This is a genomic window from Herminiimonas arsenitoxidans, assembly GCF_900130075.1.
Taxonomy (GTDB): Bacteria; Pseudomonadota; Gammaproteobacteria; order Burkholderiales; family Burkholderiaceae_D; genus Oxalicibacterium; species Oxalicibacterium arsenitoxidans.
Genome location: NZ_LT671418.1, coordinates 1,610,599 through 2,533,344 on the forward strand (window position 1 = coordinate 1,610,599; position 922,746 = coordinate 2,533,344).

The 922,746-nt window shown below is 51.2% G+C and carries 856 protein-coding genes, 9 tRNA genes, 6 rRNA genes, 1 other RNA gene, 6 pseudogenes and 4 riboswitches (2 of these 882 cut by a window edge); of the genes and pseudogenes, 422 read left to right on the forward strand and 456 right to left on the reverse strand.

Annotated features, from left to right (window positions below):
* The 10 genes and pseudogenes from BQ6873_RS07605 to BQ6873_RS07650 form a co-directional block, all read left to right on the forward strand.
* A protein-coding gene (locus BQ6873_RS07605) for a DNA topoisomerase IV subunit B (protein WP_076592107.1) crosses the window boundary here: on the forward strand, window positions 1–1,565 show its 3' portion. The gene continues 415 nt to the left of window position 1, outside the view; the window shows 1,565 of its 1,980 coding nt (coding positions 416–1,980); its start codon lies off the left edge, out of view; the stop codon is at window positions 1,563–1,565.
* An 8-nt stretch (window positions 1,566–1,573) separates the two neighbouring features.
* The gene (locus tag BQ6873_RS07610; RefSeq protein WP_231949296.1) at window positions 1,574–2,371 is read left to right on the forward strand and encodes a lytic transglycosylase domain-containing protein; all 798 of its coding nucleotides are present in this window, start codon (window positions 1,574–1,576) and stop codon (window positions 2,369–2,371) included.
* Between the two features lie 15 nt (window positions 2,372–2,386).
* On the forward strand, window positions 2,387–4,699 hold the full coding sequence (gene parC / locus BQ6873_RS07615; protein ID WP_076592109.1) for a DNA topoisomerase IV subunit A: 2,313 nt from the start codon (window positions 2,387–2,389) through the stop codon (window positions 4,697–4,699).
* A 13-nt stretch (window positions 4,700–4,712) separates the two neighbouring features.
* Entirely contained in the window at window positions 4,713–5,813 is a 1,101-nt protein-coding gene (locus tag BQ6873_RS07620; protein ID WP_076592110.1) for an MBL fold metallo-hydrolase, read from the forward strand.
* 283 nt (window positions 5,814–6,096) lie between these two features.
* Window positions 6,097–6,519: a hypothetical protein gene (locus BQ6873_RS07625; RefSeq protein WP_076592111.1), complete on the forward strand. Its 423-nt coding sequence runs from the start codon at window positions 6,097–6,099 to the stop codon at window positions 6,517–6,519.
* Between the two features lie 12 nt (window positions 6,520–6,531).
* Entirely contained in the window at window positions 6,532–6,945 is a 414-nt protein-coding gene (locus tag BQ6873_RS07630) for a GNAT family N-acetyltransferase (RefSeq protein ID WP_076592112.1), read from the forward strand.
* A 114-nt stretch (window positions 6,946–7,059) separates the two neighbouring features.
* Window positions 7,060–7,467, forward strand: coding sequence for a tautomerase family protein (locus tag BQ6873_RS07635; protein WP_076592113.1), 408 nt, complete (start codon window positions 7,060–7,062; stop codon window positions 7,465–7,467).
* 649 nt (window positions 7,468–8,116) lie between these two features.
* Entirely contained in the window at window positions 8,117–10,651 is a 2,535-nt protein-coding gene (locus BQ6873_RS07640) for an autotransporter outer membrane beta-barrel domain-containing protein (protein ID WP_076592114.1), read from the forward strand.
* Window positions 10,652–11,078: 427 nt separating this feature from the next.
* A pseudogene (locus BQ6873_RS18250) lies at window positions 11,079–11,405 on the forward strand (helix-turn-helix domain-containing protein); the annotation flags it as partial.
* A gap of 314 nt (window positions 11,406–11,719) precedes the next feature.
* Window positions 11,720–12,685, forward strand: coding sequence for a Bug family tripartite tricarboxylate transporter substrate binding protein (locus BQ6873_RS07650; protein ID WP_076592115.1), 966 nt, complete (start codon window positions 11,720–11,722; stop codon window positions 12,683–12,685).
* A 200-nt stretch (window positions 12,686–12,885) separates the two neighbouring features.
* Here the strand turns inward: BQ6873_RS07650 and BQ6873_RS07655 are convergent, their stop codons facing one another.
* The 4 genes from BQ6873_RS07655 to BQ6873_RS07670 all read right to left on the reverse strand — a co-directional run bounded on the left by BQ6873_RS07655 (window position 12,886) and on the right by BQ6873_RS07670 (window position 16,282).
* Window positions 12,886–14,079 (reverse strand): aminotransferase-like domain-containing protein, encoded by a 1,194-nt coding sequence (locus BQ6873_RS07655; RefSeq protein ID WP_076592116.1) that lies wholly within the window; start codon window positions 14,077–14,079, stop codon window positions 12,886–12,888.
* Window positions 14,080–14,137: 58 nt separating this feature from the next.
* Entirely contained in the window at window positions 14,138–14,596 is a 459-nt protein-coding gene (locus tag BQ6873_RS07660) for a RidA family protein (RefSeq protein WP_076592117.1), read from the reverse strand.
* A 190-nt stretch (window positions 14,597–14,786) separates the two neighbouring features.
* A complete protein-coding gene (locus BQ6873_RS07665; RefSeq protein ID WP_076592118.1) occupies window positions 14,787–15,695 on the reverse strand; it encodes a DMT family transporter in 909 nt (302 codons plus the stop codon).
* Entirely contained in the window at window positions 15,692–16,282 is a 591-nt protein-coding gene (locus tag BQ6873_RS07670; RefSeq protein ID WP_076592119.1) for a LysE family translocator, read from the reverse strand. The genes BQ6873_RS07665 and BQ6873_RS07670 overlap by 4 nt, the downstream gene beginning before the upstream one ends.
* A gap of 125 nt (window positions 16,283–16,407) precedes the next feature.
* Between BQ6873_RS07670 and BQ6873_RS07675 the strand changes: the two are divergent.
* Window positions 16,408–17,124: pseudogene (locus tag BQ6873_RS07675) on the forward strand (GntR family transcriptional regulator); the annotation flags it as partial.
* Between the two features lie 237 nt (window positions 17,125–17,361).
* Here BQ6873_RS07675 and BQ6873_RS07680 read toward each other — a convergent pair.
* Window positions 17,362–18,825, reverse strand: a complete 1,464-nt coding sequence (locus BQ6873_RS07680) for an aminotransferase-like domain-containing protein (protein WP_076592120.1) — start codon at window positions 18,823–18,825, stop codon at window positions 17,362–17,364.
* Window positions 18,826–18,921: 96 nt separating this feature from the next.
* Window positions 18,922–19,206 (reverse strand): helix-turn-helix domain-containing protein, encoded by a 285-nt coding sequence (locus tag BQ6873_RS07685; protein WP_076592121.1) that lies wholly within the window; start codon window positions 19,204–19,206, stop codon window positions 18,922–18,924.
* A 207-nt stretch (window positions 19,207–19,413) separates the two neighbouring features.
* Here BQ6873_RS07685 and BQ6873_RS07690 point away from each other — a divergent pair, with 207 nt between their 5' ends.
* Together BQ6873_RS07690 and BQ6873_RS07695 are read left to right on the forward strand one after the other, a co-directional pair.
* A complete protein-coding gene (locus tag BQ6873_RS07690; protein ID WP_076592122.1) occupies window positions 19,414–19,881 on the forward strand; it encodes a hypothetical protein in 468 nt (155 codons plus the stop codon).
* A 177-nt stretch (window positions 19,882–20,058) separates the two neighbouring features.
* Window positions 20,059–21,411, forward strand: coding sequence for a hypothetical protein (locus BQ6873_RS07695; RefSeq protein ID WP_231949297.1), 1,353 nt, complete (start codon window positions 20,059–20,061; stop codon window positions 21,409–21,411).
* Between the two features lie 240 nt (window positions 21,412–21,651).
* Here BQ6873_RS07695 and BQ6873_RS07700 read toward each other — a convergent pair whose 3' ends face one another.
* Both BQ6873_RS07700 and BQ6873_RS07705 read right to left on the reverse strand, forming a co-directional pair.
* Window positions 21,652–22,653 (reverse strand): PstS family phosphate ABC transporter substrate-binding protein, encoded by a 1,002-nt coding sequence (locus BQ6873_RS07700; RefSeq protein ID WP_076592124.1) that lies wholly within the window; start codon window positions 22,651–22,653, stop codon window positions 21,652–21,654.
* Window positions 22,654–22,706: 53 nt separating this feature from the next.
* On the reverse strand, window positions 22,707–23,369 hold the full coding sequence (locus BQ6873_RS07705) for a hypothetical protein (RefSeq protein WP_076592125.1): 663 nt from the start codon (window positions 23,367–23,369) through the stop codon (window positions 22,707–22,709).
* Window positions 23,370–23,905: 536 nt separating this feature from the next.
* On the opposite strand from BQ6873_RS07705, the gene BQ6873_RS07710 reads away from it, so the two are divergent.
* The 5 genes from BQ6873_RS07710 (at window position 23,906) to BQ6873_RS07730 (ending at window position 27,870) form a co-directional block, all read left to right on the forward strand.
* Entirely contained in the window at window positions 23,906–25,144 is a 1,239-nt protein-coding gene (locus BQ6873_RS07710) for a SpoIIE family protein phosphatase (RefSeq protein WP_076594009.1), read from the forward strand.
* Window positions 25,145–25,173: 29 nt separating this feature from the next.
* Window positions 25,174–25,740 carry a SiaB family protein kinase gene (locus tag BQ6873_RS07715; protein WP_231949298.1) on the forward strand — a complete coding sequence of 189 codons (567 nt, stop codon included), beginning with the start codon at window positions 25,174–25,176 and terminating at the stop codon, window positions 25,738–25,740.
* A 54-nt stretch (window positions 25,741–25,794) separates the two neighbouring features.
* Window positions 25,795–26,184, forward strand: coding sequence for a DUF1987 domain-containing protein (locus BQ6873_RS07720; protein WP_076592126.1), 390 nt, complete (start codon window positions 25,795–25,797; stop codon window positions 26,182–26,184).
* Entirely contained in the window at window positions 26,184–26,960 is a 777-nt protein-coding gene (locus tag BQ6873_RS07725; protein ID WP_076592127.1) for a GGDEF domain-containing protein, read from the forward strand. Before BQ6873_RS07720 ends, BQ6873_RS07725 begins: the two co-directional genes overlap by 1 nt.
* Before the next feature lie 259 nt (window positions 26,961–27,219).
* Window positions 27,220–27,870 carry an NADPH-dependent FMN reductase gene (locus BQ6873_RS07730; protein WP_076592128.1) on the forward strand — a complete coding sequence of 217 codons (651 nt, stop codon included), beginning with the start codon at window positions 27,220–27,222 and terminating at the stop codon, window positions 27,868–27,870.
* Between the two features lie 32 nt (window positions 27,871–27,902).
* On the opposite strand, the gene BQ6873_RS18145 is transcribed toward BQ6873_RS07730, so the two are convergent.
* From BQ6873_RS18145 to pstS, 7 genes are all read right to left on the reverse strand, one after another.
* Window positions 27,903–28,463 (reverse strand): type II toxin-antitoxin system HicB family antitoxin, encoded by a 561-nt coding sequence (locus BQ6873_RS18145; protein ID WP_076592129.1) that lies wholly within the window; start codon window positions 28,461–28,463, stop codon window positions 27,903–27,905.
* Between the two features lie 103 nt (window positions 28,464–28,566).
* Window positions 28,567–29,259 carry a response regulator gene (locus BQ6873_RS07740; protein ID WP_076592130.1) on the reverse strand — a complete coding sequence of 231 codons (693 nt, stop codon included), beginning with the start codon at window positions 29,257–29,259 and terminating at the stop codon, window positions 28,567–28,569.
* 4 nt (window positions 29,260–29,263) lie between these two features.
* Window positions 29,264–29,971 carry a phosphate signaling complex protein PhoU gene (gene phoU, locus BQ6873_RS07745; RefSeq protein WP_076592131.1) on the reverse strand — a complete coding sequence of 236 codons (708 nt, stop codon included), beginning with the start codon at window positions 29,969–29,971 and terminating at the stop codon, window positions 29,264–29,266.
* Between the two features lie 58 nt (window positions 29,972–30,029).
* Entirely contained in the window at window positions 30,030–30,857 is an 828-nt protein-coding gene (pstB, locus tag BQ6873_RS07750; protein WP_083664419.1) for a phosphate ABC transporter ATP-binding protein PstB, read from the reverse strand.
* Window positions 30,850–31,710, reverse strand: a complete 861-nt coding sequence (pstA, locus tag BQ6873_RS07755; RefSeq protein WP_076592132.1) for a phosphate ABC transporter permease PstA — start codon at window positions 31,708–31,710, stop codon at window positions 30,850–30,852. The genes pstB and pstA overlap by 8 nt, the downstream gene beginning before the upstream one ends.
* Window positions 31,707–32,678: a phosphate ABC transporter permease subunit PstC gene (gene pstC, locus BQ6873_RS07760; RefSeq protein WP_076592133.1), complete on the reverse strand. Its 972-nt coding sequence runs from the start codon at window positions 32,676–32,678 to the stop codon at window positions 31,707–31,709. The genes pstA and pstC overlap by 4 nt, the downstream gene beginning before the upstream one ends.
* Window positions 32,679–32,763: 85 nt before the next feature.
* Entirely contained in the window at window positions 32,764–33,774 is a 1,011-nt protein-coding gene (gene pstS / locus BQ6873_RS07765; RefSeq protein ID WP_076592134.1) for a phosphate ABC transporter substrate-binding protein PstS, read from the reverse strand.
* A 414-nt stretch (window positions 33,775–34,188) separates the two neighbouring features.
* Here pstS and BQ6873_RS07770 point away from each other — a divergent pair, with 414 nt between their 5' ends.
* From BQ6873_RS07770 to arsH, 6 genes are all read left to right on the forward strand, one after another.
* Entirely contained in the window at window positions 34,189–34,530 is a 342-nt protein-coding gene (locus BQ6873_RS07770) for an ArsR/SmtB family transcription factor (protein ID WP_076592135.1), read from the forward strand.
* A 38-nt stretch (window positions 34,531–34,568) separates the two neighbouring features.
* Window positions 34,569–35,081 carry an arsenate reductase ArsC gene (locus BQ6873_RS07775; RefSeq protein ID WP_076592136.1) on the forward strand — a complete coding sequence of 171 codons (513 nt, stop codon included), beginning with the start codon at window positions 34,569–34,571 and terminating at the stop codon, window positions 35,079–35,081.
* A 96-nt stretch (window positions 35,082–35,177) separates the two neighbouring features.
* Entirely contained in the window at window positions 35,178–36,461 is a 1,284-nt protein-coding gene (locus BQ6873_RS07780; protein ID WP_076592137.1) for an arsenic transporter, read from the forward strand.
* Window positions 36,462–36,539: 78 nt separating this feature from the next.
* Window positions 36,540–37,655: an MFS transporter gene (locus tag BQ6873_RS07785; protein WP_231949299.1), complete on the forward strand. Its 1,116-nt coding sequence runs from the start codon at window positions 36,540–36,542 to the stop codon at window positions 37,653–37,655.
* A 25-nt stretch (window positions 37,656–37,680) separates the two neighbouring features.
* Window positions 37,681–38,112, forward strand: a complete 432-nt coding sequence (gene arsC, locus BQ6873_RS07790) for an arsenate reductase (glutaredoxin) (RefSeq protein WP_076592139.1) — start codon at window positions 37,681–37,683, stop codon at window positions 38,110–38,112.
* The gene (gene arsH / locus BQ6873_RS07795; RefSeq protein WP_076592140.1) at window positions 38,093–38,815 is read left to right on the forward strand and encodes an arsenical resistance protein ArsH; all 723 of its coding nucleotides are present in this window, start codon (window positions 38,093–38,095) and stop codon (window positions 38,813–38,815) included. The genes arsC and arsH overlap by 20 nt, the downstream gene beginning before the upstream one ends.
* 24 nt (window positions 38,816–38,839) lie before the next feature.
* Here the strand turns inward: arsH and BQ6873_RS07800 are convergent, their stop codons facing one another.
* The 4 genes from BQ6873_RS07800 to BQ6873_RS07815 all read right to left on the reverse strand — a co-directional run bounded on the left by BQ6873_RS07800 (window position 38,840) and on the right by BQ6873_RS07815 (window position 43,354).
* Window positions 38,840–39,451: a hypothetical protein gene (locus BQ6873_RS07800; protein ID WP_076592141.1), complete on the reverse strand. Its 612-nt coding sequence runs from the start codon at window positions 39,449–39,451 to the stop codon at window positions 38,840–38,842.
* Between the two features lie 125 nt (window positions 39,452–39,576).
* A complete protein-coding gene (locus BQ6873_RS07805) occupies window positions 39,577–40,935 on the reverse strand; it encodes a sigma-54-dependent transcriptional regulator (RefSeq protein WP_076592142.1) in 1,359 nt (452 codons plus the stop codon).
* Window positions 40,928–42,367, reverse strand: a complete 1,440-nt coding sequence (locus BQ6873_RS07810) for a sensor histidine kinase (RefSeq protein WP_076592143.1) — start codon at window positions 42,365–42,367, stop codon at window positions 40,928–40,930. Before BQ6873_RS07810 ends, BQ6873_RS07805 begins: the two co-directional genes overlap by 8 nt.
* A gap of 27 nt (window positions 42,368–42,394) precedes the next feature.
* Window positions 42,395–43,354, reverse strand: a complete 960-nt coding sequence (locus BQ6873_RS07815; protein ID WP_083664420.1) for a substrate-binding domain-containing protein — start codon at window positions 43,352–43,354, stop codon at window positions 42,395–42,397.
* 176 nt (window positions 43,355–43,530) lie between these two features.
* On the opposite strand from BQ6873_RS07815, the gene BQ6873_RS07820 reads away from it, so the two are divergent.
* The 6 genes from BQ6873_RS07820 to BQ6873_RS07840 all read left to right on the forward strand — a co-directional run bounded on the left by BQ6873_RS07820 (window position 43,531) and on the right by BQ6873_RS07840 (window position 48,828).
* Complete coding sequence (locus BQ6873_RS07820; RefSeq protein ID WP_076592144.1) at window positions 43,531–44,052, forward strand: arsenate reductase (azurin) small subunit; 522 nt, start codon at window positions 43,531–43,533, stop codon at window positions 44,050–44,052.
* An 18-nt stretch (window positions 44,053–44,070) separates the two neighbouring features.
* Window positions 44,071–46,551 carry an arsenate reductase (azurin) large subunit gene (locus BQ6873_RS07825; protein WP_076592145.1) on the forward strand — a complete coding sequence of 827 codons (2,481 nt, stop codon included), beginning with the start codon at window positions 44,071–44,073 and terminating at the stop codon, window positions 46,549–46,551.
* A gap of 28 nt (window positions 46,552–46,579) precedes the next feature.
* On the forward strand, window positions 46,580–47,191 hold the full coding sequence (locus BQ6873_RS07830) for a nitroreductase family protein (protein WP_083664421.1): 612 nt from the start codon (window positions 46,580–46,582) through the stop codon (window positions 47,189–47,191).
* Between the two features lie 97 nt (window positions 47,192–47,288).
* Window positions 47,289–47,606, forward strand: coding sequence for a c-type cytochrome (locus BQ6873_RS07835; RefSeq protein ID WP_076592147.1), 318 nt, complete (start codon window positions 47,289–47,291; stop codon window positions 47,604–47,606).
* Between the two features lie 217 nt (window positions 47,607–47,823).
* Window positions 47,824–48,003 (forward strand): hypothetical protein, encoded by a 180-nt coding sequence (locus BQ6873_RS18025; RefSeq protein ID WP_157889144.1) that lies wholly within the window; start codon window positions 47,824–47,826, stop codon window positions 48,001–48,003.
* A 36-nt stretch (window positions 48,004–48,039) separates the two neighbouring features.
* Window positions 48,040–48,828 (forward strand): metallophosphoesterase family protein, encoded by a 789-nt coding sequence (locus BQ6873_RS07840; protein WP_076592148.1) that lies wholly within the window; start codon window positions 48,040–48,042, stop codon window positions 48,826–48,828.
* 226 nt (window positions 48,829–49,054) lie between these two features.
* Here the strand turns inward: BQ6873_RS07840 and BQ6873_RS07845 are convergent, their stop codons facing one another.
* The 4 genes from BQ6873_RS07845 to BQ6873_RS07860 are packed head-to-tail and all read right to left on the reverse strand — an operon-like array spanning window position 49,055 to window position 54,682.
* A complete protein-coding gene (locus tag BQ6873_RS07845; protein WP_076592149.1) occupies window positions 49,055–49,507 on the reverse strand; it encodes a hypothetical protein in 453 nt (150 codons plus the stop codon).
* A gap of 2 nt (window positions 49,508–49,509) precedes the next feature.
* The gene (locus BQ6873_RS07850; protein ID WP_076592150.1) at window positions 49,510–51,489 is read right to left on the reverse strand and encodes a hypothetical protein; all 1,980 of its coding nucleotides are present in this window, start codon (window positions 51,487–51,489) and stop codon (window positions 49,510–49,512) included.
* Window positions 51,489–53,447, reverse strand: coding sequence for a hypothetical protein (locus BQ6873_RS07855; protein ID WP_076592151.1), 1,959 nt, complete (start codon window positions 53,445–53,447; stop codon window positions 51,489–51,491). The genes BQ6873_RS07850 and BQ6873_RS07855 overlap by 1 nt, the downstream gene beginning before the upstream one ends.
* The gene (locus BQ6873_RS07860) at window positions 53,447–54,682 is read right to left on the reverse strand and encodes a tyrosine-type recombinase/integrase (RefSeq protein ID WP_076592152.1); all 1,236 of its coding nucleotides are present in this window, start codon (window positions 54,680–54,682) and stop codon (window positions 53,447–53,449) included. Before BQ6873_RS07860 ends, BQ6873_RS07855 begins: the two co-directional genes overlap by 1 nt.
* A gap of 105 nt (window positions 54,683–54,787) precedes the next feature.
* On the opposite strand from BQ6873_RS07860, the pseudogene BQ6873_RS07865 reads away from it, so the two are divergent.
* The 6 genes and pseudogenes from BQ6873_RS07865 to BQ6873_RS07890 all read left to right on the forward strand — a co-directional run.
* Window positions 54,788–55,579 (forward strand): annotated as a pseudogene (locus BQ6873_RS07865) (aminotransferase-like domain-containing protein); the annotation flags it as partial.
* 158 nt (window positions 55,580–55,737) lie between these two features.
* Complete coding sequence (gene htpG, locus BQ6873_RS07870) at window positions 55,738–57,666, forward strand: molecular chaperone HtpG (protein WP_076592153.1); 1,929 nt, start codon at window positions 55,738–55,740, stop codon at window positions 57,664–57,666.
* Between the two features lie 297 nt (window positions 57,667–57,963).
* On the forward strand, window positions 57,964–58,854 hold the full coding sequence (locus tag BQ6873_RS07875) for a CsgG/HfaB family protein (RefSeq protein WP_076592154.1): 891 nt from the start codon (window positions 57,964–57,966) through the stop codon (window positions 58,852–58,854).
* A gap of 161 nt (window positions 58,855–59,015) precedes the next feature.
* Window positions 59,016–59,405, forward strand: coding sequence for a DUF1090 domain-containing protein (locus BQ6873_RS07880; RefSeq protein WP_076592155.1), 390 nt, complete (start codon window positions 59,016–59,018; stop codon window positions 59,403–59,405).
* A gap of 39 nt (window positions 59,406–59,444) precedes the next feature.
* The gene (locus BQ6873_RS07885) at window positions 59,445–59,951 is read left to right on the forward strand and encodes an FUSC family protein (protein ID WP_076592156.1); all 507 of its coding nucleotides are present in this window, start codon (window positions 59,445–59,447) and stop codon (window positions 59,949–59,951) included.
* On the forward strand, window positions 59,941–60,495 hold the full coding sequence (locus BQ6873_RS07890; protein WP_076592157.1) for a GNAT family N-acetyltransferase: 555 nt from the start codon (window positions 59,941–59,943) through the stop codon (window positions 60,493–60,495). The genes BQ6873_RS07885 and BQ6873_RS07890 overlap by 11 nt, the downstream gene beginning before the upstream one ends.
* Window positions 60,496–60,563: 68 nt before the next feature.
* Here the strand turns inward: BQ6873_RS07890 and BQ6873_RS07895 are convergent, their stop codons facing one another.
* Both BQ6873_RS07895 and BQ6873_RS07900 read right to left on the reverse strand, forming a co-directional pair.
* Window positions 60,564–61,040: an ecotin gene (locus BQ6873_RS07895; protein ID WP_076592158.1), complete on the reverse strand. Its 477-nt coding sequence runs from the start codon at window positions 61,038–61,040 to the stop codon at window positions 60,564–60,566.
* Between the two features lie 51 nt (window positions 61,041–61,091).
* On the reverse strand, window positions 61,092–61,841 hold the full coding sequence (locus tag BQ6873_RS07900) for an SDR family oxidoreductase (protein WP_076592159.1): 750 nt from the start codon (window positions 61,839–61,841) through the stop codon (window positions 61,092–61,094).
* A gap of 83 nt (window positions 61,842–61,924) precedes the next feature.
* On the opposite strand from BQ6873_RS07900, the gene BQ6873_RS07905 reads away from it, so the two are divergent.
* The 4 genes from BQ6873_RS07905 (at window position 61,925) to BQ6873_RS07920 (ending at window position 65,973) form a co-directional block, all read left to right on the forward strand.
* Window positions 61,925–62,398, forward strand: coding sequence for a DNA-deoxyinosine glycosylase (locus BQ6873_RS07905; RefSeq protein ID WP_076594013.1), 474 nt, complete (start codon window positions 61,925–61,927; stop codon window positions 62,396–62,398).
* A 26-nt stretch (window positions 62,399–62,424) separates the two neighbouring features.
* On the forward strand, window positions 62,425–63,255 hold the full coding sequence (locus tag BQ6873_RS07910) for a spermine/spermidine synthase domain-containing protein (protein WP_076592160.1): 831 nt from the start codon (window positions 62,425–62,427) through the stop codon (window positions 63,253–63,255).
* Between the two features lie 55 nt (window positions 63,256–63,310).
* The gene (locus tag BQ6873_RS07915; protein WP_076594014.1) at window positions 63,311–65,119 is read left to right on the forward strand and encodes a GspE/PulE family protein; all 1,809 of its coding nucleotides are present in this window, start codon (window positions 63,311–63,313) and stop codon (window positions 65,117–65,119) included.
* 74 nt (window positions 65,120–65,193) lie between these two features.
* Complete coding sequence (locus tag BQ6873_RS07920) at window positions 65,194–65,973, forward strand: alpha/beta hydrolase family protein (RefSeq protein ID WP_231949300.1); 780 nt, start codon at window positions 65,194–65,196, stop codon at window positions 65,971–65,973.
* 332 nt (window positions 65,974–66,305) lie between these two features.
* Here the strand turns inward: BQ6873_RS07920 and BQ6873_RS07925 are convergent, their stop codons facing one another.
* A complete protein-coding gene (locus tag BQ6873_RS07925) occupies window positions 66,306–67,775 on the reverse strand; it encodes a sensor histidine kinase (RefSeq protein ID WP_076592162.1) in 1,470 nt (489 codons plus the stop codon).
* Window positions 67,772–68,455, reverse strand: a complete 684-nt coding sequence (locus tag BQ6873_RS07930) for a response regulator (RefSeq protein WP_076592163.1) — start codon at window positions 68,453–68,455, stop codon at window positions 67,772–67,774. Before BQ6873_RS07930 ends, BQ6873_RS07925 begins: the two co-directional genes overlap by 4 nt.
* A 324-nt stretch (window positions 68,456–68,779) precedes the next feature.
* Between BQ6873_RS07930 and BQ6873_RS07935 the strand changes: the two genes are divergently transcribed.
* The 5 genes from BQ6873_RS07935 (at window position 68,780) to BQ6873_RS07955 (ending at window position 75,186) form a co-directional block, all read left to right on the forward strand.
* A complete protein-coding gene (locus BQ6873_RS07935) occupies window positions 68,780–69,739 on the forward strand; it encodes a Bug family tripartite tricarboxylate transporter substrate binding protein (RefSeq protein ID WP_076592164.1) in 960 nt (319 codons plus the stop codon).
* Window positions 69,740–69,865: 126 nt separating this feature from the next.
* Window positions 69,866–70,966, forward strand: a complete 1,101-nt coding sequence (locus tag BQ6873_RS07940; RefSeq protein WP_076592165.1) for an ABC transporter substrate-binding protein — start codon at window positions 69,866–69,868, stop codon at window positions 70,964–70,966.
* Between the two features lie 122 nt (window positions 70,967–71,088).
* Window positions 71,089–72,894 (forward strand): ABC transporter permease, encoded by a 1,806-nt coding sequence (locus BQ6873_RS07945; protein ID WP_076592166.1) that lies wholly within the window; start codon window positions 71,089–71,091, stop codon window positions 72,892–72,894.
* 13 nt (window positions 72,895–72,907) lie between these two features.
* Complete coding sequence (locus BQ6873_RS07950) at window positions 72,908–74,002, forward strand: ABC transporter ATP-binding protein (RefSeq protein WP_076592167.1); 1,095 nt, start codon at window positions 72,908–72,910, stop codon at window positions 74,000–74,002.
* 116 nt (window positions 74,003–74,118) lie between these two features.
* Complete coding sequence (locus BQ6873_RS07955; protein ID WP_076592168.1) at window positions 74,119–75,186, forward strand: porin; 1,068 nt, start codon at window positions 74,119–74,121, stop codon at window positions 75,184–75,186.
* 146 nt (window positions 75,187–75,332) lie between these two features.
* Here the strand turns inward: BQ6873_RS07955 and BQ6873_RS07960 are convergent, their stop codons facing one another.
* Together BQ6873_RS07960 and BQ6873_RS07965 are read right to left on the reverse strand one after the other, a co-directional pair.
* Complete coding sequence (locus BQ6873_RS07960; RefSeq protein WP_076592169.1) at window positions 75,333–76,103, reverse strand: TerC family protein; 771 nt, start codon at window positions 76,101–76,103, stop codon at window positions 75,333–75,335.
* Window positions 76,104–76,568: 465 nt separating this feature from the next.
* Window positions 76,569–77,486: an SDR family oxidoreductase gene (locus BQ6873_RS07965; RefSeq protein WP_076592170.1), complete on the reverse strand. Its 918-nt coding sequence runs from the start codon at window positions 77,484–77,486 to the stop codon at window positions 76,569–76,571.
* A 12-nt stretch (window positions 77,487–77,498) separates the two neighbouring features.
* On the opposite strand from BQ6873_RS07965, the gene BQ6873_RS07970 reads away from it, so the two are divergent.
* From BQ6873_RS07970 to BQ6873_RS07985, 4 genes are all read left to right on the forward strand, one after another.
* Entirely contained in the window at window positions 77,499–78,527 is a 1,029-nt protein-coding gene (locus BQ6873_RS07970) for a CDP-6-deoxy-delta-3,4-glucoseen reductase (RefSeq protein ID WP_076592171.1), read from the forward strand.
* 288 nt (window positions 78,528–78,815) lie between these two features.
* Entirely contained in the window at window positions 78,816–80,018 is a 1,203-nt protein-coding gene (locus BQ6873_RS07975) for an acetylornithine transaminase (RefSeq protein WP_076592172.1), read from the forward strand.
* An 8-nt stretch (window positions 80,019–80,026) separates the two neighbouring features.
* Complete coding sequence (locus BQ6873_RS07980) at window positions 80,027–80,557, forward strand: C40 family peptidase (protein ID WP_083664422.1); 531 nt, start codon at window positions 80,027–80,029, stop codon at window positions 80,555–80,557.
* A 20-nt stretch (window positions 80,558–80,577) separates the two neighbouring features.
* Window positions 80,578–81,192 (forward strand): DUF459 domain-containing protein, encoded by a 615-nt coding sequence (locus BQ6873_RS07985; RefSeq protein ID WP_076592174.1) that lies wholly within the window; start codon window positions 80,578–80,580, stop codon window positions 81,190–81,192.
* Between the two features lie 36 nt (window positions 81,193–81,228).
* On the opposite strand, the gene BQ6873_RS07990 is transcribed toward BQ6873_RS07985, so the two are convergent.
* From BQ6873_RS07990 to aceE, 6 genes are all read right to left on the reverse strand, one after another.
* The gene (locus BQ6873_RS07990; protein WP_157889213.1) at window positions 81,229–81,483 is read right to left on the reverse strand and encodes a hypothetical protein; all 255 of its coding nucleotides are present in this window, start codon (window positions 81,481–81,483) and stop codon (window positions 81,229–81,231) included.
* Window positions 81,484–81,741: 258 nt separating this feature from the next.
* Window positions 81,742–82,284 carry a hypothetical protein gene (locus tag BQ6873_RS07995; protein WP_076592176.1) on the reverse strand — a complete coding sequence of 181 codons (543 nt, stop codon included), beginning with the start codon at window positions 82,282–82,284 and terminating at the stop codon, window positions 81,742–81,744.
* 167 nt (window positions 82,285–82,451) lie between these two features.
* A complete protein-coding gene (gene lpdA, locus BQ6873_RS08000; RefSeq protein WP_076592177.1) occupies window positions 82,452–84,278 on the reverse strand; it encodes a dihydrolipoyl dehydrogenase in 1,827 nt (608 codons plus the stop codon).
* Window positions 84,279–84,381: 103 nt separating this feature from the next.
* Window positions 84,382–84,951, reverse strand: a complete 570-nt coding sequence (locus BQ6873_RS08005; protein ID WP_076592178.1) for an Ntn hydrolase family protein — start codon at window positions 84,949–84,951, stop codon at window positions 84,382–84,384.
* 58 nt (window positions 84,952–85,009) lie between these two features.
* Window positions 85,010–86,368: a dihydrolipoyllysine-residue acetyltransferase gene (gene aceF, locus BQ6873_RS08010; protein ID WP_076592179.1), complete on the reverse strand. Its 1,359-nt coding sequence runs from the start codon at window positions 86,366–86,368 to the stop codon at window positions 85,010–85,012.
* A 112-nt stretch (window positions 86,369–86,480) separates the two neighbouring features.
* On the reverse strand, window positions 86,481–89,177 hold the full coding sequence (aceE, locus tag BQ6873_RS08015) for a pyruvate dehydrogenase (acetyl-transferring), homodimeric type (RefSeq protein WP_076592180.1): 2,697 nt from the start codon (window positions 89,175–89,177) through the stop codon (window positions 86,481–86,483).
* A gap of 294 nt (window positions 89,178–89,471) precedes the next feature.
* Here aceE and folD point away from each other — a divergent pair, with 294 nt between their 5' ends.
* The 6 genes from folD to BQ6873_RS08045 all read left to right on the forward strand — a co-directional run bounded on the left by folD (window position 89,472) and on the right by BQ6873_RS08045 (window position 95,408).
* Entirely contained in the window at window positions 89,472–90,323 is an 852-nt protein-coding gene (folD, locus tag BQ6873_RS08020) for a bifunctional methylenetetrahydrofolate dehydrogenase/methenyltetrahydrofolate cyclohydrolase FolD (protein WP_076592181.1), read from the forward strand.
* Window positions 90,323–92,398: a M3 family metallopeptidase gene (locus tag BQ6873_RS08025; RefSeq protein WP_076592182.1), complete on the forward strand. Its 2,076-nt coding sequence runs from the start codon at window positions 90,323–90,325 to the stop codon at window positions 92,396–92,398. The genes folD and BQ6873_RS08025 overlap by 1 nt, the downstream gene beginning before the upstream one ends.
* A 45-nt stretch (window positions 92,399–92,443) precedes the next feature.
* A complete protein-coding gene (locus BQ6873_RS08030; protein WP_076592183.1) occupies window positions 92,444–93,052 on the forward strand; it encodes a glutaredoxin family protein in 609 nt (202 codons plus the stop codon).
* Between the two features lie 71 nt (window positions 93,053–93,123).
* Entirely contained in the window at window positions 93,124–93,549 is a 426-nt protein-coding gene (locus BQ6873_RS08035) for a DNA polymerase III subunit chi (RefSeq protein ID WP_076592184.1), read from the forward strand.
* Window positions 93,546–93,947, forward strand: a complete 402-nt coding sequence (locus BQ6873_RS08040) for a hypothetical protein (protein ID WP_076592185.1) — start codon at window positions 93,546–93,548, stop codon at window positions 93,945–93,947. Before BQ6873_RS08035 ends, BQ6873_RS08040 begins: the two co-directional genes overlap by 4 nt.
* Window positions 93,948–94,094: 147 nt before the next feature.
* On the forward strand, window positions 94,095–95,408 hold the full coding sequence (locus BQ6873_RS08045) for a D-amino acid dehydrogenase (RefSeq protein ID WP_076592186.1): 1,314 nt from the start codon (window positions 94,095–94,097) through the stop codon (window positions 95,406–95,408).
* Window positions 95,409–95,480: 72 nt separating this feature from the next.
* Here the strand turns inward: BQ6873_RS08045 and BQ6873_RS08050 are convergent, their stop codons facing one another.
* Complete coding sequence (locus BQ6873_RS08050) at window positions 95,481–95,990, reverse strand: Lrp/AsnC family transcriptional regulator (RefSeq protein WP_076592187.1); 510 nt, start codon at window positions 95,988–95,990, stop codon at window positions 95,481–95,483.
* A gap of 140 nt (window positions 95,991–96,130) precedes the next feature.
* On the opposite strand from BQ6873_RS08050, the gene BQ6873_RS08055 reads away from it, so the two are divergent.
* Window positions 96,131–97,276, forward strand: coding sequence for a branched-chain amino acid ABC transporter substrate-binding protein (locus tag BQ6873_RS08055; RefSeq protein WP_076592188.1), 1,146 nt, complete (start codon window positions 96,131–96,133; stop codon window positions 97,274–97,276).
* A gap of 141 nt (window positions 97,277–97,417) precedes the next feature.
* Here BQ6873_RS08055 and BQ6873_RS08060 read toward each other — a convergent pair whose 3' ends face one another.
* The 9 genes from BQ6873_RS08060 to BQ6873_RS08100 form a co-directional block, all read right to left on the reverse strand.
* Window positions 97,418–98,008: a helix-turn-helix domain-containing protein gene (locus BQ6873_RS08060; RefSeq protein ID WP_076592189.1), complete on the reverse strand. Its 591-nt coding sequence runs from the start codon at window positions 98,006–98,008 to the stop codon at window positions 97,418–97,420.
* Window positions 98,009–98,065: 57 nt separating this feature from the next.
* Window positions 98,066–99,358: a M20 family metallo-hydrolase gene (locus tag BQ6873_RS08065; protein WP_076592190.1), complete on the reverse strand. Its 1,293-nt coding sequence runs from the start codon at window positions 99,356–99,358 to the stop codon at window positions 98,066–98,068.
* A 14-nt stretch (window positions 99,359–99,372) separates the two neighbouring features.
* Window positions 99,373–100,671, reverse strand: coding sequence for an amidase (locus BQ6873_RS08070; RefSeq protein ID WP_076592191.1), 1,299 nt, complete (start codon window positions 100,669–100,671; stop codon window positions 99,373–99,375).
* Between the two features lie 14 nt (window positions 100,672–100,685).
* A complete protein-coding gene (locus BQ6873_RS08075; protein ID WP_076592192.1) occupies window positions 100,686–101,393 on the reverse strand; it encodes an ABC transporter ATP-binding protein in 708 nt (235 codons plus the stop codon).
* The gene (locus tag BQ6873_RS08080; protein WP_083664423.1) at window positions 101,390–102,217 is read right to left on the reverse strand and encodes an ABC transporter ATP-binding protein; all 828 of its coding nucleotides are present in this window, start codon (window positions 102,215–102,217) and stop codon (window positions 101,390–101,392) included. The genes BQ6873_RS08075 and BQ6873_RS08080 overlap by 4 nt, the downstream gene beginning before the upstream one ends.
* The gene (locus BQ6873_RS08085; protein ID WP_076592193.1) at window positions 102,214–103,380 is read right to left on the reverse strand and encodes a branched-chain amino acid ABC transporter permease; all 1,167 of its coding nucleotides are present in this window, start codon (window positions 103,378–103,380) and stop codon (window positions 102,214–102,216) included. Before BQ6873_RS08085 ends, BQ6873_RS08080 begins: the two co-directional genes overlap by 4 nt.
* A 1-nt stretch (window position 103,381) precedes the next feature.
* Window positions 103,382–104,311: a branched-chain amino acid ABC transporter permease gene (locus tag BQ6873_RS08090; protein WP_076592194.1), complete on the reverse strand. Its 930-nt coding sequence runs from the start codon at window positions 104,309–104,311 to the stop codon at window positions 103,382–103,384.
* A 94-nt stretch (window positions 104,312–104,405) separates the two neighbouring features.
* Window positions 104,406–105,581: a branched-chain amino acid ABC transporter substrate-binding protein gene (locus BQ6873_RS08095; RefSeq protein WP_083664424.1), complete on the reverse strand. Its 1,176-nt coding sequence runs from the start codon at window positions 105,579–105,581 to the stop codon at window positions 104,406–104,408.
* A 400-nt stretch (window positions 105,582–105,981) separates the two neighbouring features.
* A complete protein-coding gene (locus tag BQ6873_RS08100; RefSeq protein WP_076592195.1) occupies window positions 105,982–106,290 on the reverse strand; it encodes a c-type cytochrome in 309 nt (102 codons plus the stop codon).
* Between the two features lie 155 nt (window positions 106,291–106,445).
* On the opposite strand from BQ6873_RS08100, the gene BQ6873_RS08105 reads away from it, so the two are divergent.
* From BQ6873_RS08105 to BQ6873_RS08140, 8 genes are all read left to right on the forward strand, one after another.
* Window positions 106,446–106,661 (forward strand): TIGR04438 family Trp-rich protein, encoded by a 216-nt coding sequence (locus BQ6873_RS08105; protein ID WP_076592196.1) that lies wholly within the window; start codon window positions 106,446–106,448, stop codon window positions 106,659–106,661.
* Between the two features lie 203 nt (window positions 106,662–106,864).
* On the forward strand, window positions 106,865–108,490 hold the full coding sequence (locus BQ6873_RS08110) for a GGDEF domain-containing protein (protein ID WP_231949301.1): 1,626 nt from the start codon (window positions 106,865–106,867) through the stop codon (window positions 108,488–108,490).
* Window positions 108,491–108,542: 52 nt separating this feature from the next.
* Window positions 108,543–109,070, forward strand: coding sequence for a hypothetical protein (locus BQ6873_RS08115; protein ID WP_076592198.1), 528 nt, complete (start codon window positions 108,543–108,545; stop codon window positions 109,068–109,070).
* A 181-nt stretch (window positions 109,071–109,251) separates the two neighbouring features.
* Window positions 109,252–109,791 (forward strand): DUF3455 domain-containing protein, encoded by a 540-nt coding sequence (locus tag BQ6873_RS08120; protein ID WP_076592199.1) that lies wholly within the window; start codon window positions 109,252–109,254, stop codon window positions 109,789–109,791.
* A gap of 118 nt (window positions 109,792–109,909) precedes the next feature.
* Window positions 109,910–110,452 (forward strand): sigma-70 family RNA polymerase sigma factor, encoded by a 543-nt coding sequence (locus BQ6873_RS08125; protein WP_407928021.1) that lies wholly within the window; start codon window positions 109,910–109,912, stop codon window positions 110,450–110,452.
* Window positions 110,449–111,147, forward strand: a complete 699-nt coding sequence (locus BQ6873_RS08130) for an anti-sigma factor (protein ID WP_076592201.1) — start codon at window positions 110,449–110,451, stop codon at window positions 111,145–111,147. Before BQ6873_RS08125 ends, BQ6873_RS08130 begins: the two co-directional genes overlap by 4 nt.
* Before the next feature lie 223 nt (window positions 111,148–111,370).
* On the forward strand, window positions 111,371–111,637 hold the full coding sequence (locus BQ6873_RS08135) for a hypothetical protein (RefSeq protein ID WP_076592202.1): 267 nt from the start codon (window positions 111,371–111,373) through the stop codon (window positions 111,635–111,637).
* Window positions 111,638–111,700: 63 nt separating this feature from the next.
* Entirely contained in the window at window positions 111,701–112,156 is a 456-nt protein-coding gene (locus BQ6873_RS08140; RefSeq protein ID WP_076594017.1) for a GFA family protein, read from the forward strand.
* A gap of 228 nt (window positions 112,157–112,384) precedes the next feature.
* Here the strand turns inward: BQ6873_RS08140 and BQ6873_RS08145 are convergent, their stop codons facing one another.
* Window positions 112,385–113,512, reverse strand: a complete 1,128-nt coding sequence (locus BQ6873_RS08145; protein ID WP_076592203.1) for an aminotransferase class V-fold PLP-dependent enzyme — start codon at window positions 113,510–113,512, stop codon at window positions 112,385–112,387.
* 72 nt (window positions 113,513–113,584) lie between these two features.
* On the opposite strand from BQ6873_RS08145, the gene BQ6873_RS18340 reads away from it, so the two are divergent.
* Window positions 113,585–113,719 carry a hypothetical protein gene (locus BQ6873_RS18340; protein ID WP_269457238.1) on the forward strand — a complete coding sequence of 45 codons (135 nt, stop codon included), beginning with the start codon at window positions 113,585–113,587 and terminating at the stop codon, window positions 113,717–113,719.
* Here BQ6873_RS18340 and BQ6873_RS08150 read toward each other — a convergent pair.
* The gene (locus BQ6873_RS08150) at window positions 113,706–114,881 is read right to left on the reverse strand and encodes a formyltransferase family protein (protein WP_076592204.1); all 1,176 of its coding nucleotides are present in this window, start codon (window positions 114,879–114,881) and stop codon (window positions 113,706–113,708) included. The genes BQ6873_RS18340 and BQ6873_RS08150 overlap by 14 nt on opposite strands.
* Before the next feature lie 1,029 nt (window positions 114,882–115,910).
* Window positions 115,911–117,191, reverse strand: a complete 1,281-nt coding sequence (locus BQ6873_RS08155; RefSeq protein ID WP_076592205.1) for an OmpP1/FadL family transporter — start codon at window positions 117,189–117,191, stop codon at window positions 115,911–115,913.
* 241 nt (window positions 117,192–117,432) lie between these two features.
* Between BQ6873_RS08155 and BQ6873_RS08160 the strand changes: the two genes are divergently transcribed.
* Window positions 117,433–117,924, forward strand: coding sequence for a GNAT family N-acetyltransferase (locus BQ6873_RS08160; RefSeq protein WP_076592206.1), 492 nt, complete (start codon window positions 117,433–117,435; stop codon window positions 117,922–117,924).
* A 151-nt stretch (window positions 117,925–118,075) separates the two neighbouring features.
* A complete protein-coding gene (locus BQ6873_RS08165; RefSeq protein ID WP_076592207.1) occupies window positions 118,076–118,879 on the forward strand; it encodes a ParB N-terminal domain-containing protein in 804 nt (267 codons plus the stop codon).
* 70 nt (window positions 118,880–118,949) lie between these two features.
* Here the strand turns inward: BQ6873_RS08165 and BQ6873_RS08170 are convergent, their stop codons facing one another.
* Window positions 118,950–119,879 (reverse strand): LysR family transcriptional regulator, encoded by a 930-nt coding sequence (locus BQ6873_RS08170; protein ID WP_076592208.1) that lies wholly within the window; start codon window positions 119,877–119,879, stop codon window positions 118,950–118,952.
* A gap of 122 nt (window positions 119,880–120,001) precedes the next feature.
* Here BQ6873_RS08170 and BQ6873_RS08175 point away from each other — a divergent pair, with 122 nt between their 5' ends.
* Together BQ6873_RS08175 and BQ6873_RS08180 are read left to right on the forward strand one after the other, a co-directional pair.
* The gene (locus BQ6873_RS08175; RefSeq protein ID WP_076592209.1) at window positions 120,002–121,078 is read left to right on the forward strand and encodes a tartrate dehydrogenase; all 1,077 of its coding nucleotides are present in this window, start codon (window positions 120,002–120,004) and stop codon (window positions 121,076–121,078) included.
* 321 nt (window positions 121,079–121,399) lie between these two features.
* Window positions 121,400–121,915, forward strand: a complete 516-nt coding sequence (locus BQ6873_RS08180) for a hypothetical protein (protein WP_076592210.1) — start codon at window positions 121,400–121,402, stop codon at window positions 121,913–121,915.
* Window positions 121,916–122,593: 678 nt separating this feature from the next.
* Here the strand turns inward: BQ6873_RS08180 and BQ6873_RS08190 are convergent.
* Window positions 122,594–123,142 carry a phospholipase D family nuclease gene (locus BQ6873_RS08190; protein ID WP_076592212.1) on the reverse strand — a complete coding sequence of 183 codons (549 nt, stop codon included), beginning with the start codon at window positions 123,140–123,142 and terminating at the stop codon, window positions 122,594–122,596.
* A gap of 209 nt (window positions 123,143–123,351) precedes the next feature.
* Between BQ6873_RS08190 and BQ6873_RS08195 the strand changes: the two genes are divergently transcribed.
* Entirely contained in the window at window positions 123,352–123,966 is a 615-nt protein-coding gene (locus BQ6873_RS08195; protein ID WP_076592213.1) for a class I SAM-dependent methyltransferase, read from the forward strand.
* A gap of 168 nt (window positions 123,967–124,134) precedes the next feature.
* On the opposite strand, the gene BQ6873_RS08200 is transcribed toward BQ6873_RS08195, so the two are convergent.
* Window positions 124,135–124,383: a DUF3297 family protein gene (locus tag BQ6873_RS08200; protein ID WP_076592214.1), complete on the reverse strand. Its 249-nt coding sequence runs from the start codon at window positions 124,381–124,383 to the stop codon at window positions 124,135–124,137.
* A 102-nt stretch (window positions 124,384–124,485) separates the two neighbouring features.
* A complete protein-coding gene (locus tag BQ6873_RS08205; RefSeq protein WP_076592215.1) occupies window positions 124,486–124,815 on the reverse strand; it encodes a PepSY domain-containing protein in 330 nt (109 codons plus the stop codon).
* A gap of 122 nt (window positions 124,816–124,937) precedes the next feature.
* Between BQ6873_RS08205 and BQ6873_RS08210 the strand changes: the two genes are divergently transcribed.
* The 3 genes from BQ6873_RS08210 to BQ6873_RS08220 are packed head-to-tail and all read left to right on the forward strand — an operon-like array spanning window position 124,938 to window position 127,279.
* Complete coding sequence (locus tag BQ6873_RS08210; protein ID WP_076592216.1) at window positions 124,938–125,240, forward strand: PepSY domain-containing protein; 303 nt, start codon at window positions 124,938–124,940, stop codon at window positions 125,238–125,240.
* A gap of 12 nt (window positions 125,241–125,252) precedes the next feature.
* Window positions 125,253–125,918: a response regulator transcription factor gene (locus BQ6873_RS08215; protein ID WP_076592217.1), complete on the forward strand. Its 666-nt coding sequence runs from the start codon at window positions 125,253–125,255 to the stop codon at window positions 125,916–125,918.
* On the forward strand, window positions 125,915–127,279 hold the full coding sequence (locus tag BQ6873_RS08220; protein ID WP_076592218.1) for a sensor histidine kinase: 1,365 nt from the start codon (window positions 125,915–125,917) through the stop codon (window positions 127,277–127,279). Before BQ6873_RS08215 ends, BQ6873_RS08220 begins: the two co-directional genes overlap by 4 nt.
* 86 nt (window positions 127,280–127,365) lie before the next feature.
* Here the strand turns inward: BQ6873_RS08220 and BQ6873_RS08225 are convergent, their stop codons facing one another.
* From BQ6873_RS08225 to BQ6873_RS08240, 4 genes are all read right to left on the reverse strand, one after another.
* The gene (locus BQ6873_RS08225; RefSeq protein ID WP_076592219.1) at window positions 127,366–129,570 is read right to left on the reverse strand and encodes an OsmC domain/YcaO domain-containing protein; all 2,205 of its coding nucleotides are present in this window, start codon (window positions 129,568–129,570) and stop codon (window positions 127,366–127,368) included.
* A gap of 164 nt (window positions 129,571–129,734) precedes the next feature.
* Window positions 129,735–130,529 carry a type I methionyl aminopeptidase gene (map, locus tag BQ6873_RS08230; protein ID WP_076594018.1) on the reverse strand — a complete coding sequence of 265 codons (795 nt, stop codon included), beginning with the start codon at window positions 130,527–130,529 and terminating at the stop codon, window positions 129,735–129,737.
* Window positions 130,529–130,756, reverse strand: a complete 228-nt coding sequence (locus BQ6873_RS08235) for a ParD-like family protein (protein WP_076592220.1) — start codon at window positions 130,754–130,756, stop codon at window positions 130,529–130,531. Before BQ6873_RS08235 ends, map begins: the two co-directional genes overlap by 1 nt.
* 222 nt (window positions 130,757–130,978) lie before the next feature.
* Window positions 130,979–131,641 carry a DUF3313 domain-containing protein gene (locus tag BQ6873_RS08240; protein ID WP_076592221.1) on the reverse strand — a complete coding sequence of 221 codons (663 nt, stop codon included), beginning with the start codon at window positions 131,639–131,641 and terminating at the stop codon, window positions 130,979–130,981.
* Window positions 131,642–131,888: 247 nt separating this feature from the next.
* Here BQ6873_RS08240 and BQ6873_RS08245 point away from each other — a divergent pair, with 247 nt between their 5' ends.
* Window positions 131,889–132,344 (forward strand): hypothetical protein, encoded by a 456-nt coding sequence (locus tag BQ6873_RS08245; protein WP_076592222.1) that lies wholly within the window; start codon window positions 131,889–131,891, stop codon window positions 132,342–132,344.
* Window positions 132,341–133,264, forward strand: coding sequence for a DUF2145 domain-containing protein (locus BQ6873_RS08250; RefSeq protein ID WP_076592223.1), 924 nt, complete (start codon window positions 132,341–132,343; stop codon window positions 133,262–133,264). Before BQ6873_RS08245 ends, BQ6873_RS08250 begins: the two co-directional genes overlap by 4 nt.
* A 30-nt stretch (window positions 133,265–133,294) precedes the next feature.
* On the opposite strand, the pseudogene BQ6873_RS08255 reads toward BQ6873_RS08250, so the two are convergent.
* From BQ6873_RS08255 to ilvD, 3 genes and pseudogenes are all read right to left on the reverse strand, one after another.
* Window positions 133,295–133,994 (reverse strand): annotated as a pseudogene (locus BQ6873_RS08255) (alpha/beta hydrolase).
* 80 nt (window positions 133,995–134,074) lie between these two features.
* Window positions 134,075–134,731: a TetR/AcrR family transcriptional regulator gene (locus BQ6873_RS08260; RefSeq protein ID WP_076594019.1), complete on the reverse strand. Its 657-nt coding sequence runs from the start codon at window positions 134,729–134,731 to the stop codon at window positions 134,075–134,077.
* A 287-nt stretch (window positions 134,732–135,018) separates the two neighbouring features.
* Window positions 135,019–136,692 (reverse strand): dihydroxy-acid dehydratase, encoded by a 1,674-nt coding sequence (ilvD, locus tag BQ6873_RS08265; RefSeq protein ID WP_076592224.1) that lies wholly within the window; start codon window positions 136,690–136,692, stop codon window positions 135,019–135,021.
* A gap of 182 nt (window positions 136,693–136,874) precedes the next feature.
* Between ilvD and BQ6873_RS08270 the strand changes: the two genes are divergently transcribed.
* The 3 genes from BQ6873_RS08270 to BQ6873_RS08280 are packed head-to-tail and all read left to right on the forward strand — an operon-like array spanning window position 136,875 to window position 139,215.
* Window positions 136,875–137,768, forward strand: coding sequence for a LysR substrate-binding domain-containing protein (locus BQ6873_RS08270; RefSeq protein WP_076592225.1), 894 nt, complete (start codon window positions 136,875–136,877; stop codon window positions 137,766–137,768).
* A 3-nt stretch (window positions 137,769–137,771) separates the two neighbouring features.
* Complete coding sequence (gene lgt / locus BQ6873_RS08275; protein WP_076592226.1) at window positions 137,772–138,569, forward strand: prolipoprotein diacylglyceryl transferase; 798 nt, start codon at window positions 137,772–137,774, stop codon at window positions 138,567–138,569.
* Window positions 138,570–138,600: 31 nt separating this feature from the next.
* On the forward strand, window positions 138,601–139,215 hold the full coding sequence (locus BQ6873_RS08280) for a phosphatase PAP2 family protein (RefSeq protein ID WP_076592227.1): 615 nt from the start codon (window positions 138,601–138,603) through the stop codon (window positions 139,213–139,215).
* A 32-nt stretch (window positions 139,216–139,247) separates the two neighbouring features.
* Here the strand turns inward: BQ6873_RS08280 and BQ6873_RS08285 are convergent, their stop codons facing one another.
* The 24 genes from BQ6873_RS08285 to BQ6873_RS08400 all read right to left on the reverse strand — a co-directional run bounded on the left by BQ6873_RS08285 (window position 139,248) and on the right by BQ6873_RS08400 (window position 168,821).
* Window positions 139,248–140,702 (reverse strand): lipopolysaccharide biosynthesis protein, encoded by a 1,455-nt coding sequence (locus BQ6873_RS08285; RefSeq protein ID WP_076592228.1) that lies wholly within the window; start codon window positions 140,700–140,702, stop codon window positions 139,248–139,250.
* 22 nt (window positions 140,703–140,724) lie between these two features.
* The gene (locus BQ6873_RS08290; RefSeq protein WP_076592229.1) at window positions 140,725–142,143 is read right to left on the reverse strand and encodes a mannose-1-phosphate guanylyltransferase/mannose-6-phosphate isomerase; all 1,419 of its coding nucleotides are present in this window, start codon (window positions 142,141–142,143) and stop codon (window positions 140,725–140,727) included.
* Entirely contained in the window at window positions 142,140–143,297 is a 1,158-nt protein-coding gene (locus BQ6873_RS08295) for a sugar phosphate nucleotidyltransferase (RefSeq protein WP_173830590.1), read from the reverse strand. Before BQ6873_RS08295 ends, BQ6873_RS08290 begins: the two co-directional genes overlap by 4 nt.
* 56 nt (window positions 143,298–143,353) lie before the next feature.
* Window positions 143,354–144,373 (reverse strand): UDP-glucose 4-epimerase GalE, encoded by a 1,020-nt coding sequence (gene galE / locus BQ6873_RS08300; RefSeq protein WP_076592230.1) that lies wholly within the window; start codon window positions 144,371–144,373, stop codon window positions 143,354–143,356.
* Window positions 144,374–144,599: 226 nt separating this feature from the next.
* Window positions 144,600–145,784 (reverse strand): WecB/TagA/CpsF family glycosyltransferase, encoded by a 1,185-nt coding sequence (locus BQ6873_RS08305; protein ID WP_083664425.1) that lies wholly within the window; start codon window positions 145,782–145,784, stop codon window positions 144,600–144,602.
* Window positions 145,774–146,961 (reverse strand): glycosyltransferase family 2 protein, encoded by a 1,188-nt coding sequence (locus tag BQ6873_RS08310; protein WP_076592231.1) that lies wholly within the window; start codon window positions 146,959–146,961, stop codon window positions 145,774–145,776. Before BQ6873_RS08310 ends, BQ6873_RS08305 begins: the two co-directional genes overlap by 11 nt.
* Window positions 146,958–148,202: a glycosyltransferase family 4 protein gene (locus BQ6873_RS08315; protein WP_197685174.1), complete on the reverse strand. Its 1,245-nt coding sequence runs from the start codon at window positions 148,200–148,202 to the stop codon at window positions 146,958–146,960. Before BQ6873_RS08315 ends, BQ6873_RS08310 begins: the two co-directional genes overlap by 4 nt.
* Window positions 148,199–148,768 carry a serine O-acetyltransferase gene (locus BQ6873_RS08320; protein WP_076592232.1) on the reverse strand — a complete coding sequence of 190 codons (570 nt, stop codon included), beginning with the start codon at window positions 148,766–148,768 and terminating at the stop codon, window positions 148,199–148,201. Before BQ6873_RS08320 ends, BQ6873_RS08315 begins: the two co-directional genes overlap by 4 nt.
* Complete coding sequence (locus BQ6873_RS08325; protein WP_083664426.1) at window positions 148,768–150,177, reverse strand: Atrophin-1 multi-domain protein; 1,410 nt, start codon at window positions 150,175–150,177, stop codon at window positions 148,768–148,770. Before BQ6873_RS08325 ends, BQ6873_RS08320 begins: the two co-directional genes overlap by 1 nt.
* 21 nt (window positions 150,178–150,198) lie before the next feature.
* On the reverse strand, window positions 150,199–151,182 hold the full coding sequence (locus BQ6873_RS08330) for an acyltransferase family protein (protein WP_076592233.1): 984 nt from the start codon (window positions 151,180–151,182) through the stop codon (window positions 150,199–150,201).
* Window positions 151,175–152,620: an O-antigen ligase family protein gene (locus BQ6873_RS08335; protein ID WP_076594024.1), complete on the reverse strand. Its 1,446-nt coding sequence runs from the start codon at window positions 152,618–152,620 to the stop codon at window positions 151,175–151,177. The genes BQ6873_RS08330 and BQ6873_RS08335 overlap by 8 nt, the downstream gene beginning before the upstream one ends.
* Before the next feature lie 93 nt (window positions 152,621–152,713).
* Complete coding sequence (locus BQ6873_RS08340) at window positions 152,714–153,790, reverse strand: glycosyltransferase family A protein (RefSeq protein WP_076592234.1); 1,077 nt, start codon at window positions 153,788–153,790, stop codon at window positions 152,714–152,716.
* A gap of 12 nt (window positions 153,791–153,802) precedes the next feature.
* Window positions 153,803–154,804, reverse strand: coding sequence for a polysaccharide pyruvyl transferase family protein (locus tag BQ6873_RS08345; RefSeq protein WP_076592235.1), 1,002 nt, complete (start codon window positions 154,802–154,804; stop codon window positions 153,803–153,805).
* Between the two features lie 14 nt (window positions 154,805–154,818).
* Entirely contained in the window at window positions 154,819–155,718 is a 900-nt protein-coding gene (gene epsG, locus BQ6873_RS08350; protein WP_083664427.1) for a chain length determinant protein tyrosine kinase EpsG, read from the reverse strand.
* 54 nt (window positions 155,719–155,772) lie between these two features.
* Entirely contained in the window at window positions 155,773–157,170 is a 1,398-nt protein-coding gene (epsF, locus tag BQ6873_RS08355) for a chain length determinant protein EpsF (protein WP_076592236.1), read from the reverse strand.
* Window positions 157,171–157,183: 13 nt separating this feature from the next.
* The gene (gene epsE, locus BQ6873_RS08360) at window positions 157,184–157,972 is read right to left on the reverse strand and encodes a polysaccharide export protein EpsE (RefSeq protein ID WP_076592237.1); all 789 of its coding nucleotides are present in this window, start codon (window positions 157,970–157,972) and stop codon (window positions 157,184–157,186) included.
* Between the two features lie 67 nt (window positions 157,973–158,039).
* Window positions 158,040–159,443 (reverse strand): undecaprenyl-phosphate glucose phosphotransferase, encoded by a 1,404-nt coding sequence (locus tag BQ6873_RS08365; protein ID WP_076592238.1) that lies wholly within the window; start codon window positions 159,441–159,443, stop codon window positions 158,040–158,042.
* Window positions 159,433–160,653: an XrtB/PEP-CTERM-associated polysaccharide biosynthesis outer membrane protein EpsL gene (gene epsL / locus BQ6873_RS08370; RefSeq protein WP_231949303.1), complete on the reverse strand. Its 1,221-nt coding sequence runs from the start codon at window positions 160,651–160,653 to the stop codon at window positions 159,433–159,435. Before epsL ends, BQ6873_RS08365 begins: the two co-directional genes overlap by 11 nt.
* A 716-nt stretch (window positions 160,654–161,369) precedes the next feature.
* Entirely contained in the window at window positions 161,370–161,828 is a 459-nt protein-coding gene (locus BQ6873_RS08375) for an EVE domain-containing protein (RefSeq protein WP_076592239.1), read from the reverse strand.
* Between the two features lie 138 nt (window positions 161,829–161,966).
* A non-coding RNA gene (gene ssrS, locus BQ6873_RS08380) (6S RNA) lies at window positions 161,967–162,145 on the reverse strand.
* A 37-nt stretch (window positions 162,146–162,182) separates the two neighbouring features.
* Complete coding sequence (locus BQ6873_RS08385) at window positions 162,183–162,494, reverse strand: cell division protein ZapA (RefSeq protein WP_076592240.1); 312 nt, start codon at window positions 162,492–162,494, stop codon at window positions 162,183–162,185.
* Window positions 162,491–162,706, reverse strand: a complete 216-nt coding sequence (locus BQ6873_RS08390; protein ID WP_076594027.1) for a DUF904 domain-containing protein — start codon at window positions 162,704–162,706, stop codon at window positions 162,491–162,493. Before BQ6873_RS08390 ends, BQ6873_RS08385 begins: the two co-directional genes overlap by 4 nt.
* Before the next feature lie 155 nt (window positions 162,707–162,861).
* Entirely contained in the window at window positions 162,862–166,140 is a 3,279-nt protein-coding gene (locus BQ6873_RS08395; RefSeq protein WP_231949304.1) for a UvrD-helicase domain-containing protein, read from the reverse strand.
* Entirely contained in the window at window positions 166,140–168,821 is a 2,682-nt protein-coding gene (locus tag BQ6873_RS08400; protein WP_076592241.1) for a PD-(D/E)XK nuclease family protein, read from the reverse strand. Before BQ6873_RS08400 ends, BQ6873_RS08395 begins: the two co-directional genes overlap by 1 nt.
* A gap of 295 nt (window positions 168,822–169,116) precedes the next feature.
* On the opposite strand from BQ6873_RS08400, the gene trxA reads away from it, so the two are divergent.
* Together trxA and rho are read left to right on the forward strand one after the other, a co-directional pair.
* Window positions 169,117–169,443 (forward strand): thioredoxin TrxA, encoded by a 327-nt coding sequence (gene trxA / locus BQ6873_RS08405; RefSeq protein ID WP_076592242.1) that lies wholly within the window; start codon window positions 169,117–169,119, stop codon window positions 169,441–169,443.
* 108 nt (window positions 169,444–169,551) lie between these two features.
* Window positions 169,552–170,817: a transcription termination factor Rho gene (rho, locus tag BQ6873_RS08410; RefSeq protein WP_076592243.1), complete on the forward strand. Its 1,266-nt coding sequence runs from the start codon at window positions 169,552–169,554 to the stop codon at window positions 170,815–170,817.
* Between the two features lie 102 nt (window positions 170,818–170,919).
* On the opposite strand, the gene BQ6873_RS08415 is transcribed toward rho, so the two are convergent.
* Window positions 170,920–171,528 (reverse strand): trimeric intracellular cation channel family protein, encoded by a 609-nt coding sequence (locus tag BQ6873_RS08415; RefSeq protein WP_076592244.1) that lies wholly within the window; start codon window positions 171,526–171,528, stop codon window positions 170,920–170,922.
* A gap of 218 nt (window positions 171,529–171,746) precedes the next feature.
* Here BQ6873_RS08415 and BQ6873_RS08420 point away from each other — a divergent pair, with 218 nt between their 5' ends.
* The 3 genes from BQ6873_RS08420 to BQ6873_RS08430 all read left to right on the forward strand — a co-directional run bounded on the left by BQ6873_RS08420 (window position 171,747) and on the right by BQ6873_RS08430 (window position 174,159).
* Window positions 171,747–172,013 (forward strand): type B 50S ribosomal protein L31, encoded by a 267-nt coding sequence (locus BQ6873_RS08420; RefSeq protein WP_076592245.1) that lies wholly within the window; start codon window positions 171,747–171,749, stop codon window positions 172,011–172,013.
* A 185-nt stretch (window positions 172,014–172,198) separates the two neighbouring features.
* Complete coding sequence (locus tag BQ6873_RS08425; protein WP_076592246.1) at window positions 172,199–173,935, forward strand: ArnT family glycosyltransferase; 1,737 nt, start codon at window positions 172,199–172,201, stop codon at window positions 173,933–173,935.
* A 139-nt stretch (window positions 173,936–174,074) separates the two neighbouring features.
* Window positions 174,075–174,159: transfer RNA gene (locus BQ6873_RS08430), tRNA-Leu, on the forward strand.
* Window positions 174,160–174,330: 171 nt separating this feature from the next.
* Here the strand turns inward: BQ6873_RS08430 and BQ6873_RS08435 are convergent.
* Genes BQ6873_RS08435 through BQ6873_RS08450 form a run of 4 tightly spaced genes read right to left on the reverse strand, consistent with a single transcriptional unit; the run spans window position 174,331 to window position 177,911 of the window.
* The gene (locus BQ6873_RS08435) at window positions 174,331–174,945 is read right to left on the reverse strand and encodes a PqiC family protein (protein WP_076592247.1); all 615 of its coding nucleotides are present in this window, start codon (window positions 174,943–174,945) and stop codon (window positions 174,331–174,333) included.
* Entirely contained in the window at window positions 174,942–176,627 is a 1,686-nt protein-coding gene (locus BQ6873_RS08440) for a PqiB family protein (protein WP_076592248.1), read from the reverse strand. Before BQ6873_RS08440 ends, BQ6873_RS08435 begins: the two co-directional genes overlap by 4 nt.
* Window positions 176,611–177,243 (reverse strand): paraquat-inducible protein A, encoded by a 633-nt coding sequence (locus tag BQ6873_RS08445; protein WP_076592249.1) that lies wholly within the window; start codon window positions 177,241–177,243, stop codon window positions 176,611–176,613. Before BQ6873_RS08445 ends, BQ6873_RS08440 begins: the two co-directional genes overlap by 17 nt.
* On the reverse strand, window positions 177,240–177,911 hold the full coding sequence (locus tag BQ6873_RS08450; protein WP_076592250.1) for a paraquat-inducible protein A: 672 nt from the start codon (window positions 177,909–177,911) through the stop codon (window positions 177,240–177,242). The genes BQ6873_RS08445 and BQ6873_RS08450 overlap by 4 nt, the downstream gene beginning before the upstream one ends.
* Before the next feature lie 286 nt (window positions 177,912–178,197).
* Here BQ6873_RS08450 and BQ6873_RS18345 point away from each other — a divergent pair, with 286 nt between their 5' ends.
* Complete coding sequence (locus tag BQ6873_RS18345) at window positions 178,198–178,332, forward strand: hypothetical protein (RefSeq protein ID WP_269457239.1); 135 nt, start codon at window positions 178,198–178,200, stop codon at window positions 178,330–178,332.
* Here BQ6873_RS18345 and hmpA read toward each other — a convergent pair.
* Window positions 178,320–179,522, reverse strand: coding sequence for an NO-inducible flavohemoprotein (hmpA, locus tag BQ6873_RS08455; protein WP_076592251.1), 1,203 nt, complete (start codon window positions 179,520–179,522; stop codon window positions 178,320–178,322). The two genes, BQ6873_RS18345 and hmpA, sit on opposite strands and share 13 nt — an antisense overlap.
* An 86-nt stretch (window positions 179,523–179,608) precedes the next feature.
* A complete protein-coding gene (locus BQ6873_RS08460; protein WP_076592252.1) occupies window positions 179,609–180,067 on the reverse strand; it encodes an RrF2 family transcriptional regulator in 459 nt (152 codons plus the stop codon).
* 153 nt (window positions 180,068–180,220) lie between these two features.
* Between BQ6873_RS08460 and BQ6873_RS08465 the strand changes: the two genes are divergently transcribed.
* Window positions 180,221–180,481 (forward strand): hypothetical protein, encoded by a 261-nt coding sequence (locus tag BQ6873_RS08465; protein WP_076592253.1) that lies wholly within the window; start codon window positions 180,221–180,223, stop codon window positions 180,479–180,481.
* A gap of 84 nt (window positions 180,482–180,565) precedes the next feature.
* Here BQ6873_RS08465 and BQ6873_RS08470 read toward each other — a convergent pair whose 3' ends face one another.
* Window positions 180,566–180,946, reverse strand: coding sequence for a YkvA family protein (locus tag BQ6873_RS08470; protein ID WP_157889145.1), 381 nt, complete (start codon window positions 180,944–180,946; stop codon window positions 180,566–180,568).
* A gap of 138 nt (window positions 180,947–181,084) precedes the next feature.
* Between BQ6873_RS08470 and BQ6873_RS08475 the strand changes: the two genes are divergently transcribed.
* Window positions 181,085–182,002 carry a 5'-nucleotidase gene (locus BQ6873_RS08475; RefSeq protein ID WP_076592255.1) on the forward strand — a complete coding sequence of 306 codons (918 nt, stop codon included), beginning with the start codon at window positions 181,085–181,087 and terminating at the stop codon, window positions 182,000–182,002.
* Between the two features lie 67 nt (window positions 182,003–182,069).
* Here the strand turns inward: BQ6873_RS08475 and BQ6873_RS08480 are convergent, their stop codons facing one another.
* On the reverse strand, window positions 182,070–184,382 hold the full coding sequence (locus BQ6873_RS08480) for an NADP-dependent malic enzyme (RefSeq protein WP_076592256.1): 2,313 nt from the start codon (window positions 184,380–184,382) through the stop codon (window positions 182,070–182,072).
* Between the two features lie 366 nt (window positions 184,383–184,748).
* On the opposite strand from BQ6873_RS08480, the gene BQ6873_RS08485 reads away from it, so the two are divergent.
* The 4 genes from BQ6873_RS08485 to BQ6873_RS08500 all read left to right on the forward strand — a co-directional run bounded on the left by BQ6873_RS08485 (window position 184,749) and on the right by BQ6873_RS08500 (window position 188,097).
* Window positions 184,749–185,960, forward strand: coding sequence for an NAD(P)/FAD-dependent oxidoreductase (locus BQ6873_RS08485; protein ID WP_076592257.1), 1,212 nt, complete (start codon window positions 184,749–184,751; stop codon window positions 185,958–185,960).
* A 147-nt stretch (window positions 185,961–186,107) separates the two neighbouring features.
* Complete coding sequence (thiL, locus tag BQ6873_RS08490) at window positions 186,108–187,076, forward strand: thiamine-phosphate kinase (protein ID WP_076592258.1); 969 nt, start codon at window positions 186,108–186,110, stop codon at window positions 187,074–187,076.
* Complete coding sequence (locus BQ6873_RS08495) at window positions 187,073–187,597, forward strand: phosphatidylglycerophosphatase A family protein (protein WP_076592259.1); 525 nt, start codon at window positions 187,073–187,075, stop codon at window positions 187,595–187,597. The genes thiL and BQ6873_RS08495 overlap by 4 nt, the downstream gene beginning before the upstream one ends.
* A gap of 11 nt (window positions 187,598–187,608) precedes the next feature.
* A complete protein-coding gene (locus BQ6873_RS08500) occupies window positions 187,609–188,097 on the forward strand; it encodes a CinA family protein (protein ID WP_076592260.1) in 489 nt (162 codons plus the stop codon).
* Window positions 188,098–188,334: 237 nt separating this feature from the next.
* Here the strand turns inward: BQ6873_RS08500 and pyrF are convergent, their stop codons facing one another.
* Complete coding sequence (gene pyrF, locus BQ6873_RS08505) at window positions 188,335–189,150, reverse strand: orotidine-5'-phosphate decarboxylase (RefSeq protein WP_076592261.1); 816 nt, start codon at window positions 189,148–189,150, stop codon at window positions 188,335–188,337.
* A 59-nt stretch (window positions 189,151–189,209) separates the two neighbouring features.
* Between pyrF and BQ6873_RS08510 the strand changes: the two genes are divergently transcribed.
* The 4 genes from BQ6873_RS08510 to BQ6873_RS08525 are packed head-to-tail and all read left to right on the forward strand — an operon-like array spanning window position 189,210 to window position 192,083.
* On the forward strand, window positions 189,210–190,100 hold the full coding sequence (locus BQ6873_RS08510; protein WP_076592262.1) for a DMT family transporter: 891 nt from the start codon (window positions 189,210–189,212) through the stop codon (window positions 190,098–190,100).
* Between the two features lie 46 nt (window positions 190,101–190,146).
* The gene (locus tag BQ6873_RS08515) at window positions 190,147–190,743 is read left to right on the forward strand and encodes a LemA family protein (RefSeq protein WP_076592263.1); all 597 of its coding nucleotides are present in this window, start codon (window positions 190,147–190,149) and stop codon (window positions 190,741–190,743) included.
* Between the two features lie 12 nt (window positions 190,744–190,755).
* Window positions 190,756–191,580: a TPM domain-containing protein gene (locus tag BQ6873_RS08520; RefSeq protein WP_076592264.1), complete on the forward strand. Its 825-nt coding sequence runs from the start codon at window positions 190,756–190,758 to the stop codon at window positions 191,578–191,580.
* Window positions 191,580–192,083, forward strand: coding sequence for a TPM domain-containing protein (locus BQ6873_RS08525; protein WP_076592265.1), 504 nt, complete (start codon window positions 191,580–191,582; stop codon window positions 192,081–192,083). Before BQ6873_RS08520 ends, BQ6873_RS08525 begins: the two co-directional genes overlap by 1 nt.
* 30 nt (window positions 192,084–192,113) lie before the next feature.
* Here BQ6873_RS08525 and dacB read toward each other — a convergent pair whose 3' ends face one another.
* Window positions 192,114–193,541, reverse strand: coding sequence for a D-alanyl-D-alanine carboxypeptidase/D-alanyl-D-alanine endopeptidase (gene dacB / locus BQ6873_RS08530; protein WP_076592266.1), 1,428 nt, complete (start codon window positions 193,539–193,541; stop codon window positions 192,114–192,116).
* A gap of 347 nt (window positions 193,542–193,888) precedes the next feature.
* Here dacB and BQ6873_RS08535 point away from each other — a divergent pair, with 347 nt between their 5' ends.
* Window positions 193,889–194,944, forward strand: a complete 1,056-nt coding sequence (locus tag BQ6873_RS08535; protein ID WP_231949305.1) for a HEAT repeat domain-containing protein — start codon at window positions 193,889–193,891, stop codon at window positions 194,942–194,944.
* The gene (locus tag BQ6873_RS08540; RefSeq protein ID WP_076592267.1) at window positions 194,941–196,347 is read left to right on the forward strand and encodes a glycosyltransferase family 2 protein; all 1,407 of its coding nucleotides are present in this window, start codon (window positions 194,941–194,943) and stop codon (window positions 196,345–196,347) included. The genes BQ6873_RS08535 and BQ6873_RS08540 overlap by 4 nt, the downstream gene beginning before the upstream one ends.
* On the opposite strand, the gene BQ6873_RS08545 is transcribed toward BQ6873_RS08540, so the two are convergent.
* The 7 genes from BQ6873_RS08545 to rpsP form a co-directional block, all read right to left on the reverse strand.
* Entirely contained in the window at window positions 196,348–199,218 is a 2,871-nt protein-coding gene (locus BQ6873_RS08545; protein WP_076592268.1) for a bifunctional diguanylate cyclase/phosphodiesterase, read from the reverse strand.
* A 128-nt stretch (window positions 199,219–199,346) separates the two neighbouring features.
* Window positions 199,347–200,303 (reverse strand): CobD/CbiB family protein, encoded by a 957-nt coding sequence (locus BQ6873_RS08550; RefSeq protein ID WP_076592269.1) that lies wholly within the window; start codon window positions 200,301–200,303, stop codon window positions 199,347–199,349.
* A 119-nt stretch (window positions 200,304–200,422) separates the two neighbouring features.
* Window positions 200,423–201,088: a CoA pyrophosphatase gene (locus BQ6873_RS08555; RefSeq protein WP_076592270.1), complete on the reverse strand. Its 666-nt coding sequence runs from the start codon at window positions 201,086–201,088 to the stop codon at window positions 200,423–200,425.
* Between the two features lie 270 nt (window positions 201,089–201,358).
* Window positions 201,359–201,745, reverse strand: a complete 387-nt coding sequence (gene rplS, locus BQ6873_RS08560; protein WP_076592271.1) for a 50S ribosomal protein L19 — start codon at window positions 201,743–201,745, stop codon at window positions 201,359–201,361.
* Window positions 201,746–201,862: 117 nt separating this feature from the next.
* Window positions 201,863–202,609 (reverse strand): tRNA (guanosine(37)-N1)-methyltransferase TrmD, encoded by a 747-nt coding sequence (gene trmD, locus BQ6873_RS08565; RefSeq protein WP_076592272.1) that lies wholly within the window; start codon window positions 202,607–202,609, stop codon window positions 201,863–201,865.
* A gap of 26 nt (window positions 202,610–202,635) precedes the next feature.
* Window positions 202,636–203,175 carry a ribosome maturation factor RimM gene (rimM, locus tag BQ6873_RS08570; protein ID WP_173830591.1) on the reverse strand — a complete coding sequence of 180 codons (540 nt, stop codon included), beginning with the start codon at window positions 203,173–203,175 and terminating at the stop codon, window positions 202,636–202,638.
* A gap of 27 nt (window positions 203,176–203,202) precedes the next feature.
* Window positions 203,203–203,454 carry a 30S ribosomal protein S16 gene (gene rpsP, locus BQ6873_RS08575; RefSeq protein ID WP_076592274.1) on the reverse strand — a complete coding sequence of 84 codons (252 nt, stop codon included), beginning with the start codon at window positions 203,452–203,454 and terminating at the stop codon, window positions 203,203–203,205.
* A gap of 245 nt (window positions 203,455–203,699) precedes the next feature.
* On the opposite strand from rpsP, the gene BQ6873_RS08580 reads away from it, so the two are divergent.
* The 3 genes from BQ6873_RS08580 (at window position 203,700) to BQ6873_RS08590 (ending at window position 206,125) form a co-directional block, all read left to right on the forward strand.
* On the forward strand, window positions 203,700–204,050 hold the full coding sequence (locus BQ6873_RS08580; protein ID WP_076594030.1) for a TM2 domain-containing protein: 351 nt from the start codon (window positions 203,700–203,702) through the stop codon (window positions 204,048–204,050).
* Between the two features lie 234 nt (window positions 204,051–204,284).
* On the forward strand, window positions 204,285–205,742 hold the full coding sequence (gene amt / locus BQ6873_RS08585) for an ammonium transporter (RefSeq protein ID WP_076594031.1): 1,458 nt from the start codon (window positions 204,285–204,287) through the stop codon (window positions 205,740–205,742).
* Complete coding sequence (locus BQ6873_RS08590) at window positions 205,739–206,125, forward strand: hypothetical protein (protein ID WP_076592275.1); 387 nt, start codon at window positions 205,739–205,741, stop codon at window positions 206,123–206,125. Before amt ends, BQ6873_RS08590 begins: the two co-directional genes overlap by 4 nt.
* A 28-nt stretch (window positions 206,126–206,153) precedes the next feature.
* Here the strand turns inward: BQ6873_RS08590 and BQ6873_RS08595 are convergent, their stop codons facing one another.
* The 6 genes from BQ6873_RS08595 to ugpQ form a co-directional block, all read right to left on the reverse strand.
* A complete protein-coding gene (locus tag BQ6873_RS08595) occupies window positions 206,154–207,944 on the reverse strand; it encodes an acyl-CoA dehydrogenase (RefSeq protein ID WP_076592276.1) in 1,791 nt (596 codons plus the stop codon).
* Window positions 207,945–208,081: 137 nt separating this feature from the next.
* Complete coding sequence (locus BQ6873_RS08600) at window positions 208,082–209,011, reverse strand: electron transfer flavoprotein subunit alpha/FixB family protein (RefSeq protein WP_076592277.1); 930 nt, start codon at window positions 209,009–209,011, stop codon at window positions 208,082–208,084.
* A 65-nt stretch (window positions 209,012–209,076) separates the two neighbouring features.
* Entirely contained in the window at window positions 209,077–209,826 is a 750-nt protein-coding gene (locus BQ6873_RS08605; RefSeq protein ID WP_076592278.1) for an electron transfer flavoprotein subunit beta/FixA family protein, read from the reverse strand.
* Window positions 209,827–210,047: 221 nt separating this feature from the next.
* Complete coding sequence (locus tag BQ6873_RS08610) at window positions 210,048–210,275, reverse strand: sulfurtransferase TusA family protein (protein ID WP_173830621.1); 228 nt, start codon at window positions 210,273–210,275, stop codon at window positions 210,048–210,050.
* A gap of 230 nt (window positions 210,276–210,505) precedes the next feature.
* Window positions 210,506–213,112 carry an alanine--tRNA ligase gene (gene alaS / locus BQ6873_RS08615; RefSeq protein WP_076592280.1) on the reverse strand — a complete coding sequence of 869 codons (2,607 nt, stop codon included), beginning with the start codon at window positions 213,110–213,112 and terminating at the stop codon, window positions 210,506–210,508.
* Window positions 213,113–213,215: 103 nt separating this feature from the next.
* Window positions 213,216–213,998 carry a glycerophosphodiester phosphodiesterase gene (gene ugpQ / locus BQ6873_RS08620; RefSeq protein ID WP_076592281.1) on the reverse strand — a complete coding sequence of 261 codons (783 nt, stop codon included), beginning with the start codon at window positions 213,996–213,998 and terminating at the stop codon, window positions 213,216–213,218.
* Between the two features lie 266 nt (window positions 213,999–214,264).
* Between ugpQ and BQ6873_RS08625 the strand changes: the two genes are divergently transcribed.
* From BQ6873_RS08625 to BQ6873_RS08645, 5 genes are all read left to right on the forward strand, one after another.
* Window positions 214,265–215,863, forward strand: a complete 1,599-nt coding sequence (locus tag BQ6873_RS08625) for a gamma-glutamyltransferase family protein (protein WP_076592282.1) — start codon at window positions 214,265–214,267, stop codon at window positions 215,861–215,863.
* Window positions 215,864–216,083: 220 nt separating this feature from the next.
* On the forward strand, window positions 216,084–216,797 hold the full coding sequence (locus BQ6873_RS08630; RefSeq protein ID WP_076592283.1) for a YoaK family protein: 714 nt from the start codon (window positions 216,084–216,086) through the stop codon (window positions 216,795–216,797).
* Between the two features lie 224 nt (window positions 216,798–217,021).
* Window positions 217,022–218,773, forward strand: a complete 1,752-nt coding sequence (locus BQ6873_RS08635) for a glutamine--tRNA ligase/YqeY domain fusion protein (RefSeq protein ID WP_076592284.1) — start codon at window positions 217,022–217,024, stop codon at window positions 218,771–218,773.
* A gap of 59 nt (window positions 218,774–218,832) precedes the next feature.
* The gene (locus tag BQ6873_RS08640) at window positions 218,833–221,370 is read left to right on the forward strand and encodes a TIR domain-containing protein (protein WP_076592285.1); all 2,538 of its coding nucleotides are present in this window, start codon (window positions 218,833–218,835) and stop codon (window positions 221,368–221,370) included.
* An 18-nt stretch (window positions 221,371–221,388) separates the two neighbouring features.
* Entirely contained in the window at window positions 221,389–221,844 is a 456-nt protein-coding gene (locus tag BQ6873_RS08645) for a DUF2214 family protein (RefSeq protein ID WP_076592286.1), read from the forward strand.
* A gap of 14 nt (window positions 221,845–221,858) precedes the next feature.
* Here BQ6873_RS08645 and BQ6873_RS08650 read toward each other — a convergent pair whose 3' ends face one another.
* Window positions 221,859–222,806, reverse strand: a complete 948-nt coding sequence (locus BQ6873_RS08650; protein WP_076592287.1) for a LysR family transcriptional regulator — start codon at window positions 222,804–222,806, stop codon at window positions 221,859–221,861.
* 95 nt (window positions 222,807–222,901) lie between these two features.
* On the opposite strand from BQ6873_RS08650, the gene BQ6873_RS08655 reads away from it, so the two are divergent.
* The 18 genes from BQ6873_RS08655 to BQ6873_RS08740 all read left to right on the forward strand — a co-directional run bounded on the left by BQ6873_RS08655 (window position 222,902) and on the right by BQ6873_RS08740 (window position 237,936).
* On the forward strand, window positions 222,902–224,119 hold the full coding sequence (locus BQ6873_RS08655) for an MFS transporter (protein ID WP_076592288.1): 1,218 nt from the start codon (window positions 222,902–222,904) through the stop codon (window positions 224,117–224,119).
* A 145-nt stretch (window positions 224,120–224,264) separates the two neighbouring features.
* Window positions 224,265–224,657 carry a cupin domain-containing protein gene (locus BQ6873_RS08660; protein WP_076592289.1) on the forward strand — a complete coding sequence of 131 codons (393 nt, stop codon included), beginning with the start codon at window positions 224,265–224,267 and terminating at the stop codon, window positions 224,655–224,657.
* 105 nt (window positions 224,658–224,762) lie between these two features.
* Window positions 224,763–225,701: a restriction endonuclease gene (locus BQ6873_RS08665; RefSeq protein WP_076592290.1), complete on the forward strand. Its 939-nt coding sequence runs from the start codon at window positions 224,763–224,765 to the stop codon at window positions 225,699–225,701.
* A 45-nt stretch (window positions 225,702–225,746) separates the two neighbouring features.
* Window positions 225,747–226,199 carry a DUF2846 domain-containing protein gene (locus tag BQ6873_RS08670; protein WP_076592291.1) on the forward strand — a complete coding sequence of 151 codons (453 nt, stop codon included), beginning with the start codon at window positions 225,747–225,749 and terminating at the stop codon, window positions 226,197–226,199.
* A gap of 148 nt (window positions 226,200–226,347) precedes the next feature.
* Complete coding sequence (gene bla, locus BQ6873_RS08675) at window positions 226,348–227,238, forward strand: class A beta-lactamase (RefSeq protein ID WP_076592292.1); 891 nt, start codon at window positions 226,348–226,350, stop codon at window positions 227,236–227,238.
* Window positions 227,239–227,331: 93 nt separating this feature from the next.
* Window positions 227,332–229,056, forward strand: a complete 1,725-nt coding sequence (locus BQ6873_RS08680) for a ClcB-like voltage-gated chloride channel protein (protein WP_076592293.1) — start codon at window positions 227,332–227,334, stop codon at window positions 229,054–229,056.
* A 286-nt stretch (window positions 229,057–229,342) separates the two neighbouring features.
* Window positions 229,343–229,744, forward strand: coding sequence for a DUF2721 domain-containing protein (locus BQ6873_RS08685; protein WP_076594032.1), 402 nt, complete (start codon window positions 229,343–229,345; stop codon window positions 229,742–229,744).
* A gap of 73 nt (window positions 229,745–229,817) precedes the next feature.
* A complete protein-coding gene (locus tag BQ6873_RS08690; protein WP_076592294.1) occupies window positions 229,818–230,210 on the forward strand; it encodes a DUF2237 family protein in 393 nt (130 codons plus the stop codon).
* A 217-nt stretch (window positions 230,211–230,427) separates the two neighbouring features.
* Window positions 230,428–231,567 carry a GGDEF domain-containing protein gene (locus BQ6873_RS08695; RefSeq protein WP_157889147.1) on the forward strand — a complete coding sequence of 380 codons (1,140 nt, stop codon included), beginning with the start codon at window positions 230,428–230,430 and terminating at the stop codon, window positions 231,565–231,567.
* 207 nt (window positions 231,568–231,774) lie between these two features.
* On the forward strand, window positions 231,775–232,092 hold the full coding sequence (locus tag BQ6873_RS08700) for a hypothetical protein (RefSeq protein WP_076592295.1): 318 nt from the start codon (window positions 231,775–231,777) through the stop codon (window positions 232,090–232,092).
* A complete protein-coding gene (locus BQ6873_RS08705) occupies window positions 232,092–232,967 on the forward strand; it encodes an HDOD domain-containing protein (RefSeq protein ID WP_231949306.1) in 876 nt (291 codons plus the stop codon). Before BQ6873_RS08700 ends, BQ6873_RS08705 begins: the two co-directional genes overlap by 1 nt.
* Window positions 232,968–232,977: 10 nt before the next feature.
* Complete coding sequence (locus BQ6873_RS08710; protein WP_076592296.1) at window positions 232,978–233,943, forward strand: GGDEF domain-containing protein; 966 nt, start codon at window positions 232,978–232,980, stop codon at window positions 233,941–233,943.
* A 37-nt stretch (window positions 233,944–233,980) separates the two neighbouring features.
* On the forward strand, window positions 233,981–235,414 hold the full coding sequence (gene sbcB / locus BQ6873_RS08715) for an exodeoxyribonuclease I (RefSeq protein WP_076592297.1): 1,434 nt from the start codon (window positions 233,981–233,983) through the stop codon (window positions 235,412–235,414).
* A gap of 104 nt (window positions 235,415–235,518) precedes the next feature.
* Window positions 235,519–235,905, forward strand: coding sequence for an MAPEG family protein (locus BQ6873_RS08720; RefSeq protein WP_076592298.1), 387 nt, complete (start codon window positions 235,519–235,521; stop codon window positions 235,903–235,905).
* Between the two features lie 47 nt (window positions 235,906–235,952).
* Complete coding sequence (locus BQ6873_RS08725; protein ID WP_076592299.1) at window positions 235,953–236,234, forward strand: hypothetical protein; 282 nt, start codon at window positions 235,953–235,955, stop codon at window positions 236,232–236,234.
* 42 nt (window positions 236,235–236,276) lie between these two features.
* Window positions 236,277–236,498, forward strand: a complete 222-nt coding sequence (locus BQ6873_RS08730) for an RNA-binding S4 domain-containing protein (RefSeq protein WP_076592300.1) — start codon at window positions 236,277–236,279, stop codon at window positions 236,496–236,498.
* 112 nt (window positions 236,499–236,610) lie between these two features.
* Entirely contained in the window at window positions 236,611–237,198 is a 588-nt protein-coding gene (locus tag BQ6873_RS08735; protein WP_076592301.1) for a 3'-5' exonuclease, read from the forward strand.
* 99 nt (window positions 237,199–237,297) lie between these two features.
* Window positions 237,298–237,936 (forward strand): DsbA family protein, encoded by a 639-nt coding sequence (locus BQ6873_RS08740; RefSeq protein WP_076592302.1) that lies wholly within the window; start codon window positions 237,298–237,300, stop codon window positions 237,934–237,936.
* A gap of 74 nt (window positions 237,937–238,010) precedes the next feature.
* Here BQ6873_RS08740 and phbB read toward each other — a convergent pair whose 3' ends face one another.
* The 9 genes from phbB to pepN form a co-directional block, all read right to left on the reverse strand.
* Entirely contained in the window at window positions 238,011–238,751 is a 741-nt protein-coding gene (gene phbB, locus BQ6873_RS08745; RefSeq protein WP_076592303.1) for a beta-ketoacyl-ACP reductase, read from the reverse strand.
* A 51-nt stretch (window positions 238,752–238,802) separates the two neighbouring features.
* Complete coding sequence (locus tag BQ6873_RS08750) at window positions 238,803–239,978, reverse strand: acetyl-CoA C-acetyltransferase (RefSeq protein ID WP_076592304.1); 1,176 nt, start codon at window positions 239,976–239,978, stop codon at window positions 238,803–238,805.
* Window positions 239,979–240,604: 626 nt separating this feature from the next.
* Window positions 240,605–240,717, reverse strand: a 5S ribosomal RNA gene (gene rrf / locus BQ6873_RS08755).
* Between the two features lie 169 nt (window positions 240,718–240,886).
* Window positions 240,887–243,761 (reverse strand): 23S ribosomal RNA (locus tag BQ6873_RS08760).
* Between the two features lie 305 nt (window positions 243,762–244,066).
* Window positions 244,067–244,142 (reverse strand) — tRNA-Ala (locus BQ6873_RS08765).
* A gap of 22 nt (window positions 244,143–244,164) precedes the next feature.
* Window positions 244,165–244,241 (reverse strand) — tRNA-Ile (locus tag BQ6873_RS08770).
* A gap of 122 nt (window positions 244,242–244,363) precedes the next feature.
* Window positions 244,364–245,896, reverse strand: a 16S ribosomal RNA gene (locus tag BQ6873_RS08775).
* Together the 16S, 23S and 5S rRNA genes with 2 tRNA genes alongside form the textbook arrangement of a ribosomal RNA operon.
* A 598-nt stretch (window positions 245,897–246,494) precedes the next feature.
* Window positions 246,495–247,499, reverse strand: a complete 1,005-nt coding sequence (locus BQ6873_RS08780; RefSeq protein ID WP_076592305.1) for a class 1 fructose-bisphosphatase — start codon at window positions 247,497–247,499, stop codon at window positions 246,495–246,497.
* Between the two features lie 89 nt (window positions 247,500–247,588).
* A complete protein-coding gene (gene pepN, locus BQ6873_RS08785; protein ID WP_076592306.1) occupies window positions 247,589–250,243 on the reverse strand; it encodes an aminopeptidase N in 2,655 nt (884 codons plus the stop codon).
* A gap of 232 nt (window positions 250,244–250,475) precedes the next feature.
* Between pepN and BQ6873_RS08790 the strand changes: the two genes are divergently transcribed.
* On the forward strand, window positions 250,476–251,090 hold the full coding sequence (locus BQ6873_RS08790; RefSeq protein WP_076592307.1) for a DUF4136 domain-containing protein: 615 nt from the start codon (window positions 250,476–250,478) through the stop codon (window positions 251,088–251,090).
* Window positions 251,091–251,193: 103 nt separating this feature from the next.
* Here the strand turns inward: BQ6873_RS08790 and BQ6873_RS18115 are convergent, their stop codons facing one another.
* From BQ6873_RS18115 to BQ6873_RS08815, 6 genes are all read right to left on the reverse strand, one after another.
* The gene (locus tag BQ6873_RS18115) at window positions 251,194–251,358 is read right to left on the reverse strand and encodes a hypothetical protein (protein ID WP_173830592.1); all 165 of its coding nucleotides are present in this window, start codon (window positions 251,356–251,358) and stop codon (window positions 251,194–251,196) included.
* A 10-nt stretch (window positions 251,359–251,368) separates the two neighbouring features.
* Entirely contained in the window at window positions 251,369–252,343 is a 975-nt protein-coding gene (locus tag BQ6873_RS08795) for a quinone oxidoreductase family protein (protein ID WP_076592308.1), read from the reverse strand.
* 35 nt (window positions 252,344–252,378) lie between these two features.
* Window positions 252,379–253,158, reverse strand: a complete 780-nt coding sequence (locus BQ6873_RS08800) for an SDR family oxidoreductase (protein WP_076592309.1) — start codon at window positions 253,156–253,158, stop codon at window positions 252,379–252,381.
* 9 nt (window positions 253,159–253,167) lie between these two features.
* Entirely contained in the window at window positions 253,168–254,079 is a 912-nt protein-coding gene (locus BQ6873_RS08805) for a DMT family transporter (RefSeq protein ID WP_076592310.1), read from the reverse strand.
* Window positions 254,080–254,194: 115 nt separating this feature from the next.
* Complete coding sequence (gene ribA / locus BQ6873_RS08810; protein ID WP_076592311.1) at window positions 254,195–254,833, reverse strand: GTP cyclohydrolase II; 639 nt, start codon at window positions 254,831–254,833, stop codon at window positions 254,195–254,197.
* Between the two features lie 85 nt (window positions 254,834–254,918).
* Window positions 254,919–255,533, reverse strand: coding sequence for an FMN-dependent NADH-azoreductase (locus BQ6873_RS08815; RefSeq protein WP_076594035.1), 615 nt, complete (start codon window positions 255,531–255,533; stop codon window positions 254,919–254,921).
* A 168-nt stretch (window positions 255,534–255,701) separates the two neighbouring features.
* Between BQ6873_RS08815 and BQ6873_RS08820 the strand changes: the two genes are divergently transcribed.
* The gene (locus BQ6873_RS08820; RefSeq protein ID WP_076592312.1) at window positions 255,702–256,604 is read left to right on the forward strand and encodes a LysR family transcriptional regulator; all 903 of its coding nucleotides are present in this window, start codon (window positions 255,702–255,704) and stop codon (window positions 256,602–256,604) included.
* A gap of 52 nt (window positions 256,605–256,656) precedes the next feature.
* On the opposite strand, the gene BQ6873_RS08825 is transcribed toward BQ6873_RS08820, so the two are convergent.
* Window positions 256,657–258,147 carry a helicase HerA-like C-terminal domain-containing protein gene (locus tag BQ6873_RS08825; protein WP_076592313.1) on the reverse strand — a complete coding sequence of 497 codons (1,491 nt, stop codon included), beginning with the start codon at window positions 258,145–258,147 and terminating at the stop codon, window positions 256,657–256,659.
* Between the two features lie 90 nt (window positions 258,148–258,237).
* Between BQ6873_RS08825 and BQ6873_RS08830 the strand changes: the two genes are divergently transcribed.
* The 8 genes from BQ6873_RS08830 (at window position 258,238) to rng (ending at window position 265,318) form a co-directional block, all read left to right on the forward strand.
* Window positions 258,238–258,963 carry a YebC/PmpR family DNA-binding transcriptional regulator gene (locus BQ6873_RS08830; RefSeq protein WP_076592314.1) on the forward strand — a complete coding sequence of 242 codons (726 nt, stop codon included), beginning with the start codon at window positions 258,238–258,240 and terminating at the stop codon, window positions 258,961–258,963.
* 134 nt (window positions 258,964–259,097) lie between these two features.
* Window positions 259,098–260,369, forward strand: coding sequence for a phosphoribosylamine--glycine ligase (purD, locus tag BQ6873_RS08835; protein WP_076592315.1), 1,272 nt, complete (start codon window positions 259,098–259,100; stop codon window positions 260,367–260,369).
* 132 nt (window positions 260,370–260,501) lie between these two features.
* Window positions 260,502–261,413: an oxygen-dependent coproporphyrinogen oxidase gene (gene hemF / locus BQ6873_RS08840; RefSeq protein WP_157889148.1), complete on the forward strand. Its 912-nt coding sequence runs from the start codon at window positions 260,502–260,504 to the stop codon at window positions 261,411–261,413.
* The gene (locus BQ6873_RS08845) at window positions 261,414–262,085 is read left to right on the forward strand and encodes a nicotinate-nucleotide adenylyltransferase (RefSeq protein ID WP_076592317.1); all 672 of its coding nucleotides are present in this window, start codon (window positions 261,414–261,416) and stop codon (window positions 262,083–262,085) included.
* Window positions 262,085–262,747, forward strand: coding sequence for a ribosome silencing factor (gene rsfS, locus BQ6873_RS08850; protein WP_076592318.1), 663 nt, complete (start codon window positions 262,085–262,087; stop codon window positions 262,745–262,747). Before BQ6873_RS08845 ends, rsfS begins: the two co-directional genes overlap by 1 nt.
* 12 nt (window positions 262,748–262,759) lie before the next feature.
* A complete protein-coding gene (gene rlmH, locus BQ6873_RS08855; RefSeq protein WP_076592319.1) occupies window positions 262,760–263,230 on the forward strand; it encodes a 23S rRNA (pseudouridine(1915)-N(3))-methyltransferase RlmH in 471 nt (156 codons plus the stop codon).
* A gap of 7 nt (window positions 263,231–263,237) precedes the next feature.
* Window positions 263,238–263,858 carry a Maf family protein gene (locus BQ6873_RS08860; RefSeq protein WP_076592320.1) on the forward strand — a complete coding sequence of 207 codons (621 nt, stop codon included), beginning with the start codon at window positions 263,238–263,240 and terminating at the stop codon, window positions 263,856–263,858.
* On the forward strand, window positions 263,855–265,318 hold the full coding sequence (rng, locus tag BQ6873_RS08865; RefSeq protein ID WP_076592321.1) for a ribonuclease G: 1,464 nt from the start codon (window positions 263,855–263,857) through the stop codon (window positions 265,316–265,318). The genes BQ6873_RS08860 and rng overlap by 4 nt, the downstream gene beginning before the upstream one ends.
* 77 nt (window positions 265,319–265,395) lie before the next feature.
* Here the strand turns inward: rng and BQ6873_RS08870 are convergent, their stop codons facing one another.
* Window positions 265,396–266,154: a glycosyltransferase gene (locus BQ6873_RS08870; protein WP_076592322.1), complete on the reverse strand. Its 759-nt coding sequence runs from the start codon at window positions 266,152–266,154 to the stop codon at window positions 265,396–265,398.
* Between the two features lie 361 nt (window positions 266,155–266,515).
* On the opposite strand from BQ6873_RS08870, the gene BQ6873_RS08875 reads away from it, so the two are divergent.
* Window positions 266,516–267,397, forward strand: coding sequence for a glycosyltransferase family 2 protein (locus tag BQ6873_RS08875; protein ID WP_076592323.1), 882 nt, complete (start codon window positions 266,516–266,518; stop codon window positions 267,395–267,397).
* A 36-nt stretch (window positions 267,398–267,433) separates the two neighbouring features.
* On the opposite strand, the gene msbA is transcribed toward BQ6873_RS08875, so the two are convergent.
* The 3 genes from msbA to dnaE are packed head-to-tail and all read right to left on the reverse strand — an operon-like array spanning window position 267,434 to window position 273,850.
* Window positions 267,434–269,170 carry a lipid A export permease/ATP-binding protein MsbA gene (gene msbA / locus BQ6873_RS08880; protein WP_076592324.1) on the reverse strand — a complete coding sequence of 579 codons (1,737 nt, stop codon included), beginning with the start codon at window positions 269,168–269,170 and terminating at the stop codon, window positions 267,434–267,436.
* Window positions 269,170–270,396, reverse strand: a complete 1,227-nt coding sequence (locus BQ6873_RS08885; protein ID WP_076592325.1) for an O-antigen ligase family protein — start codon at window positions 270,394–270,396, stop codon at window positions 269,170–269,172. The genes msbA and BQ6873_RS08885 overlap by 1 nt, the downstream gene beginning before the upstream one ends.
* Window positions 270,389–273,850, reverse strand: coding sequence for a DNA polymerase III subunit alpha (dnaE, locus tag BQ6873_RS08890; protein WP_076592326.1), 3,462 nt, complete (start codon window positions 273,848–273,850; stop codon window positions 270,389–270,391). Before dnaE ends, BQ6873_RS08885 begins: the two co-directional genes overlap by 8 nt.
* A 202-nt stretch (window positions 273,851–274,052) precedes the next feature.
* Here dnaE and BQ6873_RS08895 point away from each other — a divergent pair, with 202 nt between their 5' ends.
* On the forward strand, window positions 274,053–274,892 hold the full coding sequence (locus tag BQ6873_RS08895) for a sulfurtransferase (RefSeq protein ID WP_076592327.1): 840 nt from the start codon (window positions 274,053–274,055) through the stop codon (window positions 274,890–274,892).
* Between the two features lie 63 nt (window positions 274,893–274,955).
* The gene (gene kdsA / locus BQ6873_RS08900) at window positions 274,956–275,801 is read left to right on the forward strand and encodes a 3-deoxy-8-phosphooctulonate synthase (protein ID WP_076592328.1); all 846 of its coding nucleotides are present in this window, start codon (window positions 274,956–274,958) and stop codon (window positions 275,799–275,801) included.
* Window positions 275,802–275,874: 73 nt separating this feature from the next.
* On the opposite strand, the gene BQ6873_RS08905 is transcribed toward kdsA, so the two are convergent.
* Window positions 275,875–276,573 (reverse strand): pirin family protein, encoded by a 699-nt coding sequence (locus BQ6873_RS08905; protein WP_076592329.1) that lies wholly within the window; start codon window positions 276,571–276,573, stop codon window positions 275,875–275,877.
* A gap of 138 nt (window positions 276,574–276,711) precedes the next feature.
* On the opposite strand from BQ6873_RS08905, the gene BQ6873_RS08910 reads away from it, so the two are divergent.
* Together BQ6873_RS08910 and gluQRS are read left to right on the forward strand one after the other, a co-directional pair.
* Entirely contained in the window at window positions 276,712–277,629 is a 918-nt protein-coding gene (locus tag BQ6873_RS08910; RefSeq protein ID WP_076592330.1) for a LysR family transcriptional regulator, read from the forward strand.
* A gap of 3 nt (window positions 277,630–277,632) precedes the next feature.
* Window positions 277,633–278,523, forward strand: coding sequence for a tRNA glutamyl-Q(34) synthetase GluQRS (gene gluQRS, locus BQ6873_RS08915; protein WP_076592331.1), 891 nt, complete (start codon window positions 277,633–277,635; stop codon window positions 278,521–278,523).
* Window positions 278,524–278,567: 44 nt separating this feature from the next.
* On the opposite strand, the gene BQ6873_RS08920 is transcribed toward gluQRS, so the two are convergent.
* From BQ6873_RS08920 to rpoD, 9 genes are all read right to left on the reverse strand, one after another.
* The gene (locus BQ6873_RS08920; RefSeq protein WP_076592332.1) at window positions 278,568–280,097 is read right to left on the reverse strand and encodes a DEAD/DEAH box helicase; all 1,530 of its coding nucleotides are present in this window, start codon (window positions 280,095–280,097) and stop codon (window positions 278,568–278,570) included.
* Between the two features lie 393 nt (window positions 280,098–280,490).
* Entirely contained in the window at window positions 280,491–282,170 is a 1,680-nt protein-coding gene (locus BQ6873_RS08925; protein WP_076592333.1) for a methyl-accepting chemotaxis protein, read from the reverse strand.
* 240 nt (window positions 282,171–282,410) lie between these two features.
* Window positions 282,411–284,075 (reverse strand): ABC1 kinase family protein, encoded by a 1,665-nt coding sequence (locus BQ6873_RS08930; RefSeq protein ID WP_076592334.1) that lies wholly within the window; start codon window positions 284,073–284,075, stop codon window positions 282,411–282,413.
* A 222-nt stretch (window positions 284,076–284,297) separates the two neighbouring features.
* Window positions 284,298–288,209, reverse strand: coding sequence for a cobaltochelatase subunit CobN (locus tag BQ6873_RS08935; RefSeq protein ID WP_162274197.1), 3,912 nt, complete (start codon window positions 288,207–288,209; stop codon window positions 284,298–284,300).
* A 13-nt stretch (window positions 288,210–288,222) separates the two neighbouring features.
* Window positions 288,223–288,525 carry a DUF2149 domain-containing protein gene (locus BQ6873_RS08940; RefSeq protein WP_231949307.1) on the reverse strand — a complete coding sequence of 101 codons (303 nt, stop codon included), beginning with the start codon at window positions 288,523–288,525 and terminating at the stop codon, window positions 288,223–288,225.
* 37 nt (window positions 288,526–288,562) lie between these two features.
* Entirely contained in the window at window positions 288,563–289,162 is a 600-nt protein-coding gene (locus tag BQ6873_RS08945) for a MotA/TolQ/ExbB proton channel family protein (protein WP_076592336.1), read from the reverse strand.
* A 119-nt stretch (window positions 289,163–289,281) separates the two neighbouring features.
* The gene (locus BQ6873_RS08950; RefSeq protein ID WP_231949308.1) at window positions 289,282–291,477 is read right to left on the reverse strand and encodes a TonB-dependent receptor; all 2,196 of its coding nucleotides are present in this window, start codon (window positions 291,475–291,477) and stop codon (window positions 289,282–289,284) included.
* 157 nt (window positions 291,478–291,634) lie between these two features.
* Window positions 291,635–291,900, reverse strand: a riboswitch (cobalamin riboswitch).
* A gap of 178 nt (window positions 291,901–292,078) precedes the next feature.
* Window positions 292,079–292,157: transfer RNA gene (locus BQ6873_RS08955), tRNA-Ile, on the reverse strand.
* A 17-nt stretch (window positions 292,158–292,174) separates the two neighbouring features.
* Complete coding sequence (rpoD, locus tag BQ6873_RS08960) at window positions 292,175–294,409, reverse strand: RNA polymerase sigma factor RpoD (RefSeq protein ID WP_407928024.1); 2,235 nt, start codon at window positions 294,407–294,409, stop codon at window positions 292,175–292,177.
* On the opposite strand from rpoD, the gene BQ6873_RS18255 reads away from it, so the two are divergent.
* Complete coding sequence (locus BQ6873_RS18255; RefSeq protein ID WP_231949310.1) at window positions 294,321–294,560, forward strand: hypothetical protein; 240 nt, start codon at window positions 294,321–294,323, stop codon at window positions 294,558–294,560. The two genes, rpoD and BQ6873_RS18255, sit on opposite strands and share 89 nt — an antisense overlap.
* 325 nt (window positions 294,561–294,885) lie before the next feature.
* Here BQ6873_RS18255 and dnaG read toward each other — a convergent pair whose 3' ends face one another.
* The 14 genes from dnaG to BQ6873_RS09030 all read right to left on the reverse strand — a co-directional run bounded on the left by dnaG (window position 294,886) and on the right by BQ6873_RS09030 (window position 310,978).
* A complete protein-coding gene (gene dnaG / locus BQ6873_RS08965) occupies window positions 294,886–296,685 on the reverse strand; it encodes a DNA primase (RefSeq protein ID WP_076592338.1) in 1,800 nt (599 codons plus the stop codon).
* 25 nt (window positions 296,686–296,710) lie between these two features.
* Window positions 296,711–297,160 carry a GatB/YqeY domain-containing protein gene (locus BQ6873_RS08970; RefSeq protein ID WP_076592339.1) on the reverse strand — a complete coding sequence of 150 codons (450 nt, stop codon included), beginning with the start codon at window positions 297,158–297,160 and terminating at the stop codon, window positions 296,711–296,713.
* Between the two features lie 129 nt (window positions 297,161–297,289).
* Window positions 297,290–297,502 carry a 30S ribosomal protein S21 gene (rpsU, locus tag BQ6873_RS08975; protein ID WP_011870001.1) on the reverse strand — a complete coding sequence of 71 codons (213 nt, stop codon included), beginning with the start codon at window positions 297,500–297,502 and terminating at the stop codon, window positions 297,290–297,292.
* Between the two features lie 144 nt (window positions 297,503–297,646).
* A complete protein-coding gene (locus tag BQ6873_RS08980; protein ID WP_076592340.1) occupies window positions 297,647–298,084 on the reverse strand; it encodes a VOC family protein in 438 nt (145 codons plus the stop codon).
* Between the two features lie 90 nt (window positions 298,085–298,174).
* Entirely contained in the window at window positions 298,175–299,371 is a 1,197-nt protein-coding gene (locus tag BQ6873_RS08985; protein WP_076592341.1) for a BaiN/RdsA family NAD(P)/FAD-dependent oxidoreductase, read from the reverse strand.
* A gap of 72 nt (window positions 299,372–299,443) precedes the next feature.
* Window positions 299,444–300,220, reverse strand: coding sequence for a uroporphyrinogen-III C-methyltransferase (gene cobA / locus BQ6873_RS08990; protein WP_076592342.1), 777 nt, complete (start codon window positions 300,218–300,220; stop codon window positions 299,444–299,446).
* Window positions 300,204–301,199: a DNA-binding protein YbiB gene (gene ybiB, locus BQ6873_RS08995; RefSeq protein ID WP_076592343.1), complete on the reverse strand. Its 996-nt coding sequence runs from the start codon at window positions 301,197–301,199 to the stop codon at window positions 300,204–300,206. Before ybiB ends, cobA begins: the two co-directional genes overlap by 17 nt.
* Before the next feature lie 47 nt (window positions 301,200–301,246).
* Window positions 301,247–304,108 (reverse strand): nitrate reductase, encoded by a 2,862-nt coding sequence (locus BQ6873_RS09000; RefSeq protein WP_173830593.1) that lies wholly within the window; start codon window positions 304,106–304,108, stop codon window positions 301,247–301,249.
* Window positions 304,105–304,461, reverse strand: coding sequence for a nitrite reductase small subunit NirD (nirD, locus tag BQ6873_RS09005; protein WP_076592344.1), 357 nt, complete (start codon window positions 304,459–304,461; stop codon window positions 304,105–304,107). Before nirD ends, BQ6873_RS09000 begins: the two co-directional genes overlap by 4 nt.
* Before the next feature lie 37 nt (window positions 304,462–304,498).
* On the reverse strand, window positions 304,499–306,937 hold the full coding sequence (nirB, locus tag BQ6873_RS09010) for a nitrite reductase large subunit NirB (protein WP_076592345.1): 2,439 nt from the start codon (window positions 306,935–306,937) through the stop codon (window positions 304,499–304,501).
* Window positions 306,938–306,979: 42 nt separating this feature from the next.
* Window positions 306,980–307,786: an ABC transporter ATP-binding protein gene (locus tag BQ6873_RS09015; protein ID WP_076592346.1), complete on the reverse strand. Its 807-nt coding sequence runs from the start codon at window positions 307,784–307,786 to the stop codon at window positions 306,980–306,982.
* A 64-nt stretch (window positions 307,787–307,850) separates the two neighbouring features.
* Window positions 307,851–308,780 (reverse strand): nitrate ABC transporter permease, encoded by a 930-nt coding sequence (gene ntrB / locus BQ6873_RS09020; RefSeq protein ID WP_076592347.1) that lies wholly within the window; start codon window positions 308,778–308,780, stop codon window positions 307,851–307,853.
* A 9-nt stretch (window positions 308,781–308,789) separates the two neighbouring features.
* Window positions 308,790–310,013: a CmpA/NrtA family ABC transporter substrate-binding protein gene (locus tag BQ6873_RS09025; protein WP_231949431.1), complete on the reverse strand. Its 1,224-nt coding sequence runs from the start codon at window positions 310,011–310,013 to the stop codon at window positions 308,790–308,792.
* Between the two features lie 320 nt (window positions 310,014–310,333).
* Window positions 310,334–310,978 carry an ANTAR domain-containing response regulator gene (locus BQ6873_RS09030; protein ID WP_173830594.1) on the reverse strand — a complete coding sequence of 215 codons (645 nt, stop codon included), beginning with the start codon at window positions 310,976–310,978 and terminating at the stop codon, window positions 310,334–310,336.
* Between the two features lie 102 nt (window positions 310,979–311,080).
* Between BQ6873_RS09030 and tsaD the strand changes: the two genes are divergently transcribed.
* Complete coding sequence (tsaD, locus tag BQ6873_RS09035; protein ID WP_076592349.1) at window positions 311,081–312,109, forward strand: tRNA (adenosine(37)-N6)-threonylcarbamoyltransferase complex transferase subunit TsaD; 1,029 nt, start codon at window positions 311,081–311,083, stop codon at window positions 312,107–312,109.
* 32 nt (window positions 312,110–312,141) lie between these two features.
* Here the strand turns inward: tsaD and plsY are convergent, their stop codons facing one another.
* Window positions 312,142–312,747: a glycerol-3-phosphate 1-O-acyltransferase PlsY gene (plsY, locus tag BQ6873_RS09040; protein WP_076592350.1), complete on the reverse strand. Its 606-nt coding sequence runs from the start codon at window positions 312,745–312,747 to the stop codon at window positions 312,142–312,144.
* A 54-nt stretch (window positions 312,748–312,801) separates the two neighbouring features.
* On the reverse strand, window positions 312,802–313,293 hold the full coding sequence (locus BQ6873_RS09045) for an aminoacyl-tRNA deacylase (protein ID WP_076594040.1): 492 nt from the start codon (window positions 313,291–313,293) through the stop codon (window positions 312,802–312,804).
* Between the two features lie 36 nt (window positions 313,294–313,329).
* Between BQ6873_RS09045 and BQ6873_RS09050 the strand changes: the two genes are divergently transcribed.
* On the forward strand, window positions 313,330–314,343 hold the full coding sequence (locus tag BQ6873_RS09050) for an endonuclease/exonuclease/phosphatase family protein (protein ID WP_076592351.1): 1,014 nt from the start codon (window positions 313,330–313,332) through the stop codon (window positions 314,341–314,343).
* A 1-nt stretch (window position 314,344) separates the two neighbouring features.
* Here the strand turns inward: BQ6873_RS09050 and BQ6873_RS09055 are convergent, their stop codons facing one another.
* From BQ6873_RS09055 to BQ6873_RS09085, 7 genes are all read right to left on the reverse strand, one after another.
* Complete coding sequence (locus BQ6873_RS09055; RefSeq protein ID WP_076592352.1) at window positions 314,345–314,542, reverse strand: hypothetical protein; 198 nt, start codon at window positions 314,540–314,542, stop codon at window positions 314,345–314,347.
* 247 nt (window positions 314,543–314,789) lie between these two features.
* Window positions 314,790–315,695, reverse strand: a complete 906-nt coding sequence (gene xerD / locus BQ6873_RS09060; RefSeq protein ID WP_076592353.1) for a site-specific tyrosine recombinase XerD — start codon at window positions 315,693–315,695, stop codon at window positions 314,790–314,792.
* The gene (locus tag BQ6873_RS09065; protein ID WP_076592354.1) at window positions 315,692–316,192 is read right to left on the reverse strand and encodes a methylated-DNA--[protein]-cysteine S-methyltransferase; all 501 of its coding nucleotides are present in this window, start codon (window positions 316,190–316,192) and stop codon (window positions 315,692–315,694) included. Before BQ6873_RS09065 ends, xerD begins: the two co-directional genes overlap by 4 nt.
* A gap of 489 nt (window positions 316,193–316,681) precedes the next feature.
* Window positions 316,682–318,184 carry a tripartite tricarboxylate transporter permease gene (locus tag BQ6873_RS09070; RefSeq protein ID WP_076592355.1) on the reverse strand — a complete coding sequence of 501 codons (1,503 nt, stop codon included), beginning with the start codon at window positions 318,182–318,184 and terminating at the stop codon, window positions 316,682–316,684.
* A 12-nt stretch (window positions 318,185–318,196) separates the two neighbouring features.
* Window positions 318,197–318,658: a tripartite tricarboxylate transporter TctB family protein gene (locus BQ6873_RS09075; protein WP_076592356.1), complete on the reverse strand. Its 462-nt coding sequence runs from the start codon at window positions 318,656–318,658 to the stop codon at window positions 318,197–318,199.
* A gap of 175 nt (window positions 318,659–318,833) precedes the next feature.
* Complete coding sequence (locus tag BQ6873_RS09080; RefSeq protein WP_157889149.1) at window positions 318,834–319,811, reverse strand: tripartite tricarboxylate transporter substrate binding protein BugD; 978 nt, start codon at window positions 319,809–319,811, stop codon at window positions 318,834–318,836.
* Window positions 319,812–320,198: 387 nt separating this feature from the next.
* Window positions 320,199–321,218 carry a DctP family TRAP transporter solute-binding subunit gene (locus tag BQ6873_RS09085; protein ID WP_076592357.1) on the reverse strand — a complete coding sequence of 340 codons (1,020 nt, stop codon included), beginning with the start codon at window positions 321,216–321,218 and terminating at the stop codon, window positions 320,199–320,201.
* A 220-nt stretch (window positions 321,219–321,438) separates the two neighbouring features.
* Between BQ6873_RS09085 and BQ6873_RS09090 the strand changes: the two genes are divergently transcribed.
* The 5 genes from BQ6873_RS09090 (at window position 321,439) to BQ6873_RS09110 (ending at window position 327,084) form a co-directional block, all read left to right on the forward strand.
* Entirely contained in the window at window positions 321,439–323,469 is a 2,031-nt protein-coding gene (locus tag BQ6873_RS09090; protein WP_076592358.1) for a sensor histidine kinase, read from the forward strand.
* A 124-nt stretch (window positions 323,470–323,593) separates the two neighbouring features.
* A complete protein-coding gene (locus BQ6873_RS09095; RefSeq protein ID WP_076592359.1) occupies window positions 323,594–324,184 on the forward strand; it encodes a response regulator transcription factor in 591 nt (196 codons plus the stop codon).
* Between the two features lie 99 nt (window positions 324,185–324,283).
* The gene (locus tag BQ6873_RS09100) at window positions 324,284–325,174 is read left to right on the forward strand and encodes an AEC family transporter (protein ID WP_076592360.1); all 891 of its coding nucleotides are present in this window, start codon (window positions 324,284–324,286) and stop codon (window positions 325,172–325,174) included.
* A gap of 159 nt (window positions 325,175–325,333) precedes the next feature.
* The gene (tsaE, locus tag BQ6873_RS09105) at window positions 325,334–325,819 is read left to right on the forward strand and encodes a tRNA (adenosine(37)-N6)-threonylcarbamoyltransferase complex ATPase subunit type 1 TsaE (protein ID WP_076592361.1); all 486 of its coding nucleotides are present in this window, start codon (window positions 325,334–325,336) and stop codon (window positions 325,817–325,819) included.
* A complete protein-coding gene (locus tag BQ6873_RS09110) occupies window positions 325,783–327,084 on the forward strand; it encodes an N-acetylmuramoyl-L-alanine amidase (protein WP_076592362.1) in 1,302 nt (433 codons plus the stop codon). Before tsaE ends, BQ6873_RS09110 begins: the two co-directional genes overlap by 37 nt.
* A gap of 38 nt (window positions 327,085–327,122) precedes the next feature.
* Here the strand turns inward: BQ6873_RS09110 and BQ6873_RS09115 are convergent, their stop codons facing one another.
* Window positions 327,123–327,764, reverse strand: a complete 642-nt coding sequence (locus BQ6873_RS09115; protein ID WP_076592363.1) for a VTT domain-containing protein — start codon at window positions 327,762–327,764, stop codon at window positions 327,123–327,125.
* 122 nt (window positions 327,765–327,886) lie between these two features.
* On the opposite strand from BQ6873_RS09115, the gene mutL reads away from it, so the two are divergent.
* The 3 genes from mutL to BQ6873_RS09130 all read left to right on the forward strand — a co-directional run bounded on the left by mutL (window position 327,887) and on the right by BQ6873_RS09130 (window position 330,912).
* Window positions 327,887–329,725 (forward strand): DNA mismatch repair endonuclease MutL, encoded by a 1,839-nt coding sequence (mutL, locus tag BQ6873_RS09120; RefSeq protein ID WP_083664534.1) that lies wholly within the window; start codon window positions 327,887–327,889, stop codon window positions 329,723–329,725.
* 27 nt (window positions 329,726–329,752) lie between these two features.
* Complete coding sequence (gene miaA, locus BQ6873_RS09125) at window positions 329,753–330,706, forward strand: tRNA (adenosine(37)-N6)-dimethylallyltransferase MiaA (RefSeq protein WP_076592365.1); 954 nt, start codon at window positions 329,753–329,755, stop codon at window positions 330,704–330,706.
* Window positions 330,707–330,835: 129 nt separating this feature from the next.
* Window positions 330,836–330,912: transfer RNA gene (locus tag BQ6873_RS09130), tRNA-Met, on the forward strand.
* A gap of 128 nt (window positions 330,913–331,040) precedes the next feature.
* Here the strand turns inward: BQ6873_RS09130 and BQ6873_RS09135 are convergent.
* From BQ6873_RS09135 to BQ6873_RS09225, 19 genes are all read right to left on the reverse strand, one after another.
* The gene (locus BQ6873_RS09135) at window positions 331,041–331,478 is read right to left on the reverse strand and encodes a YeeE/YedE family protein (protein ID WP_076592366.1); all 438 of its coding nucleotides are present in this window, start codon (window positions 331,476–331,478) and stop codon (window positions 331,041–331,043) included.
* Window positions 331,479–331,488: 10 nt separating this feature from the next.
* Window positions 331,489–331,920 (reverse strand): YeeE/YedE family protein, encoded by a 432-nt coding sequence (locus BQ6873_RS09140; RefSeq protein WP_173830595.1) that lies wholly within the window; start codon window positions 331,918–331,920, stop codon window positions 331,489–331,491.
* Window positions 331,920–332,249 carry an ArsR/SmtB family transcription factor gene (locus tag BQ6873_RS09145; RefSeq protein WP_076592368.1) on the reverse strand — a complete coding sequence of 110 codons (330 nt, stop codon included), beginning with the start codon at window positions 332,247–332,249 and terminating at the stop codon, window positions 331,920–331,922. The genes BQ6873_RS09140 and BQ6873_RS09145 overlap by 1 nt, the downstream gene beginning before the upstream one ends.
* Before the next feature lie 122 nt (window positions 332,250–332,371).
* Complete coding sequence (locus tag BQ6873_RS09150; protein WP_076592369.1) at window positions 332,372–332,893, reverse strand: thioredoxin family protein; 522 nt, start codon at window positions 332,891–332,893, stop codon at window positions 332,372–332,374.
* A 9-nt stretch (window positions 332,894–332,902) separates the two neighbouring features.
* Window positions 332,903–333,418, reverse strand: coding sequence for a TlpA disulfide reductase family protein (locus tag BQ6873_RS09155; RefSeq protein WP_083664430.1), 516 nt, complete (start codon window positions 333,416–333,418; stop codon window positions 332,903–332,905).
* Between the two features lie 62 nt (window positions 333,419–333,480).
* Window positions 333,481–334,065 (reverse strand): rhodanese-like domain-containing protein, encoded by a 585-nt coding sequence (locus BQ6873_RS09160; RefSeq protein ID WP_076592371.1) that lies wholly within the window; start codon window positions 334,063–334,065, stop codon window positions 333,481–333,483.
* 12 nt (window positions 334,066–334,077) lie between these two features.
* Complete coding sequence (gene soxB, locus BQ6873_RS09165; RefSeq protein WP_173830596.1) at window positions 334,078–335,796, reverse strand: thiosulfohydrolase SoxB; 1,719 nt, start codon at window positions 335,794–335,796, stop codon at window positions 334,078–334,080.
* A 126-nt stretch (window positions 335,797–335,922) separates the two neighbouring features.
* A complete protein-coding gene (gene soxX, locus BQ6873_RS09170) occupies window positions 335,923–336,537 on the reverse strand; it encodes a sulfur oxidation c-type cytochrome SoxX (RefSeq protein WP_076592372.1) in 615 nt (204 codons plus the stop codon).
* 9 nt (window positions 336,538–336,546) lie between these two features.
* Window positions 336,547–337,353, reverse strand: a complete 807-nt coding sequence (gene soxA, locus BQ6873_RS09175; protein WP_076592373.1) for a sulfur oxidation c-type cytochrome SoxA — start codon at window positions 337,351–337,353, stop codon at window positions 336,547–336,549.
* 92 nt (window positions 337,354–337,445) lie between these two features.
* Window positions 337,446–337,757: a thiosulfate oxidation carrier complex protein SoxZ gene (gene soxZ / locus BQ6873_RS09180; protein ID WP_076592374.1), complete on the reverse strand. Its 312-nt coding sequence runs from the start codon at window positions 337,755–337,757 to the stop codon at window positions 337,446–337,448.
* Window positions 337,758–337,810: 53 nt separating this feature from the next.
* Window positions 337,811–338,272: a thiosulfate oxidation carrier protein SoxY gene (gene soxY / locus BQ6873_RS09185; RefSeq protein WP_076594043.1), complete on the reverse strand. Its 462-nt coding sequence runs from the start codon at window positions 338,270–338,272 to the stop codon at window positions 337,811–337,813.
* Between the two features lie 57 nt (window positions 338,273–338,329).
* Window positions 338,330–338,764: a pseudoazurin gene (locus tag BQ6873_RS09190; protein ID WP_076592375.1), complete on the reverse strand. Its 435-nt coding sequence runs from the start codon at window positions 338,762–338,764 to the stop codon at window positions 338,330–338,332.
* 81 nt (window positions 338,765–338,845) lie between these two features.
* On the reverse strand, window positions 338,846–339,922 hold the full coding sequence (locus tag BQ6873_RS09195) for a c-type cytochrome (RefSeq protein ID WP_076592376.1): 1,077 nt from the start codon (window positions 339,920–339,922) through the stop codon (window positions 338,846–338,848).
* Entirely contained in the window at window positions 339,906–341,267 is a 1,362-nt protein-coding gene (gene soxC, locus BQ6873_RS09200; protein WP_076592377.1) for a sulfite dehydrogenase, read from the reverse strand. The genes BQ6873_RS09195 and soxC overlap by 17 nt, the downstream gene beginning before the upstream one ends.
* A 93-nt stretch (window positions 341,268–341,360) precedes the next feature.
* Window positions 341,361–341,735 carry an ArsR/SmtB family transcription factor gene (locus tag BQ6873_RS09205; RefSeq protein WP_231949311.1) on the reverse strand — a complete coding sequence of 125 codons (375 nt, stop codon included), beginning with the start codon at window positions 341,733–341,735 and terminating at the stop codon, window positions 341,361–341,363.
* 126 nt (window positions 341,736–341,861) lie between these two features.
* On the reverse strand, window positions 341,862–342,290 hold the full coding sequence (locus BQ6873_RS09210; RefSeq protein WP_083664431.1) for a DsrE family protein: 429 nt from the start codon (window positions 342,288–342,290) through the stop codon (window positions 341,862–341,864).
* A 41-nt stretch (window positions 342,291–342,331) separates the two neighbouring features.
* Window positions 342,332–343,303 carry an MBL fold metallo-hydrolase gene (locus BQ6873_RS09215; protein WP_083664432.1) on the reverse strand — a complete coding sequence of 324 codons (972 nt, stop codon included), beginning with the start codon at window positions 343,301–343,303 and terminating at the stop codon, window positions 342,332–342,334.
* Window positions 343,304–343,403: 100 nt separating this feature from the next.
* Window positions 343,404–343,976, reverse strand: coding sequence for a DUF302 domain-containing protein (locus BQ6873_RS09220; protein WP_076592378.1), 573 nt, complete (start codon window positions 343,974–343,976; stop codon window positions 343,404–343,406).
* A 147-nt stretch (window positions 343,977–344,123) separates the two neighbouring features.
* Complete coding sequence (locus BQ6873_RS09225; RefSeq protein WP_076592379.1) at window positions 344,124–345,266, reverse strand: DSD1 family PLP-dependent enzyme; 1,143 nt, start codon at window positions 345,264–345,266, stop codon at window positions 344,124–344,126.
* A gap of 370 nt (window positions 345,267–345,636) precedes the next feature.
* Between BQ6873_RS09225 and BQ6873_RS09230 the strand changes: the two genes are divergently transcribed.
* The 3 genes from BQ6873_RS09230 to BQ6873_RS09240 all read left to right on the forward strand — a co-directional run bounded on the left by BQ6873_RS09230 (window position 345,637) and on the right by BQ6873_RS09240 (window position 348,758).
* Window positions 345,637–346,641, forward strand: a complete 1,005-nt coding sequence (locus tag BQ6873_RS09230; RefSeq protein ID WP_076592380.1) for a Bug family tripartite tricarboxylate transporter substrate binding protein — start codon at window positions 345,637–345,639, stop codon at window positions 346,639–346,641.
* Between the two features lie 77 nt (window positions 346,642–346,718).
* On the forward strand, window positions 346,719–347,240 hold the full coding sequence (locus BQ6873_RS09235; protein WP_076592381.1) for a tripartite tricarboxylate transporter TctB family protein: 522 nt from the start codon (window positions 346,719–346,721) through the stop codon (window positions 347,238–347,240).
* Window positions 347,241–347,249: 9 nt separating this feature from the next.
* Window positions 347,250–348,758: a tripartite tricarboxylate transporter permease gene (locus BQ6873_RS09240; RefSeq protein WP_076592382.1), complete on the forward strand. Its 1,509-nt coding sequence runs from the start codon at window positions 347,250–347,252 to the stop codon at window positions 348,756–348,758.
* Window positions 348,759–348,887: 129 nt separating this feature from the next.
* Here the strand turns inward: BQ6873_RS09240 and BQ6873_RS09245 are convergent, their stop codons facing one another.
* Entirely contained in the window at window positions 348,888–349,613 is a 726-nt protein-coding gene (locus BQ6873_RS09245; protein ID WP_076592383.1) for a GntR family transcriptional regulator, read from the reverse strand.
* Window positions 349,614–349,905: 292 nt separating this feature from the next.
* On the opposite strand from BQ6873_RS09245, the gene BQ6873_RS09250 reads away from it, so the two are divergent.
* The 14 genes from BQ6873_RS09250 (at window position 349,906) to BQ6873_RS09315 (ending at window position 366,631) form a co-directional block, all read left to right on the forward strand.
* Window positions 349,906–351,123 (forward strand): pyridoxal-phosphate-dependent aminotransferase family protein, encoded by a 1,218-nt coding sequence (locus tag BQ6873_RS09250; protein ID WP_076592384.1) that lies wholly within the window; start codon window positions 349,906–349,908, stop codon window positions 351,121–351,123.
* 149 nt (window positions 351,124–351,272) lie between these two features.
* Window positions 351,273–354,272, forward strand: a complete 3,000-nt coding sequence (locus BQ6873_RS09255; protein WP_076594047.1) for an FAD-binding and (Fe-S)-binding domain-containing protein — start codon at window positions 351,273–351,275, stop codon at window positions 354,270–354,272.
* A gap of 288 nt (window positions 354,273–354,560) precedes the next feature.
* The gene (locus BQ6873_RS09260) at window positions 354,561–355,004 is read left to right on the forward strand and encodes a universal stress protein (RefSeq protein ID WP_076592385.1); all 444 of its coding nucleotides are present in this window, start codon (window positions 354,561–354,563) and stop codon (window positions 355,002–355,004) included.
* Window positions 355,005–355,254: 250 nt separating this feature from the next.
* Complete coding sequence (locus BQ6873_RS09265) at window positions 355,255–355,629, forward strand: hypothetical protein (protein ID WP_076592386.1); 375 nt, start codon at window positions 355,255–355,257, stop codon at window positions 355,627–355,629.
* Between the two features lie 24 nt (window positions 355,630–355,653).
* Entirely contained in the window at window positions 355,654–357,006 is a 1,353-nt protein-coding gene (gene miaB, locus BQ6873_RS09270) for a tRNA (N6-isopentenyl adenosine(37)-C2)-methylthiotransferase MiaB (RefSeq protein ID WP_076592387.1), read from the forward strand.
* Window positions 357,007–357,042: 36 nt separating this feature from the next.
* A complete protein-coding gene (locus BQ6873_RS09275; RefSeq protein WP_076592388.1) occupies window positions 357,043–358,113 on the forward strand; it encodes a PhoH family protein in 1,071 nt (356 codons plus the stop codon).
* On the forward strand, window positions 358,097–358,555 hold the full coding sequence (gene ybeY, locus BQ6873_RS09280) for an rRNA maturation RNase YbeY (protein ID WP_173830597.1): 459 nt from the start codon (window positions 358,097–358,099) through the stop codon (window positions 358,553–358,555). Before BQ6873_RS09275 ends, ybeY begins: the two co-directional genes overlap by 17 nt.
* A 140-nt stretch (window positions 358,556–358,695) precedes the next feature.
* Window positions 358,696–359,586: an HlyC/CorC family transporter gene (locus BQ6873_RS09285; protein ID WP_076592389.1), complete on the forward strand. Its 891-nt coding sequence runs from the start codon at window positions 358,696–358,698 to the stop codon at window positions 359,584–359,586.
* Between the two features lie 59 nt (window positions 359,587–359,645).
* On the forward strand, window positions 359,646–361,196 hold the full coding sequence (gene lnt, locus BQ6873_RS09290) for an apolipoprotein N-acyltransferase (RefSeq protein WP_076592390.1): 1,551 nt from the start codon (window positions 359,646–359,648) through the stop codon (window positions 361,194–361,196).
* Between the two features lie 71 nt (window positions 361,197–361,267).
* Complete coding sequence (glyQ, locus tag BQ6873_RS09295; protein WP_076592391.1) at window positions 361,268–362,185, forward strand: glycine--tRNA ligase subunit alpha; 918 nt, start codon at window positions 361,268–361,270, stop codon at window positions 362,183–362,185.
* A 2-nt stretch (window positions 362,186–362,187) separates the two neighbouring features.
* Complete coding sequence (glyS, locus tag BQ6873_RS09300) at window positions 362,188–364,290, forward strand: glycine--tRNA ligase subunit beta (RefSeq protein ID WP_076592392.1); 2,103 nt, start codon at window positions 362,188–362,190, stop codon at window positions 364,288–364,290.
* An 80-nt stretch (window positions 364,291–364,370) separates the two neighbouring features.
* The gene (gene gmhB, locus BQ6873_RS09305) at window positions 364,371–364,928 is read left to right on the forward strand and encodes a D-glycero-beta-D-manno-heptose 1,7-bisphosphate 7-phosphatase (RefSeq protein ID WP_076594049.1); all 558 of its coding nucleotides are present in this window, start codon (window positions 364,371–364,373) and stop codon (window positions 364,926–364,928) included.
* 30 nt (window positions 364,929–364,958) lie between these two features.
* Window positions 364,959–365,714 (forward strand): lysophospholipid acyltransferase family protein, encoded by a 756-nt coding sequence (locus BQ6873_RS09310; RefSeq protein ID WP_076592393.1) that lies wholly within the window; start codon window positions 364,959–364,961, stop codon window positions 365,712–365,714.
* Window positions 365,715–365,728: 14 nt separating this feature from the next.
* Complete coding sequence (locus BQ6873_RS09315) at window positions 365,729–366,631, forward strand: M48 family metallopeptidase (protein ID WP_076592394.1); 903 nt, start codon at window positions 365,729–365,731, stop codon at window positions 366,629–366,631.
* Between the two features lie 67 nt (window positions 366,632–366,698).
* Here the strand turns inward: BQ6873_RS09315 and gloA are convergent, their stop codons facing one another.
* The 5 genes from gloA to BQ6873_RS09340 form a co-directional block, all read right to left on the reverse strand.
* On the reverse strand, window positions 366,699–367,106 hold the full coding sequence (gloA, locus tag BQ6873_RS09320) for a lactoylglutathione lyase (protein WP_076592395.1): 408 nt from the start codon (window positions 367,104–367,106) through the stop codon (window positions 366,699–366,701).
* A 96-nt stretch (window positions 367,107–367,202) separates the two neighbouring features.
* A complete protein-coding gene (rsmA, locus tag BQ6873_RS09325; protein ID WP_076592396.1) occupies window positions 367,203–367,970 on the reverse strand; it encodes a 16S rRNA (adenine(1518)-N(6)/adenine(1519)-N(6))-dimethyltransferase RsmA in 768 nt (255 codons plus the stop codon).
* A gap of 26 nt (window positions 367,971–367,996) precedes the next feature.
* Window positions 367,997–369,040, reverse strand: a complete 1,044-nt coding sequence (gene pdxA, locus BQ6873_RS09330; protein ID WP_076592397.1) for a 4-hydroxythreonine-4-phosphate dehydrogenase PdxA — start codon at window positions 369,038–369,040, stop codon at window positions 367,997–367,999.
* Window positions 369,041–369,067: 27 nt separating this feature from the next.
* On the reverse strand, window positions 369,068–370,477 hold the full coding sequence (locus BQ6873_RS09335; RefSeq protein ID WP_231949312.1) for a peptidylprolyl isomerase: 1,410 nt from the start codon (window positions 370,475–370,477) through the stop codon (window positions 369,068–369,070).
* Between the two features lie 29 nt (window positions 370,478–370,506).
* Window positions 370,507–372,720: an LPS-assembly protein LptD gene (locus tag BQ6873_RS09340; protein WP_231949313.1), complete on the reverse strand. Its 2,214-nt coding sequence runs from the start codon at window positions 372,718–372,720 to the stop codon at window positions 370,507–370,509.
* Window positions 372,721–372,869: 149 nt separating this feature from the next.
* On the opposite strand from BQ6873_RS09340, the gene BQ6873_RS09345 reads away from it, so the two are divergent.
* From BQ6873_RS09345 to BQ6873_RS09360, 4 genes are all read left to right on the forward strand, one after another.
* Entirely contained in the window at window positions 372,870–373,907 is a 1,038-nt protein-coding gene (locus tag BQ6873_RS09345) for an aminoglycoside phosphotransferase family protein (RefSeq protein ID WP_076592400.1), read from the forward strand.
* Window positions 373,908–373,986: 79 nt separating this feature from the next.
* Window positions 373,987–374,703 carry an N-acetylmuramate alpha-1-phosphate uridylyltransferase MurU gene (gene murU, locus BQ6873_RS09350; RefSeq protein WP_076592401.1) on the forward strand — a complete coding sequence of 239 codons (717 nt, stop codon included), beginning with the start codon at window positions 373,987–373,989 and terminating at the stop codon, window positions 374,701–374,703.
* Window positions 374,700–376,031, forward strand: coding sequence for an aminopeptidase P N-terminal domain-containing protein (locus BQ6873_RS09355; protein WP_076592402.1), 1,332 nt, complete (start codon window positions 374,700–374,702; stop codon window positions 376,029–376,031). The genes murU and BQ6873_RS09355 overlap by 4 nt, the downstream gene beginning before the upstream one ends.
* A gap of 10 nt (window positions 376,032–376,041) precedes the next feature.
* Window positions 376,042–377,181 carry a UbiH/UbiF/VisC/COQ6 family ubiquinone biosynthesis hydroxylase gene (locus BQ6873_RS09360; protein ID WP_076592403.1) on the forward strand — a complete coding sequence of 380 codons (1,140 nt, stop codon included), beginning with the start codon at window positions 376,042–376,044 and terminating at the stop codon, window positions 377,179–377,181.
* A gap of 113 nt (window positions 377,182–377,294) precedes the next feature.
* Here BQ6873_RS09360 and BQ6873_RS09365 read toward each other — a convergent pair whose 3' ends face one another.
* A complete protein-coding gene (locus BQ6873_RS09365; RefSeq protein ID WP_076592404.1) occupies window positions 377,295–377,630 on the reverse strand; it encodes an HAD family hydrolase in 336 nt (111 codons plus the stop codon).
* A gap of 326 nt (window positions 377,631–377,956) precedes the next feature.
* Between BQ6873_RS09365 and BQ6873_RS09370 the strand changes: the two genes are divergently transcribed.
* Window positions 377,957–379,285, forward strand: a complete 1,329-nt coding sequence (locus tag BQ6873_RS09370; protein ID WP_076592405.1) for a D-amino acid dehydrogenase — start codon at window positions 377,957–377,959, stop codon at window positions 379,283–379,285.
* 15 nt (window positions 379,286–379,300) lie between these two features.
* Here the strand turns inward: BQ6873_RS09370 and BQ6873_RS09375 are convergent, their stop codons facing one another.
* Window positions 379,301–380,137 (reverse strand): formate dehydrogenase accessory sulfurtransferase FdhD, encoded by an 837-nt coding sequence (locus tag BQ6873_RS09375; protein WP_076592406.1) that lies wholly within the window; start codon window positions 380,135–380,137, stop codon window positions 379,301–379,303.
* Between the two features lie 255 nt (window positions 380,138–380,392).
* Between BQ6873_RS09375 and BQ6873_RS09380 the strand changes: the two genes are divergently transcribed.
* The gene (locus BQ6873_RS09380; RefSeq protein WP_076592407.1) at window positions 380,393–381,229 is read left to right on the forward strand and encodes an EamA family transporter; all 837 of its coding nucleotides are present in this window, start codon (window positions 380,393–380,395) and stop codon (window positions 381,227–381,229) included.
* A gap of 104 nt (window positions 381,230–381,333) precedes the next feature.
* Here BQ6873_RS09380 and fdhF (BQ6873_RS09385) read toward each other — a convergent pair whose 3' ends face one another.
* From fdhF (BQ6873_RS09385) to oxc, 6 genes are all read right to left on the reverse strand, one after another.
* On the reverse strand, window positions 381,334–384,174 hold the full coding sequence (gene fdhF, locus BQ6873_RS09385; protein ID WP_076592408.1) for a formate dehydrogenase subunit alpha: 2,841 nt from the start codon (window positions 384,172–384,174) through the stop codon (window positions 381,334–381,336).
* Window positions 384,175–384,206: 32 nt separating this feature from the next.
* On the reverse strand, window positions 384,207–385,910 hold the full coding sequence (locus BQ6873_RS09390; RefSeq protein ID WP_076592409.1) for an NADH-ubiquinone oxidoreductase-F iron-sulfur binding region domain-containing protein: 1,704 nt from the start codon (window positions 385,908–385,910) through the stop codon (window positions 384,207–384,209).
* A gap of 610 nt (window positions 385,911–386,520) precedes the next feature.
* Window positions 386,521–387,771, reverse strand: coding sequence for a formyl-CoA transferase (frc, locus tag BQ6873_RS09395; RefSeq protein ID WP_076592410.1), 1,251 nt, complete (start codon window positions 387,769–387,771; stop codon window positions 386,521–386,523).
* Between the two features lie 72 nt (window positions 387,772–387,843).
* Window positions 387,844–389,595: a thiamine pyrophosphate-binding protein gene (locus BQ6873_RS09400; RefSeq protein ID WP_076592411.1), complete on the reverse strand. Its 1,752-nt coding sequence runs from the start codon at window positions 389,593–389,595 to the stop codon at window positions 387,844–387,846.
* Between the two features lie 579 nt (window positions 389,596–390,174).
* Window positions 390,175–391,434, reverse strand: a complete 1,260-nt coding sequence (gene frc, locus BQ6873_RS09405; RefSeq protein WP_076592412.1) for a formyl-CoA transferase — start codon at window positions 391,432–391,434, stop codon at window positions 390,175–390,177.
* Between the two features lie 250 nt (window positions 391,435–391,684).
* Window positions 391,685–393,397, reverse strand: a complete 1,713-nt coding sequence (gene oxc, locus BQ6873_RS09410; protein WP_076592413.1) for an oxalyl-CoA decarboxylase — start codon at window positions 393,395–393,397, stop codon at window positions 391,685–391,687.
* 280 nt (window positions 393,398–393,677) lie between these two features.
* On the opposite strand from oxc, the gene BQ6873_RS09415 reads away from it, so the two are divergent.
* Window positions 393,678–394,286 carry a Crp/Fnr family transcriptional regulator gene (locus tag BQ6873_RS09415; RefSeq protein ID WP_076592414.1) on the forward strand — a complete coding sequence of 203 codons (609 nt, stop codon included), beginning with the start codon at window positions 393,678–393,680 and terminating at the stop codon, window positions 394,284–394,286.
* Between the two features lie 34 nt (window positions 394,287–394,320).
* On the opposite strand, the gene BQ6873_RS09420 is transcribed toward BQ6873_RS09415, so the two are convergent.
* From BQ6873_RS09420 to sucC, 8 genes are all read right to left on the reverse strand, one after another.
* Entirely contained in the window at window positions 394,321–395,154 is an 834-nt protein-coding gene (locus tag BQ6873_RS09420) for a cytidylate kinase family protein (protein ID WP_076592415.1), read from the reverse strand.
* A gap of 238 nt (window positions 395,155–395,392) precedes the next feature.
* Window positions 395,393–396,922 (reverse strand): tripartite tricarboxylate transporter permease, encoded by a 1,530-nt coding sequence (locus BQ6873_RS09425; protein WP_076592416.1) that lies wholly within the window; start codon window positions 396,920–396,922, stop codon window positions 395,393–395,395.
* Between the two features lie 72 nt (window positions 396,923–396,994).
* Window positions 396,995–397,516 carry a tripartite tricarboxylate transporter TctB family protein gene (locus BQ6873_RS09430; RefSeq protein WP_076592417.1) on the reverse strand — a complete coding sequence of 174 codons (522 nt, stop codon included), beginning with the start codon at window positions 397,514–397,516 and terminating at the stop codon, window positions 396,995–396,997.
* Between the two features lie 115 nt (window positions 397,517–397,631).
* Window positions 397,632–398,660 carry a Bug family tripartite tricarboxylate transporter substrate binding protein gene (locus BQ6873_RS09435; protein ID WP_076592418.1) on the reverse strand — a complete coding sequence of 343 codons (1,029 nt, stop codon included), beginning with the start codon at window positions 398,658–398,660 and terminating at the stop codon, window positions 397,632–397,634.
* Window positions 398,661–399,424: 764 nt separating this feature from the next.
* Window positions 399,425–400,435, reverse strand: a complete 1,011-nt coding sequence (locus BQ6873_RS09440; RefSeq protein ID WP_076592419.1) for a 2-dehydropantoate 2-reductase — start codon at window positions 400,433–400,435, stop codon at window positions 399,425–399,427.
* A 19-nt stretch (window positions 400,436–400,454) separates the two neighbouring features.
* On the reverse strand, window positions 400,455–401,222 hold the full coding sequence (locus tag BQ6873_RS09445) for a fumarylacetoacetate hydrolase family protein (protein WP_076592420.1): 768 nt from the start codon (window positions 401,220–401,222) through the stop codon (window positions 400,455–400,457).
* A gap of 194 nt (window positions 401,223–401,416) precedes the next feature.
* Entirely contained in the window at window positions 401,417–402,292 is an 876-nt protein-coding gene (sucD, locus tag BQ6873_RS09450; RefSeq protein WP_076592421.1) for a succinate--CoA ligase subunit alpha, read from the reverse strand.
* Window positions 402,293–402,294: 2 nt separating this feature from the next.
* Window positions 402,295–403,461, reverse strand: coding sequence for an ADP-forming succinate--CoA ligase subunit beta (gene sucC, locus BQ6873_RS09455; RefSeq protein WP_076592422.1), 1,167 nt, complete (start codon window positions 403,459–403,461; stop codon window positions 402,295–402,297).
* Between sucC and BQ6873_RS09460 the strand changes: the two genes are divergently transcribed.
* Window positions 403,460–403,648 (forward strand): hypothetical protein, encoded by a 189-nt coding sequence (locus BQ6873_RS09460; protein ID WP_076592423.1) that lies wholly within the window; start codon window positions 403,460–403,462, stop codon window positions 403,646–403,648. The two genes, sucC and BQ6873_RS09460, sit on opposite strands and share 2 nt — an antisense overlap.
* A gap of 223 nt (window positions 403,649–403,871) precedes the next feature.
* Here BQ6873_RS09460 and BQ6873_RS09465 read toward each other — a convergent pair whose 3' ends face one another.
* Window positions 403,872–404,204: an HAD family hydrolase gene (locus tag BQ6873_RS09465; RefSeq protein ID WP_076592424.1), complete on the reverse strand. Its 333-nt coding sequence runs from the start codon at window positions 404,202–404,204 to the stop codon at window positions 403,872–403,874.
* Between the two features lie 144 nt (window positions 404,205–404,348).
* Between BQ6873_RS09465 and BQ6873_RS09470 the strand changes: the two genes are divergently transcribed.
* The gene (locus tag BQ6873_RS09470; RefSeq protein ID WP_076592425.1) at window positions 404,349–405,329 is read left to right on the forward strand and encodes a LysR family transcriptional regulator; all 981 of its coding nucleotides are present in this window, start codon (window positions 404,349–404,351) and stop codon (window positions 405,327–405,329) included.
* Window positions 405,330–405,412: 83 nt separating this feature from the next.
* Here the strand turns inward: BQ6873_RS09470 and BQ6873_RS09475 are convergent, their stop codons facing one another.
* The 9 genes from BQ6873_RS09475 to gcl all read right to left on the reverse strand — a co-directional run bounded on the left by BQ6873_RS09475 (window position 405,413) and on the right by gcl (window position 416,297).
* Complete coding sequence (locus tag BQ6873_RS09475) at window positions 405,413–406,390, reverse strand: NAD(P)H-quinone oxidoreductase (RefSeq protein WP_076592426.1); 978 nt, start codon at window positions 406,388–406,390, stop codon at window positions 405,413–405,415.
* Window positions 406,391–406,504: 114 nt separating this feature from the next.
* On the reverse strand, window positions 406,505–407,302 hold the full coding sequence (locus BQ6873_RS09480; RefSeq protein WP_076592427.1) for a thiazole synthase: 798 nt from the start codon (window positions 407,300–407,302) through the stop codon (window positions 406,505–406,507).
* Between the two features lie 86 nt (window positions 407,303–407,388).
* Window positions 407,389–407,604: a sulfur carrier protein ThiS gene (thiS, locus tag BQ6873_RS09485; RefSeq protein WP_076592428.1), complete on the reverse strand. Its 216-nt coding sequence runs from the start codon at window positions 407,602–407,604 to the stop codon at window positions 407,389–407,391.
* Window positions 407,604–409,517, reverse strand: coding sequence for a phosphomethylpyrimidine synthase ThiC (gene thiC / locus BQ6873_RS09490; RefSeq protein ID WP_076592429.1), 1,914 nt, complete (start codon window positions 409,515–409,517; stop codon window positions 407,604–407,606). Before thiC ends, thiS (BQ6873_RS09485) begins: the two co-directional genes overlap by 1 nt.
* A 112-nt stretch (window positions 409,518–409,629) precedes the next feature.
* A riboswitch (TPP riboswitch) is annotated at window positions 409,630–409,737 on the reverse strand.
* Window positions 409,738–409,923: 186 nt separating this feature from the next.
* Window positions 409,924–411,342 carry a pyruvate kinase gene (pyk, locus tag BQ6873_RS09495; RefSeq protein ID WP_076592430.1) on the reverse strand — a complete coding sequence of 473 codons (1,419 nt, stop codon included), beginning with the start codon at window positions 411,340–411,342 and terminating at the stop codon, window positions 409,924–409,926.
* 75 nt (window positions 411,343–411,417) lie between these two features.
* A complete protein-coding gene (locus tag BQ6873_RS09500) occupies window positions 411,418–412,683 on the reverse strand; it encodes a glycerate kinase type-2 family protein (RefSeq protein ID WP_076592431.1) in 1,266 nt (421 codons plus the stop codon).
* 85 nt (window positions 412,684–412,768) lie between these two features.
* Window positions 412,769–413,656: a 2-hydroxy-3-oxopropionate reductase gene (glxR, locus tag BQ6873_RS09505; RefSeq protein WP_076592432.1), complete on the reverse strand. Its 888-nt coding sequence runs from the start codon at window positions 413,654–413,656 to the stop codon at window positions 412,769–412,771.
* A gap of 111 nt (window positions 413,657–413,767) precedes the next feature.
* Window positions 413,768–414,547: a hydroxypyruvate isomerase gene (hyi, locus tag BQ6873_RS09510; protein ID WP_076592433.1), complete on the reverse strand. Its 780-nt coding sequence runs from the start codon at window positions 414,545–414,547 to the stop codon at window positions 413,768–413,770.
* Between the two features lies 1 nt (window position 414,548).
* The gene (gene gcl, locus BQ6873_RS09515) at window positions 414,549–416,297 is read right to left on the reverse strand and encodes a glyoxylate carboligase (protein WP_076592434.1); all 1,749 of its coding nucleotides are present in this window, start codon (window positions 416,295–416,297) and stop codon (window positions 414,549–414,551) included.
* Window positions 416,298–416,403: 106 nt separating this feature from the next.
* Here gcl and BQ6873_RS09520 point away from each other — a divergent pair, with 106 nt between their 5' ends.
* Entirely contained in the window at window positions 416,404–417,309 is a 906-nt protein-coding gene (locus BQ6873_RS09520; protein ID WP_076592435.1) for a LysR family transcriptional regulator, read from the forward strand.
* 87 nt (window positions 417,310–417,396) lie between these two features.
* Here the strand turns inward: BQ6873_RS09520 and pntB are convergent, their stop codons facing one another.
* The 3 genes from pntB to panD form a co-directional block, all read right to left on the reverse strand.
* Window positions 417,397–418,809 carry a Re/Si-specific NAD(P)(+) transhydrogenase subunit beta gene (pntB, locus tag BQ6873_RS09525; RefSeq protein WP_076592436.1) on the reverse strand — a complete coding sequence of 471 codons (1,413 nt, stop codon included), beginning with the start codon at window positions 418,807–418,809 and terminating at the stop codon, window positions 417,397–417,399.
* A 10-nt stretch (window positions 418,810–418,819) separates the two neighbouring features.
* Window positions 418,820–420,418 carry a Re/Si-specific NAD(P)(+) transhydrogenase subunit alpha gene (locus BQ6873_RS09530; RefSeq protein ID WP_076592437.1) on the reverse strand — a complete coding sequence of 533 codons (1,599 nt, stop codon included), beginning with the start codon at window positions 420,416–420,418 and terminating at the stop codon, window positions 418,820–418,822.
* Between the two features lie 122 nt (window positions 420,419–420,540).
* On the reverse strand, window positions 420,541–420,900 hold the full coding sequence (gene panD, locus BQ6873_RS09535) for an aspartate 1-decarboxylase (protein ID WP_076592438.1): 360 nt from the start codon (window positions 420,898–420,900) through the stop codon (window positions 420,541–420,543).
* Between the two features lie 364 nt (window positions 420,901–421,264).
* On the opposite strand from panD, the gene BQ6873_RS09540 reads away from it, so the two are divergent.
* The 10 genes from BQ6873_RS09540 (at window position 421,265) to bfr (ending at window position 428,433) form a co-directional block, all read left to right on the forward strand.
* Window positions 421,265–421,753: an NUDIX hydrolase gene (locus BQ6873_RS09540; RefSeq protein WP_076592439.1), complete on the forward strand. Its 489-nt coding sequence runs from the start codon at window positions 421,265–421,267 to the stop codon at window positions 421,751–421,753.
* Window positions 421,746–422,864, forward strand: coding sequence for a tRNA 2-thiouridine(34) synthase MnmA (gene mnmA, locus BQ6873_RS09545; protein WP_076592440.1), 1,119 nt, complete (start codon window positions 421,746–421,748; stop codon window positions 422,862–422,864). Before BQ6873_RS09540 ends, mnmA begins: the two co-directional genes overlap by 8 nt.
* Before the next feature lie 133 nt (window positions 422,865–422,997).
* On the forward strand, window positions 422,998–424,626 hold the full coding sequence (locus tag BQ6873_RS09550; RefSeq protein WP_157889214.1) for an FMN-binding glutamate synthase family protein: 1,629 nt from the start codon (window positions 422,998–423,000) through the stop codon (window positions 424,624–424,626).
* 242 nt (window positions 424,627–424,868) lie between these two features.
* On the forward strand, window positions 424,869–425,081 hold the full coding sequence (gene hemP, locus BQ6873_RS09555) for a hemin uptake protein HemP (protein ID WP_231949314.1): 213 nt from the start codon (window positions 424,869–424,871) through the stop codon (window positions 425,079–425,081).
* A gap of 79 nt (window positions 425,082–425,160) precedes the next feature.
* Entirely contained in the window at window positions 425,161–425,481 is a 321-nt protein-coding gene (locus tag BQ6873_RS09560) for a hypothetical protein (protein ID WP_076592441.1), read from the forward strand.
* Window positions 425,482–425,583: 102 nt separating this feature from the next.
* Window positions 425,584–425,799, forward strand: a complete 216-nt coding sequence (locus BQ6873_RS09565) for a (2Fe-2S)-binding protein (protein ID WP_076592442.1) — start codon at window positions 425,584–425,586, stop codon at window positions 425,797–425,799.
* Window positions 425,800–425,810: 11 nt separating this feature from the next.
* Complete coding sequence (locus BQ6873_RS09570; RefSeq protein ID WP_076592443.1) at window positions 425,811–426,497, forward strand: energy transducer TonB; 687 nt, start codon at window positions 425,811–425,813, stop codon at window positions 426,495–426,497.
* Window positions 426,498–426,511: 14 nt separating this feature from the next.
* Entirely contained in the window at window positions 426,512–427,240 is a 729-nt protein-coding gene (locus tag BQ6873_RS09575) for a MotA/TolQ/ExbB proton channel family protein (RefSeq protein WP_076592444.1), read from the forward strand.
* Complete coding sequence (locus tag BQ6873_RS09580; RefSeq protein WP_076592445.1) at window positions 427,240–427,650, forward strand: ExbD/TolR family protein; 411 nt, start codon at window positions 427,240–427,242, stop codon at window positions 427,648–427,650. The genes BQ6873_RS09575 and BQ6873_RS09580 overlap by 1 nt, the downstream gene beginning before the upstream one ends.
* A gap of 309 nt (window positions 427,651–427,959) precedes the next feature.
* Window positions 427,960–428,433, forward strand: coding sequence for a bacterioferritin (gene bfr, locus BQ6873_RS09585; protein ID WP_076594052.1), 474 nt, complete (start codon window positions 427,960–427,962; stop codon window positions 428,431–428,433).
* A gap of 88 nt (window positions 428,434–428,521) precedes the next feature.
* Here bfr and BQ6873_RS09590 read toward each other — a convergent pair whose 3' ends face one another.
* Together BQ6873_RS09590 and BQ6873_RS18350 are read right to left on the reverse strand one after the other, a co-directional pair.
* Window positions 428,522–429,130: a glutathione S-transferase N-terminal domain-containing protein gene (locus tag BQ6873_RS09590; protein ID WP_076592446.1), complete on the reverse strand. Its 609-nt coding sequence runs from the start codon at window positions 429,128–429,130 to the stop codon at window positions 428,522–428,524.
* Window positions 429,131–429,195: 65 nt separating this feature from the next.
* A complete protein-coding gene (locus BQ6873_RS18350; RefSeq protein ID WP_269457240.1) occupies window positions 429,196–429,330 on the reverse strand; it encodes a hypothetical protein in 135 nt (44 codons plus the stop codon).
* On the opposite strand from BQ6873_RS18350, the gene purB reads away from it, so the two are divergent.
* The 5 genes from purB (at window position 429,329) to BQ6873_RS09615 (ending at window position 433,093) form a co-directional block, all read left to right on the forward strand.
* Window positions 429,329–430,696 (forward strand): adenylosuccinate lyase, encoded by a 1,368-nt coding sequence (gene purB / locus BQ6873_RS09595; RefSeq protein WP_076592447.1) that lies wholly within the window; start codon window positions 429,329–429,331, stop codon window positions 430,694–430,696. The genes BQ6873_RS18350 and purB overlap by 2 nt on opposite strands.
* Before the next feature lie 102 nt (window positions 430,697–430,798).
* Entirely contained in the window at window positions 430,799–431,323 is a 525-nt protein-coding gene (locus tag BQ6873_RS09600) for a cytochrome b (RefSeq protein WP_076592448.1), read from the forward strand.
* Between the two features lie 25 nt (window positions 431,324–431,348).
* The gene (locus BQ6873_RS09605) at window positions 431,349–431,924 is read left to right on the forward strand and encodes a YceI family protein (protein ID WP_076592449.1); all 576 of its coding nucleotides are present in this window, start codon (window positions 431,349–431,351) and stop codon (window positions 431,922–431,924) included.
* Between the two features lie 76 nt (window positions 431,925–432,000).
* Window positions 432,001–432,570: a YceI family protein gene (locus BQ6873_RS09610; RefSeq protein WP_076592450.1), complete on the forward strand. Its 570-nt coding sequence runs from the start codon at window positions 432,001–432,003 to the stop codon at window positions 432,568–432,570.
* Between the two features lie 73 nt (window positions 432,571–432,643).
* Window positions 432,644–433,093 carry a MarR family winged helix-turn-helix transcriptional regulator gene (locus BQ6873_RS09615; RefSeq protein ID WP_076592451.1) on the forward strand — a complete coding sequence of 150 codons (450 nt, stop codon included), beginning with the start codon at window positions 432,644–432,646 and terminating at the stop codon, window positions 433,091–433,093.
* A gap of 66 nt (window positions 433,094–433,159) precedes the next feature.
* On the opposite strand, the gene secF is transcribed toward BQ6873_RS09615, so the two are convergent.
* From secF to queA, 5 genes are all read right to left on the reverse strand, one after another.
* Complete coding sequence (secF, locus tag BQ6873_RS09620) at window positions 433,160–434,104, reverse strand: protein translocase subunit SecF (protein ID WP_076592452.1); 945 nt, start codon at window positions 434,102–434,104, stop codon at window positions 433,160–433,162.
* 123 nt (window positions 434,105–434,227) lie between these two features.
* Window positions 434,228–436,087 (reverse strand): protein translocase subunit SecD, encoded by a 1,860-nt coding sequence (secD, locus tag BQ6873_RS09625; RefSeq protein WP_076592453.1) that lies wholly within the window; start codon window positions 436,085–436,087, stop codon window positions 434,228–434,230.
* Window positions 436,088–436,166: 79 nt separating this feature from the next.
* Entirely contained in the window at window positions 436,167–436,445 is a 279-nt protein-coding gene (gene yajC, locus BQ6873_RS09630; RefSeq protein ID WP_231949433.1) for a preprotein translocase subunit YajC, read from the reverse strand.
* 137 nt (window positions 436,446–436,582) lie between these two features.
* The gene (gene tgt / locus BQ6873_RS09635; protein ID WP_076592455.1) at window positions 436,583–437,710 is read right to left on the reverse strand and encodes a tRNA guanosine(34) transglycosylase Tgt; all 1,128 of its coding nucleotides are present in this window, start codon (window positions 437,708–437,710) and stop codon (window positions 436,583–436,585) included.
* Complete coding sequence (gene queA / locus BQ6873_RS09640) at window positions 437,704–438,729, reverse strand: tRNA preQ1(34) S-adenosylmethionine ribosyltransferase-isomerase QueA (protein ID WP_076592456.1); 1,026 nt, start codon at window positions 438,727–438,729, stop codon at window positions 437,704–437,706. Before queA ends, tgt begins: the two co-directional genes overlap by 7 nt.
* Window positions 438,730–438,942: 213 nt before the next feature.
* Between queA and recG the strand changes: the two genes are divergently transcribed.
* From recG to BQ6873_RS09675, 7 genes are all read left to right on the forward strand, one after another.
* On the forward strand, window positions 438,943–441,063 hold the full coding sequence (gene recG / locus BQ6873_RS09645; protein WP_076594053.1) for an ATP-dependent DNA helicase RecG: 2,121 nt from the start codon (window positions 438,943–438,945) through the stop codon (window positions 441,061–441,063).
* 35 nt (window positions 441,064–441,098) lie between these two features.
* Window positions 441,099–442,046, forward strand: a complete 948-nt coding sequence (locus BQ6873_RS09650) for a LysR substrate-binding domain-containing protein (protein WP_076592457.1) — start codon at window positions 441,099–441,101, stop codon at window positions 442,044–442,046.
* 60 nt (window positions 442,047–442,106) lie between these two features.
* Window positions 442,107–442,961: a 4-hydroxybenzoate octaprenyltransferase gene (gene ubiA / locus BQ6873_RS09655; RefSeq protein ID WP_076592458.1), complete on the forward strand. Its 855-nt coding sequence runs from the start codon at window positions 442,107–442,109 to the stop codon at window positions 442,959–442,961.
* Window positions 442,962–442,976: 15 nt separating this feature from the next.
* Window positions 442,977–444,413: a DHA2 family efflux MFS transporter permease subunit gene (locus BQ6873_RS09660; protein ID WP_076592459.1), complete on the forward strand. Its 1,437-nt coding sequence runs from the start codon at window positions 442,977–442,979 to the stop codon at window positions 444,411–444,413.
* A gap of 43 nt (window positions 444,414–444,456) precedes the next feature.
* On the forward strand, window positions 444,457–445,098 hold the full coding sequence (locus BQ6873_RS09665; protein WP_076592460.1) for a DJ-1/PfpI family protein: 642 nt from the start codon (window positions 444,457–444,459) through the stop codon (window positions 445,096–445,098).
* Window positions 445,099–445,113: 15 nt separating this feature from the next.
* Entirely contained in the window at window positions 445,114–445,614 is a 501-nt protein-coding gene (locus BQ6873_RS09670) for a GNAT family N-acetyltransferase (RefSeq protein WP_076592461.1), read from the forward strand.
* Window positions 445,615–445,825: 211 nt separating this feature from the next.
* Window positions 445,826–446,239: an RcnB family protein gene (locus BQ6873_RS09675; RefSeq protein WP_076592462.1), complete on the forward strand. Its 414-nt coding sequence runs from the start codon at window positions 445,826–445,828 to the stop codon at window positions 446,237–446,239.
* A gap of 81 nt (window positions 446,240–446,320) precedes the next feature.
* Here the strand turns inward: BQ6873_RS09675 and proC are convergent, their stop codons facing one another.
* Together proC and BQ6873_RS09685 are read right to left on the reverse strand one after the other, a co-directional pair.
* Window positions 446,321–447,145 carry a pyrroline-5-carboxylate reductase gene (proC, locus tag BQ6873_RS09680; RefSeq protein WP_076592463.1) on the reverse strand — a complete coding sequence of 275 codons (825 nt, stop codon included), beginning with the start codon at window positions 447,143–447,145 and terminating at the stop codon, window positions 446,321–446,323.
* On the reverse strand, window positions 447,135–447,839 hold the full coding sequence (locus BQ6873_RS09685) for a YggS family pyridoxal phosphate-dependent enzyme (RefSeq protein WP_076592464.1): 705 nt from the start codon (window positions 447,837–447,839) through the stop codon (window positions 447,135–447,137). Before BQ6873_RS09685 ends, proC begins: the two co-directional genes overlap by 11 nt.
* A 96-nt stretch (window positions 447,840–447,935) precedes the next feature.
* Here BQ6873_RS09685 and BQ6873_RS09690 point away from each other — a divergent pair, with 96 nt between their 5' ends.
* From BQ6873_RS09690 to BQ6873_RS09700, 3 genes are read left to right on the forward strand one after another with little or no spacing between them, the layout of a single operon-like run.
* Window positions 447,936–448,979, forward strand: coding sequence for a type IV pilus twitching motility protein PilT (locus BQ6873_RS09690; RefSeq protein ID WP_076592465.1), 1,044 nt, complete (start codon window positions 447,936–447,938; stop codon window positions 448,977–448,979).
* A gap of 36 nt (window positions 448,980–449,015) precedes the next feature.
* Window positions 449,016–450,152 (forward strand): PilT/PilU family type 4a pilus ATPase, encoded by a 1,137-nt coding sequence (locus BQ6873_RS09695; RefSeq protein ID WP_076592466.1) that lies wholly within the window; start codon window positions 449,016–449,018, stop codon window positions 450,150–450,152.
* Window positions 450,149–450,634: a glutathione peroxidase gene (locus tag BQ6873_RS09700; protein WP_076592467.1), complete on the forward strand. Its 486-nt coding sequence runs from the start codon at window positions 450,149–450,151 to the stop codon at window positions 450,632–450,634. The genes BQ6873_RS09695 and BQ6873_RS09700 overlap by 4 nt, the downstream gene beginning before the upstream one ends.
* A 75-nt stretch (window positions 450,635–450,709) precedes the next feature.
* Here the strand turns inward: BQ6873_RS09700 and glcF are convergent, their stop codons facing one another.
* The 4 genes from glcF to BQ6873_RS09720 all read right to left on the reverse strand — a co-directional run bounded on the left by glcF (window position 450,710) and on the right by BQ6873_RS09720 (window position 455,652).
* Window positions 450,710–451,942, reverse strand: coding sequence for a glycolate oxidase subunit GlcF (glcF, locus tag BQ6873_RS09705; RefSeq protein WP_076592468.1), 1,233 nt, complete (start codon window positions 451,940–451,942; stop codon window positions 450,710–450,712).
* A gap of 100 nt (window positions 451,943–452,042) precedes the next feature.
* The gene (gene glcE / locus BQ6873_RS09710) at window positions 452,043–453,098 is read right to left on the reverse strand and encodes a glycolate oxidase subunit GlcE (protein ID WP_076592469.1); all 1,056 of its coding nucleotides are present in this window, start codon (window positions 453,096–453,098) and stop codon (window positions 452,043–452,045) included.
* Window positions 453,099–453,113: 15 nt separating this feature from the next.
* Entirely contained in the window at window positions 453,114–454,601 is a 1,488-nt protein-coding gene (locus tag BQ6873_RS09715; protein ID WP_076594054.1) for an FAD-linked oxidase C-terminal domain-containing protein, read from the reverse strand.
* A gap of 151 nt (window positions 454,602–454,752) precedes the next feature.
* A complete protein-coding gene (locus tag BQ6873_RS09720) occupies window positions 454,753–455,652 on the reverse strand; it encodes a LysR substrate-binding domain-containing protein (RefSeq protein WP_076592470.1) in 900 nt (299 codons plus the stop codon).
* A gap of 226 nt (window positions 455,653–455,878) precedes the next feature.
* Here BQ6873_RS09720 and BQ6873_RS09725 point away from each other — a divergent pair, with 226 nt between their 5' ends.
* The gene (locus tag BQ6873_RS09725; RefSeq protein WP_076592471.1) at window positions 455,879–456,442 is read left to right on the forward strand and encodes a cob(I)yrinic acid a,c-diamide adenosyltransferase; all 564 of its coding nucleotides are present in this window, start codon (window positions 455,879–455,881) and stop codon (window positions 456,440–456,442) included.
* Window positions 456,443–456,541: 99 nt separating this feature from the next.
* Here BQ6873_RS09725 and folE2 read toward each other — a convergent pair whose 3' ends face one another.
* From folE2 to BQ6873_RS09745, 4 genes are read right to left on the reverse strand one after another with little or no spacing between them, the layout of a single operon-like run.
* Window positions 456,542–457,348, reverse strand: a complete 807-nt coding sequence (gene folE2 / locus BQ6873_RS09730; protein ID WP_076592472.1) for a GTP cyclohydrolase FolE2 — start codon at window positions 457,346–457,348, stop codon at window positions 456,542–456,544.
* 53 nt (window positions 457,349–457,401) lie between these two features.
* A complete protein-coding gene (dxs, locus tag BQ6873_RS09735) occupies window positions 457,402–459,267 on the reverse strand; it encodes a 1-deoxy-D-xylulose-5-phosphate synthase (protein WP_076592473.1) in 1,866 nt (621 codons plus the stop codon).
* Between the two features lies 1 nt (window position 459,268).
* Window positions 459,269–460,153 (reverse strand): polyprenyl synthetase family protein, encoded by an 885-nt coding sequence (locus BQ6873_RS09740; protein ID WP_083664535.1) that lies wholly within the window; start codon window positions 460,151–460,153, stop codon window positions 459,269–459,271.
* A 5-nt stretch (window positions 460,154–460,158) separates the two neighbouring features.
* The gene (locus tag BQ6873_RS09745) at window positions 460,159–460,413 is read right to left on the reverse strand and encodes an exodeoxyribonuclease VII small subunit (RefSeq protein ID WP_012078194.1); all 255 of its coding nucleotides are present in this window, start codon (window positions 460,411–460,413) and stop codon (window positions 460,159–460,161) included.
* Between the two features lie 353 nt (window positions 460,414–460,766).
* Here BQ6873_RS09745 and BQ6873_RS09750 point away from each other — a divergent pair, with 353 nt between their 5' ends.
* The 3 genes from BQ6873_RS09750 to BQ6873_RS09760 all read left to right on the forward strand — a co-directional run bounded on the left by BQ6873_RS09750 (window position 460,767) and on the right by BQ6873_RS09760 (window position 463,800).
* A complete protein-coding gene (locus BQ6873_RS09750; RefSeq protein ID WP_076592475.1) occupies window positions 460,767–461,867 on the forward strand; it encodes an aromatic ring-hydroxylating oxygenase subunit alpha in 1,101 nt (366 codons plus the stop codon).
* A 95-nt stretch (window positions 461,868–461,962) separates the two neighbouring features.
* The gene (locus tag BQ6873_RS09755) at window positions 461,963–462,892 is read left to right on the forward strand and encodes a DMT family transporter (RefSeq protein WP_076592476.1); all 930 of its coding nucleotides are present in this window, start codon (window positions 461,963–461,965) and stop codon (window positions 462,890–462,892) included.
* A gap of 62 nt (window positions 462,893–462,954) precedes the next feature.
* Window positions 462,955–463,800, forward strand: coding sequence for a sulfurtransferase (locus tag BQ6873_RS09760; RefSeq protein ID WP_076592477.1), 846 nt, complete (start codon window positions 462,955–462,957; stop codon window positions 463,798–463,800).
* Between the two features lie 32 nt (window positions 463,801–463,832).
* On the opposite strand, the gene BQ6873_RS09765 is transcribed toward BQ6873_RS09760, so the two are convergent.
* The 3 genes from BQ6873_RS09765 to polA all read right to left on the reverse strand — a co-directional run bounded on the left by BQ6873_RS09765 (window position 463,833) and on the right by polA (window position 468,490).
* Window positions 463,833–464,591 carry a ZIP family metal transporter gene (locus BQ6873_RS09765; RefSeq protein ID WP_076592478.1) on the reverse strand — a complete coding sequence of 253 codons (759 nt, stop codon included), beginning with the start codon at window positions 464,589–464,591 and terminating at the stop codon, window positions 463,833–463,835.
* A 148-nt stretch (window positions 464,592–464,739) separates the two neighbouring features.
* Entirely contained in the window at window positions 464,740–465,624 is an 885-nt protein-coding gene (locus BQ6873_RS09770) for a dienelactone hydrolase family protein (RefSeq protein ID WP_076592479.1), read from the reverse strand.
* 112 nt (window positions 465,625–465,736) lie between these two features.
* On the reverse strand, window positions 465,737–468,490 hold the full coding sequence (gene polA / locus BQ6873_RS09775; RefSeq protein WP_076592480.1) for a DNA polymerase I: 2,754 nt from the start codon (window positions 468,488–468,490) through the stop codon (window positions 465,737–465,739).
* 283 nt (window positions 468,491–468,773) lie between these two features.
* On the opposite strand from polA, the gene BQ6873_RS09780 reads away from it, so the two are divergent.
* The 3 genes from BQ6873_RS09780 to BQ6873_RS09790 all read left to right on the forward strand — a co-directional run bounded on the left by BQ6873_RS09780 (window position 468,774) and on the right by BQ6873_RS09790 (window position 471,009).
* Window positions 468,774–469,169 (forward strand): DUF2782 domain-containing protein, encoded by a 396-nt coding sequence (locus BQ6873_RS09780; protein WP_076592481.1) that lies wholly within the window; start codon window positions 468,774–468,776, stop codon window positions 469,167–469,169.
* A gap of 98 nt (window positions 469,170–469,267) precedes the next feature.
* On the forward strand, window positions 469,268–470,236 hold the full coding sequence (locus tag BQ6873_RS09785; protein ID WP_076592482.1) for a homoserine kinase: 969 nt from the start codon (window positions 469,268–469,270) through the stop codon (window positions 470,234–470,236).
* A complete protein-coding gene (locus tag BQ6873_RS09790; protein ID WP_076594055.1) occupies window positions 470,236–471,009 on the forward strand; it encodes a BPSS1780 family membrane protein in 774 nt (257 codons plus the stop codon). The genes BQ6873_RS09785 and BQ6873_RS09790 overlap by 1 nt, the downstream gene beginning before the upstream one ends.
* A 50-nt stretch (window positions 471,010–471,059) precedes the next feature.
* Here the strand turns inward: BQ6873_RS09790 and BQ6873_RS09795 are convergent, their stop codons facing one another.
* From BQ6873_RS09795 to thiS (BQ6873_RS18155), 4 genes are all read right to left on the reverse strand, one after another.
* Window positions 471,060–473,345, reverse strand: a complete 2,286-nt coding sequence (locus tag BQ6873_RS09795) for a UvrD-helicase domain-containing protein (protein WP_076592483.1) — start codon at window positions 473,343–473,345, stop codon at window positions 471,060–471,062.
* A gap of 175 nt (window positions 473,346–473,520) precedes the next feature.
* The gene (gene thiE / locus BQ6873_RS09800; protein WP_076592484.1) at window positions 473,521–474,144 is read right to left on the reverse strand and encodes a thiamine phosphate synthase; all 624 of its coding nucleotides are present in this window, start codon (window positions 474,142–474,144) and stop codon (window positions 473,521–473,523) included.
* A 35-nt stretch (window positions 474,145–474,179) separates the two neighbouring features.
* The gene (locus tag BQ6873_RS09805) at window positions 474,180–474,977 is read right to left on the reverse strand and encodes a thiazole synthase (RefSeq protein ID WP_076592485.1); all 798 of its coding nucleotides are present in this window, start codon (window positions 474,975–474,977) and stop codon (window positions 474,180–474,182) included.
* Between the two features lie 108 nt (window positions 474,978–475,085).
* Window positions 475,086–475,289 (reverse strand): sulfur carrier protein ThiS, encoded by a 204-nt coding sequence (thiS, locus tag BQ6873_RS18155; protein ID WP_076592486.1) that lies wholly within the window; start codon window positions 475,287–475,289, stop codon window positions 475,086–475,088.
* 312 nt (window positions 475,290–475,601) lie between these two features.
* Between thiS (BQ6873_RS18155) and BQ6873_RS09815 the strand changes: the two genes are divergently transcribed.
* Together BQ6873_RS09815 and BQ6873_RS09820 are read left to right on the forward strand one after the other, a co-directional pair.
* Window positions 475,602–478,499 carry a valine--tRNA ligase gene (locus BQ6873_RS09815; RefSeq protein WP_076592487.1) on the forward strand — a complete coding sequence of 966 codons (2,898 nt, stop codon included), beginning with the start codon at window positions 475,602–475,604 and terminating at the stop codon, window positions 478,497–478,499.
* Between the two features lie 291 nt (window positions 478,500–478,790).
* Complete coding sequence (locus BQ6873_RS09820; protein ID WP_076592488.1) at window positions 478,791–480,425, forward strand: methyl-accepting chemotaxis protein; 1,635 nt, start codon at window positions 478,791–478,793, stop codon at window positions 480,423–480,425.
* A gap of 132 nt (window positions 480,426–480,557) precedes the next feature.
* On the opposite strand, the gene BQ6873_RS09825 is transcribed toward BQ6873_RS09820, so the two are convergent.
* The 12 genes from BQ6873_RS09825 to tyrS all read right to left on the reverse strand — a co-directional run bounded on the left by BQ6873_RS09825 (window position 480,558) and on the right by tyrS (window position 490,769).
* Complete coding sequence (locus tag BQ6873_RS09825) at window positions 480,558–481,400, reverse strand: 2-keto-4-pentenoate hydratase (protein WP_076592489.1); 843 nt, start codon at window positions 481,398–481,400, stop codon at window positions 480,558–480,560.
* A gap of 201 nt (window positions 481,401–481,601) precedes the next feature.
* Window positions 481,602–482,057, reverse strand: coding sequence for a YaiI/YqxD family protein (locus BQ6873_RS09830; RefSeq protein WP_076592490.1), 456 nt, complete (start codon window positions 482,055–482,057; stop codon window positions 481,602–481,604).
* 69 nt (window positions 482,058–482,126) lie between these two features.
* A complete protein-coding gene (ruvB, locus tag BQ6873_RS09835) occupies window positions 482,127–483,182 on the reverse strand; it encodes a Holliday junction branch migration DNA helicase RuvB (RefSeq protein WP_076592491.1) in 1,056 nt (351 codons plus the stop codon).
* A gap of 49 nt (window positions 483,183–483,231) precedes the next feature.
* Complete coding sequence (gene ruvA / locus BQ6873_RS09840) at window positions 483,232–483,807, reverse strand: Holliday junction branch migration protein RuvA (RefSeq protein ID WP_076592492.1); 576 nt, start codon at window positions 483,805–483,807, stop codon at window positions 483,232–483,234.
* Window positions 483,808–483,883: 76 nt separating this feature from the next.
* Window positions 483,884–484,426, reverse strand: coding sequence for a crossover junction endodeoxyribonuclease RuvC (gene ruvC, locus BQ6873_RS09845; protein WP_076592493.1), 543 nt, complete (start codon window positions 484,424–484,426; stop codon window positions 483,884–483,886).
* 72 nt (window positions 484,427–484,498) lie between these two features.
* On the reverse strand, window positions 484,499–486,064 hold the full coding sequence (purH, locus tag BQ6873_RS09850; protein WP_076592494.1) for a bifunctional phosphoribosylaminoimidazolecarboxamide formyltransferase/IMP cyclohydrolase: 1,566 nt from the start codon (window positions 486,062–486,064) through the stop codon (window positions 484,499–484,501).
* A 137-nt stretch (window positions 486,065–486,201) separates the two neighbouring features.
* Entirely contained in the window at window positions 486,202–486,435 is a 234-nt protein-coding gene (locus tag BQ6873_RS09855; protein ID WP_041296317.1) for a Fis family transcriptional regulator, read from the reverse strand.
* Between the two features lie 75 nt (window positions 486,436–486,510).
* Window positions 486,511–487,527: a tRNA dihydrouridine synthase DusB gene (gene dusB / locus BQ6873_RS09860; protein ID WP_076592495.1), complete on the reverse strand. Its 1,017-nt coding sequence runs from the start codon at window positions 487,525–487,527 to the stop codon at window positions 486,511–486,513.
* A 115-nt stretch (window positions 487,528–487,642) separates the two neighbouring features.
* Complete coding sequence (locus BQ6873_RS09865; protein ID WP_076592496.1) at window positions 487,643–488,293, reverse strand: histidine phosphatase family protein; 651 nt, start codon at window positions 488,291–488,293, stop codon at window positions 487,643–487,645.
* Window positions 488,294–488,303: 10 nt separating this feature from the next.
* Entirely contained in the window at window positions 488,304–488,951 is a 648-nt protein-coding gene (locus BQ6873_RS09870) for a YbhB/YbcL family Raf kinase inhibitor-like protein (protein WP_076592497.1), read from the reverse strand.
* A gap of 69 nt (window positions 488,952–489,020) precedes the next feature.
* Window positions 489,021–489,470 (reverse strand): D-aminoacyl-tRNA deacylase, encoded by a 450-nt coding sequence (gene dtd, locus BQ6873_RS09875; protein ID WP_076592498.1) that lies wholly within the window; start codon window positions 489,468–489,470, stop codon window positions 489,021–489,023.
* Between the two features lie 57 nt (window positions 489,471–489,527).
* Complete coding sequence (gene tyrS / locus BQ6873_RS09880) at window positions 489,528–490,769, reverse strand: tyrosine--tRNA ligase (RefSeq protein ID WP_076592499.1); 1,242 nt, start codon at window positions 490,767–490,769, stop codon at window positions 489,528–489,530.
* Between the two features lie 156 nt (window positions 490,770–490,925).
* On the opposite strand from tyrS, the gene BQ6873_RS09885 reads away from it, so the two are divergent.
* Together BQ6873_RS09885 and BQ6873_RS09890 are read left to right on the forward strand one after the other, a co-directional pair.
* Entirely contained in the window at window positions 490,926–492,293 is a 1,368-nt protein-coding gene (locus BQ6873_RS09885) for a M23 family metallopeptidase (RefSeq protein ID WP_076592500.1), read from the forward strand.
* A 108-nt stretch (window positions 492,294–492,401) separates the two neighbouring features.
* The gene (locus BQ6873_RS09890; RefSeq protein WP_076592501.1) at window positions 492,402–493,541 is read left to right on the forward strand and encodes an anhydro-N-acetylmuramic acid kinase; all 1,140 of its coding nucleotides are present in this window, start codon (window positions 492,402–492,404) and stop codon (window positions 493,539–493,541) included.
* A 78-nt stretch (window positions 493,542–493,619) separates the two neighbouring features.
* Here the strand turns inward: BQ6873_RS09890 and erpA are convergent, their stop codons facing one another.
* From erpA to rplM, 6 genes are all read right to left on the reverse strand, one after another.
* A complete protein-coding gene (gene erpA / locus BQ6873_RS09895; RefSeq protein WP_076592502.1) occupies window positions 493,620–493,970 on the reverse strand; it encodes an iron-sulfur cluster insertion protein ErpA in 351 nt (116 codons plus the stop codon).
* A 50-nt stretch (window positions 493,971–494,020) separates the two neighbouring features.
* On the reverse strand, window positions 494,021–494,422 hold the full coding sequence (locus tag BQ6873_RS09900) for a bactofilin family protein (RefSeq protein WP_076592503.1): 402 nt from the start codon (window positions 494,420–494,422) through the stop codon (window positions 494,021–494,023).
* Between the two features lie 12 nt (window positions 494,423–494,434).
* The gene (locus tag BQ6873_RS09905) at window positions 494,435–495,190 is read right to left on the reverse strand and encodes a DUF6776 family protein (protein WP_076592504.1); all 756 of its coding nucleotides are present in this window, start codon (window positions 495,188–495,190) and stop codon (window positions 494,435–494,437) included.
* Window positions 495,191–495,207: 17 nt separating this feature from the next.
* Window positions 495,208–496,245 (reverse strand): N-acetyl-gamma-glutamyl-phosphate reductase, encoded by a 1,038-nt coding sequence (gene argC, locus BQ6873_RS09910; RefSeq protein ID WP_076592505.1) that lies wholly within the window; start codon window positions 496,243–496,245, stop codon window positions 495,208–495,210.
* A gap of 151 nt (window positions 496,246–496,396) precedes the next feature.
* Window positions 496,397–496,789 carry a 30S ribosomal protein S9 gene (gene rpsI, locus BQ6873_RS09915; RefSeq protein WP_011869816.1) on the reverse strand — a complete coding sequence of 131 codons (393 nt, stop codon included), beginning with the start codon at window positions 496,787–496,789 and terminating at the stop codon, window positions 496,397–496,399.
* 9 nt (window positions 496,790–496,798) lie between these two features.
* Window positions 496,799–497,227 carry a 50S ribosomal protein L13 gene (gene rplM, locus BQ6873_RS09920; protein ID WP_076592506.1) on the reverse strand — a complete coding sequence of 143 codons (429 nt, stop codon included), beginning with the start codon at window positions 497,225–497,227 and terminating at the stop codon, window positions 496,799–496,801.
* Window positions 497,228–497,537: 310 nt separating this feature from the next.
* Here rplM and BQ6873_RS09925 point away from each other — a divergent pair, with 310 nt between their 5' ends.
* The gene (locus BQ6873_RS09925) at window positions 497,538–497,978 is read left to right on the forward strand and encodes an OsmC family protein (RefSeq protein ID WP_076594056.1); all 441 of its coding nucleotides are present in this window, start codon (window positions 497,538–497,540) and stop codon (window positions 497,976–497,978) included.
* A gap of 98 nt (window positions 497,979–498,076) precedes the next feature.
* On the opposite strand, the gene coq7 is transcribed toward BQ6873_RS09925, so the two are convergent.
* Window positions 498,077–498,703, reverse strand: coding sequence for a 2-polyprenyl-3-methyl-6-methoxy-1,4-benzoquinone monooxygenase (gene coq7 / locus BQ6873_RS09930; RefSeq protein WP_076592507.1), 627 nt, complete (start codon window positions 498,701–498,703; stop codon window positions 498,077–498,079).
* Window positions 498,704–498,984: 281 nt separating this feature from the next.
* On the opposite strand from coq7, the gene BQ6873_RS09935 reads away from it, so the two are divergent.
* The 7 genes from BQ6873_RS09935 to BQ6873_RS09965 all read left to right on the forward strand — a co-directional run bounded on the left by BQ6873_RS09935 (window position 498,985) and on the right by BQ6873_RS09965 (window position 510,033).
* Window positions 498,985–500,145, forward strand: a complete 1,161-nt coding sequence (locus BQ6873_RS09935) for a porin (protein ID WP_231949315.1) — start codon at window positions 498,985–498,987, stop codon at window positions 500,143–500,145.
* A 368-nt stretch (window positions 500,146–500,513) separates the two neighbouring features.
* Window positions 500,514–501,605 carry a porin gene (locus tag BQ6873_RS09940; RefSeq protein ID WP_076592509.1) on the forward strand — a complete coding sequence of 364 codons (1,092 nt, stop codon included), beginning with the start codon at window positions 500,514–500,516 and terminating at the stop codon, window positions 501,603–501,605.
* Between the two features lie 190 nt (window positions 501,606–501,795).
* The gene (locus tag BQ6873_RS09945; RefSeq protein ID WP_076592510.1) at window positions 501,796–502,536 is read left to right on the forward strand and encodes a response regulator transcription factor; all 741 of its coding nucleotides are present in this window, start codon (window positions 501,796–501,798) and stop codon (window positions 502,534–502,536) included.
* The gene (locus BQ6873_RS09950) at window positions 502,533–503,897 is read left to right on the forward strand and encodes a sensor histidine kinase (RefSeq protein ID WP_231949316.1); all 1,365 of its coding nucleotides are present in this window, start codon (window positions 502,533–502,535) and stop codon (window positions 503,895–503,897) included. The genes BQ6873_RS09945 and BQ6873_RS09950 overlap by 4 nt, the downstream gene beginning before the upstream one ends.
* Window positions 503,898–504,075: 178 nt before the next feature.
* Complete coding sequence (locus BQ6873_RS09955; protein WP_076592511.1) at window positions 504,076–505,254, forward strand: efflux RND transporter periplasmic adaptor subunit; 1,179 nt, start codon at window positions 504,076–504,078, stop codon at window positions 505,252–505,254.
* Window positions 505,247–508,402, forward strand: a complete 3,156-nt coding sequence (locus tag BQ6873_RS09960) for an efflux RND transporter permease subunit (RefSeq protein WP_076592512.1) — start codon at window positions 505,247–505,249, stop codon at window positions 508,400–508,402. Before BQ6873_RS09955 ends, BQ6873_RS09960 begins: the two co-directional genes overlap by 8 nt.
* A 5-nt stretch (window positions 508,403–508,407) precedes the next feature.
* On the forward strand, window positions 508,408–510,033 hold the full coding sequence (locus BQ6873_RS09965; RefSeq protein WP_083664435.1) for an efflux transporter outer membrane subunit: 1,626 nt from the start codon (window positions 508,408–508,410) through the stop codon (window positions 510,031–510,033).
* 63 nt (window positions 510,034–510,096) lie between these two features.
* Here the strand turns inward: BQ6873_RS09965 and BQ6873_RS09970 are convergent, their stop codons facing one another.
* The 8 genes from BQ6873_RS09970 to BQ6873_RS10005 form a co-directional block, all read right to left on the reverse strand.
* Entirely contained in the window at window positions 510,097–510,891 is a 795-nt protein-coding gene (locus tag BQ6873_RS09970; RefSeq protein ID WP_076592514.1) for a DUF3025 domain-containing protein, read from the reverse strand.
* 71 nt (window positions 510,892–510,962) lie between these two features.
* Window positions 510,963–512,021 (reverse strand): dihydroorotase, encoded by a 1,059-nt coding sequence (gene pyrC, locus BQ6873_RS09975; protein ID WP_076592515.1) that lies wholly within the window; start codon window positions 512,019–512,021, stop codon window positions 510,963–510,965.
* A gap of 101 nt (window positions 512,022–512,122) precedes the next feature.
* On the reverse strand, window positions 512,123–512,848 hold the full coding sequence (locus BQ6873_RS09980; protein ID WP_076592516.1) for an amino acid ABC transporter ATP-binding protein: 726 nt from the start codon (window positions 512,846–512,848) through the stop codon (window positions 512,123–512,125).
* 10 nt (window positions 512,849–512,858) lie between these two features.
* Window positions 512,859–513,545 carry an amino acid ABC transporter permease gene (locus BQ6873_RS09985; RefSeq protein ID WP_076592517.1) on the reverse strand — a complete coding sequence of 229 codons (687 nt, stop codon included), beginning with the start codon at window positions 513,543–513,545 and terminating at the stop codon, window positions 512,859–512,861.
* Window positions 513,538–514,269, reverse strand: coding sequence for an amino acid ABC transporter permease (locus BQ6873_RS09990; RefSeq protein WP_076592518.1), 732 nt, complete (start codon window positions 514,267–514,269; stop codon window positions 513,538–513,540). Before BQ6873_RS09990 ends, BQ6873_RS09985 begins: the two co-directional genes overlap by 8 nt.
* Window positions 514,270–514,313: 44 nt before the next feature.
* Entirely contained in the window at window positions 514,314–515,216 is a 903-nt protein-coding gene (locus BQ6873_RS09995) for an amino acid ABC transporter substrate-binding protein (RefSeq protein WP_076592519.1), read from the reverse strand.
* A gap of 116 nt (window positions 515,217–515,332) precedes the next feature.
* Complete coding sequence (locus tag BQ6873_RS10000; protein ID WP_076592520.1) at window positions 515,333–516,619, reverse strand: Glu/Leu/Phe/Val family dehydrogenase; 1,287 nt, start codon at window positions 516,617–516,619, stop codon at window positions 515,333–515,335.
* Window positions 516,620–516,836: 217 nt separating this feature from the next.
* Window positions 516,837–518,720: an ABCB family ABC transporter ATP-binding protein/permease gene (locus tag BQ6873_RS10005; protein WP_076592521.1), complete on the reverse strand. Its 1,884-nt coding sequence runs from the start codon at window positions 518,718–518,720 to the stop codon at window positions 516,837–516,839.
* 78 nt (window positions 518,721–518,798) lie between these two features.
* Here BQ6873_RS10005 and BQ6873_RS10010 point away from each other — a divergent pair, with 78 nt between their 5' ends.
* A complete protein-coding gene (locus tag BQ6873_RS10010; protein WP_076592522.1) occupies window positions 518,799–519,215 on the forward strand; it encodes an acyl-CoA thioesterase in 417 nt (138 codons plus the stop codon).
* A gap of 60 nt (window positions 519,216–519,275) precedes the next feature.
* Here the strand turns inward: BQ6873_RS10010 and BQ6873_RS10015 are convergent, their stop codons facing one another.
* The gene (locus BQ6873_RS10015; RefSeq protein ID WP_076592523.1) at window positions 519,276–520,958 is read right to left on the reverse strand and encodes a long-chain-fatty-acid--CoA ligase; all 1,683 of its coding nucleotides are present in this window, start codon (window positions 520,956–520,958) and stop codon (window positions 519,276–519,278) included.
* 149 nt (window positions 520,959–521,107) lie between these two features.
* Complete coding sequence (locus BQ6873_RS10020; RefSeq protein WP_231949317.1) at window positions 521,108–522,160, reverse strand: aminopeptidase; 1,053 nt, start codon at window positions 522,158–522,160, stop codon at window positions 521,108–521,110.
* Window positions 522,161–522,452: 292 nt separating this feature from the next.
* Between BQ6873_RS10020 and BQ6873_RS10025 the strand changes: the two genes are divergently transcribed.
* Entirely contained in the window at window positions 522,453–523,646 is a 1,194-nt protein-coding gene (locus tag BQ6873_RS10025) for a M20 aminoacylase family protein (protein ID WP_076592525.1), read from the forward strand.
* Window positions 523,647–523,696: 50 nt separating this feature from the next.
* On the opposite strand, the gene BQ6873_RS10030 is transcribed toward BQ6873_RS10025, so the two are convergent.
* The 4 genes from BQ6873_RS10030 to BQ6873_RS10045 all read right to left on the reverse strand — a co-directional run bounded on the left by BQ6873_RS10030 (window position 523,697) and on the right by BQ6873_RS10045 (window position 527,952).
* Window positions 523,697–524,158 (reverse strand): hypothetical protein, encoded by a 462-nt coding sequence (locus tag BQ6873_RS10030; protein WP_076592526.1) that lies wholly within the window; start codon window positions 524,156–524,158, stop codon window positions 523,697–523,699.
* A 176-nt stretch (window positions 524,159–524,334) separates the two neighbouring features.
* Window positions 524,335–525,072, reverse strand: a complete 738-nt coding sequence (locus BQ6873_RS10035) for a DUF3047 domain-containing protein (RefSeq protein WP_076592527.1) — start codon at window positions 525,070–525,072, stop codon at window positions 524,335–524,337.
* Between the two features lie 83 nt (window positions 525,073–525,155).
* Complete coding sequence (locus BQ6873_RS10040; protein ID WP_076592528.1) at window positions 525,156–526,919, reverse strand: ABC transporter ATP-binding protein/permease; 1,764 nt, start codon at window positions 526,917–526,919, stop codon at window positions 525,156–525,158.
* A 118-nt stretch (window positions 526,920–527,037) separates the two neighbouring features.
* Complete coding sequence (locus BQ6873_RS10045; protein ID WP_083664538.1) at window positions 527,038–527,952, reverse strand: NAD(P)-dependent oxidoreductase; 915 nt, start codon at window positions 527,950–527,952, stop codon at window positions 527,038–527,040.
* 68 nt (window positions 527,953–528,020) lie between these two features.
* On the opposite strand from BQ6873_RS10045, the gene BQ6873_RS10050 reads away from it, so the two are divergent.
* From BQ6873_RS10050 to BQ6873_RS10090, 9 genes are all read left to right on the forward strand, one after another.
* On the forward strand, window positions 528,021–528,911 hold the full coding sequence (locus BQ6873_RS10050) for an SMP-30/gluconolactonase/LRE family protein (RefSeq protein WP_076592530.1): 891 nt from the start codon (window positions 528,021–528,023) through the stop codon (window positions 528,909–528,911).
* A 17-nt stretch (window positions 528,912–528,928) separates the two neighbouring features.
* A complete protein-coding gene (gene glpK, locus BQ6873_RS10055; RefSeq protein ID WP_076592531.1) occupies window positions 528,929–530,425 on the forward strand; it encodes a glycerol kinase GlpK in 1,497 nt (498 codons plus the stop codon).
* Window positions 530,426–531,103: 678 nt separating this feature from the next.
* Window positions 531,104–532,018: a CysB family HTH-type transcriptional regulator gene (locus tag BQ6873_RS10060; protein ID WP_076592532.1), complete on the forward strand. Its 915-nt coding sequence runs from the start codon at window positions 531,104–531,106 to the stop codon at window positions 532,016–532,018.
* Window positions 532,019–532,310: 292 nt separating this feature from the next.
* Entirely contained in the window at window positions 532,311–533,108 is a 798-nt protein-coding gene (locus BQ6873_RS10065; RefSeq protein WP_083664436.1) for an ABC transporter ATP-binding protein, read from the forward strand.
* Window positions 533,101–533,889, forward strand: coding sequence for an ABC transporter permease (locus BQ6873_RS10070; protein WP_076592533.1), 789 nt, complete (start codon window positions 533,101–533,103; stop codon window positions 533,887–533,889). Before BQ6873_RS10065 ends, BQ6873_RS10070 begins: the two co-directional genes overlap by 8 nt.
* Before the next feature lies 1 nt (window position 533,890).
* A complete protein-coding gene (locus BQ6873_RS10075) occupies window positions 533,891–534,961 on the forward strand; it encodes an ABC transporter substrate-binding protein (protein ID WP_076592534.1) in 1,071 nt (356 codons plus the stop codon).
* Window positions 534,962–534,991: 30 nt separating this feature from the next.
* Complete coding sequence (locus BQ6873_RS10080) at window positions 534,992–535,621, forward strand: 2-hydroxychromene-2-carboxylate isomerase (protein ID WP_076592535.1); 630 nt, start codon at window positions 534,992–534,994, stop codon at window positions 535,619–535,621.
* Window positions 535,622–535,838: 217 nt separating this feature from the next.
* Window positions 535,839–536,753, forward strand: coding sequence for a sulfurtransferase (locus BQ6873_RS10085; RefSeq protein ID WP_076592536.1), 915 nt, complete (start codon window positions 535,839–535,841; stop codon window positions 536,751–536,753).
* Complete coding sequence (locus tag BQ6873_RS10090) at window positions 536,754–537,923, forward strand: YeeE/YedE family protein (RefSeq protein ID WP_076592537.1); 1,170 nt, start codon at window positions 536,754–536,756, stop codon at window positions 537,921–537,923. It begins immediately after the preceding gene.
* A gap of 186 nt (window positions 537,924–538,109) precedes the next feature.
* Here BQ6873_RS10090 and BQ6873_RS10095 read toward each other — a convergent pair whose 3' ends face one another.
* A complete protein-coding gene (locus tag BQ6873_RS10095) occupies window positions 538,110–538,613 on the reverse strand; it encodes a universal stress protein (RefSeq protein ID WP_076592538.1) in 504 nt (167 codons plus the stop codon).
* A gap of 49 nt (window positions 538,614–538,662) precedes the next feature.
* Entirely contained in the window at window positions 538,663–539,373 is a 711-nt protein-coding gene (locus BQ6873_RS10100) for a TerC family protein (RefSeq protein WP_076592539.1), read from the reverse strand.
* Window positions 539,374–540,032: 659 nt separating this feature from the next.
* On the opposite strand from BQ6873_RS10100, the gene BQ6873_RS10105 reads away from it, so the two are divergent.
* The 15 genes from BQ6873_RS10105 (at window position 540,033) to BQ6873_RS10150 (ending at window position 545,521) form a co-directional block, all read left to right on the forward strand.
* Entirely contained in the window at window positions 540,033–540,275 is a 243-nt protein-coding gene (locus BQ6873_RS10105) for a hypothetical protein (RefSeq protein ID WP_076592540.1), read from the forward strand.
* A gap of 302 nt (window positions 540,276–540,577) precedes the next feature.
* The gene (locus tag BQ6873_RS18425; protein WP_083664437.1) at window positions 540,578–540,772 is read left to right on the forward strand and encodes a ribbon-helix-helix protein, CopG family; all 195 of its coding nucleotides are present in this window, start codon (window positions 540,578–540,580) and stop codon (window positions 540,770–540,772) included.
* Window positions 540,772–541,017: a hypothetical protein gene (locus BQ6873_RS10110; RefSeq protein ID WP_076592541.1), complete on the forward strand. Its 246-nt coding sequence runs from the start codon at window positions 540,772–540,774 to the stop codon at window positions 541,015–541,017. The genes BQ6873_RS18425 and BQ6873_RS10110 overlap by 1 nt, the downstream gene beginning before the upstream one ends.
* 141 nt (window positions 541,018–541,158) lie before the next feature.
* Window positions 541,159–541,401 carry a hypothetical protein gene (locus tag BQ6873_RS10115; RefSeq protein WP_076592540.1) on the forward strand — a complete coding sequence of 81 codons (243 nt, stop codon included), beginning with the start codon at window positions 541,159–541,161 and terminating at the stop codon, window positions 541,399–541,401.
* A gap of 302 nt (window positions 541,402–541,703) precedes the next feature.
* Window positions 541,704–541,898 (forward strand): ribbon-helix-helix protein, CopG family, encoded by a 195-nt coding sequence (locus BQ6873_RS18430; RefSeq protein WP_083664437.1) that lies wholly within the window; start codon window positions 541,704–541,706, stop codon window positions 541,896–541,898.
* Window positions 541,898–542,143: a hypothetical protein gene (locus BQ6873_RS10120; RefSeq protein ID WP_076592541.1), complete on the forward strand. Its 246-nt coding sequence runs from the start codon at window positions 541,898–541,900 to the stop codon at window positions 542,141–542,143. Before BQ6873_RS18430 ends, BQ6873_RS10120 begins: the two co-directional genes overlap by 1 nt.
* 141 nt (window positions 542,144–542,284) lie before the next feature.
* Window positions 542,285–542,527 (forward strand): hypothetical protein, encoded by a 243-nt coding sequence (locus BQ6873_RS10125; RefSeq protein WP_076592540.1) that lies wholly within the window; start codon window positions 542,285–542,287, stop codon window positions 542,525–542,527.
* 302 nt (window positions 542,528–542,829) lie between these two features.
* Window positions 542,830–543,024 carry a ribbon-helix-helix protein, CopG family gene (locus BQ6873_RS18435; protein WP_083664437.1) on the forward strand — a complete coding sequence of 65 codons (195 nt, stop codon included), beginning with the start codon at window positions 542,830–542,832 and terminating at the stop codon, window positions 543,022–543,024.
* Window positions 543,024–543,269, forward strand: coding sequence for a hypothetical protein (locus BQ6873_RS10130; RefSeq protein ID WP_076592541.1), 246 nt, complete (start codon window positions 543,024–543,026; stop codon window positions 543,267–543,269). The genes BQ6873_RS18435 and BQ6873_RS10130 overlap by 1 nt, the downstream gene beginning before the upstream one ends.
* A gap of 141 nt (window positions 543,270–543,410) precedes the next feature.
* Window positions 543,411–543,653 carry a hypothetical protein gene (locus BQ6873_RS10135; RefSeq protein ID WP_076592540.1) on the forward strand — a complete coding sequence of 81 codons (243 nt, stop codon included), beginning with the start codon at window positions 543,411–543,413 and terminating at the stop codon, window positions 543,651–543,653.
* A gap of 302 nt (window positions 543,654–543,955) precedes the next feature.
* Window positions 543,956–544,150 carry a ribbon-helix-helix protein, CopG family gene (locus BQ6873_RS18440; protein ID WP_083664437.1) on the forward strand — a complete coding sequence of 65 codons (195 nt, stop codon included), beginning with the start codon at window positions 543,956–543,958 and terminating at the stop codon, window positions 544,148–544,150.
* Complete coding sequence (locus BQ6873_RS10140) at window positions 544,150–544,395, forward strand: hypothetical protein (protein ID WP_076592541.1); 246 nt, start codon at window positions 544,150–544,152, stop codon at window positions 544,393–544,395. The genes BQ6873_RS18440 and BQ6873_RS10140 overlap by 1 nt, the downstream gene beginning before the upstream one ends.
* Window positions 544,396–544,536: 141 nt before the next feature.
* Window positions 544,537–544,779 carry a hypothetical protein gene (locus tag BQ6873_RS10145; protein ID WP_076592540.1) on the forward strand — a complete coding sequence of 81 codons (243 nt, stop codon included), beginning with the start codon at window positions 544,537–544,539 and terminating at the stop codon, window positions 544,777–544,779.
* A 302-nt stretch (window positions 544,780–545,081) separates the two neighbouring features.
* Window positions 545,082–545,276: a ribbon-helix-helix protein, CopG family gene (locus BQ6873_RS18445; protein ID WP_083664437.1), complete on the forward strand. Its 195-nt coding sequence runs from the start codon at window positions 545,082–545,084 to the stop codon at window positions 545,274–545,276.
* Window positions 545,276–545,521 carry a hypothetical protein gene (locus BQ6873_RS10150; protein WP_076592541.1) on the forward strand — a complete coding sequence of 82 codons (246 nt, stop codon included), beginning with the start codon at window positions 545,276–545,278 and terminating at the stop codon, window positions 545,519–545,521. The genes BQ6873_RS18445 and BQ6873_RS10150 overlap by 1 nt, the downstream gene beginning before the upstream one ends.
* Before the next feature lie 15 nt (window positions 545,522–545,536).
* Here BQ6873_RS10150 and BQ6873_RS10155 read toward each other — a convergent pair.
* From BQ6873_RS10155 to apaG, 9 genes are all read right to left on the reverse strand, one after another.
* Window positions 545,537–545,612, reverse strand: a tRNA-Thr gene (locus tag BQ6873_RS10155).
* 521 nt (window positions 545,613–546,133) lie between these two features.
* A 5S ribosomal RNA gene (rrf, locus tag BQ6873_RS10160) occupies window positions 546,134–546,246 on the reverse strand.
* A gap of 169 nt (window positions 546,247–546,415) precedes the next feature.
* Window positions 546,416–549,290 (reverse strand): 23S ribosomal RNA (locus BQ6873_RS10165).
* A 305-nt stretch (window positions 549,291–549,595) separates the two neighbouring features.
* Window positions 549,596–549,671 (reverse strand) — tRNA-Ala (locus tag BQ6873_RS10170).
* 22 nt (window positions 549,672–549,693) lie between these two features.
* Window positions 549,694–549,770 (reverse strand) — tRNA-Ile (locus BQ6873_RS10175).
* 122 nt (window positions 549,771–549,892) lie between these two features.
* Window positions 549,893–551,425, reverse strand: a 16S ribosomal RNA gene (locus tag BQ6873_RS10180).
* A gap of 567 nt (window positions 551,426–551,992) precedes the next feature.
* Window positions 551,993–552,769 (reverse strand): enoyl-CoA hydratase, encoded by a 777-nt coding sequence (locus tag BQ6873_RS10185; protein WP_076592542.1) that lies wholly within the window; start codon window positions 552,767–552,769, stop codon window positions 551,993–551,995.
* A gap of 42 nt (window positions 552,770–552,811) precedes the next feature.
* Entirely contained in the window at window positions 552,812–553,984 is a 1,173-nt protein-coding gene (gene mltA / locus BQ6873_RS10190) for a murein transglycosylase A (protein ID WP_157889151.1), read from the reverse strand.
* 163 nt (window positions 553,985–554,147) lie between these two features.
* A complete protein-coding gene (gene apaG, locus BQ6873_RS10195) occupies window positions 554,148–554,522 on the reverse strand; it encodes a Co2+/Mg2+ efflux protein ApaG (protein WP_076592544.1) in 375 nt (124 codons plus the stop codon).
* Window positions 554,523–554,705: 183 nt separating this feature from the next.
* Here apaG and rpe point away from each other — a divergent pair, with 183 nt between their 5' ends.
* From rpe to trpC, 7 genes are all read left to right on the forward strand, one after another.
* Window positions 554,706–555,371 carry a ribulose-phosphate 3-epimerase gene (rpe, locus tag BQ6873_RS10200; RefSeq protein ID WP_076592545.1) on the forward strand — a complete coding sequence of 222 codons (666 nt, stop codon included), beginning with the start codon at window positions 554,706–554,708 and terminating at the stop codon, window positions 555,369–555,371.
* 26 nt (window positions 555,372–555,397) lie between these two features.
* The gene (locus BQ6873_RS10205; protein ID WP_076594059.1) at window positions 555,398–556,072 is read left to right on the forward strand and encodes a phosphoglycolate phosphatase; all 675 of its coding nucleotides are present in this window, start codon (window positions 555,398–555,400) and stop codon (window positions 556,070–556,072) included.
* 195 nt (window positions 556,073–556,267) lie between these two features.
* Window positions 556,268–557,764: an anthranilate synthase component I gene (gene trpE / locus BQ6873_RS10210; protein ID WP_076592546.1), complete on the forward strand. Its 1,497-nt coding sequence runs from the start codon at window positions 556,268–556,270 to the stop codon at window positions 557,762–557,764.
* Window positions 557,765–558,328 carry an aminodeoxychorismate/anthranilate synthase component II gene (locus BQ6873_RS10215; RefSeq protein WP_076592547.1) on the forward strand — a complete coding sequence of 188 codons (564 nt, stop codon included), beginning with the start codon at window positions 557,765–557,767 and terminating at the stop codon, window positions 558,326–558,328. It begins immediately after the preceding gene.
* A 43-nt stretch (window positions 558,329–558,371) separates the two neighbouring features.
* Window positions 558,372–559,409: an anthranilate phosphoribosyltransferase gene (trpD, locus tag BQ6873_RS10220; protein ID WP_076594060.1), complete on the forward strand. Its 1,038-nt coding sequence runs from the start codon at window positions 558,372–558,374 to the stop codon at window positions 559,407–559,409.
* 23 nt (window positions 559,410–559,432) lie between these two features.
* Complete coding sequence (locus tag BQ6873_RS10225) at window positions 559,433–560,065, forward strand: LysE family translocator (protein WP_076592548.1); 633 nt, start codon at window positions 559,433–559,435, stop codon at window positions 560,063–560,065.
* Between the two features lie 20 nt (window positions 560,066–560,085).
* Entirely contained in the window at window positions 560,086–560,886 is an 801-nt protein-coding gene (gene trpC, locus BQ6873_RS10230; RefSeq protein ID WP_076592549.1) for an indole-3-glycerol phosphate synthase TrpC, read from the forward strand.
* A 58-nt stretch (window positions 560,887–560,944) separates the two neighbouring features.
* Here trpC and BQ6873_RS10235 read toward each other — a convergent pair whose 3' ends face one another.
* From BQ6873_RS10235 to BQ6873_RS10245, 3 genes are all read right to left on the reverse strand, one after another.
* The gene (locus BQ6873_RS10235) at window positions 560,945–562,744 is read right to left on the reverse strand and encodes a M61 family metallopeptidase (RefSeq protein ID WP_076592550.1); all 1,800 of its coding nucleotides are present in this window, start codon (window positions 562,742–562,744) and stop codon (window positions 560,945–560,947) included.
* A gap of 170 nt (window positions 562,745–562,914) precedes the next feature.
* The gene (locus BQ6873_RS10240; RefSeq protein WP_076592551.1) at window positions 562,915–563,634 is read right to left on the reverse strand and encodes a DsbC family protein; all 720 of its coding nucleotides are present in this window, start codon (window positions 563,632–563,634) and stop codon (window positions 562,915–562,917) included.
* Window positions 563,635–563,671: 37 nt separating this feature from the next.
* Complete coding sequence (locus BQ6873_RS10245; RefSeq protein WP_076592552.1) at window positions 563,672–564,865, reverse strand: UbiH/UbiF family hydroxylase; 1,194 nt, start codon at window positions 564,863–564,865, stop codon at window positions 563,672–563,674.
* 124 nt (window positions 564,866–564,989) lie between these two features.
* Between BQ6873_RS10245 and BQ6873_RS10250 the strand changes: the two genes are divergently transcribed.
* Window positions 564,990–565,065, forward strand: a tRNA-Phe gene (locus BQ6873_RS10250).
* A 103-nt stretch (window positions 565,066–565,168) separates the two neighbouring features.
* Here the strand turns inward: BQ6873_RS10250 and BQ6873_RS10255 are convergent.
* Window positions 565,169–568,504: a right-handed parallel beta-helix repeat-containing protein gene (locus BQ6873_RS10255; RefSeq protein WP_076592553.1), complete on the reverse strand. Its 3,336-nt coding sequence runs from the start codon at window positions 568,502–568,504 to the stop codon at window positions 565,169–565,171.
* Between the two features lie 405 nt (window positions 568,505–568,909).
* Between BQ6873_RS10255 and BQ6873_RS10260 the strand changes: the two genes are divergently transcribed.
* Window positions 568,910–569,326 (forward strand): YidB family protein, encoded by a 417-nt coding sequence (locus tag BQ6873_RS10260; RefSeq protein ID WP_076592554.1) that lies wholly within the window; start codon window positions 568,910–568,912, stop codon window positions 569,324–569,326.
* A gap of 170 nt (window positions 569,327–569,496) precedes the next feature.
* Window positions 569,497–569,811: a PsiF family protein gene (locus BQ6873_RS10265; protein ID WP_076592555.1), complete on the forward strand. Its 315-nt coding sequence runs from the start codon at window positions 569,497–569,499 to the stop codon at window positions 569,809–569,811.
* 228 nt (window positions 569,812–570,039) lie between these two features.
* Here BQ6873_RS10265 and BQ6873_RS18035 read toward each other — a convergent pair whose 3' ends face one another.
* Window positions 570,040–570,216, reverse strand: a complete 177-nt coding sequence (locus tag BQ6873_RS18035) for a hypothetical protein (RefSeq protein WP_157889152.1) — start codon at window positions 570,214–570,216, stop codon at window positions 570,040–570,042.
* 435 nt (window positions 570,217–570,651) lie between these two features.
* Here BQ6873_RS18035 and BQ6873_RS10270 point away from each other — a divergent pair, with 435 nt between their 5' ends.
* The 7 genes from BQ6873_RS10270 to prmC all read left to right on the forward strand — a co-directional run bounded on the left by BQ6873_RS10270 (window position 570,652) and on the right by prmC (window position 579,127).
* Window positions 570,652–571,341 (forward strand): response regulator transcription factor, encoded by a 690-nt coding sequence (locus BQ6873_RS10270; protein ID WP_011979443.1) that lies wholly within the window; start codon window positions 570,652–570,654, stop codon window positions 571,339–571,341.
* A 33-nt stretch (window positions 571,342–571,374) separates the two neighbouring features.
* Entirely contained in the window at window positions 571,375–572,802 is a 1,428-nt protein-coding gene (locus BQ6873_RS10275) for a FecR domain-containing protein (protein ID WP_076592556.1), read from the forward strand.
* Window positions 572,803–572,808: 6 nt separating this feature from the next.
* Window positions 572,809–575,196: a CHASE2 domain-containing protein gene (locus tag BQ6873_RS10280; protein WP_076592557.1), complete on the forward strand. Its 2,388-nt coding sequence runs from the start codon at window positions 572,809–572,811 to the stop codon at window positions 575,194–575,196.
* A gap of 82 nt (window positions 575,197–575,278) precedes the next feature.
* The gene (hemA, locus tag BQ6873_RS10285) at window positions 575,279–576,568 is read left to right on the forward strand and encodes a glutamyl-tRNA reductase (RefSeq protein WP_076592558.1); all 1,290 of its coding nucleotides are present in this window, start codon (window positions 575,279–575,281) and stop codon (window positions 576,566–576,568) included.
* A gap of 108 nt (window positions 576,569–576,676) precedes the next feature.
* The gene (gene prfA / locus BQ6873_RS10290; RefSeq protein WP_076592559.1) at window positions 576,677–577,759 is read left to right on the forward strand and encodes a peptide chain release factor 1; all 1,083 of its coding nucleotides are present in this window, start codon (window positions 576,677–576,679) and stop codon (window positions 577,757–577,759) included.
* A gap of 58 nt (window positions 577,760–577,817) precedes the next feature.
* The gene (locus BQ6873_RS10295; RefSeq protein ID WP_076592560.1) at window positions 577,818–578,294 is read left to right on the forward strand and encodes a disulfide bond formation protein B; all 477 of its coding nucleotides are present in this window, start codon (window positions 577,818–577,820) and stop codon (window positions 578,292–578,294) included.
* Complete coding sequence (gene prmC / locus BQ6873_RS10300) at window positions 578,294–579,127, forward strand: peptide chain release factor N(5)-glutamine methyltransferase (RefSeq protein WP_076592561.1); 834 nt, start codon at window positions 578,294–578,296, stop codon at window positions 579,125–579,127. The genes BQ6873_RS10295 and prmC overlap by 1 nt, the downstream gene beginning before the upstream one ends.
* Window positions 579,128–579,129: 2 nt before the next feature.
* Here prmC and BQ6873_RS10305 read toward each other — a convergent pair whose 3' ends face one another.
* The 6 genes from BQ6873_RS10305 to BQ6873_RS10330 form a co-directional block, all read right to left on the reverse strand.
* Window positions 579,130–579,651, reverse strand: a complete 522-nt coding sequence (locus BQ6873_RS10305) for a TlpA disulfide reductase family protein (RefSeq protein ID WP_076592562.1) — start codon at window positions 579,649–579,651, stop codon at window positions 579,130–579,132.
* A gap of 91 nt (window positions 579,652–579,742) precedes the next feature.
* On the reverse strand, window positions 579,743–581,260 hold the full coding sequence (locus BQ6873_RS10310) for a BCCT family transporter (RefSeq protein WP_076592563.1): 1,518 nt from the start codon (window positions 581,258–581,260) through the stop codon (window positions 579,743–579,745).
* Between the two features lie 105 nt (window positions 581,261–581,365).
* Window positions 581,366–582,019, reverse strand: a complete 654-nt coding sequence (locus tag BQ6873_RS10315; protein WP_076592564.1) for a BON domain-containing protein — start codon at window positions 582,017–582,019, stop codon at window positions 581,366–581,368.
* Window positions 582,012–582,608, reverse strand: a complete 597-nt coding sequence (locus tag BQ6873_RS10320; RefSeq protein ID WP_076592565.1) for a phosphoheptose isomerase — start codon at window positions 582,606–582,608, stop codon at window positions 582,012–582,014. The genes BQ6873_RS10315 and BQ6873_RS10320 overlap by 8 nt, the downstream gene beginning before the upstream one ends.
* Window positions 582,609–582,663: 55 nt before the next feature.
* A complete protein-coding gene (locus tag BQ6873_RS10325) occupies window positions 582,664–583,035 on the reverse strand; it encodes a YraN family protein (protein WP_076592566.1) in 372 nt (123 codons plus the stop codon).
* Between the two features lie 10 nt (window positions 583,036–583,045).
* The gene (locus BQ6873_RS10330; protein WP_076592567.1) at window positions 583,046–584,326 is read right to left on the reverse strand and encodes a penicillin-binding protein activator; all 1,281 of its coding nucleotides are present in this window, start codon (window positions 584,324–584,326) and stop codon (window positions 583,046–583,048) included.
* Window positions 584,327–584,338: 12 nt separating this feature from the next.
* Between BQ6873_RS10330 and rsmI the strand changes: the two genes are divergently transcribed.
* Window positions 584,339–585,262 carry a 16S rRNA (cytidine(1402)-2'-O)-methyltransferase gene (rsmI, locus tag BQ6873_RS10335; protein ID WP_076592568.1) on the forward strand — a complete coding sequence of 308 codons (924 nt, stop codon included), beginning with the start codon at window positions 584,339–584,341 and terminating at the stop codon, window positions 585,260–585,262.
* Here the strand turns inward: rsmI and BQ6873_RS10340 are convergent.
* The 6 genes from BQ6873_RS10340 to BQ6873_RS10365 all read right to left on the reverse strand — a co-directional run bounded on the left by BQ6873_RS10340 (window position 585,259) and on the right by BQ6873_RS10365 (window position 592,098).
* On the reverse strand, window positions 585,259–586,275 hold the full coding sequence (locus tag BQ6873_RS10340) for a septal ring lytic transglycosylase RlpA family protein (RefSeq protein WP_076592569.1): 1,017 nt from the start codon (window positions 586,273–586,275) through the stop codon (window positions 585,259–585,261). The two genes, rsmI and BQ6873_RS10340, sit on opposite strands and share 4 nt — an antisense overlap.
* A 64-nt stretch (window positions 586,276–586,339) precedes the next feature.
* Window positions 586,340–587,455, reverse strand: coding sequence for a rod shape-determining protein RodA (rodA, locus tag BQ6873_RS10345; protein ID WP_173830598.1), 1,116 nt, complete (start codon window positions 587,453–587,455; stop codon window positions 586,340–586,342).
* Complete coding sequence (gene mrdA, locus BQ6873_RS10350) at window positions 587,452–589,359, reverse strand: penicillin-binding protein 2 (protein ID WP_076592570.1); 1,908 nt, start codon at window positions 589,357–589,359, stop codon at window positions 587,452–587,454. Before mrdA ends, rodA begins: the two co-directional genes overlap by 4 nt.
* 38 nt (window positions 589,360–589,397) lie before the next feature.
* On the reverse strand, window positions 589,398–589,913 hold the full coding sequence (gene mreD, locus BQ6873_RS10355) for a rod shape-determining protein MreD (RefSeq protein ID WP_076592571.1): 516 nt from the start codon (window positions 589,911–589,913) through the stop codon (window positions 589,398–589,400).
* Window positions 589,910–590,902, reverse strand: a complete 993-nt coding sequence (gene mreC, locus BQ6873_RS10360; protein ID WP_076592572.1) for a rod shape-determining protein MreC — start codon at window positions 590,900–590,902, stop codon at window positions 589,910–589,912. Before mreC ends, mreD begins: the two co-directional genes overlap by 4 nt.
* Before the next feature lie 152 nt (window positions 590,903–591,054).
* Entirely contained in the window at window positions 591,055–592,098 is a 1,044-nt protein-coding gene (locus BQ6873_RS10365) for a rod shape-determining protein (protein WP_011979422.1), read from the reverse strand.
* 253 nt (window positions 592,099–592,351) lie between these two features.
* Here BQ6873_RS10365 and gatC point away from each other — a divergent pair, with 253 nt between their 5' ends.
* The 4 genes from gatC to BQ6873_RS10385 all read left to right on the forward strand — a co-directional run bounded on the left by gatC (window position 592,352) and on the right by BQ6873_RS10385 (window position 596,313).
* Window positions 592,352–592,654 (forward strand): Asp-tRNA(Asn)/Glu-tRNA(Gln) amidotransferase subunit GatC, encoded by a 303-nt coding sequence (gene gatC, locus BQ6873_RS10370; RefSeq protein WP_076592573.1) that lies wholly within the window; start codon window positions 592,352–592,354, stop codon window positions 592,652–592,654.
* Between the two features lie 87 nt (window positions 592,655–592,741).
* Window positions 592,742–594,199 carry an Asp-tRNA(Asn)/Glu-tRNA(Gln) amidotransferase subunit GatA gene (gene gatA / locus BQ6873_RS10375; protein WP_076592574.1) on the forward strand — a complete coding sequence of 486 codons (1,458 nt, stop codon included), beginning with the start codon at window positions 592,742–592,744 and terminating at the stop codon, window positions 594,197–594,199.
* A 58-nt stretch (window positions 594,200–594,257) separates the two neighbouring features.
* Window positions 594,258–595,718, forward strand: a complete 1,461-nt coding sequence (gene gatB, locus BQ6873_RS10380) for an Asp-tRNA(Asn)/Glu-tRNA(Gln) amidotransferase subunit GatB (protein WP_076592575.1) — start codon at window positions 594,258–594,260, stop codon at window positions 595,716–595,718.
* Window positions 595,719–595,902: 184 nt separating this feature from the next.
* On the forward strand, window positions 595,903–596,313 hold the full coding sequence (locus BQ6873_RS10385) for a hypothetical protein (RefSeq protein ID WP_076592576.1): 411 nt from the start codon (window positions 595,903–595,905) through the stop codon (window positions 596,311–596,313).
* 94 nt (window positions 596,314–596,407) lie between these two features.
* On the opposite strand, the gene BQ6873_RS10390 is transcribed toward BQ6873_RS10385, so the two are convergent.
* Both BQ6873_RS10390 and pyrE read right to left on the reverse strand, forming a co-directional pair.
* The gene (locus BQ6873_RS10390; protein ID WP_076592577.1) at window positions 596,408–597,025 is read right to left on the reverse strand and encodes a DUF4124 domain-containing protein; all 618 of its coding nucleotides are present in this window, start codon (window positions 597,023–597,025) and stop codon (window positions 596,408–596,410) included.
* Between the two features lie 26 nt (window positions 597,026–597,051).
* Complete coding sequence (pyrE, locus tag BQ6873_RS10395) at window positions 597,052–597,717, reverse strand: orotate phosphoribosyltransferase (RefSeq protein WP_076592578.1); 666 nt, start codon at window positions 597,715–597,717, stop codon at window positions 597,052–597,054.
* A gap of 197 nt (window positions 597,718–597,914) precedes the next feature.
* Here pyrE and BQ6873_RS10400 point away from each other — a divergent pair, with 197 nt between their 5' ends.
* The 4 genes from BQ6873_RS10400 to BQ6873_RS10410 all read left to right on the forward strand — a co-directional run bounded on the left by BQ6873_RS10400 (window position 597,915) and on the right by BQ6873_RS10410 (window position 602,091).
* Entirely contained in the window at window positions 597,915–598,697 is a 783-nt protein-coding gene (locus BQ6873_RS10400; RefSeq protein WP_076592579.1) for an exodeoxyribonuclease III, read from the forward strand.
* A 4-nt stretch (window positions 598,698–598,701) separates the two neighbouring features.
* Window positions 598,702–598,839, forward strand: a complete 138-nt coding sequence (locus BQ6873_RS18040; protein ID WP_157889153.1) for a hypothetical protein — start codon at window positions 598,702–598,704, stop codon at window positions 598,837–598,839.
* On the forward strand, window positions 598,832–600,793 hold the full coding sequence (locus BQ6873_RS10405) for a PhoX family protein (protein ID WP_076592580.1): 1,962 nt from the start codon (window positions 598,832–598,834) through the stop codon (window positions 600,791–600,793). Before BQ6873_RS18040 ends, BQ6873_RS10405 begins: the two co-directional genes overlap by 8 nt.
* A gap of 143 nt (window positions 600,794–600,936) precedes the next feature.
* Window positions 600,937–602,091: an MFS transporter gene (locus tag BQ6873_RS10410; RefSeq protein ID WP_076592581.1), complete on the forward strand. Its 1,155-nt coding sequence runs from the start codon at window positions 600,937–600,939 to the stop codon at window positions 602,089–602,091.
* A 64-nt stretch (window positions 602,092–602,155) separates the two neighbouring features.
* Here BQ6873_RS10410 and BQ6873_RS10415 read toward each other — a convergent pair whose 3' ends face one another.
* Window positions 602,156–603,184: a DUF6352 family protein gene (locus BQ6873_RS10415; protein WP_076592582.1), complete on the reverse strand. Its 1,029-nt coding sequence runs from the start codon at window positions 603,182–603,184 to the stop codon at window positions 602,156–602,158.
* Window positions 603,184–603,825, reverse strand: a complete 642-nt coding sequence (locus BQ6873_RS10420) for an SAM-dependent methyltransferase (RefSeq protein ID WP_076592583.1) — start codon at window positions 603,823–603,825, stop codon at window positions 603,184–603,186. The genes BQ6873_RS10415 and BQ6873_RS10420 overlap by 1 nt, the downstream gene beginning before the upstream one ends.
* Window positions 603,826–604,040: 215 nt before the next feature.
* Between BQ6873_RS10420 and BQ6873_RS10425 the strand changes: the two genes are divergently transcribed.
* Window positions 604,041–605,375 (forward strand): AmpG family muropeptide MFS transporter, encoded by a 1,335-nt coding sequence (locus BQ6873_RS10425; protein ID WP_076592584.1) that lies wholly within the window; start codon window positions 604,041–604,043, stop codon window positions 605,373–605,375.
* 3 nt (window positions 605,376–605,378) lie between these two features.
* Here the strand turns inward: BQ6873_RS10425 and metW are convergent, their stop codons facing one another.
* The 3 genes from metW to nikR form a co-directional block, all read right to left on the reverse strand.
* Complete coding sequence (gene metW / locus BQ6873_RS10430) at window positions 605,379–605,984, reverse strand: methionine biosynthesis protein MetW (RefSeq protein ID WP_076592585.1); 606 nt, start codon at window positions 605,982–605,984, stop codon at window positions 605,379–605,381.
* Complete coding sequence (gene metX, locus BQ6873_RS10435; RefSeq protein ID WP_076592586.1) at window positions 605,981–607,138, reverse strand: homoserine O-succinyltransferase MetX; 1,158 nt, start codon at window positions 607,136–607,138, stop codon at window positions 605,981–605,983. The genes metW and metX overlap by 4 nt, the downstream gene beginning before the upstream one ends.
* 370 nt (window positions 607,139–607,508) lie before the next feature.
* The gene (gene nikR, locus BQ6873_RS10445) at window positions 607,509–607,979 is read right to left on the reverse strand and encodes a nickel-responsive transcriptional regulator NikR (protein WP_076592588.1); all 471 of its coding nucleotides are present in this window, start codon (window positions 607,977–607,979) and stop codon (window positions 607,509–607,511) included.
* Between the two features lie 347 nt (window positions 607,980–608,326).
* Here nikR and BQ6873_RS10450 point away from each other — a divergent pair, with 347 nt between their 5' ends.
* From BQ6873_RS10450 to BQ6873_RS10485, 8 genes are all read left to right on the forward strand, one after another.
* Window positions 608,327–609,088: a creatininase family protein gene (locus BQ6873_RS10450; protein WP_076592589.1), complete on the forward strand. Its 762-nt coding sequence runs from the start codon at window positions 608,327–608,329 to the stop codon at window positions 609,086–609,088.
* Window positions 609,089–609,149: 61 nt separating this feature from the next.
* Window positions 609,150–610,511, forward strand: coding sequence for a type III glutamate--ammonia ligase (glnT, locus tag BQ6873_RS10455; protein WP_076592590.1), 1,362 nt, complete (start codon window positions 609,150–609,152; stop codon window positions 610,509–610,511).
* A gap of 93 nt (window positions 610,512–610,604) precedes the next feature.
* The gene (locus BQ6873_RS10460; RefSeq protein ID WP_076592591.1) at window positions 610,605–611,606 is read left to right on the forward strand and encodes an ABC transporter substrate-binding protein; all 1,002 of its coding nucleotides are present in this window, start codon (window positions 610,605–610,607) and stop codon (window positions 611,604–611,606) included.
* Window positions 611,607–611,638: 32 nt separating this feature from the next.
* Complete coding sequence (locus BQ6873_RS10465) at window positions 611,639–612,604, forward strand: ABC transporter permease (protein WP_076592592.1); 966 nt, start codon at window positions 611,639–611,641, stop codon at window positions 612,602–612,604.
* 13 nt (window positions 612,605–612,617) lie between these two features.
* A complete protein-coding gene (locus BQ6873_RS10470) occupies window positions 612,618–613,532 on the forward strand; it encodes an ABC transporter ATP-binding protein (protein ID WP_076594062.1) in 915 nt (304 codons plus the stop codon).
* A gap of 75 nt (window positions 613,533–613,607) precedes the next feature.
* Window positions 613,608–614,354 (forward strand): glutamine amidotransferase, encoded by a 747-nt coding sequence (locus tag BQ6873_RS10475; protein WP_076594063.1) that lies wholly within the window; start codon window positions 613,608–613,610, stop codon window positions 614,352–614,354.
* Between the two features lie 381 nt (window positions 614,355–614,735).
* Window positions 614,736–615,311: a chromate transporter gene (locus BQ6873_RS10480; RefSeq protein WP_076592593.1), complete on the forward strand. Its 576-nt coding sequence runs from the start codon at window positions 614,736–614,738 to the stop codon at window positions 615,309–615,311.
* The gene (locus tag BQ6873_RS10485) at window positions 615,308–615,892 is read left to right on the forward strand and encodes a chromate transporter (RefSeq protein ID WP_076592594.1); all 585 of its coding nucleotides are present in this window, start codon (window positions 615,308–615,310) and stop codon (window positions 615,890–615,892) included. Before BQ6873_RS10480 ends, BQ6873_RS10485 begins: the two co-directional genes overlap by 4 nt.
* A 35-nt stretch (window positions 615,893–615,927) precedes the next feature.
* Here BQ6873_RS10485 and ptsP read toward each other — a convergent pair whose 3' ends face one another.
* From ptsP to BQ6873_RS10525, 8 genes are all read right to left on the reverse strand, one after another.
* Entirely contained in the window at window positions 615,928–617,676 is a 1,749-nt protein-coding gene (ptsP, locus tag BQ6873_RS10490; protein WP_076592595.1) for a phosphoenolpyruvate--protein phosphotransferase, read from the reverse strand.
* Window positions 617,677–617,763: 87 nt separating this feature from the next.
* Complete coding sequence (locus BQ6873_RS10495) at window positions 617,764–618,033, reverse strand: HPr family phosphocarrier protein (RefSeq protein WP_011979400.1); 270 nt, start codon at window positions 618,031–618,033, stop codon at window positions 617,764–617,766.
* 24 nt (window positions 618,034–618,057) lie between these two features.
* The gene (locus tag BQ6873_RS10500) at window positions 618,058–618,465 is read right to left on the reverse strand and encodes a PTS sugar transporter subunit IIA (RefSeq protein ID WP_076592596.1); all 408 of its coding nucleotides are present in this window, start codon (window positions 618,463–618,465) and stop codon (window positions 618,058–618,060) included.
* A gap of 70 nt (window positions 618,466–618,535) precedes the next feature.
* Entirely contained in the window at window positions 618,536–619,492 is a 957-nt protein-coding gene (gene gshB, locus BQ6873_RS10505; RefSeq protein ID WP_076592597.1) for a glutathione synthase, read from the reverse strand.
* A gap of 149 nt (window positions 619,493–619,641) precedes the next feature.
* Window positions 619,642–620,940 (reverse strand): glutamate--cysteine ligase, encoded by a 1,299-nt coding sequence (gene gshA / locus BQ6873_RS10510; protein WP_076592598.1) that lies wholly within the window; start codon window positions 620,938–620,940, stop codon window positions 619,642–619,644.
* 213 nt (window positions 620,941–621,153) lie between these two features.
* Entirely contained in the window at window positions 621,154–622,572 is a 1,419-nt protein-coding gene (locus BQ6873_RS10515) for an ammonium transporter (RefSeq protein WP_083664440.1), read from the reverse strand.
* A 10-nt stretch (window positions 622,573–622,582) separates the two neighbouring features.
* The gene (gene glnK, locus BQ6873_RS10520) at window positions 622,583–622,921 is read right to left on the reverse strand and encodes a P-II family nitrogen regulator (protein WP_076592600.1); all 339 of its coding nucleotides are present in this window, start codon (window positions 622,919–622,921) and stop codon (window positions 622,583–622,585) included.
* Window positions 622,922–622,946: 25 nt separating this feature from the next.
* Window positions 622,947–623,687 carry a TorF family putative porin gene (locus BQ6873_RS10525; protein WP_076592601.1) on the reverse strand — a complete coding sequence of 247 codons (741 nt, stop codon included), beginning with the start codon at window positions 623,685–623,687 and terminating at the stop codon, window positions 622,947–622,949.
* A 232-nt stretch (window positions 623,688–623,919) separates the two neighbouring features.
* On the opposite strand from BQ6873_RS10525, the gene BQ6873_RS10530 reads away from it, so the two are divergent.
* The 5 genes and pseudogenes from BQ6873_RS10530 to BQ6873_RS10550 all read left to right on the forward strand — a co-directional run bounded on the left by BQ6873_RS10530 (window position 623,920) and on the right by BQ6873_RS10550 (window position 628,001).
* Window positions 623,920–624,159, forward strand: coding sequence for an accessory factor UbiK family protein (locus BQ6873_RS10530; RefSeq protein ID WP_076594064.1), 240 nt, complete (start codon window positions 623,920–623,922; stop codon window positions 624,157–624,159).
* A 130-nt stretch (window positions 624,160–624,289) separates the two neighbouring features.
* On the forward strand, window positions 624,290–624,649 hold the full coding sequence (locus BQ6873_RS10535) for an aminoacyl-tRNA synthetase (RefSeq protein ID WP_076592602.1): 360 nt from the start codon (window positions 624,290–624,292) through the stop codon (window positions 624,647–624,649).
* A 42-nt stretch (window positions 624,650–624,691) separates the two neighbouring features.
* A pseudogene (locus BQ6873_RS10540) lies at window positions 624,692–625,627 on the forward strand (YifB family Mg chelatase-like AAA ATPase); the annotation flags it as partial.
* Between the two features lie 1,204 nt (window positions 625,628–626,831).
* The gene (locus BQ6873_RS10545) at window positions 626,832–627,686 is read left to right on the forward strand and encodes a hypothetical protein (RefSeq protein ID WP_076592603.1); all 855 of its coding nucleotides are present in this window, start codon (window positions 626,832–626,834) and stop codon (window positions 627,684–627,686) included.
* Between the two features lie 114 nt (window positions 627,687–627,800).
* Window positions 627,801–628,001: a hypothetical protein gene (locus BQ6873_RS10550; RefSeq protein ID WP_076592604.1), complete on the forward strand. Its 201-nt coding sequence runs from the start codon at window positions 627,801–627,803 to the stop codon at window positions 627,999–628,001.
* A gap of 25 nt (window positions 628,002–628,026) precedes the next feature.
* Here BQ6873_RS10550 and BQ6873_RS10555 read toward each other — a convergent pair whose 3' ends face one another.
* Both BQ6873_RS10555 and BQ6873_RS10560 read right to left on the reverse strand, forming a co-directional pair.
* Window positions 628,027–629,790, reverse strand: a complete 1,764-nt coding sequence (locus BQ6873_RS10555) for an ATP-binding protein (RefSeq protein WP_076592605.1) — start codon at window positions 629,788–629,790, stop codon at window positions 628,027–628,029.
* Window positions 629,787–630,947: an SIR2 family protein gene (locus BQ6873_RS10560; protein WP_076592606.1), complete on the reverse strand. Its 1,161-nt coding sequence runs from the start codon at window positions 630,945–630,947 to the stop codon at window positions 629,787–629,789. The genes BQ6873_RS10555 and BQ6873_RS10560 overlap by 4 nt, the downstream gene beginning before the upstream one ends.
* A gap of 260 nt (window positions 630,948–631,207) precedes the next feature.
* Here BQ6873_RS10560 and BQ6873_RS10565 point away from each other — a divergent pair, with 260 nt between their 5' ends.
* Window positions 631,208–632,446 carry a restriction endonuclease gene (locus BQ6873_RS10565; protein ID WP_197685175.1) on the forward strand — a complete coding sequence of 413 codons (1,239 nt, stop codon included), beginning with the start codon at window positions 631,208–631,210 and terminating at the stop codon, window positions 632,444–632,446.
* Window positions 632,447–632,495: 49 nt separating this feature from the next.
* On the opposite strand, the gene BQ6873_RS10570 is transcribed toward BQ6873_RS10565, so the two are convergent.
* The 4 genes from BQ6873_RS10570 to BQ6873_RS10585 are packed head-to-tail and all read right to left on the reverse strand — an operon-like array spanning window position 632,496 to window position 637,529.
* Window positions 632,496–632,855, reverse strand: a complete 360-nt coding sequence (locus BQ6873_RS10570) for a hypothetical protein (RefSeq protein ID WP_076592607.1) — start codon at window positions 632,853–632,855, stop codon at window positions 632,496–632,498.
* Window positions 632,845–634,674 (reverse strand): tyrosine-type recombinase/integrase, encoded by a 1,830-nt coding sequence (locus tag BQ6873_RS10575; RefSeq protein WP_076592608.1) that lies wholly within the window; start codon window positions 634,672–634,674, stop codon window positions 632,845–632,847. The genes BQ6873_RS10570 and BQ6873_RS10575 overlap by 11 nt, the downstream gene beginning before the upstream one ends.
* Before the next feature lie 3 nt (window positions 634,675–634,677).
* On the reverse strand, window positions 634,678–636,351 hold the full coding sequence (locus BQ6873_RS10580; protein ID WP_083664441.1) for a hypothetical protein: 1,674 nt from the start codon (window positions 636,349–636,351) through the stop codon (window positions 634,678–634,680).
* Window positions 636,348–637,529, reverse strand: a complete 1,182-nt coding sequence (locus BQ6873_RS10585; protein WP_083664442.1) for a tyrosine-type recombinase/integrase — start codon at window positions 637,527–637,529, stop codon at window positions 636,348–636,350. The genes BQ6873_RS10580 and BQ6873_RS10585 overlap by 4 nt, the downstream gene beginning before the upstream one ends.
* Window positions 637,530–637,620: 91 nt before the next feature.
* On the opposite strand from BQ6873_RS10585, the pseudogene BQ6873_RS10590 reads away from it, so the two are divergent.
* Window positions 637,621–638,214 (forward strand): annotated as a pseudogene (locus BQ6873_RS10590) (ATP-binding protein); the annotation flags it as partial.
* 239 nt (window positions 638,215–638,453) lie between these two features.
* On the opposite strand, the gene BQ6873_RS10595 reads toward BQ6873_RS10590, so the two are convergent.
* The 3 genes from BQ6873_RS10595 to BQ6873_RS10605 are packed head-to-tail and all read right to left on the reverse strand — an operon-like array spanning window position 638,454 to window position 639,849.
* Window positions 638,454–638,741, reverse strand: a complete 288-nt coding sequence (locus BQ6873_RS10595) for a hypothetical protein (protein WP_076592610.1) — start codon at window positions 638,739–638,741, stop codon at window positions 638,454–638,456.
* Between the two features lie 36 nt (window positions 638,742–638,777).
* Window positions 638,778–639,026 (reverse strand): hypothetical protein, encoded by a 249-nt coding sequence (locus BQ6873_RS10600; protein ID WP_076592611.1) that lies wholly within the window; start codon window positions 639,024–639,026, stop codon window positions 638,778–638,780.
* 37 nt (window positions 639,027–639,063) lie between these two features.
* The gene (locus BQ6873_RS10605) at window positions 639,064–639,849 is read right to left on the reverse strand and encodes a 5'-3' exonuclease (protein WP_076592612.1); all 786 of its coding nucleotides are present in this window, start codon (window positions 639,847–639,849) and stop codon (window positions 639,064–639,066) included.
* 352 nt (window positions 639,850–640,201) lie between these two features.
* Here BQ6873_RS10605 and BQ6873_RS10610 point away from each other — a divergent pair, with 352 nt between their 5' ends.
* The 10 genes from BQ6873_RS10610 (at window position 640,202) to trmB (ending at window position 650,114) form a co-directional block, all read left to right on the forward strand.
* The gene (locus BQ6873_RS10610; protein ID WP_076592613.1) at window positions 640,202–641,905 is read left to right on the forward strand and encodes a methyl-accepting chemotaxis protein; all 1,704 of its coding nucleotides are present in this window, start codon (window positions 640,202–640,204) and stop codon (window positions 641,903–641,905) included.
* A 169-nt stretch (window positions 641,906–642,074) separates the two neighbouring features.
* Entirely contained in the window at window positions 642,075–642,629 is a 555-nt protein-coding gene (locus BQ6873_RS10615) for a hypothetical protein (protein ID WP_173830622.1), read from the forward strand.
* An 89-nt stretch (window positions 642,630–642,718) separates the two neighbouring features.
* Window positions 642,719–643,063 carry a DUF1840 domain-containing protein gene (locus BQ6873_RS10620; RefSeq protein WP_076592614.1) on the forward strand — a complete coding sequence of 115 codons (345 nt, stop codon included), beginning with the start codon at window positions 642,719–642,721 and terminating at the stop codon, window positions 643,061–643,063.
* Between the two features lie 367 nt (window positions 643,064–643,430).
* Window positions 643,431–644,747: a 16S rRNA (cytosine(967)-C(5))-methyltransferase RsmB gene (rsmB, locus tag BQ6873_RS10625; protein ID WP_076592615.1), complete on the forward strand. Its 1,317-nt coding sequence runs from the start codon at window positions 643,431–643,433 to the stop codon at window positions 644,745–644,747.
* A gap of 105 nt (window positions 644,748–644,852) precedes the next feature.
* Entirely contained in the window at window positions 644,853–645,389 is a 537-nt protein-coding gene (locus BQ6873_RS10630) for a DUF4390 domain-containing protein (protein WP_076592616.1), read from the forward strand.
* A complete protein-coding gene (locus BQ6873_RS10635) occupies window positions 645,386–647,692 on the forward strand; it encodes a sensor histidine kinase (RefSeq protein ID WP_076592617.1) in 2,307 nt (768 codons plus the stop codon). Before BQ6873_RS10630 ends, BQ6873_RS10635 begins: the two co-directional genes overlap by 4 nt.
* A 50-nt stretch (window positions 647,693–647,742) precedes the next feature.
* Window positions 647,743–648,462: a response regulator gene (locus BQ6873_RS10640; RefSeq protein ID WP_076592618.1), complete on the forward strand. Its 720-nt coding sequence runs from the start codon at window positions 647,743–647,745 to the stop codon at window positions 648,460–648,462.
* Window positions 648,459–648,836 carry a GTP-binding protein gene (locus BQ6873_RS10645; RefSeq protein ID WP_076592619.1) on the forward strand — a complete coding sequence of 126 codons (378 nt, stop codon included), beginning with the start codon at window positions 648,459–648,461 and terminating at the stop codon, window positions 648,834–648,836. The genes BQ6873_RS10640 and BQ6873_RS10645 overlap by 4 nt, the downstream gene beginning before the upstream one ends.
* Before the next feature lie 266 nt (window positions 648,837–649,102).
* Complete coding sequence (locus BQ6873_RS10650; RefSeq protein WP_076592620.1) at window positions 649,103–649,360, forward strand: BTH_I0359 family protein; 258 nt, start codon at window positions 649,103–649,105, stop codon at window positions 649,358–649,360.
* Between the two features lie 79 nt (window positions 649,361–649,439).
* Window positions 649,440–650,114 (forward strand): tRNA (guanine(46)-N(7))-methyltransferase TrmB, encoded by a 675-nt coding sequence (trmB, locus tag BQ6873_RS10655; RefSeq protein WP_076592621.1) that lies wholly within the window; start codon window positions 649,440–649,442, stop codon window positions 650,112–650,114.
* Window positions 650,115–650,127: 13 nt separating this feature from the next.
* Here trmB and phnN read toward each other — a convergent pair whose 3' ends face one another.
* Window positions 650,128–651,504 (reverse strand): phosphonate metabolism protein/1,5-bisphosphokinase (PRPP-forming) PhnN, encoded by a 1,377-nt coding sequence (gene phnN / locus BQ6873_RS10660; RefSeq protein WP_083664443.1) that lies wholly within the window; start codon window positions 651,502–651,504, stop codon window positions 650,128–650,130.
* Between the two features lie 243 nt (window positions 651,505–651,747).
* Here phnN and BQ6873_RS10665 point away from each other — a divergent pair, with 243 nt between their 5' ends.
* Window positions 651,748–652,515, forward strand: a complete 768-nt coding sequence (locus BQ6873_RS10665) for a class II glutamine amidotransferase (protein ID WP_076592623.1) — start codon at window positions 651,748–651,750, stop codon at window positions 652,513–652,515.
* A gap of 98 nt (window positions 652,516–652,613) precedes the next feature.
* Here BQ6873_RS10665 and metH read toward each other — a convergent pair whose 3' ends face one another.
* The 3 genes from metH to rocD form a co-directional block, all read right to left on the reverse strand.
* Window positions 652,614–656,390, reverse strand: coding sequence for a methionine synthase (gene metH / locus BQ6873_RS10670; protein ID WP_076592624.1), 3,777 nt, complete (start codon window positions 656,388–656,390; stop codon window positions 652,614–652,616).
* A gap of 171 nt (window positions 656,391–656,561) precedes the next feature.
* Entirely contained in the window at window positions 656,562–657,440 is an 879-nt protein-coding gene (locus BQ6873_RS10675; RefSeq protein ID WP_076592625.1) for a dimethylarginine dimethylaminohydrolase family protein, read from the reverse strand.
* Window positions 657,437–658,663: an ornithine--oxo-acid transaminase gene (gene rocD, locus BQ6873_RS10680; RefSeq protein ID WP_076592626.1), complete on the reverse strand. Its 1,227-nt coding sequence runs from the start codon at window positions 658,661–658,663 to the stop codon at window positions 657,437–657,439. The genes BQ6873_RS10675 and rocD overlap by 4 nt, the downstream gene beginning before the upstream one ends.
* A 141-nt stretch (window positions 658,664–658,804) precedes the next feature.
* On the opposite strand from rocD, the gene BQ6873_RS10685 reads away from it, so the two are divergent.
* Window positions 658,805–659,272 (forward strand): Lrp/AsnC family transcriptional regulator, encoded by a 468-nt coding sequence (locus BQ6873_RS10685; RefSeq protein WP_076592627.1) that lies wholly within the window; start codon window positions 658,805–658,807, stop codon window positions 659,270–659,272.
* Window position 659,273: 1 nt separating this feature from the next.
* Here the strand turns inward: BQ6873_RS10685 and BQ6873_RS10690 are convergent, their stop codons facing one another.
* From BQ6873_RS10690 to def, 3 genes are all read right to left on the reverse strand, one after another.
* Window positions 659,274–659,687 carry a COG3650 family protein gene (locus BQ6873_RS10690; protein WP_076592628.1) on the reverse strand — a complete coding sequence of 138 codons (414 nt, stop codon included), beginning with the start codon at window positions 659,685–659,687 and terminating at the stop codon, window positions 659,274–659,276.
* Window positions 659,688–659,744: 57 nt separating this feature from the next.
* Complete coding sequence (gene fmt, locus BQ6873_RS10695) at window positions 659,745–660,695, reverse strand: methionyl-tRNA formyltransferase (RefSeq protein WP_076592629.1); 951 nt, start codon at window positions 660,693–660,695, stop codon at window positions 659,745–659,747.
* Between the two features lie 99 nt (window positions 660,696–660,794).
* Window positions 660,795–661,331: a peptide deformylase gene (def, locus tag BQ6873_RS10700; protein ID WP_076592630.1), complete on the reverse strand. Its 537-nt coding sequence runs from the start codon at window positions 661,329–661,331 to the stop codon at window positions 660,795–660,797.
* A 169-nt stretch (window positions 661,332–661,500) separates the two neighbouring features.
* Here def and BQ6873_RS10705 point away from each other — a divergent pair, with 169 nt between their 5' ends.
* The 6 genes from BQ6873_RS10705 (at window position 661,501) to BQ6873_RS10730 (ending at window position 668,590) form a co-directional block, all read left to right on the forward strand.
* Window positions 661,501–662,601 carry a LysM peptidoglycan-binding domain-containing protein gene (locus BQ6873_RS10705; protein WP_076592631.1) on the forward strand — a complete coding sequence of 367 codons (1,101 nt, stop codon included), beginning with the start codon at window positions 661,501–661,503 and terminating at the stop codon, window positions 662,599–662,601.
* Window positions 662,602–662,624: 23 nt separating this feature from the next.
* Window positions 662,625–663,743 (forward strand): DNA-processing protein DprA, encoded by a 1,119-nt coding sequence (dprA, locus tag BQ6873_RS10710; protein WP_076592632.1) that lies wholly within the window; start codon window positions 662,625–662,627, stop codon window positions 663,741–663,743.
* Between the two features lie 274 nt (window positions 663,744–664,017).
* Complete coding sequence (locus BQ6873_RS10715) at window positions 664,018–664,494, forward strand: DUF494 family protein (RefSeq protein WP_076592633.1); 477 nt, start codon at window positions 664,018–664,020, stop codon at window positions 664,492–664,494.
* A gap of 256 nt (window positions 664,495–664,750) precedes the next feature.
* Entirely contained in the window at window positions 664,751–667,384 is a 2,634-nt protein-coding gene (locus BQ6873_RS10720; RefSeq protein WP_076592634.1) for a DNA topoisomerase III, read from the forward strand.
* Between the two features lie 199 nt (window positions 667,385–667,583).
* Entirely contained in the window at window positions 667,584–667,928 is a 345-nt protein-coding gene (locus tag BQ6873_RS10725) for a DUF4870 domain-containing protein (RefSeq protein WP_076592635.1), read from the forward strand.
* Between the two features lie 80 nt (window positions 667,929–668,008).
* Window positions 668,009–668,590 carry a peroxiredoxin gene (locus tag BQ6873_RS10730; protein WP_083664444.1) on the forward strand — a complete coding sequence of 194 codons (582 nt, stop codon included), beginning with the start codon at window positions 668,009–668,011 and terminating at the stop codon, window positions 668,588–668,590.
* A gap of 25 nt (window positions 668,591–668,615) precedes the next feature.
* Here BQ6873_RS10730 and BQ6873_RS10735 read toward each other — a convergent pair whose 3' ends face one another.
* The 5 genes from BQ6873_RS10735 to BQ6873_RS10755 form a co-directional block, all read right to left on the reverse strand.
* On the reverse strand, window positions 668,616–669,110 hold the full coding sequence (locus BQ6873_RS10735) for a methylated-DNA--[protein]-cysteine S-methyltransferase (RefSeq protein WP_076592636.1): 495 nt from the start codon (window positions 669,108–669,110) through the stop codon (window positions 668,616–668,618).
* Between the two features lie 55 nt (window positions 669,111–669,165).
* The gene (locus BQ6873_RS10740; RefSeq protein WP_231949318.1) at window positions 669,166–670,662 is read right to left on the reverse strand and encodes a DNA-3-methyladenine glycosylase 2 family protein; all 1,497 of its coding nucleotides are present in this window, start codon (window positions 670,660–670,662) and stop codon (window positions 669,166–669,168) included.
* A 141-nt stretch (window positions 670,663–670,803) separates the two neighbouring features.
* The gene (locus BQ6873_RS10745) at window positions 670,804–671,265 is read right to left on the reverse strand and encodes a hypothetical protein (protein WP_076592638.1); all 462 of its coding nucleotides are present in this window, start codon (window positions 671,263–671,265) and stop codon (window positions 670,804–670,806) included.
* Window positions 671,266–671,340: 75 nt separating this feature from the next.
* Window positions 671,341–671,580: a DUF1289 domain-containing protein gene (locus BQ6873_RS10750; RefSeq protein ID WP_083664445.1), complete on the reverse strand. Its 240-nt coding sequence runs from the start codon at window positions 671,578–671,580 to the stop codon at window positions 671,341–671,343.
* A 90-nt stretch (window positions 671,581–671,670) separates the two neighbouring features.
* Window positions 671,671–673,992 carry an FdhF/YdeP family oxidoreductase gene (locus tag BQ6873_RS10755; protein WP_076592639.1) on the reverse strand — a complete coding sequence of 774 codons (2,322 nt, stop codon included), beginning with the start codon at window positions 673,990–673,992 and terminating at the stop codon, window positions 671,671–671,673.
* Window positions 673,993–674,275: 283 nt separating this feature from the next.
* Here BQ6873_RS10755 and BQ6873_RS10760 point away from each other — a divergent pair, with 283 nt between their 5' ends.
* Both BQ6873_RS10760 and BQ6873_RS10765 read left to right on the forward strand, forming a co-directional pair.
* Window positions 674,276–675,754, forward strand: coding sequence for an aminotransferase-like domain-containing protein (locus tag BQ6873_RS10760; RefSeq protein ID WP_076592640.1), 1,479 nt, complete (start codon window positions 674,276–674,278; stop codon window positions 675,752–675,754).
* A gap of 141 nt (window positions 675,755–675,895) precedes the next feature.
* Entirely contained in the window at window positions 675,896–676,174 is a 279-nt protein-coding gene (locus BQ6873_RS10765) for a helix-turn-helix domain-containing protein (protein WP_076592641.1), read from the forward strand.
* 29 nt (window positions 676,175–676,203) lie between these two features.
* On the opposite strand, the gene BQ6873_RS10770 is transcribed toward BQ6873_RS10765, so the two are convergent.
* Window positions 676,204–676,533 carry a YnfA family protein gene (locus BQ6873_RS10770; protein ID WP_076592642.1) on the reverse strand — a complete coding sequence of 110 codons (330 nt, stop codon included), beginning with the start codon at window positions 676,531–676,533 and terminating at the stop codon, window positions 676,204–676,206.
* Entirely contained in the window at window positions 676,526–677,005 is a 480-nt protein-coding gene (locus tag BQ6873_RS10775; protein ID WP_076592643.1) for a GNAT family N-acetyltransferase, read from the reverse strand. Before BQ6873_RS10775 ends, BQ6873_RS10770 begins: the two co-directional genes overlap by 8 nt.
* Before the next feature lie 505 nt (window positions 677,006–677,510).
* On the opposite strand from BQ6873_RS10775, the gene BQ6873_RS10780 reads away from it, so the two are divergent.
* The 3 genes from BQ6873_RS10780 (at window position 677,511) to BQ6873_RS10790 (ending at window position 681,325) form a co-directional block, all read left to right on the forward strand.
* Window positions 677,511–678,659, forward strand: coding sequence for a TRAP transporter substrate-binding protein (locus tag BQ6873_RS10780; protein ID WP_076592644.1), 1,149 nt, complete (start codon window positions 677,511–677,513; stop codon window positions 678,657–678,659).
* Between the two features lie 114 nt (window positions 678,660–678,773).
* A complete protein-coding gene (locus BQ6873_RS10785; protein ID WP_076592645.1) occupies window positions 678,774–679,400 on the forward strand; it encodes a TRAP transporter small permease subunit in 627 nt (208 codons plus the stop codon).
* Window positions 679,397–681,325 (forward strand): TRAP transporter large permease, encoded by a 1,929-nt coding sequence (locus BQ6873_RS10790; RefSeq protein ID WP_076592646.1) that lies wholly within the window; start codon window positions 679,397–679,399, stop codon window positions 681,323–681,325. The genes BQ6873_RS10785 and BQ6873_RS10790 overlap by 4 nt, the downstream gene beginning before the upstream one ends.
* 76 nt (window positions 681,326–681,401) lie before the next feature.
* Here the strand turns inward: BQ6873_RS10790 and BQ6873_RS10795 are convergent, their stop codons facing one another.
* The 6 genes from BQ6873_RS10795 to BQ6873_RS10820 all read right to left on the reverse strand — a co-directional run bounded on the left by BQ6873_RS10795 (window position 681,402) and on the right by BQ6873_RS10820 (window position 687,147).
* Entirely contained in the window at window positions 681,402–682,331 is a 930-nt protein-coding gene (locus BQ6873_RS10795; protein ID WP_076592647.1) for a hydroxymethylglutaryl-CoA lyase, read from the reverse strand.
* A gap of 89 nt (window positions 682,332–682,420) precedes the next feature.
* Window positions 682,421–683,440, reverse strand: coding sequence for a biotin synthase BioB (gene bioB / locus BQ6873_RS10800; RefSeq protein WP_076592648.1), 1,020 nt, complete (start codon window positions 683,438–683,440; stop codon window positions 682,421–682,423).
* Window positions 683,441–683,482: 42 nt separating this feature from the next.
* Window positions 683,483–684,193, reverse strand: coding sequence for a dethiobiotin synthase (gene bioD, locus BQ6873_RS10805; protein ID WP_076592649.1), 711 nt, complete (start codon window positions 684,191–684,193; stop codon window positions 683,483–683,485).
* Between the two features lies 1 nt (window position 684,194).
* On the reverse strand, window positions 684,195–685,379 hold the full coding sequence (bioF, locus tag BQ6873_RS10810; RefSeq protein ID WP_076592650.1) for an 8-amino-7-oxononanoate synthase: 1,185 nt from the start codon (window positions 685,377–685,379) through the stop codon (window positions 684,195–684,197).
* Entirely contained in the window at window positions 685,376–686,725 is a 1,350-nt protein-coding gene (gene bioA, locus BQ6873_RS10815) for an adenosylmethionine--8-amino-7-oxononanoate transaminase (protein WP_076594071.1), read from the reverse strand. The genes bioF and bioA overlap by 4 nt, the downstream gene beginning before the upstream one ends.
* A 35-nt stretch (window positions 686,726–686,760) precedes the next feature.
* On the reverse strand, window positions 686,761–687,147 hold the full coding sequence (locus BQ6873_RS10820; protein ID WP_076592651.1) for a YchJ family protein: 387 nt from the start codon (window positions 687,145–687,147) through the stop codon (window positions 686,761–686,763).
* Between the two features lie 137 nt (window positions 687,148–687,284).
* On the opposite strand from BQ6873_RS10820, the gene BQ6873_RS10825 reads away from it, so the two are divergent.
* Window positions 687,285–688,349, forward strand: a complete 1,065-nt coding sequence (locus tag BQ6873_RS10825) for an MBL fold metallo-hydrolase (protein WP_076592652.1) — start codon at window positions 687,285–687,287, stop codon at window positions 688,347–688,349.
* 55 nt (window positions 688,350–688,404) lie between these two features.
* Here BQ6873_RS10825 and BQ6873_RS10830 read toward each other — a convergent pair whose 3' ends face one another.
* The 17 genes from BQ6873_RS10830 to BQ6873_RS10915 form a co-directional block, all read right to left on the reverse strand.
* Window positions 688,405–688,662, reverse strand: coding sequence for a hypothetical protein (locus BQ6873_RS10830; protein WP_076592653.1), 258 nt, complete (start codon window positions 688,660–688,662; stop codon window positions 688,405–688,407).
* Between the two features lie 357 nt (window positions 688,663–689,019).
* Window positions 689,020–689,811, reverse strand: coding sequence for an SDR family oxidoreductase (locus BQ6873_RS10840; RefSeq protein ID WP_076592655.1), 792 nt, complete (start codon window positions 689,809–689,811; stop codon window positions 689,020–689,022).
* Between the two features lie 98 nt (window positions 689,812–689,909).
* The gene (locus tag BQ6873_RS10845; RefSeq protein WP_076592656.1) at window positions 689,910–690,569 is read right to left on the reverse strand and encodes a thiol:disulfide interchange protein DsbA/DsbL; all 660 of its coding nucleotides are present in this window, start codon (window positions 690,567–690,569) and stop codon (window positions 689,910–689,912) included.
* A gap of 14 nt (window positions 690,570–690,583) precedes the next feature.
* Window positions 690,584–691,195: an SPOR domain-containing protein gene (locus BQ6873_RS10850; RefSeq protein WP_231949319.1), complete on the reverse strand. Its 612-nt coding sequence runs from the start codon at window positions 691,193–691,195 to the stop codon at window positions 690,584–690,586.
* Between the two features lie 10 nt (window positions 691,196–691,205).
* Window positions 691,206–692,945, reverse strand: a complete 1,740-nt coding sequence (gene argS, locus BQ6873_RS10855; RefSeq protein ID WP_076592658.1) for an arginine--tRNA ligase — start codon at window positions 692,943–692,945, stop codon at window positions 691,206–691,208.
* A 77-nt stretch (window positions 692,946–693,022) separates the two neighbouring features.
* A complete protein-coding gene (locus BQ6873_RS10860; protein ID WP_076592659.1) occupies window positions 693,023–693,421 on the reverse strand; it encodes a gamma-glutamylcyclotransferase family protein in 399 nt (132 codons plus the stop codon).
* A gap of 199 nt (window positions 693,422–693,620) precedes the next feature.
* Window positions 693,621–694,397 (reverse strand): GntR family transcriptional regulator, encoded by a 777-nt coding sequence (locus BQ6873_RS10865; RefSeq protein WP_076592660.1) that lies wholly within the window; start codon window positions 694,395–694,397, stop codon window positions 693,621–693,623.
* A gap of 45 nt (window positions 694,398–694,442) precedes the next feature.
* Entirely contained in the window at window positions 694,443–695,360 is a 918-nt protein-coding gene (locus BQ6873_RS10870) for an ACP S-malonyltransferase (protein ID WP_076592661.1), read from the reverse strand.
* Complete coding sequence (gene mdcB, locus BQ6873_RS10875; RefSeq protein ID WP_231949320.1) at window positions 695,357–696,226, reverse strand: triphosphoribosyl-dephospho-CoA synthase MdcB; 870 nt, start codon at window positions 696,224–696,226, stop codon at window positions 695,357–695,359. Before mdcB ends, BQ6873_RS10870 begins: the two co-directional genes overlap by 4 nt.
* Complete coding sequence (gene mdcG, locus BQ6873_RS10880) at window positions 696,202–696,888, reverse strand: malonate decarboxylase holo-[acyl-carrier-protein] synthase (RefSeq protein ID WP_076592662.1); 687 nt, start codon at window positions 696,886–696,888, stop codon at window positions 696,202–696,204. The genes mdcB and mdcG overlap by 25 nt, the downstream gene beginning before the upstream one ends.
* A gap of 5 nt (window positions 696,889–696,893) precedes the next feature.
* Window positions 696,894–697,601 (reverse strand): biotin-independent malonate decarboxylase subunit gamma, encoded by a 708-nt coding sequence (locus BQ6873_RS10885; protein WP_076592663.1) that lies wholly within the window; start codon window positions 697,599–697,601, stop codon window positions 696,894–696,896.
* Complete coding sequence (locus BQ6873_RS10890; RefSeq protein WP_076592664.1) at window positions 697,594–698,493, reverse strand: biotin-independent malonate decarboxylase subunit beta; 900 nt, start codon at window positions 698,491–698,493, stop codon at window positions 697,594–697,596. The genes BQ6873_RS10885 and BQ6873_RS10890 overlap by 8 nt, the downstream gene beginning before the upstream one ends.
* A complete protein-coding gene (gene mdcC, locus BQ6873_RS10895; RefSeq protein ID WP_076592665.1) occupies window positions 698,490–698,804 on the reverse strand; it encodes a malonate decarboxylase acyl carrier protein in 315 nt (104 codons plus the stop codon). Before mdcC ends, BQ6873_RS10890 begins: the two co-directional genes overlap by 4 nt.
* Window positions 698,805–698,810: 6 nt before the next feature.
* Window positions 698,811–700,469, reverse strand: a complete 1,659-nt coding sequence (gene mdcA, locus BQ6873_RS10900) for a malonate decarboxylase subunit alpha (protein ID WP_407928028.1) — start codon at window positions 700,467–700,469, stop codon at window positions 698,811–698,813.
* Window positions 700,466–701,974 carry a tripartite tricarboxylate transporter permease gene (locus tag BQ6873_RS10905; RefSeq protein ID WP_076592666.1) on the reverse strand — a complete coding sequence of 503 codons (1,509 nt, stop codon included), beginning with the start codon at window positions 701,972–701,974 and terminating at the stop codon, window positions 700,466–700,468. Before BQ6873_RS10905 ends, mdcA begins: the two co-directional genes overlap by 4 nt.
* A 37-nt stretch (window positions 701,975–702,011) precedes the next feature.
* A complete protein-coding gene (locus tag BQ6873_RS10910; protein ID WP_076592667.1) occupies window positions 702,012–702,518 on the reverse strand; it encodes a tripartite tricarboxylate transporter TctB family protein in 507 nt (168 codons plus the stop codon).
* 15 nt (window positions 702,519–702,533) lie between these two features.
* Window positions 702,534–703,538 (reverse strand): Bug family tripartite tricarboxylate transporter substrate binding protein, encoded by a 1,005-nt coding sequence (locus BQ6873_RS10915; RefSeq protein ID WP_076592668.1) that lies wholly within the window; start codon window positions 703,536–703,538, stop codon window positions 702,534–702,536.
* Between the two features lie 630 nt (window positions 703,539–704,168).
* Between BQ6873_RS10915 and BQ6873_RS10920 the strand changes: the two genes are divergently transcribed.
* The 5 genes from BQ6873_RS10920 (at window position 704,169) to BQ6873_RS10940 (ending at window position 708,905) form a co-directional block, all read left to right on the forward strand.
* Entirely contained in the window at window positions 704,169–705,449 is a 1,281-nt protein-coding gene (locus tag BQ6873_RS10920) for an ABC transporter substrate-binding protein (RefSeq protein WP_076592669.1), read from the forward strand.
* A 72-nt stretch (window positions 705,450–705,521) separates the two neighbouring features.
* Window positions 705,522–706,403 (forward strand): branched-chain amino acid ABC transporter permease, encoded by an 882-nt coding sequence (locus BQ6873_RS10925; protein ID WP_076592670.1) that lies wholly within the window; start codon window positions 705,522–705,524, stop codon window positions 706,401–706,403.
* On the forward strand, window positions 706,400–707,434 hold the full coding sequence (locus tag BQ6873_RS10930; RefSeq protein ID WP_076592671.1) for a branched-chain amino acid ABC transporter permease: 1,035 nt from the start codon (window positions 706,400–706,402) through the stop codon (window positions 707,432–707,434). Before BQ6873_RS10925 ends, BQ6873_RS10930 begins: the two co-directional genes overlap by 4 nt.
* Window positions 707,431–708,198: an ABC transporter ATP-binding protein gene (locus BQ6873_RS10935; RefSeq protein WP_076592672.1), complete on the forward strand. Its 768-nt coding sequence runs from the start codon at window positions 707,431–707,433 to the stop codon at window positions 708,196–708,198. The genes BQ6873_RS10930 and BQ6873_RS10935 overlap by 4 nt, the downstream gene beginning before the upstream one ends.
* Window positions 708,198–708,905, forward strand: a complete 708-nt coding sequence (locus BQ6873_RS10940) for an ABC transporter ATP-binding protein (protein ID WP_076592673.1) — start codon at window positions 708,198–708,200, stop codon at window positions 708,903–708,905. Before BQ6873_RS10935 ends, BQ6873_RS10940 begins: the two co-directional genes overlap by 1 nt.
* A gap of 111 nt (window positions 708,906–709,016) precedes the next feature.
* Here the strand turns inward: BQ6873_RS10940 and BQ6873_RS10945 are convergent, their stop codons facing one another.
* Both BQ6873_RS10945 and BQ6873_RS10950 read right to left on the reverse strand, forming a co-directional pair.
* Window positions 709,017–710,255: an iron-containing alcohol dehydrogenase gene (locus BQ6873_RS10945; protein ID WP_076592674.1), complete on the reverse strand. Its 1,239-nt coding sequence runs from the start codon at window positions 710,253–710,255 to the stop codon at window positions 709,017–709,019.
* Window positions 710,245–711,033 carry an alpha/beta fold hydrolase gene (locus BQ6873_RS10950; RefSeq protein ID WP_231949321.1) on the reverse strand — a complete coding sequence of 263 codons (789 nt, stop codon included), beginning with the start codon at window positions 711,031–711,033 and terminating at the stop codon, window positions 710,245–710,247. Before BQ6873_RS10950 ends, BQ6873_RS10945 begins: the two co-directional genes overlap by 11 nt.
* A 172-nt stretch (window positions 711,034–711,205) precedes the next feature.
* Between BQ6873_RS10950 and BQ6873_RS10955 the strand changes: the two genes are divergently transcribed.
* Complete coding sequence (locus BQ6873_RS10955) at window positions 711,206–711,889, forward strand: GntR family transcriptional regulator (RefSeq protein WP_076594075.1); 684 nt, start codon at window positions 711,206–711,208, stop codon at window positions 711,887–711,889.
* 32 nt (window positions 711,890–711,921) lie between these two features.
* Here the strand turns inward: BQ6873_RS10955 and BQ6873_RS10960 are convergent, their stop codons facing one another.
* A complete protein-coding gene (locus BQ6873_RS10960) occupies window positions 711,922–712,740 on the reverse strand; it encodes a sterol desaturase family protein (RefSeq protein WP_076592675.1) in 819 nt (272 codons plus the stop codon).
* 307 nt (window positions 712,741–713,047) lie between these two features.
* Between BQ6873_RS10960 and BQ6873_RS10965 the strand changes: the two genes are divergently transcribed.
* The gene (locus BQ6873_RS10965) at window positions 713,048–713,809 is read left to right on the forward strand and encodes a TerC family protein (protein WP_076592676.1); all 762 of its coding nucleotides are present in this window, start codon (window positions 713,048–713,050) and stop codon (window positions 713,807–713,809) included.
* A 60-nt stretch (window positions 713,810–713,869) separates the two neighbouring features.
* Here the strand turns inward: BQ6873_RS10965 and BQ6873_RS10970 are convergent, their stop codons facing one another.
* The gene (locus BQ6873_RS10970; protein ID WP_076592677.1) at window positions 713,870–715,555 is read right to left on the reverse strand and encodes a SulP family inorganic anion transporter; all 1,686 of its coding nucleotides are present in this window, start codon (window positions 715,553–715,555) and stop codon (window positions 713,870–713,872) included.
* A 136-nt stretch (window positions 715,556–715,691) separates the two neighbouring features.
* On the opposite strand from BQ6873_RS10970, the gene BQ6873_RS10975 reads away from it, so the two are divergent.
* Window positions 715,692–715,907, forward strand: coding sequence for a DUF3717 domain-containing protein (locus BQ6873_RS10975; RefSeq protein ID WP_076594076.1), 216 nt, complete (start codon window positions 715,692–715,694; stop codon window positions 715,905–715,907).
* 2 nt (window positions 715,908–715,909) lie between these two features.
* On the opposite strand, the gene BQ6873_RS10980 is transcribed toward BQ6873_RS10975, so the two are convergent.
* Window positions 715,910–717,421 (reverse strand): B12-binding domain-containing radical SAM protein, encoded by a 1,512-nt coding sequence (locus tag BQ6873_RS10980; protein WP_076592678.1) that lies wholly within the window; start codon window positions 717,419–717,421, stop codon window positions 715,910–715,912.
* A 198-nt stretch (window positions 717,422–717,619) separates the two neighbouring features.
* Between BQ6873_RS10980 and BQ6873_RS10985 the strand changes: the two genes are divergently transcribed.
* Together BQ6873_RS10985 and corA are read left to right on the forward strand one after the other, a co-directional pair.
* Window positions 717,620–718,396 carry a M15 family metallopeptidase gene (locus BQ6873_RS10985; protein WP_231949322.1) on the forward strand — a complete coding sequence of 259 codons (777 nt, stop codon included), beginning with the start codon at window positions 717,620–717,622 and terminating at the stop codon, window positions 718,394–718,396.
* Window positions 718,397–718,499: 103 nt separating this feature from the next.
* A complete protein-coding gene (corA, locus tag BQ6873_RS10990; RefSeq protein ID WP_076592680.1) occupies window positions 718,500–719,465 on the forward strand; it encodes a magnesium/cobalt transporter CorA in 966 nt (321 codons plus the stop codon).
* 34 nt (window positions 719,466–719,499) lie between these two features.
* Here corA and BQ6873_RS10995 read toward each other — a convergent pair whose 3' ends face one another.
* A complete protein-coding gene (locus BQ6873_RS10995; RefSeq protein ID WP_076592681.1) occupies window positions 719,500–721,125 on the reverse strand; it encodes an NAD(P)/FAD-dependent oxidoreductase in 1,626 nt (541 codons plus the stop codon).
* Window positions 721,126–721,557: 432 nt separating this feature from the next.
* Here BQ6873_RS10995 and BQ6873_RS11000 point away from each other — a divergent pair, with 432 nt between their 5' ends.
* From BQ6873_RS11000 to BQ6873_RS11015, 4 genes are all read left to right on the forward strand, one after another.
* Window positions 721,558–722,055 carry a chemotaxis protein CheW gene (locus BQ6873_RS11000; RefSeq protein ID WP_076592682.1) on the forward strand — a complete coding sequence of 166 codons (498 nt, stop codon included), beginning with the start codon at window positions 721,558–721,560 and terminating at the stop codon, window positions 722,053–722,055.
* Window positions 722,056–722,159: 104 nt separating this feature from the next.
* On the forward strand, window positions 722,160–723,863 hold the full coding sequence (locus tag BQ6873_RS11005) for a methyl-accepting chemotaxis protein (protein ID WP_076592683.1): 1,704 nt from the start codon (window positions 722,160–722,162) through the stop codon (window positions 723,861–723,863).
* A gap of 78 nt (window positions 723,864–723,941) precedes the next feature.
* On the forward strand, window positions 723,942–725,693 hold the full coding sequence (locus BQ6873_RS11010; RefSeq protein WP_076592684.1) for a methyl-accepting chemotaxis protein: 1,752 nt from the start codon (window positions 723,942–723,944) through the stop codon (window positions 725,691–725,693).
* A 314-nt stretch (window positions 725,694–726,007) separates the two neighbouring features.
* Window positions 726,008–726,520 (forward strand): SET domain-containing protein, encoded by a 513-nt coding sequence (locus tag BQ6873_RS11015; RefSeq protein WP_076594077.1) that lies wholly within the window; start codon window positions 726,008–726,010, stop codon window positions 726,518–726,520.
* Between the two features lie 39 nt (window positions 726,521–726,559).
* On the opposite strand, the gene sugE is transcribed toward BQ6873_RS11015, so the two are convergent.
* The gene (gene sugE / locus BQ6873_RS11020) at window positions 726,560–726,880 is read right to left on the reverse strand and encodes a quaternary ammonium compound efflux SMR transporter SugE (protein WP_076592685.1); all 321 of its coding nucleotides are present in this window, start codon (window positions 726,878–726,880) and stop codon (window positions 726,560–726,562) included.
* A gap of 683 nt (window positions 726,881–727,563) precedes the next feature.
* Window positions 727,564–728,145, reverse strand: coding sequence for a DNA-3-methyladenine glycosylase I (locus tag BQ6873_RS11025; protein ID WP_076592686.1), 582 nt, complete (start codon window positions 728,143–728,145; stop codon window positions 727,564–727,566).
* 244 nt (window positions 728,146–728,389) lie between these two features.
* On the opposite strand from BQ6873_RS11025, the gene BQ6873_RS11030 reads away from it, so the two are divergent.
* On the forward strand, window positions 728,390–729,631 hold the full coding sequence (locus tag BQ6873_RS11030) for a TIGR03862 family flavoprotein (RefSeq protein WP_157889217.1): 1,242 nt from the start codon (window positions 728,390–728,392) through the stop codon (window positions 729,629–729,631).
* Between the two features lie 29 nt (window positions 729,632–729,660).
* On the opposite strand, the gene BQ6873_RS11035 is transcribed toward BQ6873_RS11030, so the two are convergent.
* On the reverse strand, window positions 729,661–730,674 hold the full coding sequence (locus BQ6873_RS11035; protein ID WP_083664447.1) for an AI-2E family transporter: 1,014 nt from the start codon (window positions 730,672–730,674) through the stop codon (window positions 729,661–729,663).
* 26 nt (window positions 730,675–730,700) lie between these two features.
* Window positions 730,701–731,180, reverse strand: a complete 480-nt coding sequence (locus BQ6873_RS11040; RefSeq protein WP_076592689.1) for a CreA family protein — start codon at window positions 731,178–731,180, stop codon at window positions 730,701–730,703.
* A gap of 239 nt (window positions 731,181–731,419) precedes the next feature.
* Here BQ6873_RS11040 and BQ6873_RS11045 point away from each other — a divergent pair, with 239 nt between their 5' ends.
* A complete protein-coding gene (locus BQ6873_RS11045; RefSeq protein WP_076592690.1) occupies window positions 731,420–731,722 on the forward strand; it encodes an antibiotic biosynthesis monooxygenase family protein in 303 nt (100 codons plus the stop codon).
* A 106-nt stretch (window positions 731,723–731,828) separates the two neighbouring features.
* Here the strand turns inward: BQ6873_RS11045 and BQ6873_RS11050 are convergent, their stop codons facing one another.
* The 5 genes from BQ6873_RS11050 to BQ6873_RS11070 form a co-directional block, all read right to left on the reverse strand.
* Window positions 731,829–732,167 (reverse strand): DUF3144 domain-containing protein, encoded by a 339-nt coding sequence (locus tag BQ6873_RS11050; protein WP_083664448.1) that lies wholly within the window; start codon window positions 732,165–732,167, stop codon window positions 731,829–731,831.
* 184 nt (window positions 732,168–732,351) lie between these two features.
* Window positions 732,352–732,804 (reverse strand): YiiD C-terminal domain-containing protein, encoded by a 453-nt coding sequence (locus BQ6873_RS11055; protein WP_076592691.1) that lies wholly within the window; start codon window positions 732,802–732,804, stop codon window positions 732,352–732,354.
* 11 nt (window positions 732,805–732,815) lie between these two features.
* Window positions 732,816–733,373 carry a DUF1003 domain-containing protein gene (locus BQ6873_RS11060; RefSeq protein ID WP_076592692.1) on the reverse strand — a complete coding sequence of 186 codons (558 nt, stop codon included), beginning with the start codon at window positions 733,371–733,373 and terminating at the stop codon, window positions 732,816–732,818.
* Between the two features lie 43 nt (window positions 733,374–733,416).
* Entirely contained in the window at window positions 733,417–734,049 is a 633-nt protein-coding gene (locus tag BQ6873_RS11065; RefSeq protein WP_076592693.1) for a glutathione S-transferase family protein, read from the reverse strand.
* A gap of 81 nt (window positions 734,050–734,130) precedes the next feature.
* On the reverse strand, window positions 734,131–734,769 hold the full coding sequence (locus BQ6873_RS11070) for a DUF2238 domain-containing protein (protein ID WP_076592694.1): 639 nt from the start codon (window positions 734,767–734,769) through the stop codon (window positions 734,131–734,133).
* A 189-nt stretch (window positions 734,770–734,958) separates the two neighbouring features.
* Between BQ6873_RS11070 and BQ6873_RS11075 the strand changes: the two genes are divergently transcribed.
* From BQ6873_RS11075 to BQ6873_RS11100, 6 genes are all read left to right on the forward strand, one after another.
* A complete protein-coding gene (locus tag BQ6873_RS11075) occupies window positions 734,959–735,351 on the forward strand; it encodes a DUF2946 domain-containing protein (RefSeq protein WP_083664449.1) in 393 nt (130 codons plus the stop codon).
* Window positions 735,352–735,431: 80 nt separating this feature from the next.
* Window positions 735,432–735,665 (forward strand): hypothetical protein, encoded by a 234-nt coding sequence (locus tag BQ6873_RS11080; RefSeq protein ID WP_076592696.1) that lies wholly within the window; start codon window positions 735,432–735,434, stop codon window positions 735,663–735,665.
* Window positions 735,666–735,706: 41 nt separating this feature from the next.
* Window positions 735,707–736,102, forward strand: coding sequence for a DUF2946 domain-containing protein (locus BQ6873_RS11085; protein ID WP_076592697.1), 396 nt, complete (start codon window positions 735,707–735,709; stop codon window positions 736,100–736,102).
* A 206-nt stretch (window positions 736,103–736,308) separates the two neighbouring features.
* On the forward strand, window positions 736,309–738,501 hold the full coding sequence (locus tag BQ6873_RS11090; RefSeq protein ID WP_076592698.1) for a TonB-dependent receptor: 2,193 nt from the start codon (window positions 736,309–736,311) through the stop codon (window positions 738,499–738,501).
* Between the two features lie 12 nt (window positions 738,502–738,513).
* Window positions 738,514–740,046 carry a PepSY domain-containing protein gene (locus BQ6873_RS11095; protein WP_076592699.1) on the forward strand — a complete coding sequence of 511 codons (1,533 nt, stop codon included), beginning with the start codon at window positions 738,514–738,516 and terminating at the stop codon, window positions 740,044–740,046.
* 159 nt (window positions 740,047–740,205) lie between these two features.
* Complete coding sequence (locus tag BQ6873_RS11100; RefSeq protein WP_076592700.1) at window positions 740,206–741,018, forward strand: ParA family protein; 813 nt, start codon at window positions 740,206–740,208, stop codon at window positions 741,016–741,018.
* Here BQ6873_RS11100 and BQ6873_RS11105 read toward each other — a convergent pair.
* Window positions 740,983–741,192: a hypothetical protein gene (locus BQ6873_RS11105; RefSeq protein WP_076592701.1), complete on the reverse strand. Its 210-nt coding sequence runs from the start codon at window positions 741,190–741,192 to the stop codon at window positions 740,983–740,985. The two genes, BQ6873_RS11100 and BQ6873_RS11105, sit on opposite strands and share 36 nt — an antisense overlap.
* Window positions 741,193–741,531: 339 nt before the next feature.
* Here BQ6873_RS11105 and BQ6873_RS11110 point away from each other — a divergent pair, with 339 nt between their 5' ends.
* From BQ6873_RS11110 to BQ6873_RS18355, 3 genes are all read left to right on the forward strand, one after another.
* Window positions 741,532–741,786: a DUF6139 family protein gene (locus tag BQ6873_RS11110; protein WP_076592702.1), complete on the forward strand. Its 255-nt coding sequence runs from the start codon at window positions 741,532–741,534 to the stop codon at window positions 741,784–741,786.
* Between the two features lie 256 nt (window positions 741,787–742,042).
* Window positions 742,043–743,143, forward strand: a complete 1,101-nt coding sequence (locus BQ6873_RS11115) for a PQQ-dependent sugar dehydrogenase (RefSeq protein WP_231949440.1) — start codon at window positions 742,043–742,045, stop codon at window positions 743,141–743,143.
* 366 nt (window positions 743,144–743,509) lie between these two features.
* Entirely contained in the window at window positions 743,510–746,371 is a 2,862-nt protein-coding gene (locus BQ6873_RS18355) for an autotransporter domain-containing protein (RefSeq protein WP_076592703.1), read from the forward strand.
* Between the two features lie 59 nt (window positions 746,372–746,430).
* On the opposite strand, the gene BQ6873_RS11125 is transcribed toward BQ6873_RS18355, so the two are convergent.
* The 3 genes from BQ6873_RS11125 to BQ6873_RS11135 all read right to left on the reverse strand — a co-directional run bounded on the left by BQ6873_RS11125 (window position 746,431) and on the right by BQ6873_RS11135 (window position 749,301).
* Window positions 746,431–747,330 carry an EF-hand domain-containing protein gene (locus BQ6873_RS11125; protein WP_076592704.1) on the reverse strand — a complete coding sequence of 300 codons (900 nt, stop codon included), beginning with the start codon at window positions 747,328–747,330 and terminating at the stop codon, window positions 746,431–746,433.
* Window positions 747,331–747,466: 136 nt separating this feature from the next.
* Entirely contained in the window at window positions 747,467–748,546 is a 1,080-nt protein-coding gene (locus BQ6873_RS11130) for an ATP-binding protein (protein WP_076592705.1), read from the reverse strand.
* Entirely contained in the window at window positions 748,543–749,301 is a 759-nt protein-coding gene (locus tag BQ6873_RS11135) for a response regulator (protein WP_083664451.1), read from the reverse strand. The genes BQ6873_RS11130 and BQ6873_RS11135 overlap by 4 nt, the downstream gene beginning before the upstream one ends.
* Window positions 749,302–749,492: 191 nt before the next feature.
* On the opposite strand from BQ6873_RS11135, the gene BQ6873_RS11140 reads away from it, so the two are divergent.
* The 5 genes from BQ6873_RS11140 (at window position 749,493) to BQ6873_RS11160 (ending at window position 753,846) form a co-directional block, all read left to right on the forward strand.
* Window positions 749,493–749,771 (forward strand): hypothetical protein, encoded by a 279-nt coding sequence (locus BQ6873_RS11140; RefSeq protein ID WP_076592706.1) that lies wholly within the window; start codon window positions 749,493–749,495, stop codon window positions 749,769–749,771.
* 13 nt (window positions 749,772–749,784) lie between these two features.
* Window positions 749,785–749,988 carry a DUF1653 domain-containing protein gene (locus tag BQ6873_RS11145; RefSeq protein WP_076592707.1) on the forward strand — a complete coding sequence of 68 codons (204 nt, stop codon included), beginning with the start codon at window positions 749,785–749,787 and terminating at the stop codon, window positions 749,986–749,988.
* A gap of 89 nt (window positions 749,989–750,077) precedes the next feature.
* Window positions 750,078–750,761 carry a response regulator transcription factor gene (locus BQ6873_RS11150; protein WP_076594081.1) on the forward strand — a complete coding sequence of 228 codons (684 nt, stop codon included), beginning with the start codon at window positions 750,078–750,080 and terminating at the stop codon, window positions 750,759–750,761.
* Window positions 750,748–752,019 carry a sensor histidine kinase gene (locus BQ6873_RS11155; RefSeq protein ID WP_231949323.1) on the forward strand — a complete coding sequence of 424 codons (1,272 nt, stop codon included), beginning with the start codon at window positions 750,748–750,750 and terminating at the stop codon, window positions 752,017–752,019. The genes BQ6873_RS11150 and BQ6873_RS11155 overlap by 14 nt, the downstream gene beginning before the upstream one ends.
* Before the next feature lie 123 nt (window positions 752,020–752,142).
* A complete protein-coding gene (locus BQ6873_RS11160) occupies window positions 752,143–753,846 on the forward strand; it encodes a phosphoethanolamine transferase (RefSeq protein WP_231949324.1) in 1,704 nt (567 codons plus the stop codon).
* Window positions 753,847–753,850: 4 nt separating this feature from the next.
* Here BQ6873_RS11160 and BQ6873_RS11165 read toward each other — a convergent pair whose 3' ends face one another.
* Window positions 753,851–754,951, reverse strand: coding sequence for an acyltransferase family protein (locus tag BQ6873_RS11165; protein ID WP_076592708.1), 1,101 nt, complete (start codon window positions 754,949–754,951; stop codon window positions 753,851–753,853).
* 210 nt (window positions 754,952–755,161) lie between these two features.
* Window positions 755,162–755,491: a putative quinol monooxygenase gene (locus tag BQ6873_RS11170; protein WP_076592709.1), complete on the reverse strand. Its 330-nt coding sequence runs from the start codon at window positions 755,489–755,491 to the stop codon at window positions 755,162–755,164.
* A 94-nt stretch (window positions 755,492–755,585) separates the two neighbouring features.
* Between BQ6873_RS11170 and BQ6873_RS11175 the strand changes: the two genes are divergently transcribed.
* Both BQ6873_RS11175 and BQ6873_RS11180 read left to right on the forward strand, forming a co-directional pair.
* A complete protein-coding gene (locus BQ6873_RS11175; protein WP_076592710.1) occupies window positions 755,586–756,098 on the forward strand; it encodes a hypothetical protein in 513 nt (170 codons plus the stop codon).
* 38 nt (window positions 756,099–756,136) lie between these two features.
* Window positions 756,137–756,919, forward strand: coding sequence for an AadA family aminoglycoside 3''-O-nucleotidyltransferase (locus BQ6873_RS11180; protein WP_076592711.1), 783 nt, complete (start codon window positions 756,137–756,139; stop codon window positions 756,917–756,919).
* 20 nt (window positions 756,920–756,939) lie between these two features.
* Here the strand turns inward: BQ6873_RS11180 and BQ6873_RS11185 are convergent, their stop codons facing one another.
* From BQ6873_RS11185 to BQ6873_RS18045, 8 genes are all read right to left on the reverse strand, one after another.
* Window positions 756,940–757,170, reverse strand: coding sequence for a hypothetical protein (locus BQ6873_RS11185; RefSeq protein WP_076592712.1), 231 nt, complete (start codon window positions 757,168–757,170; stop codon window positions 756,940–756,942).
* 33 nt (window positions 757,171–757,203) lie between these two features.
* Entirely contained in the window at window positions 757,204–757,953 is a 750-nt protein-coding gene (locus BQ6873_RS11190; RefSeq protein ID WP_083664541.1) for a PIG-L deacetylase family protein, read from the reverse strand.
* 13 nt (window positions 757,954–757,966) lie between these two features.
* Window positions 757,967–758,323 carry a glutaredoxin gene (locus tag BQ6873_RS11195; protein ID WP_076592714.1) on the reverse strand — a complete coding sequence of 119 codons (357 nt, stop codon included), beginning with the start codon at window positions 758,321–758,323 and terminating at the stop codon, window positions 757,967–757,969.
* Between the two features lie 40 nt (window positions 758,324–758,363).
* Complete coding sequence (locus BQ6873_RS11200; protein ID WP_076592715.1) at window positions 758,364–761,474, reverse strand: efflux RND transporter permease subunit; 3,111 nt, start codon at window positions 761,472–761,474, stop codon at window positions 758,364–758,366.
* Between the two features lie 8 nt (window positions 761,475–761,482).
* Window positions 761,483–762,673: an efflux RND transporter periplasmic adaptor subunit gene (locus tag BQ6873_RS11205; RefSeq protein WP_076594084.1), complete on the reverse strand. Its 1,191-nt coding sequence runs from the start codon at window positions 762,671–762,673 to the stop codon at window positions 761,483–761,485.
* A 32-nt stretch (window positions 762,674–762,705) separates the two neighbouring features.
* A complete protein-coding gene (locus BQ6873_RS11210; RefSeq protein ID WP_076592716.1) occupies window positions 762,706–764,157 on the reverse strand; it encodes an efflux transporter outer membrane subunit in 1,452 nt (483 codons plus the stop codon).
* Between the two features lie 8 nt (window positions 764,158–764,165).
* A complete protein-coding gene (locus tag BQ6873_RS11215) occupies window positions 764,166–764,885 on the reverse strand; it encodes a CerR family C-terminal domain-containing protein (protein WP_157889218.1) in 720 nt (239 codons plus the stop codon).
* A 130-nt stretch (window positions 764,886–765,015) separates the two neighbouring features.
* Window positions 765,016–765,174: a hypothetical protein gene (locus BQ6873_RS18045; protein ID WP_157889155.1), complete on the reverse strand. Its 159-nt coding sequence runs from the start codon at window positions 765,172–765,174 to the stop codon at window positions 765,016–765,018.
* 322 nt (window positions 765,175–765,496) lie between these two features.
* On the opposite strand from BQ6873_RS18045, the gene BQ6873_RS11220 reads away from it, so the two are divergent.
* Window positions 765,497–766,342, forward strand: coding sequence for a polysaccharide deacetylase family protein (locus BQ6873_RS11220; protein WP_076594085.1), 846 nt, complete (start codon window positions 765,497–765,499; stop codon window positions 766,340–766,342).
* A gap of 17 nt (window positions 766,343–766,359) precedes the next feature.
* Here the strand turns inward: BQ6873_RS11220 and BQ6873_RS11225 are convergent, their stop codons facing one another.
* Complete coding sequence (locus tag BQ6873_RS11225; RefSeq protein ID WP_076592718.1) at window positions 766,360–766,578, reverse strand: oxidoreductase-like domain-containing protein; 219 nt, start codon at window positions 766,576–766,578, stop codon at window positions 766,360–766,362.
* Between the two features lie 145 nt (window positions 766,579–766,723).
* Between BQ6873_RS11225 and pnuC the strand changes: the two genes are divergently transcribed.
* Both pnuC and BQ6873_RS11235 read left to right on the forward strand, forming a co-directional pair.
* On the forward strand, window positions 766,724–767,338 hold the full coding sequence (gene pnuC / locus BQ6873_RS11230; RefSeq protein ID WP_076592719.1) for a nicotinamide riboside transporter PnuC: 615 nt from the start codon (window positions 766,724–766,726) through the stop codon (window positions 767,336–767,338).
* Window positions 767,338–767,862, forward strand: coding sequence for an AAA family ATPase (locus BQ6873_RS11235; RefSeq protein WP_076592720.1), 525 nt, complete (start codon window positions 767,338–767,340; stop codon window positions 767,860–767,862). Before pnuC ends, BQ6873_RS11235 begins: the two co-directional genes overlap by 1 nt.
* An 80-nt stretch (window positions 767,863–767,942) precedes the next feature.
* Here the strand turns inward: BQ6873_RS11235 and BQ6873_RS11240 are convergent, their stop codons facing one another.
* The 6 genes from BQ6873_RS11240 to BQ6873_RS11265 form a co-directional block, all read right to left on the reverse strand.
* Window positions 767,943–770,087, reverse strand: a complete 2,145-nt coding sequence (locus BQ6873_RS11240; protein ID WP_076594086.1) for a TonB-dependent siderophore receptor — start codon at window positions 770,085–770,087, stop codon at window positions 767,943–767,945.
* A 59-nt stretch (window positions 770,088–770,146) separates the two neighbouring features.
* Window positions 770,147–770,250: riboswitch (TPP riboswitch) on the reverse strand.
* A gap of 176 nt (window positions 770,251–770,426) precedes the next feature.
* Complete coding sequence (locus tag BQ6873_RS11245; protein WP_076592721.1) at window positions 770,427–770,771, reverse strand: hypothetical protein; 345 nt, start codon at window positions 770,769–770,771, stop codon at window positions 770,427–770,429.
* 135 nt (window positions 770,772–770,906) lie between these two features.
* Window positions 770,907–771,443: a GreA/GreB family elongation factor gene (locus BQ6873_RS11250; RefSeq protein ID WP_076592722.1), complete on the reverse strand. Its 537-nt coding sequence runs from the start codon at window positions 771,441–771,443 to the stop codon at window positions 770,907–770,909.
* A 149-nt stretch (window positions 771,444–771,592) separates the two neighbouring features.
* Window positions 771,593–772,690 carry a DNA glycosylase AlkZ-like family protein gene (locus BQ6873_RS11255; protein ID WP_076592723.1) on the reverse strand — a complete coding sequence of 366 codons (1,098 nt, stop codon included), beginning with the start codon at window positions 772,688–772,690 and terminating at the stop codon, window positions 771,593–771,595.
* A 123-nt stretch (window positions 772,691–772,813) separates the two neighbouring features.
* A complete protein-coding gene (locus BQ6873_RS11260) occupies window positions 772,814–772,999 on the reverse strand; it encodes a 4-oxalocrotonate tautomerase (RefSeq protein WP_011979267.1) in 186 nt (61 codons plus the stop codon).
* Window positions 773,000–773,036: 37 nt separating this feature from the next.
* On the reverse strand, window positions 773,037–773,801 hold the full coding sequence (locus tag BQ6873_RS11265; RefSeq protein ID WP_076592724.1) for a class II aldolase/adducin family protein: 765 nt from the start codon (window positions 773,799–773,801) through the stop codon (window positions 773,037–773,039).
* Between the two features lie 320 nt (window positions 773,802–774,121).
* Here BQ6873_RS11265 and ahpC point away from each other — a divergent pair, with 320 nt between their 5' ends.
* The 9 genes from ahpC (at window position 774,122) to BQ6873_RS11310 (ending at window position 783,127) form a co-directional block, all read left to right on the forward strand.
* Window positions 774,122–774,685: an alkyl hydroperoxide reductase subunit C gene (gene ahpC, locus BQ6873_RS11270; protein WP_076592725.1), complete on the forward strand. Its 564-nt coding sequence runs from the start codon at window positions 774,122–774,124 to the stop codon at window positions 774,683–774,685.
* A gap of 91 nt (window positions 774,686–774,776) precedes the next feature.
* A complete protein-coding gene (gene ahpF / locus BQ6873_RS11275) occupies window positions 774,777–776,372 on the forward strand; it encodes an alkyl hydroperoxide reductase subunit F (RefSeq protein ID WP_076592726.1) in 1,596 nt (531 codons plus the stop codon).
* Window positions 776,373–776,706: 334 nt separating this feature from the next.
* Window positions 776,707–777,555, forward strand: coding sequence for a GntR family transcriptional regulator (locus BQ6873_RS11280; RefSeq protein WP_076594087.1), 849 nt, complete (start codon window positions 776,707–776,709; stop codon window positions 777,553–777,555).
* Window positions 777,552–778,331, forward strand: a complete 780-nt coding sequence (locus tag BQ6873_RS11285) for a transporter substrate-binding domain-containing protein (protein ID WP_076592727.1) — start codon at window positions 777,552–777,554, stop codon at window positions 778,329–778,331. The genes BQ6873_RS11280 and BQ6873_RS11285 overlap by 4 nt, the downstream gene beginning before the upstream one ends.
* Window positions 778,332–778,419: 88 nt before the next feature.
* Window positions 778,420–779,091, forward strand: a complete 672-nt coding sequence (locus BQ6873_RS11290; RefSeq protein ID WP_076592728.1) for an amino acid ABC transporter permease — start codon at window positions 778,420–778,422, stop codon at window positions 779,089–779,091.
* A complete protein-coding gene (locus BQ6873_RS11295) occupies window positions 779,088–779,744 on the forward strand; it encodes an amino acid ABC transporter permease (protein ID WP_076592729.1) in 657 nt (218 codons plus the stop codon). Before BQ6873_RS11290 ends, BQ6873_RS11295 begins: the two co-directional genes overlap by 4 nt.
* Entirely contained in the window at window positions 779,725–780,456 is a 732-nt protein-coding gene (locus tag BQ6873_RS11300; RefSeq protein WP_076592730.1) for an amino acid ABC transporter ATP-binding protein, read from the forward strand. The genes BQ6873_RS11295 and BQ6873_RS11300 overlap by 20 nt, the downstream gene beginning before the upstream one ends.
* A gap of 55 nt (window positions 780,457–780,511) precedes the next feature.
* On the forward strand, window positions 780,512–781,783 hold the full coding sequence (locus tag BQ6873_RS11305) for an allantoate amidohydrolase (RefSeq protein WP_076592731.1): 1,272 nt from the start codon (window positions 780,512–780,514) through the stop codon (window positions 781,781–781,783).
* Between the two features lie 111 nt (window positions 781,784–781,894).
* Window positions 781,895–783,127 carry a M20/M25/M40 family metallo-hydrolase gene (locus BQ6873_RS11310; RefSeq protein WP_076592732.1) on the forward strand — a complete coding sequence of 411 codons (1,233 nt, stop codon included), beginning with the start codon at window positions 781,895–781,897 and terminating at the stop codon, window positions 783,125–783,127.
* Window positions 783,128–783,146: 19 nt separating this feature from the next.
* On the opposite strand, the gene BQ6873_RS11315 is transcribed toward BQ6873_RS11310, so the two are convergent.
* Window positions 783,147–783,512: a hypothetical protein gene (locus BQ6873_RS11315; RefSeq protein WP_076592733.1), complete on the reverse strand. Its 366-nt coding sequence runs from the start codon at window positions 783,510–783,512 to the stop codon at window positions 783,147–783,149.
* A gap of 246 nt (window positions 783,513–783,758) precedes the next feature.
* On the opposite strand from BQ6873_RS11315, the gene BQ6873_RS11320 reads away from it, so the two are divergent.
* From BQ6873_RS11320 to BQ6873_RS11330, 3 genes are all read left to right on the forward strand, one after another.
* Entirely contained in the window at window positions 783,759–784,628 is an 870-nt protein-coding gene (locus BQ6873_RS11320) for a hypothetical protein (protein ID WP_157889156.1), read from the forward strand.
* 225 nt (window positions 784,629–784,853) lie between these two features.
* Window positions 784,854–785,795 (forward strand): GGDEF domain-containing protein, encoded by a 942-nt coding sequence (locus BQ6873_RS11325; RefSeq protein ID WP_076592735.1) that lies wholly within the window; start codon window positions 784,854–784,856, stop codon window positions 785,793–785,795.
* A 123-nt stretch (window positions 785,796–785,918) separates the two neighbouring features.
* Window positions 785,919–786,656 (forward strand): OmpW/AlkL family protein, encoded by a 738-nt coding sequence (locus BQ6873_RS11330; RefSeq protein WP_076592736.1) that lies wholly within the window; start codon window positions 785,919–785,921, stop codon window positions 786,654–786,656.
* Window positions 786,657–786,658: 2 nt separating this feature from the next.
* Here the strand turns inward: BQ6873_RS11330 and pncB are convergent, their stop codons facing one another.
* Window positions 786,659–787,852, reverse strand: coding sequence for a nicotinate phosphoribosyltransferase (pncB, locus tag BQ6873_RS11335; protein WP_076592737.1), 1,194 nt, complete (start codon window positions 787,850–787,852; stop codon window positions 786,659–786,661).
* Window positions 787,853–788,163: 311 nt separating this feature from the next.
* Between pncB and BQ6873_RS11340 the strand changes: the two genes are divergently transcribed.
* The 7 genes from BQ6873_RS11340 (at window position 788,164) to BQ6873_RS11370 (ending at window position 795,359) form a co-directional block, all read left to right on the forward strand.
* Window positions 788,164–790,179 carry a methyl-accepting chemotaxis protein gene (locus tag BQ6873_RS11340; protein WP_076592738.1) on the forward strand — a complete coding sequence of 672 codons (2,016 nt, stop codon included), beginning with the start codon at window positions 788,164–788,166 and terminating at the stop codon, window positions 790,177–790,179.
* Window positions 790,180–790,456: 277 nt separating this feature from the next.
* Window positions 790,457–790,561, forward strand: a riboswitch (glycine riboswitch).
* A 135-nt stretch (window positions 790,562–790,696) separates the two neighbouring features.
* On the forward strand, window positions 790,697–791,593 hold the full coding sequence (locus tag BQ6873_RS11345) for a glutamate/aspartate ABC transporter substrate-binding protein (protein WP_076592739.1): 897 nt from the start codon (window positions 790,697–790,699) through the stop codon (window positions 791,591–791,593).
* A 93-nt stretch (window positions 791,594–791,686) separates the two neighbouring features.
* On the forward strand, window positions 791,687–792,418 hold the full coding sequence (locus tag BQ6873_RS11350) for an amino acid ABC transporter permease (protein ID WP_076592740.1): 732 nt from the start codon (window positions 791,687–791,689) through the stop codon (window positions 792,416–792,418).
* Between the two features lie 6 nt (window positions 792,419–792,424).
* Window positions 792,425–793,108 (forward strand): ABC transporter permease subunit, encoded by a 684-nt coding sequence (locus BQ6873_RS11355; protein WP_407928084.1) that lies wholly within the window; start codon window positions 792,425–792,427, stop codon window positions 793,106–793,108.
* On the forward strand, window positions 793,105–793,839 hold the full coding sequence (locus BQ6873_RS11360; RefSeq protein WP_076592742.1) for an amino acid ABC transporter ATP-binding protein: 735 nt from the start codon (window positions 793,105–793,107) through the stop codon (window positions 793,837–793,839). The genes BQ6873_RS11355 and BQ6873_RS11360 overlap by 4 nt, the downstream gene beginning before the upstream one ends.
* Before the next feature lie 34 nt (window positions 793,840–793,873).
* Window positions 793,874–795,025 carry a DSD1 family PLP-dependent enzyme gene (locus tag BQ6873_RS11365; protein ID WP_076592743.1) on the forward strand — a complete coding sequence of 384 codons (1,152 nt, stop codon included), beginning with the start codon at window positions 793,874–793,876 and terminating at the stop codon, window positions 795,023–795,025.
* A 109-nt stretch (window positions 795,026–795,134) separates the two neighbouring features.
* Window positions 795,135–795,359 carry a hypothetical protein gene (locus BQ6873_RS11370; protein WP_076592744.1) on the forward strand — a complete coding sequence of 75 codons (225 nt, stop codon included), beginning with the start codon at window positions 795,135–795,137 and terminating at the stop codon, window positions 795,357–795,359.
* A gap of 141 nt (window positions 795,360–795,500) precedes the next feature.
* On the opposite strand, the gene BQ6873_RS11375 is transcribed toward BQ6873_RS11370, so the two are convergent.
* The 9 genes from BQ6873_RS11375 to BQ6873_RS11420 all read right to left on the reverse strand — a co-directional run bounded on the left by BQ6873_RS11375 (window position 795,501) and on the right by BQ6873_RS11420 (window position 807,258).
* Window positions 795,501–795,719 carry a hypothetical protein gene (locus BQ6873_RS11375; protein WP_076592745.1) on the reverse strand — a complete coding sequence of 73 codons (219 nt, stop codon included), beginning with the start codon at window positions 795,717–795,719 and terminating at the stop codon, window positions 795,501–795,503.
* 114 nt (window positions 795,720–795,833) lie between these two features.
* Entirely contained in the window at window positions 795,834–797,228 is a 1,395-nt protein-coding gene (locus tag BQ6873_RS11380) for a heavy metal sensor histidine kinase (RefSeq protein WP_076592746.1), read from the reverse strand.
* Window positions 797,225–797,908 (reverse strand): heavy metal response regulator transcription factor, encoded by a 684-nt coding sequence (locus tag BQ6873_RS11385; RefSeq protein ID WP_076592747.1) that lies wholly within the window; start codon window positions 797,906–797,908, stop codon window positions 797,225–797,227. Before BQ6873_RS11385 ends, BQ6873_RS11380 begins: the two co-directional genes overlap by 4 nt.
* A gap of 68 nt (window positions 797,909–797,976) precedes the next feature.
* Window positions 797,977–799,404, reverse strand: a complete 1,428-nt coding sequence (locus BQ6873_RS11390; RefSeq protein ID WP_076592748.1) for an efflux transporter outer membrane subunit — start codon at window positions 799,402–799,404, stop codon at window positions 797,977–797,979.
* Window positions 799,404–800,654 carry an efflux RND transporter periplasmic adaptor subunit gene (locus BQ6873_RS11395; RefSeq protein WP_083664453.1) on the reverse strand — a complete coding sequence of 417 codons (1,251 nt, stop codon included), beginning with the start codon at window positions 800,652–800,654 and terminating at the stop codon, window positions 799,404–799,406. Before BQ6873_RS11395 ends, BQ6873_RS11390 begins: the two co-directional genes overlap by 1 nt.
* A 1-nt stretch (window position 800,655) precedes the next feature.
* Window positions 800,656–803,868, reverse strand: coding sequence for an efflux RND transporter permease subunit (locus BQ6873_RS11400; RefSeq protein ID WP_076592750.1), 3,213 nt, complete (start codon window positions 803,866–803,868; stop codon window positions 800,656–800,658).
* A gap of 416 nt (window positions 803,869–804,284) precedes the next feature.
* Entirely contained in the window at window positions 804,285–805,703 is a 1,419-nt protein-coding gene (locus BQ6873_RS11410) for an MFS transporter (protein ID WP_076592752.1), read from the reverse strand.
* Window positions 805,704–805,741: 38 nt separating this feature from the next.
* Window positions 805,742–806,140, reverse strand: coding sequence for a (R)-mandelonitrile lyase (locus tag BQ6873_RS11415; protein WP_076592753.1), 399 nt, complete (start codon window positions 806,138–806,140; stop codon window positions 805,742–805,744).
* A 68-nt stretch (window positions 806,141–806,208) separates the two neighbouring features.
* Window positions 806,209–807,258: an NAD(P)-dependent alcohol dehydrogenase gene (locus BQ6873_RS11420; protein WP_197685202.1), complete on the reverse strand. Its 1,050-nt coding sequence runs from the start codon at window positions 807,256–807,258 to the stop codon at window positions 806,209–806,211.
* A 154-nt stretch (window positions 807,259–807,412) separates the two neighbouring features.
* Between BQ6873_RS11420 and BQ6873_RS11425 the strand changes: the two genes are divergently transcribed.
* Both BQ6873_RS11425 and BQ6873_RS11430 read left to right on the forward strand, forming a co-directional pair.
* Window positions 807,413–808,306: a LysR family transcriptional regulator gene (locus tag BQ6873_RS11425; protein ID WP_076592755.1), complete on the forward strand. Its 894-nt coding sequence runs from the start codon at window positions 807,413–807,415 to the stop codon at window positions 808,304–808,306.
* A 257-nt stretch (window positions 808,307–808,563) separates the two neighbouring features.
* Entirely contained in the window at window positions 808,564–809,124 is a 561-nt protein-coding gene (locus BQ6873_RS11430; protein ID WP_076592756.1) for a hypothetical protein, read from the forward strand.
* 84 nt (window positions 809,125–809,208) lie between these two features.
* On the opposite strand, the gene BQ6873_RS18050 is transcribed toward BQ6873_RS11430, so the two are convergent.
* The 10 genes from BQ6873_RS18050 to dnaA form a co-directional block, all read right to left on the reverse strand.
* Window positions 809,209–809,370 (reverse strand): hypothetical protein, encoded by a 162-nt coding sequence (locus BQ6873_RS18050; protein WP_157889157.1) that lies wholly within the window; start codon window positions 809,368–809,370, stop codon window positions 809,209–809,211.
* Between the two features lie 111 nt (window positions 809,371–809,481).
* Window positions 809,482–810,375, reverse strand: coding sequence for a FecR family protein (locus tag BQ6873_RS11435; RefSeq protein WP_076592757.1), 894 nt, complete (start codon window positions 810,373–810,375; stop codon window positions 809,482–809,484).
* Window positions 810,344–812,344 (reverse strand): two-partner secretion domain-containing protein, encoded by a 2,001-nt coding sequence (locus tag BQ6873_RS11440; RefSeq protein WP_231949325.1) that lies wholly within the window; start codon window positions 812,342–812,344, stop codon window positions 810,344–810,346. The genes BQ6873_RS11435 and BQ6873_RS11440 overlap by 32 nt, the downstream gene beginning before the upstream one ends.
* 9 nt (window positions 812,345–812,353) lie before the next feature.
* Window positions 812,354–813,940, reverse strand: a complete 1,587-nt coding sequence (locus BQ6873_RS11445; protein WP_076592759.1) for a ShlB/FhaC/HecB family hemolysin secretion/activation protein — start codon at window positions 813,938–813,940, stop codon at window positions 812,354–812,356.
* A 381-nt stretch (window positions 813,941–814,321) separates the two neighbouring features.
* Window positions 814,322–815,452: a beta family protein gene (locus BQ6873_RS11450; RefSeq protein ID WP_076592760.1), complete on the reverse strand. Its 1,131-nt coding sequence runs from the start codon at window positions 815,450–815,452 to the stop codon at window positions 814,322–814,324.
* Window position 815,453: 1 nt separating this feature from the next.
* A complete protein-coding gene (locus BQ6873_RS11455) occupies window positions 815,454–816,668 on the reverse strand; it encodes an ImmA/IrrE family metallo-endopeptidase (protein ID WP_076594088.1) in 1,215 nt (404 codons plus the stop codon).
* 8 nt (window positions 816,669–816,676) lie between these two features.
* Entirely contained in the window at window positions 816,677–816,940 is a 264-nt protein-coding gene (locus tag BQ6873_RS18450) for a type II toxin-antitoxin system HigB family toxin (protein ID WP_076592761.1), read from the reverse strand.
* Window positions 816,941–817,168: 228 nt separating this feature from the next.
* Complete coding sequence (gyrB, locus tag BQ6873_RS11465; protein ID WP_076592762.1) at window positions 817,169–819,667, reverse strand: DNA topoisomerase (ATP-hydrolyzing) subunit B; 2,499 nt, start codon at window positions 819,665–819,667, stop codon at window positions 817,169–817,171.
* Between the two features lie 405 nt (window positions 819,668–820,072).
* Complete coding sequence (gene dnaN, locus BQ6873_RS11470) at window positions 820,073–821,179, reverse strand: DNA polymerase III subunit beta (protein ID WP_076592763.1); 1,107 nt, start codon at window positions 821,177–821,179, stop codon at window positions 820,073–820,075.
* 351 nt (window positions 821,180–821,530) lie between these two features.
* The gene (gene dnaA, locus BQ6873_RS11475) at window positions 821,531–822,916 is read right to left on the reverse strand and encodes a chromosomal replication initiator protein DnaA (protein WP_076592764.1); all 1,386 of its coding nucleotides are present in this window, start codon (window positions 822,914–822,916) and stop codon (window positions 821,531–821,533) included.
* A 337-nt stretch (window positions 822,917–823,253) separates the two neighbouring features.
* Here dnaA and rpmH point away from each other — a divergent pair, with 337 nt between their 5' ends.
* The 5 genes from rpmH (at window position 823,254) to mnmE (ending at window position 827,287) form a co-directional block, all read left to right on the forward strand.
* Window positions 823,254–823,388, forward strand: coding sequence for a 50S ribosomal protein L34 (gene rpmH / locus BQ6873_RS11480; RefSeq protein WP_011872825.1), 135 nt, complete (start codon window positions 823,254–823,256; stop codon window positions 823,386–823,388).
* Window positions 823,389–823,397: 9 nt separating this feature from the next.
* On the forward strand, window positions 823,398–823,808 hold the full coding sequence (rnpA, locus tag BQ6873_RS11485) for a ribonuclease P protein component (protein ID WP_076592765.1): 411 nt from the start codon (window positions 823,398–823,400) through the stop codon (window positions 823,806–823,808).
* Window positions 823,805–824,068 carry a membrane protein insertion efficiency factor YidD gene (gene yidD / locus BQ6873_RS11490; protein ID WP_076592766.1) on the forward strand — a complete coding sequence of 88 codons (264 nt, stop codon included), beginning with the start codon at window positions 823,805–823,807 and terminating at the stop codon, window positions 824,066–824,068. Before rnpA ends, yidD begins: the two co-directional genes overlap by 4 nt.
* 18 nt (window positions 824,069–824,086) lie before the next feature.
* The gene (gene yidC, locus BQ6873_RS11495; RefSeq protein WP_076592767.1) at window positions 824,087–825,787 is read left to right on the forward strand and encodes a membrane protein insertase YidC; all 1,701 of its coding nucleotides are present in this window, start codon (window positions 824,087–824,089) and stop codon (window positions 825,785–825,787) included.
* Window positions 825,788–825,889: 102 nt separating this feature from the next.
* On the forward strand, window positions 825,890–827,287 hold the full coding sequence (gene mnmE / locus BQ6873_RS11500; protein ID WP_076592768.1) for a tRNA uridine-5-carboxymethylaminomethyl(34) synthesis GTPase MnmE: 1,398 nt from the start codon (window positions 825,890–825,892) through the stop codon (window positions 827,285–827,287).
* A 49-nt stretch (window positions 827,288–827,336) separates the two neighbouring features.
* On the opposite strand, the gene BQ6873_RS11505 is transcribed toward mnmE, so the two are convergent.
* Window positions 827,337–828,563 carry a LysR family transcriptional regulator gene (locus tag BQ6873_RS11505; RefSeq protein ID WP_076592769.1) on the reverse strand — a complete coding sequence of 409 codons (1,227 nt, stop codon included), beginning with the start codon at window positions 828,561–828,563 and terminating at the stop codon, window positions 827,337–827,339.
* Window positions 828,564–828,702: 139 nt separating this feature from the next.
* On the opposite strand from BQ6873_RS11505, the gene BQ6873_RS11510 reads away from it, so the two are divergent.
* From BQ6873_RS11510 to ligK, 3 genes are read left to right on the forward strand one after another with little or no spacing between them, the layout of a single operon-like run.
* Window positions 828,703–829,839 (forward strand): 4-oxalomesaconate tautomerase, encoded by a 1,137-nt coding sequence (locus BQ6873_RS11510; protein ID WP_076592770.1) that lies wholly within the window; start codon window positions 828,703–828,705, stop codon window positions 829,837–829,839.
* A gap of 4 nt (window positions 829,840–829,843) precedes the next feature.
* Window positions 829,844–830,872 (forward strand): amidohydrolase family protein, encoded by a 1,029-nt coding sequence (locus BQ6873_RS11515; protein WP_076594089.1) that lies wholly within the window; start codon window positions 829,844–829,846, stop codon window positions 830,870–830,872.
* Window positions 830,873–830,884: 12 nt separating this feature from the next.
* Window positions 830,885–831,574, forward strand: a complete 690-nt coding sequence (gene ligK, locus BQ6873_RS11520) for a 4-carboxy-4-hydroxy-2-oxoadipate aldolase/oxaloacetate decarboxylase (RefSeq protein ID WP_076592771.1) — start codon at window positions 830,885–830,887, stop codon at window positions 831,572–831,574.
* A gap of 91 nt (window positions 831,575–831,665) precedes the next feature.
* On the opposite strand, the gene BQ6873_RS11525 is transcribed toward ligK, so the two are convergent.
* The 3 genes from BQ6873_RS11525 to BQ6873_RS11535 form a co-directional block, all read right to left on the reverse strand.
* Window positions 831,666–832,697: a porin gene (locus BQ6873_RS11525; RefSeq protein ID WP_076592772.1), complete on the reverse strand. Its 1,032-nt coding sequence runs from the start codon at window positions 832,695–832,697 to the stop codon at window positions 831,666–831,668.
* Between the two features lie 135 nt (window positions 832,698–832,832).
* On the reverse strand, window positions 832,833–833,798 hold the full coding sequence (locus BQ6873_RS11530) for a Bug family tripartite tricarboxylate transporter substrate binding protein (RefSeq protein ID WP_076592773.1): 966 nt from the start codon (window positions 833,796–833,798) through the stop codon (window positions 832,833–832,835).
* Between the two features lie 81 nt (window positions 833,799–833,879).
* Complete coding sequence (locus tag BQ6873_RS11535) at window positions 833,880–834,749, reverse strand: amidohydrolase family protein (RefSeq protein ID WP_076592774.1); 870 nt, start codon at window positions 834,747–834,749, stop codon at window positions 833,880–833,882.
* A gap of 153 nt (window positions 834,750–834,902) precedes the next feature.
* Between BQ6873_RS11535 and BQ6873_RS11540 the strand changes: the two genes are divergently transcribed.
* The 3 genes from BQ6873_RS11540 to lpxO all read left to right on the forward strand — a co-directional run bounded on the left by BQ6873_RS11540 (window position 834,903) and on the right by lpxO (window position 839,432).
* Complete coding sequence (locus BQ6873_RS11540) at window positions 834,903–835,853, forward strand: LysR family transcriptional regulator (protein ID WP_076592775.1); 951 nt, start codon at window positions 834,903–834,905, stop codon at window positions 835,851–835,853.
* Between the two features lie 244 nt (window positions 835,854–836,097).
* A complete protein-coding gene (locus tag BQ6873_RS11545; protein WP_076592776.1) occupies window positions 836,098–838,326 on the forward strand; it encodes an NADP-dependent isocitrate dehydrogenase in 2,229 nt (742 codons plus the stop codon).
* 212 nt (window positions 838,327–838,538) lie between these two features.
* Entirely contained in the window at window positions 838,539–839,432 is an 894-nt protein-coding gene (gene lpxO, locus BQ6873_RS11550) for a lipid A hydroxylase LpxO (RefSeq protein WP_197685204.1), read from the forward strand.
* A 119-nt stretch (window positions 839,433–839,551) separates the two neighbouring features.
* On the opposite strand, the gene BQ6873_RS11555 is transcribed toward lpxO, so the two are convergent.
* From BQ6873_RS11555 to BQ6873_RS11570, 4 genes are all read right to left on the reverse strand, one after another.
* Window positions 839,552–839,779 (reverse strand): Lar family restriction alleviation protein, encoded by a 228-nt coding sequence (locus tag BQ6873_RS11555; protein WP_076592778.1) that lies wholly within the window; start codon window positions 839,777–839,779, stop codon window positions 839,552–839,554.
* Between the two features lie 242 nt (window positions 839,780–840,021).
* Entirely contained in the window at window positions 840,022–841,869 is a 1,848-nt protein-coding gene (locus BQ6873_RS11560; RefSeq protein ID WP_076592779.1) for a DUF4153 domain-containing protein, read from the reverse strand.
* Between the two features lie 148 nt (window positions 841,870–842,017).
* Window positions 842,018–842,503, reverse strand: a complete 486-nt coding sequence (locus BQ6873_RS11565; RefSeq protein WP_076592780.1) for an asparaginase domain-containing protein — start codon at window positions 842,501–842,503, stop codon at window positions 842,018–842,020.
* 166 nt (window positions 842,504–842,669) lie between these two features.
* Complete coding sequence (locus tag BQ6873_RS11570; protein WP_076592781.1) at window positions 842,670–845,231, reverse strand: chemotaxis protein CheW; 2,562 nt, start codon at window positions 845,229–845,231, stop codon at window positions 842,670–842,672.
* A 518-nt stretch (window positions 845,232–845,749) separates the two neighbouring features.
* On the opposite strand from BQ6873_RS11570, the gene BQ6873_RS11575 reads away from it, so the two are divergent.
* Window positions 845,750–846,523, forward strand: coding sequence for an L-asparaginase (locus BQ6873_RS11575; RefSeq protein WP_076592782.1), 774 nt, complete (start codon window positions 845,750–845,752; stop codon window positions 846,521–846,523).
* A 48-nt stretch (window positions 846,524–846,571) separates the two neighbouring features.
* Here BQ6873_RS11575 and BQ6873_RS11580 read toward each other — a convergent pair whose 3' ends face one another.
* The gene (locus tag BQ6873_RS11580; RefSeq protein WP_076592783.1) at window positions 846,572–847,552 is read right to left on the reverse strand and encodes a D-2-hydroxyacid dehydrogenase family protein; all 981 of its coding nucleotides are present in this window, start codon (window positions 847,550–847,552) and stop codon (window positions 846,572–846,574) included.
* A gap of 192 nt (window positions 847,553–847,744) precedes the next feature.
* The gene (locus tag BQ6873_RS11585; protein ID WP_076592784.1) at window positions 847,745–847,987 is read right to left on the reverse strand and encodes a DUF2061 domain-containing protein; all 243 of its coding nucleotides are present in this window, start codon (window positions 847,985–847,987) and stop codon (window positions 847,745–847,747) included.
* A gap of 191 nt (window positions 847,988–848,178) precedes the next feature.
* Between BQ6873_RS11585 and BQ6873_RS11590 the strand changes: the two genes are divergently transcribed.
* Window positions 848,179–848,538, forward strand: coding sequence for a hypothetical protein (locus BQ6873_RS11590; RefSeq protein WP_197685176.1), 360 nt, complete (start codon window positions 848,179–848,181; stop codon window positions 848,536–848,538).
* 20 nt (window positions 848,539–848,558) lie between these two features.
* Here the strand turns inward: BQ6873_RS11590 and BQ6873_RS11595 are convergent, their stop codons facing one another.
* The 3 genes from BQ6873_RS11595 to BQ6873_RS11605 are packed head-to-tail and all read right to left on the reverse strand — an operon-like array spanning window position 848,559 to window position 851,172.
* Window positions 848,559–849,260 (reverse strand): phosphatase PAP2 family protein, encoded by a 702-nt coding sequence (locus BQ6873_RS11595; protein WP_076592785.1) that lies wholly within the window; start codon window positions 849,258–849,260, stop codon window positions 848,559–848,561.
* A complete protein-coding gene (locus tag BQ6873_RS11600) occupies window positions 849,257–850,117 on the reverse strand; it encodes an acyl-CoA thioesterase (RefSeq protein WP_076592786.1) in 861 nt (286 codons plus the stop codon). Before BQ6873_RS11600 ends, BQ6873_RS11595 begins: the two co-directional genes overlap by 4 nt.
* Window positions 850,118–850,170: 53 nt before the next feature.
* The gene (locus BQ6873_RS11605; protein WP_076592787.1) at window positions 850,171–851,172 is read right to left on the reverse strand and encodes an LLM class flavin-dependent oxidoreductase; all 1,002 of its coding nucleotides are present in this window, start codon (window positions 851,170–851,172) and stop codon (window positions 850,171–850,173) included.
* A 251-nt stretch (window positions 851,173–851,423) separates the two neighbouring features.
* Between BQ6873_RS11605 and BQ6873_RS18055 the strand changes: the two genes are divergently transcribed.
* Window positions 851,424–851,576 (forward strand): hypothetical protein, encoded by a 153-nt coding sequence (locus BQ6873_RS18055; RefSeq protein WP_157889158.1) that lies wholly within the window; start codon window positions 851,424–851,426, stop codon window positions 851,574–851,576.
* Window positions 851,577–851,605: 29 nt separating this feature from the next.
* On the opposite strand, the gene BQ6873_RS11610 is transcribed toward BQ6873_RS18055, so the two are convergent.
* From BQ6873_RS11610 to BQ6873_RS11625, 4 genes are all read right to left on the reverse strand, one after another.
* Window positions 851,606–853,588 carry a sensor histidine kinase gene (locus tag BQ6873_RS11610; RefSeq protein ID WP_231949326.1) on the reverse strand — a complete coding sequence of 661 codons (1,983 nt, stop codon included), beginning with the start codon at window positions 853,586–853,588 and terminating at the stop codon, window positions 851,606–851,608.
* Between the two features lie 66 nt (window positions 853,589–853,654).
* Window positions 853,655–855,049, reverse strand: coding sequence for a sigma-54-dependent transcriptional regulator (locus BQ6873_RS11615; protein ID WP_083664454.1), 1,395 nt, complete (start codon window positions 855,047–855,049; stop codon window positions 853,655–853,657).
* A gap of 139 nt (window positions 855,050–855,188) precedes the next feature.
* Window positions 855,189–855,323: an MFS transporter small subunit gene (locus BQ6873_RS11620; protein ID WP_076592788.1), complete on the reverse strand. Its 135-nt coding sequence runs from the start codon at window positions 855,321–855,323 to the stop codon at window positions 855,189–855,191.
* A 33-nt stretch (window positions 855,324–855,356) separates the two neighbouring features.
* Window positions 855,357–856,760, reverse strand: coding sequence for an L-lactate MFS transporter (locus tag BQ6873_RS11625; RefSeq protein WP_076592789.1), 1,404 nt, complete (start codon window positions 856,758–856,760; stop codon window positions 855,357–855,359).
* A gap of 436 nt (window positions 856,761–857,196) precedes the next feature.
* On the opposite strand from BQ6873_RS11625, the gene BQ6873_RS11630 reads away from it, so the two are divergent.
* The 4 genes from BQ6873_RS11630 (at window position 857,197) to BQ6873_RS11645 (ending at window position 862,242) form a co-directional block, all read left to right on the forward strand.
* On the forward strand, window positions 857,197–859,215 hold the full coding sequence (locus tag BQ6873_RS11630) for a TonB-dependent receptor plug domain-containing protein (protein WP_076592790.1): 2,019 nt from the start codon (window positions 857,197–857,199) through the stop codon (window positions 859,213–859,215).
* A gap of 10 nt (window positions 859,216–859,225) precedes the next feature.
* Window positions 859,226–860,572, forward strand: coding sequence for an ABC transporter substrate-binding protein (locus BQ6873_RS11635; protein ID WP_076592791.1), 1,347 nt, complete (start codon window positions 859,226–859,228; stop codon window positions 860,570–860,572).
* Window positions 860,569–861,942 carry a di-heme oxidoreductase family protein gene (locus BQ6873_RS11640; protein WP_076592792.1) on the forward strand — a complete coding sequence of 458 codons (1,374 nt, stop codon included), beginning with the start codon at window positions 860,569–860,571 and terminating at the stop codon, window positions 861,940–861,942. The genes BQ6873_RS11635 and BQ6873_RS11640 overlap by 4 nt, the downstream gene beginning before the upstream one ends.
* Window positions 861,943–862,044: 102 nt before the next feature.
* Window positions 862,045–862,242: a hypothetical protein gene (locus tag BQ6873_RS11645; RefSeq protein WP_076594093.1), complete on the forward strand. Its 198-nt coding sequence runs from the start codon at window positions 862,045–862,047 to the stop codon at window positions 862,240–862,242.
* 73 nt (window positions 862,243–862,315) lie between these two features.
* Here BQ6873_RS11645 and modA (BQ6873_RS11650) read toward each other — a convergent pair whose 3' ends face one another.
* Both modA (BQ6873_RS11650) and BQ6873_RS11655 read right to left on the reverse strand, forming a co-directional pair.
* Window positions 862,316–863,149 (reverse strand): molybdate ABC transporter substrate-binding protein, encoded by an 834-nt coding sequence (gene modA, locus BQ6873_RS11650; protein ID WP_157889159.1) that lies wholly within the window; start codon window positions 863,147–863,149, stop codon window positions 862,316–862,318.
* A gap of 23 nt (window positions 863,150–863,172) precedes the next feature.
* The gene (locus tag BQ6873_RS11655; protein ID WP_157889160.1) at window positions 863,173–865,305 is read right to left on the reverse strand and encodes a TonB-dependent receptor; all 2,133 of its coding nucleotides are present in this window, start codon (window positions 865,303–865,305) and stop codon (window positions 863,173–863,175) included.
* A gap of 288 nt (window positions 865,306–865,593) precedes the next feature.
* Between BQ6873_RS11655 and BQ6873_RS11660 the strand changes: the two genes are divergently transcribed.
* Entirely contained in the window at window positions 865,594–866,016 is a 423-nt protein-coding gene (locus BQ6873_RS11660; protein WP_076594095.1) for a winged helix-turn-helix domain-containing protein, read from the forward strand.
* Window positions 866,017–866,374: 358 nt separating this feature from the next.
* Entirely contained in the window at window positions 866,375–866,653 is a 279-nt protein-coding gene (locus tag BQ6873_RS11665) for a hypothetical protein (RefSeq protein WP_076592794.1), read from the forward strand.
* A gap of 84 nt (window positions 866,654–866,737) precedes the next feature.
* Here the strand turns inward: BQ6873_RS11665 and BQ6873_RS11670 are convergent, their stop codons facing one another.
* The 4 genes from BQ6873_RS11670 to BQ6873_RS11685 form a co-directional block, all read right to left on the reverse strand.
* Window positions 866,738–867,787, reverse strand: coding sequence for an asparaginase (locus BQ6873_RS11670; protein ID WP_076592795.1), 1,050 nt, complete (start codon window positions 867,785–867,787; stop codon window positions 866,738–866,740).
* 325 nt (window positions 867,788–868,112) lie between these two features.
* Window positions 868,113–868,622 (reverse strand): HPP family protein, encoded by a 510-nt coding sequence (locus tag BQ6873_RS11675; RefSeq protein ID WP_076592796.1) that lies wholly within the window; start codon window positions 868,620–868,622, stop codon window positions 868,113–868,115.
* Between the two features lie 158 nt (window positions 868,623–868,780).
* Complete coding sequence (locus BQ6873_RS11680; RefSeq protein WP_076592797.1) at window positions 868,781–869,983, reverse strand: NAD-dependent formate dehydrogenase; 1,203 nt, start codon at window positions 869,981–869,983, stop codon at window positions 868,781–868,783.
* A gap of 149 nt (window positions 869,984–870,132) precedes the next feature.
* Window positions 870,133–871,071: a LysR family transcriptional regulator gene (locus BQ6873_RS11685; RefSeq protein WP_076592798.1), complete on the reverse strand. Its 939-nt coding sequence runs from the start codon at window positions 871,069–871,071 to the stop codon at window positions 870,133–870,135.
* 251 nt (window positions 871,072–871,322) lie between these two features.
* Here BQ6873_RS11685 and BQ6873_RS11690 point away from each other — a divergent pair, with 251 nt between their 5' ends.
* The 4 genes from BQ6873_RS11690 to modC are packed head-to-tail and all read left to right on the forward strand — an operon-like array spanning window position 871,323 to window position 874,664.
* Window positions 871,323–872,117 carry a TOBE domain-containing protein gene (locus BQ6873_RS11690; RefSeq protein WP_076592799.1) on the forward strand — a complete coding sequence of 265 codons (795 nt, stop codon included), beginning with the start codon at window positions 871,323–871,325 and terminating at the stop codon, window positions 872,115–872,117.
* Window positions 872,118–872,148: 31 nt separating this feature from the next.
* A complete protein-coding gene (modA, locus tag BQ6873_RS11695; RefSeq protein WP_076592800.1) occupies window positions 872,149–872,904 on the forward strand; it encodes a molybdate ABC transporter substrate-binding protein in 756 nt (251 codons plus the stop codon).
* Between the two features lie 12 nt (window positions 872,905–872,916).
* Window positions 872,917–873,591 (forward strand): molybdate ABC transporter permease subunit, encoded by a 675-nt coding sequence (gene modB / locus BQ6873_RS11700; RefSeq protein ID WP_076592801.1) that lies wholly within the window; start codon window positions 872,917–872,919, stop codon window positions 873,589–873,591.
* Window positions 873,588–874,664, forward strand: a complete 1,077-nt coding sequence (gene modC / locus BQ6873_RS11705) for a molybdenum ABC transporter ATP-binding protein (protein WP_076592802.1) — start codon at window positions 873,588–873,590, stop codon at window positions 874,662–874,664. Before modB ends, modC begins: the two co-directional genes overlap by 4 nt.
* A gap of 43 nt (window positions 874,665–874,707) precedes the next feature.
* Here modC and BQ6873_RS11710 read toward each other — a convergent pair whose 3' ends face one another.
* The gene (locus tag BQ6873_RS11710; RefSeq protein WP_076592803.1) at window positions 874,708–875,790 is read right to left on the reverse strand and encodes a substrate-binding domain-containing protein; all 1,083 of its coding nucleotides are present in this window, start codon (window positions 875,788–875,790) and stop codon (window positions 874,708–874,710) included.
* Window positions 875,791–876,029: 239 nt separating this feature from the next.
* Between BQ6873_RS11710 and BQ6873_RS11715 the strand changes: the two genes are divergently transcribed.
* The 6 genes from BQ6873_RS11715 to BQ6873_RS11740 all read left to right on the forward strand — a co-directional run bounded on the left by BQ6873_RS11715 (window position 876,030) and on the right by BQ6873_RS11740 (window position 882,966).
* Window positions 876,030–876,509 carry a formate dehydrogenase subunit gamma gene (locus BQ6873_RS11715; RefSeq protein ID WP_076592804.1) on the forward strand — a complete coding sequence of 160 codons (480 nt, stop codon included), beginning with the start codon at window positions 876,030–876,032 and terminating at the stop codon, window positions 876,507–876,509.
* Window positions 876,506–878,062 (forward strand): formate dehydrogenase beta subunit, encoded by a 1,557-nt coding sequence (locus BQ6873_RS11720; protein WP_076592805.1) that lies wholly within the window; start codon window positions 876,506–876,508, stop codon window positions 878,060–878,062. Before BQ6873_RS11715 ends, BQ6873_RS11720 begins: the two co-directional genes overlap by 4 nt.
* An 18-nt stretch (window positions 878,063–878,080) precedes the next feature.
* On the forward strand, window positions 878,081–880,954 hold the full coding sequence (gene fdhF / locus BQ6873_RS11725; protein WP_076592806.1) for a formate dehydrogenase subunit alpha: 2,874 nt from the start codon (window positions 878,081–878,083) through the stop codon (window positions 880,952–880,954).
* A gap of 20 nt (window positions 880,955–880,974) precedes the next feature.
* Window positions 880,975–881,802: a formate dehydrogenase accessory sulfurtransferase FdhD gene (fdhD, locus tag BQ6873_RS11730; protein WP_076592807.1), complete on the forward strand. Its 828-nt coding sequence runs from the start codon at window positions 880,975–880,977 to the stop codon at window positions 881,800–881,802.
* A 21-nt stretch (window positions 881,803–881,823) separates the two neighbouring features.
* Window positions 881,824–882,054 (forward strand): formate dehydrogenase subunit delta, encoded by a 231-nt coding sequence (locus BQ6873_RS11735; RefSeq protein WP_076592808.1) that lies wholly within the window; start codon window positions 881,824–881,826, stop codon window positions 882,052–882,054.
* 99 nt (window positions 882,055–882,153) lie between these two features.
* Entirely contained in the window at window positions 882,154–882,966 is an 813-nt protein-coding gene (locus tag BQ6873_RS11740; protein WP_076592809.1) for a substrate-binding domain-containing protein, read from the forward strand.
* Between the two features lie 106 nt (window positions 882,967–883,072).
* Here the strand turns inward: BQ6873_RS11740 and BQ6873_RS11745 are convergent, their stop codons facing one another.
* The 3 genes from BQ6873_RS11745 to BQ6873_RS11750 all read right to left on the reverse strand — a co-directional run bounded on the left by BQ6873_RS11745 (window position 883,073) and on the right by BQ6873_RS11750 (window position 884,274).
* Window positions 883,073–883,255, reverse strand: a complete 183-nt coding sequence (locus tag BQ6873_RS11745; RefSeq protein WP_076592810.1) for a hypothetical protein — start codon at window positions 883,253–883,255, stop codon at window positions 883,073–883,075.
* Window positions 883,256–883,519: 264 nt separating this feature from the next.
* Window positions 883,520–883,762, reverse strand: coding sequence for a hypothetical protein (locus BQ6873_RS18060; RefSeq protein ID WP_157889161.1), 243 nt, complete (start codon window positions 883,760–883,762; stop codon window positions 883,520–883,522).
* 20 nt (window positions 883,763–883,782) lie between these two features.
* Window positions 883,783–884,274, reverse strand: coding sequence for a hypothetical protein (locus tag BQ6873_RS11750; RefSeq protein WP_076592811.1), 492 nt, complete (start codon window positions 884,272–884,274; stop codon window positions 883,783–883,785).
* A 154-nt stretch (window positions 884,275–884,428) separates the two neighbouring features.
* Here BQ6873_RS11750 and BQ6873_RS11755 point away from each other — a divergent pair, with 154 nt between their 5' ends.
* A complete protein-coding gene (locus tag BQ6873_RS11755; protein WP_076592812.1) occupies window positions 884,429–885,391 on the forward strand; it encodes a LysR family transcriptional regulator in 963 nt (320 codons plus the stop codon).
* 16 nt (window positions 885,392–885,407) lie between these two features.
* Here BQ6873_RS11755 and BQ6873_RS11760 read toward each other — a convergent pair whose 3' ends face one another.
* The gene (locus BQ6873_RS11760) at window positions 885,408–886,250 is read right to left on the reverse strand and encodes a class I SAM-dependent methyltransferase (RefSeq protein WP_076592813.1); all 843 of its coding nucleotides are present in this window, start codon (window positions 886,248–886,250) and stop codon (window positions 885,408–885,410) included.
* A 73-nt stretch (window positions 886,251–886,323) separates the two neighbouring features.
* Here BQ6873_RS11760 and BQ6873_RS11765 point away from each other — a divergent pair, with 73 nt between their 5' ends.
* Window positions 886,324–886,761: a helix-turn-helix domain-containing protein gene (locus tag BQ6873_RS11765; RefSeq protein WP_076592814.1), complete on the forward strand. Its 438-nt coding sequence runs from the start codon at window positions 886,324–886,326 to the stop codon at window positions 886,759–886,761.
* Between the two features lie 194 nt (window positions 886,762–886,955).
* Window positions 886,956–888,983 (forward strand): AsmA family protein, encoded by a 2,028-nt coding sequence (locus tag BQ6873_RS11770; RefSeq protein ID WP_076592815.1) that lies wholly within the window; start codon window positions 886,956–886,958, stop codon window positions 888,981–888,983.
* A 745-nt stretch (window positions 888,984–889,728) separates the two neighbouring features.
* Here the strand turns inward: BQ6873_RS11770 and BQ6873_RS11775 are convergent.
* Entirely contained in the window at window positions 889,729–889,911 is a 183-nt protein-coding gene (locus tag BQ6873_RS11775) for a hypothetical protein (RefSeq protein WP_076592816.1), read from the reverse strand.
* Between the two features lie 531 nt (window positions 889,912–890,442).
* Here BQ6873_RS11775 and BQ6873_RS11780 point away from each other — a divergent pair.
* The 19 genes from BQ6873_RS11780 to BQ6873_RS11870 all read left to right on the forward strand — a co-directional run bounded on the left by BQ6873_RS11780 (window position 890,443) and on the right by BQ6873_RS11870 (window position 910,104).
* Window positions 890,443–891,963, forward strand: a complete 1,521-nt coding sequence (locus BQ6873_RS11780) for a CoA-acylating methylmalonate-semialdehyde dehydrogenase (protein WP_076592817.1) — start codon at window positions 890,443–890,445, stop codon at window positions 891,961–891,963.
* Window positions 891,964–892,063: 100 nt separating this feature from the next.
* Window positions 892,064–893,668, forward strand: coding sequence for a GMC family oxidoreductase (locus tag BQ6873_RS11785; RefSeq protein ID WP_076592818.1), 1,605 nt, complete (start codon window positions 892,064–892,066; stop codon window positions 893,666–893,668).
* Window positions 893,669–893,716: 48 nt separating this feature from the next.
* Window positions 893,717–894,478: a sulfite exporter TauE/SafE family protein gene (locus BQ6873_RS11790; protein WP_076592819.1), complete on the forward strand. Its 762-nt coding sequence runs from the start codon at window positions 893,717–893,719 to the stop codon at window positions 894,476–894,478.
* Window positions 894,479–894,609: 131 nt separating this feature from the next.
* A complete protein-coding gene (mnmG, locus tag BQ6873_RS11795; RefSeq protein WP_076592820.1) occupies window positions 894,610–896,547 on the forward strand; it encodes a tRNA uridine-5-carboxymethylaminomethyl(34) synthesis enzyme MnmG in 1,938 nt (645 codons plus the stop codon).
* Window positions 896,544–897,206, forward strand: a complete 663-nt coding sequence (gene rsmG, locus BQ6873_RS11800; protein ID WP_076592821.1) for a 16S rRNA (guanine(527)-N(7))-methyltransferase RsmG — start codon at window positions 896,544–896,546, stop codon at window positions 897,204–897,206. Before mnmG ends, rsmG begins: the two co-directional genes overlap by 4 nt.
* 130 nt (window positions 897,207–897,336) lie before the next feature.
* Window positions 897,337–898,107 (forward strand): ParA family protein, encoded by a 771-nt coding sequence (locus BQ6873_RS11805; protein ID WP_076592822.1) that lies wholly within the window; start codon window positions 897,337–897,339, stop codon window positions 898,105–898,107.
* A 65-nt stretch (window positions 898,108–898,172) separates the two neighbouring features.
* On the forward strand, window positions 898,173–899,072 hold the full coding sequence (locus BQ6873_RS11810; protein ID WP_076592823.1) for a ParB/RepB/Spo0J family partition protein: 900 nt from the start codon (window positions 898,173–898,175) through the stop codon (window positions 899,070–899,072).
* A 340-nt stretch (window positions 899,073–899,412) separates the two neighbouring features.
* Window positions 899,413–899,751 carry an ATP synthase subunit I gene (locus tag BQ6873_RS11815; protein WP_076592824.1) on the forward strand — a complete coding sequence of 113 codons (339 nt, stop codon included), beginning with the start codon at window positions 899,413–899,415 and terminating at the stop codon, window positions 899,749–899,751.
* A 1-nt stretch (window position 899,752) separates the two neighbouring features.
* Complete coding sequence (gene atpB, locus BQ6873_RS11820) at window positions 899,753–900,574, forward strand: F0F1 ATP synthase subunit A (RefSeq protein ID WP_076592825.1); 822 nt, start codon at window positions 899,753–899,755, stop codon at window positions 900,572–900,574.
* Between the two features lie 74 nt (window positions 900,575–900,648).
* Window positions 900,649–900,894, forward strand: a complete 246-nt coding sequence (atpE, locus tag BQ6873_RS11825) for a F0F1 ATP synthase subunit C (protein WP_011872763.1) — start codon at window positions 900,649–900,651, stop codon at window positions 900,892–900,894.
* A 67-nt stretch (window positions 900,895–900,961) separates the two neighbouring features.
* Window positions 900,962–901,432, forward strand: a complete 471-nt coding sequence (locus tag BQ6873_RS11830; RefSeq protein ID WP_076592826.1) for a F0F1 ATP synthase subunit B — start codon at window positions 900,962–900,964, stop codon at window positions 901,430–901,432.
* A gap of 2 nt (window positions 901,433–901,434) precedes the next feature.
* Window positions 901,435–901,968 carry a F0F1 ATP synthase subunit delta gene (locus tag BQ6873_RS11835; RefSeq protein ID WP_076592827.1) on the forward strand — a complete coding sequence of 178 codons (534 nt, stop codon included), beginning with the start codon at window positions 901,435–901,437 and terminating at the stop codon, window positions 901,966–901,968.
* Window positions 901,969–902,020: 52 nt separating this feature from the next.
* Window positions 902,021–903,556: a F0F1 ATP synthase subunit alpha gene (gene atpA / locus BQ6873_RS11840; protein WP_076592828.1), complete on the forward strand. Its 1,536-nt coding sequence runs from the start codon at window positions 902,021–902,023 to the stop codon at window positions 903,554–903,556.
* Between the two features lie 27 nt (window positions 903,557–903,583).
* Complete coding sequence (gene atpG, locus BQ6873_RS11845) at window positions 903,584–904,453, forward strand: F0F1 ATP synthase subunit gamma (RefSeq protein ID WP_076592829.1); 870 nt, start codon at window positions 903,584–903,586, stop codon at window positions 904,451–904,453.
* A 76-nt stretch (window positions 904,454–904,529) separates the two neighbouring features.
* The gene (gene atpD, locus BQ6873_RS11850) at window positions 904,530–905,930 is read left to right on the forward strand and encodes a F0F1 ATP synthase subunit beta (RefSeq protein WP_076592830.1); all 1,401 of its coding nucleotides are present in this window, start codon (window positions 904,530–904,532) and stop codon (window positions 905,928–905,930) included.
* Window positions 905,931–906,027: 97 nt separating this feature from the next.
* The gene (locus BQ6873_RS11855) at window positions 906,028–906,450 is read left to right on the forward strand and encodes a F0F1 ATP synthase subunit epsilon (protein ID WP_076592831.1); all 423 of its coding nucleotides are present in this window, start codon (window positions 906,028–906,030) and stop codon (window positions 906,448–906,450) included.
* 69 nt (window positions 906,451–906,519) lie between these two features.
* On the forward strand, window positions 906,520–906,960 hold the full coding sequence (locus BQ6873_RS11860; RefSeq protein ID WP_076592832.1) for a CoA-binding protein: 441 nt from the start codon (window positions 906,520–906,522) through the stop codon (window positions 906,958–906,960).
* A gap of 12 nt (window positions 906,961–906,972) precedes the next feature.
* The gene (locus BQ6873_RS11865; RefSeq protein WP_076592833.1) at window positions 906,973–907,782 is read left to right on the forward strand and encodes a polyphosphate kinase 2 family protein; all 810 of its coding nucleotides are present in this window, start codon (window positions 906,973–906,975) and stop codon (window positions 907,780–907,782) included.
* Between the two features lie 204 nt (window positions 907,783–907,986).
* Window positions 907,987–910,104 (forward strand): TonB-dependent receptor family protein, encoded by a 2,118-nt coding sequence (locus BQ6873_RS11870; RefSeq protein WP_076592834.1) that lies wholly within the window; start codon window positions 907,987–907,989, stop codon window positions 910,102–910,104.
* Window positions 910,105–910,167: 63 nt separating this feature from the next.
* On the opposite strand, the gene BQ6873_RS11875 is transcribed toward BQ6873_RS11870, so the two are convergent.
* The 4 genes from BQ6873_RS11875 to BQ6873_RS11890 form a co-directional block, all read right to left on the reverse strand.
* On the reverse strand, window positions 910,168–910,947 hold the full coding sequence (locus BQ6873_RS11875; protein WP_076592835.1) for a slipin family protein: 780 nt from the start codon (window positions 910,945–910,947) through the stop codon (window positions 910,168–910,170).
* A gap of 225 nt (window positions 910,948–911,172) precedes the next feature.
* On the reverse strand, window positions 911,173–911,877 hold the full coding sequence (locus tag BQ6873_RS11880; protein WP_076592836.1) for a PepSY-associated TM helix domain-containing protein: 705 nt from the start codon (window positions 911,875–911,877) through the stop codon (window positions 911,173–911,175).
* Window positions 911,878–911,884: 7 nt separating this feature from the next.
* On the reverse strand, window positions 911,885–912,607 hold the full coding sequence (locus BQ6873_RS11885) for a DUF4198 domain-containing protein (RefSeq protein ID WP_076592837.1): 723 nt from the start codon (window positions 912,605–912,607) through the stop codon (window positions 911,885–911,887).
* 55 nt (window positions 912,608–912,662) lie between these two features.
* Window positions 912,663–914,765, reverse strand: coding sequence for a TonB-dependent receptor (locus BQ6873_RS11890; protein WP_076592838.1), 2,103 nt, complete (start codon window positions 914,763–914,765; stop codon window positions 912,663–912,665).
* Between the two features lie 498 nt (window positions 914,766–915,263).
* Between BQ6873_RS11890 and BQ6873_RS11895 the strand changes: the two genes are divergently transcribed.
* The 3 genes from BQ6873_RS11895 (at window position 915,264) to BQ6873_RS11905 (ending at window position 919,151) form a co-directional block, all read left to right on the forward strand.
* Window positions 915,264–917,519: a TonB-dependent receptor gene (locus tag BQ6873_RS11895; protein ID WP_083664456.1), complete on the forward strand. Its 2,256-nt coding sequence runs from the start codon at window positions 915,264–915,266 to the stop codon at window positions 917,517–917,519.
* A gap of 169 nt (window positions 917,520–917,688) precedes the next feature.
* Window positions 917,689–918,375, forward strand: a complete 687-nt coding sequence (locus tag BQ6873_RS11900; RefSeq protein ID WP_076592839.1) for a Fe2+-dependent dioxygenase — start codon at window positions 917,689–917,691, stop codon at window positions 918,373–918,375.
* Entirely contained in the window at window positions 918,372–919,151 is a 780-nt protein-coding gene (locus tag BQ6873_RS11905) for a tetratricopeptide repeat protein (protein ID WP_231949327.1), read from the forward strand. The genes BQ6873_RS11900 and BQ6873_RS11905 overlap by 4 nt, the downstream gene beginning before the upstream one ends.
* Window positions 919,152–919,184: 33 nt before the next feature.
* Here BQ6873_RS11905 and BQ6873_RS11910 read toward each other — a convergent pair whose 3' ends face one another.
* The 4 genes from BQ6873_RS11910 to BQ6873_RS11925 all read right to left on the reverse strand — a co-directional run.
* Entirely contained in the window at window positions 919,185–920,555 is a 1,371-nt protein-coding gene (locus tag BQ6873_RS11910; protein ID WP_076592840.1) for a sulfite reductase subunit alpha, read from the reverse strand.
* On the reverse strand, window positions 920,552–921,589 hold the full coding sequence (locus tag BQ6873_RS11915) for an FAD:protein FMN transferase (RefSeq protein ID WP_076592841.1): 1,038 nt from the start codon (window positions 921,587–921,589) through the stop codon (window positions 920,552–920,554). The genes BQ6873_RS11910 and BQ6873_RS11915 overlap by 4 nt, the downstream gene beginning before the upstream one ends.
* An 86-nt stretch (window positions 921,590–921,675) precedes the next feature.
* Window positions 921,676–922,539 (reverse strand): DUF4198 domain-containing protein, encoded by an 864-nt coding sequence (locus tag BQ6873_RS11920; RefSeq protein ID WP_076592842.1) that lies wholly within the window; start codon window positions 922,537–922,539, stop codon window positions 921,676–921,678.
* Window positions 922,540–922,556: 17 nt separating this feature from the next.
* A protein-coding gene (locus BQ6873_RS11925; protein WP_076592843.1) for a DUF2271 domain-containing protein crosses the window boundary here: on the reverse strand, window positions 922,557–922,746 show its final stretch. The gene runs 323 nt beyond the window's last position; 190 of the gene's 513 nt are visible here — the last part of the coding sequence; its start codon lies beyond the right edge, outside the window — the gene reads right to left on this strand; the stop codon is at window positions 922,557–922,559.

Below are 922,746 nucleotides of genomic sequence, written 5' to 3' on the forward strand. Positions count from 1 at the left end.
AAAACGGCGTCCACACGCTGACCTTTGCCGGTGGTGATGTCATCGAGCCGCTGAAGTCGCGTTCAATTGCGCGCGATGAAAAACGCAGCGGTACCCGCGTCACGGCTTGGCCAGATGCTAAATACTTCGATTCATCCGTCATTCCGCAAGCCGAGCTGCAACGCCTGCTGCGCTCCAAGGCAGTGCTGCTGCCCGGCGTCAAAGTCACATTAGTTCACGCAAAAAGCGGCGAAACACAAACCTGGCAATACGACCAAGGCTTGCGCGGTTATTTGACCGAATCGCTGGCACAGGCATCGAATGCTGAAACTCTGATTCCTTTGTTTGAAGGCGAGCAATACGCTGGCGCCGATGCCGAAGGTTTTGCCGAAGGCGAAGGCGCAGCTTGGGTCGTCGCATGGACGGAAGATGGCGCGGTCGTCCGCGAGTCTTACGTCAACTTGATCCCAACCTCGAATGGCGGCACGCATGAATCCGGTTTGCGCGAAGGTTTGTTCGGCGCGGTGAAGAGCTTCGTCGAGATGCATTCTCTTTTACCTAAAGGCGTGAAGCTGTTGCCGGAAGACGTGTTCGCACGCGTCTCCTTCGTGCTCTCAGCCAAAGTGCTCGATCCGCAATTCCAGGGCCAGATCAAGGAACGTTTGAATTCACGCGATGCCGTGCGCCTGGTGTCTTCATTCACGCGCCCTGCTCTCGAACTGTGGTTGAACCAACACGTCGATTACGGCAAGAAGCTGGCCGAACTCGTCATCAAGCAAGCGCAATCGCGTCTGCGTTCTGCGCAAAAAGTTGAAAAGAAAAAATCCTCTGGCGTAGCAGTCTTGCCAGGCAAGCTGACCGATTGCGAATCCAGCGACATCTCACGCAATGAAATATTCCTGGTCGAAGGTGACTCCGCTGGCGGTTCCGCCAAGATGGGACGCGACAAGGAATTCCAGGCGATTCTGCCCTTGCGCGGCAAAGTACTGAACTCATGGGAAACCGAACGCGACCGTCTGTTTGCCAATAATGAAATTCACGATATTGCCGTCGCGATTGGTGTCGATCCGCACGGCAAGAACGACAACGTCGATCTCAGCAATCTGCGCTACGGTCGCATCTGCATCCTGTCCGATGCGGACGTCGATGGTTCGCACATTCAGGTTTTGTTGCTGACGCTGTTCTTCAAGCACTTCCCGCAACTAATCGATCGCGGTCATATCTGCATCGCACGTCCACCTTTGTATCGCGTCGATGCGCCTGCACGCGGCAAGAAGCCTGTGCAAAAAATCTATGCACTGGATGATGGCGAACTGGAAGCGATCGAAGACAAGCTGCGCAAGGATGGCGTCAAGGACACGGCGTGGACCATCTCACGCTTTAAAGGTCTGGGCGAGATGAATGCCGAGCAATTGTGGGAAACCACGATGAATCCGGATACACGTCGCCTGTTGCCAGTCACACTCGGCGAGTTCGATCTGGAAGCATCAGAATCACGCTTCAATATGTTGATGGGCAAAGGCGAAGCCGCTGCACGTCGTACATGGATAGAAGAACACGGCAACGAAGCAGAGGCCGATATCTGATGTTGTCGATGCGCGCGTTTCTGCTGGCCTTGTCGCTATCTGTACTATCCGCTGCTGCGCATGCGGATATCTACAGCTACACCGACGCCAATGGTGACGCGCATTTTGCGACAGAAAAACTGGATCAGCGCTATCAACTGTTCGCGCGTGGCGATCAAGCCTTGCATGCATCCCAGCTTACGCCACTGACCGAACTAAGCGAACCGGAAGCATCTGCAGAATCAGAATCGCCGCTTTCACATTTTCTATCGCAACATCCGAATCTGCAGAAGTACGAAAAGCTGTTGAATGATGTCGCCAGCGATTTCAATCTCGATCCTGCTTTGCTGAAGGCAGTCGTGACCGTCGAATCCAGCTTCAATCCCAAAGTTGTGTCGCCTAAAGGTGCTGTCGGCTTGATGCAAGTGATGCCGGCGACCGCAGAACGTTTCGGCCTGCATGCAGATCGCAAAAAAAGCGTTAGGCAAAAGCTGACCGATCCGGAAACCAATATCCGCATCGGCGCGCGTTACCTCAGCTTCCTGCGCGATATGTTCCCGCATCAACAACAACTTGTCGTTGCCTCGTATAACGCAGGTGAAGGTGCAGTACAAAAATACAATAACGCGATTCCGCCGTATCAAGAGACGCGTAATTACGTCAAGCTGGTAACCCAGTTTTACAAGATGTTTCAACCAGCGACGCCAGCGGATACAGCAACATCAGATGAACCGAGTTATTCGAATCAGCTCGATTCCAAACGCGTTCATCTGATCATCCCCGGACGTCGCAATATCTCTGTCGAATCCATTACTTCCATCGAATAATTTTCCAGAATAATAATGACTGATCAAGCCAATCTTTTTGAATCTGTACCAGCCGATGGCGGCGAAGCACTGACACTGGCCACATTTGCCGAACGCGCTTATCTGGATTACGCCATTTCCGTCGTCAAGGGCCGCGCCCTGCCGGATGTCTGCGACGGCCAGAAGCCGGTACAACGCCGCATCCTGTTTGCGATGAATGAACTGGGCTTGAACTCCGCTGCCAAACCGCGCAAATCAGCTGCGGTAGTCGGCGATGTACTCGGTAAGTTGCATCCACATGGCGATCAATCGGTATATGACGCGCTGGTGCGTATGGCGCAGGATTTCTCACTGCGTTATCCACTGATCGACGGTCAAGGCAACTTCGGTTCGCGCGATGGCGATGGCGCCGCGGCCATGCGATACACCGAAGCACGTCTGACGCCCATCGCAAAATTGCTGATGGAAGAAATCGACATGGGCACCGTCGACTTCCAGCCCAACTACGACGGCTCAACCGAAGAACCAAAACTCTTACCTAGCCGTTTGCCTTTCGTATTATTGAATGGCGCATCCGGTATTGCAGTTGGTATGGCGACAGAAATTCCTTCGCACAATCTGCGTGAAGTCGCGACCGCAGCCGTCGCCATCATCCGCAATCCAAAATTGACGCATGAAGAATTGATGGCGATAGTACCTGGCCCGGATTTCCCAGGCGGTGGTCAGATCATCACCTCACCAACCGCGATCAGCGACATCTATCGCAGCGGTCGTGGCAGCGTCAAGGTGCGCGCGACGTGGAAGATAGAAGACATGGCGCGTGGCCAATGGCAAGCGGTCGTGACTGAACTGCCGCACGGCACGTCATCACAACGCGTGCTGGAAGAAATCGAAGAACTGACCAATCCAAAAATCAAGCTCGGCAAAAAATCGCTGTCGCCAGATCAATTGGCATTGAAGCAAATCATGTTGGCGATGCTCGATACAGTACGTGATGAATCCGGTCGCGAAGCGCCAGTGCGTCTGGTGTTCGAACCGAAATCGAAAAATCAGGATCCGACCGAATTCACCAATATGCTGCTGGCGCATACCTCGCTGGAAACCAGCGTCTCCATTAACCTGGTGATGATAGGTGGTGACGGGCGACCACGACAAAAATCGCTGGGCGATATTCTGCGTGAATGGATCGATTTCCGCTTCACCACGATTACACGTCGCTCGCAATTCAAGCTGCAAAAAGTCAACGACCGCATCCATATTCTGGAAGGCCGCGAAGCGATCCTGCTCAACATCGACAAGGTCATCAAGATCATCCGTGAATCGGATGAACCGAAACCGGCATTGATGGATGCATTCAGATTGTCCGAGCGTCAAGCCGACGACATACTGGAAATTCGTCTGCGCCAATTGGCACGACTGGAAACCATCAAGATTCAGCAAGAGCTGGCTGAACTGCGTAGTGAGAAATCCACGCTACAAGACTTGCTCGACAATCCATCGTCGATGAAGCGTCTGGTCATCAAGGAAATCGAAGCCGATGAAAAACAATTCGGTGATGCACGCCGCACGCTGATCGAAGTTGCAGAGAAAGCGACTGTCGAAACCAAAGTCATCGATGAACCAGTCACCGTCGTGATCTCGCAAAAAGGCTGGGTACGCGCACGCACTGCGCACGGTCACGATGCTGCGCAATTCACCTTCAAGGCTGGCGACGCGCTGTACGACACCTTTGAGTGCCGCACCGTCGATACCTTGCTGGTATTCGGATCTAACGGCCGTATCTATTCGGTTCCGGTTTCCGCCCTGCCCGGTGCACGCGGCGATGGCGTCCCTATCACCACGCTGGTTGAATTGGCGAGCGGCACACGCATCCTGCATTACTTCGCTGGCCCTGCCGATGTGACCTTGCTGCTGGCATCAACTGCCGGTTACGGCTTCACCGCCAAATCAGGCGACATGGTCAGCCGTACCCGTGGCGGCAAAGCCTTCATCACACTGGACGACGGCGACGAACCGTTGACACCACGCCCAGTAACAGCTGCGGCCAGCGCAATTGCCTGCCTGTCGGAAAAAGGCCGTGTGTTGGTATTCGGCATAGATGAAATCAAATCGTTGGGCGCAGGTGGTCGCGGTGTGATTCTGATGGATCTGGAAAAGAACGAGAAACTGCTGGCAGCAGAACCGATCAGTCAACGCGGCGTCCTTGTCTCCGGCGCTGGACGCGGTGGCAAAGCGCAGGAAGTCTTGTTGTCGGCATCAGGACTTGCCGTACACATCGGCAAGCGTGCACGCAAAGGCAAGGCACTGGAATCGAAGATCAAGGCAACAACGCTGACAGCGCAAAAATAGGTAGAACACCAGCATGTCCAGTACGGAACCATCCAAACCTGTTTCTACTGTACCAACGGCTAAATCGAAGACGCGTCGTCGTCTTCGATTTATGCTGCTGCTAGCTTTGCTCGTTGCTGCTTATGGCCTCATCCATGCCTACCTCATTTCCCCTCCTCCGCTATACAAGAATAACTATCTGCAAGGCCCGATAGGCGGCGATTTTCTGAAGTGGCAATGGGAGCGCCTCACGCAAGGCTTGCCCAAGCCACCTGCTAACGGCTATCACTTCCCTATCGTCAAGCCAGAACCTGGCTGGCTGCAAGCCAACAAGACCGTTTCCACCGCAACGTGGATAGGTCATGCGACGGTGCTGGTACAAATGCGCGGCGTGAATATCCTGACCGATCCGATTTGGTCTGAGCGTGCATCACCATTCGCCTTCATGGGTCCGCAACGCAAGGTGCCGCCCGCTCTCGACTACGCGCAACTGCCGCATATTGATGTAGTGCTGATTTCGCATAATCACTACGATCATCTGGATAAAGAAACCGTACTGAAACTGAATCAGCAGGCAGGTGGCGCGCCATTGTTCCTCGTGCCTCTTGGCATCAAGAGTTGGATGGCCGATATCGGCATCAACAATGTGCAGGAGCTAGGCTGGTGGGATAAAACAGAAGTCAGCGGGCTCGACTTCAATTTCGTCCCGGTACAGCATTGGTCGGCACGCGGCTTGAACGATAGATTCCAAACCTTATGGGGCGGCTGGGCGGTGACGACGCCGACGAATACAGCAACGCCGCAGTCATTCTTCTTTGCCGGCGATACAGGCTTCTCGAAAGATTTTGAAGATATAGGCAAACGCTTTGCACCCTTCGATCTGGCGCTACTGCCGATAGGCGCGTATGCGCCACGCTGGTTCATGAAAGCACAACATGTCGATCCAGGCGAAGCGGTAAAGATACACAACAACATCCATGCACGACGTTCTATCGCCATACATTGGGGGACGTTTGAATTAGCGGATGAATCGCTGGATGAGCCGCCGAAAGCATTGGCGCAGGAATTGAGAAAGGCGCAGATTCCTGCAGCCGACTTCGTCGCGATCAAGCATGGAGAGATGGTGCGGTTCTAATGAGTGTGCTCAGCAATTGAGTAACGCCGTAAAGCAAGCACTTGATCACATGGTTAGTGCATCGCCATCCAAGAAAACTTACGTTATCAAATAAACGTCTGCTATCGGCCAAAAGCGGACATTCACATACTTCTCCATATTTATGGGATGTTTGCACGTAGGCAACTCGGCAATACTCCATGCTTAAGCTGAAATACGCAAACGCGTATTTTGATTCGCACATAACCCTTCCTTCAAGCGGATGTCTACCAGCGCCGCTTAAGTCAAACGTAGGCCATCGACTATGACTGTCCAATACTTTCGCTTGCTTCTCATCGTTTCCTTTGTTATCGGCGTCATCGGGGGCGGGATTGACCTCGTGTTTCCCGAACTATTGCCGGAAAAATTTCATGAAGCCCAAGGGCAATATGCGCAGTACGATACGTTTTCAACGTCGTTTTTGCTATTTCTTATTGGTTCAGCGATAGCTATATTCGTTGTGGCCATCGTGAGCTTTTACGGCCTGTACCGGCTACGTCCTTGGGCTCCGCGCCTCTCGCTTGTTTTCACATCATTGGCACTGCTTTTTCTAGTTTTCGCGGGGCCGTCTGCGCAATCCGGTATTGCAGTTGCTGCGTGTTATCTCTCGTCATATATTTGGGGCGCTGTAATAGTGTTTGCATTTTTTGCTCCATTTAACGCACATTTCCGACGCGGAAATGGCTAACCCTTCCTACACATGGCATACGAAATAAGAACTGGACCAGATATTGAATGGCAAGAGGTAGCGAACCTTTTCGAAGCAGTCGGCTGGGGGACTAAATATGATGAATTGTCAGTCCAGCGCTCAATGCAAGCTTATCCTCATGTCGCTTACGCACGAGATACGGCCGGTAATCTCATCGGATATGTGACAGCATTTAGTGACGGTGCTTTTAGCACTATGCTCGGAGAGCTAGTGGTACATCCTGCGGCACAAAAACAAGGTGTTGGAAAGTCTTTACTAGCAACCGTGGAAATGAGATTTCCTAACGTTCCTGTCACGGTCAAAGCTCTTGGTAACGCAAAGAAGTTTTTTGAGGCCTGTGGCTATCGAGTGCCAAATGTAGAAGTAACTTTCATGTTTAAAACGCTCCGCACCGTTACGGCATAACTATCCACTTTAGAGAAGACTTTGAGAGATTATGACAACTGAAAAAAATCCCATCAGTATCACGCGACGCTTACTTAAATATCTGATCAATTTTTTTTAACCTTTGGAGTCCAAATGCCATTCATTAGAAGCGCTGTAAAGCGAGGCACAACGCCTAAACAGAAACAAGCCATCGTCGATGGAATCCATCAAGCGCTCGTGGAAAGCATAGGCATGCCCACTGATGAGCTCTTCAATTTGGTGTCCGAGTACGAACCGGAAAACTTCTTCTATGACAGACGATTTAACGGGATTTCGCGATCGGACAGCCTCGTCGTTATCGAGATTACAATGCGTCGTGGTCGCAGTGATGCAATGAAGAAGGCGCTTTACGCAAACATCGCAACCAACCTGGAAAAGCTGGGTGGCATCTCGCCCAAGGACGTCTTTATCTTCACGCACGAAAATGATTACTCGGACTGGTCTGTTGGAAACGGCTTGTTTGCAATGACCATTGCTCAGCAGAGAGGTTCTGATTCCTAAAGCTGGCTTAACAATTTCTTCGCTGGATCGCGGATGTCCGCTTTGGGTCGTAAGCAGACATTCAATGAATTCGACGAAGGAGGTACATCAAGAGCCTACTAAGCTCTTAATGTACCGACAGAATGCTAAGGAAATCAAAGCGTTAGATGGCCCGTTGAAAAACTGGGCCATTTTTTATGGCAGGTCGGTGATCAGTCCAGAGATTTTCACGAAGTAGGAAGGTGTAAGTAGACTGTATACACACCAATGTGTGATTCGAACACTTGATCGGAAATGTGAGTTTTCGATCCAAAGCGGCATGGCACCGCTCATCACTCATCCGCAAAATACCGCCGAAATATACTTAAAAAATATCTATTTTCAGTGATGTTCAATCAGACGCATTCGTGTATTCTGTTGCCCGTAAAACATCAAACCAAAATACAAAATACAAAAGACAGGCGCAGATATCCGGATATCTGAACTGATCTGAGCAAAAAAATAGTGATCTAACATCCCCTTGATAGATGTGGCACCGCTGGTCGCGCAAGCGATTTATGACGATGTCGAGGGAGTGGTCGGTCAGCACAGCAGCCCCTATTTTTGATGGGGCAGTAGTGCGTCGACCAAAGCGAATACCGACATATTAAACAATTAGCTACCCTACATCATGTCTATAAAATCTAAAAAGCGTCGCTTGCAACTGCCTTCAGTACAACAAGGTAGCAAACTTTCAGTCATCGTTTTGGCGGTCGGCTTTGCACTGGGTAATAGCACTCATGCCAATGCCGCGTGTATGCCCGCTAGCTTCATTTCTTTTACGCTTTTCGGCCCTGAAGGCTGTGTGGCGTGGAGTGCTGGAGATTTTACGGTGACCAGCACCGGGACGCTTAGTGGAGCAGCAAACGCTGTCGAGGTATCAGGCGTCGTAGGCACACTGGACAACAATGGCGTAATCAACGGCACTAATTCCGGTATCCACAACACGGGCGCTATGACCGCCCTGAACAACAACAAGACCATTTCAGGCGGTGCCTATGGTATTCATAGCGACAACGGTAGCAGCATCACTTCGCTGCATAACACTGCCACCGGTACAATTAGTGGTGACACCGGCGTTCTGGCAGGAAACCTGACCCCATCTGGCTCGATCACCATTACGACCATCACCAACGACGGTACCATCTCGGGCAACATGGGTGTCGGCACCAGTACCAATGCGACTATCGGTACCTTGGTTAATACCGGCACCATCACAGGCGCTCAGGGCGGCATTGGCAATGCAGGCAATATCAACATATTGAACAATAGCGGAACCATCTCAAGCAACGATTATGCGATTTATAACGCAGCAAGCGGCACCTTTGGCTCTATCACCAATAGCGGAACCATCTCAAGCAACGGTTATGCGATTTATAACGCAGGAGCCGGCACCCTTGGCCCTATCACCAATAGCGGTACGATCGCCGGTTCGATCCGGAACGACTCTGCCAATAACCTGACTATCAACGGTGCCAGCGGTGCCAGTTTCGGGATTTTGACAGGCTCCAGCGCAGGCCTAGACACCACTGATCAAGGTCTCATCACCAATACTTCGTCAAACCTTATCTTCAACTCCGGCAATCTGCTGCTGAACAATAACATCAACGTCGGCACCCGCACGGTTAGCAACACCGCAGCCACGCTGCAGGTCAATAACGGCATTACCGTCACTGGCAATTACAATCAAGGCGCTGGCGCAACCCTGCTCATAGGCGTCGCGAATGGTGCAGTAGCAACAGGCGCCGTTAACTCTGATAACGGTTACGGTCGTTTGGTGGTTTCAGGTAGCGCCACGATTGCTGCCGGTTCAGCGGTCACGTTAAAACCATTAACTACCTACGCCTTCGCTGCAGGTCAACGCTTTGTCGTCGTGACTGCGGCTGGTGCCGCTAGCTACAACGAGAATGCATTGAATTATGCTGCCTCCGGCTATACAGGATCCCTCTCTGGTAGCACTGTGACGTCCGGTGGCACTAACAATCTGGTAGTTACGCTGGGAACCAATCCTGCCACACCAGCAACGTCTTCCCCTGCAACCGTACCGAATGCTGTCGCTGCACTTGGCGGGCTATCTCGCTACACAGGGATCGATCCGGCTCTTTTAAATCTGTTCAATGCCGGTCAGGCAATGAATCTGGGTTCGACTGCCGATGCCAATCGCGCTGGCCGTCAGTTAAATCCTGTCTCATCGCCGGTAAGCAGTCAGGCAGTCACTGCGCCAACAGTCGATACACTTAATATCGTGGCCGCCCATACTGATAGTTTGCGTTTGGCACAAACCGGCAGAGCCAGCGGTCTCTCCGCTGGTTCGGCAGCATCTGCTACCGGCGTCTGGGGACAAGCTTTCGCTGGGCAAGCCAGACAGGATGAGCGTAATGATGTCAGTGCTTATCGTGCCAATTATAGTGGCCTGTTATTTGGCGTTGACCAGCAGTTGGATGAACGCTGGAATATCGGCGGGGCATTCAGTTATAGCAATGCTCGCATCCGTGACACCGGTAGCAATGCAGGTGATTCCAGTGATGTGGACGCTTACGGTTTGCTGGCTTACGGTAGTTATAGTGGTCAGCCTTGGTATCTGAATTTCTCTGCAGGCGCAGTCCAGCAACGTTACGCCACGACCCGCACCGTCAGCTTCCCTGGTTTCGCTGGCGTTGCTACTGGCAAGTTCGACGGCATGCAGTATGTGGCGAAGGCTGAAGTAGGTTATCCACTGGCCACAGGTAGTGTCACCACCACCCCGTTATTAGGTCTGACCTATAGCCGCTTGAATCAGGATGCCTATACGGAAAGCGGCGGCAACGGCGCTGCGCTGGCCGTTGGCTCAACTAGCGTCAACTCGCTGCAAAGTGATCTGGGTGTTAAATTCGAACGCGAACTGACGACTTCGTATGGGAATTTGATACCGAGCCTGAAACTGGCTTGGCGTCATGAATTTGACAATAATCGTGTGGCGACCAATGCACGTTTTGCAGCAGATCCAAGTGGCGCAACCAGCTTTACGTCGCTTGGTGTCAGCCCGATCAAGAATTCGGCGATGATCTCTTTGGGCGCGACGCTGTTACGCCAGAAGAATCTGAGCTTGTCTGTCCGTTATGACTTACAGACAGGATCAGGCTTCCTTGCCCAGAGTGGCAGCTTACGTTTGCGCAAATTGTTTTAATTTGCAGAGCTGGATGTCTCTGTCGTGGAGAGTACATCAAGAGCTTTCTAAGCTCTTGATGCACCGACAGAATGCTAAGGAAATCAAACTGTTAAATGGCCCGTTGAAAAACTGGGCCATTTTTTATGGAAGGTCGGTGATTGTTCAGGCGATTCCAAAGATGTGGGAAGGTGTAAGTTGGCTGTATACACACCAATGTCTGGCTAACGAACTTTTATGGCGATGTCAGCTTTCGGCCAAAAGCGGACATTCAAAATCACTGCCACATATTCATGGCATATCCACATAAAGGATTCAGCATTAAGGGAAGATGTTGATTTGCATCGAAAACTGACCCACTTAGCCGCATAATTTGCATCCAAAACTGACCCACGTTTAGAACACAATCCTACTTACCAAAGTGAGTAGGAGATATGGAGTGATCGACGTGGCATTACTTGGAATTATTCGACGCTGGCACCTTCGTGACCACGTGTCCTTGAGAGAGATATCCAAACGATTGGGTATCTCTCGAAATACAGCCAGACGTTATCTACGCGCTGAAACTGTCGAACCAGCCTACGCTGATCGACGTTCTCCGACTTCTCTCGACAAATACGCGTTCAAGCTTTCAGCCTGGTTAAAGACCGAGACAACGAAATCACGCAAGCAACGACGGACTTTGAAACAGATGCACATCGACTTGCGCGCATTGGGATATGAAGGGTCCTATGACCGGGTCGCAGCCTTCGCCAGACAGTGGAAGGTGGATCAATTAGAGAGGGTCAACTCTGCGAGCAAATCAACACGGAGTATAAGTGACCGAATTAAGTGACAACTTTGAGATGCTACGAGATCGCAACTTGCTTTGCGTATTAATGGTTCCCTCATTCTAATACTCACTTTTTCGCTGAATCCTAGCTTTCACCTTACTCAAAAACATATTATTTCAACAATTAAATAATTAGCTTGACAAAAGATTCCATAGATATAATCCTCCGAAACAATGGGCAATTGTATACAATCATATCTGTTCTTGTATGCAAACGACTTATTAATATAAAAAATACAATTTTTGGAGACAAGATCATGAAACTTAGAATTCCCCTCTTAGTGCTGGCTGGACTTTGCCTATCCGTCAGTGCGTTTGCACAGACCTGGCCCACGCGACCGGTGACGCTGATCGTACCGTTCCCTCCGGGTGGCGGAACCGACGCTTTTGCACGTCCGTTGGCGGCACAACTGAGCAAACAGCTCGGCAAGACGGTCATCATCGATAATCGCGGTGGCGGAGGCGGCACTCTTGGTGCGGGCGTAGCAGCGAAGTCCCCACCTGATGGATACACATTTTTCATAGGTGCAGCGCATCATGCAATTGCACCGGCGCTGTATCCAAAGCTCGCTTACGATCTGCAAAAAGATTTCATCCCGATTACCGTTATTGCCACGCCACCACAGGTGATCGTAGTCAACACCCAGCGCGTTCCGGTACAGGATCTGAAAGGTTTGCTGGATTACGTCAGAAAGAATCCTGGCAAGCTGAACTTCGGCTCGGCCGGTAACGGCACCTCGCATCATTTGGCGGGTGAACTGTTCAAGATCCAAACCAAGACCTTCATTACCCATATTCCATACCGCGGTGCTGGTCCAGCGCTACAGGACTTGATCGGGGGGCAGCTCGATCTCATGTTCGACGGGCTCGGTTCCTCAGCCAGCCATGTGAAGAGCGGCCGCATCAAGGCACTTGCCGTCGCATCGGCCAAGCGTGCACCGGGCTTTCCCGACGTTCCGACGGCTGCGGAAGCCGGTGTACCAGGCTATGAAGTATCCACTTGGTACGGTCTGTGGGCAATCAAGGGCACTCCACCCGAGGTGGTTGAGCGCATGACGGAAGAAGTCAAGAAAGCGCTAGCATCCCCGGAAATCCAGCAGAACTGGACGAGTGCCGGCTCGGATATTCCGAACATGTCACAGGCGGAATTTACTACGATGATCGCGTCCGAAATAGCGCGCTGGGGGCAGGTCGTCAAGAGCTCGGGCGTCAAGCTGGAATAAGAGTGCCCGACCTTGAACATGCAGCAGTGCAACTGGCATGCATGTCGCGCCCCGGCTGCTGAGACATAGCCCTGCTGCACATACTCAACAGTGCAGTGATCATCGGATGCGATCTAAAAATACACTCATTCGAAACCACCCACTCAATAAAAAAGCCGCCCAGTCAAAAACTGAGCGGCTTTTTTACATCAGGCTAACAATCAAATTTTCGCTGCGATCAGCTTCGCCAACTTGGCGACGCCTTCACGAATTTTCTCCGGTGGCACGGTAACAAAACTCAAGCGCAAAGTATTCTTCTCAGGCTCGTTCGCATAGAACGGTGCACCCGGTACGAATGCAACGTGTTGCGCAATCGCTTCTTCCAACAGTTTCATACCGTCGATATGCTCAGGCAGCGTTACCCAAATAAACATGCCGCCTTCTGGTTTATTCCACTTCACGCCAGCAGGGAAAAATTCCGTCAACGCATCCAGCATGACCTGACATTGATTCGCATACAGCGTGCGTATCGATGGAATATGTTTCTCGAGGAAACCATCCTTGATCGCTTCGTACACCACCATCTGCGTCAATTGCGATGTATGCAGATCGGCAGCTTGTTTGGCTTGTTCCAGTTTGCGGATCAGCGGTACTGGTGCGACTACATAGCCGAGGCGTATGCCTGGTGTCAGCACTTTGGAAAACGAGCCCATGTAAATCACGCCGCTCGGATTCATCGTCAGCATTTTCGGCAATGGTTCACCGCGATAGCTGAGCGCGCCGTAAGGATCATCTTCGATCAAAGGCAAGCCAAGTCGTGCGCAGGTTTCAACCAATGCAATACGGCGCTCAACCGACAGGGTGCGGCCGGTTGGATTCTGGAAATTCGGCAAGGCGTACAACAAGCGTGCACCGTCTGCGATTTTTTCCACTTCTTCCGGCAGCAAACCGTAGTCGTCAGTCGGGATGGAAACAAAGCGCGGCTGATACACCGAGAAAGCTTGCAAGGCACCCAGATAGCTCGGCGTTTCTACCAAGACTTTGCTGTCATCTTCGATCAATACTTTGCCGAGCAAATCCAGCGCTTGCTGCGAACCGGATACCATCAAGACCTGATCCGGTGTAATCGTCACGCCATCGATAGACAGGGAATTCGCGATCCACTCACGCAAAGGCGCATAACCGTCGCTAGGACCGTATTGCAAAGCAATCTTGCCTTGATTCGACAAGACGGTATCGAAGGCCGCTTTCATGTGCTCGACCGGGAATGTTTCCGGCGACGGCAAACCACCGGCGAAGGAAATGATGTCCGGGCGCATCGTGATTTTCAGGATCTCGCGGATGACCGAGCTTTGCAGTTGCTCTGCACGTTTAGCGAATTGCCAATTGATCGGCGTTGGATGTTCGATTTTCATGATGACTTCACGGTATAAACAAGGCTCACGCCCCGGCGTTCCGGGGCATATATATTTCTTAGATTATTTCAGCGATTAATTCGATTTCCACGCAAGCGCCGAGCGGGATTTGCGCCACGCCGAATGCGGAACGTGCATGCACGCCTTGTGCGCCGAATATTTCGCCGAACAATTCGGATGCGCCATTGGTGACCAGATGTTGTTCGGTATAGTCGCCAGTCGAATTAACGAGGCTCATGACCTTGACGATGCGTTTGACACGATTCAGATCGCCACCGCATGCTGCTTGCAAGGTTGCGATCAAATCGATGGCGACGCCGCGTGCTGCCAGTTTGGCTTCATCGGTGGTCATGTTCTTGCCCAGTTGACCAACCCAAGGCTTGCCGTCTTTTTTGGCGATATGGCCTGAAAGAAAAACCGTGTTGCCGCTTTGTACGTACATGACGTAAGCCGCAGCAGGCGTCGCGACGGCAGGCAATTCGATATTCAATGCTTTCAGTTTGTCGTAAAAAGACATAAGTGCTCCAAAAATTGATGCCATTCCGCGCAATGCAGGAATGGCAATTAACAGATGTCCGTGAACGCGATGTTGGCTAGATGCCATCATATTCCCGACGATCACGGAAAGAATACCCGTGATTATCTCAAATCCTCGGCTTTCCTTCCCAACTATCGTCGCTACACAGCGTGAGTAAGGACATCTATATTCAATTTTTGCGCTTGATAGGCATCTTTCTCCCGATGGCCACGACGGCAATAATGGCGAGTGCAAACAGGAAGGTGCGCCATTCCAGTAACTCTCCCAGAATCACAGCCGCACCCAGCAAGGTCAGAAAGGGTTGTATCAATTGCACTTGTCCTACACGTGCAATGCCACCCAAAGCCAAACCCTTGTACCAAAAGAAGAAGCCGATAAACATCGAGAACAACGAGACATAAGCAAAACCGACCCACGCCGCCGGCGAAGCGCTCACACCGTGCTGCCAACCCAACCACACTGTGATCGGCAAAACGATAGGCATGGATAACACCAGCGCCCATGAAATCACTTGTTGCCCGCCCATCGTCTGCGACAAACGTCCACCTTCGGCGTAACCCATGGCAGCCGCAATCACTGCGAGGAATAAAGCGAGGTCGGCAATATGCAATTCGCCACCGCCCTGCTGCAATGCAAACGCAACAACCAAACCACTACCAACGACTGCCGCAATCCAGAAACCGATGGATGGCCGCTCACCAAAACGCAGTGCCCCGAACAAGGCGGTCGCCAGCGGCAAGATGCCCAGAATGATCGCTCCATGCGAGGCAGGTACATAAGCCATCGCGAGCGACGAAAATACCGGGAAGCCAACCACCACGCCCAACGCAGTAATCAGCAACGATTTCATCTGTGTTTTATTCGGGCGTACGGCACCACTCCACCATAGCAAAACGGCAGAACAGATTGCCGCCACCACGGCACGACCAAGCGCGACGAAGACTGGATGCAATTCAGCGACAGCGACCCGGGTAAACGGCAAAGTCAGGCTGAATAGCGCCACGCCGATTGCACCCAACAGCATGCCTTTGGTTTCTGGTGTCATAGCGACAGAACTTACTATGGAATCGTGACTCATGACCAGATCGCCAATGCTGAATACAAGGTCAAAGTAATCATGATTGCGCAAAACAAACGCTGCCATTTAGCCTGCGTCAGATAACGTCGCAACATCGCGCCGGTACCAGCCCAGATACCGATACAAGGCAAATTGACCACGCTGAATATCAGACAGAACACGACGATCGCAAACCATACCGGCTGCATAGGCGGCAGGAAGGCGGAAGCACCAGTCACCGCCATCACCCACGCCTTGGGATTAGCAAATTGAAAAAGTGCCGCACCGATAAAAGACATCGGGCGCGCGCTATCGTCCTCACCTTGGTTGAATGCCATGCTGCGCAACTGCCACGCTAGATACACCAGATAAGTAGAACCTATCGTTTTCAACACAAGATGCAAAACAGGCATCGCCACAATCAAACTACCAATACCAGCCGCGCACAACGCCAGGATCACGCCAAAGCCGAAGACGACGCCCAGCATGTGCGGAATGCAACGCACAAAACCGAAACGAATACCGGACGAGGTCAGCATGATGTTGTTCGGTCCCGGCGTGATGGAGGAGACGAAGGCGAACAGTGAAAGCGGTAACAGGGATTCCATATTGTTCCAAGAGGATGCAAAGCGATCTAAGGCTTTGCTGTTTTTATCGTCAAAACATCGTAATCGACAAAACCAATACAGTACCAGTACACTTAAGGAATTAATATTCTCACTGTCACGGTAAAATGACCAATACAGCCAAACCGAACAAGGCCGCTGCAGCACCCCATAGCGAAACGCCTCACCCGTTGATATCGCGCGAAGCCAGCGGTTCACTGATAGAGCAAATCGTGCAACTGGTCACTGCGCGCATAGACGATAAATTGCTGCGCACCGGCGCACGCATGCCGTCGATCCGACAGTTCTCTGATCAGCACAAGGTGTCGCGCTTCACCGTAGTGGAAGCCTACGACCGTCTGGTCGCCGGCGGCTTGCTGGAATCGCGCCGCGGCTCCGGCTTCTATGTACGCGACCGCGCGCCTATGCTGGCACCACGCGCACAACGCACGAACACCGCGCCACAGCCAGTCGATGTGGTTTGGCTGGTGCGCAATATGTTCCGCCAGTTGCCACCGCAACAAATGCCCGGCGTCGGCCTCTTGCCCAACGAATGGTTGGATGGTGATCTGGTCGCCAATGCCTTGCGCGCCGTCAGCCGACAGAAGCTGTCTCTGCAATACGGCAATCCACAAGGTTTCTTGCCGCTACGCCAGCAACTGCAATTGAAACTGGCCGAGCTGGAAATTTCCGCAACACCCGATCAGTTCGTCACCACCTTGGGTGTAACGCAAGCACTGGATCTGGTTGCACGTCATTACGTGCAACCCGGCGACACCATCTTTGTCGATGATCCTCCGCTTATATTGACCTTATTTTGTCCCAAAAGAATTGGAAAGCGGGTTAGCCTCGGAAATAATGTTTATTAAGCAGTGATACATTTAAATTGTCTCAGATAATGGCGACACAAATTATGTGGTCAGTAAGCTACACCGTCGCACTCAAGCGACGAAGTAATGCAAGTGAGTATTCCCCATAAAAGTAGTCACGACGGATTATTCAAGCTGAAATGGACAGACGCTCTCGAAAAGAAGGTCGATTCGCCTGTGCATCGTATAGCGCGTGAAGTCCCGGCAGATTGCTTACACGCCAAATAAATTAGAGAAACACCGCAATACTGCGGCATCCTGCATAGCACCTACATTTATTCTCATCCAATGAGAGGCGGCTTGAGTTGGAGAGAACAACGCTCCAGGGGCTAACAACACTCCCTCGCGCATGGCACGTTCAGCAAAAACATTTGTGTCAGATTCAGTATCTACCCAAAGAAACATTCCAGCAGAAGGCGCGGTAGGCACCGACAATCCAAATTTCTCCAATGATCTTGTCGCCTCCTCACGTGCTGTATCGAGTCGAAGGCGCAATCGCTGAACGTGTTTTCGGTAATATCCTTCTGCAAGAATTTTATAGACTACCCGTTCTCCAACTTCCGACGAAGTTAAAGTTGCCAAAATTTTTCTATCTGTGAGTTGCCGTGCAATTTCAGCTGAACAAGCTATGAAGCCCACGCGAAGGTTCGCTGCGAGAGTTTTAGAAAATCCACCAAGATATATAACTCGATTTAGCTGATCTAAAGTTGCAACTCGTGTACCCGGTTGTTGATTACCATCAGGTTCGAGATCACAATAAATGTCGTCTTCGACGATCGTGAAATCAAATTTTTCCGCAATATTTAATACTCGAAAAGCTTTGGACGACGATAGTGAAGTAGATGTCGGATTATGAAGAATTGAGTTAAGTACGTACAACTTAGGGCGATGCAGTTCAGCCAAATGTTCCAACGCTGCAATATCGGGGCCATCGGCCTCTCGCGGAACGCCAATTACTTTTGCCCCCACCGAGGCAAAACTGGCGAACATAAGAAACCAAGCAGGGTCATCTACGAATACAACATCACCAGGCGCAAGAAAATGGCGCGCAACTATGTCTAATCCTTGAGTGACACCAGAAGTTGTGACTATCTGTTCAGGCGTTGCACCAATCTCAATCTCAGCGAGCTTTAACTGAAGTTGCTGGCGAAGTGGCAAATAGCCTTCAGGAGTTCCGTAATGAAATATCTGATTAGAACTCTCACGCGCAACAGAACGAAAACTATTTCCAACAATTCCTGTACTCATCCATTCGGGAGGGAGTAATCCCGAACCAGGCATCGCTTGCGCTGGATGCTGACGAAACATAGTTCGTACTAACCATGCTATGTCTAAATGCTGTGGAGCGGCAATATCTGAGCGAGCCGAACTTCTTGGAATAGTTATATGCCTACGTTCCTTTACGAAAAAACCGGAACCGCGGCGAGAGTCCAAATACCCATTCGCTACTAGTCGATCATATGCTTCTACAACAGTAAATTTTGAGATTGAATATTCTTCAGCACAAACACGAATTGAAGGTAATTTAACACCGCTTCTAATAACCTTGTCATCAATCTTCGACTGAATCTGCATTACCAATTGCTGCACCAAAGAAGTATTGCCATCCTTCGTCAAAAAGTCAGGTCCCGAGATCGTTGGATCTCGCTTGATTAAAGAATTAATTCGTTTCGACATTTCTCAAATTATCCTTAGTACAACATCAAAAAACAGCTCGAGCCTTAGCCTAGAAGGTGCAACAGTTAGACAAATCAAACATGCGGTGAATTATCCTTACGTTTTGATATTCATAGCCTTCAACTCACCATCAACACGAAGAAGTAATTCTTTATATTTGACATTTTCTGCTCTGCAATACGCCAATATCAGTAGTGTCGCGGGGTGCACTTCCATCACACCGGACAACTCATCAACCTTTTCCAAGGTGGGTGATTTCATACTTCGTTCTAGGCTACTTAAATAAGTTCTGCTCGATACATCCGAAAAATCCTCTTGCGTCAGGCCTTTTCTAGTCCTTAACTCCCGCAGTGCCGTCGCGAACCCATTTCGAGAATTCATCCGTGTCTCCCATAAAAGACACGATGTACTCATAACGAACACTTTAGAACTACAATCTATAGTGTTCATTTAGCTTTGCAGCATTGTGATCGTCACTAGAGAAATAAGAAATTCCGGTGCATTCAATATTGATCGAAGGCGAGACCGACCAAACGAAACTTTTACCAAACTGGGCTAGCGATCCGGTATTTTAACTAGAGGGGCTGTATGAATGTATTTCTAGATACTGAGTTCACGGATTTTCTTGAACCCCACCTTATCAGTTTAGGAATGGCATCCGAATACGGAGAGGATTTTTACGCGGAGGTTCCATACCCAGATTGCGCTTGCTCCACATTCGTACGTGAAGTAGTCGTGCCATTGTTGCGGAAAATTCCTCATTCATACGTCACTGTCGACAACCTTCATCTGGAAATTATTAAATGGCTTGAAATTGTCCGCCGGAACAAAGAGGAAGTTTTTATCTGCGTAGACTCTCAGATTGATTGGGATTTATTTTGTGAGGCCTTGGATTGCCGCGTGCCGCCATGGTGTAACTATAAGCTAGTGAGCAACGAGATCGTCGAACTGATGCTTTACGATTTTTTTAAGCATTCCGGTTTGCCGGAGCATCACTCACTGTACGACGCCCAGGCGAATCGACACGCGTACCGTCCGCATCAACCAAAAAAATAATAATCATTGACATCATAAGTGCCCAGCACTTATCAAGGAATGCATGTTTATGTCAGTTCTTTCGTGGAACATGGTTCGAACGCAAGATAAGAATAGACAAAAAAATAGTGGTGCCGTATTCCGTCGACGTATCGTCGTCGATGCTGCATGAAAAATACTCAACGAGGGAGGGAGAACGTGATAGACGTGGAAATTTATTCAGACGATCCGGACGATCATGTTTTGGTGGATCGCTATTGGGCAATGAATGAAGATGGAAAATTTAAAGAGAATGTTTCGAATCTTCTACCCCATAAGGAAATCAAAAATGTCCATCAACTAACAGAACACATTTCTCAAGTTTCCCAAGCTTGGGATCGAGGGCAGATTTGCTCACATTGCGAAGGTTTTCATCAAGTATTCGTCCGTGCAGACGTAAAGCGAAGCAAACAAAAAATAAAGACGCCCTGCGCCGGTTGCCGAAACCTTGACGAAAAAAATCAACACGCAGAGAAATTACGACTCCGCGAACTTCTTGAAAAACTTACAGAAGACAATCTAGCGACTGATTGTGAATATAGTGAGATTTCTGATGATGCTGCATTGATTCTTCTTGCATTACATCGAGCTATTAATCCTCGTTTGCTTTCCGGTACATTCATGTACCGGGACTGTGCAACTTTAACTCCATCAGACTCCGATTTTTTTATCGATAAGTTATGCAATTCTAGAATTCTCTTGCCTCACTATCTGGCCGCCAAAGACGGCACTTACAGTCTTAACGGTGATGAAATATGGCACTACCCTGCACAAGCCTGCTTCTTCCTTGTCCCCGATTCCAAGCTTGGTAAAAGCGAGATTGCATTATCAATATTAGAAAACCGCAACTATAAAGATAATCTTGCCCTCCGAAATCTATGGCTCGACTACGCTGTAGCAGACTGCCATCGATACCTCATAGATCAATGCAACGACTACGACTTCCACCTAGAAGAAGAAGAGTTAAATCAGATGAAAAGCATCTTTAGAACAGCACTTGAAATTTATAGCGTAAGCGAGCTGTGGTCGATGGTCTGGATGATAGTCAAAGATGCCGCAAGCCTTTCACAAAAAACTTACTCCAACAGTCGAAAAGCCTCGGCAACGATACCTGGTAAAGCGCAACGATTCCTCGTTAAAGTATCAAAAGGTGAAAACACATTAAAGCAATGGGCTAGACGCGAACAACATACAGAGGGAACGCTTGGCCAAGTTTTTTGGGATTACTTCAGCATAGATGCAGCCACCACCGGATGTGAAGTATTTCGCATATTTGACGTCGTTCCGAGTTCAGATAACGTCGGTCCTCTTATTTTGCCGTCGAAAGAATTAATGGCAAAAGCTCGAGCGGATGGGATAGAGGCAGAGGTTCTTATTTGCTTGGCAGGCTCTATTCGCCAAGGTCTTAGCGTCATAGAAGCTATTCATGAAGTACTGCGACAATATTCGGGACTTGGATTGCCCCAAGGAAGTGAGTTTGATGAAGAGCCCGAAGACCTCGGTAACGACTGATCTTATAGAACTGTAGGAAGAGCTTGCCGCATGATTGCATCGTAAAGTTCACACTGACTGCTTTTCTTAATACCCTGTATAGAAACAGGACGTTGCGCACACCGTATCGAAAGCAAAGCATGGAACGTCCACTATTATGCCGTGGCAGACATCCTTTACGACCGCAATCGGACATCGGCTTCCAGCACTGGGCGTGGAGTTATTCAATGCACGCCCAGTGCATCTATTAATACAGTTCTTCTACTCCTTTGGGTCGCGACGTAACAACTCGGCAACGGAGACGCCGATTTCAGCGTCACCACCGAAAGCTGTACCAGTTTTCTTGTTGGTGAAATTAGTCAACGCGTGTTTATAATCCTTGTCGGTCAAAGGAATATATTTCACTTCCTTTACCAGCTTCTGTGCGTTCTTCAAGTAGAACTCGACGAACTCTTTGACTTCGCTTCTTTCGGCCGCCTTCACACTTACATAGATAAACAACGGGCGTGCAAGCGGCTGGTAAGTGCCGTCCATGACGGATTTCACAGAAGGTGCTACAGCAGGTTTGCCTGCCTTATGGACGATCGGAACAACTTTGAGACGCTTGCTGTTATCGAGGTAATACGCATAGCCAAAATAGCCGATCGCATTTACGTCACGTGCAACACCTTGCACGACAACATTGTCGTCTTCCGACGATGTGTAGTCAGTACGGCTGGACTTTGTCTTGCCCATAATCGCATCTGTGAAGTAATCAAATGTGCCGGAGTCTGCGCCTGCGCCAAATAATTTGATCGGGGCATCAGGCCAAGCTGGATTGACTTGATTCCATTTGGTGATTGTTCCTTGTGCTGCCGGCTCCCACATCTTCTTCAGTTCTTCTACTGTGATTTTGGTCAAGAACTTATTTTTCGGATTTACAACTACCGTTAGTGCATCGAATGCGATTGGCAGCTCTACATACTTGATCCCGTTCTTTGCGCACTCATCCATTTCTTTTTTCAGGATTGGACGGGAAGCATTTGAAATATCAGTTTCGCCTTTACAGAATTTTTTAAAGCCACCACCAGTGCCAGCAATACCAGTCGTCACTTTGACAGCGCCACTTTTCATGTCCTGAAAGTCATCAGCGACAGCTTCTGTAATCGGGAACACGGTGCTGGAACCATCGATTTTGATAAATGTTTGTGCTTGTGCTGGTGCGACACACAAGGCAGTTGTCAATAATAACAGTGGCGACAGCGTTTGAAAACTAAGTTTCATGGCGAATCCTTTGTAGTTAAATACGGTGGTAAATCTGAGGGAATGTTTCTAAATCATTTCCAGCGAGCGGACGTCAAACTATCAAGCGGTAGTGCATAGCTGATGTGAACAATTTCAATCATTTGCTCCGCAATTCGGTCGCTGGTTGTAGCGATATTGCGAAGTTCGGTTTGATTGGTGCCTGCTGAAGTCAGGGCAGTTTGATAGAAGATCCATTGTTGACGGGCCAACTCAACGCGTGAACTCAGTAGCCGATCAGAACCTGCTTCTTCGGCCAGTAGATTTAAACCGTTTTGAAACTCAATTCTTGATTGAATGAGATCGACTTGTAGGCCTTGCTTGGAAAGCATCGATTTATCGAGAGATCTCAAGAGAACGATTTTTGCCATTCGCTGCGCGAGTGATGCCTGCCGTAATGCGAGTGCAACGACACGCGAACTGGTGTCGTTGGTATCAGACTCCAATGAAAAAGCCAGCGTATTGAGTTTGTTTAGTAAGTCTTCGTTGACGTCGTACATCACGCCTGCGTTGCTGGCGTTTAGTTTCGGCAATCCATCCATTTGACCAGTCAGGGCTATGTTGGCTCGCGTTAGTGCTCGTGTCGTTTTAGTAGACTTGTCCGCTAAACCATTGAGTTCCTGGCGCATTTTCAAAATGGAGGCAATCGAGCGCTCACGTTCGCGCTGCACCTGGTCACCGAGGATTCCCAGCGTCATTTGCAAACTCAGCTTGTAGCTACGTTCCGACTCGATTCGAAAAATTCCGACTGTCAATAAGGGAGGTATGGATTCTTTAATACTCGGAGCTGCAACTTTAGAAAATGCAGTTGTCGTGCCCGCTAAAGATAGGATCAATATGGCTGCAAAGCAGGTCGCTTGACGTGGAAATTGGCGCCATTGTTACCAGGCAATAATTACAAGCGCTAATTACACTGCTAAAGCTGTATCACACACCGTTGTCCTGGGTCTCAATAGATTTTGTCGCAATTGCCTAATTAACAGATAACTTCTTCTTCAAATATTCACAATGTTTGATATGGCAGTCCACAACTTTGAAACACTGTGAATGTTTCCTAACGTCACTTCCCTGTCACACGGCGCATCTACAATTCTAATTAATTGGTAATACGTATGTAATACGGCAGCTTTAGTCGTGAACCGCCTTATAAGCCGTAAATATTTTGTCCATCAAAACGCAGGTTACCTGCGCTATCAATCGCAAAAGAGAAAAATTGCAAATCGATTTCGACATCATGTCCGCCATTAACTCGGCGCAATCGAACACCTCTGCAAGAGCACTCGCCGTGGCTGTTCCGACCATTTCTTGCGATCAATCCAATGCGCAGGTGCTGGAGGTCTTTAGTCAAAACCGTGAGTTGATTAGCTTGCCAGTTCTAGAAGGCGAGCATCCGATTGGTTTAATAAGTCGAAATATATTCATGTCGCAAATGTCCAAGCCGTACTACAGAGAGCTATACGAAAAGAAAACATGTATTGCGTTCATGGATAAAAACCCGCTGATCGTACAGGCGGATACTTATGTAGAAACGTTAGCTGCACTTGCAGTTGAATCAGGCGATAAAACTTTAGCAGATGGCTTTTTGGTTATTGAAAATGGTCAGTTTCTTGGCCTAGGTTCTGGCTTGGACCTCATGCGCATGATGGTTGATCTTCAAACAGAAAAGAACCTGCAGGTAATGCAAAGCATCGATTATGCGAGCACAATTCAGCGCGCAATGATGAGTACGTCTCGTAAAGCGATGAGCGCAACTCTAAAAGACGCCTGTTTGATTTGGGAACCGCGAGATTTGGTTGGCGGTGACTTTTACCATTTCGAACGTTTCAATGAAGGTTGGTTTGCCGCTGTTGCTGATTGCACGGGGCATGGAGTTCCTGGTGCCTTTTTAACTCTGATCGCTTCATCCTTATTGTCACAGGGCTTGAGCAAGTTGGGCCCTAAAGATCCTGCAATGCTTATGAGCGAAGTCAATCGCGGAATGAAACAGGCGCTTGGTCAATATGCTGACCAAAATCGTTTGTCAGAGTCTGATGATGGTATGGATGCAGCATTCTTTTGGTTTAACGATGCGACATCTGAACTGACCTGCGCTAATGCAAAAGCGTCTTTATTTATTCTTATGCCAGATCAAGATGAAATCCAGACAATTGAGGGAAAACGCGTTGGAATTGGCTACGTCGACACCCCTAACGACATGTGCTGGGATAACAAAACAATTTCACTAACAGATGGTGCGATCTTGCTCAGTGCAACGGATGGCATTATTGACCAAATAGGCGGCATGAAGAATATCGCATTTGGCAAGCAACGCCTTCGCAAATTTATGCTCCGGCACCGGGACACATCTATGCCGCAGTTCGGACAGTTCTTAACATTAGAACAAAAAGCTTACCAAGGTTTGCACCGCCGTCGCGATGACATAACAGTCTTTGGCTTCCGGCTCAATACGCCGCATATCTCGCGATCAATTTAAGTTAAAGCTACAAGGGAAGTCGAATCAAGATGGGAAATAACACTGTAATCGATAATGTACATACGCCTTGCGAATGTAGCGGACACAACCAAGTGATTTTCTATTACATGGGTTACTTCTCGCAAAATATCATTGCAGCGATGGCGGACTCAGTTAAAACCCGCGTCGAATATATAGGGGCAGCCAGTCCTACTCGCCGTAAGCTATTTTCATCGTTTATAGAAATGGCGCAAAACATCATTCACTACTCGGCCGACTCAGTAGATACAGATGGCAAAACGGATGCCGAAATGCGTCGTGGGTCAGTATGTATTTCTGTGGAAAACGATCGCTATTACCTGACGTGCTCTAACTTGGTTCATGGAGAGATTGCCGATCGTTTACGCGAAAAATTAGAGCATTTGCGCACGCTTACTAATGAAGAAATTCGTTTGGAGTACAAGGAAACGTTACGCGCTGAAACTCCCCAAGAAAGCAAAGGCGCCGGCTTGGGTTTCTTGACAATGGCAAGAGATGCCAGCGAACCACTAGAATTTGAGTTTATCCCCGAAGGCGCAGACGGGAACATGATGTTCTGCCTCAAAGCGACCATCTAATTGGATTGCAAACGATATCGACAGACAGTTAGCACTCTCACTGAAAAGTAAAATATGAATAATCTTTATATCCCTGCAAGCTCGAGTTCACCAGAGGTAGATTTTCGCTTTGACGAACATCGATTGCTTTTGAAAGGTGAGGCATATCCAGAAAATGCGGCAGTGTTTTGGGGTGCAATCATTGCATCTTTACATATATATCTTGCTCAGGTTAGTGCTAGTCAGCAGATAACAGTGCAAGTCGCGCTCTCTTACTTCAATAGTTCGAGCACAAAAATGCTTTTCTCACTGTTTAGCGCATTGAATGACAAGGCACAGTCAGGCAATGCAATTATTCTGGATTGGTATCACGATGAAGAAGACGAAACGATTTTCGAATTCGGGCAAGAAATACATGAAGACTTTCCAGAACTGACATTCAACGATCATGCGGTGAGAACTTAATGAGTGATACCGATCTCTTTGAAGCGGAAACAGCAGCGCTGAATTCAGCTTACGATGTTATAACGAAAGACGGCGCGTCCGGTGACGAGTGCAAAGCTGCACTAGACAATTTAGCGAAAAGTTTCCACCGGCTAATGCGCGAAACACGCCGCTTGATCGCACGCAGCGATCGCAAAGAACTCGAGCTCAATACTCTCAATTTTAAGCTTCAACAGTTAACGTCAGAGCTTGATTACAAAGCTCGTCACGACAATCTTACTGGCGTATTAAACCGTGGCGCTGTGTTTGATCGAGCCGAACATTATTTAAAAACTAGTACCCTTGCTTTAATTGTTTTAGATATCGATTTTTTCAAACGCATCAATGATGAATTTGGCCACCCGACGGGAGACTCTGTGCTGCGTGAACTGGTCCAAAAATTAAAATCATCGCTTAACGGCATTGGTGAAATCGGTCGCGTCGGAGGTGAAGAGTTCACAGTTTTGTTGCCCAATCACAATAGTAGTGAAGCCATCATAATCGCAGAAGACATACGTCGGGAAATTGCAGATAAAGCGTTTTCTTCATTGCCTAATATACATGTCACAGCGAGCTTTGGTGTTAGCTGGAGTGACACAAACTGTGATTTTGAAGATGCGTATGGAAGGGCTGACGTTGCGTTATATAAAGCAAAACACAACGGTCGAAATCGTGTTGAGTTTGACTTAAGCACAGGATATAGCACCATATTACAGCCGCATGATCTTATGACTCAAACATCCACTGTATTAATTTAGCCCTCTCGTTCCGCCTAATTACGTCATATCTCTTCTTACAAGCAACAATCTCGACGATCGCAATTCCTAAAAGCGCGCCCCAGATGGCAACCCATCTGCCATGTCGATGCTCTTCTATGACCTCTTCAATTTCTCAATATGCAATAATCAACTTTGTATATTCGCCAGTGGCGTCAACCTTCTGAATCCTGGAATTAAGAATTAGAGAGAGTCTATGACTTCATACGTAAATTGTTTTGCAACCGTCAAAGTGCGATAAATGAAAATCTTGGTTTTTCTAGGATCAGTAAGGAAAAGCACTCCACCGAGGCCGGCGAGGCTTGGCGAAAGAGTTTCGACGGCATGCATTCACCGTATTCAACAAGGTGGTTGCGATGTCGAATTGATTGATCCGCTTGACTACCATTTTGATGCGGTTTTCAAGCCGCATTTCGCTTATGCTGAAGGGGCAGCCCCAGCTGATTTGGAAGGTTTAGCTAAAAAGATAAACGAAGCTGACGGCTATGTAATGATTAGCCCAGAATACAATCATTCGCTGAGTCCGGCGTTAGGAAATTTGCTTAATCACTTCGGCAGTTCGCTTTTCTCATTTAAACCTAGTGCAATCGTTACCTACTCTGCCGGCCAGTGGGGGGGAGTAAGGGCTGCGGTTGGAATGAGGACATTTCTTTCGGAGTTAGGCTGTCTACCCGTTTCTGCTATGGTCCACATCCCGAAAGCGCATGAAGTACTTAATGAAGACGGAGTATTTTTAGAAACGGTTCAAAATAAATGGCATACCTATTTAGATCGAACTTTTTCTCAGCTTCAGTGGTGGGCATCTGCGGCGCTACAACAGCGTTTGGTTGGCAACACCGCTTTACAATCACCTTCATTTACGAAAACCCCATCTCAAAGAAATGCGCCGTAATCCGCTGCATGGCCGACCCGTTAGGTTTTCATTTATGACTGCTTCAGCAAGTTATATTCATGGTCGTCGCCTTGCCTAATTCGAGAGGAAATGTCTGGCCATAATTGCGAAGGAGATTTTCCTAATGCAAGCGCGATGGCGCAACGGACTTTCCTAGTCCCGCTTCCACTGGCCGCTCCAGAAAGCATAATCGGTGCATCTTTACCGAAAATTCCAATACATGCTGCTAACTCTCTATTGGAGCGTCGTCCAAATTTTTTTATCAGCAAGGCGCGAACTGGTGTTCGGTTCCGAAAACCTGAAGTCAAAACTCCAGGCTTATGAGTGCAGTTATTTAGGACTTGTAGCAAAACAGCCGGTTTGACTAACGGCGGCGGCGGAACACCTGCCTTTTCTGCGTCGCCTATCCAATCAGAAATTGCTTGCTGAACGCGCTCTAATGCTTCTGCGTAAGTCGCTCCGTTAGCACTACATGCCGGTAGCTCGGGAACGTTTGCGACAAAAGCATCGCCATCGTGGTAGAGAAAAATCTTATATAAAGGCTGCTTGGAGATATTGCATACCAATGTATGATTTTTTAACGAATCATGCATAACTGGATCCCGAGATGGAATACTTGGTTCAGGGAGCATTATCAATACTAGTAATCAAATAATTAAAAAAGAGGCTGGTCAAATAACTGATGAATTACGTTGCTTATAATTTTGCAGAAAGCATATAACCCACACTGCGTATCGTCTTTACCAGAGGCTCCGCCTCTTGTAGTACTTTTCGCAGACGCAATACATGAACATCGACCGTCCTCTCCTCAATAACGACATGGTCTCCCCATACTTTGTCGAGCAATTGGCTCCTAGAAAAAACTCTATCGGGGTGAGCAAGTAGGAATTTCAGGAGCTTGAACTCCGATGGGCCGATGTTGATTGGCCGCTCATTTACGCTGACACTACAATTCACCGAGTCAAGCGAAATGGGACCTACTACAAGCATTTTTTTAGAATGCTCAGGTGCCCTTCGTCTCAATAACGCATTAATCCTGGCAGTTAACTCCCCTGGGGAAAATGGCTTGGTTATGTAATCGTCTGCTCCTTTGTTAAGGCCAGCCACTTTGTCCTCTTCCATGCTTTTTGCAGTCAGCATAATGACGGGAAGCTCACTGAATTGTCGATCTGCTCTTATTTGAGACAATAGGTGCAACCCGCTTTGGTCAGGCAACATCCAGTCAAGCAAGACCAAATTCGTCGTCCTTCGGTGGATAAAATCCCAGGCGTCCTTTGTACTGTGAACCGCCGATACAGCCCACCCTGCCTGCTTGAGAGAGAATGAGATGAGCTCGACGATCGCAAGCTCATCCTCGACGATCAGAATATGCGGAACTAGGGACAACATCTAATCAAGCAGGGATGTTTGATTTTGAAGATGCAAAATCCGTATGTCGTATATCTTTTCCTTCCACCACATAAACGACATATTCCGCAATATTCTTGGCGTGGTCGCCAATTCTCTCAATCGCTTTAGCTATCCAAAGAGTATCGAGCGCAGCGGAAATCGTTCGAGGATCTTCCATCATGAATGTAATCAAATTGCGCATGATCGCGCGAAACTCATAATCAACAAGTTCGTCCCGTGCTATCAGCGCCGCGGCGGAAGAATCATCTAGTCGAGCATATATATCCAATGCATCGTGCAACATACTGGTTGCGCTTGACGCCATGACTCGAATTGCTTCGTAGTGATTAACGGTGTTAACTGATCCGCGCACATGTAACTGCTTTGAAACTCGCGCTATCTTCGTAGCCTCATCACCGATACGTTCCAAATCCGTGATCACTTTCATCGTTGCCATGACTGCTCGTAGATCGTTAGCAGCCGGTTGTCTCTTCACGATCAAATGACTGCATTCATCGTCCAATGACACTTCGAGACGGTTAACGTTTGCATCTCCGGCTATAACTTGCTCAGCTTGAGGGATATTGCCAGTTCTAAAACTAGCGAGCGCATCGTGCAACTGACTTTCAACCATGCCACCCATTAATAACACTTTGGAGCGAATAGACTCCAAATCCAAGTCGTACTGTTTTGACGAGTGATCTCCAGACATTGAATGTCTCCTAAAATTTGGCTGTAATTGACTGCTAGCTTTGTAAAGAAATATCCGTTTAACCAAATCGGCCAGTAATGTAGTCTTGAGTTTCTTTTTTTGTCGGATGCATAAAAATCTGATCAGTCTCACCAAATTCCACTAATTCACCGAGATACATGTAAGCAGTAAAATCTGAACATCGCGCAGCTTGTTGCATGTTGTGCGTGACGATAACGATGGTGTATTTCTGACGTAGTTCGGCGATAAGTTCTTCGATTTTTGCAGTCGAAATTGGATCCAAAGCTGAGGTGGGCTCATCCAATAATAGAACTTGCGGTCTAACCGCTAAGGCTCTCGCGATACACAAACGCTGTTGCTGTCCGCCAGACAGACCAAGGCCGCTCGCATTGAGTTTGTCCTTGACCTCATTCCATAACGCTGCATCTCTAAGCGCTTGTTCCACACGCTCATTCATTTCGCCTTTGTTTAATTTTTCGTGGTGGCGAATAGCGTAGGCCACGTTTTCATATACTGACATTGGAAATGGAACTGGCTTTTGAAAAACCATTCCTACTTTTCCACGCAAACGATTCATTGAATATTTAGGATCCAATATATCTTCGCCATCAAGTAGTACTTTTCCTTTTGCGACTAACCCAGGATAGATCGCGTACATTTTGTTGAGAACCCTAAGCATCGTGGATTTACCACAGCCGGAAGGTCCAATGATGGCGGTTACTTGTGACGATGGAATATCCAGCGTTACCTGTTTCAATGCAATTGAGTTTTTGTAATAAAACTCTAAATTTTGAATCGATATTTTGGTTTCAGATTTGATACGAATTTTGCTGGATGACTTACCCGTGTCGATATCAAATGCTGGGGTGGTTGCGATGTTATTCATGATGGCCTTGTGTTTTTCGAATGATTAAACGCGAGACAATGCTCAGCAGGAGAACGAAGAGCGTGACAATAAGTGCGCCAGCCCATGCGAGCGTATGCCATGCCTCATATGGACTCATCGCATACTGAAAAATAACAACCGGAATACTCGCTGTCGGCGAGTTAAGGCTGTTCGTCCAATACTGATTGTTTAGTGCAGTAAAAAGTAGCGGTGCTGTTTCGCCAGAAATACGTGCCAGAGCCAAAAGAATACCGGTCATGATTCCAGGAAGCGCTGCTCGGTATAGCACTTGAACAGTAACCTTCCATTGAGGAACACCAAGGGACAGCGCTGCCTCGCGCATTGCTTGCGGTACCAACCGCAACATCTCGTCCGTCGTACGCACTACAACAGGCAATACGATCAGAGATAATGCAAGCGCTCCAGCCCACCCGGAGAAATGACCTTGCTGACGTACAACCAGCGTGTAGATGAAAAGACCCAGAACGATCGAGGGAGCAGACAACAGAATGTCATTTACGAATCTGATCGCTTCACGCCATGCGGCACTTTTCGCATACTCCGCGAGATAGGTACCCGCAGCAATGCCGATTGGCGCTCCAATACCTATCGCGATACCGCTCATAACCAAACTACCAAAGAATGCGTTTGCTAATCCGCCCTCTTCACCTGGCGGTGGTGTCATTTGATAAAAAATTTCCGGCTTTAATGCAGATACTCCATATTTTAGGCACGTCCAAAGTATCCAAACCAGCCAGAAAAGACCAAACAGAGTTGCAAGAGTACCTAAGCATTTCGCTGCGATATTACGTGCGTAGCGACGCTTATATAACCATGATGTTTCTTGAGTCATGACGATCCCTCCTTACGAGCCATGCTATGAAGCATTAATCGCGCAATCGCCAATACTACGAATGTCACAATGAACAGGATGAAGCCCAGTGCAATTAAAGACGACAAATAGACATCCGAATCAGCCTCTGTAAACTCATTCGCGATCGCGGCCGCAATCGAATTGCCTGGCATGAGTATCGACAAAGATAATTGATGAGCATTGCCCAACACAAAAGTGACCGCCATTGTTTCGCCTAATGCACGTCCAAGTCCAAGGAATATGCCCCCGACCACTGCAGATCGGCAATAAGGTAAAACTATGTTCCACACCACTTCCCAATTGGTCGCACCTAATGCATAAGCCGATTCTTTTAGGCTAGTTGGCACGGTACGGAAAACATCGCGCATGATCGATGAGATGAATGGTATGACCATGATTGCCAGGACTGTTCCTGCGGTCAGCATTCCGATACCTAATGGTGGACCTTGGAAAACGGGCCCTATGATTGGAAGACTTCCGAGATAGTCATTCACCCAAGGCAGTATGTGGTCGGCCATAAAAGGCACAAATACAAATAAACCCCACATGCCATAGATGATTGATGGGATACCTGCCAGCAGTTCTACTGCGGCGGAAACAGGCCCTCGCAACCATGTCGGTGCGATTTCAGTGAGGTAAAACGCGATACCGAAACTTATTGGTACGGCTATAACCATGGCAATGGCGGAGCTGACCAAGGTACCGATGATTGGTACTGCGGCACCGAAATTCTTACCAACGGCGTCCCATTCTGCATTCGTAAAAAATCCCCAGCCAAAAGTCTCAAAAGCGAGACGCCCCCCCCAAAGCATAGCTAAGGCTGCGGCAAGGAGAATGAACATTACAAATGCTGCGGCAGAGGCAACTCCCCAACGGAATAAATTGTCTGTGCCAGCATCTTTATCTATGTGCTTACTGATAACAGGATTACTTAAAACTGCACTCATTTGGCCCACACTTTCTGGAATTACTGTTTTGAAGCATCGAAGAGTGCAGAGGGACGGCCCCTCTGCACTTATGTCATAGAAGTACTTACTTGATTTCTTTTGCCCAGTAAGCTTCGATTTGCTTCACCAGATTGTCAGGCAGACTCACATAGTGCAATTCTTCAGCTTGAGGTTTTCCATCTTCCAATGCCCAAGTGAAGAATTCGAGTGCCGCCTTGGTTTGCTCAGGCTTTTTTGGTTTTTCGTACATCATGACGAACACGGTTGCTGCGATTGGCCAAGATTCGGCACCAGGAGCATCCGTGATAACCAGATAGAAGTCTTTCGTTTTTGACCATTCAGCATTTGACGCTGCAGCTTTAAACGACGCCATTGTTGGTTTTACGAATTTACCGTCGCGGTTTTTAACCTGAGCGGTATCCATTTTATTAACTGCCGCGTAAGCCAACTCAACATATCCGATCGAATTTTTGATTTGCTTTACGTATGCGGCGACGCCTTCATTACCTTTACCGCCAACGCCCAAAGGCCATTGAACAGATGTGCCTTCACCGATTTTTGTTTTCCACTCGTCGCTTACTTTGGAAAGGTAGTTGACCCAGTTAAAGGTTGTGCCGGAACCATCCGAGCGATGAACCACGTTAATCATTGCATCTGGCAAAGCGACGCCCGGATTTAACGATTTAATTGCAGGATCATTCCAACGTTTAATTTTTCCGAGAAAAATGTCCGCCAGTACCGGGCCGGTAAATTTCACATCATTTGAATTCAAACCTGGAATATTCACGACCGGAACTACCCCTCCGATAACCAATGGAAATTGTGCCAAGCCCAGTTGCTGCAATTCTTCAGGTTTCATTGGCATGTCGGATGCACCGAAATCAACGGTAGCCGCTTTAATTTGTGCGATACCACCGCCAGAGCCAATCGATTGATAGTTGACTTTAACTTTTGTTTTCGCGTTGTAGTCTGAAGACCATTTCGAAAGAATTGGATAAACGAATGTTGATCCCGCGCCTGTGATTTCTTCAGCTGAGGCGCAAATTGCAAAAGTTGATGAAAGAAGCGCGATCGCTAATTTTGCTTTTAATTTCACGTTATTTCCTTGATAGAGGGTAAAGAGAAGGTCTTATGCTTGGTACTAATGCAATCGAATTATAAAAACCCTTTATGACATCAATATGACAGTTCCAAAAATGTAGAAATATAGAATAATAAAAATGTCGTTTTTATGACCAAGTCATTAAAGCGTCATAAATAAATGCGTTACTAGCAACTGCTCCCATTAATTACTCCAGTCTAGGCAAGCTACTAATCCACTAAGAATAGCCGTAGCCAGCCAGACAAAAGGTCTGAGTCTTAAAAGGGCACGCCGTCGAAAATAGAAATGTCTCATTAATTCCCCTTGAATAGCTTGTACTAAGGCGTACAGGCTCAATCCGAGTGGATTTTAGGCAAATTAGAGATATAATTCAATAATTATTGAAATGTAGAATTAGAGAATATTCAAATGAATGACAAAAATATAATTAGTGCATTGTCAGCACTCGCACAAGAATCGCGACTGGCCGTTTTCAGGCTGTTGGTGCAGCGTGGTCCGGAAGGTATGGCCGCAACCAAAATCGGCGATCAACTGGCGATTCCCCCATCGTCGATGTCGTTCCATTTGAAAGAATTGTCACATGCAGGACTTGTGACCTCGCGTAACGAAGGCCGTTTCGTTATTTATTCTGCCAATTTTGAAACAATGAATGGTCTTATCGGCTTTCTTACCGAGAACTGCTGCGGAGGGAATATTTGCACTCCCGGAAGCGAATGCACCGTTCCTGCTTTAGAGAACATTCAAAGCTAATCACACGATTTTCCCGTCACTGCTCAAAGGATTACGAAATGACCGATCAACAAAACGATAAAACTTACAACGTACTTTTCCTGTGCACAGGTAACTCGGCTAGAAGCATCATGGCTGAAGCTTTTCTGACGACCGTAGGTAAAGGTCGCTTCCGTGGCTATAGCGCGGGGAGCCATCCAGGCGGCACAGTCAATCCATTTGCAATCGAACAGATTGCTCATACAGGCTATCCTGCGGAAAATTTACGAAGCAAAAGTTGGGATGAATATGCCGCGCCCGATGCGCCACAAATGGATTTCATCATTACAGTGTGCGACAACGCAGCTGGTGAGGTATGTCCAATCTGGCCAGGGCATCCAGTCTCTGCCCATTGGGGATTTGAAGATCCAGCAGCAGCCACTGGCACTGATGAAGAGAAGCGTGCTGTGTTTTCTAAAATTGCAAAACAAATTTCTGTTCGCGTAAATCTTTTAAGTAACCTCTCAATTCATTTACTTGAAAAATCCGCCATCAAGCGTGAAATGGATGCGATTGGCGCAAACAAGTTTTAATTTTCAAAGGGGGCTTTCTCGTTAGCCCCCTTCATTCTTTTGCATCATCCCATCTTTTTTCAAAAGCAATTAGATTAAGCATCAAAGGATAGTCACGTGCTTACAGCATTTTCAATTTTTTTAATTACTCTCACGCTTGTTATTTGGCAACCTCGCGGTTTAGGTATTGGCTGGAGTGCTAGTTTCGGAGCCACTGGGGCTCTACTGCTGGGAGTTATTCAGTTAGCCGATATTCCTGTTGTATGGAACATTGTCTGGAATGCGACAGCGACGTTTATAGCAATCATTGTCATCAGCTTAATACTTGATAAGGCAGGTTTTTTTGAGTGGGCGGCCCTACATGTTGCTCGCTGGGGTGGTGGCAGTGGTCGAAAGTTGTTTGTGTTGCTGGTACTACTAGGTGCATTTGTTGCTGCTCTTTTTGCAAACGACGGCGCGGCATTGATTCTTACTCCAATCGTCATTGCAATGCTGTTGGCTTTGAAATTTTCCGAGCGGTCTACGCTTGCATTTGTTATGGCTGCGGGGTTTATCGCAGACACGGCGAGCCTGCCGTTAGTGGTTTCTAATTTGGTTAATATTGTCTCTGCCGACTTTTTTAATATTGGATTTACACAATATGCTTCTGTGATGGTGCCAGTAAATTGTGTCGCAGTAATCGCAACGTTGCTTGTGTTGATTTGGTATTTCAGACGTGACATTCCGAGTCGATATAACTTGGAACAGGTCAAAACTCCATCAAGCGCGATTAAAGATCGGGCAACATTTTTTGCCGGCTGGTGGGTGCTTGCATGGCTGCTGATTGGTTTTTTTTGGCTTGAAAGTTTTGGCATTCCTATCAGTGCTATCGCTGCAGCAGGTGCTGTAGTGTTGTTGCTTGTGGCTGCAAAAGGTCATGTCATTGAAACGCGGGAAGTAGTTAAGAATGCGCCTTGGCAAATTGTCTTCTTTTCCTTAGGGATGTATTTAGTTGTATACGGTTTAAGAAATGCTGGCCTGACAAATTATCTTACCGCTTTCTTAAACGAATTCGCCCAACACGGTGTGTGGGGTGCTGCATTTGGAACAGGGATTCTTACCGCTTTATTGTCTTCGATCATGAACAATATGCCGACCGTGTTGGTAGGGGCATTATCGATTGATGCAACAATTGCACAGGGCACTGTACGCGAAGCGATGATCTATGCAAATGTCATCGGTAGTGATCTGGGACCAAAGATTACTCCGATTGGTAGCTTAGCTACTTTGCTTTGGTTACATGTCCTATCCAGCAAAGGAATCAATATTTCCTGGGGCTACTATTTTAGAGTAGGTGCAGTACTCACAATCCCAGTTCTGCTAATGACATTGGCCGCTCTGGCAATACGTCTTAGTTTGTAAGAAATGTCGTCGCGGATAAAGGCAATCCGTTGGGCAATCCCTAGCCTTGGCCTTACGCAAATTGTAGGTTGGGGTTCCATGTTTTATGCGTATGGCGTGCTGATGCAGCCAATGGAAATAGAGCTTCAAACAACACGTTCTGTCGTTGTTGGTGCCTATTCGATCGCGCTACTGATATCCGGCTTTCTATCACCGGTAGCAGGTGCAATCATCGATAAACTCGGGGGGCGCTTACTCATGGGCGCGGGCTCTCTACTTGCCTTCATTATGCTAGCCCTACTAGCCAACGTGCACAGTGTTACAGGTCTGTATCTAGTGTGGGCCGGGATCGGCATTGCAATGAGTGCAACGCTTTATCAATCGTCATTTGCTGTCCTCACGCAGATTTGCGGAAGTGATTATCGACGCGCGATTACTTCACTGACTCTATTTGGTGGATTTGCAAGCACTGTATTTTGGCCACTGACACAAGCTCTATCTGATCACTTTGGATGGAGAGAGACATGGATGATTTATGCAGCAGCTAATCTACTTATTTGTCTCCCCATTCATGCACTTTTACCAAAATTGTCTGGCCCGATTCAGTCAGAATCACCTAACGATTCAGTAAAACAAGGCCTGAGCGCAATTGTGCGTGAGCGAAGTTTTTTATTTCTCACATCCGCTGTTACATTCAATGCCTTGGTGTTTTCAGCGATGTCACTGCATCTGATGTCGATTTTACAAAGCAGAGGTGTATCACCTTCGCATGCGGCTTTAATTGGAGCGTTGATAGGGCCGATGCAGGTGTTGGGGCGGATTCTTGAATCAACGATCGGAAGGAAAACGACATCCCACAAAGTAGGAAGAGTTGCGATGTGGCTTTTACCATTGGCGCTGGTACTTTTATTTGCGCCGAAAGAGTGGATATTAATTTACGGCGCATTCGCAGCACTCTATGGCATCAGTAATGGAGTGATGACCATTGTGCGCGGGACATTGCCTGCTGAACTGTATGGTCGAGAGATTTATGGTGCTGTCAGCGGAGCAATGGCTGCTCCAGTAATGATCGCAATCGCCGCAGGTCCTTTTGTAGCATCTCTCTTGTATTCCTCTACCGGGGGATATGTTGGCACTATCATAGTTCTAATTGCCTTAGGAACATTCGGGTCGATTTTATTTATATGTGGGCGACCTTCGCGAAAAGGTTACTGATTCAGCATCTGTACGGAGAAATATCTTGAAGATTTTTATTTATCATAATCTCGAATGTGGAACATCACGAAACACCTTGGCTTTGATTCGCAATACGGGTGTGGAGCCAACTATTGTTGAGTATCTCAAACACATCCCTACTCGGGCGGAACTTACCGCATTAATTTCTGATGCTGGACTTACCGTAAGAGCGGCCATTCGAGAAAAAGGTACGCCTTATTTAGAATTAGGACTGGATAATCTGGCGATACCCGATAATGAGTTGCTGGATGCAATGCTCGCCCATCCGATATTAATCAATCGGCCTTTTGTGCAATCACCGCTCGGAACGCGTCTATGTCGTCCTTCGGAATTAGTACTCGAAATATTGCCGTTGCCACAACGGGCCGCATTCTCCAAAGAGGATGGTGAAATCATAATTAACGCGGAGGGACAACGTGTCAAAAAATCTAACTGACTTGCCTAACATCGCGCCTGAACTGTTTCGCTCACCACTAGCATCTGACTTTACGGCTGTCGCTAAATCGACTCATCCGCCTCGGTTCTTATTGTTATACGGCTCAGTACGTGAGCGCTCATATAGTCGCTTATTGACGATGGAAGCGGCACGGCTACTGGAAGCAATGGGGGGCGAAGTGGAAGTTTTCGACCCACGAGGATTACCACTGCCTGATAGTGAGCCGGACAGCCATCCTAAGGTAGTAGAGCTACGAGAATTAGCACAATGGGCCGAAGGCATGGTGTGGTCGTCACCTGAACGCCATGGCGCAATGACAGGAATTATGAAGGCTCAGATTGATTGGATTCCATTGACTATGGGTGCAGTTCGTCCGACACAAGGCAAAACTTTAGCTGTTATGGAAGTCTCTGGCGGATCCCAATCATTCAACGCAGTCAATCAAATGCGCATTCTTGGCCGTTGGATGAGGATGATCACAATTCCAAATCAATCTTCTGTTGCTAAGGCATTTTTGGAGTTTGATGAAGATGGTCGCATGAAGCCATCCTCGTACTACGAGCGTGTCGTGGATGTAATGGAAGAACTTTACAAATTTACTTTATTAACCCGAGATGTTTCTAACTATTTGGTAGATCGGTACAGCGAAAGAAAAGAAAGTGCCGAAGAGTTAAGTAAGCGAGTAAACCAGAGAGCCATTTAATTCGATTGGCGGATAGTGGGACGATCAACTTAATTGAGCTGATTGTCCTGATAAAGCGTTAGTAACCTGATCAAGATAAGCGCCAGCAAATCTATTTCCATGCTTAGATTCTCGTAAGGCCATATGCCATTGACCCACGATTGACATCAAACCTGATGCTTCTTTTGTTCTTTCGATTCTATGAATTAGTTCTGCGGCCATCAGCCCCAAGTATGTCGTTGCGGTGGAAGTCATGAAATTTTTTATTTCACGAATTTTTTCCGCATCTTGGATCAGTTCGACATTGGAGAGGGAAATTCTGGTCGTATGCTGCGATGTTTCTACAATATTGACGCTTCCTTCTTTCGCGTCGCCTGCATGTTTTAATGACTGAGCTTGTACAGTCGATTTAGTAGATTTAGCTGAAACTTCAGTTGGGACAATGAAGTTTTGGTCCACTAGATAAGATACGATTTCTTCCAGTTTTTGCTCAGGAATCATTTCAAAAATGGTCGAAAATCTTTTAGCTCCATCCATCACTATAAGCACTCGGCGTTGTAATGGGTTCAAACCGAAGCAACGCATTGCCACTTCGCCACGTCCTTTTTCTGTTTTGCTAAATACCGTATCAGGCCGATATGATGTTGAGAGTTGCATAGAAATACTCCACTCGCAGATTCGAGTTTTTAAGAATAGCGGAGTAATGTGACGGTAGTATTTCAGTCAAGCAACCATGCCAATTCATCAAGCATCTAGCAATCATACGGCACTGGAAAATGCTGCTATGATTCTGTTCCCTTGATACCTAATTTGCGAGTTTTTTCCCAAAGCGTCTTGCGACTAATGCCGAGTGCTGCTGCAGTTTGCGCCATTTGTCCACTGTAATGAGCAAGAACTTGTACCAAATAGCGTCGCTCTTGTTCTCGATTGAATTCGGCAAGTGGAATGATCTGTGGCTGTACCGCTCCCGAAATTCCAACCGATGGATTGAATATTGCGGCAGCAACATCTGAAATTTGCGCTTCAAAATCATCAGGCCTCAACAGCGGATGTGCTGTTAATAAACAAGCCCGTTCAATTGCATGTTTCAATTCACGGATATTCCCTCGCCAGGGCAATGTGCAGAGAAAAGTGATGGTGGGCTCAGACAACATCCGTGGAGAGGTTGGATGTGCTTGATTCCATTGTTCTAAGAACTGACGCGCTAGCCATGCAATATCCTCCAGTCTTTCTCTTAGTGGTGGTACACGTAACTGGATGATGTTAATTCTGTAATACAGATCTTCACGAAATCTTCCTGCTTTAACCTCTTCACGAACGTCACGGTGAGTTGCAGCAATCAATCTAAAGTTAACTTTAATTGGCTTTTCGCTTCCCAGCCTGGTCAATGTCCGTTCTTGCAAAACGCGTAATAGACGTACTTGCGCCGCAGGTGCTAGCTCCCCAATCTCATCAAGAAAAACCGTTCCATCATTGGCCTGTTCAAAGTATCCGCGATGCGACTTTGCCGCACCTGTAAAAGCGCCACGTTCGTAACCGAAAAGCTCAGCCTCCATCATCCCTTCTGGCAATGCGCCGCAGTTCACAGCAACAAAAGGCTTGCTGGCCGTATGCGCACTACGATGAAGTAAACGAGCAAGTTCTTCTTTTCCAGATCCTGATTCACCGGTGACCAAAACCGAGGTCCATTGCTCCCCCATCTTTACAACCATTTCTTCCAAACGTTGAATTTCGTGTGAAATACCTAGCGTTGGCGCACGCGCAGCTGTAATTGGCAAACTTCCCGCAGTGAGTAAACGAATCTTGCCTATCATTGACTCCAAATCAAGCGGCTTGATCAGATAATCTGCCGCTCCCTGCGCTAACAAACGTTCGGCCTGTTGCTGTGTTCCGTAGCCGGTAATAAAAATCGCTGGGTAATCTAAATTGCCATTTCCGCGCGCACGTTCAAACATCATTTCACCACTTAGATCCGGTAAGCGGATATCGGATACTAAGCAGTCGAACTTTCGTTGTTTCATGCGACTTAATGCGGCAACGGCAGACTGAACCCACTCGTAATCAATGTTCTCGATCGCAAACCGGTCACAAATTGATTCGCCCATAATGGCGTCGTCTTCCACCAGCAATACGCTAGTCATGTGATGCCTCCAACGGTGCAATAAAAGTTGCTACGGTCCCTCGGCCATTAATAGTCGGTTCAATCTTAAGTGCACCTCCAATTTGGCGAGTTAAACGAAAACATACCCACAGACCTAAACCGATGCGCCCATGCTGATCGGGTGTCGGAGCAGATTCCTCAGTTGCCGAAAATGGGCCACCATCGTTCTTGACTCGAACGAACAGTGCCCGTTCGACTACCTTTACTTGAACTTCGACCCGAACTAACGCGGCATTGATTGCATTGAGTACGAGGTTCAATACGATTTGCCGGACCGGTACAGAGCGCAGTCCTAATTCGCTTTGATCATCAACTATCTGCCAGACAACATCGATATCACGCTTTAAGGCGATTGGTTCAGACAGCGTTTGTAAATCATCAAAATCTTTCCAGGTCAATACGGTGTGCTCTCTGCGTGCTTGGGACATTAATGCCGAAATCGAATCTTGTATTTGCTGCAGTCCGCGCTCTAGTAGGTTGGCAGTTTTCTCAACGAATGGATCACTTATGCCTCTCAGACGCAAGTTACTGATTGCATTTAGCATCCCCCCTAAAGGATTGTTGACTTCATGTGCAAGACTGGAAGCAAGTTTTCCTGCCATTGCCATTCGCTCTGCAATTTGCATCTGCATTTCCAGATCGCGTGAGCGATGCAATTCGGCATGCATCGAAATAAACTGTTTAGTTAATTGACTAATTTCATCAGTACCAGCTCCGTCTAACTTCATGCTGTTACGACTCAAACTATCGTTTTCTTCAATCGTAGCCATAGCCGTTCGCAAACGATTAAGTGGACTGACTAATTTACGCCCCAACCACCACCCAAACGGAATGACAAATGCTAGCGCGAGCGTTCCATAACCTAGCACTCTAAACAACAAATCACGTAATTTGGGAAGAGTGGCATCCTTCCGCGAATAGACAACAACTGTCGCGAGTGGATCACCATCTTCTGACACTGCCATTGTTGCAGCACCATAGACCATTTCATCATCGTGACCACCAAGCGAAAAGATACGATGGCTTAGTCCCTCTCGTCTTGCTTGTTCTGACAATAGAAGTAGAGAGGACGGTAAATGATCTCTGGATCCGGAAACAGGATATTTGATAGGGTCCGAGGCAACTAATGGAATGTTATCTTTGCTGATAACTACGATTTCGGTACTTGAATCCTGGGCAACGGCTGCGTTGATTTGTTGGTAGATGTCCCATATTTCTTCGCGTCCAATCGCACCGCGCGCTGAGGTTGCTAGGGTGCTAGAAATTTGCTGTACCCGCGTCATGGATTCAGCTCCTATATAAGACGCGAGCAAATAATAGGTCACCATAAAGATGCCAAACGCGGACGCCACACTCACAACGCATAGCGCGAGCGGAACCTTAATTAAATAAGAAAATTGATCCAGTCGCATGGCTATACTCGTTTTAGTTGCAGCTTGCTAGCGACCTACGCGCTTCATCATGGCGGCAATGCCATCGAACATCGCAGGTCGACCTGAAATAAATTTGTCCAATCGAAGCTCCGCCAGGAGCTGCCTGCCTGCCTCAGTTTGATTCATTTCTATCAACGCGCCACGCAAACTTGTCAGTACGACAGGGTCGATATTTTTGGTACATACGAACGGTGGAAAGCCAAACATCTCAGATTTTTTGAGAATGCGCGTGTTGATTGTGGCCTCAGGTGTGAGTTCATTTACGCTATCCCACACGTACCCGTCTACGGCGCCGGCATCAGCTAATCCAGATGACACTGCGGTAATTACATTTTGATGGCCAAACGCAAAAAATGATTTCCTGAAGAATGTGCTGTCACGTTGCCCAAGATCATTCAAGCAATCCTGTGCATATAAAAATCCGGAGTTAGACAAGGGGTCGGAATATGCGAAGACCTTACTTTTCAAGTCTGCAAATTTTTTGATTCCCTTAGAAGTAGGTCCGGTAATTATGTAGGCATGATAGGTCGGTGTTCCCTCATAAACGGGTACTGCGATCAGTTGCATCTGTGCCCGGTAACGAACGAATGGGTAACCACAGAGCCATGCCGCTGCAAGGCGTCCATTAAGTAATTGCTCCACGATATCGGCGTAGCTGCGTCGCTGCACAAATACTACTGGTCTTCCCAACACGCTTTCTAAGTGATCACGAAAACGCGCCAAAAATCCAGAGCGTTCATCTAGGAATACTGGAGTTAACCCAATTCTTATAGGCTGAGCTGCGTTAACTGGAGTAACTAAACTAACAGTAACGAGCCCAGCTATTCCTGTAAGCACGCGTCGACGTTGCAACCGAAGGGTATAGGCACTCACGTTACGAAATCCAGACACAAGCAACTTGGGAAACATACTATAGCCTATGAATTTCGTCGCGCGATTATTATCGGGAGAGAAAACTATCTCCATGAATAGCCTTTGGCTACAGTCGTGTTACCAAATAGGAACGCGACGTAACCATATCGTAACGCCGCAAATTTTCATGCACCGCACCAAACAAATTAAATCAAACACTTAGCTCGTTAAGTCAGTTGGCATGGTGCTTGCGAATACATGTCCACATTATAAAAACGGAGACATGATTCATGGAACATCAAACTAGTCGGCGCAATTTCTTGAAAATTGCAGGATCGTCAGCAGCGGTTGCTGGTGCGGGGCTCGTGAGTGGAAATGCAAACGCGGCTCCTGCTAAACTAAACGTCGGTGCGACAACCTTGCCTTATCCAACTGCAGTTGTCGCTAAAGCAAAGGGACTGAAGGTAGATGCTCCAGTCAGTTTTAATTATCCAGATGCATCGTCACCTTGCGTAGCTATCAAAATGGGCCAGCCAACACCTGGTGGCGTGGGCCCAAATAACGACATTGTTGCGCATAGCATTTTATGTACTCATATGGGATGCCCTGTCTCTTATGACACTAGCGCTAAGACATTCAAGTGTCCATGTCATTTCTCAATCTTCGATCCTGATAACCATGGACAGATGGTGTGTGGGCAAGCAACCGAAAATCTTCCTCAAATTCAACTTAGCTACAACGCTGCGAATGACACCGTCACCGCAATTGGCGTGACCGGCCTGATTTATGGCCGTCAATCCAACATTCTGTGAAATAGGGAGATCATTATCATGAGTAAAAATCGAGACCGCGTGGCTTTACCTCCCGTCAACGCGCAGAAGACAAATATGACCTGTCATTTCTGCATTGTCGGTTGTGGATACCATGTCTATAAGTGGGATGAAAACAAAGAAGGTGGCCGTGCCGCAAACCAAAATGCACTTGGCTTAGATTTCACAAAACAGTTACCGCCTTTTGCGACCACGCTAACACCGGCGATGACCAATGTCATTACAGCGAAAAATGGCAAGCGCTCCAATATCATGATCATTCCTGATAAAGAGTGCGTAGTGAATCAAGGACTAAGCTCTACCCGAGGCGGAAAAATGGCTGGATATATGTATGCAGCCGATGGCATCACCGCGGACCGGTTGATGTACCCGCGTTTTTATGCTGGTGATCAATGGCTTGACACGTCGTGGGACCATGCAATGGCCATCTACGCGGGACTTACCAAGAAGATTCTTGATCAGGGAAATGTACGCGACATCATGTTTGCGACATTCGATCATGGTGGTGCAGGTGGTGGCTTTGAAAACACTTGGGGTTCAGGCAAGTTGATGTTTAGTGCTATTCAGACTCCAACTGTCCGCATCCATAATCGACCCGCCTACAATTCCGAGTGCCATGCAACGCGTGAAATGGGCATTGGCGAATTGAATAACAGCTATGAAGACGCGCAAGTAGCCGACGTTATTTGGTCGATCGGAAACAACCCCTACGAAACGCAAACCAACTATTTCCTGAATCATTGGCTGCCGAATCTGAACGGCTCTACAGAAGAGAAAAAGAAACAATGGTTTGCAGGAGAGCCTGTTGGTCCTGGACGTATGATTTTTGTCGATCCTCGACGGACTACTTCGATCGCGATTGCCGAGCAAACTGCAAAAGATCGAGTACTGCATCTCGATATCAATCCCGGAACCGATGTCGCACTTTTCAATGGCCTTCTGACCTACGTTGTTCAGCAGGGTTGGGTCGCCAAGGAATTTATTGCGCAACATACTGTTGGCTTTGAAGATGCAGTCAAGACTAACCAGATGAGCCTGGCTGATTGCAGCCGCATTACCGGCGTATCAGAAGACAAATTACGTCAAGCTGCCGAGTGGTCATACAAACCGAAAGCGCCAGGGAAAATGCCACGCACTATGCACGCATACGAAAAAGGCATTATCTGGGGCAATGATAATTACAACATTCAATCATCACTATTGGATTTGGTGATTGCTACTCAGAATGTCGGTCGTCGTGGCACCGGTTGTGTGCGCATGGGTGGACATCAAGAAGGATATGTACGCCCTCCACATCCAACAGGAGAAAAAATATACGTTGATCAAGAAATCATCCAAGGTAAAGGACGGATGATGACCTGGTGGGGCTGCAACAACTTCCAGACAAGCAACAATGCCCAAGCTTTGCGTGAAGTGAGCCTGCGTCGAAGTCAGATCGTCAAGGACGCAATGAGTAAAGCTCGCGGTGCCTCTGCAGCGGAGATGGTTGACATCATCTACGACGCGACTAGCAAAGGCGGTCTGTTTGTAACCAGTATCAATCTTTATCCTACCAAGTTATCTGAAGCTGCTCACCTCATGTTGCCGGCAGCGCATCCAGGCGAAATGAATCTCACATCGATGAATGGCGAACGTCGCATGCGTCTGTCAGAAAAATTCATGGATGCGCCGGGTGATGCGTTACCGGATTGCCTGATTGCTGCAAAGGCCGCTAATACGCTCAAGGCGATGTACGAAGCCGAAGGCAAACCTGACATGGCCAAGCGTTTTTCTGGCTTCGATTGGAAAACTGAAGAAGATGCATTTAATGATGGTTTCCGTCGTGCCGGCCAACCCGGAGCTGGCCCTATAGACAGTCAAGGTGGCGATACCGGTGTACTTGCAACATATGCATTGTTGCGAGCGGCGGGGACCAATGGCGTACAACTACCAATCAAACGAGTTGAAAATGGCAAGATGATCGGCACAGCCATTCATTACGACGACAATAAGTTTGATACCAAGGATGGCAAAGCCCATTTCAAACCAGCTCCCTGGAATGGCTTACCCAAGCCGGTGGAAGCACAAAAAGCTAAGCACAAATTCTGGCTTAACAATGGGCGGGCCAATGAAGTATGGCAATCTGCCTACCATGATCAGTACAACGACTTCGTTAAAAGTCGATACCCGCTTGCCTATATCGAGCTAAATCCTGGTGATGCTCAATCCCTAGGGGTTACGGCAGGCGACGTAGTGGAAGTGTTCAATGATTATGGCTCTACTTTCGCAATGGCTTATCCGGTAAAAGATATGAAGCCATCACATACATTCATGCTTTTTGGATACGTCAATGGCATACAGGGTGATGTGACCACCGATTGGGTAGATAGAAATATCATTCCTTACTACAAAGGAACGTGGGGTAGCGTGCGACGTATCGGCTCTATCGAGCAGTACAAGAAAACGGTGTCCACAAAACGGCGCGCATTTGATAACGCGTAGTCAACCCTGATAACGTCATGGCCAGGCGATGGAAACATCGCTTGTTTCAACAATGCATATGTCTAACACGCACTTTGTGATTCCACCAGAAGCAGTTCTTGACCATCTGATGACTCGGTTTTCTATGGGAATCAAACATTTAGTTGAGCCCGGACCAAATGATATTCAACTGAGACAAATTGCACATATTGCATTACGTGCGCCTGATCACGGTGAGTTGGTTCCATTTCGTCTTTGTGTTGTGCAAGGCAACGGTCGAGAACGACTCGCTGATTTGTTCGAAACTTACGCTAGATCAAACGACAAAGATGATGAAGCTTGTGCGATTGAACGGGAACGTGCATTACGGGCTCCGATGTCGATTGCTGTCATTAGTAAAGTGATTAACCATCCAGTGGTGCCCGTGCACGAGCAATGGGCTTGTATTGGCGGGGCCGTCACAAACATTCTTAATGCCATTCACTTAATGGGGTTCGCGGGAAAGATGCTTAGTGGGGAAAAGGTACGCAATCCACTAATTATTGATGCGTTCTGCGATACCAATGAGACCTTACTTGGCTGGATATCGATAGGCACTCCAACTAAGTCGTTAGGGACGCGCCATGAAAAATCCGTCGACGCGATTCTTTCATATTTTTAATCGGTGAAGAGCTAGATGAAATAGCTCCCATCGCGACAATCATATTTATCTTCTATCTCCATTAGAAATTCACTTACCCGCTATAAGGAACTTGTTCATGAAATATGTCATTGCTATTGGTATTTTCTGCTTTTCATTTTCAGCCACGGCTGCAGTCGATGCGGATAAAGCAAAAGGTATCGCAGGTAAAAGTGCATGTATGAGCTGCCACGGTATAAACAATAAAATTGTTGGACCTGGTTTCAATGAAATTGCTAATAAATACAAAGGAAATAAAACCGCAGTTGCAGCGCTAGCAAAAAAAGTTAAAGCTGGCGGTTCAGGTGTTTGGGGATCAACTCCTATGCCCGCTAATAATCTATCGGATGCAGATGCAAAACTTGTTGTTGAATGGATATTAGCTGGAGCGAAATAGTTGATATTCGAGAGGTGGATTTGCTCATTAAATTGCCCTTTTTTAACTAACCAACCACCTTTCGCCGTCATCGAAGGCGGCGACTCCACCATAAGAACTGTCAAATCCGGTGGGCATATTCTTATTTATGTCCGACTTGACTGCTAGACGCTCGGTCATTGTAAAAATCGGCTTTGAAGTCTTTAAATAAATTGCCAATTGCATTTAGAAGCCATTATTGGCTGCAATGATCATCTCGTTGATCCCAAATTTTAATGCCAGCTATCAGCCGAATGTCAAACTAAAAGAGATTAACGAATTGAAGAGAGCGATTTACTTGCTGTTAGTGGCAATGTTGATGCTGATAAAGATAGAAAAACTGGCTGGAGCTGTTGGTGGTGAGGCTATGACAAGTTAAGATTTGAATTATCGTGTTTTACAACGAAAGCTTAATATGCGTCTTCTCATCCTATCTGATCTTCATCATGAGCTTTGGCGCGAGCGTGCTCCAGTCATTGATATTTCGGCTAGTCGACCAGATGCCGTTATTCTTGCTGGAGATATTAATACAGGAGCGAAAGCTGTTGAATGGGCAGCATGCACCTTTCCAAAAATACCCGTACTTTATATACATGGAAACCATGAGTCGTACGGAAAAAATTTAGAGGAAGTCCAGAACGAAATAGAGTTAGCCTGTTACGCTGCAGGGAATATTCACTTTCTGAATTGCGGTGAATACGTATTTCGTGACGTTCGATTTTTGGGCGCGACGATGTGGACAGATTTTCGTCTATTTGGTGATGATGACCGCCAAGCTGCTATGCGAGAAGCAGAAGCAGTAATGGTGGACTACAAGCGTATTAGATTAGCTAACAAGGGCTATCGCAAACTGCGAGCCGGCGACACGGCTCAATTTCATTCTCTTCATAAGTCTTGGCTCAGAACAAAACTCGCAGAGTCATTTCCTGGAAAGACTGTCGTAATCACACATATGGCACCATCTATATTATCTGTCTCGGAAAGATACACATCCGATCCAATATCAGCGAGCTATGCTTCTCGTTTGGATGAGATGGTTAGTCAAAGTGATATTTGGATTCATGGTCATATGCATGAATCATTTGACTATCGAATTGGAAAATGCCGAGTTGTATGCAATCCATGTGGTTATATGACGCGTAGTGGTGAAATCGAAAATGAACAGTTCGATCCCAATTTTATTATTGAAATTGATGAAATATAATTTCTTTAACAAGTTTGAGATACATTTTAAAAATCATTTCTATTAGAGAGAAATCGAGTTTTAAGGTGCCGTTAATTCAGTTGAGTATTCATACCAAACTAATCCAAAAAATTTAGCCCACAATAACATCTGTTCAAATTATCAATACACTATAGTGTTTCGTTGACAAAGATAGTGAATTTCAGGTGCCGGTTGCAGACCCAAGCAGATTGCTCTTTAGCGGCAGTCAGGAAACGAGTTTTGGCCCTACAACTTTTCTTTTAAGCTCCGCAATTTCACGTTCCTTCTCTGCCAATGTCTTATCGCGCATATCGAGTGCTTGATTCAAAATAAATATTTCCTGCCTTGCGGCACGAATATTTTCGTCGTACTCTTCCTTATTTTGGATGGCTGCATTTTTTAGATTTTTATTGTCTGCCACGACATATCTGTACTTATCCTCAACAGCATGCGACTGTTCAACACTAGGTAAGAAATTTTCTTTTTTCTTATGCTTTTTGTATTCAAGAACAACGTTCGGATATCTATTAAAAGTCGCTCTCGACAGGCCAGCTTCATGCGCAATATTTTCCTGAGTCATTCGTCCGTCGGTTTTTTCTGAAATTCCAATAGCGATCCTATTTAACGCTGCAAACAATTGTGTCTCAGTTGAAGTTATTTCTTTGATGTTATCTGACATTCTTAACTGGTACCGTTCAATTGATTCAGAATACGGAGGGATTTCGCGATGTCATCTTTAAGCGCAATTTTTTGTGGCATGGAGACATTTTTATGATTAAGCATCGCCTGGGCATCATTGATTTGAGCCTGCCAAATTGGTAGGTGATTTTTAGATATGCAACTGTTTGCACAGCGTTCAGGATAACAAGCGTTAATAACTGGTTTATCTGGTAGGTCGGATTTCGTATTGCTTAGGCACAATGCGCGATCTCGCTGAAAGAGACAATAATTTAGAAGTCCAACATGAAGATTGCGGCGATTATTCTCAATAAAGTATTGAAGACTATTCTTTTTTAAGTCACCAGCCACTCCCTTAAATTCGTTAAGCAATTCATTTCCCCGTGCTCCAGCGAGAGCGCCTTCTTGAATATCGTCCCAAATCTGGGCGAGAAATTCCTCGTTTGCAGAAAATTCCTCAATAGCCAAATCACGAATCCAAGACTCATCTTTACCGGCATAACCCAAAAAAGTCGTCAATTTGACGTGCTTGTAGTGAAGCATTCCGGCAATCAATCCGAAAGGCTCTCGCGCAATTCGGCTTGCAAGGGTACGACGGGGCTGCCGCATCGTAAAATTCCATTTCTTTCCGTCTACGAGTGGAAGTTGATATGCACCTTGTATCGCTACATCCAGCCGAGCCCCGAATTTTTTTAATGCGAGTGACATAGCGTCTGGACCAAGAGGAAGAATTGAGCCTTTAGTTGAGCGTCCTAAGGAGTCCTTACGTAGGTCACTCTGAAATTGTTCGCCAGCCCCGCGATACCAGCTCCGAATAAATAATTCATTACAATCACGATGCGAACGAGCATAACTAGTAATTTTTTTTATAATATGGCACGCCTGATAAACCGGTCTATTCACTTCCCAAATTAGTTGTCGGTCGATATCACCCTTGACCATTCGGGAAATCACTGTGTATCGCTTTGATACACCGTCGACATCCGTTTGTTCTTGAAATCCGTGAACCTGAATCAGTGCCAACTCGGATTCACGAATTCCGGACAAACAAGAAACCACGACGAGGCAAGCTTCGTAAAGAGTAAATAATTCAAATCTTAAGTCCTCAACGTTTGCCCACGTTTTGCGCCAGGCAATACCCGAATTCGGATTGATAGAAAAATCCACTATCGCGTTGAGTATCGGCTTTACTTCTCTCGTCGTGAAGTTGTTTGCAGCAAAGTTCTTGGCCTTACTCGCAACGGGCAATACATTTTTTCGTATGTTTTCTATGACACTCTGGCCAGCGAGTATGTCATCTGAAAAATATTCTACGTAATCAAGAGCAGCACATAAAAAGCGATCCCAGACATCTTTGGGAATTAAAGGAGTTCTGTTCTCCTCAGTTCCTTGACGCTTTTTTCCCAAATATTTAAATATTGAATGCCCATGCAATGGACTTATCAGTAACGGCTGAGATACGCGCTTGTTATAGCTGTAATAGGATTGAAGTGCACGAATTCGGACATCAACCCAATCCAGATCGGCAGCCTCAGTTTTAATTCTTTTCCCAAGGGCCTGACCTCTGCGGTTTATTAGCCAACTCACATAGTCTTGAATATCGTGATGACTGATATTGGCCCCCTCAAAGATTTTTCTCGATTGTAAATACTCAACAAATAATGCTAAGTAACGAGCCTCATGTTGCACTGTCTTCATATCACATGCGTAGTTTTCCCCAATGGGATGGTACAGACGGGCATATGAATATTCCATAATGGATATTGCGATCAAATAATGAGTTTCCCAAACATTAGAAAAGATACTCTGCCAGTTGACCTTCGCCCCCTTAATTAAGGTTCTCGATTCGACTAAATCCGTTTGATCCCAAATCAAGTCACTAAATACGGAAAGTCGCCCGATTGGGGAATCCGGAGGTACAAGTTTACTAACGATTTTTAACTCAATAGGAGCTCTGTGCTGCGGATAGCATGCGTTACTCATTAAGCCTCCCTTAAATGAGGGGAAACATAAAATGGCACTTCTTCAGCTTGAATTTTTGCCCATTCCAGGGTTGTAGTTGGGAATCTTGGAAGAATAGATTTAGTAATTGCAGAATAAGGAAGACCGAATTTATGACTCCAATCAATAGGGCTCAGCAGCTTCCGTTGCTCCTCCATGAACGATTTAAACTTCACAAGACGAGGCAAGATTCGACTTGTCCACAGTGCATTTTCACAACTAAAGCATTGCCAAGGATCGTTGCACGGCGTCTCTGGTATACCCCCAGGCTTGTTGTAGAAGTCCCGGCAGCTCGCTATAAACACGTCTTGTTCTCCAGACAGAATTGAAACGATTTTTTCTTCTGACTCAGAAAGTTGTCTGGCTAGCGTTGCGATTTCTTCTTCTGTTTCGACATTCTTTAAAACGACTATTCCTCTAGCCTCTTGAACGACTTTGTCCTGTGCGATACGTATTGTTTGGTTGTGAACATGATGGGTTGCATCATTTGTCAGATAATGAAAGGCCGTGGTATTTAAGGCTTGCTTACCATGATGTTTTAGCGTCTTGCTACTAACATTAGCCAAATTTCCGCTTTTCAAATATGCGTTTGTTGCAACTGTTTTGCGCGTCTGCCTGAAGCCAAACTTCAAAAACTCACCATTTCGATCACGTAAATTATGTGCCTCCATAAAACCAATCAAAGTATAAGATCCTTGAATTAGTCCGTTTGAAACATACATTGTCGCTTCATATGTCAACACGGCTGCTTGTCCCAGATACGGAGAGCCCGGGCTAGCTTTTCGATGTGCCAGCCACAACTGATTTTTTGCGTCTTCGTTTGCGAATGGAACAAGTGACTCGGTTATTTTTAACACCAACTTAATCAAGGCAATCGGAGATGTACTACCGCGATTAGAAAGTGCGATCTGCATTTGTTCATGGCTACCGCGCTGTTTTTTGAACTCGACTATCGTTTTGCCACCTTCTTCACCTTTTAAGCAATCACGTGTCAAAGTCAGCAAAGAGTCAGCATTCAGACCACTCTTTATGGAAAGGAGAACCATAAACGGGACTAGATCCTTATAACTTGGGTATAGATGAGATATGAGCTCCGAAGGAGTGTTGAAAGTACAGTTATCAGATGCAACACTTCGATTACTAAAAAAGCGAGATAGAAGACAGTTCCGCATCAAAGTACGAGAAGGAAACTGCCCTTTTAAAACGTTGACCAAATACCAAAGATTATTAGCTTTACTATTCCAGCCAGTGGTAAATATGGATTTTGAATTCCACGGTTGCTTAAAATGACCAACTAAACGCGGATCCTGTCCTTGAGTTAATAACGTTTTTCCTAGTTCCAGCCTGTCAATAACCTCTGATATCTCTTTTTTTGCCGCATCAATAAGTTTCACTTGTTCGTCATGCGAGTAGGGCTGAACTGCGCAAGTAGTGGCATCACTGCGCCTAAGCGACCGCAACGGTATGTCCAAATCGCTGTTAACAGCCCCTGAAACGGGTGAATCAACCGCTTGCAATATTTTTAATAAATTGGCGATACAAAGATAACTTCTCCCTGCAGTAGCGTTTCCAAAATTAGAGTGCAACCATTTTCTAAAATCGATCAATGTATCCAGAGTAAGATCTTTAGTACTCGTTTCCTTCGGAATCCAATCCGGTTTCATCTCATCCAGATATCTCACCAAGCGATTGAGAGAATCACGCTTTTGTCGTATTGCTTGAAAATGCTTCCCTGGTGAATTAATTACTTCACGATTCCACAGGACATGCATTAATGGGCCAAATAATTTTGGCCTCGAAGAACACTTTTGAAAAGTCAGTCCTCTACCTTCTCGAACTATTCCTGCTAGATCCCACTTCCAAGGCAATATTGACGGCATTAAAAACGTTTCGTTAAACTGAACGTCATTTACTGTAAATGGATTGTTTCGCGCTTTCATTACGACGACTCTCCAGATAACGAGCGCTCGTCAATTTCGAATCCCTCACAATCACTGGAAATGTCAATCATGTCAGTTATTTCATCAACATAATCGAGATAGATAAACGTAGTCGTTACACATGCATGTCCCATCAACCGCGAAAGCACACGCAGTGGGTCGTAAACCATTCTTTTATATGCTTCACTTCTTGAATTAACAGGCACAGTTTGCCTTGTCAACATTTGTCGAATCATTCCGGAAAGCGTATAGATTGCATAACTATGACGCAGCATATGTGGATGCGTCTTGAAGCTGAATCCACTAACATCGCCTGCGACGCGCATCATCTTATAAAACGCACTGTATGTAGCTGGACGTCCCAATGAGGTCAGGAATAAAAAATCTTCATCCTTGATATCTGTATTGCCCTTTATTAAGCAGGCCTTCCTTCGCTTAATTGCATCGGCGCGATCCCATTCTATGTACCGCCTTACATCTCTTAACCAACTTTTTGGTACACGCACGGTGCGTTCTTTGTTACCTTTTCCAAGCACTGTTAGCGGGCATGTATTAAGACCATTGAAAAAAATACTGTCTGGATCTGGAAGCATCGACAGTTTGATGGTAACTGCCTCCTCTGCACGTAATCCGGTGCGAAATAAAAGTCTAACGTAAAGAGCATTTCGCAGCCCTTCCTTAGTAGCCATAATCCTTGGAAGATAGATTTCTAGGAAATCATGTTCAGTCATATATTTAATATCTTTATTACGAGACCTTTCTTTAAGATTCGTTGAAGGGGTATGGGAAGTCTGGTTTAAATACGGCCCTGCCAACATTTTTGTTGTGTATTCGAAAGGAACACATTCAACATGCCCCTCTTGTTGAGCCCATTCATAAAACCGCCTTAATGCTGCAGCGAAAACATTCCAGGAAGCAGATGAGATTTTTAGCGGACCAGATTGAATTCTTCGTAATCTGTAATAAACCAACCAATCTTCAGACGAGGCATTTCGCCATGTTTTCTCTCTTCTAATCAAGAATCGAAAAAATAAGCTAAGTTGCTCAGCATACGTACGCCAGGTATTTGGACTCGGAGATCCAGGAGCAGCAAGAGATCTTAAAAAACTATTCAAAACTGCGTCGCATTGCCAATTTATATCTATGGTAAAAGGTTGTTGATCTACCAATCCCAGTTGCTCAATTAGGTGCGCCAAATGTGGGGTTCGATCTTGCTTCAAATAATAAATGTCCAAACCGCGTTCCTTTGCACACGAAAATTAAATGTATTAAATACTAAATATTCCGGTGAATAAATAGGGATTTATCAATTGAGACATTCTTGAAAAGTAAAGATAACAGCCTGGTTTCTGATGTTCGGTTCATTCGCAATGCTAGGTGCAAAAGTAGTGGGCATTCCGCGTCTATCCGATGGCCCGGATATCGCTCAGCTGGCAGAACTGGCTGCGTTACACCGGCCAAAATTATTCGTCATCAATTCCGTTCTGCACAATCCGACCTCGACCTCACTCTCTGCAGCCAAGGCGTTTCAGGTCTTGAAGATCGCCGAGCAATACGATTTCATGATTGTCGAGGACGATATCTATTGCGATATGCATCCTGGTACTGCGGTACAGCCAGCCACACGCATAGCCGCACTCGACCAATTGAATCGCGTGATTTATCTGGGCGGATTTTCCAAAACACTGGCCGCCAATTTGCGCGTCGGCTTCATCGCCACCTCGCCAGAGATCGCCAAGCATTTGTGCGACCGCAAGATGCTGACCACGCTGACCACGACTGAGATTACCGAACGCGTGGTGTATCGCATCCTGTCCGAAGGACACTACCGCAAGCACGCCGACCGCCTGCGCAACAAGCTAGATGCGGTGCGCGACAAGACCGTGCGACAAATGGAACGCATAGGTATCAAGATCAATATCAGCACACCAGCCGGTATGTTCGTCTGGACTGATGTGGGCTGCGATAGCAATGCCCTGACCGAAAGAGCGATGGAGCATGGTTATCTGCTGGCGCCCGGCAGTCTGTTCTCGCCGAACCAGCTACCGTCGACCAATATGCGCTTCAATGTGGCTGCCATGGCCGATCCCGGCATCATGCGCTTCCTGGAACGGGAGATAGGTCGATCTTGAAATTGGCGATTTCGCCCCAATTTCCAAGCCAACGTTTTAAAAGTCTGGATTGACCTTCGCCGCGCGAAGCAACATCATTGCGGGTTGCGAATAAACAGCAGCTCCCGCTGTCAGACTTTCAACAATATTTCCCTTATTTTTTGATTCCTGAGGACAAAATGGCCGTTTCCGAACAAAAAAATCCAGAAAAGCAAACCCTAGGCTTTCAAGCTGAAGTAAAACAATTGCTGCAACTGATGATTCACTCCTTGTATTCCAACAAGGAAATCTTCCTGCGCGAACTGGTCTCCAACGCATCCGATGCTGCCGACAAACTGCGCTTCGAAGCCATCAACAACGACGCCTTGTTTGAAAACGATTCCGAGCTGAAGATCAAAGTCAGCTTCGACAAGGAAAAGCGCACGATCACCATTTCCGACAACGGCATCGGCATGACGCGCGATGAAGCCATCGAGCATCTGGGCACTATCGCCAAATCCGGCACCAAGGAATTCTTCTCCCGCCTGTCTGGCGATCAACAAAAAGATGCAGCGCTGATCGGTCAATTCGGCGTCGGCTTCTACTCCGGCTTCATCATTGCAGATCGCATCACGGTAGAAACCCGTCGCGCCGGCACTGCTGCCAGCGAAGGCGTACGCTGGGAGTCCGAAGGCGCAGGCGACTTCACCGTTGAAGCCATCGACAAGCCAACACGCGGGTCCGACATCATTCTGCATCTGCGCGAAGGCGAAGACGAATTCCTGTCGTCATGGAAACTGAAATCCATCATCCGCAAATATTCCGACCACATCTCTCTGCCCATCATGATGCAGAAAGAAGAATGGGACGAAGAGAAAAAAGAAACCGTCGTACGCGACGAACTGGAAACCATCAATCAAGCCAGCGCATTGTGGGCGCGCAGCAAGAACGACATCACGCCAGAGCAATACGTAGAGTTCTACAAACACGTATCGCACGACTTCGGCGAACCGCTGACCTACACGCATAACCGCGTTGAAGGCCGCAGCGAATACACGCAATTGCTTTACATCCCGACGCAAGCACCATTCGACCTGTGGGATCGCAACAAACGCGGCGGCATCAAGCTCTACGTTAAGCGCGTCTTCATCATGGACGATGCCGAGCAATTGATGCCGGTCTACCTGCGCTTCGTCAAAGGCGTCATCGATTCAGTAGATTTGCCACTGAACGTCTCGCGTGAAATTCTGCAAGAATCACGCGACGTCAAAGTGATCCGTGAAGGTTCGACCAAACGTGTATTGGGCATGCTGGAAGAACTGGCGAATGCCGACGAACAAGAGAAAAAAGACAAGTACACAACGTTCTGGAATGCCTTCGGCCAAGTGTTGAAAGAAGGCATAGGCGAAGACGCGACCAACAAGGAACGTATCGCCAAGTTGTTGCGCTTTGCTTCGACCCATAACGACAACGATGCACAAACCGTCTCGTTCGCCGATTACGTGTCGCGCATGAAGGAAGGTCAGACCAAGATTTTCTACGCAACAGGCGAATCGTATAACGCTGCGAAGAACAGTCCGCATCTGGAAATCTTCCGCAAGAAAGGCATCGAAGTTCTGCTGCTGACCGACCGCGTTGATGAATGGATGCTGTCGTTTATTGAAGAATTCGAAGGCAAGGAATTGGCATCGGTAGCCAAAGGCGATCTCGATCTGGGTCAACTGGAAGATGAAGCTGAGAAGAAGCAACATCAGGAAACCGAAGATCAATACAAGGAACTGGTCGCCAAGATGCAAACAGCCCTGGCCGATAAAGCCAAGGAAGTGCGCATCACTTTCCGTCTGACCGATTCGCCTGCATGTCTGGTAGCGGAAGAACATGAGTTGTCGGCCAACCTGATGCGCATGCTGAAAGCAGCTGGCCAGAATGCACCGGATGCCAAACCAATTCTGGAAATCAATCCAGATCATCCATTGGTGCAACGTCTGAAATACGAAGAGGCGAAATTCGACGACTGGTCGAATATCTTGTTCGATCAGGCACTGCTGGCAGAAGGCGGCAACCTCAACGATCCAGCCGGATTCGTGAAGCGTTTGAATGAAATGTTGCTGGGATTGGCTGCGAAATAAATCCGAGACCCCGTATTTTTCATGGCTGAATCCGAGCCTAAACAAAAAGCCGCGTTGTGAATAACGCGGCTTTTTTCGTTCCAACGCATCCGATTTACAACGCTCATACATGCGTCCCGCCACTCTGCAATATCAGCAGGCAAAGAAGACCATCATGCTTTTCTGGCATCAAAAAAGAAAAATGTTTCTGAAACTGTCGTAATATTTCACATTGTTGCTCCCACGCAAGTGGGAAAAGAGGATTTAAAAAAATCCGATGTCTGTTTATTTTTGTTTGCTTTGATAGGGGAAAAAGAAATGTCGAATCGTCTACTGCGTATCTTGCCGCTCTGCCTGACCGGCGTCTTGCTGAGTGCCTGTTCCACCATGGACATGGGCAATAGCGGCGCAAAAACTGCTGCTACCGGATCAGCCGGCGGTGCCAATGCACAAAATGCCAATGCCTCACTCGAACGCTGCGACCGTCCGCTGGGCACCATGGCTATCATCGAAGATACCAGCGCACCTTGGTATGGTGTCCTGACCGGCCAATACAAACTCGGTTCGACTGTTCCTGTCCTCAAGCTGCTGGTACAGCAATCAAACTGCTTCGTCGTAGTCGAACGCGGCCGTGGCATGACAGCCATGATGGGCGAGCGCCAATTGGAGCAATCCGGCGAATTGCGTAAAAAATCAAATTTCGGCAAAGGCAAAATAGTCGCAGCAGACTATGGCCTCAATCCATCGATTACCTTCAGCAACAACAACGCCGGTGGCATGGGTGGCAGCGTCGCCGGTTTGCTGGGCGGTGGTCTGGGTAGTGCAGTTGCCGGCCTGGCCGGCAACGTCAACAGCAAAGAAGCCAGCACATTGCTGAATCTGGTCGACAACCGCTCGGGCGTACAAATCGCAGCCGCTGAAGGTAGCGCCAAGAGCATGGACTTCGGTGCCATGGGCCAACTCTTCGGCTCCAGCGCACGCGGCAGTCTGGGTGGTTATTCCAACACGGCTGAAGGCAAAGTTATCGTAGCCGCCTTTACCGATTCTTATAACAACATCGTGCGCGCGGTGAAAAACTACCGTCAACAAAACGTGGCTGGCGGTCTCGGTACCGGTGGTCAGCTTTCCGTTCAAGGTGACGATTCCAAACCAACTGCCAAGAAGAAAAAGGCTGCGGCCAAGCCAGCAGCAACAACAGCTGCTCAGTAATCACTGAGGCGACACTGGCAAGTACCGAACAGTACTGCCATGTTCTTCGATACGGCGACCAATATGGTCGCCGTAGTCATTTCCAGCGAGCTATTTGTGTTGCCATATTTCCCCCTGTTCCTATACAGTGAAGCGACTTCCACCCAACCAGGAGTCGCAAAATGAAAATAATCACGACCAGCTGTTTGTCCGCCCTGCTGTTGTTAGGCACCATCTCTGCCAGCCACGCTGCCGAGCCACTTACCGGCTGTGCGGCCAAACGCCAGGAAGTACACACCCAAATTGAGCAAGCCCGTGCACATGGCAACAAGGCACAGGAAAAGAAACTGAATATCGCACTCCAGAAAATCATCGATCACTGCACCGATGAAGGCTTGCGACGTGAGCGCGAAGCCGACGTTAAGAAGAAAGAACATAAGGTAGCGGAACGTAAAGCCGAACTGGAAAAAGCCCAAGCCAGCGGCAAAACAAAGAAAATCACCAGCCAACAAAAAAAACTGCAAGAAGCAGAAACCGAACTACAAGAAGCCAAGGCTAAACTTTCGCAATAACTGTTGAACGGCCCCACATTCTGGGGGTCTTAATTGCACATGGAATTCAACTTCATTTCCCCCAGAAAGAACGCGCTGGTCTACATCATCAAGATCCTCTCCGGTTCATTGATCTTGTGGTACGGACTACGCGCGCTCGGTTTGCATGAGCCTTATTGGGCGATGATCTCGCTCATCATCGTGACCGAACCAGACATGACCGTCGCCAAAGCCAACTTCAAGGCACGACTGGTCAACACCATTTCCGGCTGTGTGATCGCCTGCTTGTCATTGGTAATTTTTGGCGCGACCTTCTTCGCCATGCTGATCGCGATGACGCTGGCCGTCATCGTTGCCATGCTGTGGCAAAACTATCCAAGCAACTGGCGCTTGGGACCGGTGACGGTGGTGATTCTGATGTCCGCTGCGTTTTCGGGTGGCGGCGTGGATGAAGAGTTGCATCTCGCACTATTGCGCGTATCCGAAGTCATGGCCGGTAGCATCGTCGCGTTGCTGCAAACCGTCATCTATATGCAAATCCAGAAATGGCAGCGCAATGATTCCTGAACTACGAGGCACACGCGTACTCTTGCGCGCGTGGAAGGATAGCGACCTTGCACCTTTTGCTGCAATGAATGCTGATCCTGAAGTGATGCAACATTTCCCTGCCATCTTGAGTCGCAGCGAAAGCGATCAGCTCGTTGCACGTATACCTGAATATTTTGAACAACATGGCTTCGGCTTATGGGCACTGGAAATTCCAGGTGAGTTTCCTTTTGCCGGCTTCGTTGGTCTGCTACGCGTATCTTTCGATGCGCACTTCACACCCGCAGTAGAGATAGCTTGGCGCTTGACACGTTCAGCATGGGGAAAGTCTTATGCCACCGAAGCTGCGCAATGCGTGCTGAAGTATGCTTTTGAAGTAGAACAATTACAGGAAGTGGTCTCGTTCACCGTACCAGCCAATCTGCGCTCACAAGCCGTGATGCAACGCCTGGGCATGCATACCAAAGCTGAAGATAATTTCGAGCATCCGAAACTACCGTCTGGACATCCACTGCGAGAGCATGTTTTGTACAAACTCAAGCGCTCTGAATGGATATCCCAATAAAAAACACGCTTGCCACTTTTCTATAGCAAGCGTGTTTTCCTGATAGACAAAGAGCCTTACTTGCCTTATCAACCCTGCATTATGCTTTTCACCTCTTCTCCAGCACGCCATATCCGATAACGCACCTCTACACCCTTAGGCACATACACCACCACAGGCAAACGGCTGTTATAACGAATCAGATAAGGATTGCCGCCTAGCGTAATAAAGCGAGCGACTTTGGGTGCATTCGGATCGACTGCCATCATAGTGCCAGCCAACGGTCCGACTTTAGGTACGACGTAACGTGTATAGCCCCAGCCTTCAATATTTTTTTCTTCAATTTTCCCACCGAAGAAATAGCGATTTCTTTCATCGGTAGACACTTCTTTTCCGACTATCAGCTCCACCTTGAAGGCCGCCTCGTCCTCTTGCGGAGGAAGCTGCAGTACATGTCGCGTCATTCCCTTCTCAGGTAGAGGAAATGCTTTCATATCATCTGCGGCATGTGCAATCGGCATCACAATCAGTAATGCAAAAAATGTGGATATCCATGCTGTTTTCATGCGTCCTCCTGAGGTCTGACATTGAAATTTTTAGAGATAAAAAACGTCGTTTTATCGCCCGCCTGTCACATCCAGAAAACTACCCGTTGTATAAGATGCCTTGTCCGATAACAGCCACAACACAGCTTGCGCCACTTCATGCGCTTCGCCGCCACGCTGCATCGGGATATTGCCTTTGACGCGATCCACGCGTCCCGGCTCGCCGCCGCTGGCATGAATTTCTGTGTAGATTACACCCGGACGCACCGCATTGACGCGTATACCTTCGGTTGCGACTTCTTTTGCCAAACCTACCGTCATGGTATCGATAGCACCTTTAGAGGCAGCATAATCGACATATTCACCCGGGCCACCGGCGCGTGCGGCGACCGATGAAGTATTGACGATGGCACCACCAGAGCCGCCATGCAATGTAGACATGCGCTTAACCGCTTCACGCGCACATAAAAAACTGCCGACTATATTCGTCGTAAAGATGCGCTGCATACGCGCCGCATCCATTTGATCGACGCGCATTTGTGTTTCCAGAATGCCGGCGTTGTTGACCAAGGCTGTCAAAGTGCCATATCGTTTATCGACGGTTTCAAACAAATGCAGAATATCGGCCTCCACCGCCACATCTGCAGCAACTGCCATAGCCTCACCGCCCGCTTGCACGATCGCATCGACCACAGCATCTGCTGCCGCCTTGTTCTTCACATAACTGATGCACACGGCATAGCCATCGGCTGCACCGAGTTTGGCAATCTCTGCACCTATCCCGCGACTACCACCAGTCACGATCATTATTTTTTTGCTCATGAAGCGTCCTTTGTATTTTCAATCGCGTCACATTGCATGCCCTACATTAAAATACCAGCATGCCAGCTTCTAGCCAAACTTCCCTGCTGACCGGCTTTCCGCCTGTCATCGACCATCGAACTGAAATTTTGATTCTGGGCAGCTTCCCCGGCAAAGCTTCGTTGACTGCGCAACAATACTACGCGCACCCACGCAACCAATTCTGGCGCTTGATCTCCACCTTGATCAATGAAGATCTCGTCATACTGCCTTACGACGACAAGTTAAAGCGATTACAAGCTCATTCCATAGGCTTATGGGACGTGATCGCCGCTTGCGCACGCGAAGGTAGCCTGGATAGCGCTATCCGCTTGGCGCAGCACAATGACTTTGCCCAACTCAAACAGGAATGTCCAAATCTGCGTCGTGTTTGCTTTAATGGCAAGACATCGGGCAAGCAGGAAGCCTTATTCGCCCAGGCCGGCTTTGAAACCTTCATCCTGCCCTCGTCCTCACCTGCCTACGCCATGATGACATTTGAGCAGAAGCTGACGGTTTGGCGCGGTATCATGCAGTAAGTAAAAAAATCTCTCACACCGAATTCATGCTGATCAAACGAAAATCCATAGAAGCCGACGCCAATCTGAAAAGTGGTCCCGGCAAAAAATCTCCTCCACCTGCCAAACCGAAACCAGTTCGCAAAGTGAAATTTGCGCCGGTCACGCTATCCGAACAATTCGGCATACGTTATCTGCATTTCGGTACCGAATGGGTGCAAGGCGCGATGCGCATCAGCAAGCCCGACTGGATAGAACTGGAATATGCGCAACAGATGATGGCGTGGATGCTGTTCAACGAGAAACCGCAGCACATCGTGCAACTCGGCCTCGGCACCGGCGCATTGACCAAGTTCAGCTATAAGCGTTTTCCCGAAACACGCGTCACTGCGGTCGATCTGAATCCATCCGTCATCACGATCTGCTACTCGATGTTCAAGCTGCCGCAGAATGACGAGCGCCTGACCGTGATCGAAATGGATGCGCTGGAATACGTCAATGATCCGGCCAATCTGGGGCGCATCGATGCCTTGCAGGTTGATCTGTACGACGCCACTGCACGCGGCCCGGTGTTGGATACGCCAGAGTTTTATCAAGCCTGTGCTGCCTGTTTGACGCCGGATGGCATCATGACGGTCAACTTGTTCGGTGATCACCCAAGCTATGCAAAAAATCTGAGTGCTATGCACTTTGCATTCGATACAGTGATCTCCTTGCCAGAAGTTCATGAAGGCAATGTGATTGCCATCGCCTTCAATGCAAAACCCACACTGGATATGACCGCTCTGTACGAACGTGCGGCACAAATTACTGCAGCGACCAAGCTGCCGGCCAAATCGTGGGTAAATGGCATCAAGGCGTGGCAAGCACAGCAATAACGACTAAACCGTGTGTTAACATCAGTCCAACTGTTCCATCTTACGGGTCATGGTTATGCCAACTGCTTCCATCACATCAATTGCCACGAACAAGGCCCCGCCCAAGAAGCTGGATTTACAGCAGATTTTTACCTGGCTGCTGGCAGATGGCATCGTTACAAAAGAAGGCGTCAAGGTCTTCTATAATCAGGCACAGAGCATTTACAAGAATGCATCGATAGCGATGCATCCCTTGGTGGCAGTAGCGCAATGCAAACTGCTGACTGCCAATGAACCGCACCGCCCCGTCACACTGGACTGGCTGACCGAATGGCTGGCGGGCAAAGTCAAATTACCGTTCTTCCGCATAGACCCGCTCAAAATCGATTTCACCCGCGTCGCGGATGTGATGTCGGCTTCGTATGCAACACGCTTCCACATCCTGCCGGTTGAGCTCACGCCTAGCGAATTGGTAGTCGCCACATCTGAACCCTTCTCAACCGAATGGGAAGCAGAGATTGCCAAGATCACCCGTCGCAACGTCAAACTGGTCATCGCCAATCCGCTCGATATCGCGCAATACACGACGCAATTTTTTGCGCTGGCAAAATCGATCAAGGGCGCGAAGAAGCTGAACGGCCAGGACGTTGCCTTACGCAACAACTTCGAACAATTAGTTGAACTGGGCAATCACAAACAAGTCGATGCCAACGATCAGCACATCATCAACATCGTCGATTGGTTGTGGCAATACGCGTTCGAGCAACGCGCGTCCGATATTCATCTGGAACCCAAGCGCGAATTCTGTGCGATACGCTTCCGTATCGATGGCGTGCTGCATCAGGTTTACCAAGTACCGCCAACCGTCATGATCGCGATGACTGCGCGTATCAAGTTGCTAGGCCGTATGGACGTGATTGAAAAACGGAGGCCGCAAGACGGCCGTATCAAGACACGCACCAACAATGGCCAGGAAGTTGAATTACGTTTATCGACAATGCCAACCGCCTTCGGCGAAAAACTGGTGATGCGGATTTTTGATCCCGATGTCGTCGTTAAATCACTGCCTGAACTCGGCTTCCCGCCAGACGATGCAGAGCGTTGGGATAACCTGACAACCAGACCGCACGGCATCATACTCGTCACTGGTCCGACCGGTTCCGGCAAGACCACGACGCTGTACACAACCTTAAAAGCGCTGGCGACCAGCGAAGTCAATGTCTGTACCGTGGAAGATCCGATTGAAATGGTTGAGGGATCGTTCAATCAAATGCAGGTGCAGCACGGCATCGATTTATCGTTCGCCGATGGCGTGCGCTCGCTGATGCGACAGGATCCCGACATCATCATGGTCGGCGAGATACGTGATCTGGAAACGGCAGAGATGGCGATCCAGGCTGCGTTGACAGGCCACTTGGTGCTCTCCACACTGCACACCAACGATGCACCATCTGCCGTGATGCGCCTGCTGGAACTCGGCGTACCGTACTACCTGCTGGAATCAACCTTGATCGGCATCATGGCGCAGCGCCTGACACGCACCTTGTGCACACACTGCAAATCGCCAGATGGCGAAATGCTGGACGACGTTTGGCTCAGCCTGAGTGAAGGCTGGGATCTGCCCAAACCTACCACCATCTATAGACCTGTTGGCTGTCCTGAATGCCGGCAAACCGGCTATCGCGGCCGTACCGGTTTGTATGAATTGCTGACTGTCACACAATCCTTCTCCAAAATGATCAAGGCAGAAACCGATATTCATCAATTGAAGCAGCAAAGCATAGCCGACGGTATGAAGCCGCTGCGACTGGCTGGTGCATTGAAAATCATCGAAGGCGTCACCACAGCAGAAGAAGTCTTGAAGGTGACAGCAGCACTCACCTGACAAGGCAACACATCAACGCAAGCCGTTCATCCCATCATGAACGACCATCTCGGAGAACAGTGATGAATGGCACGATGAAATCCATATTAGGTTTGTTCCTGACGTTTTGTTTGAGCACCGTCTACGCTCAAACCGCGGAAAAGGTCGTCGATATTCCGACCAGACCGGGCATAACGCAACGCATGCTCGTAATCACACCACCCGCACCCAAAGCTGCTGTCATTTTGCTCGCTGGTGGTCATGGTGGCTTGCAAATTGCACCTGGTGGATCTATCCATTGGGGCAAAGATAATTTCCTGGTGCGAGCCCGACAACTCTTCGCCAATCAAGGTTTTCTGGTTGTGCTAGTTGATGCGCCATCCGATCGCCTGTCCTCGCCATTTTTACGAGGCTTTCGCCAAACCCCAGAGCATTTGGCTGATATGAAAGCTGTCATTGCCTGGACACGCGGGCAGACAAAGACGCCAGTCTGGCTGGTTGGCACCAGTCGCGGCACACAATCGGCAGCTTTTGTCGCGACGCAACTGCCGCCGCCAGAAGGACCGGATGGCTTGGCTCTTACATCAACCATACTGGTCGATAGCGAAGGACCGTCCGTACTCTCCATGCCTATGGACACGCTGAAGATTCCCGTACTGGTGGTTCATCATGAGCAAGATGGCTGCAGACTCTGCATCTTCAGTCTCACATCCAATTTGATGGATAAACTGCGTGACGCACCGAAGAAGCAGTTGATTTCCTTCACCGGCGGCGAAGATGTGGGTGATGCCTGCAACTCACGTGCGCATCACGGCTTTAATGGACTGGACAATGATGTAGTTGGAAAGATGTCAGAGTGGATGCTCGCCAATTGATAAACGTCATGGCAAAGTAACTTCCATCAAATATGCTCAGCAAAGTGCAAATACATTGCTATAGTGAGACCACAAGCGATATCGCGCTGCTTGATTAACTGCAATACATTTTTTCACGGAGAACATCATGGGCAAAAGTCAGGACAGCAAGAAGGCAGTGAAGAAAGAACCTGCCAAAACAATGAAGGAAAAAAAGGAAGCGAAGAAACTGAAGAAAGAAGAATCTAAGCGTCAATAATTCTTCAGCTTTGATCTCCATCATCAGCACGCTTATAGCGTGCTGATTTCAATTCAAGGTCTGCTTTTTCAACATCCAGTATCTATTTGCAGAATCATGGTGATGGAAAACTAATCGTGATTTTCAGGCCAGGATGGGCAGCATTGCCATCGCCCGAGTTCGCCAGTGCAATCTCGGCGCCATGCAACACAGCAATATCGCGCACGATAGACAAGCCCAGACCTGCGCCACCGATATTTTTTTGCTGTGCTGATGGTGAGCGATAAAAGGCTGAGAAGACCCGTTCGCGATCTTCTTTGGGAATACCTATACCGCTATCTTCCACTTCCAGTATCGCGCGTTGCGCAAGCGCATCCCGCCGCACATGCAAAATAATCTTGCCACTTACCGGCGTGTAATGAATGGCGTTGTCCACCACATTACTAATCAGCTCGTGCAACAACAATGCATGCCCCTTGATCATCACTTCTTCGGGCGCATCAAATGACAGATCAATTTGTTTTTTAACCGCGGCAGGTGCATGCTCCAAACCAACTTGACGCGTCACTTCGGTGAGAGAAACCGGCGTGATATCGCTTTCAGCCATACCGTGTTCAGCACGTGCCAAGGTCAACAAACGATTGGCCAGATGGGCGGTGGATTCGGTTGTGCCAGCGATGCTTTCGACTATCTCGCGCATCTCCTGCCATGCGCGCGCATCGTTGGGATTGCGATCCAATTGACGTAGCGCCAATTCAGCCTGCGTCTTCAGCACCGTCAGCGGTGTACGCAGTTGGTGCGAGGCATCCGCAATAAAGCGACGCTGACTGGTAATCAGTGCCTGCAAACGTCCCATATAACCATTCATTGCAGCGACCAGAGGACGTACTTCCTTGTGCACCCGATCAGCGTCAAAATCCGCCAAATCAGTCAATGAACGCGCCTCCACTTGCGCCTTCAATTGCATCAATGGACGCAATACCAAACGCACTGCAAACCACACCAGCAAGGCGGCCACCATTACCAGCAAGCCTTGACGCCATAAAGTACTAAAGAGAATTTGACGCGTCAGATCGCTGCGCGCATCCATGGTTTCACCAACCTGAATCAAGGCGATACCGCGCATGGAATCGTCATAGACCGGTTGATACAAGGCAGCAATGCGAACCTGTTGACCTTGATAAGTGGCGTGATAAAAGTGCACCAGTGCCGGATAGATTTCCGAACGTGGCACATCCGGCGGCAATGCCGGCAAATCTGCGTAACCGGAAACAAACTCACCATGCGTACCGGTTACCTTGTAGTAAATCCGTCCCAGCGTATCGGTTTCAAAACTATCCAGCGCCACATACGGTACGTCAGCCACTACCTTGCCATTCACCACAGAAACGCGTTCTGCCAATGCTCGCGTTGACGCCAGCAAGGCACGGTCGTACGCCAGATCGGCCACGTCCAAAGCATTGCGATAAACAGAGAAAGCATCCAGTGCGACCACCAGCAATAGCGGCACCAACAGCCAGCGCAATAGCTGGCCGCGCAAACTGCCCATGGATTTGATTGGCTTGGCGGCTGCGCTTGTAGTCATTTCTTGGCAGCGACTTCTAACAGATAACCGAGACCGCGCAAGGTCGTGATGGCAACCACGCCATCGCCATCGCGTTGCAACTTCTTGCGCAGGCGATGAATATAGATTTCGATGGCATCGGGGTTGGCATCGTCCACCAGTGCAAATACTTCATCGAATAGTTTTTCCTTCGATACGGCGCGCCCGGCACGACTGATCAAAACTTCCAGCACTGCATGTTCACGCGGCGTCAGTGCCAAAGCTGCATCGCCATAGCTGAACATGCGCGATACCGTATCGAAACTTAATGCACCGCAACTATATACAGGTGCTTCACCACCTTGCGCACGACGCAGCAAGGCTTTGACGCGTGCTTCCAACTCGACCAATTCAAACGGTTTGGCCAGATAATCGTCCGCACCGAGATTCAAACCCTGTACCCTGTCCTGCAAACCGCCGCGTGCTGTCAGTATCAATACCGGCGTTTTGCTGCCGCGGGCGCGCAAACGTTTCAATACTTCCAAACCATCCATCTTGGGCAAGGTCAAATCGAGTATCACCAGCGCGTATTGTTGTGTATGCAACAAGCTATCGGCATCGGCACCGTTCATCGCACATTCGACCGACCAATGCGCATCTTGCAGCGCCTTGGTCAGCCAACGCGATAACTCAACATGATCTTCTATCAGTAAAATTCGCATGGCCTTGTACGCACAGGTAAGAAAATATAGCCGCCAATACTCACACAGAAAATCGCCGTTGGCAAAATTCCGGGCTTCCGGAACACATCTCACGGGCTTGTGTGAAATGCGTTCTATGAAAGGTAATTGAAAGATTCGAGCCGTTATGATGAAAAAAACGAGTAATGCATCTGCATTCAATGCTGCATCAACCGGCTGGCTCGATCCAGCTGGATGCATCATCAGCCCGCATGAATTTGCTGTAAAGAAATTTATGGTGGCTGGGCAGACAATAAAACCGAGTCGCACGAAAACGAGCGACCGAATAGAGGATGGCAGGAGACAATGACTACACCGATCAAGTTGATTTGTGCACTCAGTGCATGCATCACATTCAGCGCTTATGCAGCAGCGCCGGTGCAATGCGTCGCGCCTGCCAAACCCGGTGGCGGCATGTCCGTCACCTGCAAGCTGATACAGCAAGGCTTGCAAAGCACCGATAAAGATATCGACGTCAAGATCAGCTACATGCCCGGCGGCATAGGTGCAGTCGCCTGGAACTCCTTCGTCACACAACGCCGCGCCGAAGCCGATACGCTAGTGGCCTTCTCCGGCGGCTCACTGATGAATCTGGCACAAGGCAAATACGGCCATGCCGATGTCAAGAATGTACGCTGGGTCGCAGCAATAGGTGTCGATTACGGCATGATAGCCGTGCGCAACGACTCACCCTACAAGACACTGCGCGACTTGATGGAAGCGCTCAAGCAGCAGCCATCCAAAATCACCATAGGCACAGCAGGCACCGTCGGCAGTCAGGACTGGCTCAAGGTTTCATTGCTGGCCAAGCAAAGCAAGATTAATCCCAAGAGTTTGCGTTTCGTTGCGCTAGAAGGTGGCGGCGAAGCATTCACTGCCCTGCGCGCCGGCCATGTACAAGTGATCTCCGGCGATGCCTCCGAAGCAACCCTGCATACCGATGGCGAAATTCGCGTCCTCGCCATCCTGTCCGAAAAACGTTTGCCCGGTGTATTAGCCAATGTGCCGACCGCCATCGAACAAGGCATAGATATCAGCTGGCCCATCATACGCGGCTTCTACATGGGACCGCAGGTCAGCGACGAAGCATACAAGCGCTGGGTGCACACCTTCGATCAGATGATGGCGACGCCTGAATTCAACCGATTACGTGCTGCTAATGGCTTGTACCCGATAGCCCTGACCGGCGACCAATTAACCCACTACATCAATAAAACCGTTGAAGACTATCGCAAACAATCCGACCAACTTGGCCTGATCAGATAGTTCTGGCCACGCCGATTCGTTCGGCAAAAAAATTCCGTGAAGCGCACAAGGCGGCAAGTCTGTTTGGACTTGCTCTGGGTTCCCTGCGCCTTATTGAATAACTCAATCCACTAGGAGACGAAGCAAATGTTGATCAAAAAACCTATAGCAATCGCACTAACTGCACTCTCGTTGAGCTTTACATTACATGCATCGGCACAAGTTCCTGCTGGTTACTCTGCCGACTACGCTAAGATCATTGACGGCGCCAAGAAGGAAGGCAAGCTGGTGATCTACAGCGCCACCGACTCCAAGGCTGTGGAACCACTGCTCAAGGATTTCGGTACGCTCTATCCTGGCATCAAGATTGAATTCAACGATATGAATTCAACTGAAGTGTATAACCGCTTTATTTCGGAAGCAGCGGCCGGCGGCACTACTGCTGACGTGTTGTGGTCCTCCGCGATGGACTTGCAATTCAAACTGGTCAGCGAAGGTTATGGCGCGACCTACAAATCGCAGGAATCTGCAGCCATCCCTGCCTGGGCCAATTACAAAGACAGTGCTTACGGCACAACCTTCGAACCACTCGCCATCGTTTACAACAAACGTTTAGTCAGCCCAGATGAAGTGCCATCTACCCATGCCGATCTGCTCAAACTGCTAACCACCAAGGCAGACAAGTTCCGCAACAAAGTCACCAGCTACGACATAGAAAAATCAGGCGTCGGCTTCTTGTTCATTACCGAAGATGCACAAACCAATCCGCAATTCTGGAATCTGGCCAAGTCCTTCGGCGATGTAGCGCTCCGCGTGCAATCGTCAACCGGCACCATGCTGGAACGCATCTCTTCCGGTGAGAACCTGATCGGCTATAACGTGATCGGTTCTTACGCACAATCACGTGCCGCCAAAGATCCATCAATCGGCGTGGTCTTCACTAAAGATTACAACCTGGTCCTGTCGCGTGTCGCCTTCATCAACAAGTCGGCTAAAAACATGAACGCATCCAAGTTGTGGATCGACTACCTGTTGTCCAAACGTGGCCAAACCATCATCGCTAATGAATCGCAACTGTATTCATTGCGTTCCGATGTCACCGGCAATTCAACGCTGGCCGCTCTGACGACACAACTTGGTACTGCACTCAAACCGATTGCAATCACACCATCCCTCTTGCAATACCTGGATCAAACCAAACGCCTAGCATTCCTGAAGCAATGGAAAGAAGCCGCAGGCAAGAAGTAATTCATCTGTAGCAAGCAAGGTGGAAAACGTGATGTCTTCCACCTTGCGTTCGAGATGACTGCAGAGCTTACGGCTGTATCCGCCCTGCGATTTAACACAGCTTATGCAAGGTATTTCTATTTATGACTACGCTTACTTCTATCCATCCGCTACCCAGCCGCTCCTGGCTGTCGCGCCTTAACTGGCCGCGCGGACTGGTCGTTACGCTGGCAGCGATTGCCATCTTTCTGCCACTGATATTGATTTTTTATCAGAGCTTTTTATCTGCGCCGTTTTTTGCGCCTATCAAAACACTGAGTCTGGAACCGTATCGCTTCATCTTCGATGATCCTGATTTCCGCCAGGCTTTCATTAACGGTTTAACCCTCGCCACCGGTCTGGCCTTGATCGCCGTACCACTGGGCAGCATGCTGGCGTTCCTGATGGTGCGTACCGATCTGCCTGGTCGCAACTGGATTGCACCGCTCTTGTTGGTGCCGATTTTTGTATCACCTATGGTGATCGGTTTCGGTTATGTAGTGTCTATGGGACCTGTTGGTTTCTATACGGTGTGGATGCAAGACATGCTGCGTTTGATCGGCATAGAAGCAACGCCATGGAATGTATACGCCTTCCCCAGCATCGTCATCATCGCCGGCTTGACACACGTACCACACGTTTATCTGTACGCCTCCGCTGCGCTCAAAAGTCTGGGTGCCGATGTGGAAGAAGCGGCACGCGTAGCCGGTGCTTCACCGTTGCAAGTTGCGTTGAATGTTTCCTTGCCTATGATCATGCCAGCGTTGGCGTATGCCGGCGTACTGGTGTTCTTCCTCGGCTTTGAAGTATTCGGTCTAGTACTGGTACTGGGTGATCCGGAAGGCCATTTGGTCTTGCCGACTTATCTGTACAAGCTGACCAACAAACTCGGCACGCCTTCCTATCATTTGATGGCAGCAGTTGCGGTGTGTCTGGTAGCAGTCACGCTGCCGCTGGTCATGATCCAACGCTGGTTGCTGCGTTCTGCCAATAAATATGTATCGATCAAAGGCAAAGGCTCGCGTCAAAAAGCGCTGCCTTTGGGTAAATGGAAATGGCTGGCCTTCGGCCTGATCGCAGCGTGGTTGATTTTCACGATAGTGATTCCATTGTCCGGCATAGCCTTGCGCGCTTTCGTTTCGCACTGGGGTTATGGCGTATCACTGATCGACGCCTTCACCTTCCAGCATTTCCGCGATATCTGGGAACAACCGTCTCTGGTACGCGGCATCGTCAACACCATCTTGATCGGCGTGATCGGCGGCGGACTGGCAGTGGCTTGCTATTGCTGTATCGCACTCGCCATGCATCGCAAGTCGGATGGCATCACACGCTTCCTCGATTACAGCGTATTGATTCCACGCGCTGTACCGGGCTTGCTGGCGGGTCTTTCCTTCTTGTGGGTATTCCTGTTCGTACCGTCCTTCCTCGACAACATGCTGAAGGGCTATGACAACTTCCTCGCGGTGTGGATGGTGGAACACGTCATTCCACAATTGCGTGAGCTGCGCTCCACCATTTTCTCTGTGTGGCTGGCGTACTCGGTGGTGTGGCTGGCTTATGGCTTGCGCCTGATCACCACAGCACTGTTGCAGGTTGGTCCGGAACTGGAAGAAGCCGCACGTGCGGTTGGCGCACGTCGTTCACAAGTAACTCGTGACGTCACGCTGCCACTGGTGCGCTACGGCGTACTCGGCGCATGGCTGATGGTGTTCCTGATTTTCGAACGTGAATATTCGACCGGCGTTTATCTGTTGTCGCCCGGTACCGAAGTCATAGGCGCACTGATCGTCTCGCTGTGGGCATCCGGCTCCGTCGATTTGGTCGCCACTCTCTCCTTTATCAACATCACGCTGGTGGCCATAGGCCTCGGCATCGCACTGCGCTTCGGCGTCAAGTTGCACGACTAATCAGGAAATCATCATGAACGAATTAAGCGTCAATGACTTGCATCTCGACTACGGCACCGGCGCCAGCGCCAATCAGATTCTCAAAGGTGTCTCGATGGAATTGCAACGCGGCGAAGTAGTCGCCTTGCTGGGGCCATCCGGCAGCGGCAAGACGACTTTGCTGCGCGCGGTAGCAGGTCTGGAATCACCGAAGTCAGGCGATATAAAAATCGGCGAACGCACCATGTTCGATGGCAATCGTAAGCTGGAAATTCCAGCGGAAGAACGCAATCTGGGTCTGGTGTTCCAGTCCTATGCGCTGTGGCCACACAAGACCGTTTCTGACAACGTCGGTTACGGTTTGAAGTTGCGCAAGATGAGCAGCAGCGACATTGCCGAACGCGTCAAGACCGTGTTGAACCAACTCGGTCTCGGCCAGTTAGGCGACCGCTTTCCACATCAATTGTCCGGTGGTCAGCAACAACGTGTCGCCATCGCGCGCGCGCTGGTGTACAACCCACCCGTCATTCTGCTGGACGAACCACTCTCGAATCTGGATGCCAAGTTGCGCGAAGAAGCGCGTGCCTTCTTGCGTGAGCTGATCGTACGACTCGGTTTGTCAGCACTGATGGTCACGCATGATCAAGCCGAGGCAATGGCGATCTCTGATCGCATTCTGTTGCTCAACAACGGCAAGATCGAACAACAAGGCACGCCGCAGAGCATGTATGAAACGCCGAACACCTTGTTCACGGCGGAATTCATGGGTAGCAATAACCGCTTGCCAGCCAAGATACTGCAGCGTGAAGGCGAGCATGTCGTATTGCAAATCGCAGGCGGCAATGTCAAGGCCACACTGCGCGGCCACAGCAGCGACAACAACGATGCCACCGCCATTATCCGCGTCGAGCAAATCAACATCTCCGATACATCCGTCGACAACGCGATCAAGTTACCGCTCTCCACCTGCATGTACTTGGGTGATCGCTGGGAATGCGTCTTCCGCAATGCAGCCGAAAACGGCACTGACGGTACTGTCCTACGCGCTTATGCAAAACAACGATTGGCACCAGGCGAATACTGGCTGCAATTGCCGCAGCACGCGCTCTGGGCATTCCAGACCAATTAATCATCGATCAGACATCACAGAAAAGGAGGCACATCCATCACATGTAAACGCTTTTGTGCAGCGTGGTCGTATCGCACAGCCAACACCAAAATATCAAATAAATGGGGACATCAAACATGAAGAAGAAATATCTGGCGACAGCAATGCTCGCCGCATTCGGCGCTATGGCAGCCAGCGCTTACGCGCAGACCAACGTCACCGTCTACGGTATCGTCGATACCGGTGTCGAATACGTCAACAACGCCAATGCCAGCAAGAATAGTCTGGTTCGCCTTAGCTCCGGCGCGATGAATACCTCGCGTCTGGGCTTCCGCGGTACTGAAGATCTGGGCGGCGGTTTAAAGGCAGTATTCCAGTTGGAAAGCGGCTTCAAGGTCGATACCGGTGCGCAAGATACTGCCGACTATTTTGGTCGCCAGGCCAATGTCGGCCTCGAAGGCAGCTGGGGCCGCATCGTTGCCGGACGTTCTTTCACCACCACCTATGATTTCATCCTGCCTTTCGATCCTATGGGCTATTCGGCCAGTTATTCATGGATTACCTCGGCTGGTGCAACCGGCGGTCGTAAAGACGGCATGGTGACCAATCTGGCTAACATGGTCAAATACTTAGGTAAATTTGGCGACTTCAAAGTTGGCGCAACGTATAGCTTTGGTGAAGTTGCAGGCAACACTAGCGATAGTGCCAAGTATGACTTGGGTGCAGGTTACGAAAAAGGTCCGTTGCGCCTCGCTGCGACAGTACAGCGTGCCAATGGTACGGCAAACGGTGTTGGCATATACGACAAAACCACCATCATGCATTTAGCCGGCGATTATCAAATCACCGATGCATGGGCTGTCGATCTTGGTTATCGTAATTACAAAATGAAGCTGGCGACCAATGCTCCCGACAAGCGCAGCGATTTTTACTGGGCTGGCGTCACGTATAAAACTACACCGGCTCTGACCTTGATCGCACTGCTCTCCTATCAAGACATCAAGAACGTCGCGGCCAACACCGATGCCGATCCATACATGCTCTCGCTCCGCGCAAAGTATGCTTTGTCGAAACGTACCGATTTGTATTTGAGCGGTGCTTACGCCAAGGCAAAGAACGGACAACTGGTTGGTCTGTCGCGTGATGACGTCGGTTACGCTAGCAATCAGCGCGGCATCATCGCCGGCATCCAGCATCGCTTCTAAAAACTGTGTGTTTTAAACTGCGCGGAATATTCATTCCGACTGGCGAATAGACTTACCAAGTAGCACGACAAAAAAAGAGGAACCCAAACGGGTTCCTCTTTTTACTTGAGGAGCAGCACATCAGTGCCGCTCCGTCTTGCTTCAGCTTAAGCCGTTACGCCGTCCTGAACTGACTCAGGCGCATCGCATGCTGCCATGTGGTGATTTCTGCGCATACGGATGTTGAACAGTTCCACCACCAGCGAGAAGCCCATTGCACCGTAGATGTAGCCTTTCGGGATATGGATCGCGAAACTCTCAGCCACCAGTACAGCACCGACGATGACCAGGAAGCAGAGTGCCAGCATCTTGATGCTTGGGTACTCGTTGACGAATTCGCCAATTGCTTTTGCCGAGAACATCATCACGCCAACTGCGATCACGATAGCGACGATCATGATTTCAACCTGGCTGACCATACCCACTGCGGTAATGACTGAATCCAGCGAGAACACGATATCGATCACAGCGATCTGTGCCAAGGTCATCGCGAAGCTTGCCTTCTTCACGACAGCTTTCGTTTCCTCTTCTTGATGCGTACCCATCAATTCCTTGATCTCGGACGAAGCCTTGTACAACAGGAACAGACCACCGAAGAACAGAATCAGATCGCGACCGGAGAAGCCCATGCTGCCAATTGTGAATATCGGTTCGACCAATCCCATCATCCACGACAGACTCAGTAACAACAGGATACGTGTACCCATCGCCAAGCCCAGACCGATGATGCGGCCTTTTTGCTGTTGATGTTTCGGCAGGCGATCAACCAGAACCGAAATGAAAATGATGTTATCGACGCCGAGCACAATCTCCAGCATCGCTAACGTTGCTAATGCGATCCATGCTTCTGGCGTAGTAAAAACTTGTAGAAATTCCATAATAGTCTCGAAAAAATTGGTGAATGCCTTACGCGCATCTCACGCCAACAGGGTGGGTTGATCGCAGAGTTCGTTTTGGCAAATATTTTTATGCTTGAAGCCAATTGCCTTTTCAACAATCAGCACCGGTGCTCCTACATCGGTCTTCCCCTTTTCAAACCACCGTTTCTGGCAGGTGAACGAACTTTAACGGAATCCTAACATTACTGGAAATCGAATTTAGCATGATTTATATACGGAAAAACCGAAGAGTATTATTTTTAAACGGATAAAAACGGATGATTAAAGCTGTATAAATCGACATTGAATATGTCGATTACCTAGCTAAGTTGCTGAATTTACACGGGAAGAGATAAAAATCGAGGCAAGAATCGGGAGAAATACGTGGGCTGGCGCTCCCGATCAGTAAAACAGCTAAAACATAGTTAATTCACACTAATTTTCATAACAAATTCTTAACGACGATCAATTTTCGTCAGAAACCTTGTTCAAATGACTCAAAGCCTGCTCTACCGTCGCATAGCGCAAGCGCACGCCCAGCTCAGCCTTGATCCGCTGATTCGCCAAGCGACGCGATTCCGACATGAAGGACAACATCATTGGTGACACCTCGTGCTGCAACTTCTCGCGCGACAAGCGCGGCGGACGCGGCAGCGACAAGGCATCGGCCACTGCATCAAAGTAAGCGCCCATCTTCATATCGCTATCATCGACCGCGTGATAAATACGGCAAGGCTGCGCACGGAACAAGGCCAGCGCAATGATCTGCGCCAGATCCTCGGCATGGATATGGTTGGTATATACGTCATCTTCAGGCAACAAGGCTGGCGAGCCTTTCTTCAAACGGTCGACAGGCAGGCGATCATCAGCATAAATACCAGGCACGCGTAAGATGCTCAGGCGCGATTGCGAACGACGTGCCCAGGCACGCAACACTTTTTCAGCATCCACCCGTCTGGTCGCGCGCGGATTATGCGGCTGCACCGTACGCGTCTCGTCTACCCACTCACCACCGCAATCGCCATACACGCCGGAAGTGCTGACATAAACCAGTGTCGCGTGGTCGGGTAAAATGGCGGTCAGATTACGTGTGCGCTTATCCGTAGCGCCTGCCGATTGCGGTGGTGCCAAATGCACAATATGCGAGGACAAGCGCGCCAAACGTGCCAGCGTAGCCGGCTCATCCAGATTGGCGATGACAGGAACCGCACCGGCAGCACGTAATTCTTCCTGCCTGGATAACTGCGTAGTGACGGCAAAAATGCGAAAACGGTCGCGCAACAGCGGCAGCAAACGCATGCCTACATCGCCGCATCCCAGAATCAGCAGACGCGGTTTGCCGAAGGTGTTGGCAGTATTTTTGCTTTTAGTATTTATTTTCATGATCGAGATTGTATGACGTTCCAAGTAACTGTTAAGCCGAGTGGTCGGCAATTTAGCTGCGAAGCAGATGAAACCATTTTGAATGCGGCGATACGCGCCGGCGTCGGCTTGCCTTACGGCTGCAAGAATGGCGCGTGCAGTAGCTGCAAGGGCATGATCCTATCCGGTACGGTAACGCATGGCCCGCATCAGGCACGCGCCTTGTCGCCAGCCGATGAAGCCGTAGGATTTTCCCTCTTCTGCTGCGCCCGTCCACATAGCGATATCGAGATCGAAGCACGCGAAGTGCTCGGCATCGGCGAGTTCCCAATCAAAAAATTACCATCACGCGTCGCCAAACTGGAAAGACTGGCTGATGACGTCATCGCCATTTCTCTGCAATTGCCCGCCAGCGAACGCCTGCAATATCGCGCCGGTCAGTACATCGAGTTTCTTTTAAAAGATGGCAAGCGCCGCAGCTACAGTCTGGCCAATGCACCGCATCTGGATGAGCAATTGACGCTGCATGTACGCCACATGCCGGGTGGCCTATTCACCGATCAGGTATTCACGACGATGAAGGAGCGCGACATCCTACGCTTCGAAGGTCCGCAAGGTACTTTCTTCTTACGCGAAGATTCGAAAAAACCAATGGTCTTGCTGGCCTCCGGCACCGGCTTTGCACCTATCAAGGCCATCGTCGAGCAAGCGCTGCACGACAAGAGCGCACGTCCGATGACTCTCTACTGGGGTGGCCGCCGTCCGAAAGATTTGTACATGCATGCGATGTGCGAAGAATGGGCACGCACAGTCCCGCACTTCACTTACGTTCCTGTGATCTCGCACGCAACAGCAGACGATCAATGGACAGGCCGTAGCGGCTTTGTACATCAAGTCGTGATGGCAGATCTGCCTGATCTGTCGAATTATCAAGTGTACGCATGCGGTGCACCGGCGATGGTAGAAGCAGCGCAAGCCGATTTCAGCGCTGTATGTAAATTGCCGGCTGACGAGTTCTACGCTGACGCCTTCACCTCGGAAGCAGATCTGGCCGCGGGTTAATCCGCTTGTTGATTAGCTATTAAGCTTTTAACCACGCGGCGTGCCGCTGAGCAAGAGTGGCGAAAAACGTTTTGACGCACTGCGCAAAACGTCATAATATTCTTCACATGAATATGACCGCCAAACTCTTGCGACGCCGTAACCAGCTGCCCCAGCCTTGGATGCCGTGCGTGTAAGCGTAAGCCGATCACTCAGCCACAGGCAAATCCTGTGGCTTTTTTTTTAGTAATTCTTAGTAGTTTTCGTACCAAATATTCTTTCAATTATTTGCGCTCAGGAGTAGCCGAAATGGAATTCAGCCAGTACCCCGTCAATTCACTGCTCTACATCACCAACCGTCCTGAACTGGTTTTCACCGAAGGCGACGGCATGTGGCTGACCGACCATAATGGCAAACGCTACCTCGACTACCTGCAAGGCTGGGCCGTCAACTGTCTCGGCCATTCGCCACAATGCATGCAAGATGCGCTGGCAACGCAATCGAAAAAATTGATAAATCCATCACCTGCGTTCTACAACGAACCATCGATCGCATTGGCCGCATTGCTGACCGATAACTCCTGCTTCGATCGCGTGTTCTTCGCCAATAGCGGCGCAGAAGCAAATGAAAGTGCGTTCAAGCTCGCGCGCAAATGGGGCAAGCTCAACAAAAATGCCGCTGGCGAAAATCGCTACGAAATCATTACCTTCGATCACAGCTTCCACGGTCGCACGATCGCTGCCATGTCGGCCAGCGGCAAAGCCGGTTGGGACACGATATATGCGCCGCAAGTGTCAGGCTTTTTCAAAGCCACACTGAACGATCTCGATAGCGTCAAGAAACTCATCACCGACAAAACCGTCGCCGTGATGCTCGAGCCTGTACAAGGCGAAGGCGGCGTCATTCCGGCATCGCGTGAATTCATGCAAGGCTTGCGTGCGCTGACCAAAGAACACGGTGTGCTGTTGATCGTCGATGAAGTACAAACCGGCATGGGCCGCACTGGCGAACTGTTCGGTTATCAATTGTCCGGCATCACACCAGACATCATGACGTTGGGCAAAGGCATAGGCGGCGGTGTACCACTGGCTGCGATGTTGTGCCGCGAAGAAGTCGCCTGCTTTGAACCAGGTGACCAAGGTGGCACCTACAACGGCAATCCATTGATGACAGCCGTTGGTATCGCCGTCGCACAAACATTGTTGGCACCGGGCTTTCTGCAATCGGTCAAAGACAAAGGCGCTTACCTCAGCGCAGCCTTGCTGAAACTCACAGAGAAGCACGGTCTGGCTGGCGAACGCGGCGACGGCTTGTTGCGCGCACTGAAACTGGGCTCGGACATCGGTCCACAAATCGTCGAAAAAGCACGTGACTTGGCACCAGTCGGTTTGTTGCTGAACTCGCCGCGCCCTGACCTGCTGCGCTTCATGCCTGCGCTGAACGTATCGTATGAAGAGATAGACCAGATGATAGACATGTTGTCTGGTGTGTTGAGCGACCTGAAGCCTTGAGCGGACTGATGATGCTGCATAGCGCCTCGATCAAGATAGCCAGCTTGCGCGGACTATTACTCGCGCTGCTGGCAGCATCACTACTCGCTGCCTGCGGCACCTCAGCGCCAATCAAGCGGCAATCGACAGGAAGCATACTGTACGAGCCTCAACCTATCAGCGAAAAAGGGAATGAAATCGCGCTCTATGCGATGGGCATGATAGACACCGGTTATCAATTCGGTGGCAAGAATCCTGAAGCCGGACTGGATTGCAGCGGCATGGTGTCCTATATCTATCGTCAGGCGCTCAACATGAACGTTAGCGGTAGCGCTGCAGACATCGCACGTCTTGGCAAAGAGATCGATCCGCGCACCTTGCGTCCCGGCGATCTGGTGTTCTTCAACACCATGAATCGACCGTTCTCACACGTCGGCGTCTACATAGGCGATGGCCGCTTCATCCATGCGCCATCCAGCAAAGGCAAAGTACGCATAGCGCGTATGGACAATGTCTACTTCGCGCCCAGGTTTGAGATGGCGCGTACTTACTTCGACTGAACCTTTTTCGACTACCCATCGTGAGTGATTCCAAACCCAAGTCCAACACCGATCATCGCATCTGCTTTGTCGGTGACTCCTTTGTCCAAGGCACCAGCGACCCGCTGTGTCTGGGTTGGGCCGGACGCGTCACACAAGATGCCGTAGCGCGCGGTATCAACATCACCCACTACAACCTCGGCATCCGCCGCGATACCAGTCGTGATATTGCGGCACGTTGGGAACAGGAATGTGCAGCGCGCTTGCCGGCTGACTGTGAACAGCACGTGGTGTTTTCATTCGGCGTCAACGACAGCGCTATCTATGAGGGCGTGTTACGCGTTCCTGAAGAAGAAAGTCTGGCCAACTGCAAGAACATCCTGCAGTCCGCTTCAGCACGCTACAAGACATTGATGGTTGGACCACCACCTATGCCGGACGCACCGCACAATCGTCGTGTTGCACAACTGGATCAAAAGTTTGCTGAAATCGCGGCCAGACTCAATATTCAATACTTATCGATATTTGAAACTCTGCGCAAAGACGAGCATTGGCTGAAGGAAGCAATTGCCAATGATTTTGCGCATCCGCGTAAGTATGGGTATGACCGCTTGGCCGGATTGGTACAGAACTGGTCGGGATGGTGGTTTAGATAACTCTGCTCACTTATTGCGGAGTGATACCGGACAACGCTATTTTCTGCACTGATACGGGCTTTCACCTTTCAACTCTTGTCCAGTTTGCGCATCACGAATAAGTACAGTTGCGCCAGGATGGGCCGAGCACATTGCATTCCTCACTGTGTATATACCACGACCTTGTGCGCCAACTTTCCACTTCATATCTGATCCATCAGGCAACGTACCACTCACAACATAATTGCCGGACATCGTGACACAGCCAACCAAACTGGCGACAAACAACAGAATGGAAAGACGAAGAAACATCATATTATTCCTTGAGAATTTTTCGATCTGACTAAGTTACCTATTTCATTTTTTGGGGACAAGCCATAACTATGGGATTGACATCAATTTAAATATAAAAGCGACGCATTGCGTCGCTTTTATACTAAGAAATTCCTGTTACCTACATTAGGTATACGAGCAAAAATAGCACTGCCATCTATTCCCATAGACACGAAGACATTCATATTTTTCCTGCCAGTACCAGAGTGGCAATCAAGGACTTATACCTTATGTATTCTAGGCCAGCGTAAACGGCGGCGGAACGGTTTTCGATCCCTCGATCAAGCCATAGACCGCCACGTTCAACGCTGTTTCAGCGCCTATTGTTCTGCTGCACTCTGCAATGATAAAAGCAGTCGCCAGAGTTGCTGCTTGTGCAGCTTGCTCAAAATTCAGATTGTTCTCTTGCATGATGAGAAGCAGGCCATCCTGCAGCGAGGTAATTGATTCCTCGAAGGACAAGTTAGGTTCTTCGCCGCGCAAAGACTTGTCTCCTCCCAGCTTTTCCGTATCCAGTGGTATCCCCCGGCTTGTAAGCGCAGAGGACAAAAGCGCCAGTAAGTCCGGAGCTTTTTCGTTTGCCTCTGCCGACAAAACAATCGCTCCTCGCTCCAGCTTATCCAGATCAAAGTTAAATGATCTCAAAAGAAAACTGCCCGATAAGCGTGCAACCACCGCAATCACTGTCTCTGGATGTATTGCACGATTTTGACCTATCCGCATTGCCAACAGCTCGACTATCTGCCCGGCCGCATTGTTCTGTTCACTTGTAATATTCAAAAATCCTCCTGATGTATTCGTCTTACTATGCAGTTCTAATTTTCACGACTGTGTGAATATAGAAAATCGCTTTCGTTTAAGCAATCCCATATCGAAAAGATATATGGAATTTAAAGTAAAAAAGCGACGCATTGCGTCGCTTTTTGTTTGAGCAAATAAAGCTCAGCTTATTTCTTGCGCATCGGTGGCAAATCAGTACAAACACCTTTGTACACTTCAGCCGCCATACCAATTGACTCACCCAAGGTCGGATGCGGGTGGATGGTTTTGCCAATATCAACTGCATCTGCACCCATCTCGATCGCCAGCGCGATTTCACCGATCATGTCGCCAGCATGTGTGCCGACTATGCCACCACCAACGATACGATGTGTTTCTGCATCGAACAGCAATTTGGTGAAGCCTTCGTCACGACCATTGGCTACGGCACGACCCGATGCTGCCCATGGGAAGTGACCTTTTTCGAGCTTGATGCCTTTGGCTTTGGCTTCATCTTCGGTGATACCTACCCATGCCACTTCTGGATCGGTATAAGCGACAGAAGGAATCACGCGTGCGTCGAAGTAGGCTTTTTCACCAGCGGCTGCTTCTGCTGCGACGTGAGCTTCGTGCACGGCTTTGTGTGCCAGCATAGGTTGACCAACCAGATCACCGATAGCGAAGATGTGCGGCACGTTGGTACGCATTTGCGCATCGACTTCGATAAAGCCACGGTCGGTAACAGCTACGCCAGCTTTGTCGGCTGCAATCTTCTCGCCATTCGGGCTGCGGCCAACTGCAACCAGGACCAGATCGTAGACTTGCGGTTCCGGCGCTGTCACACCGGCTTCGGCCGCTTCGAAAGAAACCTTGATGCCTTCTTTCAATGCTTCGACCGCTACAGTCTTGGTCTTCAACATGATTTTATCGAAGCGCTTCTCGTTGAACTTCTGCCAGACCTTGACCATGTCACGATCTGCGCCTTGCATCAGGCCATCCATCATTTCGACCACGTCTATGCGTGCACCCAGTGTAGAATAAACCGTCGCCATTTCCAAACCGATGATGCCGCCGCCGATGACCAGCATGCGCTTAGGCACGCTGCGCAATTCGAGCGCACCAGTAGAATCGACGATGCGTGGATCTTGCGGCACGAAAGGCAAGTTCACTACTGACGAACCGGCAGCGATGATCGCTTGTTTGAAGTGTATGGTTTTCTTGCTGCCGTCTGCTGCGGTCACTTCAATGTGATTCGGACCGACGAACTGGCCTACGCCTTGTACGACATTGACCTTGCGTGCTTTCGCCATACCAGCGAGGCCGGTGGTCATCTTGCCGATGACTTGTTCCTTGTAGCCGCGCAGTTTGTCGATATCGATTTGCGGCTTGCCGAAGGTCACGCCATGCGCTGCCATCGAAGCTGTTTCATCAATCACTGCCGCTACGTGCAGCAAAGCCTTGGATGGAATACAACCGACGTTCAGGCAAACACCGCCGAGTGTCGAGTAACGTTCAATCAGGACGGTAGACATGCCCAGATCGGCTGAACGGAAGGCTGCGGAATAACCGCCAGGACCTGCGCCCAGAACCATCATGTCGCACTCGATATCTGCGGTACCGCCGAAGCTGGCTGCGCTTGGTGCAGCAACTGGCGCTGCAGCCTGAACTGGTGCTGGAGCAGCAGTTGGAGCCGGTGCTGCTGCAACAGGTGCAGGAGCTGGCGCGGCGGCTGGTGCTGGTGCTGGCGCAGGAGTCGCAGCCGGTGCCGGCGCGCTTTCCGATGCTTCCAGGATCAGCAACAGTGAGCCTTCAGCAATTTTGTCGCCCAGTTTGACTTTCAATTCTTTGATGACACCGGCGTGGCTGGATGGAATCTCCATACTGGCTTTGTCGGATTCGACTGTAATCAGCGATTGATCGACCTTGATCGTATCGCCCACATTGACCAGCACTTCAATAATTTCAACTTCCTTGAAATCGCCGATATCGGGGACTTTCATTTCAATCATGCTCATCGCTTTAGCTCCATATTTTTTATCCTGCTCGTCCCGCTCTATGCGTCGAGTCCTGGATTGATATTTTTTAGTAACCTTGAATTACACGTTATCCATTACAAATTCATCCCTGCATGGGAAAACTGATGATCTGAAACGGTGCTGCCGTATTCTTGTCAAACTCCGCTCCTGCATGCACGCCGATTTCTGCAATTTCCTTGGCACTGGCTGCACCGTCGTAAACTGCATACATCGCGCCCAGAGCAAAATTTCGTCCGCTACCTATGCCCCAGAAACGATCGAAACTGAATACTTCACGATACGAGTAAATACCGAAGATGCCGTGCGGATTCGCTATCAAAGTCGCGATCTGCGAAGACTCGTAAGGGTCGTCTTCCTCTTCTTTCGTATTCAGGAAGTACTTATCTTTCAGTATCTGATGCGCCTTGGTAAAGGTATCGAAGACTTCATCGCGGCTATTCAACTTGCAGTCTTCGCCCATGCTCGTCAGCAATTTACGCATGACGGGAAAATGCGCAGCTGTGCCGGCCAAGGTGATGTAGGAGTCGCCGATACGGAACATCTTGTTGTTCTCTTCGTACGCATGAGACAAACGTGTATCGCCGAAGGTCACCAGTGAATCGCAGGCAATCGCGATTTCATTATTCTTTTTGACAACCACACAAGTAGTCATGCCAACACCTCATGAAGGTGAACAGAATATTTGAAATCGCTCATTGCGGTGCGGTCGATTACAGCAGCGACTTGCGCAGATCGGTCAGCATTTCGCTCAGATACGTCACGAAACGTGCGCCCATAGCACCATCGATCACGCGGTGATCGTAAGATAGCGACAAAGGCATGATCAAGCGCGGCACAAATTGCTTGCCATCCCATACCGGCTTCATCGAAGTTTTCGACAAACCGATAATCGCCACTTCCGGTGCATTGATCAACGGTGTGAAGTAAGTACCGCCGATGCCGCCCAAGGACGAGATCGTGAAGGTCGCGCCCTGCATGTCGGAACCTTTAAGCTTGCCGTCGCGTGCCAACGCCGACAGTTCGCCCATTTCCTGTGCGATCTGCGTAACCGACTTCTGATCGACGCCTTTGACGACAGGAACTACCAAACCTTGCGGTGTGTCGGCAGCGAAGCCGATGTTGTAGTACTGCTTGAGGATCAGGTTTTCACCAGATGCATCGAGCGAGGAATTGAACTCTGGGTATTTTTTCAGCGCTGCAACGCAAGCCTTGATGACGAATGCGAGCATCGTCAACTTGACGCCGGATTTTGCCAGCGCGGTGTTGGTCGATTTACGCAGTTCTTCCAGCTCGGTCACGTCCGCTTCGTCGTATTGCGTAACGTGCGGAATCATGACCCAGTTGCGATGCAAATTCGGGCCACTGATTTTCTTGATACGCGACAGTGGTTGCAAGGTGGTTGTACCGAACTTGCTGAAGTCCAGCGATGGCCATGGCAACAGATCCAGACCTGCACCGCCGCCTGTTTTCACTGGTGCCGCAGCTGCAGTCGCAACCGGACCGGCAGCAATGATGCCCTTCACATAATTCTGTACGTCTTCCTGCGTGATGCGTCCTTTAGGACCAGAGCCGACGACCTTGCCGAGATCAACACCGAGTTCGCGTGCGAACTTGCGTATCGATGGCGACGCGTGTGCTTTGTGGCTGGCCACAGTCGCTGGAACTGCGGCAGCTACTGGTGCAGCTTGAACCGGAGCTGGCGCGGCGACCGGCGCAGGAGCAACAGGTGCCGGAGCAGCTACTGGCGCTGGTGCTGCGGCAGGTGCAGCTTCAACCTTGACTGGTTCCGGAGCAGGTGCTGCAGGCGCCGGAGCCGCAGCAGGAGCTGCAGCGGATTCTTCCAGCAACAAGACCAACGCACCTTCTGCGATTTTGTCACCGAGTTTGATTTTCAATTCTTTAATCACACCAGCGTGGCTGGATGGGATTTCCATACTGGCTTTGTCGGATTCAACCGTGATCAGGGACTGATCGACTTTAATCGTATCGCCCACTTTGACCAACAGTTCAATGACCTCGACTTCTTTGAAGTCGCCGATATCCGGGACTTTGACTTCGACCATGCTCATCTTTTATCTCCGCTTGTTTGCGTGTCCACCATCACGACTGCGGGGAGGCAAATGGTGATTTCCATTTGCGTCCCCGTCGCCTCAGTGATGAGGAAGGATTTTTGTATGTAGATTACAGCGTAACCGGATTGGCTTTTTCTGGATTGATGCCGTACTTCGCAATTGCTTCTGCAACCACGGAAGTAGCAATCGCACCTTCATCTGCCAATGCCTTGAGTGCCGCGATCGTGACGAAGTAACGGTTGACCTCGAAGAACTCACGCAATTTCGCGCGGCTGTCCGAACGGCCGAAGCCATCAGTGCCCAGTACTTTGTAGGTACGATCTTTCGGTACGAACGCACGTACTTGTTCTGCAAAGGTACGCATGTAATCGGTCGCCACCACGATAGGACCCGCTGTGCCTTGCAAGGACGAGGTGATGTGCGCCTGACGTGGTTTGTCGGTCGGGTGCAGCATGTTCCAGCGTTCTACGTCCTGACCGTCGCGGGCCAGCAAGGTGAACGATGGTGCGGACCAGACATCGGCAGTAACGCCCCAGTCGTCTTTCAACAAATCGGCAGCAGCGATCACTTCGCGCAGGATGGTGCCGGAGCCCATCAGCTGTACGCGGTTCTTCGCTTTTTTCGCGCCTTCTTGCAGCAGATACAGACCTTTGAGGATGCCCTCTTCCTGACCTGGCTTCAAACCTGGTTGTGCGTAGTTCTCGTTCATCAGGGTGATGTAATAGAACACGTCTTCCTGGTTTTCGATCATGCGCTTCAAGCCGTCATGCATGATGACTGCGACTTCGTGCGCGAAGGTTGGATCGTAAGGAATGCAATTCGGGATAGTCGAAGCCAGGATGTGGCTGTGACCATCTTCATGCTGCAAGCCTTCACCGTTCAGCGTGGTACGACCAGCTGTACCGCCGAGCAAGAAGCCACGTGCACGGATATCGCCCGCTGCCCATGCCAGATCGCCGATACGTTGCAGACCGAACATCGAGTAGAAGGTATAGAACGGCACCATCACACGGTTGTTGCTCGAGTACGAAGTTGCAGCTGCAATCCATGAAGCCATCGCGCCAGCTTCGTTGATACCCTCTTGCAGAATCTGACCGGCTTTATCTTCACGGTAGAAGCTGACTTGGTCCTTATCGACTGGCTCGTACAACTGACCTTGACGGTTGTAAATACCGATCTGACGGAACAAGCCTTCCATACCAAAGGTACGGGATTCATCAACCAGAATAGGTACAACGCGTTTGCCCAGATTTGCATCGCGCAACAGGATCGAGATGATCCGTACATACGCTTGTGTGGTCGAGATTTCACGACCTTCTGCGGTTGGGTCCAGCACTGCTTTAAATGCAGCCAATTCTGGCACCGGCAATGTTTCTTCTGCCTTCTGACGACGCTGTGGCAAGTAACCGCCGAGCGCTGCACGACGTTCGTGCAGGTATTTCATTTCCGGCGCGTCATCTGCTGGCTTGAAGAATGGAATATCAGCCAGTTGATCGTCAGGAATAGGCAAGGCAAAGCGGTCGCGCATTTCGCGTACTGCTTCGTCATCCAGTTTTTTGGTTTGATGCGCAGTGTTACGCGCTTCGCCCGATTTGCCCATACCGTAACCTTTGACGGTTTTGACCAGCAGGACGGTCGGTTGACCTTTGTGTTCTTGCGCTTGCTTGAAGCCAGCGTAAATCTTGTGTGGATCGTGGCCGCCGCGCAGCAGATGCCAGATGTCGTCATCCGACATGCGCGAAACCATTTCCAACAATTTTGGATGCTTACCGAAGAAGTGCTTACGTACATAAGCGCCGTCTTTGGCTTTGTAATTCTGGTATTCACCGTCCAGCGTTTCCATCATCACGCGTTGCAAAATGCCGTCTTTGTCTTTAGCCAGCAGTGGGTCCCAGTTGGAACCCCAGATAACCTTGATGACATTCCAGCCTGCGCCACGGAATTCGCCTTCGAGTTCTTGAATGATCTTGCCGTTGCCGCGTACCGGACCGTCCAGACGCTGCAAATTACAGTTGACGACCATGACCAAGTTGTCGAGTTGTTCGCGACCAGCTACGCCGATTGCGCCCATCGATTCCGGTTCATCCATCTCACCGTCGCCGCAGAATACCCAGACTTTACGGTTATCGGTTTTAGCCAGCTCACGTGCGTGCAGATATTTCAGGAAGCGTGCCTGATAGATAGCCATCAATGGACCCAAGCCCATCGATACAGTCGGGAACTGCCAGAAGTCTGGCATCAATTTTGGATGCGGGTAGGAAGACAAACCGTTGCCGTCCACTTCGCGACGGAAGTTCAGCAATTGTTCTTCGCTCAAACGACCTTCGAGGAAAGCGCGTGCATAGACACCTGGCGATGAATGCCCTTGGATGTACAGCAAATCACCGCCGTGATCTTCGGTTGGTGCGTGCCAGAAATGGTTGAAGCCGGTACCCAGCATGTTCGCGAGTGACGCGAAGCTGGAGATATGACCACCCAGATCGCCGTCTACGCGGTTGGCTTTAACAACCATCGCCATCGCATTCCAGCGCATCCATGAGCGCAGGCGTTCTTCGTATTCGAGGTTGCCTGGCGAGTTTTCGCCCAGGTCTGCAGGGATGGTATTGACGTATGCGGTATTGCCGGAGAATGGGATCTGCGAACCACGACGACGTGCCAGATCAATCAGGCGCTCCATCAGGTAATGAGCGCGGTCAGGGCCCTCGTTTTCGATAACCGCTTCGAGGGCATCAAGCCACTCTTGCGTTTCCATTACATCGGGATCGTTGGCGGCTTGCGCCAATACCTGGTCGAGCTGGGCTGACATAATTTGTCTCCTGATTTGTCTTTAGTACCGTTCTTTGTAAGAACGATCCGTCATTTTTAAAACTGATAACACGTATAGTCGTGTAGTTTGCGCTGAGTTTAACAGCAGTTTTTGTTATTTTCAAATGGCGATATCATTTCTCATAATGCGAAATTATGCGGCATAGCAGCATTTTTGCGGACTTTTAGCGGCATTTTAAGAGCATGTAAACTCGCCGCAAAAGCACCATTCAGACATGTCCTGATAAGCCTTTATAATCTAGGACTTACTCCTTCAATCACCTACATTTAACTCATGACCGCTCAAATCATCGATGGAAATTTGCTTTCTCAACAACTACGCAAAGACGTCGCCGTCCGCGCCGCCGCGCTGACTGCCAAAGGCAAGCAACCTGGCTTGGCTGTGATCCTGGTCGGTGCCGATCCGGCTTCCCAAGTGTATGTACGTAACAAGGTCAAGGCTTGCGAAGACAATGGCCTGTATTCGCTGATGGAGAAATATGAGGCGGACATGACGGAAGCGGCCCTGCTGGCGCGTATCGCTGCGCTGAACGCTGATCCTAAGATCCACGGCATCCTGGTGCAAATGCCTTTGCCCAAACATATCGATCCGAATAAAGTGATTGAAGCGATTTCCCCGCGCAAGGACGTCGATGGTTACTCCGTATTAAGTGCAGGCGAATTATTGACTGGCCTACCCGGCTTCCGCCCTTGCACGCCTTACGGTTGCATGAAGTTGATCGAAAGCACCGGTTTCAAACTAGCTGGCAAGCACGCCGTCGTCATCGGCCGCAGCAATACCGTCGGCAAACCGATGGCATTATTGCTCTTGCAAGCTAACGCAACCGTCACCATCTGTCATAGTGGAACCGCGGATCTTGCTTATCACACACGTCAGGCCGATGTCGTTGTAGCCGCCACCGGCCGCCGCAACACCCTGACTGCAGACATGATCAAACCCGGTGCCATCGTGATCGATGTCGGCATCAACCGCGACGACAACGGCAAGCTGTGCGGCGATGTCGACTTCCCGAATATCAAGGAAGTTGCCAGCCACATTACTCCAGTCCCCGGCGGCGTCGGTCCTATGACTATCACCATGCTTCTGGTTAACACCATAGAAGCAGCAGAGAGAGAAACCAACTGATGAATATTGCCCTGAACCCACTGCTGGATTTTTCCGACCTCCCACAATTCGATGCGATCAAGCCCGAGTACATCGGCTCCGCCATCGACAGCCTGCTCGACCAGTGCCGCACTGTCGTCACTGAACTCGAAGCACCGACCGCGCAAGTCACATGGGAAAATTTTGTCGAACCGTTAGAGAACGCAACGGAAAAACTCAGCCGGGCTTGGGGCATCGTCAGTCATTTGAATTCCGTTGTCGATACGCCGGAACTGCGCGCTGCGTATAACGAGAATCAGCCGAAGATCACCGAGTTCTGGACTGGCTTGGCACAAAATCTGACGCTCTTCACTAAATACAAAGCACTGCAACTGGGCCCGGATTACGCCAGCTTCTCGGTTGCGCGTAAGAAGATCATCGAAAACGCCGTGCGCGATTTCCGCCTCGGCGGTGCTGAATTGGCAGAAGAAGATAAACCGCGCTTCGCCGAGATCCAGGAAAAGCACGCTGCATTGACGACCAAGTTTTCCGAAAACATCCTCGATGCGACTAATGATTACGCCTTGTATATAGAGGACGAAGCGAAATTGTCCGGCCTGCCGGACGATGCCAAGCAAGCTGCGCGCGCTGCAGCCGAGAAGGATGAGAAGTCTGGCTACAAGTTCACGCTGCATTTCCCATCCTACTTCCCGGTACTGCAATACGCCGACAACCGCAATCTGCGCGAAACGATTTATCGCGCCAATGCGACCAAGGCCTCTGAGCTCGGCGGTCATCCGGAATGGGACAATACGCAAAATATCGTCGACATCCTGAAACTGCGTAATGAAGAAGCCAAGATGCTCGGCTACAAGAACTTCGCCGAGGTTTCATTGGTATCGAAAATGGCGCAGACGCCGGATCAAGTCATCAGCTTCCTGCAGGATCTGGCAAAACGCGCGCGTCCATTTGCCGAAAAAGATTTGGCAGAACTGCGCAGCTTTGCGCAAAAAGAACTCGGCATCGAAAAGCTGGAAGCCTGGGACACCACCTACGCTTCGGAAAAACTGCGCGAACAACGCTATGCGTTTTCCGAACAGGAAGTGAAGCAATACTTTCCAGAACCAAAAGTCACCGCTGGTTTATTCCGCACTGTAGAGACCTTATTTTCGGTTTCTATCAAACCCGATGACGCACCAGTCTGGCATCCGGATGTGAAATTCTTCCGCATTGAAAAAGACGGCGCTTTGGTTGGTCAGTTCTATCTCGATCTGTACGCACGCCAAGGCAAACGCGGCGGTGCATGGATGGACGACGCACGCGGTCGTCGTCGCATTGCCGAAGGCAAGGACGGCATACAAACACCGATTGCCTACCTGACCTGCAACTTCACCGAACCGGCAGTCGTCAACGGCCAGACCAAACCGTCGCTGTTCACACATGATGAAGTCATCACGCTATTCCATGAATTCGGTCACGGCTTGCACCACATGCTGACGCGCGTCGAAGAACTGGGCGTGTCTGGCATCTCTGGCGTGGAATGGGATGCAGTCGAACTGCCTTCGCAATTCCTGGAAAACTTCTGCTGGGAATGGGATGTGCTGGAGCACATGACGGCACACGCGGACACCGGTGCTGCCTTGCCGCGCGCGTTGTACGACAAGATGATCGCCGCCAAGAATTTCCAATCCGGTCTGCAAACCTTGCGTCAGGTGGAATTCTCGCTATTCGATATGCACCTGCATTACGACTACAATCCAGACGGCAGCAAAACCGTGCAAGACGTCTTGAATGAAGTGCGCGCACAAGTCTCGGTCATGACGCCGCCACCTTTCAATCGCTTCCAGCATTCGTTTTCGCATATATTCGCTGGCGGCTATGCAGCCGGTTACTATAGCTACAAATGGGCAGAAGTCTTGTCTGCTGATGCCTACGGTGCATTCGAAGAAGCAGGTAAAGCGAGCGGCAATGTCTTGTCCAGCGATACCGGCGCACGTTTCTTGCGTGAGATTCTGGCGATGGGTGGTTCGCGTCCTGCGATCGATTCGTTCAAGGCTTTCCGCGGTCGTGAACCAACTATCGATGCCTTGCTGCGTCACAGCGGCATGGCAGCCTGACGAACTTTCGCAAGGGCGAAAACGTTATACGACGGAGACGATGAAATGAAAAACGGGTTGTCCTGGCTCTTGCTCTCCTTGCTGGTTTCAGCAAACGCGCATGCGCAGCTCTACAAATGGGTAGCCCCGGATGGCAAAGTGTCGTACAGCGATACGCCACCGCCCTCTTCCATCAAAAAAGTGGAAGAGAAAAATCTTTCTTCATCCGGCCCCGTCGGCTCCGGCCTGCCATTTGAATTGGCCGCAGCCGTCAAAGCCAATCCCGTCACGCTGTACACCACAGCCAATTGCAGCGCTTGCGATAGCGCACGCAGTTTATTAAATGCACGCGGCATTCCGTTTACGGAAAAAACTGTAAACAACAATGACGATATCGCACGCCTGCAGCAAGTTGGCGGCGACAAGCAATTGCCGTTTTTAACGGTAGGACGCAATAAACAATCCGGCTTTGAAACTGAATCCTGGAATACGATGCTGAGCGCCGCGTCTTATCCGGAAAGCAGCCAACTGCCGAGCAGTTATCGCAATCCTGCGCCTCAGGCTGCAGCACCGAAAAAAGCCGTCGAGCAAAAAGCCAGCACCGTGCAAAACCATGAAACGCCTAGCGACAGCCTGCCGGCTGCCGGCAATGCGCCGCCAGGCTTCCGTTTCTGAATTCTGTAATACGAATCTGCGTGCTATACAGCTCTGCGCTTCTCTTGATAGTTCGTTTTTGAAAATTTGCCATGACCCGTATCGACTTTCACAGCAACGTGCCGAACAAAATCGCTTATGCATGCCGTCTGGCTCGCAAGGCACGTAATGCCAATTTCCAGATCGTGATCCTGGTGCAGGATAAAGCACAACTGGCCGAGCTGGATGAAGCGCTCTGGGCGTTTTCCGAACAGGACTTCCTGCCGCATGTAATGCTGGGTGATGCACTGGCAGCGCAAACGCCTATCCTGCTCACAGCAGATCAGACGATGGAGTCGCCCCATACGCAAATCCTGATCAATCTATCGGACACCTCGCCAGCGCACTTCGCGCGTTTCGAGCGTATGTTTGAGGTTATTTCCTCCGACGATGCGGACAAGTCGGCCGGACGTGAGCGCTACAGTTTCTATAAACAGCGCGGTTATCCGCTCACTCATTTTGTGGCTGAACCTACATGAGTAACTCATCCTCGCAAGATTTCGGCATTCCCGTACTGACGGAAGTCATACAAACACCGCCACGCGTCGCGCCTGTCGCCGAAGACTCAAAGGAAGCGGATGACGCAATCCATGCGCATGCAGCAGAAACCAGCACCAGCCCGGCAGCGCACCAACCGATAGACGGCTGGCTTGATGAAGAATGGTCGCGTCTGGAACAAAAGGTGAGTGAGCGTGTGCTCACACAACTGCTGGAACGCATCGAACCGGTGCTGGAACAACGCATCAAGGACAATCTCGCGCAAGTAATGCAGCTAGCCGCAGAGGGAATCAAGCAGGATTTGCATCAAACTCTGGCCGAAGCCATTAGCGATGCCGTGGCGCAAGAAGTGGACAAACTTCATTTTTCAAATAAATAAATTTATTCTTAAATTCTTTGTTTTTTAAACAAAGTAAGATTTCATTTGTTTTTACAAGAAAAAAATTACGTCGATTATGAACGCCTAAAAAACAAATAACTTTCTACAATTTAGCCATTGGACAACACTAAATGGCTGGAGATTGTGATGAAAGTAATTGTATTGGGTTCGGGCATTATCGGTACCTCGTCCGCATGGTTTTTGAACAAGTCGGGGCACGAAGTTACCGTGATCGAACGCCAACCCGGCGCCGCGCAAGAAACCAGCTTTGCCAACGGCTGTCAGATTTCCGTCTCGCACGCAGAGCCTTGGGCCAATCCGGCCGCACCAATGAAAGTCCTGAAATGGCTGGGCAAGGAAGATGCGCCTCTGCTGTATCGCTTCCGTCCTGAATGGCTGCAATGGAAATGGGCACTCAACTTCCTGCGTGAATGCACGCCGGGACGCACCGCCGACAATATCCGCCAAATCGTTGCCATCTGCGAATACAGCCGCCAAACCCTGCAAGCAGTACGCGCAGAAACCGGCATCAACTACGATCAGTTGACCAGTGGCATCTTGCACTTCTATACCGATCAAAAAGAATTTGACGATTCCCTGCCTGCGGCAAAATTGATGCGCGACCTCGGCTGCCCACGTGACTCTATCGGCGCTGATGAAGTCGTCCGTATCGAACCAGCACTGGCCAGCATCCGCGACAAAATCGTTGGTGGTGACTTTACTGCTACCGATGAATCGGGCGACGTCTATAAATTCACCAGCGGCCTGGCCGCCAAAGCGGCAGAAGCCGGCGTCAACTTCCAGTACAACACTTCCGTCACGCGTTTGTTGACCGAAGGCAGTGGCGCGAATGCGAAGATCACCGGCGTCGAAGTCATCGGCCCAGATGGTCGTCACCAAGTGCTGCATGCCGACGCTTATGTGATGGCGATGGGTAGCTTCTCGGCAGAACTGGTTCGTCCGCTAGGCATAGACCTGATGATCTATCCTGGCAAAGGTTATTCGGCCACTTACAAAGTGACCGACCCAGCAGCCGCACCGACAGTATCCCTGACGGATGACGGCTATAAATTGGTAGTATCGCGCCTCGGTGATCGTTTGCGCGTGGCAGGTACTTGCGAGTTGAACGGCTATACGCGTGAACTCAATACCGCACGCTGCGAAGCGATCACGCGTCGTACCAAAGAACTGTTCCCAGGCGCCTGCGATTATGAGAATCCGGTTTACTGGACCGGCTTGCGCCCATTGACGCCATCGAACGTGCCTTACATTGGCAAAACCAAGTTCAGCAATCTGTTCCTGAATACCGGTCACGGCACACTCGGTTGGACCATGGGTTGCGGTTCGGGTCGTGCTTTGGCGGATATCGTTTCGGGACGTCAACCGGATCTGGATTTCAAATTCACCGGCATGCCATATCGTCCTTCCAAGCAGATAGTAACTACGCTCTCCCCTGCTTAAACAGCATGTCCCATAAAAAAACGCTGCGTGTGAATCACACGCAGCGTTTTTTATTGTCTGAAAAATTCCGTCTTATTTTTTGATGCGTACCTGCACCTCTGCCGACTTCTCGTCGAAGGCGATCCGCGTATCGAATTTCGCTCGCTTCATCGGGAAGCGCGATTGAAAATGGCGCACATTGCCGGAACCGGAAATCGCCCGGCGAACAAATTGATAATACGCATCCATATCGACCACGTGCACCACCAGGAAGTAATCGTAATCGCCTGATACGAAGTAGCACTGCATCACTTCTGATTCCTTGCCCATGCGCACTTCAAATTCCTGCATGTGTTCATCGGATTGATTCCCCAAAGACACTTCCAGAAACGCCAACATACCGTAACCCAGCGCAAACGGGTCTATCATCGCCACATCTGCGCTGATAATGCCCGCATCGCGCATATCGCGAATACGGCGTAAACAGGTCGGTTGCGAGATATGCACTTTGTCCGCCAAGGTGCGCGTCGGCGTCTGGTTATCCTTTTGCAGCAAGTTCAGCAACTTGCGGTCAACTTTGTCCAGGGTATGAAGTTTGCTCATATAAAATCGTGTGAACCTCGAAAATTACACAAAAACGCTTTGCGTCGCATTTTCTTATGTTGTAAGGTCATTGTCTTGAAAGACAGGCGTGCCCAGTGTTGCAGCTACTCTGTATTTTTACAATCCTCAGGAGAAAATATATGCAGTTCAGGACCAAAATGATTCCATTGGCTGGCGCAATCGTATTCGCGCTCGCCGGCAGTGCGTTTGCGCAGGAACAAATCGTCAAGATCGGCCACGTCGGTCCGATCACTGGTACTGACGCGCACATGGGTAAAGACAATGAAAACGGCGCGCGCCTGGCAGTCGAAGAACTCAATGCCAAAGGCGTGGTGATCAACGGCAAGAAGGTCAAACTGCAATACATGCCGGAAGACGATGCTGCTGATCCTAAACAAGCGACTGCTGCTGCCACTAAACTGGTCGATGCCAATGTCGCCGTCGTGATCGGTCACCTGAATTCCGGTGCCACCATCCCTGCTTCAAAAATCTACGCTGACGCGGGCATCGTACAAATCTCGCCTTCTTCCACCAGTCCAAAGTACACGCAGCAAGGCTTCAAAACCGCTTTCCGCGTGGTAGCCAATGACGCACAACTGGGCCGCGTACTGGGTCAATATGCAGTCAAAACCCTGGGCGGTAAAAATGTCGCCGTGATCGATGACCGTACCGCTTACGGCCAAGGCGTGGCAGAAGAATTTGCCAAGGGCGTCAAATCTGCCGGCGGCACCGTCGTCGCCAGCCAGTACACCAATAACAAGGCAACTGACTTCAACGCGATCCTGACTTCGATCAAGGCGAAGAAACCTGACATCATTTTCTTTGGTGGCATGGATGCAGTCGGCGGCCCTATGCTGCGCCAAATGAAACAACTCGGCATCAATGCCAAGTTCATGGGCGGTGACGGTATCTGTACCGGTTCGCTGCCTGGCCTCGCAGGTGCTGGCCTCGGTGAAAACAATGTCTACTGCGCGGAAGCCGGTGGCGTGGAAGATTCCAAGAAATCAGGTATGGATAAATTCCGCGCTGCTTACAAGAAGCGTTATGGCATCGATGTGATCTACACCGCAGCCTATGCTTACGATGCGACGTATGCCGTCATCGATGCGATGCAAAAAGCAAAGTCATGGGACTCAGCCAAGTATCTGCCTGAGCTGGCCAAGATCAATTACCCAGGCGTGACCGGCAATATCGCGTTCGATGCCAAGGGTGATATCAAGGATGGCACGCTGACCTTGTACACCTATCGCGGTGGCAAACGTGAAGAACTGGCCGTCGTGAAGTAAGTGGTACTTGCTTCCAAGACAAACCGCCCGAGGTCAAAACCGGGCGGTTTTTTTATGGCTGCATGATATGCAATGCGGTCGATAAAAAAGCACCACAAAGGTGCTTTTTTATTTTTGCTACAAGCATCAAACAGCTTGAAACTAAAACGTGGCAGGTGAATTGACCCACAATACTTTTGCAACGACTTTTCCAATATTTCTGTAGCCATGCGGCACGCTACTCGAAAAAGTGAAAGCGTCGCCCGGTCCCAGTTTGTAGCTCTCGTCTCCGAGGTTCAACTCCAACATACCTTCCAGCACATAGCCGACTTCTTCACCTGTGTGTTCGATCTGGCCATCGCTGGCTGCACCTGGTTCCACGATGTGAATATTGGCCTGCAGCAAGCCACCACGCGTCGGCAACACCAGACGCTCCATCGAGATGCCGCCCGTTTTAATCACCGGCCGCTCACCCTCACGCAAGATCGGGCCAACCACCACCGCTTCTTCCGACATCAGCGTCGATATATTTGTATCCAGCGCCATGGCCAATCTGTGCAACATCGCCAGCGACGGTGTCGCCGAGCCACGCTCGATCTTGGAAATCAAGCTCTCGGAACACTCAGCCTTTTTCGCCAGTTGTATCAGCGTCAAGCCTGCCACCAGACGTGTATGACGCAGACGCACGCCGAGACTGGATACCGACGCCTTCTTGTCGACAGATTCGATGCTTGCAACAGAATCGCGTTTCATCTTCACTTTCTCTACCCGTTAAAAATGGCACTCTCGAACATCAGGCATCGATGCAACTTAACGGTTGGCCAACTCCACTACCGTATAAGCAAGTGCCTGCACGCCTAAATACAAATCTTCCGGCGCGGTTTCCTCGGCGGCATTGTGACTGATTCCGCCCTTGCTTGGCACAAAAATCATCGCCGTCGGGCAATGTTCGGCCAGATACATCGCATCGTGGAAGGCACCTGAGGTCAAATGTTGCGGATCGCCACGCTGGGCCAGATGACCGGCACGCACGCAAGCGCGCTCTATCAGCGTCAGCATATCTTCCGGGAAATGCGTAGGCGGACGCGAGAAGAAGCATTCAAAAGCAATGTTGCCACGCCATGTATAGGCAGCAACAATCTGTTGTAAAAACTTCTCAAACCGTTCCAACACTTCGGCATCGACGCAACGCACGTCGATCGTGAAATCGACATTGCCCGGAATCGTATTGACGGAATTCGGACCGACCTGCCAGCGCCCCAAAGTGAGGCGTAAATTACTGGCCGCTTCTGCCGCGGCATGCGCATACAACTGATGGGCTATCGTGACTGCTGCCTTCATCGCATCGCTACGCTCATCCATAGGCGTAGTGCCTGCATGCGCTGCCATACCAGTGCATGACACACGATACCAGCGCACGCTTTGGATGCCGGTTACAACGCCCAAGGCTGCATTCGCACGTTCCAATACCGGACCTTGCTCGATATGCAATTCCACACAAGAAGCGATAGGCAGCGCGAGCTCTCTATGCGTGACATCCTTTGCTTGTTGCAAGGCCTTATCAACTGCTTCGCCAAATGTAATGTTGTCGCTATCTTTCACTGCGCGATAAGCAGGCAAACGGGATGGATCGACAAAAGCACTCGATCCCATCGCACCGGGACCGAAGCGACTACCCTCTTCATTCGTCCATGCCACCACTTCAATCGCACGACGCGTAGAAATACCAGCATCGTTCAAGGCAGAGATCACTTCCAATCCGGCCAATACTCCATACGCGCCATCCAGCTTGCCGCCGACCGGTTGTGTATCGGCATGACTACCAGTCAGCACTGGTGGTAAATCTGTCGTGCCGGGACGACGGAAAAACAGATTGGCGCAATCGTCGATCTCCACTTCGCAGCCCAAGGCGCGCGCGGTATCGATCAGATGACGACGTGATGCCAAATCAATGTCCGTCAATGTTTCACGCGCGACACCGCCATCGTCACGTCCGCCAAAAGCCGCCAATGCAGCAATCGCATCTTGCAGGCGTGCGCTATTAACGTGATCTTGTGCATTCTCTGCAGCAGTAGATGAAGTAGCCGTTTGATTCTCAGTCATGTTGGTGTTCCTGTTCAGTTGATCGAGGCAAAAGTGCGCTCGAGTAAATGTGCTGCCGCCAGTGCGCGCGCATCACTCCAACGCGGCCCCGTAAGAGTGACGCCCAGTGGCATGCCGCCCGGGCCATTTCCCAGCGGTACGTGCACGCATGGATTGCCGAGCAGCGACCACATGCGATTGAAAATCGGATCGCCGGTAGCAGCCAGTCCTGCTGGCGCTTCACCTTCTGTACTTGGCGAGAGCAGTATGTCTACCGTTTCAAACACGCCAGCGACCATTTGGCGCGATGCCGCAGCCAAGGTCTGTGCTGCGACATACGCAGGACCATCGATGGCTCTACCTGCTTCCAGCAAAGCTGCAAAGGCATCGCTGAAACCATCTGGACTGGTACGTGCTTCAGATGCAAATGCCGCCGCTGCCTCATAACCCATGATGCGAATTTGTGCGTCGGTCAAACCAGCGCAAGGTGCCGGCAAATCGACATCACTGATGATGGCACCAGCGCGTTCCAGCAAGCGCGCCGCCTGCTCCAGTTTTTCGCGTGCACCAACACTGGCTCTATCCCAATGTGCAGTACGGCAAATACCGATACGCAAGCGCGGTGCCGCAGCATCCGACGACAGCATCGATGACAAAGGCAAACGCGCCAGCGCACCGATAAAGAAAGCTGCGTCGTCCACGCTACGCGTCAATACGCCGACAGTATCCAGACTAGGCGCCAATGATTTGATACCGGCCAAGGACAAAGTGCCGAAGGTCGGCTTGTAGCCGACCACCCCACAATACGCCGCAGGCCGGACGATAGATCCTGCCGTTTGCGTACCAAAAGCTGCCGGCACCATGCCGGATGCAACTGCTGCTGCCGAACCGCTGGATGAACCGCCCGGCGTATGATCGGCTGCTCCATGAGGATTACGCGTCGGGCCAGGACGGAAAGTAGCGAACTCTGTCGTGACCGTTTTACCCATCACCACCGCACCTGCGCTGCGGGTACCGGCAACGCAAGCTGCATCCAGCAATGGTCGATAGTTGCTGTAAATCGGTGAACCATAAGTGGTCGGCATATCTGCCGTATCCATCAAATCCTTGACGCCTATCGGCAAGCCGTACAACAAACCGGCATGCGGTTGCGCATCAAGGCTGCGCGCCTGTTCAATCACGTGTGCCGCATCGAAATGCTGCCATGCGTGCACTGCCGGTTCATATTCTTCAATATGTGCGATACCGGCACGCGCCACCATTTCCACCGACACTTCACGACGCGCGATACAGGCAGCGAGCTCCTTCAGGGACGAACTTGCGTAATCTTTCATGCAGCTTTTTCCATTTAACCGAAGTAAGCAGAGCGTACGTCGTCGTTACTAGAGAGTGCTTCTGCCGTGCCTTGCGCCATCACGCGGCCTTGCGACAGTACGTAGCCATAGTGTGAAATCGCCAGTGTCTGCCGTGCGTTCTGTTCCACCAGCAGCACCGTGATGCCCATTGCATTGATCTGCTTGATGACCTTGAAGTTTTCTTTGACGTAGAGCGGCGACAAACCTAGCGAAGGTTCATCAATCACCAGCAACTTCGGCTCAGCCATCAAACCGCGACCGATAGATACCATCGCCTGCTCGCCACCCGACATGGTGCCGGCCAGTTGTGCTGCGCGTTCTTTCAGTCTTGGGAAAATTTCATACACGCGCGCCAAACGTTCGCGTACCACTGCGCCGTTGGTTTCCAGGAAGGCACCGAGCGCCAGATTTTCTGCCACGCTCATACGCGGAAAAACCTTACGGCCTTCCGGTATGCACGAGATGCCGCTGGCGATAATCGAGTGCGTTTTTTCACCGGCAAGATTGCGCCCACCCCACAAAATTTCGCCCTGGCGTGGTGGCGTCAAACCCAATATCGAACGAATCAGCGTGCTCTTGCCTGCACCGTTGGCACCGAGTATGCAAGTGATCTTGCCTGGCGCCACTTCGATGGAAACGTCGTGTAATACATTCACCTTGTCGTATCCGGTGGTGAGTCCCTTGACGGTCAGGTTGCTCATTCTGCTTCTCCAAGATAAGCGGTTTGCACATTGGGGTCGGCAGTGATTTCTGCGTACGTACCTTCGGCAATTTTTTTGCCGTAATTGAACACGATGCAACGATTGGTAATCCGTTCGATGACATTCATTTCATGTTCGATCAGTACGACGGTCAGATTCGCCAGCTTGCTGCGCACCTGCAAAATATCGTCCATCAAGGCTTCAGTTTCATCGTGCGTCATACCGGCCGAAGGTTCATCCAGCAATAACAAACGCGGGCCACTCAACAAGGCACGACAGACTTCGATCCGACGTCGGTCAATCATGGTGAAGGTTTCCACCGGCTCGAACATGCGTGCCACTAAAGGTGGGCTGAAGATATTGAGCAAGGCTTCGACCTTGGCAACGTAAGCATCGTATTCAGCACGGAAAGCCTTACGACGGAACAGATTGAAAAACAGTCCGTGCTGCATGTGCTGGTAATCGCCGATGACGATGTTGTCGAACACTGTCAGTGGCAATGACAGACGCGAACGTTGGAAAGTACGCGCCACACCGCTGCGATAAATCTCTTGCGGCGTCTGACCGATGACTTCCTGCCCGTTATAAATGATGGAGCCGCTGCTAGCCTTGTACAAACCAGTCAGGACATTGAAGAAGGTGGTTTTGCCCGAACCATTCGGCCCCAGCAAACCCAGCACTTCACCTTCATTGATGTGCATATTGAGTTTATCCAATGCCGTCAGACCGCCGAAGCGCATCGTCAGATCGGAGACTGCAACTAATTGAGTGTTCACGGCTGTGCCAGATTCAGGATTCATGAATGTCGTGTTTTCTGCGTTCATTGCGCACCCTTTCTACTAAAGAACAGGCGTGTCTTGCGTGGCAATAAACCATCTGGACGGAACAGCAGAATGGCGATCACCAATGCTGCGTACAACAACACGCGATATTCCTGAATGAACTGGAGTTTTTCGGGCAGCATCAAAACGATAATCGCAGCTGGAATCAAACCGACAGGATTACCGAGACCACCGAGAATCACGATAGACAACATCAACAAGGAATCGGAGAAGGTAAAGTTATTCGGCGCGATAAAGCCCACCATCATGCCGTACACGCTACCGGCAATACCTGCAAACAAATTACCCATGGTGAAAGCGATCACCTTCCAACGTGCGATATGCAAGCCGAAAGTAGCCGCTGCGGTTTCGTCGGTACGCACCACGTCCATGCTCAAGCCTACCCACGAACGTTCCAGCGCCTTGATCAGCACGAAAGCGCTGGCGCAGATCACCAAACTCAACAGAACATAAGAGACGTAGAACGAGAACTCGATACCAAACAGCGAGAAGCCCTCATTGAAAGCATGACCGAACAACTGCATGCCCGGCACTTGCAAACCTTGCGGTCCACCGAGTACATCGTTGACTTCAATAAAGGTCTTGAACAGGATGCCAAAAGCAATCGTAACCAACGCTGCATAGTGACCACGTGTACGCAGCACCGGCAGGATCAGCACCGAGCCGATGATTGCCGCAACCACACCCGAGATCGCAATATTCGCCAACTGCGGCAAACCGGTATGCGTCGCCAGCACCGCTGTGGTGTAACTACCGATACCGAAGAAAGCTGCGCCCGCAAAGTTAGCCACACCAGCAAAACCGAATTGCAAGGTCAAACCCATGCAAGCAGTCGAGTACAGCAAGACTGCGCAAATCATCATCAGTACAAAGTGACTATCGTAAAACGCAGCCACCAGTGCCAACAGACCAACCACAGTCCAGATGCGCGCCAAACCGGGACGGCTGGCCGCTGCCTGTTCGATCTGCTGCGTAGTGCCCAGCTTTTTCCCTATCATGACCAAAGCCAATGCAACCACGATCAATACACCGATCGCTACTTGTGATTCCGCATGCAGGAACAACCACATGTAAGCGGTCACCAGCAAGGTCGCCAAAGCCAGTACTAGCTTGGCTGAATGTGTTTTCAATTTGTTGTCGCTCATATCAGACTCGCTCGCTTGATTTTTCGGCAATCAGCCCGGTTGGTTTCCAGGCCATCACAATGATGACAACGGCAAATGCAAAGACGTCTTTGTATGCACTTGGAATATCCGGTATCAGTGCCGGCAGCATCGCGCTACCAAACACCTGCAATCCGGCGAACAGGAAGCCGCCCAGAATCGCGCCGTAAATATTGCCGAGGCCACCGAGAATCGCAGCCGAGAAACCAATCACGCCCAACAGCAAACCGACGTTGAAATTGATTTCGTTGTAATACAAACCGTTCATCACACCAGCCAATGCCGCCATGCCGGAACCGAGTGCAAAGGTCAGTAAGACTACTGCTTCAAAATTGATACCCATCAGACGTGCAGTTTCACCATCCTGCGCTACCGCACGTATCGCCATACCGAGGCGTGTGCGTGTAATCAAAAAGTGAACGCCTGCAATAATCGCCAGACCGCTGAGCAGCAGAATCACGTTATCTGCACGCAAGGCAAAGCCGGCAAAATCAATCGAGCCTGTAGGCAGTAAAGACGGGAATGGTTTGGAGTTCGAACCATCGGGATAGAACAGACGCACAGACTCGCGCATCACGGTGCCCAGCATCAGCGTCGCCAACAAGGTGTTGAGCGGCGGGGCCTTGTGCAAAGGCAGAATCAGGAATTTGGCAATCGCAGCGCCCAATAGTCCGGTCACACATACCGCACTCAGCACTACTGCTATCAAACGTATCCAGGGTGAGCCGATATCCAGCATCAAGACCCCGGTCGAGGCCGTCAGGCCTGCAAAAGCGCCGACCATCAAAGTATCGCCATGCGAAAACTTGATGACATCGAGTACGCCGAAAAACAAGGTAAAACCAACTGCAACCATGGCGTAAATCATGCCTAGCATCAGTCCGTTGAATATATATTGACCGATTTCACTCATCGCTTTCTCCACTTCATGTCTATCGTGTTGCAGGCGTGGCCATGAGCCAGCCTGCAACAGATCGTGTCTGCTTTACATTTGCTTCGTATCTGTATTACAGACCGGACAATTTGCGTTTACCGGTAGCGTAGATGCTGTCTTCCCAGATCACCCACTTGCCATCTTGAACCACGTACTTGGTTACCAGCGGCACGATGTTTTGACGATGATCATCGAAAGTCACTTTACCGATCAGCGTGTCAGCATCTTTGGTTTGGTTCAGTACATCGCGTACCTTCTTGCGATCCGGACCGACTTTTTCAACTGCATCCATGATCAGGTTGGCAGCCGCGAAAGCGAATGGACCGTAGGCTTCAGGTGGTTCGCTGTATTTTTGCAATTGGTACTTTGCAGTGAAGTACAAACCACCAGGAATTTTTTCCCATGGTGCGCCTTCGATGAAGGACAGTGATCCTTCAGCCAGCTTCTCGCCTACGCCTTGGATATACGCGTCTGATTTGATGCCGGAAGTACCTTCAAACTGTGCCTTGATGCCCAGTTTTTCCATTTGAGTACGGATACGTACGCCCAGTGGTGTCAGGCCGCCGAAGTACACGACTTCAGGTTTCAGTTCGCGGATTTTGGTCAGTTCGGTGCTGAAATCCTGCTGGTCTGCAGTCACGCCGAATGTTGCCAGCACGGTGCCGCCATTCTTTTTGACGAATTCGGAGAAGTACTTGTTGTGACCTTTGCCGTAATCGGTGGTGTCATGAATGATCGCCCACTTCTTGTAGCCTTGCGCAATCATGAACTTGGCCGCAACTTCACTTTGGTTAATCATCGTGCCATTGACGCGATGTACTTCCTTGAAGTTATTACCGTAAGTGATTTCTGGCAGTACTGCGCCCCACACGACGACTGGCAAACCGAAGCGGTTATAAACACCGACCGTACCCATCGCAACCGCCGAGCAGAAATGCGTTACGCCAGCGATGATGCTTTTGTCAGCAGCGATTTTGGTCGCTACCTGTACGCCAACGTTAGGACGACATTCATCATCCTGCGTGACCAGTTCATAGGTATATTTGGCTTTTGGATCAGCGTTGCGCAAACGCACCGCCAGATCAGCAGAATTGCGCCCACCGAGGCCAATGGAGGAGACGCCACCAGTCAACGGACCTACAAATGCAATTTTCACGACATCTTTAGCCGATGCCTGCATGCTCAGCAAACTCATGCCCACGGCGGCACATAATGCTGCAGCCTTTAATACTGTATTAGTCTTGCTCACTTTTTTCTCCTTGGAGTATGGGTCGACGGGAACAATTCAAGTTGCTTGAATGACAGTAACAACAAAAACCTACATATTCAAGTACCTTGAATCACATTCAGCAACAACCGTGCCAATCGGAAATTGAAGAGTGAGTCTCTATATAGAGAAAAGGCGAAATGGACTGTGGTAAAGACGTAACAACAGCCAGGAAAAAGATGGAAATGACACAAGTTCATGCGCCGAAATGGCGAGATCTTGCACCGAATGCGGGAGCATCCGAAGGCGGAAAGACAATGCCACAACCAGAACACTACCTAGTTAACGAGGCCTGACAACTCAAGGCAATCACGCTACTTGGTCAGAAAATAGACGAAAAAAAAGCGCCTACCGGCGCTTTTTTCTTGCAATCACAAGCTGACTATTTCAGCGTCATGATCCATGTAACGAGCGTACGAGCTTCCGCTTCGCTTACTTGTGCATTGGCTGGCATCGGCACGGTTCCCCATGCGCCGCTACCGCCTTTCAATACTTTCTGTACCAGCTTGTCTTCCGCGCCTTTTTGACCGGCGTACTTAGCTGCGACATCTTTAAAGGAAGGACCCAGCACTTTATTCGTCACCGAATGGCAAGCCATACAGTTCTTTGCCTTCGCCAAATCGGCATTTGCCATCGCGACATTGGACACGCCGGCAGCCAGAAACAAACACACCAACAAGGAACGTTTCATGCTTTTCTCCAAGGATTGATCGCCGCTATTCTACCGTGTTTCACCTACACGAGACATTGCGCTGTACCGATACAACGTATACATAGCATCCAGGTTGACAACTGTAATTGACCGTTACTATTTTTCACAATATGCTGCGTCGTCAAGGAGGAAACATGCCGCTCATTATCGTGATCGTATTGCTAACGGTCTTGAAATATTTTGAAGTTGGACCGCTCGCCGATATCTCATGGTGGTGGATCGTCGGCCTCATCGCCGTTGCCTTTATCTGGTTTGAATTCATCGAGCGCATGCTCGGGCTCGATAAACGCAAAGCACATGAACAACTCGAAAAAGCACGCAAGGAACGTATCAAAAAAACGTTCAAATAGCCCACACCACCTTTAAATGCTTGCTGAAAACCAATACCAGCCTGAAAATACAAGCGTCTGTAATCTATAAAAAACGTCTGCCCATTCAGTGCGAGATCATTTGCTGCTCTCTCATCCACGATAATAGTTTTCAAAAAAACTGATGTGACTGCCTGATGTTGAATCTCCAGAGCATAAAGTTTCGAATCATTGCACTCGGTGTTGTGCTGCTCGTTGTCGGCATACTGGTACGTCATTTTTTTGCCGTTCCACTGATTGAGGAACGCGTACAAGCTTTGGCAGCAACACAGCAAATGTCTGTCGCATCCTATATTGCGCAAGATATTGACCATAATCTGGCTTCACGTCTGTCACTGGTAGAAAGCTTTGCCGCCGACCTGCCGCCTGCATTGACAAGTCAGCCGAATGAATTGAATAGCTGGCTTAATCAACGACAACGTATCAATCCCATCTTCGATGGTGGATTACTTGTCATCAAACCTGATGGCTATGGTCTTTTAGCCGCAGCGCCTGCCTCAACAGATCATGACCGCATGGACTTTGCAGCAACAGACTGGTTCAAGAACACCGTACGAGACAACAAAGCGGTCATGGGTCGCCCATCGTTTGAACACAACAATCCCGCTATCGTTTTCTCAGCGCCGGTTCACGATGAAGAGGGGAAAATCATCGCTGTGTTAGCTGGCATTGCCTCACTGAATGCACCTGGCTTTCTCGATCATCTGCAAAAGGCAACGCTCGGCGCTACTGGCGGTTTCTTGCTGGTTTCACCTGCAGATAAATTATTTGTCGCAGCCAGCGATCCCAACATGATCATGAAGCCGACGCCACCTATCGGCGTCAATCTGCTGCATGACCGCGCCATGCTGGGCTATCGTGGTTCTGGTGTAACGATCAATGCCAAGGGAGTCCAAGAACTGTCTGCCATGGCGTCTGTGCCAAGTTCGGGATGGTTCGTGGTTGCGCGCATGCCGACAGCAGAGGCTTTTCAACCCGTTACTGCACTGCGTGAATTCATTCTAAAAGCCAATGCGATTTTATCCATCAGCATACTTGTCGCGCTGCTGGTAATGCTGTCGCGCATTTTGCGCCCACTGACTGACGCATCACGCGCAATACACAATATGGCTGATGGCAAGGCCAGGCTGACAGCTTTACCGGTGGAGCGCGAAGACGAAGTAGGAAAACTCGTGCGCGGCTTTAACTTTCTGGTAGCCAAATTAAGAAGAGAAGAAGCTGCACTCAAGGCCAGCGAAGCACGCTTGAAGTTCATGGCGCATCACGACTCTTTAACAGGCCTATACAACCGCGTCATGCTGGAAGATCACGTGCACCAGGCACTGGCACGCGCGGAACGCGATAATGTGCAAGTCGCCTTGTTGTTTTGCGATCTGGATGGCTTCAAGATCATCAACGATCAACATGGGCACGATGTCGGAGACGATATATTGCGCCAGGTCGCTACGCGCTTGTCAGTTGATCGGCGGCGCGTTGATACGGTCGCCCGTTTAGGCGGCGATGAATTTATCATCTTGCTGAGCGGCCTCAGCGATGCGCGCACCGCTGCCAGTCATGTTGCCCAACAATGTCTGAGCGCGATCAGTGCACCCTTTGATGTGGATGGAAAATCGTTTACCTTAGGCATATCAATCGGCATCGCTCTACACACAGGAGCAGCCATCGCACCATCTGTTCTGATGGAAAAAGCCGACATCGCGATGTATCAGGCCAAACATGGAGGAAAAGGAAAATTCCTTTTCTTTGAAGATGAAAATAGCACTCCTCCCACAGAGTCAACCAGCATCAACAAAGAAGTAAGCGCCTCATAACAAGCACTGCTTGTGCAGGCTGTGGAGCAAGTGCAAACAATAAGGCAAGCCAGTGCCAACATCCTATTTCATCAGACGTCTCTTACTCACACTCGTACTTCTGACCTCGCCCTTGCTGGTTTTTGCTCAAACCAAGGCCAACTTGCCGCCAGCATTGGGCAGCGCAGTCAAATCCTTGATCGCCATCCTGTCGGATAACGATACGGTTGCCAGCAGCCCTCGCCTATTACGCACCGTCAGTCTGGATGATGGTGCGCCGGATGACTATGCACTGGTCTCGTTCACGCTGTCATATTTCGACGGTGGCAATGAATACTTTAACTATCTCGCTGCTTTCAAACGAAGCAATACACCAGGTAGCAAGACGCAACGCCCACGCTACAGACTGATTGCTGCAGTACCGGTCGGTGGCAAGGCATGGCGCTCAGTCGACTTTAACCATTTGCGTTATACAGATGGTCGCATCGAATTCGACACCAAGGAATATCGTGACCATGAGCCGTTTTGCTGCCCCAGCAAACCCGCCAAAGCGGTCTATCTGCTGGATAGATTGAGTTTGAAAGAGATCAAGACCGACTAGCGATCTGCCGCGACTCATGTTCCTCCTGCGGAAATCAGGTGGAAATTTTCATATTTAAAAATTATTTTCATCTCACTGCATCCAAATTGGCATCCGGCGGGTAGTACCAGTATCAGTGCATAGATATCCATTCATTGGGTACTTCAAGCTGATCACCTTTAACTACTCTAAGGAAACCATCATGAACGCTTCCATTTCAGCCGTCGCAATCGCTTCCGCCGCTGTATTACTGTCTGCCTGCTCGACTACCCCTATGTATTCGCAGGAAACATTACCAGCATCGGTTCAAGTCCCGTCTGGCCACCGTGTTGCGATGCAAACCGTTGGTGCTGGCGATATCACTTATCAATGCCGCGTCAAGAAGGATATGGCAGGTCAGTTTGAATGGGTGTTTGTCGGGCCAGATGCGATTCTGTCCGATCGTAGTGGCAACGCAGTCGGCAAATATTACGGCCCTCCAGCAACGTGGGAAAGCAATGACGGTTCAAAAGTAACCGCTACTCAGGTCGCGGTTGCGCCAGCCGGCACAGGTCATATTCCACTACAACTGGTTAAAGCCAATCCAGCTGTCGGTAGTGGTGCTATGAGCGGTGTGACATACATCCAACGCGTGGCAACTAAAGGTGGTGTTGCGCCTGCATTGGCTTGTAGCGCAGCCAATCTCGACAGCAAGGTCATTGTTAAATATCAGGCCGACTATATTTTCTGGAAAGCCGCTTAAGCAAGTAAAGTCAGCCGAAGGTATCGGTGGGTGAAATGTCTCAGTATAATTAATTGGTAATCAATGGCTCCGGTCCATCCCAATTACTTAAAGGCTGCCGACAATTTTGCCTGCCGACTTGAACTCCTTCGACTATGACGCTGCTCTCAGTGCTTGCGCACGGGGCGATCAGCAAGCGCTGAAAAGCATTTATCTGCAAGACAGCAGACATCTGCTCGGCGTTGCATTACGCATCGTCCGGCAGCGTCATCTTGCCGAAGATGTCGTGCACGATGCATTCGTCAATATCTGGAACAAAGCTGCCAGCTTCGATGCCAAGCGCGGTACAGGTCGAGGTTGGATATACAGCGTGGTGCGTCATCAAGCCTTGAACATGGTGCGTGATCGTGATCGCGAAACATACGCAGACGAAGAGTCGATAGAAACACTGCAATACGAAAATGGCGAATTGGTCGCTGACCAATTCGAATTGAATTCCAGCCTGGGGCAGTTACATGACTGCTTGTCCCACCTCGACAGTGCGAAGCGCAATAGCATCTTGTGCGCGTACGTCGATGGTTGCAGCCACAGCGAAATCGCGCAACGTCTGAATGCGCCGCTAGGGTCAGTCAAAGCATGGGTCAAACGTGGTTTGGCCGCATTGCGGGAGTGCATGGGATGAACGAGTCATTCGACGAATTGCAAGAGCTAGCCGGTGAATATGTGCTGGGCACATTGGCTGCCGCAAAACGCAAAGAAGTTGAACAGCGCCTGCCACACGAGCCTGTGCTACGCAGTGCCATCGACGCATGGGAACAACGCCTGTTGCCATTAAGCTCGCTAGCTGAGACAGAAGAACCCTCGCCGCAATTGTGGCCGCGTATTCTGAAAGATCTGCGTCGTCCATCTGCGGCAGCACAAGCTAATTGGTCGCGCTGGTGGAATGATCTCCGTTTCTGGCGCGGCCTGGCCGCGAGCGGTGTTGCCGCTGCCGTCATTCTCGGTACGATGCTTGCGATCCGTCCACCGATACCCGCACCAACGTTCATGGTAGTGCTGGTCGAGCCGCAACAACAGACGCCTGGCTGGATCGTACAAGCCAGCCTTGATCGTCAGATCACGCTCACACCATTACGCACCGTCGACGTGCCAAATCAAAAAGCATTGCAATTCTGGACCAAGGGCGAAGGCTGGACCAAACCGGTATCACTAGGCTTGGTACAACCAGGAAAATCGCTCCAACTCACCTTGGATAAATTGCCACCGCTACAAGCGAACCAATTGTTTGAAATCACCTTGGAACCGGATACAGGATCGCCTACAGGCAAACCAACCGGACCTATCCTCTTCATCGGTAGAGCCGTCAAAACGACATGACAACACGCCGACTCATGTCGGTTAGAGAAACAGATTCTGACTCGTTACACACTCAACGTGCTCCAGAATCTGTCCTCTACATTGTGTATGTGACAAATAAGCGTGCTGAATCGATAGCGAACACGCTATCGGTGCGCGCTAAAGCGCATTTACCGATTTTAAGTGTCCGTAACATTCCACACACTGCGTAGAATGCGTGGTTTCACTCACGAGTACACAAATCATGAAAAAGACCGGAATGGCAAAGAGCGACGCCAAAAAACTGATGGGCAAAATAGCAGCACCCGGCGGAGCAAGTTTTGGCAGCGGCGCGCCAGTAGTGATAGACCGTCGTGAACAGCGCAAGCGCGATCAAGCATTGGGACTGGTGCCATTTGCAGTCAAACTCAACAGCGATTTAATTCAGCAATTGCAGACACTGGCAAAAGAACGCGGTATTGATCTAAACGAAGTGACTGCAGAAATTTTGATCAAAGGCCTCAAGGCTTAATTTTGATTAGTGTCAGAGATTAATAGTTCTTTATTGGCAAAAGCAGACATCGATTACGCACATATGACTGACGATACTATTGATAACCGTCCCGTCTACCATGCTGCTTGCCACTGTGGCACTGTGCGCTTTACCGTACTGCTAACCGATGGCTTGCGAACGGTCCGTAGGTGCAATTGCTCCTATTGCCGCATGCGTGGTGCGGTGGCGGTATCTGCCAACTTGGATGACATCAAAGTGTTGCAGGGCAAAGAGGCACTCACGCTTTACCAGTTCAATACTGGTGAAGCCAAACATTACTTCTGTTCACGCTGCGGCATTTACACCTTTCATCAACGGCGCTCTGCGCCGCACCAATACGGCGTTAATGTTGCGTGCATTGAAGGAATGAGTCCTTTTGACTTTGCGGAAGTGCCTGTCAATGAAGGCAGAACACACCCTAAGGATCGCGCTGAAGGCGGACCTTTGATTGCCGGTTGGCTTCGTTACGAGGCTAACCCGACGGCACATGAAAACTGATTGTTGACGCAATATATGTCTGCTTTCGATAAATAGCAGCCACTCAACCCTGCGACAGGATCCGTCTAAATTTTTACAGCTCATGCATATTCTGATCACAGGTGCCGCTGGCTCTGGAACATCAGTAATAGATATGCGAACTGCCTAGGTTAATCCAGACCATATAAATAAAATGCGTGATGCCTTTTCAGGTCATCACGCATTGTCTCTTCATTGCTGCAAGAGTTTTTAAACCATCGTGTCCAAAGCTTTGGACAGATTTGCTACTGTACGTTCGATGTTGTGCAGCTTGTCCAAGCCAAACAGACCAACGCGGAAGGTCTTGAAGTCAGGACGCTCATCGCATTGCAATGGCACGCCAGCGGCAGTTTGCAAGCCGGCTTCCACGAATTTCTTGGAAGATTGTATGCCGTCATCGTTGGTGTAGCTGACGACCACGCCTGGAGCTTGGAAGCCTTCTGCCGCAACACTCTTGTATCCTTTTGAGACCAGCAACGCGCGCACTTTGTCGCCCAACTCTTGTTGCTCGGCACGAACTTTGTCGAAGCCGTAGGCTGCAGTCTCTTCCATCACACCGCGCAGGACCGTCAATGCGTCCGTAGGCATGGTGGTGTGGTAAGCGACGTTGCCTTGCTCGTACGATTCCATGATCTGCAACCACTTGCGCAAATCGCAAGCGAAGCTGGTGCTTTGGGTCGAATCGATTTTTTCACGTGCGCGTGCGCTCAACATGATGAAGGCACAACCTGCGGAAGCGCTCCAGCCTTTTTGCGGTGCGCTGATCAACACGTCAACGCCGGTCGCTTGCATATCAACCCACATGGTGCCGGAGGCGATGCAATCCAGTACGAACAAGCCGCCCACTTCATGCACAGCGTCGGAGACTTGGCGCATGTAGTCATCTGGCAACATGATGCCGGAAGCGGTTTCCACATGTGGAGCAAACACCACTGCAGGTTTGGTCGCCTTGATGGTAGCGACGACTTCAGCTATCGGTGCAGGTGCAAAAGGTGACTGTGCGGCATCTTCCAACTGACGTGCTTTCAGCACGGTAGTCGAGGAAGGAATGTTGCCGGCGTCCAGAATCTGAGTCCAGCGGTAGCTGAACCAGCCGTTGCGGAGGATCAGGCAAGGATTGTTGGTCGCGAACTGGCGCGCAACTGCTTCCATACCAAAAGTACCGCTACCAGGCATAACAACGGCTGATTGCGCCTTGTAGACCTGTTTTAATGTTTTGGAAATGTCATTCATCACGCCTTGAAAGCGTTTAGACATATGATTAATCGCGCGATCGGTATAGACGACGGAGTATTCAAGAAGGCCGTCGGGATCGACGTTTGGTAATAGACCTGGCACGTTTGCTCCAGAAATAATAAAGAAATTCGGCCTGGCCAAGATTTGCTTGGGCAGGCCACAAAAGGCACAGAAATGCCGAAAACCCGAGATTTTACCAGAGTTGGCTTACCAACTCTGGATTACGCCAAGAATGCCCGCTGGAATGTCCGTTTTGGTGCATTTGGACGTTTCTTGCTGCGGGCAGCTGTTGCGATCAAGCCGACTTAAGGCTTTGCGCTTCAGGCGCTGGTTTTTCGCCCAGCGCGATATCGACGATCATCTCGTGCGCCAGCGCGCCGAGTTCTTGTCGCAGGTCATCCATAGACAATTTGCCAGGAATCAACAAGTGCGCGCCAACCTTGAATGTTTGCTTGCCGGACACGCCGCTGCGCACGATTTCGGTATGTATGCTTTCGATGCTGATATTGCGCTCTGCCAGGATTTTGGTCAGATTGCTGACGATGCCGACCTGATCGTCGCCAACCAGTTCGAGTTCAACGCTCTTGATTGAATCGGATACGTTAGCACCATCGCTCTTCGCAACAACGACTTGCAAGCCGCTGGATTCCAGTCCGCGCAGCGCGTTGGTCAGTGCATCTGCATTCTCACGTGGCACCTCAAAGTGCACCATACCGGCAAATTCTCCAGCCAGTCTAGTCATGCGGCTGGCGGCCCAGTTGGCGCCGTAACGCTGTGCACGTTCAGCCAGTGAGCGAACGATGCCGTGACGGTCAGTGCCGACGATGGAAACGACCAGCGAGGTTGTGTTCGACGTTACTTCTTCTGCCAGCACGACAGAGCGGCGGATCATCGGTGCTTTAGTTGCGAAGCGTGCATCTTGCTGGAAGGCTGGCAGTTCGCCGTGCTCGGCAGCGTGATGGATGACTTTGCTCAACAATTGCAAGCCCATCGGTGCCAGTGCGCGTTCCCACAGTTCGCGCGCGCTTTCACCTTTTTCGACAAAGCACCAATCCTGCGCAGCAATCGCGCCTGCATCCCAACCATCGGCCAAGTGATAGATAGAACCGCCCGCGATAGGGTCGCCTTCCAGAATGGTCCACTCAACCGCTGCAATGCCACGATGTCTAGGCAATAGCGAAGGGTGATAACCGATACCGCCCAGACGCGCACGTGCCAAGGCTTCGTCGCTAACGCGTGCATGCGTATGTGCCGCGAGGATAATATCGGTGCCTTCTGCAATCGCCTCGCCCGGCACAAAGCGCGGGTTCTCGAGGATATGCAGCGGAACGCCAGCCGCGCGTGCGGCTTGTGCCAGACGGTCGTCTTCAGACGGAGCGACGACGCTTGTGAATTCGATGCCTTCTTCCTTGCGTAATGTCTCGAACACCAAGGCGCCGAAGAAACGCGATCCTACCAATGCACATTTCATTTTTATCTATTCCTATATTTATATACACAAGCGGCGTGCGGAACCCTGTTCGGTGATGCCGAGGCGACTGACTTTGCAGACTCGCCTTGTTGGGGCATGTGACGGGCTTTGAGGCCATCGGGATACGCTTTAATTTTTTCGTGATTTCACGTCACGTAGCGCGCAAGGATACCAGAAAGGGCCAAGCAATACGGCATCCAGAGTGATGCTGACTGCCTGAAAAGTTGTTATTACGATCATGTTTCACACCAAGAAGTCAGTACGCACTATCCACTTCAAACACCGCTTTTACTTGATCACTAGCGCTATGGTCTGCTTATCCACATGACCTAGGCATATCCCATAAACACAGCATTGCCTTGTTATCTTTGCAGTGCGAACATCCATCAACTCACTCTGTGAGTGATTTAACTCGATGTTCAATGCCAGTGCACTGCTCAACTTAATCGCTAGGTAACCTATGTACCGATGCACTCATTGTGATCATTCCGAAATTTCCTACTTCAAAAAATGGAGCTCTTGCTCGACGAAACCAGTCCAATGTATTCGATGCGAAAAACTAAGCTATGTCCCCGACACGGTATCTAACGGTATTTTTTCTATCGGGACATTGCTACTTGTACTGACGGCGATATTTGCAATTTCAACTAGCTCTTGGTCCTTGGCAATCCTGGGCCTTGTTGGTTCAATTACGTGTTACGGATTGTTGTGGCACATAGTTAAACTGCAGCCAACAACGGCCGAACAAGCAGCTTCAGCCAGAAATTTAAGTTGGGGCATGCTTATGCTTGCTGGCTTAATTGCTCTTTTTAGCTGAACGAAAGTATTCGCTTAATTGGCATTAATGTACGCGCCGAATAATGTAGGCATGGGCCGTGTCCTTTCACAATCAACTACGTCCGCTTTGCGTCGAAAACGGACATGCAATAGTTGAGTACAAGTCCTGCGATTAAGTAGCTACGTTAGAACGCCAACGGGTACATCGCCCTTTTATTTCAGAGCAGCGATGTACTGGCCTCGCCGAGCAGCTTAGAAGCGATAGGTCGCACCGATACCCAAGCCGTTCGCACTGTTTTTGTAATCGGCACTATAGGTTTGACCAAACGGAAACTGGTTGGAGTTGTTCACACTCACTTTTTCTTCTTTGCGATAAAAGTAAGCCACATCAATTGTCAGATCCTCGGTTGGGCTCCAGCCGGCACCCAGACTTAGGATAGTTCGGTCACCTGTAGGCATACGCGGTGAGCGGTCTATATTATTTGTCGGTGACTGGTCAAACGTCAGACCGGTGCGCAGCATCCATTGTTTGTTCAGTTGGTAGGACGTTCCGATGGAATAGGTCCAAGTGTCGCGCAAGTTCTGCTCCTCCGTGATGGTGGTGAATGCATCTGGAGCCAGGGCACCCCCAGTCACGTTGGCGTTGTTGACGGTAATGTTTTTCATGCGGCTCCAGCGTGCCCATGTCGTACCGGCGTACAGGGTCCAGGCATGGTTCAACTGTTGTGTAACCGAGAGGTCCCACGACTCAGGTGTTTGGATTTTCAAGGAAGCTTCGTAACGACCTGCCAGCAGCACGGGAGCCGGAGTGCCGGCACCAGGGATGACGCTAGTGTTTCCTTTGAGCGTGTAATTAACTTTCGAGTGGTAGGTCAGGCCGACGCGAGTAGTCTCGCTTGCCTGGACCAGCAAGCCGAAGTTGTAGCCATAGCCGATGTCATCACCCTTGATCCGGACCTGACCGTCATTTGGCGAGAATGCAGTCTTGAATGACGATTCCAGTGTGCTTGAGATGCGGTTGATGGTTGGCCCAAAACCGATCGAGACATTGTCGTTGAATGCGTAGCTGATGGTCGGTTGGAAAGTCACGACCTTGATTTTGCTCTTGCTACCGAAGTTACGGCCCTGAAAAGTGCTTTCGTATTCAGTGTTCAGGCCGAACGGAGTGTAGACGCCCAGGCCGAACGTCCATTTGTCATCAAGAGGTGTGACATAGAAGCCCATAGGCACAGTCGTGAAAGGAACCATGTCGCCATTATTGGTGCCGACGCGATTGCCATTGGCGTTGCTGATGTCGCTCTTGCTATCGATAGCAGCAATACCACCGGTGACTTGTTGGCGTTTGAGGCGCGACATGCCGGCGGGGTTGCCAAACACAGTACTGGCATCGTCGGCAGAGGAAGCGCGGCCAGCAAAGCCTGTGCCCATGGCACTGATACTTTGTTCGTTAAGTGCGTAACCATTAGCGAGTAGTTGTGAGGATGCGATGGCAGCGGTAATGGCAATCGTGGTTTGGAGCGTAATTTTTTTCATTATTGGAGTTAGCGCATCACACATTGTGATGAAAAAGCGATGAATAAATCCATGAAGCATGGTTCATGGGAGGTACAGGTATGCAAATCGATGGGGTGGATTCTATAGAAAGAAAGTACATTGTTATATTAAAAATGCAATATGTTGATTCAGCCCATTTGGCTCGAAAGCAAGCATCCGCTATCAGCCAGAAGCAGGCATTCGGGTAAGATTTTGTTTTTGCAATGTCGAAAGTAAAAACATGAATATCCGCCAAGCCGTTGAGTCCGACTTCTCTGCAATGTGGCCAATATTCCAAGAAGTGGTTTCTTCTGAATCAACGTATGTATTCGCAGCAGACACAAGCTACGAGGATGCATACGCGTACTGGTTTAGTCCCGGTGTTACATCCTATGTCGCTGAGGATGAAGGGAAAATTGTTGCGATGTATAAGCTCGTTCAGAATCAGCGTGATTTGGGTGGGCACGTATCGAATGCATCCTTCATGGTGCACTCCAGCGGTAGCGGCAAAGGACTAGGTCGAAAGCTTGGAACGCACTGCCTCCAAGAGGCAAAGAAAGCTGGGTATCTAGCCATTCAGTTCAATTTCGTAGTCAGCACAAATACAGCTGCTGTTTCACTCTGGCAGAAACTTGGATTCTCAATTGTGGGCACTCTTCCAAAGGTGTTTGCTCACAAGGAACTGGGACTTGTCGATGCCTATGTAATGCACCGATTCCTCGACGACGTTTGATATCTGCTGTGGGTCGGCTCCAGACATTCCGCCCTCACTTCTTAAATCCACAAGCGGATTCCACTCTCTTCGGCTTTGCAAACACGGATTTATTTTGCGGCATAGCCATGCCTATGTGTAGACTGTCGCCTTACTATTTTTTGTCTGAATCATGTCCATCACCATCAACGAAGAACTACAAGCGTATATCGATCCACTGACTAGCGATGAACACGCCGCGCTTGAACGCAGCCTGCTTGCCGAAGGTTGTCGCGATGCGCTTGTACTGTGGGGCGATCTGCTGATCGATGGACACAACCGTTACGGCATCTGCAAAAAGCATGGTATCGCTTTCAACACCGTGCAGAACGAAGCGTTCAAATCCATGGACGACGTTCACTTGTGGATGATCGACAATCATCTGGGACGACGCAGCGTATCGGATTTTCAGCGTGGCGTGCTTGCTCTGCGCAAGAAAGAAATCTTATCCACACGTGTAGCACAAGCCAAAGAATCCTCAGCCACGCCTGAGGCTGCCGACGTCGTCACGCAGCCTTCTGCAGAACCAGCATTGACGCGTGATGTAATTGCTCGTGCGGCGCGCGTGAGTAGTGTCACGCTAGGTCAAATCGAAAAAATCCAAAAGACGGCGACGCCTGAATTGGTCAATGCGGTGAAGACAGGTATGGTGTCGATTAATGCCGCGGCCACCATCTCGTCCTTACCGAGCGAACAGCAAAAAGAAGCGGTTGCCGGTGGTAAAAAAGAATTGCGCCAAGTTGCGCGTCAAGTACGCGAAGCCAAACTGCCGCCTAAGCCGGAGCCAACTCCACCGCCCGACGACGCTACGCCTGATCAGATCACCATCCATCGCTTGAATTTGGTGATTACCGAACTCAATGAAGAACGCGACCAACTGAAAAAGAAGGTGCAGCATCTGACCATTGCACTCGCAGAGGCACGCGGCGCTCACTGAGTGGAATCGTCGTCTATCGAGGAATACGCTCTGCCCGCTTAAAGCGTAAAAGCGGGCACTAAACGATTCCTTATTTGCGCAGCGCCAACCAGTTCTCCAGAAATTGTACGCACACCCGCACATTCGCCGTCATGCCTAATCGCGTCGGATAGATTGCCCACACGTCTGCCTCCTGACTATATTCCGGCAGTACCCGCACCAAACGCCCTTCAGCAAGGCTAGGTCCGACATCCCAGATTGAGCGCAAGATAATTCCATGATCATCGATGGCCCATTGATGAACCAGTTCACCATTGTTGGTTGACAGCGCGCCGCTAACACGCACGACTTCCGGGCCTTGCGGTCCGGTCAGCTTCCAGCGGCCGAAATCCTGATCGCGCTCGCGTATCACTATGCATTCATGCTGCAGCAATTCGGTGAGTTCTTGCGGCGTGCCATTGCGTTCTAAATATGCCGGCGAGGCACACAGAATGCGTGAATTCTCCGCTATCCGTCGCGCGATTAAATGCGACTCCTCAACCTGCCCTACTCGAATATCGAGATGAAATCCTTCAGCGATCAGGTCAACCGGCCGATCCAGCAATTCAAGTTGGATTTCCAGCTCGGGATATTCCCGTGCCAACGCAGACATGGCTGGCGAAACCCGATTGCGCCCGAATCCTGAACTGGTGCACAAGCGCAGAAGCCCACGCGGCGAACTCCCTTTATCCGATATCGCATCTTCCAGCTGATCGACATCTTCCAGTATGCGTTGCGCCCACTGGTGAACCACACTGCCATGATCCGTCAGCGAGACTCTGCGTGTAGTCCTATGCAGCAATCGCACCTGCAAGGTTTTTTCCAGTATGGCGATGCGCTTGCTCACGAGCGCGTTGGAGACGCCAAGCTCTAGCGCCGACGCAGCAAAACTCTGCTTGCGCACGACGACACAGAACAGACTGAGGTCTTCCAAAAGTGGCCGGCTTACTTTAAGGTCAGAGCGCAGACGAGCAGTTTTCATGGAGACATTGTTCACGATACGTGTTCTTTTAGATTACAGATTGCCTGATTGTATATTCATCTGTATTCGGTAAGATCAATCCGTGCTTTAACTCCCCATAAAAATCACGAAAGGTTACCGCCATGAAAGCCCATAAAATTGCAGTCATCGCCGGCGACGGCATCGGCAACGAAGTAATGCCAGAAGGTTTGCGCGTACTGGAAGCCACCGCACGCAAATTCAACATCGCTCTCGAATTCACGACTATGGAATGGGCCAACTGCGAGTATTACCTCAAGCATGGAAAAATGATGCCGGATAACTGGCAACAGCAGCTGGAGGGTTTCGAAGCTATCTATTTCGGCGCGGCCGGCATGCCGGATCTGGTTCCCGACCATATCTCGCTGTGGGGTTCACTCATCAAGTTCCGTCGCGACTTCGACCAATACGTCAACTTGCGTCCGGTACGTCTGATGCCTGGCGTTCCCTGCCCTCTGGCGAATCGCAAGCCTGGCGATATCGATTTCTATGTGGTCCGTGAAAATACCGAAGGCGAATATTCAGCAGTAGGCGGAAAAATGTTTGAAGGCACGGAGTATGAATTCGTGACGCAGAATGCGATTTTTTCGCGTAAAGGTACGGACCGCATTCTGAAGTACGCATTCGAATTGGCACAAAGCCGTCCGAAAAAACATCTGACGTCCGCCACTAAATCGAATGGCATTTCCATCAGCATGCCTTACTGGGATAGCCGCGTCGAAACAATGGCACCATCGTATGCAGATGTGCGTTGGGACAAATATCACATCGATATTTTGTGCGCCCGTTTCGTATTGTCGCCAGAGCGCTTCGACGTGGTGGTGGCGTCCAACCTGTTCGGCGACATCCTGTCGGATCTTGGCCCAGCATGTACTGGCACCATCGGTATCGCACCGTCAGCCAACCTGAATCCTGAACGCAAATTCCCATCACTGTTCGAACCAGTGCACGGTTCGGCACCTGACATTTTCGGTAAAAACATCGCCAACCCTATCGGCATGATCTGGTCTGGCGCGATGATGCTCGACTTCCTTGGCAATGGCGATGCGAACTACAAGGCAGCGCACGACGCCATCATGAAGGCAATTGAAAAGGTGCTGGTACAGGGACCAAATACGCCCGACCTTGGCGGTAGCGGTAACACTACCGACGTTGGCAAGGCGATTGCTGCTGCGCTTTGATAAAAAATTCGGACTTAACACTCATAAAAATGGCGAGCCGATCGGTTCGCCATTTTGCGTTTTAGCCTATTGGTTATCGAGCTCATTGAAAAATGAGGGAAACTGAAAAAGAAAGTCCAGTACCTAGCTATTGCGCTCGCAATGGCACAATCATTTCCCCCATAACTATGGGATGTTAAAAGCAATGATTCTGTCGTGTAATGACACGCTTTTCAGAATCAACAGCACAGCACGCTCCGTAAAAATTCACTAAAACAACACTCTAAAGCGTCACGGATTTTATCTATAGTCTTAAAATCCGATAAAACATAAGGGAACACTATGACTCCACAACAAATAGTTGCACTGGGCATTCGTATCTTCGCGTTGTTTGCAGCATTTCACAGTATCCCGTATCTCATCAGAACACCGACTGATATCTCAAATACTGGCTTCGATAGCAGTGTTTATTTATCCTACGGTTTTGGTGTATTTCTCTTGATAATTGCCATACTGTTTTGGTTTTTCCCAATGACACTAGCACACCGAATTGTTCCGATAACAAAAGCTGAGAATCGTTTAAATGTGCAAGCATTTGATTTAGTCAGAGCAGGAGGGGTTTTAATCGGTCTCTGGATATTTTCCATTGCCTTGCCTGGCGCATTGTGGTTTCTGTCTATTGGCATTGCAACAGCCACAGAGAACCAATCCTATATCGCGGCACTTCCAGTCGAGGGGAAAATCAAACTCGCCTATTACGCAGTAAACCTTGGACTTTCGCTCATCCTTATTTTCAAGTCACACCTCTTTGCATCCATTGTGATTAGGGACTCCCAGATACCAAAAGATAACATTTAGTACGCTTTAAAATTTCGCCAAGATTCGTTAACCAAATTTAACTGCATAGTGTGGATGATGAGAACTTACAACTATGACCAATTGAGCCGGATGCCTTATTCAGATATATGCGAAATTATCTTAGTTAAAGAGGAGTTCAAGGTAAGGGCCACCGACTCAACGGGGTTACGCATATCCCTGTTTCTCGATACAGAAAGATGCTTTCATTTAAGTAGGAAGCGCTTACTAGATAGACTTCACTATCTAGGTGCTGCACGTCATGGACTATTTGTTCCGGGCTTTATGCCTATATGGAATCGGGCTTTGATGCATGGATTTACTGTTAACGAAGTCAAGCAGTCTGATAACGTCTATGAGATTTTTTTTACATACGACCGTTCTTCCTAATGAAGCTACCTGCAATAAATCTCAACCCAAGATGTATGCATTGAGTCAAAAACAGTCATATCTCAATATTAAACAATCACAGCAATAAAAAAGGCCGGATAACAATTCAGCCTTTTTACATACATCAAGGAATCAACATCAGCCCGTAACAGCATTTTTTCTAGCCAGCGGAACCAACTTAGAAAAACTCAACAACACGCCGCTCGTATAACCAAAATCTCTGGCGTCATTGCTTGCTATCAGCTCACAGCGAAAATTTATTCTTCAGATCCGCATCGCCCACCGAATCCATCAATAGCTTGATCTAAATGTCTTGCCTTGATTCCATCTCGACAACCAATGTTTTGAATAAGATGTTGCGAGCTCCTGGTTGTTCCAAACCACAATCACATTTTCACTATTCGACTTTGCTGCTGCCTGACTGTAATTGAACGATCCGGTTTGCACATGCCGGTTATCCGCAATAATGTACTTGTCATGATGGATGGCATAGGCCGAGACAGTTCGTGTTGGTATGCCGCCGTTTACCAGCAAGTTCAAAGCAGCAATATTTGCTTTACCTTTATTACCTTGCTCATCGACAACGACTTTGACGTCCACCCCACGCTTCTTCGCGGCCAATAACGCCTTCACGATGACTGGCGATGTGAAGGAATATGCAGCAACGCGAAGCGTGCGATCAGCCGATACAATTTGCCGTAATACTAGTTGCTCTGCGCCTTGCTTCGGCGAGAAAGCGTTCTCTACGGCTGGAGCAGCTGAAATATTCGATGCAGTTGCAAATGCTGATGATCCAATGAATGCGATTAGAAGTGCTGCTTTGATGACTTTACTGTTCATGCGATTCGCATTTATTTTGAAGAGAGATGAGCACCCAAGTATACCTTCGCTGGACTGCTATCGACCACAAACAAGCTATCAAATTGCAGCTTCAAAGAAGACATTCCTCGTAGTTGAATTTTGTAATCAAGCTGTTTGCAGTTTTATGCGAACGCGCAAAGTCCCATGTTAAATTGACACTCTTCAATTTTTAAAAGCCAGGCCACACTATGCTCGAAGACGTCCCCAACCCTATCGATCTCCGCCTCATGTCCGATGCGCGTGCATGGGAGCAATCGTCCATGGAGAAACGTCCTTATCGAGCGGAGTTCTTTGCCAAATTCACCGATGAAATATCTGTCGCTTGCCCTACCGCTCCACGCATACTCGAACTCGGTTCCGGCCCCGGCTTTTTAGCGGAACACATTCTGCGTTCAATACCGGATGCATCGTGCGTCCTTCTAGACTTTTCACCAGCGATGCACGAGTTGGCTAGAGCGCGTTTGGTAGCGTTCGCTAGTCGCGCAGAGTTTATCGAACGTTCATTCAAAGAAGCTGACTGGGAATCCGGTCTTGGAACATTCCCATGTATCGTTACAAATCAAGCCGTCCATGAACTTCGCAACAAACGTCACGCATCAACCTTGCATGCCCAAGTGCGCACTCTGTTGAAGCCTGGCGGTAGTTATCTCGTCTGTGATCACTTCGTTGGAGAGAATGGAGTGACAAACGAGCAGCTCTTTATGACTGTAGAAGAGCAGCGGGAAGCACTTCTTTTTGCAGGTTTCAAATCAGTCAGACAAGTCTTGCTGAAAGGGAGCTTGGTTCTACATCACGCGACGTAATTTATTGCCAGAAGGTCTGCAAGCAATAACCATTCAATATAGCTCGCTAGCACTTCCAATTTTTATAACGAAAACGCCCACATCTTCGGCATGAGATGCGGGCGTTTTCACATGAGACAGGATAGTCATCAAGCTGTATAGCTACTAATGACCCAAAGCGGAATGTTCTTACTTGTAGAAAGGTTCGACCTTGCCTTTTACTTTAATCATTAAGGGATTGCCCTTGCGATCGAGTGCTTTTCCGGCAGGGACTTTAATCCATCCTTCGCTGATGCAATACTCCTCAACTTGAGTACGCTCTTTATCGTTAAAGTTAATGCCTATATCGTGTTCAAATATGGCGGCGTTGTAGTATGGGCTGCGAGGATCGACTGAGAGTCGGTCAGGGAGCGAGGGGCGGTGTGTAGTATCGTTCATGCCGACAATTATCAACTATATGATTAAGCAAAACAAATTTTTGCTTTGTTTTGCTCATCACTCGACCACCGCTGCCGATCAGTTTCAGCATTATTCTTAACGTTATTTCATTTTTTTGAATGAAATTTCGCGCGCCAGGACTTCGCCGGTACGGCGATCCAGCATCATTTTTACCTTGCGATGCTGGTTGTCGTAGGCAGTTACCTTGAGCAAGAGATCACGTACTTCCGCTTTTCTAATCTGCAATCCTTGTGCCGTGACGCGGCGTTCCAGCTCTTCGTAGCTGAGCGTACCGGCGTTGGAAATCGGTGCCAGCGTGCTTGGTGTAGCAATCGGTGCGGGTTGCGCTACAGCCGGCCCGGCTTGTACCGCAAAGGCGAGGACCGCTATGATGGCTAAGATGACTGTGAATTTGATGACATTTTTGTCCATTTGAAAACCTCACTGTATGACTGCCGGAATTGACAACTTCCGTTATACGCAAGGCAAGCTGACACCAGCCTCGCATGCAGCGTCAGGTAAATGTCAGTTAGCCGTTCTGTATACTGTTCGTCATGCTGAAAAAACTTTTCATCTCTTTACTCCTGCTCATCCCGATAGGGCTGCCCTTGCTCGTGTCGGGTAAAGACAAGGATCACGACGTCGCTTATGAAGCCTTGCAACGCGGGCAGATTTTGCCCTTGTCGACCATACTGTCGCGAACTGCAACGCAAGTTTCCGGCGAAGTGATCAAGGTAGAACTCGATAGCAAGCGGCTCGAGTACAAGTTAAAAGTGTTGAGCGCCAATGGCCAGGTCCGCAAAGTGCGCGTGGATGCCCGCAACGGTACACTGCTAAGCATCAAAGACGATGATTGAAAGAAATCACTGATGAGAGCATTGCTAGTAGAAGATGATCCGGACGTCGGCCAGCATGTGTTGCAGGCACTGCAAGAAGCCGGCTTCGTGGTTGACTGGTCGCGCGATGGCAATGACGCGTGGTTCAAAGGCGATGTCGAAGAGTTCGATGTCGCGATTCTCGATCTTGGTCTGCCTCAGCTCGATGGCCTATCGGTGCTCAAGCGCTGGCGCGCAGCCAAGCGTACGTTCCCGGTCTTGATCTTGTCGGCACGCAGCAACTGGGCTGAAAAAGTCGAGGGCATAGAAACCGGTGCCGACGACTATCTGGCCAAACCTTTTGAAGTGGCCGAATTAATTGCACGCACACGCGCACTGGTACGTCGTGCTGCCGGCCACGCCGATCCTATTTTGACTTGCGGTGCACTGACGCTGGATACCCGGCGCATGACGGCTACTGTAGACAATCAGCCGGTGCGCTTGTCACCATTGGAATTTCGGTTTTTCTCTTACCTCGCGCATCAACCCGGACGACCGGTATCAGCTGGTGAACTGGCCGAGCATTTGTACGGCGACAACGAAGGTAGCGATACCAACGCCATCGAGGCGCTGGTGCTGCGCATGCGTCGCAAGTTCGGCGCCGACCTGATTGAAACCCGCCGCGGCTTCGGCTACATGCTGTCGGGATCAGGCGATTGAGTACGCGTTCGCTTCGCTTACGCCTGTTGCTGTCGGCGGCCTTCGCCGTCCTGATTGCGATGTTGATTGCCTGGTTCGTCATGACCTGGTTGTTTGCCCGTCATATCGAACGACGCGTGGCGGTGGAGCTGGAAAACGAAGCCATCATTCTGTTATCTGACCTGAGGCTAAGTCCCAATCAAGAACCGCAAGTGGACGAAACACCAGCCAATCCGCGCTTCAACTTGCCCTCTAGCGGACTGTACTGGCAAGTGAGCAATTCCAAAGGCATGCAACGTTCACGTTCACTCTGGGATGAATCGCTGCCACTACCGACTCCTGCACCTCCACTCAGCAACTGGCGCACACGTACCATCGACGGTCCTTTCGGGCAGCGACTGTTCTTGTTGGAACGCAGCATATTGCTATCGGCTGATACTCCTCCAATACTGCTGCAGCTAGCACAAGACAAAGCCCAACAATATGTAGCGCGCAAGGAGTTTGGTCATGACCTCGGTTTATTTCTCGCCATACTCGGCGCGGTACTGGTCGCTGCAGCCGCTTTGCAAGTAAGCGTCGGGCTCAAACCTTTGGGTAGATTGCGACATGAATTGCTGCGCCTGCAGAACCATCCTGCATCGCGCCTGACCAATTCGCATCCACAGGAAATAGCGCCATTGATAGACGCCATCAACCGCCTGGCAGATGCGCGCGAAGCCGATTTGACACGCGCCAAACGCCGCGCGGCCGACCTCGCGCATTCGTTGAAGACGCCATTGGCAGCACTGGAAGCGCAAAGCAATCGCGCACGAGCGGCTGGCGCAAGCGAGGCGGCTGATGGTATCGAACATGCCATCAGTGCGATGACCATGGCGGTCAATGCTGAGCTCAGCCGTTTGCGCGTGGACTCGGTACGCAACAATCTCTATGCCAGCGCATCGTCACCGCAGCAAGCTGCAGAACAAATCGTCGGTGTGATTGAACATACAGCGATTGGTGAATCGCTAGTGTTTGATATCGATATTCCTACATCGCTGAGCGTGCCAGTGCCGCTCGATGATCTCAAGGAATTGCTGGGCGCACTGATGGAAAATGCTGCGCGCTTCGCCCGACGTCGAGTCTGCATGCAAGGGCAGATGACGGCAGATGGCAACGTTGAGTTGCTTATAGAAGATGATGGCAAGGGTGTTGATGCTGGCACACTACATACGCTGCAACATCGCGGCAAACTGGACGAGGCTGGTCCCGGTCATCACGGACTCGGCCTCATCATCGCGCGCGAACTGGTAGATGCAACCAATGGCCAGATGCAGCTCACACACAGCGCCCTGGGCGGCTTGAAGATAGTACTGACTTGGCCGATGGCGGCGCGCTCGATCTAAGATTAAATCCGACCAACTCTTTCAATATTCCTCAGTTGGAATTTGAGTCATGGCTGGCATCAACGCGCCAGCCATGACTCGTCACCCTAACTAGCTGTAGCCGCCGCGTTTGCTCTAGCCTTGTGCAATTTTTTGTAGCTGTCGATCAAGCGATGGTGCCTATCGAGACCTTCAAGTTTCATACTCGTTGGCGTTAAGCCGAAGAAGCGCACGCTGCCGTCCACTGCCCCCAGTACCGCGTCCATTCGCGTATTGCCAAACATGCGACGGAAATTGACTACGTAGTCGTCCAGTTCCATGTCGTCGTCGAGCACCACCTCCAGCACGACATTCAAAGCCTGATAAAACAAGCCGCGCTCGGCCGAGTTATCGTTGTATTGCAAGAAGGCGCCCACCAAGTCATGCGCCTCTTCAAATTGTTGCAAGGCGAGATTGATCAGCAACTTCAACTCGAGGACCGTGAGTTGTCCCCACTCCGTATTCTCATCAAATTCGATACCGATCAATGTGGCGATGTCGCCGTAATCATCGAGCTCATTGTTCTCTAAGCGATCCAGCAGTGCTTCCAGACTGTCATCGTCCAGCTGATGCAGATTCAAGATATCGGCACGGAACAACAGTGCTTTGTTGGTGTTATCCCAGATCAAATCATCTACCGGATAAATTTCGGAATAACCCGGCACCAAAATCCGGCAGGCAGTGGCACCCAGCTGGTCATACACCGCGGTGTACACCTCTTTGCCCATGCCTTCGAGTATGCCGAACAAGGTCGCGGCTTCGTCAGCATTGGAGTTTTCACCCTGGCCAGAAAAATCCCATTCGACAAAATCGTAATCGGATTTGGCACTGAAGAAGCGCCACGACACGATGCCGCTGGAATCGATGAAGTGTTCGACAAAGTTATATGGCTCAGTCACGGCTTCACTTGTAAAGGTGGGCCGAGGTAAATCATTCAGGCCTTCAAAACTACGACCTTGCAGCAATTCCGTCAGACTACGTTCCAGTGCTACTTCGAAACTTGGGTGTGCGCCGAACGAGGCAAACACGCCGCCTGTACGCGGGTTCATCAAGGTGACGCACATCACGGGATAAGTGCCGCCTAACGACGCATCCTTTACCAACACTGAGAAGCCCTGCTCTTCCAAACCCTTGATCCCAGCCAGAATGCCGGGATATTTCGCCAGCACTTCTTGCGGTACATCAGGCAAGGCAATTTCGCCTTCAAGAATTTCGCGTTTGACTGCTCGTTCGAAAATCTCCGACAGACATTGCACTTGCGCTTCAACCAACGTATTACCGGCACTCATGCCATTACTGACGTAGAGATTTTCGATCAGATTCGACGGGAAATACACCACCTCGCCGTCCGACTGCCGCACATACGGAAGCGAACAAATGCCGCGCTCTGTGTTGCCAGAATTGGTGTCAATTAGATGCGAGCCACGCAACTCGCCATCGGGGTTATAAATTTCCAGACAGTATTCATCCAGGATTTCTTTCGGTAGCGCATCTTTGCGGCCAGGCTTGAACCAGCGCTCGTTTGGATAATGTACAAACTCTGCGTTGGCGATGTCCTCGCCCCAAAACGACCCAGCGTAGAAATGGTTGTTGTTCAGTCGCTCGATGTACTCACCCAAGGCCGATGCCAGCGCGCTTTCCTTGGTCGCACCTTTGCCGTTGGTAAAGCACATAGGCGAATGCGCATCACGGATATGCAACGACCACACATTGGGAATGATGTTGCGCCACGAAGCGATTTCAATTTTGATGCCCAGGTTCGCCAACACGCCCGACATATTCGCGATGGTTTGCTCCAGCGGCAGATCCTTGCCAGGAATATAGGTAGCAGCATCAGCATCCGGCTTCAATGTCAGCAAGGACTGTGCATCGGCATCCAGATTCTCTACCTCTTCAATCACAAACTCGGGTCCGGCTTGCACCACTTTTTTCACCGTACAACGCTCGATGGAGCGCAAGATACCTCGACGGTCTGACTCCGAAATATCCGCTGGCAACTCAACCTGTATCTTGAAAATCTGCTGGTAACGGTTTTCCGGGTCAACAATATTGTTCTGCGACAGGCGAATATTCTCGGTGGAGATATTGCGCGTGTTGCAGTACAACTTCACGAAGTAAGCCGCACACAAGGCCGATGAAGCCAGAAAGTAATCGAAGGGACCGGGTGCCGAGCCATCGCCTTTATAGCGGATAGGCTGATCGGCGATTACTGTGAAGTCATCGAACTTGGCTTCAAGACGCAGCTTGTCGAGAAAGTTGACTTTAATTTCCATGAGGGAATTCCAAAAATGATGCTCAAAATGAGGTAGGCGCTATTATCCGTCACCGCGCCGGTGCCGTGTAATACATCGCTGCTTGCCACAAATGCTGGTGAATACGGATAAATGGCTAGACGAAGGCCATGACGCAGGACATGGCCAACATGGGTAGTGTCGAATCAGGGAACGAGCGGGGAATAATCTCCGTATCCATCAGGCCACTGCGTTAGAACTTCAAAGCCTGTTTCTGTCACTGCAACCATGTGTTCCCATTGTGCAGAGAGTGAATGATCCTTGGTAACGACTGTCCAGCCGTCAGGCATTTCTTTTGAATGTCGTTTACCCGCGTTAATCATGGGTTCTATCGTGAAGACCATTCCGGTTTGGAGCGTCAGACCTGTACCCGGCTGGCCGTAGTGCAGCACCTGCAAATCCTCATGGTAAATCTTGCCTATACCGTGACCACAATACTCGCGCACCACGCTAAAGCCTTCTTTATGCGCGACTGATTGAATCGCATAACCAACATCGCCCAAGGTTGCTCCTGGCTTTACTGCGAGGATGCCCGCACGCATCGCTTCGTAAGTTGTATTAACCAGGCGTTTGGCCAGGATGCTGGGCTGCCCCACAAAATACATGCGACTGGTATCACCGTGCCATCCGTCCTTCGTCAATGCCACGTCGATGTTGACGATATCGCCATTCTTCAAGGGCTTGTCAGAAGGGATACCGTGACAGATGACGTGATTGACCGATGCACATATCGTTTTAGGGTAGCCGTGATAGCCGATATTGATAGGCACTGCATCCAGCACATCAACGATGTAATCGTGACATAGCTGGTCCAACTCATTGGTCGTGACTCCGGGTCTGACGTGTTCGGCAATCATGCTGAGAACTTGTGCCGCCAATGCACCGGACTTCCGCAGCATCGCAATGTCGGCAGGCGTTTTGATTTCGACTTGAGCGGCCATCATGCCTTCTCAAGTGACAGAGTGAGATCTTGAGGCGATTCCGCAGCTTGCTGTTCCGCTTCCCTGAGTTTTTGGCAAATGTCGTTATAACAAAGGCCGGGATTTAACTCTGCCATCATGCCAACGCGTAGCCAATGCTCGGCTTGCGAGTTGATGGAGCGGCTCATCGCTCCGCTGGTGAGGCGCAGATTCGTATGCATCTGCTCCGTGATTTTGACGATACCCATGTAATGCCTATTTATATGAAATGTAGTTAAACGTATATAAAATGTATATTAACATGGCTTGCGTTTTTGGCGTGTAGGCCGCGCTCGCAAACGACTTCGCAGTATTCGCAGGAATTCAATGAGTAAGGTGCGCCAGTTCCACGAAGGCGCACCTCTCGCTCGGCTTCACATGACATGCATCCTTGCGTATAAGGAATGTGAATTGTCTGTACGGCCAGATGACTATTTCAACTGAGCGACCAAGGCGTCTGCGCCTTTTTCGATGCCTGTTTTGGCGGCACTCAGCGAGCCGAAAGTCGCGGCAATATTCATTGCATTGGGATACTGCTTCGTCACGAATGCTTTCAGGAGTTGGTTACTCGTCGCGTCATAAATTTCGACCGAATAGCTGACTGATCCCATGAATATTCCTTCTTTCCCACGCACTGATTGGACAACGTTGTAAGGCATTCCAGCCAGATCGAAACGAGTGACCGTCGATGCCACCGCAGTGTTGGTGCCAGCACCGGTCAAAGTCAATTTCAGCTTGAGGGTATTGGGTCCTGTATTGGTAGCAATCCGAAACCGTGCGCTCAATACTTTTTTGAATGTTGTATCCATGTAGTTGGCGAGCTCTTGCTTGCCGGCTTCCGACAAATCACCAAACTGATGATCAGGTCCGTTGTAGATGGTGACCGGCTCCATGACTATCGTGGAATAGTCCATCCAATTCGCATTCGAAGAATAGACATAAGGCGTTTTGTCGGCGTCCTTTTGCGAGTTCGGCTGCAGTTGAGGTGCCGAGTTGAGTTTGACGTAGGGAACAGGTGCGGTGCTGGCGCAACCAGCGAGCGCAATGAGCGAAATACAGGCCAGGGGTAAAGCGATTGTTGAGAACTTATTCATGATATTTCCTATAGGGTCAGAGGGACGATTGACCGGCTTTAAGAGGTAAAAAGCGATGGACGACACCATCAAACACATTAATGACCGATCGATCATTAAATAGTGTATCATCACTAATGACCGATTGGTCATTAGTATTTTTTAACGCAATGTGAGATGCTGTCGCTACGCCGTGTCAGAACTCTGTAGCCTGTTGACAGTCAGATAATTCACATTGGCTTTATGTAATAAAAAAAGGAGCATCACCATGAACTTCCCCCCTAGTCTTCGCCTCGCCTGCTTTCTTGTAATGACAGGCTCCGCGTTCCACGTACAGGCAGAGAGTTTTGCGTCGTCGGCCTCGAGCGCCGGCTCAGCCTCCAGCGGCAGCGTGTCAGGCTCATTGCATGATTCGAGCAATAGTTCGAGTAGAGATGAAAAGAGAGCAGATGGCGATTACCGCATCACCGATGTGGCTGAAGCACCTGGCAAAGCTGATTTCCGCCGAGTCACACTGCAGGCCGACAATACGCAACAGCGCATCGTGCTGGATCTGCCAGCAGCCGTAATGGACAAGCAAGCACTTGGTCGCGGCGACCTCGTCCATGCGCAAAACCGTGTATACGGTTTGGAGTTCGCCCGCAGTGACACGCGAGAAGCGTTCTACCTCGTACTCGCCGACAATTGGCATGACGAACTTGCTCCACGCTTAGTTGGTCTGTGAGAGTTCGCCGTCTACTTGCATCCTTGCTGATAGTCGCGGCCGTTACCGCCGTCGCTTCAGCAAATGCGGCCTCTGGTTCATCTGCTCTATCGAACTTTTGTGATCGAACGCAACAACTCACCGCGAGTCAGCAAGATCGCGTGTTGCGCTTTGCAGCTGTCGTGCGTGATGAGTTGGCTGCGACAAATAGCGGTGCAGTATTAATCAGTCGCTCCGGCCTCGACTTGTCACGCTTTCATATCCGCTACTCACATACCGCCATTGCATGGCGTGATGAGGACGCGACATGGACTGCGCGCCAGCTCTACTATGCTTGCGATGAAGAACGCCCACGCATCTATGATCAGGGCGTCGCCGGATTCGCGATGGGTATCGACAATCCAGCGCTGGGCTACATTTCGATCGTGAAGCTGCCATCCGATCCAGCGCAGATGTTTAAAGTCACATCGCTCGATAAAGCACGCGCACTACGATTGCTGGCGGCGAGCTATAGTGCGAACGCTTATGCATACGGGCTGAGCTATCAGAATTGCAATCAGTGGGTGATGGAAATACTTGCAGCGGCATGGGGTAACTTGCCCGATGGCGACGACCTGCGCGAACGCGCACAGCTTTGGCTGCGTCAAGCCGGTTATGCGCCGGAACCGGTCGCGGTCAATTCGCACTGGCTGATGTTTGCATCAAGCTTTGTACCGCTGTTGCATCTTGATGATCATCCCGAAGATGACCGCTATGCGATGAAACTGAAAATTAGTTTACCAGCCACTGTCGAAACATTCGTCCAAGAGAAGTTTCCAACTAGTGAGCGTGTTGAAATTTGCCACGATGGCAAACGCGTCGTCGTGCATCGCGGCTGGTCACCTATCGCCGATGGCTGCATACCGGGCGAAGGCGACCGCATCATTGATCTAGATGGATGACTGACTTTCAGGCAAATAGATGCGAGCCTGTTAGCCTTTCAGCGCTTCCGTCGCAGCTTCATCGATCAATGCAGTCACTTCTAGTGGCTTTGACGCCAGCGAAGCATGACTTGCCTTCAAGGTGATGATTTTTCTCGCACCGAGTCGTGCCGACATCCGCTCCTGATTCACTGGCGAGATCATTCTGTCTTCACTTGAAATTTGATACCACGATGGTTTCTTTTTCCATGCAGGAGCAGTGATCGTGTCGCCGAAGGTACTGGCGAGAGGCGCTTTTTGCGTTACCGCCATCACTAGCCCTTCGTCCGGCGTCAGATCCTGACAAAAGCTTTCGTGGAATTTATCCTGCTTGGCCCATAAATAACCATCACTATCAGGCGCAAGATTTTGTATAGCAACAGGCGGATGTTCTTGGGTAATGCCGCCGGCACTTTCTCCAGCATCGGGAGCAAATGCGGCGATATACACCAGACCAATGACGTTCGATTGATCACCTGCTTCCGTAATGACAGCACCGCCATACGAGTGACCGACCAGCAAGACTGGGCCTTGCTGTTGCGCGATCATTTTCCGTGTGCGCTCGGCATCATCTGCCAGTGATGTCAGTGGTAATTCCACCGCGTAAATAGATGTGTAACCCTTACGTGACAGCTCGAGAATGACCTTGCTCCAATGTGCAGCGCCACCCCCAAAAACCATGTACCAAAATAATCGTAGGCTTGTTGTTCATGATCTATCTCCAATCTGTCATTAAAGAAAATTCACCAACTTCCGCGAATCATATTATTCAAATACTCAATGCCATGAGCATTACGTTTGCGGCTTCAACAGCATATGCAACACCTTGCGATGTGTTTCCTTGATCTTCTGATATTCGCTCTCTGCCATGTTCGGATCAAAGATCATTTTTGCGACAGCCGCATAAAGCACAGGCGCCATGATGAAACTGAAGTTATCGGTAAGCGGATTGGCAAACATCTCCCCCTTCGCCACATACTGATCAATCTGACGCTGCTGCTCGGCCCGCGCCGGCATCACGGTTTCTTCGTGCCATCGTTGGATCAATGCCGGTACACGGTGACTCTCCGAGATCACAAGCCGGATGACTTCAACAGCCTGGGGCGTGAGGCCTGCGTAAGTCTTATCGATAAATGTATCGATCTGATCGTCGAGATTTAGATCCCCTTGCACGTGCTGCCAGAATCCTTGCGATGGAGCGAGCAAGTCTCTGAGCAAGGTTTCGAAGATTTCATCCTTGTTGGCGAAGTGCACGTAGAGATTGGCCTTGGATGTACCAGCGCGTTGAGCAATCTTGGAAATACTCGCTGCGGTAAAGCCTAGCGAACCGAACTCGATCAGTGCCGCATCCAGAATCTGTCGACGACGCACTTCTGGCAACAGGCGCACGCGTGTTTTAGTCACACTGTTTTTTTCTGCACTGGCTTGTTTCTTTGGAGTTGATGTCATGGCTGTTTTTGTATCGCTGATTGCTTTGTTCGTGATTTGTTTTTCTAGATCGAAACGGCTGCACTTAAATGAACGACTGGTCATTAGTTTAGACCATCGTGTAATCATCAATCAATAGAATTCAGACGGCATTCATCCACTGCCCGTCAGCAGCGACATTGATTTGCATAGGAAACGAACTGTGCTGAAGACACAATCGTGTCAGTCAAAGTGAATTCCCAAGACTTGCCACAAGCAATAAAAAAGCCGGCATCAGCCGGCTTTTTACATACATCAAACAATCAACATCAGCCTGTAACAGCGCCTTTACTTGCAGTCGATGCCAAGGCTGCATATTTTGCCAATACGCCACGTGTATAACGCGGTGCAGGTTGTTTCCAGTTGGTGCGACGACGTGCGATTTCTTCTTCCGATACGTTCAATTGGATCAGCAATTGATGTGCATCGATAGTGACGGAATCGCCCTCTTCGACCAAACCGATGAGACCGCCAACGAACGCTTCTGGTGAGACGTGACCAACGACCATGCCCCAGGTACCACCGGAGAAGCGACCATCGGTAATCAAGCCTACCGATTCACCCAGACCTTGACCGACCAGTGCCGATGTTGGTGCCAACATCTCAGGCATGCCTGGACCACCTTTTGGTCCGAGGTAACGCATGACCAAGACGTCGCCAGCGACGATTTTCTTCGCCATGATCGCGTCCATAGCCGAGTATTCGTCATCGAACACGCGTGCTGGACCAGTGATAACTGGATTTTTCAAACCGGTAATCTTGGCAACGCAACCTTCAGGTGACAGATTGCCTTTCAAAATCGCCAAGTGACCTTGCGCGTACAAAGCTTTGTCGATGGTGTGAATCACATCTTGATCAGCACGTGGCACCGATGGAATATTAGCCAGCGCTTCAGCAACGGTTTGACCGGTAATCGTCATGCAATCACCGTGCAGCAAACCGGCGTCGAGCAATACTTTCATGACTTGTGGAATACCACCAGCTTTATGCAAATCGGTTGCCACGTATTTACCGGATGGCTTCAGATCGCAGATGACTGGTACTTTTTTACGCATGCGTTCGAAGTCGTCGATGGTCCAATCGATTTCTGCAGCGTGTGCAATTGCGAGGAAGTGCAAGACCGCATTGGTCGAGCCGCCGGTTGCCATGATGACGGCAACTGCATTTTCGATAGCTTTGCGCGTCACGATATCGCGTGGCTTCAAGTCGTTCTTGATCGCTTGGATCAGCACGCGCGCGGATTCCGCTGCGGAGCCAACTTTTTCATCGTCAGGATTCGCCATGGTCGATGAGTAAGGCAATGCCAGACCCAATGCTTCAAACGAAGACGACATGGTGTTCGCAGTGTACATACCGCCGCAGGAACCAGCCGATGGGCAGGCATTGCGTTCGATACCGTCGAAATCTTCTTGCGACATACGACCAGCAGTAAATTCACCAACAGCTTCAAATGCTGAAACGATGGTCAGGTCTTTACCTTTCCAGTTACCCGGTTTGATGGTGCCGCCGTAAACATAGATACTAGGCACGTTGGTGCGCAGCATCGCGATCATGCCGCCTGGCATATTCTTGTCGCAACCACCGATGACCAACACGCCGTCCATCCATTGGCCGTTGACTGCGGTTTCGATACAGTCGGCGATGACTTCGCGCGAAATCAGCGAATACTTCATGCCTTCCGTACCCATGGACATACCGTCGGAAATCGTCGGTGTGCCGAATACTTGTGGATTGCCGCCTTCATCCTTGATGGTTTTGATGGCGATATCTGCCAATTTTTGCAAACCGGAATTACATGGCGTGATCGTCGAGTGACCGTTGGCGACACCGACCATAGGTTTGTCGAAATCTTCCTTTTCGTAGCCCATTGCGTAATACATAGAGCGATTCGGGCTGCGGGAGATACCCTGCGTAATATTTTTCGAGCGGCGATTGAATGCCATGATGACTCCAGAAAGAATGCAAATCGGTACGTTGCAATAAAGGCTGCAACGATTGCCTGCCCGGTAACAGGGCAAATCCTTGAAAAGAGCGCCTAGATTGCCTTGCGTCGAGCCATGTGTCAAATATATGATTCCATCATGATCAATATGTAGAATATATTGATATGAGGTAAATTATCGTTATGAATATCGAATTAAGACAACTACGCCACTTCGTCACCGTCGCCGAGGAAATGCACTTCGGCCGTGCTGCGCTACGCCTGCACATGACGCAACCGCCCTTGTCGCAATCGATACAAGCGCTGGAAGCCATGCTGGGCGTGCAGCTATTCCGCCGCACCAGCCGTAGCGTGGCGCTGACACCGGCCGGCATCGCTCTGCTGCCAGAAGCAAGACGCATCCTGCAACAAACGGCGGCCTTGCCTGATTTGATGCGCCGTGCGGCATCCGGCGCATCCGGCCGCCTGTCTCTGGCATTTGTCTCGACCGCCGATTACAGCGTGTTACCGCCCTTTCTACGCGAATTCCGTGAAGCGTATCCTGCCGTGGAAATCGATCTGCGCGAAGCGACCACTGACATTCAACTGGACGATCTGGCCCAAGGACGCATCGATGTCGGCCTGCTGATTCCACCTTTGCCGGACAAAGCCAAGCTGCAACTGGATTATTTACCGGTTTTATCTGAACCTTTGATTCTGGCTGCACCTAAGGGATTGAAGGCTTTGCGTGGAAAACAGACCGTGGCATTGCAGGCTGTAGCCGAGATGCCATTGATTATTTTCCCGCGACGGATTGCTCCTGCCTTTCATGATGCGATTCTGGCTTGTTATCGCGACGCCGGTTTGACGCCGCATATCGGGCAGGAAGCGATACAGATGCAAACCATCATCGGTTTAGTGTCTGCCGGCATGGGTATCGCGCTTGTGCCACAATCCGTCTCAAACCTAAAACGACCTGGCGTCGACTATAAAGCGCTGGCAAATAAAACGCCTTTAGTCGAAACCGGTTTGGCATGGCGACGCGATAATACGTCGCCGGTGCTGAACGCTTTTCTTGAATTATTGCGAAAGAAATAGAACATGTGGATTCATCCTATGCCCGATCCGATTGCCATTTCAATCGGACCACTCGCCATCCGCTGGTACGGTTTGATGTATTTGGCTGCATTTGCCCAGTTCATCTGGCTGGCACGCATACGCATCAAGCAACCGCATATTGCACGCGCCGGCTGGCGCAAGGAAGACATCGAGGACATGCTGTTCTACGGTGTGCTCGGCGTGGTGATAGGCGGCCGATTGGGCGAAGTTCTGTTTTACGATCCTAGTTATTACTTCTCGAATCCGCTGGAAATCTTCAAGGTATGGAAAGGCGGCATGTCCTTCCACGGTGGCTTCCTCGGCGTACTGTTTGCGATGAGTATTTGGGCGCACAAACAAAAACGCAATGTGCTCGACGTGTGGGATTTCATCGCGCCTATGGTGCCGCTCGGTTATGCCTTTGGTCGTCTCGGCAACTTCATCAATGCAGAATTACCGGGCCGCGTTGCCGATGCATCGCTGCCATGGGCCATGATCTGGCCGAATGTCGATAATCTGCCGCGTCATCCGTCCCCTCTGTATCAAGCCTTGGTCGATGGCGTACTAATGTTTATCCTGCTCTGGCTGTTTGCACGCAAGGAACGTCCACGCATGGCGGTCGGTGGCATGTTCTGCTTGTTATATGGCTCGGCACGTTTCTTCACCGAATACTTCCGCATACCGGATTACGAAGTGCACTTCGCTAATATCACTATCTCTGCCGGACAGATGTTGTCAGTACCGCTGATCGTGTTGGGTATCGTCATGCTGCTGATTGCTTATCGCAAGAAAGCTGCTTAATGACCTTCTCTTATCGATTACAGACTGGCTTATGATTTCCTGGCTCGCATTTACCAAACTCGCTGATACCAACTTCACTCTCCCTCTCGCTGCACTGCTAGCCATCTGGCTGGCTTGTGCACGCGAATGGAAATCAGCCTTCTGGTGGTGCCTGCTGCTTGGATTCGGTCTATTGATCGTTGCGGCGACCAAGATTGCCTATGTCGGTTGGGGTATAGGCATCGCATCTGTCGACTTCAAAGGCTTTAGTGGGCATGCCATGCGCGCTGCCACGATAGCGCCGCCGCTGATCTACATCCTTCTGCAAAGACAGAGACAACAGATCCGTCTGGCTGGCCTGTTATTCGCAATCGGATTCTCTATCGCCATCTGCATCTCACGCTTGGTGCTCGGCGCACATTCAGTCTCCGAAGCTATCAGTGGATTGCTGCTCGGCCTGCTCATCAGTTTTTGTTTTATTTGGACTTGTTCGCAGCGTCCAACAGTTACCTTCGATCGTCGTCTGCTGATCGCAGGTTTGATCTTGCTGTTACCACTTGTAAGTATGGAACCGGCACCGACGGAAAACTGGATACAGCGTGTTGCAGTTGCTCTCGCCGGCAGTGAACATACCAATGACATCATTGAACGCATGCGCGGACATTGATCTAGCCTGACCTCTTCCGCGCACGACTAAAGCTATCTACTTCTGGCACTGCGCAGCTCACCGCTGCGCCAGTTCGCCAGCATGCCAGGCAACATTCTGCGGTAGAGAAAAAACACTATCGCCGCATAACTGACTGCTCCCGCCAACATAGACACCAGCAATACCGATAGCAGCGACAAGCCGCGATCTGCAAGCGCAAGCTGTACCGCGACCACGCACACTGCCATCGTCGCTGTACAGAAAAATGGCGTAGCCAGCGGCTTCAATTGCTGCAGCATCGGAATGCCTGCATATTTACGCAGCAGATAAAGGCCCAACGGATACGTCACTGCAACGCGGCAAGACCATGCCAGGATGATATAGATAGGCGCGTGATTCGCAGTCAGAAAAACCACCGCTATCGTGCAGATACTCGCGAACACACCTGGCATCAGCAAGGCACGCGGATGGCCCAGTGCACGCAGATATGGACTGACGAAAATACGCGTGAAGCTCGTCACCCAAATCAGACACAAGACGACGATCATCGGAATCGCTTCCGACCATTTGTCACCTAGCAGCAGCGGCACCCATTGCTGTGCGGTCAAGGCCAGTCCGATAAAAATCGGCGTCGCCACAAACGCCATGATCTGCGTCACTTGCATGAAGGCACTTTGTAATCGCTCTCTATCCTGCTGCATCGATGAGAACAGCGGCAAGCCGATGCGTCCCGCCACACTACCGACGACATTCGACAAGGCATCACTCGCCTTGAAAGCAACACTCACCAGACCCAGCACATTCAAACCATGGATGGCACCGATCAGCAGATTAAAGCCCCGCGTCAGGAAAGCCCACAACGCTCCTTCGAGCATGACCGGGAAGCCAAATGCGACTAGCTGTTTTGCATGTGGCATGGAGAACCGTCGCTGCGGCCAGCGTTTCTGTCCGCGCCAAAAGATCGCAGTCAAAATCAGATTCTGTACAACACCGGCGATCACTATGCTCCACACACCGAAATGCGCCACTGCCAATCCGATCGCAACCAGGCAATAACTCAAGCGCCCGGCCACAGTACGTCGCGCAATCGCCTTGGTGCGCAACTTGCGATCCAGCATTGCCGACGGCAGCAAGTTCAAACCGGTAAACATGCAGGCTGTACCTTCGATGATCAAAATGGTACCGACCAAAGATTGCTGCATGAAGTAGATGAAGTAAAGACCCACACCGAGGCAAAAAACAAAACCGACTATGCCGAGGCAGACTGATACCCAGAATGCGCTATCGATATGCAGCATATTGATCGGTCGACGCTGTATCAATGCTTCGTTGATGCCGAGTGCGATCACTAGTTGCGTCATCAGGACGATAGCCTGCGCGAAGGCAACGCTGCCGAAGTCAGCTGGCGTCAGCACACGCGTCATGATCGCCAACGTCAGAAAACCGAGCAGACCGACGCCCAGGCTATCGACTATCGCCCATGGCACTACGCGTCGCATGTTCTTCATGGCAATACCGTTCTATGCAACATCACGCTCGTTGATAGACATCGTCAAAACGCACAATGTCATCTTCTCCCAGATAAGCTCCTGATTGCACTTCGATCAGGTGGAGCGGCATCTTGCCCGGATTTTCAAGTCTGTGCGTGGTGCCGATGGGAATGTAGATGGATTCATTTTCAGTCAGCAGCCTGACCGTCTCGCCGCAGGTGATGCGTGCAGTGCCGGTCACAACGACCCAATGCTCTGCGCGATGGTGATGCATCTGCAACGATAGCTTCTCGCCCGGATCAACCGTGATGCGTTTGACCTGGAAACGCTCGCCAGCATCGATACCTTCATAGGAACCCCACGGCCGGTACACACGGGTATGGTTCAGATGTTCGCTGCGTTGCTCCAGTTTCAAGTGATCAACCACATGCTTGACGCGCTGCACCTGATCCTTAGCCACGATCAGGACTGCATCCTTGGTTTCAACCACGATCAGGTTGTCGACACCTATCGCCGCGACGAAGCGGCTCTCGGAGCGGATCAACGTATCTGTCACGCCATCCGTATAGACATCACCGTGCAGAATATTTCCATTTTTATCACCGGGCTGTATTTCTGCCAAAGCCGACCATGAGCCGACATCGCTCCAGCCTATATCGACCGGAATCACCAACGCATGCGCAGTATGTTCCATCACCGCAAAATCAATAGACTCTGCCGGACAAGCCGCATAGGCCGTTTCATCCAGACGGCAAAAGGATAAATCGTTGTACGCATCGTGTACTGCAAGCGCACAACATTGCGCCATCTCCGGCTGCAAGCGCTGCAGCTCGGCCAGATAAGCGGAAGCGCGGAACATGAACATGCCACTATTCCACGAATAATTTTTATCGGCGACGAATTGCTCTGCAGTGGCACGATCCGGTTTCTCGACAAAGCGCTCCACCGAAAAACAGGTATCGGATGCATCTAACGCCGCACCGCGACGTATATAGCCATAACCGGTTTCAGCTGAAGTCGGCACGATGCCGAAAGTCGCCAGTGCGGTAGTGCCGATCGCATCTGCTGCCAGCATCACCGCGAGATGGAAGGCATCCGGATCGCTGATCATGTGATCGGCCGGCAATACCAGCATCACCGCATCAGGATCGACAGCGCTCAGGTAATTGGCCGCAGCTGCAACCGCAGGTGCCGTATTACGTCCTTGCGCTTCCAGCAAGATTGCCGTCGGTGTCACGCCTATCTGGCGCAATTGCTCGGCTACCAGAAAGCGATGATCGTTACCGCATACGATGAGCGGTGGCGCGATACCCTTCCAAGTAGCGACGCGTAATACGGTGTCCTGCAACATCGTGCGCTCGGACACCAGCGGCAGCAATTGCTTGGGCAATGCTGCACGCGATAGCGGCCATAATCGACTACCCGATCCACCAGACAGAATGACTGGATAAATCTTCACACGACACCGGCTAGCTTGCGTGTCTTCACTTCCGGTACGCGTGTTTTACCGCGTCTATCGCGTGCATCGCGCCAGTAGTCTTCCACGCATTCAGAAACATGCTGCATCTTGCCTTCACGACTGACGCAGTAATCCTTGCAAACGACTAGCTCCGACATCTGGGAATGCGGCGACACGCGCGTGTATTCGAACAGCACACTGCGTACCACTTCCGAACCGCTGCATATCTGGCTGCCGTGTCCTATCCAGGTCGGGCCGATGATCGTACTGCCGGCTTCTATCGTGCTGCCAGAGCCGAGATAGACCGGCCCTTCTATTGTCGTGCCTTCCCAATCAATATTGGTGTTGAGACCCACCCACAAACCATCGGCGATCTGCGTGCCCGGCATCGTCATGTGCGCCAGTTCACCCTTCAGCACATTTTGCGATACCGACCAGTAATCTTTCACATTACCGATATCTATCCAGTTGAAGAAACGCTTTTGCGCAAAGAAAGGCACGCCTTTTTCCACCAGCAAGGGAAACAGTTGTGAGCCGATATCGAACTCCACACCGGATGGAATCAGATCCAGCACTTCCGGCTCGAAAATATAAATACCCGTGCTGGCAAGATTCGACAACGCGTCTTCCGGCTTCGGTTTTTCCTGGAATGAAAGCACACGGCCTTCATCATCGGTCACCACCATGCCGTAATCAGACACCTTGGAGCGCTCTACTTCCTTGGTGATGATGCTGACCATCGCGCCTTTTTGTCTGTGCTCGAACAGCGCTGATTTGATATCCAGATCGATGAGTGCATCGCCACAGATGACCAAAGTCGTTTCATCGAAGAAGCCGCCGAACTCCTGTATCTTCTTCAAGCCGCCAGCAGAGCCGATAGGCTTGGGCATCACTTCGCCGTCATCGGTCATATAACCTTCAAACGAATAACCAATCTGCGCACCGAAGCGCTGACCTTCGCCGAAATAGTCTTCTATCTTCTGGTGCAAGTAACTGACGTTGACCATGATCTCGTGTATGCCGTACTTGACCAGATGCTCGACCAGATACTCCATCACCGGCTTGCCCAGTATCGGGATCATCGGCTTGGGCAGCTCATAAGTAAGAGGTTGGACGCGTGTCCCTTTGCCTGCGGCAAGAATCATTGCTTTCATGTTTTCCTTGAACTCACTGATTGAATGTTGATGGGCTTGATAAGAGTCTTAAAAATTCAAGCGAAGGAAAAGCGATCTTCCGACATCGCCTGCCAGCGCCATGAATCTGTACACATCTGTTCTATGCTGCGTTCCGCGCGCCAGTTCAACTCACGCTGCGCGAGCGAAGCATCGGCGAAACACACAGCGATATCGCCGGGCCTACGCGCGACTATGCGATATGGAATCCGTCGCCCGCTCGCCTGTTCAAACGCCTGGATCATTTGCAGCACGCTACTGCCGCAACCGGTACCGAGGTTGTAAGCCATCACGCCGGCCTCCTTGCTCAATAACCTGACTAGTGTCTTGACATGTCCTATCGCCAGATCGACGACATGTATGTAATCGCGCACGCCAGTGCCATCGATCGTCGGATAATCGTCGCCATAGACCGACAGCAACTCGCGTCTGCCGGAAGCAACCTGCGCTACATAAGGAAATAAATTATTCGGGATATCGTTCGGATCTTCACCGATCAAGCCGCTCTCATGCGCACCAGCCGGATTGAAGTAACGCAGCAAGGCGATGCACCATGCTGGATCGGATGTCGCCACATCGCGCAACATTTCTTCGATCATCAATTTGCTGCGACCGTAAGGATTCGTTGCCGCCAATGGGAAGTCTTCGAGTATAGGCACCGTCGCCGGATCGCCATAGACAGTTGCGGAAGAACTGAACACCAGATTCTTCACACCATGCGCAGCCATCACTTGAAACAGGACCAGACTGCCTTCAACGTTGTTGTCGTAATAGCGCAGTGGCTCTGCCACCGATTCACCCACAGCTTTCAGTCCGGCAAAATGTATCACCGCATCAAATTGATATTCAGAAAATACTTGCTCGAGAGATTCTCTGTCACGCAAATCAATTTGTATGAAAGGGAGTGATGTACCTGTAATTGTGGCGACGCGATCCAGCACCGATATTTTGCTGTTGCACAGATTATCGACAACGACCACTTGATAACCCGCTTTGATCAGTTCTACACAAGTATGTGAGCCGATGTAACCAGCTCCTCCTGTTACCAGTATTTGCATTTCATTTATCCAGGAAGCGGCAAGTTTGCACCCTTACAAAGATAGTTGAATGACTACAAAGTTCACTTTTACTTTCGAAGATTTAACGATAAAGATAAAAATTTTTACGCGTAATTTTCATAGGGAAAATTCACACAAATGAAATATTTTTTCTCGGAAATTTATGTCGTTCGAATTTGAAAAATATGCACGGTTTATACAAGCTTCGCGCGCATTTTTTACATGATCAACACGTTGCCAGCACTGTTTGATCGACAGCGACAAGATAATCAGCACAAACCATGCGTAACAAGTGTCTGACATCAGGCTGCACATTGCTCAAAATAAAATCACGATTTATTTTTGATTGATGTCCATACAGCAGCATCAATAGCGCTATGCATGCGCTATCGATCTGTGTCACTGCAGAGAAATCGATACGGATATCGCATCGTGATGCTGTTGCCTCAGAGAACGCCAGTCGCATAGGCGAGAGATTTTCATCTCCCCATGCACCGCTTGCAGTGATCATGCAATGACTGCCATGTTGGATGAGCGCTATCTTCGCCTCTGATATTGCAAGCATGTCTGGCTTGCGTAGACGCAATGCAATCGCACACGGTATGACGTGCAGCGCCATGAGTTTGAGCAGCGCCAAGCCATCATGAAAATAACGCCGCCACAATGCAGGCTCCTCCTTGATGCGCCACAACCATTCGAATCCCAGACGTCTAACCCAGATCGGTGCGCGAACGATGGTTCCAGCGACGAAATTCACCACTGCGCCAAGATGGCTGATGACAGGTACATGCAAAGTAGACAGATTGTGTTCTATCCACGCCTGTCCTTTTTTTGCACCCAACGCTACCACTAGAAAATCCGGCTGGCTGGCATTGATGCGATTGATGATTACGCTACTGCTCATTTGTTCTACGCTACCAAAGCCGGGCGCATCATGACCTACGCAGGTCAGACCAGACGGAATCATATTCAATTTTTCTTCAGCTTTTTCTGCCACGCCATCCGGTCCACCGAAAAAATATACGCGCAGCTTCGTCTTGGTTTGCTCGCGTAATTTTTCAAACAAGCTGGAGCCGGCGACACGTTCACGTACCGGCAAGCCAAGTAGTCGTGCAATCCATACCAGCGGCATGCCATCCACTACCGACAAATCGCTGCGTATTACCGAATCGCGAAAATCCCCTCCGTCCAAACTAGCAACAGCGAAATTCAAATTTGGTGTCGATAGAAAACAGCGCTCGCCGTTTTGTGCAGCGTCTACCACTTTATCTACCGCCTGCTGCATGCTGACCACATCAAACGGCAGGCCGAGTATGCACACTACCTTGCGCTGGAAATCGGTTTTGATCGGGTAGCCAGTCATTGCATCCACATCGAATGACGATATCTGCGCTGTATGATTACTCTGCATCGCGCTTCGCCCTCACCCATTCAAGCTGCCGATTCACAAAGAACTTCATGTACAAAGGAATTTTCCAGAAGGCATAGCCGAGTGCGGAAAACAAATCCTTTAAGCTGAGTACATCTTGAGCAAAGCGTTGCCACGACAACAATATCGCCAATGACAAGGCACCTAGAATCACCGTGCTCAGTAACAATGGAGCCATGAATTTGAAGAGTGCATAGTTCAACAAGGTGATAACAAATGCGGCGAGAGCAAGCAGTGTCAACAAGGCTAGCGGTGGCACGCACATATCCAGCGCCATCGCGAGCAATACACGATTACGTTGAACCATACCTTGCACTAACAAGCGCCAGCCATCACTGATGATCATGCCCATGTGACCATGCTCCCAGCGCGTACGCTGCATGCGCGTCGCTTCTTCACCTATCGGAAAATAACTGATCACGCATGCTTCGGGGCAGAACAAGGGCGCGGCACCGTCTCTCGCCATCTCTATACCCAGTTTCATGTCTTCGGCCAGATGGCCGTTCGCCAGCGATGCATTCGCAATCAAAGCCCACGGAAAAGCCATGCCGGTTCCCATCAACTGACAAGGCAAACCCAGATGATGAAAACCCAGCGGTCTCACCTTGTTCTTAACGATCCAGGCAAACTCGGCGATACGTGTTTTCAATCCGGCGCGTTGTGGTGCACGCATCAGATCCAGCGCCTGTACCGGACGTTGTGCAGACACCGCCAAGCATGCCAGACGCGTGATCGATCCCGGCGTCATCTTGCAATCGGCATCGATGATGATCACTACTTCCGGCGGACTAAGTTCCAACTGACGTACACCGAAATCCAGCGCATAGCCTTTGCCGCGCTCTTCCATATTGTGTCGTTCCAGCACCGGTGCACCTGCTGCCAATGCCAGCGCTGCTGTCTCGTCGGAACAGTTATCAGCAACGACCAGCATTCTGTCGTCTTCACGCAACTGCTCGCGTATGGATGCAATCGTGTCGGCGATACCTTGTGCTTCGTTATGTGCGGGTACCAGAACTGCCACGCTCGGACGTCGTCCCACTTCGATAGACGTGGTCTGTACTCCTCGGTATGCGTATATAGCCTGCACCAGCAAGACTGCAACCGGGATCAACATCAGCGCCAGCAATAACAGCAAAACCATCTGTAATAGCATCATCATCGTTGTGCTCCCAGCAGCCAGCGATCATCGTCCGCAACTTGATAAAACAGTGCGATCAGCTTCGCAGCTTCATGGTCTATATCGTGGCGTGCGAGTACACGCGTGCGCGCACGCGCGCCCATACGAGCGAGTTCATCTGCCGGCGTATTCAGACAGCGTTCCATCGCCGATGCCAGCTCATCTACCGAACCCGGCGGATACAACCAGCCGTTCTCACCCTCAATCACCAGTTCCGGTATGCCGGCTATCCAGGTCGTCAGCACCGGACGCTGTACAGACATCGCTTCCATGATCACGACCGGCAAGCCTTCGGCAAAACTCGCCATCACCAAGGCACGCGCTGCCAGCAGTTCTTGCTTGACTTGTTCGCCGCTGATCCATCCTGTGATGCGCACACGCGAACCCAGCTCATGCTTGGCTATCAATGCCTCCACCTCGGGACGCATCTCGCCATCGCCGGCTAGTACCAGTTCAAAATCTATGCCTTTGCGAACAAGCTGTGCTGCTGCTTCAATCAGGATTTGTTGTCCCTTTTGTTCGCATAAACGACCTACACAAACAAAGCGCGGCCGCTCCGATGCTGTTGTTGCATCGATGCTATAAAAATCAGGATCCACGCCACAATGCACGATGTGCATCTTGGCCCAGTGCGCATACGCAACGCTGCGATACAACTGGCTGCGACAAAAGGAACTGACTGCCGCCACAAAGGTGGCGCGCTTGAGTTTTTCTGACAGACCGATCGCCTCTGCCTTGTCGAATTCTTCCGAACCGTGAATCGTGAGGCTGTAAGGCACGTCGCTCAGTTCGCTCGCCAGCATTGCTACCTCTGCTGAATTGGTACCGAAGTGTGCATGCAGATGCGTCGCCCCCTCGCGCTTGAGCCACAATGCGACGCGACATGCTTCCGCCAGATAGATCAAGTGATAGGGCAAGGAGCGATCCGCGCGTCGGCTCATCTTGCATGCCAGATGCAAACCTTTGAAGAAACGGCTAGGCGTTGACATCACGATTTCCAGAGTCGAACGCAGCAAGCCCGTCAAGCCTTTCTGCAAAACATAGCGGGTACGCTCACGCTCGGTGAAATCTTCTGCATCCACCAGATCGCCATGCCAGCCACGCAAAGCGATTCTTTGCACATTCATGCCCTGACGTTCCAGCGCCAGAATTTCCCGGCGAATAAAACTGTGACTCACCTTGGGATACTGATTGATCAGGTAGGCAACACGTATTGAATTCAAACCACTTCCTTTCGACTATCCATCTCGTACTGCACATCGCTTACTTCTTGTAATCGGATAATTTTGGCCGGCACACCGACCGCAGTCGCACCATCCGGCACATCGCACAAGACCACCGACATCGCGCCTATCCGACAACCGTTACCGATACGCACACCGCCCAGCACCTGTGCATAAGCACCAAAATCGACATCGTCACCAATGACGGGCACAGCACCATCGGCGACGCGATTGCCTATCGTCACGCCTTGTCGCAGCGTGCAGTTCGCTCCTATCTGCACCGCCGGATGTACAAAAATTCCACCGAAGTGCCATATCCGCAAACCCGGCCCTATCACTGCCGATTTCGGCAGGCTGATACCAACCACCGTTTCCACCAAACGAAACCACAACCAGTAAATCGATGTCAGCAAACGTCGCACGATGCCATCAGGACGTTTATCGATGCGCCGCCCGAAGCGATATGTCCACACGGCCCAGATCGACTGCTCCTTTAAAAAGGGACGCGACAAACCATAACGTTGCAAATCCGCCGCCCAATCAGCATCGTGTGACGTGCTGCTCATTAGTCCTGCACCAGCAATTCACCACTCACGGTCGAAGGCACACCGACCGCGCTGATCGCATACACAGTCACAATCGCGTTCTTGTTCGGCCATGCAAAACTTTTGGTTTCACCATTCGTCAATTCGCCGCTATCGAAGTACATAGGCGTACCGGATGGATCACGTACCTGCAGGCGCAGCTTGGCGCCGCCGGTTGTGATCGCCTTCACTCGATATGTCTTCCCTGCTTGCGGCAAGGCCCAGGAAACCGGATGCAAACCACGCGATGAATAATTCACTTGCACTACCGGTGTATCGCTGGCGGGGAAAATCACTGCCTGCTTCCAGGTATCGAAGCTGGCGAGTGGGCTGCCCGATTGCAGCTGCCACGGACCACGCATGGAGAGCAGATTCATTTTTTCCTGCAACACAACAGACTTGCCATTGCCGTCCAGCCACTCCTGTGTAGACACCACAGGCCGCAACGCCGCCCGCATACGCTCCAGATCGTCGGCCACTGATTTATCCCAGCCACCTTTATGCAAATCGAAGCCAGCACCGTTTTCAACATAGATAAAGAACGGGGTACCGAAGTTGCGATCCACAACGTAAGCGCCGTAGGTCTTCAAGGTTTCTGCCACCTTGCGCAAAGCCGGATTGACGATTTTTTGCGTATCGTAAGAAGCCGGCAACATCAGCAAAGCACCCTCCGGAATCTTGCCGGTATTGGTCGTCGCAGCATTGGTATCTGCCGATGTCGCCGGGAATACATAAGTAGGATTGGGCGACAGCGCGTTATACGTCAGTGACAAGGCCAGCGCATGGCGATACATGACGTCACCATCGTTGACTTCATGCTTGCGTATCAAACCACCTGCAGTCGGCACACCGGCCGCACGCGAACCCTGGAAGTAATGCGCAGGATCACCCCAGCCACGACCATCCAACTTGGTCCACGCATATTGCGCTGCTATCCACTTGCCATCCTTCTTTTTGAGTTGCCAGAACGAATGCATGATGCCGGTCACCGGATCGACGATATCGGCATGACCATCGCTGGCCGTCGCTGCTGCAACATCTGCCGGCCAGCGCGGAATCGTCACATCATGAAAGGTAGACGCATCCGGGTCCCACAAACCTTTGGTGTTCGGCAAGCCGCTTACCGTAACCGCACTGTCATTCGCACTGGCGAGAAAGACACCGGTCGACCATTCACCACCTGCCACGCCGGGAAAGTAAGTCGATTTTGGAATCACGAAATCGCCCAATGCAGGCGCAACCGGACGACTATTCCACGGCGACGTCGCCGCAAACGGTTTTCGATAAGTACCCCAGCCATCCGCCGCCTGCGCTGGTGCGCTGGCAATCAGTATCGTTGCGAACAAACCAAAAGCAGAAATCATGGCGGTTTTCGGATAACGACTATGCATGTTTGATTTCCTTATTTGATATCAGGCTGTTTTAAATCTCAGTTTCTTTGCCAGCGTCTTGCCACTCGCGATCCACCAATGCTCGTAATAGAAGGTGGAAATATGCGCAAGAATGAACAAGACGATGAACAGCAAAGGACGCTTCAAATACTTGACCACCACATCGCCACTGCCTAACCAGGTACCAGCCAGCAAGGGATGAATCACATACAGCGCGTATGAAATGGTCGCCAGATAAACCAGTACGCGGTGATTCAACAGAGTAGCTATCGTGCTTTCCTGATTCACGATCGTTGTACCGACCAGCAAGGCTGCGAGATATGGGCGCAGATAATTCAGCGCTGCACCTTGTTCATGACAGGAAACCAGCAGCAACAGCAACAGCGGCCATTGCGGAATCTTTTTAAGAAATGCCAGCAGGCGCAAATCAACGCGTTGATGAACTATCAGTGCCAGTGTGCAGCCGGCCAGAATTTCATCCATGCGGTAATAACTGATACTAGATGCATACACGCCATCTGCCACACGCAGCATGGTGAACATCAAGGCCATGACAGGCAGAGCGAGCAGACTGCGTACGCCGAACAAGGCAAACATCAAGGCGATGCCCACATAGAACTGCATCTCCATGCACAAGCTCCAGATGTGATCCGTTAGCGTGACCAGATGCTTGGGTGGAAGATTGGCGTAGAAGAAATAATGAGCAAACCATGTTTCTGAAGATGCGCCAGCTATCGCCAATGCAATTGCCAGATACAACCAGGCCAGAGGAATGATGCGGAAAAACCGTCGCACCACAAAATCGGATACCGGCGGATTCTTCAACAGGAAGGATGTGATCAGAAAACCCGATAGCGTAAAAAACAATGCCATCCCCAACAATCCGAACATCGAATTCAACTGCAAGACCTTGGGCCCCATAGGCAGCAAGTGCGCCGCCAGCACGCATAGAATGCTGATGCCGCGCCAGCCATCCAACACTTCCAGACGTTGAGTGCTACTCATAGCGGCCTCGTGCCTGTACGGGAGGCTCATTACGGCGCGCATGCTTGCTAGCGATAGACGGCACTGTCATTGCTACCAATGCACAACCAGCACCTACGACAAACCAGAAATACCAGTTGAAGACCAGATAGCCGAACATATTGTCCGAAGACGAGACAACCAGATAAACAATCACTATAGAAATCGTGATGAATGCAGCCAGCTTGTCGATACGCGCCAGTGATTTGAGTATCACCACCATGCGTGCATACAGGAAGAGATAAGCACACAGGCCAATCACACCCGCATCGAAGAACCATTGCACATACACATTGTGCGCACCCCAGCTAATCTTGTTGGCAGCCGAGAAGAAGGTTTGCGAGAAATGGCGAAACCCCTCCAGACCATAACCGAACAGATAATGACTAGGTCGCATCCACTGCAAGCCGCTTTCCCAGATCGAAAGTCGCCATGCAAACGAATTCAATTTGGCATAGCCCACCGCTTCCGTGCCACTACCGAGATCAAGCAGACGGTCGCGGATTTCCGGCACCAGCAAAGCCACTACCGGCAACAGCATCAGATACAGCAGATAGCGTCTTTCGAAGAACAGTGCATAACCGATAAATACGAACAGGCAGGCGATCCACGCGCTACGCGTCTGCGTCAACACCAGCAGTGCCAGCAGGTATACAAAATAAAGCGTCAGCACGACACGTGTACCGCTACTGAGTTGTGTCGCCTTGTCCTTGAGCGTGAACAAGGTCAAAGGAATAATCAGCATCAGATAGAACGCAAAGATATTCGGATGCGTGAAAGTCGATTGCAGACGGAATCCTTCCGGCCCGCCGGCTCTGCCATTCAGTGCAATATCGACTAGGGAATAAATTGCCGGCAAGACGGATGACCACAGCACCAGCTTGACGCAATGTCTGAAGTCTTTCGCCGATCGCACGAAATAGAAGGCGCTGACGAACACAGCGAAATAAGACAGCAAGGTCAGATAAGTGCGGATCGCATCGCCTTTTTCCGGTGAGATCACCAAACCGAAGAATGCGACCAACAGGAATGGCAACCATGCCATAGCCATTTTCTTCGGCAGGTAGGATGGCTTCTCTATGACCAGTATGCAAGCCAGCAGAATCACGCACAGATTAATGACACCACCCAAGCCGGTTGTATAAGCACCGATGGAAAAACGTGTCGAGTCGAGTATCACATCGCCGGCCGATCTGAAAACGATAATCAGCGTCAGCAACAACATGCGATTGAATAACAAGAGAAAACCGAATAACAGAAACGCGGGCAGCGCCAGCAAGCGTGCCAGCTTGTAATCCATCACATCCGCATAGAAAGGCACGACGATACCGGCCACCAAGGCAAGTAGCACAACTGCCAGCACCGCATATTTATCGCTGCTTCCCGGAAGCCAGCGCGTATGCACAGTGTCTGTATTCATGGTCGGCTCACCCAGCATGCGACGACTCCTGACGCTGAATGAACAGCGCATGCACACAGGACATATCGCGATAGATGATGAAATCCATGCTTGTTACGCCGCCAACTCTTGCGCGACGCTCATGCTGGTTTTGCCGGGAAAGCGACGGATCAACCACGAGCGGATCGCATTCCATTCTCCGGTTTCCGGTGCATTCCGCGACTGGAACTGGAAGTAGCGCCACAGCAGGCGCGCATCCTGACGCGTCGATGCCGCCTTGCGGAATATCAGCTCGCGCTCCAATTCATCGGATGCGCCCAAGCCGCGTCGCAGCGTGTAAGCCATCTGCTCAAACTCATCGGAAAAATCAGTTTGCCCGGCAACATCAAACAGAATGCCGCCGTGATTGCAAAAAGGAGCAGGATCGAAGTAAGGCAAGTCGTGCATGGTGCAAAAGGAACGCGTCAGATAACGCGATATCGTCAGTGATACTTCTACCTGTTCACGGAAGCGCGTTGCACTGACGTTGCTGCCGTGCCAGCGGTATTGAATCAGTTGCGACGGTACATTGCTGCATTTACCCAGGATCGCCAGTTGCCCGAACATGAAGTAATCCTCGGCCAGGCTGTTGACCTCAAGACGTTTGTCGGCAGACATCACATTCAAGAAATCAACGCCGTAACGCACACCCAGATTTTTTACCGCAGAAAAATCCATCATCGCTGCCGGATGGGTAATCGGGTTACGGAAGAAGCTGGCAGCAGCAACGCGATGACGACCAATAGGCATCTTGATGTTGCCGGTCACAAGACCTGCGCCGTCGATCACGGCAGATTGCCCGCTGATGGCTATACATTCTGGCTGCCGCTTGAATGCAGCCAGTACAACGTCCATCCTGTCGGGGAAACACACATCGTCGGCATCGTGGCGCATTACGTATTTGCAATCGCTGATATCCAGACCGCGATTAAGCAAGCCGGCCAGCCCTTCCGCATCGGGAAAGCTGTACACATCTATACGCGGATCGCGCTGATGGTAATCTTCGGCCAATTCCAGGCTGCCATCGGTAGAACCATGATCCAGCACCAGCACACGCCAATCCTTGAACGTCTGCATGCAAATGCTATCCAGCGATGCCGCCAGATAATCGATGCCATTCTTGACTGGTAGTAAAACATCTATCGTCGCCAAAATAATGCTCCCTTAAATGACTGCCGACATCGCGTCGGAGCGTGCAATGTGTATTTCTCTATTGGGCTTCTGCAAGGTGACCTGCTCGCTACCGCTCGTCCACGCCTCGACGTAACGGGAATTTTTTCCATAGCTGTTGTCGAGCACGATATTTTTCCGGCGCAGCAAACAAGCCAGAATGTGGCCGTGCAAACGGTCGGTGACGATCAGATCGTGACGCGCAAATAGCTGCGCAGCATCTGTCACCAACCGTGCGGAATACGCTATCCACAGTCGCACCAGCATCCTGTTGGCATAACGTCCCATGCCTCTGCGGAAGAAAGCACCGATCGCACGCCGGAACAGATTGATGTTCTCTTCGCGTGCACCAACGAATTCAGGCCAGTCGGTTACTGTCGCTACATCGATATCCGGCAATGCATCCTGAGCGCCGCCTTCATCATCAACACGACTGATACGCAATGTTTGTTGTGATGGATGGTTCACAGCTGCGCTCATCGGATAAAGTTGATGCGCCATATCCGGCAACAGATAAACGTGGTCTGTAAATTCCTGCGCCATCTTGAAGGAAACATGGTCACGTACACAGATGTGCACATCGCCATGCGTGCGAAACAGTTTTGCCGAAGCGGCCATCTTTTCTTTCGAAGAGAAATGCAGCGACTGCGGCAACACAATGATGCGGTTGCGCTTTTGTGTCTGCACGATGTTTTCGCGCAGGTTTTGGAAATAAGGATAAAGGTCGCCGAAGTTACCGCCACCGTGAAACACAATCACATCGTCACGCGCTATCCATCGCGTGTCGTATGCAAAGTAAGGTGCGATCAGCTTGGGCACCAAACCTTTCTTGTGAAAAAAAGCCAACGTACCATGCATGATCAACAGATCACCGACATTACCGTGCGTCGGAATATCCACGTAATGAAATGGCGCATCACCAATCAGATCAACCAGCACATCGTGCTTGCTCATCAAATCCATGCACAGTTCTTCGTGTCTCTTGTCAGGCTGCATGCGGTCTCGTCAAATCAATATTCGTTGAGCACTGCGCCCACCACCAGCACACCACTCTGCTTCATGGAATCAACCAGATTGCCGATTGCACCGGTATGACTGATGTCTTTACGTGCGACCACCAATGCTGCACCGGCGCGCGCAGCAGCCATCTGACCATCGGCATAATCGTAATCAGGTGGCGTATCGATCAGGACTACGTCGAACTCATTGCCGAAATCACGCAATAGTTGCGGGAATGCAGCGCGCCCCAGCAACTCTTGCGGATTCGGCGGCAACACACCCGTTGGCAACACAGACAGATCCATGAGGGAAGGAATACGCTGCACATCGGCAACGCCTTTACGTCCCGACAAAATGGCCGAGAGTCCGCTGCGGTTCTCGATGCCGAATAGCTGGTGCTGACGCGGATTGCGCATATCGGCATCGATCAGCAAGGTACGTTGCCCCAATTGCGAAAACAGAATGGCCAAATTCGCCGCAATATAGCTGCGACCATCGCCTTGCTCAGCACTGGTAATCGCCAAGGCCGAACGTTGCGCACCAGTCCCGAACCAACGCATCACCAGCTGGCTACGCAAGGCGCGCAAGGCTTCGACCTGCTTGCTGAAAGGATCGTAAGCAGCAATCAACTCTTCGCTCACAGTGCTCTGCCCTTTGAGCAGATACGGATAAGCAAACTGGCTCGACAAGGCAAATTCGATATCAGCTTCTGTCAACAAACCGAGCGCAATCCCGGCATCGCCAAAGCGCTGCCGACGTACACGCTGCTCCTGCAAAATGCGTTCCGTACCATCTACGCTCAGACGGCCGCTTTTTTCCAGAATGCTGCCGATCTGACTGTGCGTAATGCTTGGTTCTTCGCGAAACTGCAGTGTTGCAGCATCTTGAATCTGCGTTGCTGTTCTGATCATGATTTTTCCAATCTGCTTGTTGCTACAGTTACTTCCAATCTCAAGCCCGTTTCGTCATGCCGGCAGACCACGCCCCAAACGAGGTGGTGCATGTCTGTTGCTGATTTTTTTGGTTTTCTCGATCACACCTATCAGCGGTAAACCAAACAATTGCGTCAGATCTTCCGCCGAACGAACACGGTGATCCAGCAGTTCCATCGCAATCGCAGCGCCTATGCCGAGCATGGTGCCGACCACTAATGCGACCAATAGATTCAGGAAGAGACGAGGACTGGCGGGATTGCGCGGTGCTGTCGCTGCCGTCAGTACTGAAATATCCGACTGCATAGATTTGCCTTCCAGATTCGTCTGCGTCAGTCGTTGCGATGCCGTTTCATAGGCACGTTTGGCATTTTCCATTTCGTTGGACAACACACTTAATTCATCGCGTGCACTATTGAGCGCCAGCACTTTTGTTTTTTGCGCATTCAATGCCGCACGTACTTCTGCCTCGCGTTGCTGCAGAATGCGAGCGTTGCTCACTATGCCGGTTGATGCCAGGCCGATTTGTTGATTCAGATTGGCGCGTAGTTGATCAACTTCTGATTTGGCAGCAATGTATTGCGGATGATTGACGTTGAGTTTTTGCGCAGTGTCGGCAAATTTTGCTTCTGCCTCCGACAATCTGGACTTGAGCGCCTGTATCAATGGATTAGCCAACACATCAGGCGATCCACCTGCATTGCTTTGCACTTGTCGTTGACGTGATGATGCTTCTATCGACTGGCCTTGTGCCACTACCAACTGACTGGACAATTCATTCAGGCGCGCAGTCTCTACATCCAGCTTGTTATCGCTGCTGAAAATATTGTTTTCCTTCTGATAGGCAGACATCTTGTTTTGCGCATCTTCGAATTTTTCGCGCAAGATCTTGATTTGATCGTTGATGTAGCCGCTCGCCTTTTGCGCCGGTGCGACCTTCAGATCCACACTTATCTGTTGATATGCTGATGCAAAAGCATTCGCTACTCTCGCCACATAATCTGCATCGTCACCTTTGAAGCTGATATTCAACACGCTGCTTTCACGCGCCGGTTCCACTGTCAGATTGCTGCGCAAGCCATCTGCCAGCCAATCCTGTATCGTCCCCTGCTCCGGATCTATTTTTGCAAAACGTTCCTTGATGGCGGGATCGTCTGCCAGCTTCAGATCAGCGATCACCTTCAATGCAACAATCTTGCTGTTGACGATATCGACCTGGGTCGGCATATAACCCGGCGTCAGTTGCACCGGCACATTCATGCCGGTCACTGGATCGATACCCTTGTTGTTTAATACCACTGCCGTCGTTGCCTTGTATGTCTTGGGCATGACCAAGCTGACAACGAAGGTAACGACTAAAGTCACCGCCAGCAGTAGCAGAATAATCTTGTAGCGCGCACGCAAGGTGCGCAGGATTTGGGTCAAAGTCATTTTCGGATCTCGCTCAGAACAGACTTTCTTTTACATAGACTATGTCGTCCGGCTTCAGCAGATCGTCATGCTTGACGCTCATGATCTGTAATACGCCATTGGCATCGCGCCGTTTGATACGCACACCGCGTTCGGTACCGCGCGGACTCAAACCACCACCGGTCGAAAGCGCCTGCAGAACCATCATGTCGCGTTCCAGCTTGTAGGAACCTGGCTTCTGCACTTCACCGTAGATATAGAAGCGTGGTGCGCGCTCGACAAACACCGAGTCACCGGCCACCAGTTCGCGATTCTTGGCTGGATCGCCAGACCGCACGAGTTCCAGCATGTCTATCGTTTCCTTGGTGGTTTTGCCATCGCGTGTATGAGTGAGGATGACGGTGTCGGCCGCTTCTTCATTGGCACCACCTGCCATCGCCAGAATGTCGGTCAGGCTGCGCTTGCCATCGACCGGATAACGTCCCGGCTTATTGACTTGCCCGAGCACTGAAACCTGCTGGCTCTGCATATCCGTCACCATCAGATTGACTTGCGGGTTGCGTATGAAGCCACCTTTATCCAGCAGATCGGCAATCTTCTTCTCGGCCTGACCTGACGACAAGCCGCCAACTTTCACTTCCCCTACCAAAGGAAAGGAAATACTGCCTGCTTCGCTCACTCTGGTTTCCAGCGTCAAATCGTTGTTGCCGAACACAGTGATCTTCAACACGTCACCCGGCCCTAGCGGTACGTCAGAAGCAGATGCCCAGCTACCCAGCGTGACCATCAAAATCATTAACATTGCCTGTCTTATTTTTTTCATTCTTCACTCCATTGCATCAATTGCTCGGTATTGCGGGATGCGTTCAAAATTCGTTCGCGATTCGTCATCAATAAGCGTTATCACGCATCAAAACGACCTTGAAGGTACGCAAAATAATCCATAGATCAAGCGCCAGCGACCAACGCTTCAAATAGTCCAGATCGTAGGCAATACGTGCCTCCATCTTGTCCAGCGTATTGGTCTCACCGCGGAAGCCATTCACCTGCGCCCAACCGGTAATGCCGGGCCTGACCTTGTGGCGCAACATGTAGCCTTTGATCTGCTTGCGATACAGCTCGTTGTGCGCGACTGCATGCGGGCGCGGACCAACAATGCTCATACGTCCTTGCAGCACATTGAAGAATTGCGGCAATTCGTCGAGGGAAGTCTTGCGCAGGAAAGCACCGATTTTGGTAATGCGCTGATCACCCTTGGTCGCCTGCACCACGCGTGCACCGTCTTCACACACTGTCATTGAGCGGAATTTGTAGACGATGATTTCTTCACCATCCAAACCGTAACGGCGCTGTTTGAAAATGACCGGGCCGGGCGAATTCATCTTGATCGCCATCGCAATACCCAACATCACCGGCAGCAACATGATCTGGATAATCGATGCCAGCACAATATCGCTGGCACGTTTGACCATGCTGTTAATACCGGTAAACGGCGATTCACAAATAGCCACTACCGGCAAACCGGCAACACTATCGAAGCGCGCCTGGATCAAGTCGAACACATAAATGTCCGGCAAAAAGTAAATCGATGCCGTGGTGTCCTGCAGCTCATTCAGCAATTTTCGTATGCGCGGCTGCGCAGAAATCGGCTGACTGATGAATATCGTATTGATATTGTGCGTACGTACATAAGCCGGAATATCGGCCATACCACCCAGCAATGGCATCTTCTTGTCATCGGGTTGACGTGACTCATCCCTGTCATCAAAAAATCCACTGACCTCCATGCGTAGATCGGGACTCTCATTGATACGTCCCGCAAGCTGTACGCTCAATTCATTCACGCCCACCAGAACGACTGAACGCACACCGGTCTTGCGCATACTTGCACCGGCCTTTTGCAATAAAAGCTGACCGCTCAACAAGGTCAATGGCGTCACAAGCAACCAGATCAATATTTCCGTATACGTGAACAACAAGAACAAGCCAGCCACGTAAGCAAAGAACACCAGCAAGGCGACAGCAAATGACCACGCCAGAAAAATTGATTTACCCAAGGCCCATGAATTGGACTGCGACGCATCGCACCAGGGATCAGCCCAACCGAATACGGTGGAGCTGATAAAGAAAGCGAGCACAGCCAGCACTACATGATTGGCACTGAATTCCTTGCCCGCAAGTATCGTAATCAGATAGAGCAGGCAGATCACAATCAGAGGATCGAGCAAGCGCCGATAAAATCGACGTGCAGGAATATCCGCCGGATATTTGATATGGCTAATGTCAGAATTCATAGCGCGTACTCAGCTTGACGCCGTCGGTACGATAAGTTGCCGACGTAATATTCGAATCCAGTTGCGTCCGATAAACGGAGGCACGAATACCTAAATGCCGCGTAGGCTTGTAAGTGATGCCGAGTACGGCGTTGCGATAATCATCGGCTCTATCCAGTGGCGCCAATCCCTGGATCACTGACACACCGTTGTAATCACGCTTCTCTGAAGTCAATAAAGCATCAACGCGTATCTTGCTGGTGGCATCCCAGGTTGATGCAAGACTGATTCCGCGATTGCTGGCGTAGTTAGCGGCCAGATCGTCGGTCGCACCGATCTCACGCCAGACACCGAGTGAAACTGCGGTCTTGGCTGTTGCTTGCCAATACGCAGTCAGCCGCGCGCTAGGTACACTGGAATCGCGTTGCGGGTTCGTTGTGTATTCGCGTTTAGCCCAACCACCCAGGAATTGAACAAAGGTCTTGCCCGTGATTTGCCAATCGACCTTGGCCTTGACTTCATTCTGGCTGTACGTATTGATAGGTGCATACGCATACTCACCTTCGGCGTGGCGGAAAACGATACCGACCTTGTTACCGCTGCTCGCCAGATAATCGAATCCGATATCCGCAGTATTAAGCGTACGTTCTGCCGGCTGCTGCGACTCTAGCTCGTAGCGCAAATCGTAGCGACTGTATGCGGTGTTGATTTGCCAGCTCGGATGGAGACGCCACGAGGCATCAATATAGTTTCTCTGCTGCACCCGCATATTCGGTTCCAGACTGCGAAAGTCTTCAAACGGCGTCAGCGCCTTCGAATAACTGGTACCTACATTGCCGGAAAATTGATTGCCAAGTACCCAGTTCCAATTTGCCTTCAGCTCTTGTCCATCGTTATTGAATTGATTGAAGCGTTCGTACTCGGAATGATTGGCAGACAAATCGGCAGTCAATTTCTGTCGACCAATTTCCTTATCCATGCGCACGCCTACTGCTGCCCGCGTCCATCTGTCGGAAACCGCTGTACCGCTATCTCGCACATAATCCGGCTGGCGCAAAAGATTGTCGTCGTAGTTCACGCCATACGTGGCATAAGGCGTGAACGTATCGCCCTCTACTGCTCTCGCAGGAACACAAACCAGTGCGCCAGCGACAAACAAAAGCGGCACCAATCCATACTCACCTGCACTCGACACTTCACGGCGCAAATTCATTACGAAAAATTTCGTCATCATTAGCCTGTGGTGACGCAATGTATGTCGCGCAAAAATTTGTACTTCGCAAAACCTTGTGTTTTGCAATTATTCGAAATCAACGACTTCATTATCTTCACCATTCCCAACTTGCTGTTTCAACGAACAAGGCAATCGTAGTAATACGCTCATGCAAAAATTTCAGCGCAACTTTCAAATTGCGACAAGACAAAAAATCTGTCTTGCAACAGCGCATCTTCACAAGCTTGTCGATGCGAAGTGCTCGTTAAGAGAAGGACAACATGAATTAGTTCCGCGACAAAAAAGATCAGTCGCGATAAAAAATATGAGTCATTTCCATTCATGATTTCGAAAAAATAATGAAAGGAAATTGATTTGTTTTCGAGAGGGAAGTAATGCGCCTAGCTTTGTAAAAATTACCGGCAATGCGTGTACATATTGCGCACACGATGAAAATATCTGCTCAAATATTAGGCAGTTACTTATGTTTGAATTATTTACCGTATAAAGATATGTAAAACTTCACGCGCATATTTCATCAAACAGTCATAAAAATATTTTGAATATTTTTCGGATTGAATGAGATGGATGAGTCGAAATTTTTCATCGAAGAAAATATTTCCAACATCATCAAGACGAGATGCACAGCAGATAGCGCAACAGATATTCCGCTGACGCAATAAATGAAGTGAGAGAAACAGGAAAAACTTGGAGGAGAAATCAGGGAATAGAAATTAAAGCAGACGCTCGCAGATGAACTTCCACTCATCCGATGTAACTGGCGTAATCGATAAGCGACTACCACGCTGCAGAAGCACCATACTGCTCAGTTCAGGTATCGTACGCAACTCCGACAAAGGGATGAGTCGCGTTTTTTTACGTATGCGCACATCGACCATCATCCAACGCGGCGTTTCTGGCGTCGCTTTGGGATCGTAGTAATGACTCTTGGGATCGAACTGCGTATCGTCAGGGTAAGCGGTACTCGCGACCTCGGCCAGACCGACAATACCTGGCTCGGCGCAACTGGAATGATAGAAAAATACGCCGTCACCAACCCGCATCGCATCACGCATGAAATTGCGCGCCTGATAATTACGCACACCAGTCCATGGAACAGTCTGATTCGGTGCAGCCAATGCATCGTCGATGCTGACTTCGCCCGGTTCTGATTTCATGAGCCAATAGCGCATAATTTTTTGAAGAAGCTAGGAAGTTAGTTTTTGGGGAAACAGGAAGTACAGGCTTATTTTGAAGCACTCGCCAGCGATTGTCCAAAACAAGATGCGGAAATAAAAAAACGGCTGCATTTTCATGCAACCGTTTCAGCATTAAGCCCCGCCTGTGCCGCTTTGCCGGCATCCTGAACCAAGAGGTTCAAGTTGGCCACAGTTAGTTCAACTTCGGGTTCATCGGACTAGCGACGCGCACTCCCGTCGAACAAAATTCCGCAGCCGCTGCGCATAAATGGTTCAAGGAATTATGGCAATGGCGAACACGGCAGGAGCGCTTAGTTTACTCCAATCAGTCGGGAAGGAAAAGAAATCTCAGAAAAGATTTTCTTGTGGTGCAAGTGCAGCATCCAGCGTCTCGTGCATGGACGTGATTTTTTGCTTCACTTCGGACATCGACATCTCGGACAAAGGACCATCCGGCGATTTGGTTGCAAGCAACTCTGCGGCGACGCCGAGCGCTGCCATAACGGCAATACGATCGTTCCCCTTCAGCTTCCCTGCGTCACGGATGGCGCACATTTTCCCGTCCAGATAGGCAACCGCTTCCTGCAAGGCGCCCTCTTCGCCTTCCTTGCACGCCAGCTTGTAAGGCTGCCCCATGATCGATACGTCGAGCTGAATCATGCTGTCTCCTCATCTTTTTCTTGTGCGGGGATTTGTTCCAGCAATGCTGCAACGCGGTCATGTGCTTCTTGCATACGACGTGTCAGTTCAGCATTTTCAGCGGCCAAAGAAACCGCTTTAAGACGCAAATCTGCATTTTCGCTGCGTAGCGATTGGGTCAAATCAGCCAATTGGCCGATTTTTTCGGAAAGATTGTGAAAGTCTGTAATCATCTCGCCACTATAGATGTGCAAAGGAATGACCGTCAATAGATTGCATGAACGGAGCGCCGCTTTTCCAGCGCATGCGTCAAATTTATCGTACACCGCACACTGATAGCGACAATTAGTCCTGGCAGATTGCCAAAATCATACGCAAATCCCGTGTGTTACATCATTTCCGTCAATTTCCCATCCGCTGTAATCAAACCGGTACGTATCGTCGCATCAGGGAAAACCGTCTGTGCTGCGATGCGATATCGCTGTAATTGCAAGGCATAGGCAGCGCGTTCGCTATCAAACAAATTACGTTTGTAATCAAGTATCCACAATTCATCGTCGAACATCACGATGCGATCGAAGCGTGCGACGCCGGCACTGGTGATGACTTCCATCTCGTTGCGTGCAAAGCGATGTTGTGCGGGATCGAAGAAGCGCTCAAGCTCCGGCTGCGCCAGAATAGCATTCGCCTGCTCTCGCACTTTCGTCGCCATTTCGCGTGAGCATGGCAGCCATTTAGCGATTTGTGCCGGCTCATACATCTCCAGCGGCCACGTCGATGTTTGCGTCAGACGCTCCATCAATGCGTGTAACGCTACGCCTTCTTCGATCTCTGCGCTGGTGTAAGCGGCTTCGACTTCAATCTGCGGTGCAGGCAAAGCCGGCGGACTGAATATAGGCAAAGAAAATTCTGCTTCTTGCTCTACATCAGATACCAGCAAACTATCACCCAACTCCATCTCTAGCGCACCCTGGAAGCGTGAGTACCAGCAACCATCCGCCACACCACTTACAGAAGCACTGCGCGCGTCCGCGACACCGCTGACTATCAATAACTTCTTCGCACGCGTAGTCGCTACATACAAGAGGTTCCAGTCCTCCTGAGTTTTTAGTTGCTCTTCTTCGGCGAACAGATAATCGCGTGCCGCACCGCGCTCAGCTTGACGACCAAAGACGGAGAAGTGATTAGGTGCATCCGCTTCCTGCTTCCATTCGCACAACACGCCGTAATCATCGCGTGCCGGATCGCTATGATTTGCATCCAGCAAAACCACGATATCCGCTTCCAAACCTTTTGCGCCGTGTATCGTCAAGATACGCACCGCGTCCATGGCGGCATCGATATCGGCTTCATCCGGCGCATCGCTTTCTGCGGATTTCTGCAGGCGACGCAAGGCATCGATGAATTTTGGCAAGCTAGGATAACGACCTGCATCCAGATTCAAGGCCAGTTCGGTAAAGGCTTCGATATTGCCGAGTACTTGCCCACGTACCAGCGGCGATGCTGATTGCGCATAACGCGCCACCACATCGCCATCGTGCAGTATCCGATCGAGCAAATCATGTACAGGTAAATGCGCAGCCAGCTCCAGCCATTTTTCCAGCAGAGTTACAGCGCGTTGCAAAACGGGAGATGATGATTCCGCAGCCCGATGCAATCTGCTCCACCATGTTTTTTCTGTGCGCAGCGCCAGTGCAATCAAATCCTCATCTGTCGCACCGATAATTGGTGACTTGAGTACATGCGCCAGCGCGAGATTGTCATGCGGCGTAATGAGGAAAGTCAGCAAGGCAATCAGATCTGCTACCTCCAACGATTCCAGCAAACCGCCACGCCGGTCAGATGCAAATGGAATGCCGGCTTCGCGCAAGGCGCGCTCATAAGCACCCAGATGTGTACGTTTTTTCACCAACAACATCACATCCGACCAACGTGCATCCTTGGCCTCTGCACGTGCACGCAAGATAGCTTGTGCGACTGCGCGCCCTTCTTCCAGACGACGCGCATCCTCTTCTTCCTCACGCGGCGTAGTAAGCGGATCGCGCAAATGCGACGGCGACCAAACAACTTTCTCGGTCTTTTCCTGCTGTACCAGCGGTAAACGCCACACTGCACCCTGCTCATTGGCCAAGGTGGTTTGCGCGGTATAAATAGGATTGGCAACAAAGCTGGCGTTCAATACTTCAACTATGCCTATGGCATTACGTCGCGTCTGATTGGTGCGCAAGAAGTCTGCACCTTGCGCCACCAATACTGCACGCGCAGCAGAAAACACGCGCGGCTCGGCTCGGCGAAAACGATAGATGGATTGCTTGGGATCACCGACAACAAACATGCTGGGCTTGTCGCTATCGTCGCCATATGCATTCAACCACGCCTGCACGATGCTCCACTGCAGCGGATTGGTATCCTGAAATTCATCCAGCAACACATGTTTGTAGCGTGCATCAAGACGGCTTTGTAAATAAGCTGCATGCTCTTCATTCGTCAGCAGACGATAAGCTTGCCATTCCAGATCGGCAAAATCGAAGACGCGCTGCTCGGCTTTCACCGATTGATAAATGTCCAGATAGGCCGCACCGACAGTGAACAATGCACGATTAAGTGCTAAGACCTTGGGTTCCATACTGCGACGCAAAATCTTCTTCAGCGCTTCGCCCACACTTTCGAACTCTACTTCAAACGCATAGACGCCATCTTCGCCCAGGTTGTCCAGCAAAGCCTTGGTCAGATTCTTGGTCGCGCGGTTCTTGCGAAACTTGCCGCCGCCATCGAAAAACTCATTCGTCAGTGTCTCGAAATTTTCCAGCGTCGCGCCATCGGACATCGCTTTTTCTATAGACGTTGCACGTTCCTGATTAACGGCAGTGCCTTGTCCCAGCAACCATGCAATCTGTCCTATGCGTGCGGCCAACTTCTCATCCGCCCACAAGGACAAGCGCGCATCAACTTCACCATCAACGCCGCACAACTCCTGCAGCCACTCTATGGGATCGCCGCCCTGCACCGATGCCCACCATTCCGCACGCTTCGCGACAAAGGAATTGATCAGATTACGCGTACTGAAATCACCGACCTGTGAGTACAAATCAATCAGTGCTTCCTTGACGTGTTGATTGTCTTTTTCGTTCACCGCTTGCATGAAGCGGCTATACGCATCCGACAGCAATTCGCCGGTTGCTTCCGTCAAGGTATAACCATGCGGCACACCGGATGCCAGCGGCGCAATCTGAATCAAGCGCGCAAACCAGCTATGAAAAGTGTCTATAGACAGCGATTGTGGACTGCGCAAAACACGCTCATACAAGCCACGCGCAATCGGCAACATTGTCGGCAAAGCCTGCTCGGCAACGCCACGTTCTCTTAACAAGGCCAACACTTCTGCATCAGACTTCAACGTTAGTTCATGCAACAGTTGCATCAAGCGCTCGCGCATTTCCTGTGCGGCCTTGCGGGTAAACGTAATCGCCAATATCGCTGCCGGTTCAGTACCGGACAAGAGCAAGCGCAATACGCGCGCTACCAACAACCAGGTCTTGCCACTACCGGCACAAGCTTCCACCACGACCGAGCGCGACGGATCGCAGGCGCGCGCAACAAAGTGTGCGGCATCAGCGTGTGTGCCATTGATTTCATAAGCGCGTGGCGTCATGCGAGGATCGTCCATCACCATGCTCCCTTGCGGCAGAGTCCACGCACATCGCAGTATTGGCAAACGGATTCTGGTCCGGTAGCAGACAACGGTGCATCATGTGCAATCGCACTCATCGTGTTTGTAATCTGTGCGCTCAAGGTCTGCTGCCAGGTTTCATATTCGGTGGATTCCACTTCCTTGATCTTGTCCTTCGTTGCTTCCAGTGGAATGTACAAGGCAGCAGCCAGCGGTACATCAGAGAGCAAACCGTAGAACGGCAGTTGATGATCTTCGCCTTGCTTGAGCTTGTCACGCAATGCAGTTTGATTCGTGCTTTTGTAATCCAGCACGATGCGTTCGCCAGATGCATTTTCATCCATGCGATCGACGCGACCGTGCAAGATGATTTCGCCATCTTGCCAACGCAATATCTTCTCGAATTTTTCTTCGCCAAGAACGAAATTCCAGCCCTGCGCTTCGCGTTCTGTCAGCCATTCCAGATAGGCTGGCATCGCTTTTTGCCAACGCGCGTAATAGCCGAGTGCTGCTGCGCTTTTATCGAGCGCTTGTCCGAATACCTGATCAGAAATCTCGCGCAGCAATGCCGCTCTATCTACAACGGCATGCTCATGCAGTTGCGTATGGAACATGGCAAGGATTTGATGCAGCCAATCACCGTAGTCGCGTTTTTCCGGCATATCAGATAACTCATCGATACCAGACAAACCCAACATACGCGTAGCGAAAAATTGATAAGGACAAGCGACCAGACTGTTATAACCGCTGGCGGAAAGTTTCTTGGGCGACAGCGCAGATGCACTCGGTGCCGGCATTGTCGCTGGCAACGGCAACAAATGCCGCGGCGCAATCTGCACATCATGCTCAGCCAATGCAGGCAAACCGGCACGCGCCAAGCTGAGTTGCAAACGTTCTATCCATGGACTGACCGGATTCGGCTCACCATTCTTATGCGCCTGCCACGACAACACGACGCAATCATTGGCCGACAACAATTCCGTCACATCGCGCAATTGCTGACGTTGACGACTTTCACGCGTTGCCAGTCCTAGTTCACGACGCACGACATTGGCAAAGAACAAGGTTTCTGCAGGCTGCGACGGTAGATGTTCAGCATCTGCACCAACCATCAACACAGCATCGAAGCTGCGCAAACGTGCACCGTTCAGCGGCAACATTACGACGCGTTTGTCGCGATTAAGCTGTACGAAGGCAGTTGCTTCCAATTGCAGGTTGATAAATGCGCGCCATTCGGCAAATGAAAATGTATGTCCGACCTGCTCGCAATCCTGCGCAATATCCTGCAGCAATTGAATCACTTGCGCACCAGCGCCATCTGCTTGCAAGGCTGCGCGCATGCCCAATACATCTAGAGTTTGCTGAATTGCTGCTATCCATTCGTGCAGAGTTTTGGCTTTACTAAATGCGGAGGATTGTTGTGCCAACAAGCGCATCATCTTTTGCGCAGCAGGAATGGCAGTCAAGGCATCAGTGACTGCATCCCAACCACCCAACACATTCGCACGTCGCAAAGCCATCTCGCTTGCCATCACCAGATCGGCTTTGTCTTCTACATGGGCAAAAACGAATGGCGACTTCAAAAAATCCAGCAAGCCTATTGTCTCGGCCCGTGCCGCAACCAACTCCAGCCAGGATGCCAGCGCCGCTGCTGCACGCGTAGTCGATAATTTCCAACCGGTTTCATCGGCAACTATTACTTGCGCACGTTCGAGCAAGGCGCGTATGCGACGTGCGACTACGCGATCCTGCGCCACGATGGCGATATTGGCTTTGCCTTGCTGCAGCCAATCGATAATGGTTTGTGCACCGGCCTTGGCTTCCGCTTCCAGATTCTGCGCTGCATATAAGTACAAACCTGCTGGCGTCGCCGTTGGCAAGGCAGCGTCTACCGTTTCATCCGCCAACATCTCCGACCATGCAGCAGCGTAAGTACTATTAATATGATGAGCCTGCCAATCCAGTGTCATCAATACGACCGCGCGCTGTTCGCTGTACGCATCGAGGAAGGCTTGCTCCATCGCATCCGGCTCGACCGGACTGATCCAGAACAAGGGCAACCGCGCTTGCTGCACCAGACGCATCATCTGCGCGAAGCGCGTCACGATTGCATCGCTGGCATCGAGCTGACTCTTCCAGATAGTCCACACCAGTTGCGTTTCATCCGACAACAGATTGCGCGCAACCGGCGACAATTGCTCTAACGCTGCCTGCCAGCGCGTATCAGCAGCATCCGGCGACACATTCAACGCTGGCAACATCGCCTGTGTCAATTCATCGGAAAGTGCCAACAGAATTTCCGCCAGCGGCAGCAAATCCGTATTGCGACGCGCGCTGAATAGTTTTTTGAGCCACGCATGCTGGCGCAAAGTCGCATACAAGGACATCAAGCGCTCACTAGGCGCGGTAACTGCCGCACCAGTTTGCGGTGGCAATAGCCGTATATATTCAGATAGCGAAGTGATGACTGGCGGAATGAACGCACCATCGAGTTGCTTGCCCAATGCCGTCTTCAACAACTGTATATGTGCAAAAGTCGACACCACCACGCGCACTGACGATAGATCCTTGACCGACGCATGTTCGGCGCGCGCCAGCAAATCGCTTTGCAGCAATGCGCACGCGGCATCATCCCAAAAGGCAGCGGAAGGTGGAATCAGTACGGCGCTATGCAGCATCAAGGGCTCAGGTGAAAGATGGAAACGGGAAAAGTGCAGCGATGGGCTGGTCAGTTTTGCATTTTATGCGAGGCTTTGTGAAATTTTATGAGCAATGCCCCACTTTTTATAAAATAGGTTATGATTTGTCCAGACCCCGCCTGATTACCTCTGGTTGCACCTTCAAAAAAACTTGAATTACATCGCAATGTCTCCATCTTTACCCAGTAAGCGGAGACGCTGCAGGTAAGCACCGTTAAAGAGTGGTTATTGCCAAGGCGCTGATTTATCCTTTTCTCCTCACATTGAGGCAAACATGAGCGAAAACATCAAACATATTACCGATGCGTCTTTTGATACAGACGTACTGAAATCCGACAAACCAGTTCTGGTCGACTTCTGGGCAGAGTGGTGCGGTCCGTGCAAAATGATTGCACCGATCCTGGAAGATGTTGCCAAGGAATACGCAGGCAAAATCCAGATCACAAAAATGGACGTCGATGCCAATCAAGCAATCCCGGCAAAATTCGGTATTCGCGGCATTCCAACCTTGATTTTGTTCAAGAATGGCGTACCAGCAGCGCAAAAAGTAGGCGCACTGGCAAAAGGTCAATTGACCGCCTTCATCGACAGCAACATTTAATATAAATAAAAATTGCAGCGATGCGCCCGCATCGCTGCTTGATTACCAACTTCATCGCGTCGTTCCCTCCCCCACCTTTTTATCTCCCTTCCTGGGAAACTCAAACATATGCATTTATCCGAATTAAAGGCGTTACACGTCTCCGCCCTGCTAGAAATGGCAATTGGCCTGGACATCGACAACGCAGCGCGCTTGCGCAAACAAGAACTGATGTTCGCGATTCTCAAGAAACGCGCGAAATCAGGAGAACAAATTTTTGGCGATGGCGCCCTCGAAGTATTGCCTGACGGCTTTGGCTTCTTGCGCTCGCCCGACGCCAGCTACATGGCGTCCACCGACGACATTTATATTTCGCCGTCGCAGATCCGCCGCTTCAATCTGCACACTGGTGACTCGATCGAAGGTGAAGTCCGCACGCCTAAAGATGGCGAACGCTACTTTGCATTGGTCAAGGTTGACAAGGTCAACGGCGAACCGCCGGAAGCATCGAAACACCGCATTCTGTTTGAAAATCTGACGCCGTTGCATCCGAACAAGCCTTTGCTGCTTGAACGTGACATGCGTGGCGAAGAAAACATCACCGGCCGCGTCATCGATTTGATCGCGCCTATCGGTAAAGGCCAACGCGGCTTGCTGGTAGCTTCGCCTAAGTCAGGTAAGTCCGTCATCCTGCAACACATCGCACATGCGATTACCACCAATCATCCTGATGTCGTCATGATCGTGTTGCTGATCGACGAACGTCCGGAAGAAGTGACCGAGATGCAGCGTTCGGTACGCGGCGAAGTCGTTGCTTCCACTTTTGACGAACCAGCTACACGCCACGTGCAAGTTGCTGAAATGGTGCTGGAAAAAGCCAAGCGTCTGGTCGAAATGAAAAAAGACGTCGTGATTCTGCTCGACTCAATCACTCGTCTGGCACGCGCCTACAACACTGTGATCCCAGCATCCGGCAAAGTACTGACCGGCGGTGTCGATGCCAACGCATTGCAACGCCCGAAACGTTTCTTCGGTGCGGCACGTAACGTTGAAGAAGGCGGTTCGCTAACCATCATCGCTACCGCGCTGATCGAAACCGGCAGCCGTATGGATGACGTGATCTTTGAAGAATTCAAAGGTACAGGCAATATGGAAGTACATCTCGAACGCCGTCTGGCCGAGAAGCGCGTCTATCCTGCAATCAACCTGAACAAATCCGGCACACGTCGTGAAGAATTGCTGATCAAACCAGACCAGCTGCAAAAAATCTGGGTACTGCGCAAATTGCTGTACGGCATGGACGAAATCGAAGCGATGGAATTCATCCTCGACAAGATGAAGTCGACCAAAAACAACGCAGAATTCTTCGACATGATGCGCCGCGGCAATTCCTGATCATTGAATATTCAGCCATGCACATGGCTGAAATCAAAAAGCCCGTTTTCCTTGCAGTCACTGCAAATGAAAACGGGCTTTTTTACTATGCAAGCGCAACACTCAACCCGGCAACTTCCAATCCCATCTAACCGCCAACAGGCGCAATGCCGAAGTCACGACAATGCTTGAAATCAAGGCCACCGCTGACGATACACTCAGCCACTCCAGCCCCATATAAACCCAGCATCCGATGAATGAACAAGTTGCATAAAGCTGCCCACGCCGGAACACCATGGGGATTTGATTGCACAACACATCGCGCAAGATGCCGCCGAAAATCCCGGTCGTCACGCCCATCATCACACAGATAAAAATCGGCATCTGCGCTTCCAGCGCCAATGAAGTACCAACTGCGCTGAACAAACCCAAACCGAAAGCATCGGCAACAACAATCGTTTTTTCCGCCACAGCCGAACGCAAATGCGGGAGAAATGGCCCGGCTATCAGAGCCAGAATAAAGACAAGAATGGCATATTCCTGATGCTCTACCCAAAACAAGGGGCGTCGATCCAGCAACATATCGCGCAGGGTACCGCCGCCAAATGCTGTAATAAAAGCAACAATAAAGACGCCAACCAAGTCCATTTCTTTGCGCCGCGCCTCGACGAAGCCGGAGCAGGCAAATGCGACTATGCCGCATGCCTCAACGACCTGCAGCAGCGTACTCATGCCATTCTGCAAACCAATTGTCACAAAGACTCCTTTAAATGCACTGTTGCGACTGTAGCATTCATCTCAGCAAGCTTGTCGCAAATCCATGATTTTATTGAATTTTCCATGTATAATTCGCGACTCGTTCCAACCTAGGAAAGTGATCGACAATCGGGTCAAGAAGCTGTGCGACCGACGAAGTGACGATTGGCTACCAAACTATCTAAGGCAGAAAAATGAAAGAAGGCATACACCCAGATTATCGTAACGTCGTGTTCCAAGACATGTCGAACGATTTCAAATTCATTACCCGTTCGACCATTCAAACTCGTGAAACCATCGAATTTGAAGGCGCAACATACCCACTGGTAAAGATCGAGGTTTCCTCGGAATCGCATCCGTTCTACACCGGCAAACACAAAATCGTTGATACCGCAGGTCGCGTGGATAAATTCCGCAAGAAGTTCGGTACCGTCGGTTCAAAAACATCTGTGGCAGAATAATTTCGTCACCGCGTTTCAAAAAAGGCAGCCACGGCTGCCTTTTTTGTTGCAAGCTCACTGTACGTCTATCTCTGTTGCGACTTGAAAATCAGTCTTTTCACACCATCAATAGAGAATCGCTGCACTGACGCAGAATTTTTACGGCACAATAACGCCGGATCAAATAAAAACAACTTTCTCCTTTCATGAAGCCAGTCCGCCTCCCCGCCTCCGCTACGCTTGCACTCCCGCGCGGGGCGTTGTTCGCACTGTGTTTGTTATACATCCTGCCCGGCCTGCTTGGTCGTGATCCGTGGAAACCGGACGACGCTGCCGGCTTCGGCATCATGTGGACGATGGCGCATGGCTCACTAGCCGATTGGCTGGCTCCCAATATCGCTGGTTTGCCGATGTTCGAAGAAGGCCCGCTGGCATTCTGGCTCGGTGCGATTTGCATCAAATTATTCGGCTGGCTATTAGGCGACCCGATGGCCGCACGCATTGCGCCGATCTGTTTCTTCCTGCTAGGCTCGCTCGCGGTGTGGTACACCACTTACCTGTTAGGCCGCCGTACTGAGGCACAACCGCACAAACTCGCATTCGGCGGACAACCTGAACCAAAAGACTTCGGCCGCACATTGGCCGATGGCGCATTGCTGATTTATCTGGGCTGCCTTGGTTTGCTGGTACACAGTCACGGCACGACCTCTGAAGCATTACAGGTGTCGCTGGTTGCCTGCGCCTTATACGCCACGACGCGTTTGTTTGAAAAAAACACCTTACGTCGCACCATCGTTTTAGGTCTTGCCCTAGCTGCATTGGCGCTGACGCGCGGTTGGGTTGTTCCGCTCGCATTGTGGCTAGGCATCATTAGCCTTGCATCCGTACGCGATCGCGCCCTGTTACCGCGCTTGATACTGATCGTGCTGCCATTAGCTGCGGCCATTACAGGTTCATGGATATGGGCCAATCAACTGGTGCAATCTGGCAGTAAAGCAACTGATGTATGGATGGCGTGGAATTATCGCCAGATCAGCGCACCATCATGGTCCACCGCACAATATTTCTTTAAGAACGCCGTCTGGTTTGCATGGCCGGCATGGCCCTTCGCCATCTGGGCCGTGTATGCATGGCGCAGACAACATGCAGCACTACACATTACGCTGCCACTGACCTTTTTTGCTGCGTTGTTGGTGCTCGCCTTCTTGAACTCTCATGCAGAAGAAGCCAGCCTGTTGCCGCTACTGCCTATGCTCGCGATTCTCGCCGCATTCGGTTTGCCAACAATGAAACGTGGTGCCATCAATGCAGTCGATTGGTTCTCGGTCATGATGTTGACCACGTGCGCCGCCTTCATCTGGCTGGGCTGGATCGCCAAACAAACCGGCTGGCCGGCACAACTGGCCAAGAACGCATTCAAGATCGCGCCTGGCTTCAAACCTGAGTTTGGCCTATTCGCCTTCCTCGTTGCCGCTGCCGCATCAGCAGCCTGGATCTGGATCGTGTACTGGCGCATCTCGCGTCGCCCTTCCGTTTTGTGGCGCGCAGTTGTACTGTCTTCAGGTGGGATTATCTTGTGCTGGCTGCTGCTCATGACGCTGTGGCTGCCATGGGGCAATTACATCAAGAGCTACGTCAGCGTTGCCAAACAAATCGAGATCGCATTACCAACCGTCAAACGTTGCGTCGCAACGAACGTCGGCCCTGCACAACGCGCATCGTTTGCCTACTTTGGCGAAGTCGAGTTTGCGCAAGCTGGCGAGAAAAATTGTGATTATTTGTTGCTACAAGATAGCTACCGCGGCAACGATGCAGCACAGTTCATCACACGCTCCAACCAGCAATGGCAATTGATCTGGCACGGCCGCCGCCCAGCTGATCGCGACGAACGCTTCCGTCTTTATCAACGTATCTACAATACGCAAACCGAACAGAAGCAATAACGATCCACGACCGCTCTCGCGCAAAGAGGATGCTGCTTTAGTAGTGATAAATGCAAAAAATATGCATTTATCTTCGATAAACAAGCACAATCAGTCTTGCTCAAATCGTCCAAATCGAGCATAATGCTCAGCTTGCGTTGCCGAGATGGCGGAATAGGTAGACGCACGGGACTCAAAATCCCGCGCCGCAAGGCGTGCCGGTTCGATTCCGGCTCTCGGCACCATAATAGACATGCGGTTCTCAAGAAATTGAGCGCCGCATTTTTATTTTCTACCCCAGAATTTTTTCCACAAAGACGATCTGGTTCCAGATTATCAACTTTACCCAGAGCGCTAGTATCGCCCGGCTCTATGCATCGGGTATCGCATTTCAATACCCGATTGCACTGATCAATTTAGCTTGATTTCGGGCATATACCACCCTGTGCAGACGTCAAACTGCGCGCAGCCTCACTGATTTGTGTTGCCAAGCTTGCGATGGCTTTTTGATGCCCTCGTACCAGACTGGAATAGTCGCCTGGTACAGGCTCACGCAAACGGCTGCTGCAATATAGTCGAGTAACGTTTTTGTCGCCCGTCATCGCCAAACTCCAATCGGCATTGATCACAGCATATTGCCCAGGCAAAGAATCGAAACGACGTACCTCAACCTTGATACGCAACACCGGTTTGTTAATTGGCGACGGCAAACCGGCGATGTCTTGCGTGCCTAGTTTCTGCGTCAGTTCCGCGGACAATGCTGTACGCAACTCATCAGCTAACGGCGCGACCCATCGCTCATTGTCGAGCTGTGTAATGCCACCGTTAGCTTGACGTACCAGCAGTTGCGGCTGATCCACTTGCACCGGTACACCTACTGATTGCAGATCGATCAAAAAAGGAACTGCCGGTGCCGAGCTTGTTTCTTGCAGTGGTGCGACCAAGGTGTAATAGCGCACTGGTGCCGAAGCGCACGCAGTCAATGCCAGACCGATGGCGACTATCAGGCCTCTATTGATGGAAGCTCTCATCGTGGTGACTCCTCTGTATATCCGTTTCGGTTTGCATCGGGAATGGCTGCAGGTATTGTCTCTGAAGGTCTGCCACGGATCAGTGCTTCCGGGTTGCGCCCCAACAAGTCAGTGAGCGTGCGCAATGAACGTGCCGAGCGCTGTACTTCCGTTAATGTCTTGCCCAAATTTTCTTGCAGCGGTCCATCTTCAGCCAGCGCGCTGTTCGCGGTATTGAATGTTTGCTGTGCTTCACGCAGGGTACCTTCAACTTGCGGCAACACACCGCCGTTGAGCTGCTTCAGCGTTTTATCCAAGGTAATCAGACTCTGATCCAGGTGCTGACTGATTTTATCGAATGGGACCTTGTCTATCTTGGCGACGATGCTGGCGATCTGTTCTTGCAGCTTGTCAAAATCACCCGCAACAGTAGGTATCTGTAGAGGCTTCGCATTGACGTCGAAATCCACCTTGGCTACGTTGGGTATGAAGTCGAGCGTAATGTACAACTGCCCGGTCAGCACATTGCCGGTGCGTGCTTGCGCGCGCAAACCATGCTCAACCATGCCGCGCATGATATTCGCAACTTGCTGCTCTTGATTGCCCTTTTGCATAGGGAATTTATCGCGGACCGATGCTAAACGATCCGGATAGACTTCCACATCCACAATCACGGGGAAAAGTTTTTTCACCGGGTTGTAGTCCAGATTAATCGCTGTCACACGTCCCATCGTCATACCGCGAAATTCGACGGGAGCATTCACAGCCAATCCACGCAAAGGCTGTTCAAAACGCATTTGCAAACGCAGAGCTGCACCATCCGGTGGTGCCATTGCTGTTTGCTGGTCTATCGCCAGAACAAAACGCGTTTTGTCATTAGCTGGAGTCGTGTTGTTGACAACAGCTGGCGTTTCAAAAGCAATACCACCTGCAATCACGGTTGCAAGTGACTGTGTTTTTAAATTCAAACCATTTGCACCCAGCGACACATCCAAACCACTCGCATTCCAAAAGCGCGTCTCTGTCATCACGAAGCGATCATAGGGTGCATCGACGAATACTTGCATGCCCACACCGCCACCGTTGTCGTCTAATTTGTAGGAAGCGATCCGTCCTACTTGAATGTGACGGAAATAAACCGGCGAACCGATATCCAACGATCCCAAACTATCGCTATGCAACGAGAAAGTTTTACCCAGTGTTCCGCTAATGACTGTAGGGGGAATTTCCAGGCCGATAAAACTTTTCTGAGTCTCAGTGTCCTTGCCTTTATCAACACCGATATACGCACCAGATAACAAGGTATCGATACCCGATACACCGCCAGCACCAACACGTGGTCGCACAACCCAAAAGCGTGTATCGGCACGTGCAAAATTCTCCGCACTTTTTTCCAGATTAATGACAACCAGAACCTGGGACTGGTCTTCATTCAAATTAATCGCAGCAACCGTACCGATCGCTACATCCTTGTATTTCACCAAAGTTTTTCCTGCCTCCAGACCTGCAGCACTTTGGAATTGAATCGTGATCTGTGGCCCGGTCGATAACCACGTGTGGACAATCATGGATAGCCCAATCAATGCAGCGACCAAAGGGACTAGCCAAACCAGAGGCACACGCCAGCGCGGTTTTCTAATTTGTGGATCGCGTAACGCAGGCGCTTCCGGCTTATTTTCTTGTTTGTCAGATGTGTTGTTCATGGTCACTTTCAGAATCCCAGATCAAGCGGGGGTCAAAACTCATTGCGGAAAGCATGGTAAAGATCACCGTCAATCCAAAAAAACAAATACCTATTCGTGCTTCTGTATGGCTCAAGGCGTTGAACTGCACCAAAGCAGTGACCAGGGCGACCACTACCACGTCGAGCATCGACCAGTAACCGATAAATTCAACCATACGATAAAGCCGAGCACGTCGTCGCTTGGCCCACTGGCTATGTCGGCCAGTTGTCACCAGCAAAAATCCGAGCACCAAAAATTTAGTACACGGCACCGCCACGCTGGCGATAAAAATAATCAAGGCAATATCCCAAGATCCCGAGTGCCAGAATTCCACAACACCGCTCATGATAGTACTGTCGCCACCGCTGCCCAGCATGCTGGTGTACATCACCGGCAAGATATTGGCCGGCACATAAAAAATAAGTCCCGCCAACAGAAATGCCCAGGCGCGTGTAATGCTATTTACTTTTCGTCGATGCAATGTCGTTCCGCAACGTGGGCAGGCGATGGACGCATCTTGCTTGTCCTCGCAGACCAAGCCGCAGCTGTGGCATCCAATCACACCCAGTTCGCGCGCGCGTGGAGGTACGCTCATGGAGTCTGCCTCGACGCCACATCCTGCGCCTGACTCGATATGTGTGCCGCAGCAGGATCTGTTTGATACTGCTCAACCAGCTCCCACAACCAATGTGTATTCCGACTGGCGATGATAATGATCAAGACATTCAAGGCTGCCAGTGCCCAGGTACCGATGCCCACAACGACATCCAAAAAATTGGAAAGCTTAATGACTGCCACCAGCACGCCGAGCATGCAAACTTCAACCATGCTCCATCCACGTAATTGATTGAGCGTTTTCATCAACAAGGAAAAACCTGGTGGATATTTCTCCAGACGCACGTATGCAAGAATCCAGAGTAACAAGGTAATCTGCAAGAAAGGCACCACGATGAATGTGAAGGCCGCAGGCACGGCAATCGGCGCGACCGCACCATGCGCCAACGCCGAGACTGCTTGCCAAAGCGTTGCTTCGTTATGCAAGCCCTTCAAACTGATTCGAATAACGGGATAGACATTGCTCAATACAAACATAATGGCAGCCGCCACCGTCAACGCCAACCATTGATCGATACTGAGTCGTGCAGCGCGATAAAGAACCGCGCCACAACGCTCACAATGCGCGATTTCGCCCCGCGCTAGCGGCCGTCGCCGGTACACGCTGTCGCAATGTTCGCAAACCACTTGATGAGGAAAAACTTCCATGAGTACGGCCTATGTTTACTGATAACTAGATTAACAACAAGACCGTCAATACAAAAATAGACAAAAAGCTAAATTATTCTACTTTAGTTCCAGACTACATGATTGAACTTGCCCAATGCAGCATAGGGCATAAGCAAGCACATGCGCATCAGGGTCGCACTGAAGCAACTCACATGGCTTGAGGCTTCTTAGGCATTTTGCTAGGAAGTCGTAGCTCGATCAGATGGCGGAGATGTTTACCCATATAAAGGCAAACCGCGTTGACTGAACTAGGGAAAGAAGAAATGTGGCACTGAGCAGCGTGGCTAGCGCTGTCAGTGCCTATCGTGGCCGGCATCTGGTAAAACTTCAGGAAGCAGAGAGACTACAAAGCAACCTGAAACCAGATGACAAACTCGATACCTTGCATCAAATCAAATGATCCAATAAATCAGGACCAAAGACTTCGCGATGTAGATTTTGTGGCGGAACACCGGATGCGATCAGATCCGCCCACTGCGCCTGCATGAAGGGCAATGGACCGCACATATACACTTTGGTATTGGCAAGATCCCACTGCGGCAACTTCTTCAATTGCATACGGCCGGGCAAGGAAGCATCGTTGCCTTGCTCGCTTGCACTCTCTTCATAAAACGTGACGTTGTGCAAATTCGGCATCAGCTCGATTGCCTTTGCAATATCGGCGCGATGTGGATGATGCTGTGCATTGCGTGCAGCATGCGCAAAAATAACGCGACGTTGCGGCGCGACGTAAGCGATACGATTCAATGCCGAAATCATCGGTGTAATACCCACACCAGCGGACAGCAATACTATCGGTCCCTCACCGTCGGTATCCGGCTTAAAATCGCCGAACGGCTTGCTGGTCGACAAAATACTGCCAACCACAACATTGTCATGCAGCCAGTTGGAAACCGTGCCGACCGGTGTCTCCGCACCAGCTGGTTCACGTTTGACCGAAATCCGCAGATGCCGATAGTCCGGCGCATCCGACAAGCTGTATTGGCGCAACTGACGCAAGCCGTTTGGCAAATGCACAGCCACACTCACGTATTGTCCAGGATGAAATGACGGCGCGTGCCCACCATCGGCAGGTTCTAGGGTAAACGATTTGACCTGATCGCTCTCCTGCTCTACTGCTGTTACCCGCATATCGAACAAAGCACCTGGCGTCACGCCTGCCGCTTTGTACAATCTGTTTTCTTCATCGATCAACGCTTGCGCCAAAATTCCATAGGCCTCGGCCCATGCAGCAATCAACGCTGGAGTAGCAGCATCGCCGAGCACCTGCTTGATCGCTTCCAGCAGATGCTGGCCAACTATCGGGTAATGCTCGGCCGTTACACCCAGCGATACATGCTTGTGCACGATGCGTGAAATCACTGGTGCCAATGCAGCCGGATTATCGATATTCGCAGCATACGCAAAGACGGCGGAAGCCAGCGATTGCTGTTGCGAACCGTTCGCCTGATTACCTGCATTAAAAATATTGTGTAATTGCGGATGCGATATGAACAGGTTCTTATAGAAAACCTGCGTAATGGCGAGGCCGTGTTCGCGCAAAACAGGAACACTCGCATCGATGTAGGGACGTGACTCAGCAGACAGCATGATTACTCCTATGTGGCATTTAAAATGCAACTTATAAGTTATAAAAAAAGACCTCGTTCAGGTCTATCCATTCGAATTCTTTCGCACTAGACAGTAGCCGCGCGATCCATCAAAAAATGTCTATGCATCATGACTATATGCTCGCCCGTGTTACCACTGACGATATCCGCCAAGGTGTACTCATCCATCGCACCGTAGAAAGCATCTACGCCTATCTTTAAAGCATTGCGCAAACGGCAATCACCAGAAAGTCGGCAACCTATACCTTCGCAATCAATCGCCTCTGTGTCACCTTCCAGCACGCGCAACACGCTACCAATATGCAAAGTATCCGCACTCACCGCGAGACTGATGCCGCCATTACGACCACGTACAGCATCTATCCAACCCATCTTCGCCAGCATTCCGACAACTTTGACCAGATGATTGTGCGGTACATCGAACTGCAATGCGACTTCTGCAACGGTAACCGATGGGCTGCGCGATTCCCGTGCCAAATACATCAGCACACGCAATCCAATATCCGAAAATCGGGTTAATTTCATCAGCTATCGCTCTCTAGTACGGGCCATTTTATTTAATGTGCATATTTAAAGCAACATATTTAATTTCTATGCCGCAGCGCAGCAGCAAAAACTGCACCAGCAAAAATAGTGAATGCTAGAATGCACCACACCATCTGTACTCAGGGAAACATCATGTTGCTAGGCTTTATCGGACTCTTCATTGTGTACGCGTTATCGCATTACTGGATCACCATCGAGAAACGCGATTTCTTCGCCACTGTATTGGTCATCGTATTGCCATTCGTCGGCGTCTACTACCTAGGTTGGATGGCCTTGCTGTACTGCGTGCTTGCCGCCTATCTGGGAACCAAAGCCGGCTTGAAAAAACTGCACCGCAGCCGTGCATTACGCGTCTCCTTTTACGACGACAAAGACGAGAAGCCACAACAATAAATATACTTGGGTGAGATGCGCATAACCGCCAGTCTCACCGCATATTTCTCCCCCCTGCCTCACAATCACACCAGCAAACTGTCTTTAATGCGCTAACCAACGCCAGCAAAGATAAGCCAGTACACCCCAAATCAAAACCACAAGCACAGCGCCCGCATAACTCTTGGGCTTCTTGGCATACTTGGTGATCCAATCATCGGCCTGCACTCTGCAATCAGCCAGCACATGCGGCGGCAACATACGCACTGCCAACCAAATCAATGCAGGCACCAGCAATACATCGTCGATATAACCGAGTATCGGAATAAAATCCGGGATCAGATCAATCGGACTAAGTGCATACACCACCGCCACCACACAAACCACTTTGGCCAAAAACGGTGTCTCCGGATGCTTGCGTGCAAACCATAGAACGATGACATCGCGCTTGATCCGTTTGGCCCATTTTCTTATCGTTGCAAGCATCGCTATCTCTATCGTTAGTAGAACAAATCCTAGCCAGCAGGAATGCTTATAATGATTCCCATCTTTTCATTTACCTGCAAACACATGTCCTGCGTGTATTTTGCACACTATTCCTGACATTCGGGAGAAAACCAAACAATGCCCGTCTCACTCGATCGCTTACTGGTAGTTGGTATCTCATCACGCGCACTCTTCGATCTGGAAGCGGAAGAAGCTATTTTTCGCACACAAGGTCTGGAAGCTTATCGCCAGCATCAGCTCGACAATGAAGCAGAGATTCTGAAACTGGGTGCCGGCTTCGCCTTGGTACGCGCCCTGCTCAAGCTCAATGCACTGACACCAAATCAACGCTTTGTCGAAGTCGTCATCATGTCGCGCAACTCTACCGAGACATCGATGCGCATCTTCAATTCGATCAAGCATTACGATCTCGATATCACACGCGCCGTATTATCCGGTGGCGCATCGCTCGCGCCTTATTTGCATGCCTTCAACGTCAGTCTGTTCTTGTCCTTGCATGAAGATGATGTACAAGCCGCCATCAATTCCGGCGTGGCCTCTGCCTTGCTGTACCAAAAACCGGCCAACGCATTTGAAGAACTTGACCAAATCCGTATTGCCTTCGATGGCGATGCCGTCATTTTCTCCGATGAGTCAGAACGGATTTATCAAACCCAGGGCATAGAAGCATTTGAAAATCACGAACGTGAAAATGCCTTGAAGCCCTTGCCGGAAGGTCCATTCGCACGCTTGCTGAAAGCACTGGCTTTCATCCAGAGCAGCTTCAAGAATTCAGGCGGCCGCACCGCACCTATACGCACAGCCCTCGTCACCGCGCGTTCATCGCCAGCACATGAACGCGTGATACGAACGCTACGCGCCTGGGACGTGACGATAGATGAAACCTTCTTCATGGGTGGTGTATCGAAATCAGATGTATTGGCCGCCTTCAAACCGCACATGTTCTTCGACGATCAACCCGGCCATTGCGACCGTGCCTCGCCCTTGGTGCAAACCGGCCGCGTGCCTTTACGCGCAGACGTCAAAGATCACTAGATCGCTGCACACATAAAAAAAGCCGCTCTGCATATTGCAAGAGCGGCTTTTTTATTAACTACAGAGATTAGCGTTCTGCTACTGCATCCGCGACACACAAAGCTGTCATGTTCACGATACGACGCACCGTTGCCGATGGCGTCAGGATGTGCACAGGCTTGTCGCAACCGAGCAAGATAGGACCGATGGCAACGCCGCTACCGACCGTATTCTTGAGCAAGTTATACGAAATATTGGCTGCATCGATATTCGGCAAGATCAACAGATTGGCATCACCCTTCAAATTACTATCAGGCATAGCTTTTTTCAGTTGCTCCGCATTGAGTGCGATATCGCCATGCATTTCGCCGTCGATTTCCAAATCAGGCGCACGCTCTCTGACCAATTGCAGAACCTTGCGCATTTTTTGCGCAGATTCGCTATCGCTGGAACCGAAGTTGGAATGCGACAACAGTGCAGCACGTGGTGCCAGACCAAAGCGACGCATTTCTTCCGCCGCCAAAATCGTGATCTCTGCCAATTCTTCAGCAGTTGGATTCTCATTGACGTGCGTATCGACCAGGAACAATTGACGATCCGACAGAATCAGACAATTCATCGCTGCGTAAACGTTCACGCCAGCACGTTTGCCTAATACCTGTTCCACATAATGCAAATGCAAATCGTTGGTACCGAAGGTACCGCAGATCATGCCGTCTGCATATTTCTTGTGGATAGCCATAGCACCGATCAGCGTATGACGGCGACGCATTTCCAGTTTTGCGTATTGCTCGGTCACACCTTTGCGGCGCGTCATTTCCAGATACGTCTGCCAGAAATCGCGATAGCGATCGTCATGCTCAGGATTGATGATGGTGAAATCAACATCCGGCTTGATACGCAAACCGAAACGTTCAATACGTTGCGCCAATACAGCCGGACGACCGATCAAAATCGGTTTAGCCAATTTTTCATCGACCACAACTTGTACTGCGCGCAAGACGCGCTCTTCTTCGGCTTCTGCATAAACGATACGTTTCAGATCCGGCGGTGTCGCTTTCGCGATCTGGAAGATCGGTTTCATGAAAGTACCGCTGCGATAGACAAACTGGCGCAAACGATCAGCATACGCTTCCATATCCTTGATCGGCCGCGAAGCGACGCCGCACTCTTCCGCAGCCTTGGCTACTGCCATCGCAATCTTGACAATCAGACGCGGATCAAACGGCATAGGAATGATGTAATCCGGACCGAAGCTCAGATTATTGATGCCATATGTCGTCGCGACGATGTCGGATTGTTCAGCTTGCGCCAGTTCGGCAATCGCATGCACTGCTGCAATTTCCATCTCACGTGTAATCGTGGTGGCGCCGCAATCCAGTGCACCGCGGAAGATGTAAGGGAAGCACAGAACGTTGTTCACCTGATTCGGGAAATCGGAACGACCTGTTGCGATCACAGCATCGTCGCGTACTGCGCGGATTTCATCTGGCAGGATTTCCGGTGTCGGATTAGCCAGCGCCAGAATGACAGGACGCTTCGCCATCGCAGCAACCATCGCTGGTTTCAACACACCACCAGCCGACAGGCCGAGGAAAATATCTGCATCGACAATGACATCGCCTAGCGTACGTGCATCAGTTTTCTGCGCAAACTTTTCTTTGTCCGGATCCATCAATTCGACGCGACCTTCATACACAACGCCAGCCAGATCGGTGACGAAAATGTTTTCGCGCGGGAAGCCCAGATCAACCATCAAATCCAGACAGGCAAGTGCAGCAGCACCAGCGCCGGAAACGACCAGCTTGGCCTTCTTGATATCTTTATTGACGACTTTCAAGCCGTTCAAGATTGCAGCCGAAACAATGATCGCGGTACCGTGTTGATCATCGTGGAAGACAGGAATCTTCATCCGATCACGCAAGGTGCGCTCGATGTAGAAGCACTCAGGCGCTTTGATATCTTCCAGATTGATACCGCCGAAAGTCGGTTCCAGCGATGCGATGATGTCGCACAGCTTGTCTGGATCGGTTTCGTTGATCTCGATATCGAAGACGTCGATACCGGCAAATTTCTTGAACAGGACGGCTTTGCCTTCCATCACCGGCTTGGCTGCCAACGGGCCGATATTACCCAGACCCAGCACTGCAGTACCGTTGGTAATGACGGCAACCAGATTGCCACGTGCTGTGTAGCGATATGAATCAGCCGGATTAGCGGCGATTTCTTCACATGCAACGGCAACGCCCGGCGTATACGCCAGAGCCAGGTCGCGCTGATTGGTTACTTGTTTGGTGGGAGTGACGCTGATTTTTCCGGGAGTTGGAAACTCGTGGTATTCCAGTGCAGCTTGTCGTAACTGAAGGCGAAGTTCTTCTTTTTTATCGGTGTTCGAATCCATGCTATGCAGCCATCCTTTTTATGCGTAGGAAACCGTCCATTTTAGCAGAGCCGCAATTTATAAATCGCGTTTTTCTACGTGTTTCTACGGATAAAAACAAGTGAAAAATATGTCAGAAGATAGCAATAAAATTGACGATATTTACAATAATTATCATCTTTTACGAGATATTCAATTTTATGAACGATAAGCAATAAGTACTCGATTTAAGACTGATAATAACGCCCCATGAATTGCTGCAAATTAAATGCAGATTAAAAATCAGGTTTTGAGTAAACTGCAAGCAATTGGACTTCGCTCCATGCCTATTTCGCACACTTGTTACGCGTCTTTTAACGCGACATTTTTTAGACTAGAAGGATGAATATGAAACCGATCATCATTATCGGAGCAGGACTGGCTGGTTACACCGTTGCACGCGAATTCCGCAAACTCGACAAAACCACTCCCTTGATCATGATCACCGCAGATAGCGGCGGCTTCTATTCCAAGCCTATGTTGTCGAATGCCTTTGCTCACGGCAAGCAGGCAGAACAAATGATTACGCACAGTGCAACGCAAATGGCCGAGCAACTGAACGCCACGATCCAAACCAATACTCATGTCAACGGCATCGATGCTGCCGCCAAAACAGTCACTACTGACAATGGCGTATTTGAATATGAAAAGCTGGTGTTGGCAGTCGGCGCGCAACCTATACATTTGGGATTGAAGGGCGAAGCCGCCGATCAAGTCTTGTCTGTCAATCACGTCGATGACTATGCAAAATTTCGCGCGCACATCAGCTCACCGAAAAATGCCAATCCGGTACGCGTCACCATCTTGGGTGCAGGCTTGATCGGCTGCGAATTCGCCGACGATCTGGCAGGTGCAGGACATAGCGTCACCTTGGTCGATCCAAGTTCGCGACCACTCGCCGCACTGGCTGCGCCCACCCTGTCAGCGAATCTGCAGACAGCATTAAGCGCGCGCGGCGTTACCTTCCATCTGAATACAGTGGCAGAAACTGTCACGCATGGTGCAAACGAGCTGCGCGTGACACTGGCAGACGGTAATACTGTGGAAGCCGATGTTGTCCTGTCCGCAGTCGGTCTACGCCCTGATCTGCGTCTGGCTCATGTAGCGCAACTCAAAACCGGACGCGGCATCGTCATCGATACCAGCGGTCTAACCAGCGCAGCAGATATTTATGCCTTGGGCGACTGTGCAGAGTACACCTCGCTCGCCGATGGCAGCACACATACCCTGCCTTACATCGCGCCTATCATGACTGCCGGTCGTGCTATTGCACGCGTGCTGACGGGTGAAAATACTGTGATCGATTTGAAACCGTCGCCGGTCTTGATTAAAACGCCAAGCTATCCATTGGCCTTGATTCCACCGGCACCGCATATCGTCGCGACCGGCAAATGGCTGGATGAAACGACAGCAACCGGTCGCAACATCTGCCGTTTTTACGATGCAGATGGTTTGCTGGCAGGTTTTGGCGTATCGCCGCATGACAATGCCATTCGGCAAGAATTGCTGGCCGGCTTGGGACAAGCCGTCAGTACAAAAGCAGACACAGCGACCAGTTAATTCGTCTCATAACGCGATTGCCGATCACGGCAATCGCGTTATGTGTAGCGCGTCCTCTGAATTGGAGCCGCGCTTCACATACTTGTTCATCTCCGCTCAAACTACATCTGACGCAAAGACTCTCTCTGCATTCTGTACAATTGCAGCATGTTGTCCGAATTCGATCTGATCGCGCGCTATTTTGTGCGCCCTGGCCATCCCAAAAACCGAGCTACGCTTGGTATCGGGGATGATTGCGCGCTACTGGCGCAACAAGCCGATATGCAAATGGCTATTTCCTCCGACATGCTGGTTGAAGGTCGCCATTTCTTTCCCGGTGCCGATCCTTACAAACTCGGCCATAAATCGCTGGCCGTCAACTTGTCCGATCTAGCTGCGATGGGCGCCACACCGACTGCCTTCACGCTCGCGTTCTCCTTGCCGAGCGCGGAAGAAAAATGGCTCGCACAATTTTCTCAAGGTCTGTTTGCACTAGCCGATGCGCATAATTGCGAATTGATAGGTGGCGATACTACCAAAGGCCCATTGAATATTTGCATTACGGTATTCGGACAAACCCCAACTGGCCAAGCCTTGCGTCGTGATACTGCGCAAATCGGCGACGACATCTGGGTTTCCGGTACTTTAGGTGATGCTCGCCTTGCACTCGGCGCTCTGTATAAAGAATATGAGTTAGATGCAAAGGCACTCGCCGCAGCGGCGGTACGCTTGCACACACCGCAACCACGTGTAGCTCTCGGCCTGGCATTGCGTGGCATTGCGCATTCAGCACTGGATGTATCCGATGGCTTGATCGGCGATCTTGGTCATATTCTAAAAAAATCTGGTGTCGGTGCCACCCTGCATCTGGATGACTTACCTGCCGGGACCATGCTGCAACAACAGTCGCAAGATATACGCCGCCGCTTTACGCTGGCAGGCGGCGATGATTACGAATTGTGTTTCACCGCACCAGTATCGAAACGTGAAGCAGTGCTGGGTGCTGCAATGGCAGCCGATACCCCGGTGACACGCATAGGTACCATCGATGTTGCATCCGGCCTGCGTCTGCTCGATCAAGCCGGTCGTCCATTGGATTTACAGATCGCATCCTTCGACCACTTCGCTTCCCCATGAACGCATCCGAATCCGGCACGTCCAGCACTCCTGTCAAATCCAACTCCAGCTTCATGCTGGCGCATCCGGCACACATCATCGCGCAAGGCTTCGGCAGCGGCTTGGCCAAGTTCATGCCGGGCACCTTTGGCACATTGTTTGGCTGGTTATCCTTCAATGTACTGACTGCCCGCTGGCCTTTGTTTTTTACGCCATCCAATTGGTGGCTAGTAATTATCGGCGGCTTTTTGCTTGGTATCTGGGCCTGTGCCAAAACCGGTCGCGATCTCGGTGTTGCCGATCACGGCAGCATGGTGTGGGATGAAGTGATTGCCATCTGGCTGGTGCTGCTCTTCATTACACCGGCAAGTTTGTGGATGCAATTCTATGCATTCCTTGTCTTCCGCTTCTTCGACATGGCCAAACCACCGCCTATCAACTATTTCGATAGACGCTTCAAAGGTGGCTTCGGCGTCATGTTCGACGATATCGTCGCGGCATTTTTCACTTTGCTGGTCTTTGCCATCTGGCGCAGCTTCTAACGGGAAACACCATGTCGAATCTCTTTGAACTGGCAGCGACAGTTGGTCAACGTTTGAAAGATCGCGGCTTGATGCTGGCAACAGCAGAATCATGCACCGGCGGCGGTGTGGCACAGGCCATCACTGAAATCGCAGGCTCATCCGACTGGTTTGAATGCGGCTTCGTTACCTACTCCAACGAATCCAAAATTGCGCTATTGAAAGTACCGGAAATAGTCTTGGCCAGACACGGCGCAGTCAGCCAGGATACGGCCGTGGCAATGTGCAAAGGCGCACTCGCCAACAGCAGAGCGACGGTTGCACTCTCAACCACTGGAATTGCAGGTCCCGGCGGCGGCGTACCAGGCAAACCCGTAGGCATGGTTTGCTTCGGGTGGGCGCTAGGTGAACAAGTACAGGTAGAAGAAAAGATATTCAGTGGCGACCGCCACTCAGTGCGCGAGCAAAGCATAGAACACGCACTACAGGGCTTGCTGGAACTACTGGCCAAAAACGCTTGACTGGCAAGCAACCCGCTTCAAAAACATCAATGCTGCTCACACATCAGCATTGATCGCATCCCAAAATTTTGATCAGAACAAAAAGAACAAAGCCGATACGGCTAATGCGATAGCGGTAGCCATCGTTTTGACAGGATGATTTTCAATTAGATAATTCATAGCAGGTAGGCCGAAAATTCAGATCCCGAAGTATAGGGCCCACCTGGTCACTCATCTATCCCATGAATATGGGATAAATTATTTGCAATACTGATTAATAGCGTCACGCGTATCCAATGCGACCTGACGCGCGGCTTGCGCAAAATTCTCATCCGCTTGCGCATACAGAATCGCACGCGATGAATTGATCATCATGCCGGTACCATTTGCAGTACGTCCGGCTTCCACCGTCGCCTTGATATCACCGCCCTGCGCGCCTATGCCGGGAATCAGCAAAGGCATGTCGCCGACTATCGCACGCACCTGTGCCAACTCATTCGGGAAGGTTGCGCCGACTACCAACGCACATTGACCATTGGTGTTCCATTTGTCTGCCACCAGATGCGCCACATGTTGGTACAAAGGCTTGCCATCAACGTTGAGGAATTGAAGATCGGAACCGCCTGCATTGGAAGTCCGACACAACACAATCACGCCACGATCCGGCCGCTCCAGATAAGGTTGTACCGAATCGAAACCCATATACGGATTCACCGTCACCGCATCGGCGCCATAACGCTCGAAAGCTTCACGCGCATATTGTTCTGCAGTCGCACCGATATCGCCACGCTTGGCATCCAGCACTATCGGAATATGCGGATAGCGCTCACGCAAATAGCTGCAAATAGCTTCCAGTTGATCTTCCGCACGCAAGGCAGCGAAATAGGCGATTTGCGGCTTGAACGCACAGGCGGTATCGGCCGTTGCATCTATGATTTCTTTGCAGAATGTCAAAATAGCATCAGGTTTGCCCTGCAAATGGGCTGGAAACTTGGCCAGATCTGGATCAAGACCGATGCAGAGTTGGGTTTTCTGGCTTTGCCAGACGGCGGATAGTTTTTGGATGAAGGTCACGGCGATATCTTTCTATTTCTAACAATCCGTATTGTAACGCGCCATGTTATCGTGCCGGCATGACATCTCTTTCCCGCAAAGATTGGATCCTGCTCGTTCTCCTGACCCTCTGCTGGGGCATCAACTGGCCCATTATGAAAATGGGCGTGCAATTTTTCCCGCCGATTGCCTTTCGCTCGCTGTGCATGCTGGGATCACTCCCTATCTTATGGCTGGCCGTGCGTTCGCAAGGTGCATCCTTCGGGATTTCGCGTAGCGATCTGGGAACCATTTTCAAGCTCACCATCCCTAATGTCATTATCTGGAACGTCTGCATTATCGTCGGCGTCAAGATGCTGTCGTCCGGGCGCGCGGCCATCCTCGGCTACACAATGCCAATTTGGGCAGTACTGTGCGGCCTGATATTTTTTCGCGACAACATCACCCGCCTCGGCTGGTGCGGTATCGCGCTGGCGCTGAGCGGTGCACTATTATTATTGTCCAGCGAGTTTGTAAATATGGCCGGACAACCACTGGGCAGCATACTGGCACTGATTGCCGCTGCATCCTGGGGTTATGGTACGGTATTGATGAAACGCACCAAGCTGAATATTGCATCGATTGCGCTGACCTTCTGGATGATTTTGCTCGGCGCCATTTGCCTTGGATTGATTTCCGCCTTGCTCGAATATGAGGCATGGCGTCTGCCCAATCTGACGGAATCGCTGGCACTTGCCTATAACGCGCTATTGGTATTCGGCTTTGGACAGGCAATCTGGTTTTCACTGGCACGCACTTTGCCACCGATTGCTTCCAGCTTGTCGGTCATGATGATCCCCGTGCTGGGCGTATTCTCCGGCATGTATTTGTTAAACGAAACACCGCACTGGCAGGATTTTGTAGCAATGTTGCTGATTCTTGCAGCAATGAGCACGGTACTATTGAAACCCCGCACCAACGTCATCAAATAGCCGATCACACACCGGATGTTTTGCACAATATTCAAGGAGGAATGAAATGACCAAATTATTCAAATGGCTGTCGATTGCTTTGCTGGCGTCAACATTAAGCGCATGCGGCTACAACGACTTTCAAACAAAAGACGAAGCGACCAAAGCGGCATGGAGTGAAGTCGTCAATCAATACCAACGACGCGCCGATTTGATTCCGAATCTGGTCAATACCGTCAAAGGTTACGCGACACATGAACGCGAAACGCTGGAAGCTGTGACCAAGGCACGTGCTGCTGCAACCAGCTTCCAGATCACGCCAGAAGTGTTGAACAATCCAGAAGCCTTCAGCAAATTCCAACAAGTACAGGGTGAGCTGTCCTCAGCCTTGTCACGCTTGATGGCCGTCTCTGAAAACTATCCGCAACTGAAAGCAGATACCGGCTTCCGCGATTTGCAATCGCAACTGGAAGGTACGGAAAACCGTATCACCGTCGCACGCCAACGCTACATCGTTGCGGTACAGGATTACAACGTACTGGCGCGCAGCTTCCCGACCAATATCACGGCCAAGGTCTTCGGTTATCCGGTGAAACCATCTTTCACGGTAGAAAACGAGAAAGCAATTTCAGCACCGCCAGCCGTCAATTTTGATAAAAAATAAGATCATCAGCCCATGAACATTCTGCGATATCTGCTGGCTTGTACGCTCGCATTTTTCTGCATGCTCGCCAGCGCACAGAATCTTGTGCCGGTCCCGCCTCTCAAAGAGCGCGTGACCGATATGGCCGGCATGCTGAACGCAGAACAGCGCACCACGCTGGAAAATGTTCTGGCTGAGTACGAAACGCGCACTGGCAACCAGATCGCCATCCTGCTGGTGAAGAGCACCGAGCCGGAAGGCATAGAGCAATACAGCATACGCGTCGCCGATGCGTGGAAGTTGGGACGTAAAGGTGTCGATGACGGCGTGCTGTTGCTGGTCGCCAAAGATAATACTGCTGCATCCGGCCGTCTGCGTATAGAAACTGGACGTGGCGTGCAAGGCGTACTCACAGATGCGCAATCCAAGCGCGTGTTGCAGGACGTAATTGCACCACACTTCCGACAAGGTGATTTCTACGGCGGCCTGGCATCAGGCGTTTCCGTCATTACCAGTTTGCTGGACAAGGAAGCTTTCCCTGAACCCGCTAAGCAAGGCAACAAGGCGCAGCAGAATGATGCTTTCGGCTGGGCACCTTTCATCTTTTTCGCCATTCTTATTCTGATCACGATTGCTCGCAGTCGTGGCGGCAGCGGCCCGCGCGGTCATAGCAGCAATGGTGACTGGGGCAATTCTGCCGGTGTGATTCTGGGTGCAGCCATCGGTAATGAACTTGGTCGTCGCTCCGGTGGAGGATTCGGCGGCTTTGGTGGAGGTGGCGGTGGTTTTGGCGGCGGCGGAGGATTTTCCGGTGGCGGTGGTGGTTTTGACGGCGGCGGCGCTTCGGGGAATTGGTAATGAATAAATTTTCGCGTGCGATACGGCATCTGACGACAACCAGATTTACTGGCAAAAAAGCCTTCCCCTGCGCAACGCTAACAGCGATACAAAAAACCATCGCTGCTGGCGAAAAAACGCATCGCGCAGAAATCCGCCTGATCGTTGAACACTCGCTGGAACTATCCGCAATTCTGGCCGGTGTCAGCTCGCGTCAGCGCGCGCATGAATTGTTTTCGCAATATCGCATTTGGGATACGGAAGAAAACAGCGGCATACTGATTTACATTGAGCTGGCCGATCATCAAGTCGAAATCGTCGCTGACCGCGGCATCTCAAAACTGATCCCTGCCCATCACTGGCACGCCGTCTGCAAGACCATGACGCAAGGTTTTGCCAAAGGTGAATATCACGACAGCGCGATTGCCGGCTTGCAGCAACTCAATGCAATGCTGCACGAATATTTTCCGGAAAATGAGACGCCACAAGCAAATCAGTTATCGAATAAACCGATACTGCTGTAAGCGCGTCTCCACGGCGCGCTATCGTCTTACTCAACCATTCTCATAAATCCATTGCAACAACGCATCGTGCGCAGCCTGACCGGCTACTGCATTAGTGTGATTGATAATGCACACCACGGCATAACGCTTGCCCGATGCTGCCAGCACATAACCAGCTATCGCGCGAACATCGTTCAATGAACCTGTCTTGATGTGCGCACTTCCTGCCACCGTTTGCTTCGTCAAGCGCCTGCGCATCGTGCCATCATAGCCCACCAGCGGCAGTGAGGATATGAATTCAGGCATGGTCGGTGCCTTAAAAGCCGCGACCAGCATGCGTCCCATCGCACCAACAGAAATACGCTCGGTACGTGACAAACCTGAACCATTTTCAATCACCAGCTGCGATGTATCGATGCCCTTATTCGCCAACCATGTTTTGACGACTCGTCCACCGCGCTCCGGCGTTGCAGGTACTTTGAGTACGTCCGCTGCTAGCGTCAACAACAGTTGGCGCGCCATCACATTGTTGCTGTATTTATTAATGTCGCGTATCACTTCCGGCAATGTGGTTGACTGCCACTCCGTCACAAATCGTGCGGCTGGCGGCACTACGCCATTAGCAATGTTGCCGGAAAAAGTACCGCCCACATCCGTCCATAACTGACGAAATACCACGCCAAAATACTCGCTATGGTTCATTTGATACGGATGCAGATACCAGGTTTTTTCACCGCATGAAGCAGAGAAAGTCCCGGTGAAATTCGCACTGACGCGGCCCATGGACGGTTGCAGCTTGCCTTGCCAATCTCCACATGCGCCATTCGACAAACTTGGTGCCATCACCGGATAAGGTACCGCCGGCGGATCGATGGTGACATCGACCTGATTGCGACTTGGATTAGGCTGAAAATGGAAAGCAAATACCTTGTAATTCAACAGCAAGGCATCCGGCCCTGCGTTATACGGTTTCAATGGATCGCCGTCGAACACTGAAGCATCGTAGGGTATGTCTTCAAACACGCTGCGATCAAGTATCAGATTGCCACGTATCTCGCGTATGCCCGTCGCACGTATCTTGCGCAAGAATTGCCAAAAATTCTCTGTCACCAGTTTCGGATCGCCACTGCCCTTGATGATCAAATCGCCATCCAGCACATCGCCATTCAGCGTACCTGTCATATACGCCTGGGTTTTCCAGGTGTAGGTCGGGCCAAGCAAATCAAGCGCAGCATCGGTGGTCACCAGTTTCATCGTGGATGCAGGATTAAATCCGGCGACATCATTCGATGCAATCCAGGGAGCTTGTCCCGACACCTCTTGTACGTAAGTGCCCACTGCATTAAGCGGTATCGCACTACGTTTCAATGCATCGGTCACGACTGACGGCAATCCTTCTGCGGCATGAACGCAAACAGGAGCAGCAACAATCGAAAAAAGTAGGGAAAAAGTGAAAGTAAGTCGTGTCGTGATTCGCATGATATTGAGTCTGATGTGATGGGATGATTATTACATGCCAGTCGAGGCAACTCACCCTTCCTTGCTGCCAAAATTTGGCACGGACATTGCATTATCAACATCGGCTGTTGTTCAAAAGAGTCGAATCCTTGAACTCCTGCATCGTCTAAGGATTCGAAATACCCTCACACCCATATTCAGCCTGTAATCGGCATTACAATAAGATGCTCAAATGCAATGCGAACGCCATCATGATTATTCATTCAACATCCTCAGCTATCGCTACCGTTAGAAATCAACATCGCCGGCATCAGGCTATAACTGTTCGCGCAGTAACATTTTTTTTCAACTGCAAAGCATTCTCTTAAGTGTCGAATTTTTCTTCAGATCCTCATTTCGTCGGCACTGCCTGGATAGGCATGATCGCTATTGGTTTAACGCTATTATTGATATTGGTGCTGGTCTATCTGCGCGCATCACTCAGCCGTCGTACACAAGAAGAGCGCGCATTTCTCTCCATCTGGCATCCCTTGCTGCTCAGCTCTCTGCATTCTTCTGTTTCTGCTGTACTGCCCTCCTTGGCAGCACGCGATCGCGTGTACTTTTTAAAACTATGGAATCAGTTAATACGTAGTGCTAACAGTCGCGAGGCAACGGAAAACTTGATCAGCATTGCCTACTCCGTCGGCTGTGATCGTTTTTCGCAACGCTTGCTGCGCCATGGCAATCGCGTCGAACGTCTGCTGGCAATACTGACACTAGGGCACTTGCGTGACCATGCATCGTGGGATGCACTCGTGATGCAAACACTCGCTGCCGATAACGTCACGTCCATTAATGCATTCCATGCGCTAGTACAAATCGATGCGAAAGCCGCAGCCCAGCAGTTAACGCCACTCATGCTGGCGCGCGAAGATTGGGCGATTGCACATATCGCCAGCATTCTGCAGCCAACACATAGCGCATTCACTCTGCCATTGCTTGAAGCGGTAGAAGAAATCAGGGCCGCGCATTTGATCAGAGCGTTGCGCTTGATCGAAGCATTACGTCTGCCCATACCGCACACTACTGCGCTCAAATTGCTGGATATAACAAACGAGACAGAAACCATCATCGCCGCGCTACGCATTTCAAAAGATGCCGGCTTGCTGGCGCATATCCGCCTGCATTTAAATCACCCTGATTGGCGTGTACGCGGGCAAGTAGCCAAAGTATTGGGACGCATAGGAGAGCACGCAGACGTCAACCGTCTGATCCCGCTGCTTGCAGATGCGGAATGGTGGGTGCGTTATCGCGCAGCACAGGCATTGGTGGGGATACCGTTTCTCAGCATGGCCGAAATTGAATTATTGCGACACAACTTATCAGATCGTTTTGCCCGCGACATGCTAGGCCAAGCCTTGGCGGAAAGACATCCATCATGACATTGCCTGCCGTACTCAATTACGTGACATGGGGCGTATTCAGCTATTTCATCGCCTACAACCTCAGCTATCTCTTCCTGAATATGCTTGCGATCTTCCGCATGCATGGCATCGAACAGGGAAAAATCCTGGCTGAGCTGCCACACATTCATACAGGATTAGAGCCACCAATCAGCATTCTGTTCACAACACGCAATGAGGCCAGCATCATCGCAGCCTCAGTGCAGTCTTTGCTGCAACTCGAATATCCGCAACAGGAAATCATCGTCATCAACGACGGCTCGCAAGACGAGACCATACAAATCCTGACTGCTGCATTTGATCTGCATCCATTCCCAGAGGCATATCGCATCCAATTGACGACACAGGCTGTCAGCTGCATTTATCGCTCAACACGCTATCCCAGTCTGCGCGTCATCGACAAAGAATATGGTGGCACGGCAGATGCATTAAACGCCGGCATTAATGCATCACGCTACCCATTATTTTGTAACGTAGATGCAGCGACTATCCTGCATAGAGACAGCTTGAAGCGTATCGTCACGCCGTTCCTGAACGACAATACAGTGATCGCAGCCGTCAGTGCCGTACGTGTTGCCAACGGTTGCGAAGTAGAAAATGGCTTGTTGAAAAAGGTCGCATTACCAAAACATTGGCTGGCACTTTTTCAAATCGTTGAATATCTGCGCAGTACACTGTTCGCACCACTAGGCTGGTCCATGCTCAATGGCATGTTGATGGCTCCGGCAGGCATGACCTTGTTCCGTAAAGCAAGCGTCATCGCAGTTGGTGGCTATCGTCGAGATACCCGCAGCGCGGGTACAGAATTGATCGTGCGCATGCACCGTCTGATGCGCAAGAAGCAACAAACTTATCGCATACGCTTTATCGCTGATCCTGTGTGCTGGCATCAAGTGCCACAGAATCTCACCACCTTGAAAAGCCATTGCATACGATGGCAACAAGGGTTGGCAGATAGCCTCAGTCAAAATATGGCATTAATGTTTTCACGCAATGGTGGTGTACCTGGCCGCATCGTCTTCCCATTCTTCCTGCTATTTGAATGGTCCGGCCCTATCCTTGAATTTCTCGGCTACGTATTCATGCTCATCGCCTTTGCCTGTGGCTTGGTGTCATGGCAGGCATGTATTGCGTTTCTTTCCGTAGCAATCGGTTTGGGGATTCTGTTGTCGGCATCCACCTTGCTACTGGAAGAAATGTCCTTCCATCTCTATCCGACCGCCAGCGATATCGCCACATTGACCATCGCTGCTGTCATCAGCAATCTAGGTTATCGCCAACTCACATCAACATGGCGTGCACTAGGCATGCTGCGCTGGATGACAGGTCGGCCAAGCCGTCATGATGCGATTGAGTATGTGGAAACGAACCGGACAGCGTGATCAGATCAGAGAGCCGGTTGTTTCAATCTGCAGACGCTTGCTATCTTGCAGCATATTTTCTAATGCTTGAGCAGTAACCGGTCGACTGAAGAAATATCCTTGGATCTGATCGCAATCGTGCTGTTGCAGATAAGCCAGTTGCGCTTCGGTTTCCACACCCTCCGCGATCACCGTCAGACGTAAGCTATGCGCCAGTGAAATGATGGATGCAACGATGGCGGCATCATCTGGATCGGTAGTGATGTCATTGACGAATGAGCGATCAATTTTCAACACATCGATAGGGAAGCGTTTCAGATAAGACAGACTGGAATACCCTGTACCAAAATCGTCAATCGACAATTTCACCCCCAGCGCCTTCAACTCGCGCAAGACGCCGATCGCATGATCGACATCCGCCATCACCAGACTTTCCGTCAATTCGATTTCCAGATACTCAGGCGCCAGCTCTGCTTCTTGCAAGGCCAAGGCGATCGACTCCAGCAAATCCTGCTGGGCAAACTGGCGCGATGACAGATTGACCGACATCCGCAAGTAGCCCAAACCACTCGCCTGCCATGCCTTGTTTTGCAAGCATGCTGTACGTATTACCCATGCACCGATAGGCACGATCAAACCGGTCTCTTCTGCCAAGCCGATAAAGCGCATAGGCGGAATCATGCCCAACTCCGGATGCTCCCAGCGTATCAACGCTTCTACACCGACAATTTTTCCCGTACGCAAATCTACTTGCGGCTGGTAGTGCAAGATGAATTCTTCACGCTCCAAGGCATTACGCAAATCACCCTCGATTCGCAAGCGCTCCAAGGCACGTTCATTCATCGCCGAGGTATAGAACTGGAAGTTATTACGTCCGGTTTCTTTCGCTCTATACATTGCGATATCGGCATGTTTGATCAGCTCTTCCGGTGTTGCACCATCGGTCGGATAAACCGCGACACCCACACTGCTGCTGATGAAAAATTCATGACCTTCAATCGTCAACGGCTGCGCGATGCCATCCATGATGCGCTGGACTATCCCGGTCGATAATCCGGAGTCGATACGTTCAGGGAGGATCAGTACAAACTCATCGCCACCCATGCGCGATACTGTATCTGTGTCACGTACAGCCAATTGCAAACGCTCTGCGATAGCTTTCAACAAAATATCGCCCGCTTGATGGCCCAGCGTATCGTTCACGAATTTGAAGCGATCCAGATCGACAAAGGCAATCCAGATCGGATGGTTATAACGATGTGCATACGAAATCGCCTGACTCAAGCGATCACGCAACAAGCTGCGATTTGCCAAACCTGTCAATGCATCCCGATTGGTCTGGAACTCCAGTTCCGATTCATAACGTTTGGTCGCCGTAATATCGTATTGCGCAACAACGAAATGGCTCACCTCGCCGGTATCGTCCTTGACTGGCGCAACATATAAATCGCTCCAGAACAAAGTGCCATCCTTGCGATAGTTGCGCAGAACAGCATGGCCTTCTCTTTTCTCCAATGCGATCGCACGAATCTCTTCAATACCAGGTTGATCGCTATCCTTGCCCCACAAGAATCCAATGTTCCGACCTATCGTTTCTTCCAGGGTGTAGCCGGTAATCCGTTCGAATGCAGGATTCACATATTCAATCGGATAATGTGGTGCCAGCGCGCTGGTAATGATGATCGCATTCGCACTGGCTTCGATTGCTCGCTCACGTAACTGCAACTCGTGCTCGGCATGCTTGCGTGCAGCGATATCAGCAATCAAGTCTTCATTGACTGCGCGTAGCTGCGCAGTTCTATCATCGACCAGCAACTGAATGCGGCGTGAACGGTCTACTACTGTTTGCAGATAAATCGCTGAAGCGACACTTAAAAGAAGTCCCGCAAGGAAAGCCCACAAGGCGTTGCTACTTTTTTTGATGAACAAGGTAGGAGGTGTAGACACCACCATATTCCATGTTTTGCCAGCAATATCAAATACATGTTGGTAAGGTGCCGGCTGGTCATAGAACAACCACTTTGGAAGGCCGAGCATAGCTTCATGCACCGTCGGGATGGTCCCTTGGCCAAAGACCAGGCTATCTTCATTTTGTTCGGCACTTGCATACACACTGACATCTACGTCCAGATCAATATTCGAAGCCAGCAAGAAATTATCTGCGTCCAGTGATTTGGCTATTAAATCACCGCTACGAAAAACTGCTGCCGTATCGCCTATCACCGCCAGACGACGCGATGCGATATCTGTCAGCGGCATACCGGCCTGATAGACCGGCATCAAAACAATGAAACCACGCTGTACTGTACGTTCTTGCAGCAAGCGCAGTAATCCGGTCGCAGAAGGTTTGCCAGTATCAATCGCGCGCTGCATTGCGGCGCGCTGAAACGGATAAGAGTCTGAATCAAAACCCAATGCAACGTCATTGCCTTGCATAGGCTCTATGTAATCCACTACGCGATAGCGCGCTCGTTCACTCGCTGGCACGCGCTTGCCATCAACCACTTCCGTAATCGAAAATTCTGGATAGTGCGCACGCATTGCCGCCTCGTACTTCGGGCGCTCTTGATTCGACACATAACGATGAAAATTGAAAGCCTGGATGTAAGGATTACGGGCCAGCAAAGGAATGGAAAACGATGCGAATTGCTCTCGACTGATCGTACCGAAGGTAGTGAATAATTGATTGATATCGGTCAACACACGCAGCGAACTATCCAGCCCATTCTGCACGGCAGCCACACGCACTTTAGCCTGTTGCTGAAAATCGATATCTACCTTGTCATGCTCAAGGCGACGCACCGCCGTAAAAAGCAGTGCACTGATCAACAATCCGATCAGAAGCGTCGACAACGCGGCCAATGACACAGAAAAAGGTGCGCGACTACGCATCAATGAGTATTCCCTATGCGGTATTTTTCAAAGCCGGAATTCATGATCAGCAAAAAACCATGCTTGCAAAGCATCTTCAATTATAAAAAAGCGCGCTTGCACGGCGCGCTTTTTGTGACAGTGGCCAATTAACCCAGCCACTTGGCAATAGATAGCAACAACACCAACAACATCCATAACAACAACGCTCGCCACACCAGACCTACAGTGCTTTGCAATGCGCGGCTGGAAGCCTCTTCGCCGACTGGCGCTTCTGTTTCAATATTGATGGAATCAACCGTCCCTGCATCTGCCGGAATGACATCTGTCGCATTTTCAACCGGTGCACCAAGGCGTATGCCCATCGCGCCACCACCAGCAGAAAGAATGATGCCGATAGCCTCATCCTGCCAACGACCGGCAAAATTACGCCACGCATAAATCGCATCTTCGAAGTTACCGACTACCGCAAATGCAGCTGCGGTTAATCGCGCAGGTATCCAGTCTATCCAGTAAAACGCCTGTGCAGCAAAACGACCGAACTCTTCACGCTCCGCCATTTTTGGTTCGTTCCAGATACGCGCCAGATATTCTGCGACGCGATACATGACGGCACCCACCGGACCTAGCGGCGTCAATATCCAGAAGAACACGCCAAAGACATTGCGATGTGTCGTGACCAGTGCCGTTTCTACCGCAATGCGTGCCACTTCGCTGACATCCATGCCAGCCGTATCGCGTTTGGTCCATTCAGCCAGCAAGGAACGTGCGGTTGCTTCATCGCCGTTATTCAAAGCCAGTTGGATAGAGGTAAAGAAGTGACTGTAATGACGGAAGCCCAAAGTCACATACACCACGCCGACATTCACGATCAATGCCGCCAAAGGACCGAGCTTGACGCTGATCCAGTACAACAGGGCAACCGGTATCGTGAATGCAGCAATCATCAAGACCCAAGCCAGCCGTCCGTGATGTGCCTGACCTGCGTTGAACGACCCTTCCAGCTTGGCAGCAAGTGCTCTGGCTCCGGCGTATACCGGGTTATCCGCGCGCAATGGTTTTAATTGCTCGATCAATAGCGCAAAGAAGATGGAAAAGAATGTCATTAAAGCGCCTTATTAGTCAGTCAACCCATACGATAACGCAGCACTTCGCGAGAATCAAATAATCAGAAGGATAATATTTTATCGACAGCCAAACTCTGTACTGTCTATGTACAACAGGCTTACGCCCGCAGAAAATGAAACAGATTACGCAACATGCCCGCCGTTGCACCCCAGATAAAAAAGCGCTCGTAAGGCATAACGTAAAAAGTACGGCTACCGGTAAGAAACTCGGCAGTCCGGCGTTGATGATGCATGCCATCCATTAAAAAGGATAGTGGCACTTCAAAAACCTCGGCCACCTCAAATGGATCAGCATGTATCTCAAATGGTGGCTGCACGATCCCGACTACGGGCGTCACGCGGAAGCCGGTGCCAGTGTGGTATTCAGGCAAAGTACCAATGACATCAATATGACGTCTATTGATGCCCACCTCTTCTTCAGTTTCGCGCAAGGCCGTTTCAATCGGAGAACCATCGTAAGTTTCCATACGGCCGCCGGGAAAACTGATCTGTCCCGCATGATCGTTCAAATGCGCGGTCCGTTGCGTGAACAATAATGTCGGCCCCGTCTCGCGCAATACGATAGGCAACAAGACAGCCGCTTCCGTCAATGTTGTATCCATAGGCCGCACCAGACGCTCAACCGTGATTTCCGGTGACCATGCTGGCGGATTGGCAAAACGTGCACGCAATGCATCCGCCATCAAGCGCTCTGATGCAATGGCCTCTTCTCCACCAAGTGAATCCACAGGGAGTAATTCCGGATCGAAATGCAGTCTGGGCAAATCAGCTTCCTACGCACAAGAATAATGAATCCAACAATCGCTCAGCAGAACATACATGCCAGAGCTGATACATAAATCGTCAATGATGAAAGTAGCACGAAAAATTTACATGACACATTCATACAATTACTTTAATCGATGTTAAACCTGTCACAGCTTAAGCACCAGATTTAACAATCAAAAAATGTGCCACCAAAACAAAAAAGACACCCGAAGATGTCTTTTTTGTTACTACCGAATGAATTGCTCGAATGAATTCGATTAATACAATTATTCTGCAGCTTGTTTTGTTGCAACGCGGCGTTGTGGCAATTTTTCTTTGATACGTGCCGATTTGCCCGAACGTTCGCGCAAGTAGTACAGTTTTGCACGACGTACGTCACCGCGACGTTTGACTTCGATCGATGCGATCAGCGGGGAATACAGCTGGAACGTACGTTCGACGCCTTCACCGGACGAGATTTTACGAACGATGAAGTTCGAGTTCAAGCCACGGTTACGACGGGAAATTACAACGCCTTCGTAAGCCTGAGCACGTTTGCGCGTACCTTCAACTACGTTAACGTTGACGATCACTGTATCGCCAGGAGCGAAGTCAGGGATGTTTTTTGCCAGGCGAGCAATTTCTTCTTGCTCTAATGTTTGGATCAAATCCATTTTTATTACTCCAATAACCATCTTGCCGGCGCCAAGATACTGATTGCCCGGTAGAGGATGGGGTTAACACATTGCAGGGATTGCACTGCTTCCCTGCTCTACACAACAAACTGCCTATTACAAACTGCTTAAAAACTTTTCATCGGTCCGCGTCAGCAATCCTGCGGCGCGTGCCTTGATAATCATATCCGGACGCTTCTTTGCAGTTGCTTCCAGTGCACGTTCACGACGCCATTTTTCGATCTCGACATGATGGCCACCCATCAACACTGCCGGTACCGCTGTGCCTTCGTAAACTTCAGGTCGCGTGTAATGCGGACAATCAAGCAAGCCATTCACAAAGCTGTCTTCAACTGCCGATGCATCATCATGCAAAACACCGGGCAATTGCCGAATTACCGCATCCATCAATGCCATCGCCGGGATCTCACCGCCTGACAGGACGAAATCGCCGAGGCTGATTTCTTCATCGACGCAGCTATCCAGAAAGCGCTGGTCTACTGCTTCATAACGTCCGCACAACAAAACCAAACCTGGCTCTGTCGTCAGTTGCATCACGCGTTCATGTGTCAATGCCTTGCCTTGCGGCGACAAATACACAACACGGGGTGCAACCAAACCTTGTTCTGTCTGCCTTGCCTTGGCTGCTTGTACAGCAGCCTCCAGCGGCTTAACCATCATCACCATGCCAGGACCGCCACCATAGGGACGATCATCAACGGTACGATGCTTATCGCTGGTGAAATCGCGCGGATTCCACAAAGACAATGCACATTTCTTTTGCTCAAACGCGCGTCGTGTAATACCCGACTGCGTAAGTGCTGTGAACATTTCAGGGAACAGCGTGACGACATCAAATTGCATCTCGCACACTCCTCAAAACGAAGCGACTAATAATCTAGTCCCCAGTCCACCGTAATTTTTTTTGCTGTTCGATCAACCGTGATGACAAACTGCTCAACGAACGGGATCAGCAACTCTTGCGGCGCAGCTTTGGCATCAGTAACTTCAGTCGACTGTGGTACGGCCACACGCAAAATAGGATGCGCGCCGTTGTCCATCATGTCGCTGACCTGACCCAGATGTACGCCCTGCAGATTCTCGACTTCCAGGCCGATCAAATCGACCCAGTAAAATTCATTGTCGGACAGAGCCGGGAAATGACTGCGCGGGATCTGCACGGCTGCACCTTTCAGCGCCTCCGCGGCATCTCGCCCGGCCACACCCATCAACTGCGCGACTACATCGCCAGAATGAATCTTGGATTGCATCATCGCCACGTCATGGAATTCAGGCTTATCCAGCCACCATGTCTTGGCATTCAACAATGCATCCGCATCGGCTGAATAGGGTCTGACCCGCACCCAGCCATTCAATCCATACGCACCAGAGATGTAACCAACCAGCACCAAATCTTCAGGAACTTTCATTCCCGATGCCGTTTGATTCGACAAAACTTAAGCTGCTGCTTTGCCAGCTTGCGCTACCAAACGAGCAACTGTCGGCGACAATTGTGCGCCAACGCCTTGCCAGTAGGCCAGACGGTCTTGCACAATGCGAACGCTTTCTTCAGCGCCCGATGCTACCGGGTTGTAAAAACCGATGCGTTCAATGAAGCGACCATCGCGGCGATTGCGCGAATCTGTAGCAACAATGTTAAAGAAAGGGCGCTTTTTTGCACCACCACGAGCTAAACGAATAACGACCATAATATTTCCAAAAAGTGTCTGAACACGGAAAAAGCCGCAAATTATAGCCCAAGTAGCGCCGCACCTGCAACCTCATTCACCAGCTTTGGCAACAGCAATGCGACAAATCACGCAAGATTGTCGTTTTCAGGGCGAATACAGGTAATTGCAACGATGGCGGAGTCTGCCCTTACAATACTCAGCGCATGACAAAAAGCCCGTCCGCAGCCAATAAAAGCCTCTTTTTACCTACCAATAGACGCAATATGCCCACTCAACACAAGAATAAAACCCTCAGCACTTTCCTTGCGGCAATATTTGGCGGACTAGGACTCCATCGCTTTTATCTTTATGGCAAGAAAGACATTTGGGCCTGGGTACATCTATTGGGATTACCACTATCCATTTTTGCCGGTTTTATCGGCGCTTTGGTCATCGGCCTGACACCGGATGAGAAATGGGACGCACAACACAATATGCATTCCGGTCGCGCATCCAATTCAGGCTGGATCAACATTCTGCTAGTCGTCGTCACTTTTGCCCTGGGCTCAACCGCATTGATCGCCACCATCGCCCGTGGATTCGATCTATATCTGACTGGTGGCGCACTCGGTTAACACCGCTACACCCCGTCCCTCGCACCGCCGCCCCACGGCAGTGCAAGAGTCTCACCACGATGTGCAGCACTAGTGCGCACTCACCTCCGTATGCATTCAGTTAACTGAGTCACCTGCCCGTTCTGGGCTCCCTCACTTGAATTTCCTCATGGCACACATAGTGCTTTTATGAAACCTGCGCGTGGCATCGCCACGCTGCTTAATAATTCAAGTCATCAGGGGAGTTTCATGACTATGCGTTCTGCATCCGCTACGCTGGCGTTAGCCGTTCTGGTTTCCGGCTTGCTCTTCAATACTGCTTCGGCACAATCTTCGCCATCGGAAGCAAGTTCTCCCGCCGCCACAAGCGAAAGCCCTCCCCAAGAAGCACAACAAGCAGCGCCGCTCACGATGCCGATGATAGTCGAACCTGCTTCGACTACTGCGCCAGAACCGACTGCAGCAGAACCACTCAGCAAACCCACTCTGGTCGATGCCTCCAAAATCAGCGCCGGCGACACCGCATGGGTCTTGGCTGCGACTGCACTGGTCTTGCTAATGACGATACCCGGCCTAGCCTTGTTTTACGCCGGCATGGTGCGCAAGAAAAATGTATTGGCGACGATGGCGCACAGCTTTGTCATCACTTGCCTGATCACCGTCATCTGGGTCGTCATCGGTTACAGCCTGGCATTCACGCCCGGCTCGCCTTATATCGGTGGACTGGATCGTGTGCTGTTGCACGGCATGGAGTTCATGAAGGAAGCTGGCAAGGTCACTGTCAGTGAAATCGCACCGACCATTCCGGAAAGCGTCTTCATCATGTTTCAGATGACGTTCGCCATCATTACGCCGGCGCTGATTACCGGCGCCTTTGCCGAACGCATGAAGTTCTCTGCCTTGCTGATGTTCATCACATTGTGGTCGATTTTTGTCTACGCACCAGTCGCGCACTGGGTATGGGAACCGGGCGGCTGGCTGGCTGCACGCGGCATACTTGATTTTGCTGGCGGCACCGTGGTGCATATCAATGCGGGTGTCTCCGGCCTGGTTGCCGCCGTCATCATCGGCCCGCGCCTGGGCTTTGGTAAAGAACCGATGCCGCCACACAATCTTGTCCTGACCGTGATCGGCGCCTGCATGCTGTGGGTAGGCTGGTTCGGCTTTAACGCCGGCTCCGCAGTTGCCGCAGATGGACGTGCCGGTATGGCTATGTTGGTCACGCAAATCGCGACCGCTGTCGGTGCACTGTCGTGGATGTTTATCGAATGGATACGACGCGGCAAGCCATCAGTACTTGGCCTGGTGTCGGGCGCAGTATCGGGCCTGGTCGCCATCACACCGGCATCTGGCTTTGTCGACGTTACCGGCGCACTGGTCATAGGTGCAGCCGCTGGCCTCGCCTGCTACTGGGGTGCGACCACGCTCAAATCAAAACTCGGTTACGACGACTCACTCGATGTATTCGGCGTACATGCCATCGGTGGCATAGTCGGCGCACTGCTGACCGGCGTATTCGCAGTACAAAGCATAGGCGGTGCACAAAGCAGCTTTGGCAATCAGGCATTCGGCGTCATCGTGACCGTGGTTTTCTCGGCCGTTATGACCGCACTTATTCTCGGCATCGTCAGCGCACTGGTAGGCTTACGCGTCACGCCGGAAGCTGAAATAGAAGGACTGGATCTGGAACAACATGGTGAGCACGTGCTATGACGGATGAACATCACTCACGTGCCGAACTGGAAACGCATGCCTTTGCCCTGATGGGCAGATTGCATGTGAATCTGCGGCGACAAAGCGGCCGGGTTATCGATATCGAATACATGCGTATCGATCCGGCTTATTGTCGCTATCTGTTGAAAATGGCGTCTCTTTCAACTAGCGAAGACGTACAAGACATAGGACAGAAGTTGCAGGAGGTATTCTTCGGCGAAGAAGGCTTGTTTGTACGCACGGAACCGAGACAACCACTGCTGACACGCTTGGCGGAACCAGCACCGCCAACATCAACTCCGACGGCCACATCAACGGCACCAGCCGCGACTCCAGAAATCAGCGACCCAGTCGATCGCGGCTATATCGGGCGCTTACGTTAACTCCTCGCAAACAAGACTGTGCCGCAAATCAGAACTGCGTCTCGTCCAGTGCCAACACACCGCTGCTGCCGGCAATAATCGCGCTACGATAACCGGCAGCCTGCGACAAAAAGTAATCCGCAAAGAAGCGCGCCGTCGCCAACTTCGCCTGATAAAACTTCGCATCACCCTCGCCCGCATCCAGCTTAGCTTGGGCAATCAATGCAGCACGCGCCATCTGCCAACCGCCAAGCACTATGCCTGCCAGTTTCAGATACGGCACGCTACCGGCAAACACTCCCTTGATATCGGATTGAATATTCGCTACGACATAGGCAACCACATCTTCCAGCGCAGTAGACGCCGCAGCGAGATGCGTATGTATCGCAGCCAAATCTTTGGATGAAGCTGCTGCCAGTTCAGCTTCCGTTTCGCGTACGCGCGCGATAATGTTGCGTGCGACTGCACCGCCATCGCGCACTGTTTTACGTCCGACCAAATCGTTGGCTTGTATCGCCGTCGTGCCTTCATATATCGTCAGGATGCGTGCATCGCGATAGTATTGCGCCGCGCCGGTTTCTTCGATGAAGCCCATGCCACCATGTATCTGCAAACCGGTAGATGCCACATCTATCGACATCTCGGTCGACCAGCCCTTGATGATAGGCACCAGGAATTCATAGAAAGCCTGATTGGCGTTCCGTACTTTTTCATCCGTGTGATGATGCGCGACATCAAAAGCAGCAGCACCAACATAAGCCAGCGCACGTGCCGCCTCTATCTGCGCACGCATAGACATCAACATGCGGCGCACATCCGGTTGATGAATAATCGACACTGCCGTTGGCGAACCTTCCAGATCTTTCGATTGCACACGATCTTTCGCATACGCGACAGCTTTTTGATATGCGCGTTCGGCCACACTGATGCCTTGTATGCCGACTGCAAAACGTGCAGCGTTCATCATGATAAACATGGTTTCCAGCCCGCGATTCTCTTGGCCTAGCAGCGTGCCGATAGCACCACCGTGATCACCGAATTGCAGTACCGCAGTCGGACTCGCCTTGATGCCCAGCTTATGTTCTATCGATACACAAAACGCATCGTTACGTTCGCCCAAAGAACCATCGACATTGACCAGAAATTTCGGAACCAGGAATAAGGAAATACCCTTCACGCCTTCCGGCGCATCCGGCGTGCGCGCCAACACGAGGTGGATGATGTTCTCCGCCATATCGTGCTCACCATAGGTGATGAATATCTTGGTGCCGGAAATTTTGTAAGTGCCGTCGCCTTGCGGTATCGCACGTGACCGCACCATCGCCAGATCGGAGCCGGCTTGCGGCTCGGTCAGGTTCATGGTGCCAGTCCATTTACCAGCGATGAAGTTAGGAAGAAATTTTTCTTTCTGTGCGTCCGAACCGGCTGTCATCAGCGCTTCGATCGCGCCGTCGGTCAGTAGAGGACACAAGGCAAACGAGAGATTCGCCGAATTCAACATTTCCATGCACGGCGTTGCGACCAGCTTGGGCAAACCCTGCCCGCCAAAATCTGCCGGATGTTGCACACCTTGCCAGCCCGCTGCACCATAAGCCTTGAATGCTTCCTTGAAACCGGGCGTGGTCGTGACCTTGCCGTCTTTCCACTCGCTCGGATGTTGATCGCCGGTCTGATTCAGCGGTGCAATCACTTCGCTGCAAAAGCGCGCATTTTCTTCCAGCACCGCTTCCACCGTTTCCGGCGTTGCATCTTCACAACCGGGCAAGGCATTGATGGCCGACAGATCGGCCAGCTCGTTCATCACGAACAGCATGTCTTTCAAAGGGGCAAGGTAAGTCATGCAAGGCTCCTAAAAGAAAATGGGCAGGACGTTCAGCTATTTGCAGTGTGCCAGAAAAAATCCTGAACGCACTACTAAGCTACCCGTCCTGCCCATTTTGATGCAACGACATTGCCGTTGCACCACTTCTACTTAACTTAGCCCAGCTCTGTTACCAGTTGCGGAACAACTTCAAACAAATCGCCAACAATGCCGTAATCCGCTACCGAGAAAATCGGCGCCTCCGCATCCTTGTTGATCGCAACGATCACTTTGGAATCCTTCATACCGGCCAAATGCTGAATCGCGCCGGAGATACCGACCGCGATATACAGTTCAGGCGCGACGATCTTGCCGGTCTGACCGACTTGCCAATCGTTAGGCACGTAACCCGCGTCAACTGCTGCGCGCGATGCACCCATCGCAGCACCAAGCTTGTCAGCCAAAGGTTCGAGGATCTTGAAGTTGTCTGCAGAGCCCATGCCGCGACCGCCGGAAACAACGATCTTCGCTGCAGTCAATTCAGGACGCGCAGATGTTGCCAACTCGCGCGATACGAATGACGACTTGCCGGAGTCGGCAACTGCCGTGACGTTTTCTATCGTCGCCGAACCACCTTCTGCTGCGGAATCAAATGCGGTTGCACGCACAGTGATGACTTTGATCGCATCCGACGATTGCACGGTTGCGATGGCGTTACCGGCATAGAAAGGACGCTCGAAAGTATCTGGTGTAACGACCTTGGTGATTTCAGAAATTTGCGCCACATCCAGTTTGGCAGCCACGCGTGGCAAAATGTTTTTACCGTAGGCAGTTGCTGGTGCGAGGATATGCGAATAGTTGGCAGCCAGTGCCAGAGCTTGCGCCGCGACGTTTTCTGCCAAACCGTCGGCGAACTGTGCGCCGTCTGCAACCAGGACCTTGGTCACGCCAGTAATTTTCGCAGCGGCTTGCACGGCTGCATCCGCTTGATGGCCAGCGACCAGAACGTGGACTTCGCCGCCGCATTGCAAGGCAGCGGTAACGGTATGCAGGGTGCTGCCTTTCAAGGAGGCATTATCGTGTTCGGCAATGACGAGTGCTGTCATGATGAATTCCTGTGATGTTTGTCTATGAAGCAGCGGCGCAGTATGCGCACGCCTGCTACAGATAATTAAATGACTTTGGCGTCGTTCTTGAGTTTCTCGACCAGCGTTTTCACGTCTGGCACGATGATGCCGGCCGAGCGCTTCGCTGGCTCGACAACTTTCAAGGTTTTCAAACGCGGTGTGACATCAACGCCCAGATCGGCTGGTTTGAAGTTTTCCAGCGTTTTCTTCTTCGCCTTCATGATATTAGGCAACGTCACATAACGCGGTTCATTCAAACGCAAGTCGGTAGTCACGATAGCTGGCAAGGTCAGCGAAACAACTTCCAGACCGCCATCAACTTCACGCGTCACTTTGACTTTGTCGCCGTCAACTTCAATTTTTGATGCATAGGTTGCTTGCGGCCAGTCCAGCAAGGCTGCCAGCATCTGACCGGTCTGGTTGGCATCATCATCGATCGCCTGCTTACCCAGAATGATTAGTTGCGGTTGTTCCTTGTCGGCGATTGCCTTCAACAACTTGGCGACAGCCAATGGCTGCAACTCAACATCAGTTTCCACCAGAATGGCGCGGTCTGCGCCGATCGCCATCGCGGTGCGCAGGGTTTCCTGCGATTGCAAAATACCGCAAGAGACGGCGATGATTTCAGTTGCTTTACCGGCTTCTTTCAGACGGGTCGCTTCTTCCACTGCGATTTCATCGAAGGGGTTCATCGACATTTTGACGTTGGCGATATCGACACCGGTTTGATCCGATTTGACGCGGACCTTGACGTTGTAATCAACCACACGTTTGACTGGAACCAACACTTTCATAGCTCTGCCTTTGAAAAAGTCACAAGGACGTAAATGTAAACTAGGCAAGATTATAAACGGAAGTGGCGCAGATGCTCAGCGCACGCCGATTTGACCAGCCCGATGGAGTAAAAGGATGTAATAGGTGGCCCAGTCAATTACCTGCAGCCAAGACGATGCATGCTGCATCGAGAAGTTGTCTAATATTTAAAAAACATGGGTACGCATCGGTACCCATCGTCTTATTTGCGTTGCATGAAGAAGGTGAAAACTTCATTGTCCTGGCTTTGCTCCAGCAAATGATTGCCAGTCTGTTTCGCAAATGCCTGAAAGTCACGCACCGAGCCTGGGTCTGTTGCCTGCACACGCAGCACCTGACCGCTTGCCATCTCTGCCAGTGCTTTCTTCGTCTTCAATATCGGTAATGGGCAATTCAAACCCCGTGCATCGAGGTCCTTGGTAAATTCCATGGTCATGCTCTCACATCAGTACTAATTCGGGCGTTTGATTCTACTCTCAAACGCAATAGCGGGATGCCGAAGCGCCCGAGAAACAGCTTATTTAACAATTACTTGCATTAATTCGTCGCTTTTAATGCTCAATGGAAAATAGTATCGGTGTGCACAGCGGCACGCCCGATTTTTCATTGGAAATGAGCAAGTGACGGAAGTCAGTCAAGCTGACTCCCGGCTGAAATGGATCAGACGCGTTCGCCGACCCAGGCAGCAACACCTTGCAATGCTGCCGGCAAACCGCTGGCATCCGTACCGCCAGCTTGCGCCATATCCGGCTTGCCGCCGCCCTTGCCGCCAACTTGCTGCGCGACAAAGTTGACCAGATCACCGGCTTTGACCTTGCTGGTGGAATCCGCCGTCACACCTGCAATCAGACTAACCTTGCCATCATTGACCGCAGCCAACACAATCGCGGCGGTTTTCAACTTGTCTTTCAACTTATCCATGGTGCTGCGTAAGGTCGCTACATCAGCGCCTTCCAACACGGCTGCCAAGACTTTGATGCCTTTGACATCAACCGCCTGCAACAGCAATTCATCACCTTGCGAAGAAGCCAGCTTGCCCTTCAAGGCAGCGACTTCACGCTCCAGCTGTTTCACTTGATCCAGCACTTGCACCAGACGTGGTTGCAATTCTGTCGTCGATGATTTCAAGGTTGCAGCGGCGCTGTGCACGGTTGCTTCCAGATCCTGCAGATAAGCCAATGCGTTGGCACCAGTAATCGCTTCAATACGACGTACACCGGCAGCAACACCGCTCTCGCCGATGACTTTGAACATGCCAATATCGCCAGTGCGAGTAACGTGCGTACCGCCGCACAGTTCACGGCTGGAACCGATGTCGAGTACGCGCACGGTTTCGCCGTACTTCTCGCCGAACAACATCATCGCGCCTGTCTTCTGCGCCGACTCGATATCCATCACACGTGCTTGTGTGTCGGAGTTGGCGAGGATTTCTGCATTGACGCGTTTCTCGATTTCCAGAATCTGATCGTGCGTCACCGCTGCATTGTGTGCAAAATCGAAACGTGTTTTGTCTGCATCAACCAGCGAACCTTTTTGCTGCACATGGTCGCCCAACACTTCACGCAAAGCCTTGTGCATGATGTGTGTCACCGAATGATTACGCATGGTTGCAGCGCGGCGTGCACCATCAACTGCAGCTTTGACCTTGTCGCCTATGTTCAACGCGCCTTGCGTTTGCATACCGTGATGACCGTAGACATCAGCTTTGATTTTTTGCGTATCTTCGACGCCGAACTGCACGCCTTCAGCACTGATAAAACCTTGATCACCAACCTGACCGCCACTCTCCGCATAAAACGGTGTGGTGTCGAGTACGACGATACCGGCCTGACCTTCTTTCAAGGTCTGCACAGCCGTGCCTTCGAAATACAAACCGACTACAGTCGATTGCGCTTCCAAATGCTCGTAACCGGTGAAGACATTGCCCGCGCCGGTGTATTCAACCGCGCGTTCCATCTTGAACTTGCCAGCGGCACGACCTGCGGCTTTTTGTTTTTCCATCGCAGCAGCAAAGCCTGCTTCATCGACGCTCATGCCGCGTTCGCGGCACACGTCAGCCGACAAATCGAGTGGGAAGCCGAAAGTATCGTGCAACTTGAATGCCACTTCGCCCGGCAAGACTTTAGTACCAGCCAATGCCGTATCGAGAATCTCCATACCGTTGGCCAAGGTTTCAAAGAAACGTTCTTCTTCTGCCTTCAGCACTTCGGTAATGCGTTGTTCATCAGCCTTCAATTTTGGATAGGCTTCGCCCATCTGCTCGACCAAATCTTTCACCATCTTGTGGAAGAATGGTTTTTTCTGACCGAGCTTGTAACCGTGACGGATCGCACGACGGATGATGCGGCGCTGTACGTAACCGCGACCTTCGTTCGAAGGAATCACGCCGTCAGCAACCAGGAAAGCAGTCGCGCGGATGTGATCGGCGATGACTTTCAACGAATTGTTGGTGAGGTCTTTGGTATTCGTTTCGCGACCGGCAGCCTTGATCAAAGCCTCGAAGGTATCGATCTCGTAGTTGCTATGTACGTGTTGCAGAATCGCAGCCAGACGTTCCAGACCCATGCCGGTATCGACGCACGGTGCCGGCAGCGGTTTAACCGAGCCATCTTCCGCCATATCGAACTGCATGAAAACGTTGTTCCAGATTTCGATGAAGCGATCGCCATCTTCATCCGGGCTGCCTGGAGGACCGCCGGCGATGTGTGGACCGTGATCGTAGAAAATTTCCGAGCAAGGGCCGCATGGGCCGGTATCAGCCATCATCCAGAAGTTATCTGATTTGTAGCGACCGCCCTTGTTGTCGCCGATGCGAATAACGCGCTCAGGCGGCAGACCAATTTCCTTGGTCCAGATGTCGTAGGCTTCTTGATCTTCGATGTAGACCGTGGCCAGCAACTTCTCGGCCGGCAAACCATAAACCTTGGTGAGCAATTCCCACGACCATTTCAATGCATCTTGCTTGAAGTAGTCGCCGAAGCTCCAATTGCCCAGCATTTCGAAGAAAGTATGGTGACGTGCGGTGTAACCGACGTTTTCCAGATCGTTGTGTTTGCCGCCAGCGCGCAGGCAGGCTTGTACCGAAGTTGCGCGCACATACGGACGCTTGTCTTCACCCAGAAACACGTCCTTGAACTGCACCATCCCTGAGTTGGTAAACATCAACGTTGGATCATTGCCCGGCACCAGCGGGCTGGACGCCACGATGGTGTGGCCTTTGGATTCAAAGAACTTCAGGAATTTTTCGCGGATTTCGGACGAGTTCATGTTCTGGCTAAAAGTAAGGAAATGGGTGGTGCAAACGGGAGATTATACGTGATATGCGCACGATAACCCTGCCCACTTCATGGTCGAAACCACATGCAAGCAGTCAACGCGCAGATGGAGAAATATGCCCTTCGGCGCTGCCGAAGTGTGGGCCAATCAAGTCTATCCGGTCAGTGCAGAAGCCATCGACGCCCCAGGACAGGATTTCTGTCGCTCTGGCCGGTTCGTTGACGGTATAGCAAAACAGGCCAAACCCGGCCTCTTTGATCGCGCGCGCCAGCGGCGGCGTCAGGTTCTTGTGATTGGTATTGAGCGAGATTGCGCCCAAGGTATGCAGACGCTCATTCCAATCCTGCGGAATTTCATCCACCAGAAAGCCGCGCGGTACATCCGGTGCTGCCAATTGCGCCGCTTGCAGGGCTTCGAACGAGAATGAAGACAGCAAAGGCAAGGCCGCCGGTGTGTAAGCGAGCTTGTTTTCAAACAAACGCTTGGTCGCCTGCGCCACGACCCAACCGGTTTGATCTTCAAAACCCGGCACCGGCTTGATCTCGATATTCATCCAGATATTGTTGTGCATGCAGAAAGTGGCCACTTGCTCGAAAGTCGGTATCGGCTCGCCTATATATTCCTCGCCAAACCACGCTCCAGCATCGCGCGCCGTCAATTCCTGCGCGGTGAAATCAGCCACGCTGCCCTCGCCCGCCACGGTGCGGCCAAAATCCGGATCGTGCATCACGATGGGCACGCCGTCTTTAGACAGCATCACATCGAACTCAACCGCGTGGAAACCGTGCGTCAAACCACAGCGCATCGCCGCAATCGTGTTTTCTGGTGCCAGCACACCGCCACCGCGATGCGCAACAATCTTGGGATAGGGCCACATGGTTGTCTTCCAATCGACTCGTTGCGAGACAGTGTATATAACAATGCGCATTTATCAACTACATCCTGAATGCATTTCGCGGATATACAGGAGTTCTCAACCTTGCCTTTTCAATACGAGACCTCAGGCTTACTAACAGTTAGAATGTCCTCGCTTTCGCAACCGGGCGCACTGAGGTGCATACACAGTCATCCGGAAGCAGCATCAACATCATTCGCGCAGATCATTTTCACTCTGCCTAAGCAACTAGATATCAGGATTACATCATGTCGTCATTTGACTGGAACAACCCATACCCATCGATCCGCGCTCCACTGTTTGCGCGTAACGTCGTCTCGACTTCGCAACCGCTGGCGGCACAAGCCGGCCTGCGCATGTTGCTTAAAGGCGGCAATGCAGTCGATGCAGCGATCGCGGCGGCAGCGGCCATCACCATCGTTGAACCAGTCTCCTGCGGCCTCGGCAGCGATGCATTCGCACTGGTGTGGGACGGCAAGGAATTGCACGGCTTGAACGGCTCCGGCACGTCGCCAGCAGGATGGACACCAGAATATTTCAAGCAAAAGCACAACAACGTCATGCCCGAACGCGGCTGGGATACCGTTACCGTTCCTGGCGCTGTCGCCAGCTGGGTGGCCTTGTCCAAGCGTTTCGGTAAATTGCCTTTCGCCGATTTGATGGAACCAGCGATTGAGCTGGCAGCACGCGGCCACATGGTCTCGCCTGTTGTGCAAAAGAAATGGAGCAACGCCGTCCCGATTCTGAAAAATCAACCCGGCTTTGCAGAAAACTTCATGCCGCACGGCCGCGCACCGCACGTAGGCGAACAATTCGTCTTCAGCGATGCTGCTAAAACCCTGACCAAAATCGCGAAAACCAATGGCGAAGCCTACTATCGTGGCGAATTGGCAGAATCCATCGTCAACTTCGCCAAAGAACACGGCGCAGCGATGACGCTGGCCGATCTTGCAGGCTTCCAGCCGGAATGGGTCAAACCGATTCAAAAAGATTACGCCGGTCATACCGTGCACGAGATTCCACCAAACGGCCAAGGCATCGCCGCACTGATCGCACTCGGCATCCTCGACAAGCTCGACATCACACGCTTCGCAGTTGATTCCGTCGAAGCACAACACCTGCAAATCGAAGCAATGAAACTCGCCTTCGCCGACACCTACAAATGGGTCGCCGATGAAAAGTACATGACCCAAGTCACCGTCAAGGATTTGCTCGACGACGGTTACCTGAGCGAACGCGCCAAGCTGATCAAGATGGATCAAGCCACCCGCTTCAACCACGGCACGCCACCAAAAGGCGGCACCATTTACCTGACCGCAGCGGACGAAAGCGGCATGATGGTCAGCTTCATCCAGTCGAACTACATGGGCTTCGGCTCCGGCGTAGTGGTTCCGGGCACCGGCATCAGCTTGCAAAATCGCGGCTTCAGCTTCAACCTCAGCCCTAACCACCCGAACTGCGTCGCACCGAACAAGCGTCCTTTCCACACCATCATCCCTGGCTTCCTCAGCAAGGACGGTCAACCAGAAATGAGCTTCGGCGTCATGGGCGGCAATATGCAACCGCAAGGTCATGTGCAAACCCTGATCCGCATGCTGTCGTACAACCAGCAACCGCAAGCCGCATGCGATGCACCACGCTGGAAGGTCAACGTCGGCATGTCCGTCGATGTGGAAGAAACGATGCCGTCAGATGTACGTGCAGCCTTGCTGGCACGCGGTCACAAGATCGAAAACATCGCCGACAGCTATATGGATTTCGGCGCTGGTCAATTCATCTGGAAAACCGAAAACGGCTACATCGCTGCCAGCGATCCACGTCGCGATGGTCAAGCTGTCGGTTACTAATCACAATCGACAACGCGCACGCATTAGATTCACATCAATTCACGTTCCCGTAACGCCAGTGTCACTGCTTTATGAGAACATTGTTTCAGGCTGTTGACAGACCCCGGAGTTGCGCACGATTCATGCTTTAGCAATCGTGCGCAACTCCGGACTGTTTGTACCGTCCAAGGAGCAATGTTTAGCATGCAGGATGTCGCATGGATCAAGTACTGGAGGATCGATGAAGCGTAGTGAGATGCGTCACAAAGTTCAAAACACCAGCCTCGGCTTTCTCGCCGGCTATGTGGATACATTAGGTTTCGTTGCACTGTTTGGTTTGTTTACTGCTCACGTCACAGGTAACTTTGTCTTGATCGGTGCAGAAATGGCGCATCCGCAAGGCGGACCGCTGTTACTCAAAATTCTCGCCTTCCCTGCCTTCATCTTTGGCGTTGTGATTGCCCGCCTGCTGATTGCCGTCTTGCTCAAGCGCGGCCAGCATGCGCTGTGGTACGCGTACATCCTGCAACTCATACTCTTGATCGCCTTCATGGTGCTCGGCTATCTCGCCAGCCCGATCGGCAATGAGCCAACGCTGATGGCAGAACTTGCAGGCATCGTCGGCGCGATGGCGATGGGCACGCACAGCGCTTGCGGCCGATTGCTGCTCTCGCATCTGGCACCAACCGCGATGATGACCGGCAACGTCACCCAGCTCGTCATCGATTCGGTAGACGTGCTGCGCGGTGCCGCGGACGAGACGATCAAACAACGCTGCGTTAAATTCCTGTGGCCGGTCCTCGCCTTTGGCGTAGGTGCAGTCGGTGCGGCTTTCGCTTATTCGTATGCCGGTTTTCTGGCGCTGTTGCTGCCCATCGCCATTCTGCTCTACCTGATGTACATCGAGCGCGGCATGATCAAGAAAATACACAAGTCCAAGCAGGTCGCCGCCTGACTCTTCCGAGTAGCGCTTTCAAAACTGTCCTCGTAATATCCATCCCCGCACACGCTGTCGCGGGGATTTTCATAGCTGGCATTCCCTTGCACAAACAGCATCCAATACCACGGGAATAGCGACGGCAAACGACACATAGCCATTTATGGCTCAATACTCCACCTGCTACGGTAAAATGCCCTTTACTTCTTAACATTGCGCTACCAAGCCCAGAACACGTATCCATGAGCAACGATTCAAAAAACGGCAGCACCAATCCGACTCCAGCCCCTTCCAACTTCCTGCGCGCCATCATCGAAGCCGATCTCGCCGCCGGCAAACACGAAAAACGTGTGGGCAAAGACGGCCAGCCGCTGCCAACAGTCATCACTCGCTTCCCGCCAGAACCTAACGGTTACCTGCACATTGGTCACGCCAAATCGATCTGCCTCAACTTCGGCCTCGCGCGCGATTACGCCGGCCGCTGCAACCTGCGCTTCGACGACACCAATCCGACCAAGGAAGAACAGGAATACGTAGACACCATCATCGACAGCGTCAAATGGCTGGGCTTTGACTGGAAAGAAGACAATAAGGAACACCTCTACTTCGCCAGCGACTACTTCGACCAGTTGTATGCAATGGCCGAATACCTGATCAATCAGGGTCACGCCTATGTCGACAGCCAATCCGCCGAAGACATGGCGAAGAACCGCGGCAACTTCGGTGAGCCGGGCAAGAACTCGCCTTTCCGTGACCGCCCTGCAGCCGAATCGCTAGACATGTTCCGTCGCATGAAGGCTGGCGAATTCAAGGATGGCGAGCACATCCTGCGCGCCAAGATCGACATGGCATCACCGAACATGAACTTGCGCGACCCGGCCATCTACCGCATACGTCACGCGCATCACCATCGCACCGGCGACAAATGGTGCGTCTATCCGATGTACGACTACGCGCATCCGATTGAAGATGCGATAGAAAACATCACGCACTCCGTCTGCACGCTCGAATTCCAGGATCACCGTCCGTTCTACGACTGGATCCTCGAACGCCTGGCCGAAGGCGGCTTCTTCGCCAAGCCGCTACCGCATCAATATGAATTCTCACGCCTCAACCTGACCTACATCGTCACAAGCAAACGCAAGCTGCGCCAACTGGTAGAAGAAAACATCGTCGAAGGCTGGGATGATCCGCGCATGCCTACCATCGTCGGCATGCGTCGTCGCGGTTACACACCGGAAGCGATCCAATTGATGTGCGAGCGTACAGGCGTCACCAAATCCGACGGCTGGATAGACTACAGCGTGCTCGAAGGTGCACTGCGCGAAGACCTGGATGAAAAAGCGCCACGCGCCATCGCCGTACTGCGTCCGCTCAAACTCATCATCGACAACTTCCCGGAAGGCGAAACCGTCGAATGCACGGCACCAGTGCACCCGCATCACCCTGAACGCGGCAACCGCACTTTCCCGATCAGCAAAGAACTGTGGATAGAACAGGAAGACTTCATGGAAGTGCCAAGCAAAGGCTACTTCCGCCTCTTCCCCGGCAACAAGGCACGCTTGCGTTATGGCTACGTCGTTGAATGCGTCGGCGCGGACAAGGATGCAGACGGCAACATCACCGCCGTCCACTGCACCTACTTCCCCGACAGCAAATCCGGCACAGAAGGTTCGGCCAATTACAAAGTCAAAGGCAATCTGCACTGGGTCAGCGCCGCACACGCGCTGGAAGCAGAAGTACGCCTGTACGACCGCCTCTTCACCGACCCGCATCCAGATGCAGGCGGCAAGGACTTCAAACTCGCGTTGAATCCAGATTCGAAAGAAATCGTGAAAGCATTTGTAGAACCTGGCGTATCAGCAGTACAAGCGGATGAGAAGTTGCAGTTCGAACGTCATGGATATTTTGTTGCAGACCGCGTCGATAGCAAGGCTGGGAGGCCTGTGTTTAACCGGGTGGTGACTTTGAAGGATGGTTGGATTTTGAAATAAAAGTAATCACTTCCAGTTCATGTAATTAGCATCTCTATAACAATAACTACGAGACAGAAATGACAAAAAAAGTTTTTATTAGTTACTCACACAAAGATGAGGTTTACAAAGAGGCTTTAGACGAGCATTTATCGATGTTAAAACGCAATAATGTTATTGCGTCGTGGAATGATCGCAAACTTATCCCGGGACAAAATTGGGCAAATGAGATATCCGAAAATTTAGATCAAGCTGATCTGATTCTTTTTCTCATTAGTTCTAGTTTCTTAGCATCAGACTACTGTTTTAATGTAGAGGCAAAGCGTGCTATTGAAATGCACGCTAACGGTAAGGCACAACTAATCCCAATCTTAGTCCGACCATGTGACTGGGAATCGTGTGAATTTTCGACACTTCAAGCAGTGCCCAAAGACGCGCAACCAATTTCCACTTGGGACAATGAAGATCAAGCGTGGCTTGACGCTATCGGCGGAATCAAAAAACATATAGCACAATTCAAACCCGTATCAGCCAATTTGGTGAGCCATGTGAAAAATGACAAACCTCAAGTTAAAAATCAGGTGCTTGATTGGATAAATGACATTGAAGTTATCTTGACTCACCGCAAGGTAGACAAAGTAACTCTTGATAACGTTTACGTCGCCCTTGATTTAGCGGTCGAACGCCAATCTAAATCTGAAGACATTCAGATCGTCTCTTCTGATCTGCTCTTTTCTAAGGCATCCCGATATTTAGTTTCTGGCGAGGAGCAACAAGGAAAAACAAGTTTATTAAAAAATCTTTATAAAGAATTTTTGAAACGAGAAGTTGCACCTCTCTATTTAGATGCATCAGAAATCAAGCAATCAGACACGAAAAAGGTATTGTCTTCTGCCATTGAAAAACAATACCTCGACATGTCTTTTGCTAGTTTCATGGAAATATCAGAGAAAGTTCTACTTATCGACAATTTGCATGCGATTGGACTGAATACAAAATTCCGAGATAAATTTCTTTCCTCATTAAATGAAGATTTCCAAAGAATAATAATTACCTGCAATTCTTCTTACAGCTACATAGTCCCAGAAATCTTCGCTTTAGACGAGTTTGAAAAATACGAGATTCTGAGTCTCGGACATATCAAAAGAGCTGAAATAGTAGAAAAATGGGTGGCGCTTGGCGTTGAAGAATCTATAGAAGAAAAAGATTTATTCGACCAATGTGATGAACTCAAATCTCGCCTAGATGCAATTATTCGAAAAAATATTGTCCCAGCAAAACCAATCTATGTACTGATGCTGCTTCAAATGTTTGAGGCGTATTCTCAGCAAAACTTAGAATTGTCTTCGCACGGCCATTGCTATCAACAATTGGTATATCAAGCATTTGATCATGCAGGAGTTCCCAAAAATGAGATCGATAAATATTTAAATGTATTGACTGAACTCTCATGGGTTCTCCACAAAAATGACGGTGCAATTAATCAGCATGGTCTGGAAGTTTTTTTTAAGGAGTACGAAAAAACATATCTACCAGTTGATGGAGCTATCGTTATTCAGAAACTGAAATCCAATTCCATTCTTGCTGAGCAAGATTTTAAGATTCAATTTAAATACCCATATTTATATTATTTCTTTGCAGCTAAAAAAATTGCTGAATCGTTCACGACTAACGATGATGTAAAAAATGAGGTTCGAAAGCTAATTGCGAATTTACATCGCGAGGATTACGCAAACATCCTCGTGTTTGTCACACATCACACGAAAGAAGCGTGGGTCTTAAGCGAGATAAAGGATGCATTGGACTCTTTTTTTATGGATCAAGAAGCTGCCACTCTATCCAGAGATCAGCTGGCATTCATGGATGAATTCATCGCAAAAATTCCTAATCTAGTTTTAGAACAAAGGGAAATTAGGGCAGAACGCACTAAGCACAACAAAAATCTAGATGAAATAGAGCACAGCGATCAGACTGAAAAACTTGGCGCAGTGGATTTATTAGCGACAATAAATAGAACGTTTAAAGGAATGGAGATTTCAGGACAAATTATTAGAAACAGGCATGCGACGCTTACGCGAAAAGCACTCTTGGAACTGGCAAATCAAAGCGCAATGAGTGGATTGAGATTTTTAAATTTCTTCATTCAGATTTCTAATACTGCTAAAGCAGAAGTTATTAAACACATAGAAACAAAGCTTCAAGAACATCCTAATCTCACAAATACTGAAGTACAGCACGACGCAAAAGATGTCTTCCTACACATAACTTATGGGGTTATTAATGGTGTCGTCAAGAAAATTGCGTCGTCAATAGGATCAAAGGAAGCTAGTGAAATTTATGCCAGCATCGAAAAAGCCGCTCCTACACCTGCAGTGATTTTATTGAATCAAGCGATTGAATTGCATTTCAAGCGGAACCTAGATATTTCCTCCATATCTGTGACAGCTGAAAAACTGAAAGGCAATCCTATATGTACTCGAATACTGAAGGAAATGGTCATCCAGCACACTTATATGTTCCCTGTTGGTTATAAAGAAAAACAGCAACTGGCGGAGTTACTCAATTTTTCTATGCAGGGCCAACGATTAATGGATCTGAAAAAAATAGGAAAAGCCTAGTCAGCTATCTATTCAATCATGAACGCTCTCATTGCATTTTTTCATCACATCGCCTTCCTAGCAATCATGCTGACGCTTGCCTTCGAAATGCTGCTGCTGAAGCAACCGCTAACGCTGGCCTCTGCGAAAAAAATCCAGCGCTACGACGCCATCTACGGTGTCGCCGCTGGCCTGATCATTATCATCGGTGGTTTGCGTGTGATGTATTTTGAAAAAGGCGCTGACTACTACATGCACAGCGCGCCCTTCATCATCAAGATGGTGCTCTTCCTCATCGTTGGCTTGATCTCTATTCACCCAACCATGACTTTTTTGAAGTGGAATAAATCGCTGAAACAAGGCGTCGTGCCTGAACTAAGTGATGTACAGAACCGCAAGCTGCGCGGCATCATCCATCTGGAACTGACTCTGCTCGGCTTGATGATTCTGTGTGCAGCGATGGCGGCCAAGGGTATAGGTTACTTTGGCGTATAAGTGCGACGCCTGCGTTAGCGTTTCTTCTTGACGACGACTTCCGGGACTTGGCCCAGAGGCTGCATCGCCCTTATGGTTTCCAGAAATAAACGCAAGCGTGCTGGATAGTAGCGCGCATGCGGATACACCAGATACACCGGCAACGGCGGCGCATTCCATTCAGGCGCGAGGCGTACCAAGCGTCCCTGTGCAATATCATCAGCGACCAACCATGCTGAAATAATTCCCGCACCCAATCCCGCCAACACTGCAGTGCGCAATGCGTACAGACTGTCTGTGCTCATACGCGGTTGTATGGTGAAGTGATGTTCCGCACCATCTGACTGTCGCGTCAGCATCACCTCTTCACGATAAAAAGTACGGAAAGCCAGCCACGGCAGCGTGTGCAAATCCTCTACCTGCAAAGGCTGCGAATTGCTCTTCAGATGCTGCGGCGATGCCACCACGATGCGTGGCACTTCGAAGAGCTTGATCGCGACCACGGAAGGATTGTCGACCACGCCGACCTGAATCGCGCAATCTATCCCTTCAGCGATAAAGTCGGGGCGACGGTCATGCAACATCCATTCAACGGCGACACGCGGATAACGGCCAAGGTAATCGGCCAGCGGCTTGATCAAATGCTCTTGGCCGAAGGCGTGCGGCACCAGCACGCGTAAAGTGCCTTCCGGCTCATCCTGCGTGCCGCGCAGATCAGCTTCCATCTCTTTCCAGTTATCGAGCAAATCCTTGGCATGCGCAAAGCAACGCTCGCCATCGGCTGTGAGCTTCATGACGTGCGTGGATCGTTGCAGCAGGCGCAAACCCAGGCTGCGCTCTAGCGCCTGCAAGCGACGGCTGACGGTAGGCTGGCTGGTTTTGAGCTGCTCAGCCGCAGCCGACAAGCTGCCCGTCTCGACGATGCGGACAAAGGTTTGCATCAGCTCAATGCGGTCTACCCCTGGATTTCCCGATTCTTTCATGCGTTAAGCGTATAACAAATGTACGTTTAGAGCTACTACCACGGAAAAATCACTACGAGGAGAATGCAACACATCGCTAAATACAAGGATTCATCATGTTGGTTATTCAATCCACACATACAAGCCAGAATGCAGAAAAAGCTGCATTGTCGCCTTCTCTGATACTGCTGCTGGCGACCGGCGCTGGTTTGAGTGTGGCTTCTCTTTATTACAGTCAGCCCATGTTGGGCGTACTCGGTGCGGACATCCATGCCAGCGATCGCATGATCGGCTTGGTGCCGACCTTGACGCAGTTGGGCTATGCGTTGGGCATTTTGCTGCTCGCACCTTTGGGTGATCGCTACGACCGCCGCACCATTATTTTGTGGAAGGCGGGCTTGCTTGCATTGGCGCTGTTGTTCAGCGGCCTTGCACCGAGCATTACGTGGCTGCTAGCAACCAGTCTGGTCATCGGACTGACGGCGACGATGGCGCAAGACATCGTCCCTGCTGCGGCAACACTGGCACCAGAATCGCATCGCGGAAAAATCGTCGGTACTGTGATGACAGGCTTGTTGCTCGGCATCTTGCTGTCACGCGTGATCAGCGGCTTTGGTGCGGAACGCTTCGGCTGGCGCTCGGTGTATGTTGCGGCTGCAGTTGGTGTTGCGATGATTGCTGTCGCTATCTGGCGCGGGCTCCCACGCTTCAAACCAACAACGCAGTTGGCATATGGCGCATTGCTCGGCTCGATGATTCAGTTGTGGCGTCAGCATGGCGCGTTGCGTCAGGCCGCGCTTGCACAAGGTTTGCTGGCAGTTGGCTTCAGCGCGTTCTGGTCGACGCTGGCGGTCATGCTGCATGGCGAGCCTTTTCATTTAGGTAGCGCTGCGGCTGGTGCTTTCGGCCTGGCTGGTGCTGCTGGTGCATTGGCTGCTCCGTTGGCTGGTCGCCTTGCCGATAGACGCGGCCCCGAGTTGGTTACGCGCATCGGCGCTGGCTTGGCTGCCGTATCGTTTGCCGTGATGTTGCTTGCGCCATTGGTGCCGCCGCATATTCAGTTGGCGTTGATCGTGGTGAGTACGATAGGTTTTGATTTTGGCGTGCAAGCCACATTGGTCGCGCATCAAACCATGGTCTACGGCATAGATCCTGGCGCACGCAGCCGTTTGAATGCGTTGTTGTTTACCGGCATGTTCATCGGCATGGCGAGTGGCGCGGCATTGGGTAGTCTGATGCTGGCGCAATGGGGCTGGACTGGTGTTGTGGCACTGGCGACGATTTCTTCATTGGGCGCGTTGGCAGTGCGCTTGCTGCGCGGAAGCAAAACATAAGTTGTTGCCGTGATTGTTGCGTAATGAAGATGCGTTAGGATATCGACTGAACATACCCGGTCGATATCGCTCTTGATGAGATGTCCGCTATTGTCTGATAGCGGACATTTTTTTGTGCAGCACCATTAAATTATTGAGAACAAGCATGAGCACATTTAAAAACGTCATCCTCTACACCGACACAGACGGCTACGCGAAATTTCGTGAAGCAGACATCGCCCTGCCCGGCGGTTCGCCGAAAGCCATGCTGTCAGAACTATTTCCTTCCGATGGATTTCAGGTACGCCACAGCCCGCCGGGCGTGAGCAGCGATTTTCATTGCACGACGACTGCACAATGGTTGGTTGTGTTGAGTGGCGAAATGGAAATTGGTTTGCGCGATGGCAGCAAGCGGACATTCAAGGCTGGCGATCATTTTTTCTCCAACGATGTGTTGCCTGAAGGCGCAACGTTCGACAGCGCAGTACATGGTCATAACAGCCGCGTCGTTGGCGATAATCCGTTGACTACCTTGTTTGTCAGGACTGGCAAAAATTAAACGCCAAATGCAGATACTCATCCCATAAGCATGGGATGCCAAAAGCCGTGAATCTGTCGTGTAATGACGCACCTTTCACATCAGAAACATGGCCAATAATCCGCAATGCGTAAAAGAAGAAAAAAAGAAGCCGGGCTAAATATTTTGCTTGGATCGCCGTGGTGGGTCAGTGTCGCAGTAGGCCTTGTTGCTTACGTATTCTTGCGCTGGATTATTCCATCGCTGTTCGCCTCCAGTCCCGTCCTTGCAGGCGTATCCCAATTATCACAATCAGTCGCGTGGCTGACGTTGCCATTCTTCGGATTTATCGCACTCATATCATTCATCACCTCCAAAAAATCGGAGGGAAAATCTACTCGATATCCGCAAACAAAATCTCGCACTCCCAACCGTGAAGTAGTTCGCCCTTCCTCTACGTCAAAAGAAGAATGGGGAAGATCTGAACCCTCGCTGGTTACCAATCCGACGACCGTTCCACAAACCATACCAAGTTGGAGTCTCGCTTCTCTCAGATCGCTTGAATGGAAGCGCTTTGAACTGCTATGTGCAAAGTATTACGAAATCGTTGGATTCAAGTCAGTCACTTTGGCTAGCGGAGCAGACGGTGGGATAGACATCAAGCTCTACAAACTTGATTTGGACCATCCCATTGCCATCGTCCAATGCAAGGCATGGAATACAAAACAAGTCGGGGTAAAGGAGCTGCGCGAGCTATTAGGCGTTATGGCGCACGAGAAAGTAGCTAGAGGGATCTTCATTACCAGTCGCACCTATAGCAAGGATGCGCTTGCGTTCGGCGACAGCAATCCTATTCATCTTCTCGATGGCCTCAAATTATTGGAACGCATTCTGCAGTTAGATACATCGCAACAGGAGGCATTAGCAAAGTTTGCTTTCGATGGTGACTACACAACACCAAGCTGCACATCCTGTGGCATCAAAATGATCATGCGACATAGTGAACGAGGATCGTTCTGGGGATGCCTGCACTACCCTCGTTGCCACACAAAAATTTATGTCAAAAAAGAGCATGCCATTACGTGACAGTAAATATTTCCCACAACCAGCAGTCAATAAAGAAAGAGAAAAATGTCATTCACCGCAAAAATCATCAAAGCTGCAGTCATATCTTCAATCGTCATTTTGACTGGCTGTGCAAGTATCAATAAAGCTCCTGCCGGCATGGATGCCGAGTCGAAAAAATTCACATCGAAACCAGATGTGGCGCAAGTCTACGTGTACCGCAATGAAACCCTTGGTGCAGCACTGTCGATGCCTGTTACGGTCAATGGCAAGCTAGCTGGCAATACCGGCCCTCACTCATTCTTCAAATTCGACCTCCCGGCCGGCGAACACAAAATTACGTCGCAAGGTACCGAATCTCAACTGACTGTCGTCGCTGAAAAAGGCAAACTCTATTACGTTTGGCAGGAAGTAAAAATGGGAGCCTTCTCAGGTGGTTCGAAGCTTCAGCTTGTATCTGAAGAAGTAGGCAAGAAAGGTGTTGCTGAATGCACCCAAATTCAATCTGAATTTAATTAACTCATACTTGAACTAACGTTTTGTTTCAGCGGATCGCCGGAGGCGGACGCTGAAACATCTACACTTGTTAAACCTAGACAAGAAAGTAGCTCGTCAACACCACAAATCTTTAATAAACTGATGACTTAAAAGATTTGTAAAGAAAACCATGCTCCGCTCTTCCCGCAGACGTTCACTCGTACTAGCCGTCATCACCACTCCTTTTTATATTCCGGCATTCGCCAGCAATCAAAAAATCACACTCAGTGCAATACAGCAAGAATTGGAAAAACTTGAAGCGTCCGCTCATGGCCGGTTTGGCGTCTCTGCGATCAATACAGCCAACGGCGCACGCGTGCAATACCGTGCTGACGAACGCTTCCCTTTTTGCAGTACATTCAAGGCAATTGCCGCTGCTGCCATTCTGAAGAAAAGTGAAAGCAATCATCAATTGCTGCAACAACGCGTTAGCTACACCAAAGAAGAAGTTGAGAAATCTGGTTATGCACCGATTACGGCGAAGCACATCGCTGACGGTATGACGATTACCGAACTTTGTGCCGCCACTTTGCAATATAGCGATAACGCCGCCGCGAATTTTTTGATGAAGGAATTGGGCGGACCTGCTGCGGTGACAGCTTATGCTCGCACTATCGGCGACGACACCTTTCGACTGGATCGCTGGGAACCAGAATTGAATACAGCCATCCCCGGCGACTTGCGCGATACATCGACACCTGCAGCGATGCAAATGAGTTTGCAAAAACTCACCCTCGGCAATGCTTTGGCGCTCCCTCAGCGCGAACAATTTGTGGCTTGGTTGCAAGGCAATACAACTGGCGGCAAGCGCATATTGGCAGGTGTACCCAAAGGCTGGATTGTTGGAGATAAAACAGGAACCGGTTCTTACGGCACAACCAACGATGTAGGCGTCATCTGGCCAGCAAAAGGCGCACCCATCGTCGCTGCGATCTACTTCACACAAAATGAAAAAGATGCGCGTCCTCGTGACGAGGTGATCGCATCTGCCGCGCGCATTCTGGTCAGTGCTTTAAGCTGAAAGTAGACATAAGGCCCTGCTCGTATCCGACCTCACATCCTGTTAAGCTAATCACAGAAATTCCTGGTATTTAACTCCATCGATTGCTCGTTCATGCCGATCTTGTTACGCGACATCGCCATTTATCTGAAACGCTTGTTCCGTCTATCCGAGGCGCATCTGATGTTGCTGTGCGCCGCTGTGGTCGGCGTCATCGGAGCTGTATCAACGATTGCTTTTCGTGACAGTCTCGCCGGATTGCAGCGCTTACTGGTCGGACATAGTGGCTCACTGGTAGAAATGGCCAAGGTCTTGCCGTGGGAAATGCGCGTGCTTCTGCCTACTGCGGGCGGCATCGTTGCCGGCGTGTTTCTGGTACTGGCAAAGCGTTATGCGAAGGAAGCAAAATCCGATTACATGGAAGCGGTGGTCGTCGGCGATGGTCATCTCTCTGTTCGGCAAAATCTGCTGCGCAGCATCTCGTCCTTATGCACGATAGTGACGGGTGGTTCCATCGGACGCGAAGGTGCGATGGTGCAATTGGCTGCAACCTGCGCTTCGGTAGTTGGACGCATCGGACGCTTTGAACCATCGCGTCTACGCCTGCTGGTGGCATGCGGTGCCGCCGCCGGTTTGGCCTCTGCCTACAATGCACCGATTGCCGGTGCATTTTTTATTACCGAGATCGTGCTCGGTTCGATTGCGATGTCCAGCTTCGGCCCGGTTCTGGTCGCGGCGGTGGTGGCGAACATCACGATGCGCGAGTTCCCCGGTTATCAACCTGCCTATGAAATGCCGACCTTTCAGGCGATTGCAGATGTGGAGGTCGTTCTGTTCATCGGACTGGGCATACTGGCTGGCATCTGTGCCCCGCAATTCTTGCGAATACTTGATTTCTCTAAACGTCAATTTCAGAAAAGTGGATTGCCGTTGCCTGTGCGACTTGGCCTCGGCGGCCTGCTCGTCGGCATTATGTCGGTATGGGTGCCACAGGTGTGGGGCAACGGTTACAGCGTGGTGAATTCACTCTTGCATGAACAATGGGTGTGGTCGGCAGTATTAATGGTGCTGGCATTCAAGTTGGTAGCGACGGCGCTGACGACTGGCTCCGGTGCGGTCGGTGGCGTGTTCACACCGACGCTGTTCATGGGTGCGGCGATGGGCTATCTGTTCGGACTTGGCATGCAGTTGTTGTGGCCGGGCGCGGTGTCGCAACCATTTGCTTATGCGATGGTGGGCATGGGCGCATTCCTTGCCGCAGCAACCAGCGCACCGATGATGGCGATCCTGATGATCTTCGAGATGACCTTGAGTTATCAGATCATGTTGCCGCTGATGTTGTCGTGCGTGGTGGCTTACTTTATTGCACGCAGTATCGATGGCACGTCTATGTATGAGATCGTCATCAAACGCAATCAGGAAGAAAAAGAGAAATTGCGCCTGCGCCAAACCCAGATGCGCGATCTGATTAAACCGGCAGAAACCGTATTGCCACTGACTGCATCGCTGGAAGACATGACGCGCATCTTCATCGAGCATTCCGCCAAATATCTCTACATCGTTGATGCAGCCAATCTCTATCAAGGTGTCGTTGCATTGCAGGATTTGACGCTGATACTCACGGACAAGCAGGCGCACCCAGACAAAACAGCAGCCGACTTTTTACGCCACGACTTCCTGCCGGTGATCACGCCGGAGATGTCGCTCAGCGAGGCATTGCAACGCTTTCTGCAACATCAGGGTGAGCGCTTGCCGATAGTGCAGAGTGTGGAAGCGCCAGTGCTGCTGGGTGCCATCTATAAAACGTCGCTGCTGGATGCGTATTACCGTTTGAGCTAAAGCAAGCCGCTGCAGTGGAAGAACAGAATCGCATATTTGGCGGCTCGTTGATGCCGGTCGTGCCGGGCTGTTTTTATCAAACGAGGGCCTGCAACGTAATTACTGTGTCAGGCTTCTTCATTACAATATCGACTTGATGTCGCCATGCAAATGGAGGCACCAAGCAACGACAACGTCAACTTTGCATCTGGGCTTATCAAATCTGGTGTATTTCTTGCGTTACGGTTGGTATCGTTGAACCACAGCGATGTTGGCCTTTTTATATCCATTACCATTGGACACCCTCATGGACTTGACTACACCTGCTCTGCTCTTCCCCGCCATTTCGCTCTTGCTGCTGGCATATACCAACCGTTTTCTGGTCATCGCGCAATTGATACGACAACTGCACGTCAAGTATCAGGAACGCGCGCACGACGTGGTAAGTCGGCAAATTGCCAATTTACGCGTACGCGTGATGCTGATCCGGCGCATGCAGGAAATGGGCGTCGGCGCTTTTATCCTATGCGCGCTATCGATGTTCCTAGTCTTCATCAAACTGATTTTTATCGCACAAGTGATCTTCGGTTTCAGCATCTTCATGCTGGTGCTGTCGCTGCTGGTGTCTTTGTACGAAATCATCATCAGCACCAAAGCCATCGAGATCGAGATGGAAGATATGGAACAAAGCCTGAAAGAACTCGACTGATCGCACTACCATGCAGCCGCCGTGTTAAAGTCGGCGCTGCACAATTTGCCGTCTATTTCTCTCGATTACTCACATGCCACCGTCTCTGCCTCTAGCCAAAAACGTCTTTGGCGAACCACTGGTTCCCTGTTCTTTCAAGCCCTTGACCGGATACTTCCGCGATGGCTGCTGCAAGACAAATGAAGATGACGTCGGTACGCATGTCATTTGTACCGTGATGACGGCGTCCTTCCTGGTGTTCAGCAAGGCATGTGGTAACGATCTCTCGACGCCGCGTCCGGAATGGAACTTCCCTGGTCTGAAGCCGGGCGATCAATGGTGTTTATGCGCCAATCGTTGGGTAGAAGCCTGGCGCGCCGGCGTGGCACCTAAAGTCGTGCTGGAGAGCACCAACCAGACTGCGCTGGAAATAGTGAGCCTGGATGATTTGCGCAAGCATGCTTATCCCATCCGCGAAGAAGAATAAGCCACTCGCATCACGATGCATGCCAAGCATGCGTTATTCGACTCGCAGCGCCATCTCAGGCCATATAGCACCGGTAACTTTGCTAATATGACAATCAACACGATTGTTGTCGCGAAATGCCAAGATACTCCTCAATATTTCTGAAAAGAATCCGTTAGAATAATTTCCACCCTGCAAATTTACTGACCACTCATTTAAACGGATCGTTAGGCTAAGTATGGATTCGTTGACCGCTGGCATCTCGTTAATCCTTGTGCAATTCTGTATTGCACTGGTGATGGCCGGCGTTTTTTACGCAGCTCCTTCCGAAAAATGCACAAAATACTGGGCCTTGTCCGGTGTCTGGATCGCCTTCGGCGTCCTGATCGCTATATTAAATAATCGACTGAATAGACCTGCCTTCATCCTCAATGGCACCGGCGCGATCATGATCGGCCTAGTCTTCCAATGGCATGGCATTCAGGCTTTTTACAAAAAACAGCCACAAAAATGGGGCTGGGCCATCGTCGTCGTCTTCATTGTTCTGCTTGCGATACTGGTTAAGCTGGAATCGAGCCCTCAAGGACGCTCGATTCTTCTTTCCTTCACCATATTGCTATTACTTGGTCTGAGTTTGCACGCGATCTGGCAAGGACAAAACGGCCCACCGAAAACATTTGTCCAGGCACTGGCGCCAAGTGCGATTGTGCTGCTGATGATAGGCAATGTGCTACGCATAGTCATAGCCATACTGCAGGTAAGCGAATACCTGCCGCCCACTCGCTCAACATTCGAGATCGCCGTTGCCTATCTACTGCCCACTATTGGCACCGTGGTGTTTTCCATCGGCCTGCTGCTTTTGTACTTCGAACGTATAGTGGAAGAAAACCGCCATCTGGCTACGCATGATGAATTGAGCAAATTATTAAACCGCCGTGCCATCGTTGCCTCCGGCGAGTACAGTCTGGCATCCGCCGCACGACTGCAGCATGAATTGACGATTGCATTTATCGATATCGATATGTTCAAGAACTTCAATGACAAGTTCGGTCATGCTGCTGGCGACACAGTCATCATGGACGTTGCCACCATCCTGCAACAAACCTGCCGCACCATCGATCTGGTCGGTCGCTATGGTGGTGAAGAATTCCTCATCATACTGCCGGGAGTCAATCGCGATGACGCCGCAATTGTCGGCCAGCGTTTGGTTGATGCGGTAGATAAGTATCGCTTCCTTGGTGTGCATCCTGTCACCATCAGCGTGGGATTAACGACCCTACCAAAGAAGGACGTCTGCTCGTGGGAGCAGTTAGTCCGACGAGCAGACGCCGCCTTATACGAAGCAAAGGGCTTGGGACGCAACCGATACGCAGCCTAAATGCGGCCCCTCGCTTGAACACTTGCTCTTTTTTCATGTCACTACATTTGTAAAATACATAATGCAGTGGCATGTTTCCTTTTGTGGCGGTAAACCCTCACTTTTCATCCATATTTTATCTATGCGTCAGCATCTTTATTTCCCCATGGATACATCGCACGCCCGGTGGTAAGCTAAGCCTAGATCACAATAATAGAGGCAGACATCGTGAGCATCATTCATCAACAGTTGGCATTGGCTGATATCGTTCCAGGTATGGTGCTGGCGGATAATTTGTTGGATACGCAGGGACAAGTTCTATTACCCAAAGGGGTGATGCTGACAGAGCAAACGATAGAATCTCTGCGTCGTCACAATGTCGTTTCCTTGCGCATCTTCATGGGTGAACTCACTGAAGAAGAGGAAACCGCGCAACGCGCGCGTTTTCAATCAAGACTTGCGCGACTGTTCCGCAAATCAGATGACAAGGAAGCGAACGGCTTGCTGCATGCCTACATCCGCCGCTTTCGTCTGGGGGAACAATGATGACGATAGATATGCCCGAAACAAGTACATACAGATTGCATTTTGATCAGGTCATCAGCCAGATCCGCGATCTGCCGGCCTTGCCTGCCATCGTGCAGGATTTGATGAGAAACGTCGGGCCGGATGATGGCGATCTCAATGTCATCACCCGCAAAGTTTCTCTCGATCAGGCACTCACTGCCAAGACACTGCAGTTTGCCAACTCCTCTTTCTACGGTTTGCAATCCAAGGTCACGACCATCCAGCAAGCGATTACGCTGATTGGTGTGGATTCGGTACGCCATGTGGTTACGGCAAGTGCGCTGACTGGATACTTCCCGCCGAATAATTGCGCCGGTTTCGATTTCTTTTCCTTGTGGCGTCATTCAGTCGCCACGGCCGTTTGCGCACGCGTATTGGCACGCCATCTGCATCTGAATCAGGATTACGCCTTCACCGCCGGTTTACTCCACGATATCGGTCGCTTGGTCCTAGTCACCTATTTCCGCAATGAATACGAAGCTGTAATCGCGTATCGTAATCTGCACGATTGCCACTGGCTGGATGCAGAACGCGAAGTGATGGGTGTTGATCACGTCATGGCTGGAGAAGCACTGGCGGCGCACTGGAATTTTTCCGATTCGATCCGTTATGCGATTGCAGGCCATCACCATCCTGAACAGCAAAAAGTGCGTTCACTGGCATCGATCGTGCATATCGCCGATGCTATCGCGCATGCGCTCGATTTATCCGGTCGGGAAGATGATCTGGTGCCGCCAATTTCAGTGATCGCGTGGAATGGACTTGGATTGAGTGAAGATGTTTATCAGCAGGTCTTCCACGAAACTGAAATGTTGTTCGATGAAGTAAGCCGCGTATTGTTGACAGAAAAATAGAAGGAACAAGTTGGAGCAGATTACGACCTTTGGTGCATCCGGTTATGCAATTGGCAGCTTACATTTATTTGATGGCATTACCGATCCTGTCGTCGCCACCCTGCTAGCTCCATGCGCTGTAGTACGCATCCTTCACGGTCAAACCGTTTCCCATCCTCATAATAGCGAAGCGTGCGTGTATGCCGTCTTGCGCGGCGCACTCGGCAATACGCTGATTGATGAAACACAAGGCATACGCACCGAGAAGATATTACCCGGCGAAAGTGTCGGTGAATTATCCGTACTGGACGATGCAGCACATTCAAACACCTTGATCGCCTTGCAGGAAACAGATCTGCTAGTGATTGAATCCAGCACGTTATGGCGCTTGATCGATGAAGCAGATGGCGTCGCGCGCAATCTTTTACGTCAACTATCATTCCGCCTGCGTGCAGCCAATGCCAAATTGCGCCGGCGCGAAAAAGTCGGTGAATTCTATCGACAGTTATCGATGGTGGATGGCTTAACTAATCTGAATAATCGCGCCTGGCTCAACGATAAATTATCCGTATTGATAGAAGAAGCACATCGTACCAACCAAGCTTTTTCTCTGATCATGATCGATCTGGATTACTTCAAGCAATTCAACGATCAACACGGCCATCTGGCTGGCGACAATGCCTTGCGCACTGCCGCTGGCGTATTAAGTGCAGCTTTGCGTCCTAGTGACTTTGCCGTACGTTATGGCGGTGAAGAATTAATCGTCATCCTGCCAGACAGCAATGATGTTGCCGGTACAATGGTGGCGCAACGTCTGTGCGAACGCATGCGCCTGGCCGTTGTGTTCGACGATATGCGTATCCCCTTGCCGCACATTACTGCATCATTTGGCGTCGCCTCACTGGTACCGCTGCAGGATGCTGATGGCTTGCTGGCAAGCGCAGATGCCGCCTTGTATCGCGCCAAAGAAGCCGGGCGCAATCAAGTCGCGGTTTAATTAAAAGCCACGCTTCATTACTTATTTTTATTTCACGATGTCTACGCATACCTTTCTCTGGCACGACTACGAAACCTTTGGCATCAATACGCGTCGTGATCGCCCGGCGCAATTCGCCGCGATCCGCACCGATGCAGAACTGAATGAAATCGGCGAGCCGATCATGCTGTACTGCAAGCCGGCCAACGACTTTTTACCTGATCCACAATCGTGTCTGATCACCGGCATCACACCGCAAGTCTGTCTGGAACGCGGCGTGCCTGAACATCAGTTTGCCGCAGAGATAGAAAAAGTCTTGTCGCAAACCGGCACCATAGGCGTTGGCTACAACACCATACGTTTCGATGATGAAGTTACACGCTTCATGTTCTGGCGCAATCTGATCGATCCGTATGCGCGCGAATGGCAAAACAGTTGTGGTCGCTGGGACATACTCGATGTCGTGCGCACTGCGTATGCTTTGCGCCCAGAAGGTATCAATTGGCCTAAACATCCAGACGGTCGCCCTAGCTTCAGACTGGAGCAATTGACCGCAGAAAACGGCATCGCACATGAAGCAGCGCACGATGCGCTGTCAGATGTACGCGCCACGATTGCACTTGCACGCTTGATTCGTGATCGTCAGCCTAAACTGTTCGATTTCTGCCTAGGCTTGCACAAGAAAGACAAAGTCGCTGCGGAAATCGGCTTGCCTGTACGTCGTCCGTTCCTGCATATCACCGGCATGATTCCCGCCGAGCGCGGTTGCATAGCTATCGTCTGGCCATTAGCAGTCCATCCGACGAACAAGAATGAAGTCATTGTGTGGGATCTCTCAGTCGATCCTGGTGAATTGGCAACATTGGATGCAGAAACCATACGCATGCGTATGTTCAGCAAGAGCGATGCATTGCCGGATGGCGTAAGTCGACTTCCGATCAAAACCATCCATCTGAATAAATCGCCCATCGTTATCAATAATCTGAAAACGCTGTCACCAGCGATGACAGAACAATGGGGCATCGATGTTGCCACTGCGCTCAAGCATGCAGAGATCGCAGCTGCCACACCCGATATGAGCGCTATCTGGCAGGATGTGTTCTATCGTCCGCAAGAAGCGACACCGGACGTAGATGAAGACCTGTACGGCGGTTTCGTTGGCAACAATGACCGACGCTTGCTGCAGGATTTACGCGCACTCTCGCCAGAAGCATTGGCCAAAGCCACACCAAGTTTTAACGATGCACGTCTGGAAGAAATCGTTTGGCGCTATCGTGCACGCAACTTCCCGCATACGCTTTCTGAAGAAGAAGTGCAGCGCTGGGAAGAACATCGCGCGGCACGTCTGTTTGATGGTGAAGGTGGTGCACGCACGATAGAAACCTTGTTTGCTGAAATCGACCAGTTGTCTGAAGATGTCGATGAACGCGGTGAGGAAATCCTTGGTGCGCTCTACGATTATGCTGAAGCGATCGCACCAAGCCGCGCATAAAATTCCTGCATAGCACTTATGCAGATCTGTCACTTGCAGTTGAACACGCCATGCTAATCTGTGCACTTGCAGATAAGGGCTCACGCCATTGATTGGAGATAGACATGCATCTTTCTTACTGGTGTGTTTTGATTGCCGGCATCATGCCCGTCGTTACCGTTGCCATCGCAAAATGGGGCCGTCCTGACTTTGACAACTCTGAACCGCGACGCTGGATGGAAAAACTGGAAGGCCGACGCAGTCGTGCAGATGCAGCTCATCGCAATCACTTTGAGGCATTTCCATTCTTTGCCGCGGGTGTGCTCGTCGCGCAACAACTACAGGCTCCGCAAGATTCGATTAACATGCTGGCTGCCGCATTTATTGCAGCGCGCCTTGTGTACACATTTTTGTATCTGACGGATCGCGCTACGCTACGTTCCATCGCGTGGTTGATCGGTTATCTGTGTGTCATCGCACTTTTCCTGACGCCCGTTTTTCATAGTGCTTAATGACATAGTTTGTTGGCGCTGTTTTTTCACTTTTTCTATTTATTGTTATGTCGCACGATCAAACTTTACAACTACTGCAAGAGTCTCTTGATGCCATTCGGCAAGATCACCTCACCGTGGCAGCTCTCTGCCAGACATGGCGCGCGCAAACCGCCCTTCTATCTGATTTGCCTACTCCTTATGGCAAAGTGATGGAAGATATGCTTGGCCGTCTAGAAGCCGGCAGCTTGTTCACTGAAGAGAGCTGCTCCTTCAGCCAGATCGATCTGCTGACCACACTGGATATGTGGCTGGATAATGCGCGACAAACGCTGGCCAAATCAAACTAAGCGCACGTCGCCCCCATCATTCTTAAAATAGTCAGCACAACCATGCAACAACTTGAATTTGAACTAAACGACGAATACGTCGAATTGAACCAACTACTGAAACTGGTCGGCATCTGCGATAGTGGTGGAGCCGGTAAGGTCATGGTTGCCAGCGGTAACGTCAAAGTAGATGGCCAAACCGAATTACGCAAAACCTGCAAAATCCGTGCAGGACAAGTCGTCGCCCTGGGTGACGTCCGCATCAAGGTACGCGCAGCAACATAAGTTGCGCCTTCCTGCTTCTTCATCATACCAACCCTTGAATGGCGCTCTCAACTTGTCTTTAGCACAATCGCAAAAGCCTACGCAGTGATGGCAGGCGTGGGACAATGAGGCCATGACGCCACACGAAAAATTAATCTTTGTCGATCTGGAAACAACAGGCGCAAACCTGCTCAACGATCGCATCACCGAAATCGGCATTGTTACCGTCAGTACTGATGGCAACATAGATCGATGGTCGACCTTCGTTAATCCAGGCCGGCCCATACCTGAATTTATTCAAGGTCTGACCGGCATCAGCGACGAGATGGTAGAGACTGCACCCTCGTTTGAAATATTGGCCGATGCCGTACGCACACGTTTGGAAGATGGATTATTCATCGCGCATAACGCACGCTTCGATTACGGCTTTTTGCACCATGCCTTTGCACGCTCAGGTCATGCATTACGCTCGGAAATGCTGTGTACCGTCAAACTATCGCGTGCATTATTTCCTGCCGAGAAAAAACATAATCTGGATACGTTGATCACGCGCCACGAGCTAATCCCGGAGGCCCGCCACCGTGCTTTGGCCGATGCGGATTTGTTATGGCAATTGTGGCGTAAGCTGAGCACCAACATACCGCATGAGGTCTTTTCCAAGGCCGTCCAAACCTTGCGACAACAACCAAATTTACCTCTACCAACAGCATCGGATAGTTAAACAGTAGTGCTATGCTGCTGACTAGCAAACGATAAGGTCGTCAATCCCATCAAACGGCCACACTTGCCTTTACCGATTTATATCTAAGGAATAAGACTAATGAGCAAACTCATCTACATCGCCGATCCTATGTGTTCGTGGTGCTATGGTTTTGGGCCGGAATTGGTGACTTTGATCAATGGTCTGCCAGACACGCCCTTGGAAATTATTGTCGGTGGCTTGCGTGCCTACAATACGGAAGTAATGGATGAGGAGTTGAAAGCAACGCTGCTTTCACATTGGAAGAAGGTTGAAGAAGTCAGCGGACTGCCATTCTCTAAAGATGGCTTATCGCATGCAGGCTTTGTCTACGATACCGAACCTGCTTGCCGCGCCGTCGTCGCAGCCGGCATCTTGGCTCCCGATACGGCACTCAACGTTTTTCATGCAATCCAACATGCGTTTTATGCCGAAGCTTTGGATACGACGAAGGGTGAAGTATTGGCAAAAATTGGCGCGGACGTCATCAGCAAAGCGGGTATTAAGATTGACGCTGCTGCTTTCCTTGCGACATGGTCATCCGAAGAAGCAATTGCAGCAACTCATGCCGATTTTTCCCAGACCAAACGTTGGGGTGTATCCGGTTTTCCAACGTTGGTATTGGAAAAAAATGGTGAACTGCACCTGGTCACATCCGGCTACACAAAAACAGAAACGCTGGTTGATCGTTTACAAGCGCTGATCGACCAACCAGCTTGATCTACATATTCCGCTCAATAAACAGACGTAACAGATAGAGTTTTAAAACAAGCTGAATCGTAGTTCAGCTTGTTTTAGTACATATGCTGTCCACCATTGATCGCGATGTTGGCACCGGTCAAAAATGCTGCCTCATCCGACGCGAGGTAAGCAACCAGGCCGGCAATTTCTTCCGGCTTGCCTAAACGACCCATTGGAATTTGCGGCACAATTTTCGACTCCAGCACTTCTTGTGGAATCGCCATCACCATCTTGGTACCGATATACCCTGGTGAAATCGTATTCACAGTGACGGCCTTGCGCGCGACTTCCAGTGCCAATGCTTTGGTAAAACCATGCATGCCTGCTTTGGCAGCGGAATAATTGGTCTGCCCAAATGCGCCCTTCTGACCATTCACCGAAGAGATGTTGATGATGCGCCCCCAACCGCGCTCCACCATGCCATCACATACTGGCTTCGTCATATTGAATACGGAATCCAGATTGGTGCCCATAACAGCATCCCAGTCAGGTTTATTCATTTTCTTGAAAGTCACGTCGCGCGTGATGCCAGCGTTGTTAACCAGCACATCGACCGGGCCGATTTCTTTTTCAACACGGGCAACGCACTGTTGCGCTGACTCGTAATCCGAAACATCACACGGATAAGCGTGGAAATCGTAACCACTGGCCTTCATCGTCTTCAGCCATTCATCCGCCTTGGTATTACCAGGTGAATAAGTTGTAACTACCTGATATCCAAGTGCCGCCAGTTTGATGCAAATCGCTTCACCCAAACCACCCATTCCTCCAGTAACCAATGCAACGCGTGTCATATTTTGTCGTCCTCTTAATTCGATATTTTTATTAAAAGCGTCAAAGAATTTTTATCGTTCAATCGCAAGTGCTACCCCCATACCACCACCGATACACAAACTCGCCAGTCCACGCTTGGCATCACGACGTATCATTTCATGCAAGAGCGTGACCAGAATACGGCAACCAGATGCGCCTATCGGATGACCAATAGCAATCGCACCTCCATTCACGTTGATCTTGTTTGTATCCCAGCCCATTTCACGATTCACTGCGATTGCCTGCGCCGCGAAAGCTTCATTGATTTCCATCAGGTCGAGATCTTGATGTGTCCATCCTGCTTTTTTCAAACATAGCTGTGCAGCTGGAACCGGGCCCATACCCATCACGCTAGGATCAACACCTGCCGATGAATAAGCTTTTATTTTTGCCAGTGGTTTGAGTCCAAGTTCATTAGCTTTTTTCGCCGACATCAAAATGACTGCAGCCGCACCGTCATTAATCCCGGATGCATTGCCTGCGGTGACTGTGCCATCTTTTGAAAATGCAGGACGTAAGGCAGCGAGCGATTCAGCTGTTGTTCCGTGCTTGATATATTCATCAGTATCGAAAACGACATTTCCTTTTTTACTTTGTATTTCAAAAGGAATGATTTCGTCTTTGAACTTGCCAGCCTTTTGTGCTGCCTCGGCCTTTTGTTGAGATGCGAGTGCAAACTCGTCTTGTTCCTGGCGTGAGATGCCGAATTTTTTTGCGATATTTTCTGCAGTGGTACCCATGTGATATTGATTGTAGACATCCCACAGACCATCAACAATCATCGTATCGGTCAACTTCGCATCACCCATGCGAAAACCATCACGTGAGTTATTCAAAACATGCGGTGAAGCGCTCATGTTTTCCTGCCCACCAGCGATGATGATTTGTGCATCACCACATTTGATCGCCTGCGCAGCAAGATGTGTTGCCTTCAATCCGCTACCACATACTTTATTGATCGTGAAAGCCGGCACCATGTCCGGTATGCCGCCATGTATCAATGCCTGTCGCGCAGGATTTTGCCCGCAACCGGCAGTCAGCACTTGCCCTAAGATTACTTCACTAATCAGATCAGCCGGAATGCCACTACGTGCCAATAAACTTCTAATGACGTGTGCCCCTAAATCTGTAGCAGGCGTCTTTGCCAAAGCCCCACCAAATTTTCCAACACCAGTACGTCCAGCAGAAACAATGACGACATCATCCATTTCAACTCTCCATAATGCACTTCGGGGAAACAACTTTTACCGTTGATCAGCAAGGCTACGCTGTGAAATTCGCACAAAGAACTCTCTGTTCAAAAGCACCTTCTTAGAACCGTATCTAAAAATTGTTTGGAACGCAATGACTAGATATCAAATAGATGAAAACTTCTGCTGACATAAAATTATTCTTCTTTTCTTAGACAGGTTATATGTCAGTTTTGCTGTCATCAGATTAAAAATGACGTAGGAATCATGATGACTAAATCACGCAAATTCAAAATGTTTTTCTTGAAGAATCGCTTCGTTCTTAATGCCTGATCAAGAATGTATTCACATCACGTGATGCGCATATAGACATGCATCAATGTTCATTCGAATCTATGCAAGTACACGAAGAGTCACACTGCTCCTGCTGTGATCGACTGAGGCACTCGATGCTGTTTGCTGTGAGGGTGTATCAGGAGGAAGGAGCGGAGGATATAAAGCGAAGTCTGAATAGAGTTACTGCTATCTGCTCTAGCTTTGATGACTAAGTGCGTGAATTGTTACGCATTTGCTGTGGCGCTACAAACCGATCGCGCAAAGCAAAAACCCCCCAGCATTTCTACTGAGGGGTTTTCTAAATAAAAGCCTGACGATGACCTACTTTCACACTGGTTGCAGCACTATCATCGGCGCAAATTCGTTTCACGGTCCTGTTCGGGATGGGAAGGGGTGGTACCAAATCGCTATGGTCATCAGGCATAACTTGTAAAGTCACTTGCTAAGTCGTTAAAGCTGACTTGAGCAAACAACTCAATCTGGAAGAAGTAAAGATCACACTGTAACCATGGGTGATGGTACAGCGGTTTTGATTGCACGAATCAAGTTCGCACTCACGTGTACTTGTTGCCTACACCTGCTAAGGTTATAGGGACAAGCCGTACGGGCAATTAGTATCAGTTAGCTTAATGCATTACTGCACTTCCACACCTGACCTATCAACGTCCTGGTCTCGAACGACCCTTCAAAGAGCTCAAGGCTCTGGGAAATCTCATCTTAAGGCAAGTTTCCCGCTTAGATGCTTTCAGCGGTTATCTCTTCCGAACTTAGCTACCCGGCAATGCCACTGGCGTGACAACCGGTACACCAGAGGTTCGTCCACTCCGGTCCTCTCGTACTAGGAGCAGCCCCCTTCAAATTTCCAACGCCCACGGCAGATAGGGACCAAACTGTCTCACGACGTTTTAAACCCAGCTCACGTACCACTTTAAATGGCGAACAGCCATACCCTTGGGACCGGCTACAGCCCCAGGATGTGATGAGCCGACATCGAGGTGCCAAACTCCCCCGTCGATATGAACTCTTGGGAGGAATCAGCCTGTTATCCCCAGAGTACCTTTTATCCGTTGAGCGATGGCCCTTCCATACAGAACCACCGGATCACTATGTCCTACTTTCGTACCTGCTCGACTTGTCAGTCTCGCAGTTAAGCACGCTTATGCCATTGCACTATTAGCACGATGTCCGACCGTACCTAGCGTACCTTCGAACTCCTCCGTTACACTTTGGGAGGAGACCGCCCCAGTCAAACTGCCTACCATGCACTGTCCCCGATCCGGATAACGGACCAAGGTTAGAACCTCAAACAAACCAGGGTGGTATTTCAAGGTTGGCTCCACGAGAACTAGCGTCCCCGCTTCAAAGCCTCCCACCTATCCTACACAGATTGGTTCAAAGTCCAATGCAAAGCTACAGTAAAGGTTCATGGGGTCTTTCCGTCTAGCCGCGGGTAGATTGCATCATCACAAACATTTCAACTTCGCTGAGTCTCGGGAGGAGACAGTGTGGCCATCGTTACTCCATTCGTGCAGGTCGGAACTTACCCGACAAGGAATTTCGCTACCTTAGGACCGTTATAGTTACGGCCGCCGTTTACTGGGACTTCAATCAAGAGCTTGCACCCCATCATTTAATCTTCCAGCACCGGGCAGGAGTCACACCATATACGTCCACTTTCGTGTTTGCATAGTGCTGTGTTTTTATTAAACAGTCGCAGCCACCAGTTTATTGCAACCCCTTCATCCTTCCACAGTAAAGTGGTCAAACTACAAGGGCGTACCTTATCCCGAAGTTACGGTACCAATTTGCCGAGTTCCTTCTCCCGAGTTCTCTCAAGCGCCTTAGAATACTCATCTCGCCCACCTGTGTCGGTTTGCGGTACGGTCTCGTTAGACTGAAGCTTAGAGGCTTTTCTTGGAACCACTTCCGATTGCTTCACGAATAAATTCGTTGGTCCCATGCCCTTGAATTACGCTGCCGGATTTGCCTAACAGCCTTCTATGACACAGGAACCGGGACATCCAACACCCGGACAACCTTCCGCGATCCGTCCCCCCATCGCATCTAACGACGGTGCAGGAATATTAACCTGCTTCCCATCAGCTACGCATCTCTGCCTCGCCTTAGGGGCCGACTCACCCTGCTCCGATGAACGTTGAACAGGAAACCTTGGGCTTACGGCGTGGAGGCTTTTCACCCCCATTATCGCTACTCATGTCAGCATTCGCACTTCTGATACCTCCAGCATCCTTTACAAGACACCTTCGCAGGCTTACAGAACGCTCTCCTACCATATATCCGAAGATATATCCGCAGCTTCGGTGACTGGCTTAGCCCCGTTACATCTTCCGCGCAGGACGACTCGATCAGTGAGCTATTACGCTTTCTTTAAAGGATGGCTGCTTCTAAGCCAACCTCCTGACTGTTTTAGCCTTCCCACTTCGTTTTCCACTTAGCCAATCTTTGGGACCTTAGCTGGCGGTCTGGGTTGTTTCCCTCTTGACGCCGGACGTTAGCACCCGACGTCTGTCTCCCAAGCTCGCACTCATCGGTATTCGGAGTTTGCAATGGTTTGGTAAGTCGCGATGACCCCCTAGCCATAACAGTGCTCTACCCCCGATGGTGATACTTGAGGCACTACCTAAATAGTTTTCGGAGAGAACCAGCTATTTCCAAGTTTGTTTAGCCTTTCACCCCTACCCACAGCTCATCCCCTAATTTTTCAACATTAGTGGGTTCGGTCCTCCAGTGCGTGTTACCGCACCTTCAACCTGGCCATGAGTAGATCACTTGGTTTCGGGTCTACACCCAGCGACTGAACGCCCTATTCGGACTCGATTTCTCTACGGCTTCCCTATACGGTTAACCTTGCCACTGAATGTAAGTCGCTGACCCATTATACAAAAGGTACGCAGTCACGGAACAAGTCCGCTCCTACTGTTTGTATGCACACGGTTTCAGGATCTATTTCACTCCCCTTCCGGGGTTCTTTTCGCCTTTCCCTCACGGTACTGGTTCACTATCGGTCGATATCGAGTATTTAGCCTTGGAGGATGGTCCCCCCATGTTCAGACAGGATTTCTCGTGTCCCGCCCTACTTGTTGCAAGCTTAGTTCCACACCACATATTTCGTGTAAGGGGCTATCACCCTCTATGGCTGCACTTTCCAGAGCATTCCACTATATCTGATGCTAAAACTTGCGGCTGATCCCATTTCGCTCGCCACTACTTTGGGAATCTCGGTTGATTTCTTTTCCTGCAGCTACTTAGATGTTTCAGTTCGCCGCGTTCGCTTCACACACCTATGTATTCAGTGAGTGATGACCCAAAGGGCCGGGTTTCCCCATTCGGAAATCTGCGGATCAAAGCTTGTTTGCTAGCTCCCCGCAGCTTATCGCAAGCTACTACGTCCTTCATCGCCTGATATCGCCAAGGCATCCACCATGTGCACTTATTCGCTTGTCCCTATAACTTTAGCCTCTCAATCGCTTGCGCTTTCAAGAAGACGGCTATAAGGCAAACAAGTACTACGTGTTTGCTGTATTGACACTGGATTATCCTTTCGGATAACTGATCGTCAATACTATTTGATTTGATACAATCAAAACCCATCAGCGCATCTCAACAATGCTTGCGCATCATTGGTTTGCACCAATAAATCTTTACTTCTTCCAAATTGTTAAAGAACAAAAACAGCCAATGATCTATCTAAAAGATCAAACCTAAATCACGTCTACACTTTCATGCAGATCAACTTAGGTTTGACATCTTGGTGGAGGTTGACGGGATCGAACCGACGACCCCCTGCTTGCAAAGCAGGTGCTCTCCCAGCTGAGCTAAACCCCCGAAACCGGTTATACGTATTTCTTGGTGGGTCTGGTTGGGCTCGAACCAACGACCCCCGCGTTATCAACACGGTGCTCTAACCAACTGAGCTACAGACCCGTTTGGATCAGTACCAACCAACAACCCGCAGACTGATTCAGCCTGCGTACTGCCGACATTAACTGTTCTTTTCTTACTAACAGACGATAAGTGTGGACGCTTAACTTTCACGCAAACTCTAGAAAGGAGGTGATCCAGCCGCACCTTCCGATACGGCTACCTTGTTACGACTTCACCCCAGTCACGAATCCCACCGTGGTAAGCGCCCTCCTTACGGTTAGGCTACCTACTTCTGGTGAAACCCGCTCCCATGGTGTGACGGGCGGTGTGTACAAGACCCGGGAACGTATTCACCGCGACATGCTGATCCGCGATTACTAGCGATTCCAACTTCATGTAGTCGAGTTGCAGACTACAATCCGGACTACGATACACTTTCTGGGATTAGCTCCCCCTCGCGGGTTGGCGGCCCTCTGTATGTACCATTGTATGACGTGTGAAGCCCTACCCATAAGGGCCATGAGGACTTGACGTCATCCCCACCTTCCTCCGGTTTGTCACCGGCAGTCTCATTAGAGTGCCCTTTCGTAGCAACTAATGACAAGGGTTGCGCTCGTTGCGGGACTTAACCCAACATCTCACGACACGAGCTGACGACAGCCATGCAGCACCTGTGTTACGGCTCTCTTTCGAGCACCCTCTAATCTCTCAGAGGTTCCGTACATGTCAAGGGTAGGTAAGGTTTTTCGCGTTGCATCGAATTAATCCACATCATCCACCGCTTGTGCGGGTCCCCGTCAATTCCTTTGAGTTTTAATCTTGCGACCGTACTCCCCAGGCGGTCTACTTCACGCGTTAGCTGCGTTACTAAGTCAATTAAGACCCAACAACTAGTAGACATCGTTTAGGGCGTGGACTACCAGGGTATCTAATCCTGTTTGCTCCCCACGCTTTCGTGCATGAGCGTCAGTGTTATCCCAGGGGGCTGCCTTCGCCATCGGTATTCCTCCACATCTCTACGCATTTCACTGCTACACGTGGAATTCTACCCCCCTCTGACACACTCTAGCCATGCAGTCTCAAATGCCATTCCCAGGTTGAGCCCGGGGATTTCACATCTGACTTACATAACCGCCTGCGCACGCTTTACGCCCAGTAATTCCGATTAACGCTTGCACCCTACGTATTACCGCGGCTGCTGGCACGTAGTTAGCCGGTGCTTATTCTTCAGGTACCGTCATTAGCAAACTGTATTAGAGCTCACCGTTTCTTCCCTGACAAAAGAGCTTTACAACCCGAAGGCCTTCTTCACTCACGCGGCATTGCTGGATCAGGCTTGCGCCCATTGTCCAAAATTCCCCACTGCTGCCTCCCGTAGGAGTCTGGACCGTGTCTCAGTTCCAGTGTGGCTGGTCGTCCTCTCAGACCAGCTACTGATCGATGCCTTGGTAGGCTTTTACCCCACCAACTAGCTAATCAGATATCGGCCGCTCCATGAGCATGAGGTCTTGCGATCCCCCACTTTCATCCGTAGATCGTATGCGGTATTAGCGCAACTTTCGCTGCGTTATCCCCCACTCTAGGGTACGTTCCGATATATTACTCACCCGTTCGCCACTCGCCATCAGGAGCAAGCTCCCATGCTGCCGTTCGACTTGCATGTGTAAGGCATGCCGCCAGCGTTCAATCTGAGCCAGGATCAAACTCTTCAGTTTAATCTCTGTTTTATGTCATTGCTGACATGGTTCTTTCGAACCGGTCGCTCACTCAAAATACTGACAGGTACTTTCATTTAACTGAAAGTATCTATATTTCTTTGTGAGCATTTAATGTTTAAAGTTATGACAACGAATAAATTCGCTGCCGCGCTTCCATCAAACGCCCACACTTATCGACTGTTAATTTTTAAAGAACCTGTTCTGCTTCGCTATCAACTTGCGTCGTTTGCGTCGCTGCGAATCGTTTTGTTCGTCAGCAGCAGAGAGATGAGATTATGTGGCATGTCTTCGTTTTCGTCAACATCTTTTTAATTTATTTTTTAAAAGATTTTTTACAAACTCTTTTAAAAACTTCTTAAAAAGACTCGCTTTAAAACCACTAAAACGAACGTCGAAAACAAATCCAAAAACAACCACTTCTTCACCCCCATCACACTCACATTTCAGCTCGCTTACTTCGCGTTTCGCTGCGTGTTCTGCGACGGGAGCCGAACTATAGCAAAGCTTCTTTCAACTTGGCAAGCGCTTTTCTGAAAATAATATAAATTCTTTTTACAGAGGCTTTTGACCAAGAGTACTTACCTATATAGAAGCCTTACTTTGCCTTGTGATAACTGGTTACTAAATCAACTTCATTCTTCGAGCCAAGGAAGACTGGCACACGTTGGTGCAGCTTTTCAGGTTGTATATCCAGGATGCGTTGCTGACCATCCGTTGCTGCGCCACCTGCCTGCTCAACGATGAAGGCCATAGGATTGGCTTCATACATTAAACGCAGCTTGCCTGGCTTGTCCGGTTCACGCGCATCAGCCGGATACATAAATACGCCGCCTCTATTAAGGATGCGATGTACATCTGCCACCATCGAAGCAATCCAGCGCATATTGAAGTCTTTACCGCGCGGGCCAGTAGTGCCGGCCAGCATTTCGTCTACATAACGTTTGACCGGCGGATGCCAGTGGCGCGCATTCGATGCATTAATAGCAAATTCCTTAGTATCAGCAGGGATTTGCATGTTGCGCTGGGTCATGACCCAGGAACCCATCTCGCGATCCAGCGTAAAGCACTGCACGCCGTTGCCGGTAGTCAGTACCAATACTGTTTGCGGACCATATACCGCGTAACCGGCAGCGACCTGCTTGCTACCAGGTTGCAAGAAATCAGCTTCCGTCGGTGCTTGCACGCCATCTGCTGCTTTCAATACCGAGAAAATGGTCCCTATAGATACATTGACATCAATATTGCTGGAGCCATCGAGTGGGTCGAACAGCAACAGATATTCGCCCATAGGGTAGCGATTCGGGATCGGATGGATAGTTTCCATCTCTTCCGACGCCATTGCCGCCAGATGACCGCCCCATTCATTGGCTTCCAGCAAAATGTCGTTGGAAATGATGTCCAGCTTCTTTTGCACTTCGCCTTGTACGTTTTCACTTTCTGCTGTGCCCATCACTTCGCCAAGCTCGCCTTTGCCGACCGCATGGCTGATCGTTTTGCAGGCACGGGCAACTACCTCGAGCAGCAAACGCAGCTCTGACGGGATGGTGTTGTGCAGACGCTGCTCTTCAATCAAGTATTGCGTGAGACTGATACGTTTCATGTGGTCCTTTTACTCTTTAGTTGATTCTGTAATTGCCGGTTCTATCGTACAAACCCGGCAAAGCTGTATATATTGGCATCTATTATCGGTCAGCTGGCAGCCAGCGACTTGCCCACTACCTCACGCGTATCCTTGGACAGCTTGGCCGTATCGGCAACCTGCTGCAAGGCGGCGCGCATTTTTTCCTGCAAAGCCGGTGCGTATTTGCGCCAACGATCCAGACTGCGTGCCAGGCGTGCCGCCACTTGCGGATTAATCGCATCGAGTGCGATCACTTGTTCCGCCCAGAAAGCGTAACCACTACCATCTGCTGCATGGAAGCGCGACGGATTGCCATTGCAGAAGCTGAAGATCAAGCTGCGCGCACGATTCGGATTCTTGATCGAGAAGGCAGGATGCTTCATCAGAGCACGTACTGCTGCAACATCGGTAGTACGCGCCATTGCTTGCAGGCTGAACCATTTATCGACCACCAACGGTTCTTGCTCGAAATCACTATAAAACTTGGCCAGAGCTGCGGCCCGGCCCGGTGCCTGACTATTTGCCAGTGCCGCCAAGGACGCCATTCTATCCGTCATATTGTTTGCCGCGTCGTATTGCTCTTGTGCTAACGCATGTGCATCGGCATCGTCCAACTCCGACAAATAAGATAACGCAAGGTTCTTCAGCGCACGTTTGCCGGACGAAGCCGCATCCGGACTGTATGGACCATCGGTCTGGTTCGCCGCATACACACTGCTGAAATCTTTACGTAGGTCTTGCGCCAAAGCGAGTCGCAAGAAACGACGTGCCGTATGGATAGCTTGCGGATCAATCACATCCATTTGCTCAGCGATCACAGTTTCGGCTGGCAAGGTCAACACAGTTTCACGGAAAGCTGGATCCAGCGCCAGGTCATTCAAGCTAGCGCGCAGGCTATCGCTCAGCGCGACATCCACACTCAAGCTGCTGCCCGCTTTCTGCGCGGTTGCAGTCAATGCCAGCAAACGACGCGTTGCCAAACGTTGGCCTGCTTCCCAACGATTGAAGGCATCGCTGTCATGCGCCATCAAGAAGGCCAGCTCTTCATCGCTATATTCGTATTCCAGTACAACCGGCGCAGAGAAATTGCGCAACAGCGATGGCACAGGCTTTTCGCTCACATGCGTGAAATGGAAGGTTTGCTGGTTAGAAGTCAGTTCCAGCACCAAGGTTTCTGGCTGGCCGCTATGACCATTTAATGACAAAGGCATATCTTTACCTTTGTCATCGAGTAAACCGACTGCTACCGGTATGTGGAAAGGCAGTTTCTTGGCCTGACCCGGCGTTGGCGGGCAGGATTGCGCCAGCGTGATGTCGTACGTCTGTTTATCTGCATCATACGAAGTCGTGACTTTCACGCGCGGCGTGCCGGCCTGACTATACCAACGCTCGAATTGCGTCAGGTCGCGACCATTGGCGTCCATCATCGCAGCGCGGAAGTCATCGCATTCCACAGCATGACCATCATGACGCTCAAAATACAGGTCCATCCCTTTGCGGAAACCATCGCGTCCGAGCAAGGTTTGATACATGCGCACGACTTCTGCGCCCTTCTCATAAATAGTGACCGTATAGAAGTTACTGATTTCAACGAAAGAATCTGGGCGCACCGGATGTGCCATCGGGCCTGCATCTTCCGGGAACTGAGCCTGGCGCAGCACGCGTACGTCGTCGATGCGTTTGACCGCACGGCCGCTGTCGGTGCCTATCATGTCGGCGGAAAATTCCTGGTCGCGGAATACAGTTAAGCCTTCTTTCAACGACAACTGGAACCAGTCGCGGCAAGTTACGCGGTTACCAGTCCAGTTATGGAAGTACTCATGGCCGACCACCGCTTCGATATTTGCGTAATCGGTATCGGTAGCAATGCGCGGATTGGCCAGCACGAATTTGGTATTGAATATATTCAAACCCTTGTTTTCCATCGCGCCCATATTGAAGTCGCCTACCGCGACAATCATGAAGCGATCCAGATCCAGCTCCAGGCCGTAACGTTCTTCGTCCCAGTGGATACTGTTTACCAGTGAATCCATCGCGTGCTGAGTCTTGTCCAGATTGCCTTCCTCGACCCAGACCTGTAGCAATGCTTCACGCCCCGACTTGAGTTTTTCGGTCTGCTCCTGGCACACCAATTGACCGGCTACCAGTGCAAACAGATAAGACGGTTTCTTGAACGGGTCTTCCCACAAGGCATAGTGACGGCCGTCACCCAAGTCGCCTTGCTCAATCAGGTTGCCGTTCGACAGCAAGACCGGATATTTCTTTTTATCCCCACGCAGCATGACGGTGTACTGCGCCATCACGTCAGGACGATCGGGGAAATAGGTAATTTTGCGGAAACCTTCCGCTTCGCATTGCGTGAAGAAATTGCCGTTGGAGACGTACAAACCCATCAGCGAGGTATTTTTATCCGGGCGGATCAGGGTTTCTATCTCCAGCGTGATCTTTTCCGCCGTAGTCGGGATGCGTAGCAGACCATCCACCAGCTTGTAATCGCGCTTGCTCAGATTTTTACCGTTCAAGCGAATTTGCACCAGTTCCAACTCTTCGCCATGCAGCACTATTGCCTTCTCTGCACTGGCGGCATTGCGCTCCAACGTCATGCGCGTCGCGACTCTGGTGTTCGACGGATCAAGGTCGAAACCCATCTCAACAGTACGAACCCAATAGCTAGGCGGAGTGTAATCTTTGCGATAAATCGCGGGGGAAGTGTCGGTGCGCATAGGGATAGATATAGGTGGGAGTAAAGCAAAATACCATTTTACCAATCATGGGAATGAAAATGGAATCTGCTTGTCTGACCGTTGATATGCGGCAAAAACAAGCCCGCCGTATACATAGTCTTATCAACAACAAATGCTGTTTGCTTCGAACGAGAATTGCCGAGTTACAAAATGTAACGGCTCTTTTTGCCATTACCGCTATGCTATACACATCTGCCTAAGGAGAATAAAAATGAAACGCTGGTTATTGATGTGGGTGGCGTTATCTAGCCTATTGTTAAGCGGCTGCGCGTCGGTCATCCGCACCGATGTGATCGCCTTTCATGATTGGCCTGCCGACCTGCAGAACAAAACATATGTCTTCGATCACAAGGTTGATCAAAATAATCTTGAAGAAAAGAGTTATGAAAATCTGGTTCGCACCGAGTTGACGCGTCTTGGCTTTGTCGAAGCAGCAGCTCCGAACGCCCCCAACCTCAAGGTTGCGCTCAAGTACAAGGTCGATACACGTGACGTGAGAACCGTACAGCCATACGTCGTCGATCCATATTGGTACGGCCCGTATTATGGTCCGGGATGGCGTTATGGCCCTTACTACGATCCGTTCTGGTATCCAGGTCCGATTACGCAATATCGTGACGTTCAATACCAGGTATTCGATCGCCAGCTCAACATCCTGATTACTCGCTTTAAGGATGGTAAAAAACTATACGACGTCACAGTACACAGCAGTGGTGGCAATGGCTCTCTGGCTTTCGCCATGCCTTATTTGGTACGCGCAGCATTCACTGACTTCCCTGGGAAAAATGGTGTGCCGCGTCGCATAGACCTGGAAATCAAGGAATAAAGCAGCAACTGCATATAGAAATGGCGACTTAATATATAAGTCGCCATTTTTTATTCTCTCAACGTCCCGTCCGCTTGTCGTAGCGCAAACGCTGTCCAAATAATCAGGGTGTGTAATACGCCAACGAGCCGAATGTAAGCGCCACCACCATCAGCACGCCAAATCCCAGCAAAATAAGAAGTCGGCCAAATTTTGGCGTACCGTCCGCATCGGACTGCGGCTCTTCCTGATGTTGCGTCGGATTGTTTTCTGGATCTAACTCTTGCATTGCAAAATCCTTAAGGAAGCAAAATTGAGGAGCCGGTGGTTTTCCGTGCTTCCAGATCACGATGCGCTTGCGCAGCATCCTTCAGTGCATAACGCTGATTAATACCGATTTTGATCTTGCCGCTTTCCACCATCCCAAACAATTCAGCCGCCATCATTTCCAGATCATCGCGCTTGGCAATATAGTTGAACAGCGAAGGTCGGGTCACAAACAGCGAACCTCGCGACGCCAATTCATTCAGGCTGAACGGCGGGACCGGCCCGGATGCACCACCGAAACTCACCATCATCCCCAACGGCGACAAACAATCCAGTGAACCGATGAAAGTATCGTTACCGATCGAATCATAAACAACAGGTACACCTTTACCGCCTGTGATTTCCTTCACCCGTTCGACAAAGTTTTCCTTGTTGTAATTGATCGTGTGTACGCAGCCATGTGCCTTCGCCAGCTCAGCCTTCTCATCCGAACCCACGGTACCTATCATCGTCACGCCCAAAGCACGCGCCCACTGACACGCAATCAAACCAACGCCGCCTGCTGCTGCATGGAACAAAATGGTTTCACCACCCTGTAGACGGAAAGTACGACGGAATAAATATTGCACCGTCAAACCTTGCAACATCATCGCAGCGGCCGTCTCAAAGCTGATCGCTTCCGGCAATTTGACAAGAATATCTGCAGGTAACACGCGCGCTTCTGCATACGCACCAGGCGGACGTCCGGCATACGCGACGCGATCACCCGGCTTGACGTGCGTGACGCCCGCACCAACCGCTTCCACCACGCCCGCACCTTCCATCCCCAATCCCGCTGGCAAAGGCTGCGGATACGACCCCATGCGGAAATACACGTCGATGTAATTCAAACCACAAGCATGCTGCCGAATCAAAGCTTCGCCGGGACCGGGTGCGGCAACATCGACATCAACGTATTCCATTACTTCCGGGCCGCCGGTCTTGAAGATCTTGATTGCTTTGGTCATGAGTAACTCGCTTAATTTAGTAATAAGTTATTGAATCAAAACGTTCCCGGATAACCACCACCATCGAGCAAAATATTTTGCCCGTTGATGTAACCCGCATGTTCGCTGCATAGAAATGCGCAGGTCGCACCAAACTCTTGCCGCGTACCGAAGCGTTTGGCCGGATTAGCCGAGCGACGTGCCGCACTGACTTCTTCTACTGTACGACCGCTGGCTTCTGCAGCAGCAGAGAAGATAGCCGCCAATCTGTCGGTCTCGAAAGGACCAGGCAATAAATTATTGATCGTCACATTGCGTGCAACCGTCCTGCGCGCCAGGCCGGCGACAAAACCGGTCAAACCAGAACGTGCGCCATTGGACAAACCCAGACTATCTATCGGTGCCTTCACTGCACTCGACGTAATGTTGATGATGCGTCCGAAACCACGCGCCATCATGCCATCCACCGTTGCCTTGATCAGTTCTATCGGCGTCAGCATGTTTGCGTCGAGCGCCGCGATCCAGTCATCACGACTCCAATCGCGAAAATCACCAGTCGGCGGGCCTGCTGCATTCGTCACCAGAATATCCGGTTGCGGACAAACCGCCAGCACCTGCGCGCGTCCTTCGGCAGTCGTGATATCGCAGGCGACGATGGTAATCATGCTGCTGGAAACCGCACGGATTTCAGTCGCAGTGGCTTGCAAAACTTCCAGATTACGCGCCACCAGAGTGACATTTACACCTTCTGCCGCCAAAGCCTCAGCACAACCACGCCCCAAGCCCCGACTCGCACCGCAGACCAATGCGGATTTTCCTCGTATGCCTAAATCCATCGCTGATTCCTACGCTCGTTTTTTAGATAAGACATAAATACCGCATAACACCAAAGCAGTACCCGCCAGTTGTATGCCGGTAATCGGCTCGTCCAGTATCAGTGCCGCCAAAAACAGAATGGACACCGGACCTATCATGCCGGCTTGTGACGCCGTTGCTGCACCTATGCGATCGACTGCGATCATCGTCAGGAACACCGGCATCACTGTACAGAAAAATCCATTAATCATGGACAAGCCGTATACCGCCATCGGCTGTATCAAAGTCGAGGCCGGACGCAGGATAAAGAATTGCGCAATGCAAGCCACGCTGGACACGCACATCGCATACGCCACCAGACGCAATGCGCCGACACGCTTGACCAGTTCACCCGAACCCAGCAAATAGATAGCGTACGCAATCGCGCTGCCCAAGACCAGCAAACTCCCAAGCACCACATTGGAACCGCCAATACGAACGTCGTGCACAAACACCAGCACCGTCCCGAGATAAGAAATACCCAGCGCCGCCCATTCCAGCCCGGTAATTCTTCGCTTCATGACAAAGATAGAGATCAGCAACACAAAGGATGGCGTCAAAAACAGAATCAGGCGCTCCAGCCCGACCGAGATATATTGCAACGCGAGGAAATCGAGAAAACTGGAGAGGTAATAACCGAGCAAACCCAATACGGCGATCTTGCCTTTTTCACTGCGCGTCAGCGGCACCGCTGTGCGTCCCTTCCAGATGCCTATGACGATAAAAAACGGGAGAGAAAATATCATGCGAAAAGCAATCAGTGTCACCGCATCCACGCCGTAGCGGTAAATCAGTTTGGCAACGATTGCTTTGGTCGAAAACAGAATCGCGCCCAAGAGCGCGATCATCAGACCGATGAGGAAATGTTTACGTTCGGAAGGAATAGAAGTGAAATCGGCCATGCCATGATTGTAAAGGCTAAGCGGATTACAGGTTGGGCGCTGCTAAATTCAGCGTTTCGATTCGCACGTCCGCACGAACCGACTGACGAATATTTAAATTCGATTAAAGAATTGCTTAGAACAAATGTCCGAGCTTGGCAGCTTTGGTAGTCAGATAACGCTCATTGAATGGATTGCGTGTAATTACCAGCGGCACGCGCTCCACCACTTTGACGCCAAGTTGCTCCATCGCCGTGATCTTGCGTGGATTATTCGTCATCAAGCGCAGCGTCGAAATCTTCAGATGCTGCAACATAGGCTTACACAGTTTGTAATTGCGTTGATCCGGCTTGAAGCCCAAGGCTTCATTTGCCTCAACTGTATCCGCGCCGGCATCCTGCAATTGATAAGCACGGATTTTATTGACGAGGCCGATGCCACGTCCTTCCTGGCGCAGATAAAACAAGGCACCTCGTCCTTCTTCTGCGATTTTCTGCAAGGCAGCTTCCAGCTGTGGGCCGCAATCACAACGCAGGCTGAACAAGCCATCTCCAGTCAGGCATTCAGAATGAATGCGTGACAAGACAGGCTCGCCGTCGGAAACATCTCCCAGCGTGATCGCAACATGTTCTTTGCCCGTGGCAGGCTCAACAAATGCGTGCAGGCGAAAAGTCGCCCACGGCGTCGGCAATTCGCACGACGCAGCGTAATCCAGTTCAACTTCAGAAGAAACTGCCGCTTCAACTGCGGCACTAGGGGTAAGACTTGTATTCATGAGTAAGGGATTCAATCAACCAGCAAATGCAGACAATACCGACCATCGGCATTGTCTGCATTAAATGCTCAGAAGACGAAGGATATCAGGCTGCGAGCAATTCGTTTATTGCATCGCTGGTTTTGGCTTGCGCTTTTTGCACGCCTTCCGCACCCATTGCGATTCCTTCGCTCTGAATAAAGGTCACATCGGTCAGACCAATAAAGCCTAACACCGCACGCAAATAGGTGCTGGTGAAGTCCATTACCTTGGCTGGACCTTCACTGTAGACGCCACCGCTGGCGGTAAAAATATAGACTTTTTTACCTGTCAGCAGGCCAACCGGGCCTTTTTCAGTGTATTTGAAGGTGACGCCAGCGCGGGCAACGTGATCGATCCAGGCTTTCAGACCGGATGTAATAGAGAAATTGTACATGGGCGCTCCAATGACGATCACGTCTGCATCAAACAGCTCTTGCACCAGGGTTTCTGACAATTTGGCGATTTGCGCCTGTTCTGCGCTACGGTTTTCTGCTGGCGTGAAGAATGCGCCTAGTGTTTGGCCGTCTATATGTGGCAAAGGCTGAGCCGCCACGTCGCGCTCAACAACGATCGCATTTGGTTCTTTGGCTTTCCATTTGCTGATGAATTCGGCTGTAGCCTTGCGTGAGATCGAATCGCCGTTACGTACGCTGCTGTTGATATTCAGAATCTTGGTCATGATAAAACTCGCTTTCTTGTCAGGTTGAGTCGTCGGCGCGTCTATCAACGTGCTTTTCGACATAATTTTTGCTAAATCGGAACTACTGATTTGTTGCACTCATCGTAGGACAGGATTAGCATCAAGAAAACCCACATTGTTTAGCTAATTAGAATCGATATTTTCGATATGAGAGAACCCGGCCTACCCACACTGGACCAATTGCGTGTCTTCGTCGCCGTGATCGACTGCGGCAGCTTTTCCCGCGCCGCGCGCGAATTGCACCGCACCCAATCTGTTGTCAGTTACACCATAGCCAATCTGGAAGCACAGTTGAATGTCGCGCTGTTTGACCGTAGTAAGCGCAAACCAACATTGACCGAGGCAGGTAAAGCGCTACTGGCCGACGCGCGTACGGTGGGGATGAAAGTCGATGCGATGCGGGCGCGGGCCAAGACGCTAGCGCAAGGCTTGGAGGCGGAAGTGTCGTTAGTGGTCGACGTAATGTTTCCGAATTGCCGGCTGGTCGCGGCATTAAAGGCATTTCAGCAAGAGTTCCCAACAGTGGGATTACGTCTGCGCATAGAGGCACTTGGTGCGGTCATGCATTTGGTTACCGAACGCGTCTGCCAGATCGGCATCGCCGGACCCATGCTGGATTTTGCTGACACCTTCCACCATCAGCAATTGGGCCATATCACGATGATTCCGGTCGCCGCGCCTACGCATCCGCTAGCGCAAATGGAAGGCGTCATCCCGACAGAGGTCGCGCGCGATCACATCCAGTTGGTATTAACCGATCGTAGTCAATTGACTGCAGGACAGAATTTTGGCGTGATTGCCTTACGCGATTGGCGGCTCGGCGACCTTGGTGCCAAACACATGTTGCTGTTAAACGGTTTGGGCTGGGGCTCGATGCCGGAAGAAATGATTAAAGCGGATCTGGATAGCGGACGACTAGTTCATCTCAAGTTCGCGCACATGATCAGCGGGCAATATACCTTGCACATGATCAATCGCGTGGATGAAGCGCCAGGTGTGGCTGGGCGTTGGCTGATGCAGTATTTACTGGATCAACCCTCTGAGGACTGATTTACTTTGAGCGCCGTATTTGCATCGAGCAAATACGGCGAGCTATATCTCTTTACTTGCCCTTGAAAATCGAGCCCAGCACGCCACGAATAATCGCCCGTCCAGCACTCGATCCCATCGTGCGTACCGCAGATTTCACCATGGTCGTCGCAATACTATCGCCACGACCGCTCTTGCTGAACAAACCACCCAAGGCATCGGAAAGCATTCCTCCACTTCCCGCTTCAGCTCCTTTGGTCGCTGCAGTTCCTTGTGGCGCATTCTCCGCAACCCGTCCCTTGATCAACTCATAGGCAGACTCCCTGTCCACCGACTTTTCATAAACGCCTGCGACCACCGAAGAAGCAATCAATGCCGACCGCTCCGCATCGGTAATCGGTCCAATCTGCGATGCTGGTGGCAAAACATAACCGCGCTCGACGATAGTTGGACGTCCTTTTTCATCGAGGAAAGAAACCAGTGCTTCGCCCACTCCCAGTTCTGTAATCACTTGCACGATATCCAGCGCAGGATTCGGACGGAAGGTTTGTGCCGCCGCTTGCACTGCTTTTTGATCGCGCGGTGTATAGGCGCGCAAGGCGTGCTGCACGCGGTTGCCGAGCTGACCGAGCACGGTATCGGGAATATCCAATGGATTCTGCGTCACAAAATAAACACCTACGCCTTTAGAGCGTATTAGACGTACTACTTGTTCGATTTTTTGCAGCAAAGGCTTGGGCGCTTCGCTGAACAGCAAATGCGCTTCGTCAAAAAAGAACACCAGCTTCGGCTTGTCGAGATCACCCACTTCCGGCAAATGCTCGAATAACTCGGACAGCATCCACAACAGGAAGGTGGAGTACAGCAAAGGCGCATTCATCAACTTATCTGCAGCAAGAATATTCACCACGCCCTTGCCTTTAGCATCGGTTTGCAGCAAATCTTCGATATTGAGCATAGGCTCGCCAAAGAATTTATCGCCACCTTGCTCATCAACACCGATCAAGCCACGTTGAATCGCACCTATGCTGGCGCTGGAGATATTGCCGTATTCAGTCTGGAAACTCGACGCGTTGTCGCCGACGTATTGCAGCATCGCGCGCAAATCCTTGGTATCGAGCAATAACATGCCTTGATCGTCGGCAATCTTGAACACCAGTTGCAGCACGCCTTGCTGGGTATCGTTCAAATTCAACATACGCGCCAGCAATAACGGACCAAGATCAGAAATCGTCGCACGCACCGGATGACCTTTTTCGCCATAGACATCCCAGAACGTGACCGGTACACCTGCCCATACCGGCTCCGCCAATTCCAGCATCGCAAAGCGTTCCTTGACCTTGCCGACGGAGGCACCAGCCTTGGCGATACCAGACAAGTCGCCTTTGACGTCGGCCATGAAAACCGGCACGCCTATATCGGACAAAGCCTGTGCCAAAGTCTGCAAGGTCACGGTTTTACCCGTGCCGGTTGCGCCCGTAATACAACCATGCCGATTGGCAAGCTCAGGCAGCAAACTTAATTCATGGTCTTTGTTTTTAGCAATCAGCAGAGGATTTGGCATGTTCTTGTCCAAAGTAGGAGAGGTTTGCAGCAAAAGCGATATGGTAAAATCCGCGCTTCATTATAGCTAACTCATCGGGAAAGATTCGTCATGGCAGGACATAGTAAATGGGCCAATATTCAGCATCGTAAGGGCCGTCAAGACGAAAGACGAGGCAAAATCTGGACCCGCCTGATCAAAGAGATCACCGTGGCAGCACGTATGGGTGGCGGCGACGTCGCAGCTAACCCGCGTTTGCGCCTGGCAGTCGACAAGGCAGCCGATGCCAATATGCCGAAAGACAATGTCACGCGCGCGATCCAACGCGGCAGCGGCGGTCTGGAAGGCGTCAATTACGAAGAAATCCGTTACGAAGGCTACGGCATCAACGGCGCAGCCATACTGGTCGACTGCATGACCGACAATCGGGTACGCACAGTGGCTGAAGTACGTCACGCGTTCTCCAAGTTCGGCGGCAATATGGGTACCGAAGGCTCGGTCGCGTTCATGTTCAAGCATTGCGGCCAGTTTTTCTTTGCACCCGGTACTGATGAAGACAAATTGATGGAAGCAGCGCTGGAAGCTGGCGCTGATGATGTCACTACTGATGAAGAAGGCGGTATCGAAGTTATTTGCCCACCGCATGATTTTTCCGCAGTCAAAGATAAACTGGCTGCAGCCGGCTTCAAGGCTGAACTGGCAGAAGTCGTGATGAAACCGGCGACCGAAACCGTGTTCCAGGGCGACGACGCGATCAAGATGCAGAAATTGCTCGATGCACTGGAAAATCTCGACGACGTACAAGAGATTTATACCAACGCAGTGATCGAAGAGTAATCCACAGTTTTTAAAAACGGGTTGGCTCCGTTTTAAATGACGATACGAAATCAGTCGAAGCGCAGCAAGACACCAAGATAACCAGCTACATCACACACATGTTGATGCGGCAATTTTAAAAAGTAATGAACCACATGAAAATTCTGGTAGTCGGCTCAGGCGGCCGCGAACACGCTCTGGCTTGGAAACTGGCACAATCCGAACGGATTCAAACCATCTATGTCGCACCTGGTAACGGTGGCACTGCGCTGGACGACAGACTGAAAAACATTGCGATTACCGATCCGCAAGAATTGGCTCAATTCGCTCAGCAGGAAAATATCGCGCTGACCGTGGTCGGCCCGGAAACACCGCTGGCCGCTGGCATCGTGAATATCTTCCGTAACCAAGGCTTGAAGATTTTTGGCCCAACCAAGGAAGCTGCGCAACTCGAAAGCTCCAAGGATTTCGCTAAATCGTTCATGCAACGCCATGCGATCCCGACCGCGGAATACCAAACCTTCTCCGAAGTAAATGCAGCACACGACTACATCAACCTGAAAGGCGCACCTATCGTCATCAAGGCTGATGGCTTGGCTGCCGGCAAAGGCGTAGTGGTTGCGATGTCGCTGGATGAAGCGCATCACGCAGTCGACATGATGCTGTCCGATAACAAGCTCGGCGATGCCGGCGCACGTGTCGTGATTGAAGAATTCCTCGCCGGCGAAGAAGCCAGCTTTATCGTCATGGTCGATGGCAAAAACATTTTGGCGCTGGCCACCAGCCAGGATCACAAACGCCTGCTCGATCACGACGAAGGTCCGAACACCGGCGGCATGGGCGCGTATTCACCTGCTCCTATCGTCACGCCAGCGCTGCATGCACGCGTCATGCGCGAAATCATTCAACCAACCGTGCAAGGCATGGCCAAGGATGGCATTCCATTCTCGGGCTTCCTGTATGCAGGTTTGATGATCGACGACAAAGGTAATCCCAAGACTTTGGAATTCAACTGCCGCATGGGCGATCCAGAAACACAACCGATCATGGCGCGTTTGAAAACCGACTTGGTCGGCGTAATGGAACACGCAGTCAACGGCACCTTGGATACGATAGAACTGGAATGGGATCGTCGTACCGCATTGGGCGTAGTGTTGGCAGCTGCCGGATATCCTGATGCACCGCGCAAAGGCGACGTCATCACCGGCATTCCTGCAGAAACTGCAGATAGCGTCACCTTCCACGCTGGCACTGCATTGAATAACGATCAGCTGACCACCACTGGTGGCCGCGTCTTGTGCGTAGTCGGCCTCGGCGATAGCGTCAAAGTCGCGCAAAAGAAAGCCTACGACACTATCGACAGCATCCATTTTGACGGCGCACAATTCCGCCGCGACATCGGCTGGCGCGCACTGAAACGCTCTTAAATACAAAGTGATGTCGTGTGCTTATTCCCGTTTGTACGGGAATAAGCGCTCTTCATTCATTAATAACGATGGGCTGCGACGCATATTGCGCGCAAGGTACAATCCGCCCACAACCTTTTTACCGCTCGCATAGTGACTTCTTCCCTTCCCTCGTCCTCTTCCGTCAAAGATTATTTGCTTGGTCTACAGGCGCGCATCGTCGCTGCGCTGGAAGAAGTCGACGGCAAGACTTTCGGCACCGATAGCTGGGAACGTCCGGAAGGCGGCGGTGGTATCTCACGCATTATTGAAAACGGCAATGTGTTCGAACGTGGCGGTGTTGGCTTCTCGCATGTGATGGGCAAGAATCTGCCGCCATCAGCTGCAGCCAACCGCCCCGAAATCGCTGGTCGCAATTGGGAAGCGATGGGTGTCTCATTAGTACTGCATCCGCGCAATCCATACGCACCGACTGTACACATGAATGTACGCTTCTTTACGGCGACAGCAGAAGGTCAAGAACCTATCTGGTGGTTTGGCGGCGGTATGGATTTGACGCCGTATTACGGTTTTGAAGAAGATGCGCGACATTTTCATCAAACCTGTCGCGATGCATTACAACCGTTTGGCGAAGATCTGCATCCACGCTACAAGAAATGGTGTGACGATTATTTTTATCTGAAACATCGGCAAGAACCGCGCGGCGTAGGCGGCATCTTCTTCGATGATCTGAATGAATTCAGCTTCGAGCAATGCTTCGCCTTGCAACAAAACGTAGGCGATCATTTTATTGAATCCTATGTACCGATATTAAAACAGCGCAAAGATACGCCTTATGGCGAACGCGAACGCGACTTCCAAACCTACCGACGCGGACGTTACGTCGAGTTCAATTTGGTCTTCGATCGCGGTACCCTGTTTGGCCTGCAATCGGGCGGTCGCACCGAATCTATACTGATGTCGATGCCACCAGTGGTAACATGGCGCTACAATTGGCAGCCAGAAGCCGGCAGCCCGGAAGCAAAACTGACTTCCGACTTCCTGATTCATCGCGATTGGGTCTGAATGAAGACCAGCGAAAAAGCCGTCACGCGTTGCGTGGCCATACTCGGCGGCAGTTTCGATCCGGTACATAACGGCCATGTTGCCCTGGCGAATTATTTTGTCGAATTGCTGAAACCGGACGAATTACGCATCATTCCCGCCGGAAATCCATGGCAAAAGCATGGTTTACAGGCTTCCGGCAAAGATAGAGTAGCGATGGTGCGTAGTGCGTTCAGCACACAAAAGACCGCCGTCAGCATCGATCAGCAAGAAATCCTGCGTGACAGCGCAACTTATACCATCGACACCTTGCGCGCGGTCCGGGAAGAGTTGGGACCGCATGTTTCCATCATTTTCCTGATGGGAGCTGACCAGTTACAGCATCTGAATACATGGCAGGAATGGCAACACATGTTTGACTATGCGCATATATGTGCCGCCTCGCGCCCTGGTTTTGCGATGGATGCAGCGCATGTACCAGCTGACGTGACGCAAGAGTTCACACGGCGCGCAGCATCAATGGAACAAATACGCAGTACCGCGCAAGGCTTGGCTTATCTTGCGCCGAATTTGGCAGTCGATATTTCTGCCACTGAAATCCGCGCAGCGCTGCAACGCGGAAAACACCCGATTTCGCTAGTGCCTCCCGGGGTGCTAGACTATATTGAACAACATCACCTATATAAAAGCTAATGGACATCAAAAAACTGCAAGCCCTGGTAATCGACGCACTCGAAGACGTCAAAGCACAGGATATCAAGGTGTTCGATACCGTACATCTGACCAGCCTGTTTGACCGTATCGCCGTTGCATCTGGTACCTCCAACCGCCAAACCAAGGCGCTGGCAGCATCCGTGCGCGACAAGGTCAAAGAAAACGGCGGCACCGTCCTCAGCGTCGAAGGTGAAGACACCGGCGAATGGGTACTGGTCGATCTGGGCGACATGATCGTCCACATCATGCAACCGGCTATTCGCGCTTACTATCGTCTGGAAGAAATCTGGGGCGAGAAAGAAGTCAAATTCGGCGCAGCGAAACGCCTGTCGACACGCATCACACCAGACGATGATGCACCGAAAAAAGCAACTGGTCGTCATTTGAGCGCAAGCCAAACCACGCTGGACGACGACGAACCGAAGAAACCTGCGCGCAAAACAGCCGCAAGCAAAACCACGGCCACCAAAACAGCTGCGAAAAAAGCACCTGCCAAGAAAGCCGTAGGCAAAACCATCAAGGTTAAAGCGACTAAAACTGCAGAAGCCTACAAAAAGGCAGCACCCAAGAAAGCGCCTGCCAAAAAAGTAGCCAGCAAGACGCGTGCACCGGCGAAGCCAAAAGCCAAGCCTGCCGAGTAATCGGACGCGCCCATGCAGCTCGTCATCGCTGCGGTTGGTCACAAGATGCCCGCCTGGATAGAAAGCGGGTTCGGCGAATATGCGAAACGCATGCCGCCCGACTGCCGCATTCTCCTGAAGGAAATCAAACCAGTCGAACGGTCCGGCAGCAAAACTGCCGAGACTGCGATGGCGCTGGAACGCGCGAAGATAGAGGCTGCCATCCCCAAAGGCGCGCGCATCATCGCGCTGGATGAGCACGGCAAGGATCTCACCTCCGTGCAACTGGCACAGCAACTGACGCAATGGCAGCAGGATGGTGGCGATGTTGCCTTCATCATCGGCGGCGCAGACGGTCTGGATGCCGATTTCAAGAAAAAAGCAGATATGCTGATACGCGTATCCAGTCTGACCCTGCCACACGGCATGGTGCGCGTACTATTGGCCGAACAACTCTATCGCGCCTGGTCCATCACGCAGAACCATCCTTATCATCGGGTGTAACGACCTTATGAAACCTCTTCCGCAAAAAATCTATCTCGCCTCCAAAAGCCCGCGCCGACGCGAGCTATTAAGGCAAATAGGTATCGAATTCGAATTACTTTTACTCCGCGATCAAACCCCGCGCGGGCCGGAAGTCAGTGAAATCGTCCTGCCTAACGAACGTGCAGAAGATTACGTCGCACGCGTGACGCTGGAAAAAGCCGCTTTCGCGCAAAAAACCATGTGGTGGCGCAAGCTACCTGCGCGACCAATACTTGCGGCCGATACGACCGTGGTACTCGACGGTCATATATTAGGCAAACCAGCCGACGAAGCAGAAGCCATCGCCATGTTGCGCTCACTATCAGGTCGCACGCATCAAGTCCTCACTCATATCGCCGTTCTGCACGACGATAAAATTTATCAAATGACGCAACGCTCCGATGTCGCTTTCACCGCGCTATCGGATCACACCATTCGTGCCTACTGCGCCACATCTGAACCGTATGACAAAGCAGGCGGTTATGGCATACAAGGCCAGGCCGCACTCTTCATTCAAGACATCGCGGGCAGTTATTCAGGCATCATGGGGCTGCCGCTATTTGAAACCGGAAAATTATTGGAACAGGCTGGGATGCGTATTCTATGAGTGAAGATATTCTCGTCAACGTCACACCGCAAGAAACCCGCGTCGCACTCGTATTGCAAGGTGCCGTGCAGGAATTGCATATCGAACGCACGCTGTCGCGCGGCATGGCTGGCAATATTTATCTAGGCAAAGTCGTACGCGTCTTGCCTGGTATGCAATCGGCCTTCATCGACATCGGCCTGGAGCGCGCAGCCTTCCTGCACGTCGCCGATATCTGGGATGCGCGTTCGCACGAAGGGCCGCCGACCACGCCGACACCAATTGAACGCATGCTGTTCGACGGCCAGGCAGTGACCGTACAAGTCATCAAGGATCCGATCGGCACCAAAGGTGCGCGACTGTCGACACAGATTTCCATTGCCGGACGCATGCTGGTGTATCTGCCGCAAGAATCGCATATCGGCATTTCGCAACGTATAGAAAACGAAGCCGAACGCGAGCTCTTGCGCGAAAAAGTGCAAAAGCTGATGCAGCCAGAAGAAAAAGGCGGCTTCATCATACGCACCATGGCCGAAGATGCATCGGATAGCGATTTACAAGCCGACGTCGAATATCTGCGCAAGACCTGGGCCAATATCACTCAGCTTGCGAAGACCAAACCGGCACCAAGCTTGCTCTATCAGGATCTTGATCTGGCGCAACGTGTGATGCGCGATTTCGTCAATGACGAAACCGCCAGCATCCAGGTTGACTCGCGTGAAAATTATCTCAAATTGCAACAGTTCGGCGAGTTGTATACGCCTTCCGTTCTGACCAAACTGGCGCACTATCCGGGCGAACGCCCACTGTTTGATTTGTACGGTGTGGAAGAAGAAATTCAGCGCGCACTGGGCCGACGTGTCGATTTGAAATCAGGCGGCTATCTGATCGTCGATCAAACCGAAGCGATGACAACTATCGACGTCAACACCGGTAGCTTCGTCAATGGCCGCAACTTTGACGACACGATATTCAAAACCAATCTGGAAGCATCGCACGCCATCGCACGCCAATTACGTTTGCGTAATTTGGGTGGCATCATGATTCTTGATTTCATCGACATGGAAAACACTGAGCATAGAAGTGCGGTGTTGAGCGAACTGAACAAGGCACTGTCGCGTGATCGCACCAAGGTTTCCGTTTCAGGATTTTCTGCTCTCGGTTTGGTAGAAATGACGCGCAAACGTACGCGCGAATCGCTAGCGCACATTCTGTGCGAGCCCTGCCCTGCTTGCAGCGGCAAAGGCCAAGTCAAAACAGCACGCACGATTTGTTATGAAATCCTGCGTGAATTGACGCGTGAAGCGAAGCAGTTCAACCCACGCGAATTCCGTATATTGGCATCGCAAGTCGTGATTGATATGTTCCTCGAAGAAGAGTCACAACATCTGGCGATGCTGGGCGACTTCCTCGGCAAGCCAATTTCACTGCAAGTGGAAACGGTCTACCACCAGGAACAGTACGACGTTATCCTGATGTAAGTTGCTTTAGCTTGCGACCATAAAAAACGGAGTCATGTTCACACATGACTCCGTTTTTATTTGTACCAGCGAATACCTTATTCTTTCCAGTAATCGGCAATCCACGGCGCCTTGCGGACAAAACGCAGAGCGCGATTGCGTCGTCCTTCCAGCGCATCCGGCGGATTCACTTCACCGTGGAAGATCACGATCTTGGTATCAGCCGGCACAAACGGCTCACGCCAGTAGTTGGTCGGCCAGACTGGAATGCAGTGGTATTTATAACTGCAGCACCACGATGCCGGCCAGTAGCTGAGCTTGCCCTGCTTGTGCAAGACATCAGACAAGAATGCTTGCTCATTACGGAAGGCTTTGCGCGCTTCGGCGCCTGTCGTACGGAATTCCTGCAAAACGTCTGCATGCGCACCCAGCTTGAAGCGATAAACAGATGAGTTACCCGTCACACGCCAAGGCCGCTTCCAGTCATGGATGATCAGGAATTCACCCGGTTGTTCAAAGAAGGCATCGATCTTGTCGGTAATCACAACATCGACATCGAGAAACAGCGCCGTACCCGTTAAACCATGCAGATCAGCTTCAAAGGTCGTCAGCTTTTTCCAGCCGCGCTCAGGCAAGCCATCTGGCAATTTCAGATCAGGAATAGGAAAACATTCAACTTCGGAACGAATCCCGCTGCCATCATCGGTCAGGCAGACAAAACGGAAGTCCCCGCTCAAATTGCGGCGTACCATCGCGTACAGGCGATTGACGTATTCCGGGCCGTATTTGGTGCCCCATTTCATGCACAGGATGACGCGGTCTGCCGCTTTACTTCCTACATTGACGTTTTCTGTCATTCATTTTCTCCAGCGCACAGCGCGTGATACAGATTTCATTTACAAAAAAATCGAGTCGCTACGCATACATCGAAACACAGAAGTTACGACATATAATGCCGTACGAATCCGATCGGAACGCAAACCGACAAGATTTGACGCCTGAAAGATAGGGCCGTCGCAGCAAAATATGCAATTACCGGCATCTTAAAGTGATTCAATGCCGCTTTCCAGCGATAGATCAAAGATCGATGATTTTTCAGCGTTCTCTGAGAATTACATGGCACTACCAGCAATAAATGCACCAGAACTCATACAATCTGCTCATACACTCTGATTTACCGCTTGTACGGTACTCATTCAATTAAGACTAGTGCAGACCATGTGCCCCACTCATTCCGAAACAAATACCACTGTTGCCGATGTCACCGTCATCGTCGTCACCTATAACAGCGCGCATTGCATGGCGGGGCTGGGACAGACGCTGTCGGCATTGCCGCATGTCGTCATAGTCGATAACGACAGCAACGACGACACTATCGCGCAAGTAGCAATCGAGATGCCGAATGCCCAGGTATTGCGCAATGACCGCAATCTCGGTTTCGGTGCCGCCAACAATCGCGCACTGGAGCAAACGCAGACACGCTATGCATTACTGCTCAATCCGGATTGCCTGCCTACGCCCGATTTTTTACAAAATCTGCTGGCAACTGCAGATGCATATCCGGAAGCCGCCATCATCGCACCGCATTTGATACGTCGCGGCGGTGATGTCGAAGTCAGCTATCGCTGGCCAGTAACGCATTGGACCTCAAACGGCCCTGCAGCAGATGGACCTTGCTGCGTCGGTTTCGTCTGTGGCGCAGTCATGTTGTTGAATATGGAAGTCATGCGCGACATCGGCTTTTTTGACGAAACCTTCTTCCTGTATTACGAAGATGAAGACTTGTGCCAACGTGTCTTCATGCAAAACAAGGAAATCATCGTTGCGCCCAATGTCGCAGTCACGCACCTATCGCGCGGCTCAGTCAAGGGAGCGCACCCATGGCGCGCTGAATTCGGCCGCGGCTACCATCATGCACAATCAAAATTGATTTTTACCGGCAAGCATTTCGGCCCCGAGCATGTTGCTGCATTGCGCTGGAAGACGATGGGCTTGGCAATACTCACTTTGTTGCCAAGATTGTTGCTGCCATTCCCACGCTATTTATCTCGCCTGATTGGCCGTATCTGCGGCTTGTTTACATACAAGGCTAAGCAGTAAGGCTAGATGTGGATCAGCTCATGCTGATCCACATGTTCAAAATGCGTCTTTGGCAAATTGCAAATGGTAGAGATTCGCGTACACGCCATTTTTTTCCAGCAATTCTTGATGCGAACCCAATTCGACTACCTGACCTTCGGCCAATACGGCGATACGGTCTGCGCGCTCAATCGTTGACAGACGATGTGCAATCACCAAAGTGGTACGGCCCTTCATCAATTCATCCAGTGCTGCTTGCACTGCACGCTCTGATTCAGAATCCAGCGCAGATGTCGCTTCATCCAGAATCAAGATAGGCGCATCCTTGTAAATCGCACGCGCAATCGCCAGACGCTGACGCTGACCACCAGACAAGCGCGATCCGTTATCGCCTATCATGGTTTCCAGACCTCCCGGCAAGCCAGCAATCACTTCATCCAGATGCGCTGCAGTGGCGGCCGCCAAAATACGCGCCCGATCTGGTGTTTCATCGCCATAGGAAATATTTGCAGCTATCGTGTCGTCGAATAAAACCACATGTTGGCTGACCATCGCGATTTGCTTACGCAAACTGGTCAAGGCAATGTCTTCTACCGATACACCATCCAATTGAAGCTCGCCCGCCGTCGCGGCATAAAATCCTGGCACCAAATTAACTAATGTCGATTTACCGCCACCGGACATACCAACAAACGCAATCGTCTCGCCTGGCATGATGCTCAGATTGATATTTGTCAGTGCCAATGTTTGATGACCTGGATACGAGAAACCGAGATTTACAAAATCAAGTCGACCAGCTGCGCGTTGCGTCAGGTCACGTCCCGAAGTACGTTCAGGTTTGGCATCTATCAAGTGAAATACCGCTTCAGCCGCGGTCAAACCGCGCTGTAGAGGGCCGTTTACTTCTGCAACACTCTTCAACGGTGCCAACAACATCAGCATCGCTGTGATGAAGGAAACAAAACCGCCGACGGTAGTCTGATTATTACCGGACTGGATCAACGCAATCACGATCACAACTGCAACCGCAGTGGATGCCATGATTTGGGTCACTGGTGTGGTCAATGCCAGGGCACTCGCCATCCGCATCGTGTAGCCGCGAAGTTTATCGGCACGCTCCTCGAATCGCTTGCTTTCGTACTGTTGGCCACCAAAAATCTTGATGACCTGATTGGCACGCGTTGTTTCTTCTATGACTTGCGTCATCTCGCCATTGACCATCTGGTAATCACGCGTCAATCGGCGTAGTCGCCGACCACTTGCCCGTACCACGATGGCAATCAAGGGTAACAAAATCAGCGTAATCAGGGTCAAGCGCCAGTTCAGCCAAAATAGGAAAGACAGCAGAACCACGACTGTCAGTGAATCGCGAATAATAGAGCTATAGACCTTGGTGATCATTTCAACGATTTGCTGCACTTCAAACATCATCGAGTTGATGACCCGACCAACTGAATGCGTCGCATAGAATCCCAGCGGTACGTCCAGCATGCGTTCAAACATTTGCTTGCGCAATACGGTAAGCAAACGCGACGAGACCCAGGTCATCATATAAGTCGTGGTGAATGTAGAGATGCCGCGCAAGACAAAAATACCGACGATAGCGAATGGCACCAGCCACAACGAGAATGTCGGTTTGCCGCCAAAGCCCTTATCTAGCAGGACCCGCAGCACGGCCGGGAGCATAGGTTCGGTCAGCGCCGTCATGATCATGCCGACAAATGCAATCGCCAGACGCTTCTTGTACGGCCCCAGCATGCCGTACAGGCGTTTTAAATGAGGAGAAATTGTCATCAGCTCATATCTCCATAATGATTGTCATGCTTACGATATGCATGCCGGTTGATACCGGCCAGCGGAATCGCCAGCAACACCATGAATGCAATGCCAAACAAGGCATCACGCAAAATAGCATTGACCAGACCGCCAAACATGATGGCCACACCGATGGTGAATAAACGCACACCGTTTTCGCCACCGATTCTGACTGCCACTATCAGTTGCGTCAGCCATATCCATAACAGTGCAGCTACCCCGATTACACCGATCTCGGCGGTGTACAACAGATAATCGTTATGCGGCGTTGCCATGCTTTCGCTCTCCAAGCCTTTTGCTTTTTCCGGATACTTGACGGCCCAAGTGCCAATGCCACTGCCAACTATCGGATGCTCCTCGATAATCTCGCTTGTAAGGCGATACATCTCCAGACGTATACCATCAGCGCTGACCTTGCCGCCATCAACAAACGCCTTGATGTCATGCGCCGTACCGACCAAACGCTCGCGAAAACCGCTTGCGGTTTGCCATGCGACACCGATCACGGCGACAGTACCAATCAATAGCAATACGCTGCGCCATGAAAATGTCATATAGCGCAACACCACCAAGGCACAACCAAAAACGAAGATCAAACTACCGGTGCGAGTTTTTGCCAGAAACAACAAGGCAGCAGCGATATACAGAAAAGCCACGATACGCAGCAACTTGTGATCACGCTTCGCACAAATTTCATTCAGCATCCAGCCACCAGCGATACCCAACAAGATGCCCAGCAAGATGGATTTATTGCCAGCGTAATCAATGTAATTCTGGAACAAGGTCCAGTTCGGCAGCAATTGCAAACGACTCAGATAAAACAAGGTCGCCGCCAACACTGCGCCAGCGAAGAAAACATTCAGTGCACGTTGTTGCCAGCGCCCTGCTCCCACGCTGATGAACACGAGTAGAAACAGGTAAATCTGGTAATGCATGAATGCCTTCCAGAATCCGACTGGTCTATCCAGAAATAATCCAGCACCGCAAGTCACTACCAGCAAACCCATCACTGGCAAAAACATCGGGCTATCCTTGATTGCCTGCCATCTATCTCCGTAATGTCCGCCCAGCAGCAATGCCACCAGGAACAGGACGATACCGGTATAACCAATCCCTATCGGAAAGAACAAAGTTATGGGCAATAGCGAGAGGATGAATTGCGCTTTCGTTTCGTTTGAATTGAACAAATTCATACGGTCAGTCATAGGCGATCTGTACATTTTTTTCCGAATATAAATCGATTAGTTTTTGTTTTATGTTGTCGTCCGGATTGATGCGCCATTGCTCCGCAAAACATAGTTCCGACATACCTTTTGGATTTTGATACTGGATGACCACCGGACTACCGTCTGCACGCGCAGCCGATCGCAAGGTCGCCATCAGTACACTAACGTCTACCGATGCCTGCAAAGACAGGCGTACGCATTTTGCATACTGTATGCGCACAGCGGCAATATCCATCACCTTCTCTGCCGTAATACGCAAACCGCCGGAGAAGCGATCTTCCGAGACTTTGCCAGATACCGCGAGAAATTCATCTTCCTTGAACAAATTACGGTTGGCGTCGTACACCTCGTTGTAGACCGTCACATCCACCGTCGCGCTCCCATCGTCCAAAGTAACAATCACGATACGGCCGCGCTGTGTCATCTGCGTGCGCAAACCGGAAATCACACCGGCAATCGTGCGTGGCTCGCGTGAAGGTTCCAGGCTACTCAACTTCGCACGTGCAAAGCGACGCGCTTCTTCTGCGTAGGCATTGAATAAATGACCGGACAGATAAAAGCCGAGTGCAGCTTTTTCTTCAGTCAGTTTTTGCTTGTCGCTCCATGGCGACACTTTCACGTATTCCGGTGGTGTTTCCAGATCGCTGTCATCGCCGCCAAACAGGCTGACCTGATTTGCCGCAGCTTCAGCTTGCTCGGCACATTCCATCGCGAAAGCGACGGACGCCAACAAGATCGCACGATCAACATTGAAGCAATCGAAAGCACCAGCACGTATCAGCGAATCGATAGTGCGACGATTGATCTGACGCTTGTCGACACGTTTACAAAAATCGAACAAGTCGACAAATGGTTTTTCCTTGCGTGCTTCTACTACTGCATCAATCGCGCCCTTGCCTGAACCTTTGACTGCGCCCAAACCATAACGTATCTGTGTTGCCTTCTTGCCTGGCACGCCAACCGGTATGAAACGGTAATCTGATTGATTAATATCCGGCGGCAACAAGGTCAGACCGCAAATATCAATCGCATCTTCGACCAGGATCTTGATCTTGTCGGTGTCATCCATCGCCAGCGACAAGTTGGCTGCCATGAACGCGGCCGGGTGATGTGCTTTTAAATATGCAGTGTGATACGACAACAAGGCGTAAGCAGCAGCATGCGATTTATTAAAACCGTAGCCGGCAAACTTTTCCATCAAGTCGAAGATCTCATCGGCTTTTTCAGCGGACAAATCATTCTTCGCTGCACCAGCACGGAACAACTCGCGATGCTGCGCCATCTCTTCGGCTTTTTTCTTACCCATCGCACGGCGCAGCAAATCCGCACCGCCCAGCGAGTAACCACCGATGACCTGCGCCATCTGCATAACCTGTTCCTGATACACCATGATGCCGTAGGTTTCGGACAGAATGGCTTCGGTACGCGGATCAGGATATTCAAAACGTTCGCCGTGCTTGCGTCGGCAGAAATCCGGAATCAGATCCATAGGACCCGGACGGTACAACGCCACCAACGCAATAATGTCTTCGAAACGATCGGGACGCGCATCCTTCAGCATGCCTTGCATGCCGCGACTTTCCAGCTGGAAGACAGCGACGGTTTTCGCCTTGGTCAGCAATTCATACGACGGTCTATCGTTGAGCGGTAACTTCTCCAACGCAAAATCGGCCAGCGCCGGATCGAGGTCCTTGATATAACGCACTGCACGATCAAGAATCGTCAGCGTGGTCAAACCCAAAAAGTCGAACTTCACCAGACCGACGGCTTCGACGTCATCTTTATCGTATTGCGATACCACGCCGGCGTCACCGCCCTGCGTGTAGAGCGGACAGAAGTCAGTCAGCTTGCCCGGTGCGATCAACACGCCACCAGCATGCATACCGATGTTACGAGCGATGCCTTCAACTTTTTGCGCCAGCTCCAGCAGCTGCTTCACTTCTTCTTCATTCTCAAGGCGTTCCGCCAGCAACGGCTCTTCCTTGATCGCATCAGAGATCGTGACCAGCTTGCCCGGCTTGAATGGAATCAGCTTGGAAATACCATCACAGAAGTTGTAGCCAAAATCCAGCACACGACCAACGTCACGCACAGCACCTTTAGCCGCCATCGTACCGAAGGTCGCAATCTGCGATACCGCATCCTTGCCGTATTGATCCTTCACGTACTGAATGACGCGATCGCGCCCTTCCTGACAAAAATCGATATCGAAATCGGGCATCGAAACCCGCTCAGGATTCAAGAAGCGCTCGAACAGCAAGTTGTACTGCAACGGATCCAGATCGGTAATCAATAACGAATACGCCACCAGCGAGCCGGCACCCGAACCACGGCCCGGACCAACCGGCACGCCGTTATTTTTCGCCCATTTGATAAAGTCGGCCACGATCAGGAAGTAACCGGGGAAACCCATGTGGATAATCGTATCGGTCTCAAACTTCAGACGCGCCTGATAACGCTCACGGTTTTTTTCACGCGCAGCCGGATCCGGATAAAGATGTTCCAGACGTTGATCCAGCCCGCGCTGCGCTTCCTTGACCAGGAACTCATCAATCGATGAACCATCCGGCGTCGGGAAATTCGGCAGCTTAGGCTTGCCCAGTTCCAGCACCAGATTGCAACGCTTGGCGATCTCGACCGAGTTCTGCAAAGCATGCGGCATATCGGCGAACAGCTCCGCCATTTCCGCCTGCGTCTTGAATCGTTGCTGAATATTAAAGCGCTTGATACGGCGTGGATTGGCGAGAATTTCGCCTTCGGAAATACAGGTACGCGCTTCATGCGCGGTAAATTCATCCTGCCCCAAAAATTGCACAGGATGCGTCGCCACCAAAGGCAAATTCAATTTTGCTGCCAGCACCGATGCCTGGCGCACGTGGGCATCCATATTCGGCTGCTCGGCACGTTGTACTTCTATATAAAAATGTCCGGGGAAAACTTCAGCCCAACGACGCGCGCAACGTTCTGCACCAGCCAGATTGCCGTTATCAATTGCCATGCCGACATCGCCAAAATGCGCGCCGGACAAAACAATCAAACCATTTGGGCCGCCCTCGGAGGCGAGTTGCTCTAGCCATTCCGGACGAATCTCGGCACGACCACGATGCAAATTGGTCAACCATGCTTTCGACAACAATTCGCACAATTGCAGGTAACCGGTCTTGTTCTTGACCAACAGCAACAAACGCGATGGCTTGTCGCGGTCGTTATCATTCGTGATCCAGACATCGCAACCGATGATGGGCTTGATGCCGTTGGAACGGGCTTCTTTATAAAATTTGACCATCCCGAACAGATTGGCCAGATCGGTAATGGCCAGCGCGGGCTGCATATCGGCAGCCGCTGCCTGGATCACATCATCGATGCGAATCAGGCCATCGACAATCGAATATTCGGAATGGAGGCGGAGATGAGTAAATTGCGGAGAAATCATGGCCGTATTCTACCGCGACCACCCCTTCGATCAGACATTTCAGCATTCCTAAACGTGAAGTTTATAATGTCGACTTATTCCTGCCTTGCCACTTCCTGCCGTTGACGATTGCACATCGTCAGACATGGCACAGCATGCAAGGCATCAGTCACAAAATATTGCTCAAATCACAAGGGCAATCACCTTCAAGAAACACGCAAGCATGCAAGCTACATCGTCATTCGTTAATATCGCCGCCTACAAATTCATCAGTTTTGATGACACAGCGGAGAAGCGCCCTGAATTTCTCGCCAAATGCGATGAACTGTCGCTAAAAGGCACCATCCTGCTCAGCCCGGAAGGCATTAATCTGTTTTTGGCTGGTACGCGTGAAAATATCGACCGCTTCCTCACTTGGCTACGTGCCGATGCGCGCTTCACCGATCTGGAAGTGAAAGAAAGTTTTTCCGACGACCAACCGTTCAAATACATGCTGGTCAAGCTTAAACGTGAAATCATCACGATGAAGCATCCATTGATCAAGCCGGAAGAAGGCCGTGCTCCTGCAGTCGAACCACTGACGCTCAAGCGCTGGCTGGATCAAGGCCATGACGATGACGGCAAGCCTGTGGTCATGATGGATACACGCAACGCGTTTGAAGTCGACGTTGGTACTTTCGACAACACCATCGATTACCGCATCGACAAATTCAGCGAATTCCCTGATATCGTTGCGCAGCACAAAGACGAGTTGGCGGATAAAACCATCGTCACCTTCTGCACTGGCGGCATCCGCTGCGAGAAGGCTGCTATCCATATGAAGAACGTCGGCTTCGGCAGCGTCTATCAACTCGATGGCGGCATCCTCAAATATTTTGAAGATGTGGGTGGCGATCATTACACTGGCGACTGTTTTGTATTTGATCACCGCACCGCCTTGAATCCACGCCTGGAACCTAGCCTGCCGACAACATGTACGGCTTGCAACGCGACCGTATCACCGCGCGAACAACTGGCACCGGAGTTTGTTGATGGCAGCTCGTGTCCGCATTGCGCAAAATAATTTTCAGGAACGTATGGGCAGTCGCTCATACGATCACGCTGTTTAACTTACTGTGTTTAAAAAATGATCAATATCAACGGTGAAATCAAGGTCGACAACGCTGCGCCCTTCGTCTTGTTCGGCGGCATCAATGTGCTCGAATCGCGCGATCTCGCCATGCGTTCCTGCGAAGAATACGTGCGCGTCACCAGCAAGCTCGGCATCCCTTATGTCTTCAAAGCGTCCTTCGACAAGGCGAACCGATCATCCATCCATTCCTATCGTGGTCCAGGATTGGAAGAAGGCTTGCGCATTTTTGAAGATGTGAAAAAAACTTTCGGTGTACCACTCATTACTGACGTGCACGAACCGTATCAAGCCAAGATCGCGGCAGAAGTCATCGACGTCCTGCAACTGCCTGCCTTCCTCGCACGCCAGACTGATCTGGTGGTCGCCTTGGCACAAACCGGTCGCGTCATCAACATCAAAAAACCGCAGTTCCTCAGCCCGCCACAAATGCTGAACATCGTGGAAAAATTCCGCGAAGCTGGCAACGATCAATTGATCCTGTGCGATCGTGGCACCTGCTTCGGCTACGACAATCTAGTAGTTGATATGCTCGGTTTCGGCGTGATGAAAAAAGTTACCGGCAACCTGCCTATCATTTTCGACGTCACGCATGCATTGCAGCAACGTGATTCGATGGGCGCTGCTTCCGGCGGCCGTCGTGAGCAAGTTGCCGATCTGGCGCGCGCCGGCATGGGTGTTGGTTTGGCTGGTTTATTCCTTGAAGCACATCCTGATCCCAAGAATGCAAAATGTGATGGTCCGAGTGCACTGCCACTCGACAAACTGGAACCATTCCTCACGCAATTGAAAGCGCTCGACGATTTGATCAAGTCGTTTGCACCGCTGGATATCGAAGCGTAAAAATATTCCTGCATGATGAAAAAAGCGCGGCATCTTTATCGATGTCGCGCTTTTTTATTGCAGGCAAACCGGTTTAGACCAAATCAAACACCAGCACTTCGGCTTCCTTGCCATCGCTGATTTCCAGCGTTGCCACATCAGCGACCTTCAAGGCATCGCCAGTTTTCAAGGCCACGCCATTCACAGTCACTGAGCCGCGTGCAACATGCACAAACGCGCGTCGCCCTGCTGCCAACGTCAAACTGGCTGCCTCTGCACCATCAAACAAACCCGCATACAACTTGGCATCCTGATGTATCAGTACTGAACCGTCAGCACCGTCAGAACTAGCGATCAGACGCAAACGCCCGCGTTTTTCTTCCGGCGCGAAATGCTTCTCTTCATAGCTGGGCGGAATGCCATTCACATTCGGCTGGATCCAGATTTGCAGGAAATGCGTGGTCTGATCTTTCGCATGATTGAATTCCGAATGGCGTACACCGCTACCAGCACTCATGCGCTGCACATCACCCGGACGAATCACACTGCCGGTGCCCATGCTGTCTTTGTGCGCCAGCTCGCCTTCCAGCACATAGCTGATGATTTCCATATCGCGATGACCGTGAGTGCCGAAGCCGCCGCCAGCATTGACGCGATCTTCATTGATCACACGCAGTGGGCCGAAACCCATATGTTTTTCGTCGTAATAATCAGCGAAAGAGAAGGTATGGTGCGAATCCAGCCAACCGTGATTTGCGTGGCCCCGGTCTTCACTTTTGCGAATTTCAAGCATGATGTTTTCCTTTCGGTGAGTTTTATTGTATGACTTAAGTTTTAACCTATGAGTGTCACTATAGACGTTCAAAAGGCATTAAATAAGGGCATAATTCAGGACAAGTCATTCAATTATTTTGAATAATAGAAAATACTGATGAATCTGACGCTGGAAGCCATACGCATACTCGACACCATAGACCGCAAAGGCAGCTTTGCCGCGGCTGCGGTGGCGCTCGACCGCGTGCCGTCGGCCCTGACCTATAGCGTGCGCAAGCTGGAAGAAGATCTCGACGTGTTGCTGTTCGACCGCCGTGGCCATCGTGCCAAGCTGACCGCGGCCGGGCAAGAATTATTAACGGAGGGGCGCCACCTGCTGCGTGCCGCCGATGAACTTGAGCAAAGGGTCAAGCGCACGGCCAGTGGCTGGGAAGTCGAATTGCGCATTGTGCTCGACAGCATAATCCCTTTTGAAAAAATGCTGCCGCTGATACGCGCGTTCGATGCCGAAGGTTCGGGTACGCAATTGCGTTTTTCAACCGAGGTATTGTCCGGTGTGTGGGAAACCCTGACCAGCGGCGCGGCCGACCTTGCTATTGGCGTTTCATCCGACGGCCCGGAAATCGTGCGCGGTAGCGGCGACTTCCGCGTGCGTCCTTTGGGCGAAGTGGACTGGGTCTTTGCCGTAGCACCAGGTCATCCGCTGGCGACCATGCCGGATCCGCTGCCAGCGCAACTGGTACAACAGTATCGCGCCGTCGTCGCCGGTGATAGCGGGCGCTTCCTGCCCAGCGTCAGCGCCGGCTTGCTCACTGGTCAGGCCACACTGACAGTTCCGGATATCCATGAAAAACTGAAAACGCAGTTAGCCGGACTTGGCTGCGGCCACCTGCCACGCAAATGGGCGGCGCCTTATCTCGCTTCCGGCGAACTGATAGAAAAACAAACGATAGAAATCAAACCCACAGGATTACCGCAATACGCATGGCGCACTTCATCGCGCGGCAAATGCCTGAAGTGGTTCCTCAACAAACTGGCAGACCCCGATGTACAACGCGCACTGCTGGCGGAGTAAGGCATGACGAACAACGTAAATAAATATATAGGACGCTTTGCGCCATCCCCCAGCGGTCCTCTGCATGCAGGCTCGCTGGTCGCAGCCATGGCCAGCTATCTGGATGCCCAAGCACATCACGGTCAGTGGCTGGTACGCATAGAAGACATAGATGAAACCCGCACCGTCGCCGACGCCACCACTGCGATCATGGATGCACTCGCCGTCTTCGGCATGCAGCATGATGGTGTAGTCGTAGTGCAAAGCGAGCGCAAGAATTTGTATCAGGCTGCGTTTGAACGTTTGCGCGGTCTGGTTTATCCATGTGGCTGCACACGCCGCGAGATTGCCGATTCGCGTCTGGGTGTCGCCGCCGATGGAGCTGCAATTTATCCGGGTACTTGCCGCCACGGCGTCGCACCCGGTAAAACTGCCCGCACCTGGCGCCTGCGCGTACCTGATGTAAATGAAGTAAACGAAACCATCATCTTCGATGATCGCTGGCTGGGGCCGTTGACTCAGCATCTGGCAACGGAAGTTGGAGACTTTATCTTAAAACGTGCGGATGGTTTCTGGGCGTATCAAATCGCCGTCGTAGTTGATGATGCAGAACAAGGCGTCACGCATATCGTGCGTGGTACCGACTTACTGGAATCAACCGGACGACAAATCTATCTGCAACGCATGCTCGGCTTACCGACTCCGTCGTATATGCATGTACCAGTAGTCTTGAATGAGCTGGGCGAGAAACTATCGAAGCAAACTGGCGCACAGGCGCTCGATCTGAATAACCCATTAAGTGAGTTAATACGTGCTGCACATTTTCTTGAATTGAAAATAGATCACGTGCAATCGATAACGGAATTTTGGCAACATGCTATCGCTGCATGGGCGCAACGATACATCGCGCAATAAAAAAGGGCACAGTCATGTGCCCTTTTTAAATGAAGAATGAAATCTTAGCGCTTAGGCATCCCACCCAACAACGCCGCCATCTTATGCTTAGGCGGTTTGGCAGGTGTTTTCTCAACCGGCTTGGCTTCGCTAATCGTAGATGGTGTCGGTTCGTAAGGCTTGGTAAAGAAAGGATCTATCTTTTCCTTACGCGGTGCAGCATACGCGCTACGGCTGCTTGGATCACGACTAGCCGACGAATCACGGCTACTCGATTCACGACGCTCCGAACGTTCCGGCGTACGACCACGTGATTCCGACTCATCGCGACGTGCACCACGCTCTTGCGGCTTACGCTCGCTAGTACGTGCAGCTGGCGGTACAAATCCCGCCAGTTGTGCCGGTACGAATGTGTGCTTGATCATCTTTTCGATATCAACTAGCAAGCGTGCATCCTTGTCTGAATACAAGGAAATCGCATCACCGGAAGCACCGGCACGACCGGTACGACCGATGCGATGTACGTAATCTTCCGCGTTGTATGGCAAGTCGTAGTTGATCACGCAAGGCAGTTCCGCAATATCGAGTCCACGCGCTGCAACATCAGTTGCAACCAGCACTTCGATCGCACCGTTCTTGAATTGCTCCAAGGCTTGCATACGTTCCGATTGCGATTTGTCGCCGTGAATTGCGGAAGCTTTGACGCCTTCACTTTCCAGATGACGCGCAAGACGTGATGCACCGATTTTGGTATTCGAGAAAACGATAACCTGTTTCAGTTCGCGTTGGCGAATGATGTAGGACACTGCTGCGGCCTTTGCATCTTCATCAATTTTGTAAATGATCTGCGTCACGTTTTCTGCTGTCGCATTGCTGCGTGCAACTTCGATCGTGACTGGATCTTTCAGGAAAGTCGCAGCCAGTTTCTTGATCTCTGGCGAGAAGGTCGCGGAGAACATCAGGTTCTGGCGCTTCTTCGGCAGCAAGTTAATGATGCGTTGCAGGTCAGGCAAAAAGCCCATGTCCAGCATGCGATCCGCTTCATCCATGACGAGGATTTGCGTTTGCGACAGATTGATTGTTTTTTGCTGTACGTGATCGAGCAGACGACCCGGCGTTGCAATCACGATTTCCACACCGTTGCGCAAGGCAGCGGTTTGCGGTGCCATATCCATGCCGCCGAATACCACCAGCGAACGCAATGGCGTGTGACGGCAATAAGCTTTCACGTTAGCTGCAACCTGATCGGCCAGTTCGCGCGTCGGTGCCAATATCAATGCACGCACAGGATGACGTGCCGGCGAAGCACTGGTGTTGGCATGCGCCATCAGCAACTGGATGATAGGCAGCGAAAAACCCGCCGTTTTACCGGTACCGGTTTGTGCCGCGCCCATCAAGTCGATGCCGCGCAATACGATAGGAATTGCCTCAGCCTGAATCGGCGTCGGATGCACATAACCCTGATCATTCAAGGCGCGCAGGATTTCCGGCGCGAGGCCCAGGTCTTCGAAACGAATGGCCGGATGCGCATCGGCCGCATTGAGCACAACATTTGATGGAGTTGCTGACTGGATTACAGGCTGACTATCAGACATGATTTTTAGCAGGTCTTGCCTCTTATAAGGCGACATGATCGATGTCGATGTGGATCAAAAAACCGCACAACGAATCCGAAAAAGACCTGGCTCTTTCGATAAATTTGAATTATTTCTGTGGTGATGAAACGAGGTGCATGTGCGGACGCAGGCCGCTATTGAAAATCGGGACCATCTCGACCGCCATCACTACCCTCGACAGGACAGTGTGCATTATACGCCGGACGGGAATATATCGTGATTTATCAACATGTTGGATGCAAAACTGTAAATAAAGCCGGTAAATTACTTTACCGGCCACTCACAGATGAGTCACGAGAAAGCTGACCCGGAAGAAATTACCACCGGGAAATTTTATACATGTAAGGCAATACTTGCTAAATCAGCACCTTATCAAGCCGATATTCTCAATGCGGCATTGTTCGCTGATAAGGATTTATGCGCACCATGTTGCACTTGCAAGGACTGTTGTGGCGAGTGGAACGGTGCCACTCTGGCTTCGCTACGTCCCGTTCTAAAGACGGAAATGGACTGCGCCAAATGCACGGTCTGCTCTTCCAGACTGGCTGCTGCGGCCGCAGCCTCTTCCACCAGTGCGGCATTTTGTTGCGTCACTTCATCCATTTGAGAAATCGCCAAATTGACTTGATCGATCCCGCTACTTTGTTCGCGGCTAGCCACCGTGATCTCGTTCATGATGCCGGTCACGCGTTGCACCGAGCTGACGATATCGTCCATCGTCGCCATGGCATCACTGACCAGACGATTGCCGGCATCGACTTTTTCAACCGACGCATCGATCAAGGTTTTGATTTCTTTCGCTGCACTGGCCGAACGTTGCGCCAGACTGCGTACTTCTGAGGCGACAACAGCAAATCCCTTGCCTTGCTCACCTGCACGTGCAGCTTCGACTGCTGCATTCAGCGCGAGAATATTCGTCTGAAATGCAATGCCATCAATCAGGCTGATGATGTCGACTATCTTTCTGGCCGATGTACTGATTTCATCCATGGTGGCGCCCACTTTTTCCACGACTGTGCCGCCTTTGCCAGCCACTTCCGATGCTGATTGCACCAACTGATTGGCTTGATTCGCATTGTCCGCATTCTGTTTTACAGTGGCAGCGAGCTGCTCCATGCTGGAAGCAGTTTCTTCCAGACTGGAAGCCTGCGATTCAGTACGGCCCGATAGATCCATATTGCCAGCAGCAATTTCTCGCGTGGCTACCGTGATGGAATCAACGTTGCTGCGTATATCCCCCATTACCGAACGCAAATTCACGTTCATCTGCTGCAAGGCTTGCTGCAACTGTCCCATATCATCATGACGATTCACCTTGAAATCGAAAGTCAAATCGCCACCGGCAATGATGCGCGTCTCGTCTATCAACATCCGTAAAGGACGCACGATGGATGCGTGCAGTCCGGCCCACAACAACAAGGCGACACAGATGCCGCCTATCGTTGCACCGCCATACCAGTAAGTCCATGCAGCATTTTCTGCTGCAGTCGATGCAGAAAAACCCAGCGCCGCAATCAGCGCAATGATCGTACTCATGCCCAACGCAATTTTTACGCTTAAACCGATGTCCTTTAATGCCGCCAATTTGCTAAACAAACCTGTAGACACCACTGCGCCACGCTTGATTGCCAAACCCTGGGCTTGATCAGCTTTAAAGCGTGCATAAATAGCAGTCGCGCCCTCGACCTGCTCACGACTCGGCTTGCTGCGCACCGACATATAGGCAACGATTTGATTCTCTTCGCGCACTGGAGTGACGTTCGCATTCACCCAGTAATGCTCGCCATTCTTGCGGCGGTTTTTAACCAAACCCGTCCACGGCAATCCTTGCTTGAGCGTCTGCCACATATCGCCGAACGCTTCTTCCGGCATGTCGGGATGGCGTATGAGATTGTGCGGCTTGCCGATCAACTCATCTTCCTGGAAACCGCTTGCTTCTATAAACGCGGGATTCACATAAGTGATCCGGCCTTTGGTATCTGTCTTCGACACCAAAGACATCCCGTCTTTTAAAAAGTATTCAGTATTTGTGACGGGTAAATTGGTGCGCATCTAAAAATCTCCAGCTTTGGGATGAAATGAGCGAATCGATAGGAAGGCAAACCAAGTACGCATGCCCTTATCGAAAGGAGCGTATGGGTAATACGCTGAACCCAATATATTCCCGTAGGGAAATTTTTTATTGCGCTAGATCAAATTTAGGCGAGATAGATAGAAAAAAGGTTACGCATAAACGTAACCTTTTTTCTGCATCCTCTTCTATACGTGACATGCATCACACAGCAATCTACATCAGCGCCGACGGCGAAAGGTCCAGAATAAAGTGATCAGCCCCGCGACTGCTGCCAGCAATCCCAACCAAGCAAATGCCGGCATGCCCATCCAGCGCGGACCGTACTGCAATAGCACTGGTCCCAGCGCCAGCAAAACCGCAGCAGTAACAATTGCAATCGCCAAACGTGTCGCCGCTCGCTCCAGCGAAGTACCAAGGCGATCCAGATTCGCAATTTTTATATTCGCCATGAAGTGCCCATGCTTCAGGCGCAACATGACCAAGCGCAAAAGTTGTGGCAAATCCAGAGCCGCCGTTTGTACATCGACCAAAGCAGCTAGTGCTTCTCGCCGTATGGTGCGAGGCGAGTAACGACGCAACAAAGCGCGCTTCACCATCGGACCCGCGATTTGCACGATATTGAATTGCGGATCCAAGCGTTGCAGCACGCCATCTGCAGTCGCAAACGCCTTGACCAGCAAGGCTAGATCAGGCGGCACCGCCACGCGACTCTGCTTGGCCATCTCCATGAAATCATTCAAAGCCTGCTTCAATGACAATGGCGCACTGGCAGTACGCGTGACAAATTCTTGCACAGCCTGTTCTGCTCTCAGCCAATTGAAATCTGTCGGCCCTGACCAATCCATCAGCAGGTTAATCAAGCCATCAGGCCGACCGGATACGATGGAACGGAACAACACCAACAATTGATCCCGTCGCAAATCCGACAAGCGCCCCACCATACCGAAATCAATAAAGCCAACCCGATTCTCGGCCAGTACGATCAAATTACCGGGATGCGGATCGGCATGGAACAAGCCGTCATGCAACACCATTTTCAAAAATGCGCGTGCACCACGCTCAGCTAACAAGGAGCGATCCAATCCTTGCGCACGCAAGCCGCTGTCATCCGTGGGTGCTATTCCGTCGACATACGATTGCACCAACAAGCGCTCGCTCGACCATGCGGAATAAATATACGGAATCTCGATCTCTGGATGCTGTTCGAAATTACGCGCCACCTGCTCACAGGATTGCGCTTCGCGCCTGAAATCTAATTCATCCTGCATCGCCAACGTCAGATGACGCACGATATCGCGCGGCTTGTAATACGGTGCCAACTTGCGCTCTTCAACAATATTCGCGAGTTGCGCCAGCAAGCGTAAATCGGCCTCGACCGTGCGACGAAGTCCAGGACGTTGCACCTTCACCACCACATCCTGCCCGCCATGCAAGCGTGCGCGATAAACTTGCGCCATCGACGCTGAAGCAAGCGGTTCTGTATCAAAAGATGCAAACACATCTTCAATAGGCCCGGCCAGATCGGCAACTACCTGTTCGCGCATATCAGACCAAGGCATGCTTGCTACGCGACTATGCAAGCGCTCGAACTCTTCTATCCACTCCGTCGGCAATAAATCGCCGCGCGTCGCCAGTATCTGCCCGAGTTTAATGAAGGTCGGCCCCAGAGCCTCTATCGCCATGCGCATACGCTGCGGCGCGGATTGTCCTTCTGCCGCAGTGTCCGGCGGCGTATTGGTAGAACTATGGGATGTTTTATCGTTGAAGAGATCGCCCAAGCCGAGGCGCATGAAGACATCCTGCACACCAAAACGAGCCAGCACAGAAATAATCTGCCGCAAACGTTCGCGATCCCGTATCGCCGCCAATGTCATGTCTAACATCTACCTCGCTCCTTGGTTGTACGTGCTATCCAATTCGTCGTGCGGCCCCGCAGAGGTACTTCGAGCGAAGCACCGTTTCCATATAATCCACAATACCGGCTGATGGCGCAAGCTATTGCCTAAGTTTTAGGCAATAAAAAAGGGATTACGAATAATCGTAACCCCTTGTTTTTATAGTGGATCTCCCGTGAGTCGAACGCGGCACCAACGGATTAGGAAATTTCAGTTTAAATTCTTACCTCTGGCTGCAGAATTGCTCTGACGCCAATAGCCGAATCCGATCAAGCCGACAGCCAACATCAGCAGTAATAATGCCCCTATCGTTTTTTGTTCAGAAGTCATAGAACGGAGCGATTGCATTTCAAACCCTGATACCACCTGTTCTGCTGACTTCGCTTTAGCCGGCTCAACTTTGGAAGGTGCTGCTTCGGCCTGTACGCTTTTGTGCGGCACAGCGGCCTCCACTGCATTTGCCCCTGCCACTGCTTCTGCACTGCCCGCAGGCATTTGTTTAGCGCCAACATCGGGAGCCTGCTTCAGTGTGGCGCTACTGCATGAGTCGCTATTACAAGCAACGCCTGCAGTAGCGATGACCTGTGCATTAATGCGCGTCAAATTGTTGCGAACCTCAGCTGTAGGTTTCCAGTAGCCACGTTCGATCACGGTTAACATGCGATCCGTGATTGCTTGATACGCCTTTAAATTGCCACTCTCGGTAAAACGGCGACGCACATCCAGGCCATGTCGATCTGCGATATACGTATCGTACATACGCTGCCATTTACTTGCGTCTACCGCTTCTGGCACCGTTACTTGCCATGCCCAAAGATAATCAACCACACGATTAATGAAGCGCGCACCGGAATAACCCTCCTGCAACATGCGGTCTGCCCAGCGCGGATTGAGATAACGCGTCTGTAATTCCTGCCCCATATATTTCTGCAAGCTGGTGTGATGCGGATTACGCGGGTTGGACAAATCACTCACCATCACCTCAGGTGTCTTGCCATCGACGCTGCGAATTGCCAGTGCAGTGCCGCCCAGGTATTGGAAGAAATCATCGTTATCGAGCGTCGCGTATAGATTGCTAGACCGACTGTGCAATGCAATTTTGCTACCCGATAAAGCCTGCTTGAATAAGGTTCTGCGCAACTTCGGGTCCAGTTCCGCTTCGGCCACATCAGCATCGCCGCCCCAGTAACCCTGGCCAAACGGGTGGCTCATACGATTGATAAAGACATCGGCGACCTGTTGTTCGTTCTGCCAGACGTTAGCCAACGGAATCAATTTTTCTATATTGGTACCGTATGCACCGGAAGGTAATCCGAAAATACGGACCGTCGCCAAACGTTCCGCCTCCGTCGCCGACAAACCCTGACGCTGCAAATCAGATGTCATCTTGCGTGTGTGTTCCTGCAAGGGATTATCAGTATCGTCCTGCTTCTGTGCCAGCTGCGCAGCGTCATCCAGCAATTTCAATAAGTTACCAAACAAATCCCTGAATAAGCCGGATGAAATCATCGTCACGTCAACGCGAGGCCGACCCAATGCGCGACGTGATATCGCTTCCACACCTACCACCCGCCCTCGCTCATCCCAGGTTGGCTTGATGCCGAGTAGCGCCAGCACTTGTGCTTCCATGATGCCTTCATGGCGCAAGGTTTCTACACCCCACAAATTGATCGCCAATTTATCCGGATACACACCATGGCGTGTGCGGTAATCTTCTATCAGTTTTTTTGCCAGCATCGTCCCTTGCTCATAGGTAGTGCGACTAGGGATACGCGCCGGGTCCAGCCCATAGAAATTACGGCCAGTCGGTAATGCATCCGGGTTACGCACCAGATCAGCACTCGGCCCGGGAGAGATGTAGTGACCATCCAGCGCGAGCATTAAATTATCCAGCTCCATGTCAGCGCTGCGCACGATGTCATCTTCCATTTTTTGTATGCGTGCTGCCCGTTGCTGCGTATCGATACTCTTGTCCAGCCCGATGGCGGCTTTGGCAGTGGCATGACGGAATTCCGCATCGGGTGCCACACCAAAGGTATGCAAGCCAAACGGCGCGAGCTTATCTGCGGTATCGTCCAGATATTCTTCCAGCGCTTCCAGATCTGCTTCTGTCTTGAGTGTCTTGCGCTGCATATCTTTTAGCACGCCGCTTTTTAATGCGACCCGATTCAATGCAATCAAATGGTTACGCGCCAGCAGCGGACTCTTTTGATTCGCCACGCGATAGTCATTCAGCAAAGACAAGAGTTCACGCAGGTCCGGATTAAGTCCGGCCACATCGAATGGTGGCGTCATGTGATCAATAATGGTGGCCATACCGCGTCGCTTGGCCTGCAAGCCTTCGCCTACGTCATCCATCACATACGGATAAATATTCGGCACCGCGCCTATCAGCGCTTCCGTCGGATCGGCCGCGGAAAGACCAGCTTCCTTGCCAGTTAACCACTCGTGGGTACCGTGCGTTCCTATATGCATCACCGCATTCGCGCGATAGCCATGCTGCAACCACAAATAGAATGCGATGTACTCATGACTCGGCGGCAGCGACACATCGTCATGCAGCTTCTCCAGATTCTGCTCCCACGCGCGCCCCGGTTGCGGTGCCATCAGCAGATGGCCATAGCGTCGCGCCGGGAAAACAAATTGATCACGTCCATTTGCATCGCGCCATAAGGTCGATGCTTTTTGCGGAGCGCCCCACGCTTTTTCAATCGAACTTTTTAACTCCGCAGGAAACTGTTCGTACCATTTCATGTAATCCGACAAGGGCACTAGCAATGCCTGTCCGCTGGTCGCGAGCTGCGCTAGGCCGGCACGATAATCCTTGCTACCTTTACTCGGATAATTGCCCCACTTCTGGATATCGTCTTGCAAGGCTTGCTTGTCGGCAGGCAGATGCGAGCTCGCATCGCTGGTGCGATAGCCATCCTTGTTCAAACGCTGCACGATTTGCCATAAGCTTTCTGGCAGTACATTCAAATAGGACGCGCCTATTGTTTCCGAACCATGTGGGTAGTTGTAATACAGCATGGCGATACGCTTGTTCGAATTTGCACTCTTGCGCAAGGCCAGCCAGGCATCGACCCGCTCGGCCAGACGATCTATCCGTTCCGCTATCGGTTGCTCTTCGATGTAAGCCAGTTCGGTTTGCACATCGGTAATCCGTTCACGACTGGCAACCACGGTCGGTTGTATCAGGCCAGCCAGTTCGGCACCGGCCAGCTGCCACGAACGCTCGGTGATGTTCAAACCGGTTTTCGACTCTTTCCATTGCTCTGCGGATTGCTGACTCAGAGTGATCGCATTGATTGCCGGCACCCCGATCTTGTCGAGCATGCCGCTGGTGGCAGCGGTACCGCCTACTTTCATACCCAGTGCGACGATCAATTCAACGCGCGATTTACCAGCGTCATTCAAAAAGTATTGCAGCGGTACTTCATACGGATAACCGAATACCGGCATGACGTTGTAACCGGATTTTTCCAGACGCGCGACGATCGCAGCCAAAGGCAAGGTTTGGCCTGCGACCAGACTCGCACGGAAAAACATCACGCCTACCCACGGTGCACCTGGACGATAATGCGTGTACTTTTTTGCGTACTGCTCAAAATCGGAATAGGTACGGTCTGCGGCAACGTCATATAAACCGATCTCCGGCATAGGCTGGACCGGCGCTTCTGTCACACTGACGCCTAACTGGGTACGCAATACATAACGCAGCATGTTCGTCATATTCTCTATGCCGCCGGCGCGATAGTACTTCTGTACCGTTTTCTCTTCGCGCAATCCCAGCTCGCGCAGTTCATCATCCACACCGGAACCCACTGCAATGACGGTACGCTTGTTACGTTGCAAGGTATCGAGTTCGGGCAGAATTCTTTGTACCAGCTGACGTCCAACCACACTAATCACGGCAACGTCGGCCTTCGCCAGCGCAACCCTGTCTTTTTGACTCATGCTGTTGGCAGCGATGATACGAACCTTGATATCCTGATCTTTCAAGGTCGTTTGCAAAGAGCGCATGGCCAGTACTGCAGGACGCGACTCGACATCGCCGAGCAGCAATACCAATTCACGCGACACAGCTTGCGCACTAGCCATCAGACCCAAAGCGAACAACAAGCACGCACAATATTTATTCCGGAACATACACAACCTTTCCATCTGGCAGCTGGTAAGCAGTGCCCAGGCGTTTGCCTTCGCCGGACAAGGGTTTATCGCTAACACGGCTGACTTTGATCTCAGCACCTTTTTTAGTCATGACTTCTACTTTTCCGTCAGCAGTTTTCTTGGCTATCGTGACCTCTGAGTTCGGGTCCAGCAGATCAAGCATGTTCCATGCAGAAAACAGCGCCAGCATCATCGCAACGATAAAGACGATGCTCGCATCAAACAAATTGGCGACGCCGGCGAGAGGATCATCCGTTCCTTCACTCAAATGCCGGCTATACCGATGTCGATTTAAATAGCGCATCTCAGCCCTCCACAACAGCCGTGAGTTTTTGCGACTCGCTATGCCGTGCCAGCAAGGTTTCGGCAGCATAGGCGATCTCGGTCGAATCACTGCGCAACCAATGCTCCCGCACCAACGCTATGCCATACGCGACCACACTGCACGCCAGACCAACCACAGTCGCGGTAAAAGCTGTCGTCATACTTGCCGCCATATTCGGCAGATCGCCTTGTGCCAAACCGGCCAGTGCGATCCCCATCGGAATCAGGGTACCCATCAAGCCCAGCGCAGGCCCGACACGCACGACAAAGCGCACCGCATCAAGTCGGCGCATGCCGATTGCATCGGCACGCTGCACGATGCGCTCCAGACGCGCATCCAGCACTGACGGCATATCTGTTGCAGCGATGGCAGCGGCCATTTCTGCTTCTGCAAAAACCAGCAGACTGCGTACGCCGCGCCTGCGCTCAAACCATTCGCGTGTAAACCCGCCCAAGTACATCAGAAGGTAAAGAACCAATACAGCTATCGCTGCCAACACCGGTAAATGTAATAAGGTCGAGATCGAATACAAGAATGTCTCGACCAGTTGCACCGCTGTATTGATGTCTAAAGTTGGCATGACGATTTCCCTGAGTGTCAGTACAAAATAATGAAGGCCGATATCTGTGCGTGAAAAAATCTCACACAGATATCGGCACGATGAGCGATGGAATGACTAACGCTCAACAGTGATGCATTTTAAAAAGAGGAACGTACTATTAACTGCGCAGTACGCGGCTCACCCAATAGCCAACGTGTATTACCCGATCCAGACAAGGCATAGTCGCGATTGGCGATGTTTTTCACCGCGAAGGTGATGCTCAGATTGCGCGAGTAGTTGTACAGCAGCGAGGTATCCATCACTGTGTATGCGGGCAAGCTCAAAGTATTTGCCGTATTGGCTTGCCGCTCACCGACATAACGTGCACCGAAACCGGCCTGCCATTTCGGCAAAAAGCGATACGCAGTCCAGATATTGGCCATGCGTTCCGGCACGCCGGTCGGCGTATTGCCAGTGCGTGAAACCGTGGTGCCACCCACATCTTCTGAGAAATTGTCATAGCGTGCACGCAGCAAGGCAGCATTCGCATCTATCGTCCAGCCACGTACAGGCTCAGCAGCGAATGCAAATTCAAGACCGGTTGAAGATTGCTGTCCGATCTGTAGTGTCACTACCGAATTGTTTGGATCACGTGTCAGCAAATTGCGTTTCTCTATCCTGTACATGGCCACCGTCCATTCACCGCGTATCGCAGCGAGACTCCCTTTGGCACCGACTTCCAACTGGCGTCCTTTAGTGAGGTCAAATGTCGTGCCACCACTAGGCAGTGACAATTGACCACTGAGTGGATCAGTACCTGTACCGTATTGGCCGTATAGTGAAATTGCATTCGATGGCGACCAGATTGCACCGAGACGACCGGTCAGCGGCGAATATTTCTTTTGCAGACTCGTACTTGTACGCAAATCCGTACTATCCAGCGTCATATGCTCGCTGCGCAAACCGGCCACCAGCTTCCAGTTGGTGGCAATATCCAACACGTTTTCGGCGAAGAGCGCTTTGGTCTCCAACTCGGAATAGCGCCCGGGAACGGTAGGCGTAGAACTAACGAACACGCCATTATCAAAATTAAACGGATTAGGAATATTGGCGGGATTTGTTGAAGTACCGTTATTCGTGTGCAGCAGAGTTGTACGGTACCAATCGAAACCAGCAACAAAGCGGTTTTTGAGGTCTGCGATATGACCGTCTACTGTCACATCAAAACGATTACCGGTCTGTTCCTGATCGTGCAGGATTTCCAGATAGCTGCTACGGGTAAGGCTGCCATTCGGGTTGATGGCATACGACTCGGTATTTTTCCAGTGGCGCTTGCTGGTCAGATAATAGGTTTCATTGCGCAATGAAATGTTATCTGCGAGTTGGTAATCAACTTTGGCGCGCCATACTTTATCGTTGTAATTGACGACGGCATCATTGACATTGAAACTGGTGCGACGCAGGCGGTCATCGAGCCGGCCATTAATCAGCGGCGTACCATAATATGTCGCGTCATCGTTGTGACCGGCATCCAGCAAGAAAGTAACCTTCAAATCCTTGTTAGGTCGCACAGTGACAGCGGCCGAGATATTTTGTCGGTCATACGCCATGTCGCGACGATAGCCGTCGCTTTTATCTGTATCGATGTAGAGCGAGTAAGCCACGACATCGTTGATCGGTCCGCGCAGCCCGACACCAAGCTGGTATGAACCATAAGAACCAACACCTACCATAGCCTCCCGCTCGGTGCGGTCAAAGACAGGTTTCTTGGTGACATAGTTGACTGCAGCACCGATGGCGCCATCGCCGTACAGCACCGATGCCGGACCACGCAGGACGTCGACCGATTCCAGCGGCCAGGTAGAGAATGGATAAGTCACTGTGCCTGATGCCACCACCAAACGCGTGCCATCCACCAGTTGTGCAACCGAGTTATGCCCGGAAAAACCGCGTGCTGACAAACTAGTGCCGCCATTACCTGGCGATGGCGATTGCGTCACACCCGGCATGCGTATCGCTACATCTTGCGCACGCGTCAGATTGCGTTCGCTGATGGCAGCGGCATCCAGACTACTGACGCTGGCCGGAATATCACGCGGAGCCAGTCCCAGGCGCGACGCCGTAGCATTGGGCACATCCAGTTTCAAAGTGCTGTCACTAACGCTATTAACAGTCACTGCTGGCAGTTCAACATCAGTTTGTGCAAATGCCGGCAGGCTGCCCATGCACACACCCAAAGTGGTGATACGTACGTAAGCAGAAATAGAGTAATGCGTGGAAAGGGAGTGATGCAGCGCGACTGTGTTGTTACGCGCGCGCTTCGCCATTGCTGCAAGGCGATAGGGAGATTGCATGATAGTTGGAATCCGTCAAAAGGCTCTCGGCTTGCTTCCCCGCAAGTCGAAATCTAAAGAAGTATTCGAAGAATAGAAACGAAAAATGCGCAGTACGTCATGACGCTGTTAAGCGCGTATCAACGACAAAACATGTTCGCGAACCCATCCCGTTCGCACACTTCCACCTGATTTGGCCGGTATCCGGGCTAACAAGCATGACCACTTCACCTTCCCATGCCAAACTCAGCACAGTGGTATTGAAGCGGTCTGCAAAAAGACATGATGCCTATCATGTTTTTTGCGCTTGCTTACCGTTGCGGGGGCAGCACACATTGCATCACTCGCCTTTGCAATTGCAAACGACGATCAGAACGATATTGTGTTTCCCGTTTAACTGCGGACAAGAACTTATCCGCTGGCACCAAAACCCGCGAATTGTATGTTGCTATTGGTGATGTAGCAAATTTTTGTGCCGAAAACCCCAGAAATACTGAGGTTTGTCGCAAGTTGATAACAGCTTAAGCCCAGAGTTTTAACGACACGCCGAAGCAAGAGCGCAAAAAATCGCGCTCAAAATGAAAAAAAGGGGTTACGAATAATCGTAACCCCTTCTTATTTGTGGTGGGCCTCCCGTGAGTCGAACACGGCACCAACGGATTATGAGTCCGCTGCTCTAACCAAGCATGAGCTAGAGGCCCAGTAACCTGTTTAGAATTTAATTACCTTCTAGGAAGCTCTTCAGTTTATCCGAACGTGATGGATGACGCAATTTGCGTAATGCCTTTGCTTCTATTTGACGAATACGCTCGCGTGTCACGTCGAACTGTTTACCAACCTCTTCCAGAGTGTGGTCGGTAGACATTTCGATACCGAAACGCATACGCAAGACTTTCGCTTCGCGTGGCGTCAACGAATCCAATACATCCTTGACTACGCCGCGCATCGAAGCGTGCAACGCTGCATCGGCTGGTGCCAATGTATTGTTGTCTTCGATGAAATCGCCCAGATGTGAATCGTCGTCGTCGCCGATCGGTGTTTCCATCGAAATCGGTTCTTTCGCGATCTTCATGATCTTGCGAATTTTGTCTTCCGGCATTTCCATCTTGATCGCCAAAGTCGCTGGATCTGGCTCAGCGCCGGTTTCCTGCAAGATTTGACGCGAGATGCGATTCATCTTGTTGATCGTTTCGATCATGTGCACAGGAATACGGATGGTGCGCGCCTGATCGGCGATCGAACGCGTGATAGCCTGACGGATCCACCAAGTTGCGTATGTCGAGAATTTAAAGCCGCGACGATATTCAAACTTGTCGACTGCCTTCATCAAACCGATATTGCCTTCCTGGATCAGATCCAGGAATTGCAAACCACGGTTGGTGTATTTTTTCGCGATCGAAATAACCAGACGCAAGTTAGCCTCGGTCATTTCGCGTTTCGCTTTGCGTGCCTTCATTTCACCGGCAGCCATCTTCTTGTTAATGGCGCGCAGATCTGGCAACGGCAATACGACGCGCGCTTGCAAGTCGATCAATTTTTGCTGCAATTCTTTGACGGTTGGTACGTTACGTGCCAACACGACGCTGTATGCATGCTTGCCGTTTACTTCGCCATCAACCCAGTCCAGATTGGTTTCATTGCCCGGGAAAACTTTGATGAAGTGGCCGCGTGGCATACCGCACTTGTTGACAGCAACATCGAGAATTTGTTTTTCGATGTGACGTACTTCGTCAACTTGACCGCGCAAGGTGTCGCACAATTTCTCAACAACTTTTGCGGTGAAGCGAATGCTCAACAATTCGTTCGAGATGATTTCCTGCGCCTTGACGTAAGGCTTGGAGTTGTAGCCTTCCTTCTCGAAGGCTTTGCGCATCTTGTCGAATTGCGTAGCGATAGTAGCGAATTTGGCGAGAGAGTCGCGCTTCAACTGTTCCAGTTGTTCGCTCGAGAAACCAGCAGCGCCAGAAGCAGCTGTCGTTTCTTCCTCTTCTTCCTCTTCTTCTTCCTCTTCCTCTTCCTCTTCTTCTTCATCAGAAGCGGCAGGAGCAGGAGGAGCAATCACAGGCTCGGATGCATTCATGTCGACCAAGCCGTCAACGATCTCGTCGACCTTGGCTTCGTCTTTGGCAATGCGTTCCGATGCTGCGATGATTTCTGCAATCGTGGTCGGGCATGCGGAGATCGCCTGGATCATGTCACGCAAGCCATCTTCAATACGTTTTGCGATGCCGATTTCGCCTTCGCGCGTCAACAGTTCGACGGAACCCATTTCGCGCATGTACATGCGGACAGGATCGGTAGTACGGCCGAAATCGGAATCGACGGTCGACAGCGCAGCTTCAGCAGCAGCTTCAGCTTCATCATCGCTGGCAACGGTAGCAACGTTATCGGACAACAACAATGTTTCTGCATCCGGCGCTTGCTCGTAGACCGCGATACCCATGTCATTGAAGGTACCGATGATGCCTTCGATCGCTTCTGGATCGATGATGTTTTCTGGCAGGTGATCGTTGATTTCTGCGTACGTGAGGAAGCCGCGTTCTTTACCGAACTTGATCAGCGTCTTCAGTTTTTGACGACGCGCTTCGAGTTCTTCTTCGCTGGCTTCTGTATCGGACGAGAACGCATCTTTCAACAATGCTTTTTCTTTGGCCTTGCGATCTTTCGCTTTCGCTTTGTCGACGGCTTTCAGTTCTGCACGTTCGACTGCGTTCAATGCCGCGACTTCATCGTTCTCAGGCTGGAATTCTTTTGGTTTGCGACCACGACGGCCAGGCACCTTGATCGATGGCAGGATGTAACCTGACGTATCGATTGCGGCCAAAGTAGCAGCGTCAGTAGTCTGACTGACGGTCGCAGTGATCATGACGTTAACGCCAGGACGCGACTCGACTTTTGGTTCGATTTTTGCTGATTTGCTAGCAGACTTCACTTCAGATTTCTTATTTGTCACAGGGGCTTTCGATTGCACTGATACCGGCTTTGCAGCAACTTTGGGTGAAAGTTTGGCCGCTGGAGTTTTCGCTACAACTGCAGCGCTCTTCGTCACGGCTTTGCTTGACGATGTTATTGCCTTTGTCTTCGAGGCCACGGCTTTTGCCTGACCAACTGACTTGGCAGCTACTTTCTTCTCAACAGGTTTTGTCGACTTTACCGCGGCCGATTTGGCCTTACTTGCGGCAAGAGTTTGTTTGTTCGCGGGTTTCTTCATTGCATTCGCCATTGGATCAACTACCAAGGTTATGCTCTTGAAGCGCGGTTAAGCTTGCGCTCGACGAGCCGATTTGCGCATTCAACTCTGGCTTACGCCCGCGCAAGTTTATTGATTTTCTTTTCGATTACTTTATTACCTATAACTCTAAGACCTTGAATCGAAAGCCTTTAATTATAACATATAGGGGAGCATTCCTCCTCTACACAAGAGCAAAATTAGCCTCTTTGCATGATTTCTGCCTGCGCCTGACGGCGCAATTGCTCTTGCTGCAAGGTCAAATCACGATAGCGCGCCTGCGCTTGCTCGCCATTTAAACCTGCCAGCACAAGTTGCTCAAGCTCATCCTTCAAGACCTTCATTTTGGTCTGACGAATCGCGCCAGCCAACTCCACGCGCGCAACCGCTACATCCGACTCTGGCTCAGCCGCAATCTCGGCGATCAAGGGATCAAAATCCGAACCGGTAGAACGCAATAACTCTGCCAGAATCGCAAAATTAGCCTGTGCGCCCATGTCACGACTCATCGTGACCAATTGCTCCAGCATTTCCGCATGGTCTGGCGCAAAATGCGCGGTCATATCCAATGCAGATTGATCCAGCTCGGCCGCCAATATCGGATGCGCTACCAGCAAGCGCATGATCTGGCGTTCCAAGCCAAGCGGCGCCGTCCGCTTGCTGCGCGGTGGTGCAGCGCGTACACGGGAAATCGGTTGCACCAATTCGAACAGGGCCTCGATTTCTGCCGGCGTACTTTCCGTTACTTGCGCCAGACTGCGCACGATTTGCAAACGCAATGATGAAGGTGGCAATGCCTGCAGCAAAGGCTTGGCATCGAACTGCGCGCGCGCCCTGCCTTCCGGCGTGCCGAGATCATTATCGCCAACTGCTTCTTTCAGCAAAAATTGCGACAGCGGCATGGCATCCTGCACCTGTTTTTCGAATGCGTCGGTGCCTAGCTCACGGATAAAACTGTCCGGATCATGCTCGCTAGGCAGGAACAAAAACTTGATGACTTTGTTGTCACTGGCGTGCGGCAAACTGGCTTCCAGCGCGCGACGTGCGGCACGACGTCCCGCTTTGTCGCCATCGAAACTGAAAATAACTTGATCAGTCTGACGTAGTAATTTTTGTACATGTATCGGTGTGCACGCGGTACCCAGCGTTGCTACCACCTGCGGGAAGCCGAGCTGTGCCAGCGCGACTACATCCATATAACCTTCTGTTACCAAGGCGTAACCAGCTTCGCGGATTGCCTGACGTGCTTCAAACAAGCCATACAGCTCGCTACCCTTTTGAAATAAGGGCGTTTCAGGCGAATTCAAGTATTTGGGCTCGCCGTTATCCATGACACGACCGCCAAAACCAATCACTTGGCCTTTGGAATTACGGATAGGGAACATGATGCGATCGCGGAATCGGTCATAGCGCTTGCGATTCGCGCCTTCCTCTTCCGCCTTGTCGATCACCAGTCCAGACTCGACCAACGCGTCCAATTCATAATCAGGGAAAACAGCGCGCAAACCATCCCAGCCGTCAGGCGCATAACCCATGCCATAGCGTGCTGCGATTTCGCCAGTCAAACCACGGCCGATCAAATAATTTTTTGCCCGTTCAGCATGGCGCAATTGCTGGCGATAAAAATCACAGGCACGCGTCATCGCCTCTGACAGCGCAAGACTTTTTGCCTGATGCTCGGCACGCTGCGCCGGCGGCAAACGGTCTTCCGCCTCTGGCACAACCATGCCCACGTTTTGCGCCAAATCCTTCACCGCCTCAACGAAACCCATCCCCGAATACTCGATCAGAAAACCGATCGCCGTGCCATGCGCACCGCAGCCAAAGCAGTGATAAAACTGCTTAGTCGGACTGACGGTAAAACTGGGAGATTTTTCGTTATGGAAGGGACACAGTCCCATGAAGTTCGCGCCGCCTTTTTTCAGCTGCACGTACTTACCCACCACGTCGACAATATCGACGCGGTTGAGGAGATCCTGGATAAACGACTGTGGTATCACGTCGGCAGCGGTATGCTGAAGACGATCAGGCTTTGGTCAGCGCGGCTTTTACCAAACCGGACACGGCTGTCATGTCGGCGCGGCCAGCGAGTTTCGCTTTCAAAATTGCCATGACCTTGCCCATATCTTGCGGACCGGCGGCACCGGATGCAGTGACGGCAGCAGCAACTTCGCCCTGCACTTCTGCATCGGACAATGCGCTAGGCATATAAGTAACCAGAACAGCCAGCTCAGCTTCTTCGATATCAACCAGATCCTGACGACCGCCAGCCTGGAATTGCGAAATCGAATCCTTGCGCTGCTTGATCATTTTTTCAATGATGGCGAGTACCTGGGTATCGTTCAGCTCGATGCGTTCGTCGACTTCTTTTTGCTTGATGGAAGCAGTAATCAGGCGAATCGTGCCCAACTTGCCCGCTTCTTTCGCGCGCATCGCCGCTTTCATATCTTCTGTGATCTGTTCTTTCAGGCTCATACGCACTCCGATATCTGATTAATCAAGCGATCATTAAAAACGCCAAAACCCGCTGCGGACCAACACCGGAGCGGGTTTGCAACTAATTCCTCAAACCGCACGCACATAGCGCGCGCAGCTCTCAAGAAATTAGTACAGCTTTTTAGGCAATTGCTGGCTGCGGATACGCTTGTAATGGCGTTTCACAGCTGCAGCGAGCTTGCGCTTGCGTTCAGCAGTTGGCTTCTCGTAAAACTCGCGCGCACGCAAATCGGTCAGCAAACCAGTTTTTTCAATGGTGCGCTTGAAGCGACGCATAGCGACTTCGAACGGCTCGTTTTCTTTAAGGCGGATAGTGGTCATTTAAATGTAAACCAATGTTGGGTAGTGAGTCGAAGAGTATAGCAGCCTTGCGCGACAAATGGAAGGCTCTTTATTCGACCATATTGAAGTTGAGGAGGAAATGCGACAACACCGGCCTATATTCCCCCTCAAACAAAAAAAGAATTAATGACCGTAAAGTTTCATGCTCAGCTCGGTATCCCAATAAGCTGCCTCGATTTTATGCCCGTCCAGATCGCGCACAAAACAACCGTAATATGGGTCGCCATAGAGTGGGCGCGGACCAGGCGGGCCATCGCAGCTTGCTCCGGCAGCCAACGCAGCATCATAAAACGCGTGCACCTGCTCTTTATTAGCAGCGCCAAATCCCATGTGAAAGCCGTTACCGAGGCTGGCAGGCTTGCCATCGTGCGGCGTCTGCACCCAGAACTCCGGATATAGGCGCCCATAAGCTACCGCGCCGGGATGTTCCATGATGACCTTGATATTCAGAGCCGGCAAAACGGCGTCGTAAAAAGCTCGGGCCTTATCAAACTGATTCGTCCCGATAGAAACATGGGAAATAATGCTTGGATTTTCATTGCTCGCTTGTTCACTGTCCATTTAATCGCTCCTTTAAGGAAAAATAAAACAGCAATGATCATAACTTGCACTACTGACAAGACATGTCAGTAGTCTTGCTCACATTTCCAATTAAACCGATTGTCCCGCCGCCACACCGGATGCCCAAGCCCACTGGAAGTTATAGCCGCCCAGCCAGCCGGTCACATCCACCGATTCGCCGATGAAGTGCAAACCCGGCACCTTGCTTGCCATCATGGTCTGCTGCGACAACTCGCGTGTATCGATGCCGCCCAGCGTCACTTCTGCCTTGCGGTAGCCTTCTGAACCATTCGGGATAATGCTCCACTGGTTTAACGACGCGCCCAGCTTGCGCAATTGCTTGTCTTGCATATCCGCCACGCGTGCATCGGCCTTGAAGTCATTCACAGCCAGCCATTCATCCGCAAGGCGCGACGGTAGCCATTGCGCCAATTGATTGCCTAAATTCTTCTTGCTGGTCGATTTGCCTTCTATCAAGGCTTCGGCAATATCTGTTTCCGGCACCAGATTGATTGTTAATGGCGTACCCGGCTGCCAGAAACTGGATATTTGCAGAATCGCCGGACCGGACAAGCCGCGGTGCGTGAACAGCAAGTCTTCTTTAAAATAACCGCGTGTTTTCTTGCTGCCGGTTTCCACCTCGACCGGCAAGGCGATGCCGGACAAAGGTACAAATGGCTGCCAGGCGTTCGCATCGAAAGTCAGCGGCACCAGCGCCGGACGCGGCTCGACCATTTTCAAATCGAATTGCTTGGCGATGCGATAAGCGAAATCGGTCGCACCTATCTTGGGAATCGACAAACCGCCAGTGGCTATCACCAGGCTATTAGCGAGAATATCGCCGGTATCGGTTTCTATGCGGAACTGCTCGCCGTTTTTAGCAATAGACACCACCGTGCAAGGCATGCGCCACGCGACATTGCCAAGCGCGCACTCCGCCTTCAGCATGCTGATGATGTCTTCTGCCGAGTTATCGCAAAACAACTGGCCTTTATGCTTCTCGTGATACGCGATGCGATAACGCTTCATCAAGGCGAGAAAATCCTGCGGCGTATAGCGCGACAAGGCGCTTTTGCAGAAATGAGGATTTTGCGAAAGGAAGTTTTGCGGCGTGGTATCGATGTTGGTGAAATTACAGCGGCCACCACCGGAGATGCGGATTTTTTCGGCAAGCTTGGCGGCGTGATCGATCAGCACCACGCTTTTGCCGCGTTGGCCTGCTACTGCAGCGCACATCATGCCCGCTGCGCCCGCGCCGATTACGGCAACATCAAACTGTTTAGTCATGGCTTGCTACAAATTTAAATAAGCCGTGATTGTAAGCGCAGCCGCTTCAGGCGACGCGCTTGTTTTCAGTTCCTATGCTGTCAGATGTGCAAGAACAGTCTCACGCAAGGTCTTGGCGGCTGGCTGTGTAGCACAACGCACGACATCGCCAATGACAATAATGGCAGGACTGCCTATGGATGATTTTGCCAAAGCGTCTGGCAACTCAGACAAAGTCGTAATCAGTTGCGCTTGCGCTGTACCGGTTGCAGACTGGATCACTGCGACTGGCGTATCGCCTGCTTTACCGCCATCCAGTAATGACGCCTGAATTTCCCTGCAACGCGCCACGCCCATATAGATCACCAGAGTCAAATTCAACTTGGCCAGCGTGGCCCAATCGGGATTCGATTCTGCGTTCTTACCGTGACCGGTAATGAAAATCGCACCCTGACTCCAATCCCTGTGTGTGAGCGGCACGCCGATGGAAGCCGGTGCCGCCAAGCCACTGCTGATGCCGTTGATCACTTCGACCGCAATGCCTGCTGCTTGCAAGTGATCACGTTCTTCACCACCACGACCAAAGATAAAGGGATCGCCGCCCTTCAGACGCACCACACATAGACCGGCTTGCGCTTCGGACAACATCAAACGTTCTATGAATTCCTGCGGCGTTTGTGCGCAACCGCCGCGCTTACCTACCTGAATGACGCGCACTGTTGCAGGCGCATGTTCCAGCACCGCCGGATTGACCAGATCATCAATCAGAATGACATCGGCGCATGCAATTGCCTTGACGGCCTTGATGGTCAGCAACTCTGGATCGCCGGGGCCCGCACCTACCAAAAAAACCTTACCGAACGACTCCATGATCTGCACCTTGTTTGCTCTTTAGACTCTTAGAGATAAGCAAACAATGTTCCACCTGTTCCGCTATCGAAACCGGAACCGGTACATCACCGCGCAGCGCGGCTGCTATCCATTTAGCCGTCGTCACGGCATCGCGCTCCGCAGGCAACGGTGGCATTTCATCGACCGGCTCCTGCTTTTGCACCAGAATCGTGCATTCGTTATCGTGTATCCAATTGATTTGTTGCGCACGTTTCGCATTGGCAACTGTTTCGCCTTCAGTACCGCGCATCAAAAACACATCGCCGCGCTCTGCTGGTGCCGCTGTTGTGAAATACGAAGTCAGCATCGATAAATATTCCGGATGCGTGTATGAGGTCAAACGCAATGCAGGTGCAGAAAACGGCTGCATGATCTTAACCAGCGTATGCGTGGAATTGCGTACGCCGAGGATGCGGCGCATCGCCAGCAAACGGAACATGCGTGGTGCCAGATCTTCAATCGGCATCAGCACTGGTGCACGACTCGCAAATTGTTCTGCAGCTTGTTGTGCATCGTGCGCGAACGGATAACCCAGCTCTTTCAAAATTTCTGCTGTCGTCACGCGCCCCGGATCTGTCGTCACGCCATGTATGAAAACCGGTGCACCTTCACGCGCCAGCAACAAGGCCAGCAAAGGCGTCAGATTCGGCATCTGGCGCGAGCCGTTATAGCTGGGGATCACGATAGGCGCGTATTCGCCATCAGGCGCGTGCAATTGATCAAAGGATGCTTCAGCTGCATCGATGAAACCGGCGACCTCGTCCACCGATTCACCCTTGATGCGCATGGCCAGCATGATGCCGCCCATCTCCAGATCGGAGACGCGACCATCCAGCATCGCTGCATACAGTTGATTGGCATCTTCACGCGACAGGCTGCGTGCGCCTTTGACGCCACGCCCGATTTCCTTGATGAAACGGGCCGTGGCAAATGGTTCAGTGTTGGTTAATTTTTGCATCCGAAGAGGGTACTACGAAGGCTGCTTCTGCGAAAGCGCAGCAAACATCAAGCAGCTTCTGGCGTTGAGGCTCGTTGATTGAGGACGATTTTTTTCAATTCCGGTACACAGGAACCGCAGTTGGTACCGCATTTCAATTTTTGTTGTAGTGCAGTCAAGGCGACATCTGGTGCATCCGACATGCCCAGAAGCGCATCGTGGATTTCGGTTTCCGATACATTGAAGCAATTGCAGACTATGCGACCACGCGCCTTGAAGTTCTGCGGCGCCTTGGTCGATGGCATCAGTAACAAACGGCCTAGCGTTGCCACCGATTGCTCACCTTCCAGATAATCCTTCAACCAGCGCTCGGCAGAAATATCGCCAGCTAGAGCAACCGCCTGCAACTTGCCATCGTTCACCAGTATGTGACGCGAGTTACCGCGCTTGCTGTCGTCATAGCGCAATACTTGCGTCCCCACGATGCCGAACTTGGTTTCGATCTCTGCCATCAATTCAGCGCTGGCTGCGTAATCGTCTGCCGCGCGGAACAGCACACCTACTTTATCGCGACCGAACAATGTGCACGATGCGTAAGCGAACTGACGCATTATGGGACGCAATGCGGATTGCAGATTCAGCACTTGTGCTTCATCCACCCAACCGAAGGCAATGAAACGCCACGGCAATTCCACTTTCAAAATCTTCACCGCCGTATGCTTCAATTCCGGTTGCTTGGAATCGGCATCGTAGGCTGGCGATGTCAGCGAATTGACGCCGTGCGTGCCAGCGCCATCGCTGCCGCGACCAGATACATATTCCTCGCCCCAATGCATGCCAATGAAAGCCTGCCCGGCGCGCATATCATCGCCAACCGCTGCAGGGAAAATCTGCGAACCAAATTTGCTCGTGACATGCACCAGATCACCTTGCTGGAACAAGCGTCTATCCATATCGACCTGCGACATCACTATCGCCGGCTCTGCTGCATGCGAAAACAATTGCGCCACCGTACCGCTACGGCTCATGCCATGCCATTGATCGCGCAAACGCCCAGTGGAAAGATGGAAAGGAAAGCGAGAGTTAATCGGATCACTCACCGGGTGATAAATCGTATTGACGAACTTGGCACGGCCGCTTGCAGTTGGGAAGATGCCGTCTTCATACAAACGCTTTTTGCCGCCGCTAGCACCGTCAGGGTAAGGCCATTGCTGCGGCCCCTGCTCTTCCAACATCTTGTAACTCAAGCCGGTGATATCCAGATCGCGACCGCGTGTCGATTCGCGATGTTCGTTCCAGATTTCTTCCGTGCATTCATAAGGGAAAAGCGTATCGCGGCTGACCGTGGCAATGCGTTGCACTTTTCCACTGGTCTGAGCTTCCATCGCTGCTTCCAGCTTGCGTGCAAAGCGCATGGCGATTTCCCAATCGTGCAAGGACTCTGCCAGTTTCGGCAAGACAGATTTGAAACGCGTAATACGACGTTCGGAATTGGTAACCGTGCCTTCCTTCTCGCTCCACGTCGTCGCCGGCAACAACACGTCTGCATAGTCGCAAGTCGCAGTCGTCTTGTAGGCTTCCTGCACGATCACTAATTCTGCATGCTGCAATGCTTCACGGATCATCTTTTGCTCGGGCATCGATTGCGCGGGATTGGTACAGACTACCCACAGAATCTTGATCTCACCGGCACGCACTGCATCGAACATTTCTACCGCGCTCTTGCCTGGTTTTTCCGGCACATCATCGACGCCCCACAATGCAGCGATTTCGGCACGATGTTGCGGGTTCGCCAGATCACGATGTGCTGACAGTTGATTCGAGAGGCCGCCCACTTCACGTCCACCCATCGCGTTCGGTTGCCCTGTCAGCGAGAATGGGCCCGCACCCGGTTTGCCGATTTGATGTGTGGCCAGATGCAGGTTAATCAGCGCTGCATTCTTTGCCGTGCCGGACGATGATTGATTCAAGCCTTGGCAATACAACGACAAGGATGCTTTCGATGCACCAAACCAGCGTGCCGCCTGCATCAAATCCGCTTCGGTAATGCCGCAAGTATCGATGACAAATTTCGGTGTGTAATCGCGCACTGTGTGCTTCAGTTCGGCGAAGCCTTCCGTATGCTCAGCTATGAAGTCGGCATCAATCAGGTTTTCCCACAGACAGATATGCAGCATGCCGTTGAACAATGCAACATCGGTGCCGGGAAGAATGGGCAGGAACAGATCTGCTTCGCGCGCGGTATCGGTACGGCGTGGATCAGCGACGATGACTTTCAGATTCGGATTGGCTTTGCGCGCATCTTCTATGCGCCGATACAGAATCGGATGCGCGTAAGCAGTGTTGGAGCCGACGATGAAAATTACTTCAGCGTGATCGATATCTTCGTAGCAAGCCGGTGGTGCATCTGCACCCAAGGTTTGCTTGTAACCAGCGACGGCGCTGGACATGCACAAACGTGAATTGGTATCGACGTTATTGGTACCGATCAAACCCTTGGCCAGCTTGTTGAAGACGTAATAGTCTTCCGTCAGCAATTGACCAGACAAATAAAAGCCCACACTGTCTGGCCCGTGATCGCGTATCGTCGCCGCAAATTTGCTGACGATAAAATTCAGCGTGGTTTCCCACGATGCACGTTCGCGTGCATCGCCACGTGCCAGACGCAACTCCGGATACAGCGCACGTGCCTGCTGTTGCAAGGCCGGACGTGCCGTCAAATGCAAGGTACTGCCCTTGGTGCACAAACGACCGAAGTTGGCTGGATGATCGGGATCGCCACGCACACCCGTCACCTTCTCGCCATCGCTTTGCACCAGCACACCACAGCCCACCCCGCAATAACAGCAGGTGGCTTTGGTTTCGGTCAGCGGCGATTCATTTGCATGCCTCGCCTCTAAACCGGCAGTAGAAGGCATGGGCGCGTTCATGCAGCGGCAGCCTCACTGATCGTGATGACTTTCAATTCCGCAGCATCCAGATAAACCAGCCCAGCTTCTACCTTGACGCTGAATTTTTGCGTGCACCCTTCATCCGGTGCAACCGCACAGCCAGAATCCAGTTGGATATTCCAGTTATGCAGTGGACAGGCAACACGCTCGCCGAACACAATACCTTGCGATAGCGGACCACCTTTGTGCGGACAACGATCCAGCAAGGCAAAGACTTTGTCTTCGCTATTGCGGAAGATCGCAACATTAGGCTGATGATCACGATGCACGACACGGGAACCGAGTACCGGAATGTCTGTAACCTTGCAGATGACTTTCCATTCGTTAGACATGAGTGGCCTTGATAAAAATTATTCTGTTTTTAAATAATCAAACCGACAAAGGTTCGAATTGACGCGTATCGACCATTGCTTTTTCCGGTTCGTGCCACGGATCTGGTTCGCCTTCCAGCGAGAACAGCAAGCGTTCATACAAGGCTTTGCGATTCGCTTCATCCTCGACTACCTTTTGCTTCGCATGCTCCAGACCGACGCGCGCCAGATAATGCACAGTGCGTTCCAGATACCAGCCTTCTTCGCGATACAGTTGCAGGAAGGCACCGGCGTATTCCAATACTTCTCCATGCGTTTTCAGCTTGACGAAGAACTGCGCAACTTCAGTTTTGATGCCGCCGTTACCGCCGACATAAATTTCCCAACCTGAATCGACACCGATCACGCCTACGTCCTTGATGCCGGATTCTGCGCAGTTACGCGGACAACCCGAGACGGCCAGCTTGACCTTGTGCGGCGCATACATGCGAGCGAGTTGACGCTCCAGCTGCTGTCCCATCAAAGTCGAATCCTGCGTACCGAAGCGGCACCATTCAGAACCTACACAAGTCTTCACCGTGCGCAAACCTTTGGCATAGGCCAGACCGGAAGGCATGCCGAGGTCGTGCCAGACTTCGCGCAAATCTTCTTTCTTCACGCCGAGCAAATCGATACGCTGACCGCCTGTTACCTTGACGGTTGGGATCTTGAACTTGTCGACCACGTCGGCGATACGGCGCAATTCGGATGAACTGGTTTCGCCGCCCCACATGCGTGGGATCACGGAGAAGGTGCCGTCTTTTTGAATATTCGCGTGTGCGCGTTCATTGATGTAACGCGATTGCGGATCGTCCTTGGCTTCATGCGGCCAGGTCGAGATCAGGTAGTAGTTGATGCCTGGACGGCAGCTGGAGCAACCATTAGGTGTACGCCAGTTCATCCTTGTCATCACGTCAGCAACCGTCAACAATTTCTCGGCCTTGATCGCATCGCGTACTTCTTGATGTGTATGGTCGGTACAGCCGCACATAGGCTTGGCTTTGTTCGATGCAGAGTAATCGCCACCGGCTGTCGCCATGATGATTTGTTCAACCAGACCAGTACAGGAGCCGCAAGACGCAGACGCCTTGGTGTGTTTGCGCACGTCTTCTATCGTGAACAAACCTTTTTCCTTGATGGCTTTGACGATGGTGCCTTTGCATACGCCATTGCAACCGCAAACTTCAGCGGTATCCGGCATCGCCGCCGCTTTGGAAAAACCTTCATGACCAACATCGCCTGGACGGCCGATGTTGGCTTCGCCAAACATCAAGGCATCGCGGATTTCGCTAATGTCCTTGCCTTCGCGCAGCAGATTGAAATACCAGCTGCCATCTACCGTATCGCCATACAAACAGGCACCAACCAGCTTGTCGTCTTTCAACACCAGTTTTTTGTACACACCACCGATAGGATCGGATAACAGAATTTCTTCCGTGCCTGCGCCGCCCATGAATTCGCCAGCGGAAAACAGATCGATGCCGGTAACTTTCAATTTGGTCGAAGTGACCGAACCTTGATAGCGACCGATGCCGTAGTTAGCCAGATGATTGGCGCACACTTTGGCCATCTCGAACAATGGTGCAACCAGGCCATAGGCAGTGCCACGATGATTGACGCATTCGCCGACGGAATAAATACGTGGATCGTAGGTTTGCATCGTGTCGCTGACGACGATGCCGCGGTTGCAATACAAACCTGTGGATTCTGCCAAAGCAGTATTCGGACGAATACCAACTGCCATCACCACCAGTTGTGCCGGTATCTCCATACCATCGGTGAAACGAATCGCCTGGACATGGCCATCGTCATCACCGATCAGCGCTTCGGTATTTTTCCCGAGCAGGAAATTCAGGCCGCGATCTTCCAGCGATTTTTGCAGCATCTTGCCTGCCACATTATCAAGCTGACGTTCCATCAAGGTATCGGACAGATGTACCACTGTGACATCCATGCCGCGCAGTTTCAGACCGTTGGCGGCTTCCAGACCGAGCAAGCCACCACCGATCACGACGGCATGCTTGTGCACCTTGGCCGCATCTATCATCGCGTTGGTATCTTGAATATCGCGATACGAGATCACGCCCTTCAAATCCTTGCCCGGCACCGGCAACATGAATGGATTGGAACCGGTCGCCAGCAACAGTCTGTCATAAGGTGCAATCGTGCCGTCGTCGGCAATCACCAGACGCTGCGCTCTATTGATCTGTACTATTTTTTTACCGAGATGCAATGTGATCTCGTTCTCTGCATACCAGTCGACATCGTTGAGCATGATGTCTTGTATTGTTTGTTCGCCGGCCAACACCGGCGACAACAGTATGCGGTTGTAATTCGCGTAGGCTTCCGCACCGAACACGGTGATGTCATACACATCGGGGGCGATCTTGCGCAATTCTTCCAAGGTGCGCACACCAGCCATGCCGTTGCCGACCATGACAAGCTTCATTTTTTCCATCATGCTTCTCCTGAATTCTTCCTGGTATTTTTATTGTGCTTGTTACGCTGCAACCGGATGCGATTGGCGGTGATACAAGAACTCCAACACAGCAGTACGGTATTGCGCATACAGCGGATCCTGCGCCAGCATCACGCGCTCACGCGGGCGGGCCAGTTTCACTTCAAGGATTTCGCCTATGGTGGCGGATGGACCATTGGTCAGCATGACGATGCGATCCGATAGCAAGACCGCTTCATCCACATCGTGCGTGACCATCACCACGGTGGAACCGGTCGCTGCGACGATCTTCAATAATTCATCCTGCAAATGTGCACGCGTCAATGCATCGAGCGCACCGAAAGGTTCATCCATCAACAATACTTTCGGCTCCATCGACAAGGCGCGAGCAATGCCGACGCGTTGCTTCATACCGCCGGAAATTTCATTCGGGCGTTTTTGTTCTGCATGCGTCAAGCCGACCAAGGCCAGCGCAGCCTTGGTACGTGCTTTCAACTGCGCCTTGTTTTCCGTCGCACCGAATACGCGCTCCACTGCCAGATACACGTTTTCATAACAGGTCAACCATGGCAGTAACGAATGATTCTGGAACACCACCGCACGTTCTGGCGATGGCCCTGCAATTTCACGATTACCGCATAACAACATGCCGCCAGTCGCTTGCGTCAAACCGGCAATCAGATTGAGCAGCGTCGATTTGCCGCAACCTGAGTGACCGATCAAGGTCACAAACTCGCCTTTACCCACGGTCAGATTGACATTGGTCAGCGCGTTGAAAACACCCTTCTTGGTGGTGAAGGACATTTCCGCATGTTGAATATCGATGAACTTGCTGTTGATGCTATCCATGATGTTTCCTGTATCTGGTTGTATGGTGCGTTTGCGTATTCGACTGCGTTCTTCAATTATTCGATCAGCTCTTCACATCTTCATAAGTGAAGGCTCTGGCGATACCGACCAATATCTGTTCAAGTATCAAACCAACGATACCGATCACGACGATGGCGATGATGATGTGCGGCACATTCAAGTTATTCCATTCATCCCACACCCAGAAACCGATACCGACGCCGCCAGTCAACATCTCTGCAGCAACGATCACCAGCCATGCCGTACCAATCGCTAGACGCACACCGGTCAACATGTATGGCAACACGGATGGGAAAAGAATCTTGGTGACGATCTTCCATTCCGACAGCTTCAATACCTTGGCAACGTTCATGTAATCCTGCGGCACGCGTTGCACACCGACTGCGGTATTGATGATCATTGGCCAGATTGAACAAATGAAAATCGACCAGATTGCAGCAGGATCAGCTGCTTTGAATACGAGCAAACCTATCGGCAACCAGGCCAATGGAGAAACCGGTTTCAACAAGCTGATGATGGGATTGAACATGCCGGACAGGAACTTGAAGCGACCGATCATGAAGCCAAGTGGAATACCGACCAGCGCCGCCATGCCGAAGCCCAGACCAACACGCTTGAGCGAAGCCAGAATATTCCAGCCTATGCCTTGATCATTAGGGCCGTTGCTGTAAAACGGATCGGAAAACAAGACGCCCGCAGATTTCAGTGTGACCATGGGCGATGGAATGCCGCTGTTCTTCACTGAAATGATTTCCCATACGAGAACCAGGAAAATCACGCCAAAAATCGGCGGTAGCACCGTCAGGAAAAAAGGCTTGAACGAAAACGTTTTTGCCTTTGCCTTAGGCGGCTCTACAGCCAAGCTTGCAGCACTACTTTTCACAACAGCCTCCGGTTTCGTACTGACATCAATTTCCGGCTTTGCCGTTGCGCTGGTAGGCGCGCTTTCTGCGGGACGCATGATTGCACTCATGATGACTCCTTATGCCTTGATCTTGAATGACTCTGCGTATGCTTTCGGGTTCTTGCCATCCCACACCACACCATCGATGAGTTTGGAAGAACGCATGACGTTTTTCGGAACAGGTACGTTCGCTTGCGCTGCTGCTTCCTTGTACAGATCGATACGATTGATCGACTTGGCAGTGCCCAGATAATCCGGTTCGCCTTTTGCCAGACCCCAGCGTTTATGCTGCGTCATGAACCACATGCCGTCTGACAGATACGGGAAGTTGGTTGTGCCTTCGTTATAGAACTTCATGTAGTTAGGGTCATCCCAGGTTTTACCCAAACCATTTTGGTAACGCCCCAGAATGCGCTGATTGATGACGTCTACCGAGGTGTTGACGTAAGACTTGGCAGCAATCACATCGGCCATTTTGTTTTTGTTCGACAACGATGCATCAATCCAGCGTCCGGCTTCCAATACTGCAGCAGTCATTGCACGCGCCGTGTTTGGATATTTGGCCACCCATTCGGAAGTGGTGCCCAATACTTTTTCCGGGTGATCCTTCCAGATATCTTGCGTCGTCGCAGCAGTGATACCAATGCCGTCAACGATGGCGCGATGGCCCCATGGTTCACCTACGCAGAAACCGTCCATATTGCCGACGCGCATATTCGCAACCATTTGTGGTGGCGGCACAGTGATGACTTTGGCGTCCTTCATCGGATTGATGCCGTAGGTTGCCAACCAGTAGTACAACCACATCGCATGCGTACCGGTTGGGAAGGTTTGTGCAAATGTGTACTCGCGTTTTTCCATTTGCATCAGCTTGGCCAAACCTGGGCCATCGACTGCACCACCATCAGCCAGTTTTTTGGAAAGCGTAATCGCCTGACCGTTGTTGTTCAGATTCATGAGGACGGCCATGTCTTTCTTGGCGCCGCCTATGCCTTCGTGCACGCCGTAGACCAAGCCGTACAGCACATGTGCTGCATCCAGTTCACCGTTCACCAGCTTGTCGCGTACGCCAGCCCACGACGCTTCCTTGGTCGGCACTATCTTGACGCCATATTTTTTGTCGAAGCCCATCACTGAAGCCATGACGACAGAAGCGCAATCGGTCAGCGGAATAAAACCTACTTTGACTTCTTCTTTTTCCGGCTTATCGGAACCCGCCGCCCAGACACCTTGCGTAGACAAGCCACTGAAGGCAGTTGCCGTAATGGTTGCACCCGCTTTCAAAACTGTGCGCCGTGTCATATTGATTTTCCTGTCGTTCGTTGTCATGGTTTCCTCGAAGAGCGGTTTTGATAAGCACAAAAAAAAGACGCCCGGGTCGGCACAAGCAGAGCTCATGCGACACGGACGTCTTTGTCCTGATTATCCTAGCCGTCATTGGCCTGAATAATCTTGTTCCTAGTACCGTCGTTGGTACTAAACACTTTCTAGCAATTGATGTGCCAGCGGAAAACTACTGACTTAGCGCTGCTGTCACGCCATCTTTCTCTTATTAACGCTCTCTTTCCGTGCGTCGCATCTATTTAGTGCGGATTCGAGACGACTTCTGGTGCGGCAATGTATTAACCAAGTAAGTCGGCAATATCGAGAACACGTTGCGCCAACTCCGACAGCTTCAAATTCTTGTCCATCGCCATGCGACGCAGCTTGGTATAAGCCTCGTCTTCAGAAATCTTATGGCGCTCCATCAACAAACCCTTGGCGCGCTCTATCGTTTTACGTTCAGCCAGTTTGAGCTTGGTATCCGACAACTCCGTCAGCAATTTTTGCTCGGCATTGAAACGCGCCATGGCTACATCCAATACCGGCTTGATACGTTCAGATTGCAAACCAGCAACGATATATGCCGAGACACCTGCCGCCATCGCCGCTTCCATACTGGATGTGGCTTTGTCTTCAGTAAATAAAACAATAGGACGCCGTGCATCGCGCGTTGCCATCACGACATGCTCCAGCACATCGCGTGCATCAGATTCGGCATCGATGATGATCATGTCCGGCTGCATTTGCGCCACCCGTTCCGGCAAATGCAAATCTGCCGGAAATGAGGCAATGATGTTGTAACCGGCTTCCAGCAGGCCTATGCGTAATGCACGGGTGCGTTCATGCTGGGCGAGCGCGTGCTCATCCAGTTCCCCCTCCGGGGCGATAGGATTAACGACAACAATACGTAATGAGCGCAAATCAGGTTGAGAAGTCTTAGTCATTTCGCGTTCTATTAAGTCGTACTAAATATGATCTTGTCAGAATAAGCTACAATCCATGCAAGAATCACACCATATGTTGCATTTTTCCTGCATCTTTATCCCATGCTTGTTCTCGGTATCGAATCCTCCTGTGATGAAACGGGTCTGGCGTTGTATGACACACAACGCGGATTGCTCGCGCACGCTCTCTATTCACAAGTAAAAATGCATGAGGAATACGGCGGTGTCGTGCCTGAGCTGGCATCACGTGATCATATTAGGCGTGCAATTCCCTTACTTGAACAAGTCTTTGCAGAAAGTGGTGTCGCGCACGATGCAATAGACGCTATCGCCTATACGCAAGGTCCAGGTTTGGCCGGCGCATTATTGGTCGGCGCATCTGTCGCTTGTGGCCTGGGTCTGGCCTTAGACAAGCCGATGTTAGGGATACATCATCTGGAAGGGCATTTGCTGTCACCTTTGCTGGCCAGCGAACCGCCTGAATTTCCCTTCATCGCGCTACTGGTTTCCGGCGGCCATACGCAATTGATGCGCGTTGATGGCGTCGGTCAATACACGATGCTGGGTGAAACGCTGGATGATGCGGCCGGTGAAGCATTTGATAAGTCAGCAAAATTGCTGGGCCTAGGCTATCCCGGTGGGCCTGCGATTTCACGCATGGCTGAATTTGGCGATCCGACTGCTTACAAACTGCCACGCCCTATGCTGCACTCCAAGAATCTGGATTTCAGCTTTTCCGGTTTAAAGACTGCTGTGCTGACGGTAGTCAAAAATCAAACCACTAATATCTGCGAGCAAGACAAAGCCAATATCGCACGTGCCTTCGTCGATGCCATCGTCGAAGTACTGACCGCAAAATGCGTCACCGCACTTAAACATACAGGCTTGAAACGCTTGGTGATCGCAGGTGGCGTAGGTGCCAATCAACAACTGCGCGCATCGTTGAATGCAGCAGCTGCCAAAAAGCACTTCAAGGTGTTTTATCCAGAGCTGGAGTTTTGCACCGATAACGGCGCGATGATTGCATTCGCTGGCGCGATGCGTTTGCAGATTAATCCAGATGCAGCGAAGAAAGACTACGCTTTCAACGTCAAACCACGCTGGCCATTGGATAGCATCAGCAAGATTTAAACGGTATCCCGGACTGGCGATACCGAACTTCACTACTTTTTCTTGCTGCCTAGTCGGCTTTCTTTGCCCGCCAACAGATTACCGATGTTCTTTGCGTGTCGATAGATCAACAGCACACTCATCGCCAGCACCGCCAGCAAAATCACATCCGGTCCAAACATCAAACCATAATAGAACGGTGCGAAGATAGCCGCGATCAATGCGGCCAGTGACGAGTAGCGAAATGCATACGCAATCACTACCCATGTAATCAAGGTCGCCAGACCCAGCCAGCCATTCAGCGCGAGCAATACACCCAGCGCAGTCGCGACACCTTTACCGCCGACGAAGCGGAAGAAAATAGGCCACAGATGGCCGAGAAAAACAGCAATCGCGACCAAGGCAACGCCATTCTCATGCACGCCATAAGCTGGGCCGAATTGTTTGACCAGCCAGACTGCGAGAAAGCCCTTCGCACCGTCGCCAAGCAACGTCAGTATTGCGGCTTTTTTATTCCCGCTACGCAGCACATTGGTCGCACCCGGATTCTTGGAGCCGTAACTACGCGGATCGGCCAAACGGAAAAATTTGCTGACAACAACAGCAAAAGAGATCGAACCGATCAGATAAGCACCGATGGCAAACAAAACTGTATTCATACCAACCTTTTTAATATTTCCCTGCACATACCGCGCTCATCACGCTCGTCGTGTCTATTCTGCCAATGCGCAATTGACTGCCGTCGCAGACAATTTTTCTACCAGTATATTCGGTGCTATACCGATCAGATAACCGCGCCGCCCGCCATTGATATAAATATGATCAAGCGCAAGGATACTCTGCTCGACATAGACCGGCATCACCTTGCGCGTACCGAAAGGCGACGTGCCACCGATCAAAAAACCTGAATGCCGATTCGCCACCTCTGGCTTGCACGGCTCTACCGACTTGCAACCGATCTGGCGCGCCAGATTCTTGGTCGAGACCTTGCAGTCGCCATGCATCAGGACGATCAGTGGCTTGGCCGCTTCGTCCTGCATCACCAGCGTTTTCACGACATGATGCTCATCTACACCCAGTTTTTGCGCAGAAACCGTGGTGCCGCCGTGTTCTTCATAATCGTAAGGATGTTCGGAAAAAACAATACCGTTACGGCGCAACCACAGTGTCGCGGGCGTTTCGGAAATATGCTCTTTTTTGGCCATGCGTGTTACGCTCATCTATAAAATTTGGAGCACATTATGCAACAAGAACTCCGCTTTGCAACCTTCAATGTCTGCAATCTCGCATTGCCGGGCATGAAATTCTATGAAGACCAGATTCCGTATTCTGCCGAAGAATACGATGCCAAGATTACATGGATTGCACAGCAGCTAGACCGACTTGATGCCGACGTCATCGGTTTGCAGGAGATCTTCTCGCAAGCCACGTTAACCGACGTACTGGCCAAAACACAAAAATACCAGAATGCGCATCATATCGGTTTCGATCCGGAAGCATCAGCCGATCATCTGACGCCTAGCGTGGCCTTGATCTCGCGCTTGCCAGTCGCAGCCGGCGCCACCACTTACACGCAACTCCCCAACCATCTAGCCATTAATCTACCTGGCGTCAGCCATCCGGTAACGCATTTCACACGCCCTATCCTGCATGCGCAAATCGAAGTCTCGCCCGAGCTGCTGGTGCATGTTTTCGTCTGCCACCTGAAATCCAAACTGCCGGATTACCGCAACGACATCAATGACGATCATCCGGATCAAACCGGTATCGCTATCCTGCGCTCATTGATACGTCGTGGCACCGATGCACTAGGCTTACGCTACTTGCTATCCGATTTAAAAAAAGGAAAGCGCACGCCTGTCATAGTCATGGGTGACTTCAACGATGTAGCCGACGCGATCCCGACCCAAATGGTGATGGGCTTGGGCAAATATCCGCTTAACGGCGTAGATGATCGTTTGTTTGAAAGCTACCGCATCCAGTCGCGACGCGATCCGCTACGCGATGTCGGTTATACGCATATTCATGACAGCAGCTACGAGACAATCGACCACATTCTGGTTTCGGAAGAATTTAATCCGACATCGCATGCAGCCATCGGTGAGGTAGTCGAAGTAATCTATCTGAACGATCACATGACCTTGAGACAAGCACATGAGTCAGATCATGGCTTGGTGCTGGTACGTATTCTGTTACATGATAAAACTGTCGAATCAGCTCAATCATCCGAGCAAAACGACTTGCCGTCTGACTGAGTTACTTGCTGGCAGGATCAACGTTGCTTGCATCATCCGCAACATCTGCATCCGATTCATCACCATCAACGTCAGATGGTTCTGAGCCATCGTCAGGCGTATTGCCTTTTTCCTGCTTGCGCTTCAACTTCTCTTCTTTTTTTCTTTTCTTTTCCAACTCTTTTTGACGCTTTTCGTACTGAAAATTAGGTTTAGCCAAGTGGTAGCTCTTTGAGTGGATGTTCTGTTTAAGGTAGGCAGACGGTCGTAATCATTACTTCGATAACGCACCATCAATGGGACGAATGCTAGCATGCCACCGCCCTTTGCGTCTTGAAGCAGACAGAGCAAAATTGCCGTTGCAAGCTCGAAATACATCGAAATATCTGGCAAAAATAGGCAATCCAGTCCAATTACATTCTTTTAAGCAACAAAATAAACCGAGGCCGCCGACAAAATAATCCGCATTAACCACGCGGGTGATGCATCTGATGCAAGCGCTTTAAGCGTTCGCGCGCCACATGTGTATAAATTTGCGTGGTGGAAATATCGGAATGTCCCAGCAATAGCTGCACTACACGCAGATCAGCACCGTGATTCAGCAAGTGTGTGGCAAAGGCATGGCGTAAAGTATGCGGCGACAAAGGCGCATTAATCTCTGCCGCGAATGCGTGCTTCTTGATCAAAGTCCAGAACATCTGACGTGTCATGGCACCGCCACGTGCCGTCACGAATAAGGCATCGTCGATCTGGCCATTCAGAATCGCAGGACGCGCTTCTTTCAGATAACGCTCGATCCAAGCACGTGCCTCTTCGCCAAACGGGATCAGGCGCGTTTTATCGCCTTTGCCTGTCACACGCAGCACGCCCTCATTCATGCCCACCTCTATCGACTTCAGCAACACCAGTTCCGTCACGCGCAAACCGCTGGCATACATCAGCTCCAGCATCGTACGGTCGCGCAAACCCAAAGGTGTTGTCACATCGGGTGCAGCCAGCAAGGATTCCACTTGCGCCTCTGACAGCGTCTTCGGCATGCGTGGCGGCTGTTTGGCCGAGCGCATTCTCAGACAAGGGTCATCAGTGATTTTGTTTTGACGCAGCGCCAGTTGATAAAAACGCTTGAGCACAGCCAAGCGGCGATTCGATGAAGTTGCCTTGGTCTCCGCATGTCGCGCAAAGAAATACGCATTCAGATCGTCAGCATGCGCAGCCAGCAAGGGCTTGTTACGCTCGGCTTGCAACCATACGGCGAATAAACGCAAATCGCGTCTATACGCTTCCAGCGAATTCTTGGCCAGACCGTCTTCCAGCCACAAGGTATCGCAAAACTCATCGATCTCGCCTTGGCTGCGCAATGCCTCAACGCTCATCGATAACCTTCCACCATTTCATGTGCCAATAACCAACGTTTTATGCCAACGTGGAAACTGGTTTCATCGTCGTAGTGCGAGAAGCCACCGAGACCATTCGCAGCCGTAACACGGTGGCAAGGAATCACCAAAGGATACCAATTCGCGCCGCAGGCTTGACCGACTGCACGCGGCGCTGATTGCACACGCCTGGCAATATCACCGTAAGTCAGAACTTTGCCGCGCGGAATTTCAGTAATTGCTTTCCACACTTTGTTTTGAAATGCTGTTCCTATTGGCGCCAAAGGCAGATCGAAGTGGAAGTCAGGATCGTGCAGATAACGATCGACCTGCAAGGCAGCCTTTTCCGACAATAGATCGACTGGTTCTTTTTCATCAAAGCTCGCAGGCAGATACACCAACTCGCGTACATGCTCTCCTTCCACGCGTATGCCTATTGCACCGAAGGAAGCTTCGACGATAGCGGTGAATAAAGATTGTGCAGCGTTCTGTTTCATGGCGATGACTTGAATAAGAGTGCGATAGGACAAGCATAAAGCAACACAGCATAAAATAAAAAAGGCGCATCTCGCGATGCGCCCTCAAATACCTCTACTGTACCCCCGCTGCGTATAGCCTTGGCTATCGCCTCTTTATTGATACAGGTCTCCCCTACTAATCCGGCATCGATGCCGTGTGTGTGTATGCGCCTCTGCTACCAATTCTGTCTTGCGATAAAAGCGCCTTGCGCCGAGTGGGACTGATTATAAAAATCAATTCACGAGAAATCAAGCATTGCGCCAGACTGGATCATAGCCGAGGAAAACAGCTTGTGGCATATTTTTTTGTCTAAATGCAAACAAACGTTTCATACCCTGAATCAAGCATGTAACACAAAATAAAAAGGGCGCATCTCGCGATGCGCCCTTAATCTTTACACACTACTTTTTTACATTTCCACCTGCTGCTTATCTGATCGTTTAATCGCTCAGTTCAGCAGCATAGGATTAGTCTTCCTTGAACGCTTCTTCGCGTTTTTTGCGCAATGCTGGCAACAGAACCACTGCCATCGCCAATACTGCAACAGCCAGCATGGTTGCGCTGATTGGACGCTGCAAGAAAACCATCGGGTCGCTGCGGGACAACAACAGTGCACGACGCAGATACTCTTCCATCATTGGGCCAATGATGAAGCCCAACAACATCGGTGCAGGTTCAGCTTCCAGCTTGGCGCAAATGTAACCAAACAAACCAAACAATGCCATCAGATAAATATCGAAATCGCTATTGTTCAAGCTGAATACGCCAATCGCGCAGAACAGCAGAATTGCTGGGAACAAATGGTGATACGGCACAGTAATCATGCGTACCCACAAACCGATCATAGGCAGATTCAACACGATCAGGAAGAAGTTACCTATCCACATCGATGCAATCAAACCCCAGAACAGTGTTGGCTGTTCCGTCATCACAGCAGGACCTGGCTGGATACCTTGAATGATCATCGCGCCGATCATCAGCGCCATCACCGGATTCGATGGGATACCCAAAGTCAGCATAGGAATGAAAGAAGTTTGTGCACCGGCATTGTTTGCCGATTCTGGTGCTGCCACGCCTTCAATCGCGCCCTTACCAAACTGTGCCGAATTTTTCGAAATCTTCTTCTCTAAAGAATAAGACGCGAAAGATGCCAACATCGCGCCGCCACCAGGCAAGATACCCAATGCCGAACCCAGCGCAGTACCGCGCAGGATAGGTGCAATGATGCGCTTCATATCGTCTTTGGTCAGCATCAGGCCGGAGACCTTTTTCATCACCAAAGAACGCGTTTCTTCGTTTTCCAGATTGCGAATGATTTCGCCAATACCGAACATACCCATCGCAACGATCACGAAGTTGATGCCGTCTGCCAGTTCAGGCAGATCGAAGGTATAGCGTGCTGCGCCGGAGTTCACGTCGGAACCGACCAAACCCAACAACAGACCAAGAATCACCATACCGATTGCGTTGAGCAAGGAACCGCTGGCCAACACAACCGATGCAACCAAACCCAGCACCATCAGCGAAAAATATTCCGCAGGACCGAATTTCAACGCCAGATCTGCCAGTGGAGGAGCAAACAAGGCAAGCAAGATGGTTGCAACTGTACCGGCAAAGAAGGAACCGATCGCAGCCGTTGCCAGCGCCGCCCCCGCTCGTCCCTGTCGGGCCATCTGGTAACCGTCAATGGCCGTCACCACTGAGGATGACTCCCCGGGCAGGTTGACCAGAATTGCAGTAGTTGAGCCACCATATTGCGCACCGTAATAAATACCGGCCAACATGATCAATGCAGCAATTGGAGGCAACGCAAACGTCGCCGGCAACAACATTGCGATCGTGGCCACAGGGCCAAGACCAGGTAATACGCCGACCGCCGTACCGAGGAAAACACCGGCCAAGCAGTATGCCAAGTTCTGAAACGACATCGCTGTGTCGAATCCAAGAGCCAAATTAGCAAATAATTCCATTTGAGTACCTTTTTAACCGCCAAACCATGGGCCAAAAATTGCAATCGGCAAACCGAGCAATTCGACGAATACCACTACCGAGAAGACGGCCGATCCTGTGGCCAGCATAAGTGCAGGTATCCATTTGAATTTTGAACTTGCGTAGGCGCTGAACATGATGATCGCGAATACCGCAACGACCAAACCTGCACCACGAATCAGAAAGCCGAAAAGCAAAACACCAGCCAGAATCAGTATTGTTTCCTTGATGGCAAACTTACTGATGGCCTCACCCTCGCGGAAGAAAGAGCGAACCACGGCAGCCAATCCAATCAACGCCAGCAAGCCGCCGAGGATCGTAGGGAAATAGGCAGGGCCCATTTTGCCGGCGGTACCCATGTTGTAATCACGGCCGATGATGACCGCAGCCAATCCAATAAATAGAAAAATAATCCCAGTCCAAAAATCCTTGGGATGTCGAATAAATGATAACAAGATGCTCCCCTTCTCTAAAAACCAGATAGTTCAACGCTGAATATCAAACGTCGAACGATATACATTCTGTCCTGCCGTGAATCAGTAATTGTGAAATTACTATCAAGCCATTACTCAAATGACGAGATGCGCCTAAGCGCATCTCGTCATTTATTGAATTACTGCATTTTTATGATCAGTCAGCGTAGACGCCAGCTTTTTTGATGATCGGTGCCCACTTGGCGATTTCCGACTTCAGATGTGTGCGCAATGCTTCTGGTGTTGCACGGTTTTCAGCAACTGGCTCTGTACCCAGATCGGCAAAACGTTGTTTAACCGTTGGATCTTTCAGTGCTACCTGCAATGCTGCATCCAGTTTGTCGATCACTGCTTTTGGTGTGCCTTTAGGTGCATACAGACCGTGCCAAACAGCAACTTCAAAACCAGGCAAGCCAGCTTCGTTCATTGTTGGCAGATTAGGCAAGGAAGGTACGCGTGTTTTTGTAGTTACAGCGTAAGCCTTGATTTTGCCGCCTTTGATCTGGCTGGTGGTGTTAGTAGTTTGATCGCACATAATATCAACCTGACCGCCGAGCAAATCGTTCATTGCTGGGCCTGTACCTTTATATGGAACAGTGGTCAATTCAGTATCAATTGCGGTCATGAACAACATACCGCACAGATGCGAAGCGGAACCAACGCCAGCATTAGCGTAAGTCACTTTGTTTTTGTTAGCTTTGACGTAGGTCAGCAACTCTTTCAAGTCTTTAGCTGGGAAATCGCCGCGTGCGATCAGAGTCATAGGTACATCGGTAATCAGACCGACAGGCTCGAAATCATCAATCGCGTTGTAGCTCAATTTGCGATACAGCGATGGTGCAGTCGATTGACCGATGTGATGCAAGAACAAGGTGTAGCCATCTGGTGCCGATTTCGCAACACGTGCTGCACCGATAGTTCCGCCTGCACCACCGACGTTTTCAACCAGAACTGTCTGCTTCAATGTATTACCCATCGACTGTGCAACCAGACGTGCAACAGTATCGGTAGGGCCGCCTGCAGCAAACGGCACAATCATCGTGATCGGCTTGGTTGGATAAGGTGTTTGGGCGTAAGAAAATGCGCTAGCTAATACAGCAAGGCCAACAACCGACTTCAGAAGTTTATGTTTCATGTGACGTGTCTCCAGATTTAATAATTATTGGAAAGGCTACAACTGAGATCCGAGTGGCTCGGGTCACTATTGTTCGTGCATCCTATCAAAGTCGTCAAAAAAACGATACCAAGGATGCTAGTTAATACCTCTGATTGGGTGGAAGAGACGTTTTGTACCAAAAACGTAGTGGATTCTAGCGATCCTATATCTTCCTGAACTAATCTAGGGAGGGCGATAATACTAACTGAACCTTTCACCAAACTTGCGGGGACAAGACTAAACGATTTTAGTTGCCGTCCGCAAGAAAAGAAATATTATCGTTTGCGAAGAATCAATACTAAATGAGTGATGGTTCAAAATAGTGAAAACTGCCCGCACTGAAAGTGTGCGAGCAAATAATGAGAATCAGCGTCCGCTTACGCGTCGCGCGTCAGAATCGCGTGTCACGGCAAACACGATCGCTTTGCCAATTCTACCTTCCAGTTCCTTCTGCACCGGCAACAAAGCCTGACGCCAGGCAGCAGTTTCTGCCTCGGTCAAGGTATGCACGGTCAATTTTTTCATTTTCTTGATCCGTTCCAGCGCGGCTGCATTTTCCTGCTCGGCCAAGAGATTGCCGTAGGTTGTTGCTTCGCGCATCGACACTTCGATCGCATTACGCAAATCCGATGGCAAATTTTCCCAGAATTTTTTATTGACGACGACGGCACTACCTAGGTAGCCATGATTCGATATCGTCACATTGCTTTGTACGGCATACCATTTTCTTGCGTAAAAACTGGCTGGCGTACCCTCAGCGCCATCGATTGCATGCACTTGCAGTGCAGGATAAACCTCATGCGCATCCAGTATTTGTGGCGCAGCACCCAGCGCTTCCATTTGCATACTCAATACTCTGGATGGATGTATCCGCATATTAAGTCCGACAAAATCGGCTGGCGTCTTCAATGCCTTGTTCGCCGACATGATCTTGAAGCCGCTATTCCAATACGCCAGCCCAATCATGCCTTTGGAATCCAGCTTCTTCAATAAACCTTTACCTATCGGTCCTTCTGTAATGCGCGCGACAGCATCCTTGTCGGCAAAAGCGAACGGCAAATCAAAGACCTCGAAATCCGGCGAACCGAATTCTGCCAATTTCGCCAGGGATGGCGCCAGCATCTGCACAGCACCTAATTGCAGCGCTTCCAGCTCGTCCGACTCTTTATAAAGCAGATTATTTGGATAAACGTCTACCCGTATGCGACGGCGGCTGGCTTCTTCAACCAGCTCCTTAAAACGCAGGGCAGCCTTGCCCTTTGGGGTGTCGCTGGCAGAAACGTGGCTGAATTTGATTACAGTAGTCGTTTGCGCAGATACAATTGCGCTGGTCAGCGATAATGCCAAGCCCAGCAGAAACAAATGTAGTTTTGTTGCTAATTTCATCGCACGACCAGAAAGTTTCAAATTGGGGTTGCTACTATGCGCAGTCACTCATGGCATCACAAGTGTGGATAACCACATTCTCCGCCACAATAGATGCCTCACGCACACACTTGAAATACACCAGCATTTTTTAATTTGAATGTAATGCTGTGAATGAACCACAAAAAATCGCCAGCGCCAGCGCTACTGCACAGCCAGTCGATTTTTTACATTGTTATTTATGATACCAAATCAACCTCGTTCACCAAGCTTCGGCTTTCCAAGTCGCAAACAAGCGTGGCGCTGGCTTGCCCCTTTATTTCTGGCGCTACTGTTTTTGACAACCCTGATCTGGTTGCCATTGCACGAAAAGCAACAGGAAGCCAGCGAGCGTCAGGAACAATTAATTGCCGACTCCTTGTGGGTCGAGCAAACCATACGCTTCCAGCTACAACGCAACGAAGAAAGCTTGGGCTTGATGGGCTCTGAGATTATCTCAGGCTATCTGACAGGTAAACGCTTACTTGATCGGATGGAGAGTTTAATTCGTAATAATCACGAAATCCACCGCATCATCGAGCTCGATGCAAACGGCAAACTGCTCACCTCGACCGACGAAACATTGATCACCTTCAATGAATTGTCAGCACCATCGAAAAAAGCCAACGAACGCGCACGCACAACCAGAACACCACTCTACAGTCAGCCCGCTACCGATATCAGCGGGCCGGTGATGATCGATTATCACGTACCGCTTTTTGTCGGCAACAAATATATAGGCAGCATTATTGCGAGCTACCTCGCGTCCAGCATACTGGATGACATGGTGCCATGGTGGTTTGCGCAAGATAATGAAATCGCGCTCACCGACATCAATGATGTGATCATTCACAAACGCGCATCCGGTGGTGCCGGACGTGGTGTGTATACACATAGACGCGCGCTCAATCTCGCTGGCGTCTCGTTGAAGCTGAGCACCAACAGCATCAAGAGCGCACCCAAGCTGCTACCAAGTCTGCTGGTTGATACGGTCATCCTCTTATCACTCGGGCTGGCGTGGAGCTTGATCGCGTTGTGGCGCGACATTAATCGCCGCCTTGCCGCAGAGACTGCATTGCGCGAACAAATTGCTTTCCGTACTGCGATGGAAAACTCCTTGATCACCGGCTTGCGCGCACGCGATCTGGAAGGACGTGTGACCTATGTGAATCCGGCTTTCTCACAAATGGTAGGCATACCCGCGGAAGACATCGTTGGACACTTGCCTCCTATGCCGTATTGGGTACCAGAAGCGAGGTCTGAGTATCACCGACACTTCTCTCAAGTCGCCGCAGGCACTGCCAATCCGCAAGGCTTTGAAACTATTTTCCAGCATGCAGACGGTCGTCGCATACCGGTGTTGATTTTTGAATCGCCGCTAGTTGATAACACCGGTGCACAAACCGGTTGGATGGGTTCCATTCTTGATATTTCAGATCGCAAACGCGTCGAAGACTTGAACCGACAACAGGAAGAAAAACTGCAAGCCAGCGCGCGCCTCGCCACCATGGGTGAAATCGCCTCGACGCTGGCACATGAATTAAATCAGCCGCTCGCTGCGATCTCCAGCTACACCACCGGTGCCTTGAATATGTTGGAGCGCGACAAATCCAAAGCAAACGAAGTCAATATCGACATGCTCACGCACGCATTGGAAAAAGCCCAAGCGCAAGCACAACGTGCAGGACAAATCATTCGCAGCGTGCACACCTTCGTCAAGAAGCGCGAGCCTATGCGTACTGCCGTTACCATCGCGGAATTGATAGAGAGCGTTGCACCTCTGGTTGAATTGCAGGCACAAAAATATTTCGTCATGATCAAGATCGACATTCCATCGAACCTACCGCCAGTATTGGCCGATCATGTATTGCTGGAGCAGGTCTTGCTCAATCTGACCCGCAACGCCATCGAAGCGATGCAAGACACCGCACCGGAGAAACGCCTATTGCGGATTGCCGCCACAGTTGACGATGCCGTACCGCAAAATGTCATCGTATCCATCAGCGATCAAGGGCATGGCATACCGGCAGAAGTATCCGAACGCTTGTATTCGCCTTTCTTCTCAACCAAGGCAGACGGGATGGGCATGGGCTTGAGTATTTGTCGTACGGCAATCGAATTTCACGGCGGCACACTGACGCATACAGAGAATCCGGGCGGCGGCACGACCTTCCGTTTCTCGCTCCCGACGTTGCAAAATAAATTGATCGAAACGACAATGCGTGCAAAGTAAAAATTAAAAGATATCTTTTTGATATATTTTTGACACTTTTAAGCTCTATCATCTGGCCGCGACAATATATAGTCGCAGTGAGAGTAAACGTAACAAGACATACGGCAGACCGACAGGATATTCAATGCTGCACATTATTGACGATGAAGAAGTAATCCGCGATTCACTGATGTGGCTGGCCAAATCACGTGGCATCCCCGCCACCGCGTATGAAAGCGGCAAAACCTTTCTCGCTACGCTAGATGGCACGACACGCACCAACACACAGGGTCAATGCGTACTGCTGGATGTCCGCATGCCTGACATTAGCGGCGTTGCCTTGTTCGACCTGCTCACTGCGCGTGGCTTGACGCAAGCGTTCCCGGTCATTTTCCTGACCGGCCACGGCGATGTGCCGATGGCAGTCGATACCTTGAAGCGTGGCGCATTCGACTTCTTTGAGAAACCGTTCAACGACAACAAGTTGATGGACCGCATACAAGAAGCACTGACTTCGTCGGAGCATGCTTCGGCCAGCGCAGCCATACACACACGCCTGTCTGCACTATCCGGACGTGAACGCGAAGTATTGGATTTGATCCTTGAAGGCAAGATGAACAAGGTCATTGCCGACAAACTGGGCATCAGCATGCGCACAGTCGAAGTTCATCGCGCACATATTTTCGACAAGATGAATGTAAAAACAGCAGTCGAATTGGCGCGTCTGTTGAAGTAAAATCTTGTGCATGCAAGGCTCATGTCTTGCATGCTGCACCATTGCACCGCTTTATTCCCCTAACCTGTCTTCCCGTTCCGGCGCCTGTCGCTGATTGCAATGCATATCGTCAACCTCCTGCTTCCTGATTTCATGCTGATTCTGTTCGGCGCTGTGTTGTTTCGCGTCACGAATTGGCATGAAGAGTTCTGGATCGGGACGGAAAAGCTGATTTACTACGTGCTGTTTCCGGCATTGTTGTTTTACTCCACCGCACGCTCGCCTATCAATTTCGGCACGACTGCTCAGTTTCTTCAGATTGTCATCGCGACATGCGTCGCCGGTATTGCTTTGGGCTGGCTGGCCAAGCCGCTGTTCAAAGCCGGCCCGATGATTTTCGAATCCGGCTTGCAAACCGCATTCCGCTTCAACTCCTACATTGCACTCGCGATCGCAGGCCGCCTCGGCGGCGATGAAGGCGTATCTTTGATGGGCTTAGCTATCGGCTTTGCTGTTCCTTTATGCAATATGGCTGCAGTCCATGCGCTGGTGAAGAATAAGGGCAATCTGCTGATGGAGTTGATAAAGAACCCGTTGTTGATGGCGACCATGGGCGGCGTCATCTTCAATCTACTCGGCTTTCATCTGCCTGATCTGGCAAGCGCGTTCCTGTCACGCTTGGGCAATGCATCCATCGCACTTGGTCTAATCATGGTTGGTGCCGGACTGCGCTTGAATGGCCTGGAGGCATCAAAAGGCATTGCCGCTTACTTCCTCGTCGTCAAACTATTGTTCGTACCTATCGTCGCGTATGTCCTCGGATTGTGGATAGGTTTATCGCCCTTACATTTACAAATGGTCGTCATGTTCGCGGCATTACCGACGGCATCCAGCGCCTACGTCTTGGCCGTTCGCATGGGTGGTAATGGTCCTTTTGTTGCATTTCTGATTTCTGCAGGCACACTGATTTCCATGGCAAGCTTGCCACTTTGGCTGGCGCTGCTACAGTAAACGCACATCGCTGTTGCAACACCAAAATAATACGATCACGCAGAAGTAGTGGAAAATTGAACTCTGCTTAAACAATTGCATCGTACTGCTGCGCACTGTTAGTTAAGCACGGCAAAGAACGAGATCATTGACCAGTAATTTCACGGACACGTCTATTCAATGCAACACTACACCGCCCATCTGCATGAAGAAGCCGGCACCATTGCCCTCGGTGCAGCGCTTGCACGTGCAGTGCAACCAGGTCTGACGATCTACCTGCATGGCGATCTTGGTGCCGGAAAAACTGCATTGACGCGCTCCATGCTGCATGCGCTAGGCCACAACGGCCATGTAAAAAGTCCAACCTACACATTAGCCGAGCCATATACAGTCACCATAGACGAGCAAACAGTCAATGTGATCCATTTTGATTTGTATCGCATGGCCAGTGCTGAAGAATTTCTTGATGCCGGATTCCGCGAATACTTCAATCATCAAACCATTTGCGTCATCGAATGGCCTGAAAAGGCTGAAGCGGTATTACCTCCTCCCGATATCAGCATTTCGCTCGCAGTCGCAGGCGAAGGGCGTGATGTAGAATTGCAAGCGTTGTCCGACCAAGGTGTTGAATGTCTGAACCGACTGAAATTCGCTCCCAACCTGTAAAAGCAAGAGTGCGTCGCACCGTCCTCAAGGCGGGCGGCACTTTACTCATCTCGCTCTTCTCCCCTTTGCCAGCATTCGCTTCGCAAATTCTTGCCGTGCGCGTTTGGCCATCGGAAGATTACACACGCGTTACGTTGGAAAACGATGCGAATCTAAAGACCAACCATTTCATCATCAAAGATCCGGAACGGCTGGTGGTGGATGTCGAAGGCATCGATCTGAATCCGACGCTGAAAAGTCTGATTGCAAAAATTCAGCCTAACGATCCTTACATCAAACAAGTACGCGTCGGCCAGAACAAGCCTGGTGTAGTACGTCTGGTGTTCGATCTGAAGGAAGAAGTCAATCCGCAAGTATTTACCTTGGCACCGGTCGATAAATATCAGCACCGCTTGGTATTCGACTTATATCCCGTCAATCCGCCTGACCCGATTGCTGCACTGATAGAAAAAGGCCAGTGGTCGCTGGATAAGCCGACAGAAACAATGCCGCCGCCGGTTGCTGAAATCAAGCCACCGTATGCAGAGCCTAAAGTGGATCGCGCACCGCAAGTCAACCGCATGCTGACCATCGCACTCGATCCCGGCCACGGCGGCGAGGATCCCGGCGCAGTCGGACGCGGCGGCAGCTACGAAAAACATATCGTGCTGTCTATCGCCAAGCGCCTGAAGGCCAAACTGGAACAACATCCGAATATGCGCGTCATGCTGACGCGTGACGGCGATTATTTTGTGCCGCTGCATGTGCGCGTGCAAAAAGCGCGCAAGGTGCAGGCTGATTTGTTTGTCTCCATCCATGCCGATGCGTTTGTGCAACCGACTGCCAATGGCTCATCGGTATTCGCATTATCGGAAAAAGGGGCCAGCTCAACCGCTGCACGTTGGCTCGCCAATAAAGAGAATGCTGCCGATTTGATTGGTGGCACCAATATCAAGAATCACGACAAGCAACTCGCCAGCGTCTTGCTCGATCTTTCCACGACGGCGCAGATCAACGACAGCCTGAAGCTAGGAAAATCGGTTTTGAATGAAATCGGCGGCGTCAATCGCTTGCACAAGAATGCAGTAGAGCAAGCCGGTTTTGCGGTATTGAAAGCGCCGGATATCCCGAGCATCTTGATCGAGACCGCGTTTATTTCAAATCCGGAAGAAGAAGCCAAGCTGAACGACGATGCGTATCAAGATCGGATGGCCGATGCGGTGGCACAAGGTATCAAGAAATACTTTGCAAAAAATCCACCGCTGGCAAAAAACCGCATGATGTAGTGTGCGCCGCCAGCGCACACGCATTACTTCTCGCTCGATTACTTCCTGAATCGTTTAGCGAAACGCCATAAGGCACTTATCACGACTGGGACGAAGGCTGCGCCGACACCGACCAGCACAATGGTATTCAAGTGATCGCGGATGATCGGAATATTGCCGAACAGATAACCACCCACCACCAGTATCCCTACCCACAGAATCGCACCGACGCAGTTGAATATCTGAAATCGGAAGAAAGTCATATCCGATATACCGGCAATAAACGGTGCAAAGGTACGGGCAAACGGGATGAAGCGCGCAAGTATCAATGTTTTACCGCCGTGCTTTTCATAGAAGGCATGCGTTTTTCTCAAGGCATCCTTGTCCAGCCAGCGGTAATCGTGGGTAAACACTTTTTCACCTACCAAGTGGCCTATCCAGTAATTCACCGTATTGCCCAGTATCCCCGCCGCCATCAACAGACTAAGCAGCAACCATAGATTCATTTGGCCGGACGCACAGAATGCGCCCGCAATGAAGAGCAAGGTATCACCGGGTAGAAAAGGAAAGACGACCAGACCGGTTTCACTAAAAATAATGGCAAACAGAACGACATAAATCCACATGCCGTATTGCGCAATAAAAATGCCGAGATACTTGTCAACATGCAAAATCATGTCGAAGAACTGCATGAAATCCATAATTTTCCTTGGTAGCGGCAGCATCATACACCAGCGATCAGGCTGACAGACAACCTAGAAAGACTACGCTTTGCAGCGACAGTTCACTGCAGTTCATGCGCATGCAACGTTATAATCTGTCCATGCATGCATCCTCCCAGCCCATTCGGCCGATACAGCCACTATCCGACCAACTCATTTCACAAATCGCCGCCGGCGAGGTAGTCGAGCGTCCCTCTGCCGTCGTCAAGGAATTACTGGAAAACGCATTGGATGCTGGCGCCACGCAAATCAGTGTGCGACTGGAACAAGGCGGCGTAAAACGCATCGCAATTACCGACAACGGTCGCGGCATTGCGCCGGAACAATTGCCGCTAGCATTGGCACGACATGCTACATCCAAGATCAATTCGCTGACTGAATTGGAAAATGTCGCGACATTGGGCTTTCGCGGTGAAGCGCTGGCCTCGATTGCATCTGTTGCACAACTGACGCTCACATCACGCACGGCGGATGCGCAGCACGCGTGGGAAATCAGCGGCGTGCAAACCATAGATCAAAAAAGCACGGTCGCGCCTTCTTCCGGCGCATTGGGTACCACCGTCGATGTACAGGATTTGTATTTCAATACACCGGCGCGTCGCAAGTTTTTAAAAACCGAACAAACCGAATTTGGCCACTGCGCAGAAGTCGTGCGTCGCATCGCCTTGTCGCGCCCTGACGTATCGTTCTCGCTGTCGCATAACGGCCGCACCATAGATCACTGGGCGGTGAACGACATCGCCAAACGTAGCGCACATATACTCGGCAATGAATTCTCCGGTGCACGCATGCCTCTGGAGGAAGCAGCCGGCCCTTTGCGCTTGCATGGCTTTATCGGCTTGCCAACGGCTTCCAAGGCGCGTGCCGATGCGCAGTACTTCTATGTGAATGGCCGCTTCGTACGCGATAAATTATTGACGCACGCAGTACGCTCCGCTTATCAAGACGTGCTGCATGGCGACCGCTATCCATCGTATGTAATCAGCCTTGATCTCGATCCGGCATTGGTAGATGTCAACGTACATCCATCGAAGATAGAAGTACGCTTCCGCGACAGTCGTGCCGTGCATCAGTTTGTCTTCCATGCCGTTAGTCGCGCTTTGGCACAAACTTCAGCCACAGCATTCGGCGCAGTTCCTTCGCCAACACCAGCACCATCCGGCGCAATGCCTTGGTTGCGCGAGCAGCAACAGACATCATTCGCGCCACAATTCAATACACCGTATGGCGTCGCGCAAACGACTGCAAGTTATGGCGCACTCTTTGGCGCAGAAACAATAGCGGATCAAAGTAACGGCGCGTCTTCGCCACTGCAAGCATTCGCCGGCAACAACACGCAGGCCTTATCCGACGATGAATTTCCTCTCGGCTTTGCGCTGGCACAATTGCACGGCATTTTCATCCTGGCACAGAACACCAAAGGCTTGGTACTGGTCGATATGCACGCCGCGCACGAACGCATACTTTATGAGCAGTTGAAAAATGCGCTGGACGATAATGCGATGCAGGTGCAACCGCTGCTGATCCCGATTACTTTCTACGCCGATGGCGTGGAAGTCGGCACAGCGGAAGACAATAAAGACATACTGCAATCACTAGGCTTCGACATCGCCGCTTTGTCTCCTACCACCTTGGCCGTGCGCGCTGTGCCAGCACTATTGAAAAGTGCCGATGCACAAACACTGGCACGCGATGTATTGCGTGACGTACGTGAATACGGCGGCTCGCGTGTATTGGTAGAACGACGCAATGAATTACTCGGCACACTGGCTTGCCATACCGCGGTACGCGCCAACCGCACACTGACGGGGCCGGAAATGAACGCACTGCTGCGTCAAATGGAAGCCACCGAACGAGCAGATCAATGCAATCACGGCCGTCCAACCTGGGTACAACTAGGCTTGTCTGATCTGGATAAACTCTTCGAGCGCGGACGCTAAGGTGTCCATCATTCAAGCAGCAAGCGCATGACTACCCATTCCGCAAAACCGCTGGTCGTCTCCATCATGGGACCGACCGCTTCAGGTAAAACCGCTGCCGCGCTAGCCATTGCAGAACGCATCCCGGCGGAAATCATCTCAGTCGATTCCGCTCTGGTGTATCGCGAGATGGATATTGGCACTGCCAAGCCAACTGATGAAGAGCGTGCGCAAGTGCCGCATCATTTGATCGACATCCTCGATCCGCTGGAGTCGTACTCAGTCATGCAATTTCGTCAGGATGCCATACGCCTGGCAGCAGAAATTAGCGCGCGCGGCAAACTGCCTTTGCTGGTCGGCGGCACGATGCTGTATTTCAAAGGTTTGAAAGATGGACTGGATGCCTTGCCGCAGGCCGATGCCGCGCTCCGCGCAGAGCTGGACGCCGAAGCAGCGATCATCGGTTCGCCTGCCATGCACGCCAAGCTGGCCGCCTTAGATCCCGTCACTGCAGCTCGCTTGAAACCGAACGATGCGCAACGCATACAACGCGCATTGGAAATCATCGCGCTGACCGGGCAACCGATGTCAGCCTTGCTGGCACAAGCGCCCAAGACTGAATTGCCTTTTACTCTATTGCCAATTGCATTAGAACCATCCGATCGCAGTGTTTTGCATACACGCATTGCAACGCGCTTCGATGCGATGCTAAAAGGCGGCGCCTTGCTCGATGAAGTGAAAGCATTACGCGCACGCGGCGATTTGCACCTCGGCCTGCCCTCCATGCGCTGTGTCGGCTATCGCCAAAGCTGGGAATATCTGGATGGTGCTTACGGCTTGAACGAACTACGCGAAAAAGGCATAGCCGCCACACGTCAACTAGCCAAACGGCAATTAACCTGGCTGCGTTCGATGGAAGATAGACACGTCATTGATTGCCTGGCGCCCGATACTGCCGGCGCAATTTTGCAGAAAATAGAAAACGCTCAAAAAAAGCCCTGATTGCAAATTCAATAAGAATTTCATCTCCTGCAGACCCGCAGAAACCAAGGATTTTGCCCAATATCTTGCGAAGTAATGGAATTGGATATTGACAGGGACGGCCAAAAACGCGATAATTTTCGGCTATCTGGTGATATAGCTCAGTTGGTTAGAGCACAGCACTCATAATGCTGGGGTCGGTGGTTCAAATCCACCTATCACCACCAAGAACATGTTTTCAGAGCAATCCGGAACATACAAAAACCCGCTTTCAGCTTCGGCCGATGCGGGTTTTTTGTTTTCTAATTTATTGCAACCTCACCTCCAAGCGAAGCTGCAATAAGAAGAAATGCTGTTAGCTATGTTTGTGCTGCTGCGTACGCGCATAACGCTCCAGTAATTCGAATATCCCCATCCCCGCCACCATCGCGATAACAAAAATAATCGTCTTGCTGTTGCCCATAATCAGAGAAGCCAGCGCCGGGCCAGGACAGTAGCCAGCAAGCCCCCAACCTACACCGAAGGCAAGCCCACCCAATACCAAACGACGGTCTATCTGCGTTGCCTGTGGCAAACGTAATGCACCACCCAACAGTGTCGTGGTCCGCTTTGCAGCAATGCGAAATGCAATCAGCCCTACCAGAATGGCTCCACCCATCACAAAAGCCAGCGAGGGATCCCACTTGCCACCGATATCCAGAAAACCGATCACCTTGGCCGGATTAGCCATGCCCGAAATAATCAGACCAAATCCAAAAATCAAACCAGCGAGTAATGCCATCACAATTTGCATACTCCGCTCCTTAAGCGATCAGATGTCGCACAATGAATACTGTTAAAAAACCAGCTGCCATGAACGTCATGGTCGCCACCAGCGAGCGCAGTGAAAGGCGCGACAATCCGCAGACGCCATGTCCACTCGTGCAGCCATAGCCGTAACGCGTGCCTATCCCCACCAATAATCCAGCCACGACCAGTGTTACGAAGTCGGCATCGATATGCGCATCCGGCAAGGGCTTGAATAGAGCAAACACGAGCGGTGCCAAAATCAAACCAAGTAGGAAGGCAATCCGCCAGGACATATCGCCCTTCACCGGTCGCAACAGGCCACCTAAAATGCCGCTGATACCGGCGATCTTGCCGTTGAATAATATGAACGATGCCGCAGCAAGGCCGATCAGCAATCCGCCCAATAGCGAACTCCACGGCGTAAAGTGCACCCAGTCGATAGTCATTATTTTTTCCTTTTGCCAGTAGTACAGTACTGCTGGTACAACACGTCAATCACTGCCATCGCTTCCGTACTGGCGATGCTGTAATAAATCTGCTTGCCTTCACGCCGCGTATTGACCAACTGCTCTTCGCGCAATACGGTCAATTGCTGCGACAAAGTCGGCTGCCGTATGCCCGTCACGACTTCCAGCTCGCTCACGCAGTATTCGCTTTCGCACAACTGGCAAAGCAGCAGCAATCTATCCGGATTCGATAAAGTCTTAAGCAAACTGCATGCCTTGGAAGCCGCCTTCTGCAACGATTCCAAATCAATCTCTTCTTTTGTACTCATCTACATTACTCATTTGCGCACAAAACAATATGCATTATTTTAATATATATTTATATATATTATAAGATAAAAAATAGAGCGCTATGTCACGCGTGGCTGCTGAAAGCATACGTAGCAATGGCTCATGGCTGTACGCATCCTTTGTTGGCCTTATTGTGTTTTCTGGCAGTCGCTATTTTTTTCTCTGCTTCAGCGAATGCATTATCAAGATAACCACCATACAAGCCGGCAATATCGCCGCCGACGATTGGTGCAGTCAACAAGCACCCCGCAGCATCAAGAAAGAGAACAGTAGGCGCAGCATGAATTTTGTAGGTCTTGGCTATGCTGCGATGATTGCCCCATGAATGGTCAAGATTCACAACAGCCTGCGTTCCCGTCACATCCACTTCACGGATGATAGGACGCTCTTTGACGCGAGCATCACGCAACAAAGGTAATAGATAGTTGTTCCGCACGACATGGCAAAACGAGCAACCAGGCAATGTGAAGAAGAGAATGATGGGCTTGCCCTGACGTTGCGCCTGCGTGCTGTCACGCGATAGATCGGTCAACATCGGCACTGCCATCACTTTACTAGCAGCCCCAGCATGGCCGTTCAACATGAGGCCTAGCAACAGCACCGAAAGAATACGCAAACTCATTTTTACATCCTAATCTTGCCGGGCGAAACGTCCGATATCGTCGAAGTCTTCATCGAAGATTTCCCCAATATCTATACGCCTCAGCACTCCCCGCTTGTCGAATACATAGTTGACTGGCAAACCTTTGCGTTTACCCAGCACGCGCTCCAGCGCCAGATAGTCAGTCGTGACTGGATGAGTGAGGCGGTATTTCTCTACCCACTTCAGTGCTTTCGCTTTTTGGTCTGCATCACCGACTTCAATATTAACGCCGATGACGATCAATTTATCTGCGTTCTCCCGATACAGCTTTTGCAGCTTGGGAGCTTCATTCGCGCAGAAAGGGCAATAGGAAGCAAAGTAACTGAGTACAACAACCTTGCCGCGCAAACTGGCAGGTGTGATCGTTTTTCCATCCAGAGTAGTCAACGTCGGCAACACAGGTGTGTCACCGGGGCGCACATCAGCAGCGTGCACCCATCCGGCAGATAAAAAGGACAACAGAACGAACAGACGGGATAAGGGCAACATCAAACGATTAGGCATGCTGCACACCTTGAGTGTATGGAATCAATAGCATGACACAAGGCATGCAATCATGCGTCGCATCAGTACTTGGGAAAGTACAACTTGCTCTTATCCAACTTGTAGCTCCACGGCAGATTGGCATTCTTCCATCCGTTTACTACGCGCTGCCCTGCTTGTGGTCCAGTCTTTGCAACATCGCCTTCAAAGCCATCAACCACGGTATATACCTTGCTGTAGCCAAGATCTGACAACAGATTGGCGGCACGTGAACTACGATCGCCTGAGCGGCAAATCAGAATCACTGTATCGCCCTTGCCTAGTCCACTTGCACTCATGCGACGTGCCAACTCAGGTCCAAAGTCGCTATTCACATCCAGTTTGAAGCGGCCATTCTTGTCATCCCACGGTGCATCGTCCGGATGCTCAACATACGGAATGTTTGCATCGACGATCGTAGGCATACCGACATAAGACACTTCCGCACGGGTACGCACATCAACGAAATAAGCTTTTGCACCTAATTGCTGCTTAAGTGCATAAGCTTCTTTCGCATCGAGGTACAAGCCTGCCTTGGTTTGCTTGATATCCTGTACTTGCGCAGCATCGAAGGCAAATGCAGATATACAACTAACGCTCAGCAACAGAGCCGCAAGAATTTTTTTCATGTCGGCTCAGTTTTAGTTAGCAATACCAGGATTGCCATCCATACCAATAATCTTCGGCGTGTTCAGCTTGCGCGGTGTAACGACCTTGTTCGTACGCAGCCACTGCGCTACGACATCCCATACTGGCTCGCCTGACGCACCTTCAGCAACCGGCGCCCAACCAGCGACCTTATAGGTCTTGCTGGCATCGATCAGCTTGCCATCGAGGCGCATGTCTTGAATACGTCCGCCCATTTTTTGCTTAGGTTCTATCGTGTAGCTCATGCCACCGACACGCACCATATCTCCACCCTGTTGGTAATACGGGTCAGGATTGAACAGATTGTCGGCGACGTCTTCGAGGATGGTTTTAATCGTTGCGCCATTCATTTCCGTCAGCGTGCTGTACGAATACGTGGTCGCGGTCTGATCCATCAGATGTTCCATCAGGATAGGACTATCCGGCAACAAGGATGTGCCCCAGCGGAAGCCTGGAGAGAATGCAATGTCCGCACCTTTGACATCCATCAAGGCATCGACGATCAATTGATCGAAGGTGCCATTGAAATTGCCACGGCGGTACAAAGTACCTTCCGTCATCGCGAGTTTTTCATTGAGCTTGGATTCATACGGTGCACGTATCTTCGTGATCAATGCATCCATATTCTTGTCGGCTGGCAGGAAGTTCGAGAACACTGGCAACAAACGATATTTATAACCTTGTACCTTGCCACCGCGCACATCGAAATCAAGCACGCCGAGGAATTTGCTGTTGCTGCCGGCATTCGTTACTAGCGTCTTGCCGCCCGGATTGCTGACGATCACTGGTGTCGGTATGCCGTCATGCGTATGGCCACCCATGATGGCATCGATGCCACGTACGCGCGACGCCATCTTCAGATCGACGTCCATACCGTTATGCGACAACACGACGACAACCTTGGCACCTTTGCTGCGCGCTTCGTCCACCATCTTTTGCATATTCTCTTCTTGGATGCCGAAGCTCCATTCAGGCACCAGATAGCGCGGATTGGCGATAGGCGTATAAGGGAAAGCTTGACCGATAATCGCGATCTGTACGCCGTTCATTTCTTTCAGAACGTACGGAGGGAATACCGGATCACCAAAGTCTGTCGTCTTGATATTCTGCGCGACAAAATCAACCTTGCCCTTGAAATCCTTCTCAACAATTTCCTTGACGCGCTTGTCACCCAAGGTCATTTCCCAGTGCGCCGTCATCACATCCACGCCTAGCTCCAGACAGGCATCAACCATGTCTTGACCGTTGGTCCACAAAGCCGTTGCCGAACCCTGCCATGTATCACCACCATCGAGCAGCAATGCGCCGGGACGACCGGCCTTCATGCGTTTAACCAGTGTGGAAAGATGCGCGAAGCCACCGACCTTGCCGTAGGTTTGCGCAGCTTTTTCAAAATTCAAATAGCTGAATGCATACGCTTCCGGCGTATTCGGCTTGAGGCCGATCTGCTTGAGCAATTGTTCACCAACCAGATGCGGCAGACGACCAACCGCGTCACCTATGCCAAGATTGACATTAGGCTCGCGGAAATAAATCGGCTTCAATTGCGCATGGCAATCGGTGAAGTGTAAAAAGTGGACATTGCCAAAACGTGGCACGTCGTAGAGTTTGGCTGCAGATGGAGCAGCCAGTGCGCCCTTGGCGTCGAGCAGCATGCCGCCAGCGGCCGCAATACCCATGACCTGAATGAACTCGCGACGATTCAACCCCATGTTATTCCTCTAATGAATTCGGTAGATAGCCTCATCGTTCTTGCGGTGCGCAAGCGATGGGACAAGACAAAGAAACGAGCATCGAAGCTGCGCATGAATTTGCGCGTCTTCGATGCTCTGATCGTGTTACTTGTTGACGGGTGAAGCCGGATCCAGCAACAAGGCCATTACGTCCTTGATTTGCTTCTCTTGCAGGATGCCGTTGTGGCCGAAGCGTGGCATGTTCGAACATGCAGTGAAGGCTTGAGCGTTATAAATCTTGGCCCAGGTGTACTTCAACATGTCTTCACTTTGACCGCGGATCTTTCCGTATTGATAGAGAGACGGGCCGATGTTGCCGAACGAGATTTCCGCTTTGCCGATTTGATGGCAGGCATAGCAGTTACCGCCGTTCACGCTACCGATTGCATCGGACGATTGCATGCCGCGACCGTTCTGTGCAATTTTCTCGCCTTCTTTCCAATCGCCCAGATACTTGCCATCCGCCGGATATTTCACCAGTTTCATTTGTGCAGCTTCCAACGCGGCGGCTTTTTCCTTAGGTACGTCGCTCGGATATTCGCTACACAATTTCTGTGCATCGTCCTGATTGAGCATGCGCTCCATCGTTGCAGGACCTTTGGATTTGAAGTCCGCCTTCAACATGGCAACAGTGTCTTTATCGTAGTCACTATTCGCTGCCACTGTTGCGCAACCGGCGATGATTGCCGCCGATGCCAATAAGATGCCAATTTTTTTCATATCGCCTCCCTATCGTTTCAGCGCTGGGCCGTTATAGACGCCACCATCGGCATTTTTCGCGAGGAACATCGTCACCGCAGTGATGACGTCCGAACCATAAAGCGGTTCAGGGAAGCGCTGCTGACGGAAGCAATCATTCAAGCGATGCTGCATGGTACGTACCTCGCCCTGCGATACGCGATATGCCGGCCAGGTGGTATAAGCCGCCTGCGCATTGCTCTTGTTCAGCAGATTAGGAAGGTCTTGCAATCGTATGCGTTGATTGTCGACCGAGTGGCAAGTCGCACACGCAAAGTCATGCGAACCGGCACGGTAGAAGAAAACTTTTTTGCCGATTTCGTAAGCACGCTTTTCTTCCGGATGCGAAGTCGAAACCGACATCTTCATGCCTCTCGATTCGGAAGTAATGTAGGCCACGATAGGTTCGATCTCGGAAGGCTTGCCAGCAGAGCCAAACGGCATTTTCACCGCTTGTTCGCGCGTCAAACCCTGCAAGTTCATGCGGCAATAGATCAGACGCTGCTCAAGATCCATGACCTTGTTGACGTCCTTGAAGTAACGCGGCAATTCAGCATAAGCGCCTTTGAGTACACCAGGCCCTTTACCAAGATCGCATTGCTCCAGGCTGACATTCTTTGGCCCTGCTTTCATGCGCCACAATTCTTCGCCACGCATTTCCCACAACTCGGCAGGATTACCATCAGCCAGCAATTGACGATACTTTGCAATCTCGTCCGTTGCCGACCCTTGAGCCATTGCAGATGCAGCCATGCTCATTGCGATCGCTGCTAAAAGATATAAGCCTCTATGTCTCATTACGCCCTCCTTAAAATAAAGTGGATGCGGTCTATGCCGCATTCATGTCACTCGGGTACAACTGCTCCCGTTTAATTTGCGTATGACTAGCTTCAGGAAACTACTGCTTCATCGGTACGGCTGTCACCCATATTGTCAGTCCAGGTGATGGTGATCTTGTCGCCTTTTGCGCCGCCTTTGAATTTGAATGACAGGAATGGATCTTTGGAGATCGAAGTACCCATCAATGAATCCAGTACTACCTTGTCGTTGCACTTGGCAACCAGCGTCTGAATGAAGTGCGCAGGAACTACCTTGCCTGCTGCATCTTTGCGTTGACCTGTTTCCATATCATGACGCATCAAGACCTTCACTTCTACGACGTCGCCGCTTGCATTCGCGCGAATGCGCATCGGATTTCCCATGATAATTTCCTCAAAAATTGGTGTAGATATACAGCGCGTTCAGTGCTTACTGATTAACCGCCGCAGCCGCCGAGAGTGACTTTGATCTCTTTGCTAGCGATCAGCCACTTGCCATTTGCTTTTACCAGCGCGTGCACATTCGATGTGCCGCCCATCTTCACGCGGGTGCTGATGTTTGCTTCAGTACCTGCTGGAATGGTGAACGTAGCTGACAATGGCGTAGGATTTTTCTCGACCAGAATGGCCATGAATTCCGTGTTCGGCACATTGCTCGAAACCGACACTGGAACCACTGCACCGTTTTCCGCGATATCAGGACCGTTGACAGCGATGTCTGTGCTGATTGCTGCTTTATCGGCACCCAAGGCTGCCAATGCTTCTTGCAAGGATTTTGCGTCGAAGCCGCTAGACTTCCAGTCTGCAGCCAGTACGTCTGTAGGCTTCAACAAACCTGCGCTGATAGCCAGGCCGAGTACGGTTGCAATGCGCAACGCGTCGCGTCTATTTTGATTCATTAGATTCTCCTCTTGAAAAATGGATGCCATCTCAACTGCTGATGGCACGATCATCATTTACTTCACTTGCGCCAGCGCCTTCGACAGACGATCTTTGTTCATGACGAAGCTCTTCGACAGCTTGTCTGCTTCGGCTTTTGCTGCGTCCAGATTCGTTGGCTTACCGACCTGAATCACACCCGCCATGCCCATGGTTTTATGAGGATCGCAGACATAAACATACACGCCATCTTGCGTCAGTGGCACAACTATTTCTTCATCCATTTTGCCTTTCCACTCTTTAGCACCTGCTGGTACCAAAGTGGAAGCAGTGTTGTGCGCTGCATCAGCCTTGATGAATTTAACTGTGTCGCCCTTTTCCGCTTTCAGAAAAGTAGGCTCGAAGGACATCATGCCGTCCTTGCCGTTATTAACCATTTTTACTTGATGTTCTGCTGCCGACACGCCCAACGAAAACAATGCCAAAGTCACAGCGCTTACTAATTTGTACATGCATCTCTCCAATTTCTAGTTCTAGTTAAATCAAATTTTTACTAACAGTATTTACAGATAACCATCAGCGTTCCAACAACCTTATTTCGCGCCGTTCAAAATCCAGGCAACCAGCGTTTTAATATCGTCATCCTTAACATGTGCTTGCGCCGGCATAGGTATCGGGCCCCATGTGCCGCTGCTACCGTTTTTGATCTTGGCTGCCAATCCTGCCGTTGCTCCTGCATCGCCTTTGTACTTGGCAGCGATTTCATTGAAGCCTGGACCTATGATCTTGTTGTTAACGCCGTGACAGGCAACGCAAGCGTATTGCTTGGCGATGGCAAGTCCATCCGGTTTAGCAGGTGTTGCAGGCTTGGCCGGTGCAGCGAGTGCCAACTTCTGATCTTTGGAAACGGCAGAAATCGGTGTAGTCAAAGCTGGCTTGGTGGTATCGACACCACGTACTTCACCGAAGGGACGGTTCTGTTCCTGAATATTGCCGTGTGCATTTCTGGATGGTGCTGGCAACGTCGAACGAACATCGCTGCTGACCGGACAATCCTTCATGCATGCCACGCTCTTCACATCCGGCTTGCCTTTGACATCCCACATGCCGTGCTTTTGCGTCATGCCATTACGATTCGGCATCAGCTGTTGCACTTCGGCGATGTTCTTGTCCGACAGAACAAAATCGTCAGGCAGAACTTCGGCCATGTTCAGAATGTAAGCAGTCACCGCATAGACTTCTTCCGTCGTCAGCGACTTCGGCGCAGTCCACGGCATTGCGCGATTGATGTAATCCCACAAGGTCGATACGGTCGCGACTTTCATCATCGTGGTACGTTGCGGCTGCTTGTTGGTAGTCAATGCAGCAACGTGGCCCGTCTTCATATCTTCTTTGGTGGTGCCACCAACGATAGGCGTGAAGACTTCATTCGATTCACCGAAGGTACCGTGACAGGATGCGCACTTGCCTTCCCATACGATCATCCCTTTGGAAACCGAGCCTGATCCTTTTGGCAAACCCTTGAAGTCAGGACGCACATCGATGTCCCACGCTGCGATTTCTTTTTCAGTTGCAGTACGGCCGATATTTGAATAAGCAGTTTGTGCAAAGGCTATCGCGCCCGTTGCTGCCAGCGCCAGCGCGACGACAGTTTTAGTAAACCTGGACATTCGACACCTCTCCGGATTCCGACACTTTCCACGACTGGATAGCGTTGTTGTGATAAATGGAGCGCGTGCCGCGCACTTCGCGTAGTTCATTGATTTTTGGTTGCACGTAACCGGTCTCGTCTATCGCACGCGATTGCAATACGACAGGCGAACCATCCCACGTCCAATTGATATTGAAACGCGTCAGGCACTTGGTATTGATAGGCCCTTCCAGTCGTGCCGTGCGCCAGTTGCGTCCGCCATCGACAGACACATCGACGCGCTTGATCTTGCCGCGACCTGACCATGCCAAACCTGTGATGTTGTAGAAGCCTTTATCCAGCAGCATCTGACCGGCAGATGGTGTGGTGATGACCGATTTGCATTCTTGGATTGATGTGTACTGACGGTACATGCCATCCGGCATTGCATCGATATAGTGAATCGCTTCGTCTTTGGTAGCGTAAGGCATGTCGCCTACTTCGATACGACGCAGCCATTTGACCCATGACACGCCTTGCACACCCGGCACCACCAAACGCAGCGGATAACCATTCTCGGGACGCAGCATTTCGCCATTCATACCCCATGCGACGATGACATCGTCCAAGGCTCTATCCATGCTGATGGTGCGCGTCATGCTGGAACCATCCGCACCTTCGGCGAGGACGAACTTGCCATTCTTTTTGTCGTAACCGCAGTCTTCCAGCAACACCGATAAAGGCACACCAGTAAATTCGCAGCAGCTCAACATGCCATGCGAATACTGCACGGATGGAACGGCGACATTGCCCCACTCCATCGCGGTATTGGCACCACACTCGATGAAGTGCATGCGTGATACAGACGGCAGACGCATCAAGTCATCCATTGTGTAAACTTTTGGATTCTTGACCAGGCCATTGATCATGAAACGATGCTTGCTCGGATCGATGTCGTGCCAACCTTGATGATGACGCTCGAAGTGCAAACCGCTAGGCGTAATGATGCCGAACAGACCTTGCAGCGGCGCGAATGAAACCGAAGCGGCAGACACACGCGTCAGCCCCGGCGACTCGCGGCGCATCAGATTTTTTTCGTATTTGGATGGAACACCGTAACCGTTGGTTGCTACAGGCTGACCCAACGTGGTGGAATGTTCAGGCAGATTCAGGATGTTGGGATCACCGTCACCGACTGCCGATCCTGTCTGTGCAAATGAAACACCACTTGCCATTGCAGCACTCGCTGCGAGAAAACTTTTACGCAGAAAACCCCTGCGCTCTTCACTCAAACCTTGGGATGTAATTTCCTGGGCCAATACAGGATCCACGAAATTCTCTGGCGCGCGCACTATGCGGCCCGCCTTTATCGCCTCTTTAGTCATCCATCGTCTCCTGCTGCAATTTCGTTTAATTATGTGCCTATATAACTATATGCGCATATACGGAATATTAGAAACGTTTTTTTCTTTTTTTAATTATCTGCTGGCGATGCGACGTGTCGTTGCCACGACTGGTAGTTCAACTACCGGTGATTGCACGCCTATCTGGGCAGCAACCCGACCACATACTGACTTACACAAATCGACGGTCTTCTCATCATCGACGCGGTAATAGACTTGCGTACCATCTTTGCGACGCGCGAGAATTTTTGCGCGATACAACATATTGATTTGGCGCGACACATTCGCTTGTGTCGATTCGACTTCGTTGACGATATCGCCAACCGAACGCTCACCATTACACACTGCGTACAGAATCTTCAGGCGAGTCGGCTCACAGAGCAAAGAAAAATAGTTTGCCACTTCTTCAAACAGCACACTCATCTCTTCTTTGTTGAAATTTTTATCCACGACCAGCACCTAAAAATAAATAGTAAAAACAGATAGTTCGTTCACTATACACATGCAACGTTAACACTACTGCGTCATCACTGCACTTAAAAAAACTGCCGAGTTAGCAATAACCCGGCAGGCTGATTACGGCTTGATGTAAGCGTAACCTTCTTGTATCTGTAAACGAGCCACTTCAGCCACGCCAGAAGGAACAATAGTTGCCTCCTGGATCACTTGGCTCTTGTCGATTTTGCGTGTTTCCAAAGTATTGTTGCAAACCCGGAATTGCACATTGCGATTCACCAGTTCTTGCACGACTGCATCGTAAGGATTACCGTTTTTGTTCTTTGCACCTTCCAGCAAGAAATCGATGCCTGGACCATGTGTCACGACGATGATTTTCGCTTTAGGGCTGGCATTCAAATGATTGCGGATATTGTTCAAAGCAGCGGTAGCAACAGAGCTATCGTTGATGTGATACACCACCTTCTCTTCACGCTCGGCGGCACCAGCAGCTGTCATACCGACAGTTGCACATAAAAGTAACAGGAATGCTGCGCGGATCATTTTCATCATCGTCTCCAAAATTAGAATTATCGTCTAGCCACATCAGTTTAAGGCTTATCCAGACTTTCTTTTTCCATCAAAATATAGGTGCCGTAAGCATTGAGTCGATTGGCTTGATCAAATGCCGGATATTTCTCAAACCCAGACCAATCAACCTTGCCATACGCTTCATCAAACGGTACCAGATCCGCTACTGCATCACCCATTTTTTGTCGTAAAAAAATCAGGTAATCGCGCGTCAACTGCATATCCTTCAAAGGCGCATGTGACATTTTTCCATGCCCTGGAACAACCATCGCTGGCTTGACTTCCAGCATACGATCCAGTGCTTGCAGCCAGACTTTGCTATTCGCTTCGCCGACAAACGGAATACGGCCAGTGAAGAATAGATCGCCTGCAAACAAGACTTTATCTTCATCTACGTACAGCATGATGTCTTCCGGCGAATGCGCACCGCTGGAATCAATAATGCGGAAATGCATGCCGCCCATTTCAAACGGCAGCACTTTGGCATCTTTAAAACTGAGCCAGCGATCTGCCGGGATCAAACGCGTATTTTCATTCACCCATGGCGCCAGATCGGTACGGCGCTGCTTGAGTCGCTCTTGCGTCAAATCAGAATTCAGTGTGGCACGCGCATTCTCGTGCGCCCAGACTTCTGCACCTTGCGCCTTGAATGCTTGCAAACCATAGAAATGATCTGCGTGGTAATGACTGATAATCACGCGCTTCACCGGTTGCGGTGTGATCCGCTTGATCGCCTTCAACATCGCTTCACCCAAGGCTGGCGTTGCCAATGCATCGAAAACGACTACGCCATCTTTCGTAACAACAAAGCCGGCATTCGACATGAAGCCTTTGTTGGCCGCGCTTGCCATTCCGGCTGTGCCCTGGAAGTAATACACATGCGGCGATATTTTTATCGGACGCAGCGTGATTTCTTCTGCGACTGCTGCACGTGCACACAACAGTGTCAGTGCGATAAACAGAAAACCATAAACCTTGGTATAGCGCTGCATGTCTTCTCCGTGCTATGCGTATCTGCTTAAATACGTATAAATTAATTATATAGTTATATAAGCAAATATTACCAAAGCAATTCTTTCCCGCACAGCCTTATTAGAATTCGCCTTGCGCGCCCCGCTCCATCATCTTCCACATCGTGTTGCGTACCTGCATCACGGATTTTTTCAATTCAGGTGGAAGTTTGCGACCCATTTTGATCAACATGTCCATGTTCAACGCGTAGATCCAGAGGCCATCGTCTCTCTCTACAACAGTGAGGCGACACGGCATATAAGCGGCCATGTGTGGACTGAAATCGACCATTTCGCGCGCGATGGTGGGACTGCAGTAGGAATAAACTTTCAGGAATTTTTCCGGCTTGCCGGAACGCAGTGACAGCTCACGCGATAGATAGAACTCACCGACCGACTTGATATTCTCTTCTGCGGCAACACTGGTAAAGGCTTGCTCTACTTCAGCTATCGTCACGCCATCCTTGACCTTGCGCTCCCAAGTCGTTGCCACAGCGATATCACCATCCGAATCTACCCAGCGCTGCCAGACATTCATCGCTTCAGCGCCGGAACCATCTTCCGTATTATTGATTGCGCGCAGCGTGCCGCACGCAGACAAACTTGCGAGTGCGACGGTCAACGACAACAGCTTGATCCAGGATTTTATTTTCATTACAACTAATCTGACTTGGTTTGAGAGCGTGCCGCTTCATTTCTGCACGGCAGCCGTACTATACCGTGCTCAGCGCACTCGCTCTATCAAGAAATAGCGCGAGTGCCAAAACATCAACAAAAATCAGATGATGCGGGCAAGCAAAAATTACTGACTCAAGCCACGCGCATCGATATTCCACAAGCATTCAACAACATCACCTCTGAATCCGACGTACTGCTGATACAGATTTGCAGTCGGATCGCAGTGACCAGGAATCAGAAACAGGCGTTCACCCAGATAATCCCGTTCATTACCAGCCGCAATCTGCAAAATCCCATGCTCATCATTGGCGGCCGTATATTTCAACTGATCGCCATATTCTCCCGGCCTGACCAAGGGCAAACCGGAATCCACCGCCACGCCTTTAAGGCCAACATCGCATACGGCCAGCCCTGCTTTTGCGGTACTCATAATAGTAGATGCGATAAACAGGCTATGTGCCGGCTTCCATCCGCCTACCCAATCCTTGGAACCGTAGTCGCCATCCATAAACACATAAGAGCCAGGCTGAATCTCGGTAAATACACCACTCGTCACGTCGAACTCGGCCGTCCCCGTGCCACCGCCTGTAACAACCGGGCAAGCGATCCCGCGCGCGGCAAGGAATTGCACATACTGCGCCGCCGCATCAGCCGCGACACTCGCCGCCGACCGACGCTGCTCCCAGCTAGCCACATGCTGAATGCCGCCGTGATACGCCTGCAAACCACCAAAAGACAAACCTTGATAGCGCGCGATCCTGTCGACCAAGGCAGCCAGCGCATCATTACCTTTCACTCCGCAGCGCCCCTGACCTATATCCACTTCAGGAAAAACTGCGATAGAAACACCGGCCTGACTAACTGCTTTTCCCAGCGCATCCACTTGCGCCACATGATCCACACACACGCTTAAGCGCACGTAGCCTGCCAATTCAACGGCCATCGCCACCTTGTCCGCACCGACAAACTCATTACTAATATGTATGCTCTGCACGCCCTTCGCGACGAAAGGGTAAGCCTCGCTCATCTTTTGGCAGCAAATCCCGACTGCACCCAAAGCCAACTGCGCTTGGGCAATCGCGCTTGATTTATGTGCTTTGGCATGCGGCCGCAATGCCACGCCATGCCGCTGCGTCAATTCCGCCATGCGTTGCGCATTCGCCTCAAACGCCTCCAGATCGAGCAAAAGCGCAGGCGTACTAACGCGCGAGACCGGATCGCCGATACGGGCCATGACCGGCAACTTCAAATTTGCGACATCTTTCATGCTCACTCCGAAGTAATAAATAAGACGATATACAGGACTTCTCGGCATCCCTAGACGCATCCGGAAGCAGCTACTTTGTACTCAAAATGCCATTTATACGAATTTCTTCGAAAAATTTCATGGCATCACGTATCCAGCAATTGACATTTTTTCTCAGATGTATATTGTATTCAATATTCTAAATGCACGGATCGCAAATTACAGCGACTCCATACTTTTGGGAAATTATTAGTTGGCAGAGATGAAAAAAGCGCGTCAGACGCATGCATTTCTACCGACAAACGAATTCAGGATGCGGGCAATGATGTGCGCGACTGATGCAGGAGATGGTCAAAAAAGGGTACGCAACCCACATATAGGAGACAGCATCATGCAGAAAAAACTTATCCGCCAACCGATGAAAATCGGCCTCTTCCTCACCACGATGTGCTGCGCATTAAGTGCATCAGCCTGGGAACCAACCAAACCGGTTGAGCTGGTCGTACCGTTCAGCGCAGGTGGCGCATCAGATCAGATGGCACGCTCGATTCAAGGCATCATCACCAAGCACAATCTGATGAAGCAACCGATCATCGTGCAAAACAAGGCCGGCGCCAGCGGCGCGGAAGGCTTGCTGGATCTGAAAGCAGCCAAAGGCGACCCAAACAAAATTATCGTCGCATCCTCATCGATATACACCACACCACTCGCTACCAACCTGCCATTCAACTGGCGCGATCTGACACCGATCGCCATGGTTGCGCAAGATGCATTTGTACTGTGGACCAATACTCAGGCTGGCTACAAAACACCAATGGCTTATATTGACGACGTCAAGAAAAAGCCAGAAACATTCAAGATGGGCGGCACCAGCTCCAAGCGCGAAGATCACATGATTACGATGATGATCGAAAAGCAAACTGGCGCGAAATTCCTCTACATTCCGTATAAAGGCGGCGGCGAAGCAGCTACTCAACTCTCCGGTAATCACATCAATTCCGACACTAACAATCCATCTGAATCCGTTTCACAATGGCGCGCCGGTGAACATCAGGCTTTGTGCGTGTTCTCGCCTAAACGCATTGCATACACCGCTAAAGTAACTGCCACACAAGCCTGGTCCGACATCCCTACCTGCAAGGAAAAGGGACTGAATGTCAGCTATGAAATGCTGCGCATTTTCATGATGCCAGGCGGTGTCAAACCAGAACAGACACAGTTCTACGTGGACCTGTTTAAAAAAGTGATGGAAACACCTGAGTGGAAAACATATCTCGAAAAGAATGCGCTGAAAGGCGAATTCATGACGGGTGCTCCGCTGGAAGCGTTCCTGATGAAAGATGAACAGTTGCACCGTGAAATCATGAAAGAGGCTGGCTTCATCGTCTCCAAGTAATCCTCACATCATCACCCTGATTCAATGACCGACATGCGTATGCCACGGTCATTGAATCACTTCACGGACAAGCGAATATGAATCCTTCAGAACCTCACGCAGAAGAAGAGAGAGAACACTCTCGCGCAGTCATCACCATCCGTAGCGCCGAAATCATCGTCGCGATTGCGCTCGGTCTGGTATCCCTCCTTACTATCTGGAGCAATTACCAACTCGGCGCAGGCTGGGGTCCTTACGGCCCCGAAGCCGGTTATTTCCCACTCAGATTAGGTGTAGTGATCCTGCTCGCCAGTTGCCTCGTATTAGTCCATGCGATACGCGATAACGATCAAACGCCCTTCCTTGAAATCGCACAAGCACGTCTGGTTGCAGTCATTCTGCTGCCTTTAATCGTGTTCGTTTTTACCATTGCATATCTGGGCATTTACGTCGCATCGATCATCTTCATCGCAGCATTCATGTTTTTCCTCGGCAAGTTCACTTGGTGGAAGTCGGCCAGCGTGTCGATCATCGTCATGCTCGTGTTCTTTTTTGTTTTCGAAATTCAATTCAAGGTGCCGCTGCCTAAGGGTCCTCTTGAAAACTGGTTAGGCTTCTAAGGAAAAAACATGGAAGAACTAAACTCATTAATGATCGGCTTCGGCCACGTTCTTGGCTGGCACAACATTGCACTGATGTTCCTCGGCATTTTGCTGGGCATCGTAGTCGGCGTGCTGCCTGGTCTCGGTGGTCCGAATGGCGTTGCCATACTGTTGCCGCTCACGTTCTCGATGAATCCGACCTCCGCCATCATTCTGCTGTCTTGCATCTATTGGGGCGCGTTGTTCGGTGGTGCGATCACATCTATCCTGTTCAACATTCCAGGTGAGGCATGGTCGGTGGCCACAACCTTCGATGGTTATCCGCTCGCGCAACAAGGCAAGGCGGGGCAGGCACTGACGTCCGCATTTACTGGCTCCTGTATCGGTGCATTGTTCGGCGTGATCGTGATTACCTTCCTGGCTCCAGTGGTCGCCAAGTTTGCATTGCGCTTTGGCCCGCCGGAATTTTTCGCTGTCTACTTCCTGACCTTCTGCAGCTTTATCGGCATGGGCAAGGAACCGAAAGCGAAGATCATCATTTCGATGTGCGTCGGCTTTATGCTTGCAGCAGTCGGTATGGATACCGTGTCCGGACAATTGCGTATGACCTACGATGTCCCTGATCTGTTGCGCGGATTCGATTTCCTCGTAGCCGTAATCGGTTTGTTCGGCGTCAGCGAAATTCTGATCACGATGGAAGAAGGCTTGGCATTCAAGGGCAAGAAGGCAGCGATTGATCTCAAGGTTGTTTTCAAGACCTGGGCGATGATGCCGAAATACTGGATGACCTTGTTGCGTTCGTCGGTCATCGGTTGCTGGCTGGGCATTACACCAGGCGGCGCGGTAGCTGCATCCTTCATGGGATACGGCATGGCGAAGAAGTTGTCGCGTGATTCCGAGTCTTTCGGCAAAGGCAATATTGAAGGCGTACTGGCACCGGAAACAGCAGCACACGCTGCCGGCACCAGCGCACTACTGCCTATGCTCGCACTCGGCATTCCTGGTTCGGCTACAGCTGCGGTTCTGCTTGGCGGCTTGATGATCTGGGGCTTGCAACCAGGCCCTATGCTGTTCGTCGAACAAAAGGAATTTGTCTGGAGCTTGATTGCCAGTATGTACCTCGGCAACATCGTCGGCTTGCTGGTCGTACTCAGCACAGTCCCGGTATTCGCTGCGATCTTGCGCATTCCGTTTTCGATCATTGCGCCAGCCATCATGGTGATTTGTGCGATCGGTGCCTACACAGTACACGGCGCAGAATTCGACATCTGGTTGATGGTGATCTTCGGCGTGATTGGCTACATCTTCAAGAAATTGAATTACCCGTTAGCTCCGTTGGTTTTAGCCTTGGTGCTGGGTGATCGTGCAGAAGATGCCTTCCGTCAAACCATGGTTGGCTCCAAAGGCGCACTCGGCGTGTTCTGGGGCAGTGGTCTGGTTGGCACCGTGATGACGTTGGCAGTCATCGCATTGATCTGGCCTATCATCAGCAGCCTTATCGGTAACCTTCGTCAGAATCGTCAAAAACCTGCCTGACAAACGTGTAGCGGTGGAGAACAACGACTTTCCACTGCCCAACGTAAAAAAGCCTGAAGATTTCTCTTCAGGCTTTTTTTATTGCTGCAGATATTACGTAAGCAAATGAGCTGCGAATTACCTTAGCGCTCAATCTACCTTTGCAGCACGGCTGCTGGTGTCACGCAAATCTGCCATCACTGAGTCACGCTTGTCGAGCAAATGCTGGCGCAGAATAACTGCCAGTCGTTTGCCATCACGTGCTTCCAGCGCTTGTATCATTTCATCATGTTCACCGATGGCTCTATCCCACTTCTCTTCCTTGAAGTTGGACTTAAAGCGCAAGGCCAGCAAACGTCTGTTCACTGATAGATAGATTTGTCGCAGCATCGAATTGCGCGCCGCTTCATTGATCTTGTTATGAATGGTTTGATTGCGGCTGTAATAACCAGGCAAATCGTTTTGTGCTCTGCATACCAGCATCGCTTGATGCAAGGCCTTGATATCAGCAATCTCGGCTGGTGAGATGCGCTCGGCTGCCAACTCGCCTGATAAGGCTTCCAGACCGCTCATCATTTCAAACGCTTCCCAGACTTCGGTGTCATTCATCTTCGACACGAAAGCACCGCGATTCGGCACGATGTCGATCAAGCCTTCAGACGCCAGCACCTTCATCGCTTCACGTAGCGGCGTGCGCGAAATACCCAAGCGTTCGCACACTTCGCGCTCGTTCAACTTCATGCCCGGAGCCAACACGCCTTCAATAATCAGTCGCTGCAAATGTTCCACCACCGCATCATGCAAGCGCTGACGCTCCATACGTGGCATGTCTGGACTGCTATTGTTGTTTTCACCAGCGATCAATGTATTTTGCATACTAAGTCCGATTTAATTTAACCCTATTTTAATCTAATTGCCTGGTAAATGATGCAGCACACCATATGCCATTTCAGACATATCCCATACGGCCGATTACATATATCTACTTAGTCACGCCACGCCAGTATTGCATTCCCAGCAACTTGCTGGATACACCTAAAAACGACATACAAACCGTCCGTATCAATTCGCACATTGTTAGGCGCAAAAAGCTTTACTAATCAAAATCACTCTGCTAAAGTATTTTGTATGCAATATTCAATAATATGAAATTTCTTAGGAGACTGAAATGCTGAAGCTCGACTTTCATCCGGCCGGCCGCCACATGTTGCAAATTCCTGGCCCGAGTCCTGTGCCGGATCGCATCCTGCGCGCAATGAGCTACCCGACCATCGATCACCGCGGCCCTGAGTTTGGCGCGCTGGGCTTGAAGGTCTTGTCCGGCATACAAAAGATTTTCAAAACGACGCAACCAGTCATCATTTACCCAGCATCCGGTACCGGCGCATGGGAAGCAGCATTGAGCAACACCCTCAGCCCAGGCGACACCGTACTGATGTATGAAACAGGTCACTTCGCCACGCTGTGGAAAAAAATGGCAGAAGCACTCGGCATCAAACCTGAGTTCATCGGTTTGCCTGGCATCGAAGGCTGGCGTCGCGGCGTACAAGCTGATTTGATCGAAGCACGTCTGCGTGCCGATACCGGTCATGTCATCAAGGCAGTCTGCGTAGTCCATAACGAAACCTCCACCGGCGTTACCTCCAATATCGCTGCCGTACGTAAAGCGATGGACGCAGCCAATCACCCTGCATTGTTGTTAGTCGATACGATCTCCGGCCTCGCGGCAGCGGACTATCGCCATGACGAATGGGGCGTGGACGTCACCGTATCCGGTTCGCAAAAAGGCTTGATGCTGCCACCTGGCATCAGCTTCAATGCCGTCTCGAAAAAAGCGATCGCTGCCAGCAAGAACGCCAAGTTGCCACGCGCATTCTGGGATTGGACTGACATCATCGAGATGAACAAAACCGGCTACTGGCCGTACACACCAAACACCAATCTGTTGTACGGCTTGCACGAAGCGCTCGACATGATCCTCACCGAAGGCTTGGACAATGTATTTGCCCGCCACGAACGCCTGGCTGCAGCTTGCCGCCTCGCCGTCAACGCCTGGGGTCTGGAAGTGCAATGCGCAGATTCGACCGTCTACTCGCCTATCCTGACCGGCGTCATGACACCAGAAGGCATAGACGCAGACATGGTGCGTAAAACCATTTACGAACGTTTCAATATGTCGCTGGGCACCGGCCTCGGCAAGATGAAAGGCCGCATGTTCCGCATCGGTCACTTGGGCGAAGCAAACGATCTGAGCTTGATGGCGACATTGGCCGGTTGCGAAATGGGTCTGAAAATCGCCGGCATCAAACTCAAGGGCAGCGGCGTTGGTGCAGCGATGGAATTTTTGGCAGAACAAAAAATCCCGCCGTTGAAAATTGCAGCCTGATTTAAGACGATAAGACTGCGACGAAAAAATCAACCTGCATGCTTGCGTAATAGCGAGCTGCAGGTTGTGTCGCACAATTTAAAGAGACGCACGCGACTGTGCAGCGCTGATTGAATGTGCTGTTTATTTCAGAAAAGGATGTCCTGGAAATGCTCGTCAAGCCGATTCACTTTGTTCCTGTAAGCGGCCGTAGTCCCAGCCCGCTGGCAAGCCGCTTGCGCAAAGAATTGCGCGGCGATGTGTTATTCGGCAATGCAGATCGTGGTCGTTACGCCACCGATGCGTCTATCTATCAAATCATGCCGATAGGTGTTGTCGTTCCGCGCGATCAGGCTGATCTGCTGCTCTGCCTCGACATTGCACGTTCCGAAAAAACACCCATCCTCGCGCGCGGTGGTGGCACCAGCCAATGCGGTCAAACAGTAGGCGAAGCGCTGGTCATCGACAACAGCAAGTGGCTCAACAACGTTATCGATTTCGATGCAGAAAAACGCACCATCACGGTAGAACCGGGCATGGTGCTGGATCATCTGAATGCATGGCTCAAGCCGCACGGATTATGGTTCCCGGTTGACGTTTCTACTGCAGCCCAATGCACGATAGGTGGCATGGCAGGCAACAATTCCTGCGGCTCACGTTCTATCGAATACGGCAATATGGTGCACAACGTGTTGGCGATAGATGCAGTGCTCGCTGATGGCACGCAAGGTCGCTTCGAGACGTTGGAAAATATGGCGCACACCACGCGCCTGCAAGAAATAACACAAGGCTTGCGTCGTATCGCGACTCGCGAGCAACAAGAAATTATCGAGCGCGTACCGAAAGTATTGCGCCGCGTCGCCGGTTACAACATCGATCTATTCGATTGCCAAAATCCGCGCGCTTACACCGATGACGGCAGCGCCAATCTGGCACACATACTGGTTGGCTCCGAAGGGACACTGGCCTTCAGCCGCCAACTGACATTGAAGCTGGTGCCATTGCCTAAGCACAAGGTACTCGGCGTCATCAACTTCCCGACTTTTTACCAAGCGATGGATGCCGCGCAGCACATCGTCAAACTGCTGCCGACCGCTGTAGAGCTGGTCGATCGCACGATGATCGATCTGTCGCTGGATATAGCCGCATTCCGCCCTGTCATTGAAAAGGCCTTGGTCGGTAGTCCACAAGCGATCTTGCTGGTGGAATTCGCCGGCGACGATAAAGTAGCTTTGGTTGAAAGACTCGCCGCTCTGGCCGACTTGATGAGCGATCTCAGCTTGCCGGGATCTGTCGTCAACATGGTCGACGCGAACGAACAAAAAGCTTTGTGGGATGTGCGCAAAGCCGGTCTCAACATCATGATGAGCATGAAGGGGGACGGCAAACCCGTGTCCTTCATCGAAGACTGCGCCGTACCGCTGGTGCATCTGGCCGAATACACCAATCGTCTGACTGAAGTCTTCCACAAATACCATACCGAAGGCACCTGGTACGCGCATGCCAGCGTCGGCACCTTGCACGTGCGTCCGATCCTCGATATGCGCCGTGACGGCGCAGCCGATATGCGCAAAATTGCGGAAGAAGCATCGGCACTGGTACGCGAATACAAAGGTGCCTATTCCGGTGAACATGGCGACGGCTTGTGCCGTGGCGAATGGGTGTCCTGGCAATATGGACCGAGCATCAATCAGGCATTCAGCGAGATCAAGGATCTGTTCGATCCGGACAATCGCTTCAATCCGGACAAAATCGTGCGTCCGCCGAAGATGGATGACAAAAGCAATTTCCGCTTTGCGCCCGGTTATCAGGAATTGGCGATCAAGACGCAACTGGATTGGTCTGCGTGGAACGTCACACGCGATCCTGCCAGCGGCAAGGAAACCGAACCAGGCACTGGCAATGATCGTACCGGCGGTTTAGCCAAAGCAGTCGAGATGTGTAACAACAACGGTCATTGCCGCAAGTTCGACGCTGGCACCATGTGCCCTAGTTATCGCATCACAAAAGATGAACGTCACGTGACGCGCGGTCGTGCCAACACATTGCGTCTGGCTATCTCAGGTCAACTCGGTGATGAAGGACTAGCCAGCCCCGACGTCAAGGAAGTGCTTGATCTGTGCGTCTCCTGCAAAGGTTGCAAACGCGATTGCCCGACCGGCGTCGATATGGCGAAAGTAAAGATAGAAGCACGCGCTGCATGGGCAAATAAACACGGCATCAGTCTGCGCGAAAAACTCGTGGCTTACATGCCGCGTTATGCGCCTTATGCCAGTCACGTCGGCACACTGCTCGCGGTCGCCGACAAGCTGCCATGGATATCCGGCTGGTTGAAAAAACAAATAGGACTGGCACCGCAACGTGCATTCCCTCGTTTCAAGTCATCCTTCCTGTCGCAGCGTAGCAATCACCGCAGCGAAGCAACGACCAACAAGGAAGTACTGCTGTTCGTCGATACCTTCAACAATTATATGGAGCCGGAAAACGCCATCGCCGCGCAAGCGGTGCTGGAAGCTGCCGGCTACACCGTGCATTTCAATGTACGCGCTGGTGAACGTCCGCTGTGCTGTGGCCGCACCTACCTATCCGCAGGTTTGGTTGATCAAGCCAAACAGGAAGCGCGCAGAACACTGGATGCATTGATGCCCTTCGTTAATAGAGGTGTTGCCATCGTCGGTCTGGAACCATCATGCCTGCTGTCGCTACGCGATGAATTCCTCAATTACGGATACGGTGAAGAAGCCGAGAAGCTCGCCAGCATGGCCTATCTGTTTGAAGAGTTCCTGGTACATGAACATAGCGCAGGACGACTGCAGCTTGATCTCAAGCCACTCGCCTCAAACAAGGCGATGGTGCATGGTCACTGTCATCAAAAAGCATTCGATGCATTCCGTCCGGTGCAAACAGTATTGAACTGGATACCGCAACTTGATGTTGCTGTGGTCGAATCATCCTGCTGCGGCATGGCTGGCAGCTTCGGCTATGAAGCAGAGCATTACGAAGCATCGCAAGCGATGGCTGAGCTATCGCTACTCCCGGCGATACGCAAGGCAGAAGATGGCACCATCTTCGTCGCCGACGGCACCAGTTGCAGACATCAAATTTCTGATGGTACACAGGAAGAAGCCATCCACGTCTCGCGCGTGCTGGCCGACGCCTTACGCAAGTAAGCAGTTGCGATGCACTCATAGTGCATCGCAACAAAAAACCTTCCTCCCCCAGAACGAGACCATCCAGCCAGGGATGGCAAGAAGTTCTGCTTCCGCCCGGAACCAAACGATCTTTTTGCACTCAGTTTAAGTATGTAAGATGAAATAACACCTAAGCTATCGGCCTTGGGACTCTGACGTAACGACCGCATCCGCGTATTGCCGATGTTTTGATCTGCATCAATCACTTGCGCTGCGTGCGCAATATAGTCGAGAAAGCAGCACCCTTTTCACATCATGGAGGCCACCATGTTCCAGAAAATTCTCATTCCAACCGACGGTTCCCCGCTATCCGATAAAGCAGTCGATACAGCAATTGAGTTTGTGCAAAAACTGGGCGGTGAACTAGTCATACTCTCCGTCGCCGAACCTTATTTATATACGGGCATGATGGAAGGTGCAGGCGTCTTCCCGATAGATCCCGTGCTGTATGACGACAAGGTGGCGGCGCTCGCACAGAAACACTTGGACAAAATAGAAGCCACAACACGCGCCAAAGGCATTAAATCCAGAACCGTGGTGTCGATAGGCCTCAATCCGTACGAAGAAATCGTAAAAATCGCCGAAGAATACAAATGCGACGCCATCTTCATGGCATCGCACGGGCGCAAAGGATTGAACAAGCTGTTTGTCGGCAGCGAAACACAAAAAGTACTGGCGCACACCACGCTGCCGGTTCTGGTGCTCCGCTAGAAACGCGTGTCACCCTGGGTTGCGACGGCCTGTCGTGACCCATTTTTCCTGCAATTCCATCCAAGGTACGCAGGTAATAGCCGTTCTCGCCCCGTGGTATCATTGCGCTTCGCAAAAATGCGCAGAAAACATCCTGATTCAACACGAAATTCGCAAAAAATCCGCATAGTTCGTATATCCGAGCCGGATTGATTCTTGTCCTAGCCATCCAGATAGCCGCCATCCATTTTTATCCTGAACGGAATTAGTCATGCGGATACACAATTTCCTGATCACTTGCGCTCTTGCTCTTGTGACATTATCGGCACAAGCATTTGAACGACCCTTCCCGCCCGAAGTAAAACGCGGCGTGATGACACCGGCAAACTATCCGGCAATTGTTATCAATGAGAAAACACGCACCTTGTCTGCTGGCGCACGTATCTGGAATCAAGACAATATGATCGAAATGCCGTCTGCTTTACGCGGCAGCGACATCGCCGTGAATTACACGGAAAGCAATACCGGCGACATCGACCGCATCTGGATTTTGACGGCAGACGAAGCGAAAAGAACCTTGCCGCTCGTGCCTGTGGAGCCTGCCAAACCCACGCCACTGCCAGCCCCTGTATCAACAGTCAAATAAGTAACTGAGTAAATAAGCCATACCATGCAGAAAAAGATATACATCAAAACCTTCGGTTGCCAAATGAACGAGTACGACTCGGACAAGATGGTCGACGTACTCAATGCCTCCGATGGCATGATCAAAACCGACACGCCGGAAGATGCCGATGTGATCCTGCTCAACACCTGCTCCGTGCGCGAAAAAGCGCAAGAGAAAGTATTCTCCGATCTCGGCCGTCTGCGTGAATTGAAATTGCTGAAGCCGGATCTGGTGATCGGTGTTGGCGGTTGCGTCGCATCACAAGAAGGCGATGTCATCGTCAAGCGCGCACCTTATGTTGATCTGGTATTCGGCCCGCAAACCCTGCATCGTTTGCCGGAAATGTTGAAGCAGCGCCGTTCCACAGGCCGCTCGCAAGTCGATATCAGCTTCCCGGAGATCGAAAAATTCGATCACATGCCGCCAGCCAAGGTTGAAGGCGCAACAGCATTCGTCTCTATCATGGAAGGTTGCAGCAAGTACTGCAGCTATTGCGTCGTGCCGTACACACGTGGTGAAGAAGTTTCGCGCAACTTCGACGATGTGCTGGCAGAAGTAGCAGGACTCGAAGCGCAAGGCGTGAAGGAAATCACCTTGCTCGGTCAGAACGTCAACGCCTATCGCGGCAAGATGAGCCGTGACGCAGCCGATGGCGAGATCGCCGACTTCGCGCTCTTGATCGAATACATCGCCGAAATGGAAGGCATCGAACGCATACGCTTCGTCACCAGCCATCCAAAAGAATTCACGCAACGTCTGATCGATGCTTATGCCAAAGTACCTAAGCTGGTCGATCATTTGTATCTACCGGCGCAGCACGGTTCCGACCGCATACTGGCGGCGATGAAGCGCGGCTACACCTCGCTCGAATACAAATCCATCTTGCGTCGCTTGCGTGAAGTGCGTCCGAACATTTCAATCTCGTCCGACTTCATCGTCGGCTTCCCTGGCGAAACCGATGCCGATTTTGAAGCGATGATGAAGCTGATAGCCGATGTCGGTTACGACAATAGCTTCAGTTTCATTTTCAGCCCGCGCCCAGGCACGCCTGCCGCCAACCTGGAAGATGACACTCCTCATGAAGTCAAACTCCAGCGTCTGCAAAGACTGCAAGCAGTGATCGATCAAAACACACGTCGCTACAGCAATGAAATGGTCGGTACCGTGCAACGTATTTTGGTGGAAGGTCCATCGAAAAAAGATGCCGATGAACTGCAAGGCCGCACCGAAAACAATCGCGTCGTCAACTTCTCCGCCGGTCCTAATTCTGCACGTCTGATCGGTCAAATGGTCGACGTCAACATCGTGCAATCCCACGCGTATACATTGCGCGGCGAGATCATCGTTAAACAATAAATTCCTCTAATCGCATCAGCGCCTGCTCAGCCAAAATTGAAAACAAAAACTGCCGCTCAACCACTGTATTTCGTCCCGGAACCGCTGGATAACAAGCGCCTCGCGCATCTGTGCGGCCCTATGGATGAGAATCTGCGGCAGATTTCCGCCGCACTCGACGTCACCATCTTCCGTCGTGGCGAAAAGTTCATCATCAACGGTGACAACGGCGCGCGTGCGCTGGAAATTCTTGAACAGTTTTATCCGCTGGCAGACAAGATAGTCTCGCTGGAAGAAGTGCAATTGGCGCTGGTTGAACAACGCGCCGCATTGGCAGAACCGGAACTGGTCTTGGCAGTGTCTGCCAAACCTTCGAAAAAGAAAGCCGTTGAATCTGTCACCGATGCGCCGGTGTTAAAAACCCGTCGCCATGATTTGCGTGGTCGTACACCGCATCAGTTGCAGTATCTGAAGGCGATCATGGATCACGACATCACCTTTGGTGTTGGTCCCGCTGGTACCGGTAAGACATATCTGGCAGTCGCCTGCGCCGTCGATGCGCTAGAACGCGATGCCGTCAAACGCATCATCCTGACTCGCCCTGCGGTAGAAGCTGGTGAGCGCCTGGGCTTTCTGCCTGGTGATCTGTCGCAAAAAATTGATCCTTATCTGCGCCCCTTGTACGATGCGCTCTACGATTTGCTCGGCTTCGATCGCACGCAAAAAATGTTTGAAAAACAGGCGATTGAAATTGCACCGCTGGCCTATATGCGCGGCCGCACTTTGAATCACGCCTTCGTCATTCTGGATGAGGCGCAAAACACCACGCCGGAACAGATGAAAATGTTCCTGACGCGCATAGGCTTCGGCAGCAAAGCGGTCATCACCGGCGACATTACGCAAATCGATTTGCAGCAAAATCAAAAAAGCGGCTTGATCGAAGCAATTGATGTCTTGAAAGATGTCCGTGGTCTGGCCTTTACGCGCTTTACCAGCGCCGACGTCGTACGCCATCCATTGGTCGCGCGTATCGTCGATGCTTATGATGATGCCAATCAAGCTACCAAACCCGCTTTAAAGAAAACCGTAGCCACCAAAACCACGACGAAAAATGCTGCAAAAAAATAAGCTTTCCCTGTCAGTGCAATATCCTGACAAACGCCTGCAAGATCTGATCACCCGCCCTAAATTGCGTAGCTGGGTCAAGGCCGCGCTGCTTGCACCGGCACAAATCACTTTGCGCTTCGTCGATGCGGAAGAAGGTCGCACGCTGAATCGCAATTATCGCGGCAAGGATTACGCCACCAATGTACTGACCTTCGCCTACACCGAAGATGAAGACAGCGAAGTCACGCAAGCCGACATCATCCTGTGCACAGACGTATTGGAACGCGAAGCTGCCGAACAAGAGAAAACGCTGGAAGCGCATACCGCGCATCTGGTGATACACGGCGTCTTGCATGCGCAAGGCTACGATCACGAATCGGACGAAGAAGCAGAAGAGATGGAAGCGCTGGAAATTGAATTTCTGGCAGATCTCGGCTACGCCAATCCATATCTGAATACCTAATCAACACTTTATCTCACACAGGCATTGCACATCAGCAAGTAACGTTCTGCCATGCGTTTTCCATGCATTTTTGGCAGCACACGTCATTTGTTGTATCCTAATATCAATTGAAACCACCACCCGCAACGGCTTTTCGCCTTATGCAAGATATCCCCACTAGCGGCAAATCCGGCGATGCTAAACCGCATCGATCCTTGTTTGAGCGCCTGACCGCATTAATCGCCCCCGAACCCGACAGTCGCTCCGAGTTACTTACCATCCTGCACGATGCGCACGAACGCAATCTGATTGATGCGGATGCGCTCGCGATGATCGAGGGTGTTTTTCAAGTATCCGAATTGTGCGCGCGTGACATCATGGTGCCGCGCGCGCAAATGGACGTCGTCGATATCACCAAGCCGATAGAAGAATGGCTGCCTATGGTGTTGCATACCGCACACTCGCGCTTCCCTGCCATCGATGGTGAACGTGACAAGGTAGTCGGCATACTGATGGCGAAGGACTTGCTGCGTTACTACGCGGAAGAATCCTTTGATATCCGCAGCACCTTGCGCACTGCCGTTTTCATTCCCGAATCGAAGCGCCTGAACGTCTTGCTGAGCGACTTCCGCGCCAAGCACAATCACATTGCCATCGTCGTCGATGAGTACGGTGGCGTGGCTGGCTTGATCACGATTGAAGATGTGCTGGAACAAATCGTCGGCGACATCGAAGATGAATACGACTTCGATGAAGAAGAAGACAATATTCTCGCCATCAAGGCCGGTGAACATGGCCCGCGCTGGCGCATCAAGGCCTTGACCGAGATTGAGCAATTCAATGAAGAACTCGGCACCTCATTATCCAGTCCGGATGTCGATACGATAGGCGGCTTGGTTGCCGATCATCTGGGGCGCATGCCACACAAAGGCGAAATGCTGGATATAGGTAATCTGCGCTTTGAGGTATTGCGCGCCGATGCACGCCACATTCATGTACTGCTGGTAGAAAAACTGCCTTCGTCACCGAGCGAGGATGCGCTTGATAGCTGATTTCACAGATAACATCGCGCGCTCTTCCCACATCACGTCACGGCATCGCGCCTGATCTCGTGAACAGTCTTTCATCCTTCCGTTTTACAACAACCTCGGCCGCCATCGCGGCCTTGTTCGCAGGCGCACTGAATGTATTCGCCTTCGCGCCTTTCGGCTTTTGGCAGGTGCAAATCATCGCGTTGGCGCTGCTGTTCTATCTGATATTGCAAGCGCCGTCAGTTAAATCCAGCGTATTGACAGGCTGGGCCTACGGCTTTGGATGGTTTGGATGTTGCATCTACTGGCTGTATATCAGCATGCATCAATATGGTGGCATGCCAGCACCAATCGCAGCGCTGGCGGTGATCTTGTTGGCAGCCTTCCTCGGCCTGCTTCCTGCTTTGGCCACTGGTCTCGCCGCACGTTTTCAACGAGGTCGAGTGATCCCCTCTTGGATCATGCTTTTGCTGGTTTTACCTGCATTGTGGATGTTCTCCGAATGGTTACGCGGCTGGGTGTTTACCGGCTTTCCATGGGCCATCTCTGGTTACGCACACACCAATAGCCCGCTCGCCGGTTACGCGCCACTGATCGGCGTATATGGCGTGGGATGGCTAGCTGCATTGCTGGCTGCTTGTCTCGTCTTGCTACCGAACAAAAAATTCGCCTTCCCTTTGTTTATCGTCATTTTGGCGGCTGGCCTCGGTCTGAAGACAGTCAGCTGGACGACGCCAAATGGACAGGATATTTCCGTACGTCTGCTGCAAGGCAATGTGCCGCAGGAAATCAAGTTCGACGCCGAGCAAATCAATGCGACGCTGACCTTGTACGAAGACATGATACGTGCCGCACCGGCAGATTTAATCGCGACACCAGAGACAGCACTGCCACTCTTGGCGCATCAATTACCTGCAGATTACCTGCCGCGTCTGGCTGAATTCTCTACCGCATCCAACAGTCATCTGGTTATCGGCATCCCGATCAGCGACGGGCCGCAGCAATATGCCAATAGCGTCATCGGCATCACGCCTACGCCGGCCAGCGGCACCGCACCCAAACTGTATCGCTACGACAAGCATCACTTGGTGCCCTTCGGCGAATTTATTCCGCTCGGTTTCCGCTGGTTTGTCGACATGATGCACATCCCGCTCGGCGACTTCAGCCGTGGCGATGCCTTGCAGGCACCATTCGCAGTCAAGGATCAATGGGTCTTGCCGAATATTTGCTACGAAGATTTGTTCGGTGAAGAAATCGCCGGTCAATTACGCGCCAGCGATGCCGCCGGCGCCCCGGTCGCGACGCTGCTGCTGAACGTCTCGAATATCGCCTGGTTCGGTGACTCCATCGCCCTGCCACAACACTTGCAAATCTCGCAAATGCGCGCAATCGAGACTGGTCGCCCCATGTTGCGTGCGACCAATACCGGTGCCACTGCCATCATAGGCCCAGACGGAAAAGTGCTCTCGCAGCTCAAACCCTTCGAGCGCGGCGTGCTGACAGCGTCGGTGCAGGGTTATCACGGGATCACGCCTTATGTTGCCATTGGCAACGTTTTCATCGTGCTGCTGGCTTTCGCCCTGCTACTCGCAGCCTGGTATCTTGCGCGCAGAACCCCTAGTAGCCACTAAAACCCGGTAAAATCTAGGGTTTCGGCAACTCTGCCCTCGCCCGTACCGGGTGATGCAAAAATTCAAACAAGATGCTCACATTTCAACAAATTATTCTGACGCTCCAGAAGTACTGGGATGCGCAAGGCTGCGCACTGCTACAACCATACGATATGGAAGTCGGCGCTGGCACTTCCCACACAGCTACTTTCCTCCGTGCAATCGGCCCTGAACCATGGAAAGCCGCCTACGTACAACCATCGCGCCGCCCGAAAGATGGCCGCTATGGTGAAAATCCAAATCGCCTGCAGCACTACTACCAATTTCAAGTCGTGTTAAAACCAGCACCAGCCAACATTCTGGAACTGTATCTCGGCTCGCTGGAAGCACTCGGCTTCGATCTGAAGCAAAACGATATCCGTTTCGTTGAAGACGACTGGGAAAATCCAACGCTGGGCGCCTGGGGTTTAGGCTGGGAAGTCTGGCTGAACGGCATGGAAGTCACGCAATTCACTTACTTCCAGCAAGTTGGCGGCATTAACTGCAAACCGATCACCGGCGAAATCACCTACGGTCTGGAACGTCTCGCGATGTATTTGCAAGGTGTCGACAACGTCTACGATTTGAAGTGGACCGAAGGCCTGTCCTACGGCGACGTCTACAAGCAAAATGAAATCGAGCAATCGACCTACAACTTCGAACACAGCGATGCCGACTTCCTGTTCACCGCTTTCGGTGCACACGAAAAACAAGCGCTGAATCTGATCGATAACAAGCTAGCCTTGCCTGCTTACGAACAAGTATTGAAAGCCGCACACACTTTCAATCTGCTGGATGCACGTGGTGCGATTTCGGTTACTGAACGCGCTGCCTATATCGGCCGCATCCGTAATCTGGCACGCAGCGTTGCACGTAGCTATCTCGACAGCCGCGCCCGTCTCGGCTTCCCGATGGCGAAACCAGAACATGCCGCCGAAGTGCTGGCCCAGATTGAGAAGGAAGCGGCATAAGCATGAGTACCAAAAATTTATTAGTTGAACTGTTCGTCGAAGAATTGCCACCAAAGGCGTTGAAAAAAATCGGCGAAGCTTTTGCGCAAACATTGCAGGCATCGCTCAAGACACAAGGTCTGCTGGCTGATGGCAGCGTACTGACACACTTCGCGTCACCGCGTCGTCTCGGCGTGCATCTGACAGAAGTTGAGATTCAGGCTGACGACAAACAAGTCATGCAGAAATTGATGCCGGCAGCGGTAGGCTTGAGCGCCGATGGCAAAGCCACACCTGCTCTGCTGAAAAAACTTGCAGCACTAGGCGCAGACGAATCTGCAGTCGCTGGTCTAAAGCGCGAATCTGACGGCAAAGCCGATGTACTGTTTTTCAACAGCATCGTGACCGGCGTCACCTTGGCTGACGGCTTGCAAAAAGCTCTCGAAGAAACGCTGAGCAAATTGCCGATTCCTAAAGTCATGGCGTATCAATTGGCCGATGGCTGGGAAACCGTCAACTTCGTGCGCCCAGCACATGGCTTGGTTGCATTGCATGGTGCGGATGTCGTGCCTCTTGCCGTGCTCGGCCTGAATGCAGGTAACACCACTCGCGGTCATCGTTTTGAAGCCGGCCTCGATCCTGTTTACATCCGCGATGCAGACAGCTATGCGAAACAACTCCTCAGTGAAGGTGCCGTCATTGCCAGCTTCGCGGAACGTCGCGCAGAAATCGTGCGCCAGCTCGCCGCTGCCGCCAAAGAAGCCGGCGACAATCTGACGCCGATTGAAGATGAAGCATTGCTGGATGAAGTCACTGGTCTGGTCGAACGTCCTAACGTTCTGATCGGCCAATTCGAAGAAGCCTTCCTCGAAGTACCGCAGGAATGTTTGATTCTGACCATGAAGGCGAATCAAAAATACTTTCCTTTGCTCGATAGCAAGGGCGGACTCAGCAATAAATTCCTGATCGTTTCCAACATTCGCCCAGCCGATGCCAGTACCGTCATCGGCGGCAATGAACGCGTGGTTCGCCCACGTCTGGCCGATGCCAAATTCTTCTTCGACCAAGATCGCAAGAAGACGCTGACATCACGCGTAACTGGTCTCGACAAAGTCGTGTATCACAACAAACTCGGCACTCAGGGCGAACGTATCGCTCGCGTACGCGCCATCGCACAAGCCATTGCAGCCAAACTCGGCGTCGATGCACAACAAGCAGATAGCGCAGCGCAATTGGCCAAGGCAGATTTGCTGACCGATATGGTGGGCGAATTCCCTGAACTGCAAGGCATCATGGGCCGCTACTACGCGCTGCATGACGGCTTGCCAGCTCAGGTTGCGGACGCAATTGAAGATCACTACAAGCCACGCTTTGCCGGCGATGAATTGCCACGCAATCCGGTTGGCATGGTCGTCGCACTCGCCGACAAACTGGAAACCTTGGTTGGCTTGTTCAGCATCGGACAAGTACCGACTGGCGACAAAGATCCATTTGCATTACGTCGTCATGCACTCGGTATCATCCGTATGCTGATCGAAGGCAAACTGGATATCGGCATCAACGACTTGATCGCTGCAGCGGAAAAACCATTCAACGGCTTGAGCGCAGAACATCGCACTGCCTTGCTGACCTTCATTTTTGATCGTCTTGCCAATGCCTTGCGCGAACAAGGCTACAGCGTACAGGAAATCGATGCAGTGCTGGCATTGCAACCACAACGCCTGGCAGATGTCGCCAATCGTCTCGCTGCAGTCCGCGCTTTCGCCGCATTGCCGGAAGCACCAGCACTAGCTGCCGCCAACAAGCGCGTCGGCAATATTCTGAAAAAAGTGGATGGCGCAGTTGCTGCCAAGGTCGATACAGCTCTGCTGAAAGAATCTGCCGAAGTCGCATTGAACCAGACCTTGGCGACGGTCAAACCGCAAGCCGAAGCAGCGTTTGCACGCGGCGATTACACTGCATCCTTGCAAGCATTGGCCGCATTGAAAAATCCGGTCGATGCCTTCTTCGATGGCGTGATGGTGAATGCAGAAGATGTCGCACTGCGTAATAATCGTCTGGGCTTGCTGGCTACCTTGCATCAAGCGATGAATCAGGTTGCCGATATTTCCAAACTGGCCTCTTGATGGCAACCAGCTACTTGCTTCACGACATTGCAGTATCGTATTAACGATCCATCATGCAATCCATTTTGAAAGGTGATTCGATGAAACTGGTTATCCTCGATCGCGACGGCGTCATTAATCACGACTCGCACACCTTTATCAAAACGCCTGATCAGTGGGTGCCAATTCCCGGCTCGCTAGAAGCAATTGCGCGCTTGAATCAAGCCGACTATCGCGTGGTCGTCGCCACCAATCAGGCTGGCATTGCGCGCGGCGAGTTCAACATCATGGCATTGAATGCGATCCATCAAAAAATGCATTCCGCCGCGCAATCGGTAGGCGCAGAGATTGATGCCGTTTTCTTTTGCCCGCATGCACAAGACGATAGCTGCGATTGCCGCAAACCCAAGCCGGGCATGCTGCATACGATAGCCAAACGATTCAATGTGAGCTTGAAGGGATTGCCGATGATAGGTGATTCCTTACGCGACTTGCAGGCGGGTTTTGTCGTTGGCTGTGCACCTTATCTGGTGCTCACCGGCAAAGGTGAAAAAACCAGTGAAAAAGGTGGCTTACCACCGGGAACCACGATTTATCCCAACCTCGCTGCCGTCGTCGATCATTTACTGAAAGCGCCTGCGCTCAGTTACGCCGTTTAAATTATTGCTGTTAAAAAATCTGGAGACTTGATGTCACGTGCCATTTTGTTTTTGCGTTCCCTGCTCTTTGCATTGATCATGCTGGTCGCCACCCTGATATGGGCACCGATCTGCTTTCTGGCAGCGCCCTTGTCTTATAACAGACGGTATTACATTACCTCGCGCTGGAACGTCTTCATCATCTGGCTGGCAAAAGTGTTGTGCGGCATCCGCTACGAGATCAAGGGATATGAGAATCTTCCAGACCAGCCTGTGATCTTGCTGTCCAAACATCAGTCAGCATGGGAAACCATTTTTCTGCTGTGCAAAATGTCGCACCCGCTGGTCTTCGTCTTTAAAAAGGAATTGCTCTACGTGCCTTTCTTTGGCTGGGCACTTGGACTGTTGCGCATGATCCCTATCGATCGCAATAACGGCAAGGACGCGTTTGCTCAAGTCGTGGTGCAAGGTCGCAAGCGTCTTGCCGATGGTCAATGGATCATCATGTTCCCTGAAGGCACACGTATCCCGGTCGGTGAACAAGGTCGCTATAAAGGCGGTGGTGCACGCCTCGCCGTTGAAACAAATACCGTGGTCGTACCTATCGCCTTGAATCCAGGCGCATGCTGGCCGAAAAATTCCTTCATCAAGAAACCAGGATTGGTGACTGTTTCCATCGGCAAGCCGATGTCGCCGGAAGGCCTTACTGCAGTCGAATTGATGCAACAAGTCGAAAATTGGATAGAATCCGAAATGCGGGTGATTTCGCCCGAAGCCTATCCTGCTGAAGCATCACAGAAACAATAACGGCCCGACTACTCTTGAAGCTGCTTCGTCACACATCGCCCGATCCGCAACAGCTTGCGCTGCAGCTTGATTTCTTTTCGTCTGATTTTTCTTCACAACCGAAAATAGATCACCCGGCACCCAAGCATTCACCTGGATCGTTGCTGCCTAGTTTGCCATTATCAAATGGCGATGTGAGCGCACCTGTGCCTAACGGCAAACGTCGCGTCCACGTCGGCGAACACATACTGGATTACACGCTGGTGAGATCCAAGCGTCGCTCTATCGGTTTCATGATTGATGACGATGGCTTGCGTATCACTGCGCCGAAATGGGTAACGCTGACTGAAATCGAGAATGCGATTTGCGAAAAGCAGCGCTGGATTTTTACCAAACTGAATGAGCGGCGCGAACACTCTGCCCGACGTCTGCAACCGCAAATGGAATGGCGCGATGGCGCAACCTTGCCTTATCTCGGCAACGACATCACCTTGCGCATTTTGGGCACGCAATCTGCCGGCATAGTCTACGATGCCGCATCAAAAGAATTAACTGTCTGTCTGCCTGGTGCCGCTGCTGAACGCCAATTAAAAGATCGCGTGCAAGGCTGGTTGCAACTGGAAGCGAAACGCATTTTCGCTGAGCGTTTGCCGGTCTATGCGGAGAAACTGGATGTCAGCTATCAATCCTTCGCCTTGTCATCGGCGATGACGCAATGGGGCTCATGTACGGCTGACGGCAAGATTAGATTGAACTGGCGGCTGATTCATTTTGCACTGCCATTAATCGATTATGTGATTGCACATGAGTTGTCGCATTTACGCGAGATGAATCACAGTCCGCAATTCTGGGCGACTGTGCAATCGGTATTCCCTGAATTTGCTGCGGCGAAAAAAGCCTTGCGTGATCACGCGCCGGAAACGCTACCGATTTTCTAGCAAGACTGCATCATGCATGTCGACATGCATGATGCGAGTTGCCCTACGTAGAGCACTCTTTCAAACATCAGAACTTCTCTGTACTTTCCCATTCCTTGCGTTCGATCAGCTCGACTTTGTAACCGTCGGGATCCGCAACAAACGCAATCACGGTGCTACCACCTTTGACAGGTCCTGCTTCACGCGTTACGTTACCGCCACTGGCTTTGACATCAGAACAAGCCTTGTAAGCATCTGGCACTGCAATTGCAATGTGACCGTAAGCCGTACCCATTTCATATTCATGTTGGCCATGGTTATAGGTCAGTTCCAGCTCAGCATGCTCTGGATTGCTGCCATAACCGAGGTAAGCCAACGTGTATTTGTATTCGGTGTTTTCCACCTGGCGCAGCAATTTCATACCGAGCAGTTTGGTATAAAAGTCTATGGATCGTTGCAGATCGCCGACGCGGAGCATGGTGTGAAGAATGCGCATGGATATCCTCGTGGGTAAATAAAGTGAAGCCTGAATTCTATGCCGATCAGGCATTCTTTGCCTGACACACAGAAAATCGAGGAGCGCGAATTCGCCTTACAGGCGATTGGCTAATGCGACGTATTGTGCAAGTGGAATTGTTTCCGGCCGCAATTGAGGATCGATACCGACTTCGATCAAATCGTTTTCAGTAAACATGCCGGCCAAACAATTACGTATGACCTTGCGACGTTGCGAGAATGCCTTCAGTACGACTTGTTCCAATTTTTCCCGATCGCAATGCAGTGGATTTTCGAGCGGAATCATACGGACAATCGCTGACTCTACACGTGGCGGCGGATCGAATGCAGTCGGCGGCACTATGAACATCAATTCCATGTGATAACGCCATTGCAGCATCACAGACAAACGACCATAGGTCTTGCTACCCGGTTCGGCCACCATGCGTTCGACCACTTCCTTTTGCAGCATGAAGTGTTGATCCTGCACATGTGGCGCCATCTCTGCCAGATGAAACAGCAAGGGACTGGAAATGTTGTATGGCAAGTTTCCAACCACGCGCAACTTGCTGCCGGCTGGAACCGGAATAGACGAAAAATCGAATTGCAAGGCATCTGCCGAATGAATAATCAGCTTCTTCGGATCGAAAGTTTTCTTCAAGCGCTCAACCAGATCGCGATCCAGTTCAACTACGTGCATCTGATCCACGCCTTCCAGCAACAAGCGCGTCATGGCAGCCAGGCCAGGACCGATTTCAACCATCGTATCTTGTGGCTGTGGATCGATCGCGCGAATGATGTTGTATAGAACTGTGTCGTCGGTCAGAAAATTCTGGCCGAAGCGCTTGCGGGGGATATGTTTCATTGATTAACGGTTCAAGCCGAATGGATTCAGCGAGTTGCTTCTGTAAAAGAGGTGGATGCTGTTGCCATTTGCGATGCAACGCGTATCGCTTCCAGCATGCTGCCATGATCGGCATGGCCCAAACCGGCCGCAGCCAGATCCAGCGCTGTACCGTGATCAACCGAGGTACGAATAATCGGCAAGCCCAAGGTAATGTTTACGCCCAGCCCGAAGCTGGCGTACTTCAATACCGGCAAACCCTGATCGTGATACATCGCGAGCACGCAATCAGCATCTTCCAGATACTTTTGCTGGAACAAGGTATCGGCTGGATAAGGACCGCGCACATCAAAACCTTTTGCAAGTGCAGCTTGTAGTACCGGCGTGATGACCTCAATTTCTTCACGTCCCAGATAGCCGCCTTCGCCTGCATGCGGATTCAAACCGGTTACAAGAATACGTGGTTGCGCAATACCGAATTTCTTCTGTAAATCTGCGTGCAGGATATCGAGGATGCCGGCCAGACTATCGAAAGTAATTGCCGCAGCGATATCTTTCAGTGCCAGATGCGTCGTTGCCAAGGCCACACGCAAGGGCTGCGGCGTCGCATTGGTCGCCAACATCATCACCACTTGTGCAGTATTGGTTTTATCAGCCAGATATTCTGTATGGCCGGTGAATGGTACGCCGGCTTCGTTGATCGTGCTTTTTTGCAGCGGCGCAGTGACTATCGCATCGAACCAGCCTTGCATTGCACCTTCTATCGCAATATCCAGCGTTTGCAAGACGTAACGACCATTGTGCACATCCAGCTTGCCAGGCACCACGTGCGCCGCAAGCGAGCAGTCGATCACAGTAATTTGGTCACGTGGAAAATCCGGCAAACCGCTATTACGTACGGCTTGCAAAGATAATGCTGACAATCGAATAGCCGGATTGATGGCAGCAGCGGTCATGGCTAAAAATGCCGCATCGCCTATCAGTATGCTTTTTACATCGGCACGCAATTCCCATGCAGCCCGGATTGAAATTTCCGGGCCAATACCGGCCGGTTCGCCACAAGTAATGGCGATAGTCGGACGCTTACTCACAGCATGGATAAAACGAGATGGACATGATTATCTATCTTCCAAACGGTATTCGACATAGGCGCGATCACGTACTTGGCGCAACCAATCCTGCGTTGCTTCTTCCATTTTTTGTTCGCGAATTGCCTGACGCGCAATCATGCGCTGACGCTCTTGCGATACGTCGTCGCTCTTGCGTTCCGTCACGAGAATCAAGTGATAACCAAATGGAGATTCGATCGGCTCACTGACTTGACCTATCGGCAGCGCATCCATCGCGCGTTCGAATTCCGGCACGGTATCGCCAGGATAAATCCAGCCGAGATCGCCACCTTTGGATGCAGAGAAGTCATTCGAATACAGTCGTGCCAATTCTTCAAACGTCGCGGCCTTGTTATCCAGACGCTGCTTCAATTCCGTCAATTTGCGGCGTGCTTCCGCTGCCGAGACAACTTGATTCACCTTGATCAGAATATGGCTGACATGTGTTTGCTTGACAGCTGCAGGTGCCGCAGCACCATGATCCTGCGCCGCACCACGCATCACGCTTTGCGTACGTTTTCCGAGCAACTTGATAATGTGAAAACCGTTACCGCTCTTAACCAGCGGTGCAATTTGTCCTTCTTGCAGATTGGCTGTGGCATCAACGAATAATTGCGGCAAACGCTCCGCAGTACGCCAACCCAACTCACCACCCGTCAAGCCATCCGTACCATCTGAATAGGCAACTGCCAATTTGGTAAAGTCTGCACCAGCATTCAATTGCGCTATTACGTCATCTGCACGTTTTTTGCTATCGGCGAGTTGTTGTGGCGTTGCATTTTCAGGCACACGAATCAGAATTTGTGCGAGATGCAATTCCTGCGGGGCAGCCGCAGTCGTACCATTTTGTGCTGCGAGGTAAGCATCTATTTCAGCATCCGATATCTGGATCTTGTTATCTACTTCGCGCTCACGCAAACGCTGCATGGTGATCTCATCGCGAATTTCGTTACGAAATTTGGAGTAGATCAGACCATCTTCTTCCAAGCGCTTGCGGAATTCCGGCATGCTCAATTTATTTTGTTCTGCAATACGACCGACGGCGCGATCCAACATCGCATCATCAACCTTGATCCCAGACTCTTTCGCTTGCTGCAATTGTGCGCGCTCGACGATCATGCGCTCCAATAATTGGCGCTGCAGTTGATCACGCGGCGGCATGGCACCACCCTGGCTTTTCAAGCGTGCCTCGATCATCTTGAGACGCTCAAGGAATTCGTAGCGTGTGATTACTTCATTGTTGACCACCACAATAATGGCATCGGCCAAACGCGGCTGCACACTAGGAGAAGCTGCAGCGGCATTGACATTGGCAGGAACCATGTTTTGCGCATGGGCAGCAAGCGTCACGCCACACGTCATGCTCAACAAAATCAATGCATGTTTGACAGATCGAATCGGCTTTTGAAAATTAAACATAGGATGACTCATGATTTCTACGTAACAGCTTAATAATTAAGATTATTGGAAGGTTGTCCCAAAACTTGATAGCCGGGAATACTTCTACGCAAAGCTTCCAAAGGATCGGAACCCAACTTTGTTAAGCCGCTCAACTCGAGTTGAAAAAAGAGCGTTGAAGTTGATTGGCCAGTCGCCGTTGGAATACGTTGCGCCACCACGCGGAATATCCAGCAATCGGCCTTGTATTCAAGACCGATCAAGCCTTCAGACAAACCTCTGGCGGGCGCCACTCCTGTTTGCGTATAGCTAGGGCGATTCGCATAATCGTTGGGCAAAGAATAATTGAGTCGACCGACACCATACCAGCGATCAGCGATCGGCCATTGGCCAGATACGTCCACTTGACGCAAGGCATTCGGTACGTCAACACGGTAGGTCAAATTCAATACTTTCTTTGGCTCCGGCCGCCAGCTCACCCCTGCATTGGCGCGAGTAACAGCTCTTTCACTTGCGCTATATTGCATATTGCCTTCAGTGCTGAGCGCATTGGAAATTTTGAGCATGGCGGATGCCAGCAAATCGGATTTGCTTTCCGCAATCGGGGTACCCAAGATAACGCGTTGGTCGTCAAAATAAAGCCTCTGAGCAAGTGCTAAACGCAAACGCTCTGTGCCGCTTTCTTCGATATAGCGTGAGACCATTGCTACCGTTAACTGGTTCGCGTTGCTGATGCGATCATTACCGATAAAACGATTTTCACTGAAAATCTGCGCAAAGCTCAGATCAGCTAATGCCGTATCAAATATCGGGAACTGACTTTGATCACGATACGGCGTTCTTACGTAGAACAGACGCGGTTCCAGAGTCTGGGTTGCGGCTTGACCAAAAATACTGGTTTCACGCTCAAATACCAAACCGCCATCCAGAGAAAATGTCGGCAGTGCGCGGTTGTATTTTGAACTGATGTCGGTAGAGGGATCCTGTACGCTGTATGTCGCGGCATTCAGCGACAATTTCGGCGTCAGGAAATAACTAGGACGAATAATCGGGTATGAAATACTAGGATTAACGACATAACGCTCGCCGCGCACCAGAGTCGGATGCCAGAAGCGTGTCGCCTCAAGATTTGCCGTCCAATCAAAACCATTAACGTCTTGTCGTCCTGCTACAAGGCTCACCTGAGGCAGTCTATCGTACGGAGCAACGATAGGAGAAGCAGGATCCTGCAATACTTGATAGTTAGAAGCGCGTGCCGTCGCCGTCCAGAAACTACCAGAGTAATTGAAGTACAGATCTCGCGACAACAAGCGTTGCGTACTCGTTGTCAGATTCCGGGAAAAATCAACAGGGTAGTTATTATCCGAAGCCGAATTGATATTCCAGCCAAACGACGCCGCTGAATTAAAGCGTTGCGTATGCACAGAGGAAAACGCCCAACGATCGGTCTTGGTCTCACTATCATTAGGCAGGAATTCCGCTTTGGTTTGTCCTGCGTAATCAGCATCCAAGTAACGCGCATCTGCACCCAACATAAGGCCTCGACGGGCAATGTATCGCGGTGTCAGTGTCAAATCGCGATTCGGCGCGATATTGAAATAATAAGGTGTCGCTAATTCAAAACCGCCGGTACTCGTTGTACCAAATGTCGGCGCCAGGAAACCCGACTTGCGTGCCCCGGAAAGCGGGAAAGACATAGAGAACGCACCCAGAATCGGTACGCCCTTGAAATAAATCACAGGCGACTCGGCAGAGCCAACCTCACGCCCGGTGTCGAGTTCCAAGGTGCTCGATTTGATATACCAGTCCGGATTCGGGCCTTCGCAAGTACTATAGGTTCCCCCGACAACAACTGCGCGGTCTTCCCCTTCGAAATTGATTCGTTCCGCGCGTCCTTGCCCATTGCTCTCTTGCATGAGGTACGTCGTATTGGTGACATAACCAACACCCGTATCCATCTTGATGCGCATCTTGTCGCCGGTGTAACGGTCGCCGAAGCGTGTCATGCGAACGTTGCCGTTCACTTCGACTTCATCCTCGCTCACCCAATAAGTCGCATGATCGGCAGAAACCGTCGTCTCGCCGCGGATGATTTCCACATCACGATCCAGCACCAGCTCACGATCCGGACGCCCAGTCATTTGCTCGGCACTGACACGCGTCTCTTCGTCACGTTCGGCCGCCTTGGGCGATTTTGCAGTTGTTTCAACAATTTGGGCAGAAACGAAGGTCGGCGCAGAAACCGCGGCGATCAATGCGGCCATTGTCGTTAGCAAACGCTGAGGGCGGTGAAAAGAGAAGGGCCAGGTCATGAAAATAGAGTTTTGAGTACCATCGCTGGCGATTTTTCGAATTTAATCCCTTATTATATGGGAACTCACCGCCCATCAACCGGATTACCTAGGCTTGCTTCATGTCTTTACATACAACATCTGATTCCGCTGACGACTTGCGTCTGACGGAACTCAACAAATGGCTAGCCTCTTTACCAGCGCCGCTGCTCAAACTGGACTCCTTACGACCAGCATCCTCCGATGCAAGTTTCCGCCGTTATTTCCGCATAGACGGCGCGGATGGGGCCACTTTTATCGTAATGGATGCCCCTCCGCCGCAGGAAGACGTACGGCCTTTTATCCATGTCGCAGAGGTTTTTGGCGAAACCGGAGTGTCCGTGCCGAGCATTTTGGCACAAGATATCGACCAGGGCTTTTTGCTGCTGACCGACCTTGGATCGACTACTTATCTGCAATTGTTGAATCCGGACAATGCGCACAAGTTATATATCGATGCCATCGATGCATTGGTCCACATCCAGACACACAGCAAACCGGCGGTTTTACCCGAATATGATCGCGCCCTGCTGTTGCGCGAACTGATGCTGTTTCCCGAATGGTATATAGGCAAGCATCTTGGCCTGACCATGACAGAAAAGCAAACGACTACGCTGAACAATATATTCGAGCTCCTGCTGGCGAATAACCTTGCGCAAGCGCAAGTCTATGTACACCGCGATTATCACTCGCGTAACCTGATGGTGCTGACGCAAGGCAATCCCGGCATTCTGGATTTCCAGGATGCGGTATTTGGTCCTATTACCTACGATCTGGCCTCATTGCTACGTGATGCCTATATTCAATGGGACGAGGAAATCGTACTGGACTGGGCAATCCGCTATTGGGAGCGCGCCAAACGTGCTGGTTTGCCGGTCAATCCTGATATCGATTCTTTCTATCGCGATTTTGAATTCATGGGCTTGCAGCGGCACCTGAAAGTGCTGGGTATTTTTGCGCGCCTGTATCACCGCGACGGCAAAGACGCTTACCTGAAAGACCTGCCGCTGGTCATGGAATACACCCGCAAAGTGGCCTATCGTTACAAAGAACTCGCACCGCTAGTGAAATTACTGGACGAGCTAGAAGACAAGGCGCCACAAGTCGGCTATACCTTTTAAGCAACAGCACACTCCGGCCTGCCGCTAGCCCTTGGCTACGCAGGCTGCATCAAAGATCTATTAACGAAATGCGAACACCATGAAAGCGATGATATTCGCAGCCGGACGCGGCGAGAGAATGCGTCCGCTCACAGATACCTGCCCCAAGCCGCTGCTCACAGTGCGCGGACGTCCTTTGATCGTCTGGCACATCCTGAATCTGGTGCGCGCCGGCATCACAGATATCGTGATCAATCACGCCCACCTCGGCAATATGATTGAAGAAACACTGGGCAATGGTGAAAAATTTGGTGCACGTATCAGCTATTCAGCTGAAGGCACCGCCTTAGAAACCGCGGGCGGCATTGCCAAGGCTCGCCACCTGCTCGGTGATGAACCTTTTCTGGCTCTTGCAGCTGACATCTACTGCCCCCACTTTGATTTTGCACAAGTGAAAAATGTGCTGGAAGATAACGATGTCTGGGGCAATCCATACCCTGTCGATCAGCGCGATGTAGCATGGCTGTATCTGGTAAAAAATCCGGCACATAACCCGCTGGGTGATTTTGCATTACACAGTTTTTCCATCACCAACGAAGGCGAGCCTAGACTGACTTTTTCCGGCATAGGCGTGTATCGCCCCTGCATGTTCGATTCGATAGCGGCCGGTGAATCGGCCAAGCTCGCACCACTGTTGCGTGAATATGCAGCGCGCGGCCAGGTCGGTGGCGAACTGTACCGCGGTGACTGGACCGATGTAGGCACGGCTGAACGTTTGGCAGAACTGAATGCACCTTTGACAGGACATTACAAATGAAACCGTACACCGATAGACGCGCATCACTGATCGCACAAATGCAAGCCAAAGGCGGCGGCATAGCGATCATTCCGACCGCGCCGGAAGTCATGCGCAACCGCGACGCCGACTATCCGTACCGACACGATAGCTATTTCTATTATTTGTCCGGATTCACCGAACCGGAAGCTGTAATTGTCTTAGTCGCAGGCGCAAAGAACCAAGCCATCTTGTTCTGCCGCGAAAAGAATATGGAACGTGAAATCTGGGATGGCTTTCGTTATGGCCCCGATGTAGCGCGCAGTACTTTTGGTTTCGATGCGGCCTATCCGATAGAGGCACTGGATACAGAACTGCCGAAGTTGATGGCGAATGCACCCGCCCTATTCTACGCACTCGGCAGCGACAGCAAACTCGATACCCAAGTACAAGGCTGGCTGCAAACTGTACGCACGCAAGCACGTGCCGGCGTCACACCGCCGACTGCTGCCTACGATGTGCATGTACTGCTGGATGAAATGCGTCTGTTCAAGGATGCTAGTGAAATCGACATCATGCAACGCTCGGCAGATATCGCAGCAGCAGCACATAGACGTGCAATGCGCATCTCGCGCCCCGGCCTGCGTGAATATCATCTGGAAGCAGAAATCCTGCATGAATTCCGCAACAGCGGTTCGCAGTTTCCAGCTTACGGCTCCATCGTCGCCACCGGCGCGAATGCCTGCGTGCTGCACTACCGTGCCAGCGATGCAGAGTTGAAAGATGGCGATCTGGTTTTGATCGATGCCGGTTGTGAACTCGACAGCTACGCATCTGACATTACACGTACCTTCCCGGCGAACGGCAAATTTTCCGGCCCGCAAAAAGAATTGTATGAAATCGTCCTGGCATCGCAAGATGCTGCGTTTGCAGAAACACGTCCAGGCAAACGCTTTATGGATGGGCACGATGCCGCTGTCAAAGTTCTGGCACAAGGCATGCTGGATACCGGCCTACTCGACAAAAACAAGGTTGGCTCGCTGGATGACGTCATTGCCAGCCGCGCCTACAGCCAGTTCTATATGCATCGCACTGGGCATTGGCTGGGCATGGACGTACACGATGTCGGCGAATATCGCGATGCGGCACCAAATGGCACAGACAAGCCATGGCGTACTTTGCAAGCCGGTATGGTACTGACAGTTGAACCGGGCATTTACGTTCGCCCTGCAGAAGGCGTGCCAGAAAAATACTGGAATATCGGCATCCGCATCGAAGACGACGCCTTGGTCACCGCCACCGGTTCGCACGTCTTGAGCGCAGCAGCACCAAAAACTGTGGCCGATATCGAAGCCTTGATGAAGCACTGATTCGATTGCCATGCAGACTGATTTCGACATCGCCATTTGCGGCGCCGGCCCGGTAGGACTGGCGCTCGCTGCATTATTGGTCAAGCATGGCAAACAAGCTGATCGCATTGCACTGATAGATGCAAAAACCATAGAGCAAAGCGCACAAGATCCACGTTCAATTGCACTGTCATACGGCAGTCAGCAAATCCTGGAACGGATAGGTGCATGGCCCATTGCCGCGACAGCCATCCATCAAATTCACGTCTCCCGCCGCGGCCATTTCGGCCGCACCCTGATAGACCGTGCTGAATACCATCTACCCGCGCTTGGTCACGTCACACGTTACGGCGCTATCGTCTCCGCTCTGAACACACTTGCAGGAGCGACGGCGATCAAGATGATACGCCCGCAAAGCGTTAGCAGTATCACGGAAAACGATGGCATGGTGAGCTTGAATTTCGCCGAACATGCGCCCTTGTCCGCACAGTTGGTGATACAGGCTGAAGGCGGCATCTATAACGAGCAAACCAAAAAAACTCTGCATCGCGACTACGATCAAATTGCGATCGTCGCACACGTAGATGTCAGCGCAGCGATTTCACATCGCGCTTTTGAACGCTTCACGGATGAAGGACCGCTGGCCTTGCTGCCACAGGATGATAGCTATGCCTTGGTATGGTGTGTACGTCCGAAAACAGCAGAGCATTTGCTGGCCTTACCGGATGCTGCATTCTTGCAAGAACTTGGACGTGCCTTCGGCACGCGTCTGGGAAACTTCACAGCCTGCAGCAAACGTAACGCCTTCCCACTCGGCTTAAATGCGAAGCCAGATGCATCCGAACGCATAATTGCGATCGGCAATGCCGCTCAAACCTTGCATCCCGTTGCAGGTCAGGGACTCAATCTGGGATTGCGCGATGCGGCAGTGCTGGCACAACTGCTAAGCACGCATGCGATGCCGGAGGCATTAAACAAGTTTGCAGAAAAACGCCGCACGGATCGCAACACCACTATCCATCTGACCGACATCATGGCGAGGATTTTCGCAGATAACTCTCGCGGGATTATTTCGCAAACCTTGCTGGGAATATCGCTAGGCATGGTAGATGCGATCCAGCCTGCCAAGAAATTTCTGGCTGAGCAAATGATGTTTGGTCGACGCCCTTAGCGGCATCCTTACGCTACGCAATAAAAAAGCCGCATCACACGATGCGGCTTTTTTCATTATTCCTAGCGGATCAGCACAGTGCGCTCGGCACTGTCGCTTAAAAATTATGTTGATCAGACGCCGACTTCAGCGCGCTGAAATTCTGCCCAATTGACTGTCGATGCTTTTTTAGCACCGCCATGTGTCATTGTTTCGTAGCAGCGAGCTTTGGTAGTTTGGATGGCATCGATCAGGAAGTCCGCGTCGTACACTCTGAGCAAATGCGATTGATGCGTTTCCATATATTTCTTGATGCGATCTCTTTCGCACGACAGGCTTTGCAGCGCGTGGAATGTTTCATCATCCCAGTGCCAGCTCAAGCCGAGCTCGTAGAACGCTGCGTTATAGGCAGCAAGATGGCATTCAACTGCATCACGTATCGGGCATTGTTCAAGTACGGAATTGATCATGGCACTTCCTCTTCTATATGTTCACGTCACTGCGGAACCCTGTCTGCACACCTTTCTACAGACTGCGAACGTATCGTAATGCTCAATAATGATTAGGTATAGTTAAAGTATTTAATCATAATCATTACTCATAACTTATGATTTAGAGGTATAAAAAACCGCTATTTGATGATTTATGACGAGGTTTACAGTGATTATTGACAGTAGTCATAGGCAAACCTTACCAAGGCAGGATATTGTTGCGACCGGGCTAAATACAGGCCAGTCTGCAATCCGCATCGTTCAATCGCAGGCATCAACAGCAACATCTCGGGATTGATCGCGTCATGAAAGTCATCGTTTTGGGTTCGGGCATTATCGGCACGGCATCGGCCTGGTTTTTGAACAAAGCTGGTCACGACGTAACGGTCATCGAACGCCAACCCGGTGCTGCGCAGGAAACCAGTTTTGCCAATGGTTGCCAGATCTCTGTCTCGCACGCCACGCCATGGGCCAACAAGACCGCGCCCATGACCATCCTCAAATCACTAGGCAAGGAAGATGCGCCCCTGCTCTATCGTTTCCGCGCCGAATGGCTGCAATGGAAATGGGGCATGAACTTTCTGCGCGAATGCACACCGACGCGCACCGTCCATAACATTCATCAAATCGTCGCGATCGCTGAATACAGCCGTCAGACTCTGCAATCTGTACGTGCCGAAGTCGACATAGACTACGACTGTTTAACGCGCGGCATTCTGCACTTTTATACAGATCAAAAAGACTTTGATGAATCATTGGCATCAGCCAGCGTGATGCGCGATCTCGGTTGTCCGCGTGAGCCCATGACCGCAGATCAGGCAGTCACGCTGGAACCAGCGTTAGCGCATATCCGCAAGCAAATAGTCGGTGCTGACTTTACTGAAACAGACGAATCCGGCGACATCTACAAATTCACCACCGGCCTGGCACGCAAGGCGCAAGAGCGCGGCGTCAACTTTCAATACAACACGACGGTGACACGTCTAATTACAGAAGGAAGCGGCGCTGCGGCACGCGTAACCGGCGTTGAAGTGATTAATCCGGAAGGTCGTCACATGACGCTGCACGCGGATGCATTCGTGATGGCGATGGGAAGTTTTTCCGTGCCGATGTTGAAGCCCTTAGGCATAGCTTTAATGATCTATCCGGGCAAAGGATATTCAGCAACATATCCGATTGTGAATCCCGATTTGGCACCAACCGTATCGCTGATTGATGATGGCTACAAATTGGTTTTGTCGCGACTGGGAAATAAACTGCGTGTAGCTGGCACTTGCGAATTCAACGGCTACTCGCGCGAACTGAATGCCACCCGATGCGATGCAATTACACGCAGAACGCGCGAACTATTTCCCGATGCTTGCGATTACGAGAGTCCGGCATACTGGGCTGGGCTGCGTCCATTGACGCCATCAAACGTGCCCTACATAGGCAAGACAAAATTCAGTAATTTATTTTTGAATACCGGACATGGTTCGCTGGGCTGGACCATGGGCTGCGGTTCGGGACGCGCAATCGCCGATATTATTTCCGGCGTACATCCAGAGGTAGATTTTGCTTTTACCGGCATTGCACCGCGCAAGACATCTACCCACACACTTGTATCAAGCAGCCACAATAATCGCACTGCATAAACCCGTTTGAATCGGCTACGCGTTTTCGGCTACTGCAAGGTCGTCAAAAACGATCCTGTCAGCACCACTCAGCAATAGGAAGTGTTTGCCGCTACAACGTGCAATCAATGACATCTTCAGACGTTCGGCTACCATGTGCCCCATCTGCGTTGCACCGGAACGGGATAGCAAAAATGGGATGCCCATTTGCGCGCCCTTCATCACCATCTCTGATGTGAGACGACCTGTGGTGTAGAAAATCTTGTCGTCACCACGCATATCGTCAAACCACATCTTGCCTGCGATTGCATCGACGGCATTGTGACGGCCGACATCTTCAACAAAATGAATCAGCTCACCATCTGCAGAAAACAAGGCGCAACTATGCACCGAACCGGCTTGCTTATAGACCGAACGATGTATGCGTATGGTGTCTATGATTTTGTACAAGGTAGATTGCTTTAAGCGCGCATCAGATGACAAAGAGATGGAATCAATTTCATCCATCAAGCCACCGAACACTGTGCCTTCACCACCACCTGTCGTGACCGTGCGCTTGGAAGTGCGCTCTTCAATATTATCGATACCGTTGCGCGTTACTACCGCCGCCGCATCGACATCCCAATCCACCTGCACCGACAAGATGTCTTCAATATTTTTGATAAAACGCTGATTGCGCAAATAACCCAGAGTCAATGCTTCCGGCGCACCGCCCAAGGTCATCAAGGTCACCAGTTCGCGCTTGTCGACATAAATCGTCAATGGCTGTTCAGCCGGAATCGCTATCGTTGAAGCGCGACCGCGTTCATCCATGACTTCAACATCATGAGTCAGCTTGCGAACCGCATTGGATAAAACTGGACGAGCATTCATAGATAACAAATTCAAAATAAGACGACTGCACTTGCAAGCGGCTAATCATACGATGCACGCTTAACAAGCAGATGAAAATCAGATGTCGTGATTATCGCATTACCAGGCCTGCTCAGGCAGGTAAGCAGGACGAGTCACGTTAATCTATCCAATAGCGACCCAAGGCGTAAACACGTTCTGAAAGCAGTACGAGTATCATGGATGCTTCAATCTACTTATCCATCGAATAATGCATCCTTCTTACGGCAGCATGGCATGAGTCCATTTGTCCTAGCATTGGTGCTATGCGCCGCGCTCTTACATGCCTCCTGGAATGCCCTATTAAAGAGCAGCGCCGATAGACTAGGTTCCCTCGCCGTCATGACGATAGGCGCAGGTTTGGGCTCGTTACCACTGATATTTTTTCTGCCACTGCCGCTGGCAGCAAGTTGGCCCTTCATCGCCTTATCGGCCGTCCTGCATACTGGTTACAACCTGTTTCTGATACGCGCCTACCGGATTGGCGACTTTAGTCAGTCTTACCCAATTGCACGTGGTTCTTCGCCTTTACTCGTAACACTCGGTGCAGCACTGTTTGTCGGCGAAGAAATGAGCATGCTGACATTGCTGGGCGTGATCCTGATTTCCGTCGGCATCATCAGCCTCGCGCACATCAAGGATCACGTGAATCTTGCAGGTCCTATCGCAGCATTCACCACAGGTGCTTTCATCGCGGCGTACACGATTACTGACGGCATGGGCGCCCGTGCATCAGGCAACGCACTATCTTATTGCGGCTGGTTATTCGTGCTCGACAGCATACCGCTGGCATTGATCTATCTATGGCGACACAGGCGTCTACCCATCACATTAGGTGTTAGCGAAACCTGGACCGCACTGGGTGGTGGTTTCATGTCGCTGCTGGCTTACGGCATCGTGATCTGGGCCGTAACGCTGGCACCGATGGGAACCGTCTCCGCCTTGCGTGAAACATCGGTATTGTTTGCCGCGCTGATAGGCTGGTTATTTCTCGGTGAAAAATTGAGCATGCGCAGGATACTGTCTTGCCTGCTGATTACAGTCGGTGCGGTCGTGCTGGGACTGCACCTCTAGCATCCACATCAAGTATTCAAAAAACTCATCCAAATAAAAACCGGCACTTGCTGCAAGAGCAAGTGCCGGTTTCTTTAATGCCAGCTAACTTTGGCTAAAACGCCTTAATTAAGCGCCAGGCTATTCGTCAAGTTGGTCAATGCTTGGCCGCCACCGTAACTGGTTTGGACCGGAGCTGTACCGCCCAGAGTAATACGGATTGCGCAGTATTTAAACTCTGGAATCTTGCCGAACGGATCCAGCGCAGCATTCGTCAAACGGTTAATCGCCGCTTCGTAATAGCAGAACGGTACAAAGACCGCGCCGCGTGGCGAGCTATCGTCAGCACGTGCATACAAGGAAACTTCACCGCGACGCGATTGCAGCGTGATGATGTCGCCTGGATTGCCGCCCATATTCGCCAAATCCAACGGATGGATCAGAGCGATTGGATCTGGTTCGATCGAATCCAGAACGGTTGCACGACGCGTCATACTACCTGTGTGCCAGTGTTCCAACTGACGACCGGTGATCAGAACCATCGGATATTCGGTATCAGGACGCTCAGCTGCAGGAATGATATCTGCAGGCACGAAACGCGCACGACCGGATTCACGCGGGAAGCTGTCAACGAACACAACTGGCTCACCTGGATCGCCTTCTTTTTCGCATGGATAGGTCACGGAATCTTCACGCTCCAGACGTTCCCATGTGATACCAGCGATGCTAGGCATGGTGTGACGCATTTCGTCGAACACTTCCGACACATGCTTGTAGTTCCAGTCGCAACCAAGGCGATTTGCCATTTGCTGAATGATCCACAGATCTTGCTTGGCTTCGCCTGGTGGGTTCAAAGCTTGGCGACCCATTTGCACCGTACGATCGGTATTCGTGAAGGTACCGGTTTTTTCCGGGAACGCACTTGCAGGCAAGATGACGTCAGCCAGATAAGCGGTTTCAGTCAAGAAGATATCCTGAACAACGAGGTGATCCAAAGCTGCCAACGCTTCACGCGCATGGTTAGCATCAGGATCGGACATCGCTGGGTTTTCACCTTGTACATACAGACCGCGGATTTTGCCGTCGGTGATTGCATGCATGATCTCAACCACGGTCAGACCTGGTTCTGGATCCAGCAAGTCTTCCGACATCTTCCATGCTTTTGCAAAGTTGGCACGGATCTTAGGATCGCTAACGCTTTGGTAATCTGGGTACACCATAGGGATCAGGCCAGCGTCGGATGCACCTTGCACGTTGTTTTGACCGCGCAATGGATGCAGACCTGTACCTGGACGACCGATTTGGCCGGTCATCAATGCCAGAGCGATCAGGCAACGTGCATTGTCGGTACCGTGGATATGCTGCGATACGCCCATGCCCCACAAGATCATCGAACCTTTCGATGTTGCGTAGAGACGTGCAACATAACGCAGCGTTTCTGCATCGATACCGCAGATAGGCGCCATCAATTCAGGTGTATAGCCTTCAACGTTTTTGCGCAGCTCTTCGTAACCAATGGTACGGCTTTCGATAAATTCTTTATCGACTAGGTTTTCGGTAACGATGACGTTCATCATCGCGTTCAACATCGCGACGTCGGTATCCGCCTTGAATTGCATGAAGCGATGTGCGATACGTGACATCTCAGTACGACGTGGATCGCAAACGATCAACTTGGTACCGTTGCTGACCGCATTCTTGATCCAGGTTGCAGCAACTGGATGGTTCACGGTTGGGTTCGCACCAATGATGATGACCACTTCTGCCTTGGTCACGTCCATCACTGGATTCGAGACCGCGCCCGAACCGATGCCTTCGAGCAGCGCGACAACTGAGGATGCATGGCACAAACGTGTGCAGTGATCGACGTTGTTGCTACCGAAACCGGTACGGACCAATTTCTGGAACAAATACGCTTCTTCGTTACTACCTTTAGCCGAGCCGAAACCAGCCAGCGATTTTTTACCGTGGGTATCGCGAATCTTGACGAAGTTACCACCGGCTACTTGCAGCGCTTCTTCCCATGTCGCTTCGCGGAACACTTCCATCACGCGATCTGGATCCATGATGAAATCACCGCTCTTAGGTGCATCAGCACGGCGGATCAAAGGCTTGGTCAGGCGATGTGGATGGTTTGCATAATCGAAACCGTAACGACCCTTGACGCACAGACGTTCACGGTTAGAAGGACCATCACGGCCTTCCACGTAGAGAATCTTGTTGTCTTTGATGTTGTAAGTCAGTTGGCAACCAACGCCGCAATATGGGCAGACGGAATCAACTTGTTTGTCAGGGACATTCAATGCGACATCACGGGCCGGCATCAGTGCGCCAGTCGGGCATGCTTGTACGCATTCGCCGCAAGCGACGCAAGTCGACGCGCCCATAGGGTCATCCATATCGAACACGATCTTCGCATGGTCGCCGCGGAATGCCAGGCCGATCACGTCATTCTCTTGTTCGTCGCGGCAAGCGCGGACGCAACGTGTACATTGAATACATGCATCGAGGTTAACGGCGATCGCAGGATGCGAGTAGTCATACGCAACTTTTGCACGTGCTTCAAAACGTGGTTTGCCGACGCCCATTTTCGCAGCCCATTCGTCCACTTCATTGTGGCGCGTATAGTCAGCTTCTGGCATATCGGACTGCAACAGTTCCAACACCAGTTTTTGCGATTTCACTGCACGTTCGCTTTCGGTATTTACTTTCATACCGTTGGTCGGGTTACGGCAGCAGGAAGGTGCCAATACGCGTTCGCCATTGATTTCAACGACGCATGCGCGGCAGTTACCTGCTGTGTCCATACCTTCTTTGAAGCAAAGGTGCGGGATTTCTATGCCTTCGCGCTTGGCGACGGTCAAGATCGTATCAGTTGCACGGCCGGTTACTTCACGACCATTCAATTCAAACGTAACTGTAGGCACATCAAGCAGTGCCATTTCGCTTCGGGTAATTGCGTTCATTATCTTTTCACCTTAATCCGGGGGCTACGTGCTTAAGCCAACTCATGCGGGAAGTACTTGACGACACAGTCGATAGGATTAGGCGCAGCCTGACCCAAACCACAGATCGACGAATCGCGCATAACCAGCGACAGATCTTCCAGCAAGCCGACATCCCATTTTGGCTTCTTGATCAATTCAGCTGCTTTCGCGGTACCGACACGGCACGGTGTGCATTGACCACACGATTCGTGTTTGAAGAAGTCCATCATGTTGCGTGCTGCCTGAACTGCTGTGTCTTTATCCGACATCACGATGACCGCTGCAGAACCAATGAAACATCCGTATGGTTGCAAGGTATCGAAATCAAGTGGAATATCGTTCATCGATGCAGGCAAGATACCGCCCGATGCACCACCTGGCAGATAGCCGTAGAAGGTTTGACCTTCCAGCATGCCGCCGCAATGTTCGTCGATCAATTCCTGGATCGTGATACCGGCTGGAGCCAGTTTGACGCCAGGATTTTTTACACGGCCGGAGACCGAGTACGAACGCAAACCTTTACGACCGTGACGACCATGCGATGTAAACCAGTCGCCGCCTTTTTCCAGAATGTCGCGTACCCAGTACAGGGTTTCAAAGTTGTGTTCCAGCGTAGGACGGCCGAACAAACCAACTTGTGCCACATATGGTGGACGCAGACGTGGCATGCCGCGCTTGCCTTCGATGGATTCGATCATCGCGGATTCTTCACCGCAGATGTAAGCGCCAGCGCCGCGACGCAGGAAAATCTCAGGCATGTTTTCCATCGGTGGATTGGCTTTCAATTTCGCCAATTCCGCTTCCAGCATGGTGCGGCAACCGTGGTATTCGTCACGCAGATAGATATAGATAGTTTGGATATCGACAGCCCATGCTGCAATCAGCATGCCTTCGAGGAAACGATGCGGATCTTTTTCCAGATAGACGCGATCCTTGAATGTACCTGGCTCGCCTTCATCGATGTTCACAGCCATCAGACGTGGGCCTTTTTCGCCACGCACGATGCGCCATTTACGACCGGATGGGAAGCCTGCACCACCCAGACCACGCAAGCCGGAATCCTCCATCGTCTTGATGACAGATTCAACATCGCGTTCGCCGGAAATACATTTTTTCAGCAGCGCGTAGCCGCCTTCGTTTTGATATGCAGCGAAGTCAGTAATACTACCTTCTGCTTGCACGATTTCTTTTTTCTCAACCGCTGCTTGTACTGCTTCGCATGTTGCGTTGATGATCGGATTTTGACCAACAACAGCAACTGGAGCTTGTTCGCAACGACCAACGCAAGGCGCTGCAATCACGCGCACTTCTTTGCCCAAAAGCTTAGGCAACTTGGCCAACATATCTTTCGCGCCAGCCATTTCACATGACAAGCCGTCGCATACGCGAACGGTCAATGCCTGCGGTGCAATGCCGCCTTCTTTAACGATATCGAAGTGATGGTAGAAGCTCGCCACTTCATACACTTCTGTTTGAGCCAAGCGCATTTCTTGCGCCAGCGCAGCCAGATGGCTGGAAGCCAGATGACCGAATTTATCTTGGATTTTATGCAGATGTTCGATCAGCAGATCAGCCTGACGTGATTCGTCGCCCAGCAACGCGCGCACTTCAGCCAATGCAGCAGGGTCAACCCGGCGGCCTTTTGGCGCCTGACGCTTGCGCTCCTTTGTGTTGACTACTTCTTGCACTGCAATTGGAATGACTTTGTGGTTCATGATTGTTCCTAATCAGCTTAAATACCCTGACAGTTATCAGGGTCTTCTCATCGTGTCGTTCTATGTCTTATTGCGCTTTATCCTGCATCGTGGACGCCCGTCTTTCTGCATCAGACCGTTCGACTTCCACCATCTTTGCTGCACTTACTGCTTGGCTTACGTATCAATTAATTTCCCGGGAACCGAATATATGCTTTTTTTAGCATATAAAGACCCTTTTCAGATGGCCGTATCTTATCGATGCGGCCCCACCTCCAGCATTGACCAAGGTCAATTTTCCACATGATCTTTAGTACATATGCCCTGGCCGCAGGCAAAAACAATAGAAAAATCAGCCTTCTGCTCGCATTTTCACCGTAAAAGGAATCATTCTCATTTGAATAAACTGTTTAACGTACTTTCGCCATGCTATCCCAAAATAAAATGACTCGCTCCAAAGTACCTCATTTTACCGGCTGAAATAAGCATATATCAATTCCTCCATCGCATTCGCTATACGCTGTGCGCTGCATATACAAACGCGAATACCGTCATCCAATAAAAAAAGCCCCTCCCGTTAGGGAGAGGCTTTTTTGTAGCAACGGTCTTTACAGACCGCTTTGCTTTTAAATTACGAGATCACGCGTTCTGCGCGCAATGCTGCAATATCTTCCGCGCTGTAACCAAGTTGACCAAGCACTTCTTCTGTGTGCTCACCCAACAATGGCGAACGTGTCACATCCGTTGGGCTGTCCGACAACTTGATCGGGTTACCGACTGTCAGGTATTTGCCCCGTACTGGATGATCCACTTCAACGATGGTGCCGGTTTCACGCAGCGATGGCTCTTCAGCGATTTCTTTCATCGACAAGATCGGGCCGCAAGGGATGTCGAACTTATTGAGGATATCCATAGCTTCGAACTTGGTCATGGTCTTGGTCCACTCTTCGACCGTTGCGAAGATGTTTTTCAAGTGTGGCAAGCGCGATGCTGGGGTTGCGTATGCTGGATCTGTCAGCCATTCTTCTTTACCGATCACTTTGCAGATCGGTGCCCATACTGCACCTTGAGCGATGAAGTAGATGTAGGCGTTAGGGTCAGTTTCCCAACCTTTACATTTCAGAATCGAACCAGGTTGACCACCACCCGATGCATTACCGGCGCGTGGCACGGAGTCACCGAACGGAGTATCCGGATATTGCGGATACTCTTTCATGGTACCGGTACGTTCCAGACGCTGTTGATCACGCAGTTTAACGCGGCACAGATTCAACACGGCATCCTGCATAGGCGCCAACACTTTTTGACCGCGACCAGTTGCGTGACGTTGCAACAATGCAGCCAAGATACCCAGAGCCAGATGCAAGCCGGTACCGCTGTCACCGATTTGCGCGCCAGTGACCATTGGTGGACCGTCGTCGAAACCGGTAGTCGAAGCAGAGCCGCCTGCGCATTGCGCAACGTTTTCATACACTTTGCAGTGTTCGTATGGACCAGGACCAAAACCTTTGACCGATGCGACGATCATTTTTGGGTTGAGTTCGTTGATACGTTCCCATGTGAAACCCATGCGATCCAGCGCGCCAGGTGCGAAGTTCTCTACCAGTACGTCGCATTCCTTGATCAAGGTTTCGAGGACAGCTTTCCCTTTTGGGTTTTTTGTATCCAGTGTGATCGAACGCTTGTTGTGGTTGAGCATCGTGAAATAGAGGCTGTCTGCCTCAGGGATGTCACGCAATTGACCGCGTGTAGCATCGCCTTCGCCAGCACGTTCAACCTTGATAACATCTGCGCCAAACCATGCCAGTAACTGGGTACATGTCGGGCCTGATTGCACGTGTGTGAAATCAAGAATGCGATAGCCGCTTAATGCCTTACTCATCAACTACTCCTATCTTTTACAAAAAAACGCGAACAGGTCATCCCCACTCGCGCAGTACTTAGCTAATAAAAATTATTTATACATTGTTTGCGCCATCGTACCTGGTGCGTAGACCGCGGGATCGACCCAGATATTGATGACTGCAGATTTACGTGTTTTCTGTACTGACTCGCGAGCACGCTGTAGCGCGCCTGCGATGCGTGATGGGTCGCGCACTTCCTCACCATAACCGCCCAACATTTCAGCAAACCGACTGTACGGGATATCGGACAGCAGGTTACCAACATTACCGCGCTCTTCACCGTACTTAGCCAATTGGCCGTAACGGATTTGATTCATGGCCGAGTTGTTCCCGACCACCGCGATAAATGGGACATTGAAGCGATTCGCTGTTTCAATATCGAACGAGGTCATTGAGAATGCGCCATCGCCGTAATAGCACAATACCTCTTTTTCCGGATTGGCCAAACCGGCTGCAATTGCGAAGCCGGTACCAACCCCCAAGCTGCCTAAGGCGCCTGGATCCATCCATTGCCCCGGATTACGTGGACGAACCGCTTGTGCCGAGATCGTCACGACATCACCACCATCACCGATGTAGATAGTGTCTTCGCCGAGGAATTCATTGATTTCATATGCAACGCGATATGGATGTATTGGCGAGCTGTTCGATTTGAACAGCGGCATCAATTTCTCCGTTGCGACAACTTCTGCTGCCTGCAAGGCCTTCATCCATACTTTGCGTTTTGCTTGCGCCGATTTGTCGATGCGACCCGATGCTGCCTCCAGCGTTGCTGCGAGGATGGCACCCGGATCGCCAACCAAACCCAAATTGACGTCGCGATTTTTACCGACTGTACGATAGTCTTGATCGATCTGTACGATCTTCGCATTTTGACTCAAGCGTTTGCCGTAGCCCATGCGGAAATCGAAAGGCGTACCAACGATCACAATGACATCCGCCTTGTCGAAACCTTCACGACGCGTACGATCGAAGTGATGCGCATCGCCCGGCGGCAAAATGCCGCGCGCAGCGCCATTAAAGTAAGCTGGAATATCCAGCATGCGCACCAGAGCAACAGCTTCTTTGTGTCCGCGCGAAGTCCACACTTGATTGCCAAACAGAATAACCGGACGTTCTGCATGCAACAGCAGATCCGCCAGCTTTTCTATGTCGAGTGGATCACCTATCGATTTAACTGACGCACGGTAGCTGCTAGGTGCAGGAATCACCGCACGACTCACATCGATTTCGCGATCCAGTACGTCACGCGGAATTTCCAGATACGAAGGACCACATGCACCAGCGAACGCTGCGCGTATCGCCATGGATACCATGTCTGCCACACGCTCGGTAGAACGCACACCTTCCGAAAACTTGGTGATGGGACGCATCATTTCTGTATGCGGCAAATCTTGCAAGGAACCCATCATGTGCTGGGTGATGCCACCTTGACCACCGATATGCAGCACAGGGCTTTCTGAACGGAAAGCGGTAGCAATACCAGTCATAGCATTGGTGCAACCAGGACCCGCCGTGGTGACAACAACACCGAGCTTGCCGGTTTGGCGGGCATAGCCGTCTGCTGCATGTGCAGCGACTTGTTCATGACGGAAATCAACTATGCGTATGCCTTCATCCACACAACCATCGTAGATATCGATGATGTGCCCACCACATAGCGTAAAGATGGTATCGACACCCTCATTCTTCAGTGCACGCGCAACCAAATGACCACCCGAAATGATGCCGCTATCGCGGCTCTTCACTTGGAGGGTGTCATCTGCTGTCGTGGTCGACGGATACGCCGTTACTGAAGACATGATTTTCCTGTTAAGCCGGCCATGAAAGTCATTCTCGTCACGGCCGTGCTGTTTACTTACTTCTTAAGGTAAGGCATCTTTAAAAAACATGTATAGGTTTTTAGAGATACCCTTCAGCCTGCGCATTCACTATAGCTAATAGAGTGGCCGTATCATATCGATCTGCCTGCGCTTCCATCATTGACCCCGGTCAATTTTCATCGCATGATATTCGGCCTACGCATCCTTCTCTGTTTTGCCTATTTTTCCCTCTTAAATAAGGCCATCACAGCAACTACTCTTATTCCCTCCTCTCGTGCTTTTTTAACACCGATTTATCGATGAAATTTTGCAACGCACTAGCCATGCAAGAACATCAAGAATCAATACGAGCTTAGATAAATTTTGCATCGCAACATAATTTATCGCCCACCGCCCAATCCTCAGACATGCTCGTCCAAGCAAACAAGCACTATATCAGCTGACGATTACGCACCCAAAAGCGCTACCTTGCGCATTACCTTCGCATGGTACAGACGAAAAAAAACGGCGCCCAAACTGGGCGCCGTTTTTACAAGCTAGAACTAGTTTAAGAAATTCTTAAACAGCTTTAGCAGCGTGCAATGCAGCGATCTGCTCTTTCGAATAACCCAATTGAGCCAGAACTTCATCAGTGTGCTCGCCCAACAATGGCGAACCAGTGATTTCTGGTTTCATATCGGAGAATTTGATTGGGCTACCAACTGTCAGGTATTTTTCGCCACGATCTTTGTGCTCAACTTCAACGATCGAACCGCTTTCGCGCAACGATACGTCGTTAGCCAATTCTTTCATCGACAGAACTGGTGCGCATGGGATGTCGTACTTACGCAGAATGTCGACAGCTTCGAACTTGGTTTTGTCTTTGAGCCATTCTTCGATAGTTGCGAAGATGTCAAAAATCTTGTCTTGACGAGCTTCTGCTGTTTTGTATGCAGGATCGTCAACCCATTCTTCTTTACCCAATGCTTTACAGATTGGCGCCCAAGCATGACCTTGGATTGTGAAGTAGATGTACGCGTTAGGATCTGTTTCCCAACCTTTACATTTCAGAACCCAACCTGGCTGACCGCCACCGCCAGCGTTACCGCCGCGTGGTACTACGTCAGTGAATTTGCCGTGTGGGTATTGTGGGTACTCTTCCAAGTAACCGATTTTGTCCAAACGTTGTTGATCGCGCAGTTTGACGCGGCACAAGTTCAAAACAGCATCTTGCATCGACACAGCAACTTTTTGGCCTTTGCCAGTTTTTTGACGACCCATCAGAGCTGTCAAGATACCGATTGCCAAGTGCATACCTGTGTTGGAATCACCCAAAGCAGCTGCCGAAACAGTTGGTGGGCCGTCCCAGAAACCTGTGGTGGAAGCAGCGCCGCCAGCACATTGAGCCACGTTTTCGTAGACTTTCAAGTCTTCGTAGTGGTGACCATCGCTGAAACCTTTAACCGATGCCATGATCATGCCTGGGTTCAATTCTTGGACACGTGCCCATGAGAAACCCATACGATCCAACGCGCCTGGACCAAAGTTTTCGACCATAACGTCGGATTCTTTGATCAGCTTTTCCAGAACTTCTTTACCTTCTTGGGTTTTTGTATCCAAGGTCAGCGAACGCTTGTTGCTGTTCAGCATGGTGAAGTACAAAGCATCTTTGCCTGGGATGTCGCGCAATTGTGAGCGAGTTACGTCGCCGGAACCTGGACGCTCAACTTTGATAACGTCAGCACCGAACCAAGCCAACAGCTGCGTACATGCTGGACCAGCTTGTACGTGGGTGAAGTCGATGATCTTAACGCCTGCTAATGGTAATGTTTGACTCATGATTGGTAGATTTCCTTATCAATCGTTTAACTTGACTCCTGAAATCAGAATACTTTCAGGAAGTGAAAAACCACTCAGAGAGTTCTGAGTGGAATCGCGCCATTTACATGGCTTTAATCCAATACTACTTGGAGTTCTTAACCTTCTAGTCTAGTGCCGCACCACAAACAGTGTCAAGTTGCGGCACAGTCAACACTTCGCTAACTGTGCCACGCAATGACCATGGCTTGCGCCTTGGCTCTATCTAGTATTACTTCTTCTTACCGATCGTCGAAACGATGTTCAAGTTACCGATACGGCCGGATTCAACACCAGCTGCTGGATCGATGATCGCGTCGATGATGGTTGGCTTGCCCGATTTCAGGGAAGCTTCCAAAGCTTTAGCCAGTTGTTCTGGAGTTTCAGCACGAACGCCTTCGCCGCCCAGAGCTACGCTGAACATATCGTACTTGGTGTTCGGATTGAACAACATGCACGAGAATTGGTGATCTGGATTTGCTTCGTCACCGCGGTAGATACCGCCGTTGTTCATGATGATGACGGTTACTGGCAAGTTGTAACGGGTGATTGTTTCGTATTCCATTGCGCTGAAACCGAATGCGCTATCGCCGCAAATTGCAACGACTGGTTTGCCGGTTTCAACAGCAGCTGCAACAGCCGAACCCATACCGATACCCATTACGCCCCATGTACCTGTATCCACACGTTTGCGTGGCAAGTATTGGTCGATGACCATACGTGCGTTGTCGAGGGTGTTTGCACCTTCGTTAACCAGGGTGATGTCTGGGTAGTTTTTCAACACGTCACGGATTGCGCCGAGCGAGTTGAAGTAGTTCATGACTGGAGTAGCTGTGCTCAGTTTGGTAGCCAATTTAGCTTTGGTGCCGGTAGCACGTTCAGCAATAGCGCTCATCCATTCTGTTGGCTTAGCAGCGCCTTTCAGGCCAGCGCGCAATGCGTTGACGCAAGATTGAACGTCGCCAACCAGTGGTGCAGCGATAGGTACGTTGCTGTCCATTTCGTTAGCTTGGATGTCGATCTGCACGAATTGTTTCGAACCGCCCCATGTTTTGCCTTTACCGTGCGACAACAACCAGTTCAGACGAGCACCGATCAATACAACGACGTCGGACTCTTGCAGAACCATCGAACGTGCAGCAGCAGCACATTGTGGATGTGTATCGGAAACCAAGCCTTTAGCCATCGACATAGGCGTGAAAGGAATACCTGTTTCTTCGATCAGTGCTTTGATATCTGCATCGCATTGTGCGTAAGCAGCACCTTTGCCGAGCAAGATCAATGGCTTTTTAGCGCCTTTGATCAATGCAACAGCGCGTGCAACAGCGTCTGGACCTGGGATCTGTGCTGGAGCTGGATCAACTGGAACGAACAGAGTTTTCGCGCCTTCTTCTGCGCTCATGGTGGTGCTGAACAGACGTGCTGGAATATCCAGATACACGCCGCCTGGACGACCGGACAATGCTGTACGGATAGCGCGAACAACTGCGACGCCGATGTCTTCAGTACGGTTGATACGGAACGAAGCTTTGCAATGTGGGCGAGCGATGTTCAACTGATCCATTTCTTCGTAGTCGCCTTGTTGCAGGTCGACGATTTCACGTTCCGAAGAACCGGAAATCAGAATCATTGGGAAGCAGTTGGTGGTGGCGTTAGCCAGTGCGGTCAAACCGTTCAAGAAGCCAGGTGCGGAAACAGTCACGCAAACGCCTGGTTTTTTGGTCAAGTAACCAGCAACCGATGCCGCGTAACCTGCATTTTGTTCGTTACGGAAGCTGAAGAACTTGTTACCACGTGCTTGCCACATACGGCCGATTTCGGTAACAGGGATGCCGAGAAGACCATAAATGTTGGTGATGCCGTTCATTTCCAAGGCTTCCATCAGGAGGTGGAAGCCGTCTGTCAGCTCTACGCCTTCTGCTACTGCCTGAATGTCGTTTTTCATAATGAATATCTCTTCGGTTGATTTCGATAAAGGTTAGGCAACGTTGCCTAATCCCATGGTTGCCGCGCTTTTGTCGGCCATTCTTACTTGCAAGGCACCTCTAAAAATCAGATCGGTTGATTTTTAGAGATACCCTTTAGTTATGCTTTTACGCATACACTATCCAAGTGGGCGTATCATATCGATCTGCCCTCGCTTCGATCATTGACCCCGGTCAATTTTCATCGCATGATATCGGCCCCGACCACCCTTCTTTCTTTTATATCTACATATCTTGTAAATGCCGACTGTTGATAACCATCCAGAACGAAATGTCATTCGCGTCCAGCTCAGACAAAATCTTGTCTTAAAAGACATGACTGATAGCGAATGGGCCGAACTGGAGTCGCATTTACTCGTCGTGGACTGTCCCAAAGGTGACTTCCTGCTGCATCAGGGCGTGCATGAAATGGAGCAATATTTCATCCTTGATGGCATATTGAAGCGCGTTGTTACTAATCAGCAAGCCAAGGAAATGATTCTGCGCTTTGCCGATGAACGCAATATGGAAACCAGTTACGCCGCATGGCGACTGAAAACACCCACACCTTACAGCATCATCTGCGTAACAAAAGCGCGCGTCGTGAAGTTGCCTTTGCTGCAATGGATCGCCTTCATCGATAAACATGAACATGTTAAACAAGCATTTGAGTTAGACGTCATGCATTTGATGAGCGAAATCATGGCACATACGATTACTTTGCACTTGCTCGATGCACCTGGTCGCGTACAGCGCTTTACACGCAAACATCCAGAACTCTTCGATCGCATTCCGAAGAAAGAACTCGCCTCCTACCTTAATTTGTCGCCAGAAACACTGAGCCGGCTGAAACATCAAGGAAAAATCTGACCTCTTCCTTAAGTGAGGTCAGATTTTCAAAAAACTAGTATTTGCCCGAAGAATACAGTTTTGAATTAACCATCAAGCGCACTTGATTGTCGATACTGACAACACCCGGCACACCAGCAGCAACTTTCTCTGCAGCAGCATGTTCATCAGCATGCAGAACCAAGCCACTCAACACGACATGACCGCGATTTGCTTCAATCGTAATCTTGACATCGCGACTAGCCGGCGCACTCTTTAATGCCGCACGCACATGCGCCTCTAGCGTCATATTCTCAAGTACGGCTTGCGATGCTTTTGTTTCCTTGAATTCTGGACGCCCTACCAAATTCATAATTTGCGCCGCGCAACTTTCAACTGATAAGCGATCAGTATTCAGTACCAGATCGTATAGCACCGGATCTCCCCACGTTACTCCAAATTGCTGATGCATGCGTGTGGCATGCGCGGCATCACTACGACGGATTTCCGCCTCGGCAAAATCTGCGTCATCTGTTTCCAAATGCGCCATCAACCATGCGACCCGATTTTTCATTGAACGTGTAATACGAACCGTCACTACATGTGGCACCGCATGCAGCAAACAAGTTGCGCCCCAACCGCGCAAGACGACATTCCCTTTGTTGGCCAACTCGAAAACTTCTTCCGCTGTATATAAAGCAATACCTTCTTCATCCGCAGTAATACGATCGACAAAACCGGCTTTCCCCTCACGCAAACGGCGAATCACACTTTTGCTTATATCCATCTTTTCGGCAAGATGATCGATCACTTCATGGCGCATCACTGCAAGATTCTGTGTTTGCGCAAGATGCATTGCGACATCTTTGGCAAGCGAGCCCATTTCCTGCGTCATTGCGATCACTGGCATAGCTATCTCCTTAGTTATGGTTCTCGGTACATGCACGACAAATCAATAAACAACTCAATTGAAGCTGATTACTCTGATCAAGCAGAGTAACCATACCATCAAAATTTAGCTCCAAAAACAACGATGCCCCACGAGGCTATTCACCGCGTGGGGCACACTAGATCAGATTAGCTTGAAGGCCGAATCATTCAACACCCCGTTTTGCAGGATGCTGGATCAAAGATATTACAAAGGTCTATCAATCTACTGGGCGCTCATCAGCAAACTCGTCAACTTTTGGTGGACGAACTTTTGCGATCAGACGCGAGATCAATGGCCAGAACAACATGAGCAATGCCAGGCCAGTGATGCTACCAACCAGTGGGTTCGAGAACATGACAGACACTTCGCCTTGCGATGTCAACATCGCTTGACGGAATGAATCTTCTGCCTTGTCGCCCAACACCAGCGCCAGAACCATAGGAGCCAATGGGTAATCGAGTTTCTTGAACAGATAACCGATCACACCAAACACCACCATCAACCAGATATCAAACATCGCGTTGTGAACGGTGTAAGCACCGATCGCGCAAATCACGATAATCACTGGTGCGATGATTGAGAATGGAATACGCAGAATCGAAGCAAACAGTGGAACTGTAGTCAAGACGACCAACAGACCAACCAAGTTACCCAGATACATACTAGCGATCAAGCCCCAAACGAAGTCTTTTTGCTCAACGAAGAGCAATGGACCAGGTTGCAGACCCCAAATCAACAAACCACCGAGCAACACAGCCGCTGTTGGCGAACCTGGAATACCCAGAGCCAGCATAGGCAGCAATGCAGCTGTACCAGCAGCATGCGCAGCAGTTTCAGGAGCAACAACACCTTCGAGTTCACCAGTACCGAACTTCGAACCGTTTTTCGACATTTTCTTGGCCAGACCGTAAGCCATGAATGATGCTGGAGTTGCACCGCCTGGTGTAACGCCCATCCAGATACCAACCAGCGAGCTGCGAACTGAAGTTACCCAGTACTTAGGCAGTTTTTTCCAGGTTTGGAAAACGATTTTTGGATCGATCTTCGCTGACTTACCGGAGAACGCCAAACCTTCTTCCATCGACAACAGGATTTCGCCGATACCGAACAAACCGATAACCGCGATCAGGAAGTCGAAACCACGCATGAACTCTTCGAAACCGAAGGTCAAACGCAATTGGCCCGTAACCGTATCCATACCGACTGCTGCGAGTGCAAAACCGAGCGCCATCGAAGCCAGAATTTTGAACGGCGAGCCTTTACCCATACCGACAAAACTACAGAAGGTCAGCAGATAAACCGAGAAGAATTCCGGAGGACCGAAACGCAACGCGAATTTAGCAACCAACGGTGCCATAAAGGTAATCATGACAACCGCAACGAACGCACCGATGAATGACGATGTAAATGCACCTGTCAGTGCCTCACCCGCATTCCCTTTTTGCGCCATCGGATATCCGTCGAACGTCGTTGCGACGGACCACGGCTCACCAGGAATGTTGAACAGAATCGACGTAATCGCACCGCCGAACAACGCTCCCCAGTAGATACAAGACAACATGATAATTGCAGATGTCGGCGACATCGAGAAGGTCAACGGCAACAGAATAGCTACGCCATTCGCGCCACCCAAACCAGGCAATACGCCAATCAACACACCCAACACAATGCCGATTACCATCAGCAAAAAGTTCATGGGCGTCAGAATGACAGCAAACCCGTGAAATAGTGAATTAATTTCTTCCATTTTACTTATTACTCCTTGAATTCCAATCTAACTCGATAGCAAGCACATCGATGTAATCGACACGCACAAGCTCTAGTAACCGAGGAAGCTCAAAAGATCTATCGACCCTTTGTACAGGGGCACTTTGAACCACACCTCAAACATCAGGAAGAAGACGACATTGACGCTTACCGCAGCAATGACCGCTTTTACTGGTGAGAACTTACCGAGGAAGACCATGAACAATGCGATATAGACGGCAGAGGAAACATAGATACCGAAGACTTGAATAGCACCAACATAGATAACTGCTGGGATCAAGACTTGCAGCACGCGCTTCAACTGTTCGCTATCGACAAACACTTCCGTGTTTTTTTCTTTGCCAAACAAGGATTGATAAAGAGTGCCTATACCCGATATACAAATAACGATACCGATATAAAACGGGAAGTAGCCTGAGCCAGGGCCATCGGTCGTCCAACCGGCGCCCAATTCCCAGCTTGAAATAACAACTGTAATACCCAGCAACAGCAGCAGAGCAGCGACAACTGCCTCGACAACATAAGTGGCCACGCCAGTGCGAACGCCACCGCTGGATTCTGAATTCTGATCCATGAGGAATGCTCCTGAAAATTTTTACAATGATGTTGGGACAGGCGAGCAGAAGCCAGCACTACCGTTAGCCAGTAGCGCTGCCTGCTGCTGCTTATTGCCTATATCCCGATGTTGATTACTTCTTCGCCATGAAGCCAGCTTCTTGCATCAGAGTAGCGTGTTGCTTCTCTGCTGCTTCCAGCCAGACTTTGAAGTCGTTACCAGTTTTGAAGGTCGTGTTGAACGCGCCTTTTTCCATGTAGTCTTTCCATTCCGGTGTTTCACGCACCTTCTTGAAGAGGTCAACATAGAATGCCAGTTGATCAGGTGTTACACCTGCAGGCATAAAGATACCGCGCAACATGGTGTAGTCGGTAGGGATACCGGCTTCTTTACATGTTGGGATGTCGTTCCACGATTGAGTATCGGTAACCTTGGTTTTGTATGGCATACGATCATGATCGAATACGCATTGCGCTTTCAGCTTGCCTGCGCGCCATTGCGAAACTGCTTCGATAGGATTGTTAACCGTCGATTGCAAGTGATTACCAACCAATTGCACTGCAACTTCACCACCGCCTTTGAATGGGATGTAGATGAACTTGGTGCCAGTTGCTTTTTCCAGGCCTACAGTAATGATTTGATCTTCCTGTTTGGAGCCTGTGCCGCCCATTTTGAATTTGTTAGGGCCAGCTGCTTTTACCGCATCAATATATTCTTTTGCGGATTTGTATGGTTGTTCTGCATTCGTCCACAGAACAAATTGATCCAGTGCCAACATCGCAACTGGGGTCATGTCACGCCAGTTGAATGGGACACCAGTTGCCATAGGTGTTGTGAACAGATTCGACAAAGTGATGATGATTTTGTGTGGATCACCTTTGTCGTTTTTGATGCCGAGGAAACCTTCAGCACCAGCACCACCCGATTTATTGACAACAATCAGTGGCTCTTTCATCAATTTGTTTTTGATGATCACGCCTTGAATCAGACGTGCCATTTGATCAGCGCCACCGCCTGTACCGGCAGGGACTACAAATTCGACTGGTTTGGTTGGTTCCCAAGCGGCGAACGCTGGGGTTGCAGCAAGAGCTACTGCAGCAAATGCACCGGCAGTTGCCATTGCCATGCCGCTTTTCGAATGCGAAATGAATTCCTTGATCATTGCTTGTCTCCTGTTAATAATAATTTTAACTACTGTGCTACTTGCCGCTTCAAGGTGCCTTGTGAGCACAAGCACCGCACGGCTGACGATGCTTACATACTTGAAATTGTTTTAATTTTTCAAAGATAGTGTGGCCTTTCTTCGAAAAATCTCTTGACCTGAGTCAAGTTTTCAGGACTACGACCATGTTGGACGCGTCACTTGCTATTGTTCTGAGCCACTCTTTCGAGTAATCGAAATGCGCCTAAGGTCTCCATTTACCCTATTTGCAAATCAACGAATGTCATTCGAAGTGCCTGTTTTATTGCGGCTATCATCTAACGACATTTCTTTACTCAGATACACAGCATTTATATTTTATGTATCTACTTGCTTTGCAGAATCGAATCCTGCTTTACATCAGTGTGCCATTCTTAAGAAACAAAGTGGGAAAAAATTTCACTACGTATTTATACGTAGTCACGTCATTTAAATATTTTTCAATCGCAAAACAAAAATCGAATATCAATCCTTGATTCTCTTTAAATGATCACATTAGATAATCTGATTTTGCGAGAGCTGCTGAACACTTTCCTTGATGAAGGTTAAGAATTAACATTATTTACATCAATGACATCAAGATCAACGCACGCTAATCGAGCATAGATCATCAATTTATATTTGGCTGCGCACCATAATCACGCATCCCTGACACATTAAAAAAGCCCATGAAGACTTTTAAATCTTCATGGGCTCATCATGCTTCAGACGCTAATACCGCTGAATTAAGCGACTTTTTGCAGTTTGACCTGCCCAGTCTCTTCATTCATGGTCTTCGCCAGCAACTTGACCAATGCGAACACTGTATCAATGTGCGGTGTCGGTGTTTCAGTCAAACGACCGAGTTCTGCAACTGAACCGACCAATGCATCGATCTCAGGATCGCGGCCGGCTTCGACGTCTTGCAACATCGATGTTTTGTGCTTGCCTACTTTTTCAGCACCAGCGATACGCTTCTCGAGTGTGACGCGGAATTCGATGCCGAGTTTGTGTGCAATAGTTTGCGCTTCAGTCATCATCGCAGCAGCAAGTTCACGTGACAGTGGGAACTGGCAGATGTCTTGCAGAGTCGAGTGCGACAACGCGCTGATTGGATTGAAGGTCAGATTGCCCCACAACTTGAGCCAGATTTCCGAACGGATGTTATCCAGCACTGGCGATTTGAAGCCAGCATTGGTGAAGCATTCCGAAACGCGCGTTGCACGTTCGCTGATCGAACCATCGAGTTCGCCGATAGGGAAACGATCACCTTCAATGTGCTTGATCACGCCTGGAGCGATCAGTTCCGATGCTGGGTACACAACGCAACCGAGTACACGGTCAGCAGGAATCTTGGAAGTGATCTTGCCTGTTGGGTCTACGCTTTCTACGCGTGTACCTGCCAGCTTGCCGCCATGCTTGTGGAAGTACCAGAAAGGAATACCGTTTTGCATCGTGACGATGACGGTGTCCGGTCCGATCAGTTTTGGCAAATCATCAGCGATCGCTTCAAGTTGATGCGCTTTCATTGCCAGAACGATGATGTCTTGATGACCAGCTTCGTCGTAGTTGTTGGTTGCTTTGACGTTAGATGCGATGTGTTCTGAACCGTCGTGCATGATCAGCTTGGCGCCGTTCTTGCGGATGGTTTCCAGATTCGCGCCACGGACGATGAAAGTGACATCTTCACCGGCCAATGCCAACTTAACGCCAACATAACCGCCGATTGCTCCTGCTCCAATAATTGCAATTTTCATACTCTAGACCTCGCCACTATTATTTAAAATCATTTGTGAGCTTGCCGATGCCAGCAATCTCAACTTCCACGACGCTACCTGGCTTCATCGAGCCGACACCTACCGAGGTGCCGCACAAGATGATGTCGCCTGGGAACAGCGTCATATCGGCGGAAATCATGCTTACCAATTGCTGCGTGGAGAAACGCATATCGCTAATTGGATAGTTTTGACGAACATCGCCGTTCAGAACAGTTTTAACAACCAGTGTGGTTGGATCCAGATCGGTTGCAATTGTTGGGCCAAATGGGCAGAAGGTATCCAGACCTTTTGCGCGCACCCATTGTGCAAACGATTCATCGCGATTCAAGATGGTCGCAACGGTAACGTCGTTTGCTACGGTGTAACCAAAGACATAGTCCATCGCGTCCGCTTCCGACACTGCCTTGGCAGTTTTGCCGATAACGATACCGAGTTCACCTTCAAAGACGACTTTGTCATCTGTAGGCGGCTTCTGGATGGTTTCACCTGGGTTCAGATAGGAATTTGGTGCCTTGATCAGGTACAGCGGCTCTTTCGGGTCTGCCAGATTCAGTTTCTTCGCCAATTCATGGAAGTTGTTCCACATCGCGATGATTTTGGTTGGCTGTGCCGGCATCAACACTTTGACGTCGTTGATATTCAACACTGTGTCAGTCTTGACTGGATTAGCAAACATATCGCCGGTATGGACTTGAATGTTATCGCCTTCAAGCGTGCCGAATTGTGTGTTACCTGCGTGACTAAAGCGTACCCAACGTTGTGACATTTTTTACTCTCTCAAGATTTAAAAACTTGTACTGTTACTTCCAGGCAGACCTGCGCGAACTTGCGCTCTAGCGCGGTCACATCCCGGCGTGCGCAATAGGCGCACATGCATGTAGTAACTATCTCTACAGAAAACACCGTGTATTTCCTGTAGAGATAACACTCCCCATGCATGGGGAGTGTCGGAACTTCTTATTACAGAACCGATTTCAGCAAACGGCCCATTTCAGCTGGATTGCGTGTGACTTTGATACCGCACGCTTCCATCACAGCCAATTTCTCTTGCGCTGTACCTTTGCCGCCAGAGATGATCGCACCGGCGTGGCCCATGCGTTTGCCTTCTGGTGCAGTAACGCCAGCGATGAAACCGATAACTGGTTTCTTCATGTTGTCTTTGATCCAGCGTGCGCAGGTTTCTTCTGCATCGCCACCGATTTCACCAACCATGATGACTGCATCAGTATCAGGATCGTCATTGAACATGCGCAGCACGTCAATGTGCTTCAAGCCGCTGACTGGATCGCCACCGATACCAACCACGGTCGATTGACCGAGGCCGAATTCAGCCAATTGACCAGCTGCTTCATAGGTCAACGTACCCGAACGCGAAACGACGCCGATGCGACCTTTCTTGTGGATGTGACCTGGCATGATGCCGATCTTGATTTCGTCTGGCGTAATCAAGCCTGGGCAGTTCGGTCCGAGCAGCAAGGTTTTTTTGCCTTCCATGCGTGCTTTGGTACGAATCATGTCGCGCACTGGAATGCCTTCAGTGATGCAAATCACCAGATCGATGCCAGCATCAACTGCCTCGTCGATTGCTGCTGCAGCGAACGGAGGCGGAACGTAAATAACCGAAACGGTTGCGCCTGTTTCTGCTTTCGCTTCAGCGACGGATGCGTAAATAGGTACGCCTTCAAACGATTCGCCAGGTTTCTTTGGGTTCACGCCAGCAACGAAACAGTTTTTACCGTTTGCGTATTCGATACACATTCTGGTGTGGAACTGACCTGTTTTACCGGTGATGCCTTGGGTGATAACTTTAGTATCTTTATTGATCAGGATTGACATGCTTATTTCCCCTGTGCTGCGTTGACGACTTTTTCAGCCGCTTCAGCCATGTTGTTTGCAGTGATGATAGGAAGACCTGACTCAGCCAGAATCTTCTTGCCCAGTTCTTCATTGGTGCCCGCCATGCGAACAACCAGTGGAACTGTCAAATCAACCTGCTTCGCTGCTGCGATCACGCCTTGTGCGATCACGTCGCACTTCATGATGCCGCCGAAGATGTTAACCAGAATCGCTTTGATGTCTGGGTTCTTCAACATGATCTTGAATGCTTCAGTCACTTTCTCAGTCGTAGCACCACCACCTACGTCGAGGAAGTTGGCTGGCGAACCGCCGTACAATTTGATGACGTCCATCGTTGCCATTGCCAAACCTGCGCCGTTAACCAAGCAACCAATGTTGCCGTCGAGCGAGATGTAGGTCAGGTCGAATTTCGATGCTTCGATTTCAGCTGGATCTTCTTCGTCCAGATCGCGCATTTCAACGATTTCTGGATGACGATACATTGCGTTCGAATCGAAATTGAATTTCGCATCGAGTGCAACGATACGGTCGTCGCCAGTGACGATCAATGGATTGATCTCAGCCAGCGATGCATCGGTTTCGTCGAATGCTTTGTACAAGCCTTGCATGAATGCGCGCGCTTGTGGAACCGAGCCTTCAGGTACGCCGATTTTGCGGGCGATGTCATCAGCCTCGCTATCGAGCAAACCCTTGACTGGGTCGATGAATACCTTGTGGATTTTTTCAGGAGTGTGTTCAGCAACGTGCTCGATGTCCATGCCGCCTTCGCTGGATGCCATCAAGGCAACGCGTTGGCTACCACGATCAACCACCATACCGACGTACAGTTCTTTCTTGATGTCCGCGCCTTCTTCGATCAGCAGACGTTTTACCAAACGGCCTTCAGGACCGGTTTGGTGTGTTACCAGTGTCATGCCGAGAATGTCGTTCGCGTATTTGCGTACTTCATCAAGCGATTTTGCAACTTTAACGCCGCCGCCTTTGCCGCGACCACCAGCGTGAATCTGTGCTTTCACAACCCAGACTTTGCCACCGAGTTTTTCGGCAGCTTGTACAGCTTCATCTACGGAAAAACAGGGGAAACCTTTTGGTGTCGTAACACCGTACTTACGCAGTACTTCTTTTCCTTGATACTCGTGGATATTCATGATTGTCCTTATTGAAAATCAATTTTTGGCAGCGAACCGCTACGATAATTTTACTTTGCTTAAATCCACGCAAAAACCGTTGATACTCCCAGCAAAAAAGCTGCTCATTTCAACTGTTGCAAAACCGAATAAAACGGTGACGTGGATTGTCCGAGAAGCGTATCTCGATATCCTTGACCACGGTTAAGATTCGATGCTTGTCGCAGCTTAATCGACTGTACTTATGCAAAAAACGATTAAGAAATAGCGAACAAGCGAACAACATTTCGCATCAGATACAACTAGAGGGAGTGAGCTGCAAATTTGACGCGGCGCAACATCGAACCGATAGGTTGATGTACACAGTCAAATCGCCTAGCATCCACTGCGATTGCGGTCAGGTCATGACACAATCTACAAGAATGCCGTGCTCAAACGCCTACTTCACCCCGCTGAAATTCAGCCCAATTCACCGAGCGTGTTACGCGGGTTCCGGAGGCAGTCATGGTTTCATAGCAGCGTGCTTTGGCGGCTTGTATAGCTTCAATCAGGAAATCGGCTTCATACACTTTCAAAAGATGCGCTTGGCATGTATTCAAATAATGTTGAAGACGGTTACGGCCACCTGTTATGACGGTAAGATCATCGTCGGTGTTCGCATCCCAGTACCAGCTCAAGCCAAGTTCATAAAACGCCGCGTTATAGGCGTTACGATGCAAATCTGCGGCATCATCAGCATATTGATTCAACGCGACCTTGAGCATAGTAATTCTCCTGTATGTACTTTTGGTACTTATTTGGTGTTTTTTCAAACTTAAATGCATCTTAGGGCTAAAAAATGATTAGGAATAGTTAAAGTATTTGATCATAATGATTCCTTTTAGCTTATACATCGAGTACTACACCCTATGAAGAACGCAACACTCCGGCAACTGAAGGTTTTTGAGACTGTTGCCCGCCATTTGAGCTTCTCTCGTGCTGCGGAAGAACTGCATTTGACACAGCCGGCGGTTTCCACCCAGGTCAAGAAGCTGGAGGAGCACGCAGGGCTTGCTCTGTTCGAGCAGCTAGGTAAGAAAATCTATCTGACGCCGGGCGGCGCAGAACTGTTGCACTACAGTCGCAGCATCATCCAGCAGTTCCAGGAAGCGGAAGATGCGATGACGCAATTCAAGGGCATCACCGGCGGTAAATTGAACGTGGCCGTGATCAGCGCAGGCGATTACTTCTTCCCCCGCCTGTTGGTTGAATTTGCGCGCAGTCATCAGGGTGTGACACTGAATCTGTCTGTACACAATCGCGAAGGTCTGTTGAATCAGATGACCAGCAATCTGACCGACATTGCAATTATGGTGCGCCCACCCACCGATATGGATACGATCAACGAGGCTTTTGCTCCTCACCCTTATGTGATCGTGGCAGCGCCTGACCATCCTCTGGTATCGCAAAAAAATATCCCGATGAGTACGCTCATGCATGAACCCTTTGTCGTCCGGGAAAAAGGTTCGGATACCTGGCATTCGATGGAGGACGGATTCGGTGATCGCATCAACGACCTCAATATCGCGATGGAAATCCGCAGTACCGAGACCATCAAACAGGCGGTGATTGCCGGCATGGGTATCAGCTTCCTATCAGCGCACACCATCAGTCTGGAATTGCAGGCCGGTAGTCTGGCCGTATTGGATGTCGAAGGTTTCCCAGTCATGTTGAACTGGTATATCGTGCATCGGAAAAACAAACGCCTGCCGCCTGTCGCGCAAGCGTTTAAAAACTTCCTGCTGACCGAAGGACCAGAATTGATCGAGCGCCTCATCCGTTACAGCCCAAGACCTGGACAGCAATTAAGTAATTTCCCCGTCAAGTCACTGCCGAAAAACAAAAAGTGATGTAACGAATATGGCGTACCACAATTGAAAAAGCCCGCTAGTCCAACAAGACTAGCGGGCTTTTTTATCGTATTAACTTGAACTTACACCTTCAAGATAATTTTACCGATGTGCGTGCTGCTTTCCATCAAGGCATGCGCTTGCGCTGCTTCTTCCAGCGGGAAAGTTTGATAGATCACAGGCTTGATCTTGCCAGTTTCAATCAAAGGCCAGACACGTTCACGCAACTGCTTCGCAATCGCCGCTTTGAAGGCAACTGGACGCGGACGCAAAGTCGAACCGGTAATCGTCAAACGACGCAACAGAATTTGACCCAGGCTTACTTCCGCCTTGTTGCCACCCAACAGGGCGATAAAGACCAAGCGTCCATCATCGGCGAGACAACGGATTTCGCGTGGTACATAATCGCCACCGACCATATCGAGAATGACGTCCACGCCCTTGCCACCGGTCGCTGCCTTGACGATTTCAACGAAATCTTCCGTCTTGTAATTGATACCGCGCTCAGCACCCATCACTTCACAAGCGCGGGCTTTGTCATCGCTACCAGCCGTTGCGAAAACACGGTGTCCGAGTGCCGTTGCGATTTGGATAGCCGTGACGCCAATACCGGATGTGCCGCCCTGCACCAACAATGTTTCATCGCCGCTCAAACCGACGCGATCAAAGACGTTGCTCCACACAGTGAAAAAGGTTTCTGGCAAAGATGCCGCTTCAACAGCATCCAGACCTTTTGGAATCGGCAAGCATTGCTCAATAGGTGCCGTGCAATATTCGGCGTAACCACCGCCCTGTGCCAACGCACAAATCATGTCGCCGATTTTAAAATCACTACCGGAGAGATCACCACCGACGATTTCGCCAGCGACTTCCAGACCTGGCAAATCCGATGCACCTTTAGGAACTGGATAGTTACCAGTACGCTGCAACACGTCAGGACGGTTGATACCGGCTGCGTGCACCTTGATCAGTACCTCGCCAGCCTTAGGTTCGGGCATCGGGCGCTCGCAGAGCTTCAATACATCTGGTGGGCCTGGCTGAGTAATCTCGATTGCGCGCATGGTAAATCCTTTAATGTGATGACGTTGAAGGCAGCAAGGATATTCGATAATCCATTTATCTGCCAATCAACTCAGCATTCCGCACAATTCCCGCGCAACACGTTCTTGTTCTTCTTACACCACGCGACCAGCCATCGGCGACGATGGGGATGCGGCGAATTTGCGGGCGATACGACCAGCCAGGTAGGCATTGCGACCTGCATCAATACCGAGTTTCATTGCATGCGCCATACGCACCGGATCTTGCGCACCGGCAATCGCGGTATTCATCAAGACGCCATCGCAACCCAATTCCATGGCGATCGCAGCATCGGAAGCAGTGCCTACGCCGGCATCGACGATGACCGGGACTTTGCTTTGTTCGATGATGAGCGACAGATTCCATGGATTGAGGATACCCATGCCGGAACCGATCAACGAAGCCAGCGGCATGATGGCGGCACAGCCAATGTCTTCCAGCATACGAGCTTGTATCGGATCATCGCTGCAGTAGACCATGACGTCAAAACCATCTTTGACCAGCGTTTCGGCTGCTTTCAGAGTTTCCGGCATGTTCGGGAACAGGGTCTTTTCATCGCCGAGGACTTCGAGTTTGCACAGCTTATGGCCGCCGAGAATTTCACGGCCGAGTTGCAAGGTGTACACCGCATCAGCAGCGTTGTAGCAACCGGCCGAGTTCGGCAACAAGGTGTATTCAGATGGCGGCAAGACATCGAGCAGGCTCGGTGCATTTGGGTCCTGGCCGATATTGACGCGACGGATCGCGACGGTGACGATTTGTGCACCGCTTGCTTCGCTGGCGGCGCGGGTTTGTTCGAGGTCTTTGTATTTACCGCTGCCTACCAACAGGCGAGAGCGATAGGTGGTGCCGGCGATCGTCAGTTGGTCGTCGGAGAAGATAGAGGTAGTCATGGATAGTCCTGTTTCTTTGATATACAAAATAAATACGCAACAAACACACAAGGCAGCTTGTGGCTGCCCTGTGTTTGCTTCAATGTTCAGCCACCGCCAATTGCGCGCACCACATCAACGCGATCAGCAGCTTGCAACTGTCGCTGCTGCCACTGACTACGTGGCACGATTTCGCGATTGATGGCAACGGCAACTGCTTTGCCGGATAGTGACAAATCAGCGATCAACTCTTCAACGTTCTTGCACGTTGCGAGTTGATGGCTAGCGCCATTGAGTTCTATCGTTATTTCAATATTGCTCATTACTGTTTTTGATAAATTTCAGAGCCGCTTTTTACGAACTCTATCGACTTCACTTCCATACCTTTTTTCAAAGCTTGAATTTCAGTGATGCCTTGTTGCGCTGCATATTCGCGCACTTCCTGCGTGATTTTCATCGAGCAGAAGTGCGGACCACACATCGAGCAGAAGTGCGCAACTTTAGCGGAGTCCTTAGGCAAAGTTTCATCATGGAATTCACGCGCCTTGTCCGGATCAAGACCGATGTTGAATTGATCGTCCCAACGGAATTCGAAACGCGCTTTCGACAAGGCGTTGTCGCGTATCTGCGCACCGATATGACCTTTGGCCAAATCGGCAGCATGGGCGGCAATCTTGTACGTGATGATGCCGTCCTTGACGTCGACCTTGTTCGGCAAGCCTAGATGTTCTTTCGGCGTGACGTAGCACAGCATTGCCGTGCCGTACCAACCGATTTGCGCAGCGCCGATACCTGACGTGATGTGGTCATAACCTGGTGCGATATCGGTCGTCAATGGTCCTAGCGTGTAGAACGGTGCTTCGTGGCACTGCTCCAGTTGCAGGTCCATGTTTTCCTTGATCAAGTGCATAGGTACATGACCAGGACCTTCGATCATGACTTGCACGTCATGCTTCCATGCGATCTGCGTCAGCTCGCCCAGTGTCTTCAATTCGCCGAGTTGCGCTTCATCGTTGGCATCATAGATCGAACCTGGACGCAAACCGTCGCCGAGCGAGAACGACACGTCATAGGCTTTCATGATTTCGCAAATGTCTTCGAAATGCTCGTACAGGAAAGATTCTTTGTGATGCGCGAGACACCATTTCGCCATGATGGAACCACCGCGTGACACGATGCCTGTCATGCGCTTCGCAGTCATCGGCACATAGCGCAACAACACGCCGGCGTGGATGGTGAAGTAATCAACACCCTGCTCGGCTTGCTCGATCAATGTGTCACGGAAAATTTCCCATGTCAGATCTTCTGCCTTGCCGTTCACTTTTTCCAGCGCCTGATAAATAGGCACGGTACCGATAGGTACAGGTGAATTGCGAATGATCCACTCACGCGTTTCATGTATGTGTTTGCCGGTCGATAAATCCATCACGTTGTCGCCGCCCCAACGTATCGCCCACGTCATTTTCTCTACTTCTTCTCCGATCGAAGAAGTGACTGCCGAGTTGCCGATATTGGCGTTGATTTTGACCAGGAAATTACGACCGATGATCATCGGTTCGATTTCAGGATGGTTGATGTTGGCCGGGATAATGGCGCGACCCCGCGCGATTTCGCTACGTACGAATTCAGCAGTGATCTCTTGCGGGATCGCAGCACCAAACGATTGGCCCGGATGTTGACGCCCCATCAGCTCGGCGAGCTTTTCACCTTTTGGTCCGGAGTGTTTCAACTCTTCCAGATAGGCGCGACGATTCATGTTTTCACGGATCGCGACGAATTCCATTTCCGGCGTGATGATGCCCTGACGTGCGTAATGCATTTGCGACACGTTTTTGCCGGCAAGTGCACGACGCGGTTTGCGATGCAGATTGAAACGCAACTCAGCCAACTTAGGATCGTTCAAACGCTCGATGCCGTATTCAGATGTTGGGCCGGCTAGTTCTTCGGTGTCATTGCGCTCCAGTATCCACGGCAGGCGTGGTGTGTCGAGGCCGGAACGGATATCGATCTTTGCTTCCGGATCGGTGTATGGACCGGACGTATCGTAGACATAGATCGCCGGATTTTTTTCGAAACCGAACGATGCTGCGGTATCGGATTGTGTGATCTTGCGCATAGGCACGCGTATATCAGGACGCGAACCTTGAATATAAACTTTGGTGGAATTTGGTAATGGTTGGATCGCTGCTTCATCTACCGTGGCGGTAGCGGACAGAAATTTCGGATTGGCATTCATTTTGGCTCCTTGGCTAACTTCAAATTGGCTTGGAGCCAGCTCAGGAGGTTTCGAAAACATATACCGTATCAGCTTGGACATCGATGAATACAATTCGAATGCCGGATGCAATACACGTTCTCGGTAGCTTCCCTTCGCTGGCATTATCCAGATCAGGTTCAAGGGTTTTTCTCACCCGGCAAATGCGGAACGCATCTACCTAGGACCCCTAGCTTTTTACTTCTACAACAGGTGAATCAAACTACGAATCGTAGTCTATGCCATAAAACGACTATGTCAATTGACCCCCGTCAGATTTTTACATCTGACATGAATGGGTTACTGCGATGCAACGCAATACCCCATTCATGTCAGTTCTGAAAAATGGCAAACATGCCATCTTTCAGAAACTGTATTACTTCAAATATTACTTAACCGTTGCGATGTGCAACAGATTGGTCGTACCAGATTCGCCGAATGGTAAGCCAGCCGAGATAGCGATGTAATCACCTTTCTTGGCAAAACCTTCATGCACGGCGGCCGCCACTGCTTCGCTGACCATGTCATCAACAGACTTAACATCCTTGCCGCCAACGATCGAGTGGATACCCCAGACCCATGCCAAACGACGTGCGGTCTTCAGTTCTGGTGTGATGCTCAGGATCGACGTGGTCGGACGTACACGCGCAGCGCTCATGCTGGTGCTACCAGATTTTGTGTATGTCACAGTAGCGACAGCTTTGATCGCAGCCGTGGTGTCACGCAAGGCGTTGCAGATTGCATCTTCCGCTGTTGGACGTGGTGTCACTTGCTGTGCATCGAGCAGTGTGCGGTAGACCGGATCGCTTTCCACTTCTTTGATGATGCTGTCCATCATTTGAACAGCGCGAACAGGGTTCTTGCCGCTGGCCGATTCCGCGGACAACATCACGGCATCTGCGCCTTCGTAAATGGCGTTGGCAACGTCCGATGCTTCTGCACGGGTTGGCATAGGCGATTCGGTCATCGATTCCAACATATGTGTTGCAACGATAGTTGGACGGCCGTATTTACGCGATACACGGATGATTTCTTTCTGAGCGCGCGGCACTTGCGAGATCGGCAGTTCAACACCCAGATCACCACGAGCAACCATGACGGAGTCAGAAGCTTTACAGATCGCATCGATGTCGAGCATTGCTGCTGGTTTTTCGATCTTCGATTGAATCAGAGCGCGGTCGCCGATGATCTTGCGCGCGTCTTCGATATCGGAAACTTGTTGCACGAACGACAGAGCTACCCAGTCCACACCCAACGACAAGGCAAATTCCAGATCAACCAGATCTTTCGGTGTCATTGCAGGGATAGGCAGAATTGCGTCTGGCACGTTGACGCCTTTGCGGTTCGAAATCTTGCCGCCTGTAGTCACACGTGTGACGATGCGGTCACCCGAGTTGCTTTCGATCGAAACACGGATTTTGCCGTCATCGAACAACAGGTTTTGACCAGCTTTGACAACCGCGAACAGCTCAGGATGTGGCAGGTAAACGCGTGTTGCATCACCTGGAGTCTGATCGCGGTCGAGCACGAATTCCGAACCTTCAGTCAATACAGCGGAATCGCCATTGAAGGTACCCAGACGAATCTTCGGACCTTGCAGATCGCAGAGGATGGCAACTGGACGGCCGTATTTGGTTTCCAGGCTACGCACGATTTCGTGACGTGCGCGGTGATCTTCGTGCGAACCATGGCTGAAGTTGAAGCGGAACATGTCCACGCCAGCTTCAAACAATGCGCTGATGGTTTCCATATCACCACTTGCTGGGCCCAGGGTAGCAACGATTTTTGCTTTACGATTACGTCTCATGACAGATCTTCTTCTTAAATGAAAAATGAAAAATGAATTTCGCTGCGACTAGGAGCAGACGCAGCGAACAATAAATTACAAAATCAGGATTGCGCGGAAGTCGTTCACGTTGGTACGTGTCGGACCGCTGACGATCAGGTCACCGAGTGCGCTGAAGAAGCCATAGCCGTCGTTATTTTCCAGCATGGCTTTGGCGTTCAAGCCTTGCTCGGTAGCACGCGTCCATGAGTCAGGTTGATAGATGGCGCCGGCGTTATCTTCGGAGCCATCAATACCATCGGTATCACATGCCAATGCGTGAATACCAGCCGTACCCTGCAGGGACACTGCCAAGCTCAACAGGAACTCAGCATTGCGGCCACCACGACCTTTACCGCGCACGGTGACGGTAGTTTCGCCGCCCGACAGGATGACGCATGGCTTGGCGAATGGCTGACCATACTTCGCAACCTGTTTTGCCAATGCAGCGTGCACCATGCCGACGTCGCGCGATTCGCCTTCGAGATCGTTGGACAAAATGTATGGTGTGATACCAAGCTCGCGTGCCTTGGCAGCCGCAGCTTCCAGCGCATGTTGCGCGGTTGCCATGACGTGATGTTCATTGCGTGCAAAACGTGCATCACCTGGTTTTGGTGTTTCGCCAGCGCCGGATTCCAGATGCTTCAAAATATTATCTGGAATTTCGATTTTGTATTTTTTCAGAATCGCGAGTGATTCTGCGCAGGTAGTTGGATCTGGCAGAGTTGGACCGCTAGCGATCACACCAGGATCGTCGCCAGGTACGTCGGAGATCAACAATGTGATGACACGTGCAGGTGCACATGCCAAGGCCAAACGACCACCTTTGATTGCGGACAAATGCTTGCGCACGCAATTCATTTCAGAAATCGTGGCACCGCTTTTCAGCAATGCTTTATTCAATGCTTGTTTTTGTTCCAGTGAGATGCCTTCACCCGGCAAACTCAACAAGGCGGAGCCGCCGCCTGTGATCAGGCATAACACCAGATCATCTTCAGTCAAACCTTGGACCAGTTCCAGCATGCGACCTGCAGCTGCGCGGCCTGCTTCATCCGGGACCGGATGCGCGGCTTCCACAACTTCGATCTGTTTGCAGTCAGCGCCGTGACCATAACGCGTCACGATCAAGCCTTCCACTTTGCCTGGCCACGTATCTTCAACAACCTTGGCCATTGCGGCCGCACCTTTACCGGCACCGATCACCAGCGTACGACCTTTGGCAGATTGCTTGGGCAAATAGGCAGGCATACATTTCTGTGCGCTCACAGCCTCTACTGCGGTGGCATACAGGTCATTCAAAAACTGACGTGGGTCTATCGACATGGGCGAGATACTTTTTAAAAATTTGAATCAAACCGACATCGCACATCGATGCGATGTCGGCTGCAGTACAAACGTCGTTGACGAATTACGCCTTAGCGATTTCGTGGTTCGACATGATTTCGATCGCGCGGCACAGTGCCGAGTGATCCAGACCGCTCATGCCGTTTGCTGCGCATGAATTCATCAGTTCTTGAGTTGCCGCAGTGTTAGGCAAGGAAACGCCCATTGCTTTCGCACCTTGCAATGCCAGGTTCAAATCTTTCTGATGCAATTCGATACGGAAGCCTGGGTTGAAGGTACGTTTAACCATACGCTCGCCGTGTACTTCCAAGATACGGGAGTTAGCGAAACCACCCATCAATGCTTGACGAACTTTTGCAGGATCTGCACCAGCTTTCGAAGCGAACAACAGAGCTTCAGCAACAGCTTGGATGTTCAATGCAACGATGATTTGGTTAGCAACTTTGGTGGTTTGACCATCGCCGTTACCGCCAACCAGAGTGATGTTTTTGCCCATCAATTCGAACAATGGCTTAACGGTTGCAAATGCTGCTTCCGAACCGCCGATCATGATGGTCAACGATGCTGCTTTAGCACCGACTTCGCCACCAGATACTGGTGCATCCAGGTATTCGCAACCCAGAGCGTTGATTTTTTTCGCGAATTCTTTAGTAGCGATAGGCGAGATCGAGCTCATGTCGACAACGATTTTGCCTTTCGACAAACCAGCTGCAACGCCGTTTTCGCTGAACAGAACTGCATCCACGTGCGGGGTATCCGGCACCATGGTGATGATGATGTCTGCATTTTTAGCGACTTCAGCACCCGATGCGCAAACAGTTGCGCCACCATCGACTAATTCTTGTGCTGGTGCTTTTTGATCATGCAAAAACAGTTGGTGACCACCCTTTTGCAGGTTCAGCGCCATTGGTGCGCCCATGATACCCAAACCAATAAATCCAACTTTTGCCATGACTGACTCCTGATTATTTAAGTGTATTAACTGCGGTGTATTAACTACATACTCAGTAAAAATACTAAGCGGCCCGATGTCGGACCGCTCAGTATGCTTAGAGACGCTACATTATAAGCCGTGCGCTGCGCGCCAGCCCAATCCTTCTACCGTACCAGCCTTAGGCTTGTACTCACAACCGATCCAACCTTTGTAACCGATTTCATCCAGGAACTTGAACAGGTAGGTGTAGTTGATTTCACCTGTACCTGGTTCAAAACGGCCTGGATTATCTGCCAGTTGCAGATGAGGAATAACCGCGAGGTTGTTCTTCATCGTGTTCGCCAATTCACCTTCCATGCGTTGCATGTGATAGATGTCGTATTGGAAGAACAAGTTGTCCGAACCGACTTTGGCAATGATGTCCAGAGTCTGTTTGGTACCGGTCAAGAAGAAGCCAGGGATATCGAATGTGTTGATCGCTTCGATCAACAATGGGATACCTTCTGCTTTCAATTTAGCAGCTGCATATTTCAAGTTGGCAACCAGAGTTGCTTCTGCTTGTTCATGCGTTACGCCAGCAGGCACGATACCGGACAGGATATTGACCTGTTTGGTGCCGAGCACTTTGACGTATTCAATTGCTTTGTCCACACCAGCTTTGAATTCTTCTACACGATCTGGATGGCAAGCGATACCGCGCTCACCACCAGCCCAGTTACCGGCTGGCAGATTGTGCAAAACCATTTCCAGATTGTTCTCTTTCAATTTCGCTGCGACATCAGCCGCAGGGAAATCGTATGGAAACAAGAATTCAACGCCTTTGAAGCCATTCTTTGCAGCTTGTTCAAAGCGGTCCATGAATGGAACCTCGTTGAACAGCATCGTCAGATTAGCAGCAAGTTTCGTCATCTTAAGCACCCTTAACGTCGAGGATTTCTTCGAATTCGTTGATCGCGTTGATTTCTGTACCCATCGCGATATTGGTTACGCGCTCAAGGATGATTTCAACAACGACTGGTACTTTGAATTCTTTGATCCACTCTTGTGCTTTACGCAGCGCAGGTTGGATATCGTCTGGGTTGTAGACGCGAATTGCTTTACAGCCGAGGCCTTCAGTAACTTTAACGTGATCAACACCGTACGAAGCGTTTTCGGTCGAGTTGATGTTGTCGAATGCCAGCGATACACAGTAGTCCATTGTGAACATACGTTGTGCTTGACGGATCAGGCCCAGGTACGAGTTGTTCACCAACACGTGGATGTATGGCAAGTTGAATTGCGCGCCAGCTGCCAGTTCTTCGATCAAGAATTGGAAGTCGTAATCGCCTGTGATAGCAACGATTTCGCTGGTTGGATCGGCAGCCCGGACACCCAGAGCAGCTGGGATAGTCCAGCCCAATGGACCTGCTTGACCGCAGTTGATCCAGTTACGTTCTTTGTACACGTGCAGGAATTGACCCGCAGCGATTTGCGACAAACCGATGTTCGAAACATAGCGCGCTGTTTTACCGAACACTGTGTTCATTTCTTGGTAAACACGTTGTGGCTTGATAGGCGTTACGTCGAAATCTGTTTTACGCAACATCGTGCGTTTGCGTTCTTGGCACTCAGCCAACCATGCATCACGGTTTTTCAGTTTGCCGGCAGCTTTCAATTCTTTCGCTACTTCGATCATCAATTTCAGTGCTGCGCCAGCGTCGGAAGTAATGCCGAGGTCTGGGCCAAACACGCGACCGATTTGTGTCGGTTCGATGTCGATGTGTACGAATTTACGATCTTTGGTGAAAACGTCGATCGAACCGGTGAAACGGTTAGCCCAACGGTTACCGATACCGAATGCAAAGTCCGAAGCCAGCATCGTCGCGTTACCGTAACGGTGCGAAGTTTGCAGACCAACCATACCGACCATCAGTGGATGATCATCAGGTACTGTGCCCCAGCCCATCAGGGTTGGCACGACAGGAACGTTAACCAATTCAGCGAATTCGAGCATCAACGGTGTGGCGTTTGCATTGATCACGCCGCCGCCGGAAATCAGCAATGGACGCTCTGCAGCGTTCAACATGTTGATTGCAGCTTCGATTTGTTTACGGGTCGCTGCTGGTTTGTAGACTGGCAATGGCTCGTACAGATCTGGATCGAATTCGATTTCAGCAACTTGCACGTCGAACGGCAAATCGATCAGCACTGGACCTGGGCGGCCCGAACGCATGATGTGGAAAGCTTGTTGGAACACTTGTGGAACCAATGCTGGTTCGCGAACCATCACCGACCATTTGGTTACTGGCTTCGAGATCGTTTCGATATCAACAGCTTGGAAATCTTCTTTGTGCAAACGTGCACGTGGCGCTTGACCAGTGACACACAAGATTGGAATCGAATCAGCAATTGCCGAGTACAGACCGGTGATCATGTCTGTGCCGCCAGGACCCGAGGTCGCGAGAGCAACACCGATATTGCCGGTTTTGGCGCGGGTGTAACCCTCAGCCATGTGGGTCGCGCCTTCTACGTGGCGTGCCAGAATGTGCTTGATCGTGCCTTGCTTTTGCATTGCGGAGTAAAACGGATTGATCGCTGCGCCTGGTACGCCGAACGCCTGATCAATACCCTCTTTTTGCATTACCCAAACTGCTGCTTGGGCTGCTGTCATCTTTGCCATTACATATCTCCATTGAAATGAAATTTTCCTAGCATCTATAGTAATTCTTATGCATTACTTTTAGAATAGGACAATTAATTAACCAATTAAATACTTCAGGTATCGAATGGATAAGCTCAAACAGATCGAAGCATTTGTGATGGCGGTCGAGCATAGCAGCTTTGCGGCAGCAGCATTAGCCCTACAGGTAACACCCGTTATGGTCGGGCGCCGCATCGATACTCTGGAGAAACGCCTGGGCGTACGCCTGCTACATCGCTCCACCCGTCGACTCGCCCTCACGGAAGAAGGTTCCGTCTATCTGGAACACTGCCGCAAAATGCTGGGCGAACTGGATCAGGCTGAAAGTGCACTCTCGGCGGGCCATAACAAGGTCACCGGCCATTTGATCGTTTCCGCCCCTGCCTCATTCGGCCGCCAGCATGTCGCGCCTTATGCACAGGAATTCCTGGAGCAGCACCCTGGCCTCAAGATGTCATTCAACCTGACTGATCGCGTTGTGGATTTGGTGCAGGAAGGTTACGACATGGGCATACGCATAGGCGGAAACATCGACCCCAACTTCGTGGCAATTAAACTTGCCGCCAATAAACGGGTCGTGTGTGGTACCAAGGAATACTTCAAGAAACACGGCAAACCAAAGACACTAGACGATCTTGCTAATCATAATTGCCTCTCCTTTAATCTTCAAGGTGGACAACAACGCGGCTGGTATTTTAATTACCGTGGAAAAACCGTCTCTGTGCGCGCCCAGGGCAGCCTGGACTGCAATGATGGTGAATTGCTGCACCGCTGGATGACCGAGGGTCTGGGCATCGCCTGGCGCTCCGTATGGGAAATCCAGAGCCAGCTAGAGAGCGGCCTACTGGAAACCGTACTGGATGATTATGCGATCCCCGAATACGACATCATGGCGGTGTATCCGCAACAGAGAAACGTCCCGGCCAAAGTGCGTCTATTCATCTCGCACTTAAAAATGATGTATAGCCAGCCTGGCTATTGGAGCAGGTAAGCACTAACTTTTCGTTTGCTTCACCATAGCTCGCCTCCCAATAAAAAAGCCCGCATCAGCGGGCTTTTTTATTGAAACATGTTTGTATTAGCTTCTGGACTCGAGAGTCGTCAAAACTTCATCCAACATCTTCTTCGCATCGCCAAACAACATACGGTTGTTTTCTTTGTAGAACAGCGGATTGTCGACACCGGCGTAACCGGAAGCCATCGAACGCTTCATGACGATCGAAGTTTCTGCCTTCCAGACCTCGAGCACTGGCATACCAGCGATCGGGCTGTCCGGATCTTCTTGCGCATCCGGGTTCACGATGTCATTCGCACCGATCACCATGACTACGTCGGTATCCGGGAAGTCTTCGTTGATCTCGTCCATTTCCATCACGATGTCGTAAGGCACTTTGGCTTCAGCCAGCAACACGTTCATGTGGCCAGGCATACGACCTGCAACAGGGTGGATCGCGAAACGAACCTTGGTACCTTTGGCACGCAAGAACTTGGTGATGTCATTCACCGTGTGCTGAGCTTGTGCCACTGCCATGCCGTAACCCGGCACGATAACAACGCTTTTTGCTTCACGCAGCAATTCTGCGGTTTCTTGTGCAGAAACAGGAGTCGCTTCACCAGTCTGTTCTTTAACAGCGCCGCCTGCTTTCGGTGCACCACCGCCAAAACCACCGGCGATCACGCTGAAGAAATTGCGGTTCATCGCCTGGCACATGATGTACGACAGAATCGCACCTGAGGAACCAACCAACGCACCAGTCACGATCAGCAAATCATTGCCGAGCATGAAACCGGTAGCCGAAGCAGCCCAACCAGAGTAGCTGTTCAACATCGATACGACGACCGGCATATCAGCACCACCGATAGCCATCACCATATGAATACCAAACAGCAAGGCAATCGCAGTCATGATGATCAGTGGAGTCATGCCACTGGCTACGTCTGGTGCATTAACGAATTCACGGCCAAACCAGATCACGAGCACCAAACCAATCAGGTTGATGAAGTGACGCGCTGGCAACAGCAATGGTTTGCCGCCGATTTTGCCGTTCAGTTTGCCGAACGCAATCAAGGAACCAGAGAAGGTCACTGCGCCGATAAAGATACCGACATAGATCTCAACTTGATGAATAGCCTTTTCAGCGCCTTCCAGATGGATAGACGGATCGATATAGCTGGCAAAACCAACCAGGGCTGCGGCCAGACCGACGAAGCTGTGCATCAATGCGACCAGCTCCGGCATTTCGGTCATTTTGACCTTCTTGGCGGCGTACAGACCGATTGAACCACCGACGACGAGCGCAGCGATGATCCATGCGTAACCTTCAGGTGTTACACGTGGCCCAATGATGGTAGCGAGCACAGCAATGCCCATGCCGATCATGCCGTACAGGTTACCGCGACGCGAAGTTTCTGGATGCGACAAGCCACCCAGGCTGAGGATAAAAAGAATGGTTGCTCCGATGTAGGAGACAGTAGCCAAATTTGCAGACATTGTGGTCTCCTTAATTCTTACGGAACATATCAAGCATGCGACGGGTGACAGCAAAGCCACCGAACATGTTGATTGCGGTCAAAGCGATGCCAGCAGCAGCGAGACACTTGATCAGCAGCTCGGGACGTGCCATACCATCAGCCAGCGGAGGAGCGACCTGCACCAACGCACCGATCACGATGATCGACGAGATGGAATTGGTAACGCTCATCAGAGGCGTATGCAATGCCGGAGTAACATTCCAGACCACCATGTAACCAATAAAGCAACCCAGTACAAACACGGTCAAATGACCAAGGAAAGCCGTTGGCGCACCATAGCCAATCAAACCAAACAACAGAATAGCGAACGCAAACATGGTCGCGACGCGAGTTGGCGACGACACTTTGGTGCTAGGACCATGACCATGTGATGGCGTTGGAGCTACAGCTGGCTTGGCAGCCGGAGCAGCCACTTGTTTCAGCGGTGGAGGCGGCCAGGTGATATTGCCGTCCTTGATGACGGTCAGTCCACGAATGGCTTCGTCTTCCATATTGACGTTGATGATGCCGTCAGTCGTCTTTTTACCTTCAGCGTCCTTGCACAGCTCTTCGGTCAGGCGCAGCAGGTTAGTTGAGTACAGCGTACTGGCCTGCTTAGGCAAACGGCTCGGCAAGTCTGTGTAACCAACAATGGTCACGCCATGTTTTACTACAACCTTGCCGGGTTCTGTCAGTTCGCAGTTACCACCCTGCTCGGCCGCCATATCGACGATCACGCTGCCGGGTTTCATGGACTGAACCATTTCGGCGGTGATCAGTTTCGGAGCCGGTTTGCCAGGGATCAGCGCGGTGGTGATGATGATGTCGCATTCCTTGGCCTGCTGGGCGTACATCTCACGCTGCGCAGCCTGGAAACCTTCGGACATGACTTTGGCATAGCCGCCGCCGCCCGAACCTTCTTCGTCATAATCGACCTTCACGAATTCGCCGCCCAGCGATACAACTTGATCGGCCACTTCGGCACGGGTATCGTTGGCGCGCACGATGGCGCCTAGGCTGGCAGCCGTACCGATCGCAGCCAAACCGGCCACGCCAGCGCCTGCGATAAACACTTTAGCCGGAGGAACCTTGCCTGCAGCCGTGATCTGGCCGTTGAAGAAACGACCGAAGGCATTGGCAGCCTCGATGACGGCGCGATAGCCACTGACACCGGCGGTGGAGGTCAAAGCATCCATCTTCTGCGCGCGCGACAGCGTGCGTGGCAGCGAGTCCATAGCCAAAACGGTGACGCGCTTGGCGGCAAGCTGCTGCATCAATTCAGGATTCTGTGCCGGCCAGATGAAGCCGATCAGGGTGCTACCTTCGCGAATCAGAGCGACTTCCTCGGCACTTGGAGCGCGCACCTTGAAGACGATATCGGAACCGGACCACAAGTTGGCAGCGCCTTGCACGATTTGTGCACCGGCAGCGCGGTAAGTATCGTCGCTGAAGTTGGCGTCGTCACCGGCGCCAGATTCTACGTTAACGGAAAAGCCGAGTTTGATCAGCTTTTCAACGACTTCTGGCACAGTGGCCACCCGTTTTTCCCCGGGGAATGACTCCCGTGGCACTCCTATAACTAAAGACATGACATCTCTCATAGTTTGTTTAAATTCTGTTTGATCGCCGCGACTGGCAAACGGATAAAAACCCGGCTCAAGCAGCCCTAAAACGGCGCGACCGGGTTTCTAATTACTACGACTGCCTATCGCTATTTTTTCAATCCGGCGAACTTATTCTTTTCATCGACAAAGACAATCTTCGGCACATAAGTCTTGGCGTCTTCGTCTGTCATAGAGCCGTAGGTGCAAATAATCAGCAGATCGCCCAGCTGCGCGCAGCGCGCAGCAGCACCATTGAGCGAGATTTCGCCGCTACCCTTGGCGCCTTTGATGGCGTAGGTGGAGAAGCGCTTACCGTTATTAATGTTGTACAGCTCAATCTTTTCGCCGACAAGGATGTCGGCTGCCGTCAGCAAGTCTTCGTCAATCCCGCACGAGCCTTCGTAATGAAGGTCAGCCTGAGTCACCGTTACACGGTGGATTTTTGACCTGAGCATGACACGTTGCATTTTTTATTCCGTTTCGTTACTTAAAACATCACCTCAACGCCAAAGCCCGGCGAAGGCAATCAATTAATTATGTGGTTCCTGGCCCTGCGCTTCCACTTATGTGAGGCAGTAAACCATACATTCCTGCAGCGGGATCCGCTCAGCAGCAGGGTAATTGCCCGGGTCGGGCTAACGCCTGCTAACTTCCGTAGGGGTTTTACAAGGAAGCGAATTGATAAGCATAAAGCCAAATGCCCACCATGGCAAAGATAAAGATGAGCAATCTTGACCTGACTCATTTTATTACAATATTTCCTGTGGAGGAAACATTGCCAGCAACCTTCTCTGGCGCACGCTAGAATAGCGGGTTATTCCGAGAGACCATATGCCTGATATCTGGAAACCATCTGTTACTGTTGCGGCCATCATTGAACGTGATGGGTACTTCCTGCTGGTAGAAGAAGAGACCAGTGAAGGAATTCGCTTTAATCAACCTGCCGGTCACCTGGACCCGCATGAATCGCTGGAAGAAGCAGTGGTTCGGGAGACCTTGGAAGAAACCGCACACGATTTCACGCCTACCGCGCTGGTTGGCATGTATATGTCGCGTTACGTTTCTGCCCGCACTGGCCACGATGTCACATATCTAAGTTTCAGTTTTTGTGGCGAAGTCGGTGCCAAACACGATCAACCGCTGGATGTCGGCATTTTGCGCGCCGTCTGGATGAACTACGACGAATTGGTCGCGTGCCAAGACAAACATCGCAGCCCTTCCGTATTGGCGCGTGTGGACGACTACCTAGCCGGGAAACGCGCACCACTGTCGCTGCTACAAACGGATCCGTCCGTCTATGAGGTAATTAGTAATGGCTAAAAAACGTGTCGTCATCGGCATGTCCGGCGGCGTCGACTCGTCAGTTTCAGCATGGCTGTTGAAAGAACAAGGTTACGAAGTGATCGGCCTGTTCATGAAGAACTGGGAAGATGACGACGATTCCGAATACTGCTCGACACGGCAAGACTGGATAGATGCGGCTAGCGTAGCTGACGTTGTTGGCGTCGACATCGAAGCTGTCAATTTCGCATCTGAATATAAAGACCGCGTCTTCGCCGAATTCCTGCGCGAATACCAAGCTGGTCGCACACCAAATCCGGATGTGCTGTGCAACGCCGAAATCAAATTCAAGGCATTCCTCGATCACGCTATGCTGCTCGGCGCCGACATGATCGCCACCGGCCACTATGCGCGCGTGCGCGAAGTCACATCGGGACCGAACGCCGGCCAAACACAGTTATTAAAAGCAGTTGATGCCAGCAAGGATCAAAGCTACTTCCTGCACAGACTGAATCAAGCGCAATTGTCGAAAACATTATTCCCGCTCGGCGAAATCCACAAAACGGAAGTACGCAAGATCGCAGAACAATTGAAATTGCCAAATGCGACGAAGAAAGACTCCACCGGCATCTGCTTCATCGGTGAACGTCCTTTCCGTGAATTTTTGAATCGCTACTTATCTTATCAACCAGGCCCAATGAAAACACCGGACGGTGTCATCGTTGGTGAACACGTAGGTTTGAGCTTCTACACATTAGGTCAACGCAAAGGCATAGGTCTGGGCGGCATGAAAGCGCACAAGAACCTCGATGGCAACAGCGAGCCTTGGTACGTCGCGCGCAAAGATGTCGCGACCAATACTTTATATATCGTGCAAGGGCACGATCATCCGTGGCTACTATCGTCTGAATTAAGTGCAGGACAAATGAGTTGGGTCGCAGGCAGTCCGCCTAGTGAAGAACTGGTTTCGGCTAAAACGCGCTATCGACAAGCTGACGTTGCCTGTTCTCAGCACGCGAACTCAGACAGTTTTTCGCTCGCCTTCGCCACCCCGCAATGGGCTGTGACGCCAGGACAATCTGCAGTTCTTTATCAAGGCGATGTTTGTCTTGGCGGCGGGATTATCAATACATCGACTACGCCAAGCTAACTGTCGTCGGCAATACGAACTTATTTAGCCGAGCGCATATCTCATCGGCTAGTTATCAGAAAATTTCCACTCCACGTTGTACACTGTCCCGCGATTCCCCTGCCTCTCGGCAGGGATCTTGTCTGGAGAAACAATGCGCGTGTTCCCTACCCGTTATCTGGCATTTATTATTGTCGGATTTATCTTCGCACTTTCCCTGATGCTCGCGCTGCTGTTCAATGGCAGCTGGTGGTTGGTCGTATTATCTGGCGCACTGACTGCAGTCGGCATTTCCGATGTACTGCAAACCAAACGTTCAGTACTACGCAACTATCCCATCCTTGCGCATTTCCGCTACATGTTTGAATCGGTACGCCCGGAGATCCGTCAGTATTTTCTCGAAGATGACGCCGAAGCAAATCCGTTCTCACGCAATCAACGCTCCCTGGTGTATCAACGCGCCAAGCAAGCGATCGATAAACGTCCATTCGGTACACAGATGGATGTCTATCAAAGCGACTATGAATGGATCAATCACTCCATCGTGCCAGCGAAAGTGGGTTCGCACGACTTTCGCATTACGGTTGGCGCCGACCGCGCGCAACCGTATTCAGCCAGCATATTCAATATTTCTGCAATGAGTTTTGGCGCACTGTCCGCTAATGCGATACGCGCCTTGAATCAAGGCGCACAAAAAGGCGGCTTCATGCACGACACTGGCGAAGGCAGCATTAGTCGCTATCACCGCCCGGACGATGCGAGTGAAGCCGGCGGCGATTTGGTATGGGAGATAGGTTCCGGTTATTTCGGCTGTCGTAACAATGACGGCAGTTTTTCACCAGAAAAATTTGCGATCAACGCCAACCTACCGCAAGTCAAAATGATAGAGGTCAAACTGTCGCAAGGCGCCAAGCCTGGTCACGGTGGCGTTCTACCTGGCGCCAAAGTATCGATTGAAATTGCAACCGCACGCGGCGTGCCGCAAGGTGTTGATTGCATTTCACCGTCGTCGCATTCCGCATTCGATACACCCATAGGCTTGCTGCACTTTATTGAGCAGTTGCGCAATCTGTCTGGTGGCAAACCCACCGGCTTTAAATTAGCAGTCGGTCATCCATGGGAATTTTTCGGCATCGTCAAAGCCATGCTGCAAACCGGCATTACGCCCGACTTTATCGTGATTGATGGCGGCGAAGGCGGCACCGGCGCAGCGCCAGTTGAATTCACGGATCATGTCGGCGTACCTTTGCAAGAAGCACTGCTACTGGCGCACAACACATTGGTCGGTGCCAAGCTGCGCGACAAAGTGAAGATAGGCGCATCCGGCAAGATCGTGACCGCATTCGATATCGTACGTACGCTCGCGCTTGGTGCGGACTGGTGTAATTCGGCACGCGGCTTCATGTTTGCACTCGGCTGCATACAATCACAAAGCTGCCACACCGATCGCTGCCCGACCGGCATTGCAACGCAAGACGCCTTACGTCAACGCGCACTCGTCGTTCCCGATAAAGCCGAACGCGTCGCCAACTTCCACCGGAACACACTGAAAGCACTCGCTGAATTAATTGCCGCAGCCGGTTTACAACATCCATCTGAACTGAAGCCGCATCATCTGGTGCGACGCGTATCGGCCAATCAAGTCAAACTCGCATCCGCACTGTTACCCTATCTTGAGGTTGGCCAATTACTGACTGAGGCCAACCCAGGCAGCGACTTACCTGAAGTATTTGGTAAATACTGGCCCATTTCGCAGGCAGAGTCATTTCACCCGATACACTGACATCAGCAGCATTTACACCTCAAAAATCCGCTTTATCTGCGGCGACCATACAGTCGTCGCAGCCCTTCTTTTGTTAAGAATTCGTTTGTTTTCCCTCTCACGAATAGCCGCTTAGCAACTTTCATTGCCGTGATCACCACAGATTCGATTTATTTAGCATCTGGCCGCGCCAACCTTAGCGAAAAAACTTGCAATCTGCGGCCAAATGCCCAATAATCTAAACACGAATTGTTCTCATTTACATGAAAAGGTTGATCATGGCGATCTCGGCACCACGTGACGCACAGGAAAATGCTCCTCCTGCTCCACGTAATAACGCTGCAATGGAACAGCCAATAACACGCATCAATAGTCGTGATTTGTTTCGACAAATGCGCGAAGTTGAAATTGCACATGAAGGACGGATTTACCGCCTTCGTTTAACGCAGTTGAATAAATTGATTTTGACAGCATAACTAGCATCATCGATTCGCAACTGAGCCAGCCCGTGCCAGACTGCACTAGCCAGCCAAACCAACCCAAAAGGAGAGTTTGATGGCAATCGAAAAAACGGAGCAAGTATTACAAGAACCGAACGCAGCGCCGGCTCAACCAGAGTTATTAGTTTCAGCCGTGTTGCACTTGATGTCGCATTACACCGCGAATAATCAGGAAAGCAGTTCGTGCATCAAGCTGGCCTCAGTCATTGAGCGACACTTGAAAGCACTGGCCGATCTGCCCGATCTGGCACCAGTGTTACGCGCGACATGCCAGCAGTTATCGGAACAATGGGCGATGGTGGTTGAACGGGCAATGCCGCAACCGGAGAAATTTAAGTTGTTTACGCGCCTCGTTACTGGAGCACGCGTTAATTGATGTAAAGCCGCGAAGTTCAACCAGACCAGCGGCATTTTGAACCTTAGACATACTGGCATTTTTTGTGATTGTTAACTACAAAGAAAGTGGCAAGAGGCATCGATGATTGTTTGTGTTTGCAGCAATGTTTCCGAACGAAAAATCCGTCAAGCAGTTGATAACGGTACAACGTCGATGACGCAATTGCGTAATGAATTGGAAGTTGGCACTTGCTGCGGCAAGTGCCACTCCTGTGCCAAACGTGTTCTGCGCGAATGCCTTGCAGACGCTCGCCCATCTCAATCTATAATGTTTCACCCTAACGCATTGGCCGCATAAGCAATTTCTTTATGAACGCAACAACCACCCAGTCGTCAGCACCGCTTTTACCGCCTCTCTTATCACAGCAACTCAGACGATTCGGGCCTCTCATCGCAATCATTGCGATCCATATCGCTTTGTTTTATGCATTGCGTAGCGGCCTGGTACACCAGGTCGCTAAAGTATTGCCGCGTGAAATTTTCGCCAACTTCATCACCGAACAACCAGCACCGCAGCCCAAGCCGCAACCAGCTGAACCAAAAACTGTTCCGGTCGTGAAGAAACAAGAGACGCGTCCAACGCCACGCCCAGTTGTGACCGAAGCGCCATCACCACAAGCTATTACTGAAACCGCAGCGCCTACACCGCAATCGAATGAACCGCCATCACCTCCGGCGCCTGCCGCTCCGTCCGCGCCATCGGTTCCTGCCACACCAAAATTGATTTCGGGCGTTTCTTACATCAATGCGCCGCGCCCGGTTTATCCGCCGCTCGATGCACGCATGGGTAATGAAGGCACCGTCACTTTGCGCGTACTGATCAATGAAAAAGGTCGCGCCGAAAAAGTAGAAGTACAGAAGTCTTCAGGCTCATTGCGCATGGACGATGCAGCACGGGATGCCGTGATGCGCGCATTATTCAAGCCTTATTTGGAAGACGGGAGACCAGCTCCTGCCTACGCAATCGTACCAATTAATTTCACGCTAAATAGATAAAAGAAGGAATCATCATGGAAGTCAGTCCGTACGGTTTAGAGAGTTTGTGGGCGCAAGGTGACTTTGTCACCAAAGGCGTGGCAGTGTTACTGGTCGCAATGTCGATTGCGTCGTGGTACGTCATTGTTACCAAGGCACTGCAACTTTTCCAATATCGCAACTCCGCAAGCGCAGCAGGACATGAGTTCTGGGATGCAACCGATTTGAAATCAGGCATGGCAACTCTCGGCACTGGCAATCCGTTTGCCGCGATTGCAGAAGCTGGTGTCACCGCCATGGAACATCACGAAGCGCACAAAGGTCACCTGCACGACGAACTGTCGGTCAGCGACTGGATCACGCTGTCACTGCGTCAAGCCATCGACGAAACACAATCACGTCTGCAAACCGGCATGGCCGTTTTAGCGTCAGTCGGCTCGACCGCACCGTTCGTCGGTCTGTTCGGTACCGTCTGGGGCATCTATCACGCACTGGTTGCGATTGGTACGTCTGGCCAAGCAAGTATCGATAAAGTTGCCGGCCCAGTCGGTGAAGCACTGATCATGACCGCGCTCGGTCTGGCAGTCGCAATTCCTGCAACCTTCGGTTACAACGCACTGGTACGCGGCAACAAATCAGTCATCGCAAAAATGAATAAATTCGGCTTCGATTTGCACGCATTGTTCGTGACCGGTGCGCGTGCCAAAGATGCCGGCAGCAATGCTAGCGGCTCCAAACTGGTTGCTGTCGTCGGAGGTAAATGATGGCCATGGGTTCCTTGTCGGACGACGACGACTTTAATCCGGAGATCAACACCACGCCACTAGTCGACGTAATGCTGGTGTTGCTGATCATCTTCATCATGACCATCCCTGTGATGAATCATGCAGTGAAGCTCGATCTGCCACACGCTGCCAACCAGCCTAACGACGTCAAGCCGGAAACGATTAATGTATCGATCGATGCCGCAGGACAGGTTTACTGGAACAATGTGGAACTGGATCAAACAGAAATGCTGTCGCGCATTGCTGATGCATCGAAAGTGACACCACAACCAGAATTGCATCTGCGCGCAGATCGTCTCACACCGTATGAAAAAGTGGCACAAGTCATGGCTGCAGCACAGTCCGGTGGTTTGACAAAAATGGGCTTTGTGACCGAAGCACCGAAGTAATTACTCACCTGCAAGCAGACTAAAAAACTGCTCAGACAGACCTTAAAAAAACGCGCTTAGCCACTCGCTACAGCGCGTTTTTATTTGCCTGATCGCACTCACCCTCGCATAGCACCACTTCCCGCAAACCCACGCCCAGCTTCACTTTCGCAATCGAAACACGAATGATTCCAGTTAGCAAAATGAAGGCAAAATGATCATATTTTGTACTTCCTGGGCTATCATGTGCGTTCTTTGCTGACCGAGCACTTTGACAACAGATCGTCAGATGCCCAGCAGCCCATTTTCAACATCACTTTCGAGGCTCCCATGAAAGGTGACAGCAATATCATCAAGCTGCTCAACGCGCAGCTCACCAACGAACTCACCGCAATCAATCAATACTTCCTGCATGCACGCATGTACAAGCACTGGGGTTTTGAAAAAATCGCGAAGAAAGAGTACGAAGAATCCATCGGCGAAATGAAACATGCCGACAAACTGATCGATCGCATCTTGATGCTGGATGGCCTACCGAATCTGCAAGCGTTGCATAAAATCATGATCGGTGAGAACACACCAGAAATGCTGAACTGCGATTTGAAGCTGGAAAAGCTGGCGCAAAAGACAGTGAAAGAAGGCATCGCAGCGTGTGAAGCCAGCAGCGATTATGTTTCGCGCGAACTGTTCCAGTACATTCTGGACGACACTGAAGAGCACATCGACTGGCTGGAAACGCAACTCGATTTGATCGAAAAAGTTGGTATCCAGAATTACCTGCAAACACAAATGGCAGGCGAATAAATACCGGTAGTAACGCTGCAATGCTCAACGCAATCGAGCATGAAAAAGGGACGCTAGCTGCGTCCCTTTTTTATTTCCGAATCACCATTTATTTCGGCGGTGTTTCCTTGAACGATGGGCGTTCAGATAATTTTTCCAGCAGCTTTTCCAGATTCGGATATTCGCTACGCCACGAAATTTCAGGGAAGCGGAACGACAGCCATTCCAGCACGCAACCTACTGCAACGTCTGCCAGCGTGTACTGATTGCCAGCGCAAAAAGCCGTGTCTTTCAAACCGACTGACATCGCCTTCAAGCCATCATTGACCTTCCTGGTTTGACGATCTATCCAGGCCTGGCTGCGTTGCTCAGGCGTACGCAAGGTGTGCTCCAGACGCAACAACATGGCAGCATCTGCCACACCGTCAGCGAGCGCTTCCCAGCATTTGACTTCGGCGCGCTCACGGCCATTAGGCGGGATCAATTTACCAACTGGCGTCAAAGTATCCAGATATTCGACTATCACGCGCGAATCGAACATCGCGCCGCCATCTTCCATCACCAGACATGGCACTTTGCCCAGCGGATTGGATTCTTGAATCGCGGTATCAGCACCCCACACGTTTTCAAGAACGAAATCGTAATCGATCTTTTTTTCCAACATGACAACACGTACTTTACGTACGTAAGGGCTGGTAAGGGAACCAATCAGTTTCATAGATGCTTTACTTCAAAAATCGGAAGGCGATTATAACATCGGCCAAAACTGAAAAACCGCCCTGCTCAGTGCTTACAACTACCCATATGCAGGCTTCCAGCCGCGCCAAGTGGTAGAATGTCGTCTTCCTCAATTTGCGCCGTTTTTGTATTTTCGGCAGCTTTTCCATCCACGTCATTGCGCTTGTCGCCCTTCATCATGCCTCTTTCCATGCTCTCCGCCCTTTCTCCATTAGACGGCCGTTACGCCACTAAAACCGATAAATTGCGTCCGATTCTGTCCGAATCCGGCTTCATGCATCATCGTGTGAAAGTGGAAATTGCGTGGCTGCAAGCATTGTCAGAAGCCGGCTTTGCAGAAATCAAACCATTTTCTGCCAGCGCCAACGCACTGCTGAACAAACTGACGACCGATTTCACAGAAGCCGATGCACAACGTATCAAGGACATCGAAGCCGTTACCAATCATGACGTCAAAGCGGTTGAGTACTGGTTGAAGGAACAAGTCAAAGATGTGCCTGAATTGGTCGCCGCGACCGAATTCATTCACTTCGCCTGCACTTCCGAAGACATCAACAACACATCACACGGCATGATGCTCAAAGCTGCGCGTGACACCGTGTTGCTGCCATCGCTGCAAGGCTTGATCAGCAAGCTGACGCAACTGGCGCACGATAATGCAGCAGTGCCGATGATGTCGCGTACGCACGGCCAACCAGCCAGCCCGACCACGCTCGGCAAGGAAATGGCCAACGTCGTTGCACGCCTGAAACGCGCAGTTGATCGTATCGCAGCGGTAGAAATTCTCGGCAAGATGAATGGCGCAGTCGGCAACTTCAATGCACATTTGTCCGCATACCCGAATACTGATTGGCAAGCATTCTCAAAAGGCGTGATCGAAAACCGTCTGGGCCTGACTTTCAATCCATACACGATTCAAATCGAACCGCATGATTACATGGCGGAACTGTTCGATGCGATTGCACGTAGCAACACCATCCTGCTGGATTTGAACCGCGATATCTGGGGCTACATCTCGCTCGGCTATTTCAAGCAATCCACCAAGGCCGGCGAAATCGGTTCTTCGACCATGCCGCACAAGGTCAACCCGATCGACTTCGAAAACTCCGAAGGCAATCTGGGCATGGCTAACGCTGTGTTGAAACACATGGCAGAGAAGTTGCCTGTTTCACGCTGGCAGCGTGATCTGACCGATTCCACCGTGTTGCGCAACATCGGTGTCGGCTTCGGTTACGCCCTGCTCGCTTACGACAGCTGCCTGCGCGGCTTGAACAAGCTGGAAGTCAATCCTGTGCGCATCGCACAAGATCTGGACGAAACATGGGAAGTATTGGCCGAGCCGGTACAAACCGTGATGCGCCGCTACGGTATCGAAAATCCGTACGAGCAATTGAAGGATTTGACCCGTGGCAAAGGCATTTCGAAAGAAGCCCTGCAAGTATTCATCGCGACATTGGCAATCCCGCAAGAAGCCAAAGATCATTTGATGGCCATGACACCAGCCAATTACATCGGCTACGCCACCAAGCTCGCGCAAGAAATCTAAAAGCTGATCAAGCTGCAGGCCCCATGAAAATGGGCCGCCTGCAGACTTGATTTTATTTTGCTATATTAGTCCTAACTTGAACTAAATAAGCAAAAACTACTTATGCGTCGATACACGCTGACAGCCATCGCGCTGCACTGGCTCATGGCGGCACTCATCATTGCCACCTTCCTGCTGGGCCTGACCATGGTCGACATTCCCGGCCTGACTCCCACCAAGCTCAAATATTTTTCCTGGCATAAATGGCTAGGCGTCACCGTACTCGGTCTCGCCTGTCTACGCCTGTTATGGGGCATCACACATCCGGCGCCGCCGCATCCCGGCAATATGGCCGATTGGCAGAAGAAAGCCGCGCGTGTATCGCATGGCTTGATGTATCTGCTGATTTTTGCGGTACCGCTTTCCGGTTATTTTTACAGCCTGGCCGCTGGCGTACCCGTGGTCTATCTCGGCATCGTGCCACTGCCCGTCTTGATCGGACCTGATCAGGAATTAAGAGCTGTGCTCAAGCAAGTACATTACGCATGCAATGTCACATTACTCATCGTCTTTTGGCTGCACATACTGGCCGTACTGAAGCATCAATTCATAGACCGCGATCGCACGCTGCAACGCATGCTTCCGTGAATTCATTTTTATCGAAAGGATCACCATGTTCGTTAGCTCACTCTCCAGCAAAACCACACGCTGGCTTGCCATCGCCAGTGTCTGCGTAGCCTTGCCGGTTCTGGCCGCCACAGCATTGAAAACCGATGCGGCAAAAAGCAATGTCACCATTACCTTCAAACAATTGAACGTGCCGGTCGATGCGAAGTTTAAAAAATTCAACGCACAAATTTCCTACGACAGTGCCAAGCCGGAAACCTCCAAAGCCAATGTCGACATCGACGTCAGCAGCTTCGATCTGGGCGATCCGGAGTACAACAAGGAAGTCTTGAAAAAAGAATGGTTTAACGCTGCACAATTCCCTAAAGCGAGCTTTGTCTCCAGCCAGATCAAACCCGGTGCAGCTGGCAAACTTGATGTCAGCGGCAAGCTCACCATCAAAGGCAAAACCACTGACGTCAGCTTCCCTTTGACTGTGAAAAAAGAAGGCACCAATCAAGTATTTGAAGGTGTATTACCGATCAAACGTCTGACCTACAGCATAGGCGAAGGCGAATGGAAAGACACCAGCATGGTGGCCGATGAAGTCACGATTAAATTCCGCGTCGTCACGACGCAATAGCAGCACGATTCACCGTATGTATCGCAGGACAAACGCAACAAAAAGTAATTCACTTACACAACACAGGAGCCATTGAATGAAATCCAAACTTGCACTGATTTGCCTGCTTACTGCCGGCGCGACTTCCGCTTTCGCACAGACATACACGATCGATCCTAGCCACACTTACCCAAGCTTTGAAGCCGACCACATGGGCATCTCGGTATGGCGCGGCAAGTTCGACAAAACCAGCGGTAGCGTCACACTCGATCGTGCAGCAAAAACCGGCTCGCTGGATATCGTCATCGATGCCAGCTCCATTGATTTCGGCCATGCCAAAATGAATGAGCATGCAAAAAGCAAGGATATGTTCAACGTTGAGAAATTTCCTACTGCTGTCTACAAAAGCAAATCCATCAAGTTCGATGGCGACAAACCAGTGGCAGTTGAAGGCGACTTGACCTTGCTTGGCGTCACTAAACCAGTGACACTCACGCTCAACAAATTCAAATGTATCCAACATCCGATGTTGAAACGTGAAGTCTGCGGCGCCGATGCATCCGCTGAATTCAACCGCGGCGACTTCGGTCTGAACTATGCTTTGAACTACGGCTTCTCACCAATCGTCAAACTGGCGATCCAGGTAGAAGCAGTAAAAGCTGACTAAGCAAATGACGTAAAACACAAAAAAGCCGACGTCATTGCACGTCGGCTTTTTGATTTAAACACTGAGTATTTTTATGGCTGAACGATATCTCCGCAGCATCCGATTACTGGCCGAGTGCTTCCACGCATTCGAGCGTCAGGCTGGCGCAAACATCCGCTGCCGCACCGGGCTTACGCCACCACAGTTCGATATCATTGCCACGCTAGGCAATACCTGCGGCATGAGCTTCAAGGAGCTGGGTGAAAGAACACTGATTACCAAAGGTACATTGACCGGCGTAGTAGATAGACTGGAAGAAAAAGGCTTGGTTGCACGCGTGACACAACTGGAAGACAGGCGCAGCACCTTGGTGCGACTTACACCCAAAGGAGAAGCCGAATTCGAGCGCGTATTCGCGCCGCAAGTTGCCTTCGCCAAGCTGCCATTTTCGAACTATGACGAGCAGGATTTTGAAGCATTGGAAAAAGAGTTGGCCAAGCTACATGCGAACCTGACTGGACACGAACCAAAAGCAAAATACTGATTTTTTGAAGCTTGGTATAGGCAACAAAAAAGCCGGCATCTGCCGGCTTTTTTATTTGCGCGTTATTTACACTACCGCGCCGTCGTGTTCATCTTTTTCCTTGATCGGTTTGATCAAGTCTTCACGCTTGACGCCCAGCCACATCGCCAATGCAGCTGCCACGAACACGGAAGAGTAAATACCGAAGCAGATACCAATCGTCAGTGCGAGCGCAAAGTAATGCAAGGTCGGGCCACCGAAGAACAGCATGGACAAGACCATCAACTGTGTCGAACCGTGCGTAATCATCGTACGGGAAATAGTGCTGGTAATCGCATGATTCAGCACGTCAGCTGTTGCCAGCTTGCCGAAGCGGCGATCACGGAAGGTTTCGCGTACACGATCAAATACAACCACCGATTCATTGACCGAGTAACCGAGTACCGCTAGCACCGCCGCCAGAACCGTCAATGAGAATTCCCATTGGAAGAAGGCGAAGAAGCCGAGAATAATCACCACGTCATGCAAGTTAGCCAGGATGGCCGAGACCGCATATTTCCATTCGAAGCGTATCGCCAGATAGATCATGATGCCGATCACCAGCATGCCTAGCGCCATCAAACCATCATGCGTCAGTTCTTCACCCACTTGCGGCCCGACGAACTCCACACGCTTCAATTCAACTGTATTGTCCTGCGCCTTCAATGCGCCGATGACGCGTTCGCTGATTTGCGCCGAATCGGCATTTTGCTGCGCCGGCAAGCGTATCAATACGTCTTGTGCTGTGCCGAAGCTTTGCACCTGCATATCGGCATAGCCGAGTTCAGTCAGCTTGCCGCGTACACCTTCGATGTCAGCTGGTTTGGAATAGGCAACTTCCATCACCGTACCGCCGGTAAATTCAATCGACAGATGCAAACCACGATGCAGCAGGAAAAACACGGCAGCGACAAAAGTCAGTGCGGAAATGACGTTGAAAATCAACGCATGGCGCATGAACGGGATATCTTTTTTGATGCGGAAAAACTCCATCACTTTCCTCTCATTGCGACCGCTTGATGTTGTCGCGATAACGCGTCATCCAGCGGTCTATCTAAATACAATTCAATCAGGTACGACATGGTGCGCAAGCTATGCGCACCGCGGAACATTCAATCAGGCAGTCGGTTTCCAGACTTGACCGATCGATACCGATGTCAGTTTTTTCTTGCGGCCGTACCATGTATTCACCAAACCGCGCGAGACAAACACGGAAGAGAAAATCGAGGTCAGAATACCCAGGCAATGCACAACGGCAAAACCGCGCACCGCGCCAGAGCCGAAAATCAGCAGCGCCAAACCGGCGATCAAGGTTGTGACGTTGGAATCGAGAATGGTTGCCCATGCACGTTCAAAGCCCATCGCAATCGCAGTCTGTGGTGCATGACCCGCTCGCAACTCTTCGCGTATCCGCTCATTGATCAGCACGTTGGCGTCAATCGCCATACCCAGCGTCAATGCAATCGCGGCAATACCCGGCAAGGTCAGCGTCGCCTGCAGCATCGACAACAAGGCAATCAGTAACATCACGTTGACCGCCAGCGCAAACACGCTGAAGAAGCCGAATGCGCGGTAGTAAACAATCATAAAGATCGCAATGGCGATGAAGCCGTACAGCGTTGCGTCAAAACCTTTTTTGATGTTCTCTGCACCGAGTTGCGGTCCGATAGTGCGTTCTTCGATGATTTCCATCGGCGCTGCCAACGAACCTGCACGCAACAGCAAGGCCAAGTCACTAGCTGCTTCAGCCGAACCCATGCCAGTGATCTGGAAGCGCGCACCCAATTCATCACGAATCGTCGCAACGGTCAGAACTTCGCCCTTGTTCTTTTCGAACAAAACAATCGCCATCGACTTGCCTACGCGCATACGTGTTGCTTCACGCATGCGACGACCACCGTCACCGTTCAGATCGATACTGACTGAAGGCTGATGATTTTGATCGAAGCTGGCGGATGCGCTGGAGATGTATTCACCAGTAATGATCGGATCTTTGTACAAGACCACAGGTGCATTCTTGCCGACCTTGAACAGTTCAGAGCCGAATGGAATCGCTGCTGTCTCTTCAGTACCGCGCGTCACTGTTTCATCGACCAGACGTACTTCCAGAGTCGCTGTTTTACCGATAATGTCTTTCGCACGCGAAACGTCTTGCACGCCTGGCATCTGCACCACGATGCGGTCCGCACCTTGGCGCTGGATCAGAGGCTCGGTCACGCCCAGTTCATTGACACGCTTCGACAGTGTGGTGATGTTTTGCTGTACGGCGTCTTCTACCGTTTGTTTCAATGCAGCCGGGTTCAAGGTGCCGACCAATTTGAGGTCTTCACCACTGCCAGCGTCAGTCAGCACCAGTTCACGCAACTCACTATTCAACAAGGTACGAGCCTTGCTGCGTGTATCTGCATCGCGGAACAGGATTTCAATATTGTCACCACTGCGCGAAATACCGGCATGGCGAATATTCTTGTCGCGCAAGATGCTGCGTGCGCTGGCTTGCAGGCCGAGTACGCGCTTGTTCATGACAGCTTTGGTATCAACCTGCATCAAGAAATGCACACCACCGCGCAAATCGAGACCGAGATACATAGGCGCTGCGTTCAGGCTTTGCAGCCAGGACGGTGTATTCGGCAACAGATTGAATGCCACCAGATAAGTTGGGTCTTCAGGATCGGCATTCAGTTCTTTTTCAAGGACACCCTTGGCTTTGAACTGAACATCGGTATTGGCGAAGCGTACGCGTACGGTACCTTGCGAGCCTATTGTTTCGTAGACTATCCCATCGTAAGGGAGACCGTCTTTTTTCAGTAACTGCTCAACCTGAGTCATCAGGGAACTGTCTACTTTGACGGTGGCCTTGGCACTGCTGATTTGCACCGCTGGCGACTCACCGAAGAAGTTCGGCAAGGTATACAACACACCCAACAACAGTGCGACGGCGATCGTAATGTACTTCCAGAGGGGATAGCGATTCATATTGATTCAGGGTTCGGGGTGGAACGTCAGACAAAAATCAACCCCACGTCCGGCCAGCGGAGGTGGGGCATTTAACCCATTACAGCGATTTGATCGTACCTTTTGGCAACAAGGTCGTCACTGCACTCTTTTGAATGACCAGCTCGGTACCGTCTTGCACTTCCAGCGACAAGTAGACGTCGGAAACTTTAGTGATCTTGCCCAGTACACCACCGACTGTGATGACTTCATCGCCACGTGTTACTGCTTCGATCATCGCCTTGTGTTCTTTTTGACGTTTCATCTGTGGACGGATCATCAGGAAGTACAGCACGATGAACATCAAGATGATAGGCACGAATTGGGTCAGGTTGCCCATGATGCCGCCAGCGGCTGTTGCAGCGTAAGCGTTGGTAATAAACACGTGAATGCTCCAGGTTGTAGTAATAAATGGTCGGTTATTTTAGCACTGGAAAATTGCTTTTCCCGTCTAGACGGTCTTTCGTGGAAGAAAGTTCAGGCTCCGCGTGCGCGATCTTCATGGAATTGCTTCACAAAGAGCTGGAATCGCCCTTCGCTAATCGCCTCCCGCATCTCGCGCATCAGGTCCAGATAGTAGTGCAAGTTATGGATAGTATTCAGTCTTGCACCAAGAATTTCGCCGGTACGATGCAAATGATGCAAGTAAGCGCGCGAAAAATTGCGGCAGGAGTAACAGCCACAGGTTTCATCCAGCGGCTTCTTGTCATCCTTGTAACGCGCATTCTTGATCTTGATATCGCCAAAACGGGTGAACAACCAGCCATTGCGTGCATTACGCGTCGGCATCACGCAATCGAACATATCAATGCCGTTAGCCACGCCCTGCACTAAATCCTCCGGCGTGCCGACGCCCATCAGGTAATGCGGCTTGTTGGCAGGCAGACGCGGGCCGATATGCTCCAGCACACGCATCATGTCTTCCTTGGGCTCACCGACCGACAGACCGCCAATTGCCACGCCGTGGAAATTCAACTCTTCCAGACCAGCCAGCGACTCATCGCGCAGGTTTTCAAACATGCCGCCCTGCACTATGCCGAACAGCGCATTCGGGTTTTCCTCACGATTGAATTCGTCCAGTGAACGCTTGGCCCAGCGCAAGGACATGCGCATCGATTTGGCTGCTTCTTCGGTGGTGGCTGGACGCCCATCGATTTCATACGGTGTGCATTCGTCGAACTGCATCACGATGTCGGAGTTCAGGATGCGCTGGATCTGCATCGACACTTCCGGCGAGAGAAATAATTTATCGCCGTTGATAGGCGAATTGAAATGCACGCCTTCTTCCGTAATCTTGCGCATCTCGCCCAGCGAAAACACCTGAAAACCGCCCGAGTCAGTCAGGATAGGTTTATCCCAGCCCATGAAGTCATGCAGGCCGCCGAACTTGGCGATGATGTCATTGCCTGGACGCAACCAAAGATGGAAGGTATTGCCGAGGATGATCTGAGAATCGATTTCTTTCAATTCCAGCGGCGACATCGCCTTGACCGAACCGTAAGTACCGACCGGCATGAAGATAGGCGTTTCGATCACGCCGTGATTCAGCGTTAATTGGCCGCGACGTGCGTTGCCGTCAGTTTTAAGTAATTTGAAATTTAGCATGATGGCATTCTGGTCAAAAACATCGCGTCGCCGTAACTGAAGAAACGATAACGTTGGGAAATAGCGTGTTGGTATGCAGCACGAATGGTGTCATAGCCGGCAAATGCCGACACCAGCATCAGCAGCGTCGATTTCGGCAAATGGAAATTGGTAATCAGGCGCGTCACCGTCTTGAAGGTGTAGCCCGGTGTGATGAACAGTCGAGTATCGGCGCTACCGGCTTGCAAGACGCCGCTTTGCGACGCCGATTCCAGCGCGCGCATGCTGGTGGTGCCAACCGCGACAATATTGCCGCCAGCTGCTTGCGTCGCCTGCACCACATCTACGGTTTGCTGCGAGATGGTGTACCACTCGCTGTGCATATTGTGCTCGGCCAGATTCTCATTGCGCACCGGCTGGAAAGTACCCGCGCCTACATGCAGCGTGACATAGGCGAGCTTCACACCTTTGGCAGTCAAAGCATCCAGCAAGGCTTGGTCAAAATGCAAACCCGCAGTCGGCGCGGCCACTGCACCCGGTGTTTTCGCGTACACGGTTTGATAACGCGTTTCGTCGTAAGCATCAGCGGCGTGTTCGATATACGGCGGCAAAGGCAAACGGCCATGCGCTTCTATCAACTCGAATACATCGTCAGGGAATTGCAATTCGTAGAATTCGCCCACGCGCTCACCGACGGTCACATCAAAGGCATCCGCCAGACGTATCTGCATGCCGGCCACTGGTGACTTGGAAGCACGTATCTGCGCATGGACATTGCGTGCATCCACTACGCGCTCGATCAGCACTTCCACTTTGCCGCCGGTTTCTTTCACGCCGAAGAAGCGAGCCTTCAGCACACGCGTGTCATTGAACACCAGCAAATCGCCGGGCGACAGCAAGTCGACGATATCGGCAAAGTTGCGATCTATCATTTTGTCGGGAGCGACGTGTAGCAGACGCGATGCGCTGCGTTCAGCCAAGGGAGTTTGCGCAATCAAGTCTTGCGGCAAATCGAAATCGAAATCGGAAAGAGAATACATGTGGCTAATAGTTGAAGACATCGGTTTTACGGTCCGAGGTGTGACGCATACAAATTTAATCTGTTTGCATGCAATCGCGCTGCAGAACTGCTATGGTTGCAAAGCTTGCCGGATCGGCACTTTCATGTGATGCAGTACGCAAGACATGAAGTCATCGCCGCAATCATCACAAAACCCGCTATTTTACGCCCTGCCGCCCATTTTCGGCCTGATATGCCTGTATTGAAGAAAAAGCCCGCATCTGTTGCCAAAAAAGCCACCAAATCAACCACGGCGGCAGCACCCACGCGCGCGGAAAAAATCGACGACAAACTGATCAAGCTCGGCCTGCGCTCAGACATGGACAAAGTCCTGCATCTGCCTATGCGTTACGAGGACGAAACCGAGATCAAGAACATTAGCGCAGCTGGTTTTATTTTCGGTCGTGCAATACAGGTCGAAGGCGTGGTGACTTCCTGCGAAGTCGCTTTCCGCCCGCGCCGCCAGCTGGTGGTGACGATCTCTGACGATACTGGTCAGTTGGTGATGCGCTTTCTGAATTTTTACGGCAGCCAGGTCAAGCAGATGGCCGAAGGCAATCGCGTACGCGCGCGCGGCGAAGTACGACACGGCTTCTTCGGTGCGGAAATGGTGCACCCCAATTACAAGATGGTAATCGAAGGCGCGCCCTTGCCTGCCGCGCTGACGCCGGTTTATCCGTCCGGCGAAGGTTTGTCACAAACCGTGCTGCGCAAAACCGTCATCGACGCAATGACGCGCATCGAATGGCGCGATACGCTTTCTGACACATTACGTAGCTCGCTAGACTTGATGTCATTCGAACCGGCGGTACGACTGTTGCACAACCCGCCGCCTAATATCGATGAAAGCGCCTTGGCCGATCGTTCGCATGCCGCCTGGGTGCGCATGAAGTTCGACGAATTGCTGGCGCAGCAGCTATCGATGAAACGCGCGCAAATGGCACGACGTGCCAAAGGTGCAGCCGTGCTACCCAAAGTCGGCACCTTGTCGAAAGCCTTCCTCAAACAACTACCGTTTTCATTAACCGGTGCGCAACAACGCGTGCTGGAAGAAATCCGCGCCGACCTCAAGCAATCTTTCCCTATGCAGCGCTTGCTGCAAGGCGATGTAGGCAGCGGCAAGACCGTGGTCGCAGCATTGGCTGCAGCGCAGGCTATCGACAGCGGCTTTCAAGCTGTATTGATGGCACCAACGGAAATCCTCGCCGATCAGCACTTCCGCAAAATCGCCGGATGGATGGAGCCATTAGGTGTGAACGTCGCATGGCTGACTGGCAGCCTGAAGAAAAAAGAAAAGCTGGAAGCCAAGGCACGTATCGAATCCGGCGAAGCGCAACTGATCATCGGTACGCACGCGCTGATACAGGAAGACGTACTGTTTTCCAAATTAGGTTTGGTGATCGTCGATGAACAGCATCGCTTCGGCGTCGGCCAACGTCTTGTCCTGCGCAATAAAGGTTTGGACAACAACGTCTCGCCGCATAAACAAAAGATTCCGCATCAATTGATGATGTCTGCCACACCGATTCCACGTACTTTAGCGATGACGTATTACGCTGATCTGGAAGTCTCTGTCATCGATGAACTACCACCGGGACGCACACCTATCGTGACGCGCGTGATCGACCAAAATCGTCGCGATGAAGTCATCGAACGCGTACATGCCGCCGCGCTGGAAGGACGGCAAGTGTATTGGGTCTGTCCTTTAATCGAAGAATCGGAAGCGCTGCAATTACAGACGGCAACCGATACGCATCTAACTCTGGTTGAAGCACTACCGGACTTGAGCGTAGGTCTGGTACACGGCCGCATGAAGCCAGCCGAGAAACAGCAAGTGATGGATGCCTTTACGCGCGGCGAGATACACGTACTGGTGGCCACCACTGTCATCGAGGTCGGCGTCGATGTGCCGAACGCGTCCTTGATGGTGATCGAACATGCAGAACGTTTTGGCCTGTCGCAATTACATCAATTGCGCGGACGTGTAGGACGCGGCTCCACCGCCAGCGTATGTCTGCTGCTATATCAAGGTCCGCTCGGACAAGTCGCTAAGCAGCGCTTGGGCATCATGCGCGAATCAACTGACGGTTTTGAAATCGCTCGCAGGGATCTGGAAATCCGTGGTCCTGGTGAATTCCTCGGCGCACGTCAATCCGGCCAGGCCATGCTGCGTTTTGCCGATCTGGAAACCGATCAATGGCTGGTCGATAGAGCGCGTGATCTGGCACAAACCCTGCTGCGCGACGACCCGGCAACCGTCGAAGCGCATCTGGCGCGTTGGCTCGGCGCACGCGAGGATTACCTGAAGGTATAAAATAGGCTACCCGCACCGGCCCAGACAAGAAGATCATGACGCTTACCGAACTCAAATACATCGTTGCCGTCGCACGTGAAAAACATTTTGGTCATGCGGCAGAAGCTTGTCACGTCGCCCAACCCACATTGTCAGTCGCCATCAAGAAACTGGAAGATGAGCTGGGCGTCACGCTCTTCGAACGCGGTGGCAGCGAAATTTCAATGACACCGCTAGGCGTACAAATCGTCGCACAAGCCGAACGCGTGCTGGAACAAACCGCCGCCATCAAGGAAATCGCCAAGCAGAACAAGGATCCGCTGGTCGGCCCTTTCCGCCTCGGCATCATTTACACAATCGCACCTTATCTGTTGCCGCCGCTGGTCAAGACCATCATCGACCGCGTGCCGCAAATGCCGCTGGTGCTGCAGGAAAACTTCACCGTCAAATTGCTCGACCTATTGCGTCAGGGCGAACTGGATGCGGCCATCGTCGCGCTACCCTTCCCTGATCAAGGTCTGCTGGTACAACCTGTGTACGACGAACCTTTTGTCGTCGCCGTGCCTAAAAACCATGCGTGGGCAAATCGCAGCAGCGTCACCACCAATGACTTGAAATCGGAAACCATGCTCTTGCTCGGCAACGGTCACTGCTTCCGCGATCAGGTACTGGAAGTCTGTCCGGAAATGTCCCGCTTCTCGACTTCCGGCGACGGCATTGCCCGTACCTTCGAAGGCTCTTCGCTGGAAACTATCCGTCACATGGTTGCATCCGGCATAGGCATCACCGTTTTGCCGCAAGCATCGGTACCGGACATGCAAGCCAAGGATGGCATGCTGCGTTACATCCCGTTTGAAAAACCGGGACCGTCGCGTCGCGTCGTACTGGTATGGCGCAAAAGCTTCACACGTGGCGCTGCTATCGAAGCTGTCCGGCAAGCATTGTTGTCTTGCGATTTGCAAGGCGTAACGATGTTACCGCATGAACCCCTGTCCGAAGCCTGATACTGAATACATAGAACATCAGGCTGCTTCTCTTATTTTTGTACAACCGAACACCGCTAGATGAACCGCCTCCAACTGTATTTCCGCCTGATCCGCCTCGATAAACCGATAGGCATATTGCTGCTGCTGTGGCCAACACTGTGGGCCTTATGGATGGCATCAAATGGCAAACCGGATTGGACGCTGGTTGGTATTTTTACGCTGGGCACGATCTTGATGCGCTCAGCCGGTTGCGCCATCAACGATTACGCTGACCGCGATTTCGACAGGCATGTGCAACGCACCGTCGATAGACCGATCACCAGCGGCAAGATCAAACCCTACGAAGCCTTGCTGGTTGCATTGGTATTAACGCTGATCTCATTCGCATTGATCTGGCCGCTCAATACCTTGACCAAGCAACTCTCTATCGCAGCAGTCATCATCGCGGCCAGCTACCCTTACTTCAAACGTTTCTTTGCAATCCCGCAGGCTTATCTCGGCATCGCATTCGGTTTTGGTATTCCAATGGGATTTGCAGCGGTGCAAGGCACGGTGCCGGCAGCAGCGTGGTGGCTATTGGTCGCCAATGTTTTCTGGGCGGTTGCTTACGATACCGAATATGCAATGGTTGATCGTGAAGACGATTTGAAGATAGGCATGAAGACATCTGCGATCACCTTCGGTCGCTTTGATGTCGCTATCGTCATGCTTTGCTACGCAGTCACCTTGGGCTTGATCTTCATCGTCGGCTGGCAATTCGGCTTGCGGATTTGGTTTGTGGCTGGCTTGCTGATTGCAGTTGCCTGCGCGATGTATCACTACACGCTAATACGTGAGCGCGAACGCAACGCGTGCTTTGCCGCCTTCCGTCATAACAACTGGTTAGGTGCGGCCATCTTTGGCGGCGTTGCACTCGATTACTTGTTGCGCTAATTACACGCTCACCACATGCCTCCTCCATCATCAGCTCCTAGCACTAGCGACCCTAAGGTCAAACGCTATTTGCCTTGGGTGGTGGCAATTGCGCTGTTCATGGAGCAGTTGGATTCAACCATAATCAACACCGCCATTCCTTCGATGGCGGCCAGCCTCAATGTCACGCCATTGAGTCTGAAAGCGGTGGTCAGTTGCTACATTCTGAGTCTGGCTGTTTCGATTCCCATTAGCGGCTGGATGGCAGATCGTTTTGGTACGCGACGCGTCTTTAGCACCGCTGTCGGTTTGTTCACCTTCGCATCGATACTCTGCGGCTTGTCGACCAGCGTTCCCATGCTGGTCGCTGCACGCATCTTGCAAGGCTTCAGCGCCGCCATGATGATGCCGGTCGGACGCCTGACGGTCATACGCACTTTTCCAAAATCGGAATTACTTGCAGCGATGAACTTCGTCATCATCCCGGCATTGATAGGCCCTTTGTTGGGACCGACGATAGGCGGTTTGATCGTGCACTGGCTGCCGTGGCAAGCCATCTTCTTTGTGAACGTGCCGATAGGATTGGCAGCGCAGTGGATGATTCATAAACACATGCCGGACTATCGTTCAGATTCACCGCGACCGCTGGATGTCATCGGCCTGGTGTTGTTCGGTTCCGGCATAGCCTTGCTGTCATGGATATTGGAAATATTCGGCGAACATTATCTAGATGCGACTTCAACCGCCATTCTGTTTCTGATCTCTATCGCGTTACTGGCGGCTTATTGCTTGCATGCACGACGCACTCTGCATCCGCTGCTGCAACTTGCTCTGTTTAAAACACGCACCTTCCGCGTTTCTGTCGTCGGCGGATTCATTACGCGCTTGGGTGTGGGCGGCCTGCCCTTTTTACTTCCTTTGCTGTACCAAATCGGTTTGGGATTGCCAGCCTGGCAATCAGGATTGATGATGATGCCGACAGCTGCGGCAGCAATGGCAATGAAGTTGATCTCGGTTAGAGTGCTGGGACGCTTCGGTTATCGCAAAGTCTTGATCGTCAATACCGTGATGATAGGCGTCACGATCTGCATGTTCTCCATCATTACACCGACCACGCCTATTGCCGTCATTCTGCTCCTCGGCTTGGCACAAGGCTTCTTCAATTCACTGCAATTTTCCAGCATGAATTCGATGGCTTACGCGGATATCAAGATCGAAGATTCCAGCATGGCCAGCACCATCGCCAGTTCGATGCAGCAAATGTCGATGAGCTTCGGCCTGGCATTCGGCTCCATCATCGCGGCATGGTATCTCGGCGACCTGCCACAATCTGATCGTGCCGCCGTCGTCAACGCGTTGCATCACGCCTTCCTTACCTTGGGTGGTTTGACGATACTGTCATCACTATCGTTCTGGACGCTGCGTGCCAATGATGGCGAAGCCGTCAGCAAGGGACATGCATCTACACAGTAATTTTTTACACTGAAGATCAACTGCAATTTCTGGAGAGCCATTCATGGATCGTAAACGAGTTGGCATTGTCATTTTCGATGATGTTGAAGTACTGGATTTTTGCGGCCCTTTCGAGGTGCTCTCGGTTACACGCATCAACAACGAACGCAGGCGTGAAGAACCATCGCCATTTGAAGTCCTGCTAGTGGCGCAATTCGATAGACCCATTACGACAACCGGCGGCATGAAGGTACTTCCCGACACGACATTCGATCAGTGTCCGCCTCTCGATATATTGCTAGTCCCTGGTGGTTGGGGCACACGCAGCGAAATGAATAACGAGACGATGCTGTCATTCGTCACCGCACGCGCAGCAGAAGTAGAAACACTGACCTCTGTTTGTACCGGCGCTTTAATTCTGGGCAATGCAGGCTTGCTGGATGGCTTGCACGCCACTACACACTGGCGCTCGCTCGCATTGATGCAGGAACGCTTCCCGCAAGTGACGGTTGATTCCGTTTCTCAGGTAGTGGAACAAGGCAAGGTCATTACCTCTGCCGGCATCTCGGCCGGTATCGATATGGCGCTGACTATAGTGAAGCGATATTGCGGAGAAAACATTGCACGTGCGACCGCACGTCACATGGAATATCCATACCCGGAATCGAATGTGCGACGCGTCCCCCTTGAGCCTGCAACACAATAAAGTCATCGTCAGTAAATGATCATACGTCCCGAACAACACAGCGACATTCAAACCATCGCTGATGTCACGCGTGCAGCGTTCGCTGATCATCCGTACAGCGATCACTTTGAACAATTCATTATCAATGCCTTGCGGGATGCCGGTGCCTTATCGATTTCCCTGGTGGCAGAAATTGATGATCAGATCGTAGGTCACATTGCCTTTTCGCCTGTCAGCATTTCTGATCGCAGCAGCAATTGGTATGGCCTAGGCCCTGTGTCTGTTTTACCGCAATGGCAAAAACAAGGGATAGGAAAAGCACTAATCCATCACGGATTGGCTTTATTAAAAGAAAACCATGCGCAAGGCTGCGTTCTATTGGGCGAGCCTGACTACTACTGTCGGTTTGGATTTCAACCTAGCGCCAATTTGATTCTTGCAGGTGTACCACCAGAATATTTCCTGGCATTGTCTTTTGATGGGAAGTTTCACAAAGGGAATGTTGATTACCACGCAGCTTTCTCAGCTCAAAGCTAAGGTCTAAAGCGACACTCCCGCAGCAATGCCTCTCGACAACATCAGGCGACTACTTTAGTTATGTCATTGGGGAATTAAATGCCAATTTCATATCTAACAAGATAGCACTCAAGAAGATGTAGGGCGCTGCTCCTTCAGCCTATTCATGTATGGGATTGACAGAGTGATATCGACGGCGCAGAGTGTATTCCCGCCATTCAAAGGAGCAGATATGAAAAGCAAAATCATTATTTCTTCGATCATGGTAATGACTATGGCTGCAAGCAGCCTGGCATTCGCCCAAGGCTATGACCGTCGCAACGACCGTGACCAACAACAAATGCAACGCGGTGGTCCAGGCGGCGATCGCGGCCCAGGTGATCGTCATGATAATCGACGCGATGATCGTGGTAATAACCGTCATGATGACCGTCGCGATGGACGCGGTGCCGGCCCGAATCACAACTTCTACAAAGGTGATCGCCTTGCCGGCGAGTATCGCAACCGACAATATGTGGTGAACGACTGGCGTAGTCACCGCCTGAATCCGCCACCTCGCGGTTACCAATGGGTACAAACCGGTGGCGACTATGTGCTGGTCGCGATCGCAAGTGGCATCATTGCGCAAATCTTGCTCGGCCATTAAGCAACAAAACTATCTGCTCCTATGCATTACTCGCAGGCCTGATGTTTCGACGAAACTTCAGGCCTGTGTTTTTAACAGCGCTCAGTCCTGACCGAATTCTTCGCCCAAAGCCTGTCCCCGTGCTGCCGCTGCTTTCATTGCCATGATGATCGCCTGCTTGACGCCGCTATTTTCCATACTCGTCAATGCCGCGTAAGTCGTTCCACCTTTTGACGTCACACGTTCACGCAATACCGCGATTGGATCTGTCGCTTGTGCAGCCAATTGTGCCGCGCCAACAAAGGTTGAAATCGCCAGCGCATTGCCTTGCTCTGCCGTCAGCCCCATCTCTTGCGCGGCTTGCTGCATCGCTTCGATGAAATAAAACACATAGGCTGGACCGCTGCCCGATACTGCAGTGACAGGGTCGATCAACTTTTCATCATCCAGCCAAACTGTCTCGCCCACTGCACGCATGATTGCATCTGCAGCGGCATGCTGCTCCTTGCTGACGCCAGCAGTTGCAACCATACCGGTCACGCCTTTACCGATCAGCGCAGGTGTATTCGGCATCGTGCGCACAATGGCGGTATGCCCTTTCAACCAGCGCGACAAATCCACTGCACGAATACCGGCTGCTATCGACAAGATCAACTGTGCTTTAACGTGCGGCACCAGTTGTGCGACCACGCCTTTCATCTGTTGCGGTTTGACCGCCAGCACGATGACATCGCTAGCGGCGATCGTCGCATCTATTTCCGCTGACGTTTTAACGCCGAATTGCTGTTGCAGTCTCGTCAATGAATCGGCATTGATATCGACCACATGAATGTTGTCTGCCGCAGTTAATTTCCCTGCCAGACCACCGATCAAGGCAGCAGCCATATTGCCGCCACCGATAAAACTGATTTTCAGATTATTTTGCATATTCCCTAGTTCCAAAAATTGCAGAGCCTATCCGCACGATAGTGGCACCTTCGGCTATCGCCGCGACCATATCGCCAGACATCCCCATTGATAATGTATCTAGCGCCAATCCCTCGGCGCGTAATTGATCGAACAATGCGTGCAACTGCCGAAACGGTGCCCGCTGTTGCTCTGCATCGCCTTCCGCCTCCGGAATCGCCATCAAACCGCGCAAACGCAAACGTGGCAAAGCAGCGATTGCTTGCGCAACGGCGATCACGTCTGTCGGCAAGACACCACTTTTGCTCGCTTCGCCACTGATATTGACCTGCAGGCAGATATTCAAAGGCGGCAAATGCACCGGACGCTGCTCGGACAGCCTGTGCGCGATTTTTTCTCTATCGACTGAATGTACCCAGTCAAAGTGTTCAGCTATCGGGCGCGTCTTGTTGCTCTGTATCGGGCCGATAAAGTGCCATTCCAGCTTCAGATCGGGACGTGTAGCCTGCACAGCCGCTATTTTCTCCAGCGCTTCCTGCAGGTAGTTTTCACCAAAAGCCGCTTGCCCAGCCTCCGCCGCAGCGATCACTGCATCGGCACCAAAAGTCTTGGATACCGCCAGCAATTCCACGCCGTGCACGTCGCGTTGCGCGCTGTTCGCAGCGTCGGTGATACGCTGACGCACAGCTTGCAAGTTTTGGCGTATTACAGACATAATCAAAGTTCTTTTAAAGCATCATTAATCGTCACGATACCATCGGTATCACGCATAGTGCGACTCACCTTTTTGAAGCAGGCTCAGGGATTATAAATGGACATTTCAGAACTACTTGCGTTCTCGGTCAAGAATAAAGCATCCGATCTTCATTTATCCGCCGGCTTGCCTCCAATGATTCGTGTGCACGGAGATGTGCGTCGTATCAATTTGCCACCGTTAGAGCACAAAGATGTGCACGGCATGATCTATGACATCATGAACGACGGCCAGCGCAAAGTGTATGAAGAAAGACTGGAAATCGATTTTTCCTTCGCCATTCCTGGTCTGGCACGCTTCCGCGTCAATGCCTTCAATCAGGACCGCGGTGCGGCAGCAGTACTGCGTACAATTCCTTCCAAAATTCTGAGTCTGGAAGATTTGAATGCTCCCAAGATTTTTACTGAGCTGTCATTAAAACCACGCGGTCTGGTTCTCGTCACAGGACCGACCGGTTCCGGCAAATCGACCACGCTGGCAGCAATGGTCAATCACGTCAATGAAAACGAATACGCCCACATTCTGACGATTGAAGATCCGATTGAATTCGTCCACGATTCGAAAAAATGTCTGATCAATCAACGCGAAGTCGGCCCACATACTCATTCGTTTGAAAACGCATTGCGCTCGGCACTGCGCGAAGATCCCGATGTCGTTCTGGTTGGCGAGTTGCGCGATCTGGAAACCATACGTCTGGCATTGTCCGCAGCAGAAACCGGTCACCTTGTATTCGGCACGCTGCATACCTCGTCCGCAGCAAAAACCATAGACCGTATCATCGACGTCTTCCCTGGCGATGAAAAAGAAATGGTGCGCGCGATGTTGTCCGAATCATTGCAAGCCGTTATCTCGCAAACTTTGCTGAAAACAAAAGACGGCACAGGTCGTGTGGCAGCGCATGAAATCATGCTCGGCACACCTGCGATTCGCAATCTGATACGCGAAGCAAAAATTGCGCAAATGTATTCGGCAATCCAGACAGGCTCAAATGTCGGCATGCAGACGCTGGACAGCAATCTGACTGAGTTGGTAAAGCGCAATGTGATTTCAAATGCAACAGCGCGCGCTGCTGCCAAGACACCGGATAACTTCCCAGGCTGATCGTTAAGCCACTAGATTTTCGAACGAAGGAAAAGTATGGAACGCGATCAAGCCACTAAATTCATGTACGACTTGCTCCGCCTAATGCTGAGCAAGAACGGCTCCGATCTTTTCGTCACAGCTGACTTCCCGCCTGCATTCAAGATCGACGGCAAGATGACGCAAGTATCAAATCAACCGTTGACAGCTGCACACACGATTGAATTGGCGCGCGCCATCATGAGCGACAAGCAAGCGGCAGAATTTGAAGCGACGAAAGAATGTAATTTCGCGATCAGCCCAGGTGGCATCGGTCGCTTCCGCGTGTCGGCATTCGTGCAGCAAGGTCGCGTCGGCTTGGTCATCCGCACCATTACGACGGCCATACCAAAAATTGAAGATCTAGGCGTACCGGAAACCCTGAAAGATATCGTGATGACCAAGCGCGGTCTGGTCATCATGGTGGGTGCAACTGGCTCAGGCAAATCGACTACTTTGGCCGCCATGATCGGCCACCGCAACGAACACAGCTACGGCCACATCATCACGATCGAAGATCCGGTTGAATACGTGCATCCGCATAAAAACTGCGTCATCACGCAACGCGAAATCGGTGTCGATACCGATGGTTGGGGTATCGCACTGAAGAACACTTTACGTCAGGCACCTGATGTTATTTTCATTGGCGAGATACGTGATCGCGAAACCATGGATTACGCGATCGCTTTTGCCGAAACCGGTCATCTGTGTTTGGCGACCATGCATGCGAATAGCTCGAATCAAGCGCTGGATCGTATCGTCAACTTCTTCCCGGAAGAACGTCGCCAGCAATTGCTGATGGATTTGTCGTTGAATTTGAAAGCGATGATTTCGCAACGCCTGATTCCGCTGAAAGATACCAAAGGCCGCTGTGTCGCAGTAGAGATCATGTTGAACTCGCCGCTCGTCTCCGACCTGATCTTCAAAGGCGATGTGCACGAGATCAAAGAGATCATGAAGAAGTCACGCGAACTCGGCATGCAGACTTTCGATCAAGCTTTATTTGATTTGTATGAAGCAGGAAAAATTTCTTACGAAGATGCACTCCGCAACGCCGACTCGGTCAACGATTTGCGCCTTTCCATCAAATTGAATGGCAAGGAAGCACAGACGCGCGATCTGAGCAAAGGCACTGAACATTTGGGTATCGTATGAGCAATATCTATGACTTCAAAGCCAACAGTCTGGCCGGCGCCCCCGTCGATCTCGCGCAATATCGCGGCAAGGTCTTGTTGATCGTCAATACCGCCAGCAAATGCGGCTTCACACCACAATACAAGGGACTGGAAGCGGTTTATCAACAGTTCAGCGACAAGGGCGTGGAAGTACTTGGATTCCCTTGCAATCAATTCGGCGGACAGGAACCGGGCGATGCAGATGCCATTGGTGCTTTCTGCGAAAAGAATTACGGTGTGACCTTCCCACTGTTTTCCAAGATCGATGTAAATGGCGATAACGCCGATCCGCTGTTCAAATATTTGAAGCACGCTGCACCTGGCCTGCTCGGTAGCGAAGCGATCAAGTGGAACTTCACCAAGTTCCTGATCAAGAAAGACGGCACCGTCTACAAACGCTATGCGCCACAAACCAAGCCGGAAGAGTTGGTAGACGATATCAACAAATTACTCGCTGAATAAAACGGCGACTGCAATAAAAAACGCTGGCTGTACTTCACAGTACTGCCAGCGTTTTTTATTGTTATCGTGCGTGGTTTAGTGCGCAGTCTTCAATGCACTATCGATCAATTCTATCCAGTGCTTGACCGGCGTATCGGTACCCGATTGCAGATGCGTCAAGCAACCGATGTTGGCAGAAACGATCATTTCTGCTTTAGTCTCTGCCAGCTTGGCGAGTTTATTGTCACGCAGTTGATACGACAACTCCGGCTGCATCACCGAGTAGGTACCAGCCGAGCCACAGCATAAGTGACTATCACCGCACAACTGCACATCCACACCGGCGGCGCGCAAGACGCCTTCAACCTTGCCGCGGATTTGCTGACCGTGTTGCAAAGTGCAAGGTGGATGGTAAGCCACGCGCTTGGAAATTTTTCCATGCAGCTTGCCTTGCAGCTCTGCTTCGAAGGCTGGCATGATTTCACTCAAGTCTTTTGTCAGGCCGGAAATCACTGATGCTTTTTCTGCATACGCAGGATCTTCCGCCAACAGATGACCGTAATCCTTGACCGTCGCACCGCAACCGGATGCGGTCATCACGATAGCTTCTGCACCAGCTTCCACCAATGGCCACCATGCATCGATATTGCGACGCATATCATTCAAGGCACCGTCGTGATCGTTCAAATGATGACGAATCGCGCCGCAGCAACCAGCCTTCGGCGCTACGACCAATTGCACGCCAAGTGCATCGAGTACGCGCGCAGTTGCAGCATTGATATTCGGCGACATCGCAGGTTGTACGCAGCCATCCAGCAACAGCATCTTGCGTTCATGCGCACGCGTAGGCCAGGTACCGGCATTTTCCTTGCGTGGCACTTTGTTCTTCAGCGCCTGCGGCAACAGCGGACGGAACAATTGGCCTGTCTTCATCGCTGGTTCAAACAGCCATTTGCGCGGTAATAATTCTTTCAATGCCGTGCGCTTCAATTTTTGCGAGAACGAATACGGCACGCGATCTTCTACTACCTTGCGGCCGATATCGATCAGACGTCCGTACTTCACGCCGGATGGGCAAGTCGTTTCGCAATTGCGGCACGTCAGGCAGCGATCCAGATGCAACTGGGTTTTCGCGGTCGGCTCTTTGCCTTCCAGCACTTGCTTGATCAAGTAAATACGGCCACGCGGACCATCGAGTTCATCACCCAGCAATTGATAGGTCGGGCAGGTTGCCGTGCAAAATCCGCAATGTACGCAGCTACGCAGAATGGCATCTGCCTCCTGGCCTTCGCGAGTATTTTTGATGAAATCGGCTAAATTGGTTTGCATTGAATCCTACAATTCTCTGAAGAGTCTTACTGCGGGAGTGACCAAACATTCATGGTCACTACTCACGCACGGTCAAACAAGTAACGATGAATACTGTCGCTCAATACTGCGCGTACATACGACCCGGATTGAAGATGCCTTCAGGGTCAAAACTGTTTTTCAGGTTTTGATGTATCCGGCCAACAGCAGGTGCCAATGGCTGGAACACGCCAACATCCTTGTCGCCACCACGGAACAGCGTTGCATGACCACCAGCTTGTATTGCAGCAGCACGTATGGTCTCTGCGCTTTCATCAGAACGTAACCAACGTTGCGCACCACCCCATTCAATCAACTGTTCACCGGCCAGTGCTATCGGTGGTGTAGTCGATGGCACAGACAAGCGCCACAACACATCTGATTGTGTGAAGAATTCATTACTCTGTTCACGCATTGCGATCCAGAAGTCGTTGCCTTCTACTTCTTCGCCGCCTATGGTTTGCTGTGCTGCGACTATTGCCGCTTTCGCACCAGACAAACGCAACACGAGCGTGCCGTCGTACCATGCGCTGGAAGAGATAGGCAAAGGTTGACCACCCCACTCGTTCAAGCGACGGATCGCTTCTTCTTCATTCATCTCAAGCCGCAAGCTGGTTTCTGCATACGGTTTAGGCAAAACCTTGAGCGACACTTCCAGCAACAAACCCAGCGTACCGAGTGCGCCTGTCAGCAAACGCGAGACATCGTAACCAGCGACGTTCTTCATCACCTGGCCACCGAAATGCAGCACATCGCCCTTGCCGTCCATCACCACTGCGCCCAACACGAAATCGCGCACGGCACCAACGGAGACACGACGCGGACCGGACAGACCGGTAGCGACCATGCCGCCCACCGTTGCGCCAGGACCAAAATGCGGTGGCTCGAATGCGAGCATCTGATTCTGTTCTGCCAGAATTGCTTCCACTTCCACCAGCGGCGTACCACTGCGTACGGTGATGACTAACTCGGTTGGATCGTAAGCGACGACACCGCTATACGCACGCGTATCGAGTACCGTGCCGCTCGGCGTTTGGCCGTACCAATCTTTGGTACCGCCACCACGTATGCACAATGGCTGCTTTTGACGACCGGCAGCTAGTATGCTTTCTTTAAATTGTTCGATTACCTGTTCCATGCTGACCTTGAAAAATTAGAAGCGCGGTAAATCGGCGAACTTCAGCATGCCGCGCTTGACGTGCATCTTGCCGTACTCGGCACAGCGCTGCAGCGTTGGAATTGCCTTGGTAGGGTTAAGCAGAGAGACTGGATCGAAGGCGCGTTTGACGGCAAAGAAAGCATCGATCTCTGCACGCGAAAACTGCACGCACATCTGATTGATTTTTTCCAGACCCACACCGTGTTCGCCGGTGATGGTGCCACCTTCGGCGACACACATTTCCAGAATTTCAGCGCCGAATAATTCAGCACGATGAAATTCACCTTCGGTATTGGCATCGAACAAAATCAGTGGATGCAAATTGCCGTCGCCCGCATGAAACACGTTCGCGCAGCGCAAGCCGTATTTGATTTCCATCTGCGCAATGCCGGTCAATACATCGGCCAGACTGCGACGCGGAATCGTACCGTCGATACAGTAGTAATCAGGGGAAATACGACCAGCCGCAGGGAATGCATTTTTACGGCCAGACCAGAAGCGCAAGCGCTCAGCCTCATCGCGCGACACAGCGATTGCGGTAGCGCCTGAATGCTTCAGCACCTCGGTCATGCGCGCGATTTCTTCTTCGACTTCTTCCGGAATGCCATCAGATTCACACAGCAAAATCGCTTCTGCATCGATGTCGTAACCGGCTTTGACGAAAGGTTCGACCATGCGCGTTGATGTCTTGTCCATCATCTCCAGCCCGGCTGGAATAATGCCGGCAGCAATCACACTAGCGACTGCATTGCCGCCTTTAACCACATCATCGAAAGACGCCAGAATCACGCGCGCCAGTTTCGGTTTAGGAATCAGTTTAACCGTCACTTCGGTCACCATGCCCAGCATGCCTTCCGAACCAACGAATACAGAGAGTAAATCCAAACCCGGCGCATCCAGCGCAGCACCACCCAATTCAATCACATCACCTTCTATCGTGACAACGCGCACGCGCATCACGTTGTGCACGGTCAAACCGTATTTGAGGCAATGCACGCCGCCGGAATTTTCGGCAACATTGCCACCTATGGTGCAGGCGATTTGGGAAGATGGATCGGGAGCGTAGTACAGACCGAGCGGCGCAACCGCTTCGGAGATCGCCAGATTGCGTACGCCAGGCTGTACGACAGCTGTACGTGCATACGCATCGACTTTAACGATCTTGTTCAAGCGCGCGGTCGACAGCACGATGCCATTGGCAATTGGCAAGGCACCGCCGGACAAACCGGTACCGGCACCGCGCGGCACGATAGGCACTTTGAGGGCATTACATATTTTGAGAACGGCAATGACCTGCTCTTCATTGTCGGGCAAGACCACCACCATAGGCAGCTGGCTGTATGCAGCGAGGCCATCGCATTCGTATGGTCGCGTATCCTCTTCGTTGAAGAGTACGCAACGTTCCGGCAGAGCAGCACGCAATGCGTCCACTACCGTGCGCTGGTACGCCGCTGTAAATGGAGGTGCCGAAGTTGTATTCATCATCAATCCTGATTGCAATTTTCGCGTCTGTTACTGACAGCCGCACGAGGTCTGATCAGAGTGTAACGAATACGCACCCTTGCTGGACTGAAAGCTTTACCTGCCAGGGTGAAAATTATTCAAGTGATGTGAAAAATGTCAGCGTATCAGCTCACTGAGCCATACGCTGCATATTAAAGCGCTCCGTCATCCAGTTCATGAACAGCGCGACCTCAGGCCGCTCGCGTACGCTTTGCTCGTACACTAGGTAATAAGCATGCTGCGGCGTCGTCAATTGAATATCAAAGAGAGGCACAACTTCACCACGTGCGATCATTTCATCGGCAAAGTGCTTGCGCGTTAACGCCACGCCATAGCCATGTCTGACCGCTTCCAGCAACAAACCCAGATCATCGATACGCAAACCCGTCGCCGGCTCCGCCCAATCCAGACCTGCCACCTCGAACCATGGCTGCCACGGCTCCAGAGCGGAACGCAGCAACTGCGCTTTTTGCAAATCAGCTGGCGTTTGCAGTCCACCGATTTTTTCCAGATAGGCGGGGCTGACGACCGGGAATACCGGCTCTTCGAACAGTTTCTCGGTGGTAGTGTCCGGATACTTGCCGGCACCAAAACGTATCTCCAGATCGGTCTCCGACAATGCCATGTCGTACAGCGGCACCGAGAGGAAAACCTCTATCGTGATATCTGGATATTGCGTGGTGAATTCAGCCAGATGCGGCAAGAACAAATAGCGCGCAAAAGTAGGCGGAACCGTAACCTTGACGCGCGGCTGTGCCAGCGGATGACGATGCGGCAAGGGAAAATCGGCCAGCGAGCGCAAGGCATCACGCACCACATCCAGATAGCGGCGACCAAACTCGGTCAGGCTGACGCTACGGCCATCGCGCGCAAACAAGCGCTCGCCGACGAACTCTTCCAGCAAGCGTATGCGATGGGAAAACGCCGATGGCGTAATACACAACTCTTCTGCAGCAACTGCAAACGAACCATGGCGCGCTGCAGCCTCAAAAGCGGAAAGGGCGTGCACAGGAGGAAGTCTTATTGCCATTGCGTCAATCTATCGTCGGTTATCAAGGCATCATTTTACCGGCTTCACCGGCTTCTTTTAGCTAAGTGCTTGTTTTAAAGCATGCAAAACTTATTCAAATGCAATTTTCACAACAAATATAGACCTGCCCGTACACAATTGAGGTGCGCCGAGTCTTTTAGTGAGCAGCCTGAGTCAGCCGTTTTCCCGTATCCTCAGGCCTTCCCTACACTTTCCATTCTTATTCATGGGCAATCGACTTTCAAAAATCGCAACACGCACCGGCGACAAAGGTACGACCGGACTCGGCGACGGCAGCCGCGTCGACAAGGATGCACTGCGCGTACACGCGATGGGCGATGTAGATGAACTGAATTCGCATCTGGGCTTGTTGCTGTGCGAAGACTTGCCGCCAGCCTTGCGTGAAGAATTGATCTCGATACAGCATGATTTATTCGATCTGGGCGGAGAGTTATGTATCCCCGGCTATACGTTGATACATGATGAGCAAGTTGCGCGACTGGACGGCTTGCTGGCCAAGTACAACAGCACACTGCCACCGTTAAAAGAATTTATCCTGCCAGCTGGTTCACGCGCGGCCGCACAATCGCATATCTGCCGTACTGTATGTCGTCGCGCTGAACGCACCATTGTTACTTTAGGCAAGGCCGAGAAACTCAACGACAATCCACGCCAGTATATGAATCGATTGTCGGATTTAATGTTTGTGTTGTCGCGTGTATTGAATCGTTATGCGGGTGGGTCGGATGTGTTGTGGGAGAAGGAAAGAGACAAGGATATTGACACCTGAAATTTGCTCTAGCCGCAGCGACTTCCTCAGATTGCAGCAGTACAAATAAAAAATGCCGTTCAGCTCTTCACTGAACGGCATTTTTATATCTTGAAGCGTTTAATTCAAACGCTTGTCGCGCTCAATCAAAGCATAAGCTGAATGGTTATGGATGGACTCAAAGTTCTCCGCTTCCAGCGTATAGGCCAGCACGCGTTTTTCATTGTTCAGCATCACGGCAACATCGCGTACCAGATCTTCGACAAACTTCGGATTGTCGTAAGCACGTTCCGTCACATACTTCTCATCCGGACGCTTCAACAAACCATACAATTCGCACGAAGCCTGCGCCTCGATGTTGGCAATCAATTCTTCCACGATCACATCGCCATCCAACAAGGCATGCACAGTGATGTGCGAGCGTTGATTGTGCGCGCCGTATGCAGAAATCTTTTTCGAGCATGGGCACAAGCTGGTTACCGGCACCAATACTTTCAAGGTAACTTCGAGTTTGCCATCCTTGAATTCACCATTCAGGCCGACTTCATAATCCATCAAGCTTTGCACGCCCGAAACCGGCGCAGTCTTGTTGATGAAATATGGGAACGATACTTCGATGCGGCCAGCGTCTGCTTCCAGCAAAGCCAACATCTTGCGCATCATTTCGCCGAATACGTTCACGTCCAGCGGACGCGTATTTTCTTCCAGCAGCGCGATGAAGCGCGACATGTGCGTGCCCTTTTGCTCTTCTGCCAGATGCACATACATATTCCATGTGCCTACCGATGGCTGTACACCCGACAGTGTTTTTACCGTAATCGGATAACGCACACCTTTGACACCAACACGCTGAATCGCAATACGACGGGTATCCGGCGTGCTTTGTACATCGGGGATGGCACTCAAGCCGGGATCGCGAGTATTCATACTTAAACCTTAAAGTAGGCGGTGCCATTGCGGCACCGCACAGAAATCATTGCTTACTGATTGACGACCAGGCGTGGCTGGTCTTTGCCGAAGCGTTTGCGTATAGAAGCGGCGATGCCTGTTGCATCCAGTCCGCACAGAGCGAGCAATTTTGCTGCATCGCCGTGGTCGATAAATTGATCTGGCAAGCCCAGATTCAATAATGGTTTGACGATGCCTGCAGCTGCCATGGCTTCTGCCACTGCTGCGCCTGCGCCGCCCATGATGGAACCTTCTTCTACCGTGACCAGTGCATCGTGCGTTGCTGCCAAACGTTTGAGCAATTCCACATCCAGCGGTTTGACGAAGCGCATATTGGCAACTGTTGCATCCAGCTCTGCACCAGCCTGCACGCTAGGTGCGACCATCGTGCCGAATGCCAGGATCGCAATCCCTTTGCCTTCGCGTTTGATTTCGCCAGTGCCGAGTGGAATCGTCGCCAGATCAGTACCCACCTTGGCGCCGATACCACCACCACGCGGATAACGCACTGCAGCCGGCCCTGGATGTTGAAAACCAGTCGAGAGCATTTGACGGCATTCGTTTTCGTCCGACGCCGCCATGATGACCATATTGGGTATGCAACGCAGGAAGGCGATGTCATAGTTCCCGGCATGTGTCGCACCATCGGCACCGACCAAACCAGAACGATCCAGCGCAAAAGTCACATCCAGATTTTGCAGCGCAACGTCGTGGATCAGTTGATCGTAACCGCGTTGCAGGAAGGTCGAGTAAATCGCGACAACCGGTTTCAAGCCTTCGCACGCCATACCGGCAGCAAAGGTCACCGCATGCTGTTCAGCGATACCAACATCGTAATAACGATCCGGGAAACGACGTTCAAATTCCACCATACCGGAACCTTCACGCATCGCCGGCGTAATACCGATCAATCGCTTATCAGCGGCAGCCATATCGCACAACCAGTCACCAAAAACGCTAGTGTATGTAACCTTCTTCGCAGTGCTCGGCTTGATGCCTTCGGCCGGATTGAATTTGCCTGGACCGTGATACAGCACAGGATCGGCTTCCGCCAGTTTGTAGCCCTGACCTTTACGCGTCACCACGTGCAGGAATTGCGGGCCTTTCAAATTCTTCAGATTCTGTAGTGTTGGAATCAGCGAATCCAGATCGTGACCGTCGATAGGACCGATGTAGTTGAAACCAAATTCTTCAAACATCGTGGCCGGTACGATCATGCCTTTCGCATGTTCTTCAAAACGTTTTGCCAGCTCGCGCATAGGCGCAGGCAAAACAGTCTTGCCTACATTTTTTGCCGCCGCATAAAACTGTCCGGACATCAGGCGTGCCAAATAACGATTCAATGCGCCTACCGGCGGTGAGATCGACATATCGTTATCGTTTAGCACCACCAGCAAATTGATATCGTCATGAATACCGGCATTGTTCATGGCTTCAAACGCCATGCCGGCAGTCATCGCACCATCACCGATCACAGCGATCGCGTGGCGATCTTCACCTTTGGTTTTGGCAGCCAGTGCCATACCCAGTGCAGCAGAAATCGAAGTCGACGAATGCGCAGTACCAAAAGTATCGTAAGGACTTTCATCACGACGCGGGAAGCCCGAAATGCCATCGATCTGACGCAAGCTGTGCATCTTGTCGCGACGACCGGTCAGTATCTTGTGCGGATAAGTCTGATGACCTACATCCCAAATGATGCGATCTTCCGGCGTGTTGAAGACGTTGTGCAAAGCTATCGTCAGTTCCACCGTGCCGAGATTGGACGACAAGTGACCACCAGTTGCCGAGACGGATTCCAGCACAAACGCGCGCAACTCATCCGCCAGCTGCTTGAGCTGTGGGCGTGAGAATTGCCGTATGTCGGCTGGGTCGTTAATAGTTTCAAGCAAATTCATACTAAGCCTTCCGCTGCACGATCAAATCTGCGAGTTCTCGCAAGCGTCGTGCTTTTTCTCCAAACTGCTCCAGCGCACGATGAGCATCGTTGCGCAAATTTTCTGCCAGGGTCTTCGATTGCTCCAGACCCAATATCGATACATACGTCGGCTTGTTATCTGCCGCATCCTTGCCCGCGGTTTTACCCAGCGTGGCCGAATCTGCCGTCGCATCCAACACATCATCCACCACCTGGAATGCCAGACCGATGGCCGCCGCATAACTATCCAGCGCCTGTGTTTCTTCTGCGGATAAGGATTTGCCGGCGAGTGCGCCCAGCAATACCGATACACGCAGCAAGGCACCGGTTTTCAAACGGTGCATCTGCTCCAATTCTTCCAGCGACAAACTCAATCCCACACTTGCCAGATCGATAGCCTGTCCACCGCACATGCCGAGCGAACCGGAGGCTTTAGCCAACAAACGCACCATCGCCAGTTGTCGCACCGGATCGAGCCCGCCATCGGCCAATACGTCAAACGCCTGCGATTGCAAAGCATCGCCAACCAGCAAGGCACATGCTTCGTCGTACTTCACATGCACGGTCGGCTTGCCGCGACGCAAGGCATCGTCATCCATGCACGGCATATCGTCATGCACCAGCGAATACGCATGGATCATTTCCACCGCTGCTGCAGCGCGCGCCAATTCAGCAGCATGCGCATCGAACAAGGCACCAGCGGCGTATACCAGCAAGGGGCGCACACGCTTGCCACCATCCAGCACGGCGTAATGCATGGCTTCGTGCAAGCGTGCAGGTGTTTGCGCCACCGGCGGCAAATGCTGCACCAGTGCCAATTCCATTTCTGCCTGCGTAGCTTTCATCCAGCCGTCAAACGATTGCATAGTCGTCATTCATCTGCCTCGATTGCACGATCGGCATTGAATGGCTTGAGCATATCGCCTTCCAGCACTTTGACCTGATTGTCGACTTTTTCGAGTTGCGCGGCGCAATACTTCACCAGTTCGGAGCCGCGCTTGTAGGCCGCAACCGATGCTTCCAGCGGCAGTTCGCCCGCTTCCATGCGTGCGACCAACTGTTCGAGTTCTGCCATCGCTTCTTCAAACGACGAAGGCAAGGCGGCAGAGGTAGATTTTTTTGACATAAGAACTGGTAAATGGTTTAGCCCGTTATTTTAGAGCAAACCACCCTGCACTGTTGATAAACGCAGCATATCCATCGGTTTCAAATGCGGAAAACGCGCTTTTTATCGAAAAAAAGCGCAAATGCTGCCTGTTATCCCAATTTTTATCGCGCCAGACCGGCACTGGCGAGAAACATTTTCTTTTTATTAATTATCAAAATATGGCGTGCACTGGTGCTTTGCCGGCTCGTCGGAGCACCAGACTCTGGGGTATAATCCTCGGTTCTGTCCAAAATTGCCTCTTTATCTCGTTTGATTAAGGTTTTTGCGGATTCTTTCCTCTTAGGTTGGTGCAAATTAATTTGGGGGTGGGGATGTCCGATCTGGCTAATCTCGCCAAACTCGCGCGTTCTAACGCGCAACTTCCAGTCAACGTCTATTTTGACGAAGCGCTGTTGAAGCAAGAAATCCAGCAATTGTTCCGTGAAGGACCGCGTTATGCGGGTCATGAGCTGATGGTGCCGAATGTCGGCGACTTTGCCACGCTCGCGTGGGAAAACGAAGGCCGCATGTTGGTACGTAATCAGCACGGTATCGAATTGCTATCTAACGTCTGCCGTCATCGCCAGGCGAAAATGTTCAATGGTCGCGGCCATGCGAAGAATATCGTCTGCCCGCTGCATCGCTGGACTTATGACCTCAAGGGTGAATTGATAGGCGCGCCGCATTTCGGTGAAACGCCTTGTCTGAACCTGTCGAATACACCTTTGCAAAACTGGAACGGCTTGCTGTTTGAACAAAACGGCATGAATGTCGCCAACATCCTCGGCAAGCTTGGCGTCACCAAGGACCTGGATTTCAGCGGCTATATGCTGGACCACGTGGAAGTACACGAGTGCGATTACAACTGGAAGACTTTTATCGAAGTCTATCTGGAGGATTACCACGTCGAACCTTTCCATCCCGGCCTCGGCAGCTTTGTCAGCTGCGATGATTTGAAATGGGAATTCGGCGACCAGTACAGTGTGCAAACCGTAGGCGTGCATCACGCACTGGCCAAATCCGGCTCGGCAAAGTATCAAAAGTGGCAGGAACAGATCCTGCAATTCCGCAACGGCGAAGCACCACCGTACGGCGCGATCTGGCTGACGCTGTATCCGAACATCATGGTCGAGTGGTATCCGCATGTGCTGGTCGTGTCGACCGTGTGGCCGAACGGCCCGCAAAAAACACGCAATGTGGTCGAGTTTTACTACCCGGAAGAAATCGTGCTGTTCGAACGCGAGTTTATCGCAGCCGAACGCGCAGCCTATATGGAAACCTGCGAAGAAGACGACGAGATCGCCTTGCGCATGGATGCCGGCCGCAAGATTTTGCTCGATCGTGGCGAAAATGAAGTCGGTCCGTATCAATCGCCTATGGAAGACGGCATGCAACACTTCCATGAATGGTATCGCCGCCAGTTAGACGTTTAAAAAAGTAAATCTGTCGGGATGATGCGCACACGTCATCCCGACAACGAATATTTGCAATCCTGCAGCATCAACCGCCTCACCTCTCTTCAATACTCATGCAATCACTCTGGATGCTGTTCGCCACCTTCTCCTTTGCCATCATGGGGGTGTGCGTAAAGCTGGCATCAGAAACCTATACCGTCGCCGAAATCCTGATGTATCGCGGCCTGATCGGCGTGATCTTCATTTACGCCTTGATCCTGCGCCAGAACGGTAGCTTAAAGACGCCTTTCATCTGGCAACATTTATGGCGCTGCTTCATCGGCACAGTCGCCGTCTGGCTATGGTTTTACGCGATCACCCTGCTGCCGCTGGCCACCGCGATGACACTCAATTACATGGCACCGATCTGGATTTCCGGCATCTTGTTCTTTGCTGCCTGGCGCCTGGGGAAACGGCGCTTTGAATGGGGCCTGGTGACAGCCATCCTTGCCAGCTTCATCGGCGTTACCTTACTGCTGCGACCATCGATACATGACGATCAATGGCTGGGCGGCGTCATCGGGCTACTCTCCGGCGCGCTATCGGCATTGGCGTATTTGCAGGTAAGACATCTCGGCCAACTCGGCGAACCGGAATCACGTGTCGTGTTTTATTTTTCCGCTACTGGCTTGTTCGCGGGCTTTCTCGGCTGCATGTTCGGACCAGGCTTGCAAGGCGAACCCGTCAGCATTTTCCGCGCACACTCCACCTATGGCATCACGCTGCTGCTCAGCATAGGCGTACTCGCGGCGATGGCACAGATGGCGATGACGCGCGCCTATCGACTCGGCAACACACTGGTCACGGCCAATCTGCAATACACCGGTATCGTCTTTTCAAGCTTGTGGGGCATCATCATCTGGAGTGATGTATTGGGACTTTATGGCTGGCTCGGCATCGCCATCATTCTGATCAGCGGCATCGTGGCAACGTTCTACAATATCCGCAATACGGCGACGGTCAAAAACATCACTTCTGCCGACCCGATTGCGACAGAAATTTAAAAGCTCGTTTGAAATGATCATGCGCGTGCGCCAAAAGCACACGGCAATTTAAAAGGTAGAACATGGCTTACACCACACTGATTTCTGCAGAAGATTTATCCAAGAATTTATTCGAGCACGACTGGATAGTTCTCGATTGCCGCCACGACCTCGCCAATCCGGAGGCAGGTCGCATCGCCTATGCGGAAGGACACATTCCGAATGCGCAATTCGCCCATCTGGATACCGATCTGGCTGGCGAAAAAGTAGGCGCAGATAATGTCTTCCGCGGTCGCCATCCGCTGCCGGATCGCGCCAGCTTCATCGCCACACTGCAAAGCTGGGGCATCAATGACACTTCGCAAGTCGTGGTCTACGATGCGCATGGCGGCATGTTCGCCGCACGTCTGTGGTGGATGTTGCGTTGGGTTGGGCACGAAGCAGTTGCCGTACTGGATGGCGGTGTGCCGGCATGGCTGGCGAATGGCATGTGGCTTTCTACCGAAGCATCCTTGCACGTACGCGGCGATATAGCAGAGCAACCTGCGCTCACTTCGACTGTTAGCGTTGCCGATATTCTGAATAATCTGTCAGATGAAAAACGTACCATCGTCGATGCGCGCGCACCTGATCGTTACCGCGGTGAGAATGAAACGATAGACCCAGTCGGCGGACATATTCCCGGCGCAAAGAATCGTTTCTTTAAAGAGAATTTGCAGGCTGATGGTCGCTTCAAATCTGCGGAACAACTGCGCAGTGAATTCAGTGCAATCATCAGCGATCCATCCAAGGCTGTCATGCAGTGCGGTTCAGGCGTGACCGCTTGCCATAATTTGCTGGCGCTGGAAGTGGCAGGCTTGTCAGGTGCTGCGCTTTATCCAGGCTCGTGGAGCGAATGGTGCGCTGATCCGTCACGACCAGTCGCATAATTCAATATCTGGAATGACCGCACGCGCAGCATTTAATGCGCGTGCGCATGTCCTGTCAAAAACAGCACGATACAAACGCCGAGCGCGATCAACAAGATTTGTGGAATCGTCTCGCGCATGGATGCACGACGTTGCATCTGCGGCATTAAATCGCTCACCGCAATGTAGATGAATCCCGATGATGCAAACACCAGCACGTATGGAATCCATTCTTGCGAACGGTCCAGCATGAAGTAGCCGACGAGGCCGCCGACCACTGCCGTCAAGCCAGAAATGATGTTGTACGCATAAGCACGTCTGCGGGTAAAACCTGCATTCAGCAAGACGATGAAGTCACCGATCTCTTGCGGGATTTCATGCGCAATGATGGCCAGGCCGGTCAAGATACCGAGATGCGGATCAGCCAGAAAAGCTGCGGCGATCAAAATACCGTCAGTGAAATTGTGCAGACTATCGCCCACCAAAATCATCCAGCCGGCAGCACCGGCTTCCTTCGCGTCATGTCCATGCTCATGCCCGTGACCATCATCTTCGTGATGATGCGAGTGACGCAGGATGGCAAATTTTTCCAGCAGGAAGAAGCCCAGCAAACCCGCCAGCAATAGTGCAAACAAGGCATGCGTATCGGCACCTGACTCAAACGCTTCCGGCAATGCGTGCAGCAGCGAGGTCGCCAGCAATATCCCGACAGAGAGGCTGACCATACGATCAACCAGCTTGGACAACAGCGAAAATGAGAATAAGGCCGCAGCGGAAATGCTGAAGACGCCGGAGATCGCGGTGGTCAACAGGATGGAAACGAGCGTGGAATTAATTTTTGGCTCCGGGCTTAATGCAACAAGGTTGCAAATTAAAGCATATCCCGGCTATTTCAGCAAATAAAAACGCGAGGACATGCGTTATTCATGTCCTCGCGTCGTCATCAAACAGAGCGTATGGTCAGCTCACGCCGTGGGTTTTGAACCATTCCACACAACGCGTCCAGCCCTCTTTCGCATCCGCTTCCACATAGCTGGAACGATAATCGGCGTGGAAGGCATGGCCGGAATTCTTGAACAGAACGAATTCGGATTTGCTGCTGCCTTTAGCCAAGGCATCTTTCATCTGCACCAAAGTCGTCACTGGAATGCCGCCATCCTGCTCACCATACAAACCGAGCACCGGCGTTTTCAACTTGGCGGCGATATCGACAGGATTCTCTGGCGTGAGTGCGTTATTGCTGCCGACCAGACGGCCATACCAGGCGACGCCGGCCTTGACCTTGGGATTGTGCGCGGAATACAGCCACGTCACGCGACCGCCCCAACAGAAACCGGTAATGCCCAGTTTATTCGTATTGCCGCCATTGGCTTTAGCCCATGCCACCACTGCATCCAGATCACCCATCACTTGCGCATCCGGCACTTTGGAGATGATCTCTTTCTGCAGTTCCGCAATCGTGCCATAAGAACCTGGATCGCCTTGGCGCACGAACAATTCAGGTGCCAGCGCCATATAACCAAGCTTGGCAAAGCGACGCGCCACATCAGCGATGTATTCATGTACGCCGAAAATTTCAGAGATGACCAAGATCACCGGCAGATTGGTTTTACCTTCCGGTTGCGCGCGATACACCGGCACGGCCTGACCATTCACGTTAACCGTGATTTCGCCCACCGTCAGCCCCTTGCTGTCCGTTGTCACTGCGCTGTGCGCGGCAATCGGTAACACTGCCGCGGCAAAACCTGTACCCAATGCCGTTTTCAAAAAACCGCGTCTATCAACGCCATCGGAGATAGACGTTTTTGCGACCAGACTATCGAAATCTTCTTTCAAATTCTCCATTGCGACTCTCCTATGAGTAGTTCTTCATCTCGATTGAAAATATTCGCTGCTCCATACTCACGCACAGAACCAGCAAACGGCTAAATCAATATCCGTATCGCATCCGTACTAATTAATGCGCTTCATCCCAATTCTTGCCAAGACCGACTTCAGCAATCAGAGGCACCTTCAACTCGGCAACATTACGCATCAGTTCCGGCAGTTTCTCACGTACCAGCGCCAACTCTGCTTCCGGCACTTCCAGCACTAATTCATCGTGTACCTGCATGATCATTTTCGACTGCAGTTTTTCCGTTTCCAGCCAACCTTGCACGGCTATCATCGCGAGCTTGATCAAATCAGCCGCAGTGCCTTGCATAGGCGCGTTAATCGCTGCACGTTCAGCACCTTGGCGACGTGGGCCATTCGGCGAATTAATTTCTGGCAGCCACAAGCGGCGACCAAAAACAGTTTGCACATAACCGCGTGCTTTTGCTTCCAGTCGCGTTTCATCCATATAGCGCTTCACACCGGCGAAACGATAAAAGTATTTCTCGATATAGCTTTGCGCCGCCGCACGTTCAATACCCAGATTACCAGCCAAGCCGAATGCGCTCATACCGTAGATCAAACCGAAGTTAATCACCTTCGCATAACGACGCTGTTCACTGTCAACATCTGCGCGTTCAACACCGAAAATTTCTGCGGCAGTCGCACGGTGAATATCTTCGCCTTCGGCAAAGGCACGCAACATGTTTTCGTCGCCAGAGATATGTGCCATGATGCGCAACTCGATTTGCGAATAATCGGCAGAGACAATTACGCTGCCCGGTGGCGCAATGAAGGCTTCGCGTATGCGGCGACCTTCTGCATTACGGATAGGAATATTCTGCAGATTCGGATCGTTGGATGAAAGTCGTCCGGTCACTGCCACTGCTTGTGCATAATTGGTATGCACGCGACCAGTTGTTGGATCTATCATCTTCGGCAACTTATCGGTGTAAGTCGATTTCAGCTTCGCCAAACCGCGATATTCAAGCAGTACTTTCGGCAACGGATAATCTTCTGCCAGTTTTTGCAGTACTTCTTCGTCGGTGGAAGGCGAGCCGGATGGTGTCTTCTTGACGACAGGCAGCTTCAATTTTTCAAAGAAAATTTCACCGATTTGTTTCGGCGAATTCAGATTGAAAGGTTGGCCTGCCAATTCATACGCGCTCTGCTCTATCTCCAGCATGCGTTTACCTAGCTCATTCGATTGCTTGGCCAACAAATCAGGATCGATCAGCACGCCGTTGCGTTCTATCTTCTGCAATACCACTGCAGTCGGCAATTCAATTTTTTCATAAACAAAGGTCAGGCCTTTATCACCCGCCACTTGCGGCCACATGCGTTGGTGCAGTTGCAGCGTGATGTCTGCGTCTTCTGCTGCATACTCTGTTGCACGAGCGATCTCGACTTCATCGAAACCAATTTGCGATGCGCCCTTGCCACACACTTCCTGGAAGCTGATGGTTTTGCGATTCAAATGACGCAAGGCCAAACTATCCATATCGTGACTGCGATGCGATTCAAACACATAGGATTCAAGCATGGTGTCGTGCACGATGCCACGCAGATTGACGCCCTGATTGGCGAAAATATGGCTATCGTATTTCAGGTTTTGTCCGACTTTCGGCTTGTTGTCATCTTCCAGCCATGCCTTCATTTTTGTCAGCACCAACTCGCGCGACAACTGTTGTGGCGCATCTTGATAATGGTGTGCAACCGGAATGTAGGCAGCGACACCAGGTTCGCAACACAAGGAGATACCAACAAGTTTTGCCTGCATCGGAATCAACGAAGTGGTTTCTGTATCGATAGATGTCAGCGTGGCTACATCGATTTTTTTCAACCAACGATCCAGCTCTGCTTCGGTCAAGATCGTTTCGTAATGTTTTTCTACTTCCGGCGCTTCATCGGCAAACAATGCACCTTGTGGCGCAGTCGCTGCATCTGACGTTTCCGCTTTCTCGGATGCTTCCGGCTTGTCACTCAACTCACGCAACCAGGTTTTGAAACCGTTGCGCGTGAAGAAGTCGACCATTGCATCTTTATCTTCCGGTTGTTGCGTCAACGATTCCGTGATCGACTTCATGTGTTCAGACAAATCACAATCCGTTTTAACGGTGATCAAGGTCTTGGCTTGCGGCAGCCAGTCGAGTGCGCGTCGCAAGTTCTCGCCGACCGCGCCTTTGATTTCTGCTGCGTGTTCAACGATACCGTCCAGCGTGCCGTATTGCGTCAACCATTTCACTGCGGTTTTGGGTCCGACTTTATCGACGCCCGGTACGTTATCGACGGTGTCGCCTATCAGGGTCAGATAATCAATGATGCGTTCAGGCGGCACACCGAATTTGGCGATGACGCCGTCGCGGTCCAGCTTTTCATTGCTCATCGTATTGATCAGCGTGACGTGATCATTAACCAGTTGCGCCAGATCCTTGTCGCCGGTCGATACCACAGCATCCATACCGTGCTTGACCGCTTCAACTGCCAGCGTGCCTATGACGTCATCCGCTTCGATTCCCTCCACCATCAAGATAGGCCAGCCCATCGCGCGTACTGCTTCGTGGATAGGCTCGATTTGCTTGACCAGATCATCCGGCATGGAGGCGCGTTGCGCCTTGTATTCGGCATACAGATCGTCGCGGAAAGTTTTTCCTTTGGCATCAAACACGCAAGCCATGTAATCCGCTGTCGGATAATCCTTACGCAGACGACGCAGCATATTGATCATGCCGTAGATGGCACCGGTCGGCGCGCCATTCGGCCCGCGTAAATCCGGCATCGCATGAAATGCGCGATATAGATAACTGGAACCATCAACTAACAACAGGGTTTTATTCATAGGGATTCAGTAAGAAAAACGGGCGGCGACTACAGAGTCTTGTGTAAAGCGCACCATGCACGTCATGCAGCATGGAAAATGGCTACGATTATGGCAGAGTTTGCGTTGCCGAATCACTCAGCTTCACCTCTTGCGCCGCACCATGAGCACTCGCTTTGCCTGTGAAAACTGTGCCCACAGAGCGTTTGGTAACAAAATGAACTATTTTCGGCAGGGTTTGGCCTGTTTGTTACAATGAACCATCTTGCTACATTTCCTTTCAACGACGGCTCATTCATACATTATGCGCACATCCAAATTCTGGTCACTTATTACGATTTCCGCCGCGGTTATCGCTACGCCTATGGTTGTGAATGCACAATCCAATGACGTTGCACCACCACCGCCACAAATGCAGCGCCTGGAAGAAGGCGAAGCGCCTGCGGTGACAATTCGTCAACCGGATACCAAAGAAAAAATTACCGAGAAAAAATCTCAAGGCCGTGTAACTGAAGTCAAAGTACAAACCGGCAGAACCACGTATTACGCACACCCTAACGATCCGGCCGGCAGCGCCATGCGCGGCGACGGACAAAGCGACACTACGCGTCCTGTGCAGTTCCAGATCGGCGAGTTCGGACCACCAAAAAGCCAGCCGGTTCCAGAACCTGTTCAAACACTGCCACCGGCAACAAAGTAAGCGACACCGATTTCAGTTGTAAAGCTCCTGCTCAATAACGCACCCCGGTGCGTTATTTTTTGTTTTTTTGATGACACGTATTTCTTTCTAATTTCCTCATGGCAGTATTTACTCCGGTCAGCCTGGATGACCTCTCGCAATGGATCACACAATTCGATCTGGGCAAAGCGCTCTCGATCAAAGGGATTCCTTCCGGCATAGAAAACACCAATTTCTTCATCACGACTGAGTTCGGCGAATATGTATTGACGATATTCGAGAAGCTCACGTTCGAGCAATTGCCGTTTTATTTGAACCTGATGCGCCATCTGGCTGAACGTGGTGTGTTGGTGCCAGCGCCGATTGCGACGCACGAAGGTGCATTGATCAATGCACTGCATGGCAAACCAGCAGCGATAGTCAGCAAGCTGGAAGGTCAATCTCAATTAGAACCGCAAGCCGTACATTGCGCAGCAGTGGGCGCGATGCTGGCACGCATGCATGTGGCGGCAGAGAATTTCACGATTCACCAGCCGAATCTGCGCGGCATTACCTGGTGGAATGAAACAGCACCGGTCGTCATGCCGTATCTGTCCGATAGCAATAAGCAACTATTGGCAGAGGAAATGACTTTCCAGAACGATTTCGCCGCATCGGATACGTATCGCCTATTGCAGAACGGCCCGATACACGCCGATCTGTTCCGCAATAATGTGATGTTCAACGGCGACCATTTAACTGGCTTCTTTGATTTCTATTTTGCCGGTTGCGACACATGGTTGTTCGACGTTGCCGTTACCGTCAATGACTGGTGTATTGATCTGGAAAGCGGAGAGCTGGATCAAGCGCGCGTACGCGCAATGCTGGACGCCTATCATCATGTGCGTCCATTTACGGCGGCAGAACAACTTGCATGGCAAGCCATGTTGCGCGCAAGTGCCTTGCGCTTCTGGTTGTCGCGCTTATACGACTTCCATTTGCCGCGCGATGCAGAAATGCTGACACCACACGATCCGGTACACTTTGAACGTATTCTGCGTTTGCGTATCGAACAAGCAACTCCCCCTCTTTTTACTTCGGCTGGATGATGGACAAACTCCCTGCAATAACCGGTTGGCTCTGGGTCAAAGAAGGCTTCGCCATCTTCCGCAAGCAACCGGCTGAATTATCGACACTCTTTTTCGGCTATATGTTCTTGATGCTGGCGGTCGGCATCATCCCTGTCATCGGCCAATTGCTGCCGCTGATTTTGATTCCGCTGTTCTCGATGACTTTCATGCATGCATGCGTACATGTGACGACTGAGAAGCGCGTGTATCCCAATTTATTACTGGTCGGTTTTCGTTCGCCGGCAGTACGTACCTTGATCAAGCTGGGTACTTTGTATCTGGTCGCAGCGATCGTTGCAGTTGGTGCGTCCAGCTTGGTGGATGGTGGCGTGTTCTGGCAGGCGATTACCGGCCAAATCACATTGGATGCGGAAACTGTGCGTGACTCCAATATGACGATGGCGATGTTGTTTGCTGCTGCGGTATATACGCCGGCAGCGATGGCATTCTGGTTTGCTGCACCGTTGATCGCGTGGCAAGGCATGGGCGTAGGCAAGGCGATTTTTTACAGCTTCTTCGCTGTACGCCGCGCTGGCAAAGCCTTCCTGATTTACGGTTTGGCCTGGGTGACTATCGGCATGATTTTGCCTGTCATCGTGAGTTCTATTCTGGGGATGATATTGAATTCGGCAACGGCTTCTATCTTCATACTGCTGCCGATGTCGCTGGTACTGACAGTGATTATGTACTGCTCGTTTTATCCAACTTACACACATCTATTCGGCAATCCGCCGGACGAACTGCCTTCCTGATCACGATGAAGCAAGCGCATCTGATTGCGCTTGCTTCACTCTTCACATCGTCAGCCCGCTACCTTGTCGAGCTTGGCGATACTCAAATCCAATAGTTTCATTCCGTGCTTACCGAAGTTGATATGTGCACGCGCGCTGCCGCCACTGCCTTCGATATTCACGATCACACCTTCACCGAACTTGCCATGCGCGACTGATTCACCGATGCGCCAGCCGATATCCGTCTTGGCCATGTTTTGCGCAATCTTGTTGCTACCAGCTCCCAACGCATCTTCCCAAGCTGCTTTCGGGTGTGGCGTCCAGTGATGTTGCGGTTGTACTTTCGGCGATAACCATTTCAGAGAATCTTCCGGCATCTCGTCAAAGAAACGCGACTTCAAATTGAAGCGCATCTGACCGTGCAACATCCTTGTTTGCGAAAAACTGATGTACAAGCGACGCTTGGCACGTGTAATCGCGACATACATCAAACGACGCTCTTCCTCGACGCCGCCTTCTTCTTTCTGTGAGTTCTCGTGCGGGAACAAACCCTCTTCCAGACCGGTAATAAACACCGCGTCGAACTCCAAACCTTTAGCCGAATGCACTGTCATCAATTGCAAGGCATCCTGTCCTGCTTGCGCCTGATTGTCGCCCGCTTCCAGCGATGCATGCGACAAGAAGGCGGACAAAGGCGACATCACAGCCGGCAACGGCGCATCAGCATCCAGCACTTCTATGCCATCTTGCGTGACGATCGCAGGACCGGCCATCTGCTGACTGGTTGGTCCCATCAATGCCGGCGCATCATGACCGAAACCTTCTTCGGATACAAACAGAGTTGCAGCACTAACCACTTGCTCCAAGTTCTCTATGCGGTCCGCGCCTTCTTTTTCATTCTGATAATGCGTGATCAAGCCGCTGGCATCGATCACCACTTGCACCATTTCCGGCAGCGGTAAATTCTGCGTTTCGAAACGCGCTGCTTCTATCAATTTAATGAAAGCACCCAGCGAGGTACCCGCTTTACCTGCGACATAAGGCACAGCCGCGTATAGAGAAATACCGTACTGTTTGGCCGCATCCTGCAATTGCTCCAACGAGCGTGCGCCTATGCCGCGCGTCGGGAAATTCACCACGCGCAGGAAAGCAGAATCGTTGTGCGGGTTGTCCATCAATTGCAAATAAGCGATCGCATGCTTGACCTCAGCACGCTCAAAGAAACGCTGGCCGCCGTACACGCGATATGGAATGCCGGAAGAGAACAGTGCATGCTCAATCACACGTGACTGTGCATTCGAGCGATACAGCACCGCGATATCGCTACGTGCCGCACCTTCTGCGATCAGACTCTTGGTCTCTTCGATAATCCACTGTGCTTCCTGCAAATCGCTGGTGGCCTCATAGATGCGCACCAGTTCACCATGGCCGGCATCAGTGTGCAAATTTTTACCAAGGCGTTTGGTGTTATTTGCGATCAGCGTATTCGCAGTGTCAAGTATGTGACCGTGCGAGCGATAGTTCTGCTCCAGCTTGATCAGATTCTCAACTTTGAATTCACGCTCGAAGGCACTCATATTGCCGACGTTGGCACCACGGAAAGCATAAATACTTTGATCGTCATCACCAACGGCAAACACGGCACCCTGCGTACCGGCCATCATCTTCAACCAGTTGTATTGCAGATCATTGGTGTCTTGAAATTCATCAACCAGAATGTGGCGAAAGCGCGATTGATAATGTTCACGCAGTGGTTGATTGCGACTCAATAATTCGTAGGTACGCAATAACAGTTCGGCAAAATCAACTACCCCTTCACGCTGGCATTGCTGATCGTAGATGTCGTACAACTCAACCATCTTGCGGTTGTAGTCATCGAAGGCTTCCACCGCACTGGCGCGCAAACCCTGATCCTTCGCACTATTAATGAAGTACATCAAATTGCGCGGCGGATATTTCTCGTCATCGATGTTGTTCGCCTTGAGCAAACGTTTGATCATCGATAACTGATCCTGCGAATCGAGGATCTGGAAAGTCTGCGGCAAGGCGGCATCACGATAATGCGCACGCAACAAGCGGTTACACAATCCGTGGAAGGTGCCTATCCACATGCCGCGCGTATTGATAGGCATCATCGCCGACAGGCGCGTCATCATTTCCTTCGCGGCCTTGTTGGTAAAGGTCACCGCGAGTATGCCCGCAGGCGAGACCTGACCGGTCTGGATCAGCCAGGCGATGCGCGTAGTCAGAACACGAGTTTTGCCGGAACCGGCACCTGCCAGAATTAATGCAGGCTGTGCGGGTAAGGTGACAGCGGCGAGTTGTTCGGGATTGAGATTGTGAAGAAGATTTTGCATCTATCGATTATAGCCGTGACGGCTAGCGGCATGCCGCTGATTACGCGTCTCTTGCTCTGCGGCATGCGATACGAAGCAAATAAATGGATGGTTTTTAGACAGTTATCTTGCCAGACTAAAAACAGAAGACTGTATCGGTGCGCACTTGCTGCTGCGCACCGATCAATGATGCAGATTACTTGGTGAACAAACTGACGAATGCACGTGCCGCCGCTTGCGGATCACCTGCCAGATAGACGCTGCTAATCGCTGCGACCATATCCGCGCCATTAGCTACCAGTGGCGCAGAGTTTTCTTTCGTCATGCCGCCGATGACACAGCTAGGCACCTTGCCTTGTGCTTTCCAGTCAGTGACGATAGTTGCTTCTGTCGTAACCGGATATTTCTTGACCTTGGATGGGTAGAAACCACCGAAAGCCACATAGCTGGCACCAGCCGCTTCTGCTGCATGCGCCAGTTTCAAGTCACCGTAGCAGGAAGAACCGAGAATTTTGTCTGGGCCTATGAGTGCACGCACTTCAGCCACCGATTTATCGGTACCGCCGACGTGTATGCCGTCTGCATTGATGCTCATGCACAGATCGATGTGATCGTTGATGATGAATGGGACTTCATAGCTGCGGCACAAAGCCTGCAGGCATTCCGCCTGTTCCTGACGCAAGGCTGCATCTGCAGTCTTGTGACGGTATTGCAGCAGGCTGACGCCGCCTTTCAGCGCGAGCTCGGTAATTTCCAGCAATTTGCGAGTGTCATCCCAGTCTGGAGTGACGAGGTAGAGACCGTGCAGATTAGATTTCATATGTCTTTGCCTTCTTGCTCAACAACTTAAATACGTTAAACCACGCGTCCAGCCATCGGTGACGATGGGGATGCGGCGAATTTACGGGCGATACGACCAGCCAGGTAGGCATTGCGACCTGCATCAATACCGAGTTTCATTGCATGCGCCATACGCACCGGATCTTGCGCACCGGCAATCGCGGTATTCATCAAGACGCCATCGCAACCCAATTCCATGGCGATCGCAGCATCGGAAGCAGTGCCTACGCCGGCATCGACGATGACCGGGACTTTGCTTTGTTCGATGATGAGCGACAGATTCCATGGATTGAGGATACCCATGCCGGAACCGATCAACGAAGCCAGCGGCATGATGGCGGCACAGCCAATGTCTTCCAGCATACGAGCTTGTATCGGATCATCGCTGCAGTAGACCATGACGTCAAAACCATCTTTGACCAGCGTTTCGGCTGCTTTCAGAGTTTCCGGCATGTTCGGGAACAGGGTCTTTTCATCGCCGAGGACTTCGAGTTTGCACAGCTTATGGCCGCCGAGAATTTCACGGCCGAGTTGCAAGGTGTACACCGCATCAGCAGCGTTGTAGCAACCGGCCGAGTTCGGCAACAAGGTGTATTCAGATGGCGGCAAGACATCGAGCAGGCTCGGTGCATTTGGGTCCTGGCCGATATTGACGCGACGGATCGCGACGGTGACGATTTGTGCACCGCTTGCTTCGCTGGCGGCGCGGGTTTGTTCGAGGTCTTTGTATTTACCGCTACCTACCAACAAGCGGGAGCGATATGTGGTGCCGGCGATTGTCAGTTGATCGTCAGGAAAAAGTGCGCTGGTCATGATGGAGTTCCGGATACGTGGGTGCAGGATGGAGCAAGCTGCGTGGGAATTAAAGTAAACAATATCAAACACACAAAGCAGCCTGGGCCGCCGGTGTTGAAAAGAGGATCAGCCGCCGCCTATGGCGCGCACGATATCGATACGGTCAGCCGCTTGCAATTGGCGCTGCGTCCATAGACCGCGCGGGACGATTTCACGGTTAATGGCGACCGCTACGGCTTTACCGGACAGCGACAATTCCTCTATCAGGTCAGCCACGTTTTGGCCATTCTCAACCTGGCGCATGGCGCCGTTCAATTCGATTTCCAGCATCACTTCACTCTGTCACTTCACTATTTTCAATGGTGGCTGCTTGCCGTTGGCACCTTGTCATTTACTCAAGGACTGACGGCTTTGCATCCGATCTGCCGAGAACATCAGCGGCAATCTATTTAGGACTTTGCCGTCAGTCGCGCAAGCGATTAGGCCGGACTTGTCACCTAGTTAAAACTCCACTTTAGGCAAGGTGTACAGGCTCAGACTAGCAAAGAAGACCAGAATTCTACCTTCATTTGCACGATCAGAGGCAATACGCCCCCTCATCGTCACTTATAATGCTTGATTCGATTCAATTCATTAAAAATCATGGAATTAGCCAAGTCTTTCGATCCCGCCGACATTGAAGCATTCTGGGGCACCGAATGGGAGAAACGCGGTTACTACACCGCCACCACCGACGCAGACAAACCCGCATTCAGCATACAGTTGCCACCACCGAACGTGACCGGCACTCTGCATTTGGGCCATGGATTCAATCAAACGATCATGGACGGCTTGACGCGCTATCACCGCATGCGCGGCTTCAACACTGCCTGGATTCCTGGCACCGATCACGCCGGCATCGCGACGCAGATCGTGGTTGAACGCCAACTCGACGCACAAAAAATCACACGCCACGACCTCGGCCGCGAGAAGTTCGTCGAAAAAGTCTGGGAATGGAAAGAGAAATCCGGCTCCACCATTACCGGTCAGATCCGCCGCCTCGGCGCTTCGCCGGACTGGAGCCGCGAATACTTCACAATGGATGAGCCACGCTCAAAAACCGTGACCGAAGTATTCGTCCGCCTGGTCGAACAAGGTTTGATCTACCGCGGCAAACGTCTGGTCAACTGGGATCCGGTACTCGGCACCGCAGTTTCTGATCTGGAAGTAGTGTCGGAAGAAGAAGACGGCCAGATGTGGAATATCCGTTATCCACTGGCTGACGGCTCCAGCTACAAATTCCCGATCGCATTTGATGAAGAAGGCAACGCGACCGAATGGGAGGAACGCAACTTCATCGTGGTCGCGACCACACGTCCGGAAACCATGCTGGGCGACGTTGCAGTTGCAGTCGATCCTACAGATGAACGTTACCAACATTTAGTCGGAAAACTGCTCACGCTGCCTTTGTGCGACCGCGCAATTCCGATGATTGCCGACGATTACGTCGATAAGGAATTCGGTACCGGTTGCGTGAAGATCACGCCGGCACATGACTTCAACGATTACGCCGTTGGCCAGCGTCACAACCTCGACAAGATCAGCATCCTGACACTGGACGCCAAGATCAATGAAAACGCACCTGCTGCCTATCAGGGTCTCGATCGTTTTGCCGCGCGCAAACAAATCGTCGCCGACCTCGATGCACAAGGTTTGCTGGAACTGGTCAAACCGCACAAATTGATGGTGCCACGCGGTGACCGTACCAACACCGTGATCGAGCCTATGCTGACCGATCAGTGGTTCGTCGCGATGAGCAAACCGGCACCGGAAGGCACTTACTTCCCGGGCAAATCGATTACCGAAGTCGCGCTGGAAAAAGTCGCGAACGGTGAAATCCAGATGCTGCCGGAGAACTGGACCAACACTTACAACCAGTGGCTGAACAACATCCAGGACTGGTGTATCTCGCGTCAACTGTGGTGGGGTCATCAAATCCCGGCCTGGTATGACAGCGAAGGCAAAGTCTATGTCGCACGCAATGAAGAAGAAGCAAAAGCCAAGGCTGCGGCAGCTGGCTACAACGGCCCGCTGACCCGCGACGAAGATGTACTCGACACCTGGTTCTCGTCGGCACTGGTGCCGTTCTCGACACTGGGCTGGCCGGAAGAAACGCCGGACTTCAAAACCTTCCTGCCATCCTCAGTACTGGTAACCGGCTTCGATATTATTTTCTTCTGGGTTGCACGCATGGTCATGATGACCACGCACTTCACCGGAAAAGTACCGTTCAAAACGGTGTACGTGCATGGCTTGATACGCGACAGCAGCGGACAGAAAATGTCCAAGTCGAAAGGCAATACGCTTGATCCTATCGATCTGATCGACGGCATCAGCCTTGATGAATTGGTCGCCAAGCGCACCGTTGGCTTGATGAATCCCAAGCAAGCGACCAACATTGAGAAATCAACACGCAAGGAATTCCCTGCTGGCATTTCTGCTTATGGTACCGATGCGCTGCGCTTCACGATGGCGAGCTATGCATCGCTGGGACGCAACATCAATTTCGATTTGAGTCGTTGCGAAGGCTATCGCAATTTCTGCAACAAGCTGTGGAATGCAACCCGCTTTGTCCTGATGAATTGCGAAGGTCACGATTGTGGCTTCCGTGATGCGCCTTGTGCAGCTGGTGATTGCGACCCGGACGGTTATACCGACTTCTCGCAAGCTGATCGCTGGATCGTGTCCAAACTGCAGCGCACTGAAGCCGACATCGCTAAAGGTTTTGCCGACTACCGTTTCGACAATATCGCCGCCTCGTTGTATCAGTTCATCTGGGATGAGTATTGCGACTGGTATCTGGAAGTTGCCAAGGTACAAATTCAAACCGGTAGCGAAGCACAACAACGCGCGACACGTCGCACTCTGTTGCGCGTACTGGAAACCATCTTGCGTCTGGCGCATCCTGTCATTCCATTCATCACAGAAGCGCTGTGGCAAACCGTTGCGCCACTCACAGGCTACAAGCTCAATCCTGCCGGTGACTCGATCATGCTGCAGCCTTATCCGGAAGCGCAAGCCGGCAAGATCGATGAACAAGCTGAAAGCTGGATGGCTGACTTGAAATCGATGACGGATGCTTGCCGCAATTTGCGTGGTGAAATGCAATTGTCACCAGCCTTGCGCGTGCCACTGATCATGGAAGCAACCGACGCCGCACAAACAGCACAACTGCAATCGTTCGCACCGTATCTGCAAGCATTGGCCAAACTGTCGGAAGTTAATGTCGCTGACAAGTTGCCGGAATCGCCAGCGCCAGTTTCCATCGTCGGCACCGCGAAGTTGATGTTGAAAGTGGAAATCGATGTCGCAGCAGAACGCGAACGTCTGAGCAAGGAAATCACGCGTCTCGACGGTGAAATCACCAAGGCCAACTCCAAGCTCGACAATGAAAGCTTCGTCGCCCGCGCACCGGCACAAGTTGTGGCGCAAGAGAAAGAACGTGTTGCCAACTTCTCGGCAACACTGAGCAAGCTGCGCGAGCAATTCGCCAAACTGTAATTTGCAAGGCATCCAAAAGCGCAGCAAGTGCAAGCTTGCTGCGCTTTTTTTATTTCACGCGCCTTACGTATCACTCTTCGTTTCTTCCTCCTCGGTAATCAGAAGCATCTTTCAAAACTGACCATGCCTTTGTAGTAGCAATCTATCTACATCCCGGTCGCTTTGACGCTTTCCCACCACATTTCTTACGAATCTTTACGACAAACAATGTTTGTATCCTAGACTTTCCATGAGGAAATTAATGCCCTTGCATTAGTAGTACTCCACCTGACCAACTCTAAAAGAGATCCCATGAGCTTTTTATCGAATGTTCGCATCGGTACCCGTCTTGCCATTGGTTTTATTCTCGTCCTCGCCCTATCTGTGGCCTCCATATCCGTCGCTCTGATACACGCCAAACAGAATGCTGACGCAACACGCAACATGATGGAAAAGCCACTCACCAAGGAACGCATTACTTCGGATTGGTATGTACTCATATACTCGGCCATTGCCCGCACATCGATGATCGCCAAAAGCTCTGATGACACACTCTCCGTGGTATTTGCCGACGTGATTGCAGACAGCACGAAGCGAGGCACTGTATTACTGAAAAGTCTGGAAACGCTGTTGACGAGCGATGAAGAAAAGAAAATGTATCAAGCTTCTATCGATCTGCGCAAAACCTATCAGTCATCCAAAGACGCTGTCATGGCGGCAAAAAAGGCCGGCGATAAAGCAGAGGCCGATCGCGTCTACAGCGATGTTTTTCTCCCCTCTGCCAAGGCTTACCAAGACAAGGTTCTTGAGTTTCTTTCCATGCAACGCAAAACCATCGATGACATTGCGGCCAGCATCGATGCTGCGCAGCAACGCAGCTGGAATCTGATGGTGCTGCTGGGCATTTTGATGGTTGCGCTCGGCGCGATTTGTGCCATTGTCATCACACGCAGCATCACCCGACCGCTAAAACAGGCAATCGAAGTTGCCAGTTCTGCTGCTGCCGGTGATCTGACAAGTGAAATCGGGCCACAGCCGAAAGATGAAATCGGCGACCTGATGCGCGCGCTCGGCGGCATGAACGACGGCTTGAAACAAATCGTCAACGACGTGAAAGCCGGCACCGACTTCATCAACACAGCCTCGGCTGAAATCGCCAGCGGCAATCTCGACCTGTCGTCGCGTACCGAGCAGCAAGCCGCCTCGCTGGAAGAAACTGCATCATCGATGGAAGAACTGACCGCAACCGTCAAACAAAATGCCGAAAACGCGCAACAGGCAAATCAGCTTGCCGTGTCCGCCTCCACAGTCGCAGCCAAAGGCGGTGCAGTCGTCAAGGAAATGATAGATACGATGGGTGCTATCAACGGCTCATCGCGCAAGATAGTCGACATCATCAGCGTCATTGATGGCATCGCATTCCAGACCAATATCCTTGCACTGAATGCCGCAGTCGAGGCAGCACGCGCTGGTGAACAGGGACGCGGCTTTGCCGTGGTCGCCACCGAAGTCCGCAACCTTGCGCAACGGTCCGCTGCCGCCGCGAAGGAAATCAAGAGCTTGATCGACGACTCAGTCAACAATGTCGATGCCGGCAGCAAGCTGGTGGCCGAAGCTGGCAAAACGATGGACGATGTCGTCGGTAGCATCCGCCACGTGACCGATATCATGAACGAGATCATGGCCGCCAGCCAGGAACAGAGCTCCGGCATTGAACAAGTCAACACGGCGATTGGTCAAATGGATCAGGTCACGCAGCAGAATGCCGCGCTAGTCGAAGAAGCTGCCGCCGCCTCGCAATCGCTACGCGACCAGGCCGACAAGCTGGCGCAGATCGTCAGCGTATTCAAACTCGACAGCAAGCAGGCGGCGCACGCTGGCAACCATACTCTCACGCATAGGTCTCATCCATCGCTCGGATACGATGCCGAGCCATTCCGAAACTAGACACACCGAAAGAAAGTGGATGCAATAAAAAAACCGCCGACGTCTACAAGACGTTCGGCGGATTTTTTATCCTTGCTGCAGACGCTACAGGTCGCGCTTAAAAATAATCAGAAAATAGAAAGCTGCTGCAAGCTAAATAAACGACAACGTCAAACCCGGCAAAGTCACACCCGAAAATGCAGTCGACCAAGTCTCCCCAGCCTTCACCGGATAAGCATCCGTCAGTGTCCCGGTTGCAATGATTTCACCGGCAGCCAAAGGTGCAAACTGCGGTTGCGTCTGCAAGGTCTGGTGCAGATTCAACAAAGCATGCACCGGACTATCCAGCACATTGCTGCCAAAACCAGCGCTGTGCAATCTGAATTCATCACCGTCGCTATACGACAGCGATACGCTAGCCGCAGTCAGAATGTCCGCCAAATGCGCACGTGTCGCCGACGACAACATATGCGGCTCACCTAAAATCAATGCGCCATGGAAGCCGAAAGCCGCAACGGCATCGGCCGCTTCGAACTTCCAATCAGGAAACGGGCACACCACCAATTCAAATCCGTGCGCCATCCATTCGATGCAATTCGCAATATCTTCCAACGTCGCATTCGCTGGCGGCGCTTTGGCCAGCTTGAACACAATCTCCGGCTCTATGCGCGGCTGTACCGCACCGGTCAAATCCTGCAAGCCGTGATTATTTTCTGAATAACGCACAGTATCGTCATACATATGTGCCCAGATCGGCGCACTGATAGGCTCGCGCTCACCGTAGTTAGGCCAAATCTTGCGATTGGTAAAACCGATCTTGCGCCCTATCGGCGTCTCGCCTTGTGCAGTACGTATATCGACTATGCATTTGGCAATATCGTAACCATCGGCGATCGATAGATTATCGTCTTTGCTCAAACAGGGAATTTGTTGCGCATCCGCTCGCGCGGCCAGTAATTGGTGCGCGTATCGATTGGCTTGGGTAGACATCAACATGGCTAGCTCGCGCAGAGAAGTTGAATAAAGGAAATAAAGCCTTATTTGCGATGCAACATTCTCACACAAGCTCGATGCCCTGCAAAGGAGCAAATTGTCCCAAGAAGCACGTATCAGATGAAATTTTTTAATGCAGAGATGACTTTTGACTAATGACTCACTGCAACATTACAAGCGCTTCACTAGCTTGCATGCAGGTATTCAGGACTGCTTGCGTAGTCTTGCCAGATAACGATCCAACTGATTGGCAAACGCTCTTATATCGCTCTGGCTAAAGGCTGCAGGGCCGCCGGTATCGACGCCGCTGCTACGCAAGTCATCCATGAAGGCTCGCATCGTCAACTGTTGCTGAATATTGTCTTTCGTATAAAACTCGCCGCGCGGATTCAGCGGATGACCGCCCTTCTCCAGCACATCAGCTGCCAACGGGATATCAGCCGTGATGACAAGATCGCCTTCTTGCACCAGACGTACGATTTCATTGTCGGCCACATCGAAGCCGGCCGGCACCTGGATCGCCTTGATGAAACGCGAAGGCGGCGTACGCAATAATTTGTTTGCCACCAGTGTGACTTGCACTTCGAGTCTGTCTGCAACGCGAAACAAGACATCCTTGATCACGTTGGGACAAGCGTCGGCATCAACCCAGATTTGCATGATTTTCTTTTTGCAGGAATGTAGTACGCAGGGATAAGCGTCGTGCAGCAGGCAATGCCGACAAGCTTGTTAGCTGCCCCACAACTCGCCGTTTGGCCCAGTCTGCGGCGCAACGACACCGAAGTGTGCATAAGCCACCTGCGTCGCGATACGCCCGCGTGGCGTACGTTGCAAGAAGCCTTGTTGTATCAGATAGGGTTCAAGCACGTCTTCTATCGTGTCGCGCTCTTCACCGATAGCTGCAGCCAGATTATCGAGTCCGACCGGGCCACCATTGAATTTGAACAGCACGGCTTCCAGCAATTTTCTATCCATCAGGTCGAAGCCAACCGGATCGACATCCAGCATCACCAGCGCAGCATCGGCCATAGCCTTGGTGATTTTGCCATCGCCTTTAACTTCCGCATAATCACGCACACGACGCAACAAGCGATTGGCAATACGCGGCGTGCCACGACTACGTTTGGCGATTTCAAATGCACCTTCTTCATCGATAGGCGCGTTCAGCAAAGAAGAGCTGCGCGTAACGATCTTCGTCAATTCCAGCGGCGTATAAAACTCGAGACGGGCGACGATACCAAAACGATCGCGCAAAGGATTCGTCAGCATGCCGGCACGCGTAGTCGCACCGACCAGTGTAAAAGGCTGCAAATCGAGTCGCACAGAACGCGCAGCAGGACCTTCACCGATCATGATGTCGATCTGGTAATCCTCCAGCGCCGGGTACAGAATTTCTTCGACCACGGGCGACAAGCGATGTATCTCATCGATGAAGAGTACGTCGTTAGCTTCAAGGTTGGTCAGCAATGCCGCCAGATCGCCAGCGCGCTCCAGTACCGGACCGGAAGTCTGGCGCAGGTTGACACCCATCTCGCGCGCGATGATGTGGGCCAGCGTGGTCTTACCCAAACCCGGAGGGCCAAACAATAAAGTGTGATCCAGTGCTTCGCGTCGCTGCCGTGCTGCCGTGATGAAAATCTCAAGCTGGCCACGGATTTTTTCCTGGCCCACATATTCATCTAACTGCTTGGGACGCAGCGCACGCTCGATTGCCTCCTCGTTGGCGGAGGCGGGAGTCGCTGCAATGATGCGTTGTTCGCTGAAATCGTCGGTTTGTATGCTCATGGTCGCATTGTAGCGTGACGGCTTCTAAATTTAATAACAGGATCTGCGCTTACGCTTTTGACAGCGATTTCAACGCCAGCTTGATGCCATCGGAAACGCCCGTACCGGCAGGCACTTGTTTCAAGGCCAGCATCGCTTCCTTGTCCGAATAACCGAGAGCCAACAGCGCATTCAAGATATCGGAAGTCGCATCTGATGTAACCGCACCCATCGCGCCAAGGTCAGCGCCCAATTTTCCTTTTAATTCCAGCAGCAAACGTTCAGCAGTTTTCTTGCCTATGCCGGGAATCTTGGTCAATCGTCCAGCTTCCTGCATCGTGATCGCTTGCGCCAGATCAGCCACCGACATACCGGACAAAATCGACAAGGCCGTGCGTGCGCCTATGCCGGTAATTTTCACCAATTGCTTGAAGACATTACGCTCTTCATTCGTGCCGAAACCAAACAGGATGTGCGCATCTTCGCGCACCGTCAGATGCGTCAGCAACACGACTTTTTCACCGAGGCCAGGCAGGTTGTAGAAGGTGCTCATAGGCACGTTCACTTCGTAACCGACGCCATTGCAATCAACCAGCAATTGCGGTGGATTTTTCTCTAGCAACAATCCGGAAAGACGACCTATCATCGTGATGACCTTGAATAGAAATGATTGAATATTTTTGTTCAGCTATCGAGCGTAGTACGGATTGTGAGCTTGCGCATTATCCGACCAAACGACCACCGCGCACACGCAAACCTTTTCTCGCCAACTCAGGTGCCAGCGCACCAAGCACGCTCAATGCTTCGCCGCTATGCGCATGACAGATGGCCACGCCCAATGCATCAGCAGCATCGGTACCGGGCAATCCGGATAATTTCAGCAGACGCTGCACCATGTCCTGCACCTGCGCCTTCTGCGCCTTGCCTTGTCCGACCACGGCCTGCTTGACTTGCAAAGCGGTATATTCCGCCACCAGTAAATCAGCACCTACCAGCGCGCAAATTGCAGCGCCACGGGCTTGACCGAGCAACAGTGTCGATTGCGGATTAACGTTGACGAAGACTTTTTCTATCGCGGCACAATCCGGCTTGTAGGTAGCAATGACTTCTGCAACGCTCAGGAGTATGGTTTTCAGCCGCTGTGGCAAATCGGCATCAGGCGTCTTGATTGTGCCTGATGCGATATAAGTGAGTTTGTTGCCATGCTTCTCGATCACACCGAAACCGGTAGTACGCAAACCGGGATCGATGCCGAGAATTTTCATATTGGATATATGGGCAGATAGTTAAAGACGACACGGCATCAGCCGCATTATCCTTTTTGCTTAATTTTTTGTTTAATGACGGAAATGACGTGTACCAGTCAGCATCATCACGATGCCATGTTCATCAGCAGCATCGATGACTTCTTGATCGCGCATAGAACCACCTGGATGAATCACCGAAGTTGCACCAGCTGCGACAACAACGTCCAAACCATCACGGAACGGGAAGAAAGCATCAGACGCAACCGCAGTGCCCACCAATGACAAACCAGCGTTCTGCGCCTTGATCGATGCGATACGTGCCGAGTCGATACGGCTCATCTGACCGGCGCCTACACCCATGGTCATGCCGTTTGCACAGAACACGATTGCATTCGATTTAACGAACTTGGCAACGCGCCAAGCAAACATCAAGTCTTGCAATTGTTGTGGTGTTGGTTGCTTCTTGCTGACGATTTTCAGTTCGGCCAAGGCAACGTTTTTTGCATCCGGCGATTGCACCAGCAAGCCGCCGCCCACGCGTTTTAAGTCGTGGTTATTGACTGCATTACCGAGTGGAATTTCCAGCAAGCGTACGTTTTGTTTGGCTGCAAAAATTTTCTTCGCCTGCTCGGTAAATGATGGTGCGATCAAGACTTCGACAAATTGCTTGGCTACCGCTTCCGCAGCATTGCCATCAACTTCACGATTGAAAGCAATGATGCCGCCGAAGGCTGAAGTCGGATCGGTTTGCAGTGCTTTGCTATACGCTTCCAACGGGCTTGCACCAACTGCCACGCCACATGGATTGGCATGCTTGATGATGACGCATGCGGACTCATCAAAAGTCTTCACGCATTCCCACGCTGCATCTGCATCGGCGATATTGTTGTACGACAGTTCCTTGCCTTGCAATTGCGTGTAGTTCGCCAATGCGCCTACTTGCGGATTGCTCTCGCGATAGAAGGCCGCGGACTGATGCGGGTTTTCACCGTAACGCATTTCCTGCACTTTTTCAAAATGCAAATTCAAGGTCGAAGGATAAGCGCTGCGTGTTGCGTGCTGTTTGTCTGCGCCCAACGAAGTGAAATAGTTGGTGATCGCACCATCGTATTGCGCTGTGTGCGCGAATACTTTTTTCGCCAGTGTGAATTTGGTTTCGTAGGTTACTTCGCCTTGGTTGGCATTCAACTCGCTCAACACTTGGCTGTAATCGGTAGGATCACAAATGACGACGACGTCTTTATGGTTCTTGGCCGACGAACGCAACATGGCTGGACCGCCGATATCGATGTTCTCGATGGCGTCTTCCAGTGAGCAGTGTTCGCGTGCAACGGTTTCCTGAAATGGATACAGATTGACGACCACCATATCGATATTCGGGATGCCGTGTTTTTCCAGAGCACTGACGTGTTCAGGGAAATCGCGACGCGCCAGAATGCCGCCGTGCACTTTAGGGTGCAAGGTTTTGACACGGCCATCGAGCATTTCCGGGAAGCCGGTGTAATCCGCTACTTCTGTGACGCTGATACCGTTTTCAGCCAGCAATTTTGCTGTGCCGCCAGTCGATAGGATATTGACGCCCATGCCTGACAGCGCGCGCGCAAATTCCAGAACGCCAGTTTTGTCAGAGACCGAGATAAGAGCTTGTTTGATCATGATGAAAATAGTGGAAGTAAATTAAATAAGATAAAGGCGCGAGGCAACAACGGTTCAACTTACGCGACTACACCGCCGCCCTTACCTGATTCACTTCCCGCCAGAACTGCGGGAAGAAAGTTTGGTGTACAAAGCCGTTACAGCAGATCGTGCTGCTGCAACTTCTTGCGCAGCGTATTGCGATTGATGCCCAGCATATCTGCCGCATGCGACTGATTGCCTTCGGCACGTTCCATCACTGCTTCGAGGATGGGTTTTTCTACAGTAAAAACGACCATCTCATAGACATTCGATGGCATTTGCTCGCCCAGATCCTTGAAATATTTTTCCAGGCTTTTCTTGACGACTTCTTGGATATTATCTTTGCTCATGTGCTTAGTTGATTGCGCGTTTTTATAATTTGTCGGGGTCCGCACATTGCCAGATGACAATGTATTAACCCTGTATCAGGCGGCCAACTTTTCTTCAGTCGGACGATATTGTAACCGTTCGCCGTGGACCAACTGCAATTCAAAGAATGTATTTACAGCCGCCAACTGCTGTTCGCAGTCTTCCAGCTTGTTCATTTGTTGACGAAATGCTTCGCCACCGATCAATTCGCGCACATACCAGCCGATATGCTTGCGTGCAGTACGTACACCCAGGTATTCACCGTAAAACGCATAGTGCGCACGTAAATGCTCATCCATCAGTGCGCGTACTTCCGCAATCATCGGCGCAGGCAAATGCGTGCCAGTACGCAGGTAATGATCGATTTCGCGGAAGATCCACGGCCGTCCCTGCGCCGCGCGACCTATCATGATGGCATCTGCGCCCGTCGTATCGAGTACAAAACGTGCTTTCTCCGGTGTCGTGATATCGCCATTCGCCACAACGGGGATAGACACTGCCGCTTTCACTGCAGTGATCATCTCGTATTCGGCTTCACCACTGTAACCGTCAGCACGCGTGCGGCCATGCAAGGTCAACATCGCAATACCGCTCTGCTCGGCGATGCGCGCAATGTTCAATGCGTTCTTGTGCGCTCTGTCCCAACCGGTACGGAATTTCAAAGTGACAGGCACATTCACTGCGGCGACCACTGTTTCAAGTATCTCGGCGACCAGCGTTTCATGCTGCAACAAGGCGGAACCGCACCAGCTGTTGCAAACCTTTTTGACCGGGCAACCCATATTGATATCGATGATTTGCGCACCGCGATCTACATTGAATTTTGCGCACTCTGCCAGCATGAGCGGATCGGCACCGGCTATCTGCACCGCTTTCGGCTCTACTTCACCATCGTGATTGGTACGGCGCGTGGATTTATCCGTCGCCCACAAGCGCGGATTGGACGCTGCCATCTCCGACACGGCATATCCTGCACCCAACTGTTTGCACAATTGACGGAACGGTCTATCCGTCACCCCGGCCATAGGGGCGACAAACACATTGTTCGGGAGGGAATATGGGCCGATGTTCACGGAGGAGATGTGCTGAGGAAAACCGCTATTTTATCCCCATCCGCCTATTGCTCATGCAGCTTCACGATTAAATACGGCAAACGTTGTATTTAATCGCAACTAGTTGCCAGTTTGCTTATTTCGGGTTATCGCCCTCATCCAGCGACGCATGCTCTAGATGTGCGACATCACCCCATTGCAGAATTTTGAAGTTTTGCCCATCCCAAGTCACGCGATTGATGCTGGCATTCAGAACATCAAAATCACGCGGATGTTCGTAACCCATATTTTTCACACGGCGATAAATCGAATCCAGCACGCCGCCATGTGTTGCGACAGCAATCTTGCGATAACCAGGTGTACTAGCCAAACGACTGATGCAGGCAACTGCACGCGCGGAAAATTCACGCAGCGTTTCTGCACGACGCTCGCCATCGGGATAACGCGCATCGATCTCGCGATGCTGCCATGCGAGATAATCTTCCGGATAACGCTCTTTAATTTCCGGATGGTTCAAACCTTCGAACGCGCCAAAACAACGTTCACGCAAACCCTGCTCGGTTTGCACCTTCATGCCACGCGGTAGCGCGACAGCTTGCGCAGTATCGTATGCGCGCCGCAAGTCGCTGGAAAAAATCGCATCCAACGGTTCATCCAGCAAGGCACGACCAAGCGCTGCAGCCTGACGCACACCCTCGCTATTCAAACCAATATCAGTATGCCCTTGCAAGCGTTTACCAACATTCCACTCTGTCTCGCCATGGCGAATCAATAATATTTCTGTCACATCATCCTCGTTACTTCGTAATCGCCAATGCCGCATTCAAGGTATAGCTGCCAGTCACACTCGCCTCGGCCAAAACATGCCCGGCAATCGCTGCACGCACTTGCTGCCCAGTAAATTTACCATCGACAGGCACATGGGTGATATCCAGCGCATACAAAGTAAATACATAGTGATGCACAATCGCATCATTCCACGGTGGGCACGGACCGTCATAACCAAAATAATCACCGCCCATATCGGCATCCTGCGCAAACCAGCCGGTGTAATCGTTGATGCCATGACGCGCCCCTTTGATAGCGGAATTGGCTATCGCCGGACCGGCTTTGCCACGCGGCGTCACGCCATCTGCAAAAGATGCAGCAGCAATCTGCTGCGTATCCGATGGAATATCGATCAGTGTCCAGTGGAAAAAATCTACACGCGGCAAATCAGCAGGCACTGTTTTGCCCTCCTGATTCACATTATCGCCACGTGAAGGCACATCCGGATCGTGCACGATCAAGGCCAGCGATTTGGTGCCGACCGGCACATCGCTCCAAGCCAGGTGAGGATTTCTATTGCTCGATAATGCGACATGCGTAGCTGGGTCGATGACGCAAAATGCGAACTCGCCCGGAATTGCCACACCATCCTTGAAGGAATCACTCCATAGTTTCATCGTGTACTCGACTTTCCAATAAGTGAAAACATTTTAACGGCGCTACGCAAATCGTGCCGCACTCGATATTCAAACTGTCGGTTTAACCTGTAACCAGAATGTCACCGGTCCATCATTCGTTAATGAAACCTGCATGTCAGCACCGAATTGTCCGGTGGCGATATCCGCATGTTTCGCACGCGCTTGCGCAACAAAATAATCAAACAATGCGCGTGCTACATCCGGTGCCGCTGCCGGTGTAAAAGAAGGTCGCGTACCGGAGCGGGTATCTGCCGCCAGCGTAAATTGCGGCACCAGCAACACACCGCCCGCCGTATCAGTCACGCTGCGATTCATCTTGCCGGCATCATCGGAGAACACACGATACGACAAGAGCTTACCCAACAAGGCATCAGCTTCTTTTTCTGTATCGCCGCGTTCAGCACACAGCAACACCATCAAACCGGCATTGATCGCGCCCACCGTTTCGCCGCTCACTACTACGCTGGCATGCGCCACACGTTGCAACAAGGCAATCATGTTGTACTCCCGCGCATTAGCAATTCACCAGCAAACGAACTACGCACAAATATCCGCTCAAGCCAAAGTCACACGAGCGAACTTACGCTTGCCGACTTGCACTACCAGTGTTCCAGCCTCAACTTTCAAGCCTTTGTCACTGATGACGCTGCCGTCAATACGCACACCACCTTGTTCAACCATACGCAGTGCTTCCGAAGTGGAAGCACACAGATTGGCTTGCTTCAGCAATTGTCCGATGCCCAAAGGCGCACCGTTCAAAGCGACTTCAGGAATATCGTCCGGGATACCGCCTTTGGAGCGATTGACGAAATCTGTCAGCGCATCTTCTGCAGCTTGCACTGAATGGAAGCGCGCGACGATTTCCTGCGCCAGCAAGACTTTGATGTCGCGCGGATTACGGCCGCCTTCGACTTCTTTCTTGAACTGAGCGATTTCGGCGAGTGAGCGGAAAGACAACAACTCGTAGTAACGCCACATCATCACATCTGAAATACTCATCAGCTTGGCGAACATAGTGTTGCCCGGCTCGGTGATGCCGATGTAATTGCCTTTGGATTTCGACATTTTTTCAACGCCGTCCAAACCTTCGAGCAAAGGCATCGTCAAGATACATTGCTGTTCCTGGCCATAACTCTTTTGCAACTCACGCCCAACCAGCAAATTGAATTTTTGATCAGTACCGCCCAATTCCAGATCCGATTTCAACGCGACCGAGTCGTAGCCCTGCATCAGCGGGTACAGGAATTCATGCAAGGAAATAGGCGTATTCGAATGGAAACGTTTGGTGAAATCTTCACGCTCCAAAATACGCGCCACCGTGTACTTGGCCGACAGCTCGATCATGCCGCGCGCGCCCAACGGGTCGCACCATTCCGAGTTATAGCGGATCTCAGTCTTAACCGGGTCCAGCACCAGACTGGCTTGCGCGAAGTAGGTCTTCGCGTTCTCGGCGATTTGCTCTTTCGTCAATGGCGGACGCGTAATGTTGCGGCCCGACGGATCGCCGATCATCGACGTAAAGTCGCCGATCAGGAAAATGACTTGATGGCCTAGATCTTGCAACTGACGCATCTTGTTGAGTACGACTGTGTGTCCCAAGTGCAAATCTGGTGCAGTTGGGTCCAAGCCGAGCTTGATGCGTAAAGGCTTGCCAGTTTGTTCAGACCGCGCCAGCTTCTGCGCGAACTCTGATTCGATTAACAATTCTTCAACGCCGCGCTTAGCGACCGTCATAGCCTCTTGAACTGCGTCGGAGAGAGGCAATTGCACCGCTTTGCTGCTAGAAGAAACGTCCATATCGGGAAATAAATTGTAATAAAAGGGGGTAAGAAAAACAGAACTCGGTACAATGCTTTTTAAATTAAATTCCAGCCACTCTAACCTTGCCGTTCAATCAACTAATAAAAGCACAAGAAATAGATACCGAACAAGCGGCAGATTTTAACTTATTGCATGTTCACATTAAATAAATTACTTAACGCAAGCTCAGCTAGCAAAAAACTACTACTCGGATCTTCTCGCAAAACTCGTATCGTTTCAGCCTCCGCGCTGTTATTGGCGGTGTGTGCGTTTGGTGCCGCAGGTGTGGCGCCTATGGCCCCCGATGCGGATGATATCCCGGTTAAATCCATCACGCAGGAATTGAAGCTGCCGCATCTGGCCGACCAGATCGCCGCGCTCGACGACCTCCAGCAAAACTACATCAGCGAAGAACGCGTACGTTCCGGCGATACACTCGCCACTCTGCTCGACCGCCTTGGTGTGGAAGATGCCGACGCTACAGCCTTCATTAAATCCGATGCGATCGCACGCAACGTGATGCAATTGAAAGCCGGCAAGCGCGTACAGGCACAAACCACCGAAGAAGGCGATCTGAACTGGCTCAGCAGCACAGTCGGCAGTGGCGCCGGCAATCTGAAGAATCTCGTCATCAAACGCGAAGGCAACGGTTTCAAGGCAACCGAAACGCCTATCGCGATGGAACGACGCATAGAAATGCGTTCCGGCGAAATCAAATCATCGCTGTTCGCCGCAACCGACGCCGCACAAATTCCAGACAACGTTGCTTCGCAAATCGTCGATATGTTCTCCACCAACATCGACTTCGGTTCCGATCTGCGTCGTGGCGACCGCTTCAATGTCGTGTACGAAACATTCTGGCAAAACGGTGAATACGTCTACGCCGGTCGCGTACTCGCAGGCGAATTCATGAACGGCCCGTCGACTTATCAATCGGTCTGGTTTGAAGATCCTAGCGTTGCGCAAAGCGGCGGCTACTATGGCTTCGACGGCAAATCGTTAAAGAAGGCCTTCCTGAAATCGCCGCTTGAGTTCTCGCGTATTTCATCTGGTTTCTCAGTGCGTAAGCATCCCATTTCCGGTTTGTGGAAAGCACATAAAGGCGTCGATTTCGCAGCAGCTATCGGCACACCTATCCGCGCATCCGGCGATGGCGTGATCGATTTTGCCGGCACGCAACGCGGTTACGGCAATGTGGTCGTGATCAAGCACTGGTCGAAATATTCCACCGCTTATGCCCACATGAGCCGCTTTGCCACCAACCTGCGTAAAGGCACGAAAGTCAGCCAAGGCCAGGTGATTGGTTACGTCGGCATGACTGGCTGGTCGACCGGACCACATTTGCATTACGAGTTCCGCGTGAACAACGAAGCACGTGACCCTCTGTCGGTTGATATTCCAAATGCACAACCTTTGGCTGCCGCACAGATGCAAAAATTCCGCGCTGTTGCTGCCGACATGTCGCATCGCTTTGCCTTGCTGACACCGGAAAACAGCAATTCCCGATTGGCATTAAAGTAATCTGAATCATTCGGGTCCGCTAATCATTCGCTGACTTGGTAGCAAAAAACCGTTTGTCTAGCGTAGAGTGACTTAAAATCATCTCTACTCTGACAAACGGTTTTTTTTATGCCTACGCCCAATTCAAACGCATCCCTTTTCATCGGCTTGATGTCCGGCACCAGTCTCGACGGTGTCGATGGCATCTTGGCGTCGTTTTCCGATGATGGTGTATTAAGTCAAACCTTGGCAGCCGCCTATGTGCCCTTCCCCGATGCATTGCGTGCCGATTTGATGGCGCTGCAAACTGCAGGAGCCGATGAAATTCATCGTGAAGCAGTCGCAGCCAATGCGCTGGTTAAATATTATGCAGAGTGTGTTGCCGCTCTTTTGCAAGAAGCGCATATAGCCGCTGAGCGCGTCACGGCCATAGGCGTACACGGACAAACCATACGTCATAGACCTGAATTCGGTTACACACGACAAATCAATAATCCAGCCTTGCTGGCAGAGCTGACAGGCATCGACATCATCGCCGATTTGCGCAGCCGCGACATTGCCGCCGGTGGTCAGGGTGCGCCCTTGGTGCCAGCCTTCCATCGCGCACTGTTCAGCGCAGCCAATGAAAACCGCGTCGTCGTGAATATCGGCGGCATCGCCAATATCAGCGTGTTGCCATCGGATAGCAATACACCTGTAATCGGCTTTGATACCGGTCCTGGCAATGTGTTGATGGATGCATGGATCGCGCAACATAACGGGCAGGCATACGACGCTGATGGCGCATGGGCGAAGACTGGCAAGGTAAATGCTGAGCTACTGAAAGAATTGCGCGATGAACCCTTCTTCGCTGTACCCCCACCTAAAAGCACTGGGCGCGATTTATTCCATCCGGCATGGCTGGCGCAAAAGCTGGAAAATTTTCCGGGCTTGGCTAGTGCCGATGTACAGGCAACTCTGGCTATCTTTACCGCCACCACACTGAGCGATGCGATCGTGCGGCATGCGCCACAAACCCAGGCGGTTTATGTCTGTGGTGGCGGCGCTTACAACAGCTATTTATTGACGCTGATCCACTATGCACTAAAGCTGCATAACCCAACTATCAGAGTGGAATCGACGGAAGCCTTGGGCGTTGCGCCCAATCAGGTTGAGGCTCTGGCATTTGCATGGCTGGCACAACGCTTCCATGTACGTGAGCCGGGCAATCTGCCATCAGTGACTGGTGCGCGTGGTTTACGGATATTGGGTGCGCTGTATCCAGCCTGAACACAAAGTTTAAGGACATAAAAAAAGCGCAGAATCTTCTGCGCTTTTTTACATCTAATCGAACTGCGTCGTCAGTTATTAAGCTGAGAACGAAGAACCGCAACCGCAAGTAGTCGTTGCGTTCGGATTCTTGATCACGAATTGCGCGCCTTCGAGGTCATCCTTGTAATCGATTTCAGCGCCGACCAGATACTGGTAGCTCATCGAGTCGATCAACAACTGCACGCCGTTCTTGGTCATGGTGGTGTCGTCTTCATTGACGATTTCATCAAACGTGAAACCGTACTGGAAGCCAGAGCAACCGCCGCCCTGCACAAACACGCGCAATTTCAAATCTGGATTACCTTCTTCTTCGATCAATTCCGCGACTTTCATCGCAGCGCTGTCGCTGAATAAGATAGGGGATGGCATTTCGGCAACTGCATTCATTTCAGGCTCCTGCTGGAAAACGGTAGTTCATTATAGACCTTAGCCGCGCTTTACGTATTATTCGCGGCAAGTATAGGTACAGCCAGCTTCAAAATCGGTTCATCGACCTCATGTGTCAGCTTGCCGGACACGACGGCACCGCCGTGCATTTCAAGTGCTTTGTAGTTTACATCCCCAGTTATGCGGGCGCGCGGCTGCAATTCAAGCAATTCTGACGAAAATACCGGGCCAACAATTTCACCATTGACAAGTAAATGCGCGACACGTACTTCGCCTTCGACCCGGGCGTGCTCGGAAATCACCAACATACTGATTTCATCCGCCTCGGCGATCACATCGCCTTTCACACATCCATCTATACGCAAGCCACCTTTGAAGTGCACATTGCCGGTAATTATCGTTGAGGCGCCAATCAGGCTATCTATCGTACTTTTGGTTTTACGGCCGAACATGATGACGCTCCTTCACAAATTTGCAGACTGTTGCGCGCGCAAGGCACCTTTTTCCAGGATCTTGATCTGGACGGATTTGACGATAGCGCCTTCTGGTACGGTAAACACACCTTCAATACGCTGATAATGCTTGAACGAAAGCTTGAATTTCTCCAACTCGTCCGATTTAGGTAAAGTCATGATAGCACTTTTGCCACCCTGCATTAGTGTCACAACGAGCTGATAATTCCCTATGAAATCATGCGCGACTTTGCCGCCTTGCATGATTAACAAACGGTAACGCAGTTGCGTTGGCTCCACCATTTCTATCTTCAAACGTCGAATGGTAATACCTTGCGCACCGGTATCGGTAGGCAACAAGCTTTCAAAGAAAGAAAGATCTTCCTTCAACTTGGTATTTTCGGCTTCCAGAGTTTTAATCTGACGCGACAATTGTGCCTGAAGAGATTGCTCTATGTTCAGTTGGCTTTCTGCTGCATTCACCGTCGTTTGAAACTTATCCCGCTCGGCACTGACTTGCTTGAGTTGCTCCTGCACTTCGACCAATTGAGCCGACGTTACCGCAGGTTTGAAACCGGTAAAGCTGCGACCCAAATCATAGGCCCACATTGCCATTGCACCGCCCAAACCCACCACGATCGCAATGAATACCGCGCGCAACGGCCACGGGAGATGATTTTTGATCGTCATCCGTGGTGCCGAGATCGACCAGCGACGCAGCCATAGCTTGCGCTGCAAGGATTTAAAAACCGGTTTCGGCTTGCTCATGAATCAGATACGCATCATTACGGCAGAACCGGAATATGCATCAAACCGGCGGTTTCATCGAAACCGAACATGAGGTTCATACATTGCACAGCCTGGCCAGATGCACCTTTGACCAGATTGTCCTGCACCACCAGCACGACCAAGGTATCGCCGTTATCCGGACGATGTAACGCAATACGCAACATATTCGATGCACGTGTAGAGCGTGTTTCAGGATGCGAGCCAAACGGCATCACATCGATGAATGGCTCATTGCCGTAAGCTTTTTCAAACAGAGCCTGCAACGCTGCGTTATCGATATCCTTGGTCAAACGCGCATACAAGGTCGAATGCATGCCGCGGATCATAGGCACCAGATGTGGCGTGAACAACAAGCCAACCTTTTCCTTGGTCAGCAAACGCAGACGCTCCAGCGTTTCTGGCGAATGACGGTGGCCGGATACGCCGTAGGCTTTGAAGTTGTCGCCAGCCTCCGAGAACAACGTCGCTACTTCCGCCTTGCGACCTGCACCAGAGACACCGGATTTGCAGTCCGCAATCAAATGCGAGGCATCAATGACGCCGGCCTGCAACAAAGGTGCAAGGCCAAGTTGCATCGTGGTTGGATAGCAACCTGGATTGCCGACGATGCGCGCCTTGCGGATCGCATCGCGATTCAATTCAACCAAGCCGTAAGCCGCTTCTTTCAGCAACTCAGGGCAGGTATGCGGAATTTTGTACCATTTCTCGAATGCAGCGATATCCTGCAAACGGAAGTCAGCCGCCAGATCAATGACCTTGACACCAGCCGCCAGCAACTCAGGCGCTTGCGCCATCGCCACACCGTGCGGCGTAGCAAAAAAGACGACATCACATTCAGTCAGCTTGGCTTTTTCCGGTGATGAAAAAGCCAGATTCACGCGCCCACGCAATGACGGGAACATATCTGCCACCGGCAAACCATCTTCCTTACGCGAAGTAATAGCGGTGAGTTCAACCTCCGGGTGCGTTGCCAACAAGCGCAATAATTCCACGCCTGTATAACCGGTGCCGCCGACGATGCCAACCTTAATCATGTTTCTTCCTAGCAAAATGTACTTCGTTTTATTTTAACAGGCGATGGAGCACAAACGTTTGCACTCACACGCACTTTACAAACAGAGGCTCCAGATAAAAAAAGCCGCCAGGCGTAAACCGGGCGGCTTTTCGATGCTCTGAAAACGCTGATTAACGCTTGGAGAACTGTTTTGCGCGACGTGCTTTACGCAGGCCGACTTTTTTACGTTCAACTTCACGTGCATCGCGAGTAACAAAACCGGCTTTCGACAGTTCTGGTTTCAAGGTTGCATCGTAGTCGATCAGAGCACGGGTGATGCCGTGACGCACAGCGCCCGCTTGGCCGGATTCACCGCCACCGTTGACGTTAACCATGATGTCGAATGTTTCAACATTGTTGGTCAATTCCAAAGGCTGACGAATCACCATCAAACCGGTTTCGCGCGAAAAATATTCATTCGCTGGCTTGCCGTTGACGACGATTTGGCCGGAGCCGGATTTGATGAAGACGCGAGCCACTGCACTCTTGCGACGGCCGGTTCCGTAATTGTAGTTACCGATCATGTCTATTCCTTAGAGTTCAAGTGCTTTAGGTTGCTGCGCAGCGTGCGGATGAGTTGCCTCAGCGTACACTTTGAGCTTCTTGATCATCGCGTAGCCGAGTGGGCCTTTAGGCAACATGCCTTTGACCGCTTTCTCAAGCGCACGACCTGGAAAACGCTCTTGCATTTTCTTGAAGTTCGTTTCATAGATACCGCCTGGGTAACCAGTGTGGCGATAGTATGTTTTTTCTGTTGCTTTGGTACCGGTCACGCGCAGTTTGCCTGCGTTGACGACGACAATGAAGTCGCCTGTATCGACGTGAGGGGTAAATTCCGGTTTGTGTTTGCCGCGCAGTCGGAGTGCCACTTCGCTGGCAACACGTCCGAGGACTTTGTCCGTCGCGTCAATCACGAACCAATCGCGCTGGACTTCGTGTCCTTTAGCGGAGAAGGTTTTCATGATGACTTCCTAATTAAATAAATCGCTCAAATGGTGGTTACGCGCGCCTTGCTGCTGATTGCCCGCGTACTCGGCCTTGTTATCTCTTCCTGAGCAAACGAAAGAACCGCAGATTATAGTCTTTTCAAGGACTTAGCGTCAAATTTAATCAGATTGAAGTGATGATTTTGGCGCAAAACCGTTGCGATCCAGTCCAATTGATAGCGAAACGTCATCAGATCCAGGTGCATCCGACAATTTTCGTGCTTATTCAATCAGTCGCGAGCAGTTACAATGTCTCAAAATCAACCTGCAACTTTACGAGAACACCATGGAATGCACAGTACGCTGGACCGGCTTGTCCGGCATGACTTTTTTAGCTGAAACCGGCTCCGGCCATGTAGTCGCGATGGATGGCGCACCTGAAGGTGGCGGCCGCAATCTGGCGCCGCGCCCGATGGAAGTTGTCTTGCTGGGCACCGGCGGCTGCACTGCTTATGACGTGGTCGTCATTCTGCGCAAGAGCGGCCAAGATGTGCGCGGCTGCGAAGTCACACTCAAATCGGAACGTGCCGAAACCGATCCTAAAGTGTTTACCAAAGTGCATTTCCACTTCACCGTCACGGGCCGTAATCTGAAGGCCAACGTGGTGGAACGTGCCATCAAGTTGTCACACGACAAATACTGCTCAGCGTCCATCATGATGGAAAAGACTGCAGAAATTACGCACTCTTTCGAGATCGTGGACGACACAGCGCCTGTAGCTGCCTAACTTTGACGTCGCTTCGATAAAGCCGCAGGAAGAGAGCCATTCTCTTCCTGCGTAGCCCTACGATCACGACCAACATCAAACCCAACTATATATAAGACTTACAGATAATAAGCCGTGCTCGTCATGACCTTGGACATGGCTTGCATGCCCTTCTGCGCCAAAGGCGACACTATTTGCGCCCCCAAGGCTTGCGCCGCCGCACCATGCGCCGCCTCATCTGCACTCATCTGCGCGACGATAGCCAGCGATTTGGCATCCTGTGGCGGCAAGCTATCCAGATGCTGATTAAGATGCGCCTCGACCTGGCGCTCGGTTTCCACGACAAATCCAAGACTCCGCGCGTCACCCAGCGTCGCCGCAACCGCACCCAAGGCATAAGCGCCGGCATACCACAGGGGATTCAATAAACTAGGACGAGATCCCAGCTCCCGCAATCTCTCTGCCGTCCACGCAAGATGGTCTTCTTCCTCACGACCAGCCAGCAGGAATTGCTGCTTGATGGCCTCGCTACGCGCGAATTGCGCCTGCGCCTGATACAAGGCTTGTGCGCACACCTCGCCCACATGATTCACCCGCATCAAACCAGCACTATGGCGCCGCTTCGCACTATCCAACTCACCTTCAGCAACCTTCGCCGCAGGATTTGGCCGCTCGGCGACCGACACACCACTCATCACGCGTAAAGCGCTATCAAAATGCTGAATCAAGCGATCAGAAAAAACCATATCGTTTGTAACCTATCCAAAAACTCAAAAATGTTGCAGGCGAACGACACGCCAGAACGAGGGAAATGTGTCATTTGTAAAATATTAACGTATATCAAAAAGATATAGCCCGGAATTAGCTTAGCCTAGCCGCAATCAAGCTTAATGAGACGTCAATTTCCATTATTCGCAATAAAAAACAAGCACTTATCAAAGTGCGAGCAAGCCATACAAAACAAAATTTGATTGCGTGACCTTATCCCAGCCCACGCAACATAACATTCTAGAAACCCACTGAATCAATGAAGACCCTGCATTTCGCACTTGCTCTTACCAGTAGTTTCGCCAGCCTTGCCTACGCAGAACCAAGCATGACGATTTACGGCACTTTCAAGGAAACGCCTGACGAGACCGACAGCGAACAGCCGCGCAAAACGCCTTTCAACGCCCCATATCAATCAACGGTCAACATATACGGCACGATCGATGCAGGCATACGTAATGTTACCAACACCACAAAGAACGGTGGCGGCACTTTGAAGATGGGTTCGAATGGCGAGTATTACAACAATCGCATCGGGATTAAAGGCCGGGAAGATCTGGGCGGCGGCATGGATGTTCATTATCACTTCGAAACGGGCTTCAACACCGGCACCGGCGCGCTTGATAATAAGGACAATCGTTTCTTCAACCGCATTTCATCCATGGGACTAGCCGGACCGTTTGGCTCCATAGACTTTGGCCGCCAACCATCGGTTGCCTGCAAAGTTGTTTATTTGTACGAGCCCTTCCAGTATCGCTACGTTCAGATTATTCCGCTGGCGGGTGCGGTCGCGGGCAATATGGACGGTAGCATCACTAGACCATTTGGCACAGTAGATGGCCCTCGCTTTAGTAACGGCGTCCAGTATTTCGGCAAATTCGGCGGTTTTACAGCTAGCGCAGAGTACGTAATGGGTGAAGTGGCCGGCAGCAGCAATAACGCAGCAGCCAAAGCGATGGGCCTAGCCTATACAACTGGCGCTTTCACAGTCGGAGGTGCCTACACCCTGCAAAAACCGAATATCGCCTCCGGCAATACACCTGATTACCGAGACCAAGATCAGCTCACCTTCGGCGCGGCCTATAAAGACGGAGCGCTACGCATTGCCGGCGGTTATCTAGAAACAACAACCAAAGCAGCCGTCACCAATCAAGCGAAAAACACCTGGCTAGGCGCGAACTACGATTTCACCTCCATCATCAGCCTCACCGCCGGTTACTACAGAACCACGCTGGAAGCCGCAAGCAACGAAATCGCCAGACGCAATCTGCTGATCATCGGCGCAACTTATGCTTTATCCAAACACACCAACATCTACACCGGATTCGATAAAGCGTCGTTGAGAGGCATTGCTTCTTTAACAGCAAATAAGAAAACGCTGCAGACCGGCATTTCCATCGGTATCAATCACATGTTTTAAGATACGCACATCTGTAGAGATCAATTTAGCAATGATATTCACGGATATAACCATCTGCACAAGATCGATATCTCAATCGATCACAGTCCAACAGATAAATTGCAAAATAGATAACTTTGCATGCATCAAGACAAATCACCCTCGCCTCATTTTGGGATTCAAGCGCACCGCTTTGTTGCGAAAAAACGTCACTTAAGCCATTTCACCCATGCGCTTTTGATATTTTGGTTGTCACTGCCAGCGTATTTTGTTTCAATCAATCGTCGTCTTGCCATCTGAACTAGGCAAGACAGGCAGCTCCGCAGGACTTCATGTACCACTTGCCTAGCGAGTGTGTATATTTACAACAACATTTGAGGAACATTTAAATGAAAAAATCGCTTCTGGCATTAGCCGTTTTGGGCGCGTTTGCAGGTGCTGCATCGGCACAATCGTCCGTTACCGTCTACGGTATCGTTGACTTGGGATTCAGCAGCACCGACACCGGCGCAACAGGTAACTCCCGCGTCAATGGCATCAACTCCGGCGGCCAATCGGCTAGCCGTATCGGTTTCAAAGGCACAGAAGATCTGGGCAATGGCTTGAAAGCATTGTTCCAATTAGAATCCACAATCGCAGCTGACACTGGCGCAGCATTTGCAGCTGGCACAGGTAACTCGGGTGGTTTTAACCGTTTCGCAACTGTTGGTCTGCAAAGCGCATCGTTTGGTACCGTTCTGTTGGGTCGTCAAACTTCCGTAATCAAAGATGCATACGACCAAATCGATCCGTTCGGTGATGGCGGCGGTATTGCTCCAATCAGCGCTATTTTCTTCAATGGCGCGCTGTCTGGCGATCTGGGCCGTATTTCGAACTCGGTTAAATACACATCGAATTCGTATGCCGGCTTCAAAGCAAACACAGCATATTCGTTCGGCGAAAACGTTGGTTCGACCAGCGCTAACAGCTCTTTCGGCCTCGGCTTGGGCTACGCAAATGGTCCATTGAACGTTCAGTACGCATACCACAATGCTGACGCGACAGGCACCGGCATCGCCGCACCTGGCAACGGCGCACCTGCTCTGCAACCAATCAGCAAAACCAAAATCAATTTGCTGGGCGCAACTTACGACTTCGGCGTAGTTAAACTGCACGGCGCATTTGCAGACACTAAAGTTGATTCGGCAACTGTTGGCGCAACTGATGCAAAATACCGCAACTACTTGCTGGGCGTAAGCGCACCAGTTGGTCCAGGCACCATTTTCGCGTCGTATTCGGTCAACGACACAAGAACAGCTGGCGCAACCAATGCTGACACCAAGAAATTCGCTATTTCGTACTCGTACGATCTGTCGAAGCGTACCAACCTGTACACTGGTTACTCGAAAACATCGAACGATGCTAACGTCAAACTGGGTACATCAGCAGCTAACGGCAGCGATCCATCGGCATTCAACGTCGGTATCCGTCACAAGTTCTAATTCCCGGCAGGCCTAGCCTGCTTGGTTTGAACTGTACGAAAGAAAAAGGCACCTTCGGGTGCCTTTTTTATTGCCTTCTCGCTATTCAAACAACTCACATCATTCTGACCGGCGCAACAATTCGGTCTATCCATCGTAGAATCCAGTCTACGAAGAGCAATCCAATCAAAACACCATGCCCGGAGACCAGATGCACCGCTGTCTGATTATTGAAGACGATACGCATAACGCGCGCTACATCGCCAAAGGCTTGAAAGAGATAGGCTACGATGCCACCGTCTGTTCAGATGGCGCCGATGGTATCGCACGCGCAGTTAACGAGCACTGGGACGTCATCATTCTGGATCGCATCTTGCCGCAAGGCGTTGATGGCCTTTCCATTCTGGCGAAAATACGCGAAATGGGAAAACGCACTCCTGTGCTTATCTTGAGCGCTCTGTCGGCGATCGATGAGCGCGTACGTGGCTTACAGGCAGGTTGTAACGATTATCTAACCAAACCCTTTGCCTTCTCCGAACTTGCCGCACGCGTCGAAGCCCTGGTCCGATGGACGCAGCCGGGCGACGTCATACGTGAACTTCGCATGGCAGATCTGAAAGTGAATCTACTGAGTCGCAGCGTAGAGCGCAGCGGAAAGCCGCTCACCTTGCAGCCACGTGAATTTCGTTTGCTGGTTTACATGATGACGCACGAAGGCCAAGTCATGACTCGCACTATGTTGCTGGAGGCGGTATGGAATTATCAATTCGATCCGCAAACCAATGTGATTGACGCCCACATCAGCCGTCTACGCAACAAGATCGATAAAGGATTTGCCGTACCGTTGATCCACACGCGCCGCAATCTTGGTTACATCATGTCGGCCAATCCGCAAGTGGAGCACGTCGACGATACTGCTATACAGAAAAACATCTCGAAATCGACCTCATGAAAATAAACAGCTTCAAGCTGTGGGGCTCTGTCGCCTTTCGCATGGCGTTTAACTATAGCGCGCTGCTGGTGCTCTCCATGCTGGTGTTGCTTGCCATTTTCTACACACAGACCGTCAATGTGCTGCAAAGCCGTATCGACCGTCACATTGCCTCCAACTCTCACCGTTTGGAAAATACTTTTTCCGAGCATGGTGAAGCGGCTCTGGCGCAGCAAATCAAGGATATTTTGCGGGATGGCGTCTATTCGGATACAGAAATTTACCTGCTGGTTAATCCGTATGGCGAAAAGGTCATCGGCAACATTCCTGCCATCCCGCATAAATACAAAAATAAGGAAGGCATGGTAGAGGCACGTATCATGCGTAACGGCCACGAAGCCATCGGCCGCATGTACATACAACGCCTCTCGGACGACAGCAAGCTGGTCGTCGGCAGTGATATCAATCAACAACTGGAAATCGAACGGCTATTTGATCGCGCCAGCCTGATCGCAGGCTTGATCGGCTTGCTGATGTCCATCGTTGGTGCCTTGCTATTCCGTCGCGAACTTAGGCGGCGCGTGAGCGGGATACAGCAGATTGTGACGCACATTGAAGCGGGCGATCTGAGCCAACGTATTCCCATTTTTCAGCAGGAAGATGAATTTTCTCGCCTCAGCCGCGATATCAACAGCATGTTGGATCAACAACAACGCCTGATGGATGGTGTACGTCACATCTCCAACACCATTGCACACAATTTGCGTACACCGATGACCCGCATCCTGCTGCGCCTGCGGAAAAGCGAGCGTGAGGGCGCGCAGGCGCGCGATGAGGCATTGCAGTTCGCCTTGCAGGAAATTGAAGAATTGAGCGTAATGTTCGATAAGTTGTTGAACCTCGCCGAAGTCGAATCGGGTACGCGACGCCAGATTTTTACGCCAGTTTCACTGAACGAGGTCGTGGCTGATGTGCTGGAATTTTATGAGCCAGTCGCCGAAGAAAAATCCATACATTTATCGGCCATTTTTGATGCCGAACCGATAACCAATGGAGACCGCGACCTGCTTGCCAGTGCAATCGCCAATCTGGTCGACAATGCACTGAAATACGCAGGCGAAGCCGCGATTGTGGAAGTACGAACAGCACAAGACGCACATGGTACCTCTATCACCGTACGCGACAATGGCATAGGCATCCCGGCAGCCGAGTTATCACGTATAGGCACTCATTTTTACCGCTTGGATCGTAGCCGTCCTGGCTATGGCTTGGGCTTGGCCAGCGTTCTGGCAATTGCGCGCCTGCATGGTGGAAATCTTGAATTTTCTGACGCATCACCAGGACTCATTGTCCGTATGACACTAGCGCCCCACCCTGCGTAACAAACCCCGATTCTCTGGAAATGGCGGATGTATCCGCCCTCCAACACGTTACCAAATGGTAATACCGCTTTTCTGACACTCCCGTAAGATTCACTGCATATACGCTGCGTCTTTCTGCCTACAAAAAACAGAGAGAACAAAAGACCGTGTACACACGCGAATCAAAGGATGAAGAGACATGCAACAGTTTAGAAGAATAACGATAGCGGCAGCATTGGGAGCAGGTTTAGTTGTAGGCATGGCGGGTTGCGACAGCAAGGACAAAGAACTGCCAGCACCGGAAGTACAAGAAGCCAAGGCAGCAGTGTCCGCCATCAAGAATGGAAGCGACACTTTGCGCTATTCAAGCACTGCACCACAATTGGTCATGCTGCAATCGCAAAGCATTCCAGCGTCACCGGTACCCTTAACTGATCAATTAAGTGCGCATCTCGTCTACGACGATGACGTCACCGCGCGTATCGGTGTCAGCATTTCCGGACGTATCGTCGCGCTGAAAGCAGCACCGGGCGATGTCGTCAAAGCTGGCCAAGTACTTGCAGAAATCGACTCTCCCGATGTCGGTACCGTCTACGCTGATATCAGCAAGGCACGCGCCGATGAAGAACACAAACATACCGTTCTCGAACGCGCCAAGGATTTGGCACAAGGCGAAGCCATTGCACTCAAAGATCTGGAAAGTGCACAAGCAGACTATACGCAGGCAAAAGCAGAAACAGCACGTGCCGAATTGCGCCTGAAGAATCTGAATCCAAACGGACTCGCCATACGCGGCCAACGCATCAGCCTCGTTAGCCCAATGAACGGCGTTGTTACAGAACGTACCGCGACACCAGCTTTGGAAGTCAGCCCGGGAATGTCCTCTCCATTATTTGTTGTCACAGATCCCAAACGTCTATGGTTGATGATAGATCTGCCGGAAAAATTACTAGGTCGCATCAAACTGGGCAGCACCGTTTCTGTCGAGAGCGATGCTTATCCTAACGAACGTTTCAACGCGAAGATCGTGCAGCTTAGCCAAGCCGTTGATCCAAATACACGCCGCGCCACAGTACGCGCCCGCCTGGATAATCCTGGAGCAAAACTGTTGCCGGAAATGTTCGTACGCGCCTCCGTACTGCAAGACAGCGGTAGCGGCGTGCCTGTACCGAATAACGCCATCGTCACTCGCGGCATCTATACCTTTGTCTTTGTACAGACGGCGCCCGGAGAGTTTCAGCGACGCAAGGTCAAGTTACTGACCCAAGGTAGCGATATCAGCTACGTCGGCGAAGGGCTTCAAGGAGCAGAACGTATCGTCGTCAAAGGCGCGTTATTGCTGGATGCAGAAATGAGCGCGAGCGATAGTCATGATTGATCGACTCATCGTCTTCGCGATGACGCAGCGAATGTTTGTCTTTGTACTGGTTGGCGCATTAATCGGTTTTGGTGGTTATGCATTATCGAACTTGCCGATCGAAGCTTTCCCCGATGTACAAGACGTGCAAGTACGCGTCATCTCGCAATTGCCCGGACAAGCACCGGAAGATATGGAGCGCTCTGTCACCTTGCCGATCGAACGCGAGATGGCTGGCATTCCACGACTCACTAACGTGCGCTCGGTCACCATGACTGGCTTGTCTATCGTTACCCTCACTTTTGCCGAGGACACAGACAATTATTTCGCGCGCCAGCAAGTGACGGAAAAACTGGCGACAGTAACGTTGCCAACAGGTGTACAGCCGGAACTTGCGCCGCTATCGACCGCCGTTGGTGAGGTATATCGCTACACCATTGAAGCCCCCGGACTATCCGACACCGAAATCCGCACGCTGCAAGATTGGACTATCCGTCCGGTTCTACGCATGACGCCAGGTGTTGCCGACGTCGTCAGCTTCGGCGGTGCAATCAAGGAATATCAGATCGAGGTTGATCCGCTCGCACTACGCAAGTATCAAATCACGCTGGATCAGCTCAGTCAGGCCGTCAACAATGGCAGCGGCAGTGCTGGTGGCGGCTTGCTGCGTCAAGGTGATGCATCACTGGTTGTGCGTTCCGCAGGTTTGTTCAACAGTACCGAAGATATACGCAAGGTAGTCGTCGCAGCACGCCAAGGGCGAGCAATCACTGTAGGTGACATTGCAACGGTACGCGAAGGTGAACGCCCACGCTTCGGTATCGTCGCAGCAGATCACCGCGACAGCATCGTCGAAGGCATTGTCTCGATGACCAAGGGCGGCAATCCATCCAAGATCAATGCCGAGTTAAAACAGCGCATCGAACAACTGCAGCCTAGGCTGCCAGCAGGCGCGAAGATCATTCCGATCTATGACCGTACCGAACTCGTACGTCACACTGTCACCACCGTGGCAGAAAATTTGATTATCGGTGCCTTGCTGGTCATCGCCGTGTTGGTCATATTTCTTTCCAGTTGGGTTGCGGCGCTGATCGTTGCTACTGTCATTCCGCTATCACTACTGTTCGCCTTCATCCTGATGAACGCACGTGGCGTCTCCGCCAATTTGATTTCTCTTGGCGCAGTCGACTTCGGCATCATCATCGATAGCGCAGTTGTGATCGTCGAAGCCTTGATGGTACGTCTGGCCGTCAAGTCCGTGCATGATGCAAACCCGATTGATGCTCGCTCGCATCGCTTGAGCATTCTGTACCGCACGATGAAGGATATGTCGCATCCGGTTCTGTTCGCCAAGGCCATCATCATTCTGGCGTTCGTTCCTATCTTTACCTTCCAGCGCGTGGAAGGAAAGATCTTCACTCCGGTAGCACTGACACTCACGTTCGCACTACTCGGCGCGGTATTGCTGACATTTACGCTGGTGCCGACCTTGCTGTCGTATGTGCTGCAACGACGCACTCTGGCCGAGAAACATAAGCCTTGGCTGGATTGGCTGCAACAACGCTATCAGCGTGCGCTGGAATACACGATGACGCATGCGAAGAAGACACTATGGATTTCTGCCATTCCTGTCGTCGTTGCATTCCTGCTTGCTCCGCGCCTCGGCAGTGAATTCATGCCCAAGCTGGACGAAGGCAATATCTGGTTGACCATCACGCTGCCCACTTCTGCTTCGCTAGAAACCACCAAGGATGTTGAGCGTTTGGTACGCGCCAAACTCATCGCTTATCCCGAGGTCGCGCACATCATCACGCAAGCTGGCCGCCCTGACGATGGCTCCGACCCCAAGGGGCCGAACAATCTGGAAAGCCTGGTCGACCTCAAACCACGCAAGACATGGCGCTTCGCCGACAAGGATGCTCTGGTTGCGAATATGTCCGCAAATCTGGCGTCGATTCCCGGCATCACGACCAATTTCTCACAAGTTATTCAAGACAACGTAGAAGAATCGCTGTCAGGATTCCGTGGTGAAATTGTTGCCAAGATCAGCGGTAACAATCTCGACATACTGGAAAATAAAGCATCACAAGTTGTCGATGTCGTCCAAGGCATACGCGGCGCAACTGACGTTGAAGCCACACGCATAGGTGGACAAACTGAAGTCGTCGTCACACCAGATCGCATGCGTCTGGCGCGCTACGGCATCACGGTTGGCGACGTCAACACGCTGGTAACACAAGCGATGTCCGGCGTGGCTGTCACCAGTTTCTTCCAGGAAGACAAACGCTTCGATGTCGTCGTACGTATAGGCGAAAAGAACCGTAACAGCGTTGATGCAATCGGTAATCTGCAACTCGCGATACCCGGTTCGCAAGTCGGCAATGGCCCCGGCACTATCGCCCTCAGCGACGTCGCCACTATCGAAGTTAAACAAGGTGCTTCGCGCATCTTGCGTGAAGCTGGCTCGCGTAGTGTCATCGTGAAGATGAATCTGCTGGGTCGCGACCAAGGTAGCTTCGTCGAGGAAGCACAGCGCGCCGTAGCAGAACAAGTGAAACTGCCACCAGGCTACGACTTGACTTGGGGTGGCCAATTCGAAAACTCACAACGTGCGGCCAAACGTTTGATGGTGATCATCCCATTGACCGTGTTGCTGATCTTCTCTCTGTTATTCTGGGCCTTCCGCTCCATGCGTCTGGCAAGTCTGGTACTCGGCATGGTGCCGTTCACACTGATCGGTGGCCTGGCTGCATTGGGTCTGTCTGATCTGCACTTGTCAGTATCTGCAGCTGTCGGCTTCATTGCGGTCGCGGGTATTTCTGTGCAGAACGGCGTCATCATGGTCGAGGAAGTCATACTGCGGGTACGCGAAGGTGCCGAGATCACACAAGCGATTGTGCAAGGCGCCGTGGTTCGTCTGCGACCGATTTTGATGACTGCACTAATGGCCGGTCTCGGCTTGTTACCAGCAGCGCTGTCGCGCGGCATAGGCAGCGAAACCCAACGTCCATTCGCCTGCGTGATTGTAGGTGGCGTCATCACTGGTACGATCTTTACGTTGCTGATATTGCCTGTCGCGATACGTTTGTTCGGAAACTTTTCCGAAACTGGCGATAGAAAAGATGACTATGCACCTGCCGGTCCAACACCTGCAGTGAGCAAGGAGTAAGCGACATGAAGAATCGAACATTTGAGCTAGCAATGCCGTCCATTTCGGCACGCCAAAAATCAGGTCATATGCAGCGCCGTATCGTCATCGCAGCAGCCATTAGTTTATTGGCCGGTTGCGCTGTCGGCCCCGACTACAGCAGACCTGAATTGACACCGTCAAAAGGTTTTTCGCCTAAGCCATTGCCATCAGCAACAACTGCCTCGCCTGTACCGGGAGGCAATTCGCAACATTTTGTTTTGTCGCAAGATATTCAGGCAGATTGGTGGACGCTGTTTCGCTCACCGCAATTAAACGCATTGGTTGAAAAAGCCTTCGCCGCCAATCCGACTATCGAGTCGGCTCAGGCTGCGCTACGTGTCGCACAAGAAAATGTTTATGCACAACGCGGCTTTTTCTTCCCGACAGTACAAGCCGGTTACTCGCCAGCACGGACCAAAATCGCTGGCAATTTAGGTGGCAATTCGCCTGGTCTGCAAGGCAATGGCACCAACATTAGCACGACCGAAAAGTCATCTTCTCCATTCGTCGGCCCCGTCATCTACAACTTCCACACGACGCAACTGACAGTGGGATATACACCTGACGTATTTGGTGGCAACCGCAGACAAGTAGAAAGTCTGGAAGCAGAAGCGAAGTATCAGAAGCTTCAGCTCGAAGCCGCATACATCACTCTGGCGTCCAACGTCACAGCTGCCGCCATTCAAGAAGCCTTGCTGCGTGAACAAATTGCAATTCTCAATCGCATCATAGAATCCAATACACAATCAGTGGAATTGGTGCAGCGACAATTGAAGGCTGGATACGCATCACGACTCGATCTCTCCATGCAGCAAACCACATTGCAGCAAGCGAAAGAGCAATTGCCGCCTTTGCAGAAGCAGTTTGAACAAACCCGCAATCTGCTGCGTGCACTTGCAGGTGGCATGCAGGATAGCGATTTGCCTGAGTCCTTCGATCTCGCTTCATTGCAATTGCCGGAAAATCTGCCTTTGAGTCTGCCATCGCAAGTAATTGAGCAGCGCCCTGATGTGCGCGCTGCGGAAGAACAATTGCGTGCAGCCAGCGCCCAGATCGGTGTTGCACTCGCCAATCGCTTGCCGCAGTTTTCTATCGATGGGACTTGGGGTGGTGCTGCCAATCAGTTCAGCCAAATGTTCTGGAGCTCTGGGCGTTTCTTTGAGTTAGCGGCCAACCTTTCCATGCCATTGTTCGATGGTGGCGTACTGCGTCATCGTCAACGTGCGGCAGAAGAGTCATACAAGCAAGCTGCTGCACAATACAAGGAAACCGTCATCACTTCGTTCCAGAATGTGGCCGATACCTTGCATGCGATTCATGCCGATGCCGAATCATTCAAGCTCGCAGCAGATGTCGCAGATACGACGAAAACCACATTGGATCTGACTCAAAGGCAACATGCGCGCGGCTACGTCGACCGCCTTACATTGATCACGGCAGAACAGGGATACCGGCAAGCAGCCCTGAACGTTGCACAAGCACGTGCCACGCGTTTGGGAGATACCGCTGCGCTGTTCCAGGCTTTGGGTGGCGGATGGTGGAATCGTGCCGACAAGGAAAAGAAGGCGGAGACAGAGCCTGCTATTGCCGCAAGTACGTCGAGTAATTAAGTCATGAAGTAATAAGGAATGCCATGCATGGCATGGTTTTCCGACCGAAGCAAAAAGTAATAATTACATTCTGCGCTTCGGTCGGAAAACAGTTTTATCACCATAAAATTCTGCATCCTGTTCAGGCCACCAACCCGGCACACCCAACACAGGCAATGGTGAGAAATCAGCTGTACTCAAACCATTCACCAGCTGCAAAGCCACCGTCGTATCGACCCAACGACACTGCTCTTCCAGCGCAAGATCAGATGCAGGACACTCCAGCGCCACTATCCACGCATGCCCCGTAATTGCCTTGTACGGCGCCACCAGTTTTTCCATCAAGGCATGACCAAATAAAAACACTGCGCACTCTTGCAGGAAATCTGCGCGCCGCGTGAGGAACACATCCCCCCATTCATGCGCGCGTAAGGCGCGTACCAGATCGTGATTCGATGTAATTAACAGTGCAGCATTCTCATCAAATATCGTGGCCGCATCACGCAACTTGCCACGTGGTGCAATCGCCTGCTCTGCCGCCGAGCGCTCAATTTCTCGCGCTTGCAAGGCATTCAATTGAATTTTTATTTGTGGGAAAGTCAGCCAGACCAAGGCATTGAAAAAATCGTGCAGATTGTCGCGTGTAGGGACATTGCCGGTATTGCTGATGAAGGTTTCATACGCGGTATCAGGCGGCAAATCGGCTTGCGGCACAAAACGAATCGGCAACTCGCGATGATTGTGCAAACCCATGCCGGATGCGCGCCGATTCAACTCCTGACGCCAATCACTGGCTTCTGCGATAGACATACCGGCAGTACGTACGCAGGCCAGCCAGGGGCGCGACCAATCGATGCTATCCAGAAATGATGGCTTCATCGATTAATCGCTGTGCAGAAATTCAAAGTTGAATCGCAATACTTGAAACGGCTTGTGATTCAGACAATTTGTCAGACGAACTTCCAGCCTATCGTCTCGCCGCCATTCAAAGGCACCAACGTTGCATTGCCCAGCGGGAGTTCAGTCGGCACTTGCCATTCTTCGCGTTGCAAAGTGATGGTGCCGGTATTGCGCGGCAGCTTGTAGAAGTCTGGGCCATTAAAGCTGGCAAACTGCTCTAGTTTGTCCAGCGCGTCGGCTTGATCGAATGCCTGCGTGTACAACTCCATCGCGTGCAGTGCGGTATAGCAACCCGCACAACCGCAAGCATGTTCCTTCAAGCCTTTAGCATGCGGTGCCGAATCGGTACCGAGGAAGAATTTATTGCTGCCGGAGATCGCTGCTGCGACCAAGGCTTGACGATGTATTTCACGCTTCAATACCGGCAAGCAGTAATAGTGTGGACGAATACCGCCCTTGAAGAGTTCGTTACGGTTGTACAGCAAGTGATGCGCGGTAATTGTTGCAGCGACATGACCGTCTGCTTCTGCCACGTACTGCGCGGCATCCTTGGTGGTGATGTGTTCGAACACCACCTTCAACTCAGGCATATCGCGACGCAATGGCTTCATCACGCGATCGATAAACACCGCTTCACGGTCAAAAATATCAATCTCTGGATCGGTAACTTCGCCATGCACCAAGAACGGCATACCAACCTTTTGCATCATTTCCAAAGTTTTATAGCATTTGGCCAAATCGCTGACACCGGCATCTGAATTGGTCGTTGCACCAGCTGGATACAACTTCACAGCATGTACGACACCACTCTCTTTTGCGCGCTGTATTTCTTCCGGTGGCGTATTGTTGGTCAGGTACAAGGTCATCAAGGGCTCGAACTGCATGCCGCTCGGCAAGGCTGCCAGAATGCGATCGCGATAAGCGACAGCTTGCGCAGTCGTGGTAACCGGCGGCTTGAGGTTGGGCATGACGATGGCGCGGGCAAATTGGCGCGCGGTATCAGGCAAGACGGAGGCGATCGTTGCGCCATCGCGCAAATGCAGATGCCAATCGTCAGGACGGGTAATGGTGATGCTGGAAGGGCGATTCGATGCAGATTTCGTAGTCATGGCGGCTCTTTCTGGAGATTGCCGCTATTTTACCCGTTCACCCAATAAAAAAGCCGCCTCGGCTTTTAAACGAGACGGCTGAGTAATGCCAAAAAGACAGGTCAATGAATAATCTTGGCCAAAAAGTCACGTGCACGATCCGAGCGCGTCGTGCCAAAAAATTCATCTTTTGTACAATCTTCAACTATCAAACCCTTGTCCATGAAGATCACGCGATTTGCCACTTTCTTCGCAAAGCCCATTTCATGCGTCACCACCATCATGGTCATGCCATCTTGCGCCAGGCCGACCATGACATCCAGCACTTCATTGATCATCTCTGGATCGAGCGCAGAAGTTGGTTCATCGAACAACATCGCAATCGGATCCATAGACAAGGCACGCGCAATCGCCACACGTTGTTGCTGACCACCAGACAACTGACCAGGGAATTTATCCTTCTGCGCGATTAGGCCGACGCGATCCAGATATTTCAAACCGCGTTCAGTCGCATCCGGCAAACTACGCTTCAATACTTTGACTTGTGCCAGTGTCAGGTTTTCACTAATCGATAGGTGCGGGAATAATTCAAAATTCTGGAACACCATACCGATGCGCGAACGCAAGCTGGATAAATTGGTCTTTGGATCGCCAACCGAAATACCATCTACGGTGATTTTTCCCTGCTGAAAAGGCTCCAGCCCGTTCACGGTTTTGATCAGTGTTGACTTACCGGAACCAGATGGGCCACACACCACAACCACATCACCCTTGGCGACTTGCGTCGTGCAATCGGTCAGCACTTGAAAAGCCCCGTACCACTTGTTCACGTTTTCCAATTCAATCATGTTCTTATCCTTATCGAATGATGGCAAACCGTTTTTGCAACTGTTTGACAGCCATCGACAGTGCGAAGCTCAGCACAAAATAAACGACGGCAACAAACAGATACATCTCAACTACGCGACTATCACGCTGCGCAACCTTGACTGATGCACCGACAAAGTCGGTCACATTCAGCAGCGATACCAGCGACACATCCTGGAACAGCACAATGGTTTGTGTCAGCAAGATCGGCAACATATTGCGGAAGGCTTGCGGCAACACGACCAGTTGCATCGATTGCCCATAAGTGAATCCCAGCGCGTAACCGGCGTTCACCTGTCCTTTGGAAATACTCTGTATCCCGGCGCGCATGATTTCGCAGAAGTAAGCGGCTTCAAACAAGATGAAGGTGATGTAAGCAGAACGATCCGCACCGAGCTGGACTGGTCGCTCCGATCCCGTGATCTTTTGCAAGATGATAGGCATCAGAAAATAGAACCAGAAGATCACCAACAGCAATGGAACCGAACGCATCAAATTCACATACGCAGCAGCAATCAGCGACAGCGTCTTGAAACGCGACAAGCGCGCCATCGCCAATACCGTGCCGAATATCACACCGCCGATTGTCGCCACCACCGTCAATTGCAAGGTGTACTGCAAACCCGTCAATAGATAAGGCCAGGTGCGCGTGATGATTTCAAAATCGAGATCACCCATGTTTACCTCCCGCGATATAACCCGGGATAGCAACACGCCGCTCGATCAAGGCCATCACGCGATTAGCCGTCATCGCGATAATCACGTAGATCAAGGTCGCAGCACCGAAGGCTTCGAAATAACGGAAAGTCATCTCGCCCATTTCACGTGTGCGGAAGAACAGTTCAACTAATCCGATCGAATACGCAACTGCAGTATTTTTGATCAGGTTCATCAACTCGGATGTCAGCGGCGGAATGATGATGCGATACGCCATCGGCAACAGTACGAAGCGATAGGTTTGCATGGTCGTCAAACCCAAGGCATAGCCCGCATAACGCTGACCACGCGGCAAGGCTTGAATGCCTGAACGCACTTGTTCTGCAATCCGCGATGATGTGAAGAAACCGAGACAGACAACCGCCGTGACGAATTGATGCTCGGTAGGGTCAAGCGTGATGACCCAGGCTTTCACCGCAGGCACCAAACCCGGCACGACGAAATACCAAACGAAGAATTGCACCAGCAAGGGAATATTGCGGAACAATTCAACGTAAGCACCGCCTAGACGTACCAGCCAGCGCTTCTCGCTGGTACGCGCCACGCCGACGATCGAGCCGACCACGAAGGCGAATATCCATGCAAAGAAAGCCACCGCCAGGGTCCACCATAGCCCCGACAACAAACTCTCTGCCCATGTGCCATCGCCATCAGGAACCTGCTCCAGAAATATGCTTAGATCCATCGCTGCTCCCTTAGATCAATGCAGACCGCAAGATCGTCATGCGCTTACACGCCTTTGTCGCTAGGATTTTTGAATGCATCCTGTATCGGCTGCGTCATCGGGAAATTCAAATTCATTCCTTTAGGCGGAATCGGGCTGGTAAACCATTTAGCGTAAATCTTGTTGATCTCGCCCGACTTCATGACTGCAACTATCGACTTATCAACCAAGGCTTTGAATTGCGGATCATCCTTGCGCAACATCATGCTGTACGGCTCTTCGCTCAAGGACTCTGGCAATATCTTGTAGTCGCCTGGACGTTTGGAGTTGGCAATTTGCCCAGCCAGCAAAACGTTATCCATGACAAAGGCAACCGCTCTGTCATCCGCCATCAGCAAGAAGGCTTCTGCATGATCTTTGCCGTAGATTTCTTTCACCTGGACGTTCTCGGTTTTCTTGTAACCCTTCAACAGCGGCACCGAGGTAGTACCCGAAGTAGTAGAGATCGTCTTGCCGTTGAGGTCGGCCAGCGTATTGATGTTGGAAGTCTTTTTCACCGCTGCCGTGACATTGATCACGAAGTAATTCGGACCGAAAGAAACCTGCTCCTGCCGCACTTTGGAATTGGTGGTCGAGCCACACTCCAGATCGATAGTGCCGTTGCGCAACAGTGGAATACGATTGCTGGACGTCACTGGTTGCATCACAACCTGGAGCTTAGGCAACTTCAAATCTGCTTTGACCGTATCGACTATCTTCATGCACAGATCAACTGCATAGCCTATCGGTTGTTGCTTGTCATCAAGAAATGAAAATGGAATCGACGACTCGCGATAGCCTATCGTGATGGAATTCGTTTCCTTGATTTTTTTCAGCGTCCCGGTCAATTCTTGTGCGTGCACTGCAGGCACTGCTGCTACCAAGGTTCCTGCACCGAGTGTGATTGCAAGTAAGGTCTTCAAATTCATGGTGTCCCCTCAAAACGTGTCGTCAATATTTTGAAACGTATCTGGCAAATTTCAGGCCAGCTCATTTTTATTCCTGCAAAGGCAAAAATCTAGTGCGTATTTTCAATGATTTCTATCTATGGATACAAGCCACGCATTTCACGCGCCTGTAATACGCGCGTACAGCCAACAATAAATGCCGCCGTACGCAGCGACACTTTCTTCTCTTCTGCCAAGGCCCACACGGCAGCAAATGCTTCACGCATGATACGCGTCAGACGTGAATTGATTTCATCTTCAGTCCAGAAGAAACTGGAAAAATCCTGTACCCATTCAAAGTAACTGACCGTCACACCGCCCGCATTGGCAATCACATCCGGCACGACCAATATACCTCTGTCGTGCAGGATATCATCGGCCTCTGGCGTGGTCGGACCATTCGCGCCTTCCAGCACGATGGAAGCCTTGATCTGATGCGCATTGCTTTCGTTGATTTGCTGTTCTAGTGCAGCCGGCACCAGAATGTCGCAATCCAGCGCCCAGAATTGGGCGGCATCCTGCAATTCATCCGCATCGGGAAAACCCGCTACGCTACCGTTTTTCGTAACATAGGCCTGCAATGCCACGATATCGAGGCCACTCGCACGCACCACGGTGGATGCATGATCTTGCACCGCCACGATCTTCGCACCAGCTTCAAAGAAAAGCCTGGCAGCAACACCACCGACATTACCCAGGCCTTGCACCGCAATTCGCGCCCCCTGTATATCCAGACCGCGCTTGGCCGCCACTTCGCAACCAACCACAAAGACTCCACGACCGGTTGCATCGTGCCGTCCCAGACTACCGCCCAATGAAATCGGCTTGCCGGTCACCACACCCGATGCGGTACTGCCCTGATTCATCGAATAGGTGTCCATCATCCATGCCATGATTTGCTCATTGGTGTTGACGTCTGGTGCTGGAATATCCTTGTTGGGGCCGATGATGATATTGATCTCGCTGGTGTAGCGCCGCGTCATGCGCTCCAACTCAGCTTTCGACAGTGTTTTAGGATCGACGCGTATGCCGCCTTTGGCACCGCCGTAAGGCACGTTCACCGCAGCGTTCTTGACGGTCATCCACGCAGATAAGGCCATCACTTCCGACAGCGTGACATCTTGATGAAAACGTACACCGCCCTTGCCGGGACCACGCGAAGTATTGTGCTGTACGCGATAACCTTCAAAATGCGCTACCGTGCCATTGTCACGTTCTATCGGCACGTCGACGATCAAGATGCGCTTGGGTCGCTTGAGCGTTTCCACCCAGCGCGCAAGCGAACCGAGATACGGCGTAACACGATCGATTTGTTCGAGATAGACACCCCATGCGCCTATGCCGGATGGAGTGAGGTAGGAAGGCAGTTCATGCTGGCTGGACATCGAGAATACGCTCCTGAAGTTTTAAAACCAGTGCCATCGACGATGACATCAAGAAAAACCCGGGTAATTCTGTGCAAGCTCATTCATGCGCAAGGCATACGGAACATCTTATGCCAATCGTTGATGAATTCGGGAAAAATTTCAATGTAGTCTGCTGGCTAGCTCTCTTCCTGTAGAGCATCATGGGCAGGCGAAGTTCCATGCGCCTGCCATTAACTTAATACAAATCGAAAGGCAGCTTGGGCGGCGCATTTTCTGCAGTATCTTCAGCGTCCTCTGGCAAAGGTGACGCCAGCTCGTCATCCTGCCGCACTTGCTGACGCATCCACATTTGCGCATAAGCGCCATCAGCTGCCAGCAACTGCATGTGCGAGCCACGTTCGACGATGCGACCACGATCCAATACCAATATCTGCTCTGCATCGGCTATTGTCGACAGGCGGTGCGCAATAATCAGTGTAGTCCGGTCTTTTGCAATTTCCTTGAGCTGCGCCTGTATCGCCTGCTCAGACTTGGAGTCCAGTGCCGATGTCGCTTCATCAAAAATCAAAATCGCAGGATGCTTCAGCAAGGTACGCGCAATCGCCACACGCTGCTTTTCACCACCAGACAATTTCAAGCCGCGCTCACCCACCATCGTGGCATAGCCGTCAGGCAAAGATTCAATGAAATCGTGAATGTAGGCAGACTTGGCGGCAGCAACAATCGCTTCCTTGCTTGCACCCGGTTTACCGTAGGCGATGTTGTATTCAATCGTGTCATTAAACAGCACCGTGTCCTGCGGCACGATACCTATCGCCTGACGCAAGGAGGCTTGTGTGACATCTCGCACATCCTGTCCATCGATCAGAATCGCGCCCTTGTTTACGTCATAAAAACGGAACAGCAAACGCGACAAGGTGGACTTGCCGGAACCACTATGCCCGACTACTGCAGTCGTGGTACCAGCGGCTATCGTGAAATCGACGTCGAACAAAATCTGCCGCTTCTCTTCATAGCTGAAATCGACATGTGAGAAACGCACTTCAGCACCATCAGTCACGAGCGCTTGCGTATCGGGCTTGTCGGCAATTTCACGATGTTGATCGAGCAATGCAAACAGGCGTTCCATATCAGCCAGACTCTGCTTGATCTCGCGATAAATCACACCGAGAAAATTCAATGGAATATACAACTGAATCATGAAGGCGTTCACCAGCACCAGATCACCCAAAGTCATCGTGCCATTGATCACACCTTGCGTTGCGCGCCACAGTATCAAAGTGACGGCTATCGCAATGATGCTCGATTGTCCGGTATTCAACAGCGACAAGGATGTTTGCGATTTGACGGCCGCTGTTTCGTAACGCTTCAAGCCTTCGTCGTAACGCTTGGCTTCGTAATCTTCATTACCGAAATATTTGACTGTCTCGTAATTGATCAGCGAATCGATGGCCTTGGTATTCGCCTTGGAATCGAGATCATTCATCGTGCGGCGGAAGTGCGTGCGCCATTCCGTCACCACGACGGTGAATGCAATATAACTAACCAGCGCCACACCAGTAATCACCGTGAACCAGATGTCGTAATGCAGTGCCAGATAACCGAGCACCAATGCGATTTCAATCAAGGTCGGCAAGATGCTGAACAGCGTGTAGGAAATCAGCGAGGAAATGCCTTTGGTACCGCGCTCGATATCACGCGTCATGCCGCCAGTCTGGCGATTCAAATGGAAGCGTAAAGACAAGGAATGCAGATGACGGAATACCTGTAACGCGATTGTGCGCACTGCGCGCTGCGTGACCTTGGCAAAAGTGTATTCGCGTAACTCGGTAAATAATGTGGTCGACAAACGCAAGGCACCGTACGCCACCAATATGCCAAGCGGCAGCACCAGCAAAGCTTGCGGGCTGCCCGGACTAATTGTCAGGCTATCAATCAAACGCTTCAACACCAACGGTACGCCTACGTTGGCAACCTTGGCTCCTATCAAAAATACCAAAGCGAGCGCGACTCGCCACTTGTATGTCCACAAGTAGGGGAACAATGTCTTGAGCGTGCTCCAGTCGCTACGATTGCTGGATGGTGGAGCTGGCTCGGATGAAGCGGAAGAACGGCGCATGGGGCAAGGTTTGGTCAGATGGTTTATGCTTCGGGTTCAGGATTGTAGCGGTTAAAGAAATTATCCACAGGAGACAACATGGCAAGTGAACACCACACCGATCTGCCCGCAGGCAAGATTCCACAAATGCGCGTCGTACCAATGCCGCAAGATGCCAATATGCACGGCGACGTATTCGGCGGCTGGATCATGGCACAGGTCGATTTGGCCGGGGCCGTCTGCGCAACACGCCGTGCCAATGGCCGCGTCGTGACCATCGCAGTGAATTCGTTTTTATTCAAACATCCGGTATTCGTCGGCGATCTGCTGTCCATCTATGCCGAGATCGTCAAAGTCGGCAATACCTCGATAACAGTGAATGTGGAATGTTATGCAGAACGCAATCGTCTGGATGTGGAAATCGTAAAAGTGACCGAAGCAACGCTCACCTATGTTGCGACAGACAGTAATCGCAAAGCGCGGCCATTACCACCGGCTATCGCACCGCATAAATAAACTCTTCTTCTTTTGATAGTTGCGTCATTCCCATTTATGCGGAAACGACGCAACTATTAATCAAGCTGTAACCTTTTCATCCCGCAGTTCACGCCGCAAGATTTTGCCTACATTTGATTTCGGCAATTCGGTGCGGAACTCTATCCATTTCGGCTTCTTGTAACCGGTGAATTGCTCCTTGCAATAAGCCATCAAGGTTTCTTCGGTCAAAGCTGGATCTCTACGCACTACGTATAACTTGACGGCCTCGCCCGTGTGTTCATCCGGCACGCCTATGCACGCGCATTCCAGCACGCCAGGATGCGCAGCAACCACGCCTTCGATTTCGCTTGGATAAACGTTGAAGCCGGATACCAGAATCATGTCTTTCTTGCGATCGACGATCTTGGTATAACCGCGTTCATCCATGACGCCGATATCGCCAGTCTTGAAGAAACCGTCTTCCGTCATCGACTGTGCCGTCTCGATAGGATTGTTCCAGTAACCCGCCATCACTTGCGGGCCGCGAATAGCGATTTCGCCGGGACTGCCGTGCGGTACTTCATTGTCATTGCTGTCGATGATCTTCAACTCGGTCGAAGAAACCGGCAAACCGATGGTGCCGGAAAACTCGTTTGAAGTAACAGGATTGGCCGTCGCCACTGGTGACGTTTCCGACAAACCATATCCTTCGCAAATGGCGCAACCCGTCAACGCCTTCCATTTGTCATTGACAACCTGTTGCACCGCCATGCCGCCACCGTTACACAGCATCAGCTCAGAAAAATCGACCTTGGCAAAATCAGGATTATTCAACAAACCGTTGTACAAGGTATTTACCGCCGGCAGGAAGTTCACCTTGTATTTCATCAACTCCTTGATGAAGCCAGGAATGTCGCGCGGATTCGGAATCAAGAGATTCGTGACGCCCAGATGTGCACCCAGCATGCCGCACGTCGTCAATGCAAAGATATGGTACAGCGGCAACGCACAGACGAAGATCAATACCTTGTCCTTGGGTAGCTTGTTCAAGGCCGGCGAAATCCAGGCTTCGTTTTGCAGCACATTGGCAATGATATTGCGATGTGTCAGCATCGCGCCTTTGGCGGTGCCTGTCGTGCCGCCGGTGTATTGGAGGAAGGCGAGATCTTGATGACCCAGCGCCTGCTTTTGCAAGGTCATGCCTTCTGCCTGCTTCAGCACATCCTTGAAGGTAACTGCATACGGCAAAGTGTAAGCAGGCACCATTTTCTTCACATGACGCACGACAAAATTAACGATCGCGCCCTTCACGCCGCTAAACATATCGCCCATCGAGGCCACGATGACATGCTTGACCTGCGTGCTGGCGATGACTTTTTCCAGTGTGGAGGCAAAGTTCTCCAGGATGATGATGGCTTCCGCGCAGGAGTCGGTCAGCTGATGTTCCAGCTCACGCGGTTTGTATAGAGGATTGACGTTGACGACAACGTAGCCGGCACGCAGGACTGCAGCAATGGCAATCGGATACTGCAAGATGTTGGGCATCATCAGGGCGACACGCGCGCCTTTTGCCAAACCTATGCTCTGTAACCACGCGCCCAATTCTCGGGAAAACACATCCACTTCACCAAACGTAAGGGATTTGTCCATGCAAATGCAGGCTTTGCGGTCGGCGAATTTCTTGAATGACTCATCCAGCAATTCAACCAAAGAACCATATTGGTTGGAATCGATTTCTGCCGGTACGCCTTCTGGATACGACTTTAGCCAAAACTTGTCCATTTTCACCTCTAGTCTTTTTTGTTGTGAGAGTGATTGCCGTCATTGTTACTCAGGTAAGTCGATGCTATCGGGCAGCGCGTCTATGTGCAAGCATTTTGATTGAAGATCCCGTGCCCGCTTTGATATACATCAATGATCACGCGCCCCTTTCACCGCCCGGCATGCGTAATCGCGGAAGCAGGTGCAGCCAGCTTTGTTAATTCCTGATCGCGTTCCTGCTTGTTCAATGCCGCCAGCGCTATCACCGCACGGTAAAAATCGGCAAAGTCCTTTTGCTCGCGCAACAAGGCGCGGAAGCCGGGGACGAAATCATGATACGTCGCAATCGAGGCCAGATGCGCATTCGACAAAGGCTCGGCAAACCAGCGGTCGTAACCGGCGTATCCGTCCCACGAGACTTTTAAGGTCTGATATTCATTTTGCAGTGCAGCGAAGATTTCTTTCTTGCGCGTCCGCTTCTCTGCATCGCTCACATCATCGGCATAGTTCTCGACCAGCTTCTGACGATACTTCAGCAACAAGGCGACAAATTGTTTTTTACGCCGTGCCAAATCAGCATACAGCAGACGCGTCTTTTCATCGCTATGCGTTGCCAGCCAACGCTCGACACCGACCTCCTCTACCGTCGTGGCAAACGATTCATTGAATTGGCTATCGTCTTTGACATACACGACCTGATGCGCCAACTCATGGAATATCAATCGTGCCACCTCACCGTCAGGGAAGCGTATAAACGTGGACAGAACAGGATCCTTGAACCACCCCAAAGTCGAATAAGTAGGCACACCTATGACTTGCACGTCGTAGCCATCAGCGCGCAGACTCGCCGCAAAATCCTGCGCATCGTCCTTGCTGTAATACCCGCGATAACTGACGCAACCAGCTACCGGGAAACACCATTGCAAGGGCTGCATAGACAATTCCGGCGTCGCCACCACATTCCATAACGCATATGGCCGCTGCAAATCAGCATAGTTTTTATAACTGGCGTTATCCGGCAAACCCAGATCCTGCACGGCAAATTGACGCATCTCCTTGACCCTGGCAAGCCGCTGTTTAAGCTTGCCATCCACTTCTGGATCAAGCAATAAATCGTCTATCGGTCTAGCCGCGGCCAGCAAAGAGGACTGCCCATGTGTCGCTTGCGCGTAATAACTGATTTGCGCACAACCGCTGACTAACAAGGCGCTGCAGATCAGCATCCATGTCTGCCATCGATATATTGTTTTACGGACAGGCAATGGCGGCGATCTATTCATAATTCCAATTTAATAATGTAATAAAGGAATACGTATTGCTATGAGCAAAACCATCTTGCACCAGAACATGGCACGCGCCGCCATATTTTTCGAAAATCTATTCTATTACGGCGCCACCATCGTTACGCACTCTGCACAGTTGGCGTAAGATAGACAATTCTCGCAGTACAAATCAAGCAACAGTTGTCGTAAAACAAAACGACAATCGAGCACGCCGCAAGAATGTGGAGACACCATGAAGTTGATTGATCCCATCATCCAGTTTCACAACGAATTGCAAGCGATTCGTCATGAAATTCACGCACATCCTGAGTTGTGCTTTGAAGAACGCGACACCGCTGAGCTAGTCGCGAAAAAATTAACTGAATGGGGCATACCCATAGTGCGCGGCATGGGCGTCACAGGCGTCGTCGGCATCATCAAGAATGGTAGTAGCAAGCGCGCAGTCGGCTTGCGTGCCGATATGGACGCCTTGCCTATACAGGAACTCAATACCTTCGCTCACGCTTCCAAGAATCAGGGAAAGATGCACGCCTGCGGCCACGATGGTCATACCGCGATGCTCTTGGGTGCTGCGCATTATCTGTCACAACACAAGAATTTCGACGGCACCATTTATCTGATCTTCCAACCGGCGGAAGAAGGCGGCGGCGGTGCGAAGCGCATGATAGACGACGGTCTCTTCGAGCAATGTCCAATGGAAGCTGTATTCGGCATGCATAACTGGCCCGGCATTGCAGTCGGCCAATTCAGTGTGACGCCCGGCCCGATGATGGCATCGAGCAATGAATTCGAAGTGATCGTCAGCGGCAAAGGTGCGCACGCAGCACAACCGCATAAAGGCATCGATCCGATCATGGTGGCAGTGCAAATTGCACAGAGCTGGCAAACCATCATCACGCGCAACAAGAGTCCTATCGACGCCGCAGCATTATCGATCACGCAAATCCACGCCGGCAGCACCACGAATGTGATTCCGGACGATGCAACGCTGGTCGGTACCGTGCGTACCTTCGATCTGAAAGTATTGGATTTGATAGAAACACGCATGCGCGCAATCGCAGAGCACACCGCGCAGGCCTTTGATGCAACGGTCAAATTCAACTTTCGACGCAACTATCCACCGCTGATCAATCATGCGAAAGAAACTGCATTCGCAGTTGAGGTCATGCAATCCATCGTCGGTGTCGACAAGGTAGATCCCAAAGTCGAGCCGACCATGGGCGCGGAAGATTTTGCCTTCATGCTGCAAGACAAACCCGGCTGCTATGTATTCATCGGTAATGGTGAAGGTGATCATCGCTCGGCTGGACACGGCCTGGGCCCATGCAATTTGCATAATCCCAGCTATGACTTCAACGATGATTTATTGCCTATCGGCGCGACCTATTGGGTGCGCTTGGCAGAGACTTTCCTGAAGCAGGCATAAAACAATTTTCTGCGCCGAATAACATTCGGCGCAGAAAAAATCACAACTGATTAAGCAAGAATCGCGACGGCCTGTTGACCGTAACTAATCAGATAACCACCATTCTGCTGCTGCCAATCACGCGCAGTGGCTGCATCGGCAAACCAGTTCTGCTGGTAGTCGCCAAACATGCCCAATTCCAATCGATAACGATCCAAGATTGCAGTCGGCATCGCATCAATCTGGTTCTTGCACACTTCCCACGCAGCAAAGCCAAGTTCCTTCGCCAGCGTATGCAAGATATGTTTGAGTTGTACCGTTTCACGCACGGCATACAGCTCGGTGACGCGCAATTCCGGCATGATCTTCATCGCAATGATGCGTCTCAAAACGGGCAATGCTTTGCTGGGTTCACTGGCTTGTGCACTACGCAATAAACGACGCGCATATCTGCGTAAAAAATCGCTATTGGAAAGATTGCTGCCGAGATTGCTATGGGAGTCGTTGCCGACGGGGAGAGATGTAGACCACATGACGTTCCTTTCATATTGTCGTTTCTCGCTACGACATCAAGGTTTAACGTGCGGTTTTTTGCTGCTTGGTTGCAGCTGCTCCGAACTGAAAAAACAAAAACAGGTGCATCGGCTTTTGCGAGAACAGGCATCCTGTCATGCCTGCCGCCATTCTAGCGTAAATTGAATGAAGTCTGCTAGCGTGACAAATTGATATCGCCGTACCAGGCTTCTACCGTTTCACCCGTGTTATCAGTATCGGTCAGTACACCGACGCCTATCAACTTGCCCGGCTTTTCACCGAAGGCTTTTTCATAATCAGCAACGATATCGCGCGTAAAACTGTGCCACTCGCCTATACCTTCACGGCCGCTTTCCGCGACTATCATCTTGACGCGATTGCTGCGTGCATTCGGGATTACCGTGCCTACTGGTGCTTTGCGCCCCCAGATATACATCAGCGTTGCATAAGGGACTTCTCGTCCCGTCAGCAAGCGTGCCGTTTCAAACATGATCTGATCGGAGAAAGGCAAACTGTCCTTGTCACCATCGAAACCCAGAATGATGCGCGCAGGCGCATCCTCTAGGCCGCGATCGTAATTGTTCGCTGATTCGACTAGACCGTTGATGCGCCACTTCCAGTTGATCATCAGATCCGGCATGGGATCGATATCCACTTTTTGCATCAAGCCTGATGCAGCTTTAGCAGCACGCGCATGCAATACCGTCGTTCCATTATCGTCAACCAGAGAATATTCAGTCAGCTTCTTGTTGCGATGAATGATCATCGGTTCCCAGGCTGATGGCATGCTGCCTGGGGCACCTTCAGAGAAATGAACGATACGCGTATTGACCGAAGCAGAATCAGTACCGACTGGTACTTGCGCGCAACCGGCAAGTAAGGATAGCAATGCAATTGTGGAAATGAATTTCATGTTCTTGTCATCATGGTTACGCTCGCTACATGCAAAGCGTATTTGTTTCGGTGATCCGCACTCGATGGCAAGATGATTATTTGCTATGCCTTACCCTGCTTCGTGCATTGAATTGTATATTGTCCGCGCTGCGATTCATCGCTGTCGACTCGCGGCACGCTCATATCTGCGACGAACTGCCAACGCATTTTATGATACTTCGCCACGCTCTCACGATGTGCGACGCTGACTATCGCGGCTTCCGGCAATTCCTGCACGATTAATTGGTAAACAAAATCTTCCGTTTCCGTGTCCAGCGCACTACTTGCTTCATCCATGAAGAGTACATCCGGCCGCGTCAGCAAAGCACGTACAAAAGCAACGCGTTGCTGCTCACCAGGAGACAAACGCTGACTCCAGTTATCGACATGATCGAGTTGCTGTTTCAGGTGCGGCAATTTGCACAGATCGAAATAGTGTTGAATCGCCAGATCGGTATACGTTTTTTCACCGGCTGGATAAGCAACCGCAGCGCGTAAGGTACCGATAGGTAGATAACTTTTTTGCGGCAGAAAAAGCAGCTTCCAGCTTTTCGGAATTTCAATATTGCCGCTACCGTAAGGCCAGATGCCGGCAATCGCACGCACCAATGTCGACTTGCCGCAACCCGACGGTCCTGCAATCAGAATGTGCTGACCGGCCTGAATATCGACGGTCAGCGCAGACGTCAATGGCTGTCCATCCGGCAAATTCAATGTGAGGCGATCAATCAGAATTGCGCCTACATTATTCGTCTCTACCTTCACACCATCTATATCCACTTGCGCAGCATCGACGGCCGTATGAAATCCAGCCAGACGATTGACGCTGGCCTTCCATTCAGCCAAGTCGGTAAAGGCAGAAATGAACCATGACAAGGCACCTTGTACTTGTCCGAAAGCCGAGCTGATTTGCATCAGGCCACCCAGCGTGATCGCGCCGGAAAAATAGCGCGGCGCAGCCATCAGAAACGGGAAGATATTGGCGAATTGCGAATAGAAAGTAGAAACCAGATTCAGACTCTTGGTGGTGCGCATAATGCCCCACCAGTTATCGCGTATGCGCTGGAAGCGGTCATTCAGTTGCACACCTTCTTCGGCTTCGCCGCGATATAGCGCGACTGCTTCTGCATTCTCACGCACGCGTATCAGACCAAAACGAAAATCTGCTTCAAAGCGTTGACGCAAATAATTCTTGCTAACCAAAGGCCAGCCGACCAAACCGACAATCACTGACCCTATACCCGCATAGGCAATCGCAAACCATACCATGTAGCCAGGTATCGTTATTTCCTGCGAAGCAAGCATGAATGAAATCGGCCCACTAACCGCCCACAAGATACCTATGAAGGAAATCAGCGTGACGACACTAGACAGAAAACCTAGCGACAGTGACAAGGTTCCAGCGGTAAGGAGATTCAAATCTTCCGCGATACGTTGATCCGGATTATCCGCAGTGTGCGTTTGTTCGATCCGATAATAAGCCTGATGATTCAGCCAGCGCGCCATGTACTGCTTGGTCATCCACATACGCCAGCGCATTTGCAGTGCTTGCGTCAGGTAGATGCGATAAATGGCAACAGCGATGAAGATGAAGGCAAGATAAGTGAAGCGCCACAACTGCTCGGTAAATATCTTGTAGTTCTTCGTCTCCAGCGCGTTATAGAACTCGCGATTCCAGGTATTGAACAATACCTCGAGGTAGACCATGCCCAAGGCAAGCGCAACGATGGTGAGCAGCAATCCACGCGCACGCCATTTTTCTTCCGATACCCAATAAGGTTGAATCAAACGCCAAACGGCGCGCCAATCGATACGTTCTTTAGGCATGATGAACCATTGAGTAAGACAGTCTGAGTATTATCAGGAAGAACATTGTTCAGAGTTGAAGCAAGTAGACCGATAAAACAAACAAATGTTCATATCGATACGCAATATTGCTGTGTGCTTAGCTAGGCAATTGATCTGCTGCTTGGCCTAAACGCTGACCGGGATTGCTTTGTTCCAGCGCCAACAACACGGCCGATTGATCGGCTTGTGGCGCACGCTGCAACACGCTTTGATAGTTTTCCGTCACCAGCTCTGTCACTGGCAAACGCAAACCAGCGTTAGCTGCTGCGATCAAGACGTTTTCCAGATCCTTGAACTGACTCTTGACCTGACCACCCGGCAAGAAGTTACGGTCCAACATACGCTGACCATGTACTTCCAGTATCCGGCTTTCTGCAAAACCGCCACGTATCGCTGCACGCACTGCTGTTGGATCGGCCCCGCCGGCCTGCGCCAGCAACAAGGCTTCTGCCACGATATTCAAAGTGCCACCAACGATCAACTGATTGCACAGCTTGGCGATCTGACCACAACCGGCAGGACCGACCAGTGTTGGACGCCCCATCACGGTCAACACCGCTTCTGCATCAGCAAAGTCTTCCGCACTACCGCCTGCCATGATTGCCAGCGAACCAGCTTGTGCGCCAACCACGCCGCCGGAGACCGGCGCGTCGATAAAGCGCACACCAGCCGCAGCCAATTTGGCATGCACGTCCTGCGCTTCGGATTGACGCGTCGAACTCATATCCACCACCAGCGCACCATGGCGCAAACCCGGCAACGCCGCGTCTATTACCTGCGCCACAATCGGGCCGGCTTCCAGCATCGTGATCACGATATCAGCGTCACGCACGGCATCTGCCACCTGCTCTGCCACTTTTGCACCCAGCGGCGCGAGCTCATCCGCCTTGCTACGTGTGCGATTCCATGCAGTGACCTCATAAGCTGCCTGTAGCAATCGGGTTGCCATAGGTTTGCCCATCAGGCCTATGCCCAGAAAAGCGATGACCGGTTTTGATGCAGACTGATTCAATTCAAACTCCTTTATGCACAAGATTTTCACTGCATAATGGCGCATTCCCCCCACAAAAAGCAACTGCCATGTCGATGCACGAAATCCAGCCACTTCTGACTACACGCATGCAATTGGGTGAGTGTCCGCTGTGGCATGCGCAGGAAGCGGCCTTGTACTGGATAGATATCGATGGATGCGCCGTGCATCGCCACCATCCAGTCAGCGACGCACATCAGCAGTGGGCTATGCCCTCTGAGCCGGGCTGTATTGCGATTAACGCTGCCGGTGGCCTGCTCGTTGCCTTGCGCTCCGGCCTCGCATTACTGGACACCGCTAGCGGCAAACTGACAGTGATAGCCGATGCGCCTTACGATCCGAAGACCACTCGTTTCAATGATGGCCGTTGCGATGCCGCCGGTCGCCTGTGGGTAGGATCGATATACGAACCACGCGATCATCCGAATGCTCCATTGTTTTGTGTTGAACATGGCGCCATACGCGATAGCGGTAAGCGCGCGACAGTATCGAATGGCGTCGCCTTCAGTCCGGATAACAAAACCCTGTATCACGCCGACACTACCTCGCATCGTATCTTCGCCTACGAATTCGATCTTGCTACCGGCAACATTGCAGGCAGCCGTTTGTTGAAACAATTCTCGACAGACAAATTGAACAACTACGGTGGTCGTCCGGATGGTGCTACCGTCGATAGTGAAGGCGCTTATTGGTGCGCGATGTATGAAGGCGGAAAAATTCTGCGCTTGTCTCCAAACGGTGATGTACTGAATGAGATTGTAGTGCCTGCACGCTGCCCGACCATGATGGCATTTGGCGGTGATGATTTGCGCACGCTTTACATCACCACCGTCAGCAAGAATCGTCCGGCAGCCGAGTTGGAGCAATATCCTTTATCCGGTTGCGTGCTGACCATGCGCGTCGATGTGCCCGGCCTTCCTGAACACGCCTATCTCGTTTAAATCTACTCCAGCCCACGATGAGCAAATTCATACTCGCGATCGATCAAGGCACGACCAGTTCACGTGCGATTCTGTTTAATCACGACGGACAAATACACGGTGTCGCGCAGCAAGAATACCCTCAGATATATCCTGAACCCGGCTGGATAGAACACGATGCAAATGCGATCTGGAATACCCAGCTCACCGTCGCACAACAAGTATTAAAAGAACAGCAGGTCAACGCATCCGATGTTGCTGCCATCGGTATCACCAACCAGCGTGAAACCACCGTCATCTGGGATCGCAAGACCGGTGTACCGATCGCCAATGCCATCGTGTGGCAAGACAGACGCACTGCAGCCTTCTGCGATCAATTGCGCGCAGAAGGTAAAACCGAATTATTCCAGCAAAAAACTGGGTTGCTGCTCGACTCATATTTTTCCGGCACCAAGGTTAAATGGCTGCTCGATCACACGCCGGGAGCACGTACCAAAGCCGAACGCGGAGAACTCGCATTCGGCACCATCGATAGCTGGTTGATCTTCAAGCTGTCCGGTGAACACATGACAGACAGCAGCAATGCCTCACGCACCTTGCTGTTCAACATCCACACCAAGCAATGGGATGATGAATTACTCGCCATACTGGATATTCCACGTGCGCTATTGCCGACCGTGGTCGCCAGCAGCGGCGTTACCAGCCATACTCACGCGGAACTATTCGGCAGCCCGATTCCGATTGCCGGCATCGCAGGCGATCAACAAGCCGCCACCTTTGGCCAAGCCTGTCACAAACCCGGCATGGCCAAGAATACCTATGGTACCGGCTGCTTCATGCTGCTCAACACCGGTGAGCAAGCCATTACATCGCACAATAATTTATTAACAACCATCGGCTGGACTTTAGGTGCAGGCGCGGCTGCGCGCACCGATTACATGCTCGAAGGCGGTGTCTTCATGGGCGGTGCCATCGTGCAATGGCTGCGCGATGGTTTGGGTATCATCCAAAAATCTTCCGACGTCGAAGCGCTGGCGAGAAGTGTGCCGGATAACGGCGGCGTGGTATTCGTACCGGCCTTCAGCGGCCTCGGCGCACCGTATTGGGATTCCTACGCACGCGGCACCATCATCGGCATGACACGTGGCAGCAACAAGGCACACATTGCTCGTGCTGCGCTGGAAAGCATCGCGTATCAAAGCGTCGATCTGCTGGATGCAATGAAAAAAGATGCCCAACTTACGCTACAGGAATTACGTGTGGATGGTGGTGCAGCAGGTAACGACTTGTTGATGCAGTTTCAGGCAGATATTCTCGATGTGCCCGTCATCCGTCCCGTCATTACGGAAACCACTGCATTGGGCGCGGCCTACCTTGCCGGACTTGGTGTGTCGTTCTGGGAATCGAAAGAAGAGATTGCAGCGCAGTGGAAAATGGAAAAGCGTTTTGATCCGAACATGACGGCCGATGAGCGCGCGCAACGCTTGCACACTTGGCATCGTGCGGTAGAGCGATCACAGGCTTGGGAAAATTAAGCTGCGTTTTCGATCTTGACCGAGATAGATTCCACATATTGGCTAATCGATGTCATACCTCTACAAACCCGTTTAACACTGCAAGAACATAAAAAAACCCGCGGCCTTGCGGCGCGGGTTAAATCCAATCTTGAGAGATATCGGACAATGACAAGTTGAATCCTAGCCTCTCCTTCTCATACATCCAACGAAGCAATTCATGCTTATAAATTCGGGATGTGCATATCAAACTTCAGATATGCATATTCGGACAAATTCGTTGCCAAGCACTGGCAAGAATTTCTATGATTAGCATCACTGCATAGCAATAGATAGTTGCAAATAAGGAATGAAATTTATCAAGCACTCATTTCTGAACAGTGCACTTCGATTGCAGAGAAACATTGCGCGTCTCCTATACGATAAATTTTAACGATGCTTTCATCACTGTTTTAAGTGCATATTTTTTAGGCACTTAGAGCTGCATGCAGATATCAAATATCTTTAACGTTTAGCGGAATATGCAAACAATTTTTAATTGGTTCTTATATGAAATTCGGATTGTTATGCTAAATAAATTGGCATCGTGTCGCCGTATAAATACACGGAATACATAAACATTCGAATGAATAAACTTTGCCCTCTTTTGCAACACATACGCAAGGCAGTAGCAATCAGTATCAACGGAGAAACAGCTTCATGAATTTTCAGCAATTACGATTTGTACGCGAAGCAATACGGAACAATCTCAATCTAACCGAGGTTGCGGCGGTGCTATACACATCGCAATCCGGCGTGAGCAAACAGATCAAGGATCTGGAAGACGAACTAGGCATAGATCTCTTCGTCCGCTCAGGCAAGCGACTGACATCCGTCACGCGCGCAGGGGACGGGGCGGTAGAGATCGTCAAACGCATCCTGCTGGAAACTGAAAATCTGCGACGTTATGCTAGCCAATATTCAGGCTTCGATACCGGCCAATTGATCATCGCTGCTACCCACACACAAGCGCGCTACACACTGCCCAAAGTTGTTGAGCAATTCAATAATGAATTCCCCAAAGTAAAACTGGAGCTACATCAAGGCACACCGAACCAAGTCGCCGCCATGATCAGCAATGGCGAAGCAGATATCGGCATCGCCAGCGAAGTACTCGACCAATCACCAGACCTCATCTCTTATCCATGCTTCTCGTGGAATCACCAAGTCATCGTTCCGATAGATCATCCTTTAGTGAAAAAATCGCCAGTCACACTGGAAGATATCGCGCAATATCCACTGATCACTTACAACCCACAATTTACCGGACGTAAATGCGTTGATGCCGCATTCAGTCAGGCAGGCTTGATACCTGACTTTCGTCTAACGGCAATGGATGCTGATGTCATCAAGACCTATGTAGAACGGGGCCTGGGCGTCGGCATCGTGGCCGAAATGGCTTTGGATGGCATAGAGAAAAACGGCTTGACGGTACTAGAGACCGAAGGCACGTTGTTCGGCTCATGCACGACCCTGGTGGCTGTCAGGAACGGTACTTTTTTACCTTCGTTCGCTTATCGCTTCCTTGAAACATTTGCGCCGAATCTACGACTGGAAGATTTGAAGAGTGCCTAATTTTTGCAGACAATATTTTCTATCTGCACATTCTTGATAACGAAAGTTGCGATTACTTATTCCAATGTCTACTTAGCTATCCACGATTGAAGTGGAATGCTAAGCACATAAATTCCGCATAAGTAAGCACGAAATCGTTCTAAGAATTCGATATTTCGGCACTTATACTTTCCTTCTGGAAATCGCATCAGTCACACGCTCTATCCTGCATTTCAATCACATTCCGATTTGCACAAGCGTCGCATTTGCGCTGCCTTCTGACGTATATCAACCCTGTTAATAGAAGTCCATCATGCATGTATCACCTGTGCATGCCAATGCCTCTGCGTTGGCATTTTTAAACATTACTCATAGCTACGGGAAACCGGGGCAACAATCGCTGCAAGCGTTGAACGAGATCAATATTGAACTCAAAGCCGGCGAAATTGTGGCGATTGTCGGTCCATCCGGTTGCGGCAAAACGACCTTATTGCGTCTTGCTGCGGGATTAATCACGCCGACTGGCGGCAGTATCAGTGTGCATGGTCAGCCGGTAGATAAACCGCGTGCTGACGTATCAATGATTTTTCAGGATGCGGTGATGTTGCCGTGGTTTACCGTTATCGAGAACGTCACGCTACCGTTGCGCATACGCGGCGAGGATATGGTCGCAGCACGCGCCGAGGCCTTGACGCTGCTGCAAAGAGTTGGGCTCGGTGATTTTGCCGACGCTTTCCCGAAAGAGCTATCCGGCGGTATGCGCCAACGTGCGGCGATCGTGCGTGCACTCATTACCAAACCCAAGCTCTTACTCATGGATGAGCCCTTCGGTGCGCTCGACGCATTGACGCGTGAACAGATGAACCTGACGCTGGCACATATTGCGGAAGAAAGCGGTGCGACGGTATTGCTGATTACGCACAGTATTTCAGAAGCTGTTTTCCTAGCGGACCGTGTCATCGTGATGACGGCACGTCCCGCACGCATTGCCGACGATATCGCAGTGCCGCTGGCACGCCCGCGTGCACGCGAAACGTTAAAGGAACCGGTATTCCAGGCTTTGATTGAAGAAGTACGCGGCTATTTCTATCAGGAGACCGAGCATGTCTAAACCTTCTCTCCCCTTCCTCGGTGATCGCACCGCTGGTGCACTGCTAGTAATCGGCTTGCTGCTACTCGTCGAAGTTATCCTGCGCTTCTCGCCGGTATCGCCACTCGTACTGGCACCACCAAGCCAGATCGCTATCGCTTTCTGGAATGGCCTGACACAAGGTATGTTCGGTCCGCACTTGCAGGTAACACTGACCGAGATGCTGACAGGCTTTGCCATAGGCTCCTTGTTCGGTCTGATCAGCGGCGTGTTGATTACAGAGTTCGGTCGCCTCGGTCGCCTGCTCTATCCCTACCTGATTGCCATTCAGTCGCTGCCGAAAGTTGCGGTCGCGCCCTTGCTCATCATTTGGCTCGGTTACGGACTGTCTTCAAAAATTGTGCTGGTTGCGCTGATCACCTTCTTCCCGGTATTGATCAACACCATGGCAGGCTTGTCAGTGGTTGACCAACTACGTCTGGATCTGATGGCAACGCTGAATGCCAGCCGCTGGCAAACCTTTATATACGTGCGACTGCCATCAGCGGCCACGCATATCTTCGCCGGCCTCGGCGTGGCTATCGTGCTGGCACTGACCGGTGCCGTAGTCGCCGAATTCGTCGGCGCACAGAAAGGCTTGGGCGTACTGCTATTACAAGCGCAAGCAAACCTGGATACGGCCGGCATGTTTGCCATCCTCATCATTCTGGCGGCGATAGGACTGGGGTGCAATCTCGCCATTCGCCTGCTTGAACACAAATTGTTGTACTGGATAGACCACCATAACCAAAAGGGAATTTGAAATGAAATCAACCATCCTCACGGCCGTCGTGGCCGCATCAGCTGCTGCAGCATTCAGCGGCAATGCCATCGCACAAAACAAACCACTGAAGAAGATCACAGTATTGCAACCGGTCTCTGCGCCCGATGTACGTTTCGCGCCATGGGCTGCCGCCATTGAAAATGGCTGGTTTGCCGAAGAAGGACTGGATCCGGAAGTACTCACCGCCAAGGGTTCCATTGCCGTGGTACAGCAAGTAGTCAGCGGCAATGTGCAATACGGTTTGCCAGCACCTGAATCGGCCGCGGTAGGTCGCGCCAAAGGTGCACCACTGGTGCACTTCTATAGCATCACGACGCGCAACCCATTCCCGCTCGCAGTATTGAAAGATGGTCCGATCAAAAAACTGAGCGACCTGAAAGGTACTCAGATCGGCGTGTTTTCGATGACCGCGACCCAGTTCTATACGACGCAGGCCATCCTTGATGCGGAAAACTACAAGCTCAACCGTGATTACACCCTGCTGGATGTCGGCATTGGTGCGGGGGCCTTGCGCGCGCTGGAAACCGGTACCGTATCAGCTCTATCTATCAATGCACTGAGCTATGCCGGCTTTGAAAACCGTGGCGTGAAGCTGAACTACCTGACTTCGCCTGTAGTGGAGGACATCCTCGCCTGGGGCTTATTGACAACGGAAAGCTATCTCAAAGCCAATCGTGCTGAAGCAGTCGGACTGGCGCGTGCGCTGACCAAAGGCCGCATCTTCTGCGAACAAAATACTGAAGCCTGTATCCGTCTGTACTTCAAACATTACCCCGCAGCACGCACAGCAGGTATCCCGGAAGCACAAGCGATTGCAGAGAACCAGCGCGTGCTGAAAGTATTCCAAGATTACTCACCGAAACCTAGCAGCGGTCGTTGGGGTGAATACACCAAACAAGGTTGGGAAGGCATCGTCCGTTACATGACGACTACCGGACAAATTACCACACCGGTCGACCCTGCCTCTCTGTATACGAATAACTTGATCAAAGACATCAACAACTTTGATCCAACTGTTGCCGTCAATGCTGCAAAGAAAGCAACGCGTTAATCGCGTCACCTATTAATAAGGAAATTACGTATGTCACGTACTGTTAAATTTTATTTTGCACTAACCAGCACCTGGGCATATGTCGGTTATCCGGCATTTGCTGAACTGGCCAAACGTCAGCAACTCAAAGTAGAGTATCGCCCCCTTCCTTTGCACGACTTGTTCGCTGCGACCGGTGGTTTACCGCTTGCACAAAGAAGTGTCACGCGCCAAAATTATCGAGTACAAGAGCTGCAGCGCTGGCGTGAGAAACGCAAGCTCAATTTTAATTTATATCCAAAACATTGGCCCTTGAAGAATGGACTCGCAGATCGCATCGTGCTGGCGGCCTTGGACAGCGGCGCCGATATCCATCCATTGCTGCTGGAATGCTTCACCGCTATCTGGGAACGTGAAGAGGATTTATCTGATGCCAACACCCTCGTAGCATTGGCGGATAAAGCTGGATTCAATGGCGCGGATTTGCTGCAGAAAGCAGCAGCCCCTGCAATTGAAGAACGCTATCAGGCTAATCTACAAGAAGCGATAGATCATGGCGCCTATGGCTCACCATCTTTCATCCTGGATGGTGAACTCTTCTGGGGACAAGATCGATTGCCAGAGCTTGAGCATGCTCTAACATCTGGTCGCACTGCCTTTGGCATACCGCAACGACCATGATGCTCTGGTCGTAGACAGCATAAATACAGGAAGCCGCGTAAGCGGCTTTTTTATTCAGTTTATGGCTTGTTGATTTACTTTTTGATGTTTCCTTATCTCTACCTACTCCACATGCATTTTCTGAATATCGATATTGAAAATGCTTCGTTGTTCATCAGCAATCTCTTCGGTAATGTGATCGCGTAACGATTTCTTAACAACCGGAGGAGAACTAAACATGAAAATCATCAAGTCCCTGCTGATTGCAGGCAGCCTGTTTCTGGGTGCAGCACATGCTGCGCCGAGTGACTTCCTCGTCAGCACCGACTGGCTGGAAAAGAACATCAGCAATCCGAAATTGCGTCTGATTGAAGTCAGCGTGAATCCTGGTGTATTTGAACGTGCGCATATACCTGGCGCGGTAAATTTTGAATGGCATACCGATCTGGTCGATACAGTACGTCGCGATATCGCCACTCAGCAAAACTTCGAAAAGCTGCTGCGTAATGCTGGCATCAACAATGACAGCACCGTCGTACTCTACGGCGACACCAACAACTGGTTCGCAGCATGGGGCGCATGGGTATTCGATATCTATGGCATCAAGAACGTCAAACTGCTGGATGGCGGTCGCAAAAAATGGGAAACAGAAAATCGCCCACTGGTTGCTGTGACCAAATTACCGGCAGCTGGCAATATCAAAGTCAGCGCAGCCAATCCTGCATTGCGCGCACGTTTGAGCGACGTCGTTGCAGCAGCAGAAAAGAAAAGCAATGTGGCATTAGTCGACATTCGCTCGCCTGATGAATACAGTGGGAAAATCTTCGCACCAGCCGGCGTACAAGAGCTGGCTATCCGTGCAGGCCACATTCCTGGTGCAGCCAACGTACCTTGGGGTCAAGCTGTTGCAGCGGATGGCACTTTCAAATCGGTGGATGAACTGAAAAAAATCTATGCTGCAGCCGGCATCGATGGCAGCAAACCAGTCATCACTTACTGCCGTATCGGCGAGCGCTCCAGCCACACTTGGTTCGCACTGACAAAATTGCTGGGCTATGACGTCCGCAACTACGATGGTTCGTGGACAGAATACGGCAACGCAGTTGGCGTGCCGGTGACGAATCTGGCTGGCACAGTATGGGGTGGAAAATAATTGGCTGAACTGGCATTGCCGCCATTGCGGCGGCTCTTGCCCTCTGTCTTTGTCCTGACGGCAGCAGCGCTGTTCTCGCACTCCCTCGGCAATATCGCCGAGGGGGGACGCGAACTGGCGCTGTCTGCCTTATTGGGCATTGCATTCGGCATTTTTCTACAGCGCTCGCGCTTCTGTTTCTTTTGCGTCAGTCGCGACTTCATCGAGCGACGCGATGCACGCGGCTTGCTCGGCATACTAGCCGCACTGGCTGTCGGTATCCTTGGTTATCACCTCGTCTTCGGCGCATTCGCGCCTATCCCGACCTTGGGTCGATTACCACCACAAGCGCATATCGGTCCTGTGAGTTGGGTACTGGCTGTTGGTGCACTCAGCTTTGGCGTAGGCATGGCGCTGTCCGGCTCATGCATCAGTGCGCATCTTTATCGCTTGGGCGAAGGATCGACCGTTTCTCCGTTTGCATTACTCGGTACCTTGTTCGGCTTCGTACTGGGATTTTTGAGCTGGAACAGCTTGTATCTTTCCGGCATACAGCAAGCACCTGTGATCTGGCTGCCGCATCACTTCGGTTATGCGGGCTCAGTTGCACTGCAATTGACAATACTCGCCCTGCTTGCGATTTGGTTATGGCGTGAACACAAGATTCAAGACACTACCCAGGCGATCGGCAATATATGGGAGCGACGCTGGCCGGTGTATGTAGGCGGCTTGCTGATCGGCTTCCTCGCTGTATTGTCTTACTTCCGCATTGGCCCATTGGGCGTAACAGCAGAACTGGGCAGCATCGCGCGTACTGCTGCGAATACTGTCGGATGGTTACCGAGTCGCTTGGAAGGCGTCGATACTTTCTCCGGCTGCGCCACCATCATTAAAGAAACGCTATGGTCGCAAAATGGCGTCTTCGTCATCAGTCTGATATTGGGATCATTGGCGGCGGCCATCTCTGCAGGTGATTTCAAACCACGTCGTCCACGCTTGCCGGAAGTCGGTCGCGCCTTTGCTGGCGGCATCTTGATGGGCTGGGGATCTATGGTCGCGCTTGGCTGCACAGTCGGCACGCTACTTTCCGGAATCATGGCAGGCGCCGCATCAGGTTGGATATTCGCGCCATTTCTCTTTGGCGGATTATGGATAGGATGGAAAGTGCGTGCGCAAATGACATGGAATTAAGCTAATCGGAGCGCTAGATTACAAACCAAAGAGGTGCTGCATCACACCATTAATTTTCTTCGAGATCAGTTTTAAACAAAAAGGGCCAGCTATAAAGCTGGCCCTTCAAACATCTAAATCGCTTATTTCAAGATGTTAGTGCTATATAAAAGTCATGCTGTCAGCGCTTGGAAAATACAAAGCTTCTTACTCTACTGCAAGCCATAACACTGCCAATCCGACACCGACTGGTATACCGAAACGTGCCAGCTTCGTCGCATTTTCTTTCGCGACAACTTCGACTGGCAGATCCGTAATAGCCATTACTTTACTCACGACAGAGCCTTGAAAAAATCGAGACAGTGCATTTTTACGCGTGGTGCCCATCACGATTTTTTGTGATGCCGTTTCTTGAGCGCATGCAACGATACCTTCTGCAGCATCGCCCTTGTTGATATGAACGGAATGTTCAACACCAGCTTTGATCAACATGTCGACAGCACCTTTCAATGCTTGCTCAGCTCGTTCTTGCTGCAGCATACGAACATTCGCTGATGGTACAAAACGCGTGATGTATCTCGACAGACGGGGTTGAATATTGGCCAGGTTCACGTTGATCAATTCGTCATGCATTGCACGATATTGAATAACGTATTCCACTGCACGCAACGCATTCCGCGAACCGTCTACAGGTATGAGAATGTTGAGCATGATGATCTCCTCGCAATGTATAAACGTTAGTAATTTTTGTGAACGGTCTTCAAGGATGTTTTGGTCTTGCCTCCCTGTGCGTCGATTTGATAGGCGCATTTCTAAGCAAACCACTCAGCACGACTCCGCCTATGACCAAGCCGTACAGTAACCAGACTACAAATTCATTCTGCGTAAAGAACTCCTGCAATATCGGCTCTTGCACAATCATTTTTGCCGCCGTCCATGCAAGCACTGTTGCGCCCAGATAAATGATGACCGGATAACGCTCTACCCATTTCAAAATCAGCGTGCTACCTAGCACCATGATCGGAACACTGATCAACAATCCCAGCACCACCAGCAAGAACTCACCATGTGCGGCGCCAGCCACACCCAGCACGTTATCCATACCCATCACTGCATCCGCCACGATGATGGTACGTATCGCAGCCCACAAACCGACACGTGACGACGCAACATCGACGTGCTTCTTTTCATCATGCATAGGTGCCAGCAATTTGTAGGCAATCCAAACCAGCAACACACCACCGACCAGCAACAGCCCAGGAACATTCAACAGCCAGACAATTGCGACTGTCATCGCGATCCGCACAACAACCGCACCTATCGTGCCGCCTATGATCGTGATGCGCTGCAAATGCTTAGGCAGTTTTCGTGCGACCAGCGCAATGACGATCGCGTTATCTCCAGCCAAAACAAGATCAATAACAATGATTGCCAGTAATGCTGAGAAGAATTCCGCTGAGAATAAGTCCATAGCTCCTCCTCACACCCGACTGGCATTCACTCGCCACCAAATATTGAAAAAGGTTGGAACGAAAAAAAACCTTTACCTCAATTCGGTAAAGGTCTCGCTACAACGTTGCCGTTGCCTGCAGGCCGGGGAATTTTCCCGTAATGACGGCGTATGCAGTAAAGCTACTCCCCTTTAGGGCGACTACTTGTATTCAACATAGGTGACGGAATACTTAGTGTCAATGGAAATATTAAAATAACGTTAAATAATTCTTAACGATAAATTAATTACACTGTAAGGCACTGAATATATTGAGATATTTACCAAGAAAGCAGCTCGTTTTAAGCCAAGAGAATTGCTCTATAACAGGATTCTTGATGGCCTTCTGCTCATAAGGAGCTGCTATCAGCTGACTTGGCTCGCCAAGTTATACCAAGTCCAATTTGATATCAAGGAGTCGCTTCCCTTGAAGTTTGATGCGCCACTTTATGTGAGCGATAAGCGTCTGCACAAATGAAAAAGGGCTAGCTTTACGCTAACCCTTTTAAAATTACTGGTGCTGATGAGGCGAATCGAACACCCGACCTACTGATTACGAATCACCTTCGTAAAAGCGGGGCTAGCTGTGCTGCCACACTTGCTAGCTCCTAACCTCAATCGAACTACTAAGGAGTTCCATCATGGCTTCAAACATTGAAACACAAATTCTTTCGCAATTGTCAGCTACCGAGGGTGCCGTATCTGCCGCCCGTGCTGTAGGGCGTATCTCTCGTGATTCTGGCCCGGATACGGTTGAGGATCTGGCTTATCTGTCGAATTTTCTCGGTGAGCTAGTTTTCCAAAATTTCCAGATATTGCGCCGCCAGGTTGTTGAGGACGTGCTTCCACTGGTTGCGGATGTCAAGGCCGTCCGGCTGGCCTGATGGTGGCGGGGTATGGGCTGCAAGGCCCATGCAAGCGGTGAGTTTACGCTTCTGCATGTGCGTGGATGCGCGCTCATAGGTCGCATGCTAAATGGCGATTCCGCGCCTGCAAGCGCTTTTGATGTGTCGACTACGGTTGAGCCGCGCACGAGCCGCCGATGCCGGGCGCTAGCCGGCGCGGCGGCGCGAAGCGCCGCCTTAACTTGTACCTAGGACACTTAAGGAATAGATGACAGACGGCTTGACTTTTAAGGCGATTATGTAATGATAATGTACGTACAATGTAATTACATATTGAATTTATGGCTCTAAAACCAAAAACCTCTGTGCTTCAGATACGGCTTGATGATGATCTTTTGTCAGAGTTTCGTCGTCTCTGTGACTATCGCGGCGAGACCGTTTCTGCTGTTCTTCGTCGTTCTATTTCCAACCATAACGAGCATTGGCAAGAGCGTGAACGCAAAGACGCTAAGGTCGCTCTGGCAAGGGGTAAGTAATGCCTTTAACTTCTGAAGCTGATCTGTTTGTTAGGGATTTAGCCGCTGCTGTCAGTAAGTGTGATGATCCCTACTCACTCGCTACCTTTGTAGTGCATGGCTTTTTGAATTCGCTGACACTCTCAACCGATGACAAGCAGGATATTCTTGCTGATGTATCCGATATTTTTGATGGCCTTCCGCCCTCTGATCGATCGGGTTTTATAAATGAGAAGAAAAAAGGAAAAAGGGCTAGCCGAAGCTAACCCTTTTAAAATTACTGGTGCTGATGAGGCGAATCGAACACCCGACCTACTGATTACGAATCACCTTCGTAAAAGCGGGGCTAGCTGTGCTGCCACACTTGCTAGCTCCTAACCTCAATCGAACTACTAAGGAGTTCCATCATGGCTTCAAACATTGAAACACAAATTCTTTCGCAATTGTCAGCTACCGAGGGTGCCGTATCTGCCGCCCGTGCTGTAGGGCGTATCTCTCGTGATTCTGGCCCGGATACGGTTGAGGATCTGGCTTATCTGTCGAATTTTCTCGGTGAGCTAGTTTTCCAAAATTTCCAGATATTGCGCCGCCAGGTTGTTGAGGACGTGCTTCCACTGGTTGCGGATGTCAAGGCCGTCCGGCTGGCCTGATGGTGGCGGGGTATGGGCTGCAAGGCCCATGCAAGCGGTGAGTTTACGCTTCTGCATGTGCGTGGATGCGCGCTCATAGGTCGCATGCTAAATGGCGATTCCGCGCCTGCAAGCGCTTTTGATGTGTCGACTACGGTTGAGCCGCGCACGAGCCGCCGATGCCGGGCGCTAGCCGGCGCGGCGGCGCGAAGCGCCGCCTTAACTTGTACCTAGGACACTTAAGGAATAGATGACAGACGGCTTGACTTTTAAGGCGATTATGTAATGATAATGTACGTACAATGTAATTACATATTGAATTTATGGCTCTAAAACCAAAAACCTCTGTGCTTCAGATACGGCTTGATGATGATCTTTTGTCAGAGTTTCGTCGTCTCTGTGACTATCGCGGCGAGACCGTTTCTGCTGTTCTTCGTCGTTCTATTTCCAACCATAACGAGCATTGGCAAGAGCGTGAACGCAAAGACGCTAAGGTCGCTCTGGCAAGGGGTAAGTAATGCCTTTAACTTCTGAAGCTGATCTGTTTGTTAGGGATTTAGCCGCTGCTGTCAGTAAGTGTGATGATCCCTACTCACTCGCTACCTTTGTAGTGCATGGCTTTTTGAATTCGCTGACACTCTCAACCGATGACAAGCAGGATATTCTTGCTGATGTATCCGATATTTTTGATGGCCTTCCGCCCTCTGATCGATCGGGTTTTATAAATGAGAAGAAAAAAGGAAAAAGGGCTAGCCGAAGCTAACCCTTTTAAAATTACTGGTGCTGATGAGGCGAATCGAACACCCGACCTACTGATTACGAATCACCTTCGTAAAAGCGGGGCTAGCTGTGCTGCCACACTTGCTAGCTCCTAACCTCAATCGAACTACTAAGGAGTTCCATCATGGCTTCAAACATTGAAACACAAATTCTTTCGCAATTGTCAGCTACCGAGGGTGCCGTATCTGCCGCCCGTGCTGTAGGGCGTATCTCTCGTGATTCTGGCCCGGATACGGTTGAGGATCTGGCTTATCTGTCGAATTTTCTCGGTGAGCTAGTTTTCCAAAATTTCCAGATATTGCGCCGCCAGGTTGTTGAGGACGTGCTTCCACTGGTTGCGGATGTCAAGGCCGTCCGGCTGGCCTGATGGTGGCGGGGTATGGGCTGCAAGGCCCATGCAAGCGGTGAGTTTACGCTTCTGCATGTGCGTGGATGCGCGCTCATAGGTCGCATGCTAAATGGCGATTCCGCGCCTGCAAGCGCTTTTGATGTGTCGACTACGGTTGAGCCGCGCACGAGCCGCCGATGCCGGGCGCTAGCCGGCGCGGCGGCGCGAAGCGCCGCCTTAACTTGTACCTAGGACACTTAAGGAATAGATGACAGACGGCTTGACTTTTAAGGCGATTATGTAATGATAATGTACGTACAATGTAATTACATATTGAATTTATGGCTCTAAAACCAAAAACCTCTGTGCTTCAGATACGGCTTGATGATGATCTTTTGTCAGAGTTTCGTCGTCTCTGTGACTATCGCGGCGAGACCGTTTCTGCTGTTCTTCGTCGTTCTATTTCCAACCATAACGAGCATTGGCAAGAGCGTGAACGCAAAGACGCTAAGGTCGCTCTGGCAAGGGGTAAGTAATGCCTTTAACTTCTGAAGCTGATCTGTTTGTTAGGGATTTAGCCGCTGCTGTCAGTAAGTGTGATGATCCCTACTCACTCGCTACCTTTGTAGTGCATGGCTTTTTGAATTCGCTGACACTCTCAACCGATGACAAGCAGGATATTCTTGCTGATGTATCCGATATTTTTGATGGCCTTCCGCCCTCTGATCGATCGGGTTTTATAAATGAGAAGAAAAAAGGAAAAAGGGCTAGCCGAAGCTAACCCTTTTAAAATTACTGGTGCTGATGAGGCGAATCGAACACCCGACCTACTGATTACGAATCACCTTCGTAAAAGCGGGGCTAGCTGTGCTGCCACACTTGCTAGCTCCTAACCTCAATCGAACTACTAAGGAGTTCCATCATGGCTTCAAACATTGAAACACAAATTCTTTCGCAATTGTCAGCTACCGAGGGTGCCGTATCTGCCGCCCGTGCTGTAGGGCGTATCTCTCGTGATTCTGGCCCGGATACGGTTGAGGATCTGGCTTATCTGTCGAATTTTCTCGGTGAGCTAGTTTTCCAAAATTTCCAGATATTGCGCCGCCAGGTTGTTGAGGACGTGCTTCCACTGGTTGCGGATGTCAAGGCCGTCCGGCTGGCCTGATGGTGGCGGGGTATGGGCTGCAAGGCCCATGCAAGCGGTGAGTTTACGCTTCTGCATGTGCGTGGATGCGCGCTCATAGGTCGCATGCTAAATGGCGATTCCGCGCCTGCAAGCGCTTTTGATGTGTCGACTACGGTTGAGCCGCGCACGAGCCGCCGATGCCGGGCGCTAGCCGGCGCGGCGGCGCGAAGCGCCGCCTTAACTTGTACCTAGGACACTTAAGGAATAGATGACAGACGGCTTGACTTTTAAGGCGATTATGTAATGATAATGTACGTACAATGTAATTACATATTGAATTTATGGCTCTAAAACCAAAAACCTCTGTGCTTCAGATACGGCTTGATGATGATCTTTTGTCAGAGTTTCGTCGTCTCTGTGACTATCGCGGCGAGACCGTTTCTGCTGTTCTTCGTCGTTCTATTTCCAACCATAACGAGCATTGGCAAGAGCGTGAACGCAAAGACGCTAAGGTCGCTCTGGCAAGGGGTAAGTAATGCCTTTAACTTCTGAAGCTGATCTGTTTGTTAGGGATTTAGCCGCTGCTGTCAGTAAGTGTGATGATCCCTACTCACTCGCTACCTTTGTAGTGCATGGCTTTTTGAATTCGCTGACACTCTCAACCGATGACAAGCAGGATATTCTTGCTGATGTATCCGATATTTTTGATGGCCTTCCGCCCTCTGATCGATCGGGTTTTATAAATGAGAAGAAAAAAGGAAAAAGGGCTAGCCGAAGCTAACCCTTTTAAAATTACTGGTGCTGATGAGGCGAATCGAACACCCGACCTACTGATTACGAATCACCTTCGTAAAAGCGGGGCTAGCTGTGCTGCCACACTTGCTAGCTCCTAACCTCAATCGAACTACTAAGGAGTTCCATCATGGCTTCAAACATTGAAACACAAATTCTTTCGCAATTGTCAGCTACCGAGGGTGCCGTATCTGCCGCCCGTGCTGTAGGGCGTATCTCTCGTGATTCTGGCCCGGATACGGTTGAGGATCTGGCTTATCTGTCGAATTTTCTCGGTGAGCTAGTTTTCCAAAATTTCCAGATATTGCGCCGCCAGGTTGTTGAGGACGTGCTTCCACTGGTTGCGGATGTCAAGGCCGTCCGGCTGGCCTGATGGTGGCGGGGTATGGGCTGCAAGGCCCATGCAAGCGGTGAGTTTACGCTTCTGCATGTGCGTGGATGCGCGCTCATAGGTCGCATGCTAAATGGCGATTCCGCGCCTGCAAGCGCTTTTGATGTGTCGACTACGGTTGAGCCGCGCACGAGCCGCCGATGCCGGGCGCTAGCCGGCGCGGCGGCGCGAAGCGCCGCCTTAACTTGTACCTAGGACACTTAAGGAATAGATGACAGACGGCTTGACTTTTAAGGCGATTATGTAATGATAATGTACGTACAATGTAATTACATATTGAATTTATGGCTCTAAAACCAAAAACCTCTGTGCTTCAGATACGGCTTGATGATGATCTTTTGTCAGAGTTTCGTCGTCTCTGTGACTATCGCGGCGAGACCGTTTCTGCTGTTCTTCGTCGTTCTATTTCCAACCATAACGAGCATTGGCAAGAGCGTGAACGCAAAGACGCTAAGGTCGCTCTGGCAAGGGGTAAGTAATGCCTTTAACTTCTGAAGCTGATCTGTTTGTTAGGGATTTAGCCGCTGCTGTCAGTAAGTGTGATGATCCCTACTCACTCGCTACCTTTGTAGTGCATGGCTTTTTGAATTCGCTGACACTCTCAACCGATGACAAGCAGGATATTCTTGCTGATGTATCCGATATTTTTGATGGCCTTCCGCCCTCTGATCGATCGGGTTTTATAAATGAGAAGAAAAAAGGAAAAAGGGCTAGCCGAAGCTAACCCTTTTAAAATTACTGGTGCTGATGAGGCGAATCGAACACCCGACCTACTGATTACGAATCAGTTGCTCTACCAACTGAGCTACATCAGCGAAGCCGACTATTCTACCAAAAAATAGAATCTAACTGTTGCGCAAAACGCACTTTCTAGAGTAATGGCTAGTTTTTACTGCTTAAAATTATGGCAGTAGCACCTTAAGAACCGTACCAGTCCACAATCTCAATGGCATATCTCAACGCACACGATGCGTCTGGCTAATTTGCCTTTAACTTTGCGTTCACTCAGTGCTGCCCACGGTAATCATGCGGATCAAATCTCTCCATGAACTCCATCAATTTGATGCAGAGCCCGTAGAAATATCTGTGTGAAGTAAGCGATCGATCGCGCGCATCATACCGTGAACGTGCTCAAGCAATCAATCTCGTTTGCAGTAAGGGCGTATCGGTGCGAATGGAAGAAGAAACGAAGAGAAGTCTGTACCGAGTAACTGCTAGCGGTGTAGTTTCTGCTGATTTGATGCGCAGATTTCTACGTATTTACCGTGGCGCTACAAATCGATTTTCCAAAGCAAAAACCCCCCAGCATTTCTACTGAGGGGTTTTCTAAATAAAAGCCTGACGATGACCTACTTTCACACTGGTTGCAGCACTATCATCGGCGCAAATTCGTTTCACGGTCCTGTTCGGGATGGGAAGGGGTGGTACCAAATCGCTATGGTCATCAGGCATAACTTGTAAAGTCACTTGCTAAGTCGTTAAAGCTGACTTGAGCAAACAACTCAATCTGGAAGAAGTAAAGATCACACTGTAACCATGGGTGATGGTACAGCGGTTTTGATTGCACGAATCAAGTTCGCACTCACGTGTACTTGTTGCCTACACCTGCTAAGGTTATAGGGACAAGCCGTACGGGCAATTAGTATCAGTTAGCTTAATGCATTACTGCACTTCCACACCTGACCTATCAACGTCCTGGTCTCGAACGACCCTTCAAAGAGCTCAAGGCTCTGGGAAATCTCATCTTAAGGCAAGTTTCCCGCTTAGATGCTTTCAGCGGTTATCTCTTCCGAACTTAGCTACCCGGCAATGCCACTGGCGTGACAACCGGTACACCAGAGGTTCGTCCACTCCGGTCCTCTCGTACTAGGAGCAGCCCCCTTCAAATTTCCAACGCCCACGGCAGATAGGGACCAAACTGTCTCACGACGTTTTAAACCCAGCTCACGTACCACTTTAAATGGCGAACAGCCATACCCTTGGGACCGGCTACAGCCCCAGGATGTGATGAGCCGACATCGAGGTGCCAAACTCCCCCGTCGATATGAACTCTTGGGAGGAATCAGCCTGTTATCCCCAGAGTACCTTTTATCCGTTGAGCGATGGCCCTTCCATACAGAACCACCGGATCACTATGTCCTACTTTCGTACCTGCTCGACTTGTCAGTCTCGCAGTTAAGCACGCTTATGCCATTGCACTATTAGCACGATGTCCGACCGTACCTAGCGTACCTTCGAACTCCTCCGTTACACTTTGGGAGGAGACCGCCCCAGTCAAACTGCCTACCATGCACTGTCCCCGATCCGGATAACGGACCAAGGTTAGAACCTCAAACAAACCAGGGTGGTATTTCAAGGTTGGCTCCACGAGAACTAGCGTCCCCGCTTCAAAGCCTCCCACCTATCCTACACAGATTGGTTCAAAGTCCAATGCAAAGCTACAGTAAAGGTTCATGGGGTCTTTCCGTCTAGCCGCGGGTAGATTGCATCATCACAAACATTTCAACTTCGCTGAGTCTCGGGAGGAGACAGTGTGGCCATCGTTACTCCATTCGTGCAGGTCGGAACTTACCCGACAAGGAATTTCGCTACCTTAGGACCGTTATAGTTACGGCCGCCGTTTACTGGGACTTCAATCAAGAGCTTGCACCCCATCATTTAATCTTCCAGCACCGGGCAGGAGTCACACCATATACGTCCACTTTCGTGTTTGCATAGTGCTGTGTTTTTATTAAACAGTCGCAGCCACCAGTTTATTGCAACCCCTTCATCCTTCCACAGTAAAGTGGTCAAACTACAAGGGCGTACCTTATCCCGAAGTTACGGTACCAATTTGCCGAGTTCCTTCTCCCGAGTTCTCTCAAGCGCCTTAGAATACTCATCTCGCCCACCTGTGTCGGTTTGCGGTACGGTCTCGTTAGACTGAAGCTTAGAGGCTTTTCTTGGAACCACTTCCGATTGCTTCACGAATAAATTCGTTGGTCCCATGCCCTTGAATTACGCTGCCGGATTTGCCTAACAGCCTTCTATGACACAGGAACCGGGACATCCAACACCCGGACAACCTTCCGCGATCCGTCCCCCCATCGCATCTAACGACGGTGCAGGAATATTAACCTGCTTCCCATCAGCTACGCATCTCTGCCTCGCCTTAGGGGCCGACTCACCCTGCTCCGATGAACGTTGAACAGGAAACCTTGGGCTTACGGCGTGGAGGCTTTTCACCCCCATTATCGCTACTCATGTCAGCATTCGCACTTCTGATACCTCCAGCATCCTTTACAAGACACCTTCGCAGGCTTACAGAACGCTCTCCTACCATATATCCGAAGATATATCCGCAGCTTCGGTGACTGGCTTAGCCCCGTTACATCTTCCGCGCAGGACGACTCGATCAGTGAGCTATTACGCTTTCTTTAAAGGATGGCTGCTTCTAAGCCAACCTCCTGACTGTTTTAGCCTTCCCACTTCGTTTTCCACTTAGCCAATCTTTGGGACCTTAGCTGGCGGTCTGGGTTGTTTCCCTCTTGACGCCGGACGTTAGCACCCGACGTCTGTCTCCCAAGCTCGCACTCATCGGTATTCGGAGTTTGCAATGGTTTGGTAAGTCGCGATGACCCCCTAGCCATAACAGTGCTCTACCCCCGATGGTGATACTTGAGGCACTACCTAAATAGTTTTCGGAGAGAACCAGCTATTTCCAAGTTTGTTTAGCCTTTCACCCCTACCCACAGCTCATCCCCTAATTTTTCAACATTAGTGGGTTCGGTCCTCCAGTGCGTGTTACCGCACCTTCAACCTGGCCATGAGTAGATCACTTGGTTTCGGGTCTACACCCAGCGACTGAACGCCCTATTCGGACTCGATTTCTCTACGGCTTCCCTATACGGTTAACCTTGCCACTGAATGTAAGTCGCTGACCCATTATACAAAAGGTACGCAGTCACGGAACAAGTCCGCTCCTACTGTTTGTATGCACACGGTTTCAGGATCTATTTCACTCCCCTTCCGGGGTTCTTTTCGCCTTTCCCTCACGGTACTGGTTCACTATCGGTCGATATCGAGTATTTAGCCTTGGAGGATGGTCCCCCCATGTTCAGACAGGATTTCTCGTGTCCCGCCCTACTTGTTGCAAGCTTAGTTCCACACCACATATTTCGTGTAAGGGGCTATCACCCTCTATGGCTGCACTTTCCAGAGCATTCCACTATATCTGATGCTAAAACTTGCGGCTGATCCCATTTCGCTCGCCACTACTTTGGGAATCTCGGTTGATTTCTTTTCCTGCAGCTACTTAGATGTTTCAGTTCGCCGCGTTCGCTTCACACACCTATGTATTCAGTGAGTGATGACCCAAAGGGCCGGGTTTCCCCATTCGGAAATCTGCGGATCAAAGCTTGTTTGCTAGCTCCCCGCAGCTTATCGCAAGCTACTACGTCCTTCATCGCCTGATATCGCCAAGGCATCCACCATGTGCACTTATTCGCTTGTCCCTATAACTTTAGCCTCTCAATCGCTTGCGCTTTCAAGAAGACGGCTATAAGGCAAACAAGTACTACGTGTTTGCTGTATTGACACTGGATTATCCTTTCGGATAACTGATCGTCAATACTATTTGATTTGATACAATCAAAACCCATCAGCGCATCTCAACAATGCTTGCGCATCATTGGTTTGCACCAATAAATCTTTACTTCTTCCAAATTGTTAAAGAACAAAAACAGCCAATGATCTATCTAAAAGATCAAACCTAAATCACGTCTACACTTTCATGCAGATCAACTTAGGTTTGACATCTTGGTGGAGGTTGACGGGATCGAACCGACGACCCCCTGCTTGCAAAGCAGGTGCTCTCCCAGCTGAGCTAAACCCCCGAAACCGGTTATACGTATTTCTTGGTGGGTCTGGTTGGGCTCGAACCAACGACCCCCGCGTTATCAACACGGTGCTCTAACCAACTGAGCTACAGACCCGTTTGGATCAGTACCAACCAACAACCCGCAGACTGATTCAGCCTGCGTACTGCCGACATTAACTGTTCTTTTCTTACTAACAGACGATAAGTGTGGACGCTTAACTTTCACGCAAACTCTAGAAAGGAGGTGATCCAGCCGCACCTTCCGATACGGCTACCTTGTTACGACTTCACCCCAGTCACGAATCCCACCGTGGTAAGCGCCCTCCTTACGGTTAGGCTACCTACTTCTGGTGAAACCCGCTCCCATGGTGTGACGGGCGGTGTGTACAAGACCCGGGAACGTATTCACCGCGACATGCTGATCCGCGATTACTAGCGATTCCAACTTCATGTAGTCGAGTTGCAGACTACAATCCGGACTACGATACACTTTCTGGGATTAGCTCCCCCTCGCGGGTTGGCGGCCCTCTGTATGTACCATTGTATGACGTGTGAAGCCCTACCCATAAGGGCCATGAGGACTTGACGTCATCCCCACCTTCCTCCGGTTTGTCACCGGCAGTCTCATTAGAGTGCCCTTTCGTAGCAACTAATGACAAGGGTTGCGCTCGTTGCGGGACTTAACCCAACATCTCACGACACGAGCTGACGACAGCCATGCAGCACCTGTGTTACGGCTCTCTTTCGAGCACCCTCTAATCTCTCAGAGGTTCCGTACATGTCAAGGGTAGGTAAGGTTTTTCGCGTTGCATCGAATTAATCCACATCATCCACCGCTTGTGCGGGTCCCCGTCAATTCCTTTGAGTTTTAATCTTGCGACCGTACTCCCCAGGCGGTCTACTTCACGCGTTAGCTGCGTTACTAAGTCAATTAAGACCCAACAACTAGTAGACATCGTTTAGGGCGTGGACTACCAGGGTATCTAATCCTGTTTGCTCCCCACGCTTTCGTGCATGAGCGTCAGTGTTATCCCAGGGGGCTGCCTTCGCCATCGGTATTCCTCCACATCTCTACGCATTTCACTGCTACACGTGGAATTCTACCCCCCTCTGACACACTCTAGCCATGCAGTCTCAAATGCCATTCCCAGGTTGAGCCCGGGGATTTCACATCTGACTTACATAACCGCCTGCGCACGCTTTACGCCCAGTAATTCCGATTAACGCTTGCACCCTACGTATTACCGCGGCTGCTGGCACGTAGTTAGCCGGTGCTTATTCTTCAGGTACCGTCATTAGCAAACTGTATTAGAGCTCACCGTTTCTTCCCTGACAAAAGAGCTTTACAACCCGAAGGCCTTCTTCACTCACGCGGCATTGCTGGATCAGGCTTGCGCCCATTGTCCAAAATTCCCCACTGCTGCCTCCCGTAGGAGTCTGGACCGTGTCTCAGTTCCAGTGTGGCTGGTCGTCCTCTCAGACCAGCTACTGATCGATGCCTTGGTAGGCTTTTACCCCACCAACTAGCTAATCAGATATCGGCCGCTCCATGAGCATGAGGTCTTGCGATCCCCCACTTTCATCCGTAGATCGTATGCGGTATTAGCGCAACTTTCGCTGCGTTATCCCCCACTCTAGGGTACGTTCCGATATATTACTCACCCGTTCGCCACTCGCCATCAGGAGCAAGCTCCCATGCTGCCGTTCGACTTGCATGTGTAAGGCATGCCGCCAGCGTTCAATCTGAGCCAGGATCAAACTCTTCAGTTTAATCTCTGTTTTATGTCATTGCTGACATGGTTCTTTCGAACCGGTCGCTCACTCAAAATACTGACAGGTACTTTCATTTAACTGAAAGTATCTATATTTCTTTGTGAGCATTTAATGTTTAAAGTTATGACAACGAATAAATTCGCTGCCGCGCTTCCATCAAACGCCCACACTTATCGACTGTTAATTTTTAAAGAACCTGTTCTGCTTCGCTATCAACTTGCGTCGTTTGCGTCGCTGCGAATCGTTTTGTTCGTCAGCAGCAGAGAGATGAGATTATGTGGCATGTCTTCGTTTTCGTCAACATCTTTTTAATTTATTTTTTAAAAGATTTTTTACAAACTCTTTTAAAAACTTCTTAAAAAGACTCGCTTTAAAACCACTAAAACGAACGTCGAAAACAAATCCAAAAACAACCACTTCTTCACCCCCATCACACTCACATTTCAGCTCGCTTACTTCGCGTTTCGCTGCGTGTTCTGCGACGGGAGCCGAACTATAGCAAAGCTTCTTTCAACTTGGCAAGCGCTTTTCTGAAAATAATATAAATTCTTTTTACAGAGGCTTTTAAACGTTCTTAAAACTAGGTGAACGCTTCTCCAAAAATGCCTGCATTCCTTCCTTCTGGTCCTCTGTAGCGAAGGTGCTGTGGAACAATCTACGTTCGAATTGCACGCCTTCTGCCAGCGTCGTTTCATAGGCACGGTTGATAGACTCTTTCGCCATCATCACCATAGGTAGCGACATACTTGCTATTACGGTTGCCGCTGCCAATGCTTCTTCAATCAACTTATCTGCAGCAACAACGCGCGATACCAAACCCGCACGCTCAGCTTCGGCCGCATCCATCATGCGCGCCGTCAAACATAGATCCATAGCTTTGGCTTTAGATACTGCACGCGGCAAACGCTGTGTGCCGCCGGCACCAGGAATAATGCCTAGCTTGATTTCTGGCTGGCCGAACTTGGCAGTATCAGCAGCAATAATGAAATCGCACATCATGGCCAGCTCACAACCACCACCCAGCGCATATCCCGCCACCGCAGCAATCACCGGCTTACGTATGCTGCGAATCTGCTCCCAATTACGCGTGATGTAATCGCCTTTATATACATCCATATATGTATACGTCGCCATCAGAGCGATATCAGCGCCGGCGGCAAATGCCTTTTCGCTACCAGTAATGATCATGCAACCGATATCGTCGTTGGCATCAAACGATTGCAGCGCTTGCCCCAGTTCATCCATTAACTTGTCATTGAGCGCATTCAGCGCAGCAGGCCGATTAAGTGTGATGAGCCCGACTTTGCCGTGGATTTCGACCAGAATATTTTCGTATTGCATGGAATCGCTCCTATATATGCTGCACTAGATACTATTCAGACATCACTTTGGTAATAAAACCCACATCGTGCCGCGTTGCTTCATGCGTCCAGCCAGTTCACCTGCTTGCGCACCAAACCCCCAGAAGTAATCTGCGCGTACGGCATTCTTGATAGCGCCACCCGTATCTTGCGCCATGACCAGGCGCTGCAAGGCAGCATTGCTGTTCGGCTGCGTGGTTGCCAAAAATACAGGAGCGCCCAACGGTATATATTGTGGATCGATCGCAATCGAACGCTGCGGCGTCAAAGGCACGCCCATCGCGCCTTTCGGGCCAACCTTCGGATCGATTACTTTTTCTTCTCTGAAGAAGACATAACTTGGATTGGCGTTCAATAACTCTTGTTGCCGTCCTGGATTGGCAATCACCCACGCTTTAATACTTTGCGCAGATGCTTGATCCAGTGTCATCTCGCCCTTATCAACCAAATAACGGCCGATAGATTTATAGGGCTGACCATTTTGGTCGGCGTAGGCAACGCGCACGATTTCCTTACCGTCTGCCAGTTGCACGCGGCCGGAACCTTGCACTTGCAGAAAGAAAGCCTCGATAGGATCGTCCACCCACAGGATTTCCTTACCGGCCAAAGAATTCGATTGCGCCATTTCTGCGCGCGATGGATAGGCAACCACTTTATTGCCGACCAAACGTCCACGCAAACGCATACCTTTTAACTCTGGGTACACACTCGCTAGGTCTATCGTCAGAATATCGTCGGGCACGCGATGCAAAGGCGTCTGATATGGACCACCACGTTTGCGCGCACCGCGCAATAAAGGTTCGTAGTAACCGGTAACCAAGCCATTATCCGAACCGTCGGGATTCGTTACCTGGTAAGGCGTGAAGTAAGTTTCAAAGAACTGGCGCACCGCATCGTCATTATTACTGTCGACGCTTGCTGCGGCGGCACACGCATTCTTCCAATTCACTCTTCTAATCAATACCGAGCAGGACGACTGAAATGCCGGCCAGGCCTCGCGCTGATTATCTGCCTTCCAACCTGGCAAAGCGTTGAAGGTTGTCGGGCGCAAGGCTGGACTGACTTCAGTTTTAGGTAAATCGCCCGGCGTCACGACCGGTTTCGTCGGCACAACAGGCTTCTCGGGCGGGAGTGTCGAGCAGGAAACAAGACCAAGCAGAATGGATGCGAGTAAACTAAGGCGAATAAATGACATGGGAGTAATTGGCAATGTGGCTATTATTGGTTGAAGCGGGAATCGCGCTGTTCTTACTTTTCTTTATCGTGTGGTGGACTATGTTCTCGGGACAGAAGCCGAACCATCCACCAACAAAGAAACCATTACCGCCCAAAGACGATACAACGGATCAATCGCAGAATTAATGCAAAGTACGCGGCAGAGACAACACAAATTCAGGAATCTTCACCTCAAATTGCTCGCCATCTTCTGCCACACAGAAATACTCACCAGTCATTGACCCTTGCGGTGTCGGCATAGACGTCCCACTGGTGTACTCGAACTGCTCCCCAGGCTGCAACAATGGCTGATTACCAACAACACCCAGACCGCGCACTTCCTGCACATGGTTGTTGGCATCGGTAATCACCCAGTGGCGCGAGATCAATTGCGCCGCCACTTGCCCGGTATTTTTGATCGTCACCGCATACGCGAATACATAGTTAGAGCGCCCAGGATCGGATTGCTCCTCCAGATACTGCGTATTAACGGTCACGGTAAATTCGTAAGATGCCATTTGATTCCTTTTGTGCAGCAAGTTCCCTGCGCTGCTTTTATCGTTCAGTTCTGCCGAGCAATGCACATTCAATTGCTCTTATATATACATAGCAGCCCATTGCACACGAAATTCCTACGCCATGCAAGGCGCCACTTAAGAGTCGCGGGTTAAAATAGCGACTTCTTCTTCAAAGTCACGACCATGCCAAACTATCGCATCGCTCCCAGCATCCTATCCGCCGATTTTGCCCGTCTTGGCGAAGAAGTGCGCAATGTTGTCACCGCCGGCGCCGACATCATTCACTTCGACGTCATGGATAACCATTATGTTCCGAATCTGACGATAGGACCTTTGGTATGCGAAGCCATACGTCCGCATGTACAAGTACCTATCGACGTACACCTGATGGTCAAGCCGGTAGACCGCATTATTCCTGACTTTGCCAAGGCTGGTGCCAATATCATCACCTTCCACCCGGAAGCGTCCGAGCATATAGACCGCACACTGCAATTGATACGCGACAACGGTTGCAAAGCCGGCCTCGTCTTCAATCCAGCCACGCCTCTGCACCACTTGGAACACGTGATGGATAAGCTCGACATCATCCTGATGATGTCGGTCAATCCTGGCTTCGGCGGCCAATCCTTCATTCCGCACACACTTAAAAAAATCGCAGCAGTGCGCAAGCTGATCGATGAATCCGGTCGCGACATCATGCTGGAAGTCGATGGCGGCATCAAAATCGACAATATCGAAGCCGCAGCACGCGCTGGCGCAGACACCTTCGTCGCCGGCTCTGCCATCTTCGGCAAACCAGATTACAAAGCCGTGATCGATGCAATGCGCAGCGAATTAGCAAAAGTATGAGCCTGAGCAACGCGACTGAAAACCAAATGCTGCACGGCATACGCGGCGTCATCGTTGATCTCGACGGCACCATGCTGCATACCGCGCAGGATTTGCATATCGCCATCAATCGCATGCGTGATGGCTTAGGATTAGCACCACTGGATCTCGATACCGCCATCAGCTTTGTCGGCAAGGGCGCAGAGAATCTGGTGCGCAAGACCATAGGCGTTGATTTTTCACCTAGCGACGTTGAGCTGCGTTTCGCAGAGGCCATGGCCTTGTTCGAGAAACACTATTTCGACGTGAATGGCGAATTCGCCACCGCCTATCCTGGCGTACACGAAGGTCTGCAAGAAATGCAGGCCAAAGGTTTGCGACTGGCTTGCGTCACCAATAAGCCGATGGCATTTACTTTGCCGTTGCTGAAGAAAACCGGCTTGCACGATTACTTTGAAGTGATTTACGGTGGTGACTCCTTTGCGAAAAAGAAGCCAGATCCCATGCAATTGCTGCAGGTATGCACTGATTTTGCTCTGGCACCCGCGCAAATCGTAGCCATCGGCGATTCCATCAACGATTCGCAGGCAGCACGTGCTGCAGGTTGCAAAGTTCTCAACGTCCCTTACGGCTACAACCACGGGCAGGCTATACAAGATGTCGATAGCGATGGTATAGTTTCCTCGCTGCTAGACGCAGCACATCTTATTTCACCAACATAAATCATCATGTCTCTCGACAAAAAACGTATCGCAACACCGGGCGCCCATGAGGCCTGGCTATGGCGAGGCTGGCAAAACTGGTCTTAAACACCACTTGCCGCTGATCGCCTATATTTTTGCGCGATCAGCAACGTTTTTTACAGTACTTACTAAAGTACTAAACCGCTCGTCTACAATAGCGGTCCGGAGAGAACTATGACTGAACTCGAATTCAAATCGTTAGCCGCGCAAGGCTACAACCGTATTCCCTTGATCGCCGAAGCTTTCGCCGATCTGGAAACACCGCTCACGCTCTACCTGAAACTGGCACAAACCCAGAATGGTGGGAAGAATACCTTCCTGCTGGAATCTGTCGTCGGTGGTGAGCGTTTCGGGCGCTATTCCTTTATCGGCTTGCCAGCCAATACGCTGATGCGCAGCTTTGGTACGCGCATCGAAGTCGTCAAGAACGGCAAGATCGTTGAAACCGTTGAAGGCAATCCGCTCGACTTCATCGCGGAATTCCAGGCACGCTATAAAGTAGCCATTTTGCCCGGCATGCCGCGCTTCTGTGGCGGCCTGGCTGGCTACTTTGGTTACGACGCTGTGCGCCATGTGGAAAAACGTCTGGCACATTCCACGCCGAAAGACGATCTCGGCCTGCCAGAGATCCAATTACTGCTGACCGAAGAACTGGCTGTCATCGACAATCTGTCCGGCAAGCTGTATCTGATCGTGTACACCGACCCAACCCAGCCGGAAGCCTTCAGCAAAGGGCGTCAGCGCCTGAAAGACTTGCGCGCCATGTTGCATCGCGCGGTTGAGTTGCCGGTGACAACTGCGTCGGTACGTACCGACACGATACGTGAATTCGATAAAGAGTCTTATCTGGCAGCCGTCGCCAAGGCCAAAGAATATGTCATGGCCGGCGACTTGATGCAGGTACAAATCGGCCAGCGCATCAAGAAGCGATATGTCGATTCGCCGCTCACGCTGTACCGTGCACTGCGTTCGCTGAATCCGTCGCCGTATATGTATTTCTATAATTTCGGTGATATGCAAATCGTCGGTTCGTCGCCGGAAATCCTGGTGCGCAACGAGACTGTTTCAGAAGACAAAAAGAAAATCACGATACGTCCATTGGCCGGCACCCGCCCACGCGGCGCGACACCGGAAAAGGATGCGGCACTGGCAAAAGAATTGCTGGCCGATCCGAAGGAAATCGCGGAACACGTGATGCTGATCGACCTCGCACGCAATGACATCGGCCGCATCGCGGAAACCGGTAGCGTGCAAGTCACCGACAAACTCGTGATCGAGAAATACTCGCACGTACAACACATCGTTTCCAATGTCGAAGGCACGCTGAAATCAGGCTTGTCGAATCTGGATGTGCTGAAAGCGACGTTCCCGGCCGGTACCTTGTCCGGTGCGCCGAAAGTGCGCGCGATGGAAATCATCGATGAACTGGAACCAACCAAGCGCGGCATTTATGGCGGCGCTTGCGGTTACCTGTCCTTTGGCGGTGAAATGGACCTGGCGATTGCGATCCGTACCGGCGTTATCAAGGATGGCATGCTATATGTACAAGCGGCAGCCGGCATCGTCGCCGATTCGGTGCCCGAGATGGAATGGCAGGAAACCGAGAACAAGGCGCGTGCAGTGCTGAGAGCAGCAGAACAGGTACAAGACGGTTTGGACGGGGAGATTTAAATGTTACTGATGATCGATAACTACGACTCGTTCACCTACAACCTGGTGCAATACTTCGGCGAATTGGGCGAAGACGTGCACACCGTGCGTAACGACGAGATCACACTGGAACAAATCGCAGCGCTGAATCCTGAGCGCATCTGCATTTCACCTGGCCCTTGCACACCGCATGAAGCCGGCGTGTCCGTGCCTATCCTGCAGCAATTCGCAGGCAAGCTGCCTATCCTCGGCGTCTGCCTGGGGCATCAGGCTATCGGCGCAGCATTCGGCGGCAAGGTCGTGCGCGCGCAGCAAGTCATGCATGGCAAGACGTCGCAAATCACACATACCGGCGTCGGCGTCTTCAAGGATTTGCCATCGCCATACACCGTGATTCGCTATCACTCGCTGGCGATCGAACGCGCATCGCTACCGGACTGCCTGGAAGTCACCGCATGGACCGATGATGGCGAAATCATGGGTGTGCGCCACAAGGAGTTCGATATTCAGGGCGTGCAATTCCATCCGGAATCCATCCTATCCGAACATGGACATGCGCTGCTGAAAAACTTCCTCGTGCGCTGAGATGGATAGTGCCGCAAGTCATTTGAATACAGAAAGCATCGTCATGCCGATCACCGAACAAGAAGCTTTAATGCGCTGTATCGATCATCGTGAAATCTTCCACGATGAGATGCTACATTTGTTCCGCAAGATCATGAGTGGTGAAATGTCGCCGGTCATGATCGCGGCATTGACGATGGGACTGCGCGTCAAGAAGGAAAGCATAGGCGAGATCGCAGCAGCGGCTCAGGTCATGCGCGAATTCTCGACCAAAGTACCGCTGACCGATACCACCAATCTGCTCGACATCGTCGGCACTGGTGGTGACGGCGCCAATACTTTCAATATTTCCACCGCATCGATGTTTGTCGCCGCCTCGGCCGGTGCACGCATCGCCAAGCATGGCGGTCGCAGCGTTTCCTCATCGTCAGGCAGTGCCGACGTACTGGAATCGCTGGGTGCGAATATCAACCTCAAGCCTGAACTGGTCGCCGAATCGATCGCACAAACCGGCATAGGCTTCATGTTTGCCCCTAACCATCACGCCGCGATGAAACACGCGGCACCGGTACGCAAGGAACTCGGCGTACGGACTATCTTCAATATCCTGGGCCCACTGACCAATCCTGCCGGTGCGCCTAACATCCTGATGGGCGTGTTTCATCCTGATCTGGTCGGCATACAAGTGCGCGTGTTGCAACGCCTGGGTGCGCAACATGCGATCGTGGTCTGGGGTCGCGACAATATGGATGAAGTCTCGCTGGGTGCAGCCACCATGGTCGGCGAACTGGTCAACGGCGAAATCTGCGAATATGAAATCCATCCAGAAGACTTCGGCCTGCAAATGATCGCCAGCCGCAACCTGAAGGTAGCCAATTCGGTGGAATCGAAAGCCAAAATATTTGAAGCACTCGATAACGTCGATGGTGCAGCACGCGACATCGTTGCCTTGAATGCTGGCACCGCACTGTATGCAGCCGGCGTCGCCAGCTCGATCGCCGATGGCTTGGCAAAAGCACGCGAGGCCATTGCATCGGGTGCAGCACGCGCCAAGCTCGAACAGTTCGTCAATGTCACTACGCAATTGGGCGGCAAGGCCTGATTTCTTACTAAAAGACAAACATCATGATTCCGCTCCATGACTTGTTGATCTTCTCGCTGGCCGCATTGGTGCTGGTGCTTACGCCCGGCCCCAACATGATGTATTGCGTGTCGCGCTCGATTTGTCAGGGACGGACTGCGGGCATGATTTCCTTGCTTGGCGTGGCGACAGGTTTCATCTTTCACATGTTGGCAGCGGCGTTCGGTTTGACGGCCTTGTTTCTAACAATCCCCATCGCTTACGACCTGATCAAATACCTCGGTGCTGCGTATCTGCTGTGGATGGCATGGAATGCGATCAAACCGGGCGGTACTTCGCCGTTTCAAACCCAGAATCTTCCGCACGACAGTAATGCGACGCTGTTCCGCATGGGCTTTCTGACCAATCTGCTCAATCCCAAGGCGGCGATGTTTTACATGTCCTTCCTGCCGCAATTCATTCATGCTGAGCATGGTCACGTGATGCTGCAAAGTCTGACACTGGGCGCAACGCAAATTGCTGTCAGCTTTACAGTCAACTGCTTGCTGATTCTGGCTGCCAGCGCCATCGCCGGATTCTTCTCGAACAACCCAGGCTGGATGCGAACGCAACGTTATGTCATGGGACTGACGCTAGGCGCATTGGCATTCAGGCTGGCGATCGATCAACGTAAATAAGCAGTAACCAAGGAATATCCATGTCAGACATTCTCAATAAAATCCTCGACGTCAAAGCCGATGAAGTCGCCGCTGCGAAAAAATATCGCAACCTAACGAGCTTGCGTAGTGAAGTAGAGAACGACAAAGAAGCGCGTGCAGCTATTCGTGGCTTTGAAGCGAGCCTGCGAGCGAAAATTACCGCAGGAAACGCCGGCATCATTGCCGAAATTAAAAAAGCATCGCCATCCAAAGGCGTGATACGCCCGAACTTCCATCCAGCCGACATCGCGGTCAGCTATGAAAAAAATGGCGCCGCCTGTTTATCCGTACTGACCGACGTACAGTTCTTCCAAGGCGCACCAGAATATCTGAAGCAAGCACGTGCTGCTTGTGCGCTACCAGCATTGCGCAAAGACTTCATCGTCGATCCGTATCAACTGTATGAAGCGCGCTCCTGGGGTGCCGATTGCATATTGCTGATCGTCGCCGCGCTGGATCATGGTTTGATGGCAGAACTGGAAGCCTGCGCGCATGAATTGGGCATGAATGTTTTGGTGGAAGTACACAATGCGGAAGAATTGACGGCGGCATTAAAACTGAAAACCAGCCTGCTGGGTGTCAATAATCGCAACCTGCGCACCTTCGAGACTTCGCTGCAAACCACGCTGGATTTGCTGCCGCGTATTTCGCCGGACAAGCTGGTCATTACCGAATCAGCTATCGTCACACCTGACGATGTGAAGAAAATGCGCGATGCCGATGTGCATGCCTTCCTCGTCGGCGAAGCCTTTATGCGTGCGCCAGATCCGGGCACCGAACTAAGTCGCCTGTTTAATTAAGCTACTTAACTAAGCGACACACGCAGGTGTGCGACGATCGCGCACCTGTCCCTCTACTTCAATCCTGTAAATTCAACCACGCTTTACGCAAACGTAGTGCCGCTACTGGCTTGTCCCCGCTCTTCAGCGTGACGGCAGGCACATCCGACGGTGCCAGCACTGCATTGAAGATCATCAATTCATCGCGCCGGAAGGCATGCAAGCCGATGGTCTGGCCAACACGATAACGACTCAACAGACTATCCAGATTAGTCGCCGTCACGCGCAGGCCATCAATCGCGACCAACACGTCACCGGCAGACAAACCTGCCTTGTGCGCAGCGCCACCTTCATACACATTCGCCACTTTGCAGTCATTGCCGTCGCGCACCGTGCGCATGCCCAAACCTGGTTTCGCATTCTTGCGCTCGTCGGCAAAGTCGACACCGAAAGGTGCCAGCAATTTAGCCAACGGAATATCTTCAGTACCGCGTACCCAGCGATCCAATACCTTTTTTAGCTTGAGGCCGGTCACGCTATCGAATAGCGCATCAACTTCCGCTTCGGTTATACCGCGTCCGGCTTTGCCATCCTGATAGAAGTCGCGGCCGTATTGCTGCCATAAGGCTAGCATCACATCGTCCAGCGATTTTTTGCCCTTGGTTTGTTCACGGATAGTCAGATCCAGCGCCAGACCGACCAATGAGCCTTTGGTGTAATAACTGACGATGGCATTCGGTGCATTCTCATCCTGACGGTAATACTTAGTCCAGGCATCGAAGCTGGATTCCGCCACACTTTGTTTGTGACGACCTGTGCCGCGCAATACGTTATTGACGGTTTTCGCCACCAGTTTCAGATAAGCAGGCTCATCAATGACACCACTGCGCACCAGCATCAGATCATCGTAATAACTGGTGAAGCCTTCGAACAACCAAAGCAGCGGTGTGTAACCCTCTGCCTTCAAATCGTAAGGCGCAAAAGCGGCTGGCTTGATGCGCTTGACGTTCCAGGTGTGGAAGTACTCATGGCTGCACAAACCGAGGAAGGTGCGATAACCATCCGTCATTTCCTTTTGACCTTTGACCGGCAAATCGGCGCGCGAGCAAATCAGCGCAGTCGATGCGCGATGCTCCAACCCGCCATATCCATCACCGACTACCATCGTCATGAAAACATAACGGTCTACCGGTGCGCGATGCGTTTTCGGTTCAAATAAAGAGATTTGCGCTTCACATATTTTTTGCAAATCGGCGCTCAAGCGCGGCAGATCCAAATTAGGTATGCGCCCCGTGAACACAAGATCATGCTGTACGCCGTGCGCTTTGAAACTCGCCAATGCAAATGTACCCAGTTCAACTGGGTGATCGATCAACTCATCGTAGTTCGATGCGATATAAGAACCGAAACCGTAACGCTTGGCTTTCAGTTGACGCATCGCAGTAGCAACGCGCCATTTTTCATAAGCGTCGCCTTGTGGCTTCTGAATATCGACTTCATGCACGCGCTGCTCTTGTCCATCGACCTGCAGGAAAACACTGGTGCCGTTAAAGAAACCATGCGTCTTATCCAGATGTGCAGTGCGTACCGACAAATCCCACGCATAGACTTCATAGTGCACGGTCAATGAACCAGTGCATACATCAGCGAGCCAGGTATGCTTATCCAGTTTGTTTAGCGCAACTTCATAACCACCGGATTCAGCGCGTATGCGTACGATGTTCTTCGAAAACTCGCGAATCATGTAGCTGCCTGGAATCCACGCAGGCAGAGAGAAGCGTTGTCCAGCCGGATCGGGCTGACTGACCGTCACGCTCACGGCAAATAAATGCGCGGCCAAATCTTTGGGAACGATGGTGTATTGAATTGCGTTTTTCATGCTAAGCCGTTGTAAGGTACAAGAACGTTAGTTTAGCGGTATCTGCCTGCGTACGCAGATCACGCCTTAAATAGAAATGATGCACGCGCGCCATTTCTATCATCAGAATACTTCTCAGAAATGAAAACGGCTACGCAAGCGTAGCCGTTTTCATTATTGCCAAATATTTTTTACTTGATGGTCGCCAATTTAGCTTCCAAACCTTTGGCATCAATTGCGCCAGGAATGCGTGAGCCATCGGTGAAGATGATTGTTGGCGTACCAGTGACACCCATTCTTTGTCCCAATGCCAACACTTTTTCATGTGGCGTTGTGCATTTATCGGACGCAGGAGCAGGTGCTTTTCCATTCAGCATCCAATCATCCCACGCTTTATTGCGATCAGCGGAGCACCAAACGTTGCGCGATTTAGCAATCGAATCCGGCGACAGAATGTTGTACATGAAGGTGTAGACAGTAATGTCGTTGATACCTTCGAGAGTCTGGCGGAAGCGTTTGCAGTAACCACAGTTCGGATCTTCGAATACTGCGATCACGCGCTTGCCATTACCTTTGACCTGCTTCATCGCAGCTTCCAATGGCAGATCACTGAAGGCAACCTTGTTGATTTCTTCCAGGCGTGCTTTGGTGTAATCCTGATATGTCTTGGTATCGACTACGCGGCCGATGAACAAAAATTGTGCTTTTGCATCGGTGTAAATGATGTCGCCATTTACTTGCACTTCATACAAACCGGAATAAGGCGTTTTGCTTACCGATACCACTTTCGCATCGCTACCCAGACGTGGCTCAATTGCTTTACGCACCGCTACTTCTTGCGCGGTTTCAGCAAAAGCACTCACAAAGGCCAAGCCCAACAATGCCGCTGCTGCAGCCTTGATTATTTTCATATTACATTCCGTTAAGATTTTTCAGATGGGAGTGGTATTACAAAGACTTTCCCAGTGCGTGCCCAATAAGGCGTCTTTTTAAGACTGGCAACTTGTTCACCAAGTTCAATCCTATATTGCGTACAACTCGCAAAGGCTCCAGATCAGTACCAAACAACCGAGCCAAACCATCGGTTGCCAATTGCATCAACAGTATATCTTCCTTGCGTGTACGTGCATAACGCGACAACACGCGCGCATCGCCGCAGTCGCGGTGCATGCCGCGCTCAGTGACTGTTTTGATCAATGCTGCGACATCGGCAAACCCCAGATTCATCCCATGTCCTGCCAGCGGATGAATCACATGCGCGGCATCGCCAACCAACGCAATACGCGGCGCAGTAATGGTATGCGGACGAATCAAGGACAGAGGGAATGATTTCATCACCTCTGGTTGCAAAGGCGACAAGGTACCGAGTTGTTGCATCGACAAATCAGTTACCCGCGCGGCAAGTTGCGTGAGCGATTCTTTTGATAATGTCTCTGCCAAGGTCTCCGGCGCCGACCACACCAGTGATACGCGCTGTCCCGGCAAGGGCAAGAGCGCAATGATGCCTTCCGCTGCGGAGAACCATTGATACGCCACGCCATGATGCGGTTTTTCACAAGCGAAGTTGGAAACGATGGCGCGCTGACCATAAGGCCGATAGTCGAAATCGATATTGCACTGCGCGCGTACCCACGATTGTCCGCCGTCGGCACCGACTAATAACTCCGCCGCAAGCGTATCGCCATTGGCGAGCTCCACGCCCGCACTGGTATCGTTTGATTGCAGGCTGACCGCACGCCCATGGACGATCTGTACATTCGATGCGAATTTCAATGCAGCATCCAGCGCTTGATTCAAATTACGGTCTTCAACTATCCATGCCAATGTGCCAACGCGCGCGCCATAGGCATCAAATGCCAACTCACCGGCAGTGGCGCCATCGCCATTTACCACCATGGAATCAACAGGCTCTACGCGACTTGCATCCAGTGCATCCCACACTTTCACAGAAGACAATAAAGTCTGCGCAATATGATTTACCGCATAGACCCGCACATCCCACTCTTCTTTTACGACGGAAAATGCAGTCGGCGCAGCAGGACTTAATAAGCTGACCTTCAGTCCAGCCTGCGCAAAACCAAGCGCAGCGGCTTTCCCGATGGCGCCATCACCAATAATACAAACGTCGCTTTGCACATGCATAAAGCCAAATCCGTGAAAGAAGAAGGAGGAAATTACTGAAGCACGCTCATTATAGCGGCTGAAAATAATTCAAATTGCACATACCTCTTGCAGACTTCAATAGTTTTGCTATAATTGCGCGCTTGGCCTGGTAGCTCAGTCGGTAGAGCAGAGGATTGAAAATCCTTGTGTCGGTGGTTCGATTCCGCCCCGGGCCACCAAAGTATTCAAATAGAAGCGCCTCATGTTTTCGCATGAGGCGTTTTTTATTGTTCGGCACCTTTTGCTGCAAGTGTTTTCAGCAAAAGATACCCGCCCAATACATCAATACACTTCCCGCATATAAATCACCGGACCGCTTTTGTAGACGCCGAAAGTCGCCCGCGCGCCGGGATCGTCATCAAACAAAATTTGCGACCAACGCCCCTGCAGCCAAGGCTGTGCTGCAGAAGTCACGGCCGTACATGCAATTCCTGCTGGCGGCGCAGTATCCGCACCTAAGTCGACGCAAACATCCACGCTGCCATTACTCGCGGGCGCTGGTGCCGGCCTTGTTAACACAATGCGACCAACGCCCAACTGGAGCGTGCTGCCACTCGCGACATGAGTTGCGACTGGCATATTGCTCGCATTAATGCCTCCTGCATAAGCACGGAACGCCACGTTTGCCGCTGCAACGGTAGTGCAGTTATCAGCAGCATTCACCACAAAATTCGTACCATTCCAGAAATCAGTTCTGATCGGCAGCGACAAATTCAACAACTCCGAACCATTCGCATTGTCTATTCGCATTCTGCCGTAGCGGAACTGATTTCCTGAGTCGAAGGCAATATTGCTGAATATTGGGGCCGGATTGGAAATAGGAATAGAAACAATATCACCGTGATTCGCTATCGTTTCCCTGGCAGTCACCGTCAAAGAAATATTTGCATTAAATGCCGCTCTAGGAGTCGTCGCATCACGCCGGAATGTAAGCTCGTCTGCAGCGTTCGCTGTAATGGTGCCGGTCCCATTACCTTTAAAAAGAGTAATGGGGCTTCCTACATAATCAAGTACGGGAAGAGTAGTCGGATCACTCGTATAGGTTTGCGCGACACCACCCTCAGTTAAGGTCCACAGCGCATCTCTGTAATTGGTAGTCGTAGCATTCGCGACATTCTGCGCTGTAATGGTGATCACTGGCAACGTCCTGTACCGGAATGGCTGGCCAATATAAGTAAAGGAACGTGCGCCAGTGCATGCCGCATTGAAAGTCCGAAATTCAGGAACAGTATTCACCGTCAGTGCAAAATGATCTGGCACAAAACGCCCGACCAAAACCGGCGCACTGGAAATCGTATATTCATCAACCGTAGAATCTCCCGGCTTGACATCCACATTGGCGAACACTTGGTCCGTCAATACGAGATTGAAGCTTCCAACCTCTGAATACATTGCCGCAGATGTCGTCGTCATACCGCTACCACTCCATGTTGTCGGTACCGCAGTCAGCGCCCCATTCACACACGTTGGTGTCGGCAATGTACAGGCAACCGTTGCAAGCGGACTTCCTGTGTAATTGCTGGTTGTAGTTTGCGCTGCGGCGGCATTCACTGCCGTTGCGCTTAGCCTGAATGGCTGACCAGCCTTGTGTACATTCCCACCTGCAACTGCATTATTGGCAAGCGTTCGCGTCACACCTGCCGTTTGCCAATCATTGTCAGTGACACTTACACCAATAAATTTATCTGGGCGAATCGCAAAATTGTCGCTGGAGCACGCAACGGAAGTCGCCGTACCGGTTGCAGGGTAAGTGAAACGCACGCGCACATCACGATATACATTAGGCACTGCGGCAATAGCGACACTCTGCCGCCCAGCACTAGCTGCTGCAAAGGTCATGACTTGTGAAGTAAGGAGTGTAGATGTGGCGGGGCAATTAACCGCATCCAGCGTGACACCAGTCCCGACATTTCCAAGTAACTCGACTTTGACATCACCCGAAAAACCTGACTCAACCGCAGTCTTTGCGGTATTCAATGCAATCGCATCCAACACGATTACATTGCCGGCAATTTTTGTCTTAATCACACCGGCGATTGCACCAGCAGCAGTAGCTGACTCAAAAGCATTAAAGCCACCGACCGCCGCATTAGTTGGAATCCCGACATAACAATTATTCGCGACCAAAGGACAATTGGGCAGTGGCGAGGTTTGCGGCACATTATTATTGCTACAACCAGATGCCCAATAATTCCCGCTGAAATCCTGGGCGCTCGACGCTGATGAAGCACATTTTTTTGCACTCGCATCATTGTAAAAACACGAATTATTAATGTGATTGGCCGAGCTCGGCTCAGACTCAAGATTTAGACGATAGTCGCCGCTTCCCTTGAGAATGGAATTTTGCAGTGAGACATTTTTCGCGTTATAGCTAAAGTACGCTCCATATCCTGCGGCAGCATTAACACAAATGTTATCCGCGACCACCTGGCTGGAACTCTCAACATGTATCCCATCTTTGTCAGCGCCATTGACCGTGATATTTTTTAAGGTATGAACAACCGCGGCGCCATAACGTAAATTGATGGCAGTTTTCTTAGCCGATTTCGCGAGCACACCATCAAGCGTAATGCCGCTCGGGGTACCAATATCGAGAGCAATATCCTGAGAACTAACATTGACATTTTTTATAGAAGAAACACCATACACAACTATCCCCGCACCACCCGCAGTGACCGCCACTGATTGCATGGAAACAATACCGCGATCCGCAGTTATCCCATCACCTGAACTAGTAACAGTCACTGTATTGAATGTATGTGCGCCATCTGCATTGGAAGTCAACTCAATGCCATTACCTCCGTTTGCGGTCACGACAACATTATTGAAAGTTAATTTCCCAGAGAGAGTGATATAAATACCTTTACCTGATTGCGATGTTGCCGTCATATTTGTAAATGAATGCGTCCGTGCATTCTCAACATAAACCATCTGAAAAGCATCTTTTTTACTCGCGACGGTAATGTCTTGAAACACTGCGCTGTACTTACTACCGACCGAGATACCAATCCCGTTAGTCGAGGAAACATTGATTGTTTTCATCGACCCCACACCACGTGCAACGGCAATTCCATCATCTGAACTATTGACCGTCACCGTATCAAAAATGTGTGCAGCGTCTGCGTTGTACTCGAGCACAATCCCGCTGCCAGTACTACTTGTAATATTCAAATTTTTAAAAGTGTGCGGCCCACCAGTTTGCAAATCAATGCCCGTGCCATTTGCAGTAATCGCCAGATTTTCAAATGTGTGCGTACCTATGCCATTGTTGTAATCATTCACAATGGCTGTTTTACCGCTACCCGTCGCTGTGATCGTCAGGTTTTTGAACGTTGCACTTTGTCCTGCGATTGTGAATACGGGCCCGCTACTGCTTATCTTCACGTCACTTCTATTACCAGTCGACGAACGTATCGTCAGATTGGATTGTGAAAACGGGAGAGATTCATTGTATGTACCTGAGCAGATAACAATTTCATCACCATTCGACGCTGCGGTAATTGCTGCTGCAATCGTTGTATAAGTTGCGCCGCTGGCGCAGACATTCCGTGTCGCCGCATAAGACGAGACGTTGATGCACAACAAAAGGAGAAATAACGCGTTGATTATTTTTTTCATGATTCACATCTTGATGAGATGACGATTTGATTTCCCATCCAAGATATCCCTTACATTGCCATACGAAAAAATCAGATTTTGTATTCAGTCATTCTGGCAAATCCAACGATATGCGCGTTCTAATGCTAGATGCCTGTGAGAAACAGACCACTGCATTCTAACAGTGGAGAAAACCACACCCAACAACCAACCAGAATAGAAACCAGTATTAACAAGAATTTACATTTCTCTCCCACGCAATTTATATTTCGAGCACTTATTCAACGTCACGCGGCATCTTCAATATTTGCCGAAAAGGAAGTCGCCAACGCGCGCTTGTTTTGATCTAGTATGGCTGAATGGGTTGTTCAGGCGCCCATATCGTGCCAACTCGGTACGCATTTATCGCCATTTTTGGAGGATATGATGGGATTACTCGATCAACTGACAGGACAGGTAATGGGTTCGCTCGGCGGGCAGAATAGTGCCGGTACACAGGGCGATTTAATGAGTAGCGTCATGGGGCTGGTCAATGGCGCAGGCGGTGTTCAGGGATTACTAGAGAAATTGCAAAACGGCGGCTTGGGCGATCAAGTCGCGTCATGGATAGGTACCGGTGAAAATCAACCGGTCTCTGCCGATCAAATCAAGAATGCGCTGGGAGAAGACAACGTCCAGCAAATTGCACAGCAAGCAGGTATAGAACCAGAGCGCGCCTCAGCTGGCTTGGCAGAACTTTTGCCGCAAATTATTGACAAACTCACACCGAACGGGCAAGTTCCAGAAGGTGGTGATCTGTTGCAACAAGGTTTAGGTATGCTGAAGGGAAAATTCTTCGGTTAGCTTTATTGTTGGGAGCAACAGACAAACAAATCTGCCTCTCCCGACAAAGTTGATGAGCAGTCGTCAACTGAATGGAGTTCCAAGTCGTTGTAGTCCAAGCAGCATGGTTGTAGTCACACCAATACTTAATAAAAAAGTGTTTCCCAATGACCCTTACTTGCGAGGTTCCAATGAATAAGCTTCTAGCCCTAGTCATTTCAAGCGCATTTGCCACCTGTGCATTCGCCGCCGATCCTGCTCCAGCAGCTCCTGCACACGAAAAAACTGCTCAACAAACGAAGATGGCAACCTGCAACAAGGATGCCGAAGGTAAAAAAGGCGATGACCGCAAAGCGTTCATGAAAGATTGCCTCAGCAGCAAACCAAAAGTCAGTGCAGCGCAACAAGCGCAGCGCGACAAAATGGCAAGTTGCAACAAGGATGCTGAAGGCAAAAAAGGCGATGACCGCAAAGCATTCATGAAAACCTGTTTGTCGAAAAAATAATTTAATCCTCGTCTCAAAAACAATGGGCGGAACTGCATGCAGTTCCGCCCATTTTTATTGCAACCCACATGTTCGCATCGCTATCAAGCACTGCATCACGAACATTGAAAAAGAGCATCGCGTCTGCAAGGTCTAAATGACCGGACGCGATTAAGATAAACGGTATGGCCTTATGAACCTGAATAGATTCATGCAGCCTCACTCTCTAAAGCAAACTTGTCATCACACTCAAGATGCTTCCAGACTGAACAGTATCTCGATCAGAGATACGCAACCCAAAGTCACGATGGGTGCACCGACGACAAAGGCAGCGATGGGAACGAGATCCCCATCTTCATCCATTTTTTTAGCGCTTGAGCGTGTAACGTGAGGTAGATGCCATGAATCAAAGACATGCAGTTTCATGATTGCCTCCAGTTAGTTCTAAAGTGAGCTTCCTCGGGTACTGCGTTTTCAGTATAGGAAATGCTGCGAAACAAGCAATATTCTTTTGCAGAAATATCTGCTCAAGATAAAAAATGTGACTCCAATGAGTTCACAATTGCGTATAACTACAAGACACACATTTTGCTTTTGCGCGAGAATAAACGCGTCGCCGTACCAGCAATAAATGTTCGTTATTCGGCGTTAATCACTCATCTCACAGTGAGATGAAGGTAATTTCTGTCACTTCATGTCGTCAGAAAAAGACTGACATGATGCAAAAAAACAATAAATGATCGGCATTCACCCTCGTATTTTGTGAAATATTGTCACATCGCAATCATTGAAGACCCAGTAGGGGAATACTTTGTTAAATTAGAGCAACGAAATACAACCCGCTATTCAAGCGATAAAAATATGCGAATTGCCGTACTTGATGATGACCGCAGCCAGACAGACTTAGTCTGTCAAGTGCTCAGCGCCGCCGGCCACTTCTGTCACCCGTTCCAAAGCGGTAAGGAATTGCTGAATCAGTTGCGCCGTGAGAGCTTCGATATGTTGATTATCGATTGGCAGGTTCCCGATTTAAGCGGTGCCGATGTATTACGCTGGGCGCGCGAAAAATTGCCTACCAATTTGCCTGTCTTGTTCATGACCAGCCGTTCCGGCGAAGATGACATCGTGGCAGGACTGGCTGCGGGTGCCGACGATTACATGATCAAGCCAATACGCCGTGGCGAGTTGCTGGCACGCGTACAGGCTTTGTTACGCCGCGCTTACCCAAGTCAGAATCCGATCGAGCAGATCCAGTTCGGCAACTTCATCTTCGAAGCGCGCACTGGCCGTTTGACGATGTCTGGCGCACCAATTGAGGTAACGCAGAAAGAATTCGATCTCGCATTGCTGTTCTTCCGTAATCTGGGCCGCCCTTTGTCGCGCGCTTATATTCTGGAAGCAGTGTGGGCACGTGACGTGGAAATTCCATCGAGAACTATGGACACACATGTCTCCAGAGTCCGGAGCAAGTTACAATTGCGTCCAGAGCATGGTTTTCGGTTGGCTCCAGTATATAGCTACGGCTACCGCTTGGAGCAGATGACGGGTTAAGCAAGGCGCACCAGGGTTGCGCGGAGAATAGACATGCGCATTACCCTTCATACATTGATGTTGGTTATGGCACTGACGATAGGGAATATCCCTATCGCGTGGCCAGCTACAGCCATACAAGCACCGGGCAGTATCGAGGTCCACTCATCCGGCATCACTTATTACGCGCAAGCGGGTGACACGCTCATATCGATCGCCCAGCGACTTACGACCAAAACCGGCAATTGGGTTGCACTCGGCAGCATCAATCACATCAACAAAGACAGCAATATCCCTATCGGCACGGCCATTGCCATTCCAGCCGATCTCTTGGCCGAAGAACCTACGGAAGCAAGCGTCATCGCCCGCAACGGCAACATCACCGCAACAACCGCAGACGGCAGCGTGACCGTTATAGACATCGGTAGCAAAATTGTCGAAGGCATGCGCATCAATACCGGCATCAACAGCTTCTTGACCATTGCGCTGGCAGATGAATCGCGCATCTCAGTACCTTCCAATAGCAGCGTCCTGCTCACCAAACTCCGTAAATCTCGCTACACCGGTAGCCCTCGTACAGAAGTCAAATTATTACGGGGAAAAGTTGTATCGCGTATCTCGCCATTAGATGCCAACAAAGGACGCTTTGAAGTTCGCACGCCATCATCTGTCGCTGGTGTACGCGGCACTTATTTCCGTGTCGGCCTTGATGGCAAAAATGTAGCAACGGAAGTACTGCGTGGCCGCGTCGTCGTAGGCTCACCACGCACGCCAGAAACCCGCATGCTCGATCTGGCGAAGGGCAATATCATCGCCAGTAATTCCGTCGGACGTGCCATCGATTTATTACCGGCACCACAATTGGCCGGTACGCCATACAGACAAGATGGTGCGGCGCAATTTTCTATCGAGCCTATCAATGGTGCTCGCGCTTATCACGTACAACTCTCGCAAGATGCCGAAGCATTGCATCTGCTAGCCGAGGCAAAGAGCAAGATGCGTGATGTCACCATCGACAATATTGCAGAGGGAAATTACTTCGCCCATATATCTGCGATCGATAGCTTGGGATTAGAAGGTATGCCCAGCACCATTGCCGTCACGATCAAGAATCGCATTGATCCCATCAAAGAATTACCGATTCAAGCTGCGCCATCAGTCTCGAATAATTACAGCAAGGAATTGGAATTACGTTGGCAAGGATCAGCAACGCAAAAGTACAACGTGCAAGTCGCACGCGATGTGGAATTTAGCTGGCTCTTGTTTACCAGCAGCGTCGTCGGCAACGAGATCAAACTACCGCGTCCATCATTTGGCACTTATTTCGCTCGCGTACAAAGCGTCAATGCCGATGGCAGTACCAATCCATTTTCGTCCGCGCAAACCTTGATCGTCACGGATCAATGGATCATCAACGACGGCCATCCACTGCGTGCGAAAGAAAGCTCGCGCGATACCTCCCGCTCAGCAGATCGACGCTAAGTTTCGATGAAGATACGTTGGCTTTCCCCGTTCGTGCGGCGCCTTGCATTGCGCGAATGGCTGATGCTATTCATCAGTCTGCTGGCCCTCGCGCTCGCGCTGGGTTGGCAGAATGGTCTGGGACGACTCGATCAATCTCTGTATGACTTCTTTGTCTCGATCGACAGCAAACCCGTACGCGACGACATCATCATTGTTGCCATTGACGATTACAGCCTGTCACAACTTGGTCGCTGGCCGTGGTCGCGGAACGTGCATGCGGACCTGATCAACAAACTGAATAAAGCCAAACCGCGTGCGATCGGACTCGATGTCATCCTGTCCGAAACTGAACCACCGCAAGCAGATGGCAGCCGTCCTGGCGATAAAAAGCTCACGGCAGCCCTGATGCAAAGCGGGCGCGCCGTACTGCCAGTCGTCATGACGAACGCCGGCCGTGGTTTAACCATCGGTTTGCCGATTCCTGAATTCGCGGATGCAGCACATGCACTCGGACACATCAACCTGGAACACGACACCGACGGTGTAGTACGTAGCGTATTTTTATACGAAGGCCAGGACGGCAAAGCGTGGCCGCATTTCGCAGCAGCGCTATTGGAAACTGGCGAAAACATTCAATACGCCGGCGCGGCTGCACCATCAATAAAAACCACCACATCATCATCGATCGACACCGTACAACGCGGCGATCAAATCTATATCCCGTTTGACGGCAGCATCGGCCATTTCCAATCAGTTCCTTATGTCTCGGTATTACGCGGCGAAGTTGCTGATGAATTCTTCACCAACAAATATGTGCTGGTAGGTGCGACCGCACTCGGCATGGCGGACTCTTATCCCACACCGGTTTCTGGAAATTCAGGTGCCATGCCCGGTATAGAAATCAATGCGCATGTGCTGGCCAGCTTGCTGGATGGCGACACTATTCATATCGCTGCTCCATGGCAAACCGCTTTGTTCAATGCCATACCGGTCTTCATCGCCTTGCTTGGTTACTTGCTGCTATCGCCACGTCTGTCGCTCTTTGCGACAGGTATCTGGATGATCCTCACACTCACCGTCAGTTACATCAGTTTGCGCCTGGGTCTGTGGATTGCACCGGCGGCATCCATCATTGTATTGATCATCTCGTATCCATTGTGGAGTTGGCGCCGACTGGAAGCGGCCATCACTTATCTGGGGCAGGAATTTACTCGCCTCGACAAAGAGCCACATTTACTACCGGAAGAAATGGCTGCGGCGCCAGAAACTGAAATGGCCGACGTACTGGAGCAACGCATCACCGCAATGAAAAATGCAGCACGTCGCGTACGTGATCTGCGTCAATTCGTTTCAGACAATCTGGATAATTTGCCAGATGCGACTTTGGTCACTTCGATTGAAGGCCGCGTTCTGCTCGCCAACAAACATGCCAATGATTACTACCGCTCCATCGGCTTTGACCATGTACTCGGCGCCAGCATCTTTGATTTATTGTCGCAACTAAAAACACCGCAACCAGTCGACCTTGCTGCCAATCTCTCTTTCGATTGGCCTGAATTACTTGACCTCGATCGCGCAGAAGCATTGAGCAACGGCATCTCGGCGCAAGATCACAACGGACGTGATTTGCTAGTCAAAAGCAGTCCCTGCTACTCGGCAGCCAATCTGCTAACAGGCTGGATCATCAGCGTGCTGGATATCTCGACCATACGTGCCGCTGAACGTAGTCGTGATGAAACGCTACGCTTCTTGTCGCACGATATGCGCGCACCACAAGCATCGATTCTGGCTTTGCTCGAACTGCAAAACGAAGTGTCGTCGGCATTACCGCAATCCGAACTTTTTGCCCGTATTGAAAAAGCTTCGCGCAAAACGCTGGGCTTGGCCGATAACTTCGTGCAACTGGCACGTGCGGAATCGCATGAATATCGCTTGGAAGAAGTTGATTTCCAGGATCTGCTATTCGATGCCACCGATGAAATGTGGTCATTGGCAAAAAGTCGTCACATCACCGTCGTGATGGAAATTGCGGAAGGTGAATATCCAGTCAAGGTCGATCGCACGCTGATGACACGTGCGCTAACCAACCTGCTGTCCAATGCGATCAACTACAGCCCGGATCACACCAGCATCATTTGCTCGGTCTGGTCACAACAGGAAGGCGATCAGTCCTATGTCATGTGCCGCATCCGCGATCACGGCTATGGCATAGCAGAAGCAGATCAAAGCAAGCTGTTCCATCGCTTCCAGCGTGTCGATTTACCAAACCAACCGCGTCATGATGGCGTAGGATTAGGACTGGTCTTTGTGAAAACCGTGATTGAGCGCCATCAAGGCGATATCAGCTTTAGCAGCCAGGTTGGCGACGGCACCACATTCACACTCACCTTGCCTTATTGTCACGGTGTGTAGCTGCCTAGCGGCAACAGTCTCGTGCCATAGTGCAACAGGCTATAATGTAACGCTATTCAACCATTGAATATTTGTGCCATAAATGCAACTCCTCGCCGTCGGCCTTAACCACACTACCGCGCCAGTCTCTCTGCGCGAGAAGGTAGCCTTTCCTGCTGACCAGCTTGGTCAAGCGGTGGCTTCCGCACGTAGTTGGTATGGCCGCAGCGATGCCACAACGTATACCGACGAAGCAGCGATCCTGTCGACCTGCAATCGCACCGAACTCTATGCCGCCAGCAATCTGCCCGGCGGCGTGAACGAAGCCATCGATATCACCGCACACTTCCTCGCGGATTATCACAAACTGCCTTACGCAGAATTGCGTCCTTATCTGTACGCGCTGCCGCAAGACAATGCAGTACGCCACGCCTTCCGCGTTGCATCGGGACTCGATTCAATGGTGTTGGGCGAGCCGCAGATTCTGGGTCAGATGAAAGATGCAGTACGCCAGGCCGATGCGGCCGGTGGACTCGGCACTTATTTGCATCAGATGTTCCAGCGTACGTTTGCCGTTGCGAAGGAAGTACGCAGCACTACCGAGATAGGCGCGCACAGCGTTTCGATGGCGGCCGCATCGGTACGTTTATCGCAACGCATTTTCGATACGATCTCGGAACAGAATGTGCTGTTCATCGGCGCTGGCGAAATGATCGAATTGAGCGCCACGCACTTCGCCGCACAAAATCCAAAATCCGTGACGATAGCCAATCGCACACTCGAACGTGGCGAAGCATTGGCGCATCGCTTCAATGGTCGCGCCATTCGTCTGGCTGATCTGCCGGATCAACTGGCCAACTTCGACATCCTTATTTCATCGACTGCATCATCGCTGCCTATCATTGGCCTCGGCATGGTGGAGCGCGCGATCAAGGCGCGTCGCCATAAACCGATGTTCATGGTCGATCTGGCAGTACCGCGTGATATCGAAGAAGAAATCGGCCATCTGGACGACGTCTTCCTCTATACCGTTGATGACCTCGGCACCTTTGTACAAACTGGCGTTGAAAATCGTCAAGCTGCGGTCGCACAAGCCGAGGCCATCATCGAAACCCGCGTGCGTTCCTTCATGCATTGGATAGATGCACGTGCCGTTGTGCCTGTCATTCAAGACTTGCATGAGTCCAGTGAAACCATGCGCATGATAGAACTGGAACGTGCGCGTAAATTACTGGCCAAAGGCGAAGATATCGACGCCGTACTCGAAGCCTTGTCCAAAGGCTTGACCGCCAAATTCCTGCATGGCCCGCAACAAGCGCTGAACAATGCACAAGGCGACGAACGTGCGCGCCTCGCGGCATTGCTGCCGCAGTTATTCCGTACCAAGCGCTAGCGACGCTCTTCCTGCTCAGTCTGCCCTTGCGCAGACAAACCCGCGCGCATCCAATCATCCGATGCACGCTGACCAGACAACTCAAGCCAATACAAGATTAAAAATATGATGAAACCATCGATGCTCGCCAAGCTCAATCAATTGACTGAACGCTTGGACGAATTGAATGTGCTGCTGATGCAGGAAGACGTCACGTCCAATATGGACAATTATCGCAAGCTGACACGCGAACATGCTGAACTAGGCCCACTTGTCGCTTTATACGGCAGCTATACGCAAGCCGATAACGACATCAAGGATGCGCAAAACATGTTGTCCGATCCGGACATGAAAGAATTTGCGCAGGAAGAAATCACGGCAGCCAAAGCACGCATGGAACAGCTGGAAATCGATCTGCAGAAAATGCTGCTGCCGAAAGATCCCAACGACGACCGCAACATCTTCCTCGAAATCCGTGCCGGCACCGGCGGTGATGAATCAGCATTATTCGCGGGAGACTTGCTGCGCATGTACACGCGCTTTGCCGAACGTAATCGCTGGCAGATAGAAATGGTGTCGGAATCCGCATCCGAAGTCGGCGGTTACAAGGAAGTGATCGTGCGCATTGTCGGTTCCGGTGCATATTCAAAACTGAAATTCGAATCCGGTGGACATCGCGTGCAACGCGTACCAGCGACGGAAACACAAGGACGCATCCATACATCCGCCTGTACCGTCGCCATCATGCCGGAAGCCGACGAAGTAGAAGACGTCAACATCAATCCAGCCGACCTGCGCATTGATACCTATCGCGCCTCTGGCGCTGGTGGTCAACACATCAACAAGACTGATTCAGCAGTACGTATCACGCATCTTCCGACCGGCATTGTGGTCGAATGTCAGGACGATCGCAGTCAGCATAAAAACAAGGCGTCAGCATTAAAGGTTCTGGCAGCGCGTATCAAAGACGTACAGTTGCGCGAACAACAATCGAAGGAAGCGGCAACGCGTAAATCCCTGATCGGCTCCGGCGACCGTAGCGAACGCATACGCACTTATAATTTCCCGCAAGGCCGCATGACCGATCACCGCATTAACCTGACTTTGTACAAACTCGACTTCATCATGGATGGAGATTTGACCGAGCTGACCAATGCGCTGGCGGCGGAACATCAGGCAGAATTGCTGGCAGCGCTCGGCGACGCAAATTGATTGCAACTATTCAGGCGAACCTTACTCTTAACGTGCATCCTTTTTCGAGAATCCACCGATGAAAAACTCCAAACCTGTTTTACTCGCAGTCATCTTTGTCTCGCTGGCCCTGTTGGCAGTTGCACTTTATCTGCAACATGTAGAGAACATGCAGCCTTGCCCGCTGTGCGTCATTCAACGCTACGCATTTGCCGCGATTGCCTTGATTTGTATCATCGCCCTGTTTTTACCGCGGGCCGCAGCCAGATTCGCGACTGCGCTTGCCGCCTTGGCATCAGTCGCTGGTGCTGGTGTCGCTGGCTGGCATATTTACATCAAGGCACACCCAACCGTATCCTGCGGTATCGATCCGCTGGAAACATCCTTGAACACCATTCCTACGGCAAAGTTATTGCCCTTCCTGTTTCAGGCTGACGGCTTGTGCACGACTGAATACGCACCGATCATGGGCTTGTCCTTGCCACAATGGGCATTGGTCTGGTTTGTCGTGATCGCGCTGTATTTGATGTATGCCGCGTTCCAGAAAAATCGTTGATGCATTCAGTCATTCAAGCGGGCGATACTATCGCTGACATCATGCAGCGCGCACCAGTTGCACAACTGGAAGCGCGCATCTTGATTGGGCATGTCACACAGCTATCGCGCGTGCAGTTGATTACACACTCTGAACGTCAATTGAACTTAGCGGAAGCGCAACAACTCTCTCGTCTGTTTGAACAACGACTGGCAGGCGAACCTATCGCCTATCTGATCGGTGAACGTGAATTCTACGGTTTGTCTTTTGACGTCACGCCAGCCGTTTTGATCCCTCGTCCTGATACAGAATTACTGGTGGAATTGGCCTTGCAATATCTGCCTCCGCAAGGCCGCGTACTGGATATGGGCACAGGCTCCGGTGCCATCGCCATAGCCATTGCGCATACACGATCAGACGCGAGTGTCATCGCACTTGATGTCAGTGAACAAGCGTTAGTCATTGCACAAGGCAATGCGAAGAAGAACAATGCCCAGGTAAATTTTTTGCGCAGCGATTGGTTCTCGGCATTGGAGAATCAACATTTCGATTTGATCGTATCGAATCCACCGTACATCGTTGCCGGTGACACACATTTATCCGAAGGCGATTTGCGCTTTGAGCCAGTCGATGCCTTGACCGATCATGCGAATGGATTGTCTGCGCTGCAAATCATCAGCCAAGGTGCGACATCTTATTTAAAACCAGATGGTTGGTTGCTGATGGAACATGGCTACGATCAGGCGGCGGCTGTGCGTCAGCTACTGAGCGAAAATCGATTTGAAGAAGTGCAGAGTTGGCGCGATCTGGCTGGTATAGAACGCGTAAGTGGCGGGAAGAAGTCCCGCCCGTAACATCAAGCGGCGAGTGCTTTTTCCAGCAGTTGATGCAAGGCTGCGAAATCCGGCTCACCGACATAACGCTTGATGATATGACCGTCTTTGTCGACCACCAAGGTGGTTGGCGTCAATTTGACATCACCGAATGATTTCGCCAGATCGCCCTGCACATCGAGTGCAACCGTGAACGGCAGTTTGCGCGTCTCGACAAAATTCAATACATAGTTTGCCGGATCGTAAGCCATTGCTACCGCGATGAATTCTAAACCGTTGTCTTTGTACTTGTTATAGGTATCGACCATCTCCGGCATTTCTTTCACGCACGTCACGCATGACGTTGCCCAGAAATTGATCATCACCACTTTGCCGCGCAAATCCTGTGAAGTGATTTTCTTGCCTTGCAGATTGACGAAGGTCACCTCGGGGATCACATCTTTTTTCGACACTGACATATAGCCAACCGCAGCCAATCCCACAATGATGAGAGCGGCCAGTACTTTGAGCCAAGTACGCTTAGGTGCAGAAGAAGATGCTTGCATGATCGACAATTCGAAAAGTTCAGTGCGCCTATTATAGTCAGGTCGAGCGAATGACGTATGCCATGCCAATGACTATCGGCATGGCATGACTTTATTTCGATATGAGCTGGCGCATGCGCTGCCGCAACTCTCGCTCGATACGTTGTTCTTCTTTCCAGTCTTCCCGTATTGCTCGCCACAACGATATCGCCATCAGGATCACAACTATGGTGAACGGCAGGGCAAACACTATCGTCGCCGTTTGCAATGCATCAATCCCGCCAGCAAGCAACAGACTGATCGCAATACCGGCAATCAGTACACCCCAAGTAATCTTGACGCCAGCTGAAGGATTAGGCTCACCGCCCTTGCTCATCATTCCCAATACAAGTATCGCCGAATCGCCAGACGTAATAAAAAATACCAGCACCAGCAAAGTGGCGATGACCGACATAATCAAACCCAAAGGCATCGCATCCAGCATCGTAAAGAGCGCCGTCGACAAATCGGCCTTGGCGGCTTCCGCAATTGGTATGCCTTGCCAGATTTCCATTTGCAGCGCCGTACCGCCAAAGACCGAGAACCAGATGAAGGCAGCAATCGAAGGAGCAATCACTGTTCCAACAATGAACTCACGTATGGTTCTGCCGTGCGATACACGTGCGATGAACAAACCAACGAAAGGTGACCAGGACAACCACCAGGCCCAGTAAAAGACTGTCCATTCGCCCACCCATTCGCTATCGCGGAAAGGCGTCATGCGCAAACTCATGCGCACGAATTCACTGATGTAACTACCCAGCGTATTCGTGAAGGTATCGATGATGGCAACGGTAGGGCCGAGCAGAAAAACCATCAAGGTCAGCAGAGCTGCAACCAGCATATTCGCGGATGACAACCATTTGACGCCCTTCTCGACACCGCTCACAGCGGACAAGATGAAAAGAGTCGCCGCGACCACAATGATCCCAACCTGCGTGTACTTGTTAATCGCCAATCCAAACACTGCCGCCAAGCCGCCGTTGATCTGCATCGCGCCCATACCAAGCGAGGTCGCCACACCGAAAGCAGTCGCAATCACGGCAAGCGCATTGAACAGGCCCGACATGCGTTGTACTGGTCGCCATGGCAAGGCATTGGTCGATTCGCTGATCAAGGCAACGCCTTGTCGTCTGTATTGAAAGAAGGCAATAGCCAGTGCGACTATGCTGTACACAGCCCAAGGATGTATACCCCAGTGAAAGAAGCTGTAACGCATCGCCGTCCCGGCTGCGTCAGGCGTTCTGGCAATGGTGCCAGGCGGACCTTGCGTGAAATGAGAAAGCGGCTCCGCGACGCCCCAAAACACCAGACCGATACCCATGCCGGCAGCAAATAACATCGCGAACCAGGCCGGCAGGGAAAACTCCGGCTCGTCGTCATCTTTCCCCAGCTTGAGGTTGCCGTAGCGGCTGAAGGCTAGAAAGGCAGCAAACAATACCAAACCCAGCACCACCCACAGGTACAGCCAACCAAAATTCTTGGTAATCGCCGCCATCGCGATATGGGAAATGGTGCCTAGTGATTCAGGTGAAAAAACACCCCACATGACAACAATCAAGATTAATCCAACCGGAAAAATCAGTTGCATCTTTTCTCTCCCCAAAAGAAAAGCCGTACAGCAATATGCTGCACGGCTTCAATATATCATTCTCGCATTACACCGATACAGGATCGATGTAATCACAATTAACTCTTATTTTTTCTGTTGCGTATCCGATGTGTTGGTCATTTGACGATACTCATCATCACTGATGTATTCAAACACCTTGACGACTTTTTGCACGCCGCTCACACCACGTGCGATCTCAGCTGCCAGATTACCTTCGTTTTCTGTCACACGACCCATCAGATAAACGATACCGCGTTCAGTTACCACCTTGATTGCATTTGCATAGAGTGTCTTGTTATCGACAAACGATGCCTTCACCTTGCCGGTGATCAAGCTATCGTTTGAACGCGAACCGAAACCAGAGGCACCAGATACGGCCAATTCATTCACCACCGATTGCACGCCTTCGATAGCGGCAGCTTCGCGTCCGGCAGCTTCCTTGGCTGCTTCGGTAGGCACTTCACCAGTCAGCAATACCTTGCGGTTGAAACTGGTGACGTTCACGTGACCAGCTTCGCCGACCACGCCAGGAATACGTGCTTCACCCTTGACCATAATGGCCTTGTCTTCCGTTTGCGCGCCTAATGTACGACGGTCAGTCGCGGCCAATGTGCCAGCAACAACACCGCCGGCCATCATCGCAAAGCAACCTTGCAAACTTACTGCGACTGCGCCACACACCAAAATCAGCGCCAGTGGACGTCGTGCTACAGCCATGTAACGGTTCAAATTAATCATTCTCATCTCCTCCAAATAATGCAACGTCAATGCCGTCACACAAACAATGTATCGTTAATAAATGTACTTCCTGTATCCGTGCAGTTCGGTCATGCGGCACACAGATATGAACGTCTGCGTCCGTCAGCAATTTGGCTATCGCACCACCGCCTTTGCCGGTCAACGCGACAACGCGCATATCGCGTTCCAGCGCTGCCTCAATGGCGGCCATGACATTGGCTGAATTGCCGGAAGTCGATAAAGCCAGCAAGACATCGCCGGATTGTCCGAACGCCTGTACCTGCTTGCTGAAGATTTCCTGGTAACTATAGTCGTTACCGATTGCGGTCAGTATGGATGTATCAGTCGTCAGTGCCATCACCGGCAAAGGCAGGCGTTCGCGTTCAAAGCGTCCTACCAGTTGTGCCGAAAAATGCTGACAGTCTGCGGCCGACCCGCCATTGCCGCACGCAAGAATCTTGTTCCCGTTAGACAGGGCACCGAACATTAGTTCAACTGCTTGTTCAATTGGTTGCGCTAATAACGAGGCTGCCTGGATTTTCAGCTCGGCACTTTCGTGGAAGTGACTGAGGATACGTTGATTGGTCATGATGTGGTGGATTATAGAGTAGTCCATCGCGATGAATCGCGTGGTTCAAAAGAATTCAAGCCTCGATGGCATTTTTCAGCCATGTCATTTCGTTGTCATCAAATGCAATTACATCGAAGCGGCAGGGTGGCGGCATCTTGTGACGTTGCAGATAAATCTGCGCGGCAATGATCAAGCGCTTCTGTTTGCTGGCAGTGACGCTGGCGGCGGCACCGCCATGGTTTTTATCTGCGCGTTTTCTGACTTCAACGAAAACCAGCGCATTGCCTTCTTGCATGATCAAATCGATTTCACCACCTTTGCAGCGAAAATTACGTTCGACCAGCGTCAAACCTTGTCGCTGCAAATGCGCGAGTGCATCATCTTCGCCGGCTTGCCCGATGATCTGCTTGGCCGTACGAGGGCGAAGAAAGTCGGGTAGCCGCATCAGCGCAGACTTATTGCACTTCCAGCGGTTGCACCATGCCTTCGCGATAAATCGCCGGTTGCAACACACGTTCAAAGTAGGGAGCGCCACGGCCGAAGCGCACTGTCAGTTTCCCAGTCACGCCATCGATATCAAAATCGGTTTGCTTGATGGCGACATTCGCGGCAACACGATAGGCATCGATACCCAGCGCATACAAACGCTCGATATCCGGGCTGATACGTTGTTCGTTGTTTTTTGCAAGATGCGGATAAGTCATGACGGCAGCATGATCAGCTTGCAATTGCCACGGCATGTCCAGCAAACGCACGCCTTCCAGATCAGTCAGACGATCAGCATCGGTCCAATCCTTTAGTGCAAATGGGTTCAATTGCGAAGTGCCGTACATCGTCACTTCGCCACCGATACCGAGTCGTAATTGAATTGCTTGGGCCGCATCGAGACCGACAAAAATCAGTCCCGGCTTTTCCGCTTGTATGCGTTTTTTCAGTTGTACCAAGGTATTGGCGTTAATGAAACCGCCCGTCATGCCCAGCTCCATGACTTCGGACTGCAGTCCGAGATGGCTCCACTGCGCAGCAAAGGCTTTTACCGCACGCTTTTGCCACGACACATTGGTTGAAATCGCAAAGGCTTTCAAACGCGACCGCTTGGCACCAGCCCAATTCGCTACCTGACGTGCTTCATCTTCTATCGACAAGCCCATCACCAGCATATTGGATGGCACGCGCACTTCCGCATCATCGGCTGCATTCAATTGCGTCAACACGATAGTCGGCTTGCTGGCGCTATTATTTTGTACGATTGCTGCCGCGCCGCTGCGCGTCAACGGTCCCACCACGATGTCATTTTTTGACACAGCATCCAAATAACCGGACAAGATGTCTTGCGCTGCATCGCCGGTTTCCACCAAATTGACGGTAATGTTTCCCGGCTCATGCTGGTAAGCCGCCATAAACCCGGCACGTACCGCTTCGGCAACCCGCGCCAGGGATTCTGCACGCGTCGGTAATAGCAGGGCGATCCGCACTGGTGGCAATCTGGTTGTCACGACGGGAATCTCGATCGCTTCGACTATAGGCTCGTCTATCGGTGCATGCATCGCATCTGGCAAAGCCAAATCAGTCTGTGCGAGTTGCATCCTATCAATCGGCGACCGTTGATCTTGAATGCCGAGTACACTGGCAACGCTAGCAGCGGCGACGCCAGTAGTTGTATTTGCCAGTACAGGCGAGCACAATCCGCTGATGACTCCTGCCAGCACGAACATTCTCGCTAAATTTCCCAACATCCGATTCTCCCAATGACTGATACAAGCAACAGCCTCTCCGCGATCTTGCCGATTATGCATGATGTCTCACAGCAGACCTATCCTTCGGCGACATTATATGTGGTGGCTACACCGATCGGGAATACGGGCGATATATCGTTGCGCGCTTTGCACACTTTATCCATCGTCGATGCCGTCGCTTGCGAAGATACACGTAACACTGGTCATCTTCTGACACGTTACGGCTTATCGAAGAATTTGATCGCCGCGCACCAGCATAACGAGCGTGAAGTAGCGGACAAATTGATCAGCCGCTTGCAAGCTGGCGAACGCATTGCACTGGTCTCCGATGCCGGCACACCTGCCGTATCCGACCCTGGCGCACGTATAGTTGATGCGGTGCGCAACGCTGGTTTACGCGTGGTTCCATTACCGGGTGCATCGGCTGCCGTGACCGCACTGTCGGCCAGCGGATTACTCAATGATCAATTTTATTTTGTCGGATTTTTGCCTGCGAAAGCCAAGCAACGCGAGACCTTCTTGTTTGGTTTAAAAGCAATTGCGGCAACCATGGTGTTTTACGAAGCACCACACCGGATTACGGAAGCGGTCGAAGCATTAGCCGCCGCGTTCGAGCCCACGCGACAAATCGTGTTCGCACGGGAATTGACCAAGCTGTTTGAAGAAACGCATCGCTGCACTTTGGCTGAAGCCAGCGCATGGATCAATGCAGATGCGAATCGGCAAAAAGGGGAGTTCGTCATATTGCTGGAAGGTGCACCTACTGCTGGCGATCAAGACCAGATCGAAGCAGAACGCATCCTGACGATACTGCTGCAAGAGTGCTCAGTCAAACAAGCCGCCACACTCGCCGCTCAAATTACCGGCCAGAAAAAGAATGCCTTGTACGACCGCGCCCTGCAGATGAAAAACGACAGCGACAATTCAAACGATTAACGCTGGAAGATTAAGGGTTTATTGACACCAGCTTGCTGCACTTGTGCTGCTGCTGCTGCCGCTTCATCCCGACTGGCAAAGGGGCCGCTATACAGTCGATATAGATTATTCGACGGCTCCACTTTCAACTGCGGCAAATTTTTCCCTACCTCCTGCGCCAAACGCACACGCACTGCTTCGGCATTGGCTACCTGCGAATACGCACCGAACTGCAAATAAAATCCTTTACTCAGAGCTGCCACAACTTGCGTATCTGCTGGCGCAGCTTGGGTTTGCAGCGCGATTGGCTCCAGCGACGTGGTCTCAACTGTAGGTATATGCACTGGCGATGGCGCCGGTGTTGTTACCGCCACAGGTTCATTACCCTTGTTAGCATTGATGCGTTCGATCTCGGCTGGCAGTAATCGCTCAACTTCCAACTCTGCGCTGCCATGCCCGATATAACCCAGCTTCAATGCCGCGGTATAAGACAAATCAATGACACGGCTCGAATGGAATGGACCTCTATCATTCACACGTACTATCACCTGCTTGCCGTTACTCAAGTTCGTTACGCGTGCATACGATGGAATCGGCAAGGTCGGATGCGCGGCCGACATTTGATACATATCGTAAGGCTCGCCGGATGACGTTTTTTGACCATGGAATTTCTTGCCGTACCAACTGCCACGCCCGCGCTGCTTGAACGGCTCGTCATTCACTATCGGCACGTATTGCTTGCCAAATACGACATACGGTTTATTACCGCGCTTTGCATACGGCTCTACTCTGGGCTCGGCATCCGGCAAGTTTTCCAAACCATCCGGTATATCTTCACCTGGACCATCATCCTTGTAATAGCCGCCACGACCAGAACCGGCTGGCGGCAAAACAGGATGAGTTGAGGAACGTGATGTGGAACTTGTGGCAGGCGCTTTGGATGGTGTCGATAGCGGTACGCTGCTGCAACCGGCCAAAACGACGATGAAGAGTATGGATAAAAACTGTACTGCCTTATACGGGCGAAATTGCATCGCGTGCTCCTGATGATGATTGCGTTGCGGAAATACTCACAACGCAATCGATGAATCGGTCACATCAGCTTTGCATCAACTTCCTGTGCCGCTGAATGCTCATCAAAATGCCGACGCCCAATCCGAGCGTGACAAAGGCGGTGCCGCCGTAGCTGACAAAAGGCAAGGGCACACCAACGACCGGAAGAATACCACTGACCATCCCCATGTTCACAAATGCATAAGTGAAGAAGATCAAGGTAATCGCACCCGCCAACAAACGACTGAACAAAGTCGGCGCATTCGCCGCAATGATCATGCCGCGTCCGATCAACAACAAATAGAGGAACAGCAAAATACAATTGCCGATCAAACCGAACTCTTCCGAATACACGGCGAAGATGAAATCGGTAGTGCGTTCAGGAATGAATTCCAGATGCGCCTGCGTCCCGTTCAACCAGCCTTTACCTGTAACACCACCAGACCCAATCGCAATCGTCGATTGAATAATGTGAAAGCCTTTGCCGAGCGGATCGGTCGTCGGATCGATCAGCGTCAATACGCGTCCGCGCTGATAATCGTGCATCATCGACCACACCACAGGTAAGCTGGCACCTACTGCCACCGCTGCTGCCACCAGTACTTTCCACGACAAGCCTGCCAGAAAGATCACATAGAAACCTGCGGCCAAGACTAGCAAGGATGTGCCCAAATCCGGTTGACGCATGATCAAGCCGACTGGTGCAATCAAGAGCAGACCGGCAACCAAAAACTCGCGCCAGCGTGTCATGCCTTCGCGCTTCTGGAAGAACCATGCCAGCATCATCGGCATGGCGATCTTCATGATTTCTGACGGCTGCACAATCATGCCGAGATCAACCCAGCGTCGCGCACCGTTACGAATCAAACCAAACTGCGCGACCGCCAGCAGCAAGACGATACCCGTCAAATATAAAGGCACGGCAAAACGCATCAAGGTCTGCGGCGGAATCGCGGCGGCAATCCACATCACGACAAAGGCGATCATGATGTTGCGCACATGATCTTCCACGCGACCCGGGAAATCGATGCCGGCCGAATACAACGTCACTGTTCCCACCGCCAGAATCAAGCTGACGATCAGAATCAAGGGCCCGTCAAACACTTGAATATAGGGTTGAACGATTTGCCCAAACGAGCGTTTATTCATCTGTGTGCTCATTCGACGAACTCTTCCTTAGGCTCGTTCTTCGGCTTGGCTGGCGCCTTGGCGTCAGGCCGTTTGCCCAGCAAATAAAAATCCATCGCTGCCTTCGCAATCGGTGCCGCCGCTGCACCACCAAAACCACCATTTTCTACAATGATGGCCAAGGCTATGCGTGGATTGTCTGCCGGCGCAAAAGCCGTGTATAAGGCGTGATCGTGATGACGATCCGAGATTTTGCTGGAATCGTACTTCTCGCCTTTTTTGATCGCAATCACTTGCGCGGTACCCGTTTTACCGGCGGATACATACTCTGCTCTCGCGAAGGCGCGGGCACCAGTACCTTCTTTATTCACGCCTACCATCGCGTGCTTGATGATGTCGATGTTTTCCTGCTTCAAGGGAATGCGATAGCTTTCTTTCGGCACGGTCAGCGTGCGTTGGCGCGTCGTGCCGTTTTCTATCATCTTGACCAGATGCGGCTTCATCACGATGCCGTTATTGGCAAGCGTTGCTGTCGCATGCGCCAGTTGCAATGGTGTAAATGAGTTGTAACCCTGGCCAATGCCGATAGAAATGGTTTCACCTGCATACCATTTCTTCTGCTCCGGCTTTTTATATGCCGCGGCCTTCCATGCTGTCGATGGCAACACGCCTGTACGTTCGAAGCGAAGATCGATACCGGTCTTTTGACCAAAGCCGAAAGGTTTCATGAAATCATGAATCGCATCGACGCCCAGATCATTGGCAAGAACGTAATAGTAGGTATCGCACGATTGCACGATCGATTTATACATATCGACTATGCCGTGCCCGCCTTCTTTATCGTCGCGGAATTTGTGATTACCAAACCAGAAATAACCCGGATCGGAAATCGCATCTGATGGTTTGCGTTTGCCCAACTCCAGTGCCGCCAGCGCCATAAACGGTTTGTACGTCGAACCTGGTGGATAAGCACCAGACAAGGGACGATTCAGAAGAGGGTGATCCGGCGAGTTATTCAGTGCATCCCAGTTTTGCTGATCAATACCTTCAACGAATAAATTAGGATCGAAGGTCGGCATCGATACATAGGCCAACACGTCGCCAGTCGATGGCTCAATCGCAATCAAGGCACCGCGTCGATCACCAAACGCTTGTTCGACGACCTTCTGCAATTCGATATCGATAGACAGGATCAGATTATCGCCCGGCGTTGCCGCTGTGCGCGACAAGGTACGAATAGGACGACCGCCGGCTGAGACTTCAACTTCTTCGTAGCCGGTACGGCCATGCAACTTGTCTTCGTAATTCTTTTCCAGACCTTCCTTGCCGATATGCTCGGTGCCACGATAGTTGGTCGCATCGTCGCTGTCGTCTATCTCTTTCGCTTCACGCGTATTGATGCGACCGATATAACCAATCACATGCGAAGCAACTGCGCCCAGCGGATATTGACGGAACAGACGCGCCTGGATTTCAACGCCGGGGAAGCGATAACGCTGTGCGGAAAAACGTGCGACTTCTTCATCAGTCAGACGTACACGAATCGGTGAACTAGCCAGATTACGCGATTCTTCCTGCAGTTTTTTGAAGCGTCTTCTATCCTTGGGTTGAATATCGACCAGTGTGGCCAATTCATCGATCAGTGTTTCAAGATCGCCATTGATTTTTGATGGTGTGATTTCCAGCGTATAAGCAGAATAATTACGTGCCAACACAACGCCGTTACGATCAACTATCAGTCCGCGATTGGGCACCACCGGCACGATAGAAATACGGTTGTCTTCTGCCTGCGCTACATAGTCATTGTGTTTGTATACCTGCAACCAGATAAAGCGGGTCAGCAAACACGCGAACAGAATGAACACAACCACACCGGCGACCGACAAGCGCAGGCGGAAGAGTTGTAGTTCGCGTTCGGTATTTTTTAATTCAGTCATTCGGTTTCAAATACCGGATAAACAACAGGGAAGGCGACTTAAATGGGCCGCGTATCATCGCGATTGATCGCGCGACGTTGTGGTGCGAGCAAGATCCATGTCACTACCGGCCATAACAAGGCGGCCACAACACTTTCGGAAAAATACATCCAACCGGGAAAATTACCACCAACAAACAGTCGAACGATCACCTCGACCACTTGCGTCATCAATAACAACAAGAAGACATGCAGCGCCTGCGTACCATTGGGGAACCACAATACGCGTCTATGTATCATGATCGCAAAATACGACAGCAAGGTATAAGCCAGTGCGTTCTCGCCAAGCACAGCCGCATCATGCACATCCATCAACAAGCCCATGCAGAAAGCAACACCGATACCAACCTTGCGCGGTTGATGCATGCTCCAGAACACCAGTATCAGCGCAACAAAATCAGGTACGCCTATCCACTGTCCCCACGGTAGCAAGTTCAGTAAAAAAGCGACGATCAAACTCACCACGATGAAAAGTGGGCTGGCCGGCAAAAGAATGTAATGAGGCTGATGGTTCATCGCGGAGCAGTCGCAGGCTGTGGTGCAGATGGTTGGGCGGGTTGTAGATCAATGCCCTTGCCGGAAGTTCCATTCGTACGGCTGGCAGCATGTCGCAGGATGCCAGCCATCTTGGTGTTCTTGTCTTTACTATCGTCCGCAGCGCGCGGCTCGAATTTGTTTTCAGTCAACAGTATCAGTAACTGACGATTGCGATCGATGCCGGCCGACGGCTGGCAAATAATGCGTGCGAAGGAATCGACTGATTTGTTTTCAACTTGCGATACCGTCGCAACAGCCAAGCCCGGTGGATAAATACCATCGATGCCGGATGTCACCAGTACATCGCCTTTTTGAATATCGGCATTGGTCGGCATGAAGCGCAGATCCAGCACATTGGATTGGCCACGACCGTAAGCCACACTGCGCAAACCATTGCGCACAACCTGCACCGGAATCGCCTGATTCTTGTCCGTCAGTAGAGTCACTTCCGAACTGAAAGGGAACACGCGCGTGACTTGACCCACGACACCGACATGATCAATCACTGGCTGCCCGGCTTCGACGCCGTGTTGACTGCCGCGATTGAGCACAATCTTGCGCGTGAAGGCATCACGGGTGTCGTACAGAATTTCACCTAATAAGGACTTCACCGGCAAGCGTTCGCTAGCACCCAACAATTGACGCAGCTGTGTATTCTCCGCGAGTAGCTGCTGCCCTTGTTGCAAGGTGCGCGCATCAAGCGTTTGCTGCAGTTTGAGTTTTTCGTTTTCGGCCTGTGCACTCGTTAGTGATGTGAAATAGTCACCAACATAATAAAGTGCATCACGTGGTGCGAGGGCAACGACTTGCAAGGGGTAGAGCGCGGTCGAGATGACTTGCCGCACGACGGCGAGTGAGCGCATGTGTGAATCCACACCCAGCAACACCAACGCAATCAAGGCGAAGAACACCATCTTTGCACGTGCCGATGCACCTTGTTTGAAGAGTGGTGGTGGGCTGTATTCCATGTATTACTTGTTGGAGAGCGTGCCGAAGAGCTTCACAACAAACCGCGCTGCCGAGACGTGAAGTCCGGCAGCCGCGATCTGTGTTTCGAAGTGTTGTGCTTTCATGACATTGTTCATGTCAGCCAGTCTGAAGATAATGCGCTTGTGGACGATTATTCGTAAGAGAAGATCGAACCCAATTTATCCATGCGTTCCAGCGCCATGCCCGAACCGCGCACCACGCAAGTCAAAGGATCTTCTGCCACGATGACCGGCAAACCGGTTTCTTCCATCAGCAAGCGATCCAGATCGCGCAGCAATGCGCCGCCGCCAGTCAGCATCATGCCTTTTTCAGCGATATCAGCACCAAGTTCTGGAGGGGTTTGTTCCAGCGCGTTTTTCACTGCGGAAACAATGTTGTTCAGCGGGTCAGTCAGCGCTTCCAGGATTTCGTTGCTGGAGATTGTGAACGAACGTGGGATGCCTTCGGACAGGTTACGACCCTTGACTTCCATTTCACGCACTTCGGAGCCTGGGAAGGCGGAACCGATTTCTTTTTTGATCGCTTCAGCAGTTTGTTCGCCGATCAGCATGCCGTAGTTGCGACGGATGTAATTGACGATCGCTTCGTCGAATTTATCGCCACCGACGCGGATCGAGCCTTTATAGACCATGCCGCCCAGTGAAATGATGCCGACTTCGGTCGTACCACCACCAATATCAACCACCATAGAGCCGGTTGCGTCCGATACCGGCAAACCGGCACCAATCGCTGCTGCCATAGGCTCTTCGATCAAATATACCTGTGCTGCACCTGCGCCCAGCGCCGATTCACGGATTGCGCGACGTTCCACTTGGGTGGAGCCGCAAGGTACGCAAATGATGATACGAGGGGAAGGTTTGAAGAGTTTGGTGTCGTGCACCATGCGGATGAACTGCTTGAGCATTTGCTCGGTAACGGTAAAGTCGGCAATCACGCCGTCTTTCATCGGGCGGATCGCCTCGATATTGCCCGGAACCTTGCCCAACATCTGTTTGGCTTCCTTACCGACTGCCATGATGGTTTTCTTGCCATTCGGGCCGCCTTGCTGGCGAATTGCCACTACAGAGGGCTCATCCAACACGATACCTGCGCTACGTACATAAATCAGGGTGTTGGCGGTACCCAGATCGATTGCCAGATCATTCGAAAAGTAACTACGTAAAAATCCAAACATGAATTGTCCTGGTTGCGCAGCAATGGTGCGCTTAAGTAAAAGAAAAGGGTTTTATTAGCCGCGGCGGCCCAATATCGGCGCCAGCAAGGCATTAACCCGATATTCTACCTTATAATTTACCTTAAATTAGTCGTCTCAAAAGGCAAAAATATCCGCTTGATGCGCTATTTTGCGAAGCTTTTGCCAACACTAGAAGACTTTTGCTTCTTTCGATTTCCTTAACATTGAACAGCGGCCCGACCGCAATCCGACCATGTCCCTCGAACTTTCCGATGTCAAACGCCTATCAATGCTCGCGCAAATTGAACTGACCAACGAGCAATCCGTGCAAACGCTGGACAAGCTCAATGGTATTTTTGCCTTGGTTGAACAATTGCGTGCCGTCGATACCACGGGTATCGAACCATTGAATCACCCTATCGCCATGATGCAGCCAAATTTGTCGCTGCGCTTGCGTGACGATGTCGTCAGCGAAGCGAATCGTCGCGACGATTACCAACAAGTCGCACCGGCTACACAAGACGGTTTATATCTGGTGCCTAAAGTCATCGAATAAATCGCCAGCGCTTTTTCGCTTTTTATTAAATTAAATGCGCACTTGGAGCAATTAATTGCTCCAACAACCGAACACCAGAAATTCACTATGCATACCAAGACACTTAAAGAATTATCCGCACTGCTGCATGCCAAGAAAATTTCCGCGACGGAGTTGGCGAATCTGTTTTTGGATCGCATCAAGCAAAGCGATTTGAACGCATTCCTGCACGTAGATTCTGCTTTGACTTTGAAGCAAGCAGCGGCGGCAGATCAACGTCTGGCCAGCGGCGATACCACTGCATTGACTGGCATCCCGATTGCACATAAAGATATTTTCGTCACACGCGATTGGCGTTCAACTGCCGGCTCCAAGATGCTGGAAAACTACGTCAGTCCATTCGATGCAACCGTCGTAGAAAAATTCAACCAGGCTGGCATGGTCCATCTGGGCAAATTGAATTGCGATGAATTCGCGATGGGTTCATCGAATGAAAACTCCTACTTCGGCGCAGTGAAAAATCCATGGGATAAAGCGGCGATTCCTGGCGGCTCTTCCGGTGGTTCCGCAGCAGCAATTGCTGCGCGTCTGGCACCGGCATCGACAGCAACCGACACCGGCGGCTCGATCCGCCAACCGGCAGCAATGTGTGGCGTGACTGGCATCAAGCCAACTTACGGCAGCGTATCGCGCTTCGGCATGATCGCGTTTGCATCATCGCTGGATCAAGGCGGCCCGATTGCAAAAACGGCAGAAGATTGCGGCATGCTGTTGAACGCGATGACAGGTTTTGATCCACGTGATTCGACCAGTATCGAACGCGCTCAAGAAGATTTCACACGCGATTTGAACGCACCTTTGCAAGGCTTAAAGATCGGCTTGCCACGCGAATATTTTGGCGAAGGCTTGGCTGCCGATGTAGAACAAGCAGTACGTGCTGCACTCAAGGAATATGAAAAGCTGGGCGCAACGCTGGTTGATATTTCTTTGCCAAAAACAGAGTTGTCGATTCCAACGTATTACGTCATCGCACCAGCAGAAGCGTCATCCAATTTGAGCCGCTTCGATGGCGTACGTTACGGCTATCGCGCCAAGGATTACACCGATCTGTCCGACATGTATCGCAAGACGCGCTCGGAAGGTTTTGGCGATGAAGTCAAACGTCGTATCCTGGTCGGTGCTTATGTACTGTCACATGGTTACTATGACGCTTACTACTTGCAAGCGCAAAAAATCCGTCGCCTGATCGCGCAGGATTTCCAGCAAGCATTCACACAATGCGACGTCATCATGGGGCCGGTATCGCCGACCGTAGCGTGGGATCTGGGTGACAAGGCTGACGATCCTATCGCCAACTATCTGGCTGATATTTTCACGCTGTCGACCAGCCTGGCTGGCTTGCCTGGCATGTCGATACCTTGCGGTTTTGGTCAGGGCGAAAAGAATTCCAAGCGCCCGGTTGGTTTGCAAATCATCGGCAACTATTTTGCCGAAGCAAAGTTGCTGAACGTCGCACATCAATATCAACAAGCGACCGACTGGCACTTGCGCCAACCTGCCGAATAAAACGCCATCAGTACAGCGCGACGAACTTTAATACGCTAACAAGCGAGTAAGGAAATATATGCAGTGGGAAGTGGTAATCGGTCTGGAAACGCACACGCAGTTGACGACCCAGACAAAAATTTTCAGCGGCTCGCCGACACAGTTCGGCGCGGAGCCAAACACGCAAACATCGCCGGTCGATCTGGCCTTGCCGGGCGCCTTGCCTGTGATGAATCGCGGCGCAGTGGAACGTGCGATTCAATTTGGCCTCGCCATCGGTGCGACCATTGCACCGCACTCGGTCTTTGCGCGTAAAAATTATTTCTATCCTGATTTGCCTAAGGGTTATCAGATCAGTCAAATGGATCTGCCTATCGTGCAAGGTGGCCGCGTATCGTTCGCAATGGAAGTTGACGGCAAAACAGAAATCCGTTCCGTGCAATTGACCCGAGCGCATCTGGAAGAAGACGCCGGCAAATCGCTGCACGAGGATTACCACGGCATGACCGGCATCGACTTGAATCGCGCCGGCACACCGCTGCTCGAGATCGTGACCGAACCGGATATGCGCAGCGCGGTTGAAGCTGTCGCCTATGCCAAGGCCTTACACACACTCGTCACTTGGATCGGCATCTGTGACGGCAATATGCAGGAAGGCTCCTTCCGCTGCGACGCCAACGTTTCCGTACGCCCAGTTGGACAAAAGGAATACGGCACACGCTGCGAGATCAAGAATCTGAACTCATTCCGCTTCCTCGAAGATGCGATCAACTACGAAGTGCGTCGCCAGATCGAACTGATCGAAGACGGCGGCCGCGTGGTGCAAGCAACGCGCTTGTACGATCCAGACAAAAAAGAAACACGCGAAATGCGCAGCAAGGAAGACGCACACGATTACCGCTACTTCCCTGATCCTGATTTGCCACCGCTGGTCGTCAGCGCAGAATGGATCGCACGCGTACAAGCAGCAATGCCGGAATTGCCAGGCATCATGCGTGAACGCTTTGTACGCGACTATAGCCTGTCAGAATACGACGCGGCAGTACTGACGCAATCGAAGGCCATGGCAAACTATTTTGAAGACGTAGTTGCCGCCGCCGGCAAGGAACAAGCCAAACCTGCGGCCAACTGGCTGATGGGCGATGTTGCATCGACACTCAATCGTGAAGACATCGAAATCTCCGCGTCACCAGTCGCCGCCGCGCAACTCGCATTACTGTTGAAGCGTATCGCCGACGGCACGATTTCCAACAAGATTGCGAAAGAAATATTCGGCGCAATGTGGGAAGCGAAATCGGATAGCGTCGCGCTAGCGGATGAATTGATCGAATCGAAAGGTTTGAAACAAATCTCCGACAGCGGCGCACTGGAGGCCATCATTGATCAGGTATTGGCAGCCAACGAAAAATCCGTTGCCGAATATCGTGCCGGCAAGGAGCAAGCCATCAATGCTCTGATGGGTCAAGCGATGAAAGCCAGCAAAGGCAAAGCCAATCCAGCGCAGCTCACTGAATTGCTGAAGAAAAAACTGACTGCATAAGCATCAAGCAAGTCATCCGCACAAAGCGCGCTCCTTAAAACGAGCGCGCTTTTTTATTTTTCGGCATCAGCAATAAGAAAGTAATGCATGTGTGCAACACACTCATGTCCGCATGATTTACATGCAAACTATTTTTGCCGCTACGTGTCCAATCAGAGTCTTACACTCGTCTATGGACAGTCCAATGAACACGCCAGACACACCAGCAGGCCCTACCGATCTCGGCGCAGCACGCCCAGAAGACCTGGGCTACCCGCTCGATATATCGGCCCATTTATCCAATGGAGAAGCCTCACACATACTGCACACCCAACACAGTGCTCAGGTTCAACTCTTCATCGATGCCTTGCAAATGAAACGTCCGGTTTCGCACGATGTAGCATCGTCATTTCTCGAGTTTCTGTTGAAAGACACCATACCTGCCGACGCGCCGCAATTGAGAGCGCACATGCATGCAAGCAACTGGGAGCAATATCTGACGCCGCCGGAAAATCTGGATGACATTGCGCGTCGTGCAGCAACTTTTTTCGATAGTGAGGCTGGCGTAGAGTTAAGTAATTTTTACACCAAGATCATTTCACGCACGACTATTTAAACCGTTTGCAAATATTCAAAACATTAATCCATGCCCAAAACAAAAGCGCGCTCTATAAACGAGTGCGCTTTTAATTTTTTCACTGTGTTGTTATCTATCGAGATGAAGCCGTTTGAGTAATCTCGCGATATCGCCGCAAAGTCAGATCGTATTTTTCATTGACCTGTGCAAGCTCCAGTTCGCTATCTTGCACACTCTTCTTCAACTCACGCACATCCTGCTCTGATCGCCCCAACTTCGCTTGTAAAGCTGCAGAGACTCCGCCTTTTTGTTTTTGCGCAGCGACTGCTGTTTGCGTCACGCCCAGTTCTTTCTCGGCATCTGCCAACACACGTTTCTGTTGTGCGATTTGTTCGTTCACAAGTTCGGTATCGCGCTTGCGTGCTGAGACGATATCGTCTTCGCTGCGATAACGTGCGGAGAGTGCGCGATCAGATCTTTTTCGTTCGTCAGCGACAGCTTGTTCTGCTTTTTTCTTTTGCTGCTGCAGTTCCTGGACGCGCTTTTGCTCGGCGGTAAGCGGAGCGGCGATATCTTTTTTTACTGCGCCGTTGCTACTGTATTCGCGCACGGCGCGGTCAGCGCATTCCGGGATCGGACGGTCGGAAGTGAGTGTATTGCCTGCAGCATCCTTGCACATGTAGACCTTGGCGTGCGCAGATGCTGCGATAAACATCGAGAAGAAAAACAGTGTCTTGATTGCACCTTTCATTTCACTCCCCGAGAAGAATAACGATTTTATGCCACGCCGTACCTCGTACGGTAAGCAGCGACAGCTTCTTTGTATTTCGCCTGTTCAGAATCCGCACCGGCATTCGACAGGTATTCAAACAGGTCCGACAAGTTACCTATCGATACCACCGGCATATCGTAGGTATTGCTGACTTCCTGCACGGCCGAATGTGCTGACAATGCACCATCCTTGCCGGAGCGTTCCATCCTATCCAGCGCAATCAGCACGGCGCATGGCGTCGCACCGGCGGCGCGTATCATGTCGACCGATTCACGCACGGAGGTACCGGCGGAAATCACGTCGTCGATGATCACTACGCGCCCTTGCAACTTGGCTCCGACTATCGTGCCGCCTTCGCCGTGATCCTTGGCTTCCTTGCGATTGAAGGCAAACGATACGTCGCGGCCTTTGTTCGCCAGCGCCACTGCAGTCGCCGAAGCGAGCGTGATGCCTTTGTAAGCTGGGCCAAACAACATATCGAATTCGATGCCCGAATCGATCAGTGTCTGTGCATAAAACTCGGCCAGCGCTGCCAGCGTGCCACCCTGATTAAACAAGCCAGCGTTAAAAAAGTAAGGCGATGTGCGACCAGCCTTGGTCACAAACTCGCCGAAACGCAGTACGCCGGTTTCAACCGAAAACTTGATAAATTCTTGCCGTAAATTGTTCAAAACAACTCCATAACGGGTAAAAGTGACGAAAATTGTCGTTATTTGCTCGACTAAAGCCACATTTTAAAGCGTTATCGGGTCTACATGCCTGTAAATGCAAAGCCCATGCCTGATCGATCCCGCATCGCTCTGACTGAAAGCAAGCCGTACGGCATCGAATCGGTTATCCTGATCGCCTCATTTTTTTGAACGACGCTATGTTGAAAATTGTTTCTGCCAATCTGAATGGCATACGCTCCGCCGCTAAAAAAGGCTTTTTCCAATGGATGGCCAAGCACTCTGCCGATTACATCTGCGTGCAGGAATTGAAGGCGCAAGAAGCGGATATGACGCCGGACTTTCTGACACCGGAAGGTTATTTTGGTTACTTCCACTACGCCGAGAAAAAAGGCTATTCCGGCGCAGGCGTGTATTGCAAGACCAAACCGGACCACGTACAGATCGGTTTTAACTGCCCTGAGTTCGATGCAGAAGGACGCTATGTGCAATGCGATTTTGGCAATCTGAGTGTGATCTCGGTATATTGCCCATCCGGTTCATCGGGCGAAGAACGGCAACAGGCCAAGTTCCGTTTCATGGATGTTTTCCTGCCGCATCTGCAAGCATTGAAGGCGCAGGGACGCGAGTTCGTCATCTGCGGCGACTGGAATATTGCGCACCATGAAATCGATCTGAAGAATTTCAAAGGCAATCGCAAAAATTCCGGCTTCCTGCCGGAAGAACGTGCATGGCTGACACGTGTATTTGATGAAGTAGGCTTGGTTGATGTGTATCGTCGTCTGCATCCGACCACCACTGAAGAGTGCTACACATGGTGGAGCAATCGTGGTCAGGCCTATGCCAAGAACGTCGGTTGGCGCATTGATTACCAGGTGGCAACACCGGCACTCGCAGCAAAAGCGCACGCTGCCGAGATTTACAAGGATGAACGCTTCAGCGATCACGCCCCGTTGACGATAGGCTACGACTGGAAGGGATGAGTGCATGGCCGCTTTTCACGAAGCGGTCATAAAGCATTTTTATAATCCAGAACAACGCGGGGATCGCACGACTATTTCCAAAGCAAGGCTTGCGGCCACCAGCGCATCGCAACTCAACCATTCTGGAAATAATCATGTCTGATCTGCCGCATCCGTCACGCCGTCAAACACTCAAGTTTCTCGCCAGCGCACCACTGTTACCGCTAGGTGCATCATCCGCACTGCTCGCCGCCTGCAGCACGACCACAACAAGCGCGACCAAAGAGTATGTTGCGACCAGCTTTACGCCTATGGCTGCACCTACCTTGGCCAATGCAGCAGCTATGGCCAGCACTGCAGTCGGCTCCACGCTGAATGTGCATTACGGTGATAACTCGGTACAAAGCTATCAGCTTGCTTATCAACCATTTTTCATCACCGGCCAGCAAGTGCCTGATGGCAAAGGTGGGAAGATATTGAGTGGCGGCTACTTCGATATCAATAACAAAGCCATCATCGATCGCTCCGTCACCGGCAAGGAAAGACAGATTTTTTCAGATTCGCCGGATGGTACTTCTCTGTTGTCGTTACCGAATTCAACAGTAAGCAACATCAAAGGTAAGGCCGTTTTCGCCGTCGTGCAATTTGAATACACGACGCGCGATCAACTCGGTGCAGAAAGCGGCAAGAACAACGCCTACGGCACCTTGCCATCACCGATTGCCGTGTTGACGCTGGATCAGGACCAAGGCAATGGCAAACTCGATTTAGTCAAATATCACAACGTCGATACGTCCAGCGTGCATGGCTTGTGGATTACCTGCGGTGCCAGCTTGTCGCCGTGGAACACGCATCTATCCAGCGAAGAATACGAGCCGGATGCGCAGTTCATCAGCGATAACCCTTTCTTCAAAAAATTCAGCAAGAATCTGTTCGGCGACGAGAACAAGGCCAACCCATATCACTACGGTCATCTGCCGGAAGTCACCGTCAACCCAGATGGCAGCGGCAGCATCAAGAAACACTTTTGCCTCGGCCGCATTTCGCATGAACTGATACAAGTCATGCCGGACAATCGCACTGTCTTGATGGGCGACGATTACACCAACGGCGGCTTCTTTATGTTCATCGCCGACAAGGAAAAAGATTTGTCGGCAGGTACTTTGTATGTCGCCAAAGTTGGCGCTGGTTTCTCGGTCGACCCATCAGCTCCCGGCGCGTCGCTGAGCTGGATTAAGTTGGGACACGCCAGCAGCGCAGAAATCGAAAAGCTGGCCAATACCTTGAAGCCTTCCGACATCATGACCAGCGTCAAAGCAGATCCAAACGACGCCAGCTACACCAAGCTGTATGCCGACGGTATTGCGAATTGGGTCAAGCTCAAACCGGGCATGGAACGCGCTGCTGCCTTCCTGGAAACACATCGCTACGCGAATCTGGTCGGTGCCAGCATGGGCTTTACCAAGATGGAAGGCACGACCGTCAACATCAAGGACAAGATCGCCTATTCAGCGTTGCAGAATATTCAAAACTCGATGGTGAAAAACGATCTCGCATGGAATCCAGCCAGCGGCATCACGGTAGACAAAGCCATTGTTGCCGGCGGCGTGTTCGCGCACAAGCTGACTGGCGAACAACGCGATACCAGCGGTGCAGCAATTACCAGCGAGTGGGTGCCGGTACAAACCCGCGCCTTGCTGATCGGTGAAGATATCCCCGCCGATGCCTTGGGCAATCTGGCGAATCCAGACAAGATTGCCAACCCGGACAATCTGAAGTTTTCGGAAAAAATGCGCACGCTGTTCATCGGTGAAGACAGCAGCACGCACGTCAATAACTTCCTGTGGGCCTACAACGTCGATACGAAGAAACTGGCGCGCATCATGTCCATGCCATCCGGTGCCGAAGCGACCGGCTTGCATGCCGTCGATGAAATCAATGGCTGGACTTACATCATGAGCAACTTCCAGCATGCCGGCGACTGGAGCGGCAAGTTGCACAGCAAGGTCAAGAACACCTTAGATCCATTGATCAAGGCGAATTACAACGATAGATTCAGCGCAGCCGTGGGTTATCTGACAGCTGATCCGGCTCAACCCAAATTATCTAAAACGTAATTCCAACGATCCATTACTGATATGCAAATAAAAGGTAGGCGCACCCAGGTGTCCTACCTTTTTCTTATATCGCCGCACGCAATTCGGTTGAACACAATACAATTCAGCATTGCGCCAGTTCGCCGCACCCGCTCTACTACCTCATGTCCACTGATTCCCTATTGTCCGCACCATCACGCTTTCCTCGTTTACAGTCAGCGGCCACGCCTTTCCTCTTCATCCTGCTAGGCGTGATCTATGCCTCATGGGCAGCACGCATCCCGGCGATACGCGATGTATTGCAATTAAGTCCGGCACAACTAGGCATGGTCTTACTAGGTGGCGGTTTTGGCGCAGTTGCATCATTTCCATTGGCCGCATGGCTGGTCGGTCACTTCGGTGGACGGCGCGCAGCCTGGTATGCCGGCCTCGGTTTGATCGTCGTATTACCGGCGCTCGCACTCGCACCGACGATGTTGTGGCTGGTCATCGCCGCGATTGTTTTAGGCGCGGCATCCGGTTGCTTCGACGTTGCCATCAATGCAATCGGCACCGCACATGAAAAACTCGCCGGTCGTTCCACCATGTCGCTGTTGCACGCATGGTTCAGTCTAGGCGCGGTAAGTGGTGCCTTGTTCGGCAGTGCGATGGCCGGTTTCGGCATTACACCTATCGTGCATTTCAGCGTCACCGCGCTCGCCTTGTTACTGCCTTTGTACATCGCTTACCAAGCCTTGCCGCCGGAGCAAGTTGAGAAGCCTACGAGCAAACAATACTTCGCGATTGCGCACGGTCCTTTGGTTGCACTCGGCATCATTGGTTTTTGCGGTGCAGTGGCTGAAGGTTCGATTGCCGACTGGAGCGGCGTCTTCATGAAAGATCGGATGGGTGCACATGATGGCGTTGCGCCGCTGGCGTATGCCGGCTTTGCAGCCCTGATGTTGTTGGCGCGTTTGGTGTGCGATCGTTTGAAGGATAGTTATGGTGCACGGCGTGTCGTTGCTGCTGGTGCATCGCTGGCGGCATGCGGGATTTTTATTGCAGTCGCTGCTTTCAATATACCGCTGACCATACTCGGCTTTGCCTTGGCAGGTGCCGGTTTCGCATCAGTCTTTCCCTTTGTCTTCAGCTCGGCCGGTCGTCATGGTGCGACAGCATTGGCAGCCGTCGCCACCTTCAGTTACAGCGGTGGCCTGATCGGACCACCAGTGATCGGTTTTCTGGCGCAAGGTTGGGGCATGCAGGTTGCGCTCGGCTTGATCGGTGTGATGGCGATTGCGATTGCAATCTCTGCCAGTCGTGCGCGTTGGCTGGAGTAAAGAGCACGCTTGCATCACTCAAATGAGGATGCTTGCTTCGCTCATCTATTCCCGAAAAAATGAATCAAGAAATAGATGCCAGCGGCAGATTCAATAATAAATTTTGCGGCTTGATGCGCAAAATTTCATCCGCATTCATCGCACACGCGAGATAAACCGGACGACCAGCCACATCCGCACGTGCCACTGCCGTATCGACAAAATCCAGTTGGAAGAGCGACAGGATGCGGCGATTACGCTCTTCATCCAATTCCACGCCAGCGTACAAATCATTCAGGATACCGGTCGCTTCTGCATCAAGTCCGATATGCCAGGCCCAGTGTTTAGCTTCGATAGAGCGCAATGGTCTGACCACCACGGCGACACCGTAAAAATGATCTATCCATTTTTCTATCACACGACAGAAGGCCGTTAATGCAGCGCGACCGTAAGCAAAGCTGATAACGGTATCGTGCCGCTCATTGCGCGCCCAATAGCTGTTGGCGTTTTCCTGATCGATCACATCGAGTTCTACGCGGCGTGGTTTGGTATTGGCTTCTATCAGCAGTCTGCCGATATCACCGTAGTTGCCGCCAGTCGCGTGCAGTTCTACCGTCGCGGCATCGGCCAACATGACGGCGCCATCCTCTATCGCGACCTTTTGCTTGCGGAAAAACAATTCCGCCGCACGCACTTGCAAAGGTTCTTCGCTGCCAGCCAGCATGCCTTGCACGATCATCTGCGTCAGTTGATCGATGAAGACAGGCGGAGCCGTCACGCTACCAGCGCGGAACAATTCAAGATAAGCCGCTTCCAGCGTAGGCGCAGCAAGCAAGCGATCACGCCACGCCAGCAAGACGCGATAATTATCCTGTGCATCGGTATCTTGCAAGGCAGCTATCTCTGCCTCAGATACTGTGCGCCGTGGCGCTTCCAGCAAGGCAGCATGCAAGGCAAGTTCCCGCGCGCAAGACTCTGCAATCGGTGCGACTTCAGGTCTATGCCACCATGCACGCAATAAATCGTCGCTCAGCAACAAACGACCATCGGCATCGCGTCCGGCAAGCTTGAAGCCGGAATGCGACCAAAATTCTTGCTGGGCGAGGGCTGACATTATTTGAAAAACCTTTTCTCGCCGGTCTTCAGGTCCAGCTCATAGCGCACGCCATTTTCAGTCAGCAGCATGTCCGGTGGCTCTTCACCAGCTAATACGCCGTAGTTCACTGGCAAGCCTTCGCCCTTACGGATCAGTTCATCCGCACGTTCGTACACGTTCGGGCAACCGGTTTCAGCCATCAGGGATTGGACGATCGCAACTTTCCATGCATCGACACCGGCCGACTGGAATTCACAAATCAGATAACCCTTTTGATCGCCATACCAATCAACCAGCAAACCCGACAATTCATCTTCATCGCCTATCACCAGTGGCAAACGCTTGGCAGCGCCTATTCTTTTGCCTTTGGCGGCATCGATACGCTTATGCACTGCAACTTTGACCCGGCGCTTGATCAAGGCGTGATCGACTGGCTGCTCTTCGTCAAATGTCCATACGCGCGCGCGTATCTGCGATTTGGGCGCATGTGCGGCACGCGCAAGAAATTTACCCGATGACGAGCGCACAATGGCGGTCCCGCCGGATTTCATGCGCTCCGCCGGTTTGCCGTCGACCCACTCGACGGCAGATGCGTATATCCATGGCTGGCGTTCGAGCAGGCTTTTTTCTTTGCCTTGTTTAATAGTAATGATCAGCATGGGAATAAATATGGTGCGCAGTAATTGAAGGACTCCATGATAAACCGCAACGTGGCCGAATAAAGATTTGCTTTGTGTTTGGCAAGCAAAATGCCGGGGAAGTCAGCATTATCGATACAAGCCACCTCGCATCGCTTGCTGCATATCCGCTCTTGTGTCAGCATCTCTCCCTGTTGGCATGATGCCGACATCCCCTCCAATCAAGGTAAGAAAAGATGATTTTTCGCAACAGCGGTGTAGCACGGCGCTCATGGTCAGACACTTTCAAGGTCTATCGCGAAACCGCCACCTTGCGCATGCTGTTCCTTGGATTCTCCGCCGGCCTGCCTTTAATGCTGGTACTCGGCACGCTCAGCTTCTGGCTGCGCGAAGCAGGCATAGATCGCAGCACCATCGGTTACCTGAGCTGGGTCGGCCTCGCTTACGCCTTCAAATGGGTGTGGGCACCTTTGGTCGATCGCATGCCGATTCCCCTATTGACGCGCTGGATGGGACGTCGCCGTAGTTGGTTGTTGCTCTCGCAACTGGCGATCATGACCGGCCTCGTCGGCATGGCGCTCAACGATCCGCATCTGGCCTTGCAACCGGTCGTCTGGTGCGCACTGATGGTGGCCTTCGGCTCTGCCACACAAGATATCGCACTCGACGCCTTCCGCATTGAATCGGCCGACATCGATAGACAAGCTGCGCTCGCCGCCAGTTATCAAACCGGTTATCGCCTTGCCATGATCTGGGCAGGTGCGGGTGTGCTGTGGATAGCGGCACGCGCTGAAATTAGCGGTGCTGGCGCCTATCAGCCCGGCGCATGGCGCGTCGCTTATCTGGCAATGGCGGTATCGATGCTGGTCGGTGTGGCAACGGTGCTGTTCTCTGCCGAACCAGTGCGCCGCATACTACCGCCGCCAAAAAATGTTGCGGCCTGGTTGGACGATGTCGTGATCGGCCCTTTCCGCGAATTCATCGTGCGCTATCGTTGGCAAGCCTTGCTGATCCTCTCCCTGATCGCGATCTACCGTATCAGCGATGTGGTGATGGGCATCATGGCCAATCCGTTTTATGTGGATATGGGTTACAGCAAGGACGAAGTTGCCGCCGTGACCAAGGTATTCGGCGTCATCATGACGCTGGTCGGTGCCTTTATCGGTGGCGCATTATCGATGCGTTTCGGCATGATGCGCATACTCGCGCTCGGCGCGATCTTGAGTTCGGCGACCAATCTGTTGTTCGTTTGGCTAGCCGGACACGGCCATGATGTGCAAGCTTTGGTGTTGGTGATTTCTGCCGACAATCTGGCGAGTGGGATCGCGAGTGCGGCCTTCATTGCGTATCTGTCCAGCCTGACCAATGTCAGTTACTCGGCGACGCAATATGCGTTGTTCAGTTCGATGATGTTGTTGCTACCGAAATTTCTGGCAGGCTATTCCGGCGCGTATGTCGATGCCTTTGGCTATGGCAGCTTCTTTACCGGTACGGCCTTGTTGGGACTACCTGTGATCGTACTGTTGTGGTTCGCCGCCAAGACGGCACCGAAGACGAACCACACCAGCTAGCGATTACTGCTTTTTGCGCAGGCGGAACACGGCAAGACTGCCGCGCCAGTTAGGCAGGAAGTTGATCGGCTTGCCTTCGTCCAACGCTACGCGTTCGACGACTTCTAACCCGACTTCATTCGCCAACTCTTCAAAATCCTTGATCGTCGCGCAACGCAAGTTAGGTGTGTCATACCATTCGTAAGGTAAACTTTTCGAGACCGGCATGCGACCGCGCAACAGAGCAATCCGATGTGGCCAGTATGCGAAGTTCGGGAAGGACACAATCGCATCGCGGCCGACGCGTGAGATATCGCGCAACACGCCTTCGACATCCTTCATCATCTGCAACGCAGACAGACACAACACCGTATCAAATGCGTTATCGGCAAAGATCGCCAAACCCGCTTCCAGATCGCGCTGAATCACGGAGACGCCGCGCGCGATACAGATAGGAATTTCCTTATCGTCGATCTCGATGCCGTAACCGCTGCATTGCTTGTCCGATTGCAGATAATCCAGCATCACGCCGTCGCCGCAACCGAGATCCAGCACCTTGGTGCCGTTGTTAACCCAATGCGCGATAAAGGCGAGGTCGGGACGCAATGCGCTCAATTGTTCAAAGTTCATGCGCTTGCTCCTGCTTTCAAACTACCACCATCGATTTCGCGATACGCACGTTCAAAATACGAACGCACCACATTCATGTAACGCTGATCGTCGAGCAGGAAGGCATCATGTCCGTGCGGTGCATCGATTTCTGCATAGGTCACGGTACGATTATTGTTGACCAGCGCCTGCACCATTTCATGGCTGCGCTCAGGCGAGAAACGCCAGTCAGTCGAGAATGACACCAGCAAAAACTTCGCTGTGGTATTCGACAAAGTCTTGGTCAAATCACCACCGAAATCTTTCGCCGGATCAAAGTAATCGAGTGCCTTGGTAATTAGCAAATACGTATTCGCATCGAAGTAAGTCGAGAACTTGTCGCCTTGATAGCGCAGATACGATTCGATTTCAAAATCGATGCCAAAACCAAATTGATAAGAACCGGAACGCAGATCGCGACCAAACTTGGCCGCCATATCGTCATCCGACAGATACGTGATGTGACCCAGCATGCGCGCCACGCGCAAACCATTCTTAGGCACTACGCCGTGCGCATAGAAATCGCCGCCGTGATAATCCGGGTCAGTCAAAATTGCCTGCCGCGCCACGTCATCGAAGGCGATATTTTGCGCAGTCAATTTAGGTGTAGAAGCAATCACCACACAATGGCGCAAACGATCCGGGAACAGGATGCTCCAAGCCAATGCTTGCATGCCGCCCAGCGAACCGCCCATGACTGCTGCGAATTGCTTGATACCCAACGCATCAGCCAGACGCGCATGCGACTGCACCCAATCCTCGACCGTCACCACAGGAAAATGCGCACCGTACTGTTTACCAGTCGCCGGATTGATGTGCATAGGACCGGTCGAGCCAAAGCAGGAACCGAGATTATTGACGCCTATGACGAAGAAACGATTGGTATCGAGCGGCTTACCAGGACCGACCATATTGTCCCACCAGCCGGTGGTGCCAGCATCTTCGCTATAGCTGCCAGCAACGTGATGCGAAGCGTTCAGCGCGTGGCAAACCAGTACTGCGTTCGAATGATCTGCATTCAGCGTGCCGTAGGTTTCATACACCAGCGTGTAGTCGGTAAGTTCCGCACCGCTCTGCAAAGGCAGCGGTGTCGAGAAAAACATGGATTGCGGTGAAACGATTCCGAGTGAGGTCATGTTATCTATTCAGGAGAAGGGCGCTTGCATGCGGCACTGGTTTCTCAGGTACTTCAAAAAAACAAAAGCCCGAAAGCGATACGCTAATCGGGCTAAATTCGAGACTCAGTTTCGAGCACGCTTTAGCCGTATTTATTATGCGCCCGCAAGCTGATGTCAAATCGGCGCAATGCCATAAGAATAAACAAGTCGCCCCGCGCCGTCAAACCGGCTGCTTGTACTTTGATAACGAATTACCAACACCGCAAGAGCAATTCATAGCTAAATGGCAAGCACGTGAGGCACGGCCTTCACTATATAAGCGGAAATGCGCCTGCCACCAGGCCATCAACAAGCTCGCAACCTGAGCACACAAAGGAGCCAAACGCCATCAGCGCGTGGTCTTAGAGTTCTTGGTATGCAACTGCGGAATCACAGCGGCCATCAATTGCAGACGTCCGGTAATGACACCTTTTAATACCGTCATGGAATTGGCGATGGCCTGCAGCTTGGGCGTCGGACCTTGAACCAAAATGACTTCCATCATCTTGTTCTCGGTTAAATGTACGTGCAGTGAACTGATGACTTCATCAATATGCTTGTACTGCAGATTCGATAATTTTTCCTGCAACTCGGGTACCGAACGATCATAAAAAAGCGTAATGGTGCCGACCATCACTTCGTTACCCAACTGACGTTTATGTTCGATCAAATGCTGATTAACCATATCCGTGATGGCTTGCGAACGACTGCCGTAACCGCGCTCTTCGACCATTTGATCAAGTTCGCTAAGCACTTCAGGCAGGATGGAGATGCTGATGCGCGCCACCGATGAGGTGTCTTTCTCTGGATTCGTTTTCATTTTTTCCTGATGCGTACAGTTAATCTTTCTGCAGCTTGCCTCACGACTATTTTCTTGTCGGCATTCTTTCCAGCACATTCCAACAAGCGCACCAAAACAAAACAAGCCCGCTCAAAAAAGAGCGCGACTTCACCGCATTGGTGTTCCTCATACATAGCCCAAGACTGCATCCCGGGCTGACCGCACACAAAAGCATTGGCACGGTTAATGCTCAGTTTAGCAGTATTACCAAATTGTATTTTAGTAATACTTCAATTTTAGTGTGCCTGTCCCACTACTAGCAAAAGCCGTGCAGAGCGCACGTGACTAGCGATGTATGCAGCAATTTATCGATAAGGTTTCTAACTATGTTGTGGTCAACGCTGACGTGGGATGAAATCCCGAAAATACTGGAAGCCGCACAATATGCCGCCATTCTGCCGATCGGTGCGACCGAGCAGCACGGCCCGCACATGGGATGCGGTATGGATTTTGTCATCGCAGAAGAGCTGTGCAAAATCGTCTCCGAACAAATCTCTGTTCCCATGCTGCCTTTGCTGCCTTACGGTTGTTCCATAGGCCACAGCAAACGATGGCCAGGCACAATCGCCTTGCAACCCATCACCCTGATCGAGCTGGTCAAGCAAGTCGGCGACTGGGCTTATTACAGCGGCGTGCGACGCTTGTTCATCGTCAACGGTCACGTCGGCAATGGCGCACCTTTGCGCTGCGCACTGGAAATGTTGCGCGCCGAGCATGACGACTTGATGGTCGCCTTGATCAACACACCCACCATCAGCAAACGCGTCAAGGAATTCCACTTTGCCGATGCTGAAGACTGGCATGCCAATGATGCAGAAACATCGTTGATGCTGGCCATCGCACCCGATATGGTGCGCCCCGAAAAAATCGCGCAAGCCGACGATCCCGACCGCACTACAGGGCACGTCTTCGCGCATCCGGTCAATCGCACCAGCGGTAACGGCGTCACCGGCACACCCAGCCTTGCCACTGTCGAGAAAGGCATTCAAGGCTTTTTATGGATGGTGCATGACCTGGCCGAACTGATACGCCGCGGCATGCAGGAAACACCGCCGCTGGCGCATTCCTATCTGGATAAAGCGACGTAAATCATGCGCGCCGCTAGTTCATCTTTCATCTGTCATCGCAGTATTTAACGGAGCTTATTTCATGCATTCCCCAGAAGAAATTCAAACCATCCAACAGAACCTCAAAGACAAAGGCGTCAAGTATTGCATCGGTGCCTACGTCGATATTCACGGCATTCAAAAAGCGAAGGTAGTACCTATCGATCACCTGCCACAAATGGCCGCCGGCTCGGAGCGCTACACCGGTTACGCCGTCGATGGCCTGGGACAGGCGCCGAACGACGACGAGTTAACCTCGGTACCGGACTTGAATCACATCGTGCAATTACCGTGGGAACCGAAGATTGCGTGGATGCCGGCCGACAATCATTTCCAGGGCAAGCCTTATCCATTGAGCACGCGCGTCGCACTCAAGAACGTATTGGCGCAAGCAGCTGAAATGGGCTACGGCATGAATCTGGGTATCGAATGCGAAATCTATCTGCTCAAACAAAATGCAGATGGCACGCTCTCCGTGCCCAATCCCGACGACAAACTCAACAAGGCTTGCTACGACGTGCGCGGCTTTGTCGACAGCTTCAGTTGGTTGGATAAAGTCGGTTCCTGCATCAATGATCTGGGCTGGGATTTGTATTCCTTCGACCATGAAGATGCCAACGGTCAGTTCGAGTTTGATTTCAATTTTGCCGATGCACTGACTTCATGTGATCGCCTGACCTTCTTCCGCATGATGGCCAAGCATTACGCGAAAGAAGAAGGTTTACTCGCCACCATGATGCCGAAGCCTTTCGCCGACAAGACCGGCACCGGCGCGCATTTCAATATGTCGCTCTACGATTTGAAAACCGGCAAGAACCTGTTCGCCTGCGATCCGAAAGACGATCCGCGCGGCATCGGCCTCACACCTCTGGGTTACAAATTTGTCGCCGGCATCCTCAAACATGGCCGCGCGCTGTGCGCCGTGCTCGCACCTACCGTCAATAGTTACAAGCGTTTGGTACGACGTGGTGCGATGAGTTACTTCTCCTGGGCACCAGTCTTCAACTCCTACGGCTCCAATAACCGCACCAACTCGGTACGCATCCCAGCCGGCGGCGGACGTTGTGAATCACGCAATGCCGATGGTGCCGTCAATCCCTATCTGGCTGCTGCCATTGCGCTCGCCGCAGGATTGGAAGGCATACGCGAAAACCTCGATCCGGGTGCACCTAACGAAGACAACCTGTACGCGATCTCCGATGAGGAGCGCAGCGCGCGCGGCATTGAATTCCTGCCGCAAACCTTGCAGGAAGCCATCGCCGCCTTCGCAGCCGATCCCTTGATCGAACGCACGCTCGGCAAGGAATTAAGAAGTGAATTCATTAAATACAAGACGGAAGAGTGGGAGACGTATCACCTGTCGGTGAGTCAGTGGGAAGTTGAGCGTTACAGCTACATGTTCTAAAGAGGCTTGCACGATTTATGCAAGGCAAGCCATGTGTGCGGTACTTGATATTCATCCATACGTGTTACAGCAACCATTTTTAGGAGTTGGATCATGATTTCAGCAATTTCAGGACTATGCAAACCCAAGGTTTGGAGCAAGGCCATACTCGCCGCATCGTTGGCCTTCAGTCTCAACCTCAGTTATGCCGCCACACCATTGAAGATTGGTTACAGCGATTGGCCGGGCTGGGTCGCATGGCAGGTCGCCATCGAAAAAAACTGGTTCAAACAGGCTGGTGTCGATGTCTCGTTTGAATGGTTTGATTACTCAGCATCGATGGATGCCTTCTCCGCCGGCAAGATTGATGCGGTCACCATGACCAACGGTGATGCACTGGTCAGCGGCGCAGCTGGTGCGAAAAGCGTGATGATCATGTTGACCGATTATTCCAATGGCAACGACATGATCATAGGCAAACCCGGCATCAAATCCCTGAAAGATTTGAAAGGCAAAAAAGTCGCGGTAGAAGCAGGTCTGGTCGAGCATCTGCTATTGCTCAACGGTTTGAAGAAGGCTGGCCTGAAAGAATCCGACGTCAAAATCATCAATGCCAAAACCAATGAAATGCCGCAAGTGCTGTCTTCCGGTGATGTGGCTGCCGTTGGTGCCTGGCAACCGATTGCCGGCCAAGCCATGAAAGGTTCGCCTGGTGCGCGACCTATCTATACCTCCGCTGATGAACCAGGTCTGATTTACGACGTGCTGGCAGTCAATCCGAGCAGCCTCGCCAATCGCAAGGCTGATTGGCAAAAAGTCGTGAAGGTGTGGGACAAAGTCGTCAGCTACATCGAAGATCCAAAAACGCAAGCCGATGCCGTGAAGATCATGGCGGCACGCGTAGGCATTTCACCGGAAGCATATTTGCCGCTGCTCAAAGGGACTAAATTATTGTCGCTCAGCGAAGGCAAGAAAATTTTCGTGAAAGCTGATGGCTTCACATCCTTGTACGGCTCGTCGAAAATTGCAGACGACTTCAATGTGAAGAACGATGTCTACAAGAAAGCGCAAGACATCAACAGCTATATCGATGGCCGCCTGATCGATGCGAAGTAATGCCCCTTTAATATTCTGGCAAATGTAAATCTATGGGCAAGTCTGGATTATTCAGAGTACGCGCGGTGCTATCGCCGCGCGAGAAATTTCTGCTCGGTATCGGATCGTTTCTGCTGCCGCTCTTTCTATGGGCAGCAGTGAGTTACTTGCCATTTGTCTGGCATCCACAAGTACTCATATCCAATCCCGGCGATGTCGATTACTTCCAGATTGGCATGCGGGTTGATAAAGCGATCTATGCGCAAGAACTGGCAGAAATGGCGGCGGAAGGAAAAGTCCAGCCGCAAGGCGAAGCTGCCAATCCAGTTTATCTGCCGGCACCGGACGCTGTCGCCAAGGCTTTCTACACCGCCTTTACCACAGCGCCGGAACAGCAGGATGCACCCTGGCTGTATCAAAGCCTGTGGCACAGCATCAAGATCATCTTCTTCAGCTTTTTTCTCTCATCCATCATAGGCGTGCCACTCGGCATCGTATGCGGCACTTACAGTCCCATCTCGCGCCTGGTTGAACCCTTTGTCGAATTCTTCCGCTACCTACCGGCACCAGCTTTCGGTGCCTTGGCGGTGGCCATCCTCGGCATTTACGATGGGCCGAAAATTGCCATCATCGTCATCGGCACACTGTTCCAGCAAATCCTCATCGTCGCCAACACCACACGCAAGCTCAACTTCGGTTTGCTGGAAGCGGCGATGACTTTGGGTACCAAAGGATTCCGTCTGATTTCCAAAGTCGTGATTCCGGGCGTTCTGCCAGATTTGTATAGAGATCAACGCGTGCTGCTTGGCTGGGCCTGGACTTATCTGATCGTGGCCGAACTGGTCGGTACCAGTTCCGGCATTACTTTTTTCATTACGCAACAAGCGCGTTATCAACATTTTGAAAACGTCTACGCCGCCATCGCCATGATAGGCATCATAGGACTCGGCATCGACTTGCTGCTGGCGTATCTGGGACGCAGACTGTTCCCGTGGAATGTCGCGCAGGACAAGACTTAATATGGAGCCAGCGATGACGCAAGATAACAAGGATTACCTCAAGCAAGCTCCAGCCGTACGAGAGCGCTTCGACAATTTGAAAAAACGCGATGTCGTGCTGGAGGTCAAATCACTCGGCAAAACGTTCACCTCTACACAAGGCGAAGTCGTCGCGCTGAAAGACATCAACTTCAAAACCCATAGACGCGAATTCGTTTGCGTGATCGGTCCATCCGGCTGCGGCAAATCGACCTTGATCCGCATACTGGCCGGTCTGGAATCGCATAGTTCAGGCGAAGTGCTGCTGGATGGCAAACCCGTCACCGGCCCCGGACCGGATCGCGGCATGGTGTTTCAGGGATACACACTTTTTCCCTGGCTGACCGTGAAGAAGAATCTCATGTTCGGTCTGGAGATGAACAACGTCGGTCACAATGCTGCCGAAGCCGAAGCGCGTCAGTGGCTGGATCTGATCGGTCTCACCAAGTTCGCCAATGCCTATCCGCATCAACTCTCCGGTGGCATGAAGCAACGCGTGGCGATAGGGCGTGCACTGGCCAACAAGCCGCGCATCCTGCTGATGGATGAACCCTTCGGCGCACTCGATGCACAAACGCGCACCAAGATGCAGAATCATCTGCTGGATATCTGGCGCAATATAGACATCACCATACTCTTCATCACGCACGATCTGGATGAAGCCGTCTTGCTGGCAGATCGCATCCTGGTGTTAAAAGCGCATCCGGGAGAAGTACAGGAATTGATAGAAGTGCCGGTACCGCGCCCACGCGCATTGAGCCAAACCAGTTCGCCGGAATTCATCGCAACCAAGGCACGTCTGGAAGCGCTGATACATCCGCCGGAAGCCGAAGTACAAGCCAGTGATGAGACGGAGGAAACCGAACCGCATTTAATCCGCTTTACGCATGTCTCGGACAATATCGAATAGCAAGAGCGTATAGAATTTAGCAAAGCTGTTTTGAATCGCAGCCTGCATGCATCACCACTTTAAAAAATGAATTACATGAAGCCCTTACTCATCATCAAAACAGGTGACACCTATCCGGAACTGGCCGCAGAGTTCGGCGACTATGAGCACTGGATCAATGCAGGCTTCGGCGAATTGAATCTTCCGGTTCAAGTCATCGATCCGCGACACGGCGGCGTCCTTCCTTCCATCGACACGATTGCCGGCGTGGTGGTAACCGGTTCTGATTCGATGGTGACGGATCGCGCGGCGTGGAGCGAAGACGTCGCCGCCTGGCTGGCCCAACTGGTCAAACACAATACGCCGGTGCTGGGCATCTGCTTCGGCCACCAACTGCTGGCGCATGCACTCGGCGGTGAAGTCGGCTTTCATCCGCAAGGTCTGGAATTAGGCAGTGTGGACATACAAAAAACGCCATCGGCTGCATCAGATATTTTGTTCAAGGATTTGCCGATGAAATTTGCCGCACAGGAAGCGCACCGACAATGTGTGCAAAAACTGCCGCCAAATGCCGTACTGCTGGCGTCCAATGAATTTGAACTACATCAGGCATATCGCGTAGGCGCATACGCATGGGGCGTGCAATTCCATCCAGAATTCAACCGTGAAATAGCGCAACGCTATATACAACGTCTGGCGACATCTTTATCAAAAGATGCCGCACTGATGCCGCAAGCCGTAGAGAGTACTGAAGCCGCATCTTTGTTGAAGACCTTCGGAACTATCGTCAAAAATCAGCAAGACCTCTTGTACCGATGTGCCGCCCCCATGCACGTTGGCTAAAGCATGTAAATCCGACCGCATTATAGGAAAGCTCAGGCTGAATACTGATGCGCGTATCACTACGCAATCGGCCTGACATTGCTCTTCCCAGACCTTAGCTTGGCCAGCCAAATCCATCTGGCATACAACAAATGCAAGATGGCACCTTGTCATTTCTTCCGCACTTCGCCCGCGCGCGAATGTTAAACTTGCTCCCATCGCATCAAGACAAGTTCGATGGCAAGCCACCGCCATTCATCACACAGCTCTTCCGAAAGCTTACGCCGAGAAAATGGCTGCTCTCACAACACATGCACTACCAACCACGCAGCACACAGCGTCTATCTATGTGCTGCATTGCTGTCACGCCAGCACGCTCACGCCTTACGTCATCGATATCCAATGAATACCGTACCAGCAGACGACAAACCACATCCTCAGTCGCTCACCGATCTGTTTGTTTCCTTTACCTTGCTCGCCTTGCAAGGTTTCGGCGGCGTAATGGCCATCGTGCAACGCGAGTTGGTCGAGAAAAAAAAGTGGCTGACACAAGAAGAATTTGTTGAAGACTGGGCCGTCGCGCAAATCATGCCCGGGCCCAATGTGGTGAATTTATCGATCATCATCGGCGGTCGTTATTTCGGTTTGCCCGGCGCACTTGCAGCATTGAGCGGCATGTTGTTGTGCCCACTGCTGCTGATACTCACCATCGCGATTATTTACGCGCCGTATGCCCATGATCCGAGGATCGTGGATACCTTGCGCGCGATGGGGGCTGTCGCTGCCGGACTGATACTGGCAACCGGCGTCAAACTGGCGCGTGGCTTGAAAAACAATCCTCTCGGACCACGCCTGTGCATCGCGCTCGGCTTTCTATGTTTTAGCGCCGTCGCATTACTGCGATTGCCACTGATTTACCCACTGTTCGGACTCGGCCTTATCAGCTGTGTGCTGGCTTATCGAAAGCTCGCACCATGAACGACAGCTTACGTCTCACCATGCAATCCGCCGACTGGTTGCATCTGCTCCTGCACTACATGTCGCTGTCGCTATTGTCATTAGGCGGTGCGATTGCAGCAGCACCGGAAATGCATCGTTATCTGGTAGTAGAACAACACTGGTTAACCGACCCTCAATTCAGCACGTCGATCACGCTTGCACAAGCAGCACCCGGACCGAATGTCTTGTTCGTTGCGCTGATGGGATGGAATATAGGTTTAAATGCGGGCGACATGGCGACGGGATTGTTCGGCATGACCGTGACGATGATAGGAATACTGCTGCCCAGTACAACGTTTACGTATCTGGCAACACGCTGGGTCCATCGCAATCGCGAGTTGCGTGCTGTACGCGCCTTCAAATTGGGGATGGGACCTATCGTGGTGGGTTTGGTGTTTGCCACCGGCTGGATACTTGCCAGCGCACACAGCACACCATCAGAAGATTGGCCGCTCTGGCTGATTACCTGTGCCGCGATGTTTATGATTCTGCAAACCCGCATACACATTTTGTGGCTGCTAGCAGCAGGTGCTTTATTGGGATGGTTGGGTCTGGTGTAAAAAATGGCGCGCTCATCAGCGCGCCTGGCACCTAATTACAGGGTACGCAGTTTTTCTACCGCTTCGGCAATCGCCTTCGGCTCAAACGTGCGTGCGATTTTTCGTGTTGCCGGTACCAACACTTCCAAATCGCTATTCAAAATTTCATTCTTCACAGCCAGCAATTGCGATGGATGCATGGAGAATTCACGCAAGCCCATGCCTAACAGCAAGCGCGTCATACTGATATCGCCCGCCATCTCGCCGCAGACAGAAAGCGGCACGCCGGCTTTGGCCGCAATCGCAATCGTAGTCGATAACAAGTACAGCACGGCAGGGTGCAGCGGGTTGTACAAGTGTGCGACTTCGTGATCGACGCGATCAATGGCCAGCGTGTATTGAATCAAATCGTTCGTGCCTATCGATAGAAAATCCATGCGCTTGATGAAGAGCGGCAGCGTCAAGGCAGCTGCAGGAATTTCTATCATTGCGCCTACCGGCATCTCTGGATCGAACTTGATTTTCTCTGCGCGTAATTGCGTCTTTGCCTGCTCTATCATCAACAAGGTTTGATCAATCTCGAACGCATGTGCCAACATAGGCACCAGCATTTTGACCGGACCAAATGCGGATGCACGCAAGATCGCGCGCAACTGCGTCAGGAACATTTGCGGCTCGGACAGGCAAAAACGAATCGCACGCAAACCCAGCGCTGGATTAAGTGCAGTTTGTTCGGCAAAATCCAATGGTTTGTCAGCACCGATGTCGAGTGTACGTATCGTGACCGGACGTCCCTTCATCGCAATCACGGCACGCTTGTAGGATGCAAATTGTTCATCTTCCGATGGCAATTGATTCGCGTGTCCGGTGCGCCCCATGAACAAGAATTCGGAACGGAACAAGCCAACGCCATGCGCGCCCGCATCCATTGCATGAGCGCAATCGTCCGGGAATTCGATATTCGCCAGCAAGGTAATCGGCGTGCCGTCTAGTGTCAGCGATGGTGTTTTCTTCAGCTTGCCGAGTTTCTTGCGATCACGTATCTGGCGCGCCTGCTTCTCGCGATATTGATCGAGCACGACCGATGTCGGATCAACCACCACCACGCCGGCATCGCCGTCGATGATGATCCAGTCGCCTTGCACTATCAGTGCAGAAGCATTGGAGACGCCGACCGTCGCCGGAATATCCAAGCTACGCGCAACGATGGCGGTATGCGAGTTCTGCCCACCGACGTCGGTAATAAATCCATTGAAGGCGCGGTTACGGAACTGCAGCATGTCTGCCGGCGAAATATCGTGTGCCACGACGATCATGCTGGCGCTGCCTTCGCTGCCATCGGCCTTCGGCAACAGATTGGCACTACCGGTTAATACTTTCAGCACACGTTCACCGACTTGCTGGATGTCGGCTCTGCGCTCGCGCAAATAGGTATCTTCGATTTCTTCGAACTGTGCAGACAATTCTTCAATCTGCGTGACCAATGCCCACTCAGCGTTGTAATAACGCGAGCGTATGATGTCCAGAGGCATTTCGGAAATCATCGGATCGGAGAGAATCAAAGCATGAACGTCGATGAATGCGCCCAGCTCTGCTGGTGCATCTTTCGGCAACTCGTTCCAGATGTTTTGTAATTCGGCATGCACGGTGGCAATCGCCGATTGCAGTCGCGCGACTTCAGCCTCGACTTGATCGTCGGCCACCAGATAATGCTGCACATCGAGCGCGGCTGGCGCAAGAATATGCGCGCGGCCGATTGCGATGCCGCGCGATACTGGAATGCCGTGTAGCGTAAAAGAAGTCATCGGGATCGGTCCGAATCAATAGGGCCTGAAGACAATACGAAAATGAAGCCTGCAGATGCAAGCAAGGCGCTTGCCACGTCTACTGGCTTACTCGCCTTCACCGAATTTATTTTGAATCAGCAGTTCGAGCGCATCGAAGCACTCTTTCTCATCCGGTCCGTCGGTCTCCAGCGTGACCTTGGCGCCCTTGCCGGCTGCCAGCATCATGACTCCCATGATGGACTTGGCGTTGACGCGACGCTTGTTGCGCGTCATCCAGACTTCGCTTTTGTACTTGGCAGCTAATTGTGTCAGTTTGGCCGATGCGCGTGCATGCAGACCGAGTTTGTTGATAATTTCAATTTCTTGTTCAATCATTTTTCTTATAGATTTGAATTCAAATTAATTAGGCGAAAGCCGCACACGGTTGTCTACCCTCACCGCGCCGCCCTGACCACCCGCCAGTGCCATTTCCACTACTACATCCAACGTATCTTGCCGATACGTAATTGCGCGCAACAACATCGGCAAACTGATACCGGCAATGACCGCCACATTCGGTACATTGCACAAGCCCAATGTACAGTTCGATGGTGTCCCGCCCATGACATCGGTAATCACCAGCACGCCGGCGCCGTCGTCGAGACCGACGATGGCCTTCTTGGCGAGTTGCTCGACTTCACGCGTGTCCTGATCTGCGTTGACGTCGACCGCATCCAGCCGTTCCGGACGTGTGCGGAACACATGGGTAGCCGCCGAGATAAAGGCTTGCCCCAAAGGTGCGTGCGTCAATAACAGGATACCGACCATCTATTTAATTAATCCAAACGTTTTTTCACGACAGAATTGCCGACAAAATCCGGCAAGTTCTATCAACTACTTACGAATTCCATGTTTCAGCGTGCTTTTCCAGCGCATCGACGAACATTGCCGCCACATCGAAGCCGGTTTGCTGTTTGATTTCCTGGAAGCAAGTTGGGCTGGTTACATTTAATTCAGTCATGTAATTACCAATTGCGTCCAATCCTACCAGTAACAAGCCTCTTTTTAATAAAAGTGGCGCCAAAGCCTCACCGATTTCGCGGTCGCGTGCCGATATTTCACGTGCGACGCCGATTCCGCCTACCGCCAGATTACCGCGGATTTCAGTGCCCTGCGGAATGCGCGCCAGGCAGTAAGGCACTACTTGTCCACCTATCAACAAAATGCGTTTATCGCCTTCGGTAATCTCTGGAATATAACGCTGCACCATAATGGTTCGATGACCGTTATCCGACAGCGTTTCTATGATGGAGCCCAAATTCAGTGCATCGTCCTTGACGCGGAAGATACCAGCACCGCCCATACCGTCCAGTGGTTTGAGAATGATATCGCGATGTTCTTGATGGAAGGCGCGCACTCGGGCGGCATCGCTGGTGACCAGCGTAGGTGCGATGTATTGCGGAAATTGTGCAATCGCGAGCTTTTCATTAAAGCTGCGTACCGCTTCCGGCTTGTTGAAGATGCGCGCGCCCTGTTGCTGCGCCAACTCCAGCAAGTAGGTCGCGTAGATGTATTCCATATTGAAGGGCGGATCGGTACGTTCCAGCACCGCATCGAAGGCCGTCAATTCTTGCACGACCGGCGCATCCTGACGATACCAGTCATCCTGCTCGCCGCCAGTCAGCGTTACGCGTGACACATTCGCGATGACCTTGCCGCCTTCGAAGGCCATATCCTTGTGTTGAAATACATGGATGGTATGACCGCGGCGTGCCGCTTCGGTCATCATCGCGTAGGTCGTGTCCTTGTAAATCTTGAAACCATCCAGCGGATCGGCAACAAAAGCTAATTTCATTCAATACATCCTGAGAAGCGCGCTGCCCGACTGAGTCTGGGCAAGCATGTTATTGGTGGGCATATTTGCAAACCACTCAATTGTGACACCAAGTCGATTTTTTCACCGAGGAAGTAAATTCGCCACCGGTTAGGGTGGCGAATTTAGCATTAATACACTTCCGGATTAGGGTCTGTTTTTTCCATTTCCAGCGAGGCTGCCAGCAAGGCCAGTCGCGCGACCACACCATACATATAGAAGCGATTTGGCGCCGCAGTACCAGGTTTTGCCTGGTAATCCGGCAATGCGTGCTGATGTGCAAATGCCAGCGGCACGTAATGTGCACCCGGCGCATTCAGATTCTCATCATTGCCACGTTCTGCATGCACACGATAGAAACCGCCAACCACATAGCGATCTATCATGTAGACCACCGGCTCCGCGACCGATTCATTGATGTGCTCAAAAGTCGGCACGCCTTCCTGAATAATCACGTCCGTAACTTCCAAGCCATCTTTGACGACCGACATCTTGTTACGCTGCTTGCGGTTCAGATCCTTGACTTCGCTCGCATCGTGCACGGTCATGATGCCCATGCCGTAAGTACCGGCATCGGCCTTGATGATCACGAACGGTTTTTCCTTGATGCCGTATTCCTTGTACTTCTTGCGCATCTTCGCCAGCAAGGTATCGACATTCGAGGCCAGGCAATCTTCACCGGTATGTTCGTTGAAATTGACGTTCTCGCATTTCATGAAATACGGATTTAGCATCCATGGGTCAACGTCGATCAACTTGGCGAATTTCTTGACCACTTCATCATAGGCGGAGAAGTGATTAGTCTTGCGCCGCACAGCCCAACCGGCGTGCAAAGGCGGCAACAGATTTTGCTCGTTCACGTTTTCCAGTATCGACGGCAAGCCGGACGATAAATCGTTATTCAGCAAAATGGTGCAAGGATCAAAGTTCTTCAAACCGACGCGACGACCGTTGTGCGAGCGCTCCAGCGGCTCCAGCGTCAAGGTCGTACCATCCGGCAATTCAATCGGTGTTGGTCCGGTAACGTCCGGCGATAAGGAGCCGAGGCGTACATTCAAACCGGTTTGGCGGAAGATCTGCATTAAACGGGCGACGTTTTGCAGATAAAAGGTATTGCGCGTATGGCCTTCAGGAACCAGCAATAAATTCTTAGCGTCCGGACAATATTTTTCAATCGCCGCCATCGCTGCCTGCACCGCCAGCGGCAACATTTCTGGCGAAAGGTTGTTAAAACCACCAGGAAATAAATTGGTATCGACCGGCGCCAGCTTGAAACCGGCATTACGCAAATCGACCGAGCAATAAAAGGGCGGAGTATGTTCCTGCCATTCCAGCCGGAACCAGCGCTCGATGGCTGGCGTAGCGCTCAGGATTTTTTTCTCAAGGTCGAGCAGCGGACCATTCAAGGCCGTGACGAGATGCGGAACCATATAAACCTTATGTGCTGAACTATCGTTAATTGAAGCTGATTCTAACGGGAAATACCGATTGCGTCGTCCGCATTGCAATCGGATTTGCTCAATTTGGGATACTTAGATTAGGGCTGAAAAGCTTTTTTAAAGCCCCAAATGAAAAAAGCGCCTCGTTAAGAGGCGCTTTTGCAAACCCCGCTTGCGCGGGGCCCGTCATTTCAGAAACAACAATCAGGAGTGATACGCTGTTTCGCCGTGGCTGGTAATGTCCAGGCCTTCGCGTTCTGCTTCATCAGATACACGCAGACCGATAACCAGATCAACCAGTTTGAAGATGATGAAGGCAACTACTGCAGTCCACACGATGGTGATCGCTACAGCTTTGAATTGCACCATCACTTGATGAGCGATCGAGAAGTCTGCTGCGCCGGTACCGCCGAACGATGGCGAAGCCAATACACCGGTCAGAAGCGCACCGAAGATACCGCCAACACCGTGAACACCGAACACGTCAAATGCATCATCTGCACCCAACAAGCGTTTCAGACCAGTTACACCCCACAGGCAGATTACACCGACGAGCAAGCCAAGGATGATGGAGCCCATAGGACCGACGAAGCCGGCAGCTGGCGTGATGCCAACCAGACCAGCAACCGCACCCGAAGCAGCGCCCAACATTGAAGCTTTACCTTTGAGCATGGATTCAGCAGTGATCCATGACAGAGTCGCAGCGCCAGTTGCCAGAATCGTGTTGATGAATGCCAGACCAGCAATCGGATTTGCACCCAGAGCAGAACCAGCATTGAAACCAAACCAGCCCACCCACAGCAACGATGCACCAACCATCGTCAATGTCAGCGAATGCGGAGGCATTGCTTCTTTACCGAAACCGATACGCTTGCCAACCATGTAAGCGCCAACCAAACCAGCAACACCTGCATTGATGTGAACAACAGTACCGCCAGCGAAGTCGAGTGCACCGTCAGCAAACAACAGACCGGTAGGAGCCCACACCATGTGTGCAACCGGGATGTAGCTGAATGTGAACCACAGTACGCTGAACGCCAGCACTGCGGCAAACTTCATACGCTCGGCGAAAGCACCAACGATCAGTGCGCAAGTAATCGCAGCAAAGGTCGATTGGAACGCAACGAACACATACTCAGGAATGGTTCCCGACAGTGTGTCCGGCTTGATGCCATTCAAGAAGAGCTTGCCGAAGGTACCAACGAAGGAACCACCGTCAGCGAACACCAGGCTGTAGCCATACAGGCACCAGAGAATAGTGATCGTCGAGAAAATCACGAAGACCTGCATCAGCACGGACAACATGTTTTTCGAGCGACCCAAGCCGCCGTAGAACAAGGCGAGGCCAGGAATCGTCATCAAGATGACCAGCATCGTTGATGTCAACATCCAGGAAGTATCACCGGTGTTCAATACTGCTTCCGGCGCGGCCGGTGCAGCAGGTGCAGCTGGCGCTGCAGCAGGTGCCTCTACGACTGCTTTTTCCGTAACAACGACCACCGCTTCAGCAGCAGGCGCTGCTGCAGGTGCAGCATCTTCAGCAATCGCTGGTGCGGCAAACCCAACCGCCAGTAACAAAGCACCAGTTGCAAGGGCACTTGTGAACATTTTCTTCATACTCATCTCATTCCCCTTAAAGTGCTTCTTTACCGGTTTCGCCGGTGCGGATGCGGACGACTTGTTGCAAGTCATAGACGAAAATTTTGCCATCGCCTATTTTGCCGGTTCTTGCCGCAGTTTCGATTGCTTCGATAGCACGATCAACGATCGCATCATCAACAGCAGCTTCGATTTTTGTCTTAGGCAGAAAGTCGACCACATACTCGGCACCACGATACAGCTCTGTATGACCTTTTTGGCGACCGAAGCCTTTGACTTCAGTTACGGTGATGCCTTGCACACCGATCGAAGACAAGGCTTCGCGCACTTCATCCAGCTTGAAGGGCTTGATAATGGCGGTAATCAGTTTCATTGGAACCTCTTACGTTATTTTTAAATTAGAAAGCTTTGGAGATCGACAATACACCGGTTGTACCAGCTGTCTTTTTCACTTTGCCACTTCCGCTAGTAACAGGACCATCGCCATCAACATCTGTACCAATGATAGCTAAGCCAATGGTCGCAAATCCGAAGTCACGCGCGAGGGAAACTTTGTAGTCTGTATAGTCCAAGGAGCCGTTGTGACGCACTTTTTGTTGGCCAACATGGAAGCCCAGAGTGGTTTTGTCTGCGACTTCAAATGCAGCGTTCAACTCAAGGTAACCAGAACCTTTGGAATCAGGCGTAGCGAAGAAATCGGAAACAGTGCTGCTGTACTTCAGAGTGAACCATTTGTACGTACCGGCAGCATACAGCTCTGTCGTATTGTATTTTTTGTTGGTACCAGTGTTGAATGCGCCTGGATAGTAGTAGTACAGAACGCCAACATCACCAGTCAAGTCAGGAGCGATGGTAAATTTGTAACCACCGTACAGATCCATTTCAATGGAGCCATCTGTAAACGAATTACCGCTTACATTCGAGTTCCAGTTGCCGACATAGAAACCGCTAGAATGAGCGTAGTCGAAACCGCCTTGTACGGCTGGTTGTTTAAAGGTTTGCGAAACACCACGGAAGCGATAGTCGCTGACTACAGAAAGATTGCCTGTGAACGAATGTTCTGGCACTGCATCCTCAGCATGTGCCATGCTACCGGCGAACGCACCCATTACAGCAACCGCAATAATCAGTTTTTTCATGATCTTCCCTTTAAAGTTGAATGTAGAAACCAAACGTTGGTTATCTTCGATTCCTATTTAGCAGGACTCATGCCAGCCTTTTTTAGACTAGATGTATTATCATTTTTATCATTTACAGTTGTCGGATCGTATATTTCTTGTTTGCCTACGCCCCGATACGCACTTTTATAGCACGCACAAATCAGAATTGCACCTTTATGGTGCCAAATAACCACTTTATTTCGAGGATATGATGGAAAAGCCAAATTTCTTTAGCGATATGCAAGACAAAATCAATCAGGCTTTGGAAAACTCACCAGCCAAGGACATTGAAAAGAATGTAAAGGCGATGATGAGCCAGGGATTTTCCAAGCTGGATCTGGTGACACGAGAAGAATTCGACGTGCAAGCGCAAGTATTAGCCAACACCCGCGCCAAGCTTGAAACACTGGAAGCACAAGTCGCAGCGCTGGAAGCACAACTGAAAAAATAAGCGCACGCACTATTTATATAGTTCATATCCGATACGACTGGCGACACAACCAGTCTTGTCGCATGCGACTAGCCGTATCGTTTCAGCAATAAGCAGCATTGACATCCAATGAGAATAAAAGGGTCAAGCCATGCGTATGAGCGACGAAGAGTACTTCCGCAGTTGCGTCGCCAAGGAGCGGCACTTGGCGCAACTGCTGGGTCATCACAATGTAGAAGAGTTTTATGAGAGCGCAGGTTCGCTCTGGGAAAACACCAAGCTTTTGCCCAAGTGGACCCGCGACTGGCAAGCCTGCGGACCATTGATAGCCGAATATGACTTGGTCATCAGCTACGACCAAGGAACAACTGATCCGAACGGTAAAGCGGTCCACATCGGCACAACCGTCGTGCATTTTTCCGATCATCCCAGTAAATGCCAGGCAATCAGATTCGCCATCGTAAAAGCGGTAATCGCACAGCTGGAACACACCAAGCACTGCAAACACTGAAAGCAACAAGCCCACAACAAAAACAATCCGAAAAGGAAGGTAATGAGCCTAGCCGTTTTGAGAAGTCGCGCACTAACTGGTATGCAAGCACCGGAAGTCACCGTCGAAGTACATCTGGCCAATGGATTACCCAGCTTTACGATTGTTGGCCTGCCTGAAACCGAAGTGAAGGAATCCAAAGATCGTGTGCGTGCTGCCTTGCAGAATGCTGGCTTTGAATTCCCTGCACGCCGCATCACCGTCAATCTGGCGCCAGCCGATCTACCCAAAGAATCGGGACGGTTTGATTTACCGATTGCGCTCGGCATACTCGCCGCCTCCGGCCAAATGCCGGCTGACACCCTGGATAAGTACGAATTTGCCGGAGAACTATCCCTGTCCGGCGAGTTACGCCCGATACGCGGGGCGCTTGCGATGACTTTTGCGATGCACCGTTCTGGTGATAAAAGCGGCCAACAACGTGCATTCATACTCCCGCGCATGAATGCCGATGAAGCTGCCCTGGTCAACGACGTCACGATACTACCGGCCGATTCGCTCTTGCAGGTGTGCGCACACTTCGCCGCTCTTGACCCAGATGCGCGCCTGACACGCCATATCGCCGCACCCATCAGCATCCGTCCCAACTACCCGGATCTGGCTGAAGTAAAAGGACAGATACAGGCCAAACGCGCATTGGAAGTTGCTGCTGCTGGCGGCCACAGCCTACTTATGGTTGGACCTCCAGGTACAGGCAAGTCCATGCTGGCCGCACGCTTCGCCGGCATCCTGCCGCCAATGACGGATGATGAAGCACTGGAATCAGCCGCCGTACAATCGCTAACCAGCGGTTTCAACAGTGCGCGCTGGAAAGTCCGCCCTTATCGTGCACCGCATCACACTGCATCCGGCGTGGCATTGGTTGGTGGTGGCGGTACACCACGTCCGGGAGAAATTTCACTCGCGCACCGCGGCGTGCTTTTTCTTGATGAGCTGCCCGTTAGGTGACAAGAAAGTGATTGTTTAAAAAAATGAAGGTTGGAATGTATTAATTCCAATTTATCGGTGGCAATGCCTTTTCACTCCAACTCGCCACCAGCGCGAGCACATATCATCGGTATACGTGCTTGCTTTGATCAAATCCAAGTACTTCTGCCGACCAGATAGAGTACTCGTGGATCACGTTCATATTCCATCAGTTAGTTCATCGCAGCGCTTACATCGGCGCTCATGGCTCCGCCTTTTCTGCGGTCATTCCCACACCAGTTGCTGAACGCCTTGCCAACAGCCCATTTTGTAAGCGATTCGATACCTCATCGCATTGTCGCCCGCCATGCGATTTAACAAACAGCGTTCTATCGGCCTGAAACCTTGTTCGCCTCAAGAGCGGAAAACCGATCTTGGTCATGCGGAACCTGTTCCGCGAAGAATTGAAAAATAACGTGAATATCAACAAACTCAGGCCACCTACGTCTACTACGTTTGGCAAACAAGTGTTTTACCAACATGCGGTAAACATTCGCGCATTTGAAAGTTGTCGCCTTTTAAAACTTATAAATAGAAGTGGTACGGATCAACCGTCACCAAATAACATTAATAATAAAAAGGCAACATTATGATTTTCAACCTTGAATTTAGCCAAGTCGGCGATTTTATCGAATCCGTTGTAAAAACCTTGGACACATACCCGGTCGGAGCAACTTTCCTCCTAGTAGCAATCGCCATGGCAATCTATTGGCACCGCAAAAAACCGTAATAATGGCGGCTCGTCGCAATAAAACGACGAGCCGTTGTCAGCGACAAATTACTTTATGGCAACATTGAATTTAAGAAAAACTATTTTTACTTACTTCCATTTTGAAACAAATATTATTATATTTGCAATATTTATTCTCACTCGTGAACTATTTCAATAATTAAATAGACTATTTTTAAATATTTATTACCTTTAAATTCAATTGGTTATGAACTTTATTTAATAATTTCAACGTTCCTCTATCTAGATAGAGGATTGAAGATAGTAAAAAATGAGATCGTCAATACTCATAGGACGAATCATGATTTCTTCTTTGCTTACGTTACTTACTAAATCTCTTATACAGTTGTCTGAGGTATCTATGCGATTAATGCCATTGTTACTATCAATTGGCGTAATTCTTGGCTTTGTAGTTTTGCTTGTTTTGGCTTGGAAAGTAAAACCTTAATGAATATCAAACCTTGGGCAAGAATGCCAAACACTTGGATACGAAACGGCACCATCCTCAAATTCAACTGGGTAGCCGACGGATCCTCCGGTACAGCAGCACTTATATTGTTTTATGCACTTTGCCAATACGCCACTGAGCGGCTAGCGAAACCCATACAAGGAAAACAAGCCGCAGTATCTACACCACTCGAAAATTTAGCGATAAGCAATAACGACAAGAACAGAATCCTTGATATATCAACGTCAGCTACAGTAACCCCTGACATGACATCTCACGCGGCACCACCCTGGACGCTAGGGAAAAGCACTGAAAATTATCTGAGGTCTAGTAGCGAAGAAACAGTCGTGGGAGCGATGGTGGCCAGATTGACTTACGAAGACTTCATACAAATCACTGGGCTATCGAAGAAACTAATTTCCCTAGGCTTGCAAAAGCTTTTAGAGAGGAAGTTGATTCGCCGAATTGATGGCGCAGGATCATATGAGATTTATGGCTTAGGAAGTGGTGAGCAATGGTCAAAATTACCAGGCTTGGAATTGTTGACACCAGCAAAAACAAGTTTTGCTCCCTTTTCGAATTTTTTTATGCGTGGGAGACATGAGTTAAATGCGATGAAACTTTATTTTTACTATGCATCAACTCGTGATCGAGACAACGCATTCAGTACACCCGCATTCCCTACGATACTTTCAAAAACCGGCGTCCCGGAACGAGAAATACCAAAAGCGAATTCATTTCTTTTAACCTCTGGGTTGTTATACCGCACGAGGTCTATGGAAAAAGATGATACAAAACCGCATGAAGCAAATCACTACTATTTGACCGGGTATAAATCTTTTTTTAAAAAATAGAAAAAATACTAACGTATGGCGATAGTGCATGGTACCAGTGCACTAAAGGCATAAAATCCAATTACAAGTTCTACGAAGGGGTAATATAAACAAACGTGTGCCACGGAGAATATTATGTCCTATAGCCCTAGCAAAAAATTCACGATTAGCGGCATTATTAATGACGACACACTTGTGCTTGGAATACCTCATCATCGATTTAAACAAATCCTAGAAGAATCATTCTCCAAACAATTTGAATTTCAAGCTCGTGCTTTGAGCGAAAAAGTAAAGGGCGTACATGGCATGGACAGCGCCCCCGAAGAAAAGCCCTGATCTGAAAAACAAATGAGCATTGATTTTATGCCCAGAGGGCGACCAGATCGACATCATCACTATCAGGCCGTTCTCCTGTTTGTAATGGATCAATTTGAAGCACCATTGGTAGGTCAAATGCAGTCCCCGTAACAACACAACACCCCTTAGCTAAGGTTGGTATCAAAGCCTTTGACAGGCCGTCCAAAGTGGTTATCGTGTTGTCGAGTAAAAATAAATCCCGATCATTGACCAGTCTGTGAATAAAAAAATTGTGCAACTGAGACACGATGGTAGGAGATATATCTGCTGGACGCTGGCTTGAAATCGTAATAAACATTCCGAATTTTCGCCCTTCTTTTATTATTTCCTCAAATAGCTCCAACCTATGATCCTTCCAACTTTCATGCTCTCGCGATGATTGTTGTGAAAGGATGTTGTGCGCCTCATCGATTACCAAATGAATTGTTTTGTTTGGTGGAGTTTGAACAGTCCGCCGATGTTCATGATAATAATTTTTAGCTATAAGCAACGGAAGAACTTTCTTAACTTCGTTGTTGCAACGTCTTAACGAAATTACAGTCAAAACTCGCTCTGGCACAACGGCAGCACCTATCGTTACGACCTTTCTTAGATTGTTTAGTGATGCCTCTATCCTTTTAAGCAGAGGTTGGATGTGTTCAAATTGAACATATCCTTGAACTAAGTCTCTAGATAATTGCAAATTAGCTCGGATGACCAATTGATCAAATGGGTCTACATTACTAACATCTATAGCATCCACAGTTGCAGCAAGTACCGCAGCATACCCTCTACCATCTGCATTTAAATAAGTATTGGCTTGCCCTCTATGGACGAACGAATTGTTGTGCCATGCGGTGATATTGAGAATCTCAGATAAAGCCTCGTCATTGATGATGCTAGCAATTCTTCGAACCAAATCGAGAGTTTCAGACTTTGGCGAAGCTGCGCAAAATGTATGTCTAATTGTCGACTTGATGTAGTTTGAGAAAGCATTGTGATTATTCACATTCCTTCTGCGTCCATCGACAATGCGCGTGAGGAAAGGCCTCTGTGTATTTTGGGTCGCCTGAAACAGAATGCTCAACGTTTCAACGTCCCAAAATTCATTCTCGCTCAAAGTAAATTTATCTCCGCCTACCTCTTGAGTTGAAAGACGGAGCACTTGCTTTGCATCGTCGTTCGTAAGCTGCCCACCAGTATATTCGCCATTAAAATCCAAAAAAACAAAAGTACTTTTCCCTGGCAAGACATCAGCCATTTTTTCAAAAAGTACGGTGTAAAGCTTAGCCAGCGTATTTGATTTTCCACTTCCGGTATTACCGAAAATTCCAATATGGCTATTGAATAATTTTTGCCATGGCATTGAAATAGGAATTTCTTCTTTGAGCATTTTTCCGATGAAGAATCCATCAGCATTATCTCGCCCATAAATTGCGGCGATCTTCTCTTCTTTTAGAAGAAAAACCTCATCTTTAATCATAGGCATAAACTTAATGCCTTCTTTAAACTGCTCATTTTCAAAGTAGCCAATAGGGCGCGCATCTACTTTTCGAACATAGTCCACTTTATGGTCGAAGGTTTCTACTCGACTTTCGTCTAAATATTCTCCCTCTACCAAGCACACAATTTTTCTGAAACCTCGTTGTACATACAAGTACTCTCTAATCGATACTCCTTTGTATTTTTCACCGTCCAGAAAAAGTGTTTCTCGACTAGATTTTTCATCTATCTTCAAGGTAATTCGAATGCCGGATACTGCTATCACCTCACCTACTTTGATACTCATTGCCCAGCCTCTTCTACATTTTCCGCAGGAGCAGGTTCTTCATCAACCGGATTAACGTTGAAAATCAATCTGTTGAATGCTGAAAAATCCAGATTTCCATTCTCAAGTGACATATATTCGACATTTTTATAGATACCAAAATATTTTTTCATGTTGACTAGCTCTAAAGCATTGAAACAGCAAATATAGACTTTGAGACTTCGATTCGATAGAGATCGCCTAACGAGATTTAATATGTGCTCATCTGCGAAAGAAAATCCAAAAGTTATAAGCACAGCATTCGTTTTTTCAAGCTCATAACTCAAAAGCCTAAGCATTTGATAGTAGTGTTCTTCAAATACAGTTTCGTGGAATTTCCATTTAGTTGGATTCACAATCGGTAGCTTTTTATACTCTAACCAAAAGTTTTCTATTTCTTCAGGAGTGAGATCGCCTTCAGGAAGGTCATCAACATTACTATTTATGTCCATTAGACGCTCAGAGAACGGACGCAATTTAGCTAGAGTATCTAGAGATATTATTTCTGCATTCACTGTTGGAGAGTAATCAACCTGAATGCTCGCATCGTTTTTTTTCCAATAAACGGAGCCATGGAGATGTATAAGATTGATCTGCGGAATTCCATGATGGCTCCTCTCGAAAACACCAGTTTGACAAAGGAAGCTATTAAAATTTTTGGCTTGAAGAATCCTTCGCCCAAATCCTCGAGTTCCATCATTCAGCACAAAATCATCGGTTTCTGCTTGGAGTACGCTATCAGCGACATGCGCTAAACAGCCATCATAGTTAGTTGTAAAGACGTTGCACCGTTTATCCATTGGTTTACGATGTTGAAGTATTTCAATGACGGTTTTGATAAAGTCGGCATAATTCTCCACCACCTTCCGTTTGTTCTCATCAGCAACCGTAGCCGTTAGCGAAAAACTGATTACCGGCTGGATGCACGTTACGTAGTAATGCATAAACAGCAGAGTCAATCGCATTTCGTCTTTAGATTGATCGTAGTGTGTGGCAAGTGTCTCTATTGTTTGTGGGGTTGAGTCCGCTGCTTTTACATTCAATGCAAGTGTCGGAAATAATCCGTAAGAAGCTCCGGCACCCAATAGAAAATTTAGGTCTTTGTCGTACACATCACTGATAGCAATTCTCTGTTCCATAATTTCCCTCGTCCCATTTGCAAGTCTTTACAGGCATATAAAAAAATTTATCAACACACGGTTGGCGTGCAAGTTCAGATGCTATCTATACTGATGTCAACCATACAAATTTGTAATTACAACCTAGCTTATCCATCCTATATATATGGGATGGGCGAGGCAAAAAAGGTTAAATATCGAAACATAAATCAAAATTTATGACCACGACACACAGCTGATCGCCCTTAAGGCTCTAAACTGATAGTCATTGAAATGTCACGGTGACACAACCAATTAAAAAATTGACTACTAACAAACATGAATTATTAGGTGGAGTGCCACAATGGACAGACAGTGCGCTCATAGCAGAGATCAAAAGAATTCGAGATGCTATTCGTAAATGGGCGAAATCTCATGACCTCTGGTTTGATTGCGGCTTTACAAGCCATCTCGATCATGTAGATTGTGAGCCACCAGATCCACCTATCGTCACCTTACTGACATGTGACGGTGGTCTATATTCAGTCTTAAGCGGAGAAGATCCAGAAGGCTTAGAACGTGAATTTAGTGCTTTGCTCGATACACTTGGCTATCACTATGAAAATATCGACGGCGTTACGATAGCGATTTATGCTGCAGATCCTTTAGCCTCCACAGCCTTTAAGGATTTTTTTCATTGGCAATGGGTCTGCAGTCTAGTAAAGCTAGATACTGCCGACGTTTATCATGAGCTCTACAGTCACTTTGCTCGACGGCCAGATGATCTTCACAGACTTCATTGGCGCGATTTCGAAATTCTTCTCTTTCGTATTTTTCAAAATCAAGGGTTTGAAGCCGTACTTGGACCTGGACGTGGCGATAATGGGATCGACCTTCGACTTTGGCAACGCAATCCCATCGGCGACATCCTTACTCTAGTTCAAGCAAAGTGTTATGCCAAAAAAAATAAAATCAACCTCACTGAAGTTGCCGCTCTATATGGAATCGGCCAGATTGAGCACGCGGATAATACATTATTCGTAACTACATCGAGCTATGCACCGGTCGCTCGCCGTTTTGCTGCTCGAACTTCGGGGTCATTACAATTAGCAGAAAGAAATGACATTGCTCAATGGTGCTCACGCGCGACAGCGGGCATTATTGCGGACAAATCGTCTCTTGTTTCCCCTGCATCAGTACAACGTATTATTGACGATGTTGCGGGACGAAAAGATTCTCGAATAGTCCATGCAAGCTATGGGCGAAATATGATCTTTAATAACTTTGCATTGGTAATAAAAGAGACTCAACATGCAGCCCTTCTAATGAAAATTGCAAATCGTATAGTTTCACATGATGGCTACGAGCAAAGTGGATTTGTAGTTCCGATCATTGACGGGACGACTGCTTCACGTTTTAACGGTGACACGGTATTCCGCGCTAAGCGTAGTACTAAAAACGGTCAAGTTTCGTACTGGGATGGTGAAAATCTTTACCAAGTTTGGGACGGAAAACAGCAATACTTTAGTTTCCTAGACTAGAGCTGTTGGCAACTTTAACCACATTAAATTTCCTAGAGGCAGCACGATTTCAACTGGCTTTTTTTTGTCCATTTTTAGAGTGCGGCAGAAACAATTTTATGTTGTCTAGTTCTGCTTTCAATTCTAGGCATACATAAAGCAACGCCTTATTTCTCAGTTCATAATCCTTTTGTAGTCGTACGCTATGGCTAATTGAGGCATCTGATTTTTTTCTTGGTATTTCGCGCTCTTGTCGGCTTTTCTTGATCTTATCTATGAGTTCGGGATGATGCGTATAAACACTAGATCGATTGACCTTTGCAATTCGGCAAATGCAGCTTACGGTTAAAGGAGAGCGGGGATTGTCTTCAAGTAAAAATTTAATTGCTGTACTTATTTTTTCCGCCACACTTAATTCTTCATTTTTCATTTTGAGATTCCACTGAAGGTTTTTTCTCTGAAAATTTGGACTTATTTAGATTTGAAAGCACTTGCTTCGTCTTGCTAAATCTCTGAATCGCTATTTCCCGCGTTTGCTCTGGCAAAGCATCATTCCCCAAGAAATCTTCTTCTCTCAAATATCGGCTCTCCCACCAAGACCTATGTTTTTCTGTAACCACAAAATTTGAACACGTAGAACAAACCTCCGGAGATCTTTGTACAGGGTTAGGTTCCTTTTCGCTGCCGCGACAAGCAGATAAGGCCTGCGAATATACACAGTACCCCCAATCACAAGGCGCTAATTTCACTCCTTTTTCAATTAGTTCATCCACAATAGAGTCCAAAGTTTTTCGTCCCCGAAATGACGCGCCTGATCGCTCACCATAGATTCCTTTAAGAGCCTGGCTTGCACCTCCACCTATATTGGTGGAGCTAAGAATGTCCATCAGGCCAGCAACCAGATCCTTGCGTCCTTCTTCAGAAATCAATTTTTCCAATTCGATATCAGAACCGACGTAAGCACCATCAGTAACCGCCCGGTGCACATGACCAAAATGATGTGATAGCGCTTCTAGTGTTCGCTTATCTCTTAACACCACAAAACGTGCAAAAGTTTTCCTGGCTGCATGTGGATGCAACCGAACCGATTCAGACATTTTTTCTCGGAATGGAGCTCTAGCAAAATCGTTAATCCGTTTTTTCACCAATGCTGGATTAAATCGCCTGATTTTTTTCTGTAAATTACCTGCCATACAAGCATTTTTTGTGCTTACCAGAAGCGCGGATTCAGAGCCTGATTTTCGCTTGGATTTGTTCATATTTTCCAACAAATTAATGACCGTAACCACGCTCTCAGTAATAGCCCACGTCCTTTCACGACCATCGTTTTTTGCTGCAATTCCTTTGAGATAATAGCTAACGTCACCAAAGGAATCTTTTTTTTCGAGTAAGCATCCGACATTTAATCTTGTAATTTCTCGAAGTCTCATCCCAACTAAAAACAAGATAATGATGAGACATGCTCCCTCCAAAGTTCGACAGGCTTTTTCAAAGACAAATTTCGCCGCCTTTTCCTCCATCTTTAATTGACTTCTTAAATTATCAAATTTTTGATCACTATCAAAAGAACTAAACACTGTTCTCTTCGCAGCATTCTTCTTCGCATTTGAAATCCCCACATGACGTTTGACTTTCGCCGATACTTGGTCTGAAATATTGACTAGGTACCATCCATATTCTGATGCCCATTGAATTGAATCTTTTATCAATGGCAATGCCACGGACTCGTCAAGAGCTTTCCATGGCATGGCTTGACGTATAGGCACTATGGAATCCAATGGGAGAATGGCGGGATCTATTTTGAGTGGAGATGTGTATTCATTTCGGAGACTCCACATTTGTTGGAAGAGATTCTTGTATGCCTTGTGGGATGAAATACTTGAACTCTTCTTCTTACTTTCTGGCGATGGACTATAAGCAATGTAATCCATCAGATCTTGGGAGGACAACTGTCCAAATCGCCAAATATCTCTACTTGTCATCCAATGAACCAAACGGCTTATATGAAAAAACCAGTTACAAACCGTGCCGCTTGAGACACTCAATCCACGCGTAATTCGAGGCATAAGAATCATCGCCATCAGCAAGCCCTTACAACTTTTTCTTAAATATTCTCTTTGATACTTTGTCCCTATTTCATCTTGAAATAGATCCTGCCAATTTACTGAATGAGTCTCTCCGTCAAAAAGTTCGTTTGGCTTCAATACCCACTTTGACCTTCCTAGATGATGAATCAAGTTCTTATTCATTTTTTACTCAATCCAAGGAATTAACGCAGAATTACTCAAAGTCAGCGCCCGCTCTTTTACTTTTTTATCTATTGCTGGAATCAATTCATTCTGAAGAATTAGATATGTAGATTCATAAAGTGCTTTATATCTTTGCCACCATCCTTCAGTCGTAGCTCTTGCTCGAGCTACATTTAATGCCTCATATGCATCTAATAATCTGGCCGCGGTTTTAACGTCATCGAGCGGTATCAAAGCGCCAGGACAAGTTGCGCACTTCATGAATTGTTTACAAAGCGAACCAGGCTTGCTACCGCTCGCAATACCGTTATAAGGATCCTTACATCTAAATCCAAAAACTGTGTCGGCACCATTAGTTACAGCATCAGCAATCAAAAATGTCTGAGTGTCTTGTGAAGGTTTTCTCAAACTTATGCGAACAAGTTCACCTTGAAATTTTCTAATTACTTGATCATGTTTCTCGGCAAGGTCGTCGGTGTCGGTATAGATAGCAGTTGTACCCAATGACATGTGATTCAATCTGGATTTCGCACTCTCCATTGAGCCCCCGGCTCGATGATGTGCGACCGCTCCTGATGCACGAAGACTTCTTAAGGTGAATTGAGGCAACTGATTACGCTTGATAAATGAATGTAACTGCAAGTTTAGATTACTCAATCCGAACCTTCCAAAGGTTCCCCCTCGACAGCGCGTAAGAAATAAATACTTTTGCTCCCACTCTGCGCAACGCAAACGGCTCGAAGCCGTCAGCTCCATGAGTAGTCTAATAATAGAAGGGGAACTCCACTTTTTTCCAGTAGGAAAATCAACGCGTTGCTCTTTTCTACTACGTCCTTTTTCCCATTTCAGATTTTCAAGGTCATTCCTCAAAGGGTGCGGCGAGATGCAGTCTTGCTCCAATCGAAGGATCGCTTCAGGATTGCCGCTCGTTTGGATAAGAATCGCAAGATAAAATGGAAATACGCATTCGCTGGACAGCCAAAGCAACTTGTTAAGTTTCACAATTCCACCGAACTCGTCAACTAGTCTGATGTTCTTCCGATTTTTTCTGCATACTGCATATTCAGGAATATCTCCGCAACCTTGATCTAATAACTGGAGGAGATAAGATGCTTTGCGTCGCTCATCCGAATCTCGTACTTCACCTGCAAAGAGACGCTTGCCGAATGCGATATTTGCTTCTACCACTTCAATTTCTGCATAGCAGGCTGACAATATATTTTTTAATGCATCTCCATCTATAGTCTTCTGCTTCATCGGCAATGGCACAAAAATACGTGGAACTATAAAACCCGTCTCTTTATGTAGTATTCCCGGAACGTTTCTCCTGCACCAAGCAAGCAAAGAAGTAACCATCAACATCGTATTTTTGGCCGCATGTACTTTGTAATTAATTACAAGCCAGTCTCTAAATGAATGCAGAATATTTTTAGGAAGAGGTCTTATTAGTTCCAAGCGTTCTTCTATCAAAAATACGCTAAATTTTTTCAATGCTAGAAAGGCCTGCCTTTTCGTTGATAACGCGGTATGCCCCAAATGAGCCAAGATCGCCCGCTTAAAAGCCAAGGATATATCTGACGGCAGTTCCAAATGACCTATGTCCAGCACGACAATGTCTCCGCCTTCGACTCTAAATTGCAGAATGAGCGATTCATTGCTGACATCCATATTTTTCATAGCGACGCTCCATATAAATAGTCCAGCGCGGTAATCACAGACGCTGAAGAAGTTTCCATGGCTTGCAAGTAGATTTCTGTAGTCACACTGTTCGAGTGCCCCAGTAAAACCTGCAACGTTTTTAAGCTATTTAGTTCCTCACCCTGAGCATTGCTATGTTCAAGAAGACTCATGACGTGCACGGCAAAAGTATGACGGAGATGATGTAGCGTTGCGCTACATCCGATTTGGTCGGCACTTTTTCTGAATCTCTTCGTGAGCGAAGCTCTTGAGATTGGAAAATTCCTTTTGTTCAAAAATACATAATTTTCGAAATCTACTTGCGGTGAACCTCTTTCCATCAGACAGTACCAGTTAGTCTCTTCGACTAACGCAACCGGAACATGTACAGTCTGTTCTCTCGCTCCTTTGCGAAGTATTGAGATTCGCACTAGGCCGTCTGAGGCATTGTCTATTTGATTTTGCGACGGTAAATCGCTTATTCGCAGATTGCACACTTCACTTCTGCGCATCCCCGTTACTACACACCACCTCAGCATCAGCCTGTATGGCGATGGGGTAATCAAACATATTTGTCGGATCTCGTCATGCGACAAGGCTTGGGGCATACGTTGAATAACATTTGGCATCAAGGGCATCGCTCGCCTCAACCGATTAGATCGCCATGCCGTTGAGTGTCCTATTCGTTGATCAACCAGCAAATATTCGCCAAAGGGGGATCGCATACGTCCTGTGCGTTGCCCCCACGAATGAAAGCTAGTTACGACTGCCATTCGTTGGTTTGCAGTAGCACTGGAGTATTTTCTTCGTCCGCCACTTGTCACTTGGTTAACGATATAGGATCGATAAATGCCGAACGTCTCTTCAGTCACATCTATTAACAGTACCCGATTAAGAAATAGAAACGCTAGCCATGGCAAAATACTCTCAGCATACGTACGAACAGTGTCACCCGTTCTGCTCCTACTTCTCAATGAGATATCTGCGAGGAATTGAGTAGGCTCCCATATAGGCACCCCTTTCTTGTCCGTTATAACTGCAATAAGGGGCAAGTCAAAATAGCGGGGTGGAATACTTAGATTCGCATCTAGACCAGCTAACTCTAGTGCCGCAACAAAAGAAAATAGCTGTTCACGTGGCTTGATCTGCACCATTTCGAACGGTTTTATTTCTTCCATAATCGCCTCCCCGACTTGCCTCGTTAAGCCATCTTTGAGCTTAGCAGCTGATATGGGAAAACGATGGACAACATACAAATTCGGGTGCCTTATGCCCGAATTCAGCCGCACAGTACTGGAAGTATTACGCGAACCGCTGGAGTCAGGGCAAATCACAATCTCACGCGCAGCGCGGCAGGCGGACTTCCCCGCGCAATTCCAATTGATTGCAGCGATGAATCCCTGCCCATGCGGTTACCTGGGACATCCATCAAATAAATGTCGCTGCACGCCTGATCTGATCACACGCTACCAAGGAAAAATCTCCGGCCCTTTGCTCGATCGCATAGATATGCAAATTCAAGTTGGCGCACTGCCACATGAAGACTTGCTCAAGCAATCCAATGGCGAACCATCCGCACACATCGCGCAACGTGTAGCACACGCCTCATCTCGGCAAAGTGCACGTCAAGGCAAAAACAATAATCTATTGTCCAGCAGCGAGATAGAACATCATTGCAAACCCGATGATGCTGGCGAACAATTGCTGCGCACTGCAATGACTCGCCTTAACTGGTCGGCGCGTGCTTATCATCGCGTATTGAAGGTTGCTCGCACCATTGCCGATCTGGCCGATGCGCCAGTGATTGGGCACGCCCATGTGGCAGAAGCGATTCAATATAGACGCGCCTTGCGTGAGCAGTGAACGGGCATTCGTAAGATCATCCACGGCAGCATTGCGAATGAGCAACACTGACATGTCACTGGCATGGGAATTGCTAATTCAGAGATCTAGAACAAGTAACAGAAGGCCGTCATTAATCACGACGCCTTCGTTCCAACAAGTTTGCGTGATGACGTTGCCGGTCGATATTCTTCCCTTTTATCGATCGGCAATCGAGCGCTTTATGTTTTGCTTTTTAAGGTCAGAGATACGTCGCGCACTCAGCGTGCTTCAACAATTTCCGGCTCACCGTTTGGATAAGGATGCAGGCAATACTCCTTGCCAGTCTTGCCCTTCATGTGTGGCTGCGGCCAAGTACCGCGAATACGGTACAGAATATTTGCTGAGAAAAGCACAGGGCCTTCAACGATCTTCGGTTTTTTCAAGCCGCTCTTTTGCAGACAAGCTTTAGCTGTTGCGCTGTACAACTCATCCCACGCTGCAGGTGTAGAGGCGATTGCTGGTGCTGTGATTACAGCAAGAATACCGAGTAGAAAAATATGACGCATGTCTCTTACTCCTCAAGTCATCCAACGTGGGAAAAATTATTCCTCGACCGGAACTATCGTCGTCTCGTATAACTTCGCCAAAGGTTTTTTCGCCTTGGCCCACGCGACTGCTTGCTGCGCTTCTGCCAAGGTCATGACTGAGGCTTTATCCCGACTGCGGATAAAAGAGACTCCTTCAAAGACGCCTTCTTTGCTTTTCATTGCTTTCGCATATACAGGCAAATCTTTTTCCTGCGGCTCTGTTCTGCGTTGCTGAACGATGTAATGTTGATCGATGTTAGTCATAATAATTTTTACACAATATTGAAAATAAATTGCGCCATCAGCGCACGTGCTCTGCATCAAAAGCCAGCATATTCCACGTTACACCCATGCGCACATCGGATTTCAGTTCGACCAATTGCCGCGACAGATAAAGCTGATCTTTATCCTTGCGTAATTTTTCGCCCAAGGTGTCTTTCAGAATACCGGCACCTGCCATGATGCGCTCGATATTGCCGTAACTCTGCAACAGCTTGGCGGCCGTCTTCACGCCCACTTTGGAAACGCCGGGAATACTGTCCGAGACATCGCCCATCAACGCCAGCAAATCGCCCAGCATCTCAGGTGGCACGCCGAATTTACTTTCCACCCATTTGCTATCGTGCCATTCACCCTTGAAGTGATCCCAGACAATTGCGCCCTGCGCGATCAAGGTATGCAGATCCTTGTCTGTCGATGCAATGATGGCTTCGCCGCGCCCTTCGGCCAGCCAACGCAGCACACCAGTTGCAATCACATCATCCGCTTCCACTTCCGGCACAGACACCACATGCAATCCCAGCTCAGATAACTGCGCATAAAAATCGGGGAGGCGCTCTTTTAATACAGATGGCATGGCTTCGCGATTTTCGCGATAGCGCGCATATAGATCGTGCCGCCACGTATGCCCGCCAAAGTCGAACGCAGGCAATACATGCGTAGGCTGATGTGTCGCCAATAATTTTCTGAACGATGCGAGGGAATGGCGCAAGGCGGCATCCGCTTTGGCGGATGTATCCGGCTCGACATTGGCTTCATACACACGTCGCACAATGTTAAGGCCGTCTATCGCGAGCAGTTTTCCCATGAAATGAAGCCTTATTCAAACGACAGCGCAAAGAAACTCTTCGCGCCAAATAAAGATAGGCATTCTACAAGCGTTTAGAACGCCGAAATTGCATATTGAATTATGCATATAGCAACAAAATGCCTGTCTCTTGTCGCATATTTGCGATAGTCGCCAATAATCACAATGTTTCCACATGGCAATTTTTAACATTTAAGTCATAATGGCGACCGATTCATTGCTAGTGCGCCTTTGCTTTTGCACATCAGCAAACACGCCTGCCCACCTCTCAGCATGACGGTCGAACACTTCGACAAGATGCAATGTACGTTCCGCAGCATATCCATTTCACCTGCCGTACCTTGGAAACACCATGAAAATCACAAATCTTAAAATCAGTACCCGGCTCAGTCTCGGCTTCGCTTTACTGCTCACCTTGATGATCGTCATGACAGTCGTTGGCATCTTGCGCTTGCAAGAAGTCGGCAATGCCACCAATGTCGTCGCCGATGAAATGCTGCCTAAGGAACGCTTGGCACAAGAATGGGTAAACGCGGTTGCACTCAATAGCGTACGCACCTTTTCCGCCGCTAAAGCGACAGATGCTGCGGACGAAAAGCTCTTTCAAGATCAGATGGCGACACAAAGCGCGCGCGTCAATGACATCCAAAAAACAGTTGAAGGCTTGATCAAAACACCGGAAGACAAGCGCCTGTTCGAACAAGTTCTCAGCGCACGTGCCGTCTATCGGGATAGCCGCCAAGAAGTCTTCAAGGCAAAAAAAGAAGGTCGTATGGCCGACGTTAATCAGGTCACGACAGACATCATGCTGCCTGCGATGAATGCCTATACCAAATCGATAGAAGCCATCCTTGATAACGAAAAACGCCTGATCGATGAAGCCGGCACATCGATTAATGCTGCATTTGTATCTGGTCGCAGCTTGCTGATAGGCTTGTTATTAGCCGCTGTCGCGCTCGGCATCTTCTTCGCATGGCGTCTGGCGGTCAGCATCACGCGACCTTTGAATCACGCTGTCGATGTCGCCCGCACTGTTGCCGCCGGCGACCTGTCCGTACAGATTGATGTCGCATCGAATGATGAAACAGGTCAATTGATGCAAGCCTTGAAAGACATGACACGCAGCCTGCACAAAACCGTATCAGAAGTTCGCAACGGTACAGAAACCATCGCCACGGCATCACGTCAAATCGCGTCTGGCAATCTGGATTTATCGTCGCGCACGGAAGAGCAGGCCAGCTCACTTGGAGAAACTGCGGCATCCATGGGCCAGCTGACATCGACCGTCAAACAGAATGCAGACAATGCGCGTCAGGCCAACAGCCTGGCAGGCTCCGCCTCCGATGTCGCTGTCAAAGGCGGCTCCGTTGTCTTAGAAGTCGTACACACCATGGAATCGATCAACGAATCGGCACACAAAATCGTCGACATCATCAGCGTCATTGACGGCATTGCCTTCCAGACTAATATCCTAGCCTTGAATGCTGCAGTAGAAGCCGCCCGCGCGGGTGAACAAGGTCGCGGCTTTGCCGTCGTTGCGACCGAAGTACGCAATCTGGCACAACGTTCTGCCGCTGCCGCCAAGGAAATCAAAACACTGATAGGCGACTCCGTCAGCAAAGTCGAAGCTGGCAGCAAACTGGTGAACGAAGCTGGCAGCACGATGAATGAAATCGTCGACAGCGTGAAGCGTGTGACGGACATCATGGCGGAAATCATGGCTGCCAGTCAGGAACAAAGCTCCGGCATCGATCAAATCAATCAAGCGATCGGGCAGATGGATCAAGTCACGCAACAAAATGCCGCATTGGTTGAAGAAGCTGCTGCGGCGGCCGAATCGCTGCAGGATCAAGCCAGCAATCTGGCACAGGTCGTCAGCCGATTCAAACTGGATGGTCACCAACTCGCATTGTCCGACGCGTTTGAAAAAGCACCGCGCATGCATACCGCAAAACCAGCCATACGTGCACAAGCTGCCAAACCATTGCTGACCAACTCTGTAAAGAAAGATAAAGTTGCCGTCACTAGCGGTGGCGATGACTGGGAAGAATTTTAATTCTTAGTGAAGCAAACCCGCATAAAAAGACCAGCGCATACGCTGGTCTTTTTTATTCACGTCACTTGCAGAACAATTTCGTGTCACTTCCTCGCATCCAGACATTACAAGACGCGGTATCACTGCGGTGTACCATACACGTCCGAACGCATTGCTCACATCTATCGCCATGAATTTTGCTGCAAGGTTTATCCTTAAAATCACACTCGTCACCGCAGCACTCACACTCGCGGCGTGTTCACCCAAATACGATTGGCGCGAAGTGCGTAGTAGCGATGCACCTTACGCGGTCGCCTTGCCTAGCAAACCGACCACGCTCACTCGCAAGATCGATTTGAACGGTATACCGGTGTCGATGACGATGACAGCGTCGTCCATCGATGGCATGACCTTTGCGGTCGGTACCGCAGAATTGCCGGATGCCATGCAAGCGCAAGTGTCACTCACCGCAATGAAAACCGCACTGGTCAACAATATCGGCGGCACCATCAAGCAAGAAAAAATGTCGACGATGGCGCACGGCGCAGCAGCAGGCCAACTCGCCGTCATGGAAGTGGAAGCAAACGGGCCAGCCAGCGCCGCGACCAATGATCAGAAACGCGTTTTGTTTGCCCGCTTTGTCGCAAAAGATAAGCGCGTATATCAACTGGTTGTAACCGGCTCTGAAAAAGCCGTCACACGCGAGCTGGTCAGCACATTTTTTTCATCTTTCAAACTGAATTGAAAACAGTGCCGCACGGCATGCAACTCTGCTAGAAGAGTTATTAAAATCGTGCTAATGTTTAATCGTCGTTCACTTCAAGGAGGCTGCTCATGTTAATCACGTTCAAATCCAAAGCTGCCGCCGAGGTATTGATGTATGAAGAACACGCAAAACGTATTCTCGATCTCCTACACAAAGACCATAAACGCGGTGTCATCACCGCAGCAGAAACAGCAAATGCCATTAAATTGCTGGAATCGGAAATCGTGGAAAGCAAGGCCCATTTCGCATCCGAAGCCGTGCAACGCGATGTTGTCGCTCATCACGGCGAAAATGGCGACGATAATGAACACGAGCAACCGCAAATCGTCCACTTCTCGTCCCGCGCCTATCCATTACTAGAAATGCTGCGCGCCGCGCATGCAGAAAACCGCGATGTCATGTGGGGCGTCTAATACTCACTCTTTTTGATTGAAATATTGCCACCCGTTTCCACGGTGGCAAGAGCAGGGCAGTTTCCATCTTGCAAACTGCCCCGTTCTTAAATATTTTCTGCATTTCATGCCCATTGCATAACAAATGCACGGCGTTCCAGCCAGATAGGCTGGATTAACGCCAACATGGCACGAGCTACCTGCAATATCCCAAACTTTTTGTAATTTATCTCGCCTTGATGCGCGCGCACCGGCTTGCGCCGCTACAATCACGTCATTGAAAATTCAAGAACCCATGCATGGCATCAGGCATCGGGTTCTGGCTGGAACACTCCGTGAGCGACCTCACTATCGCACTCGGCACACCTGGCTTTAACGAAAAACTAACGTGACAACCATTCATTTAAAGCCGGACTCGCTTTCCTTCAGCCTGCATGGCGCAGCGCAAGCTATCGCCGCTGTCGGTCGCGGCGTTGCATTACCTCAAGCGCTGGCGCAAATATTTGCGAAAACCGGCGCAACGCCACAAGCACGCGGCGCAATTCAAGATCTTTCTTATCATTGCATGCGCCACATCGGACGCGCCGAAGCCTTGCTCGATGCAATGACCACCAAGCAAACCGAGCCGGCAATTTTGCACGGTTTACTGTGCTGCGCGCTGGCACTGATTTCCGATCCGAATGAAACCGAGTCCGACGCACGTTACAGCGCATTCACGGTTGTCGATCAAGCCGTGACTGCCGCAGCCGCAGATCCCGACATGGCGCATGCCAAAGGCATGGTCAATGCTGTTCTGCGCCGCTTCCTGCGCGAACGTGATGCACTGCAAAAAAGTGTCGGCGGTACGCAAAAAGCACGCTGGAATTATCCAGACTGGTGGATAGATCGCATGCGATCGGCTTATCCTAAAGATTGGCAAGCCATACTCGAAGCCGGCAACGCAGCACCGCCTCTCACCTTGCGTGTCAATAAACGTAAAACAAACATAGCCGATTACCTTGCCACTTTGGCGCAACAAGATATTGTTGCCACCCAAATTGGCCCTGATGCCGTCAAGCTGGCGCAACCTACACCGGTGAATCAAATCCCCGGCTTCAGCGATGGTTTGGTCTCAGTTCAAGATGCCGCTGCGCAATTAGCCGCCTCATTGCTGGACTTGCAGGACGGCATGCGCGTACTGGATGCCTGCGCAGCACCTGGTGGTAAAAGTGGTCATATCCTGGAAACCGCGGATGTCGAATTGGTCGCGCTGGACAACGATCCACGCCGCATGACGCGTATCGAAGAGAACCTCACACGCCTTCAGTTGAGCGCGTCCTTGCAAACCGGCGATGCCAGCGATACCAGCTGGTGGGATGGCAAACCTTTCGATCGCATTCTGGCTGACGTTCCATGCACCGCTTCCGGTATCGTGCGACGTCATCCGGATATACGCTGGTTGCGCCGCAAGGCCGATACAACACAACTGGCGACAATTTCAGCTGAAATCCTAGACAACCTTTGGCAGATGCTAGGGGCGGATGGTAAATTGCTGTTTGTCACTTGTTCTCTGTGGCCGCAGGAGTCGGAAGCGCAAGCAGCAGCATTTGCTGTACGCAATAATGCGATCCGTTTGCCTGCACCTGGTCAATTATTGCCGACCGCAAATACAGAGAATGATCATGACGGCTTGTTTTATGCCCTGTTTCAGAAATCAGCATCCTGAACTTTTAACGCAACCTACTTAACTTATCAGGCAGATTGATCTGCCTTCCCAAGACGCGTGAAACGAAAACTTTCTCTTTCTTTCTACTGGCTGTGCGCCATTGTGATGCTGGCGTTCTCGCTGCAACACACAGCTGCATATGCGGCTGAAAGTATAGAGATAGAACAAGCACGTCTGGAAGACAGTAGCGAAGGTTATCGTCTATCCGCGACTTACTCCTTTGAACTGAGCCGCGGCCTGGAAGATGCCTTGATGCGCGGCATCCCGCTCTACTTCACGACCGATATCGAAATCACCAAGCCACGCTGGTACTGGTTCGACGCTAAAGAAATCACCGAGAGTCAAACCATCCGGATTTCTTATAACGTCCTCACCCGCCAATATCACGCCGCGATTAGTGGCCGTCTGCAGCAAAGCTTTGCCACGCTGGATGATGCCTTGTCCATGGTGCGCCGTCCGAATCGCTGGGTGGTTGCCGACAGCAATGCCTTGAGAGTCGGGCAAACCTACGAAGTTGCGATCCGCATGCAACTCGATGTCGCCCAATTACCCAAACCCTTCCAGGTACATGCGATGAACAGCAGCGACTGGCGCCTGTCATCGAGCTGGAAGCGCTTTACCTATACGGCAGAACGTCAGTGACCAGACTGCTTCGATATCTGCTCGTTGTCGGCGGGGCAGTTGTCAGTATCTTGTTGTTTCTGCTCGCATCAGCATCTGAAAACTCCAACCTGTTCGAACAGAATTACCCGTGGCTGCTGATACTCAATGCGGTCGTCGCAGCAGCTTTGCTAATCTTGGTCGTACTGCTGCTAGTGCGTCTGTTCAAGCGCTACAAACGCGGCAAGTTCGGCTCCAAACTGATGATGCGACTGGTATTTTTATTTGCCATCATCGGCATTTTGCCTGGCGTCGTGATCTATACGGTATCGGTGCAATTCGTTTCACGCTCTATCGAATCGTGGTTTGACGTACGCGTCGAATCAGCACTGGAATCCGGCCTCAACCTTGGTCGTGCCGCACTCGACTCATCATTGAATGAGTTGCAAACGAAAGCGCGCAATATGGCGCTGGAATTATCCGATCTATCGGATGCAATGCAGATCACGCAGCTATCACGCATGCGTGATCAAAACTTGATGCAGGAAGCCGTCATCGTCACCAGTAACGGACAGATGATCGCCAGCTCAGGCTCGCAATTAAGCGCACTATTACCCGATCTGCCCACTGCCGCCATGTTGCGTCAAGCACGCCTGACCCGCGCGTATGCGGTGATTGAAGGCAATAACGATTTTCAGGATGACATCCCGTCTATCAAGAAACCCAAAACCAATACGCTGACGGCAACCAATGCCGCCGATAGTTTGCATCTGCGCGTTGTGGTCGAAATCCCCAACTCCAGCAAGGCGCTATCGCTGCAAACTGAATCGCGCTATCTGCAACTGCTGCAACCAGTCCCGGCACAGCTTGCAACAAATGCAGAAGCATTGCGCGTGGCCTACAGCGAATATCAGGAACGTTATCTGGCACGTACCGGCTTGCGCAAGATTTATATCGTGACGCTGACGCTGACCTTGCTGCTCGCCATCTTCGGAGCCATCGCCGGCGCCTTCCTGATCGCCACTGACTTGGCAAAACCCTTGCTGCTGTTGGCCGAAGGCACCAAAGCCGTCGCCGAAGGCAATCTGTCGCCGCGCCCTATCATTGCCACCTCGGATGAGCTCGGCACACTGACGCAATCGTTTAACACGATGACGCGCCAGCTATTTGACGCGCGCGCATCGGTTGAAAAAAATCGCTCAGAACTGGAAAATGCCAAAAGCTATCTGGAGTCGGTACTGGCCAATATGTCAGCCGGCGTGATGGTTTTGGATCGCAACTTCAAACTAGTTACTTGTAACGAATCAGTTGAGCGCATACTGCAGCATGATTTTGCCCAGCACATCGGCAAACCACTGAAAGAAATCGACGGACTCAGCACCTTCGCGCAAGTGATCACGCAATCATTCTCCGAACAAAGTGCACAATCGGCAGCCGGCCGCGCTGGAGCCGAGACCTTGCATTGGCAGCACCAAATTGATGTGCCGCGCCGTATGGGTGGCCCGGAAATGGAAAACGATATTTCCTTGTTGGCACGTGGTTCGCGCCTACCTGGTGCAAGAGAAGGCAGTTATGTCGTCGTGTTCGATGATATTTCCGACGTGATTTCTGCCCAGCGCTCGATAGCCTGGGGCGAAGTTGCCCGCCGCTTGGCGCACGAGATCAAGAATCCGTTAACACCGATTCAGCTATCGGCCGAACGACTGCAGATGAAGCTGGAAGGAAAATTAAGCGGGCCGGATGCACAAGTCCTCGAGCGCAGCACGACTACCATCGTCAATCAGGTCTCTGCGATGAAACGTATGGTCGATGACTTCCGCGATTACGCGAAGACACCGCCGGCCGTTTTATCGTCGCTGGATTTGAACGCCTTGATCGAAGAAATTCTGCATCTTTATCTGGCCGGAGATGAACGCGACATCATCCATGCTTCACTGGCACAAGACTTGCCAATGATCATGGGTGATCCGACCCAGTTGCGTCAGGTTATCCATAATTTGCTGCAAAATGCGCAAGATGCGGTAGCCGATCGCGGCGTACAGGACGCTGCTCCGCGTATTGATATCATTACCGAGGAAATTCATTATCGGAGTTCAGATGGCGCCGTCAGCAACGCTGTACAACTGACGATCACCGACAACGGCCCCGGCTTCACACCGAAGATACTGGCGCATGCATTTGAACCCTATATCACCTCCAAACCACGTGGCACCGGCCTGGGATTGGCGATGGTCAAGAAAATTATCGAAGAGCACGGTGGGCGCATCGATATAAAGAACCGCAGTGATATGAACGGTGCGAAAGTGGCGATTTTACTGTTAAAGTTATCTTCCGATGAAAGCTGAAATAAAACACAGCGCATTGGGAGGGCAATCAAGGTGAGGGAGGGAAACAGATGGCAAATATTCTAGTTGTTGACGATGAAATGGGCATACGCGAATTGCTCTCGGAAATCCTCGGGGATGAAGGGCATGTCGTGGCAACCGCAGAGAATGCACAGCAGGCGCGCGAGCTCCGTGCAGCAGCCAAGCCTGACTTGGTCTTGCTGGATATCTGGATGCCCGATACCGACGGCGTCACGCTGCTCAAGGAATGGCAACGCGACGGTATGCTGACCATGCCGGTCATCATGATGTCTGGTCATGCCACCATCGATACCGCAGTAGAAGCCACCCGCATCGGCGCACTTAACTTCCTTGAAAAACCAATTTCACTGCAGAAATTGTTGAAGGCCGTGCAACAAGGCCTCACACGTGGGCAGGAAGTCACACGGATCGCAACGATGCCAGTACGCGCACCGCTCGCGTCTGTTGATGGCCACAACCATCTGTCGCTGGATAAATCTGTACCTACGGCTTCCAGCCAAATGTATCCGCAGATCGTGCCGTCCCCATTGATGTCGGCCGATACGCAATTCTTTACCGCTTCGTTTGAATTGCCTTTGCGCGAAGCGCGCGACGCCTTTGAACGTGCCTACTTCGAGCATCATCTCGGCCAGGAAGGCGGCAGCATGACGCGTGTAGCCGAAAAAACCGGTCTGGAGCGCACACATCTGTATCGCAAGCTCAAGCAGCTCGGCGTTGAGCCAGGCAAGATCGCAAAAAAAGGACTATGACACTTGCGTCTCTGGTCCTGGGCGGACGCGCCACCATCCGCGAAGCCACGATCTACACCCGCATCGACGCCAATCTAGACACTGCCATCATCCTCGAAGGTTTGCCCGACGGGCACAGCGACCTTGACGCATTGGCACCCAATACCAAGCTGAAGATCGCACGCATCGCTCCCGGCTGCATGTGTTGCACTGGCAACATGATCATGCGCGTTACTCTCAACCGCATGCTGCGTGACAAACCGGCACGACTGTATATCAGCGTCGCCAACAGCGAACACATCGCGCAACTGCGTCTCTTCCTCACACAAGCGCCTTACGACAGCTTGCTCACGCTCACCGACGATATCGTGTGCGACAACGCCGCGCCGCGCTAAGAACCCTTTACGATCTTCTGAAAACCGAATTCCCTGCGTCAACCCGATGCGGGAATGACGCGTTCTTGCAAGAGATAACGAACAAACTCTAAGCGTTATCACGTATTACCTGGTTAATCTTGCTTCACAGCACTTAATTTCTGTTGTTACACGCCGTTACCAACTTATGGACGGAATGAGTGTCCAACACTTGAAATTGCTCCAAGTAGCGCCACTTCCCTATCAACGCGATGATTTCTTCATTGCAATAGCGACAGGAGAATTATATGAACGTGATCTACAACAGCGAGCAATACAGCGTCGTGGAATTCGGCGTTGACGATGGGCAGGACGCCCTGCGTTTTGGCGGCTTTGAAATCATGGATAAACCAGCCAAACGTGAAATCTTCATTGCAGGACCATCTGCAGAATCGTTTCGTCAGAATGTGCGGGAACTGATTGCGACAGAACCTAGCGTGGAAGAGATCGATGAATTTCTTGGCAATTACGATTCATTCATGAGCCAGGCTGTCACGATACATTAAGCTGTTTTCTGCTGCCTGCATTGGCTGGATGCGCCAATGCAGGCATAATTCCCGCTTCTTTTTCTAGCGTTCTATCGCGATGTACGCGAATTCCCATTTCATCGTCAGTCGGCAAACCGAAACGCACCTGCAGCTACAAGCACAGGTTGCACGACATGCAGCACACACTTTCCAAAAACCGGTCACTGCCTACAATCGCAGCGCATTTGAACACAGCATTGCAACATGGCAAGCCGCTGGCGCACCACCACTGATTCTGGACGCTGGTTGTGGTGTCGGTTTATCTACATTTAATCTGGCCGCACAATTCCCTGATCATTTCGTGATTGGCGTCGATCAATCGGCGGATCGCATTACGCGCAACACGCAATGGCCGGATGCCATTCCATCGAATTGCCTGCGTGTACGTGCCGACTTGGTAGATTACTGGCGTCTGCTGTTACAAAGCGGGATACGTCCGACAAGACATTACATTCTCTATCCGAATCCATGGCCCAAGATTGGCCATCTGGCGCGGCGCTGGCATGGCCATCCGATATTTCCGACTATCGTCGCCTTGGGTGGCGAGCTGGAATGTCGCAGCAATTGGCAGATCTATATAGAAGAGTTTTCTGCTGCGCTGACACAATTGACGCAACAAACTGTCAGCAGCGAACCCTATGTGCCGGATCACTGCATCACGCCATTCGAACAGAAATATCTGGCGTCCGGTCACACACTATGGCGTTGCCGGACACAGCTTGCGCATGCCTGAAACGCATCCAGCATTAATTCTTTTCTCGTAATATTTCGAGCAAGCGCTGTCCCGCCACTTCCAGCGGGCCACTATTATCCAGTCGTATCACTTGCGGCTCGTCCGGCGCTGTAAATTCCTTGCCGCGTTTAAGGCGTTTCAGCAAAGCCGGGCCTTTTTCACGCTGCCGTGCTTCCAATCGTTCACGCAACAAATTTTCATTCGCCTCAACCCAGACAACAATTGCATCAGGAAATGCCTGGCGTAATTGCGGCACGTAGGCGCGAGAACCATTGATGATGACATCGCGTCCAGCTTTCAAATCAGCCTCAATCCCACGTCGTATGCCATAACAAAGATCATTGGCTTGCCACACCATAGAAAATTGACCACCTGCTGCCAGCCGCCAAAAAGTCGGGACATCCACTGCTTCGTGCGCCTCATGTGATTGAGAAGCACGCGTGATTGTTCTTTGCGCAAACATCACTTGATCATTGTCGGAACAATGTTCTCGTACCCACTGCAGCAAGGCATCTTTGCCTACGCCGGAAGGTCCGACACAATAAAATAGTCGTCCGCTCGCTGGCAACGTCGCGCGTTCACTCTGCGCAGAAAAAGGAATTCGCTTCCACTCAACAAAAGGTGCGCCTGGATAATCTTCACGTGCGATCGTCAACGCATCTATCACCAATGGTGCCTGCTCCAGCGCTGCGGAAAAATGTTGCTCGGCCGCTTTGCGTATCGCGTAAATCACATCGGCATCGACAGGCAAGAGCGCATCACTCAAGGTCATGTGGAAGCGAAAAAACTCTTCTGTATATGGATAACCCCAGCGTTGCAAAAGCGCACTCTGTCTTGCCGTCAGTCCCGCACTTCGACGTTGCGCCAATTCCTGTTCCGTTAAAGGCGCTCGCAATAAATCGAAATAGGTAACGCATCGCATCGCCAGCCCGCCGATTTCATCCAATGGACCATTAACCTGCAATGCCAGAAAATCCGCCAGCGGTCGCACACGCGGTTCGTCCAGCACGATCGCTTTTTGCGTCGAACAAAACGCCGCTACCATTTCCAGCAAATGCGCTTCACTAAAGCCTTCGAATAAGCGAAAGGGTGCTTTCAACGTTGCATGAAAGCCGTAGCGACGCGCATCTGCGGTCAAGCTGGTCAGCAATAATTTGGGAATACCGGGAATGTTGATTTGTGCAGATGACTCTGCCACCTGTATCTCGCGCCCCAGCCAATGACTGCCGGCTTGCGTCCAGACGGAATCGACGGGAGGGGTGAAGTAGAGTGCGTAGCGTGCCATACCTGCAGATGATACGCGCACAGCATCAGACGACGAGTCAATATCGCAACGTGCGCCTTGCTCGAGGCCGGTACTGCCGTGCATCAGCATATCCCGAGTGCGCATAACTCACCTGATGGTGGATGGATTGCGTTCATGCTAGTGGACGATTATGACCAGATTTTGACATTACAGGCCGCACAAGCAATAAGGTCGGTATTTTTTACTCGCATGAAGAAAATACGACAACAACCATTTTCAGCAGGCTAAGCGGTAACACGCACGTCATATTATTTTCTTCGACAGATAAGGCCCACCCGCAGTCGTGAGATACTGTGGCTATCATTCAGCTTCAACCAACGGAAATACATGTGCCAGCTTCTTGGAATGAATTGCAATGTCCCGACTGACATTGTGTTCAGCTTCACCGGCTTCGCGACACGCGGCGGCGGTACCGATGTCCACAATGACGGATGGGGCATCGCATTTTTTGAAGGCGCCGGTGTGCGCCATTTTGTCGACTATCAAGCCGCAATAAAATCGCCGGTAGCAGATCTGATTCGACGCTTCCCGATCAAATCGAAAAATGTCATCGCCCATATCCGCAAGGCGACCCAAGGCCATGTTGCTCTGGAAAACTGCCATCCCTTCGTGCGCGAATTATGGGGTCGTTACTTTGTCTTCGCACATAACGGCGACCTGAAGGACTTCAATCCTGAACTGAACGGCCCATATCAACCGGTAGGCACGACTGATAGCGAAGCGGCCTTTTGCTACATCCTGCAAGAGTTACGCCGACGTTTTGACGATGCCTTGCCTATGCTGCCGGAATTAACCGCAGCCATCGCCGAGTTGACCAAGGAAATTGCGCAGCACGGCACTTTCAATATGATGCTGTCCGACGGTTCTGCCTTGTTCGCGCATTGCTCGACCAATCTGCATTACATCGTGCGTCAACACCCGTTCGCGGAAGCAACCTTGTGCGATGAAGATGTGAAGGTGAATTTTTCTGAAGTGACGACGCCGAATGATCGCGTCGCCATCATCGTGACTGAACCGCTGACCACGAATGAGAAATGGACACAATTCCAGAGTGGTGAATTGAAAGTGTTTATCGACGGATTACCGCTGCCCTAAACGCCACATATTTTTCAGATCAAGATGACATAAAAAAAGCTGCAGGAAATTTCCTGCAGCTTTTTTATTAATGCCTGATGATTAAAACAATGATCGACTCAGGACAAATTCGGCGCCAACCAACGCTCAACATCTTCCTTCCTCGCACCGCGACGCGCCACCATATCGTTGACTTGATCGTCACCGACCTTACCAACTACGAAGTACTTCGCTTCCGGATGTGCAAAGTAAAAACCCGACACCGCAGCACCAGGGAACATCGCGTATGAATCAGTCAGCATCATGCCGATTTCTTCCGCCTGCAAGGTTTGGAACATTTCTTTTTTGACCGTATGTTCCGGGCAAGCCGGATAACCAGGAGCAGGGCGAATGCCGCTGTACTCTTCCTTGATCAGCGCTTCATTCGACAGCTTCTCGTCGGTAGCATAGCCCCACAAGTCTTTACGCACACGTTCATGCAAATGCTCGGCAAAGGCTTCTGCCAGACGATCTGCCAATGACTTCAACATGATCGATGAATAGTCGTCATGCGCATCTTCAAAGCGCTTCTCGTACTTTTCAATACCGAGACCAGCAGTGACAGCAAACAAACCGATGTAATCGGCAACACCGGATGATTTCGGTGCAATGAAATCAGCGAGGCATTGATTCGGACGTGCTACGCCATCGATCACTGGCTTCACTGTCTGTTGACGTAAACCGTAGTAAGTGAAGGCAACCTTGGTGCGCGTTTCATCCGTATAGACTTCGATGTCGTCGTCATTGACCGTATTCGCCGGCAACAAGGCAATCACGCCATTGGCTTGCAACCAACGACCTTCGATGACTTTTTTCAACAAGGCCTGACCTTCAGCAAAAACCTTGGTCGCCGCATCGCCGACTACTTCATCTGTCAGGATCGCAGGATACGGGCCAGCCAAATCCCAAGTCTGGAAGAATGGGCCCCAGTCTATGTATTGGGCTATCGTCGCCAGATCAACATTCTTGAACACGCGACGACCGATGAACTTAGGTTTGACCGGCGCGTACTGGCCGGTGAATTCCAGTTTCATCTTATTGGCACGTGCTTGTTCCAGCGTCAGCATAGGCACGGCTTTTTTATTCGCATGCTGCTCGCGTATGCGTTCGTAATCGGCCGCCACTTCTGCGATGTAGGCGTCACGTTGTTCCGGTGTCAGCAGCGATTGCGCGACGGAAACCGAACGCGATGCATCTGGTACATAGACGACAGGGCCGTCATAGTTGTGCGCGATCTTGACTGCGGTATGCGCACGGCTAGTCGTCGCGCCACCGATCAACAAAGGCATTTTCAAACCACGGAAGTATTCATCACGCTGCATCTCTTTCGCAACGTAAGCCATTTCTTCCAGTGAAGGCGTGATCAAACCCGAGAGACCGATGATGTCGGCGTTCTCTTCTTTAGCTTTTGCCAGAATTTCGGAACACGGCACCATCACGCCCATATTCACGACTTCAAAGTTATTACATTGCAGCACGACCGATACGATGTTCTTGCCGATATCATGCACATCGCCCTTGACGGTCGCGATGACGATCTTGCCTTTCGGTTTGCTAACGATGCCGGTCTGCTCTTGCAGCAAACGCTTTTCTTCTTCGATGTATGGAATCAGATGCGCAACGGCTTGTTTCATCACGCGCGCGGATTTCACGACCTGCGGCAAGAACATTTTGCCCTGACCAAACAGATCACCGACGATGTTCATACCATCCATCAACGGACCTTCGATCACGTGGATAGGACGACCGCCATTACCCAGCAATTCCTGCCGCGCTTCTTCGGTGTCTTCAACTATCCATTGCGTAATACCTTGCACCAACGCATGCGCCAGACGTTGCTGCACCGTGCCGCTACGCCATTCCAGCGTCGCTTCTTCTTTCTTGTCGCCAGCCTTCAAGGTCGAGGCGATTTCAATCATGCGTTCGGTCGCATCTTCGCGACGATTCAGCACGACGTCTTCGACGCGCTCTTTCAACTCTGCTGGCAAATTGTCATACACGCCGACCATACCGGCGTTGACGATACCCATCGTCATGCCGGCCTTGATCGCGTGATACAGGAATACCGTGTGTATCGCTTCACGTGCCGGATCGTTGCCGCGGAAGCTGAAGCTAACGTTGGACACACCGCCGCTGATTTTTGCGTGCGGCAGATTCTCTTTAATCCAGCGTACCGAGTTGATGAAATCAACCGCGTAGTTATTGTGTTCTTCGATACCAGTCGCAATCGCGAAGATGTTCGGATCGAAGATGATGTCTTCCGGCGGGAAGGCAACTTCTTTCACCAGCAAGTTGTACGCACGCTCGCAGATCTCGATCTTGCGCTCGAAGGTATCGGCCTGGCCTTTTTCATCGAAAGCCATGACGATCACAGCCGCACCGTAACGACGGCACAGCTTGGCTTCATGCAGGAATTTCTCTTCGCCTTCTTTCATCGAAATCGAGTTGACGATGGCTTTGCCCTGCACGCATTTCAACCCTGCTTCGATCACCGACCATTTCGATGAATCGATCATGATAGGTACGCGTGCGATATCAGGCTCGGATGCGACCAAATTCAGGAAGCGCGACATCGCTGCCTGCGAATCCAGCATCGCCTCATCCATATTGATATCGATGATCTGCGCGCCGTTCTCGACCTGTTGGCGTGCAACGGCCAATGCTTCATCGTATTGCTCGTTGATGATCAAACGTGCGAATGCCTTGGAACCGGTGACGTTGGTACGTTCACCAACGTTGACGAACAGCGACTGGTCATCAATGATGAAAGGCTCTAGGCCAGACAATTTCATTGTTGGTGCTATCGTCGGAATCACACGTGGGGCGATATTTTTTACGGTCTCAGCAATGGCCTTGATGTGATCCGGCGTGGTACCGCAGCAACCACCAGCGACGTTGACGAAACCGCTTTCTGCGAAATCTTTCAGCAGCGACGAAGTAACGTCCGGTGTTTCATCAAAGCCGGTATCGCTCATCGGATTAGGCAAACCTGCGTTCGGGTAGATACAAACGTAGGTATCGGCGATCTTCGACAACTCTTCCGCATACGGGCGCATCAGCGCCGCACCAAGTGCGCAATTCAAACCGACGGTCAGCGGACGCGCATGACGTATCGAATGCCAGAAGGCAGGCACAGTTTGTCCCGACAGAATACGACCGGATGCATCCGTGACGGTGCCGGAAATCATGATAGGGAAACGCTTGCCAGACTCTTCAAAAAATTGGTCGATCGCGAACAATGCCGCTTTGCAGTTCAACGTATCGAAAATGGTTTCGACCAGCAGCACATCGGCGCCGCCTTCTACCAGCGCGCGCGTCTGATCCAGATATGCAGCGACCAATTGATCGAAGGTGACATTACGTGCGGCCGGATCGTTGACGTCCGGTGAAATCGATGCAGTCTTCGGTGTAGGCCCCAAAGCGCCAGCGACAAAGCGTGGTTTGTCCGGTGTCGAATACTTGTCGCATGCTGCGCGCGCCAGACGTGCCGATGCCACGTTCATCTCGTAAGCAAGATGAGCCATGTGGTAATCGTCCTGCGCCACCGTGGTCGCACCGAAAGTATTACTCTCGATCAGGTCGGCACCAGCGGCCAGATATTTTTCATGAATTTCGCTGATGATGTGCGGCTGCGTCAGCGACAACAATTCATTGTTGCCTTTGACGAACAGCTCTCTGCCTGGCGGCACATGTACACCAGCAGCAGCCAAATCTGCAAAACGCTCGCCGCGATAATCCTCTTCCGTCAGCTTGTATTGCTGAATCATGGTTCCCATCGCGCCATCCAGAATCAGGATGCGGCGCGCCATCAGGTCGCGCAGAAGAACTTCAGTAGGGCAGAGAGCGTCGCGTTTCATCGTCAATTCTTTATCTATTCGTTATCGGTGCAGCCACATAAAAGCAAAAACCCGGACACAGGCCGCGCCGGGTTAACTAGTATGAAAACTAGGTGAAATTATACGTTAAACCCTCTGTTCTTAGCCGCTTCTTATCCTTTTCACAACAGACGCAAGCCCGGCTGTCAGCCACTACAGCGCTGGTGCTGATTCGACCAAGTTGCCGTCTGTCGCATGTTTCGACTTGGACATTCGTGACTCATTCATTTTCAGGGTTAGACATTTGGCTGCGCCGCCAGCCTTCATGAATTCCGTCAGAGCAATCTGATGCACGTTAAAACCCCAGTGTTCCAGTTGCGCACACAAGCTCAGCGACGCCTGATTCAGGAATACATGCGTACCGCTGTTGACTGCATTACAAGCGAAATTAAGTGCGTCTTCCTGCGATACGGCAAAGCGTTTTTGCGCTGGCACGCGTGCCGCAATACGCGCTTGTGCAGCGGCGTCAAAGGCATCCGGGTAATACAGCAAATACCCGCCTTGCAAAGGACAGAAGCAAGTGTCCAGATGATAAAAACGCGGGTCAGCCAGTTTCAAAGACTGCACTTCAATATTCAGCATCTCGGCGATCAAAGGCCCACATGCCACATCCGAACGATGACCGTTGCCGAACCACAGCAGATCACTGCCTCTATCCAATAAAGCGTCACCAGCACCTTCAAACGGTAATTCATGCGGCATATGCAACACGTTCAATCCACGCGCAGCGAACCATGCAGCAAAGTGCGCTTCCTCAGGCTTGCGCTCGACATGACGGAAACTCGACAAAATCACGTTGTCCCCCATTACCAGCCCGCCATTCGCAGTAAACACCATGTCCGGCACACCCTCTGCCGATGGCATGCGCTCAACGCGCGCCACGGCTTGCAAAGCATGAACCAGCTCCAGCCATTGTCCTTGCGCAGTCAGGCGATCACCATGCGCTACATTCCCTTCCATCCACGGATTGATGATGTAGGAAACCTCAAAGTGCTCAGGTGCGCACGTCAGAAAGGTGTCGAGATGCTTCATGTGCAATCCTCCGTGTGTGGCGTGGGCAAAGTGGCGAATACATATTCGATGATGCGCAATGCTGCATCGATTTCTTCTGCGCTGATAATCAAGGGCGGTGCAAAGCGGACAACGGTGTGATGCGTCTCTTTCGACAACACGCCGTTTTCCATCAGGCGTTCGCAAAAGCTGCGTGCCGAAATAATCTTCGGATCCAGTTCCAGGCCGATCAGCAATCCCTTGCCGCGCACGCTGCGTATCGCCGGATGCTGTAGCGCATGCAAACCATCGCGCAAGCGTTGCCCCAGTCGCTGCGCCATTGCGATCAATTCACCATCACGCAGCAAGGACAGCGCGGCATAACCAACTGCCGCAGCCAAAGGATTGCCACCGAAAGTGCTGCCGTGATCGCCCGGTGTAAATACATCCATCACATCGCGTCGCGCCAAAAATGCCGAGACCGGCAACAGACCGCCGCCCAAAGCCTTGCCCAGTATCAAGCCATCCGGTTTCACGCCTTCATGATCGCAAGCCAGCAAACGTCCGGTGCGGCCCAAGCCGGTCTGCACTTCATCACAAATCAGCAAAACATTGTGACGGGTACATATCTCGCGACATTGCGCCAGATATCCATCCGGTGGCACGATGATGCCGCCTTCACCTTGTATAGGTTCGACCAGAAAAGCAGTAGTGCGCGGCGTGATCGCCGCTTCCAATGCTGCTGCATCGCCAAAAGGTATCGTCACGAAGCCGCCATCAAACGGGCCAAAGCCATCACGGTACTGCGCCTCGGAAGAGAAACCGACGATGGTCGTCGTACGTCCTGAAAAATTACCGTGGCAAACGATAATCTCGGCTTGTTGATCGGGAATGCCTTTGACCTTGTAGCCCCATTTGCGCGCGGCCTTCAAAGCAGTTTCCACCGCTTCGGTGCCGCTGTTCATGGGCAAAGCTTTTGGCATGCCGGTCATCTCGCACAGTAATTGCAAAAATGCGCCTAACTGATCGGTGTAAAACGCGCGTGAAGTAACAGCTAACTGACCAGCCTGATGCGTGAGTGCAGCAACCAAGTCGGGATGACTGTGCCCGAAGCTGACGGCGGAATAGGCAGACATCATGTCCATATAACGCTTGCCGTCTTCATCCCACAACCAGATACCTTTGCCTTTGGTCAATACGACCGGCAAAGGCTGATAGTTATGCGCGCAATAGCGATCTTCCAATGCGATGCGATGACTGCTCACGATGACGCTCCCTCAAAAGAAAACCCTGCGGAACGATGCAATTCACCCTTACATGTTAAGGCTAATGCAGAGAAATATTTCTGCGTTATTGAACGTCATTTAGGTATAAAGTGAACGAATCGTGCACGTATAGAGGTATTTATGGAAAAATTCGACCGCTACGACCGCATCCTGCTGGAAACCCTGCAAAGCCACGGACGTGCCTCCAATGTGGAATTATCGGAGCGCGTCAATTTATCGCCGCCGCAATGTTACCGACGCGTACAAAGACTGGAACAGGAAGGTGTAATACGCGGCTATAGCGCGCAAGTCGACGCGGCTGCGCTCGGCCTCGGCGTCACCGCTTTCGTGAATTTGAATATTGCGCGCGAACAGTTCAAACAAGTGCGCGAATTGGAAAAAGCGATCCGGCAGTTCCCGGAAATTTTGGAGTGTTACACCATCTCCGGTGACTTCGACTATCTGCTGAAAGTGGTCGCTGTTGACCTCAAATCGCTATCGGCATTTTTAACCGACAGACTGATGCAAGTCCCCGGCGTAGCTGGCGTGCGTTCCATGGTGTGTCTGGAAGAAATCAAACCCGCCAGCCCTTTACCGCTACCGGATTAAACTACTCCGCCAAACGACCGCGCTCGCCGCAACCTTGCAGCTTGCGGTTACCGATCGTGACTTCAGCCGTCCATGGGTACTGTGCACCCGACATATTGTCGGTACAGCTTTGCTGCAACATGCGGATCTGTATAGCGGTGCGCTCGTTCTTCGCTGCGAAGGTACGCGCCGCGCCATCGTTGCCAAATGGGGTATAGGCGAAGTATTCGGCTTCTTCACCCAGACTTTCGAAGCGCAGCTTGCTGAAGTCTGCAGTGAATTTCCAGAACGGCTCATTACCGTGCGCCCACCAGATCACCACGTTGGCCATCTGCATATTTCGTTCTGGCTGCGGCGCTACCGTTTTCTGCTTAATCGCATCTGCACTCTGGCAGGCAGCTAAAAACAGCGTCAACAAAATGATGCTTCTTTTCATCGCATATCTCCCGTCGAACAAGACTGCAACATTTGCCAGAAACTTTGCAAAAACGATTTACTGGAAGCGCTTGTCTTCCAGCGCAAAGCCCTTCAGAAACTCCACCGCCGATAAACGCTTGCCGCCCGGCTTTTGCAATTCCGTCACGCGCAATGCACCATCGCCACAGGCAACCAGCACACCGTCATGCGGATTGGCCGCGATTACCTGGCCTGGCGCTAATTGATTGGAAGCAGGTACCGCTTCCGCATGCCAGAACTTGATCAGCGTGCCATCGCAAGTCGCAGCAGCACCGGGGAAGGGATTGAAAGCGCGTATCTTGCGCGCCAACACGACAGCGGACTGCGTGAAATCCAGCGTCGCTTCATCCTTCAAAATCTTCGCCGCATAGTTCGCACCATCCGGTTGCGCTTCAGCAGGCAAATCACCATGTTCCAGCTTGCACAAGGTATCGACGATCATCTCGCCGCCCAGCTTGGCAAGCTTGTCATGCAAACTCGCGGTCGTATCGTCCGCCGTAATCGGCAAACTTTGCATAGCCAGCATAGGGCCGGTATCCAAACCCAATTCCATTTGCATGATGGTGACGCCGGTTTCCGCATCGCCCGCTTCTATCGCGCGATGAATAGGAGCAGCACCGCGCCAGCGCGGCAACAAGGATGCGTGAATATTGATGCAGCCACGTGGCGGAATATCCAGCACCGATTGCGGCAGGATCAAACCGTAGGCAGCCACTACCATCACATCATGCGGTGTTGCTTTCAACAAGGCATGCGCTTCTGCTGCAACGTCGGGATATTTGCCATCGAGGCGCAGCGACACCGGCTGCGCGACCGGAATGTTATGCGCCAGTGCAAACTGTTTGACTGCAGACGCGTGCAATTGCATGCCGCGACCGGCAGGCCGATCCGGCTGCGTCAAGACGAGCGGAATTTCAAAACCTGCTGCGTGCAGCGACGCCAAGGCGACCGCCGCGAATTCCGGTGTGCCGGCAAAAATAATTTTCATGAGGGGATTGTAGTACGAGCAGCACAGGATGCGAACCCATGCGTGCGGTATTGATGGGAGACAACGATACCGGACTCACGCCGAGTCCGGCAACAACACTCAGGATTGCGCCGAACGCTGTTTGTTGGCGCGATTGATCTCGCGCTCTTCTTTCAACATCTTGGCCTTGATGCGATTGCGCTTGAGCGGCGACAGATATTCAACGAATACCTTGCCTTTGAGGTGATCCATTTCATGCTGGATGCATACAGCCAGCAAGCCATCTGCCTCCAGTTCGAATTGTTTGCCGTCTGCATCGAAAGCACGAACCTTGACTTGAGCATGTCGTTCTACGCCGTCGTACACGCCGGGAACCGACAGACAGCCTTCGTCATAGACCTGCATTTCCGGACTGGCCCAGATGATTTCCGGATTGATATAAGCACGCAGTTCGGTATGCGTTTCCGAGGTGTCGATCACGATGATTTGCTCATGCACATCGACTTGTGACGCGGCCAAGCCTACGCCCGGCGCTTCGTACATGGTTTCTGCCATGTCGGCGACCAGCGTCTTGATGCGTTCATCGAACACGGTGACCGGCTTGGCAATTTTATGCAGCCGTGGATCGGGGTAACGCAAGATATTTAATATGGACATACGTGCTTTTGCGCAACAAGGCGGCAGGTTAGGAGCGTGGTTCTTCTTGCTACTTCAAGGATTTATGTGCAGAATTTGATTCAATTTGGCAAGTTTTTTCACGAATTCGTTTGTTCGTTATTAACATGCTGCAGCACAGCGTCAAAATTGGCCCATTACCGGACAAACCATGAAAAATTTTAGCACAGCTGCACTCTTCCTCACACTTGTCTCTGCCGTTTTACCCGCAACAGCCTTCTCCCAAACACCGTCAAATGCCGTCTCAGGCAATGCCCGCTGTGCTTTTCTGGCCAATGCACCCGATCAACATGTGGTCGTGCGTGGCGACACCTTGTGGGGTATTTCTGGCAAATTTCTGGAACGTCCTTGGTGCTGGCCACAAGTTTGGGACATGAATCGCGAACAAATTCGCAATCCACACTGGATTTATCCGGGCCAAACCGTTTATTTTGACCGCGTTGCAGGGCGCTTGCGCCTAGGCAAAGAAGTCGGCAGCGACAATAGCGGCGTGCCTACCGTGCGTCTGTCCCCACAAGTACGCTCCACCGATGCAGCCTCGGATGCGATTTCTGCCGTTTCGTTTAAATCGATAGAACAATTCCTGACCAAACCGTTGATTGTTGAAGTCGACGAGCTGAAAAATACGCCACGCATCGTCGCGACACAGGAAGGCCACGTCTTTCTTGCCAGTGGCGACAAGGCCTATGTACGCGGCGACTTGCAGGGCCGCACCTCATTCCAGGCTTTCCGTCCGGGCAAGCCTTTGAAAGATCCAGTCACCAAACAAATCATCGGCTATGAAGCCATGTACCTCGGCACCTTGAAACTGCAGCGTCTGAGCAAAGCAGAGAACGAACCACACACCTTGACGGTAGTAACAGCCAAGGAAGAAATGGGCGTAGGCGATCGCCTGATTCCGGAAGAACCGACGCCATTCATCAACTACGTACCGCATGCACCCGAGCAGCCGCTTGAAGCGCGCATCGTATCCGTCTACGGCGGCGTGTCGCAAGCCGGACAGAACCAGATCGTAGCAATCAATCGCGGCGCCAAAGATGGTGTCGATATCGGCACCGTGCTGGAACTGCGCCGTCTCGGTTTGATGGTGCCGGATCGCACCACCGGCAACGGCCGCGGCTTGATCAAGCTGCCGGATGAGCAATACGGCGAACTGTTCGTCTTCCGTGTCTTCAACAATATCTCTTACGGTCTGGTGATGCAGGTAAGGGATACGGTGCAAGTTGGCGACATCGCCAAATCGCCGGAATAACGCTTCCATCACAGGTCGCAACGATGCCTGCATCGGACGATATTGCACACTGGCTCCGGCTGGAGCAAACGCCCGGTGTCGGCCCTGAGACCGCACGCAAACTACTCAGCGCGTTCGGTCTGCCGGAAAACATCTTCAACACCCATCTCTCCGCATTACAAGCCGTAGTCTCGGATCGCATCGCGCATGCGCTGCTGGCACCGCTTTCGGAATCAAGCAAAGCACTGATAGCACGTACGCAAGAATGGGCAGCGCAAGCAGACAATCATGTCCTCACGCTAGCCGATGCAGACTACCCAGCAGCACTGCTTGAAATCTCCGATCCGCCTATCCTTCTTTATGCAAAAGGACGCATCGAATTATTATCGCGTCCTTCGCTAGCCGTCGTCGGCAGTCGCAATGCAACCGCACAAGGCATAAGCAACGCTGAAAAATTTTCCGAAGCACTCAGTCTGGCAGGATTAAGCATCGTCTCCGGTATGGCCTTAGGCATAGACACCGCAGCACATCACGGCGGCTTGCAAGCGATACAAAAAACGCAAAGCGCCGGCTCCACCATCGCCGTCATCGGCACGGGTGCCGACATTGTTTATCCCGCACGCAATCGCACACTCGCGCATCAAATTGCAGCAGCAGGTTGCATCCTCAGCGAATACGCGCTTGGCGTACCGGCCATCGTGTCCAACTTCCCGCGTCGCAATCGCATCATCAGCGGTCTGTCGCGCGGTGTCTTGGTAGTTGAAGCTGCCTTGCAATCCGGCTCGCTAATCACGGCGCGCATGGCAGCCGAGCAAGGGCGCGACATGTTTGCGATTCCCGGCTCGATACATTCGCCTTTATCGAAAGGCTGTCACCAACTAATCAAGCAAGGCGCAAAGCTGGTGGAATCGGCGCAGGATATTTTGGAAGAATTGAAATACGCGCCAATTGCGATGACAGCAAATGTCCCTGCCGAGCAAATTGAAATCGATGCGCCCTACGCACAGGTATTGCAAACGATGGGCCACGATCCGGTTGATGCCGACACGCTAGCCATGCGTTGCCAGCTCGACATCGCGGCCATCAATGCGCATCTGCTTTCCCTGGAATTAGATGGTCTGGCAGAAATGTTGCCCGGCGGCTTATACCGACGCATTGCCTGAAGATTATCGTTAATGAGTGTTTAGCTAATGCTTCAGCACACAAACGCAACGATCATTTCAATTTGACATCGCATCCTTGTGCACAAAATTTCCGTCCCTATTGGCATCAGCATTTTTAGTGGTATCCTTCTTCTCAGTAAGCGCTGTTTTTTGATCTGCCGCTGTCGTAACACCTCTTTGTAGTGTGTGTTGTGTAAAGAGCGTGATTCATACGCATCCGATCCAGGCGGCACCAGCAATGGTGACGTCTTAACCCAAGCGCTACGGTGAAGCCATGTTTGACGTTCTAGTCTATCTGTACGAAACCTATTACCGGCCCGATGCCTGCCCGGACTCTGAGGCGCTGGTAAAAAAACTATCCGCTATCGGCTTTGAAGAAGAAGAGATCGAGAAGGCTCTCGGCTGGCTAACTGCGCTCGCCGAGACCACGAACGAACTCTCCGACTCTTATCCGCATCAGACGGCGTTCTCGTTCGGCATCCGCATCTACGCGACACAAGAAATGGATGTACTCGGTACGCCTGCGGTCGGCTTCATTCAATTCCTCGAATCGGCCAAGCTGATCAACCCGGTCCAGCGCGAAATCGTCATTGAACGCGCATTGGCTGCCGGCGAATCGCCGATTTCGCTGGAAAAGCTGAAGGTCATCGTGTTGATGGTCTTGTGGAGTCAGGGCAAGGAACCGGATGGTCTGATATTCGACGAGTTGTTTCTCGACGATGACGACGCCCCACCACGGATGCTGCACTGAAGTATGCCGTTCCAGCATGTCCGCTCACCCCGGACATGCTTCTTCAACAACACACCAGCTTTCTTTTTCGCATCTCTTTTGCCTCCCGCTTGCGGATTTCCCAGCAACGCGCTTATCATTGGCCGCTTGACGGCTATGCAATTATTATATTAGGCAGCGTTTTCATGAGAAATCGCCCGTTTGATAAGCTGCAAGCCGCATGTTGTGCAGCATATAGCGCGTATATTGACGCGTCCATTTCGAGACCCTATTTACTATGACAAAGACCCTCATCATTGCCGAGAAGCCATCCGTCGCGAACGATATCGCGAAGACGCTCGGCGGCTTTACCAAGCACGATGAGTACTTTGAATCCGACGAATACGTCCTTTCATCCGCCGTCGGCCATCTGCTTGAAATCGCGGTACCGGAAGAATACGACGTCAAACGCGGCAAATGGTCATTCGCGCATTTGCCGATGATTCCACCGTATTTCGCACTCAATCCGATCGCCAAGACCGAATCACGTCTGAAAATACTGAACAAGCTGATCAAGCGCAAAGATGTCACCGGCCTGATCAACGCATGCGATGCCGGGCGTGAGGGTGAACTGATTTTCCGTCTGATCGCACAACACGCAAAAGCCAAACAACCGGTCAAACGTCTGTGGCTGCAATCGATGACGCCAGGTGCGATACGCGAAGCATTCAAGAATCTGCGCAGCGATGAAGAAATGTTGCCACTGGCTGACGCCGCACGTTGCCGTAGCGAAGCTGACTGGCTGATCGGCATCAACGGCACCCGTGCAATGACGGCCTTCAACTCGAAGGAAGGTGGCTTCTACCTGACCACCGTTGGTCGCGTACAGACACCGACGTTATCCATCGTGGTTGAGCGCGAAGAGAAGATCAAGAAGTTCGTCCCGCGTGATTACTGGGAAGTGCGCGGAGAGTTCGTCTGCGCCGCCGGTATTTATCAAGGTCGCTGGCTGGACACTTCATTCAAGAAGGATGAAGTCGATCCAGAACGCCGCGCCGAACGTCTGTGGAGCAAGGCAGCCGCTGAATCCATCGTTGCGGCATGCCGTGGCAAGCAAGGCAATGTCACCGAAGAATCGAAGCCGACCACGTCCATGGCACCGGCTCTGTTCGACCTGACCAGCTTGCAACGCGAAGCCAATGCGCGCTTCGGCTTCTCTGCCAAGAACACTTTGAGCCTGGCACAAGCACTGTATGAAAAGCACAAGGTCTTGACCTATCCACGTACCGACTCACGCCACTTGCCGGAAGATTATCTGCCGACCGTGCTGGAGACGTTGGAAGTCATCGCCGAAAACAATAATTACCACCAGTTCGCCAAGCAGATCACGGACAACAAGTGGGTCAAGCCGAACAAGCGGATTTTCGATAACACGAAGATCAGTGATCACTTTGCGATCATTCCGACCACGCAAGCACCGAAGAATCTGTCCGAGCCGGAGCAAAAGCTGTACGACTTGGTGACGCGTCGCTTTATGTCGATCTTCTTCCCTGCGGCAGAATTCCAGGTCACGACACGCTTTACCGAAGTCTCCGGTCATCAGTTCAAGACTGAAGGCAAAGTCATGACCAATCCCGGTTGGCTTGCGGTTTACGGCAAAGAAGTCATAGACGAAAAAGATCCGGAAAACAGCGGCACGCTGGTTCCGGTCGCTAAAGGCGAGAAGGTCAAAACCGAATCGGTAGTTGCCAACGGCCTCGTCACCAAACCACCTGCACGCTATTCTGAAGCGACATTGTTGTCGGCAATGGAAGGTGCCGGCAAGCTGATCGACAACGATGGCTTGCGTGATGCGATGGCCGGCAAAGGTCTGGGTACACCAGCGACTCGTGCTGCCATCATCGAAGGCTTGCTGAACGAGAAATACCTGTTGCGCGAAGGCCGGGAAATGATCCCGACCGCAAAAGCATTCCAGTTAATGACTTTACTGCGCGGCTTGGGCGTGAATGAACTGACCGCACCAGAACTGACCGGCGAATGGGAATACAAGCTGTCGGAAATGGAACGCGGCAAGATCAGTCGTGAAGAATTCATGCGCGAGATTGCACAGATGACGCAAATCATCGTCAAGCGCGCCAAGGAATACGACAACGATACGATCCCAGGCGATTACGCGACATTGAAAACGCCATGCCCGAATTGCGGCAGTGTGGTGAAAGAAAACTATCGTCGCTTCGCCTGCACCAAGTGCGAATTCTCGATGAGCAAAACGCCGGGCAGCCGTCAGTTTGAAATTGCTGAAGTCGAAGAACTGCTGACCAATAAAACCATCGGGCCGCTGCAAGGCTTCCGTTCGAAGATGGGACGTCCGTTCGCTGCCGTGTTGAAAATCTCGCGCGATGAAGAGATCAAGAATTTCAAACTGGAATTCGATTTCGGTCAAAACGACGATGACGAGAATGCCGAGCCGGTCGATTTCAGCGGCCAGACTGCACTCGGCCCTTGCCCGAAATGTGCGGGCAACGTGTACGAATTACCTCTGTCCTACGTTTGCGAAAATTCAGTCGCCAAACCGAAGACTTGCGATTTCCGTAGCGGTCGCATCATCTTGCAACAGGAAATTCTGCCGGAACAAATGAGCAAACTGCTCAACGAAGGCAAAACCGATTTGTTGCCTGGTTTTGTCTCGCAACGCACACGTCGCGCGTTCAAGGCTTTCCTCGTACGTGGCAAAGACGGCAAGACCAGCTTCGAATTTGAACCACGTAAAGAAAAAGTACCAGCCAAAGGCAAGGCAGCAGCGGTCGCAGATGGCGAAACAGAAGCCAGCAATGACGCACCGGTAAAAGCCGCTAAGAAAACAGCTGCCAAACCAGTTGCCAAAAAAGCTGTCGCCAAGAAAAAACCGGCCGCCAAAAAAGCCGCCGCGTAAAAAAGAAAGATCGTACTGCGCATCGCACGCATGCGCAGTACACTTGAGTTGTATCCAGGTTAAAACAAGTACGCGAATATTCATTGCACGGCAGCAGAAGCATCCATCAAGCTTGAGCATTAACAATGCGCTTACGTGATGGAACGAGTTGCATCAATTTTCGACGCAGACCTTGTATCACCAACCGAGGGGAACTCTCATGGATCAACTTGAACCCACCGTCCCAAGCAAAGACGATTGCAACATCGCCATGCTCTCCCATCTACTGGGCATTTTTACCGGCTTTCTCGGCGCACTCATCATCTGGCTGCTCAAGAAAGACGATTCCGCATACATCGCATCACAATCCAAAGAAGCATTGAACTTCCAGATCACGATCACCATCGGTTTCATCATTGCGTGGCTACTGGCATTCATCCTGATCGGCGTAATTTTCGTGCCTATCTTGCTGATCGTTAATCTGATTTTCTGTATTCTAGGTGCTGTTGCAGCATCCAAAGGACAAGCTTATCGCTATCCGTTTGCGATTCGTTTGGTACAGTAAAATTTATGCGGTGCGAAAAAGAAAAGTGAGACTCTCTTTTCTTTTTCGCGATTCACAACACATTCAATCTCACTCCAAATATGGCCACAGAAAATTTCCTTTCACTGCCTACTGATCTGCCGGTCCCGTACAACGATGGTGCCTGCAATCACTTGTGTGGACTAACGCTGCCATCTATCACCTTGCAAGCAACGTCCGGTGCGACAGTCGATCTATCGAAAGAGCAAGCTCCCTGGGTCGTAGTCTATTGCTACCCGCGGACTGGCCGGCCAGGACAAGAATTGCCTGGCGGTGCAGATGCGTGGAATGCGATTCCTGGCGCGCGTGGTTGCTCGCCGCAATCCTGCGGCTATCGCGATCATTATGCTGAACTGCAAGCCCTGGGTGCTAGTGTGTATGGCCTCAGTACGCAAGACACAGAGTATCAAAGCGAAGCGGTAGAACGATTGCATTTGCCCTTTCCCTTGCTGAGCGATGAACAACTCACGCTAGCGAAAGCGTTGCAGTTACCGACCTTCACGTTCGCGGGCCTGGAATTGATCAAGCGCCTCACACTGATCATACGTGCCGGTCGAATCGAGGAAGTGTTTTACCCAGTGTTCCCGTCGGATGGCGATGCGGAACATGTGATTGCATGGCTGCAAGCGCGCAACAATCAATAACCGCGTTCGCTCTCGCGGCTATTCCTTAATTAACCGCGATATCTTCCAGCGCCAGCAGGAAGCGCTTGCGCTCCAATCCGCCCGCGTAGCCAGTCACCGCGCCAGATGAGCCAATCACGCGGTGGCAGGGCACGATAATCGATATCGGATTTTTCCCGATAGCTGAGCCGACAGCGCGCAATGCCTTGGGATTGCCAAGTCGTTGCGCGTGCTGCGCATAGCTGACACTTTTACCAAATGGAATAGCGCTCAGTTCTTGCCAAACCGAACGCTGAAAATCCGTTCCAGCCAAATCCAGCGGCACATCAAACTCAGTCCGCTTTCCGGAAAAATATTCGTCCAGTTGTTGTGCCGTACGCTGCAAGTGCTGTGCTGCGGCCGATTGTGTCAGCGCTGCTTGCCAGCCATCTTTACCTTTGAAGTGCTTGTGCTCTTCAAAATAAATACCGCAAATCCCATTATCCGTCGCAGCGATCAGCAAGATACCAACCGGGCTTGGATGTTCGATATAGGAAATCATGATTACTCCTTCGTCGATATCAACATCGACCTGTTCATTTAATAAAATCAGCTCTTCAACTGATTGAGTTCCACAACAACAGCGCTGCATACGCGCGCCATGGCGACCAGTTTGTCGCGCGTTCGAGGAGCTGCTTTTCCGTCAAACGCTCTCCGCCTTCCACTTCCACCGCCGCTTTTTGCAAACCCAAATCGCCAGCAGGAAAACCATCCGGAAAACGCAACGCACGCATGGCGATGTATTGCGCCGTCCATTCACCTATGCCACGCACCGTTTTCAAATGCGCGACGGTTTCTTCCAGCGATACACCCGGTTTCATTTTCAAACCGCCTTGTGCTGCAAATTGCGCCAGATTAAGAATGGCGCCAGCACGCGCCGTCGGCATTCCAATCGCGGCGATATCCGCCACCTGGGCATGAGCGAGTTGCTCCGCCGTAGGGAAGTGATGACTGAGCCCTATGAAAGGCGTATCGGCAGGCGTACCAAAGCGCCGTACCAATCGACCTGACACTGTAGTCGCTCCGGCTACACTGACTTGCTGCCCCAGCACCGCACGGATGGCCAATTCAAAGACATCGAAGGCACCCGGCACACGCAGACCCGGCACCTTGCTTATCTGCTTGGCCAACAAGGGATCCAGCGACAGATGTGCCGCGATGATTTCCGGATTGGCATCGAGATCGAACTGGCTGCGTACACGTGCCAGCAAGGGCATCAACACATGCGCAAGGTTGGCAGGCAAAGACAGTTCGAGCTGATTCTTGGCCGATAAATTCGTAATGCCTAGCCAACCGCTGATTTCATCCAGCTGCACGCTGCGCACATACGACATGGTGCCGGGCGCGTGCTCTATCACGGCTTCGACACCAGGTATGGCACGCCCTGAGAGGTAACGCAGCATCGCTGCCCACGCGTATGGCGGGCGATAGGCAAGACGCAATGTGATCGCTTCCTGCCCATCGTTGGCAAGCGTGCCCGCTGCGCGACGTATGCTGGTCGGCGCCATGCCATAGCGCGCCAGGAACAGGGCGTTAAAGCGCCGTATGCTACCGAAGCCGGCGGAGTAAGCCACGTCGCTCATGGGCAAGCAGGTTTCCTGCAGTAATTTTTTGGCGAACAGCAGGCGCTGCGTCTGCGCCAACTCGACAGGCGTAACGCCAAAGTGCTCCAGCAAGACACGACGCAATTGGCGCGATGACAGGCCAACTTCTTCCGCTAATCTTTCCGTATCACCATCGTTCAAGGCACCGGCAGCTATCCTTTGCCAGACTGCATAAGCAAGATTTTGTTGTAGTGCATACGGTGCCAGTTCGGGACGGCAACGCAAGCAGGGGCGAAAGCCCGCCGCTTCGGCCGCCGCGGCCGTGCTGAAATAGGTACATGACGATGCACGTGGAGTTCTGACTGAACAAACAGGACGGCAATAGATGCCGGTAGTTTTTACGCCGACAAAAAACACGCCATCGAAACGCGCATCCTTCGCCGCCAATGCGCGATAGCAACTCTCTGCAACCAAGCTTGCATCGGGTGTTTGATCGTTGAATTTTCGCATGTCCATGGCGTATTTATACGCGTGGACTTATGCAGCGTCTAGCCGTTTTCGGACAAGATCCTCGGAGGGGTAATTTCATGCAGATGACGATCTGCCGGTCGCAGAAGGATGCATCGCTGTGGATGCATCCCGACTTACATATTACTTGCCGACTTGTTTATGTATCTGGAATGCCAAGGAGATATGGGCGAATTCGATCAGGATTTCTTTCGTGCCGCCATTGAAGGTGCTGAAAGAATTACCGGTACGTACCACCAGACGCGGCGGGAATAACCCGCTGAGGAAAGGGATGCCTATCATCTTCGCGCTGCGTACATCGCGCCATTCGACTTGGCGATTGTAGAGCCAGGTTTGCGTAATGCCTTTGTCATCGATGGTGATGGTCGAACGCAAAAACCAGTAATAACTGACGACCAGCATCAGTGCCGCGCACAGCAGCAAGACTTTGACGCTGAGGCCGTATTCCAGCAAAGGATAACGTCGCATGATATCGGCTGCGTACACCAACAGACTGATCGAAAACACGGTAGCCAGCAACTTGAACCAGCGGCTGTATGAAGGTCCGGTGACGGTTTTTTCCGGCTTGTAAAAATTCATTGTCATATTATTACTGCTCGATTCGTGAACGTGGCCGAATGATCGCACATCTGACCGCCACAGTCGAAAATGTCATCTCCATCAATGATGCACGGCCTCACGCCGACGAATGATTTCGCCCCAGATTTGTCGCTTGCCTTGATCGTCGATTGCACCCCACTCCGTGATCTCTTCTATCGTGCGCAGGCAACCTGTACAAAACGTCGTACGAGTATCGACACGGCAAATACCTATGCACGGTGATGGCAAAGGCGTCGCAGTTAGATCGAGAAAAGAAATCAGATCGTCGAGATCTTCAGGGCGCGCGGGTTTTCTGCGCATGATGGTCGAGCCGGATGGTAGTAGATGCCCGACAGTATAAGCGGCCGCCTGCCAGAATGGACAGACAGCCGCTTATCGAAGGAAAGCACCTCAGGCGGCGAGTGCGACCGTTTGGGAACGTTGCAGCAGGACCGGTATCGATTTCGAAGTCGGCGTGTTACATACATCGCCCACGCTGTTGAGAGGAACCAGCGGATTCGTCTCTGGATAATAAGCACCGATACAGCCACGTGGAATGTCATATTCCACCAGCAGGAAGCGATTGGCATGACGTTCTATACCGTCATCCCACACCGTGCTCATATCCACCCATTCGCCTGCTTTGAAACCCAGCATCAACAAATCTTCCGGATTGATGAATACCACGCGACGTTGACCGAACACGCCACGATAGCGATCATCCATCGCATAAATCGTCGTGTTGTACTGATCATGCGAACGCGTCGTCATCAAGGTCATCAGCTTGCTACCATGCTGCTGCTTGGCACGACGGATCGGCGTGTCCTGTTCGATATTGTGGACGATGAAATTTGCTTTGCCGGTATCAGTCAGCCACTCGCGTTCACGTGAAGCAACACGCAAATGAAAGCCACCCGGCTTGGCGATGCGCTCGTTGTAATTTTCAAAACCATCGAAGATGCTTTCCATCGCATCGCGCACCAGCGAATAATCTGCAGCGTAAGCCAACCAGTCGACCTTGTCAGAACCAAGCGTCGCATGCGCAATGTTGGCTGCGATCGCGGTTTCCGACATCAGGTTTTTCGATGCAGGCGTGTTCATGCCGTATGAGATGTGCACCATGCTCATCGAGTCTTCCACCGTCACACCTTGCGCCACACCGTTTTGCTTGTCGATCTCGGTACGACCAAGTGTCGGCAAAATCAAAGCATCCTGGCCATGTACCAAATGACTACGATTAAGCTTGGTCGTGATATGTACGGTCAGACTACATGAGCGTAGTGCTTCAAACGTACGCGGCGTATCCGGCGTTGCCATCACGAAGTTGCCGCCCAGGCCGATGAATACTTTGACGTGGCCTTCCAGCATTTCATGGATGGTTTCCACGACGTCGTAACCGTGTTCGCGTGGTGGCTCGAAGTTGAAGACCTTGCCCAGCCGATTGAGGAATTCCTGCGAAGGTTTCTCTTCAATACCAACCGTGCGGTTGCCTTGCACATTTGAATGTCCGCGCACCGGGCACAAGCCTGCACCTTCGCGGCCGATATTCCCGCGCATCATCATCAGGTTGGACAGCATGTGCACGGTCTGCACCGAATTCTTGTGCTGCGTAATACCCATGCCCCATGTTGCGATCACGCGCTTGCCGTTGACATAGATGCGGCTCAGCTTTTCTATATCGTCACGCGAGACGCCGGACTCATCGACCAGCTCTTGCCAATCCTGCATGCGCAAATCCGCAGCAAAGTCTTCGAAACCGGCACAATGTTCTGCAATGAAAGCTGTATCCAGCACGCGTTCTGTGCCTTTCTCTACCGCTTCATCATCCAGTTCCAAGGTGCGTTTCGCAACGCCTTTAATCAAGGCGAAGTCACCACCCAACTTAGGCTGAATAAAAGTAGATGCGATCTTGGTGCTCGATAGCGTCAACATTTCCACCACGCTTTGCGGATCGGCAAAACGTTCGAGACCACGTTCGCGCAAAGGGTTAATAGAAACAATGACAGCGCCACGCTTCGAGCATTCACGTAACTCACCCAGCATGCGCGGATGATTGGTTGCAGGATTCTGTCCAAAGATCAGCAAGGTATCTGCATGCTCAAAATCATGCAGCGTGACCGTACCTTTACCAACACCAACGGTAGATGGCAAACCACGACTGGTCGCTTCATGACACATATTCGAGCAATCAGGAAAGTTGTTGGTGCCGAACATGCGCACAAACAATTGATAGACAAACGCCGCTTCATTACCCGCACGACCAGACGTATAGAACGCGGCTTGATGCGGATTGTCGAGTTTGTGCAAATGGGAGGCGATCAGTTTGAATGCATCGCTCCACGCTACCGGCACATACTTGTCGGTAGCCGCGTCATAGCGCATAGGATCGGTCAGACGACCATGTTGCTCCAACTCGTAGTCGGATTGCTCCAGCAATGCAGCGACTGTATTTTTTTCAAAGAAGGCAGGCGTCACGCGTTTGCTGGTTGCTTCCGCCGCCACGGCCTTGACACCGTTTTCACAAAATTCAAAGGTCGATGCATGCTGACGATCAGGCCATGCACAACCAGGACAATCAAAACCTTCCGGTTGATTTTGTTTGAACAAGGTACGGTAATTTCCACCGGAGACTTTTTCCTTGATCATATTGATGGCGACATACTTCACCGCACCCCAACCACCGGCTGGGTGATCATAAGTTTCAATACTGCCTTGCGACTTCAACTTTTCCACAACAAATTCCTTTGATCCGGCGCACCGTCATGCGGATTCATTCATGCATGAGCACCTTGTGTGCCGAGTGAGCAAAGCTTAGAGCGCTACGTCATTTTGATGAGCGTACACATAGCTTGAAATAAAAAGAGTACAGTTTGAAAATCGACGTATCTGTGCTTTTATTCCTGCTTAAGTAATTAGCAACAAGCGTCGGAGAACCGCATAAACACTAGGGTATTTGAGTAATGAATATGAGTCATTACAGGCAAAAAAATTAACATGACAAGCATCAGGGGCATTTGTGAAGTTGTATGAAAAGCTGGCAAAAGATATTGAAGAGCTGATCGAGAACGGCGTGTTCCGACCCGGCGAACGACTGCCGTCGATACGACAAACCAGCCAGCATCATCGCCTCAGTATCACGACTGTCGTGCACGCATTTCTTTTACTGGAAAGTAAAGGCATCATCGAAAGTCATCCGCAATCGGGTTACTTCGTACGCGTCACGCCACAATCAGCAAACGGGAAAGTGCCGCAGGAATTGCGCACCTCGCGACCGCTCGCGATATCGTCACAAGTGGACGTTAGTCATCTAGTGCTGTCCACGCTGCGCTCCATTAATGCCGATGATGCGGTTCCACTCGGCTCGCCGTATCCCGACCCCAGCCAGTTCCCATCAGAAAAAATCAATCGCTATGCCTACGGCATCACACGACGCCAAACCAAATGGGGCGTGACCGATGCGCTGCCGCCTGGCCATCCGGATCTGATACGCCAGATCGCACGCCGCTATCTGGAAAACGGCACCGCCATCGATCCGAATGAAATCGTCGTCACAGTAGGCGCCACCGAAGCCATCAATCTCTGCTTGCAAGCAGTCGGCAAGGCTGGCGATATCGTCGCGGTTGAGTCGCCCACCTTCTATGCGATGTTGCATGCGATCGAACGTATGGGCATGCGCGCGATAGAAGTCGCCACGCATCCGCGCGAAGGTATCGATCTGGTTGCACTGGAAGAGATACTCGACATGCATCAGATTGCGGCGTGCATGGTGATGCCGAACTTTCAAAATCCGCTGGGTTTTCAAATGTCGGATGAAAAGAAGCGTGCACTGGTCAAGCTGATTACCGAACGCAATGTGCCGGTCATAGAAAACGATGTCTATAACGAGTTGTACTTTGGTGATGCACATCCGACTTCGCTCAAATCCTACGACACCGAAGGCTTGGTACTGCACTGCGCTTCTTTTTCAAAAAGCCTGACCTCGGCCTATCGCATAGGCTGGGCGATGCCGGGACGTTATCGCGATCAGGTTGAAAAACTGAAGTTCCTGAATACGCTGACGACACCCACCATTCCGCAACTTGCTATTGCCGAATATCTGGAACACGACGGTTACGAACATCATCTGCGCCACATCAGAAAAATCTACGCGCAACAAGCGAACATGATGCGCGCCGCAGTCAAACGTTTTTTCCCGGAAGGAACGCAGACTTCAGAACCCAAGGGCGGTTATGTCTTGTGGGTGGAACTACCAGCGTTGGTTGATTCGATGAAGCTGTATGAGCTGGCCTTGCAGCATGGCATCACCATCGGGCCGGGTTATATGTTCTCCACCACCAACGGTTACAGCAACTTCATCCGCCTGAACTATAGCTATCCGTGGTCAGCCAGCATAGAAGAAGCGCTCAAGACTATCGGCAAGCTGGTCGTCGATTGCATGCGCCAGGCAGAACGTGCGGTTGATGCGCGAACGCGTGAAAACTATAATATGAGGTAACACGCAGCTTTCAAGCTGTCGTGCGTATGCAGCTCCATAGAGAGCGCATCGGAGACGAGATGTTCGATTGCAACAAGCATCGCCTTACGGCGAGTGCTATCGGACATCAGCATTTATGCATAAAAAGGAAAGCGGACCATCATGGCCAACGCGGACGCATCGCAACACGAGGATGAATTGGATCCGGTCAAAGTCACCATCCTGCGACACTTATGGGAAGCATCGCAAGAGAGCGCATTGTGGTCATTGGCCAAACTCAGCAAACGCTCGTGCATACCAATGAGCACATTACGCCGCACACTCAGTGAGTTTGAAGATGCCGGCATCGTCGATGTAACGACGCATGAAGACGGACGTATTTTTGCGTCGCTGAATGCGACCGGGATAGAAATCTTCCCGACACTATTCAGCACGCAATAAGCGTTACGCTCAAGCCAATAACGTGACCATCAAGCGCGCGGCGCAAACAAGATGATGCCCATGCCTGCCAACGTAACGGCAACGCCAACGAAATCCCAGTTGGTAGGCTTGATGCCATCGACCACCCATAGCCAAGCCAATGCAACGGCAACATACGCGCCACCGTATGCTGCATAGACGCGGCCTGCCGCTTCTGGATGCAGCGAGAGCAACCATACAAACAAGACCAAACTAAGCGCAGCAGGAATCAGCAACCACACTGATCCCGCCTGACGTAACCATAGATACGGCAGATAACAACCGACAATCTCAGCGATGGCCGTCAAGACAAACAGGCCTATCGTTTTCATTTCAAACATTTTGACTTTCCGATACTGATGGTTCGTTTACCAAATGCCACTCCCACATTTCGCCATACTCGGGATGCTCTAATACATACACGAAGCGGAAACCGAGATTACGCAAAATCGCATTCGAAGCATTCTCTTCATTCGCAGTATGCGCAACGACTATCAACGCAGCTTGCTCTGCCTGCACGATCTCCAGCAACTGCCGCACCATCAGCGTAGCGATTCCCTTGCCCTCTGAATCAGGGAAGGTGAAGTAACCAATTTCCACCTTGCCATCCAATGGCGGTGCCTTGAATGCGCATGCACCAACCACCTTCCCATTCTTCTGCGCAAGATAGCCTACCCACGGCAAAACAAAACCTGCATCCACATATAAAGAGGCCGTTGCAGCACACACTTGTTGCGCGATGTTATCCAGCGCACCAACCTTGCTGACGGGAGAACCTTGCGAATTAATTTGAATGAGATCGATATATGTCATGAGAGTTGGATGAGCTTACTTTTTGTAAGCGTGGTGTAAGAAAAACGGATGCAATCACAACACTATGATCACGCGCAAAAAATAATTGAACCATTTAATCAGATTAATTTGATCGTCACAAATCGATTTACCGTTGGTTCAATAGATACATAAAGACGATATCAATATCAATTTAGAAATCACTCGTACACAGCAGCGACATTCGTTTTAAAAAATAGAATTCCCCTCTGGAAAGACCATATTTTTTCGCGCAAAAAAGAAACTCAAAACAATAAAAAAAACAATGAACGTGAGCTGTTCAAAAAATATTTAACACTTGCTCTTCATCTGTCATCACATCGAAAAATGCACCAAAAAGAGCCTCCTTGCTTGCTGCATTGCGACTTGACTTATGCGCACGAAAGGGCATTCTACTCCCGTCAGTACTGCCGCCATTTCCCAATGGATGCGATCTGTCGGTTCATGAATCAAAGTGATTTCTAAAAAATATAATAGGAGATACACAATGAAGAAAAGCCTCAAACAGAATCAGACTTCCCCTTCCACACGTCGCAAGTTTCTTGGTACCGCAACAACCGCTGGCGCAGCAGCCGCACTTAGCTTTCCGATGATCTCTACTGCGCAAACTGTCACACAGATGCGCTTTCAAAGTACCTGGCCTAGTAAAGATATTTTCCACGAGTACGCCCAGGACTTTGCCAAAAAAGTAAATGACATGACCGGCGGCGAACTCAAGATTGAGGTGTTGCCAGCTGGTGCAGTGGTGCCTGCTTTCGGTTTGCTCGATGCGGTGTCAAAAGGTACGCTCGATGGCGGCCATGGCGTGATGGGTTACAACTACGGCAAACAAAGCGCGATTGCGCTGTGGACCTCCGGCCCGGTATTCGGCATGGATGCGAACATGGTATTGGCTTGGCATAAATATGGCGGCGGTAAAGAGTTGCTGGACAAGCTCTACACATCCATCGGCGCGAACGTCACATCCTTCCTCACTGGCCCGATGCCGACACAACCGCTAGGCTGGTTCAAAAAACCAATCACCAAGAAAGAAGATCTGCAAGGCTTGAAGTTCCGTACCAACGGCCTGGCGATTGATTTGTTTACCGCAATGGGTGCAGCAGTGAATGCGCTGCCAGGTGGCGAAATCGTACCAGCGATGGATAGAGGTTTGCTGGATGGTGCGGAGTTCAACAACGCCAGTTCTGATCGCGTACTTGGCTTCCCTGATGTCTCCAAGGTCTGCATGCTGCAAAGCTTCCATCAAAGCTCCGAGCAGTTCGAGATCACCTTCAACAAAACCAAGTACGAAGCACTACCGCCAAAAATGAAGGCCATCATTTCGAATGCGGTGGAAGCATCGTCGGCCGATATGTCGTGGAAAGCGATCGATCGTTATTCCAAAGACTATCGCGAAATGCAGACCAAGGATGGCGTGAAGTTTTACAAGACGCCGGACTCTCTGCTGCAGACACAACTCACTGTCTGGGATGAAGTAGTCGCGAAAAAGGGCGCCGACAACGCCTTGTTCAAGGAAGTGGAAAAATCGCAAAGAGTCTTCGCCGAACGTGCCATGAAATGGGACATGGACACCAATAACAACAGGCGCATGGCATACAACCATTATTTCGCGCGCACCGCTCCGAAGAAAGCTTAAGCGGCATCGATCGCGTTTCTCACGACACCATCCAAAGTATCGGATGGTGTTTTATTAAACGCAGACAAACGTCGCATACGCGACAACACCACCTGTCTTTGAATCGGAGCCTTTATGCAGAACCTTTTATTCTTCATCGATAAGGTCAGCAGTTGGGTAGGCCAACTATTTTCCTGGCTTATCGTCATCTTGACCTTTCTTATCACGTGGGAAGTTTTCGCACGTTATGCACTGAACAGTCCCAATCCATGGTCTTTCGATCTGATGATCATGGCGTATGGCACGGCCTTCATGATGGCAGGTGCTTACACGCTGGCAAAAAACGGCCATGTACGTGGCGACGTCTTATACGGTTTTTTCCCACCACGCTTGCAAGCCAGCCTGGATCTGACACTGTATTTTGTTTTCTTCATTCCTGGCGTCATCGCGTTGGTGTGGGCTGGTTATACCTACGCGGCTGAATCGCTGGCTATCAAAGAGCATTCAACTCTTACCGCAAACGGCCCGCCGCTTTATCCGTTCAAAATGGTGATTCCTATTTCTGGCGCGCTATTGTTGATGCAAGGCTTCGTGGAAATCATACGTTGCATCATTTGCCTGAAAGAAGGCGAATGGCCATCGCGTGAAAAAGACGTGGAAGAAGTGGACGTCGACAAACTCAAGGCGATGGTGCATGTGAAGGATAAAGACATCGCCGAAGTAGACAAACTGATCACCAACAACGCAGGAGGCAAACCATGAGGAAAGAAGTCTGGTTCGGCCTCTCCATTCTGTTTGCCATCGTTCTCGGCCTCTTCATCCTGATGCCGTCGCCAGAGCACATGACCAGCGGCCATCTTGGCCTGTTGATGCTGGCGCTGGTTGTGGTTGCCATCATGCTGGGTTTCCCTACTGCGTTCACACTGATGGGCATGGGCGTGATATTCGCCTGGTTTGCCTTCTACAGTCGAGACCCCAACCTCGCCACGCAACAAACGCTGGACCTGATGGTGCAACGTGCGTATTCAGTCATGGCCAACGATGTTCTGATCTCCATCCCGCTCTTCATCTTCATGGGATATCTGGTCGAACGCGCCAACCTGATCGAAAAGCTGTTCAAGAGTCTGCATATCGCAATGGCACGCGTGCCAGGTTCATTAGCTGTCGCCACCATCGTGACCTGCGCCGTCTTCGCGACGGCAACCGGTATCGTTGGTGCCGTCGTCACGCTGATGGGCTTGCTGGCCTTGCCGGCGATGCTGAAGGCTGGATACAGCACGCAGTTGTCAGCGGGTGCCATCACGGCTGGTGGTTGTCTGGGCATTCTGATTCCGCCTTCCGTGCTGTTGATCGTGTACGGCGCGACAGCCGGTGTATCGGTGGTCAAGCTGTACGCTGGTGCCTTTTTCCCAGGCATCATGCTGGCGGGTCTGTATATCGGTTACGTGATCATCCTGGCGAAGCTCAAGCCTAGCGTAGCGCCACCTCTGTCGGCAGAAGAACGACATGTGGATCTGCCCGGCTTTGCGGAAAAAATCTCCACCACGATCAGCAACAATGTCTTGCCCGGCCTGATAGGTGCACTCAAGGGACGCCGCAATGCGGATGTCTCCACACGCACCTTGTTGCAGCAACTGGGCATTGCTTTGTTACCGGCACTGGCATTTACGCTAGCCATGGGATTGAGCTATCGCATGGCCACGGCACCAGATGCAGCCAAGACCGAAATGATCGAGATGGGTATCGGTGCGCAAGACTTGAGCAGCGAGATGCATGCCGATGATAGTTTTGGTGAACCGGAAGGTGCACTGGCCGAACCAGCAAGCGAAGCCGCACCTGCTGCGCTTGCAGAAACGCATGACACGGCGGCACCAACAGCCATGCCATCGACTTCGGTCGAACCTGCTGCACCTACCGCACCAGCTGAAGCGAAATCTGCACCTAAAGGTTTCTGGATCGCCTTCGGTATCGGCCTCGCTGCGATGGTGGTGTTCTATGCCTACTTTACCTTTGCGCGGCTAGAGATTTTCAAGATGCTGTTGGGATCGCTGTTCCCATTGGCCTTCATGATTCTTGCCGTACTGGGTAGCATCGTGTTCGGACTGGCAACACCGACCGAGGCAGCGGCTATGGGTGCATTCGGCGGCATAGTGCTGGCGGCATGTTACCGACGCTTCAACTTCAGCATGTTGAAAGAGTCCGCCTATCTGGCAACGAAAACCAGTGCGATGGTGTGCTGGCTGTTTGTTGGCTCCAGTATCTTCTCGGCATCGTTTGCCTTGCTCGGTGGGCAGGAGATCATCAATGACTGGGTGTTGTCGCTGGACATGACGCCATTGCAGTTCATGATCCTCGCGCAAGTCATCATCTTCTTGCTGGGTTGGCCGCTGGAGTGGACGGAGATCATCGTGATCTTCATGCCTATCTTTATCCCGCTGCTGCCGCACTTCGGCATCGATCCGCTGTTCTTTGGTCTGCTGGTCGCGATGAATCTGCAAACAGCCTTCCTGTCGCCACCGGTGGCGATGTCAGCGTTCTATCTGAAAGGTGTGGCACCGGCACACGTGACGCTGAACCAGATCTTCCTCGGCATGATGCCCTTCATGGCGATACAGATCTTTGCGCTGATTCTGCTGTACATGTTCCCGGCCATCGGTTTGTGGTTGCCGAACGTGTTGTACAACTAAGCAAACGTGCAATACAAAAACGGGATGCAAGCTTATCGCTGCATCCCGTTTTTATTGGTCAAACGCTTTACTCTGATTAGCCGCAGCCCGGTGCGCGTTTTGCTGCAATCGCATTACCGGCACGACTTACTGCTTTGCGACCCAGTTTCTCCGAGATGAACTGTCCTGCATCGACTACCGCATTGAGATCGATGCCAGTTTCTATGCCCAAGCCCTGCATCATGTACAGCACGTCTTCCGTTGCAACGTTACCAGTCGCACCTTTGGCGTACGGACAACCACCAAGGCCCGCTACCGAAGCGTGATAAATCGAGATACCAACTTCCAGACTCGCATAGATATTTGCCAAAGCCTGACCGTAGGTATCGTGGAAGTGACCGGACAACCTATCGATAGGAAATTCTTCTATCGCGCGCTGCATCACTGTTTGTACATGACGCGGTGTCGCCACGCCTATGGTGTCAGCGATATCGATTTCATCACAGCCTAGCTCGCGCAATTGACGCACGACATCGGCCACGCTATCCGCTGTTACTTCACCTTGATATGGGCAACCGAAGGCGCAACTCAGCGCACCACGCAAACGCAGATTATGTTGCTTGGCCGCTTGCGCGACATCGCGGAAACGCGCTATCGATTCGGCGATAGAACAATTGATATTCTTTTGCGAGAAGGCTTCCGATGCTGCGGCAAAAATCACCACTTCATCGACACCCGCGGCGAGTGCGGCTTCAAAGCCTTTCATATTCGGCACCAATGCAGAATAAATCGCATCGGGTCGTCGTGTAATGCCAGCCATCACTTCCGACGAGGTCGCCATCTGCGGCACCCACTTCGGCGAAACAAAGGAAGCTGCCTCGATATTCGGGAAGCCGGCTTGCGACAGGCGATTCACCAGTTCTATCTTGGTGTCAGCACTAATGGTTTGCTGCTCGTTTTGCAAACCGTCGCGCGGACCGACTTCGACGATCTTGACGGATGCTGGCAGTTGTTTGGCAAGATTCAATTGAGGAACCTCATTAGAAGGAAAAACGGCCGGTCGATAAAATCAACCGGCCGTAGCTATATCGTCAAACGATATTTAGGAACACATGATTACGACGGTGTAACGTCGCAGCGTGCATCAATCGCAGTGCTGCGTGTATGCATGCCGAGCTTCTCCAACAACTCCTGATCAGCCATCGCTTCCGGATTGCCAGTGGTCAGCAATTTGTCGCCGTAGAAAATCGAGTTCGCACCAGCAACGAAACATAAAGCTTGAATCGCTTCACCCATTTCGCGACGACCTGCGGACAAACGCACACGCGCTTTCGGCATCGTGATGCGAGCGACAGCGACAGTACGTACGAACTCCAATGGATCGATAGGATCGGTACCGTGCAAAGGCGTGCCTTCAACCTGCACCAGATTGTTGACCGGCACTGATTCTGGATACGGATCCATATTGCACAATTGCGCGATCAAGCCTGCGCGTTGCAAACGCGATTCGCCCATGCCGACGATACCGCCGCAGCACACCTTGATACCAGCGCCGCGCACGCGACCCAATGTGTCGATACGGTTTTGGTAATCACGGGTCGAGATCACGTTCGAGTAAAACTCAGGTGCAGTATCCAGATTGTGGTTGTAGTAATCGAGACCGGCATTTTTCAATTTCTCGGCCTGGCCTTCGCCCAGCATGCCGAGCGTGGCGCAAGTTTCCAGGCCCATGGCCTTCACTTCACGCACCATCTCTTCAACTTTTTCCAGATCGCGGTCTTTTGGTTCGCGCCATGCTGCACCCATGCAGAAGCGGGTTGCGCCGTGCGCTTTGGCTTCACGCGCTGCGGTCAGCACTTCTTCCAGTGGCAGAATTTTTTGTGCTGTGACGCCAGTGTCGTAACGCGCAGCTTGCGGGCAATAGCCGCAATCTTCCGGGCAGCCACCGGTCTTGATCGACAACAAAGTCGCCAGTTCCACTTCCGTTGGATCGAAGTTTTCGCGATGCACGGTTTGCGCACGGAAGATCAAATCGTTGAACGGCAGATTGAACAAGGCCAACACCTCATCCACCGGCCACGCGGTTGGAACGATAGGTGCGACAGGCGCTTGAAAAGTTACAGGTTGCGACGACATCGAAAAACTCCTGACTAAAATTTAAATCGGGTATTCGCCAGATCAGGCCTTGGGCCAATTCGGCAAACACGAAAAATCCAGATACGAAGCAGCGGCAGCAGGCAAGGGCGCAGCCAAACGCGGCACACAACCCAGCAGCGGCGCGGGCAAACGCGCAACCAATGCTTCGACATTATCCTCAGCAAATGCCATGCCCGCATCGACTGTATTGGCTACCCAGCCCACCAACTTCAGCCCACGCGCAGCAATCGCATCGGCGGTCAGCAGGGCATGATTCAAGCAACCCAACCGCAGCCCGACCACCATTATGACCGGCAAACCCAGTTCTTGGGCTAAATCCGCAGTATCAGCATGATCAGACAAAGGCACGCGGAAGCCGCCGACACCCTCGACCACCACGGCATCTGCCAGCTCACGGACTTGCGCATAACAGCTCTTAATATGCGCGATATCTATAGAAACACCTTGCAACTTCGCCGAAACATGTGGTGCAGCCGCCTCATGCAACAGATATGGCGTCGCCAATTTTGGTGGCAAAACCACGTTGGCAGCCTGCGCCAACGCGTCAGCGTCGTCATTGTGCCAGACCTGACCAGCACTTGTCTGAATTGCAGTTGCTCCAGCGGCAACGCTTTTGATCGCTGCCGCGCGTACGCCTCTTTCCACCAACGCATGCAGCAAGGCAGTGGAAATCATCGTTTTACCGATTTCGGTATCGGTGCCGGTCACAAAACAATTAAAAGTAGCTGTCATCTCAATTCTGCTTTTCCAGTTGGTGCAACACATCGACAAGCTGCGCGACATCGGCGGCGGTATGCGCTGCCGACAAGGTCACACGCAAACGTGCGGTACCGGCAGGTACAGTCGGCGGACGAATTGCCGGTACCCAGATATTTTGTTCATACAAAGCCGCTGCGATTTTCATCGCCTCATCATTCGCACCGATGACGACAGGTTGAATCGCGGTATCCGATGCCAAGGCTTGCCAGCGTTGTAGTTGCAAAGCACTGCGCCATTGCGCAATCAAGGTCTGCAAATGCGCACGACGTTCTGCGCCTTCCGCACCTTCGATAATATCCAGACTGGTCAGCAGCGCATGTGCGACTGCCGGTGGTGCAGCCGTCGTATAAATATACGGACGTGCACGTTGCACCATCCACTCGATCACACTCTTATGCGCGGCGACAAATGCGCCAGCCACACCAGCCGCCTTGCCCAAGGTCCCCATATAAACCAGATTAGGTGAACGCAAAGCAAAGTGCTCCAGCACACCGCGCCCATGTTCACCAAGTACACCAAAGCCGTGCGCGTCATCCACCACCAACCACGCATCATGCTGTTCGCACAAAGCCAGCAATTGCGGCAGGGCGGCCAGATCGCCATCCATGCTGAACACACTATCGGTCACCACCATCTTGTTGCTCGAAGTACTAGCGGCGAGCAAGGCAGCAAGTTTTTCCAAATCACCATGCGGATAGACATGCACATTCGCACGCGACAAACGCGCACCATCGATCAGCGACGCATGATTCAGTGATTCAGAAAACAGATCAGCACCGCTGCCGGACAATGCACTCAAGATTGCAATGTTAGCCATGTAGCCGGTGCAAAAATACAAAGCACGCGCATCTACTATCTGCGGCGATACAAACTCAGCCAGACGTTCTTCCAACTCGGCATGCGCGCGTGAATGGCCGCTGATCAAATGCGATGCACCACTACCGGCACCGTAGATGCTGGCACCTTCCTGCAAGGCATTCACTATGCGTGGATGCGCAGCCAGACCGAGATAATCATTGCTGCAAAAAGCCAGCATCTCGCGACCATCAACTTGCACGCGTGGTGCGCATGGCGATTCAGTTGTGCGACGGCGACGACGCAAGCTTTGCGCATCGAGCTGAGCGAGTTGCTGTTCCAGTCCTGCGATCAACTTGCTCATGTGCGCATTACCTTTTCAAAAACAGTGTGCGTACGCGCTGCCAAACCATCGATCTCTTCATTATTCAAAATGTAAGGCGGCATCATGTAGACCGTGCGACCAATAGGGCGCAACAACAATTCATGTTCAAGCGCAGTCGTGAAGAAACGACGCGAGAAAGTCGCTGCCGCATCCGCATCATCGACCACGGCATCGAATGCCCAGATCATCCCGCGCTGACGGAAGTTGCTGACTTGTGCATGCGCAGCCAGCGGTGCCAAAGCATCGGTCAAGCGCGCAGCACGCACGCGATTGGCATTGATCACATCATCTTCATCGAAGATCGCCAGCGTCGCCAATGCAGCACGACATGCAAGTGGATTGCCAGTGTAAGAATGCGAATGCAAAAATCCACGTGCTACATCGGTATCGTAAAACGCCTGATAAATCGCATCGCGTGTCATCACCAAAGACAAAGGCAAATAACCGCCGCTGATACCTTTAGACAGACACAAGAAATCCGGCCAGATCGCCGCTTGTTCACACGCGAAGAAAGTGCCGGTGCGACCGCAACCAACGGCAATCTCATCCGCGATCAAATGCACGTGATAACGATCACATAGCGCACGTATTTCCTGCAGGTACACCGGATCGTACATCGCCATGCCGGTCGCGCATTGCACCAGCGGCTCGACGATGATGGCTGCAATATATTTGGAACGATCTTGGAACAAGGCTTCCAGTTCGACAGCAGCACGACGTGCCACATCGGCGGCCGATTCACCATCGCGTGCGGCACGCGCATCGGGACTCATCACCACATGCGCATGTTGCAACATCGGGCCGTAAGCATCGCGGAAGATAGGTACATCAGTGACTGCCAGCGCGCCTATTGTTTCACCGTGATAGCTGCCCTTCAGGCAAACGAACTCGCGCTTCTCGCTCTGCCCATTATTGCGCCACGCATGAAAACTCATCTTCAATGCAATTTCCACCGCCGATGCGCCATCGGATGCGTAAAAACAATGGCCGAGCACATCGCCGGTACGCGCCGCCAATTGCTCCGACAATTGCACTACCGGCTCATGCGTAAAGCCGGCCAGCATCGCGTGCTCCAACAAATCGAGCTGCAACTTCAATGCGCTATTGATACGCGGATTGGCATGACCGAATAGATTGACCCACCACGAACTGATGGCATCCAGATAGCGATCGCCGTTGGTGTCGTACAACCATGCGCCGCGACCGTGACTGACAGGCACCAGCGGCAAGGTTTCGTGATGCTGCATTTGCGTGCAGGGATGCCACACGCTGCGCAGACTGCGCGCGACCAGATCGGATTGCTTGCCTGATGGTGTTTGATTCATTGCGTCCAACATGACTCCAGATATTCTTTGATGACTCAATCGGGGAACACGCCGTCTATATAAAACCAGCGCCCGTCTTCTTTTACAAAGCGGCTGACTTCATGCAAACGTTGTGCGCGTCCGCCACTCTTGGAGCGCGCGACGAATTCGACCGTAGCCTCATCCTGCCCGGGGACGAATTTTTTGACTTCCAGACCCAGCCATTTAGTCGAAGCATCATGCACAAAATCCGTTAGCGGCGGCCGCGTCGATGCGTGCCAGGTCGCATGTACATAGTGCATCAAACCCAAGGCGTAAGCGCTGTAACGTGAGCGCATCAGAGCCTCGGCCGTCGGTGCTGCTGTGCCGTCGTGATACGGTTGGCAACAAAGCGCATAATCTCCGTTGCCACAAGGGCAAGGACTTGCATTTGGTTTTGTCATGATCTTGTTTCACTTGCCTATCATGCAATGGCGCGGTGTGATGTAACACCGTTTAGAATGACACCATGCATTTCCGACGGCTATTGTAGGCGCGCCCGCAGTGAATGTGAATCTTATTGGCTAGCCACGGGACCACGATGAATTTGCTTGAAGCACAACTAAATTACCCATTTGACGACACCTTGCCAGATCTTGGCAGCACGTTCGAGATCACGCCCGGCGTAAAGTGGCTGCGCATGGGTCTGCCATTTGCGCTCAACCACATCAATCTCTGGCTGCTTGAAGATGAGTTCGAATCGGAGAACGGCACCGTGCGCGGCTGGACCGTCATCGATTGCGGCATCTCCAACGACGCCACGCGCGACGCCTGGGAAAGCATTTTTGCCACGCAGTTAAACGGCCTGCCCATCGTGCGCGTCATCGCCACCCATTGCCATCCTGATCACGTCGGCCTCGCCGACTGGATCTGCAAGCGCTGGGATGTGCCGCTGTGGATGACGACCGGCGAATACACCTTCGCCCGCATGATGTCCGCCGCGCTGCCAGGCGCTGACGGCACAGCGATGTTCCCCTTCTTCAAACGCCACGGTCTGGCCGATCCGCAAATGCTGGCAGAACTGGAAGGACGCCGCAGCTATTACCCGACGCTGGTGCCTAGCGTACCGATCTCATACATACGCATGCACGACACGCAAAGCTTCCGCATCGGCAAGCACGCATGGCGCGTCATCACCGGCTTCGGTCATGCACCAGAACATGCGGCGCTGTATTGCGAAGATTTGAACCTGCTGATTTCCGGCGATATGGTGTTGCCGCGGATCTCGACCAATGTCTCGGTCTTTGCAGTCGAACCGGAATCAAATCCGGTGCAACAGTTTCTCGATTCATTATTGAAGTTCAAAGACTTGCCGGAAGACACGCTGGTACTGCCATCGCACGGCAAACCTTTCCGCGGCTTGCATACGCGCATACAGCAATTATTCGATCATCACGCAGCTCGATTGGAAGAAGTATTAGCGGTTTGTGTCACACCGCAATCGGCAGCAGACATCGTGCCGATTATGTTCGTGCGCAAATTGGATGCCCATCAATTGAGTTTTGCACTCGGCGAAGCGCTGGCGCATTTGCACAAGCTTTGGAAGGATGGAATGTTGAAACGGATTATTTCTAGTGATGGTGTGATTCGGTTTCAGACTTATTGATCTGAGCCAAAATAGGAATAGATTCACGCATTTCGAAAAACTATCCTACAAATTTTTAGTAACCCATCACTAAAGTTGCGATAGCAAAAATTGCAAAGATAATTGCTAGCAATATCCAAATGTAAAAACTCAAGCTAATGCGAGAACTCCAGCGTTCTTGCATTTCAACGCGTTCAATCCCAGACAAATGTTCGAAGTGATTACCCGCCATGACTTTGAAGGGCTGTTCTTTGACGTTTTTACCCATGCGATATCCAACGATAGCTAGCCAACCAGCCCCTAGAGCTAACAAAAGGAAAAGTATCGTGAGCATTCGTAACCCTTTTCAAAACATGATGGATCAAACAATACACCCATCCACAGAGAAGTCCCGCCTACCAACTTGCGCAGAAACTTATATTCCCCAGCTATCAGTCCTGAACACTATCGCCGCGTCTCGGCTTTAAATTCCGCTTTGACGCTGCCGATTTTGCGGTGCGTGAAATGGATCAGAAATGAAAGCTGTCTGAGCGTAGCGAGTTCTTTCATTTCCCATTTCAGGTACTGCGAAATCGGGAACCCAAAGGGCAGCGGCTTCGCGGTCGCCTTCTTTTGCTTACTTTTCTTGGCGAAGCAAGAAAAGTAAGTAGCCGCCGGGCTACCCCCGGCATGCTGAGCCAATTCGTATTAACTAAGGCTTGCGAGACTTCCTCGGCGCATTCGCAAACAACAAATCGTAAAGCCAATTAGGCAACGTACGCAGCACCTTAGCCACCACACCCATCTGCCAAGGAATAACACGATAACTGCATCCACTAGCTATCGTAGCAACAGCAACTTCAGCAAACCTCTCCACCGGCATCAAAAACGGCATTGCGTAATCATTCACCTGCGTCATAGGCGTATCGATATACCCCGGTGCTATCGTCACAACCTTCACACCACTCTTCTTCAACTCCACACGCAAAGATTCGCAATAGCTGATAACAGCTGACTTGGACGCGCTGTAAGCACCTGCACCCGGCAAGCCGCGTATGCCAGCAACGCTACCTATGCCAACCAGACGACAGTTTGTATCTCCGGCAGCGGCTTGCACCTGCATGGTGGTGATGAAGGGCGAGAAGGTGGCGACAGTTGCCATCACGTTAGTAGCGAATACTTGCTCGAAAACTTGCAGGTCTTCCGCATGTTCCGTCAAAGTGCCACGCGAGATACCGGCGTTGGCGATAACGATATCGATGCCTTGTGCGTACTGGATGAAATCAGCAGCGGCTAGTACCAGCGCGGCGTGATCATTTACATCGAGCGGATAAATTCTGTGACTTGCTGCGCCGGGAAGGCTGTCGGCGAGTTCATGCAACACTTCACCGCGACGCGCGACCAGTCCGAGAATGGCACCTTGCTCTGCGTACTGGCGCGCAAGAGCTGCACCCAGTCCGCTGGATGCACCTGTGATGAATACGCGTTGCACATTATTAGTCATGAATGCTCCCACATGCGCTCCAAATAAAAAATCCGCAATCTTGCGAGTTGCGGATTTTACTCATGCGATCTTTTGCTGAAAAAATCAGCGAGGTAATCTTACTTTGCGGATTTTGTAACCAGCCAGTCCATGACTTGCAAGGTTGCGTCATGCAAGACGCCTTCCGGACGATTGCCGAGCGATGCGCCGACAATGGATGGCGAAGTGATGTAACGACCATCGATCGCGATCATAGGAACGCCATCAACCTTGTACGCGGCTTGCAATTGCGTCGCGCGTTGTACCTTGGTTTGTACGCCGAAGGAGTTGTAGACCTCGGCAAACTTCTTAGGATCAACGCCTTGCTTGGCGATGAAGTCGGCGATCTGTTTATCCGTATCCAGCGGTTGGCGTTCTACGTGGATCGCGCGGAATACTTTGCCGTGGATGGAGTTAACCAGGCCCATGGCTTCCAGCGAATAGTAGAGCTTTTGCTGCGGAATGAAGGTATCGCGGAAAGCGACTGGCACACGTTTGAAGACGATCTTGTCGCCTTGTTTTTTCACCCAGGATTCGAGTGCTGGTTCGAGCGCGCTGCAATGCGGGCAGGAGTACCAGAAGAATTCGGTGACTTCGACTTTCTTGCCGCTATCGGTTTGCTGTACTTTTTCCAGCGTACGGTAATCGGTGCCATTGACCGGTGCGGTCGGCGATGCGCCGGCGGTCGCAGCAAACAGACTCAGACTTGCGACAGCCAACAGGTGTTGAATAAAACGCATGAGATTCCTTTCAGTTATTTGCCGATGCGCACCACTGCGACATCGACGCCATTATCAGACAGCTTACCGCGTACTCGGTTCATTGTTTCCAACTGACCAAACGGGCCGACACGCACACGATACAGTGCGCCGGTTTCCGCCTTATATTCGGAGACAGTTGCCTCGAAACCCAGCAAAGCCAATTTTGCCTTCATGTTCTCTCCATCTGCTCTTTCGCGGAAAGCGCCAGCTTGCAGATAGTAGATCCATTTTTCATCAGCGCTCTCGGCCTTGGCTGTAGCTTCTACCTTGGCTTGCGCTTTGTCTTTTGCCTGCGTTGCCTTGTCGACTACCGGTGCTTTGGTGGTATCAATAGATGCAGACGGGTCGGTAGTCTCTACCGGTTTAGGCTGCTTCTTGCCGTACAAAGGCTTGTTCGGATCGGACAAGTCGTTGGTGGCTGGCGGCAGCTGCGTCGAGCGTTCTGGCTGCGCACCGGTTTTATTGGTGAACGGCAATGGCGTTTTGGAAATGACCAAAGCCACACCAACCGCTATACCCAAACCGATGATGAGGCCAAGTATCAAGCCGAGCAAAGTACCGCCGGCCTGCTTTTTAATATCCCGCTGTTTCATATCTTTACTCATAGAGTTCCTGTTACATCCGGGTCGGTGCCGAAACACCAATCAAGGCCAGACCGTTACGTAATACTTGTCGTGTTGCATGCATCAGGGCAATGCGTGCCATCTTCAATGAGACATCATCTACCAGCACGCGTTCTGCATTGTAGTAGCTATGTAATTCGCCTGCTAAATCGCGCAGATAAAACGCGACCTGATGCGGGCCCAATTCTTCCAATGCCTTTTGCAGCATCTCTGGATATTCGGCGAGCTTGGCGAGCAGCGATGCTTCGCGCGGTGCGGTCAATGGCGACAGATCGACATTCACCAACGCGGCTTCATCAAAGTCAGCACCTTCAGCTTGTTTCAACACCGAGCAAATACGCGCGTGTGCATATTGCACGTAATAGACCGGATTCTCGTCGCCTTGCGTCAATGCGATATCGACGTCAAACACGAATTCGGTATCGGCCTTGCGCGAGATCAGGAAGAAACGTACTGCATCACGGCCGCGGGTCAGATCGCGTACTTCGCCTTCAACTACTTCGCCATTCGACCATTCGATCAAATCACGCAATGTGACGTAGGAGCCGGCACGTTTGGAAATCTTCACTTCTTCGCCGTTACGCATGACGGTGACCATCTTGTGCAAGACGTAATCCGGATAGCCTTGCGGAATACCGATATCGAGCGCCTGCAAACCGGCGCGCACACGCGCTATCGTGCCGTGGTGATCGCTGCCCTGCACATTGATTGCTTGCGTAAAGCCGCGTTGCCATTTGACTGTGTGATACGCGACGTCAGGGACGAAGTAGGTGTACGTACCGTCGGACTTCTTCATCACGCGATCTTTGTCGTCGCGGTAGTCGGTGGTACGCAACCACAGCGCGCCATCCAGCTCATACGTCTTGTCTGCCTTGATCAAGGCATCGACTGTTTGCGCAACTTTGCCGTCGTTGTACAAAGACGATTCGAGATAGTAGTTATCGAACTTGACGCCAAAGGCTTGCAAGTCCAGATCCTGCTCGCGACGCAGATAAGCGACGGCGAATGCGCGTATCGATTCGATGTCATCGATGTTGCCGCTGGCGGTTACCGGCAAGCCATCGCTGGCAGAAACTGTTTTCTTCGCGAGGAAGTCGTTGGCGATGTCTTGTATGTAGTCGCCGTTGTAGGCCGACTCAGGCCAGCCATCTACACCCGGCTTCAAACCTTTGGCGCGTGCCTGTACCGAAGTTGCGAGTGTGGCGATCTGTACGCCGGCATCGTTGTAATAAAACTCGCGGGTGACCGCATAACCTTGCGCCTGGAACAAAGACGACATCGCATCGCCCAATGCGCCCTGACGACCATGACCTACATGCAAAGGACCGGTTGGGTTGGCGGAGACGAATTCGATGATGACTTTTTTATCATTGCCGAGATTGCTCTTGCCGTATTCCGCACCTTGCTGCAAGACGGCTTTGACCACGCCTTGGCGCGATGCTGCGGTCAGACGCAGGTTGATAAAACCCGGACCGGCGATATCAGCCGATTCGATCAGATCACGATTAGCCGGATTGTCGAGCAGTGCGGCGACCAGCGCCTGCGCTACTTCGCGTGGATTTTTCTTGAGCGGTTTGGCAATTTGCATTGCCAGATTGCAAGCTACGTCGCCATGCGATGGATCGCGTGGACGTTCCAATGTGATGGTTGGCTGCAAATCGGTACCGGCCACCAGTGGTGCGACGGCGGCTTGGAAGAGTTCGGTGAGGCGTTGTTTTTGTGCTGCGAGCATGGAGTTGTTTCTGACGGTACAAGACCGAATATTGAATAGGAATAAACGTAGACGGAATTATACTGGCTAGCCAGCTCTCATCCGTCCAATTTGTCGCTGCAATACGATCCGATAAAGCGTGACATCTGGAAAGCCTGCGGCTCCCACGGCACATCCGAGAGTCGATGTCCCGCCAAAAAGATGTAAGTACACGCTATCACGATTTCGCCTGATTCTATTACAACATCTACAGAATCGCGACGATATTCACTGCCTTCGAAAGCGTCCAGCGCAGCGATATCTTCCGCATCCACATCGAAGTAAACCACGCCTTCCACCGCCGCATCCGACCGCGTAATCATGCCGGGATAAGTATCGTCAGCCAAGGCATATCGGGCATAACCTTGCGCCGTCGCTGCTGCGGATCGGTAATCGCCGCGCACGACGCGCTGCCAGATTTCCGGAAACATCAGGGAGCCGTAGGTAAATATATGCATAACAACTGATTGAATAAATGAAATAGATGCAACAGAGAAACATGACTGCGCCGAGGCGCATCCATAGCATCCTGACATGTGACTTCGTATTCTAAGGGAAGTGCCTGTTTCTGGCGCGGCGTGAAATTGCTTGGCTCAACTGCTTGGATGCGGAGGAAAAATCAACCCGGATACACGCGATGGCATCCGGGCAAGTTTGTTACTGGCGAGTCGTGTTGGTATGAAACGGCGCCTCGTCATCCGACGACATGATGCCGTCCAATGCCGCTACGCGTTTTGCCAGCGATTCTGCGCTATCGACCAGACGCTCGGCCGCTTCCGCCACCAGCGCAATACTGCCAAAGGCAATCGCTTCGGCCACGCCCGCATGCAAGAGCGCCGTCACCGACAGGTAATCGAAGGTTTGGTAATGGCAAAACCAGAAGCGTCGCGACAAACCCTGAATCGAACGCAAGCTGCCGGTGAGGAATTCATTGCGCGCGCAATTCAGGCACAGTTCATTGAATTCCTTATCGCAACGGATGAACAACATCTTGTCGGCGGATAGTGCCGAGCGCCGGAAATTTTCCCCCAGCATGGCGAACTGACGACGTTGCTCCTGCGTTGCGCGACGCGCTGCATTTTGAAAAACCAGTCTATCTATTTCACGCCGTACTTCCAGCAGACGCAGTTGCGCGACCGGATTGATCTCGGTCACATAAATGCCGCGCTTGGGCTTCACCACCAGCAAATGTTCAAAGCAAAGCTTGCGCACTGCTTCGCGCACAGGCGTGCGACCGAAACCGGCGATGTCGCTCAGGAAGGCTTCATTGACATCCGTGCCTGGTTGAATCTCCATCGTGACGATGGCTTCTTCTATACGACGGTAAGCACGTTCTGCCGAACTGGCAACCGAAGGACGTGGCGACGTTAAGGGCTGACGCTCAAGCTGGATGTCGGCGAGGCTGACAGGTTTGGGAGCAATACGATTAGACATGTATATATTCTTTTCTTTTTTCTGATTCTTGTTGCACGGATTTTATTACGTGGAAAGTCGTGTCTCTACCCATTTGACGATACCATCTAGGGTACGAAAATCTTCTACTGAACGCGCCTCAACGGGTGCAGCCATTTCATCAAACATGCGACTCAGCGCACGACCGGGGCCTAGCTCCAGCACTACGGTCACACCGCGTTCCACAGTCGCATTCATGCAATCCTGCCAGCGCACCGGCTCGGCAATTTGTGCCGACAAGGTAGACGCGATCGTGCTCGCGTCCGTCGGTATGCCATTTATACCGGCCAGTACCGGCGCCGCAAGTGGATGCAAAGTCATCGTCGTCAGCAATTGCCGGAAGGGCTGTACCGCCGCCTGCATGACCGAGGTATGCGACGGTATCGCCACATCCAGCGCCTTGCACCAATGACCAGCGGCTGTGATACCTACAACTGCGCGCTCGATATCGGCACGTACACCACCAAGTACGAAATGATCTTCACCATTGATGATGGCAAGTTCCAGATCATATTGTTGGCATAGCATGCGCATCGCTGCGGCATCCAAACCTTTCACCGCCAGCATGCCTGCATCCTTAGGCGCAACCTGATCCATCAAGAGCGCACGTTGTGGCACCAGCACCGCCATCTCTTGCACATTCCATGCACCGGCACATCCATAAGCAGCAAGTTCTCCGACGCTATAACCGATAAATAATTCCGGCTGCGGCAAACTTTCTTGCAATGCGGTCCAGGTTGCAATCGCTGCGCCGCAGATTAGTAATTGCGCATTACGGTTATTAAATAAATTTTCACCGCGTGCTGCAAGATCGACTACATCGATGCCCAGTGCATCGGAATAAGTTTTCAACCAATCGCGCGCAGCGGAAGACTGCAAGGCGAGATCGAACATCTGCGGATGCTGTGCGCCTTGACCTGGGCATGCAATCGCCAATCCGCTCATACGGTCATACTCCGTTCGCTCAAGCCATCAATGAACAAGGTCGCCGCCAACATATCGGCAGTGCCGCCCGGACTCAAACGACGTGCAATGAATTGATGATGTATCTGCGCCGCACGCTGCTGCCAATCCAGCGTGTATACGCCACCGTCTGCAAGGAAGGAAAGCGCAGCAGTGCGCGCATAGTGCAAACCATGTGCACCACCTCTATGCAATAAATTCGTATCTTCCAACGAAGCCATGATGGCGAAGAAAGCCTGGCAACGTGCAGCAGTATCGTTGCCACCTGCATTACGCACAGCCATGATAGCGGGCAAGCCAATTTTGAAAACGTGTGGAAATCCCGCAGCCGCTTCACCGCGTGCGCCACCGACAGCATATTGTCGGCACACGACACTGCCGTTGCTATTGCTGCCGTTCCTGCTATCTGCCGCCTTGATGTCATCGGCCCAACTATCAATCAGCAATTGCGGCAGATCAACACGATGCTCACTCACATCGGCGTTGCCCAAGGTCGCGCACAACAAACCAAGATTGAAGATTGCACCGCGATGCGTATTGATGCCTGCAGTTGCGCGCAACATTCTGGCTTCCGCTACCAGACCTAATTGCACCAACTCTGCGAAGTCAGCATCACGTGCACCGGCTTGATAAATTGCGCTGAAAAAATGGCGCAGCGAAAACAGACTCTTCACAAAAGATGCGGGCGTCATGTCATCGTGACTGCCGTTGTCTATCTTGCTGACCAAACCCGGCTTGGGATACAGACACATCTCATCGTAGAGAGCGCGCACGGCAGCTTGTACGACTTGTTGCGTACGCAGTGTCGTGACTGTGGTCGATATCAATGCCATGCCGGCTGCTTCCATACGCACTCCATCGATGTGAGCGTGACGCCAGCCAAGGTTTTGACCAGCACCAATCGGGTATTCGCCAACAATTCTTTCCATGCGACGGCACGACCATCCGGAAAAATCATTTCGCCATCCAGTCGTACGTTGCCTTCTTTTTCCACCGCATCCAGCAAACGCAAAGCGGCACGCGCCTGTTCTTCCGAATCTGGAATTACCAATAAATCGATATCCGAATTGTCCGCCATGTATTGCGTACCGCTCGCGATTTGCCAGGCTAAAGAACCGTACACACGCAACGTCAAACCTATACGTTCTGCATCGGACTGCAAATGCAATAACGTATCGTGCCAAAGTGGCGGCAAGTTGTTTTCAGATGACAGTGCTTCCGATAACGATATCGCATCGTCGACATCGCGTATAACCGATGCCGGCACACAAAAGGAGAGTGAACGCGCCGCCTCTGTACGCGGCATACGCAAACCAAGTGGTACAAGATCTGCACCATCATCAGGCTGCCTGCTACGCGCAACAAAGGGTAAACCACGTGCAGCATGTTGCTGTATCGCCTCACGCTGCGTCGCATTATTCAAAAATATACATTCAGCCGCATCTGGCCAATTAAGCCAGACGCGTGCGTGTCGCTTGAATGCGAATGAAGGCGATTGCAGCTTGATCATTTTTGTCAGGTTCTATGCTCGCGCACCAGTTTTGCTATCTTTACTGCACCCGTGCGGCCGCCACGACTGGTACCTAATTCGCGACGATGATCGATAGTGTTTTTCTTTGCCAATGCTGTTTTCAAACAGACGTCCAGCGGACCTTCCCAAATCGCTTCGACCGCACCCAGTGCAACGAAGTTATGCGCACCCGGTCCGAGTATCGGTGAGGTACGGCAGAGCGCTTCCAATTCTTCCAGCGGTAATTTGGTAATACGCGACATCGCCGGCAAAGCCATCACGCGGATCTGCGCACCGGGCACGGCATAGGTCTCGTCTGCCATCATGCCGAACGACAGGAAACCGCCGCTGACTGCTTCGCTATACACCACGCTCAACAGTTGATGCCCACGTGTACGCGCCACTGCAAAGCATTTCGCCAGATGCGCGAGGAAAGGGCTGTTGCCCAATAATTCATCACGACGGGAAAGCTGCTGCCCCTGCGTATCAACCAGCATCAGAATAGGCGCGCCAGGCTGCTGGTTCATGATGTCTATCACCACATCCGATAACTGCAAGGCGATGTCCACACCGATGGCGGCGTGACCGGAAGTACCGATCACGGCTATCGTCGCGTCGCCTATCCGTCCTTGTCCACTCAGCACTGCACCGTTGGCGCTGACTGTATGTCCGTCCGGAAAAAGCTGATCACATAATTCTTTCCACTCAAGCATGTTCTTCTCTCCTGACGTGCGCACTCATCTCAAGAAATTCCGGTATCTCTGCCAATGGCACATTCTTAGGTTCGGCGACACCCAATGCCTGCCAGATCTGTGTCGCATCGGCGCAAGCAGAAAAACGTTGCATACGTGATTGCAGTGCCTGATGTTCTTGCGTGATGGTTTCCAGCGTCAGCGGTTTTGACGCGCCCAGCAAACTGACTGCAGCATCGCGGAATGCAGCGACATCGTCCGGCACGATCATGTCGGCATCACCCATCAGATAGCGATGCTTGCCACCCATGGTGCGCCAGACCAAAGCGCGATCACGTGCATCGAACTCTTCTACACCTTTGGCTGCTTCTATCACTTCGGGGCCAGACACCGACAAGCGGCCTTCTTCCGAAATAATCATGTGATCGCAACATTTGGCGACGATGCCTATGCCGCCGTAACAACCGTTGGAACCGCCAATCAAGACAATCACGGGTATGCCTGCATGACGCACGTCAAACACCGCGCGTTGAATTTCTGAAATCGCGATCAAGCCTGCATTGGCTTCATGCAGGCGCACGCCGCCGGTATCGAGCAAGAGCAACACGGCAGCAGGACGCTGTACCAGCGCACGCTCCAGCAAGCCGGTCATCTTGGCACCATGGATTTCTCCAACCGAACCGCCCATAAAGGCAGGCTCTTGCGCCGCGATCAAAACCTTGGCACCACTCAATAATCCTTCACCAATCACGATGCCATCATCGAATGCAACCGGTTGCCCAAGCACAGGAAGATGCGGACTGAAATGACGTTCCGACGGCGGCAGAATTTCACGGAAGCTGCCGGCATCGAGCAGATCGGCGACACGTCTGCGTGCCGTCCGCTCAAGATAACTTTTATGCTGTTCGCTCATTGTGTACTCCTGAATTCTTCCACCGCTTGCATCAGGCGCAAGCTCACAACCGCAGGCGTGGCACCCGCATCGTTGATGGTGATGACCAGATTGGCGAGGCGATAACGTTCAGCGCAAGTGCGTGTAACCGCACGCCAGGTTTCATCGAAACCGTGCACCGAGGTTTCAATCACGAACTTCACCTTGTCGTTCAACTCCGCTGGTTCGAACAGCACTTCCAGATTGCCGGAACCAACTACGCCGACCAGACCGCTGCCTATGCTGTGATCCGGGTTGGCACAAGGACCGATTTCAAATTCAAGTGTTTGCATGGATGCCTACCAATTTCTGAATCTGTTAGGGGGTTGATAGAGATTGCCTGACCATCTGACCAAATCCTTCATGGACTTCGCGGCCAGCAGATCACGTGTCGCCAGCGAGACATCGACACCTATATCTTCCGGACGCTGAATCACACCGCGATCGCGCAAGTTATCGACTACACGTTGATCGCGCTTCATACCGACTTCGGTAAAGCCAGCGACACCGCGCACCGCTTGCTCGCGCTCTTGCGGATTGCTGCATTTATGCAAATGCGCGATGCCTTCTTCGGTCACGATCTGCGTGACGTCATCGCCATAAATCATGACTGGTGGCAGATCGAGCGAGAGGTCTTCCATCAACTGCCATGCATCCAGCTTTTCGGTAAAAGTAGGACTCATTTTTTCGCGGAAAGATTCGACCATCTGCACTACCAGCTTGCGGCCGCGCGGCATGGTGGCGCCTGTGGCTGCCGCCGATTCCTGGCCGGCCTTCAACCACGGATAACTGACGTGACGACGTGCACGTGACTCGGAACCGAAGTTGGGTGCGCCGCCAAAACCAGTGATGCGATTGAGCGTAGCGGTTGAGCTATTGCCTTGCGTATCAACCTGCAAAGTCGAGCCGATGAAGAGGTCAGCGTAGTGACCTGCGATCTGACAGAACACGCGATTCGAACGCATGCTGCCGTCCGGCCCGTTGAAGAACACATCGGGACGTGCTCGCACGTACTCTTCCATACCAAGTTCTGAGCCGGCGCAATGTATGCCTTTGACGAAACCGGATTCAATCGCCGGAATCAGTGTCGGACAAGGATTGACCGTCATGTAATTGCAGATCTTGCCGCGCAAACCGAGTGACTCGGCATACGTCGGCAGGATCAATTCAATCGCAGCCGTATCGAAGCCAATGCCGTGATTCAAGCGCGTAACGCCATACGGTGCATACAAACCCTTGATGACCATCATCGCCATCAGAATTTGTGTCTCGGTAATCTGTGCCGGATCGCGGGTAAAGATCGGTTCTATGTAATGCGGCTTGGGTGCCTGCACCACATACGAGACCCAATCACCAGGCACATCGACACGCGGTACGGTATCAACGATTTCATTGACTTGCGCGATGATGATGCCGTTCTTGAATGCTGTGCCTTCGGCGACAGCCGGCGTGTCTTCGGTATTCGGCCCGGTGTACAAATTGCCATTGGCATCTGCACTTTGTGCGGCTATCAGCGAGACGCGCGGTGTCAGGTCCATGAAGTAGCGACCGTACAGTTCTAGATAGGTGTGGATCGCACCGACATTGATTTTTCCAGCTTTGATCAGGCGCGCCAGCCGCACGCCTTGTTCACCGGAGTAACAAAAATCAAGGCGCGATGCGACTCCACGTTCGAACACATCCAGATGCGAGGCCAAAGCCAGATTCGATTGAATGATGTGCAGATCGTGCACAAGATTTGCATCGAGTTTGGATAAAGCCAGTGCCAGAAAATCGGCATGCTTCTGGTTGTTGCCTTCGACGCACACGCGGTCACCAGATTCTATGACCGAGTGCAGCAATGCAGCGATATTCTCTGCCGCGACTACTTTGCCGTTGGCGTGCGGCGCACCACGTTTAAGGCGCGCCGCTGTGTTACGTGCCAGCGTATCCCACTGAAAGTCCGGGGACATTTTCATGCTACGACCTCCACTACTTTAGTGCGCTTGCCCAGCAAGCTGGAAATCAATGGCCATACCAAGGTAATCAATGCCAGCGTAGTGATCGTGCCGACCAGATAGTTGGACCAGAAGATGCTCATGCCACCATGCGACAACAACATGGTTTGGCGGAAGGCGTCTTCTGCCTTGTCGCCCAACACCATCGCCAACACCAAAGGTGCCAATGGATAGTCCAGCTTCTTCAACACATAACCAACTGCGCCGAACAAGACCATCAACCACACATCGAACATCGCGCCATGCACGGTATAAGCACCGATCGCACACAACAAAATGATGATGGGAGCAACGATGGTGAAAGGCACACGTAGAATCGCAGCGAAGAAAGGCACGGTACTCAAGACCACGATCAAGCCGACCACGTTACCGAGATACATACTGGCGATCAAACCCCAGACAAAATCCTTCTGCTCGACGAACAGCATCGGCCCCGGTTGTAAACCCCACACCATCAAGCCACCCAATAACACTGCTGCTGTTGCCGAACCCGGAATACCGAGTGCGAGCATAGGCAGCAACGCTGTCGTGCCGGATGCATGTGCTGCGGTTTCCGGTGCTAATACGCCTTCCAGGCTGCCCTTGCCGAACTGATCTTTCTCTTTTGAGAAACGTTGTGCGATGCCGTAACCCATGAAGGATGCCGCCGTCGCACCGCCTGGCGTGACACCCATCCATGCACCGACCAGAAAGCTGCGAACCAGCGATGCCCAGTAACGCGGCAACTGACGCCATGTCTGCAAGACGACCTTGAGATTAATACCAGCCTGCTTGCCGCGGAAGGCCAAACCTTCTTCCATCGTCAACAGAATTTCACCTATGCCGAACAAACCGATCACGACAATCAGGAAGTCGACACCACGCAACAGCTCATCAAAACCAAACGTCATACGCAGGCCGCCAGTGATGGTATCCATACCGATGGTGGCAAGACCGAAACCCAGCATCATCACGAGTATGGTTTTGAATGGCGAACCGCCACCCATGCCAACAAAGCTGCAAAAAGTCAGCAGATAAACTGCGAAGAATTCCGGTGGACCAAACTTCAACGCGAACGAAGCAACCAGCGGTGCGAGGAAGGTGATCAAGACCACCGAGAAAAACGCACCGATGAACGAACCGCTAAAAGCTGCAGTCAATGCTTCGCCGGCTTTGCCTTTCTGCGCCATCGGATAACCGTCGAAGGTCGTTGCCACCGACCACGGCTCGCCCGGAATGTTGAACAAAATCGAAGTAATCGCACCACCGAACAAAGCGCCCCAATACAGGCACGACAACAAAATGATGCCGGCCGTCGGCTCCATCGAAAACGTCAGCGGCAATAGAATCGCCACGCCATTTGGCCCGCCCAATCCCGGCAATACGCCGATCAGGATGCCCAGCGTGACGCCTATGAACATCATCAAAATATGCTGTCCCGTGAGGGCGACAGAAAACCCGTGCATCAAATAACCCAACTCTTCCATGAATGTCTCCTTCTATGGATATCTTTATTAGCGGTATTCAGTACCCGAATGCCGCTTCAAGTGGGCCCTTGATCAACGGAACCATGAATTGAATTTCGAACAACCAGAACACGACTGCTGCGACTGCCAAACTGACGCTTGCCGATTTCAGCCAACTGTATTTACCCAACACGCGCATGAAGCCACCGATCAACAAAATCGCTGCGATATACATGCCGAGAAATTGCGCCACGATGACGAAGCCGATGATAGGCACCAGTACTTGCAGTACCGGCTTGATCTGTTCACGCGTGACGAAAGATGAATTGCTGAGCGCCTTGTTGCGTGTGCTGTTGTACATAACGAACAAGGCTGCAATACACATGATCACGCCGATGCGGAAGGGGAAATAACCGGACTTGGGTCCGGTAGTTCCCCAGCCTGCGCCGCGGTGATAGCTATCCCACATCAGCACACCACCGGCGATGAAAAATGCCAGCGCACAGGCGAGTTCCGCCACACCGTGTTTGATAAGAACACGGCCCTCTTTTTCATTGCTATCCATTTGTAGACGCTCCGTTTATTGAGGCGCTGCCAGGAAACCTGCTTTTTTCAACAAGTCGTAATGCATGTCTGCATCGGTCTGGAGGAATTTCTGCAAAGCTGGGCCGGTGAGGAGGGCATCTTTGAAAGCATTGCGATTGGAGAATTCTTTCCATTCTGGTGTTGCAACTATCTTCTTCATCTGATCGACGTAATAAGCAACCTGATCCGGTTTGACACCAGAAGGCAGGAACACACTACGTTGCATCAGATAAGTCACGTTCAGGCCAACCGATTTGCAAGTTGGAATGCTGGACCATGATTCCGTCGCAGTAACTTTGTCGGTTTGTGCCATCGGTTTGTCATCGAACACACACAGCGGACGCAGTTGACCAGCACGCCATTGCGAAACGGCTTCAACCGGATTGTTGACGGAGACATCGATGTGATTGCCGACCAATTGCGTCGCCACATCGCCGCCGCCTTTGTATGGGATGTAATTGAATTTAACGCCTGCTGCTTGTTCTATCGCGGCGAACAAGAGATTGTCTTCACGCTTGGAACCGGCACCACCGGCACGAATTTCACCTGGCTTGGCTTTGGCTGCTGCCAACAATTCAGCGGCAGTTTTATATGGTGAAGCGGCATTTACCCACAGTACAAATTCATCCATCACCAGATTGGCGACCGGCGTCATGTCTTTCCATGTGAAAGGGACATTCGCCGTCAGCGGCAACATATACATGTGCGATGCAGAAATCAGAATCTTGTTTGGATTGCCTGGCGAAGTTTTCAAATCGATGAAACCTTCCGCACCACCGGCACCACCTTTAGGCGTCACGATGTATGGCTTGTTGGCAAGACTGTGTTTGACGACGATACTGGACATCAAACGTGCCATTTGATCGGTGCCGCTACCGCTACCGGAAGGCAAGACCATTTCGACGGCTTTGGTTGGTTCCCACGCGAAGGCCGTGGAGCAGAGCATGGTTGCGGCGACGAAAGAAAGCGACGCACGTGTGGCGTTGAGGCGGTTGAACATGTTTTGTCTCCTGATTATTTTGCCGCGCAAACTCGTAAATCGCACGGTCTGGTTGGTGGTGCTTTTGCACCTGATTGATATATTCTGCTTATATATTAGTTGTGTCAATCAATTTTACAGGTTTTTTAATTCATCGAATTTCGACCGAAATACAACAATTATCTGAGTCAAGAATGCAGATTTTGACTGGCTCATCTTTTCCGCTAAAGCACTAACTTGCTGGGCACCAGGCTTTCCTGAGGGCGGCCAGCAATCACGCCACCTTGCAGTAACACACGACGCATTACTTAACGGCCTTTACTGGCTGTACATCTGTCGTATTTTGTATACGCGGCAGCGAGTAATCGATGGGCTAAAGAGGGTAAAGATCGGGATCTTCTGCGGTACAAAATGACCAGACGAAGCTGACCAGTATTCACAATTTCTGCGCCCATAACTAATAGGACTTTCAAGAGTCGCCCCAGAGGGGAAACACTGCTATCACCCTATTCCGATACTGATTGTTTGACGGTCATCAAAAGAGTGCGACTATGATAATCAATCGCACGGAGAAATATTTGTGATATCTTAGATGGACATAATTAATATATAAATCGTTTCGAGACCCATTCCCATCCTCTGGAGGAGACTATGAAAAAGCCCGTTTCATCGCTTCAAAGACGTACCGTTTTAAAAGCTGCCGGTGCTGGCATCGCGACCGGATTACTTGGCATCCCTGCCTTCGCACAAAACAAACCTTTACGCGTCGGCATCATTGCACCGCGTGGCGGTGTCGCCGGCACTATCGGCGAATGCGGCTTGCGCGGAGTCGAATGGACCACTGCCCGCATCAATGCGGCCGGTGGTATCGGCGGCCGCAAAGTCGAACTGGTGATCCAGGAAGAGACTTCACCGAAAGACACCATCGATCGCTTCCGCAAACTGGTGCTACAGGAAAAAGTGGATTGCGTACAAGGCATCGTGTCCTCCGGCGTCAGCCTGGCGCTGGCACCGGCCGCTGAAGATTCGCGCATGCCAACCATTTTCTGGGATGGCACCACGCAGGACGGCGTGAAAGAAACCATGCCTAAGCCTAAGTATGTATTCCGCAGCACGGATAACGAGTGCGAAGCGGTGATGGCCTCGCTGCTGGCGATCAAACATTTCAAAGGCAAGTTCAAGCGCATCGCTTGCGTCAACCCTGATTACTCGTATGGCCGCAATACCTGGACCGCATTCCAGGCGCTGTTGAAGAAATACGGCATCGAACACGAAGTCGTATCCGAACAATGGTCGAAGATCGGCAACCTAGACCTCACCGCCAACGTCGCTGCACTGAAGGCTGCCAAGCCTGACCTGATTTTTTCATCGCTGCTGTTTGCCGATTTGCCGGTCTTCATGAAACAGGCGCACAACGCCGGTCTCACCGAAGGTACACGCTTCGTCTTGCCGGCCGCCGGCTGGCAACACACCGCGATGAAAAAAGAGTTCACACCTGAAGGCATCGTCTGGGGTCATAACACGATGTACTTCGATGATCCGAAAGCATCGGCAACGCAGAAGGAATTCGTCAAATGGTATGCCGACAAGTACAAGGATTACCCGCACTGGGAAGCTGACCGCGCGTATTTCTCCATGATGGTCTACAAGGCTGGCCTAGAGAAAGCACTGGCAGCGAAAAAATCCTGGCCTACAGCGGAAGAAATTTGCCTGGCGATACCAGGTGTGCAGATCGAGTCGCTCGGCGGTAAAGGTGCAATGCGCGCCGACCATATTGCCAACCAGACTTTCCATCAGGGCTTGTCGACCAATAAAAATAACTACGACTTCCCGACACTGGCATCAGTCGAGACCATGTATTCCGACCAATTGCAGAAACCGACAGGCGCGGATTTCTGGGAATGGCTGAATACCGCAAACTTCAAGATCTAACACCTGACAAAGAGGAGGGAACTTCCCTGGCCAATACTTAGTAATTAGTATCAGCCAGGGAGGGGTGTATCTATGGCTCCGTTTTTTAATATCCTTTTGGCCGGCATCTTCCAGGCAGCAGTCTTGTTCCTGGTCGCATCCGGTTTGCAACTCATCTTCGGCGTGCAGCGCATCATCAACCTGGCGTGCGGATCGATTTATGCGCTCGGCGCATATTTCGGCATCTTCGTCACTTCATGGGCATTGAGCAAAGGCTTGCCGGTTCATTTATTTCCATTCGTCCTGCTCGGCGCCGGCATCGTCATCGGCCTGATCGGCATCCCGCTGGAAAGACTGATACGCACTATTTACAACCGTCCTGAATCCTTCCAGTTGCTGCTGACCTTTGCAGTGATGTTGATGTTTCAGGATGTACTGCGCTTCTTCTGGGGTGCCGACCCGCAGCAATTGCCGAACGTTTCGATGACCTTCGGCACCATGTCGGCCTTCGGTGTCAGCATGCCGACCTATAACGTGATGGTGATTGCAGTTGCAGTTGCACTCGCGATCGGCATGGCTTATTTCCTCGGCAAAACCAAGACTGGCAAGATCCTGCGTGCTACTGCAGAGAATCGTGAAACCAGCGCGGCAATGGGCATCAATGTGACCCGCGTGTATGTGATGGTGTTCACCCTCGGCACCATGCTCGGCACGATAGGTGGCGCACTGGTGATCCCGAATGCAGCGGCATCGCTGGAAATGGGCGTCGAACTGGTGGTCGAGGCATTTGCGGTGGTCGTCATCGGTGGTCTCGGCAGCATGAAAGGCGCAGCAGTCGGTGCCCTCATCGTCGGCCTGATACGCGCACTCAGCGCCATGTATTACCCGGAAGCTGAAATCCTGGCTATCTATGCAATTGTGTTGGCGGTCCTGATCTGGAAGCCGGCAGGTCTCTATGGAAAGGCTGAAGCATGAGAACCGATACCGTACACAGTGCGCCTATTACGGCGCCGGAAGAATTGGAGTTCGTTGCACCACCGGGTATCTCCCGTGTCAAACTGATCGCAGGCGGCCTGGTCGTCGCCATGCTGGCGGTTGCACCACTGGTCGTCAGCCAGTACTACATGACGCTGTTGATTCCATTCTTTGCTTATGCCGTGATCCTGCTCGGCTTCAACCTGCTGTTCGGCTATGGTGGCTTGCTGTCCTTCGGTCATGCACTCTTCATCGCGATCGGTGCGTATGCAGCAGCGGCTATGGTGGCCAAGACCGGCATGGTGTCATTCGAGCTGATGTTGCTGACCGCAATCGTGGCATCGACCATTATTTCGATACCGATAGCATGGCTGGCGAGTCGTTTTACAGGCATCTTCTTCGGCATGCTGACTTTGTCATTCGGTATGCTGTTCCACTCCTTCCTCAACAAGTTCTATTACATCACCGGTGGTGACAGCGGCATGCGCGTGCCACGCCCGACCTTGTTCGGAATGGAGCTGGATCAGTTCGACAAGACAGCTTTCCTCGGCGGGCCGTTTTACTACTACTGCCTAGTAATGATTCTGTTACTGACACTGGTGATGTGGCGCATCGTGCGTTCTCCTTACGGCATACACCTGATGGCTTCGCGGGACAATGCGGTGAAGGCACTGTACCTCGGCGTCAAAATTCGTAGCGTACGTGCGATTGCATTTGTCATTTCAGCCGTCTACGCATCGATAGGCGGCGTGATCCTCGGCGTGAATACCGGCCTAGCCGATCCTGAACTGGCTTACTGGACGCACTCCGGCCACCTCGTTTTCATGGCGGTACTCGGCGGCTATCAAGAGTTCCTCGGTCCAGTATTGGGCGCCTTCGTCTTCATCCTGCTGCAGGATGAATTGTCGTCGCTCACGCAATATTGGCGTTTCTTCCTCGGTGCGATCCTGGCGATCCTGGTGATAGTTCTACCCGGCGGCATCATGGGTGCGATCCACAAATTCAAGTCGAAGAAGGGAGAGCAAGCATGAGTACCAATGATGTATTGCTCCATGCAACGCAGATCTCGCGTCACTATGGCGACTTCATCGCGCTCCACAATGTGGACCTCTCAGTCTCGCGCGGTGAATTCGTTTCCGTAGTCGGGCCTAACGGTGCCGGTAAGACCACGCTGGTCAACGTACTGACCGGCTTGCATCAGCCAACTACCGGCAACGTCCATTTCAATGGTTCCAATATTGCCGGTGTCGGTGCGGTTGATCTTGCAACGCGTGGCCTCGCACGTGCCTTCCAGCTCACCAGTATTTTCCCTGAACTGACGGTACGCGAAACGATAGCCGTCTCTGCCTGTTCGTATTTGAATATGCGCTGGAACGGCTTCGGCCATTTGTTCGGCAACCGCAAGGTCAACGATATCGTCGTCCGTACCGCCGATGCCTTCGGCCTGTCGCCATGGCTGGATACCAAGGGCGGTTCCCTGCCGCATGGCCGTCGCAAGCTGCTCGACGTGGCGAGTGCTTTTGCACTGCATCCGAAAGTCATGCTGCTGGACGAACCGACTGCAGGCGTTTCCACCGCCGATAAACACGGCGTCATGGAAACCCTGTTACGTGCCGCCAAACATATGGGAATTGAAGCAATCATGCTGGTAGAACACGATATGGATCTGGTATCGCGCTATTCGACACGCATCATTGCGATGCAGGGCGGCAAGAAGATCGCCGACTTGCCGCGCGATGAATTTTTTGCCAATGAAGAAGTAATGTCCATCGTCGTCGGCAAAGGAGCGCACTGATGTCCCTCGCACTTGAAAACGTCAATGTCATCCTGGCCGGCAATCCGGTCATGCGCGATATCTCTATGCGCATCGAGCCGGGTGAACTGGTATGCCTGGTCGGGCGCAACGGTGCCGGCAAGTCCACCACCTTCCGCTCCATCATGGGTTTCCAGCCGCTGAAATCCGGCGCGATCAAATGGAAAGGCGACGCAATCAACGGCATGCCTACGCACAAGATCGTTGAACTCGGCCTCGGCTATACGCCAGAAGGCAGCGATGTATTTGGCGACCTCACGGTTGAAGACAATATCGCGCTGCCGACCTGGACGCGCAAATCGGCACGCAGTGCGCAAGAGCGTATCGATGAAGCGTATGCAGTCTTCCCCAAGCTCAAGCAATACCTGCATCGCGGTGGGCAACAGCTATCCGGCGGCGAACGCAAGATGGTATCGATCGCCCGCGCACTCGCACTGGATCCTGAACTCTTGTTGCTGGATGAAGCCTTCGAAGGTTTGTCACCGGCCATCATCCCGACCATTAGCGAAGGCTTGCAAAGTATTTTGAAACAGGGACGCGGCGTGTTGCTGGCCGAATCCAACTTCTATCACTTGCCGCCTTTTGCAGATCGCCTGTATGTGATCGAACGTGGTGAGATCGTGTTTGAAGGAACACTGGCGCAAGCCGAAGCCGATACAGCGACGATGAAGATCATCAAGGGAACCTGAGGCCACCGAAGTCGGCCTGTACACAATGCAGGTCGGCAAATTGGCAAAGGTGAAGATGTAAAAAGGGCTGCAGATGCAGCCCTTTTATTTTCCTGCTTTCATTTACCCCGCTTAGTCGCCAAGCTTGCCATGCCATGCTGCATCGATGATGTGTGCATAGGTAGCGGGCACATCTTTTACCGGGAAAGCCTTGGCCAAACGGGTCACCGCCAGCGCATCCTGCGTGAGTCCTGCCAGATGCTCCTGGCCGACACCAAATGCCTGCAAAGTCGTCGGGATGCCGAGCTGACCGATCAGGTCGCGTATCAATACCGGCAACTGACGCAAGGCACTCGCTTGGTCTTTGGTATCGATGCCGAACAGGCGCGCAACTTCCAGCAATTCCGTTGCACGCACTGTGCGCAAGGCGTCCAGCACGTATGGCAACATCACCGCATTGGTACTGCCGTGCGTGGCGTGCGTCAGTCCGGCAACTGCATAAGCAATACCGTGTACTGCATTCAAACCCGCACCGCCGTATGACAGTGCAGCATAGTGGCTGGCATATGCCATGCCTATGCGCGCTTCGGTATCGCTGCCGTCCTTGTAGGTGCGCATCAAGAAACGTGCGCACAGAGCTATCGCTTCACGCGCAAACAACATGGTCAGCGAAGAACGTCCGCTATAGCCGGGATCGACCTGACCGCCGCGATCGAATTCAGCCGAATCCAGAGTCAGGTAAGACTCCACTGCATGGGTTAAGGCATCCACACCTGAATCCGCAGTCACGCGCGGCGGGCAGGTATAAGTAAATTCCGGATCGATCAGTGCAATCACCGGGCGCAAGACGTTATCCATCACCGCGACTTTGGTCGCGTTAGACGGATCAATCAGGATCGCACCGGGTGTCGCTTCGGAACCGGTACCGGCTGTTGTGGGCAATGCAATCAAGGGCAAAGCCTTGGGTGCAGCAGGCAGGGCGCCGATAAAGTTTTTTACCGGCAAACCGTCGGGTATCGTCACACACAAAGCTTTAGCCAGATCAATATTGCTGCCACCGCCGAGGGCGATGATGTGATCCGGTTGCGTCGCGCCGATTTGTGCGCGTATCAATTTGGTCGCGTCATCGCACAAGGTCGTGGTTGGATCGGCTGCGCCACCATCAAACACGATAGTCGAAATACCCAGTGCTTCAGCCGCAGCCAGGTACTCGCGCACCCAGGGTGTTTGCTTGCTGAAAAAAGTATCCGTCACCAGCACACCGGATTTATAGCCGAGGCGCTCCAATAAGGCAGGTAATTGCGCGCGGCTACCGCAACCAAGGACAACCCGTGCAGGCGGGCAAAAATGGATCAAATCATTACTTCTCATGGGAACTCCGCAGGGTTGGAAGATCAGATAAAAAAGCGCGCATTTCGTCAACAACGCGCGCTGTGTTTTGCGTGAGGATGCTGTGCATCGCATCGTCTATCGTGCTCAGTTGTGCTTGTGGCAAACCGCGTTTTAATAACTGCGCATGCACATAAGGCGAGTCTTCATCGGCGCTGCCATGTACGATCAGAACCGGCAAATCCATCGTCGGCAACAAAGCGCGCTGATCGCTTTGGCTAATGCTTTGCCAACTCCAGGCGACTGCGTCACGGTCTGCCGCATCGCGCAAACCCAGTCTTTGTTCCCGCGCCGTGATTTCTTGCAGCAAGGCGCCATGCTCGGTGGCATGGAACCAACTGGTTTGCTGCAATACCGGGCTACCCGACATCAGGATCAAAGCTTGCGGCAGGGGCACGCCCTGTTCCTTCAGCAAAGCCATGGTCGCCAACGTGACCGACACACCCATGCTCCAGCCGGCTAGTACATAGCGCGGCGTAGTCACATAGCGGGTAATGACTTTAGCGATTTCTTTGGCGAACTCGTCGAGACTGTAATCTGCGTCGCCATGCCCGCGAAAAGCCTGGCCACGTCCGCGCATATTCGGTAATACCCAGCGAACTTGATCGCCCAAGGCCTCGGTTACTGGCTGCCAGCTGGCACGTGTTCCCTGGATTCCATGCAACGCTACGATCGTGACTGCACCATCACCGCGACAAACCACGTCCATTGGATCGTCTTGCTGTACAGAAATCTGATTGAAATTTATCATACTAGTCATATATAAGATGAATTACAGTAGGCAAAACTGTTTTTTAAAACCATAATTGCAAGCATGCACAACAAGCTGTATCTCCCATCCAGACTGACCACAACCATTTGATCGCCCCATGACAGCCACCAAAAAAGCGCCACGCAAATCAGGTGCAACAAAAACTGCAAAGCAGACAAAAATGTCGTCCCCTCAATCTGCAATGCAAGACATGGCCGAACCCAAGCTCAAGCTGACTGATATCGCTTACGAACAAATCGAAGAAGCGATCATCACCTTGCGCATTCCGCCTGGATCAGTGATTTCCGAACTGACCTTGAGCGAGATGCTGAATATCGGTCGCACCCCAATTCGTGAAGCCATCCAGCGTCTGGCGCGTGAGCACTTATTGCTGGTACTGCCACAACGCGGCTTGCTGGTTCCTGAAATCGATCTGCGCAAACAACTCAAGCTGCTGGAAACACGTCGTGAAGTAGAGCGCCTAGTCTGCAAGAGCGCCGCGCGCCGCGCATTGCCTGAAGAACGTGAGCGCTTTGCGCGATTGCACGATGAATTCATACATTCCGCAGCTACCGACGATGACGTTGCCTTCTTGCGCTCCGACCGGGAATTCAATGAATTGTCGCTAGTTGCAGCGCGTAATGAATTTGCCGAAGGTGCGATGCGCTTGATGCATGGTCTATCACGTCGCTTCTGGTACTTCCACTACAAACAAGCTGCCGACGTACCTGAAATGGCACGCTTGCATGCCGCAGTCGCAGGAGCCATTGCCAAAGGTGATGTGAATGCAGCCGGCGAAAGTCTCGACCTGCTGCTGGATAACATCGAAACCTTCACCAAAGCCACACTGATGTCGGATATGTAATGACAACGCCGGGCATGCCCGGCGTTATTGCATCAAATCACCAGACCGCGATCGATGGTTGCTTCTTCTTCCTTGGTCAACTGCGGGCCGTCCAGCGTTACGCGAGAATCGTCGTAACGGAAGCGCTTGATGATCGGCTTGAGATCTTCCTTGATGTGCTTTTCGCTATAGCCGTTGAACAGATGGCCCAGCAAACCGCGGTCCAGATCTGTCGTACCCATCACCCAGTCAGCAATCGGGAAGGTCAGGTTCATGTTGTACTTCATCATGATCCCTTGATTGTGATGTGCAGTATGGTGACGACGGATCGTATTGATGAACGGGACGTTGCGTACAAACCAGTTCTCATGCACGTGACAGCAATAGTGGAATGTTTCGTAGATCAAATACTGCGCAACCATCGTCATGAACAGGATGTAACCTGCGTTCGCATTGATGATGATTGATGCCAGATAACCCAGCGTCAAGCCACCCACACCCAAGGTAATCAAGACGCGCCACGGGAAAAACACAATGCGGAATTCACGTGTTGTATCTATCGTCGCTTCATTGTCAGTGAAGTATTGATGATGTTGACGGGTATGCCGGTCGTAAATCGCACGCAATGCATAGACATCGATTTTGCGATGCATGACAAAGCGGTGCATGGCCCATTCGACAAAATTACCTGCCAAAAATACCGGAATAACGATCAACCATTCCCAGCCTGCATTCTGCAATTGCGTCAGGCAATACCAGATTGCGGCTATACCGGTCGCGTACATCACGCCGATATGCAATAAACCGTTGTAAAGCGGACTGATGTCGGCCTTGTATTGTTCGCGGAATTTCCGCTGGCGTTCACTCATCATGATAAATCTCCAGAAGTAGATGAATTATTCTTATTGTGTATGACTGATATATTAGTTATATCCGAAGACACTGTCAAGCATCTGTTTCGATTCTGTTGGCGCGCGCTGTTTTACCTGCTAATGTGCAACTGCGTAGTTGATATGCACATAACAAACAAGAAAACCGGGAGACAGGGATGAAGACAGCCAGCACCCTGCGGTTGATATAGCCGTCCGCAGCGCCGCATCGAGCAATACCCGAATGCAATACATGCAATAGAGAAACCGGCCTCGCCTTTTATCTTGAAAGTCACTGGAGAATTTGCCCATGCTTGAACTGATCTCAGATCCACAAATCTGGATGGCCTTCATTACCTTGACCGCACTGGAGCTGGTGCTGGGCATAGACAACATCATTTTTATTTCGATATTGGTCGACAAGCTTCCGGTCGAACGACGAGAATTCGCGCGCAAGCTGGGCTTGTTCATCGCCATGTTCATGCGCATAGGCTTGCTGATGGTATTGGCCTGGATAGTCGGCCTGACGGCACCACTATTTACCGTCATGAATCAGGAAATCTCGGGGCGAGACTTGATACTGATAGGTGGCGGACTATTTCTGATCTGGAAAAGTACGGGGGAGATCCATCAATCGCTGGAAGGTGAAGAGGGCCACACGTCGAGCACGGTCAAGGCCACCTTCACTGCCGTGATTCTGCAGATCATGGTGGTCGATATGGTGTTTTCGCTGGACTCCATCATTACGGCGGTCGGCATGGTTGAGCAGATCGAAGTGATGGTAGCCGCAGTGATTTCTTCCGTTGCCTTGATGATGCTGTTTGCCGGACCGATCGGCCGCTTCGTCTCACGCCATCCATCGATCAAGATTTTGGCGCTGGCATTCCTGGTCGCCATTGGTATTGTGCTGATTGCTGAAGGCTTCGATCAACACATACCCAAAGCCTATATCTATAGCGCGATGGCATTTGCACTGGTGGTGGAGTTGATCAACATCCGCATGCGTTCACGCGCCAAACCCGTGCATCTGCATGCGCCGTATGCGTCCGACGAAGCAGCAACGGATAAATAAAAAAACGGCGCGATAAAGAAAGTCTTTATCGCGCCATTTCTTTATCCAGTAGTTTTTCGATCAGGCGGTTTTCCGCATCGCCAGTATCGCTTCATGATCAGTCATGAAGATATGCTCCTGCCCCAAGGCCTTGATCCAGCCCGCATTATCCAGCACATCCCACACCTGCTTCTTGATGGCAGACACATACAAAGTAATACCTTGACTGTGCAAAGTTGCATGCAAGGATTCCAGCGTATCGACGCCACTGGCATCGATATCATTGACCGAACCTACACATAGCAATACCGAACGGATATCGTGATCGGCGCTGCAACGCGCAACCACAAAACGCTCCAACGCTGCACCAGTCAGAAAGTTGAGCGCAGCATCGATACGCACCGCCAGCACACCGGGAGCCAGTCGTGGCAATTCAAAGCGCAGGCTGTCGCGCAAAGTGCCATCTTCATGCTCGCTGACTTCAATAATGCGCGGCTGCATGTGACGATACAGATAAGACACCATCGTCAGCGTAATACCCGCGACCACACCCCAATGCAAACGCGGCATCGCGATTATCGTCACAACAAAGGTCACTATCGCAATCGCCGCATCATCGCGCGAGATTACAAACAAGCGCTTGAATGCAGAAAAATCGAACAAGCCAAATACCGGCACGATAATCATCGCCGCCAATACCGCGCGCGGCAGGTAATACAGCAGATCTGCCAAAAACAATAAACTGAACAACACGCACAAGGCACTGAACAAGGTTGACCACGCGCTAGTCGCACCTGCATACAGATTAAGCGCCGAACGCGAAAAAGAACCGCTGACCGGGAAGGCACCGCTGAAACCACTCGCCATTTTCGCCAAACCCTGACCGATCAATTCCTGATTCTCATCCCAACGCTCACGTCGCTTGCGTGCCAACACGCGGCAACTCGACATCGCTTCGGTAAAACTGATCAAAGCCAGCACCAAAGCCGCCGACCACAGATCGCGATGCTGATCGAATGAAATCGCTGATGGCCAAACTAGTGGTGGCAAACCCTTGTCGATATCGCCAACGATCGCTGCGCCAGTCGCGTTGTAGCCGACCGCCCAGCTTAATGCGGTGCCGAGTATCGTCACCAGCAAAATTCCAGGGAAACGCGGAAAGAAACGCTTGCTCGCGATCAGCAAAATCAAGGAGCCTATGCCGAATAGGCTGGTCATCAGCATGATGGAAGGTGCATCGATGACGCGTGCAAATACATCACCTATATTCGCCACGAACAAATCGGGCACACCGATCAAGGCCGGCAATTGCGACATCATGATGATGATGGCCGCCGCATTGATAAAGCCGATGATGACCGGCTGCGACACCAGATTCGCCAAACCACCGAGCCGAAATGCACCGAGCAAAAACTGTATCCCGCCGGTATAAATCGATAACCAGATTGCCAACGTCACCCATTGCATACTCGCCGGTACTGCCATCGGTGACAACGAACCGAACACCAGCAAACTGGTCAGCGCCGCCGGACCAACCGCCAGCAAGGCTGACGAGCCCCACAAGATACCAATCACACTCGGAATCAAGGCCGCATACAAACCGGTTGCTGCCGGCATCCCGGCCAAAGTCGCATACGCCACCGCTTGCGGAATCAAGACCAGACCAACGCTGATACCTGCCCACGCATCGTTCTTCAACGAAGCAACAGTCGGCCGCGGCCAATTAAGGAAAGGGAAAAACCGTTTGATGTCGAAACCAGAATTCATATTGGGAAAATACTGTTCAGAAATATTGCTTGATTAAATTGACTCAGCTCACTGCAGCTTACCGCCGCGCAACGCTGTTTTATTGCTCATGACCTACTCGTTTTACCGCGACTATGAGCGCGCGTACAATAAGCCGATGGATATCACACTGCCAGAGCTGGAAGAAGCGATCAACTATTGGCGCAACTTGCGTCCCTCACTAGGTGAGGAGCGCGCGCTATCGCCGGAAGTCAACGAACTGGCAAAGCTGTACGCGCTAATGATCTTCCATCAACAAAAATCCATCTCCTACACATCTTTGGATCAGGCTTGCCGACAATTGATCGATGCCTGGCGCAAACAAACTGCCTGAAATCAACTTACCGCCATGTGCTGCGCCTGGCGTTGCAACAAGGCTTTCTCCGTCTTACGCGCCGCCTGTGCCTTCAGCTTGGTATTGGCTTGCCCCGCATAATCGCTACGCAACACATCGCTCGCCTCTTCCTCATCCATGCCTTCCGTCACCAGCCATTGTGCGACCAGCACCGCCAGCCGTTCCAATGCAATCCGGTTGGTCGCATCGGTAGTCGCATACAACCAATTCGATAAACGCATGAAGTTGGCAAATGGCGAATCCGATGCAGACGCGTGCAATATCAACGGCAAGGTATGTGCAAAACGTCCCGAGTTGGCAATCAAATCCCAGTAGCGGGCAAAGCGTACCAACTGCTGCATCGCATTGAAGTCGATACGATCCGTCGCCAAGATCGTGTACGGTGGATGCGGATCAAACACCAGGCCGTAAGTTTCGGTATGGCGAATAATCGGTGTGCCACGCAAGCGCTTCAAGATACCGAATTGAATTTCATGCGGCTTCAGTTCCAGCAAACGATCAAAGCCTTGTGCGAAGCTGGCTATATCTTCACCCGGCAAACCGGCAATCAAATCAACGTGCAAATGCGCATGCGAGTTCTCGCACAGCCAACGGATATTTTCCGCTGCTTTTTCATTATTCTGTTTGCGACTGACCAAGGTCTGCACATCGGGATTGAAACTCTGGATGCCGATTTCAAACTGCAGCGTACCGGCCGGGAATTTCTTGATGCCTTCTTTCAAGGCATCCGGCAAATGATCGGGCACCACTTCAAAGTGGGCATAGACCGGATCTTCCGGATACGCTTCTAGCTTGTCGAGGAAGAACTGCATGATCTTCAAGCTGGATTTGATATTTAGATTGAAAGTACGATCGACGAATTTGAACAAGCGTGCGCCGCGCGCATGCAGCGATTCCAGCTCACTCAGGAATTTATCCAGATCGAAAGGCCATGCGGTCTTGTCCAGTGCTGACAAACAGAATTCGCATTTGAACGGACAACCGCGCGACGCTTCTACATACAGCGTGCGGTTCTTGATGTCGTCTTCGGTGTACAAGTCATACGGCATGTTCAACTCAGCCAATGGCGGTTGCACACCGGCATGTATCTTCATCAATGGCTTTGGACCGTGCAAGATCTGTTTGCACAATTGCGGGAAGGTGACGTCGCCCCAACCAGTGACCAGATAGTCCGCCAGTTGCACGATACTCTGCTCGGATGACTCATACGACACTTCCGGCCCGCCCAGCACGATCACCACTTCCGGCGCGACGCGCTTGAGCAGGGCGACCAGCTTGGTGGTTTCTTCCACATTCCAGATATAGACGCCGAAACCGATGATGCGTGGCTTGTTTTGCAATAGCTTTTCAGCCATATCGGTCGTACGCGCGCCGATGACGAATTCCTGCAATTGCGTGACGTCCTGCAAGTCGCCCATGTTTGCCTGCAGATAGCGCAAACCCAGCGATGCATGCGTGTAACGGGCGTTGAGTGTGGAAAGCAGTATGGTCATGAGGCGGCAGTAACAACGAAACAGCCATTTTACGCCGCTCTATCCAAAACCAGAGCGGATTTGGCACAACTGACAACATGCGCTCTTATAATGATCCAGCTGCACGCACCTGCGTCGGCAAGCGACACACTACATTTACCGTGTTCCATGATCAGATTCCCACACCTTTTGCGCTACGCTGCCTGCTTGCTCTTGTGCATGGTCAGCACTGTCCATGCCGCATCACGCATCAGCGAAGTCAGCAACGACGCCTGCAATACGATGCGCCAGCAGGGCGTCTTGCAAAAAGATGCGCCTGTCACTTGTGCGCAACTACGCATCGTGCATTTTTCCTATCTGGATTTCGATGGCAAATTGCGTGACGATGGCGAAATCATGGTGATGGCAGCGGCAGCCGAACACGTACAAGCGATCTTCGATACGCTATTGAAACGCAAATTCGCTATCGCCGGCGCACGCTTGATGGACCACTACCACGGCGACGATCTGGCCGCCATGCGCGACAACAACACCTCCGCCTTTAACGACAGACGCATCACCAACGGCAACGCGCCATCGCTGCATGCTTATGGTTTGGCAATCGATATCAATCCGATACAAAACCCGTATCTGCAATTTGAAGCAGACGGCAAGGCTGTCTACAGCCCGACTGCCGGCAGCAAGTACGCCAATCGCCTGTCCATCCGTCCCGGCAAACCTGCGCGCAAGGGCATGGCGGAAGAAGTGGTCGATGTCTTTGCCGAGCACGGCTTTTTGATCTGGGGCGGCAACTGGGATGCACCTATTGATTATCAGCATTTTCAAGTCAGCCGCCCTTTGGCAGAACGTCTGGCGGCCTTGCCTGTTACGCAGGCGCGCGCCGTTTTCAATGCGTATGTCGAGCGCTATCGTTCCTGCGTACTAAGCCGCAAGGATCAGAATCGCATCGCCGCCCAGGCGACTTGTGCAACTTCTGTTGAACGCGGCAGCCCTTAATCGCATCTATCTATACCTAAGACTTGACGAAGCAGCAGGGTGAGTGTGTACTCTCATCAAAACCCGGCATTCAAGAACATATACATTTTCGGAGACTTTATTCATGCTCATCAATTGCGTCGCCTATCAGGACGGCAATAAATTATCCGACATTCCCATCGAGGAAATCAGTGACTATCTGCAACGTCCAGACTGCTTCGTCTGGGTTGCGTTGAAAGATGCAGAACCGGCAGAGCTGGAACAGATGCAGGAAGAATTCAATCTGCATGAGCTCGCGGTGGAAGATGCGCGCAATGGTCATCAACGTCCGAAAATAGAAGAATATGGTGATTCGCTTTTTACCGTGGTCAAGACTGCGGAAATGATAGATGGCGAATTACAAATAGGCGAGATCGATATTTTCACCGGCAAGAATTATGTCTTGTCAGTACGCAATCGCAGCAATCAAGGTTTCCTTGGTGTGCGCGCACGTTGCGAACAGGAGCCGGAGCAATTGCGCAAAGGCTCGGCCTTCGTGCTGTATGCCTTGATGGATGCGGTAGTCGATCGCTACTTCCCGGTGGTGGAAAGTCTGGAAAGCGAACTGGAAAAGATCGAAGACAAGATTTTTGAAAAAGGTCTGGCGCGTCTGAACATCGAACGTCTATACGATCTGAAACGACAAGTGGTGATGCTCAAGCACGTGGTTGCACCACTGATGGAAGCGGTCGGAAAATTATCTGGCGGACGCGTACCGGTACTGTGCGAAAGCACGCGCGATTACTTTCGCGATGTCGGCGATCATCTGTATCGCATCAATGCGCTGACCGACGCGATCCGCGAAACCGCCGCCACTGCGATTCAGGTTAACTTGTCGATGGTGACGATTGAAGAAAGTGAAGTGAATAAACGTCTGGCCGCATGGGCTGCGATTTTTGCGGTGGCTACCGCCTTCTTCGGCCTGTGGGGCATGAACTTCAAGTTCATGCCGGAACTGGACTGGAAGTACGGCTACCCCATCTCAGTGCTGCTGGTGGTCTGCGTCTGCAGCTATCTGTATTACCGCTTCAAAAAATCCGGCTGGCTATAGCTAAGCAAAACCGCGCGGCAACGAGAGCCAAGTTTTATTTCGTTGTACCGCGCGCAATACCTTCCAACATACTGAGCGCAACGGCTTCCGCTACACGTATGCCGTCGATCGCCGCCGACATAATGCCGCCGGCATAACCAGCACCTTCACCGGCGGGGAACAAACCGCGCGTGTTGATGCTCTGCAAATCGTCGTCGTTACGCTTGATGCTAATCGGCGATGAGGTACGTGTTTCCACACCGGTCAACACCGCATCGTTCATCGAAAATCCCTTGATCTGTTTTTCAAATGCCGGCAATGCTTCGCGTATCGCGGCTATCACGTAGCTCGGCAATGACGTATTCAAATCGCCAAGCTTGACGCCCGGTTTGTATGACGGCATCACAGAGCCGAATTCCGTCGAAGGACGATCTGCGATAAAGTCACCCACTAACTGCCCCGGCGCATCATAATTGCCGCCGCCAAGTTCGAACGCGCGTGATTCCCACTGACGTTGAAACTCCATGCCGGCCAAAGCATGACCAGGATAATCGGCTGGCGTGATGCCAACCACGATGCCTGCATTCGCATTACGCTCATTGCGCGAGTACTGACTCATGCCGTTAGTGACGACGCGACCTGGCTCGGAAGATGCGGCAACAACCGTACCGCCCGGGCACATACAGAAGCTGTAAACCGAACGGCCATTGCTGGCGTGATAAACCAGTTTGTAATCGGCTGCACCCAAGACCGGATGGCCGGCGTTCGGCCCCAAACGACATGCGTCGATCAGTGATTGTGGATGTTCAATGCGAAAGCCGATAGAAAACGCTTTCGGCTCAAGGTAAATGCCACGTGCGTGCAGCATCTCAAAAGTATCGCGCGCACTGTGACCGATAGCCAAGACAACGTGATCGGTTTCTATATGCGAGCCATCAGCCAGTTTGAGGCCGCAAACCTTACCGTCTGCGATTTCAATATCATCGACCTTGCTCTCGAAACGGAATTCGCCGCCCAGCCTGACGATCTCTTCACGCATCAGCTCGACCATCTTCACCAGACGGAAAGTACCTATGTGCGGCTTGCTGACGTACATGATTTCTTCCGGCGCATCAGCCTTCACAAATTCCATCAGTACTTTGCGACCGTAATGCTTGGGATCTTTTACCTGACTCCACAGCTTGCCGTCGGAAAAAGTACCGGCACCGCCCTCACCAAATTGCACATTCGATTCCGGATGCAGTTCACGTTTGCGCCACAAACCGAAGGTATCTTTGGTGCGTTCGCGCACTTCCTTTCCGCGCTCCAGAATAAGCGGACGAAAACCCATTTGTGCCAGAATCAGCGCGGCGAAAATGCCGCAAGGGCCGAAACCAATCACGACCGGACGCATGGTCAGGTCGGCAGGCGCTTGCGCCACAAAATGGTAACTGGTGTCGGGCGCAATCGTGACGTGACGATTGCCTTGCAAGCGCTTCGCATGCTGGTCTTGATCACGTACTTCGACATCGAGCGTGTAGACCATCACGATCGCGTTTTTCTTGCGCGCATCGTAACCACGACGAAAAACCGTGTGCTTGATCAGGTCGCCTGCATTGATACCAAGTCGCGCAATAATCGCGGCTAGCAGGTCTTCTTCGGAGTGGTCTAAAGGGAGTTGAACGTCAGTGAGTCGCAGCATGCTTGTTTCTAGCCAATCTTGTAAAAATCTTCTGCCTATGTCGGTCGGCAGCGCGCTATTTTACTCCACTCGTTTTTATTCGAAGACAAAGACCGCGTACCGAACAAATCCGCGCAATGCATCACGCTACATATGCGAAATCATGATTTAACAATATTTTTCGATTCTTCAGACATGTCAGATGTGCAAAACATGTGAAATCTGCTCTTGTAATACGCGAACACTTCTCTATGAAAAACTAACTTTTTCAGCCGCGCAACGCATACATGTACAAATACGGCGAAATCGTAACCGTCGTTGACTCATGGAAACTATTTGTTTAAGGTGAATCAGTGCAAGGCCACAGCCTTACAGGGGCCTTACAGCAACCGCAACTATCCGTTAAAAATAGACGTTCTCAGAACGCATAACAGAGACTGCAAGGAGGTGCACATGGCCGCAAACAGCACACAATCCGTCACCGATGCAATGTCAGGCGAATCGCTGGAATTTTTATCTTTCACACTGGGTAACGAAGAGTACGGCGTTTCCATACAAAAAGTGCAGGAACTGCGCGGTTACGATACCGTCACGCGCATCGCAAATGCTCCCGACTTCATCAAGGGCGTCGTCAATCTGCGCGGCATCATCGTGCCTATCATCGACATGCGCATCAAGTTCAATCTCGGCTCACCGACTTACGATCAATTTACCGTTGTCGTGATACTCAACATCGGCGGTCGCGTGGTGGGCATGGTGGTCGATAGCGTGTCCGACGTCATTACCTTGACACCTGAGCAAATCAAACCTGCACCGGAAATGGGCGGCGCACTGGCTACCGATTATCTGGTTGGCCTGGGCACCGTCGATCAGCGCATGTTGATTCTGGTCGATATCGACAAGCTGATGTCCAGCAACGAAATGGGTTTGATCGAACAGCACGCGTTGTAAAGCCCCAGTCACGTCCAACCCATCCCTGCGGATGGGTTCGCGCCTGCAGCACAATCATCTGCGACTACCCTGCTCCAACTACAACCTGTTTGCTTGGGATACATATGTTAAAGAATATAACGATCAAATCGCTACTCTTGTTTGCGATGGGGATTCTATCCATCTTGCTGATTGCAACTGGCGCGCTGGGACTGACCTCGCTGGACACGACCAACAAGGCTTTGAAGAGCGTGTATGAAGATCGCACGGTGGCACTGGGAGAATTGAATGTCGTCATCACACTGCTGACCATCAATCAACTCGATTTGGCCGCATCGATTTACGGTGATCCCAACCTGGTCATACCGAAAATGGATGCGATAGAAAAACGCACCAAGGAAATTCACAAGGCCTTCGCCGACTACATGCAGACTAAATTGACACCAGCTGAAAAAGAGCTGGCTGACAAATTTTCTGCCAGCCACAAAATTTTTCTCGACAAAGCATTGCTGCCAGCCATTGCAGCATCACGCGGCGGCAATGTCTTGCGCGTGACTGAAATCGTCAACGGCCCGATGGAAGAGTTAGTCAAGCCGGTACGTGATGATGTACACGGCTTGATCGACTTTCAATTGCAGGAAGCAAAAAAAGAATTCGAGGAATCGCAAACACGCTTCACCCTGGTACGTAATCTCTCGCTCGGATTCATTGCCTTCGGCGTATTGCTTGCCGCCTTCATGGCCTTCTGGCTGATACGTCTGATCGTGCGTCCGCTGCGCGAAGCAGTGCAGGTTGCCAAGAGCGTTGCCGCCGGCGATCTGACACAACAGATCAGAGTGCAATCATCCAACGAAACCGGGCAGTTGCTGCAAGCGATCAAGGATATGAATGACAGCTTGTCCAAAACCGTCAGCGCAGTACGACATGGCACAGAAACCATCACCACCGCTTCCGGCGAAATCGCCTCCGGCAATGCCGACCTGTCCAGCCGCACAGAATCACAAGCAGGTTCACTGGAAGAAACCGCCAGCTCGATGGAAGAACTGACCTCAACCGTGCGCCAGAATGCAGACAATGCACTGCAGGCAAATCAACTGGCAGCCTCCGCCTCCGAAGTTGCCGTCAAGGGTGGCCAGGTCGTCAGTGATGTCGTGCAAACGATGGGCTCCATCAAGGATAGTTCACGCAAGATCGTCGACATCATCGGCGTCATCGATGGCATCGCTTTCCAGACCAACATCCTGGCTTTGAATGCCGCAGTTGAAGCCGCACGTGCCGGCGAACAAGGTCGCGGCTTTGCAGTGGTGGCGTCCGAGGTACGCAATCTCGCACAACGCTCCGCCGCCGCCGCCAAGGAAATCAAAGCGCTTATCGGTGACTCTGTACACAAAGTAGAAGAGGGCAGCCTGCAAGTCACGCAAGCCGGCAAGACGATGGAAGAAATCGTCAACAGCGTCAAACGCGTGACCGACATCATGAGCGAAATCACCGCCGCCAGTCAGGAACAAACTGCCGGGATAGAACAAGTGAACCAAGCCATTGCGCAAATGGATCAAGTCACGCAACAGAATGCCGCACTGGTAGAACAAGCGGCCGCAGCAGCAGTAGCGCTGCAACAAGAAGCCGGCAGTCTGTCGCAAGTCGTGAGCGTATTCAAACTGGGTACCGACAGACAAGAAGTGACAACGCATGCCCGCGTTACACCGATTTCCAGTGCGACTGCTAAAACAAAAAACAAGATCCTGCCTGCGCGACACGAGCAGGACGCGACAGCAACGCCCAAGCTCACCATGGCTACGGGTACTGACAACGATTGGAAAGAATTCTAAAGAAACCCGCCCCACCGTCCCATCACATCTTGCAGTAACGAACACGGTTCTGCGGTTCTGAATTCATAGGAGAGAAATATGCAGTGGTTTCAACAATTACGCGTAACGGTCAGACTTATTCTTTGTTTTTTGATAGTCGCAGCAGTAGGTGGTGCGATCGGTGCACTTGGTATTTTTCACATGAGCAACATCAATGCATCGACCGAAAGTCTGTACAACAATGAGTTGCACGCATTGAAGGCGGCGCAGGAAGCCAACATCGATCTGATCTACGCCAGTCGTGCCCAGATGACGCTGCTGTCGGCCTCTACTCGCAGTGATCGCAACGCCGGCATCAAGGAATTGACGAGCTCTTTGCAGCATCTTGAAGAGCAACTCGCCAAAGTCAAACCACTGTTTCAAGACACCAAGGAAGGGCAGGAGCTTTATCAGCAATATGAAAGCCTGATGCCACCGTTGAAACAAGGTCTGATGGATTTCATCGCATTGATTTCCAAACAGTCCTTGGATAACTCTCAATTCGACGGCAACGTGAGTGAGAACAGCGCGCAATTGCTGAAGAGCTCGCGCGGCGTTGAAAAAGTGCTGCAAGACATGGTGCGCTACAGCGACCAGCGCGCCAAGGCCAGCGTGGATCAAGTCGGCAATACGTACCAAACATCACGTCTATTGATCGCTGTACTGGCACTGGCCGGCATTATCGTCAGCGTTGGCTTGGGCATGCTGGTCGCACGTCAATTGGCGCGTCAATTAGGTGGTGAGCCTGGTTACGCCGCAGCCGTCGTGAGTCGCATTGCCGATGGCGATCTGACAGGCGAAGTGGAAACACGTTCAGCGCATGCCGGCAGCTTGCTGTATTCCATCAAGCAGATGCAATATCAACTGACCGAAGTCATCGGCAAGATCAAGCAATCGACAGACACTATAGCCACGGCTTCAGGCCAGATCGCAGTCGGCAATCAGGATCTCTCTTCACGCACGGAAGAACAAGCCGGTTCGCTGGAAGAAACCGCCAGCTCGATGGAAGAACTGACCTCAACCGTCAAACAGAATGCCGATAATGCACGTCAAGCGAACCAACTTGCCGTCTCGGCCTCAGAAGTCGCAGTCAAGGGCGGCAGTGTCGTCAGCCAAGTTGTGCATACGATGGGCTCCATCAATGCCTCGTCACGCAAAATTGTCGACATCATTGGTGTTATCGACAGCATCGCATTTCAAACCAACATCCTCGCGCTGAATGCAGCGGTCGAAGCCGCACGTGCTGGCGAACAAGGTCGCGGCTTTGCCGTCGTCGCCAGCGAAGTGCGCAATCTGGCACAACGCAGCGCCAGTGCAGCTAAAGAGATCAAGATTCTGATCGACGACTCGGTAGGCCAAGTTGATATCGGTAGCAAACTGGTTGATCAAGCTGGCGTCACTATGGGTGAAATCGTCACCTCGATCAAACGCGTGGTCGACATCATGAATGAAATCACTTCTGCCAGTCAGGAACAAAGCGCCGGCATCGAGCAGGTGAATCGCGCCATCAGCCAGATGGATGAAATGACACAGCAAAACGCCGCCTTGGTAGAACAGGCTGCTGCAGCTGCGCAAAGCATGCAGGATCAAGCAGTCGAATTGTCCCGCGCGGTCGGCACCTTCCGCCTGAATGAGCACGAGGCCACATACTCCGCGCCTCGAATACAAGCGTCTAGCGCATCGACGCATGAGATCGAAGCTCCTGCTCCTGGCAAACCAGTAACGCCGCCTGCCGCTGCACGCAAAGCAGCTAGCCAACCGCAAAAACCGATTACGGTCGACAAGAACGGTGATGATTGGGAAGAGTTTTAAACAACTAGTTTGATCTCGGCGGATTGCTATCCGCTGCACTATCACGTTGCATGCACGTCATCCACAACCATCCTTAGCAAGGAATAAGTGGTTTGATTTGCATGCATTTTTTTATGACACGTTGATGTCGCGTCGCTCACCTGCATAACATCGTATCAATTCCGCACTGATTGCCACGCAATCCGGCACAGACAATTGTCGTTCCACGCGTATTGAGTGACAATAGTGCGCGTAGCAAGTGGAACGCTTCTTGCAAACGTTTGTCGAAACCAAGCAAGCCTGAACCAACTCATTCTTTCGCCATCAGATTCAACATGACCAAATCGAGCAAGACACCGTCCGCAGCATCAGACAAACCCGCCTTCATCGTCAGAAACTCACCCATCCACGGTCGCGGCGTTTTCGCCACACGCAAAATACCGGCCGATACCTTGCTGGTCGAATATGAAGGCGAACGCATCAGTGCCAAGAAAGCGGCCAAACGACATGGCGCCGATCCGGCAAATCCGTATCACACGTTTTTCTTCAGTCTGGAAAATGGAAAATTGATCGATGGTGGCGTAGACGGTAGCGATGCGCGTTGGATCAACCACGCTTGCGAACCAAATTGTGAAGCACGCGAAGAAGATGGTCAGGTCTTTATCTATACTTTGCGCGATATCAAGCGTGGCGAAGAATTCAACTACGACTACGGTTTGATCGTAGAAGAACGCCAAACCAAAGAAATCAAGAAAGCCTACGAATGTCGCTGTGGCGCAGAAACCTGCCGCAATACGATGTTGGCGCCAAAAGAAAAGAAACGCTCAAAGAAAAAGAAGAAAGACTGATAAAAAAAACCGGAGTAAGGCTCCGGTTTTTTTATGGAATCAGCCTGGGCTGAAAATTTTCAAACCTGCGATGCCACAAACAATCAGCAAGATACAGAAAATACGCACTGCAGTTACCGCATCACCCAGCAATACCATTCCCAGGATTACCGTACCGACCGTACCGATACCGGTCCAGACCGCATACGCAGTTCCTACCGGCAAAGTCTTCATGGCGATGCCCAGCAAAGCAACACTGACCACCATTGCAAGCACAGTACCAACAGTAGGCCATAGCTTGGTAAAGCCCTCGGTATATTTGAGGCCGATTGCCCATCCCACTTCGAGCACGCCTGCGATTACGAGAATAAGCCAAGACATGAATAGATCTCCTATAAAGTCAAAGGCCGTCCCCGAATGTTGATGGAGCGGTGGGGTCGTCCCCACTTCCTTGTTCTGCCAGCGAACATGCGAGATACATGGCGGCATATATATCGCACCATTATAGTGCAAAAATATGCGCTAAGCCAGAAATATGGATCTTGTGCCGAGTAAAATCGGCAAACTGACATGCTTGCAACCGGCATGCTGCGGCTGAAACAACAGGGAAAAAGAACTTATGCGAGTAGTTACTCTCTTTTACAGCCCCGTAGATTCAGGAACGAGGCCGAAAAGATCATCTTATGCAAATAATCTATATCTGTTATTTGAAAAGGAAATTGGTGCGACGCGGCAATACTTCATATACTTCAGTTGTCTCCTCTATGTCTCCTCCTTTGATATAGATTTAGCCCGCCTCCTGCGCGGGCTTTTTTTTGCCCAGAATTATAGAATTAAGCAATTACGTTTGGCTACATGCAGCAATTCACTGACATAACTGCTGACATATCAAAATGATCACATCCCATGGTATTCACATTGTGAATGTCCGATATCATAAAAGGAAAGTAGCCTGATAACACGGCCGTCCTTATACTTCAGTTGTCTCCTCTATGTCTCCTCCTTTGATATAGATTCAGCCCGCCTCCTGTGCGGGCTTTTTTTTGCCTAATCGATACAGATACTCATTTTTTCGCTCTTTTTGGCGAGACATGGCAAAAGCAATCAACCGCATGATCATTCACCATGCCGATAGCCTGCATATAGGCGTAAATGATGGTCGACCCTACGAATTTAAAACCGCGCTTGGCCAGATCTTTGGACAAACGATCTGACAATTCTGTCTTTGCCGGTGTTTCCTTCGCGCTAAGCCACGCATTCACTAGTGGCTTGCCATCTACATACGCCCACAAGAATGGATCCAGCCCGCCGACTTCCTCGCGCAAGCGCAGATAAGCTTGCGCATTGGTAATAGTAGCAGCCACTTTCAGTTTATTGCGCACGATGCCTGGGTCGGCTAGCAGCGAGGCAACTTTTTTCGCATCGTAACGCGCTATTTTTTCTGCATCCCACTGATCAAAGGCCGCGCGATAAGTCTCGCGCTTATTGAGTATCGTCGACCAGCTCAGTCCTGCTTGTGCACCTTCCAGATTCAGCATTTCAAACAAGCGTGTTTCATCATGGCAAGGCACGCCCCATTCTTCATCGTGATATGCGAGGTAGAGAGGATTGGCTGGATTGGCCCAACTGCAACGAGTAAGTGTCATGTTCGATAAATAGAATTAGTTGAGAAACGGCGTCAGTGATGCATCATTATCGCCCATGCGCGCTAGCTCATCGTTTTGCACAAGGCTTGTACAAATCCCTGCCTTGATCAAGAATGGCGCCTTCTATGGATGGCGCAGCAATTTCTGCCATCCGGCATCCAGACTGGAATCTCATGCGTTTTACCCTAGCCCTTCATCCACAATCGCTACATAGCGCGCTCACTCTCCGCGCAAGATGGGCATGATGTCGAATCTACAAACACGTACAGTTGCCGTTATCGGCGGCGGCCCGGCCGGTTTAATGGCGGCCGAAGTTCTGGCTGCTCACGGCATCAGCGTCGATCTGTACGATGCGATGCCATCCGTCGGCCGCAAATTCCTGCTGGCCGGTAAAGGCGGCATGAACCTCACACATACCGAAGCAAGCGAACCCTTCCTGTCGCGCTACGGCGCGCGCGCGCAGCAGATTGCCCCCATGCTGCAAACCTTCGATCCGGAAGCATTGCGCGCATGGGTGCACGACTTGGGCATACCCACCTTTGTCGGCAGCTCCGGTCGTGTCTTTCCCACCGATATGAAAGCCGCACCTTTATTACGTGCATGGCTGAAGCGACTGCGTGACACTCGCGTGCGCTTCCATATGCGACATCGCTGGTTAGGGTGGAATGATGATCACAGCCTGCGCTTCAATACACCGGACGGAGAACTGACGGTCCAAGCCGATGCAATCGTGCTCGCACTTGGCGGCGGTAGTTGGGCAAGACTCGGCTCCGATGGCACATGGGTACCATTACTGGAGCAACAAGGCATAACGACTGCACCATTGAAACCAGCCAACTGCGGCTTCGACATAGCATGGAGTACGCACTTCCAGGAGCGTTTTGCCGGTCAGCCTATCAAGCCTGTCGTTGCAAGCTGTGTCGATATGCACGGCGTCACACATCAACGGCAGGGCGAATTCGTCGTGACGGCAACAGGTGTTGAAGGCAGCTTGATTTATGCACTGTCGGCACACTTGCGTGATCAGATAGCCGCACAAGGCGAAGCAATACTGACACTAGACCTCGCTCCAGGTAAAACGCTGGAACGCGTGATGGAGGAAGTTGCGCACCCACGCGGCTCGCGTTCGATCGCCAGTCATCTGCAAAGCAAAGTCGGCATCGCCGGTGTCAAAGCAGGGCTGTTGCATGAATGCGTAAGCAAGGCAGATTATGCGCAGCCGCACAAACTCGCTGCCGCCATCAAGGCTTTACCGCTACGCTTGATTGCAGCACGTCCTATTGATGAAGCGATCAGCAGCGCCGGCGGCGTCGTGTTTGAAGCCTTGAATGAACAATTAATGGCGCAAGCAATGCCTGGCGTATTTTGTGCGGGCGAGATGCTGGATTGGGAAGCGCCTACCGGCGGCTATCTACTCACAGCCTGTTTTGCCAGCGGACGCGCTGCTGGCATCGGCGCAGTCGCATGGCTGCAAGCGCAAAAGTAATGCGATAAGAAAGAATTGTTTGCTCGCGCTTACACCAAGCCGCGATCACTCAACTCTTTCTTCACATACGCGTAGAACACCGGTGCTGCGATCACGCCGGGAATCCCGAAGATCGATTCCATCACCAACATCGCCGTCAGCAATTCCCAAGTACGTGCATTGATATGCTGACCGATGATTTTCGCATTCAGAAAATACTCCAGCTTGTGTATCGTCATCAGGAATATCAGCGAACCAAATGCCGTATGCAGCGAATGCGATAAACCGATAATCACCAATATCGTATTGGAAATCAGATTACCAATCACCGGCAACAAGCCGACGAAGAAGGTCACCGCCACCATGGTTTTACGCAGCGGCAATTCGATACCTGCCAATGGCAACACGATGATCAGATAGATACCAGTTAGCACCGCATTGATACCGGCAATCCGCACCTGCGCGAACACAATATTGCGGAAGGAATCGTGCAAGATCACCATGCGTGCATGCAGTGCTTCAGCCAAAGGCTTATAGACGCGTGTCGTTGTCGTGTCGTACAAGGCAGCCATCGCACCGATGATCATCCCGATCAAAATATGGGCAAAAATTCGACCTGCCTCACTCCCCATCGAGCGTGCTTCCAGTGCATGCGAACGCAGCCAGCTCGTGATCATGGTTTGCAAGGCTGCCGCATCAACCGGGATATACGCGGCTATCCATAAAGGAATCTGGCTGCGCGAGGCTTCCAGTATGTCTGCCATTTTCTGCAACAACACCGAAATGCGACCGGCATCGCTACGAAAAAATGTAATCGCGCCCCAGATCGCCACCGCCAGACAAGTCACGATCAAAATACTCAACAAGGCAACCGCGACCACTTGCGCTCTCTGCCCCACCAGTTTCTTGCTTAATTTAGGGGCCAGCAATTGCACCAGTGAATACACCAGCAAGCCGGAGAACAAGGCCGCCAGCAAACCCTGATGCATGACCAACAGCAAGCTCGCTGCTGCCAATAGATAAGAGGCAATCACAACCGGACTGATTTTATTTTGATCGTTCATGATTGGAGCAGGTGAGGTGAAAGAGATTATTTCAACGGAATCGGATTGTTGCGCGGCACGGGCACTGCCGTCACACCATTCTTCGGACTGCCGTCTATCAACTTGTCCGAATACGTCAGGTACACCAAGGTATTACGCACCGGATCAACCACGCGCACGATATGCAGGCGCTTGAACAAGATTGATTGGCGCTCGGAGAAGACATCTTCCTGCTGCGGCAATTTTCCCTTGAAGGTTAAGGTGTCACCAACCTGACGACAGGCGATCGATGCATCCGCCGTATCTTCCGCCAAACCTACCGTACCGCTCACACCGCCAGTACGCGCCCGCGATACAAAGCAGGAAACACCCAACACCTTGGGATCGTCATACGCTTCGATCACGATACGATCATTTTTACCTAGCCAGCGAAATGCCGTGCTGACTTCACCGATCTGTTGCGCATGTACCGGCACCGCCAACACCGCCGTAGCCGCCAACATGATTCCTGCAAGAATTTTTTGCATGGTGTTCTTTCGCTTAATCGTTTAACTCAAGATGAGTACATAAGGCTGCGCTTCAAGAGCACTCAACCGGTTTGCAATACAGACAGATTACGCATATAGCCCGGAACTGACCAGTAGCAAGCCCAAACAAATTGGACACACTGAATCAAAAGCTCACAAGAGCAAAAACCGCGACAGATGCAGCACAACAGCCAACATGTAATAATTCCGCATCCTCAAAACTTCTACAGGAAGCAAACATGATTCTCGAACTCGTCGATATCCGCATCCCGCCAGGCCAGCAAACCGAATTTGACGCGGCCGTACAACGCGGCCTGGAACAAGTGATCTCCAAGGCAAAAGGCTATAAGTCGCACGTCATCAACAAATGCATAGAAACGCCAGAACGCTACGTCGTGCAAATCTACTGGGAAACACTGGAAAACCATACCGTTGATTTCCGTGGTTCGCCGGCATTCCAGGATTGGCGCGCGATTGTCGGCCCATTCTTTGCCTCGCCGCCAGTTGTTGAACATTTCAACATTTTGTCCAAATCGGCGTAATAGCCAGACAATCAGCGACTACGAATACAAAAAAGCCTCCTTGCTGTCACGCGACAGCAAGGAGGCTTTTTTAATGCACTGACCGTATTACACGATCAAACGCACATCACGCTTTTTCTGGATGGTAGCTTTTGAAATTTTCAGCGTAATCGCGGAAATTTTCTTGCAGCATTTTTTCAAATTCGCCACGGAAGTAAGCAATGGCAGGATTCAGTTCGGATTTGAACATGTCTGCCGATGGCGCATCGACTGAAGCGGTAAATGCATTGAAGCGCGCTGCCGCGTACATCATCGCAGCGCAAACCTGGCCGCGATCTGCACCTTTGCAGTTTTCATTCGCCAAATGAACGAAGGTATCAGCGATATCCCAAAACTTGGCATTAGGATCCGGTGCTTTACCGGTTGGACGGGTCACATCTTTTGCGTTGAAGTTGTCGGTGCTCATGATTTAAAAAGTATGAAATAAGGGTGATTCAGATTGGAAATAGTTCGCATGCGCCTAGTGCAAAAATGCCATCTTCAAGGCACTATCCACGATAGCGATAGCCGCTGCGGTCTTGCGTGAGCAGCACTATATCTTAAAAAAGGAAATGCGCTCTTGAGGTCAGACAAGACCTGGAAATCTGCAATCAGTCTTCCTCAACCAAGAACGCCACAAATTCGCCCTGCAACTTGCCTACTTCCCGGCCCTCGTATTCCAGCACGGACGTAACCGACATCCGTGCGCGTCCTTTGCGGATCAGCATATTCATAAACCGCGGCCAGTCAGCCGTTTCTTCCAAATACGAGCGCGCCATGAACGTGCCATTGATAGGCAATAGATACTGCATCGTATTGCTTTGTATGACGAGATTGCTGTTGACACCTTCATGCCTGAGTCGCGTGTATAACAAGGACCATGCTGCCAGTATCGCCACGGCGGAGGCGCTGCCGCCAAACACGGTTGCCTGATGATTGATATTCGGTGCCAGCGGTGCGGCGAGTATCACTTCCTCCAGTTGCGCACTGCGTACTTCAACGTGCATCGCTTGCGATAAAGGAATTTGCTCGTGCAGATATTGCTGAAGTACTTGTTGGTTCAAGGTCTATCCTTTTATCCGGCAGGTCGATTTTTCTCAATCAGGCTCTTCAGTAATGCAACTTGCTCTTTTTGAATATCCAGCAAGGTGCTCCACTGTCCTTCCCGCAGCATATCCAGCTTCTCATGCAAGAGCATGATTTCCAACTCGGCCTTCAAATTCACTTCGTAATCGTGTTGTGCCGTCAGACGGTCTTTCTCGGCCTGCCGATTCTGCGACATCAAGATGATAGGCGCTTGTATCGCTGCCAGCATAGACAACACCAGATTCAACAAGATGTAAGGATAAGGATCGAAGGCCTTGTCATGTCGAAGCAGGATATAGGAGTTCAGCAATACCCAGACAACCATCACCGCCGCAAACAAACCGATGAAAGTCCACGAACCGCCAAACGATGCAACCGCATCTGCTGCGCGTTGACCGCGACTCGTTACTGCATCAGCATCCTTGCCGACATCTCTGGCAATGTGCGTACGCTCGATAACATGATGCGTGACTTTTTTGGCGCTCTCGTCCAACTGATCGTAGGATTTGCCAAATAGCTTCTTGGCAGCGTCATCGTGCTTATGCATGTTCTACTCCCGCTTCAGGTTGAGTAATATGCAAAGTATTCAATCAGCTTGTTTGTGCTGCCAACAACTCCAGGTCTTTAGCCCGTGCCCGTCTCACTGCCGGCCGCGGAACGATGCGATCGATATACTCACGTATGACCGGCGTTACCTCCAGCAACTTGAACTTCGTGGTCCAGTTCAAGGCGATGCCCCACAGCACATCTGCCGCCGTGAACTTGTCGCCCAATATATACGGGCCTTTGGCTAATTGATCGTTCACGGCTTTGATGACGGTCGCGTAATCGCCATAAGGACTCAGTCCCCTCGGCGCAGGATCGCGCTTCTGCGAAAAATCAATCAGTGCAGGCTCAAAACAGGAACCGTAAAACACCATCCAGCGCAAATACGGACCGCGCAAAGGATCGCCGATTGCCGGTGCCAAACCTGCTTCGGGATACAGATCCGCCAAATACATATAAATCGCAGCCTGCTCGGTAATCAAGGCATCGCCATGCTGAATCGCCGGTACCTTACCCATGGGATTGATCGCCACATAATCAGCCGCCAGCTGTTCTGCAGCTTTGATATTCAAAACATGCAAATCGTAATCAGCGCCCAGTTCTTCCAGCATGATCAATGTGCCAGTCGAGCGCGTATTCGGTGAATGGAATAAGGTAACGTGACGATCAGTACTCATGTCGAATGCTCCTCTTTGTTTTAATAAAGACGACTAGCGAGCTTACATCGTATGCGAGCAGCTCGCTTTTTACAGTTCCTGTTAGCTACATTCTTTTAATCTGGCGATTTGCCTGTCATGCAGTTTGGCCAGCAATACAACTGCCACTGTTGCGCCGATGAATGCCATGAACATATCGGATTGCGTATCCCATTGGTCACCTTGCGTACCGAGGAATTCATCCGCGCCTTGTCCCATGATGAGTGCTGCCCACCATTCGATCAATTCATACCAGGCACTGATAGCCATCGCGACGCAAATCGACAGGAAGGCGACCATTTTCTTGCCGAAGACAAATTCCCTGCGCACAAAAATTTCTTTCGCCACCAAAGCCGGCACCAAACCTTGCCAAAGATGACCGAGCTTGTCGTAGGGATTACGCGCAAGTGAAAACAAATCCTGTACCCAGAAACCGGCCGGAACATGTGCATAAGTGTACGTACCGCCGATGATCAAGATCAGCGCGTGTATGAAAATCAGGCCATACAACAAGGGCGTTAACGGGAAACTCCTGTACGACCAAGCCAGAATTGGCAGTGCAATCAACACCGGCATGACTTCCATCAACCACGTCGCACGATCCAAAGGACGGATGCCAGAGATCACCAGCACAACAAGCAAAATAGCTGCAGCGGCCAACAGTCGCGTTTGTTGTGGCGTAACAGGATGAGGAGTGTTCATTGTTCCAGGCGTTCCTTAATTTGCATGATGTGATGTTTTAACATTAAGTCTGCAATGCGCAACAGCGAAATCGACCTAACTACCCATTTCATGGAAGGCAAACTATAATACGCCGCAAAGTCGCCGCTACGCTCAAGCATTGAGTAAGCACCTAAACATCTTTTTCTCCGTCGATACCTTGTAATGAGAATGACGAAAGCCACTCATAGATTTGCTACCTGGATCGCATGTTTTGCGATTCTGCTGGCATCGCTTGCGCCTTCGATTTCTCACGCTGTTGCTGCCGCCAAAGGCGCACCGAATGCCTGGGTAGAAATTTGTACCGTGGAAGGCAGCAAGATGATGAAGGTCGATAACGACCAGAATCAGCAAGCGCCTGCACCGGCTGAAAAGGCCATGCACCTCGAGCACTGCGCCTTCTGTTTAACGCACGCCGGATCATTCGGTTTGCCGCCTTCTGCTGACTTCGCCATGCCGGTCGTCAGTGGTGACCACGTTCTTCCTCCTCTGTTTTATCAAGCATCGCGCCCGCTGTACGCATGGGTCGTTGCGCAACCGCGCGCTCCTCCGGCTTTTTCCTGATCGTTGCTGAGTACCGATAGCGCGTGCGCCTGATGGCGTTCGTCTGTCGGTGTATCTTCATATCGAAACAGGAGTTCGCCATGTCAACTCGCCGTAAATTCGTCATCACCCTCAATCTGATCGCGCTGGTCATCGCCGCGCTGTTATTCAGCATCTATCGCTATGCGTCACTCGCATCGCCATCGTCGCTCGGCCATGCGGTCGAAATGCAGCTCGTGCCACTTCCGGCTCTGAACGCTCATGTTAAATGCGCACCATCGTGCGTCATCACGAGCCGTGCGGCACTTGGCATAGCCAGTCATTCTGCCCAATAAGAAAGCATGAACTTCTTTATCAGAATAGCTAGGCGACTGACATGACATCGCGTCCTTATCGCCTTGTCCTTGTGAGCTGGATTACATTGCTTGTGATCTTGTTTGGTTCGCTAGCGCCCTCGATTTCGCATGCACTGAATGCAAAGGGTAAGCAAGCTACGTCGTGGGCTGAAATTTGCTCAGCCGATGGCATGCGCTTTATTCAAACAGATAATCAACCATCTGATTCTTCTGCGCCGGGCGAGCACGGTTTGCATATGGAAGATTGTCCGTATTGTTTGAACCATGCCGGCGCGCTTGGTTTGCCGCCTTCCAGCGAGTATGTGATACCGCGTGCCGTTAGCGAGTTCATGTTGCCATCGCTGTTTTATCAATCGCCTCAGCCACTTTTTATATGGACAACGGCACAGTCGCGCGCACCGCCCTTTCTTTCCTGACTAGCGCTTTACGCCCGTCGAACAACAGCACGATGTTTCGATGATGAGTGAAGCACCCAATGCCGCAAGGCGTTACCTATATTTATTCAGGAAAGAAAGTAGACATGTCTTCATCAAGATTTTCACAACGAACAATATTATTTTCCGTGCCTGATCGTTACGCGTCTTCTCGCGTTATTAACATTTGCAACCATGACTACACGCGGATGGCACATTCTTTTAAACCTGCAAAGACAGCTCTTTTGCTAGCCGTGCTGTTTTCTGCGACGGCGATGCCTATGCGTCCGGTGCACGCACAATCGACAGCCGAAAAAACCCTTCCTGTTGTTGAGGTGGCAGCACCTATGGCAAACGGCATCATCAATCTGGATACACCGACGACTACCGGTAGCCGCCTAGGTCTGACACCGCGCGAAACACCTGCGACAGTAACCGTGGTCGATAGAGCCACCATAGATGCACGCGGCGCAGAAGATACGCAGGAAATTCTCAAGGCAATTCCGGGCGTAAGCGCGCACAACGCGCCCGGCAATATTACCGTTCGTTATCGCGGCTTCAGCGGTGGCTCGGTCAGCCAGTTGTACAACGGTATAGATTTGAACTACACGATCGCGAACCGGGCAGTCGATAGCTGGATCTATGATCGCGTCGAAGCCATCGGTGGGCCGTCTAGTTTCTTATACGGTGCCGGTGCCGTTGGTGGTTCGATCAATTACATTACCAAGATCGCTCAACGTGACGATGTTTCCGAGGGGCGCGTACGTGTAGGAAGCGAGGGCTTGAAGGAGGCATCCATCGGATTGAATCGCCGTATAGCAGGTGATGATTCAGGGACGCCATCACATTATTTGCGTATCGATTTGAATGATCACCATTCGGATGGATGGACGGATGGCACTAAAACACATTCCACCCAATTGGCAACTTCACTGCTGTCAGACTTCGGACGAGGCCTTACGCATACTCTGGCGTATGAATATCAGAATGATGTGGTTGATCGTCCTTATTGGGGCACGCCTTTGCTAAATCCAATTGCTGGTACCTTGCGGATAGATGACGGCACGCGCTTCAAAAACTACAACAGCGCCGATGGTATTTATAAACAACGTGTGCAATGGCTGCGTTCGATCACTGATTTGCAAGTCAATGATGCGCTGCATTTCAAGAATACTTTTTACGCTTATGATGCTCAGCGCGATTACCGTAACGTTGAGACTTACCGTTTTAATGCCGACAATACACAAGTCATACGCTCAGGTGCATTCCTACAACGGCATGATCAACGCGTAGTCGGCAATCGAATTGATGGCACATATAAAGGTGAGCTCGCAGGACTCCGCAGCGATTGGTCCTTTGGTTTGGATATGGCATTAAACAAACAGACTCGCTTTCCGAAAAGTTTGCCGGGAACGGTGAGTACGGTTGATCCCTACAACTTTGTGACAGAGAACTTCTTTGATATTCCAGGTATGACGCCGGGTTTTGTGCCAAGCATGACAAACAAGGTTACAACCACCGCCTTGTACGTGGAAAATCGAACATCTCTGCTACCAGCGTTAAATCTCGTAACGGCATTGCGTCATGAACGTATCGATTTGAACTTGATCAATCGTGGTGTTGTGAACGCCAGTAATCCAGCGAGCTATGAGCGCAGTTATAACCCCACGACAGGTCGTGTTGGTCTGGTCTGGGACATCACACCAAACGCAATGACTTATATACAGTACGCAACGGCAGCCGATCCACCGGCAGGCTCACTTGCAACCGCGTCTTTTGCGAATGCCATCACCAATACCGAACTCACAACAGGACGTCAGTTAGAGATCGGCGCCAAGCTGGATTTCTGGCAAGGAAAAGGAAGTGCGACGGCAGCCATCTACAGTATCGCCCGCAAGAACATCGCGACCCAAGATCCCAACAATAGTGCGCTGACGATACTGGTGGGAGAACAAAGCGCCAAGGGTATTGATCTGTCAGTCGGCTTGCAAGCGACACGCCAGTGGGCAGTACGCGCTGACTTTACCTACGTCAATGCGCAGTACGAAGATTTCAGACAAGGCGGCGTTTCTCTGGCGGGCAATACCCCAACCAACATACCAGCGACCGTAGCAAATCTGTGGACATCATATGCAATTACGCCGGCTCTACAAGCCAGCATGGGTATACGCCGTGTCGGTAAAGTCTATGCCGATGCTGCAAACACGATGGTTTGGCCAAGCTACACACTGCTTGATCTCGGCCTGGCTTATCAGATCAATCGTAATGTCTCCTTGATAGGACGTATCCGTAATGCCACCGATAAAATCTATGCTGCCAACACCAGCGTTAGCAGCACTGCCGCCTCTGCCTATCTTGGTGCACCACGCACTGCAGACGTGACGCTGCGTATCACTTTTTAATCGGAGAAATTGATGCGGATCCGCTTGAAACGTTATTTGTTTCTTGTACATAGGTGGCTAGGTATTGTCGCTTGCGTTTTCTTTGCGATGTGGTTTATCTCGGGCGTAGTGATGATGTATGTCGGCTATCCCAAACTCACGGAACGGGAACGCCTGCAACACTTGCCACCTATTGATGCACAGCTCAATTTGCTTTCTCCCAAGCAGGCACTTGATGCTGCTGGCATCACGGGTCCCCTATCTGAATTGCGATTGGCTAATGCGAGTGCGGGTAAACCGGTTTATCTGATTTCCCCCACGAACAAGAAATCAGATGCAATGGGTAGCAAGCAACCCGCTCGTGTAGGTAGTACGGTAGTCATCGATGCGCAAAGCGGCGAGCGCTTGCGCAATGTAGATGTTCAACATGCGCTTGCCAGCGCTGCCGCTTATGCAGGCAAGGGCACCACCGTCAGTTACCTTGATAGCGTGGATGAAGATGCATTTACTCACTCACGCGCACTTGATGCGCATAGACCGCTGCATCGAATAGAAATCAATGACCAGGATGCGACGCTGGTTTATGTTTCGGGCAAAACGGGGGAGGTCGTAAGAGATGCAACCCGCAACGAGCGTATCTGGAACTATGCAGGCGCATGGATACACTGGCTCTATCCGTTTCGTGGCAATGTTTTTAACGCCTATTGGACGGATATCGTTATCTACTTATCCATCCTCGGCATCGTAGCCGCGATCACCGGGACGATAGTCGGCATCACGCGTTGGCGATTTTCCAGGCCGTATCGCAATGGCTCGCATTCGCCCTATCAAAATGGAATCATGAAGTGGCATCACATCGCAGGCTTGCTCTTTGCAGTGATCACGATCACGTGGATTTTCAGCGGCCTGATGTCCATGAATCCCTGGCGCATCTTTGACAGTGGCGCGCAACCATTACGCACAGAATTAATGCAAGGCGGACCACTGACGATTTCAACGCAAGATGCAGCACCGAAAAACTTGCTAGCCGCTATTGATCACCCTGTTCGTGAATTGCGCTGGACGCATAACCTTGGGCTCTCCACCGTACTCGCCTATGGCGCAGTAGGTGCACCTTCACTACTGGATAGTCACAGCGCAACAGCGCGAACAATTGATCAGAATGCATTGCTAGCCAGTGCACGACAGCTATTGCCAGCATCGGTGGCAAGTGTCGAACAACTTGATCATTACGATCTGTATTACTACGCACGTGAACCTCACACGATGGGCGGTGGCAGCGAAAAGCCTTTACCTATACTCCGTGTGATTTTTGATGATCCGCACGCTACTTGGGTACACATTGATCCGCATACAGGCTTAGTCTTGGGCAAGATCGACAGCCATAAACGCACAAGTCGCTGGCTCTTTGCGATGCTGCATAGCTGGGATTGGCTACCACTGCTGGACCGACGTCCGCTATGGGACATACTACTGATCATATTGAGTCTGGGGGGCGCGACACTCAGCATTACCGGTGTCATTATTGGATGGCGCAGATTAGGGAAAAAACTCAGAGCAGTTTAAAACTCGAGTTAAATACACCTTAAGTAAACCGCGCACTCCACAGTCACGATATCTCTTGCATAGAATTGTGTAGCGATACTTGATGATTAGAAATAAGCGAATGTTACTATTCTGAAACTGCATACAAATATGCATAGCAGTAACAGAGGCGGAAAGCTTATGACGATAGTCACGGTATTCAACCAGAAGGGCGGCGTGGGCAAAACCACCACTGCACTGAATCTAGCTGCTGCGTTGGCGCGGCGCGGTTGCCGTCCCTACGGTATTGACCTCGATCCACAAGCCCACTTGAGCGCCATTGCCGGCATCACGGCAAACTCCGGCGACGACACCATCCTCAGTCTGTTCCAGCGTAATCGCCCACTGCAAGAGTTAGTGCAAACGTCCGCCACCAGCGGCCTCGGCCTGATTCCCGCACACATGGAATTATCCAAGGTCGATACGCTGTTCGGCAAAGGCTACAACATCGTCAATATGCTCAACGCCACATTGCGCGCAGAAAAATTCCACGATCCGAATACGCCGGTACTGATCGATTGTTGTCCACTGATAGGCGTGCTGTCGCTCAATGCCATCTTTGCCTGCGATAGTCTGATCGTGCCGGTATCAGCCGATCATCTGTCAGCAAAAGGTGCGATGCAAATCGAAAAAACCTTGCGTGCACTGGAGCCGGTCTTGAAGCGTCGCGTCAATCGGCGTTACTTGTTAACGCGCTTCGATGGACGACGCGGCATGGCCTGGGAAGTATTGAAAGTGCTGGAAGAGAAGTTCGGTGCCGATGTCTGTCGCACTCGCATTGCAGAGAACGTCAGCCTCGCTGAGAGTCCTGCGCACAACAAAACCATTTTTGAGCACGCACCGAACAGCCGCGGTGCGCAGGATTACGAAACCTTGCTCGATGAACTACTAGCCGACGGCTTTATCCAGCAGCCAGATTCAGCGCGAGATGAGCGTCAAGATATCGTCGACTGATTGCGCAATGCCCGGTCGCTGAACAGCGCCTTTGATATCGCAACGCAAGACTTCGCAATGTCGATACATTTGTCGCAGCTTGCGTTCTGCATCACCACGATCCATACCGCCGATGACTATGCTTTCAAGCTTTTGGCCTTCGCGCGTCTTCACTGAAAAATCGTATTTCAACATGACCACCTCCTACACTTCGCACAAATGGAGCAGTTCGCGTATGTCACCAATCTGGCGCAACGAATTGGCAGATTAACACGCAGTCAAGCATTTGGTTGCCGAAACGTAACCTACAGCAACAGAAATGTCCCTATTTTGTGCAAAAAAGCGACTATCTACGCGCAAAACTCTAACTTTTAGCCAACTGCCATCTCAGTTATCAAAAAAACCTTACTAGGCAGCAATCCATAGCAAATATCACGCCATCTTGTTTCAAAAAGATCGGCTATGCTGATGACGCAACCTTTGTCGCTATGTAAGGTCGCACAAGACCCCCACTCATTTTTCCAAGGACTTGTCATGCGCATAGATATTTACCGGAGAGCAGAACACGCAGGCCACTTTTCATACCTCGCAGTGCCGGAAGGCCGATTACTTCCAGAAGAAGTCGTCAACACCGATTGGGAACCGACAGATCGCAGCGTCGATCTCGCAGACAATGCAACGCACCTGGCAGACTTTGCGATTGATAATCCATTTGGACAAATCAATGCAAAGGGATATGCCATCACCAGCGTCAAAGCACTGCCGAGTAAACCACCTCGCCCTTCATAAAATATCTAATAAAACCGTAGCAGATGTCACAGCCCACAACGCGCCCTGAATCCACTCGCGCCGGATAACACCATACGATGGTGTTCGCACACTGTGCACTACGCTGTACACCACATCTGCAGCAATCTAATTAATCCGCTCGGCACCCGCCGGGCGGTTTTTATATCGGTGGGCCAGCATGCACACACCATCATTCTCTCTGCACCGTTACGCAACACGCGCACCTTGGTCGCAAGTCATCTGCATGCTGGGAGCGATGATGTGCATGACCTCGGGCGATGCATTTGCACAATCGACAAACAAGATACGTACCGAAGTCATCGCACAAGGTCTGGATCATCCGTGGGCCGTTGCCTTCATCGATAGCAATCGCATGCTCGTGACCGAACGCTCGGGGAATATGCGCATCGCGCAAGCAGGCGCAGCACTTTCGGCACCGTTGACTGGTTTGCCGAAGATAGAAGTCGGCGGTCAGGGCGGCTTGCTCGATGTGATTACCGACAGTCGTTTTACCGATAATCGCATCATTTATTTTTGCTACAGCGAAGAAGCGAATAGCCACACTGGCGGCAGTGGCAACTCCACCGCGTTGGCATCAGCGCGTTTGTCGAACGATTTAAAAAAGCTGGAGCAAGTCAAAGTACTCTTCAGCCAGCAACCCAAGTTCGCCAGCCGTGCCCACTTCGGCTGTCGCATCGTCGAGAACAACGACGGCACTTTATTCCTCACGCTGGGCGACCGCTACAGTCGCATGCAGGATGCGCAAACGCTGGACAATCATCACGGCAAAGTCATCCGCATACGCAAGGATGGTTCGGTACCGCCGGACAATCCATTTGTCGGCACAGTCGGTGCGCTGCCAGAAATCTGGAGCATAGGCCATCGCAACTCACAAGGCGCGACGCTGGGACCGGATGGCAGATTGTGGATGCACGAACACGGCCCGCAAGGCGGTGACGAAATCAATCGCCCACAAGCCGGCAAGAACTACGGCTGGCCCATCATCACCTACGGTGAAAATTACGGCGGTGGCAAAATCGGCGCAGGGCTAACTACCAAAGCAGGCATGGAACAACCGCTCTACCAATGGACGCCATCGATCGCACCATCCGGCATGGCATTCCTGCACAGCGATAAATACGGCAAAGCGTGGCAAGGCAATCTGTTTGTAGGCTCGCTCAAGTTCCGCTATCTGGCGCGGCTGGAAATCAAGGATGGCAAAGTGGTACAGGAAGAACGTCTGCTGCCGGATCTGGAACAACGCGTGCGCGATGTACGTGTAGGACCGGATGGCTTGCTGTATATAGTGACAGATGAAGCGCGCGGGCAAGTGCTGCGCTTGGTGCCTGCACCTTAACCTCGTTTTGCCATCTTTCGCATGCAAAGCGTTTAAATTTACGCTTTGCATCGACGGCTTTAATCCGCTTCCCATGCGATTTTCAGTACTGTTTTAAGCACCGTTACGTTCTACAAAACTGCTCTGTTCTCAGCGCCGACTACGACATTTTCAGCATTTTCCTTACTTCGCCATTCTTCCCATACTTCTCGAATCGCATGCCATGCCAGCAGTAAATCAATGGCCCATTGCTGCCATCTTGTCGTGTTTATCGACCAAAACAGGAAATATCTTTCACATTCAGCCTGATCTACGACTTTAGTCGTATGCGCAAAGAATGGAGCTGACCTAGAATTCAGCAACTCTTATCTCACGCTCAGGCCTTTAATGAACATCAGCTACCGCAGCCTCTGGAATCCCACCCTCGGCATCTGGGTGGCCGTGTCAGAAATTGCGCGTGCACGCGGCAAGCGCAGCGGCGGCAGCCGCACAACGACGTTCGTGGGTAGAAGTGCCGTAGCACTGGCCTTGCTGCTGGGTAGTACAGCAGCCCTGGCGGGTGGAGATGGCGGTTATGGCGGCGGTTATTCAACTCAGGACGATAAGACGTACGGCTGGACAGCGGGTGACAGCACGACCGGATTGGGAGGACAGGGAGGCAACGGCAACGGTGGCTCGGGCGGCGGCAGCGGCGGCAGCGGCGGCTTGGGCGGCAGCGGCGGCAGCGACACCATCGTCATGGGAGGTGGCGGTGGCGGTGGCGGTGGCGGCGCTACTGGTGTGCTCATGGCAATTGACGAGAGCACTAACGCTAGCGCGATCACTGGCGGTCGCGGCGGCGCTGGCGGCTTGGGCGACGGATACGCCGACGGCGGCGGCGGCGGCGGTGGGGCCGGTGTCGTCGCCGCGACAGGGCTGACCAATTTCACGAACAATAGCACCATCAAGGGCGGCACCGGTGGTTACGGCATGAACTTCGTCGACATCAACCGCGGCGGCGGCGGCGGCGGCGGCGGCGCCGGTGTATTCGCGCCAGCAGGTCTGATCAATTTTATTAACAATGGCACCATTACCGGCGGCTTATCTGGCTTCGACGCCGTCGGCGGCCAAGGCTTTTACAGCAGCAACGGCGGCAACGGTGAAGGCGGCGCGGCAGGTGGTGTCTTCAATGGTGTTGGAAGTCAAGGCGGTGTCGGCATCATAGGCCGCGACATGTCCATCACTAATGCGGGTACCATCAGCGGCGGTTTCGCTACCTCTGGCAATACCCAAGCCAATGCCATCACCTTCACCGGCGGCAGCAACAGTCTCACGCTGCAAACCCACTCAGTACTTAACGGTGCAATAGGTATCAACAGCGGCGCTACCGCCAGCATCGTGGCGGGCAACAGCGGTTTGGCCGTGGGCGATGTCATTATGAACGGCAACGCCACCATGAACACCAACGGCAACATCCTGAGCGTCACAGGTGTCATTTCAGGCACGGGCAGTCTGATCAAAGACGGCATCGGCAATCTGATTCTCACTGGCACCAACACCTACGGTGGTACTACCAGCATCAACGCCGGCATCTTGTCAGTCAACGGTGCCATCACATCAACCGCCAATGTCAACAACGGTGGCACACTGGGCGGCACCGGTACGGTGGGCAATACCACCATTGCATCAGGCGGCGTGCTGGCACCGGGTAATTCGATAGGCACACTCAACGTTGCAGGCAATCTGAATTTTGCATCTGGTTCGATTTACCGCGTCGAAGTTGATGCTGCCGGCAACAATGACCGCACCAATGTCACCGGCACAGCCAACCTCAACGGCACCCTGGACATTCAAGCCAGCGCCGGCACTTATGCGGCCAATACGACTTACACCATCCTCCATGCAACGGGTGGACTGAGCGGCACCTTTACCAGCGTCACATCCAATCTGGCCTTCCTGATACCGACGCTGACTTATGAGCTCGTCTCCGACAATGTCCGCCTGACCCTGACACGTAATAGCACCAGCTACAGTAGCGTCGCCGTCACACCTAATCAAATTGCAACGTCCACTTCTTTGCAAAGCATGAGCGGTGCGACCGGCGATCTGGCTAACGTCATGACTGCAGTAACAGGCCTATCCGCTGAACAAGCACGTGCCAGTTATGACGCGATGAGCGGTGCCAGTCTGAGTGCGATGAGTCGTGCCGGTGCCGGTTTTTCTGCCGGCGTCGGTAGTCAAATGCGCGCGCGTCTGGCGGCAGTCAGTGGTAATAGCTCTTCTGCCACTGCCTTCGAGTCACCAGTGCAGTTGAGTGGCAATGATCATGTCTATGATTTGTTTTCTTCGAGTTCTACTGCATCGCAATCTTCATCACGCACTTCCTCTGGCCTCACCGGTTTGGGTGCATCAGCTGATTCTTCTGTGAACAACTACGGTCGCGGTTTCTGGTTACGCGGTTACGGCAATTATCAATCGACCAGCAGTGATGGCAATGGTGTCGCTAGTACGGTACGCAGTAATGGCTTGAGTGTGGGTTTCGATACTGAAGTCAGCGAAGGTTTGGTTGTGGGTGTGGCCGGCACCTTCGGTAAATCCAGTTTACGTTTCGATAGTAACGATACCGGTCGTTCGCGTGATCGTGCGATTGCTGCTTATGCGAGTTACAAGACAGGACCGTGGAACTTCAATGGTTCTGCCAACTTTGCTTTTAACAGCAGCAATATGGCAAGACAAATCGCAGTTGGTGCGTTGACGCGTACGGCTACCTCTGCCTTTGATGGCAATACAGCTTCTGTCTATGGTGAAGCGACCTACGATATTCAGATGCAGAGTTGGATGTTGCAACCTTTGGCGGCTTTGTCTTTAAGCCGTAGCAAGACTGATGGTTTTACTGAACAAGGTGCCGGTGCCTTGAATCTGCAGGTGGCGGGACAGACGACTAATTCGGTGAAGACGCTGTTCGGTGCGAAAGCACAATTTGAAGTCGGACAAGTAAAACTGGAACCACGGTTAGCATGGGGACATGAGTTTGGCGATGCGAATGCACCGATGACGATGCAGTTTGCCGGATCGGCAGCACCGTCTTTCCTGGTTTCTGGGGTGAAGCTGCCGCGCAATAGTGTGATTGCTGGTTTGGGAATCAGCAGCAATATCAGCAAAAACAGCAACAGCAACAGCAATCTGTCTCTCTTCGCTGATGTTCAGGGCGAGTACAACAGCAGACAGAGCAATGTGGCGCTGTTGGTGGGAATACGCAGTCGCTGGTAAAAATAAGTCTGAATGCGTGAATGTTGATTACTGCTCACGCATTCAGACTATGTATTGCATCAAGCTGTTTCGGAAATGACGTTAACGCTGCTGCTTGAGTTGGCAATATCTTGATCGAACTTGCCGTAGGTCTGTGCCAGTTGCGTCATGATTTTCATCACGGCGTCCATGCTGGTTTTCTTGTCAGTTTCGCTGCTGGCAGTTTTAGAAGCTTCGCTCAATTGATAGGCAACCAGTTCCTGCAAGCTGACGGTGCCGTCTTGATTGGTATCGGCTGCTTCGTAGGTTTTCGTGGTGCTGCTTCCGGCTGAACTACCACCGCCACCGCCGCCTGCTGGTGGAGCTGGTGGTGCACCCGCTGCTTGCTCCGTTGCGCCGCTACCGCTGGCGGCACTTGCCGCACCATTTGGCCCACCCAACTGATCGATACCAGCGGCCAGTTCTTCCTTAGTGATTTTGTTATCACCGTCGGTATCCAGCGCTTTGAAAATTTCTTCCACCTTGGCCGTATTGGCTTCGGTATCGGTAGAGTTTTTATCGAAGGCGGCTTGCAGCGATTCCTTGTCGAGATAACCCTGATTCTTGGTATCCAGACTGGAGAAAATATCATCTATCGATGGTGGCGCTGGTGGCGGCTCACCGGCTCCTGCACGTGCAACGCGCGAACTATCGAATTGCGCATCCAGTTGATCAGCCAATTGCTTGACGCCATCCGTCAGCTCCTGCTTGGTGATCTTGCCGTCGCTGTCGGTGTCTATCTTGCTGAGGAATTGATCGACATCGGTAGAGGTCGAGCTGCCATCTGCCGAGACTTGCTCCAGCGCCGATTGCAACGCAGCCTTGTCGATATAACCCTGATTTTTGGTATCGACCTTGGCGAACAAATCGTTCGCTATCTTGGTCGCGTCCGGACGCTGTACGGTCCATGATGTGCTGCTGCTCACTCCGCCGATTGCCATGTTTTTTCTCCCATTGATTGACGCCGGCAGAGACCCTATCTCTATGCAGGCGATCTCAGGATGTCAGCGCAATGTATCCGCGGCATGTGTACTTTGTATCGAGATTGATACATTCGGCATATTTGCAACAAAAGGGCTAGCGTGTGATGGCAATACTGGCAATCAAGCCGCCTTCCGGCGCATTACGCAAGGTGAGGCGACCATCACATTGAATTGCGGCTTCACGCGCGATGGATAGTCCCAAACCCACACCGCCATAAGCCTTGTTGCGAGAAGGATCTAGCCGTACGAAAGGTTCGAATACTGCGGCCATCTTGTCCGGTGGAATTCCCGGACCGCGATCTTGCACTTCTATCACCAGCGTCTCTTGCGTATCACGCAGCGTGATCACCGCTTCCTGTCCGTAGCGCAAAGCGTTTTCCACTAAATTGCTGAGGCAGCGACGCAAAGCTATCGGTCGCGTGAACAGAGGTTCTGCCGTACCCGACATGCTGACCTTGTCGCCATTGGCGCCAGCATCTTCGGCGATGACTTCGATCAGAGACTGCACATCGAGCAATTGCAAAGGCTCGGTTGACACTCGCTCACGTAAATAATCCAGCGTCGCATCCAGCATATCGGCCATCTCGCCAATGTCATCGCGCAGTTTTTGTTTGGCATAATTCTCGGACAAATTCTCGATGCGCAACTTCATGCGCGTAAGCGGCGTACGTAGATCATGCGACACGGCGGCGACAAAACGTTCGCGCTCTTCAATCTGCCCGCGCACCTTGTGTTGCATGTCATTGAACACGCGTGCCGTCTGGCGCGCTTCATCCGGCCCTTGTTCTTTCATCGGTACGCTGTACAGATTTTTCGCCAGCTGCGCCGACGCATGTGCGACTTGCTGCATGGGACGCGCTAGGAAGCGCGCACCAAACCAGGCCGTCGCCGTCAGCGTAATGAACTGAACGATCAAGCCTATCCACAAACCCGGCGGCAGCGGTCGGAAGGTGTAACCGCCGATTTCCCACATAGGAGGCGGAGGGCGACGCATGAATCCATCCGGCTCTGCCATTTGCCCGGCATGCGCCCGCATGTGCGGTGGTGGCCCTGGTGGAAAATCGCGATCAAAGAATTTGAAGAGCAAGACAAATGTCATGACGTGGCTGACCACCAGCGCCATCACCACCAACGCAAACAGCCGAGCGAAAATGGTGTTTGGAATCAGTTTCATCGCACGACCTTGGCATCGAACATATAGCCTTCGCCGCGTATCGTTTTGAGGAATTTCGGGTCTTTCGGATCTTCTTCCAGCTTTTGTCGCAGGCGCGAAACGAGCAAATCAATGCTGCGATCGAATGCCGTCGCGTTCTGGCCACGCGCCGCATCCATCAATTGATCCCGACTCAAGACGCGGTAGGGACGTTCGATAAAAACAGACAACAGACGAAATTCTGCATTGGAGAGCGGTACGACCATGCGCTGCGGCGTGACCAACTGACGTGCCAGACGATTGATGGTCCAGCCTTCAAAATGCCATAGCTCGGTATTGTCGTCGGCAGTCTGACCACGCTTCTTGCCATCCTTGGTACGACGCAGAATGGTGTGTATACGTGCAACCAGTTCACGCGGGTCAAAAGGCTTCATCACATAATCGTCAGCGCCCAGCTCCAATCCGACCACACGATCCGTCGATTCACCGCGTGCGGTCAGAATAATGATCGGAATATCAGTCGTTGTGCGTAACTGCCGACAGAGTGACAAACCATCCTCGCCCGGCAACATCAGATCGAGAATGATGGCATCGAAGTGCATCGTTGCCATGGCCTCGCGCATCGCCTCACCATCAGCCACGCCATGCGCCCGAATGGAAAAATCGGCCAGGTAATTCGCCAGCAAATGACGGATTTCTTCATCGTCATCGACGATCAAGACGCTCGTCGTATCCATCTTTGCATCACTCTTCGTATCGCTTTTTACATCACTCATTATTGCGTTCCATCTTCCGTTATGCCGACATATTGCCGCGCACCAATTGAGCAGATAATCTCACAAGGCCATGCGGCTTGCCAGTTTGCTTGCGCCGATATCGTCGCAAATGAGTGTAGATGCAACACTGGATTAAAGCTGTCTCGGTCGCCTTACTCCCTTACAATAGCGGCTCTACAAATGGAGTCTCTATGTTTTCAGGAAAATCGCTAGACGAACTGTTGGCGCAAAAGAAGGTTCGGCTGACACTCACCGTGCTCTGCATCTACTTTGCCGTGATGGGTGCATATCAATTAGTTACCGGCGTGAATGAAGTCGACTGGCTGCGCGGCGGCGGCAATCTGCTGGTGTGGGGCGGCTTTGCGGTATCCAATGCCAGGAAGGCATACGGTCGTACACAGCCCGGCATCAATATTCCTATCAATATCGGCGTAGTACTGGTCGTGGCTAGCTGGATCGTCAGAATGTAAGCAAGAGGTCATCATGCAATTCAGACACTACAAAGGCGGCATCTACGATTTTGTTTGCGCCGCCAAACTGGAATCCGATCCCAGCATCGTGATGATTGTGTACACCGCCGCGGATGGTTCATTCTGGACGCGGCCGGAAAGCGTGTTCTTTGAAAAGTTTGAGCACCAAGGGCAAACCGTACAACGCTTTGTGCCTATAGAAGAATCTGCTAGCTGAAATAGCGCATGCGTGATTGCATGCGCTGCGCGTTACAATCACCGCATACGCAATCCGATTTTCAACCAGCTGACCGAAGAGAAGAAAACGTGTACGCACTGATCATCGAAGATAATCCGGATATCGTCGCCAATCTGTACGGATTCCTGGAGCCGCTAGGCTATACGCTGGATGTCGCCTTGAGCGGCTCGGCTGGCGTCACGCGTGCCACCAGTGCGCACTACGATGTAATCGTGCTGGATCTAGAGTTACCGGGCATAGACGGCATCGAAGTCTGCCGCCAACTGCGCAAAGAGCATCGCCTCGCCACACCCATCCTGATCCTGACCGCACGCGATACCGTCAAAGACAAGCTGACTGGCTTCGAAGTCGGTGCTGACGATTATCTGGTTAAACCTTTTTCACTGGTTGAGCTGGAAGCCAGACTGAAAGCGCTGGTACGCCGCGCCCGCAATGAGAACGTCGAACATATTCTGGAATTCGGCGAATTGCGCTACGACCTCAGTCGTTGCGAAGCCAAACGCGCCGGCCACAAACTCACGCTGACGCCAACCGGCTACAAATTGCTGGAATCGCTGATGCGTAAAGCACCAGCGCTGATCACGCGCGAAGAATTATTACGTGAAATATGGGGCGACGATCCGCCCGATAGCGACGCGCTGCGCACGCACATCCATGCCTTGCGCCATGCGATGGATAGACCTTTTGTGAAACCAATGTTGCGTACATTGCCAGGCAGCGGTTATCGCCTGATCGACCATGATGAAACCTAGTCAATCGCTAAAGAACCGTATTGCCGGTGCTTTTATCCTGCTGGCCTTTGTGCTGTGCAGTTTCTTTTCGCTGGCCGCATACACCGCGGTCGAATTGATGGAATCCAAGCTGATCGATAAAAATCTCGATAAGCTGGCGACCAATCTGATTGGCCAATACGTCAATCATCGCACGCTGGAACTACCACCCGACATCAGTTTTTACGTTGGCGTGGAAATCCCGGAAACTCTGCGCAAGCTGCCGCCTGGCATTCATGAGATTGAAATCGAAGGCTCAGAAATGCATGTCGTCGTGCGCATGGCCAACGATCAACACTTTGTCATTGCCGACGACACCAGTGATTTCGAGCGCACTGAATTACTGATTTTCTTTGCCATCGCCGCCGGCTTTATTGCCAGCCTCCTGCTGGCGGTCGGCCTCGGCCGTACATTTGCCAAACACGTTATTGCTCCGCTGACTGCATTGGCCACGTCGGTAGAACATAACGACATGCCATCCACACTGCCTTCGCTCAATACACAAAATGAAGTCGGCATGCTGGCACGTGCCTTCACCAAACGTACCGATCAGTTGCAACAATTTCTCGCCGATGAAAAATTGTTTACCGGCGATGTCAGCCATGAGTTGCGCACACCACTGACCATCATCCTCGGCGCATCCGAATTATTAAAAGTGCAGTTGGCACAATCGCCAGATCAATTGGCAGTGGCCGAACGCATACGTCGCGTCGCGGCCGAAGCATCCGAGCGCGTCAGTGCCTTGCTCATGCTGTCGCAATCACCGGATACCCTGGGCGGCTCGCAACTCTCGCTCACACATTTGATCGAACGCGAAATTGAGCGCTGCCGCCAACTCTTGCTCGGCAAGCCGGTACAAATTGAGTTCCATGCATCCAGCGATGTCTGGGTCTATGCACGTGCAGAGCTGGCCGGGATCGCGATCGGCAATCTGCTCCGCAACGCCTGCCAGTACACGGAAGAAGGCACCGTCAAGGTACAGCTAACAACGCAACAATTAACAATTGAAGATAACGGGCCTGGCATTCCGGACAATGTGCGCACCCGCCTGTTCGAGCGCTTCGTACGTGGCAGCGAGAACCATCATGTTGGCTCCGGCCTCGGCCTGGCAATTGTTAAACGGGTAGCAGATCATCTCGGTTGGAAGATTCAATATGAAAGCCCGGCCGGCGGTGGCAGTCGTTTTATTCTGGCCTTCCCAGCCAATGCTCATATCGAACATCGGCACGTTCCTCTCTGAGATAACAACGGTCAAGCAAGCCGCATGATCGTCATTGACCTCGCAATGAGAGACATTTCAATAACATTAACGCGCCCTTAACGGCATAGGCGATAGCGTATTGGTTTGTCTATTCTGAGGTCGGTGTCCGTCTTGAAAACATCGCAAGCAACCGGAAGCACCGGCGCAGTACTTGAAGCACGCGGCAGCAGCCGCTTTCTCCATATCGTAAATCGTCTTCCCGCCATCAGTACCGAACGGCTCACCATACTGGCCAGCCTGTTCTTTTCGCTGACATCCAATTATTTGTTCTTTTCAGCAGCAGTGGCTGGACGCAATTGGGCGCAATTCGACTCCTGGCTTTTTGCCGGTGCAATCTTCGTTGCGATCACGGCATTGCAATCTGCAGCGTTGCTCTTCCTGCTGAATCGCTGGACTGCCAAACCGGTACTTACCGTGCTGTTCCTCGTCACGGCCGCGGCAACGTATTACATGAACAAGTACACCGTGTTCTTCGATTCGGACATGGTGAGAAATATCCTGCGTACCGACGTCAAGGAAGCCAGTGAACTGTTCTCGCTGAGCTTCTGTATACATATGCTCGTATTCGCCGTGCTGCCGATACTACTGCTATGGAAGCTGCGTTTGAAAACGACATCCTGGTATCGTGCTATCCCGGTTCGTCTGCTGTATATCATTGGTGCACTCGCCGTTACGGCTGGCTCCACCATGCTGGTTTATCAGGATTTTTCCTCGCTGATGCGCAATCAGAAGGAAGTCCGCTACCTGATCACGCCCAGCAATTATCTATACTCGCTAGTGCGCGTCGTAGTCGCCGATACCGCACACGCCAACACGCCACGCGTCAAAATCAGCGAAGACGCGAAGATGGCAGCAACTTGGGGCCAACGTACCAAACCCATGCTCTTTATATTAGTAGTGGGTGAAACGACACGCGCCGCGAACTGGGGCTTGAACGGTTACGAACACCAAACCACACCGGAGTTAAGCAAGCTGGATGTAATGAACTTCCCGCATGCGACTTCATGCGGTACCAATACCGAAGTGTCGGTTCCGTGCATGTTCTCTATCTACGGACGACGTAACTACGACGAAGCAAAGATACGCGGTCACGAATCGCTGCTGCACATCATCGATCATGTCGGCGTCAAAACAATATGGCGAGATAACCAGGCCGGTTGCAAAGGTGTATGCGACGGTCTTGAAGAACAGCAGTTAGGTAATAGTAAAAATCCTGCCTTGTGTGACGGCGAGCGCTGTCTCGATGAGATCATGTTGGAAAACATGGATGGCGAAATACATAAAGCGAAGAACGGCAATCTATTCATCGTCATGCATCAACTGGGCAATCACGGTCCGGCTTATTACCGTCGTTATCCAGCGTCTATGCGCACCTTTACGCCGACTTGCGATACATCCGATCTGAGCAAATGTTCACGCGAACAGATCGTCAATGCGTATGACAATGGCGTGCTGTACACCGATCACTTCCTGGCGAAAACCATCGCTTATCTGAAGACACAAACGACTTACGATACCGCGATGCTGTATCTGTCTGACCATGGTGAATCGTTGGGCGAACACGGCATTTATCTGCACGGCTTGCCGTACTCGATCGCGCCTAAAGAGCAAACACAAATCCCTATGGTGATGTGGCTGTCACAAGGTTTTGCCAACAGCTTCCATCTGAATAAAGACTGCCTGGCAAAACGTGCCGCCAACCCAGTCAGTCAGGATAATCTGTTCCACTCCATCCTCGGTATGCTGCAGATCGAATCCAAGTATTACGATAAGTCGCTGGATATCAGCGCAGAATGCCGCTCATAAAGTCTTAGTTCATCTGGTGGGCGACTAGCATGCCGCTCACCAGCAAACCCGTCGGCGCCAGCAAACGGCGCTTGTTGCTTGGTCTGTCTTCCACCCATTTGAACAATAATGCTCCACCGATAATGCTGACGCATAAAGCGATCAGCATGCCGATGACGTTCACAATAGGTTCTTGCGGGAAGAAATGGAAGAACACTGCATTCACGATCATGCACAAAGGAAAGTGAATCAGGAAGACTGAGTATGAGATACGTCCGAGGTAAGTCAAAAAGCCAGGCATCTGCCAGCGTTCCAATACACCCAACTGACGTGCAACACCCAGCATCAGCATCACGCAACCTGCCACCAGTATGCGTCCGCGGAAATCAAACAACAGTGCCGCGACCACCACCAGACCCAAAGCCGCCAACCACATCATGCCCAGCGGGCGACGCGACGCCCAGTACGCCAAGGTACCCAAGCCATACGAGCCGAAAAAGTACAAGGCGGTTTCATCCAATCCTGTATTCCGGTTGAAGACAAACAGGGACGCAAAGGTCAGCAGTGCAATGAACAAAGGACCGATGATGCGCAGCTTCGGATAATGCACTTCAACTTTTCCGCCCAGCCATAACAACATGGCTGCAACGGCGAACAGTTGCAAATCAATCGCCACATACCAGACGCCGGCAGACAAGGCTTCCTGATCCATCAAATCCTGTAACAAGAAAATGTGCGGCAACAACTGCGCGAGACTAGGTGCATCCGGGATCGAATCGCTGGTCATCCACTCGCGTGCCAGCGCCGCGCACAGAATCGCAAATACCAGCGCCACCAGATAAGGAATCACCAGACGCAAATAACGTTGATAAATTGCTCTGATCGGATGCGTCAGAGAAGTAGCGCCATCCGGTGCAAATTTTGCGGCCAACAAGAATCCTGCAATCACAAAGAAAGCCTGCACTGCCATCCGGCCATATTGATAAAACAGATCGATCACGGTCGGCATCAGTGGATACGCAATATCGGACATCGGACCGTAAAACGCGAGGTGATGCAAAACAATCAACAAACAGGCAACCGCCTTGAGCGCATCGACGCAAGGCATTCTTGAAGCAGTGGACATGGATTCTGACTTGGTGGAATGTAATCTTGACGCGCCCGTCTCATGGGATGAGCGCCGGGCGCAAGTCTACACGCACTCGCACCAGTTTGCAGACTTAAGTGCCTGCAAAACAATACTGCAAGTAGCAAATCCGTTTGACGGTCGAAATAGAATTGACCTCAATCAAGAACGATGATGTCGATGCAGTGAGGCTGCTATTTAACCTGGGTACTATTTGCTGCTGCGCCATTCTTGTACATAACGCACGACCGATGCTGTTCTCGGTGTCTGTAGCCATGTCGGCAGGCGTTCTTCATACGCTTGGCGATAAGTTGTTGCTGTCACCTGGTTCGCCATGAAGGTTTCAACCGAAGCTTCGCTCCATCTCTCATACAACGTGTAAAGGTTTTCATCCTGTACATCCTGATGCAGCGTACAACTGACGAATGCCTCTTCTTTTGCCATCTGCTCTATCAAAGCAGTGACAGCTGTTTTCCACTCTTGCACGTATTCCGGTTTGATATGTAATTGCACATAAAAGACCAAATCTTGTTTAACCATTATTTCTTTCTCATGTATTTATAAACACGCATCAGCGGCGTGGCGGCAAATGCAATTATGATACACAGCCTGATTAAATGAATGCAGATGCCCCATGAGCAATATCGACACACCCAACGCCCCTGACACTAACGAAGCGGATCAAGACAGCGCCATACACGAAGCACGCTTATGGCGCGACAATGGCTGGACCGCACGCGTCATCAAGAATGAAGACGATGAAGGCTGGGCCGTCGCGATGATCAAGGATGGTGAATCCGAACCCGCTCTGGTCGGTCCGTGGACCATGGGACGCGACAAGAAGAATCCCAAGCCGTTGGACACACCGGCCTTCCATACGCTGGTCAAGACTGCGTCAGAAGTCTTGCGCCGCCATGAACAGCAATTGCATGCAGATCTGCACAAAAGCGTGACCGTCAATACCGCCAACGCCAGCATTACCGTCACCCTGGACATCGTGCCGGACGAAGATGATCCCTACGCTTTATTAGCTGCGCAAGATGAAGCCGGCGATCAACTTGCCGAAGTGCGCGTCGCCGCGAACTTCAAGCTGACACGTAGCAGTGCGGCTGACTGGATAGAAGCCGAATACCGCAAGCCGCGTTGAGTTTTCACGGCTTGGGTAGCCTGCTAAGATATCTCTCCATGAACACAACACCACCTGTCGAAATCACCCAGCAACTGTCAAATACGCGCGCCATACTGGAACACCATCTGGCAGGAAGCTTGCAAGCCATACACTTGTTTGGTTCCGCCATCGATGGCGGACTCAAGCCGCATAGCGATATAGACTTGCTGGTCACGGTCAGTACTCCACCAACCGAATCGACCCGACGCTCGCTGATGATGGAGCTGTTGACGGTCTCTGCATGGCCAGGAAGCAGCACATCATATCGCCCACTCGAAGTGACGGTTATCGCCCGGGAAGAAGTTATACCTTGGCGTTACCCGGCGCGGCGCGAACTTCAATTCGGTGAATGGCTGCGCGAAGAACTGCAAGCCGGCATTATCGAACCAGCCATGCTGGACCATGACCTTGCGATCTTGCTGACAAAAGCGAGACAGCACAGTGTCTGCTTGATGGGCATCCCCGCAACTGAATTCTTCGATCCAGTCCCCAGAGAAGATTTTGCAAAGGCACTGTCTGACACCATCGCGCAATGGAATGAAGCATCAGACTGGCAAGGCGACGAGCAAACTGTCGTGCTGGCTCTTGCACGCATCTGGTTCAGTGTCTCTACGGGGAAAATCGCGCCTAAGGATATCGCCGCCGCATGGGCGCTTGAGCGCTTGCCGGAAGAGTACCGACCAGTACTGGCAAAAGCACAGGCCGCTTACCTGCATGGTGCAGCCGACGAATTGGCTGACGACACAGAGCGGATGAGTCCGTATGTACACTACGTCAAGACTATGATTCAGCGTGCCTGACTAGTGCAAATGCATCAATCTCAGAGTTTGCCGTACAAACGCGCGAACTCTTCTTCCAGTGTATTTTTCGGTAATGAACTATTGCCGCGACCATACCAGTAACGCGCGTTACCGAGATCGCCTTCCACCCGATGCAGATAGCCATGTATCTGGCAGGACAGTTCATCCGAATGCACTTGCACCAATGCGTGTGCTTCTTCCCAGTTGCCGGCCTTCTCTAAATCCAGCACTTTCTTGTGATCGCAAACCATTTCAATTCCTTCGTACTAATTCTTTTTTATTCATTAATCATCTGAGCCGTATCGCTCCAGTTCGAAAGCCTCGGCATATTCTGCATCGAGCTCACGTCCGGTTTTACGATTGACGGCCAGCACGCGTTCATCAAATCCTTGTCCGCGCGTATTCAAATTACGCTGATGTTGCGAGCGATGCAAGCGCAACAATTCTGCTTTCCATGCCGCGCTGTCAGCGTCAAACGGTGTGTAGAGATCCGTACGCATCGCGACGGTTTTTGCATCCTGATTCAGCACCGCCCATATTGACAATTTTTCTGCCAAAGCAACTGCGCGGAACAAGGCATACGTGCGTTGATGCGTGATATTGCTGTCGTTCCCGTGTGGCATAAACACTAGATCGGGTTGACGTTGCGATAAGTAATCACGAATGATTTCCTGATTCGCAACATCCAGACGTGGATTACCTTTTTCATCCGGCGGCAAACGCAAGAAGCTAATACGCTCCGACGGCAAGCCGAAGAATGCACAACTTGCAACTTGTTCAGCTTCGCGCAGAACAGCTTTTTCATCATTCGTATGTGCATTGGCAAAACCATCTTCGACGCCACTTGCACCTGTCGTCAATACCGCCAGATGTATCGTATCGCCACGTTGATGAAAGTAGCGCAAGGTAATAGCGATCGCATCAAAGTCATCCGGATGCGGTGCCAGTATCACCAGTGTGAGTGGCGATGACAACGACAACTGATGCAGATTCAGTGGCACGCCTTTAGCCGATGTTTGTAATGATGAAAACATCATCGCACCTTTATCACTTGACTATGGTGCCGGCCTTCAATGCCGCGACTGTTTCCTTGTAACCACCTATCAATTTGCCATCGACGAACACTTGCGGAAACGTAGGCCAGCCACTCCACATCTTGATTGCCAGACGCGGCTTCCACATTGAAAAGTAATTACCGTATTCCAGATACTGGAAATTGACACCGGCGTCCGACAAGGCAGTACGCGCTTTTTTAACGAAAGGATTGAGTCCCATGCCAACCACCACAACTTTATTAGTTGCGATGGCATGGGCTACTTCGTTGACAGTTTTTTGATGATAAGCGGCGATGTAATGAGTGACATCCGGCGACAATTTGTCAGAAGATAAAACAGGGCGAGTCATGATGCTCCTTGAATTTTTGATCAGCAGCAAATATCTGCCATTATTTTTCCAACGCTATTTGCGGTGGCGTTAGAGGTTCTTCCTTGATGCCACGTGCCTTGCGCATCATGCGCTTGACCCAATGTTCCAGATCATCAATATAGGTAAACACCGCAGGCACCACCAGCAAACTCAGCAAGGTCGAGGTTATCAAGCCGCCGATCACCGTGATCGCCATCGGCGAACGGAAACTAGGATCAGCGCCCCAGCCCAGCGCCAATGGCAACATGCCGGCACCCATCGCAATCGTCGTCATGATAATCGGACGACTACGTTTATGACAGGCGTCAACCAAGGCATCGTAGCGATTCATCCCTTGCTGACGCGCCAGAATTGCATAGTCGACCAGCAAGATTGAGTTCTTCGTCACGATGCCCATCAACATGATCAAACCGATCATCGATGGCATCGACAAGGCGCGGCCCGTCAGCAATAGTGCGACGAAAGCACCTCCGATGGACAAAGGCAAAGCAGCCAAAATCGTGATCGGTTGCATGAAGTCTTTGAACAACAAGACCAGCACGCAGTAGATACACAAGACACCAATCAACATCGCCAGACCGAAGCTGTTAAACAGCGCCTGCATCTCTTGCGCATCACCCAGTTCAGCGATCTTTACCGCTGGCGGCAGATTCCGCATCGATGGCAGGGCGCGTGCTTCGGTATTCAATTCACCTAATGAACGCGAACCCAGTTCCACATCCAACGTCACGTTGCGGCTGCGATTTAAACGATCGATTTGCGCCGGGCCACTATCCATATATACAGACGCGACATTGCCCAACATCACCGGGCCATTTTTACCCGGCACCGTCAGACGTTCAATTGCAGCCAGATCGGCGCGCATATTGTCTGGCAGCTTGATACGTATAGGCACCTGGCGCTCGGACAAATTCAGCTTGGGCAAATTCATATCGTAGTCACCGGCAGTGGCAACACGTACGGTTTCGCCCATGCTAGAGGTTGTCACGCCAAGATCAGCCGCACGCGCAGTATCGGGACGCACGATGATTTCAGGACGCACCAGCGATGCACTGGAAGTGACATTGCCTATACCTTTCAGGCCACGCAATTCACGTTCAACTTTTTGTGCTGCCTCCGACAATGCGAGTGGATCTTCACTGCGCAATACCAGTTGCATCTTGACGCCGGTATCCGGCGGTCCAACGTTGAAACGTGCACCAGGGATATCCGCGATGTTGGCGCGTATCTTGGTTTCAATATCCGACATCGATTCGTGCCTGTCGTTACGATGCGTGGTCGTCAGCGTCAGCACCGCACGACGTGCTTCAGCAGAAGCACCTGGCGCAAATGCATCACCGCTGGAACCACCACCGATAGAACTGAAAACGCTCTTGATGTTTTTATCCTGCGAGACTGCAAGACGCACTCGTTCTGCCACAGCGGTTGTTTCTGCCAACGTACTGCCCGGTGGCAACTCGATATTGATTTGCGTCTGACCACGATCTGCCGGCGGTACAAAACCGGTCGGCAACAAAGGTACCAGCAAGATGGAACCGACAAAGAACACGCCGGAAGCGATGGCCGTCGTCAGACGATGCGTCAAACACCAACGCATGATGATCAAGTAGCGCTGCATCATCCAGCTATCTTTTTCTACATGATGCTTGACCGGCTTCAGGATATACGCCGCCATCATAGGTGTGAGTAAACGCGCGACGACCAAGGATGCCAACACCGCTAACACCGCAGTCCAGCCGAACTGCTTGAAGAACAAACCCGGAATACCGGCCATGAATGCAGTCGGCAAGAACACGGCAACCAGTGCAAAGGTGGTCGCGATCACGGCCATACCAATTTCATCGGCAGCTTCCATCGCAGCTTGCATCGGCGTCTTGCCCATATTCAGATGGCGCGAGATATTTTCAATCTCCACAATCGCATCATCGACCAGCACCCCGACCACCAGTGCCAGCGAGAGCAGGGTCACCGTATTGAGCGTGTAACCGAAATAGCTCAAGCCGAGGAAGGTAGGAATCACCGATAAAGGCAAGGCCGCTGATGCGACTAGTGTGGCGCGCCAGTCGCGCAAGAACCACCACACCACCAGCACCGCGAGAATCGCGCCTTCGTACAACAACTCCATCGAACCTTCGAAATTTTCCTTGACCGGCTCGGCGTTATCTATCGCTTCCTTGAAGATGATATTGCGATTGTTTTTCTGCAATTCCTCTACTGCTGCCTTGGTGCCATTGGCGACCGCCAATTCGCTCGCACCCTTGGTGCGGAATACTTCAAAGCCGACAACTGTGTGGCCGTCTTGTGAAGCCGACGAACGTCGTTCCGCAATGGTATCGGTCACATTGGCAACTTGATCGAGTCGGATGTGATGACCATCGGCCAGCGGAATATCCAGCTTAGACAACTCAGCCGCAGTCTTCACCGTCGCGATAGTGCGCACTGCTTGTTCTGCACCACTGACATCGCCACGACCGCCCGGTGCTTCCTGCTGTACCAAACGCAAACGACGCGACACATCGACAGCGGCCACATTCAAGGCCGCCATCTTGGCTGGATCAAGTTCAACTCTTACTTCACGCGTCACGCCACCGACACGCTTGACCGAACCGACGCCCGGCACTGCGAGCAGACGTTTGGACACTGTGTTGTCGACGAACCAGCTCAGTTCCTGTTCATCGAGCTGACTGCCCGGTGCGGCCGCTGCGGTAAAGGTCAGGATCACGCGGCCTGCGGTCGATACCTTGGTCACCGATGGATCACGCAAATCAGCCGGCAAGTCAGCACGTATCAGCGCTACCGCATCACGCACATCATTGACAGCATCCGAGATATTTTTTTCAAGTACAAACTCCACCGTCACGGTGACTGCACCGTCGAGTACCTTGGTATAAATATTCTTGATGCCTTGCAGCGTGGCGACTGAGTTCTCTATCTTGCGCGCCACCTCGGTTTCCAACTGCGCCGGCGCAGCGCCGGGCAGGGAAGCAGAGACGGTGACGATAGGCAATTCAATATCAGGGAAATCCTGCACCGCGTTCGACTTGAACGCGAGCAAGCCGCCCAAGGCCAGCAATGCAAACAGCATGATGGCCGGGATCGGGTTCTTGATGGATAGCGAGGAAAAATTCACGCTTACTCCTATTTAGTCGCAGCGGTAGCGCGCACAGGCGTGCCCGCATCTTGCGATGCACTGCCTGCGGCAACCGGTGGTGTCGCTGGTACGACTTTCACCAGATCGCCATCGTTGAGGAAGCCAGCACCATTCGCCACCAGCACCGCATCTGCCGGGATACCGGATACGATTTCAATCCTGTCAGCCAGACGACGCCCCGGTTGAACTTTTGTTTGTGTCACGCGGCTATCCGCATTCACACGGAAGACATAACTGAAGCCATCACGAATCACGATGGCCTGCTGCGGCACGGTCACCGCAGTGGAAACACCGAGATCAAATTGGCCAGTAGCAAACATACCGGCACGCACTGGTGCGATCTTCGCTGCTGTCGGTGCCAGATCGACATACACCAGCGCCGCGCGATTTTGCGCGTCCACAGTAGGTGCGATCATGCGTACCTTGCCTTTGACTTGCGTACCATTGGCCGCCGTGATCAAGGCCGGCGTACCCGTTGCCAAACGCCCCAACTCGGCCGAAGTCACTTCAGCGCGCCATTCCAAACGGCCCTGACGGATCATGCGAAACAATTCGGTACCTGCGCTCACAACCGCGCCTACTGTTGCACTACGTGCAGAAATCACGCCGTCATCCGGTGCCAGCACTTGTGTTTGATTCAAGCGCACGATACGTACTTCCAATGCAGCTTTTGCTGCTTCCGCTTTCGCCTTGGCAGTTTGTTCCGTGGTCAGATATTGATTGATCTGCTGTGTGCTTAAAGCGCCAGTTGTCTCCAACGTGCGTGCGCGCTCTGCATTATTTTTCGCATCGGCGGCATTGGCTTCTGCTTCCATCAGACTGGCGCGTGCCTGTGCCACATCGGCCTTCACTGAAGCAACCGAGAAGGTTGCCAGCACTTGGCCGCGCTTGACGACGTCACCAACATTGACGCGCACTTCCATCAATTGCAAACCATTCGATTCACTGCCTATGATGGCTTCCTGCCATGCGGTTACAGTGCCGTTGGCGGTCAAGTAGATAGGTAAGTGTGCCTGCGATGGTTGCGCAGTCGTCACGGCCAGCGCCGGTTTAGGGCCGGTATCGTCTTTCTTCTTGGCGGCCTCGGATTTGCCGCTGCTCATTACGATCACAATCGCGGCCAGCGCCAGCACGGCGACCACAGCGATAACGATGGTTTTTTTGTTGAAACGTTTCATGTTTGCGTCCGTCATTCAGATTCAGGATGGTTTTATTTAGTTGCCGTTGCAGCTGTACTTTGCGGATTGACCCAACCGCCGCCAGCGGCACGGTATAGCGCAATCCAGGCGGACATGCGTTCGCGTTCCAGCGTAGCGGCATTCAGTTCGGCGGCCAGACGCGTGCGACGCAAATCTTCCAGATCGATCAAGCTGGCCAAACCGTTTTGATACAGGCTTTGTGTACCGTTGAACGATGCGCGATAGCCTTCCACTGCGACGCGTGCATCTTCACTGCGTGAAGCAGTGCTTTGCAGATTCACCAGTGCTTCTTCGACTTCACGCACGGCTTGTCGCACACTGGCGCGGTAATTGACGACGGCTTCTTCGTAACGTGCTTTTGCTGCATCGATATTTGCCACGCGGGTACCGCCATCAAAAATAGGCAGTGACAATGACAAAGGGCCGACCGACCATGTATTCATATTGGTAGTCGTACCGGCGGAGCGGAAACTGCCAGCGCCGATGGAACCGCTCAAACTAAGGCGCGGATAACGTTGCGCCTGCGCGCTGCCGACTTCTGCACTGGCTGCCGCGACTTCACGTTCGGCGATAAAGATGTCCGGACGTTGCGACAAGGTTTGTGCCGGCAAGCTGTCTATATTCAGCAAGGTCACCGATACTGGCGGCGCGCTGCTGTTTGCCAACTTGTTGCGCAACGTTGGCTCATCCATGGCCGTCAGATATACCAAGGCCTTGACGTCCAGATCGCACAAAGCGCTCTGCTGTGTCGCACGGCCATTACCTTCTGCTGCACTGGCGCGCGCCAAAGCGGCAGTCGCTGGCGCCTGGAAACCTGCCTTCGCACTCAACTCCGACAGACGTGCCGTTTCAGCACGCGAATCTGCATCCGCACGTGTCACGATCTCTAGTTTGTTGCAGGTACGCAGGCTGTAATAACGATTCGCCACTTCTGCCGCAACCGAGACACGCGCGTCATGCCAGTTCGCTTGCGCACCTTGCAAGCGTGCTTGCGCAGCACGACTGGTCGCACGATTAGCGCCGAACACATCGATTTCCCACGAAGGTTGCAGCGCTGCCTGCGTAGTAGTGCCGAGCGGTAGCGGCGCTTGCATATTGCTACGCTGCGAACTCGCTGTGACATCCAGTTTCGGCCCCAGTACCGCACCGGTTGACACGCTGGTCGCACGCGATTGCTCTATGCGCGAGACCGCAGTTGCCACCGTCGGGCTGACTGTTTCCGCCGACTGAATCAACTCCACCAGCACAGGATCGTTCTGCTGTTCCCACCATTTGGACAAGTCGGTTAACGTGCCACCATGCGGCAAATTTTCCACGCTCTTATCAACGGTTGGTGTAGTTGGCAATGGCGCAAACCATTTGTTAGGCGGTTGCACCGAGACTGTTTCCGGTGGTGCAGTCAAAGCACAACCGGCGAGCCAGAACGGCAGGCTCGCATACGCGAGTAGCTGAATTCGTTTCATGATTTTTTCTATTGAATGAGAGAGCGGCGGCGTGTTGCCTCAACTGCGACCATCGCTTCTGCGTAAGCAGTCAGTTGCTCCGCCCATTGATCAATTGCTGCCGGCGCCTTGATCAGGCTCGGTCGTATGGTATCGATCACGTCGTGCGCAATCATCAGATGCACAGCCATGCCGACGATGGAAAACACCAAGCGGTGTATTTCATCATCTTCTTCTGCCACATCCAGATGACGCATCAGTATGGCCACCAATGCATCGTGGGAAGGTTTGATATTGCTGCCTATCTCTTCTTCCCACAAACCGGTTGGTTCCAGCATTTCGCGGAAATGCAGACGCACACATAGTTGCACCAAATCGCTTTGCTTCAAGGGCTCCAGAAAATTTTTGAAGAACTCGGCCAGCGATTCATGCAGCGTGAACGTGTCTGAATTGACCGGGATGTAATCACACGAAGTGCCCATAGGTTCGGTAAACACGGCGCGATACAAACCTGCCTTGTCGCCAAAATAATATTTAATCGATGCGATATTGACGCCGGCTGCTTGCGCGATTTCACGAGTGGAGGTTTTGCTGAAACCTTTGTCAGCGAACAAACGCAAGGCCATCTGCAATAAGCGCGTACGCGCCTCGGCACCATCGGAACGTTGCTTGCGCGCCTCGCCGTCCACATTGGTGGAATCGACAGGATGCTGCGGCTTGGGAGAAGGTTTATTGCTGGTAGTAGTCATGACCAGCATTAGAACACATAAATCAAACGTTTGATTTAACTAAATCGTTTGATTGTGTTTTTATGCAGTCAAATATTGCTTATTTGAAAGGCAAGGATGTGTGCATTGCGCACTTTACGCCTTAGATAAGTTAGCGCTTACTATCCGATGTGATCGGTAAAAACGTCAGCATGAAGACGGATAAGGACAAAATACCAACCAGCACCGCAGCGAACTCCGGCCTCATTGCAAACCATCCCATGGCGACGATCATGCCCGTCGTTGATAAGATTTTCGCTATGTTGATCATATTGATTCCCGTTCTCAAGGCAGCTTTCGATAAGTTTGTAATGTATCGAAGATGAACTGGGGAAACTATAGGTGTTCATGCCGATTGCTTGTGGGGAAATTCCTACGTGGCAAGCTGTTGTCTATCTACGTCATCTCGTTTTTCAGAAAGCAGGAAAGCAAACTTGCCAAGCAGCTTTCAGTTACGCTTGCCCCTGTCATTTCAGCGCGCTCAATTCATCACCCTCATGCCATCCACCACCACTCGTACACTCCGCAAAAAAATTTTGCAAATAAGCGTCAACTTCAACGCACGCTTCCAAAAAATATTCTTCGCAGGAGCAATGCTGTTTTTCAGTCTGGCATTGTCCGGTTGTGCGCTGATATTGCCGTCAAACATCCCAATAAGCGAACCGATTTCGCACCCCGTCCGTTTTTTGCTGACTTTCGACGATGGCCCAAGTTCTTCCAACTATATGAATTCGACTGAATCCATACTGAAAGATCTGGCGCACAACCCGGTACAACCAGGCATTAAGGCGCTGTTCTTTGTGCAGACACGTGGCGCGACACTGCATTCACCGGGACGTGAATTATTGCCGCGTGAGTATGCGGAAGGTCATCTGATCGGTTTTCATACCGCGACTTCTGGACATAACAATCATCGCTTTTTATCACCGGAAGATTTCGTCGCCTCGCTGGAAAATGGTATCGCTGATATACGCAACGCCACCGGCACTGCTCCGACTTTAGTAAGACCGCCTTACTGGAGTTATGACACGCGCACGTTTGCTGCATATCAAGCGCACGGCTTGCACATGCTGCTGACAGATCTGAGTGCCAACGATGGCAAAACATGGGGCTTCAACGGTAGTCCACGCAGGCGTATCAATTTACACAATCAACTCGCTGCTATGCGAGCCAAGATGGTTGCAGGAAGCTTGCCCGTCGTCGATGGTGTCGTTCCCATCGTCGTTACCTTCCACGACACCAATTCCTATACCGCACGTCACATGAATGAATATCTGCAAATATTGCTCGATGTTGCCAAGGAATTGAACATACCCGTCAGCGATCAAGCGTTTTACAAAGATCGCTCTGCACTTGAACGCGCCGCACTGGCACGTACGGTAAAAGATGGATCAGAACCGGTAGTGCTGCCAGGATTATGGGGATGGATTTGGCGTTAACGCAGATGCGATACAAATCACATTGGTTTGAGTGCTGCCTTACGCGATATCTTTTTACGTGATTTACCATCTTCCATACGCTTCTCCCACGCTTTCAACGCAAGGCGATAACGATCCATTTCAAGTTCATACAAGTCGAAGATGCATGGTTCGCAACCGCTATGACAGCATTCGTCATTGTCGGGTCGTACTGGCGGAACGGGCGGTGCATCATCTGGATGCTTGGCTGTAGGCATATTGAAAAAGTAGAAATAACGTTCGAAGCGTCGCTTTCTTTAATATACTGCGGAGTCGCATACGGCGCGTATTCATGCTCAGTTCAAAATACGCTTTCGTCCGCGCCATCATCTGCACCAATAAAAACTCACGCGCATCTCTTGCATGAACGATCCACTCACGCTCTTCGGTTTGGTCCATACCTCACTTCTTGAGATCGTATCGTTCGCGCTCGCGCTTGTCATGGTGGTCTTGAATATCCGCCAATCACCGTGGGCGTGGCTATTCTCCATCACATCAGCTGCCTTGTATGCCGTCGTGTTTTACGACAGCAAGTTGTATGGCGATATGTCGCTGCAATTTTTCTTTATCGCCGTCTCGCTCTGGGGCTGGTATCAATGGTTGTTCGGCGGCGTCTCGCATCATGGCGTACTAGTGTCGCGCCTCACGTCAAAAGGGTGGCTATATTCAGGACTCGCATGGCTGTTCGGCTTTGTCGCTATCGCTTCCTTCCTGCGCCTGTTCACTGATACCGACGTGCCGCATATCGATGCCTTCCTGACTTCGGGTAGTTTGGTCGGTCAACTCTTGCTGTCACGTAAAAAACTGGAAAACTGGCATGTGTGGATAGGCATCGATCTGATTTACATCGGCTTGTACATACACAAGAATTTGTATCTCACTGCCTTGCTGTTTTCCCTGTTCGTTGTCCTGGCTGCCGTCGGATTGCGCACCTGGAAAAAATCCCTGGCAAACCAATTTGCCGAAGTCATTAATTAATGAACACGTCACCGTTACGCGTTGCACTACTCGGCGCAGAATCAACTGGCAAGTCGACCTTGGCTGCAACATTGGCTGCGCATTACCGCACGGTTTGGGTGCCGGAATATCTACGCGAGTTTGTGGAAGAGAAGCAGCGTACGCCACAAGAGTCTGAACAATTCCTGATTGCCAGTACGCAGCTTACAAGGGAAGAGGACTCAGCGCGAGAAGCTAATACATTACTGTTTTGCGATACCACTCCGCTGATGACTGCCATCTACAGTCAATTCTATTTCGGCAGCATAGACACGGCACTGGAAAATCTGGTGCGCGCGCATCGCTATGACTACACCATCGTCACAGAACCAAGCACTCCCTGGATCGCCGATGGCTTGCAGCGCGAATCAGATACGGTACGGCAAGCTGTACACAAACTATTGCTGACTACGCTCGCTGCAGAAGCTATTTCTTTTCTCTTGGTATCGGGAGCAGTGGAACAACGTGTACAGCAAGTGACTAAGTATTTATCTGAAGAAAAGTAGACACGTAATAAAAACGCCACCGCTAGATTTCCGATTCTAGTGGTGGCGAATTCATCAGCACCTCAATGAAAGCTCTGTGATTAGAGATCCATCTGCGCTGACAGTCTAAATACGCGCGGCGCACCGGGAATCAGATAACCACCAAAGGCATTTGATGCATCGCCCCAATAGAATTTATTGAAGACGTTATCGACACCGAAGCGGAAAGTTGTCTTCACGCCGGATACCTTGGTCGCATAACGTGCGCCCAGATTCAGCACACTGTAACCAGGGATAGCGGTGCGAATATCGCGATTCGGTACAAATTCCTTGCTGCTCGAATAAATCCAGGTGCCATTGAGTTTCAACGCAGGCATTTGCGGTAATGCGTAATCCATATACAGCGCCGATTTGAGCTTAGGCACATTACCAACGCGCTTGCCTTCGATCTGCGCATCGCCGGTATTTTCTGCCGTAGCCTGCAGTGCCGTCATGCTGGCACCTATCATCAGATTGCGCGTCACACGACCTTGTGCGGACAGCTCTACACCACGATGGATCGCATCGCCAGCTACCACATAGGTATTGCTGGAATCGATGTATTCATTGGTGCGCTTGATCTGGAACAAAGCGGCCGCGACACTGACATTGCTGCTGATATCTGCCTTGACGCCCACCTCATATTGTCGGCTGCGCGACGGATCCAATACCGTGCCTTGATTGGTCGCGCCATCAGGAACTTCACCACCCGGATCCAGACCTTCCGAATAAGAACCATAGATAGACCAGTTCTCTTGCGGACTAAACACCAAGGCCACATTCGGCAAGGCAAAACCTTCATCGGTATGACGCAGCAAGGTGCCGCCGGCATTGAACTGATCGCGCTTCAATTGCGTGTAACGCACACCGGCGTGCAATTTGAGTTTATCCGTCAAACTCAGAATGTCTTGCATGAAGACTGAGCGCTCATCATCCTTGCGACGTAAGCTGACTGGTTTCGTCGGTCCCAAAGTGTAGTTGTAGTACACCGGGTTATAGATATTGCCGGTACCTACGAAGTCGAACAAATAGTCAGCAAAGCTGTCACGACGATTCAATGTCGAAACGCCCGTCGTCAATTCATGTTTGACTGTGCCGGTGTTGAACCTACCCTGCAACAAAGCCTGCGTGGTATTCACTGTCCGCTTGTCATTGTCACGACGCAAATCGTATAAGCCGTAATCGCCATTCGCACAATAATTAGAGAACGAACCAGTTGCCGGGCAACCAACAGACAAGGCAACAGCATCATCTCTACGCAAAGCAAACGCGTTGGCTTGCAAAGTCGTACGCCAGTTATCGTTCAGCTCATATTCAAATTTCACACCCAGATTATTGGTGTCATCAGTAACCGGACGGCTCCACGGTTGATCATTCAGCATCGTCTTGCCGCTGACGCCGGTAGGAATGCGCAAGTCAGAGCCAAGCAACTGGAAGCCAGGTACCGTCAATTGCGATTTATGCTGATAGTCGACATCGACTTGCAGCAAGGCGCGTGGGCTGATGCGCCAATCGAAGGCACCGGACACGAAGCGTCTGTCACCATTGGAAGCACGCACGTAGGAACGTATATCTTCCACGGCTGCATTGATGCGATAACCAAAGCGCTGATCTTCAAAACGTCCGCCCAGATCGACTGCTGCATAACGCGTGCCGCGCTCACTCACCTCGAGCGTCACCGTGCGCAAAGGCTCGTTGGTAGGGCGTTTGGTCACGTAATTCAGGACGCCACCCGACGAGGCTATGCCTGACTGCAAGCCAGCCAAACCCTTGAGGATTTCAAAGCTTTCCTTGTTCTCCATCGGAATCGACGATTGCGCGAGTATGACCAAGCCATCTTTGCGATAGCTGGAACCCTGATCCAGTACAAAGCCGCGTATCGCAAACCAGTCGGACAAACCAACCGCGTTATAGGAATTCTGTACGCTCGCATCGTATTTCACTGCGTCGGTCGCCGTGCGTATGCTGCGGTCCTGCATCTGTTCACGCGTGATGACGCTAATGGATGCCGGCGTCTCGCGCAGCGGCGCTTCCGAAAATCCACCTATGCTCGCATTGCGCGCAATCCCATCTTTTGCCGAATCGGAAGTCACAACAACTTCAGGCAAAACGTTTTCGGAAGATTCAGCCATGGCAGCAGGCGCAAATGCACAAGCTTGCGCAACAGCCAGGGCAATCAGGGAACGGCGGGAGTGTGATGCAGACATGTTTTGTTCAATCAATCGCGTTAAAAAACGAATGCGTGCGAAGGAATGGACAAAGAAATTGCGTGGACTTTGCGCTTCCCTACGCTGGCATTATCCAGGTCAGGTACGGAGGGTTTTTTCTCACCCGAAGACGTTTAGCTCTTCAGGACCCCTAGCGTGGCCGCATACTAACACGAAAGAATAAGCGTGCGAAATGGCATCTTTGTTGTATTTTGCAGCGAATTTCGCCGATCTTAACCAGGATCAATTGGCAAGATGGCTAGTCTGCGGAGACGTGGAAGTAGGCGGCGTGACTATCAAAGATGTGCAGAACGCATGCTTGGTACAACGAATTGATTTCTATTTTTTACTCTTCTTGCTTTTTTCCGACTCGTGGCTATTTTGATGATCGAAATGTGCGTCGGCTGAATCCGGCGATTTTTGTATATGCGTAATCCCGGATGAAACCGAGATGGGATCGCTGGCGGGAAAAGTCATTTCTATCGCGATATCCAGTAAGGTTTCTTTCGCCACTTCTCCTTCAGATGCCGCCGTCTCGGTCGGCATCTCCGCTACCGGATCGCTGGCGGGGAAGGTTTGCTCCAGCGCATCATCCAATTGACGCTCTTCTCGCGAATGCGATTCAGATGCTGAAGCATGTTTCGCGAAAACCTTGGATTTTGTTGGAGAATCATGATGTGCCATATAGAACTCCTTGCTATGTGAAGAGTGTTCAGGGCATGCAATGCTTGATGCTGATCAAGCCATTCCATCTACTACTTGTCGCATACACCTCATGTCTATGCGCTTATCTGTAGGACACTTTGATCCACATCCAGTTCAACTACTAGGCGGATAACGTACGTGCATGATCTGCAATTTCTCTGTACCAGCTGGGCTTTCCAACAGTACTGTGTCGCCTTCGTTTGCACCGAGCAATGTTTGCGCAAGTGGTGCCAGCCAGCTTATCTTGCCGTGCGCCGGGTCCAGCTCATCTAGGCCAACTATGGTGACGGTATGTTGTTCACCAATTGCGTTTTGATAGGTGACGCTTGCGCCAAAGAAGACTTGATCGCCATCGACATGCACGCTTGGGTCAACGATTTCTGCAGACTCCAAACGAGTTTGTAGATAGTGAATACGTTGGTCGATTTCACGCAAGGTACGCTCGGGATCAAACTCCAGAGATGTTTGATTTGTAGCATCTTGCTCGGTTTGCAAAACATGGGCGCGTGTTACTTCCACCAATTCCAGTAACTCATTTTGCAAACGCTGATACCCCTCAGGCGTGATGTAATTTTTCACGTCTAGCGGCATCTCCGGCTGCAACGATAGAGCATCGTCGTCGCCCGTTTCCTTAACAAAAGCCTTGTTCATGGTTGCGCTCCTGCACTGCTCATGCATGAACTACTACCTTAACGCATCTTTGCAGAAGCTACTGTGCGCTACTACACGAAGATATCAATCGGAAATTTTGCCGCATGAGGTTGCGCATCAAGCCATGAAGTCCCAATGCATTCCCTGTATCAGCACAAGCCGAGGAACTGCTCCATGCGCTGCAGTTCTTCGTCCAATGCGCTACGGAATGCAGCACCTTTTGGCGCTGCGCCAGCCACATAGCCGAACGCTGCTTCCAGTCGGCCTTCACGCGTCGACACATTGGCCCAGCCGATTACCTGGCCACGCCAGAGCATAGGCAGCGCGTAGTAGCCGAACTGGCGCCGGGCCGGTGGTGTGTAGGCCTCGAACTTATACGTCCAGTCCCAAAACAACGTGAAGCGGCACCGGTCCCAGACCACAGGATCGAAAGGAGTGAGTAGCCGCAGCCGGTCATCGATGGCGTAACGGCGCGAGCGAGGATTTTCGTCAGCGGGCCAGTACCAAGTAGTCCCGTCGATGCGGCAACTGGCCAGGTGCTCGCGCGCCAGCCGCAGCGCCGCCTGGGTCTGCTCCGCCAGATGCGGTGCGCCGTAGCCGAGCAGCCGCACCAGATAGGTCAGGCTGGCGGCTGGCAGTGGTGCGTACTTGCGCACCACCAAATCGATCAAAGCAGCTGCGCGCTGAGCGCTTGCAGCGGGACTGTCGTCTGCGGCCGGGTGCGTAACCGCCTCGTAGACGCGCGTGCCGCTGTCACGCCGCTGCACTCGCAACAAGCCGCGGTAGTGCAAACCATCGAGCAGATGCGTACTAGCGTTGCTCGAACCACCCCAATAGTTCTTCACGCGCCCGTGTGCGAAGTGCTGATCGACCTCGCGCGGATGGACTGCGCCGCGTTCATGCACGAAGGCCAGCACGTCTGCAGCCTGACGTTGTGTCTCGCTATCCCAGACTTTCTTCGCCTGACGCGGATGCATCAGCGCCAAGTGCTCGCTGGGCAGGAAGCCGTAGTTAACCAGGCAATCTTCGTCGATCGCCAGGCGCACGTAGCGGCGCTCCAGATCGCCGGCACGGTAGTCCTTGACTCGGTGGCGTAGCGTCAGGTCCTGCGCCCGAGCCGGGGCACGGATCGGATCCGCTTGCACGAAACCCAGGCGTCGGATCGCTGCCGGCAACGTAGTCGGCGTAAACAAGGTGCGCGCGACCGCGTAGCGACGCAGGTCTTCGAGACTCGATTCAGTGGGCATGTGGGAATTGAAGCACAGAGCAGAACGTCATCACTGTCGTCGACCGAGATGAGATCGCTGATGTACAGCAGACGTCTGCCAGACTAGTGCGCAGATAAGGCCGTGCGTACATCAGCATAAATATTAAACGTCAGACCACAGCTTGCCGCCGGTTGCCCAGTTTTCACGCTTCACGTCTTCGATAATGATATCGACAGATTCAGCACTGGAACCGAGCGTTGCGACTGTTGCTTCAGTAACGGCTTTAACGAAAGCACGTTTTTGTTCGACGGTACGGCCTTCGAATAATTGCACGTTGATAGTTGGCATGAGTTTTCCTTTTTAGTTGATAAGAATAATGAATAAATCAGTCGCGATAGGACGGCGACAAAGCATCGAGCTTGCGCAGCAAAGACGGCCATTCGAGTATGCCTTCGGGCGAGCCATCGCCGAGTAATTCCTTGTACGTTTTTGCACAGACTTCAGGCGGCGGGATATTCAAAGCTCCACCACCTGATTGCGCTTTTAACTGGAAGGAACACGCTTTATCCAGCGTATCCATCAATACATAGGCTTCAGCTATCGTGCGGCCGCTGATCAGCGTGCCGTGATTGCGCAACAGCATCGCCGGATAATCACCAAGGCGTTCAATCAGCCGCGTCTGCTCAACTGGCGACAAGGCCAAACCTTCATAGTCGTGATAACCCATCTGCTGATAGAAACGCATCGCGTGCTGCGATAAAGGTAGCAAGCCACCTTGTTGCATACCGACGGCAACACCGTTTTCATTATGCAAATGCATGACGCACATCGCATCTGCACGCGCTGCATGCACCGCACCGTGGATCGCGAAGCCGGTCACATTCACGCGATAAGTCTGGTCACCAATGATATTGCCCTGCAAATCAATCTTCACCAGATTAGATGCGGTAATTTCATCAAAGCGGAAGCCAAAAGGATTGATCAGGAAGCGACCTTCTTCGCCCGGAACCGTGGCGGAAATATGCGTGTAAATCAGGTCATCCCAATTCTTTAACGCGCATAAGCGGTAACAGGCGGCGAGATCGACACGAACTTGCCATTCGGCGGCGCTGATGCCGGCCGGTGGAGTCTGGATTGCTGGGGTAGTCATATCACCTTGCTAAGAATCTGAAGCGGAAGACGCCTTGAACGTCACGAAGGTTGAAATTATAAAGTCATAGTAGGACAGACGCCGATTCCTCTTGAAATCTATCGTTTGCCATCCATTTTTTATACTGAAAACAGGACTGTCACACCCTAGTCGCAGTAAAACTGCATAATAGGTAGTTCGTTAGCGAAGGAACGTTGCTGCAACACTTATCGATAGCGAAAACAAATCGAATTTGTAAAATAAATCAATTATACAAATGATTGATGGTCCTCTACTATTCGTACTCACACCATTTTTTAACCCAGTAAGGAAGAAAACACATGTCACTTATTAACACCCAAGTTCAGCCGTTCAAGACCCAAGCTTTCCATAATGGCAAGTTCATTGAAGTTACCGAACAGTCCTTGAAGGGCAAATGGTCCGTGCTGATTTTCATGCCAGCAGCTTTCACATTCAACTGCCCAACAGAAGTTGAAGATGCAGCTGACAGCTACGCAGAATTCCAAAAACTGGGCGCAGAAGTTTACATCGTTACTACCGATACCCACTTCTCGCACAAAGTTTGGCACGAAACTTCGCCAGCAGTTGGCAAAGCAAAATTCCCATTGGTTGGCGATCCAACTCACCAACTGACCAACGCATTCGGCGTACACATTCCTGAAGCTGGTTTGGCACTGCGTGGCACCTTCGTGATCAATCCTGAAGGCGTCATCAAGACCATGGAAGTGCATGACAATGCAATCGCTCGTGACGTTTCGGAAACACTGCGCAAACTGAAAGCAGCTAAATACGTTGCTGCACATCCAAACGAAGTTTGCCCAGCTAAATGGAAAGACGGCGAAAAAACCATCGCTCCATCGCTGGATCTGGTCGGCAAAATCTAAGTTGTAATTTCAAGTAGTTGCAATATTGTCCGGGCCGTGTGGCCCGGACATGCAGGACTTAATTTAAATCGTAAAGAAAGTAGGGACCATCATGTTGGATGCAAATCTCAAAACCCAATTAGCCGCTTATTTGGAAAAGATCGTGCAACCGATCGAGATCGTCGCGTCACTCGATGGCAGCGATAAATCTCGTGAATTGCAGGAGTTGCTGCAAGAAATCGTTGTGCTGAGCGACAAGATCACTCTGGTCGAACGCACCGATGGCGACGAGCGCAAACCTTCTTTTGTCATCAAGCGCCCAGACGCTCACGCAGGCATACAATTCGCCGCGATTCCGATGGGGCACGAATTTACTTCACTGGTCCTGGCCTTGCTGCAAACCGGCGGCCATCCATTGAAACTCGAAGAATCAGTCATTGAACAGATCCGTAATCTGGACGGCGACTATCACTTCGAAACTTATATGTCTTTGTCTTGCCACAACTGCCCGGAAGTCGTGCAAGCCTTTAACGTGATGGCGCTGATCAATCCGCGCATCCGTGCCGTCACGATCGATGGTGGTTTGTTCCAAGATGAAGTCAAAGAACGCGAAATCATGGCCGTACCAACGACCTTCCTGAACGGACAACCGTTCGAGTCCGGTCGCGTCAGCATCGAACAGATCCTCGCCAAACTCGACACCGGTGGTAACAAGCGCAAGCAAGAAGAACTCAGCGCCAAAGCACCATACGATGTATTGATCGTCGGCGGCGGACCTGCAGGTGCAGCAGCAGCTATTTACGCTGCACGCAAAGGCATCCGTACCGGCGTGGTGGCTGAACGTTTCGGCGGTCAGGTGCTGGATACTTTATCGATTGAAAACTTCGTATCGGTACAGGAAACCGACGGCCCGAAATTCGCCGTCGCGCTAGAACAGCACGTCAAGAGCTACGAAGTTGACATCATGAACGTACAGCAAGCTTCCCAACTGGTACCGGGCAAGCTGATCGAGATCAAACTGAAAGATGGCGGTTCGCTGAAAAGCAAATCCGTGATCCTGGCAACCGGTGCACGCTGGAAAACCATCAACGTGCCGGGCGAAAACGAATACCGCAACAAAGGTGTCGCGTATTGTCCGCACTGCGACGGCCCACTGTTCAAAGGTAAACGCGTTGCAGTTATTGGTGGCGGCAACTCCGGCGTGGAAGCAGCAATCGACCTGGCAGGTATCGTCGGTCATGTGACCTTGATCGAATTCGGCGCAGAACTCCGTGCCGATGCCGTCTTGCAACGCAAATTGCATAGCCTGGCCAATGTCACCGTGATCACGTCGGCACAAACGACAGAAATCACCGGCGACGGCAAACGCGTCAACGGCTTGGTTTACAAGGATCGCAAGTCCGAAGAAATCAAAACAGTCGAACTGGAAGGCGTCTTCATCCAGATCGGTCTGGTGCCGAACACCGAATGGCTGAAAGGCACAGTTGCCTTGTCACGCCACGGCGAAATCGAAGTTGATTCGCATGGCCGTACTTCAGTACCAGGCGTGTTTGCAGCTGGCGACGTTACGACTGTACCGTACAAACAGATCGTAATCGCAGTCGGTGAAGGTGCCAAAGCATCGCTCTCCGCTTTCGATTATCTGATCCGCAGTTCGGATACGGATGAAGTTGAAGCACCGGCTAACAGTGAAGCTGTCCCAGCCTAAATAAAGTAGTCGCATCATAAAAAAGCCGCAGCAATGCGGCTTTTTCTTTTGGCAATAGAAACTAACGATATCAGCTTCATACATATATCTATGAAGCTGAATTTCTTGCCACATCGCATCATCCTGCCACAAGCAGACCACTCATCCCGCACCAAAAAGACAGTCATGCACCTGAATGGTGAGCACAGAAACGCCTAGCTCCACCGTTCGTAGCTGCACGGCTTTCCCACCCATCTGTACAAGCCTCACAGGGAAAACAACACAAATATTTGCCTTAAATCTTGTATACAAGTACTGTCCATCAGATAGGCATACAACTTGCTGAGGTATGGTCATGACTTCCGAGAACCCACTCAAATCATCGATCCAGATCGCTGCACGTATTACAGAATCGATACTGGCCAAACAACTTGCACCCGGCACACGGCTGGGCGAACAGCAATTGGCCGATCTGTTCGGCGTGTCGCGCACCTTGATACGCGAAGCCTTGATGCGCTTGGCAACACGCGGCATCGTGATGGTCAGCGCGCGTCGCGGCTGGTTTGTCATCGAGCCAACTGCCAGCGAAGCACGCGAAGCCTTTGAAGCGCGTCGCGTAATCGAGCTTGGCCTCTTGCGCCATGCACGCCCACTTTCCAAACATGCCATCAATCAACTGCACGATCACATCGCACGCGAACAAGCTGCGATTGCCGGCGACGATGTCGGTGCACGTAGTTATCTATTAGGCGACTTCCATGTCTGCTTGTGCGAATGCCTGGGCAACAATCTGTTGTCCGACACGCTGCGCGATCTGACCGCACGCACCACACTGACTGCGATGCTGCGCCAATCGCCATCGCAGGCAGTGGACTCTTGCGAAGACCATGTACACATCGTAGCTGCGCTCGAAAGCGGTGATATCGATGAAGCCGAACGCCTGATGCTGGACCATCTACAAATCGTGGAAAGTACGCTGTACGACGTTGCTCCCAACGATCCATTGAATGCATTGCGCACTGCGCTGACACCAGTTGCTGCAGCAAAAGCATCGAAATCAGCAGCGACCATCTCAACCGAAAAACAGCCTGCCAAAAAATCCACCGCACGGGCAAAGACGAGCCGGGCGGCTAATGCAGCAACTATCTCGTCAACCCTGTCGCATCCATCTTCGTATTCACCTGGAAAGGAAATGAAAAAATGAAGCTCTCTAAAATCCTGATCGGCCTGATGGCCAGCACTCTTCTGTTCACCAGCTTCGCGCGTGCCGATGCACTCGACGATATTCAGAAAAAAGGCGTGTTGCGCGTCGCCGTGCCGCAAGACTTCCCACCATTCGGTTCCGTCACCACCGACATGAAACCGCAAGGTCTGGACATCGACGTTGCTACCATGATCGCGAAAAAAATGGGCGTCAAAGTCGAACTGGTTCCCGTCACCAGCGCCAATCGCATCCCTTATCTGCAAACGAAAAAAGTTGATTTGGTGATTTCCAGCATGGGTAAAAATCCCGAGCGTGAAAAAGTCATCGATTTCAGCGCAGCCTATGCACCGTTCTTCAACGGCGTATTCGGTCCGGCGGATCAAAAGGTTGCAGGCGCTGCTGATTTGGCAGGCAAGACTATCGGCGTAACGCGTGGCTCGGTCGAGGATCTGGAACTGTCTAAGATCGCGCCAGAAACTGCCACCATCAAACGCTATGAAGACAATAACGGCACCATCAGTTCCTTCCTGTCGAATCAGGTGCAACTGGTTGCTACCGGCAACGTGATCGCCGCTGCCATCATCGCGAAAAATCCACCGAAAAAACCGGAAACAAAATTCCTCATCAAGAACTCGCCATGCTCGATCGGCTTGAACAAAGGTGAAGAAAAACTGCTGGAAAAAGTAAACACCATCCTCGCACAAGCGAAGAAGGACGGCTCGCTTAATGCCTTGAGCGAAAAATGGCTGGGCTTGCCGCTGCCAGCCAATATGTAAAGCAAACGCATCCGCACATTGTGTTGCGGATGCATGCTGAAACAGGCGCTGTCAGGAGTGCGCCCCACTTGTAGGAAATGGAGCTAGCGTGGCCTATCAATTTGATTTTCTGTCGACCTTCGATTACACCGGCGTGCTCGTCAAAGGCGTGCTGACGACGGTGGAATTGATTGCGGTCGGTGGCGTGCTCGGTGTTGCCGTCGGCATTTTCGGCGCATGGGCGCGCACGCAGGGACCGCGCTGGTTGCGACCGCTGGTGAGCGCCTATGTCGAGTTGATCCGCAACACGCCATTCCTGATTCAGCTCTTTTTCATCTTCTTCGGTTTGCCAAGCATAGGCGTGCAAATTACGGAAATGCAGGCAGCCATCCTGACCATGGTCATCAATCTGGGCGCCTACAGCACCGAGATTATTCGTGCCGGTGTCGTCGCTGTCACACGCGGACAAATCGAGGCCGCACAGAGTTTGTCGATGACGCGCTTGCAAATATTCCGTCACATCATTCTGCGTCCGGCCTTGCAAAAAATATGGCCGGCATTGTCGAGCCAGATCGTGATCGTGATGCTGGGTTCGGCTGTGTGTTCGCAAATTGCAGTAGAAGAATTGTCGTTCGCTGCCAACTTTATTCAAGGGCGTAACTTCCGCGCATTTGAAGCGTATCTGGTCGCGACTGCTATCTATCTCGTCATGGCGATCCTGCTGCGGCAACTGCTGCGACTAATCGGCAATCGCTTTATTTCTGGAAGGAGACCCACATGATTTCCTTTTCGCTGTGGGATATTCTGCGCAACCTGCTACTGGCCGGACGCTGGACGGTGGTCTTGTCGCTGGTCACCTTCTTACTAGGTGGCATGCTGGGTCTGTTGATCCTGTTCATGCGTACGTCCAAGCAAGGTACGCTGCGCAATGTCGCACGTGTCTATATCGAAGTATTCCAGGGCACACCTTTGCTGATGCAATTGTTCCTGGTGTTCTTTGGCATTGCCTTGTTCGGTGTTGAAGTGCCAGCATGGCTGGCCGCTGGTTTGACACTGACTTTGTGGAGTGCATCGTTTCTTGCCGAAATCTGGCGTGGCTGCGTCGAAGCGATTCCACGTGGGCAATGGGAAGCATCCTCCGTACTCGCAATGAATTACGTACAGCAGATGCGTTACATCATATTGCCGCAAGCGCTGCGCATCGCGATTCCGCCGACTATCGGCTTCAGCGTACAGATCATTAAAGGTACGGCGGTTACGTCCATCATCGGCTTTGTCGAACTGTCGAAAGCGGCGACTGTCATCACCAACGCCACCTTCATGCCGTTCACCGTGTACGCGGCTGCCGGTTTCTTTTATTTCATCCTCTGCTGGCCTTTATCCAAGTACAGCCAATTCCTGGAAAGGAAATTCCATGCCGCTCATCGCCATTGATAACGTCAAGAAAAGCTACGGCAGCAATTCAGTTCTGAAAGGCATACGTCTCGATGTCGAACCCGGCGAAGTGATTGCCATCATCGGCAAGAGCGGCTCCGGCAAGAGCACACTGCTGCGCTGCATTAACGGACTGGAAAGCATAGATGAAGGATCGATCAGCGTCGCCGGTACGCACTTGGGAAAGACGGAACTGGAACTGCGCAATCTGCGCTTGAAGGTCGGCATGATCTTCCAGCAGTTCAATCTGTTTCCACATTTAAGCGTGGGCCGCAACGTGATGATTTCACCGATGATAGTCAAAGGCGTGTCAGAGAAAGATGCGCGTGCACTGGCGATCAAGAATCTGGAACGCGTCGGTCTGGGTGAAAAGTTCGACAGCTTTCCTGATCAACTTTCCGGTGGACAGCAACAACGTGTCGCCATCGCGCGCGCACTCAGCATGGAACCACAAGCTTTGCTGTGTGATGAAGTCACATCGGCACTCGATCCTGAATTGGTCAATGAAGTATTGAATGTAGTGCGTGGTTTGGCCGAAGAAGGCATGACGCTCATCATGGTCACGCACGAGATGCGCTTCGCGCGCGAAGTATGCGATCGCGTCGTCTTCATGCATCAGGGGAAAGTGCATGAGATAGGTGCACCGGAAGAAATCTTTGCCCATCCCGAAACACCTGAACTGAAACAATTCCTGGGAATGGCTGCAGCCTGATACGTATGTAGTCAAGCATGCGATATCTGACAAAAAATCAACGATCTAAATCATCATGAGCCTTACTTTTACCAGCGCCATCCAGCCGACCATAGGTCATGAAATCATGGAGCGCCTGCATCTACTGGCGCAATATACCGAGCAGGATGGCATGATGACGCGCACCTATCTGACGCCTGCCCATCGCGGTGCCGCCGGACAGATAGCTGCATGGATGCGCGATGCCGGCATGACGGTGCGACGCGATGCTGTCGGCAACGTCATCGGTCGTTATGAAGGCCACAATGCAGATGCATCAGTGCTGATGACAGGTTCGCATTTCGATACCGTGCGCAATGGCGGTATCTACGACGGCTTGCTGGGAATTTTGCTGCCCATCAGTTGCATTGCAAACTGGCATAAACAAGGCCTACGTTTTCCGTTCCCGATTGAAGTGGCTGCCTTCAGCGAAGAAGAGGGTGTGCGTTTCAAAGCGCCTATGCTGGGTAGTCGTGCGATAGCCGGCACCTTCCAGCAAAGTGTACTGGATCACGTCGATGAGCTAGGTATCACGATGCGTGACGCGATGAAGGCCGCTGATTTCAATCCTTTGCAGATTAGCGCTGCTGCCGCACCGCGCGATAGCATTGCCGCCTTTGTCGAAGTCCATATCGAGCAAGGCCCAGTACTACTCAATGAGAATTTGGCGCTGGGTGTGGTGACCGCGATTGCCGGCGCCACACGTTACATGCTGGAGCTGGAAGGCATCGCCGGCCACGCCGGCACCGTGCCTATGCATATGCGTCACGATGCTGCGATGGCAGCGGCGGAGTTTGCGCTATTCGTCGAACAACGTTGCAGTCATACACCCGAGTTAGTCGGCACCATCGGTCAATGGACGGTGCCGAATGGCGCAACCAATGTGATCCCGGGACGCGTCGTTTTGTCACTCGACGTACGCGCCGGCGACGATGCACAACGCTTGTCAGCCACGGCAGATATCACGACAGAACTTGAACGCATTTGCACACGACGCGGCGTACGCAGCACTTTGAAAAAAACCTATGAAACATCTAGCGCTGTCTGCGCCGACTGGCTGCAACAAGGCTGGCATGCTTCACTGGAACGCAATGGCTGCACCATGCGCAGCCTGCCGTCCGGCGCGGGTCACGATGCCATGGCGATCGCTAGCGTAGCGCCGATCGCGATGCTGTTTGTCCGCTGCGGCAATGGCGGCATCAGCCACAATCCGGCAGAAACCATGGCGGTCGAAGACGCTACATTGGCTTCCGATGTCTTCATGGATTTTGTCGAACATTTCGATGCTTTGAACAAGAACACCGTATAAGCGTATCGCACCAAACAATATGTGTTGCCAGAACGCTGCTTGCATCACTGCACATTCATTCTGCAACCCTGATGCTTGCTTACCGATTATTTCCAATACTGGATAGCCAAGATGAATAAAGCCTTACTCAAACAACAGATCGCCACATGGGTCGATCAGCATGCTGATGAACAAATCGCCTTTCTTGCCAAGGTCGTGCAATGCCCGTCCGATAACCCTCCCGGCAATTGCGCGCCACATGCACTCATGACTGCTGCTTTGCTGGAGGAGATGCAATTCACCGTTGAGCAGTATGCAGTACCCAATGAATTTGCCCGCAGCACAGGCTTGGAAAGTGCGATCAATCTGATCGTGCGTGAGCGCTTCGCCGATGGCCCAACCGTCGCCTTGAATGCGCACGGCGACGTGGTGCCGCCAGGCAGCGGCTGGAGCGTAGATCCATACTCAGCCACCGTACGCGATGGCTGGATGATAGGACGCGGAGTAGCTGTATCCAAATCCGACTTCGCGACGTATGCCTACGCCTTGCGTGCCTTGAAGGAATTATCGATTCCCTTGCGCGGCCAAGTCGAACTGCATTTGACTTACGATGAAGAAACCGGCGGTCTGGCCGGTCCTGGTTGGTTGCTGCAACAAGGTTTAACCAAACCTGATTACGCCATCTGTGCCGGCTTCTCATACAACGTGACGACCGCACACAACGGCTGCCTGCATCTGGAAATAAAAGTGCATGGTGTCTCCGCGCATGCAGCGCGCCCCGACACCGGACACGATGCACTGGAAGCAGCAACCAAACTATTGGCCGCACTCTACAACTATCGCGACACCTTGCAGAATCGCACGTCGGCAATCAATGGCATCACCTCACCATCACTGGTGGTCGGCACGATCAACGGTGGCATCAACACCAATGTGGTGCCGGATGAAGTGACTTTGCGTCTGGATAGACGCATCATCCCGGAAGAAATTCCAGAAGAAGTAGAAGCAGAATTGCGCACCGTCATTGAACGCGCCGTGCATGGCATGCCCGGCATACGCTGCGAGGTAGAACGTATTTTGCTGGCCAGCCCGTTCAAGCCGGTTGGCGATGCCGTGCGTTTGCGTGATGTCATCTGCGCAGAAGCATCTGTCGCATTAGGCGAAGAAGTCACACCAATCGGCGTGCCACTGTATTCCGATGCGCGTCTTTATGCAGAAGCCGGCGTCGCCACCGTGATGTACGGTGCCGGACCACGCACACTGCTGGAAGCCAACGGCCATCGCGCGGATGAAAGAGTCCCGCTCTTTACGCTATCCGTTGCAACCAAGGCGATTGCATGGAGCCTGCTGGAGTTGCTGACATAAGCGTCGCAAGATACCGCTTTTAAAAATTGTATTCACCGAATACATATTTATCGAAACTGAACTTGGTACCGCCCGGCAGCGTATCGACCAAGCGTTTTGCATTCTTGGCCGAGATAAAAACATCCGCCATCTGATCCTTGCAACGGAACCTCGTTGCCGGGCTCAGTATCGTATTCGCCTTGATTCTGATATGGCGAAAGCTCTTAGCCTTCTCGCTACAAATCAGAAAATGTCGCTCCTGCCGAAAGCCGGAGAGCGGAATATTTAGCCACCATCCTTCATCTCCCGCATATGGCACCACGGTTGACCATTGCGTGTTGCTGTCATTCAGCAAGTTGGCATGCAACTCTTCGTTGACTCGCTTGATCGCTTCGTTTTTTGTCATGTTCTTCTCTGTAATTAAATATCTTGCACGCTATGCACCATGATAGGCGGCTTGCCGCATGGTAAAGTTTTTGCTTGGCAAAATAGAAACAGCCATCATTAACTCGTCGCCTCAGACTGCCTATGGTCTTGGCTTTAATTGAGCATGATGCTGATTGCCGTCAAAAATGTTGATGCTCGGATAAGGGCGTATCCGCAGCGATAAATCAATCGTCGCCCATTTTACTGTTATCTCATGGAGCCAGCCTTGGTAAAAGACGAAACCGAATTCGATTCCATCACTTTCATCAAAGACGGCAAACCACAGGATTTAAAAGATCCTGTGGCATTTCCATTTCTTTATAACGATAACGGCACAGGTGAACAGCACAGTGAGGTGCGTGGGAAACTGATCACCATCGCGCCTGACAAGCCTGATCTTGATCTTGGTAACAAATACTTCAATATCAAACACTCACCCAAAACGATCACCCCCGATAGCGGGAAATCCTACGAAATAACCTTGTTTGATTTCGGTGTCAGGGAAGTGCATTACACGCCTTTTTCCGCGAACAAGGAAAATGTACAAGCCTTCGGCATGACCTTGCTGAAGAGTGGCGAATGTGTGAAGTTTCCATACAAAGGCCTGATCACCAGCGATTTCACCTACGGCAAATGGGCAGGGCATCAATCACCGTATCTTGGTCCGGGTCGTGGTCGCGAACTGCTCCCTATCAACCCGACTGATCTGGAATATCACAATTTTCCGCATGTTTTCTTTTCACGAGCTGGCGGACTACCGTTAGTCATCAGCGTGGCGCGCTGGCGTCCTTACGTAAATGAAATCGCGCTAGCCGATTTATGGGTGAAACCGGGCGATGCCATTGTGTTGCCACCCAAGGTCAAACCGGCACTACCAAGTTGTTCTTCCGATAACGTTGCACGAAGCCTGATCCTCGATCTGCACGGCAACAGAAACTCTGCTCGCGCCTGCTGGTTTATGGAAGGAAACGCGACCTTGCTGACCACTACGATTCTAGGCAACAACGACACGATGATGGCCGAAGCCACCAAGCCGCATTATCACGAAGAAAAAAGTCCAACCAAGCACACTCTGTTGCAACTCTCCGATTTGTAATATTTCGCGCATGCATGGCTTGGTGCGAACACGCAACGTTCCGCCATTTATCAGCGCTCATCTAAGGGCTGACCATGCGCGCACGGCATTTCCTCAGACGACGCATGGTAGAGTTATTCCACCTTACCAAGGAAAATTACACTTTGAAGCTGATTGACGATTTAAATAATCACTCCATCAGAAACGCCATAGAGAAATTGCCTTTAATCGATTGAGTTACAAACCATGACCGATATTGCCGCGAAGATGGAAGCAGATAGCGCCGTCTATAAAACCTTGCTGGAATCCACAAAAGCCATTCCATGGAAAATCGACTGGGCCACGATGAAATTTGCCTATATCGGACCGCAGATAGAAAGCCTGCTTGGCTGGACGCCGTCCAGCTGGGTGGGCGTGGAAGACTGGGCGGCGAGGATACATCCCGATGAAAGAGAGAGCATCGTCAATTTTTGCGTTGCGCAATCACAAGCAGGTGTCGATCACGAGGCAGACTATCGCGCTCTTGCCAAGAATGGCGAAACGGTTTGGATACGCGATGTTGTACATGTCGTGCGTAACGACGATGGCTCGGTCAATTCCTTGATCGGATTCATGTTTGACATCAATGAGCGAAAAAAAACGGAAGCCAAATTAATCGATCTGCAGAAAGAACTGGAAACACTGTCTTTCAACGATGGTTTAACTGGCGTCCCCAATCGACGCATGTTCGATTCGGTCATGGAAATGGAGTGGGCCAATGCAAGACGCAACAGCCAACCGCTCTCCATCATTTTGCTGGATATCGATTACTTCAAACAATATAACGATCACTATGGCCATATTCAGGGCGATCATTGCCTGAAGCAGGTGGCAAAAGCCTTGAGCTCTGCCGCTACCCGATCACACGACTTTTTTGCTCGTTTTGGCGGGGAAGAGTTCATATTGGTGCTCCCCGAAACGAATGAAAAATCAGCCCTCACAGTAGCAGAGCGTTGCCGTAGTCTGATTTTCAAGGAACAGATCCTGCATGAAAAATCCCAGGTCAGCCAGATTTTGAGCATCAGCCTCGGCGTCGGTACGATAATCCCGAGCCATCATGATGAACCCATCAAATTTATTGAAGCCGTCGATAGACGTCTTTATCAGGCGAAAAGAAACGGTCGCAATTGCATCGCGTCCAGCGAGTAAGTTTTACAAACTGTGGCGAAGCCGCACAACAAATGAATATGGGGTTGTAGATATTTTTTGAAGAGCGTAATGTAAAGGTGCAATACAAAACAAACACCACATAAACAATATGAGGGGACATGTATGAACAAAGCTTTTAGCGTATTGCCAAAAATTGCCGCCATCTCTGTATTCGCGGCATTTTCTTTGCCTGCTGCTGCGCAAAGTGCCGGTGACAACATCGTCAATGTGGGTTGGTTTCATTTACGCCCCAACGAATCAAGCGAACCACTCACCTTCACACAACCAGCGGCCGTAGGTACGATCGCAGGCAGTAGTGCCAGCATCAGCAATGCCGACACGCTCGGACTTGCCTTCACTCACTTCTTCACCGACAACTTTGCCCTCACCGCCGACTTGGGCATACCACCAAAATTCAAATTGTATGGTGGCGGCACACTTGCTCCGCTTGGCGAGCTCGGTAAAGCCAGGCAATGGAGTCCGGCAGTCATTGCGAAATGGTATTTCGGCGACAAAAATTCTCAACTCCGCCCATTCGTCGGCCTAGGTTTAACGCGCGTCTGGTATAGCGATGTTGATTTATCTCAGTCACTTCAAGCATCAGCAGCACGTCCGGCTTTTGGTGGCCCAGGCACTGCAACCGCCAACCTTAGCTCATCGTGGGCACCTGTCGCCAATGTTGGCCTGACCTACAATTTCAACGAAAAATGGTCACTCGGATTCTCTGTCGCCTATATCCCGCTTAAAACAGATGCCGAAATTATCGGCAGAAATATGGCCGGAACAGTAATCTCCCGAAGTGTAACGACATTAACAATTAATCCCCTCGTTACATTCCTGTCAGTTGGCTACAAATTCTAAGTTCACTTGACGGCAGGATGATGAAAAACTTGCCTCAAATAAGCCAAGAAAGTTTCATCGGTACATAAAGTCTTACCTGCAGAATCGGACAGCTTGGCAACAGGCTGTCCGTTACATGCCATTAACTTCATCACAATATTCAGCGCTGGCACGCCGGTATCATTCGATAGATTAGTGCCGATACCAAAACCCGTCATCACGCGATCCGCGAAGTGTCGATACAAGGAAAACGCTGTCGGCAAATCCAGTGCATCCGAAAATACAAAACGCTTGTTACTCGCATCCACCCGCAATTTGGCATAGTGCGCCAGCGCCTTTTCGCCCCATACAACTGGATCACCCGAATCATGGCGCAGGCCATCGAACAGCTTGGCGAAGTACAGATCGAAATCGGCAAGAAAAGCATCCATACCAACCACATCAGTCAAGGCTATACCCAGATCACCGCGATATTCCTGTACCCAATCTTCCAGTGCTACTTTCTGAAAATCACGCAGGCGCACGCCAAACGATTGGTAGGCCTGTAGATATTCATGTGCCATCGTACCTATCGGTGTTAATCCATACTTCTTCGCGAAATACACATTTGAACTGCCTTTGAAATACTGCGGCACTTCTTTCGCTAGCGTGATGACAACTTCTTCATGCCATGCAGCAGAAAAACGTCTGCGCACTCCAAAATCAAAAAATTCAAATGGATTCTTCTTTGCGACTTCTTCACCAAATGCGTGCAGCATCTGAATTTTTTCTTGCAGGCGTTTGCGTCCTTCCAGCAAAGAAACCTGTTGATCGAAGCGACGGAAGTAGAGTTCATTGACGATATACAAAACAAAAATCTCAAAACTCATCACATGCACTTGCGGACCGACCGCATGAATGTTCAGCGTCTCGCCATCTGTCGTCACCGTTATGAATTTCCGTTGAAAACGAAACACGGTCAGAAAATCCACGAAGTCACTTTTCATGAAGCGCAAGCTGCGTAAATAAGCCAATTCATCTTCCGCAAAGAAGAGCGTGCATAAATGATCCAGCTCGCGCTCTACATCCGCTTTCAACTCACTTAAAGGATAAACCGGCGTGTTGCGACAGACGAATGCGTACTCCGCCTGTGCATCGGGATGGCTATGCAGCAAGGCCTGCCACATCGTGAATTTGTATAAATCGTTTTCCAACAGGCTGCGGACTATGGGATTCATTTGATTTATGTCAATGTGCGGCCCTGATTTGACCGCTATTGTTTTTAAAAATGTCGCCGATAACAAATATATAGGGTTTTCATCAACCTCTTCCTGTTCCGAAACATTACAGGCTAACTGTTTGAATCAGTTGATTTTAATGTTCGACTGCAATTTGGATGGAATGAGATGCTGCTGTCTGCACACAACATCGTGCAATGCAGCAATTTTGATTCCTGTAGAAATCGTCAGATATACAGTTATGATGTTTCCATCAGGAATGACCGCTAGTTATAGTTTTCGTACAACTTCATCATGGATGGAAGTAAGAAATGAACAGCCTTAAGCGTTATATAGCCAAGCGTGGTGTCGGTGTAAAACTTTCCGCCATATCCTTTTTACTCATTGCTGTGGTCTTCGGTGCATTTGTATGGATCAGCGAGCACGCGACAGCCGATGTGCTGGAGCAACGCGCAGCTGAAGAGGTCAATGCGAAGAGCCAGTTGATACTCGGCATGACCAACGATACTGCACTCATCAAGAGCAAGCTGCTATCGCTTAAAGTCGGCCAGACCGGAAGCTACTATGTACTCGATGCGAATCAAGGCAAAGACTACGGCAAATTGGTTATCGCAGCGAACAAGGAAGGACAAAACATTCTGGCAAGCAAAGCCAGCGATGGCCGCGAATTCATCAAAGACATCCTGAGCAAGAAAGAAGGCCTCATCCGCTATCGCCCCGACGCACAATCAGCTGAACGCATAGCCGCATTCACCTATGCAAAAGATAAAAATTGGGTAGTCGTCGGCGATACCTATGCCTATGAGTTCTCGCAGGACGCCGGCATGTTGCGCAATATTTTCGCTGTTGCGGCACTGGCTGCTGCACTGATTTTGGCGGCGCTGTTATACGTAACCATACGCAAGATGCTGATCACTCCTCTTGCACAAGCAACACAAGCGGCACGCAAGCTCTCTACTGGCGACCTCACTGTCAGGCTGCAAACCAATCGTTCGGATGAAGTCGGCCATCTGCTGAATGCAATCAACGGCATTGGTCAAGGACTGGCCAACGTCGTATGGAATATTCGTAACGGTACTAAAACCTTATCGACAGCAACCAATGAAATCGCCGCCGGCAATCTGGATCTCTCATCGCGTACCGAGCAACAAGCCAGCTCACTGGAAGAAACTGCATCAGCGATGGAAGAGATGACCTCGACCGTGAAAGAAAACGCAGCCAATGCAGAACAAGCTAATCAGTTGGCGCGCACCGCATCTGAAGTAGCAGTCAAAGGCGGCAACGTCGTAGCAGAAGTCGTCAACACGATGGACTCGATCAATCAATCATCGAAGAAGATTGTAGACATCATCAGCGTCATCGACAGCATCGCCTTTCAGACCAACATCCTGGCATTGAATGCAGCTGTCGAAGCCGCACGCGCAGGCGAACAAGGACGCGGCTTTGCCGTCGTTGCAGGAGAAGTCCGCAGTCTGGCGCAACGCAGTTCAGCTGCTGCACGTGAAATCAAATCCCTGATCGAAGACTCAGTCAGCAAAGTACAAAGCGGCAGCAAGCTGGTCGCGCATGCCGGTGCCACCATGAATGAAGTTGTCACCAGCATTCAGCGCGTCGACAACATCATGAGTGAAATCAGTTCTGCCAGCCGCGAGCAAAGCATAGGCATAGAACAAGTCAACCAAGCCATCGCACAAATGGATCAAGTAACGCAGCAGAATGCCGCGCTGGTTGAACAAGCTGCTGCTGCTGCAGAAGCGCTACAAAACCAAACGACAGAATTGAATAATGTCGTCGACGTCTTCAAGATCAAGAATGGCAGCCACGGCACGATGGAAGAAGCAAGCGAGATGGTCATGCGCGCGATTGCATCCCTGCATGCAAACGGCAAGACAGAAACCTTCGCCGAGATCAATAACAAGCTCGGTCCATTCTGCGACCGCGATCTATACGTCGTGGTCTACGATATGCACGGCAAGAATCTGGCGCACGGTGCCAACCCGGCCTTGATAGGCAAGGATTTGATCAATGCCAAAGATGGTGCCGGCAATCTGTTCATTCAGGAACGCCTCTCCATCATCAAGAACCACGGCAAGGGCTGGCAGGATTACATGTTCCTCAATCCCATCTCGAAACAGATGGAAGCCAAATCCATGTATCTCGACAAGTATCAGGATTTGATTATCGGTTGCGGTGTCTATAAAGAAGTAGGTGCGACGCAGCAGGTCAAGCCAGGGCGCAAACAAATTTCGACAGAGAAAAATACTCTGCGGCTCGGAACAGATAAGGCAAACACTCACCACAAGCGTATCGAAAAAGAAGCTGCATAAAAAATATCACTGACGCAATACATGGCGCCGTTTTCCATCCAACAGGAAAATCGGCGCCATTATTTTTCCCCCGATACGCCATATCGCAGTCATCTACTCTCGGCACAATATGAATAAGAGCTTGCTTAAAAAATAAGCAATCCATTCATTCACCAAGATTGTGCATCCTCCGTGGCACAACAATTGCTGTATCGGTATTACTCCGCAGGAGAGAGGGGTTTTCCCCCGCCGAAGGTGCATCCCCATAATCACTCAGGCAACAACAACTGCGGCGTAATTTGGCCGATCTGGAGAGAGGTTGCGAATAGTTGGTACGCAACCCACCGAAGGGGAAAGCGAGCAATGCTCGCGAAACTCTCAGGTAAATAGGACAGCGGGGCGGCTAATTATTTGACGCAAGTAATCCCTGCATGTCACGTCTCGGCCCTATCCGTAGCAAACCATTTATTCTGCGCGGCATCGTCACGATGATTCCGCCGAGACCGCTTGCGTCCTTGTTCACTTTCAGGATGATCAAATGAAAATTGTTAATAGCCTCGCTTTAATCCTTTCCGCCGGTCTGTTCGCAGGTGTCGTGCATGCCCAGGAGCTCACAGGTACGCTCAAAAAAATCAAGGACACCGGCATGATCACGCTGGGTGCGCGCGAATCTACCGCCCCATTCAGCTACAACCTGGAAGGTTCGCAATTCGTCGGCTATTCAGTCGACATCATGATGAAGATAGTCGATCATCTGAAAACCGAATTGAAGATGCCGAATCTGCAATTCCGCATCATGCCTTTCACCGCGCAGAATCGTATTGCATTGATGCAGAACGGCACGCTCGATCTGGAATGTTCCACCACCACCAATACCGAAGATCGTCAGAAGCAGGTTGCCTTCTCCAACAGCATCTTCATCATCGGCACACGTCTGCTGACCGCCAAAGATTCCGGCATCAAGGATTTCGCTGATCTGAAAGGCAAGAATGTTTCCACCACTGCAGGCACCACCTCGGAACGTTTGCTCAACAAGGTCAATGACGAAAAAAATCTGGGCATGAACATCATCGCTGCCAAGGAAAACGGGCAGGCATTTTTATCTGTCGATAGCGGGCGAGCGGTGGCCTTCATGATGGACGATGCCATTCTTTACGGCGAACGCGCCAAATCCAAGAATCCAGAAAAATGGCATGTCGTCGGCACACCGCAATCGCGCGAAGCTTATGGCTGCATGATGCGCAAAGACGATGCCCCATTCAAGAAATTAGTTGATGGCGTAGTTGCCGATTTGATGAAGTCCGGCCAGATCATGCCTATCTATAAAAAATGGTTTGAGAATCCTATTCCTCCACGCCAGTTGCAACTCAGCTATCCGGTGTCGGATGACGTGAAAAATCTGTACGCCCATCCGAACGACAAAGCCATTCAATAAGCAAGTCAAACGCATGCATAGGGAGGGCGGCATGTCGTATGCGTCGCCCGGCTTTGCAACGCCTGTATCAAAAGTAACAGCTAAGGAAACATCATGACTTATGACTGGTATTGGGGAATTTTTCTCGAATCGGCCAATGGACGCGAAACTTATTTTGACTGGCTGCTGTCCGGCTTCTGGACCACCATCAAGATGGGCGTGTTGGGTTGGATACTCGCCTTCGTACTGGGTTCCATTCTCGGCGTTATGCGCACCGCCAACCATCGCTTTCTATCCTTCATCGCGACGGCTTATGTGGAAGTGGTACGCAACGTGCCGCTGATTGTGCAATTGTTCCTGTGGTATTACCTCGTACCAAAATTTCTGCCTGAGACTTGGCGTGCATGGTTGTTCTCTCAACCACCGGCCACGACGGCATTCGTGACAGCAACATTAGGCCTGGGATTTTTCACCGCAGCACGCGTATGCGAACAAGTGTATTCCGGCATTCAATCGGTACCGCGTGGTTTGCGTAATGCGGCGCTGGCAATGGGATTTACCACGCCGCAAACCTATCGCTACGTGCTGCTGCCTATCGCTTACCGTGTGATCCTGCCGCCCATGACGTCGGAGATGCTGAGTATTTTCAAAAACTCATCCATCGCAGCAACGATAGGCGTGATCGATCTGTTTGCCCGCACACGGCAATTAAATGATTACACCGCACGCGCTTATGAATCCTTCATTGCCGTCATCGTGTGCTACTTCATCATCAACCTGACCGTCATGCTGGCGATGCATTTGCTGGAGAAGCGCATGCGCATTCCCGGCACTGCAGGAAATTAAGGAGACATCATGCTTGGTCTGGATTTTAGTATCCTCACGCCGGAAGCCATCAGCGTGTTGGTCGAAGGCATGCTGGTGTCCCTAAAGGTAGCTGGCACTGCACTGGTCGTCGGCTTGATATGGGGCACGCTATTGGCAATGATGCGGCTGTCGCGCTTCCGCGTGCTATCGCTATTCTCTGCGGCTTACGTCAACTTCTTTCGCTCCATGCCTTTGGCGATGGTCTTGCTGGGTTTCTATCTGGTGGTGCCGCAGTTGCTCAAAAGTTTGTTCTGGGTACCGCAGACGATGGATACACGCATGTTGTCTGCACTGATTGGCTTCGCCTTGTTCGAGTCCGCTTATTACGCAGAGATCATGCGTGCCGGCATACAAAGCGTATCAAAAGGGCAGCTCGCCGTTTCCTACGCATTGGGTATGCGTCCTATGCAAGCGATGCGTCTGGTCATCTTGCCGCAGGCATTCCGCAATATGTTGCCGCTGCTCTTGATGCAATTGATCATTCTGTTTCAAGACACTTCGCTGGTCTACATCATCTCGCTCGCAGATTTCTTCACTAGTGCCGAAGGTATAGGTGAACGCGATGGTCGCGTCGAAGAAATGATGCTGGTAGCCGGCGCAACTTATTTCATTATTTGCTTCACCGCGTCCATGCTGGTCAAGCGCTTATCAGGAGCAAAAAAATCATGATCGATATTTATCGCGTATCGAAGTGGTATGGCAATTTTCAAGTATTAACCGATTGCTCGACGCAGATTGCCAAAGGCGATGTAGTCGTCGTCTGCGGTCCATCCGGTTCGGGAAAATCAACTCTGATCAAAACCGTCAACGGCCTGGAACCCATCACCACCGGCAAGATCATGGTCGATGGCATCTCGGTCAATGCACACGGCACCGACTTGCCCAAGCTGCGCTCGCGCGTCGGCATGGTGTTCCAGAACTTTGAATTGTTTCCACATCTATCCATTCGTGAAAATCTGACGCTCGCGCAAATACATGTCTTGCGACGCAGCAAGGAAGAGGCGATGGAAAAAGGCATGTTGTATCTGGAACGCGTTGGTTTGAAAACGCAGGCTGATAAATATCCAGGACAACTATCCGGCGGACAACAACAACGCGTGGCAATTGCACGCGCCTTGTCAATGGACCCGATCTGCATGCTGTTCGATGAACCGACTTCAGCACTCGATCCGGAAATGGTGAATGAAGTGCTGGATGTCATGGTGGAACTCGCACAAGAAGGCATGACCATGATGTGTGTCACACATGAAATGGGATTTGCCCGTAAAGTAGCGGATCGCATCATCTTCATGGATAAGGGCAGCATCGTCGAAGATTGCAGCAAGGAAGATTTTTTCGGCAATCTGGAAGCCCGCTCGGAACGCGCCCAACAATTCCTCTCCAATATTCTTGCGCATTAATTCTCTGTATTCATTCTGCACCTTAAGGGAACACATGAGTCACAACGATTTATCTTCCACCTTCACATCAAATATTCAAGCTGCACCGGCTGCAACAGGTGATCTTCTCGATAGCGTGGATACGCCAGCGTTGTTAGTCGATCTCGATGCATTTGAAGACAATCTGGCGCGCGTACATACACGCATCCTGCAAGCAGGGTTGCAGGTGCGTCCACATGGCAAGGCACACAAAAGTCCCGCCATTGCGCATAAACAAATCGAAGCTGGTGCCCATGGCATCTGTTGTCAGAAGGTAAGCGAAGCAGAAGTCTTCGTCGATGCAGGCATACAAGATGTACTGATCACGAATCAAATTGTCGGCATGCGCAAGGTTGATCGTCTGGCTGCACTGGCCGGTCGAGCACACATTGGTGTTTGTGTCGATCATCCGATTCAGGTCGAGCAACTCGGCGACGCCGTAGTAAAAGAAGGCACACATATTGACGTATTAGTTGAAGTCGATATCGGTCATGGCCGTTGCGGCGTAGCCAATGCGTTTGAAGCAATCGATCTCGCACGCACCATCCAGCAATATCATCCGCATCTACGCTTCGTCGGCATACATGCCTTCCGTGGTTCGGCGCAACACATGCGTCAACCGCAAGAGCGTGCCGCCGCCGTTACTAGCGCAGTGGAAAAAGTACGCGGCATCGTGCAGGAACTGGAAGCAGCAGGCTTCGCGTGCACTACGATTACCGGCGGTGGCACCGGTACCTATATGCATGAAGCGAGTTCTACCTTGTACACCGAAGTGCAACCAGGCTCGTATGTATTAATGGATACCGATTACGCAGCGAACAAGCTGGAAGAAGGCAGCACGCCTTTGCAACATGCTCTGTTCGGTTTATGCACAGTGATCAGTGTGCAAGCTGGCCATGCAGTGCTGGATGGCGGCTTGAAGGCATTTGCTGTCGATCAAGGATTGCCACGTATTCAATTAGCAGGATGGTCGGTCAAAACATTGTCGGATGAACATACAGTGATCATCCCCGACGATACTGCCACACCATTGCACGTCGGTGACAAAGTCAGATTGATTCCCAGTCATTGCGATCCTACAGTCAATCTGCATGATTGGCTCATCGCATTTCGCGGAAAAACAGTAGAACATGCGTGGCCAGTATCGGCGCGTGGCGCTTTGTTTTAACATCTGGCGATACTCTGTAGAAATTCATCAGCGCGCTGACCTTACGCATAGATGCAAAGCACTGCGTAACTCAGCGTGCTAAGATGAACCATACTTCAAGGAGGTCGCCATGGCTGTGAAAAAGCTGAGCAAGCAAGAGTTTCTGGACGAACTCAATCGCAATCTGAAAGATCATCCCGGCTACGAAGACTGGATGCAGTTCGTGCCACCGCCGGAAGGTGTAGAGCCGGATACGGTGGAAGGATTCGAACGCGCCGGGCCTGAACCGCGTCACTCGCTCTATGATCTGGTTGCCTTGAAAGTAGGCGAAGCCTTCGAGATATTTCCGAAGTAATTCGCGAACATTCTTCCCGTCATAATTGCGTATGAAAGACGGGAAGAGTGATATCGGAATTAAGGACACACACTAGAATTAAAACTACGCAGCTGTAGTTTTGCTTGTTGAACAAGAAAAACTATTTCTTGTCGTCAGTACTTAAACCAGTATCCCGCGCGCATAGGCCCAATGGTCTTTCGGATGCGGTCTAGCTTCACCTTCATCCATCAAATACGCTTCCGTCACTTCACGCGGGAAGTATTCCAGATGCACCCAGAAGTTCTGCGTCTTCCCCTGGAAACCTGCCGAGGCAGTTTCACCAGAAATGGAATCCTGATACCAGACTATCTGTATGTGCTCCAACTCCACTTTTTTCATTTTGATCCTCTTCAACTATGGCTGCCATTATTCTACGCTGCGACCATAATGTTGTATGCCATTTGGATCAAACTGATGCCCATTTACGTTGCAGAAATGTTCACTATTGCTTTACTAGGCTGATGCAGAACCATCCGCCACGGTAAATCCTATCGTCGTCACATTCGCATTGCTGGCGGCAAACACCGTACCACCATGCATCAGGGCAATTGCCTGAACAATCGCCAAGCCGAGGCCGTGACTGTTGCCGCTATCGGTACGCGCCGAATCGACGCGATAAAAACGGTCGAATAAACGATCCAGATGATGTGAAGCGATCGGTACACCTTGATTGCTGACATTAATCACCACATCGGTAGCGGTTTTTTCAATGTGTATGCGTATCGTTGAATTGCGATCGCAATGCTGGATCGCGTTATACAAGAGATTGGTAATGGCACGACCGAACAGCGAACGGTCTATGCACGCATCAGCATCGCCATCTATCACCAAGGACACGCCGGCATCTTCGACCAGCATATCGAGGAACTCTGCGCTCTTGGCTACTTCTGCCGCTATCGATGTCAGTTTCAAATTATCGGCACGCATACCGCGATCAGCTTGCGCCAGGAAGAGCATGTCGTTGATGATAGTGCGCAAGCGCTCCAGTTCTTCCAGATTGGATTGCAAGACTTCCGTCAATTCTTCTGCCGAACGCTCACGCGACAAGATCACCTGCGTCTGACCAATCAGATTACCTAGCGGTGTACGCAACTCATGCGCCACATCTGCATTGAATGTCGACAATTGCACATACGCCTGCTCAACACGATCCAGCGCACCGTTGAACGACAACACCAAACCATTGAGTTCGCTCGGCAGATTACGCGCTGGCAAACGTTCGGCCAGATTCAGCGGACTCAATTTTTCCGCGTGACGCGATAGCTCATCGACTGCCGCCAAGCCGCGCCGCGCAATCCACCAACCCAGACCCGCAACGGCAACGACACAGAAGAAAAAGGCAAATACCAATCCCGCATTAATCGCACGCGCAGTTGTATCAAAAGCGCTGGCATCCATACCCACCGTCAACAACACGGCCGGCCTGTCTTCGTATGCAGCAACTTCGCCGCTGATCGTCAGATAAGTACGCGTCGCCGTCTCGATACGACGCATGCGATTGCCTTCATTGCTGACCTGCGCATCTGCGGCAAATGGCGTACCAAGTCGATACTGCGGATCCTTGCTTTCAACCAGGTAAACAACGCTGCCATCCTGCGGCACGAGGTCGACCATTTTTTCTTCCAGCAACGTCCATCTATGCGCGTTGTTGATGCGCTTGACGATGATGTTTTCTACAAAATCGAAACGCGTATTCAACTCCTGCAACTGATGCCGACGCAATTCTATGCACTGGAATTGATACAAGGCATAACCGGTGATGGAAAACACCAGCGTCGCCGCCACCGCGAACATCAAGGCAAGGCGGCGTGCAATCGAATGTGTATTGACGGATAGTTTCGCGCTCATACGCCAGCCTCGTTACGTTCTTCCAATAGATAACCCATGCCACGTATCGTGTGCAGCAATTTGATGTCAGACGGCTCATCCAGCTTGGCGCGCAGACGCTTGATCGCAACTTCAACCACATTGGTATTGCTGTCGAAGTTGACGTCCCACACCATTTCGACGATGACGGTTTTCGACAAAACTTGACCGCGATGCCGCGCCAACGCTGCCAGCAAGGCGAACTCCTTGGCCGTAAGATCAAGTCGACGCGTACCGCGCATTGCGCGTCTTGCCATCAAATCTATATGCAGATCGGCAATACGAATATGTGTCGACTCCTGTGGACGACCGCGGCGGCTCAGTGCCTGCAAGCGTGCCAGCAATTCAAGAAAGGAAAACGGTTTGACCAAGTAATCATCGGCACCACTCTGCAAGCCATGAATGCGATGATCAACTTCACCACGCGCAGTCAGCATGATGACCGGCGTACTCTTGTGCAGTCGCAAAGCCTGCAAGACCTCGATACCATCACGGCCCGGCAACATGATGTCGAGCACGATGGCATCGTAGTCACCGGTCAATGCCAGATGCTGGCCATCGATACCGTTACTCGCGACATCAACTGCATAGCCTTGCTCAGTCAATCCGCGCTGCAGGTAGGCGACTGTCTTTACCTCATCTTCAACCAGCAGGATTTTCATGCCATCACCATTTCCCGAGTCGATAGATAAATCGTAACGAGCGGCATCAGTAAAGCCGAGTAAAAAATTTATTCATGCGCTGCGTGCCAACCACCACCCAGTGCTTTGACTAGACGTACGGTATTGAGCAAGCGCTGTCCATGCAACTGCACTTCCTGACGACGATAGTTGAGGAAGGTTTGCTGCGCAATCACCACTTCCAGATTCGTCGTGATTCCATGCTGATAGCGATCCATCGATAAACCGAGAGAACGATCTGCACTATCGGCTGCAATCTTGGCTGAGCCTGCTGCACGTTCCAATGCTACGTCGCCACTCAAACCATCTTGCACTTCCTGGAATGCCGTCAGCACACTTTGCCTATAAGTAGCGACCGATTGCTGATAACCCGCTTTCGCAAAATCAACATTGGCGCTGATGCGACCACCATCAAAAATATTCTGTGATGCACTCACGCCGATTGCCCACAACAATGCTGGCGCACTGAACAGATTGCTGAGTTGATTCGCATCGCTGCCCACCAATCCAGACAAACCCAGCGATGGGAAGAATGCGCTGCGTGCCAAACCGATTTGCGCATTGGCCGCAGCCATCGCGCGTTCAGCAGCAGCGATGTCGGGACGACGTTCCAGCAAGGCTGCTGGTGCCGTCAATGGAATCTTAGGCACTACAACCAATTTCAAATTGACTGGCAAATTGAAATCTGGTGCCGGCACACCGACTAGTGTTGCAATCGCGGTTTGATAACGCGCACGCTGATCTTCCAGCAAGGTCAGTTGCGTTTGTGTCGCCGCAGTCAATCCTTGTTGTTGATTCAAATCCAGACCAGATACCGCGCCTAACTCATGCAAGGTGCTAATGTAATTGAGCGCCTTGGTTTGCGCACCCAGCGTTTGTTGCAGCAAATCGATTTCACTATCGCTCTGACGCAAAGCCAGATAATCGGCAGCCAGTTCCGCCGTCAGAATGAGGCGCGTATTTTCAAAATCAGTTTGCGCTTGTTCCGCACTGGCGCTTGCACCTTCGGCCTGTCTACGCACACGTCCGAACAAATCCAGTTCGTAATTGACGTTGAAGCTGGCGTTGAAGTCGTTCTGAATGATGGATACGTTCTGCGTCGCAGGATTCGTCAACGGCCTATCGGCTGAGGTGCGATTACGCGTTGTACCGGCCTGCACACCCACTTTAGGGAAGAAAGCACTATTGGCGACATTGGCTTGTGCACGCGCCTGATCGACACGCGCTTGCGCGATGACCATGGTCTGACCATTCTTCAGCGCCTGGTCCTGCAAGGCATTCAATTCAGGATCGCTGAAAACTTCCCACCACGCGCCCTTCAATTCGCCATCGCGTGGATTACCGGCTTGCCAACCTGGCTCGGCCTTCCATGCTTGCGCAATCGGTGCATCCGGTTTTTTATAATCGGGACCGACTGCACAACCACCCAAGGCCAACAGCGTCAGCAGTAATGCAGAAGCAGGGGCACGACGCAGCATCACGATGCTTTCCCCTTGGGTGCAGTATTGCCGCTTGCAGGCTTGGCGTCCTTCGGCACGATCACGCTGACCGCATCGCCTTCGCTCAAGGAATCGGATGGATTGATGATCAATTTATCCTGCGCTTTTACACCACTAGCCAACTCGACATCCACACCCAATTCGCGACCTATCACGACCGGCTGCAAATGCACCTTGCCATCGTTAACAATTGCCACGCGCGTTCCTTCCGGACGGAACAGCAAGGCATTGCTCGGTATCGTCAATGCTCCGGTGCCACTGCCGTTCGCTTTGACAGCAACTTGTACATACGCGCCGGGCAACAGCTCGCCGTTAGGGTTAGGCAAATCGACGACAACTTGCAAAGTGCGTGTCAGCGTATCGATTGCACCGGCAGTACGTGCAATACTGCCTTCAAACACCTTGCCTGGAATTTCAGTCAAGGTGATACCAACCTTGTCGCCAGTCTTGATCTGTGTGGAATAACCTTGCGGCACGTAGATATGAACGCGCAAGGGATCGCTTTTCGCCATCGTGAACAATACGCGGGCACCACCACCGGCATCGATCAAGGTACCAATATCGATATTGCGGCGCGTGACGATACCATCGAATGGTGCGATGACGCGGCTATAACCAAGCTGATCTTGCAAGCGCTGTACCGTCGCCTTGGCAGAATTATCTGCCGCAACGGCAACGGCAAGAGTATTACGCTTCTCATCCAGATCCTGTTGCGATACCGCATCGCGTTTGCGCAAGGCATCCCAACGTTCGAAGGTGCTCTTCGCCAATTGCAGATTGGTGACGGCTTGTGCCTGTGTGGCTTTCGCTTCGTTCAATTGCTGCGCCACTTCCGGCGTATCAATCAGCGCCAGCAAATCGCCACGCTTGACCGGATCACCGATGTCCTTGACCCAACGTGTGACGTAACCATTGGTGCGTGCGTAGATCGGTGCTTCGATGGCGCCTTGCAAGGTACCAGGCAAACGTAACAGATTATCTGCAGCAGCGTCACGCGGATTCACTACTGTCACGTAGCGCATCGCTTGCTGCTTGGAGACATCCGCCAACTCACTCGCCTTGGCGAAACGCAAGCCAATGACGATGGCCGCACCGATGATGAGCACACAAACGATCAGTAAAGCAAATTTCTGCACGCGACCGAGCAAGCGCAGGCGATGGATACCGCGCGCAGCTCCGTGTGCCTGCAAACCCTGGATGCCAATATTGGCGTGGCGTTCTTCAGTCATATCAGTTCTTTCCTTCGAGTACGGCAGTGTGGGGCGGCGGCAAACCTTTTTTGGCTGCACGCTGCGCCAGGAATTGATGAACGCCGGCAAATACCAGCGGTACAAAGAATAAAGTGGATACAGTCGCGAACAGCAAACCACCGATAGTGGCGCGACCCAGCGGTGCATTCTGTTCGCCACCTTCACCGAAGCCGAGCGCCATCGGCAACATACCGATAATCATCGCCAGCGCCGTCATCAAGACCGGACGCAAACGCGTCGCACCGGCTTCCAGTGCTGCCGACAATGGCGGCTCACCCGCGAGCAAACGCTGCCGCGCAAATGACACCATCAAAATACTATTCGCCGTCGCTACACCCACCGTCATGATCGCACCCGTAAGCGCCGGCACACTCAGTGTAGTACCGGTGAGGAAAAGCATCCATGCAATACCGGCCAATGCACCCGGTAGTGCAGTAATGATGATGAACGGATCTATCCACGACTGGAAGTTGACCACGATCAGCAGATATACCAACACGATCGCCATCGCCAAACCTATGGCCAGACCGACGAAGGAAGACTTCATTGTTTCCACCTGACCGCGCATCGTGATCTTCGAACCTTTAGGCAATTGTGCGCGTATCGGCTCTATCGCTTTCTCTACATCTTTCGCAACCGAGCCAAGATCGCGACCGTTGACGCTGACGTACAAGTCGATCACCGGTTCAATGTTGTAACGTGAGATGACGGCTTGTTCACGACCAGATGAGACATCCACCAGATTACTCAGCAATTGCGTCTGCGCGTTTGCGCCGCCGGCACTGACCGGTATCTGCATCAGTGCATCGATGGAATCGATTTTGTACTGTGGCGTCTGCACACTGATGCTGTATGGAATGCCGTTATTCGGATTGAGCCAGAACGACGGTGCCGTCTGCGAACTGCCGGATAACGGGATCAAGACATTCTGTGCGACATTGCTCGCGCTCAATCCCATCTGCTGCAAGCGGCTTCTATCCATCATCAACTTCATCGTTGGTTGATCGATACGCTGCTGTATGTGTACATCCACTGCACCAGGGATCTGCTTCACGGCATTCTGCAATTGCGTGGCGAGGCGATAATTTTCCTTGATGTTGTTACCGGCGAATTGCACATCGATCGCCGCCGGCAAACCAAAGTTGAGGATCTGCGTCACCACATCAGCCGGCTGGAAGAAAAATTCTATGCCAGGGAAACGCGCCGGCAACTCTGCACGCAATTGCTCGACGTACTTGTTCGTCGGCGCATGGTCTTTCTTCAGCGCGATCTGGATTTCGCCATCGAGCGTACCTATCGTGCCGGCATTGCTGTACGACAGATTTATACCGCTATACGGCAAACCAAGATTGTCGAGTATGGTTTCCAATTCATTGGCTGGAATTTTTTCACGTATCACGGCTTCGATCTGATCAGCCAGACGCGCCGTCTCTTCTATCCGTGTACCAGTCGGCGCGCGGAAATGCAGACGGATCAAACCGGCATCCACGCTCGGGAAGAAATCCTGTCCCAAGGTGAAATAAAGGCCGCTCGACAATACGGTAAATCCAAGAAAAATCGAAGCGTAAAAGCGACGACGTGGCAGCAATGCACTGAGCACCAGAATATAACCGCGGCGCATACGCTCGAAACGCGCATCGAAACTTTTGTACGTACGTTGCAGCAAACTCGGCTTGCCGGTTTGTTGTGCATCCGCATCCGGACCAGTGCCATGCGATTTACGCATGAACAGGATGACCAAAGTCGGGATCAAGGTACGCGACAGTATGTAAGACGCAATCATCGCGAACATCACCGCTTCCGCCAGCGGCACGAACAAGTAGCGTGCCACGCCTGTAAGGAAGAACATCGGCACGAACACGATACAGATACACAGCGTTGCTACCAGCGTCGGGATCGCGATCTCGCCGGCACCTTCCAGCACCGCCGTTTCCAGATCGTGGCCTAGATGCAGATAACGTTCGATATTCTCGATCGTCACCGTTGCATCATCGACCAAGATCCCGACCGCAAGCGCAAGGCCACCCAGCGTCATGATGTTGATCGTCTCGCCCAGTGCATGCAAAGCAAGAATGGACGACAGCACTGACAAAGGAATCGAAATCGCAATGATGCAAGTCGTGCGCCAGTTACCGAGGAAGAGCAAAATCATCGCTGCCGTCAAACAAGCTGCAATCAAACCTTCATGCATCACGCCACTGATCGCCGCCTTAACGAAGACCGATTGATCGAACAGCGCCGTCACTTTCACATCATCAGGCAAACCCGGAATGATGTCGGCCAATGCAGCGCGCACGTTATCGACAATCGCCAGCGTGGAAGCGCCACCATTCTTCAGCAGCGACAACAGCACGCCGCGCTGACCGTCCTGTCGCGCGATATTGGTTTGCGGTGTAAAGCCGTCGCGCACATGCGCCACTTCACCCAAATACGTGGTGGCGCCATTCAGAGTGCGCACCGGCAAATCGTTCAATTCATCGAGCGCACGCGGTGAACCGTTCATGCTGACGGTAAATTCTGTCGAGCCAAACTTGGCGGTGCCGCCCGGCAAAATCAAATTCTGCGTATTAATGGCATTGACAACATCAATCGGTGACAAACCCTTGGATTGCAAAGCCTGCGCATCCAGATCAACCGAAACGACACGGCTTTTGCCGCCATAAGGATAAGGAATTGCGACGCCGGGTATCGTTACCAACTTGGTCCGTACCGCATTCAAGGCGAGATCGAACAAACCCTGTTCCGACATCGTCGGGCTGGACAAACCGAGCTGCATGACTGGAATACTGGAAGCGGAATACTTGATGACCAGAGGCGGCGTAATGCCAGGCGGCATTTGACGCAAAATTGCTTGTGATACCGAACCCACCTGCGCAATCGCAGTCTGGATATTCGCGTTCGGTTGGAAGAAGACCTTGATCACGGCCACGCCGGCCAACGTTTGCGATTCAATATGTTCGATGTCGTTGACGGTCGTCGTCAACACGCGTTCATTAATACCGGTGATGCGCTGCCCCATCTCCTGTGCGGACAAACCGTTGTAATTCCAGATGATGCTGATGACCGGGATGTCGATATCCGGAAGAATATCGGTCGCCATGCGTGTCAATGCAATCGGCGTCGCCAGAAAAATCAGCAGCGCCATCACAAGGAAGGTATACGGTCGCCGCAAGGCGATTTTGACTATCCACATCGAGTAATTTCCGTTCTTGTATTAGATACAACAGAGGCAGTACCACCGAGAGCCGCATCCTCGTTAGGCAAAACAGCGAGCGCTTTGAATAAAAAGCCCGCAAGTTAATGAATATACCGTGCCATCCATGTCTTGTTGCTTACCGGGAAATGACAAATTTGTCAGTTTTCTCCGGTTCGTGCATCAGCAATGACGAGGCAGCGATTCTACGCTCTTGGCGGCAAAATATTTCTATAAAGAAAGCTTCTTTGCATAAGCAGCCTTTACCGATATCACTCAGACAGAAAGCGGAAAATACTGAAGCCAAACAACAAAAGCCATCGCATAAAACGATGGCTAGAACAAACATGAAGAAGTTAGCTGCGCTGAATCTGCTCAGCCTGCAAACCCATTGCTAGCCCAAGCAGAATTCGGACCTAGTGTGCCAAACGTGACTCCGACTTCCTCGACATCCCCGGCCACACAATCAACCACAGGACGACAGCCAGTGCCATTGCCAACATCACGACACCAGCGGTAAATGACGCCGCAATTTGATGTGCCAGCGAACTTGCCGCAGACAACTCGCTGGAACCTGCCGCCGCAAACACCACAACGAGGATGGCTAGCCCAAACGAGCCACCCAATTGATGCGCCACATTCACCAGCCCCGATGCCGCGCCAGCATCTGCTGCAGAAACACCCGCGATACCGGCAACAGTCAACGGACTGAGTGCGCCACCTTGACCGATACCAATCAAAATCATGGGTAGAGCGACGCCGGTTAAATAGGATGTATGCACCGATACTTGACTGAGCCAAGCCATACCGATCAATGACACAGCCAATCCGCCGGCAAGAACACGTCCATTGCCAAATCGTCTAATCAACATCGGTACCGCCATTGCTGCTGCGAAATTAGGCAAGGTCGTTGGCAGAAAAGCCAAGCCAGCTTCAAACGGGCTAAATCCCAGCACGCCTTGCATGAACTGCGTCGTAAAAAACCAGAAGCCGACCATCGCACCAAGGAAGAGAACGCGCGCCGCATAAGCCCCAGTTCGTTCACGACTGGCGAACAAGCGCAACGGCATGATCGGATGTTGCACCCGCGACTCGTTCCAGACCAGTAAAACGATAAACAGGACGCCAGTCGTCAAAGCAGCGAGCGTCAACGTATCGTGCCAACCGCTACTAGCCGAACGCACCAAACCATACACCAGCGTGCTCATGCCCAGCGTCGAACTAATCGCACCCAGCAGATCGAACTGTCCTGAGTGACGCTCGGTCTCTTTAATATAGCGTAGCGCACCTAAGATCAAGGCGATGCCGATGGGAAGATTGATAAAGAAGCCGACACGCCAGGACAACCAGTCCGCAATAATGCCACCTAATACCAGGCCGATACTGGCCCCTACACCAGCGGTCGCACCATACAGACTAATCGCACGCGTACGCTGTGGACCTTCCGGGAAGTTGGCCGTCAATAGCGCCAATGTCGACGGTGCAAGTATCGCGGCACCCACACCTTGTATCGCGCGTGCACACAGCAACCATGTAGGCGACTGTGCCAGAGCAATCGCAAGTGATGCTGCGGTGAACAACATCAAGCCGCTCACAAACATGCGACGACGCCCGAGGATATCGCCGGCACGTGCACCCAACAGCAACAAGCCGCCGAAGGAAAGCATATAAGCGTTCTGTATCCACGAAAGCCCGGTCGACGAGAAGCCAAGATCCCGCTGTATCTTCGGCAGTGCTGTGATGACGATAGAAATATCGAGTATGAGCATCAGATAGCTGACGAGAACAATCATCAGCACCATTTCTCGCTGCTTGTTAATTTCAACATCCGTCATCACTTGCTCCCGCTTTCCATTACTCACTGCCGCTAAAATTAGTGCGCCAGATATTCCTGCTCACGCACTTGCCCCTGCCAGTCGGCAGTTTTTCCTTCGAGTTCTTCCTGTATCGCGATATGCGTCATGGCCGTCGTCGCTTGCGCACCATGCCAATGCTCTTCGCCCGGCGCAATCCACACCACATCGCCTGGTCGAATTTCCTGAATGGGACTGCCGCGTTTTTGAACTAGGCCAGCGCCCACAGTGACGATCAGCGTTTGTCCCAGTGGATGCGTATGCCAGGCAGTCCGGGCACCGGGTTCAAAAGTGACGCTGACGCCTAAAGCACGCGCCGGAGCATGTGCAGTGAACAGTGGATCGACACGCACGGTGCCGGTGAAATATTCAACCGGACCTTTGCCGGATGCTTGTGAACCGCTACGTTTGATTTCCATTTTGAGCTTCCTTTGCTTTCTGGCCCACACTATGCGCGGCCAAAGTGATGTTCATGAATACTGTTTGCTTAAGCTTTTAGTGTGGCGATATCGATGACGAAGCGATACTTCACGTCGCTCTTGAGCATGCGTTCATAGGCATCGTTGATCTCTTGCATATTGATCATTTCAATATCGGAGGTGATGTTGTGCTTGCCGCAGAAATCCAGCATCTCCTGCGTTTCTGCAATGCCACCTATCAAGGAGCCAGCCACTGCTTTGCGTCCCATGATCATCGGAACGGTATTGAGCATGGGATCAAGCTCGCCTAAGTAGCCAACCAAAACCAGCGTGCCGTTAATGGCCAGCGTTGTGACGTAGGGATTAAGGTCGTGCACATAAGGCACGGTATCGATGATCAAGTCGAACTTGCCGTGAACCGCAGCCATTTGCGCGTCATCGCTGGACAGCACAATATGCTTAGCACCCAGACGAGTGGCGTCGTCTTCCTTGCCTTTTGAACGCGTGAATAAAGTGACGTCAGCACCCAGTGCGCTTGCCAGTTTTAATGCCATGTGGCCCAAGCCACCCAAGCCGATGATGGCGACTTTGCTGTTCTTGCCGACCTTCCAGTGACGCAAAGGCGACCAGGTCGTAATCCCGGCGCACAGCAGTGGCGCGGCGCCAGCCAAGTCGAGGCCATCCGGCACTTTCAATACAAATTTATCCGACACCACGATCTTCTCGGAATAACCACCGTAAGTAGGCGTGTGGTCGTGCTTGTCGTGAGCGTTATAGGTCACGATAGGAAATTCAACGCAGTACTGTTCATGTCCTTGTTTGCAAGGATCGCAATGCTGGCAAGAATCCACCATGCAACCGACGCCCACATGGTCGCCAGCTTTGAAGCGCGTGACAGCTTTACCCACGCTCAATACACGGCCTATGATTTCGTGTCCCGGCACCAGCGGATACATGCTGTTGCCCCAATCATTGCGCGCACTATGCAAATCCGAGTGACACACACCGCAGTAAAGAATCTCGATGGCAACGTCATCTGCACGCAGATCACGACGATCAAAACGGAAGGGGGCTAAAGCTTCCTGCGCGGACTGTGCCGCATAACCCAGAACGTTCATAGTCATGTTTTCCTCATCTCCAAAAATTGGTTGATCCGGATATCACTGGCCTCATACAACTAAGACGCCTTTGATTACTAACCATACTGTAACGGGAAAGCTTTATCTTGATTAGAGCCTATAATCAGCATAGGTTAATGAATTAAACTCATCAATGGCACGCGAAAACTTCAACGATCTGCAAGCTTTCCTGGTGGTAGCCCGCGAAGGAAGCTTTACCAGAGCGGCCGCACAACTCGGCGTTTCTCAATCTGCGTTGAGTCACACCATCCGTGGGCTGGAGACACGAATGGGACTGCGACTGCTAACCCGCACCACGCGGAGCGTTTCTCCCACCGAGGCAGGAGAACGGTTGCTATTGAATATAGGACCGCGCTTCGAAGAAATCGAGGCAGAACTCGCCGCCTTGAGCGAACTGCGGGACAAACCTGCCGGCACCATACGCATCACGACGGCCGAACACGCTGCGAACCATATTATTTGGCCCAAGCTGTCCAAGCTCCTGGCGGACTACCCAGACATCAAGGTCGAAATCAATCTCGACTATGGAATGACTAACATCGTCGCGCAACGATTCGATGCAGGCGTGCGTCTTGGCGATCAGGTAGAAAAAGATATGATCGCCGTACGCATCAGTCCGGAACTACGCATGGCCGTGGTTGGCGCGCCGTCTTACTTCGCGCAACGTGCAGCACCGAAGACGCCACAAGAACTGGCCGCACATAGTTGCATCAATCTACGCTTGCCTACTCACGACAGCCTGCTGGTGTGGGAGTTTGAAAAAAACAATCTGCCCTTGAAAGCGCATGTGGATGGCCAGTGGGTATTCAACACAGGAACCGCCATCATGAAAGCAGCCTTGGCCGGATTTGGCCTGGCTTATCTGCCGGAAGATATGGTGGAGCCCTACGTTGCCAGCGGTGAACTTGCTTATGTCCTCCAAGACTGGTGCCCGACTTTTCCCGCCTATCACCTTTACTATCCAAGCCGCCGACAAGCGTCACCGGCATTCAGACTTCTAGTTGATGCCTTGCGCTATCAGGAATAATCAAGCGTCCGATCACGACCACGGACGAAATCCGGCATCTGAAAAATGCCAAAAATTGCATCGCAGACATCTTCTCCAGCCACCTCTTTCTTACAAGACGTCGGCCACCGACAACACCCATACAGAAACCTGCAAATCCGCTATCCGATTGGTGTAATCTGCAAATAGTGCGGAGCCGGTGAGGCCGCACACAAAATAAAAAATAGATTCAAACAGACATAGACAGTCAGCGCTATCGCGATGACTTTGGAGGAGACATGAAGAAGTTAGCTTGCACCTTGCTGGTGTTGAGTCTGGCCGCCTGCGGGCAAGCCGTCGAGACAAAAACGGCAGCGATGACAGAAACACAAAACAGCTTCAGCAAGGAAGCTGCGTTTGAATTAACGCCAGAACAATTTGCCACTGCATTCAACGCTGCCGCGCGCGCTTACGGCCAAGCGTTCAGAATCAACAAAGTAGATGTGCAACACGGCTCCGCCCACGATTACTTTCAGCAAACATTCTCCAGCGGGATATCGCTGACCGCCGCTGTCTCCAAGGAAACCGGACACGTCACCAGCGTCACGGCCTTGGTCGCAGAAGATAACTCGCAAGCCGATAGCCGTAGCAATGTATTGGCAATATCGGAAGTTGTCGCCGCTACAGTCAATCCAAAACTGAGTCAAAACAAAAGTACCGAACTCGTCACTGACATGATGAAGGAAGTCGCCAGCAGCAGCGATACCAGTAAATTCCCGCAACGCTTCGTCAACAATGTGCGCTACGTTTTACGCAATGGCAGTGGGATTGGTTATTGGTGGATTGCCAATCCAGTCTGATGTCTGACCGCTATATTCAACGCACAAATAAAAAGGCTTCCTGAGGAAGCCTTTTTGCAAGAAGCCGGGGATACCGCACAAAGCCTAGCGACTTTCGTGTTGCACACCAATATCGATGACGCCATAAGCATCGACACCTGAACTACTGTTCGGCGTACGCGCATATCCGCCACATCCACCAAGAACTAACAGGGCGGGTAACAATAGAACCAAGCCTATTCTGAAATATTTTTGAGATTGTTTCATTGCACTCACTGTATCAACTTGATCGCTCAGAATGAGCGACATCAAGTTATACGACAACAGTCACAGCAAATCATTCCCCACATGATCAATCATCATGTCAGAGTCTATTGTTTAACGAACCACACAATCAACCGCATTGGATTTTGGCGTCGTACTGCTTCCCGTAACCGAAGGAGGTAGGCTAAATGCCGGGGGCGGCAAGAACAGCAGACTAGGATTTTTTGGCACGAGAATAGGAGGCTGCATCGGGTTGGGAGTATAACCAAACTGACCAGCGGCAAAACTCTGTATGCCGGCCTTATTCGCCACATTAATCAAACCATCGATCACTGATACATACAAACCCGGCGGCAGTGGCGGCGTTGAACCAGTAGCGGTCGGCCTCAGCCCTGTGGGCAAAGGTATATTGATTTGCGCCAGCAGCAAAGGTTGAATCGCTGAGGGCATAGGCATATCGCTGCGCGTAACTTGCATGGAAAGATCCAGCGCTGCCGTACTCGCCAACAAGTAAGCTTCACGCGCTGCAGCAACTGCTTCCTCATTCGGCTTCACATATTGCACGACGACATTCGCCGCCTGCATGCTGATGTTCGCCGATGGCGTCACCATCTGCACGCTATCCTTGCTACGCTTGCCAAGCAAACCCGCATTCGAACGTACACCGCCTTGCACCAGAGTGAACGCAATACTGTCAGCCGATGGCTTGGCAGCGTCATACGAAAACTTATCGATCGTCAACACGGTATCCGGTTGCAGAATCAGCGCACTGCCATCGCTGAATTTGATTTGTGCGTAACTTTTGCCTTGGGTCGACAAAGTATCGCCGGGTTCAACCGCCGACTTCATGCCCAATACGCGCACGCTGCCATTTGCCTTCTTCGCCAGCAAAGGACCACTCAGGTGCGTGACCATACCGACTCCTGCCGCCTGAACCACTGTTGCTGTACACAAGACTGCCAGCAACAGCACAGACTTAATTGCAATACAGTTTTTTAGCTGGTTCATTTTTGGTTCCACTCTTGTCATTGGAGGCAACTTCTTTGGTGTCGGGCTTTTTGTCATCGGACTTTTTATCATCTGGTGTGGATGAACTTGCGGACGCTGACGATCCCGATCCACCTGATGAACCATCGCCTTGCTTCTTCGTATCGAGGAAAGCCACCTGATCGAAATCAGTCTTAGGCGTGGATTGAGTCACCGCCCTGATAATTTCATTGCTTGCCTGTTGTACCGGTTTGACTGGTTCACTGGCGGTTGGCGGTGAGAGGACTTGGCACAAGGCCGAGTTAGGGGCGATGGTGCAGATGTCCGGCGATGGCGGCTTAACCAGCGCTTGCGTAATGGAGTCTCGGATCGTCAAAGGTCCGCCTGTCGGCTGATCTGCACTGATGCGAACCAGGCCGGTTCCTCTCGCCTGGCCGCCGCTATCGTTGGCCGACAAAACGATGGCTCCGCCGTTCGTCCTGATTGGTGCAATGACAATGATGTCGTTGCCCGCCTGTGCCGTAAGTCCCACACCTGCCGCCGTAATATCAATTGCTTGTGTAAAAGTGATGTCGTTCCGTGCCTGCAAAGTTACATTAGCAGTCGCTGCAGAGATGACTGACGCATTAATGAAGGATGTATCACTACCGCCAGGCGAGGGATTGGAAAAAGCAGCGACGTCATTCAGCGTGACACTATCGCCCACCGAAACACGAATGTTCTCTGGATCGAGCAACCACTGACCGCTTTTTCCTTTCGCTGCACCGGCATTCACACGTATCCCTGCCACATCCAGATGTTGTAGTCCCGATGTTTCAATAAAGCCACCATTACCCCACGCCGCACCACCACGTGCAAATATAGAGCCGTAAGCCTGCGCAGTCTGGTTACCCCAGACGACGACCTTGCCGCCATTACCTTGCGCAATCGCATCTGCCTTGATAGTCGCATCCTTGCCGACAAAGACTTGCTCAGCATTCATCACCGTAGCATTCTTGCCCTGGTAATCGCCGCCTATCAATGCGGTACCACCACCAGTCTGCCCACTCACATCAACCAGCGCATCGCCCATCAAACCGACCTTTTCACCGAGCACCTGCACTTCACCGCCGGTACCTGCACCAGTTGCTGTCGTCGTACTACCCGCTTCCAACAACGTCGTGCCGCTTGCCTTCAAGATGATCTTGCCGTTCTCTCCGACCACTGCGCTATTCGCATTGAGCTTGCCGCGCTGATTGATCAAGGCACCATAAATACCGATCTTGCCGCCTTGCGCAATGATTTCGCCCAGGTTCAATGCCTTGTCAGTTGGTGCAGACACGACGACCTGCATATCCGGATTACTGGAATCCGCCAATTGCACACTACGTCCAGCAGCCAGCACCACATCACCTTTAGGCGAAGTGATGATGCCGCTATTAGTAACATCCGGCGCGATCAGATACACCTGTCCACCGGATGGTGTGGTGATCGCGCCGAGATTACTCACAGCACCGGCAACATCACCCGCGGTGAATTTGTTTTTACCAGCGAGGAAGTCACTATTCGAAATCGCCAGCGTCGATGCAACCAGACCAGCCACATTCACTTGCGAACCAGCGCCAAACATGATGCCGTTCGGATTGATCAGGAAGACGCGACCATTCGATTCCAGCGCACCCATGATGCGGCTCGGGTCTTGACCGGTAATGCGGTTCAACACACTGCTACTGCTGTTTTGCTGGAGGAAACGCACCATCTCGCCCGCATTGATCGAGAAGCTGGCCCAGTTGATGATCGCGCTCGGGCTGTTCGTAATCGTAAAAACATTGCCATTCTGCGAGAAGGTCACCTGCCCATTCACTACCGTCGGATTAGCAGGACTCGCTACAGCACTACCGATACCGGCTACGCCCAGACACGCTGCCAGCACAGGCGGCAAGAAGGCGCAACGGATAGACCAGACCAACGTTGCTGATTTTTTCAAAGCCATATTCATAGAATTCTTCATCATGGCACCTTAGAAAGACAAGGCAAGACGAGCGTGGACACGGTTGTCACCGCTGCGGGTAACTGTCATCGCTGAATCGCGCAACACATGGGCCACATCGACCTGGAAGTTCACGTCATTGGCTAACTGCAAGCGTAGACCCAAGCCGACGCTATTGATAGAAATGCTTGTGAATTCACCCGGCAATGCATGGTTACGTGTCAGATAGGCATGATCGTAAAAAGCCAATGCTCGACATTGCCATTTACTGCTACCGCACAGTGGCGCGGTATACACCTCAAAATTACCGGTGATACCTGAATCGTTCGCTACTTCACGCTCCAGGAAGCCACGTACCGAACTAGCGCCACCCGCACCGAACTGTTCACCCGGAATCAAGGCATCCTTGGTGTATTGGCCATTGATGATGGCACGCGCCAACCATTCGGCCGGCAACGCCTGTGTCAGGCTCGCACCAACGCGTACCGCGGTGTAATTCGCTTTCGCATCGAAGCGCACTTTATCGAAATCGCTTTGGCGACCGTTCGTGCCGCCGGCAATGTTATGCAGCAAGGTGGTGACAAAGCTGGCCGAACCGTTCGCCAATGCCCAATCGCCCTGATAGCCGATGCTGAGTGGACGTACCGTAATATCGGCACCCAGCTCGACGCCGAGCAGCTGCATGCTGTTCTTGTATTCCTTCAGGTCGATGCCGTACAAAATCTTTGATTCGTAATTACCTACGGTCGCCAGGTTCTGGTTATAGCGTGCGCCGTACATCGAACCTTTACCACTCACCGCCACATCGAAAATACCTGCGGTCACCGTACCTGCATTCACATCCGAATAACTCGCATAAAAATCCATCGAGTCACCGAGCGCATACAGCGGTATGTGATAACCGACGCCATATACACCAACGCGGCTAGGCTCTTCCAGCGTAGTCGTGTACTGCAAGCTCATCACATGATCGAGGCCGAACATATTGGCGTTCTGCAGTACGACACCGGCGCGGGTGCGGCCGGTTGACGGTGTGCCGGTATTGTCCAGATTGACCGTCGTGCGCCAAATCGACTCATCAACAACTGCCAACGTCGCCTCGACTTCATCGTCCTCCGCACCGGACTTCATGCGCATCGTGACCTTCTTGGCCGGATTCTCATTGGCCAGCTTCAGGCTCTTGGACACCGCTTTCAGATCAGGCGTTTGTCCTTCATGCAAGGCAGGCAAGGAACGACGGATATTGGCATCATCGAAATGGCTGTTGCCTTCGATGACGACATTACCGATTTTAGTTTGTACGACATTCAGCACTACAGTACCGTGATCAAGTTCCTGCTCTGGTAGATCGATGCGCACCAGTTGATAACCGCGCGCATGGTAAGCCGCCTCCACCGCTTCCAACGCACCTATCACATCGGCAAAATCGCGATGCTTGCCTATAAAAGGTGCGACCAATTGATCAACTGTCTGCGTAGACAACAGCGTGTTACCGCGAACGTCAAAGCGATTGATATCGAAGTGAGGGGAAGTGTTGCCAGCATCGGCTGCGCAAGACACAGCACTGACGGTTGCTAGCAATGCGCCGGCAAACAAAGATATAAAACGGGATTTCATCGATTCGCCCTTGGGCAGCGTAGTTATTATGATTTTTAGGCCAGCGCTGCGCATCAGAAAGCAGGCGTGCCGTGGATCACAAGTCTACCGATTTGTATTTCCAACAAGGAAAATTTCTAAAGGGAATCACACAGAATGAGGTTAGAACGCGACAACTCAGCGACGTTTTAACGGAAAGCTGAGATTGCTCATGAAAAATAGAAGAAGGATTCTTTTTACAAATAAATTAATACTGGAACTCTGTCCTCAAATTGGATTTTGATGAAATTTGACACAATAAAAAGAGGGGGAGAAATTGGTCTTCTCCCCCTCTTTTTCAACAAGTCATATCAACAACCGTGAATTAACTAAAATTAATGTAGTAAATCCGTACAGCCTAAGTTAATTTTTACGAGCGATTCCAATCTCGTTAGCCGCTAGTTGAGGAATAGTAGTAATTTTTTGCTGGAATTCGAAAATTTCTGCAATCACCGCATGAATATGATGATTACTATCAATTCCAATCCAAGTTGTCGGCGAACCCATTTCCCGAGAGTTAGGAAGACTGCACTCCATAATTTGCGCATCTCCCCAACTGAATCCCGCCCCCATATAATGTTGTGACGCAACTAAACGCTGAGCTAAAGTTTGATTTTGTTTTCCGAGCGGACTTAAATGTTTGGAACGCCCCCTAACAATAAAGAACTGGTTGTTGATTGTGTACCGTATCTTCGCATTATTGTATTGCGTAATAATACCGTCAGCAGCATTAGCACTTCTTACCGCATAATCACCAAAAATAATATTCTTATCGTTTCTAGATGCAAAAATTGCTTTCCAAGCCATCATCTCGATTCTAGGTATACATCCTGTTGTATCAGGTTTACTCACAGCTTCATTTATAGATGAAGCCATCGAACTTCCAGCTAAGATAACTGACGTGAATCCCAAGGCACGGACATTATCAATCGCTAGCTCAGCAGTTGCCAGCACATCCGGCACAGCAGATTTTGCGACATTTCCTAGATCAACGAGTATGTAGCAATTGCTTGGCACGATGTCGAGAGTTGACATGATTTCATCCAAGCGCTCTTTGAAATAGGGAAAATCTCCCATATCCTCAAGAGCTTCTGCCTCCAACCGAATGCAAAGCTTTATCGGATAAGTAAGACGAATATTCTTTAATGCAAGACTATATTCATGATCGTCCCAACGATCATAAGAAACCACGGGATGAGCAATGACTCCTTCAGCTCGCAACTGCGTGAATGCAAATTCGAGAACATGAATCCCACTTTCCGTACGAGCATTCGGTTTCCATTTCATGATGTCCATGAATGCTTCGCGCCCCGACCAAACTTTACCCGTTTTAACTGCAGTCTTCGCTATCGCTGCCTCTATCGGCGCGCCATCCTTTGGTTTCGGAATCTCAAAGACGGGGAGAATCTGCTCAGTACTACTTTTCGACAATTTCGCAAGAGCAGAGAACTCCCCTAATTTTGCGGCCAATATTGGAACATATAAGACACCCATGCTAAACCTCAGACTCAGTTAAGTTGAAATGCTTGCGAACTTGGTAATGCCCAATTAAATCATTGAAAAGTGTGTAATTTTCACGCTCTTTTCTTATCCTACCGGCAATAATGGCCGGATGAATTCGAAGTTCTCTTGAGAGCTTATCTATGGATTCTGCACTAGGATAAAGATATGCATCACTACGTTTCCATGCAACCCTCGGTATTAACGCTTCTTTAGCTATCCTATTCGCCTCTACCTCTCTACGATCCTCTGATGAAGAGTCCAAATTATCAAGAAATGTTTCATCATGGTCTACGTGTTTCCAGAGATGAGCCACCTCATGTAATAACGTAAACCAAAAATTGTCGATTCGGTCAAACCTTAACGTTAGTCCAATAATTGGGATTCCATCTACATCTTTTAATGCAGCACCATCCAATAATGTCCCCTTCAGCGCGGGTTCAATTACAACAGCAATTCCTCGCTTCTCCAAAAACTCTACTGCTATAGACGGTCCTTGTTCAGACCAACTTAACTGCGCTAACTCTCGAAAAAAACCCGTTGAAAAAACATTTTTGTCAAATTTTCCAAGATTGTTTTTCTTTTCTCTAGCCTTCTGAATAACCCGCGCCAACCAAGCGTACAACGCATATCTGGTTGCCGGTGAATACGCATCTCCATTTACTGTCCGTCGAAAAGCTGCGCTACCAAATTCAATACCCGTGTTCGCAATAAAACCATGCACGAGTTCTTCTGTTGATTGCACAGCCTTATTAGCAAACTTCTCTAGCCACCCCCTAGCTACCATTTCCTTGATGGGAAAACTGCCCCAGTCCACATCATCTTTTTTCGTCGAGGCCCCATCTTGGAGATCAATGCCTATTAGCGTCTCTGCCGTTATTCCAAGGCCCAATGAAATAGCCCGAATCATGTTTACAGTAAGCGGACGCTTTCTACTTAAAACCTCCGACACTCGACTTCTAGTTCCAAAGTAGGGAACTAGATCTGCTTGCTTTAATCCTTGCTCTTGCATTCTAAAAAGAATTGCATCAATAGGATCCGGTGCTTCAATCGGATATTTTTGATTCTCATAAGCTTCAACAAGAACAGAAAGCAATTCCAATCGCTCCGATTCCAGGCTACCTGGTTTCGGGGATAGAGAAATTAATCTCTGCATCTCCTTTAAATACTCTTGATGCTGCTCTTCAGAGCGTATAACTTTGGCTTCCATTGATATCATCAATTTATGTATTTCAGGTCGGTTATCACCGCTACAGATAACGGATACATCATGGCTACTTCAATGTATTGCGTGTGCGGCCCTACTCGGAATTGAAAAATCGTTTCAGCCACACATTTAGCCTGGGGAAATTGCTGACGAACATCGTTAGCATGCTTCCAGTTTGCGTGTGACATTTCCGACATCCAACTAACAAGCCACTTATCGATCTGTTCATCCAGTCCGAACAATGCTTGCAGTCGATTCCTTCCAAGTAGTTTCATAAATTCAAAAATTCACGATATGGGAACAAGATATCAGCAGAGTTAAATGAAGTCAAGTTCCCAAAACGGGAATACATGGCTTTATTTTACTGTATAAAAACACAGTACTCAATTCTTTTTTTGACAGGTTTCACTTTAAAAGTTATGGAAATAGCCATATCTTTCAAGAGATACACAAATAAAAAGCCAACTAATAAAGTTGGCTTTTTATTTGATCACGGCATAATTTTAAATATCAATATTCCCAGCAGACAGCGCATTCAACTCAATAAACGCACGACGTGGTTCCACGTCATCGCCCATCAGCGTTGTGAAAATCTGATCCGCTGCGATCGCATCTTCGATCTGCACTTTTAACAAGCGGCGCACGGTTGGGTCCATGGTTGTTTCCCACAGTTGCGATGGGTTCATCTCGCCCAGACCTTTGTAGCGTTGCTTGCCGACGTTGCGTTCTGCTTCGCTGCGCAGCCAGTTCATTGCTTGATGGAAGTCGTTGATGCCGATGGTTTTGGCTTTCTCTCCCACGCCACGTTGCACCATTGCACCTGCGCCGATCAAACCTTTAAAGGTTGCAGCAGCTGCGGCGAGCACGGTGTAGTCCGCGCCAGTGACGAAGTCGCTGTCGATGCTGCTAGCTTTGACGTTGCCGTGGTACATGCGGTTGATACGCAAAGTGTGTTTGCCGGACAATTCATCCGACTTCACAGTCACGGTCACCGATGGTTCGTTGATGCCTTGTTGCAAACGCTGCGCCGAATCTTCCGCTGCGGCTACCGAGCTCAGATCCAGCGTGACGCCAGTCATGATGGCGGTGAGGGCAGCACCATCAACGGCACGGGTCAGACGATTGATAATGGCATTGGCTGTGTTGTATTGACGTACCAGTTCGGCCAACGCATCGCCGCTGATAGGCGCTGCGCCTTCAGACGGAATCAATGCCGCATCGTTCAATGCGATCTGCATCATGTAGACGGCTTCTTCCACGTCATCTTTCAGATAACGTTCATCCTTGCCGTGCTTGACCTTGTACAGCGGCGGTTGCGCGATGTAGACGTGGCCGCGCTCGACCAGTTGCGGCATCTGGCGATACAGCAGGGTGAGCAGCAGGGTGCGGATGTGGGCGCCGTCGACGTCAGCATCGGTCATGATGATGATGCGGTGATAACGCAGCTTTTCGATATTGAATTCGTCCGCGCCGATACTCGTACCTAACGTGGCGATCAATGTGGTGATCTGTTCGCTGGCGAGCATTTTTTCAAAGCGCGCTTTTTCAACGTTCAAGACTTTACCGCGCAATGGCAGAATCGCCTGGAACTTACGGTCGCGACCTTGCTTGGCGGAGCCGCCCGCGGAGTCACCTTCGACTACGTAGAGTTCGCACAGGGCGGGATCTTTTTCCTGGCAGTCGGCCAGCTTGGCGGAGAGGCCGAGGCCGTCCATCACGCCTTTACGACGGGTGAGGTCGCGCGCTTTACGCGCTGCTTCGCGCGCACGTGCTGCTTCCACGATCTTGCCGCAAATGATCTTGGCGTCGTTTGGTTTTTCTTGCAGGTAGTCGCTCAATGTTTTGGCAACGATCTCTTCAACTGGACCGCGCACTTCGCTCGACACCAGTTTGTCTTTAGTCTGCGAGCTGAATTTTGGTTCAGGCACTTTGACTGACAAGACGCAAGTCAGACCTTCTCGCATATCGTCGCCGGTGACTTCAACTTTCGCTTTCTTGGCGAACTCGTGTTCTTCAATGTATTTGTTGATGACGCGCGTCATCGCAGCGCGCAGGCCGGTCAGATGAGTGCCGCCATCGCGTTGTGGAATGTTGTTGGTGAAGCAGAGCACTTGTTCGTTGTAAGCGTCGTTCCATTGCATGGAGACGTCAACGGTGATGTTGGTGTTTTGATCGGACAAACGTTCGCCAGTTGCCTGGAAAATCGTTGGGTGCAAAACGCTCTTGGCTTTGTTGATGTACTCAACGAAGCCGCGGGTGCCGCCTTCGAACGCAAAAATTTCTTCCTTACCGGTGCGTTGATCGCTCAACTTGATGTTGACGCCGTTATTCAAGAAGGACAGTTCGCGGATGCGCTTGGCCAGAATGTCGTAGTGGAATTCGACATTGTTGAAAATTTCTTCATCGGCCCAGAAGTGGACTTCCGTACCACGCTTGTCGGTATCGCCTACGACCTTGATCGGCGAGACGACCATGCCATCGATCGTTTCGATCTGGCGATTCTGCGGTACGCCACGGACGAATTCCATCTCATGCTTTTTGCCATCGCGACGAATCGTCAACTTCAACAGTTTGGATAAACCATTGACGCAAGACACACCAACGCCGTGCAAACCACCGGAGACTTTGTATGAGTTTTGATCGAACTTGCCACCTGCGTGCAATTCGGTCATGACGATTTCTGCCGCACTGCGTTTAGGCTCGTGCTTGTCGTCCCACTTGATGCCAGTCGGAATACCGCGACCGTTATCGGTGATGGAGATGGAGTTATCGGAATGGATGGTGACATGGATCTCGGTGCAATGACCGGCCAGCGATTCATCGATGGAGTTATCCAACACTTCGAACACGCAGTGATGCAAGCCGGTACCGTCCGACGTATCGCCAATGTACATACCTGGGCGCTTGCGCACTGCCTCCAGCCCTTCGAGGATCTGGATGGAAGACGCACCGTATTGAGCGGATTGCGACTGCGGGGTGTTGTCGTTAGGGATCGCGGACATGGCTACCTTTAAAAAACGGTTACTAAGTCATTGCCGACAGTGGGAGCTTTAGCCTTCTCTCGTCACCGCGCGGTGATCGAGAAGAGAAAAAGCGGAAGGCGGGTTTGAATACCTGGCGGTTACTCAAAGAGGCTGACCTATCCGGCTTTTTCCTGGAAGGAAAAGAGCGGGCTTGCGCGGACTACCGCGCTGGCTGGCTTGACCTCACACATGCTTGCAAATAACTTAACTACAAAAAATTGCTGTAAAACAAGCTACAAATCAGTGCTACTACTGCAAAGCTGAACTACCTTTATCTCATAAGAAAACAAAGGTAGCAATCATGCTTTGCGTCACTTTCTTAGATGGGGGCAAACCGCTGTTTTTAAAGCGATTTATCCCCTTTTCTGACTCTTATTTTGAGGCTTAAATACGCATCGGCATGACGACGTATTTAAAGTCAGGATTATCCGGCACGGTGATCAGTGCGGATGAATTGGCGTCGCCGAGGGCGATGTTGATATTGTCGCCTTTCAGGTTGTTCAATACGTCCAGCAAATAGGTCACGTTGAAGCCGATATCGACGCTATCTCCACCGTAATCGATTTCGATTTCTTCGACTGCTTCTTCCTGATCGGCATTGGTCGAACTGATCTTCATGCTGCCCGGGCTCATGATGCAACGCACACCTTTGAACTTGTCGGACGTCATGATCGCAGCGCGCTGCAGCGAACGCAGCAATGCATCGCGGCCAATCGTGAAGTTGTTCTTGTAACCCTTAGGGACGACGCGGGTGTAATCCGGGAACTTGCCTTCGACCAATTTCGAAATCAGTTCGATATCGCCGAACGTGAGCTTGACTTGGTTGTTGGCGATTTCCAGATCGACAGGCTGATCGGTATCTTCCAGCAGGCGTTGCAATTCGATGATGGTTTTGCGCGGGATGATGACTTCCTGACGCGCGAACTCCTGATCGGTTTCAACCTGGCAGAAAGCCAGACGGTGACCGTCGGTTGCGACTGCAATCACGTTCTTGCCATCGACGACCAGCAACAAACCGTTGAGGTAATAACGGATGTCTTGCTGCGCCATCGAGAAATGCACCATGTTAAAAAGGTGCTTCAATGTTTTTTGCGGCAGCGTGACTTTGGCGTTGTATTGCTCAGCTTGTGCAACGGTAGGGAATTCTTCCGCAGCCAAAGTTTGCAAAGCAAAACGCGACTTGCCCGATTGCACGGTCATGCGTTTGTTAGCCAGCGTCAGCGATACATCGCCGGAGTCCGGCAGTGCGCGCAAAATGTCGAGCAATTTACGTGCAGCGACCGTGGTCGATGCGATGTCGTTGCCACTGCCGACTTGTGCGTGCGTGGTGATTTGCACTTCGATGTCGGTCGACAGGAATGAGACTCTCTCGCCATCCTTGCGTATGAGGATATTGGCCAGAATCGGCAATGTGTGCCGACGCTCGACAATACCACTCACGATCTGCAGCGGACGTAGCAGCGCGTCTCGTTGGGTTTTGACCAATTGCATAGTTAGATCCTTATCGATAGTTAAACGAATGCGGTATTCAGTGAAACAAATGCCTGATGCGCACAACCTGCAACTTACTTATTTATATAGATGCGGGTCAACTTGATGCCACCCAGTATTCTTTTTGGCCGTCATCCCGTTCATGCCTATATAAAAGGGCAAAGTAGGGTGCGGCATTTTTAACTGAACAGCACTGGTAACGACACCCCGTATTTTGACAGAAACCCTCGTCTAAAAGCCGGTTTGACGCGATTTTGTCCCGCTTCTTACTTATTCACCTGTTATCAACCGCTTATCCCAAGGATATCCACAAAGTTATCCACAGGACGATAGGCAGCAGCGATTTACCCATCAACCTTTTAAGGTTTGTTCTAAAACGTGTAACTCGTGATTGCATTCCGGGCTCTTGCCCCGGTCCGCCGCAATCTTGCGTACCGCGTGCAACACCGTCGTATGGTCACGTCCGCCAAACAACTCGCCGATTTCCGGCAAGCTCTTTTGCGTTAATTCTTTGGCAAGATACATCGCTATCTGGCGTGGTCTGGCAATATTCGCAGGGCGTTTTTTGGAATACATATCCGCCACTTTGATATTGAAAAAGTCCGCCACCGTCTTTTGAATGTTCTCTACCGAGATCTGGCGGTTCTGTACCGACAACAAATCTTTTAGTGCATCCTTGACAACTTCAATCGTGATGTCCTTCCCATGAAAACGGGAGTAAGCAAGAATCTTGCGCAGAGCGCCTTCCAGCTCACGGACGTTGGATCGTAAATGTTTGGCAACGAAAAATGCCACGTCATCGGAGAAGGTCACACCTTCTTGCACCGCTTTTTTGAGCAAAATGGCAACGCGCATTTCCAGCTCAGGCGGCTCTACTGCGACCGTCAAACCCGAGTCGAAACGTGAAATCAGGCGATCATCCATGCCGGTGATTTCTTTCGGATAGGTGTCGCTGGTGATGATGATTTGCTTCTTGGCAGCGATCAACGCTTCAAAGGCGTAGAAGAATTCTTCCTGCGTGCGGCTCTTGCCACCAAAGAATTGGATGTCGTCAATCAGCAACAAATCGAGCGAATGGTAATAGCGCTTGAAGTCGTCAAAACCCTTACGTTGGTAAGCAGTCACTACGTCTCTAACGTACTGTTCTGCGTGGATGTAGCGGATTTTGACGTTAGGATTGTCGGCCAGAACCTGATTGCCGATGGCGTGTATCAAATGGGTTTTACCCAAACCAACGCCGCCATATAAGAACAGCGGGTTGTAGGAACTGCCCGGATTATTGGCGACCTGGATCGCTGCGGCGCGTGCCAATTGGTTGGCTTTACCGGTAACGAAACTGTCAAATGTCAGTGCTGTATTAATACGGCTTTGGTCGCGGCGCGGGGTTTGCTCAGCAGCGCTGGACGGAATAGGTTCCAGCACATTGGACGGCACTTCGTCCGATTGCGGTGAGGCAACGCTGCTGGTTTGCGCGGCCGGCTTCTTGGGCGAATTGAGGCGAGGGTCGAGTACGAACTGAACGTCTACCGGCATGTCCCAAAACTGTGCAGCGATGCTCGTGATGCGGCTGGCGAATTGGGTTTTGACCCAATCCAGCTTGAAACGATTCGGCGCGGCAATCCGCAACGTGCCATCCTCGTAATCGAGCGGCGCGAGTGGTTTGATCCACGCACTATATTGTTGAGGCGTCAACTCCTGCTCCAACTGGGCGGAGCAGGTCTGCCAGAAATTTTCCATGAATCTTCTACGTGAATTTGTTCGAGGGTAATGCTGCGGCGGCCATGGGTGGTCTATTTATATGCCGGTCGGCGCGCCACATGTTGCAGCTATTCTACCCTTGCTGAGCAAAGTTATCCACAGGCTGGACGCTTATTTCAATAAGTACTAATTCAGCAAAAGTATGCTAAGTGATTGACAGGGAAGCAGAAAATGCTGTCTAATTCAGGGTTCACTACCCAGGATGTTGGTAAGTTGTGTTGTCGCCAGTCAGGCATCAGCATGCACCAGCTGCCCAGAAATTTGGCGACGGGCGCGTGATGTTCCGATTTATTATTTGCTGATTAGCGAGACCAACATGAAACGTACTTACCAACCTTCCGTCGTTCGCCGCAAGCGCACCCATGGCTTTCGCGTCCGTATGGCAACCCGCGGTGGCCGCGCTGTGCTCAATGCACGTCGTGCCAAAGGCCGTAAACGCCTCGCTGCTTAAGCGAATGGCGTGACCGGCGATCGTTCGCTCGACTTTGCACGCGATCGGCGGATCGTTAAAACGGATGAATTTTCATCCGTTTTTCGTTTGCGACCCGTGCAACGTACTGCGCACTTTGTTCTTTATGTGCGCAAAACCGATTTGCCGCACGCCCGTTTGGGTGTGGTCGCTGCCAAACGCCTTGCGCCTCGCGCCGTGACACGTAATACCATCAAGCGCGTGACGCGCGAACTGTTCCGACAAACGGCTTTGCCGTCCATCGATTGCATCGTTCGCCTGTCGCAACCTGTCAATACGAAAAAAGGGCCCGCCACCACGGCCAGCCTGAAAGTCGCATTGCGGGAAGAATTGACGCGACTGTTTGCTTCTCAAAGTCTGCATCAAGGTGATTCGCAGTGTTTGCCGGAGGCAAGCAAATGAAAACGATCCTGCAGTTATTGGTACGCGCTTACCAATTGGGCATCAGCCCTTTTCTCGGACAGAACTGCCGCTTTTATCCAAGCTGCTCTAGCTACGCTATCGAAGCGCTCGAAGAGCATGGTGCTTGGAAGGGCAGTTTTCTGGCGACCAAGCGCCTGTGCAAATGCCATCCGTGGCATGCCGGTGGAGTTGATCCGGTACCGAAAAAATCATCATCCAAAACTTCATCTACAACCGCTTGCGGTTGCGGCCATTCCTGATTACTGATTAAGACACTTATGGATATCAAACGTACCGTCCTGTGGGTTGTGTTCTCGTTTTCACTGTTGATGCTGTGGGACAACTACAACCGCTACACCGGCAAACCATCGATCTTCTTCGACAATCCGACCACGCAAGCAGCAGCTAAACCTGCAGCAGCGGGCGACGGCAGCACCGCAGCGGCAGCAGCGCCAACTGCAGATGTACCGACCTCCAGCGCACATGCAGCGAACGCCGGCAGCGTGCCGGATGGCGTAGCGCCAAGCAAAAGCGAGTTGATCACGGTCACCACCGATCTGGTTAAAGTCGAAATCGATACCGCTGGTGGCGAAATCCGCCATCTGGAATTATTGAAGCATCACGAGAGCTCGGATTCGAGCAAAGATGTCGTGTTGTTCGACTCCACTCCGCCACGCACCTATCTCGGCCAAACCGGCTTGATCGGCGGCGCATACCCGAATCACAAGTCCGTCTTTACAGCACGTCCAGGCCCACGCGCGCTGGACAACTCCGACCAGGTACAACTGGTATTGGAAGCTGAACAAAACGGCGTCAAGCTGATCAAGACCTTCACCTTTAAACGCGGTGAATACAAGATCGATATCAAACATGATGTCGTGAACAATACTGCTGCGGCTATCAACCCATCGCTGTATCTGCAATTGGTACGCGACGGTTCCAAGCTGAATAATGAATCGATGTTCTATAGCACCTTCACCGGTCCTGCTATTTATTCGAACACCGACAAATTTCAGAAAGTCACTTTCGAATCGATCGAAAAAGGCAAAATCGACCACGTTGTGAAAGCCGACAGCGGCTGGATCGCGATGGTGCAGCATTACTTCGTTTCCGCTTTCGTACCACCTGCTGATGTGCCACGTGAATACTTCACCAAGAAACTGGCCACCAATCTGTACGCAGTTGGCGCGATCATGCCTATGGGCGCAGTTGCTCCTGGCGCAACCCAATCGATGGATGCGACGCTGTACTCCGGTCCGCAAGAATCCAAACGTCTGGAAGCAGTTGCTCCTGGCTTTGAACTGGTCAAGGATTATGGCTGGTTGACGATTATCGCCAAACCGATTTTCTGGCTGATGATTCAGATTCACCAATTGCTCGGCAACTGGGGCTGGACCATTATCGTCCTGACCATCGTCATCAAACTGGCCTTCTTCCCATTGTCGGCTGCCAGCTATCGCAGCATGGCCAAGATGAAACTGGTCACGCCTAAGATGACCGAAATCCGTACCAAGTACAAAGGCGAGCCGCAAAAGATGAACGCGGCCATGATGGAGCTGTACAAGAAAGAGAAGATCAATCCTTTGGGCGGCTGTATGCCTATCGTGATTCAGATCCCAGTCTTCATTTCGCTGTACTGGGTATTGCTGGCTAGCGTTGAGATGCGTAATGCACCATGGTTGTGGATCACCGATCTGGCTTCACCGGATGTTCTGTTCGGCGCATACAACATCTTCGGTTTCCATCTGACGATCGGTATCTTGCCTATCTTGATGGCGATTTCGATGTTCATCCAGACCAAGCTGAACCCAACACCACCAGATCCTATCCAGGCTAAAGTGATGATGTTCATGCCGATCGCATTCTCGCTGATGTTCTTCTTCTTCCCTGCCGGCCTCGTGCTGTACTGGGTAGTCAACAACATCCTGTCGATTGCGCAGCAATGGACCATCAGCAAAAAGATGGGCATCGTGAACTAAATCTGCACCGGTAATCATCGATTACCGCAAATAAAAAAAGCCCGCGTTGTTTGCGGGCTTTTTTGTTGCCTAAAACATCTGAACAACCTATAGAATTGCTGCATGAACTTTGACTCTTCCCCCATCGCAGCAATCGCCACCGCACCAGGCCGTGGCGGCATCGGCGTCGTACGCGTCTCCGGTAAAAATCTCTCTTCCGTGATCGAGGCAGTGTGCGCCACCAAAGGTGCCGAACTACAGCCACGTCACGCCACTTTCACCAATTTCATCAACACCGATGGCAGTGTGATTGATCAAGGTCTGGCGATCTATTTCAAGGCACCGCATTCCTACACCGGTGAAGACGTGCTGGAGTTGCAAGGCCACGGCGGTCCCGTCGTGCTGCAAATGCTGCTCGCGCGCTGTCTGGAAGCAGGTACCGAAATCGGTCTGCGCATGGCGCAACCGGGCGAATTTACGCATCGCGCTTTCTTGAATGACAAACTGGATCTGGCACAAGCAGAAGGCGTGATCGACTTGATCGAAGCATCTACCGAAGCTGCTGCCAAATCGGCATCGCAATCCTTGTCCGGCGCATTCTCCAAAACCATCCAGGAGTTGGTCGACAAAATCACCAACCTGCGCATGCTGGTTGAAGCCACGCTGGATTTCCCTGAAGAAGAAATCGACTTCCTGGAAAAATCCGATGCACGCGGCCAACTCGACGGCATACGCGAAGCATTGCGCAACGTGTTCAGCCAGGCATCGCAAGGTGCTTTACTACGTGACGGCTTGAACATCGTGCTCGCTGGTCAACCCAACGTCGGCAAATCGTCGCTGTTAAATGCACTGGCTGGCAGCGATGTCGCCATCGTCACACCGATAGCCGGTACCACGCGTGACAAGGTCATCGAAACGATACAGATCGAAGGCATACCAGTTAACGTGATCGACACCGCCGGTATCCGTGATGCTGCTGACGCGGGTGATGAAGTCGAGCGTATCGGTATCGAACGTACCTGGGCCGCAGTGCAAACGGCCGATGTCATCGTGCACATGCTGGATGCCAATCGCGGCCCGACACGTGCTGATGAACAAATCGTTGAACGCTTCCCGGCCAACGTGCCTGTGATGCGCATCTGGAACAAGATCGATCTCTCCGGCCACAGACCAGCGATCGATCGTATGCCGGATGCAACGCATATCTATGTGTCGGCGACTGATTTGCTCGGCATGGATTTATTGCGTACCGAATTGTTGCGACTGGTCGGTTGGCAACAAACTGGTGAGTCGCTGTATCTTGCGCGTGAACGTCATTTGATCGCATTGAAAGCAGCACACGATCATCTGGAAATGGCAGCACAGCATGCAGCACACGATAACGAAGCAACCGATCCGGCACTCGATCTGTTCGCTGAAGAATTGCGTCTGGCGCAAGAACGTTTGAGCAGCATCACCGGTGAGTTCACCTCCGACGATTTACTCGGCGTGATTTTCAGCCGCTTCTGCATCGGCAAGTAAATGTAGTCGCTTGGTGCTTGAAGACATGACTTCAAGCACCAAGGTCTGATCACTTTGCAATCGGCTCCGGAATACTGCCGTGCAAAGAACTCAATCGACGCACTTCCGCCAGCAATGCCACGGCACCAGGTGACAGATGCGCACCCGCACGCGTCGTGATCCCGATGGCGCGCACTATCCCTTTCATTTCAAACGGTAATACCGTCAAACTGCCGGCTTCCATTTCGTACTGCAGTTGATGCGCGGTGAGCGCGGTCAACATATCGCTGTGCAAAAGCAATCCGCGTAGCAAAGCCAGATCGCCTGTTTCAACAGCGGGCTGTGGTGGTGTCTGACCCGACTCAATAAAGAAGGCTTCAAACTCATCACGCAAAGGTGTGCCGGCACGCGACAATGCCCATGGAAATTTCTGGATGTCTGCGAAGTTCAGACGTGCTTTTGCGGCCAGTGGATGCGCAGAACGACTAATCAATACGGTCGGTTCTTCAAACAAGAATTCCGTCACCAACTGTTTATCCAATGCAGGTCGCAATCCGCCGAGGATGAAATCCACCTTGCCGCTGAGCAGATCCCCACACAATTCTTCATAGGGACTTTCCAGCGAACGCACTTGCAACTTCGGATGACGCGCGAGTAGGGCGACGATGGCCGCCGGCAGGATAGAGGTACGCGCCAGCGGCAGGGCGCCTATGGTCACGACACCTTTCAAGGTTCCATTCAGAGCAGAAATATCAGCTTCGATATGCGTCAACTCTGCAAGCGCACGATCAAAACGTACGATCCAGCGTATGCCAACATCCGTCGGCACCATGCCACGCGCACTACGCAGGAACAAGGGCTGACACAATGCTTTCTCCAACACAGCATTGGCGGCACTCACTGCCGGTTGTGATAAATCCAATGCACGCGCAACGCTGGGCATGTGATGTGTCTGAGCCAGCAGTGATGCGATAGACAAGCGGCTGGTATTAAACAAAACATCCACCGCAGCAACCCGTGCACCTTGTCCGCATAAACGCACCGCATCTTCGCGCACGGCATTCAATTCACTCTCTATCCGCAATGCCCGCAACAACACCATCTCGCCTGCGCCGGTAAGCAACATGCCGCGCCCCTTGCGTTCGAACAAGGGCACGTCCAGATCTGCTTCGAGTGCCGCAACTGCGCGTACCACCGCCGATGGCGCGCGCAACAGCACTTCCGCTGCAGGTCGAACGCCTCCAGTTGCCGCAACAGAACAAAAGGTCCGTAAATGGTGAAGATTAAGTGAGGACATAGTCGCTTTCCATACATTTTTGACACGCCTGCCAGCCAGCTACCGATAAAAAAATTAGAACGGTTATACCTCGAGAAGGCAACCCTCGACAAGGTGGCAATTGCAATACTGGAAGCCGAGATTACAAATGGAGCAGCACATGTCCGAAACGAACACGGGTTTAAGCGCGATACCGTGCTATTTGATGCGCGGCGGCACTTCTCGTGGGCCTTTTTTCCTGGCATCCGATCTGCCTGCCGATATCGCACAGCGCGACCGCGTGCTACTGGCCGTGATGGGCTCGCCCGATCAACGCCAGATCGATGGACTGGGCGGCGCCAATCCACTGACCAGCAAAGTAGGCATCGTCAGCAAGAGCAGCATCCCTGACGTTGCACTGGATTTTTTGTTCGCGCAATTACAGCCGGCAACTGACATAGTCGATACCACACCGAACTGCGGCAATATGCTGGCCGCCGTAGTGCCCTTCGCACTGGAACGCGGTCTGATTACCGCGCAAGGCGAGAGCACGACCGTGCGCGTCCTCACCTTGAACACCGGCATGCAATGCGACATCACCGTGCAGACACCGGACGGCAAAGTACGCTACGACGGCGATACGAGAATCGATGGCGTTCCAGGAACATCCGCGCCCATCGCGATCAATTTTCTCGATACCGCCGGCTCGGTATGCAGTTCCATGCTGCCTACCGGCAAGGTACTGGACAGCATCACCATCGCATACCGCAATACGCATATACATCTGGATGTGACCTGCATAGATAACGGCATGCCTATGGTATTGCTACGTGCCACCGATCTGGGCCGCAGCGGCTACGAGTCAGTAACTGAAATGAATGCCGACAGCGAGTTGAAAACCTTGTTGGAAGCACTACGCCTCAAGACAGGAGAGTTGATGGGTCTGGGCGATGTGACCAATAAAAGTTATCCGAAAATGTGCCTGCTGGCAGCGCCCAAAGATGGCGGCAGCATCAGCACACGCTGCTTCATCCCACATGTATGTCACGACGCCATTGGCGTATTGGCAGCCGTCACGGTAGCAAGCGCCTGCATCCTCGACGGCTCAGTCGCGGACAAGCTGGCCGTCATCAACGACGGCGAATTGAAGAACGTCTCGGTAGAACATCCATCCGGCGAATTCAGCGTTGAACTCGCCACCGATCCGAATAATCCGCAAGTGGTGACCAAGGCCGCGCTGCTGCGCACCGCACGTCTCATCATGCGCGGCGAAGTCATGATTAACGAAACAGTATGGAAAGGTAACAACAATGCGTGATCCATTGATCATTGACTGCCACGGTCACTACACCACAGCGCCCAAGGCGCTGGAAGAATGGCGTCGCAAGCAGATCGACAATTTGAATGCACCGGATGCCGGCCCTAAAGTCGCCGATCTGAAAATCAGCGACGATGAATTGCGCGAATCGATAGAACTCAATCAGTTGCGACTCATGCGCGAGCGCGGCATCGACCTGACTATTTTTTCGCCACGTGCCAGCTTCATGGCGCATCACATTGGCGACTTCAATACCAGCGCTACGTGGGCTGGTATTTGCAATGAGTTGTGTCACCGCGTGTCGGAATTGTTCCCGGATAACTTCATCGGCGCTGCAATGTTGCCGCAATCGCCAGGCATCGATCCGGCAACCTGCATTCCTGAGTTGGAAAAGTGCATCAATGATTACGGCTTCGTCGGTATCAATCTGAATCCCGATCCTTCAGGCGGTCACTGGACTGCGCCACCACTGTCGGATCGTCACTGGTATCCGATCTACGAAAAAATGGTGGAGTACGACATCCCTGCAATGGTCCACGTCAGCACCAGTTGCAATAGCTGCTTCCACACCACTGGTGCACACTATCTGAACGCTGACACTACTGCCTTTATGCAATGCCTGACATCGGATTTGTTCAGCGACTTCCCGACGTTGAAGTTCCTGATTCCACACGGCGGCGGTGCAGTGCCTTATCACTGGGGTCGTTTCCGTGGCCTGGCACAAGAGATGAAAAAGCCTTTGCTGCAAGATCATTTGCTGAAAAATATTTTCTTCGACACCTGCGTCTATCACCAGCCCGGCATCGATCTGCTGACCAAGGTCATCCCGGTCGACAACATTCTGTTCGCATCCGAAATGATAGGAGCAGTACGCGGCATCGATCCGGAAACCGGCTACTACTACGACGATACCAAGCGCTATATCGAAGCATCGCCACACCTCAATGCAGAAACCCGTTACCAACTTTATGAAGGCAATGCGCGTCGCGTATTCAGCCGACTCGATACGGCCCTGAAGGCCAAAGGCATCTAATAGGAGAATCACATGCAATTGAATAATCTCGGCATCGTCAAACGCAACATCGTCCGCGCAGATAAAGACGCCGTCGCACAACTGTCTCGCTTCAGCTCGGGCACCATCCATGAAGCCATGGGCCGTGTCGGTTTGATGCTGCCGTATATCCGTCCTGCCTATAGCGGCGCGCAAATGTGCGGTACCGCAATCACCGTGTTGCTGCATCCTGGCGACAACTGGATGATGCATGTCGCCGCAGAACAAATTCAACCGGGTGACGTCGTCATCGCCGCAATCACTGCGGAATGCACAGACGGCTATTTCGGCGATTTGCTGGCGACTTCATTCCAGGCACGCGGAGCCAAAGGCATCGTGATCGATGCTGGCGTGCGTGATGTAAAAGAGCTGGCAGCGATGCAGTTCCCAACCTTCTCCAAAGCGATCAGCGCCAAAGGCACGATCAAGGCGACGCTCGGTTCGGTCAACATCCCTGTGGTGTGTGCCGGTGCAGTGGTCAATCCAGGCGATGTCGTGATTGCGGATGATGACGGTGTCGTAGTGGTCCCTGCAGCGGTCGCGCAACTGGTTGCGGATGCTGCTGCTGCACGCGAAGCGAATGAAACAGAGAAGCGCGCCAAACTTGCTGCCGGCACGTTGGGTCTCGATATGTACAACTTCCGCGAACCGCTGGCGAAACTCGGCCTGCGTTACATTGATTAAAAAGAAGATGCACGTTTTGTGCATGGACAAATAAAAGCGGCGCTGCAATCAAATGCAGCGCCGCTTTTTTTATACTTGTATCTGACTTAGATCAGAAGGTGTGGCGTATACCTACACCGTAAGTTCCCGCCGAATTAAATGCCGTTTGCTTGTCATACGAATAGATAGCATAGACATCAGTACGCTTGGACAGGAAGTGATCGTAGCCAACCGATACTGTGTCGCGTGTATTGCGCGGAACCAGATCACGTGTGCGCTTGGTTTGCGCCCACTCAGCCAGGATGGAACCGGCTGCTGTCACTGGAATTTTCACACCCAGATCGACGGTACGCGTGTCATTTTTGGTGCCTTCGGCATTCGATTTTCCGAGCGAGCCATAGACCTTGAGCACTTTGAAATCATAGGTGGCACCAAGCAGATAAGCATCTTGCCGTGTCATCGGTGCGGTCACTGGTGCGCGGAAACTTTGCGCCGAGAATGCGGCAGTAAAATTACCGTTCACATAGCTACCATGCGCGCCCAGATTGGCGGTGCCTGTGTGACCAGCGACTTCACCCATGCCATACACCAAGTTGCCGGCAAACCCGCCTACACGCGGTGTGCTGTATTGAATCGCATTGTTCCAGACCGTGTCACCGATAAAGGCGCCGTTGTAAGTCGCAACAAACGATTGCAACACCAGCGGTGAAAACACCACCGACACGCCGAACGGGCTAAGCGTACCCATATTGATATAGGTTGGATTGGTCTGACGTCCAAACGTCAATTTACCGAAACCACCTTCGACACCAACATAAGAATTGCGCGAGAAGAAAGGATCTGTATCGCTGCGTCCCTGTGCGCCAGTATCGGTGCGGAAGAAACTTTCCATTGCGAAGATGGCCTTGTAACCGCCGCCCAGATCTTCGCTGCCGCGGATACCGAAGAAGGAAGTGGTCAAGCCACCGTGTCCCACTTGCGTAACCGATTTTGGTCCGCCGCTACGTTCCGATGAACTGACATACGCGCCCACCAAACCGTAGATTTCGACCTTGGAGGTCTCTTGCGCCAAAGTGCTCATCGCGGCTCCCATCGCGACGCACCCCACTCCTATACGCATCATGCTTTGATATTTTTTTTTCATTTTTGATGACTCTTGTAAGTAATTAGACAAAGGTTGCCCACCGTCCCCGCGGGCGTTTATTCGTTCAGGTGTACGAATTCTTTGGCAGATATGGCGAGCGCCATATCAATCTGTCTGCAGCGATCTAACTAGCGATCACTGCTTCTCGATCTTTGCCTTTTCGATGACGGCGGCCCACTTGGCCATATCCGATGCGAGTAATTGCTTGGTCGCTTCAGGCGTGCCGCCCTGAGCAGTCACGCCAAAACTCAAGAGGCGTTTTTGTACGTCAGGAGAATTCACTGCTGCAAGAATTTCCTTGTTCAGACGCTCGATGATAGGAAGAGGAGTCTTGGCTGGTGCAGCCAAACCGTTCCATGACGCAGCCTGATAGGCAGGCAAACCACTTTCCGAAACAGTAGGTACATCCGGCAAACCCGAGAATCGTTTGTTCGACGTCACAGCCAGCGCTCGCACGTTGCCTGATTTGATCTGTGGCAATGTCGGGCCGAGAATTTCTACCGCGACATCCAGCTCACCCGTAGTCACTGCAGTCACTACATCCGGTGTATTTTTGTAAGGCACGATCAGTGCATCCACGCCTGCTACCGTCGTAAACAATTCCGCCGCCAGGTTTTGTGTGCTGCCGCGATTGATGGTGCCGATGTTGAGTTTGTTCGGATGCGCCTTGGCATAAGTAATCAGTTCAGCAACATTGCGGAATGGTGTTTTGTTATTCGAAATGATGGCGAGATCAAAAAAGCCCAAAGTAGAGATAGGCGCAAAATCGTTGAGCGTGTCATACGGCAAACGCTTGAACAATCCAGCGCTGACTGCCGTGCCATTGCTGATCAACAGCAAGGTATAACCATCCGGATAAGCCTTGGCCACCGCATCGGCCGCCACAATGCCACCAGCGCCTGGACGGTTATCAACTATCACCGCCTGCTTCATAGACTCCGACATTTTCTGCGCGACGACGCGGATAGTCAGATCAGCAATACCGCCAGGGCCGAACGGCACCACGATCTTGATTACTTTCGAAGGATAAGCCTGCGCAAAAGCCGACGTCGATGCCGCGAACAAAATCGCCAGCATGCCGCCCTTCAGGGTCTTTTTCATTATGTTCAACATAGGTCTACCTCTATGATTATTCAATTAATTAGCTGGCTCGCTGGTAAGAGCGAGAAATACTCACATCGTTCAGGAGCGCCAATACAGACGGTCCGGATTGTCCACCAGAATCTGATGGCGTAAAGCTTCATCTGGGCACATTTCTGCAAACAGATTGACCAGCTCGCCGTCATTCGGCATATCACCAGTAATGTTTGGATGCGGGAAATCTGTTCCCCACAACACGCGGTCCGGCGCAGCAGCGATCAATTGCGCTGCAAATGGAATCGCATCACGGAAAGGTGCACCCGCCGCGGAAATTCTTTCGGAGCCAGAGATCTTGACCCAGGCACGCGGGTTGTTGCGCATCAGTGCAAGCAGGCTCTGGAAAGGTGCTTGTTCGACACCATCGGCAACCTTGGCACGGCCCATGTGATCGATGATGAACGGAACCGGGATCGCATCGAGCAGAGATGAATAGGTCAGGATATCGGCTGAATCTAGATGCAACACAACATGCCAGCCCAGATCCTTGATGCGATTGACGATACCGAAGAAGGTATCGAGATCCGGCGCGCCACCCAGATGGCGCACGAAATTGAAACGCACACCGCGCACGCCACCTGCATGCAGCTCGCGCAGTTCCTCGTCGGTCACAGTGCCATCCACCATGGCAACGCCACGATAAGTGTCATTGCTATCAGCGATGGCATCCAGCATTGCGCGATTATCGGTGCCATGACAACTAGCCTGAACCAATACGGCGCGTGTTATGCCGATATGCGCATGCAAACTACGCAACATCGCCTTCGGTGCATCCGCCGGTTTATACGTGCTAGTGGCAGCAAACGGAAATTCCGCCTCAGGTCCGAAGATATGGCAATGTGCATCGCACGCATTCGGCGGTAGCACGTAAGTTGGTTTGACCGGGTTGTAGTCCGGTGCTTTGATCGTTTTCATGCTGCCCTTACTCCCAATATATGCGTGCCATTGTTACGTAAGCGATATATGCGAACAATGCTATATTTACGCTAGCTGTTATATCAAAACGGCATAACCGAGAAATCACGCACGTGCGGCACCGAATGCATCGATTGAATAAAGAGTCAGGATATGGACCTCAAGCAACTTGAATACTTTGTGCGGGTTGCGGAGTTCGGCAGCTTCACGCGCGCCGCTGCATTTCTCGGCATTGCGCAACCGGCACTGAGCCGTCAGGTCAGACTGTTGGAAGTGGAACTGAGACAAGCTTTATTAATACGTAATGGACGCGGCGTCGTCGCCACCGATGCGGGTCGTTTGCTGCTGTCGCACGGGCTGGGCATTCTACAGCAGGTCGATCACGTCAAAGAAGCACTGGAAGCACAGCGCGGCGCCACCGTCGGACGCGTCGTCATTGCGATGCCGCCCAGCGCGGGCAAACTACTCGCCGTTTCAACCGTCAAGGCATTCCAGGAACGCTTTCCCAAAGCTGCACTCGGGATCGTCGAAGGTTTATCGGCACATATCGCCGAATGGCTGCAGATAGGTCGAGTCGATATCGGCCTCATCTACAATCCGATCCCATCGCCCGGCATGGAAATCATCCCGCTGATGGAAGAAGAGCTGTACCTGATGCGTCCGGCACCTGCTTCAAAAAAGAAAAGCGGACGAGGCAAACCCGTGCGACTGGATGAACTGCCGCGCTATCCCTTGGTCATTCCGAGTCGACCACATTCAATACGCATGCTGATTGAAACGCAGATGGCGCATGCCGGCTTGCGTATGAATGTACAGGCAGAAGTCGATGGCATTTCTGCGATCCTGGATCTGGTTTCGCAAGGCGTCGGCTACGCTGTCTTGCCTATCAATGCACTGCACACCGCGCAACTGGAGTCGGCAATTCAAGCCCATCCCATCGTGCAGCCGCGCATCGTGAGTGTGCTTACACTCGCACGCTCGCAACAACGTCCCGCCACGCCTTTGGTCACCAACACGGTTGATCTATTACTCGAGCTGGTGAAGCAACACACGTCCGGTAGCGCAGCGAAGCCGCAGAGCAATCTTATTGATTTGCTACGATAAACGAGCAAACATGCACACTCAGTGACAGTTGGGTACAATTTGCACTTGTCACACTGAGACTGAATTGGCGACCAAAGATCTGCCATCAAGAGACCCTGTGTGATATTCAGCCGATTCTGCAGCGGCAAGTAATACGCAATACATCCGCAGATGCTCCACGCAAAACGTTTCATCGCATCGATCGACGGCAAGAGCCGCTCTTTGCTTTGATATTTCTTTACCTCAGCACAATTGGAAACAACCCATGTCCGCATCTTCGAAAATCATTTACACCCTCACTGACGAAGCACCAGCGCTGGCCACTTATTCCTTGCTGCCTATCGTGGAAGCATTTACGCGCACATCCGGCATCGCCGTTGAAACTCGCGACATCTCGCTGGCTGCCCGCATCCTTGCAGCGTTTCCTGATTATCTGGACGACAAACAAAAGATTGCACCGGCACTCGCCGAACTGGGCGAACTCGCCACCAAGCAAGAAGCCAACATCATCAAGTTGCCGAACATCAGCGCATCGATTCCACAATTGAAAGCCGCGATCAAGGAATTGCAGCAACAAGGTTACAAGTTGCCGTCCTATCCAGATGAAGCCAAGAGCGCTGAAGAAAAAGACGTCAAGGCACGCTACGACAAAATCAAGGGCAGTGCAGTCAATCCGGTTCTGCGCGAAGGCAACTCCGATCGTCGCGCACCATTGTCAGTAAAAAATTACGCACGCAAGCATCCGCACAAAATGGGCGCATGGGCGGCCGATTCGAAATCGCACGTGGCACACATGGATCACGGCGATTTTTACGGCAGTGAAAAATCCGTACTGATCGCAGAAGCCGGCAATGTGAAAATAGAGCTGACTACAACCGATGGCACCAAAACCGTATTGAAAGAAAAGACCGCCGTGCAAGCAGGCGAGATCATTGATGCGGCAGTGATGAGCCGCAATGCGTTGCGCAGCTTCATCGAAGCGCAGATCGTCGATGCCAAAGCCAAGGACGTGCTGTTCTCCGTGCATTTGAAAGCAACGATGATGAAGGTGTCTGACCCTATCATCTTCGGTCAGGTCGTTTCCGTGTTCTACAAAGACGCGCTCACCAAGCATGCAGAAGTATTGAAGCAAGTCGGCTTTGATCCAAACAACGGTATCGGCGATTTGTACGCACGCATTAAAACTCTGCCAGCCGATGTGCAAGCTGCGATCACCGCAGATGTCGAAGCGGCGTACACACAGCGCGCGCAATTGGCGATGGTCAATTCCGACAAGGGCATCACCAATTTGCACGTGCCTAGCGATGTCATCGTCGATGCGTCCATGCCTGCGATGATTCGCGACTCCGGCAAGATGTGGAATGCCGCAGGCAATTTGCAAGACACCAAAGCCGTGATTCCTGATCGCTGCTATGCAGACATTTATCAGGCAGTGATCGACGACTGCAAGCAGCACGGTCCTTTCGATCCTGTGACGATGGGCAGCGTGCCTAACGTCGGTTTGATGGCACAAGCGGCTGAAGAATACGGCTCGCACGACAAGACTTTCCAGATCGCTGCCGATGGCGTCGTACGTGTCATCGATGCGAACGGCAAAGTGCTGATCGAACAAAACGTCGAAGCTGGCGATCTGTTCCGCATGTGCCAAACCAAAGATGCGCCAATTCAGGATTGGGTCAAACTGGCTGTCAGCCGCGCCCGTGCAACCGGCACACCAGCGGTGTTCTGGCTGGATGCACAACGAGCACACGATGCGCAAATCATCGCCAAAGTGAATCGCTATCTGAAAGATCACGACACCAGCGGTCTCGATCTGCGCATCCTGTCGCCAGTCGAAGCGATCAAGTTTTCCATCGAACGCATACGCGCTGGCAAAGACACCATCTCGGTAACCGGCAATGTCTTGCGCGACTACCTGACCGATCTGTTCCCGATTATGGAACTCGGCACCAGTGCCAAGATGCTGTCCATCGTGCCGTTGATGGCTGGTGGCGGCTTGTTTGAAACTGGTGCTGGCGGCTCCGCACCTAAACACGTACAGCAGTTCGTCGAAGAAGACTTCCTGCGCTGGGATTCGCTGGGCGAATTCATGGCATTGGCCGCGTCACTGGAACATCTGGGCAATGCCTACGGCAACGCCAAGGCATTGGTACTGGCCAAAACCCTGGATCAGGCAACCGGTAAATTCCTCGACACCAACAAATCCCCAGCTCGAAAAGTTGGTGGCCTGGATAATCGTGGTAGTCACTTCTATCTGGCTTTGTACTGGGCGCAAGCACTGGCTGAACAAACGGAAGATCCAGCCTTGCAAGCCGAATTCAAGGCACTCGCCAAAGCGCTGACTGACAATGAAGACATCATCGTCAGCGAATTGAAAACGGCACAAGGCAAACCAGTCGATATCGGTGGTTACTACCATCCGGACCGTATCAAGACCAGCAAGGCTATGCGCCCGAGCAATACGCTGAATCAAGCTTTGGACGCAGTCGCTTAAACCACGCTGTTTCACTCAATCATCCCGCTGGCACTCTGCTGGCGGGATGATTTGAATGACATGTTTTCCGCTGGTAACAGCCAGTCTTATAGAGAAAACCGTTGTTTTCCTTGAAATAATGTATAGCTGGCAACTGGCCGTCTCTGCATACCCCGCCACAGTTCGGTACAATTTGCACTCCGCAACGTCTGAAATCCAATTCCGACCCAATGATTAAATGGACTCTCATCTCGCTGTTTATATGCAGCGTGCTCTACACACACTACCGTGGCAAGGTGCGACATAAGTGGCTGCGTCAATCGACCGACCATTCAACCTTCATGGCGCCTATCAATGCGTTCATGACTTTGTTTTCGCCGCTGCCGGATCGTCCTTATCACGATCTGAACAGCTATCCGGAAATGAAGGCACTGGCTGATCAGTGGGAAGTCATTCGTGATGAAGCCGTCGCCCTGCAGGACAAGATCAAGGCTTCGGACAATATGGACGACGCCGGCTTCAACTCCTTCTTCCGTCGCGGCTGGACCCGTTTCTATCTGAAGTGGTACGGTGAAAGCCATCCATCAGCGATGCAAAGCTGCCCACGCACGGTCGCCATACTGGATTCGATTCCTATCATCAAGGCAGCGATGTTCGCGCAATTGCCACCAGGCGCCGATCTGGGCAAGCACCGCGATCCGTATGCTGGCTCCTTGCGTTATCACCTGGGTTTGGCCACGCCGAATGACGATCGCTGCTTCATCGATGTCGATGGCGTGCGTTATAGCTGGCGCGATGGCGAAGCGGTTATCTTTGATGAAACCTATATCCACTGGGCCGCCAACGAAAGCGACAAGAACCGCATCATTCTGTTCTGCGATCTGGAACGCAAGATGAAGTGGCGCTGGGCACAAGCCTTCAACCAATGGTTCAGCCGCACCGTGATGGCATCCACTGCAGCGCCTAACGATATGCAAGATCGCACCGGTGGTCTCAATCGCGCATTCCGCCATATTTACGCGATCCGGGCCAACGGCAAGAAACTGAAGGCACGCAACAAGCCTTTGTACTACATCGTGAAATGGTCTATCTTGCTGGCGATAGTCGGCGGCATCTTGATGATTTGATGCAAATCTGATGATGAGAAAAAGCTCGCTACGGCGGGCTTTTTTATTGGGAATATAGACTGCAGACGCAAAAATGGCTTGGTCTAGCCAAGCCATTGGTTTTGATTACAAGCAACTATTTAATGATGCAGCGCTGGAATTTCCAGGCGTTTATTCCAGGCATCCACCGCTTTCTGACTATTCTTGGCGTCTGCATCGCCGCTGAAATGCGCAGTGTTGTGATTCAGGGTACAAGTTTCATTCGTACAATGTACGTAGCTGTAAGGCAATTCGGATTCTAGGTAATGGGCTTCTTTCAGTTCTGCTTTACCACCGCAAAACGGGCAGGATTTCAGTGCTTTATCCATTTTTTCCCTCCAAGTGATTGCGTTATGTCTCTCAGTTTGATTCCATCGTTTGATAACTTGGATACTCAAGAGTTCAGCCGAATTCCCCTTAATGAATGAGTTGTTGATTTGCCTTATCGAAGGGCTGATTGATTGCAGCCACTCGATTTAAATTCTAGTACAAAACACAAACAAAAGTTTCTTAACCCTACAACTTTTGTTTGTATTGTTCTTACGCACGCACAAGCTTGCATCACACACATCTACTTGGGCTTTGCCACTCTCTCGCATTTGCTGCGTTCCGATGGCCAAGGCTGCACGTGCAAACGCTGACCAGCCACTTCCATATCCTGAAACATCGGCGGCACCGCGCGATAACTGCCATCTTCCAATGCCTGCGCAACGTCCTTGCAACCTGCATTCAGTCCGTCTATCGTGCCGCTGGCGCTCCATTTGCCATCGCTCTCCAGCGAGAAAACTACCAAACGCCCGTAATCTTGCGTATTTTTTAACAGGATTTCCGCTTTGCCATCGCCAGTCAGATCAAGCAGATAAGCATTGCATTTCTGATCTTGCCGCTTCAAACACTCCGGCAACATATAGTTGCTGTTGGAGTCCGTCCAATTTTGCGTGAGGAAGGCAGCGGGCAAACTTGCTCCTTTCGGCCAGACGGTAATGCTGTCTGCGCGCGTCTGCGCATTTGCGGCAGGGCCATCCTTGTTCCATTTGTTTTTCTTTTGCAGCGCGGCTTCCGCGCGTTTGCGGATCAGTTCAGCATCCGTACCCGTGGTCTGGACTTTCAACTTTTGCAGCGCATCATTACCGTAACGCGCACCTTCAAAGCGCAGGAAATCGAAATCGAATTGCGCAGCACTCACTTTGCCGGTTTCCAGACGCGCTAATTGATTCGCCACCGACAAGCGTGCCGGATCGGCAATCGGCGTAAACATCGCCAGCAATACCGCCAACGTTAGAAAAGCCGTCAAGACATTCGTCGGCGCAATCCGCGCCAACCACGCATCACGTTCCACCGCAGCCCACAGATAACCGCAGGCATAAGAAATCGCCACCAGCAAACAAGCTGCAGCGATCACGCGATCACTGGTCCAGCCGTATTGCTGTACCCGCAAGGTCAACGAATAAATCGCGATCAGCGTCATCGGCAACAACAGCACACACGCCAATCTGGCGCTCACGCGCAGCACGCGCGCGACTTCCTTGCCGACTTCACCGCTCTGAAATGCCGTATTGATCAACACCACCAAGACTGCGGTCGAGCCCAGCAACACCGATGTTGCATGACGCGTCGCCCACAAAGGCTCCAAGCCGGTAAAAGGCAAGCTGATGAGAAAGCCGCCAACGATCAATGTCGTAATCGGCAACAGCCATGACATCAAGACCAACAACAGGCTGCGTATGCCGCGCACGATACCCGGACGCACATCGGTAATATGCAGCGCCGTGGAAAATGCAAAGACCGTCACTGGAATCGCAAACCACGATTGCTCCAGCAGCTTTTGCAGGAAGTTGAGTTTGACCAGCATGAACAAGGTTGCACCCAGCCACAGGATCAACCACAACACACCGACAAACAGCGCCGACAACTTGATCTGTATCAGCAGTTGCCAGGCACTTTCAAAATACGAGGGATAGCGTGCGATACGACGTTGATCTTTTGCCGCCGCCAAGACCAGGGCATGCGCAATATAGAAACCCGCAGCAGCAAAGAACAGCAGCAAGCCGGAAGGCATGCGCTTGAACGTGCCACCACCTAACCAGCTGCGCCCTTCAATGAAGCCGATACGCCAGATATCGTAAATGCCCAACACTGCACAAATCAACGCAGCAACTACCATCCAGATCCAGATGCGTCGTGATTCAAGATGGCCCAAGCCGGAGATAAACAACACCGGCACAAACAGGAAGATCAGCGCCAGGGTGGCGAATAGATAAACGTTGGTCGCAGGCCAGCTCGCTGACTTCAGGGAAAAATACAGCGCATACAATACGAGGCCCTGCAGCACACCCGTCAACAGCCGCAAGCGCGCCACACGATCCGTCACTATGGCTTTGGGTATGGACAACTCTTCATCTGTTGCGGTCGTATGCATCTGTGTGCTCCCGTTTATTGTTGTGATCGACACTGCAAAACTCTGTCGATGGTAATCCCGATTTACGCCTAAGCACCATATAAACAAAAAGCCGGAAAATCAAATACCTGATTTATCCGGCTCCACTGAAGCGATAAGAATTACATATTCAGCGTGTTTCAAACACGCCTTCAACCTTATTCTTGCGCACATTATTCCAGGTGAAGATTTGCGCATTCATCGCGATATACACACCGTGCGGCAAGGCTTGCGCAATACCGCAGGCAAACCCGAAGTTGAAGAAGGCGTCCGAATCCTTGATTTCATACGGAATCATCGCACCCGTCAGCACAATGGTTTTTTTTAATTGCGCGGCTCCGAGCACTTCCGCCGTTTCTTTCATCGTATCGGTACCGTGGACAATGACGATGCTTTTTTCATCGGCGCGCAGGCAGGATGCGGCGATGCGCTGACGATCGGCGTCATGCATCTCCAACGAATCAAGGAAGGGAAGTTGTTCTAGCTGCAGCGGCACCGTAATCCGGGCGCGCTTGATGATCTGCGGCAAATGGCCGTTACTGAAATTCAGCTTGCCGGTAATTTCATCGTAATGCTTATCGAAAGTACCGCCGGTGGCGATGATGCGCAGTGTCATTGGGATCACACAACAAAGATAGTCCAAAAGCGGATATCACATCATAACGCGAGCCAGCCAATTGTGAGAAGAGCTACGCATTTATCAGACGATAAATTTACAAATGGATGAGGCAGATATCGCGAGGTTATCTCTACCGCGCGTATCTGCACTCATCCATCCGGCTTCAGGCAGCGATCTTCATCGGTTCGGCAGGAATTGGTATTTCCTGATCATTGAGAACAGCAAACAGATGATCAACGTTGATCGATTGAATCAACAAGCGGCCGCCATTGGCTTGTATCACCTCCGTCACCAACATACCGTCGGTCGGACTGGCCAACGGCGTTGGTGTAATTTGCGAAGCTTGGAATTCCGGCACACCGTGTAACTCGCTGACCAGCAAGCCTATGCTTTGCGTGCCGCGCTTGACGATGATGACTTGGCTGCTGCTATCAATTTCCGACTTGTAACCGCGCATCAAATGACCGAGATCGAAGACCCAGACAAAGCGCTTGGCCTCGTTATCATGATGCAAGGCGAGGATACCGATCCGCTCTGGACGACCGCCCATCGAAACCGGCGATACGGCTGACGCCGGCAAGGCTTCTTCCGCATGTTCGGCCGCCAGTGCAAACAGGGAGCCATCGATGAAGAAGGTGGCAAACTCGCGTCCAGGTGCTGCGGTTGGATCGACTTCCAGCGTGGTCGATACGCTGTTGCCGTTGTTGATTTTTTGCCGTTCTTCGCCAAAGGAGTTGTACACCACGGCTAGCACGTCTTCGCTATAACCATCCGAAGTCTTGAACTCGCGATAGCCGTGCGATACGGTGCAGCCGAGTATGGCGTAATGGCCGTCGTGGATCACGATGCGCGAAGTACTGCTACCGTTTTCCATTGCCAGCAATTCTGGATCTATCTCCAAATAGTCGCCTACCGGACGCGTAGGATCGGTGCTGGAAATAATGCGGCCGCTGCGATTGATAAAGAGGGCGCTGACTTCTTCCTTGTCGCCGAGCGCACCTTTCAACATCGCCGAGAACTCCGGCTCCGAATCGAACACGATACCGATGCCGCCGACAATTTGTCCGGCGTTGTCTGGATGACGGATCGCCGCGTGATAAACGTAAGTCGGCCGTTCGCCATACAGCGGCGTGTTTTCAAACGGCGTGACGTAATAATGCTGATCGCTGCGCAAGCTGGAAACATGCTCCAGCGTAGTTTCGTCGATATGCGTGCCGACCACTTCCAGTCCATCTTCCTTGAAGTCGGTGCTGGCGATGATCATGCCTGCATTGTCGTAAATAAAAATCCGCGTATAGACCGTGTACAGCGAGTTGATGTAATCGAGAATCTCGCTCAAGCGCGCGACAGTTTCTGGCGATTTATGCGGCGCTGCCAACGCGACTTGCAGCTCTGGCGTCAGCGCCCACCAGCGGCAGTCATCCGAGCGCTCGTACAAATTGCGATCCAACAGATCCACCATCAGATGCGACACGAATTCCGAATCGCTCAGGCTGGACGACAGCACGGTCTCGTACAGATCACGGATTGATTGCGAAAAGAGTTCGTTACTGCGCGCGCCGGTTTCGCTGATTTGCTCGAGGATGGTTTTGAGTTTCAGCAGCTCACCGTTTTGCCCGGCTGTCATGACTTGACCGTTCCACACCACGCGCCGTATCGTTTCTGCCGCACTCATGATTTCAAACAGCGGCGGGCAGAAAGATTGCGCATGCGAGAGCAAGCCATCGGCCACATCAGCATCCAGTGATTTCAATGCCGTAGTTTCCAATCCGGTAAAACCCAATTCAACCGGAATCATCACTTGGCCTTGCCAGCCCGGCGGCCCCATATAACCTTGATAACCGTCGGCCGGAAAAGTGCGCGCCAGATATTCGCGTCCGCCGTACACCACCAAGCGCGGATCAGCATCGCGATTGACTGGCACCACCGCACCAACTGGTATCCACAGCGGATCGGCACTGGCGATCACGCGATTGCTGCCATCCAGCAGCAACATGTTCGAGCGTTCGGCAGGATCGCGATGCGAGCGGAAGATGCCGGCCATCTCTTCTTCAAAATGGAAGCACAGACACAACACGCCCACCACCGCGCCGGTTTCCGGATGATGCATGCGGCGTGAATAAATCAGCGCTTCATGCTTGGCAGGGCGCAGATCGGTGGCGCGGAAAGTTTCGACGTAGGTGTCCGATGCCAGCGTCTCCTTGATCAGCGGATCAGTGGTGCCTTCCAGCGGTGTTGTTTCATCAATTTGTACCAGTACGTTGCCGGCCACATCGACCAGCATGATTTCGTCATAGACGGTGTATTTGTTGCGATAGGCGCGCAGACGCGCACGGATCATGTCGCGGTCGTCATGCAAACCGGCGACGAAAGTGCACAGCTCGCGGTCGGTCGCGAGGAAGCCGACATCGGCGGTGCGCTCATACAAGTTACGCACGACGATATCGATCACGTATTGCGCCTTGGTGCCGATTTCTTCCAGCACATTGGAAACTTTTTCGCGTACCAGGCTGCTGACCAACTCTTGTTCCAGACGATTGAAACCAGCGCGTGTCGCCGCCATCGTCGGCAGGATCGCCTTGGCTTCAACCGGGCAATTCATCTTGGCGGAAGCTTCGATCATGCGCCACATCAGGTTCAGCTCACGCAAGGATTGCTCGCAGCGGCTGACATCGCGCATATACGGCAGGAAGGTATCGATTTGTAGCGAAGCGTGGGTATCCATAGTGGGGTCCTAACTCTCAATATGCAGCGCTGACAGTCTGTTGCGGGAGGCGCAACAGCAATGCATTTGCATACATGCTTTAAAGCAATTAGCAGACCAAGCAGTGAAGATGCAGGAGAGACAACGTTGAATGAAGAAGTCGATTTTTAAACGATGAGGTGTGAAATGGCGCAGAAAATAATTTACATATTTGCACTATTTTGATGCGCGAAAATAACAGCTACAAATTTTGCATTTTTATGGTGCACGCTTCGCGCTAAACTCTCTGCTAAACACGGTGCTTTGCATGTCTTTAGCCGTGACTTGAGGTAGCAAACCCCTTGGACGTAATGAGTACGACTCACTAGCTTGATGCATACGTTTTTGCGCGTGCTGCAAAGGGGGCGTGCCTAATAAACTGAGGTGTTTACCACACACGCATACACGCCTATGCGTGATGCTCTGGCGTCCGACAAGCAAGGCGTTCTCAAATACCGTTACACTATCGCTGGTCCACATATACAAGTATTGCTTTACCAATGAAACCTATCGCTCCAGGCACCGTGATTTTTCATCGCCATCGTGGCTATGGCGTCATCACGGCCGTTAACTTGATGACAGGCTGGATTTCTGCGCGCTTCGGCAACGAGATGCGCACGCTCGATTTGAATCTGTCGACCGATGAAGTTCAGCACGCCGATGGCGAAGCCATATTGTTCCGTCGCGCGCCGCCTGATCCTATGCCACATGCGCGTCTGATGGCGATGGTGCGTGAACTGCATAGAGCCGGTTATCAACGCTTGTATTTATACAGTTGGCCTAAACCATCCGGCCTGCATTGGCGCTGGCATTTATTCACGGGGCCGCGCAACTGGATGGAACGTCCGTGGCGCGAAGGCTGGTACGGCTCCGGTGCCGAATACAATTGCAATCCGGTGATGGGTTGGGGCGATGCCCCGGGTGAAACAGCGGAAGAATTAGCCAGCACGCTGGCGCAATTCGATCCAACCGGAATCGCGCAAGCACTGGGCCGCGACGAAGATCACGCGCGCTGGTTTGATGTTGTATGCGAAGCCTTGCTGCCGGATTACACCTTCTCGTTAGGCTGGGATAAACACGATGGTCCTATTCCTAACTCACTGCCGGTGATCCCGGTGCGACGCGGTGTGCCGGAATACGCAGGTCCGGCCTTGCCTTGGCCGCCGGGTTGGGCCAAGTTATGGGGCAGTGCACATCTGGCCAGCACCACTGCCACCTTGCTACCCAAAGTTGAAAAAAGTCAGACCAGAGACCGCTCCAACACCGTCAAGTAAGACTTCATCCGTGCTTGCCCAGCGTTTTGCTCGGCAAGCGCATTCTCATCAGACCTTGGGCTGCAATACATTCTTCGGCGTGCCGTTGGCGTAGTCGACGATGTTCTGGAATGCGATGCGGAAATACAATTCATAACTGTCTTTTTCCACATAGCCCAGATGCGGCGAAGCCAATACATTCTCCATCCGCAACAAGGGCGAACTAGGTGGCAGAGGCTCACTCTCAAACACATCCAGCGCGGCATAGCCGGGACGACCTTGTTTCAATGCGACTGGCAAGGCTTCGGCCTCTACCAGTTCAGCACGGCTGGTATTAACGAAGAGCGCAGTCGGCTTCATACGCGCCAGATCGGCGGCCGTGACGATGCCCGTCGTTGCATCATTCAAGCGCAGATGCAGTGTCAGCACGTCAGCTTCGCTGAAGAACGCTTCCTTCGATGCGGCAGCGCGATAACCATCTTGCACAGCGGCCTCACAACTTGCCGCACGTCCCCACACCATGACATCCATGCCGAAAACTTTGCCGTAGGACGCAATCAATTTGCCTATGCGGCCGTAGCCCCAAATACCCAGCGTGCGTCCCTTCAATACCGTGCCCAACGTATTGTGCGCAGGTGACATCGATGCGGTTTGCCACAAACCATCCTTCAAATTGCTCACGTATTGCGGCAGCTTGCGCGTGGCTGCCATGATCAAGGCCCAGGTTAATTCTGCCGGCGCCGTCGGATCGCCTATGCCCTCGACTATCGTGACACCGCACGCAGCTGCAGCGACCAAATCGATATGCCCGCTGACCTTGCCGGTTTGCGAAATCAATTTGAGCTTGGGTAGTTTTTCCAGCAAAGGACGCGATAAGACTGTGCGTTCACGTATCAAGACCAGCGCGTCAAAGTCTGCCAGACGTATCGCCAATTGCCCAACGCCGCGCGCGCTGTTGGTAAACACTTTGACCTCATGCCCATCCAGCAAAGAAAAACAAGCGAGATGGCGAACACTATCTTGATAATCATCGAGAATCGCGATTTTCATGAACACTCCGGTGGCGGTAAACGATCTAGCGTACTGTTTGCACGCACGATAAAGATTTGTATTATCCGACAGCTTGCACAACTGTGGTGATAGATGCAGGGGGAAGATAGTGACTATTTTTACGCAATAAAAAAGCCGCTGAAAATCAGCGGCTATCGGTAAAGAAACGATCCGAAGAATAGGTCTCGGTCATCACACAGCTTGCATCTCACCTGATGCAGATTGATGTGAGGAATTGGCTTTCCGTGCTTCCAGCTTTGCGCGTATCCGCTCCCACATCTTGTCATGCAAAGGCAGCAGCATCACATTGCAAATAGGCTCCACCACGGCGGCCACCCCACCCAGAGCGATGGAGCCGGTTGCCACGTACATGACGGCAAAGGCAACGCCCATGTGCATTGCAATTTGACTGGTGGTTTTTGCTACGGTGACCATGATGGAATCCTTTCTGCCTGTTTTGTGATCTATGCGACCTTGAAACAGATGATAGCGATTCTCATTTGATAGTACAAATTGATTTATTTAAAGAAATTAATAGCAAATGCCTATTTATTGCTTTCCCGGCTGAATATCCGCGCTTCGCGTAAAATCAGGGAACGCTACATCACCCCTCCACCGGACTTTACGTGCCCCGCCGAATCACCGCCATCATCGCCACACCTTTTCGCTTTATCCGCACATCCGTTTATTCGCTTTGGGCCTTGCAGAGCAGGGAACGTGTGCGCCTGTGGAATGAGATGACACAGATGCGCGGCTTGCTGCCTTTATTGATGAAGCAGCGTAATGGTTACCGCTGGACGGAACTGGATCGCAAGCGCATCAAGGTGCACCTGCATAAGCTAGTAGAACTCAGTCCGTACATGGTGTTGTTTGTCGCACCAGGTGGTTTGTTTGTCTTGCCGGTGCTGGCGTGGTGGCTGGATAGACGTCGCTTGAAACATGATGAAGATGCTGGCGAAACCATCGTGGAAGAATTGCAGCCGTAAAATTCCAGCTGCAATCTCGTTCACATCGCTGGTCGTGGTGGCCAGATGAATCGCATCAAGCCATCAAGCAAGAAGCACATCGCCCAGACCAACCAGAGCGTCCACAGATTGTGCGACAGAAAATGCGCACCGCGCGCCATCTGCACCACACTCATCATCACACCCAGCAATAAACTCAAAGCCAAAAACGCGCGCGCGAATGGCGGCTTGTCTTCTCTAAAAGCAAAGTAAGCCGCAAGCAAGCCGAAGCCACCAGAAGCATGCCCACCTGGCCAACATCCGCCGGGGCCAGCAGGCTTGTCCTCCATGCCAAATAGGGGGAACCAATGTCCCTGGCCACCAAACTCATTGATGTCCCACGGACAGGAATGCACGCTGTTAATCTTGATCAGCAGCACCACCAACGGCGCTATGGCCGCCATTAATGCGAAGAGAAACAAGGCACGTCGCCATGGCCGCAACGCCATCACCCAATAGCTGATGACAGCCAGAACGATACCGATCGCAAGTATCCAGACCGTGATCAACTTTAAAACCGTATGCCCCCAAAAATCCAGCGCTTGCGAAATACGCCAAGGAAAACTGTTCGCAACAGTATCGAAAAATTGCCGCTCCAGCCAAAAATCCAGGCGACCATCACGCGATATCCAAGTGAACAATAATCCGGTTACCAACAAAGCGATTAAATTGATCGTGGCAAAACGACGATACGCAGCACTCACTTCGCCTCACCCCGCAAGCGAATCAAACCTTCTTGTGCCACCGTCGCCAGCAATACACCGTGCTGATTATAGACATGCAAAAAACACAGACCACGACCGCCTGATGCATTCGGACTTTCCATTGCAAAGAACAGCCAGTCATCCATGCGTAAAGGGCGATGAAACCAGATCGTGTGATCGAGGCTGGCAATCTGCAAACGCGGATCGGTCATCTTGACGCCATGCGGTTGCAGAGCAGTCCACAACAAACCGTAATCAGATACGTAAGCAAACAAGCTTTCATGCAACAACGGATCATCCGGCAGTTGCATGGGCGCACGCGCCCACACCTGGCGCGTTGCAGACGTATGCTGGCCATTGAAAATATTGTTGTCCAGATCACGAAAATCCACCGCAGCAGGATGGAAGGCACGGCCAGTTGCAAGCGCACCTTGCTGCCAGGCTTTTAAAGTAGATGGCAGCGTCTCTGGATCTGTCATGAACGGCGCTTCTTTTTGATGCGACAAACCTTCTTCTTCCGTCTGGAATGAAGCCGACATCACAAAGATGCGACGTCCTTCTTGTATCGCCACAACACGCCGTGTGCTAAAGGTGCCGCCATCACGCACACGTTCAACTTCATATTCAATCGGTAGTTGATGATTGCCCGGCAGGATGAACAGGGCATGCATGGAATGCGGTCGACGCTGCTGCACCGTACTGCATGCTGCATACAAGGATTGACCCAATGCCTGCCCGCCAAAAACATGCGGATTACCCATAAAGTGGCTTTGCCCGACGAATTTATCCTCTCCAGTTTGCTGCACGGCCAAGATCTGAATAATTTCTTCAGTGTTGTATAAAGACTTATCCAGCATGAAATGCTTTCTTGTAAAAAGATCGTCGCACTATACCTGAGACAAAGCGGCGATTATGCCTGCCACACATCAGCAACGATTTCATACGAACGCACGCGCTTGGCGTGATCGAAAATCATGCTGTTGATGATGATCTCATCGGCCTGCGTCATATCCAGAAATGCTTGCAGCTTTTCTTTGACGATGGCAGCATCACCGATGATGGACGCACGCAACATCGACTCGACTGAAATACGTTCATGCGGCAACCATGCATCATCCATGCTCTCGATAGGCGGCGGCAATTTGCCCGGTGTACCACGCACCAGACTCAGATGCATTTGCTGTTGCGAAGTCGCCAGATGTTGCGCTTCTTCCTCTGTTTCTGCAGCAAAAATATTCACGCCCACCATCGCATACGGTGCATCCAGTGTTGCTGATGGGCGGAAAGTCTGGCGATACAACTGCAGCGCATTCAACATGTAATCGGGCGAGAACTGCCCGGCAAATGCGAACGGCAAACCAAGATGACCGGCAAGCTGCGCGCTATAACTGCTCGACCCCAGCAACCAGATCGGGATATTCAATCCTGCTCCTGGGACAGCCTGAATAGCGGTACCTTCTGCAGCAGGCTGCAAGAATGCGCGCAACTCGTTCAACTGTCTAGGAAACTCGCTACCGTCATCGCTGATCTCGCGGCGCAAGGCGCGTGCAGTCGCTTGGTTAGAGCCAGGTGCACGCCCCAAGCCGAGATCAATACGACCTGGATAGAGCGATTCCAACGTACCGAATTGTTCGGCGATCACCAGCGGTGCGTGATTAGGCAACATGATGCCGCCAGAACCTACACGTATCGTCGAGGTACCACCGGCAACGTAACCGATCACGACCGAAGTTGCTGCGCTGGCGATACCAGGCATGCTGTGATGTTCGGCCAACCAGTAACGGTTGTAGCCACGTTTTTCTACATGTTGTGCCAAATCCAGCGAACGATGAAAAGCATCAGCAGGTGCACCATCAACCAGAATCGGCGATAAATCGAGGACGGATAAAGGGATATCTTTTAAGGATTTCATGAAGAGCAATCTACTCGCGATATAAAGGCAATCCGCTTGCAACACAAACTTGAGCACAGCGCGGATGGAAGATCGACAGCATAGCGTGAATCGACAAATCGAACCGAACACGCCTATTTACTTGACGAAATAACCAACGATGAAAGCATGGGTATTGCAGACAGGACACTGCGCTTGTTTCCTCAAAACAAGCTACCCATCGCAGGCATCGCTCATTACAATGAACTATCCATTACGCGCAGGAGATCGACATGCTTGGTATACGCTCCATACTTGTTGCCGTTTCTATCGTCATGCTCGTGGTCGCATGTAAAAAACCATCGACCACACCAACACCAAAAATGACTGAAAACGCGACGTCCGTCGTCACACCAACAAGCACTGCATCAACAGCAAAACAATAAGACATCGCCGTTCATCGCGTTCCGCCATTTCAGGCTAGCAAGCGCACAGTGAATTCCGTGCCTACGCCTACTTCACTTTTAACAGTGATCGTTCCACCATATCGCGCGACCAGTGTGTAGCTGATCGATAAACCCAGCCCGGTTCCACCTTGATGCTTGGTCGTGAAGAAGGCATCGAAGATATGCGCGATATCTTCTTTCTTGATTCCTACGCCGGTGTCGGCAACGCTGATCGTTACACTGCGCGCGCCATTTTCTTCATAGCTATCTTTGGTCGTGATGGTCAGCCTGCCACCATTTTTCATGGCATGAATAGCGTTCGTGCAAAGATTGATCAAGACTTGCTGCAACTCGCCACGATTGATAGGCACAGTGAGCGTGGCATGCTTTTCATGCACCACTTCGATATTGCTTTGATTCAGCAAGTGGCGCACCAGCACCAATGAATCAGCCACCACATCGTCTATCGTAATTGCCTCTACATAACCGGCGAACTCGCCCGGACTGGCGAACTGCAACAGTTTGGTGACGATGGTATTGATGCGATGAATCTGCTGATCCATCAATTGCAATTCACCTTGTACCGGCTTTGCTGCAGATCCCAAGGTATCGCGCAACACATCCAGATTGCCTTGCAATACGGCGACGGGATTATTGATTTCATGCGCAACACCAGCGGTGATTTCACCGATCGCGGCCAGCTTTTCTGCCAGCACCAATTGCTGTTGTGCCTGCACGAGTAATTTATTCGTCTGCTCCAACTCAACGGTACGTTCAACTACTTTGCGATCCAGTTGATTACCCCAAGTCTTCAGTTCTGCATTCTGCTGTTGCACGGTATCGAGCAATTCATCCAGATGACGCGATAGATTACCCAGCTCGTCACGCGCTTGTACGCCACCAGTACGCGCATCCATGTCGCCCAGCTCCACCGCAGTCATTGTGCGGTTCATACTCTTCAACGGAACGTAGATATTGCGTGCCACGCGCAGTGAGAAATACACGCCACCGATGCCGATTGCAGTGAACAAGACGGCGAGCAAAATGATTGCTGTTTCCTTCGCCTGACGAAATGGCGCTTCCAGATAACCAACGTACAACATGCCGACACGTTTACCAAAACTGTCGCTGATCGGTTCATACGCGGAGATATACCAATCGTGCACTACAAAGGCTCTATCCAGCCAGGTCTTGCCGTCGTTAAGTACATGATCGCGCACTATCTGCGAAGCACGCGTACCGAGCGCACGCTTGTCGCCAAACAAACGGACATTGGTTGCGATGCGCACATCGTCGATGAACAGCGTCGCCGTACCGGCGCTACCTTCGGGTAAGGAGCCATCCGCATAAACCAGACTATTGATGGTATCGACGAAAGCGAGATTCTGATTCAGCAACATGCCGCCTTCCAGCACACCCAACAACTTGCCATCATCGTCATACACGGGCGTCGCGGAATGGATCACCATACCACTGCGTTCCGCCGTTTGTTTTGTTGGTGCCGCGTTCGATGTATTGATTAATTCCAGATACGCTTGCTGTGCAACGCTATCGTCTATCTGTCTCAATTGCGCTTCGGAATAGATATCGATCTCTGTCGCTTTATCGCCTTGCAATGCGCCATGCACAACCGGCCAGCTTGCATTACTGGTCTCCATATCAGACGGCTTACCCGTCGACGACACCAGCACATGACCTTGCGTATCGAGATAGTTCAGAAAATCCAGGCCGAGTACTTTCTGCTTTTCCAACAAGATGCGTTGCAGATTTGCGTGATCGTCTGCCTTGACTGTCGAGACGAAAGGGTAGGAGTCACCAAGACTGGAAACATCCAGTCCTATGCGTTCACGCACATGAATAAAATACTCGTGCGCAACCGCCAGATCACTGCTGACCTTGAAGGTAAGCAAGCGATCGTAATAGCCTATTCCCCAATAAAAAATCAGTGAAAACAGTATCGGTAAAACCGTCAGCAAAGGCACCAATGCAACCAACAAGAGCTTGGTGCGCACCGATACATTAGCGAGAAAGTGCCGGTTAGATAGCCATAGCAAAAATCGACGCACGGTGGACAAAATTTACATGCCCCATTCAGCGCATTTACGCTCTAGCGTCTTGCGCGAAATGCCGAGACGACGACCGGCTTCTGATTTATTGCCATCAACTTCCGCCAGAATTTTAAGGATGTGTTGTTTCTCGACGGCCTCTAATGTCACATCGTTGTTATTGATCACCGATGCAGCGGTCGTACTGGAAGTGACGTCAGAAATATTACCGAGTATCAGCCAACGTTCAATCAGGTTACGCAACTCACGTACATTTCCCGGCCATGCATACGAGGCCAAAGATGCGAACAATGCGCTATCCGGTTTCTTCGCTGCGACACCTAATTGTTGCGACAACTGCCGCACAAAATATTCTGCCAATGCAGGGATATCATCGGTGCGTTCACGCAGCGGCGGCATGTGTATCTGCACCACATTCAATCGGTAATACAAATCTTGGCGGAAGCGACCTTCGCGCACGGCATCTTCCACATTGCGATTGGTCGCTGCAATCACGCGCACATCAACCGGTATCTCGCGCTCGGCACCGACCGGACGAATTTTTTTCTCTTCCAGTACGCGCAGTAATTTGACCTGCATCGCCAGCGGCAATTCAGCCACCTCATCGAGGAAGAGCGTGCCACCTTGTGCATAGAAGAACAAACCTTCACGCGATGAAGCCGCACCACTGAACGCACCCTTGATGTGTCCGAACAATTCGCTCTCGATAATATCGGGCGCAACTGCACCGCAATTAATGGGAACAAAATTATTGCCGGAACGATTACTGAGCTTATGCATGGCACGCGCAGCGATCTCCTTGCCGGTACCCGATTCGCCGGTAATCAATACCGTGCTCGGCACTGTCGCCAAACGCTTGATCGCATCACGTATCGGTTGCAAGGCGGTAGACTGTCCGACCAAACCATCGACACCAGCCAGATCAACATGTGTATCCAGCTCGCGACGCAAAATAAAATTCTCGCGACGTAAATGTGCCCGATCGAAACAACGTCCGATGGCACTCAAAATTTGATTCACGCGAAATGGCTTCAACAAGAAATCAGCAGCGCCAGCACGCAGAGCGCGAATCGCTGTTTCCAAATCTGCGAAAGCGGTGATCAATACAACGTCGTTATGCAAACCAAGTTCGCGAACTTCCTGCAACCAGTCGACACCAGATTTACCGGGCAAGGAGTTATCCAGAATGATCAAATCGAAATGTCGTTGTCCCAACAAGACGTTGGCATCTTCCACCGACTCGACGGCTTCTACCCGATTGCAACGACCAATCAAAGTGCGCTGCAAAAAACTGCGCATGCCAGGCTCATCATCGACGATCAGGATCGAGCGTTCTTGCCAGCCGCCAAATGCTTCAACGAAAGGCTCATCTGTTTCTGTATTAATGGGAGGAGTTGCAGCGCTCATATTTAATTCTGTGTGGGATAAGCACGGACTATGGATGATGTTTTCTTATAACCCATATTTTCTCATCCTGCTGCATACAAATGGAAAAAGCGAGGCACCCAAAGGTACCTCGCTTTTATCTTCGTCTTGCTAGTAAATCCTAATGGAACAAAGCCATTGCCTTTTGCATGGTGGACGATACACCCCAGATCAGGGGAATACTCACGTACAACCAGAAAACAGTCACGACAATCGGGCTGGTTTTCTTGGTGCTATGCGATGTTGTTGCGTTCATACATTTCTCCTTTGCGCGATATCGATAGGGCGCTTAACGCGCACCAGCAGGTTGCGCATTACCAGCGCGCATGGAATTGTTGTTTTTCGCAGCATCCTCACGCAGATAATGTTTTGCATCGACCGGCTTGATGAAATAGTTGCAGATAAAGCCCAGCAATAACAAACCAGCCATGATGTACATGGTGACGGCATACGCCTCACCCTTGGCCACACCTTGATCGATTTGATATTGGCGGATGTAGTTCACCAGCACCGGACCGAGCACACCTGCAGCTGCCCATGCTGTCAACAAACGACCATGGATGCCACCAACAAACTTGGTACCGAACAGATCGGCCAGATAGACAGGCACTGTCGAGAAGCCGCCACCGTACATGCTGACGATGATGCCGTAGAACAGTACGAACAAGGCAACGCTACCGCTATGTCCGGTGTAAGGAATACAGGCATACAGGATCGCACCAACGATGAAGAAGATGAAGTAAGTACGCTTGCGACCTAAATAATCTGATGCCGACGACCAGAAGAAGCGACCGCCCATATTGAACACGCTGAGCAAGCCAACAAAACCGGCAGCTGCTGCAGCTGAAACCGAGCCTTTGAAGGTTTCTTGAATCATCACTGAAGCCTGACCCAGCACGCCGATACCCGCCGTCACATTCAGGCACAGTACCAACCACAACAGATAAAACTGCGGTGTCTTCATCGCTTGATCAATATCCACATGATGCTTGGTGATCATCTTGTTCTCGACCACAGGCGGTACCCAGCCGGCTGGTTTCCAATCCGGCGCAGGGATACGAATCGCCATCGCACCTATCGTCATCGAGATGAAGTACAACACGCCCATCACGACAAAGGTTTCCGTCACACCGACGGAAGTCGCTGTTTTGAAATGATCCATCAGATAGACGGACAAAGGAGCGCCTATCATCGCGCCGCCGCCAAAACCCATGATCGCCATGCCGGTTGCCATGCCGCGTCTATCCGGAAACCATTTGATCAGCGTTGAGACAGGAGAAACATAACCGAGTCCCAAACCGATACCGCCGATGACGCCATAACCGAGATACACCAACCAAATCTGATGCAGCGAAACGCCGATCGCAGAAATCAAAAAGCCGCCGCCGAAACAACAAGCCGCGACAAACATCGTCAAGCGTGGGCCGACTTTTTCCAGCCATTTACCACCGAAAGCAGCAGCCAAACCGAGGAATACAATCGCCAGACTGAAGATCCAACCTAGCGTAGTCAGCTTCCAGTCATCTGGTGCCGGACTATCGATACCTATCAGTTTGGATAATGGACCATTGAATACGCTGAATGCGTAAGCCTGTCCGATACAAAGATGAACTGCCAATGCAGCCGGCGGCACCATCCAACGATTGAAGCCGGGGCCGGCGACACTTTTATCTTTTGCAAAAAAATCGAGCATGTAAATCTCCTCATTTGATCTTGTTCGCAACATCGCTGTGTTGCGAGGCGTTTTTCGACGACGCTCATGCATCGTCTGCGGCGAAGCTTCTTCACCAAGCCCGGACCTATAGGCAATCGACATGCCAGACAGATAAAGCTATACAAGCTATTGATTATTAATGATTTTTATAAAAACATATGACTCATCAAGTGAGACAATTTGACCGACCGTAGCGACAATTTGACCCTCTTCTTGCAAGACAAAATCCACATCCAAACCTGCCATACCAGCTTGCAAATTGTTGCAAATAGTCATCAAACCCCGTTAATTTTCCGTTAAAACGTTATGTCGTACAAATATATAACGTATATACTCTCGCTTTTTAAAAAATGGCCGTTATTCCTGATTGGCTACAACGCAGCAATCAGAGAAGCCAATAAATTGAGGGAGTGAAATGAGTTACCAGTTGTCTCGTACCACCATCGCAGCATCCTTGCTGCTTGCGTTCGGTAGCACTGCATTTGCAGCAGAACCGGTTAATGAATCCAATGTCTTTACGCTCGGCGAAATCAATGTCGCAGGATCAGGCACGGCGACACCTGCAACAGGTGGTGCTACCGTCACCCGCGAGGAGATGGATGATTTCAATCGTGAGACCCTGCAGAAGGCGCTTGATATCTTGCCAGGCGTCACCGTAACAGGTGGCGGCCAACGTAATGAAAGTATGGTCTACGTACGCGGCTTTGATAGCCGCCAAGTTCCTGTATTTATTGACGGCATTCCTGTTTATGTGTCCTACGATGGCAATGTCGACATGGCACGCTTTACTACTTACGATCTGGCATCCATTGAAGTTGCAAAGGGTTTCAGTTCCGTTCTATACGGTCCAAATACCATTGGTGGCGCAATCAACTTGATCAGCCGCCGTCCAGTCAAAGCATTCGAAGGCAATATTGGCGTCGGCATTCGATCCAATGACAAATTCAATTCCAATGGCAACAACGCCAACATTAATCTCGGCACCAATCAAGGCATGTGGTACGCGCAACTCGCCATGTCTTATCTGGACACGGATGGTTACACGCTATCCCGCGACTTCCGTCCTGTTGCAACACAACCTGATCGCGAGCGCCGCAATGCCTATAGCAACGACAAGAAAATCAATATCAAGGTCGGCCTGACGCCAAATACAACAGATGAATACTCGCTGAATTACATCAACCAAAAAGGTGAAAAAGGTAGCCCACCATATGCTGGCACCTTGGCGACCGCCAACTACTGGCAATGGCCAGCATGGGATAAAGAGAGTGTGTATTTCATTTCCAATACTGCAATCGGTCAAAACTCTTATGTCAAAGTACGTGCCTACTATGACAAGTTCACAAATCGCTTGAACGCATACGATGATGCACGCTACTCAACTGTCACCAAAAGAAGTTCTTTTTATAGTTTTTACGACGACCACACTTATGGCGGTAGCGTTGAATTCGGGACAAAAATCTCTGATATCAATACCTTAAAGGTCGCCTTACATTTAAAAGAAGACATTCATAAAGAACATAATCTTGGCGAGCCGACTCAACATTCTCAAGACAGAACAACGTCAATCAGTATTGAAGATACTCACAAATTGACAAGCAAATTGGACTTGGTTACTGGCGCAAGCTATGACACGCGCAAAGGTAAGCAGGCTCAAAAATATGATTCGACTCTGGGTATTATCAACTACGCACCTACCGACACGTCTGCGTTCAATCCACAAGCTGGCTTGATTTACCACACATCAGAAACAGGTAATGCCTACTTTACGATCGCTCGAAAATCTCGCTTCCCGACAATCAAAAATCGTTATTCGGGCGGCTTGGGTTCAAACATTCCAAACCCTAGTTTGGATGTAGAACGTGCCACCAACTATCAATTAGGGTTCTCCGAAAAACTGAATCCTAAACTGCGTGTAGAGGCTGCCATCTTCTACAGCGAGATTACTGACATGATGCAATCGGTCCCTGTTCCAGGAACCGTATGCGGTACAAGTACGTGTAATCAGGTACAGAACGTCGGCGACGTCAGAACTAAAGGTATTGAGTTAGGAATAACCAATTTCATCACTGACAATCTTGAAATCGGTGGGAACTACACTTACACACACAGAGAAAACAAATCAAACCCTAGTGTCAAACTGACTGAAGTCCCGTTGAGTAAGTTCTTTGCCTATGCAAAATGGGCAGCTACACCGAAACTTAATGTTATCGGTAACGCCGTATATCGTACTCATCAATACACGGGCCTCAATGGTGTTTTTAGAGACACTCCTGCTTTCACAGTTGCGAACGCGAAAATTAGTTATGCCATCCAGAAAGATGTGACGATCGAAGCAGGTGTAAACAATCTGTTCGATCGTAACTATGCATACACTGAAGGCTTCTACGAAGAAGGCCGTAACCTCTTCGCTAATTTGAACTACCGTTTCTAAGAGTTTCACTATGCTACGCACATCACTTTCTCTCCGTAAGCTGATCGCTACTGCGATCTTCGGCTTTGCATCTGTCATCGCTGTGGCGGCAGATAAACCCGCTGGCAAGGTTGTGGTCATGACCAGTTATCCGGAAGAAGTGGTGGCGCGTTTCGAAGCTGCTTTTGAAAAAGCGCATCCCGGTACCCGCGTTGAAATACTCTGGCGTCGTTCCGGTGATGCGCTGTCTTACCTGCGCAAACCGAATCAAGGTAATGTCGATGTCTACTGGACACCGGCACAACGTAATTTCCAAATCCTCGCCAAAGAAGGTGCATTCCGCCGTCCCGATCTGGATATGAAGGGCCTGCCTGCCAAAGTTGGCGGCTTCCCGATCTCCGATCCTGCCGACTTCTATCTCGCAAGTGAAATTGCAGGCTATGGCTTTGCGATCAATCCGCAGCGCCTGCAAGACAAAAAATTGCCGCAACCAAAACAATGGACAGACCTGACCGGCCCTGAGTGGAAAGACGAAATCGTTTTCCCGATCCCGGGCAAAGTCGGCTTCGCACCGATCCTCATAGACATCATCTTGCAAGGATATGGCTGGGATAAAGGCTGGGCCTTGCTGCAATCCATAGGCAGCAATGCGCACCTATTGGGTCAAGGCGGTGCAAATATTTCCGATGACGTCCGTAACGGTCAGGCCAGTGTCGGCGTGTCTATCGACTTCTTCATCAAATCGGCGATAGCCAATGGCGCGCCTATCCAGTTTATTTATCCCGGCATTACTGGTTACTCGCCAGCGCATGTCGGCATCATGAAGGGCGCACCGAATCTGGCAGCTGCTCGCGCCTTCGCTACTTTCGTATTGTCGGATGAAGGGCAGAAGATACTGTTCCATCATGACATCCGTAAATTGCCGGTACGTCCTGCAGTGTATGCAGACAAACCAGCCGGCTACTACGATCCGTTCGAAGCTGCCAAGGCCATGCCTTTTGTCTTTGATACCGAACGTGCATTGGCACGTCAGGGCTTCAACAACACTTTGTTTGATGTGTTGATCAGCAATGAACATGTGCGTCTGCGTTCGGCGAATGACAAGGTCATTCAGGCCGAGCGTGCAGCAAACACTCCGGTATTGAAAGCAAAAGCTGCTCAAGCACGCGGCTTGCTCGATACGATACCAGTGAGCGAAGCAGAAGCCACTGCGCTCGCGCCACAGTTTGTGTTCGCCTTTGATGAAACAACAGACGCTCACCGCAATGATGCGATTACTGCGCAATGGACTACGCGCATCCGGGAAAACCGTGCACGTGCAGAACAACTAGCGCAGGAAGTATTAAACGCAACGGGCAAGCAAGCGAGTGCCCAGTGAAATTCAAACGTTTCATCGGCTATCTGGGTGTGTTGCCAGTAGCCTTGCTGTTAAGTGGTACCGCCAACATTGATACCAAGTCACTGAGCGGCGGCAGCGCTACCGTCTTTGACGACAGCCGCGACGCATATTCGCAAGCCAGTCCGGTTATGGATACGGACAATATGGCCGCATTCATCCAAGGCCGCGGCTTGTTCCGCCAATCGTGGGTAGTCGCACCGGCGAATGACAGGGCGGCCGGACTCGGCCCACTATACAACCGCATTTCCTGCATTGCCTGCCATGCCAAAAATGGCCGCGGCGGCGCACCTGATGGTCCTGATGGCACCATGCAAGCGATGCTCTTGCGCCTCAGCATACCCGGCAGCAATCCGCATGGCGGTCCGAAACCGCATCCCGCGTATGGCGATCAGTTGAATGAACGCGGCGTGCCTGGTGTACCCGGCGAAGGCATAGGCTTCCTGATCTATGACGAAAATGTAGAAACACTGGCCGACGGCACCAAAGTCACGCTGCGCAAACCGAATGTCCATTTCAAGGAAATGGCCTACGGTGCGCTCGGCACAGATGTCATGGTGTCACCACGCGTAGGCCCGGTTATCTATGGCCTCGGCCTGCTGGAAGCGGTCAGCGACGAAACCATATTGGCAATGGCAAAACAGGCCAAGCCGGATGGCATCGCCGGACGCGTGAATATGGTCTGGGATGCGATGGCGCAAAAGGAAGCAATAGGACGCTTCGGCATGAAGGCGAATGTCGCGACACTGACCGAGCAAATCGCGAATGCTTTCTCCGGCGACCTCGGCATTACGTCACCTCTGATTCCGCAAGAAAATTGTACCAAGGTACAAACCGCCTGCCAGCGCGCACCGTCCGGTGGCGAACCTGAACTGACGCGCGCTGAGCTGTATGCGACCGTGTTCTACACGCGCATGTTGGCGGTACCGGCACGACGCGATGTGAATAACAAACAAGTAATCCACGGCAATCGTTTATTTGTACAAGCACGTTGCATTGCCTGTCACGCATCGCCATTACGTACCCGTCCTGATGCTGCGTTGCCAGCCTTGTCCAACCAGTTGATACGCCCTTATACAGATTTGTTGCTGCACGATATGGGGCCAGGTTTGGCCGATGGCCGTAGCGATTATCTTGCCACCGGCAAAGAATGGCGCACGCCACCTTTGTGGGGCATAGGGCTGACACACAAGGTCAATCCCGATGCCGGCTATCTGCATGATGGTCGTGCTCGCACCTTGCTGGAAGCCATCATGTGGCATGGCGGCGAAGGCAACTACTCGAAGGAAGCAGTACGCGCGATGTCGACCGAAGATCGCACTGCCTTGCTGCGTTTTCTGGAATCGCTCTGAATACAATCCGTTGCCAAATTTGCAGGACAAAATATCCTGCTTCCCCTATCTCGACTCTCATGTAAAACTGTCGTCATCGACGTATAAATGGAAGAGAAGATCATGGCAAAGAAAGAAGAACTGGACCCAGAAACACTAGCCGTCCTGAACTGGTGCATAGAAGTAGAAGGCTTCCTGGTCGCCGGCGGTGCCACCTTGGCAGAAGCGCAAGATCATATTGAAGAGCAGATCGAATGGTTCACCGATTTGTTCTATGACGGCCTGACACCGGAAGAAGCGGCGAAAGAAGCATTGGCCTGAACGCCAGACACTGAAAACTAAAAAGCGCGCCTGAATGTTCAAGGCGCGCTTTTTTTATTGCATCCAACAAATATCAATCTTCGGCTGGCACTGTCACTGGCGTAAATCCGTATTGCGCCATCAGCTTCTGCGCTTGCGGGCTTAACAGGAAAAGCGCGAATCGATAAGCGGCTTCATGCGATTTTTTCTCGCGTGTGATCACCGATAAACCATAGCTAGGTGTGATTGCCAATGCTGCCGGCAATGGCACGCTGGCGAACTTGGGGTCAGGTGTGGTCTGACGACCACTGCAATAACCCAGCGATATCTGCACCTTCTTTTCCGCGAAAAAATATTCCATTGCATTGCGCCCAGCTGGAACCGGCGGATTGTTTTTTCCACCGACCAGTTGCTGCGCTTTTGCTTCCAGAATTGCTTGCGCACCGGGACGAACTTTCTCGGCCTTGGCAAACATTTGCCACGCATAATCACCGCCCGGATCAGCTTTTGGTGTTGAAGTACCGAGGCCGACTTGCGGATCGAGTAAACGATCCAACAAGTTTTCTGTCGTCAACTTGTAGTCCGGCAAAGCTTTCGCGCACAGACGATTGCGTACCATCACGACTGCTGGTGTTGCGATACCTTGATCGGCCAAAGCTTGCGGATGCTCCATATTCGCTGACGCAAAGATATCGGCTTGTTCACCGCTCTCTATGCGCTCACGCAATAAACCGGCAGGACCAAATTGCGCATCGATCTTTTGTCCGGTCTGTTGCGTATAGAGCTGCGCGACAGCTGTCATCGCACCGGTCAAGCTACCTGCAGCCAACACCTTGATAGGTGCTGATGGCAAGGGTGTGACGGCCGCAGCGCTGACACTAACCAGCATCAGCGGTAAAGCCATATAAGAAAAAACTATTTTCTTCACAATGATTTCGCTTTCAGGAAAAATTAGAAATCCATTTGCATAGATGCACGGATAGTGCGCGGGGCACCCAGTGTGCCGGTACCATTATCTGCACCGGTATAACCGTTCTGTCCACTTGGTACGATATTGGCCCAGTAACGCTCATCAGTAACATTGTTGATGGCAAGACGCCATGTAGTCGGGCGTCCCATTAATTGCGTCGTGTAACGCGCGCCCAGATCCATCACCGTATAGCCATCTACTTTGTAGCTATTGATGTTGTCACCTTGTCGACTGCCTGCATGACTGACGTTCAGGCTAAGCCCTAAGCCAGGTATCATCGCGACGCGGTAGTCCAGCAAGATATTGCTGACTATGCGCGACAAGCCCATGATTTGTTTATTCGAAGTCGCAGGGCTGTTCGTATTCAGTAAACGTGGATCAAGATAAGTCAGGCCACCATACAAGGTGAGATTGCGTGTCAGTGCGCCGTTTGCCATCAATTCGAGACCTTGATTACGCTGCTCGCCTTGCACGGCAAACACACCATTGGCAGCAAAGGCGAACGGACGCTCGATGCGAAACAAAGCGGCGCTGAAGCCCATTTTTTCAAATGCAAGTTTGTAGCCCAGTTCCCACTGCTTGCTGCGGTAAGGTGCCAGCGTTGTCGTACCTGATGTATCGCCTTGCTGCAGGCTGTCCGCATAAGATGCATAGATCGTCATGTTCTTTTGCGGCTTGTATGAAACCGTCGCATTAGTGCTGAGACCACTATCGTTGTAAGCAGATGTCGCTACTGTTGTACCGTTGGGATTGTAGCCACGCTGATCAATCCAACTCTGACTCGCAAACAAACCGATCGACCACTGTTCATTCAAGCCGAGCGTGTCTCCGACTGTGACGGATTGTTGTCGAACAGTTTGTGCCTTGTAACGATTCTTGAAATCCGAAAAAACAGGTTGATTGAAAATAGCCGGATTACCCAGAGTTGAATTGCCGAGTGTGATCGCACCTGTCTGAAATGGTCGGTAACGATCCCATTCAAATCCTGTTGCGGATACCACGATGTCATGTGTCATGCTGCCGGTGCTGACACGTCCATTCAACGCAACGGTATGGCTGAGAATTTCATCCAAACTGAAACTAGTCGTTGCTACTTTTACGTTGTAGGCACCTGCATTATTCGTCAACGTATTAGTCGGTACTGTAGACGCACGATCACTGCTTTGCTTCAGTACACCAGCTGTCAGATTCCAATTCTGATTAAGACGATGTTTGATACGCGCGCTATAAGTTTCCGTCACGTTATCGTCACCAGCAAAAGGCTGGCCATAACCAACGCGTTTTGGATCTGGTGCTGTAGGAAACACGATAGTCGCGTTATTCAATGCGAACGTGCCTGGCAAACCTTTGCTCGTGTAGTGATAACGGCTGATATTCGTTTCCAGCTTGGTATCGCTCGTCAGTTGCACATCGAAGGACAGACTTGCCAGCTTGCGATCCAGCTTGCTACGATCAACATAGCTTTCGCCACCCTCATCCAGCAAATTGACGCGAAAACCGTAACGCTTATCTTCACCAAAACGATCACTGATATCGGCGCTAACCGATGCGGAACCCTGGCTGGCGTAACCAAGCGTAAAGCGACGCAGCGGCGTTTCCGTCGGCCGCTTCAAGACATAGTTGAAGGTGCCGGCAGGACTGGCCGGACCATACAATGCGCCCGCCAATCCATTCAATACTTCAATACGATCAAACTGCTCGATAGGATAGTCGGTAGTCGCAGCGATATTCATGCCGTCTATGCGTGTGTTCTGTACGACGCCGGCTTGCAAGCCACGCGTTTGCGGACGAATGTTCTCGCCTTGTACCGATGGCATGTAACGGAAGGCTTCGCGCACGCTTTTCAATTGCTGGTTCTCCAGCAGTTCAGCCGGCACGACGTTGATTGCGTACGGCGTATCCAGCACGCTCTTTTCGCCTAATGGTCCGATATTCGCTGTTTCTGTCTTGTAGGCAGGTGCACCTGTGCCGACAACGTCAACTGTTTCCAGCACGGCCGCTTTATCTGCTGCAAGAGAAGCAACAGGCAAAACGCCGCTCATGGTGGCGATGGCGAACACCGTCAGGCCCGATGCACGACGGGCAATATGTGATTTATTTATGTGGTTCTTCATGAGTAATAGAGGAGTGACGAACAAGGTCCAAATCTTTGGACTACGCGATGCAGGCAGCATCCGTATGAAGTCGCCGTGTAAAGGAAGTCTTGCTTATGCCGCTGGCATATCAGGCATTGCGGCCGAAGTTTAATCGACATTACTTAAAACTACATAACGATATTTATGCGACTGCGGCAAAGTAGCAACAACGCCATCGTGTTGATTTCAGGAAAACTGCATTGAAAGACTTGCGTGTTCCGCAGCGATTTGAGCGAAAATACGTCCGTCCAAAAGAAAGCCCTAGCCATGCCTAAAAGCCAGCCAAAAAAATCGACCTCCCCGCAGCCACGCGTGCGCGTTTTGATGGGGGAACTCACTGCGATGGGACCGGGCCGCGCAGATCTGATCGATGCGATCGCACGCACAGGTTCCATCTCTGCTGCCGGGCGCGAAATGAATATGTCCTATCGTCGAGCATGGTCACTGGTCGAAACTACCAACGCCTCCTTTATCGAACCACTCGTCATCGCCAGCACGGGTGGTAGCGGTGGCGGTGGGGCGCTCGTCACCGACTTTGGTCATGGTGTGGTTGAGCGTTACCGTGCGATGGAACGCAAAGCGGCGAAAGCCATCGCCAGCGATTTTGCGATCTTCAGCAAACTGCTCGCAGCACCAAAAATCGCCACTCCTGCAGCAAAAGCAAAACCTGCCAAGAGCGCGAAGAAGTAATTTTTACGGCAAGTACATCAACGACTCATCGTTTGGTGTACCTCATCGCTCTTGCTGCGTTTTCTACGAACAGAAAACCACAGCTCACTCCTGCCATCTGACGAATCCTTATCTGTAGTTTACTAAGCCGATACCTGCTCAAAGCTTGCATCTACACGGTTTACGCTATATCCTCATGAGCATAACGAAATCGGTTTTGCTAGCAAGCTGCAGAATAAATACCCATCCAGGCACAATTTTTCACGCATAGATACCGACCCCGTTATTACAGTGAGTTTCCGACCTGTGCGTCAGACAGCGCAAATCAAATGGTCGGCAACCTTATACGTTCCGTTGGAATTTTTGCAGGAAGAAAATCGTGGCTTTGATTGAATACAAAGGCTATTTCATCTCGGTGACCGCAACCGAACAAACCTGGGGTTTCGCCTTTGGCGAATGGGGTGGCACGTATCGTGTGTGGCACAAAGAAAATCTGGTGCCGATAGAAGGTGTGATCGAAGGTAATGAGATTTCCGCACACGAGGCAGAGCAAAGAACACTGCGCATAGTCAAGGTTGCCATCGACGAGGCAACCGCGAAAACCAGCGAACAGCTAATGCAATCGTTGAATCAATTAGGCGAACGTTTCGCCTTGTAAGCTGCCATGCCGTCACCAGCACGGCAGCATCCATCACATACGCATTTAACGCGCCCGACGATTACTCAATCAAGCGCGCAAACATCAACGATTAAATGCAGCTTGCAAATCGTCTTTGCTCGTTACACCGTTTTGCAGAGACAGCATCAACAAGATACGTGCTTTCGCCGGCTTCAAATCATCCGCCATCACTGCACCTGCATCGTATGAAGTTTTGCCGCCGCCTTCAAAGCCGTAGTTAGGTAACACGCGACCATTGTGTACGCGGGTCGAAACGACCACTGCGACGTTTTTGGAGATCGCATATTTAACTGCATTGAACATCGCAACGTTCATATTGCCCATGCCCAAGGCTTGCACCACGACACCTTTGACACCACGATCAACGGCATTACGCAAAGCTGCGCCATCTGCACCGCCATACATCGCAATGATTTCTACCTCTGGCATTTTATCGGTGCGGATAGGAATGTATTGACGACGCAATTGTGCGTAAGAGAAGGTCACGCGATCTGGATAAACTTCACCCAGGAAACCGTAGTCGCCTGATTTGAATGTTTCCACATTGCCTGTGTGCGTTTTTGTCACGTAACGTGCAGCGTTGATCTGGTTATTCATCGCCAGCATCGTGCCCTTGTCTTTCGCTTGCGGATCGACAGCAATACGAACGGCATTCAGCAAATTGCGTGGACCGTCAAAATCGGATACCGACGCATTGCGTTGCGCACCGATCAGGACTACAGGTTTGTTTGATTTGACTGTCAGATCGAGCCAGTACGCTGTTTCTTCCAATGTATCTGTACCGTGCGAAACGATCACGCCGGAAACATCGTTACGATCCAATGCGGTTTGCACTGCCTTCGTCAACACCACCCAACGCGCCGGGTCCATGTAATCCGACGGTACATTGGAAAGATTGTTGACTTCGATGGTCGCGTACTTGGCGACATCAGGAACCGTTGCCAGCAAGTCGTCACCCGAGATCGCTGGTACCGGCGCATTTTTGATCGGATCGATTTTCATCGCGATCGTGCCGCCGGTCGCGATGAATTGCACGACAGGTTTATTTTGTGCAAAAGCAGGTATGGCTGCCAATAAAATCAGGCTAAGTGCGGTCTTCTTGAACAATGTCATTGTGTGTCTCTCTCATTTGTTTTTAGGGTTTTTATTCAACTGCTTAACGTGCCATTTGCAGCACGCCAAGAGAAGAAAGTACTGCCCCCTATGTTTATCACAAACCGATCTAATTACGTGTGCTCGGATGCAAAAATAATGAGAGAAATCAAACGCATTTAATCAGTCGAGCTTATGCGATATCGCCACTCTCCGTGCATGAAAAAAGAAGTTAGTCACCTATCGACAATAGTTGCGCCAAATTAATGGAATATAGCGAACGTTTAAGAAATAGATGCTATACCACATATATTTCCAGCCTCATTGATAGACATGCAACATGCCTCTACCAATACTTGGGATACTTGTTTTTACGAACCACGTTGTTGTAAATAATCGCGACGACGACCAGCATGCAAGCTCCGATCAAGGTCGGGAAAAACAAAAAACTCCAGCCCGGTGCGCCGAGAAAAACAATCACGGGATTTGAACCCGCCGGTGGATGCACGACACGGCAAGCCATCATCACAATGATCGCAGTAGCTACCGCCAAACCCAAAGCCCACCAATGCGGCCCAAACACATTCAAATAAACCAGACCTGACAAGCTACTCAGGAAATGCCCCAGTATCACATTGCGCGGTTGCGCCAAAGGTGTATCAGGCAGGGCGAACACAATCACGCATGACGCGCCGAAGGAACCTAATATCAAAATGGCTTGCGTATAGTCAGCAGCCAGTGCGATCACACTGATGGCAAAAAACCCGCCGAGACCAGATAACAATACATTGGCGAGGGTAGGTCGAGGCGGCAGCGCCATGCTGCTGGTGAAAAAATTCTTGAATGAATTTGGCATAGAAAAACCTAGTCTGATAGATGCCTGTCATCGCGAAGACAGAAGCAGGCAATGCATGCACCGCAATAAAAAAATGCCGACGTCAGAACTGCACGTCGGCATTAAATAATTTAACGAGGCCATCGAATCCGGTACTTCGATGGCTCGTCAATTCTTTCTTATGCTGGTTGGAATTTTGCAGCTTCTTCCGAACCTTTGGTTGCGTTGCCGTCACTGTAGGAGTGAGCGCCGACGCCTGCCAGTTTGCCGCCTTGAACGATGAGGTATTCGTCACGGATAGGACGACCTTCAAAGTAGCATTCCAGAATTTCGCGGGTACCTGCTGCGTAGCGTGTTTGCGCTGTCAGGCTGGTGCCAGAAATGTGTGGTGTCATGCCGTGGTGCGGCATGGTGCGCCATGGATGATCTTTTGGTGCTGGTTGTGGGAACCAGACGTCGCCAGCGTAACCAGCCAGTTGACCGCTTTCCAGCGCTTTGACAATCGCATCGCGATCGCACAGTTTGCCGCGTGCGGTGTTGATGATGTAGGCGCCACGCTTGAAGTTTTTCAAGGTTTTTTCGTTGATCATGTGCTCTGTTTCTGGGTGCAGCGGGCAGTTCAGAGTCACAACGTCACAGACTTTGGTCAGGCTTTCCAGCGTGCTGTGGTAAGTCAGATTGAGCTCTTGCTCAACTGCTGTTGGCAGACGGTGACGATCCATGTAGTGCAGTTTGACGTCGAATGGATGCAACAGACGCAATACGCGCAGACCGATACGGCCAGCTGCAACGGTACCGATACTCATTGCTTCCAGATCGTATGAACGCGATACGCAGTCAGCGATGTTCCAGCCGCCGTCGATCACTTGTTTGTACGAAGGGATGTAGTTACGCACTTGCGACAAGATCATCATGACGACGTGTTCTGCAACGCTGTGGCTGTTGCAATAGGTCACTTCGGCAACGGTGATGTTGTGCTTGTTGGCAGCTTCCAGATCGGTGTGATCGGAACCGATACCGGCTGTCACGATCATTTTCAATTTCTTGGCTTTAGCGATGCGTTCTGCTGTCATGTATGCAGGCCAGAATGGTTGCGAGATGATGATCTCTGCATCGTGCAATTCTTTGTCGAGGACGCTGTCTGCGCCGTCTTTGCTGGATGTAACAACCAGAGTATGGCCGTTCGATTCCAGGTATTTGCGCAGGCCGAGTTCGCCGGATACGCTACCAAGCAAGGTACCTGGTTTGAAGTCGATACCCTTAGGCGTCGGCAGCGTTTGGCCATCTGGGTAGATCGATGGTTGTGCTACGTCATCGCGTGCGTATGTCTTTGGGTAACCGGTGACTGGATCGTCGTATAAAACGCATAAAACTTTTGCCATGTTTCTTCTCCATAAGATTGGTTGCATAAAATTGCTTGCTACAGCGAATTGAAAATTGCTGGCGGTAGCTGAATTTTCTTTTTCTTCTGCAAGCGGACATCAGAATGAATGCCCAGCGAAGCCATCTTAGGGAGTAAGTTTTTTACGGTCTAATCGTTTGATGTGATGGGCTGATAGCCGCCAGTTATGTAAGCGTCGAATTGCGCCTGCAAGTCGATCTTCTCGGCAATATTGCGCGCGGCCAAGACGATGGGCGAGCACGGTTCATGGTCCAGCGAGATGAGTCCTATAGAGCGGCTCAGCTCAGGCACGATGGGAATCGCGACCATTTCATCGCGCAGTTCAAACAGGCATAAAAGACTATGCGGCACTACGCTGAATAAATCCGCGTGCCTGACATGGGAATACAGCGCAAACACCGAATCAGTCTCCACCACCACATTCGGATGTACCTCCGCACGACGGAAAGCGGCATCCACGATGCGACGATTCTGCATATGTGAAGTCAACAAGCACAGCGGCAACTCTGCCGCTTCTTCCCAGCTGACTTCTTCTTTGCCATCCAGCATGGTTCCTTCGCGCGCTAGCAACATATAGCGTTCACGATACAAGGGTTGCACATGGAAACCATTGAGTCGCTGGTCTTCCAGATAAGTCAGGCCGACATCCAATTCGAAGTCATCCAGCCTGCGCATGATTTCTTCAGTACTGAGCGACAACACCAGTTGACGCAAATCGCCGTGTTGCGCACGACAACGTCCGGTCAGCAAGGAAACTATCGGCATCGTGGTCGGGATCGCGCCCAAGCGCAGCGTGCCGGTCAGCTTGACGCGCGACATCGATGCTTCCTGCTTCAAACCCTCCAGTGCGGCTAAAGTCTGACGCGCCCAATCCAGAATCCGCTCGCCTTCCGGCGTAAATCCCTGAAAGCGTTGGCCACGCTGCACGATGGCGATGCCCAGTTCGGTTTCCAGATTCCGAACGGCGGCCGATAAGGCAGGTTGGGAAACACAGCAAATTTCCGCAGCGCGGGCGAAATGTTTCTCTCTTGCGAGGGTAACGAGGTAATCAAGCTGACGTACGAACATTGATATAGCCTGTAGAAAATGATGGCGAGACACGCCGGGAGGAGCAGAACGAGACTTTGATCTTATCCGTTAACAACGCGATTTCCGGAATGACCCTGATGCCAATGCGACCAATAGGCACCCGAACTCAGCGATAGCCAAATAGAATGGCGGTACATCACCTGTTCTCAATATGTCGTTAAAAGTAATATCGTGTATCATAACGACTTTTGCTGAACAGCCCTTCATCATTTTTAAAGATAGAGACTGTTATGAGCAAGACAACTTCGCCCATCAAACTGGAAGGTCTATCCAAGCCTCGCGGCAAGCGCTGGGACCATTTGGAACTGCTGGAACGCATAGATGCTTCCGGCTCAATTTCCGCCGCAGCCACTGCCATGGGCATGAGTTACAAGGCCGCCTGGCAAGCTGTAGAGTCGGTGAACAATCTGTCGCATGAACCGCTGGTAATACGCCAGCCAGGCGGCAGTACTGGTGGTGGCACCTGTCTGACGGAATACGGCAGACGTGTGGTGGCAACCTACCGCCGATTGGAACAGGAATGGGCTGCAGTGCCGGCAACAATAGGCCGCACTATGGATGACTTTGACCAGTACTACACAATGAGCCGGAGATTCGATATGCAAACCAGCGCACGCAATCAATTTTTAGGAACCGTCACCGCAGTTAAAAAAGGGGCGGTCAACGCAGAAGTTACTCTCGATATCGGCAACGGTGCAAAACTCGCTGCCATCATCACCAACGACAGCGCCGATCATCTGGCACTCGAAGTAGGCTCCGAAGCCTACGCGCTGGTGAAGGCACAGTGGATCATCCTTACCGTCGAAAAAGATTTCAAAACCAGTGCACGCAACTCGCTCACCGGCACCGTCGTTCGTTGTCAGGAAGGCGCAGTCAATGCAGAAGTCGTGATAGAACTGCCCGGCGGCAAGACCGTCGCAGCCATCATCACTAATGAGAGCGTCAAAGTACTCGGTTTAAAAGAAGGTGTGCAAGCAACAGCCTTGATCAAGGCCTCGCACATTATTCTGGCGGTACCCGCCTAAAAGGTTTTTTAACTCGTTTTACTCATACATCATGAAAAAACTCTCGTACTCGCTCCTTTCCGGTCTGCTCGCTCTCGGCATCTCCGCTTCCGCTTCGGCAGAAGAGGTACAAGTTGCAGTTGCCGCCAACTTCACCGCACCGATGAAAGTCATCGCCGCTGATTTTGAAAAAGCAACCGGCCATAAAGTTGTGCCTTCATTCGGCGCAACCGGCAAGTTCTATGCACAGATCACGAATGGTGCGCCGTACGATGTTTTCCTCGCTGCTGATGATGAAACACCGATCAAACTGGAAAAAGAAAACGGCATCGTGCCTGGTTCGCGTTTCACTTACGCGACCGGCAAACTGGTGTTGTGGTCGGCTAAGCCAGACTTCGTTGATGCCAAAGGTGAAGTCCTGAAAAAAGGCAACTTCGGGCACATCGCATTGGCTACACCTAAGCTGGCTCCATACGGTTTGGCTGCTGAAGAAACCATGAAAAAACTGGGCGTGTACGAAACACTGCAACCTAAGTTCGTGCAAGGTGAAAGCATCGGTCAAACCTTTACCTTCATCTCCACCGGCAATGCAGAACTCGGCTTCGTCGCTCTGTCGCAAGTGTTTGAAGGCGGCAAGATCAAAAGCGGTTCGGCCTGGATCGTTCCAGCCAATCTGCACAATGCCATTCGCCAAGATGCTGTTATCCTGAACAAAGGCAAAGACAATAAAGCTGCGGCTGAATTCGTCAACTACCTGAAATCGGAACCAGTTAAAGCCATCATCCGTAGCTACGGTTACGATCTGTAAGAGAGGTTCTCGTTGTTTACCGATCCTAATATCGGTGCGATTGTCCTGACCCTCAAGCTCGCCAGCCTCACGACCCTTCTTCTCCTGTTGATAGGCACGCCGCTGGCGTGGTGGCTGGCGCGCACGCGTTCTTGGTTGAAAGGTCCGATAGGCGCGATGGTTGCGCTGCCTATCGTACTGCCACCTACCGTGATCGGTTTCTATTTACTGATCACCTTAGGTCCTAACGGTCCCATCGGCCAACTGACGCAAGCTATGGGTTGGGGCACGCTGCCGTTCACGTTTACCGGTTTGCTCGTAGGCTCGATTTTTTACTCGATGCCGTTTGTCGTGCAACCTATACAAAATGCTTTTGAGGCTATGGGCGATCGCCCACTGGAAGTGGCTGCGACTTTGCGCGCATCACCTCTCGATACTTTTTTCAGTGTCACCCTGCCATTGGCAAAACCAGGTTATCTGACCGCTATCGTGATGGGCTTTGCGCATACGGTTGGTGAGTTCGGCGTGGTGCTGATGATAGGCGGCAATATTCCGAATCACACACGCATGATTTCAGTACAAATTTACGACCATGTGGAAGCGCTTGAATACGCGCAGGCTCACTGGTTGGCAGCCGGTATGGTGATCTTCTCGCTGCTGGTGTTGATCGCACTGTACACATTGAATCCGACCGGGCGGCGCAAATGACAGATATCCGCGCACGCTTCAAAATCTCTTATGGCGCCTTCGGTCTGGATGTTGATCTGACTTTGCCCGGCCGTGGTGTGACCGCCTTGTTCGGTCCGTCTGGTTCCGGCAAAACTACTTGCTTGCGGGCGATGACAGGGCTGGAGCACTTTAGTGGTTCCTATCTGGAAATCAATGGCGAAGTATGGCAAGACGATGCGCACAACATCTTCCTCCCTACACATAAACGTTCACTCGGTTATGTGTTTCAGGAAGCCAGCTTGTTTGCGCATTTGAATGTGCAACGCAATCTGGAATATGGCATGCGTCGCATCCCACAGGCATCACGTCAGGTGTCGCTCGATCAAGCAGTCGCCTTGCTCGACATCGGCCATCTGTTGCAACGCAAGCCGGATAAATTATCCGGCGGTGAACGTCAACGCGTTGCCATTGCCAGAGCGTTGGCCACTAGCCCACGCATACTGTTGATGGATGAACCGCTGGCGGCACTCGACACCAAGCGCAAAGAAGAGATCATGCCGTATCTGGAACGACTGCATGATGAACTGGACATCCCGGTGGTGTACGTTAGCCATTCGCCGGATGAGGTTGCACGATTGGCCGATCATCTGGTTTTGCTGGAAAACGGCAGAGTCATCGCCAGTGGTGCCACCAGTGATTTGCTGACTCGACTTGATCTGAATGTTGCGCACGGTGATAGCGCCAGCGCATTGGTTGTCGCAACGGTGACCGAACACGATGCTCAGTTTCATCTCACGTGCACGGAGTTTTCCGGTGGGCAGTTATTGTTGCCGCAACAAAAGGCAACCGTGGGTCAGCAGATACGCATGCGCATACAAGCACGCGACGTCAGCTTGAGCCTCACGCCCCAACGCGATACCAGTATTCTGAATATTGTTGCCGCAACGGTAGTGGAATTATCAGATGACGCCATCGGCCAAGTCATGATCGGCCTGGATGCCAACGGTACGCGCCTGCTGGCACGTATCACACGCAAGTCTTGCGAAGCCATGCGCTTGGCACCGGGCAGCCCGGTCTACGCGCAGATCAAAGGTATCGCCATCTTGAAATAGTGGAATATGCCCGGATGCATCCGGGCATATTGCTTACTACCGCTTACGTTACTTTGGCATGACCAAAGGCTTCGGACAGCAGCAGTATCTTCCCTGTGTCGCCAGAATCGTAACCCGCCAAACCGTTAATCACTTTACGGAAGTAGCCGGATTGCACCACATCAATGACCAATTGTATTAACGGGTCTTCCATGATGGCTAATGGCAAAGCCAGGAAATAACGCTCACGGATCAACGGTATAAAGTCCAGGCTGAAGCGATGTGCCGCAGTCTGCACGCCGACACCCACATCCGCCATACCGCTTGCTATATAAGCAGCGACAGCTGAATGCGTGAACTCATTGCTTTGATAACCCTCGATATCGAAAGGCGAAACATTCGCCCCCGCCAGCATCAGCTCCAGCAACATGCGTGTGCCGGAACCGATTTGTCGATTAACAAAGCGCACACCCGGCCGCGTTAGATCCTGCAAAGTCTGGACGTTCTTCGGATTACCCGGTGCCACAAACATGCCTTGCGTACGGACCGCCAAATGGATCAGGCAGTGTTCGCGTGGATTGAGCCATTGTGTATAACGCTCGACCGCTTTTTTCTCGAACTCACCCAGCGGCACGTGGAAACCGGCCAGATCGCATTCATTCCGTGACAAAGCCGCCACCGCATCAGTGCTGTTGCGATAACGCAAATCGACCGGCAAGTTCGCTTCTGTCAATTGATGGAGCAGGGCGTCGACTGCAAAACCGTGGCTGGCATCGAGCCGGATCGGCTTGGTTTTACCGATGATGGTTTTGCCGATTTCGCTTTCCAGCTCGGAAGCCAGACTTTCCAGCGTCGGCGACAAACGTGCGCGGATGCGTCGATCCGCCCAGATCAGCTTTTCCGCCAACGGCGTCAAAGTCGTGCCGCGACCACGATCTGTATTTAATAGAGCGGTCCCGAACAGCTTTTCCGCATCGCGCAATAAACCCCAGGAATAGCGATATGACAAATCGACAAGTCGCGCCGCCTTGGAGATGGAGCCGGTTTTCTGGATCGACATCAACAAATTAAGCAAAACCGCAGTATCCAGCGGTGCGTCGTTAGTGTGGGTAATTTCCCAGTGGGGATTAATGACAACTTTAAACATACGTCATGCCACCTATGTAGCGTTTACGCCTCTTTTCAGGTTATGCAAAAGATAGCCTATTGAAGCGACTGTTTACGGGTGCTACCTTTCACATGTTGCAAAGGTGCGCCCGCAAACTATATGCTATTAAAAGCATATATACAAGATAATTTTTAACAAGGAAGCAGTATGGTTTCGTACGATTTCACGACCTCGCGGCATGCAGTAATGCCATCGGTGTCGCTAGCTGGAGACTCTAAGTGAACACCCAAACCCCATTTGATCAGGCCGCGGTCGAGGCCATTATTGCACAGCGCAAAGCGACGCCTGGCGCGCTTTTGCCTATCCTACACGACATCCAGGGCGTGGTTGGCTACATCCCGCCTAGCGTGGTTCCAGCGATTGCCGAAGGTTTGAACATTTCGCGCGCGGAAGTACACGGCGTGATTACGTACTACCACTTCTTCCGCCAACACCCAGTCGGCGAACACGTGGTGCAGATCTGCCGCGCAGAAGCCTGCCAATCACGTGGCTGCGAAGAGCTGGCTGATCATGCCAAAGAATTGCTGGGCTGTGATTTCCACGGCACCACAGACGACAACAAGTTTACCTTGCAAACCGTGTACTGCCTCGGCCAATGCGCCAGCGGTCCGGCGATCCAGATTGACGACGACCTGTACGCTCGCGTTTCCAAGGAAAAATTCAACCGCCTTATCCAGGCGAAGCGAGGTGTGCAATGACCGTTACCATTTTTGTTCCACGCGACTCGACCGCTCTGGCGCTCGGCGCCAATGAAACCGCTGCTGCTATCGCCAAAGAAGCGCAAGCACGCGGCATCGATATCAAACTGGTGCGTAACGGTTCGCGCGGCATGTTCTGGCTCGAGCCTATGGTTGAAGTTGCGACCGACGCTGGCCGTATCGCGTTTGGCCCTATCGAAGATCACGAAGTCGCTGGTTTGTTCGACGCGGGTTTCACCACTGGCGGCGCACATCCAAAAGCATTGGGCTTAACCGAAGAAATTCCTTACCTGAAAAAGCAGGAACGTCTGCAATTCGTGCGCGTAGGTATTACCGATCCAGTTTCGCTGGATGACTACCTGGCACATGAAGGCTATATCGGCTTGAAAAAAGCGATCGCAATGGAACCAGCTGCGATTGTTCAAGAAGTGACCGACTCCGGCCTGCGTGGTCGCGGTGGTGCAGCTTTCCCTACCGGCATCAAGTGGAAAACCGTGCTCGGCGCTGAAGCCGATCAAAAGTACATCGCTTGTAACGCCGATGAAGGCGACTCCGGTACCTTCTCCGATCGTATGGTGATGGAAGATGATCCATTCATGCTGATCGAAGGCATGACCATCGCTGGTCTGGCCGTGAAAGCAACAGAAGGCTACATCTACGTACGCTCCGAATACCCGCATTCGATCGCCAATTTGAACGAAGCGATTGTTGCAGCCAACGCTGCCGGTTACCTCGGTGAAAACATTCTCGGTTCCGGCCGCACCTTCAACCTGCAAGTACGTAAAGCCGCTGGTGCTTACGTGTGCGGCGAAGAAACCGCGATGCTGGAAAGTATCGAAGGCAAGCGCGGTATGGTACGTGCCAAACCGCCACTGCCAGCGCTGCAAGGCTTGTTCGGCAAACCAACGGTCATCAATAACGTGATTTCGCTGTCTGCGATCCCATTGATCATGTCCCGCGGTGCAGAATTCTACAAAAACTACGGTATGGGTCGTTCGCGTGGCACCTTGCCTATGCAACTGGCAGGCAACCTGAAATACGGCGGCCTGGTAGAAAAAGCATTCGGCGTGACCTTGCGCGAATTGCTGTACGACTTTGGTGGCGGCGCCGAATCCGGTCGTCCTATTCGTGCAGTACAAGTTGGCGGCCCACTCGGCGCTTACATGCCCGAGTCGCTGTTCGACACACCGTTTGACTATGAAGCATTCGCTGCTGTTGCCTCTACTGTAGGCCATGGTGGCTTGGTCGCGTTCGACGATACCGTCGATATGGCCAAACAAGCACGTTACGCAATGCACTTCTGTGCAGAAGAATCGTGCGGCAAGTGCACCCCGTGCCGGATCGGTTCGACACGCGGTGTAGAAGTTATGGACAAAATCATCGCTAACCAGAATCGACCACAGCAAATCCATCTGCTGCGTGATTTGTGCGATGTGATGGTAACGGGATCGCTGTGCGCGATGGGCAACATGACACCATTCCCGGTGTTGTCTGCCTTGAACCACTTCCCAGAAGATTTTGGCGATCAAAAAACATTGGCAAACGCGGCTTAAGCTACTGGAGCGAAAAAAATGAATCAACTTAACGGTATCGACTACGGCACGAAAAAAAGTACGTCCGAAGTCATGATCTCCCTGGAAATCGACGGCGTTGCCGTCTCCGTGCCGCAAGGCACTTCCGTCATGCGTGCAGCAGCTGAATACGGCATCAACGTGCCTAAGCTGTGCGCTACCGACAGCCTCGAATCATTCGGCTCCTGCCGTCTGTGTCTGGTTGAAATCGAAGGCCGCCGCGGCTATCCAGCATCGTGCACGACACCTGCTGAAGCCGGCATGAAAGTCAAAACCCAAACACCTAAGCTGGCAGACATACGCCGTGGTGTGATGGAACTGTACATCTCGGATCACCCGCTGGACTGCCTGACCTGCCCAACCAACGGCAACTGCGAACTGCAGGACATGGCTGGTGTAGTCGGTCTGCGCGACGTGCGTTACGGCTACGACGGTAGCAACCATCTGAAGATGGAAAAAGACGAATCCAATCCTTACTTCACCTACGATGCATCGAAATGTATCGTTTGTAACCGCTGCGTCCGCGCTTGCGAAGAAACGCAAGGTACATTCGCTCTGACCATCGACGGCCGTGGCTTTACTTCACGCGTTGCAGCAAGTCAGAACGAAGATTTCATTGAATCGGAATGCGTATCCTGCGGCGCTTGCGTAGACGCATGCCCAACCGCAACGCTGACCGAAAAAACCGTCATCATGATGGGCCAGGCAGAACACAGCAAAGTCACCACCTGCGCGTACTGCGGTGTTGGTTGCTCGTTCAAGGCCGAGATGAAAGGTAATGAAGTTGTCCGCATGGTTCCAAATCCGGACGGCAAAGCCAATCAAGGTCACGCTTGCGTTAAAGGTCGTTTCGCATGGGGTTATGCAACGCATAAAGACCGCATGTTGAAACCTATGATCCGCAGCAAAATCACCGATCCTTGGAAAGAAGTGTCATGGGATGAAGCGATCAACTACGCTGCTTCCGAACTGAAACGCATCCAGGCTAAATACGGCAAGGATTCGATCGGCGGCTTGGTATCGTCGCGTTGCACCAACGAAGAAGGCTATCTGGTGCAGAAGCTGGTTCGTGCTGCTTTTGGTAACAACAACGTTGATACCTGCGCACGCGTCTGCCACTCCCCAACTGGTTACGGCTTGAAAGTAACCATGGGCGAATCCGCTGGTACCCAAACCTTTGAATCAGTGATGAAGTCTGACGTCATCTTGGTCATCGGCGCGAACCCAGCATCAGGTCACCCAGTATTTGCATCGCAAATGAAACGCCGCATTCGTCAAGGCGCGAAGCTGATCGTTGTCGATCCACGTACAACTGAAATGGTCAAATCACCGCACGTTCTGGCTGACTACCATTTGAAATTGAAACCAGGTAGCAACGTTGCTATCGTCAATGCGCTGGCGCACGTAATCATCACCGAAAACCTGCACAAGCCTGACTTCATCAAAGAACGTTGCGATGTAGACTCGTTCGACGAATGGGCAGAATTCGTATCGCTGCCAGAAAACTCGCCAGAAGCAATGGAAGAAGTCTCCGGCGTACCGGCAGCTGATATCCGCGGCGCAGCACGTCTGTTCGCAACCGGCGGCAATGGTTCGATCTATTACGGTCTCGGCGTTACAGAACACGCTCAAGGTTCGACCACTGTTATCGGTATCGCCAACCTGGCGATGGCAACCGGCAACATCGGTCGCGAAGGCGTCGGCGTGAACCCACTGCGCGGTCAAAACAACGTGCAAGGTTCCTGCGATATGGGCTCCTTCCCGCACGAACTGCCAGGCTATCGTCACGTATCTGACTCGGTCGCACGCGCTGAATTCGAAGCTGTGTGGAACTGCACATTGGAATCGGAACCAGGCCTGCGTATTCCTAACATGTTCGACGCGGCCATGGACGGCACCTTCATGGGTCTGTACTGCGAAGGTGAGGACATTGTTCAGTCCGATCCAAACACGCAGCACGTTACCGCTGCGCTCGAAGCAATGGAATGCATCATTGTTCAGGATATCTTCCTGAACGAAACTGCAAAATACGCACACGTATTCCTGCCGGGTTCATCGTTCCTCGAAAAAGACGGTACCTTCACCAATGCAGAACGTCGCATCTCGCGCGTCCGCAAAGTGATGCCGCCAAAATCGGGCAAGGGCGATTGGGAAGTCACACAAATGCTGTCGAACGCATTGGGTTACCCAATGAATTACAAACATCCACGTGAAATCATGGATGAGATCGCTGCATTGACACCAACCTTCACCGGCGTCAGCTTCAAGCGTATCGATGAATTGGGCGGCAGTATTCAATGGCCTTGTAACGCTGAAGCGCCAGAAGGTACACCAACCATGCACATCGAAGAATTCGTGCGCGGTAAAGGTCGCTTCATCAATACCAAGTACTTCGGTAGCGGTGAGAAGGTCAATAAGAAATTCCCATTGATCCTGACCACCGGTCGTATCTTGTCGCAATACAACGTTGGCGCGCAAACTCGTCGTACCCACAACAATATGTGGCACAGCGAAGATCGTCTGGAAATTCATCCGCACGATGCGGAAGAACGCGGCATCAAGCAGGACGACTGGGTTGGTATCCACTCGCGTGCGGGTGAAACCGTATTGCGTGCAGATATCACCGAGCGTATCCAGGCTGGCGTCGTGTACACCACGTTCCACTTCCCTGAATCTGGTGCTAACGTGATTACGACTAACTCGTCCGACTGGGCAACTAACTGCCCTGAGTACAAAGTGACGGCAGTGCAAGTAATGCCGGTCGCCCAACCGTCGGAATGGCAACGTACGTATAATCGTTTCAATCAGGAGCAAGAAAGTTTTGCTTCCGACAAAATGATTCCGCGTGGTTCGGAACTGTCGACATCGAAGTAAGTTCTGATAGAGGTCTGGTGATGAATGCAAGCACTGACGACGAACGTAGTGCACTGGTCCGTGTCCCGGTAGAAAAATGGGATGCGAACCAGCGCATCATCTGCGAAGACGATGTCGCAGAAGAAGTGCCGATTGCGTTGGAATACAACGGCATTTCGCACGCCGTCATGCTTGCGTCACCATACGATCTGGAAGACTTTGCACTCGGCTTCTCGCTGAGTGAAGGCATCCTGAAAGACCGATCAGAATTGTACGAATGCGAAGTTGTACCTGGCTGCGAAGGCATACAGGTACAAATGCGTATTGCGACGGAACGCTTCGTTACACTGAAAGATAAACGACGCAACATGACCGGTCGTACCGGCTGTGGTTTGTGTGGTGCAGAAACACTGGAACAGGCGATACGCCATCCGCAAGCTACCGTTGGACATGCTATGTTTTCTGCAGCGCAGATTTATGCCGGCATGAAGGCAATGAAGTCGCAGCAGCGCTTGCAAAAATATACCGGTGCGACACACGCAGCAGCATGGCTGAATCTGGATGGCTCAGTAGACTTGGTTCGTGAAGATGTCGGCCGCCACAACGCACTGGATAAATTGATCGGTGCGATGGCTGATGAGAAGCGTGACTTCACAACAGGTGCCGCATTGATCACCAGCCGCGCCAGTTATGAAATGGTGCAGAAGTCAGCAACGATGGGCATAGGATTTTTAGCTGCCATCTCGGCGCCGACGAATTTGGCCATACAGTTGGCGGAAGAAACCAACGTGACATTGATCGGTTTTGTGCGTGACCAAAGCCACGTCGTTTATGCGCAAGCACACCGCCTGATACGCGATGCGAAATAAATTAAATTAAGGAAGAGCAGAATGAGCGGCAGCACTTTAGATAATCTGATCGTCATGGCGAACCAGATCGGCGATTTTTTTGAAACCATGCGTGATCGTAATAAGTCGCTGGAAGAAATCGCAGGTCATCTGAAAAGATCCTGGGACCCACGTATGCGTCGTGCATTGATGGAACACGTTGAACAACATAACGGCGAAGGTTTGAAAACCATCGTGCTGGATGCGGTACGTACGCACAAGATGCTGAACTAAATTTTAGTGATGGGTTGTCGCGACAACTCAACACGATTACCATGGCTGCGCCACCCTTAAAGGTTCGCAGCCATTTTTATTAAATCATCAGGAGGAACCATGTCTCGTCGTCCACTATTCCGCCTTGCGGCAGTCGTTCTGGCTTCTGCATTTATCGCACCACTCAGCTTTGCACAGCAAATCATCAAACTGTCGACCACGACCAGTACCGAAAACTCGGGCCTGCTGCCGTATCTGCTGCCTGACTTCGAAGCGAAGACAAACTCCAAGGTACATGTGATCTCGGTTGGTACCGGCAAGGCCCTGGAACTGGCCAAGAACGGCGACGTTGATGTGACGCTGGTACATGCACGTGGCGCAGAAGATAAGTTCGTGGCTGAAGGCCATGGCGTTGATCGTCGCGATGTGATGTACAACGACTTCATCATCGTTGGTCCAACCAGCGATCCAGCCGGCGTTAAAGGTAGCAAGGATGTATTGGCCGCGATGAAGAAAATCGTCGATAGCAAAGCCAAGTTCATTTCACGCGGTGACAATTCCGGTACCGACGTCATGGAAAAAGCGTACTGGAAAGAAATCGGCGTTAAACCGGAAGGCAGCGCTTATGTGTCTGCAGGTTTGGGCATGGGAGAAGTATTGACGATGGCTGGCGAGTTGCAGGCATACACATTATCGGATCGTGCAACCTACGGCGCATACAAGGCCAAGACTGGTCTCGTGATTGCAGTACAGGGTGACAAGAAGATGTTCAATCCGTACGGCGTGATCGCAGTCAATCCAGCCAAGTACAAAGACATCAACTACAAAGGTGCGAAGCAGTTTATCGATTACCTGACTTCAACTGAAGGTCAGAAGAAAATCGCTGCTTACAAAATCGACGGCGAACAGGTTTTCTTCCCATCGGCCAAGTAAGAAAGCGGCACTGCGTGTTGTAGACCATACGTAGTGCTGAAAGACTCGGAGAATTCCGAGTCTGCATAAAACAAAAGCGCGGAATTCCGCGCTTTTTTATTTTTAGTTACGACTGTTCAAACAAATCGTCACTGGCCGTTTTCAGTTCCTTTGCTTCCTCGACCATTCTGCGATGTGCGATGCGTTTACGCATGATTTCCGCATGTTGCTTCGCCGTCATCGGCGGCGTTGTCATTAAGTCTTTCAACAATGCGATATTGGTGTAGTTGTTTTTGATCAGACGGCCCAAGTTGCTTGACTCCGTAGTTTAAATATCAACATCACTGCACTATCCAAAGCATCTTGAATAGATACATCGGGAAACGATTACGTTACTGTATTTTGCACGAAATTGACGGGTTTATCACGACAGCCCAAAAAATAGACTATTCAAACAACAGAAGCGCAAAAACAAATAGGCAAAAAAAAGCCCGCTGAGCCTGAGCTCGCGGGACTTAGAACCTTCCTTGAGAGGGAAGAGGAGACACGGTAAAAGCGTGATCCGATCGTCGCATCATCCTTGATGACTGACCGTTTCGGACTCCGCACTAAAACTTTTCGACATGCGCAACATTCTTGTTCGCAATGCTCTCGTGATCACGATGGCAGCAAAACCGCCGCTGCCATTCAAGAACACACCTGACAATAATGCTTGTGCACTTGGTGACCAACGCAATGCCTGAACTACATAAGTGGCGTAAAGATTGCTTATTACAAGGCGCACTAAGTTAATTAAGTAAAAATGATTGCCGTTCAACGCGTACCGCCCTTCATGCGTTAAGAGTAAGCTGCTTGCATACGCAGCTTGGCAGCCAGTTCCGGCTGTGTTTGTGCAATCTGATTTGCTTTGCTATTCAATGCAAAAGCCGATTTCAAAGGACCTTGTGCTTTAACAGCAACTGCACGTTTGGAAATACGTTGTGGTGCCGAGTAAGCAGCACGCATACGCAGTTCAGCAGCCAGCGCTGGTTGTGTTTCAGCAATTTGATTTGCCTTGCGATTCAATGCAAACACGGTTTGAACCGGGCTTTCTACTTGAACAACGGCTTTCTTGGCGACAGCAACCGATTTGCTAGGCGAGAGCGCCAGCAACAGAGTGCGCAGCAGCGCAATCGTCAATGGTTTGAACAGCATCAACAGCGCAGCAACGGCGGCTACAGCGATGATTGCAGGACGTGCAGGGCTGTAAACAACGCCAATTACCGCCAATACGGCTGGAACAGCGATGAGCGCCGGGTTCGAGAACGAATTATTCGATAATGTAGACATGATTGTTTCCTTTTTTTCTATAATTAATCTTGTTGTTGCAATGCAGTATAGGTAACATAGAGATATAAATCTAATTTCAATTTAGGATACCAGTCATACGATATGTGAATATGTCTGTTACCCTGTTACTTCAGTTATTTTTGGTAAATACACTATGAGTTTTCTCACTCTGGATCTGAATTTATTGCGCGTCTTTGATGCCGTCATGACGGAGCAAAATTTGACGCGCGCAGCCAATTTATTGGCAATGACACAACCTGCCGTCTCCAATGCTTTGCGCCGTTTGCGCGATACGCTGGGTGATGAACTGGTGATACGCACCGCACATGGCGTCAAGCCAACCTCGCGGGCGGAGGAGTTATGGCCTATCGTGCGGCGCGCGCTGTCCGATCTGGAGGCTGCAGTAACACCGGATACCTTTGATGTATCCCGCGCCAATACGACGTTTCGCATGGCGATGGCCGATGCAACGGCCGCGCTGTGGTTGCCATTTCTGGTACGCGCCATTGAAAGTGATGCGCCAGGCTTGAATGTACGCATGGTGCCGCTGACTACGCGCGAACCACGTCCGATGTTGTTACGTGGCGATATCGACTTGGCGATCGGATTTTTCCCCGGCGTCGCCGCACAATTGGCAAGCGGACAAAATACGGCTGTTTCGCAAATCCGCCATGAGCGTCTCTATACCGGCGAATATGTCTGCGTGATGCGGAAAAACCATCCTTTGGCAAAAGTGGAATTAACGCTGGACAACTATTGTGCAGCGCATCATTTATTGGTGAGTTTTTCCGGTCGGGCAAAAGGTTTGATGGATGAGGCACTAACCAATCTCGGCCTCGAGCGTCGTATCCTGCTCACGGTGAATCAGTTCTTTACCGCCGGTCGCGTAGTCGCCAGTTCTGACTTGATCACGGTGCTACCGCGACATCTGATTGCGTCCACCGGCATGGCAGAAGCATTGATCGCAAAAGATTTGCCATTTGAATTGCCGGAAGTTCACGTCGATATGTTGTGGCATGAACGGGATGCTCGTAATCCTGCACATAAATGGCTGCGCGAACAATTGAGCGCCAGCACCGAAGAAGGTATAGGCGGGCGGGTCAAGAAGCCGCGTTAATCCTGTTTGAAAAAACTTAGACTCTAGCGCTCACCTTCCAGCAAGCAGCAGTAAACACGACTTTGTCTCCATGCACATAAGCTTCGAATGCATCGCGCACAAGCTCGGTTACCTGCTTGCGCGTCTGTTCATCTTGCTGTGACAGGATGCGACCAAGAGGTCCCATGCGACTTAAGTACAGAAGCAGGTCTTGTTCTGCAAAAGAGCAAACAATGTCCACTGCTTCTATCTCGATCCCGTTCCAGCCACTCTGCTGCAGGATGTCAACGATACGTTCCCGCCTTGCAAAAGCAAACTGGCCCGGTTCGTCCTCTTGGCGCGCAGGAAGCTGCGGCAGCAGCGCTTTGGCAGCACGTTCGGCCGTCGTCATGAATGGGTTTTCATCAGCGCTGCGCCACGCAATGAATCTGCATTCGCCTTGCTCACTTGCTGCGTATCGCAGGTTTTTAAACGCGACAATGGAATCATCGAAGAACATCACGCCAAAGCGCGAAATAATCAAATCAAAACTCGCCGCTGCAAACGTATATGTCTGCGCATCACCGCAGATAAAACTTGGTGTCAAATCCTGTTTCTTTGCAGAGGCTTGCGCCGCCGCAATCATCTGTTGAGAAATATCAATACCAACACACAAGGCCTGCGCACCAAGCTGACGGGAAACTGCGAGGGTGGTACTGCCGGTGCCGCAACCGACATCCAATACCCTTGGCCGGACCGAACTTTGGAGTTCACCGAGCAGCAAGTTTTCAATCGGTTTAAACATGTGCTCGACCAATTGCTGCGTCTCAACCCATGCGTTGCCTGCATCACCGTTCCAGATATTCTTTTGTTCGTTCGTGCTGTTTGATTTGACGTTCATGATGATGTCCTTTCATTGGCTCGCAAGACGCGGAAGTGATATCGTGCAACTTAAAGTCAACTTGAGGTCAAGTATGGCAAGACTGGATATCGCTGAAGTCGTCGCACAAGCAGGCGTGCCGGCATCAACTTTGCGCTTTTATGAAGAAAAAGGTTTGATCGCTTCGATCGGGCGCAGTGGTTTGCGCCGCGTTTTTGACTCGGCCGTATTGGAACGCCTGGCTTTGATAGCACTGGGACGTGCCGCCGGTTTTTCCCTCGATGAAATTGCCCTCATGTTCGAGCCGCAAGGCAAGCTGGCGATAGATAGAAAAATGCTCGTCAGCAAAGCCGATGAACTGGATCACACCATACAACAACTGTCTGCCATGCGTGACGGTTTGCGCCATGCCGCCAAATGCTCCGCTCCCAGTCATATGGAATGCCCGACTTTTCGCAAGATACTGCGCGCAGCAGCTTTGGGCGTAATCGGTGAAAAGAAACAGACTCCTGTCCGCGCCAGGAAAAAATAGTCTTTCAAAACTGCTTCACTCTAATTTCTGCAATGCAATGCTTATCGCAATTGCTGCTGAAGTCCGCGCACTAACCCACGGCGCAACTTGCCCGATAGGCGCACACTGGATATTTCCTCCCGGAATATCTTATTGAACTCACAAGTTATCGAGGGGTCGTACTTATTCGCCTACCTCTAAGATTTGAGTTCTCTATGTCGCTTACAAGAAAAATATTGTTGTGGGCCGCAATCGCTTTGTTCGCTATCTTGCTCGCGGCTGTGCTGTTCCTGTTGATGTTTGATTGGAACAAGGCAAAGCCGTGGATCAATGAACGCGTCAGCGAGGCAACTGGCCGTAACTTCGCGATTAACGGTGATTTGTCTCTGACCTGGCAACGGGCGCAACCCGCAACGGATACCTGGCGTGACTGGATACCAGCACCGCGTTTGAGCGCGCATGATGTTTCACTCGGCAATCCTGAGTGGGCCAAAGCCGACAGTAATATGGCCGAGATCGGTCATATCACTTTCTCAGTCAATCCTTTACCTCTGCTGAACAATACGATCGTGATTCCTGCCTTGCAGCTGGATGATCCTATCGTTACGTTAGAACGCATACGTGATGGCAAGAATAACTGGACCTTCAAGCAAACCGATCCTTCCGCCTGGACGCTGGATTTGCAACGTCTGTATTTTTACCGCGGTGAAATCACGCTGAAAGATGAAGTCGAACATATCGATGCGAAAGCTAATATCGATACGCTGGAGCCAACGGCCGTTAATGATTTTGTGATGGGCTGGAAGATTACCGGGACCTTCAACGGTGCACGCATCAATGGTGATGGCAAGGCTGGTGCATTACTGGCTTTGAAAAATGTGGATAAACCTTTTCCACTGGAAGCAAAACTGGATGTAGGTAAAACCTCGATCAGCGTCAACGGCACTGTCACCAAACCGCAAGAGCTGGCAGCCATTGATCTGCGCTTGCGTCTATCAGGCGCCAGCATGGCTGACCTTTATCCATTAACCGGGATCACGCTGCCAAAGACTCCTCAATTCTCAACTGAAGGCCATCTGATCGGCACCATCAACAAGCTTGGTGGCAAATGGACGTATGAAAAATTCAAAGGTAAGGTTGGCGCCAGCGATATCGCCGGCAGCTTGGTGTATGAATCCAAAAAACCGCGGCCACTTTTGTCCGGCACTGTCGTGTCCAATTTATTGCAATTGAGCGATCTGGGTCCGATTATTGGCGCAGATTCCAATGCAAGTAAAAAGGAACGTGGCGTCGCGCAAAATCAACCGGCGAATAAAGTACTGCCCGTAGAAAAATTCACGACCGATCGTTGGGGCAGCATCGATGCCGATGTCCAATTCACTGGCCACAAAATCGTGCATAGCAAATCACTGCCTATCAACAACCTGGATACGCATTTAAAAATGCAGGACAGTGTGATTACCTTGTCGCCACTGAAGTTCGATGTGGCCGGCGGCAATATGGTGGCCGACATTAAACTGGATGGTCGCAACAACACCATCAAGGCTGAAGCAAAAGTATCCGCCCGTCATCTGAAGCTAAAACAATTGTTCCCGACCTTCCAGCCTATGCAAGCCAGCTTCGGTGAAGTCAATGGTGATACTTCTTTATCCGGTACCGGCAACTCCATTGCGACCTTGCTTGCGACATCAAATGGTGAAATCAAATCGCTGATCAATGAAGGCACCATCAGCAAGCTCTTGCTGGAACAAATCGGTTTGAATATCGGCAATATCGTTATTTCGCAATTGTTCGGTGACAAGCAGGTACAACTCAATTGCATGGCGACTGATCTAACCGTCACCAACGGTTTGGTGCAAACACGTACCTTCATTGTAGATACACAAGATGCTGTGCTGTATGTGACTGGCACCATCGATTTGGCGAAAGAACAACTGGATCTCACGATCAAACCTGAAACTAAAGGCTTGCGTATTGTTTCCTTGCGCGCACCTATCTATGTGACAGGCGAATTCAATACGCCCAAAATCAGCATCGATAAAGGTGTGCTGGCATTGAAAGCGGGTAGTGCGGTGGCATTAGCGGTAGTTGCACCGATAACCGCATTGCTGCCTTTGGTGAATGTAGGCTCGAATGAAGAGAATAAATGCACTAGCTTGTTGAAAGAAGCAAAGAGCAAACCGGTCGCACCTCCACCTGGCAAAACTTATAAGGCCAAGTCTGTAAGCAAGGCGAATAAGTAAGTGTTCTTTGCGGAGCAGAGAAAAATTTTTTCTACTATTTGAATAAATGGACAAAAGCCAGATTAGCGAAAAGTCCTGTGGATAAGTCTCTGGGGAAGAGGTGGATAGCTTGTGGATAATCTTGTGGAGAAGTCGGCCTTCTTTTTTATACAGAATCTATCCTTTACAGATACACCGTTTATGCAGGGTTTATCTTTTCTTCAAGTCTTTGATTTCAATACCACTTAATGACTTATCCACAGAAAAGTGCCTGCGTTAACTATTACTACTAAACATATATATAAACAATTAACTTAAAACCAGAATCTCCTTCTTTGTCCTCAAATACAGAAAAAATCCTCTAACAGCCTCTGTAAAAACTAAGCAAGCTCTACAAAATTTCAACTACAAGAGAAGTCGTTCTCTCTCATCTCAATCTACGTCCCTATTTCCTTGATCAACGCGTCAAGACTTCAATAGGCGTAAAAACCGTTTTTCAACTGCAGTGCCATCGACTATCAAGATTTCAACTGCAGTGCCATCGACTATCAAGAAATCATGTTCTGCTACTGGGTAGTCTTTAAAAACCACATCTGCAAAGCAGTCAAACAAGCTGGCAAACCTTGTTTCAAATGCTCTATTTGGTCATTTTGATTTTTAAATTCGGCTGATCTTGATGTCTGAGTAGCGCAATATTGTCTATTGTCAGGTCTGTACCCACTGTTCCTGCCCTTGAATAGGGATAAGTGAGGGGACGGCTTCAACTTTAGGTCAAAGTCGCTGGAATGCCTTCTACCGCCATTTTTTGCTTCTTCAATGGCGTATCCCAAGCATTAAATTCAAATAAATACCTATTTATTAAGCATTTAGCTCTCAAAGCGGCTTTTGAGGAGTCATTTTTCAACGCTGGTTTGATTTTAGGATGCATACGCATAAGTGCAGTGAACATGCTTACCTTGTAAGAAACCCAATTTTTGAAATCAATCAATTCAAAACTAAAGGTCTACAAAAATTGGTTGAGCTGTTTTACGGAGATGCGATCTGAATTTTATGAGTCAACGTTTTTCAGATTTATTCATTAATAATTTCAGTAAGAACTTTGTTTTTACAGAGGCTGTTGAAGGATTTTTTTCGTATTTGAGGACAAAGAAGGAGATTCTGGTTTTAAGTTAATTGTTTATATATATGTTTAGTAGTAATAGTTAACGCAGGCACTTTTCTGTGGATAAGTCATTAAGTGGTATTGAAATCAAAGACTTGAAGAAAAGATAAACCCTGCATAAACGGTGTATCTGTAAAGGATAGATTCTGTATAAAAAAGAAGGCCGACTTCTCCACAAGATTATCCACAAGCTATCCACCTCTTCCCCAGAGACTTATCCACAGACCTTTTTCACTTATCAAGCTTTTGCATCATGGTAATCTTGTGCGGTTTTGCGCTACTTATAACGATAGAAAAATCTTATTTGAAGGAATGCTTATGACAACGACTCCCTCGAGAATTCAGCATTACATCGGCGGTCGCTTGGTAGATACGAGCGGTGGCAAACAGCAGGATGTATTTAATCCCGCCACCGGCGAGGTGAGTGCACAAGTTGTTCTGGCCAGTGATGCTGATGTACAGACAGTCGTGGCGACGGCAAAAGCAGCCGCGCCGGCATGGGCTGATACAGCGCCATTGAAGCGTGCGCGTATCCTCTTCAAATTCAAAGAGCTGATCGAAAAACATCACAATGATCTGGCTGCAGCGATCACACGTGAACACGGCAAGGTTTTTTCGGATGCCAAAGGTGAGGTCACACGCGGGCTGGAAGTGGTCGAGTTTGCCTGTGGTGTGCCGCAATTATTGAAAACTCAGTTCACCGACAATATCGGTGGCGGTATCGATAACTGGAACTTGCGTCAGCCGCTGGGTGTGACAGCCGGCATCACACCTTTCAATTTTCCTTTCATGGTGCCGATGTGGATGGCACCGGTTGCGCTGGCAACAGGCAACACATTCATTTTAAAGCCCTCTGAGCGCGATCCATCACCATCCTTGATGGTAGCGGAGCTGTTGCATCAAGCAGGGCTGCCTGACGGCGTTTTCAATGTCTTGCAGGGAGATAAGCTGGCAGTTGATGGTCTGCTGCATCACCCGGATGTAAAAGCAGTCTCCTTCGTCGGTTCAACACCGATAGCCGAATACATTTATGCAACGGGTGCTGCGCGTAAAGGCGGCGCCTATCCATTACGCGTACAGGCACTTGGCGGTGCGAAAAATCATTTAGTGGTGATGCCGGATGCAAATCTGGAGCAGGCGGTCGATGCCTTGATCGGAGCGGCTTATGGTTCTGCCGGCGAGCGTTGCATGGCGATTTCCGTTGCGGTAGCGGTTGGTGATGTAGCGGACAAGTTGGTTGCGGCATTAATCCCGCGTGTGAAATCCCTCAAGGTAAAAAACGGTATGGAAGCCGATGCCGAGATGGGGCCGGTCGTCAGCGCAGCGCATAAAGCCAAAATCGAAGGCTATATTGAGGCGGGAGTGCAGGCTGGCGCGAAGTTGCTGGTGGATGGTCGAGGATTACATGTAGATGGTGGTAGTAAAGGATTCTTTATTGGAGGTTGTCTATTCGACCATGTAACGCCGGAGATGACGATCTATCAAGAAGAGATTTTTGGCCCGGTTTTGTGCGTTGTGCGCGTGCCGAACTTCGCGGCTGCGCTTGATTTGATCAATGCACATGAATTCGGCAATGGCGTTGCTCTATTTACCTCGGATGGCAATACGGCTCGCGAATTTTCACGTCGCGTTGAAGTTGGCATGATCGGTATCAATGTGCCGATTCCTGTGCCTATGGCCTGGCATTCATTCGGCGGTTGGAAACGCTCGATGTTTGGCGACACGCATGCTTATGGGGAAGAGGGCGTCAAGTTCTACACTCGTTATAAATCGATCATGCAGCGTTGGCCAGAGTCGATTGCCAAGGGTGCGGAGTTCGCGATGCCGACTAGTAAATAAATAATAATTAAGTCGCAACCATCTATTGTCAGTCGACTGTAAGTAGACGCTGTGATGATGGGGTTTATCTAATGCAACATCAACTCTACCGATTGAGACAATGGCCGAATCCGCAGGGAAGTACGATTACATCATCGTAGGAGCAGGAACAGCCGGTTGCGTACTGGCTAACCGATTGACACAAGATCCGAATACTTCGGTTCTACTCATAGAGGCTGGTGCGAAAGACGATTATTTCTGGGTGCATATCCCCATCGGCTTTCATCACATGATTAACAATCCACGTACCGACTGGCGTTATCGCACCGAAGCCGATGCCGGCTTGAACGGGCGCAGCGTTCTGTATCCCAGCGGTAAAATCCTCGGCGGCTCATCGTCCATCAATGCCATGATTTACCAGCGCGGGCAGGCGCAAGACTATGATTACTGGGCGGAACTGACTGGTGATGCAAGTTGGCGCTGGGATCAGGTTTTGCCTTTATTCAAGAAAACCGAAGATTATGTTGAAGGTGCAGATGCCCTGCATGGAGTAGGCGGCGACTGGCGCGTTGAGAAGCAAAAGTTCGGTTGGAAGATACTGGATGCCTTCCGCGATGCTGCTGCACAAAACGGCATACCCAAGATAAACGACTTCAATCTCGGTAATGGCGAAGAAGGCAGTGCTTACTTCGATATCAACCAAAAAAACGGTTTGCGCTGGAATACAGCGAAAGCTTTCCTGCGCACAATCATCCGCCGCGGCAATTTGGAAATCATGACCGGTTCGCAAGTGCAACGTCTGATTATCCAAAAAACTGAGCAGGGTAATGTCTGTACCGGAGTTGAGTTTATCGGCGGTGGCAAGGAATGGACGGCGGATGTTTCACGTGAAACAATCCTGGCGGCAGGTGCTTTCGGATCGCCGCAAATTTTGCAGCGATCCGGCATAGGTCCAGCTACCTTGCTGCAACAGCATGGAATTAGCGTTTTGCAAGATGTGCCTGGAGTAGGGGAGAATTTGCAGGATCACCTGCCGCTACGCATGCGATTCAAGATCGCTAATGCCAAATCCCTGAATACAGCAAGCAAGAGTTGGCTGGCGATGGGGCTGGAATATATGGTCAAGAAGAATGGTTTGGTCTCTACGGTACCTTCACCATTGGGGGCAATGGCGCGTTCCGATCCATCACAAGCCACCCCGAATCTTGGCTATCAAATTCAGCCGTGGTCGCAGGAATCGGTTGAACGTCCGCTGGATTCCTTCGCAGCATTCACCGCCAGCGTTAGTAATTTGAAGCCGACGGCACGTGGCCATGTACGGATTGCCGCAGCGGATGTCACTGCGCCACCGGTCATTACAACGAATTATCTGAGTACAGAGCAAGATGTGAATATTGCCGCTACAGCTATTCAATTGACGCGTAAAATCGTGGCCTCCTCGGCCTTGCAGCAGTATGCGCCACAAGAAATCAATGCTGATGAAGACTTGCAACGCTTGGCTGGAGATGTAGGTGCGGCAGGTGCAAATCCGGTTGGAACCTGCAAAATGGGTGCTGTAAGCGATGCTCTGGCCGTAGTGGATAGTGAGTTGCGAGTGAAGGGGATTGCCGGTTTGCGTGTGGTGGATGCGTCCATCATGCCGGTGATTGTGGCTGGTGATACTGGTGCCACCACCATTCTGATTGCAGAAAAAGCCGCGAAACTGATACGAGCAGCAAAGCGTTAGCCTGCCAAAATGTAGATGAGCAGGTGTTTATGGATAACTGGATGAAGCATGACTGATTACGTATTTCTGGCTGCGGCCGCATTTTTGGCCGGGATGATAGATGCGGTAGTCGGTGGCGGTGGCTTGATCCTGATTCCAGCTTTGTTTTCTACCTTCCCGACGGCCTCGATGGGGACTTTGCTGGGTACCAATAAGCTGGCCAGTGTCTGCGGTACCAGCGCTGCAGCTATCGGTTTTGCCCGTAGAGTAAAGCTGCAGTGGAGTACTGCAGCACCTGCTGCGATGGCTGCTTTTGCCTTTGCCTTCATCGGCGCCTTTACGGTTACGCAGATTCCATCCGAGTTCATGCGCAAGCTGCTACCTTTCATTCTGGTTGCAGTTGCCATCTACACCTATAAAAAGAAAGATTTCGGCAGTATCCACGCCCCCTTGCATATAGGCGGGAAAGAGAAGGTAATCGCGATTCTGGTTGGTGCCGGCATCGGCTTTTATGATGGATTCTTTGGGCCTGGTACTGGTAGCTTCCTGGTTTTCCTGTTTGTTCGATTCTTCGGGTTCGACTTCCTTGGCGCATCGGCGGTGGCCAAGGTCGTCAATGTCGCCTGCAATATTGCCGCCATACTCTGGTTCGGCTATAGCGCGGAGTTGTTGTGGAAGCTGGCTGCCATCATGGCGGTGTGTAATGTGCTGGGTTCCTTGATCGGTATCCGTCTGGCGATACGCCATGGCAGCGGATTTGTTCGCAAGATATTCCTGGTGGTAGTGTCAGCGCTGATTTTGAAGACGGCCTACGACGCATTCCTTGCTTAATCTCTGGCAAGCTTTTGTTTCACGTGAAACAAAACGTGGCTTAATTTGCCGCTAAATTTCGGTTCCGGGGAAATTAAAGCAAAAAGACTTTATAATCTCGCCTCTGCTTAACGTCTCATCGAGGCGCACCCATGATCTTTCCTACCAAATTTGATGTCATCGTAGTCGGCGGCGGCCATGCCGGGACGGAGGCCGCCCTGGCGTCTGCTCGCATGGGGCAATCGACCCTTTTGCTTTCGCACAATATTGAAACGCTGGGGCAAATGTCCTGCAATCCATCCATCGGTGGCATAGGCAAAGGGCACTTGGTCAAGGAAGTCGATGCCATGGGCGGTGCAATGGCAATTGCCACTGATGAGGCCGGCATACAATTCCGTATCTTGAATTCGTCGAAAGGTCCAGCCGTCCGGGCTACACGCGCGCAAGCCGATCGTATTCTGTACAAGCAAGCCATCCGTTCCCGTCTGGAGAATCAACCGAATCTGTGGCTGTTCCAGCAGGCAGTCGATGATCTGCTGGTAGAAGGCGATCGCGTGGTGGGTGCTGTGACGCAAGCCGGGATTCAGTTCCGCGCGCGGGCAGTAGTGTTGACTGCAGGTACCTTCCTCGATGGCAAGATCCATATCGGCATGAATAATTATTCTGCTGGTAGAGCCGGTGATCCGCCAGCGATTTCACTGTCGGCACGTCTGAAAGAATTGAAGCTACCGCAAGGCCGCTTGAAAACCGGTACGCCGCCACGGATCGACGGTCGTTCTATCGACTTCTCCGTGATGCAGGAACAGCCGGGCGATCTGGATCCGATTCCGGTATTTTCGGTGATGGGTTCGGTCGCGATGCATCCGAAGCAAATGCCTTGCTGGATTACACACACCAATGAAAAAACCCACGATCTGATCCGCGGTGGTCTGGATCGCAGTCCGATGTACACCGGCGTGATTGAAGGCGTGGGCCCACGTTATTGCCCATCGATCGAAGACAAGATACATCGTTTTGCCGGCAAGGAGTCCCATCAGATCTTCCTTGAGCCAGAAGGCTTGACGACTAACGAATATTATCCAAATGGCATCTCCACCAGCTTGCCTTTCGACGTGCAACTCGCATTGGTGCAGTCTATGCGCGGGTTGGAACATGCGCATATCTTGCGTCCCGGTTATGCGATTGAATACGACTACTTCGATCCGCGTGGCTTGAAGTCATCACTGGAAACCAAGGTTATCCAGGGCCTGTTCTTTGCAGGCCAGATCAATGGCACCACCGGTTACGAGGAAGCGGCAGCACAAGGCATGTTGGCGGGTATCAATGCCGCCTTGCAGACGCAAGATCGCGATGCATGGACACCTCGCCGCGACGAAGCTTATCTCGGCGTGTTGGTCGACGACCTGATTACCAAGGGTGTGCTGGAACCGTACCGCATGTTTACCAGCCGTGCTGAATATCGTTTGAGCTTGCGCGAAGACAATGCCGATATGCGTCTGACCGAAATCGGCCGTCAGCTGGGTTGCGTCGGCGATGCGCAATGGGCGATGTTTGAAACCAAGCGCGAAGCCGTTGCACGCGAGCTGGAACGCCTGCGTTCGACTTGGGTTAGCCCTCGCATTTTGGCTGAAGCTGAAGCTGAACGTGTTTTAGGTAAAGGCATAGAGCGTGAGTATGCGCTCGCTGACTTGCTGCGCCGCCCGAACGTTAACTACGAAACCCTGATGACCCTGAAGGGCATGGATGGCCAGGATCTGGGCGGTCCAGGTGTAGCGGAAGAGGCTGTGCGCGAGCAAGTCGAGATCCAGTTGAAGTACGCCGGCTACATCGATAGACAAGCCAAAGAAGTCGAGCGCCACGATTATTACGAGAATTTGAAGTTGCCAGCCGAGTTTGATTACATGGCCGTCAAAGGCTTGTCGATCGAAGTGCGTCAAAAGTTGACCAAGCAACGTCCGGAAACTCTGGGCCAAGCATCGCGTATTTCCGGCGTTACACCAGCTGCTATTTCATTGATGCTGGTACATCTGAAAAAAGGCGGTTTCAAGGAATTCGCTGTATTACCACCTAACACTGAAGCTGCTGCATGAAGGCATTTGATCGTCCCGCATTAACCGTATTACTCGTTCAGGGTGCGCGTGATTTATCGTTGAACTTGAGCGAAGCGCAGATCACCAAGCTGATCGACTATCTGGCCTTGATGGCGAAATGGAATTCGGTTTACAACCTGACCGCCGTGCGCGATCCGGTGCAGATGGTCACGCAACATTTGCTGGACTCATTGGCGGCTGTATCTGCATTTACCAATGCGAAGTATGTATTGGATGTCGGCGCAGGCGGTGGCTTGCCTGGTATCGTGTTGGCAATCTGGGCGGCGGAAGCGCAGCCTGAGATGCGCATCTCGATGATCGATACCGTGCATAAAAAAACGGCTTTCCTGACGCAGGTAAAAGCCGAGTTGAGCTTAAGCAATGTTAGTGTGCATACTGCGCGTGTCGAGCAATGGCAGGCACCGCAGAAATTCGATGTGATTACCTCGCGTGCATTTGCCGAGCTATCCGACTTCATTACCTGGTCAGAACATTTGCTGGCGGACGGTGGTGAGTTCATCGCGCTCAAAGGTGTCGCGCCTGATACCGAAGTAGCGCGTCTGCCTGCAGGATGGCAGGTGAGGGAAGTGCGTGTCTTGCACGTGCCGACGCTGCAAGCCGAGCGTCATTTGGTGTTCATTACAAGAGTTGCGTCATAAAGCAGGAATGCTTGTTGCATCGTAGGCAGTAGCGCTTAGTAATAAGAATTTCTGCCAGCTTCATTTTCAAAACAGCAGAAGTTTTTCTGATTGGCTTTGAGATTGATAGACCACTAACCAAAACGAGAATATGGCAAAAATATTTTGCGTCGCCAATCAAAAAGGTGGAGTCGGTAAAACCACCACAGCCGTCAACCTGGCAGCAGCACTTGCACAATTAAATCAACGCGTCTTGCTGGTGGATCTGGATCCGCAAGGTAATGCCACGATGGGTGCGGGCATCAACAAGTCGGAATTGAAGTCATCGATCTACGAAGTCTTGCTCGGCATGGCTGATGTAGTGACAGCGCGTGTGACTTCAGAAACGGGCAAGTTCGATGTGTTGCCGGCCAATCGCGAACTGGCTGGTGCAGAAGTGGAAATGGTCGAGTTGGACAATCGCGAAAAGCGCTTGAAAGATGCGCTCGCAGTGGTCGATGCAGAATACGATTTCATGCTGATCGATTGCCCACCTGCATTGTCCATGCTGACCTTGAACGGTTTGTGCGCAGCGCATGGTGTCATCATTCCTATGCAGTGTGAATACTATGCGCTCGAAGGTTTGTCCGATCTGGTCAACACGATCAAGAAAGTCCACGCCAAGTTGAATACCGACTTGAAGATCATCGGTTTGCTGCGCGTGATGTTTGATCCACGCATGACGTTATCGCAGCAGGTATCTTCGCAGCTGGAACAGCATTTCGGCGACAAGGTATTTAAAACCATCATCCCGCGTAATGTGCGTTTGGCAGAGGCGCCATCGTATGGCATGCCGGGTATCAATTTCGATCCATCATCGAAAGGTGCGCAAGCGTATCTGACCTTCGGTGCCGAGATGGTTGAACGGATCAAGACGATTTAAATATAACGAGGAAGAGAGCGCCTGTTGCGCCATCCTCATTAATCAAAAGATGTGAGTCAGGAATTATGGTCACGAAAAAACAAAAAGGTTTGGGGCGCGGTCTGGAAGCATTGTTAGGTGGTGCTTCGGACTTCAATGAAGCGATTGCTGCTTTGCCTGGTGCTCCATCGACGCTGCAAGTCACCGACATGCAAGCTGGTAAATATCAGCCGCGTACGCGCATGGATGAAGGCGCATTGAATGAGCTCGCCGCATCGATCAAGGCGCAAGGTTTGCTGCAGGCAATTCTGGTGCGCCCGATCGCTTCGCATAACGGCCGTGATCGTTACGAAATTATTGCCGGTGAACGCCGCTTCCGCGCAGCACAACTGGCTGGTCTGACTGAAGTGCCGGTACTCGTTAAAGAAGTTGATGACGAAGCCGCCGCCGCGATGGCGCTGATTGAAAACATACAGCGCGAAGATTTGAATCCATTGGAAGAAGCGCAAGGCATACATCGCCTGATCGCTGATTTCAATTTTACGCACGAGCAAGCGGCGCATGCCGTTGGACGCTCACGTAGCGCGGTATCCAACCTGCTGCGTTTGCTGAACCTGGCGAAGCCGGTGCAAACCATGCTGATGGCCGGCGATATTGATATGGGTCACGCGCGTGCTTTGCTGGCGGTTGATGCCGCCACGCAAATTAACTTGGCAAATCAAGTCGTCGCCAAACGCATGTCGGTACGTGAAGCCGAGAAATTGGTGGTGCGTTCTACATTGGAACAAGCTGCAGGCAATAAGCCACGTGCCAACGGCAAGGAAAAATCGCGCGACATTACCCGTTTGGAAGAAGAGCTGTCGGATTTGCTGGCAAGTCAGGTCGAAATCAAACTGGGCGCGAAGAACAAAGGTCAACTGGTGGTCGATTTTGCCGACCTTGATGCGCTGGACGGCATTATTGCCAAATTACGCGTTACAGCCTGAGTTGTCATTTAGTTAAATTACTTCCCACCAATAATGCGCGAATAGCTAGTAGATCCTGTTTGTTCCGTTAGCTAGCGCGCGTTGTTTTGGTGCAACATGATGTTAAATGTTTGTTAAACATCGAATTTCCATGTTGGTATAGCCACAGCGCAATAATTCCTTCCGCAAGGCGCAATTTGCAACGCGCCTACGTAGTTTTCACATAGCAAACGTTTGACGGTGGTGAAGGAAAGCCCTTATAATCCCGTGGCTTCATAGAAGCACGACTTAGTTTGTATTCACTCCAGTCCGAGTAGCTCGACCAAGAGGGTCGCCAAAGGACTGCACCATTTGGACCAGTATGCTGCCCGTCGTCCTCCTGCAACTCGCGACAACGGTAATTGCCAGCATCATTGCCGGTTTGATTGCCGGAATGCCGGCGCTGTATTCAGCGTTGTTGGGTGGGTTGTGCTGCGTGGTGCCGAATGCTCTGTTTGCGCTACGTTTATTTTCCGCTGCGCAAAAATCCGAGTCCGTTAATCCGATGACTTTTTTCATCGGAGAATTTATCAAGATTGCATTGACGATCGCATTGTTAGGCGCGGTCGTTTGGTTGTACCGCGATTTGAATTTGCTGGCGCTAGTCGCCGCGTTCATCGTGGCGCTGAAAAGTTACATAATCTTATTATTTAGGCACTGACATGGCGACTGATCACGCAGCACCGACGGCTTCCGAGTATATCGTCCACCATCTGGGGCATTTTTCTACCAAGCACCAAGACAAGATTGTCGATTTCTCGATCATCAATATAGATACCGTATTCTGGTCTATCTTTGCCGGTGTTATCGGTTGTCTCTTCATGTATCTCGCAGCACGCAAGGCAACATCCGGCGTGCCTGGTCGTTTCCAGGCCGCGGTTGAAATGGTTGTTGAAATGGTCGACAACCAAGCCAAGTCCATCGTACATGGCGATCGTTCCTTCATCGCTCCATTGGCATTGACAGTATTCGTCTGGGTTGCCTTGATGAACTCGCTGGATTTCTTGCCGGTCGACATGTTCTCCGCATTTTTCCACGCAGTAGGCTGGGATAGCTTGATCTCGCATCACCGCGTTGTTCCTACTGCCGATTTGAACGGCACCATGGGTATCGCACTCGGCGTATTCGCGCTGATGATCTATTACAACTTCAAAATCAAAGGCGCAGGCGGCTTCATTCATGAACTGTTCGCTGCTCCGTTTGGTATCTGGCTTGCACCGTTCAACCTGTTGTTGAACATGATCGAATTCGCAGCGAAAACAGTATCCCTGGCGATGCGGTTGTTCGGCAACATGTATGCCGGCGAATTGTTGTTCCTGTTGATTGCATTGCTGGGTTCGACCGCGACTGCGTTCGGTTTCTTCGGTCATGTAGTGGCAGGCACGATGTGGGCTATCTTCCACATCCTGATCGTCTTCTTGCAGGCGTTCATTTTCATGATGCTGACTCTGGTGTATATCGGCCAGGCACATGAAGCGCATTGATGGATGTAAGTAATTAAGCTTTTTGGTTTTTTGATTTAACTTTTTGATTTAACTTTAACTTTGAAGGAATTGTTATGACTGACCTCTCATTTGTTGCACTGGCTTGTGGTTTGATTATTGGTCTGGGCGCGATCGGTGCTTGTATCGGTATCGCTATCATGGGTGGCAAATACCTTGAGGCTTCTGCTCGTCAACCAGAATTGATGAACACATTGCAAACCAAAATGTTCCTGTTGGCTGGTCTGATCGATGCTGCGTTCCTGATTGGTGTTGGTATCGCTATGTTGTTCGCATTCGCAAACCCGTTCATCGCTAAGTAATTCGGTCACGTACCGGTTCTCACGCTGAAGATATTTTCAGCACACGATACTTAGAGAAGGAATTACCATGAACTTAAATGCAACTTTGATTGCGCAGTTCGTGGTCTTCTTCATCCTGGCAGGCTTCACGATGAAATTCGTGTGGCCGCCACTGATGAATGCGCTCGATGAGCGCGCCAAGAAGATCGCGGATGGTTTGGCAGCAGCCGAACGTGGCAAGTCTGATCTGGCAGCCGCTGAAAAGCGCGCCCAGGCAGAACTGACATCAGCGCAAGAAGCAGGTCAAAAGCGTATCAGCGATGCTGAGAAGCGCGGACTGAGCATTATTGAAGAAGCCAAGAAAACCGCTGCTGAAGAAGCTGCGCGTATTTTGGCAACAGCAAAAGCAGATGCTGATCAGCAAGTAACTCAAGTCCGCGAAGCATTGCGTGACCAAGTTGCTACCCTTGCAGTTAAAGGCGCTGAGCAAATTCTGAAACGCGAAGTCAATGCTGCTGTCCACGCTGATCTGTTGAACCAACTGAAAGCCGAGCTGTAATCATGGCCGAACTCGCAACGATTGCCCGTCCTTACGCCGAAGCTCTGTTCCGTGTGGCGAAAGCCGCTGATTTGAACAGCTGGTCTGAGTTGGTTTCCGAAATGGCACAGGTTGCTGCGAATCCCGATGTGTATGCATTGGCGCACAACCCTAAAGTTTCGGAAGACTTGATCAGCAGCACGTTCATCTCGGCGCTCAAATCGCCGGTTGGCGCTGAAGCGAAAAACTTCATCAACATGCTGGTGCAAAACGACCGCTTGACGCTGTTGCCGGAAATCGCGACGCAGTTCCACGCATTGAAAAATGCGCAAGAAGGCGCTGCTGACGCAGAAATCGTCAGCGCGTTTGAACTGTCGTCAGCGCAGTTGACCGAGCTGGTCGCAACGCTGGAAAAGAAATTCGGCCGCAAGCTCAACCCGACAGTCGCCGTAGATAGCGCACTGATTGGTGGTGTGCGCGTCGTTGTCGGTGATGAAGTGCTCGACACCTCGGTGCGCGCGAAACTGCAACAGATGCAAGTTGCGTTGACTGCGTGATCGTCGCCCGGGCCCCTAGCCTAAGCTACAGAGAAAAATTTTAGGAGTTTATATGCAACTCAACCCGTCTGAAATCAGCGAACTGATCAAGAGCCGGATTCAAGGGCTCGGCGACACAGCTGAGATTCGCAATCAAGGCACGGTCATTTCCGTGTCCGACGGTATCTGCCGCATCCACGGTCTGTCTGACGTTATGCAAGGCGAGATGCTGGAGTTTCCAGGCAACACGTTCGGCCTCGCGCTGAACTTGGAGCGTGACTCCGTCGGTGCCGTTATCTTGGGTGAATACGAACACATCTCCGAAGGCGATACAGTTAAATGTACTGGTCGCATTTTGGAAGTGCCAGTTGGTCCTGAACTGTGTGGCCGTGTGGTCAATGCATTGGGTCAACCTATCGATGGCAAAGGTCCAATCAACACCAAGTTGACGACACCTATCGAAAAAATCGCTCCAGGCGTTATCGCACGTCAATCCGTTGATCAACCGATGCAAACCGGTATCAAGGCTATTGACGCGATGGTACCTATCGGTCGCGGTCAACGTGAATTGATCATTGGCGATCGTCAAACTGGTAAAACAGCTGTTGCGATCGATGCGATCATCAACCAAAAAGGCCAAGGCGTAACGTGTATCTACGTTGCTATCGGTCAAAAAGCATCGTCGGTCAAAAACATCGTTCGCTCGCTGGAGCAACACGGCGCGATGGAATACACCATCGTTGTTGCTGCTACCGCATCTGAATCGGCTGCTATGCAGTTCGTTTCGGCATACTCCGGTTGCGCAATGGGCGAATACTTCCGCGACCGCGGTGAAGATGCGCTGATCGTGTATGACGATTTGTCGAAACAAGCTGTTGCGTACCGTCAAGTGTCCTTGCTGTTGCGCCGTCCACCAGGCCGCGAAGCGTTCCCTGGCGACGTGTTCTATCTCCACAGCCGTTTGCTCGAACGCGCAGCACGTGTTAACGCCGACTACGTCGAAGCGTTCACCAAAGGCGCAGTTAAAGGCAAAACCGGTTCGTTGACAGCATTGCCTATCATCGAAACGCAAGCAGGTGACGTTTCTGCATTCGTTCCAACCAACGTAATTTCGATTACCGACGGTCAGATCTTCTTGGAAACATCCTTGTTCAACTCGGGTGTACGTCCTGCGATTAACGCTGGTATCTCGGTGTCTCGCGTTGGTGGTGCTGCTCAAACTAAAGTCATCAAGGGCTTGTCCGGCGGTATCCGTACCGATTTGGCGCAATACCGTGAATTGGCCGCGTTTGCGCAGTTCGCTTCCGACCTCGATGCTTCGACTCGCAAACAACTGGACCGCGGTGCTCGCGTGACAGAATTGTTGAAACAGGCTCAGTACGCACCATTGTCGACTTCGTTGATGGCGGTTTCGCTGTTCGCGGTCAACAAAGGTTACTTCGATGACCTCGAAGTTAAACGTGTACTCGCATTCGAAGCAGGTCTGCACGGTTTCATGAAGTCCAGCCACGCAGCATTGCTGCAAAAAATCGAAGACACCAAGAAGCTCGAGAAAGACGACGAAGCTGTATTGGCTGCTGCGATTGCTGATTTCAAAAAATCGTTCTGATTCTGGGGCTATAAGGAGTAACAACTCATGGCTTCAGGCAAAGAGATACGTGGCAAGATCAAGAGCGTAGAAAATACGAAGAAGATCACCAAGGCGATGGAAATGGTCGCTGCATCCAAAATGCGTAAAGCGCAAGACCGGATGCATGCGGCACGTCCTTACAGCGACAAGATTCGCAATATCGCTGCGAATCTGTCGCAAGCCAATCCGGAATATACGCATCCGTTTCTGGTGAAGTCTGATGCATCGAAGACAGTCGGCTTCATTATCGTGACGACTGACAAGGGCTTGTGCGGCGGTATGAACACAAACTCCTTGCGCATCGTGACGACCAAGTTGCGTGAACTGGAAGCAGAAGGCAAGAAAGTCGAAGCGGTTGCTATCGGTAACAAAGGTTTGGGCTTCTTGAATCGTATCGGCGCGCGTGTCGTGTCGCATGCGGTACAAATCGGTGACACCCCGCATCTGGACAAGTTGATTGGTCCAGTCAAGGTGATGCTCGATGCGTATCAAGACGGCAAGTTGGACGCGGTATACGTTGTCTACACCAAGTTCATCAACACGATGAAGCAAGAGCCAATGATGGAGCAATTGCTGCCATTGGCGACTGACAGGTTGAAGGCAGATGAAGGTTCGCTGGCATGGGACTACATCTACGAACCTGACGCGCAAACCGTGATCGATGAATTGTTGGTGCGTTACGTTGAAGCGCTGATTTTCCAAGCTGTTGCTGAAAACCTCGCGTCCGAGCAATCGGCGCGTATGGTGGCGATGAAATCGGCAAGCGACAACGCAGGTAGCGTGATTAGCGAATTGAAGCTGGTCTATAACAAGACGCGTCAAGCAGCGATTACGAAAGAACTTTCCGAGATCGTTGCCGGAGCGGCTGCGGTTTAATTCGATTGCGGGACGGCGTAGTAATACGCTGTCCTCAACAACCAGATTTTAAATTTTATATATTGAAGGAACGAAAATGGCTGATGGCAAAATCGTTCAGTGTATCGGCGCGGTGGTGGACGTTGAATTTCCCCGCAATGCGATGCCTAAGATTTACGATGCCTTGAAGATGGCAGGCTCCGAACTGACGCTGGAAGTGCAGCAACAGTTGGGTGACGGTATTGTTCGTACCATTGCGCTCGGTACATCCGACGGTTTGCGTCGCGGCATGATCATTCAAAACACCGGCAATCCAATCACCGTACCAGTCGGCAAAGCAACACTCGGCCGCATCATGGACGTGTTGGGTAACCCTATCGACGAATGCGGTCCTGTGAGCCACGAGCGTACAGCATCGATTCACCGCAAAGCTCCAGCGTACGACGAATTGTCGCCATCGCAGGACTTGTTGGAAACAGGTATCAAGGTTATTGACTTGGTTTGCCCGTTTGCAAAAGGCGGTAAAGTCGGTCTGTTCGGTGGCGCGGGTGTTGGTAAAACCGTGAACATGATGGAACTGATTAACAACATCGCTAAAGCACACAGCGGCTTGTCCGTGTTTGCTGGTGTTGGTGAACGTACTCGTGAAGGTAATGACTTCTACCACGAGATGGCTGATGCGAAAGTGGTTGATCTGGAAAACCCAGAGAACTCCAAAGTAGCGATGGTCTACGGTCAAATGAATGAACCACCAGGTAACCGTCTGCGCGTTGCGTTGACCGGTTTGACCATGGCTGAAGCGTTCCGTGACGAAGGTAAAGACGTGTTGTTCTTCGTCGATAACATCTATCGCTTCACATTGGCTGGTACCGAAGTATCCGCGTTGCTGGGTCGTATGCCTTCCGCTGTGGGTTATCAACCTACACTGGCTGAAGAAATGGGCCGTCTGCAAGAGCGTATTACATCGACCAAAACTGGTTCGATCACATCGATCCAAGCCGTCTACGTTCCAGCGGATGATTTGACCGATCCATCGCCAGCAACTACGTTTGCTCACTTGGATTCCACCGTTGTTCTGTCGCGTGACATCGCATCGCTTGGTATTTACCCAGCGGTTGATCCACTCGATTCGACATCGCGTCAATTGGATCCACTGGTCGTTGGTCAAGATCACTACGACACAGCACGCGCTGTTCAAGGTACTTTGCAACGCTACAAAGAATTGCGCGACATTATCGCGATTCTGGGTATGGACGAGTTGGCACCAGAAGACAAACTGCTGGTCGCACGTGCTCGTAAGATGCAACGTTTCCTGTCGCAGCCGTTCCACGTTGCTGAAGTATTTACCGGCGCACCAGGTAAATACGTTTCGCTGAAAGATACGATCAAGGGCTTCAAAATGATCGCATCGGGCGAACTCGATCACCTGCCAGAACAAGCGTTCTACATGGTAGGTACCATCGAAGAAGCAATCGAAAAAGCGAAAAAACTCAACTAATCGTTGAGCAGCTTACGCACTGTTTAATCACAGTGCGTAAGCTGCAAGTTCGTATCGGTCCTTGTATCGATCTTTGGACGAATGAATAAGGTTTAACATGGCACACACAATGCGCGTAGACGTGGTTTCCGCCGAAGAAGAAATCTTCTCCGGCGAGGCAGAATTTGTCGCGCTGCCGGGTGAGTCGGGCGAGCTCGGGATTTTGCCGGGACATACGCCTTTGATCACACGCATCCGACCAGGTGCGGTACGCATCAAGATTGCAGGCCAGGCTGAAGATGAATTTGTCTTCGTCGCAGGCGGCATTCTGGAAGTGCAGCCGCATGCAGTGACGGTTTTGGCCGACACCGCGATCCGTGGTGGCGATCTGGATGAAGCCAAGGCAGCGGAAGCTAAACGATTGGCCGAAGAAGCACTGGTCAATAAAGAATCGAAAATCGACTACGCACAAGCACAGGCTGAATTGGCCAGCGCGATTGCACAGTTGGCGGCGATACAAAGATTGCGTCAAAAACGTTAATCTGCAAATCCCGCATACAATAAAGGGCAGCTTAGGCTGCCCTTTTTGTTTTTTGGAAAAAGAAAAATCATGAACCAGAATCCACAAGTCATTACCAAATTACTGGCCGAGTCCCGCGTGATCGCGGTGGTTGGCTTGTCGCCCAAGCCAAACCGTCCTAGCCATGAAGTCGCTGATTATCTGCAGCGCCACGGCTATCGTATTATTCCGGTTAATCCTGCGAGTGCAGGCACTCACATACTCGGTGAGCATTGCTACGCAACCTTGACGCAGGCAGCGGCCGCATTGGCCGAACAACAGACCAGAATCGATCTGGTCGACATTTTTCGCAAATCAGAATTGGTCGGACCGATAGTAGATGAAGCAATTGCGATCCGCGCCCGAGGTGTGTGGTTGCAAATAGGCGTCATCAATGAAGCCGCGACCGACAAGGCACGTGCTGCAGGCCTCGATGTAGTGGCAGATCGTTGTACCAAAATCGACCACGCAATATGGCGCAGAGCAAGCTAACCGGAGATAAACATGGCCAACGTCCAGCAATTGTTCCGAGCAGATAAGAAGCTGAAAATAGTCGATGCTGATGCTGCGCAAAAGCCGCTTTCCAGCGGCGACAAGGCGCAGGACAAATTGCTGGTCGAGCAGCAGGCGCAACAGATTGCCGATCTGCAGGAGATTCTCTATGCCGAGCGCAAGTACAAAATCCTGATCGTCTTGCAAGGCATGGATACCTCAGGCAAGGATGGCACGGTGCGCGGTGTTTTCGGCAAGATTGATCCGCTGGGTGTTAGCAGCGTTGCTTTCAAAGGACCGACTGCGGAAGAAAAGGCGCACGATTTCCTGTGGCGTGTACATCAGCAAGTACCAGGGCAGGGCGAGTTCACGATCTTCAATCGCAGTCATTACGAAGACGTCTTGATCACACGTGTGCATGACTGGATAGACGACAAGGAATGCAAACGACGTTACGCGCATATCCGCGACTTCGAACGCATGCTGAGTGAAACCGGCACCGTCATCCTCAAATTCTTTTTACACATCTCCAGCGACGAACAAAAGAAACGTTTGGAAGAGCGCATTGCCGATCCGAACAAGCACTGGAAATTCGATCCCAACGATTTAGCCGAGCGGAAATTCTGGCCCGATTACCAGCGTTTGTATGAAGCTGCGATCAATGAGACTGATAGCGACTACGCGCCGTGGCACATCATTCCAGCCGATTCAAAAACACACCGCAATCTGGCGATCAGCACCATCGTGCTGGATAAGCTGCAGAAGTTGAAACCAGCTTTTCCTCCGGGCAATCCAGAGTTTGCAAAGTTGAAAGTTGTTTGACGAAAAAGCGACAGAATCAGGTACATAAAGTACCTATCTCGTCGCTACGTCAGTATTCTCATTGACCTTGAAAATGAGAATCAATATCATTTGATCTGTTCAGCCCTGCCTGAACATTGCCAGCCATTTGTACTCCTGCTTCGACCAGTGTCTCTGCGGACTAGCCAGCGCAAACATAGACCTTAGCACCCGGAGAAACCAGAAATGGCCCGCATTACCCGCCGTAGTAATCCTCTTATTCCCGCTCGTTTGAAATGTGCAGCAGCCGTTGCGCTCGCAGTGATGGCCATGCCTATCTACGCGCAACAAGCGCAGCCGGCCAGCGATACAACTATGCTGGATGCGATTCAAGTCAGCAGTGATTTACTCGGAACCGGTTTGGAAAACAGTGTGAAACGCTATGCAGGCGCACGTACCGTAGTTAAAAAAGAAGAGATAGAAAATTCCGGCGCCTCCAACATTAGTGATGTGATGCGTCGTATCCCTGGCGTGCAAGTCAGCGACAACTCCGGCAGCGCAGGTAGTGCAATCTCACTCAACATTGGCATCCGTGGTTTAGCCGGGCGTTACTCGCCGCGCTCCACCATTTTGCTCGATGGCATTCCTATGGCGAATGCGCCTTATGGCCAACCGCAACTATCGTTCGCGCCAGTCAGTCTGAATAATATTGAATCGATAGACGTAGTACGTGGCGGTGGCGCAGTGCGTTATGGGCCGCAGAACGTAGGTGGCATTATCAACTTCAAGACGCGCGCGATTCCAACTACAGCGGAAGCAGTGGGTGACGTCACGATACGTCAAAACGATTACAGCAAAGGCGGCAGCAATACGCAGTACAGCGCGTTTGCTGGTAAGCAGTTGGATAACGGTTTGGGTTTTGCCTTGTTGTACTCCGGCATGAGCGGTAGCGATTGGCGCGTGCGCAGCGATGAGAAGGTGAATGATCTTGCGCTGAAATTCCGTTACGAGCTGAGTCCTACTTCAGAAATTTACGGTAAGTTTTCCTACTACGATGTCATGTCGAGAACGCCTGGTGGTTTGACGGTGGCGCAATACAATGCGAACCCTTTCCAGAACACGCGTCCGACGGATTTCTGGAGTGGTGATCGTAAAGCCTTCGACGTGGGTTACATCAACACCATATCCGATACGCAGGAATTCGAGATACGCACTTATTACAATGAGAGCAATCGTCAAAGTACTTTGTATACGGTGAATAAAACTAGCGGTGCCATCACCATTCAGCATCAACCACGCAGCTATCAAACCTTGGGTATAGAGCCGCGTTACACGCAACGCTTTAACTTTGGCAATACAACGAATGATGTCACTGTTGGTTATCGCTATATCCGTGAACGTGGTGATGACAATGTCTATAGCGAATCAATTACAACCGGTGCCTACGGCGCGCAGACAACCTTTGATAATTCTACCGATGCACATGCGGTATATATCGATGACAAGATTGCCTTCGGTGCATGGCGTATTACGCCAGGTCTGCGCTTTGAACATATCAACTCGCTGCGTCATGATCGCTCTACCGGTGGAGACTTTGAGGTCAAGAATAACAAGCCTTTGCCATCGTTGAATGTTGCGTATCTGCTCACACAGGACGTCACGTTGTTTGCTAATTACGGGACATCGTTCGGTGTTGTGCAAAACACGCAATTGAATACGATGACACCAGCAAATCCCTTGCAGCCAGAATTGGCGAAGACGATAGAGGCGGGCGCTCGCTGGAAGAGCAAGAATTTTTCTGCAGAGATTACGGCGTTTAATATTCGCTTCGACAATCAGATTCAATCAGTTGGTAGTGGTGCCACTCTCGCTTATTACAACTTGGGGAAAACGGAGCACAAAGGTATAGAAACGGCGATTGACTATACCTTCGATAAGGCGGGTCCATTGGCGGGCTTTAATGCTTATGCGAATTACACCTACACGCGCGCAAAACAAGAGTCAGGTCTGACCGCTGGTAACGACGTTCCTTTCTACTCACGGAATACCGATACGGTTGGCATGCGTTATGTAACTGGTCCGTGGGGTTTCAATCTCTCCAGTACACATCAAAGCAAGCAGTATGCTGATGATAAAAACACTGTGGCTGAGAGCGCAGACGGATCTAATGGCATTATCCCTGGCTTCCGTCTATGGAATGCGCAAGTCAACTGGAAGAGTCCAAACAAGAAGGGTTTGGAGCTTTTGGCCGGGCTTAATAATCTGACTGACGAACGTTACTTTACGCGTACCACCGATGGCAATCTTGGTAAGCTCGTTGGCGCGCCTCGCATGATTTATGTGCAAGCGCGCGTGGCTTTCTAATACGTTTGGTTCGTCACACTTTGTATAACAAAAGGCCGGTCACTTTGACCGGCCTTTTTATTGTCAGGTATCGCGTGGCGGTTCTGCCGGTTTAAGTCGGCTCAAGAAAGAAACCAACTCTATCGGTAGAGGAAAAACGATGGTCGTGTTTTTATCTGCACCGATAACGGTTAAGGTTTCCAGATAGCGTAGTTGAATTGCCTGTGGTTCTTGCGCCAGAATTTTGGCTGCTTCGAATAATTTTTCTGAAGCCTGCAATTCGCCTTCAGCATGTATGACTTTGGCGCGTCGTTCGCGTTCTGCTTCGGCCTGTCTGGCGATGGCTCTGATCATGGACTCAGTCAGATCGACTTGCTTGATCTCGACGTTGGCAACCTTGATGCCCCATGAGTCGGTTTGCACATCCAGTGATTCTCTAATGTCTTGATTCAGTTTTTCACGCTCAGCCAGCATATCGTCCAAAGTGTGTTTGCCCAATACTGAGCGCAACATGGTTTGTGCCAACTGGCTCGTTGCATTCAAGTAATCCTCTACCTGAATGATCGCCTTCTGTGGATCAATGATGCGGAAGTACACAACTGCACTGACCTTCACAGACACGTTGTCGCGCGAGATGACATCCTGGGTCGGCACCTCCAGCACGACAGTACGCAAATCGACGCGCACCACTTGTTGAATCAAGGGAATGATGATGACCAGCCCCGGGCCTTTTACCTTCCAGAAACGTCCCAAGGTAAAGACGACGCCGCGCTCATATTCTCGAAAAATATTGATGGCGGAGAAGAGGAAAACAACGACCGCAAGGGCAAGTAGAAGTGGAAACAAATGTAGGTCGGAGAACATGATGAATCTCCTTTCTTCAATTGCCTAAGTAGTGATGGCGCGTGGCAATTGCGCGAGACCAAATACTCAGCAATTCCTATCATTCATAGTAGGCATTTTTGCCAGAATGTCTATCAAGACATGTCTGGCATGCAGAGTGTTTTTGCAGATGTGGTAGGCGAGGATTACATTGCCTATGAGTACTTCAGATCTGCTTGCGACAAGATGTTGCTAAAACCGTGTGCCTTATATCGACCACATGAACCAGAGGCCGGCGAACAAGGCACCGACGCTGGTCAGGACAGCAATCGTGCGTATCGTATGTAGCTGCGTCCACAGCAACAAGCCTGTAAGAGAAAGCAAAATCAAACTGCCGGCGATCGTGTCCGACAGCAATACCCAGAATGCGCTGACGCCGATAGACATGTGCAGGCGCGTCAATGTGCCGATAGGCGTGGCATCGATTTGATCCAGTTTGACGTAGTGATTGCCGACAAAGTATTCCGCTGATAAGCCGCCTTCAGGACGGTTCAAGGCTATTGTCCAACGCTCGGGTTGCTGCACATCATGACCGCTCCAGACGACCGTTTTGGCTGGCTGCATTTTCAAAACTGGCGGCGCGACTGGAGCAAACTTCAATTCTTCTTGTAGCCAACTAGACATGGCTTCCGGGTTGGCGAAGCTGTGCGGCAGTGTTAATTGCACTGTCGTTACTACGGTTTTCTCAACCGGGATTTTCAGAATGGCGCGATGGTTGAGTATGAGCCCGGTTGCCCCGAACAACAGACCGAATACCGCACCCCACAAGCCGACGTACAAATGGATCTTGCGCAGCCAGGTCAGGAAGATGGCGCGCTTGCTGCGCCGACGACCATGCTTGCCATGCGAAGTCGCGGCAGACAAATCAACTGGTTTGCCTTCGCGTGTGCGAAATGTTCCGTCGGCATTCATTTATTTCTTACTCCATCGGATGTTTAGGCGGCTGCACCGGACCAGCATTGCTACCTTTGGCTTTCACAAAAGTATAGGTCAGGTGATTACGCAGATTGTCATATTGCTTACCGGCGAATTCGCCAGCCGTGCGGTCGATGTGCAATACATGCACAACGTATTGACCGCGCCAAGGCGTATTAATTTCCACCGCGCCTTGTGCATCGGTGTGGTGTTCTTGCATCCAGGTATTTGGCGCAATAACTTCCAGCTTTGCATTTTTTAGTGGCTGGCCGCGATATAACAAGATGAAGGTATTCGCGGTATTGCCTTGTTTGATATCCAGAGCCAGCGGTGATGTTGCACCGGAGGCTAATGGTTGGCCCAAGCGTGCGTAATAGTTCGACTTGGCCATGCCCAAATTATGTTTGGTCAGATCCGCGACACCTAGCGATTCTTCCAAGACCAATACATTGGGCGATTTGCCGCTCGCAATCGCGAGATAGTTTGCGGTGCGATTGACGTCTACAGGTTTGACTTGGTCGCCAGTATTTACAAATGCTTGCAGACCGCTAATTCTATCGAGTTTGCCGGGGCTTTTCTCTCTTAGCTGAACGTCGACTTCGCCGTAATAGAGCGCAGCACCTTTATTGCCGGATTCCAGCCAGAGATAATGTGCTTGCGCTACACCGCTTGCCAACAGCGATGCACAACATGCGAGGGCAAGAATAGGTTTGATGAAGTTTTTCATTTTTCGCTAGCCTAAAAAATTGCCCACGACCGTGATGGTGGTGGGCATGTTGTTATCAGAATGCGTAACGTGCGGTTAATTGCACATTGCGTGGTGCACCCGGCAAGTTGAGGTAGGCAGAAGTGCCATGGCCTGAAACGATGTACTTACGATCGAAGATATTGTTTACATTCAACTGCAGGTCGAAACCTTTGATGCGGTAAGCCACCATGCCGTCTATCGTGGTGTAGCCCGGAAGAGTGGTGGTATTGCTTGGATCGGCAAAACGGTTGCCTACATAGTTCACACCGCCACCTGCACTGAAGCCATTACCCAATGCTTTGGTTAACCAGATATTGGCGCTGTGCTCCGGTGTCAGAGTGGCGCGCTTTCCTTGAAAGGCAATGTTGGGTGAGTCGGTGACTGTTGCATCCAGATAAGCGTAGCCGGACCAGATTTGCCAGCCACCCGACAGATCGCCGGTAAAGGTTAGCTCGATACCATCGGTACGCTGTTTGCCGACTGGAATAAGAGTGGCAGTTACGCCGTTGGTCATTTTAATGTTGCTACGTTCCAAGCGGAACAAGGATGCCGTGGCCGAAGCTCTACCATTAAACAAATCAAATTTGGCACCAACTTCCTTGCTGGTGGTTTCTTCAGGAGCCAATTGTGCATTGTTCGCTGCCAGTGCAAAGGTTTCTGCAGATGGCTGGAACGATTTGCTGACCGATGCATAGTAGGACTGAGTGGTGTTTGGTTGATACACCAGACCGACGCGTGGACTCCATGCTGTATCGGTACGATTCAAGTTATTGGTGCCAATATGATCCTTGGTTTCTTGCCGGAATGAATCGTAGCGGATGCCGGCCAGCGCTTTCCATTTTTCCGATAACGTGACGAGGTCTTGTACATAGACGCTGGCTGTGGTCAGGATGCCTTTGTTGTCAGTCGTGCTCGTTGGTGCCGTGACGGTGAACGGAACGACTGGATTGACCGGGTTGAAGAGATTAACCGTTCCAATATTGTTTTGCGTCAAGAATCGTTGATTCTTGTTTTGCTGACCAATTTCCATGCCATACAACATTTGATGCTGCATACCGGCCACCGTAACTTTTTGCATCAATTCGGTCTGATTGAAATAGCCGCTTTCGTCGCGTTGAACATTGCCGCGGCTGAGCGTGGCTGTTTGCGTCGCTTCATTGACCGCCGTGACGTTGGTGTTGTAACGATTCAATGAGTATTCGTAGTAACGGAAGGTGTTGCGTATCGACCATTCATTGTTGAAGCGGTGATCCAGTGTGAAACCCGCCGAGCTTACTTTTGCTTCTGAATAATCGTTATCTCTGCCATTGGCTGCGCCGTAATAAGTACTTGGCGCAACGTTGACAGGCAGGCCTTGATAGGAAGGAATGCCGAAGTCAGTTACACGCTTGTCATGCAGATATTCCGCTTGCAGCAAGAGTTTGGTGTTGTCACCGAGCTTGAGCAAAAGTGAAGGCGCAAATGCTTCGCGCGCCAGGAATTGCTGATCGCGATAACTATCTGCACGTTCTACTGCGCCGGTCATACGAAAGGCGACACCGCTTTCTTCGTAGTTGCGAGCAAGGTCAAACTCGCCACGGTGCTGATTCCAGCTACCGACTTGCAACATGGCTTCATTTTTGTCCATGCCGGGTTTTTTAGTAACGCGGTTGATTAAGCCACCGGACGAGCCACGGCCATATAAAACAGAGGCGGGCCCTTTAACAACTTCTACTTGTTCGACATTAGACATGTCGCGGAAATACAGCGCATCGTCGCGTACGCCATCAACAAACTGATCGCCAATCGCACTGAAGCCGCGAATCGTAACCTGGTCGCGTTGACCATCGCCGTGCGACAAGCCAATGCCAGGGACGGATTTCACGGCATCCTCCATTGAGCGTACGGCTTTGTCGCGCATTAGTTCTTGTGGAACTACGTTGATGGTTTGCGGAATATCGCGCAATGGAGCGTCTATCTTTGTCGCGCTAGTAGCAGTCGTCACGTTGTAATTTGTTTCGCTACTACCTTGTACTGTCACTGCTGGCAATGTTGTATCAGATTGCGCGGTTTGCGCAAAAGCCGACGATTGCATTGCGAGCGGAACGGAAAACGCAGCCAGCAAGGCCGCTGCCAATGGGGTGAAGCGTTGATTCATTACTATCCTTTGGAACAAACAGGTGTTTGAAGTTTTTGTGGACGCGATGTTCTTAGGCGCGGGCATCGGAAGAGGGGGGAGTGATTTTTGTTAGTTGTATACAACCGATGTGGCTAGATTATAAATACGAACTATTATCATTTCAATTTAAAGGTAGGGCGAGATGTTTTCTTAACGGTTTCTTAACCAGCATTTGCAACAGTTAATATTTCTTTGGACACATTTCATTGACCTATGTAATGCGAATTATTATCATTCGCTTTATTGAAATAATCCTCAGACAAACAGCCCGCCTGTGTTTGAGGGCATATCTTTGATCTGGAACAGATGATGGATATGTAAAAGAATGATGAACGGCAATACAAACCGTCATAAAACAAAGGTGTCAGATAAGTGATGCCGACTCCCGCACTCGCCAGCCAGCCTCAATGAGCTTTCAAGCTTTCCGCCAGCCAAATCGCGTTGTGAAAATTAAATTTACGCACTGGATGGAAAACTATGGATCGCAGGTATACCCAGATCGCAGCAACTTTGTTTGCGACATTCTCAAGTCAGGCGCTGGTTCAGCAAGCGCATGCGCAGTCGGCTACCGACGCTGCTGTACTGCCAGAAATTAACGTAACCGAAGCTGCTGGCAGCGACTTTAAAGTCGACAAGGCGTCCTCTACCAAATTCACAGCGCCGATCTTGGATACACCAAAGTCGATCACCGTGATTACCTCTGAAGTGATGAGCCAGACTGGTTCGGCTACTCTGGTAGAAGCATTGCGTACCACTCCTGGTATTACCTTCGGTGCAGGCGAAGGTGGCAATCCAACAGGTGATCGTCCGTTTATCCGTGGTTTCGACGCGCAAAGCAGCACTTATGTCGATGGCATGCGCGATCTGGGTTCACAGTCCCGTGAAGTATTCAATCTGGAATCGGTAGAAGTGATTAGAGGTTCGAGCTCAACCTTCGGTGGTGGTGGTGCAGTTGGTGGCAGCCTGAATCTGGTGAGCAAAGCGCCTTTGAAAGAAGAGCTGCGTGCAGGTAGTGTTGCAGTGGGCACCGACAATTACAAACGTGTGACCGCTGACGGCAACTTCGTACTTAGCGACACCATGGCATTCCGTTTGAATGCTATGTATCACGATGCTGATGTAGCTGGTCGTGATGCAGTATCAAATAGCCGTTGGGGCATCGCGCCTTCGCTGACCTTTGGTATGAATACACCGACACGCGTCAATCTCAGCTACTACCACATGCAAACGGATGACTTGCCGGACAGCGGCATCCCTTATAACAATCCGACGCTAGGCCGTGGTGATGGTCAACCCGTCAATGTTAATCGCAATAATTTTTATGGCGTGGCAAATCGGGATTTCAGGAAGACACAAGCCGATATCTTCACCGTACGTGTTGATCATGACATCAGCTCCACCTTGCATTTCCGCAACACCACGCGTTTTAGCAAGTCGAGCAATGACTACATCATGACGCAGCCGGATGATAGTAAAGGCAATATCTACAATGGTATGGTGTGGCGCCGTATTAACTCACGTGTCAGCGAAGCAAAATCATTGCAAAACCAAAGTGAATTGTTTGGTGAGGTCCTGACAGGTTCGGTAAAGCATAGTTTCTCGACCGGGCTGGAATTGTCGCGCGAAGAAGGTACACGCGACAGCTATCTGGTAAATACCAAAGCTGGTGCAGCTACTGCTTGCGCAGTCGGTTCAGGTGGTGCAGCAAACAACTATAACTGTACTAGTTTGTATAGCCCGAACCCATATGATCCATGGACTGGTTATATCGGTCGTGCAAACAAACCAGCCAATGCGGTGAATACGACCATATCGCTATATGCATTTGACACCATGGAACTTAGCAAGCAATGGTCGGTGAATGCAGGCGTGCGTTACGATAATTATCGTGCAAGCTCCGAGCAGGGCGCTTATCCAGCGGTCGCTGCAGCTGACAGCCCAACTGGTGTTGCAATCAATGCAGTGAATGCGACTAACCTGAGGAATAAATCCAGCTTCTTCAACTATCAGGCTGGTGTCGTGTACAAGCCTGCAGAGAATGGCAGTATCTACGCCAGCTATAGCACTTCATCGAACCCGGTTGGCTTGAACGCAAATGATGGTGCGGACGGTGCTTTGAGTACCGCGATTCAAAGCCTGGATCCAGAGCGCAGCAAAACCTACGAACTTGGTACCAAGTGGGATGTGCTCGACAAGAAAGTGTTGCTGACAGCTGCAATCTTCCGTACCCAGAAAGTAAATGCTCGTGTAACAGCTGCTGATGGCACTACACAACTTGCTGGTGACTACACGGTTGATGGTATAGAACTCGGCGTAGCAGGTAACCTGACTAAAAACTGGCAAGTCTTCGGCGGCTACACTTTCCTGGACAGTGAAATCGTCAATGGTGGTGGTAACGCAGCAGGCTTGGCAGTGGCTGGCAAACAGTTCCCAAATACGCCACGTAGCAGCTATAGCCTGTGGACGACCTACGCGGTCATGCCTAAGCTGACCATAGGTGGTGGTGCGTTCTACACTTCGCGTGTTTATGGCAATACGGCCAACACCAAATGGGTACCTAGCTACACCCGCTTCGATGCAATGGCGAGCTATGTAATCGACAAAAATATCACCCTGCAATTGAACGTACAAAACTTGACGGACAAGGTTTACTTCAACCAGGCTTATTCGTCGCACTATGCTTCGATTGCTCCGGGACGTTCCGCAGTACTGGCTTTGAATGTGAAGTACTAAGAACTGGCAGTAACACTTTAGTATCACGGCCGCTCGCGTAAAACCGGGCGGCATTTTCTTTTTTGAACACAGTCATCCTGCTGCTTTACACTTCAAAACTAGGGTATCTGTGGCGCTACGCCATACTGATGTTTGATCAAATCAGTATGGGTTTGGCTGAAAGGTTTTTATGCTTATCCATATTCCAGACGTGCTTGACCAACAAGAACTCAAGCTCATCAATGACAAATTGGCGAATGCCGGTTCGGCTTGGGTAGACGGGCGTGTGACGGCAGGTTATCAAGGTGCGCCGGTCAAACTCAATCAACAGATTGATGAGCGTTCTAGCGTTGCGCATGAGTGTCAAAAAATCGTCTTGGCAGCAGTGGAAGGACATTCACTTTTCATTAGTGGTGCTTTGCCGAATGCAGTGTACCCACCGATGTTCAATCGCTATAGCGAAGGCATGACTTTCGGTGCGCATATAGATGGCAGCATTCGTTTCCCGCCCATGGGTGGGCGCAAAGTACGTACGGATTTATCCGCCACACTTTTTCTCACTGATCCGGATGATTACGACGGTGGTGAACTGGAAATACAAGATACCTACGGTGTGCATAGAGCAAAATTTGCTGCCGGCGATTTGGTGCTCTATCCGGCAACCAGTTTGCATCAGGTAACACCGATCACACGCGGTGTAAGAACCGCATGTTTCTTCTGGGTAGAGAGCTTGGTGCGAGATGACGCACAGCGTGCTTTGCTATTTGATATGGATAACGCAATCCAGACATTGAATGCGAGTGATGCAGACCCAGTTGCACGCCGTACATTGATCGGTGTGTATCACAATCTGATACGACAATGGGCTAACACATGAAAACGACAGCCTATTCCTTGCCGATGACGAAAGAGGAGCTTGATGCCTTGCCTGTGGAACATTGGCAGGAGTTGTTGAGCGGCGCGCCTGAAGTGCTGGTTGAGTGGTTGACTGCAGCTGCAGCTCTGGATGATTGCAATGCGCAAGCCTTGCTGGGACAAATGCTGTTGGATGGTAACGGTGTCACACCAAATACCAGTCGTGCATACGCTTGTTTCGTTGCGGCATCAGAGCAGCAGCAAGCAATGGCGATGAATATGCGCGGTCGCTGTCTTGAACATGGTTGGGGTACGCAGATTGATCCCGTAGCAGCTGCACATTGGTACCGGAGTGCAGCCGAAGCAGGATTGGATTGGGGCATGTACAACTACGCAAATTTGCTGTCACGCGGTCGCGGTGTTGAGCTGAATCAGGAACTAGCTCTAGACTGGTATCGTAAAGCAGCGGGAATGGGACATGCCAAGTCATTGAATCTGGTTGGTCGTTACTACGAAGAAGGTATCGTCGTAGAGGCGAGTCGCAGCACTGCTTTTAACTACTATAGAGATTCCGCCTTGGCCGGAGATTTTCGAGGCCAGTACAGTTATGCCTGCATGCTGGCGGAGCGTGGCAGAATTGATGAAGCGACGCGCTGGCTGGAAAAAATTCCAGCGACGGCTACGATCGCATTCATGAATAAAATCGGCAATGATTTACTCTTATCCGCACATCCGAGTTTCCGCGCATTTGCAGAAAAAATATTGGCTAAGGATTTTGTAACGCTAAGGATGGGATAAAAATTGGGCATACCGTTTCATTAGCTATAGCGCTTAATACACATCGCGTCGATAACGACCTTGCTGAATTAACTGCTCTACACCTTCTGCGCCGACGATGTCGGTCAGTGCAGCTTCCACACCGCCAGCCATTCCGTCCAAACTGCCGCACACATAAATCGCAGCATCGGCTGTCAGCCATGCGCGCACGTTCTCTGCCTGCTCGCGTAGCTTGTCTTGTACATAAATACGTTCAGCCTGATCGCGCGAGAACACGATGTCGGCACGTTCCAATACGCCCTGGGTTTGCCACGCTTCGATCTCATTGCGATAGTAGAAATCGTTAGCCGCATTGCGTTCGCCAAATACCAGCCAGTTGCGTTGCGCGCCGTTGGCTGCGCGTGCTTTCAAATGGCTGCGCAAACCGGCGAGGCCGGTGCCGTTGCCGATCAGGATCAATGGACGGTGTTGATTGTCACCGAGGCGGAAGTTGCTGTGTGCACGCAGACGCAGATCGATTATTTGACCTACAGCCGCTTGCTCAGTTAACCAGCCCGATGCGATGCCGAGCGTGCCGTCTTCGCGTCGCTCCTGACGAACTAATAAATGCACACGACCATCGGTTGGTATCGATGCAACTGAATATTCGCGTGGACGTTCTTGATCGGCTGGTGCCAGCACTTGCACCAGATCACCCGCTTCCCACGTCGCATGTTCGCTCAGTGCTTCCAGTTCAAGATGGAAGGTGGCACCACCCGCGCTCTCGGGATTGAGATGATGGCGCGCGGCGAGTCGCCATGGCTGATAAGACGGGGCTTGCCAATCGGGCGCATCGTTGGTGCCGGCGATATGACTTAGATGATGCTGCCAGGTGTGCAGCGCCTTATTATCGCCATTGTCTGCTTCCACGCTTTCAAATAAGGCTAGGGCGCCGCATTTGCGCAGCCATCGCGTCAACGTGTGGCCGAAGCCGCAGAAGTGTGTGTAGTGGCTATCACCCAGCATCAGTACGCCGAAGTGCAAATGTGGCAAGGCTTGCTTGGCATTCATTAGCTTGGTGGCGAACAGCGATGCATTGTCCGGTGGATCGCCTTCGCCATAAGTGCTGACGACGAAGAGCGCGCGTTCCGCTTGCATCAAATCATCCAGACTGATTTCGGACAAAGTCGCCACGCGTGTCGGTACACCGGCGGTGTGCAGCATGCGCGCGGTTTGCCATGCGAGTTGTTCGGCGGAGCCGGTCTGACTTGCGTAAGCGATGAGCCACGGCTGTGTGCCATCAGCTGCAGGTCTGAGCGCGGCTGCATCGCGCAAGGCTTGTTGCTGCTTGCGTCGCTGCGCGTAATAGATGACCAGACATAAAGCGAGATAGGCGACTACGAGTAGTGTCGCTACGATCACGCGGGTTGATACGCTCCAGTTCATTGCAGCAAGTCCAATAGTGATGAACTCAGATGTTCTTCAAAACCATCTTTGCTGCGATTGATAAACAATGCGGCCAGTTCATGTTCGTTTGCGTAAGCCAAGCCTTGTTCTGCACCCATCACGCCGAGCGCAGTTGACCATGCATCTGCTGCCATGCAATCGCGATGCAGTACGGTGACGGACGCAAGGCCGTGACGTATCGGTTCGCCGCTGCGCGGATCTATCGTGTGTGAGAAACGTGTCGCATCGTTTTCAAAATAGCGACGGTAATCGCCAGACGTTGCGGCCGACCAGTCGTACAGCGCTGCGATGGTTTCCATGCCAATGACAGTATTGGATGCAGCGGATGCCAATGCGTCCGGTAGTGGATGTTCGAGCGCAACCCACCACGGTTGGCCATCCGGCTTGACGCCTTCGCCGCGTAGTTCACCGCCGACTTCCACTAAAAAACTGTCTATGCCGCGTTGCTGCAATTCGCGTGCAACCTGATCGACACCGTAGCCTTTGGCAATCGCGGACAGATCGATATAGACGTTGCCTGGCTGCTGCACGCTTTGTGTTGCTGTGTCGATTTGTATGCGTTGCCAGCCGCATTGCGCGCGTGCTGTGTCCAGCTCAGTTTGTGTCGGTGTGATGAAGTCAGCTTCGTTATAACGTTTGCTGGGGCCAAAGCCCCAGGCATTGACCAATGCACCAGCCGTTGGATCGTAAGCACCATTGCTATCGCGTGCGACGCGCAATGCGTATTCCAGTACCGTGAAAAATTCATCCGGCAAGGTGTGCCATGAACCTGCCGGTGCATTGTTGAACTGGCTCAAATTCGATGTCGCGTCCCAAGTGCTCATTTGCGCGACGACGGTATCTAGTTGATCTTGTATCGCCTGACGCAAAGGTGGCAAGTGCCGTGTGACTTCCGCGATCAGTTTCACTGACCAACTCGTCCCCATCGTTTGGCCGTGCAAGGTGTGCACGACGCCGCCCAAGGCTGGCGATTCAGGTGGAGTGTCTATGAGTGGGACTAGTGTGCGTCGCATAATGTTGGCAATCTTGCAGCCATGGCATCAGAATGAAAAACGCCCGTTGCCGGGAAAGGACAACGGGCGCAGCTGAGTGTGCGTGCTTACGGTTGCAGCACTTCCAGCGTCGCGGTGTAGCTGGCGCGACGGATAGGTTTAGCCAGCGTACCAACTACGCGTGGAGCAGCGTTTGCACCAGCAGTTTGAGGACCCATTTGCGGGCCACCGTTGCTGGCACTCATCCAGTACATGCCTGCAGTTGGCCACTTGACGCTGAACTTGCCGTCTTTATCGGTCTTGACCTTGATCTCGCCCAGTTGATCGCGATAGCGGATGCCACCTGGAATCACAGTGACTTCAATATCAGCGGCCGGTTTGCCATCAAGCAGGAAACGGAAATTGCTGGTTTCACCGGAGAACAAATCGTTAGGATGTGTGATCGGCACCAATTCCAGGCCAACACCGGTTGGCTTCAATACAGCGTCAGTCGGTTTGCCGGAGCTGACGAATACTTCCATGCGGCTTTGCATGCGGCTCACGTTCACATCGGTTGCATCGGCTGGTACTTCCTTGGCGAAGGTTTCCGCCGTACCGCGCCAGCGTTTGTTTTCTGTGCCGACTTTGTAGCTTGCGTTCAAGCCGTCGTTCACCATCGTCAATTTGTACGTACCTTTTTGCGACAGCTTCACGTCGAAGGTGCTGCGGTATTTACCTGTACTTTTATTCTCTACCGGTGCGGCGCTGCCGTCCGGTGCGATCACGGCCAGAGTATCCAGACGCAATGGATTGTGTTCGAAGTAAAACAGATCGTTGGATACCGCTGCGTCAACCGTGACCCAAGGTTCATTGCCGGACAACACAGTGGCGGATGGCAGCATCCAGGCGCGATGCGCATGTGCAGCCATAGGCAGGGCGACGGAGAGAGAAACAGCCAGCGCTGCTGCGCGCCACAGGGAAGTTTTTTTCATGGAAGTGTCCTTGATCGTTATGGTTTTAATTCGAGGGAAACGGTGCCGAGCTCATGCTCGCCTTTAACTTGTGCGGTTTGTGCTGTCTTGATAGGCCATTGGAAAGGTAGGCGAAGCAATTCGCGACCGCCGACTTCACGCGCGGCTTCCACCACCAATGTATATTCGCCAGCCGGTAATTTATCGAGGCCGGATTTGGTACTGTTG

Bases quoted from the DNA above. Each gene is read 5' to 3' on its own strand.
- BQ6873_RS07610 (WP_231949296.1), top strand. From the start codon at position 1,574: ATGCGCGCGTTTCTGCTGGCCTTGTCGCTATCTGTACTATCCGCTGCT.
- parC (WP_076592109.1), top strand. From the start codon at position 2,387: ATGACTGATCAAGCCAATCTTTTTGAATCTGTACCAGCCGATGGCGGC.
- BQ6873_RS07620 (WP_076592110.1), top strand. From the start codon at position 4,713: ATGTCCAGTACGGAACCATCCAAACCTGTTTCTACTGTACCAACGGCT.
- BQ6873_RS07625 (WP_076592111.1), top strand. From the start codon at position 6,097: ATGACTGTCCAATACTTTCGCTTGCTTCTCATCGTTTCCTTTGTTATC.
- BQ6873_RS07630 (WP_076592112.1), top strand. From the start codon at position 6,532: ATGGCATACGAAATAAGAACTGGACCAGATATTGAATGGCAAGAGGTA.
- BQ6873_RS07635 (WP_076592113.1), top strand. From the start codon at position 7,060: ATGCCATTCATTAGAAGCGCTGTAAAGCGAGGCACAACGCCTAAACAG.
- BQ6873_RS07640 (WP_076592114.1), top strand. From the start codon at position 8,117: ATGTCTATAAAATCTAAAAAGCGTCGCTTGCAACTGCCTTCAGTACAA.
- BQ6873_RS07650 (WP_076592115.1), top strand. From the start codon at position 11,720: ATGAAACTTAGAATTCCCCTCTTAGTGCTGGCTGGACTTTGCCTATCC.
- BQ6873_RS07655 (WP_076592116.1), bottom strand. From the start codon at position 14,079: ATGAAAATCGAACATCCAACGCCGATCAATTGGCAATTCGCTAAACGT.
- BQ6873_RS07660 (WP_076592117.1), bottom strand. From the start codon at position 14,596: ATGTCTTTTTACGACAAACTGAAAGCATTGAATATCGAATTGCCTGCC.
- BQ6873_RS07665 (WP_076592118.1), bottom strand. From the start codon at position 15,695: ATGAGTCACGATTCCATAGTAAGTTCTGTCGCTATGACACCAGAAACC.
- BQ6873_RS07670 (WP_076592119.1), bottom strand. From the start codon at position 16,282: ATGGAATCCCTGTTACCGCTTTCACTGTTCGCCTTCGTCTCCTCCATC.
- BQ6873_RS07680 (WP_076592120.1), bottom strand. From the start codon at position 18,825: ATGTCGAAACGAATTAATTCTTTAATCAAGCGAGATCCAACGATCTCG.
- BQ6873_RS07685 (WP_076592121.1), bottom strand. From the start codon at position 19,206: ATGAATTCTCGAAATGGGTTCGCGACGGCACTGCGGGAGTTAAGGACT.
- BQ6873_RS07690 (WP_076592122.1), top strand. From the start codon at position 19,414: ATGAATGTATTTCTAGATACTGAGTTCACGGATTTTCTTGAACCCCAC.
- BQ6873_RS07700 (WP_076592124.1), bottom strand. From the start codon at position 22,653: ATGAAACTTAGTTTTCAAACGCTGTCGCCACTGTTATTATTGACAACT.
- BQ6873_RS07705 (WP_076592125.1), bottom strand. From the start codon at position 23,369: ATGACGCTGGGAATCCTCGGTGACCAGGTGCAGCGCGAACGTGAGCGC.
- BQ6873_RS07710 (WP_076594009.1), top strand. From the start codon at position 23,906: ATGTCCGCCATTAACTCGGCGCAATCGAACACCTCTGCAAGAGCACTC.
- BQ6873_RS07715 (WP_231949298.1), top strand. From the start codon at position 25,174: ATGGGAAATAACACTGTAATCGATAATGTACATACGCCTTGCGAATGT.
- BQ6873_RS07720 (WP_076592126.1), top strand. From the start codon at position 25,795: ATGAATAATCTTTATATCCCTGCAAGCTCGAGTTCACCAGAGGTAGAT.
- BQ6873_RS07725 (WP_076592127.1), top strand. From the start codon at position 26,184: ATGAGTGATACCGATCTCTTTGAAGCGGAAACAGCAGCGCTGAATTCA.
- BQ6873_RS07730 (WP_076592128.1), top strand. From the start codon at position 27,220: ATGAAAATCTTGGTTTTTCTAGGATCAGTAAGGAAAAGCACTCCACCG.
- BQ6873_RS18145 (WP_076592129.1), bottom strand. From the start codon at position 28,463: ATGCATGATTCGTTAAAAAATCATACATTGGTATGCAATATCTCCAAG.
- BQ6873_RS07740 (WP_076592130.1), bottom strand. From the start codon at position 29,259: ATGTTGTCCCTAGTTCCGCATATTCTGATCGTCGAGGATGAGCTTGCG.
- phoU (WP_076592131.1), bottom strand. From the start codon at position 29,971: ATGTCTGGAGATCACTCGTCAAAACAGTACGACTTGGATTTGGAGTCT.
- pstB (WP_083664419.1), bottom strand. From the start codon at position 30,857: ATGAATAACATCGCAACCACCCCAGCATTTGATATCGACACGGGTAAG.
- pstA (WP_076592132.1), bottom strand. From the start codon at position 31,710: ATGACTCAAGAAACATCATGGTTATATAAGCGTCGCTACGCACGTAAT.
- pstC (WP_076592133.1), bottom strand. From the start codon at position 32,678: ATGAGTGCAGTTTTAAGTAATCCTGTTATCAGTAAGCACATAGATAAA.
- BQ6873_RS07770 (WP_076592135.1), top strand. From the start codon at position 34,189: ATGAATGACAAAAATATAATTAGTGCATTGTCAGCACTCGCACAAGAA.
- BQ6873_RS07775 (WP_076592136.1), top strand. From the start codon at position 34,569: ATGACCGATCAACAAAACGATAAAACTTACAACGTACTTTTCCTGTGC.
- BQ6873_RS07785 (WP_231949299.1), top strand. From the start codon at position 36,540: ATGTTTTATGCGTATGGCGTGCTGATGCAGCCAATGGAAATAGAGCTT.
- BQ6873_RS07800 (WP_076592141.1), bottom strand. From the start codon at position 39,451: ATGCAACTCTCAACATCATATCGGCCTGATACGGTATTTAGCAAAACA.
- BQ6873_RS07805 (WP_076592142.1), bottom strand. From the start codon at position 40,935: ATGACTAGCGTATTGCTGGTGGAAGACGACGCCATTATGGGCGAATCA.
- BQ6873_RS07810 (WP_076592143.1), bottom strand. From the start codon at position 42,367: ATGCGACTGGATCAATTTTCTTATTTAATTAAGGTTCCGCTCGCGCTA.
- BQ6873_RS07815 (WP_083664420.1), bottom strand. From the start codon at position 43,354: ATGGAGATAGTTTTCTCTCCCGATAATAATCGCGCGACGAAATTCATA.
- BQ6873_RS07820 (WP_076592144.1), top strand. From the start codon at position 43,531: ATGGAACATCAAACTAGTCGGCGCAATTTCTTGAAAATTGCAGGATCG.
- BQ6873_RS07825 (WP_076592145.1), top strand. From the start codon at position 44,071: ATGAGTAAAAATCGAGACCGCGTGGCTTTACCTCCCGTCAACGCGCAG.
- BQ6873_RS07830 (WP_083664421.1), top strand. From the start codon at position 46,580: ATGGAAACATCGCTTGTTTCAACAATGCATATGTCTAACACGCACTTT.
- BQ6873_RS07835 (WP_076592147.1), top strand. From the start codon at position 47,289: ATGAAATATGTCATTGCTATTGGTATTTTCTGCTTTTCATTTTCAGCC.
- BQ6873_RS07840 (WP_076592148.1), top strand. From the start codon at position 48,040: ATGCGTCTTCTCATCCTATCTGATCTTCATCATGAGCTTTGGCGCGAG.
- BQ6873_RS07845 (WP_076592149.1), bottom strand. From the start codon at position 49,507: ATGTCAGATAACATCAAAGAAATAACTTCAACTGAGACACAATTGTTT.
- BQ6873_RS07850 (WP_076592150.1), bottom strand. From the start codon at position 51,489: ATGAGTAACGCATGCTATCCGCAGCACAGAGCTCCTATTGAGTTAAAA.
- BQ6873_RS07855 (WP_076592151.1), bottom strand. From the start codon at position 53,447: ATGAAAGCGCGAAACAATCCATTTACAGTAAATGACGTTCAGTTTAAC.
- htpG (WP_076592153.1), top strand. From the start codon at position 55,738: ATGGCCGTTTCCGAACAAAAAAATCCAGAAAAGCAAACCCTAGGCTTT.
- BQ6873_RS07875 (WP_076592154.1), top strand. From the start codon at position 57,964: ATGTCGAATCGTCTACTGCGTATCTTGCCGCTCTGCCTGACCGGCGTC.
- BQ6873_RS07880 (WP_076592155.1), top strand. From the start codon at position 59,016: ATGAAAATAATCACGACCAGCTGTTTGTCCGCCCTGCTGTTGTTAGGC.
- BQ6873_RS07885 (WP_076592156.1), top strand. From the start codon at position 59,445: ATGGAATTCAACTTCATTTCCCCCAGAAAGAACGCGCTGGTCTACATC.
- BQ6873_RS07890 (WP_076592157.1), top strand. From the start codon at position 59,941: ATGATTCCTGAACTACGAGGCACACGCGTACTCTTGCGCGCGTGGAAG.
- BQ6873_RS07895 (WP_076592158.1), bottom strand. From the start codon at position 61,040: ATGAAAACAGCATGGATATCCACATTTTTTGCATTACTGATTGTGATG.
- BQ6873_RS07900 (WP_076592159.1), bottom strand. From the start codon at position 61,841: ATGAGCAAAAAAATAATGATCGTGACTGGTGGTAGTCGCGGGATAGGT.
- BQ6873_RS07910 (WP_076592160.1), top strand. From the start codon at position 62,425: ATGCTGATCAAACGAAAATCCATAGAAGCCGACGCCAATCTGAAAAGT.
- BQ6873_RS07915 (WP_076594014.1), top strand. From the start codon at position 63,311: ATGCCAACTGCTTCCATCACATCAATTGCCACGAACAAGGCCCCGCCC.
- BQ6873_RS07920 (WP_231949300.1), top strand. From the start codon at position 65,194: ATGAAATCCATATTAGGTTTGTTCCTGACGTTTTGTTTGAGCACCGTC.
- BQ6873_RS07925 (WP_076592162.1), bottom strand. From the start codon at position 67,775: ATGACTACAAGCGCAGCCGCCAAGCCAATCAAATCCATGGGCAGTTTG.
- BQ6873_RS07930 (WP_076592163.1), bottom strand. From the start codon at position 68,455: ATGCGAATTTTACTGATAGAAGATCATGTTGAGTTATCGCGTTGGCTG.
- BQ6873_RS07935 (WP_076592164.1), top strand. From the start codon at position 68,780: ATGACTACACCGATCAAGTTGATTTGTGCACTCAGTGCATGCATCACA.
- BQ6873_RS07940 (WP_076592165.1), top strand. From the start codon at position 69,866: ATGTTGATCAAAAAACCTATAGCAATCGCACTAACTGCACTCTCGTTG.
- BQ6873_RS07945 (WP_076592166.1), top strand. From the start codon at position 71,089: ATGACTACGCTTACTTCTATCCATCCGCTACCCAGCCGCTCCTGGCTG.
- BQ6873_RS07950 (WP_076592167.1), top strand. From the start codon at position 72,908: ATGAACGAATTAAGCGTCAATGACTTGCATCTCGACTACGGCACCGGC.
- BQ6873_RS07955 (WP_076592168.1), top strand. From the start codon at position 74,119: ATGAAGAAGAAATATCTGGCGACAGCAATGCTCGCCGCATTCGGCGCT.
- BQ6873_RS07960 (WP_076592169.1), bottom strand. From the start codon at position 76,103: ATGGAATTTCTACAAGTTTTTACTACGCCAGAAGCATGGATCGCATTA.
- BQ6873_RS07965 (WP_076592170.1), bottom strand. From the start codon at position 77,486: ATGAAAATAAATACTAAAAGCAAAAATACTGCCAACACCTTCGGCAAA.
- BQ6873_RS07970 (WP_076592171.1), top strand. From the start codon at position 77,499: ATGACGTTCCAAGTAACTGTTAAGCCGAGTGGTCGGCAATTTAGCTGC.
- BQ6873_RS07975 (WP_076592172.1), top strand. From the start codon at position 78,816: ATGGAATTCAGCCAGTACCCCGTCAATTCACTGCTCTACATCACCAAC.
- BQ6873_RS07980 (WP_083664422.1), top strand. From the start codon at position 80,027: ATGATGCTGCATAGCGCCTCGATCAAGATAGCCAGCTTGCGCGGACTA.
- BQ6873_RS07990 (WP_157889213.1), bottom strand. From the start codon at position 81,483: ATGTTTCTTCGTCTTTCCATTCTGTTGTTTGTCGCCAGTTTGGTTGGC.
- lpdA (WP_076592177.1), bottom strand. From the start codon at position 84,278: ATGAGCATGATTGAAATGAAAGTCCCCGATATCGGCGATTTCAAGGAA.
- BQ6873_RS08005 (WP_076592178.1), bottom strand. From the start codon at position 84,951: ATGACTACTTGTGTGGTTGTCAAAAAGAATAATGAAATCGCGATTGCC.
- aceF (WP_076592179.1), bottom strand. From the start codon at position 86,368: ATGAGCATGGTCGAAGTCAAAGTCCCGGATATCGGCGACTTCAAAGAA.
- aceE (WP_076592180.1), bottom strand. From the start codon at position 89,177: ATGTCAGCCCAGCTCGACCAGGTATTGGCGCAAGCCGCCAACGATCCC.
- folD (WP_076592181.1), top strand. From the start codon at position 89,472: ATGACCGCTCAAATCATCGATGGAAATTTGCTTTCTCAACAACTACGC.
- BQ6873_RS08025 (WP_076592182.1), top strand. From the start codon at position 90,323: ATGAATATTGCCCTGAACCCACTGCTGGATTTTTCCGACCTCCCACAA.
- BQ6873_RS08030 (WP_076592183.1), top strand. From the start codon at position 92,444: ATGAAAAACGGGTTGTCCTGGCTCTTGCTCTCCTTGCTGGTTTCAGCA.
- BQ6873_RS08035 (WP_076592184.1), top strand. From the start codon at position 93,124: ATGACCCGTATCGACTTTCACAGCAACGTGCCGAACAAAATCGCTTAT.
- BQ6873_RS08040 (WP_076592185.1), top strand. From the start codon at position 93,546: ATGAGTAACTCATCCTCGCAAGATTTCGGCATTCCCGTACTGACGGAA.
- BQ6873_RS08045 (WP_076592186.1), top strand. From the start codon at position 94,095: ATGAAAGTAATTGTATTGGGTTCGGGCATTATCGGTACCTCGTCCGCA.
- BQ6873_RS08050 (WP_076592187.1), bottom strand. From the start codon at position 95,990: ATGAGCAAACTTCATACCCTGGACAAAGTTGACCGCAAGTTGCTGAAC.
- BQ6873_RS08055 (WP_076592188.1), top strand. From the start codon at position 96,131: ATGCAGTTCAGGACCAAAATGATTCCATTGGCTGGCGCAATCGTATTC.
- BQ6873_RS08060 (WP_076592189.1), bottom strand. From the start codon at position 98,008: ATGAAACGCGATTCTGTTGCAAGCATCGAATCTGTCGACAAGAAGGCG.
- BQ6873_RS08065 (WP_076592190.1), bottom strand. From the start codon at position 99,358: ATGACTGAGAATCAAACGGCTACTTCATCTACTGCTGCAGAGAATGCA.
- BQ6873_RS08070 (WP_076592191.1), bottom strand. From the start codon at position 100,671: ATGAAAGATTACGCAAGTTCGTCCCTGAAGGAGCTCGCTGCCTGTATC.
- BQ6873_RS08075 (WP_076592192.1), bottom strand. From the start codon at position 101,393: ATGAGCAACCTGACCGTCAAGGGACTCACCACCGGATACGACAAGGTG.
- BQ6873_RS08080 (WP_083664423.1), bottom strand. From the start codon at position 102,217: ATGAACGCAGAAAACACGACATTCATGAATCCTGAATCTGGCACAGCC.
- BQ6873_RS08085 (WP_076592193.1), bottom strand. From the start codon at position 103,380: ATGAGCGACAACAAATTGAAAACACATTCAGCCAAGCTAGTACTGGCT.
- BQ6873_RS08090 (WP_076592194.1), bottom strand. From the start codon at position 104,311: ATGAGTGAAATCGGTCAATATATATTCAACGGACTGATGCTAGGCATG.
- BQ6873_RS08100 (WP_076592195.1), bottom strand. From the start codon at position 106,290: ATGAAACGTTCCTTGTTGGTGTGTTTGTTTCTGGCTGCCGGCGTGTCC.
- BQ6873_RS08105 (WP_076592196.1), top strand. From the start codon at position 106,446: ATGCCGCTCATTATCGTGATCGTATTGCTAACGGTCTTGAAATATTTT.
- BQ6873_RS08120 (WP_076592199.1), top strand. From the start codon at position 109,252: ATGAACGCTTCCATTTCAGCCGTCGCAATCGCTTCCGCCGCTGTATTA.
- BQ6873_RS08130 (WP_076592201.1), top strand. From the start codon at position 110,449: ATGAACGAGTCATTCGACGAATTGCAAGAGCTAGCCGGTGAATATGTG.
- BQ6873_RS08135 (WP_076592202.1), top strand. From the start codon at position 111,371: ATGAAAAAGACCGGAATGGCAAAGAGCGACGCCAAAAAACTGATGGGC.
- BQ6873_RS08140 (WP_076594017.1), top strand. From the start codon at position 111,701: ATGACTGACGATACTATTGATAACCGTCCCGTCTACCATGCTGCTTGC.
- BQ6873_RS18340 (WP_269457238.1), top strand. From the start codon at position 113,585: ATGCCGAAAACCCGAGATTTTACCAGAGTTGGCTTACCAACTCTGGAT.
- BQ6873_RS08150 (WP_076592204.1), bottom strand. From the start codon at position 114,881: ATGAAATGTGCATTGGTAGGATCGCGTTTCTTCGGCGCCTTGGTGTTC.
- BQ6873_RS08155 (WP_076592205.1), bottom strand. From the start codon at position 117,191: ATGAAAAAAATTACGCTCCAAACCACGATTGCCATTACCGCTGCCATC.
- BQ6873_RS08160 (WP_076592206.1), top strand. From the start codon at position 117,433: ATGAATATCCGCCAAGCCGTTGAGTCCGACTTCTCTGCAATGTGGCCA.
- BQ6873_RS08165 (WP_076592207.1), top strand. From the start codon at position 118,076: ATGTCCATCACCATCAACGAAGAACTACAAGCGTATATCGATCCACTG.
- BQ6873_RS08170 (WP_076592208.1), bottom strand. From the start codon at position 119,879: ATGAAAACTGCTCGTCTGCGCTCTGACCTTAAAGTAAGCCGGCCACTT.
- BQ6873_RS08175 (WP_076592209.1), top strand. From the start codon at position 120,002: ATGAAAGCCCATAAAATTGCAGTCATCGCCGGCGACGGCATCGGCAAC.
- BQ6873_RS08180 (WP_076592210.1), top strand. From the start codon at position 121,400: ATGACTCCACAACAAATAGTTGCACTGGGCATTCGTATCTTCGCGTTG.
- BQ6873_RS08190 (WP_076592212.1), bottom strand. From the start codon at position 123,142: ATGAACAGTAAAGTCATCAAAGCAGCACTTCTAATCGCATTCATTGGA.
- BQ6873_RS08195 (WP_076592213.1), top strand. From the start codon at position 123,352: ATGCTCGAAGACGTCCCCAACCCTATCGATCTCCGCCTCATGTCCGAT.
- BQ6873_RS08200 (WP_076592214.1), bottom strand. From the start codon at position 124,383: ATGAACGATACTACACACCGCCCCTCGCTCCCTGACCGACTCTCAGTC.
- BQ6873_RS08205 (WP_076592215.1), bottom strand. From the start codon at position 124,815: ATGGACAAAAATGTCATCAAATTCACAGTCATCTTAGCCATCATAGCG.
- BQ6873_RS08210 (WP_076592216.1), top strand. From the start codon at position 124,938: ATGCTGAAAAAACTTTTCATCTCTTTACTCCTGCTCATCCCGATAGGG.
- BQ6873_RS08215 (WP_076592217.1), top strand. From the start codon at position 125,253: ATGAGAGCATTGCTAGTAGAAGATGATCCGGACGTCGGCCAGCATGTG.
- BQ6873_RS08225 (WP_076592219.1), bottom strand. From the start codon at position 129,570: ATGGAAATTAAAGTCAACTTTCTCGACAAGCTGCGTCTTGAAGCCAAG.
- map (WP_076594018.1), bottom strand. From the start codon at position 130,529: ATGGCCGCTCAAGTCGAAATCAAAACGCCTGCCGACATTGCGATGCTG.
- BQ6873_RS08235 (WP_076592220.1), bottom strand. From the start codon at position 130,756: ATGGGTATCGTCAAAATCACGGAGCAGATGCATACGAATCTGCGCCTC.
- BQ6873_RS08240 (WP_076592221.1), bottom strand. From the start codon at position 131,641: ATGAATAAGTTCTCAACAATCGCTTTACCCCTGGCCTGTATTTCGCTC.
- BQ6873_RS08245 (WP_076592222.1), top strand. From the start codon at position 131,889: ATGAACTTCCCCCCTAGTCTTCGCCTCGCCTGCTTTCTTGTAATGACA.
- BQ6873_RS08260 (WP_076594019.1), bottom strand. From the start codon at position 134,731: ATGACATCAACTCCAAAGAAACAAGCCAGTGCAGAAAAAAACAGTGTG.
- ilvD (WP_076592224.1), bottom strand. From the start codon at position 136,692: ATGGCATTCAATCGCCGCTCGAAAAATATTACGCAGGGTATCTCCCGC.
- BQ6873_RS08270 (WP_076592225.1), top strand. From the start codon at position 136,875: ATGAATATCGAATTAAGACAACTACGCCACTTCGTCACCGTCGCCGAG.
- lgt (WP_076592226.1), top strand. From the start codon at position 137,772: ATGTGGATTCATCCTATGCCCGATCCGATTGCCATTTCAATCGGACCA.
- BQ6873_RS08280 (WP_076592227.1), top strand. From the start codon at position 138,601: ATGATTTCCTGGCTCGCATTTACCAAACTCGCTGATACCAACTTCACT.
- BQ6873_RS08285 (WP_076592228.1), bottom strand. From the start codon at position 140,702: ATGAAGAACATGCGACGCGTAGTGCCATGGGCGATAGTCGATAGCCTG.
- BQ6873_RS08295 (WP_173830590.1), bottom strand. From the start codon at position 143,297: ATGAAAGCAATGATTCTTGCCGCAGGCAAAGGGACACGCGTCCAACCT.
- galE (WP_076592230.1), bottom strand. From the start codon at position 144,373: ATGCAAATACTGGTAACAGGAGGAGCTGGTTACATCGGCTCACATACT.
- BQ6873_RS08305 (WP_083664425.1), bottom strand. From the start codon at position 145,784: ATGCAGAGTAATCATACAGCGCAGATATCGTCATTCGATGTGGATGCA.
- BQ6873_RS08310 (WP_076592231.1), bottom strand. From the start codon at position 146,961: ATGATGATGCTATTACAGATGGTTTTGCTGTTATTGCTGGCGCTGATG.
- BQ6873_RS08320 (WP_076592232.1), bottom strand. From the start codon at position 148,768: ATGAGCAGCACGTCACACGATGCTGATTGGGCGGCGGATTTGCAACGT.
- BQ6873_RS08325 (WP_083664426.1), bottom strand. From the start codon at position 150,177: ATGCATAGTCGTTATCCGAAAACCGCCATGATTTCTGCTTTTGGTTTG.
- BQ6873_RS08330 (WP_076592233.1), bottom strand. From the start codon at position 151,182: ATGAGTAGCACTCAACGTCTGGAAGTGTTGGATGGCTGGCGCGGCATC.
- BQ6873_RS08335 (WP_076594024.1), bottom strand. From the start codon at position 152,620: ATGAATACAGACACTGTGCATACGCGCTGGCTTCCGGGAAGCAGCGAT.
- BQ6873_RS08345 (WP_076592235.1), bottom strand. From the start codon at position 154,804: ATGCAGCCTGACAAGAGACACGAAGAACTGTGCATGGATTTGATGAGC.
- epsG (WP_083664427.1), bottom strand. From the start codon at position 155,718: ATGATCAGAACAGCAACGCAGATTCAAGATGCTGCAACACTGCAGTTT.
- epsF (WP_076592236.1), bottom strand. From the start codon at position 157,170: ATGACTTTGACCCAAATCCTGCGCACCTTGCGTGCGCGCTACAAGATT.
- epsE (WP_076592237.1), bottom strand. From the start codon at position 157,972: ATGAAAAAAATAAGACAGGCAATGTTAATGATTTTGATGGTCACGCTG.
- BQ6873_RS08365 (WP_076592238.1), bottom strand. From the start codon at position 159,443: ATGAATTCTGACATTAGCCATATCAAATATCCGGCGGATATTCCTGCA.
- epsL (WP_231949303.1), bottom strand. From the start codon at position 160,653: ATGACGAAATTTTTCGTAATGAATTTGCGCCGTGAAGTGTCGAGTGCA.
- BQ6873_RS08375 (WP_076592239.1), bottom strand. From the start codon at position 161,828: ATGCGCTATTGGCTCATGAAATCAGAACCGGGCGAAGTCAGCATCGAC.
- BQ6873_RS08385 (WP_076592240.1), bottom strand. From the start codon at position 162,494: ATGATTCAGCTCGACGTATCGATCATGGGGCAGCCTTACAAGCTGGCG.
- BQ6873_RS08390 (WP_076594027.1), bottom strand. From the start codon at position 162,706: ATGATTACAGACTTTCACAATCTTTCCGAAAAAATCGGCCAATTGGCT.
- BQ6873_RS08395 (WP_231949304.1), bottom strand. From the start codon at position 166,140: ATGGACGATCCTCGCATGACGCCACGCGCTTATGAAATCAATGGCACA.
- BQ6873_RS08400 (WP_076592241.1), bottom strand. From the start codon at position 168,821: ATGCTGCATAGCGCCGTACTGATTCCACCTTCCGCTGCCTTTTGGGAT.
- trxA (WP_076592242.1), top strand. From the start codon at position 169,117: ATGAGCGAAAACATCAAACATATTACCGATGCGTCTTTTGATACAGAC.
- rho (WP_076592243.1), top strand. From the start codon at position 169,552: ATGCATTTATCCGAATTAAAGGCGTTACACGTCTCCGCCCTGCTAGAA.
- BQ6873_RS08415 (WP_076592244.1), bottom strand. From the start codon at position 171,528: ATGAGTACGCTGCTGCAGGTCGTTGAGGCATGCGGCATAGTCGCATTT.
- BQ6873_RS08420 (WP_076592245.1), top strand. From the start codon at position 171,747: ATGAAAGAAGGCATACACCCAGATTATCGTAACGTCGTGTTCCAAGAC.
- BQ6873_RS08425 (WP_076592246.1), top strand. From the start codon at position 172,199: ATGAAGCCAGTCCGCCTCCCCGCCTCCGCTACGCTTGCACTCCCGCGC.
- BQ6873_RS08435 (WP_076592247.1), bottom strand. From the start codon at position 174,945: ATGAGAGCTTCCATCAATAGAGGCCTGATAGTCGCCATCGGTCTGGCA.
- BQ6873_RS08440 (WP_076592248.1), bottom strand. From the start codon at position 176,627: ATGAACAACACATCTGACAAACAAGAAAATAAGCCGGAAGCGCCTGCG.
- BQ6873_RS08445 (WP_076592249.1), bottom strand. From the start codon at position 177,243: ATGAGCGTACCTCCACGCGCGCGCGAACTGGGTGTGATTGGATGCCAC.
- BQ6873_RS08450 (WP_076592250.1), bottom strand. From the start codon at position 177,911: ATGGAAGTTTTTCCTCATCAAGTGGTTTGCGAACATTGCGACAGCGTG.
- hmpA (WP_076592251.1), bottom strand. From the start codon at position 179,522: ATGCTGTCTGCTGAGTCACGTCCCTACATCGATGCGAGTGTTCCTGTT.
- BQ6873_RS08460 (WP_076592252.1), bottom strand. From the start codon at position 180,067: ATGAAATTAACCCGATTTTCGGATATTGGATTGCGTGTGCTGATGTAT.
- BQ6873_RS08465 (WP_076592253.1), top strand. From the start codon at position 180,221: ATGTTGCTAGGCTTTATCGGACTCTTCATTGTGTACGCGTTATCGCAT.
- BQ6873_RS08470 (WP_157889145.1), bottom strand. From the start codon at position 180,946: ATGCTTGCAACGATAAGAAAATGGGCCAAACGGATCAAGCGCGATGTC.
- BQ6873_RS08475 (WP_076592255.1), top strand. From the start codon at position 181,085: ATGCCCGTCTCACTCGATCGCTTACTGGTAGTTGGTATCTCATCACGC.
- BQ6873_RS08480 (WP_076592256.1), bottom strand. From the start codon at position 184,382: ATGGATTCGAACACCGATAAAAAAGAAGAACTTCGCCTTCAGTTACGA.
- BQ6873_RS08485 (WP_076592257.1), top strand. From the start codon at position 184,749: ATGAAACCGATCATCATTATCGGAGCAGGACTGGCTGGTTACACCGTT.
- thiL (WP_076592258.1), top strand. From the start codon at position 186,108: ATGTTGTCCGAATTCGATCTGATCGCGCGCTATTTTGTGCGCCCTGGC.
- BQ6873_RS08495 (WP_076592259.1), top strand. From the start codon at position 187,073: ATGAACGCATCCGAATCCGGCACGTCCAGCACTCCTGTCAAATCCAAC.
- BQ6873_RS08500 (WP_076592260.1), top strand. From the start codon at position 187,609: ATGTCGAATCTCTTTGAACTGGCAGCGACAGTTGGTCAACGTTTGAAA.
- BQ6873_RS08510 (WP_076592262.1), top strand. From the start codon at position 189,210: ATGACATCTCTTTCCCGCAAAGATTGGATCCTGCTCGTTCTCCTGACC.
- BQ6873_RS08515 (WP_076592263.1), top strand. From the start codon at position 190,147: ATGACCAAATTATTCAAATGGCTGTCGATTGCTTTGCTGGCGTCAACA.
- BQ6873_RS08520 (WP_076592264.1), top strand. From the start codon at position 190,756: ATGAACATTCTGCGATATCTGCTGGCTTGTACGCTCGCATTTTTCTGC.
- BQ6873_RS08525 (WP_076592265.1), top strand. From the start codon at position 191,580: ATGAATAAATTTTCGCGTGCGATACGGCATCTGACGACAACCAGATTT.
- dacB (WP_076592266.1), bottom strand. From the start codon at position 193,541: ATGCGAATCACGACACGACTTACTTTCACTTTTTCCCTACTTTTTTCG.
- BQ6873_RS08540 (WP_076592267.1), top strand. From the start codon at position 194,941: ATGACATTGCCTGCCGTACTCAATTACGTGACATGGGGCGTATTCAGC.
- BQ6873_RS08545 (WP_076592268.1), bottom strand. From the start codon at position 199,218: ATGCGTAGTCGCGCACCTTTTTCTGTGTCATTGGCCGCGTTGTCGACG.
- BQ6873_RS08550 (WP_076592269.1), bottom strand. From the start codon at position 200,303: ATGACATTCTTTTCCATCTTCTTTGCGCTATTGATCGAGCAATTAAAA.
- rplS (WP_076592271.1), bottom strand. From the start codon at position 201,745: ATGGATTTGATCCAAACATTAGAGCAAGAAGAAATTGCTCGCCTGGCA.
- trmD (WP_076592272.1), bottom strand. From the start codon at position 202,609: ATGCAATTTGATGTCGTCACGCTGTTCCCTGAAATGTTCACAGCACTT.
- rimM (WP_173830591.1), bottom strand. From the start codon at position 203,175: ATGAAAGTTCCTGAAGATTTGGTGCTGGTTGGTTACATCTCTGGTGCG.
- rpsP (WP_076592274.1), bottom strand. From the start codon at position 203,454: ATGGTCGTTATTCGTTTAGCTCGTGGTGGTGCAAAAAAGCGCCCTTTC.
- BQ6873_RS08580 (WP_076594030.1), top strand. From the start codon at position 203,700: ATGCCCACTCAACACAAGAATAAAACCCTCAGCACTTTCCTTGCGGCA.
- amt (WP_076594031.1), top strand. From the start codon at position 204,285: ATGCGTTCTGCATCCGCTACGCTGGCGTTAGCCGTTCTGGTTTCCGGC.
- BQ6873_RS08590 (WP_076592275.1), top strand. From the start codon at position 205,739: ATGACGGATGAACATCACTCACGTGCCGAACTGGAAACGCATGCCTTT.
- BQ6873_RS08595 (WP_076592276.1), bottom strand. From the start codon at position 207,944: ATGACTTACCTTGCCCCTTTGAAAGACATGCTGTTCGTGATGAACGAG.
- BQ6873_RS08600 (WP_076592277.1), bottom strand. From the start codon at position 209,011: ATGACAGCACTCGTCATTGCCGAACACGATAATGCCTCCTTGAAAGGC.
- BQ6873_RS08605 (WP_076592278.1), bottom strand. From the start codon at position 209,826: ATGAAAGTGTTGGTTCCAGTCAAACGTGTGGTTGATTACAACGTCAAG.
- BQ6873_RS08610 (WP_173830621.1), bottom strand. From the start codon at position 210,275: ATGGAATTTACCAAGGACCTCGATGCACGGGGTTTGAATTGCCCATTA.
- alaS (WP_076592280.1), bottom strand. From the start codon at position 213,112: ATGAACTCGTCCGAAATCCGCGAAAAATTCCTGAAGTTCTTTGAATCC.
- ugpQ (WP_076592281.1), bottom strand. From the start codon at position 213,998: ATGTGGCCCTATCCCAAGATTGTTGCGCATCGCGGTGGCGGTGTGCTG.
- BQ6873_RS08625 (WP_076592282.1), top strand. From the start codon at position 214,265: ATGTCGTCATTTGACTGGAACAACCCATACCCATCGATCCGCGCTCCA.
- BQ6873_RS08630 (WP_076592283.1), top strand. From the start codon at position 216,084: ATGAAGCGTAGTGAGATGCGTCACAAAGTTCAAAACACCAGCCTCGGC.
- BQ6873_RS08635 (WP_076592284.1), top strand. From the start codon at position 217,022: ATGAGCAACGATTCAAAAAACGGCAGCACCAATCCGACTCCAGCCCCT.
- BQ6873_RS08640 (WP_076592285.1), top strand. From the start codon at position 218,833: ATGACAAAAAAAGTTTTTATTAGTTACTCACACAAAGATGAGGTTTAC.
- BQ6873_RS08645 (WP_076592286.1), top strand. From the start codon at position 221,389: ATGAACGCTCTCATTGCATTTTTTCATCACATCGCCTTCCTAGCAATC.
- BQ6873_RS08650 (WP_076592287.1), bottom strand. From the start codon at position 222,806: ATGAAAGAATCGGGAAATCCAGGGGTAGACCGCATTGAGCTGATGCAA.
- BQ6873_RS08655 (WP_076592288.1), top strand. From the start codon at position 222,902: ATGTTGGTTATTCAATCCACACATACAAGCCAGAATGCAGAAAAAGCT.
- BQ6873_RS08660 (WP_076592289.1), top strand. From the start codon at position 224,265: ATGAGCACATTTAAAAACGTCATCCTCTACACCGACACAGACGGCTAC.
- BQ6873_RS08665 (WP_076592290.1), top strand. From the start codon at position 224,763: ATGCGTAAAAGAAGAAAAAAAGAAGCCGGGCTAAATATTTTGCTTGGA.
- BQ6873_RS08670 (WP_076592291.1), top strand. From the start codon at position 225,747: ATGTCATTCACCGCAAAAATCATCAAAGCTGCAGTCATATCTTCAATC.
- bla (WP_076592292.1), top strand. From the start codon at position 226,348: ATGCTCCGCTCTTCCCGCAGACGTTCACTCGTACTAGCCGTCATCACC.
- BQ6873_RS08680 (WP_076592293.1), top strand. From the start codon at position 227,332: ATGCCGATCTTGTTACGCGACATCGCCATTTATCTGAAACGCTTGTTC.
- BQ6873_RS08685 (WP_076594032.1), top strand. From the start codon at position 229,343: ATGGACTTGACTACACCTGCTCTGCTCTTCCCCGCCATTTCGCTCTTG.
- BQ6873_RS08690 (WP_076592294.1), top strand. From the start codon at position 229,818: ATGCCACCGTCTCTGCCTCTAGCCAAAAACGTCTTTGGCGAACCACTG.
- BQ6873_RS08695 (WP_157889147.1), top strand. From the start codon at position 230,428: ATGGATTCGTTGACCGCTGGCATCTCGTTAATCCTTGTGCAATTCTGT.
- BQ6873_RS08705 (WP_231949306.1), top strand. From the start codon at position 232,092: ATGACGATAGATATGCCCGAAACAAGTACATACAGATTGCATTTTGAT.
- sbcB (WP_076592297.1), top strand. From the start codon at position 233,981: ATGTCTACGCATACCTTTCTCTGGCACGACTACGAAACCTTTGGCATC.
- BQ6873_RS08720 (WP_076592298.1), top strand. From the start codon at position 235,519: ATGCATCTTTCTTACTGGTGTGTTTTGATTGCCGGCATCATGCCCGTC.
- BQ6873_RS08725 (WP_076592299.1), top strand. From the start codon at position 235,953: ATGTCGCACGATCAAACTTTACAACTACTGCAAGAGTCTCTTGATGCC.
- BQ6873_RS08730 (WP_076592300.1), top strand. From the start codon at position 236,277: ATGCAACAACTTGAATTTGAACTAAACGACGAATACGTCGAATTGAAC.
- BQ6873_RS08735 (WP_076592301.1), top strand. From the start codon at position 236,611: ATGACGCCACACGAAAAATTAATCTTTGTCGATCTGGAAACAACAGGC.
- BQ6873_RS08740 (WP_076592302.1), top strand. From the start codon at position 237,298: ATGAGCAAACTCATCTACATCGCCGATCCTATGTGTTCGTGGTGCTAT.
- phbB (WP_076592303.1), bottom strand. From the start codon at position 238,751: ATGACACGCGTTGCATTGGTTACTGGAGGAATGGGTGGTTTGGGTGAA.
- BQ6873_RS08750 (WP_076592304.1), bottom strand. From the start codon at position 239,978: ATGGATGATGTCGTCATTGTTTCTGCTGGACGTACTGGTGTTGGAAAA.
- BQ6873_RS08780 (WP_076592305.1), bottom strand. From the start codon at position 247,499: ATGAAACGTATCAGTCTCACGCAATACTTGATTGAAGAGCAGCGTCTG.
- pepN (WP_076592306.1), bottom strand. From the start codon at position 250,243: ATGCGCACCGACACTTCCCCCGCGATTTATCGCAAAGATTACACTCCG.
- BQ6873_RS08790 (WP_076592307.1), top strand. From the start codon at position 250,476: ATGAAACGCTGGTTATTGATGTGGGTGGCGTTATCTAGCCTATTGTTA.
- BQ6873_RS18115 (WP_173830592.1), bottom strand. From the start codon at position 251,358: ATGCAAGAGTTAGATCCAGAAAACAATCCGACGCAACATCAGGAAGAG.
- BQ6873_RS08795 (WP_076592308.1), bottom strand. From the start codon at position 252,343: ATGACCAAAGCAATCAAGATCTTCAAGACCGGCGGCCCGGAAGTAATG.
- BQ6873_RS08800 (WP_076592309.1), bottom strand. From the start codon at position 253,158: ATGGATTTAGGCATACGAGGAAAATCCGCATTGGTCTGCGGTGCGAGT.
- BQ6873_RS08805 (WP_076592310.1), bottom strand. From the start codon at position 254,079: ATGGCCGATTTCACTTCTATTCCTTCCGAACGTAAACATTTCCTCATC.
- ribA (WP_076592311.1), bottom strand. From the start codon at position 254,833: ATGAATACAAGTCTTACCCCTAGTGCCGCAGTTGAAGCGGCAGTTTCT.
- BQ6873_RS08815 (WP_076594035.1), bottom strand. From the start codon at position 255,533: ATGACCAAGATTCTGAATATCAACAGCAGCGTACGTAACGGCGATTCG.
- BQ6873_RS08820 (WP_076592312.1), top strand. From the start codon at position 255,702: ATGAGAGAACCCGGCCTACCCACACTGGACCAATTGCGTGTCTTCGTC.
- BQ6873_RS08825 (WP_076592313.1), bottom strand. From the start codon at position 258,147: ATGCCAAATCCTCTGCTGATTGCTAAAAACAAAGACCATGAATTAAGT.
- BQ6873_RS08830 (WP_076592314.1), top strand. From the start codon at position 258,238: ATGGCAGGACATAGTAAATGGGCCAATATTCAGCATCGTAAGGGCCGT.
- purD (WP_076592315.1), top strand. From the start codon at position 259,098: ATGAAAATTCTGGTAGTCGGCTCAGGCGGCCGCGAACACGCTCTGGCT.
- BQ6873_RS08845 (WP_076592317.1), top strand. From the start codon at position 261,414: ATGAAGACCAGCGAAAAAGCCGTCACGCGTTGCGTGGCCATACTCGGC.
- rsfS (WP_076592318.1), top strand. From the start codon at position 262,085: ATGGACATCAAAAAACTGCAAGCCCTGGTAATCGACGCACTCGAAGAC.
- rlmH (WP_076592319.1), top strand. From the start codon at position 262,760: ATGCAGCTCGTCATCGCTGCGGTTGGTCACAAGATGCCCGCCTGGATA.
- BQ6873_RS08860 (WP_076592320.1), top strand. From the start codon at position 263,238: ATGAAACCTCTTCCGCAAAAAATCTATCTCGCCTCCAAAAGCCCGCGC.
- rng (WP_076592321.1), top strand. From the start codon at position 263,855: ATGAGTGAAGATATTCTCGTCAACGTCACACCGCAAGAAACCCGCGTC.
- BQ6873_RS08870 (WP_076592322.1), bottom strand. From the start codon at position 266,154: ATGACAGAAAACGTCAATGTAGGAAGTAAAGCGGCAGACCGCGTCATC.
- BQ6873_RS08875 (WP_076592323.1), top strand. From the start codon at position 266,516: ATGTGCCCCACTCATTCCGAAACAAATACCACTGTTGCCGATGTCACC.
- msbA (WP_076592324.1), bottom strand. From the start codon at position 269,170: ATGACAATTTCTCCTCATTTAAAACGCCTGTACGGCATGCTGGGGCCG.
- BQ6873_RS08885 (WP_076592325.1), bottom strand. From the start codon at position 270,396: ATGACTGACCGTATGAATTTGTTCAATTCAAACGAAACGAAAGCGCAA.
- dnaE (WP_076592326.1), bottom strand. From the start codon at position 273,850: ATGATTTCTCCGCAATTTACTCATCTCCGCCTCCATTCCGAATATTCG.
- BQ6873_RS08895 (WP_076592327.1), top strand. From the start codon at position 274,053: ATGCAAGCTACATCGTCATTCGTTAATATCGCCGCCTACAAATTCATC.
- kdsA (WP_076592328.1), top strand. From the start codon at position 274,956: ATGATCAATATCAACGGTGAAATCAAGGTCGACAACGCTGCGCCCTTC.
- BQ6873_RS08905 (WP_076592329.1), bottom strand. From the start codon at position 276,573: ATGCTTGAAATTCGCAAAAGTGAAGACCGGGGCCACGCAAATCACGGT.
- BQ6873_RS08910 (WP_076592330.1), top strand. From the start codon at position 276,712: ATGAATCTGACGCTGGAAGCCATACGCATACTCGACACCATAGACCGC.
- gluQRS (WP_076592331.1), top strand. From the start codon at position 277,633: ATGACGAACAACGTAAATAAATATATAGGACGCTTTGCGCCATCCCCC.
- BQ6873_RS08920 (WP_076592332.1), bottom strand. From the start codon at position 280,097: ATGTCTGATAGTCAGCCTGTAATCCAGTCAGCAACTCCATCAAATGTT.
- BQ6873_RS08925 (WP_076592333.1), bottom strand. From the start codon at position 282,170: ATGCGCACCAATTTACCCGTCACAAATACTGAATACTTTTTAAAAGAC.
- BQ6873_RS08930 (WP_076592334.1), bottom strand. From the start codon at position 284,075: ATGTTAGACATGACATTGGCGGCGATACGGGATCGCGAACGTTTGCGG.
- BQ6873_RS08945 (WP_076592336.1), bottom strand. From the start codon at position 289,162: ATGCCAACTTTAGACATCAATACAGCGGTGCAACTGGTCGAGACATTC.
- BQ6873_RS08950 (WP_231949308.1), bottom strand. From the start codon at position 291,477: ATGCAATCTCCCTATCGCCTTGCAGCAATGGCGAAGCGCGCGCGTAAC.
- BQ6873_RS18255 (WP_231949310.1), top strand. From the start codon at position 294,321: ATGACGTTAACGCCAGGACGCGACTCGACTTTTGGTTCGATTTTTGCT.
- BQ6873_RS08970 (WP_076592339.1), bottom strand. From the start codon at position 297,160: ATGAGCCTGAAAGAACAGATCACAGAAGATATGAAAGCGGCGATGCGC.
- rpsU (WP_011870001.1), bottom strand. From the start codon at position 297,502: ATGACCACTATCCGCCTTAAAGAAAACGAGCCGTTCGAAGTCGCTATG.
- BQ6873_RS08980 (WP_076592340.1), bottom strand. From the start codon at position 298,084: ATGGACAGTGAACAAGCGAGCAATGAAAATCCAAGCATTATTTCCCAT.
- BQ6873_RS08985 (WP_076592341.1), bottom strand. From the start codon at position 299,371: ATGACTAAACAGTTTGATGTTGCCGTAATCGGCGCGGGCGCAGCGGGC.
- cobA (WP_076592342.1), bottom strand. From the start codon at position 300,220: ATGGAGTCGTTCGGTAAGGTTTTTTTGGTAGGTGCGGGCCCCGGCGAT.
- ybiB (WP_076592343.1), bottom strand. From the start codon at position 301,199: ATGCAAAAATTAACCAACACTGAACCATTTGCCACGGCCCGTTTCATC.
- BQ6873_RS09000 (WP_173830593.1), bottom strand. From the start codon at position 304,108: ATGAACGCGCCCATGCCTTCTACTGCCGGTTTAGAGGCGAGGCATGCA.
- nirD (WP_076592344.1), bottom strand. From the start codon at position 304,461: ATGTCTAACGAATGGAAAGTCATCTGCAAGGTTACAGACATTCCGGTA.
- nirB (WP_076592345.1), bottom strand. From the start codon at position 306,937: ATGGAAAAAATGAAGCTTGTCATGGTCGGCAACGGCATGGCTGGTGTG.
- BQ6873_RS09015 (WP_076592346.1), bottom strand. From the start codon at position 307,786: ATGGATAGCATCAACAGCAAGTTCATCGATATTCAACATGCGGAAATG.
- ntrB (WP_076592347.1), bottom strand. From the start codon at position 308,780: ATGAGTGCAATCATGCGTCCCGCAGAAAGCGCGCCTACCAGCGCAACG.
- BQ6873_RS09025 (WP_231949431.1), bottom strand. From the start codon at position 310,013: ATGACACGGCGCACAGTTTTGAAAGCGGGTGCAACCATTACGGCAACT.
- BQ6873_RS09030 (WP_173830594.1), bottom strand. From the start codon at position 310,978: ATGACTAAGACTTCTCAACCTGATTTGCGCTCATTACGTATTGTTGTC.
- tsaD (WP_076592349.1), top strand. From the start codon at position 311,081: ATGCTTGTTCTCGGTATCGAATCCTCCTGTGATGAAACGGGTCTGGCG.
- plsY (WP_076592350.1), bottom strand. From the start codon at position 312,747: ATGAATACAGTTTTGTTTGCCATCGGTGCTTATCTGATCGGTTCGATC.
- BQ6873_RS09045 (WP_076594040.1), bottom strand. From the start codon at position 313,293: ATGGCCAAAAAAGAGCATATTTCCGAAACGCCCGCGACACTGTGGTTG.
- BQ6873_RS09050 (WP_076592351.1), top strand. From the start codon at position 313,330: ATGCAACAAGAACTCCGCTTTGCAACCTTCAATGTCTGCAATCTCGCA.
- xerD (WP_076592353.1), bottom strand. From the start codon at position 315,695: ATGAGCGTTGAGGCATTGCGCAGCCAAGGCGAGATCGATGAGTTTTGC.
- BQ6873_RS09065 (WP_076592354.1), bottom strand. From the start codon at position 316,192: ATGAAACAGAACGCTGCACAATCTTTATTCACCGCTATCGTCGAAGCT.
- BQ6873_RS09070 (WP_076592355.1), bottom strand. From the start codon at position 318,184: ATGGAATTATTTGCTAATTTGGCTCTTGGATTCGACACAGCGATGTCG.
- BQ6873_RS09080 (WP_157889149.1), bottom strand. From the start codon at position 319,811: ATGAAACATAAACTTCTGAAGTCGGTTGTTGGCCTTGCTGTATTAGCT.
- BQ6873_RS09085 (WP_076592357.1), bottom strand. From the start codon at position 321,218: ATGAAATTAGCAACAAAACTACATTTGTTTCTGCTGGGCTTGGCATTA.
- BQ6873_RS09090 (WP_076592358.1), top strand. From the start codon at position 321,439: ATGATACCAAATCAACCTCGTTCACCAAGCTTCGGCTTTCCAAGTCGC.
- BQ6873_RS09095 (WP_076592359.1), top strand. From the start codon at position 323,594: ATGCTGCACATTATTGACGATGAAGAAGTAATCCGCGATTCACTGATG.
- BQ6873_RS09100 (WP_076592360.1), top strand. From the start codon at position 324,284: ATGCATATCGTCAACCTCCTGCTTCCTGATTTCATGCTGATTCTGTTC.
- tsaE (WP_076592361.1), top strand. From the start codon at position 325,334: ATGCAACACTACACCGCCCATCTGCATGAAGAAGCCGGCACCATTGCC.
- BQ6873_RS09110 (WP_076592362.1), top strand. From the start codon at position 325,783: ATGTCTGAACCGACTGAAATTCGCTCCCAACCTGTAAAAGCAAGAGTG.
- BQ6873_RS09115 (WP_076592363.1), bottom strand. From the start codon at position 327,764: ATGGATTTCATGCAGTTCTTCGACATGATTTTGCATGTTGACAAGTAT.
- mutL (WP_083664534.1), top strand. From the start codon at position 327,887: ATGCATGCATCCTCCCAGCCCATTCGGCCGATACAGCCACTATCCGAC.
- miaA (WP_076592365.1), top strand. From the start codon at position 329,753: ATGACTACCCATTCCGCAAAACCGCTGGTCGTCTCCATCATGGGACCG.
- BQ6873_RS09135 (WP_076592366.1), bottom strand. From the start codon at position 331,478: ATGCAAATTGTGATGGCATTACTCGCTGGTTTGATTTTTGGATTTGGT.
- BQ6873_RS09140 (WP_173830595.1), bottom strand. From the start codon at position 331,920: ATGACTATCGACTGGGTGCACTTTACGCCGTGGAGTTCGCTATTGGGC.
- BQ6873_RS09145 (WP_076592368.1), bottom strand. From the start codon at position 332,249: ATGAGTACAAAAGAAGAGATTGATTTGGAATCGTTGCAGAAGGCGGCT.
- BQ6873_RS09150 (WP_076592369.1), bottom strand. From the start codon at position 332,893: ATGAGTTTGCGTATTCTTTCGGTGCTGTTGCTAGGCCTCATGTTGAAC.
- BQ6873_RS09155 (WP_083664430.1), bottom strand. From the start codon at position 333,418: ATGCCTAATCGTTTGATGTTGCCCTTATCCCGTCTGTTCGTTCTGTTG.
- BQ6873_RS09160 (WP_076592371.1), bottom strand. From the start codon at position 334,065: ATGAAAAAAATTCTTGCGGCTCTGTTGCTGAGCGTTAGTTGTATATCT.
- soxB (WP_173830596.1), bottom strand. From the start codon at position 335,796: ATGGGGTTGAATCGTCGCGAGTTCATTCAGGTCATGGGTATTGCGGCC.
- soxX (WP_076592372.1), bottom strand. From the start codon at position 336,537: ATGAAAAAAATTGGCATCTTATTGGCATCGGCGGCAATCATCGCCGGT.
- soxA (WP_076592373.1), bottom strand. From the start codon at position 337,353: ATGAGACATAGAGGCTTATATCTTTTAGCAGCGATCGCAATGAGCATG.
- soxZ (WP_076592374.1), bottom strand. From the start codon at position 337,757: ATGGGAAATCCGATGCGCATTCGCGCGAATGCAAGCGGCGACGTCGTA.
- soxY (WP_076594043.1), bottom strand. From the start codon at position 338,272: ATGAATCAAAATAGACGCGACGCGTTGCGCATTGCAACCGTACTCGGC.
- BQ6873_RS09190 (WP_076592375.1), bottom strand. From the start codon at position 338,764: ATGTACAAATTAGTAAGCGCTGTGACTTTGGCATTGTTTTCGTTGGGC.
- BQ6873_RS09195 (WP_076592376.1), bottom strand. From the start codon at position 339,922: ATGTCCAGGTTTACTAAAACTGTCGTCGCGCTGGCGCTGGCAGCAACG.
- soxC (WP_076592377.1), bottom strand. From the start codon at position 341,267: ATGACTAAAGAGGCGATAAAGGCGGGCCGCATAGTGCGCGCGCCAGAG.
- BQ6873_RS09210 (WP_083664431.1), bottom strand. From the start codon at position 342,290: ATGAAAATGATCCGCGCAGCATTCCTGTTACTTTTATGTGCAACTGTC.
- BQ6873_RS09215 (WP_083664432.1), bottom strand. From the start codon at position 343,303: ATGCAGCGCTATACCAAGGTTTATGGTTTTCTGTTTATCGCACTGACA.
- BQ6873_RS09220 (WP_076592378.1), bottom strand. From the start codon at position 343,976: ATGAAAATAAAATCCTGGATCAAGCTGTTGTCGTTGACCGTCGCACTC.
- BQ6873_RS09225 (WP_076592379.1), bottom strand. From the start codon at position 345,266: ATGAAAGATGTCGCAAATTTGAAGTTGCCGGTCATGGCCCGTATCGGC.
- BQ6873_RS09230 (WP_076592380.1), top strand. From the start codon at position 345,637: ATGCAGAAAAAACTTATCCGCCAACCGATGAAAATCGGCCTCTTCCTC.
- BQ6873_RS09235 (WP_076592381.1), top strand. From the start codon at position 346,719: ATGAATCCTTCAGAACCTCACGCAGAAGAAGAGAGAGAACACTCTCGC.
- BQ6873_RS09240 (WP_076592382.1), top strand. From the start codon at position 347,250: ATGGAAGAACTAAACTCATTAATGATCGGCTTCGGCCACGTTCTTGGC.
- BQ6873_RS09245 (WP_076592383.1), bottom strand. From the start codon at position 349,613: ATGCAAAATACATTGATCGCTGGTGAAAACAACAATAGCAGTCCAGAC.
- BQ6873_RS09250 (WP_076592384.1), top strand. From the start codon at position 349,906: ATGCTGAAGCTCGACTTTCATCCGGCCGGCCGCCACATGTTGCAAATT.
- BQ6873_RS09255 (WP_076594047.1), top strand. From the start codon at position 351,273: ATGCTCGTCAAGCCGATTCACTTTGTTCCTGTAAGCGGCCGTAGTCCC.
- BQ6873_RS09260 (WP_076592385.1), top strand. From the start codon at position 354,561: ATGTTCCAGAAAATTCTCATTCCAACCGACGGTTCCCCGCTATCCGAT.
- BQ6873_RS09265 (WP_076592386.1), top strand. From the start codon at position 355,255: ATGCGGATACACAATTTCCTGATCACTTGCGCTCTTGCTCTTGTGACA.
- miaB (WP_076592387.1), top strand. From the start codon at position 355,654: ATGCAGAAAAAGATATACATCAAAACCTTCGGTTGCCAAATGAACGAG.
- ybeY (WP_173830597.1), top strand. From the start codon at position 358,097: ATGCTGCAAAAAAATAAGCTTTCCCTGTCAGTGCAATATCCTGACAAA.
- BQ6873_RS09285 (WP_076592389.1), top strand. From the start codon at position 358,696: ATGCAAGATATCCCCACTAGCGGCAAATCCGGCGATGCTAAACCGCAT.
- glyQ (WP_076592391.1), top strand. From the start codon at position 361,268: ATGCTCACATTTCAACAAATTATTCTGACGCTCCAGAAGTACTGGGAT.
- glyS (WP_076592392.1), top strand. From the start codon at position 362,188: ATGAGTACCAAAAATTTATTAGTTGAACTGTTCGTCGAAGAATTGCCA.
- gmhB (WP_076594049.1), top strand. From the start codon at position 364,371: ATGAAACTGGTTATCCTCGATCGCGACGGCGTCATTAATCACGACTCG.
- BQ6873_RS09310 (WP_076592393.1), top strand. From the start codon at position 364,959: ATGTCACGTGCCATTTTGTTTTTGCGTTCCCTGCTCTTTGCATTGATC.
- gloA (WP_076592395.1), bottom strand. From the start codon at position 367,106: ATGCGCATTCTTCACACCATGCTCCGCGTCGGCGATCTGCAACGATCC.
- rsmA (WP_076592396.1), bottom strand. From the start codon at position 367,970: ATGAAACATATCCCCCGCAAGCGCTTCGGCCAGAATTTTCTGACCGAC.
- BQ6873_RS09335 (WP_231949312.1), bottom strand. From the start codon at position 370,477: ATGTTTAATTTTCAAAAGCCGATTCGATCTGTCAAACATGCATTGATT.
- BQ6873_RS09340 (WP_231949313.1), bottom strand. From the start codon at position 372,720: ATGGCCGCATTGATCGCCGCGGTTTCTGCGCCGACCTTCGTTTCTGCC.
- BQ6873_RS09345 (WP_076592400.1), top strand. From the start codon at position 372,870: ATGTCTTTACATACAACATCTGATTCCGCTGACGACTTGCGTCTGACG.
- murU (WP_076592401.1), top strand. From the start codon at position 373,987: ATGAAAGCGATGATATTCGCAGCCGGACGCGGCGAGAGAATGCGTCCG.
- BQ6873_RS09355 (WP_076592402.1), top strand. From the start codon at position 374,700: ATGAAACCGTACACCGATAGACGCGCATCACTGATCGCACAAATGCAA.
- BQ6873_RS09360 (WP_076592403.1), top strand. From the start codon at position 376,042: ATGCAGACTGATTTCGACATCGCCATTTGCGGCGCCGGCCCGGTAGGA.
- BQ6873_RS09365 (WP_076592404.1), bottom strand. From the start codon at position 377,630: ATGATCAATTCCGTACTTGAACAATGCCCGATACGTGATGCAGTTGAA.
- BQ6873_RS09370 (WP_076592405.1), top strand. From the start codon at position 377,957: ATGAAAGTCATCGTTTTGGGTTCGGGCATTATCGGCACGGCATCGGCC.
- BQ6873_RS09375 (WP_076592406.1), bottom strand. From the start codon at position 380,137: ATGAATGCTCGTCCAGTTTTATCCAATGCGGTTCGCAAGCTGACTCAT.
- BQ6873_RS09380 (WP_076592407.1), top strand. From the start codon at position 380,393: ATGAGTCCATTTGTCCTAGCATTGGTGCTATGCGCCGCGCTCTTACAT.
- fdhF (WP_076592408.1), bottom strand. From the start codon at position 384,174: ATGAACGCAATTACCCGAAGCGAAATGGCACTGCTTGATGTGCCTACA.
- BQ6873_RS09390 (WP_076592409.1), bottom strand. From the start codon at position 385,910: ATGAACCACAAAGTCATTCCAATTGCAGTGCAAGAAGTAGTCAACACA.
- frc (WP_076592410.1), bottom strand. From the start codon at position 387,771: ATGAGTAAGGCATTAAGCGGCTATCGCATTCTTGATTTCACACACGTG.
- BQ6873_RS09400 (WP_076592411.1), bottom strand. From the start codon at position 389,595: ATGTCTTCAGTAACGGCGTATCCGTCGACCACGACAGCAGATGACACC.
- frc (WP_076592412.1), bottom strand. From the start codon at position 391,434: ATGAGTCAAACATTACCATTAGCAGGCGTTAAGATCATCGACTTCACC.
- oxc (WP_076592413.1), bottom strand. From the start codon at position 393,397: ATGAAAAACGACATTCAGGCAGTAGCAGAAGGCGTAGAGCTGACAGAC.
- BQ6873_RS09415 (WP_076592414.1), top strand. From the start codon at position 393,678: ATGCCGACTGTTGATAACCATCCAGAACGAAATGTCATTCGCGTCCAG.
- BQ6873_RS09420 (WP_076592415.1), bottom strand. From the start codon at position 395,154: ATGCCAGTGATCGCAATGACGCAGGAAATGGGCTCGCTTGCCAAAGAT.
- BQ6873_RS09425 (WP_076592416.1), bottom strand. From the start codon at position 396,922: ATGGAAGAAATTAATTCACTATTTCACGGGTTTGCTGTCATTCTGACG.
- BQ6873_RS09430 (WP_076592417.1), bottom strand. From the start codon at position 397,516: ATGGATCAGAATTCAGAATCCAGCGGTGGCGTTCGCACTGGCGTGGCC.
- BQ6873_RS09435 (WP_076592418.1), bottom strand. From the start codon at position 398,660: ATGATCAAGGAATTCATTTCGCATTCGAAAAGCGGCATGGCAATGGCA.
- BQ6873_RS09440 (WP_076592419.1), bottom strand. From the start codon at position 400,435: ATGAAAATTGCAATTATTGGAGCAGGAGCAATCGGCGGTTATGTTGGC.
- BQ6873_RS09445 (WP_076592420.1), bottom strand. From the start codon at position 401,222: ATGTCACAACGTTGGGTACGCTTTAGTCACGCAGGTAACACACAATTC.
- sucD (WP_076592421.1), bottom strand. From the start codon at position 402,292: ATGTCAATCCTGATCAATAAAGATACTAAAGTTATCACCCAAGGCATC.
- BQ6873_RS09460 (WP_076592423.1), top strand. From the start codon at position 403,460: ATGATTGTCCTTATTGAAAATCAATTTTTGGCAGCGAACCGCTACGAT.
- sucC (WP_076592422.1), bottom strand. From the start codon at position 403,461: ATGAATATCCACGAGTATCAAGGAAAAGAAGTACTGCGTAAGTACGGT.
- BQ6873_RS09465 (WP_076592424.1), bottom strand. From the start codon at position 404,204: ATGCTCAAGGTCGCGTTGAATCAATATGCTGATGATGCCGCAGATTTG.
- BQ6873_RS09470 (WP_076592425.1), top strand. From the start codon at position 404,349: ATGAAGAACGCAACACTCCGGCAACTGAAGGTTTTTGAGACTGTTGCC.
- BQ6873_RS09475 (WP_076592426.1), bottom strand. From the start codon at position 406,390: ATGCGCGCAATCGAGATTACTCAGCCAGGCCCACCAGATGTATTGAAG.
- BQ6873_RS09480 (WP_076592427.1), bottom strand. From the start codon at position 407,302: ATGACTACCTCTATCTTCTCCGACGACCAACTGACGATCGCCGGCACC.
- thiS (WP_076592428.1), bottom strand. From the start codon at position 407,604: ATGAGCAATATTGAAATAACGATAGAACTCAATGGCGCTAGCCATCAA.
- thiC (WP_076592429.1), bottom strand. From the start codon at position 409,517: ATGAATGCCAATCCGAAATTTCTGTCCGCTACCGCCACGGTAGATGAA.
- pyk (WP_076592430.1), bottom strand. From the start codon at position 411,342: ATGAGACGTAATCGTAAAGCAAAAATCGTTGCTACCCTGGGCCCAGCA.
- BQ6873_RS09500 (WP_076592431.1), bottom strand. From the start codon at position 412,683: ATGTCGATAGACCCACGTCAGTTTTTGAATGACCTGTATGCCACCGCA.
- glxR (WP_076592432.1), bottom strand. From the start codon at position 413,656: ATGGCAAAAGTTGGATTTATTGGTTTGGGTATCATGGGCGCACCAATG.
- hyi (WP_076592433.1), bottom strand. From the start codon at position 414,547: ATGACGAAACTTGCTGCTAATCTGACGATGCTGTTCAACGAGGTTCCA.
- gcl (WP_076592434.1), bottom strand. From the start codon at position 416,297: ATGGCAAAGATGACAGCAGCCCAAGCAGCAGTTTGGGTAATGCAAAAA.
- BQ6873_RS09520 (WP_076592435.1), top strand. From the start codon at position 416,404: ATGGATAAGCTCAAACAGATCGAAGCATTTGTGATGGCGGTCGAGCAT.
- pntB (WP_076592436.1), bottom strand. From the start codon at position 418,809: ATGTCTGCAAATTTGGCTACTGTCTCCTACATCGGAGCAACCATTCTT.
- BQ6873_RS09530 (WP_076592437.1), bottom strand. From the start codon at position 420,418: ATGTCTTTAGTTATAGGAGTGCCACGGGAGTCATTCCCCGGGGAAAAA.
- panD (WP_076592438.1), bottom strand. From the start codon at position 420,900: ATGCAACGTGTCATGCTCAGGTCAAAAATCCACCGTGTAACGGTGACT.
- BQ6873_RS09540 (WP_076592439.1), top strand. From the start codon at position 421,265: ATGCCTGATATCTGGAAACCATCTGTTACTGTTGCGGCCATCATTGAA.
- mnmA (WP_076592440.1), top strand. From the start codon at position 421,746: ATGGCTAAAAAACGTGTCGTCATCGGCATGTCCGGCGGCGTCGACTCG.
- BQ6873_RS09550 (WP_157889214.1), top strand. From the start codon at position 422,998: ATGCGCGTGTTCCCTACCCGTTATCTGGCATTTATTATTGTCGGATTT.
- hemP (WP_231949314.1), top strand. From the start codon at position 424,869: ATGAAAAGGTTGATCATGGCGATCTCGGCACCACGTGACGCACAGGAA.
- BQ6873_RS09560 (WP_076592441.1), top strand. From the start codon at position 425,161: ATGGCAATCGAAAAAACGGAGCAAGTATTACAAGAACCGAACGCAGCG.
- BQ6873_RS09565 (WP_076592442.1), top strand. From the start codon at position 425,584: ATGATTGTTTGTGTTTGCAGCAATGTTTCCGAACGAAAAATCCGTCAA.
- BQ6873_RS09570 (WP_076592443.1), top strand. From the start codon at position 425,811: ATGAACGCAACAACCACCCAGTCGTCAGCACCGCTTTTACCGCCTCTC.
- BQ6873_RS09575 (WP_076592444.1), top strand. From the start codon at position 426,512: ATGGAAGTCAGTCCGTACGGTTTAGAGAGTTTGTGGGCGCAAGGTGAC.
- BQ6873_RS09580 (WP_076592445.1), top strand. From the start codon at position 427,240: ATGGCCATGGGTTCCTTGTCGGACGACGACGACTTTAATCCGGAGATC.
- bfr (WP_076594052.1), top strand. From the start codon at position 427,960: ATGAAAGGTGACAGCAATATCATCAAGCTGCTCAACGCGCAGCTCACC.
- BQ6873_RS09590 (WP_076592446.1), bottom strand. From the start codon at position 429,130: ATGAAACTGATTGGTTCCCTTACCAGCCCTTACGTACGTAAAGTACGT.
- purB (WP_076592447.1), top strand. From the start codon at position 429,329: ATGCCTCTTTCCATGCTCTCCGCCCTTTCTCCATTAGACGGCCGTTAC.
- BQ6873_RS18350 (WP_269457240.1), bottom strand. From the start codon at position 429,330: ATGATGAAGGGCGACAAGCGCAATGACGTGGATGGAAAAGCTGCCGAA.
- BQ6873_RS09600 (WP_076592448.1), top strand. From the start codon at position 430,799: ATGCGTCGATACACGCTGACAGCCATCGCGCTGCACTGGCTCATGGCG.
- BQ6873_RS09605 (WP_076592449.1), top strand. From the start codon at position 431,349: ATGTTCGTTAGCTCACTCTCCAGCAAAACCACACGCTGGCTTGCCATC.
- BQ6873_RS09610 (WP_076592450.1), top strand. From the start codon at position 432,001: ATGAAATCCAAACTTGCACTGATTTGCCTGCTTACTGCCGGCGCGACT.
- BQ6873_RS09615 (WP_076592451.1), top strand. From the start codon at position 432,644: ATGGCTGAACGATATCTCCGCAGCATCCGATTACTGGCCGAGTGCTTC.
- secF (WP_076592452.1), bottom strand. From the start codon at position 434,104: ATGGAGTTTTTCCGCATCAAAAAAGATATCCCGTTCATGCGCCATGCG.
- secD (WP_076592453.1), bottom strand. From the start codon at position 436,087: ATGAATCGCTATCCCCTCTGGAAGTACATTACGATCGCCGTCGCACTG.
- yajC (WP_231949433.1), bottom strand. From the start codon at position 436,445: ATGGGCAACCTGACCCAATTCGTGCCTATCATCTTGATGTTCATCGTG.
- tgt (WP_076592455.1), bottom strand. From the start codon at position 437,710: ATGCTAAATTTCAAATTACTTAAAACTGACGGCAACGCACGTCGCGGC.
- queA (WP_076592456.1), bottom strand. From the start codon at position 438,729: ATGTATTCTCTTTCCGATTTCGATTTCGATTTGCCGCAAGACTTGATT.
- recG (WP_076594053.1), top strand. From the start codon at position 438,943: ATGCCTGTATTGAAGAAAAAGCCCGCATCTGTTGCCAAAAAAGCCACC.
- BQ6873_RS09650 (WP_076592457.1), top strand. From the start codon at position 441,099: ATGACGCTTACCGAACTCAAATACATCGTTGCCGTCGCACGTGAAAAA.
- ubiA (WP_076592458.1), top strand. From the start codon at position 442,107: ATGAACCGCCTCCAACTGTATTTCCGCCTGATCCGCCTCGATAAACCG.
- BQ6873_RS09660 (WP_076592459.1), top strand. From the start codon at position 442,977: ATGCCTCCTCCATCATCAGCTCCTAGCACTAGCGACCCTAAGGTCAAA.
- BQ6873_RS09665 (WP_076592460.1), top strand. From the start codon at position 444,457: ATGGATCGTAAACGAGTTGGCATTGTCATTTTCGATGATGTTGAAGTA.
- BQ6873_RS09670 (WP_076592461.1), top strand. From the start codon at position 445,114: ATGATCATACGTCCCGAACAACACAGCGACATTCAAACCATCGCTGAT.
- BQ6873_RS09675 (WP_076592462.1), top strand. From the start codon at position 445,826: ATGAAAAGCAAAATCATTATTTCTTCGATCATGGTAATGACTATGGCT.
- proC (WP_076592463.1), bottom strand. From the start codon at position 447,145: ATGCAAAATAATCTGAAAATCAGTTTTATCGGTGGCGGCAATATGGCT.
- BQ6873_RS09685 (WP_076592464.1), bottom strand. From the start codon at position 447,839: ATGTCTGTAATACGCCAAAACTTGCAAGCTGTGCGTCAGCGTATCACC.
- BQ6873_RS09690 (WP_076592465.1), top strand. From the start codon at position 447,936: ATGGACATTTCAGAACTACTTGCGTTCTCGGTCAAGAATAAAGCATCC.
- BQ6873_RS09695 (WP_076592466.1), top strand. From the start codon at position 449,016: ATGGAACGCGATCAAGCCACTAAATTCATGTACGACTTGCTCCGCCTA.
- BQ6873_RS09700 (WP_076592467.1), top strand. From the start codon at position 450,149: ATGAGCAATATCTATGACTTCAAAGCCAACAGTCTGGCCGGCGCCCCC.
- glcF (WP_076592468.1), bottom strand. From the start codon at position 451,942: ATGCAAACCAATTTAGCCGATTTCATCAAAAATACTCGCGAAGGCCAG.
- glcE (WP_076592469.1), bottom strand. From the start codon at position 453,098: ATGGAACAGGTAATCGAACAATTTAAAGAAAGCATACTAGCTGCCGGT.
- BQ6873_RS09715 (WP_076594054.1), bottom strand. From the start codon at position 454,601: ATGAATACAACTTCGGCACCTCCATTTACAGCGGCGTACCAGCGCACG.
- BQ6873_RS09720 (WP_076592470.1), bottom strand. From the start codon at position 455,652: ATGGCAATAAGACTTCCTCCTGTGCACGCCCTTTCCGCTTTTGAGGCT.
- BQ6873_RS09725 (WP_076592471.1), top strand. From the start codon at position 455,879: ATGGGCAATCGACTTTCAAAAATCGCAACACGCACCGGCGACAAAGGT.
- folE2 (WP_076592472.1), bottom strand. From the start codon at position 457,348: ATGAATACTCGCGATCCCGGCTTGAGTGCCATCCCCGATGTACAAAGC.
- dxs (WP_076592473.1), bottom strand. From the start codon at position 459,267: ATGAATTTGCTTGAAACTATTAACGACCCAGCCGACATACGGCAATTC.
- BQ6873_RS09740 (WP_083664535.1), bottom strand. From the start codon at position 460,153: ATGCAATCGTTTGACGGCTGGATGAAAGCTACGCAGGCAGAAATGGAA.
- BQ6873_RS09745 (WP_012078194.1), bottom strand. From the start codon at position 460,413: ATGTCAAAAAAATCTACCTCTGCCGCCTTGCCTTCGTCGTTTGAAGAA.
- BQ6873_RS09750 (WP_076592475.1), top strand. From the start codon at position 460,767: ATGTCCGATCTGGCTAATCTCGCCAAACTCGCGCGTTCTAACGCGCAA.
- BQ6873_RS09755 (WP_076592476.1), top strand. From the start codon at position 461,963: ATGCAATCACTCTGGATGCTGTTCGCCACCTTCTCCTTTGCCATCATG.
- BQ6873_RS09760 (WP_076592477.1), top strand. From the start codon at position 462,955: ATGGCTTACACCACACTGATTTCTGCAGAAGATTTATCCAAGAATTTA.
- BQ6873_RS09770 (WP_076592479.1), bottom strand. From the start codon at position 465,624: ATGGAGAATTTGAAAGAAGATTTCGATAGTCTGGTCGCAAAAACGTCT.
- polA (WP_076592480.1), bottom strand. From the start codon at position 468,490: ATGAATAAAACCCTGTTGTTAGTTGATGGTTCCAGTTATCTATATCGC.
- BQ6873_RS09780 (WP_076592481.1), top strand. From the start codon at position 468,774: ATGCGCACATCCAAATTCTGGTCACTTATTACGATTTCCGCCGCGGTT.
- BQ6873_RS09785 (WP_076592482.1), top strand. From the start codon at position 469,268: ATGGCAGTATTTACTCCGGTCAGCCTGGATGACCTCTCGCAATGGATC.
- BQ6873_RS09790 (WP_076594055.1), top strand. From the start codon at position 470,236: ATGGACAAACTCCCTGCAATAACCGGTTGGCTCTGGGTCAAAGAAGGC.
- BQ6873_RS09795 (WP_076592483.1), bottom strand. From the start codon at position 473,345: ATGCAAAATCTTCTTCACAATCTCAATCCCGAACAACTCGCCGCTGTC.
- thiE (WP_076592484.1), bottom strand. From the start codon at position 474,144: ATGAAATCTAATCTGCACGGTCTCTACCTCGTCACTCCAGACTGGGAT.
- BQ6873_RS09805 (WP_076592485.1), bottom strand. From the start codon at position 474,977: ATGACCAGCGCACTTTTTCCTGACGATCAACTGACAATCGCCGGCACC.
- thiS (WP_076592486.1), bottom strand. From the start codon at position 475,289: ATGCTGGAAATCGAATTGAACGGCGCCATGCGCCAGGTTGAGAATGGC.
- BQ6873_RS09815 (WP_076592487.1), top strand. From the start codon at position 475,602: ATGGAATTAGCCAAGTCTTTCGATCCCGCCGACATTGAAGCATTCTGG.
- BQ6873_RS09820 (WP_076592488.1), top strand. From the start codon at position 478,791: ATGAGCTTTTTATCGAATGTTCGCATCGGTACCCGTCTTGCCATTGGT.
- BQ6873_RS09825 (WP_076592489.1), bottom strand. From the start codon at position 481,400: ATGTTGATGTCTACCCAAGCCAATCGATACGCGCACCAATTACTGGCC.
- BQ6873_RS09830 (WP_076592490.1), bottom strand. From the start codon at position 482,057: ATGCAAATCTGGGTTGATGCCGACGCTTGTCCCAACGTGATCAAGGAT.
- ruvB (WP_076592491.1), bottom strand. From the start codon at position 483,182: ATGAGCATACAAACCGACGATTTCAGCGAACAACGCATCATTGCAGCG.
- ruvA (WP_076592492.1), bottom strand. From the start codon at position 483,807: ATGATAGGTCGTCTTTCCGGATTGTTGCTAGAGAAAAATCCACCGCAA.
- ruvC (WP_076592493.1), bottom strand. From the start codon at position 484,426: ATGAAAATTCTCGGCATCGATCCCGGTTTGCGTACTACCGGTTTCGGT.
- purH (WP_076592494.1), bottom strand. From the start codon at position 486,064: ATGATCAAACAAGCTCTTATCTCGGTCTCTGACAAAACTGGCGTTCTG.
- BQ6873_RS09855 (WP_041296317.1), bottom strand. From the start codon at position 486,435: ATGAGCAAAGATAATATCCAAGAAGTCGTCAAGAAAAGCCTGGAAAAA.
- BQ6873_RS09870 (WP_076592497.1), bottom strand. From the start codon at position 488,951: ATGAAACTATGGAGTGATTCCTTCAAGGATGGTGTGGCAATTCCGGGC.
- dtd (WP_076592498.1), bottom strand. From the start codon at position 489,470: ATGATTGCCTTGTTGCAACGTGTGGCGCATGCCAGCGTAGTAGTGAGC.
- tyrS (WP_076592499.1), bottom strand. From the start codon at position 490,769: ATGGACGTTTCTTCTAGCAGCAAAGCGGTGCAATTGCCTCTCTCCGAC.
- BQ6873_RS09885 (WP_076592500.1), top strand. From the start codon at position 490,926: ATGTTCACATTAAATAAATTACTTAACGCAAGCTCAGCTAGCAAAAAA.
- BQ6873_RS09890 (WP_076592501.1), top strand. From the start codon at position 492,402: ATGCCTACGCCCAATTCAAACGCATCCCTTTTCATCGGCTTGATGTCC.
- erpA (WP_076592502.1), bottom strand. From the start codon at position 493,970: ATGAATGCAGTTGCCGAAATGCCATCCCCTATCTTATTCAGCGACAGC.
- BQ6873_RS09900 (WP_076592503.1), bottom strand. From the start codon at position 494,422: ATGTTCGGCCGTAAAACCAAAAGTACGATAGATAGCCTGATTGGCGCC.
- BQ6873_RS09905 (WP_076592504.1), bottom strand. From the start codon at position 495,190: ATGAGCAAGCCGAAACCGGTTTTTAAATCCTTGCAGCGCAAGCTATGG.
- argC (WP_076592505.1), bottom strand. From the start codon at position 496,245: ATGATTAAGGTTGGCATCGTCGGCGGCACCGGTTATACAGGCGTGGAA.
- rpsI (WP_011869816.1), bottom strand. From the start codon at position 496,789: ATGATCGGTAACTACAATTACGGAACCGGCCGTCGCAAGAGTGCAGTG.
- rplM (WP_076592506.1), bottom strand. From the start codon at position 497,227: ATGAAAACCTTCTCCGCTAAAGGACACGAAGTCCAGCGCGATTGGTTC.
- BQ6873_RS09925 (WP_076594056.1), top strand. From the start codon at position 497,538: ATGGAATGCACAGTACGCTGGACCGGCTTGTCCGGCATGACTTTTTTA.
- coq7 (WP_076592507.1), bottom strand. From the start codon at position 498,703: ATGGTTTTTTCTGATCGCTTGATTCAGCATTTTGATAGCGCTTTACGC.
- BQ6873_RS09935 (WP_231949315.1), top strand. From the start codon at position 498,985: ATGAAGACCCTGCATTTCGCACTTGCTCTTACCAGTAGTTTCGCCAGC.
- BQ6873_RS09940 (WP_076592509.1), top strand. From the start codon at position 500,514: ATGAAAAAATCGCTTCTGGCATTAGCCGTTTTGGGCGCGTTTGCAGGT.
- BQ6873_RS09945 (WP_076592510.1), top strand. From the start codon at position 501,796: ATGCACCGCTGTCTGATTATTGAAGACGATACGCATAACGCGCGCTAC.
- BQ6873_RS09950 (WP_231949316.1), top strand. From the start codon at position 502,533: ATGAAAATAAACAGCTTCAAGCTGTGGGGCTCTGTCGCCTTTCGCATG.
- BQ6873_RS09955 (WP_076592511.1), top strand. From the start codon at position 504,076: ATGCAACAGTTTAGAAGAATAACGATAGCGGCAGCATTGGGAGCAGGT.
- BQ6873_RS09960 (WP_076592512.1), top strand. From the start codon at position 505,247: ATGATTGATCGACTCATCGTCTTCGCGATGACGCAGCGAATGTTTGTC.
- BQ6873_RS09965 (WP_083664435.1), top strand. From the start codon at position 508,408: ATGAAGAATCGAACATTTGAGCTAGCAATGCCGTCCATTTCGGCACGC.
- BQ6873_RS09970 (WP_076592514.1), bottom strand. From the start codon at position 510,891: ATGAAGCCATCATTTCTGGATAGCATCGATTGGTCGCGCCCCTGGCTG.
- pyrC (WP_076592515.1), bottom strand. From the start codon at position 512,021: ATGACTACGAAATCTGCATCGAATCGCCCTTCCAGCATCACCATTACC.
- BQ6873_RS09980 (WP_076592516.1), bottom strand. From the start codon at position 512,848: ATGATTGAATTGGAAAACGTGAACAAGTGGTACGGGGCTTTTCAAGTG.
- BQ6873_RS09985 (WP_076592517.1), bottom strand. From the start codon at position 513,545: ATGGGTGATCTCGATTTTGAAATCATCACGCGCACCTGGCCTTATCTA.
- BQ6873_RS09990 (WP_076592518.1), bottom strand. From the start codon at position 514,269: ATGGATCTAAGCATATTTCTGGAGCAGGTTCCTGATGGCGATGGCACA.
- BQ6873_RS09995 (WP_076592519.1), bottom strand. From the start codon at position 515,216: ATGAATTTGAAGACCTTACTTGCAATCACACTCGGTGCAGGAACCTTG.
- BQ6873_RS10000 (WP_076592520.1), bottom strand. From the start codon at position 516,619: ATGTCCAGCCAGCATGAACTGCCTTCCTACCTCACTCCATCCGGCATA.
- BQ6873_RS10005 (WP_076592521.1), bottom strand. From the start codon at position 518,720: ATGCGCCGTTCTTCCGCTTCATCCGAGCCAGCTCCACCATCCAGCAAT.
- BQ6873_RS10010 (WP_076592522.1), top strand. From the start codon at position 518,799: ATGGCAAGTGAACACCACACCGATCTGCCCGCAGGCAAGATTCCACAA.
- BQ6873_RS10015 (WP_076592523.1), bottom strand. From the start codon at position 520,958: ATGGACAAGTTTTGGCTAAAGTCGTATCCAGAAGGCGTACCGGCAGAA.
- BQ6873_RS10020 (WP_231949317.1), bottom strand. From the start codon at position 522,160: ATGCTGATCTGCAGCGCCTTGTTAGTCAGCGGTTGTGCGCAAATCAGT.
- BQ6873_RS10025 (WP_076592525.1), top strand. From the start codon at position 522,453: ATGAAGTTGATTGATCCCATCATCCAGTTTCACAACGAATTGCAAGCG.
- BQ6873_RS10030 (WP_076592526.1), bottom strand. From the start codon at position 524,158: ATGTGGTCTACATCTCTCCCCGTCGGCAACGACTCCCATAGCAATCTC.
- BQ6873_RS10035 (WP_076592527.1), bottom strand. From the start codon at position 525,072: ATGAAATTCATTTCCACAATTGCATTGCTATCCTTACTTGCCGGTTGC.
- BQ6873_RS10040 (WP_076592528.1), bottom strand. From the start codon at position 526,919: ATGCCTAAAGAACGTATCGATTGGCGCGCCGTTTGGCGTTTGATTCAA.
- BQ6873_RS10050 (WP_076592530.1), top strand. From the start codon at position 528,021: ATGTCGATGCACGAAATCCAGCCACTTCTGACTACACGCATGCAATTG.
- glpK (WP_076592531.1), top strand. From the start codon at position 528,929: ATGAGCAAATTCATACTCGCGATCGATCAAGGCACGACCAGTTCACGT.
- BQ6873_RS10060 (WP_076592532.1), top strand. From the start codon at position 531,104: ATGAATTTTCAGCAATTACGATTTGTACGCGAAGCAATACGGAACAAT.
- BQ6873_RS10065 (WP_083664436.1), top strand. From the start codon at position 532,311: ATGCATGTATCACCTGTGCATGCCAATGCCTCTGCGTTGGCATTTTTA.
- BQ6873_RS10070 (WP_076592533.1), top strand. From the start codon at position 533,101: ATGTCTAAACCTTCTCTCCCCTTCCTCGGTGATCGCACCGCTGGTGCA.
- BQ6873_RS10075 (WP_076592534.1), top strand. From the start codon at position 533,891: ATGAAATCAACCATCCTCACGGCCGTCGTGGCCGCATCAGCTGCTGCA.
- BQ6873_RS10080 (WP_076592535.1), top strand. From the start codon at position 534,992: ATGTCACGTACTGTTAAATTTTATTTTGCACTAACCAGCACCTGGGCA.
- BQ6873_RS10085 (WP_076592536.1), top strand. From the start codon at position 535,839: ATGAAAATCATCAAGTCCCTGCTGATTGCAGGCAGCCTGTTTCTGGGT.
- BQ6873_RS10095 (WP_076592538.1), bottom strand. From the start codon at position 538,613: ATGCTCAACATTCTCATACCTGTAGACGGTTCGCGGAATGCGTTGCGT.
- BQ6873_RS10100 (WP_076592539.1), bottom strand. From the start codon at position 539,373: ATGGACTTATTCTCAGCGGAATTCTTCTCAGCATTACTGGCAATCATT.
- BQ6873_RS10105 (WP_076592540.1), top strand. From the start codon at position 540,033: ATGGCTTCAAACATTGAAACACAAATTCTTTCGCAATTGTCAGCTACC.
- BQ6873_RS18425 (WP_083664437.1), top strand. From the start codon at position 540,578: ATGGCTCTAAAACCAAAAACCTCTGTGCTTCAGATACGGCTTGATGAT.
- BQ6873_RS10110 (WP_076592541.1), top strand. From the start codon at position 540,772: ATGCCTTTAACTTCTGAAGCTGATCTGTTTGTTAGGGATTTAGCCGCT.
- BQ6873_RS10115 (WP_076592540.1), top strand. From the start codon at position 541,159: ATGGCTTCAAACATTGAAACACAAATTCTTTCGCAATTGTCAGCTACC.
- BQ6873_RS18430 (WP_083664437.1), top strand. From the start codon at position 541,704: ATGGCTCTAAAACCAAAAACCTCTGTGCTTCAGATACGGCTTGATGAT.
- BQ6873_RS10120 (WP_076592541.1), top strand. From the start codon at position 541,898: ATGCCTTTAACTTCTGAAGCTGATCTGTTTGTTAGGGATTTAGCCGCT.
- BQ6873_RS10125 (WP_076592540.1), top strand. From the start codon at position 542,285: ATGGCTTCAAACATTGAAACACAAATTCTTTCGCAATTGTCAGCTACC.
- BQ6873_RS18435 (WP_083664437.1), top strand. From the start codon at position 542,830: ATGGCTCTAAAACCAAAAACCTCTGTGCTTCAGATACGGCTTGATGAT.
- BQ6873_RS10130 (WP_076592541.1), top strand. From the start codon at position 543,024: ATGCCTTTAACTTCTGAAGCTGATCTGTTTGTTAGGGATTTAGCCGCT.
- BQ6873_RS10135 (WP_076592540.1), top strand. From the start codon at position 543,411: ATGGCTTCAAACATTGAAACACAAATTCTTTCGCAATTGTCAGCTACC.
- BQ6873_RS18440 (WP_083664437.1), top strand. From the start codon at position 543,956: ATGGCTCTAAAACCAAAAACCTCTGTGCTTCAGATACGGCTTGATGAT.
- BQ6873_RS10140 (WP_076592541.1), top strand. From the start codon at position 544,150: ATGCCTTTAACTTCTGAAGCTGATCTGTTTGTTAGGGATTTAGCCGCT.
- BQ6873_RS10145 (WP_076592540.1), top strand. From the start codon at position 544,537: ATGGCTTCAAACATTGAAACACAAATTCTTTCGCAATTGTCAGCTACC.
- BQ6873_RS18445 (WP_083664437.1), top strand. From the start codon at position 545,082: ATGGCTCTAAAACCAAAAACCTCTGTGCTTCAGATACGGCTTGATGAT.
- BQ6873_RS10150 (WP_076592541.1), top strand. From the start codon at position 545,276: ATGCCTTTAACTTCTGAAGCTGATCTGTTTGTTAGGGATTTAGCCGCT.
- BQ6873_RS10185 (WP_076592542.1), bottom strand. From the start codon at position 552,769: ATGCAATACGAAAATATTCTGGTCGAAATCCACGGCAAAGTCGGGCTC.
- mltA (WP_157889151.1), bottom strand. From the start codon at position 553,984: ATGTCATTTATTCGCCTTAGTTTACTCGCATCCATTCTGCTTGGTCTT.
- apaG (WP_076592544.1), bottom strand. From the start codon at position 554,522: ATGGCATCTTACGAATTTACCGTGACCGTTAATACGCAGTATCTGGAG.
- rpe (WP_076592545.1), top strand. From the start codon at position 554,706: ATGCCAAACTATCGCATCGCTCCCAGCATCCTATCCGCCGATTTTGCC.
- BQ6873_RS10205 (WP_076594059.1), top strand. From the start codon at position 555,398: ATGCTGCACGGCATACGCGGCGTCATCGTTGATCTCGACGGCACCATG.
- trpE (WP_076592546.1), top strand. From the start codon at position 556,268: ATGACTGAACTCGAATTCAAATCGTTAGCCGCGCAAGGCTACAACCGT.
- BQ6873_RS10215 (WP_076592547.1), top strand. From the start codon at position 557,765: ATGTTACTGATGATCGATAACTACGACTCGTTCACCTACAACCTGGTG.
- trpD (WP_076594060.1), top strand. From the start codon at position 558,372: ATGCCGATCACCGAACAAGAAGCTTTAATGCGCTGTATCGATCATCGT.
- BQ6873_RS10225 (WP_076592548.1), top strand. From the start codon at position 559,433: ATGATTCCGCTCCATGACTTGTTGATCTTCTCGCTGGCCGCATTGGTG.
- trpC (WP_076592549.1), top strand. From the start codon at position 560,086: ATGTCAGACATTCTCAATAAAATCCTCGACGTCAAAGCCGATGAAGTC.
- BQ6873_RS10235 (WP_076592550.1), bottom strand. From the start codon at position 562,744: ATGAAAAACGCAATTCAATACACCATCGTTCCCAAAGATTTGGCCGCG.
- BQ6873_RS10240 (WP_076592551.1), bottom strand. From the start codon at position 563,634: ATGAAAATAATCAAGGCTGCAGCAGCGGCATTGTTGGGCTTGGCCTTT.
- BQ6873_RS10245 (WP_076592552.1), bottom strand. From the start codon at position 564,865: ATGCATGTGCAAAGCGACGTTTGTATTATTGGTGATGGCGCCATCGGG.
- BQ6873_RS10255 (WP_076592553.1), bottom strand. From the start codon at position 568,504: ATGAAAAAAATAATCAACGCGTTATTTCTCCTTTTGTTGTGCATCAAC.
- BQ6873_RS10260 (WP_076592554.1), top strand. From the start codon at position 568,910: ATGGGATTACTCGATCAACTGACAGGACAGGTAATGGGTTCGCTCGGC.
- BQ6873_RS10265 (WP_076592555.1), top strand. From the start codon at position 569,497: ATGAATAAGCTTCTAGCCCTAGTCATTTCAAGCGCATTTGCCACCTGT.
- BQ6873_RS18035 (WP_157889152.1), bottom strand. From the start codon at position 570,216: ATGAAACTGCATGTCTTTGATTCATGGCATCTACCTCACGTTACACGC.
- BQ6873_RS10270 (WP_011979443.1), top strand. From the start codon at position 570,652: ATGCGAATTGCCGTACTTGATGATGACCGCAGCCAGACAGACTTAGTC.
- BQ6873_RS10275 (WP_076592556.1), top strand. From the start codon at position 571,375: ATGCGCATTACCCTTCATACATTGATGTTGGTTATGGCACTGACGATA.
- BQ6873_RS10280 (WP_076592557.1), top strand. From the start codon at position 572,809: ATGAAGATACGTTGGCTTTCCCCGTTCGTGCGGCGCCTTGCATTGCGC.
- hemA (WP_076592558.1), top strand. From the start codon at position 575,279: ATGCAACTCCTCGCCGTCGGCCTTAACCACACTACCGCGCCAGTCTCT.
- prfA (WP_076592559.1), top strand. From the start codon at position 576,677: ATGAAACCATCGATGCTCGCCAAGCTCAATCAATTGACTGAACGCTTG.
- BQ6873_RS10295 (WP_076592560.1), top strand. From the start codon at position 577,818: ATGAAAAACTCCAAACCTGTTTTACTCGCAGTCATCTTTGTCTCGCTG.
- prmC (WP_076592561.1), top strand. From the start codon at position 578,294: ATGCATTCAGTCATTCAAGCGGGCGATACTATCGCTGACATCATGCAG.
- BQ6873_RS10305 (WP_076592562.1), bottom strand. From the start codon at position 579,651: ATGCAAGCATCTTCTTCTGCACCTAAGCGTACTTGGCTCAAAGTACTG.
- BQ6873_RS10310 (WP_076592563.1), bottom strand. From the start codon at position 581,260: ATGCAACTGATTTTTCCGGTTGGATTAATCTTGATTGTTGTCATGTGG.
- BQ6873_RS10315 (WP_076592564.1), bottom strand. From the start codon at position 582,019: ATGATTAATTTGAACCGTTACATGGCTGTAGCACGACGTCCACTGGCG.
- BQ6873_RS10320 (WP_076592565.1), bottom strand. From the start codon at position 582,608: ATGACCAATCAACGTATCCTCAGTCACTTCCACGAAAGTGCCGAGCTG.
- BQ6873_RS10325 (WP_076592566.1), bottom strand. From the start codon at position 583,035: ATGCGGCTACCCGACTTTCTTCGCCCTCGTACGGCCAAGCAGATCATC.
- BQ6873_RS10330 (WP_076592567.1), bottom strand. From the start codon at position 584,326: ATGTTGGGAAATTTAGCGAGAATGTTCGTGCTGGCAGGAGTCATCAGC.
- rsmI (WP_076592568.1), top strand. From the start codon at position 584,339: ATGACTGATACAAGCAACAGCCTCTCCGCGATCTTGCCGATTATGCAT.
- BQ6873_RS10340 (WP_076592569.1), bottom strand. From the start codon at position 586,275: ATGCAATTTCGCCCGTATAAGGCAGTACAGTTTTTATCCATACTCTTC.
- rodA (WP_173830598.1), bottom strand. From the start codon at position 587,455: ATGAGCACACAGATGAATAAACGCTCGTTTGGGCAAATCGTTCAACCC.
- mrdA (WP_076592570.1), bottom strand. From the start codon at position 589,359: ATGACTGAATTAAAAAATACCGAACGCGAACTACAACTCTTCCGCCTG.
- mreD (WP_076592571.1), bottom strand. From the start codon at position 589,913: ATGAACCATCAGCCTCATTACATTCTTTTGCCGGCCAGCCCACTTTTC.
- mreC (WP_076592572.1), bottom strand. From the start codon at position 590,902: ATGGAATACAGCCCACCACCACTCTTCAAACAAGGTGCATCGGCACGT.
- BQ6873_RS10365 (WP_011979422.1), bottom strand. From the start codon at position 592,098: ATGTTTGGATTTTTACGTAGTTACTTTTCGAATGATCTGGCAATCGAT.
- gatC (WP_076592573.1), top strand. From the start codon at position 592,352: ATGTCCCTCGAACTTTCCGATGTCAAACGCCTATCAATGCTCGCGCAA.
- gatA (WP_076592574.1), top strand. From the start codon at position 592,742: ATGCATACCAAGACACTTAAAGAATTATCCGCACTGCTGCATGCCAAG.
- gatB (WP_076592575.1), top strand. From the start codon at position 594,258: ATGCAGTGGGAAGTGGTAATCGGTCTGGAAACGCACACGCAGTTGACG.
- BQ6873_RS10385 (WP_076592576.1), top strand. From the start codon at position 595,903: ATGAACACGCCAGACACACCAGCAGGCCCTACCGATCTCGGCGCAGCA.
- BQ6873_RS10390 (WP_076592577.1), bottom strand. From the start codon at position 597,025: ATGAAAGGTGCAATCAAGACACTGTTTTTCTTCTCGATGTTTATCGCA.
- BQ6873_RS10400 (WP_076592579.1), top strand. From the start codon at position 597,915: ATGTTGAAAATTGTTTCTGCCAATCTGAATGGCATACGCTCCGCCGCT.
- BQ6873_RS18040 (WP_157889153.1), top strand. From the start codon at position 598,702: ATGGCCGCTTTTCACGAAGCGGTCATAAAGCATTTTTATAATCCAGAA.
- BQ6873_RS10405 (WP_076592580.1), top strand. From the start codon at position 598,832: ATGTCTGATCTGCCGCATCCGTCACGCCGTCAAACACTCAAGTTTCTC.
- BQ6873_RS10410 (WP_076592581.1), top strand. From the start codon at position 600,937: ATGTCCACTGATTCCCTATTGTCCGCACCATCACGCTTTCCTCGTTTA.
- BQ6873_RS10415 (WP_076592582.1), bottom strand. From the start codon at position 603,184: ATGTCAGCCCTCGCCCAGCAAGAATTTTGGTCGCATTCCGGCTTCAAG.
- BQ6873_RS10420 (WP_076592583.1), bottom strand. From the start codon at position 603,825: ATGCTGATCATTACTATTAAACAAGGCAAAGAAAAAAGCCTGCTCGAA.
- BQ6873_RS10425 (WP_076592584.1), top strand. From the start codon at position 604,041: ATGATTTTTCGCAACAGCGGTGTAGCACGGCGCTCATGGTCAGACACT.
- metW (WP_076592585.1), bottom strand. From the start codon at position 605,984: ATGAACTTTGAACAATTGAGCGCATTGCGTCCCGACCTCGCCTTTATC.
- metX (WP_076592586.1), bottom strand. From the start codon at position 607,138: ATGACCTCACTCGGAATCGTTTCACCGCAATCCATGTTTTTCTCGACA.
- nikR (WP_076592588.1), bottom strand. From the start codon at position 607,979: ATGAAAACGAATCCAGAGAAAGACACCTCATCGGTGGCGCGCATCAGC.
- BQ6873_RS10450 (WP_076592589.1), top strand. From the start codon at position 608,327: ATGTTGTGGTCAACGCTGACGTGGGATGAAATCCCGAAAATACTGGAA.
- glnT (WP_076592590.1), top strand. From the start codon at position 609,150: ATGCATTCCCCAGAAGAAATTCAAACCATCCAACAGAACCTCAAAGAC.
- BQ6873_RS10460 (WP_076592591.1), top strand. From the start codon at position 610,605: ATGATTTCAGCAATTTCAGGACTATGCAAACCCAAGGTTTGGAGCAAG.
- BQ6873_RS10465 (WP_076592592.1), top strand. From the start codon at position 611,639: ATGGGCAAGTCTGGATTATTCAGAGTACGCGCGGTGCTATCGCCGCGC.
- BQ6873_RS10470 (WP_076594062.1), top strand. From the start codon at position 612,618: ATGACGCAAGATAACAAGGATTACCTCAAGCAAGCTCCAGCCGTACGA.
- BQ6873_RS10475 (WP_076594063.1), top strand. From the start codon at position 613,608: ATGAAGCCCTTACTCATCATCAAAACAGGTGACACCTATCCGGAACTG.
- BQ6873_RS10480 (WP_076592593.1), top strand. From the start codon at position 614,736: ATGAATACCGTACCAGCAGACGACAAACCACATCCTCAGTCGCTCACC.
- BQ6873_RS10485 (WP_076592594.1), top strand. From the start codon at position 615,308: ATGAACGACAGCTTACGTCTCACCATGCAATCCGCCGACTGGTTGCAT.
- ptsP (WP_076592595.1), bottom strand. From the start codon at position 617,676: ATGACTTCTTTTACGCTACACGGCATTCCAGTATCGCGCGGCATCGCA.
- BQ6873_RS10495 (WP_011979400.1), bottom strand. From the start codon at position 618,033: ATGATTGAACAAGAAATTGAAATTATCAACAAACTCGGTCTGCATGCA.
- BQ6873_RS10500 (WP_076592596.1), bottom strand. From the start codon at position 618,465: ATGGTCGGTATCCTGTTATTGACGCACGCACCTTTGGGGCAAGCCTTT.
- gshB (WP_076592597.1), bottom strand. From the start codon at position 619,492: ATGAAATTAGCTTTTGTTGCCGATCCGCTGGATGGTTTCAAGATTTAC.
- gshA (WP_076592598.1), bottom strand. From the start codon at position 620,940: ATGGTTCCGCATCTCGTCACGGCCTTGAATGGTCCGCTGCTCGACCTT.
- BQ6873_RS10515 (WP_083664440.1), bottom strand. From the start codon at position 622,572: ATGAGTATGAAGAAAATGTTCACAAGTGCCCTTGCAACTGGTGCTTTG.
- glnK (WP_076592600.1), bottom strand. From the start codon at position 622,921: ATGAAACTGATTACCGCCATTATCAAGCCCTTCAAGCTGGATGAAGTG.
- BQ6873_RS10525 (WP_076592601.1), bottom strand. From the start codon at position 623,687: ATGAAAAAACTGATTATTGCGGTTGCTGTAATGGGTGCGTTCGCCGGT.
- BQ6873_RS10530 (WP_076594064.1), top strand. From the start codon at position 623,920: ATGGAAAAGCCAAATTTCTTTAGCGATATGCAAGACAAAATCAATCAG.
- BQ6873_RS10535 (WP_076592602.1), top strand. From the start codon at position 624,290: ATGCGTATGAGCGACGAAGAGTACTTCCGCAGTTGCGTCGCCAAGGAG.
- BQ6873_RS10545 (WP_076592603.1), top strand. From the start codon at position 626,832: ATGAATATCAAACCTTGGGCAAGAATGCCAAACACTTGGATACGAAAC.
- BQ6873_RS10550 (WP_076592604.1), top strand. From the start codon at position 627,801: ATGTCCTATAGCCCTAGCAAAAAATTCACGATTAGCGGCATTATTAAT.
- BQ6873_RS10555 (WP_076592605.1), bottom strand. From the start codon at position 629,790: ATGAGTATCAAAGTAGGTGAGGTGATAGCAGTATCCGGCATTCGAATT.
- BQ6873_RS10560 (WP_076592606.1), bottom strand. From the start codon at position 630,947: ATGGAACAGAGAATTGCTATCAGTGATGTGTACGACAAAGACCTAAAT.
- BQ6873_RS10570 (WP_076592607.1), bottom strand. From the start codon at position 632,855: ATGAAAAATGAAGAATTAAGTGTGGCGGAAAAAATAAGTACAGCAATT.
- BQ6873_RS10575 (WP_076592608.1), bottom strand. From the start codon at position 634,674: ATGAATAAGAACTTGATTCATCATCTAGGAAGGTCAAAGTGGGTATTG.
- BQ6873_RS10580 (WP_083664441.1), bottom strand. From the start codon at position 636,351: ATGAAAAATATGGATGTCAGCAATGAATCGCTCATTCTGCAATTTAGA.
- BQ6873_RS10585 (WP_083664442.1), bottom strand. From the start codon at position 637,529: ATGGAAGAAATAAAACCGTTCGAAATGGTGCAGATCAAGCCACGTGAA.
- BQ6873_RS10595 (WP_076592610.1), bottom strand. From the start codon at position 638,741: ATGCGTCATATTTTTCTACTCGGTATTCTTGCTGTAATCACAGCACCA.
- BQ6873_RS10600 (WP_076592611.1), bottom strand. From the start codon at position 639,026: ATGACTAACATCGATCAACATTACATCGTTCAGCAACGCAGAACAGAG.
- BQ6873_RS10605 (WP_076592612.1), bottom strand. From the start codon at position 639,849: ATGGGAAAACTGCTCGCGATAGACGGCCTTAACATTGTGCGACGTGTG.
- BQ6873_RS10610 (WP_076592613.1), top strand. From the start codon at position 640,202: ATGAAAATCACAAATCTTAAAATCAGTACCCGGCTCAGTCTCGGCTTC.
- BQ6873_RS10615 (WP_173830622.1), top strand. From the start codon at position 642,075: ATGAATTTTGCTGCAAGGTTTATCCTTAAAATCACACTCGTCACCGCA.
- BQ6873_RS10620 (WP_076592614.1), top strand. From the start codon at position 642,719: ATGTTAATCACGTTCAAATCCAAAGCTGCCGCCGAGGTATTGATGTAT.
- BQ6873_RS10630 (WP_076592616.1), top strand. From the start codon at position 644,853: ATGCTGGCGTTCTCGCTGCAACACACAGCTGCATATGCGGCTGAAAGT.
- BQ6873_RS10640 (WP_076592618.1), top strand. From the start codon at position 647,743: ATGGCAAATATTCTAGTTGTTGACGATGAAATGGGCATACGCGAATTG.
- BQ6873_RS10645 (WP_076592619.1), top strand. From the start codon at position 648,459: ATGACACTTGCGTCTCTGGTCCTGGGCGGACGCGCCACCATCCGCGAA.
- BQ6873_RS10650 (WP_076592620.1), top strand. From the start codon at position 649,103: ATGAACGTGATCTACAACAGCGAGCAATACAGCGTCGTGGAATTCGGC.
- trmB (WP_076592621.1), top strand. From the start codon at position 649,440: ATGTACGCGAATTCCCATTTCATCGTCAGTCGGCAAACCGAAACGCAC.
- phnN (WP_083664443.1), bottom strand. From the start codon at position 651,504: ATGCGCACTCGGGATATGCTGATGCACGGCAGTACCGGCCTCGAGCAA.
- BQ6873_RS10665 (WP_076592623.1), top strand. From the start codon at position 651,748: ATGTGCCAGCTTCTTGGAATGAATTGCAATGTCCCGACTGACATTGTG.
- metH (WP_076592624.1), bottom strand. From the start codon at position 656,390: ATGAAACGCGACGCTCTCTGCCCTACTGAAGTTCTTCTGCGCGACCTG.
- BQ6873_RS10675 (WP_076592625.1), bottom strand. From the start codon at position 657,440: ATGAAGCATCTCGACACCTTTCTGACGTGCGCACCTGAGCACTTTGAG.
- BQ6873_RS10685 (WP_076592627.1), top strand. From the start codon at position 658,805: ATGGAAAAATTCGACCGCTACGACCGCATCCTGCTGGAAACCCTGCAA.
- BQ6873_RS10690 (WP_076592628.1), bottom strand. From the start codon at position 659,687: ATGAAAAGAAGCATCATTTTGTTGACGCTGTTTTTAGCTGCCTGCCAG.
- fmt (WP_076592629.1), bottom strand. From the start codon at position 660,695: ATGAAAATTATTTTTGCCGGCACACCGGAATTCGCGGCGGTCGCCTTG.
- def (WP_076592630.1), bottom strand. From the start codon at position 661,331: ATGTCCATATTAAATATCTTGCGTTACCCCGATCCACGGCTGCATAAA.
- BQ6873_RS10705 (WP_076592631.1), top strand. From the start codon at position 661,501: ATGAAAAATTTTAGCACAGCTGCACTCTTCCTCACACTTGTCTCTGCC.
- dprA (WP_076592632.1), top strand. From the start codon at position 662,625: ATGCCTGCATCGGACGATATTGCACACTGGCTCCGGCTGGAGCAAACG.
- BQ6873_RS10715 (WP_076592633.1), top strand. From the start codon at position 664,018: ATGTTTGACGTTCTAGTCTATCTGTACGAAACCTATTACCGGCCCGAT.
- BQ6873_RS10720 (WP_076592634.1), top strand. From the start codon at position 664,751: ATGACAAAGACCCTCATCATTGCCGAGAAGCCATCCGTCGCGAACGAT.
- BQ6873_RS10725 (WP_076592635.1), top strand. From the start codon at position 667,584: ATGGATCAACTTGAACCCACCGTCCCAAGCAAAGACGATTGCAACATC.
- BQ6873_RS10730 (WP_083664444.1), top strand. From the start codon at position 668,009: ATGGCCACAGAAAATTTCCTTTCACTGCCTACTGATCTGCCGGTCCCG.
- BQ6873_RS10735 (WP_076592636.1), bottom strand. From the start codon at position 669,110: ATGATTTCCTATATCGAACATCCAAGCCCGGTTGGTATCTTGCTGATC.
- BQ6873_RS10740 (WP_231949318.1), bottom strand. From the start codon at position 670,662: ATGCGAAAATTCAACGATCAAACACCCGATGCAAGCTTGGTTGCAGAG.
- BQ6873_RS10745 (WP_076592638.1), bottom strand. From the start codon at position 671,265: ATGACAATGAATTTTTACAAGCCGGAAAAAACCGTCACCGGACCTTCA.
- BQ6873_RS10750 (WP_083664445.1), bottom strand. From the start codon at position 671,580: ATGCGCAGAAAACCCGCGCGCCCTGAAGATCTCGACGATCTGATTTCT.
- BQ6873_RS10765 (WP_076592641.1), top strand. From the start codon at position 675,896: ATGGCCAACGCGGACGCATCGCAACACGAGGATGAATTGGATCCGGTC.
- BQ6873_RS10770 (WP_076592642.1), bottom strand. From the start codon at position 676,533: ATGTTTGAAATGAAAACGATAGGCCTGTTTGTCTTGACGGCCATCGCT.
- BQ6873_RS10775 (WP_076592643.1), bottom strand. From the start codon at position 677,005: ATGACATATATCGATCTCATTCAAATTAATTCGCAAGGTTCTCCCGTC.
- BQ6873_RS10780 (WP_076592644.1), top strand. From the start codon at position 677,511: ATGAAGAAAAGCCTCAAACAGAATCAGACTTCCCCTTCCACACGTCGC.
- BQ6873_RS10785 (WP_076592645.1), top strand. From the start codon at position 678,774: ATGCAGAACCTTTTATTCTTCATCGATAAGGTCAGCAGTTGGGTAGGC.
- BQ6873_RS10790 (WP_076592646.1), top strand. From the start codon at position 679,397: ATGAGGAAAGAAGTCTGGTTCGGCCTCTCCATTCTGTTTGCCATCGTT.
- bioB (WP_076592648.1), bottom strand. From the start codon at position 683,440: ATGTCGTCGCAACCTGTAACTTTTCAAGCGCCTGTCGCACCTATCGTT.
- bioD (WP_076592649.1), bottom strand. From the start codon at position 684,193: ATGACAGCTACTTTTAATTGTTTTGTGACCGGCACCGATACCGAAATC.
- bioF (WP_076592650.1), bottom strand. From the start codon at position 685,379: ATGAGCAAGTTGATCGCAGGACTGGAACAGCAACTCGCTCAGCTCGAT.
- bioA (WP_076594071.1), bottom strand. From the start codon at position 686,725: ATGAATCAAACACCATCAGGCAAGCAATCCGATCTGGTCGCGCGCAGT.
- BQ6873_RS10820 (WP_076592651.1), bottom strand. From the start codon at position 687,147: ATGACAAAACCAAATGCAAGTCCTTGCCCTTGTGGCAACGGAGATTAT.
- BQ6873_RS10825 (WP_076592652.1), top strand. From the start codon at position 687,285: ATGAATTTGCTTGAAGCACAACTAAATTACCCATTTGACGACACCTTG.
- BQ6873_RS10830 (WP_076592653.1), bottom strand. From the start codon at position 688,662: ATGCTCACGATACTTTTCCTTTTGTTAGCTCTAGGGGCTGGTTGGCTA.
- BQ6873_RS10840 (WP_076592655.1), bottom strand. From the start codon at position 689,811: ATGACTAATAATGTGCAACGCGTATTCATCACAGGTGCATCCAGCGGA.
- BQ6873_RS10845 (WP_076592656.1), bottom strand. From the start codon at position 690,569: ATGCGTTTTATTCAACACCTGTTGGCTGTCGCAAGTCTGAGTCTGTTT.
- BQ6873_RS10850 (WP_231949319.1), bottom strand. From the start codon at position 691,195: ATGAGTAAAGATATGAAACAGCGGGATATTAAAAAGCAGGCCGGCGGT.
- argS (WP_076592658.1), bottom strand. From the start codon at position 692,945: ATGCTCGCAGCACAAAAACAACGCCTCACCGAACTCTTCCAAGCCGCC.
- BQ6873_RS10860 (WP_076592659.1), bottom strand. From the start codon at position 693,421: ATGCATATATTTACCTACGGCTCCCTGATGTTTCCGGAAATCTGGCAG.
- BQ6873_RS10865 (WP_076592660.1), bottom strand. From the start codon at position 694,397: ATGTCTAATCGTATTGCTCCCAAACCTGTCAGCCTCGCCGACATCCAG.
- BQ6873_RS10870 (WP_076592661.1), bottom strand. From the start codon at position 695,360: ATGAGCGGATTGGCGATTGCATGCCCAGGTCAAGGCGCACAGCATCCG.
- mdcB (WP_231949320.1), bottom strand. From the start codon at position 696,226: ATGGAAGCAGCCGGCATGGCATTGATATCGACCACAGTCACGACACTG.
- mdcG (WP_076592662.1), bottom strand. From the start codon at position 696,888: ATGATCAAGCTGCAATCGCCTTCATTCGCATTCAAGCGACACGCACGC.
- BQ6873_RS10885 (WP_076592663.1), bottom strand. From the start codon at position 697,601: ATGCTTGAGTGGAAAGAATTATGTGATCAGCTTTTTCCGGACGGACAT.
- BQ6873_RS10890 (WP_076592664.1), bottom strand. From the start codon at position 698,493: ATGAGCGAACAGCATAAAAGTTATCTTGAGCGGACGGCACGCAGACGT.
- mdcC (WP_076592665.1), bottom strand. From the start codon at position 698,804: ATGCAAACACTTGAATTTGAAATCGGTCCTTGTGCCAACCCGGATCAC.
- mdcA (WP_407928028.1), bottom strand. From the start codon at position 700,469: ATGAAAATGTCCCCGGACTTTCAGTGGGATACGCTGGCACGTAACACA.
- BQ6873_RS10905 (WP_076592666.1), bottom strand. From the start codon at position 701,974: ATGGAAGAGTTGGGTTATTTGATGCACGGGTTTTCTGTCGCCCTCACG.
- BQ6873_RS10910 (WP_076592667.1), bottom strand. From the start codon at position 702,518: ATGGATAGCAATGAAAAAGAGGGCCGTGTTCTTATCAAACACGGTGTG.
- BQ6873_RS10915 (WP_076592668.1), bottom strand. From the start codon at position 703,538: ATGTTCAACCGCCTCAACGCCACACGTGCGTCGCTTTCTTTCGTCGCC.
- BQ6873_RS10920 (WP_076592669.1), top strand. From the start codon at position 704,169: ATGAAAAAGCCCGTTTCATCGCTTCAAAGACGTACCGTTTTAAAAGCT.
- BQ6873_RS10925 (WP_076592670.1), top strand. From the start codon at position 705,522: ATGGCTCCGTTTTTTAATATCCTTTTGGCCGGCATCTTCCAGGCAGCA.
- BQ6873_RS10930 (WP_076592671.1), top strand. From the start codon at position 706,400: ATGAGAACCGATACCGTACACAGTGCGCCTATTACGGCGCCGGAAGAA.
- BQ6873_RS10935 (WP_076592672.1), top strand. From the start codon at position 707,431: ATGAGTACCAATGATGTATTGCTCCATGCAACGCAGATCTCGCGTCAC.
- BQ6873_RS10940 (WP_076592673.1), top strand. From the start codon at position 708,198: ATGTCCCTCGCACTTGAAAACGTCAATGTCATCCTGGCCGGCAATCCG.
- BQ6873_RS10945 (WP_076592674.1), bottom strand. From the start codon at position 710,255: ATGAGAAGTAATGATTTGATCCATTTTTGCCCGCCTGCACGGGTTGTC.
- BQ6873_RS10950 (WP_231949321.1), bottom strand. From the start codon at position 711,033: ATGACTAGTATGATAAATTTCAATCAGATTTCTGTACAGCAAGACGAT.
- BQ6873_RS10955 (WP_076594075.1), top strand. From the start codon at position 711,206: ATGTCGTCCCCTCAATCTGCAATGCAAGACATGGCCGAACCCAAGCTC.
- BQ6873_RS10960 (WP_076592675.1), bottom strand. From the start codon at position 712,740: ATGATGAGTGAACGCCAGCGGAAATTCCGCGAACAATACAAGGCCGAC.
- BQ6873_RS10965 (WP_076592676.1), top strand. From the start codon at position 713,048: ATGCTTGAACTGATCTCAGATCCACAAATCTGGATGGCCTTCATTACC.
- BQ6873_RS10970 (WP_076592677.1), bottom strand. From the start codon at position 715,555: ATGAATTCTGGTTTCGACATCAAACGGTTTTTCCCTTTCCTTAATTGG.
- BQ6873_RS10975 (WP_076594076.1), top strand. From the start codon at position 715,692: ATGGATATCACACTGCCAGAGCTGGAAGAAGCGATCAACTATTGGCGC.
- BQ6873_RS10980 (WP_076592678.1), bottom strand. From the start codon at position 717,421: ATGACCATACTGCTTTCCACACTCAACGCCCGTTACACGCATGCATCG.
- BQ6873_RS10985 (WP_231949322.1), top strand. From the start codon at position 717,620: ATGGTCAGCACTGTCCATGCCGCATCACGCATCAGCGAAGTCAGCAAC.
- corA (WP_076592680.1), top strand. From the start codon at position 718,500: ATGCTCATCAATTGCGTCGCCTATCAGGACGGCAATAAATTATCCGAC.
- BQ6873_RS10995 (WP_076592681.1), bottom strand. From the start codon at position 721,125: ATGCTGCGACTCACTGACGTTCAACTCCCTTTAGACCACTCCGAAGAA.
- BQ6873_RS11000 (WP_076592682.1), top strand. From the start codon at position 721,558: ATGGCCGCAAACAGCACACAATCCGTCACCGATGCAATGTCAGGCGAA.
- BQ6873_RS11005 (WP_076592683.1), top strand. From the start codon at position 722,160: ATGTTAAAGAATATAACGATCAAATCGCTACTCTTGTTTGCGATGGGG.
- BQ6873_RS11010 (WP_076592684.1), top strand. From the start codon at position 723,942: ATGCAGTGGTTTCAACAATTACGCGTAACGGTCAGACTTATTCTTTGT.
- BQ6873_RS11015 (WP_076594077.1), top strand. From the start codon at position 726,008: ATGACCAAATCGAGCAAGACACCGTCCGCAGCATCAGACAAACCCGCC.
- sugE (WP_076592685.1), bottom strand. From the start codon at position 726,880: ATGTCTTGGCTTATTCTCGTAATCGCAGGCGTGCTCGAAGTGGGATGG.
- BQ6873_RS11025 (WP_076592686.1), bottom strand. From the start codon at position 728,145: ATGACACTTACTCGTTGCAGTTGGGCCAATCCAGCCAATCCTCTCTAC.
- BQ6873_RS11030 (WP_157889217.1), top strand. From the start codon at position 728,390: ATGTCGAATCTACAAACACGTACAGTTGCCGTTATCGGCGGCGGCCCG.
- BQ6873_RS11035 (WP_083664447.1), bottom strand. From the start codon at position 730,674: ATGAACGATCAAAATAAAATCAGTCCGGTTGTGATTGCCTCTTATCTA.
- BQ6873_RS11040 (WP_076592689.1), bottom strand. From the start codon at position 731,180: ATGCAAAAAATTCTTGCAGGAATCATGTTGGCGGCTACGGCGGTGTTG.
- BQ6873_RS11045 (WP_076592690.1), top strand. From the start codon at position 731,420: ATGATTCTCGAACTCGTCGATATCCGCATCCCGCCAGGCCAGCAAACC.
- BQ6873_RS11050 (WP_083664448.1), bottom strand. From the start codon at position 732,167: ATGAGCACCGACAACTTCAACGCAAAAGATGTGACCCGTCCAACCGGT.
- BQ6873_RS11060 (WP_076592692.1), bottom strand. From the start codon at position 733,373: ATGCATAAGCACGATGACGCTGCCAAGAAGCTATTTGGCAAATCCTAC.
- BQ6873_RS11065 (WP_076592693.1), bottom strand. From the start codon at position 734,049: ATGAGTACTGATCGTCACGTTACCTTATTCCATTCACCGAATACGCGC.
- BQ6873_RS11070 (WP_076592694.1), bottom strand. From the start codon at position 734,769: ATGAACACTCCTCATCCTGTTACGCCACAACAAACGCGACTGTTGGCC.
- BQ6873_RS11075 (WP_083664449.1), top strand. From the start codon at position 734,959: ATGACGAAAGCCACTCATAGATTTGCTACCTGGATCGCATGTTTTGCG.
- BQ6873_RS11080 (WP_076592696.1), top strand. From the start codon at position 735,432: ATGTCAACTCGCCGTAAATTCGTCATCACCCTCAATCTGATCGCGCTG.
- BQ6873_RS11085 (WP_076592697.1), top strand. From the start codon at position 735,707: ATGACATCGCGTCCTTATCGCCTTGTCCTTGTGAGCTGGATTACATTG.
- BQ6873_RS11090 (WP_076592698.1), top strand. From the start codon at position 736,309: ATGGCACATTCTTTTAAACCTGCAAAGACAGCTCTTTTGCTAGCCGTG.
- BQ6873_RS11095 (WP_076592699.1), top strand. From the start codon at position 738,514: ATGCGGATCCGCTTGAAACGTTATTTGTTTCTTGTACATAGGTGGCTA.
- BQ6873_RS11100 (WP_076592700.1), top strand. From the start codon at position 740,206: ATGACGATAGTCACGGTATTCAACCAGAAGGGCGGCGTGGGCAAAACC.
- BQ6873_RS11105 (WP_076592701.1), bottom strand. From the start codon at position 741,192: ATGTTGAAATACGATTTTTCAGTGAAGACGCGCGAAGGCCAAAAGCTT.
- BQ6873_RS11110 (WP_076592702.1), top strand. From the start codon at position 741,532: ATGCGCATAGATATTTACCGGAGAGCAGAACACGCAGGCCACTTTTCA.
- BQ6873_RS11115 (WP_231949440.1), top strand. From the start codon at position 742,043: ATGATGTGCATGACCTCGGGCGATGCATTTGCACAATCGACAAACAAG.
- BQ6873_RS18355 (WP_076592703.1), top strand. From the start codon at position 743,510: ATGAACATCAGCTACCGCAGCCTCTGGAATCCCACCCTCGGCATCTGG.
- BQ6873_RS11125 (WP_076592704.1), bottom strand. From the start codon at position 747,330: ATGGCAATCGGCGGAGTGAGCAGCAGCACATCATGGACCGTACAGCGT.
- BQ6873_RS11130 (WP_076592705.1), bottom strand. From the start codon at position 748,546: ATGAAACTGATTCCAAACACCATTTTCGCTCGGCTGTTTGCGTTGGTG.
- BQ6873_RS11135 (WP_083664451.1), bottom strand. From the start codon at position 749,301: ATGAGTGATGTAAAAAGCGATACGAAGAGTGATGCAAAGATGGATACG.
- BQ6873_RS11140 (WP_076592706.1), top strand. From the start codon at position 749,493: ATGTTTTCAGGAAAATCGCTAGACGAACTGTTGGCGCAAAAGAAGGTT.
- BQ6873_RS11145 (WP_076592707.1), top strand. From the start codon at position 749,785: ATGCAATTCAGACACTACAAAGGCGGCATCTACGATTTTGTTTGCGCC.
- BQ6873_RS11155 (WP_231949323.1), top strand. From the start codon at position 750,748: ATGATGAAACCTAGTCAATCGCTAAAGAACCGTATTGCCGGTGCTTTT.
- BQ6873_RS11165 (WP_076592708.1), bottom strand. From the start codon at position 754,951: ATGTCCACTGCTTCAAGAATGCCTTGCGTCGATGCGCTCAAGGCGGTT.
- BQ6873_RS11170 (WP_076592709.1), bottom strand. From the start codon at position 755,491: ATGGTTAAACAAGATTTGGTCTTTTATGTGCAATTACATATCAAACCG.
- BQ6873_RS11175 (WP_076592710.1), top strand. From the start codon at position 755,586: ATGAGCAATATCGACACACCCAACGCCCCTGACACTAACGAAGCGGAT.
- BQ6873_RS11180 (WP_076592711.1), top strand. From the start codon at position 756,137: ATGAACACAACACCACCTGTCGAAATCACCCAGCAACTGTCAAATACG.
- BQ6873_RS11185 (WP_076592712.1), bottom strand. From the start codon at position 757,170: ATGGTTTGCGATCACAAGAAAGTGCTGGATTTAGAGAAGGCCGGCAAC.
- BQ6873_RS11190 (WP_083664541.1), bottom strand. From the start codon at position 757,953: ATGTTTTCATCATTACAAACATCGGCTAAAGGCGTGCCACTGAATCTG.
- BQ6873_RS11195 (WP_076592714.1), bottom strand. From the start codon at position 758,323: ATGACTCGCCCTGTTTTATCTTCTGACAAATTGTCGCCGGATGTCACT.
- BQ6873_RS11205 (WP_076594084.1), bottom strand. From the start codon at position 762,673: ATGAAACGTTTCAACAAAAAAACCATCGTTATCGCTGTGGTCGCCGTG.
- BQ6873_RS11210 (WP_076592716.1), bottom strand. From the start codon at position 764,157: ATGAAACGAATTCAGCTACTCGCGTATGCGAGCCTGCCGTTCTGGCTC.
- BQ6873_RS11215 (WP_157889218.1), bottom strand. From the start codon at position 764,885: ATGACTACTACCAGCAATAAACCTTCTCCCAAGCCGCAGCATCCTGTC.
- BQ6873_RS18045 (WP_157889155.1), bottom strand. From the start codon at position 765,174: ATGATCAACATAGCGAAAATCTTATCAACGACGGGCATGATCGTCGCC.
- BQ6873_RS11220 (WP_076594085.1), top strand. From the start codon at position 765,497: ATGCTGTTTTTCAGTCTGGCATTGTCCGGTTGTGCGCTGATATTGCCG.
- BQ6873_RS11225 (WP_076592718.1), bottom strand. From the start codon at position 766,578: ATGCCTACAGCCAAGCATCCAGATGATGCACCGCCCGTTCCGCCAGTA.
- pnuC (WP_076592719.1), top strand. From the start codon at position 766,724: ATGAACGATCCACTCACGCTCTTCGGTTTGGTCCATACCTCACTTCTT.
- BQ6873_RS11235 (WP_076592720.1), top strand. From the start codon at position 767,338: ATGAACACGTCACCGTTACGCGTTGCACTACTCGGCGCAGAATCAACT.
- BQ6873_RS11240 (WP_076594086.1), bottom strand. From the start codon at position 770,087: ATGTCTGCATCACACTCCCGCCGTTCCCTGATTGCCCTGGCTGTTGCG.
- BQ6873_RS11245 (WP_076592721.1), bottom strand. From the start codon at position 770,771: ATGGCACATCATGATTCTCCAACAAAATCCAAGGTTTTCGCGAAACAT.
- BQ6873_RS11250 (WP_076592722.1), bottom strand. From the start codon at position 771,443: ATGAACAAGGCTTTTGTTAAGGAAACGGGCGACGACGATGCTCTATCG.
- BQ6873_RS11255 (WP_076592723.1), bottom strand. From the start codon at position 772,690: ATGCCCACTGAATCGAGTCTCGAAGACCTGCGTCGCTACGCGGTCGCG.
- BQ6873_RS11260 (WP_011979267.1), bottom strand. From the start codon at position 772,999: ATGCCAACTATCAACGTGCAATTATTCGAAGGCCGTACCGTCGAACAA.
- BQ6873_RS11265 (WP_076592724.1), bottom strand. From the start codon at position 773,801: ATGACTACCCCAGCAATCCAGACTCCACCGGCCGGCATCAGCGCCGCC.
- ahpC (WP_076592725.1), top strand. From the start codon at position 774,122: ATGTCACTTATTAACACCCAAGTTCAGCCGTTCAAGACCCAAGCTTTC.
- ahpF (WP_076592726.1), top strand. From the start codon at position 774,777: ATGTTGGATGCAAATCTCAAAACCCAATTAGCCGCTTATTTGGAAAAG.
- BQ6873_RS11280 (WP_076594087.1), top strand. From the start codon at position 776,707: ATGACTTCCGAGAACCCACTCAAATCATCGATCCAGATCGCTGCACGT.
- BQ6873_RS11285 (WP_076592727.1), top strand. From the start codon at position 777,552: ATGAAGCTCTCTAAAATCCTGATCGGCCTGATGGCCAGCACTCTTCTG.
- BQ6873_RS11295 (WP_076592729.1), top strand. From the start codon at position 779,088: ATGATTTCCTTTTCGCTGTGGGATATTCTGCGCAACCTGCTACTGGCC.
- BQ6873_RS11300 (WP_076592730.1), top strand. From the start codon at position 779,725: ATGCCGCTCATCGCCATTGATAACGTCAAGAAAAGCTACGGCAGCAAT.
- BQ6873_RS11305 (WP_076592731.1), top strand. From the start codon at position 780,512: ATGAGCCTTACTTTTACCAGCGCCATCCAGCCGACCATAGGTCATGAA.
- BQ6873_RS11310 (WP_076592732.1), top strand. From the start codon at position 781,895: ATGAATAAAGCCTTACTCAAACAACAGATCGCCACATGGGTCGATCAG.
- BQ6873_RS11315 (WP_076592733.1), bottom strand. From the start codon at position 783,512: ATGACAAAAAACGAAGCGATCAAGCGAGTCAACGAAGAGTTGCATGCC.
- BQ6873_RS11325 (WP_076592735.1), top strand. From the start codon at position 784,854: ATGACCGATATTGCCGCGAAGATGGAAGCAGATAGCGCCGTCTATAAA.
- BQ6873_RS11330 (WP_076592736.1), top strand. From the start codon at position 785,919: ATGAACAAAGCTTTTAGCGTATTGCCAAAAATTGCCGCCATCTCTGTA.
- pncB (WP_076592737.1), bottom strand. From the start codon at position 787,852: ATGAATCCCATAGTCCGCAGCCTGTTGGAAAACGATTTATACAAATTC.
- BQ6873_RS11340 (WP_076592738.1), top strand. From the start codon at position 788,164: ATGAACAGCCTTAAGCGTTATATAGCCAAGCGTGGTGTCGGTGTAAAA.
- BQ6873_RS11345 (WP_076592739.1), top strand. From the start codon at position 790,697: ATGAAAATTGTTAATAGCCTCGCTTTAATCCTTTCCGCCGGTCTGTTC.
- BQ6873_RS11350 (WP_076592740.1), top strand. From the start codon at position 791,687: ATGACTTATGACTGGTATTGGGGAATTTTTCTCGAATCGGCCAATGGA.
- BQ6873_RS11360 (WP_076592742.1), top strand. From the start codon at position 793,105: ATGATCGATATTTATCGCGTATCGAAGTGGTATGGCAATTTTCAAGTA.
- BQ6873_RS11365 (WP_076592743.1), top strand. From the start codon at position 793,874: ATGAGTCACAACGATTTATCTTCCACCTTCACATCAAATATTCAAGCT.
- BQ6873_RS11370 (WP_076592744.1), top strand. From the start codon at position 795,135: ATGGCTGTGAAAAAGCTGAGCAAGCAAGAGTTTCTGGACGAACTCAAT.
- BQ6873_RS11375 (WP_076592745.1), bottom strand. From the start codon at position 795,719: ATGAAAAAAGTGGAGTTGGAGCACATACAGATAGTCTGGTATCAGGAT.
- BQ6873_RS11380 (WP_076592746.1), bottom strand. From the start codon at position 797,228: ATGAGCGCGAAACTATCCGTCAATACACATTCGATTGCACGCCGCCTT.
- BQ6873_RS11385 (WP_076592747.1), bottom strand. From the start codon at position 797,908: ATGAAAATCCTGCTGGTTGAAGATGAGGTAAAGACAGTCGCCTACCTG.
- BQ6873_RS11390 (WP_076592748.1), bottom strand. From the start codon at position 799,404: ATGCTGCGTCGTGCCCCTGCTTCTGCATTACTGCTGACGCTGTTGGCC.
- BQ6873_RS11395 (WP_083664453.1), bottom strand. From the start codon at position 800,654: ATGACTGAAGAACGCCACGCCAATATTGGCATCCAGGGTTTGCAGGCA.
- BQ6873_RS11400 (WP_076592750.1), bottom strand. From the start codon at position 803,868: ATGTGGATAGTCAAAATCGCCTTGCGGCGACCGTATACCTTCCTTGTG.
- BQ6873_RS11410 (WP_076592752.1), bottom strand. From the start codon at position 805,703: ATGACGGATGTTGAAATTAACAAGCAGCGAGAAATGGTGCTGATGATT.
- BQ6873_RS11415 (WP_076592753.1), bottom strand. From the start codon at position 806,140: ATGGAAATCAAACGTAGCGGTTCACAAGCATCCGGCAAAGGTCCGGTT.
- BQ6873_RS11420 (WP_197685202.1), bottom strand. From the start codon at position 807,258: ATGAACGTTCTGGGTTATGCGGCACAGTCCGCGCAGGAAGCTTTAGCC.
- BQ6873_RS11425 (WP_076592755.1), top strand. From the start codon at position 807,413: ATGGCACGCGAAAACTTCAACGATCTGCAAGCTTTCCTGGTGGTAGCC.
- BQ6873_RS11430 (WP_076592756.1), top strand. From the start codon at position 808,564: ATGAAGAAGTTAGCTTGCACCTTGCTGGTGTTGAGTCTGGCCGCCTGC.
- BQ6873_RS18050 (WP_157889157.1), bottom strand. From the start codon at position 809,370: ATGAAACAATCTCAAAAATATTTCAGAATAGGCTTGGTTCTATTGTTA.
- BQ6873_RS11435 (WP_076592757.1), bottom strand. From the start codon at position 810,375: ATGAACCAGCTAAAAAACTGTATTGCAATTAAGTCTGTGCTGTTGCTG.
- BQ6873_RS11440 (WP_231949325.1), bottom strand. From the start codon at position 812,344: ATGAAGAATTCTATGAATATGGCTTTGAAAAAATCAGCAACGTTGGTC.
- BQ6873_RS11445 (WP_076592759.1), bottom strand. From the start codon at position 813,940: ATGAAATCCCGTTTTATATCTTTGTTTGCCGGCGCATTGCTAGCAACC.
- BQ6873_RS11450 (WP_076592760.1), bottom strand. From the start codon at position 815,452: ATGGGTGTCTTATATGTTCCAATATTGGCCGCAAAATTAGGGGAGTTC.
- BQ6873_RS11455 (WP_076594088.1), bottom strand. From the start codon at position 816,668: ATGGAAGCCAAAGTTATACGCTCTGAAGAGCAGCATCAAGAGTATTTA.
- BQ6873_RS18450 (WP_076592761.1), bottom strand. From the start codon at position 816,940: ATGAAACTACTTGGAAGGAATCGACTGCAAGCATTGTTCGGACTGGAT.
- gyrB (WP_076592762.1), bottom strand. From the start codon at position 819,667: ATGTCCGCGATCCCTAACGACAACACCCCGCAGTCGCAATCCGCTCAA.
- dnaN (WP_076592763.1), bottom strand. From the start codon at position 821,179: ATGCAATTGGTCAAAACCCAACGAGACGCGCTGCTACGTCCGCTGCAG.
- dnaA (WP_076592764.1), bottom strand. From the start codon at position 822,916: ATGGAAAATTTCTGGCAGACCTGCTCCGCCCAGTTGGAGCAGGAGTTG.
- rpmH (WP_011872825.1), top strand. From the start codon at position 823,254: ATGAAACGTACTTACCAACCTTCCGTCGTTCGCCGCAAGCGCACCCAT.
- yidD (WP_076592766.1), top strand. From the start codon at position 823,805: ATGAAAACGATCCTGCAGTTATTGGTACGCGCTTACCAATTGGGCATC.
- yidC (WP_076592767.1), top strand. From the start codon at position 824,087: ATGGATATCAAACGTACCGTCCTGTGGGTTGTGTTCTCGTTTTCACTG.
- mnmE (WP_076592768.1), top strand. From the start codon at position 825,890: ATGAACTTTGACTCTTCCCCCATCGCAGCAATCGCCACCGCACCAGGC.
- BQ6873_RS11505 (WP_076592769.1), bottom strand. From the start codon at position 828,563: ATGTCCTCACTTAATCTTCACCATTTACGGACCTTTTGTTCTGTTGCG.
- BQ6873_RS11510 (WP_076592770.1), top strand. From the start codon at position 828,703: ATGTCCGAAACGAACACGGGTTTAAGCGCGATACCGTGCTATTTGATG.
- ligK (WP_076592771.1), top strand. From the start codon at position 830,885: ATGCAATTGAATAATCTCGGCATCGTCAAACGCAACATCGTCCGCGCA.
- BQ6873_RS11525 (WP_076592772.1), bottom strand. From the start codon at position 832,697: ATGAAAAAAAAATATCAAAGCATGATGCGTATAGGAGTGGGGTGCGTC.
- BQ6873_RS11530 (WP_076592773.1), bottom strand. From the start codon at position 833,798: ATGAAAAAGACCCTGAAGGGCGGCATGCTGGCGATTTTGTTCGCGGCA.
- BQ6873_RS11535 (WP_076592774.1), bottom strand. From the start codon at position 834,749: ATGAAAACGATCAAAGCACCGGACTACAACCCGGTCAAACCAACTTAC.
- BQ6873_RS11540 (WP_076592775.1), top strand. From the start codon at position 834,903: ATGGACCTCAAGCAACTTGAATACTTTGTGCGGGTTGCGGAGTTCGGC.
- BQ6873_RS11545 (WP_076592776.1), top strand. From the start codon at position 836,098: ATGTCCGCATCTTCGAAAATCATTTACACCCTCACTGACGAAGCACCA.
- BQ6873_RS11555 (WP_076592778.1), bottom strand. From the start codon at position 839,779: ATGGATAAAGCACTGAAATCCTGCCCGTTTTGCGGTGGTAAAGCAGAA.
- BQ6873_RS11560 (WP_076592779.1), bottom strand. From the start codon at position 841,869: ATGCATACGACCGCAACAGATGAAGAGTTGTCCATACCCAAAGCCATA.
- BQ6873_RS11565 (WP_076592780.1), bottom strand. From the start codon at position 842,503: ATGACACTGCGCATCATCGCCACCGGCGGTACTTTCGATAAGCATTAC.
- BQ6873_RS11570 (WP_076592781.1), bottom strand. From the start codon at position 845,231: ATGGATACCCACGCTTCGCTACAAATCGATACCTTCCTGCCGTATATG.
- BQ6873_RS11575 (WP_076592782.1), top strand. From the start codon at position 845,750: ATGAAACCTATCGCTCCAGGCACCGTGATTTTTCATCGCCATCGTGGC.
- BQ6873_RS11580 (WP_076592783.1), bottom strand. From the start codon at position 847,552: ATGAAAATCGCGATTCTCGATGATTATCAAGATAGTGTTCGCCATCTC.
- BQ6873_RS11585 (WP_076592784.1), bottom strand. From the start codon at position 847,987: ATGGTCACCGTAGCAAAAACCACCAGTCAAATTGCAATGCACATGGGC.
- BQ6873_RS11600 (WP_076592786.1), bottom strand. From the start codon at position 850,117: ATGCTGGATAAGTCTTTATACAACACTGAAGAAATTATTCAGATCTTG.
- BQ6873_RS11605 (WP_076592787.1), bottom strand. From the start codon at position 851,172: ATGAAATCCTTAAAAGATATCCCTTTATCCGTCCTCGATTTATCGCCG.
- BQ6873_RS18055 (WP_157889158.1), top strand. From the start codon at position 851,424: ATGCTTGGTATACGCTCCATACTTGTTGCCGTTTCTATCGTCATGCTC.
- BQ6873_RS11615 (WP_083664454.1), bottom strand. From the start codon at position 855,049: ATGAGCGCTGCAACTCCTCCCATTAATACAGAAACAGATGAGCCTTTC.
- BQ6873_RS11620 (WP_076592788.1), bottom strand. From the start codon at position 855,323: ATGAACGCAACAACATCGCATAGCACCAAGAAAACCAGCCCGATTGTC.
- BQ6873_RS11625 (WP_076592789.1), bottom strand. From the start codon at position 856,760: ATGCTCGATTTTTTTGCAAAAGATAAAAGTGTCGCCGGCCCCGGCTTC.
- BQ6873_RS11630 (WP_076592790.1), top strand. From the start codon at position 857,197: ATGAGTTACCAGTTGTCTCGTACCACCATCGCAGCATCCTTGCTGCTT.
- BQ6873_RS11635 (WP_076592791.1), top strand. From the start codon at position 859,226: ATGCTACGCACATCACTTTCTCTCCGTAAGCTGATCGCTACTGCGATC.
- BQ6873_RS11645 (WP_076594093.1), top strand. From the start codon at position 862,045: ATGGCAAAGAAAGAAGAACTGGACCCAGAAACACTAGCCGTCCTGAAC.
- BQ6873_RS11655 (WP_157889160.1), bottom strand. From the start codon at position 865,305: ATGAAGAACCACATAAATAAATCACATATTGCCCGTCGTGCATCGGGC.
- BQ6873_RS11660 (WP_076594095.1), top strand. From the start codon at position 865,594: ATGCCTAAAAGCCAGCCAAAAAAATCGACCTCCCCGCAGCCACGCGTG.
- BQ6873_RS11670 (WP_076592795.1), bottom strand. From the start codon at position 867,787: ATGACATTGTTCAAGAAGACCGCACTTAGCCTGATTTTATTGGCAGCC.
- BQ6873_RS11675 (WP_076592796.1), bottom strand. From the start codon at position 868,622: ATGCCAAATTCATTCAAGAATTTTTTCACCAGCAGCATGGCGCTGCCG.
- BQ6873_RS11680 (WP_076592797.1), bottom strand. From the start codon at position 869,983: ATGGCAAAAGTTTTATGCGTTTTATACGACGATCCAGTCACCGGTTAC.
- BQ6873_RS11685 (WP_076592798.1), bottom strand. From the start codon at position 871,071: ATGTTCGTACGTCAGCTTGATTACCTCGTTACCCTCGCAAGAGAGAAA.
- BQ6873_RS11690 (WP_076592799.1), top strand. From the start codon at position 871,323: ATGAGCAAGACAACTTCGCCCATCAAACTGGAAGGTCTATCCAAGCCT.
- modA (WP_076592800.1), top strand. From the start codon at position 872,149: ATGAAAAAACTCTCGTACTCGCTCCTTTCCGGTCTGCTCGCTCTCGGC.
- modC (WP_076592802.1), top strand. From the start codon at position 873,588: ATGACAGATATCCGCGCACGCTTCAAAATCTCTTATGGCGCCTTCGGT.
- BQ6873_RS11710 (WP_076592803.1), bottom strand. From the start codon at position 875,790: ATGTTTAAAGTTGTCATTAATCCCCACTGGGAAATTACCCACACTAAC.
- BQ6873_RS11720 (WP_076592805.1), top strand. From the start codon at position 876,506: ATGACCGTTACCATTTTTGTTCCACGCGACTCGACCGCTCTGGCGCTC.
- fdhF (WP_076592806.1), top strand. From the start codon at position 878,081: ATGAATCAACTTAACGGTATCGACTACGGCACGAAAAAAAGTACGTCC.
- fdhD (WP_076592807.1), top strand. From the start codon at position 880,975: ATGAATGCAAGCACTGACGACGAACGTAGTGCACTGGTCCGTGTCCCG.
- BQ6873_RS11735 (WP_076592808.1), top strand. From the start codon at position 881,824: ATGAGCGGCAGCACTTTAGATAATCTGATCGTCATGGCGAACCAGATC.
- BQ6873_RS11740 (WP_076592809.1), top strand. From the start codon at position 882,154: ATGTCTCGTCGTCCACTATTCCGCCTTGCGGCAGTCGTTCTGGCTTCT.
- BQ6873_RS11750 (WP_076592811.1), bottom strand. From the start codon at position 884,274: ATGTCTACATTATCGAATAATTCGTTCTCGAACCCGGCGCTCATCGCT.
- BQ6873_RS11755 (WP_076592812.1), top strand. From the start codon at position 884,429: ATGAGTTTTCTCACTCTGGATCTGAATTTATTGCGCGTCTTTGATGCC.
- BQ6873_RS11760 (WP_076592813.1), bottom strand. From the start codon at position 886,250: ATGAACGTCAAATCAAACAGCACGAACGAACAAAAGAATATCTGGAAC.
- BQ6873_RS11765 (WP_076592814.1), top strand. From the start codon at position 886,324: ATGGCAAGACTGGATATCGCTGAAGTCGTCGCACAAGCAGGCGTGCCG.
- BQ6873_RS11770 (WP_076592815.1), top strand. From the start codon at position 886,956: ATGTCGCTTACAAGAAAAATATTGTTGTGGGCCGCAATCGCTTTGTTC.
- BQ6873_RS11775 (WP_076592816.1), bottom strand. From the start codon at position 889,911: ATGTTCACTGCACTTATGCGTATGCATCCTAAAATCAAACCAGCGTTG.
- BQ6873_RS11780 (WP_076592817.1), top strand. From the start codon at position 890,443: ATGACAACGACTCCCTCGAGAATTCAGCATTACATCGGCGGTCGCTTG.
- BQ6873_RS11785 (WP_076592818.1), top strand. From the start codon at position 892,064: ATGGCCGAATCCGCAGGGAAGTACGATTACATCATCGTAGGAGCAGGA.
- BQ6873_RS11790 (WP_076592819.1), top strand. From the start codon at position 893,717: ATGACTGATTACGTATTTCTGGCTGCGGCCGCATTTTTGGCCGGGATG.
- mnmG (WP_076592820.1), top strand. From the start codon at position 894,610: ATGATCTTTCCTACCAAATTTGATGTCATCGTAGTCGGCGGCGGCCAT.
- rsmG (WP_076592821.1), top strand. From the start codon at position 896,544: ATGAAGGCATTTGATCGTCCCGCATTAACCGTATTACTCGTTCAGGGT.
- BQ6873_RS11805 (WP_076592822.1), top strand. From the start codon at position 897,337: ATGGCAAAAATATTTTGCGTCGCCAATCAAAAAGGTGGAGTCGGTAAA.
- BQ6873_RS11810 (WP_076592823.1), top strand. From the start codon at position 898,173: ATGGTCACGAAAAAACAAAAAGGTTTGGGGCGCGGTCTGGAAGCATTG.
- BQ6873_RS11815 (WP_076592824.1), top strand. From the start codon at position 899,413: ATGCTGCCCGTCGTCCTCCTGCAACTCGCGACAACGGTAATTGCCAGC.
- atpB (WP_076592825.1), top strand. From the start codon at position 899,753: ATGGCGACTGATCACGCAGCACCGACGGCTTCCGAGTATATCGTCCAC.
- atpE (WP_011872763.1), top strand. From the start codon at position 900,649: ATGACTGACCTCTCATTTGTTGCACTGGCTTGTGGTTTGATTATTGGT.
- BQ6873_RS11830 (WP_076592826.1), top strand. From the start codon at position 900,962: ATGAACTTAAATGCAACTTTGATTGCGCAGTTCGTGGTCTTCTTCATC.
- BQ6873_RS11835 (WP_076592827.1), top strand. From the start codon at position 901,435: ATGGCCGAACTCGCAACGATTGCCCGTCCTTACGCCGAAGCTCTGTTC.
- atpA (WP_076592828.1), top strand. From the start codon at position 902,021: ATGCAACTCAACCCGTCTGAAATCAGCGAACTGATCAAGAGCCGGATT.
- atpG (WP_076592829.1), top strand. From the start codon at position 903,584: ATGGCTTCAGGCAAAGAGATACGTGGCAAGATCAAGAGCGTAGAAAAT.
- atpD (WP_076592830.1), top strand. From the start codon at position 904,530: ATGGCTGATGGCAAAATCGTTCAGTGTATCGGCGCGGTGGTGGACGTT.
- BQ6873_RS11855 (WP_076592831.1), top strand. From the start codon at position 906,028: ATGGCACACACAATGCGCGTAGACGTGGTTTCCGCCGAAGAAGAAATC.
- BQ6873_RS11860 (WP_076592832.1), top strand. From the start codon at position 906,520: ATGAACCAGAATCCACAAGTCATTACCAAATTACTGGCCGAGTCCCGC.
- BQ6873_RS11865 (WP_076592833.1), top strand. From the start codon at position 906,973: ATGGCCAACGTCCAGCAATTGTTCCGAGCAGATAAGAAGCTGAAAATA.
- BQ6873_RS11870 (WP_076592834.1), top strand. From the start codon at position 907,987: ATGGCCCGCATTACCCGCCGTAGTAATCCTCTTATTCCCGCTCGTTTG.
- BQ6873_RS11875 (WP_076592835.1), bottom strand. From the start codon at position 910,947: ATGTTCTCCGACCTACATTTGTTTCCACTTCTACTTGCCCTTGCGGTC.
- BQ6873_RS11880 (WP_076592836.1), bottom strand. From the start codon at position 911,877: ATGAATGCCGACGGAACATTTCGCACACGCGAAGGCAAACCAGTTGAT.
- BQ6873_RS11885 (WP_076592837.1), bottom strand. From the start codon at position 912,607: ATGAAAAACTTCATCAAACCTATTCTTGCCCTCGCATGTTGTGCATCG.
- BQ6873_RS11890 (WP_076592838.1), bottom strand. From the start codon at position 914,765: ATGAATCAACGCTTCACCCCATTGGCAGCGGCCTTGCTGGCTGCGTTT.
- BQ6873_RS11895 (WP_083664456.1), top strand. From the start codon at position 915,264: ATGGATCGCAGGTATACCCAGATCGCAGCAACTTTGTTTGCGACATTC.
- BQ6873_RS11900 (WP_076592839.1), top strand. From the start codon at position 917,689: ATGCTTATCCATATTCCAGACGTGCTTGACCAACAAGAACTCAAGCTC.
- BQ6873_RS11905 (WP_231949327.1), top strand. From the start codon at position 918,372: ATGAAAACGACAGCCTATTCCTTGCCGATGACGAAAGAGGAGCTTGAT.
- BQ6873_RS11910 (WP_076592840.1), bottom strand. From the start codon at position 920,555: ATGAACTGGAGCGTATCAACCCGCGTGATCGTAGCGACACTACTCGTA.
- BQ6873_RS11915 (WP_076592841.1), bottom strand. From the start codon at position 921,589: ATGCGACGCACACTAGTCCCACTCATAGACACTCCACCTGAATCGCCA.
- BQ6873_RS11920 (WP_076592842.1), bottom strand. From the start codon at position 922,539: ATGAAAAAAACTTCCCTGTGGCGCGCAGCAGCGCTGGCTGTTTCTCTC.